The organism is Lacibacter sediminis (assembly GCF_014168535.1).
GTDB lineage: Bacteria > Bacteroidota > Bacteroidia > Chitinophagales > Chitinophagaceae > Lacibacter > Lacibacter sediminis.
In genome coordinates, this window is the sequence record NZ_CP060007.1 from 57672 (window position 1) to 980417 (window position 922746).

800 protein-coding genes, 17 tRNA genes and 3 rRNA genes (2 of these 820 running past the window's edge) are annotated in these 922746 nt (G+C 40.4%); 491 read left to right on the plus strand and 329 right to left on the minus strand.

What is annotated here, in order from left to right:
- The 8 genes from H4075_RS00260 to H4075_RS00295 all read left to right on the plus strand — a co-directional run.
- Positions 1-198 carry the 3' end of a hypothetical protein gene (locus tag H4075_RS00260; RefSeq protein ID WP_182803047.1) on the plus strand. The gene continues 339 nt to the left of window position 1, outside the view, so 198 of the gene's 537 nt are visible here — the last part of the coding sequence; its start codon lies beyond the left edge, outside the window; it ends in the stop codon at positions 196-198.
- A 197-nt stretch (positions 199-395) separates the two neighbouring features.
- On the plus strand, positions 396-809 hold the full coding sequence (locus H4075_RS00265; RefSeq protein ID WP_182803049.1) for a very short patch repair endonuclease: 414 nt from the start codon (positions 396-398) through the stop codon (positions 807-809).
- A 96-nt stretch (positions 810-905) separates the two neighbouring features.
- Positions 906-1145 (plus strand): hypothetical protein, encoded by a 240-nt coding sequence (locus H4075_RS00270; RefSeq protein WP_182803051.1) that lies wholly within the window; start codon positions 906-908, stop codon positions 1143-1145.
- 97 nt (positions 1146-1242) lie between these two features.
- The gene (locus H4075_RS00275) at positions 1243-3573 is read left to right on the plus strand and encodes an McrB family protein (protein WP_182803053.1); all 2331 of its coding nucleotides are present in this window, start codon (positions 1243-1245) and stop codon (positions 3571-3573) included.
- Positions 3574-3576: 3 nt separating this feature from the next.
- Positions 3577-5880 (plus strand): DUF2357 domain-containing protein, encoded by a 2304-nt coding sequence (locus tag H4075_RS00280; protein ID WP_182803055.1) that lies wholly within the window; start codon positions 3577-3579, stop codon positions 5878-5880.
- Positions 5881-6340: 460 nt separating this feature from the next.
- On the plus strand, positions 6341-7243 hold the full coding sequence (locus H4075_RS00285) for a carboxypeptidase-like regulatory domain-containing protein (RefSeq protein WP_182803056.1): 903 nt from the start codon (positions 6341-6343) through the stop codon (positions 7241-7243).
- Between the two features lie 473 nt (positions 7244-7716).
- A complete protein-coding gene (locus H4075_RS00290) occupies positions 7717-8091 on the plus strand; it encodes a hypothetical protein (protein ID WP_182803058.1) in 375 nt (124 codons plus the stop codon).
- Positions 8092-9903: an adenylate/guanylate cyclase domain-containing protein gene (locus tag H4075_RS00295; protein ID WP_182803060.1), complete on the plus strand. Its 1812-nt coding sequence runs from the start codon at positions 8092-8094 to the stop codon at positions 9901-9903.
- A gap of 104 nt (positions 9904-10007) precedes the next feature.
- On the opposite strand, the gene H4075_RS00300 is transcribed toward H4075_RS00295, so the two are convergent.
- Together H4075_RS00300 and H4075_RS00305 are read right to left on the minus strand one after the other, a co-directional pair.
- A complete protein-coding gene (locus H4075_RS00300) occupies positions 10008-10550 on the minus strand; it encodes a hypothetical protein (RefSeq protein WP_182803061.1) in 543 nt (180 codons plus the stop codon).
- Between the two features lie 310 nt (positions 10551-10860).
- A complete protein-coding gene (locus tag H4075_RS00305) occupies positions 10861-11658 on the minus strand; it encodes a hypothetical protein (RefSeq protein ID WP_182803063.1) in 798 nt (265 codons plus the stop codon).
- 107 nt (positions 11659-11765) lie between these two features.
- Here H4075_RS00305 and H4075_RS00310 point away from each other — a divergent pair, with 107 nt between their 5' ends.
- A complete protein-coding gene (locus H4075_RS00310) occupies positions 11766-12200 on the plus strand; it encodes a hypothetical protein (RefSeq protein ID WP_182803065.1) in 435 nt (144 codons plus the stop codon).
- 191 nt (positions 12201-12391) lie between these two features.
- Here H4075_RS00310 and H4075_RS00315 read toward each other — a convergent pair whose 3' ends face one another.
- Positions 12392-14308, minus strand: coding sequence for an ABC transporter ATP-binding protein (locus tag H4075_RS00315; RefSeq protein WP_182803066.1), 1917 nt, complete (start codon positions 14306-14308; stop codon positions 12392-12394).
- A gap of 188 nt (positions 14309-14496) precedes the next feature.
- Between H4075_RS00315 and H4075_RS00320 the strand changes: the two genes are divergently transcribed.
- Positions 14497-16128: a hypothetical protein gene (locus tag H4075_RS00320; protein WP_182803068.1), complete on the plus strand. Its 1632-nt coding sequence runs from the start codon at positions 14497-14499 to the stop codon at positions 16126-16128.
- A 10-nt stretch (positions 16129-16138) separates the two neighbouring features.
- Here the strand turns inward: H4075_RS00320 and H4075_RS00325 are convergent, their stop codons facing one another.
- Positions 16139-17257 (minus strand): radical SAM protein, encoded by a 1119-nt coding sequence (locus H4075_RS00325; RefSeq protein WP_182803070.1) that lies wholly within the window; start codon positions 17255-17257, stop codon positions 16139-16141.
- A gap of 216 nt (positions 17258-17473) precedes the next feature.
- Positions 17474-18244 carry an SGNH/GDSL hydrolase family protein gene (locus tag H4075_RS00330; protein ID WP_182803072.1) on the minus strand — a complete coding sequence of 257 codons (771 nt, stop codon included), beginning with the start codon at positions 18242-18244 and terminating at the stop codon, positions 17474-17476.
- 188 nt (positions 18245-18432) lie between these two features.
- Here H4075_RS00330 and H4075_RS00335 point away from each other — a divergent pair, with 188 nt between their 5' ends.
- The 4 genes from H4075_RS00335 (at position 18433) to H4075_RS00350 (ending at position 25266) form a co-directional block, all read left to right on the plus strand.
- Positions 18433-19782, plus strand: coding sequence for a glutamine synthetase family protein (locus H4075_RS00335; RefSeq protein ID WP_182803073.1), 1350 nt, complete (start codon positions 18433-18435; stop codon positions 19780-19782).
- Between the two features lie 139 nt (positions 19783-19921).
- Positions 19922-20980, plus strand: a complete 1059-nt coding sequence (locus H4075_RS00340) for a hypothetical protein (RefSeq protein ID WP_182803075.1) — start codon at positions 19922-19924, stop codon at positions 20978-20980.
- Positions 20981-21013: 33 nt separating this feature from the next.
- The gene (locus H4075_RS00345) at positions 21014-21865 is read left to right on the plus strand and encodes an HAD-IIA family hydrolase (protein WP_182803077.1); all 852 of its coding nucleotides are present in this window, start codon (positions 21014-21016) and stop codon (positions 21863-21865) included.
- A 254-nt stretch (positions 21866-22119) separates the two neighbouring features.
- Positions 22120-25266, plus strand: a complete 3147-nt coding sequence (locus H4075_RS00350; RefSeq protein ID WP_182803079.1) for a T9SS type A sorting domain-containing protein — start codon at positions 22120-22122, stop codon at positions 25264-25266.
- A gap of 11 nt (positions 25267-25277) precedes the next feature.
- Here the strand turns inward: H4075_RS00350 and H4075_RS00355 are convergent, their stop codons facing one another.
- The gene (locus H4075_RS00355) at positions 25278-26111 is read right to left on the minus strand and encodes a CvfB family protein (protein ID WP_182803081.1); all 834 of its coding nucleotides are present in this window, start codon (positions 26109-26111) and stop codon (positions 25278-25280) included.
- 211 nt (positions 26112-26322) lie between these two features.
- On the opposite strand from H4075_RS00355, the gene H4075_RS00360 reads away from it, so the two are divergent.
- Together H4075_RS00360 and H4075_RS00365 are read left to right on the plus strand one after the other, a co-directional pair.
- Complete coding sequence (locus tag H4075_RS00360; protein ID WP_182803083.1) at positions 26323-26487, plus strand: hypothetical protein; 165 nt, start codon at positions 26323-26325, stop codon at positions 26485-26487.
- Positions 26488-26509: 22 nt separating this feature from the next.
- Positions 26510-26983, plus strand: coding sequence for a hypothetical protein (locus H4075_RS00365; protein ID WP_182803085.1), 474 nt, complete (start codon positions 26510-26512; stop codon positions 26981-26983).
- A 35-nt stretch (positions 26984-27018) separates the two neighbouring features.
- Here H4075_RS00365 and H4075_RS00370 read toward each other — a convergent pair whose 3' ends face one another.
- The 5 genes from H4075_RS00370 to H4075_RS00385 form a co-directional block, all read right to left on the minus strand.
- Positions 27019-28110: a rhomboid family intramembrane serine protease gene (locus H4075_RS00370; RefSeq protein ID WP_182803087.1), complete on the minus strand. Its 1092-nt coding sequence runs from the start codon at positions 28108-28110 to the stop codon at positions 27019-27021.
- 102 nt (positions 28111-28212) lie between these two features.
- Entirely contained in the window at positions 28213-29100 is an 888-nt protein-coding gene (locus tag H4075_RS00375; protein ID WP_182803089.1) for a cupin-like domain-containing protein, read from the minus strand.
- Between the two features lie 232 nt (positions 29101-29332).
- Positions 29333-30733: a UDP-N-acetylmuramate--L-alanine ligase gene (locus H4075_RS00380; RefSeq protein WP_182803091.1), complete on the minus strand. Its 1401-nt coding sequence runs from the start codon at positions 30731-30733 to the stop codon at positions 29333-29335.
- A 64-nt stretch (positions 30734-30797) separates the two neighbouring features.
- Positions 30798-31445: a polysaccharide deacetylase family protein gene (locus H4075_RS21575; RefSeq protein ID WP_220494825.1), complete on the minus strand. Its 648-nt coding sequence runs from the start codon at positions 31443-31445 to the stop codon at positions 30798-30800.
- Positions 31446-31513: 68 nt separating this feature from the next.
- Positions 31514-33394: a glycoside hydrolase family 9 protein gene (locus H4075_RS00385; protein ID WP_220494827.1), complete on the minus strand. Its 1881-nt coding sequence runs from the start codon at positions 33392-33394 to the stop codon at positions 31514-31516.
- A gap of 81 nt (positions 33395-33475) precedes the next feature.
- On the opposite strand from H4075_RS00385, the gene H4075_RS00390 reads away from it, so the two are divergent.
- The 3 genes from H4075_RS00390 to H4075_RS00400 are packed head-to-tail and all read left to right on the plus strand — an operon-like array spanning position 33476 to position 35857.
- Positions 33476-34483, plus strand: a complete 1008-nt coding sequence (locus H4075_RS00390) for a fumarylacetoacetate hydrolase family protein (protein ID WP_182803093.1) — start codon at positions 33476-33478, stop codon at positions 34481-34483.
- Between the two features lie 25 nt (positions 34484-34508).
- Positions 34509-34976, plus strand: coding sequence for a hypothetical protein (locus H4075_RS00395; RefSeq protein ID WP_182803095.1), 468 nt, complete (start codon positions 34509-34511; stop codon positions 34974-34976).
- Positions 34973-35857, plus strand: a complete 885-nt coding sequence (locus H4075_RS00400; RefSeq protein WP_182803097.1) for a flavin reductase family protein — start codon at positions 34973-34975, stop codon at positions 35855-35857. Before H4075_RS00395 ends, H4075_RS00400 begins: the two co-directional genes overlap by 4 nt.
- Here H4075_RS00400 and H4075_RS00405 read toward each other — a convergent pair whose 3' ends face one another.
- Both H4075_RS00405 and H4075_RS00410 read right to left on the minus strand, forming a co-directional pair.
- Positions 35858-36604 (minus strand): LytR/AlgR family response regulator transcription factor, encoded by a 747-nt coding sequence (locus tag H4075_RS00405; RefSeq protein WP_182803099.1) that lies wholly within the window; start codon positions 36602-36604, stop codon positions 35858-35860.
- Between the two features lie 109 nt (positions 36605-36713).
- Positions 36714-37898, minus strand: coding sequence for a sensor histidine kinase (locus H4075_RS00410; RefSeq protein WP_182803101.1), 1185 nt, complete (start codon positions 37896-37898; stop codon positions 36714-36716).
- Between the two features lie 286 nt (positions 37899-38184).
- On the opposite strand from H4075_RS00410, the gene H4075_RS00415 reads away from it, so the two are divergent.
- From H4075_RS00415 to H4075_RS00440, 6 genes are all read left to right on the plus strand, one after another.
- Complete coding sequence (locus H4075_RS00415) at positions 38185-38673, plus strand: hypothetical protein (RefSeq protein WP_182803103.1); 489 nt, start codon at positions 38185-38187, stop codon at positions 38671-38673.
- Positions 38674-38726: 53 nt separating this feature from the next.
- Positions 38727-39599, plus strand: a complete 873-nt coding sequence (locus tag H4075_RS00420; RefSeq protein WP_182803105.1) for a hypothetical protein — start codon at positions 38727-38729, stop codon at positions 39597-39599.
- Between the two features lie 39 nt (positions 39600-39638).
- A complete protein-coding gene (locus tag H4075_RS00425; RefSeq protein ID WP_182803107.1) occupies positions 39639-40088 on the plus strand; it encodes a hypothetical protein in 450 nt (149 codons plus the stop codon).
- 237 nt (positions 40089-40325) lie between these two features.
- Complete coding sequence (locus H4075_RS00430; RefSeq protein WP_182803109.1) at positions 40326-40760, plus strand: hypothetical protein; 435 nt, start codon at positions 40326-40328, stop codon at positions 40758-40760.
- Positions 40757-41269, plus strand: coding sequence for a hypothetical protein (locus H4075_RS00435; RefSeq protein WP_182803111.1), 513 nt, complete (start codon positions 40757-40759; stop codon positions 41267-41269). Before H4075_RS00430 ends, H4075_RS00435 begins: the two co-directional genes overlap by 4 nt.
- A 65-nt stretch (positions 41270-41334) precedes the next feature.
- Entirely contained in the window at positions 41335-42120 is a 786-nt protein-coding gene (locus H4075_RS00440) for a sterol desaturase family protein (RefSeq protein WP_182803113.1), read from the plus strand.
- A gap of 139 nt (positions 42121-42259) precedes the next feature.
- Here H4075_RS00440 and H4075_RS00445 read toward each other — a convergent pair whose 3' ends face one another.
- On the minus strand, positions 42260-42967 hold the full coding sequence (locus H4075_RS00445; RefSeq protein WP_182803115.1) for a DUF4197 domain-containing protein: 708 nt from the start codon (positions 42965-42967) through the stop codon (positions 42260-42262).
- Positions 42968-43126: 159 nt separating this feature from the next.
- Between H4075_RS00445 and lysS the strand changes: the two genes are divergently transcribed.
- The 3 genes from lysS (at position 43127) to H4075_RS00460 (ending at position 47630) form a co-directional block, all read left to right on the plus strand.
- Positions 43127-44647 carry a lysine--tRNA ligase gene (gene lysS / locus H4075_RS00450; RefSeq protein WP_182803117.1) on the plus strand — a complete coding sequence of 507 codons (1521 nt, stop codon included), beginning with the start codon at positions 43127-43129 and terminating at the stop codon, positions 44645-44647.
- 150 nt (positions 44648-44797) lie between these two features.
- Positions 44798-45382 (plus strand): outer membrane beta-barrel protein, encoded by a 585-nt coding sequence (locus tag H4075_RS00455; protein ID WP_182803119.1) that lies wholly within the window; start codon positions 44798-44800, stop codon positions 45380-45382.
- Between the two features lie 121 nt (positions 45383-45503).
- The gene (locus H4075_RS00460) at positions 45504-47630 is read left to right on the plus strand and encodes a S9 family peptidase (RefSeq protein ID WP_182803120.1); all 2127 of its coding nucleotides are present in this window, start codon (positions 45504-45506) and stop codon (positions 47628-47630) included.
- 60 nt (positions 47631-47690) lie between these two features.
- On the opposite strand, the gene H4075_RS00465 is transcribed toward H4075_RS00460, so the two are convergent.
- The 3 genes from H4075_RS00465 to H4075_RS00475 form a co-directional block, all read right to left on the minus strand.
- Entirely contained in the window at positions 47691-48068 is a 378-nt protein-coding gene (locus H4075_RS00465) for a hypothetical protein (RefSeq protein ID WP_182803122.1), read from the minus strand.
- 2 nt (positions 48069-48070) lie between these two features.
- Positions 48071-48538 (minus strand): PPC domain-containing DNA-binding protein, encoded by a 468-nt coding sequence (locus H4075_RS00470; protein WP_220494831.1) that lies wholly within the window; start codon positions 48536-48538, stop codon positions 48071-48073.
- A 152-nt stretch (positions 48539-48690) separates the two neighbouring features.
- A complete protein-coding gene (locus H4075_RS00475) occupies positions 48691-49512 on the minus strand; it encodes an SDR family oxidoreductase (protein WP_182803124.1) in 822 nt (273 codons plus the stop codon).
- A gap of 87 nt (positions 49513-49599) precedes the next feature.
- On the opposite strand from H4075_RS00475, the gene H4075_RS00480 reads away from it, so the two are divergent.
- Entirely contained in the window at positions 49600-50790 is a 1191-nt protein-coding gene (locus H4075_RS00480) for a parallel beta-helix domain-containing protein (protein ID WP_182803126.1), read from the plus strand.
- 108 nt (positions 50791-50898) lie between these two features.
- Complete coding sequence (locus H4075_RS00485; protein WP_182803127.1) at positions 50899-51948, plus strand: SO2930 family diheme c-type cytochrome; 1050 nt, start codon at positions 50899-50901, stop codon at positions 51946-51948.
- Positions 51949-52032: 84 nt separating this feature from the next.
- Here H4075_RS00485 and H4075_RS00490 read toward each other — a convergent pair whose 3' ends face one another.
- The 4 genes from H4075_RS00490 to H4075_RS00505 all read right to left on the minus strand — a co-directional run bounded on the left by H4075_RS00490 (position 52033) and on the right by H4075_RS00505 (position 56573).
- Positions 52033-53073 carry an AI-2E family transporter gene (locus tag H4075_RS00490; protein WP_182803129.1) on the minus strand — a complete coding sequence of 347 codons (1041 nt, stop codon included), beginning with the start codon at positions 53071-53073 and terminating at the stop codon, positions 52033-52035.
- Between the two features lie 86 nt (positions 53074-53159).
- Complete coding sequence (locus tag H4075_RS00495) at positions 53160-53990, minus strand: CHRD domain-containing protein (RefSeq protein ID WP_182803131.1); 831 nt, start codon at positions 53988-53990, stop codon at positions 53160-53162.
- A 149-nt stretch (positions 53991-54139) separates the two neighbouring features.
- A complete protein-coding gene (locus H4075_RS00500; RefSeq protein WP_182803133.1) occupies positions 54140-55171 on the minus strand; it encodes a radical SAM/SPASM domain-containing protein in 1032 nt (343 codons plus the stop codon).
- 94 nt (positions 55172-55265) lie between these two features.
- Positions 55266-56573: a DUF418 domain-containing protein gene (locus H4075_RS00505; RefSeq protein ID WP_182803135.1), complete on the minus strand. Its 1308-nt coding sequence runs from the start codon at positions 56571-56573 to the stop codon at positions 55266-55268.
- A 138-nt stretch (positions 56574-56711) separates the two neighbouring features.
- Between H4075_RS00505 and H4075_RS00510 the strand changes: the two genes are divergently transcribed.
- The 7 genes from H4075_RS00510 (at position 56712) to H4075_RS00540 (ending at position 64970) form a co-directional block, all read left to right on the plus strand.
- The gene (locus tag H4075_RS00510; RefSeq protein ID WP_182803137.1) at positions 56712-57152 is read left to right on the plus strand and encodes a MarR family winged helix-turn-helix transcriptional regulator; all 441 of its coding nucleotides are present in this window, start codon (positions 56712-56714) and stop codon (positions 57150-57152) included.
- 46 nt (positions 57153-57198) lie between these two features.
- Positions 57199-58989 carry an acyl-CoA dehydrogenase family protein gene (locus tag H4075_RS00515; protein WP_182803139.1) on the plus strand — a complete coding sequence of 597 codons (1791 nt, stop codon included), beginning with the start codon at positions 57199-57201 and terminating at the stop codon, positions 58987-58989.
- 104 nt (positions 58990-59093) lie between these two features.
- A complete protein-coding gene (locus H4075_RS00520; RefSeq protein ID WP_182803141.1) occupies positions 59094-60839 on the plus strand; it encodes an N-acetylmuramoyl-L-alanine amidase in 1746 nt (581 codons plus the stop codon).
- A gap of 274 nt (positions 60840-61113) precedes the next feature.
- On the plus strand, positions 61114-61563 hold the full coding sequence (locus tag H4075_RS00525) for a hypothetical protein (RefSeq protein ID WP_182803143.1): 450 nt from the start codon (positions 61114-61116) through the stop codon (positions 61561-61563).
- 171 nt (positions 61564-61734) lie between these two features.
- Positions 61735-62709, plus strand: coding sequence for a deoxyhypusine synthase family protein (locus H4075_RS00530; RefSeq protein WP_182803145.1), 975 nt, complete (start codon positions 61735-61737; stop codon positions 62707-62709).
- A gap of 80 nt (positions 62710-62789) precedes the next feature.
- The gene (locus H4075_RS00535) at positions 62790-63194 is read left to right on the plus strand and encodes a hypothetical protein (protein WP_182803146.1); all 405 of its coding nucleotides are present in this window, start codon (positions 62790-62792) and stop codon (positions 63192-63194) included.
- 108 nt (positions 63195-63302) lie between these two features.
- On the plus strand, positions 63303-64970 hold the full coding sequence (locus H4075_RS00540) for a putative transporter (RefSeq protein WP_182803148.1): 1668 nt from the start codon (positions 63303-63305) through the stop codon (positions 64968-64970).
- Positions 64971-65073: 103 nt separating this feature from the next.
- Here the strand turns inward: H4075_RS00540 and H4075_RS00545 are convergent, their stop codons facing one another.
- The 8 genes from H4075_RS00545 to H4075_RS00580 form a co-directional block, all read right to left on the minus strand.
- Positions 65074-66537 (minus strand): M28 family metallopeptidase, encoded by a 1464-nt coding sequence (locus H4075_RS00545; RefSeq protein WP_182803150.1) that lies wholly within the window; start codon positions 66535-66537, stop codon positions 65074-65076.
- A 109-nt stretch (positions 66538-66646) separates the two neighbouring features.
- Complete coding sequence (gene rpiB / locus H4075_RS00550; protein WP_255460265.1) at positions 66647-67084, minus strand: ribose 5-phosphate isomerase B; 438 nt, start codon at positions 67082-67084, stop codon at positions 66647-66649.
- A gap of 63 nt (positions 67085-67147) precedes the next feature.
- Complete coding sequence (gene tatC / locus H4075_RS00555) at positions 67148-68029, minus strand: twin-arginine translocase subunit TatC (protein ID WP_255460266.1); 882 nt, start codon at positions 68027-68029, stop codon at positions 67148-67150.
- An 843-nt stretch (positions 68030-68872) separates the two neighbouring features.
- Positions 68873-71458, minus strand: coding sequence for a zinc-dependent metalloprotease (locus tag H4075_RS00560; protein WP_182803154.1), 2586 nt, complete (start codon positions 71456-71458; stop codon positions 68873-68875).
- A 112-nt stretch (positions 71459-71570) separates the two neighbouring features.
- Positions 71571-72833, minus strand: a complete 1263-nt coding sequence (locus tag H4075_RS00565; RefSeq protein WP_182803156.1) for a hemolysin family protein — start codon at positions 72831-72833, stop codon at positions 71571-71573.
- A gap of 42 nt (positions 72834-72875) precedes the next feature.
- Entirely contained in the window at positions 72876-73454 is a 579-nt protein-coding gene (gene gmk / locus H4075_RS00570) for a guanylate kinase (RefSeq protein ID WP_182803158.1), read from the minus strand.
- A 49-nt stretch (positions 73455-73503) separates the two neighbouring features.
- Positions 73504-74250 carry an SDR family NAD(P)-dependent oxidoreductase gene (locus tag H4075_RS00575; protein WP_182803160.1) on the minus strand — a complete coding sequence of 249 codons (747 nt, stop codon included), beginning with the start codon at positions 74248-74250 and terminating at the stop codon, positions 73504-73506.
- Positions 74251-74315: 65 nt separating this feature from the next.
- The gene (locus tag H4075_RS00580; RefSeq protein ID WP_182803162.1) at positions 74316-74948 is read right to left on the minus strand and encodes a hypothetical protein; all 633 of its coding nucleotides are present in this window, start codon (positions 74946-74948) and stop codon (positions 74316-74318) included.
- A 250-nt stretch (positions 74949-75198) separates the two neighbouring features.
- On the opposite strand from H4075_RS00580, the gene H4075_RS00585 reads away from it, so the two are divergent.
- A complete protein-coding gene (locus tag H4075_RS00585) occupies positions 75199-75744 on the plus strand; it encodes a DUF5606 family protein (protein WP_182803164.1) in 546 nt (181 codons plus the stop codon).
- Between the two features lie 101 nt (positions 75745-75845).
- Positions 75846-77567 (plus strand): M3 family oligoendopeptidase, encoded by a 1722-nt coding sequence (locus tag H4075_RS00590; protein WP_182803166.1) that lies wholly within the window; start codon positions 75846-75848, stop codon positions 77565-77567.
- A gap of 145 nt (positions 77568-77712) precedes the next feature.
- On the opposite strand, the gene H4075_RS00595 is transcribed toward H4075_RS00590, so the two are convergent.
- The 3 genes from H4075_RS00595 to H4075_RS00605 form a co-directional block, all read right to left on the minus strand.
- A complete protein-coding gene (locus H4075_RS00595) occupies positions 77713-78408 on the minus strand; it encodes a hypothetical protein (RefSeq protein WP_182803168.1) in 696 nt (231 codons plus the stop codon).
- 75 nt (positions 78409-78483) lie between these two features.
- The gene (locus H4075_RS00600) at positions 78484-78903 is read right to left on the minus strand and encodes a Fur family transcriptional regulator (RefSeq protein ID WP_182803170.1); all 420 of its coding nucleotides are present in this window, start codon (positions 78901-78903) and stop codon (positions 78484-78486) included.
- A 13-nt stretch (positions 78904-78916) separates the two neighbouring features.
- Positions 78917-79573 (minus strand): SCO family protein, encoded by a 657-nt coding sequence (locus tag H4075_RS00605; RefSeq protein WP_182803172.1) that lies wholly within the window; start codon positions 79571-79573, stop codon positions 78917-78919.
- 108 nt (positions 79574-79681) lie between these two features.
- Here H4075_RS00605 and H4075_RS00610 point away from each other — a divergent pair, with 108 nt between their 5' ends.
- Both H4075_RS00610 and H4075_RS00615 read left to right on the plus strand, forming a co-directional pair.
- A complete protein-coding gene (locus H4075_RS00610; protein ID WP_255460268.1) occupies positions 79682-80074 on the plus strand; it encodes a MerC domain-containing protein in 393 nt (130 codons plus the stop codon).
- 19 nt (positions 80075-80093) lie between these two features.
- The gene (locus H4075_RS00615; protein WP_182803174.1) at positions 80094-80405 is read left to right on the plus strand and encodes a DUF3817 domain-containing protein; all 312 of its coding nucleotides are present in this window, start codon (positions 80094-80096) and stop codon (positions 80403-80405) included.
- A 19-nt stretch (positions 80406-80424) separates the two neighbouring features.
- Here H4075_RS00615 and H4075_RS00620 read toward each other — a convergent pair whose 3' ends face one another.
- From H4075_RS00620 to H4075_RS00630, 3 genes are all read right to left on the minus strand, one after another.
- Positions 80425-82083, minus strand: coding sequence for an amidase (locus tag H4075_RS00620; protein ID WP_182803176.1), 1659 nt, complete (start codon positions 82081-82083; stop codon positions 80425-80427).
- Between the two features lie 114 nt (positions 82084-82197).
- The gene (locus H4075_RS00625) at positions 82198-82929 is read right to left on the minus strand and encodes an esterase family protein (RefSeq protein WP_182803178.1); all 732 of its coding nucleotides are present in this window, start codon (positions 82927-82929) and stop codon (positions 82198-82200) included.
- A gap of 107 nt (positions 82930-83036) precedes the next feature.
- On the minus strand, positions 83037-83558 hold the full coding sequence (locus tag H4075_RS00630; RefSeq protein ID WP_182803180.1) for a ferritin: 522 nt from the start codon (positions 83556-83558) through the stop codon (positions 83037-83039).
- A gap of 138 nt (positions 83559-83696) precedes the next feature.
- Here H4075_RS00630 and H4075_RS00635 point away from each other — a divergent pair, with 138 nt between their 5' ends.
- Positions 83697-84293, plus strand: a complete 597-nt coding sequence (locus tag H4075_RS00635; RefSeq protein WP_182803182.1) for a NifU family protein — start codon at positions 83697-83699, stop codon at positions 84291-84293.
- Positions 84294-84444: 151 nt separating this feature from the next.
- Positions 84445-86157, plus strand: coding sequence for a hypothetical protein (locus tag H4075_RS00640; RefSeq protein ID WP_182803184.1), 1713 nt, complete (start codon positions 84445-84447; stop codon positions 86155-86157).
- A gap of 96 nt (positions 86158-86253) precedes the next feature.
- On the opposite strand, the gene H4075_RS00645 is transcribed toward H4075_RS00640, so the two are convergent.
- The 3 genes from H4075_RS00645 to H4075_RS00655 all read right to left on the minus strand — a co-directional run bounded on the left by H4075_RS00645 (position 86254) and on the right by H4075_RS00655 (position 88285).
- Positions 86254-86613 carry a cupin domain-containing protein gene (locus tag H4075_RS00645; protein WP_182803186.1) on the minus strand — a complete coding sequence of 120 codons (360 nt, stop codon included), beginning with the start codon at positions 86611-86613 and terminating at the stop codon, positions 86254-86256.
- A 62-nt stretch (positions 86614-86675) separates the two neighbouring features.
- Positions 86676-87095 carry an OsmC family protein gene (locus H4075_RS00650; RefSeq protein WP_182803187.1) on the minus strand — a complete coding sequence of 140 codons (420 nt, stop codon included), beginning with the start codon at positions 87093-87095 and terminating at the stop codon, positions 86676-86678.
- A 74-nt stretch (positions 87096-87169) separates the two neighbouring features.
- Positions 87170-88285, minus strand: coding sequence for a saccharopine dehydrogenase family protein (locus H4075_RS00655; RefSeq protein ID WP_182803189.1), 1116 nt, complete (start codon positions 88283-88285; stop codon positions 87170-87172).
- A 75-nt stretch (positions 88286-88360) separates the two neighbouring features.
- Between H4075_RS00655 and pnuC the strand changes: the two genes are divergently transcribed.
- Together pnuC and H4075_RS00665 are read left to right on the plus strand one after the other, a co-directional pair.
- Positions 88361-88981, plus strand: coding sequence for a nicotinamide riboside transporter PnuC (gene pnuC / locus H4075_RS00660; protein ID WP_182803191.1), 621 nt, complete (start codon positions 88361-88363; stop codon positions 88979-88981).
- 49 nt (positions 88982-89030) lie between these two features.
- Positions 89031-89570 (plus strand): AAA family ATPase, encoded by a 540-nt coding sequence (locus H4075_RS00665; RefSeq protein WP_182803193.1) that lies wholly within the window; start codon positions 89031-89033, stop codon positions 89568-89570.
- Here H4075_RS00665 and mtgA read toward each other — a convergent pair.
- From mtgA to H4075_RS00690, 5 genes are all read right to left on the minus strand, one after another.
- Positions 89559-90326 carry a monofunctional biosynthetic peptidoglycan transglycosylase gene (gene mtgA / locus H4075_RS00670; RefSeq protein ID WP_182803195.1) on the minus strand — a complete coding sequence of 256 codons (768 nt, stop codon included), beginning with the start codon at positions 90324-90326 and terminating at the stop codon, positions 89559-89561. The two genes, H4075_RS00665 and mtgA, sit on opposite strands and share 12 nt — an antisense overlap.
- Before the next feature lie 14 nt (positions 90327-90340).
- Positions 90341-90859: a hypothetical protein gene (locus H4075_RS00675; RefSeq protein ID WP_182803197.1), complete on the minus strand. Its 519-nt coding sequence runs from the start codon at positions 90857-90859 to the stop codon at positions 90341-90343.
- Between the two features lie 58 nt (positions 90860-90917).
- On the minus strand, positions 90918-91547 hold the full coding sequence (locus H4075_RS00680; protein ID WP_182803199.1) for a LysE family translocator: 630 nt from the start codon (positions 91545-91547) through the stop codon (positions 90918-90920).
- Between the two features lie 153 nt (positions 91548-91700).
- Positions 91701-93227, minus strand: coding sequence for a GH3 family domain-containing protein (locus H4075_RS00685; RefSeq protein WP_182803201.1), 1527 nt, complete (start codon positions 93225-93227; stop codon positions 91701-91703).
- Positions 93228-93267: 40 nt separating this feature from the next.
- Positions 93268-95205 (minus strand): glycosyltransferase family 2 protein, encoded by a 1938-nt coding sequence (locus H4075_RS00690; protein WP_182803203.1) that lies wholly within the window; start codon positions 95203-95205, stop codon positions 93268-93270.
- A gap of 72 nt (positions 95206-95277) precedes the next feature.
- Between H4075_RS00690 and H4075_RS00695 the strand changes: the two genes are divergently transcribed.
- The 10 genes from H4075_RS00695 to H4075_RS00740 all read left to right on the plus strand — a co-directional run bounded on the left by H4075_RS00695 (position 95278) and on the right by H4075_RS00740 (position 103804).
- Positions 95278-96057 (plus strand): inositol monophosphatase family protein, encoded by a 780-nt coding sequence (locus H4075_RS00695; protein ID WP_182803204.1) that lies wholly within the window; start codon positions 95278-95280, stop codon positions 96055-96057.
- A 74-nt stretch (positions 96058-96131) separates the two neighbouring features.
- Positions 96132-96491, plus strand: coding sequence for a four helix bundle protein (locus H4075_RS00700; protein WP_182803206.1), 360 nt, complete (start codon positions 96132-96134; stop codon positions 96489-96491).
- Positions 96492-96585: 94 nt separating this feature from the next.
- On the plus strand, positions 96586-97620 hold the full coding sequence (gene thiL, locus H4075_RS00705) for a thiamine-phosphate kinase (protein ID WP_182803208.1): 1035 nt from the start codon (positions 96586-96588) through the stop codon (positions 97618-97620).
- A gap of 4 nt (positions 97621-97624) precedes the next feature.
- Complete coding sequence (locus tag H4075_RS00710; RefSeq protein ID WP_182803210.1) at positions 97625-99127, plus strand: S41 family peptidase; 1503 nt, start codon at positions 97625-97627, stop codon at positions 99125-99127.
- Positions 99128-99235: 108 nt separating this feature from the next.
- On the plus strand, positions 99236-99535 hold the full coding sequence (locus H4075_RS00715; protein WP_182803212.1) for a hypothetical protein: 300 nt from the start codon (positions 99236-99238) through the stop codon (positions 99533-99535).
- A gap of 163 nt (positions 99536-99698) precedes the next feature.
- Positions 99699-100397, plus strand: a complete 699-nt coding sequence (locus H4075_RS00720; protein ID WP_182803214.1) for a response regulator transcription factor — start codon at positions 99699-99701, stop codon at positions 100395-100397.
- A gap of 34 nt (positions 100398-100431) precedes the next feature.
- Positions 100432-101802 (plus strand): sensor histidine kinase, encoded by a 1371-nt coding sequence (locus tag H4075_RS00725; protein ID WP_182803216.1) that lies wholly within the window; start codon positions 100432-100434, stop codon positions 101800-101802.
- 204 nt (positions 101803-102006) lie between these two features.
- Positions 102007-102507: a hypothetical protein gene (locus H4075_RS00730; RefSeq protein WP_182803218.1), complete on the plus strand. Its 501-nt coding sequence runs from the start codon at positions 102007-102009 to the stop codon at positions 102505-102507.
- 18 nt (positions 102508-102525) lie between these two features.
- The gene (locus H4075_RS00735; RefSeq protein ID WP_182803220.1) at positions 102526-102999 is read left to right on the plus strand and encodes a hypothetical protein; all 474 of its coding nucleotides are present in this window, start codon (positions 102526-102528) and stop codon (positions 102997-102999) included.
- Positions 102980-103804 (plus strand): YoaK family protein, encoded by an 825-nt coding sequence (locus tag H4075_RS00740; protein ID WP_182803221.1) that lies wholly within the window; start codon positions 102980-102982, stop codon positions 103802-103804. The genes H4075_RS00735 and H4075_RS00740 overlap by 20 nt, the downstream gene beginning before the upstream one ends.
- Before the next feature lie 82 nt (positions 103805-103886).
- On the opposite strand, the gene nagA is transcribed toward H4075_RS00740, so the two are convergent.
- The 4 genes from nagA to H4075_RS00760 are packed head-to-tail and all read right to left on the minus strand — an operon-like array spanning position 103887 to position 107291.
- Complete coding sequence (gene nagA, locus H4075_RS00745; RefSeq protein WP_182803223.1) at positions 103887-105002, minus strand: N-acetylglucosamine-6-phosphate deacetylase; 1116 nt, start codon at positions 105000-105002, stop codon at positions 103887-103889.
- A 6-nt stretch (positions 105003-105008) separates the two neighbouring features.
- Positions 105009-105815, minus strand: a complete 807-nt coding sequence (locus H4075_RS00750) for a nitrilase family protein (RefSeq protein WP_182803224.1) — start codon at positions 105813-105815, stop codon at positions 105009-105011.
- Between the two features lie 9 nt (positions 105816-105824).
- On the minus strand, positions 105825-106793 hold the full coding sequence (locus H4075_RS00755; RefSeq protein WP_182803226.1) for a lipid A deacylase LpxR family protein: 969 nt from the start codon (positions 106791-106793) through the stop codon (positions 105825-105827).
- A gap of 36 nt (positions 106794-106829) precedes the next feature.
- Entirely contained in the window at positions 106830-107291 is a 462-nt protein-coding gene (locus H4075_RS00760) for a regulatory protein RecX (RefSeq protein WP_182803228.1), read from the minus strand.
- A 367-nt stretch (positions 107292-107658) separates the two neighbouring features.
- Between H4075_RS00760 and H4075_RS00765 the strand changes: the two genes are divergently transcribed.
- Positions 107659-108678, plus strand: coding sequence for a PAS domain-containing protein (locus H4075_RS00765; RefSeq protein ID WP_182803229.1), 1020 nt, complete (start codon positions 107659-107661; stop codon positions 108676-108678).
- Positions 108679-108786: 108 nt separating this feature from the next.
- A complete protein-coding gene (locus H4075_RS00770; protein WP_182803231.1) occupies positions 108787-109371 on the plus strand; it encodes a 5'-methylthioadenosine/S-adenosylhomocysteine nucleosidase family protein in 585 nt (194 codons plus the stop codon).
- A 70-nt stretch (positions 109372-109441) separates the two neighbouring features.
- On the opposite strand, the gene H4075_RS00775 is transcribed toward H4075_RS00770, so the two are convergent.
- Positions 109442-110146 (minus strand): Crp/Fnr family transcriptional regulator, encoded by a 705-nt coding sequence (locus H4075_RS00775; RefSeq protein WP_182803233.1) that lies wholly within the window; start codon positions 110144-110146, stop codon positions 109442-109444.
- A gap of 101 nt (positions 110147-110247) precedes the next feature.
- On the opposite strand from H4075_RS00775, the gene H4075_RS00780 reads away from it, so the two are divergent.
- From H4075_RS00780 to H4075_RS00790, 3 genes are all read left to right on the plus strand, one after another.
- The gene (locus tag H4075_RS00780) at positions 110248-110658 is read left to right on the plus strand and encodes a hypothetical protein (protein WP_182803235.1); all 411 of its coding nucleotides are present in this window, start codon (positions 110248-110250) and stop codon (positions 110656-110658) included.
- A gap of 17 nt (positions 110659-110675) precedes the next feature.
- Entirely contained in the window at positions 110676-111281 is a 606-nt protein-coding gene (locus H4075_RS00785) for a methyltransferase domain-containing protein (protein WP_182803236.1), read from the plus strand.
- Positions 111282-111469: 188 nt separating this feature from the next.
- On the plus strand, positions 111470-113125 hold the full coding sequence (locus tag H4075_RS00790) for a SulP family inorganic anion transporter (protein ID WP_255460270.1): 1656 nt from the start codon (positions 111470-111472) through the stop codon (positions 113123-113125).
- Positions 113126-113170: 45 nt separating this feature from the next.
- On the opposite strand, the gene H4075_RS00795 is transcribed toward H4075_RS00790, so the two are convergent.
- From H4075_RS00795 to H4075_RS00815, 5 genes are read right to left on the minus strand one after another with little or no spacing between them, the layout of a single operon-like run.
- A complete protein-coding gene (locus H4075_RS00795) occupies positions 113171-113668 on the minus strand; it encodes an SRPBCC family protein (protein ID WP_182803238.1) in 498 nt (165 codons plus the stop codon).
- 11 nt (positions 113669-113679) lie between these two features.
- Positions 113680-114120: an SRPBCC family protein gene (locus H4075_RS00800; RefSeq protein ID WP_182803239.1), complete on the minus strand. Its 441-nt coding sequence runs from the start codon at positions 114118-114120 to the stop codon at positions 113680-113682.
- Positions 114121-114143: 23 nt separating this feature from the next.
- Positions 114144-114614 (minus strand): SRPBCC family protein, encoded by a 471-nt coding sequence (locus H4075_RS00805; protein ID WP_182803241.1) that lies wholly within the window; start codon positions 114612-114614, stop codon positions 114144-114146.
- Between the two features lie 19 nt (positions 114615-114633).
- Positions 114634-115089: an SRPBCC family protein gene (locus H4075_RS00810; RefSeq protein WP_255460271.1), complete on the minus strand. Its 456-nt coding sequence runs from the start codon at positions 115087-115089 to the stop codon at positions 114634-114636.
- On the minus strand, positions 115073-115429 hold the full coding sequence (locus H4075_RS00815; protein WP_182803245.1) for an ArsR/SmtB family transcription factor: 357 nt from the start codon (positions 115427-115429) through the stop codon (positions 115073-115075). Before H4075_RS00815 ends, H4075_RS00810 begins: the two co-directional genes overlap by 17 nt.
- A gap of 169 nt (positions 115430-115598) precedes the next feature.
- Between H4075_RS00815 and H4075_RS00820 the strand changes: the two genes are divergently transcribed.
- The 3 genes from H4075_RS00820 to bla all read left to right on the plus strand — a co-directional run bounded on the left by H4075_RS00820 (position 115599) and on the right by bla (position 118566).
- Positions 115599-117269: a B12-binding domain-containing radical SAM protein gene (locus H4075_RS00820; RefSeq protein WP_182803247.1), complete on the plus strand. Its 1671-nt coding sequence runs from the start codon at positions 115599-115601 to the stop codon at positions 117267-117269.
- A 131-nt stretch (positions 117270-117400) separates the two neighbouring features.
- Entirely contained in the window at positions 117401-117757 is a 357-nt protein-coding gene (locus H4075_RS00825) for a bleomycin resistance protein (protein ID WP_182803249.1), read from the plus strand.
- An 86-nt stretch (positions 117758-117843) separates the two neighbouring features.
- Positions 117844-118566, plus strand: coding sequence for a BlaB/IND/MUS family subclass B1 metallo-beta-lactamase (gene bla / locus H4075_RS00830; RefSeq protein WP_182803250.1), 723 nt, complete (start codon positions 117844-117846; stop codon positions 118564-118566).
- Between the two features lie 20 nt (positions 118567-118586).
- On the opposite strand, the gene H4075_RS00835 is transcribed toward bla, so the two are convergent.
- From H4075_RS00835 to H4075_RS00850, 4 genes are all read right to left on the minus strand, one after another.
- Positions 118587-119252, minus strand: coding sequence for a family 16 glycoside hydrolase (locus H4075_RS00835; RefSeq protein WP_182803252.1), 666 nt, complete (start codon positions 119250-119252; stop codon positions 118587-118589).
- 72 nt (positions 119253-119324) lie between these two features.
- Positions 119325-119915, minus strand: coding sequence for an ester cyclase (locus H4075_RS00840; protein WP_182803254.1), 591 nt, complete (start codon positions 119913-119915; stop codon positions 119325-119327).
- A gap of 22 nt (positions 119916-119937) precedes the next feature.
- Complete coding sequence (locus tag H4075_RS00845) at positions 119938-120597, minus strand: NADPH-dependent F420 reductase (protein WP_182803255.1); 660 nt, start codon at positions 120595-120597, stop codon at positions 119938-119940.
- 94 nt (positions 120598-120691) lie between these two features.
- Positions 120692-121300, minus strand: coding sequence for a Crp/Fnr family transcriptional regulator (locus H4075_RS00850; protein ID WP_182803257.1), 609 nt, complete (start codon positions 121298-121300; stop codon positions 120692-120694).
- 179 nt (positions 121301-121479) lie between these two features.
- Here H4075_RS00850 and H4075_RS00855 point away from each other — a divergent pair, with 179 nt between their 5' ends.
- The 3 genes from H4075_RS00855 (at position 121480) to H4075_RS00865 (ending at position 124267) form a co-directional block, all read left to right on the plus strand.
- Positions 121480-123087, plus strand: coding sequence for a Na+/H+ antiporter (locus tag H4075_RS00855; protein WP_182803259.1), 1608 nt, complete (start codon positions 121480-121482; stop codon positions 123085-123087).
- Between the two features lie 51 nt (positions 123088-123138).
- Positions 123139-123621, plus strand: a complete 483-nt coding sequence (locus H4075_RS00860; RefSeq protein WP_182803261.1) for a helix-turn-helix transcriptional regulator — start codon at positions 123139-123141, stop codon at positions 123619-123621.
- A 112-nt stretch (positions 123622-123733) separates the two neighbouring features.
- Positions 123734-124267: a DUF4199 domain-containing protein gene (locus tag H4075_RS00865; RefSeq protein WP_182803263.1), complete on the plus strand. Its 534-nt coding sequence runs from the start codon at positions 123734-123736 to the stop codon at positions 124265-124267.
- A gap of 60 nt (positions 124268-124327) precedes the next feature.
- On the opposite strand, the gene H4075_RS00870 is transcribed toward H4075_RS00865, so the two are convergent.
- Positions 124328-127447, minus strand: coding sequence for a WD40/YVTN/BNR-like repeat-containing protein (locus H4075_RS00870; protein WP_182803265.1), 3120 nt, complete (start codon positions 127445-127447; stop codon positions 124328-124330).
- A 216-nt stretch (positions 127448-127663) separates the two neighbouring features.
- Between H4075_RS00870 and H4075_RS00875 the strand changes: the two genes are divergently transcribed.
- Positions 127664-128302 carry a YceI family protein gene (locus tag H4075_RS00875; RefSeq protein ID WP_182803267.1) on the plus strand — a complete coding sequence of 213 codons (639 nt, stop codon included), beginning with the start codon at positions 127664-127666 and terminating at the stop codon, positions 128300-128302.
- Positions 128303-128418: 116 nt separating this feature from the next.
- Here H4075_RS00875 and H4075_RS00880 read toward each other — a convergent pair whose 3' ends face one another.
- The 4 genes from H4075_RS00880 to H4075_RS00895 form a co-directional block, all read right to left on the minus strand.
- A complete protein-coding gene (locus H4075_RS00880) occupies positions 128419-128871 on the minus strand; it encodes a hypothetical protein (protein ID WP_182803268.1) in 453 nt (150 codons plus the stop codon).
- 158 nt (positions 128872-129029) lie between these two features.
- Entirely contained in the window at positions 129030-130352 is a 1323-nt protein-coding gene (locus H4075_RS00885; RefSeq protein ID WP_182803271.1) for a vanadium-dependent haloperoxidase, read from the minus strand.
- Between the two features lie 28 nt (positions 130353-130380).
- The gene (locus H4075_RS00890) at positions 130381-131163 is read right to left on the minus strand and encodes a class I SAM-dependent methyltransferase (RefSeq protein ID WP_182803273.1); all 783 of its coding nucleotides are present in this window, start codon (positions 131161-131163) and stop codon (positions 130381-130383) included.
- A gap of 33 nt (positions 131164-131196) precedes the next feature.
- Positions 131197-131799: a DUF3455 domain-containing protein gene (locus H4075_RS00895; RefSeq protein ID WP_182803275.1), complete on the minus strand. Its 603-nt coding sequence runs from the start codon at positions 131797-131799 to the stop codon at positions 131197-131199.
- Between the two features lie 387 nt (positions 131800-132186).
- Between H4075_RS00895 and H4075_RS00900 the strand changes: the two genes are divergently transcribed.
- Both H4075_RS00900 and H4075_RS00905 read left to right on the plus strand, forming a co-directional pair.
- Positions 132187-135825, plus strand: a complete 3639-nt coding sequence (locus H4075_RS00900; RefSeq protein WP_182803277.1) for a sensor histidine kinase — start codon at positions 132187-132189, stop codon at positions 135823-135825.
- Positions 135822-136589 (plus strand): LytR/AlgR family response regulator transcription factor, encoded by a 768-nt coding sequence (locus H4075_RS00905; RefSeq protein WP_182803279.1) that lies wholly within the window; start codon positions 135822-135824, stop codon positions 136587-136589. Before H4075_RS00900 ends, H4075_RS00905 begins: the two co-directional genes overlap by 4 nt.
- Positions 136590-136626: 37 nt before the next feature.
- Here the strand turns inward: H4075_RS00905 and H4075_RS21580 are convergent, their stop codons facing one another.
- From H4075_RS21580 to H4075_RS00920, 4 genes are all read right to left on the minus strand, one after another.
- On the minus strand, positions 136627-137559 hold the full coding sequence (locus H4075_RS21580; protein ID WP_220494833.1) for an alpha/beta hydrolase family protein: 933 nt from the start codon (positions 137557-137559) through the stop codon (positions 136627-136629).
- A gap of 6 nt (positions 137560-137565) precedes the next feature.
- Positions 137566-138543, minus strand: a complete 978-nt coding sequence (locus H4075_RS21585; protein WP_220494834.1) for a beta-propeller domain-containing protein — start codon at positions 138541-138543, stop codon at positions 137566-137568.
- 113 nt (positions 138544-138656) lie between these two features.
- On the minus strand, positions 138657-139127 hold the full coding sequence (locus H4075_RS00915) for a DUF4920 domain-containing protein (RefSeq protein WP_182803280.1): 471 nt from the start codon (positions 139125-139127) through the stop codon (positions 138657-138659).
- Positions 139128-139215: 88 nt separating this feature from the next.
- The gene (locus H4075_RS00920) at positions 139216-143616 is read right to left on the minus strand and encodes a T9SS type B sorting domain-containing protein (protein ID WP_182803282.1); all 4401 of its coding nucleotides are present in this window, start codon (positions 143614-143616) and stop codon (positions 139216-139218) included.
- A 195-nt stretch (positions 143617-143811) separates the two neighbouring features.
- Between H4075_RS00920 and recA the strand changes: the two genes are divergently transcribed.
- Both recA and H4075_RS00930 read left to right on the plus strand, forming a co-directional pair.
- The gene (gene recA / locus H4075_RS00925; protein WP_456075547.1) at positions 143812-144885 is read left to right on the plus strand and encodes a recombinase RecA; all 1074 of its coding nucleotides are present in this window, start codon (positions 143812-143814) and stop codon (positions 144883-144885) included.
- A gap of 197 nt (positions 144886-145082) precedes the next feature.
- Positions 145083-145583 carry a hypothetical protein gene (locus H4075_RS00930; protein ID WP_182803284.1) on the plus strand — a complete coding sequence of 167 codons (501 nt, stop codon included), beginning with the start codon at positions 145083-145085 and terminating at the stop codon, positions 145581-145583.
- Between the two features lie 28 nt (positions 145584-145611).
- Here the strand turns inward: H4075_RS00930 and H4075_RS00935 are convergent, their stop codons facing one another.
- The 4 genes from H4075_RS00935 to H4075_RS00950 form a co-directional block, all read right to left on the minus strand.
- Positions 145612-146832: an ATP-binding cassette domain-containing protein gene (locus H4075_RS00935; RefSeq protein ID WP_182803286.1), complete on the minus strand. Its 1221-nt coding sequence runs from the start codon at positions 146830-146832 to the stop codon at positions 145612-145614.
- 65 nt (positions 146833-146897) lie between these two features.
- On the minus strand, positions 146898-147764 hold the full coding sequence (locus H4075_RS00940; RefSeq protein ID WP_182803288.1) for a TraB/GumN family protein: 867 nt from the start codon (positions 147762-147764) through the stop codon (positions 146898-146900).
- Positions 147765-147774: 10 nt separating this feature from the next.
- Positions 147775-148398, minus strand: coding sequence for a hypothetical protein (locus H4075_RS00945; RefSeq protein WP_182803290.1), 624 nt, complete (start codon positions 148396-148398; stop codon positions 147775-147777).
- Positions 148388-148897: an RNA polymerase sigma factor gene (locus H4075_RS00950; protein ID WP_182803292.1), complete on the minus strand. Its 510-nt coding sequence runs from the start codon at positions 148895-148897 to the stop codon at positions 148388-148390. The genes H4075_RS00945 and H4075_RS00950 overlap by 11 nt, the downstream gene beginning before the upstream one ends.
- A 76-nt stretch (positions 148898-148973) precedes the next feature.
- Here H4075_RS00950 and H4075_RS00955 point away from each other — a divergent pair, with 76 nt between their 5' ends.
- From H4075_RS00955 to cysK, 3 genes are all read left to right on the plus strand, one after another.
- The gene (locus tag H4075_RS00955) at positions 148974-149330 is read left to right on the plus strand and encodes an arsenate reductase family protein (protein ID WP_182803293.1); all 357 of its coding nucleotides are present in this window, start codon (positions 148974-148976) and stop codon (positions 149328-149330) included.
- Between the two features lie 174 nt (positions 149331-149504).
- Complete coding sequence (epsC, locus tag H4075_RS00960) at positions 149505-150317, plus strand: serine O-acetyltransferase EpsC (protein ID WP_182803295.1); 813 nt, start codon at positions 149505-149507, stop codon at positions 150315-150317.
- A gap of 14 nt (positions 150318-150331) precedes the next feature.
- A complete protein-coding gene (gene cysK / locus H4075_RS00965; RefSeq protein WP_182803297.1) occupies positions 150332-151243 on the plus strand; it encodes a cysteine synthase A in 912 nt (303 codons plus the stop codon).
- 81 nt (positions 151244-151324) lie between these two features.
- Here cysK and H4075_RS00970 read toward each other — a convergent pair whose 3' ends face one another.
- Both H4075_RS00970 and H4075_RS00975 read right to left on the minus strand, forming a co-directional pair.
- Complete coding sequence (locus tag H4075_RS00970) at positions 151325-153790, minus strand: ATP-dependent helicase (RefSeq protein ID WP_182803299.1); 2466 nt, start codon at positions 153788-153790, stop codon at positions 151325-151327.
- 118 nt (positions 153791-153908) lie between these two features.
- Positions 153909-154178, minus strand: coding sequence for a hypothetical protein (locus H4075_RS00975; protein WP_182803301.1), 270 nt, complete (start codon positions 154176-154178; stop codon positions 153909-153911).
- A 297-nt stretch (positions 154179-154475) separates the two neighbouring features.
- Here H4075_RS00975 and typA point away from each other — a divergent pair, with 297 nt between their 5' ends.
- On the plus strand, positions 154476-156287 hold the full coding sequence (gene typA / locus H4075_RS00980; protein ID WP_182803303.1) for a translational GTPase TypA: 1812 nt from the start codon (positions 154476-154478) through the stop codon (positions 156285-156287).
- Between the two features lie 75 nt (positions 156288-156362).
- On the opposite strand, the gene murA is transcribed toward typA, so the two are convergent.
- From murA to H4075_RS01000, 4 genes are all read right to left on the minus strand, one after another.
- Positions 156363-157673 carry a UDP-N-acetylglucosamine 1-carboxyvinyltransferase gene (gene murA / locus H4075_RS00985; protein ID WP_182803305.1) on the minus strand — a complete coding sequence of 437 codons (1311 nt, stop codon included), beginning with the start codon at positions 157671-157673 and terminating at the stop codon, positions 156363-156365.
- Between the two features lie 125 nt (positions 157674-157798).
- The gene (locus H4075_RS00990; protein WP_182803307.1) at positions 157799-158512 is read right to left on the minus strand and encodes a DUF4290 domain-containing protein; all 714 of its coding nucleotides are present in this window, start codon (positions 158510-158512) and stop codon (positions 157799-157801) included.
- Positions 158513-158611: 99 nt separating this feature from the next.
- Positions 158612-160234, minus strand: coding sequence for a T9SS type A sorting domain-containing protein (locus H4075_RS00995; protein ID WP_182803308.1), 1623 nt, complete (start codon positions 160232-160234; stop codon positions 158612-158614).
- A gap of 52 nt (positions 160235-160286) precedes the next feature.
- On the minus strand, positions 160287-160745 hold the full coding sequence (locus tag H4075_RS01000; RefSeq protein ID WP_182803310.1) for a hypothetical protein: 459 nt from the start codon (positions 160743-160745) through the stop codon (positions 160287-160289).
- 575 nt (positions 160746-161320) lie between these two features.
- Between H4075_RS01000 and H4075_RS01005 the strand changes: the two genes are divergently transcribed.
- The 9 genes from H4075_RS01005 (at position 161321) to porG (ending at position 168796) form a co-directional block, all read left to right on the plus strand.
- A complete protein-coding gene (locus tag H4075_RS01005; protein WP_182803312.1) occupies positions 161321-162451 on the plus strand; it encodes a glycosyltransferase family 4 protein in 1131 nt (376 codons plus the stop codon).
- Between the two features lie 26 nt (positions 162452-162477).
- The gene (gene gldC / locus H4075_RS01010) at positions 162478-162822 is read left to right on the plus strand and encodes a gliding motility protein GldC (RefSeq protein ID WP_182803314.1); all 345 of its coding nucleotides are present in this window, start codon (positions 162478-162480) and stop codon (positions 162820-162822) included.
- A gap of 6 nt (positions 162823-162828) precedes the next feature.
- Complete coding sequence (locus H4075_RS01015; protein ID WP_182803316.1) at positions 162829-163278, plus strand: GatB/YqeY domain-containing protein; 450 nt, start codon at positions 162829-162831, stop codon at positions 163276-163278.
- Between the two features lies 1 nt (position 163279).
- Positions 163280-163822 (plus strand): CvpA family protein, encoded by a 543-nt coding sequence (locus H4075_RS01020; RefSeq protein WP_182803318.1) that lies wholly within the window; start codon positions 163280-163282, stop codon positions 163820-163822.
- 79 nt (positions 163823-163901) lie between these two features.
- Positions 163902-164675, plus strand: coding sequence for an alpha/beta fold hydrolase (locus tag H4075_RS01025; protein WP_182803320.1), 774 nt, complete (start codon positions 163902-163904; stop codon positions 164673-164675).
- A gap of 17 nt (positions 164676-164692) precedes the next feature.
- Positions 164693-165352: a CBS domain-containing protein gene (locus H4075_RS01030; protein ID WP_182803322.1), complete on the plus strand. Its 660-nt coding sequence runs from the start codon at positions 164693-164695 to the stop codon at positions 165350-165352.
- Between the two features lie 73 nt (positions 165353-165425).
- Positions 165426-166919: a POTRA domain-containing protein gene (locus H4075_RS01035; protein ID WP_182803324.1), complete on the plus strand. Its 1494-nt coding sequence runs from the start codon at positions 165426-165428 to the stop codon at positions 166917-166919.
- An 82-nt stretch (positions 166920-167001) separates the two neighbouring features.
- The gene (locus tag H4075_RS01040; protein ID WP_182803326.1) at positions 167002-167880 is read left to right on the plus strand and encodes an NAD kinase; all 879 of its coding nucleotides are present in this window, start codon (positions 167002-167004) and stop codon (positions 167878-167880) included.
- Positions 167881-167953: 73 nt separating this feature from the next.
- Complete coding sequence (gene porG, locus H4075_RS01045) at positions 167954-168796, plus strand: type IX secretion system protein PorG (protein WP_182803328.1); 843 nt, start codon at positions 167954-167956, stop codon at positions 168794-168796.
- A gap of 12 nt (positions 168797-168808) precedes the next feature.
- On the opposite strand, the gene H4075_RS01050 is transcribed toward porG, so the two are convergent.
- Positions 168809-169687 carry a DUF6268 family outer membrane beta-barrel protein gene (locus tag H4075_RS01050; protein WP_182803330.1) on the minus strand — a complete coding sequence of 293 codons (879 nt, stop codon included), beginning with the start codon at positions 169685-169687 and terminating at the stop codon, positions 168809-168811.
- Between the two features lie 419 nt (positions 169688-170106).
- Here H4075_RS01050 and rplM point away from each other — a divergent pair, with 419 nt between their 5' ends.
- From rplM to H4075_RS01095, 9 genes are all read left to right on the plus strand, one after another.
- Positions 170107-170550 (plus strand): 50S ribosomal protein L13, encoded by a 444-nt coding sequence (gene rplM, locus H4075_RS01055; protein ID WP_182803332.1) that lies wholly within the window; start codon positions 170107-170109, stop codon positions 170548-170550.
- Between the two features lie 29 nt (positions 170551-170579).
- Positions 170580-170969 (plus strand): 30S ribosomal protein S9, encoded by a 390-nt coding sequence (gene rpsI, locus H4075_RS01060; RefSeq protein ID WP_182803334.1) that lies wholly within the window; start codon positions 170580-170582, stop codon positions 170967-170969.
- 66 nt (positions 170970-171035) lie between these two features.
- Entirely contained in the window at positions 171036-171929 is an 894-nt protein-coding gene (gene rpsB / locus H4075_RS01065; protein ID WP_182803336.1) for a 30S ribosomal protein S2, read from the plus strand.
- Between the two features lie 135 nt (positions 171930-172064).
- Entirely contained in the window at positions 172065-172901 is an 837-nt protein-coding gene (gene tsf / locus H4075_RS01070; RefSeq protein WP_182803338.1) for a translation elongation factor Ts, read from the plus strand.
- 164 nt (positions 172902-173065) lie between these two features.
- Positions 173066-173533, plus strand: a complete 468-nt coding sequence (locus H4075_RS01075) for a DinB family protein (protein ID WP_182803340.1) — start codon at positions 173066-173068, stop codon at positions 173531-173533.
- 68 nt (positions 173534-173601) lie between these two features.
- Positions 173602-175677 (plus strand): phenylacetic acid degradation bifunctional protein PaaZ, encoded by a 2076-nt coding sequence (gene paaZ / locus H4075_RS01080; RefSeq protein WP_182803342.1) that lies wholly within the window; start codon positions 173602-173604, stop codon positions 175675-175677.
- Positions 175678-175734: 57 nt separating this feature from the next.
- The gene (locus H4075_RS01085; protein WP_182803344.1) at positions 175735-176508 is read left to right on the plus strand and encodes an enoyl-CoA hydratase/isomerase family protein; all 774 of its coding nucleotides are present in this window, start codon (positions 175735-175737) and stop codon (positions 176506-176508) included.
- Positions 176505-176933 (plus strand): hypothetical protein, encoded by a 429-nt coding sequence (locus H4075_RS01090; protein WP_182803345.1) that lies wholly within the window; start codon positions 176505-176507, stop codon positions 176931-176933. Before H4075_RS01085 ends, H4075_RS01090 begins: the two co-directional genes overlap by 4 nt.
- A 40-nt stretch (positions 176934-176973) precedes the next feature.
- Complete coding sequence (locus H4075_RS01095) at positions 176974-177612, plus strand: DNA-3-methyladenine glycosylase family protein (protein WP_182803347.1); 639 nt, start codon at positions 176974-176976, stop codon at positions 177610-177612.
- Between the two features lie 15 nt (positions 177613-177627).
- Here H4075_RS01095 and H4075_RS01100 read toward each other — a convergent pair whose 3' ends face one another.
- Positions 177628-178263 carry a carbonic anhydrase gene (locus tag H4075_RS01100; protein WP_182803348.1) on the minus strand — a complete coding sequence of 212 codons (636 nt, stop codon included), beginning with the start codon at positions 178261-178263 and terminating at the stop codon, positions 177628-177630.
- 188 nt (positions 178264-178451) lie between these two features.
- On the opposite strand from H4075_RS01100, the gene H4075_RS01105 reads away from it, so the two are divergent.
- The 5 genes from H4075_RS01105 to H4075_RS01125 all read left to right on the plus strand — a co-directional run bounded on the left by H4075_RS01105 (position 178452) and on the right by H4075_RS01125 (position 185816).
- The gene (locus H4075_RS01105) at positions 178452-178823 is read left to right on the plus strand and encodes a hypothetical protein (protein WP_182803350.1); all 372 of its coding nucleotides are present in this window, start codon (positions 178452-178454) and stop codon (positions 178821-178823) included.
- Positions 178824-178929: 106 nt separating this feature from the next.
- The gene (locus tag H4075_RS01110) at positions 178930-179589 is read left to right on the plus strand and encodes a carbonic anhydrase (protein ID WP_255460277.1); all 660 of its coding nucleotides are present in this window, start codon (positions 178930-178932) and stop codon (positions 179587-179589) included.
- A gap of 48 nt (positions 179590-179637) precedes the next feature.
- Entirely contained in the window at positions 179638-181272 is a 1635-nt protein-coding gene (locus H4075_RS01115) for a SulP family inorganic anion transporter (protein WP_182803352.1), read from the plus strand.
- 1 nt (position 181273) lies between these two features.
- Entirely contained in the window at positions 181274-183883 is a 2610-nt protein-coding gene (locus tag H4075_RS01120; RefSeq protein WP_182803354.1) for a YbcC family protein, read from the plus strand.
- A 76-nt stretch (positions 183884-183959) separates the two neighbouring features.
- Complete coding sequence (locus H4075_RS01125) at positions 183960-185816, plus strand: proton-conducting transporter transmembrane domain-containing protein (protein WP_182803356.1); 1857 nt, start codon at positions 183960-183962, stop codon at positions 185814-185816.
- Positions 185817-185881: 65 nt separating this feature from the next.
- Here the strand turns inward: H4075_RS01125 and fabG are convergent, their stop codons facing one another.
- The 5 genes from fabG to lptB are packed head-to-tail and all read right to left on the minus strand — an operon-like array spanning position 185882 to position 190795.
- Complete coding sequence (fabG, locus tag H4075_RS01130; RefSeq protein WP_182803358.1) at positions 185882-186637, minus strand: 3-oxoacyl-[acyl-carrier-protein] reductase; 756 nt, start codon at positions 186635-186637, stop codon at positions 185882-185884.
- 1 nt (position 186638) lies between these two features.
- Positions 186639-187487: a DUF3667 domain-containing protein gene (locus H4075_RS01135; protein WP_182803360.1), complete on the minus strand. Its 849-nt coding sequence runs from the start codon at positions 187485-187487 to the stop codon at positions 186639-186641.
- Between the two features lie 21 nt (positions 187488-187508).
- Positions 187509-188459 (minus strand): phytanoyl-CoA dioxygenase family protein, encoded by a 951-nt coding sequence (locus H4075_RS01140; RefSeq protein ID WP_182803361.1) that lies wholly within the window; start codon positions 188457-188459, stop codon positions 187509-187511.
- Positions 188460-188461: 2 nt separating this feature from the next.
- Positions 188462-189970, minus strand: coding sequence for a GH3 auxin-responsive promoter family protein (locus H4075_RS01145; RefSeq protein WP_182803363.1), 1509 nt, complete (start codon positions 189968-189970; stop codon positions 188462-188464).
- A 48-nt stretch (positions 189971-190018) separates the two neighbouring features.
- On the minus strand, positions 190019-190795 hold the full coding sequence (lptB, locus tag H4075_RS01150) for an LPS export ABC transporter ATP-binding protein (RefSeq protein ID WP_220494835.1): 777 nt from the start codon (positions 190793-190795) through the stop codon (positions 190019-190021).
- A 270-nt stretch (positions 190796-191065) separates the two neighbouring features.
- Between lptB and H4075_RS01155 the strand changes: the two genes are divergently transcribed.
- Positions 191066-192019, plus strand: coding sequence for a methylenetetrahydrofolate reductase (locus tag H4075_RS01155; protein WP_182803366.1), 954 nt, complete (start codon positions 191066-191068; stop codon positions 192017-192019).
- A gap of 51 nt (positions 192020-192070) precedes the next feature.
- Here H4075_RS01155 and H4075_RS01160 read toward each other — a convergent pair whose 3' ends face one another.
- A complete protein-coding gene (locus tag H4075_RS01160; protein ID WP_182803368.1) occupies positions 192071-193639 on the minus strand; it encodes a DUF6029 family protein in 1569 nt (522 codons plus the stop codon).
- A gap of 20 nt (positions 193640-193659) precedes the next feature.
- A complete protein-coding gene (locus H4075_RS01165) occupies positions 193660-194142 on the minus strand; it encodes a TlpA family protein disulfide reductase (protein ID WP_182803369.1) in 483 nt (160 codons plus the stop codon).
- Positions 194143-194260: 118 nt separating this feature from the next.
- On the opposite strand from H4075_RS01165, the gene H4075_RS01170 reads away from it, so the two are divergent.
- Complete coding sequence (locus H4075_RS01170; protein WP_182803371.1) at positions 194261-195304, plus strand: Omp28-related outer membrane protein; 1044 nt, start codon at positions 194261-194263, stop codon at positions 195302-195304.
- Positions 195305-195389: 85 nt separating this feature from the next.
- Here H4075_RS01170 and H4075_RS01175 read toward each other — a convergent pair whose 3' ends face one another.
- Both H4075_RS01175 and H4075_RS01180 read right to left on the minus strand, forming a co-directional pair.
- Positions 195390-197306: a peptidylprolyl isomerase gene (locus tag H4075_RS01175; RefSeq protein ID WP_182803373.1), complete on the minus strand. Its 1917-nt coding sequence runs from the start codon at positions 197304-197306 to the stop codon at positions 195390-195392.
- Positions 197307-197315: 9 nt separating this feature from the next.
- Complete coding sequence (locus H4075_RS01180) at positions 197316-198779, minus strand: TlpA family protein disulfide reductase (protein WP_182803374.1); 1464 nt, start codon at positions 198777-198779, stop codon at positions 197316-197318.
- Between the two features lie 80 nt (positions 198780-198859).
- Here H4075_RS01180 and rlmD point away from each other — a divergent pair, with 80 nt between their 5' ends.
- From rlmD to H4075_RS01220, 8 genes are all read left to right on the plus strand, one after another.
- On the plus strand, positions 198860-200326 hold the full coding sequence (rlmD, locus tag H4075_RS01185; protein ID WP_182803376.1) for a 23S rRNA (uracil(1939)-C(5))-methyltransferase RlmD: 1467 nt from the start codon (positions 198860-198862) through the stop codon (positions 200324-200326).
- Between the two features lie 89 nt (positions 200327-200415).
- The gene (locus tag H4075_RS01190) at positions 200416-201255 is read left to right on the plus strand and encodes a rhomboid family intramembrane serine protease (RefSeq protein ID WP_220494837.1); all 840 of its coding nucleotides are present in this window, start codon (positions 200416-200418) and stop codon (positions 201253-201255) included.
- Between the two features lie 14 nt (positions 201256-201269).
- On the plus strand, positions 201270-202196 hold the full coding sequence (locus tag H4075_RS01195; RefSeq protein ID WP_182803379.1) for a rhomboid family intramembrane serine protease: 927 nt from the start codon (positions 201270-201272) through the stop codon (positions 202194-202196).
- A gap of 8 nt (positions 202197-202204) precedes the next feature.
- Positions 202205-203350, plus strand: a complete 1146-nt coding sequence (locus tag H4075_RS01200; RefSeq protein WP_182803381.1) for an endonuclease/exonuclease/phosphatase family protein — start codon at positions 202205-202207, stop codon at positions 203348-203350.
- A gap of 250 nt (positions 203351-203600) precedes the next feature.
- A complete protein-coding gene (cysS, locus tag H4075_RS01205; RefSeq protein ID WP_182803383.1) occupies positions 203601-205094 on the plus strand; it encodes a cysteine--tRNA ligase in 1494 nt (497 codons plus the stop codon).
- A gap of 155 nt (positions 205095-205249) precedes the next feature.
- Positions 205250-206209: a fasciclin domain-containing protein gene (locus H4075_RS01210; protein WP_182803385.1), complete on the plus strand. Its 960-nt coding sequence runs from the start codon at positions 205250-205252 to the stop codon at positions 206207-206209.
- 67 nt (positions 206210-206276) lie between these two features.
- Positions 206277-207305: a sensor histidine kinase gene (locus H4075_RS01215; RefSeq protein WP_182803386.1), complete on the plus strand. Its 1029-nt coding sequence runs from the start codon at positions 206277-206279 to the stop codon at positions 207303-207305.
- Positions 207306-207345: 40 nt separating this feature from the next.
- On the plus strand, positions 207346-208107 hold the full coding sequence (locus H4075_RS01220; protein WP_182803388.1) for a LytR/AlgR family response regulator transcription factor: 762 nt from the start codon (positions 207346-207348) through the stop codon (positions 208105-208107).
- Here H4075_RS01220 and H4075_RS01225 read toward each other — a convergent pair.
- Positions 208104-209291, minus strand: coding sequence for a glycosyltransferase family protein (locus tag H4075_RS01225; RefSeq protein WP_182803390.1), 1188 nt, complete (start codon positions 209289-209291; stop codon positions 208104-208106). The genes H4075_RS01220 and H4075_RS01225 overlap by 4 nt on opposite strands.
- Entirely contained in the window at positions 209288-210112 is an 825-nt protein-coding gene (locus H4075_RS01230; RefSeq protein ID WP_182803392.1) for a UDP-2,3-diacylglucosamine diphosphatase, read from the minus strand. Before H4075_RS01230 ends, H4075_RS01225 begins: the two co-directional genes overlap by 4 nt.
- Positions 210113-210290: 178 nt before the next feature.
- Between H4075_RS01230 and H4075_RS01235 the strand changes: the two genes are divergently transcribed.
- Positions 210291-210911, plus strand: a complete 621-nt coding sequence (locus tag H4075_RS01235; protein ID WP_182803394.1) for a DNA-3-methyladenine glycosylase family protein — start codon at positions 210291-210293, stop codon at positions 210909-210911.
- Between the two features lie 24 nt (positions 210912-210935).
- Positions 210936-211433 (plus strand): TlpA family protein disulfide reductase, encoded by a 498-nt coding sequence (locus tag H4075_RS01240; RefSeq protein WP_182803396.1) that lies wholly within the window; start codon positions 210936-210938, stop codon positions 211431-211433.
- Between the two features lie 94 nt (positions 211434-211527).
- Here H4075_RS01240 and H4075_RS01245 read toward each other — a convergent pair whose 3' ends face one another.
- Positions 211528-212637: a mandelate racemase/muconate lactonizing enzyme family protein gene (locus H4075_RS01245; protein WP_182803398.1), complete on the minus strand. Its 1110-nt coding sequence runs from the start codon at positions 212635-212637 to the stop codon at positions 211528-211530.
- Between the two features lie 249 nt (positions 212638-212886).
- On the opposite strand from H4075_RS01245, the gene H4075_RS01250 reads away from it, so the two are divergent.
- Complete coding sequence (locus H4075_RS01250) at positions 212887-213774, plus strand: DUF5602 domain-containing protein (protein WP_182803400.1); 888 nt, start codon at positions 212887-212889, stop codon at positions 213772-213774.
- Between the two features lie 67 nt (positions 213775-213841).
- Here H4075_RS01250 and H4075_RS01255 read toward each other — a convergent pair whose 3' ends face one another.
- From H4075_RS01255 to obgE, 4 genes are all read right to left on the minus strand, one after another.
- Positions 213842-216004, minus strand: a complete 2163-nt coding sequence (locus H4075_RS01255; RefSeq protein ID WP_182803402.1) for a S46 family peptidase — start codon at positions 216002-216004, stop codon at positions 213842-213844.
- Between the two features lie 302 nt (positions 216005-216306).
- Complete coding sequence (locus H4075_RS01260; protein WP_182803403.1) at positions 216307-217134, minus strand: hypothetical protein; 828 nt, start codon at positions 217132-217134, stop codon at positions 216307-216309.
- A gap of 52 nt (positions 217135-217186) precedes the next feature.
- Complete coding sequence (locus H4075_RS01265) at positions 217187-218080, minus strand: CPBP family intramembrane glutamic endopeptidase (RefSeq protein WP_182803405.1); 894 nt, start codon at positions 218078-218080, stop codon at positions 217187-217189.
- A gap of 40 nt (positions 218081-218120) precedes the next feature.
- Positions 218121-219110 carry a GTPase ObgE gene (gene obgE / locus H4075_RS01270; protein ID WP_182803407.1) on the minus strand — a complete coding sequence of 330 codons (990 nt, stop codon included), beginning with the start codon at positions 219108-219110 and terminating at the stop codon, positions 218121-218123.
- 183 nt (positions 219111-219293) lie between these two features.
- On the opposite strand from obgE, the gene H4075_RS01275 reads away from it, so the two are divergent.
- Positions 219294-219656: a hypothetical protein gene (locus tag H4075_RS01275; protein ID WP_182803409.1), complete on the plus strand. Its 363-nt coding sequence runs from the start codon at positions 219294-219296 to the stop codon at positions 219654-219656.
- 2 nt (positions 219657-219658) lie between these two features.
- Positions 219659-220060, plus strand: a complete 402-nt coding sequence (locus H4075_RS01280) for a hypothetical protein (protein WP_182803411.1) — start codon at positions 219659-219661, stop codon at positions 220058-220060.
- Positions 220061-220103: 43 nt separating this feature from the next.
- On the opposite strand, the gene H4075_RS01285 is transcribed toward H4075_RS01280, so the two are convergent.
- Both H4075_RS01285 and paaI read right to left on the minus strand, forming a co-directional pair.
- A complete protein-coding gene (locus H4075_RS01285) occupies positions 220104-220697 on the minus strand; it encodes an acyltransferase (RefSeq protein WP_182803412.1) in 594 nt (197 codons plus the stop codon).
- Complete coding sequence (gene paaI, locus H4075_RS01290) at positions 220694-221104, minus strand: hydroxyphenylacetyl-CoA thioesterase PaaI (RefSeq protein ID WP_182803414.1); 411 nt, start codon at positions 221102-221104, stop codon at positions 220694-220696. The genes H4075_RS01285 and paaI overlap by 4 nt, the downstream gene beginning before the upstream one ends.
- 352 nt (positions 221105-221456) lie before the next feature.
- On the opposite strand from paaI, the gene H4075_RS01295 reads away from it, so the two are divergent.
- Entirely contained in the window at positions 221457-222992 is a 1536-nt protein-coding gene (locus H4075_RS01295) for a hypothetical protein (protein WP_182803416.1), read from the plus strand.
- A 23-nt stretch (positions 222993-223015) separates the two neighbouring features.
- Positions 223016-224467, plus strand: coding sequence for a T9SS type A sorting domain-containing protein (locus H4075_RS01300; protein WP_182803418.1), 1452 nt, complete (start codon positions 223016-223018; stop codon positions 224465-224467).
- A gap of 53 nt (positions 224468-224520) precedes the next feature.
- On the opposite strand, the gene H4075_RS01305 is transcribed toward H4075_RS01300, so the two are convergent.
- The 4 genes from H4075_RS01305 to H4075_RS01320 form a co-directional block, all read right to left on the minus strand.
- Positions 224521-225297 (minus strand): enoyl-CoA hydratase-related protein, encoded by a 777-nt coding sequence (locus tag H4075_RS01305; RefSeq protein ID WP_182803420.1) that lies wholly within the window; start codon positions 225295-225297, stop codon positions 224521-224523.
- Positions 225298-225327: 30 nt separating this feature from the next.
- Positions 225328-225969 carry an MgtC/SapB family protein gene (locus H4075_RS01310; RefSeq protein WP_182803422.1) on the minus strand — a complete coding sequence of 214 codons (642 nt, stop codon included), beginning with the start codon at positions 225967-225969 and terminating at the stop codon, positions 225328-225330.
- Positions 225970-226150: 181 nt separating this feature from the next.
- Positions 226151-227470: a Gfo/Idh/MocA family protein gene (locus tag H4075_RS01315; RefSeq protein WP_182803423.1), complete on the minus strand. Its 1320-nt coding sequence runs from the start codon at positions 227468-227470 to the stop codon at positions 226151-226153.
- A gap of 101 nt (positions 227471-227571) precedes the next feature.
- On the minus strand, positions 227572-228534 hold the full coding sequence (locus tag H4075_RS01320; protein ID WP_182803425.1) for a formylglycine-generating enzyme family protein: 963 nt from the start codon (positions 228532-228534) through the stop codon (positions 227572-227574).
- 161 nt (positions 228535-228695) lie between these two features.
- Between H4075_RS01320 and H4075_RS01325 the strand changes: the two genes are divergently transcribed.
- On the plus strand, positions 228696-229610 hold the full coding sequence (locus tag H4075_RS01325; RefSeq protein WP_182803427.1) for a TIM barrel protein: 915 nt from the start codon (positions 228696-228698) through the stop codon (positions 229608-229610).
- A gap of 86 nt (positions 229611-229696) precedes the next feature.
- Here the strand turns inward: H4075_RS01325 and paaD are convergent, their stop codons facing one another.
- The 6 genes from paaD to H4075_RS01355 all read right to left on the minus strand — a co-directional run bounded on the left by paaD (position 229697) and on the right by H4075_RS01355 (position 234341).
- Positions 229697-230230, minus strand: a complete 534-nt coding sequence (paaD, locus tag H4075_RS01330) for a 1,2-phenylacetyl-CoA epoxidase subunit PaaD (RefSeq protein ID WP_182803429.1) — start codon at positions 230228-230230, stop codon at positions 229697-229699.
- Between the two features lie 38 nt (positions 230231-230268).
- Positions 230269-231006 (minus strand): 1,2-phenylacetyl-CoA epoxidase subunit PaaC, encoded by a 738-nt coding sequence (gene paaC, locus H4075_RS01335; protein WP_182803431.1) that lies wholly within the window; start codon positions 231004-231006, stop codon positions 230269-230271.
- A 33-nt stretch (positions 231007-231039) separates the two neighbouring features.
- Positions 231040-231405 (minus strand): 1,2-phenylacetyl-CoA epoxidase subunit PaaB, encoded by a 366-nt coding sequence (gene paaB / locus H4075_RS01340; protein WP_182803433.1) that lies wholly within the window; start codon positions 231403-231405, stop codon positions 231040-231042.
- A 21-nt stretch (positions 231406-231426) separates the two neighbouring features.
- Positions 231427-232389 (minus strand): 1,2-phenylacetyl-CoA epoxidase subunit PaaA, encoded by a 963-nt coding sequence (gene paaA / locus H4075_RS01345; RefSeq protein ID WP_182803435.1) that lies wholly within the window; start codon positions 232387-232389, stop codon positions 231427-231429.
- Between the two features lie 102 nt (positions 232390-232491).
- Positions 232492-233574: a 1,2-phenylacetyl-CoA epoxidase subunit PaaE gene (paaE, locus tag H4075_RS01350; protein ID WP_182803436.1), complete on the minus strand. Its 1083-nt coding sequence runs from the start codon at positions 233572-233574 to the stop codon at positions 232492-232494.
- A 176-nt stretch (positions 233575-233750) separates the two neighbouring features.
- Positions 233751-234341 carry a TetR/AcrR family transcriptional regulator gene (locus tag H4075_RS01355; RefSeq protein ID WP_182803438.1) on the minus strand — a complete coding sequence of 197 codons (591 nt, stop codon included), beginning with the start codon at positions 234339-234341 and terminating at the stop codon, positions 233751-233753.
- A 186-nt stretch (positions 234342-234527) separates the two neighbouring features.
- Here H4075_RS01355 and H4075_RS01360 point away from each other — a divergent pair, with 186 nt between their 5' ends.
- Both H4075_RS01360 and H4075_RS01365 read left to right on the plus strand, forming a co-directional pair.
- Positions 234528-235001 carry a hypothetical protein gene (locus H4075_RS01360; protein WP_182803440.1) on the plus strand — a complete coding sequence of 158 codons (474 nt, stop codon included), beginning with the start codon at positions 234528-234530 and terminating at the stop codon, positions 234999-235001.
- A gap of 132 nt (positions 235002-235133) precedes the next feature.
- A complete protein-coding gene (locus H4075_RS01365; protein ID WP_182803442.1) occupies positions 235134-236057 on the plus strand; it encodes a PfkB family carbohydrate kinase in 924 nt (307 codons plus the stop codon).
- Positions 236058-236279: 222 nt separating this feature from the next.
- Here the strand turns inward: H4075_RS01365 and H4075_RS01370 are convergent, their stop codons facing one another.
- The 3 genes from H4075_RS01370 to H4075_RS01380 form a co-directional block, all read right to left on the minus strand.
- Positions 236280-236816 (minus strand): hypothetical protein, encoded by a 537-nt coding sequence (locus H4075_RS01370; protein WP_182803444.1) that lies wholly within the window; start codon positions 236814-236816, stop codon positions 236280-236282.
- Between the two features lie 2 nt (positions 236817-236818).
- Positions 236819-237862 (minus strand): hypothetical protein, encoded by a 1044-nt coding sequence (locus H4075_RS01375; RefSeq protein WP_182803446.1) that lies wholly within the window; start codon positions 237860-237862, stop codon positions 236819-236821.
- A 72-nt stretch (positions 237863-237934) separates the two neighbouring features.
- Positions 237935-239611 carry a lamin tail domain-containing protein gene (locus H4075_RS01380; RefSeq protein ID WP_182803448.1) on the minus strand — a complete coding sequence of 559 codons (1677 nt, stop codon included), beginning with the start codon at positions 239609-239611 and terminating at the stop codon, positions 237935-237937.
- Between the two features lie 357 nt (positions 239612-239968).
- Here H4075_RS01380 and H4075_RS01385 point away from each other — a divergent pair, with 357 nt between their 5' ends.
- Complete coding sequence (locus H4075_RS01385) at positions 239969-240958, plus strand: aspartate-semialdehyde dehydrogenase (protein WP_182803450.1); 990 nt, start codon at positions 239969-239971, stop codon at positions 240956-240958.
- A 98-nt stretch (positions 240959-241056) separates the two neighbouring features.
- On the opposite strand, the gene H4075_RS01390 is transcribed toward H4075_RS01385, so the two are convergent.
- The 3 genes from H4075_RS01390 to ligA all read right to left on the minus strand — a co-directional run bounded on the left by H4075_RS01390 (position 241057) and on the right by ligA (position 244575).
- Complete coding sequence (locus H4075_RS01390) at positions 241057-241731, minus strand: DUF2461 domain-containing protein (protein WP_182803452.1); 675 nt, start codon at positions 241729-241731, stop codon at positions 241057-241059.
- A gap of 107 nt (positions 241732-241838) precedes the next feature.
- Positions 241839-242408, minus strand: a complete 570-nt coding sequence (locus H4075_RS01395) for an NUMOD4 domain-containing protein (RefSeq protein WP_182803454.1) — start codon at positions 242406-242408, stop codon at positions 241839-241841.
- Between the two features lie 64 nt (positions 242409-242472).
- The gene (ligA, locus tag H4075_RS01400) at positions 242473-244575 is read right to left on the minus strand and encodes an NAD-dependent DNA ligase LigA (protein WP_182803455.1); all 2103 of its coding nucleotides are present in this window, start codon (positions 244573-244575) and stop codon (positions 242473-242475) included.
- A gap of 171 nt (positions 244576-244746) precedes the next feature.
- Here ligA and H4075_RS01405 point away from each other — a divergent pair, with 171 nt between their 5' ends.
- The gene (locus H4075_RS01405; protein ID WP_182803457.1) at positions 244747-246390 is read left to right on the plus strand and encodes an amidohydrolase; all 1644 of its coding nucleotides are present in this window, start codon (positions 244747-244749) and stop codon (positions 246388-246390) included.
- Here H4075_RS01405 and H4075_RS01410 read toward each other — a convergent pair.
- Entirely contained in the window at positions 246387-247232 is an 846-nt protein-coding gene (locus tag H4075_RS01410) for an AraC family transcriptional regulator (RefSeq protein WP_182803459.1), read from the minus strand. The genes H4075_RS01405 and H4075_RS01410 overlap by 4 nt on opposite strands.
- Before the next feature lie 261 nt (positions 247233-247493).
- On the opposite strand from H4075_RS01410, the gene H4075_RS01415 reads away from it, so the two are divergent.
- The 13 genes from H4075_RS01415 to yidD all read left to right on the plus strand — a co-directional run bounded on the left by H4075_RS01415 (position 247494) and on the right by yidD (position 264860).
- Complete coding sequence (locus H4075_RS01415) at positions 247494-250409, plus strand: alpha-amylase family glycosyl hydrolase (protein ID WP_182803461.1); 2916 nt, start codon at positions 247494-247496, stop codon at positions 250407-250409.
- Between the two features lie 166 nt (positions 250410-250575).
- Entirely contained in the window at positions 250576-253545 is a 2970-nt protein-coding gene (locus H4075_RS01420) for a SusC/RagA family TonB-linked outer membrane protein (protein WP_182803463.1), read from the plus strand.
- A gap of 19 nt (positions 253546-253564) precedes the next feature.
- Positions 253565-255145, plus strand: a complete 1581-nt coding sequence (locus H4075_RS01425; RefSeq protein WP_182803465.1) for a RagB/SusD family nutrient uptake outer membrane protein — start codon at positions 253565-253567, stop codon at positions 255143-255145.
- Between the two features lie 21 nt (positions 255146-255166).
- Positions 255167-256021, plus strand: a complete 855-nt coding sequence (locus H4075_RS01430; protein WP_182803467.1) for a SusE domain-containing protein — start codon at positions 255167-255169, stop codon at positions 256019-256021.
- 10 nt (positions 256022-256031) lie between these two features.
- Complete coding sequence (locus H4075_RS01435; protein ID WP_182803469.1) at positions 256032-257801, plus strand: SusE domain-containing protein; 1770 nt, start codon at positions 256032-256034, stop codon at positions 257799-257801.
- Between the two features lie 121 nt (positions 257802-257922).
- Entirely contained in the window at positions 257923-258690 is a 768-nt protein-coding gene (locus tag H4075_RS01440; RefSeq protein WP_182803471.1) for an isoprenyl transferase, read from the plus strand.
- Positions 258691-258861: 171 nt separating this feature from the next.
- Positions 258862-261600 carry a BamA/OMP85 family outer membrane protein gene (locus H4075_RS01445; protein ID WP_182803472.1) on the plus strand — a complete coding sequence of 913 codons (2739 nt, stop codon included), beginning with the start codon at positions 258862-258864 and terminating at the stop codon, positions 261598-261600.
- A gap of 46 nt (positions 261601-261646) precedes the next feature.
- Positions 261647-262162 carry an OmpH family outer membrane protein gene (locus H4075_RS01450; protein WP_182803474.1) on the plus strand — a complete coding sequence of 172 codons (516 nt, stop codon included), beginning with the start codon at positions 261647-261649 and terminating at the stop codon, positions 262160-262162.
- A gap of 67 nt (positions 262163-262229) precedes the next feature.
- The gene (locus tag H4075_RS01455; protein ID WP_182803475.1) at positions 262230-262742 is read left to right on the plus strand and encodes an OmpH family outer membrane protein; all 513 of its coding nucleotides are present in this window, start codon (positions 262230-262232) and stop codon (positions 262740-262742) included.
- 71 nt (positions 262743-262813) lie between these two features.
- The gene (gene murI, locus H4075_RS01460) at positions 262814-263641 is read left to right on the plus strand and encodes a glutamate racemase (protein WP_182803477.1); all 828 of its coding nucleotides are present in this window, start codon (positions 262814-262816) and stop codon (positions 263639-263641) included.
- 289 nt (positions 263642-263930) lie between these two features.
- Positions 263931-264098 (plus strand): 50S ribosomal protein L34, encoded by a 168-nt coding sequence (gene rpmH, locus H4075_RS01465; protein WP_182803479.1) that lies wholly within the window; start codon positions 263931-263933, stop codon positions 264096-264098.
- A gap of 77 nt (positions 264099-264175) precedes the next feature.
- Positions 264176-264613 carry a ribonuclease P protein component gene (gene rnpA, locus H4075_RS01470; protein ID WP_255460279.1) on the plus strand — a complete coding sequence of 146 codons (438 nt, stop codon included), beginning with the start codon at positions 264176-264178 and terminating at the stop codon, positions 264611-264613.
- Positions 264594-264860: a membrane protein insertion efficiency factor YidD gene (gene yidD / locus H4075_RS01475; protein ID WP_182803483.1), complete on the plus strand. Its 267-nt coding sequence runs from the start codon at positions 264594-264596 to the stop codon at positions 264858-264860. Before rnpA ends, yidD begins: the two co-directional genes overlap by 20 nt.
- Here yidD and H4075_RS01480 read toward each other — a convergent pair.
- On the minus strand, positions 264842-265339 hold the full coding sequence (locus tag H4075_RS01480; protein WP_182803485.1) for a GNAT family N-acetyltransferase: 498 nt from the start codon (positions 265337-265339) through the stop codon (positions 264842-264844). The genes yidD and H4075_RS01480 overlap by 19 nt on opposite strands.
- 56 nt (positions 265340-265395) lie before the next feature.
- Between H4075_RS01480 and H4075_RS01485 the strand changes: the two genes are divergently transcribed.
- Complete coding sequence (locus tag H4075_RS01485; RefSeq protein WP_182803487.1) at positions 265396-265959, plus strand: DNA-3-methyladenine glycosylase I; 564 nt, start codon at positions 265396-265398, stop codon at positions 265957-265959.
- Between the two features lie 78 nt (positions 265960-266037).
- On the opposite strand, the gene H4075_RS01490 is transcribed toward H4075_RS01485, so the two are convergent.
- The 4 genes from H4075_RS01490 to H4075_RS01505 all read right to left on the minus strand — a co-directional run bounded on the left by H4075_RS01490 (position 266038) and on the right by H4075_RS01505 (position 268008).
- A complete protein-coding gene (locus H4075_RS01490) occupies positions 266038-266637 on the minus strand; it encodes a superoxide dismutase (RefSeq protein WP_182803489.1) in 600 nt (199 codons plus the stop codon).
- A 163-nt stretch (positions 266638-266800) separates the two neighbouring features.
- Complete coding sequence (locus H4075_RS01495) at positions 266801-267163, minus strand: hypothetical protein (RefSeq protein ID WP_182803491.1); 363 nt, start codon at positions 267161-267163, stop codon at positions 266801-266803.
- Between the two features lie 101 nt (positions 267164-267264).
- Positions 267265-267567: a DUF6958 family protein gene (locus H4075_RS01500; protein WP_182803493.1), complete on the minus strand. Its 303-nt coding sequence runs from the start codon at positions 267565-267567 to the stop codon at positions 267265-267267.
- A 3-nt stretch (positions 267568-267570) separates the two neighbouring features.
- A complete protein-coding gene (locus tag H4075_RS01505) occupies positions 267571-268008 on the minus strand; it encodes a nucleoside deaminase (protein WP_182803495.1) in 438 nt (145 codons plus the stop codon).
- A 125-nt stretch (positions 268009-268133) separates the two neighbouring features.
- Here H4075_RS01505 and H4075_RS01510 point away from each other — a divergent pair, with 125 nt between their 5' ends.
- The 5 genes from H4075_RS01510 to H4075_RS01530 are packed head-to-tail and all read left to right on the plus strand — an operon-like array spanning position 268134 to position 272370.
- Positions 268134-269519: an aldehyde dehydrogenase family protein gene (locus tag H4075_RS01510; protein WP_182803497.1), complete on the plus strand. Its 1386-nt coding sequence runs from the start codon at positions 268134-268136 to the stop codon at positions 269517-269519.
- A gap of 5 nt (positions 269520-269524) precedes the next feature.
- Positions 269525-270205 carry a glutathione peroxidase gene (locus tag H4075_RS01515; RefSeq protein ID WP_255460280.1) on the plus strand — a complete coding sequence of 227 codons (681 nt, stop codon included), beginning with the start codon at positions 269525-269527 and terminating at the stop codon, positions 270203-270205.
- 4 nt (positions 270206-270209) lie between these two features.
- Positions 270210-270842 (plus strand): PAQR family membrane homeostasis protein TrhA, encoded by a 633-nt coding sequence (gene trhA / locus H4075_RS01520; RefSeq protein WP_182803499.1) that lies wholly within the window; start codon positions 270210-270212, stop codon positions 270840-270842.
- Between the two features lie 2 nt (positions 270843-270844).
- Complete coding sequence (locus H4075_RS01525; RefSeq protein WP_182803500.1) at positions 270845-271834, plus strand: MBL fold metallo-hydrolase; 990 nt, start codon at positions 270845-270847, stop codon at positions 271832-271834.
- 23 nt (positions 271835-271857) lie between these two features.
- Positions 271858-272370, plus strand: coding sequence for a hypothetical protein (locus tag H4075_RS01530; protein WP_182803502.1), 513 nt, complete (start codon positions 271858-271860; stop codon positions 272368-272370).
- 5 nt (positions 272371-272375) lie between these two features.
- Here H4075_RS01530 and H4075_RS01535 read toward each other — a convergent pair whose 3' ends face one another.
- Both H4075_RS01535 and dusB read right to left on the minus strand, forming a co-directional pair.
- The gene (locus tag H4075_RS01535) at positions 272376-272705 is read right to left on the minus strand and encodes a DMT family transporter (RefSeq protein ID WP_182803504.1); all 330 of its coding nucleotides are present in this window, start codon (positions 272703-272705) and stop codon (positions 272376-272378) included.
- Between the two features lie 87 nt (positions 272706-272792).
- Positions 272793-273833, minus strand: a complete 1041-nt coding sequence (gene dusB, locus H4075_RS01540) for a tRNA dihydrouridine synthase DusB (protein ID WP_182806555.1) — start codon at positions 273831-273833, stop codon at positions 272793-272795.
- Positions 273834-273875: 42 nt separating this feature from the next.
- On the opposite strand from dusB, the gene H4075_RS01545 reads away from it, so the two are divergent.
- The 4 genes from H4075_RS01545 to H4075_RS01560 are packed head-to-tail and all read left to right on the plus strand — an operon-like array spanning position 273876 to position 277171.
- Positions 273876-274880: a CPBP family intramembrane glutamic endopeptidase gene (locus H4075_RS01545; RefSeq protein ID WP_182803506.1), complete on the plus strand. Its 1005-nt coding sequence runs from the start codon at positions 273876-273878 to the stop codon at positions 274878-274880.
- A gap of 26 nt (positions 274881-274906) precedes the next feature.
- The gene (locus tag H4075_RS01550) at positions 274907-275812 is read left to right on the plus strand and encodes a phosphatidate cytidylyltransferase (RefSeq protein ID WP_182803508.1); all 906 of its coding nucleotides are present in this window, start codon (positions 274907-274909) and stop codon (positions 275810-275812) included.
- The gene (locus tag H4075_RS01555) at positions 275812-276477 is read left to right on the plus strand and encodes a M949_RS01915 family surface polysaccharide biosynthesis protein (protein ID WP_182803510.1); all 666 of its coding nucleotides are present in this window, start codon (positions 275812-275814) and stop codon (positions 276475-276477) included. The genes H4075_RS01550 and H4075_RS01555 overlap by 1 nt, the downstream gene beginning before the upstream one ends.
- A 37-nt stretch (positions 276478-276514) precedes the next feature.
- Entirely contained in the window at positions 276515-277171 is a 657-nt protein-coding gene (locus tag H4075_RS01560) for a phosphatidylserine decarboxylase family protein (protein ID WP_182803512.1), read from the plus strand.
- 91 nt (positions 277172-277262) lie between these two features.
- Here the strand turns inward: H4075_RS01560 and H4075_RS01565 are convergent, their stop codons facing one another.
- Positions 277263-277964, minus strand: coding sequence for a YjjG family noncanonical pyrimidine nucleotidase (locus H4075_RS01565; protein ID WP_182803513.1), 702 nt, complete (start codon positions 277962-277964; stop codon positions 277263-277265).
- A gap of 109 nt (positions 277965-278073) precedes the next feature.
- On the opposite strand from H4075_RS01565, the gene H4075_RS01570 reads away from it, so the two are divergent.
- A complete protein-coding gene (locus H4075_RS01570; RefSeq protein WP_182803515.1) occupies positions 278074-278790 on the plus strand; it encodes an SDR family oxidoreductase in 717 nt (238 codons plus the stop codon).
- A gap of 185 nt (positions 278791-278975) precedes the next feature.
- The gene (locus H4075_RS01575; RefSeq protein WP_182803517.1) at positions 278976-280787 is read left to right on the plus strand and encodes a BatD family protein; all 1812 of its coding nucleotides are present in this window, start codon (positions 278976-278978) and stop codon (positions 280785-280787) included.
- 8 nt (positions 280788-280795) lie between these two features.
- Here the strand turns inward: H4075_RS01575 and H4075_RS01580 are convergent, their stop codons facing one another.
- The 4 genes from H4075_RS01580 to H4075_RS01595 form a co-directional block, all read right to left on the minus strand.
- A complete protein-coding gene (locus tag H4075_RS01580) occupies positions 280796-282511 on the minus strand; it encodes a tetratricopeptide repeat protein (protein WP_182803519.1) in 1716 nt (571 codons plus the stop codon).
- Between the two features lie 131 nt (positions 282512-282642).
- A complete protein-coding gene (locus tag H4075_RS01585; protein WP_182803521.1) occupies positions 282643-283911 on the minus strand; it encodes a sterol desaturase family protein in 1269 nt (422 codons plus the stop codon).
- Positions 283912-284052: 141 nt separating this feature from the next.
- Positions 284053-285150, minus strand: a complete 1098-nt coding sequence (locus H4075_RS01590; protein ID WP_182803523.1) for a VIT1/CCC1 transporter family protein — start codon at positions 285148-285150, stop codon at positions 284053-284055.
- A 96-nt stretch (positions 285151-285246) separates the two neighbouring features.
- Positions 285247-286026 (minus strand): hypothetical protein, encoded by a 780-nt coding sequence (locus H4075_RS01595; RefSeq protein WP_182803524.1) that lies wholly within the window; start codon positions 286024-286026, stop codon positions 285247-285249.
- A 114-nt stretch (positions 286027-286140) separates the two neighbouring features.
- Between H4075_RS01595 and H4075_RS01600 the strand changes: the two genes are divergently transcribed.
- Entirely contained in the window at positions 286141-286704 is a 564-nt protein-coding gene (locus tag H4075_RS01600) for a hypothetical protein (RefSeq protein ID WP_182803526.1), read from the plus strand.
- A 12-nt stretch (positions 286705-286716) separates the two neighbouring features.
- On the opposite strand, the gene H4075_RS01605 is transcribed toward H4075_RS01600, so the two are convergent.
- The 7 genes from H4075_RS01605 to H4075_RS01635 all read right to left on the minus strand — a co-directional run bounded on the left by H4075_RS01605 (position 286717) and on the right by H4075_RS01635 (position 292834).
- Positions 286717-287799, minus strand: coding sequence for a glycoside hydrolase family 130 protein (locus H4075_RS01605; RefSeq protein ID WP_182803528.1), 1083 nt, complete (start codon positions 287797-287799; stop codon positions 286717-286719).
- Between the two features lie 97 nt (positions 287800-287896).
- Positions 287897-288271: an RDD family protein gene (locus H4075_RS21770; protein WP_182803529.1), complete on the minus strand. Its 375-nt coding sequence runs from the start codon at positions 288269-288271 to the stop codon at positions 287897-287899.
- Between the two features lie 175 nt (positions 288272-288446).
- Positions 288447-289160, minus strand: coding sequence for an endonuclease/exonuclease/phosphatase family protein (locus H4075_RS01615; RefSeq protein ID WP_182803531.1), 714 nt, complete (start codon positions 289158-289160; stop codon positions 288447-288449).
- Between the two features lie 438 nt (positions 289161-289598).
- Positions 289599-290312: a response regulator transcription factor gene (locus H4075_RS01620; protein WP_182803533.1), complete on the minus strand. Its 714-nt coding sequence runs from the start codon at positions 290310-290312 to the stop codon at positions 289599-289601.
- Positions 290313-290323: 11 nt separating this feature from the next.
- On the minus strand, positions 290324-291295 hold the full coding sequence (locus H4075_RS01625; protein ID WP_182803535.1) for a sensor histidine kinase: 972 nt from the start codon (positions 291293-291295) through the stop codon (positions 290324-290326).
- Complete coding sequence (locus H4075_RS01630) at positions 291295-291798, minus strand: gliding motility lipoprotein GldH (protein WP_182803537.1); 504 nt, start codon at positions 291796-291798, stop codon at positions 291295-291297. The genes H4075_RS01625 and H4075_RS01630 overlap by 1 nt, the downstream gene beginning before the upstream one ends.
- A 157-nt stretch (positions 291799-291955) precedes the next feature.
- A complete protein-coding gene (locus H4075_RS01635) occupies positions 291956-292834 on the minus strand; it encodes a YicC/YloC family endoribonuclease (RefSeq protein ID WP_182803539.1) in 879 nt (292 codons plus the stop codon).
- 657 nt (positions 292835-293491) lie between these two features.
- Here H4075_RS01635 and H4075_RS01640 point away from each other — a divergent pair.
- Positions 293492-294448 carry a UDP-3-O-(3-hydroxymyristoyl)glucosamine N-acyltransferase gene (locus H4075_RS01640; RefSeq protein ID WP_182803541.1) on the plus strand — a complete coding sequence of 319 codons (957 nt, stop codon included), beginning with the start codon at positions 293492-293494 and terminating at the stop codon, positions 294446-294448.
- 119 nt (positions 294449-294567) lie between these two features.
- Here H4075_RS01640 and H4075_RS01645 read toward each other — a convergent pair whose 3' ends face one another.
- From H4075_RS01645 to radA, 6 genes are all read right to left on the minus strand, one after another.
- Entirely contained in the window at positions 294568-295656 is a 1089-nt protein-coding gene (locus tag H4075_RS01645; protein ID WP_182803543.1) for a carboxypeptidase-like regulatory domain-containing protein, read from the minus strand.
- An 84-nt stretch (positions 295657-295740) separates the two neighbouring features.
- A complete protein-coding gene (locus H4075_RS01650) occupies positions 295741-296916 on the minus strand; it encodes a DNA polymerase III subunit (RefSeq protein ID WP_182803545.1) in 1176 nt (391 codons plus the stop codon).
- Positions 296917-296995: 79 nt separating this feature from the next.
- Entirely contained in the window at positions 296996-297544 is a 549-nt protein-coding gene (locus tag H4075_RS01655; RefSeq protein ID WP_182803547.1) for a glutathione peroxidase, read from the minus strand.
- A 103-nt stretch (positions 297545-297647) separates the two neighbouring features.
- Positions 297648-299039: a choice-of-anchor Q domain-containing protein gene (locus tag H4075_RS01660; protein WP_255460281.1), complete on the minus strand. Its 1392-nt coding sequence runs from the start codon at positions 299037-299039 to the stop codon at positions 297648-297650.
- A gap of 66 nt (positions 299040-299105) precedes the next feature.
- Positions 299106-299810 (minus strand): ComF family protein, encoded by a 705-nt coding sequence (locus H4075_RS01665; RefSeq protein WP_182803550.1) that lies wholly within the window; start codon positions 299808-299810, stop codon positions 299106-299108.
- A 77-nt stretch (positions 299811-299887) separates the two neighbouring features.
- On the minus strand, positions 299888-301282 hold the full coding sequence (gene radA / locus H4075_RS01670) for a DNA repair protein RadA (RefSeq protein WP_182803552.1): 1395 nt from the start codon (positions 301280-301282) through the stop codon (positions 299888-299890).
- Between the two features lie 510 nt (positions 301283-301792).
- Between radA and H4075_RS01675 the strand changes: the two genes are divergently transcribed.
- The 6 genes from H4075_RS01675 to H4075_RS01700 all read left to right on the plus strand — a co-directional run bounded on the left by H4075_RS01675 (position 301793) and on the right by H4075_RS01700 (position 315524).
- Positions 301793-302485: a zinc metallopeptidase gene (locus H4075_RS01675; RefSeq protein ID WP_182803554.1), complete on the plus strand. Its 693-nt coding sequence runs from the start codon at positions 301793-301795 to the stop codon at positions 302483-302485.
- 188 nt (positions 302486-302673) lie between these two features.
- Complete coding sequence (locus H4075_RS01680) at positions 302674-305646, plus strand: SusC/RagA family TonB-linked outer membrane protein (protein WP_182803556.1); 2973 nt, start codon at positions 302674-302676, stop codon at positions 305644-305646.
- 20 nt (positions 305647-305666) lie between these two features.
- On the plus strand, positions 305667-307163 hold the full coding sequence (locus H4075_RS01685) for a RagB/SusD family nutrient uptake outer membrane protein (protein WP_182803558.1): 1497 nt from the start codon (positions 305667-305669) through the stop codon (positions 307161-307163).
- Positions 307164-307580: 417 nt separating this feature from the next.
- A complete protein-coding gene (locus tag H4075_RS01690; protein ID WP_182803560.1) occupies positions 307581-310670 on the plus strand; it encodes a SusC/RagA family TonB-linked outer membrane protein in 3090 nt (1029 codons plus the stop codon).
- 18 nt (positions 310671-310688) lie between these two features.
- Positions 310689-312041 (plus strand): RagB/SusD family nutrient uptake outer membrane protein, encoded by a 1353-nt coding sequence (locus tag H4075_RS01695; protein ID WP_182803562.1) that lies wholly within the window; start codon positions 310689-310691, stop codon positions 312039-312041.
- Between the two features lie 123 nt (positions 312042-312164).
- The gene (locus tag H4075_RS01700; RefSeq protein ID WP_182803564.1) at positions 312165-315524 is read left to right on the plus strand and encodes a methylmalonyl-CoA mutase family protein; all 3360 of its coding nucleotides are present in this window, start codon (positions 312165-312167) and stop codon (positions 315522-315524) included.
- 48 nt (positions 315525-315572) lie between these two features.
- Here the strand turns inward: H4075_RS01700 and H4075_RS01705 are convergent, their stop codons facing one another.
- A complete protein-coding gene (locus tag H4075_RS01705) occupies positions 315573-316160 on the minus strand; it encodes a WG repeat-containing protein (RefSeq protein WP_182803566.1) in 588 nt (195 codons plus the stop codon).
- A 136-nt stretch (positions 316161-316296) separates the two neighbouring features.
- On the opposite strand from H4075_RS01705, the gene H4075_RS01710 reads away from it, so the two are divergent.
- Both H4075_RS01710 and H4075_RS01715 read left to right on the plus strand, forming a co-directional pair.
- Positions 316297-317103 (plus strand): N-acetylmuramoyl-L-alanine amidase, encoded by an 807-nt coding sequence (locus tag H4075_RS01710; protein WP_182803568.1) that lies wholly within the window; start codon positions 316297-316299, stop codon positions 317101-317103.
- A 176-nt stretch (positions 317104-317279) separates the two neighbouring features.
- Positions 317280-319889, plus strand: coding sequence for an MGH1-like glycoside hydrolase domain-containing protein (locus H4075_RS01715; protein ID WP_182803570.1), 2610 nt, complete (start codon positions 317280-317282; stop codon positions 319887-319889).
- 15 nt (positions 319890-319904) lie between these two features.
- Here H4075_RS01715 and H4075_RS01720 read toward each other — a convergent pair whose 3' ends face one another.
- Complete coding sequence (locus H4075_RS01720; RefSeq protein WP_182803572.1) at positions 319905-321443, minus strand: sulfatase family protein; 1539 nt, start codon at positions 321441-321443, stop codon at positions 319905-319907.
- Positions 321444-321496: 53 nt separating this feature from the next.
- Between H4075_RS01720 and H4075_RS01725 the strand changes: the two genes are divergently transcribed.
- Positions 321497-322435: a DUF72 domain-containing protein gene (locus tag H4075_RS01725; protein ID WP_182803573.1), complete on the plus strand. Its 939-nt coding sequence runs from the start codon at positions 321497-321499 to the stop codon at positions 322433-322435.
- A gap of 67 nt (positions 322436-322502) precedes the next feature.
- Here the strand turns inward: H4075_RS01725 and H4075_RS01730 are convergent, their stop codons facing one another.
- From H4075_RS01730 to H4075_RS01740, 3 genes are all read right to left on the minus strand, one after another.
- Complete coding sequence (locus H4075_RS01730) at positions 322503-323795, minus strand: metal-dependent hydrolase family protein (RefSeq protein ID WP_182803575.1); 1293 nt, start codon at positions 323793-323795, stop codon at positions 322503-322505.
- 72 nt (positions 323796-323867) lie between these two features.
- Entirely contained in the window at positions 323868-325223 is a 1356-nt protein-coding gene (locus H4075_RS01735) for a Y-family DNA polymerase (protein WP_182803577.1), read from the minus strand.
- A 37-nt stretch (positions 325224-325260) separates the two neighbouring features.
- Entirely contained in the window at positions 325261-325704 is a 444-nt protein-coding gene (locus H4075_RS01740; RefSeq protein WP_182803579.1) for a LexA family protein, read from the minus strand.
- Positions 325705-325920: 216 nt separating this feature from the next.
- Between H4075_RS01740 and H4075_RS01745 the strand changes: the two genes are divergently transcribed.
- The 22 genes from H4075_RS01745 (at position 325921) to H4075_RS01850 (ending at position 337164) form a co-directional block, all read left to right on the plus strand.
- The gene (locus H4075_RS01745) at positions 325921-326544 is read left to right on the plus strand and encodes a 2'-5' RNA ligase family protein (protein ID WP_182803581.1); all 624 of its coding nucleotides are present in this window, start codon (positions 325921-325923) and stop codon (positions 326542-326544) included.
- A gap of 147 nt (positions 326545-326691) precedes the next feature.
- The gene (locus H4075_RS01750; RefSeq protein ID WP_182803583.1) at positions 326692-327801 is read left to right on the plus strand and encodes a PA0069 family radical SAM protein; all 1110 of its coding nucleotides are present in this window, start codon (positions 326692-326694) and stop codon (positions 327799-327801) included.
- A gap of 35 nt (positions 327802-327836) precedes the next feature.
- Entirely contained in the window at positions 327837-328247 is a 411-nt protein-coding gene (locus tag H4075_RS01755; RefSeq protein ID WP_255460282.1) for a Dabb family protein, read from the plus strand.
- A 328-nt stretch (positions 328248-328575) separates the two neighbouring features.
- Positions 328576-328731 carry a hypothetical protein gene (locus H4075_RS01760; protein WP_182803585.1) on the plus strand — a complete coding sequence of 52 codons (156 nt, stop codon included), beginning with the start codon at positions 328576-328578 and terminating at the stop codon, positions 328729-328731.
- Positions 328732-328809: 78 nt separating this feature from the next.
- Positions 328810-328947, plus strand: coding sequence for a hypothetical protein (locus tag H4075_RS01765; RefSeq protein WP_182803587.1), 138 nt, complete (start codon positions 328810-328812; stop codon positions 328945-328947).
- Between the two features lie 70 nt (positions 328948-329017).
- A tRNA-Pro gene (locus tag H4075_RS01770) sits at positions 329018-329090 on the plus strand.
- A gap of 214 nt (positions 329091-329304) precedes the next feature.
- A tRNA-Gln gene (locus tag H4075_RS01775) sits at positions 329305-329377 on the plus strand.
- A 5-nt stretch (positions 329378-329382) separates the two neighbouring features.
- Positions 329383-329455, plus strand: a tRNA-His gene (locus tag H4075_RS01780).
- A 100-nt stretch (positions 329456-329555) separates the two neighbouring features.
- A tRNA-Arg gene (locus H4075_RS01785) sits at positions 329556-329628 on the plus strand.
- Between the two features lie 8 nt (positions 329629-329636).
- Positions 329637-329707: transfer RNA gene (locus H4075_RS01790), tRNA-Met, on the plus strand.
- Positions 329708-329714: 7 nt separating this feature from the next.
- Positions 329715-329787 (plus strand) — tRNA-Ile (locus tag H4075_RS01795).
- Between the two features lie 8 nt (positions 329788-329795).
- Positions 329796-329870: transfer RNA gene (locus H4075_RS01800), tRNA-Ile, on the plus strand.
- A gap of 7 nt (positions 329871-329877) precedes the next feature.
- Positions 329878-329949 (plus strand) — tRNA-Val (locus tag H4075_RS01805).
- A gap of 5 nt (positions 329950-329954) precedes the next feature.
- Positions 329955-330029: transfer RNA gene (locus H4075_RS01810), tRNA-Lys, on the plus strand.
- A gap of 4 nt (positions 330030-330033) precedes the next feature.
- Positions 330034-330105: transfer RNA gene (locus H4075_RS01815), tRNA-Asn, on the plus strand.
- A 7-nt stretch (positions 330106-330112) separates the two neighbouring features.
- A tRNA-Ser gene (locus tag H4075_RS01820) sits at positions 330113-330199 on the plus strand.
- Positions 330200-330452: 253 nt separating this feature from the next.
- Positions 330453-331220, plus strand: coding sequence for a hypothetical protein (locus H4075_RS01825; protein WP_182803589.1), 768 nt, complete (start codon positions 330453-330455; stop codon positions 331218-331220).
- Positions 331193-331675, plus strand: a complete 483-nt coding sequence (locus H4075_RS01830; protein WP_182803591.1) for a ribonuclease H-like YkuK family protein — start codon at positions 331193-331195, stop codon at positions 331673-331675. Before H4075_RS01825 ends, H4075_RS01830 begins: the two co-directional genes overlap by 28 nt.
- A 25-nt stretch (positions 331676-331700) precedes the next feature.
- On the plus strand, positions 331701-332852 hold the full coding sequence (locus H4075_RS01835) for an AAA family ATPase (RefSeq protein WP_255460283.1): 1152 nt from the start codon (positions 331701-331703) through the stop codon (positions 332850-332852).
- A gap of 648 nt (positions 332853-333500) precedes the next feature.
- Entirely contained in the window at positions 333501-334598 is a 1098-nt protein-coding gene (locus H4075_RS01840; RefSeq protein ID WP_182803593.1) for a slipin family protein, read from the plus strand.
- Positions 334599-334719: 121 nt separating this feature from the next.
- Positions 334720-335706, plus strand: coding sequence for a hypothetical protein (locus H4075_RS01845; RefSeq protein WP_182803595.1), 987 nt, complete (start codon positions 334720-334722; stop codon positions 335704-335706).
- Positions 335707-335718: 12 nt separating this feature from the next.
- Positions 335719-337164 (plus strand): RtcB family protein, encoded by a 1446-nt coding sequence (locus tag H4075_RS01850; protein WP_182803597.1) that lies wholly within the window; start codon positions 335719-335721, stop codon positions 337162-337164.
- 106 nt (positions 337165-337270) lie between these two features.
- Here H4075_RS01850 and H4075_RS01855 read toward each other — a convergent pair whose 3' ends face one another.
- Genes H4075_RS01855 through H4075_RS01865 form a run of 3 tightly spaced genes read right to left on the minus strand, consistent with a single transcriptional unit; the run spans position 337271 to position 339244 of the window.
- Positions 337271-337882, minus strand: a complete 612-nt coding sequence (locus H4075_RS01855) for a hypothetical protein (RefSeq protein ID WP_182803599.1) — start codon at positions 337880-337882, stop codon at positions 337271-337273.
- Positions 337869-338360, minus strand: a complete 492-nt coding sequence (locus H4075_RS01860) for an RNA polymerase sigma factor (protein WP_182803600.1) — start codon at positions 338358-338360, stop codon at positions 337869-337871. The genes H4075_RS01855 and H4075_RS01860 overlap by 14 nt, the downstream gene beginning before the upstream one ends.
- A gap of 38 nt (positions 338361-338398) precedes the next feature.
- On the minus strand, positions 338399-339244 hold the full coding sequence (locus tag H4075_RS01865) for an alpha/beta fold hydrolase (RefSeq protein WP_182803602.1): 846 nt from the start codon (positions 339242-339244) through the stop codon (positions 338399-338401).
- A gap of 135 nt (positions 339245-339379) precedes the next feature.
- Here H4075_RS01865 and H4075_RS01870 point away from each other — a divergent pair, with 135 nt between their 5' ends.
- Together H4075_RS01870 and H4075_RS01875 are read left to right on the plus strand one after the other, a co-directional pair.
- Entirely contained in the window at positions 339380-340069 is a 690-nt protein-coding gene (locus H4075_RS01870; RefSeq protein WP_182803604.1) for an aspartate/glutamate racemase family protein, read from the plus strand.
- Between the two features lie 87 nt (positions 340070-340156).
- The gene (locus tag H4075_RS01875) at positions 340157-342097 is read left to right on the plus strand and encodes a M1 family metallopeptidase (protein ID WP_182803606.1); all 1941 of its coding nucleotides are present in this window, start codon (positions 340157-340159) and stop codon (positions 342095-342097) included.
- Between the two features lie 62 nt (positions 342098-342159).
- Here H4075_RS01875 and H4075_RS01880 read toward each other — a convergent pair whose 3' ends face one another.
- From H4075_RS01880 to H4075_RS01890, 3 genes are all read right to left on the minus strand, one after another.
- Positions 342160-342930 (minus strand): DUF2490 domain-containing protein, encoded by a 771-nt coding sequence (locus tag H4075_RS01880; RefSeq protein ID WP_182803608.1) that lies wholly within the window; start codon positions 342928-342930, stop codon positions 342160-342162.
- Positions 342931-342955: 25 nt separating this feature from the next.
- Complete coding sequence (locus H4075_RS01885) at positions 342956-344044, minus strand: metallophosphoesterase (RefSeq protein WP_182803609.1); 1089 nt, start codon at positions 344042-344044, stop codon at positions 342956-342958.
- A gap of 83 nt (positions 344045-344127) precedes the next feature.
- Positions 344128-346908 (minus strand): TonB-dependent receptor, encoded by a 2781-nt coding sequence (locus H4075_RS01890; protein ID WP_182803611.1) that lies wholly within the window; start codon positions 346906-346908, stop codon positions 344128-344130.
- A 161-nt stretch (positions 346909-347069) separates the two neighbouring features.
- Here H4075_RS01890 and H4075_RS01895 point away from each other — a divergent pair, with 161 nt between their 5' ends.
- Both H4075_RS01895 and H4075_RS01900 read left to right on the plus strand, forming a co-directional pair.
- Entirely contained in the window at positions 347070-348524 is a 1455-nt protein-coding gene (locus H4075_RS01895; RefSeq protein ID WP_182803613.1) for a RapZ C-terminal domain-containing protein, read from the plus strand.
- A gap of 144 nt (positions 348525-348668) precedes the next feature.
- Positions 348669-349403, plus strand: a complete 735-nt coding sequence (locus H4075_RS01900) for a nucleotidyltransferase family protein (protein ID WP_182803615.1) — start codon at positions 348669-348671, stop codon at positions 349401-349403.
- Positions 349404-349633: 230 nt separating this feature from the next.
- Here H4075_RS01900 and H4075_RS01905 read toward each other — a convergent pair whose 3' ends face one another.
- Complete coding sequence (locus H4075_RS01905; protein ID WP_182803617.1) at positions 349634-350809, minus strand: acyltransferase family protein; 1176 nt, start codon at positions 350807-350809, stop codon at positions 349634-349636.
- 872 nt (positions 350810-351681) lie between these two features.
- Between H4075_RS01905 and nusG the strand changes: the two genes are divergently transcribed.
- The 61 genes from nusG (at position 351682) to H4075_RS02210 (ending at position 415986) form a co-directional block, all read left to right on the plus strand.
- Positions 351682-352191: a transcription termination/antitermination protein NusG gene (nusG, locus tag H4075_RS01910; RefSeq protein ID WP_182803619.1), complete on the plus strand. Its 510-nt coding sequence runs from the start codon at positions 351682-351684 to the stop codon at positions 352189-352191.
- Positions 352192-352356: 165 nt separating this feature from the next.
- Positions 352357-353172 (plus strand): polysaccharide biosynthesis/export family protein, encoded by an 816-nt coding sequence (locus H4075_RS01915; protein ID WP_182803621.1) that lies wholly within the window; start codon positions 352357-352359, stop codon positions 353170-353172.
- 10 nt (positions 353173-353182) lie between these two features.
- Positions 353183-355573, plus strand: a complete 2391-nt coding sequence (locus H4075_RS01920) for a GumC family protein (protein WP_182803623.1) — start codon at positions 353183-353185, stop codon at positions 355571-355573.
- Positions 355574-355679: 106 nt separating this feature from the next.
- The gene (gene asnB, locus H4075_RS01925) at positions 355680-357455 is read left to right on the plus strand and encodes an asparagine synthase (glutamine-hydrolyzing) (RefSeq protein WP_182803625.1); all 1776 of its coding nucleotides are present in this window, start codon (positions 355680-355682) and stop codon (positions 357453-357455) included.
- A 1-nt stretch (position 357456) separates the two neighbouring features.
- A complete protein-coding gene (locus H4075_RS01930) occupies positions 357457-358566 on the plus strand; it encodes a glycosyltransferase family 4 protein (RefSeq protein ID WP_182803627.1) in 1110 nt (369 codons plus the stop codon).
- 211 nt (positions 358567-358777) lie between these two features.
- Positions 358778-359782 (plus strand): Gfo/Idh/MocA family protein, encoded by a 1005-nt coding sequence (locus H4075_RS01935; RefSeq protein ID WP_182803629.1) that lies wholly within the window; start codon positions 358778-358780, stop codon positions 359780-359782.
- Positions 359783-359865: 83 nt separating this feature from the next.
- Positions 359866-360330 carry an acyltransferase gene (locus H4075_RS21745; protein WP_182803631.1) on the plus strand — a complete coding sequence of 155 codons (465 nt, stop codon included), beginning with the start codon at positions 359866-359868 and terminating at the stop codon, positions 360328-360330.
- Positions 360331-360440: 110 nt separating this feature from the next.
- Positions 360441-361307, plus strand: coding sequence for an ABC transporter permease (locus H4075_RS01945; RefSeq protein WP_182803633.1), 867 nt, complete (start codon positions 360441-360443; stop codon positions 361305-361307).
- A 59-nt stretch (positions 361308-361366) separates the two neighbouring features.
- A complete protein-coding gene (locus H4075_RS01950; protein WP_182803635.1) occupies positions 361367-362632 on the plus strand; it encodes an ABC transporter ATP-binding protein in 1266 nt (421 codons plus the stop codon).
- A 13-nt stretch (positions 362633-362645) separates the two neighbouring features.
- Entirely contained in the window at positions 362646-363719 is a 1074-nt protein-coding gene (locus tag H4075_RS01955) for a DegT/DnrJ/EryC1/StrS family aminotransferase (protein ID WP_182803637.1), read from the plus strand.
- A gap of 11 nt (positions 363720-363730) precedes the next feature.
- Positions 363731-364435 (plus strand): WbqC family protein, encoded by a 705-nt coding sequence (locus H4075_RS01960; RefSeq protein WP_182803639.1) that lies wholly within the window; start codon positions 363731-363733, stop codon positions 364433-364435.
- 13 nt (positions 364436-364448) lie between these two features.
- The gene (locus tag H4075_RS01965; RefSeq protein WP_182803640.1) at positions 364449-365411 is read left to right on the plus strand and encodes a glycoside hydrolase family protein; all 963 of its coding nucleotides are present in this window, start codon (positions 364449-364451) and stop codon (positions 365409-365411) included.
- Positions 365412-365423: 12 nt separating this feature from the next.
- On the plus strand, positions 365424-366386 hold the full coding sequence (locus tag H4075_RS01970) for a glycoside hydrolase family protein (RefSeq protein ID WP_182803642.1): 963 nt from the start codon (positions 365424-365426) through the stop codon (positions 366384-366386).
- A 96-nt stretch (positions 366387-366482) separates the two neighbouring features.
- Positions 366483-366851, plus strand: coding sequence for a GNAT family N-acetyltransferase (locus tag H4075_RS01975; RefSeq protein WP_182803644.1), 369 nt, complete (start codon positions 366483-366485; stop codon positions 366849-366851).
- A gap of 104 nt (positions 366852-366955) precedes the next feature.
- On the plus strand, positions 366956-367690 hold the full coding sequence (locus tag H4075_RS01980) for a class I SAM-dependent methyltransferase (RefSeq protein WP_182803646.1): 735 nt from the start codon (positions 366956-366958) through the stop codon (positions 367688-367690).
- Positions 367691-367694: 4 nt separating this feature from the next.
- Positions 367695-369413: an FkbM family methyltransferase gene (locus H4075_RS01985; RefSeq protein WP_182803648.1), complete on the plus strand. Its 1719-nt coding sequence runs from the start codon at positions 367695-367697 to the stop codon at positions 369411-369413.
- A gap of 15 nt (positions 369414-369428) precedes the next feature.
- The gene (locus tag H4075_RS01990; protein WP_182803650.1) at positions 369429-370595 is read left to right on the plus strand and encodes a glycosyltransferase family 4 protein; all 1167 of its coding nucleotides are present in this window, start codon (positions 369429-369431) and stop codon (positions 370593-370595) included.
- A gap of 27 nt (positions 370596-370622) precedes the next feature.
- Entirely contained in the window at positions 370623-372434 is a 1812-nt protein-coding gene (gene asnB, locus H4075_RS01995; protein ID WP_182803652.1) for an asparagine synthase (glutamine-hydrolyzing), read from the plus strand.
- A 5-nt stretch (positions 372435-372439) separates the two neighbouring features.
- Positions 372440-373306 (plus strand): glycosyltransferase family 2 protein, encoded by an 867-nt coding sequence (locus H4075_RS02000; protein ID WP_182803654.1) that lies wholly within the window; start codon positions 372440-372442, stop codon positions 373304-373306.
- Positions 373296-374513, plus strand: a complete 1218-nt coding sequence (locus H4075_RS02005) for a glycosyltransferase family protein (RefSeq protein WP_182803656.1) — start codon at positions 373296-373298, stop codon at positions 374511-374513. The genes H4075_RS02000 and H4075_RS02005 overlap by 11 nt, the downstream gene beginning before the upstream one ends.
- Before the next feature lie 39 nt (positions 374514-374552).
- Complete coding sequence (locus H4075_RS02010) at positions 374553-375281, plus strand: FkbM family methyltransferase (RefSeq protein WP_182803658.1); 729 nt, start codon at positions 374553-374555, stop codon at positions 375279-375281.
- Positions 375282-375311: 30 nt separating this feature from the next.
- Positions 375312-376031: a glycosyltransferase family 2 protein gene (locus tag H4075_RS02015; protein WP_182803660.1), complete on the plus strand. Its 720-nt coding sequence runs from the start codon at positions 375312-375314 to the stop codon at positions 376029-376031.
- Positions 376032-376035: 4 nt separating this feature from the next.
- On the plus strand, positions 376036-377631 hold the full coding sequence (locus tag H4075_RS02020; RefSeq protein WP_182803662.1) for a hypothetical protein: 1596 nt from the start codon (positions 376036-376038) through the stop codon (positions 377629-377631).
- Positions 377632-377638: 7 nt separating this feature from the next.
- Entirely contained in the window at positions 377639-378688 is a 1050-nt protein-coding gene (locus H4075_RS02025; RefSeq protein ID WP_182803664.1) for a glycosyltransferase family 2 protein, read from the plus strand.
- A gap of 27 nt (positions 378689-378715) precedes the next feature.
- Complete coding sequence (locus tag H4075_RS02030) at positions 378716-379663, plus strand: glycosyltransferase family 10 domain-containing protein (RefSeq protein ID WP_182803666.1); 948 nt, start codon at positions 378716-378718, stop codon at positions 379661-379663.
- Between the two features lie 17 nt (positions 379664-379680).
- Entirely contained in the window at positions 379681-380712 is a 1032-nt protein-coding gene (locus H4075_RS02035) for an O-fucosyltransferase family protein (protein ID WP_182803668.1), read from the plus strand.
- A 47-nt stretch (positions 380713-380759) separates the two neighbouring features.
- Positions 380760-381404, plus strand: a complete 645-nt coding sequence (locus H4075_RS02040) for a hypothetical protein (RefSeq protein WP_182803670.1) — start codon at positions 380760-380762, stop codon at positions 381402-381404.
- A gap of 37 nt (positions 381405-381441) precedes the next feature.
- Complete coding sequence (locus H4075_RS02045; protein WP_182803672.1) at positions 381442-383322, plus strand: hypothetical protein; 1881 nt, start codon at positions 381442-381444, stop codon at positions 383320-383322.
- A gap of 87 nt (positions 383323-383409) precedes the next feature.
- Positions 383410-384657, plus strand: a complete 1248-nt coding sequence (locus tag H4075_RS02050) for a hypothetical protein (RefSeq protein WP_182803674.1) — start codon at positions 383410-383412, stop codon at positions 384655-384657.
- Between the two features lie 11 nt (positions 384658-384668).
- Positions 384669-385733: an NAD-dependent epimerase/dehydratase family protein gene (locus H4075_RS02055; protein WP_182803676.1), complete on the plus strand. Its 1065-nt coding sequence runs from the start codon at positions 384669-384671 to the stop codon at positions 385731-385733.
- Between the two features lies 1 nt (position 385734).
- Positions 385735-386796 carry an NAD-dependent epimerase/dehydratase family protein gene (locus H4075_RS02060; protein ID WP_182803677.1) on the plus strand — a complete coding sequence of 354 codons (1062 nt, stop codon included), beginning with the start codon at positions 385735-385737 and terminating at the stop codon, positions 386794-386796.
- Positions 386797-386811: 15 nt separating this feature from the next.
- Positions 386812-387528 (plus strand): FkbM family methyltransferase, encoded by a 717-nt coding sequence (locus H4075_RS02065; protein WP_182803679.1) that lies wholly within the window; start codon positions 386812-386814, stop codon positions 387526-387528.
- A 22-nt stretch (positions 387529-387550) separates the two neighbouring features.
- Positions 387551-388315: a glycosyltransferase family 2 protein gene (locus H4075_RS02070; protein WP_182803681.1), complete on the plus strand. Its 765-nt coding sequence runs from the start codon at positions 387551-387553 to the stop codon at positions 388313-388315.
- Positions 388316-388324: 9 nt separating this feature from the next.
- Positions 388325-389191, plus strand: a complete 867-nt coding sequence (locus H4075_RS02075) for a glycosyltransferase family 2 protein (RefSeq protein WP_182803683.1) — start codon at positions 388325-388327, stop codon at positions 389189-389191.
- Positions 389192-389199: 8 nt separating this feature from the next.
- Positions 389200-390168, plus strand: coding sequence for a glycosyltransferase family 2 protein (locus H4075_RS02080; RefSeq protein WP_255460286.1), 969 nt, complete (start codon positions 389200-389202; stop codon positions 390166-390168).
- Positions 390165-391349, plus strand: a complete 1185-nt coding sequence (locus tag H4075_RS02085) for a glycosyltransferase family protein (RefSeq protein WP_182803687.1) — start codon at positions 390165-390167, stop codon at positions 391347-391349. Before H4075_RS02080 ends, H4075_RS02085 begins: the two co-directional genes overlap by 4 nt.
- A 29-nt stretch (positions 391350-391378) precedes the next feature.
- Entirely contained in the window at positions 391379-392212 is an 834-nt protein-coding gene (locus tag H4075_RS02090) for a polysaccharide deacetylase family protein (protein ID WP_182803689.1), read from the plus strand.
- Between the two features lie 30 nt (positions 392213-392242).
- Entirely contained in the window at positions 392243-393196 is a 954-nt protein-coding gene (locus H4075_RS02095; protein ID WP_182803691.1) for a GNAT family N-acetyltransferase, read from the plus strand.
- 31 nt (positions 393197-393227) lie between these two features.
- Entirely contained in the window at positions 393228-394508 is a 1281-nt protein-coding gene (locus tag H4075_RS02100; RefSeq protein ID WP_182803693.1) for a glycosyltransferase family protein, read from the plus strand.
- Positions 394509-394545: 37 nt separating this feature from the next.
- Positions 394546-395292 (plus strand): O-methyltransferase, encoded by a 747-nt coding sequence (locus H4075_RS02105; RefSeq protein ID WP_182803694.1) that lies wholly within the window; start codon positions 394546-394548, stop codon positions 395290-395292.
- 191 nt (positions 395293-395483) lie between these two features.
- Complete coding sequence (locus H4075_RS02110; RefSeq protein ID WP_182803696.1) at positions 395484-396194, plus strand: hypothetical protein; 711 nt, start codon at positions 395484-395486, stop codon at positions 396192-396194.
- A 56-nt stretch (positions 396195-396250) separates the two neighbouring features.
- On the plus strand, positions 396251-397420 hold the full coding sequence (locus tag H4075_RS02115) for a glycosyltransferase family 4 protein (RefSeq protein WP_182803698.1): 1170 nt from the start codon (positions 396251-396253) through the stop codon (positions 397418-397420).
- 72 nt (positions 397421-397492) lie between these two features.
- Positions 397493-398650: a glycosyltransferase family 4 protein gene (locus H4075_RS02120; protein WP_182803700.1), complete on the plus strand. Its 1158-nt coding sequence runs from the start codon at positions 397493-397495 to the stop codon at positions 398648-398650.
- On the plus strand, positions 398647-400026 hold the full coding sequence (locus H4075_RS02125) for a hypothetical protein (RefSeq protein ID WP_182803702.1): 1380 nt from the start codon (positions 398647-398649) through the stop codon (positions 400024-400026). Before H4075_RS02120 ends, H4075_RS02125 begins: the two co-directional genes overlap by 4 nt.
- Before the next feature lie 80 nt (positions 400027-400106).
- Positions 400107-401270, plus strand: a complete 1164-nt coding sequence (locus tag H4075_RS02130; protein ID WP_182803703.1) for a glycosyltransferase family 4 protein — start codon at positions 400107-400109, stop codon at positions 401268-401270.
- Entirely contained in the window at positions 401270-401824 is a 555-nt protein-coding gene (locus H4075_RS02135; RefSeq protein WP_182803705.1) for a WcaF family extracellular polysaccharide biosynthesis acetyltransferase, read from the plus strand. The genes H4075_RS02130 and H4075_RS02135 overlap by 1 nt, the downstream gene beginning before the upstream one ends.
- Positions 401821-402588 (plus strand): glycosyltransferase family 2 protein, encoded by a 768-nt coding sequence (locus H4075_RS02140; protein WP_182803707.1) that lies wholly within the window; start codon positions 401821-401823, stop codon positions 402586-402588. The genes H4075_RS02135 and H4075_RS02140 overlap by 4 nt, the downstream gene beginning before the upstream one ends.
- A 74-nt stretch (positions 402589-402662) precedes the next feature.
- On the plus strand, positions 402663-403775 hold the full coding sequence (gene gmd / locus H4075_RS02145; RefSeq protein ID WP_182803709.1) for a GDP-mannose 4,6-dehydratase: 1113 nt from the start codon (positions 402663-402665) through the stop codon (positions 403773-403775).
- A complete protein-coding gene (gene fcl, locus H4075_RS02150) occupies positions 403775-404704 on the plus strand; it encodes a GDP-L-fucose synthase (RefSeq protein WP_182803710.1) in 930 nt (309 codons plus the stop codon). The genes gmd and fcl overlap by 1 nt, the downstream gene beginning before the upstream one ends.
- 79 nt (positions 404705-404783) lie before the next feature.
- The gene (locus H4075_RS02155; protein WP_182803712.1) at positions 404784-405536 is read left to right on the plus strand and encodes a tyrosine-protein phosphatase; all 753 of its coding nucleotides are present in this window, start codon (positions 404784-404786) and stop codon (positions 405534-405536) included.
- A 5-nt stretch (positions 405537-405541) separates the two neighbouring features.
- Positions 405542-406741, plus strand: coding sequence for a glycosyltransferase (locus H4075_RS02160; RefSeq protein ID WP_182803714.1), 1200 nt, complete (start codon positions 405542-405544; stop codon positions 406739-406741).
- 84 nt (positions 406742-406825) lie between these two features.
- On the plus strand, positions 406826-407710 hold the full coding sequence (locus tag H4075_RS02165) for a MerR family transcriptional regulator (RefSeq protein WP_182803716.1): 885 nt from the start codon (positions 406826-406828) through the stop codon (positions 407708-407710).
- Positions 407711-407876: 166 nt separating this feature from the next.
- The gene (locus H4075_RS02170; protein ID WP_182803717.1) at positions 407877-408377 is read left to right on the plus strand and encodes an RNA polymerase sigma factor; all 501 of its coding nucleotides are present in this window, start codon (positions 407877-407879) and stop codon (positions 408375-408377) included.
- Between the two features lie 11 nt (positions 408378-408388).
- Positions 408389-409879: a phytoene desaturase family protein gene (locus H4075_RS02175; RefSeq protein ID WP_182803719.1), complete on the plus strand. Its 1491-nt coding sequence runs from the start codon at positions 408389-408391 to the stop codon at positions 409877-409879.
- 4 nt (positions 409880-409883) lie between these two features.
- Positions 409884-410720 carry a phytoene/squalene synthase family protein gene (locus H4075_RS02180; RefSeq protein ID WP_182803721.1) on the plus strand — a complete coding sequence of 279 codons (837 nt, stop codon included), beginning with the start codon at positions 409884-409886 and terminating at the stop codon, positions 410718-410720.
- Positions 410721-410744: 24 nt separating this feature from the next.
- Entirely contained in the window at positions 410745-411281 is a 537-nt protein-coding gene (gene idi, locus H4075_RS02185; RefSeq protein WP_182803723.1) for an isopentenyl-diphosphate Delta-isomerase, read from the plus strand.
- The gene (crtD, locus tag H4075_RS02190; RefSeq protein ID WP_182803725.1) at positions 411268-412761 is read left to right on the plus strand and encodes a 1-hydroxycarotenoid 3,4-desaturase CrtD; all 1494 of its coding nucleotides are present in this window, start codon (positions 411268-411270) and stop codon (positions 412759-412761) included. Before idi ends, crtD begins: the two co-directional genes overlap by 14 nt.
- Complete coding sequence (locus H4075_RS02195; protein WP_182803727.1) at positions 412761-413450, plus strand: carotenoid biosynthesis protein; 690 nt, start codon at positions 412761-412763, stop codon at positions 413448-413450. The genes crtD and H4075_RS02195 overlap by 1 nt, the downstream gene beginning before the upstream one ends.
- Entirely contained in the window at positions 413447-413929 is a 483-nt protein-coding gene (locus H4075_RS02200) for a sterol desaturase family protein (RefSeq protein WP_182803728.1), read from the plus strand. Before H4075_RS02195 ends, H4075_RS02200 begins: the two co-directional genes overlap by 4 nt.
- A 91-nt stretch (positions 413930-414020) precedes the next feature.
- Complete coding sequence (locus H4075_RS02205) at positions 414021-414734, plus strand: lycopene cyclase domain-containing protein (RefSeq protein ID WP_182803730.1); 714 nt, start codon at positions 414021-414023, stop codon at positions 414732-414734.
- Positions 414735-415041: 307 nt separating this feature from the next.
- Positions 415042-415986 carry an SPFH domain-containing protein gene (locus H4075_RS02210; protein WP_182803732.1) on the plus strand — a complete coding sequence of 315 codons (945 nt, stop codon included), beginning with the start codon at positions 415042-415044 and terminating at the stop codon, positions 415984-415986.
- Positions 415987-416101: 115 nt separating this feature from the next.
- On the opposite strand, the gene H4075_RS02215 is transcribed toward H4075_RS02210, so the two are convergent.
- Positions 416102-416953 (minus strand): DUF6089 family protein, encoded by an 852-nt coding sequence (locus tag H4075_RS02215; protein ID WP_182803734.1) that lies wholly within the window; start codon positions 416951-416953, stop codon positions 416102-416104.
- 191 nt (positions 416954-417144) lie between these two features.
- On the opposite strand from H4075_RS02215, the gene serC reads away from it, so the two are divergent.
- From serC to pdxH, 8 genes are all read left to right on the plus strand, one after another.
- Positions 417145-418215, plus strand: coding sequence for a 3-phosphoserine/phosphohydroxythreonine transaminase (serC, locus tag H4075_RS02220; protein ID WP_182803736.1), 1071 nt, complete (start codon positions 417145-417147; stop codon positions 418213-418215).
- Between the two features lie 76 nt (positions 418216-418291).
- Positions 418292-419533, plus strand: coding sequence for a DUF1015 domain-containing protein (locus tag H4075_RS02225; protein ID WP_182803737.1), 1242 nt, complete (start codon positions 418292-418294; stop codon positions 419531-419533).
- Between the two features lie 107 nt (positions 419534-419640).
- Positions 419641-420657: a tetratricopeptide repeat protein gene (locus H4075_RS02230; protein WP_182803739.1), complete on the plus strand. Its 1017-nt coding sequence runs from the start codon at positions 419641-419643 to the stop codon at positions 420655-420657.
- Between the two features lie 203 nt (positions 420658-420860).
- On the plus strand, positions 420861-422651 hold the full coding sequence (locus H4075_RS02235) for an AMP-dependent synthetase/ligase (RefSeq protein ID WP_182803741.1): 1791 nt from the start codon (positions 420861-420863) through the stop codon (positions 422649-422651).
- Positions 422652-422677: 26 nt separating this feature from the next.
- A complete protein-coding gene (locus H4075_RS02240; protein ID WP_182803743.1) occupies positions 422678-422977 on the plus strand; it encodes a GIY-YIG nuclease family protein in 300 nt (99 codons plus the stop codon).
- A gap of 579 nt (positions 422978-423556) precedes the next feature.
- The gene (gene pyrH / locus H4075_RS02245) at positions 423557-424273 is read left to right on the plus strand and encodes a UMP kinase (RefSeq protein ID WP_182803745.1); all 717 of its coding nucleotides are present in this window, start codon (positions 423557-423559) and stop codon (positions 424271-424273) included.
- Positions 424274-424394: 121 nt separating this feature from the next.
- On the plus strand, positions 424395-425405 hold the full coding sequence (locus H4075_RS02250) for a hypothetical protein (RefSeq protein WP_182803746.1): 1011 nt from the start codon (positions 424395-424397) through the stop codon (positions 425403-425405).
- A gap of 59 nt (positions 425406-425464) precedes the next feature.
- Positions 425465-426106 carry a pyridoxamine 5'-phosphate oxidase gene (gene pdxH, locus H4075_RS02255; RefSeq protein ID WP_182803748.1) on the plus strand — a complete coding sequence of 214 codons (642 nt, stop codon included), beginning with the start codon at positions 425465-425467 and terminating at the stop codon, positions 426104-426106.
- Positions 426107-426177: 71 nt separating this feature from the next.
- On the opposite strand, the gene H4075_RS21775 is transcribed toward pdxH, so the two are convergent.
- From H4075_RS21775 to H4075_RS02280, 5 genes are all read right to left on the minus strand, one after another.
- A complete protein-coding gene (locus tag H4075_RS21775) occupies positions 426178-426297 on the minus strand; it encodes a 30S ribosomal protein THX (RefSeq protein ID WP_182803750.1) in 120 nt (39 codons plus the stop codon).
- Positions 426298-426405: 108 nt separating this feature from the next.
- Positions 426406-426675 carry an HU family DNA-binding protein gene (locus tag H4075_RS02265; protein ID WP_182803752.1) on the minus strand — a complete coding sequence of 90 codons (270 nt, stop codon included), beginning with the start codon at positions 426673-426675 and terminating at the stop codon, positions 426406-426408.
- A gap of 271 nt (positions 426676-426946) precedes the next feature.
- A complete protein-coding gene (locus tag H4075_RS02270; RefSeq protein ID WP_182803754.1) occupies positions 426947-427252 on the minus strand; it encodes a DUF4286 family protein in 306 nt (101 codons plus the stop codon).
- A gap of 1 nt (position 427253) precedes the next feature.
- Positions 427254-428024 (minus strand): exodeoxyribonuclease III, encoded by a 771-nt coding sequence (locus tag H4075_RS02275; protein WP_182803756.1) that lies wholly within the window; start codon positions 428022-428024, stop codon positions 427254-427256.
- 63 nt (positions 428025-428087) lie between these two features.
- Entirely contained in the window at positions 428088-429059 is a 972-nt protein-coding gene (locus tag H4075_RS02280; protein ID WP_182803758.1) for a c-type cytochrome, read from the minus strand.
- A gap of 145 nt (positions 429060-429204) precedes the next feature.
- On the opposite strand from H4075_RS02280, the gene H4075_RS02285 reads away from it, so the two are divergent.
- Entirely contained in the window at positions 429205-429708 is a 504-nt protein-coding gene (locus H4075_RS02285; RefSeq protein WP_182803760.1) for an RDD family protein, read from the plus strand.
- A 12-nt stretch (positions 429709-429720) separates the two neighbouring features.
- Here H4075_RS02285 and H4075_RS02290 read toward each other — a convergent pair whose 3' ends face one another.
- From H4075_RS02290 to H4075_RS02315, 6 genes are all read right to left on the minus strand, one after another.
- The gene (locus H4075_RS02290) at positions 429721-431934 is read right to left on the minus strand and encodes a TonB-dependent receptor (RefSeq protein ID WP_182803762.1); all 2214 of its coding nucleotides are present in this window, start codon (positions 431932-431934) and stop codon (positions 429721-429723) included.
- A 16-nt stretch (positions 431935-431950) separates the two neighbouring features.
- Entirely contained in the window at positions 431951-433252 is a 1302-nt protein-coding gene (locus H4075_RS02295; RefSeq protein ID WP_182803764.1) for a tetratricopeptide repeat protein, read from the minus strand.
- Between the two features lie 91 nt (positions 433253-433343).
- Positions 433344-433865 carry a DUF4331 family protein gene (locus H4075_RS02300; RefSeq protein WP_182803766.1) on the minus strand — a complete coding sequence of 174 codons (522 nt, stop codon included), beginning with the start codon at positions 433863-433865 and terminating at the stop codon, positions 433344-433346.
- 35 nt (positions 433866-433900) lie between these two features.
- Positions 433901-434560 (minus strand): DUF4331 family protein, encoded by a 660-nt coding sequence (locus tag H4075_RS02305; protein WP_182803768.1) that lies wholly within the window; start codon positions 434558-434560, stop codon positions 433901-433903.
- A 246-nt stretch (positions 434561-434806) separates the two neighbouring features.
- Complete coding sequence (locus H4075_RS02310; protein WP_182803770.1) at positions 434807-435388, minus strand: fasciclin domain-containing protein; 582 nt, start codon at positions 435386-435388, stop codon at positions 434807-434809.
- 254 nt (positions 435389-435642) lie between these two features.
- Complete coding sequence (locus tag H4075_RS02315; protein ID WP_182803772.1) at positions 435643-437010, minus strand: vanadium-dependent haloperoxidase; 1368 nt, start codon at positions 437008-437010, stop codon at positions 435643-435645.
- Positions 437011-437329: 319 nt separating this feature from the next.
- Between H4075_RS02315 and H4075_RS02320 the strand changes: the two genes are divergently transcribed.
- The gene (locus H4075_RS02320) at positions 437330-438097 is read left to right on the plus strand and encodes a LuxR C-terminal-related transcriptional regulator (RefSeq protein ID WP_182803774.1); all 768 of its coding nucleotides are present in this window, start codon (positions 437330-437332) and stop codon (positions 438095-438097) included.
- 46 nt (positions 438098-438143) lie between these two features.
- On the opposite strand, the gene metH is transcribed toward H4075_RS02320, so the two are convergent.
- The 7 genes from metH to H4075_RS02355 form a co-directional block, all read right to left on the minus strand.
- Entirely contained in the window at positions 438144-440867 is a 2724-nt protein-coding gene (metH, locus tag H4075_RS02325) for a methionine synthase (protein WP_182803776.1), read from the minus strand.
- 22 nt (positions 440868-440889) lie between these two features.
- Positions 440890-441882, minus strand: coding sequence for a homocysteine S-methyltransferase family protein (locus H4075_RS21840; RefSeq protein ID WP_182803777.1), 993 nt, complete (start codon positions 441880-441882; stop codon positions 440890-440892).
- 277 nt (positions 441883-442159) lie between these two features.
- Complete coding sequence (locus tag H4075_RS02335) at positions 442160-442543, minus strand: hypothetical protein (protein ID WP_182803779.1); 384 nt, start codon at positions 442541-442543, stop codon at positions 442160-442162.
- A 42-nt stretch (positions 442544-442585) separates the two neighbouring features.
- The gene (locus tag H4075_RS02340; RefSeq protein WP_182803781.1) at positions 442586-443494 is read right to left on the minus strand and encodes a DUF5777 family beta-barrel protein; all 909 of its coding nucleotides are present in this window, start codon (positions 443492-443494) and stop codon (positions 442586-442588) included.
- A gap of 5 nt (positions 443495-443499) precedes the next feature.
- Positions 443500-444066 carry a YceI family protein gene (locus tag H4075_RS02345; protein ID WP_182803783.1) on the minus strand — a complete coding sequence of 189 codons (567 nt, stop codon included), beginning with the start codon at positions 444064-444066 and terminating at the stop codon, positions 443500-443502.
- Positions 444067-444076: 10 nt separating this feature from the next.
- Positions 444077-444433 carry a c-type cytochrome gene (locus H4075_RS02350; RefSeq protein WP_182803785.1) on the minus strand — a complete coding sequence of 119 codons (357 nt, stop codon included), beginning with the start codon at positions 444431-444433 and terminating at the stop codon, positions 444077-444079.
- Complete coding sequence (locus H4075_RS02355; protein ID WP_182803787.1) at positions 444430-444846, minus strand: OB-fold protein; 417 nt, start codon at positions 444844-444846, stop codon at positions 444430-444432. Before H4075_RS02355 ends, H4075_RS02350 begins: the two co-directional genes overlap by 4 nt.
- Positions 444847-445211: 365 nt before the next feature.
- Here H4075_RS02355 and H4075_RS02360 point away from each other — a divergent pair, with 365 nt between their 5' ends.
- Together H4075_RS02360 and H4075_RS02365 are read left to right on the plus strand one after the other, a co-directional pair.
- A complete protein-coding gene (locus H4075_RS02360) occupies positions 445212-445796 on the plus strand; it encodes an RNA polymerase sigma factor (protein WP_255460290.1) in 585 nt (194 codons plus the stop codon).
- The gene (locus H4075_RS02365) at positions 445786-446997 is read left to right on the plus strand and encodes a hypothetical protein (protein ID WP_182803790.1); all 1212 of its coding nucleotides are present in this window, start codon (positions 445786-445788) and stop codon (positions 446995-446997) included. Before H4075_RS02360 ends, H4075_RS02365 begins: the two co-directional genes overlap by 11 nt.
- 36 nt (positions 446998-447033) lie before the next feature.
- Here the strand turns inward: H4075_RS02365 and recR are convergent, their stop codons facing one another.
- From recR to H4075_RS02385, 4 genes are all read right to left on the minus strand, one after another.
- Positions 447034-447654 carry a recombination mediator RecR gene (gene recR, locus H4075_RS02370; protein ID WP_182803792.1) on the minus strand — a complete coding sequence of 207 codons (621 nt, stop codon included), beginning with the start codon at positions 447652-447654 and terminating at the stop codon, positions 447034-447036.
- A 51-nt stretch (positions 447655-447705) separates the two neighbouring features.
- The gene (locus H4075_RS02375; RefSeq protein WP_182803794.1) at positions 447706-449127 is read right to left on the minus strand and encodes an Ig-like domain-containing protein; all 1422 of its coding nucleotides are present in this window, start codon (positions 449125-449127) and stop codon (positions 447706-447708) included.
- Between the two features lie 162 nt (positions 449128-449289).
- The gene (locus H4075_RS02380) at positions 449290-452445 is read right to left on the minus strand and encodes an ATP-dependent helicase (protein WP_182803796.1); all 3156 of its coding nucleotides are present in this window, start codon (positions 452443-452445) and stop codon (positions 449290-449292) included.
- A gap of 423 nt (positions 452446-452868) precedes the next feature.
- Positions 452869-453528: a tetratricopeptide repeat protein gene (locus tag H4075_RS02385; RefSeq protein ID WP_182803798.1), complete on the minus strand. Its 660-nt coding sequence runs from the start codon at positions 453526-453528 to the stop codon at positions 452869-452871.
- Between the two features lie 113 nt (positions 453529-453641).
- Between H4075_RS02385 and H4075_RS02390 the strand changes: the two genes are divergently transcribed.
- A tRNA-Arg gene (locus H4075_RS02390) sits at positions 453642-453716 on the plus strand.
- Between the two features lie 72 nt (positions 453717-453788).
- Here H4075_RS02390 and H4075_RS02395 read toward each other — a convergent pair.
- A complete protein-coding gene (locus H4075_RS02395; RefSeq protein WP_182803800.1) occupies positions 453789-454178 on the minus strand; it encodes a hypothetical protein in 390 nt (129 codons plus the stop codon).
- Between the two features lie 411 nt (positions 454179-454589).
- Here H4075_RS02395 and H4075_RS02400 point away from each other — a divergent pair, with 411 nt between their 5' ends.
- The 4 genes from H4075_RS02400 to H4075_RS02415 all read left to right on the plus strand — a co-directional run bounded on the left by H4075_RS02400 (position 454590) and on the right by H4075_RS02415 (position 459245).
- Positions 454590-455234: a carbohydrate-binding family 9-like protein gene (locus H4075_RS02400; protein ID WP_182803802.1), complete on the plus strand. Its 645-nt coding sequence runs from the start codon at positions 454590-454592 to the stop codon at positions 455232-455234.
- Positions 455235-455246: 12 nt separating this feature from the next.
- Positions 455247-456284, plus strand: coding sequence for a LacI family DNA-binding transcriptional regulator (locus H4075_RS02405; RefSeq protein ID WP_182803804.1), 1038 nt, complete (start codon positions 455247-455249; stop codon positions 456282-456284).
- A gap of 431 nt (positions 456285-456715) precedes the next feature.
- The gene (locus tag H4075_RS02410; RefSeq protein ID WP_182803805.1) at positions 456716-458068 is read left to right on the plus strand and encodes a Gfo/Idh/MocA family protein; all 1353 of its coding nucleotides are present in this window, start codon (positions 456716-456718) and stop codon (positions 458066-458068) included.
- Between the two features lie 109 nt (positions 458069-458177).
- Complete coding sequence (locus H4075_RS02415) at positions 458178-459245, plus strand: phosphotransferase enzyme family protein (protein ID WP_182803807.1); 1068 nt, start codon at positions 458178-458180, stop codon at positions 459243-459245.
- A 37-nt stretch (positions 459246-459282) separates the two neighbouring features.
- Here H4075_RS02415 and H4075_RS02420 read toward each other — a convergent pair whose 3' ends face one another.
- Positions 459283-459696, minus strand: a complete 414-nt coding sequence (locus H4075_RS02420; RefSeq protein ID WP_182803809.1) for a DUF4345 domain-containing protein — start codon at positions 459694-459696, stop codon at positions 459283-459285.
- An 85-nt stretch (positions 459697-459781) separates the two neighbouring features.
- Positions 459782-459997: a hypothetical protein gene (locus H4075_RS02425; RefSeq protein ID WP_182803811.1), complete on the minus strand. Its 216-nt coding sequence runs from the start codon at positions 459995-459997 to the stop codon at positions 459782-459784.
- A 250-nt stretch (positions 459998-460247) separates the two neighbouring features.
- Between H4075_RS02425 and H4075_RS02430 the strand changes: the two genes are divergently transcribed.
- The 10 genes from H4075_RS02430 to H4075_RS02475 all read left to right on the plus strand — a co-directional run bounded on the left by H4075_RS02430 (position 460248) and on the right by H4075_RS02475 (position 470572).
- Complete coding sequence (locus H4075_RS02430; RefSeq protein ID WP_182803813.1) at positions 460248-461192, plus strand: c-type cytochrome; 945 nt, start codon at positions 460248-460250, stop codon at positions 461190-461192.
- A gap of 11 nt (positions 461193-461203) precedes the next feature.
- Positions 461204-462478, plus strand: coding sequence for an OmpA family protein (locus tag H4075_RS02435; protein WP_182803815.1), 1275 nt, complete (start codon positions 461204-461206; stop codon positions 462476-462478).
- Positions 462479-462489: 11 nt separating this feature from the next.
- Positions 462490-462954: a hypothetical protein gene (locus H4075_RS02440; protein ID WP_182803817.1), complete on the plus strand. Its 465-nt coding sequence runs from the start codon at positions 462490-462492 to the stop codon at positions 462952-462954.
- Between the two features lie 95 nt (positions 462955-463049).
- Entirely contained in the window at positions 463050-463643 is a 594-nt protein-coding gene (locus H4075_RS02445; RefSeq protein ID WP_182803818.1) for a c-type cytochrome, read from the plus strand.
- Between the two features lie 78 nt (positions 463644-463721).
- Entirely contained in the window at positions 463722-464396 is a 675-nt protein-coding gene (locus H4075_RS02450; RefSeq protein WP_182803820.1) for a CPBP family intramembrane glutamic endopeptidase, read from the plus strand.
- 115 nt (positions 464397-464511) lie between these two features.
- The gene (locus H4075_RS02455; protein ID WP_182803822.1) at positions 464512-465930 is read left to right on the plus strand and encodes a S41 family peptidase; all 1419 of its coding nucleotides are present in this window, start codon (positions 464512-464514) and stop codon (positions 465928-465930) included.
- Between the two features lie 116 nt (positions 465931-466046).
- Positions 466047-467402: a glycosyltransferase gene (locus tag H4075_RS02460; RefSeq protein ID WP_182803824.1), complete on the plus strand. Its 1356-nt coding sequence runs from the start codon at positions 466047-466049 to the stop codon at positions 467400-467402.
- Between the two features lie 148 nt (positions 467403-467550).
- Positions 467551-468612 carry a sensor histidine kinase gene (locus tag H4075_RS02465; RefSeq protein ID WP_182803826.1) on the plus strand — a complete coding sequence of 354 codons (1062 nt, stop codon included), beginning with the start codon at positions 467551-467553 and terminating at the stop codon, positions 468610-468612.
- Positions 468609-469700 carry a sensor histidine kinase gene (locus H4075_RS02470; RefSeq protein ID WP_182803828.1) on the plus strand — a complete coding sequence of 364 codons (1092 nt, stop codon included), beginning with the start codon at positions 468609-468611 and terminating at the stop codon, positions 469698-469700. The genes H4075_RS02465 and H4075_RS02470 overlap by 4 nt, the downstream gene beginning before the upstream one ends.
- Positions 469701-469792: 92 nt before the next feature.
- Positions 469793-470572 (plus strand): LytR/AlgR family response regulator transcription factor, encoded by a 780-nt coding sequence (locus tag H4075_RS02475; RefSeq protein WP_182803829.1) that lies wholly within the window; start codon positions 469793-469795, stop codon positions 470570-470572.
- A gap of 62 nt (positions 470573-470634) precedes the next feature.
- On the opposite strand, the gene H4075_RS02480 is transcribed toward H4075_RS02475, so the two are convergent.
- Together H4075_RS02480 and H4075_RS02485 are read right to left on the minus strand one after the other, a co-directional pair.
- Positions 470635-471147: a GIN domain-containing protein gene (locus H4075_RS02480; protein ID WP_182803831.1), complete on the minus strand. Its 513-nt coding sequence runs from the start codon at positions 471145-471147 to the stop codon at positions 470635-470637.
- Between the two features lie 122 nt (positions 471148-471269).
- Positions 471270-474332 (minus strand): ligand-binding sensor domain-containing protein, encoded by a 3063-nt coding sequence (locus H4075_RS02485; protein WP_182803833.1) that lies wholly within the window; start codon positions 474330-474332, stop codon positions 471270-471272.
- Between the two features lie 260 nt (positions 474333-474592).
- Here H4075_RS02485 and H4075_RS02490 point away from each other — a divergent pair, with 260 nt between their 5' ends.
- The 3 genes from H4075_RS02490 (at position 474593) to H4075_RS02500 (ending at position 477146) form a co-directional block, all read left to right on the plus strand.
- Positions 474593-475360, plus strand: coding sequence for a hypothetical protein (locus H4075_RS02490; RefSeq protein WP_182803835.1), 768 nt, complete (start codon positions 474593-474595; stop codon positions 475358-475360).
- A gap of 237 nt (positions 475361-475597) precedes the next feature.
- Entirely contained in the window at positions 475598-476278 is a 681-nt protein-coding gene (locus H4075_RS02495; RefSeq protein WP_182803837.1) for a hemerythrin domain-containing protein, read from the plus strand.
- 28 nt (positions 476279-476306) lie between these two features.
- Positions 476307-477146 carry a hypothetical protein gene (locus H4075_RS02500; protein ID WP_182803839.1) on the plus strand — a complete coding sequence of 280 codons (840 nt, stop codon included), beginning with the start codon at positions 476307-476309 and terminating at the stop codon, positions 477144-477146.
- 55 nt (positions 477147-477201) lie between these two features.
- Here the strand turns inward: H4075_RS02500 and H4075_RS02505 are convergent, their stop codons facing one another.
- On the minus strand, positions 477202-478599 hold the full coding sequence (locus tag H4075_RS02505) for an MATE family efflux transporter (RefSeq protein WP_182803841.1): 1398 nt from the start codon (positions 478597-478599) through the stop codon (positions 477202-477204).
- A gap of 371 nt (positions 478600-478970) precedes the next feature.
- On the opposite strand from H4075_RS02505, the gene H4075_RS02510 reads away from it, so the two are divergent.
- Complete coding sequence (locus H4075_RS02510) at positions 478971-479585, plus strand: PsbP-related protein (protein WP_182803843.1); 615 nt, start codon at positions 478971-478973, stop codon at positions 479583-479585.
- Between the two features lie 74 nt (positions 479586-479659).
- On the opposite strand, the gene H4075_RS02515 is transcribed toward H4075_RS02510, so the two are convergent.
- Complete coding sequence (locus H4075_RS02515; RefSeq protein WP_182803845.1) at positions 479660-481288, minus strand: peptide MFS transporter; 1629 nt, start codon at positions 481286-481288, stop codon at positions 479660-479662.
- Positions 481289-481439: 151 nt separating this feature from the next.
- Here H4075_RS02515 and purD point away from each other — a divergent pair, with 151 nt between their 5' ends.
- The 8 genes from purD (at position 481440) to H4075_RS02555 (ending at position 490024) form a co-directional block, all read left to right on the plus strand.
- Positions 481440-482744: a phosphoribosylamine--glycine ligase gene (gene purD, locus H4075_RS02520; RefSeq protein WP_182803847.1), complete on the plus strand. Its 1305-nt coding sequence runs from the start codon at positions 481440-481442 to the stop codon at positions 482742-482744.
- Positions 482745-482936: 192 nt separating this feature from the next.
- Positions 482937-483965, plus strand: coding sequence for a rod shape-determining protein (locus H4075_RS02525; RefSeq protein WP_182803849.1), 1029 nt, complete (start codon positions 482937-482939; stop codon positions 483963-483965).
- Between the two features lie 44 nt (positions 483966-484009).
- Positions 484010-484858 carry a rod shape-determining protein MreC gene (mreC, locus tag H4075_RS02530; RefSeq protein WP_182803851.1) on the plus strand — a complete coding sequence of 283 codons (849 nt, stop codon included), beginning with the start codon at positions 484010-484012 and terminating at the stop codon, positions 484856-484858.
- Complete coding sequence (locus H4075_RS02535; RefSeq protein ID WP_182803853.1) at positions 484855-485385, plus strand: rod shape-determining protein MreD; 531 nt, start codon at positions 484855-484857, stop codon at positions 485383-485385. The genes mreC and H4075_RS02535 overlap by 4 nt, the downstream gene beginning before the upstream one ends.
- A gap of 32 nt (positions 485386-485417) precedes the next feature.
- Positions 485418-487511, plus strand: a complete 2094-nt coding sequence (mrdA, locus tag H4075_RS02540) for a penicillin-binding protein 2 (protein ID WP_182803855.1) — start codon at positions 485418-485420, stop codon at positions 487509-487511.
- On the plus strand, positions 487511-488854 hold the full coding sequence (rodA, locus tag H4075_RS02545; RefSeq protein ID WP_182803856.1) for a rod shape-determining protein RodA: 1344 nt from the start codon (positions 487511-487513) through the stop codon (positions 488852-488854). The genes mrdA and rodA overlap by 1 nt, the downstream gene beginning before the upstream one ends.
- A 54-nt stretch (positions 488855-488908) precedes the next feature.
- Positions 488909-489202 carry a hypothetical protein gene (locus H4075_RS02550; RefSeq protein ID WP_182803858.1) on the plus strand — a complete coding sequence of 98 codons (294 nt, stop codon included), beginning with the start codon at positions 488909-488911 and terminating at the stop codon, positions 489200-489202.
- A gap of 78 nt (positions 489203-489280) precedes the next feature.
- Entirely contained in the window at positions 489281-490024 is a 744-nt protein-coding gene (locus tag H4075_RS02555) for an MBL fold metallo-hydrolase (RefSeq protein WP_182803860.1), read from the plus strand.
- 269 nt (positions 490025-490293) lie between these two features.
- Here the strand turns inward: H4075_RS02555 and H4075_RS02560 are convergent, their stop codons facing one another.
- From H4075_RS02560 to H4075_RS02600, 9 genes are all read right to left on the minus strand, one after another.
- The gene (locus H4075_RS02560; RefSeq protein WP_182803862.1) at positions 490294-490719 is read right to left on the minus strand and encodes a hypothetical protein; all 426 of its coding nucleotides are present in this window, start codon (positions 490717-490719) and stop codon (positions 490294-490296) included.
- Between the two features lie 20 nt (positions 490720-490739).
- A complete protein-coding gene (locus H4075_RS02565) occupies positions 490740-491510 on the minus strand; it encodes a hypothetical protein (protein ID WP_182803864.1) in 771 nt (256 codons plus the stop codon).
- A gap of 36 nt (positions 491511-491546) precedes the next feature.
- Complete coding sequence (locus H4075_RS02570; RefSeq protein ID WP_182803866.1) at positions 491547-492095, minus strand: RNA polymerase sigma factor; 549 nt, start codon at positions 492093-492095, stop codon at positions 491547-491549.
- Positions 492096-492282: 187 nt separating this feature from the next.
- Entirely contained in the window at positions 492283-493242 is a 960-nt protein-coding gene (locus H4075_RS02575) for a transketolase family protein (RefSeq protein ID WP_182803868.1), read from the minus strand.
- 179 nt (positions 493243-493421) lie between these two features.
- Entirely contained in the window at positions 493422-494477 is a 1056-nt protein-coding gene (gene galE, locus H4075_RS02580; RefSeq protein ID WP_182803870.1) for a UDP-glucose 4-epimerase GalE, read from the minus strand.
- 22 nt (positions 494478-494499) lie between these two features.
- Positions 494500-495363 carry a glucose-1-phosphate thymidylyltransferase RfbA gene (gene rfbA, locus H4075_RS02585; protein ID WP_182803871.1) on the minus strand — a complete coding sequence of 288 codons (864 nt, stop codon included), beginning with the start codon at positions 495361-495363 and terminating at the stop codon, positions 494500-494502.
- A 149-nt stretch (positions 495364-495512) separates the two neighbouring features.
- Positions 495513-496652, minus strand: a complete 1140-nt coding sequence (locus H4075_RS02590) for an inorganic phosphate transporter (RefSeq protein ID WP_182803873.1) — start codon at positions 496650-496652, stop codon at positions 495513-495515.
- An 88-nt stretch (positions 496653-496740) separates the two neighbouring features.
- Positions 496741-497391 (minus strand): DUF47 domain-containing protein, encoded by a 651-nt coding sequence (locus H4075_RS02595; protein ID WP_255460292.1) that lies wholly within the window; start codon positions 497389-497391, stop codon positions 496741-496743.
- Between the two features lie 21 nt (positions 497392-497412).
- Positions 497413-498576: a porin gene (locus H4075_RS02600; protein WP_220494840.1), complete on the minus strand. Its 1164-nt coding sequence runs from the start codon at positions 498574-498576 to the stop codon at positions 497413-497415.
- Between the two features lie 465 nt (positions 498577-499041).
- On the opposite strand from H4075_RS02600, the gene H4075_RS02605 reads away from it, so the two are divergent.
- A complete protein-coding gene (locus H4075_RS02605; protein ID WP_182803875.1) occupies positions 499042-501855 on the plus strand; it encodes a carboxypeptidase regulatory-like domain-containing protein in 2814 nt (937 codons plus the stop codon).
- 35 nt (positions 501856-501890) lie between these two features.
- Positions 501891-503258 (plus strand): T9SS C-terminal target domain-containing protein, encoded by a 1368-nt coding sequence (locus H4075_RS02610; RefSeq protein WP_182803877.1) that lies wholly within the window; start codon positions 501891-501893, stop codon positions 503256-503258.
- Between the two features lie 495 nt (positions 503259-503753).
- On the opposite strand, the gene H4075_RS02615 is transcribed toward H4075_RS02610, so the two are convergent.
- A complete protein-coding gene (locus H4075_RS02615; RefSeq protein ID WP_182803879.1) occupies positions 503754-504815 on the minus strand; it encodes a sensor histidine kinase in 1062 nt (353 codons plus the stop codon).
- Positions 504816-504854: 39 nt separating this feature from the next.
- On the minus strand, positions 504855-505541 hold the full coding sequence (locus tag H4075_RS02620; protein ID WP_182803881.1) for a response regulator: 687 nt from the start codon (positions 505539-505541) through the stop codon (positions 504855-504857).
- Between the two features lie 156 nt (positions 505542-505697).
- Here H4075_RS02620 and H4075_RS02625 point away from each other — a divergent pair, with 156 nt between their 5' ends.
- The 8 genes from H4075_RS02625 to atpA all read left to right on the plus strand — a co-directional run bounded on the left by H4075_RS02625 (position 505698) and on the right by atpA (position 515473).
- Positions 505698-507881: a hypothetical protein gene (locus H4075_RS02625; protein ID WP_182803882.1), complete on the plus strand. Its 2184-nt coding sequence runs from the start codon at positions 505698-505700 to the stop codon at positions 507879-507881.
- Between the two features lie 50 nt (positions 507882-507931).
- Positions 507932-509203 (plus strand): DUF5690 family protein, encoded by a 1272-nt coding sequence (locus H4075_RS02630; RefSeq protein ID WP_182803884.1) that lies wholly within the window; start codon positions 507932-507934, stop codon positions 509201-509203.
- 95 nt (positions 509204-509298) lie between these two features.
- The gene (locus H4075_RS02635) at positions 509299-511086 is read left to right on the plus strand and encodes an ABC transporter ATP-binding protein (protein WP_182803886.1); all 1788 of its coding nucleotides are present in this window, start codon (positions 509299-509301) and stop codon (positions 511084-511086) included.
- A 122-nt stretch (positions 511087-511208) separates the two neighbouring features.
- Complete coding sequence (gene atpB / locus H4075_RS02640) at positions 511209-512330, plus strand: F0F1 ATP synthase subunit A (protein WP_182803887.1); 1122 nt, start codon at positions 511209-511211, stop codon at positions 512328-512330.
- A gap of 36 nt (positions 512331-512366) precedes the next feature.
- Positions 512367-512603: an ATP synthase F0 subunit C gene (gene atpE, locus H4075_RS02645; RefSeq protein WP_182803889.1), complete on the plus strand. Its 237-nt coding sequence runs from the start codon at positions 512367-512369 to the stop codon at positions 512601-512603.
- Positions 512604-512696: 93 nt separating this feature from the next.
- Positions 512697-513191, plus strand: coding sequence for a F0F1 ATP synthase subunit B (gene atpF / locus H4075_RS02650; protein ID WP_182803891.1), 495 nt, complete (start codon positions 512697-512699; stop codon positions 513189-513191).
- 77 nt (positions 513192-513268) lie between these two features.
- Positions 513269-513832: an ATP synthase F1 subunit delta gene (gene atpH / locus H4075_RS02655; RefSeq protein ID WP_182803893.1), complete on the plus strand. Its 564-nt coding sequence runs from the start codon at positions 513269-513271 to the stop codon at positions 513830-513832.
- A 60-nt stretch (positions 513833-513892) separates the two neighbouring features.
- On the plus strand, positions 513893-515473 hold the full coding sequence (gene atpA / locus H4075_RS02660; protein WP_182803895.1) for a F0F1 ATP synthase subunit alpha: 1581 nt from the start codon (positions 513893-513895) through the stop codon (positions 515471-515473).
- A 105-nt stretch (positions 515474-515578) separates the two neighbouring features.
- Here the strand turns inward: atpA and H4075_RS02665 are convergent, their stop codons facing one another.
- Positions 515579-516949: a vanadium-dependent haloperoxidase gene (locus H4075_RS02665; protein ID WP_182803897.1), complete on the minus strand. Its 1371-nt coding sequence runs from the start codon at positions 516947-516949 to the stop codon at positions 515579-515581.
- Between the two features lie 469 nt (positions 516950-517418).
- Here H4075_RS02665 and H4075_RS02670 point away from each other — a divergent pair, with 469 nt between their 5' ends.
- Together H4075_RS02670 and H4075_RS02675 are read left to right on the plus strand one after the other, a co-directional pair.
- Entirely contained in the window at positions 517419-518558 is a 1140-nt protein-coding gene (locus H4075_RS02670; protein WP_182803899.1) for a sensor histidine kinase, read from the plus strand.
- A complete protein-coding gene (locus tag H4075_RS02675; RefSeq protein WP_182803901.1) occupies positions 518530-519243 on the plus strand; it encodes a LytR/AlgR family response regulator transcription factor in 714 nt (237 codons plus the stop codon). Before H4075_RS02670 ends, H4075_RS02675 begins: the two co-directional genes overlap by 29 nt.
- A gap of 46 nt (positions 519244-519289) precedes the next feature.
- On the opposite strand, the gene H4075_RS02680 is transcribed toward H4075_RS02675, so the two are convergent.
- Complete coding sequence (locus tag H4075_RS02680; RefSeq protein ID WP_182803903.1) at positions 519290-519721, minus strand: GNAT family N-acetyltransferase; 432 nt, start codon at positions 519719-519721, stop codon at positions 519290-519292.
- A gap of 229 nt (positions 519722-519950) precedes the next feature.
- Between H4075_RS02680 and H4075_RS02685 the strand changes: the two genes are divergently transcribed.
- The 4 genes from H4075_RS02685 (at position 519951) to H4075_RS02700 (ending at position 522758) form a co-directional block, all read left to right on the plus strand.
- Positions 519951-520187, plus strand: coding sequence for an acyl carrier protein (locus tag H4075_RS02685; protein WP_129131635.1), 237 nt, complete (start codon positions 519951-519953; stop codon positions 520185-520187).
- 46 nt (positions 520188-520233) lie between these two features.
- Positions 520234-521484, plus strand: a complete 1251-nt coding sequence (fabF, locus tag H4075_RS02690) for a beta-ketoacyl-ACP synthase II (protein WP_182803904.1) — start codon at positions 520234-520236, stop codon at positions 521482-521484.
- Positions 521485-521559: 75 nt separating this feature from the next.
- Positions 521560-522270: a ribonuclease III gene (gene rnc / locus H4075_RS02695; RefSeq protein ID WP_182803906.1), complete on the plus strand. Its 711-nt coding sequence runs from the start codon at positions 521560-521562 to the stop codon at positions 522268-522270.
- A 23-nt stretch (positions 522271-522293) separates the two neighbouring features.
- Positions 522294-522758 (plus strand): hypothetical protein, encoded by a 465-nt coding sequence (locus H4075_RS02700; protein ID WP_182803908.1) that lies wholly within the window; start codon positions 522294-522296, stop codon positions 522756-522758.
- Positions 522759-522876: 118 nt separating this feature from the next.
- Here H4075_RS02700 and H4075_RS21780 read toward each other — a convergent pair whose 3' ends face one another.
- The 3 genes from H4075_RS21780 to H4075_RS02715 form a co-directional block, all read right to left on the minus strand.
- Positions 522877-523149 carry a GIY-YIG nuclease family protein gene (locus H4075_RS21780; protein WP_182803910.1) on the minus strand — a complete coding sequence of 91 codons (273 nt, stop codon included), beginning with the start codon at positions 523147-523149 and terminating at the stop codon, positions 522877-522879.
- Positions 523150-523163: 14 nt separating this feature from the next.
- Positions 523164-523250, minus strand: a tRNA-Ser gene (locus H4075_RS02710).
- Between the two features lie 122 nt (positions 523251-523372).
- A complete protein-coding gene (locus H4075_RS02715) occupies positions 523373-524137 on the minus strand; it encodes a TatD family hydrolase (protein ID WP_182803912.1) in 765 nt (254 codons plus the stop codon).
- A gap of 163 nt (positions 524138-524300) precedes the next feature.
- Here H4075_RS02715 and H4075_RS02720 point away from each other — a divergent pair, with 163 nt between their 5' ends.
- Positions 524301-525197: a hypothetical protein gene (locus H4075_RS02720; protein ID WP_182803914.1), complete on the plus strand. Its 897-nt coding sequence runs from the start codon at positions 524301-524303 to the stop codon at positions 525195-525197.
- 114 nt (positions 525198-525311) lie between these two features.
- Here H4075_RS02720 and H4075_RS02725 read toward each other — a convergent pair whose 3' ends face one another.
- Complete coding sequence (locus tag H4075_RS02725; RefSeq protein ID WP_182803916.1) at positions 525312-525938, minus strand: polysaccharide deacetylase family protein; 627 nt, start codon at positions 525936-525938, stop codon at positions 525312-525314.
- Between the two features lie 8 nt (positions 525939-525946).
- Positions 525947-526888, minus strand: coding sequence for an ARPP-1 family domain-containing protein (locus tag H4075_RS02730; protein WP_182803918.1), 942 nt, complete (start codon positions 526886-526888; stop codon positions 525947-525949).
- Between the two features lie 78 nt (positions 526889-526966).
- Between H4075_RS02730 and gltX the strand changes: the two genes are divergently transcribed.
- Positions 526967-528481: a glutamate--tRNA ligase gene (gene gltX / locus H4075_RS02735; RefSeq protein WP_182803920.1), complete on the plus strand. Its 1515-nt coding sequence runs from the start codon at positions 526967-526969 to the stop codon at positions 528479-528481.
- Positions 528482-528539: 58 nt separating this feature from the next.
- On the opposite strand, the gene H4075_RS02740 is transcribed toward gltX, so the two are convergent.
- Positions 528540-529529 (minus strand): aldo/keto reductase, encoded by a 990-nt coding sequence (locus H4075_RS02740; RefSeq protein ID WP_182803922.1) that lies wholly within the window; start codon positions 529527-529529, stop codon positions 528540-528542.
- A gap of 35 nt (positions 529530-529564) precedes the next feature.
- Here H4075_RS02740 and H4075_RS02745 point away from each other — a divergent pair, with 35 nt between their 5' ends.
- The 5 genes from H4075_RS02745 to fumC all read left to right on the plus strand — a co-directional run bounded on the left by H4075_RS02745 (position 529565) and on the right by fumC (position 535048).
- Positions 529565-531121, plus strand: coding sequence for an ArnT family glycosyltransferase (locus H4075_RS02745; RefSeq protein ID WP_182803924.1), 1557 nt, complete (start codon positions 529565-529567; stop codon positions 531119-531121).
- Positions 531122-531192: 71 nt separating this feature from the next.
- Entirely contained in the window at positions 531193-531600 is a 408-nt protein-coding gene (locus tag H4075_RS02750; protein WP_182803926.1) for a cobalamin B12-binding domain-containing protein, read from the plus strand.
- 25 nt (positions 531601-531625) lie between these two features.
- Positions 531626-532405: an enoyl-CoA hydratase/isomerase family protein gene (locus tag H4075_RS02755; RefSeq protein ID WP_182803928.1), complete on the plus strand. Its 780-nt coding sequence runs from the start codon at positions 531626-531628 to the stop codon at positions 532403-532405.
- A gap of 43 nt (positions 532406-532448) precedes the next feature.
- Positions 532449-533144: a hypothetical protein gene (locus tag H4075_RS02760; protein ID WP_182803929.1), complete on the plus strand. Its 696-nt coding sequence runs from the start codon at positions 532449-532451 to the stop codon at positions 533142-533144.
- A 506-nt stretch (positions 533145-533650) separates the two neighbouring features.
- Positions 533651-535048, plus strand: a complete 1398-nt coding sequence (fumC, locus tag H4075_RS02765) for a class II fumarate hydratase (protein ID WP_182803931.1) — start codon at positions 533651-533653, stop codon at positions 535046-535048.
- 48 nt (positions 535049-535096) lie between these two features.
- Here fumC and H4075_RS02770 read toward each other — a convergent pair whose 3' ends face one another.
- Together H4075_RS02770 and H4075_RS02775 are read right to left on the minus strand one after the other, a co-directional pair.
- A complete protein-coding gene (locus H4075_RS02770) occupies positions 535097-535318 on the minus strand; it encodes a hypothetical protein (protein ID WP_182803933.1) in 222 nt (73 codons plus the stop codon).
- 70 nt (positions 535319-535388) lie between these two features.
- A complete protein-coding gene (locus tag H4075_RS02775; RefSeq protein WP_182803935.1) occupies positions 535389-539762 on the minus strand; it encodes a PQQ-dependent sugar dehydrogenase in 4374 nt (1457 codons plus the stop codon).
- 296 nt (positions 539763-540058) lie between these two features.
- On the opposite strand from H4075_RS02775, the gene H4075_RS02780 reads away from it, so the two are divergent.
- From H4075_RS02780 to H4075_RS02790, 3 genes are all read left to right on the plus strand, one after another.
- Positions 540059-542398 (plus strand): hypothetical protein, encoded by a 2340-nt coding sequence (locus H4075_RS02780; protein ID WP_182803937.1) that lies wholly within the window; start codon positions 540059-540061, stop codon positions 542396-542398.
- A gap of 173 nt (positions 542399-542571) precedes the next feature.
- Positions 542572-546144, plus strand: coding sequence for a T9SS type A sorting domain-containing protein (locus tag H4075_RS02785; protein WP_182803939.1), 3573 nt, complete (start codon positions 542572-542574; stop codon positions 546142-546144).
- A 257-nt stretch (positions 546145-546401) separates the two neighbouring features.
- Complete coding sequence (locus tag H4075_RS02790) at positions 546402-550445, plus strand: RHS repeat domain-containing protein (RefSeq protein ID WP_182803941.1); 4044 nt, start codon at positions 546402-546404, stop codon at positions 550443-550445.
- Between the two features lie 71 nt (positions 550446-550516).
- On the opposite strand, the gene H4075_RS02795 is transcribed toward H4075_RS02790, so the two are convergent.
- The 5 genes from H4075_RS02795 to gldF are packed head-to-tail and all read right to left on the minus strand — an operon-like array spanning position 550517 to position 557403.
- Positions 550517-551221 (minus strand): lipoprotein signal peptidase, encoded by a 705-nt coding sequence (locus H4075_RS02795; protein WP_182803943.1) that lies wholly within the window; start codon positions 551219-551221, stop codon positions 550517-550519.
- A gap of 60 nt (positions 551222-551281) precedes the next feature.
- Positions 551282-553741, minus strand: coding sequence for a bifunctional UDP-N-acetylmuramoyl-tripeptide:D-alanyl-D-alanine ligase/alanine racemase (locus H4075_RS02800; protein ID WP_182803945.1), 2460 nt, complete (start codon positions 553739-553741; stop codon positions 551282-551284).
- 17 nt (positions 553742-553758) lie between these two features.
- Entirely contained in the window at positions 553759-554730 is a 972-nt protein-coding gene (locus tag H4075_RS02805; protein ID WP_182803947.1) for a TerC/Alx family metal homeostasis membrane protein, read from the minus strand.
- A gap of 27 nt (positions 554731-554757) precedes the next feature.
- Positions 554758-556590 carry a gliding motility-associated ABC transporter substrate-binding protein GldG gene (gene gldG / locus H4075_RS02810; RefSeq protein ID WP_182803949.1) on the minus strand — a complete coding sequence of 611 codons (1833 nt, stop codon included), beginning with the start codon at positions 556588-556590 and terminating at the stop codon, positions 554758-554760.
- A 6-nt stretch (positions 556591-556596) separates the two neighbouring features.
- Positions 556597-557403, minus strand: a complete 807-nt coding sequence (gene gldF / locus H4075_RS02815; RefSeq protein WP_255460300.1) for a gliding motility-associated ABC transporter permease subunit GldF — start codon at positions 557401-557403, stop codon at positions 556597-556599.
- 130 nt (positions 557404-557533) lie between these two features.
- On the opposite strand from gldF, the gene H4075_RS02820 reads away from it, so the two are divergent.
- Positions 557534-560308: a T9SS type A sorting domain-containing protein gene (locus H4075_RS02820; RefSeq protein WP_182803951.1), complete on the plus strand. Its 2775-nt coding sequence runs from the start codon at positions 557534-557536 to the stop codon at positions 560306-560308.
- An 84-nt stretch (positions 560309-560392) separates the two neighbouring features.
- On the opposite strand, the gene H4075_RS02825 is transcribed toward H4075_RS02820, so the two are convergent.
- On the minus strand, positions 560393-560725 hold the full coding sequence (locus H4075_RS02825) for a HesB/IscA family protein (RefSeq protein WP_182803953.1): 333 nt from the start codon (positions 560723-560725) through the stop codon (positions 560393-560395).
- Between the two features lie 155 nt (positions 560726-560880).
- Between H4075_RS02825 and mce the strand changes: the two genes are divergently transcribed.
- The gene (gene mce, locus H4075_RS02830) at positions 560881-561282 is read left to right on the plus strand and encodes a methylmalonyl-CoA epimerase (protein ID WP_182803955.1); all 402 of its coding nucleotides are present in this window, start codon (positions 560881-560883) and stop codon (positions 561280-561282) included.
- Positions 561283-561321: 39 nt separating this feature from the next.
- Here the strand turns inward: mce and H4075_RS02835 are convergent, their stop codons facing one another.
- The 3 genes from H4075_RS02835 to H4075_RS02845 all read right to left on the minus strand — a co-directional run bounded on the left by H4075_RS02835 (position 561322) and on the right by H4075_RS02845 (position 565479).
- On the minus strand, positions 561322-562365 hold the full coding sequence (locus tag H4075_RS02835) for a T9SS type A sorting domain-containing protein (protein WP_182803957.1): 1044 nt from the start codon (positions 562363-562365) through the stop codon (positions 561322-561324).
- Between the two features lie 169 nt (positions 562366-562534).
- A complete protein-coding gene (locus H4075_RS02840; protein ID WP_182803959.1) occupies positions 562535-563812 on the minus strand; it encodes a UDP-N-acetylmuramoyl-tripeptide--D-alanyl-D-alanine ligase in 1278 nt (425 codons plus the stop codon).
- Between the two features lie 119 nt (positions 563813-563931).
- Positions 563932-565479 (minus strand): SUMF1/EgtB/PvdO family nonheme iron enzyme, encoded by a 1548-nt coding sequence (locus H4075_RS02845; protein WP_182803961.1) that lies wholly within the window; start codon positions 565477-565479, stop codon positions 563932-563934.
- A 263-nt stretch (positions 565480-565742) separates the two neighbouring features.
- Between H4075_RS02845 and porU the strand changes: the two genes are divergently transcribed.
- From porU to H4075_RS02875, 6 genes are all read left to right on the plus strand, one after another.
- On the plus strand, positions 565743-569150 hold the full coding sequence (porU, locus tag H4075_RS02850) for a type IX secretion system sortase PorU (RefSeq protein WP_182803962.1): 3408 nt from the start codon (positions 565743-565745) through the stop codon (positions 569148-569150).
- A gap of 67 nt (positions 569151-569217) precedes the next feature.
- A complete protein-coding gene (gene porV / locus H4075_RS02855) occupies positions 569218-570381 on the plus strand; it encodes a type IX secretion system outer membrane channel protein PorV (protein WP_182803964.1) in 1164 nt (387 codons plus the stop codon).
- Positions 570382-570445: 64 nt separating this feature from the next.
- Positions 570446-570922, plus strand: coding sequence for a 2-C-methyl-D-erythritol 2,4-cyclodiphosphate synthase (gene ispF / locus H4075_RS02860; RefSeq protein ID WP_182803966.1), 477 nt, complete (start codon positions 570446-570448; stop codon positions 570920-570922).
- Between the two features lie 5 nt (positions 570923-570927).
- Positions 570928-571362, plus strand: coding sequence for a dUTP diphosphatase (gene dut, locus H4075_RS02865; protein WP_182803968.1), 435 nt, complete (start codon positions 570928-570930; stop codon positions 571360-571362).
- A gap of 6 nt (positions 571363-571368) precedes the next feature.
- Positions 571369-572199, plus strand: coding sequence for a DUF4292 domain-containing protein (locus tag H4075_RS02870; RefSeq protein ID WP_182803970.1), 831 nt, complete (start codon positions 571369-571371; stop codon positions 572197-572199).
- 83 nt (positions 572200-572282) lie between these two features.
- Complete coding sequence (locus H4075_RS02875; RefSeq protein WP_182803972.1) at positions 572283-573608, plus strand: murein hydrolase activator EnvC family protein; 1326 nt, start codon at positions 572283-572285, stop codon at positions 573606-573608.
- Here H4075_RS02875 and bshA read toward each other — a convergent pair.
- Entirely contained in the window at positions 573594-574730 is a 1137-nt protein-coding gene (gene bshA, locus H4075_RS02880) for an N-acetyl-alpha-D-glucosaminyl L-malate synthase BshA (RefSeq protein ID WP_182803974.1), read from the minus strand. The two genes, H4075_RS02875 and bshA, sit on opposite strands and share 15 nt — an antisense overlap.
- A gap of 247 nt (positions 574731-574977) precedes the next feature.
- On the opposite strand from bshA, the gene H4075_RS02885 reads away from it, so the two are divergent.
- Positions 574978-576351: a M20/M25/M40 family metallo-hydrolase gene (locus tag H4075_RS02885; protein ID WP_182803976.1), complete on the plus strand. Its 1374-nt coding sequence runs from the start codon at positions 574978-574980 to the stop codon at positions 576349-576351.
- A gap of 27 nt (positions 576352-576378) precedes the next feature.
- Here H4075_RS02885 and H4075_RS02890 read toward each other — a convergent pair whose 3' ends face one another.
- Both H4075_RS02890 and H4075_RS02895 read right to left on the minus strand, forming a co-directional pair.
- Positions 576379-577944, minus strand: a complete 1566-nt coding sequence (locus tag H4075_RS02890) for a peptide ligase PGM1-related protein (protein WP_182803978.1) — start codon at positions 577942-577944, stop codon at positions 576379-576381.
- A gap of 244 nt (positions 577945-578188) precedes the next feature.
- Positions 578189-578794: an anhydro-N-acetylmuramic acid kinase gene (locus tag H4075_RS02895; protein WP_182803979.1), complete on the minus strand. Its 606-nt coding sequence runs from the start codon at positions 578792-578794 to the stop codon at positions 578189-578191.
- Positions 578795-578951: 157 nt separating this feature from the next.
- On the opposite strand from H4075_RS02895, the gene upp reads away from it, so the two are divergent.
- Together upp and H4075_RS02905 are read left to right on the plus strand one after the other, a co-directional pair.
- Positions 578952-579602: a uracil phosphoribosyltransferase gene (upp, locus tag H4075_RS02900; RefSeq protein WP_182803981.1), complete on the plus strand. Its 651-nt coding sequence runs from the start codon at positions 578952-578954 to the stop codon at positions 579600-579602.
- A gap of 139 nt (positions 579603-579741) precedes the next feature.
- Positions 579742-580752, plus strand: a complete 1011-nt coding sequence (locus tag H4075_RS02905; protein WP_182803983.1) for a PorP/SprF family type IX secretion system membrane protein — start codon at positions 579742-579744, stop codon at positions 580750-580752.
- A 72-nt stretch (positions 580753-580824) separates the two neighbouring features.
- Here H4075_RS02905 and H4075_RS02910 read toward each other — a convergent pair whose 3' ends face one another.
- The 3 genes from H4075_RS02910 to H4075_RS02920 form a co-directional block, all read right to left on the minus strand.
- A complete protein-coding gene (locus H4075_RS02910; RefSeq protein ID WP_182803985.1) occupies positions 580825-584691 on the minus strand; it encodes a zinc-dependent metalloprotease in 3867 nt (1288 codons plus the stop codon).
- 416 nt (positions 584692-585107) lie between these two features.
- A complete protein-coding gene (locus H4075_RS02915; RefSeq protein WP_182803987.1) occupies positions 585108-585959 on the minus strand; it encodes an SDR family oxidoreductase in 852 nt (283 codons plus the stop codon).
- Positions 585960-585976: 17 nt separating this feature from the next.
- A complete protein-coding gene (locus tag H4075_RS02920; protein ID WP_182803989.1) occupies positions 585977-586255 on the minus strand; it encodes a hypothetical protein in 279 nt (92 codons plus the stop codon).
- A gap of 150 nt (positions 586256-586405) precedes the next feature.
- Between H4075_RS02920 and H4075_RS02925 the strand changes: the two genes are divergently transcribed.
- From H4075_RS02925 to H4075_RS02940, 4 genes are all read left to right on the plus strand, one after another.
- On the plus strand, positions 586406-586975 hold the full coding sequence (locus H4075_RS02925) for an RNA polymerase sigma factor (RefSeq protein WP_182803991.1): 570 nt from the start codon (positions 586406-586408) through the stop codon (positions 586973-586975).
- A complete protein-coding gene (locus tag H4075_RS02930) occupies positions 586972-587688 on the plus strand; it encodes a tol-pal system YbgF family protein (protein WP_182803993.1) in 717 nt (238 codons plus the stop codon). The genes H4075_RS02925 and H4075_RS02930 overlap by 4 nt, the downstream gene beginning before the upstream one ends.
- 222 nt (positions 587689-587910) lie before the next feature.
- The gene (locus H4075_RS02935; RefSeq protein ID WP_182803994.1) at positions 587911-588477 is read left to right on the plus strand and encodes a hypothetical protein; all 567 of its coding nucleotides are present in this window, start codon (positions 587911-587913) and stop codon (positions 588475-588477) included.
- A gap of 140 nt (positions 588478-588617) precedes the next feature.
- On the plus strand, positions 588618-589649 hold the full coding sequence (locus tag H4075_RS02940) for a fasciclin domain-containing protein (RefSeq protein WP_182803996.1): 1032 nt from the start codon (positions 588618-588620) through the stop codon (positions 589647-589649).
- 81 nt (positions 589650-589730) lie between these two features.
- Here H4075_RS02940 and H4075_RS02945 read toward each other — a convergent pair whose 3' ends face one another.
- The 4 genes from H4075_RS02945 to ffh all read right to left on the minus strand — a co-directional run bounded on the left by H4075_RS02945 (position 589731) and on the right by ffh (position 593257).
- On the minus strand, positions 589731-590540 hold the full coding sequence (locus tag H4075_RS02945) for an alpha/beta hydrolase (protein WP_182803998.1): 810 nt from the start codon (positions 590538-590540) through the stop codon (positions 589731-589733).
- Positions 590541-590625: 85 nt separating this feature from the next.
- Positions 590626-591141 (minus strand): ribosome maturation factor RimM, encoded by a 516-nt coding sequence (gene rimM / locus H4075_RS02950; protein WP_255460302.1) that lies wholly within the window; start codon positions 591139-591141, stop codon positions 590626-590628.
- Between the two features lie 230 nt (positions 591142-591371).
- Positions 591372-591833 (minus strand): 30S ribosomal protein S16, encoded by a 462-nt coding sequence (gene rpsP / locus H4075_RS21845; RefSeq protein ID WP_182804002.1) that lies wholly within the window; start codon positions 591831-591833, stop codon positions 591372-591374.
- Between the two features lie 98 nt (positions 591834-591931).
- On the minus strand, positions 591932-593257 hold the full coding sequence (gene ffh, locus H4075_RS02960; protein WP_182804004.1) for a signal recognition particle protein: 1326 nt from the start codon (positions 593255-593257) through the stop codon (positions 591932-591934).
- A 272-nt stretch (positions 593258-593529) separates the two neighbouring features.
- Here ffh and H4075_RS02965 point away from each other — a divergent pair, with 272 nt between their 5' ends.
- The 3 genes from H4075_RS02965 to H4075_RS02975 all read left to right on the plus strand — a co-directional run bounded on the left by H4075_RS02965 (position 593530) and on the right by H4075_RS02975 (position 595313).
- Positions 593530-594267 (plus strand): glycosyltransferase family 2 protein, encoded by a 738-nt coding sequence (locus H4075_RS02965; protein WP_182804006.1) that lies wholly within the window; start codon positions 593530-593532, stop codon positions 594265-594267.
- A gap of 42 nt (positions 594268-594309) precedes the next feature.
- A complete protein-coding gene (locus H4075_RS02970; protein WP_182804008.1) occupies positions 594310-594645 on the plus strand; it encodes a hypothetical protein in 336 nt (111 codons plus the stop codon).
- Positions 594646-594761: 116 nt separating this feature from the next.
- Positions 594762-595313 carry a TlpA family protein disulfide reductase gene (locus H4075_RS02975; RefSeq protein WP_182804010.1) on the plus strand — a complete coding sequence of 184 codons (552 nt, stop codon included), beginning with the start codon at positions 594762-594764 and terminating at the stop codon, positions 595311-595313.
- A gap of 34 nt (positions 595314-595347) precedes the next feature.
- Here H4075_RS02975 and H4075_RS02980 read toward each other — a convergent pair whose 3' ends face one another.
- Both H4075_RS02980 and ade read right to left on the minus strand, forming a co-directional pair.
- On the minus strand, positions 595348-595719 hold the full coding sequence (locus H4075_RS02980; protein WP_182804011.1) for a hypothetical protein: 372 nt from the start codon (positions 595717-595719) through the stop codon (positions 595348-595350).
- A 40-nt stretch (positions 595720-595759) separates the two neighbouring features.
- Entirely contained in the window at positions 595760-597421 is a 1662-nt protein-coding gene (ade, locus tag H4075_RS02985; RefSeq protein WP_182804013.1) for an adenine deaminase, read from the minus strand.
- A 152-nt stretch (positions 597422-597573) separates the two neighbouring features.
- On the opposite strand from ade, the gene H4075_RS02990 reads away from it, so the two are divergent.
- Positions 597574-598299 (plus strand): DUF4292 domain-containing protein, encoded by a 726-nt coding sequence (locus H4075_RS02990; protein WP_182804015.1) that lies wholly within the window; start codon positions 597574-597576, stop codon positions 598297-598299.
- Positions 598300-598362: 63 nt separating this feature from the next.
- Positions 598363-601428: a VPS10 domain-containing protein gene (locus H4075_RS02995; protein ID WP_182804017.1), complete on the plus strand. Its 3066-nt coding sequence runs from the start codon at positions 598363-598365 to the stop codon at positions 601426-601428.
- A gap of 47 nt (positions 601429-601475) precedes the next feature.
- Here the strand turns inward: H4075_RS02995 and H4075_RS03000 are convergent, their stop codons facing one another.
- The gene (locus H4075_RS03000) at positions 601476-603986 is read right to left on the minus strand and encodes a DUF5916 domain-containing protein (RefSeq protein WP_182804019.1); all 2511 of its coding nucleotides are present in this window, start codon (positions 603984-603986) and stop codon (positions 601476-601478) included.
- Between the two features lie 325 nt (positions 603987-604311).
- Here H4075_RS03000 and H4075_RS03005 point away from each other — a divergent pair, with 325 nt between their 5' ends.
- Positions 604312-607428, plus strand: a complete 3117-nt coding sequence (locus H4075_RS03005) for a WD40/YVTN/BNR-like repeat-containing protein (protein WP_182804021.1) — start codon at positions 604312-604314, stop codon at positions 607426-607428.
- 86 nt (positions 607429-607514) lie between these two features.
- On the plus strand, positions 607515-608966 hold the full coding sequence (locus H4075_RS03010; RefSeq protein ID WP_182804023.1) for a hypothetical protein: 1452 nt from the start codon (positions 607515-607517) through the stop codon (positions 608964-608966).
- A gap of 3 nt (positions 608967-608969) precedes the next feature.
- On the opposite strand, the gene trmD is transcribed toward H4075_RS03010, so the two are convergent.
- From trmD to H4075_RS03030, 4 genes are all read right to left on the minus strand, one after another.
- Positions 608970-609647, minus strand: a complete 678-nt coding sequence (trmD, locus tag H4075_RS03015; protein ID WP_182804025.1) for a tRNA (guanosine(37)-N1)-methyltransferase TrmD — start codon at positions 609645-609647, stop codon at positions 608970-608972.
- A gap of 53 nt (positions 609648-609700) precedes the next feature.
- Positions 609701-609901 carry a helix-turn-helix transcriptional regulator gene (locus H4075_RS03020; protein WP_182804027.1) on the minus strand — a complete coding sequence of 67 codons (201 nt, stop codon included), beginning with the start codon at positions 609899-609901 and terminating at the stop codon, positions 609701-609703.
- The gene (locus tag H4075_RS03025) at positions 609891-610331 is read right to left on the minus strand and encodes a hypothetical protein (RefSeq protein ID WP_182804029.1); all 441 of its coding nucleotides are present in this window, start codon (positions 610329-610331) and stop codon (positions 609891-609893) included. The genes H4075_RS03020 and H4075_RS03025 overlap by 11 nt, the downstream gene beginning before the upstream one ends.
- Positions 610332-610406: 75 nt before the next feature.
- The gene (locus H4075_RS03030; protein ID WP_182804031.1) at positions 610407-610793 is read right to left on the minus strand and encodes an RNA-binding S4 domain-containing protein; all 387 of its coding nucleotides are present in this window, start codon (positions 610791-610793) and stop codon (positions 610407-610409) included.
- A 57-nt stretch (positions 610794-610850) separates the two neighbouring features.
- On the opposite strand from H4075_RS03030, the gene H4075_RS03035 reads away from it, so the two are divergent.
- The gene (locus H4075_RS03035; RefSeq protein WP_182804033.1) at positions 610851-613022 is read left to right on the plus strand and encodes a S9 family peptidase; all 2172 of its coding nucleotides are present in this window, start codon (positions 610851-610853) and stop codon (positions 613020-613022) included.
- A 93-nt stretch (positions 613023-613115) separates the two neighbouring features.
- On the plus strand, positions 613116-614414 hold the full coding sequence (locus H4075_RS03040; RefSeq protein WP_182804035.1) for a metal-dependent hydrolase family protein: 1299 nt from the start codon (positions 613116-613118) through the stop codon (positions 614412-614414).
- Positions 614415-614489: 75 nt separating this feature from the next.
- Here H4075_RS03040 and H4075_RS03045 read toward each other — a convergent pair whose 3' ends face one another.
- From H4075_RS03045 to H4075_RS03060, 4 genes are all read right to left on the minus strand, one after another.
- The gene (locus H4075_RS03045; RefSeq protein WP_182804037.1) at positions 614490-615854 is read right to left on the minus strand and encodes a dipeptidase; all 1365 of its coding nucleotides are present in this window, start codon (positions 615852-615854) and stop codon (positions 614490-614492) included.
- Between the two features lie 304 nt (positions 615855-616158).
- A complete protein-coding gene (locus H4075_RS03050; protein ID WP_182804038.1) occupies positions 616159-617112 on the minus strand; it encodes an endonuclease/exonuclease/phosphatase family protein in 954 nt (317 codons plus the stop codon).
- A gap of 105 nt (positions 617113-617217) precedes the next feature.
- A complete protein-coding gene (locus H4075_RS03055; protein WP_182804040.1) occupies positions 617218-617967 on the minus strand; it encodes a superoxide dismutase in 750 nt (249 codons plus the stop codon).
- A 48-nt stretch (positions 617968-618015) separates the two neighbouring features.
- On the minus strand, positions 618016-619443 hold the full coding sequence (locus H4075_RS03060; RefSeq protein WP_182804042.1) for an LptF/LptG family permease: 1428 nt from the start codon (positions 619441-619443) through the stop codon (positions 618016-618018).
- Positions 619444-619457: 14 nt separating this feature from the next.
- On the opposite strand from H4075_RS03060, the gene H4075_RS03065 reads away from it, so the two are divergent.
- Positions 619458-620054: a hypothetical protein gene (locus H4075_RS03065; protein ID WP_182804044.1), complete on the plus strand. Its 597-nt coding sequence runs from the start codon at positions 619458-619460 to the stop codon at positions 620052-620054.
- On the opposite strand, the gene H4075_RS03070 is transcribed toward H4075_RS03065, so the two are convergent.
- A complete protein-coding gene (locus H4075_RS03070; RefSeq protein ID WP_182804045.1) occupies positions 620051-620431 on the minus strand; it encodes an START-like domain-containing protein in 381 nt (126 codons plus the stop codon). The genes H4075_RS03065 and H4075_RS03070 overlap by 4 nt on opposite strands.
- Before the next feature lie 312 nt (positions 620432-620743).
- Between H4075_RS03070 and H4075_RS03075 the strand changes: the two genes are divergently transcribed.
- Together H4075_RS03075 and H4075_RS03080 are read left to right on the plus strand one after the other, a co-directional pair.
- The gene (locus H4075_RS03075) at positions 620744-621610 is read left to right on the plus strand and encodes a sigma-70 family RNA polymerase sigma factor (protein WP_182804047.1); all 867 of its coding nucleotides are present in this window, start codon (positions 620744-620746) and stop codon (positions 621608-621610) included.
- A gap of 98 nt (positions 621611-621708) precedes the next feature.
- Positions 621709-623346: an ArnT family glycosyltransferase gene (locus H4075_RS03080; RefSeq protein WP_182804049.1), complete on the plus strand. Its 1638-nt coding sequence runs from the start codon at positions 621709-621711 to the stop codon at positions 623344-623346.
- 94 nt (positions 623347-623440) lie between these two features.
- Here H4075_RS03080 and H4075_RS03085 read toward each other — a convergent pair whose 3' ends face one another.
- Together H4075_RS03085 and H4075_RS03090 are read right to left on the minus strand one after the other, a co-directional pair.
- A complete protein-coding gene (locus H4075_RS03085; RefSeq protein WP_182804051.1) occupies positions 623441-624136 on the minus strand; it encodes an SAM-dependent methyltransferase in 696 nt (231 codons plus the stop codon).
- A 39-nt stretch (positions 624137-624175) separates the two neighbouring features.
- Positions 624176-624937 (minus strand): EI24 domain-containing protein, encoded by a 762-nt coding sequence (locus H4075_RS03090; protein ID WP_182804053.1) that lies wholly within the window; start codon positions 624935-624937, stop codon positions 624176-624178.
- A gap of 65 nt (positions 624938-625002) precedes the next feature.
- On the opposite strand from H4075_RS03090, the gene H4075_RS03095 reads away from it, so the two are divergent.
- Positions 625003-625629, plus strand: coding sequence for a DNA-3-methyladenine glycosylase (locus H4075_RS03095; RefSeq protein WP_182804055.1), 627 nt, complete (start codon positions 625003-625005; stop codon positions 625627-625629).
- Between the two features lie 45 nt (positions 625630-625674).
- Positions 625675-627135, plus strand: coding sequence for an SLC13 family permease (locus H4075_RS03100; protein ID WP_182804057.1), 1461 nt, complete (start codon positions 625675-625677; stop codon positions 627133-627135).
- A 9-nt stretch (positions 627136-627144) separates the two neighbouring features.
- Here the strand turns inward: H4075_RS03100 and H4075_RS03105 are convergent, their stop codons facing one another.
- A complete protein-coding gene (locus tag H4075_RS03105) occupies positions 627145-627600 on the minus strand; it encodes a nuclear transport factor 2 family protein (RefSeq protein WP_182804059.1) in 456 nt (151 codons plus the stop codon).
- Positions 627601-627804: 204 nt separating this feature from the next.
- Between H4075_RS03105 and H4075_RS03110 the strand changes: the two genes are divergently transcribed.
- The gene (locus tag H4075_RS03110) at positions 627805-628629 is read left to right on the plus strand and encodes a hypothetical protein (RefSeq protein WP_182804060.1); all 825 of its coding nucleotides are present in this window, start codon (positions 627805-627807) and stop codon (positions 628627-628629) included.
- A gap of 144 nt (positions 628630-628773) precedes the next feature.
- Here the strand turns inward: H4075_RS03110 and H4075_RS03115 are convergent, their stop codons facing one another.
- Positions 628774-629763 (minus strand): HEPN domain-containing protein, encoded by a 990-nt coding sequence (locus H4075_RS03115; protein ID WP_182804062.1) that lies wholly within the window; start codon positions 629761-629763, stop codon positions 628774-628776.
- Positions 629764-630085: 322 nt separating this feature from the next.
- Between H4075_RS03115 and H4075_RS03120 the strand changes: the two genes are divergently transcribed.
- The 8 genes from H4075_RS03120 to H4075_RS03155 all read left to right on the plus strand — a co-directional run bounded on the left by H4075_RS03120 (position 630086) and on the right by H4075_RS03155 (position 643630).
- Positions 630086-631699 (plus strand): amidase, encoded by a 1614-nt coding sequence (locus H4075_RS03120; RefSeq protein WP_182804063.1) that lies wholly within the window; start codon positions 630086-630088, stop codon positions 631697-631699.
- Positions 631700-631888: 189 nt separating this feature from the next.
- Positions 631889-632359 carry an RNA polymerase sigma factor gene (locus tag H4075_RS03125; RefSeq protein ID WP_182804065.1) on the plus strand — a complete coding sequence of 157 codons (471 nt, stop codon included), beginning with the start codon at positions 631889-631891 and terminating at the stop codon, positions 632357-632359.
- A gap of 5 nt (positions 632360-632364) precedes the next feature.
- Positions 632365-632916, plus strand: a complete 552-nt coding sequence (locus tag H4075_RS03130; RefSeq protein WP_182804067.1) for a hypothetical protein — start codon at positions 632365-632367, stop codon at positions 632914-632916.
- A gap of 617 nt (positions 632917-633533) precedes the next feature.
- Positions 633534-635915 (plus strand): PQQ-dependent sugar dehydrogenase, encoded by a 2382-nt coding sequence (locus tag H4075_RS03135; RefSeq protein WP_182804069.1) that lies wholly within the window; start codon positions 633534-633536, stop codon positions 635913-635915.
- A gap of 120 nt (positions 635916-636035) precedes the next feature.
- Positions 636036-637562 (plus strand): DUF4394 domain-containing protein, encoded by a 1527-nt coding sequence (locus H4075_RS03140; protein WP_182804071.1) that lies wholly within the window; start codon positions 636036-636038, stop codon positions 637560-637562.
- Positions 637563-637715: 153 nt separating this feature from the next.
- Entirely contained in the window at positions 637716-639650 is a 1935-nt protein-coding gene (locus tag H4075_RS03145; RefSeq protein WP_182804073.1) for a DUF7849 domain-containing protein, read from the plus strand.
- Positions 639651-639763: 113 nt separating this feature from the next.
- Positions 639764-642250 carry a CHAT domain-containing protein gene (locus H4075_RS03150; RefSeq protein WP_182804075.1) on the plus strand — a complete coding sequence of 829 codons (2487 nt, stop codon included), beginning with the start codon at positions 639764-639766 and terminating at the stop codon, positions 642248-642250.
- Between the two features lie 312 nt (positions 642251-642562).
- Entirely contained in the window at positions 642563-643630 is a 1068-nt protein-coding gene (locus H4075_RS03155; RefSeq protein ID WP_182804077.1) for a hypothetical protein, read from the plus strand.
- 69 nt (positions 643631-643699) lie between these two features.
- Here the strand turns inward: H4075_RS03155 and H4075_RS03160 are convergent, their stop codons facing one another.
- Both H4075_RS03160 and H4075_RS03165 read right to left on the minus strand, forming a co-directional pair.
- Positions 643700-644176: a hypothetical protein gene (locus H4075_RS03160; protein ID WP_182804079.1), complete on the minus strand. Its 477-nt coding sequence runs from the start codon at positions 644174-644176 to the stop codon at positions 643700-643702.
- Positions 644177-644274: 98 nt separating this feature from the next.
- Positions 644275-644856, minus strand: coding sequence for an FctA domain-containing protein (locus H4075_RS03165; RefSeq protein WP_182804081.1), 582 nt, complete (start codon positions 644854-644856; stop codon positions 644275-644277).
- A gap of 68 nt (positions 644857-644924) precedes the next feature.
- Here H4075_RS03165 and dinB point away from each other — a divergent pair, with 68 nt between their 5' ends.
- Both dinB and H4075_RS03175 read left to right on the plus strand, forming a co-directional pair.
- Complete coding sequence (gene dinB / locus H4075_RS03170) at positions 644925-646109, plus strand: DNA polymerase IV (RefSeq protein ID WP_182804083.1); 1185 nt, start codon at positions 644925-644927, stop codon at positions 646107-646109.
- A 107-nt stretch (positions 646110-646216) separates the two neighbouring features.
- Positions 646217-646852 (plus strand): peroxiredoxin, encoded by a 636-nt coding sequence (locus tag H4075_RS03175; RefSeq protein WP_182804085.1) that lies wholly within the window; start codon positions 646217-646219, stop codon positions 646850-646852.
- 58 nt (positions 646853-646910) lie between these two features.
- On the opposite strand, the gene H4075_RS03180 is transcribed toward H4075_RS03175, so the two are convergent.
- Both H4075_RS03180 and H4075_RS03185 read right to left on the minus strand, forming a co-directional pair.
- Complete coding sequence (locus H4075_RS03180) at positions 646911-647633, minus strand: RluA family pseudouridine synthase (protein WP_182804086.1); 723 nt, start codon at positions 647631-647633, stop codon at positions 646911-646913.
- Positions 647623-648630: a pseudouridine synthase gene (locus tag H4075_RS03185; protein ID WP_182804088.1), complete on the minus strand. Its 1008-nt coding sequence runs from the start codon at positions 648628-648630 to the stop codon at positions 647623-647625. The genes H4075_RS03180 and H4075_RS03185 overlap by 11 nt, the downstream gene beginning before the upstream one ends.
- A 229-nt stretch (positions 648631-648859) precedes the next feature.
- On the opposite strand from H4075_RS03185, the gene H4075_RS03190 reads away from it, so the two are divergent.
- Complete coding sequence (locus H4075_RS03190; protein WP_182804090.1) at positions 648860-650101, plus strand: 6-bladed beta-propeller; 1242 nt, start codon at positions 648860-648862, stop codon at positions 650099-650101.
- A 94-nt stretch (positions 650102-650195) separates the two neighbouring features.
- Positions 650196-653081: an outer membrane beta-barrel protein gene (locus H4075_RS03195; protein WP_182804091.1), complete on the plus strand. Its 2886-nt coding sequence runs from the start codon at positions 650196-650198 to the stop codon at positions 653079-653081.
- Positions 653082-653179: 98 nt separating this feature from the next.
- Here H4075_RS03195 and rlmN read toward each other — a convergent pair whose 3' ends face one another.
- Positions 653180-654235, minus strand: coding sequence for a 23S rRNA (adenine(2503)-C(2))-methyltransferase RlmN (rlmN, locus tag H4075_RS03200; protein WP_182804093.1), 1056 nt, complete (start codon positions 654233-654235; stop codon positions 653180-653182).
- Between the two features lie 67 nt (positions 654236-654302).
- Here rlmN and H4075_RS03205 point away from each other — a divergent pair, with 67 nt between their 5' ends.
- Positions 654303-655496, plus strand: coding sequence for an acetyl-CoA C-acyltransferase (locus H4075_RS03205; protein ID WP_182804095.1), 1194 nt, complete (start codon positions 654303-654305; stop codon positions 655494-655496).
- Between the two features lie 82 nt (positions 655497-655578).
- On the opposite strand, the gene H4075_RS03210 is transcribed toward H4075_RS03205, so the two are convergent.
- The 5 genes from H4075_RS03210 to H4075_RS03230 all read right to left on the minus strand — a co-directional run bounded on the left by H4075_RS03210 (position 655579) and on the right by H4075_RS03230 (position 661190).
- Positions 655579-656070, minus strand: a complete 492-nt coding sequence (locus H4075_RS03210) for a hypothetical protein (protein WP_182804097.1) — start codon at positions 656068-656070, stop codon at positions 655579-655581.
- Positions 656071-656119: 49 nt separating this feature from the next.
- Entirely contained in the window at positions 656120-658990 is a 2871-nt protein-coding gene (locus H4075_RS03215) for a T9SS type A sorting domain-containing protein (protein WP_182804099.1), read from the minus strand.
- A gap of 119 nt (positions 658991-659109) precedes the next feature.
- A tRNA-Ser gene (locus tag H4075_RS03220) sits at positions 659110-659198 on the minus strand.
- A gap of 92 nt (positions 659199-659290) precedes the next feature.
- Complete coding sequence (gene hisS / locus H4075_RS03225) at positions 659291-660655, minus strand: histidine--tRNA ligase (RefSeq protein ID WP_182804101.1); 1365 nt, start codon at positions 660653-660655, stop codon at positions 659291-659293.
- A gap of 28 nt (positions 660656-660683) precedes the next feature.
- Positions 660684-661190 carry a low molecular weight protein-tyrosine-phosphatase gene (locus H4075_RS03230; RefSeq protein WP_255460308.1) on the minus strand — a complete coding sequence of 169 codons (507 nt, stop codon included), beginning with the start codon at positions 661188-661190 and terminating at the stop codon, positions 660684-660686.
- Between the two features lie 289 nt (positions 661191-661479).
- On the opposite strand from H4075_RS03230, the gene H4075_RS03235 reads away from it, so the two are divergent.
- The 21 genes from H4075_RS03235 (at position 661480) to H4075_RS03335 (ending at position 683122) form a co-directional block, all read left to right on the plus strand.
- Positions 661480-662304 carry an energy transducer TonB gene (locus tag H4075_RS03235; RefSeq protein ID WP_182804103.1) on the plus strand — a complete coding sequence of 275 codons (825 nt, stop codon included), beginning with the start codon at positions 661480-661482 and terminating at the stop codon, positions 662302-662304.
- A gap of 36 nt (positions 662305-662340) precedes the next feature.
- Complete coding sequence (locus tag H4075_RS03240) at positions 662341-662580, plus strand: hypothetical protein (protein WP_182804105.1); 240 nt, start codon at positions 662341-662343, stop codon at positions 662578-662580.
- 2 nt (positions 662581-662582) lie between these two features.
- Positions 662583-663518: a PstS family phosphate ABC transporter substrate-binding protein gene (locus tag H4075_RS03245; RefSeq protein WP_182804107.1), complete on the plus strand. Its 936-nt coding sequence runs from the start codon at positions 662583-662585 to the stop codon at positions 663516-663518.
- 56 nt (positions 663519-663574) lie between these two features.
- The gene (locus H4075_RS03250) at positions 663575-665341 is read left to right on the plus strand and encodes a tetratricopeptide repeat protein (RefSeq protein ID WP_182804109.1); all 1767 of its coding nucleotides are present in this window, start codon (positions 663575-663577) and stop codon (positions 665339-665341) included.
- Between the two features lie 118 nt (positions 665342-665459).
- Positions 665460-665879, plus strand: a complete 420-nt coding sequence (locus tag H4075_RS03255) for an NADH-quinone oxidoreductase subunit A (RefSeq protein WP_182804111.1) — start codon at positions 665460-665462, stop codon at positions 665877-665879.
- A 116-nt stretch (positions 665880-665995) separates the two neighbouring features.
- Positions 665996-666586: an NADH-quinone oxidoreductase subunit B gene (locus tag H4075_RS03260; protein WP_182804112.1), complete on the plus strand. Its 591-nt coding sequence runs from the start codon at positions 665996-665998 to the stop codon at positions 666584-666586.
- Between the two features lie 77 nt (positions 666587-666663).
- Positions 666664-667182, plus strand: coding sequence for an NADH-quinone oxidoreductase subunit C (locus tag H4075_RS03265; protein WP_182804114.1), 519 nt, complete (start codon positions 666664-666666; stop codon positions 667180-667182).
- Positions 667183-667264: 82 nt separating this feature from the next.
- A complete protein-coding gene (locus H4075_RS03270; RefSeq protein ID WP_182804116.1) occupies positions 667265-668491 on the plus strand; it encodes an NADH-quinone oxidoreductase subunit D in 1227 nt (408 codons plus the stop codon).
- 45 nt (positions 668492-668536) lie between these two features.
- The gene (gene nuoE / locus H4075_RS03275) at positions 668537-669025 is read left to right on the plus strand and encodes an NADH-quinone oxidoreductase subunit NuoE (protein WP_182804118.1); all 489 of its coding nucleotides are present in this window, start codon (positions 668537-668539) and stop codon (positions 669023-669025) included.
- A gap of 1 nt (position 669026) precedes the next feature.
- Positions 669027-669230 carry a hypothetical protein gene (locus tag H4075_RS03280; RefSeq protein WP_182804120.1) on the plus strand — a complete coding sequence of 68 codons (204 nt, stop codon included), beginning with the start codon at positions 669027-669029 and terminating at the stop codon, positions 669228-669230.
- 166 nt (positions 669231-669396) lie between these two features.
- Positions 669397-670758, plus strand: coding sequence for an NADH-quinone oxidoreductase subunit NuoF (gene nuoF, locus H4075_RS03285; protein ID WP_182804122.1), 1362 nt, complete (start codon positions 669397-669399; stop codon positions 670756-670758).
- A 27-nt stretch (positions 670759-670785) separates the two neighbouring features.
- Positions 670786-671898 carry a 2Fe-2S iron-sulfur cluster-binding protein gene (locus tag H4075_RS03290; RefSeq protein WP_182804124.1) on the plus strand — a complete coding sequence of 371 codons (1113 nt, stop codon included), beginning with the start codon at positions 670786-670788 and terminating at the stop codon, positions 671896-671898.
- A 5-nt stretch (positions 671899-671903) separates the two neighbouring features.
- A complete protein-coding gene (gene nuoH, locus H4075_RS03295; protein WP_182804126.1) occupies positions 671904-672956 on the plus strand; it encodes an NADH-quinone oxidoreductase subunit NuoH in 1053 nt (350 codons plus the stop codon).
- A gap of 255 nt (positions 672957-673211) precedes the next feature.
- Positions 673212-673778, plus strand: a complete 567-nt coding sequence (nuoI, locus tag H4075_RS03300) for an NADH-quinone oxidoreductase subunit NuoI (protein WP_182804127.1) — start codon at positions 673212-673214, stop codon at positions 673776-673778.
- Position 673779: 1 nt separating this feature from the next.
- Entirely contained in the window at positions 673780-674283 is a 504-nt protein-coding gene (locus H4075_RS03305) for an NADH-quinone oxidoreductase subunit J family protein (RefSeq protein WP_182804129.1), read from the plus strand.
- A 20-nt stretch (positions 674284-674303) separates the two neighbouring features.
- Positions 674304-674639 carry an NADH-quinone oxidoreductase subunit NuoK gene (gene nuoK / locus H4075_RS03310; RefSeq protein WP_182804131.1) on the plus strand — a complete coding sequence of 112 codons (336 nt, stop codon included), beginning with the start codon at positions 674304-674306 and terminating at the stop codon, positions 674637-674639.
- A 66-nt stretch (positions 674640-674705) separates the two neighbouring features.
- Entirely contained in the window at positions 674706-676613 is a 1908-nt protein-coding gene (gene nuoL / locus H4075_RS03315) for an NADH-quinone oxidoreductase subunit L (protein ID WP_182804133.1), read from the plus strand.
- 18 nt (positions 676614-676631) lie between these two features.
- Entirely contained in the window at positions 676632-678068 is a 1437-nt protein-coding gene (locus H4075_RS03320) for a complex I subunit 4 family protein (protein ID WP_182804135.1), read from the plus strand.
- Positions 678069-678086: 18 nt separating this feature from the next.
- Positions 678087-679466 (plus strand): NADH-quinone oxidoreductase subunit N, encoded by a 1380-nt coding sequence (locus H4075_RS03325; protein ID WP_182804136.1) that lies wholly within the window; start codon positions 678087-678089, stop codon positions 679464-679466.
- A gap of 154 nt (positions 679467-679620) precedes the next feature.
- Positions 679621-680898, plus strand: a complete 1278-nt coding sequence (locus H4075_RS03330; protein WP_182804137.1) for an ABC transporter permease — start codon at positions 679621-679623, stop codon at positions 680896-680898.
- Between the two features lie 304 nt (positions 680899-681202).
- Positions 681203-683122 (plus strand): SPFH domain-containing protein, encoded by a 1920-nt coding sequence (locus tag H4075_RS03335; protein WP_182804138.1) that lies wholly within the window; start codon positions 681203-681205, stop codon positions 683120-683122.
- A gap of 67 nt (positions 683123-683189) precedes the next feature.
- Here the strand turns inward: H4075_RS03335 and H4075_RS03340 are convergent, their stop codons facing one another.
- Positions 683190-685754 carry a zinc-dependent metalloprotease gene (locus tag H4075_RS03340; RefSeq protein ID WP_220494843.1) on the minus strand — a complete coding sequence of 855 codons (2565 nt, stop codon included), beginning with the start codon at positions 685752-685754 and terminating at the stop codon, positions 683190-683192.
- A 299-nt stretch (positions 685755-686053) separates the two neighbouring features.
- On the opposite strand from H4075_RS03340, the gene H4075_RS03345 reads away from it, so the two are divergent.
- The 6 genes from H4075_RS03345 (at position 686054) to mnmE (ending at position 691144) form a co-directional block, all read left to right on the plus strand.
- On the plus strand, positions 686054-686911 hold the full coding sequence (locus H4075_RS03345; protein WP_182804139.1) for a MotA/TolQ/ExbB proton channel family protein: 858 nt from the start codon (positions 686054-686056) through the stop codon (positions 686909-686911).
- Positions 686912-686973: 62 nt separating this feature from the next.
- Positions 686974-687642, plus strand: a complete 669-nt coding sequence (locus tag H4075_RS03350) for an ExbD/TolR family protein (protein ID WP_182804140.1) — start codon at positions 686974-686976, stop codon at positions 687640-687642.
- A gap of 30 nt (positions 687643-687672) precedes the next feature.
- Complete coding sequence (locus H4075_RS03355) at positions 687673-688236, plus strand: ExbD/TolR family protein (protein WP_182804141.1); 564 nt, start codon at positions 687673-687675, stop codon at positions 688234-688236.
- A gap of 51 nt (positions 688237-688287) precedes the next feature.
- Positions 688288-689115 carry an energy transducer TonB gene (locus H4075_RS03360; RefSeq protein WP_182804143.1) on the plus strand — a complete coding sequence of 276 codons (828 nt, stop codon included), beginning with the start codon at positions 688288-688290 and terminating at the stop codon, positions 689113-689115.
- Positions 689116-689255: 140 nt separating this feature from the next.
- Positions 689256-689726, plus strand: coding sequence for an ExbD/TolR family protein (locus tag H4075_RS03365; protein WP_182804144.1), 471 nt, complete (start codon positions 689256-689258; stop codon positions 689724-689726).
- A 38-nt stretch (positions 689727-689764) separates the two neighbouring features.
- Positions 689765-691144, plus strand: a complete 1380-nt coding sequence (mnmE, locus tag H4075_RS03370) for a tRNA uridine-5-carboxymethylaminomethyl(34) synthesis GTPase MnmE (RefSeq protein WP_182804146.1) — start codon at positions 689765-689767, stop codon at positions 691142-691144.
- Positions 691145-691199: 55 nt separating this feature from the next.
- Here the strand turns inward: mnmE and H4075_RS03375 are convergent, their stop codons facing one another.
- The 8 genes from H4075_RS03375 to H4075_RS03410 form a co-directional block, all read right to left on the minus strand.
- Positions 691200-691706 carry a hypothetical protein gene (locus tag H4075_RS03375; protein WP_182804147.1) on the minus strand — a complete coding sequence of 169 codons (507 nt, stop codon included), beginning with the start codon at positions 691704-691706 and terminating at the stop codon, positions 691200-691202.
- A gap of 212 nt (positions 691707-691918) precedes the next feature.
- Positions 691919-692317 carry a response regulator gene (locus H4075_RS03380; protein WP_182804149.1) on the minus strand — a complete coding sequence of 133 codons (399 nt, stop codon included), beginning with the start codon at positions 692315-692317 and terminating at the stop codon, positions 691919-691921.
- Positions 692314-694458 carry an ABC transporter substrate-binding protein gene (locus H4075_RS03385; RefSeq protein WP_182804151.1) on the minus strand — a complete coding sequence of 715 codons (2145 nt, stop codon included), beginning with the start codon at positions 694456-694458 and terminating at the stop codon, positions 692314-692316. Before H4075_RS03385 ends, H4075_RS03380 begins: the two co-directional genes overlap by 4 nt.
- 336 nt (positions 694459-694794) lie before the next feature.
- Positions 694795-695598, minus strand: a complete 804-nt coding sequence (locus tag H4075_RS03390; protein WP_182804153.1) for a type 1 glutamine amidotransferase domain-containing protein — start codon at positions 695596-695598, stop codon at positions 694795-694797.
- Between the two features lie 14 nt (positions 695599-695612).
- Positions 695613-696389: a T9SS type A sorting domain-containing protein gene (locus tag H4075_RS03395; RefSeq protein WP_182804155.1), complete on the minus strand. Its 777-nt coding sequence runs from the start codon at positions 696387-696389 to the stop codon at positions 695613-695615.
- A 14-nt stretch (positions 696390-696403) separates the two neighbouring features.
- Entirely contained in the window at positions 696404-697345 is a 942-nt protein-coding gene (locus H4075_RS03400; protein WP_182804157.1) for a hypothetical protein, read from the minus strand.
- Between the two features lie 211 nt (positions 697346-697556).
- The gene (locus H4075_RS03405; RefSeq protein WP_182804159.1) at positions 697557-698318 is read right to left on the minus strand and encodes a T9SS type A sorting domain-containing protein; all 762 of its coding nucleotides are present in this window, start codon (positions 698316-698318) and stop codon (positions 697557-697559) included.
- 22 nt (positions 698319-698340) lie between these two features.
- Positions 698341-699591, minus strand: coding sequence for a C1q-like domain-containing protein (locus H4075_RS03410; protein ID WP_182804161.1), 1251 nt, complete (start codon positions 699589-699591; stop codon positions 698341-698343).
- Positions 699592-699931: 340 nt separating this feature from the next.
- Here H4075_RS03410 and H4075_RS03415 point away from each other — a divergent pair, with 340 nt between their 5' ends.
- From H4075_RS03415 to H4075_RS03450, 8 genes are all read left to right on the plus strand, one after another.
- Positions 699932-700705: a hypothetical protein gene (locus H4075_RS03415; protein WP_182804163.1), complete on the plus strand. Its 774-nt coding sequence runs from the start codon at positions 699932-699934 to the stop codon at positions 700703-700705.
- Between the two features lie 165 nt (positions 700706-700870).
- Positions 700871-701629, plus strand: a complete 759-nt coding sequence (locus H4075_RS03420; RefSeq protein ID WP_182804165.1) for a hypothetical protein — start codon at positions 700871-700873, stop codon at positions 701627-701629.
- 217 nt (positions 701630-701846) lie between these two features.
- Positions 701847-702599 (plus strand): DUF4595 domain-containing protein, encoded by a 753-nt coding sequence (locus H4075_RS03425; protein WP_182804167.1) that lies wholly within the window; start codon positions 701847-701849, stop codon positions 702597-702599.
- Between the two features lie 40 nt (positions 702600-702639).
- A complete protein-coding gene (locus H4075_RS03430; RefSeq protein ID WP_182804169.1) occupies positions 702640-703389 on the plus strand; it encodes a hypothetical protein in 750 nt (249 codons plus the stop codon).
- 162 nt (positions 703390-703551) lie between these two features.
- Positions 703552-704358: a DUF4595 domain-containing protein gene (locus H4075_RS03435; RefSeq protein WP_182804171.1), complete on the plus strand. Its 807-nt coding sequence runs from the start codon at positions 703552-703554 to the stop codon at positions 704356-704358.
- A 12-nt stretch (positions 704359-704370) separates the two neighbouring features.
- Positions 704371-705120, plus strand: a complete 750-nt coding sequence (locus H4075_RS03440; RefSeq protein ID WP_182804173.1) for a hypothetical protein — start codon at positions 704371-704373, stop codon at positions 705118-705120.
- A 143-nt stretch (positions 705121-705263) separates the two neighbouring features.
- Complete coding sequence (locus H4075_RS03445; protein WP_182804174.1) at positions 705264-708251, plus strand: ligand-binding sensor domain-containing protein; 2988 nt, start codon at positions 705264-705266, stop codon at positions 708249-708251.
- 19 nt (positions 708252-708270) lie between these two features.
- On the plus strand, positions 708271-709044 hold the full coding sequence (locus tag H4075_RS03450; protein ID WP_182804176.1) for a LytR/AlgR family response regulator transcription factor: 774 nt from the start codon (positions 708271-708273) through the stop codon (positions 709042-709044).
- Positions 709045-709099: 55 nt separating this feature from the next.
- Here H4075_RS03450 and H4075_RS03455 read toward each other — a convergent pair whose 3' ends face one another.
- Together H4075_RS03455 and H4075_RS03460 are read right to left on the minus strand one after the other, a co-directional pair.
- Complete coding sequence (locus tag H4075_RS03455) at positions 709100-710494, minus strand: T9SS type A sorting domain-containing protein (protein ID WP_182804178.1); 1395 nt, start codon at positions 710492-710494, stop codon at positions 709100-709102.
- Positions 710495-710516: 22 nt separating this feature from the next.
- Positions 710517-712097: a C1q-like domain-containing protein gene (locus tag H4075_RS03460; RefSeq protein ID WP_182804180.1), complete on the minus strand. Its 1581-nt coding sequence runs from the start codon at positions 712095-712097 to the stop codon at positions 710517-710519.
- Between the two features lie 327 nt (positions 712098-712424).
- Between H4075_RS03460 and H4075_RS03465 the strand changes: the two genes are divergently transcribed.
- From H4075_RS03465 to H4075_RS03530, 14 genes are all read left to right on the plus strand, one after another.
- Positions 712425-715445 (plus strand): ligand-binding sensor domain-containing protein, encoded by a 3021-nt coding sequence (locus tag H4075_RS03465; protein ID WP_182804181.1) that lies wholly within the window; start codon positions 712425-712427, stop codon positions 715443-715445.
- 10 nt (positions 715446-715455) lie between these two features.
- Complete coding sequence (locus H4075_RS03470; RefSeq protein ID WP_182804182.1) at positions 715456-716226, plus strand: LytR/AlgR family response regulator transcription factor; 771 nt, start codon at positions 715456-715458, stop codon at positions 716224-716226.
- A gap of 117 nt (positions 716227-716343) precedes the next feature.
- The gene (locus tag H4075_RS03475) at positions 716344-716655 is read left to right on the plus strand and encodes a hypothetical protein (RefSeq protein ID WP_182804184.1); all 312 of its coding nucleotides are present in this window, start codon (positions 716344-716346) and stop codon (positions 716653-716655) included.
- Between the two features lie 17 nt (positions 716656-716672).
- Positions 716673-717098, plus strand: coding sequence for a globin domain-containing protein (locus H4075_RS03480; protein WP_182804186.1), 426 nt, complete (start codon positions 716673-716675; stop codon positions 717096-717098).
- A 152-nt stretch (positions 717099-717250) separates the two neighbouring features.
- Positions 717251-717673, plus strand: a complete 423-nt coding sequence (locus H4075_RS03485; RefSeq protein WP_182804188.1) for a globin domain-containing protein — start codon at positions 717251-717253, stop codon at positions 717671-717673.
- Between the two features lie 325 nt (positions 717674-717998).
- Positions 717999-718748 (plus strand): LamG domain-containing protein, encoded by a 750-nt coding sequence (locus H4075_RS03490; RefSeq protein ID WP_182804190.1) that lies wholly within the window; start codon positions 717999-718001, stop codon positions 718746-718748.
- A gap of 686 nt (positions 718749-719434) precedes the next feature.
- Positions 719435-724729 carry a PAS domain S-box protein gene (locus H4075_RS03495; protein WP_182804191.1) on the plus strand — a complete coding sequence of 1765 codons (5295 nt, stop codon included), beginning with the start codon at positions 719435-719437 and terminating at the stop codon, positions 724727-724729.
- Positions 724730-724738: 9 nt separating this feature from the next.
- Positions 724739-725173, plus strand: a complete 435-nt coding sequence (locus tag H4075_RS03500; protein ID WP_182804193.1) for a response regulator — start codon at positions 724739-724741, stop codon at positions 725171-725173.
- Positions 725163-726989, plus strand: coding sequence for a hybrid sensor histidine kinase/response regulator (locus H4075_RS03505; protein WP_182804195.1), 1827 nt, complete (start codon positions 725163-725165; stop codon positions 726987-726989). The genes H4075_RS03500 and H4075_RS03505 overlap by 11 nt, the downstream gene beginning before the upstream one ends.
- 710 nt (positions 726990-727699) lie before the next feature.
- Positions 727700-730684, plus strand: a complete 2985-nt coding sequence (locus tag H4075_RS03510) for a PAS domain S-box protein (RefSeq protein WP_182804197.1) — start codon at positions 727700-727702, stop codon at positions 730682-730684.
- 59 nt (positions 730685-730743) lie between these two features.
- On the plus strand, positions 730744-733425 hold the full coding sequence (locus H4075_RS03515) for a PAS domain-containing sensor histidine kinase (RefSeq protein ID WP_182804199.1): 2682 nt from the start codon (positions 730744-730746) through the stop codon (positions 733423-733425).
- A gap of 29 nt (positions 733426-733454) precedes the next feature.
- Positions 733455-734084: a response regulator gene (locus H4075_RS03520; RefSeq protein WP_182804201.1), complete on the plus strand. Its 630-nt coding sequence runs from the start codon at positions 733455-733457 to the stop codon at positions 734082-734084.
- 113 nt (positions 734085-734197) lie between these two features.
- Positions 734198-734572: a response regulator transcription factor gene (locus tag H4075_RS03525; RefSeq protein ID WP_182804203.1), complete on the plus strand. Its 375-nt coding sequence runs from the start codon at positions 734198-734200 to the stop codon at positions 734570-734572.
- Between the two features lie 55 nt (positions 734573-734627).
- Entirely contained in the window at positions 734628-735551 is a 924-nt protein-coding gene (locus tag H4075_RS03530; RefSeq protein WP_182804205.1) for an alpha/beta hydrolase, read from the plus strand.
- 7 nt (positions 735552-735558) lie between these two features.
- Here H4075_RS03530 and H4075_RS03535 read toward each other — a convergent pair whose 3' ends face one another.
- The 4 genes from H4075_RS03535 to H4075_RS03550 form a co-directional block, all read right to left on the minus strand.
- Positions 735559-736350 (minus strand): hypothetical protein, encoded by a 792-nt coding sequence (locus tag H4075_RS03535; protein WP_182804207.1) that lies wholly within the window; start codon positions 736348-736350, stop codon positions 735559-735561.
- Positions 736343-737530, minus strand: coding sequence for a CHASE2 domain-containing protein (locus tag H4075_RS03540; RefSeq protein WP_182804209.1), 1188 nt, complete (start codon positions 737528-737530; stop codon positions 736343-736345). The genes H4075_RS03535 and H4075_RS03540 overlap by 8 nt, the downstream gene beginning before the upstream one ends.
- Before the next feature lie 73 nt (positions 737531-737603).
- Positions 737604-738008, minus strand: a complete 405-nt coding sequence (locus H4075_RS03545) for a hypothetical protein (protein WP_182804211.1) — start codon at positions 738006-738008, stop codon at positions 737604-737606.
- A gap of 44 nt (positions 738009-738052) precedes the next feature.
- Complete coding sequence (locus H4075_RS03550; RefSeq protein ID WP_182804212.1) at positions 738053-740056, minus strand: caspase family protein; 2004 nt, start codon at positions 740054-740056, stop codon at positions 738053-738055.
- A gap of 146 nt (positions 740057-740202) precedes the next feature.
- Between H4075_RS03550 and H4075_RS03555 the strand changes: the two genes are divergently transcribed.
- The 7 genes from H4075_RS03555 (at position 740203) to H4075_RS03585 (ending at position 750423) form a co-directional block, all read left to right on the plus strand.
- Positions 740203-741351 (plus strand): glycosyltransferase family 2 protein, encoded by a 1149-nt coding sequence (locus tag H4075_RS03555; protein WP_182804214.1) that lies wholly within the window; start codon positions 740203-740205, stop codon positions 741349-741351.
- 69 nt (positions 741352-741420) lie between these two features.
- Complete coding sequence (gene recG, locus H4075_RS03560) at positions 741421-743511, plus strand: ATP-dependent DNA helicase RecG (protein ID WP_255460465.1); 2091 nt, start codon at positions 741421-741423, stop codon at positions 743509-743511.
- Between the two features lie 73 nt (positions 743512-743584).
- Complete coding sequence (locus tag H4075_RS03565; protein WP_182804216.1) at positions 743585-744403, plus strand: DUF7948 domain-containing protein; 819 nt, start codon at positions 743585-743587, stop codon at positions 744401-744403.
- A complete protein-coding gene (locus H4075_RS03570; RefSeq protein ID WP_182804218.1) occupies positions 744324-747197 on the plus strand; it encodes a gliding motility-associated C-terminal domain-containing protein in 2874 nt (957 codons plus the stop codon). Before H4075_RS03565 ends, H4075_RS03570 begins: the two co-directional genes overlap by 80 nt.
- An 84-nt stretch (positions 747198-747281) precedes the next feature.
- A complete protein-coding gene (locus tag H4075_RS03575) occupies positions 747282-748310 on the plus strand; it encodes a PorP/SprF family type IX secretion system membrane protein (protein WP_182804220.1) in 1029 nt (342 codons plus the stop codon).
- A gap of 88 nt (positions 748311-748398) precedes the next feature.
- The gene (locus tag H4075_RS03580; protein ID WP_182804222.1) at positions 748399-749820 is read left to right on the plus strand and encodes an FAD-binding oxidoreductase; all 1422 of its coding nucleotides are present in this window, start codon (positions 748399-748401) and stop codon (positions 749818-749820) included.
- Positions 749821-749832: 12 nt separating this feature from the next.
- Positions 749833-750423, plus strand: coding sequence for a hypothetical protein (locus H4075_RS03585; RefSeq protein ID WP_182804224.1), 591 nt, complete (start codon positions 749833-749835; stop codon positions 750421-750423).
- Here the strand turns inward: H4075_RS03585 and H4075_RS03590 are convergent.
- Complete coding sequence (locus H4075_RS03590; RefSeq protein ID WP_182804226.1) at positions 750407-750949, minus strand: LOG family protein; 543 nt, start codon at positions 750947-750949, stop codon at positions 750407-750409. The genes H4075_RS03585 and H4075_RS03590 overlap by 17 nt on opposite strands.
- Positions 750950-751029: 80 nt before the next feature.
- On the opposite strand from H4075_RS03590, the gene H4075_RS03595 reads away from it, so the two are divergent.
- The 5 genes from H4075_RS03595 to H4075_RS03615 all read left to right on the plus strand — a co-directional run bounded on the left by H4075_RS03595 (position 751030) and on the right by H4075_RS03615 (position 756704).
- Positions 751030-752493 carry a sodium:solute symporter gene (locus H4075_RS03595; RefSeq protein ID WP_182804228.1) on the plus strand — a complete coding sequence of 488 codons (1464 nt, stop codon included), beginning with the start codon at positions 751030-751032 and terminating at the stop codon, positions 752491-752493.
- Positions 752494-752621: 128 nt separating this feature from the next.
- The gene (locus H4075_RS03600; protein ID WP_182804230.1) at positions 752622-753260 is read left to right on the plus strand and encodes an O-methyltransferase; all 639 of its coding nucleotides are present in this window, start codon (positions 752622-752624) and stop codon (positions 753258-753260) included.
- Positions 753261-753268: 8 nt separating this feature from the next.
- Complete coding sequence (locus H4075_RS03605; protein ID WP_182804232.1) at positions 753269-754330, plus strand: glucosaminidase domain-containing protein; 1062 nt, start codon at positions 753269-753271, stop codon at positions 754328-754330.
- A 5-nt stretch (positions 754331-754335) separates the two neighbouring features.
- Positions 754336-754881: a hypoxanthine phosphoribosyltransferase gene (gene hpt, locus H4075_RS03610; RefSeq protein ID WP_182804234.1), complete on the plus strand. Its 546-nt coding sequence runs from the start codon at positions 754336-754338 to the stop codon at positions 754879-754881.
- A gap of 38 nt (positions 754882-754919) precedes the next feature.
- The gene (locus H4075_RS03615) at positions 754920-756704 is read left to right on the plus strand and encodes a vWA domain-containing protein (RefSeq protein ID WP_182804236.1); all 1785 of its coding nucleotides are present in this window, start codon (positions 754920-754922) and stop codon (positions 756702-756704) included.
- Between the two features lie 63 nt (positions 756705-756767).
- On the opposite strand, the gene H4075_RS03620 is transcribed toward H4075_RS03615, so the two are convergent.
- On the minus strand, positions 756768-759503 hold the full coding sequence (locus H4075_RS03620; RefSeq protein ID WP_182804238.1) for a M14 family metallopeptidase: 2736 nt from the start codon (positions 759501-759503) through the stop codon (positions 756768-756770).
- Between the two features lie 214 nt (positions 759504-759717).
- Positions 759718-765792: an alpha-2-macroglobulin family protein gene (locus tag H4075_RS03625; protein WP_182804239.1), complete on the minus strand. Its 6075-nt coding sequence runs from the start codon at positions 765790-765792 to the stop codon at positions 759718-759720.
- 183 nt (positions 765793-765975) lie between these two features.
- Here H4075_RS03625 and H4075_RS03630 point away from each other — a divergent pair, with 183 nt between their 5' ends.
- A complete protein-coding gene (locus tag H4075_RS03630; protein WP_182804241.1) occupies positions 765976-766758 on the plus strand; it encodes a DUF4476 domain-containing protein in 783 nt (260 codons plus the stop codon).
- Between the two features lie 60 nt (positions 766759-766818).
- Here the strand turns inward: H4075_RS03630 and H4075_RS03635 are convergent, their stop codons facing one another.
- From H4075_RS03635 to atpG, 12 genes are all read right to left on the minus strand, one after another.
- On the minus strand, positions 766819-767448 hold the full coding sequence (locus tag H4075_RS03635; protein WP_182804243.1) for a class I SAM-dependent methyltransferase: 630 nt from the start codon (positions 767446-767448) through the stop codon (positions 766819-766821).
- A gap of 9 nt (positions 767449-767457) precedes the next feature.
- Complete coding sequence (locus H4075_RS03640; RefSeq protein ID WP_182804245.1) at positions 767458-768030, minus strand: pentapeptide repeat-containing protein; 573 nt, start codon at positions 768028-768030, stop codon at positions 767458-767460.
- A gap of 50 nt (positions 768031-768080) precedes the next feature.
- Positions 768081-768497, minus strand: a complete 417-nt coding sequence (locus tag H4075_RS03645; protein ID WP_182804247.1) for a hypothetical protein — start codon at positions 768495-768497, stop codon at positions 768081-768083.
- A 102-nt stretch (positions 768498-768599) separates the two neighbouring features.
- A complete protein-coding gene (gene sucD / locus H4075_RS03650; protein WP_182804249.1) occupies positions 768600-769475 on the minus strand; it encodes a succinate--CoA ligase subunit alpha in 876 nt (291 codons plus the stop codon).
- Positions 769476-769862: 387 nt separating this feature from the next.
- Positions 769863-770267, minus strand: coding sequence for a hypothetical protein (locus tag H4075_RS03655; protein ID WP_182804251.1), 405 nt, complete (start codon positions 770265-770267; stop codon positions 769863-769865).
- Between the two features lie 144 nt (positions 770268-770411).
- Positions 770412-771245 (minus strand): DUF4198 domain-containing protein, encoded by an 834-nt coding sequence (locus H4075_RS03660; RefSeq protein ID WP_182804252.1) that lies wholly within the window; start codon positions 771243-771245, stop codon positions 770412-770414.
- A 53-nt stretch (positions 771246-771298) separates the two neighbouring features.
- Positions 771299-772108 carry an ABC transporter ATP-binding protein gene (locus H4075_RS03665; RefSeq protein ID WP_182804254.1) on the minus strand — a complete coding sequence of 270 codons (810 nt, stop codon included), beginning with the start codon at positions 772106-772108 and terminating at the stop codon, positions 771299-771301.
- A gap of 3 nt (positions 772109-772111) precedes the next feature.
- Complete coding sequence (locus H4075_RS03670) at positions 772112-772849, minus strand: MlaE family ABC transporter permease (RefSeq protein ID WP_182804256.1); 738 nt, start codon at positions 772847-772849, stop codon at positions 772112-772114.
- A gap of 169 nt (positions 772850-773018) precedes the next feature.
- Positions 773019-775364, minus strand: a complete 2346-nt coding sequence (locus tag H4075_RS03675) for an NADP-dependent malic enzyme (RefSeq protein WP_182804258.1) — start codon at positions 775362-775364, stop codon at positions 773019-773021.
- Positions 775365-775493: 129 nt separating this feature from the next.
- A complete protein-coding gene (lysA, locus tag H4075_RS03680) occupies positions 775494-776702 on the minus strand; it encodes a diaminopimelate decarboxylase (protein ID WP_182804260.1) in 1209 nt (402 codons plus the stop codon).
- A gap of 136 nt (positions 776703-776838) precedes the next feature.
- Positions 776839-777750 (minus strand): SMC-Scp complex subunit ScpB, encoded by a 912-nt coding sequence (gene scpB / locus H4075_RS03685; protein ID WP_182804261.1) that lies wholly within the window; start codon positions 777748-777750, stop codon positions 776839-776841.
- Between the two features lie 94 nt (positions 777751-777844).
- Positions 777845-778732, minus strand: coding sequence for an ATP synthase F1 subunit gamma (gene atpG, locus H4075_RS03690; protein WP_182804263.1), 888 nt, complete (start codon positions 778730-778732; stop codon positions 777845-777847).
- 251 nt (positions 778733-778983) lie between these two features.
- Here atpG and H4075_RS03695 point away from each other — a divergent pair, with 251 nt between their 5' ends.
- The gene (locus tag H4075_RS03695; protein ID WP_182804265.1) at positions 778984-779724 is read left to right on the plus strand and encodes a DUF3667 domain-containing protein; all 741 of its coding nucleotides are present in this window, start codon (positions 778984-778986) and stop codon (positions 779722-779724) included.
- Between the two features lie 47 nt (positions 779725-779771).
- On the opposite strand, the gene H4075_RS03700 is transcribed toward H4075_RS03695, so the two are convergent.
- The gene (locus H4075_RS03700; RefSeq protein ID WP_182804267.1) at positions 779772-782609 is read right to left on the minus strand and encodes an outer membrane beta-barrel protein; all 2838 of its coding nucleotides are present in this window, start codon (positions 782607-782609) and stop codon (positions 779772-779774) included.
- A gap of 409 nt (positions 782610-783018) precedes the next feature.
- On the opposite strand from H4075_RS03700, the gene secA reads away from it, so the two are divergent.
- From secA to H4075_RS03720, 4 genes are all read left to right on the plus strand, one after another.
- Positions 783019-786348, plus strand: a complete 3330-nt coding sequence (gene secA, locus H4075_RS03705) for a preprotein translocase subunit SecA (protein WP_182804269.1) — start codon at positions 783019-783021, stop codon at positions 786346-786348.
- 78 nt (positions 786349-786426) lie between these two features.
- Positions 786427-787086, plus strand: a complete 660-nt coding sequence (deoC, locus tag H4075_RS03710) for a deoxyribose-phosphate aldolase (protein WP_182804271.1) — start codon at positions 786427-786429, stop codon at positions 787084-787086.
- Positions 787087-787190: 104 nt separating this feature from the next.
- On the plus strand, positions 787191-787637 hold the full coding sequence (locus H4075_RS03715) for an SPOR domain-containing protein (protein ID WP_182804273.1): 447 nt from the start codon (positions 787191-787193) through the stop codon (positions 787635-787637).
- Positions 787638-787739: 102 nt separating this feature from the next.
- Positions 787740-788921: a M20 metallopeptidase family protein gene (locus tag H4075_RS03720; RefSeq protein WP_182804275.1), complete on the plus strand. Its 1182-nt coding sequence runs from the start codon at positions 787740-787742 to the stop codon at positions 788919-788921.
- Between the two features lie 55 nt (positions 788922-788976).
- On the opposite strand, the gene H4075_RS03725 is transcribed toward H4075_RS03720, so the two are convergent.
- Positions 788977-789513 (minus strand): hypothetical protein, encoded by a 537-nt coding sequence (locus H4075_RS03725; protein WP_220494844.1) that lies wholly within the window; start codon positions 789511-789513, stop codon positions 788977-788979.
- Between the two features lie 95 nt (positions 789514-789608).
- Between H4075_RS03725 and H4075_RS03730 the strand changes: the two genes are divergently transcribed.
- The 3 genes from H4075_RS03730 (at position 789609) to H4075_RS03740 (ending at position 793251) form a co-directional block, all read left to right on the plus strand.
- Entirely contained in the window at positions 789609-791228 is a 1620-nt protein-coding gene (locus tag H4075_RS03730) for a C1 family peptidase (RefSeq protein WP_182804277.1), read from the plus strand.
- Between the two features lie 67 nt (positions 791229-791295).
- Positions 791296-791781, plus strand: a complete 486-nt coding sequence (locus H4075_RS03735) for a DUF4442 domain-containing protein (RefSeq protein WP_182804279.1) — start codon at positions 791296-791298, stop codon at positions 791779-791781.
- Between the two features lie 72 nt (positions 791782-791853).
- On the plus strand, positions 791854-793251 hold the full coding sequence (locus tag H4075_RS03740; protein WP_182804281.1) for an MBL fold metallo-hydrolase: 1398 nt from the start codon (positions 791854-791856) through the stop codon (positions 793249-793251).
- A 230-nt stretch (positions 793252-793481) separates the two neighbouring features.
- Here H4075_RS03740 and H4075_RS21645 read toward each other — a convergent pair whose 3' ends face one another.
- The 3 genes from H4075_RS21645 to H4075_RS03750 all read right to left on the minus strand — a co-directional run bounded on the left by H4075_RS21645 (position 793482) and on the right by H4075_RS03750 (position 795577).
- A complete protein-coding gene (locus H4075_RS21645; protein WP_255460315.1) occupies positions 793482-793613 on the minus strand; it encodes a hypothetical protein in 132 nt (43 codons plus the stop codon).
- Between the two features lie 172 nt (positions 793614-793785).
- The gene (locus H4075_RS03745; protein ID WP_182804283.1) at positions 793786-795018 is read right to left on the minus strand and encodes a T9SS type A sorting domain-containing protein; all 1233 of its coding nucleotides are present in this window, start codon (positions 795016-795018) and stop codon (positions 793786-793788) included.
- Between the two features lie 487 nt (positions 795019-795505).
- Positions 795506-795577, minus strand: a tRNA-Glu gene (locus H4075_RS03750).
- A gap of 228 nt (positions 795578-795805) precedes the next feature.
- Here H4075_RS03750 and gap point away from each other — a divergent pair.
- The 6 genes from gap (at position 795806) to H4075_RS03780 (ending at position 800999) form a co-directional block, all read left to right on the plus strand.
- The gene (gap, locus tag H4075_RS03755) at positions 795806-796816 is read left to right on the plus strand and encodes a type I glyceraldehyde-3-phosphate dehydrogenase (RefSeq protein WP_182804285.1); all 1011 of its coding nucleotides are present in this window, start codon (positions 795806-795808) and stop codon (positions 796814-796816) included.
- Between the two features lie 7 nt (positions 796817-796823).
- A complete protein-coding gene (locus H4075_RS03760; RefSeq protein WP_182804287.1) occupies positions 796824-797636 on the plus strand; it encodes a hypothetical protein in 813 nt (270 codons plus the stop codon).
- A gap of 77 nt (positions 797637-797713) precedes the next feature.
- Entirely contained in the window at positions 797714-798916 is a 1203-nt protein-coding gene (locus H4075_RS03765) for a phosphoglycerate kinase (RefSeq protein ID WP_182804289.1), read from the plus strand.
- A gap of 204 nt (positions 798917-799120) precedes the next feature.
- A complete protein-coding gene (locus tag H4075_RS03770; RefSeq protein WP_182804291.1) occupies positions 799121-799711 on the plus strand; it encodes a LemA family protein in 591 nt (196 codons plus the stop codon).
- 10 nt (positions 799712-799721) lie between these two features.
- The gene (locus H4075_RS03775) at positions 799722-800183 is read left to right on the plus strand and encodes a TPM domain-containing protein (RefSeq protein ID WP_182804293.1); all 462 of its coding nucleotides are present in this window, start codon (positions 799722-799724) and stop codon (positions 800181-800183) included.
- A 6-nt stretch (positions 800184-800189) separates the two neighbouring features.
- Complete coding sequence (locus tag H4075_RS03780; RefSeq protein ID WP_182804295.1) at positions 800190-800999, plus strand: TPM domain-containing protein; 810 nt, start codon at positions 800190-800192, stop codon at positions 800997-800999.
- A gap of 57 nt (positions 801000-801056) precedes the next feature.
- On the opposite strand, the gene H4075_RS03785 is transcribed toward H4075_RS03780, so the two are convergent.
- Together H4075_RS03785 and H4075_RS03790 are read right to left on the minus strand one after the other, a co-directional pair.
- Positions 801057-801887, minus strand: a complete 831-nt coding sequence (locus H4075_RS03785) for a glycoside hydrolase family 16 protein (protein WP_220494845.1) — start codon at positions 801885-801887, stop codon at positions 801057-801059.
- Between the two features lie 333 nt (positions 801888-802220).
- On the minus strand, positions 802221-804704 hold the full coding sequence (locus tag H4075_RS03790; RefSeq protein ID WP_182804297.1) for a M1 family aminopeptidase: 2484 nt from the start codon (positions 804702-804704) through the stop codon (positions 802221-802223).
- Between the two features lie 289 nt (positions 804705-804993).
- Between H4075_RS03790 and H4075_RS03795 the strand changes: the two genes are divergently transcribed.
- The 24 genes from H4075_RS03795 (at position 804994) to H4075_RS03910 (ending at position 830951) form a co-directional block, all read left to right on the plus strand.
- Complete coding sequence (locus tag H4075_RS03795; protein ID WP_182804299.1) at positions 804994-806256, plus strand: DUF4476 domain-containing protein; 1263 nt, start codon at positions 804994-804996, stop codon at positions 806254-806256.
- 3 nt (positions 806257-806259) lie between these two features.
- Positions 806260-807003, plus strand: coding sequence for a tRNA pseudouridine(38-40) synthase TruA (gene truA, locus H4075_RS03800; RefSeq protein WP_182804301.1), 744 nt, complete (start codon positions 806260-806262; stop codon positions 807001-807003).
- Between the two features lie 222 nt (positions 807004-807225).
- Complete coding sequence (locus H4075_RS03805) at positions 807226-807417, plus strand: hypothetical protein (protein WP_182804303.1); 192 nt, start codon at positions 807226-807228, stop codon at positions 807415-807417.
- 302 nt (positions 807418-807719) lie between these two features.
- Positions 807720-809250, plus strand: a 16S ribosomal RNA gene (locus H4075_RS03810).
- Between the two features lie 118 nt (positions 809251-809368).
- Positions 809369-809443: transfer RNA gene (locus H4075_RS03815), tRNA-Ile, on the plus strand.
- 10 nt (positions 809444-809453) lie between these two features.
- A tRNA-Ala gene (locus H4075_RS03820) sits at positions 809454-809527 on the plus strand.
- Between the two features lie 160 nt (positions 809528-809687).
- Positions 809688-812563 (plus strand): 23S ribosomal RNA (locus H4075_RS03825).
- Between the two features lie 56 nt (positions 812564-812619).
- Positions 812620-812731: ribosomal RNA gene (gene rrf / locus H4075_RS03830) — 5S ribosomal RNA — on the plus strand.
- Together the 16S, 23S and 5S rRNA genes with 2 tRNA genes alongside form the textbook arrangement of a ribosomal RNA operon.
- A gap of 176 nt (positions 812732-812907) precedes the next feature.
- A complete protein-coding gene (locus tag H4075_RS03835; protein ID WP_182804305.1) occupies positions 812908-813555 on the plus strand; it encodes a DUF2306 domain-containing protein in 648 nt (215 codons plus the stop codon).
- 60 nt (positions 813556-813615) lie between these two features.
- Positions 813616-814383: a PIG-L deacetylase family protein gene (locus tag H4075_RS03840; protein WP_182804307.1), complete on the plus strand. Its 768-nt coding sequence runs from the start codon at positions 813616-813618 to the stop codon at positions 814381-814383.
- A gap of 13 nt (positions 814384-814396) precedes the next feature.
- Positions 814397-815278, plus strand: a complete 882-nt coding sequence (locus H4075_RS03845) for a DUF5829 family protein (RefSeq protein ID WP_182804308.1) — start codon at positions 814397-814399, stop codon at positions 815276-815278.
- Positions 815279-815308: 30 nt separating this feature from the next.
- The gene (locus H4075_RS03850) at positions 815309-816382 is read left to right on the plus strand and encodes an alpha/beta hydrolase (protein WP_182804310.1); all 1074 of its coding nucleotides are present in this window, start codon (positions 815309-815311) and stop codon (positions 816380-816382) included.
- 78 nt (positions 816383-816460) lie between these two features.
- Positions 816461-817240 (plus strand): hypothetical protein, encoded by a 780-nt coding sequence (locus H4075_RS03855; protein WP_182804311.1) that lies wholly within the window; start codon positions 816461-816463, stop codon positions 817238-817240.
- A 169-nt stretch (positions 817241-817409) separates the two neighbouring features.
- Positions 817410-818291 (plus strand): DUF5829 family protein, encoded by an 882-nt coding sequence (locus H4075_RS03860; protein WP_182804313.1) that lies wholly within the window; start codon positions 817410-817412, stop codon positions 818289-818291.
- A gap of 64 nt (positions 818292-818355) precedes the next feature.
- A complete protein-coding gene (locus tag H4075_RS03865; protein ID WP_182804315.1) occupies positions 818356-819210 on the plus strand; it encodes an amidohydrolase family protein in 855 nt (284 codons plus the stop codon).
- Positions 819211-819219: 9 nt separating this feature from the next.
- The gene (locus H4075_RS03870) at positions 819220-820455 is read left to right on the plus strand and encodes a DUF418 domain-containing protein (RefSeq protein WP_182804317.1); all 1236 of its coding nucleotides are present in this window, start codon (positions 819220-819222) and stop codon (positions 820453-820455) included.
- 6 nt (positions 820456-820461) lie between these two features.
- Complete coding sequence (locus tag H4075_RS03875; protein WP_182804319.1) at positions 820462-821298, plus strand: hypothetical protein; 837 nt, start codon at positions 820462-820464, stop codon at positions 821296-821298.
- Between the two features lie 178 nt (positions 821299-821476).
- On the plus strand, positions 821477-822823 hold the full coding sequence (locus H4075_RS03880) for an amidohydrolase family protein (RefSeq protein ID WP_182804321.1): 1347 nt from the start codon (positions 821477-821479) through the stop codon (positions 822821-822823).
- A gap of 64 nt (positions 822824-822887) precedes the next feature.
- Positions 822888-824603, plus strand: coding sequence for a serine hydrolase domain-containing protein (locus H4075_RS03885; RefSeq protein ID WP_182804322.1), 1716 nt, complete (start codon positions 822888-822890; stop codon positions 824601-824603).
- Positions 824604-824694: 91 nt separating this feature from the next.
- Positions 824695-825693, plus strand: coding sequence for an alpha/beta fold hydrolase (locus H4075_RS03890; protein ID WP_182804324.1), 999 nt, complete (start codon positions 824695-824697; stop codon positions 825691-825693).
- A gap of 85 nt (positions 825694-825778) precedes the next feature.
- Positions 825779-826783 (plus strand): FAD:protein FMN transferase, encoded by a 1005-nt coding sequence (locus H4075_RS03895; protein WP_182804326.1) that lies wholly within the window; start codon positions 825779-825781, stop codon positions 826781-826783.
- Positions 826784-827055: 272 nt separating this feature from the next.
- The gene (locus H4075_RS03900; RefSeq protein WP_182804328.1) at positions 827056-828126 is read left to right on the plus strand and encodes a hypothetical protein; all 1071 of its coding nucleotides are present in this window, start codon (positions 827056-827058) and stop codon (positions 828124-828126) included.
- Between the two features lie 239 nt (positions 828127-828365).
- Positions 828366-829574: a Gfo/Idh/MocA family protein gene (locus H4075_RS03905; RefSeq protein ID WP_182804329.1), complete on the plus strand. Its 1209-nt coding sequence runs from the start codon at positions 828366-828368 to the stop codon at positions 829572-829574.
- Positions 829575-829583: 9 nt separating this feature from the next.
- Positions 829584-830951 carry a 3-keto-disaccharide hydrolase gene (locus H4075_RS03910; RefSeq protein WP_182804331.1) on the plus strand — a complete coding sequence of 456 codons (1368 nt, stop codon included), beginning with the start codon at positions 829584-829586 and terminating at the stop codon, positions 830949-830951.
- 140 nt (positions 830952-831091) lie between these two features.
- On the opposite strand, the gene H4075_RS03915 is transcribed toward H4075_RS03910, so the two are convergent.
- Positions 831092-832504 (minus strand): Gfo/Idh/MocA family protein, encoded by a 1413-nt coding sequence (locus H4075_RS03915; RefSeq protein ID WP_182804333.1) that lies wholly within the window; start codon positions 832502-832504, stop codon positions 831092-831094.
- 247 nt (positions 832505-832751) lie between these two features.
- Here H4075_RS03915 and H4075_RS03920 point away from each other — a divergent pair, with 247 nt between their 5' ends.
- Both H4075_RS03920 and H4075_RS03925 read left to right on the plus strand, forming a co-directional pair.
- On the plus strand, positions 832752-833981 hold the full coding sequence (locus H4075_RS03920; RefSeq protein WP_182804335.1) for an MFS transporter: 1230 nt from the start codon (positions 832752-832754) through the stop codon (positions 833979-833981).
- Between the two features lie 63 nt (positions 833982-834044).
- Entirely contained in the window at positions 834045-834767 is a 723-nt protein-coding gene (locus H4075_RS03925) for a glycosyltransferase family 2 protein (RefSeq protein ID WP_182804337.1), read from the plus strand.
- Between the two features lie 106 nt (positions 834768-834873).
- Here H4075_RS03925 and H4075_RS03930 read toward each other — a convergent pair whose 3' ends face one another.
- Entirely contained in the window at positions 834874-836529 is a 1656-nt protein-coding gene (locus tag H4075_RS03930; protein WP_182804338.1) for an ArnT family glycosyltransferase, read from the minus strand.
- A 46-nt stretch (positions 836530-836575) separates the two neighbouring features.
- On the opposite strand from H4075_RS03930, the gene H4075_RS03935 reads away from it, so the two are divergent.
- Positions 836576-837295: a class I SAM-dependent methyltransferase gene (locus tag H4075_RS03935; protein ID WP_182804340.1), complete on the plus strand. Its 720-nt coding sequence runs from the start codon at positions 836576-836578 to the stop codon at positions 837293-837295.
- On the opposite strand, the gene H4075_RS03940 is transcribed toward H4075_RS03935, so the two are convergent.
- From H4075_RS03940 to H4075_RS03980, 9 genes are all read right to left on the minus strand, one after another.
- The gene (locus H4075_RS03940; RefSeq protein ID WP_182804342.1) at positions 837296-838174 is read right to left on the minus strand and encodes an aldo/keto reductase; all 879 of its coding nucleotides are present in this window, start codon (positions 838172-838174) and stop codon (positions 837296-837298) included. It abuts the gene before it with no gap.
- A complete protein-coding gene (locus H4075_RS03945; RefSeq protein WP_182804344.1) occupies positions 838171-839805 on the minus strand; it encodes a L,D-transpeptidase family protein in 1635 nt (544 codons plus the stop codon). Before H4075_RS03945 ends, H4075_RS03940 begins: the two co-directional genes overlap by 4 nt.
- A gap of 76 nt (positions 839806-839881) precedes the next feature.
- Positions 839882-840331 carry a 50S ribosomal protein L9 gene (gene rplI, locus H4075_RS03950; RefSeq protein WP_182804345.1) on the minus strand — a complete coding sequence of 150 codons (450 nt, stop codon included), beginning with the start codon at positions 840329-840331 and terminating at the stop codon, positions 839882-839884.
- A 91-nt stretch (positions 840332-840422) separates the two neighbouring features.
- Positions 840423-840686, minus strand: coding sequence for a 30S ribosomal protein S18 (gene rpsR, locus H4075_RS03955; RefSeq protein WP_182804347.1), 264 nt, complete (start codon positions 840684-840686; stop codon positions 840423-840425).
- Positions 840687-840689: 3 nt separating this feature from the next.
- The gene (gene rpsF / locus H4075_RS03960; RefSeq protein ID WP_182804348.1) at positions 840690-841043 is read right to left on the minus strand and encodes a 30S ribosomal protein S6; all 354 of its coding nucleotides are present in this window, start codon (positions 841041-841043) and stop codon (positions 840690-840692) included.
- A gap of 271 nt (positions 841044-841314) precedes the next feature.
- Positions 841315-845913 (minus strand): T9SS-dependent choice-of-anchor J family protein, encoded by a 4599-nt coding sequence (locus H4075_RS03965; RefSeq protein WP_182804349.1) that lies wholly within the window; start codon positions 845911-845913, stop codon positions 841315-841317.
- Between the two features lie 147 nt (positions 845914-846060).
- Entirely contained in the window at positions 846061-846744 is a 684-nt protein-coding gene (locus tag H4075_RS03970) for a class I SAM-dependent methyltransferase (protein ID WP_182804351.1), read from the minus strand.
- Positions 846741-848444: a single-stranded-DNA-specific exonuclease RecJ gene (gene recJ, locus H4075_RS03975; protein WP_182804353.1), complete on the minus strand. Its 1704-nt coding sequence runs from the start codon at positions 848442-848444 to the stop codon at positions 846741-846743. Before recJ ends, H4075_RS03970 begins: the two co-directional genes overlap by 4 nt.
- 2 nt (positions 848445-848446) lie before the next feature.
- Positions 848447-849418, minus strand: coding sequence for a polyprenyl synthetase family protein (locus tag H4075_RS03980; RefSeq protein ID WP_182804355.1), 972 nt, complete (start codon positions 849416-849418; stop codon positions 848447-848449).
- Between the two features lie 186 nt (positions 849419-849604).
- Here H4075_RS03980 and H4075_RS03985 point away from each other — a divergent pair, with 186 nt between their 5' ends.
- The 7 genes from H4075_RS03985 (at position 849605) to H4075_RS04015 (ending at position 855879) form a co-directional block, all read left to right on the plus strand.
- Complete coding sequence (locus tag H4075_RS03985; RefSeq protein ID WP_182804357.1) at positions 849605-851284, plus strand: OmpA family protein; 1680 nt, start codon at positions 849605-849607, stop codon at positions 851282-851284.
- Between the two features lie 137 nt (positions 851285-851421).
- Positions 851422-852252 carry an outer membrane protein assembly factor BamD gene (locus H4075_RS03990; protein ID WP_182804359.1) on the plus strand — a complete coding sequence of 277 codons (831 nt, stop codon included), beginning with the start codon at positions 851422-851424 and terminating at the stop codon, positions 852250-852252.
- Positions 852227-852568, plus strand: coding sequence for a DNA-directed RNA polymerase subunit omega (locus tag H4075_RS03995; RefSeq protein ID WP_182804361.1), 342 nt, complete (start codon positions 852227-852229; stop codon positions 852566-852568). The genes H4075_RS03990 and H4075_RS03995 overlap by 26 nt, the downstream gene beginning before the upstream one ends.
- Before the next feature lie 91 nt (positions 852569-852659).
- Positions 852660-853859 carry a bifunctional phosphopantothenoylcysteine decarboxylase/phosphopantothenate--cysteine ligase CoaBC gene (coaBC, locus tag H4075_RS04000; RefSeq protein WP_182804363.1) on the plus strand — a complete coding sequence of 400 codons (1200 nt, stop codon included), beginning with the start codon at positions 852660-852662 and terminating at the stop codon, positions 853857-853859.
- Positions 853852-854772 (plus strand): type IX secretion system protein PorD, encoded by a 921-nt coding sequence (porD, locus tag H4075_RS04005; protein ID WP_182804365.1) that lies wholly within the window; start codon positions 853852-853854, stop codon positions 854770-854772. Before coaBC ends, porD begins: the two co-directional genes overlap by 8 nt.
- Positions 854769-855179: a DUF4296 domain-containing protein gene (locus tag H4075_RS04010; protein WP_182804367.1), complete on the plus strand. Its 411-nt coding sequence runs from the start codon at positions 854769-854771 to the stop codon at positions 855177-855179. The genes porD and H4075_RS04010 overlap by 4 nt, the downstream gene beginning before the upstream one ends.
- On the plus strand, positions 855166-855879 hold the full coding sequence (locus H4075_RS04015) for a hypothetical protein (protein ID WP_182804369.1): 714 nt from the start codon (positions 855166-855168) through the stop codon (positions 855877-855879). Before H4075_RS04010 ends, H4075_RS04015 begins: the two co-directional genes overlap by 14 nt.
- Here H4075_RS04015 and H4075_RS04020 read toward each other — a convergent pair.
- Genes H4075_RS04020 through H4075_RS04035 form a run of 4 tightly spaced genes read right to left on the minus strand, consistent with a single transcriptional unit; the run spans position 855876 to position 858492 of the window.
- Positions 855876-856526, minus strand: a complete 651-nt coding sequence (locus H4075_RS04020) for a response regulator transcription factor (RefSeq protein WP_182804371.1) — start codon at positions 856524-856526, stop codon at positions 855876-855878. The two genes, H4075_RS04015 and H4075_RS04020, sit on opposite strands and share 4 nt — an antisense overlap.
- Positions 856527-856561: 35 nt before the next feature.
- Positions 856562-857386 carry a sensor histidine kinase gene (locus H4075_RS04025; protein ID WP_182804373.1) on the minus strand — a complete coding sequence of 275 codons (825 nt, stop codon included), beginning with the start codon at positions 857384-857386 and terminating at the stop codon, positions 856562-856564.
- A 33-nt stretch (positions 857387-857419) separates the two neighbouring features.
- Entirely contained in the window at positions 857420-858085 is a 666-nt protein-coding gene (locus tag H4075_RS04030; RefSeq protein ID WP_182804375.1) for a hypothetical protein, read from the minus strand.
- Positions 858086-858144: 59 nt separating this feature from the next.
- On the minus strand, positions 858145-858492 hold the full coding sequence (locus H4075_RS04035; protein WP_182804377.1) for a hypothetical protein: 348 nt from the start codon (positions 858490-858492) through the stop codon (positions 858145-858147).
- 637 nt (positions 858493-859129) lie between these two features.
- Here H4075_RS04035 and H4075_RS04040 point away from each other — a divergent pair.
- The 4 genes from H4075_RS04040 (at position 859130) to H4075_RS04055 (ending at position 862862) form a co-directional block, all read left to right on the plus strand.
- The gene (locus H4075_RS04040) at positions 859130-859789 is read left to right on the plus strand and encodes a response regulator transcription factor (RefSeq protein ID WP_182804379.1); all 660 of its coding nucleotides are present in this window, start codon (positions 859130-859132) and stop codon (positions 859787-859789) included.
- 121 nt (positions 859790-859910) lie between these two features.
- Positions 859911-860594 (plus strand): response regulator transcription factor, encoded by a 684-nt coding sequence (locus tag H4075_RS04045; RefSeq protein ID WP_182806566.1) that lies wholly within the window; start codon positions 859911-859913, stop codon positions 860592-860594.
- 81 nt (positions 860595-860675) lie between these two features.
- Positions 860676-861521: an aminotransferase class IV gene (locus H4075_RS04050; RefSeq protein ID WP_182804381.1), complete on the plus strand. Its 846-nt coding sequence runs from the start codon at positions 860676-860678 to the stop codon at positions 861519-861521.
- Between the two features lie 30 nt (positions 861522-861551).
- Positions 861552-862862 carry a cryptochrome/photolyase family protein gene (locus tag H4075_RS04055; RefSeq protein WP_182804383.1) on the plus strand — a complete coding sequence of 437 codons (1311 nt, stop codon included), beginning with the start codon at positions 861552-861554 and terminating at the stop codon, positions 862860-862862.
- A 1-nt stretch (position 862863) separates the two neighbouring features.
- Here the strand turns inward: H4075_RS04055 and H4075_RS04060 are convergent, their stop codons facing one another.
- Together H4075_RS04060 and mqnB are read right to left on the minus strand one after the other, a co-directional pair.
- Positions 862864-863682, minus strand: coding sequence for a 1,4-dihydroxy-6-naphthoate synthase (locus H4075_RS04060; RefSeq protein ID WP_182804399.1), 819 nt, complete (start codon positions 863680-863682; stop codon positions 862864-862866).
- A gap of 10 nt (positions 863683-863692) precedes the next feature.
- Complete coding sequence (mqnB, locus tag H4075_RS04065; protein WP_182804401.1) at positions 863693-864349, minus strand: futalosine hydrolase; 657 nt, start codon at positions 864347-864349, stop codon at positions 863693-863695.
- 96 nt (positions 864350-864445) lie between these two features.
- Between mqnB and H4075_RS04070 the strand changes: the two genes are divergently transcribed.
- The 4 genes from H4075_RS04070 to fabD all read left to right on the plus strand — a co-directional run bounded on the left by H4075_RS04070 (position 864446) and on the right by fabD (position 867017).
- Positions 864446-864856, plus strand: a complete 411-nt coding sequence (locus H4075_RS04070; protein WP_182804403.1) for a 6-pyruvoyl trahydropterin synthase family protein — start codon at positions 864446-864448, stop codon at positions 864854-864856.
- Positions 864857-864952: 96 nt separating this feature from the next.
- The gene (locus H4075_RS04075) at positions 864953-865366 is read left to right on the plus strand and encodes a 6-pyruvoyl trahydropterin synthase family protein (RefSeq protein WP_182804405.1); all 414 of its coding nucleotides are present in this window, start codon (positions 864953-864955) and stop codon (positions 865364-865366) included.
- Between the two features lie 83 nt (positions 865367-865449).
- Positions 865450-866046 (plus strand): GTP cyclohydrolase I FolE, encoded by a 597-nt coding sequence (gene folE / locus H4075_RS04080; protein WP_182804407.1) that lies wholly within the window; start codon positions 865450-865452, stop codon positions 866044-866046.
- A gap of 80 nt (positions 866047-866126) precedes the next feature.
- The gene (gene fabD / locus H4075_RS04085) at positions 866127-867017 is read left to right on the plus strand and encodes an ACP S-malonyltransferase (protein ID WP_182804409.1); all 891 of its coding nucleotides are present in this window, start codon (positions 866127-866129) and stop codon (positions 867015-867017) included.
- A gap of 112 nt (positions 867018-867129) precedes the next feature.
- Here fabD and H4075_RS04090 read toward each other — a convergent pair whose 3' ends face one another.
- From H4075_RS04090 to H4075_RS04100, 3 genes are read right to left on the minus strand one after another with little or no spacing between them, the layout of a single operon-like run.
- The gene (locus H4075_RS04090) at positions 867130-867579 is read right to left on the minus strand and encodes a GNAT family N-acetyltransferase (RefSeq protein ID WP_182804411.1); all 450 of its coding nucleotides are present in this window, start codon (positions 867577-867579) and stop codon (positions 867130-867132) included.
- Between the two features lie 51 nt (positions 867580-867630).
- Positions 867631-869430, minus strand: coding sequence for a serine hydrolase (locus H4075_RS04095; RefSeq protein ID WP_182804413.1), 1800 nt, complete (start codon positions 869428-869430; stop codon positions 867631-867633).
- Positions 869431-869487: 57 nt separating this feature from the next.
- Positions 869488-870615 carry a trans-sulfuration enzyme family protein gene (locus tag H4075_RS04100; RefSeq protein ID WP_182804414.1) on the minus strand — a complete coding sequence of 376 codons (1128 nt, stop codon included), beginning with the start codon at positions 870613-870615 and terminating at the stop codon, positions 869488-869490.
- 105 nt (positions 870616-870720) lie between these two features.
- On the opposite strand from H4075_RS04100, the gene H4075_RS04105 reads away from it, so the two are divergent.
- Positions 870721-871215, plus strand: coding sequence for a DinB family protein (locus H4075_RS04105; protein ID WP_182804416.1), 495 nt, complete (start codon positions 870721-870723; stop codon positions 871213-871215).
- 14 nt (positions 871216-871229) lie between these two features.
- Here H4075_RS04105 and H4075_RS04110 read toward each other — a convergent pair whose 3' ends face one another.
- Positions 871230-871769, minus strand: a complete 540-nt coding sequence (locus H4075_RS04110; protein WP_182804417.1) for a GrpB family protein — start codon at positions 871767-871769, stop codon at positions 871230-871232.
- 21 nt (positions 871770-871790) lie between these two features.
- The gene (locus tag H4075_RS04115) at positions 871791-872237 is read right to left on the minus strand and encodes a DUF1569 domain-containing protein (protein WP_182804419.1); all 447 of its coding nucleotides are present in this window, start codon (positions 872235-872237) and stop codon (positions 871791-871793) included.
- A 132-nt stretch (positions 872238-872369) separates the two neighbouring features.
- On the opposite strand from H4075_RS04115, the gene H4075_RS04120 reads away from it, so the two are divergent.
- On the plus strand, positions 872370-874358 hold the full coding sequence (locus H4075_RS04120) for a Kelch repeat-containing protein (protein WP_182804421.1): 1989 nt from the start codon (positions 872370-872372) through the stop codon (positions 874356-874358).
- Between the two features lie 99 nt (positions 874359-874457).
- Here H4075_RS04120 and H4075_RS04125 read toward each other — a convergent pair whose 3' ends face one another.
- Complete coding sequence (locus H4075_RS04125) at positions 874458-875465, minus strand: beta-ketoacyl-ACP synthase III (protein ID WP_182804423.1); 1008 nt, start codon at positions 875463-875465, stop codon at positions 874458-874460.
- A 189-nt stretch (positions 875466-875654) separates the two neighbouring features.
- Here H4075_RS04125 and ruvA point away from each other — a divergent pair, with 189 nt between their 5' ends.
- On the plus strand, positions 875655-876239 hold the full coding sequence (ruvA, locus tag H4075_RS04130; protein WP_182804424.1) for a Holliday junction branch migration protein RuvA: 585 nt from the start codon (positions 875655-875657) through the stop codon (positions 876237-876239).
- A 39-nt stretch (positions 876240-876278) separates the two neighbouring features.
- Complete coding sequence (gene sov, locus H4075_RS04135) at positions 876279-883559, plus strand: T9SS outer membrane translocon Sov/SprA (RefSeq protein ID WP_182804426.1); 7281 nt, start codon at positions 876279-876281, stop codon at positions 883557-883559.
- 96 nt (positions 883560-883655) lie between these two features.
- On the opposite strand, the gene H4075_RS04140 is transcribed toward sov, so the two are convergent.
- Positions 883656-883934: a GNAT family N-acetyltransferase gene (locus H4075_RS04140; RefSeq protein WP_182804428.1), complete on the minus strand. Its 279-nt coding sequence runs from the start codon at positions 883932-883934 to the stop codon at positions 883656-883658.
- Positions 883935-884119: 185 nt separating this feature from the next.
- On the opposite strand from H4075_RS04140, the gene H4075_RS04145 reads away from it, so the two are divergent.
- The 3 genes from H4075_RS04145 (at position 884120) to H4075_RS04155 (ending at position 885727) form a co-directional block, all read left to right on the plus strand.
- Positions 884120-884935, plus strand: a complete 816-nt coding sequence (locus tag H4075_RS04145) for an enoyl-ACP reductase FabI (RefSeq protein ID WP_182804430.1) — start codon at positions 884120-884122, stop codon at positions 884933-884935.
- Positions 884936-885065: 130 nt separating this feature from the next.
- Positions 885066-885335 carry a SemiSWEET family sugar transporter gene (locus H4075_RS04150; RefSeq protein WP_182804432.1) on the plus strand — a complete coding sequence of 90 codons (270 nt, stop codon included), beginning with the start codon at positions 885066-885068 and terminating at the stop codon, positions 885333-885335.
- 2 nt (positions 885336-885337) lie between these two features.
- Positions 885338-885727, plus strand: a complete 390-nt coding sequence (locus H4075_RS04155) for a VOC family protein (RefSeq protein WP_182804434.1) — start codon at positions 885338-885340, stop codon at positions 885725-885727.
- Positions 885728-885871: 144 nt separating this feature from the next.
- On the opposite strand, the gene H4075_RS04160 is transcribed toward H4075_RS04155, so the two are convergent.
- Positions 885872-886093, minus strand: a complete 222-nt coding sequence (locus H4075_RS04160) for a DUF2795 domain-containing protein (protein WP_129130154.1) — start codon at positions 886091-886093, stop codon at positions 885872-885874.
- A 156-nt stretch (positions 886094-886249) separates the two neighbouring features.
- Between H4075_RS04160 and H4075_RS04165 the strand changes: the two genes are divergently transcribed.
- Positions 886250-886912, plus strand: a complete 663-nt coding sequence (locus H4075_RS04165) for an ABC transporter ATP-binding protein (RefSeq protein ID WP_182804436.1) — start codon at positions 886250-886252, stop codon at positions 886910-886912.
- A 40-nt stretch (positions 886913-886952) separates the two neighbouring features.
- On the opposite strand, the gene H4075_RS04170 is transcribed toward H4075_RS04165, so the two are convergent.
- The 4 genes from H4075_RS04170 to mgtE all read right to left on the minus strand — a co-directional run bounded on the left by H4075_RS04170 (position 886953) and on the right by mgtE (position 890081).
- Entirely contained in the window at positions 886953-887513 is a 561-nt protein-coding gene (locus H4075_RS04170) for a cob(I)yrinic acid a,c-diamide adenosyltransferase (protein WP_182804438.1), read from the minus strand.
- 103 nt (positions 887514-887616) lie between these two features.
- On the minus strand, positions 887617-888321 hold the full coding sequence (locus H4075_RS04175; RefSeq protein WP_182804440.1) for an ABC transporter ATP-binding protein: 705 nt from the start codon (positions 888319-888321) through the stop codon (positions 887617-887619).
- Positions 888322-888336: 15 nt separating this feature from the next.
- Positions 888337-888627, minus strand: a complete 291-nt coding sequence (gene gatC / locus H4075_RS04180; RefSeq protein WP_182804442.1) for an Asp-tRNA(Asn)/Glu-tRNA(Gln) amidotransferase subunit GatC — start codon at positions 888625-888627, stop codon at positions 888337-888339.
- A 62-nt stretch (positions 888628-888689) separates the two neighbouring features.
- Complete coding sequence (gene mgtE / locus H4075_RS04185) at positions 888690-890081, minus strand: magnesium transporter (protein WP_182804444.1); 1392 nt, start codon at positions 890079-890081, stop codon at positions 888690-888692.
- Between the two features lie 100 nt (positions 890082-890181).
- Here mgtE and H4075_RS04190 point away from each other — a divergent pair, with 100 nt between their 5' ends.
- Together H4075_RS04190 and H4075_RS04195 are read left to right on the plus strand one after the other, a co-directional pair.
- Positions 890182-890568, plus strand: coding sequence for an SET domain-containing protein (locus H4075_RS04190; RefSeq protein ID WP_182804446.1), 387 nt, complete (start codon positions 890182-890184; stop codon positions 890566-890568).
- A 169-nt stretch (positions 890569-890737) separates the two neighbouring features.
- A complete protein-coding gene (locus tag H4075_RS04195) occupies positions 890738-892054 on the plus strand; it encodes a T9SS type A sorting domain-containing protein (RefSeq protein ID WP_182804448.1) in 1317 nt (438 codons plus the stop codon).
- Positions 892055-892061: 7 nt separating this feature from the next.
- On the opposite strand, the gene H4075_RS04200 is transcribed toward H4075_RS04195, so the two are convergent.
- Positions 892062-892730 (minus strand): DNA alkylation repair protein, encoded by a 669-nt coding sequence (locus H4075_RS04200; protein ID WP_182804450.1) that lies wholly within the window; start codon positions 892728-892730, stop codon positions 892062-892064.
- A 9-nt stretch (positions 892731-892739) separates the two neighbouring features.
- Complete coding sequence (locus tag H4075_RS04205) at positions 892740-894638, minus strand: gamma-glutamyltransferase family protein (protein ID WP_182804452.1); 1899 nt, start codon at positions 894636-894638, stop codon at positions 892740-892742.
- Positions 894639-894856: 218 nt separating this feature from the next.
- Here H4075_RS04205 and H4075_RS04210 point away from each other — a divergent pair, with 218 nt between their 5' ends.
- Complete coding sequence (locus tag H4075_RS04210; RefSeq protein ID WP_182804453.1) at positions 894857-895510, plus strand: MCP four helix bundle domain-containing protein; 654 nt, start codon at positions 894857-894859, stop codon at positions 895508-895510.
- Here H4075_RS04210 and H4075_RS04215 read toward each other — a convergent pair whose 3' ends face one another.
- The gene (locus tag H4075_RS04215; protein WP_220494846.1) at positions 895511-895993 is read right to left on the minus strand and encodes a nucleoside deaminase; all 483 of its coding nucleotides are present in this window, start codon (positions 895991-895993) and stop codon (positions 895511-895513) included.
- A gap of 105 nt (positions 895994-896098) precedes the next feature.
- On the minus strand, positions 896099-898369 hold the full coding sequence (locus tag H4075_RS04220) for an aconitate hydratase (protein ID WP_182804455.1): 2271 nt from the start codon (positions 898367-898369) through the stop codon (positions 896099-896101).
- A gap of 236 nt (positions 898370-898605) precedes the next feature.
- Here H4075_RS04220 and H4075_RS04225 point away from each other — a divergent pair, with 236 nt between their 5' ends.
- The 3 genes from H4075_RS04225 to H4075_RS04235 are packed head-to-tail and all read left to right on the plus strand — an operon-like array spanning position 898606 to position 900888.
- A complete protein-coding gene (locus H4075_RS04225) occupies positions 898606-898824 on the plus strand; it encodes a PspC family transcriptional regulator (RefSeq protein ID WP_182804457.1) in 219 nt (72 codons plus the stop codon).
- A 59-nt stretch (positions 898825-898883) separates the two neighbouring features.
- Positions 898884-899873, plus strand: a complete 990-nt coding sequence (locus H4075_RS04230; protein WP_182804459.1) for a helix-turn-helix domain-containing protein — start codon at positions 898884-898886, stop codon at positions 899871-899873.
- A 28-nt stretch (positions 899874-899901) separates the two neighbouring features.
- Positions 899902-900888: a helix-turn-helix transcriptional regulator gene (locus H4075_RS04235; protein WP_182804461.1), complete on the plus strand. Its 987-nt coding sequence runs from the start codon at positions 899902-899904 to the stop codon at positions 900886-900888.
- 303 nt (positions 900889-901191) lie between these two features.
- Here H4075_RS04235 and H4075_RS04240 read toward each other — a convergent pair whose 3' ends face one another.
- The 7 genes from H4075_RS04240 to H4075_RS04270 form a co-directional block, all read right to left on the minus strand.
- On the minus strand, positions 901192-901980 hold the full coding sequence (locus H4075_RS04240) for a hypothetical protein (protein WP_182804463.1): 789 nt from the start codon (positions 901978-901980) through the stop codon (positions 901192-901194).
- A 152-nt stretch (positions 901981-902132) separates the two neighbouring features.
- Entirely contained in the window at positions 902133-902951 is an 819-nt protein-coding gene (gene kdsA / locus H4075_RS04245; protein WP_182804465.1) for a 3-deoxy-8-phosphooctulonate synthase, read from the minus strand.
- Between the two features lie 100 nt (positions 902952-903051).
- Complete coding sequence (locus tag H4075_RS04250; RefSeq protein ID WP_182804467.1) at positions 903052-903315, minus strand: hypothetical protein; 264 nt, start codon at positions 903313-903315, stop codon at positions 903052-903054.
- 111 nt (positions 903316-903426) lie between these two features.
- Positions 903427-904263: a DUF5602 domain-containing protein gene (locus tag H4075_RS04255; RefSeq protein ID WP_182804469.1), complete on the minus strand. Its 837-nt coding sequence runs from the start codon at positions 904261-904263 to the stop codon at positions 903427-903429.
- A gap of 78 nt (positions 904264-904341) precedes the next feature.
- Positions 904342-905004, minus strand: a complete 663-nt coding sequence (locus H4075_RS04260; RefSeq protein ID WP_182804471.1) for a PKD domain-containing protein — start codon at positions 905002-905004, stop codon at positions 904342-904344.
- Between the two features lie 182 nt (positions 905005-905186).
- Positions 905187-907043, minus strand: a complete 1857-nt coding sequence (locus H4075_RS04265) for a PKD domain-containing protein (RefSeq protein ID WP_182804472.1) — start codon at positions 907041-907043, stop codon at positions 905187-905189.
- Positions 907044-907101: 58 nt separating this feature from the next.
- Complete coding sequence (locus H4075_RS04270) at positions 907102-907287, minus strand: hypothetical protein (RefSeq protein ID WP_182804474.1); 186 nt, start codon at positions 907285-907287, stop codon at positions 907102-907104.
- Positions 907288-907535: 248 nt separating this feature from the next.
- Between H4075_RS04270 and H4075_RS04275 the strand changes: the two genes are divergently transcribed.
- The 7 genes from H4075_RS04275 (at position 907536) to H4075_RS04305 (ending at position 916958) form a co-directional block, all read left to right on the plus strand.
- On the plus strand, positions 907536-908717 hold the full coding sequence (locus H4075_RS04275; RefSeq protein ID WP_182804476.1) for a sensor histidine kinase: 1182 nt from the start codon (positions 907536-907538) through the stop codon (positions 908715-908717).
- Between the two features lie 18 nt (positions 908718-908735).
- Complete coding sequence (locus H4075_RS04280; protein WP_182804478.1) at positions 908736-909899, plus strand: sensor histidine kinase; 1164 nt, start codon at positions 908736-908738, stop codon at positions 909897-909899.
- Entirely contained in the window at positions 909892-910629 is a 738-nt protein-coding gene (locus H4075_RS04285; RefSeq protein ID WP_182804479.1) for a LytR/AlgR family response regulator transcription factor, read from the plus strand. Before H4075_RS04280 ends, H4075_RS04285 begins: the two co-directional genes overlap by 8 nt.
- A 40-nt stretch (positions 910630-910669) precedes the next feature.
- A complete protein-coding gene (locus H4075_RS04290) occupies positions 910670-913207 on the plus strand; it encodes a TonB-dependent receptor (RefSeq protein WP_182804481.1) in 2538 nt (845 codons plus the stop codon).
- A gap of 96 nt (positions 913208-913303) precedes the next feature.
- Positions 913304-914242 carry an NAD-dependent epimerase/dehydratase family protein gene (locus H4075_RS04295; RefSeq protein ID WP_182804483.1) on the plus strand — a complete coding sequence of 313 codons (939 nt, stop codon included), beginning with the start codon at positions 913304-913306 and terminating at the stop codon, positions 914240-914242.
- A gap of 117 nt (positions 914243-914359) precedes the next feature.
- The gene (locus H4075_RS04300; protein WP_182804485.1) at positions 914360-915595 is read left to right on the plus strand and encodes a peroxiredoxin family protein; all 1236 of its coding nucleotides are present in this window, start codon (positions 914360-914362) and stop codon (positions 915593-915595) included.
- A gap of 130 nt (positions 915596-915725) precedes the next feature.
- A complete protein-coding gene (locus H4075_RS04305; RefSeq protein WP_182804486.1) occupies positions 915726-916958 on the plus strand; it encodes an isocitrate dehydrogenase (NADP(+)) in 1233 nt (410 codons plus the stop codon).
- A 68-nt stretch (positions 916959-917026) separates the two neighbouring features.
- On the opposite strand, the gene H4075_RS04310 is transcribed toward H4075_RS04305, so the two are convergent.
- Complete coding sequence (locus H4075_RS04310) at positions 917027-917677, minus strand: hypothetical protein (protein ID WP_182804488.1); 651 nt, start codon at positions 917675-917677, stop codon at positions 917027-917029.
- 22 nt (positions 917678-917699) lie between these two features.
- Positions 917700-918473 carry an AraC family transcriptional regulator gene (locus H4075_RS04315; RefSeq protein WP_327059399.1) on the minus strand — a complete coding sequence of 258 codons (774 nt, stop codon included), beginning with the start codon at positions 918471-918473 and terminating at the stop codon, positions 917700-917702.
- Positions 918474-918699: 226 nt separating this feature from the next.
- Here H4075_RS04315 and H4075_RS04320 point away from each other — a divergent pair, with 226 nt between their 5' ends.
- Positions 918700-919422 (plus strand): TMEM175 family protein, encoded by a 723-nt coding sequence (locus H4075_RS04320; RefSeq protein ID WP_182804492.1) that lies wholly within the window; start codon positions 918700-918702, stop codon positions 919420-919422.
- Between the two features lie 40 nt (positions 919423-919462).
- Here H4075_RS04320 and H4075_RS04325 read toward each other — a convergent pair whose 3' ends face one another.
- The 4 genes from H4075_RS04325 to H4075_RS04340 form a co-directional block, all read right to left on the minus strand.
- Entirely contained in the window at positions 919463-920842 is a 1380-nt protein-coding gene (locus H4075_RS04325; RefSeq protein ID WP_182804494.1) for a serine hydrolase domain-containing protein, read from the minus strand.
- Positions 920843-920913: 71 nt separating this feature from the next.
- Positions 920914-921396 carry a YdeI/OmpD-associated family protein gene (locus H4075_RS04330; RefSeq protein ID WP_182804496.1) on the minus strand — a complete coding sequence of 161 codons (483 nt, stop codon included), beginning with the start codon at positions 921394-921396 and terminating at the stop codon, positions 920914-920916.
- 17 nt (positions 921397-921413) lie between these two features.
- Positions 921414-922337 (minus strand): metallophosphoesterase family protein, encoded by a 924-nt coding sequence (locus H4075_RS04335; RefSeq protein WP_182804498.1) that lies wholly within the window; start codon positions 922335-922337, stop codon positions 921414-921416.
- Positions 922338-922476: 139 nt separating this feature from the next.
- Positions 922477-922746 carry the 3' portion of a hypothetical protein gene (locus H4075_RS04340; protein WP_182804500.1) on the minus strand. Its footprint extends 504 nt past the window's final position, so the window shows 270 of its 774 coding nt (coding positions 505-774); its start codon lies off the right edge, out of view — the gene reads right to left on this strand; it ends in the stop codon at positions 922477-922479.

Below are 922746 nucleotides of genomic sequence, written 5' to 3' on the forward strand. Positions count from 1 at the left end.
AGCTCGGTGCAAATTGAAATGGAAGCCTGGCATAAAATGCGCAGCGTAAAACAGAAAGACAGCATCATTGTAGTGTGGTATAAACAAATTGATACCTACAAAGATGGCAGGATCGATTCGGCACGTTGGCACGATATTAATATGGTAAAAGGAGGAAAGCTTGTGTGGTACAGCCAATACAGGCGCCCGTTGAAATAATACAGGAGAACCACTTACCTCATAAAGCCCTTGATCGAAAACACAGAGCATCAGTCGGAAGGTTGGTGCTTTTTTTTTGTTTGCATGTAGTGCCTTGATTTTTTGGATTTTGGAGTTTGGATTTTCTTCCTTGTGTCTTTCTTGAACCTTGTTCCTTGTGCCTTCTTTCTTGCTTCTCTCTTTTCTAACTTTATTCCATGGCCGATGTACATACTAAGGAGCAGCGTCGTTTTAATATGCAACAGATCAAAGGCAAAAACACAAAGCCTGAAATGCTGGTGCGGAAATATTTACATGCACAGGGCTTTCGTTACAAACTCCACGACAAAACATTACCCGGCAAACCCGATCTCGTATTACCGAAATACAAAACAGTCATCTTTATTCATGGATGTTTCTGGCATGGCCACAGGAACTGTAAATACTTTATAGTTCCTAAAACAAGAACAGAGTGGTGGACGGATAAGATCAATAAGAATATTGCCAACGATTTGAAAGCAATGAAGCTGCTGAAGAAAGATGGCTGGAAAATCATCACCATCTGGGAATGCAAACTCAAACCCGTAAAGCTTCAACAAGCACTTACCGCTCTGGTAAAAAAACTCTCTTGATTAAATACTCCCACGAACCGAACGTGACTTAAAGGCAAATGTACTTTACGTCACATGCTTTACTATTGTTTTCATGGACATGAAAACCAAAATACCATGACTAATAAACAAGTATATTCTCTTTGCGAAGCAGTTGCAGATATTGCCTATATAGCTTCAAAAGAAAATTATGAAATTAAAGATAGCCGTAGAAAGTTTGCACAGTTTATAGAATGGGCAAGAGAGTTCGAGTTAATTCATAGAAACATAGAGTGGGGGTTAAACTTCGAACCTCAATATATTGATTCTATTTATCACTTTACTATCTTTAAAATTAATCAATGGTCTAACTTATGATAGACTAATTACTTTAGCAATTAATAAAAAAATGGTTTGTTTTGAATTTAATTTTATTGGGTGCTAAAAACTAGCTATTTTATGCTAGCATTTAAATATGAAAATAATACGACAGATAACCCGGGAAAGCATTCTATCTGCTATTGAAAAAATTAATGAAAACTCTGAATTACGATCAGGGAGAGAATCGACTAGTTATGACTTAGTCATCAATGGCGAAAGATATCCCCCAATATTAGTTTTATCTGAAGCGAATAAAATTTTGGGCGGACAACAACTTACATTAAATGACTTTGGAAATTCAACGAAAGTAGCTTTTGATATATTGGAGAAGCTAGGGTTCTCAGTTGAAAAGAAATCTAATTTCTCTGAAATAGTTAACAAGGTTAATAAAGTTGATCTAGAAATTTATTTTCAATTATTAAAGAGCATAGTAAATAAGTTTTCACTTAAAAAAGACGACAAGAGGCTAGTTTTCAGTACAAAGCAACAGCAATTGAATTTTATTATTGGCCAACGATATTGCTTGGTTTTAAAAAACAAAAATTCCAAAAGCGAAGTTGGGTTTATCACTTACAAGCAAATTAATAATCTAAGCAGTGAGTTTGATGGAACTCCTTTAGCATATTACAACATCTCTGAAAACTTTCAAGATCTTGAAAGGTATAATGCTACGATCATGAAAGCTATTGAACAGGAGCTTACAAGAACTAGAAGCTCTGGTTTTTTAAATAATGACGACAACGATTTTAGAGAATCAATTTTTAAAGAATCTGCAATGCCATTATCAAAAGAATCACGTAAGGTTTGGATAGAAAAAACATTGGTTGAGGGTAGAAATGATAGAGAAGACGGTAATTATGCACTTGGAAAAATGATGTGGTCTCCTCAAAAAGATAAAAGAGGTGCGGATATTTATTCTTTAATGCGGGAAGTTGAAAAAGGGGATGTTATTATACATCTGACTAATAATAATGCTTTCACTGGTGTTTCAAGGGTTAGATCGAAGTACAAAGAAGGCAAAGGGCTAAAAAATACAGAATGGGAAGGGCCGGCATATTTGATAGAGCTTGAAGGCTTCGTTCCGATACAACCGATAGATCGTAGATTAATTCTAAATGACTTTTATAAGCAACAACTTTTAACAATAAAAGAAAATAACAGAGTATTCTATAACTCTGAACTTAATCTCAATCAAGGGGCTTATATAACAGAATGCCCAGTTGAGTTATGTAACATTATAAATGCAGAATATTTTAAACTCACAGGTGAGTCATTACCTTATATCGATCAATCAGTATCAATGATCCACAATCTCAGTTTTTCTATTAACCAATTTGTAGATGACCTAAATAACACCGGCTTTTTCTTCAACAAGTCAACTGTAGCTAGATTTGTTTCAGCAATGGTTTCAAAGCCTTTTGTTATTCTTACAGGGTTATCTGGATCTGGCAAAACAAAACTTGCCCAAACTTTTGTTACTTGGATCTGCGAAAATAGAAGCCAATTTTGTATTGTACCAGTTGGTGCAGATTGGACTAACAGGGAGCCTTTACTTGGTTATCCCAATGCTTTGAACCCCCATGAATATGTAAAACCTGATAGTGGAGTTTTAGACTTAATAATTAAAGCAGGAAACCAACCTGACTTGCCGCATTTTTTGATATTGGATGAAATGAATCTAAGTCACGTGGAACGATATTTTGCCGATTTTTTAAGTGTAATGGAATCGAAAGAAGAAATTCCGTTATATGCAGAAGGAACGGTTGAGAATGGCGTTCCCGCAAAAATTCGAGTGCCTTCCAATTTATTCATTATCGGTACTGTTAACATTGATGAAACCACAAATATGTTCAGTCCTAAAGTACTTGATAGAGCAAACACTATTGAGTTTCGGGTTACACAAGAGGAAATGAAAAGCTTTCTCGACAATATTAAAGACATCAACTTGGGCGCCCTAAATGGAAAAGGTGCAGGAATGGCCAAACCCTTTTTGGATATGGCAGCCAATAAATTATTTGCTACAGCAGATATTGATGCCATCAATAGAGCATTGGTTCAATTCTTTGGCGAACTAAAAAAGACCGGAGCCGAATTTGGATATCGCAGTGCAACGGAAATTATGCGTTTGATCCATCAGTTAACTGTAGTGGACAATACACTAACAACCAACCAAAAAATTGACATTGCCATCATGCAAAAGCTTCTGCCCAAGCTGCATGGCTCACGCAGAAAATTATGTCCGGTGCTTGAATCTTTGGGCTCCTTCTGTATTTCGGGTGAAGTCAAAATCATTAAGGATGTACTTGAAAAAAAAGACTTTGATTTCAATGGTGCAAATGTGCTTTATCCTTTGTCGCTTGAAAAAATTGCACGAATGTACAATGGAGCTATAGATAATGGTTTTGCAAGTTTTGCTGAAGCATAAAGCATGAAATCTGTATCACAAATAGAAATCAACCTTGATTCCATTCAGGAAGGTCTGCGGCTTTGGATAGATGCCCGCAGACCAGATTCGTTGTTTGATGCGGAGGAAAACGCTGAGGAGAACAACGAAGCAAGGTTTCAGCTGGTAGAAGGATGTTTATATGATTTTCAAATCAATGACCCTGAATTTGTATTAGGCGATATAGGCGAAAACATCATACAACAACACAAGCGTACTGCAAATCTGGGAACAATTTCACCCAATATTTTTGTGGGTACGCTTTCAATTCCATTATTAGAAAAAGAAACCAATCAGGAACTGTCTAAAGTTGAACTTGAAGTTCAATCTGTAAAAGCCGGTTATCGGAATGATTACCGTGACATGCTTGAATTCATAACTGAAAAATGCACTGACCTGCTATTGCAAGCGAACTCTCCGGTTTCACAACATTTTGAAATTGACTACAGTAAAGACAGCCAAACACTTTACCAAAAATTTGCGTTTATAAAATCAGTTATCGGTACGGATGAATTTGCTGAAGCCGTTCATAGAATTGTAACTGCACCTGTAACGAAATGGAAAGAAACTACAGAAGAAAAAGATATTCGTAACGCAAGACGATTTTCAAACGCCAACATCAAAGAGGTATTAAAAGGTAGTAAACGAACCAAGTTGCCCCAAACTCACTATCTGAGAAGTTATGGCATTGAGACATTGCCGGAGCGAATTACTACTATCAGAAAAACAGATTCCGTCGATACTCCTGAAAATCGTTTCATAAAACACGCACTGGAAAACTTTCTAAAATTCTGTACAGACATTAATAGTAAGGCAAAACAATTCGGCCATACAAAAATGCAAAACGAATCAGAAATCATGATTCGTGAATTGGAAAGTCAGTTACATCATTCAATCTTCAAGGAAATTTCCAGACCAACAACTTTAAAACTTAATAGTCCGGTCTTACAACGTAAAGAAGGTTATCGTGAAATACTTCGTGTATGGCTGATGTTTGATCTTGCAGCGAAACTCATTTGGAGCGGAGGCGATGATATTTACAGCGGTGGAAAAAAAGATATTGCCACATTATATGAATACTGGCTCTTTTTCAAATTACTGGATTTGTTTCAGACTATTTTCAATATTGAACCGAAAGACATTTCGGATTTAATTAAAGAAACAGCTGACGGTTTAAACCTGCAGATAAGACAAGGGAAATTCACAGCGTTAAGGGGAGTTTATGATTCCGGTTCGAGAAAACTGAATATCCGGTTTAACTATAACCGATCATTCAGTGGTAAAAAAAGTTATCCTGATTCAGGCAGCTGGACTGCTACTTTACGACCCGACTATACACTTTCTTTCTGGCCTTTTGGTATTTCAGAATCAGAGGCAGAGAAGCAGGAATTAATTGTTCATGTTCATTTTGATGCAAAATATAAAGTTGCCAATCTTGCAGATTTTTTGGAACAAAATTCAGACATGGAATTGGATGAAGAAAAAACCGAAAACCGCAAAGGCATTTACAAAAATGGTGACCTTTTGAAAATGCATGCTTACAAAGATGCTATTAGAAGAACCGGAGGGGCATATGTATTATATCCGGGTGATAAATCGATCAATCAAAAAGGGTTTCACGAAATCATTCCTGGTCTCGGAGCTTTTCCAGTACGTCCTTCCAAAGTGGACAGTGGTATCGGCGAATTGAAAGCGTTTATTCTTGAGATAATTGAACACTTTATTAACCGGGCTTCACAAAGAGAAAAACTGGCCTTTAGAACTTTTGATATTTATAAGAATCCGCCTGAATCGGATAATGAAGTTAGAGAGCCTTTACCAGAAACATACAACACAAACAGGGATCTGATTCCAGACGAAACTTTTGTGTTAGTTGGGTTCTATAATTCATCGGAACATTACGATTGGATTAAAAAAAACAAATACTACAATTTCAGAACGGATACACGAACTGGTTCTCTAATACTGGATAAAGAAACTGTAAGTGCAAAATATTTGCTTCTTCATAAAACTGGAGATACAAATTCAGGTGATTTGTGGAAAATTGTAAGCAAAGGACCACGAGTTTTTTCAAAAAATGCTTTAGTTAAAAAAGGTTATCCATCAACGTCAAGCTCATCCTCTGAGGAGAAATATTATTTAATTATAGAAATTGAAAAAGTAAGCGATCTGGAATTCGAGAATACAAAATGGGACTTTAGAAAGCTGGCTAATTATTCGCCTGGTAGAGCATCTGCAGTTCCCTTTACGGCAAGTCTAACAGAGCTAATGAAGAGTAAAGTTAAATAGTTAACGCCTTGGCTCGTGTCTCACGAACCTTTTTTACGCTCAAACATCAGCCCAAACCCCAATTTATCCCATTTCAAGCCCTTAATCATTCCTCTCAGCGCCTAAACCGTTTGTTACAATAATTTAATCGATGTGTACACTGTCTTAATTGCATGTTACAATGCCTTAATTACATTGTACAGTAACTTAATGGATGTGTGCAGTAAAATAATTGAGCGTTACAGTAGCTTAATGAATGTGTACAGCAACTTAATGGCAGCACACAACAACTTAATAAACGTGTGCAATAACTTAATAACTGTGTACAGTAACTTAATGAACAACTACAGTAACTTATTGAACAGGTACACAGCGTAAATAAGTAACGGCACCGTGTACCCGCAATGTAGTATTGCAAAAAAACACTGGCTTTGTAGTTTAACGTTGCAAACGTATTCAATCACCTAAAAACATCTAACGTATGAATGCACGTCAGGAGTCGAAACTCAGCATGTACAATGCTGTACTCACCCACATCGAAGCGAACCCCGCCATTACCGCCACCGTTCCGGCATTTGCAACAGTAGCCACATCGCTACGCACAGTTTACAACAACATTATTACGGCCGCACAACAGGAAGCACAGGCCACAACGGGTATTACCATGGACAAATCGGGAACAAAAACAACACTCTGCGAAGAAGCTGCAAATATTGCTGCTGCTGTTTTTGCATTTGCCATGGAAGCAAACAATCATGAATTAAAAGAGCAGGTAAATTATCCTGTATCAAAACTGCAGCAAACAAAAGATGAACTGCTGGTGCCCGTCTGCAACAACATTCACGAAAAGGCAACAGCAAATCTTGCTTCACTCGCCAACTTTGGAATTACAGCTGCACGCCTCACGGCATTTCAAACACTCATCGATAATTATGCAGCACTAATTCCCGGTCCACGCAATGCTGTAGCAATTCGTGCAGCTGCACGTGCAACACTGTCAACATTATTTAAGCAGGCCGATGATATGATAAAACTGCAAATGGATAAACTGGCGCTGCAGTTCAAACCCGCCAACAATGCATTTTACAATGCGTTTAAAAATAACAGAGCAGTTATTGATGCAGCATCAACCAGCACCATGGTAAAAGGAGTTGTGGTAGATATGCTCACCAACTTACCTGTGCCATCAGTTGCAATACAGGTAGTGGGTCAGTCATATGCCGCTACCACAAATACAAATGGAGAATATGAAGTGAAGATTCCTGTGCCCGGTGTTTATAATCTCAGCTACAGCAACAATGGATATAACAACAAGACTGAAAATAATATCAGTGTATCACTCGGTCAGGCAACAACACGTAATACACAGTTGGCGCCATTGTAAAAATTTTCCATGCAATATGGGTTTGTGTACGGGCTGGTGTTTTCACCGGCCCTTTTTTCATCTGTGCTTTTCCCCGCCTGAATGATGCCAGTCGGGCAGGTGTGCAATCCGTGAGAGCCTTTACCTGTAAAAACTATATCAAACAAATGCACATAAAAAAGCCTTCCGTATTTGGAGGGCTTTACTAAAAAACAAATTGATGTTTACTTCTTCTGGTAACGGCTCACTTTTCATCGGGCTGCAGTATCTTCTCATTCTCCATACGGATGTCGTTCAGCACATTCATCGGGTCGGCTACAGCTCTTGCATCTTACAAATAAATAGATTAGCTTAGAAGTCTTATCACCCAAAACCCGCTACCTTCTTCGAATTCAAACCTTTTACAAGTCCTTCTCTGCTTTATGGAAATCGGTCGCATCACTGTTCCAACAGGTACTGCGAAAAACATTTTTTTTAACGTAAAACCAATTAACATGCCCACCATCTATTTAAGTGTGAATGGCGGTTCCACCAATCTGCGTTTGCGTGACAGTGAAGGTCACAATCCCGGTAATGACGATATTACCACAACGGTAACTGTGAACGACACCGTTACCTGGGAGCCCGATCCCACACCACCTGCCGGCGCCAATGCTATTTCCAGTATCGTTAGTATATACCGGAAAAACTTACCCAACAATGGCGATTTGCTCACCAGCCAGCCGAACAACAACGGCACCGGTCAATATGTAGCCACCGTAAAATCTGTTTCACCCGGCTCCGGTACGCAGGAAAGCTATGGTGTTCAGTACACGCTTACGGGCAGCACAACCATTTATACCGATGACCCCAAACTGCAGATGCAATAAATGAAGGCAACCCGCTTGCACCTACAGTTGAAAAAGGCCTGGTTCATCACAGGCCTTTTTCTTATCGGGCTGTTGCAGGCTCCCGCACAGGACCAGCAGGTGGCCGATAGTCTTGCAAACATCTACCGGGAGCAAAACCTGCCCGATACGGCGAAGCTACGGGTACTGAATGCGCTTGCTTTTTATGAAACCCGTAACCTCGACCTGGCCCTGCAGTATGCACAGGAAGCAATTGCACTGGCCACAAGGCTTAACGATTACATCAACCTGCACAAAGGGTACTTTCAAACAGGCAATAAAAAACGGCTCAAAGGTGATTTAACCGAAGCCATTACCGCCTATTTTAAAAGTATTGAAGCCGCTCGAAAGGCCAACTACCTGGTAGGTATGGGGAAATGCTACAGCGCCATTGCCGATATCTACTCTATTTCCAACAACCATAAAAACGCTATGCTCTACTACCGCCGGGGTATAGATGTGCTGCTGAAAGCCAATGATTCACTGCTGTATGCCACTGCTGTTTTTAATGCCGGCGATGAATTGCTCAAACGCAATTACTTTGATTCGGCGCTGGTCTATTTTAAAAAATCCGGCACCATTTTCAGCCGCATCAACTACCTCTCCGGCATTGCCTATAACATGGGCAACCTGGGTATGGTGTATGCTCACCTCGGCAACCCTGCGTTAGCAGAACAAAGCATCAACACATCTATTAAAATGCTGGAAGAACAGGAAGATTATTCGCCGGTTTGCACCTATCTCTTATCCATGAGCAGCATCTATGAAAAAAAGAAAGAATTCCCCGCTGCTTTCAACTATGCACAACGCAGCCTGCAGTTAGCGTTGGCTTATGACCTGAAAGAAGAACGTAGCAAAGCCAATGAACAGCTGTCCATCCTTTATGAAGCAACAGGGAACAAAGAGCAGGCCCTCATGTATTACAAAGAATTTATCCGTTACAGGGATAGTGTGAACAATCTCCATGCTGTGCAGCAAATGGCCGACCTGCGTACAGATTACGAAGTGTCTAAAAAACAGGTGGAGGTAGATTTGCTGCATCAGCAAAAAAGGAACCAGCGAAACATTCTTATTTCTCTCGCTGTTATCCTGCTGTTAACCATCGCCATTTTAACCGCCCTGTTCAGGTTTTATAAAATCATTGCCCGTGAAAAACAGCGTTCTGAAAAATTATTACTCAATATCCTGCCTGCAGAAACGGCGGCTGAGTTAAAAGCCAAAGGAACAGTGGATGCGGTGAAGTTTGATGAAGTAACCGTACTCTTTACTGATTTTGTACAGTTTTCCAAACAGGCCGAACATATTGCTCCGGAAGTATTGGTAAAAAGCATTGATGCTTATTTCAGAAAGTTTGATGAGGTGTCCACGGCATTTGGCCTGGAAAAAATTAAAACAGTGGGGGACTCGTATATGTGTGCCGGAGGCTTGCCTACAGTTAACAAAACCCATGCAACAGATGTGGTGGCAGCAGCCCTGCAGATGAATGCGTATGTAACGGAATCACTAAACAAAGAAGATGGACTGGCGCATTTTGAAATACGCATCGGCATTCACACGGGTCCGGTTATTGCAGGGATTGTGGGCATTAAAAAATGGCAATACGATATCTGGGGCGATACGGTGAATATTGCTTCCCGTATGGAATCGGCCGGCATGCCGGGTAAAGTCAATTGTTCTGAATCCACCATGCAGATCATCCGGAAACACTATGTCTGCGAATACCGTGGTGAAATCGAAGTAAAAAACCGTGGTTCGTTAAACATGTATTTTATAACAGGGGAAAAGAAATTGTAACTGCCTGTGACTTGATTCGTGTGCTCAAGAACCATTCATATTCCTGTCTATTTACAAAAAAAGCCCTCCATAACCGGAGGGCTTTCCTATAAAAGCAAGAACGTTTACTTCTTCTTCTGGTAGTGGCTCACTTTTTCATCGAGCTGCACCATTTTCCCATTCTCCATTCTGATGTCGTTTACTACATTCACGGAGTCGGCAACACCTTTTGCATCTTTCCAGCTTTGTTTGTACCAAAGGGTTACCCATTCTGTTTTTTTATCGGCTGATATAACGGATACATAGTCGCCCATGGTCACTACAAGATCGTTATACATGTTGCGTGCATCAGCGAAAAATTTCATGGCACTGTCACGGCTGAGTTTCGCCTGGAAATAATCAAAGTCAAGTTGAATAGAATCGCCTGTGGCTGCGGCCAGTGCTGTAAAATCTTTATCAACAAAGGCTTTTAGTCCGGCCATAGCAGCTGCTACATTTTCTTTACTGCCGATCGCCCAGTCTTTGTAAGGTTCTGTGAGTGTGTAAGGCAAGTTAACATCGGCAGCAGCAGCGGCTTCTGTTGTAGTTGTTTCAGCAGTTTTGGTTTCCGCATTGTTGCAGGCGGTTAAAGCAAAGGCAAGACAAAAAAACGCAAAGATCTGTTTCATGTAAAAATGGTTTTGGGTTTAAAAATGATGCAGGAAAGGGAAGGGACGAGATGTAACCAGGTAATGAAAGGTTACAATCGGTAATAAGGTAGTTGATTAAAACAGCAATTGCAAGCATTCGATGGGTTTTGTGGCAAGAGCGACAATCTACAGCGGGATGAACAGGAATGCCAACCTTTCGAAGGTTGGCAACCCTAACCACCCATCGTTCAGACGGGCGAAGCCGTGCCGACCGTGTGGTAACCAACCATCAACAGTTTTTCTTTTGCAATTTTTCTCCGTGGCTTTCTGTCTTTGTGGTTGAACCTGTTTACCCACCCGGTGCTGCCATTTCCTGCGACAGTGCCAGCATCACTGTTGCCACTGCAGCAATCACAAACTGTAATTCTTTGCTTTCATTCTTTGGCAGCCACACAAAATTTTGCTTGTGTGCCATCAAAGGCAAACCCCTGAACTGCACAGCCGCAATGGGAATGCCGTTCTCCTGGAATACATAGCCCAGCACATACATCGCTTTCTTTCCATCAGCATAATGATTCACCGGCAACAGTTCTATTTCTCGGATGCCATTTGTGAGCACAGCAACCACCTCTTCCGAAATACTTACTATACCGGCAGTCTCCTGTTGTGCTGTGCTGAAGATCCAATCACTTGTATCGGCCGAAAGTATCGTGGTAATAAGGTCGGTCTTGCCCCGATTGTAAGTGGCGGGTCCTTCGTTGCGGCCAAAAATATTGTTCTTGGGTTGTGTGTAATAAAGTGTGGTGGTGGTAGCCATGTTTACAATGGCTGTATCGGTCTCGTTGCGCAGAAGTTTGAATGATCGTTTCTGCTTAATGTTTTGTTCCACTTCTTTCACGTTCGATAAAAGACGTGAGAGCACATCTTGCTGTTCGGTTGTTGTATTTGATTTGCTTGTCCATCCTTTGCGGCTGTTGAGTAAACGATAAGGACCAAATTCATAGCGCAGGAAACCAATCCCTGTTTTTTGTTTTACCTGTAAGGGTTCTGCAAGTTGTTCAATGTTAGCCGGCAACTTCATGAGTTTTTGTGCATTGCTTTGTTGCATCAGCAACAACAAACAAAGTATAATATTATAGCGAAGCATATTGCTATGAAGTTAAGTTTTTTTTGTGGAGGTATGTTTGGTTGTGCAGTAAAAGACGGATGCGGGTTTCTCTTTTCTCTTTCAGCAATCCCTTTTACTTTCACTGTATGAAAGCACTTCTCGTGATGGTCTTTATTGTTGGCTTCGTGATTTTGTTTGTGCAGTGCAGCAACGGGGTGGAGAATAAAAAAGACCTCGATGAAAATATGCTCGACTTAGCGATGTACAGCGATAATCTCGGTTTGTACCTGCGCAAACAGGATGCAGATTATTCGCTTTGGTTGCTTGATGGATTGGATAGCACATTACAAATACTCAGTATTACATTTACTGAACACAGGAAACTGCTGCGGCCGTTTAAACAATCGTATAACAAAGAACTTGCTCCGCCCATCAACGATATCCGCAAAGCCTTGTATAAAACTGATTTTCCGAAAGCTGTTGAATCGTACCGTTTACTCATCAATAACTGCAACGATTGCCATATTGACCTGGAGATTGATAAAACGGTGGTTGACTGGAGTAAGGCGGGGGTGCATTGAATGAATATTCACCTCCTATGATTCTATTCACCGCAGAATATGCGGTGAATAAGAGGTTTAATCGCCGCATTGCTTTCTATTCGCCGCAAATTATGCGGTGAATAAGGGGTTTAATCACCGCATGGAGGCTCTATCTGTGTCCATCGGCGTGAATCTGTGGCCAAACCGATTCGTGCAATTCGTGGTTACCATCAATTCTCTTCTTCTTCCACCTCTGCCTCCTGAGCTGGCGGCGATTGTGTAACAATCCCAAACTCAAACTGCATATCGTTGAGTTTGCGGTAGAGTCCGTTGTGGCTCATGAGTTCACTATGTGTTCCGCTTTCGGTAACAACGCCTTTATCGATCAACACAATTTTATCGGCATTGCGTATGGTGGAGAGACGGTGTGCAATCACAAACGAAGTGCGGCCTTTCATGAGATTATCCAAGGCTTCCTGCACCAACTGTTCACTTTCACTATCGAGTGATGAAGTGGCTTCATCTAAAATTAAAATAGCCGGATCTTTTAAAATAGCACGTGCAATGGCAATGCGTTGCCGCTGACCACCGCTTAATTTAATACCCCGTTCACCCACAATGGTTTCATACTGCTCCGGAAACTGTTGAATAAATAAATGAGCATTGGCGCTTTTAGCAGCGGCCATAATTTCTTCTTCGGTTGCATTGGGTTTACCGTAGGCAATATTTTCTTTGATGCTGCCGCCAAACAACAATACCTCTTGTGGAACAAAGGCCATTTGCCTGCGCAATTGTGAGAGAGGAAAAGATGCGGCAGGTCGTTCATCAAAATACAAGGTACCTTTATCGGGTTCGTAAAAATGTAAGAGCAAAGAAGCGATGGTTGATTTACCTGCACCGCTTGGTCCAACAATAGCAATCTGTTCTCCATTGGCAGCACTCAGTGTGAGTCCTTTTAAAACGGGCACATCTTTTCGTCCGGGGTAACTGAAGGCAATATTATCAAACCGCACATTTCCTTTCAGTTGATGTTGTGGTTCTACTTCAATATCTGTTAATGCAACCGGCTCACCATCGGCACGTAAAATTTCCCGCACACTTTGTGTGGCACCCAATGTTTTTTGCAGTTGCGAAAACATATCAGCAAAGCCTGCAAACGTACCACCCACAAACATCGAGAAGATCACAAACATGGTGAGTGCTCCCAATGTGAGTTCACCCGATTGAATCATACCAACACCTACCCACATCACAAACGCAATACTTCCAAACACACTAAAGATCATAAACGAAATAAACGCACCACGGTAGCGTGAGTTGCTGATGGAAGTGGCTACTACCGACTGAATACTTTTTACATAACGACCGATCTCATAAAACTCACTGGTGAATGCTTTTACAATAGAAATTCCCTGGAAGGTTTCCTGTACAATGGTTCCACTCTCTGCCAACTGATCCTGTGCTTTGCGGGCCATCTTACGAATGCGCATACCAAACAGCACAGCTAAAATGGCAATAATGGGAACCACAGCCAGCATGATCAGGGCCAGCTTTGCACTGATCCAGAAAATAAAGAACAAACCAATGATGAGTGTGAAGATGCCACGAAGAAATTCAGCCAATGTAAATGAAATGGCATCCTGTATCTGCGACAGATCGCTTGAGATACGATTGCTTAATTCACCCACTCTTTTCTCCGTGAAATAACTCATGGGCATGGTGAGCAGTTTGCTGTACACATCTTTGCGCATATCGGCCAGTGAACGTTCACCTGCTGCGGTTAACAGATACACCCGCATGAATGAAAACACAGTTTGTAAACTCAGTTGCGCAAAAATGAGCAGCAGCGTTGTATTTAAACTGAGCTGAATATTTTTCAATCCGAAATCAAATTGAGAAACACTGCTCATACCGGGAAGACTTGCACCGGGTGAAGCAGAGTCGATCATCTTTCCTAATAAGAAAGGAAACAAACTGGTGGTAAATGCGGATACTGCAATAAACACCAAACCCCAGATGAATTTACCACGATATGGTTTTAAGTAGGTGAACAGGATGAGTGCCTGTTTCAGACTCTCCTTCGAAATTTTTGCTTTTGCTGATCCTTTCTCGTTTGTATTTTTTGAATGTCGACTTGCTCTTGCCATACTGTTTGTTATAACGAACCGGTTTGCTGAATTACTTCATTACAATGCAAGTTAACGATTAAGGTTTGGGTGAGAGGATGCTTGGCTGTTTCTGATCGATAAACTAACAGCATCTTGGATATTGATTTGCCTTTTGCTTTTATTTCTCTTTTTTAATGTTTATATTACTAAAGCCAAAATCTACTACCATGAAGGAGATTCTCATCAAAGCCATTGCATTTGTATTGTGGTCGGCCACAATCTGCAGCTGTTCTTATTACAGATACACTGCAAATACGAAGTTGGATGACTACAATCAAAACAAGAATAAAGAATGGAGTCAGCTGGATGCCTATAATATTCTTGTTGTTCATCTTCAAAATGAGATGAAAGAAATCTATAACGTAGAGGTTGATGAAAAAACAAAAATTCTAAAGGGAAGTATCCGCCCGTTTGACGGCAATGGTTTAAAATACTATAATAAAGTGATGATGAGAGGTGGGGGCGTTGCCAAGAGTAAAATAAGGGCTGAAGAATTCGAGACAACCAAACAGATTCATTTTTTTGTTAATAAGGCAGAAAGACCTGATTCAAACAGAATTCAATTTCCAATTTCAGACATTACCAGGATAGATGTATCAAAGCATGCTACGGGATTAAATATCTTACTTCCTGTAGGAATTGGGCTCACAGGTTTAGCCATTACGGGAGGTATTGTTGCGCTTATTGCATGTAATTGTCCGCATGTATATGTTGATAACGGCACAACACAAGAGCTTACGAACTCTATGTACACCGGTGCAAAAGCACCACAACTCGAGCGGTTTGATTACAAACAACTGCCCGATTACTTTGCTGATTCATCAAGCTATACATTAAATATTGTAAATGAGTTAAACGAGGATCAGTACACCAATATGCTGGAGTTGATGGTTGCTGTTCATGCAAAAGATGTGGAAGTAATTGCAGATAAAGAAGGCCGGTTACATACTATAAAGCAACCTCAGCTTCCAATGCATGCAGAAGACAATGGCGGTAATAATATCCTGAAAGAAATTGCTCAACCAGATGCAACAGCGTATAAATTTAATGCAGATAGTATTTCAAAATTCAGCGAAGCTTATTTACAATTTGCAGTTCCCGAACTGCAACCACAAAATGGAAAGCTTCTGATCAGGCTGCGAAATACAAGATGGTCGGGTTATGTGTATCATCAATTCAGTTCGTTGTTTGGTAAAAATTACAGCAAATGGATAGCACACAATAAAGACAAATCAAAGGAAGAGCGGGAGCAATGGATGAGAGAGCAGGGCATACTGCTTCAGGTTGAAATAAAAACTGCACAGGGCTGGCAATCTGCTGGCGAAGTTGATTTGGTGGGTGAAACAAACTTTAACTCAATGGTGATTCCGGTGAATATTCCTGCAGGATCAAAAATGCTGGAAGTACGTTTACGGACAGGCTTTATGTTTTGGGAATTGGATTATGCAGCAATTGATTTTACGCCCAATGCAAACATTGAAATGCAGGTATTGAAACCATCTACAGCAGTTGGTGAAGATGGAGAAGATTTTGTACAGGCACTGAGTTTCGATGATGGAATTTACATGGAACACCTGGGCGTTAAGTCTTCAACCAAAGTAAAGTTTGCAGCATTGCCCACAAACACTGAACAAAAGCGTACACTCATACTTCGCAGTAAAGGTTATTATACTTCAAAGGAAGAATTTGCCGGTAAAACAAATCGGAAAGAGCTGAAAAAATTTAAGGACCCCGGTGAATTATCAAGATTTTCAAGAAAACTTTATCAAGATGTGATGAACCGAACAGCGATGAAATAATCATATAAAACTATTCGGCCAGGCATACAGATGTCTTAGGTTGATAAGAGGATAGTTTTACTTTACAAAATGGACATGGGTATAATGTTCCGTCGTAGTCTAAAAACATATATATTCTGCCTCCACCACAGGGCATTGTTTTTCGTAAACCTGCCGGGAACAGAACAGTTGGATAGGTATAATAGGTCTTGTTGAAATTGAATTGGTCGCTAAGCTGTTTTAGATGGTCTTTGTGCGATTGTTGTAATTCCACATCTTTATCCTGGTAATTACCTACAGCCCGTGGTTCTAATAAATTGATAACAGGCACTCCCAGTTGTTTGCACAGGTCGATCAGTTTTGGCACACCGCCAGACTCAATATATTCTTTTGACGGGCATACATTAATGGCTACAAAAACACCCGCTGTCTGCAGATTTTTAATTGCTTCCAAAACCCAGTAGTACGACTTTTGATTTCCCCTGAACTTGTTGTGTCCATCTTCCAAATGGTGATCGAGACTAATGGCAGCACCATCCAATCCGGCTGCTTTTAATTGCTTCGCTTTTTCCAGCGTTAAGCCATAACCGGAAGTATATATCCATTGATTGCATCGATCTTTAAAATGCCTTAGAAAAAGTAAGAGATCATCATAGCGGCTAAGCGGCTCTCCTCCTGAGAATACCAGCTGACCTACTCCCTGTTGCACGTATGGTTCAATCCGTTCAATAAATTGATCATAAGAAAGTACGTCTTTATTATACAGTGTGGCAGCTTCGCTGCAATGTTCGCATTGCAATGGACAGCGTTTGGTAATAGCAATCATCAACCGCCTGAGAGTTTGTTCACGGCCCGTTACCGGTTCAGTTTCGAGTAAATGATTTTTAAAAAAACTGTTGAACCCTGCCGAAGGCCATGAGGGATAAAACATATCCCACACATACTTTCCATCTACTTTAAACGCACGTACAAGCTTTTTAACAACAATCATTTTATTGATATTCCGGATCATCTTTATCAGAACACGGATTGATTTGATTGGATTCCTGTAGATTTTGCAACCAATCCACCAAACATTGCAGAGTGCCAGTAACCGAACTATATCGTATTCAATTGAACCAATTCTCCTGTATGATGAGTTTTTTTCCATCAGATCATTTTTTCTTTACTTGATTTATTTATAAAAACAATTCAGGAAACCGGAGCGGTAATTCTTTCAGGGACATTCAGAAACCCTGCTTACTCAATATAAGAAAGTTTTTATGTTATTACTAACAGGCTTATTCTTTTATTGAATCGTGTTTATTCAGCTGCTTTTCTCGATTTTGGAGTAAAGGGTTTTTGACAGATATGTAATATGCGATGTTTATTTCAAGACTTGCATCAGCATCGGTGCAAGTTTATCAGCCCAGCGTTTATATTCTGCACCTGAAGGGTGTAATCCATCAGAAGCTATTAAACTCCTGTTGGTTCTTCCTTCACGGGTGGAAGGGGTAATGTCGAGATAGGGACAATTGTATTGTTGTGTTACGTTGTAGTTGATGTTGTTGAACCAGTCAATTTCTTTCCTGATCTGAGCCGTATCATACGAAGCAGCAAAAGGCGTAACACTGTAATCGGGGATGGACAATACAAATACGTTTTGCTTTTTTCCATTAGCCAGTTCAATTGCTTTTACCAATAATGCAGTAAAGCGTTGGCGATAACCTGTTGTATCTCTTTGCTGGTATTGATCGTTTACACCAATGAGCAAACTCACCACAGTATGTTTGTTGGGATAGTTGTTGTTGATGCTGGTTTGAAGATTTGTGGTGGTCCAGCCGGTTGTGGCAATATATGTTGGTGCCTGCACCTGTATGCCTTGTTGCAAAAGGAGTGCTGCTGTTTGTGCAGGAAAACGTTCATTGGCTGCAACGCCTTGCCCGATGGTATATGAATCACCTAGTGCCAGCCAGGTATGTATTACTGGTGATAAAGGAGTTGTTACCACTGTGGAGTTGGGTCCATTCTTACTGCAGGCAGAAAGAAAAAAGAGGAGTATGCAGATAAGCGACAACTTCATACCACTAATTACGGATAAAGAAGGAGAAAGGTTCAGTTTAATGAGCGTATTCGCATTGTACAATCTAATTATCACGGAGGGATAGAGGAATTGGTAATTTGGAATTTGGGTTTTGGATTTTCTTCACCTCGAGTAATTCGTGGCTTATCTGTGTTTATCTGCGTATATCTGTGACCTTAATTGCTTCGTGGTTTAAAATCTTTTCACTTTGAAATCCCCCTCAGAAACTACAACTTTGTAAACACTCATTAAACAACAAGTAAATGACGAAACAGGAATTGATCGATTACCTGCAGCAACACGATAAAGAACAGGTGAAATTTGCCTTTGCAGATATTGATGGCGTGCTGCGTGGCAAAGTGATCAGTAAGCAAAAGCTGCTCGATACATTGGAAAGCGGTATCGGTTTTTGTGATGTAGCGTTTGGCTGGGACAGTAATGATGCTGCTTACGACAATGTAAAACTAACGGGCTGGCACACGGGCTATCCCGACAGACAGGTGCATATTGATCTTTCAACACTGCGTACGATTCCCTGGCAGAATGATCTCCCGTTTTTCTTAGCTGATTTCAGCGCTTCTGATGTGGCAGCCTGCAGTCGCTCTTTGTTGAAAAAGGTAGTGAAGCAATGTGATGATATGGGTTATCATGCCGAATTTGCACAGGAGTTTGAATGGTTCAATTTCAATGAAACCCCGCAGAGTTTAGAACAAAAACAATTTACGTCCATTGAGCCAATGACACCAGGTATGTTTGGCTATTCTATTCTCCGCACCTCATTGCAGAGTGATTTTTATTTTGATCTGATCGACCAGCTCAACAAGTTCAACATACCCATTGAAGGTATTCATACAGAAACAGGTCCGGGTGTGTATGAAGCAGCTATTACACATGATAATACATTGGCTGCTGCTGATAAAGCAGTGCTGCTTAAAACAGCCGTGAAAGAAATTGCTTACAAGCACGGTATCATGGCTTCGTTCATGGCAAAGTGGAATGAACAGTTACCGGGTTGCAGCGGACATATTCATCAAAGCTTATGGCATCCTGCAACAAAAGAAAATATTTTTTACAGCGAAACAGATTCTCATCACATGAGTGAGCTGATGAAACATTATGTAGCAGGCTTGCTTTATTGTTTGCCACATGTATTGCCGATGTATGCGCCTACTGTCAACAGTTATAAACGTTTGGTTGAAGGTGCGTGGGCTCCCACAACTATTACATGGGGTGTAGATAACAGAACAACTGCCATACGTGTGTTACATCCTACGATAAAAAATACACGTATTGAAATGCGTGTGCCGGGAAGCGACAGCAATCCATATTTGGCAATTGCAGCTTCACTTGCGTCGGGTTTGTATGGCATTAAACATCAACTGCCATTGAACATTCCTGCAACAAAAGGAAATGGTTATACCGATAAAGACAACGGTGTATTGCCATCCTCATTACTGGAAGCAGCAACACATATGCAGCAATCTTCCATTGCAAAGGATCTTTTTGGTGACGAGTTTGTTGATCATTTTACAAAAACACGTTTGTGGGAATGCCGCCAGTTCAATAAACATGTAACAGATTGGGAATTGAAGCGGTATTTTGAGATCATATAACGATGTCTGATTTCGGATGTAGGATTTATGATTTGGGTACTTGAACCTTGAACCGTGGATTTTGGGTTTTCTCTTGTTCCTTGACCTCTATCTTTGTGTTCCTTTGCGCCGCCGTGCCATAGTGGTTTAAATAACAAGTATGACAGAAGCATTAAGAATTATTCATAAAGCGTGGGAAGGTTACGATGCCACGAAAAAGATTGCACATGTAGAAGAGATCAGTGCTATGGTTTCAACTAACCATGTGTACCGGATTACGTTCGAAGATGAAGATATTGTGATTGCCAAGCTTTCATATTTTGGTAAGTACGAACATTTCAAAGAAGATCACCGCATCATTCATACACTGTCGAACAACTTATTATATCCGTTTGAAAACCTGCTGGCAAAATCATTGCTGAAAAATAACCGGGTGTATACCTATCATTACCGTTATAAGAAAAAAGATGCGTGGGTTGTATTTTATAATCCGGTGCGTGTGTTGCAGCGTATGCCCAAACGGTTGGATGAAAAACTGATCCGTAAGTTTGGTCAGCAGATCGGCAGGTTTCATAAAGCATGTTCAAAGCTGCGGAACAATTTACCCAAGTCATCCAAAACACTCCGCACCGATATTCATACGTTGATGGAACGGGTGGAAGCAGATGAAACAAAATTCGGCACAAGAGCGCAGGCCGATATGATCAAATATCATTGTGAACTGTTTCTCAAAAACAGGTTGAAAACAAATGCCGCTTCATTTGAAACGATCCCGGTGTTTATTGACTGGAACATAGGCAACTTCTCTGTAACTGATAAACTTGAATTGTATTCACGCTGGGATTATGATTGGTTTCGCATGAGCAGCCGCATGATGGATTTTTATTTTTTCAGTCGTGTGGTGAGTGATGCAGGCGACAGAACGGTGTTTAGTTATTATATCAACACCATGATGGAAGACCGTTTCATTCTCTTCCTGGAAGAATATCACAAAGTAAATCCGCTTACGGCAGATGAGTTACGTTTCTTAAAAGAAGGCTACCGTTTTTTTGTGCTTAACTATGTTATTAAAGACGGCAGTTATTTCTTTAGCGAACAGTATGCAAAAAAATTGCAGGCAGAAGCTTATGAGATCTATCTTCCTTCAGTTGATCGTGATTTTGATGCTGACAAATTGATCAAGGCGTTGAAGATAAAAGATGAACCTGTGAAAAAATAACACCTGCTGTAACACTTAAAACCCAACAACGGCATGTTTTCAGTTCAGGATTTTAAATCGGTGGTAGATAAGTATAAAATAATTTTTTTCGACGCCTTCGGCGTTATTAAAAGTTACAACGGGCTTATCACAGGCATGGAAAAAACCTTCGCCTATCTTGAAGAGCAGGGCAAGGAATATTACATTGTTACAAACGATGCATCGAGAAGTCCGATGCAGCTCGCCGAGAGTTATCATAAAGTTGGGTTGGATATCATCCAGCACGATCGCATTATTTCATCGGGTATGCTGGCGAAAGAATATCTTGATCTGAAAGTGAACGACGGCATTGTTGCTTACCTCGGTACAGAAAGCTCAGCACATTATATTGACAGTTCAGGTTTGCATACGTTGCCAGTAAGTGCCATTACGCAATACAATATCGACCAGGTAAATGCATTGGTGTTATTGGATGATGAAGGTTTTAACTGGTTTGATGATCTCAACAGAACAGTAAATATTTTACGCAAGCGAACCATACCAGCTATTGTTGCAAATACGGATCACATTTATCCCATCACCGGAAGTAATGAGGTATCGATTGCCATTGGTGGTGTTGCAACCATGATCGAAAGTATAGTTGGCAAAAAATTCATCCGCTTTGGTAAACCTGATTCGCAGATGTTCATGTTTGCCTATGATCTTATTCGTGAACGCACTCCGGTGAGCAAAAAAGATATCCTGATGGTAGGTGATACGTTGCACACCGATATTCTTGGTGGTAATAAGTTTGGATTAGATACCGTGCTTGTACTTTCCGGTAATACATTACCTGATGATGCAGAAACAAGGATACGTGCAACAGGTATTGTGCCGACTTATGTGTGTGAAAGTGCGGTGGTATGATGTGGTATTTACACTAGCTGCAAAAATTATTCTGGTTTTTCTTTTTATTATCATACGACCTTATTCAACAGTGCACCCTTTTTAATGCGCTGTTTTTTATTATAAATGAGTAACAATTTATACAACTGCGTAACAGATGAATTTTTTAAAAACAGCAGTCAAAAAAATATAAATAAAAGAATACTGTTCTCTTGAATCCTGCTGTAGTTTTTCTTCATGAATGCACTATTTTTATTTTCCAATAAACCGATGCTATGAAGAAATCTATACTTCTTGCCGTTGCTCTCATACTCTCTTTTTCAATCTTTAGTCAAACATTATCGAATCAGCTACTGGGTTACCAGGAGCCATATACACAGATGCAGGCACAGGCAACTGACAGCGCTGGAAATATTTATTATGCCGGTACATTTAAAGGAGCACTTGTTATAAACAATCAAACAATTTTTACAAGCAATGGGGGCGAAGATGTATTTGTTGTAAAGACGAATACCAATGGCCAGGTAGTATGGGCTAAAAAAGTTGGTGATACAGGGACAGATCTTTTTTCAAGCTTAGTGTTTCATAATGGATCGCTTTATATGAGCATGATGATCTATCAAACGACAGAAATTGAGGATGTCTCCTATAATGTTTACTCTTCAGCTCCTACTTCAATTATTTTGAAAATTGATACAACCTCTGGAAGAATTAATTGGGTGAGAAAAAACTCCTTACCATTTCCAAAGCTCATGCCATCATCAGACATTCTTTATGTTTATGGTGTACAAAACGCTGTCAGTGCAGGTTTACTTTACTTCGAAGAATCATTGTTGGAAAATGCGGCTTCAACCTATAGAGCATTTTTTCTTTACATGGATACAGCTGGCAATTTTAAAGGCCATAAATTGTTGACTTCTTCACCGGCCGGTCCCTCAACGCACACATTAATTAACTCCGCTCCCGCTGCGAATAATAAACTCATCTTCTTATTCAATACAACCACCACCCAAAGTATCCAGCTGGGTTCTCAAATAATTAACTTTCCAATTCGGTCAAATTACCAACTGCTGATCAAAACCGACACCTCTCTTTTAGACTTTCAGTATAAAATATTAAATCCCAATGGAGAGGGCTATGGCTACACTTTATGGCTTGAGAATACGGGCTTTACAATGTCTGAAAAAGGCGATTCTTTGTTCATGATTATAGCAGGATCAGACAACACAGGAAGTTATACTCTTGATGGTTTTAATGTACCGGTAGGTGACCAAAGTTTACTTCTTGTAATGGATACAAATTTTGTAACAACCAAAGTAAAACCGTTAAATATTCAGCGAATAGGTGGGTATGTTCTTAGGGTAGGCTTAAGTCATGCAGCAGCAGATAATAATTATTATTATTTCCGTGGGCGTATAACTGGATTTAATAACGCTTTGCCTGTTAAAGGCATTACTCCACAAACACAAGAGGTTGACTTGGTATATGGGTTAAAGGAGAAAATTGACTTTGCCGGCCCCAGCAAAAGTTTTGTAATTAAAACAAGAAAAGATTTGAGCGAAAGTAAAGTTACATGGCTTGGAGACCACACGCCGTACGAAAGTCCAACTGTAACTCCCGCCTTTTTTACACATAGAAAAGGAAAACTTTACTTTTTGCACCTTGCGGATAATATCTGGAATCCATGGGTTGTTGATACATCGCTTAATGTATTAAGTGGAGCAATGAAAACAAACGCCGACCGTGGAGAAACTACTAACTACGTAAAGTATTTCTCTGATGGTGGTAAAGCGATTGTGGGATTGGCAAAAGGTAGAACTGCACTAGATATTGATTCAACAAATATTGTCAGCAACCTGGCGAAAAGTGATTTGTTTTTTGTGGGCATGAACAATAATGACCAGGTGAGCTGGTACAAAAGATTGTATCATAGTTTTGCTAATTTTCTAATTCAAAAAATTACGACAAGAAATGAAATGATCTATGTTTCATTTGCGTTGGTTGGCCCACGTAATAGTGGAGCTAATAATTATATTCGGATTGATACATCCATTTATTTCATTACACCAACTCCACCGCAAATGACCGGCTTTTTGATATTTAATAAAACAGGGAAGTTTAAGGTACTCTTTTTACCAGCACCTTTTAGTGCGGCACCTATGTTTGATGTTTTTTCTGATGGAAGTCTGGCAGTTGCGAGTGTAGCAAATTCCACAGCTCTTAATTTGCCGGGAAAATCGTTTACGAGCGCCTCAGGTATGTATGTTGCCAGGTTTGATACGTCAGGTACCCTATTAGACGCAGTTAAGTTTTCATCGTCTGCGAATACATCCTTAGCATTGCCGACAGACCTAATTACAGATACGCTGGCAAAGAGCTTTAAGATTTTATGGGTTAGTAACCTAAGTCAAGCTCCTTCGGGAAATACTTTTAGCTTTCACAATGGAATAAGTGCAGCAACCAATTATTCAGTAACAAATCCCCAGCCGGCAAGTACGAGTAGCAAACAATACTTACTGCTCACAAATACAAGCTTTATAACCATGAATGGTTCTGCAACTATCGGCCCTTTAAACTCGATAAACAGAACAAGTGCACAGGTGAATAATAAGGTTTTTTTATTGCTCGGAAAATCTAATTTGAAAGACTCCATTTATTTCAACAATAACCTTCTTATACCTGATAGTAATAGTAATGTGAGATTTATCCTTGGCATGGACACTGATTTAAATTATTATAAACACCGGGTTTTAAATTCTAAAGCTGAGATTAAGGCAGACTTTGCATTCACGTCTTTAAAAGCTCACAATAAAATGCTTTATGCTTCGGGCAGCAATTTTGCAAGCATTAAGATTGATACTGTAAATGTGGGATATGCGGGAATGACAGATGCTATCACAGTTCAGTTTGATACAAATTTTGTTGCAAAAAAAGTATTCAGAATGGCTTCTCCCTATTTGGAAACAATGCTTGGTTGCGATATTTATAATGATTCCTTAATCAGCTTTGCATACACTTCTCAAGGGTCACCAACTTTTGTAAGTGGCAGAGTGGCTGCACGGAATTCAAGTGTTGAATTAACCGACCTTGATGAAAATGCCTACATCCAAACTGTACTTCTTAAAACCGGCGTTGTTACTTCAGTGGACGAACCGATAACAATACAAGGGTTTAAACTGTTTCCGAACCCTGTTCTTGCTAATATGGTGACAGTTGATCTTGGAAATACAGATGCAGGCCGCTATCATTGGTTATTGTATAATACCGAAGGAAGATTAATTGAAAGTAATATGCTGATGTGGAACCCCGGACAAACGAAGCAGATACAATTCAGTAACAGATTACAGGCGGGGAATTATGTACTGGTAATTAAAACCAGTAAACAGAAAACGGTGAAGGCAGTTAAGTTGACAATTCTATAACGGTAATAAAATTATTCTTCAATCTTTTTAATACCCGTTTTCGTCAGCTCAATTTTTTTCTCTTTGTAGAGTTTGCCAACGGTCATCTTGAAGGCCTTCTTGCTCATGCCGAAGAAATTGTAGATCTCCTCCGGATCACTTTTGTCGTGGTATGGTAGATAGCCATTACCTTCTCCAAGCAGACGCATGATCTTCTGTGCTTCATCTTCTACACGCTGGTAACCTTGTTTGCCTATACCCACATCGATCTTACCGTCTTCACGAATGGTCTTAATGTAACCGGCTACTTTATCGCCAATGTTCAGCGGTTGAAATACATCACTGAAAAATAAAAGCCCGATGTGTTTTTTGTTGATGATGACCGACCATCCCAATTCAGTTTGACGATAGATGATCAACTCTACTTCATCCTTTTCTTTTACGGTTAATTCATCATTGCTCAGTAAATGTTCAATGTATTGCGATGCGGCTGCACGACCCGTTTGCTCATCTATATACACATGCACCAAATATTCGCCACCTAAACGCATGGCCGAAATCTGTTTACTCTTTGGAACAAACAGATCTTTCATTAGTCCCCAATCTAAAAAAGCACCATGCGAACTTGTGCCCACCACTTTCATCAATGCAAAATCGCCCACTACAGCTGTGGGGTGTTGGGTGGTAGCGATCAACCTGTCTTCGCCATCGTGATAAACAAACACCGTTAGTTCATCACCCGCTCTTGTACCACGTGGCACAAAACGTTTGGGCAACAGGATGCCTTCAGCACCATCATCGAGATAAGCTCCTGCATCTTTCAAACGCTTTACAATAAGACGGTTATATTGACCTACTTCTACCATGTACAACGAAGATAAGTTAAGAGACGGAAGAAGATGGCTGATTTTTGATGTAGGATTTATGATTGGACTCCTGTGCCTCGAACCTTGTGCCTTGTTTCTTGTACCTTGTATTCTTCCTCAGTCTTTGTGGCTCAAAAAAAGAATTGGTATATTCACGTTCGTTTGAAGCTTCAAACGAAGCAAAAATTATTATTCACTAAAACTCATAATTATGTCGTTGTTTAATACAGGAAAGAATAAAAAAGACAAAAAGAAGAATGCGCCTGCAGGTAATAAATCATCTATGTTCATTGCACCAAAAGGCGGCGGAAAAGCCAATACAAAAACGTCAAGTAATGCCGGAAAGCATGTAGGTGGTGCACAGAGAGGAGCGTAATTTTTCCTTGTTTATGAACTCTATGGAACATCAACAAGACGTCCTTACTGAAATCGTTACGGCTTCGCAAATCAAAAGATCAAAATTACTTCCATGGTGGATTAAAATATTTATGTGGATCTTCCTGATTATCGGTTTCCTGATTCCTATTTTATTGATCGCCGCTGTCGCTGGGTTTGATACACAGTTAGCGATTTACGGTCTTGAAACGAATAATGCATTTACATTAACGGGAATATTACTGATCTTAGTTTTTGCGTTAAAAGGTTTCGTATCGTTTGGAATGGTAAAAGAAAAGGATTGGGCTATAAAATTGGGAGCGATTGATGCAATTCTTGGAATTGTAATTTGTGTTTTCACGAGTTATATTTACCCCTTTATAAGCGAAGAATCCGCAAGCTTTTCATTATTAAAATTTGAATTAATTTTTCTGATTCCATACCTGATTAAACTTCTCAGGATAAAAAATGATTGGGAATCGGCTAGAGCATATTGACAGATAATAAAGAAAGCGGCCATTGGCCGCTTTCTTTATTTTAATTTAAGCAGTTCTTTATCAATTTCTTTCTTCACCCGTTCCCGTTCCACATTCAGCGTGTCAGCAATGTCAGGTTGTGCTGAAATTCTTAATGTAAGCTCCATTTCTTTTTTACGCAACTCAACATACCGGTTAACTGTTGCTGCTAATCCTTTCATTTCTTCACCCACATCCAGGTTCATCATTTTTACTGCAATGCTGTTTGCCTTTTCCAGTTTAAGCTTGAATTGTTCCAGTATTGGTTTGGGTAAACCGGAGAGGTTATCGCCATAATGATGGTATACCTGCAAAGCATCATCTTGTACAATCACAAACTGTTCATACAATTCTTTGAAACGATCAACATCGGGATAGCTGTCATTTTTTATATCACGAAGAACATTGTTACGCACTTTGGCTGATACTTTGTTTTGTTGCAGATACCAACCACAAATAAATACACTTAGTATAATAACTGCCGGAACAACCCATCCGGCAGCTTGTTGTTTATTTTCTTTGTTGATACTAAAAGCAAACAGGTAACCGATCAGCATGCCGCTTAGCAAACCTCCTGTATGTGATGCAAGATCAATTCCTCTCGTTACTCCTGAAAAGAGATTATACAGCAGGAAGATCAAAACACTTAGCAGGAAAGACCGGCTTACTTTTTTCGGTATCAATCTCGTTGTAAGTAAAGCCAGAAATACACCATACATTCCAAATAATGCACCGGTAGCACCGGCACTGTTTACTGGTTCTTTATGCCAGTACAAGCTTGCCAAACCTGCGAGAACGGCAGAACATAAATAAACGGTGATGTACCGTAGTTTACCAAGGGTTGGTTCGAGATAAGTACCGATGAAAAAAAGTGCGTACAGATTTATTGCAAGATGAATAATACCGAAATGGAGAAAAGCTGCAGTAATCAGGCGCCACCAATCGCCACTTGCAGTAAGTGGCCCGTAGTTACTTCCCCAACGAAGGTGCACCAAACCGCTTGCGTCAAAAACACCTGCACCTTGTAATCCCATGATCATGAAAACAAGAACATTGATACCAATGATAGTGTAGGTAAGTGTAAGACTACCGTTTTCGTCTTGGGGCATAGAGGATGGTTGAGTGATAGATAAAAGTAACTTTCTTCCGGAAATAATGAGAATAAAAAAAGGGCTGCAGACAGCAACCCTTTTTACTTATTTGAAATTTTTTTATTGCAATGCTGTGGCCTGTATCTTCTGCATGGCTTTTTCCGCACGTTTGATGGCCAGCTGCTTTTTGTAGTTGAACCATTTTTGTCCACGGATCTTGAACATGATATCATCAAACTTACGTTGGAGGGTTACATTCCATAACCCTGTTAAGATTGTACCTGCAGTTGCACCAATGGTACGAACTGACAATCCAAAACCACCTTCAGCATATTCAATATGATGCCAGTAACCACTAGGCATATACAAGGTGTCACCATACTCGAGGTAACCGGTGTACCCTTTTGCATATTGCATGGCAGGATACGTTTCAAAATCGGGTTTATCAATATCTACCAAACCATGTACGTTAAAAGGCAGACGGTATAAAAAATCACTTTGATCGGGAGGGAACAACACGACCCGACGCTTACCTGTAAACTGTGTAAGAAACACATTGCTCATATCAATATCCATGTGCATACGGGTTACCGAATGTTTCGGTCCAAAGAACATGAAAGGTATTTTGATGTAACGGCCGGTGATCTTTGGATAGCCAAAGTCTTTCAGCAGTTCAGGTTTGTGTTTGAATACGGGGAATAAGAACAAACGCAGATCGGTTGGTTCTTTTTCAATGAGATCGAGATATTCATTGAACTTCATTTCAGCATGTGCTACGCTTAACGTTTCACTTGGGTTGGCTTTTTTGGTGCTGAACAGTTTCACTTTTATATCGCCCATGGATTGTTTGAAATAATCCATCGTCCATTTTTCGTAAGCAGGATATTGTTTCCATAAGCCACGCAGAATGACAGGCTTTTGGGGTTTGAGGTATTTTTCAGTAAACTCTTTACGGGTGATGGTTGTGCCATCCACGATAGGAATTGCTGTATCGATATTCATCTTCATGTTTGCCTTTTTTACACTAATCAGTTGTAAGCGGCACAAATTTAGGCCAATTTGAGGAACAGCAAGCCTTGAGAGGCTGATACCCGTCAGATGCAACGAATTTTTTACAAATTGTTTGAGAAACAAAATCCAATGTCCAAAAAACTAAAGCCAGGGTGAAGACACAAGGTAAAGGGCACAAGGGGCAAGGCATAAGTGCCAAATCACAAATCCTCCATCCGAAATCAGACATCTAGAGCTCTTCCCACACCAATTTCGAAAACTGTTCCAGGGAAGGGTCACGTGCACCCATGAGCAGGAGTACGCAATCTTCTGTAAAATGCGGACGCAAAGCTTCCACCAGATCGTTCCTGTTGTCAACAAAAAATGCATTGGCTCCTTTTCCTTTGAGGTCGTTGATGAGATCGTTGGCTGAAATATCTTTTACTGCAGTGCCGCCGGCATAGAAAATCTCGCTCATCCATATTTCATCTTGTGGACGTAGCACTTTGCTGATCTCTTCCACAAAATCGTTTCGTAAAAATTTTGTTGGCCCATATCCGTGTGGCTGAAACCAGGCAATTACTTTTTTGGCAATGGGTTGACAAGCTTCAATACTTGCTGCACACTTGGCAGGGTTGTGTGCATAGTCATCGATCAACCAAACATTGTTTTTTTGTCCGATGATCTGGTGGCGACGGTAAATGCCTTCATAATTTTTCAACGCTTCGGCTGCAGTTTGCAACGGAACGCCGATGAGGTTGGCCACTGTTGCCGCTGCAAGAGCGTTTTCCATGTTGTGTTTGCCTATGGCGTGAATGGTGAATGGTGAGTGGTGAGTGGTATCTCCGCTAGTGGTAATATCAAATGAAATGGAAAAGCCTTGTTGATGAAAGGTACTTGCATGATAGGCGGCATTATCACTTACATCAACTGAAAAATTATGCGCAGGATTTGCAGATAATTTTTTTGCCAATGGATGCGATTGATTCACCACAAAAAATTCGGATGTATTTTTTTTGAACTGTTCAAAAATTTCGATGAGTGTATCGATCTCTTTATGATCCTTGTCGATGTTGATGAGCAAACCAACTTCAGGCGTATAGTTCACTATGCTGCCATCGCTTTCATCAGCTTCAATGACGAGCCAATCGCCACTGCCTACTTTTGCATTACCGATCTTTCCTTCTTTAATAATACTGGTCAACCCTGCACCACTGATGATGCTTGGTTGCATACCTGCGTGTTGCAGAATATCAAACAACATCGCACTTGTGGTTGATTTACCACTGGTGCCGCCAACAGCAATTGTCTTTTTACTTCTTGCAATTACAGCTAACAACTCTGCACGTTTGATGATGGGGATATTGAGTTGCTTGGCCTTGATCACCTCTTCAACGGTATCTTCAACAGCAGTTGATACAACTACTAAATCTGTTTCATTGGTAATGCCTTCGCCGTTTTGTAAAAAGCAACGGATACCTTCAGCTTCTAACTTTTCTTTTGTTTCGTTTGGTTCGTCGGGATGAAAGTAACGGTCGCTGCCACTCACTTCTTTGCCAATACCTTTTAAATATTGTGCAATGGCACTCATGCCAACACCGGCCACGCCGATAAAGAATACGTTTTTAAAATCATTGATAGAAGTGATCATAGAAAGCAAATGTAAGTGGAATTTTCACCGCTGAGAAAGGAGAGAATAGAAGTTTGCGCAGAGATTATTTAAACAACTCATCTACCCTTTTCAATTGATACCCTTTTTGCTTGAGTGTATTGATGAGTGATGATAAGCGAGTATAAAACTTATCGGTTCGTCGTGGATCGGTGCCTATGTGCAGCAATAATAAAAATCCATTCAGTCCTGCAGGTTTTGATTGCTCGTGATTAAAAATAGATTGATAGATGGTTTCACTGTTTTGATAATTCGGCAACTCGGGCCATGTATAATCTGCAGCTGATCTTGTACCAGGCGAATAATTGATGAGTTGTAACCCCATTTCTTTCGTCCATGCAGCAATTGAATCGTTGTACCACTCATAGGGCGGCAAAAAGAATGTTGCATTTGTTTTGTTGATACCAAACCGTTTCATTTCCGTATAATTCTGCAAAAGATCTTTTTTGAATTGCTGTTTTGAAATAAGCAAACTATCCCGTTTGTTCCAATCGGCGTACAGTAAATGTTTATCTGAATGTGCGCCCAGGTAATGCCCCTCTTTCTTCAACTGCTGAATAAGTGATTGAAAGTTTTTGTTGCGATAGAAACCTCCTGTAAAGAAAAACGACGCTTTTACATTTTGTTGTTTCAATGTTTGCAGGATAGTCGTTCCCCCATCTGCAAATTCATGGCCGGTGAATACAAGTGCCAACTCTTTCTTTGTTGTATCGCCACGCACAATAGCCCCACGATCGTACCGGAAGCCTCCTGCGGAGGCGTTTACTTTTTTGGCTTCGCTTGCGCCTCCATCGCTGCCAATAGATAGATGAGTGATGCAGTTCCATCCATCGTTGGTTCGTTGCTGCTGTAATCACCATAATCATCATGATAAACTGCTAACTCACTTTGGAATGCTTCGTATTCATCGGGCTGGTATAATTTCAAACCAATCAAATTGTTAAAGATGTTGGTATAAACCGGTCCGTCTATCAAACCCCCATCGATCGGATAATTTTTGAGATGTGTAAAAGCACTGTGTGGATCAACCGGCGTATCTCCCCAACCTGGCAAACCATACACCATACTTGTGCCCCATGGATTGCAACCAAAGAGCCAATCGATATTTGCCTGCTCAAGTTCTGCAAATTCCTGATCGTTGGTTAACTGCCGGTACCAATAACATTGCATGGCAAAACTTACCGTGAGATTATTACTGCACCAGATAAATGGCACGCCACGATAAAATGCATTTTGACTTGCTTTATTCCAAACCCGATCAATGCCTTCTTTGTAAAATGAAATAAGCGTATCAGTATTAAACCAGAAATTATCAATGTATTCTTTATAGTAGCCTTTAACAGGTCCGTTCTTTTTTGTTTGTAATTGTTTAATGAGTTCATAATGGCCGATGTTAACGAAAGGATACCATTGATAATGATGGGCAGTGTCTGCGCCAAGCCAGGGTGTGATCTTCTCTTTCTTTGCATAATTGATTCCAAGCCCAAAGTGATATCCATTGTCGCTCGACTTTGTTGAGCTGATCAACATTTCATGAATGGCTGAACAGGCAAGCTCCATATCATCTACCCAATTATCTTCGGCATAGATATAGGGTGCTTTTACAGAAGCAGTTTGCGTAACACCCGGTTTCTTTTTTGCAAATGTATAAGCTTCAAACGCCTTGTCGTAATAACCTTTTCTTTTATCGGCGTTTCTAAAAACACTGTCTTTTAAATACAACGTATGTGCCAACGCAAAAACACTTGCAAACTTCGCAGCAGTTGAGCTGGTGCCTTGGGTGTTGTTCAAAAACTTTCCACGCTGTTGTCTTTCGCCATCAATAAAATAAACAGGTCGCTCAAATCCTCTTCCATACTGGCTATCCATTTTGGGAATACGCATGCTGATATGATCCCTGTCATCCCCCAACTGGTTAAACATCCAATCATCACGAGGATGCATTTTCAACAACCAATCCAATCCCCATTTTGCTTCATCTAATACATCAGGCAGATTGTTTTTTCCATCTAACCCATTGGCCAGTTTTTCATCAGTAAACACGTTTGGGAAATCACGATATGCCATCAGCAGATGATAGGTTGCATTGGCGCTTGTGGTAGAGTATTGCAGATAATCACTTGCATCGTGCCAGCCACCACTTACATCAATAAACGTACTGTCCGGCAAACCTGCAGTTGCTCCATATAAGGTATAACCATCCTGTGTATGACAGCTGTCTTTCAAAAAAGGATTAAAACCACTGCGTTGTTGCCGCATATAACGTAAACAGAAATCAGCAGTTCCTTTATAAACATCATCACCAATTGTAAATACAGGAGATCTGGTATTCCCTGTTTTCAAATAATACTCCCCTGTTTTTTTAAATGCAGAAAAATTTAAACGATGTGTTTGTTGAAATGGTCCGTAAGCGCCAAAGTTTTTTCCTGCAGTTCCTGTATATACAACTTTGTGATTGCCTGCATCAACCAATTCCCAATTACTGATTCCTTTCTCTCCTTTGCTGCACCAAACAGCAACCTTGGTTCCATTGGGCAAATAACCGAGTTGGTTAATGCGTATCCATGCTGCTTCGGTTTCAGGTTTATTTTGAAATGCAACAAATGCAAGGACGATAAAGGCAATTGAAACAAAGGTCTTCATAGAATTAAGGTAACAAATTTTCTGTGCTGGTGATTTCTCTACCTTTGGCCTCTCTATTTTATGCGTTAAAAATATTGCTATATGAAATTGATCTCTTACTTAAAAGACGAACACGAACAGCTAGCTGCTTTACACAACGGGAATGTCTATGATATGGACACATTGCATCCTGATCTGCCAACAAGCATAAATATGTTTTTGCAATACTGGGATGAATACCTCGAGCTTGCCCAGGCGAGTTTAAAAGCGGTACAGGAAGGTCGACTGATGCCCGGTAATGTTATTCCTGTTGAACAGGTGCAGTTATTGGCACCAGTGCCGATGCCTCCGAGTTGCAGGGATGGTTATGCATTTCGTCAGCATGTGGAAGCTGCAAGAAGAAACCGGAAGGTGGACATGATTGCCGAGTTCGATCAGTACCCGATCTTTTATTTTACGAATCATCATAGCATACAAGGTCCTGGTGATGTGCGTTGCATGCCCGATCATTTTGAAAAACTTGACTTTGAATTGGAGGTAGCGATTGTGATATGCAAGCATGGACGAAACATCCGTGCAGAAGAAGCGGATGAATATATTGGCGGTTTGATGATCATGAACGATATGAGTGCACGTCGTTTGCAGATGGAAGAAATGCTGCTGAATCTTGGTCCGGCGAAGGGAAAGGACTTTTCAACGGTGATTGGCCCATGGTTGGTAACGTTAGATGAACTGCAGGAGTATATCGTACCGGCAAAAGAAAATCATGTTGGTCTTAACTGGAATTTGAATATGAAATGCTGGGTGAACGGCAAACAGGTTAGCGCAGGTAATGTGGCTGATATGGATTGGACGTTTGCAGAGATCATTGAACGTGCCAGTTACGGTGTTGACCTTTATCCAGGTGATGTCATTGGCAGCGGTACTGTTGGTACAGGTTGTTTCTTGGAACTCAACGGAACGGGCAAACTCAACGATCCGAATTATCCAGAACAATGGTTAAAGGAAGGAGATGTAGTGGAAATGGAAATTGATGGATTAGGAAGATTGAGTAATACGATGGTGAGAGAGGAGGATGATTTTTCGATATTGGCTAAGAAGAAGATTTAGCCGCTAAGGCTCTAAGGCGCAAAGAATGAAGGAACGACTTAATTGGTGGTGGTTTTTCTTTTGTGTATGCATCGTTTTGCCTGCACTGCAATTTATTTTCTTAAAAGAATCCTTACCTGTGGTGCTTTTCCCTTTTATACAGGATAAGTTTATAAATGGATTGTATCCTTTTCTTGCAAGCGGTGCCTCCGTTGTTCTATTATTACTAATTGTGCTTTTTTTAAAATCGATTTCAAAGTACATCAGAGAAGACAAAAACTATAAGCTGGTATACATCATCAGCGGAGTGGTATTTGCTCTTTTCTATTTGAACCAATTCGTAAGTTTTTTTAGAGAAGCGTTTGATGGTGCCCCAAGACGATATTCTAATTTTTCTAAAGGTAATCTTGATGAAGGAGCGATTTACCTGTCAATTATTATGTCGCTGGAGTTGGCAATTTTCATCACATTTTTTGTAATTAATTTTTCAAGACTTTCAAAACATAAATCATGATAATTGATTTGCAACAGCTTTCTCCCATGCAAAAACAACAGTGGTTGCAACACGCTGTAGCTCCCCGACCTGTTTGTTTTGCATCAACCATCGATAAAGAAGGAAACATCAACCTGAGCCCATTTAGTTTTTTCAATCTCTTTTCCTCTAATCCACCGATTGTTGTGTTTTCGCCTGCACGAAGAGTGAGAGACAATACCACGAAGCATACATTGGAAAATGTATTGGAAGTGCCGGAAGTAGTTATCAATATTGTGGATTATGATATGGTGCAGCAGGTGAGTTTGGCAAGCTGCGAATTTCCAAAAGGAACAAATGAGTTTATCAAAGCCGGGTTTACACAAGAAGCAGCAACGGTTGTGCAACCACCGATGGTGAAAGAAAGTAAAGTGAAGATGGAATGCAAAGTGGTTGAAGTAAAACCATTGGGCAGCGAAGGAGGTGCAGGTAACTTAGTGATCTGTGAAGTGCTGCGGATGCATGTAGATGAACGTATTCTTAATGCAGAAGGTACCATGATCGACCAGCGCAAGCTGCATCATATTGCACGGCTGGGCGGCGATTGGTATTGCAAAGTAGACGAGAACAGTTTGTTTCATGTAGCCAAACCAAATACACAACTAGGCATAGGTATTGATGCATTACCGGAGTCGATCCGCAACAGTAGTATTTTAACCGGCAACAATCTCGGTCAATTAGCCAATGTGCATGAATACCCGGTGGTAGACGCAACATTTGAAGACGAACGTTTGAAAAACATCATTCAATATTTTTCGATTAATCCTGATGAGATGGACCAGGAGTTGCACAGGTATGCAAAGGAACTGCTGGATGCAGGAAAAGTGAGTGAAGCCTGGCAAATACTGTTGGCCGATAGTTAATTATTTCAATCCCAAACGATCCATCAGCGCTTCTTTTTTTGATTTAGATACAGTTAGCTGTTCGCCGGTATTCAGTTTTACATAACCGCCATCTGTGCGAATAAAGTGGCTGACGAATTTGAGATTCACTACTGTTGAATGATGAATGCGTTGAAAGAGATCTGTGGGTAACAGCTCTTCAATATCTCCCAGCGTTTTTGAAACCAGGATAAACTTTTTATTGTCGAGATAAACTTTCGTGTAAGCACCTTCGGCATGACAGTAAATAATATGACTTACTTCTGCAAACTCATAACCGTCTTTATTAGGTAAGGCGATCCGCTGTTCGTTATACGGTTGTTTGATATTACGTAGAAGGTTCTCAATATTTGCACTACCCGACTGTTCGTTCATTTTCAGTTCCACTTTTCGTACAGCTTCTTTTAAGTCTCCGGAGTCAACAGGCTTTAAGAGGTAATCAACCGCACTTATGCGAAATGCTTTTGCAGCAAACTGATCATGTGCGGTTGTAAATATGATGTGAAAACTGATCTGATCAATAAGTTCTAGCATTTCAAACCCATTCATCCACGGCATTTCAATATCTAAAAAAATAAGATCAGGTTTTTCTTTTTTGATCATCATCATTCCTTCTTTTGCAGAGCTGCAAGCAGCAAGCACTTCAACGGAAGGACAATTCTTTTCCAGATCATTCAGCAAAGCACGAATGCAATGTTGTTCATCATCAATAATTATTGCACGAATCATAGAATAAATATGATTGAAGGTACATTTATAAAAAAATAGGTTGATCGATCTATGTTTTAACCAATGGCTGTTTCCGATTGATGAAAACACCCATTGATAAAGTATTCTGTTACACTTCAGCAGGAAGTGAAATAACTACTCTTGTTCCTGCAGCATACCCCCTCTCATCTTTTTTATCAATGAAAGTGATTTGCGCATTTCTTTCTCTCAATGAGTTATCCAGTTCGAGCCTCGTCTGTGTAAGGTTTAAACCTTTGCTGTTATGGGTAACATGCATTTTTGCTTTATTGTCGAGTGATGCTTCTCGTCCTATTCCATCATCATCAATACAGATCTCCAGTACTTCTTTGTTGGGTGTAATGTTTACACGAACAGTTCCTCCATTGCCCTTAGGTACAATACCATGCCAGATAGCATTTTCAATAAATGGTTGAATGATAAGTGCCGGTATTTGTATTGATTTCAAATCAACAGATTCGTCAACGTTCATACTGTAAGAAAACTTACTGTCAAACCGCATAGCCTCTAACTGAAGATAAAGTCTGCAGGTTTCTATTTCATCGTACAGGCTGATCTCTTTTTTATCTGCATTTTGAAATAAGGTGCGGATGAGTTTTGAAAAAGTTGTAAGGTAGGTAACAGACTTGTCCTGGTATCCGTCCTGGATAAGTGATTTGATGGAATTAAGACAGTTGAAAATAAAATGCGGATTCATTTGTGCACGCAAGGCCCTTGCTTCAAGTTCAATCATCTGCACTTTGTATTCAATTTTCTGTTGCTCTTCGGTTCTTACCCTGTTTACGTAGTGGTATAAAAAATAAATGAGCACCCATCCGGAAAAAGTGAGCATTACCGGAAACAGGTTAAAAAAGTATGCTCTTAAAAAAGAGGAATTACGTCCGGTACTGTCAGCATCAATTTGCCATATTCCAAGACGAATCATGATTGTCATCCATAAATATGTTCCAAGAAAGGAAAACAGGATCGCAATGGCAGGCAAAATAAGCACCTGTGCAGCAAACGTTTTTTTGAGGATACCAAGCCGCAATATCACGAGTTTGATGAGGTGGGAAAAAATAATACCAAAAATGAAAATGGATACGGCAAACGGAATAAACTCATAGGTATCACGATAAATGATGCTGTTAAATAGAAATGCAATGATGGTAAAACCACCCCAGCCCAGTAACTGGCATTTCCAGTAAAGCCGGTTATTTGTAATAGCCTTGCTCACTTCACCCATACGAAAGAGTTTTGATATAAAGGAGTAAGTCAAGGTGGCAAATATGTTCATTAAGTACAGGTTCAGACTTAAGGAGGCCGATCATTCCGTTGAAAGGAATATTGAGTCTCTTCACTACAATTTACAAATTCCTTTTCCGAAAGGCAATTGCATTTGGCAGTTGGCGCATTTCAGTTGGTAGTTGGCAAGCTGCTGAGAAAACATGTGTGCAGAGTTCCCCTGAAACCAGATACCATATACCACGAAAGTAGTATAAACCGAACCCGCCTAACCATCAACGGGCTGTTGTAATGCCTTGTTTATGGTAATACCTTGTTGTTAACTTAAACCATCTGTTATGAAACTCTTTTCTTTAATTCTATTCATATTCATTTACAGTAAGGCCAATACACAGGATTCTCCCCACCCTGTTTATAAAGTCATCGTTGAAACAAAACAAGGTAACCGGTTCAAAGGAATTCTTGTAGCTGTAAACGACAGCTCATTGTTTTCGTTCCCAGGTAACTGGCGTGAATTAAAACGGAAAAAGGCATACAAACCTGTTCAATTTAGCTACAGCAATATTTTGCAGATGCATCTGAAACGCAAAGGAAGGATAAGACGTGGCATGACAACCGGAGGTACTGCCGGCGGGTTGCTTGCTTTAAAAATGAATAGTGGCAAAAAGGGCAATCAGAATATTTCATACAGCACGGCAATTGCGGTAACCGGCGGCACAATAGCCGGCGGAGTTATGGCAGCTAAATTTAACGATCGCATCTTCATAAATGGAAACAGAAATCTGTTCCAACATTTTGCAAAAAATATAGGTCCATACCTTAAATAAAACAGAAGTAGGCAAAGCATCATTCTCTCTTTACATTACTAAAACTACTTTATATGAAACCGGGATTTATAACACTTGTTATGTTGTGCTTCTTTTTATTACTGCATACTGTTGCATTTACGCAGCATACAGCGGATAAGAAACGACTTAATTTTTATATTTCTGTTCGCACTAAGAAAATTGATCCTGCTTCTCAAAGCACTCAATTGCAGGCAAGGTGGCAATACCTGTTCCGCAAGAAGGAATTCTATTGCATGTTTGTAGGATCATCAGAGGAAATGACAAGGCGGATCAAAAAAGTGTTAAGTGAAAAAAATGCAATGATTGGAAATATTTGGTTTGACAGTCATGGTCATTTCAGCAGAAGAAAAGCGTTGTTTGAAATCGGGAAAGATGAATTCAATGCTGAAACCATTAAAGACAGTAACCATACAGCATCCCTGCGTGAGCTTGCTGCTTATTGTGATGATAACACAGTTGTTGCCATAGGATCCTGTTATGGAGGTGCTACTTATACATTGCCTGCTATTGAAAATTTCCCTGAACAACGTATGAACGGCGATACACTCATGATCAATCTTGGCCGGCTCCTCAGCAATGCAACAGTATTTGGTTGCGAAAGTTTTGTAATGACCCGGCCGGGCTTGTTTTACTCCGGTTATTCCATGGCCGGAAACCCCGGTCGTAAGAAATTTAAAGACCCGATTTACCAACCCGTGTGGGAACAGTTGGGCAACTGGAATTGCTATAACGGAAAAACAGGACAGTTTTACAGAGTTAATACTGTTTCACTAAGACGTAACGGTACTATTTACACAAAAGGAGAAAACTATCTGAATCTTGCAAAAAAAAGAGACCGGACGATCAGGAAAATAAGCTCGTTTAAAAAGGGCAATTACAATATCGCCTATTTGTATCAGCAGTAAAATTCCTTTACCTAAACCATCAACTTAAAATACAGCAAAATGAAAAAAATACTCTTTCTAGCCGTTGTTGCGCTGAGTTCAGTATTTGCAACCGCACAGGAAATACAAACAGACTCATTAAATAAGCTCACAAAACAAGATTACCTGGAGCTGAGCAAACGACAGAAAAAAACGGCCCGGACTTTTTTGGTAACAGGATTAGTAACGGCATCACTTGGAGGAATCATTCTGACAGCTGCAACGGTAAAAGACGTCGGCTGCCTTTTTCAAAACTGCGGGGCGAGCCAAGGGGTATATACAACAGCCTCCGTATTCTTAATTGCAGGAGGAATACTTTCTGTAATAAGTATACCCATTTATATAAAGGCATCGGACAATAAAAGGAAAGGTCTTTCACTTACGGCAGGCCACCAGGTGATTCCGCAAATGAAAGTGCAATCGATTGGTAACAACTTTGTTCCATCGCTTTCTTTATCAATTACCTTTTGAAGAATGGACTTTCTGTTTAAGTGCCGGATAACCCGATTTTCTCTGTGCGGCGTACTTAATTGCAGAAATTAATAGTGCTTTCCTTTAATGCTGGTTCCTTCAGCAAAAATTGCAAACTTTCGTTTTTAGAAGGGTAGACATCAATTAGGAACTTTTTCAGACCAGAAATAGCTTAGTGGTAGAAAAGAAACAGGATAAAACCTGTATCGATCATCAACTACTATCAAACTTCTGTTTATGAAAAAGTTAATCTTAATTCTGCTGGTGGCCATGCTTGCAAACAACGTTACAGCATCTTCCATACTTACAGATACTATCCACCTGTTTTCAGCAAAACAGTATCAGCTTAAAACTAGCCGGCAACTGGAAGGTGGAAATGGCGAAGCAACGCTTCCTGCAAGTATCGATATGACAAAAGCCAGTATAAATTCCATGCCTGTTACTGCTAAATGCAACAATAGAAAAACAGATAGCGATCTTAATACAGAGGACGGTTCATTCACAACGGGAATTGCTGCGATTATCACGGGTGAACCTCTTTTTGTTGTGTCATCAAAAAACAGAAAAAGAGCGCTTTCTGTATCAACAACAGAACAGGTGATCAAGAAAATGCAACGAAACAGTATCAGCAGGGTTTCAATTCCTTCCATCAAATTAACGATACACTTATGAAAAAGACATTAACCTTGATGGTCTTTATGGTTGCTGTAATGGAAAGTTTTGCAACAGTAAACTTGTTGAACGAACGTGATACATTTCACATGGTGAAAGTTATTACGAAAGGAGGTAAAATAATACATGGCCAGCTGCAATATGTAACAGATAGTACCATGCATATTCAACCGGGATCGAATAAGGAAGTGCGCAAAGGTTTTTTGTACGAGCCGGTTTCAATACCATATTCCGATATTATTTCCATTCGATATAAAGAATTTAATTGGATCGGGTTCGCATTAAGTCTTGGTGGTATGACGGTTATTTATTTAATGATCACAGGCGTGATACCGATTTTTAATAATGGCTTAGGCGACGCAAACTTTCTGATCTGGCTTTCACCTTTACTCTTTGGCTACAGTGTCTTTCGTATGCTTAAACGAAAGCGATATGTGATCAATGGCGATAAAAACCGGTTTGCCAAATTCAAATTATGGCATGAGAAAAGAAATCGGTCTGAGAAGTAAGGGATCTAAAGATCATGCTAAACAATTTTATCGAATCCGGTCAAAGTCTGTCTTAACTTTAATCCATGCTTCATCCCGATGGCACATGGATCAGTTATTTCCTGGTAATAGGAATACGGTATATTGTTATTGCCGGGCTTGCTTTTTTTGTGTGGTATGTATTGTTAAAGAAACGAATACTGTTTAAAAAAATCCAACTTCGAATTCCGTCAAATAAGGATTACCGACGTGAAATTTTCTTTTCGCTTTTCACTATGTTCCTGTTTGCATTTGTGCCCTGGTTTTTTCTTGGTGATGCAGCAATAAGAAAAACCACCACTTTTTATAAAGACATCAACCAACACGGGCAATTGTATTTCTGGCTGGCCTTCCCGTTAATGTTGTTGATACACGATACCTATTTCTACTGGATCCATCGGTTGATGCACCATCCCAAACTGTTTCGTATTCTTCATCTCATTCATCACAAAAGCACCAATCCATCACCTTGGGCAGCTTTCTCTTTTCACCCCTTGGAAGCAGTGCTGGAAGTAGGCATTTTGGTTGTACTCATCTATACCATTCCTGTTACAAAAGCACATTTGTTCTTTTTCTTTTTGTTCCAGATGTTTTACAATGTATATGGTCATTTGGGTTGGGAATTGTTCCCCCAAAATTTTCAACGTACATGGATCGGTCGGTGGATCAACACGTCTGTTACACATAACCAGCATCACCAATACTTCACCGGTAATTATGGTTTGTACTTTTTATTCTGGGATCGGTTGATGGGAACACTGCGTGATGATTATGATGCGAAGTTTGATGAAGTGAAAGGCAGAGCTAAGCGTTTGAATGAGGGGAAGAAGTAAAAGAGGAATTGGTAATGTGGAATTAGGATTGCCCGTTTTTCTGAAGCTAGATTTTGGCAATTGAAAAATGCATAATAAAAAGAGGGCTGCACATTGTGCAGCCCTCTTTTATCTCTTTTCACTTCTTAATACTCTTAGCTTACCATTTCGCACCAAACACTTTCTTCATAATTTCTGTTGTGCGCTTCAATGGATTTTCACGGATCTCAAGTTCTTCTTTAGCGATCTGGTCGAACAAGGCATCCACCGTTTTACCAACTACATAAGCAGTAAGATCGGGATTGATCTTGTTACGTGTTGTGGGCAAACGGTTATAACCATTCACCAAATCACCATAATATTTTGTTGCTTCTACTTTATCCAATGATGCTTTTACAGAAGGTGAAAACGCAGCGATCAATGCAGCACTTGTCTTTTCACGGAAATAATTCGTTGCACCATCTTTTGGCCCACGAATAATATTGATGGCATCGCTGATGCTCATTTGTTTAATGGCGTCAATAAAAATCGGCTTGGCAAAACCAACCGCATCTTCGGCACCACGATTGATCTGCAGAATGGCTTTGTCAACTGTGCTGCCCAAACCAATGTTCCTGAGCGTACGCTCTACTTTCTGCACTTCAGGTGGTAATAATATTTTGTAGAAATCGCTGCCAAAAAAGGCATTTGTCTGGTTAAGATTCACTACTGCACGGCCAAGTCCTTGTCCCAATGCATCTTTAATACCTTGACCTGCTTCACCTTCGGTCACCTGCGTTCCCATCGAAGCGCCGGGTAACTGGCTTAGTACTTCGCAAGAACTTAAAAGAAATACTGCAAGGGTAAGAGAGAGGATAGTTTTTTTCATCTGTTGGTTTGTTTTCATTAATAAACGGTTTTTCAATGCAAAACGTTGCATATTCTGTGCCGAAGATACTTGCTTTGCTGGTATGACCTACTTACGGTAATTTTGCGGGCTGTTAAAAAGAAGCCAACAAACAGAAGGGCTTTACATCAACCAATCGTTATGAGTACACATTTGAGCGAACAGGAAATTATCCGTAGAGAAAAACTGGCTGAGTTAACTAAACTGGGCATTGATGCATACCCCGCACCATTATACCCTGTTACTCATTATTCAACTGCTGTAAAAGCCGGGTTTAATGAAGAAACAAAAGAAGAATACAAAGATGTATGCATCGCAGGCCGCATCATGAGTGTGCGTGATATGGGCAAGGCATGTTTTGCTGTATTGCAGGATAGTCATGGTCGCTTACAGATCTATGTTCGTCGTGATGATATTTGCCCCGGCGAAGACAAGGCACTGTATGATGTGGTGTTTAAAAAGCTTTTGGACATAGGTGATATCATCGGCGTAAAAGGATTTGTGTTCACTACCAAAACCGGTGAAACAAGTTTGCACGTGAAAGAATTAACCGTGCTTACAAAATCGCTGAAGCCACTACCGGTTGTTAAAGAGGCAGAAGGACAAACCTTTGATGCAGTAACTGATCCGGAATTCAAATACCGTCAGCGCTATGCTGATCTCATCATTAATCCGCAGGTGAAGGATGTGTTTGTAAAACGTACCATCATGATCAATACTATTCGTGAATATTTGAATGAGTATGGAGCATTGGAAGTTGATACCCCGGTATTGCAAACCATTCCTGGTGGTGCAACGGCCCGTCCGTTCAGTACACATCACAATGCATTGGATGTGCCCATGTACATGCGTATTGCCAATGAACTTTATTTAAAACGTCTGATCGTTGGTGGGTTCGATTGGGTGTATGAGTTCAGCCGCAACTTCCGAAACGAAGGGATGGACCGTACGCATAATCCTGAGTTTACTATTCTTGAATGGTACACAGCTTACAAAGATTATTTCTGGATGATGAACGTTACAGAAAACCTGCTGGAGAAAATTGCGATTGCATTGCATGGAACAACCGATGTAACTGTAGGTGATAAAACCATCAGCTTTAAAGCACCCTTCAAACGCATTTCTATATTCGATGCCATTAAAGAAAACACAGGCATTGATGTAAGCGCTTTAGAAGAAGATGGTTTGCGTGATGTATGTAAACAACTCAATATTCGTGTTGATGGTACAATGGGTAAAGGCAAGTTGATCGATGAACTCTTCAGCGAAACCAGTGAAGCCAAATGTATTCAGCCAACATTCATCATTGATTACCCAGTTGAAATGAGTCCGCTTACGAAAAAGCACCGCAGTAAAGAAGGGTTGGTGGAACGCTTTGAGTTAATGATCAACGGCAAAGAAGTTGCAAACGCCTACAGTGAGTTGAACGATCCAATTGATCAGCGTGACCGTTTCGAAGACCAGGTGAAACTGAAAGAACGTGGCGATGATGAAGCGATGTTTATCGATTATGATTTCTTGCGTGCGCTGGAATACGGCATGCCGCCAACAAGTGGTATTGGTATTGGTATCGATCGTTTGTGTATGTTAATGACGAACCAACCTTCTATCCAGGATGTGTTGTTGTTCCCGATGATGCGACCGGAGAAGACGGTGGAGTAAGTTGATAAGTAGAAATGTAAATAAGTAACCGCAGCTGGAAACAGCTGCGGTTTTTTTATTCTTCATTAAATATGTTAAAAGAAATCATAATTCATGAGTTTGGTTTTTTATAACAGTGTCTGCTGTTTTCTTTGCTGAAAATTAAAAATCATGAAAACATTTTACTTAACAACACTGCTTCTTTCATTAAGTATTGCGTCATCAGCACAAACGCAAAAAGGAGCGCTTAATATCAATGGACAATTTGGAAGCAATAGTGGCGGGCAGCACAGCAATATATCAAACGGTTTAATTAAGAGTTTCTCTATAGAGCTCAATCCTAATGTTGGATTTTTTGTAAAAGACAATTGGGAAGTTGGAGCAGGTGTTTTATTTGGGATCACGAGAAGTCGGATGTCCGGTTATATTATAAAGGGCACAGCGAACAAATTTGGAATACAATCATATTCAAAGTACTACATTGGCAAAAGGTCTGTTAGACCTTACGTTATCTTAGAGGCTTCACATACTTGGATATCTGAAAAAACAAAATTTGTTAATGGAAATACGCAAGGTTACACTTCAGCTAACTGGAATGCTGGTGGTGGAGCAGGTGTTGCCTGGTTTGTAACTCCGAAAATTGGTCTGTTCTCGCAACTTACTTATAATAGAGACTTGGAAAGACAAATCAAATATTCAACTGGAACGCTCAATCTCAACTTTGGCGTACAAGTTAATCTCGGAAAGAAAAAGTAATCGGTCATGCATGTTTATGCCGCAGTTTGAAAACAACTGCGGCTTTTTTATTCCACTCATCCAAATGAGCGTTAAACTCACAACAAAAAAATTATCTTCATCCCCTTAAAAAAATTCAAGCATGAGAAAAACAGGATTGTTTCTGTTGTGGATCGTTATTGTTACAACAGCATCGGCGCAAACAGCATTAACCACCGATCAGATGCTCAAAGGAGCAGCACAGAAAGTAACCAAACCATTGCCGCAATTTGTTGAATGGGCAGGCGACAATAGTTTTATCATCCGCAGCGAAGGAAAGCAGTATGTACACGATATTAAAACAGGAAAAGAAACGGAGTACAAAGCACCCGACATGCATATCATGGTGGTGGTTCCGGAGATCATTAATAAAGGCAATGATCTGTATCTGAAAATGGCGAATGAAGAAACCCGTTTGACCAATAATAAAGACGAAGAAAAGAATCCTGTTCTTTCGCCCGATAAACAATACGTGGCATTTACACGCAACAACAATCTCTTTACAATCAACCTCAATACAAAAAAAGAAACACAGCTTACCAACGATGGTACTGATGTTATTTTAAATGGTTATGCAAGCTGGGTTTATTTCGAAGAAATACTTGGACGTGCAAGCCGTTACAAATCTTTTTGGTGGAGTCCTGATAGTAAGAAGATCGCTTACATGCGTATGGATGAAAGCGAAGTGCCGATGTTCCCGATTTACAGCGAAGAAGGACAGCATGGTTTTATTGAACGCACACGCTATCCAAAAGCAGGAGATAAAAATCCTGAAGTAAAAGTGGGTGTAGTTGGTCCTGATGGTGGTGCAACGGTGTGGGCTGATTTTAATCAGAAAGATGATCAATACTTTGGTATGCCTTTGTGGAAACCAGATGGTAGTGCGTTATGGATCCAATGGATGCCACGTACACAGGATAACCTGAAAGTTTATGAAATGAATCTGGTTGATGGCAGCAAGAAGGTGGTGTATGATGAAACACAAAAAACATGGGTTGATCTGGATGATCAGAATCGTATTACATTCCTGCAAAACGGTAAGCAATTCATTCTGCAAAGTGATGCAACAGGATGGAATCATTTATATCTCCACGACATGACGGGTAGACGCATCAATGCGATCACCAGTGGTTCATATACTGTTACTGCAGTAAATCTGGTTGATGAAAAAAACAAACTGGTATACTTCACTTGCCGCAAAGACAACAGTGCCCGTTTCGATCTGTACAAAGTGAAATTCGATGGTACCGGTTTAATGCGTTTGACTTTTGGCGAATTCACACATCGTAATATTCGTGTATCACCTAACGGTCTTCATTTCATCACCAGCTATTCAAATGTTTCTACGCCTGATGTAATGGCAGTAGTAAACAACAAAGGAAAAGTGATTCGTGAATTGGGGAATGCTGCGGGTGAAGCGTTTGCTACAACTGCCTTGGCAAAAACAGAATTGCTCCGTGTAAAAAGTGAAGATGGTAAATACGATCTGCCATTGCGTATTGTCTGGCCAACGAATTATGATAAGAATAAAAAGTATCCGGTGATGATCAGTATTTATGGTGGACCAAATGCCGGAACTGTTTCTGATGGCTGGGCTTTGAACATGCAGCAACAATGGTGGGCAAAAGAAGGAATGATACAGGTAGCGATGGATCATCGTGCAAGTGGCCACTTTGGTAAAGAAGGCATTAACTACATGCACCGCAACCTTGGCTATTGGGAAATGACAGACTGGATCACGATTGTAAAATGGTTGATCGAAAATGCAGGTGTTGATAAAAATAAAGTGGCCATCAGCGGTTTCAGCTATGGTGGTTATATGAGTGCGTATGCATTAACCTATGGAGCTGATTATTTCACACATGGTTTGGCCGGCGGCAGTGTTACCGACTGGAGTTTGTACGACAGTCATTACACCGAACGATTTATGGATACACCGAAAGAAAATCCTGAAGGATATAAATCATCTTCTGTTTACACACACATTGATAAATACAAAGGCTTGCTGCGTATCTACCACGGTACTATGGATGATAATGTGCACATGCAGAACAGTATGCAACTGATCAAAAAATTACAGGAGAAGAAGAAGCATTTTGAATTCATGTTGTATCCCGGAGGTCGTCACGGATGGCCGGGTAACCAACAGTTGCATTCGCAAAACGAAATAGCATTGTTCATTTATAAGAATTTGCTGGAGAGAGAAGTGCCGAAGGATGTGATGAAATAAGATGAATGATTTGATAAAAAAACCGGAGTGATGAGCTCCGGTTTTTTTATCACTGACACCTCATTCTGTTTTATTCCACAACACCAATCCTGCCAGTACACAAAGCATGATATAAACAATTCCAAAAATCAAAATATCTTCTTTCGGATTGCCATCAAACGAACCGAGCCATAGTATAACAACTGTAAACAGGAATGAGATAATGCCATTGATGATCGGCAACAGTAAGGTTAATACCCAATTGGTTTTTGCAATGGAGATTTGCAGTACAACAAAATAAAAGAAGCTGACAAACAGTAATACTTCCAGTGCAATAAATAATTCTTCGCCTTTTTTTGTTGCGTAAGTATGGTAATACTGCGACCAGTAAACGGTAAACAGCAATAATGTTGCTGCATAAAATAAACTGATTCCTTGAAGTCGGCTGAGTTTAAACATGCTCACTGTTTAGGTTTGATCTGCAGTTCTTCCCATGGCGTGCTGCCATCTTTCTCTCTTGTAAATACAAGTTGTTTGCCTTCGCCAATCACAATTTCAGCAGTGGTATAAACAAGATTACTGTCGAGCAAATGACCACCGATGGTTGCACCGGTGCTGTCGCTCACACTCATATGTAAATGCGAACCATTGATGCTCACTGTACCAACCAAACTCACAATTTCAAAATGACCGTTGGCTTTACTGCCTTCTGGTTGATTGGCAAAACGAAGATTGTATTGTGTAACACTGCCCACACAGGTCATGATCCAGCCTGCTTCGATCTTGTGCTGCTGCAAATAAGAAGTTATTTCCTGTTTCAGATCCTGCCCGGGTTTTAAACGGAGGGCGTGAATTTTTACTTCGTCGTTTTGCATGGTTGGTTTTGTTTTACATGCGGCGAATAAAAGAAGTATAGTTAAGTATTTCATTTTTTTGAACCACAAAGTCACGAAGACAGAAAGAACCACAAAGAAGAATGCGAAAACCCAATGCCCAAATTCCAAATGATGAACCCTCTGTTTGCATAGATATTTCAAGCGAAACACTAATTCTTCTTTTCTCTTTTCCCTCTTTCAATCTCTTAGTCCACAAACAAATCCGTAAACAACTTACCACCCGGCACCACACTATACTTACTTAAATCAGTAATTCCTTCTGCAGCAAACAGCTGTTCATCAACAAATAAGTTACCAGTGCATTCATTCGACGGTTTGCTTAAAATTATATGTGCGGCATCTGCAAGTATATCTACTGTTCTGCTCATATTTGCCAACGCTTCACCGCCTAACAAATTTCTCACAGCAGCAGTATCAATAGTTGTACGTGGCCAGAGTGCATTGGCAGCAATACCATCTTTCTTTAATTCTTCAGCCCATCCCAGTGTCATCATACTCATGTTGAATTTGGTGAGTGTGTAAGCAATATGTCCGGCCAGCCATTTAGGTTTTAAATTAACGGGAGGTGATAACGTAAGTATATGCGGGTTATTTCCTTTTCGTAAATATGGGATACAGGCTTTCGTCATTAAAAATGTACCACGCACATTAATGCTATACATGAGATCGAAACGTTTGGCTTCTGTTTGTTCTGTTGGCGTAAGTGAAATTGCCGATGCATTGTTGATGAGTATATCGATACCACCAAATGTCTCTACTGTTTTATCAACTGCCGCCTGTATCTGATCTTCGTAACGAATATCTAATTGAATGGCTAATCCTTTTCCTCCAGCCGCTGTCATTTCATCAGCTGCCGAAAAAATAGTACCACCCAGCTTGGGATTTTCTTCCACACTTTTTGCTGCCACCACTACGTTGGCTCCTTCCTTCGCCAATTTCAAGCCCATTGCTTTACCGATACCTCTCGACGCACCTGTAATAAAAACTGTTTTTCCATTGAATGACATAACAAACGTTTTAGTAATGAAAGTTAGGGAAAGCCCTGCAAGCATAGAAAAGAATTTGTAATTTGTCTGCAACCTTATACAACCTTTATGCTTTGCCAACTTCGTCTCACTTCAACACTGGTTTTATTAGTTTCGTTTGCAACTGTTCGGTCGCAGGACACGGAACAAAAGAAGATACAGCGCATGTTTGTGACTGCTGTTGATAACTCAACAATAGAATTACCTGAAGGAACATTTCAACTCAACATGAGTTTGTGGCTCGATGGAAAGAAGAATGTACTCATTAAAGGAAAGGGAATGGATAAAACCATTCTCAACTTTACCAACCAGGTAAGCGGTGCCGAAGGAATTAAAATCACCAACGGGAAAAATATTACACTACAGGATCTCACGGTGCAGGATACAAAAGGCGATGCAATTAAAACACAACAGGTAGACGGTATTATATTTAAGCAGGTAAAAGCAGAATGGACAAGAGGGGCCAACAGCAAGAATGGTGCGTATGGTTTATATCCTGTGCAATGTACCAATGTGTTGATCGATGGTTGTGAAGCCTGGGGTGCAAGTGATGCTGGCATTTATGTTGGACAAAGCAGTTACATCGTTGTCAAAAATTCAAAAGCCACCGAAAATGTAGCGGGGATTGAAATTGAAAATTCCTTGTATGCTGATGTGTATGATAACGAAGCAACAAATAATACAGGTGGTATTTTAATTTTCGATCTGCCTGATCTTGTGCAGAAGAAAGGGGGTTACATCCGTGTGTATCGAAACAATGTGTACCATAACAATCATATCAACTTTGCACCAAAGGGAAACATTGTGGGCAAAGTACCCCAAGGCACAGGTGTTATGATCCTTGCTACCAATCATGTGGATGTTTTTGAAAACAAGATCATCAATAACATTACTGCAAGCACAGCCATTGTAAGTTATTATATCACCGAGAACCCGATCAAAGACAGCAGCTATTATCCCTTCCCGACACAGATCAATATTTATAACAATACTTACGAAAGAGAAGCCGTGCGAACAACCGGCAAAGGACGCATGGGAAAGATGTATCGCTTTAAATTACGTTTCGGAAAAAATGTGCCGCATATTCAGTATGATGGAATTGTTGATCAGAAATCACCCGCAGAGATTTGTATTCGTAACAACAGTAATCAAAGCTTTGCGAATCTTGATGCAGAGAATGGATTTAAAAACATCAGCAGAGATGCATCGAAACATGATTGTACGTTACAACCGGTACCAAAAGTTGAATTGAAAAATTAATGAATAATGCTGTCATCCCGACGAAGGAGGGATCTGTTCAACAGAAGTACTAAGCTGGGCAGATTTCTCCTTTGTCGAAATGACAAGTGAAATTTATACATTCGAACCATGAAGAAATTGATCGTTACAGTGAGTGTGATTATATGTATGTTGGTTGTTCTTTCGTTCAACAGCAAAAAGACCGATCCGTATTTTCAGTTTCATGAAAACCTCAGCGAATACAATTTCTTCAAAGGAAAATTGAATGAGCTGCTACCTGCTGATGGAATCATTCCTTACGATCTCAATACGCCGTTGTTCAGCGATTATGCCGAGAAAGCAAGATTTATAAAAGTACCTGCCGGTAAAAAGATCAACTACAACGCTACCTCAGTATTCGATATGCCATTGGGAACTGTGCTCATCAAAAATTTTTATTATTACAACGATGTGCGCAAACCTGCTCTTGGGAAACGAATTATTGAAACACGGTTGCTGGCAAATATGGAAGATGGCTGGCACACATATCAATACATCTGGAACGAAGAGCAAACAGAAGCTTTGTTTGAACCCATTGGTGATGTGATTACTGTTGAATACATTGATGCAGCAGGAAAGAAAATAAAAGCACAGTATGTTGTTCCAAGTCAGCCGCAATGCAAAGGTTGTCATGGCCGCAAGGATACGATCATTCCAATTGGCATTGCAGCCCGCCATCTTAATGGCGATTATGTGTATGCAAATGAAAAACAAAATCAATTACAGTATTGGCAACAGCTCGGACTGATCGATCTGCCAAACTCAACCATTCCTGCCAATGCTAAATGGAACGATGAGAAAAGCGGATCGCTCAACGATCGTGCAAGAGCTTATCTCGATATTAACTGTGGAAATTGTCATAACCCAAATGGTCCGGCAAATACATCAGGTTTGTTCTTAGATATTCACACAACAAATACAACTGCACTTGGCATTAACAAAACGCCTGTAGCAGCAGGCAGAGGAAGTGGTCATTTAAAATATGCCATTGATCCAGGTAAACCCAACCAATCGTTTATGATCTATCGAATGAATAGTGTTGATCCGGGTATTGCGATGCCTGAAATTGGACGTAACAGAGTTCATAAAGAAGGCGTGGCGTTGATTTCAAAATGGATCAAAGAAATTGGAAAAAATTGAACCACAAAGACACGAAGGCGCAAAGTTCCACAAAGCAATAAAGTAAATTTTCTTCTTTGTGCTCTTTACGGCGCTTAGTGATTATTATGAGCCATGACTATGTGGGTTTTCCACAGGATTCATCGATCCAAACTCGTTTGTATAAATTTTAAACAGCAGCATAAAATAACTGATGAGGAGTGGTCCGAAAATGAAACCCCAGAAACCAAACAAGCTTAATCCCACAATAACACCCAGTACGGTAACAAGCGGATGAACATCACCTAAACGTTTCATCAGAGTAACCCTTGCGAGGTAATCAACATTGCCGGTTACAAGTAAACTGTAGATCAATAAACCAATTCCTTGTCCGGTATTCCCTTGAGAAAATAAAAATACAACCAGCGGTGCCCATATCAACGTAGTTCCAACAATCGGGAAGAATGCAAATACACCTGTAATAAAACCCCACAGTACAAATTCATTGATGCCGAATATCCAATAACCAACGAGTGCAAAAATCCCTTGTATTAAAGAGATGAGTGGAATTCCAATAGCATTTGCTCTTACAACGCTGATGGTTTCTTTAGCAAGGATATCAATATTCTCTTCATGCAAGGGTAAAAAATAATCGAATGATGCTTCCATCTCTTTCCCATTGGTGAGCATAAAGAAATAAACAAACAACATCATCGCCAGGTTAGAGAGGATCATGGCTGTGCTGTTAAGAAAAGCAGGGAAGAAATTTGCAATTCGTTTCTGCAGTTCCGCTACGTTCTCATCGGTAAATAATTCCTGACCGGTCCATTCTTTTATTTGTGCGGATACAGATTTTAAACCCTGCACCACTTCGTCGGAATGACTGAATACTTCCGTTATTTTTGGGGATAGTAAATTGATGATATAATAAACGGGCAACCCAAACAAAACGAGGAAGCCGAGCATAAAAGCGGTGGCCGTTAAACTCTTGTTCCATTTTTTCTTAATGGTAAGATAGCGGTACCAACCCCTGCTGAGAATATAAAGTGTGATGGCGCCAAGAAAACCCGGCAGGAAAATATAAAGTTCTTTTACGAGCAGTAAGCCCAATGCAATTAAAACAACTAAGAGAATAATTTGCCGTAAACGGCTGCTGAATGATGCCATAAAATGAAATTACAAAGAAAAAAAACAAAAGATTTCAAGCATAAAAAAACCGGGCATAGCCCGGCTCTTTTTTATCAGGAAAATTTTTATCGGATCTGACCCCTTACTATACCTGCAGGGAAGAGGGTAGAATGTGCGTTTACATACAATGCACCAGTTCCCTCAATTGCTGTTTTTTGCACGTCGGTTAGCTGCAGTTGTTTATTTACACCAAAATCTGCCACAGTACTTATTAATCCAACCAAAACAGTTCCGTTTGTACCGGCAGCACCGTTGTGTATATGTGCGGCAGTTAGATCTCCATCGCCTGCTGTTAGGCCTGTAACATTTACAACATAGTACAATTTGCCATCGGTGGTTAAACGAAACCTGGCAGAACCTGTTGCCGTAGTTGCAACCGCAGGAACTTCATTTGCTCCGGAAAGAGCAACATCCTGCGCCCATTGAACAGTGCTGTTTAACTGCGCCCTTACCAAACCGCTTGTTACTTGTGTTGAGTGCACATTTACATATAATTCGGCAGTACCATTGTTCATACTGTCCAATAAAGTTGGGCGAACATTTGCAACAGAACCAGATGCTGTGCCGCCTGTAAATGTTGGAGTAAAATTTAAGATTACTCCTCCGTTAACAATGGGGTTACCGGTGTGAATATGTGCTGCTGTTAACGCATCACCTGCAGCAAGGCCGGTAACGGTGATATTATATTGTACAGAATTATCACTCATAATACGTAACACAAATGTTCCTGTTTCATTGCGGCCTGCAGGTGCAGGGTTTTCATTTTTTGTACTCAAAGGAAGGGTCCACTCTTTTACAATTCTTACTGTAGGGCCATCGTTTTTGTCTTTTTTGCAGGAAAAAAGAAATGCTGTGCAAATAAGCAACATTGCCGAATTTAATACCAATGTTTTCATGCTAATAGTTTTGTGCTTAATAATTAAATAGCTCGCCATAATGAACAGTAACGTAGAAAGTTTCTTTTTGGTTGCCTCTTGAAATTATAAGGTATGTAACCAAACCCGAAACCGTGCCAGAAATGAGTTGATGGTAACGTTAGAGAAAACTATTCTTCCCACACTTTTAACCCTTCGCTGCAATTTGCGCAGATATCAATATTCTTTCTGCTGGTCATGAGTTCGCTGCGGAACTGTTTGTAATTATCATTATGCCAAACCTCTTTGAACGATTGCATTTTTAAATTTCCCAGTTGATGCATGGCATCTTTATCAAAACAACATGGTACAACCAGGCCATCCCAGGTAATTACATTCGCATGCCACAATTTCCAGCAATGATTCTGTAATTTATTCTTCGGTGCATATGAACCGTCAGCATTCTTTTTGTAACGACTGTATTTATTAAGTGTTGGAATAAGTTTGTTGGGGTCATTCTCATAATCGTACACCTGTGCGGTTTTAAACCATACATCATCAACACCAACTTGCTTGGCTAATTGTTTCACCTCTTCCAGTTGATGTTCGTTCGGCCTCACTACTAAAAACTGGAAAACAACAAATGGTTTTTTACTGTTGAGTTCTTTTTTCCACTTCACAATATTCTTTGCTCCTTCCAACACTTTGTCCAGCTTTCCGCCAACTCGGTATTGTTGATACACCTCCTGTGTAGTGCCATCAATGGAAATGATCAAACGGTCCAAACCACTTTCTACTGTTTGCTTTGCTTTTTCATCGGTTAAATAATGTGCATTGGTTGATGTAGCTGTATAGATTTTTTTCTTTACAGCATAGTTCACCATTGGCAAAAACTCCGGGTTGAGATACGGCTCGCCTTGAAAATAAAAGATGAGATAAAGCAGATCTTTATGAATATCGTCGATCGTTTGTTCAAAAAAACTTTTCTGCAACATACCTGTTGGTCGAGTGAATTCACGCAAACCACTCGGGCATTCGGGACAACGCAGATTACAGCTTGTAGTTGGTTCAAACGAAATAGAAATGGGATAGCCCCATTGTACAGGCTTCTTTAAAAATCGGCTTAACTGGTAACTGCTCCACACTTTCGTCATATTCCATGCACGGCGGGGAGTGATCTTCGAAAAAAGGTTGAGTATATCGTTACGGTGTAATTGCGGCATTGAGGGATCAAAGATAGTCAGCAATAGCAGTATTTGATTAAGTAGTTCAGAAGAAGAAAGCCTGTTGTTGGATCAAGAACAACAGGCTTTGAATTTATTTTACAAATGGCTGACGCTTCCAGTACGTTAAACTCCGCCAGCACCATTCAAGCGGACCAAAGCGGAAAAACCTTAACCAAATATGGCTCCAGATAATTTGTAATAACCAGGTGCCTCCCACTACATAATAAATTTCGTAACGCTCAAGTTTGCCAAACATACCAAATCCAACACCATAGAAAAACAAGCCAACCAATAATGATTGCATCAGATAATTGGTGAATGCCATTTGTCCAACCGGACGAAGTAATGCAAAGAACCATTTGAACCAACCCGACTTGTACAACAACATGATCAAACCAAAAATTCCAATGGAACGAAAGGCTCGTGACAACTCGTAAAATTCAAATTGTACATTTTTTATGTAATCAAACTCGTTGAATTTATAATCGATCAGCGGTTTAAGACGGAAATAAGAGAGCAACAAGCCGATACCCAATCCTCCAACAAAAAGAACCCAGTAAATTTTAGAAGACGCCTGCCCTTGTATGATGCCTGTCTTATAAAAGGCCATGCCTAAAAACATAAACAATAAAATATCCCATGCCATATAATACAGGTAAAAAACTTCGGTACGGAAGCTTCGCTCACTTTGATATTCATAAAATCCCAAATAATCACCTCGTACACTCTTTGTGCTTTTTTCCATTTTTTTAAGCTTCTCCTTCTGTGTGGATTTTTCTTTAAACCCTGTCATCGCACCCAGCTCTTCTTTTTGCTGATCTGTTAGTTTGGTAACAGTTGTATCTATTTTGGCAATCAATTCGCCTTTCGTAATTACTTTCTTGTCACGATATATATCTACATTTTCCCTCACTGTTTGCAGCAACAAACAAATAAAGGCAGCGATCAGTAACCCCTTCGGCGACAACCTTCGAAACGTAAACATGATCATACCAATACAGGCATAATGAAACAAAATATCCCACATCCACAATAACACATATGCATTAAACAATCCGAAAACAAGCAGCCACAATTGCCGGCGGAAAAAATAATCGGCTGGCCAAAGCCCTTCATTCTTCTTCTCCTGTCGGCTCAGGAACAAAATAATTCCGGCACCAAATAGCATCGAGAACAAGGCCCGTTGACTTCCTTCCGGGAAAAATTCAATAAAATACCAGGTATTGAAATTAATAGATCCCCACTCATTTAACACTGAAGGGTCTCTATAAACCGGTTCGGGCAATCCAAAACCGGGAATATTCATCAATAAAATGCCGAGAATAGCAATTCCCCGCAGGGAATCGAGAAGAACAATACGTTCGCTCTGCGAAACAGGAGCGGCCTGATCGATGGTCATGTTAGATTGGTTTTGGTGGTGAAAAATGGGAGGCAGCTTTGCGTAGGGAGAGGAGAAATAGTAAGATACTCTTTTAAGAAAAATTTTGCCAGCTTTCGGAAACTATTATTATATTTGGGTAGTTGCATAAACAACTATATGCCAAACAACCAATTTAAAAAAGGCGAATTATACAGCTTCATGACGGGCAAAGCCAGCACGGCTATAGCACGGCGTTTGCAGAAGAATATGAAGCAGGGCGGAATTGAAATTACCGTTGAGCAATGGAGCGTACTCTACCATTTGTGGAAGAACGATGGTTTGAGTCAGCAGGATTTATGTAATGCTACATTTCGTGATAAACCGAGTATTACACGATTAGTTGATAATCTCGAAAAGCTGAAACTCGTAAAAAGGGTGGCAAGCAAGAACGACCGACGTATTAACCAAGTGTTTTTAACGGATCAGGGAAGAAAGCTGGAAGAAGAAACCATGAACGTGGCCAACAACACATTGAACGAAGCATTAATTGGCGTACCTGCAGACAAAGTTGACATCTGTAAAGAAGTGTTACAGATTGTGTATGATAATCTGAAGTAAGAGTTCGTTTCCAAAAAATAATTCTAAACGTTTAAATACTATTGATATGAGCACCGCAACGATTGCAACAAAACTGAAAGGTGGCGAGTGGTTAATTAAAACAAGCACACCGCAGGATACATTTACGCCTGAAAATTTTAATGAAGAACAAGTGATGGTGAAAGAAATGTGCGCCACATTTCTTGATACCGAAGTATTGCCTGTTGTGGCCCGACTTGATAAAATGGAAGAAGGGTTGATGCCGGCACTGATGGATAAAGCAGGTGAGCAAGGTTTGCTTGGCACTTCTGCTCCGGAAGAGTTTGGCGGTCTCGGAAAAGATTTTATTACAGCTACATTGGTGAATGAAGGATTAGGTGGTGGTTATTCTTTTTCTGTAGCCATTGCTGCTCACACTGGCATTGGCACATTGCCGATTTTATATTTCGGTACACCCGAGCAAAAAACAAAATACGTTCCCAAGTTAGCAACCGGTGAATGGAAAGGTGCTTACGGCTTAACAGAACCAAATAGTGGCAGTGATGCATTGGGTGCAAAAACAACAGCTGTATTAAGTGAAGATGGTAAGCACTACATTTTGAACGGACAAAAATGCTGGATCACCAATGGTGGTTTTGCAGATATCTATACCGTGTTTGCAAAAATTGATGGTAAAGATTTCACCGGCTTTATTGTAGAGCGTGGCATGGAAGGATTTACACAAGGACCGGAAGAACATAAGATGGGCATTAAAGGTTCATCAACCGTTCAACTCTATTTTCAGGATTGCAAAGTGCCGGTTGAAAATTTATTAGGCGAACAAGGCAAGGGCCACATCATTGCGTTTAATATCCTCAATATTGGTCGTTTGAAACTAGCAGCTGCTGCATTAGGTGGTTCCAAGCGCTCATTGAATATTGCGTTAACCTATGCAACAACACGTGAGCAATTCAAAACACCCATCATCAACTTCGGCGCTATTCAATACAAGCTGGCAGAAATGGCAACACGTATCTGGGTTTGCGAAAGTGCATTGTACCGCACCAGCAAGTGGATCGATGATATGGAGCATGATCTTTTAGCTGCAGGTAAACCTTTCAACGAAGCATTGCTTGGTGCTGCAGAAGAATATGCCATTGAGTGTGCGATGTTGAAAGTGGATGGTAGTGAAGTATTGGATTATGTAGTTGATGAAGGTGTACAGATACATGGCGGAAATGGATTCAGCGATGAGTATGATATTTCAAGAGCGTATCGTGATAGCCGGATCAACCGTATTTACGAAGGAACGAACGAGATCAATCGACTCCTTACTGTTGATATGGTATTGAAGCGTGCAATGAAAGGTCGTTTGGATATTATGACGGCTGCCATGAATGTTCAAAAAGAATTGATGAGCATTCCTGATTTTGGCAGTGAAGATGAAACGCCTTTTGCAAAAGAATATAAAGCTATTACCAATTTCAAAAAGGCGATCATGTTAACAGCAGGTGCAGCAGTACAAAAGTTCATGATGAAGATCGAACACGAGCAGGAAGTATTGATGAATATTGCAGATATGGCCATTCAAACCTTTAATGCGGAAAGTGCATTGCTGCGTGCCGCCAAAATGGTTGAAGAAAAAGGCGAAGCAGCTTGTCAGTTTGAACTGGATATGATGCACACCTACTTGTATGATGCGGCTGACAAAATCAACAAATATGGTAAAGATGCCATCAATGCATTTGCAGAAGGTGATGAACATCGGATGATGTTGCTGGGCCTGAAACGTTTTACAAAAGTGGATCCCTATAATTCAAAAGAAGCCAGAAGGCGAATCGTAGCAAAGCTGAGAAACGACGGAAAGTATCCGTTATAAGGTTGATGCGGTGAGTCATGTCACCTTTTAAAAATCCTTTGCCTAATTTGCAAAGGATTTTTTATTTCACCTGATGATTTTTATAGCTCATTTCAATTTACATTATGAAGCTTCTTTTTTTCATTAGTTCAGTTTTGTTTTTTCAGACAGTAAAGGCGCAGCAGGTTTTTCTGCGCATCAGTACACCTTCAAAAACACAGAATGCCGTTACATCATCAAAACAATTCTTAACGGGGCTTACCTGCAAAGGCTGTACGCTTACTGTAAACGGAACTGAAACGAAAGTATGGTCTACAGGTGCCTTTGCTGTTGAACTGAATCTTAAGCCGGGTGATACCAGTTTTCTATTGCAATCTGCCAATGACAAAGGAGCACAGGAATCGAAGCGTATCTTTTTTAATTATCAATTGCCTGAAAAAGAAAAATCGCTCACAACAAATACTGTTGCTTATTGGCGAATAGAGCCACAGGCTGATCTGATGTTGGTAAAGCCAGGTGATAAATTAAAGATGACGGTTAAAGCACTGCCCGGTGCTGTGGTGCAACTTGAAAACGGCACATCATTCAAAGAAATTTATGTGAAGGATTCAAACGGAGTAAAAGGCATTTATCAAATGGAGTACGTGGTGAAAGATAAAGACGATTTGTTTGCTGATAAGCCGTCTAAACTAAAACTGATGGTATGGGCTAAAGGAACAGATGATCCCATTGAAGCTACCAGTAAAAGTAATTTTGCAATGATGCCCGCCAATGGTTTGTTATTGGAAACAAAAGGCAAGATACCATACCTTCTTCTCGGACTTGGTGAGGATAGATTGGGTGGAACAAAGATGGGTTATGTTGATTCGCTTGTTCGGTTGAAAGCAGTCAGCAAAGTAGGGAATAAATATTGTTTACAGTTGAGTAAGAATCGCCAGGCTTATATTGAAGATGAGCATGTGAATGTGCTTGAACATAATTACACACCTTCATCACTTACCGGCAATATGCGTGTATGGGGCGATAGCAGTTTTGATTATGTATCGCTTTCATTAACAGAGCGGTTAGCTTATCAAACATTTCAGGAGGTAAATCCATCAAAAATTATTGTTGATGTGTTTGGCGCAACATCAAACACCAATTGGATCACACAACTCGGCAACACAAAAGAGATCGGCGATATTTATTATAACCAGATCGACGAGGATATTTTTCGCATCAGTATTGATCTTAAAAACAAACAGCACTGGGGTCATCGCATCTATTACAATGGTAATAATTTAGTAATCCGCATCAAACGTCAACCACAAATACTTTCACTCAACAATCTTGTTATTGCAATTGATGCGGGGCATGGCGGCAGTAACAAAGGAGCGTTTGGCTTAACAGGTGTAATGGAAAAAGATATGACGCTGGCCATTGCTAAGGAGCTTCAGGCTGCTCTTGAAGCAGAAGGAGCTAAGGTGGTTACCACAAGAACAAGAGATACTACCTACGATAATCACGACAGGTATACTGTATTTCAACAGGCAAATCCACATTTACTCATCAGTATTCATTTGAACAGCAGTGCCGATCCCGTGCGTATAAAAGGAGTAAGTACATACTATAAGCACATCGGCTATCGTCCGCTCACCAAAACAATTCTTCAACGTATGCTTGATATGGGATTGGGCGAGTACGGCAATATTGGGAATTTCAATTTTATCCTCAATGGTTTTACTGAATTTCCGAATGTTCTTGTAGAAACATTGTTCATCAGCAACCCCGAAGATGAAGCCAATCTACTTGATCCTGCTTACCGTAAACAAATGGCCGATGCTATTGTAAAAGGCATCAACGACTGGCTGGAGCTATGTAAAAAACAGTAAACTTCTTTCCATTCATCCTTTGCGGTTTTACCATTCAACAGGTCAATCGGCATTTATCATTTCTTTAAGAGTCTCTGAAACCCTTTACTGTAAAGGGTTTTACTGTTTGGCAATGTCCATGTTACACCTGTTGCATCCGTTCATCACTATGAAGGATGTGTTAACAGCCTTTTGTCAAGATTAGGTTGCACGACTATATGCAGCAAACTACATTTGGACCATCAATGATTTCTGTAAAAGAGTCATTAATCATTAAACCTTAAAAATGTTAATTATGAAAAAAGTATTTGTAATGCTGTGTGCAGTTGTCATCACTGCATCAGCCTGGGCCAAATCTGACCCTGCTCCTGTAGAAAATGAAAAAGTAATGGCTGCATTCGAAAAGCAATTTACAGAAGCAAAAGATGTAACATGGACAGAAAAGCAGGGCTACTTTCTTGCATCATTTAAACTGAATAATGATCGCATGCTGGCCTGGTATACACCCGATGGTGAAGTGGAAGCTGTTCATCGCTCTATTCAACAGAAACAAATGACATTCCTTGCATCGGAAGCTGTAACACAGCTCACCAAAGACAAACAAATTTTAAATATTGCTGAAATAAGCAAGCAGGGTGAATTGTTTTATCTGGTAAAAACAGATGACGAAAAGTGTTTTTCACTTTACAAAGTTTCTGCATCAGGCGATTATACAAGGATCGAAAAAACGAAAAAGAAAAAATAAATACACTACAGGTGTTGTTTTGGAATGGCTCCCCGGACTGAATCGGGGGGCTTTTTTATTGATAAATTAATCGAGCCAAATCTTCATAATCTTTACATTTGCAGCTCTTTCGCAAAGTCTCCCGACACTTCAGTCGGGATCTGAAGGCGGTCACTTTTAAAATTTCAACAAATGAACAAAGGACCCGTTTCTCAATTCATTCAACATCATTACCGTCATTTCAACGCTGCTGCATTAATAGATGCTGCCAAAGGTTATGAAACACACCTGAACGAAGGTGGCAAGATGATGATCACGCTTGCTGGTGCCATGAGTACTGCTGAACTTGGTTTAAGCCTCGCCGAAATGATTCGCCAGGATAAAGTGCAGATCATCAGTTGTACCGGTGCCAACCTGGAAGAAGATGTGATGAACCTTGTTGCACACAGCCATTACAAGCGTGTGCCCAACTATCGTGATCTTACGCCACAGGACGAGTGGGACCTCTTAGAGAACCATTACAACCGTGTAACTGATACCTGCATTCCTGAAGAAGAAGCATTCCGTCGTTTGCAAAAACATCTGCACCGTCAATGGGTGGAAGCAGAAGCAAAAGGCGAACGTTATTTCCCGCATGAGTTTTTATACAAAACCGTTTTAAGCGGTGATCTGAAACAGTATTACGAGATCGATCCAAAGAACAGCTGGATCGTAGCGGCAGCAGAAAAAAATATTCCGATTGTGGTACCGGGTTGGGAAGACAGTACAACAGGAAACATTTTCGCCAGCTACGTCATTAAGAACGAACTGAAAGCAAGTACGGTAAAAAATGGTATTGAATACATGGTATGGCTCGCCGATTGGTACCGCCAGAACAGCGGTGGTAAAGGCGTTGGCTTTTTCCAGATTGGTGGAGGTATAGCAGGTGATTTCCCGATCTGTGTTGTACCCATGATGTACCAGGATCTTGAGTGGCATGATGTTCCTTTCTGGAGTTATTTCTGCCAGATAAGTGATTCAACAACATCGTTTGGTTCTTACAGCGGTGCAGTTCCCAACGAAAAAATTACCTGGGGTAAACTTGATATCAATACACCAAAGTTTATTGTAGAGAGTGATGCGACGATTGTGGCGCCATTGATCTTTGCATGGATACTTGGGTTGTAACAATGTTCATTTAAAGTGCTAAAGGCGACACATTTAAAAAGTGTCGCCTTATTTTTTATCTTGTAAGTAAATGGATCGTTATGAAAAAAATTACACTGCTTTCCTTTCTCTTACTGATGGCTCTGGCTATATCTGCGCAAACAGATACTTCTAATAAAAAGCTTGCTAATAAACCTGTTGTCCAACAACAACTAAAAATTAAAACAATCCCGGCTTCCAGAGCTGTACTGGTACGTAAAGATGCTGGCAAACTGCAACTGCAAATAAACCAGTTCAGAGATTCGTTAATTGTAACAAAGGCAGAGATTGATAAATTATTAGTTGAGATGAATCAAAAGAAAGACAACATGAGTGAGATGGGTGAAATGGAAAGCCTGCGTTTGCAAATGGCAATGGACAGAATGAGCAAAATGATGAGTACCTTAAGTAACCTGATGAAAAAGATAAGCGAAACCCAAAGCAGCATTACGCAAAATCTGAAATAATGGAATCAGTTGAAATGACAGTTTTAGAATTATACTGCTTATAAAAAGCCTGTTTACTGATTTTCGTTGGTTGAACAACTTCTAACCCACTACTACTTTTACTGCATTATGAATTGGTTTATAAAACTTCTCACGGAAGAAAGTATTCCTCAAACCGTGATCATCTATGGAATCGTCATCGCTATCGGTATCTGGCTGGGACGCTTAAAAATTTTCGGCATTTCGCTCGGTGTAACCTGGATCTTATTTATGGGGCTGGCTGTTTCTTATTTCGGTATTCATATCAATAAAGAGACGGAGCATTTCTTAAAAGAGTTTGGTTTAATTCTTTTTGTTTACTCAATAGGTTTGCAGGTAGGGCCGGGTTTCTTTTCGTCACTTAAAAAGAACGCCGCTGTTACCAACGGATTGGCAGCAATGGTGGTTTTTCTTGGCGTAGCGGTAGTTGTTGCCTTTTATTACCTGTTGCAACAACCCATTACCACACTTACCGGCGTCATGAGTGGTGCAGTTACCAATACACCCGGTCTTGGTGCGGCACAGGCAGCTGCAAAAGATCTGGATCTTGCCGCAAACGACACTTCGTTTATCACGTTGGCGTATGCAGTTGTTTACCCGTTTGGTGTGTTTGGTATTATTGGCGCAATCCTTATTTTAAAAGCAGTGTTTCGTGTTAACCTTGATAAAGAAAGGGAATTACACAGGAAGCTCGACGTGTTGAAATCAAACAAACCTGTTTCCATTCATTTAGTGATGCAGAACAAACAACTCATCGGTAAACCGCTGCGTACAATATTTGAATTGTTGAAAGAGCCAATAGTTGTTTCCAGATTATTTCATAACGGAACAGTTGTTACACCCACTCCACAAACTCATTTAGGAGAGAACGATGTGTTGCTGATCGTTGCACATAAAGATCAGCTGGAGGTGTTGAAAATGATCATTGGCGAAGAAAGCAATATGAATCTGAAAGAGATTCCTCAAAGTGAATTGATCTCTCGTATTGTTGTGGTAACACAGGCCGATGTTACACATAGAAGATTAGGCGATATTGCTGCATTGCATCAACACGATTTTACACTCACACGTTTAAGCCGTGCAGGAGTGGAGATGGTGGCACATGGTGATATTGTTCTGCAGCTCGGTGATCAACTGAAAGTGGTTGGTACAAAAGAAGGGGTTGACCTGGTTACTAAAACGATCGGTAATCAACTGAAGCGTTTGGATGTGCCCGACATTGCACCCATCTTTATTGGTATTGTGGCTGGTGTATTGCTCGGCAGTATTCCCATGTTCTTCTTTAATATGCCGGTGCCGGTGAAGATCGGTTTGGCAGGTGGTCCGCTCATCATCGCTTTATTGCTGAGTCGCTACGGAGGTAAACTTTATCTCAATCAATACACCACTTACAGCGCTAACTTAATGCTGCGGGAATTAGGTATTAGTTTATTCCTTGCAAGCGTAGGCTTGAGTAGTGGTGCTAATTTGCAAACGGCATTATCAGGTAACAACGCATGGCTATGGATCGTAATGGGCCTTACTATTACTATTGTTCCGTTGTTGATCGTTGGTATGATCGCTCACTATGTATTCCGTAAAACATTTTTTGAAGTGTGTGGTTTGCTTTCAGGTGCAAGTACCGATCCGCCGGCATTGGCATTCTCAGCACAGTTAGCAAAAAATGAAGTGGCATCTGTTACCTATGCAACAGTTTATCCGTTAACGATGATACTGCGGATCATTGCTGCGCAATTGCTGATCTTATTCCTCTCCTGAAAACAGGAAATGGAACTGACTACTATTGATGATGTAGAGGTTTAAAAAACCAAAAAACCCCGACATTTCTGTCGGGGTTTTGTTTTTATCTACATTCAATGAATTATCTCGGAGGAACATTCAACGGAATATCTCTTACGAACATGTTATTTCTGTTAGCTGCATCCCATGCAAGGAAGAACACCAAACGTGTGCGTTTCTCATGCAGATCATAATTGATCTTATCGGGTGTATCGCTTGGTTTGTGATAATCTTTATGAATACCATCAAAGAAAAATACGATCGGAACTCCTTTTGCAGCAAAGTTATAATGGTCGCTGCGGTAGTATAAACGGTTCGGATCTTTTGGATCGTTGTATTTTCTGTCTGTAATAATTTTAATGTACATGTTATTGATGCTGTCAACAAAACGTGGTAACTCACTGCTGAGTTTATCATCACCAATCAGATAAACATGATTATTTGTATCGAGTGATTTGATGTTGTCATCTTTACGACCGATCATATCGATATTGATATCGATGCTTGTTTTTTCCAATGGAAATACCGGATGATCTGCATAGTAAGCGCTTCCCCACAAACCTTTTTCTTCGCCACTTACGGCTAAAAATAAAATGCTTCGGCGTGGACCTTTGCCCGCTGCTTTTGCTTTTGCAAATGCTTCAGCAACTTCCAATACACCAACAGTACCACTGCCATCATCATCAGCACCCGGGTGAAGTTTGCCATTGATAATACCAACATGATCGTAGTGTGCAGAAATGATGATCCACTCATCTTTCTTATCAGTTCCTTCGATCATACCCAACACATTTGATGCTTGTGTGATCTCTGTTTCTTTACGGAAATCAAGCATCAGTTCTGTTGCTACCGTTTTTGTTTCAAGTGTTTGTGCTTTGGCAGTTGCGAAATCGCCTTTTAATAGTGTTTCGCCTACAGCTTCAGAAACACGAACAACCAATGGCGTTTGGCGGCTGCGGTATAAACTGAATGTTAAACGACCTGCACGTGGTGAAGGTTGTTTGTCAATATTGTTCACCACAAATAAGATAGCTGCTGGCTGACGACTGTACAATTTATTGATATCGTTAAACGCAGGAAGTTGTGTGCCGTTCTTTGCAACGATCACCACTGCTTTACCACGAATATCAGTTGTTGTGTCAACTTTGCTCATGTACACCACTTCACTGAAAAACTGTTGTGAAGTGATAATGCTGTTGAGTGCTGCTGAAAAGTCTTTTCCAAATTCAAACTTCTTTCCGCTCACAGCTACAGTTGCATCTTTCAATGTGTCTTTGTACAGTGGGTAGAACTGTTCGTAGTTACCATTGTTTGCGGGTGCAATACCAATACGTTGAAACTGTTGTTTCAAATACTCAGCTGCTTTACGTTGTCCTGCAGTGCCGGTTTCTCTTCCTTCCATTTCCGGTCCTGCAAGGATGTAGAGATGGGTTTTGAGATCATTTTCTGTAATGGTTTTCGAAAACTGTTCAGCCGTTTTGTTTTTCTTTTGGGCCGATACGGAGAAGGCGAGCAAACTGAGTGCTGCCAATAAGAATGTCCTCATGCATTATTTTTTTAGATGGCCGAATATAAAAGAAAATCCCGCCATTGGCGGGACAGTTGTATGAATGGTATAAAGATCGTCCCAATCAAAGATTGGTCTGATCGAATGATCAGGCGCAGGCAATTTTATCAACCCTTAAACCATGACGGCCACCTTCGAATTCAGTGGTCATAAATGTGTCGACCATTTTTTCAGCATCACCTTCACGCACAAAACGGGCAGGAATACAAATGATGTTAGCGTTGTTATGTGCACGAACCAATTGTGCAATTTCTTCGCCCCAGCAAAGCCCTGCACGAATACCTTGATGCTTGTTCGCTGTGATGGCAACACCGTTGGCACTGCCGCATAACAAAATGCCAAATGCGGCTTCTCCATTTTCAACAGCTGAAGCAACAGGATGCGCAAAGTCGGGATAATCAACACTGTCTTTTGAATAAGTGCCGAAATCTTTGAATGCAATTCCTTTTCCTTCAAGATAAGAGATCAGGTCTTCCTTGTAATCGAACCCTGCATGATCGCAACCAATTGCAACGGGCTTGCTCATATCAAAAATTTGCATATCGAATAATTTAAAAATGATGATCTGTTACAAAGGTAGCATGTCTGCTTAACTCCACTCTTCAATATCCTCCTGTTTTATCTGGCGTCTGTAAATACGCATACTCAGCATAATACTGAATTCATACAAACCGTATAAAGGAATTGTCACCAAAGCCAGACTGAATGGATCAGTTGATGGGGTGATGATGGCTGCCATAATAATGATCACCACAAATGCATACTTGCGGATCTTGCGAAGAGTAATGGGCGTAAGCATGCCCACTTTTGTAAGCAACATCACTACTACGGGCAACTGGAATAATAAACCAACACCAACAGTTAAGTAGATCAGGTTTTCAAAATAATCGCTGATGGTTGGGCGAAACTCAATTAACGGACTGAGTGAATAGTTGGAGTAAAAATTTACCATGAACGGTGTGAGAACAAAATAACCAAATGCCACACCAAGGAAAAACAAAGAAGATATCCAGAAGATGGCACCGGTTGTACCGCTGCGTTCTTTATCGTTCAATGCCGGACGAACGAATTTCCAGATCTCCCAAAAGATATAAGGGAAGGCTAAAATGAAACCTGAAGTAAAACCAACAGTAAAGGTGGTAAGGAACTGTTCCGTCATGGCATTACTCTGGAACTTGATGCTGAAATCAGAAAGGCAAAGGGCATCAACATGCATCCATTTACCAAGATCGCATAGCCAACGGTAAGTAATAAAATCTTTATGTGCAGGGCCCATAAAAATGTTATTCACCACATAATCGATATTGAACAATACAATGAGGGAAGCAATAATAATGGCAATAACGGCACGCACCACGTGCCAACGCAGTTCTTCGAGGTGATCAATAAAACTCATTTCAGCTTTTTCTTCGCCTCTTGCACCACGGATGCGTTGTATAATTGATCTGCGTTCTGATTTTGTTTCGGCCACGGTTAATGATTTCAGTTGCAAATGTAACCCGAAAAGGATGAGCAAAAAAAGGGTTCATAAAGGGTAGCCCACCTTTTCTTTGCAACTGTGACTCCGCTCTTCAAAGGGAGGTGTCAGATAGCATTGTGAGTTGGACCGTGGCACTGCTCTTCTTTAAGAAAAAAGCACTTCGAATTAGGCGACTGAGATGCGCCAGACATCGCCTGAGAATTTTCGGGTCGGGAAACTTGGCCGGGAAGGAAGAATAAGAAATATCACATCCTTGCATAAATAAAAATGAGGATGAATGCATATAGGGAAAACAGGATAACAAATTGAAGTTTAAAAATTTGGTACAGATGTTTCCGCTGAAACAGCATAGCTTTTTTATATATCCAAGAAATGGCAACAGAAATAAACGAAAAAAAAAATGCTTATGAACAATCCGTAAGAAATCTGGCGGATAAAAATTTGACTTTCAGTTAGTGAATTAATAGACTCGTCACTTACACTATAACTAGCTAATTTTACTAGTCCCAAAAAGAAAATTGCAATAAGAGTATTGAGGATCAACAATGCAGCATAAAAATATTTTCTAATCATGGTACTCTTTTTTCATCTGTACAGCTTGATTCAAGGAGTCTGTCCGGGTAAAGGTAAAGCCATCTTTCTCAGCGGACGTATCAGACAGTACTGTGATTCGGCCTGTGGTACTCACCATCTTCAATGAATTAAAACTACATCTGTTTATTCACTTTTATTAAAACACTTCACGATTTCATTTTTAGTAAAAAGGGTTGGAAATCTGTCCAAAATAAAAAAGCGGCCTTTCGGGGCCGCTTTTAAACTACAGATCAAGTCTGTTTATTTTACAGCCAATGCTTTATCAATCAAAAACATGAGCATGCTGCGGTGAGCTCTTGTTTGCTCGTTCGGCGAAACTGCTGTGGCTAACATGGTTCTTACCTTGCGTAAAGTGTTATAAGCAGCACTTTTTGAAGGGTTATCGAAGCCGGCTGGTGCTGCCACAATTGCTGCCGCACCCTTTACAAATTCTGTCTGCAGATTTTGGCGGTACACATTTACTGCACCCGCTGCATCAGCTTTAAAGATGGCGTTCATAATGTCGTTCATCACATCAGCCACACTATAGGTATTACCATACAAGGCACTGTTGTTGATACGACGTAACGTAGTTGGGTGCAGGAGTTGTGCAAGAATATTTGTTTGGAAATTCTGCACAAGTGAAGTGTGTTTTGGATCTTCAGGCGCACCGAAGAAATTGTAACCACGACGCTGAACCTGCAGGTATGGCAACAATTGCTGATCTGCTTCAAATGCATTCGGGGCAAATACATAAGTTGCCAGGAAGTTCATTGCTTTTTTCTGATAAGCAACCGGCGTGATCACAAATGGTTTGCTGCCATTGTTCTGACCGGGGAAACTTCTGTCGACCTGCACACCACCAATATAACGGCTGATGGCATTGGCCATAGAGAAACGCTGTCCGTTCAGCACATTGTAACGAATCAATACTTCCTGGTAGCTCTTATCGCCTTTCGCATATTTGCTTACCAGTTTGCTCATGGCACTGTTCACAAATTTGATACGGTCTTCGCCATAAGCAACCATGTCGTTACTCATATCATTGATCATCACACGTGGATCAATACCGTTGCCGGGACTACGCATATCATCAGCATCGTTACCAAACGTGAGATGTGGTTCATGACTGCGACGGAGAATTTTGTTCAGCTCTGTTTGTTCCTGGCCTGCAGGGAACTCACGGTAACCAAATTCAATTGCCCACAGATCGTATGGCCCGGGTTTCATGGTGTAGTAATCACCTTGCTTGCTTCTGTCGCTGTTGATATTGATCGAAGGATAATCCATTACGGAACCCTGCAATCCTAATTTTTGTGTGATAGCAGTATTATGTACTTCAGTTGGGCTCAGCATCTGGCTGGCTTTCATGTTGTGGTTCAAACCAAGGGTATGACCCATTTCATGCAGAATGAGATAATACAAAAACTGCTCATGTGCCTTTCTTACTTCAGTTGGAGGTGCATCAGAAGTTGTAATGAGCGTTGAACCTGCCATGTATTGTTTGGTAAGTTCGCTACCAATTGTACAAGTTGCCCAATGCTTACGCATGTGCGATGGCATGTTTTCCATCATTTGCTGTTGCAGATTAGCTCCAGATGCAATAGCGTCTTCCGTTACATCAAGAAAAGGAGTTTCAGCACCGCTTCTCCATTCGATGGTGATATCACTTCCTAAAATCTGACCTGTTTTTGGGTTTACGAAACTGGGCCCGATTGCTCCATAAGGAGGATAGGGAGACGATACCCAGCGGATCACATTGTAACGGATATCTGAAGGATCCCATGTAGCATCATCAGGCATGATCTTCATCACCACTGCATTTTTAAAACCGGCTTTTTCAAACGCTTCGTTCCAGCGTTCGCCTGCTGCTTTTACAATTTCACGGTATTCAACAGGTGTGGTGTTTTCTACCCAGAAAGTGATCGGCTCAACGGGTTCACTTAATGCTGCTGAAGGATCTTTTTTCTTCAAATGCCAGCGGTTGATCATATCACGATAGTTAACGATCTCGTTTGATGTAAGATCATCTACTTCCTGTGTAAAGAAACCAACACGTGGATCATCGAAACGTGGTTTGTAATCGTTCACAGGCACTTCAATAAACGAGTGCTGAAGTTTGATGCGCACAAAACGTGCATCGGTAATATCTTTTCCGCCCTGGTTAAAAGGCATTGGATTGTCATAAGCCAGATCAACAACTACGTCGCTGTTGTTGGGGTATGAACGGATGTTGCTGTACTTGCTTTTTGTTGGATTGTAACCACCAAGATTGAAAACAGCTCCCGGAGGAATGGTTGGAGGGAAAATCGGTTTTACCGGATCGAGTTTGTCGCTCAGGAACAATTGATCAACACTTACGAGATAACCGGTTGAATCTTCTGCACCTACTTTATCGGCATAAAAAACCGCATCGGCCACATCTACATTTGCAGCTTTGCTCACAGCATTCTTTGAATCATAGTAGAAGTTGGTGTTTACGGTAGAGAACTCGATCTTGTCGTAGGCCTTTTTCATTTTAAACACCAATGTTGCACGGTGCATACCTTGGTGAAGAAACAAACTTGTTGGACCGCTGAGAGAGAAACTCTGGTAGATAAAGTCTTTGTTTAACTGATCTTTCCGGATGTACATCTGTACACTGCCTGTTACGGTATCCTGGTAAAGGGTAAACAGACCGGAATGTTTTTTACTGGCTTTTACTTTGTCGGTAATACCGGCAGGTTTTGGGGGCGCCTTTTTGGTTGAGTCAGCGGGAGCGGCTGCTCCGTTTTTTGCTTGGGCTGAAATTTCAGTACCCAGTAACAAACAAACAGCTGATAAGGCTAATGCGAAACGCTTGTTCATAATTCTTGTTTTGTTGTTAACTGATAAGAAAAGGTAAAATAAACTTTTCGTAGATATGCGGGCTTTGTATAAGCGGACAAAGCTTACTGTAACTGGTTAATACAACGGGAAATCAGCGAAGGACCTTCATCTTTACGGTCTCAATTCTTGTTTCGCTTACGGAGAGGATATCAAACTCGTAGTCGTCGATAATGATACGTTCTTTTGCAACAGGTATGGTTTCATGGTGTTCAACAATGTAGCCCGATAAAGTTTCAGCGTCGCTTTCTTCCTTAAACTCGAGGTTGTATTTTTCGGAGAGATAATCTGTTTCCAAACGGCCGCTAAAAATAAACTCATTATCGGAAAGTTGTTTTTCAACAAACTCTTCGGTGTCGTACTCGTCCTGAATTTCGCCGAAAATTTCTTCCAGCAGATCTTCCATGGTTACAATGCCGCTTGTGCCGCCAAACTCATCAACCACCCACGCTATACTTTTACGTTCACGGGTGAATTGACTGATGAGATCTGTAAGTCCCATGCTTTCGGGTACAGCAGGGATCGGTAATAAAATTGATTTGATGTCTTCCGGCTTACGAAACAGATCGAGCTGGTGAACGTAACCAAGAATGTTGTCGATGTTACCTTCGTACACAATGAGTTTGCTGAGTTTTGTTTCCACAAACTTTTGTTTCACTTCTTCAACACTTGCTGACGATTCAACACCAACGATCTCTTTTCGTGGAATTAAACACTCACGCACTTTTACGCCGGGTAACGACAATGCATTTTCAAACAGTTCTGTATTGATGTCTTGTGATTCTTCGTTATCGTCTTTACCCTGCTGAATAAAATGTTCGAGGTCAACTTTAGTGAATGCTTCTTTTTTATCACTGATGCGCACATCGAATAAGTATTTCAGGATCCATTCTGCCAAGCCAACAAACAAGGAAGCAACAGGAGAAAAGATACTGTAAAGTAAACTCACGATGCGTGCAAAAAACGAAAGAACAGAATTGCTTTTTTTACGGAAGATGGCTTTAAATACAACCTGTATCAACAACGCCAGCAAGCCAGATGTAAAGAGCTCAATAGTAATGCGTAAAAAAGCTGAATTGCGGATTGGTGTTGGCATTTGTTTCCATAACGGATCAAAGAAACGGTTCACCAACAATACAAACACAACTAAAGAAAGTGTAACAGCAACAAGTAAAGCGCCAATAAAACGGCTTTGATTTTCGATAAAGAAACTAAGGATGCGGCCACTGGCAACACCTTGTTTTTTCTTAAGCTCTACGGAGAAACGATTGAGCGAACCAAATGCTGTTTGTAATCCGGCAAAAAAGCCGACGAACAACATACTTACCCCGATCCATATAATTAACACCCAATTCATCGTAATTAAAAATAGTGTTTTTGCAGGAATTACAGATGCTGATTACTCAGCTTGTATGAATGCCCCGACAATAGCAGTAGCTTCTGCAATGGCTTTTTCAAGATTGTCGTTAACGATTACGTGCTGAAATGAATGCTTGAATGATATTTCGTAAGAGGCTTTACTAACACGTGCCTGGAGTGAATCGGCTGTTTCTGTACCACGACTTTCTAACCTCCTTTTCAATTCTTCAATGGATGGCGGCTCAATGAAAATGGTGAGTATTTGTTTCGGATACAGGTCCTGCACATGAATAGCACCCTTCACATCAATATCGAGTACCGGAATTTGTCCGTTGCTCCAGATGCGTTCCATTTCACTTTTGAGGGTGCCATAATAATTTCCTTCGTACACCATTTCCCATTCCATAAAAGCATTTTCATGAATTTTTTGTTGAAAAGCTTCTGTGCTCATGAAATGATAATCAACACCATCTTTTTCATGCGCTCTTGGCTTGCGTGTAGCTGCTGAAATAGAAAACGCAAGTTGCGGGAAATGCTTCATCAGTTGTCTTGTGATGGAGGTTTTTCCGGCACCTGAAGGAGCGGTAATGATGATGATCTTATGATATTCCTGTTCCATAAAGCTTCAAAAATAAATGAATAGCTGTAATGTTAACAGAAACATTCAATTACTGGCAAACATAACCACCATCAACAGCTATAAGGCTTCCGGTGGTAAAGCTGCTTTCATCACTCAACAGAAAGGCAACGGTTTTTGCAATTTCCTCCGGCTTTCCAATGCGCCCCATTGGTTGAATTGTGTCTAAACTTTTATAGATCTCCTCTTTGGTAGCATTGCTCAATTGCGAAAAACGATCCACTGCGTTATGCAGTAACGGCGTATCAATAGTGCCGGGACAAATACAATTGACACGTATGTTGAATGGGGCATAATCGATGGTAGTACTTTTGGCTAGTTGGGCAATTGCTCCCTTCGTCATGCCATAAACAGAACTTGCTGCTTTGCCAATAAACGATTGATCCGACCCCATCAATACCACACTTCCCTTTTGTTGTGCTTTCATAACCGGAATCACTTTTTGCAATGTATAATACACACCAAACAAATTTGTGTAAACCACACGTTGTAATTCTTCATCGCTGGTTTGTTCAAGCGTTGCAAAAAGATGAATGCCGGCATTGGCAAAGAGAAAATCAATTTGCTTTTCGGCAGAAATTACTTTGTCAACAGCATCATTCACCTGTTGCCGGTTGCGTACATCGCAGGAAATGAAATACTGTTGATCGGTTTCGTCATTGTCGGTAAAATCGAGATTGTAAACGATGCAGCCTTTGCTGCGTAAGAGATCTTTGGTGGCTTTGCCAATACCTGTTCCAGCACCGGTGATGATAGCAACTGTGTTTTCCCAGTTCATAAAAAAGCGTGTTTGCTTAAAGATAAAAGAATCTTCTATTCAAACAGAATGACGGAGAAACAGCATCAGGCAAGCCCTAATGACCTGCGTATATTGTTGTGGAATTCACGGATGGCCTTGGTATGAAAGAATGGATAGATCAACTTATCCCTTAGCCATGATCCGCTTTTATAAATAGTATCATGTGAAATTTCAGTGAAACCATCCTTACAGGTCTTTAACTGAATACGCTGACTTCCCAACGATTTTCCTTTCACGAGGTAACTTGTTTCAAGACACATTTCTTTTTCATGTACGGCTGTAATTTCATGACCAACGGCAACTTTAGCCAAGCCGCCCAAGGCTTTTACACGAATGAGCACGATCTGCCCGGCTTTTGCACCGGCATATTCATCATCGATATAAGAAATGGAATTATTCTTGCGGCAGTACTGCATGCCAAACTGAAGCATGTTGCCACACCAGGCTTGTTTTGGATGAATGTTCTTATATGCTTCCCATACTTTTTCAATACGCTCTCGTATATGAAACGTTTTGTGGTGCGTATAAAATGTCTTGGTACAATTTGATTTAGGACAGAACGACTCCAATGCTGCAAAATCATTCAGCTGATACAACTGGTTATCATGTATGAAAGAAACAACCTGTTTGTTGGAAATGCGATCAAGATTTACGTCCTGTGTGTGTAGCAAGCTCAAGATTATAGGATTTTTGGCTTTTAAGTTATTAACGAATATAAACAGTTTAAACGTTCGTTTAAGTATCTGTGTATCTATAACGCTCATTTTCATACACAGTACTACAAAAAACCTGTTAAAGAAGGCGGATATGACCGTAAAAGGCACAATTGCGGCAGTCTCGTGCTTGTGGCATCTCTCCGTTGTTTGCCGTAAAATTGAAATGCGGTTAACCGAAATCCTTTAACTTGCAACCCTTGAATTGAAAATTATGGAATACGGAAAATTAATTGCAGTTACCGGAATGCCCGGATTGTTCGAATTAGTAAGCAGCAAAAGCGACGGCGCTATTGTGCGTTCACTCGATGATAACTCAACAAAGTTTGCATCTACCCGTCAACACCAGTTCTCACACCTGGAAAGTATTGAAGTGTACACTGTTCGTGACAATGTAAACCTTACGGATATTTTCAAAGCCATGGAAAGTGCAGGTGGTAAGTTGCCCGATGAAAAAGATGCAAAGGCCATTAAAACTTATTTCGAAAAAGTATACCCCGATCTGGATTTTGAACGTGTGTATACCAGCGATATGAAGAAGATGGTGAAGTGGTACGGCATCATCAGTGCAAAAGGAATTGAAATTAAATTAACCGAGGTGGCTGAGGAAGAAGCACCTGTTGAAGAAGCGGTGGTTGAAGAAGAAGCGAAACCGGCAAAGAAAGCAGCAAAGAAGAAAGCTGAGCCAAAAGCAGAGGAAGTTGCTACTGAAGAAGCGCCCAAAAAGAAGGCTGCTGCTAAAAAGAAGAAAGAAGATTAATTTATACTCATCACATTTGTGCCGGTAAGACGGGGAGCGGGAAGTTGAACTTCTTATCTGCTTACCGATTTACCGGCATCATTTTTTAAACAGTTTTGATTATGACGCTGACAGCAGATATTAAACCAATTGAGCGGAAATTCTTACCGAAAGATTTCACGATTACAACATGGGAAACACTTGAGCCTTATTTTAAACAGCTGCTTGAGCAACCTATTAATAGTAAAGGAGAACTTGAACAATGGCTACAAAACAGCAGTGAACTGGAAGCGGTCATCAGCGAAGATGCCTGCTGGCGTCAGGTGCGCATGACCTGCGATACCGAGAATAAGCAACTGGAAGAAGCTTTCAACTATTTCTACATTGAGATTGCACCGAAGATGCAACCCTATGCAGATAAGCTTAACCGCAAACTGGTTGAATGCGAATTCACCAAAGAACTGGATGCTGATAAATATTTCACGTACCTCCGGTCTATCAAAAAAAGTATTGATCTTTTTCGTGAAGCGAATATTCCGATCATGAGTGAACTGAATGTAATGCAGCAACAGTTCGGACAGATTGCCGGGAAGATGACAGTGGAAGTGAATGGTAAAGAATATACACTGCAACAGGCAGGAAAGTTTTTAGAAAATCCTGATCGCAAGTTGCGTGAAGAAGTGTACATGAAGATCCAGAACCGTCGCTACCAGGATCGGGAAGCATTGAATGCATTGTTTGATAAACTCGTTGAGAAACGTCATCAATTAGCATTGAATGCCGATTTTAAAAATTACCGTGATTATAAGTTTAAAGAACTCGGTCGTTTTGATTATACCCCACAGGATTGTTTCAATTTTCACGAAGCGGTAAAGCAACATGTGATTCCGCTGGTGAAAATTATTTATGAAGAACAACGCAAAGCAATTGGTGTTGATCAGTTGCGTCCCTGGGATATGGATGCAGAACCGGAAGGTATTGTGCCGTTACAACCGTTTACTAATGGAACAGAGTTGACAGAAAAAACAATTGAATGTTTCGAACAACTCAATCCATTCTTTGCGGATTGTTTGCGCAAGATGAATGAACTGAAACGATTTGATCTCGACAGCCGCAAAGGCAAAGCACCCGGCGGTTACAATATGCCGTTAGCTGAAACAGGTGCACCGTTTATTTTTATGAATGCAGCAGGTACACTCGATGATGTTACCACCATGGTGCACGAAGGCGGTCATGCTGTTCATTCATTCCTTACACATGAGCTTGAACTTACAGGCTTTAAAGAATATGGTGCTGAGATTGCTGAAGTGGCAAGTATGGCCATGGAACTCTTCAGCATGGAGCATTGGGATATTTTCTTTAAGGATAAAGAAGAGTTGCGTCGTGCAAAATTCAAACAACTGGAACGAGTGCTCACCATTTTACCATGGATCGCAAGGATCGATGCGTTTCAGCATTGGCTCTATGAAAACCCTGCGCATACTGCTGAGGAGCGTGGTGCAAAATGGATGGCGCTGGCAAATGAATACAGCACAGGTTTAATCGATTATTCAGGTTTAGAACAATTCCGTCCATACGAATGGCAACGTCAACTGCATTTGTTTGAAGTGCCGTTTTATTATATTGAATACGGTATTGCACAGCTTGGAGCAATTGGCTTATGGATGCAGTTCAAACGAAACCAGCAAGTGGCTTTACAGAATTATATCAATGCATTGAGCCTTGGCGGAACGAAAACATTGCCTCAATTGTATGAAGCAGCCGGACTGAAGTTCGACTTTTCACCGAGCCACATCAAAACCCTCATGGATTTTACAAAAACAGAAATGGATCATCTTAACTAATTAATACCGATATTTGCACTGCTAAATCAGAACATTAATCATGTCCTGCCGTTTCTACGGGAGGGCATTTTTGTTTTTGGCTAAGAGGTTGAATGAGGGGAAGAAGAAAGAGAGGTAAACTGAAGTTGAATATTTTGTGCCAATATTAGCGTCTGTATTTTACTAATTTCTCTTCTTCCGAATTATGATTTGTTCGACTAACAATCAGGTTGGTATTTGTTAAGTTTTTAATGTCATAATATATTATGTCGATTTGGTTTTCCTTAGGCAACTTATATCCTTCCCGAATGCCTGATTTCATATTATAAAGGAAGATACTATCTGCCTGTTTCCTGTCAATGTCGTTGCCGAAAAGATTGACAGTGTGGTTGTCGTATAAGAAAAACAAAGTTTCTTCTAAATACTTAAAATTCCATGCTACAACTTTATCACCCAAAATGTTTTTTGCGTGTTTTTTGTCAAACACTTGATATGTTTCCGGAACTCCATTCCCATTATCTATTCTTGTTATGAAAAAATTGTCGAAGTCTTTTTCCAATACCCCCAAGCTCCATGTTGATGTGTAAATAGGGGTCTCGTTTAATAAGTGTAATGTGTCTCCATGCCGTAGATAAAAATATTTCATGCTGTCGTCTATTCCATAGCAAGTTATATAACCCCCTTTTAATGTGTCGGTACCAACAACCTCTTTATAATAAAGAACAGTTTTTGAGTTGATATTATCCAACAGCCTTTTGCCATTAGGAAGTTTATCAAGGTTTGATCCAGGTGTGTCAACTTGTTTTGGGCGTGACTTTTTTTCGGATTGGCCACAGGAAAGTAGGTGGACGAGAATTGTCAATATCGGTAAATATCGAACCATTTAATTAGCTACATTCTTTCTTTGTAATGGAATTCTGACAGGTTGAGTTTGCCCTCAGCTCCTGCAATCACTGCAATAACCATTCACCACCATATTACTCTGGTGTGGTTGAAAACCCTGGGGCAATTTTACTTCGGGCACCAATACATCGTCTAAGCAAATGGTTTTGCCGCATTGTTCACATACAAAATGCACATGGTTATCGTGATGATGGCCTTCTGCACACTGATCTTTACACAATGCATATTTCACCGAATTATCAGCTGTAGGAATTGTATGAATGATGCCCTTTTCTTCAAAGGTTTGTAAAGTGCGGTAAATCGTAACACGATCAATTTTATCGCTGGCCTTCTTTTCAATATCAGCATGCGCCAATGCGCCCGGTGCATGATAAAACATATCGAGTATCTGCAACCGGCTGTCGGTTACACTCATGTGATTTTTTTTCAGCAACTCTTTGATCGCTTCGCTCATGTCTGAAAATTACTTAATTCGGGTTATTCTGAAAAATTCCGTTCACAAAACGTGGCCCATCGTAACCTTCTTTTAAAATGAGACTGATGTCTTCATTCAGCTTTGTCAATTCCTGTTTTTTTAGTCCGTCATAAATACCACGCAGCTTACCACTTTTATCAACCAATGCAAAAAGCTGTGTATGAATAAACTGATCAGCAATCGGATCAAGTCCGTTCTTCTGATCATCCAACAAATAACTTTTGCGGGCTGCTTCGTATAATTTTTCTTTGGTACCGGTTAAGAGCATCCATTTTTTTGGATCGATCTTCATCGAATCGGCATACTGCTTCAAACGGGCAACAGAATCTTTATCAGGATCAACCGTATGACTGAGGATGATAAAATCTTCTTCATCAGCAAAATCTTTGGCGATCACGGCCATGTTGGTGTTCATCTTTGGACAAATACCGGTGCAGGTTGTAAAGAAAAATTCAACTACCTGTACTTTGCCCGCTACATTATTGTTAGTGATGGTGTCGCCCAACTGGTTTACAAACGCAAAGTCTTTTACCTCGTTCATGGTGGGCAATTTTTTACGCCACAGGTCGGTACCCCAGAAAATAGCGAGAAAGAAAACACCCGTTAACAGCACGAAGAAACCAAGGTAGAACCACAACTTTTTGGACATATCGTTAAAATGAACCGCAAAGGTACGGAGCGAACCGAGGCGAATTTCAACTCAAAATAAAATTTGCAACATAATTGCAAATATGTATTTTTGCCATCCTTTATGAATATGCGTATTAATTGGGAAGCCTTGGGAATCGCCGCATCTGTAGCCTGTGCTATCCACTGTGCTGTAGTGCCCTTATTTATCACCAGCCTTCCTCTTTTCGGGATCAACATCATCCACAATGTGTTTGTGGAAATACTTTTATTAGGAACAGCCTTTGTGATCGGTTTCTCAACGTTGTGGCATGGTTATAAAAAACACCATCATCATTGGGGAACGCTCGTTCCTTTCTCAATTGGTATGTTACTGTTTACGCTTAACCAGTTTATAAAATTTCCTTATTCTTCATTTGTTTTTGTGATACCGGCAGTTGCGTTGATCATTACTGCACACATTCTCAATCATCGTTTTTGCAGAAAAGCAAATCATTGTCATACCACAGATTGTAATCACTGATCTGTTATTTCTTTGTAACATGAATCTGAAACCGATCCAACTTTTACGCAAAACAGGAATTGCAGAAGGTATTTCTTTTTTAGTATTGCTTTTAATTGCCATGCCCTTGAAATACATATTCGACCTGCCACTGGCAGTTAAGTATGTCGGTTGGGCACATGGTTTATTGTTTGTAGTGTATGTTGCACTGGCTTTTTATGTAAAAGAAGTGTACAACTGGCCCTTCAAAAAATTTCTGTTTGCTTTTATTGCTGCATGGTTGCCGCTTGGAACGTTTGTTTATGATAAGCAATTGAAAAAAGAAGAGCAGCTGCTTGCATCAAACAAATAATTCTTACTTGTAGTTGTTCTTACTGCTTAAACATTTCCGGATGTACATCATCCCAACCGGTCGCCAGTTGAAACGCCTTTCCTACTTGTAATAATGTTGCTTCATCATACAACTTGCCAACCAAAGTAATACTTGTTGGAAGTTTACGTTGGTTAAAACCTGTTGGCATTACCAATGCAGGATGACCTGTAAGATTTGTAATAGCCAATTGACGACCGCCATAGGTGGGGGTGATAACAATATCAACCGTTTCAAAAAATGTTTTCATGTGTTGCATCAACAAATAGCGATGACGATTTGCATTGATATATTCTACTGCAGGAATTAATCTTGCAGTGCGGAAAGAATTGGGCCAATCATTTTTGTTTTGACGGGTTAACAGATCATCCATATCTGTTCTTGTTAACTCATCAAATGCAGCAGCACTCTCTGCACCAATGGTAATACCAACAATGTCGAAAGGATAAGCTGCGCTGTCGGGGAAATTAACAGGAATGAGTTTGATGCCCATTTGTTCAAATGCTTTCAACACTTTCCATTCATTTGCACTTGTATCACGAATGCGATCGAAAAAATTCTTTGCATAACCGATGCGGAGTTTTTTGATATCTTTTTTTACACTGTAATTGAACGGCATATTCACTGCACCGGGATCTTTGCCATCGGTTCCATGAATATAGTTGAACACAACAGCAGCGTCTTCTGCACTGCGACAAATAGGTCCGGCTTTATCAAGACTCCATGAAAGTGTCATTGCTCCACTTCTGCTGATGCTGCCGAATGTTGGTCGCAAACCTGTTGCGCCACAAACAGTAGAGGGTGAAATAATTGACCCTAATGTTTCTGTGCCAATTGCAAATGGCACGAGCCCCGCTACTGTTGCAGAAGCTGAACCTGCAGATGAACCTGATGAACCGAAGTTGAGATTCCAGGGATTTTTTGTACGACCACCAAACCACCAATCGCCCATTGCTAAAGCGCCGAGAGTAAACTTGGCTATTAAAACTGCACCTGCATCTTTTAGTTTTGTGCACACATAACTGTCTTCTTCAATTGTTTGGTCTTTGTAAGGCGTGGCACCCCATGTAGTTTTAGTTCCTTTTACCGCAAACAGATCTTTTAATCCGTAGGGGATACCATGCAATGGTCCACGGTATTTTCCTTTTGCTATTTCTGCATCAGCAGCTCTGGCTTGTTGCATAGCAATTTCCTCTGTTACAGAAATCACACATTGTAAGGTGTCGCCATACTTACGGATACGTTCAATAAAAAATTTTGTCAGATCAACAGATGTGATCTTTTTGTTTTTGATAAGTGTTGCTAATTGCAGAATATTATAAAAAGCAAGATCAGCTTTGTTTAAGGGCAAGTTTACATTAACAGGAATATTCCATTGGACAGGCAATTGCTTTGTATCGAACTGCATACCAGGCAGCACGGGACTTTGCCAAAGACTCATGGGCACATTGTTATTGAGCGGAAGGCTACGCATCCTTGCATACTCCGTGTAATTATCTCTCACATCACGCAACATACTGTCACGTTCAGGTTCTGTAAAATCAAGACCAATTACTTTCGCAGCGATCTTCAGATCTTCTTTGCTGATGGTATCTTTTTGTTGTGCTGAAAGGGTAGATGATAATATACAGATAAGAAAAAAGAAGAATGACGTTCTCATGCGTTTTGGTTTAAGAAGTGGAAACTACTAAAACTACAAATGCAACCAACAGATTGTTGATTGCATTTGATGAATGGGAAGAGTTGCCAACCTTCAAAAGGTTGGCAACTCTATTTAAAACCTCGTTTCGAGATAGTGCGGCAACAATGAACGCCATGTATTCCAGTCGTGTGGCCATTCTTCGCCCCAGATGTCTAATTCGTAATTAATGCCTTTGTCGTAAAGAATTTTTGCAAAACGTCCGCTGCTTGAAGGATCTTCATACGCACCACTTCCACTGAAAATATGAATATGATTGCTTTGGCGAATCTGTTCCAATACTGCATGATCAGTTAAGTTGGGCATGTAATGCATTGGGCTATTGTAATACACCTGTTCATCATAATGTCCTTTACTGTATTCCATCAGATCATATACGCCACTCATGGCAATTACACCATTGATCAAATCAGGACGTTTTAAAAATAAATTCATACTGTGCAATGCGCCGAATGATGCACCGCAGGTGATAATTGGAGTATCGAATGATGTGCTTGTTTTGATGAACGGCACCACTTCATTAAAAATATATTCGTTGAACTGGTTATGTCGGATGGCCTTATGTGCGCCTTCCATTTCATTGTGCATCCAGCTTTCTGTATTGATGCTGTTTACAGAAAATATTTTCACCTTACCTGCTTCTACCCACGGACGCAATGTATCCATCAATTGAAAACGCTCATACTCTAAGTAGTCGGCCGCAGCAGTTGGCACCATCAATAATGCAAACCCATAATGACCGTAAGTAGCAATGGGCATTTCTTTATTCAAAGCCGGGCTGTACCATCCGGATAATTCTCTCTGCATAAAATCAGTTTTGTTTCAGGTATAATAATATCAGTCGCTCATCTTAATGAAGATAAACGATTACATTGTAAACACAAATAAGAGGAAGGCTGTTATCAATCAATTAATTAATGTTTACCTGCTCCACCACCTGCTGCAGGGCTGCCCATCATTGATACATCACGGTCGAACATGTACAAACCACTCTTATCTGCACCTATCAATTTCAATTTGTCCATGATATGTCTTGCGAGTGATTCTTCTTCGATCTGTTCACTCACATACCATTGCAGAAAATTATGCGTGGTGTAATCTTTTTCTTTCAAACAAATATCAACCAGCCTGTTGATCTCTTTACTTACCAGTATTTCATGATCATGTACCTGCTGAAATAATTCCCGCACACCTTTGTACTTGGTTGAAGGTGCTTTTAATTGCGGAATAACGCCGTGGCCGCCCCGTTCATTAATGAACTTCACCAGTTTCAACATGTGAAGACGTTCCTCGTCGCTGTGTTTATATAGGAAGGCCGCTATACCGCTGTACCCTTCCACTTCTGCCCAGCTTGCCATGGCTAAATAGATCTGGGATGATTCTGCTTCGAGCAAAACCTGCTCGTTAAGCGCTTTTTCAATTTTTGGGGATAGCATAGTTGTAATTTTTAATTTCTCTAATTTACGATTACGGGAGCTTTTCAGCTATGATTCGTCATAAAACTGCTAAAATGGGAAAACCTCAACCAAAACCCGCCGTTTGTTGTTATTTTTGCAGCTTAAAGTTTCACCAACATGATACAAACAGGTAATCCCGTTATCAGCATCTATACAGAAATGACGCCAAACCCGGAAACAATGAAGTTTGTGGCAAACAAACTCCTGTATCCCGGCAAAAGCATCGATTTTCCTGAAGTAGCAACAGCAGACGCTTCTCCACTGGCACAGGAACTCTTTGGCTTTCCGTTTGTGAAAGCTGTGTTCATCGCCAGCAATTTTGTAACACTCACACGTTCAACACCCGATACTGATTGGCAGGAACTTATCCCGACCATTCGCCAGTTTTTGAAAGATTACCTCGAAGAAGGTAAGCCTGTAATTGATGAATCGAAGATCGTGGAGCCTGTAAAGGACGAAGTGGTGTTGAGTGGCGATGAAAGCGATGTGGTAAAACGCATTCAGGAAATTCTTGAGAACTATGTGAAGCCAGCGGTTGAAATGGACGGCGGTGCTATCCAGTTCAAAAGTTTCAAAGATGGTAAAGTGAACCTAGCGTTGCAGGGAAGTTGCAGCGGATGCCCGTCTTCAATGATCACGTTGAAAGCAGGTATTGAAGGAATGATGAAGCGTATGATCCCTGAAGTGGAAGAAGTAGTGGCAGAGGCGGAGTAAGACCGTTGATGATTTGATTAAATGATTCTATTGATAGAAAGCGTTGCAACTGTTGCAGCGCTTTTTTGTTTGAAAAACAACCTTGTTTGTTCGTTCGTCATAACCAGGAGTAAAGTAAATTCAAGTAACTTTCTTTCCTAAATCAACACACATGAAGCGATCTCTTCTTACTTCATACCTTTTACTACTTGCATCTTTGCTTTTCAGCCAAACGAAATTTCTCATTCCTTATCCTTCCAAATTCGGCAACAAACCGCTGGATGGAAGATTGCTGTTACTCATCAGCACAAACAATAAATCAGAACCACGCTTTCAAATAAGCGATGGGCCTCAAACACAGCAGGTGTTTGGTATAAACGTGGATAACTGGAAACCAGGTGAAGTGAAAACAATTGATGCCAAAGCATTTGGTTACCCGGTAGAGAATATGAAGCAATTAAAGAACGGAACATATCATGTACAGGTATTGCTGCACAAGTACGAAACCTTCAAACGTAAAGATGGGCACATAGTGAAATTGCCGATGGACAGAGGCGAAGGACAACACTGGAATACAGCACCGGGCAATTTATATAACCAACCTGTTCAACTTCGTGTCAGCAATTCCGGTGCTGATGTTATTACGGTTGCACTTGACAGTGAAATACCACCCATTGAACCACCTAAAGACACGAAGTATATCAAACACATTAAAATTCAGAGTAAACTTCTTACTGAGTTTTGGGGGCGACCGATGTTTATTGGCGCACATATACTATTGCCCGAAGGTTGGGAGACTCACCCAACAGTAAAATATCCGCTGGCAATTTTTCACGGACATTTTCCTGATGACTTTAGTGGTTTCAGAACCACACCCCCTGATCCTGATTTAAAGCCTGATTATATTGCACGTTTCAATTTAACAGGGTATAACAAAATTGTGCAGCAGGAAGAATATGATTTTTATAAACTGTGGACGGGCCCGGGGTTTCCGAGAGTAATTGCTATCGAAATTCAACACCCCACTCCTTTCTATGATGATAGTTATGCAGTAAACAGTGCCAACAACGGACCTTATGGCGATGCAATTGTATATGAGTTGATCCCTGAAATTGAAAAACGTTTCAGAGGCATTGGTGAAGGCTGGGCAAGATTTATGTATGGCGGTTCTACAGGAGGTTGGGAAGTATTGGCAGCGCAAATGTTTTATCCTGATGCATTCAATGGTTGTTACAGCGCATGCCCTGATCCTATTGATTTTCGTGCTTATATGGTGGTAGATATTTATAAAGATAAAAATGCCTACTACCAGGAAGGGCCTTTTAAAAAGACGTTACGCCCAGGTCACAGAAATTATCTTGGTCATGTTGATGCAACAATAAGAGACATGAATCTTCGGGAGCTTGCATTGGGCACCAACAGCCGTAGCGGCGATCAGTTTGATGTGTGGGAAAGTGTTTTTTCTCCCTGCGGTGCCGATGGTTATCCGCAACCTATCTGGAATAAATACACAGGTGAAATTGATTCAACTGTTGCACGTTATTGGAAGGAGAATTATGATTTAGGTTACATACTGGAACGTGATTGGAATAAGCTTGGCAATAAACTGCAGGGAAAAATAAAAATATACTGTGGTGATATGGATAATTATTACCTCAACAATGCCGTGTACCTGTTTGAAGAACGATTGAAAAAGTTGACGAATCCTTTCGCCAATGCGTTTGTTGATTATGGCGACCGTGCCGAGCATTGCTGGAATGGCGATCATACTCAACCGAATTATATCAGCCGGCTACGTTATAACCGCTACTTTATTACCAAGTGGGCCGAAGAAGTAAAAACAAGAAGTCCGCAGGGAGTTGATTTGCTGAGTTGGAGGTACTGAAACTTAGGCTTATGGTTACAGAATTTTTTTGAAGAAGTTATATACTTTGGAAATTTATTAAACCGAAATCCCGGGTCTTTTATTCATTGTAACTCTTCACAGCCTTCCCAACTCTTTCTTCGTAAACTCATTTTCCACATTACCCGTATTCAACGTAGTTGCAGGTTCAAACAACAGCACATGCACTTCTTCTTTTGCATTGGGCCGATGTTCAACACCTTTTGGAATAATAATAAATTCTCCCTCGTTAATGGTGATCGTTTTATCTCTCAACTCCATATCAAAACTTCCCTTCACAACATAAAACAGTTCATCTTCACGATCATGATGATGCCATGTGAATGGCCCTTTGAACTTCACCAGTTTTACATGCTGTCCGTTTAACTCACCTGCAATTTGCGGGCTCCAGTGTTCGGTAAACAGGTTAAAATTTTCTGCAAGATTTACTTTTTCCATACTGAAAAGTAAAACAGCCGGTCTTCAAAAGAAAACCGGCTGTGTAAATAATGAATGATAATTTATGCTACCAGAGTTGCTGTGCTGCTGATCTCTAAGCCTTTTCCTAATAATTTTGAAATAGGACAATTTGCTTCAGCATCTTTCACACACTCCTGGAATTTTGCATCATCAATACCCGGTACAGAAGCCGATACAATGAGATGTGATTTAGATAATGTTCCATCAATAAAAGTGATCTCACATTTGGTGTCTATTTTTTCAGGTGTAAATCCTGCAGCACCCAATACAAAACTCAATTTCATACTAAAACAACCGGCATGTGCAGCTGCTACTAACTCTTCCGGATTAGTACCAACACCGCTTTCAAAACGGGAGAGGTAAGAATATTGTGTATCGGTTAAAACGGTGCTTTGTGTAGTGAGGTGTCCGTTACCTTCTTTACCTGAGCCATTCCAAACGGCTGTTGCGTGACGTATCATAATGTTTGTTTTTTATTTGAGCTGGTAAATCTAATTCAAAAATGTATTCTTCACAAACCGGGCCAATGAAAGTTTCAGGAGGTTTTCTTTACCCAGTTCACATTTCTTTCAAGTAAATAGTTCAATACAAAATCAAAACAGGTTTTATCATCGCCCAACAACTCGGGCGGAAACACACCTTTCTTTGTTACCATGTTGTTGACTAATAAATGAACAGCTGCAGAGCAGGCATAACCGGTTGTGCGTGCCATGGAAGAAGTTTGTGTGGCCGCATCAAATTTATCGAGCAGGTTGTATTCAATCGTTTTTCCTTCGCCATGCAGCGTAACTTTCATAACCGTAAGTTCTTCTTCTGTTTCGCCCAATTTCCATTCGTTGATCAACAGTTTCGACGTGAATTGCATTGGCGACAGTTCTTTTCCGTCAACCGTTATTTTTTCTTCACTGAAAAAACCACTTTGCTTCAGTGCAATAACGAGATCGATATGTCCCGGATAACGAAGAGTTTGTTCAATCTGCGTGGGAATATGCGGCATGGTAAATAATAAGGAACGTAAACCGTCTGTATTAAATGATTCGAGTGTGCCTACGCCATCAAATTGCATCATTCTGCGGTCGGTTAATGCAGGCTTGGTTATTATCACTCCGTTTTCTTTCAAACGTGCGGGCCTGGTATATTCTTCAATTACATCAATGGGCGAGAAAGGTGCTTTGTAAAAGAAAGGTGGTTGTGGATGCAATGGCAATCCACCAACATAAATTTCAAATGAATCTATTTTCATTTCTGCATTGTAGCGGCCGATGATCCAGTTACTCATGCCCGGTGCAACACCACAATCAACAATAGCGGTTACATTTTTTTCTTTTGCCAATGCATCTAATTGCAAAGCATCTTCAGGAAAGAAAGAAATATCTGCAACATTCTTACCTGCATCGATCACCGCTTTCAACGTTTCAAAACCCATAAAACCGGGCACGGCCGTTACAACAATATCAAAAGGTTCCAAAAAAGAGGAATAAGGTACAGTGTTTCGCAGATCGGCAACAACTGTTTTTATGTTTGTTGATTTATGTTGTAAGAGTTGAAGGTTTTGTTGACTCATATCAAAAGATGTAACATCAAATACGGTGGAAAGATCAAGTGCAATAGCACGGCCCACCATGCCTGCACCAAGAACAGCAATCGTCATACAGCAAATATTTCTGCAAAGATGCCCGAAATTTTTTTAGCGCTCAATCTGAAAATTTCAATGCATTTTTGAAATATGATCGATACTATCTGGCAGCAGTTTGTAGAGGGGATGAAGCATACAACAGTCTTTGAATACATTGCTGTGGCTTCTGGTATTGCAAGTGTATGGTATAGCCGCAAGGAAAATATTCTTGTATATCCTGTAGGGCTGATAAGTACCGTTATTTATATCTGGCTGAGTTTTAAAGGACACTTGTTTGGAGAAGCTGCCGTGAACTTTTACTATACAGTCATGAGTATTTATGGCTGGTGGTTATGGGCAAAAAAAGATCAGAATCATCAACAGATCTTGCATATCAGTTATTCAAATACCCGCTGGATTATTTATCAACTTTTGTTTTTCGCCGGTTTTTACCTTGCATTATACATTTCGTTGTATTATCTTAAACAGAACTTTACACCGGGTGCAATTCCCTGGGCCGACTCCCTTGCCGCAGCCACCGCATTTACAGGCATGTGGTTGATGGCAAAGAAGAAAATAGAAAGCTGGTATTGGTGGATAGCTACCAATATTGCTTCAGTTCCTCTGTACTTTGTGAAACAATATGTGTTTACCAGTGTATTTTATGTTGTGCTGTTGATCATGGCTTTTTATGGATTGGCAGAATGGAAGAGAAGAGTAAAATTACGATAGCAGTTTTACCCTTGTTTTGTATTGCATCACCCGTTACTTTGCAACCTTTATGAATTTCCCGAAGAAAGTTGTTCTGCTCGGCCCGGAATCTACAGGTAAATCTTTTTTAAGTGAGCGTTTAGCGAAGCACTACCAATCTGTGTGGTGTCCTGAATATGCACGGGAATATTTACTGATGTTGGGACGGCCTTATACTGCGGATGATTTATTGGTGATCGCCAAAAATCAAACCGAGCTGGCAGAAAAATACACAGCTGATGCACTCGCAAAACAAGTAAACACAATCTTCTTTGATACAGATATGCATGTGATGAAAGTATGGAGCGAAGTGGTTTTTGGCTCCTGTGATCCATGGATACTACAGGAACTGAAACATCAGAAATACGATCTCTACCTTCTTTGCAAACCCGATATTCCCTGGGTGGAAGATGAATTGAGAGAATATCCCGAACAAAAAGTACGCAACGATCTGTTTGCCGTGTACAAGGAACTGTTACAGCAACAAACTACAGCATGGTCAATTGTAAGCGGAAATTTTGAGGAACGTTTCAATAAAGCAGTAAAAGCAGTAGATGCTTTAATTCGCTGATCTTTTTTTCTTCGTTACTTTTTTGGGTTGCACATCGTCACGAATCAACTGCTGAATATCTTCATCGCCTTCCAGATTATTCATTTGCCGCAATACCCATCCTGAACGAATAGCCACTGCTTTTGACAACGGCTTTACAGTATACTTTTTGGGATTCCGTAATGATGATGCTATTTGCGCTGCTTCAGCACGTGAAAGTTGTATGGCCGGTTTGCTGTAAAATTTTCTTGAAGCTGCTTCAATACCATACACGCCTTTTCCCATCTCAACTACATTGAGATAAACTTCAAGAATGCGTTTCTTTCCCCAGATCCATTCGATCATTTTGGTGAAGTACATTTCCAATCCTTTACGGAACCAGCTGCGGCCTTGCCATAAAAAAACATTCTTGGCTGTTTGCTGTGAAATGGTGGATGCACCACGAATACGTGTTGGTTTTTTTTCGTTATGATCCATTGCTTTTTCAATCAGCTTCCAGTCGAACCCGCCATGTTTAGGAAATAACTGATCTTCTTCTGCAATAACTGCCAGCCGTGCATTGCTGCTCATTTGCTCAATAGAAATATAATCACGCTTTAACCCTTCGCCCTTAATTACACTCACCAGTTGTGTAACAGTAATGGGCGGATCGATCCACTTCAGCAAAATGATGTAAACAAACTGAGCAATAAACAAAACAATGAACAACCGTTTCAGGAAACGAAACGTTTTTTGAAGGAATGTCCTGTTGGAGGAATTGGATTTCTTTGCCGCCATGGTTGCAATATACGTTACTGCTTTTTTTCAGGAAGTTTTTCTGATGGATAAAGATCAAGAACCTGCAGATCATATTTATTTCCGATCCTGTATTTTTTATTTCCGTTGAAAATAAGCTGTTGTGCATTGTATAACAGCACGGGAATGTAAACCAATGCCACACCCGAAATAGCGGAGTTTAAAAAAGGCTCACCGCTTATCACCAAACCGGCGGTGAATAAAGGAATACCAAGATTACTGTATAAAAATGCCTGCGTATTAAACGGAATAATGCGGTGCTTTTTCTTTTGTTTCTTAAATACAATGGCAACATCCCGCTTGTGAATACCACCACCAAGAAAATAAATACTATCGTTCTGAATTAAATAGATGGTGCCCGTGTATCTCAAACCAAGTTTTGTTTGAAGCGTGATAGTAGCACCTTCAGCATATCGTTTTTTAGCAATTCCGTTTTTGCGCAACACCAACTCATTGAATTGTGCATTGGCAACAGAAGTAAACAGGAGCAGCAGTGAAAGAATGGCTGGTTTCATAACAAAGCTCAAAAGAACATCAGAAAAATGAAATTGTATGTTAAGAAGATACGCTTAATTATTTCCTGTAGAACAAAAGACCGATGATCAGTACAACTCCAAATACAATCAGAATAGAACCCGATACTTTATTGATAAGGGTAATAGTTCTGGAGGTGAGTCTGCTCCGCAGTTTATTTGCAAGAAATACTTTCAGCAGATCAAAAACGAATACAACCGAAAGACAAACAGCGAAAGTGGCAATACGCTCATTCACCGGAATGGTAATGAAAGCTGTGGCCCAGGTAAACCAAAAGGCAATAACACTCGGGTTAAGTGTATTCATAAAATAACCGGCAAAAAAGATCTTTACATAATCGCCTGCACTGCGTTTCATTTCAATGCCATCGCCCATTTCGTTGAGCTGCATTTTTTTGAAGAAGAGAAAATAGATACCAATGCCGATAAGCAAAGCGCTGCCGCCAATGCCAATTACTTTTTCAAATTTCAACAGGCGGTTAAACAGTTCGGTAAAAATATTGCTGACAAGAACAAGCGTAAGATCACTGGCCGATACACCAAACACAAATGCCAATCCGCCTCTATGGCCATTACTGATGCTTTGTTTAATAATAGAAAAAATAACCGGGCCCATACTGATGGCCAGCAATAAACCTAACGCCAAACCCTTGATGATTGCTTCGGTCATGTTTGATGATGGATTGATTGGGACACGGATCAAACGTATTGAACAAATGATCACATATGTTCTGCCATAAAAATAAGAAATCCGCTTTGATCTGTATTGATCAGCGTTATCCCCGCCTGAATGGCTTTAGTCGGGCAGGAGTGAATCTATTATTTACAACTTACCGGTTGTTAAAAACTGTTGCCAATCGGCCAGCATTTTACCTTTCAGCACACGGGGAAATTTATGCTGAGCACCGATCTTTCCCTTCAGCTTCATAAACTCCATGAACGTTGACTCAGGCATAATATCCAGGAACACGTCTTTCAATGCACTGCCACGTTCAACTGCATAGTCATCATTAATTTCTTTCAATGCATTATCAATAGCAACACGTAACTCTTCGGTGTTCACACGATCATCGCAGGCTACATACCAATGATGCGCAAAGAAATTGCCATGCGGCTCACCCACCACTGTATATTCAGGAATAGAAATGTTCATGTCTTCACTCACCACCTGTATGGCTTTGTTCATATTATCAACGCTCAGGTGTTCACCTACCAGACTCAGGAAGTGTTTGGTTCTGCCGGTGATAACAATCTCGTGTTTTTCTTTATCTGTAAAACGAATAGTATCTCCAATTAAGTAACGCCATGTGCCGGCACTGGTGCTGATCAGTAATGCATAATCCTTTCCTTCTTCTACTTCATGGATCATCAATGCTTCCGGCTTTGCTGTAATATTTCCATCGGCATCAAAGTTTTTATCTTCAAACGGAACAAACTCAAGAAAGATGTGTTCGTTCGTGACCAAACGCATACCCACCGCATCCTGTCTGCTTTGGTAAGCAATAAATCCTTCGCTTGCCAAATAGGTTTCAATATAAATAAGCGGTTTGCCTAAGAGTTTTTCAAAGCCGTGCTTGTATGGTTCAAATGATACGCCACCATGTACAAAGAAGGCCAGGTTGGGCCATATTTCATGGATATTCTTGAGCTGGTAACGTTCAATGATCATTTCCATGCACATCTGTATCCATGCAGGTACACCCACCACAAAACCAATATCCCAGTTGGGCGCTTCGTTTACAATATAATCGAGCTTAATGTTCCAGTCTTTTGTTTTGGCGATTTTCTTACCCGGTTTGTAAAAAGGGCTGAACCAGAAAGGCATTTTTTTAGCCGTAATACCGCTGAGATCTCCTGCATAATAACCCGGACCTTTTTGCAGATCGGTACTGCCGCCCAACATGAGCCAGCCTTTTCCCAAGCTACGAACCGGTAAGTTTTCATAAGTACGCAAAGAAATCAACTGCTTGATCATGGCAATACGGTTGCCCTTCATGAGATCGTTGGTGATCGGAATGTATTTGCTGGCAGCTTCACTTGTGCCGGAGCTGAGCGCAAAATATTTGATCTTGCCCGGCCAACATACATCGGTATTACCTTCCAGCGTTTTATGCCACCAATCTTTGTAGATCTTATTATAATCATGAACCGGCACTAATTCCTGGAAACGTTTTCCGGGGTGACGGCTATTGAGTACTTCGTCGAAATGATATTGCTGACCAAATTCGGTATGCTTCGCTTTTTTCAACAGCTTTTTGAGCACTTTGATTTGCTGGCGTTTTGGTGAATTGACCGGCAAATTGAGCGCCTTGCTGATTGACTTGGGGAGATTGATTTCAATTAATGACATGCTTACCGTTCAGTGTTGACAAATGTAATAACTCGAGGCCTTACTTACTGCCTAATTTTTGATAATTCGCAAAGATGGTTGTGAGATCGTAAACGGGTTCATATTCCCGGGCATACCATTCATCAGCCAATAAAAGTCCTTCTTCTTTCAGGTGTGATAAGTGATGTGGTTGTCCCGCAGGCCCTAATACAGATGTTGGTATTGAAGGCAGGTGTTTACGTGAAGTTGAAAACCCGACCCATGTTTTACGGCCGGTGATAACCGAAATACTGTGTTGCAGTAACCCAAGACCATGCCTGTTGAATATAAAATGAAACGGAAAGCTGAGTAAAAAGAGGGCTGATGTACTCACATCGATCAAACGTTTCAAACGAAGGTTCACTTCTTCACTCAACTGCATTTTTTCCTGATGCAATACTTCGCCTGCTTCATTTTTTGAATCGCTGCCGATAATACTTTCACTACCCAACGCATGTAAACGCAGTTTTACTTTTTTGCCTGTTTGCTCGTATAAAGTAATGATCTGTGCAAAAGAAAGGTCTTTGCTCTGGCATAAGATGAGTTCATTAGCCGGTGTGTTTTGCAAAAGTTGTTGCAGCTCATCTAAACGACCAAGCGATTTAGGTTCGTTCAACGGACTTACAAATCCCTGGATGGTTTGGCTGCGCCCATGATGATGTAAGAGGTTGTTTATTTTTATCAGATCTGCCTCGGTACCTGCCACTAACGAAAAATAATCATCCTCATCAATGGCTTTCTCCAGTATATCGGCATATAATAATAACCTACGCCACAAATACAGAAACAGATAGCTGAACATTGCACCAAGTAATACAAGACCTCTTGAAAAACGGTATTCCTCCGGCAACAATGAATAAACAGCCAGTATAATAAGAATGGAAACGAAGGATGATTGCCACAGATTTTTGTATCGGAACTTTTGCTCGTATAAACCTGTATAATAGCTCACCAGCAAAAACAGGAAGGAGAAAACAACAAACGAGATCCACAATAATTTATTCATGTAAACGATCTCCGGTCGTATATAGCTTGTCCATACAAATTTTGCAAGCATATAACTCAGGAAGATGAGTACAGCATCCAGTAAGAGTAAACCAACACGCTGTATAAAACGTTTCATCAAACTCATCAATGCTCTTACCCAGATAGCCGCATTGATCAGTGAACTGAAAACACCTGCACGGGACGATGAGTAATGTTTGCGTACAAAAAGACTCATGGCATCGTAAAACATCCGCACATAATTCACAGATGATTTTTTGGTGCTTTCGCCCTTGAAGTGAAGGATGGAACGATCGCTGAAGTAATAATTTTTATATCCTGCCTTTTGTATCCGGTAACTCAGGTCCACATCTTCACCATACATAAAGAAACTTTCATCGAACCCACCTGTTTTAGCAAGTACTTCTTTTCGTATCATCATAAAAGCACCTGCCAACACGTCCACTTCATGATTTTTGTGTTGATCGAGATAGCCCAAATGATAACGGCCAAAGGTTTTTGATTTCGGAAACAGGGATGATAAGCCGCTCAGCTTATAAAAAGAAGTAATTGGCGATGGAAATGAACGTTTACTTTCAGGCAAAAACTTTCCGCTGCCATCAAGCATGCGGATGCCGATTGCACCAGCATCCGGTATTTGCTGAAAAAAACTGAAGCAGGCAGTAAAACAATCTTCGGGAACAACAGTATCGGGGTTCAGGAACAGTACAAAATTGCCACTTGCCTGTTTAAGTGCCTGGTTACAGGCTTTACCGAACCCAATATTCTCTTTATTCCATGCAAAATGAATGTTCGTGAACTTTGGTTCGAGGTACTCACGACTACCGTCAGACGATGCATTATCAACCACAAATACTTCTGCATCAATCCCCCCAACGGCTTTTTGCACCGAAAGCAGGCATTGCTCCAGGAAATATTTTACGTTGTAGTTGACAATGATAACCGAAAGCTGCATAGGCTGTAAAAGCTCAAATCTAAAATCTTAAATCTGCAATCTCAAATCTGTGTTGCGGGGTTATCTTTGCGCATGCTTAAACAAACCCTAATTGCTGCTACCAAGGCAGGCGCAGAACAACTGACGCATTTTTTTCATGGTGATTTTATCGTTCATAACAAGGAAGGCGTAAACAATCTTGTAACTGAAGCTGATCATGCAGCGGAGAAAGCCATTTTTGAAGTCATAAAGAAAGAGTTTCCTGATCATTATATTTTGAGTGAAGAAGCAGGTGAGATGGCGCAGGATTCAAATTACAAATGGATCATCGACCCGATTGACGGTACAGTGAATTTTGCAAACGGTATTCCAATTTGCTGTGTAAGTATCGGCATTGAGAAAGACGGGAAAATGATTATGGGAGCAGTGTATAATCCGCTGATGAATGAATTCTTTTTTGCAGAACGTGGACAAGGCGCTTATCTCAACGACAAGCAAATTCATGTGAGTGAACAGAGTGAATTGATTAAGGCATGTATGGTTACCGGGTTTCCTTATACATATTTAGATATGCCGAATGGTCCGTTGCAGGTGTTTGAACGTTTTATCCGTAAGGGTATACCCGTTCGTCGTTTAGGTAGTGCAGCCATTGATCTTTGTTGGGTAGCTGCAGGTCGCTTCGATGGATTTTATGAGCACAAATTAAATGCATGGGACAGTGCGGCAGGTTTTTTATTAGTGGAAGAAGCAGGCGGCAAGGTCACCGATTTTAAAGGTGAGCATTATTCACCTTATCAACCGCATATTGTTGCAACTAATGGAAAGATTCATGATGATTTGGTGGAAGTAATTAATGACAGGAAAAAGCTGTAAGAAGGTACGAGGTACGAAGTTAGAAGTACGCAGTTAATAGCATCTTGATTAAATTAACCATAAAAAGATGATCTATGCAAGACATGAAACTTCGAACTTTCCAATTTTCAGTTGAAGTGGGAAGGTTGATTATGGAACTTCCTTTTAATGTGATTAATAAATCATACGGTGCACAACTGGTAAGAAGTTCTTCTTCGGTTGGCGCTAATTACAGGGCAGCAAGAAGAGGAAAATCAGATGCTGATTTTTTGAACAAGCTGAAGATATGTGAAGAGGAGGCGGACGAAAGCATTTATTTTCTCGAATTACTGAAGGAATTTAATGCCGGGTTTGTCGAAAAGATTGAGAAGTTGATCAGAGAAGCAAATGAATTATTAAAAATTCTTGTGGCATCGATTATTACTACAAGAGAAAAATTAAATAAACAGCAATAAATCAGTTTTACGGGTTACATACCCAGAATGCAACATTAAATTTTACTATTGCACCTGTGTACTTCGTACCTCGTATTTCGTAAATAGTTTTTTTATGAGTGAAGAACGTACAGAACTATCCTCTCTCGGAGAGTTTGGTTTAATTGAACATCTTACAAAAAATATTGAGCATCAGAACGCATCAACTATTCTTGGTGTGGGCGATGACGCCGCAGTGATCGACCATTTCGGAAAACAAACTGTTGTTACAACTGACTTGCTGATCGAGGGTGTACATTTTGATCTGATGTACACACCACTCAAACATCTGGGCTATAAAAGTGTGGTGGTGAATGTGAGCGACATCTACGCCATGAATGCCACTCCCACGCAGATCACATTAAGCCTGGCGGTAAGCAATCGTTTCAGTCTTGAAGCGTTAGAAGAGTTTTATGATGGCGTGTATGTAGCTTGCGAAGAATATGGTGTTGATTTGGTTGGTGGTGATACTACATCTTCCACCAAAGGTTTTGTGATCAGCGTAACAGCGATTGGCGAAGTGGCACCCGATAAATTTGTAAAACGCAGCACGGCTAAACCAAACGATCTGATTTGTGTGACAGGTTATCTTGGTGGTGCTTATCTCGGTCTGTTATTACTCGAAAGAGAAAAGAAAATTTTCCTTGAAACAAAAGGTGTGCAGCCCGATCTTGAGAACAGGGATTATATCGTTGGCCGTTTATTAAAACCTGAAGCAAGAAAAGATATTATCGACTTTTTGGAGAAGGAAAAAATTGTACCAACAGCAATGATGGATATCAGCGATGGACTCAGCAGTGAGATATTGCACATCTGCAAACAAAGCGAAGTGGGTGCATTGATCTATGAAGACAAAATGCCTGTGCATCCGGATGCAAAAGAATTTGCGTATAAATTAGAACTGGATCCAACTGCCTGTGCCTTGAGTGGTGGTGAAGATTATGAACTGGTCTTTACAATTGCACAAGCAGATTATGATAAGATAAAAGATGTGAACGGCATCAGGATCGTTGGTCATATTACAGCAGCAGCAGAAGGTGCGCACATCATAACAAGAGGTGGCAATAAACATCAATTGACTGCCCAGGGCTGGAATGCATTTGGAAAATAATCGAATGAAGAAAAACATCTTTTTTATAATTGCAGTCGTGTTGCTGTATGCACTGAGTTCCTGTTCTGCAACAGGAAGTGTTGCTTATACGGCTGAACGCAAGTACAGTCCGGAACAATTGAAAGAAGATGTGCAGGTGATGGAAGAAACCTTCAAAAAGAATCATCCTTCACTTTACTGGTATAATTCAAAAGAAGAAGTGGATGCTTCATTTCAACGGGCATATGAAAAGCTTACTGATTCGATGAATGAAGTACAGTTCAGGAATGTAATTGCAGAAACTATTTTCCCAATTCGTTGCGGGCATACCAGTGTGCGGTTTTCCAAAAAATATAATCAATTCATTGCCGGTAAACGATTACCTACTTTTCCATTTGTCGCAAAAGTGGTGGACGATTCAACATTGGTAGTAACAGCTAATCTTAACCGTCGTGATTCATTGATCAGAACAGGAACACCCATTCTTTCCATCAATGGATTAACAGCGAGACAGGTGATTGATTCACTTCTACCGCTTGTATCCATTGATGGAAACGCTAAAAACTTCAGCTACCAGAACATCAGTAACAACTTCACCACGTATTACAACATACGCTTTGGTTTGCAAAAGAATTACACCATCAACTACCTTAATACAAGGGGTGAAGTGAAACGAACCGTGCTTCCTTTATTTGATCCTGCAAGAGATACGACGAGGCGCCGACCGGTTTCCATCACACCGCAATCTCCACCGCCGCCACAACCGGAAATTTCAGAAAGACAGCAACGCTTACAACGCACCCGTTCATTCAGTATTGATTCATCAAAGAAATTTGCAACATTGCGCATCAGCAGTTTTGGCCCGGCATTGCAAAAACATTTCCTGAAGAAGGCATTCAAACAGTTAGAGAAGAAAAACATTCAGAACCTGGTGATTGATGTAAGAAACAATGGTGGAGGTCTTATCAAAAAATCATTATACCTCACACGCTTCATCAGTAACGAACCATTTGTTTTTACTGATTCAATTTATTCGGTTCAGCGCAAACTACGCAGCGATGCAAAAGTGAGCCGAAGGTTTATTTATAATCTTGGATTGTTCTTTTTAAACCGAAAGCAACAAGAGGGGATGTACAGGTTCAGGTTTTTCAACAACCGTATATACGAACCGTTGCCACAGCGTTATAACGGGCACGTGTACCTGCTCACCGGTGGTTTTTCATTTTCTGCCACCACCTTGTTTGCAGCTGTTGTAAAAGGACAGGAGAATGTAACTATTGTTGGTGAAGAAACAGGTGGTGGTTATTATGGCAACAACGGTGTGTTTATTCCCGAAATGATCTTGCCGAACAGTAAACTTCGGGTGCGGTTACCCCTATACCGCATTGTAAATAATAAAAATTACCCCAAAGACGGGCACGGTGTGTTGCCCGATGTAGAAGCGAAAGCCAGTGCAGAAAGCATCCGGCAAAATCGTGATCCGAAAATGGAGAAAGCAATTCAGCTCATCATGCAACGGAAAGGTTAGTACACCTGTCAGAATGAGTAAGAGATGACTCGCACAATTGTTGCCGTAAAACAGAATAGTTTATGGCTGATACAATGTGGTAAATTTTTTACGTTAATAATGAACTACATGAAACATCTTTTTCTTGCATTGATCGCGCTCGCTTTTGTTTTTACTTCCTGCACCAAAGAAGCAAATTGTATTGAGGGAACCATTCAATGGGGTGGCGAACCTGCAGCTGATGGGTTGGGATGGTACCTCGAGTCTGAGGAATTTACAAAACCGGTGAAGCTGAAAAATCTCAGTTCAACTTACCAAGTCGATGATTTGGCCGTATCGGCCTGTTTGTTGAAAACTGATGAAAAATATCAATGCTTTTGTGCAGAACCGTTGGATGTGTACAGCATTAAAAGTATTCACAAGCGTTGATTATAATTGTTACATGTGTTCTTCTTCCAGTTAACCACTCTTTTTTTGTAAAGTCAGGGTGCGTATGCCCGGACTTCTAATCTGTTTTTAATCTTGTTTAACTTGTTTCAGGATATTTTTGCACATTGCTGCAGCCAATAAAGGCTTTGGTGAACCATTGTGTATGAAAAAGATTCTGCTTGTTGAAGATGAAATGCATGTGGTGTCTTTTATTAAAAAAGGACTTACAGAAGAGGGCTTTGATGTGACCGTGGCTTTTGACGGCAATACCGGATTGCAGCTTTTTTATGACAACCACTTCGATCTTATTATACTGGACATTATGTTGCCCGACAAAAACGGTCTGGAAGTATGTAAGGATGTTCGCAAGGTGAACAATAATATTCCGGTATTATTTTTAACTGCTCTTGGCACTTCTGAGAATATTGTATTGGGCCTGGAGACAGGTGCAGATGATTACCTGGTGAAACCGTTTAAGTTTATTGAGTTGCTTGCACGCATCCGCACACTTCTGCGCCGTACAGAAGCCGGTGGAGCTATTCCGGAAATTCAACAAGAACACGTTTACAGATTTGCCGACCTTGAGGTGAACGACTACAGCAAAGAAGTGGTACGGGATACTAAACCCGTTTCACTTACCAGCACTGAATACAAGCTGCTGCTCTATTTCATAAAAAATAAAAACAAAGTGCTGTCCCGTACCGACATACTTGAAGAAGTATGGGGTGTGAACTTTGACATTGGTACAAACGTAGTGGATGTTTATGTAAACTATCTGCGTAAGAAAATTGATGCTTTTGCAGATCAAAAACTGATCCATACTGTTATAGGTATGGGCTATGTATTAAAAGATAACGGGTAATTAAATCTACCTACACATAAGGTATCAGACGAAAATGAAAATACAGATCAAAACAATGCTGATATTATTAAGTGCTTTTTTAAGCATTATTCTTTTATTCAGCGGTTTTGTGTACCTCTCTGTTTCTAAATATTCGTACGAAGATTTTTATAAGCTGCTTGAAATACGTGCAGTTACTGCTGCGAAAATTGAGCTCGACCAGCAAGGAAGTTCACAGGAAATGGTAGCACTGCGCAATGAGTTTTTTGAAAAACTGCCGCTGGAGAAAGACCGTTACTACCGCATCTCTCCGGGCGAGTCATTCAAAAACGAATCTGAAGAACTTGGCCTGCCAATTTCATTCTTCAATGAGATCATAAAAAAAGGAGGAAGCGAATACAACAAAAACAGCATGTTTTATAAAGGTATTCGCTATAAAAGTAAGCAGGGTGAATATGTAGTGATTGCATCGGCCCAAAACTATTTTGAATTACATCACTCTGCCTATCTGCGTCGTACACTCATCTTTGCTATTGTAGCAGCCTTCCTTTTTTCGGCATTGATCGCTTTGTATTTTTCCCGTTTTGTTTTCAGACCTCTGCGTAAAATAACCGATCGTGTAAAAGAGATCAGTTCTGAAAATCTTCATCTCCGTTTGGATAACAATATGAATAACGACGAGCTGACTGATCTTACACGTACGTTCAACAACATGCTCGATAGAATTGAAACATCGTTTGAAACACAGAATAATTTTATCAGTAATGCATCGCACGAACTGCGTACACCATTAACAGCGATCATTGGTGAAGCCGATGTTACCTTGTCAAAGATCCGAACGATCGATGAGTATATTGAAACCATTAAAGTGATCTTAGACGAAGCAGAAACACTTGACCGTAAAACAAAGGCGCTGCTCTTCCTGGCCCAAACAGGGTTCAATGGTAAAAACCAAAAGTTCGACAAGCTTCGTATCGATCAGTTGCTGTGGGATGTAAAAGAAACGATAGAAAAAATAAATACCGACAGTCGCATCCACATTGACATGAGTCTGCTGCCTGAGAATCCAATAAAGTTGAAAGTAAAAGGTAATGAACAATTACTTCATCTTGCTTTAAGCAATATCATCAGCAATGCCTGCAAATACAGTAACAACAATGTGGTACATGTATCTATCGGTGCATCTGATCAGAACGTATTTGTGATTGTAAAGGATCATGGTATCGGCATTCCCGATAAAGAGCTGAAGTACATTTATGATCCTTTTTTCCGGGCTTCCAATACATTAAAGTATGAAGGTTACGGCATTGGCTTACCGCTTACACGTAACATCATTCGTTTGCACAATGGAGAAATACTTGTGTCTTCTATTGTAGGGCAAGGTACTACAGTGCAAATCAATCTTCCCATTGGCCGGTTCGACTGATCCGCAATTATTAAAATCAAAAAAGACTGTTTAGCTATTCTTCCATCACTTATTTCTGTTTATTAAACAGTTAAAAAACTGTGCGTTCTTTTTAATCTCATTTTAATATCCGCCCTGTCATTCTAACAATATTCTAATAGCAGCTTAAAGTCGTTTTAATGTTCCAACAGCAAATTTGCAATCTAAACGCAAAACAAAATAGCTATGGAAAAAACAGTATTGATACCAACTGACTTCAGCATTGCATCATTGAACATTGTAAAAAATTATTTGAACGAGCAACCCGCAGATGTAAAGCTGAACATTATTCTGCTGCATGGATTACATCAAACAGATTCTATTACGAGTTTGCTTTTTTGTTCTAAATCACGCATGCTGGAAGAATTAACCAGCAAAGAATTTAATGAAGGTTGTCATGTATTAAAAAATAAATACGCTTCGCAGATCCGCAGCATACGCAAAGATGTGTTTAGTGGTTTTACACAGGCAGCATTTAATAATTATGCCGAAGCTAACCGTATTGATGAAGTTTGTATACCTATCCTTTATAACCCAAGATTCAATAGCAAAAATAGTTTTGATCTGCTTCCTTATATCAAAGCAAGCAAACTACCTATTCAAACAATTGGTTCGGCAGTTGATGTGCCAATGCCTGAAAAAGGGGAAGTGGCTGAACTGTTTTTTAACCGTGTATCTGTCAGTTGAACAGCAAATAATACAACTATGAAATTATGGATCACTTATAGTGTTGTGTTTCTGTTTGGCATCCTTGGACTTTTCTTATTGTTCAATGCATCAACAAGTCCTGAAAAAGTGATCCTTGGCAAGTGGAAAGAAACCGATTGGAAATTTGAGAAAGGAATTGCCTTTGCTGCCGATATCGCTGCAGCGAGTAAAGCCAAAGCAACACAGCCTGAGTTTTCTTTTCATAAAGCAGAGGATTGGGAGTTTTTACCTGGCGGCTATTTACGGTTAAAGATTGCCGGACAGCAGGAACTCTTAACCTGGCGTATTAAAGGACGAGGGCATGTGCTGCAGATTCAATATGGTAACGATAGAATTGAAAATTATCAGTTAACTGTTTTGGATAAAAACAAAATGGTGCTCAATGCAGAGTCGGATGTGCAGGCAAGAGGGATTTCACAATTAATTTTTGAACGGGAAAAATCAGAAACCTATGCTCAGAAAATACAGTAACAGCAGAACATTGGGCGATAATGTGAAACTTGGCGTGCTCACTGCATTTTCAGCGGGCATGGTCAATATTGCATCGCTCTTATTATTCTTTTCTTTCAGTTCAAATGTAACAGGGCACTACGCCATTCTTGCGGCAGAACTGGTGAAAGGAAATTTGTACCAGGCCGCTGTTGTGCTTGGCTGGATCTTTCTGTTCTTCTTTGGCGGGTTTGTATCGAACATGTTTGTGATACATATGAATAAGAAGAACACCTATGTAGCACATGCACTACCAATTGTGCTCGAGATCATCTGCCTTGTTGCAGTGGGTATTTACGGTCAGTTTTTTTATAAAGAAACACTTGTTGAAACAGAAGCAATGTTAGCGCTGATGTTGTTTGCAATGGGTTTGCAGAATGGACTGACAGCAAGTATTTCAAACTTTGCTGTGAAGACAACACATTTAACGGGTGTTACAACAGACCTCGGTATTTTGTTTTCGATGTTTACGCACAAAGAACACCGAAAGAACAATGAGTTGAAAGGGAAAGCGATTTTGTTATTATCCATTGCCGCTGCATACCTTGCCGGCGCAGTTGTGTCGGGTATTACTTATATGCATATGGGCTTCCGTTTGTTTTATGCAGTGAGTTTGTTTTTGGTGGTAGTGATCTTTTACGACTTCTACAAGTTGAAACTTTTTCGCTACCTCAGCAATAAACGGACAAAAACACAAGCGATACAATTGGAAACAATAGCAAAGCAACTTCCAAACATACCGGAACAAAAAAAGAAACGAACTCAAGAAGAAGTACCCGCCTATTGAATGTAGCAAGGGTACTCATGTTGATTGGGACTGCGGTATTCCTGCCGTAGTCCATCTTTTATTCTGTAAGTAGCGATGATTGTCATAAAAGAAACATGTTATTCCGGTAAACCTGTTTCAACAAACCGTCATTAGAAAGAATAACAAGATCAGCTTTAAATCCTTCTTCAATTTTACCGAATCCTTGCAGCTGTGCCACTCTCGAAGGATATAGCGAAGCCATCCGCAACGCTTCATCAAATTCAATACCTGCCTTATTCACGCAATTGTTCACTGCTTTTATCATGGTAAGTGCAGAGCCAGACAGTGTTCCATCGGGTAAAACATAACGATCATCTTTTAACAAGTGTTGATAGGCACCTTCATTTGTTTCAGCTACTGCATCAGTGATCAGGAATAAACGCTCCTGCATCATTTTTTTGCTGATGCGTACTGCTGCAAACGAAGTATGAAATCCATCGCAAACGATACTGCTGTGTGCGGTTGCATGATCATAGATGGCACCAACCATTCCTAACTCTCTTCCTTGCAACGGCGACATAGCATTGAATAAATGCGTTGCTGTTGTAATGCCTTTGTTGAAACCGGCAATTGCCTGTTCATAAGTTGCATTACTATGACCGGCGGAAACAATTACACTATTATCAAGCAGAAGTTGAATTATTTGATCACTGCATTGCTCAGGTGCAAGTGTCATCATCTTTACAATGCCTTCGCTTTTATCAAGCAATAACTTTACTTCGTCAAGTGTTGGTTGTTTAATGTACTCTGATAAATGCGCCCCACGTTTTAAGGGATTGATATACGGCCCTTCAAGGTGTAACCCCAACAAGCCACTATTTGGATTTTGTTGCAGGAATGTTTTTGCAACATCAATGCCATTCAAAAAAATATCGATGCCATTTGTAGCCATTGTTAACAGGAAGCGTGTACATCCTCCGCTTACACAATAGGCATCCGTAGCAAGTATAGCTTCTTCATTCAGCGCTTCGGAAAACAGCAGGCCATTGCCGCCGTATAATTGCAGATCAATAAACGCCGGAACTAATAAATTGCCCTGAAGATCATAACGATCTATATCTGCAGAAATATCAGCAGCAGGCAATATAGATTCGATCACTCCATTATTCACCAATACAGCGTGACCGTTTATAAAACGATCACCTGTAAAAACTGTTCCGTTGTAAAATGCAAGCATGTTATATTATGGAAGAATGCTGAACGCATCTCCGTCTTTTAAGAAAGGAAGTTTATGACGTATCTCTTCGAGTTTTTCTTTGGAGAGTGTAATGGTGAAAATATCTTCGTCATGTTCTTTTTCATACAGCACTTCACCCATTGCATCAACGACCATACTGCTACCGCTGTGATAGATATTATTCCCGTCATTACCTGTTCGGTTCACACCAATTACATAACACTGATTTTCGATAGCTCTTGCGTTGAGTAATGTTTTCCATGCATGCACTCTCCGTTCGGGCCAGTTGGCGACGTAGATCAATACATCAAACTCCGGTTCATTCTCTTTTGATTGCTGACGTGCCCAAACAGGGAACCGCAAATCATAACAAACCATCAGGTTGATCTTCCAGCCATTCACGGATGCAATCAAACGTTTAGTGCCGGCTGTATAGTGTTTGTCTTCATCAGCGTATGCAAACAGGTGACGTTTATCGTACACGCCATACTGTCCGTTAGGCAACATCCAGATCAGGCGATTAAAATATTGTGTTGATCCATCTTCAGCAAGCTGACTCGCCATAATACTACCCGTAACGATCACCCGCTTTTGAGCTGCCATCTTTTTCATCCATTCAACGGTGGGTCCATTCATTGGCTCTGCAAATTCTTCCGGCTTCATACTGAAACCGGTATTGAACATTTCAGGAAGCACAATGATTTGCGTTGGATGCTGAATAGAATTGATCTTCTCTTCCAGCATTTGCAGGTTGGCTGCTTTGTCTTCCCAATGCAGATTTGTTTGAATGAGTGTGAATGTAAGATGACTCATGCCACGAAGTTAACGAAAGCGGATGCTGAATGCAAAAGCGCCATAAACTTCAAATGGTTCAATCATGGTTTTTGCTTCCCGTTGTTTGATATGATAATACGCCGAGAAGGAAGTCTGCCGGTTTGAAAGAATGATCCCTGTTTTAACGATATAAATGAACGGATTCAGTTCTGATGTATAGTTGCCTTTATCCTCCCGGAACAAACCGCCTTGCACAGTTGCATTGTATGCCTGTGCCATAAGCATTGGTTCAAGAAAAAAGATGAATTCAGTTTGATGCCGTTGCTCTTGTTTGCTTTGTCCGAGACGCCCGCTCCAGTAAGCGCTGTATTGCTCATCTTCCAGCTTACCGAGTTTTAATAACACACCGGCTGATGCATTCGTAAATGTATTGCCAAGTGTTGCTTTACCTGTGGCATGAAGACTAAAGGTTTTTGTGGCAGCGATGAGTGGTTGATAATAACGCACCGATGCATTTACGCCCATTTCGTTCTGCACCTGGTTTTCCCAGCCATAAAGTTTATACAGACCAATGATCTTATGATAATTTGTTTGCACTTCTTTTCCTTTTGCACCGGGACCAAGAATGCCAACTGCTCCATCGAATTGCAAAATGCGTTCATCATTAAACACATTGGTTTGTCCATAGCTTGCGTACAACCAACCGGCATAAGGACGATCCTGTTGTTCCAGCACCTGCTCCAGTGAGCGACGGTTGAGGTGTGGGTTATAGATCATTTGCCCCGCTTCAATGCGGTGAAGTTTGGTAGCCAACCTGGATGATGAGATATTTTTCGCCAGCCATTGGTAACGCAGAAAAACGCCATTGGAATAGTAACGATCCTTTTTTGTGAAATTGTAGTTATCGTTCTCGGTTATAAACGTAAACTCTTTTGTATAAACGTTGGATGTATCCTGCGCCTGCACAAAGGCAAAACAGAAAATAAAAAAGAGGGTTACAATGGTTGGTTTCAACATGCGGTTACAAGATTACTAAAAATCAGAACATGGAGCTTAACGTAACAATTCGCTAATGATGTTTTGCTCATAGCCTTTTTGCATTAAATAATCAGTGATCTTTCTTTTACGGATGAAGATGTTGGTTTCGCCTTTCAGTTGTTTCAGTTTCTGCTCGTATAGCTTTTGCACCGTGGCCAGGTAATCTTCTTCATCAATAGTTTTCATGGCTTTTTTGATCAGGTACTCACTTACATATTTCTGTTTAAGTTCGTACTTAATCTTTACCCTTCCCCATTGCTTCATGCGGAAACGGCCACCGGCAAACTGCACTGCAAACCGTTCTTCGTTAAGGTAATCTTCTTCAATGAGTTTCGACAACAACTCTTCCACATCAGATTTACGCAACCCGAAGCCATATAGTTTTTCTTTCACCTCACTGTGGCAACGCTCCTGGTATGCACAGTAGTGCTTAGCTTTCTGGTGCGCCTGTTCTTTGGTGAGTTGTTGCTTGTACATTTATGAAACAAATGTAAGAAGACGGGAATGTAAACCAATTGATAGACAGCTTTTCGGGATTTGCCAGCTGCCAGAATTAATATAGGCTATTACTTTTACCCAATCCTTAAAGTATTATGTGATCGCTACTTTGAATTTTTTATTATTTTAAGATTGCCGCTTGCTACAGCACTGCTATATCGAATGAAGAATAACATCGTTGCTTCAATACGGATATTGAATTATGCGATTTTGTAAAGGGTGATTGGAATCATCTTTTTATAGGTCACTTTTTCATTTATTTTGCCTAGGAGACATTTATTTCCACATGAATCTGCATTTGAGAATAAAGTGTTCATGATAACCGGCACCTTAGTAAAAAGTTGATATGAAAAAAGACAATCATTCGTTCCGGGAATTAAATGAGTTGGGACTTTTGGTATCGGACCAGGTAACGGCAATGCTTGCTTACTGGGATAAAGATCTCATCAGCAGGTTTGCCAATAATGCTTATCACGAATGGTTTGGCAGAACGAGGGAGGAAATGATGAACAAAATGCACATCAGCGAACTGTTGGGTCCTCTTTACGAAAAAAATCTCCCCTACATTAAGGCTGCATTAGCCGGCGAAAAGCAGGTGTTTGAAAGAGAAATACCAATTCCAAACGGTAGCGGAACACGTCATTCACTGGCAACTTATATTCCTGATGTGAGAGATGGAGAAGTGATTGGTTTTTTTGTGCATGTGGCCGATGTAACGCACGTAAAAAAACTTGAACAGCAGTTAACACAATCAAAACGGGAAATTCTGCGAAACATTATTGATACTGAAGAAAGCGAAAGCCGTCGCCTTGTTTATATTCTGAGAGAGAATATTAATCAACGGCTGGCAGCCTGCAAAATGTTAACAGACGAAAAAAAGGAGAATCTCACAGAGAGCGATAAGGTGGTAAATAAAATGATGGCTGATATTATTGATGAAATCAATTCAATTTGTGAGGAACTGACGCCTTCTGAACTGGAAATATTCGGCATAATAAAAACGATTGAAATTGCCTGCGAAAAATTTTCTTTACACTACCCTGTTACGATCGAATTTAATTGTTTTGAAAATGCAATTGAACAAATTGACCTGGATGAAAAGCTAACCATATTCAGGATCGTACAGAATTTTATCAGAATGAGTATTAACAATCTGCAGGAATCGACCATTAAAATTATACTTTCATATGATCATCCCGAGGTGAGTATTCGTTTGCTTTCAACGAAGCCATTGCTACTTTCACCAAATACAAAAGAATACAAAGCAATTGAGTGCAGGGTAGAATATAACGGAGGCAGTGTGATTGAACTGCGTAATGAAGAATACTCAGGTTTACTTATTCGGTTTCAGCTTAATAAGTCTTAGTTGGTTTGTTGCTTCTTTTGTTATTGAGTTTACTACGCAGTTATGGTTTATCAGCAGATAAACCAACTAAGTTTCAACTTTTGAATTATCCGTTCCTTAATTTGCAACATGTCTTTACTACATCCACTTTCGCATAACCTGCCTTTGCAGGAAGCGTTGTTTGTATTTGCACTTGAATCGGAAGCAGCAGAAGAGTTTACCGATTGCAGCACACTGATTACCGGTATTGGTAAAGTGAGTGCGGCGTATGCACTCACCAAATACATTGCTCAACATAAACCTGCGATGATCATCAATCTTGGTTCAGCAGGAAGTAATACATTCAGCAAAGGAGATATTGTTTGCTGTACAAAATTTATTCAGCGTGATATGGATGTACGTGGGCTGGGGTTTCAACTCTACGAAACACCTTTGAGCGGTATTGATCCGTTACTGCAATATGGCTTACAGATCGATGGCTTGCCATTGGGGATTTGTGGCACAGGCGATAACTTTGAAATGAGCCATACAGCCACAGAATACAATGTAGTAGATATGGAAGCTTACCCGTTGGCATTGATTGCTATGCAGGAGAACATTCCATTCCTCTGTTTGAAATACATTTCTGATGGGGCTAATGGTGATGCTGCTGATGACTGGAACGAACTGGTGCATAAAGCAGCGGTTGCTTTTCGGAGATTGTTATTTGGTTGAGAGCCGGGTTCATACAAAGTATCTTTGGAATAATACCAGGTGACGGAAATGATTTATTGAGATATTTTCTTCAACTGTTGGCGATCAATAACAGCTTTTCAACATCGAGGATAATGATCTTGCTGCCGGTTGTTTCTAAAATACCATCCTGTTTCAATTCTGTTAACAAGCGTACCACATTTTCTCTTGCGGTGCCAACAAGATTGGCGAGGTCTTTCCTGCTCATGTTTATCTCCACATACATGCCCGGTTTAAAATCAACCTTATATTTTTCTCTCAGGATAATGAGTTGTATGGCCAGTCGTTCCTTCGCTGATTTTTGTGTGAATAGCGAAAGGCTGTTCGCTAACACAGAGAATTCATGGCTGAGTGTTTTCAACAAGCGTTTACTTAACACTTCTGATTGCTGCATAGCTTCCAGGAAATCTTCTTTTGGAATAAAAACAATACTGCTGTTTTCTAATGCTGCGGCAGAATCAGGATAATGATCCTGTGCAAGGATGGCATGGTAACCGATCAGCTCACCTGTATTAGCTACATAAATGATCTGTTCTCTGCCGTCTTTATCTGCTTTGTACTTTTTTACTTTTCCTTCTTTGATAAAGAAGATGCCTGTAGGAAAACCACCTTCTCTGAAAATGATGTCTCCTTTTGCATACAGATGTTCTGTTTGGTGCAGCGTAAGAATTGCCTGATCCTCCGGCGGAAGACCAGCCATAATAGATTCACTTTTAAAATCCCATTTTTCAAAAGGGAAAAGGCTGCGTATACTCATTGTAGAATATTCAAATTTACTTTAATAAAAATTGATATTTATCACTTTAAAGGGTGATATGGTTAACCGCAACGGAACACACCCGCAGGTAGCTTTGCAGAATGCAAGTGAATAACCGATTCAAGAAAAACCTCTACTTCACACAAGACCATGAATGGATCGATTTTCAGGGCTCCGTTGCTTATACGGGAATTTGCAGGTTCAAGTTAACGGGTTTCAAGAATGTACAGGAGATGAAGTTTTACGATGCACCCGGTATAAAAAAACAAGGAGAGGTCATTGCATCTATCCACTATAACGATTACAAAATTGAAGCGCATATGCCGGTGGATGGAAAGGTCATTCAGATCAACGATCATTTTTTAGAAGGCAACTATGAACTGTTACTTCATAATCCCGAAAATTTAGGTTGGATCGCCCTGATCATCCCATTTCAAACAGACGAACGCAATGGGCTGCTACTGCCGAAGGAATACAGTTTGAATACAAAAAATAAATACGCTAAGAGTTAATCATCCCCAAAAAGAGTATGCACTTTCTTGAACAGAATAAATACAGCGATAAATGGTTTCGTTCTGACAAGGAGTTCGATAATCTTTATCCATACTATATTAAAGCACTGGCATTTAAACACTGGACTGCATTAGTAATCGCACGAAAGGCGGCTGATTTCCTGGCAGCCGAACCGAATACATCTATTCTTGATATTGGTTGCGGTGTTGGAAAATTTTGTCTTGCTGCGGCACAGCACCAACCCAATGCATTGTATTTTGGCATTGAACAGCGCAAATGGTTGCTCCATTATGCGGAGCAGGCAAAAACAGAATTGGCGTTGGAGAATGTGTATTTTATGGAAGGCAACTTCACACAGTTAGACTTTACGCTTTACGATCATTTTTATTTTTACAATCCGTTTTATGAGAATTTGTCCGGTACCGACAAGATAGATGACAGTATTGATTACTCAGTTGAATTGTACAACTACTACAACCGTTATTTATTCAGAAAACTGCAGCAAAAACCTGCCGGTACAAGACTGGCAACCTTTCACAGCCTGGAAGAAGAAATACCATCTGATTACCATCTTGTGGGTAGTGAAGCAAACGAGCTGTTGAAATTCTGGATCAAAGTATAAAAGGCGTCTTGTAACATGTCTTAGAAATTAAACCGTCACAACGGAAACCCTGACAACAACCAAGGGTGCTGTACCCAACAGTACCCTCTTTTTACTTGTCCAAGATCGATCATTGATAGAGATGAGTTAAAAAGTCAACCTTGAATGCAATCGTGTTAAGTGCTGCTAACTACTAAAAGCCCGTTATAATGATGTTTCGTCCCAAACTTTTCGATACCCTTAAAAACTACAACCGTCAACAGTTTAGTAAAGATCTGATGGCGGGGATTATTGTGGGTATAGTTGCTTTGCCACTCGCCATTGCTTTTGCTATTGCCAGTGGCGTTTCTCCTGAAAAAGGATTGTACACTGCTGTTATTGCCGGGTTTATTATATCGGCATTAGGAGGCAGCCGTGTACAGATCGGTGGACCAACCGGTGCCTTTATTGTCATTGTTTATGGCATTGTACAAACACATGGGGTGAACGGATTGATCATTGCCACAATGATGGCAGGAGTATTATTGATCATTATGGGTTTGGCAAGATTGGGTTCTGTCATCAGATTTATTCCTCACCCGCTTATTGTTGGATTTACAAGCGGCATCGCCATCATTATTTTTTCATCTCAAATGAAAGACTTTTTTGGATTGAAGATGGGAGCTTTGCCGGCGGAATTTACCGATAAGTGGAGCGATTACATTGCTCACTTCAGCAGCATTAATGTATATGCAACAGGTATTGCTGTAGCAACAGTATTGATCGTACTACTTTGGGGGAAACTAACACACAAAATACCGGGAACTTTCATTGCTATTTTGGTAACAACGGCGGCAGTGTCTATTTTTCATTTCCCTGTTGAAACAATCGGCAGCAGGTTTGGTGCCATTCCTTCTTCCATTCCAACACCCTCATTTCCTCAAATAGATTTTGCAACTATCAGAAGTTTGGTGCAACCGGCATTTACGATTGCTTTGCTCAGTGCAATTGAATCGTTATTATCTGCAGTAGTTGCAGATGGAATGATAGGCGGTAATCATAAATCGAATGTGGAACTGATCGCACAAGGCACAGCGAATATATTCTCCTCTTTATTTGGCGGCATACCGGCAACAGGTGCAATTGCACGCACTGCAACTAATGTAAAAAATGGTGGCCGTACACCGGTGGCGGGTATGGTACACGCCCTTACGCTGTTACTCATTATGCTGTTTGTTGGAAAATGGGCAGCACTGATACCAATGGCAACTCTTGCAGGAATATTAGTGGTGATTGCTTACAATATGAGCGAGTGGGAAAATTTCCGATCGGTATTGAAAGGACCACGAAGTGATATGGCTGTTTTGCTCACAACATTTTTCTTAACTGTATTTATTGATCTCACTGTTGCCATTGAAATTGGAATGATACTGGCTGCTTTCTTATTCATGCGGAAAATGATCCAGTTCAGTGATGTGCGTTTGCTCTCGGGAGAAGCAGGGGAGAATTCTGACGAGCAGGATAAAGAAATGATCAGTAATTACCAGGTTCCGGATGGAGTTGATGTGTTTGAAATAACCGGTCCATTATTTTTTGGTGCAGCGTATAAGTTTAAAGATGCAATGAAGTTGGTGGAGAAAACTCCGATTGTATTGATCATACGCATGCGACATGTACCGATCATTGATGCAACCGGTATTAAGACCATTGAAGAAGTTTACAAAGAATCAAAGCGAAGAGGAACGAAACTTATTTTATCGGAAGTACACAGTAACCAGGTGATGAAAGAATTGAAAGATGCGAGGTTATTGTTTGCCATCGGCAAATCAAATGTAATAACGAGTTTCACCGAAGCATTGGAAAGAAGCAGATTATTTACAAAATGAAATGTATGACAGCTATCAGTAACAATAGCTGTCATGCATGATCTTCTATAGAGATTTTAAATATTCTTCGAGTTGGTTAAGTGTGCCTGTGAATCCCTGGTTCATACTTGCAAACATAGAATAGTAAGTATTCTCTTCTTCTTCACTTGCATTGATGGGATAACCTGTTAAGTGCAACGTGGTAATTCCGTTCTCTTCCGTTAGCGTCAATATATTCATGACTTGCTTTGGAAAAACCAATCCCGGAAAAGGTGCCTGTATAATTTCACCTGTTTCGTTGGCAAAAGAATTGACCCATTCAATGCGATTTGGTTCTTCAATTGCAACATAATGAAATACGCCATAACGTGTAACATCGCCAGCTTTCATGCTGTAATGAAAAATGCCTTTCGGACGAAAATCGAGTTGTAATACATCAATAGGCATGTTTGCCGGTCCCCACCATTTGGCTAATGCTTCTGCATTTGCAAATGCATCAAACACCTGTTGCTTGCTTGCGTTGAATGTACGTGTTATTGAAAACTGTTGTTTGACTGTTGACATGATGATAAAATTTATTGTTTGTTGAGATATTGTTCAAGACTGTTGAGGATAAGTTCGTTCCAGCCGTTTACAAAATTGCCACGCACCAATGATGGTTGGTTTGCGTCAAACGGTTCAGCAAATTCAAAACGGAAATTGAGTTTTGTTGTAGCAGCATCAACTTCACTTAGCTCCCAATAAGCAATCGCTTTGCCACTATAACCTGGATATGTCCATGTGTGCACAAGTTTCTTATTGGGAATGATCTCCAGCATTTCTCCACGGTGCAGCCATTGTTTGTCTTTGAGATCACCGGCATACCAATCGAATGTATGACCGGTCGTTAATTGAAACTGTCCTTTAAAATCGAAGTACCAGTTGCGCATGTGTTGCTCTTGGGTAATGGCTGCCCAAACGAGTGCGATGGGAGCATTGTAAACTTTTTCAAGAGCAATTTCGTTTGCTGTTTGCATGATGATTAGTTTAATGGTAATGGTTATTTGTTCAATACCTGTAACTGTTGGTGAAGGTAGTTTTCGAGCTTATCAATATTTTGTGTCAGTCCTTCATCTGCTTTGAATGTTTTCACCACCTGGATGAATTGTTCCCTGCTTTCAAAAAGCATATGCCAATGAAGTTGCGTTTGATTGCCACGTTCTTCAAATTCAATGCTGGTTAAAAACGTTGGCACACTTACATGCTCATACACGATCTTTTTATGTTTGATGATTTCTTTAAATACACTTTTGTTTTTATAATCGGTGCCATCAGGTCCGTGCATGACCAAATCCCATTCACCTTCCGGTTGCACATCCATTTTAGTGATGGTGTTGGTGAACCCGTTCGGTCCCCACCAATGTTTAATATGTTCGGGATCAGTAAAAACTTCCCACACTAGCTCAACAGGTGCGTTGAGCAATCTTGTTAAACGAAGTTCCCGATCGGCGGTGCTGGTTGTTACAGACATGTTCTTTATTTGATGATGATTAGATTGATTGTTCGAGATATTGTGACAGTCGCTCAATATTCTGTTGCAGACTCTCGCCTACTTTGTATACTTCAACAAACTGATGATATTCTTCCTTTGTTTCAAACAACATTTCCCAATGCATCGCAGTTGTATCATCCTGCGATTCAAATTCAATCGTTGCAATAAAAAAATGCCCGCTGGTATGTTCGTATACGATCTTTTTATTTGTTATCACTTCAGTAAACACACTTCTGTTATCATAATCCGTACCATCCGGGCCGAGCATGACCAATAACCATTCGCCGCCAGGCTGCAAATCCATTTTTGTAATGGTATTCGTAAAGCCATCTGGTCCCCACCAATGTTTAATATGATCAGGGTTGGACCAAACTGCCCATACTTTTTCAACAGGAGCATTGAGCACTCTTGTTAAGCGAATGAAGCGACCTGTCTTGTTATTTTCTTCTGACACTCTTTTTCGTTTTTGGTTGCTGTTGAATTTTTTCGAGATAAGTTTCCAATGCATCCAGTTTCTGTTCCCAGAACTGTTTGTATTGTTCGATCCAGGCCGATACTTCATTGAGTGCATCCAGCTTCGCTTCGCAATACCTTTCACGCCCTTTCTGTTTAATAATGATGAGGCCGCACTCCGTTAATATTTTTACGTGCTGCGAAATAGCCGGCCGGCTCATATTAAAATTTCCTGCCAATGCATTTAAATTCTGCGGTTCTTTTACTACCAGTCCAATAATTTCCCTTCGTGTTGGGTCGGCAATTGCCTGGAACACGTCTCTTCTTGCTTCGTATGCCATATTAATGCGTAAGTATTTACTTACACAAATGTATATGTAAGTGTTTACTTACGCAAGTTTTTGGGAGATATTTTTTTGAAGGCGGCTTAGGTATGCCATACCTATTTCAACCTGCCTGGCAAATTCATCAACCTGTTTAGGTATGGCCTACCTATAGTATTTTTGCCGGATGCGTTTGTTACTCACCACCCTTAATGCAAAATACATTCACCTCAACCTGGCGATCCGGATTTTATACGAGTTGAATAAACACCACGAGGGCTTGTCGTGGAAAGAATTTACTATTCGCATGAATGTGGATGAGATCGCTAAGGAATGTGCTGACAATGATGTGGTGGCTTTCAGTTGCTATATCTGGAATATTACACAAACATTGAAAGTTGCGGAACGCATCAAAGCTATTAACCCCGACTGCAAAATTTTATTGGGCGGACCCGAAGTGAGTTACGAATGGGAAGAGATCATTGCACATGATTGTATTGATTATATTATTTGTGGTGAAGGAGAAATTCCGTTCCATGAATTTTTAACGCACTACCCGAATGTAGAAGCTGTTCCCAATCTTGTATATAAAGTTGACGGTGAAGTTCGCTACGAAGAAAAATCGGTGACGTATGATGTAAGCAATTTCATCGGCGTAAATCCCTACATCAACGATCCGGTGGATGATCTCTATAACAAAGTATGTTACATTGAAACAAGTCGTGGTTGTCCCTACAAATGTGGTTTCTGTTTAGCGAGTCTTGATAACAATGTGCGTTATCTGCCGATGGCCGATATAAAAAGCAACCTGCTTTATTTAATGACGCATGGCCGGGTGATCAAATTCCTTGATCGCACGTTTAACATGAAGCGTGATTTTACATTGGAGGTATTTCAGTTCATTCTCGACAATCATAAGCCGGGGAATGTTTTTCAGTTTGAAATAACGGCCGATATTCTGCACCCCGATATCATTAAGTTCATTAATGAGAAAGTGCCGAAAGGTTTGTTCCGTTTTGAGATCGGTATTCAAACGGTGAATCAAAAAGCAAATCTGGAAGTAAGCCGCAAACAGAATTTTGAAAAAACAAAAGGCATCATCAAACAGGTGCAGGATGTGGTGGATCTGCATCTTGACCTCATCGTTGGGTTACCGCTCGATTATTTTGAAGACATCAAATACAGTTTTGAGGAAGTGTTCAAACTTTTTGCACCCGAGTTACAATTAGGCTTCCTTAAATTTTTAAAAGGAACACCGGTACGTAAAACAGCGGCAGCACATGGTTATGTGTACGATCCTGTTGCACCTTACCAGATCATCGAAAGCAAATACATGAGTAAGGCTGAACTGGAGCAGGTTGTATTGGCCGAAGAAGCTTTGGAAATGTATTGGAACAAGCCACGTGCCATCAACACATTGAAATATGTAACAGCTTATTATAGTGTGTTCGATTTCTTGCAAGGTCTTGGCAATTACTTTTCCGATCATTGCGACCTTCATAAGCATGATTTGAAAGATGTGTACACGATGTTGTTTGCTTATGCAAAAGAAGCTTATCCGGAAGATGCCGTGCTGCAACAACTCATTACCATCGATTATTACCTGCATCATAAAATAAAACCTGTGATGGTTTTATTACCCGAAGCAGACACCACAGTCAAACAACAATTGATCGAACAGCATAAACTCAATCATCATAAACTTCGGTTTGCCATGTTGCCCGTAAACTTTAACTGGCAGGAGTTTGTTCAGCATAATCACATCATTCATGATGAAGCGATGGTCACCATTGCATTTGACGGGAAAAATAAACCGCAGGTGTTGGAAGGAATTGAGATCAAAAGGGAACAATGGTAAGCTGTAGCTATTATTTGCTGTCAGCGGATGGAAAGTTCTTTCGATTACCGTTTGTAAAACGATCATGACATTGTGCAAGAGTTTGTACAACATAACCAGAACATTTATACTAACCGCCATAATTTTAAACTATGCTCACCAACATTAACCCTAAGTTACCCATGCGCAGCAAAGCTGCAACCAAAGAATTTTACATTGATAAACTGGGCTTTCAGGAATTCGGACGGGAAGATTTTGATGGCTACCTGATGTTGCAAAAAGATCATATTCAAATTCATTTTTTTGAATTTAAAGAACTCGATCCCAACGAAAATTACGGACAGGTGTACATCCGCACGGATGATATTGATACGCTTTACCAGTCATACCTCGATAACAAAACAGACATACATCCAAACGGACACTTAGCTGTAAAACCGTGGGGACAAAAAGAATTTTCGTTACTCGACCCAGACAAAAATCTGCTTACATTCGGGCAAACGATTTAGTGAAAATAGAAACGGCACCTCGTGTGGCTAAACTAAATATTACAGGTAATTTTACAAACCATCATCAACCAGCATACACAATCATTATGCGGATATTTTTTTTAACACTGGCATTTATCTTTTCGCTGACCAATCTTTTCGCACAGTCAGAAAACACAAAACTTAAAATCACACATTTAACAGGCAGTTTTTATATCTACACAACGTACAATACCTACCAGGAAAGCAGGGTGCCGGCCAACGGGATGTATGTTGTAACGGATAATGGTGTTGTGATGTTTGATACACCCTGGGATACAACACAATTTCAACCATTGCTCGACAGTATAAAACTAAAACATAACCAAAAAGTGGTTATGTGTTTTGCAACGCATTGGCATAGCGACAAAACTGCAGGTCTTGAATATTACAGGCAACAGGGAATTAGAACCTATACCACTGTTCTTACAGATGAATTGAGTAAACAGAATAACAAAAAAAGAGCGGAATTTTTAATGGTAAAGGATACGGTCTTTCAAGTCGGACAATATTCATTCGAAACCTTTTACCCCGGGCAGGCACATACGTTAGACAATATTGTCATCTGGTTTAAAAGAGAAAAGATTCTCTACGGTGGCTGCTTAATAAAAGGTGCCGATGATGAAAACCTGGGTTTTTTAGATGATGGCAATAAAACAGCATATGCAGCGACGCTGAAAAACGTGCAGACAAAATTTCGAAAACCAAAATATATTATCGTTGCACATAGCGATTGGAGAAATATAAATTCATTGAAGCATTCTATAGAAATGGCAAAAAAACTGAAGTAGAATAACGATGGCTGATCCGTTTACTTTTTGGTGATCTTCAGATCTTTAAAATATCCTTCCGTACCAACTTCAACCCATAACGCAATGGCACCTGATGCATTTGCACCGTGTTTCAAATCATTTACAATAAGCGAGGGCTGCTTGTTATGATCAAGGAAAAGTTTTGCCTGTGCTCCGTTCACTTCAATGCGCATAGTGATCCATTTATTCAACTCCATATCAGCATAGGATTCATACAGTTCAGGTGATTCTTTGCGTAACCGGTCAAACTTATAATCAGGATATGAATAATATTGAGTAGAGTGATTACGACGTACCTGGTCGTTCGCCCGGCCATTGGTTGGACGTATGTATATGCTCTCAAATTTTGTATTATTCTCGTTGATGCGGAAAGCAATTCCAATAAAACCTCTTGAAAAAACAGGAGCGTTTTTCAATAATCGGCTCAGCACTTTTACTTCAATAGTTCCATTGCTGAATTGAATTCCTTTCACTTTTACAAAAGTAGGTTCGTCCACTTCTTTTACTGTTGAATCCTTTACAGCCTTTACTACTTTACTGCCCATCAACTTTTCGATAGACATGTAAACCTGCACAGCTTCAAGACTGCCTGCATCCAACTTAATGGTTTGTGCATTAAGATTTATTGAAAACAGAATAACCGAAAAGAATAAAAAACGACTCATGGCATTAAGTTAATGAATAAACGGAATCAAACTTGCCTGTAGCAACCATACAGGCAAGTTTTTATCACATTGTTATTGCAGTCCTATTTGCTTTGCATAGGTCTGGTTATCCCAGAACAAATGTTCTTCTTTCATTACGCCATTTTCCCAAATACCTACAGTTGCCATCGGCATTTTAAATACCTTGCCGGTTGGTTGTATGAATTTGCCATTTCCAATTGGCATTGGTTTCGTGAAGGTTCCTTCAAATACACCGGTTACCAAGGTGTAATTACCTGAACCAAACTTGATGGGATGTTCTTTGATCCTTGTATCAGGTGCATGTACAAAGAGTTTCTTTAAATCTTCAATATGTGTATCAATACCTGCTACTACACTTCCGTCGGGCCAGTATACTTTGATATCTTTTGCATGACTTTCTTTAAGTCTGTCCCATTTTTGATTGCTAAACACATCAAAATCCAGTTCATCAAATGTTTTAAGATGACTTGCAATGGTATCGTTCGATGAAACCAATTGCAATGCTATTTTTTTCAGACTATAAACATTATCAGTTGAACTGTTTTCTGCTGATGTTGATTGTTGTTGACAGCTTTGAAGGACAATGAACGATACAATTATTATAATAGCACCCCGCAGTGATTTGATATTTATCTGTTTCATGATTATTTTTTAATGTTGATTCTTATATTACTGATTCAGCTAGTTCTTTTACCTCGGCTTTTGTAACGGTTTTACCCAATGAACCAAACTCATGCAGGTCGCCAAATACTTCAATACGTATTGATTGATCAAAACCACCAATACGTACAGGTTCAAACCCATTATCACGAATTAACTGCTCAACCACTTCGGTGATGCTGCAATCTTCTGTTGCGTAAAACAACACATTCAACGGTTGCTGAAAAGCTGCATTTGTTAGCGACGCCACGCCTAAAGTACCCAGCGCCTTTGCCAGTTTTGCATTTTTTGGAAGTAAAGACGCAATAATTTCACCCGCTGATTCTTGTTCGCCAATGATCTTTTTAAATCCACCGTTCTCATCAGGCGCAATGGGGTTTGAGGGATCAACAATAATCTTTCCTTCCAGTTCTGTTGCATACTGCTGCAACACTTCTTTGATGCCGTTGAACCAGATAGCGAGCACAATAACGTCTGCTTCTTTGATGGCCGAAGGAATGTCCATGGCTTGTGCAAGGCTTCCCAGCTGTTGTGCCAATGCGTTTGCTTTGGCAATTGTTCTGTCTGCAACAATCACTGCATGATTTCCTTTTACTAAATTGCTTGCTACTGCTGTACCGATGTTTCCCAAACCGATCACAGCCACTTTTGTTGTTGTATTCATAATCTGTTTTTTATTGAATGATTTATGAATACAAAATTCCATTGATCAGCAAAGCTCACCAATGACCTATGTTAAGAAATAGGCTTGATCTAGATCAAGAGTTGGGCTTACTGAGTTTATTACGTAGGCGGCTGAGGAACTCAGGAGTAATACCTAAGAAAGAGGCGATCTGTGTTTGCGGAAGACGATTCACAAGATGTGAATAGGTCTTTAAAAATGATTGGTACCGATCTTCCGCAGTGCTGCTGATATTTTGCAGCAATCTTTTTTGCAGACTTACATAACTGTTTTCGATCAACACCCGAAAGATGCGATCGAACTTTGGTGCTGATAGATATAATGCAATAAGATCTTTCTGATTGATCTGTAATACAACCGTATCTTCTACAGCATCAATCGCTAACGTTGACGCTTCTTCGCTGTGAAAGCTGCCAAGATCAGTGATCCAGTTGTTTTCTGCGGCAAACTGCAGTACATGCGTGCTCCCGCTGTCATCAATCTTATACATACGCAAACATCCTCTTACCACAAAGTTCATCTGGTTGCATATATCGCCTTCCTGCAACACATATTGTTTTTTGCGGTACAAGCGTGGTCTGAATTTTTCACGCACCAATTCACGCTCTTCTGTATTCAGAGGAATCAGCTTTTCAAAATAGAGCAGTAGCGGTTCAATAGATGCATCCGACAGATTTTCTTTCATCTGTAATTGTATTGATCTCCGGTTTGTTGTTATACTGTTTAAAGGTACTGATTAAAAAATTTGGCAGTTACTCTGCTAAGCAAGCCTGTATAATTATCAACGCTAATGCATTTATAACGGCATCATATTTAATGAAAGCCTTTATGGGGCTTTTATTAATTTTAGCACTAATATCTGTTATGCAAAGTCTTTTCATCGATTACGTTTATCTTGTCTTGATCATTATCGGACTCATTATGCTGGCGAATAAATTATGCATCGCATATCCGATTGTACTGGTGTTAGGAGGTCTGGCGCTGAGTTTTGTATCGGCATTTTCGCATATCACCATTGATCCCGAACTGATCTTTTTTATTTTCCTTCCTCCATTGCTTTACGAAGCTGCCTGGCAAACTTCATGGAAAGAATTCTGGAAATGGAGACGCATCATCATGAGCTTTGCATTTCCCATTGTTATTATTACTTCATGTGTAGTTGCGTTTGCATCGAATGCGATCATTCCCGGTTTTACATTGGCACTTGGGTTTTTGTTGGGTGGAATTGTTTCGCCACCTGATGCTGTTTCTGCAACAACTATCCTCCGGCAGGTAAAAGCACCAAAACTACTTGTGAGTATTGCAGAAGGAGAAAGCTTATTGAATGATGCTTCTTCACTGATAGTATTTCGTTTTGCATTGGCTGCAGTGATCACCGGACAATTTCATTTACAGGAAGCAGCAACCAGTTTTTTGTTAGTGATTGTGATGGGAACATTGATCGGTCTTACTATTGGGTTTATTTTCTATGCCATTCACCGGTGGTTGCCAACAACACCCGCCATTGAAATTGTTTTAACATTGATCACTCCTTACTGCATGTATTATGCAGCGGAGTATTTTCATTTTTCCGGTGTGCTTGCGGTAGTAGCCGGTGGACTTCTGCTATCGAGCAAACGACAAACGATGCTGAACTACCGCACCCGGCTTGAAGGTGTGAATGTGTGGACCAGCTTTGTATTTGTATTGAACGGGTTGATCTTTTTTCTTATCGGACTTCAATTGCCTTCTGTAACAAATCAACTCGGCGATATTAGTGTGGGCACAGCAATTGGATATGGTCTTGCAGTTTCGCTCGTATTAATTATTGTACGGCTTGCATCAACATTTGGAGCTTCGTTGTTTACACGTTTTATGAGTCGATTTATTACAGTTGCTGATGCAAATCCCGGCTGGAAGGGACCAATGATCTTTGGCTGGTCGGGTATGCGAGGAGTGGTATCTTTAGCTGCAGCGCTTTCTATACCTCTATATATCAATCAAAATGAACCGTTTCCTCATCGTAACCTCATTCTCTTTATCACCTTTATTGTAATTCTTGTAACATTGGTTTTACAAGGATTAACACTTCCATGGGTGATTCGTAAAGTAAATGTAGAAGAGCCGGAAGGATCTATTCCGGAACAGCAACAGGAAAAGATTATTCAAAAGAAAATGGCGCATTACTCGCTTCAGTTTTTAGAAGAAAAATATGGGGAGCATTTAATCGACAATGAACATTTTAATAACCTGAAAACCAAATTAAGAACAGAGCTGGATCACTTTAACCGATCACTTGTTGAACAGGAGAAGTATATTGATCATTCATTGAACGACTTTCACAACATTTACTTCGAACTGCTCGATGAACAACGACGCATCTTAAATAAGATGAACCAAAAAGCAGAATTTGATGAGGAGCTGATCAGGAAATATCATTCCCTTATTGATATTGAAGAATTGCGGATTCGGGAAAAAAGAATAGAAGCCTGATGGAAGTATTGATTTGGCTAAACAAACAAGGGAAAGAAGTATTTTTATTTCATGCTCCGCTTTTTTATTAAACACAAACAGGTTTTTCTATATGCTGCATCTTTAGCTGCTATCCTTTTTGTGTTGCAGCTGCTGGAGTATCGTTTCGTCCTCATCAGTCATTCCTTTGAAATTTATATTGCCTCTATTGCTGTACTCTTTACATCACTGGGTATCTGGCTTGCATTAAAACTGGTAAAACCAAAGACTGAAGTGCAAACTATTGTGGTAGAAAAAAATGTGTATATCACAGAACTCACTGAAGAGGAAAAACTGCAGTTGGAAACAGAGCGACAAAAACTCGGATTAAGTACCCGTGAAGCAGAAGTGCTGCAACTAATGGCTGAAGGATTGAGCAACCAGGAAATTGCTGATCGTTTGTTTCTGTCGTTGGCAACGGTTAAAACACATTCATCGAAGCTGTTTGAAAAGTTGGATGTAAAGCGACGGACACAGGCGGTTGAAAAAGCAAGACAGTTGAAGTTGATTGCCTGACCCTGACCCTCATCCTTTCGTATAATTTCGCTGATCTTCAATCGGTTTCATACTTTAGTATGAGGGCTTTCAACAGCGAAATTTTCATCTTTACTGCACAAAAAATTACAAAATGAAAAAGAATGTACTTGTTTTTGGTTTGATCTCCGGGCTGATTGTTTCCACCCTTATGGCCATCAGTATGGTTACGATGTATAACAATCCCGATGCCGGACATGGAGGCGGTTCCATGATCATCGGGTACCTGAGTATGCTCGTTGCCTTCTCCCTGATTTTCGTAGCGGTAAAGAATTATCGTGATAAACAAAATGCTGGTGTGATCAGTTTTGGCAAAGCCTTTAAAATAGGATTACTGATTGCATTGATCGGCTCGACGATGTATGTGATCATGTGGGCATTGCTTTACAATTTTTATATGCCCGATTTTATGGATCGCTATTGTGCACAGATGATTGAAAACGCAAAGCCAACCTCATCTCCAGCCAAAATACAGGAACTAACCGAACAGATGAATACACAAAAGGAAATGTATAAGAACCCGTTGTTCTTTGTGCTGTTTACCTATTTTGAAATTTTACCGGTCGGTTTACTGGTGTCGCTGATAACGGCACTTATATTGAAACGAAAAACAGCAAAAGCTGTGTAAATAAAGAGGGCCGCTTTAGCGGCCCTCTTTTATCTCTTTTTACTTCTTAAAACTTTTAGTTTAGTCTTTAAACAACTTAACCGGTGTGCTCTCGGCAAGCTTTCTGTAAGCCGCCCACTTGCCTGTTAAAAACTCATTGATCTTCGTTACACTTTCAGTTACTGCTGTTTCAGCATCGACAACCAAACGTTCTGTTTGTGCAGTAGGGGCAGCCAGCTTGCCGCCAATTTCCTGGCGTGCTACACCTAAAATGCTTTGCGTAGTAATATCAGCAAAGCGTGTGATTCCCTGACGCTCTGTTGCACTGCGTCCAAAAATACTTTCACGTATCTTCTTGATCTCATCACGCATTTTCACTGCTTCTTTGCGCAGACTGTCAACATCTTTTCCTTCCACACCACGTAACTGGCCTTCCATCTTGGTGAGCGTTTCTTCTGCATCAACGATCTTATCAACTGCGGCTGTTAATTTATCAGCACTCATTTGCAATCGATCCATCATTTTTTTCTTTCCATCATACACAGCACGGGGCGTTGGAATGCGTGGATCATCTTTTACAACGATCATCGTTGAATCACTTGCTTTACCCAGCGTTACCACCATTTTGTATGTTCCAGGGAAAACCGGCCATCCACCACCTTGCTCATTTGCATTTGGTCTTGGCTTAGGAGAGCCGGGGAAACGACTGCCCTTCGTATCAAAGTTCCAGTAGAAACGGTTGAAACCACTATCGGCTTTTACTTTTAATGTGCGGAGTTGCTTGCCTGCATCATCATAAATTTTTACGATCGCACTGTCCATTTTCGCTTTGCTCGTATCGGCTGCATGATTTACAAAGAATGAAACCATTGCACCTCTGCGTCTGTTTTCACCTTCATACAAACCCCATGTGCTCCATTCGTAACCGGGTGCGTTACGGAAATTTGCCTGGTAAGCAGTTGGCGCATCAAACACCTTTACTTTCGTCGTTTGTGAAGCACCGTTAGCTTTAGCTGCGGCACGGAGCGGACGAATATCATCCAACACCCAAACAGCACGACCAAATGTTGCAATGACTAAATCAGCTTCACGCTCCTGGATTGCAAGATCGTAAGTTGATACACTTGGATAACCATTGGTCCATTGTTCAAATGTTTTCGCATTGTTGTAGCTCACCCATAAACCATGTTCTGTTCCAACAAAGATCAAATTGGGTTCAGCAGGATCCTGAATCATACAAAGCGCATAACCTTTGATTCCTTTGTTCGCTAAAATATTATCCCATGTTTTACCAAAATCAGTTGTGCGGAAAATAGTAATGGCGAAATCACCACGACGGTAATCATTGCTCACAACAAATGCTTCTCCTTCGTTATACTTACTTGCCTGTACTTGTGTGATCCATCCACCGGTGTTCATGCCTTTGATCTTTCCACGGAAGTTGGTCCATGTTTTACCTCCGTCTTGTGTTAACTGCACATTACCATCATCTGTACCAACCCAAATCACGTTTCTGTTTTTGGGTGATGGCGCAATAGCCATAATGGTGGTGAAATTTTCTGCTCCTGTAATATCAAGTGTTAAGCCACCTGTTTCTTCTTTTTGCTGTTCAGGATTATTGGTAGTGAGATCCGGAGAGATGATGCTCCAGGTTGTTCCTTTATCAGTACTCTTATTTAAGAACTGACTACCGAAGTAAACTGTATTGTTATCAAATGGATCAAGTGCAATGGCACTGTTCCAGTTGAAACGCATTTTTGTGCGTGCAGCAGGAGCTGGCGGACGAATAGATTCTGTTGCACCTGTTGTTACATTGTAACGGCCAACTGAACCACCTTGGCTCATGGCATATACCCATTTGCTGTCGGTAGGATCAGGCACTACATCAAAACCATCACCACCCCATAAACTTTCCCAATAATAGTTACGGATACCACCATCAATCCATGTGTAAGCAGGTCCACGCCAGCTGCCGTTATCCTGCAAACCACCCATTACGTTGTAAGGGAGTTCATTATCAACGTTAATATGATAGAATTGTCCGAAAGGTAACTGCTCATCGAAGCGCCATGTTTTACCACGGTCTTTACTGATGCCGATACCACCATCGTTACCTTCAATAATTAAATTCTCATTTGTTGGATGAATCCACCATGCGTGGTGATCAGGATGAATACCATTGTAAGGAATTAATGTGGTGAAACTTTTGCCACCATCTTCACTGATCGTTACTGTTGAATGAATATCATAAATGCGGTTTTCATTTTTCGGATCAACATAAATTTCATTGTAGTAGAACGGACGATCTGTTACCTGTGCAGGATCGCTGTTTACAAGCTTCCATGTAAAACCACCATCATCACTTTTATAAAAACCATTTTTTGTTGCTTCTACTTTTGCATACACAAAGTTTGAACGACCGGGTGCAAACGCCAACCCACAACGACCGATGGGATCAGCTGGCAAACCTTCTTCCTTTCCTAACTTCTTCCAGTTCTTTCCACCATCAACGGTTATATAAATACCACCACCGGGGCCGCCGCTGTTGAAGTTCCAGGGTTTGCGCTGGTGTTGCCACATATTGGCAATTAATTTATTGGGGTTTGATGGATCCATGATCAACTCAGCACAACCACTTGTATCATTAGTATATAAAATTCGTTCCCATGTTTCGCCGCCATTGGTTGTTTTATACACCCCACGTTCGCTATGGATGCCATACGGATTACCGATAGCTGCTGCATAAACAGTATTAGGATTTGTTGGGTCGATGTGGATGCGGTGAATGTTTCTTGTTTTTTCAAGACCCATCCGTTTCCATGTTTTACCACCATCCAATGTTTTGAAAATACCATCACCCAGATTGAGTGAGTTACGTGGGTTTCCTTCACCGGTACCAACCCATATAACCGAAGGATTACTTTGCTGCACCTTTATTGCACCAATGTTCAGCAAAGGTTGTTCATCAAACAACGGAGCCCATGTGGCGCCACCATTATCTGTTTTCCAAACACCCGCACTGGCACCACCCACAAAAATTGTTTCGGGATTGCTGTGCAACGCATCAATGGCCGTAACACGGCCACTCATACCTGCAGGTCCGATGTTACGGGGTTTCAGGTTCTTAAACTGTTCATTTTTAACTTGAGCTGTAGCCGAAAAGCACAGCAGGGCCGTAGCGGCCAGAACGATTATTCTCATACAAGCTTGTTTTAGGAAAACTGAAATTGAGAAAACAAAAGCGCCCTTCCAAATGTTTTTGATAAACGGCACAAGAATGGAACGGTTTTAGCGACTAAGCTAATGATCTTTGCTTTGTTCTGTTGAGAATGAGTTAAGCATGTTTTAACAGGACAACAAGGATTAAAACTTTATTTTTGATGTTCAAACACTAAAATTCCTAAACACAAACACAGTATGAAACATTTCTTTTTGTCAGCAGTTGCCATTGGTTCTTTGGTAGTAATGGCGGCTTTTCTTCCCAAGGAAAACACAAACAACGGCCAACAGCCATCAGCTAATGTACAAACACCAACAAAGTGGACACTGGACAAATCACACTCAAACCTGAAGTTCACTGTAACACATATGGTGGTTTCTGAAACAGAAGGATCTTTTAAAATCTTCGACGGCACTATTGAACATACAAAGGCCGATATGAGTGATGCGAAGATCAATTTTTCGGTTGATATGAATTCGATCAACACGGAAAACGAAAACCGTGACAAGCATTTGAAGAGCGATGACTTTTTCAATGCCGAGAAATATCCAACAGCAACATTTGTTGGTAAATCATTCAAACCACTTGGTGATAATAAATATGAACTCGTTGGAGATCTGACGATCCGTGACGTAACAAAGAGCGTAAAGTTTGCAGTGAAGTTTGGCGGCATTGCTAAAAGCTCACGTGGCGATAAAGCTGGTTTTAAAGCTACTGCAACCATCAACCGTTTTGATTACAATCTGAAATGGGACCGTGCAACAGAAGCAGGTGGTCTCGTTGTAGGTAAAGATGTTGATGTTACTGTTTTACTTGAGATGAATAAAGCAAAGTAATAACAGTTTACAACTGTAAAATATCAAAGCCCTCCCGCTATAACGGGAGGGCTTCTGTTTTGATAGAACTTCTGTTACTACATTTTCAAAATAAACAAAGTCCCGAGCTTAAAGCATTAACGATTACTGTTAATCACCTCTTTGATCCTCGTTAGTTTGATACTGCCATCTTCACCAATCTGGTACACTTTCTTATGTCCCCTTTCCCGGAACTGAACCAGGTAACTTGTTTCGCCCATCATGCTGATTTGTTCTGTTGTTGCTAAAGCACCGGAAGGATTGATCCTGGAAATTGATCGCTTAACCTGCAATGGCAAATCTTCTTCAAGGATGCTTTTTACAATTGCTAAGTAATCTCCATCTGCGTCAAAATAAGCCATCATTGCTTCACGACCATATACAAAACGCACAGCATATAGATCACTGTTGTCAACTTTTATCCAGGAAACATGTGTTGCTCCCGGAAATTCTGACTGAAAGGAACGTTCGATATTTTTTTCAACGTTTCCCGTTGCAAAAGCGGCAATAAAAAATAGTACCGCTGTAAATGTTACAATACTTTTTTTCATGATAATAAGGTTTAATGTTTTTGAATGTTTTGTTAGCAATGGGTTTCTGAAAGGGGCAGCAACGATCAACGCTGCCCCTGTATAAAAAACCAGTGCCCGTTTTTAAGTGCTAGCAACAGATCATTAATCAAAAAATCTTTTCATGGTTAGCAGGCATTCTATTTTAAAAAGACAAGTTGATTCACTCGGTTACCTACTTTTTTCCCTTGCTCCAAACCTGATAACGCTGTGAAATGATAATGAATACCACCAAGCACTCTCGACATAGCTGCTTCTTCAGCATACTTCTGAAATGAACTGTACACACGTGTTCCATATTCAACTTCATAAGTACTGTCGGTAAACATGAAATTATTTCCAAATCTTGCTGCAAGCACTTGCGCAGAGGCAGAAGAAATGACAGCATGGTTCGATGCGTATTCCGGATGCGGGGGAGTTGGAATAACAGAGTTCCAGCTAGTTTCTTCAAACACCGTACGTATGTAAGAGATCGGACGCAGAAGATTATACTGGTACTTGGCTTTAAAAGATGAGATCAAGGCATCACTATAAGCTATACCATGTTTACAATAAAGAATAGCAGCATCATGCAACGTTAAATTTTTACCCTTCACCAATTGTGTTACAATATTTGCGGCATGGGCAGGTGCATTGTAGTTGCCTGTGATATCGCCCCAAAATTTTACAGTTACAGAGTCGGCAGCTGATAATTGTTTTGAACGATCAAACAAATATTTTACTTCATTGTAAAATGCACTGCCTTGTTGTGTTGAAAATGGAATAGGTACTGCAGGTTGTGTTTCTATAGCAATGTTTTTAATAAAACTCCTGTTATTACCCCAGTATGGATGCAATGGTTTTCCAAATGCAGGAGCCGTGGGCACCCACATACCATCTCCCGTCGGTGGAGTGTAGCTGGCTGAAGTTGTATTGTTAAACGCTTCATGGCCACCATCTGTTTTTGACCAGTCGACAATGATCGTTGCTACCTGTTTACCAAATTCTGTTGCAAGCTGTATTTCTTCAGCGCTTGCTTTGTTTTGAAAACGATTATTCCAATCGTTCTCAAGTGAATCAATTGCAGTTACTGATGCTGCTGAAGCGTTACCAAATAATTTTTTGGTGATGCTTGCCATGGCTGCATTAGCACTGGCGGGCCAGTAATACTTCTTTTCATTTTGTACGGAAGGGATCGATGGGGCATCGTTCAACTGCGGCATGATCGATTGTAAATTCTTGTTACCTGGTGCTACTGATTCATACATTGTTAAACCAGCGTATGCATAGGCACGTGCAGCTACAACTGAATTAAATCCGGGCGTTACTTTGGTTAAACGCAAGTAGAGGTTCATCCATGATGAGGCTACTTGTGCATCGTATTGGTTTTGTTGTTGAGGTTGTTGTTCTTTTACACAGGCAATTAATAACACACTAAATATTGAAGTGTATAGCAGTATGCCTGTGAGAATTGTTTTTTTCATAATTGTGTTTTTGATATTTGGAAAGCGGTTATTTCTCTGCGATGAATAAGAGGAATTTGTTTTGAAGGAAAAAGAAATCATCAGTGATATGAAACGCTTGAAACGCCTGCTCGATGGTTTCTTCAACTGTTGCTTTGCTATAACTGTTCAATGCAATGGCTGCAGGACCTGTGCCCATGAATGCTTCTACACCGTGCCTCAGATTGCTGAACAGGAACGGACAAGGGATACTTGACTTATACAACGGTTTCAGATTTGCATTGATGAATGCTTCTTCAATTCTTCCATCTTCAGAAAGTGCAAAAGGACCGGGTTTGCCGGGAGGAGGTGCCGGTAACAAACTTCCGATCGCTTTTAATATTTGTGTTGCTTCGCTATACTGCGGTTGATCCCAGATGCCGATCACAATTCTTCCGCCTGGCTTTAATACACGTGTAGCTTCTGCCAATGCTTTTTCAAAACTACCGGCATACTGCAGTGAGTTGAAAGCAGTTACCACATCAAAACTGTTGTCTTCAAAAGGAAGTGCTTCCAGGTCTTCTTCCAAAAAATTATTGTTGGGATTACGTTGTCTTGCTACTTCAAGCAAGCCCGGTGCTGCATCAATGCCGATCACTTCCGCACCTTCGTTCACTGCCATTGCAGTAAACATACCGGAGCCGCATCCAGCATCAAGTAATAAGTGATCTTCATTTAATTGCAGTTGACGAAGTGCTGTTTTGTACATGGGTAAAAACCATGGTTCAAAATGTTGTGACCATTTTTGTGGAGCTACACTCCAGAGTTGTCCTTGAGTTGTTTTTGTACTCATTTTTTGTAAGGTTTAATGATGAATATGTAATGATTAATTTTTCTTGCTGAAGCGATAGATAGCAGTGTAATAAACAGCGGCTGTATCTGATAAGCTTTGCGGTGCTGCTGCAGGTGCTTTGCCTCCTTTGGTAGCAATGCGTTGTATGTATGCAACATTGCTGAAAATGCCTGTTGGAGTGGTGCCGGTTTTCGGCATCAATAAAAGCCAGGGAATACTGCTAGCATCGGGAGTTGCTGTTCTTGCCGGTGTGAATTGCTGTGCAAAAATTGAATCTGCTGTGGTGATTGCCCAAAATGGTCCTGCGCCATGTGTGCCAACTTTTTTATTGGTTACATCATACAGCTCAGCTTTGGGCGCTACAAATACCCATTCATAAGTACCGGTTTCGCTTCCGGCTTTTTGTTGGGCTTTGTATTTCTGTACACCGGTTGCGTAATAGGTAGCAATCCTTGTATTTCCATAAGGAGAATTAATAGGCAACTCTATTTCGGCAGGGATGGAAAGTTTTTCACTTGCTTTAATTTGATAGGCAGGTGTAGTGCTGTTAACAGGCTCATTTTTTTCACAAGCCAGCATGGTGATGGTGAACAATAGGGGCAACAACATTATTGTTGTACTTTTTTTCTTTTTCATTTTTAAAGGTTTAATGGTTAATGCTGCTTCAGTGCAACACGTAATTTCTAAATCGGGCACAAACATATACCAGTCTAGAAGCGTTGCGGAACACGAATGAACTAACGGCGGCGCAAAAACAATAGAACAGCTGCAGAAACTGTGTAAATGGTTTTCAGCAGTTGAGAAGTGATTTTGTTGCCGGTTTTCAATGGTTGAATTTTATTTTGCTGCATTGTTTGAACCAACGGATTAGATATTGCCATGAAAGACGATGTCTGCTGAACAAACGGCAGCAACTGTAATTCACTACTCGTCAGCTATTCCAATTTTAAGAATATGGATTTACCTTAGAATATGTTTTGGCGCTCCTTATCTGCACGATGTTTCTTGTGTACTCTATGTACAATGTTGTACTGTATTACTACGGCACAATTCAGATCTACTGACTTTACACTTTATTCAATTGAAAACGGTCTCAGCAGCAATCTGTTGACAAGTATTGTACAGGATGAGCAGGGATATTTATGGATCGGTAGTGCAAACGGATTAAACCGTTTTGATGGTAACCAGTTCGTTCAATATCACCAGGGAACAGATAAACAATCAATACCAGATGAAAATATCCGCTTGTTGAAATGGTTTAAACCGGGAACATTGGCCGTTGCGACCAACACCGGTTTGCAGGTAATTAATACACGAACACGGCAATCAAAGGATATTTTTATTCAAACAACATTTAAGGAATATGCCTTTAAGTATAATGACGTGTTTGACGTGGCTACTGATGATAAGAAGCATGTTTTTATATTGACCAGATCGGGATTTTATCATTTTGATCAAAACGATAAATTGCTTTTTCGGTTTGATAATTATAAAACAGAAAAAGACCAGTCGGCCTACTTTATTTTCGGTCAATTGTTATTGTATTATTCCGGCAATGAGTTGTTACTATCAACGAGTGAAGGAGTATTTCTATACAACATCAGCAAAAAGCAGTTGCAGAAACTTCAGCCGGGAGCTGATCATGGAGTGCCATTTGTAGCGGATATGCCACGTGAGGTTGCGTCTGTCAGGCAAACCGATAATGATGGGTACTTCATCTTTAAAGTACAGTCAGACAGTATTATTTACATCAACACTAATTCTAAAAAAGGGACCGTTTCAACAGCACCAAACAAAACTATCAACAGCGAGTTTAACTGGCGTACAAATCTTTTCCGCTATAACGACACCACCTATTTTGTTACTTCCCGCACAAATGGTTTTTATAAAATAATCCTTCAGCCAAAAACCGGAAAGCTTACACTATACCCTGAAAAGTATTTGGCTGATTATTTCTGTGCAGGCTTTTTAAAGGATAAACAGGGAAGATTGTGGATTACCACAAGCTCTGGTTTGTTAAAGCAAAACTTGATCAATAACTCAGTAACATCTAAGTTAATACCGCAGGAAGTTTTGCAGTATGCACCTGCCGCAACAATCAGCTTTGTGTATGTTGCAGGCAACAGGTTATATGTCGGATGCAGAAGAGAAGGTGGATTGCTGGTGTTTGAAAAGAACACGCTCGGCTTTATAAAGAAAATAAGTTTCAAGAAACACGGAACCATCTCAGATGATATCATCAACATTACACACCCGGGCGGCGATACATTGTTCATTGGAACAAATGGCCCATTGTGTTGGTTCAATATGAAAACGAATGAAACGGGAATATGTGAACTTGAAAAATGGACAAATACTAATTGGGTTTCCTCACAGTTTAAAGACAGAGACGGTAATGTTTGGATCACAAGTAATGCCAACAGAGTTTACTATTATCACAGCATGCTGAAGAAGTTTTATCTTAAAACGATGGATCATCCATACATGGCAAAGCTTCTTATATCAAATATTATTACAGAAGATACAGCCGGACATATTTGGTTGGGTGGTCAGGGACTTTGCCGCATTAACCGGTTAACACATCAGCCCGATTTTTTTGTTGATACATTTCCTGAAATCCGTTTTCCACGTAAAGCAGTATTGGGTTTGTATTGTGACGGGAACAATAAGTTATGGTTTGGAAATATCAGTAATGGGTTGATTGGTTATTCGATCGGTGAAAATACATTTGAACATTACACTGCACAAAACAAACTTCCTTCTAATAATATTTATACAACGGGTATCAATAATAATATGTTGTGGATGGGATCTGAGTCCGGCATCGCTGCTATTGATCTTACCAGCAAGCAGATTTCTTCATTTGACAAGGATGATGGCTTTCCTTTGCAAGCTGTTACTTCTGTAAATTTCTATCACGATAAACAAACAAACTATCTCTATTCAGGTTTTGGAACTGCTATTGTAAGATTTAGTTCCGATAGTTTATTATACACAACAGCACCACCGCAATTGTTTATTGAAAGTATAAGGTTTAATAATGATTCGAGTGTTTATTTGCCAGGGAGTTCTTTCGTAACGGATTATCAGAACAATGATTTTACGATCAGGATAGGCAGTGTTTACTTTTATAAAAAGATTAGTAGTTTTTTACTCAGCTACAGAATACTGAACTCTCGTGACAGCAGTTGGAAAGCGATCACAGGTTCAGAAATAAATTTCAACAATTTACCGCCCGGTAAGTACGATTTTGAAATAAAAATGTCGGCAAAGAATGAACGATGGCCTGCGCAGGTAAAACAGTTTAACCTCACTGTTAAGTCTCCTTTCTGGGAAACGCCTTGGTTTATTGCGCTCATGAGTGTATTGATTGCGCTTTTTGGTTACATGTTTTACAGGTGGAGAATTTATTACATCCAAAAAGCCGAAAGCGAAAAAGCCCGAATGCAGGAATTGCGGGCTGAAAAATATAAAACACAGTTTGAACTGGAGCAAATCAGTAATTATTTTTCCTTATCACTTGTTGATAAGAAAAATACAGATGATGTGTTGTGGGATGTGGCAAAGAATCTGATCGGCAGAATGGGTTGTGAAGATTGTATGATTTATTTATGGAATAACGACAAAACAAAAATGCAGCAACGTGCCGGTTACGGTAATAAAAATTCACCGGAGAAACTTGCTGAAAATTTGTTTGAAGTGGAAATGGGCCAGGGTGTAGTTGGTTATGTGATGCAAACAAAAGAACCGGTGATCATTGCAGATACCAGAACTGATAAACGTTACAGGGTGGATGATATGAAACGTCTGAGTGAAATTTGTGTACCCATTATTCATGAGGGCGAATTGATGGGTATCATTGATTCAGAAAACAGTAACCTCAATCATTTCAAAGAACGTGACCTTCAAATAATGACCACCATTGCCACACTCACCGGCAATAAAATAAAACAGGTGGAAAGTGAACAGGTGCTTGCTGTTAAGAAAAAGGAACTTGCTGCAACCAATGAACATTTAGCAGAAGCACAACTCTCAGCTTTGCAGGCGCAAATGAATCCGCATTTTGTATTTAATGCACTCAACAGTATCAAGCGCATGATATTGGATGATGAGAAAGATAAAGCCTCCCGTTACCTCAGCAAGTTTGCACAGCTCATCCGTTTAACGTTGAATCATTCCCGTGAAACTTTTGTAACACTACGTGAAAATGTGGAGTACCTCAACGCATATCTTGAAATGGAGCAGCTGCGTTTTAAAGATTCATTTAATGCCACAGTAAAAGTTGATGCTGCTGTTGATGATGAGGAAACATTTATTCCATCGCTTATGATACAGCCATTGGTTGAAAATGCCGTGTGGCACGGCTTACTCCATAAGGAAGGGAAGAAAAAAATTACGGTTCGATTTTCTGCTAATGGGCCATACATTATCTGTTCCATTGAAGATAATGGCATTGGCATACGCCGTTCTGAAGCAAATAAAAACTTACAGCACGCAGCGTATAAATCTGTGGGGCTTGATAACCTGCGCAATCGTATTGCAATCATGAATGAAAAGTTTGATATGGACTGCAGTTTAACCATTACTGATTTAAGTGAGACCGATGCAGCAGTTACCGGCACACTTGCGGTATTAAAATTTAAAAACAGAGATCTTGTATGAAACAGTTACGTGTAATAGTAGTAGATGATGAAGCAGATGGCATTGCTACGTTAACTAAAATACTTCGGTTGAATTGCCCCGAAGTGGAGATCATTGCCACTTGTAACAATGCAGAAGTTGCAGCACAGCAGATACAGGCATTGCAACCTGATGTTGTTTTCTTAGATATTCAAATGCCTGGTAAAAGTGGTATTGAAATGTTGGCAGATATGCAGGATCGAAAATTTGAGATCATTTTTGTAACCGCACATAATGAATACATGTTGCAGGCTCTACAGTTCAGTGCTGCAGATTATTTATTAAAGCCGGTGGATGAAGACCGTTTAATTGAAGCGGTGAACCGTGTAAAGGACCGTCTTGAACAAAAAAACGAACCAGCTAATATTGATGTACTGTTGCACAACCTGCAAAAAAATAACCGCCAGCAGGAAATGAAACTTGTTGTGCCCACATTCAAAGGTTTTTCGGTTTTAAAACTGGAAGAAATTGTGGTATGTGAAGCAGAAAAAAATTATACCATCTTTCATTTACTAAATAAAAAAACTATTACTGTATCACGCACTTTATTGGAGTATGAAAAGATTCTGCAGAACACTTCTTTCTTTCGTGTGCACAAAACATTTATGATCAACCTGGAGCACGTGGTAGAATACCAGCGTGGTGAAGGAGGATTGGTTGTAATGAATAATGGAATGGAGGTAGAGGTGAGCCGAAGAAAAAAAGAAGAGTTTATAAACAAGATCAAAGAGGTATTCAGGTATTAGAAAAAGGGTAAGCTCATCGCTTACCCTTTTTCTATAGTTAATTGAGTTTTCCTTTTGGTTCTTCTTTTTTCAAATACTTATCAAGGAACTTCAGCGTTTCTGCTGCTGCTTTTATTTGGTTTTCTTTTTTTACAAAACCATGTCCTTCATCGGGGAACAAAACATATTCAACAGGCGTGCCGTTCTTTTTCGCACCTGCTACTATTTCATCGCTTTCAACTTGTAATACACGAGGATCATTACTTCCCTGCAACACAAGCAAAGGTGTTTTGATCTTATCTGTATTAAACAGTGGTGAAATGTTTTTTAAACGTACTGAATCTTCCGAGGACGGATCACCCATCTCATCGTACAAGGCCACTTTAAAACTTTCCCAATAAGGAGGGATGCTTCTTAGTGTGCGTATCCAGTTGGTAACACCAAACAGATCAACACCCACGGCAAACTCCTTTGGATATTGAATGATACCTGCAAGACTCATGAAGCCACCATAGCTTCCGCCGTAAATGCCAATCTTACTACTATCGATATACTCTTGTTCAGCTAACCATTTTTTACCCCACACACAATCCTTCAGATCTTTATCACCATGATTTTGATTATCCATTTTATAAAATGCTTTACCATAACCACTGCTACCCCTGTTGTTAACTGCGAGAACAGCGTAACCATGATTTACGAAATACTGTATGCTGGTAGAATAGCCTGCACGACTTTGACCGCCCGGTCCACCATGCACCCATACTAATGCCGGAACTTTATTGCTTGAAGATGCATTATGCGGTTTATAATACACAGCAGGAATTTCCTGTCCATCGAACGATTTAAAACGAACGATCTCTGCATCAACAAGATCCTCACTAGCTACTTCAGGATTTAATGTTTTGGTTAACTGCTTTAATTCTTTTGTTTCGATGTTATAGAGGTATTTGTTAGCGCTGCTTCTATCGCTTACAACAGTAAGGAGCATTTTTGTTTAGCTTGGAGAGATGGTAACACCTGCAATGTAACCGCCTTCTATTTTTGGCATCTCCAGTTCTTTACCGCTTGCATGATCGAAGAGAAGCACTTTGTCTCTTGCATCTTCATTAATGCCGATCACATGGTATTTTCCTTTTTCACTGATCGACATATAGCTTACGTCCCAGTTGGTATTGAAGAAATTTTCTTTAGTACCTGTTTCAAGATTGTATTTTACCACGTAGGTAAAATCCTTCCCTTCGTTTGTGATGTAGTAAAGATGTGTGTCTGTTGTTTCAAAACCAGTTGGATAATAGGTGGCATCGCCTAAACTGTCTGTCGAGAGCTTTTTTGTTTGTTTTGACTGTGCATCGAAGAGATACATTTCATTCTTATCACTCGTAACCGATTTCGTTAACACAAGCCAACGTTCATTAAATGAAATACTTCCAACATCGAGACCGCTGTCGTTCTTATACAGCATTTTTGGTTTCCAATCGGTACTGTCCATTTTATATACGTCAAAAAATTGGGGGTTACGGTTATTGCTCCCATAGTAAAAAGAACGCTTGTCTTTTGTCCAGCCGTAAAACATTGCTTTTTCTTTTTCTCCCGGTGTGAGGTCGGTAACTGTTCCATTTCTTCGTTGTAAATAGATGTGATCATTCTCATTACCACCTTTATCGGCACTGTAAAGAAAATCATCTGTGCCAGGTAGATAGTCTACCGCAAAGAATGATTCTTTGGTTGACGAAGTGAGCGGCTTAACGGTGGTGTCAGCAAGACTTAGTTCGTACACGTTGTAGATCTTAGATCGGTTACTGTTAATAAGGATGCGGTTTTCATCTTTACTGAACGAGCCACCACCAACTCCTTCGGTTTGAAAGAATTGTTCGATCGTGTACTGTTTTACTTCCCGTGGAGCTTTTGCCTGCTCCTTGCAGCCCCACATCAGCAAGGCAATGATGATAAGTGAAGGACAAATTTTTTGCATAGCAATTTGTTTTTAGAAGTAAAAAATAGGTAAACAAAGAGGAAATTGCAAACCACCTGTAAAAAAAAGCCCCCCGATTTATCGGGGGGCTTTTAATCTTTTAGATCGTATAATTATAGTACCAATACTCCTTTTGCAACAAACTGCACTTCCTTCTTCGCTTCTTTGATCTTGTTTATTTCGTCTTTGCTTTTGCCTGCATCTTCAGCATAATGTTTTTGCTGTTTTACACTCACTTCTTTTACTGTTGCTTCACCTTCAAGTACCACGGTTTGGCCGGCAAGATTCTTTGGCATAAAGAAAGCATAGTCTTTAAATTTCACCATAATGGTTTCGCCATTGCCTTTGTCAACCTTCATCCAGCAACCTTTTTCCTGGCATACTTCAGTTACTTTACCGGTGATCTTACCACTGAATTTACCGGCGCTTTGCACCTGCTCTTCCATGTTGGCAATGGTGATCACATCTTTATTTTCAGTTCCTGCTCCATAGGTTACGCCTTTTTCTGCAGGCTTGGGGCTGTTTTGAGCAACGGCAGTTAAGGTTACAAACGCCGCCACCAGTACAAAAGAAAGTTTTTTCATAATCAAAAATTTTGAAAAGCAAAGGTAGTGTTATGTATGAATGAAGCAAATGAACATTGTTAAAATATGCTTTCGGGTATAGCTGCAATTACCGCAACAAATGAACAAGCCCCGACTTTCGTTTTACTATACTACCCGGAGCTTTAAATTGATAAATACAAATCCAGCTAAAGGTCCCCGGATCATAGGGCTTCCCTTTATAAGTTCCATCCCAACCGGTTAAAGGATCGGTTGTTTCAAATATCAACATTCCCCATCGATCGTAAATACGTAACCGATAAGTTTCGAGAATGCCCCATACCATGGGCTGAAACAAATCATTTAGTTGATCCTTATTCGGCGTAAAACCATTGGGGAAATTAAGATCAATGACACAGTCTTTATACTTTACATCAATTGTATCACGGTTTTTGCAGCCATCATTATTCGTTGCTTCTAACCAATAGTTGCCGGGCTGTGTAACATTGATGCGGTTGGTTCTGCCGCCATTACTCCATAAGTATCCGGCATAGTTCTGAAGCGCCTCTAACTGAACAGAAGATCCGGGACAAAAACTAATAGTATCTGCAAGGAAGTTTTGGGGCAGTTGCTTCAATGGCAACACTTTAATACTATCCGCAGCATTGCAGCCATTGCTATCTTTCACCTTTACCCAATACAAACCAGGCGATGAAATTCTGATACTGCTTGCGTTTGAGCCATCCTGCCAGCTATAATTCGAATAAACACCTGGTGATAAAATAATGCTGCTGCCAATACAGAACGATGTGTCGCCGCCGAGTTGTAATAACGGGTTCGCAAACACATTTGTAATTCGAACAGTATCGAACGAACTGCAACCGTTAGCTGCAGTTGCTTTAACAAAGTAGTTGGCGGCTGCATTTACAGTAATTTGTTTTGTGTTCATTCCGTTGCTCCACGCATAGGAAACAAAACCATTACCAGCATCAAACACCACACTGTTACCCTTACAAAAAGCGGTATCATTTCCCAATTTTATGGTCGGCGAAGTGTTAACTGTAATTAAAACAGAATCAAGCACCGGGCAGGCATTTGGTGTAAAAGCCTTAACGGTATAAATCCTGCTCGTTTTAGGATACACCTGTACTGATGCACTACTGATTTGTTTTAAATCGGATTGTGGATACCAGTTGTATCGTTCGAAACCTGCAACGGCCGAAATAAGCAAGCTATCGTTATTACATTTCACAAACGTGCCCGCTTCTATTTTAAATAAAGAAGATGCATCGCCTGTAACAACTACAGTATCTCTGAATATATTATTGCAATTGTCGGTTACGGCAACATGATAAGTACCAGGACCATCTACAATGAATGTAGAATCTGTACTTCCGTTCTGCCACAAATACGATTGAAAACCGGCTGATGCATTTAATCTGATCAAAGAATCTTTGCAAAGAACTTTATCAGCACCAAGATTTAATAAAGCTGGAGAAGCAATTACCTGTACCATCATACTGTCTTTATAAACGGAGCAGCCATTAAATAATTCAACGTTTAATTTAAAATTTCCGGGTTTTGTAAACCGCACAGTTAAGGTTGAATCTGTTTGTTGTATCAAACGATAGTGACTGCTATCGAAACTCCACATTGGTATTAACGTACAACCGGCTGATCTGATAAATTTGAAACTTTGGTTTTGTGCTGTATCGCAAATTTGTGTAGGTCCGTTTACTGCAATTGACTGGCAACTTGGTTGAGACACGCAATAAATTCCGTTTTGATTAATCGACAGCGGTTGTAATGGTACGGGCTGAGTTACCGGTGTTAAAGCAAACAGATTGATGTCTGATAAAGTAATGTTTGAAACAGTTACTGCCTCATCAACAAGGCTGAGTGGAAGTGGTTCTGATAAGCAAGTGCCCGAAGATCCATCAGGTAATTTTTTTTCGAGATAAAAGTCAGCTTCATAATCTGCCTGGGAATAGTTAATCCCAATTTCGTAAATAGAACCATCGGTTGCTTCTGCTGCCTGGTAAGTATATCCAAAGCCTCCAAACCGTTGTGTTTTTTTGCTCAGCTTAACATTCAGATTAGGATCTAGTCGCCAAAAGGCTTTAAACACTTTGTTGGGGTAATTGATGTAATCCCTGTAATGTACATTATAAACCAAATCTCCATTTCGGGCCACAAAAGCGCCACCGGTTATTTGCTCCGAACTGTTTAATGCAAATCTCTTTGATGTTAATACGGTTCCGTTTACGTCTGAAGTAAGTGCAAACGGAAAGGATGCCCCGTTACGCACACTGGCATTTCCGTTGAAATATAATTTGCCGTTATTAAATCCTGCAATTGTTAAGTTTAAATCTTTACTGGCTTGTGCATATTCTTTTGCCCATGTAATTGAACCATTAGCTGTATTAAACTTAGTAAGCATAAACTTCCAGTTATTGTCATAATTATAGTTTATACCTATAAATAAATCATTCCCTATGGTGAAAGGCGCTCCATTCCAGAATATATAATATTGATGACCCGTAGGAATAAAGGATTTGATCCACACAATATTACCGGTGTTATCAAGCTTAACGACAGAGGCATCGGTATTAAAACCTGTAGCCCGATAAAAGAGCAGGTAGATATTTGACGATGCATCTTCACACATACCAGAATAATTATACCCCGGTACCATTGTATAACTTTTGCTGCTAACTTGATTAAACTGCGGATCATATTTGGTTAAAGCAAACAACACTGTACTGAGCGGACCTCTGTTACTTGTTAGTACGGCAATATTTCCATCTTTTGCCGTTATATGTTCAAGCACAGTTGAGCCAAATATTGTTGTGCCGTTTTCTGTAAAACCAAATTTTCTGCGGAGCTGTAACCGTCCATTTTTATCGAGCCTTAAAAGCATTCCGCTGTTATCGGTTACACCGCTTAAAATAACAACACTATCCTGCACTGTACTTAACGAAATAGCAACATCATTGTAAGTGGTGCTTCGGTATTGTTTTACAAAGGTGGGAAGGCAGGTATCTTCCTGTATCTGTGGCGGGCAGTAAATCTGTTTGCAACTGGTTGTAACCATTGCTGCATAATCAGCCACTGCTAAAGAGACAGCTGAAAAGCCAACTGTTATATTTGTTTGAACTGCAGGTAAAAGCGGCAAACTATACAGCGAATCTTTTTTTGCAATGGCTGCTTTTGATAGCGGGCATAATGGCATCATCCCTGTGCTATCGGTTTTTACCACAAATACTTTGGAACCATTAGTTCCATCGTTAATTGTACCTGCTGCCAAAAAACCACCGTCAACAGTTTTCTCTCCGGCAGTAATATTTGTTGTTACAGATGAAAAGCCAATTGAAAAACTGAGGTGCGATTTTACGGACGATTCGGGTCCGTTTTTAATCCAATTCCATTCCTGTGATGAGCCTGATGGCGAATAAAAAATAAAATCATTCCACATGGCTGTTGCTAAAGAAGCACTAGGTGACAACGAACTATTTGTGTTGTATACTTCAAACATATTGGGCGACCATCCCGTTACCCAAGACCGGAACAGTGCGTAATCAGCACCGTTACTTGATACAAGACCTATAACAAGAGGGGCCGAATTGAAAGAAGCAGCTTGCTTAAATATCACATGTTTTCCTTGTGCAGGACCACCTAATTTTTTCTGCCACTCAACAATACCTGATGTTGGATTAATGCACACAACATTACCAACTTTGTAACCTGAGTCGGTGCCGGTGCTAACGATGTAATATTTATAGTTACTCTGGTTTTGAACAGCAATACATTTTACTGTTGCTGATATTTGCAGCTTACGTGCCCAGTTAACAGTGCCTGATGCAGAAACAGAACAGTAGGTAACTAACAAACCGTTATCTGCAGCAATTAAAAAATTTCCGTTGGGTGTTTCGTCAACGTCGGCAGCAAAAAGATTACCAGCAGTTACATCATTTAACAAACGGCTCCAAAGCAATATGCCGGTAGCATTCATAAAAAGAACGAGCACGTCTGTTTTATTTGTCGATAGGTTTTTGCTGTTACCGATTACAATAAAATTGCCATCGGAAGTTTTCTTCATTTTTACAATCGTTTCGTTACTGCCTGCCGTTCCAACAGTTTTAGCCCATTTAATATCACCTCCGGCATTTAAACAAAAGAGATATGCATCTGTTTCCGCTGTACCGTTTTTTTGTACGCTGCCACCAAAAACAATATCTCCATTACCAATTGCTGCTGAGCAATTAACGTCTTCATTGTTCCCATTTATACCAATTTTTTCTTTGTAAGTAAAAGTTTGACAAGTGTCAGTGTCTTTAAAAGAAATTCGTTGAATTTCTTGCTTTAATCTGGTTGGTGATTTGACTTTCGAATTAGTATTTGAAAAAAAACTATTCTGCGTTTTGCTTCTTTCAGAAATAAAAGAAGCTGGCAATCGACTTTCATTTGTTTGGGCAAAGGCAAGTGTAAACTGTAAAAAGAAAAGGGTAAAACAGAAAAAACGTACAGGCATCAATACATAGTTCAATGTGAGTTATAAAAATAGAAAAAGACGGTCAAACCACCACTTGCGGTTTACCCTTATTTTATGTCATGAGTGCACTACAAAGCTGGCTCCATGAAAAAAATGCTAAAATATTTGGCTTCTAAAATAATTAGTTTTACGTTTGCTAAACAAATTAGTGTGAACAAACAAAACAAACCCGTTATGGAAGAGACTTTAATTTTGGAGAAACCAAAAAAGGAAAAAATGAGTAAAGAGAGCGTCAATGTTAATACCGAGAAGCTCAAAGCGTTAAAGCTCACCATCGACAAGATTGACAAGGATTACGGAAAAGGCAGTGTAATGATGATGAATGAAAAAGGTGTCAATGAAATTGAAGCCATTTCAACCGGCTCAATTGGTCTTGATACTGCCTTAGGCATTGGTGGGGTACCAAGAGGAAGAGTGATTGAGATCTACGGACCTGAAAGTAGTGGTAAAACAACCATCGCTACACATATTATTGCTGAAGCACAAAAGAAGGGCGGCATCTGCGCCATCATTGATGCGGAACATGCATTTGACAGTGCCTATGCACAAAAGTTGGGTGTTGATGTAGATAATCTGCTGATCTCTCAGCCGGATTATGGCGAACAGGCATTGGAAATTGCCGATCGTTTAATTCTTTCCGGTGCACTAGATGTGGTAGTAATCGACTCCGTTGCAGCCTTGGTTCCAAAAAGTGAATTGGAAGGTGAGATGGGCGATAGCAAAATGGGCTTGCAGGCACGTTTAATGAGCCAGGCTTTGCGTAAGCTTACGGCTACGATTCATAAAACAAATACGATTTGCATATTCATTAACCAGTTGCGTGAAAAAATTGGTGTGATGTTCGGTAACCCCGAAACAACCACAGGTGGTAATGCGCTGAAGTTCTATGCATCGGTTCGTTTGGATATCCGTCGTATGAGCCAGATCAAAGATGGCGATGAAGCAATTGGTAACCGTGTAAAAGTGAAAGTGGTAAAGAATAAAGTGGCTCCTCCGTTCAAAGCTGCTGAGTTCGATATCATCTTTGGTGAAGGTGTAAGTAAAACAGGTGAGATCATTGACATGGGTGTTGATCTTGCTATTATTCAGAAAAGCGGTAGCTGGTACAGCTACAATGGCGATAAGCTTGGACAAGGTAGAGATGCAGTAAAAAATCTCCTGCTTGACAATCCGGGTATGGCCAATGAAATTGAAGCGAAGATTCGTGAAAAGATAAAAGAAATTCAAAACGGAGCAGCAGCTTCGTAAACTTCGGGTTTGTTTGTAAGTACCGGCCTTTCGTTAGCAGCAATGCGAAACGGAGGGCCTTTTCATTTGTCGGTATTCTAACGGAAGGCATTGGTTGAGAGGATGAATAGATATACTTTCGTTAAGTAAAAATTAAATGGCTGATGAATCACCTGTTGGGTGACACGAACAGTTTAATTAACCTCAAAACAATTCATATGAAAAAGTTGGTGCAGTTTGTTGCGATGGCAGCATGTTGTTTTCTGTTGATGGGATGCCCTTATGAAACAGAAGTGCCAATCAGTGAACCAACAGTAAAGTTTCCTGCTGAGCTGCTTGGCAAGTGGGAACCGAAAAGTTCGAGTGATGAGATCATCATGATCAAAAGGAAAACAGATTACATTGTCAATATCAGCAAAACAAAGAAAGAACCAAAAGAAGATAATACGCCGGAAGAATATGAAGCTTTTCTCTCAGAAGTTGATGCTGTTAAATTCCTGAATATTTCTGAGCTAAAAGAACAAGGATCAGATGCAAGCTATTGCTTGTATAAATTTGAAGTATCTGAAAATGGTTCACGCATAACACTCAATGCCGTTACAGAAAACATCGATGAACAATTCAGTAGCTCCGCAGAATTAAAATCGTTTATTCAAAAGAACATGCACTTATCTTTCTTTTATGAAAAAGAAGAGGAGATATACCAACGAATGAAATAGTAAATATGATAGTACCCGGTTGGCACCTCTAGCCGTGTATAGTGCCAATAGAACCATTCTCTGTTTTCAGCAACTCAAATACTTTTTGCGGCTGCAAACCTTTCTCTGTTTGATGTGATACATACAACACAGCAGTACTTGTTTCAGCAGCAAGTTTGTTGATGAGCTGAATAATTTTTTCTGTATTTGTAGCATCAAGCCCCATCAAAGGCTCATCGAGAATTAATAATGGCGGGTGTTTTACCATTGCTCTTGCAACCAATGCTAAGCGTTGTTCACCTTGTGTAAGTTTTGAAAAAGCTGTGTTAGCTTTATGTTGTAATTGTAATAATTGCAGCCACTCATAGGCAGAACGTAGTTGCATATCGCTTGGAATTGTATACAGACCAATAGAATCAACAAATCCCGATACGATCATGTGCAGTAGTGTATGTCTTGTGCTGAAAAGATCTGTCATAGCAGGCGTGAGATAACCAATCTTATCTTTAATATCCCACACACTTTCACCACTACCTTTTTTTCTTCCAAAAATATAGAGTTGTTGCCCATAACCTTTTACATTATCGCCGGTGATCATGGTGAGCAAGGTTGTTTTGCCTGAACCGTTCGGTCCTTTTAATTGCCAGAATTCACCGGCATTAATTCTCCAGTTGATCTGTTGTAATACTTGTCGGCTATCATAACTAACATGTACATCTGTAAAGCGAACAAGTTCTGTTGTGGAAAGTTTGTAGTGATGCAAAGGAGAGGGTACAGGTGCATCATCAACATGAATTTCATCATCAGTATTGCCTTCAAGAGGAACAAACTCACCAGCACTAACCATTAACCTGTTTTCAATAAAGGGGAGAAGATCACGCTTTCGATGTGTAAGTTGAATAAGAAGTGTGTGTGCTCCAGCAAGTTTTAATTCTTCTTTAAATGATGTCTGTGCAGCGGTATCCAAATTGTCGAATACATTATCTAAAATAAGAACGCCTGGTTTTAATGATAATAAATGCTGGAGTAATACTTTCTTTTGTTCACCACTCGACATGGAACGTAGCGTTTGCTTCCTTGTTGCTTCAATACCGCTATAACCATGAATATCCTCCTCCAATAAATATTGCTGCACAGTGTAAGCAGAGAATAGAACAGCATCAGAACTGTTGAATGAAGCAAATAAACCGGGTGCTTTTTTATCCAACAGTTGCTGAATAAAATTTTGTTTGTTGAAAGTGTTGGAAAGAAAAATAGCATAGTGCTGCATAGCACGAAGATAAATTACTGAATGCTACGGTGAGTCACCCGCTGTATTTTAGGATGGCGTGTTGGTTACAACTTCACTGGCTTAACTGTGTAACCCTGCTTTCGCAGTAAAGCAATTACACCAATATCTCCACCCAAATGTGCTGCACCAACAGCAAAGAAGCATGCTGTTTTCTGCATACTGCTTTTCATTAAAGGAACCCATTTGCTGTTTCGTTTCACCAGCAGCTCATTCTCCGCTTCCATAAGCTCAGGCGACTGATTTGTTAATCTATAAATGGAATCAACATCCTGTGTTTTGTAAACTGCAACCAGTTTTTTAAACTCTTCCACACCTTTATTAAAATCAACCACCATACTTTTCAGGTTTGCAATCTCTGTACTGTCAGGAATAGAATCAAACACTGCCACCTGGTCTTCAATTGTTTCAAGACCTTTTATATTCTTTTTCTGCTTAGCAGCCATTGCAATGAATGTTTGCTCATAAGATTCTCTTGACGGGCAGCTCAATGATTTTTCGGTGAGCATGCTCATGAGCATAAATGGTTTGAATGTATTGAACATCATGGCAGAACTGCCTGTTATTTTTTTATACTGTTCGTCAAATGTTTTAAAAGCACTGTCGCCAAAAAGCTGTTTGATGGTTTGTCCTTTTGGTAATTGCAGCAGTTGCATCATTTTTAAGATCATCATCGGATCATCCATATCCAATTCAAGAAAAACCTGTTCTGCATTGGTGAATTTTTCTGTAACGATCGGTGGTAAAAAGAAATCTTCTTTGCAGATGATATGTATTGTGCCGAATAAATAAGATGGTTGTTTAAGGTCGCTGGCTGTAATTTCCCAAAGCAAACTGCTTTTCGGTTCTGCCTGACCGAAGCCTATTGAAACAATAAGGAATGTACTGAACAAACTGATGAGGAGCTTTTTCATAGTTGTAAATTTAATCTTCTTCTTCACTCATTTCGTTTACGATCTGTTTCAGCTTTTCAGCATGTTGTCCGTAGAGCTTACGAACATACCATTTATTAAGAAAATACATGGGAATTGTAAGTATAGCTGTGATGACCAAAAGGCCAAGAAAAAATGGCCAGAACGATACGCTTGCAGAGTTGGCTTGCATTTTCGGATCATAAAGAAAAATAATCACACCGGAGGTAAGCATGATAAACGGGAACAGCAATGTACCCACCACAAGATAAAACCGGATATATTTTTGGAGGGTACGAACCTGTAATTGGAGATTGGACCGCACTTCACAAGTAACACACTCCATTTCATGAAGCAGTTTTCGTTTTCGTACATAATAGATCATGTAAAGAAGACCTGATATCAACATCAGCCATGCAAGACTTAACATTGCTCCTTTGAATTTAATGAAATAGTGAAGAATACTGGAACTGTAAAGAACCACTACGATCAACATTTCAATAAACAGGTTGCGTTTCATTTTGGCAATGGGACTCTTCGACTTTTTTTGCAAAATGGTCTGCAACTCCTGTTCAGAAGTTGAGGTTTTGCTTTGCCCCACGTCGCTCCACATTTCTTTTAACTGATCAAGCTCCATAAGCTTCTGCTTTTGTGAGTGTACGTAATTTGTCTTTGATACGGTTCATTTTTACACGCAGCGTGCCGTTACTGATACCGAGAATTTCTTCCATTTCTTCATAGCTTTTGTCTTCGAGATAAAGCATTACAATTGCTTTTTCCACTTCCGATAACCGTGCGATGGCTGCATACATTTGCCGGAGGTTTTCTTCTTTGATCCTTTCTTCGTTTGTATCTGCTTCTTCTCTTGGAATAAACTCAGGAAAACTGAGTGCTACTTTTCTCGACTGTTTACGAAGGTTGCTGATGGCGGTGTTCAAAGCTATCCTGTACATCCATGTACTGATCTTGGCATCGCCACGGAAACTACCAAATGCTTTCCATAGCTGAATAACGATTTCCTGGTACAGGTCGTCCCTGTCCGCATCATTGCGGCCATAGAGATGGCATACTTTTCTGATAATGCCCTGATGCTCTTGCACTACCAGCAGGAAATTCTGTTCAACGTTGGTGGTCATTCAACCAAATGGTTTGCGTAAACGTATATGTAGCAGAAATTTCGTTTAAGTTACATGCAAATTTGTTTTTTTGCTCATGAAGAAGAAAATGTACCATCTCGCCCATTGCACAACCTGCCAGGCAATTATTAAAGAAACGGGTGCTGATAAAGCCAAACTTGAATTCCAAAACATCCGTGATGAAAAGATCACTGCCAAACAGTTGGAAGAAATGAAGAAGCTTGCGGGTAGTTACGAAGCATTGTTCAGCAGAAGGGCACTTAAGTACAAAGAACTAGGGCTGAAGGATAAAAAACTCACCGAAGAAGATTACAAGAACTACATATTGGAAGAAGATACTTTTCTTAAACGTCCCGTAACCATTTTAAACGACAAGATCTTTATCGGTAACGATAAAAAAACGGTAGAAGCCTTGAAAAAGGCGCTGCAATAAAGTATTTTGTTGGTTCTCTGTCATATTTGGAAGCAGAACGGTTGCAGAATTGCTAAAAATCAACTGAATTAGTAGACTAAATAAAAGAAGCCCTATTTTCGCATGATCGATTGTTGCGAAAGTGACTGACCGTTCGTTTGCCTGCCATTTCAGAGGACGTTTAAATTTTTTATCATGAGTGCTTTTCCCGGCTATCTGCTCAGCAGCAATTTCCCGTCGAGGAATGCTGTGGTTACCTTTACGGAAGATTTGATCAATTGTCTTTTCCCGATGGTTGGCGATGCAGAGGCTTATACAGAGCAGCAATGCAGCGCAAATATTTCACTTAGAAAACAGTTGACTGAAATACTTACTCCTCTTTCTAAACGATATGAGTTAGATGTATCAGCCATTACAAACGCCTATCTGGATGAGTTGGCAAACATTAAAGCAGAATTGATAGAAGATGCCGAGTTGATACTTGAGTTTGATCCGGCTGCCTACTCTGTTGAAGAAGTGATTTTGTCGTACCCCGGCTTTTATGCGATTGTTATGTACAGGCTCACACATCCATTATACAAACACAATGTTCCTATTCTTCCACGCATGATGAGTGAGTTGGCACATAGCAGAACTGGTATTGATATAAATGCCGGTGCACAGATCGGTTGTCCGTTCTTTATCGATCATGGTACAGGTGTGGTTATCGGTGAAACATCCGTAATTGGAAAGAATGTAAAAATTTATCAAGGAGTAACATTGGGTGCATTGGCCGTACGTAAAGAAGATGCACAAACAAAGCGTCATCCCACTATTGAAGATAATGTGGTAATTTATGCCAACAGTACTATTCTTGGCGGTAAAACGGTCATCGGTCATGATAGTATTGTGGGCGGCAACACATGGGTTACGGAAAGCATAATACCGCACAGTGTTGTGTATACAAAAAACCAGATTGTTGTAGCCGACAAAAAAGATTTTACTGAACCTCTCAATTTTATCATATAAAAATATAAGCGACAATGAAAGCGAACAGCATTTTAGAAACAATAGGAAACACACCGCATGTACGCATTAACCGTTTGTTCTCTTCCGATGTGGAAGTATGGAGCAAACTGGAACGGGCAAACCCCGGTGGGAGCATTAAGGACCGTATTGCATTAAGCATGATTGAAGATGCCGAAGCAAAAGGTATTTTGAAAGAAGGCAGTGTGATCATTGAACCAACCAGTGGCAACACGGGTATTGGTTTGGCAATGGTTGCAGCGGTGAAAGGATACAAACTCATTTTGGTGATGCCTGAAAGTATGAGTATCGAGCGTCGTAAGCTGATGAGCGTTTATGGTGCTACGTTTGAATTAACGCCACGTGAAAAAGGGATGAAAGGTGCTATTGCAAAAGCAACTGAGCTTGTAGAAGCAACACCTAATAGCTGGATGCCACAGCAGTTCGATAACCCGGCTAACATTGATGTGCATGTGAAAACAACAGCACAGGAAATATTGAATGATTTTCCCGAAGGCTTGGATTATTTAATTACCGGTGTTGGTACTGGTGGACATATTACCGGTGTTGGCCGTGAATTGAAAAAGAAATTCCCTAACCTGAAAGTGTTTGCTGTTGAGCCTGAACTTTCTCCGGTGATTAGCGGCGGTGAACCTTCTCCACATCCCATACAAGGTATTGGTGCGGGCTTTATTCCAGCCAATTTGCATAGAGATGTTCTGGATGGTGTAATACAAGTGACCAAGGATGATGCGTTTACGTATACACAACGTGCGGCGAAAGAAGAAGCGATTTTCCAGGGAATTTCAAGTGGTGCAACTATGGCTGCATTAGCAAAGAAATTACCTGAAATTCCAAAGGGCAGCCGTATATTAATTTTTAACTACGATACTGGTGAACGCTACTTTAGTGTGGATGGATTATTTTGATCTGTTCATCTGATATTATAAGAAAGAGCCGTCGTAATACGATGGCTCTTTCTTATTTATTTTCTTTCCACTCGTAAACACTTAGCTCACGATGCGCAGTTTTGCATAATTCAACATGATCTTCTTTTCACCATTCAGTTCAAACTTTACAGTGGCAATGGGATTATGTGCACTGCCTTCCATTTTCACTACTTCACCAAAGCCGAATTTCTGATGCTCCACTCGCTGACCTTCCTGCAGATTGCTTGTATCGCTAGCAACAAAATCAGTGTCTGGTTTGTGTTCTATTGTTTGTGGTCTTGCAGGCGTTATTGAAAAAGATGGTTTTGATGATGCTGTTTTGGGTGGCGCACCGTAACGCTTCTCAGCTTTTGCTACATCATCATAATCGTTACTCTTATTGCCGAATCCACCTTTCAACCGATCGAATGCCGAGCCACTGCCAAATGATGATCCCTGGTTTCTTGAACCGCCACCGGCATAACTCTTATCAATAAAATCTTCCGGTAATTCATCTAAGAAACGACTTGGTTCGTTTTGTACGATCTGCCCAAACTTATAACGTGTATTGGCATAAGAGATCCAAAGTTTTTTCTTTGCTCTTGTGATCACCACATAAAATAAACGACGCTCTTCTTCCAATTCTTCTCTTGTGTTTATTGAAAGTGCATTTGGAAAGAGCTGTTCTTCTAATCCTGCAGCAAACACACATTCAAACTCCAAACCTTTTGCAGCGTGTATGGTCATGAGTTTTACATTGTCTGCATCGGGATCTTTTGCATCTGCATCTGTAAGTAAGGTGATCTGTTGAAGGTATGCACCCAATGTTACAGCATTTGACGTTGTTTGTTGTGGCGAAGCAGGAGCATCAAATGAAAGTTCTTTTTGGGCAGGGTCGCTTGCAGCAAAAGGGTCCTGTTCATCAATCATTACACCATCATCATCGATCTGCTGGCGGTTTGCTGTATCATCCACCCATTCTTTTATTGAGTTGAGTAACTCCTGTATGTTCTCGTAACGTTGTAAACCTTCAGTGCTTTTATCGTTAAAGAGCTCTTTTACAAGATTGGTTTGTTTACCAACATGCACAGCTACTTCATATGCATTGTTTTTCTGGAACATACTTGCAAAACTGCGGATCATGGTTACAAACTGATCAATCGCTTCAAGTGTGCCAGCTTTAAAACCAAACTGCTGTGCTTTTGTCAACACTTCCCACATGCTGATGTTTTGTTCATTGGCATACAACACGCATTTATCAATGGTTGTTTTTCCAATACCTCTTGCCGGATAATTGATCACTCTTTTCAGCGCTTCTTCATCTTTCGGATTTACGATCAAACGCAGGTAAGCAATAAAATCTTTGATTTCTTTACGTTGATAGAAGCTGATGCCGCCGTAAATGATGTACGGAATACTCATGCGGCGCAGGCTTTCTTCAAATGCACGGCTTTGTGCATTGGTGCGATAGAGAATAGCAAAATCTTTATTACGGTAATGATTGCGGAGTTTTTGTTCCTGAATGGTATCAGCCACAAACTTTCCTTCATCATTATCGGTCATCGTGCGAACCAATCGTATCTTCTCACCATCACCATTATCCGTAAACAATGTTTTTTCGATCTGTCCTTTATTGTTGGCAATAACTTCGTTCGCCACGTTCAGGATATTCTTTGTGCTGCGGTAATTCTGTTCAAGTTTTACCAGGTGTACATTGTCGTAATCTTTCTGGAACTGTAAAATGTTTTCAATAGTTGCACCACGAAAACTGTAAATACTTTGCGCATCATCACCCACCACACAAACATTCTCATGCATGGCGCCGAGTAATTTTATGATCTCGTACTGCGCAGGGTTTGTATCCTGGTACTCATCGATCATAATGTATTTAAAACGACGTTGGTATTTACTTAAACTTTCAGGAACAGTTTTCAGCAATTCATAAAATTTGATGAGCAGGTCATCAAAATCCATTGCCCCGTTTTTAAAGCAACGTTTTGCATAACTGTCGTAGATCTGTGCAATAGCAGGGCGGTTCGATCGCATATCTTCCTGTTGTATATGCCAATCAGTTTTATATTCTTCTGCATTTACCAATGCATTCTTTGCAGATGAGATGCGGTTGTAAACAGTAGATGGTTTGTAGTGTTTATCATCCAGGTTCATTTCATTGATCACTGTTTTGATCACACTCTTTGCATCGTCTGTATCATAAATTGTAAAGTTCGATGGATAGCCGATCTTGGTTGCTTCGCTCCTTAAGATGCGTGCAAACACACTGTGAAAAGTGCCGATGTATAAATTTCTTGCTTCATGGTTACCAAGGATATGCTCCACACGTTCCTTCATTTCTTTGGCTGCTTTGTTGGTAAAAGTCAGCGCCAATATATTGAACGCATCCACACCTTTCGCCATCAGATGGGCAATACGTGTGGTGAGTACTTTTGTTTTACCACTGCCTGCGCCCGCCACAATCATTAATGCGCCATCAATAGTGGTTACTGCTTCTTTCTGCCGCTCATTCAGTCCATTTAAGTAATCGATCATTGGGCGAAATTACAGCATGCAAAGCGGAGAAGTTTTTTTGTGGGAAAGAATTTATTGTAAGACAAAATTGTCTTTCGAGAAATCAGGATGGATCAGTCTTTCAAAATTTAAAACAGCTTTACGCATCCATCTCATCAGCCACAAACACATCAACAGCTGGTTTGCCTGCCTGCAACAATACCATGTTACAACTATGCAAAAGGTATTGAGGCACGCCTTGTGAATAATAATTACCGCTGTACCAGTATTGCATCAACTGGCTTGCCCTGTTTGTAGTTGACCGGCCGATCAGCAGCCACTGCAATCTTGTAAGTGCAGCATCTGAAAGATGATTGAATGCGCCGCTGTTGAGCAGATTTCTTGTAATATCGATCACATGCTTTTCCATAATTAAAATGTTTTAGTGAATTACAAACAGTAACATGAAATGATTGTGAAGGTTGTCTTATGTAATTGTTACGGCAGGTAAATGTGTATTTGCTGTGCAAAAGAGCGCCTAATGCGGCATGTCAACCGATATTGGCCGTAGTCAACTCCAAATTCTGATGCTTAATGCTCGTATCCGGCTAAGGCTTCCATAACCAAACATTAACCGCCTTTTCCCTTGCCACCCCGCTTAAATGCCGTACCTTTGCCGCCTTAAAAAAGGCAAGAACACCAACCGTTTCGGCCTAACACATTGAATATGAATATTCGTAACATAGCAATCATTGCTCACGTAGACCATGGAAAAACAACCTTGGTGGATAAAATCTTACACGCAACCAAGGTGTTTCGTGATAACCAGGATACTGGTGAACTGATCATGGACAGCAACGATCTTGAAAGAGAGCGTGGCATTACCATCTTTTCTAAAAATGCAGCCGTAGTATATAATGATGTAAAAATTAATGTTATTGATACTCCGGGTCACGCCGATTTTGGCGGTGAGGTGGAGCGTGTGTTGAAAATGGCAGATGGTGTAATTCTGTTGGTAGATGCTTACGAAGGCCCGATGCCACAAACACGTTTTGTGTTACAGAAAGCACTTCAGTTGAATTTGAAACCAATTGTGGTGATCAACAAAGTTGATAAGCCGAACTGTCGTCCTGATGAAGTGCATGACTCAGTATTCGACCTTTTCTTTAACCTTGATGCCACTGAAGAGCAATTAGATTTCCCTACTTATTATGGTAGTGGAAAGAATGGTTGGTTCAACGATTCATTAACTGAGATCGATAATATCTTCCCATTGTTAGATGGTATTATTAAGCATGTGCCGCCACCTAAAGTTGCGGAAGGTCCGTTGCAAATGCAGTTAACATCATTGGATTATTCTTCTTTCCTCGGGCGTATTGCCATTGGTAAAGTAAGTCGTGGTGCAATAAAAGAAAATCAGCAGGTTGCTTTGATGCAGGCAGACGGAACAGTGAGAAAACTGAAAGTGAAAGAGCTGTATGTGTTTGAAGGAATGGGTAAGAAAAAAGTAACAGAAGTTATTGCAGGTGATCTTTGTGCCGTAGTTGGTGTGGAAGATTTTAATATTGGTGATACATTGGCGGATGCAGAAAATCCGGAAGCATTACCGGTGATCAGTGTTGATGAACCGACAATGAATATGTTGTTCAGTGTAAACAACTCGCCGTTTTTTGGTAAAGACGGAAAGTTTGTTACAAGCCGTCACTTACGTGACAGATTGATGAAAGAAACGGAAAAGAATCTTGCGCTCCGTGTTACTGATAGTGATGATGGTGATAGCTTGATGGTTTATGGCCGTGGTATTCTTCACCTTGGTATCTTAATTGAAACCATGCGTCGTGAAGGGTATGAATTAACGGTTGGTCAGCCACAGGTAATTACCAAAGAAATCAACGGTAAAAAATGTGAGCCTTATGAAATACTGGTGGTAGATGTACCGCAGGAATTCGCAAGTAAAGTAATTGATCTAGTTACCCGCCGTAAAGGTGAAATGCTGATCATGGAAACCAAAGGTGAAATGCAGCATCTGGAATTTGAAATTCCATCAAGAGGGTTGATTGGTTTGCGTACACAAATGCTCACAGCAACAACTGGTGAAGCTGTAATGGCGCATCGCTTCAACGAATACAAACCATGGAAAGGTAGTATCCCCGGAAGAAACAATGGTGTATTGATTTCAAAAAACACAGCTAAGACAACCGGTTATTCTATTGATAAATTACAAGACCGTGGTACTTTCTTTGTTGATCCTGCTGAAGAAGTTTATGCCGGACAGATCATTGCAGAAAACATTAAACCGGGCGACCTGGTTGTAAATGCAACTGAACCAAAGAAATTAACCAACCACCGTGCAAGTGGAACTGATGATGCTACACGCATGGCACCAAAAACGTTGATGACGTTGGAAGAGTGTATGGAGTATATTCAGTTTGATGAGTGTATTGAAGTTACACCAAACTACATCCGTATGCGTAAGGTGATTTTGGATGAAGAAGAAAGAAAGAAACAATCAAAATCAATGAACGCTCAAATGGCGTAAGAGATATAATCAAAGACCCCGATCAACTGATCGGGGTCTTTTTTATTTAGCACATTTTGTTTTTATATTCAAGTATCAACCTTCAATTCGCTTTATATCTGCACCGAGCTTTCGTAAACGTTCATCGATGTATTGATAACCTCTGTCGATCTGTTCAATATTCTGAATAGTACTTTTTCCTTCAGCACTTAAAGCAGCGATCAGTAATGCCTGTCCGGCACGTATGTCGGGGCTACTCATGGTAATACCTCTCAACTTTTGTTCACGTTCCAAACCAATTACTACAGCACGATGAGGGTCACATAAAATAATTTGCGCACCCATATCAATCAGTTTATCTACAAAGAACAAACGGCTTTCGAACATTTTCTGATGAATCAATACACTTCCTTTTGCCTGGATAGCAGTTACCAGAACAATACTCAACAGGTCAGGAGTAAAACCCGGCCACGGATGATCGTAAATAGTCAGTACACCACCATCGAAGTAACGTTGTATTTCATATAACTCCTGTTCGGGAATATGGATATCATCTCCATCAATGTTCAGTTGAATACCCAGCTGACGAAATTTTTCAGGAATGATTCCAAGCTGATCTACACCTGCACCTTTAATAAGAATATCGCTCTGTGTCATTGCTGCCAAACCTATGAAGGAACCAACTTCGATCATATCAGGCAAAATGCGATGAGCTGTACCAGCTAAATAGTCAACACCTTCAATACTCAACAAATTACTTCCTACTCCGCTGATCTTTGCACCCATACGATTAAGCATGGCGCAAAGTTGTTGTATGTAAGGTTCACACGCTGCATTGTAGATCGTGGTAGTACCGCTTGCCATACTTGCAGCCATTACAATATTAGCAGTGCCGGTTACAGATGGTTCATCCAATAACATGTTTACACCTTGCAACTTTTTTGTTGTGAGATGAAAGAAGCCATCTTCTGAATGATAGTTAAATGCGGCACCTAACTTTTCAAAACCAATGACATGTGTATCTAATCTTCGTCTTCCAATTTTATCGCCACCAGGCTTTGGAATAAATGCTTTTTTATAACGGGCAAGCATTGGTCCGGCCAACATCACACTTCCACGAAGCTTGCCACTTTTCTTTTTAAATGTTTCACTGTGCAGGTAATCAATATCTACATCATCTGCCTGGAAAATGCAAGTATCACGTTGCGGCCGTTCGATCTTCACATTCATTTCACCCAATAATTCAATCAGAAGATTTACATCAACAATATCAGGAATGTTTGTAATGGTTACTTTTTCAGGAGTAAGCAAAACAGCACTGATGATTTGCAATGCTTCGTTCTTGGCGCCCTGAGGAACAATTTCGCCTTTAAGTTTTTTACCGCCTCTTACTTCAAAAGAATGCATGACTTGTAGTTAAAATGTTTAAGTGTATTGCCTGATAAGGTTTGGATGTTACAAAGTACAGGGAAATAAAAAAGGTTAACAAGAACATTTCTTATTAACCTTCTAAAAATTTTGGAGCACTAAGATCAATATCTCTTTTTAAATTTTCCACCACCGCCGCCACGGTTGTCACGGCCTCCACCGCCTCCACCTCTGTTATCTCTTCTTCCATCACCACCGCCACTGCGTTGCTGAAAATGTTTTTTAAATTTTCCACCGCCGCCGCTGCCACCACGGTTTTCTCTGAAGTCATCGCTTGGGCGATATTGACGTACAAAAGGACGATTATTAAACTCCAGTTCACCTTTTGTAATTGCACTTAACTCAGCCTGGATTGCATCGTCATGAATATTTTCTTTGTGCCAGTTGTTGTAAGAGAGTTTCATGTAATAAGCCACTGCATTGGCAAAGCCCTGTTTCTTTTCAGGGTTCTCTTCTTTCAAAGCTTTATCGATGATCACTTCAATATTTTTACCGAGGTGATTATAACGTGGGTAACGTTTAGGATAAGGCAAACGTTCAGGCTTTGCTTTCAATGATTCTCTTGTTGGAATCGGGTAGGGGCTATCTACATCCAATTTAAAATCAGAAATAAGGAACAAGTGATCCCATAATTTATGACGGAAATCTTCTACGTTCTTCAGGTGCGGATTTAAAAAGCCCATCAGTTCAATTGCCACTTGTGCCTGCTCTTGTCGCTTCTGGCGGTCTTCAATTGTGATGATATGATCAACCATTTTCTGGATATGTCGTCCGTACTCACGAATGGTTAAATGATTTCTTGTTGTGTTATATTCCATAAACTTGATAATAGCAAATGTAAGCAAAGGGTTGATAAAAAAAGCTGCCCTTTTTAGGGGGCAGCTGGTTCCAGTGGTAAACTATGACTATCGAAAAACTTAGTGTTTTACTATTTTTTCTGTTATGATGTCACCTCCATCGATGATCTGTAACAGATACATACCACTGTTGAGTGTGCCGGGCTGTAACTGGTTAAAGCCGGTTGTTGTGCGGCCATTTGCCAGTGCACGACCACTCATGTCAATAATACGCCAATTGTAAGAACCGTTGCTGTTAAGCGCAATTTCATTTTTGCTGATAATATTGGTAACCACATCCACTTTTGATTTGCTACCAACTTCACGGAGAGCAACTACATTAGAGTAGTATTTCAATTGTGAGGCGGTTGTAACCAATAGGCGGTAGTAGATTGTTTTCTTTTCTGAAGGTTGGTAACCGAAACTTGTGCTGTTGCTGTTTACATTTTGCAGGCTGCTAAAGCTCATGCCGTTTGTTGATGTTTCAATCAAGATCGACTCAATTGGTTCATCGGCAACAATGTTCCAGTTCAGTTCATGGTTGTTATTGTTTGCTTTTCCGTTCAGCTTCATGCTTTGTACCGGAAGAGTTGAAGGAAGAGCAGCACCGCTTACGCTATAATCTCCCAACATGCCATAAGTAGATACGTTTGAGTTGGCTGCGTTTGTTAACCGCAGATAGTAAGTTCCTGCACTTACAAAACTATCGATCGCAACATTTAATGTTGTTGCCGGATTGTATATGTTAATAGTATTACCTCTTGAATCGAGGATGGCCATTTGCATATCCACATTTGGTTTGGTTGAACCACTTGCAGATGGTGTTGCAGATAGTTGCAAACGTGTGTCGGATGTAATATCGATACGGAAGATGTCAACATCTGATGAAGTGTTGATCTCGCTGCTTACATTAAAACCTGTTGTTGGCTGGCTGTTCGCTGAGATAGTTGTTGACATAGGCAAGGCAGTGGCAGTGCGTGTTGTGTTACCAACTAAGTCTTCCTTATATCCAAAGCCATTATCAGTACCTGCAAGAATTGATAAGTCGTCCTGTAATTTAGTACAACCCTGTGTGCTTGTTCCTTTGTGCCAAAGTGTGAGTGTTTTACCATAGCTGTTGCCCATAATAGGAGCCCAGCTTGTTGCACTTCCATTTGCCCCTGTACCTGGGTTGTATTCATATTTGAAGTTGCAATCCGCATCATACAAGGTTTGGTGATTCAAACCTAAGGTATGACCACTTTCATGTGAAGATGCTTCGGCAATATTTTTTTCGTTATAGTTCAAAAGATTAGCGAAAACAAATCCCGGAATTTCCATTCCCCAACGGAATGTGTTGAGGTAGGCTACACCACCTGCACTACCATACCAGCTGCTGTAAGCGGTAACAATAATGCGTTGTCTTTGATTGATAGGCGCAGCAAAATATACCGTTGAATCCGTTGTAATGTTCAGATTAAAGGGGTTGAAATCTTCTGCTACCTGGTAAAATGCTGTAGTGATCTGTGCTTCAGTTAATCCTGAAGGTGTGCAATAAAATGTTCTGCCACCATTCCAGTAAGGAGTGCTTACTGTTTGTCCATCGAAATCAAGAAAAATGGTTGCACTTGCAGTTGGGTTACTGCTCAGTTTAGGCACCTGAGCGGATGCTTTGAATGCAGTTGTTGCAAATAAGGCAACAAGGCATAGGATTAGACGTGTCATAGTATTGGATTTTAAAAGGAAATAAAAATACCTGCTGGAACAAGTAATTATTTTAGTCAGCTATCATGTGTGAAACCTGTTTTCTGTTCCAGTTGTAAGAACCGGTAACAGCATCTTTCTCCATCATCAACATATCACTATGTTTTTGACTGATCATGATACCACGATAAATGATGCTTTGATCAGGCAAAGTGGTTCTTGAAATGGAGAGAAGAAGACCAGGGCGATCAGTTGATTGAACCGTAACGGTTGTAAGACCGGGGGCATCGCTGGTGATAGCAGTTACTTCACCTTTAAAACGAAGACCATTTGTTACAAACAAATCAACTGTTTCATTTAGGCGTGCATTCATAACATCGCTGATAAAAGTTTGCGATGGAGCAAAGCGGGAAGCTACATTGTTAAACATTGCTGGCTTACCATCATGCTTCTGACGACCTGATTGAAATTCTTGGGAGAAAGAAAAAATAGATAGTGTACAAAATGCAAGTGCAAAGACTAGCTTTTTCATAGAATACGTTTTAGGATATTGGAATACTGGATTACGAAACAAATGTAGACGGAAGAATTAAATCAGGCAATAGGTATTTCTCTGTATTTTAAAAATAGACCCCGCTGGAAAGCGGGGTCGTTTACCCAAAATCCACATTGTAAAACCATCAATGTATCCTGACTCTTCCCTGTTGCGAAAGAATTATTTTTAAATTATAAACTATTAACGCACACTTGTTTATAATATTATTTCATTTTGAAAGAACATGTAATAAATAGCAATTACTGTTCCAAACTTTTTCAATGCCAAGATTATTTTTTTTGATTCAAAACTATTTTCAAATATTAAGTGAAACTGCTTAAAACTGTAACCGTATTTTCTGCAATTTCAAGCCTTTTTAGTTCTGTTTTAAACCTCTTAAGGTTACATTTTCTGCCTGTAAAAGTAAAATCGGAAACAATAGCATCCTATCGTACTTCTTTTGAATAATTGCTTGGGAAATCAACGTTTTTAATTGCATAATTTCCTGATTTGTAGAACAATACTATTCAATTTCAATCTCATTGTTTCACACCTACCTTTGCATTTCTTCTATGGTGATTGCAATTAATACAAAAGCATTGCTTCCGGGTAAAATGGAAGGCTATGGATATTATATTGAAGAGATATTTTCCAGGATAGCCCTCAATCACCCCGAGCATCAATTCTATTTTTTATTCGACCGACCTTTTGATCAAAGGTTTATCTATGCTGCAAACATTCAACCGGTTATTATTAAGCCTCAGGCCAGGTTTCCATTGGCATGGGATATTTGGTATAACTTAATGTTACCCCGTGTTTTACGAAAGATAAAAGCAGAGGTATTCGTGAGCACAGATGGCTTCTGCTCACTTCGTACAAAAGTACCCCAATGCCTTGTTGTGCACGATCTTGCTTTTCTTCATCATCCCGAATTTATTTCGAAATCACATCGCAATTATTATCTGAAAAACACCGGTAAGTTTTTAAAGAAGAGTAAAGTTATTGCAACCGTTTCTGAGTATTCAAAACAAGATATCGTTGAAAAATTCAAGATCGATCCGGCAAAAATTCATGTCACTTATAACGCACCCGGTTCTCTTTTTCAACAACTTTCATATGATGAAAGAGAACTGGTAAAGGAGAAATACAGCGCTGGTTGTGAATACTTTATTTACACAGGATCAATTCATCCCCGCAAAAATCCAATCAATTTATTAAAAGCATTTTCGAGATTCAAAAAGCGGCAACAAAGCAGTATGAAATTGGTCTTTGCCGGTCGGCTTGCCTGGAAAACAGACGAGTTTACCAAGCTGCTTTCCTCTTTCAGATTCAGGAATGATGTGATACTTACCGGCTACCTGGAGAAAAATGAATTGGCGAAACTGGTGGCCTCTGCCTATGCATTGGTTTATCCTTCTTTTTTGGAGGGGTTTGGTGTGCCACCGTTGGAAGCGCTACAATGTGGTGTGCCTGCCATTGTTTCAAACAACAGCGCAATGCCTGAGGTGGGGGGCGATGCATATCTGTACATTGATCCTGAAAATCCTGATGATATTGCTGAAAAATTGATGTTGATCTATAAAGATGAAACACTGCGAAGCCGATTGATTGAAAATGGAAAAAGACGTGTGCAGTTGTTTAATTGGGATGAGTCCGCAAAAAAAATGTGGGGCTGTATTGAGCTGGCCGCCTCTGCCGAATAACTTACCTTTGCCGCACAAAATTTAGTATGCATAAAAGTAATATATCTATCGACGTTTATTTAGATGAACAAAAAGTACCTGAGCAAATTAAATGGAAGGCTAGCGACAGTAGTGCAGACATGGACCAGACTGCAAAAGCTATGATGCTGGCGTTTTGGGATGGTGCTGATAAATCAGCTCTTCGTATTGATCTCTGGACAAAAGAAATGATGGTTGATGAAATGGCAGATTTCTATTATCAGTTACTCATGACCATGGCCGATACATTCAATCGTGCAACAAACCAACCCGAACTGAGTGCCGAAATGAAAGAGTTTGCAAAAGACTTCATGCAGAAATTTAAAAAAGAACAGCTTAATCAAAATCAGTAATAAACTATGAGCCTGGAAGAAAACGTTATGGCACAATTGAAAGATGCCATGAAAGCAAAAGATGAAGCAGGATTACGTGGTCTTAGAGCAATTAAAGCAGCTATCCTGCTGGCTAAAACCTCAGAAGGGGGCGGCGAAATTACGGCTGATGATGAAATAAAACTGTTGCAGAAGCTTGTTAAGCAGAGGAAAGATTCACTTGATATTTTCCGTCAGCAAAACAGAGCCGATCTTGCCCAGAAAGAAGAAGAAGAAATTGCCATTATCGAAAAATTCCTTCCAAAACAAATGGATGCGGAAGAATTGAAAATGATCATTGCAGGAATTATTACAGAAACCGGCGCATCATCACCTGCCGATATGGGTAAAGTGATGGGTGTTGCCAGCAAACAGTTGGCAGGCCGGGCCGATGGTAAAACAATCAGCGCTGTGGTAAAAGAACTTTTAAGCAAATAGAATGATCATTGATATTGTTGTATTGATCGCTCTTGCTTTTGCAATAATAAAAGGTTTGCGCAGTGGCTTGATCGTTGCTGTTTTTTCAATTATTGCATTTGTAATTGGATTAGCAGCGGCTCTTAAGCTGAGTACAGTGGTGGCCGCCTGGCTGGCACAATCAACAAACATCAATACACAATGGTTACCTTTTATTGCATTTGCTGCGGTTTTTTTCCTGACAGTATTTGCAATAAGAGCAGTGGCAAAGCTCATTGAAAAAGCAGTTGATCTAGCTTGGATGGGTTGGGCAAATAAACTTGGTGGTGCGTTAGGCTATGCAATACTTTACCTGTTAATACTAAGTGTTTTATTTTTCTATGCTGCAGAAATGAAATTATTGACAGACGAAACTATAGCAGCTTCCCGAACATATGAATTTATTCAGCCGTTGGGACCAAAAGTGATCGATGCAATTGGCGTTGTATTACCCATTTTCAGCAATATGTTTTCGCAGTTAGAAGACTTCTTTGAGAAGCTGGGTACACAAATAAAGCAGCAATAACGGCAATCTGCAACTGAATTACAATTTTTCACACAAATCAACTATTTTAGCAATTAACAACTGTTATTTGCTGCCAGAAATGAACTACGAAATAATACAGGAAGGAAAGTTTAAGTATATCGAAGTCGGTGAAGGCGAACCGCTCATGCTGTTGCATGGGTTGTTTGGTGCATTAAGTAACTTCAAAGATCTGCTTGATTATTTCAGCAAACGCAACAAAGTGGTTGTACCAATGCTCCCTTTGTTTGAGCTTGACTTACTTCATACTTCAGTTGGCGGCTTAGAAAAATACGTTCAGAAGTTTATTGAATTTAAAGGATATGACAACATCCACATGCTTGGTAATTCACTGGGAGGCCATGTTGCATTGGTGCATGTGCTGAAACATCCTCAACGCATTAAATCACTTATACTAACAGGCAGTTCCGGCTTGTTTGAAAACGGAATGGGTGATACCTATCCTAAACGTGGCGATTATGAGTACATCCGCAAAAAAACGGAGGTAACATTTTACGACCCCGCAATGGCAACAAAAGAATTGGTTGATGAAGTATACGATATCGTCAATCAACGGTTGAAAGTAATTAAAGTAATTGCGCTGGCGAAGAGTGCCATTCGTAATAACCTTGGTGATGAATTGAAGGAAATAAAAACTCCAACTCTTCTCATTTGGGGAAATAACGATACAATCACGCCACCGTTTGTAGGAAAAGAATTCAACAAACTCATTCCGAATTCTGAACTCCATTTTATTGATAAATGTGGCCATGCACCGATGATGGAACGACCGGATGAGTTTAACGAAATATTAAATGGGTTCCTTACCAAGTTAAATACGCCGGTACCCGTCTAAGAAGAAAGAATATGACAATGACAGCAGCCGAACTCATATCAAACCACATACCCACACTTCAAACCACAGATACGGTTCGGCAGGCTTTGGATTGGATGAATGAAAACAGAACCACTGAGCTTCCCGTCGTTACTGATCAAAAGTATGTTGGGCTTGTGTACGAAGACGATATTGAAGAGGAAGATGAGACTTCCAGCATTGCCCCGTTTCTTCACGATGGCAAACCGGTAAATATTAATCCCGCCGATTTCTTCCTTGTTCCATTAAAAATTATGCATCAGCAGAAGCTGAGCCTTTTACCTGTTGTGAAGGAAGACGGTGAATTGATGGGCATCATTACAAGGGACGATCTGTTGCAGGCAGCATCACATTATAATGCGGCAGCCGTTCCGGGAGGCATTGTAATTTTACAAATGCAGCCAAACAGTTTTTATATTTCTGAAATTGGCCGGATTGTTGAATCTAATAACGCAAAGATCATTCATTTGAACACCTGGACAGATAGTTCAACGGGTGAGCTGATGGTGGCCATTAAAGTAAATAAGAACGATATACAAGATATACTTTCTTCGTTTGAACGTTACGAATACAATGTGATTCAGTATTTTGGCGAAAACCTTTCAGAAGAAGAGCTGCGCTTGAATTACGATCATCTCATGAACTATCTTAACATATAGTTTCTGCAGTTGACCTGTTTTTTCTACCTGATTCATAGTAAATTTAAAATCTGTCTTTAACAGAAAACTAATTATGCGGCCAACAAAGGTTCATACTATTTGCCTGCTCATTCTCCTGCAGGTTGTTGTTGGGCGGCTATATGCACAACCATCAGTTGCAATAGAAACAGCAAAAGAAAATTTACGTAAAGTCATTCGTCAACTGCCTGATTCGGTTGAATTTGTTGTTCGTTCAGTTACTGTAACAGGGAATAAAAAAACAAAATCATACATCATCCTGCGTGAAGTGCCTTTCAGTCAAGGATCAAAAATGTTCAGCAGCCAAATGGAGGAACTACTCGACCAGGCAAGACTGAATGTTTCTAATACGCAACTGTTTCTTGAAGTAATACCTAAGATAACTGCATGGGATGAAAAACAAGTAGACATTCTGTTTGAAGTAAAAGAGCGATGGTATTTATTTCCCTTCCCTTATTTTAAATTAGTCGATCGAAATGTTAACCAATGGCTGACTGAACAAAACAGGAGTCTTGAACGTGTGAATTATGGGTTGAAATTGAACTGGGATAATGTATCAGGAAGAAGAGATAAGCTCAATTTTAATTTCGTTAATGGCTACACACGAGAGTATTCAATTTTCTATGAACAACCTTATGCCGATAGAAAACTTGAAAGGGGTTTTTTAGGCAGCATTTATTACAAGCAGTCGAGGCAAATGGCCTACGCAACAGACAGTAACAAGCAGGCATTCTATCCGGCAAACAATGGGCAGATCAATGATTTTGTTCGCACAACGTTTAAAATGGAAGCCGGATTCACCGTCAGGAAAGGTGTAAATCATCGTCATACGTTTCGTCTTAGTTATGCAAAAGAATCAGTAGCAGATACGATCAGTAAGTTGATTGCTGATAACTCGCTCAAAGGATACCTTCCTTATTTTACTGAAAACAGATCGAAGCAGGAGTTTGGAGAATTTTCGTATTCATATCAATACTACAACGCTAATAATATTGTATACCCGTGGAAGGGATTTCTTTTCAACGGTTCATTTATGCAAAGGGGTTTAGGAGCTAAAGGAATGAATCTGTGGCAGTTTTCCGGTAAAGCGGGTAAATTTTTCCAGTTAGCTAAAAAGACTTCGGTTTCTGCTGTTGGATATTATATGGTGAAAGTACCTTTCAAACAACCAATGTATAATATTGGTGCGCTGGGTTATGGTGATTGGTTTTTACGTGGGCTCGAATACTATGTTATTGATGGCGTGCAGGCTGGTATCCTAAAGGGAACAATAAGACAGGAAGTATTAAATCTGAATGTTCCAACTTTCTTATTTAAAAACGAGAAGTATAAAAAGATACCTTTTAAAATTATTGCAAAGGTTTACGGCGATATTGGAGCAAGTCATTTGCCTGCCTATACAAATAGTATTCTAAACAATCGTTTTCTGTATACGTATGGTGCGGGTATTGATGTGTTGAGTTACTACGATTTTATTGCCCGCATCGAATATTCGTTTAACCAGTTGGGCGAAAAGGGATTATTTTTACATGTACGCAGAGATTTTTAATCTTCGTCCACATCTTTACTAAAAACAATTTTAAATCTGTTACAACAGTTATCAATTAAGTAACAGCAACTAAAGTGAACACATGAAAGTAGCTATCTACAGCCGGGTGTTTGAGTCTGATCAGAAAGAAGATATTCAACGTTTATTAAAAGAATTGAAGGCGAACAATATCCGTGCACATATCTACAGAGGTTTTTATGAGCAGATAAAAGAGCAAATTCATTTTGATGAAGAGCCGCCTATATTTCATTCTTCTGAAGAACTTGATGATACATTTGAATGCATGATCAGCCTTGGTGGCGATGGTACATTGCTCGACACCGTTACAATGGTGAGAGAATTGCCCATACCGTTGCTTGGCATCAACTTTGGCCGTCTTGGTTTCCTCGCAAGTATCGGTCGTGAAGAAGTAGAAACCGTAGTGGCTTCATTAAAGAATCATACCTATGTTGAAGATGAACGCACTCTTATTCATCTCGATAGCAACATGCCACTCTTTGGTGACACACCATACGCTCTCAATGAATTTGCTATCCACAAACTCGATACATCGTCCATGATAAAAATTCATGCTTACCTTAACGGTGAGTTTTTGAACAGTTACTGGGCCGATGGATTAATTGTGGCAACACCAACGGGTTCAACCGGCTATTCACTCAGTTGTAATGGTCCTGTTGTTTTCCCTGATTCAGGAAGTTTCGTCATAACCCCCGTTGCACCGCATAACCTGAACGTACGTCCCATTGTTGTGCCCGACAACAACATCATTTCGTTTGAAATTGAAGGCAGGGCCGATAGTTTTTTGTGTACACTCGATTCAAGAAAAGAGATCGTTCATAAAACCATACAACTGGCGGTGAAGAAAGAAGATTTTACAGTAAGCCTCATTCGTTTAAATGAGAACAACTTCCTCCAAACCTTACGCAACAAACTTTCGTGGGGCCTCGACCGCAGAAACTAAATACATCAAATCAGCCGGGGATATATGAAAACCCTGATATTTGCGTTATTACTTTTTTTGAGAACTGATGCTAATGAAAACATTGCTTTTTACCCTTATTCTGCTCTCTTTGTGTGTTGCTCCTTTCATTGTTCGTGCCCAGTATGATGGCTACAAGCATGAAGGGGAATTTGGTGTTCAGCTAGGCGCTGCCCATTATTTCGGCGACCTCAACCCCGACAAAAAACTCAACCGCCCAAAACTTGCAGGTGGAGTTTTCTTCCGAAAACAAATAAATAACTATGTAGCTATACGCATTGGAGCCAATTTTGCCCAATTAGGGTACAGTGATATTTATGAAAAGAAAAATGAGTTTCGGATGCGTCGGAACCTGAGTTTTAATACCAATTTATGGGAGCTGATGTTACAGGGCGATTTTAATTTCTTCCGTTTCAATCCCACAAATCCAGGCGAACGGTTTACACCTTATATCACGTTTGGTGCAGGCGTCTTCAACTTCGATCCATATGCTTATTTGAATGATACCAAGTATTTCCTCCGTCCATTAGGGACTGAAGGACAAGGTTCTGCTGCTTATCCCGATCGTAAACTCTATTCAACAACTGCCTTTGCTTTTCCGGTGGGTATAGGTGTAAAATTTGCATTGACAGACAGAACAAATCTCAATTTCGAGATTGCTCATCGCTTTACCACTACTGATTTTATTGATGATGTTTCCGGTACATATGCAGGACTTGCAACATTTCCTGTAGGGTCACCTGCATCTTTTTTGCAGGACAGAAGTTATGAAACAGGCACTCCCATTGGCGTTGCAGGAACACAGAGGGGTTTTAGCGGTCCACGTGATCAGTATATAATGGCAACAGTTGGCATTACCTTCAGCATTACTTCATATAAGTGCCCTACAGCCAATTAATTTTTCTTTTGATCATAAGCGTATACGGTAAATAGCCGAAACCCGAAACAACAGGTTATCGTTTATTTTTTCTTCATAAACATATTGCTTAATTCTTCCGCTGTTACCCAATCTGATCCGGCGAAATAAACTATGCCCTGCCTCCAGATTCAACACTAAGTTTTTAGTGAAATAAAAATCAGAGAATAGACTGAGTTGGTTGTCGTTAAATTGAATATATCTTCCGTTAAATAACTGGTAACTGTTGTTTACTGCTTTAAATGTAAGCCCGGCATACCAGCGTTTCTTCAATTTTTTTTCAAGAAAAAGTGAGCCTGGCAATGCTCCCCATATTTGAAAAGTGCTGTCAATTTTAAATTCCAGCCCCGCTATTGGCATAAAGAAATTGCCAAAGGCTTCACGGTTATAATACAACCCTGCTTTTAAGGTTAGTTTTGGGTTGATCTTATAATTCATCACAACAAACCCGCCAGCCTGGAAAGAGCCGGGTAAACTTATTTTCTCTGCATTGTTGCGTAGGATCATTGTTGTGTTGAGAAGAAATTTAGAACGCTTTATTGGAGTAAGAAGTGTGATAGGAAGACCGATGCCTGTTGGGAAAAATTGCTCTCTTTCCACGATAAGTGAAGCTGGTTTATTTCTATCCGGAAGATTCACTTGCCAGTTTTCAACGTATGGACTGATGATCAATGCCCCTCCAGTTTTTTTAAAACGCATGGGCAACGTAAGCGAAGCGTTGAAATATTCAAATGAATTTTTGTGGTTGTTCCTTCGGATGAATCCTTGGTCGGGTGATTGGATCATACGTACATTCAATACATCAACATAAGGTTGCGCAATGGAAACCGTTACGGTAAAGACAATGAACAGAAAGAGGAGTCCTTTTCGCATGGGAAAGAATTTTTCTGTTAAGAGGATTTGGGGTTGACTAGCCTGATCAAAGTACAAGTAATTATTAACGAAAGCGAATGTTCTTCACCATTTATCAGGGGGTACTGCCTGTTTTGCTCCCGCCGATTTAACATGGAGGCCTGCGCCGAACCAAGAATCCTGAGCCTTAGCAAACCGAAGTTGGGTAAGGTTTTGCAGCGAGTGGATAACGAGAACAGCTGTGTTTAAAGGAATTTAGCAACCTATGAAAATTATTGTGCAAAATTTTTACTGTAAATCAATTCATTACAAAAGCGCATGTAAAAATACTTTCTCCTTTCTTTGGCAAATTGACTGAAGCAGCCCTACCTTTGCGACCCGTTCTAAAAAGCGGGATTTTCTAAAAACTCCACGGGATGGCGTGGAAAAAATAAAATACAATGAGCAAACTACATTTCACTACGAAGCATGCGAACGAGGCTACTGTGCAACGTAACTGGTACGTTGTGGACGGCACCAATCAAACCGTTGGACGCATGAGTTCAAAAATCGCTGCAATCCTTCGTGGTAAAAACAAAGCCTATTACACTCCCCACGTTGACTGTGGAGATTATGTAATCGTAATTAACGCCGATAAGGTTGTTTTCACTGGTACAAAAATCGACTACAAAGAATACCACAACTTCAGTGGTTACCCAGGTGGTCAGAAAATTGAAATCGCAAAAGACCTTCTGCGTCGTCGTCCGGAAGTGGTTGTTGAGCGTGCTGTAAAAGGTATGCTTCCTAAAAACCGTCTTGGTCGTAAGATGTACAAAAAGTTGTTTGTGTATGCTGGCGATAAACATTCACACATTGCACAACAACCAAAAGAACTGAAGTTCTAATCATTTTCAAATTTTCAAATTTTTTATAAATGGAAAAGCAAAAAAACGCAGTTGGTCGCCGTAAAGAAGCCATTACCCGGGTGTTTATGAGCAAGGGTACCGGTAACATTACTGTGAACGACAAAAATTACAAACAATATTTCAGCCTGATGTATTTACAAAATCAGGTGGAAGCTCCTTTAAAAGCAGTTGATTCATTAGATAAGTTTGATGTAAAAGTGAATGCAACCGGCGGAGGTATTAAAGGACAGGCCGAAGCGATTAAGCTGGGTATTGCCCGTGCATTACTTGAAGTAAATCCTGAGTATCGTCCTGTATTAAAAGCTGCAGGTTTATTAAAGCGTGATCCACGTGGTGTTGAACGTAAGAAATTTGGTCATAAGAAAGCACGTAGAAGCTTCCAGTTCTCTAAACGTTAATACACTCATTGGCCTTTGGCCAATGATCATGATCAAACAATTATTAAAAACGATTATACAAATACAATGGAAAATAACACTTCATTACAACAGCAATTACTCGAAGCAGGTGTGCATTTCGGTCACCTGAAGAAGAAGTGGAATCCCAAGATGTTACCTTACATCTTTGCTGAAAAGAAAGGTATTCACATCATTGACCTTAACAAAACTGTTGAAGGTTTGCAGGAAACTGCAGCAGCTATGAAACAGCTGGCACGCAGCGGTAAAAAAATCATGTTTGTTGCTACCAAGAAACAGGCAAAAGAAATTGTTACTGAATGCGCACAAAAAGTAAACATGCCTTACGTAACTGACCGTTGGTTAGGTGGTATGTTAACTAACTTCAACACTGTTCGTAAGAGCGTAAAGAAAATGCAGAGCATTGAGAAAATGCTGAACGATGGTTCTTTCGACAGCATTACGAAGAAAGAGCGTTTGCAATTAAGCCGTGATAAAGAGAAAATGGAAAAAGTATTGGGCGGTATCGCTAACATGAGCCGTATCCCAGCTGCTTTGTTCTTAGTTGATATTGGTCACGAGCATATCGGCTTGGCTGAAGCAAAACGTTTAGGCATCACTACATTTGGTTTGGTTGATACAAACTGCGATCCTAATAAGGTAGATTACTTTATTCCCGGTAATGATGATGCAACGAAATCAATTGCGATCATTACCCAATTCCTCACTGCAGCAATTGCAGAAGGTTTAGCAGAGCGCCAGGTTGAAAAAGAAGAAGATGAAACAGAAGAAGTAGAAGATAAAGGTGCAAAGTTTGACGAAGGTGAAGAAGGTGGTCGTGACAGAGGCGGACGTGGTGGTCGTGGTCCGGGACGTGGTCCTGGGGGTGCTAACGCTGGTGGTCCTGGTGGAGCTCCAAAGCGTCGTGTACCAAGCACACAGAAGCGTACTTCAACCAGATAATAATGGCAGGAAGTAAGAAGTAGGATGAACGAATAGCAAGACTTCTAAAAAATAAAAAATGCTTTCTGCCTGAGTTAGTTTGTAAACTTTGGCAGGAAGCATTTTTCAAATTCATAATTTTTCAAATTAATAAATATGTCAACTGTAACAATAAGTGCACAGGATATTAATAAGCTTCGCCAGGCAACTGGTGCTGGTATGATGGATTGTCGTAAAGCATTAACTGAAACAAATGGTGATTTTGAAGCAGCGATCGATTGGTTGCGCAAGCAAGGCCAGAAAGTTGCGGCAAAACGTAGCGATCGTGAAGCAAAAGAAGGTGTAGTGATTGCACAAACAAGTGCTGATAATAAGATAGGTTATGTTGTATGTATCAGTTGCGAAACTGACTTTGTAAGTAAGAATGCAGACTTTGTTGCCTTTGCACAATCAATTGCCGATGCTGCTGTGGCAAACGATGTAAAAAATACTGAAGAACTGAATGCTGCTGAAGTAAATGGTTCAAAAGTTGCTGATCTTATAAACGATAAACTTGCTGCTATTGGTGAAAAGATCGGTATCAGCAAATTTGAGCGTGTTGAAGCTCCTTATGTTGCGTCTTACATTCACGGTGCATACCGCATGGGTGTATTGGTTGGTTTAGATAAGGAAGCTGTTGAAGCTGGTAAAGATGTAGCGATGCAAATTGCTGCAATGAACCCTGTAGCCGTTGATGCTGACAGTGTGCCTGCTGATGTAGTAGCACGTGAAAAAGACATCGTTGTTGAATTGATGAAGCAAGATCCGAAAATGGCTGGCAAACCTGAAGAAATGATCGCTAAGATCGCTGAAGGTAAAATGAATGCATTCTTTAAAGAGCAAACATTGTTAGCACAGTCATTCGTTAAAGATGCTTCGAAGAGTGTAGGTGATTTCCTGAAATCTTCAGGTGATGTGAAAGTAACAACATTCAAACGTGTTGCTTTAGGATAAAACTAAAATGTAATCCTGATAACGGTCCCGTGTACGAAAGTGCACGGGATTTTTCATTTAGGTGTTCTATACTTGTGCAACAGGTCATCAGTACTTGCCAACCGGAGAAGTATGCATACCTGATAGCTGCTAATCCTTTACATTTGAAATGAAAACATATTGCTATGCAGGAACAACTGAAGTTTCTCAAAAACGAATACATACAGATCATCAGTAAAGCAGATACTTCGGCACAACCCAAATGGGGCAAAATGAATTTTCAGCAAATGGTTGAACATGTGGCTGCGTTCTTTAAAGTATCAACACATAAACTAAAATTCGATCTTGTTTCGCCACCTGAACACATGCCCAAGCTCAAAGAATTTTTAATGAGCGATAAGCAGTTCAGAGAAAATACAAAAGCTCCTACGAGTATTATCGGTGAAGAACCGTTTCCTGTTCATTTTACATCTCCTGAAGAAGCAGTAGCCAAACTGGAAAAAGAAGTAAGCCATTTCTTTCATTTTTATGAAACGAATCCCACAGCTACTGCCGTGCATCCTGTATTTGGCGAACTGAATTTTGAAGAATGGGTACGCCTGCATTACAAACATGTGACCCATCACTTGCGCCAGTTTGGTTTGATGAGTTAAAAATGCAGCAAGGCGTTTACAGAACTGTCTTCTGCTGTAACTTAGCAGCCTAACGATTATTAGCAAATATGAATAAGCTCGGCAATTATATTACCGGTCATTGGATCAATGGCGAAGGTGATGGACAATTATTATATAATGCAGTAACCGGTGAAACGATCGGTTCAGCTTCCACCAAAGGATTAGATTTTAAATCGATACTCGAATACGGACGTACAGTGGGTAATCCTGCTTTACGTAAAATGACGTTTCATGAACGAGGCAACATGCTAAAAGCATTAGCCCTTCATTTACGCAATCACCTCAATAAATTTTATGCTGTTTCCTATCAAAGTGGTGCTACCAAAGCCGATAGCTGGGTAGATATTGAGGGCGGTATTGGTAATCTGTTCGCCAATGCATCGCTTCGCCGCAAGTTTCCCGATGAAGTTTTTTGTATTGATGGTGAAAGTCATAACCTCAGCAAGAACAATACATTCATGGGCACTCACATTCTTGTGCCGAAAGAAGGTGTGGCGGTTCATATCAATGCATTTAACTTTCCGGTGTGGGGAATGCTTGAAAAAATTGCTGTGAATTTATTAGCAGGTGTTCCGGCTATTGTAAAACCTGCTACTGTTACTTCTTACTTAACAGAAGCCGTGGTAAAAGAAATCATCGCTTCAAACATTTTACCGGAAGGTTCCTTGCAATTGATCTGCGGCAGTGCAGGTGATTTATTAGATCATGTAACCAGCCAGGATGTGGTAACATTTACTGGAAGTGCATCAACCGGGTTGATGTTGAAATCAAATCCAAACATATTGCGTGAAAATGTTCCATTCAATATGGAAGCAGATTCACTCAATTGTATTGTGTTGGGCGATGATGTGCATCCCGACATGCCTGAGTGGGATATTTTTATAAAGGAAGTGCGCAAAGAAATGACCTTGAAAGCAGGGCAACGTTGTACTGGCATCAGAAGAATATTTGTACCGGAGAATAAAATGGAAGACCTGTGGAAAGCAATAGCAACTTCATTGGCACAAACAATCATTGGCAATCCATTGAATGAAAAAGTAAGAATGGGTTCGCTTGCAGGCGAAACACAACGCAAAGAAGTAAGAGAACAGGTGCAGAAATTATTAGCGTCCTCTCAAATTGTGTACGGCAGTTTAGATAGTGTTGATGTGGTTGATGCAGATGCAAACAAAGGTGCTTTTCTTTCACCCATCTTATTGAAGAATGACTCGCCTTGGACTTCAGCACAGGTGCATGAAGTGGAAGCATTTGGTCCGGTGAGCACTATTATGCCGTACAAAACAATGGATGAAGCAATTGCCTTAAGCAAATTGGGAAAGGGTAGTTTGTGTTCTTCGATTGTAACTGCCGATCATAAAACTGCAAGGCAATATGTAATTGGTGCAGCAACGCATCACGGTCGTATACTTGTATTGAACAATGAGTGTGCGAAAGAAAGTACCGGTCATGGTTCACCGTTACCATTGTTGGTGCATGGTGGCCCGGGTCGTGCCGGCGGTGGCGAAGAGATGGGTGGCTTGCGTGGAGTAAAACATTACTTGCAGCGTACGGCTATTCAAGGATCGCCTACAACCATTACAGCTATTACGAATGTGTATCAACCAAATGCCAAAGGGAAAGATCCCGGCAAGCATCCGTTTAAAAAGTATTTCGAAGAATTACAGATAGGTGATCAGATCATCACAGAAAAAAGAGTGATCACGAGTGAAGATATTGACCGCTTTGCTGATTTGAGTGGCGATCATTTCTATGCACACATTAAAACAACTGATTTCACCGGCACCATGTTTGAACAGCAGGTGGCGCATGGTTATTTCATCATGAGTATTGCAGCCGGGTTGTTTGTAGACAGTTATGAAATAAACCCTGTGTTGCTCAACTATGGTATTGATGAATTGCGTTTCACCAAACCGGTTTATCCCGGCGCCGAAGTGTATATCCGGTTTACCTGTAAAGAAAAATTACCAAACGATAAACGTATTGTTGAAAAGCCCGAAGACTTTAAAAGGGGCGATGACATTGAAAAAGGTATCGTAAAATGGTTAGTCGAGTTTTTTGATGAAACGAATGAAATAACCGGTGTTGCTACAATTTTAACAATGGTAAAAAAATTAAAGCAGTAGCAAGCATTGCATTTATGCAAAGAGTGCTGTAATTTAATAAGACTAAATCAACGAATCATGGTAACGCAGATCAGCGAAGCATACGTAAAAAAGGAATTGCACAAAGGAATTGCAACTGTTGAGTTTCATCATCCGCAAAGCAATTCGTTACCCGGCAGTTTATTAAGTGAGTTGGCACATACCATTTCGCACCTGGCGCATGACCCGAACGTATTAGTGATCATCTTAAAATCATCAGGTGAAAAAGCATTCTGTGCAGGTGCAAGTTTCGATGAGCTGGTTGCAATAAAAAATGAAGCAGAAGGATTAAAATTCTTTAGTGGCTTTGCGCATGTGATCAATGCGATGCGTAAATGCCCTAAACTGATCATTGGCCGTATTCATGGCAAATGTGTTGGCGGTGGTGTTGGTTTAGCTGCCGCTGTTGATTATGCAATTGCAGTGGAAGGATCGGATATAAAATTGAGTGAGCTGGCCATTGGTATTGGTCCGTTTGTGGTAGGTCCCGCAGTAGAACGCAAGACCGGCACTTCAGCATTTTCGCAACTGGCAATTGATGCTTCAAGCTGGCGTAATGCCGATTGGGCAAAACGAAAGGGTTTATTTTCTGAACTGCATCCTACCATTGAAGACATGGATGAGTCGATCTCAAAACTTGCAAATACATTATCGCACTCTTCACCTGAAGCTATGCATGAAATGAAAAAAATATTCTGGAAAGGAACAGAGCATTGGGATGAATTATTGATCGAACGTGCAAAGATCAGCGGCAGGTTAGTGTTGAGTGAGTTCACCAAAAATGCAATTGCAAGATTTAAAGCGAAGAGTTGAACTACGAAACCATAATCAACGAGTTCAAAAAACAGTTTGGACATTTACAAAAAGCCGGTCTTGAGATTCATGGTATAGCAAATCTAATTGGTGACCACAATGTAATTTCTATTTCTACTCCTTTTATATTCGACAGGACTAAGTTGCCTAAAAAAATTATGGGACTAGACCTACGAGAGGGAATCACTGAATTGCCAAAAGAATTTCAGGATATTAATGATGACAAGGAATACATTTGGGCTTATCAAAGATTTGAGGAGTATGTCGACAATCATGCTGATCTAATTCGGAACGTACTTAGCAATCCAGAAATGAAACAGCAGGAAATGTTAGATGCGCTATGTTTTGGCGATTTTAATAGTCATAAAGAAAAGTGTATTGAATGGGAGAAAGAAGGAAAAATTCCAAAGTGGGCAAGTAAATAATTCTTCATTCTATCCTCGTTCTCTTTTTTATTTTTAGCACATGATTCAAACCTTCTCTGAAGATAATTTTCAAACTTACTGCGATCTTCTATCTAAAAAAGATAAACACCTAAAAGCAATCATCAAAGAATATGGCTATCCACCTATGTGGACCCGCAAGCAAGGGTTCGAAACACTCATCCTCACCATTCTTGAACAGCAGGTTTCATTAGCAGCCGCATTTGCTGCCTATAAAAAATTAAAAGAAAGAATAGGTGTTGTTACGCCTGCAAAAATTCTTGCCATGAGTAATGAAGAATTACGTGAGTGTTATTTCACAAGACAAAAGCAAGTGTATGCCAAAGAGCTGGCAACAGCAGTAACAACAAAAAAGCTTCAGCTAAAAAAGTTTTCATTGTTGACTGATGAAGAAGTCAGAACACAGCTTACATCTATTAAAGGTATTGGCAACTGGACAACCGATGTTTACCTGATGCATGCATTGCAACGCACCGATCTTTTTCCGTTAGGCGATATTGCCTTGGTGAACAGTTTAAAAGAAACCAAACAATTACATCCACATATCAGCAAAGAAGAAATGCTCTCTATTGCTGAACCATGGCGACCTTACCGTACAATCGCTGCCATGATTTTATGGCATGCTTACATTAAGAAACGGAATATTAAGATTGAACATTGATAAACGTCTGCACAATTACAGATCGTCGTACTCATATAGATCATCAATATGTGTACCTGCCTTCATATCAAATACAGGTTTAATGATGCCGTTTTCAAGACCATATACCCATCCATGCAGATCCGGTCGTTGTTCATGTTTCCATGCACGTTGAATAATAGAAGTCTTCGCCAGGCTGAACACCTGTTCCTGTACGTTTAGTTCTACAAGCCTGTTTGTTTTCTGTTCTTCATCATTCAACAGATCGAGCTCTGCCCGGTGAATACGATATACATCTTTAATGTTACGTAGCCACATGTTCAATACGGGTTTAAAATCATTTTTGGTAAGGGCAGCTTTAATACCACCACAGCCATAGTGACCACAAACGATCACGTGTTTTACTTTTAAATGATTTACCGCATAATCAAGAACGCTCAGCACATTCACATCAGTATTGATCACAAGGTTAGCCACATTGCGGTGTACAAAAATCTCACCTGGCTCAGTGCCTGTGATCTCATTGGCCGGAACACGGCTGTCGCTGCAGCCGATCCATAAGAACTCTGGCGTTTGCAAATGAGCCAGCCTGTCGAAGTATTCAGGATCCTCCGACACTTTCTTTGCAGCCCATAGCTTATTCTCGTTCAATAACACTTCGTATGGTTTCATAGTTGGGTTGTTTTGTCTATTGTAAACAAACAGATGTTTGTATTACAGATGGATAAGTGTTAAATTTTTTTAAGATAAATATGACATTAAAAGTAAACAAACCAGTTGATTCGTTGTTATTTTAGCCGCCCGCAAGGTATGAGTGGCTTGGTTTCCAGTATTCAAAATCATATCTTGCAACACATTTCATGAAGAAAGGTCGCATACCATATAGCATAATTCAAAAAGCATCCACCATTTTTATGATGGCTGCTTTGCTATGGCTTACGATCAGCCTTCCGTTTGTTTATGCCGGTCAGCAGGAAATTGCTCAGCAGCAGCAAACAGAAAATAGCGGCTCGCCTTTCACCGGTAATGAAGAGGAAAGCGCAAATCCTTTCGGTAATTCAACCGAGGAAAAAGCTCCCGGTAATAATTCCTTTTCAGAAGAATATCTTCATGACCATCACAAAGAAGATGGTTTATTAGCAGTGGCCAAACAATATCGTTCTTGTGAAAACGCAAGAAACTATATTGCTTTTCATGGCGAACTTTTGGTTCCCCCTCCAAACGTTGCTTAATTAATTCTCCTTTATTGAATCTGGCCTTAAATCAGCCTGTTTTACTGTTACATTAATCATACAATTATGTTGTCATACACGTATGGCAATAACTTAAAAACTTAAAATGATGAGAAAGCATTCGAAAGAATACTTAGAAAACCTGACGCCCTACCAAGGATATGAGATCTTAGTTGAGGGCAACCAGCGCTTTGTAGAAAATTTATCAGTTAATCATGATCACTTAGAGTTGATCAACCAAACAAGAGAAGGTCAATATCCATTTGCTGTGATATTAAGCTGCATGGATTCACGCACATCAGTTGAATTGATATTTGACCAGGGCCTGGGTGATCTGTTCAGTATCAGGATTGCAGGAAACATTGTTAACAACGACATCATTGCTAGTATTGAATATGCTGTTAAGTATGTCGGTTCAAAAGTATTAATGGTGTTGGGGCATACAGAATGCGGCGCTATTAAAAGTGCGAAAGCCGGCGTAGAAGACGGACATATTACTGATCTGTTGAAACGTATACAACCTTCTATCAGCAAGGCTATGCTGAAAGATGAACACGATCACATGTTTACCGATAATGTTGCTTATGCAAACGTTGAAAATAGTCTTGAAGAAATACTCACACGCAGCAGTATTGTAAAAGATATGTTCGAGAAAGGCGAGATCGGCCTTGTAGGTGGGGTGTATAATATCGAAACGGGTAAAGTTGATTTCTTTAAAAATCTTACAAAGAGTAAAAAGAAGCAACAGCTAGCAGCTAAAGTATAAAACCTGATTGCTGAAAACAATTAAGATCCCAAATAAAGTATTTATAAAATGAAGATTACTACAAAATATTTAAAGACCGACCTGCTCTCAGGTATGGTTGTTTTTCTGGTGGCTTTGCCCCTTTGTTTGGGTATTGCTGTAGCCAGTGGTGCTCCTCCGTTTGCAGGAATCATCTGCGGTGTTATTGCAGGTATTGTTGTAGGCTCTTTAAGCAGCTCGAATGTAAGTGTATCGGGGCCTGCTGCCGGTCTTATTGCAATTGTGCTGGTGGCCATTAATGATTTGGGATATGAGGCGTTCCTGGTAGCTGTTATGGCTGCGGGATTGATACAGCTCATACTTGGATTTATAAAAGCAGGTACCATCTCCACTTATTTTCCTACTGCCGTTATTGAAGGGATGTTGGTGGCAATCGGTATCATCATTATTAAAAAAGAATTGCCACACGCTATTGGTTATGATAAGGCACATGAAGGTGATTGGTTTGCTTTGGAGAAAGGATCTGAGACAGGGTTTTTTACCGAGATCATTAACTCCATTAACTACGCACACTTAGGTGCAATCATTGTTACTGTTGTATCGTTAGGGATCTTGATCGCTTTCAACAAGCTTTCGTTTCTTAAAAAAATCAAAGCATTACCCGGCGCATTAGTAGTGGTGGTGGTTGGTATTGTTATCAATGAAATATTTAAAGCAACAGGATCTAACCTTGCTATTTCACAAGATCATTTGGTGACATTGCCTACTGCTTCATCAGTAAGTGAATTTTTCGGACAATTTATTACGCCTGATTTTTCAGCAGTCACTGATACGAAAGTGTGGATCGTTGGACTTACTATTGCTATTGTGGCAAGTATTGAAACACTGTTATGTCTGGAAGCAGGTGATAAAATGGATCCTTTAAAACGGTATTCAAGTGCAAATACAGAATTGAAAGCACAGGGTATTGGTAATATTCTTTCAGGATTAGTTGGAGGGTTACCAATGACTTCAGTAATCGTAAGAACAACAGCTAACATAAATTCAGGAGCTAAAACAAAACTTTCAGCTATAGCGCATGGTGTATTTCTATTGCTCACAGTAGTAGCCATACCTTTTTTGCTGAATAAAATACCAATGGCCTGTTTGGCAGCCATTTTAATTATGATCGGTATGCGTTTGGCAAGTGCAAAAGTTTTCAAACACATGTGGCATAACGGTAAGCATCAATTTATTCCGTTTATTGTAACTGTTGTGGCGGTTGTATTTACTGACTTGCTGAAAGGTGTTGGTGTTGGTCTGGCAGTAAGTGTTATTTTCATTCTTCGTGGAAATATGAAACTTGCTTACTTCTTTAAAAAGGAAAAGCATAAGGAAGGCGAAACAATTTATATTGACCTTGCACAGGAAGTTTCTTTCTTAAACAAAGCTGCTATAAAGCAAACATTGGCCCATTTACCAGAAAACAGTAATGTAGTTATTGATGCAGCCAATACAGTTTATATAGATTTTGATGTATTAGAACTTATCCGTGACTTTTTGGACTTTGGTTCAAAAGACAAAAACATTACGGTAACATTGCGAAACTTTAAAGAAGCTTACAGAATGGCCGATGCGGTGCATGTGCATTCTCAAAAAAATGGTACACCTGTAGGAATCGGAACAACAGAGCCCGAAAAAATACTGGAATCACAAAAAAATTAAGATGGATAAAAACCAACAAGCCATCTTGTCAAATCAAAAACAAAATGAAATACATATAAGCTTTCATGAAGAGCATGTACTGCATGAGTTGAAACATTTTCTTCCATCGCAACAAGCGCTGAAAGATTTCATTCATCATAATTCTTTACATGCTTTTCAACACCTGAAGTTTTATGAGGCCATTTTTAAAGCATCAAAAATTTTCGGCTTCCAGGTAAGTCTTCAACTCTCGGAGTTTCGACAGCTTTACAAAACAGGAAGAATAAGAGAAGATATTCTTGACATGATCCTTGCCACTAAAAAAGGCAAGGATCATTTATTTTTATGGAAACAGAAATTGATTGAAGTCAACTACGACACGATCAACCACCCAAGGATCGGACAACTGCGGAAATATTGGAAAGAGGCTTATGCTTTTGATCTTGACAATAATGTACATCCTTTATTATTTCGTATCCTCTGCAGTTTTTTAGACCAGGGTATTGCTATTACAGCATTCCCGTTTGCAAACAAAAGTTTTACAGAAAGTATAAAAGAACTGGAGCGAACCAGCCTCGTCAGTTTTTTTAAAACAAAAGCAGTACGGAAAAAATTTCTATCCGGTGATTATTCAATCACAGAACTTTTGAAAACAATTGTTGGCAAGGAGGAGTATTTTGAACAATACCTCTTCGATCAGCAATTTGCACATCATGGCTGGAGCGGTTTTATTTCGGCAGTAGAAGATAATCCGCATACCTTGCTCGACAATAAGAAGATCACGTTCAAAGAATTGGTTGAATTTGAATTGCTCATGGAGCTGGATGCACTCAATGATGTATTTGGTTCAAACTGGCAGCCTTTGACCAATCATGTAACAGCGCCGCCTCTTTATCTTTTTGCCGAGGTACCTAAAACAGAATTAGCTGAAGTAATTGAACTGTGGCAGGATGCATTTGAATGGAGTTATTATGATTCGGTATTGAAAGGAATATTAATCGCAGAAGATAAGAGAGAATTGCAGCAGAATGGAGATGCTGCCATCCCATCAACAAAAAACACGCCTTCATTTCAAGCCATTTTCTGTATTGATGAACGGGAGGATTCTATTCGCCGCCATATTGAAGCAGTTGACAAAAAAGCAGAAACATTTGGTGCACCAGGTTTTTTTGGTGTTGAATTTTATTTTCAGCAACAGGGCAGTAAGTTTTATGATAAACTTTGTCCAGCACCTGTTACACCAAAATATCTAATTAAAGAATCAGATGCAAAGGCCGTAAGACAAGAAGAACTGATCTACACCAAACATACACATGGCATTGTATCCGGCTTTTTCCTGAGCATTGGTTTTGGTTTTTGGGCTTTCGTGAAAAAGATCGAAATGTTGTTTCGTCCGAAAATGAGTCCTGCCATTTCAAATGCATATGGGCATATGGACAAACAATCAACACTCAGCATCGAGAATAAAAATCCAAACGATACAGAGAATGGATTACAGATCGGTTACACGGTTGATGAAATGGCTGCAAGAGCAGAAGGCTTTTTACGGGGTATTGGAATGATAAAACGTTTTGCGCCCATCGTTTACATTATTGCGCATGGCAGCAGCAGTGCAAACAATCCACATCACGGTGCACATGATTGTGGTGCATGCAGTGGAAGACCCGGTGCAACCAATGCAAGAGTACAGGCCTTTATTTTAAATCATAAAACAGTAAGAGAAATATTAGCAGCAAAGGGAATTATTATTCCTGCTGAAACACAGTTTTTGGGTTGTATGCATGATACGGCTGCGGATGTAATGGCTTACTATGATGAAAATGTATTAAGTGAGGAAAATGCGAAAGCGCATTTCATCAACATTCAGAATTTTGAAACGGCTTTAAATCTGAATGCAAAAGAAAGAAGCAGAAGATTTGCATCCATTAATACCAAACAGGAATTAGAGCAGGTACGTAAAGCAATACACAGCCGTTCAGTTTCTTTGTTCGAACCAAGACCGGAGTTAGGTCACGGTACCAATACATTGGCCATCATTGGTCGCAGACAAATGACCAAAGGATTATTTCTTGACCGTCGTGCTTTTCTCAATAGTTATGATCATACCACTGATGCAGACGGTACCATCCTCTCTGCAGTCATGCGACCCATTGGATTGGTTTGTGGCGGTATCAATCTTGAATATTATTTTTCAAGAGTTGATAATATCAAAATGGGTGCCGGCACCAAGCTTCCGCATAATGTGATGGGTTTGTTTGGAGTTGCCAACAGCAGCGATGGTGATTTGAGACCCGGGCTTCCATGGCAAATGATCGAAGTGCATGATCCTGTACGTTTAATGGTGATTGTTGAACACAAACCGGAGATTGTTTTAAAAGCGATCCAATCTTCACCTGAAGTATTTGAATGGTATAAAAATGAATGGGTGCATATTGTCGCACTTGATCCCGAAGAAAAACAGTTTTACTATTTTAAGAATGGTGCGTTTAGTAAGTATGAACCTGTTACAGCTTCCGGTGAAATAAAAACCATCCATAACATGGTACAGTTTATTGAAGGCGCAAAGGAAATGGAGACGAATCACATTGTACATGCAACGGAAGAAAACCTGCCGGTGTATTTGCTGGACTAATAATCTGCTGATTACGCCAATTGTTAACGAACTAAATAATAACTGATCACAATCGTGTAATCGGCAAGAAACATAAATGAATCAACTACTCGTCTTATTTATTGCCATACCATTCCTGGCATTTCTCATAAGCCTGTTCTGGCAAAACAAGAGTGAGAAAGCCATTGGCAAACTTGTACGCTTTACTAAAGTGCTGTACATCCTTGTTTCAGTTTCGTTTGCCATATGGTGGATGATAAACGGGCTGAAGCCGGTTAGTTATCAGCTTGCCACACTTTACCAAACCGATCATTTTGTCTTTGCCTTTGAATTGTTTTATGATGAAGTAACTGCAGTGTTCAGCGTAATTGGTGCGTTGTTGTTTTTTCTTGTTGCAACGTTCAGCAAGTATTACATGCACCGTGACCAAGGCTACAAACGTTTTTTCAATACCATTTTATTATTTGCTGCAGGCTATAACTTTATTATTCTGTCTGGAAATTTTGAAACACTGTTCATCGGTTGGGAGATAAAAGGTGTTTGTTCTTTTTTACTCATTGCATTTTACCGGAACCGTTATCTGCCGGTGAAGAATGCATTCAAGGCTATTTCCTATTACCGCATCAGTGATGTATCGTTAATGCTTGCTATGTGGATGATGCATCATCTTACACAGCAAAACATTTTATTTTCTGAATTAAGTAATGCAAAAGTATTAGCTGTACAAACCGGTAATACAGCCATGGCTGCATTTATTGTTTGTATGTTGATATTGCCGGCTGCCATTAAATCAGCTCAGATTCCTTTCACTTCCTGGTTGCCCAGGGCAATGGAAGGGCCAACATCTTCGTCTGCCATTTTCTATGGTTCATTGAGTGTTCATATTGGTGTTTTCTTATTGTTACGTACGCATCCTTTCTGGGAAGATATGTTGTGGGCAAAAATTGCCATCATTGTCATTGGTGCAGCGACGGCGATTGTGGCTACATTAATTGCACGGGTGCAGCCAACAGTAAAAACGCAGATCGCTTATTCATCTGCAGCACAGATAGGGTTGATGTTTATTGAAGTGGCACTAGGGTTTCACTGGCTGGTATTGATCCATTTTGCGGGGAATGCTTTTTTACGAACATATCAGTTGTTGGTTTCTCCATCTGTACTCAACTACCTGGTGCATCACCAATATTTTCATTACACAGCACCACAACAAAAACCGGTGTCAAGACTGGCAGCAACGATCTATATGCTGGGCATTAAGGAATGGCATTTAGATCGTATGATGTTTGCTTATTTATGGAGCCCTTTTAAATGGCTTGGTAAACAGTTTGGTTTTTTACAAACGAAAATGATGCCTGGGATTGTTGCAGTTGTGGGGATAGCATTTTTTATTTTCGGCCAAACGGTTAAGATGGATATTCCTTATCAGAATTCTGCTTTACCATTGCTATTAATGAGCATTGCATTGGCTGTTATCCTGTTTGCTTTTTCTTACCGGGGTTCAGCCATAAAAGCATGGAGTTATTTATTTATTTCGCACCTGTTTCTAATTGCTGCTGTTTTATTCAATGCTGCGCATATCAACACCATTGAAATTGTGTTTTATGTCAGTGGAATAATACCTGCCTTCTTACTGGGCTATTATTGTTTGAATAAAATCAAAGCTATTGACAACGATATCTCTCTTAATCGTTTTCATGGCTATGTATACGAACAGGAAAATACAGGCTTGTTGTTTTTATTTTCAGCTATTGGTCTGCTGGGCTTTCCTGTAACAGCTGCATTTGTAGGACTTGATGTATTCTTTACCTATGTGCACAGTGATCAATATGTATTGATTGCATTGATGGCGCTAAGCCTGCTGTTTATTGAATTATCAGCTTTTCGTATTCTGCTCCGCATCTTTATGGGGCCGCATAAAAAACTTGATCACCCGGTGGCATTTCGTTCATCATAGATCCTAACTTCTTAAAAAACAAAAACCTCCCATCGGGAGGTTTTTTATTACTATGATTTTTATGATCAGATATTCAAGCCACCGCATGCACTGATGGTTTGCCCTGTAACATAACTGCTGAGATCACTTGCTAAAAACAAGGTCACATTTGCAATATCTTCTGCACTTGCAAAACGTCCCAGCGGAATGCCTGCTTTATATTTATCAGCTGCTTCGCCTTCTTTTAAATAAGAAGTCATATCGGTTTCAACAAAACCCGGAGCAATGGCATTGCAACGGATGTTACGGCTACCCAATTCTTTCGCTACACTTTTTGTAAAACCGATCACACCTGCTTTACTTGCTGCATAACTGCTCTGGCCTGCATTACCCATTTCACCAATAACACTGCTCATGTTAATGATAGAGCCGCTTCTTGCTTTCATCATTGGTTTAATGATCTGTTTGGTCATGTAAAACACAGAGTTGAGATTTACTTTGATCACATCTTCCCACTGCTCAACACTCATGCGCAAAAGCAGATTATCTTTTGAAATACCTGCGTTGTTTACACAAATGTCAACTGTTCCAAATTCTTTCAATACATCTGTAACAAAAGCTTCACAGGCAGCAAAATCACCTGCATTGCTTTGGTATGCTTTGGCTTTTACACCCAGCCCTGTAAGTTTTGCTTCAAGCGCTGTTGCTTTGTCTTTGCTGCTGTCGCTCACATAAGTGAATGCAACATTTGCACCATGTTCGGCAAACTTAATGGCAATCGCTTCACCAATACCACGTGCGGCACCGGTTACTATGGCAACTTTTCCTTCCAGTAATTTCATGTTAATGAATTTGATTGATAGTGGTCACAAATAAAAGAAATTTGTACAAGGAATAGACAATAAATGTATGCACAAAATAAAAAAACGGAACTATCAGAATGCTTACCCATAGTTTGTAATGGTAGAATTTTCGAACCCCGATTGCCACATAAATGCATAGGGGAACATAGATCAGGATACCCAAAATGTTATCACGAAAGGGCAGCATCTCATGAAACAGGGCATTTGAAATGATGTTAGTGACTGTGGTAATCAATGGCAAACATAGAAACCCCCATAATAAGAAAAACGAATTCACCTCAGCCGAAAACACCATATTGTCAAAATAAAAACGTCGCTTCATAAATCCAATAGCGTAGAAAAAAAGAGCAGTAACAGGAACCAGGATAACCAGCAGGAACTTTGATATCTTTTCACCCTTTGTATGAAATTTTTCTGAAAGCTCCTCCATTGTCATGCCGGTATTGGATAAGACCGTTTGAATTTTCTTTGCTGCATAGTTGCCATAATAATCCTGGTTGGGATAAAACTCCAGCTTCATGTTCAGTCCTTCAAAAACGGGAAATAATAAATACAGAAAGACCAGCAACAGAAAAAAAGACAAGGGCTTGAAATATTTTTTACGCACCCCATTACAGTAATCGGTCGTAATGAGACCCGGGCTCGTAAACATTGCCTTAAGCGTAGTAAACAATGTTCCTTCAAAATGCGTAATGAAATGAAGTGCCTCTGAAAAAAAATGAATGATCGATTTGTCTTCGAGTGAATAAACCTTCTCTCCACATACATTACAATACTTACCGGTAAACTGATTGCTGCAATGTTTGCAGGTGATTGTATTCTGATCCATGCTTAAATATAGTAAGAGGATTTATTCTTCTTCCATCAAAGATGGGCGTTCTGTTATTTCATGGTACTTGATCACATCTTTTGCGTAGTAATGTACCACCATGCTTTTGCGTGTGAGCAAAGGATTTGCAACAGGCGTTCCGCCATGAATCAGGTTTGCATGCCAAATGAGTACATCGCCTTTCTTCGGAAGAAATACTTCTTTCGGAAAATGATTCTGCGAAAGAATTTCTTCCGTAACATCTTCGTAATCGCTGTACTGTTTGTTGCCCAGTTTCAGCCTTGTGCTGTAATTTTCAAATTCATCATTCAGAAGGTAAGGGAGTTTATGACTGCCGGGATAATAAAACAATGGTCCGCTGTCAGGATGAATATCTTCCAATGCGATCCAGGCTGCGATTAAATAACCCAACGGATACGTAGTCATGTGAATACTATCGCTGTGCGCACGCTGACCGCTGCCTTTTACAAAATTGAGTGTTTGAAAAGGGAGCACTTCTTTGTCCAACACAAACGAAAGTAATTTCTTCAACCCTTCATCCTGCATCATCTGTTTAATAACAGGAGAATGTTTATATCCATGCATCACTTTATTGTCATGTGTAATGGGCAAGTGCTTTTGGTTGATGAGTTCATCAACAGCTTTATTCACTTCATCAACCTGTTCAATGCTGAAATACCGGTTAAGGTGGAGAAATCCTTTGCTGCTCCAACCGATCAATTGTTGCTGTACATCGGGTGTAAAATATTGAAAGCTATGTTTGGTTGATACAACATTTGCCGAATCGTTTACGTCTAACCATGCCCTGGATGTTTTATCAGGAAAATCTTTACTGCTGATGGAGTCAAACAAAGGTTTATGCACATCGTATTTCTTATACGCATCCTTGTTGTGCTGCAGTTGTTTTGCGTGAAGCAGGTTATAGAGCCAGTGAAGAGGTTTGTAATCTTTCAGTTTATCCTTCAGCTTCATGCTCATTGGTTGAATCGGATGATTTCTTCTACATATACACGGTCATTACTGAGCCTTGGTACTTTGTGCTGACCACCCATTTTCCCTTTGCTTTGTAACCAACGGTGAAAGGTTCCTTTTTTTACCGGTTGAATAAATGGCAAACGCAAAGCAATATTTTTATGACGCTTGGCTTCGTAATCGCTGTTCAGATTTTTTAATGCTGTGTCGAGTTCGTAAACAAAATCATTTAAGCCAACGGGATATTTCTCAAACTCGATCAACCATTCGTGTGCTCCATTGCTGCCGTGGCTGAAATAAATCGGTGCAGCGGTATATTCATTTACAATGGCACCTGTCTGTTCGCAGGCAATGGCAATGGCTTTATCCGTATTATCAACCATCAACTCTTCACCAAATGCATTGATGAAGTGTTTGATGCGTCCGCTTACTTTAATACGGAAAGGTCGAAGAGAAGTAAACTGAACTGTATCACCCACAATATATCGCCATAAACCGCCATTGGTACTGATCACCAATGCATAATTTTTATTTAACTCTACTTTGCTTAAACCGATCGTGTTTGGGAATGGTTTACCATATTCTTCTAATGGCATGAACTCATAAAAAATTCCATGATCTGCAAACAGCAACATACCCTCTTCACCAGGATGATCCTGTGCCGCAAAGAAACCTTCGCTGGCATTGTACATTTCCAGGTAATTAATTGATTTGCCAATGATCTTTTCAAACTGCTCACGGTATGGAACAAACGATACACCACCATGCATGAACAACTCTAGCTCCGGCCATACTTCAGCAATGGTTTGTTTACCGGTTAATTCTAAAATCCGGCGGAATAAAACCATATTCCATGTTGGGACTCCTGAAATAGAAGTAACGTTTTCTTTAATGGTTGTTTCGGCAAGTTTTTCGATCTTGCTTTCCCATTCATCCATCAACAACACACTCAGCTCAGGTGTGCGAATCCAGTTGGTCCAGAAAGGAGCATTCTGCATCAGCACCGCACTCAAATCGCCAAACTGTATTTCTTCATTAAATGGCGAAATGTTGTGGCTGCCGCCAATTACCAATCCTTTACCTGTTAACAGATCTGAACCGGGGAAATTGTTATAGTAAAGTGTAAGCACATCTTTGCTGGCCTTGAAATGCCCATCTTTCATGCTCTCATCACTAACGGGAATGAATTTGCTTTTATCACTGGTGGTACCACTACTTTTGGCAAACCAGGTAACAGGTGTTGGCCACAGCACATTTTCTTCGCCCTGCATCATTCGTTCAATGTAGGGTTTGATATCATCGTATTCATGAACCGGAACAGTATTCTTGAAATCACGCAGGTTAAACAGCTTCGCAAATTTATACTGGTGACCAAACTGTGTGTATTGTGCCGTGGTAACAAGATCCTGCAATACTTCACGCTGAGCTGCCACCGGATTATTCATCCAGCTTTCGATCCTCCACATACGAAGGCGTGCAAGTCTTGATATTGCAGGGCTAAGCAGTCTCATGTTTCGGCAAGATAAAAAAAGTTAATCGACTTCTGCTAACTGAAATGGTTATTCAGGTTGTGAACTATTGGCCGCTTCTTCGTGCAGATAATCTTTCCGCTTCAGTTCAAAATTGCGGCCCAGGTATAAACGACGTACCTGCTCATCTTCGGCCAGCTCTTCAGCCGTACCATGTTTAAAGATCTTTCCTTCTATCAACAGGTAAGCACGGTCGCAGATCGATAAGGTTTCAGTTACGTTATGATCAGTAATAAGGATACCGATATTGCGGTATTTCAGTTTGGCAACAATGGCCTGGATGTCTTCCACAGCGATAGGGTCAACACCGGCAAAAGGCTCATCCAGCAAAATAAACTTCGGATCAACAGCCAGGGCACGGGCAATTTCAGTTCGGCGTCGCTCACCACCACTCAACGAATCACCTTTGTTCTTACGTACGTGATGCAAACGAAACTCGCTCAGCAGATCTTCCAGTTTTTCACGCTGTTCATCTTTACTCAGCTTCGTCATTTCCAACACAGCCGCAATATTCTCTTCCACCGATAGCTTGCGGAACACGCTGGCTTCCTGCGGCAAATAACCAATGCCTAATTGCGCCCGTTTGTACATGGCCATATTGGTAATGTTCTCATCGTTGAGAAACACTTCACCTTCATCGGGCTTCACAAAGCCTACCACCATGTAAAAGGTAGTTGTTTTACCGGCGCCATTTGGCCCAAGCAAACCAACGATTTCACCCTGTTTCACTTCAATGCTCACTTTATTGGCAACCGTGCGGGTGCGATAACGCTTTACAAGTTCAGATGTATGGATAGTTAAACTCAAAGCAAAAAATTGTAGTGGCGAAAATACCGCATTCCCGTTAATAGCAACCCTTTCATTCCCTTTTAAAATGTGAAAGTAACGGTGAAACATTGTTTGATTAAGAGCCACTCCTGTTATATGTTTGCAGGAAGTTTTTTTTTGATACCGGCTTTGGTTCCTTGTGGCATCGTCCCTTGCGTCGCAATCCCTGCCCGTCCGGTCAGGCGGGCTTTCATCGCCAATGCAGCATTGAGCAGGAAACAGCAGCAGCCAAAATAAACCAATCGACAAATGAAAGTAACCGAACATATAGCACAGGCAAAAGATACGCTTGTTTCTTTTGAGATACTTCCACCATTGAAAGGGAAGACCATTAATTCTATTTTCGATCATCTTGATCCGTTGATGGAGTTTAAACCATCCTGGATCAATGTTACGTATCACCGTGCCGAGCAGGTGTTTAAAAAGAAACCCGATGGTACGTTTGAAAAAGTGGAAGTCCGGAAGCGTCCCGGTACAGTTGGTATTTGTGCGGCTTTGCAGAATCATTACAATCTTGATGCGGTTCCGCATCTTATCTGTGGCGGTTTTTCCAAACGTGAAACAGAAGATGCGTTGATCGATCTCAATTTTATCGGTGTACAGAATGTGTTGGTGCTTCGTGGCGATGCAGCTAAGAACGAAACATTTTTTGAACCGCACCCCGATGGTCATCGTTTGGCAATTGATCTCCTGAAACAAACGATCAACCTCAATCATGGTATTTATCTCGAAGAAGATATCCGTGATGGTTTCCGCACCGATTTTTGCGCAGGTGTGGCAGGTTATCCTGAGAAACATTTTGAAACACCCAACCAGGAAATTGAAATGCAACGCCTGAAAGATAAAGTGGATGCAGGTGCTGAATATATTATGACGCAGATGTTTTTCGACAACAGCAAATTCTTTGCGTTTGTTAAGCAATGCCGTGAAATGGGAATTGAAGTTCCCATCATCCCGGGCTTGAAACCATTAACAAGCAAGAAACAACTATCGGTTATTCCACGTACGTTTCATGTTGATATTCCAACAGAGTTGAGTAATGAAATGATGCGGGCTAAAACAGATGATGATTGTAAGAAAGTAGGAACAGATTGGCTCATTCAGCAGTCAAAAGAATTGAAAGAGTTTGGTGTGCCGGTATTACACTATTACACACTCGGCAGCCCGAAAGTGATTTATAATGTGGTGAAGAATGTGTTGTAACTAAAGATAACCTCTTCAAACATCTCTGAAAGCCTTGCATTGCAGGTCTTTTTATTTACTGTTAAAGGTTATAGTTAACGTGGCTGTAATAGCTGTAGCAGCAGGCACAAACCTGCAAATACCTCCTACACAAAATAGGCCTGCCCGTTGTCTTCCGTATGCTACTGAAAACCTGCTGCCGTTTTTGGTAAAGCTTCCGCCAATATTCGGATAATGTGTATTCGTAACATCGTAATTATAAAGATCACTCACATAAAAACTAAAAGATGGCGCAAAGTTGAACTCTGTTACTGCTGCTGCCCAGTTGCCATTGTCATCCTGCGTAAACAAGTGTTGCAGTTCGAACCTGAATGATTTTTTTGCTGCATACTTATAAGTTGTATTCAATACAACAATATTAGCAGTGATGTTATCATAAATACCTCCTTCAACTACTGATTTGTTGTAAAACAAATTATGATAAGCAAGAACACTGCTCAGCTTGTTATCCCATTTCTTTTTCCATTCAATACTCAGGTCACGGAAATATGCATTATCGCCTATACTGAAAATGTTATTTTTTGTTTGCAAAGATCGGTAGTGTGAAAAGTTAATGCCAATGCGTGAAGGTTTCTTTACGTTCTTGCCAATAGTGTAATAGATATCTGCCTGCCCTCCAATTTCTCCTTGCGCCTGTGCATTATAAACATAAATGTTTGTGGTTAAATAATCATGCGGACGTGTAAGTGCAGGAATAAAATTTACCGGTACAGAGGTGGCAATTGCATCACGCTCACCACGAAAATCCATATTGCTTATGCTGCGCAAAGTAAGATTCAAACCAAACTTACCGGCGGCAACAGAACCGTTTACCAATAATGCTCTTCCATTACCCAAGTCCTGGTTATTATTAATGGAAGGGTCTTTTCCTTTTTGCACATATTCTAACCCAAACGATGCATTAGCACCACTAATGGATAATCTTGCAGCGGCAGCCCTGACTGTTGCAGGAAAATCAACATCTGGCCCTGTATATTGCTGATAGCGGCTTACATAACTAAAGCCAGCTTCAATTCTTGCTTTAGGATTTTCTTTTTTGCTCAGTTTGGAAAAATCGATCGTTGCATCGGCACCACGAACAACAGAATTTGCACGATCAAATATTTTTCGCTGTTTGCCACTGATAATTTTAACATGTAGAAATGAAACAGGTGTTACCTGCACATTAATTCCTTCCAATGCATTGTTGATACCAATTTGCCTGTTTTCCCATGAACGATAAATTAAACCACTTCCAAACTGCTCATAAAAATCTCCTACCTGCACCGAAATTTTTTTGGCTGTGTATTTAAAATACCTATTTATGAGTTTGCTTTCATTAATATTAAAAGGGTAGCCTGCAATAGAAGGTAAGTAGCTTTCAAATTGCACACCGGCTGAAAAGCCTTTGTACGTGTAATCAAGCTTCAGAAAATTATTTGAACCCACTTTGTCCTGTGGCAGAATAGCATTGATCTTTTCATCTTTCTGATAGAACTGTGTGTAGGAATCAAAGCTTCCACTGAGGTGGCCCCTATCTGTTGTTTGCGTAAATGCAGAAAGACTCATTACACAATACAAAATAATTAAGCAGTTTTTCATTGTATGGTTCAGTTAGGTTGTTATTGTTTACTGATCACTTCAAATAATTCTTCTTCATTACCCGGTACATAACCTGTATGCTGATAAATGATCTTGCCGTTTTTGATGATGAGAATATGCGGTATATCGTTGATGTTGAGTGCCCGTTTGAGATCGCTGTTTGTGTCTAAGTAAATCGGAAAATTCCAGCCCCTTCCTTTTACAAAAGAAGGCACACGTGCTGAACTGCGGGTATCGTCAACGGATACGGCAATCAATTTAAAAGGAGTTTGCAATTGCCTTTCCTGAAGCTGATCATTAATTGTTTCAAGTTCGGTAATACAAGGAATGCACCAGGTAGCCCAAAAGCTTACGATAAGTGCAGTGTCTTTGTTTGCTGATAGCTGAGCAAAGCCCACTTCGGCACCGTTTAATGTTTTAATCTTTACCTGTGGCAAATCTGTTTGGGCAAATCCAAACGTATAGTAGAATAGGCAAAGCAGAATGATGCAGAGTTTTCTCATGGCATTTGTTAAATAGTGATGCATGTCAGTTGGCCGACGAAAGAATGCAGATCGATTTTCAATTTTTGTTTTCTGCTTCATGCTGTAAATAAATAACCCTTTTTAAAACTAATTTGTCATGTATCATACAAATTCATTTTTCGCACTTGTAATTATTTTGGTTCTTGCTTCTTGTTCAAAACCAGGCAATGAACCTGACCTTGTAACACAACCACAACCACTTACTGTTCAGTTAAGCAGAAACGAGCTTGCGGCTGATGGTTTTGATGAAGTAAGTATTACAGTAAAAGATCAGAGTAATGCTGACGTGACATCTTCTTCTACTATTTACTTAAACAATACGGTATATAACAGCACAACCTTTTTCACCAATACAAGTGGCAATTATCAAATAAAGGCAACAAGAGGAAGTGCGACATCTTCAACAGTTACGCTTACGGCAAATACACCGGGGCCATCAGCATTTACGCAAAAAGTATTGATTGAAGATTTTACGGGGACATGGTGTGGCATTTGTCCCGGCACCGTTATTCCACTTGATGCTTATACTGATACGAAGCCAAATCTTATTTCTGTTGGTGTGCATGGTCCCGCTGGCAGCAACGACCCATTCAAATACATTTATGATTCACAGTTACGCACAGCGCTTGGCGTTACAGGGGTGCCGACGGTTATTCTTAACCGGGATACAAAATGGGATAATAATACTGCAACACTTGATGCATTGGCTCAAAAAAGAGCAGTACTTGGCTTGGCATTAGAAACTTCTGTAAGTGGTACAATGGTAAATGTAAAAGCAAGAGTGAAATTTGATGTTACTACATCTTTGCCGTTAAAGATCGTTGTATTATTGGCTGAAGACAGTTTGTTATACAATCAGGCAAACTATGGGCATTTTGGTTTACCAAACCCCATTCCCAATTTCAGACAGAAGAATGTATTGCGCACAGCAGCTACTGATATTTTTGGTGATAATATTCCTGTTGCAAGCAGTACAAAAGCGAATACATGGGAGAAAGATTACTCTTTTAATGCTACAGGTTATAATATGAGCAATATAAAAGTGATTGCATTTGTACTGTTTGATACCAATACGCAAAACAGGAAAGGGGTATTGAATGTGCAGGTTGCAAAAGCAGGCGAGAATAAAAACTTCGATTAAGTGTAATGATAGAACAAGGTTTGTATGCTGAGTTGTTTTTGTGCCCGGCCATGAGTAGTAATACAGAGGTCGGGCTTTTGCTAAACTACTTCACCATACTCTTCACTACCCCTTCATTTACCTTTACAGGATATTTCTTTTTTAACTGATTGATCCATTTCTCTTCCATATCCAATTGGTAATCGTTGATCACAAGACCTTTTGCTTCGTCATAACTACGCTGGTCTTTGCTGTCATACACTTTGAGAATGTAGCAGAAAGAAGAAGAACCATCATTGGGATTTGTAACAATCGGTGTGAATTGACCAGCTGTAAACTTTGTACCTTCTGCAACAGGCAATTGATTCAGTTCAAAACGGCTGCTGTCGGCCAATGCTGTTCCACCTAATGCATCCATATGTTCTTTCCACTTCAAGGGTTCTTTTTTCATCATCGCTAATGCACGATTGGCAACTGCTGTATCAGCACAATTGAACACAATGGCATTTACGCTTGGCTGCCAGGTATATTTTTGTTTGTTGCGGTTGTAATAAGCCACAAGTCCGGCACTGTCAGCAGGAGCTACACTCCAGATCTTCCGCTCCATAATTTCAAACAACATACTTCCTTCACGAAACTCTTTGATCTGGAAACCTACTTCTTCATTGGTTGTTTCAAGACGGTCTTTGTAATACTGTTCAGCGGTAGTATAAACAAATTGCTTCATCAACTCTTTGTAATCCGTTTGCTTGGGCGAATAGTTTGCTGTTTGCAGACTCTTTACATGTTTTAGCCAATCAGCAGCAGAAGTAATTTTTGTACCTAACTGAAACAATGGTTTTTGCTGGTTTGCTTTATAGATAGCGGCATAATTTTTTGCCTTAAGCACGGTATCCGTAATGATCCACAATTCTTTTTCATTATATGGAAGCGCTTTGTAATTACTACTTTTCAGTATCTGCTCTTTTTGTTTGGCAATAGCAACATTAATACGAGCATCAGTATTTACTTTCTCGTTAAACTCCTGCACAATTGCCGGATCATTTTTATCCGTTACTGCTGGTTTTAATTCCAAACGTTTGATGATGTGAAAACCAGAGGCTGTTTGAACCGGCGAGCTGATGTCGCCATTCTTTTGCAAACCAAATGCGGCTTTGCTGAACGCTGCGTCGTATTTCGTAAAACCAAACTCAGGTAACTCACCTCCATTCTGAAAAGTTAATTTATCGTCGCTATAGGTTTGAGCCAGCTTGTCAAACGCATCACCTTTCGTCGCTAAACCATAAACCATTTCGGCTTTTGTACGTGCCGCAGCAATTTCTTCCTGCGATGCATTGGCTGGAAGGGCGATAAGAATTTGTGCAGCTTTCATTTTACCCAATGTAGCTCGCTTATTCATCACTTTAAAAATATGATAGCCGCTTTTGCCAGCTACCGGCTTTGAATATCCGCCAACTGCTGTATTATAAACAGCTGTTTCAAGATCGTATGGCAGCGAAAACGCAGAGAGATAACCAATATATCCACCGGTTGATTTCACATATTCATTGGTTGAGAAAGTTTTTGATGTGGTTGAAAAATCTGAACCGGTTTGTAATTGTGCATATGCTTTGTCAATAACAACTTTAGCTTTTGCACTATCATTATCATATCCAACAAATACATGTGCTACTTCTAATTCAGAAGCACTGCGATCGATGGCTTCATTCACCAGTTCTTTATTGCTGCCTTGGTTACGCATGTATTGTTCAATGATCTGTGCACGAAAAGCAGCAATATCATTTTGAATGTTAGGCAACGTATCGAGCTTGGCATCTTTTGCTGCCTGTACTTTCAGTTTAAAACGAACAAAGAGATCAAGATATTCCCGAATAGATTTTTCATCGGTTGCGCCATTGTTGTTCTTAGAAAATGCACGCCAGAATTCTTTCTTGTCAACTTTGTTTGTGCCGTAGGTAAAAAGGGTTTGTGCCTGGCTGCCGGTAGCTGCAACCATCAAAAGAAAAAATAGAATGTTACGCATAAGCTTTGGTTATGGATGTTTGGACGTTTGGTTGTTTTTTCTAAACTGCAGCAGTTCATCAACCTGCTCAGGGTTTATTTTTTTTGCAACGATACGTTTCTGTTCGTCCAGCAAATATATTGTGGGCGTTTGAAAAACATCGTATGCTTGCCGAAATCCCGGCGTTTGGCTTGCTTGTTCTGCTTTACGCATAGCAGTAGTTTGATAAAGATGCACCCAGTCATTCAATTGTTGGCTTCGGATGTACTCGGTCCATTTTTTCTGAATATCTTTTGCTTTTGCTTCATCATCGCCTGCACCATCACTCAACACGCCAACTACTTTTACACCTTGTTTTTTCCAACTGGCCCGGTAAAGACTGTCAACTTTTGGCACCTGTTCTTTACAATGGCCGCAATCAGGGTCCCAAAAAATAACAACTGTATAAGGCGACTTGATCGAATACAAATTGACTTTACGGTTAAGTGTATCCAGCAGATTTAATTCTGCAGCAGGCTCACCAAGAATGTTTCCATACATGTTGTAAGCACGGTTGAAAACAAGATCACGGTCTTTTTTCTCGAGCCAATCAACCTGGTTGGTGATGTAATATTTTTCAAACAGGTGAAGAAACACCACGTCAAGTCCCATGTATTTCGGGTTCATGTACTCGTTTGTAAAACGATTGATGAAATAACGGAACATGGTTTTATTGGTGCGGCTGTAAAGAATAAATTTATCCAGCTCAAGCTTAATGCTGTCAGGTTCACGGATGACTGCCGTTTCCATATATCGATTGAGCCTTTGCTCAAACATGGGCGTGCGCAAGAGGCGTTCATCAGCAAAAGATATGTTTGGCCAGAATTGTTTTTTGTAATTGTAAAATGCGTTCACGCTGTCTTGTTTATTCTTTGCACCCGCAGCAGAATAAACAGGTTCTTTCAACAGACGGAAAAGTAAACTGAGATAAGCATCCGGTTGTGCTGTAATAAAACTGTCACGCCATTGTTGTGCTTTTACATTTGCTTCATTCAGTTTTCGTTGAACAACAGCACTGTCCTGTTTTGTTTTAGCAATAGCAAGATCATTCATCAGCTGCGGATAATTGCTGTAATACAATGCAGAAGCATCTTTATACTTTTTCAGGTAATCGTTTTCCTTTGAACCTTTAATGGAGATGATGGTGAATGCAGTACTGTCTATGCTTACGTTGAACTCCTGTTCTTTATCAATCAGGATATCAACAAAGGTTTTCTTTTGCGGATCAACAACGATATACAAACCGCCGGTAAGTTTTTCGGCACCTGTAAAAACGGCTTCGCCTTTCGCATTGAGCAAGGCCGAATCAAGCACATATTTCTGACTGCCGAAATAATAACCGAGATAAAGACGACTGTTGGGCACAGGCTTATACAGTACAGCAATACGGTAACCCTGGCCAAAAAGGGTACTACAGCATAAAAGGATGGTCAGAACAAGGGTTGTCTTCTTCATAGCGAATGACGTAAAGTTAATTCAAAAGCTTTCTGCAGCTGTTAACGATTTGCAAAGTGGTTGATTGTTACCTTTGCGCCGTGAGAAAAAAACAGAAAATCAGGATACTCGAACAGGTAAAGGTGGAAGATTATGCCGCCGAAGGTAAATCGATAGCCCGTGTAGAGGGGAAAGTAGTGTTTATTGAAGGCGCTGTACCCGGCGATGTGGTGAATGTTCAGCTTGGTAAAAGTAAAAAGGACTGGGCCGAAGGGAAGGCGGTGCACTTTCATGAATATTCTCCTGAGCGTACCACCCCTTTTTGCGATCATTTCGGTTTGTGCGGCGGTTGCAAATGGCAAATGCTGCCGTACGAAAAGCAGCTGGAGTACAAGCAACGGGAAGTAGAGCAAAACCTGAAACGTATCGGCCGTATTGAGTTGCCTGAACTGTTGCCCATAGTTGGAGCGAAACAGACAAAATACTATCGTAACAAACTCGAATACACGTTCAGCAATAAGCGCTATTTAACCCGTGATGAATTGCTGAAAAAAGACGAAGAGCGGGCGAAAGCAGCACAGGCAAGCGTATCAACTGAAGAAATTGAACCTGCTCCTCCGCCCGCAGATGTTGCGTTGGGTTTTCACGTTCCCAAAATTTTTGATAAGGTCATCGATATACATACCTGCTACCTGCAGCAGGAGCCCAACAATGCGATCCGCAATTTTGTAAGAGAGTTTGCGAAGAAGCATGGTTTTTCGTTTTATGATATAAAGGCACATGAAGGCTGGTTACGTACCATGATCTTCCGGATGACCACAACCGGTGAAGTGATGGTGAATATCACCTTTGGTTATGAAGATGTACCCAACCGTGAATTACTCTTTAATGCAATGCTTGCAGAGTTTCCTGAGATCACAACCTTGCTTTACACCATCAATCCTAAATGGAACGATAGTATTTATGATCTCCAACCGGAAACGTTTTTCGGCAGTGGTCATGTGAACGAAAAGCTCGAGGAATTTGTATTTAAGATCGGTCCCAAGTCATTTTTTCAAACCAATACCAAACAAGGCGAAGAGTTATATAAAGTAACCCGTGATTTTGCAAAGCTTACGGGCAACGAAACCTTGTATGATCTGTATTGTGGTACAGGCAGCATTGGTATTTTCTGTAGCAAAGGGGCTAAGAAGATCATCGGTGTGGAAGCTGTGGCAGAAGCAATTGAAGATGCCAAGCTGAATGCACAGACAAATGGCTTAACCAACACTTCGTTCTATGCAGGTGATGTGATCGATATCTGCAACGATGATTTTTTTGCAGCACATGGCAGGCCCGATGTGATCATTACCGATCCGCCCCGTGTAGGCATGCATGAAAAGCTGGTTAAGAAATTACTTGAGATAGAAGCGCCACGTATTGTGTATGTAAGCTGCAATCCTGCCACGCAGGCACGAGATCTTCAACTGCTCAATGAAAAATATGTGGTGGAGCAACTGCAACCGGTGGATATGTTTCCGCATACGCACCATATTGAAAATGTGGCTGCGTTGGTATTACGCAAGTAAACGAAGGTTTAACGTTTTCGTGAAAGATGATTGTGGTGAGATTCCCCACAATCCCGAAATTTGTATTTCATCAGTCAAAAAAATTTGTAGTGAGTTATCAGCAAATACGTCCCGGTGGTTTTAATGTGTTGCCACCGGTAATCAAAAATCTTATTATCATTAACGGGTTGGTGTTGCTGGCGCAATATACCAGTGGCGCATGGGGAAGTGAAAAAGCTCTCACAGATTTTTTTGCTTTACATAGCATCCAATCTGATCTTTTTAAACCACACCAGTTCATCACGCATCTTTTTATGCATGGCGATTTCTTCCACTTTTTGTTTAACATGTTTGCTTTGTGGATGTTTGGAAATATGCTGGAGAATTTATGGGGTTCAAAACGTTTTCTCACTTTTTACATACTGTGCGGGTTAGGTGCAGCGGTTATTCATCTGGGTTGGTTGTTTTACGAAATGCAGCCATTAATGAGTGAGCTGTCGTCTTACAAATCTTCACCATCCCCATCAGGCTTCATGAGTTTTTTTGATCAAAACGGACTCACGAGGATTTTCGACAGACAACAGTTGCAGGCATTTGCTGATACCTGGTCGAACGATCTCAGCAACCAGGCATATGTTGATCAAAGTATAGTGTATGCGCAGCAGGGTGCCGATGTAATGTTGAACACTCCAACTGTTGGTGCTTCAGGAGCAGTATTCGGATGTTTGGCAGCTTTTGGTTACCTCTTCCCAAACACACTGATCTATATTTATTTTTTCTTCCCGATAAAAGCAAAATGGTTTGTGATTTTGTATGCTGCTGCCGAACTTTGGATGGGCGTTCGTAACAGTGGCGGAAGCGTGGCGCATTTTGCCCATCTTGGCGGTGCATTAATTGGCTTTTTATTGGTATGGTACTGGAACAAAAAGAATCGCCGTACGTTTTATTGATAAATGTTTGAAGTATGAGTTACCTGCAGGCAGAAAAGAAGAAGAGAATGATGTTTGGAGAAGATGGAGATGCAGTGATGCGTCTCATCGCCATTAATGTAATCATATTTGTGATCCTCAAATTTATTGAGATCGTATTCCAACTCACGCCCAATGCTGATGTGAGTTTATTCAAAACGAATGTGCTTGATTGGGTAGGCTTACCCGCAAATCTTAACACGTTTATCACAAGACCATGGGTATTGCTTTCACACATGATCGCACACTACAGCTTATGGCAATTGCTGGGCAACATGCTGTTCCTTTGGGCATTTGGATTTCTGTTACAGGACCTGGTTGGTAACAAGCACATTGTTCCGCTTTATTTTTATGGTGGTTTGGCCGGTGCTGTTTTGTTTATTGCCAGTGCCAATTTGTTACCACGTTTTGCTGCAGAGATCAACAGCTTCAGTTATCTCGGCGCAAGTGCATCTGTGATGGCCATTGCCATAGCTGCAACTGTTACTGCACCTGATTATCGTGTGTTCCCCATGATCAATGGAGGAATTCCATTATGGGTGATCACCTTAATTTATGTGATCATTGATTTTGCCGGTCTTGCAAGCTCTGCTTTCCCGCATCACCTGGCTCATCTTGGCGGAGCAGCGATGGGTTATGTGTACATTAAGCAAATACAAAATGGAAAAGATCCCGGCGAATGGATGCACCGGCTTTACAATTGGTTCACTCATTTATTCGACCCCAAAGAAAAACCGGCAAGAAAAACAATAAAGAAAGAAGTATTTTACAACACAAAAGGTCAACAACCTTTTTCAAAAAAACCCAACGTAACACAGCAACGTGTCGATGACATCCTCGATAAAATCAGCCAGCAAGGATACCAATCATTAACACAGGAAGAAAAAGATATTCTGAAAAAAGCGGCTGACAACGAAACTTAAACCCTGTTATGGCCGGATTCTTTCGCAGCTTCACAAAAAAGTTTTTCATTTTCTGCAATATTGCGTTGAGTGTTTGTATGCTGCTCCTGTATTTTCTCACTGTGCTTCCGGCATCAGTTTCGTGGATCGTTAATCTGTTCGCACTTCTGTTCCCGTTCTTTCTTATTCTGCAACTCGTTTTTCTTGTTTTCTGGCTGGCAGCAAAACGCAAGCTTGCATTCATCCCCATTATTACGTTATTACTTTGTCTTGAGTTGATCGGCTCATTCTTTGGCTTTCATCCAAAATCAAAAACTACACAGGTAGATGCATCAACGTTTCGGGTAGCCACCTGGAACGCACATCTCTTTAATTTTTTTGAGAACAAAGGTCATCTTGATCTCGGCATGTTGCAGGAGGCAAAAAATTTTAAAGCCGATGTGCTGGCTGTGCAGGAACTCGTTTTTTCACTCGACACCTTATCGCCTATTACACTGGAAAAGGTGAAGAAAAAACTCGGCTATAAATATGTGGCCGCAGCTAACGACAGGGCTTTTGGTGTTCACACCAACATCAAACAAAAAAATGAACGTTATCATCCGTTTTGCGTAGCTGTGTTTTCGAATTATCCGATCCTGCGTTGGGAAAAAGAACAAAGTATTAAAGAATACAACCATACTTTTTTATGGGTCGATCTGTTGGTTAACAGTGATACAATACGGCTTTTCAATATTCATCTGCAGAGCATGCATTTTGCAAAAAAGGATTATGAATTTGTGGAGAACATCGATCAGCAAGGGATAGATGTTGATGCAGTGCAAACTGCCGGTAAAAGTATTCTGCGAAAAATGAAAACAGCGAATCTGCTTCGCTCAAGCCAGGCAAGAGATGTAAGGGCTGCAATTGACAAAAGCCCATACCCTGTAATTGTTTGTGGCGATATGAATGATGTACCCAACTCCAATGCTTACCAGATCATCAGCGATGATCTGCATGATGCATTTACTGAAAAAGGATGGGGTGTGGGCCGAACGTTCAAGTACCTGTCGCCCACCTTACGGATCGATTATGTGCTGCACAGCCAATCGTTATCTGTTGAAAGGGTGCAGGTGTTACGGTCAATGCAAAGTGACCACAGCCCTGTAATTGCTGATTTTAATTTGCAGAACAAATAATCGGAATATCCATAAAAGTGATCCCTGCCCGCCATTGGCATTCAGGCGGGGAGCTCATTTTTAACAACAGCGATGGTCATTTTTAAGGATATACGAAGTGGCCAAAATGAAATAAAAATTAGCACATGAAATACTATCTTTGTTTCAATGAAGAGATTCTTCTATACCTGTTGTTGTAGCTGTTGTTGCTGATTTTTTTGGCAACCCATCCCTCTTGTACAACATTCTTCATTACAACCATTCCATGTTTATGTCGCAGTTAAAAGTTTACAATTCACTTACACGCCAGAAAGAAGTATTTGAATCAATCACCCCCGGTCATGTGGGTATGTATGTGTGCGGACCAACCGTTAGTGGCGAAAGTCATCTCGGTCATGCAAGGCCTTACATTACGTTTGATGTATTGTATCGTTACTTAACTCATCTTGGATATAAAGTACGTTACGTTCGTAATATCACTGATGCCGGTCACTTTGAAGAAGAAGGTCGTGAGGCAGAAGATAAAATTTCGAAGAAAGCGATACTGGAAAAATTAGAGCCGATGGAACTGGTGCAGAAATACACCAACCTTTTTCATTGGGCAATGGAGCAATTTAATACGATCAAGCCCTCGATTGAACCAACTGCAACAGGACATATTGTGGAGCAGATAGGAATGATCCAGCAAATCATTGAAGCAGGGTATGCTTATGAAACAAATGGCTCTGTTTATTTTGATGTAAAAAAATATGCAGCCACTCATGATTACGGAAAGTTGAGCGGACGTGTAATTGATGATCTGTTAGAAACAACACGTGAACTGGAAGGTCAGGAAGAAAAGAAAGACCGTGCTGATTTTGCTCTCTGGAAAAATGCAGCACCTGAACATATCATGCGTTGGCAAAGTCCATGGGGTGTTGGTTTTCCCGGCTGGCACATTGAATGCTCAGCTATGGCCACAAAATATTTAGGTGCACAGTTCGATATACATGGAGGTGGTATGGATCTGCAGTTTCCGCATCATGAAAGTGAAATTGCACAAAGCACCATCTGCAATCATACCGCACCTGTTCGTTACTGGATGCACAATAACATGATCACCATCAACGGTAAGAAGATGGGGAAGAGTTATAACAATGTCATCAAGCTAACGGAGCTCTTCAGTGGTAATCATCCCATTCTGGAGAAAGCATATCATCCGATGACAGTACGTTTCTTTATTCTGCAAACGCAATACAGAAGCACACTCGATTTTGGTAATGAAGCGTTGCAGGGAGCAGAAAAGGGTTTGAAGCGTTTATTGGAAGCACATGAATGGTTACAGAAGTACGAAGTTGGTAATACGAAGTACGAAGCGAAAGATGCAGCACTTGAGGCAAGCAGTTTAAAGCTGATTGCAGAGTTTGAAGAATTCATGAATGATGACCTGAACACGGCAAAAGCACTGGCGAGTATGTTTGAACTGGTGCCAGTGATTAATGGATTAAAAGACAAGCATATTGCAGCAGATGCATTGAGCAGCGATACCATAACGTTGATGCAAAAGCAAATGAAACTCTACATCGAAGATATCTTTGGGTTGAAAGCCATCAGTGCTGAAGACAGCGGTCGCTTCAACTCAGTGATGCAGATCTTAATTGAACTCCGTAAAGATGCAAAATCGAAAAAAGACTTTGTGACGAGTGATAAAATACGCAATCAATTGGCTGAACTTGGTATTCAATTGAAGGATGAGAAAGATGGCGGTATGAGTTTTTCAATGTGATTCGTAAGTATCGTTTCAAAATCGAAATATTTTAAGAGGGGCTACTGCCCCTCTTTTCATTACCTCTAACGGTAGATTCACTCCCCTTATTCAACAGTTCATCGGTTTAAGCTGCTCGTTTTACTTTTTCGTTGTTCTATATCAAAATCAAAATCATGAAAAAAAGCCAGGTCTTACGTAACGGGGCAATAGCCCTCGCTGCCTTTACACTTATGGGCAGTATCAGCAGTTGTAAAAAGAAAAATGATCCAGCTCCCAACACGCTGGTGGAAGTTGCAAATTCAGCCGGACTTACTTCGTTGGTAGCAACAGTGGAAGCAGCGGGTTTAACCAATACACTCAGAGGTCCCGGTCCATTCACTGTATTTGCACCAACAAATGCGGCTTTTACAACAGCAGCTTTTCCTTCCAACACACCTGTAGCAACTTTGCAAAGCGTATTGTTGTATCATGTGTTTGATGGTAAAGTATTGGCCGCAGCCGTTCCAACAACATTAACCGCAATCGCTTCAAAAAATGCAACGACAGATACATTGTATGTGAAGCGTGTAGGTAATGATGTGTTTGTAAACGGACAGCGTGTAACAACTGCCAACGCAGAAGCTTCTAACGGTGTAGCACATGTGATTGGTCGTGTGTTGATTCCTGCAGGCGGACGAAACATTGTGCAGGTAGCTGTTGCTGCAGCACCGGCACTCGATTCATTGGTTCGTGCAGTTACGCTTGCAAGTGCTGGTACAGCAGCTGGCAGTGCTGACAACATCGCTGAAATATTATCAACAATTAATGGCGCCACTGTTTTTGCACCAACAAACCAGGCGTTTACTGATCTCCTGGCTCAATTAGGGTATACCAGTTTATCACAGATTCCGGTTGCAACACTCAGAGCGGTATTGAAACACCATGTGGTGGGCGGTGTACGAGTGTTCTCTAACGATGTTGCGGCAGGTAATGTCGGTATGGCGAATGGAACAAATGCTGTTATCGCTGTTTCAGGAGGTAACGCAACAATTAAAGGAAGCGGAGCAACAAGTGTAACAGCTACAATTGTGGCAACAGATATTATGGCGAAAAACGGGGTAGTTCACCTCATCAACAAAGTAATTCTTCCATAAGATTAGTTTAATAATTGACGCCGGCCCAAACCTTTGGGCCGGTTTTTTTGTTTTATTTACTGACTACATGTTTTTTCAGAATAAATACCGCTACTGGTTCATTCTGGCGCTGGCTGTTTATACCTATGTAAATACAGCTATTTGCCGGGTGTACGATTATTTCGAGTTACCTATTTATTGGTACCAGGCTTTCCTGAGTATATTGCTCATTACGTTTCTTAGCTGGGAGTGGAGCAGGTTGATTCAGCCTTCATTCAGCAAATGGTTCCATGGCGATGAACACATCAACAAACGCCTGCTTTCCTTTTTTGGCTTGGGTTTAGCCGGAAGTATCATTTTAACAATAATGACAGTCGTGTCGTTTGAAGTATTTGTGTTACATGTACCTATGTCGCTGGATAATCCGTTGAAGTTAACGCTCACTTATGCATCACTCATTACACTCTTGTTTCATTTATTAAATGCTGTTGTTTTTTATATGCAGAAATATAAATCGAAACAGCTGGAGGCAGAAGAGTTGTTACGTATGAACACACAGGCACAATTGCAAAGTATCCGGTCGCAGATCAATCCGCATTTTTTATTCAACAATCTGAATGTATTGTCTTCACTGGTGATGAAAAGCAGTGATGAAGCGAATGATTTTATCGAAGCATTTTCAAAAGTGTATCATTATATTTTGCGTAACCAGGATAAGGAGTTGATCGAATTGCAGAAGGAAGTGGATTTCTTACAACCTTATATGTATCTGCTGCAAAAGCGTTTCCCTGCCGGCATTGAATTGAAAACAGAAATTGATGAGCGATGGAATCATGCCTATGTTGTTCCGGTTGCCTTGCAGATGTTGGTAGAGAATGCAATTAAACACAACATCGTATCACATATCAAACCACTGGAAATAAAAATCAAAGCAAATGGAACGGCAGTACTTGAAGTGAGCAATAACCTTCAGCCCAAGGCTAACCGTGAGCCTTCGTCAAATATTGGATTGAATAATATTAACCAGCGGTATGAATTGATAACTGGCAGAAAAATTGAAGTAGTAAAGAACCAACACGAATTTAAAGTTAGTCTTCCCTTAATTGAAATAGGATGATCTGAGATCGCAAAATACTAAACCAGTAAACTGCAAACCGATGAACACAAAAAAGATCGTGATTATTGAAGATGAGCAACTGGCGGCTGAAAGGCTGGTGATTCTCCTGAAACAATATGATCCTTCAATTGAAATTATAAAGCATCTCTACAGTGTAGAAGAAAGTATTCAATGGTTAAGTACAAATGCACACCCGGATCTGCTGTTCCTGGATATTCAACTGGCTGATGGATTTTGTTTTGATATTTTTAAACAGGTGAATTACAGTAAGCCTATTATTTTTACAACAGCCTATCATGAGTATGCACTGGATGCATTTCAACTATGCAGTATTGATTACCTGTTAAAACCTGTAACTGCAGAAGCGTTAACAAAAGCTATGCAGAAGTTTATACAGCTTCAGTCGAATTTCTCTGTTATTAATTACAATCAGTTGTCTGATTTTTTTGACAATGCTTCATTTAAATCCAGATTCCTTGGCAAAGCAGGACAACGTATGTTTTTTGTTGAAACATCGGAGGTGCAGTTTTTCCAGGCCGATGATAAAATTGTGTACCTCGTAGATAAAGAGGGGAATAAACTTACTGTTGATTATACGTTGGACAGACTTGAAGGATTGTTGAATCCAAAGGAATTTTTTCGTCTCAATAGAAAATATATTGCCCGCTTCAGCAGCATTGCACAAATAAAGCCCTATGTAAACAGTCGACTTAAATTACTTTTACGCAACGGATCTAAAACAGAAGAAGTGGTGCTAAGCCGTGAACGGGTTCAGGAATTTAAGACATGGGCCGAAGCTTAACTATGTCCCAACTGTTGGTTAAGGGAAAGCATAGGATGAAACTGAAAATAAGGTGTTGATTTTTCTTCAATCAAATCCTCTTCCATCGGCTGATGTAACACATCTGAAAAACATTGCAGCATGATGTGTTTCGTTGTTTTACTCCATTGCTGAAATGCTTCACTGTTGTTTTTATAAGGCGGCATGTAATCAAGTAATACATCAAGATTAAACGAATCAGCATGTGTGCCGGCACCGGCTTTGGCTCCATCTCTTGCATTGCACCATTGTTCAAAATGTCCTTTCACCGGTACCATCAATACAGGTTTACCAAAATACATCGCTTCACACACGCTTTCAAAACCTGCTGTTGTAACGAGTGCTTTTGCGCTTGCCATGTATTGTAAAAACTTCTGATCATCTAATGAATGAAAACAAAGCGTTTCATCAAAATGCCATTTGCCTTTTACAGTAGCGCTATCAGTAAAACAATGCAGAACAATTTCAGGATGCTCTTTGTGCCAGCTGATGATATCCTGCATGTAACCGGAGTTGAGCAGGTACACAAGAATATGATCGCCTTCAAATACTTCCTGCTGAAATACTTCTTTGCGAAGCAATGGTGGTGAGATCAACACTTTTTTGTACGATGACTGGTTTAATGGATAAAAGGAAAGTGCCAATAGTTTATCGGAACCTTTAGCGGTGAGCTTTGTGTATTGCTTAATCGCAAATGCATCGCTCTTATTCCCTTCTTCCGGAAATTGAAACTCCGGATGCAGGTAAATAAACTGGTGAGCAATGGAAATAATTTTGGTATCCAGCTTTTTAAATACAGATGACAGACCGATCAAAGGTTCATAAAAATTCAGCAACAGATCGGGTTTGTATTGGGCAATTGCTTCACGGATCAGCCGCATGCTTTTGCGGTATGTTCGCCATTGCAGCATATTCTTCACGATCGTTTTGTCAATACGGATCGATTTGTTTTCTTTATCGGTGACAAAGTTTGGACTGCGGTAAGTAATGATGGGCGCTTTAATACGTTCACGAACAAACGAAGGGATCTCCCTGCGACTGCTACTCCCGATCAACACTGCACAAACAGTATGACCACGTGCAATAAGCATTTCATAAGTGGCAATGGCCTGGGTTAAATGACCACGCCCTTCGCCCTGCACAGCAAATACAAAACGGTTGTTCATAGTAATTCAGGTGTTAAACTTGGAAAATAAGTAGCAGTGTTTTGTACGGTTGTATAAGTTGTTTCTGCGGGTGTTTGTTGCTGCAGCCACTCGTTATAATAAACAATATTCCATTCGCCGTTTTCAGTTTCAACCAATGCGCTCATTGTCTCCACCCAATCGCCACTGTTGAGGTAATGGATATTGTTAATAGTTTTATCAGCTGCCTGGTGAATATGTCCGCAGATAACACCATCGCAATGATTTGCCGCCGCCACTTCACACAACTGTTCTTCATAATCAGAAATAAAGGAAACTGCTGATTTAACCTTTGCTTTTACTACCTGCGATAAAGAGTAATAAGGTAATCCTCTTTTGGTGCGGTAGTGATTGTAATGCCGGTTGAGCCAGAGTAAAAATGTATAACCAATATCACCCAGCTTGGCGAGCCATTTTAATTTGGTTGTAACAGTATCAAAAATATCACCATGCACCACATAGTATTTCTTGTCGGCACTTTGCAGAATGTGATGGCGCTTTATAATGAATTGTCCAAAGGAGAAGGGTAATATCTCATCAAGAAAATCGTCATGGTTACCCCGCAGGTAAATCACCTTTGTATTGTATTTGTGCATGTACTTCATAATGATGCGGAAAAAGGAAGTGTGTTTCTTTTTCCATTCACCTGATTTACGGAGTTGCCAGCCATCGATGATGTCACCGTTCAGAATAAGCGTATCACATTTGTGATGGCTTAAAAAGTCCACAGCCTCTTTTACCCGTGAATTACGGATACCAAGGTGGATGTCGGAGAGGATAATTGTTTTGTAATAGGTCTTCACAAAGAAGGGTTTTACAAAGGTTGAAACCAATTGTTATCAAACTATTGATGAATGATTAAAAGAGAATGAATAAATTGTAATGAAATTGTTAAGCCGAAGGTTGCCAACCCTGCTTCGCCGCTTTAAATCATTGTGATACTGCTCAGGGTTGGCAACCTTATACTTTATACTAATCATCATGCATTACATTCCGCATCTCTCAAAAGATAAAAAACTAAAGAAAGTACTTGACGCACAGGAACCACACATATTGGTGAAGCGTAAGAAGATCTACCTGTATCTCTGTGCATCGATCATGAGTCAGCAGTTGAGTACCAAAGTGGCTGATGTGATCTACAAACGTTTTCTCGCATTGTATGGAAAGAAAGAACCAACTGCACAACAGATACTCGACACACCGTTTGAAACATTGCGTGGCATTGGATTGAGCAATGCAAAGACAAACTATGTACACAACGTTTGCCGCTTTTTTATTGATGAGAAGCTCTCCGATGCCCAGCTGTATAAAATGAGTGATGAAGCAGTGATTGAAAAACTGACGCAAATAAAAGGTGTAGGACGATGGACCACAGAAATGATCCTGATGTTTGCATTGCAACACGAAGATGTTTTGCCTGTTGATGATCTTGGTATACAGCAGGCTATGATCAAACTATATAAGATCGAGTACGAAAACAAAAAGGAACTTTACGAGAAAATGCAGAAACATGCAACCAAATGGAAGCCTTACCGCACTTATGCTTGTGTACATCTGTGGAAATGGAAGGATAATAAGCCACCGGTTGATAAAACGAAGTAACAGTTATATGTTGAACGTAGTGTTATGAAAAAACTACTTGCCATAGTTCTGTTGTTGTGGGCAACACAACTCAGTGCCCAGGACGGTCCCACTGCCGGCTCAGCTTTGCGTTCACTTTCAGGTGTTGATATGATCTCCGGCAAAGTGATCGATGTAGTGTTCAGGGAAGCGAAAGAATATACATTGTTCCATTTCTGGAAAAGCGAAAGCGACAGTTGCATCAAACAGTTTCCTGCACTTGTTACACTTATTAAAGATTACGAATCCAAGATCACCGTGTATGGTTTTCCTTACGAATACAAACAGCAAATACCTGCTGCAAAAGCCATGACGGCAAAGTATAAACTCAACTGGGCGCATTTGCTGCAATACAGGCAAACAAATCCGGAAGGAGCCAACGTAATTGATGTATTGAAAATAAATGAGTTTCCTACTTATATGTTGCTGGATAAAGAAGGAATGATCCTGGTGAGATCTGGTTCTTTGGAAGATGTGCAGGTTGTGCTGAAGAGGTTAGATTAATATTATGTTTTGGCAAAGAGAAGAGAGAGCGCTAAGACCACGCAGAGTAATCATTCTGCGTTGAACTCCTCATCTCTTTTCTCTGCGCCTAAGTTTAAACTACAACCGTCTCACAGTTCTTCAAATACGCTTCATCAACCGTTGCACCAATCCCAACCGCCTCATCAATTTCCACAATACCATTCTCAAGAAACTTCATACCGCCAACAACAGGATCTTCTTTCAGCATTAATGGTGTATCAAGATCGTAATGAACAATGAGATCGCTGCTGTAAGCAAAATGCACCAAAGCTGTGATGGCCAAGCGGCTCTCCATAAAACAACCAACCTGCAGTTTCAACTTATTTGCTTTGGCAACTTCCACGATCTTTAATGCATGCCAGATGCCGCCACTCTTTCCCAGCTTTACATTAAAATAATCACAGGCGTTGAGTTTAGCTAAGCGTTCTGCATCATGTTCATCAAAACAACTTTCATCACTCATGATCTTAATGGGGCTGTTCTTTCTTACTTCAGGTAATGCCATATAGTTCCAACGGGCAATCGGTTCTTCGCAATGTTCAATGCCGTAAGTTGATAATGCCTGCAATGTATCAATCGCTGTTTCAACAGACCAACCTTGATTTGCATCAATACGCAAGGGTAATTCATTGCCAATTGCAGTTCGTATTGCTTTTATGCGTGCAACATCTTCTTCTGTTGTTGTACCAAGTTTTACTTTAATGGAAGGGAAGCCCGCTGCTTTGTATTCAACTGCTTCGTTCGCCATCTTTTCGGGAGAACCAAGTCCCACCGTCATATCAGTAGAGATTACTTTATTTTTTGTCCCACCAAGTAACTGATACAGGGGCTGATTCATGAATTGCGCAGCAATATCATAGAGTGCCATGTCAAAGGCACTCTTAATACTTTCGTTACGTGTAATAAGCCTGTCCATTGCCAACACACATTCTTCAATGCGTAACGGATCTTTTCCTTTCAGTAATCCGGCGAGATATTGTCCAACGATAAAGCAAGTATCCATGCTTTCGCCATTGATACTCATGTAGGGGCTGCATTCGCCATAACCGCTAATGCCTTTGTTGGTGCGAATGATCACAAGTACATTGTCAGCATCGTATTGTGCTCCCAGTGAAATAACAAAGGGTTGTTTTAACGGAATACGCAGTTTGTATAACTCAACAGAAGTGATTTGTAATTGCATAAGATGAAGGTAATGAATCAAAAAAATCCGGATCAAACTTAGTAATTAAAAATATATATCATAGTTCTTGCAGTTGGCTGAAACCTTAACTAACTTAACTATCTCTTACAAAGAAACTTCACGGACCATTAAATTCTCCGGGCGATGATGTTTGGCCGGGAATAATCACTTCTTGTCCTGCCTTTACATCTCAGCTCATCCTCCTCCTGAAAGCAGTAACTGATTAATTAACCTTCAAAACAGACAAGTATGAAAAAACAAATTTTTCAGGTGTTGATGTTATTGTTTTTGATCAACAGCATCTTTAGTTCCTGCAAGAAATCATTTGATGATCCTGTTTCAAAAATTGATGAAAAATTTCCTGAGAATGACGCCAGCCTTGTGGTAATGCCGGGCAGTGGTTCTTTTTCTTCCTCAGTTAATGGCAGAAACGAAGAGAAGTACAATACGTTCTATGGTGCGCAAGTGCAAATAGGGAACGGGCATGTGCGTTCATGGATCAACATAACGCACAGCGGCAGACCATTGGCAATTGGACTTGAAATGACAGGTGGTGCATTAACCAATCTTCCTGAAGATCCAAATGATCATATGGCAGCAACGTGGCACTTAAAACTGCATCAAAAAGCGCATGCAGTTACTCCTTTTGATCACATCATGCTCAACTGGAATGTAATGGGACATGAGCCGCCGCCAATTTATGGGTTACCACATTTCGACATGCATTTTTATAAAGTAGGCATGAATGAAGTGATGAATATGTCTGATCCTGTTAAATTCAATCTGCTTCCGCCTCCGGGTTATATTCCTGCTGCTTATTTGTTTACAGGTGGTGTGCCTATGATGGGATCGCATTGGGTTGATCTGATGTCGCCTGAATTGTTACCTCCGGCAGATCCAAACTATGCAGCATTTACACATACCATGATTTATGGTTCTTACGATGGCGAAGTTATTTTTGTTGAACCAATGATCACACGGGCGTTTCTTCAATCGGGTGCAACTGTGCATAAATGGTACAGGCAACCAATGCATTTCGATCCTTCTAATACCTATTATCCTCAACGATATAATATCTGGAAAGCTGAAAAGAACGGAAGGCATTATGTAGCGCTTGACGAAATGATGATGCGATAACGATCACTTACCAAAAAAGAAAAGAGCGTTTGATCAAACGCTCTTTTCTTTTTTAGCAAACACTGATTTATTTTACCAGCTTCAGTTCTTTTACCAGGTGTTCTGCGCCACCTAATTTATCAATGCACCAAAGTACATAACGGATGTCAACACAAATGGTACGGTTCAGATCCTTATCAAATGCCAGCTTATGACTTAATGCTTCGTAGTTACCATCGAATGCGAGACCGATCAATTCACCATTGCCGTTAATAACCGGTGAGCCGCTGTTGCCTCCGGTAATGTCATTCGTGGTGATAAAGCCAATCACAAGATCGTTGCGGCTTTTATCGATGTACTGACCAAAATCTTTTTTCTTCAGCAGGTCAATTTGCTTTGAAGGAAGATCAAATTCATAATCGCCCGCTTTATATTTTTCCAGCAAGCCTTTTGATGTTGTAACAAAATCATATTTCACAGCATCTTTGGGCACATAGCTTTTTACATTACCATAAGACACACGCATGGTGAATGTAGCATCAGGATACATCTTCTTTGCTTTTGCAGGATTCATTTCCATAATACCTTTGAGGTAAAGTCGTCCCAAGTCGTTGTTCTTATTGTTGAACTCCGTAAAGCGTGGAAGAAATTTGGTGTTATAGTTTTTAGTGAAGGCACTGCCAATGGCAAAAGCAGGGTCCTGCTGCAGTTTCAAGGCATCAGGATTAGCGGCAAATGCATTCCATTTTGCATCATTTAAAATGATCGTATTGGCAAAAACAGCAGCTGCATATTTTTTCCATGTAGCTTCATCTTTCAGATCGCCAAAACTACCTTTCACACTTTCAAAGAAACTGATGGGGTGTTGCTCTTTTGGTACATCCTGATAAAACATCATTAATGCGGTGGCCACAATTTTTTCATCGCTCACTGCATTGTGTCCTTCAAGAAAATTTTTGCGTGATTCAGTAACTGCATTCATTGCTTTGCTGATATCATCTTTTGTTGCATTTGTTTTAGCAAGTGCAGCTTCCAGTTGCAATAAAGTTGAAGCGAAGGACAGTAATGGTGAACCGTAAATACCTTCCGTCATATAAACACGGTGTTGCGCATAGGGTCTCCATGCTGTGTATGCTTTTTCCCATTCAGAGAATACGTTCGCATATTCAGGTTTGCCTGTTGCCCATTTAATAAATGCGTCTTCTGCTTTTTGCTTTTGTCCGTACACATCGTATTTCAGCAGCTGCTTTGTTTCACCATCATAAAACTTCCAATAGTTTGCAATACTTGCGTAGCTGCTGGCAAGTTTTAATTTAACAGCAGGGTCTTTCTGCATTTCTGCGAACATATATTTCAAACGCATGTCACGCAATTTCACCAATGTTGGATTATTGATGTCGGTAGATAGTTTTACACCCAACGAAGTTTCGTAACGGTTGGTGCTGCCGGGGTAACCCCAGGTCATAGCGAAATCACCATCTTTCAATCCACGGATAGAAACCGGTAAAAAGTATTTTGGTTTTAGGGGAATATTCTCTGCGCTGTAATCAGCAGGTGCTCCATCTTTTGATGTGTACACACGAAACACACTGAAATCACCTGTATGACGTGGCCATTCCCAGTTGTCAGTATCGCCACCAAACTTACCTACGCTTTCCTGTGGCGTGCCAACAAGACGGATGTCTTTGTAACGCTGATAAATAAATGCGAGGAACTGATTGCCTTTAAACAAAGGGCTTACACGACATTCAATTGATTGATCAATGTTTGATAAACGTTTGTTGATAGAAGCAAGTACCGAAGCTTGTTTATCGGCTCTTTCTTTACCACTCAATGAACCAAGCGAATCATTTACTTCTTTGGTAACATCGGTGATGCGTAAAAGAAACTGCACGTTTAATGCGGTGCGGATCTCTTCGCTGTGATTCTTTGCATAAAAACCATCACGCAGATAATTGTGATCAACCGTTGATGCGTTGGCAATAGCACCGTAACCGCAGTGGTGATTGGTAAAGATCAATCCTTTGCTGCTGACGATTTCGCCGGTGCATCCGTTTCCGAAAATAATGATCGCATCTTTCAGCGATGCTTTGTTGATATCGTACAATTGCTGACTGGTAAGTTTCAACCCTTTCTTTTGCATATCAGCATAAACCTGTTCGCCTAACAATAAGGGTAACCACATGCCTTCATCGGCATAGCTTCGTAACAAGGTAAACGTTACGAGCATCGTTAAAATAATCTTCTTCATACTTGTTTAATTTACGGGGACAAAACTACGGTAAAAACTACCGGATACGAACGACTGTTATCAGCTTTTAACGTCTTGTTGCTGCTGTGTCGGCGTAGTTTGTGCAGGTTTTGCAGGAGACTCGTTGAAGTATTGATTGGTATGGCAATTATCGCCATCGCAGCAAGGCAATGCATTGGTAAAACAAACAGGGCATTGGTAGTGGCCATGTACATGAACCAGCTCAACAGTATGACCGCAAAATAAACATTGCTGCATACCTGAAATTAAGCAGGGCTTATGAAAAAACAAAAAGCAGAGGCTTAACGATAACCAACCCATGTCCTGTTTCTTGCATCATACAGGAAATAAGTATTGTTGCTGAAACTGAAATTGAGTTTATCTTTTACAATAGCATCAGCAGGCAGTTTTAATTTCTGATACAACAGGCCATCATTTTTACTGTACAATTCAATCTCTTTTGTCTGCACATTCAGCAAACCAAACTCCGCATTGCTGATGCCGGTGTACACAACTGTTGTTGTATTATATTTTGTAAGCACGGCATTTGAATCAATTACAAGATCAGCAGGAGGGGGTGTTTTTTTTGAATAGCCTGTTTTCAACAAAAATGTTTTTTCTTTTATTTCTGCACCGGTAGCGGCGTTATACGAAACAACAGTTGATCCCTTGAGGAAATGCACCAGGTTTTCCCGCAGGTTGTATTGTGCAACTGAATTAGGATGCGGTTGTAACTGGCCGGGTAAAAACTGTTTCACATCATATGGTACACCTGCATCATCCATTACATAAGTTACCCAACCTCCGTTGCCAAATACATTTCCCTGGAAAGTTTTGAGTGCGTTGTTATACCACAAGCCACGAACGTCGGCTAATATCGAAAGATCAGGTGGCGACATCATTTCACCCACCTGGTTAAAATAAGCAAAGCTGTATGTCTTATTGCCGGCAATTGTTGCATAGAAATAACGGTTCTTTCCATTCTGTGCAACGGTGCCGCCATTATCGCCACCTCTCGGCATTTTCAGTTCAATGGTTTTGCGTAGTTGACGAACAGATTGTGCATTGATACTGTCAATAAAAAAGATACTGCAAACAAAAACTGCTAAAACAATATTTGCCGGTTTCATGAAAAACGGATTGATGAAGAATAAAATTAACGAAAGCTGCAGCACTTACTTGTTAAAAAATGAAACCGAAGAGTTCCATCAGCAAGGCAATACTGATGTGTACCAGCAAACCGCCCCATATACTTTTGCTGTGGTAAGAAATACTGCCGAGGATCAATCCGCCAAAAAAACTACTAACCGCTTCCATCATTGGTTTGCCGAGGTGAATGGAAAAGTAAAACAATGCTACCGGCAAGAGACATTGCTTGCCGATGAGTTTTGAAAGAGCGATAATGAGAAAACCACGAAAGAAAAATTCAATGGTAAAAAAATCAGCTGCGTAGGCTGTTTCAAATAATAAATAATGAAAGGGATTTGCTGCATCGCCCAACTGCCGGCCAACGATAGCTGCTTTGGGATATACCAGCGAAAAGTCATGTTGTAACGATGCCCACACAAGCAGCGGTAACATAACAGCGATCAACAAAACATAGGTCTTCAGCGATTGTGTTTGTTTGATACCGTATAAGGTCCATTTTTTTTCCAACAGCCAATGCACGAGCATGAGCAGCGGCAACACAATAAGCAAAGCTCCGAACCAATTCATCGGTTGCTGAAAAGCTTTCTGGTAATGACCACCGACCGTACTAGATAATAACTTATGAAAGGGTAGTGAAACTTTTAGCGCAAATAGAATTGGTGCAGCAATCAATATGAATTGTACTTGTTTTTTTTGGAACAGTGCTGTTCCGTTTTGAATCAGAAATCCGGCTGTAAAAAAGAAAAAGAACAGTAAGCTATACCAAATAAATGCGTAGTTAAAAGGAACGTTGCGCAACCAAAATGAAACAGAAGTATAATAGTTAAGAAAACAAACAACAGCGATCAATAAAAAACTGATCGCATATTTTTTGAACATTGCCGGTTGCAACAGATCGGCAACTGTGGTAGCAAAGAGTTTTTTCAAAACAATAAGTTAGGCTTTTTTGAAAGGTACTCAGCTTGTACTAAGCATTCAACTTCTGCCACAGAATATCTTTCAGCTCAGTGAGTCCCTTACCTGTAACAGATGAAATAAATACATGCGGAATATTTTTCGGCAATTCTTTTTCAATTGCTTCTTTCAATTCATCATCCAGCATATCGCTTTTACTGATAGCAATGATGAATTCTTTCTGCAGCATTTCAGGGTTATATTCTTCCAGTTCCTTATGCAAAATTTCAAATTCTTTTTTGTGATCATCACAATCGGCCGGAATTAAAAACAGTAACACAGCATTGCGTTCAATATGCCTTAGGAAACGATGACCAAGACCTTTGCCTTCAGCAGCACCTTCAATAATTCCCGGCAGATCAGCAATGCAAAAACTTTTTCCATCACGGTATTCAACCATGCCGAGCTGTGGCACCAACGTGGTAAATGCGTAATCAGCAATCTTCGGCTTTGCAGCAGTGATCGATGAAAGCAAGGTTGATTTACCGGCATTCGGAAATCCTACCAAACCAACATCAGCCAATACTTTTAACTCCAACTGCATCCAACCTTCTACACCGGGTTCACCGGGTTGCGCATGTTCAGGTGCCTGGTTGGTAGGCGTTGCAAAATTGGCATTGCCCAAACCGCCACGTCCACCTTTCATTAAGATGATTTGCTGACCATGTTCCAGAATTTCAGCCTTCACTTCACCAGTTATTTCATCACGTGCAATGGTACCCAATGGCACTTCAATAATAATATCCTTGCCATCCTTACCGGTCATATTGTTCTTGCCGCCCGGATCGCCATCATCGGCCAACACATTTTTATAATAACGTAAATGGAGTAAGGTCCAGAGTTGCGAATTGCCTCTTAAAATAATATGAGCGCCACGGCCGCCATCCCCACCATCAGGTCCACCAAAGGCAGTGAGTTTATTCCGCATAAAATGCTTGATACCCGCACCACCATGCCCGCTGCGGCAAAATACCCGTATGTAATCAATAAAGTTCTTTTCCATGCTGGCGGCAAAGATAGTTTTTATGGAGCGAGCAGCCGTATTTCTGTTCAATTGCATGGGCGTTGCACACTTGTGCTATAGAATCTGTATTGGAAACCAAGCAATAGATTTAATTTTCAGAAAATATTGAAAATACGGAAAATAAGATTTAAGTTTGTGCTGTCATTCAATCAAACAGGTTTTATGAACACAATCGCCTACATCGTTTACTTACTGCTCACTTATCTTATCACAGTACATGTGGGGTTGAGGTTTTACAGAAACGGAAGGCTTTATATTCTCAATTTGCTGAACGCCGACGATGAACTCACCAATTTCATAAATCGATTATTACTCGTTGGCTACTATCTTCTCAACCTTGGTTATGCAGCCATCATGATCAGCTTTTGGGAACCCATTACCAGTTGGCTTCATCTGTTCACCAGTATCTGCATTATGACCGGCCGCATTATGCTGACACTTGGCGTGATCCACTTCATAAATATGACAGTGATTTATTTTCTAAGTAAGCAAAAACAATCTCTTCTCACTTCAAAAAAGAAATAGTCATGAACACTTCTTTCAACTTCACCGCCTACCTTATTTATCTACCTGTTGTTATTTCTCTTACCTGGTATGTAGCCTATGTGCTCTTTAGAAACAGTCGGACTTTTATGCTCGATATTTTTCACGGCAAAGAAGAAATAGCCACCTCAACAAACACACTGTTTAAAACAGGCTTTTACTTATTGAATCTTGGCTTTGCTCTTGTGATTATGGAAATAGCAGCAGACATTCTTGATGGACAAACAATGCTTGAAATACTGAGTTATAAAATCGGCGGCTTCAGTATTTATTTAGGGCTTATGTTGTTCTTTAATCTATATCTTTTCTTCAGGGGAAGAAGAGTATCAAGAGAACGCAGTCGCATTGCTGAGATCGTAAAGAATGCAGAACAACGAAATGTATAGTGTTACTGATAAAAAGCCCCGTTTACAAACGGGGCTTTACTTTTTATCCTTTCAATTTCTTCCAGTTCTCATACAATTTTTCCTGCTCGGGTCTGTCGGCAGGAATTTCCCGCAATGGTTCGCAGGCTTCCCATTCATGCATCATTTCATTCGGTAATGATTGATAGAGTTGTGTCCCCTTTGTTTTCCAAGAGATCATTTCGTCTGTTACTTCTTTTATCTTTTTTGCAGGGTTGCCCACTATTAAACTTCTTGGTTCAAACACTTCGCCTTCTTTTAGAAAACTTAATGCGCCCACAATACACTCATCACCCAACTGCACATTATCCATGATCACACTGTTCATCCCAACCAAACAATTGCGGCCAATGGTTGCGCCATGTATCACTGCCCCATGACCAATATGTGCTCCTTCTTTCAATAAAACTGTTATACCTGGAAACATATGAATCGTACAGTTCTCCTGCACATTGCATCCATCTTCCAAAACTATTCCGCCCCAATCTCCACGCAAAGCAGCGCCAGGTCCAATGTAGCAATGTTTACCAATGATCACATTGCCTGTAACCGTTGCTTGCGGATGCACAAATGATGTTTCATGTACAACGGGGATGAAGCCTTTTAATTTGTAGATCATGCTAATGTTTTACCGGTTCTGTAACAGGTGCCCTTAAACTGCGCCACCAAATGATCTTTCTGGTTGTAGATCTGGATATGATATAACCCCGTTGATCTTCCGTTGTGCAATTCTTTTGCTTCAGCAGTCAGCACATCACCTACATGAACAGGCTTAAGAAAATTGATTGAGGTATCCAGTGCTACTGATAAATTATTGCGGTTGTTGCAGGCAAATGCAAAAGCACTATCACCTAACGAAAAGGCTACACCACCATGCACAATACCAAAGCCGTTGATCATTTCAGGCCGAACGGTCATATTGATCTTACTGTATCCTTCTTTTATATCGATTACCTGTATACCCAGCCATTGACTGAACAGATCATGTTTCATCATGTGATCGACCACTTCTTTTGCTGATGGCATAATTGTTTAATTTAAGTTTAATTAAGTTGGTTTTCAAAAAACAGTAAACTCTTCTGCTTTTTTCAACCAAAAGGACGATTGATTTCAAGTGTGTGAAAGTATTGAATTTCTTAAACTCACGGCTGTAAGCTGCCTTTGATCAGAAAATCTAAAAAATACCTAACACCGCCAGCATTCCGGCGCTCAATTAAGTATAAACCGCTACTGTAAATAAGTAGTTAGTTGAACCATGTAGTAGACAAACCGATTATACAATGGGTGATTGTTCTATAAGTGAAACTGATTAGTTCGGCTACTTTTACCTCTTAATTGAACCAACGGTTCACTTTAGTCACCAATCTCCGGTATCCAAATGAAAAATCTTTTTGTATTAATTGTGTGTGCCTGTACGGTAAGTGTGAGTGCCCAAATTGGCATTGGTACGACGTCGCCAACTTCAACTTTAGATGTGAGAGGATCGCTTTCACTCAATTACAGAGCTTTCTCCAGTTCAACCACCGCCTCATCAACCGACAATACGCTTTTGTTTACCGGAAATTCAGCGGCAACTGTTACGTTGCCTGATGCTACAGGTTGCGCAGGACGGGTATACTCAATTAAAAATGCAAGTACCACAAGCCCTGTACCTGTATTAACTGTTGCTACTACATCTTCGCAAACAATTGATGGGAGTTCTGCTTTATTACTATCTAGCAACAAGTCAATTGTAACTGTTGTGAGTGATGGGGCGAATTGGAATATTATGAGCTCCGGCATTGTAAAAGCAAGAAATAATTTTGTGTTGGTGCAATCAACTGCCGACTTACCTGCACCGGTAGCGGGAATAATTACATTGGTTTCAGGTACTACATATGAAATAAACGGAACGATCGTATTAACGAGCAAGATCAACCTGAATGGATGTTATTTAATTGGGAAAGATGCCAATAATGATAAACTGATTTATTCTCCATCCAGTGGCGAGTTGTTTACAGGCACAAAAGGGGGTACCATAAAAACACTCACACTTGTAGCCAGCACAACTGGCTCCAAATTATTTAATCTTGATCTGGGTTCAACTGAAAGCCTGCTTGTACGGGATAATATTATTGCAAGTTGCAAAGATGTTGGCCTGGTAAAAGGCGGCAATATTATATTCTTTAGTGTTGTTAGTTACGTTGGTAATACAACAGGGATCACTTACGAAAATAACAACAACTTATTACTCGACAATATGGCGTGGTTCTCTACAAACGCCGGCACGTTTGAAAAACTGGTGGGTAGCTTTGGAGTAATAGAAAAACTGGGAGGATTCAGTCACTCAATGTCATCATTATCTGCCACGGGTATAGATGTAAGCGGTATTACCAGTATTAGCGATGCGGGCAATTTAAAAAACACAGCATTTCTTGGCACCGGAACAAAAGTAAATGGAAGTTTCTCAAGTAAATGGGAGGTAGAGGCACCGGGTTTAACAACAGAAAAAGATGATGTGGCAACAGGTAATCTTTATCTTACATCTGCTAATGCCACAAGTTTCTCTGGCGTTAATACACCAACCAAAGTTTTAGGAACAACAACTGCCGTAGGTCTTTTCAGAGTAAGCTCAGCAACAAACAACCGCCTGGTTTATGATGGCTCTAAAACACGTCGTTTCTCTGTCACAGGTTCTGTGAGTGTAACATCTTCTTCTGCTAATAAATATTTTTCTTTCTATATCTATAAAAACGGCGTAAAACTTCCTGAATCAGAACAAGCCATGCGTTTATCTACGGGTGTAGACAAAGGATCGTTGACAATAACCTGTACAGTACAACTTTCTACAAACGATTATATTGAAATATGGGCAGAGAATACATCTGACGGAAGCAGTATGACAGTAGAAACATTAAATCTTACTATTAAATAAGCAGGGACCATTACCTAAATGTTATGAAGAAAATAATCTGCTTACTGGTATTTTGCTCAGCCGTGCTTTTAATAAGTGCGCAGGTTGATGTTACAAATAATGGGACACTTTACATCACGGGTAATACCGATACCATTTCTGTTATTGGCAACTTTACAAATGCTTCTTCTGCATCCCTCACCAATAATGGACTGTTTTATGCAAAACAGAACTATACAAACAACCAGGCTTCAACGCCTGTTGGAACAGGTGAGTTAACGCTGAATGGAACAGGTGCACAATACATCAGTACAACAAGTACTTCGCCTTTTTATAAACTGACGATCAATAAACCCTCAGGACTCGCAACACTTGCTTCTGCTGTTACGATCAACAATACGCTGACATTCACTGCAGGTAAGTTATCACTTGACAACTACGATATGACTATGGCAAACAGTGCTGCCATTAGTGGAGCTGGTACAAATACCTACCTGATTGCTGTTGGGAGTGGTGTATTGAAACAGCAGATAGCTGCATTAGGTTCTAAAGCATTTCCTGTTGGCACTTCAGCCGCATATACACCAATTACTATTTCGTTGGCAATGTTTTCAACAACCGATGTATTTAATGTGCGAATGTTGCCTGCGGTATATGTAAATGGAACAACAGGAAATACGATGAGTTCGAACTCTGTGAATACAACATGGATGGTTTCTGAAACAGTGAATGGAGGTTCAAATGCATCGCTTACCTGTCAATGGCCTGCATCATTAGAACTGACGGGTTTCAACAGAGTATTCAGCCGTCTTGCACATTACACTTCGTCGGCATGGGATTATGGGTTGATGAATATCATGGCATCGGGGTCGAATCCTTACACAGTTACACGTGCCGGATTTACCAGCTTCTCTCCTTTTGCAGTAACGATGATGATGGCAATTTTGCCAACAGGCACACTTGAAATAATTGGCAAGAATAAGGAGAATGAAAACCTGATCAACTGGTCAACTTCATCAGAACAAAGCACTGCATATTTTGCTGTTGAAGCGTCGTTGAACGGAACTGATTTTACAGAAGCAGGCAGGGTAGTGGCAGCTGGAAACAGTAACAATGTAAGTACTTATAATTTTGTTCATCGTGAGATCAATCAGCATTCGTATTACTATCGTATAAAGCAGGTGGATGCAGATGGAAAGATTACCTATTCAAAAACCATCCGTATAAATGTTGCAGCGTTAAGAGCTGCTACACTTTATCCTAATCCTGTAAAAGATAAAACAACCATCAGTTTTTCATTACAACAGAGTTCGTCAATTACAGCGAATATCATCAATGTATCGGGCTTATTGATCAAAACAATTGGCCAGCGTTATACAAAAGGAGATCATAAAATGCATCTTGATCTGAGTATGCTCCCAGCAGGATCATACAATCTTCAGCTGAAAGATGATATAGGGAATGTGCAAACTTTCCAATTCATTAAGACCAACTAAGACTACTTGCTTACCACTGATGACAGGCCCGTTGCAATTTGTAGCGGGCTTTTTTATTTTCCGTTGAAGCTTGCCTGTCTTTTTTCGAGGAACGCATTGATGCCTTCCTGATAATCTTCAGTTGATGCAGCTTTCTGTTGAAACTGATCTTCCAGTTGCAATTGTTCTTCCCAGGAATTATTGAATGAATAATTCAATACATGCTTTGTATATGCTAAACCTTTGGTTGGCATGTTGGCTAATGTATGAGCGATCTTTTTACTCTCTGCTTCAAACAGATCAGCAGCAAATACTTTATAGATCATCCCCATTTTCTCAGCTTCTGCTGCTGAAACTTTATCACCCGTCATCATTAAGGCACTTGCTTTTTGCCAGCCGATCAATCGGGGTAGAGTAAATGTGCCGCCACTGTCGGGTATCAAACCAATTTTTGAAAATGCCTGGATGAACGATGCAGACTCTGCTGCAACAACAATATCGCAACACAAAGCAATGTTGGCACCTGCACCGGCAGCAACACCATTAACTGCTGCAATAACAGGCTTCGGTAAATTGCGGATGCGTTTAACAATAGGGTTGTAATGCTCCGATAAAATTTGTGCCAGCTCAATTTTATGTTCACCTACCAATTCACCAATATCCTGCCCTGCACTGAATGCCTTGCCTGCACCGGTGATATAGACACAACGTATTTCATGAAGTGAAGCACATTCATCGAGCCGGTTTTGTAACAGAAGTGCCATTTCACGGTTAAATGAATTGAATTTATCAGGTCGATTCAAAGTGATGTAAGCAATGGAATTTTTTATTTCAAAAAGAATGGATGACATATGCAGCAATGTTATGATTAAAAGTAGAAGTTATATATCAAAGCTTTTTACACCCTTATGTTTCAACAGAAATTCATTTACAATATCATAATCATGTTTGGGTGCACCAATCCGGTAAAGATAAACAGCATCGTTATTTTCTTTGTTCATTTTCATGCAACGAAAATTGATGTCGTGTGATGCAAAAAAGTTTTCCATCTCTTTTTTAAACTCATCGCTGGTGTCATCGGTCCTGATCTTATAATCTTTTACTTTATGCAAACGGTTAATGAAACGTTGCACAGGTTCCAACACAAACAAAGCGATCACCACCATACTGCTTACTACAACAGCAAGCGGATAATTATGATAACCAATGGCCATACCCAACGCAGCGGTGATCCAGATCAGTGCTGCCGTGGTTAATCCATTCACCGAAATACCTTCTTTAAAAATTACACCTGCACCAATAAAACCAATACCTGTTACAATGTTACTGGCGATACGATCGGGACTGACTGTGTTACTTTCTTTTGAAAGAATGGTGTACAAACAGGAGCCCACACAAATAAAGATCATAGTGCGAAAACCTGCAGGTTTACTTCTGAACTCACGTTCTAGCCCAATAACTGCACCAATGATAAATGCAATGGAAACCTGTGCAGCTTCTTCTAAGTAGATGGTAATATCCATAAGATGTATCCTTTAAACTAGCAACAAGTTAGTAAATGTAAAACAACAGTAAGGCAGGTATGCCATATTTCCAGTGAAACGCTAAATTCTAGCGGCTGTATTAAGTGTGGCATAGCTGAACACAACTAAATAAAAAAGGCCATCGTTAACCGATGGCCTTTACGTATGCAATTAAAAATGATTAAACATATTTCGTAACACCCGGTATTGCAACAGGATAATACCCATCATCATTTGGAAGAATAGGAGGTGCTGCATCCCAATCATATTTCTTTGGCTGAAGGTTGAGATTCGATGCTAATATTTTATCCCACTCAAGCATTTGACCGGAATAAGTAGCCATACGACCCATGATAGCAGTAAGTGTACTCTTTGCACCAATCTCTGCATCAGCAAATTTGTATTCGCCTTTTGCAATGGCTGCAAACAGTTCATCATGTTCATTTTGATAAGGATTGTTTTCTCCTTTTTTATCGAACTGGAAAATAGGTTTTCCTTTTGCATCAAGAATGGTTGCTGCATCACCTTTAATACTTCCTTTGGTACCAACGATCAATTCATCTACACGGCTCATAGTTCCGGGAATATGACGACACTGACTGTTCAATACCGAACCATCAGCATAAGTAAACTCAACAAAGTGATGATCAAAAATTTCACCATGATCTTTTCCTTTACGTACCTGTCTGCCGCCCATACCCTGTGCTTTCACGGGGTAAGCATCTTTAAACCAGTTCACCACATCAATATTGTGAATGTGCTGCTCAACAATATGATCACCACAAAGCCAGTTGAAATAATACCAGTTGCGCATCTGGTATTCCATTTCTGTTTGACCGTATTTGCGTTTGTTTACCCACACACCATCATTGTTCCACCAGGCTTGCGCTGATGTGATATCGCCAATTAAATTTTTACGTTTGAATAGTTCACGGTAAGAATTTTGGTAACGGCGTTGCAGACCAACAACCACATTGAGTTTTTTCTGTTTTGCAATTTCAGCAGCTTCCAGCACTTTGCGGATACCAACAGGATCAGTTGCTACCGGCTTTTCCATAAACACATGCTTGCCTTTATTTACCGCTTCTTCAAAATGTATTGGACGGAAGCCCGGAGGTGTGGTTAAGATCACCACATCGGCCAATGCAATTGCTTTTGCATACGCATCAAAGCCAACAAACTTCCGTTCTTCAGGAACATCCACTCTTCCTTTTACAGAACTGCCTGACCCATCATCTCTCGTTAATGTTTTATAACAATTATCGATACGATCACGGAATGCATCGGCCATTGCTACCAGTTTTACATTTTGCTTGGTGAGCAACGCCTGCATGGCAGCACCGGTGCCACGGCCACCACAGCCAACCAATGCAACTTTAATTGTTTCATCGGCACCTGAAAAGAAATTAGCATTTGAAAACAGCGGACTCATGATAAGACCACCGGCAAGCAGCGATGAGTTTTTTACAAAATCCCTGCGTGAATTGTTATCGTTGTTCATGAAGATGGTTTAGATATTTACAGTTTATAATTTGTTTTTTGCAACGGAGACACGGAATGCACGGAGTTGTTTTACGTACTTCGTACCTCTTACTTCGTACTTTATTCCTCTCCAAGGTATTTTTGAAAGAACGCTTCCGCTTCTTCTGCACTTGGTTGTTTCAACGGACGAATGATACGGAAACCGATAAACGGTGCATCAGCATTCCACCATTTGCTTCTTGGTATCTGCGGATCACGACGGTTCCACACGGGATCAGATTTAATCCGGTTGGCACTACGTAATTCTTTTGCTTCATCCTGGTAAGTTCCACCTTTCACTGTTCTTGGATATCGGTTCGTTGGTTCAATCAACGGGTTACTTGCTTTATCGGCAATGGTTGTGAAATAGGTTTCACTGTATTGATCCAACACCCACTCACCAACATTACCCAACATATCATATAATCCCCAGGCATTCGGCTGCTTCTCTCCAACTTTATGATATCGGTTATCACTATTGTTTTTAAACCAACCGTATTTCTCTAATTGCTTTACATCAGTTCCGAATGGATAAGCAGTTGTTGAGCCTGCACGGCAAGCATATTCCCATTCGGCTTCTGTTGGCAAACGAAAGAACACACCGGTTTTTTTATATAACCATTTGCAATACATCAATGCACCATACTGCTGCATACTGTTGGCAGGAAAGCCGCCTTCCTTGCCCATGCCCAGTGTCATATCAATATAAGGAGAGCTGGGTCTTGTTACTGCATCAACTGCTGTATTCTGGCTAATCGATTCATCGAGAAAAAATGCATTGAACTCATCATACGTTACTTCATACGCACCTATCCAGAATGCATCTACGTTTACCTGGCGTTGCGGTGTTTCATCTGCTTCTTTCAGTTTATCCGCATCACTGCTGCCCATCATGAATGATCCGGCAGGGATGGCAACCATTTTACTTTGGAAAACACTTGAAGGAATGGCTTGAAGATAACTACGAAATGATGTATCAGTAGTTTGTGCCTGCACAATTGCAGCCGCAGCAAGAATCGGAATGGCGAGTAAAAGCTTCTTCATAACAATAAAGGGAAGATGGAAATTACTGAATCTAATGGTTACAAGTGTTAGCGAAATGTAAATGGGCGTTTTTCTTTCTGTGAAACCGTTTGCGCAGCTGGATAAATCGAGTTCGTATTTCTTAAACATAGTCGTTAAATTGAGAACCCAAACAATCAACTATGCAACGCAGACAATTTCTTCAGCAATCGGTATTGGCAGGCGCAGCTGCTGTAACAGGTACAAGTGCTTTGGCTGAATCAAACAAATTCCAGGCAGCAGAAAAACCTTTTCAGTTAGATTATGCTTTTCATGCAGGCATGTTTAAAAATCATGCTGGTGATAGTTTTCTTGATCAGATACGCTGGGCTTATGATCAGGGTTTCCGCAGTATTGAAGACAATGGTATGATGAGCCGCTCTGCAGATGAGCAGAAAAAGATCGGCGATCTGTTGGCGAAGCTGGGGATGCGTATGGGTGTGTTTGTGATTACATCTGATAACTGGCATTGGATCACATCGCTCACCAGCGGTAAACAGGAGTGGGTCGATAAGATGATGAAAGACTGTAAAACAGCAGTTGAAGTGGCCAAGCGTTGTAATGCAAAATGGTTGACGGTTGTGCCCGGCAATTATGATCGGCGCTTGTCGATGGATATGCAAACAGCAAATGTAATTACTGCCTTACGCAAAGGCGCTGAAATTTTAGAGCCGCATGGTTTGATCATGGTATTGGAAGCGTTGAGCGATAACAATGATCTCTTCTTACGTGGTACCGATCAAACGTATATGATCTGCAAAGCAGTGAACAGTCCGTCGTGTAAGTTTTTGTTTGATATGTATCATATGCAGCGCAACGAAGGCAATATAATTGCATCCATCGATCGTGTGTGGGAAGAGACTGGTTACTTCCAGATTGGAGATAACCCCGGCCGTAAAGAACCCGGCACCGGTGAAATGAATTACAAGAACATCTTCAAACATATTCACAAGAAAGGCTTCAAAGGAATTATGGGGATGGAACATGGTAATGCAGCGCCGGGTAAAGAAGGGGAGCTGGCATTGATCAAAGCGTATCGGGAAGCAGACAGCTTCTGATGATTTTAGATTGCAGAATTACGATTTCAGATTTGGTAATGAAGCATCGTATCAATCTGCAATCGCCAATCTAAAATCTGCAATCCTCAATGGCATTTAAAATAATCGAACGGCTCTTTGCAATCGTCGCATTGATACAATGCTTTGCAGGCTGTTGATCCAAACTCGCTGATGCGGTGTGTGTGATGGGAATTGCAGTGCGGACATTGCACCGCTTCATTTGGGGCAAATAACTGATCGTTACAAACCTGTTGTTTTGGATTAGGAGGAGCGATGCCGTATTGTTTCAGTTTTTCTTTTCCTGCTTCTGTCATCCAATCGGTGGTCCATGCAGGCGAAAGTACAGAAGTAACTTTCACTTGTTTATATCCCTGCTCGGCTAATGCAAGACGAATGTTCATGGCAATCATATCCATGGCCGGGCAACCCGTGTAAGTAGGTGTTATGATGATTTCAATGCCCCCATCCCCTAAAGGGGTGTTTAAAAACTTTACTTCTCTTACAATTCCCAAATCAAGCACCGTTAACACAGGAACTTCCGGATCAACTACCGTACTAAGTATCGACCAGATTTTTTGTTCTGAGGTTGAAGAGATGATATGTTGCTGTTCACTATTCATGATGTGCGATAATAACTCCCCTTCAGGGGATGGGGGTTTTACCACTTCGCTCCGGGATAAGTCCGTTGCAGGTACTGTAATTCTGTTAAGATATAGCCGAGCTGTTCTGTATGAACTCCTTTCTTACCGCCACTCTGCATAAATACATTTTCAGGAACAGGAAGTTTTGCTTCATCAAAGACAGCCGTTACTTTTTCTGTCCATGTTTGTTTGATTGAAGCAAGATCAATGCCCATTGCTGTTTCATAATCTGCAGCTTCAAACAGTTCACCGGTGTAACGCCACAGTTCATCAATGGCATGGAGCATGCGTTTATGACTTTCATCAGTACCATCGCCCAAACGAATCACCCATTCGCTGCTCCAGCGAAGATGATAGGTTGTTTCTTTAATAGCTTTTGCTGCAATAGCTGCCAACTGTTCATCCTTGGTTTGTTGCAGTTGCTGAAATAATAAATGTTGAAACTGGCTGTAAAGAAACTGACGTAAAATGCTTTGCCCCCAATCGCCACTTTCCAGTTCAACCAATAATAAATTTTTAAACTCACGTTCGGTTCGCAGGTATGCTAATGAATCTTCAGTTGATCCATTGTTCATTATTGTTGCAGCGTATTGATAAAAATTTCGTGATTGACCGAGTAAGTCTAATGAAATATTGGTGATGGCAATATCCTGTTCCAATATGGGCCCATGTCCACACCATTCACTATTCCGTTGCGAAAGAATTAGTGTTGTATCTGCTAAGTGTAGTGTATAATCTATCAGTGAAGCGCTCATCAATAAAATCGTTTAATCAGTTTTCCTCAGTGGTTACATATGCTTCACCTCATCGGGCAAATCATAAAAAGTAGGATGACGGTAAACTTTATCATTCGCTGGATCGTATAAACTTTCTGCTTCATCGGGATTGCTGGCATGAATGTATTTGCTTTCCACCACCCAGATGCTTACGCCTTCCATACGTCTTGTATAAACATCTCTTGCATTTTCAATCGCCATTTGTGCGTCAGCAGCTTTTAAACTACCCACATGTTTATGATCAAGACCCTGCTTGCTGCGAATAAACACTTCCCATAGTGGCCAAGCCGTAGTATCGGCTTGTGTTTGATAGTTACTGCCACCCCCTTTTTCTTCAGGTATATCGCCGTAATAAAATTTTCTTATCTGAAAGTTCATAATTGCTGTTGTTAAGTTTACTTACGCTGCTGCTAAAGCCCCTTTCGGGGTTTGGGGTTGTTGTTTTCTTTTTTCTGCATGCGCTGCAGCTGCTTCACGTACCCATCTTCCTTCTTCATGCGCTTTGCGGCGTGCTTCTAAACGTTGTTTATTACAAGGACCATTTCCTTTCACCACATTCCAGAATTCATTCCAATCTATTTCACCAAAATCATAGTGACCACGTTCTTCATTCCATTTCAAATGCGGATCGGGCAAAGTCATACCTAATAATTTTACCTGCTCCACACACATATCTACAAACTGCTGGCGCAGTTCATCATTTGTTTTGCGTTTGATCTTCCACTTCATACTTTGATCGCTGTTGGTGCTTTCACTATCCTTTGGTCCAAACATCATCAGGCTTGGCCACCACCATCTGTTGATGGCATCCTGGCACATCGCTTTTTGTTCATCGGTTCCTTTTGATAAAACCAATAACGATTCAAAACCCTGACGCTGATGGAAACTTTCTTCTTTGCAAATTCGCACCATCGCTCTTGCGTATGGTCCGTAACTGGTGCGGCACAACATTACCTGGTTCAGGATGGCAGCACCATCAACCAACCAGCCGATGGCGCCCATATCGGCCCATGTTAATGTGGGATAATTAAAGATGGAAGAATATTTGGCTTTGCCACTATGCAAGTCGTCGATCATTTGTTCCCTGCTCATGCCCAATGTTTCAGCGGCACAGTAGAGATATAAACCATGACCGGCTTCGTCCTGCACTTTGGCCATTAGAATGGCTTTGCGTTTCAGTGATGGCGCACGACTGATCCAGTTGCCTTCGGGCAACATGCCTACAATTTCACTATGAGCATGCTGACTGATCTGCCGGATATTCGTTTTCCGGTAGGCATCGGGCATCCATTCCTTGGGTTCGATCTTGACTTCTTCGTCAATTTTTTTCTGGAATATTTGTTCTAAATCATGTACCGACATAACATTCACTTTAGTCCACAAATTTAACGATAACTAACGTCTGTTTGTGGTTTTTGTTTAGCGATTGTCTGTACTGATTGATCTCATGCAAAATGTGAGTGCTTACTTCACATCAAAATCTACTGTTACCTTATCGGTAACGGGGTGGCTTTGGCAGGTAAGGATAAAACCCTGTTCAATTTCTTCCTGCTCCAAACCCCAATGTACGTCCATTTTTACTTCACCTTCCAGCAGCTTGGCTTTGCAGGTGCAGCATACACCGCCTTTGCAGGCATAAGGAACATCGGCACCCTCATGCATAGCTGCATCGAGGATTGTTGTATTGCTGTTGAGTGGAATCGAAAAATCAAAACTCCTTCCATCTAACTTAACCGTGATCTTACTTTGCGGGCCATCTTCTTCGTACTTCGTACTTCTTACCTCCGACTTCTTATTCTGTCCCGGTGTAGTAAATAATTCAAAATGAATTTTCTTATCACTCACGCCATTGCTTTCTAAAAAATCTTTTACCGAAAATATCATTTCTTCCGGTCCGCAGATAAAAAACTCATCTACAGTTTTTACATCCAGCAGTTTGCTGAAAAGATCGCTGCATTTGTCTTTTGTAATTCTGCCGAAATTTAGATCTGCATCTGTTTTTTCCCTGCTTAACATATGAATAAGGTTAAACCGGTTGATGTATTTATTCTTCAACCCTTCCAGTTCTTCAAAGAAGATAATGGATGAACGGGTTTTATTTCCATACACCAATGTGAACGTACTATCCGGTTCAATTACCAGCGTTGTTTTGATAATAGAAAGAAGAGGCGTGATGCCACTGCCTGCAGCAAAAGCCACATAGTTTTTTCTGTTGGATGTATCAAGTGTTGTGTAGAAACGACCGATCGGGGTCATTACTTCCAACATATCATTCTTCTTGAGTTGCTCGTTGGCAAAGCTTGAAAACAAACCACCATCTACTTTCTTGATAGCTACTTTCAGTTGATGCTCCAATGGGCTGCTGCAAATAGAATAAGTGCGTCTTACCTCTTCGCCATTGATTGTAGAACGCATGGTAAGACTCTGTCCTTGTGTAAACTCAAAAGCTTCTTTTAAAGTTTCCGGCACATCAAACAAAACAGAAACACAATCACTTGTTTCTTTCTTTACTTCTTTAACTCTCAGTTCATGAAAATGGATAGACATATGCAATCAAAAAAATTAATACAGCTTTGTTCTGCAACTCAGTTAACGGTTGGTATATGCAAAAGGTTGTCCGTTAGCGCCATAAGCTGTAAACTTAAATGGCACAGCGCAAATAAAAAAGGTATTTCATTGGAAAAGCAAGCCGTTTGATGTGAAGTAAATGGAGGGGAGCAATCTTATTTTCTTAACCCATCGATCATGATCAACACCATATTGTCTTCCAGCTCATTGCCACTGATCTTGGCAGTAGAACGGTGCCAGCTTTCAATACCGCTTACAGAATGAAGCAGGATGACAACAGCTGTAGGCGCATCGATCTTTTTGATCTCGCCTTTTTTCATTCCATCTTCAATGATCAACGCAAGTCGTTTTCTGTAATTACGACGTTGTGTGTGGAAGTTAGAACGGTAAGGCTCATCAAGGTGTTTCCACTCCCTGTCGCTCACCATTACTTCTTCGTAGTTGTCGATCATCTGCTGAATATGAAAACGAAGCAGGGTTTCGATCTTTTTGATCGGCGTAAGACTGCCACTTTCAATTTCATCTAAATGCAGGTTAAAACGATTGGCTACATTAAAACATACCGATTCCAATATCTCATTTTTGGAACGTATGTGATTGTACAAGCTTGCGGCTTCAATACCAAGGTTCTCAGCCAGGTCTCTCATACTGGCTGCACCAAAACCTTTTTCCCTGAAGAGGGCGGCGCCGGCTTTTACAATGAGGTCTTTGCGGTTGCCATTCTTTGGCACTTTCAGTTTTCCCATGCCCAAATGTACTTTGTTTTAGGTAAAATACCGTGTTGCGGGTATTGAAATGAAAAGCCCCGTTTGATAGTTTTGAAATGTAAAGTTTACGACTTGCGATATCTGCATAATGCTGCAAAAAAAAAGATTATCCTGCATTGTAAGTTGCATGTATTGCGGTTACCCAAAACAATTAAACATCATTCAATGAAACAGAAACTCCTTTTCCTCGCCCTTATTTGTGGAGCATTCTTAACACTTGCTCCAACATCTGCAAAAGCTCAAAGTGATTATTACTATTACGAGAGCATTTCAAACCCAAGTAAAACCATCAACTTCCTGATTGGCGTGTATGTAACCAAGAACGAATTTATTACCCGTGATGATGGAACAGGGTACACCAAGATACGCATGGCCGTTATAAACCAGGAAGGTGCCGAACCATTCAAATGGAGCGATTATAAGATCTACATTAAGCTCAAGAACAACGATATGTTCTATAATTATACCACCCAGGCAAAAGATGGCGATCTGTCTTGTAACTGGACAGTTCAACCGGGCCAAAACCACATTCAGTATGTGTGTTTCGATAAAGCCTTCGACATTAACCAGATCGATATGATTTGGCTGGGCATGAGCGATAACAAGTTTTTTGACCTCGTACGGAGCGATAAAAAGTAAAACGGGTTTCGTTTCTGTGAAGCACTGCTGTCAACGGCGGTGCTTTTTTTATATCCTTTTTCGGCAATAGGTCCTCAGCCATTACCTTTGTCCGCATCCGTAAATGCGGTAAACAAAAAACAAACTCTCCTTATGTCTTTAGTAGTTGTGGGCTCTATGGCCTTTGATGCAATTGAAACCCCATTTGGTAAAAGTGATAAGATCATTGGTGGCGCCGCCACGTATATTGCCTGGAGCGCTTCAAATTTTGCCCAACCCATCAAACAGATCAGCGTGGTTGGCGGTGATTTTCCGAAAGAAGAACTGCAAATGCTTGAGGCCCGTGGTGTGGTAACAGAAGGGGTGGAGATCAAAGAAAACGAGAAATCATTTTTCTGGAGCGGCCGCTATCATTTAGATATGAATACCCGTGATACACTGGATACGCAACTGAACGTATTGGCCAACTTTAACCCTGTTGTTCCGGATAGTTACCAGGATTGTGAATTCCTGATGTTGGGGAACCTGGTGCCTGCAGTGCAGAATGCAGTGATCGAGCAGATGAAGAATAAACCAAAGCTGGTGGTGCTTGATACCATGAATTTCTGGATGGAAATTGCAATGCCGGACTTAGAGAATGTATTGAAGAAAGTAGATGTATTGATGGTGAATGACAGCGAAGCTCGCCAGTTAAGCGGACAATACTCGCTGGTGAAAGCTGCTAAAGTGATCATGAACATGGGGCCAAAATACCTGATCATTAAAAAAGGTGAACACGGTGCGTTGTTATTCCATGGTGATCAAGTATTTTTCGCTCCTGCCCTGCCGCTAGAAGATGTGTTTGACCCAACAGGTGCCGGTGATACATTTGCCGGTGGATTTATTGGTCATATTGCAAAAACAAAAGACATCAGTTTCGAAAATATGAAGACGGCTATCATTGTAGGAAGTGCAATGGCTAGTTTTTGCGTGGAGAAATTCGGAACAACAAGATTAAAAGAAATTTCAAAAGAAGATATTGATGCACGCATTCAACAGTTTGTACAACTGGTGAATTTTGATATTGAGTTGGTGTGAGGAAGTATTTACAATAAATGACAAAGCCCTGCAATTGCAGGGCTTTGTCATTTATGCGTGGTACTGCTTGGCACAAGCGTCTCGCTTGTGCCTTATTATTATTTTTATTAATAGCACAAGCGAGACGCTTGCGCTATTAATAGTTTACGTAAAGGCAAAAAACTACCTGTACAAGCAACATGCTTGTAAAAAACTTTCTCATAAGTAATAAATGTTTAATGATTAATATTTCATGTCAAATCTTCCTTGAGTTATACGTATAGTTTCACAACCAGGTAATGCTAACGCAAACTCGAAAGTTCCAGACACAATTCTGTTTACTTTATCAAGTTTGGTGATATTTAAGTAGGCATTGTGGTTGGGTATGGTATCGTCCCAATTATAAATAATGCATGTGCCAGTAGCCCCAAAGTATTCTCCGATAGTAGCAGAGGTTATATTTAGTTTATAATAACCTGCTGTTTGTATATTACTGCCAGCTACAACAAATCCACTGGAATTACTGGCACCTGGCTCGTATCGATAGCCATTTATATTAAACGCCCCTCCCATATACGTTTCATCGTAGTAACAACTAAGCTTTGGGTAACCATTATCTCCCCTCGGCAGCCAAACCTTTCCGTTAACCAAAAACCCGCAGGTGTTTTTTCCTTCCTGTGTGGCGGGTGGTAGTTTGTCGCCAAGCAAATCACTCTTTTTGCAATTGCTGCTGCTGGTAATAATTAATATCAAAATTGTAATGAGTGAAATATGTTTCATGGTTATCCTATCTTAAACTCTTTCGTATGTGTTCTGATCAGCACCCGTTTCAAACTCCGGTCAATGATTTCACCCATGCTTTTACAGCGTGCAAACACCGGATCATCGTAATGCATAGCAAGCTCATGGCCCAGCTGTTGAATTTTTTCGGGAGTGGAGATCTGATCTTTCACCACCACATCACGCAGGTCTCTTAAGCGGTAGCGCTCTTCACGGATACGCCTTGCGATCAATGCCCTTTCTTCCTGCTGGTATTGCTGCACCACTTCACGGTTCAAATGCTTTTGCACCAATTCAACAAATGGGTAATTTTCTTTAAAGAACTGTGGCAGATAAATATTCTTACTGCCTTCATAAAACTGCTGATCAAAATCAATGGCCCGGATGAAGAATTTATAATCATCAAAATCGGGTGTGATGATGAAAACAAAATTGTAAGCACGCATATCGCCCAGCAAACGCAGGAAACAACGCTCATTAAACTTCACAAACTCTTTTGCAATACGTTTCAGATTGTATTCGGGCCTGCGGGGAATCAATTTTAAAAACTGATCACCCGGAATACCTGCAATATGTTCTTCCACCAACGTATTGCCATCACACAAATAATGCACAGGGTTTGGCGATAAGAGCTGCTCCAGCTCCAGACCATAAATGCGTGATGCGTCAGCCGTTTTGATATAGAAGTAATCGTACACATCATTATACTTGTTTACGATCTTGATACGATATGGATGCGAATTGCCAAACGTGCAGTAATCGATGCGTTCAATGTAGAGGTGGTTCAGCGCTTTTAGATCACCTGCAGCTTTTAACTTGGCATAGATCACTTTTATATGATCGTGTACTCTTGTTATCTCCGACTGCGGATAGATCACTGTTTCCCAAAGCGTGTCTTTCCCAAACTTATCAAGCAACGGGATTGATTCTGCATAATACTTCAGATCGTCGTAAGATACAGGCAGCGTTAATTCCTGGTGATACAACCGCAGGTACTGGTGCAAGGGTTCGCTAATGGGATAAAATATTTTTTTGCGGCTGATCATGGTACTTCGCTTCAGGCTTCAAGTTACTCAAACTTTCGTTGCAGCGATTGTGGCTGCATCTGATTGATGTCATTACAATCTTCTTGCAAGCACTACCTGGTTTTTAAACCGTTTTACTTTGCCCTGCAGATTAAATACTTCTGTAAAGATCACATACGGACCGAGTGGTAACTGTTGCAGTTTATCATTCAAGCCATCCCAGCGAAAATTGCCTTGCTGGCTGCAAATGGCATTTCGTTGCAATGCTTTTACAGGACGGCCGGCAGCATCAAACACCGTAATATTCATTACATAACCTGTTTCAGGAAAACGATAAGTGATGGTGAGGAAATCATCGGTGCCATCATTGTCAGGAGAAAATACTTCGGGCATTGCTGTTACATCCCCTTGCACCTGCAGATCTAAACGGAATTGTGAGTTTTGATAACCAGGCGTTCCGTATCCCACATCTTTTGCAGCACTATGCCAGTTGTCTTTGTTTTGTGTGTCAGCATTTGGATCGATGCGTTCTAATGCTACTCCTTCACTATTGCTGATCAAAGCGAAATGCCATTTATCATCATAAGCTAATTCATCGATCACAAGTCCACCGTTATCAGTTAATACCACATTGCCTTTATCATCGGAATAAGAAGGCATGGAAGAGAGGTTGAGAAACGCTGAGAGATTTTTTGCTATGAATTGTCGTTTTACAGTTGCTTCATCTTCACTCAGCACAAGATATTCGCCGGGGAACATCGCTCTGTCGGTTGCAGTTAAAGCCCGCATGTTGGCAATAGCTCCTGCACTGCTCCGGTTTGCAAGTAATAATGTTTTTAAATTGATGATCTTATTGCTGCGGTTGTATATCTCCACATAATCGGTGCCATCACTTGTTGGGTTAAATAGAACTTCATTAATGATGATATCATTTGCAACAGCAGCTGAACTAAGTCCCAGCTTTGTACTATTAAATGCAGTGATACTGTTGCCGCTGCAATCTTTTACATTGGAAGCAGTAACGGTATAAACTGTTCCCGACTGCAATTGACTATTTACTGTAAGTTGAACGGTATTGAAAAGCGGAGCAAGACAAACTGCTGTAACAGCTGTGCCAATGCCATTGCTAAATTGGTAGTTGGCTGCAGTTGCAGCCGAAACACTATCTAACGATTCATCAAAAGTTAACAGTACAGTGCTGTTATCAATTGCAAAAGCCCTGATCAAAGCAGGAGCTGTTTGATCATTATTAATCCCATCAACTGAATTTTTTATCCCTGGTGTACCGCCTCTTGTATCAATACTTGCACGCCAGTTGTTTGCAGCGCTGCACGGATTTTTTGTATCAACCATTTCCAAAGTCCAGCCACCATCACTCTTCACCGCATTGTTGAACCAACTGAGATTGTATTCTACTGCATGAATAGTTGCACCGCTGTTACTGCGGATGAAAATCGTTTCGCCAGTATTATCCAATGAAGGAAAACTTGTAACAGCAAAAGTGCGGCCATACTGTTGCATGGTTACAGCTGCAGTTGTTCCGCAAATGATGGCACTGCTATCCGGTTGTAATAAAAAGTTAGGCAATGGTCCACTCACTCCATTTGCATCACCCACCCGCCAGTTTTGTAAGTTGATAGCTGATGTGGCAGTGTTGCGTATCTCGATCCATTCAACATTCGGCAACCCGATTTGTGGTGTGGGATCACTCATGATTTCACTGATGACGACGCTGTATTTGTTTTGGGTGAAAGCGTTTGCTTGCAGCATCAACAAACAAACAATTGTTATAAGGAGTTTAGGTTGCAGCATGTACTTAAAAATAACATTAATCAAACGATTGCGTAAATACCTCGATGAAAATTCTAAAAACAATTTGGTGAAACGCTCATTCAGCTTTACTTTTGACCCTCATGATGACAATGAAACATACAAAACGCACAAAGAAACAGTTCCGCAAGGGAAGGTAACATTGTACGTTGTGTTGTAAACATAATAACAGGCCTTCCCGAAACGGAAGGCCTTATTTTTTACCCCCATCTGATGCCCTCGTCTGATGGATTTATTAATCAAACAAAAAAATTCTGTCAGACGAGGGCGTCGGACAGAAACAAAACAAAAAACAAAATGAAAGTTGCAGTAGTTGGCGCTACAGGTCTTGTAGGAACCAAAATGTTACAGGTATTAGCAGAAAGGAATTTCCCGGTTACTGAATTAGTTCCCGTTGCAAGTGAACGTTCCGTTGGTAAAGAAGTTGAGTTCAAGGGAAAGAAATACAAAGTGGTAAGCATGACCGATGCAATAGCTGCCAAACCTGCTGTGGCTTTATTCAGTGCCGGTGGTGGTACTTCAACTGAGTGGGCACCAAAGTTTGCAGAAGCCGGTATTACTGTGATCGATAACTCCAGTGCATGGCGCATGGACCCAACAAAAAAATTAGTAGTGCCTGAAGTAAATGCTGATGTGTTAACTGCAGCAGATAAAGTGATTGCTAACCCTAACTGTTCTACTATTCAGATGGTGGTGGCCTTGCAACCACTGCATAAAAAATACCAGATCAAGCGTGTGGTTGTATCAACGTACCAAAGTGTAACAGGTACTGGCGTAAAAGCCGTTGATCAGTTGTTGAATGAACGTAAAGGTATTGTAGGTGAGATGGCTTATAAATATCCAATTGATCTGAATGTGATTCCCCAGATCGATGTGTTTTTGGAGAATGGGTACACCAAAGAAGAAATGAAAATGGTGAAAGAAACCTGCAAGATCATGGGCGATGATTCCATTCGTGTAACAGCAACAACAGTGCGTATTCCGGTAATGGGTGGTCATAGCGAAAGTGTGAACGTTGAGTTTGCAAATGATTTCGATTTGAACGAAGTAAAAGCATTGCTCAGCTCTGCTCCTGGTATTGTGGTAGTAGATGATCCTGCTACACAACAATACCCAATGCCGATGGATGCACATGAAAAAGATGATGTGTTTGTTGGTCGTTTGCGCAGAGATGAAACACAAGCCAATACATTAAATATGTGGATCGTTAGTGATAACCTGCGCAAAGGTGCGGCAACCAATGCTGTGCAAATTGCAGAATACCTGCAGGGCAAAGGTTTGTTGTAATGGTCGGCACGGCCAGCGGCTGTCAGAACATAAAAAAACTTAACAAAAAAGAGCGCTTCAATTGAAGCGCTCTTTTTATTTCTGGGGAGATACTGTTATTATTCACCTGTATGCAATCCTTCATTCAAAAACTGCAGTAACGGTTGCAGCGTTTCAAAATTGACGCATACTTTTTTTACCAGGTCTTTCGATGTTAGATCAGCATCAGAAAAGTTTTGCATGGCGATCCAGCTTTTCAATTTCAGATATTCAATGGCGGGATTATCAGCTTCATAACCTTTTGGTGGTCGTGCCAATTTCAGATCACCTTCAGTTGACAGATCGCCAAATACCGCTTTGAATTTTTTGTTGCTGATGATCTTCTGAAATTCTTTCCAGTTATAATCAATTTCCTGGCGCACGTTTTTTAAAAAATCAGGTGGCGGTACATATAAACCACCTCCTCCAAACGCAGCACCCGGTTCACAATGAAAGTAGTAGCCGGCTGTCATTCCTTTTTTGCCGTCCTTATTCATGTAGGCGCCCATGTTTGTTTTGTAAGGACTTTTATCTTTACTGAAACGAACATCCCGGTTTATACGGAAGATGCAATCTTTTGCAGCAAGATGTGCAATGGAAGGATCTTTCTTCCCATGCTTTTCTATTACTGTATCAATAAACCCAACAAAATCTGCTTTGGCAGCATCGTAAGATTTTCGATTTGCATCGAACCAGGGCTTATTGTTATTCTTCTTTAAGTCTTTTAAAAATTTGAGTGTGGAAGTTTGCAGCATAAAATAAGGTTGTAGTGAAGATGCAAATTTGCATAACCAAACAATACTATGCTAAAATAGTTCTGTGAAGATGTGAGTAAGTAATCAGAAATCAAATATCTGCAATCTTAAACTGCTCCCCAGTTTTCACCGCTTCTTATTCTGTACAAAGTCATTTCACTTACGCTGTACTTTTTCGCCAGTTGTTTGTAGGTAACATTGCGGTTGGGATCCTGAATGATCTTTTTGATCGTCTTTACCTGCAGCGGAGAAAGCTTCAATCCTTTTTGCGTGCTGCTGCGTTCTTTCTGTAATTTTTTGTAAGCGATCTTTTGAGGGCTTTTTTGTTGATGAGCTGACATTTGTTCCAATGTTGCCCATTTCAGATTAGCAGCACGGTTATCTTTTTTGTTATGGTTGAGATGAATGACAAACTTGTTTTTTGTTGATTGTTTCGCACAAAAAAGTTTTGCTACTTCACGGTGCAGGTAGATGGTTCCTTTGTTATCTGCACGATGCAGGTTTAACGTACGGTAACCGGTTGTAATGGAACCGTTGAGTAATTTTCCATCTTCTGAAATATCAGAAGAATAACTTGCACAACGGCCAAGATTTGAAACTGCGTATTTGCGACGTAATTGTTTCCAACCGGCAAATTGCAATTGTTTCCATTTTTCTCCGGGAAGTTTCTTGATCATACGAAAAGATTGGAGATACTAAATATACAACAGCAAACCCTGTACCTGCAAGTGAAATCCTATATTAATTTTTTAACAGTGCCAGGAATTCTTCTTCTGTTATAATTTTTATGGTGCTTATTTTTTTCGCTTTTTCCAGTTTGCTGCCTGCATCTTCACCCACTACAAGATAATTTAATTTTGCACTCACGCCACTCAATATGCTTCCACCATGTTCTTCTGCCATTTGTTCTGCAGCACTTCTCTTCAAGGTAGGCAATGTTCCTGTAAATAAAAAAGTAACACCCGTTAAATTACCTTCATGTTTACTTTCTTTCTGCTCATTCTTTAATTGCAAGCCAAGTTCTTCCAGTTCTTTCAATAGTTGCAGGTTCTGTTCGTTGCTGAAAAAATCATGAATGCTTCCTGCAACTCTCGGACCAATATCTTCCAGTTGTTGTAATTCTTCCAATGTTTTTCCGGCAATATCCAGCAGATGTTTGGTTGAATTGGCTAATGTCTTTGCCGTTGCTTCACCAACAAAGCGGATACCTAATGCATAGATCAAACGGAATAACGGTTGCTTCTTTGAATTTTCAATTGCTGTTTGCAGATTATCAACACTCTTTGCGCCGTAACCTTCCAATCCTTTGATCTTATCATAGGGCAAACGATACAACGATGGAATATCTTTCAGAAAGCCGAGCTCATAAAACTTCCGCACATTCGCATCGCCCATGCCACGAATATCCATCGCATCTTTGCTGTTGAAATGAATGATACGTTCAACCACCTGCGCTTCACATTGATAATTATTACAACGCCACACAGCTTCTTCTGCTGGTTTTACCAACACACTGTTGCAAACCGGGCAATGGGTAGGGAAGATGATCTTTTCTTCTTTACCTGTACGCAGCTCAGCCATTGATTTAACGATGTAAGGAATTACATCACCCGCACGTTCTACCAAAACTGTATCGCCCAGCATCAGGTCTTTCTCTGCAATAAAATCCTGGTTATGTAAAGAGATACTCGTTACCGTTACACCGCCAATAGCTACCGGATCGATCTTGGCAACAGGTGTAACTGCACCTGTGCGGCCAACCTGGTATTCAACTGCACGGAGCTTACTGGTTCCCTGTCTTGCTTTGAATTTATAGGCAATGGCCCAACGTGGGTGATGACTGGTCATGCCCATTTGATCCTGGAGTTGCAGATCGTTTACTTTGATCACCATGCCATCAATTTCGTAAGGCAGTGTATCCCGCTTCTGTTCAAATTCATTACAGTAGTCAATTACTTCCTGTATGCCTTTGCAGATCTTTTTTTCTTTTTCAGGACTACGGAAGCCAAGCTCCCACATCATTTTCAATGCACCGCTGTGCGTGTGTAATACATCATATGTTGATTGCTTCCGATCAACCATTGCTACGTAACCAACATGATATAAAAATGCTTCAAGATTTCTGCGGGCAACTTCTTTTGCATCTTTTATACGTAAGCTGCCGCTGGCTGCATTGCGTGGATTGGCAAGCGGCGGCAAATTTTCTTCCGCTAATTGATCGTTATAGGCTTTGAAATTTTTCTTACTCATCAATATCTCACCACGTATTTCAATTTGTTTGATGGCGAATTTCGAAAACTCTGCTGACAATGGAATGGAACGAATTTGTCGAACATTGGTAGTGATCTCTTCACCTTCTGTTCCATCGCCACGTGTTGCAGCCCGAACCAGTTTATCATCTTCATAAATAAGTGAAATGCTGGCACCGTCAAACTTTGGCTCAACGCAGTATTCAATATGATCAAGTCCGCTTGCTTCTTTCGCTTTGCGGTCCCAATCAATAAGATCATCAGCATCATAAGAGTTTTCAAGACTGAGCATCGGAACAAGATGCTGTACTTTTTTAAAATCATTTCCCAACCCTTTTGCTACACGTTGAGTAGGTGAGTCGCTTGTAATGAGCGAAGGATTGGCAGCTTCGATCTTTTCTAAGGCTTTGTATAACTGATCATATTCAAAATCGCTGATGAGCGGATCGTTCTGAATATAATAACGATATTCATGGAAACGCAGAGCATTTCTCAGTTCTTCGATTTGTTCTTCACTGAGAGATGAACTTTTCAGTTGATGCAGCAAGCTTGTGGTGCTTTGCTGCAATTGCTTGGTATTATCGGCTGAATACATAAGAAATAAAATCAGACGGTAAAAATACAAGGATGAAGGACAAAACAAATTAAATTCACTTACTCATCTTAGAACTTCCATTTGTCCGGCAGAATAACCACAAAACATATTCATTTATACAGGTATAAACAATCTTTGTTCTTTTGGGTTATACCAGCACAACCATTTATTATGATCCGACTGTTTCTTCTTTTTGCCGTAACGATTGTGTTTTCACAATGTAATTCCAAAACTGAAGTTGATACTCTGCTTATCAATGGAACAGTGTACACGATCGATTCTGCTTTCTCCAAAACTGAAGCAGTGGCTGTAAAGGATGGAAAGATCGTTGCTACGGGCACAACTGCTGATCTGCAAAAAACATTCAGCGCCAAAGAAGTGATCGATCTGCAAGGGAAATTTTTATACCCGGGCTTTATTGACGCACATGCGCATTTCTACCGTTACGGGCTTGGATTGCGTACAGCTGATCTTACGGGCACTACCAGTTGGAATGACTGTTTGAACTGGTTAAAAAAACACGCTGCCGAACACAGTTTGCAAAAAGGTGAATGGCTGATTGGAAGAGGTTGGGATCAAAACGATTGGGAGGTGAAAGAATTTCCCGTGAATGATTCGTTGAATCAATTATTTCCTGATAACCCTGTTTTGCTGACAAGGGTTGATGGACATGCTGCAGTTGTGAATGATCCAGCATTGCAGCAGGCTGGTATTTCAGCTCAAACCAAATTAACAGGTGGTGATATATTTATTGCAAATGGAAAACCAACGGGTGTGTTGATCGATAATGCAATCGATCTTGTATCAGCAAAAATTCCGGCAGCAACAGCCGAACAAATTACAGAAGGGTTACTGGCAGCGCAGAAGAATTGTTTTGCAGCAGGCTTAACTTCTATTGTTGATTGCGGCTTGGATTATACGGATGTGTTGAATATTGAAAAAGCAAATAATAGTGGTGCACTGAAGATGCGCATGTATGTAATGTTGAGCGATGCAAAGAAGAATTATGAGGCCATTTTTGAACGTGGTAAAATAAAAACTGATCGCTTGAATGTTCACAGCTTTAAAGTGTATGGTGATGGTGCTCTTGGTTCAAGAGGCGCCTGTTTGCTCGAGCCATATGCAGATAAACCCGGACATAAGGGTTTCTTATTAAGCAATCCAGAACATTTTGATTCAGTTGCAGCACTCTTGTATGCAAAAGGTTTTCAGATGTGTACACATGCGATTGGCGACAGCGGTAACCGAACCATCCTTAACATTTATGGTAAGTATTTAAAAGAAACCAACGATCTGCGTTGGCGTATTGAACATGCACAGGTGGTGAATGAAAATGATTTCAACCTGTTTGGTAAGTATAGTATTGTACCAAGTGTACAGCCCACTCATGCAACCAGTGATATGTATTGGGCAGAGCAACGTTTGGGACCCAAGCGTGTAAAAGGCGCTTATGCATTTAATGATCTGTTGAAACAAAATGGCTGGATTCCATTGGGAACAGATTTCCCGGTTGAAGATATTGATCCACTCAAAACATTTTACGCAGCGGTGTTTCGTAGAGATGCAAAAGGATGGCCTGAGCAAGGTTATCAAACAGAGAATGCTTTGTCAAGAGAAGCTACATTGCGAGGCATGACCATTTGGGCCGCACGTTCAAATTTTGAAGAAGCTGAGAAAGGAAGTATTGAGAAAGGAAAGTTTGCAGATTTTGTGTTGCTTGATAACGATTTGATGACAGCAACATTTGAGCAGGTGTTGAAAACAACCGTGCTCAAAACTATTTGCGGAGGCGAAACGGTATTCAGCAAAAATTAATAAACAGCTTCGTTCCTGAATTCTCTTGGCGTACTGTGTTTCTTTCGTGCAAACACACGGTTGAAATAAGTGAGCGATTCAAAACCAGCACTGCGTGCAATAGAAGAGATCTGTTTATCCGTTTCAATTAATTGATAACAGGCATAGCCCACACGCAGATCGTTCACATAATCTGAAAATGTTTTACCTGTCGCTCGTTTGAAAAACTTACAAAATGCACTGGGTGAAATGTTGATGATGGAAGCTGCATCATTAATGGTAATTGGCTTCGCAAAATTCTGTTCAACATACGTACATACCTTATTAATACGAGGCTCGCTGTTTTTAGCTTGGGAGATATCATACTCAGCTGATGCCAGTTTTCTTCCTTTTTGTTGCGATAACTGATTCAGGAGATCGATCAGCCCTGTAATTTTTTCAACACCGGATTTACCGGGTAGTGACAGTATTAAATCTTTAAAAGGTTTGCTGTTTTTAAAATGAAGTCCGTGCCGGCAGCTTTGTAACAGCCGCTTGATGTTTTCGAATTCCGGTAAACCGGTAAAGCTGTTGAACAGGGAGCCCGAAAACTGGATCACCACAAAATCGCAGGATTTATCCTTCACTTTTTTATCCGATACCCATGTATGTGGCAGGTCGGGCCCGATCAGCACCAGATCCCCTGGTTCAAATTCCTCATAACTGTCACCCACGATGCGTTTGCCCGAAACGTTGATCTTAAACGTGAGTTCATATTCGGGGTGATGATGCCAGTAAAACTCAAGGTAGGGCAGGCTCATAGGATAAGCTACCAATACGGGCTTATCATTGCCGGGAACAATTTTCTCGAGTTCTGCTTTCATACTAAAGATGCAATTACAAAAGTAAAAATAGGATAAGTTGGCAATATAGTGCCAGAAATTGGAATTTTAGTTCAATTTGAGGCCACTGCCTTAGTCTAGTTTTGTGTGAGTTTTGATTGCGGAACTGAAGAGGGTATTGATTTAGCGACCGGCTGTTGTATAAAAAGACTGAGAATCTTTCTTACTGATTGCAATCACAACGATAATCCAACAAATTTCATTGATCATTGTTTTTTTGGTTTGATGTAAACGGATTGCGTTATGAGAAAATTTTTGCTTGCATATGTTTTCCTCTGCTTTGCAGTTAATGCAGGCTATGCCCAATTACTATCAACTGATGTAGCTTTCCCTGCTGATGCAAGTACCATCGTCATTACAATGGATGCCACTAAAGGCAACAAAGGTTTACAAGGTTTTACCGGTTCAGTTTATCTCCATACAGGTCTAATAACATCGGCCAGCGGTTCACAAACAGATTGGAAATACACCAAAGGTTCATGGGGTACTGCAAATGCTCCTGTAGCAACACGCCCCGACCCGGTGAACAAGCCCAATACCTGGCAATTTACCATCAACAACATTCGCACCTATTATGGTGTAGCTGCAGGTGAGCAGATCTTATACATTACTATTCTGTTCCGCAACGAGGCAGGCACATTGGTGCAACGTAATATCGATGGAAGTGATATGTATATTAAAGTGTATCCTGCCAATGAATTTGCAGTGAAGTTTACATCACCTGCAATGCAGCCTACGTATGTTCCTACTGCAGAACCACTTACTGCAGGAACGCCACCGTTTACTGTTCCAGTTACAGCTGTATCATCTAAAAATGCAAATCTCACGTTGCGTTTTAATAGCGCACAAATTGCTACAGCAACTGCCGCACAAATCATTAATGGCTCGGCAAACGTAACCACAACCTGTGAGCAGCAGATCACATTAGAAGCTAACGACAACGGCACCATCAAACGTGATACATTCAACTTCTTTGTACCACAGGCAAGCAACCCAACAGGCGCAAGACCGGCAGGCCGGAAAGATGGAATTACGTTTGAAGACAACAATACCAAAGCAGTTTTCATTTTATATGCTCCGTTAAAAACCAAAGTTTCCCTCATTGGCGATTTTAATAACTGGACACAAACCTGTTCGGGGCAAATGAAAAAAGACGGAGACTATTTCTGGACAGAAGTAACAGGTCTTACCGCAGGAACACAGTACCGGTTTCAATATGTTGTTGATGATGCCATACGCATTGCAGATCCATACAGCGAACTGGTGCTTGATCCGAACAATGATCAATACATTCAGTCATCTACTTATCCAAATATGCCTGCTTATCCTGCCGGCAAAACAACAGGTGGAATAGTAGGAGTTATAACCCAGGGAGAGGCAGCTTATAATTGGACAAGCAGCGGAAGCTATGTTCGTCCTGATAAGCGTGATCTCATGGTGTATGAGTTGCTTGTTCGTGATTTTGTTGCAACACATAGCTGGCAAACATTAAAAGATACACTCAACTACATCAAAAATCTCGGCTTCAATGCGGTACAGTTAATGCCCATTAATGAGTTCGATGGAAATGAAAGCTGGGGATATAATCCCATGTACTTCTTTGCACCTGATAAATATTACGGATCAAAGAATGCATTAAAGGCATTCATAGACCAGGCACATAGTTTAGGTATTGCAGTAATACAGGATATTGCTTTCAATCATGCAACAGGTCAATCACCATTGGCAGCTATGTGGTGGAATGCCGGCGCAAATCAAACAGCAGCGAATAACCCTTACTTCTACGAAACAGCACAGCATCCATTCAATGTATTTCACGATTTCAATCACAACGTTGAACCAACGAAATACCATGTGTCCCGTTTCATCCGTCACTGGTTAACCGAATACCGTATTGATGGTTTCCGTTGGGATTTAAGCAAAGGCTTCACCAATAATTTCACAAGTGATGTTAATAGCTGGAATCAATACAACCAGGCTCGCATTAATACCTGGCAACGTTATTATGATAGTATGCAGGTAGTGAGCCCGGGATCCTATTGTATCCTTGAACATTTAGGTAATGATGATGAAGAAGCAGAACTGGCTAAGCGTGGAATGATGTTATGGGGAATCATGCATTACAATTTTGCACAAAACACACAAGGACTTTCAACCGGTACCGATATCAACAGAGCATTCTGGAAGAACAGAAGCTTCTGGAGTGATGTTTCTTTGAACGATAAACCACATCTTATCACTTATGCGGAAAGTCACGATGAACAACGCATCATGTACGATAATATTAATTCCGGCAACACATCCAACGGTGCTCACAATGTAAGAGATACTACAGTTGGTCTTTTCCGCACCGAAGCAATGGCGGCGGTCTTAATGGGTTTACCAGGCCCGAAAATGATATGGCAATTTGGGGAGGTAGGTTATGATTTCTCTATTAACCGTTGCCCTGATGGCTCTATAAGTAATGATTGCCGTTTAGCCAACAAGCCGATCCGGTGGGATTACTACCAGCAGGTTCGTCGCAAGCGCTTGTTTGAAACCTATAGTGCAATGGCTAAGCTGCGTAATCTTTACAAGAATACATTCCGTACACCAAACCTTGCTTTAGGAACAAACCTCGGCATTAACCTGATTAAGACCATTGTTGTTGATCATACCGATTTAAAATATGTGGTGGTTGCCAATTTTGATGTTGTTCAACAAACACCAACGGTTACGTTCCCTGCAAATGGAACATTCTACGACTATACGAATGGCGGCACCATTACTGTTTCTGGCAACCAACAGGCAGTAACACTTGCACCCGGTCAGTTCAAAATCTATCTCAATCAAAATGTATCAGGTGGTGTAGTGACAAACGTCAGAGATATTATAGCTTCTAATACAGATTTTCGTCTGAGCATTTATCCTAACCCGGTTCAGCAATCGGCAATTGTGAAATATGAATTGCCCAAAAGCGGAAAAGTAAGTGTGCAGTTGATCAATATACAGGGACAGGTTATCGCTTCAAAGAATATGGGTTTCCAGTTAAAAGGTTACCAGGTGTTTGAAATGGATCGTAACAGTTTTGCAGGCATGCCTTTAACAGCAGGCCATTACGTGTTGCAGGTGCGGGTTGATAATCTTGTGCGGTATGAAAAAGTAATGGTGCAGCAGTAAGGCTACAGGGTTTGTCTTATTGTACTGCTCAAATTTTTGGATAGAAAAACAGGACTGAATTTTTTTGTTGAAAGTTGTGTTAGTGATAACTGATAATCGTCAACAGAAAATACAAGGTTGCTGTGACAGATATAAATTGTAAATCTCAAAACCCCAACTATTGATTATGACCCTTCATCGTCTGCTTGCCAGAGCAGGGGCCTTGGCTCTAATGCTGATGGTTTTAGCAATGAACGTGTTTGCGCAAGGTAAAACTGTAACAGGGAAAGTGACCGACAGTAAAGACGGCACCCCGGTTGCAAACGCCTCCGTAACAATTAAAGGTACCAGCCGTGGTACCACCACTGATGCCGGTGGTAATTTCAGAATTGCTGTTGATAACAACAACGCTGTATTAGTTATTTCATCTGTAGGTTTTACAGAGTATGAATTAACTGTTGGAGCGCAAACTGATCTTACCATTTCACTTTCTGCCGCACAGGGCACACTTAACGAAGTTGTTGTTGTAGGTTATGGTACACAGCGTAAGAGAGATCTCTCCGGCTCTGTGGCAACTGTATCTTCCAAAGACTTTGTAAAAGGTGCGCTACAAACTCCTGAGCAGTTGATTGCAGGTAAAGTAGCTGGTGTGCAGATCACACCAAACAGCGGCGCACCGGGTAGTGGTAGCCGGATCCGTATTCGTGGCGGTGCTTCTTTGAATGCAAGTAATGATCCGTTAATTGTAATTGATGGTGTGCCGGTTGATAATGGTGGCATTTCAGGTGCAACCAATCCGTTGAACCTCATCAACCCCAACGACATTGAAACCTTTACCATTTTAAAAGATCCATCTGCTGCAGCCATTTATGGTTCACGTGCATCAAATGGTGTTATCCTTATTACCACTAAGAAAGGGAAGAAAGGAAAAACACGGTTTAATTTCAGTGCACAGGGTTTTGTACAAACGCCTTCTGGAAAAGTAGATGTATTATCGGCACAAGATGTGCGGGATATTGTAAATGCAAAAGGTACACCTGCACAAGTTGCTTTGTTAGGAAAAGAAAGTACTGATTGGCAAGACAAGATTTTCAGAAATGCATTTGCACAAGACTTTAACCTCAGTGCAACAGGTGCACTTGGCAATGGCAAATTGCCATTCCGTTTATCAGGTGGTTATCTCAACCAGGATGGTATTCTGAAAACAGGCAACTTCCAACGTTTAACCGGGGCATTAAACCTCAACCCAAGTTTCTTTAATAACAAACTGAAAGTTGATCTTAATCTGAAAGGTTCACGTACTACTAATTTCTTTGCTAATGAAGGAGCGATAGGTAATGCAATTACGTTCGATCCTACTAAGCCGGTTAATTCAAGCAGCAAAAGATATGGTGGTTATTGGGAGTGGACAGATGCTGATGGATTGCCTACCCAATTATCAAACCGCAACCCTGTTGGTTTATTATACAATCGTGATAATACAAGTGAAGTATATCGCAGCATCGGAAATATCCAGTTCGATTATCAACTTCCTTTTGTAAAAGGATTACGTGCAAATCTTAATCTGGGTTACGATGTGTCGAAAGGCAGTGGTACTAATATTGTAAGCGATAGTGCTGCCGATACTTATCGCCGCAAAGGCAATTACAATCCATATCACCAGGAGCGTACTAATAAGTTGATGGATTTTTACTTCAACTATACCAGCAATATCAGGGCGATTAATAGCCGTGTTGATTTCACTGCAGGTACAGGTTACCAGGATTTCGAATTTTACAGTTACAATTTTCCCGACAGAAGATTCAACGGAAGTATTGTTCCTGAATCAGAACCTAATTTTATTTCACAAGCTCCGGGTTATACATTGATCTCCTACTATGGACGTTTGGTTTACTCTTTAGCCAATAAGTACACAGTAACATTGAATGCACGTACCGATGGTACTTCGAAGTTCAACAAAGCAAACCGTTGGGGCTTCTTCCCATCTGCAGCAGTAGCATGGCAGATCAATGAAGAAGAATTCCTCAAAAATTCAAAGGTGGTTTCTAATCTGAAATTGCGTGCAGGTTATGGTGTTACCGGTCAGCAGGATGGTATTCCGTTTTATGCCTACATTCCTGTTTATGGTTTGAGTAACAATCAGGCACAATATCAATTAGGTAATTCATTTATAAACCTTCTTCGTCCGAGTGCATATGATGTTGATCTGCGTTGGGAAACAACCACTAACATTAATGCTGCCATCGACTTTGGATTCATTGATAACCGCATTAATGGTACAGTAGAAGGGTTTATCCGCAAAACTGAAGATCTGTTAAGTACAGTTCCTATTTCAGCAGGCTCAAACTTTACAAACCAACTGTTTACCAACGTAGGTAACATTGAAAGTAAAGGTTTGGAGCTAACATTGAATGCAGTTCCTGTACGTTCTAAAAATATAGAGTGGGAAATCGGTGCAAACTTCACGTATGTTGTTCCAAAGATTACCAACCTCTTGGTAAATCCTGATCCAAACTTCACAGGTGTGGCAGTAGGTGGTATCAGTGGTGGTACCGGTAATACGATCCAGCGTCACATTGTGGGAGAGCGCCCTGCTTCATTCTATGTGTACAAGCAGGTTTATGATGCAAGTAGTAAACCTATTGAAGGTTTGTATGAAGATCTGAATCGTGATGGCATCATCAACGAAAAAGATCTGTACATCTACCAATCGCCTGAAGCGAAATATTTCCTTGGTATTACATCGAATGTAACAGTGAACCGTTTCAGTGCAGGTTTTGTAATGCGTGGAAGCATTGGTAACTATATGTACGATAATCTTAACTCGAACAATGGTGTTTACCGCCAGGTTGTTAATCCGCTTGGTTTCCTTGCAAACGGCACAAAAGATTATCTCCATACCGGATTTGTAAACAATCAATATTTCTCCGACTACTATATAAAGAATGCATCTTTTCTCCGTATGGATAATATCAACTTCGGATATGATGCAGGTGAAATTGCAAAGAATGTTCGGTTACGTATTACAGCTAACATTCAGAATGTATTCGTGATTTCGAAGTACGGTGGTCTTGATCCGGAAATTGCCGGTGGTATCGACAACACCATTTACCCACGACCACGTACATATGTACTAGGTTTTAATTTTGATTTCTAAAAAAATAAATATCTGCAATATGAAACGTATTTCAGTTTATATAAGTTCATTACTGTTGAGTGTGGCGCTATTAACAAGCTGCCATAAACAACTAGACAGGACACCGCCTAACAGTTTGCCGTCGGACAATGTGTATACTTCCGAGACCGGATATTTACAGGTAATGGCGAAAGTATATGCAAGCATGGCACTCACGGGAAACCAAGGCCCCGCAGGTAACGGTGATGTGGCTGGTATTGATGAAGGTACATCTGACTTTCTCCGTTTGTTTTGGAAAGCACAGGAGTTAAGTACCGACGAAGCTGTAGTTGCATGGAATGATCCCGGCATCCAGGATTTTCATAACATGAACTGGAGCTCCAGTAATGCAATGACCAAAGGTTTGTACTATCGTTGTACATACATCATAACACTTTGCAACGAATTTATCCGTGCGAGCAATCCTGCAACAGTTGCCAGTAATGGTATTTCGGGACCTGCAACAGATAATATCAAACGCATGCGTGCCGAAGCAAGATTTGTTCGTGCATTTTCTTATTGGGTATTACTTGATTTGTATGGCAAACCCGGATTTACTACAGAGAATGATCCAATTGGAAAATTCAATCCTGAACAAACAACAAGAACTGCTTTGTTCAGCTATATTGAAACTGAGTTGAAGGCAATTGAAAATGATCTGTCGAATGCACGTGCTGCTGATTATGGCCGTGCTGATAAAGCAGCTGCATGGTCATTACTTGCACGTATGTACCTCAATGCGAAAGTTTATATTGATACAGAGAAATATACAGAAGCAATTACCTATTCAAAAAAGGTGATTGATGCAGGGTATAGTTTACTGGGCGATTATCGTTGGTTAGGTTTAGCCGACAATAACATTAGTAATCCTGAATTTATCTGGACATTGAATTATGACGGTGTCAAATCGAAAAACTATGGTGGAACGACTTTTTTGGTGAATGCTTCTGTAGGTGGCGATATGGATAAAAATGTTTCAGGTCTTGGTGCATGGGGCGGTATTCGTGCAACACGAAACCTGCCAGATTTGTTTCCTGATGTAAATGGTAATGGCGATAAGCGTGCACAGTTTGCCATCGGTACACAAAACATTGAGATCAATAATATATCTGAATTCAAAGATGGTCTCGGTGTTATTAAGTATCGTAACAAAACTCGCAGTGGCGCTTTTGGCCAGGATCCTGAAAAAACATTCTCTGATATTGATTTTCCTGTTTTCCGTTTAGCAGAAATGTATCTCATTTATGCAGAAGCAGTAAAACGTGGCGGCGCTGGCGGCACCGATGCGCAAGCGTTGATTTATCTCAATGCATTGCGTGCAAGAGCACAGGTTACAGCTGCACCGTTAGGATTTTATACACTCGATTATATCATTGATGAACGTGCAAGAGAATTGTATTGGGAAGGCTTTCGCCGTACTGATCTGATCCGCTTTAACCGTTTTGTTGAAGGTACTTATCTGTGGCCCTGGAAAGGTGGTGTAAAAAGTGGAACCGGAGTTTCAGCGATCAGAAAAATTTACCCCATTCCTGATTCAGAAATTGCAGCAAACCCAAAACTGACACAGAACCCCGGATATTAATCAAACATAAATTATTCTGTCATGAAAAAAATAATTCAATCATTCACCCTTTTCACAGGATTGCTGCTTGCTGCAAGCTGCGAAAAAGTTGAAAATAAAATTTATCTCGAAAGTGGTAAGGATCCTGTGCTTACAATAAGCACTACCAATGTAAGCCTTGAGCCGGGTAACGAAGCAAAAGAAGCACTTCGGTTAAACTGGACGAATCCTGATTATATGTTTACAACAGGCGTGAGTTCACATGATGTAACCTATACCATTCAGATTGATGTGGAAGGTGGGAAATTTGCAAGCGACAAAAAAGGCGAAGTTGTTGTAGCAAAAGAACTTTCAAAAACGTTTACAGTTGCAGAGTTAAACGGATTCCTGGGTAATACCATGAAGTTGCAGACAGAGCCAAGAAGAAGCTACGTACTTGAAGTAAGAGTGGTTGCATCAATTGGAGCGGCAGCAAAAAGGTATTCCAACGAATTTAAGATTACTACCAGTCCATTTAATCCTCCACCAAAAGTTGAGCCTCCTGGAACCCTTATCAATAACTACAATGATGGTGAATTGTGGATAGTGGGTGATGCTTCTCCAAACGGCTGGGCGAACCCGCTTCAGGCAGCTTATAAAACGTCTCATAAGTTTACCAGGAAATCAAAAACATTGTATGAGTTGACCATCGCTTTACCAGGCGGCGGAGGTTATAAGTTGATTCAGCAAGATGGCAACTGGGATACACAATACCACATGACCGTAGGTACTTGGGCTGGTGGCGAATTTGAAAAGAAAAATGCCGATCCAACATTCCCAGGCCCTTCTACAGGGGCAGGTACGTACACCATAACAGTTAATTTTCAGTTGGGCACTTATTCAGTTGTAAAAATTTAAACAGCGAATTATGAAATCTATTAATAAACTATTTATTCTGACCATGCTTTTAGCTGTTGGTTTTGCGGCTTGCGAGAAAGCACCCGGTCTGGAAAATTATAAAAACGGAACGGCTGTCTCCCTTACTTCTTCTGCCGCATCAATTGCACCCACGGCTGCAGATTCAAACAAAGTAATCCTTACGTTGAACTGGACCAGCCCTGCTTACGCAACGGATTCAACTACCTACAAGTATATTCTTGAACTGGATTCAAGCACTAAAAATTTCACGAAACCAAATACGGTAATACAAACGGGCGCAAGAACCAAATCCTTCACAGGAAAAGAGATCAACAATATGTTGTTGAATTATGGTTTCGCTTTAGGAGTACCTGTTGATCTGGATTTTCGTATCACTTCATCTTACAGTAACAATAATGAACTGTACAAATCAAATATTGTAAAGATCAGGGTTACGCCTTACAACGATCCGAGTGTACTTACAACAGAAAAAACAGCAGTAAGCGGAACGTTAAACACATCAAATGATCCATCAAACAAATTCACATGGACAAATGCGTTTACAGGTTATAATGGCATAGTTACTTACACATTACAGTACGATTCAGCTACTAAGAACTTTGCATCGCTTAAAGAAATAGCAGTCGGCGCATCAACTTATCTCAAGCAATTGAAAGTGGGCGAAATGAATGATGCAGCTTTAAATGAAGGAGTAGCGGGTGATGCAACCGGTAAAATTGAATTCAGGGTGAAAGCTGTTACAGCACAAGGAGCAGTGTCATACTCAAATGTTGTTTCAGTTAATATCACAACTTATATTCCATTGCTCAGGTTTTATTTACCGGGTAGTTATCAAGTTGGCTCTGGGTATGGTAGTGAAAACTGGACTCCGGCAACAGCGCCCGAGCTGGTTCGTGATCTTCGTCCCGAGGCATTGAACAAATTGTACTATATCTACATATGGTTACCAGCCAATACTGAATTTAAAGTAACCCAAGGCCGTAGCTGGGATGTTAACTATGGAGGCACAGGTGGTAATCTTGTACAAGGGGCGCTTGACAACCTGAAAGTGACCAATGCTGGTTATTACAGAATATCAATTGACAGAACATCTTTGAAATATGATATCCGTGAAGGAAGAATGGGCTTTGTTGGCGGTGCTACCGGAGCTGGTTGGACCCCTCCGAACGTATTCCCCAATTATGCGATGGGCCTTGCTTCAACAAATCTGTTTGTTGGTGTAACCAATTTAACAGTCGATGCCTGGAAGATGATCGATTACAACGATTGGAACAGCGGCGATATCAATGTAACAAATGCACGTAGTTATGGTTCTGCCGGCGGTAGCGGAAGTACGATGGAAGTAAACGGCGGTAACTTCCCTGCTGTTGCAACTGCAGGTCGTTATCGTGCAATGTGGGATGGCCGTAACCCAGATAACATTAAATATGAATTGTCGCCAGCTACAGAAATGCGTGTAGTGGGTAATGGTATTCAAGGCGTACCAGATTGGAACCCGGGAGCAAGTCCTCAGATGACGTACATGGGAGCGGGTAAATGGCAGATAACTGTTACTCTTGTTGCCGGCAAGGACATTAAATTTCTTGCAGGTAACGATTGGGGGGCCTTTGATTATGAAGACAACAGCGGCGGCAGTATTGCCACTGGTGTTGCCCGTAAGATCAAATGGGAGGGAGGTGATAACTTTAAAACTCCAGCCGCAACCGGATCTTATACAATTATCTTAGATGAGCATGCGCAAACAGTAACTATTCAATAGTTGAGTTTTTATAAATAGTAAAGCCGACAGTACCAACTGTCGGCTTTTTCTATTAATTCCCGAATCAAAATCAGCCTCAGCCCTTATTTTCATTACCTTCGTGCCCTTAATTTTCAGGGTTATGTCTTCCTTGCGTGATCAATTGGATATGGAGCGGTTACCGCAGCACATCGCCATTATTATGGATGGGAATGGTCGTTGGGCCAAGGAGCAAGGTCAGGATCGCCTCTTTGGTCATTTTCATGGCGTTGAAAGTGTGCGTGATATTGTAGAAGGATGTGCAGAGTTGGGTGTGAAATATCTTACCCTTTATGCCTTCAGTACTGAAAACTGGGACAGACCAATTGAAGAAGTAACAGGTTTAATGGAGTTGCTGGTAGATACCATTCGTAAAGAAACAGCTACCCTCAACAAGAACAAGATCAAATTGCATGTAATCGGTGATACGAATATGTTGCCCGACTACGCAAGAAAAGAATTACAGGAAAGCCTGGATGAACTTAAAGATAATACCGGTCTCAATCTTATCATGGCATTAAGTTACAGCAGCCGCTGGGAAATTGTTAATGCCATTAAGAATATTGCAGCCGATGTGAAGACAGGAAAACTGGAGCCGTTTGAAATTGATCAGGATACCATCAAGGATTATTTGACCACACGTGAGTTTCCTGATCCTGAGTTGATGATACGCACCAGCGGTGAGTACCGCATCAGTAACTTTCTTTTATATCAATTGGCCTATGCAGAATTGTATTTTACCAATGTACGCTGGCCCGATTTCAGAAAAGAGAATTTATATGAAGCGATTCTCGATTTTCAGGGCAGGGAGAGGCGTTTTGGGAAAACAGGTGAGCAATTAAAAACCAGCGAACCTATAACACAATCCTAAGAAGCTGTGAAGATGGCCATTTTAACAAAGAGTTTCAGCAAAACCAACTATTTTGCCGCCCGGCCGATGACGTTATAAGTCACGGTCAGACTTGCAACGCAACGTCCGACTGTAAAAGGCATGAGCGGCATTTTTATAACCGATATACAACATAACCGTAACTGAATTTTGATGCGTTTGAATAGAAAATTATTACTGCTTATTCTGATTTGCTCCAGCGTTTACCTGCCTGCAATGGCACAGCAAACCGACACCACCAAACCAGTTTCAGTTGATCCTGAACTGGAAGCGATCATGAATTCAAAAGTGCCCAGAGAATATATTATCGCCGGCATTACTGTTAGTGGCTCCAAAACATTTGATTCAGCATTACTGGTTTCTGTTTCCGGTATTTCTGTTGGTGACAAAGTTTACCTGCCTGGTGGCGATCTGTTCAGCAAAGCAATTGCAGCCATTTGGCGTCAGCAATATTTTGATGATGCAACGATTTACATTACAAAAGTTGACGGGAAAGATATTTACATTGAAATAAATGTAACCGAACGTGCAAGGCTTGGTAACTTCTTTTTCAGAGGAATCAAAAAAGGTGAAGAAGATGAGCTGAAAGAAAAAGTTGGGCTAACGCCAAACAAAGTAATTACAGAAAATCTTCGCCGCACAAGCATTGAAAAAATTGAAAAGTTTTATTCAGATAAAGGGTTCAGACAAATTGATGTAAAAATCTCTGAAACAAAGAATGCCGTAAACCCCAACTTTATTGACCTTACGTTTAACGTTAACAAAGGCAAGAAGGTAAAGATCGACGAGATCTTTATTTCAGGGAACGAAGTTGTATCGGATCTTAAAATCAAGAAACAGTTAAAGGGAACAAAGGAACGCATGCGTTTTACGTTGTATCCTGAAAAAAATGCTTCAGCTTATGGCGGTAAAGATTCGGTCACATTCAAAGAGTTTATGAAAGACCGTGGATTTTTATCACTTTCGAAAGTGAGGGATTTTCTTGATCCATGGTTCCGCATTAAGTTTTCTGCTGCTAAATTCAACCAGAATAAATACATCGAAGACAAAGAGAAGATCCTTACTTATTACAACTCTCTTGGCTATCGTGATGCGGTTATTGAAAAGGATACCAACTATTATAACAGCAAAGGAAACCTGGTTATTGATGTAAAGGTTGATGAAGGAAGACAATATTACTTCGGTAACATTACCTGGAGAGGGAATACAAAATATTCTGATTCGGTACTCAACAACATCCTTGGAATACAACGTGGTGATATCTATAACCTCGAAACACTGAATTCAAAATTAGGTAAGCAACTTTCAGCAGAAGGTGGCGATATCAGTGGTCTTTACATGGATGATGGTTATTTGTTCTTCCGTGTGGAGCCTATTGAAACAAAAGTTTACAACGATACGATCGATTACGAAATCCGTTTGTCTGAAGGTCCGCAGGCAACCATTCGTTCAATAAATATTTACGGAAACGATAAAACGAAGGAGTATGTCATCCGTCGTGAGTTACGTACAATTCCGGGTGAAAAATTCAGCCGTAGCGATATGATCCGTTCGATCCGTGAATTATCTGCATTGAATTATTTCAATCCTGAAAAGATCAATCCAAACCCGGTTCCAAATCCGGATGACGGTACAGTTGACATCAACTACACACTTGAAGAAAAATCAAGTGATCAGTTGGAGTTGAGTGCGGGTTGGGGTGGATTGATCGGTTTAACCGGTACATTGGGTGTTACCTTCAACAACTTCTCTACAAAAAATATTTTCAAAAAATCGGCATGGCAACCGTTACCAAGTGGTGATGGACAGCGTTTATCCATTCGTGTACAATCAAACGGTCCGTCGTTCAGTTCGCAGAACTTTTCATTTACTGAACCTTGGTTAGGTGGTAAGAAAAGAAATAACCTGACGTTGAGTTTGTTCCGTACCAAGTTGGCAAATGCATTTGATCCGTTAACAGGCTTGCCTCTACGTAAAAAGTCAGAAGATGCACAATACCTCCGCACGTTTGGTGCAAGTGTATCATTGGGTAAGCAATTGAAATGGCCCGATGACTTTTTCAACCTGATCACATCAGTTAACTACACACAATATAAACTGAAAGATTACCCTATTTTCCCTGAGCTGGATAGTGGTGTATCGAATAACATTAACTTACGTTTTCAGATCATTCGTTCAAGTGTTGATCAGCCAACGTTCCCACGTTCGGGTTCAACGTTTTCTTTAACAGCAACATTTACACCACCATGGAGTTTGTTCCGTGATGCTAGTAAATATTCAGACCCTGCTGAGAAATATCGTTTGGTTGAGTATCACAAATGGCGTTTGAATTACGAATGGTTTATCCCGATCGGAAAGCCTGCAGGTGCTGAAAAGAACCGCCAGTTTGTATTGAAAGCCGCAGCGAAATTTGGTTTCCTTGGCCGATATAATAAAGATTTGCCGATATCGCCATTTGAACGTTTCCAGGTGGGTGATGCCGGTTTGCAGAATAACTTTGGTATCATTGGTTTCGACATTATTGCACACAGAGGTTATCCCGTGTACGATAATTCAAACCCAAGGATTAATAACGCCAACCAAACATCAGCCACACAATTCTTTACCATCTTTAACAAGTATAGTATGGAATTGCGCTATCCATTAAGCACCAACCCAAGCAGTACAATTTTTGGTTTGGCGTTTTTTGAAGCAGCCAATGGCTGGTATGATGTGAAGGATTACAATCCATTCAAACTGCGCCGCAGTGCAGGCTTGGGTATGCGTTTCTTCTTGCCAATGTTTGGTTTGCTCGGGTTTGATTATGGTGTTGGTTTGGATAGAACATATCCCGGCGCAAGATTCAGAGATATTTCCAAGTTTACCTTTATGCTTGGCTTTGAACCGGAATAGACAACTTTTTTGTTGCATCATCCATCATGTATAAAAAAAAAATTGTATGAAGACATTCCTGATTGCAGCTTTCAGCTTAATGCTTACAGCATTTAGTGCTAATGCACAACGTTATGCTATTATTGACACCAAGTACATACTGGATAAAATTCCTGAGTATAAGGATGCCAATAAAAAGCTGGAAGAAATGGCTGATGCATGGCAAAAAGAAATTGACCTGTTGCAGGCTGATCTCGATAAAATTTACCGTCAGCTTGAAACTGAAAAGGCGATGCTCACACCTGAACTTTTGAAAAAAAGGGAAGATGAGATCTTTAATAAAGAGAAGCAGGTGCGTGATCTGCAACGCAGACGTTTTGGGTTTGAAGGCGACTACTTCCGCAAAAAGCAGGAATTGGTGAAACCCATACAGGATAAGGTTTACAACGCCGTTCAGCGTCTTGCAACTGAAAGATTATACGATTTTATTTTGGACAAAAGTGAGGGAATTACCGTTATATTTGCCGACCCTAAACTGGACAAAAGTGATGATGTGCTGAAAATACTGGGTGTTAAACTTTAATCAAAACCCTGTGCGCACACAACCATTGAAGGGAGTAAGCACACTTTATTTAAAACAAACAACAAAAATGAAAAAGATTATTGTTCTGGCAGTTGTAGCACTTATGGGAACAGCTGTAACAGTGAATGCACAAAAAATTGGTCACATTAACACAAATGATTTGTTGGTGGCGATGCCTGAAACGAAGAAAGCTCAGGATAGATTAAAAAACTCACAGGATTCACTCAACGTTGTATATGCACAGTTGATCAAAGAATACCAGGAAAAAGACAGCATCATCCGTGTTGATTCAGTTAAATGGAGCCCGGCTATTAAGCAGATCCGTTTTAAAGAATTCCAGGATTTAGCTGATGCAGTACAACAATATTCAACTTCAGCACAGCAGTTTTTGCAACAGAAAGAACAAGAGTTTTTTGCTCCTGTACAGAAAATTGCATTGGATGCAATTCAATCTGTAGCTAAAGCAAATGGTTATGCTTATGTTGTTTCAAGAGATGCTTTATTAGTGGTACCAACAACAGATGATCTGTTACCATTAGTGAAGAAGTTTCTGAAAATACCTGAAACCCCGGCTAAATAATTAAGCTTTAAGAATTACAATATTGATCCCCCGGTTTATCGGGGGATTTTTTTTGTGCTTACATTAGCAGCATGCAGCAAGGACCAATCGGCATATTTGATTCAGGCTATGGCGGGTTAACAGTGATGAAAGAAATCGTGCAGCAGTTACCGCAGTATGATTATATCTACCTCGGTGATAATGCCCGTGCTCCCTATGGCACACGCAGCTTTGAAACAGTGTATCGTTACACATTGGAATGTGTAGAATGGTTTTTTAAACAAGGTTGTCCATTAGTTATTCTTGCCTGCAACACTGCTTCTGCAAAAGCATTAAGAACCATTCAGCAAAACGATCTGCAACAGCTCAATCCTGATAACAGAGTGTTGGGCGTGATTCGTCCAACTGCAGAAGTGATCGGGCAATACAGTAAAACAAAGAATGTTGGTGTACTTGCAACGGCAGGAACGGTGCAATCAGAATCGTATGAAATAGAGATCACCAAATTTTATCCTGATGCAAAAGTCTTTCAACAGGCTTGCCCCATGTGGGTACCGTTGATCGAGAACAATGAACATACAAATGCCGGTGCCGATTATTTTGTAAAAGAGTATGTGGATGAACTGATGCAGCAATCAGCGGATATTGATACTGTGCTGCTCGGGTGTACACATTATCCTTTGCTGAGTGAAAAGATCAAACAGCAATTGCCGGAGAATGTGCAGTTATTATCGCAGGGAAAGATTGTAGCCGAAAGTTTGGCTGATTACCTGCAGCGACACCCAGAAATGGAAGAGCGTCTGACTAAAGGAGGAACGAAGCAGTTTTTTACAACAGATTCAGTAACTGATTTTGACCGACATGCCCGTTTATTTTATGGGTCGGATGTGCTGGCTAAGCATGTGGAGCTGGTGGGCTGAATATTCCCTTCCCCGAGCGGTGGTTAACTGTTACACAGCAAACTGATTATCAGGGGTGGGTTGCAGAATAGAATTCCCGAACGTACAAGAGATTGCGTGGCAACAGGAGCAGAACGGGGTAACAGGCGCTGGTATCAGCATAATTTTCTTGCCTCAAACACTGTGTTTTCGGGCAGTTTCCCCTACCTTTGCCGTCCTTTCACAAACAGCGGGAAGTGGTGTTCTCACTGCGTGATATGAAATTTCCGGATTCTCCCCGGTATTTTTTAAAGAAGTAAAACAGCAAACAATGCCAGGAAAAAAACGCACATACCAGCCTTCGAAGCGTCGCAGAAAAACCACACACGGTTTTCGTAAGCGTATGCAAGATGCTAATGGCCGCAAAGTATTAAACAGCCGCCGTGCAAAGGGCCGTCATAAGCTCACGATTTCTGATGAGCGTGGCGCTAAGAAATAATTTTCTTACGAACAGATGATATTCTTAAGTCTCCCGTTTATCGGGAGACTTTTTATTTTACAGCTGCCTTGCAAACGGTGTTATTTTTACAATCTCATTTCAGTTTTTTGGAAACAGCACAACGATATACACTTGGTAAAAACGAACGGATGAAAAGCCGTAAGCAGATCGAACTTCTGTTTAAAGAAGGCAAAACATTTTCTGCTACGCCTTTGCGGGTGTACTATGCTGTTCAACCATTGTCTGCTGATGATAGTCCCTTGCTGTTTGGGGTTGCTGTGGGCACAAGAAATTTCAAAAAGGCGGTTGACCGAAATCGTATTAAACGATTGATTCGTGAAGCCTGGCGGTTACAAAAAAATGAACTGCAACAAAAACTGAAACAGGAGAACAAACAGCTGCATGTGTTTTTTATTTTCACCGGTAAAGAAGTACCTGAGTATAAATTAATAGCCGAAAAGACGGGATTAGCTTTACATAAACTGGAACAACTCAATGTGCAGTCAGCATCTTGATACAAACCCTAAAAAGTACAGCAGTATTAAAACAGTGCTGAGCTTTCCATTTATTTTATTGATTCGTTTTTATCAGTATGTGATCAGTCCTGCTATTGGACCTAAATGCAGATATACGCCGACCTGTAGTCAATACGGAATTGAAGCATTGAAGAAACACGGACCTATCAAAGGTTTGTGGTTAACGATGAAGCGAATAAGTAAATGTCATCCCTGGGGTGGAAGTGGTTACGACCCTGTGCCATGATCAAACAAGTAAGCCATCACGGCTTCATCAACGTACTGATCTTTACTTTTTAAATACGTGTATTTCTTCAACACACCTTCGTGATGAAAACCTGCTTTAAGATAAAGCTGAATCGCTTTTTCGTTTGCAGTAGAAACAGTTAATTCAATACGCAGAAAGCCTTGCTGTTTTGCATATTCTTTTATTTCTTCCATCATCCGCAAACCATAACCTTTACCAGCTTCTTCCGGATCAATGGCCAAACCACCGAGATAAACAATATGTGTATTACGGTAATGCTGCGGCACCAGTTTGAACATACCAATGGATTCGCCGGCATCTTCAAAAATATACAGCACACCTTTGTTTTGTAATTCGTTGAACACACTGCGAAAATCTTCCGGATGCATAAACTCATACAACAGGAAAGGATTTACATGCGGGTGCATGTACAAATAGTAAAGAAATCCAAAATCCTGGCTGGTTGCTTTGCGTATCATTTGTGCTGTTAGGGACTGTGAAATTAATTACTTTGCAAGAGTACAAAGCAAAAATCATGGCAAAAGAAAAGATACGCTGCAGCTGGTGTTTAAAAGATGATCTGTATAAAGCATATCATGATGAGGAATGGGGAACACCCTTGCACGACGATGATAAATTATTTGAACTGCTTTGCCTCGAAGGGGCACAGGCTGGTTTAAGTTGGTACACTATTCTCAACAAACGTGAAAACTACCGTAAAGCATTTGATGGGTTTGATGCAAAGAAGATGGCAAAATATGGCGACAAAAAAATAGAGGCATTGTTGCAGGATGCAGGCATTGTACGCAACCGTTTAAAAGTGAATGCCTTTGTACAGAATGCCAAAACATATCTCGCCATACAAAAAGAGTTTGGCAGTTTTGATAAATACATTTGGCAGTTTGTTGGCGGCAAACCAATTATAAATAAAGTGAAAGGGATGGGTGATGTGCCGGTAAAAACGGAGATCTCGGATGCTATGAGCAAGGATTTATTAAAGCGTGGGTTTAAGTTTGTTGGCTCAACAATTTGCTATGCGTTTATGCAGGCAAGTGGTATGGTGAATGACCATGCAGATGATTGCTGGAAGAAGAAATAACCCCGGTTCCGATAGGAGAAAAATACAAAGCCGTTTCATTTTTTGAAACGGCTTTGTATTTGGTGAGACTTCTATTTATTATTTACCGAAGCGTTCAGCTACTTTGCTCCAGTTAACTACATTCCAGAATGCAGCTAAATAATCTGCACGACGGTTCTGATACTTTAAGTAGTAAGCATGTTCCCAAACATCGGCACCAAGGATGGGTGTGCCTTTTACTTCAGCAACATCCATCATTGGATTATCCTGGTTAGGAGTTGACGTAACTTCAAGCTTGCCATCTTTTACGATCAACCAAGCCCAGCCACTTCCGAAACGGGTCATACCGGCTGCTGCAAATTTTTCTTTGAATGCATCAAAAGAACCAAATGCGGCATTGATCGCATCAGCCAATGCACCCGTTGGTGTACCGCCAGCGTTTGCTGCTAATGATTCCCAGAAGAAAGTGTGGTTCCAGTGACCACCGCCGTTGTTACGTACTGCAGGTGAAATACTTCCTGCAGCAGCTACTAACTGCTCAATGGTTTTGCTTTCGTGCTCAGTACCGGCAACAGCTTTGTTGAGATTATCAACATAAGCCTGGTGATGTTTGCCGTGATGTATCTGCATAGTGGTTGTGTCAATATGAGGCTCCAGTGCATCATGTGCATATGGAAGAGGTGCTAATGTAAATGCCATGTTCTGTAAGTTTTAAATTTTACGAAATTGTTTAACGGAGAACAAATGTACAAACAGATAATTTAAAATGCAGACCGATTAAACTTACAGCAATTAGCATACCGAGAGAAAAAAGAAAGGAATGCACTGCTGCATTCCCTGTCTCCATTGGGCTTTGGGTTTTTTATTGGGAACAGTACCAGTTGATTTGATCTTGTGCCTGGTAGTAACTTAACCAGATATCACGAATATTTATCGACATGAGGTTACCACGGCTGCGGTTATAAATACTTCTTACGCCATAGTAACTAAAGTCGCCATAAAGCACTTCGCCAACGGTTGGGCGGAACGACCAGTTTTCGGCTACCGTGTAACCGTTAGCTGTTTCAATAACGATGTAATCGCAATTGAAATCGGAAAACACAACCACACCACGTTCTTTCTCCAACCATTGTGACTCATCAATCGGGGCAGGTTGTAAATCGGTCTTTCGGCAAGCTGAAAGAAAGACCAGGCTGAGTATAGCAAAACCAATGATCTTTTTCATGTGTAGATATTTATTACACAGATTAGATGTGTACAATTACACGAAGTTGTAAGTAACTGTAAGAAGATTTTGTTAAAGCATTTGCGTGCTATTGATTCGACTTATTTTACAAGACGATTCAGTTTTTTGCCTTTTTCAACAAAGGTTTCAACGATGCCTTTTGTTTCAAGATCGAGACGGATGGAGATGGTATACCAGGGAATCGAACCTTTAAATTCAGGTATTTGTTTGCGGATGATCTTCACCACATCATCGGTAAGTTCGGTGAAGGTTTTTCCTTTGCTGCTTTTCAGACTTTGAAGTATAGCGGCTTTAACCGGTTCGTAAATAGCAACATCAAACTTCCGTTCCGTTCCTGTTACCGGATGTGTAACAATGATCTTTTTTGAAGTTGCTTTTGCCATCTATTATCGTTTATCCTTAAAAAAATCTTTCATCAGCTTTACACAGTCTTCTTTCAGAACACCTTTCAGAATTTCAGCTTTCTGATGAAAAGGCGAGTGATCTTTTGTAATACGTTTGTGTCCGTTTTTTTCATCATCAGCACCCCAAACAATACGGGTTACTTTGCTCCAGTACAATGCTCCTGCACACATGAGACAAGGCTCAACGGTTACATACAAAGTAGCTTCGGGTAAATATTTTGCACCAATTTGACTGAAAGCCGATGTTAATGCGATCATCTCTGCGTGAGCAGTGGGGTCGTTAAGACGCTCCGTCATATTATGCCCACGGGCAATAATCTTGTTATTTACAACCACTACAGCACCGATCGGAATTTCACCTTCTTCAAACGCCAGCTCTGCTTCCTTTAATGCCTGTTTCATGAAATGTTCATCCGTCATACAACGAAGGTACTTATTCAATCACTTAACAGAAAGAGCAGAAAAGAAGAATAAAGCTTTATTACATTTGCAAGCACACTTCTTTCTAACCGATTGCCTGAACAGTTTAAACACGAAAGCCATTCATGAATCCATATCAAACGTTATACGATAGCCAGGTTGCTTATTATAAATCAGGTGCTACGAGAACAGTTGTATTTCGTAAAGAGCAATTAAAAAAACTGGAATCATTGCTTCGTAACAACGAACAGCTGATTGAAGAGGCTTTGTATAAAGACCTGCGTAAGCATAAGCAGGAAGTGTACATGACTGAACTTGGTCCGACGTATGAAGAAATAAGGGTACAGTTAAGAGGTGTGCGGCAATGGATGCAACCTCAAACAGTAGAAACGCCATTATATCTTTTGCCTTCAGTTACCAAACTTTATCCTGAGCCTGTAGGCAATGTGATCGTTATCTCTCCCTGGAATTATCCGGTGCTGTTAACCTATCGTGCAGTTGCAGGTGCAATAGCGGCTGGTAACACGGTGATCATTAAACATTCGGAGTTAAGTCATCATACTTCTACTTTAATGGAACAACTGATCAATAAACATTTTCCTGCTGATTATATTCATGCTGTACAAGGCCATGGTGAAACAGTGGTACCGCAATTGCTGGAACATTTTCATTTCGGGCATGTTTTTTTCACAGGTGGTACAGAAATCGGGAAAAAGATCATGGGTATGGCAGCAAAGCAATTATCACCTGTATCACTGGAGCTTGGCGGTAAAAGCCCATGTATTGTTGATGCAAGTGCTGATCTCAAAATGGCTTCGAAACGAATTGTGTGGGGAAAACTGCTCAACTGCGGACAATCATGTGTAGCTCCCGATTATCTTGTGGTGCATGAAAGTGTTAAAGACAAACTCATTCAAACAATTATCAAAACAATTGAAGAGTGTTACGGAACTGACAGGGAAGCGAATGATAACTATGGATGCATTATTAATAACCGTCGTTTTCAGTCGATCGTAAAGTATTTGCAGGATGGAAACGTTCTTTATGGTGGTGATGTGAATGAAGAAAGCAGGCACATAGGTCCAACGATCATTGACAATGTTAAACCAGATGCTGCTGTAATGCGTGAAGAGATCTTTGGTCCGGTATTGCCTGTATTTACTTACAGAGAGAATGAAGAAGTGTTGAAGCTGGTTGATCTGAACCCCAATCCGTTGGCAGTTTATATTTTCAGCACATCAACAGCAACACAGGATTATTTTGTGGAGAAGATCAGTTTTGGTGCAGGCTGTATCAATGAAACTATTTACCAGTTAGGCAGCAGCAGTATTCCGTTTGGTGGTATTGGCACAAGTGGTCATGGTGGACATTTAGGTAAGTTTTCGTTCGATACATTTACACACTATAAGGGTATTGTAAAGAAGGTGAATTGGTTTGAGCCTTTTTTCCGTTATCCTCCGTTCAGTAAATCAAAACTCCGCCTCTGGCGGTTGGCTTTGGGAAGAAAATAAAGCTGATGCGTAAACTTAAACGATTTGCCGTTGTTTTAGTGGTGATTGCTCTTGTGGCAATCAGTTATTTCTTTTACGTAAATCGAAACAGTGCAGATATGACAACAAGACAAAAATTATTGAAAGCAGTTTATCCGGCGTGGATTGCTTTTACAAAAGTGATCGGTAAGAACAATGATGCATTTACGAATGAGCATGCAAAACCTGCTGTGCCATTTCATACATTGAAAGCAGTAATGAACAATGGAACAACGTATGACTTTTCACAACTAAAAGGAAAGAAGGTGTTGTTGGTAAATACAGCCAGTGATTGTGGATATACCGGCCAGTATGATGACTTGCAGAAGCTGCATGAAAAATTTCAGAATAAACTCGTGATACTCGGTTTTCCTGCTAATGACTTCAAAGAACAGGAAAAAGGAAGTGATGAAGACATTGCTGCATTCTGCAAAATAAACTTTGGTGTTACGTTCCCATTGATGAAAAAAAGCAGTGTTGTTAAGCACAAAGATCAGAATGAAATATTTCAATGGCTGACTGATTCAACAAAGAATGGCTGGAACAACAAGATGCCTACCTGGAATTTTTCAAAATATTTAGTGAACGAAGAAGGTGTCCTCACGCATTATTTTGATCCTTCTGTTTCACCAATGAGTGAACAGGTAATAAAGGAAGTTGAAAAATAGGAATATGACAGAACAGCAAACTAATCTTCGTCTTGAGATTGCAAACAGCATCACCCATGGCATCGGGATCATTTTTGGTATTGCTGCATTGCCGGTGTTAAGCGCATTGGCTGCTACCAAAAATCATAATACTGCTGTTATCGGCGCTGCTGTTTATGCGTTTTGCTTTTTACTGTTGTTTACATTCTCTACACTTTATCATGCATTTCAACATCCTGGTGTAAAAAGAGTGCTGCATATGTTCGATCATATCAGCATCTATTTCCTTATTGCCGGAACATACACACCCTTTCTGTTAAACTACATGATGAACCCAACAGGTATTACCATGTTGGTTGTATTGTGGAGCCTTACGTTTATTGGTATTTTTTTTAAAATATTTTTCACCGGTAAGTTTAATTATGTGTCAACAGTAATCTATCTCGGTATGGGGTGGATACTATTATTCAGCGGCAGGCAATTTTTTGCCGCAGTCCCCTTCGATGTTTTGATCATGATCATTATAGGTGGTGTACTGTACAGTATTGGCGTAATATTTTATCTCTGGGAAAAATTCCTTTATCACCATGTTATCTGGCATCTGTTTGTTTTATCGGCAGCAATCTGTCACTATGTGGCTGTTTTATTAATGGTGTAAGCATGGCAAAATTACCAACACATAATTCCTCGCTGTCGTTCATTAAAGAAAATTGGAACGGCAACCTGCTGAATACAAAACAACAGTACGTCAATCTCGACGGACCTTCTGAACGTTCTTTCGCTGAGTTACTGAAATGGCAAACAGAAAAAAATCCATTTAAATCATTGAAGCGAAATCAGCAGACGAATATTGATGTTTCAATAAATCAACAGATCACGGCCAACAGGGAAGATGGTATTGTTTGGATGGGACATGCATGCTTTCTGTTTACTCTTGGCGGAAAGCATTTTATTGTTGATCCTGTGTTGTACAACGTCGGTCCTTTGAAGCGGTTTACACCACTGCCTTGCGATGTGGCAGCATTGAAGCAGATCGATTTTATTTTATTGTCACATAATCATCGAGATCATGCAGACAAAAGAAGTATGATTGAACTGTGTGCATTAAATCCATCAGCGGTTATTCTCACAGGCTTAAATATCACCCCTCTGTTGCGAAGCTGGAGAATCACTAACCAGATCATTGAAGCCGGATGGTATCAACAGTATCAATTGGAAACCGATGTACAGGTGAGTTATTTGCCTGCCAAACATTGGAACCGTCGTGGCTTGCACGATATGAATGATATGCTGTGGGGAAGTTTTATGTTGCAGTCTCCCACACAAACGATCTACTTTGGTGCAGACAGCGGTTTAGGAATTCACTATACAGAAATTGCACAACTCTTTCCCAATATTGATGTGGCTGTTCTGGGCATTGGCGCCTACAAACCAGAGTGGTTTATGAATACAGCACACACAAGTCCGGCAGATGCTTTAGTTGCCTTTGAACAATTGAAAGCAAAACAACTTATTCCTATGCATCACGGCACATTCGATTTAAGTGATGAGCCGGTCTTTTATCCGAAACAGGAATTGATATTACTGGCAGAGAAGCTCGGTATTGCGGGAGTCAATCATCTTTCTATCGGAAACAAATTGCAGTTTTAGTATCTTACTGTAAATCATTCATCATGTTCAGCAAAACAGACATTGAGCAATACTTCTCTGCAGAGAAGCAAGGCAGTCTCTTTTTTCTTTCTGTTGGCATAGTTGCTGTTATTGCCGCACTCATTTTATTCTTTGTTTTGAAAACGCCTTTTTACAAAGGTGCTGCTATTCCCATGATCATTGTAGGATTGATCGCAGGCGGCATTGGGTTCACTGTTTATAAACGCAGTGATGATGACCGTATCAGAAATGTATATGCTTACGATCTGAATCCTGATGAACTGAAACAAAAAGAATACCCCCGCATGCAGAAGGTGATGAAGAGTTTCCGTGTAATCTTTATTGCTGAAATTGTGTTTTTAATTGTCGCCATCGTTCTCTTCTTTTATTTCAGGACAAATACCGCACAGCAATTGTGGAGTGGAATAGGTGCAGGACTTTTTTTAATGGCTATTGCTGCGTTGTTTCTTGATATTGCAGCACAACGTCGTGCAGAGATCTATACAAAAGGATTAGAGACTTTTATAAGCAAGTGAGTTTATCAATGCGATGAAACCGCCTTCAACCCAATAATAGAAGCAATAAGTGTGGTGATAAAAAACAAGCGCCAGAAATCGGCCGGTTCTTTAAAGAAAATAATTCCCATGATCACTGTTCCAACAGCACCAATGCCTGTCCACACTGCATAGGCTGTACCAATTGGTAATGTTTGCGTGGCTTTGTACAGCAGCAGCATGCTGATGCTGAGACAAACGAAGAAACCAATCATCCAGTAAACAGATGAAGTTCCACTGGTTGCTCTTGCTTTACCAAGACAGGTTGCAAAACCTACCTCAAACAAACCTGCAATGATGAGGATGATCCAGTTCATGAATGATTATTGTTATTGCCGCAAAGATAACTGCATTTAATCGGCGAGTGAGGTCTGGCCGCTTCAAGGCGGCCAGACTCTGGCGTGTTAATCAATCGGACACTTCTCGTGGTAGTTGATCAATTCAATCTTCGAAGGAGCAAATTCAAATCCACTGAACTTCACAACGATCTCATCCAGCACCGCATCAATTTCTTCAACGGTATTAAGCGTGACTAATTTGCCACGGTATTCTTTAATATTGGGCAAACCTTTCAGGTAGTTAGCGTAATGCCTGCGCATTTCAAAAATGCCAACTTTTGGGCCTTTCCAAGCAAAGGATTTATGTAAATGCTTTCTGCAAACTTCAACTCGTTGTTCAATGGTTGGTGGTGCTAAGTGTTCGCCTGTTTTTACAAAGTGTTTGATCTCGTTAAAGATCCAGGGATAGCCAATAGCAGCACGACCGATCATCACCCCGTCAACACCGTAACGGTTTTTGTATTCCAATGCTTTTTCAGCACTGTCGATATCACCATTTCCAAAAATTGGGATATGAATACGTGGATTGTTTTTCACTTTAGCGATCAAGGTCCAGTCGGCTTCGCCTTTATACATCTGGCTACGTGTACGACCATGTATGCTCAAAGCTTTAATACCAACATCCTGCAAACGTTCGGCCACTTCTTCAATGTTCTTGGTATTGTCGTCCCAGCCCAATCTTGTTTTTACAGTAACGGGCAACGAAGTGGAGTTAACAACGGAGGCGGTTAACCGCACCATCAGGTCAACATCTTTCAGCACACCGGCACCCGCACCTTTCATCGCTACTTTTTTCACCGGGCAACCAAAGTTTATATCAACCAGGTCAGGATTTACGGTTTCACAAATGCGGGCACTCATACCAAGCGCTTCTTCATCACCACCAAAGATCTGGATACCGAAAGGACGTTCCTCTTCTTCAAAGTCGAGTTTCTGACGACTTTTGATGGCATCACGAATCAAACCTTCGCTGCTGATGAATTCACTGAACATCATATCTGCACCATTATCCTTGCAAACTGCACGGAATGGCGGATCACTCACATCCTCCATGGGCGCAAGGAGGAGCGGAAATTCAGGAAGCGATATGTTACCTATCTTTACCACGTTCAAAAAGAATTGCAAATTTAATCAGTTTATAGCAGAGATATGCAATATAGAAGCGTAAAAGGTTTCACAGGCTGGGGTCAAATAGGTTTTTTACTGCTCTTTACAGGTTTGGGGCTTATGGTTGCAGCAGTTGTTCAGTTAATCGTTGGCTTTTCGCTTGTTCCTGCCGGAACGAAGATGAATGACATAGCTGTCGAGATGATGAAAGCGATGGGTAACCCTAAACATGTGAATACCCTAAGGGTCCTACAGGTTGTCAGTACTTTCTTGATGATGGGAATACCTGCTTATCTTTTCTTACGGTTATGCCACTCCAAAAATTGGTTATGGCTTGGCTTTTCAAAGCATTTTACTCCCGCACAGGTTGTTGTGGGCTTTGTTTTACTCTTTTGTGCGAATCTTGTCGCACAGCCACTTGCCGATTTAAGTAAGGAAATCGTTACATACTTCCCGGTTGTCTTAAAAAAGGCCGAGAATTTAGAAAAACTATATAATGACCAGGTTGCTTTAATGAGCAATCTTACAAGCTGGAGTGAATTTATTATAGCTGTATTTATAATAGCTTTTTTTCCGGCTTTGTTTGAAGAGATGTTTTTTCGTGGAGCTCTGCAAAATACGTTACAGCGATGGTGGAAAAGTCCAATTGCAGCTATTGTAGTTTCATCTTTAATATTCAGCCTCATACATCTGTCAATTTACCTTTTCTTAAGCAGAGTGTTACTTGGAATTGGACTTGGATGGATTTTTTATAAAAGCAGAAACATTTGGGTGGGCACTGTGGTGCATTTTCTTAATAATACATTTGCTCTGATACAAATTTTCGCTTTAAGTAAAGCCGATAAAAAAGTTGATGTGTCAAAGCTGGATGCTGATTTACCATGGTGGGCTGTTGGATTAAGTTTCGTTTTTTTGATTGGTTCAGCCTATCTGTTTAAAATGATTTCAGCTAGCAATGCTGAAAAGATAAGGGTAAAAGAAGTGTTGTTGTATGAAAAATTACAGCCTTACTCAGGGCTTACTTCAAAAACTAGTAAAGATGTATAACAGTTCCATTAACACTAATCTTCCTCATGGCTTTTAACTGGCAAACATTCCGCACACGTGCACTCACAGCAATTTTATTTGTGGTGGTAATGCTTGTTGGTTTGTTGTGGAATAAATGGAGTTTTCTGTTGCTCTTCAGTATTATTCATTTTGGTTGCTGGTTCGAGTATCAGAAATTGGTTGGGTTGATCGATAAAGGCTATCAAACGATCAATCCTTTTCATAAATACGGTGTAATGATTGGTGGTTATGGGTTGATGTTATTCTTTACAGCAGATTGGTATATCAGCGGTAATGTCTCACTTCATTCTATTGGATGGATACTGATGCTCGCAGGGTTTTTATTGGTGCCGATCAGCGAATTGCTGTTCTCTAAACAGTTCAACTTTAAATACATTGCTCATTCCATTTTCGGATTGATCTATATTTCACTTAGCTGGGCATTGCTCCTGCATTTACGCAGCGGTGGTATGTGGATGCCACACAATGGAGAAGATACCTTTACCAATATTTCTACTTTATTGGCAAGAATAAGCGGTTATGCTGTACCGCTGATCATTATTGGTTCTATCTGGATCAACGATACCATGGCTTATATTGTTGGTTCGCTCATTGGCAAAACACCACTCAGCAGCATCTCGCCTAAAAAAACATGGGAGGGAACCATTGGTGGTATTATTTTAGCAGTGGGGGTGATGTGGTTGTTGGGTTACTTGAGTCAATCATCTGTTGCATGGTTATGGGCTGTTATTGCAGCAGTTGCTGCGGTTGCCGGCACCTTTGGCGATCTGCTTGAAAGTAAACTGAAGCGGTTAGCCAATGTAAAAGACAGTGGAAGTTTTATGCCGGGCCACGGTGGTTTCCTTGATCGTTTCGATTCTTTATTACTTGCAACACCATTTGTGTGGTTGTTGTTAAAACTGATAAACTGATGATGCGTTGTTGTGTGTTGTTGTTTCTTTTCTCTCTGATGCTTTCCTGTAAAAACAAAAAACAGGAAAGTAATAAAGCGCCTGTTGTTCAGGATGAGAAGGTAGTATCAGAGGTGGAAGAAGTAACAGCAGCTGTAAGTGCATTGTTGCCATTGCCCAGCTCCTATCAATTAAAACGTGCAAAGAAATGGCATGATGTATCGGGTGAAAACTGGCTGGTGTTATATGAAACCGGTGCGTATATTGAAAAAGGACAGACCAATGCATCTGCAAAGCTCTCAGCCGTACTCTTTCAAAAAACTGATAGCGGATTTGTGACGAAGTGGAAGATGATGGATGAAATCAACAATTGCGGGTTAGATATTGTGTGCTCGTTTTATGATGATCATTTAACCATCACTGATCTCGACAGTAACGGACTTGCTGAAATAACGATGTTGTATGCACTTAGCTGCAAAGGCGACGTCAGTCCGAATGAAAAGAAATTGATCATGTATGAAGGCGCACAGAAATACGCCATCCGTGGCGAAGAACTGATGCTGTTGCAGAAAGATACCATTGGCGGAAGCTGGAAAGCCGATACTGCCTTCAGTAATGCACCGAAGGCTTTTCTTGCATACGCAGTAGAGCGTTGGCAGAAGTTTGGTAAACAGGAATACCAATAGACCGAATCTTTGTACTTTCGCTGTTCAAATTTGTTTCATGACTATTCACAGAGAAGGATTTAAAAGTATTTCTATTGCGGCGGTATTGTTTGTGATCATTAATCTGCTGGCATTTAATTTTATCAGCCCCACATTACCAGTGCTTTCCTGGCTCATTTTTGCAGTGACCTTATTCTTCTTTCTGTTTATCGTTTCTTTCTTTCGTATTCCAAAGCGTGTTACACCCAAAAACGAACATGTTATTTACAGTCCTTGCGATGGTAAAGTGGTGGTGATTGAAGAGATTACTGATGTTGAATATTTTAAAGACAAACGTATTCAGTTGAGTGTCTTTATGAGCCCGGCGAATGTGCATGTGAATTTGAATCCAATAGCAGGCGAGGTGAATTATTCGCAATACCATAAAGGCAAATACCTTGTTGCATGGAATCCGAAATCATCTACCGAAAACGAACGACATAGCGTGGTGTTGAGCAACGATCGTATTGTAATCCTTGTAAAACAAATTGCAGGTGCTGTTGCAAAACGTATCGTTAACTATCTCCAACCCGGACAAAAAGTAGAACAGGGTGGGGAACTCGGGTTCATTAAATTCGGTTCACGTGTTGATATTCTTTTGCCTCCGGGTACAAAGATCAATGTGAAGTTGAATGAAGTTGTGAAGGGTGGGGTTACGGTGTTAGCGGAATATTGATGAGTCAATAGTCATTTAGCAATAATAAATTGGCAAATAAAAGCCTGACTTAGCGGTCAGGCTTTTTTGCATATTGCCTAATGACAATTGCTTATTCAAAAATAGTTTCTAATTCTTGCAAATGATGAATCACATAAGTTGGTTGAACACCTTTCAGATCGCTTTTTATGTGATTCACAAAGATCGAATCCATCCCGGCGTTGATGGCGCCTTGAATATCTGCATCTAAATTATCGCCGATCATAATGCTTTCGTGAACTTGTGCGCCGGTGATGTGAAGTGCGTATTCAAAAATTTCTTTGTTTGGTTTTACGCTGTTGCTTCTTTCGCTGGTGATCACTTCTTCAAAATAACTTCCCAGTTTGCTGTTATCAAGCTTGCGCCATTGTGTTTTTTCAAAACCATTAGTGATGAGGTGAAGTTTGTATTCTTTCTCTTTTAAATGACGCAGTATTTCATGTGTATAGGGAAACAGGTTTTGCTTAGTGGGCAATACTTCTAAAAAATAACCACTCATTTTACGGGCCAGTTCTTCGCTGCCGTTTTTAAACTCCAGCAAGGTGCGCCACATCCGTTTCCATTTAAGATCATCAGCCGAAATGTAGCCATGATGATAGCGGTCCCACAGAATAGCGTTGTGATGAAGATAGTGTTTGCAGAATAGATCAAAATCGTTGACGCCGGCTGCCTGCAAATCAAGTTCTTTATACACATCAGCCAATGTTTCCATGGCATTGGCATCAAAATCCCAAAGGGTATGGTCGAGGTCAAAAAACAAGTGACGATATTTCATTTCAGATTTCAGAATTACGATTTTAGATTTGTAAGAACGTATCTTGTAAACAAACCAACTGATTGAATGTTGATTAAAACCTGCAATCTACACAGTAAAATCTGAAAATATGAACGTTGTCATCACCGGTGCATCAAGAGGAATTGGCAAGGCCGTTGCAGAAATATTTGCAGCAAATGGCCATGCCCTGTATCTCAGTTCAAAAAGTGAAGTAGCGATCTACAAAACAATGGCGGAGTTGCAGGACAAGTATCCCGGCGTAAAGATCAAAGCCAAATCAAGGGATCTCAGTAAACGTGAAGAGGTAGATAGTTTCGGTAAGTGGGTGCTCGACAACAGCTTCAACATTGATGTGTTGGTGAACAACGCCGGAAATTTTTTACCCGGCAGCGTCTACAATGAAGAAGATGGTTTCCTCGAAGAAATGATCGCTACAAATCTTTACAGCGCTTACCATCTTACCCGTAAACTGTTACCGCAAATGATGAAGCAAAGCCCGGTCAGCGGTTCACGTGGACATATTTTTAACATGTGTTCCATTGCTTCGCTTCATGCTTATAAAAACGGCGGCGCATACAGCATCAGTAAATATGCCATGCACGGCTTCAGTAAAAATCTGCGTGAAGAAATGAAATCGCACCTGATTAAAGTGACCTCTGTTTTTCCCGGTGCCGTACTCACCGATTCATGGGGCGATTATGATAATTCGAGCAAACGTATTATGGAAGCAGACGATATTGCCAAACTGGTATATGCCAGTTCACAGCTTTCGCCGCAGGCTTGTGTGGAAGATATTATCATCAGGCCGCAATTGGGTGACTTATAACCGCTGATGATATAATGAAGTATTAGCCACGGATGAACACAGATTTGCTTATTGCTCATTGTCAATTCCTTCATTACCTGTTGAACAGCTTTCATCATTCACATCCTCCAATCAAATAATTCAAGGGTCGATTTAACATTCGCTGCCATAGCCTAACGGTACTCTTGCGTTAAATTTGTATTCTCATGTTGCAGCGTCCATTATATATGTTTTGGGTGATGACGTTTCTGCTGTTGTCTTTTTGTACTGCAGCACAGGTGAAATTGTCTGTGATACCCAGCAAAACAGTGGTGCAGCAAAACGAAAATTTTCAACTGCAGTTTGTGGTTGAAGGCGCAAGCCAGATCGATGATTTTACACCACCCTCCTTCCGCAATTTTGAACAGATGAGCGGCTTCGATCAAACCAATGGATGGACATGGGTGAACGGTTCACTTTCAGAATACATTACTTATACCATTACACTTCGCCCCAAAATAAAAGGCCGGTTACCGATTGCATCGGCGATTGTAAAAGCAAAAGGAAAGATCGCTACATCATCTCCCATTGTCATTTTTGTTAAAGAAGCAGGTTCAATAAAACAGGTAGAAGAAGAACGACCTGATTACTACCTGATGCCGAATGAAAATTTGAAAGATAAAGTGGCGAAGAACTTGTTCATTAAAGCAACGATCGATAAACATAGTTGCTATGTAGGCGAACCGGTATTGGCTACGTTTAAATTATTTACCCGGCTCGACAGTGAATCAAAAATTGTTAAGCGTCCATCCCTCAACGGCTTTTCGGTTGTAGATATGGAACAACCGGAGACAGGAATTTTTTCCAAAGAAATGTACAATGGAAAATTGTACAACTGCTACCTCATTCGTAAAGTACAGCTGTTTCCTTTACAATCGGGACAACTGATAATTGAACCGGTAGAAGTGGAGAATCTTGTGCGGATGATCAGGGCAAGGGCACGCAGCACGAAAGAAACAAATACCTGGCTTGATGCTGTGATGGAAAAAGTAAAAGAAGAAGAGTACAGCAATGGCGATGTCATTCAGGAAACGATTATTTTGAAAAGTGATTCATTAAAAGTGAATGTGCTTGACCTGCCCGAAAAAAACAAACCTGCAAGCTTTGATGGGGCTGTTGGCAATTTCAGCATGGAAGCATCGCTGTTGAACAAAACGATTGCAGCAAACGATTACGCAACACTACGTGTGGTCATAAAGGGAAAAGGAAATCTTCCAATGATCACAGCACCCACAGTTCACTGGCCAAGTGGAGTTGATTCGTTTGATGCGAAACTGAGCGAAGAGATCGATAAACACAATGCCCCCATCAGCGGAACAAAAACATTTGACATTCCATTCGCTGTTTCAAAAGCCGGATTGTTCACGATACCAAAGATCAACTTCACTTATTTTGATGAACAGTCGAAAACATATCATACACTTTCAAGCGATAGTCTGCAATTGAACGTAACGGCAGCAGTTAAACGGAAAACCCCTGTGTTTCATGATGAGCCGATTGTAAAGGAAGGCTTGCCACGATGGGTATGGGTAGCAAGCGTTGGCAGTGGTTTGCTGGTATTGATCGTCGGTATCTTTTTCGTTCAACACAAAAAAGAGCAGAAAGCAAAGGCAAGTATTGTTGTACCTCAACAACAAGTGGAAGAAGAACTCCAACCACAAAAAACGATGGATGCTTATTTGCAACCGGCAGCTTATGTATTGCAGGGATTACATCCAAAACAGTTTTATACATTACTCATGCAGGGTGTGCAGGATTTTTTAATTGAACGCCTCGATCTACAAACAAAAAATATCAGCAATACACAACTGGTACAGGCTCTGCAGCAAAAAAACTGGCCCGATCTCGCAACACAATTCCAGGAACTTGTACAAGCTTGTGAGTTAGCTGTGTTTAGTCCAATGGAAATAACAGATGACAGGGAACTGCTGATGCAACAATCAAAAGAGTTGCTGCAGGAAGTGGATAAGCGATCTTAAATCTGCATTTACTTTCGCATAGCGATGACATCGTTCTTTAAAAATGATTTAGCTTTTTCAATCTCAGGTCTGTTACTGTTTGGAGAATTAGATGTTGTGATCAGCAGACTGTAATAATGGTTTGCTTTCTCTTTATCGCCAGAGAGTTCGCTGGCTAATCCGGCACCATATAAAGCATTAAACCTGTTTGGATGAGTTTTCAAATTTGCTTCGTAGGCTGCCATTGCTTCTTTTGGTTTATTCATCTGCAATAACATATCAGCCATTGATTCACGTGCAGGAATAATTTCTCCGGGAGTAACAGGACTTTTTCCTGTTTTATCTTCCAATTCAACAGCAGCTGTAATTTGAACTAAGGCTTCGTTTGTTTTTCCTTCTTTAAAAAGTATCCACGCTTCGCCTGTTTTTAATTGTATCAACACCTGATTGGCTTTGTACATGTCTTTTTCAGCGATCAATAATTGACGCATACTGTCCAGATTTTTCAATTCAGTTTTTGCTGCATCAAGTTTGTTTATATGAACAGCCCCCATCAACCGTGTAAAATGGGTGATCGCTTTTTGCCACGGAAATTTTTGCCATGGAAAATCAATTGGGTGCATTTCCATGCCCGCCGCTTCTTTCCATAATTTATTTTCGAGATAATAGCGGGAGGGAATAGCTGCAAATGCATAAGCATCTTTAAAATTAACAGGATATACTTCTGTTATAGTCTTCAAATACTCACATTGCTGTTTAGCTAAATTATTTTCTCCCCGTTGCAGATAAGCATACACAAGATAATCCATGCCATGCAGTTCTTCATCCCAATGACCTTTGATGCCAGCCGTTTCCGCATAACATTTTGCAGACGAAGTTGAAATAAGATTTGATTGTATACATTCAGCCCAAAGACCAAGACGTGTAAAAATATGCGAAGGCATATGTTGTGCATGTGCTGATGATGGAGCAATAGATGCATATTTTCTTGCAGCAGGCAATGCAAGCGACGCAAGCTCGGGATAATCATACGTGTGAATAATGTAATGCACAATCCCGGGATGATTAGGTTCATTCGGATAAAGAGCCGTTAAGATGGTTCCTGCTTTCCGTTGTTTGGTATATGTTTTATCAGCAGGATCTGCGGCGCCTACAAGTGACAGGGCGTAAAACGCAGCAACTTCTTTATCTGCAGGGTAGCTCGTATAAAGCTTTTCCATTTCTTTTTCAAAAAAGAGTGTTCTGCTACGATGATCGATCGTATTCCAGTCTTTGTAGAACAATGCCATCGCATCAATGTAATCTGTTTCTTTTTTTGATTTATTCTTTAAAGCTTGTGCAATCAAGATGGCTTTTGTTCCTTTCTTCAGCTCAGCTTCAGTTGGCGGCGATGGCCATACCTGGTGATAATTACTCATGGCAACTCCCCAATAAGCCATGGCGCATGTTGGTTCTTCTTCAATCACTTTTGCAAATACTTTTTCCGCTTCATCATACTCAAACGAATGCAATAAGGCAATCGCCAGGTCAAAGTCTTTTTTGGTTTTTGGGGAACACGAAGTGATAAATTCAACAGTGCCGAATTGCTCATCGGCAGGTCCACACAGCACAACATTTCCACGTTTAAGATCGATCTCACTGATTTCTTCTTTTGATGGAGCTGTACTTGTTCCTTTACATGCGGTAAGCTGTAACAGGAATAAATAAAATACAGCTCTTGTAAGACCTTGAAATAATTTATTCATTACCACGGGTGTTTTTAAAAACTACTGAAGAGCTTTTGCGAGAATGTTGATGCAATAGCTCAAGCTACACAAAATTTATACCCCGTAACCGGAAAGTTATATCCATGCAACAAATGATCTTACTCTGCTGATCAGGCTGATACATGTAATTCAGGATGTACAGGTATTGCCTCACCTTCCAACGCATGTGATTTGAAGAAAAAGCCCATCCATAAAACCGATGCTCCCACAAATATTAAACCGGCGATCATTTGCCAACCGATCCACTCAGCCATACCATGTGCATTAAGAATGGCAATGAGTGTAACAAGCATATACAATAAGCGGAACATCTCGAGTGCCACCGCCCATTTTTTTGCACGAAGAATACCGCCCCAGCCGATCGTCATCATAAAAATTCCGGCAGTCATGATCAACCGTTCAGTAATGGTCAAAGGCATGGTGAGGTTAATGGTGATGAACATGTAAACTAAACCCGCTGCAATTTGTGCAATGATGTAGGGTTTTGTATTACGGAATTGCTTGCTGGAGAATTTCACCTGGCTCTCTCTTGTGTAGCCAACTCTTGGAAAAGCCTGTCCCACATTTTTTGGCCGCCAGCCTAATGGCATAAACCAGATGCGGATCTTGTCCCACCAACTGTCGGCAGCAACAGCATCATCCCACAATTGTTTCCAATATTGAATATTGATATAGATCGGGTCCCAGGTGCGTGGCGGATGTGTAACACCATAACATACTTCTTCTTTTTCTTCTTCAAACGAACCGAAGATCTTATCCCAGATGATGAGGAATTCCGAAAAATTCTTATCAAGATATTGCGTGTTGACACCATGATGTACACGATGATGTGAAGGTGTTACAAATATCTTTTCAAGAATTCCCATTTTCTTAATCAGACGGGTATGATGCCAGTAAGCAAGAAACAAATGCACTGCTGCCATAGAATAGATCATCTCAGGAGAATAGCCAATCACTGCGAGTATCCAATCGAAGAATAAAAACTGGAACATACGTTGGGTAAAACTGGCACGCAAGCCTACCGACAAATTCATTTCTTCTGATGAATGATGGGGCATATGTGCCGCCCAGAAAATATTAATGGTATGCCCCACCCGGTGGAACCAATAGAAAATAAAATCCTGCAGCAGAAGAAGTATCAGCAAGCTGTACCATGTAGCAGGAATTTTCCACGGCGCCACATTATTGTACAGCCATCCGTAAAAGTGATACACAAAAAACAGAACAGCAAGATTGATACATTGGTTGCCGATGCCGGTTGCAAGATTGGCAACAGTATCCTGGAAACTGTAGTAACCGTTTTTCTTCTTCACACAATACACAATTTCCAGTAAGAGCAACAGTATTGCCAGCGGTGATAAAAGTGCATATACATTCATAACAAAATGTTTATCTAAAATTAGACAGCATCTGTTTCTAATGCAATACCACTCACCGGTTGATATTTGCAGGCTTTGCCAAACATTTTAATTGCGTTGGCATAAACTGCGGTCTTTAAAAAATAATCTCTTTTATTTTGCTTATCCTGCAATAGATACGCCGATCAACTTACCAATGCCAAAGGTGATAGCTGCAGCAAGTAAACCAAATAACACCTGTCTGAAACCCGAGAACCAAACATTTCTTCCGGTGAACAAAGTAATAGCAGCGCCGATCAGGAATAAACCTAATGCACTCACCGCAACACTTATGCCAATGGCGGCAGCACCGCTGGCGAACATAAATGGTGCAACAGGTATAATGGCGCCAATGGCAAATAGAATGAAAGAATATACAGCCGCTTCAACAGCCGATCCTTTTAATTCGTCTGCATCAATTCCCAGTTCTTCTTTCACCAACAGATCGTGTGCCTGCGTTTTATCTTTCATTAATTCATCGGCAAGAACATAAGCTTTCTGTTCATCAATTCCTTTGGCCATATAGATCAAGGCAATTTCTTTTTTCTCTCCTTCAGGATTTACTTCCAGCTCTTCCATCTCCAGTTGCATCTGGTTCTCGTATAACTCCTGCGAACTTTTTACAGAGATCCATTCGCCCAATGCCATGGATAAGGCCCCAGCCAATAACCCTGCAAGACCAGCTAATAAAACTCCCTGCTGACCTTGTGTGGCACCTGCAATGCCCATTACCAAACTGAAGTTGGACACCAATCCGTCATTACCACCCAACACAGCTGCACGAATGGCATTGCCACCAACAGAACGGTGTCGTTTTTCAAAGCGTGAAATTTGTTTACCCGATACTTCCACTTCTTTTTCTAAAATGGAACGAAGGATTTTTACATGCGTTGTTTCGCTTCCGGTAAGGACTTCTTTATTTTTCTTTTTGGTTTGAACGATTGCATTCGAAATACTTTTCTCTGTATCCATCAATGTACCCAACACATAATCATATCCAAATACTTTACCGATGAGGTTTAAGGTTTTTGCCCGCCACGATGGTTTGGGAAGAAGTGAAGTGTCGATCTTTTCTTTTGCAGCAAATGCAACTGCATGACTGTTTTCAATTTCACTCATTTGCCTGAATACATTGGCAATAACCGGATCATCTTCATGAATTGCCAGTTTATTGTAGAGAAAAGCGGCATCTATTTCGGTTTGAATATTTTTCTGGTTCATAGCTTGTCTTAAAGGATTAAGATAAACAGAAGCGACCCAAACTGCGATGATGTTGATTGGCTGAAGAACTGATTTTGAAAAGCGGAATTACAGCTTTCACTTTGTTATAAGGGAAAGACCGTAAGTGCTGAAATGCTTTTTCCAGTTAGCAAGCGAAAAGCCATATTCAAAATCACCCAGTTCATCCACATTCCGGTTAACGTGTGCTGAACAACGATCGGCAAAAACAACCAGTGTTTTTTCCTGCAGGCTGAATTGTATGTATTCAAGTGAATTGTACAACTGGCTTTTAAGACAGTTGCTGTAAACTTCGATCATCTCTTCATAGTATTCTTTATCATCCTTATCAACAGACGAACCTTTCTTTGATAATAACTCTTTGGCTGATCTTATTTTCTGTTGCAGCAATTCCTTTTTTTGTTTGTTCATTGCTTCGAGTAACAGCTTTTTACCGGAAGGAGTTAATAACTCTTCCAGTTTAAATTCTTTACCTGTTTGCAGATCGAAATTGTAGTAACGGGTGAACGGCTCGCAATAAGCGCCGCAACCTTCTGCTGAAATACTGATGCTTAAAATGCGTTTGCTGTTCTGCAAAACTTCGTAGGAAATATCAGAAAGCAAACCGAAATTATTCTCTTCACCGGGCCAAATGTTTTCAAAAATGCTTTTTTTGATTTTGTTCCTGTCAACATCTAAAAAATCACTGCAAAGCGCATTGTTGATGCGATTAGATACTGTGCCGCTTTTTCCTTTAATGATGGGGAAGATGTATTCCTCTGTTTTTCTGAGCGGATGCGTTTCTTTGATCTCTTTCACAGTTACCTGGCTATGCAACAAGGTTGGAAACAGGAAAACAAGCAGGGATATTTTTCTCATGAATAAGGCAGTTGTAGTTCTAAGCTCAATTTAAGGATTTATGTGTTGCAGTATTTAAAGTTTACAGATGAGGTAAAGGACGAGATTTGTTACTTTTTTGTATTTTTCATATATATGAGAGATCTCAGGCCTTTATATTTTACTGCGATAATGATTGTGAGTTTAATTGCAGGGATATACTTGTGGACTTATGAAGGTGAACTGATCCGATCGCCCAGAATTGCTCAGGTAATGTGTTTTATTGTTGCTGCGGCTTGCTTATGGGCATTGACAAGAAAAGACAACGAGAAGTTACAAGAGCCAAGCGGCAAATATTTAGAATTCTTGGAAGAGTTAAAAAGATTTAAAGCTAAGGCTGAAATAATATTACCTGATCATGATGCCTGCGAATTCAGAAATGGAACTTACTATCATGAGGTGGAAGACAAAGACATTTCTTGGATGGCCAGAGGAAGTCATATCATGTTTAGTGAAGAAGTAACAAAAACTGAAAAAGTAATTCAATCGAGCTTTCTTTACTGGCATCAGGAAGGAGGAACTGTGAAAAAATATGCAAGTCAGGGTTTCCCATTTGACAAAATAGCCCTACAGCTTTATGTTATGGATGGGAAAATTAAATTGTATGTAGATAGATTTGATAGAAATAGATACTTCTTTGAATTGGAAGAGAGTAAATAAGAGTAGACTAAATCATTCTCTCACCGCCACAGCAATCTTTGAATCAGCCGTTCCATAATACAAAAACCATTTGTTCTTAAAATAAACCAGGCCTTCTACAAAGCACACTTCATTCACTTCGCCCACACGCTCATAATCTTTATCAGGACGAATGAAATTTGAATCAGTTCGACTGATGAGTTTCCACGGTTCCTCTTTATCAAACAATGCCTGACCGGCAGCATAAGTAAACTTCGGCATACCGCTGTCGCTGAAGTTGGCTGCATTACTTCCATTATAAATCAACAGAATGCCATCGTTCTGCAGCAACGCATACGGACCGGGTTCTACCAACCGGCTGTCGAAATAACCCATACGTGGATGTAACACCGTGATCATCTTTTTGCTTTCTTCATTTTCAGCAACGGTCCAGTGAATCAAATCATCAGACGATGCCATGAACAGATCTGTATCGCCAAAATACATCCAGTACTTCCCATTGATCTTTGTCGCAACGATCTTCTCCCCATTTTGTTTGGCAACAATGGCCCCCGACTTCGACCACACATCTTTATGTTTCTCATCATTTAATACCAAACCATGTTTGGTCCAGCTTCGCAGATCTTTAGAAGTAGCCAAACAAAGTCTGGCTGTTTTACCATCGTAAGAAGTATAAGTAAGAATATAAGTGCCGTCTTCGCTTTCCACCACACGTGGATCTTCCACACCACCTTTCCATTCATAAATTTTCATGCTGTCATTATCGGGAAAGAAAACGGGTTGCGGCAGTTTGGTGAAATGTAAACCATCATCACTCACTGCAAGACCAAGGCGTGAAGTCATCTGCCTGTCCTGTGCACGGTAGAGCAAATACACTTTACCATCTTTTACAACGGCTGATGGGTTGAGTACATTGCGTTCTTCCCAGTTCACCGTTTGTTTACTCAAGGGACAAGTAAATTGCTGCGACGAATCAGGTTGCAGAATAGGATTGAGACTATCCACTTTTACAAAGTTGAGCATTGCCCAACTGTTAGTTGTTGTTGCTGTTTGTTTTGGTTGTTCAGTACAACCGCATAGAAGAATAGTGAAAAGGAAAATGAAAACCTTGTTCATGCCGGCAAGTTTACAGGAAGGTAGGAAAATGCGGGTAGAGAATTGATAAGAATTTCGTCTACGATAGTACAAACGTAGTGCTTGTGATAAACAGGTGTTAATTGATTTTGTAATATTTAACCGATTGTGTTCGGGGTATAAACACAGCTATTAATTTTTGCTTTATAGACAATGGTTCCAGGTCACCGTTTAGATATTTTAAACGGCACAGCATCATGCCAATTGTTTTCTGGAAGATTATAATGCAAATGAATCTGTATAGGAATAGTATAAAAAAGATTAAAAAGTAACTGGTGTAAGTATTAGAGCCTATTAATCCTAAGATGATTTCTTTTGGTATAATTATATAAATAGAAAAAACTATAAAAATTTCAACAGCAAAGTCAATTAAACTGGCCAGTAATCTTTGAAAATAAGAAGCCTCTGTTTCAGAATTTTGTATGTCAGAGAATATTGAATCGGTGTTCTCCATTGGAATTATTTTCGATTTTTTAAAGATAGGAAATGTATCCGGTCCGCCGTCGTTTGGTGTTTTCACCAACGACACATGCACATAGCCGGGTTTTATTTGTTATAATTTATGCGGTTGGTCGGGAGACGCAACCTCGGCGTGTTTTTTTCGATGATATCCAAGAGCGGTGAAAATCTTAAATATTGAAACTGATAATTAGCGGAGTATGGTCGCTATGAGTTATCCAGTTTTCATATGACCCGATCTCGAAGCTTTCCACTTTGTTATAAAGGTCTTCAGAAGCAAAACAATAATCGATATGATAAGGTTTTTCCTTTTTTCGTTGCAGGTAAAAAGTTGGATGACTTTCTTTTCCCTGTTCCTGTTTTTGATACTTATGATAAACGCTGTGGATGTTCTTTTCGGTTAACTTATCAACCACTGCTGAATGATTGCCAATTCTTTTTGGCCTGTCCCAGATTTTGTTGCTGTTGAAATCGCCAGTTAATATGGTTGGCCCACTGCTTAATAGTTGGTCATAATGCTTGATTGCTTTCCAAATTTGCTCTACGTATTGTCCATCCGGGTCGTTGCGGTTGTTCGCCCAAATGGCGAAAAGTGTAAAATCAAGTTGGCCGCCAGTAACAGATATTGGCGAAATAATCTTTATATCAGCGTTATGCTGGTCAAGAAGTTTCAACTTATAATTGTTGAAAGAGAAAATACCAAGCCCTTTGTGTTTATTGTCGCCAAACCAGAGTATGTTGTTAGGCTTTATGGTTGTAGTATCGAAAGATATTTTGTCGGGATGCTCACATTCCGGAATAACTAAAATGTCTGGTTGTTCAAGCAAAATGACGTTTGCTTTTTTTCTAAAAGCTCCTTGACAATTCCAGGTTATTAATCTCATGCAAAAGTTTAGTATAGTTTTTTTGAATCAGCAAGCGCATTTTTCTATGTCATTTTTGTAATCTATGCTCTTGCACATATTATACAACTCAAAGCATCTAGTTGGGAACCCCAATAAGCAAAAGTTATAGTTAATATAAATAGAAGAATAAAGAATCGAACATTCTTCTGCTTGAATAAAACAATGAGGCTAAAGATTAGGAAACAGAATGAGATCAAATAATACGACATGCTAATAAGATCACCTGTACTGCTGTGTTTGTTGTTAGCCGTTTGTGCAACAGGGATTAGAAGAGAATATGCAAAATAACCTACTCCTATAAGAGCTAACAAAAGCAGTTCTTTTCCTCTTATTGTTTTACTAAATCTTTTAAGGGTCAAGGACATGATATTAAGGATATGCTTACTAGGGTATAGAGATAAAAGACAAGTCAAAGTTTCACTCCCCCTCCACAAACCGATACCCAACCCCTCTTGCCGAATGGAAATAAACCGGGTTACGGCTGTCTTCTTCAAAATACTTACGGAAGTTGAGGATGAAGTTGTCGATAGTACGAGTAGTAGGATACACGTTGTAACCCCAAACGACCTGCAGAATTTTTTCACGGGTTACTACCTCGTTCTTGTTTTCAATTAACAGGTGCAGGAGCATACTTTCTTTTTTGCTCAGTTGTATTTTTTCGCCTTTAAAGTTGACGGCTTCCTGCGCTTTAAAATCGATATTGTTATTACCAAAGCTGTAGCTTTCGCCAATGCTGTCTTTGTCCTGTATCTTTTTATTTTTCTCGATGAGCTTCTCCACACGCAGCAACAACTCTTCGAGGTTAAACGGTTTGGTAAGATAATCATCGGCCCCTTTCTTTAAACCCAGCACACGGTCATGTGATGTATTCTTGGCACTCAACATCAGGATCGGCACTTCGTTCTTACGGATGCGGATACTTTCTGTAGCACTGATGCCGTCCATTTCCGGCATCATCACATCCATAATGATGAGATCGAAATATTCATTCTCCACTGCTTTGAGAGCAGCCACACCATCACCGGCCGTGGTTACTTCGTAACCTTCCAGTTCAAGATTTAATTTCAAAGCATCAAGTAAATGCTCTTCATCTTCCACCAGTAAAATAGATGCTTTGTTTGTGGCCGACATGTGTGTAGTGTTTAAAACTGAATTACAAAAATACTTCCACGTGGGGTATTGTTCATCACAAATATGTCACCATTGTGATCGGTAATGATCTTACGGGTAAGGTATAAACCAAGCCCAGTGCCTTTTGCTTTGCGTGTGTTTTCGTTACCGCTGCGATAAAACTTTTCAAATATCTTCTGCTTCTCTTCGTCGGGAACACCCATACCTTCATCGCTTACTTTGATCTGGGTGGTGTCGTTATCATCCATCAGGTCGATATACACCGGGCTTTCCTTTGGTGCATACTTCAGTGCGTTGTCGATCAAATTACTCAGTGCGATCTGGATCAGCAATTCGTCACCTTCAATGTAAAGGTCTTTATCGGCGCTGGCTTCGATCCGTCGGTTGGGGTAGCGGTTTTTGTAATCACTCACCACGGTTTCCACCACATCGGCCAGGTTTACTTCTTCATGCTCACGCTGGAAATTCTTTTCTTCCATTTGCGAAGCAAGAAGAATATTATTGGTGAGAATGTTCAGTCGGTTGGTTTCGCTCAAGGCACTCAATAGGAGTTTTTGCTGCTGCACTTCATCGAGCTTTCGACGCAACACGGTTTCAATGCTGAGTCGTGTGGTAGCGATAGGTGTTTTCAACTCATGCGTAATGGCCATCATAAAATTTTGCTGCAGGGCAGATACTTCAATTTGTTTGCGGATGGAGCGATACACAAATACCGCACCCGCAAGGATCAATGCAAGAAAGGTAATGCCTTCGCCAATGTATTTTGCAGATTGTCGTTTCTGAAACAGCAGCGTTTCATCACGCAGCAAATCGTATTGCGGATCGTCGAGTTTTAATTGGGCCAGTTTCAAGGCAGTCATATCAGCACTTTGGCGCTCAAGTGAAATAAACCACCACACCAATGCTGCTACTACATAAATAAGAAGGATCCAGAACCAGAAGGAGAAATTGCGGAAACTATATACTTTGTTGGTATAAGCCATTATGATTTTGCTTTTTCGATACGCACACCGGCATTCATAACATGTAACAACGGATTATCACGCATTGTTTGCTGTAACCGAATGCTATAATTGCCCTGCTTGGTAAACCTGATATTGTTGAACAGGGGATAACGCACTTCCCAGATATCGCTCATGCCCGTACCGATCCATTTACCTTCCTGGTCTTGCAGGGTTAATTCAAAGCGTTCTTTTTGAAAAGTACTGTCGCCGGGTTGACGGGTAGAAAGAAAGAGCCAGATGTTTTTATAGGCATAAGCATCTGTATGACGCAACGTAACCAATACATTATAGGTTGAAACCGTATCGGTAATGTTAAACACAACTTCCGGTTGAAAATCATAAGCCCATTTGTGTTTTGGTATCTCTGCATTTTTTTCAAATGCATCGATTGAACTGCAACTGCTCAGTAACACAGAAGAAAGAATAGTTGAACCGATGAGGAGAGAATTTGCAAGAGTATGTAAGCGCTGCAATGGTTTCAAGCGAAATGTTTTTACAAATGTAAATACCTTAAAAAAGAAAATCGAAAAAAGTACAAAACCCAAAACCTAGTATCAAAATCCAAAACCCAGGAACCAATATCCAAAATCCCAATTCCCAATTCCTGAATTGTCTTTTATACAGTATAGATAAGTTTAATTACAGGATGTTCAGCACCTGTTCTTTGGCTTTTTCCAATTCGTCTTTCATGAGTACTACCAGCTTCTGGATACCGGAGTCGTAGGCTTTGGCGCCTGTGGTATTAATTTCACGGCCAATTTCCTGTAACACAAAACCAAGCTTCTTTCCTTTTGATTCTTCACCTTCTTTCAGGATGTTGAGGAAATAGTCGCAATGGTTGCGCAAACGCACCTGCTCTTCACTGATGTCGATCTTTTCAATGTAGTAGATCATTTCCTGCTCCAACCTGTTCACGTCATAGTTCTCTTTACCAACCTGCTCTTCCATTTTTCGGCGGAGCTCTTCTTTCATTTTATGTTGACGAAGGGGCTCGAGCTCAGAAATTTTTTCCTGGTAGGCGAGTATATTATTAATACGTTCGATGAGATCTTTTTCCAAGGCGGCACCTTCAAGCAGGCGATGTTTGTTAATCGCATCAATGGCATTTTGCAGCGTTTGCTTAAACTGTCCGTATTGATCTTCACTTAAAATATCGGTGTTGGGAACTACCACATCGGGCAAACGTAACATTGCAGCCAGTACATATTCACTCAGCCCGATATTTAAATCATCAGCTACTTCTTTCAATGGCTGAAAATAAGCTTTGGCCATTTCCTTATTAATGGTGATGGCGCCATTGCCTCCGTTTTGCTTTAAGAGAATATTGCAATCAATCGTGCCACGCATCAGTTGCTCCGATAACATTGTACGTATCGCAAACTCATACGGCTTTAATAATGGAGTGATTTTTAAATTGAGTTCAAACTGTTTTCCGTTGAGAGATTTTATTTCAACCAGGAATGTTTTATCGCCGGCGGCCTCTTCGGTTCTTCCAAAACCGGTCATTGATTTAAGCATAGCTTATTTTTAAGCAATGTAAAGAATTTCGTTTGTTCGGGGTGATTTAATTAAAACAAGCTGATGTAGTAGTATAACGACAGGAATAATCTTTTGCAGTTTGTGGTGTAATAAAAAATGTAAGTGAGTGAAAACTAAAAAGCCCGGAAGACACCGAGCTTTTATGATGGATGGGTTAGTAAGTACCAGGAAATTTCTTTCCCTGCACAATATTAAAAATAATTTCTCCGATATAAAAAATTTTTCAAAAAAATTTTATTCACATTTTGAGTTTGCGTGTGGAAAAGGGTTATGCGTTTTTGAAGCAGTTAAAGATAAAAATGAATGCAACAGTAACGATGATTTTTTATTTGATCAACAAGCGAGGCGTACTTCATAAAAAAATAATTCTTCTGAAATGCTTTGTTGGCAATAGTTTCAGCAAGTTGCAAAATCACTCGTTTTGTTTTTGCAATAATTACTGATAGATAAGTTTATGTTTTGTTGAAGATAAAACACATCGTTTATTGGTCTTTAAAAGCAGCAAAAAATGCCAAAAAATTTTTTCAAAAAAAGTTTTCCCGAAGGGTTGTTTTTCCGGTTTGGCAGTTCTTTTTCGGATCTTTCATGGTTTGTTGCTGCAAACTGAAACATATTACCTTTGGCAAAAATCAACGTATGAAGTTTCCTTCTCCGGTTCCGGTACAATGGATTGCTGAACTGATTGGCGCAGTTGTTACAGGAAATAAAAATGGATTAGCAACAGGTATTAATGAAATACACAAAGTGGAAGAAGGCGATCTTGTGTTTGTTGATCATCCAAAATATTATGATAAGTGTATTCATTCGGCTGCAAGTTTTATTATCATTAATAAAGAAACTGCAGTACCTGAAGGAAAAGCATTGTTGGTGTGTGAACAACCGTTTGAAGCTTATTTAAAAATTGTTCGTCACTTTCGTCCGTTTACTCCATCTGATAAATTGATCAGCGATTCTGCAACGATTGGTGAGGGAACAGTTATTATGCCGGGTGCGTTTGTGGGTAATCATGTTACAATTGGAAGTAACTGTGTTATTCATCCGAATGTTTCTATTTATGATCATACAGTTATTGGTAACAACGTTATACTGCATGCAGGAACGGTAATTGGCAGCGATGCGTTTTATTTCAACACCAAAAAGAACCGTGATGTGTGGTATAAGAAAATGGAAAGTTGCGGCAGGGTGATCATTGAAGATGATGTAGAAATGGGATCGGGCTGTACAATTGATAAAGGTGTAACACACGATACCGTGATTGGACGTGGTACCAAGTTCGATAACCAGGTGCATATTGGTCATGATACCGTGATTGGTAAGAATTGTTTGTTTGCAGCGCAGGTGGGTGTGGCTGGTGCAGTGGAAATTAAAGACGGTGTGGTGTTATGGGGACAGGCAGGTGTAAGCAAAACATTAACCATTGGAGAAAATGCAGTTGTGTTTGCACAAAGCGGCGTGCCATCATCATTGGAGGGGAATAAATCGTATTTCGGTACACCGGTAGATGATGCTCTGCAAAAACGAAAAGAGTTGGTGTGGGTAAAACGTATTCCTGAATTATGGGAAAAAGTAAAACGCCTTGAAGAAAAGGAATAGTTGAAGAATTTTTTAGTGCTGAGGGAGGGAATTAGGGATTGGTAATTAGTAATTGGGATTTAACGACACAGAGTTTTGTATTTACTTTTAGCGAGTCGCTTACAACTTAAAACTGGCTGTCAATCCTCCGGCCAATAATCATAGGGCAACTGATCAGCTAAATTTTTCCAGGCCCAGTAACCGCTGTTGATCACTTCGTGTTGTTCATAAAAGAATCCATTCTCTGTAATTACAAATCCATTGAGCAGTTCAAGTGTTGAAAGCTGCTCTTTTGCACTTAATGGATATTTATTAGCAATAAGGTATTCTTTTTCCATTGGCTGCAAAGTGTACACGATACGGTATTTGCCAAACAGGTTGATCTCTTTATCTACACTATCCACTAAAACATACACAGCCGAATCATAAGGATTTTCCAAAGAACGGATCCTTGGTTTTGCGGTGATTGTGTCGTTGAAAATATGTTCGATCACAAAACCATTATCGGCCAACGTGCTGTCGTAGTAACAACGCATAAAATGCAGTCGTGATCCCTGGTATGCTTTCTCCCTGTTCTTTAGCCAAACAGTTTTTTGTTCAGCTGTTGAATCAAGTTCAGTATAAAAAGCAACACCGGCGTAAGCGCTGAACTTGGTATTGTAATCATAAATAAATGAATCGAGCTGGTAGCTGATGCGGTAACCCAATGCATAATTCATCACCACCACCGGTTCTTCGGCTTTTACTTTTAATACATTCCTTTTACGTGAGAAATAGAATTTGAGCACATCAGGATTTTCGATGCTGCATTGTTTGGCAAAAGGCGTACTGCCAATAAAATAATCTGAAAGTTGTTTGCCGTATTTCGTCCAGCCATCTTTTACTTCAGTGCTGGCCTGTATCACCACTTCTTCCAGTTTCTTTTCTTTCTTTTTTAAAATGATGTTGAGTTCATTGCTGTTATCCTGCGATGAACTGATGCGCACACTCTCTGTTTCATAACCCGTGTAAGTAATAACAAGGTTATGCCCGCCTGCCGGTAGTTCCATTCTGAATTCGCCTTCTTTATTGGTAATGGTTCCTTTCGTGGTATTTTGACAAAGTACAGATGCGCCCTCCAGAGGAAGCCGAGTACTATCATCTACTACTTTTCCTTTAATATAGAAATATGATTGTGCTGAAACGGAGCTTGTAAGTAGAATAAGGATAAATGAAAGGATTGTTTTCATATGTGATTTTTCATTGAGATGGATAAAAATAAACAATTTTCAGGCCGTAAAGAAGTTTCGGGGAAACGGACTGCCTGATAAAAATTAACCAACTTCAATCACCGTTTTATTGGCAATGATATGATAGAGCTTAATGGTGAGTGCCATGAACAACATTTTAGCATTCGCATTGCGCTCAATATGATAAGCCGTTTGGTCGAGTAGTTGTGTAATTGCCTGTTGTTGACTGATGTCGCAAAGTTTATTAAGACGTATCGCAAAATCTTTCTCAGCACCGGTGAGCGGCAAATGTTCTTCCCCCATTGTGCGCAGGCGAATACTTTGCTCAAGCAAATGTGTAAAGTAGCGCAGGAATTGTTTTTGTTTTTCACGGCCTAACGCACTTACAGTATCAACCCATTTTACTTGTGCAACCGGCCCGGTCTTTAATACTGCATTGAGCCATTCACGCAAGAGCGATTGCCAGTCTTCTTCTGCGTGCTGAATCAATTGCAATGCTTCACGGTAGTTGCCTTCACTAACACCTGCAATTTGCATGGCTTGTTCTTCGCTGAGTTTGCTGCGTTGGACCAAGGCGATTGCAGTATCTGTTAAATCGATTGGTGGAATACGAACGGTTTGACAACGACTTACTATTGTTGGCAATACGAGACTTTCGTTTTCTGCTACTAATATAAATAAGGTGTTGGCCGGTGGCTCTTCGATCAGCTTTAATAGTTTATTGCCTTCATTACCGAGGTATTCAGGCATCCATAACAACAAAATCTTGTATTCACTTTCAAAACTTTTAAGATTCAGCTTGCGGATAATATCTGCACATTCTGCCGCTGTAATATTTCCCTGTTTGTTTTCTGCACCAATAAATTGAAGCCAATCGTACACATTGCCATAAGGATATAGTTTGATGAACTCACGCCATTCAGTAATGTAATCAGTACTCACGGGTTTGTCACCACTCTTTCTTGGAATAACGGGATAGCTGTAATGAATATCGGGATGAATGTATTGTTCTGCCAACTCTGCGCCATGCGATGAAGCTGGAGCTACAGGTTCATCGCCAAACAAACCGGCAGTTGTTGCTACAGGTTTGTTTTTTTCGCTTTGCGAAACCACATAAGAACTAAAAGCAAGTGCAAGGGGCAAACCACCGCTTCCTTCTTTACCAATGAACAGCAATGCATGGCTCAGGCGGTTATTGTCCACCATCTCTTTCAGTTGCTGGATCACGTGCTGCTGTCCAATAATGTGGCTGAATTGCATGGGGCGAAGATAGGATTTGCAGAAAATAAAAAAGCAGAAGTAATTTACTTCTGCTTTTTCAAGTACTATAAAAAATTCCTTACAGCTTGCTTGTAATTTCTTCACTCAACGGTGTTACTTTACTTGGAAAGTAAGCAACCAGTTCTCCTTTTTCGTTCAATAAAAACTTATTGAAATTCCATTTTATCTCAGCGTCAAGCACTCCGTTTTTTTCTTTGCTGGTAAGCCATTGGTAAAGCGGATGCATGTCTTCCCCCTTTACGCTGATCTTTGCAGCCATTGGAAATGTAACCTGGTAAGTGCTGCTGCAAAATTCTTTGATCTCTGCATTGGTGCCTGGTTCCTGCCCGCCAAAATTGTTAGCCGGGAAACCAATTACGACCAACTTATCCTTGTATTTTTTATACAGTTCTTCTAATTCGGTATACTGTTTTGTATAACCGCATTTTGAAGCGGTATTAACGATCAGGATCTTTTTTCCTTTGTATTTGGAAAAATCGATCATACCGCCTTCGAGGCTTTCTACTTTAAAATTATAAACGGAGGGAGGTGCACTGACTGCTTTTTTCTCGTTGATCGTAAAAGCAAACGAAACGAACACCACAAGGGCAAGAAGTAAACGTATCATAAAAATTCAATTGTTTTAGGAAATAACAAGAAACTTGTTATTCTGTTCAAAGATCATGCGAATTGAGGGATTTTGATCTTCCTCTCATCAAATTTGTGAAAGGTTATTGTTTTTCGTAGCAGCCCAGGTCAGGCAAACCAACTCTTGAGAATCCGTTAAAATCGGTCGTCAGCGGAGTAACTACACCTTTATTAATAGCAGGAGAGCCAGCTTTCAGCCTGAAATCATAAATGCGGCGTACCACATCCACACTGTCGAACTGCGGGTTCGTATTCCGCAACACATTACTGAAAGCAGTATTTGATGGATCGACTTTCGCTCTGAACAGGACATTATTCAACGTAACATTCGCAGCATCCGTCCCTTCTTTCTGCACCACAATTTCGTTGTCAACAAATCCCTCATCGCCCCAAACAATACTGTTTGTAAATACGGCTGTCAATGGCGACGTGTAAATTGTATTATTCTGTTTTACAAAATTGGTAGCGGTGAGTGCCGGGTTTTTGTGTTGCACAAATGAATTGGATGCAGATACAACCGTGCAATGATTGAACTGGTAACTGCCACCATAGATCAATGCAATGTTTGTTCCGCAATTGCTGATGAGACAGTTATTGGCAACTACACTACTGTTGACTGCAAACAGGCCGATGTCATAAATATTATCCAGCACACAATTGTTCAACCTGAGTTTGGGATTTGCGTTTGAAGAAGGTTGCTCCACCACAATTCCCTGGTATGCATTTTTAATATAAGTATAGGTCAATTGATTATTGATACTGCTTCCACGGAAATAAATGCCGGGCCATGCTCCGGGATAATCACGGTAAGGATCATCTAAACGATTACTGCGAAAAACAACACTGTCTGATTTTGTACCATTGATGATGAGCGTGCCATCAACAATAAAAGGTGCATCGGCATTGAGATGAATTCTTGTTCCCTGCTGAATATTGAGTACGGCATTTGTATCAACGATCATTCCACCGAGGATCACATAAGGTTTATCTTTTGTCCAGTTGATATTTCCCTGAAGAATAGTACTGCGGATGTAGTTTGCATTTTGTCCCCACGCTTCTAATTGTTTAAACGTTGTGTTGCCGTTCCATTGCAGTTTAATACTGTCACGGATAACAAAAGGTTGGTTATCGGCATTGGGGTTCACATTCACCCGCACAAATACATACATACTATCGTTGCCTGCAATTTCAATATTGGTAAACTGTGTTCCCTGGCTTCCATCAACATTCATTTTAAAAGCCGATGCGGCGCCACCCATCAACTGCACATTGCTGATATTGATTTTTTGCTTGTTTTCATTTTTGATGAGGAAATATTGCGTAACAGATCCGGCTGTTGTGAACACGGTATCAAAACGTAAACTATCGTTGCCAATGATGAGTTTTGCTTCGGTGCTGTTGGTGAATGATTCCTTTTTACAGCCAATGGCCATTGCAAGGGAAAAGATAAGCAGTATGGGTAAGTAGTTTCTCACAGTTGTAAAAATAAGCATCCGTATCGGAAAGATGGTATTGTGCGGTTGTTAAACTTATTTTTTGTTTTAATCATCACTCGACCAGGCCAATGTGGCAATGCTGAGTCTTACATTTTCCGTTTCTTTTATTGCAATGCCACAAGCTTCGAGTGTTGCTCCGGTAGTAATAACATCATCAACCAATAATACATGTCTTTGTTGAAGCGCAACTGCATCGCTTACTTCAAAACTACCATCAACATTTAGTAATCGTTCTGTTCTTCCTTTTTTGGTTTGAGTATCAGTATATCGTTTGCGTAATACAATGTTGTTCAGGATGGGAATGTTCATGATTTCAGCGATGCCTTCGCATAAAACTGTTGCCTGGTTGTAACCACGTTTCTTTTCTTTTGATGGATAGAGTGGTAAAGGAATCAATGCATCAACAGCATTAAAGCGGTTACTTCTCTGAAGTTGTAATCCGAGCCATTGACCAAGCTGGTGACCAACTTCTATATTGCCATTGTATTTGAGTTGATGGATCAATCGCTGCAACACAGAACTTTTGCTGAAGTAATAACCGGCAGTTGCATATTCCACATTCAATCGGCCATAAAATATCTTTTCGATCGGGTTGCCGGGAAGTGCTGCATAATTTGTTTCAGGTAAATTGGTATAACAACGAATGCAGATCGATTGATCGTTTTCCAGCAGATCGCTTCCACAACCGGCACAGTTATGTGGGTAGAGCAGATGAATAAAATCATTGAATAATTTACGGGTGTTGATCATGATAGTAAGATATAACACAGCCGTAAAATTTGCAAGGATGTTTTGCTTGTAGTTAATAGCTGTCAGCTAACAGCTTTTTATTGAAACAAATACTGATATAGTTCTTCCACCTTGCTCATGGTGATTATTTCAATGTTGTATTTCTGCTGCAGTTTTTTTTCATTCTCTTTCCGCTGACCAAGATTGTATTTGCTGATGATGATCTTTTCGAAACCAAGTTTCTCAGCTTCTGCAATCCGTTGATCGATACGATTAACAGCTCTTATCTCCCCACTTAATCCTACTTCGCCTGCAAAACAAATATGCGGATTAAGCGGCACATCTTCATAGCTCGACAGTAAAGAACACAATACTGCAAGATCGATCGATGGATCTTCCACTTTCAATCCACCTGCAATGTTTAAGAATACATCCTTCATGCCGAAATGAAATCCACCACGCTTTTCAAGAACTGCCAATAGTAATTGTAAACGCCTTAGATCAAAACCACTTACTGTTCGTTGCGGAGTACCATATACACTTTGTGTTACCAATGCCTGCACTTCTATTAACAATGGTCGCATTCCTTCCATTGTGGCAGCAATAGCAATACCGCTTAACTGATCTTCTTTTTGTGTGATGAGAATTTCACTGGGGTTAATGACTGGTCGCATGCCTGTTTCAGTCATTTCATAAATACCAAGTTCAGATGTTGACCCAAAACGGTTTTTCATTGTACGCAGAATACGATATGCATAATGACGGTCACCTTCAAACTGCAAAACCGTATCAACCATATGCTCCAAAATTTTTGGTCCGGCAATGTTGCCATCTTTTGTAATATGCCCAATGAGAAATACAGGTGTGTTGGTTTCTTTTGCAAAGCGTTGCAACTCCGCCGCTGTTTCACGGATCTGTGAAATACTACCGGGGCCACTTTCAATATACGGTGTTTGTAATGTTTGAATGGAATCAATTATAACAACCTGTGGCTTCAGTTTTTTTATTTCCTGGAAGATGGTATTCGTTGATGTTTCTGTAAGTAAATAAAAATCTTCGTTGCTCATTTGCAAACGATCGGCACGCATTTTAATTTGTTGTTCGCTTTCTTCGCCGCTTACATATAACGTTACGATATTTTTTAAATGCAAACCTATTTGTAAGAACAACGTTGATTTTCCAATACCCGGTTCACCAGCAATTAAAACAATACTTCCCGGTACAATACCACCACCAAGCACACGGTTTAATTCTGCATCATCTGTTACAATTCTTTTTTCTTCACTGCTTTTTACTTCGCTCAAAGAAATAGTTTTCATTTCTCCGTTACCGGCACTTTCTTTCCAGCTTTGTTTTTGCGGATTGCTTTTATCTTTTGTAATTAATTCTTCAACAAATGTGTTCCACTCATTACATGATGGACATTTACCGATCCATTTTGCTGATTCATATCCACAGTTCTGACAAAAAAAAGATGTTTTTATTTTACTCATGTATTCAATTATCGATCACATAAAAGTGCATTAAAAAAAATCATCGGTAAGAAATTATTTTTTTGAAAATGCGTGATCAAAAAATAATGATGAAAAAAGAAAAATTCAGCAGAAATTAAAACTAAAAAAGCGAGGAGTTGCTACAAAGTAAAAGGGCTGGAATTTCTTCCAACCCTTTGTACTTACTAACCCATTAAATTCTGTTGCTAAATTACAAATTGCCGCCACATTACAAAATTATTTTTGGCCGATGTGCATAAATTCTAAGCAACTGTGTTACTAAAATCACAGGGCTGACAGCATGTGCAAATCGAGTCTAAAATATTTTAAATCAATTAGTTGTGTAGCACTTTTTTGAAATATTCTGCTTCACGTTTGCTTACGGCAACATGTAAACGTAACTCCCTCTGTCAAAACGACTTAGCCCAAACTTTTCTTTGCAAAAAAATGGCAAAAAAATATTTTGGAAACTAATTTGATGCGTGCTTGTTATTAAATTTTAAACAGATTATGACACCAGGAATTTTATTCATCTCTCTTCTTTTTATGGGGATCGGTTTTCTAGTGCAAATGAGGTTAAAATCCAAGTTCAAACACTACAGTCAGCAACCGCTTATGAGTGGTTTGAGTGGCAAAGAAGTGGCCGAAAAAATGCTGAAGGAAAACGGCATTTATGACGTGCAGGTTGTTTCTGTAGATGGCTTCCTGAGCGACCATTATAACCCCATGAATAAAACCGTAAATCTCAGTCCGGATGTGTATAATGGACGGTCAATTGCCTCAGCGGCAGTTTCGGCCCATGAAGTAGGTCATGCCGTGCAACATGCTACTGCCTATCAATGGCTTATGCTACGTTCAAGGCTGGTACCGGTGGTGCAGGTAAGCACCACACTTTCCCAATGGATCTTAGCTATTGGAGTCGGTATTTTGGGGTTTGGGGGCGGTAACCCAACTATATTATTTGTAGGTATTCTCTTATTTGCGGCCACTACAGTCTTTTCGCTCATTACCCTTCCGGTAGAATTCGATGCCAGTAACCGGGCACTTGCCTGGTTGGAACGCACAAATGCCACGTCAGCACAGGAACATCCGGGTGCAAAGGATGCTTTGAAGTGGGCAGCCACCACATATGTTGTTGCAGCCATAGCATCCATTGTGACATTAGTGCAGTATATATTGATTTACTTAAGCAGAAGAGATTAACAAGTAAAAATTGATTGTAAAAAGTCGACAATGAAACATTGTCGACTTTTGTTTTGTGTGTCTTTTTAAGAATAAGTGAGTCTTTATCGTAAGCAGATGCAGCAAGCTTGATTAGCGGGATGTCTGTTAAACGGGAAAGATTTGTTAAACTTTTTTCCCCTATTTTCGAAACCAAAATAACTATAAACATGAGAAAATTGTTAGGACTAACACTTAGCTTCCTGCTGTTGGTAAGCCAGTTGTGGGCACAAACCAAGGAAGTGACAGGTAAAGTGGTTGATAGCAAAGATGGTAATCCTGTTGCCGGAGCTACAATCAGTGTAAATGGCAGATCAGTTGGAGTAACATCTGCAACTGGCGAATTTTCAGTAAAAGTGCCTGCTGGCACACGTAAACTCGAATTTTCTTCAATTGGGTTCAATGACATTGAAGTAACAATCGGCGACAGCCCTGTTACCGTTTCAATGTCTCAGGGAGAATCAAAAAGTATTTCAGAAGTAGTTGTAACAGGTTATACAACTTTACAACGTAAGAAATTCGCAGGCGCCACCGCAAACATTGCTCCGGCAGAGGTAAGAAAACAACCATTTGGTTCATTCGACCAGGCATTTCAGGGACAAGCAGCTGGTGTTTCTGTTGCAGCGAATAGTGGTCAGCCTGGTGCAAATGCAATTGTACGTATTCGTGGTAATGGGTCAATTGCAGGCGGTAATGTGCCTCTCTATATTATGGATGGAATTGAGATCAACGCAGCAGACTTTGCTTCGTTGAATCAAGGCGATTTCGAACGAGTAGAAATATTAAAAGACGCAGTCGCTACAGCACAATATGGTTCACGTGGAGCAAATGGAGTAATAGTAATTACAACTCGCAGAGGACGTGCAGGCCAGATTCAATTAAACTACGATGGTCAAGTTGGATTTAGCGACTTGCCAAAAGACAGGTTAGTATTGATGAACAGCCGTGAGAAAATTGACTATGAATTGCAGCGAGGTAATCCTTATGGATGGACTGCTGCTGAAGCCGACAGTCTTCGTAATGTAAACTTCAGCTGGAGAGATGCATTATTTCAAACAGGGATGACGCATCAACACCAAATCAGTGCATCAGGCGGTTCTGCTGCTTCACGTTTCTTTGCCTCATTATCATACATGGATCAGGAAGGTATTGTTAAAACAACCGGTTTAAAACGTTATACCGCTAGAATTAATGTAGATAACACCATTAAGAATTTTCGTTTCGGAATGAATCTGCAGGCTGGTTTTTCAAGAATTACCGGCACTTCTGAAGCAAATACTTTTCTTAGCACTCCGTTGAATGCCATTCGCTGGTCTAATCCCTACGAAAGAGCATACGACCCGACAACGGGCGATTTTCAACAATTCGGAGGACCTGGTTATTTGATCTCTGGTCAACCGAACGGTGCAATGGAATTGTTCCTTGATTATAACTTCTCAAATCAAATAAAAGCTGTTGCTACCTCTTATTTAGAATATCAGTTCCCTTTTCTGAAAGGCTTTTCTGCAAGAACCAATTGGGGTGTTGATTATACTAACAATGAAAGCGCTGGTTTTAATGATCCTCGTACTGCAGGTGCGCAAGCGAGAAACGGATCGCTTGGAAGATCAACAGCCTATAACTTTCGCTATACAGGAACAACTTCTTTAAATTATAAACAAACCTTTGGTAAACACGAAGTAGAGGGTGGTTTATTTACTGAGGTTGTAAAGAATCAGTCACGAAATTTCGGTTTTACTGCGTATGGGTTTACCAATGGTTTCAGAAACGAAGCTGGTATTACACAGGGAAGTACAGCAAATGCAAACTATATTCCTGCTGTTTCTGGTGGTGGTTCAAGAAACGGGTTGTTATCTTATTTCGGGATCTTCAACTATGGATACGATGAGAAATATTATATCACATTGGTTGGTCGTAGAGATGGTTCTTCCCGTTTCGGTGTGAATAACCGTTTCGCAAACTTCGGATCTGCAGGTATTACATGGTCTGTTAAAGACGAAAGGTTTATGGAGAATGTAAATTTCTTTGATGATTTGCGGCTTCGTGCAAGTATTGGTACTAACGGTAACAATATTACCGCTGCAGGCGACTTTGTAACGCCACAATTTGGTGCCGTTTCATATGCCGGTGTAGGCGGCTGGGCCCCTGCAACTCCAGGAAACCTGAACTATCGCTGGGAAACAAACCGTACTATAAATTTTGGTGTTGATTTCTCAATTCTGAAAAGAAGATTAAGCGGAACTGTTGAATTGTACGACAGGAAAACAACTGATTTATTCCAAGACGATGCGCTTGATCCACAAAATTCAGGTTTTGGTAGCATCCCCAGCAACTTTGGCAGCTTACGTAACCGTGGCATCGAAGTAACTCTCCGTGGCGAAGTAATCAGAACAAAAGATTTCAATTGGACAATTACAGGCAATATTACCTACAATCAGAACAGGATCATTGATTTGCTTCGTGATTCAGTTGTTGCTGGTGTAACAATTCTGAAAGAAGGTAAACCTTTAAATACACTTTATTTAGTTGAATATGCGGGTGTGAATCCAGCTAACGGGAATGCACAATATGTAAATAAGTTTGACAAAACTGTTACCATGGCATATAGCCCAAGTTATCGTAATTATTTTGGGACATCTGATGCACCGTGGTTTGGTGGTATTACCAGTACTTGGACATATAAAGGGTTTGATCTTAGCGCTCAACTGAACTTTTTCCTTGATAGAGTTCAATACAATAACGATAAGAATAACCTGACAAATCCTACTTATTATTTCGATAATATGCACGTTGAAGTATTGAAAGAATGGAGACAACCGGGAGATATTACAAACGTTCCAAGACCAAGTTCTGGCACATTAGGTGGTACTGCCCCTGCTAATCCATACCAATCAACTACAACAAGATTTTTGGAAGATGCAAGTTTCTGGCGTTTACGTAATGTAACACTTGGTTATACATTCGATTCTAAATTGCTGGCAAAAGCTAAAATGCGTTCAGCAAGAATCTTTGTACAAGGACAAAACTGGTGGACAGCAACTAAGTTTCAAAGCTTCGATCCTGAAACAACAGGTGCTTCTTTAACTGGTGCACAGTATCCAGCTTTGATACAAACAACAGTTGGCGTTAACATTGGCTTTTAATCACCTGAAAAAAAACTATTATGAAATTTAAAAATATAAAGAAAGCGTTGATCGTGTTTGCGGCTGCAGCTACATTGCAGGCCTGTACTAAGAAAGAGGTAATTGAACTCACCCCTGAATTTTCGCTTGATGCTTTGAGCAACCCGTCAAGTATGAAGCAGGTTGAAGAAGTATTAACCGGTGCATACTCTAGATTCCGTGGAGCAGATTATTATGGATCTGGTAGTGGTACAGGTTCAGGTTGGGCGCTAATGCCGGATGTTTTGAGCGATAATCTTTATGAGGTTACAGCAGAGACACTAGCAAACTCCAGAGCAATGGCAGACTGGATTTACAATCAATCTACAGGACAAACCAGTTCGCTTTACTCTGCTCCATATGGCGTAATTGCTGTTGCTAATATCGTATTGCGTGATATCGATAAATTTACAACTCCACAAAACCAGTTGTTGGCTAACAGACTGAAAGGGCAGGCGTATGCCATTCGTGCAATGGCTCATTTTGATCTGCTCCGTTATTTCGCAGTAAAGTTTGACAGAAACAGTACGACTGATCTTGCGTTGGGCTACTCAACTGAGTTTATTGTGTCCTCTGAGGTGAAACCTTCACGGTTATCAAATAAGGATTATTATGACAAGCTGTTCGCCGATATTAATCAGGCAATTACTTTGTTAGGGAATGTTGACAAGGCTATAAACCCTGCTAGCGGACTAACTCGTCCTTTTATTGATCGAAATGGAGCTTATGCAATTTTGGCTCGCATCAACCTTTATGCAGGTAATTGGGCTGATGCTGCAACTGCGGCAACAAATGCATTAAATGGTCGGCCATTGGCTACAACGCAGGCAGCTTTCTCAGGAATGTATAATCAAACAAACCGTGGTGAAATAATCTGGAATGTGCAATTCGAAGCTGGTCAAAGCGGTCCAACTTTCTTAGTTTACTTTGTAACAAGTGCTCGTAACTATTTCCGTCCTGCACCCGAGATTGCTACTGTAGCGGGCAATACTGGTCTTATTCAATCTAATGATATTCGTTATAGTGCTTTTTTCAGTGTGGTTGGCTCTGGCGGACTTGGTCTTACAAAATATCAGGGAAAAGGAACAGCAACCGATGGTAATGCAAACTTCCCAGCTATCCGTAGCGGTGAAATGTATTTGATCCGTGCAGAGGCTAATGCCCGTTTAGGCGGCGCAAATGAAGCTGCAGCTTTGGCAGATTTGAATGCGTTACGTGCAGCACGTATTGCAGGATATGTTCCAGTTGTACTTGCGGGTCCGGCATTGATCAATGCAATTGCAGATGAAAGAAGAAGAGAGTTAATGGGTGAAGGTCATCGTTTCTTTGATTTGAAACGTACAACAAGAACCATTCAACGTGGGGCGATCTGTGGTACATCTGTTTCAGCTGCAGGAGATTGCTCTTTAGCTCCTACAGATAGGGAATGGGCTATGCCAATTCATGAAAGCATCCGTAATGCAAATCCTAATATGGCTCAAACCTTAGGATATAATTAATTGAGTGTTCAACTATTGATTATAAAGCCCCGGCATTTGCCGGGGCTTTTGTTTGTTTTGATTAAGCAGGAACTTTAGGCCTCAACACTGAAGCTCTGGTTGAATTCTCTCTTACTGATGGGCATATGGCTAAAGTCTAAATTGGTCGTTATTTAAACACTTATCACAAGAGCGACATTAGGTAGTGCGTTTACGTTTAGAAGAATCTATACTTTTTAAGTAATAGCTACCGGAGAGAAAGCACCATTGACAGTCACTAGTACAAGACATCTAATTGATATTTTTAAGGCATATTTTCAATCACTTAATAATATTAATCAGTTCACATGCAGCAGCTGAAGTCTATGAACTGTCTGCTTTATGAGAAAATTCTGTTAAAAGTTTTTTCCATATTTTCGAAACCTAAATAACTATTACATGAGAAAAATGCTAGGATTGGCAATAGTTTTTCTATTGTCTCTGTGTCAGCTCTGGGCACAAACCAAGGAAGTTACAGGTAAAGTAACTGACTCAAAAGATGGATCTCCAATTGTTGGAGCCACAATTAAGGTAAAAGGCAGCTCAAGAGCTACCAGCACATCGACCGATGGGTCATTTAAACTTTCTTTTTCTGGAAATTCTGCAGTATTACAAATTTCTTCCATCGGCTATGAAGATTTGGAGTATTCGGTTTCTGGCGGGAACGTGACAATTTCCCTTACCCCTGGAAGTACTTCCCTCAGTGAGGTTTTGGTTGTAGGTTATGGACAAAGTGTAAAGAGAGATCTTACCACTTCTATTTCACGTGTTAAAGGAGCAGATGTAGCAAACACGCCAGTTCCTAACTTCCTTCAGGGTGTACAAGGTCGTGCTGCAGGAGTACTAATTGAAGCAAATAATGGTAAAGTTGGTGAAGGCATTAAAGTAAGGATCAGGGGTGCCGCCTCTGTTAGTGCGTCAAACGAACCACTTTATGTAGTCGATGGTATTGTGATCAACACAGGAACTTTATCTGGTAATGGGTTGGCTGATCTTAATTTCAATGATGTAGAATCTTTTGAAATCTTAAAAGATGCCGCCGCAACAGCAATTTATGGTTCGAGAGGTGGTAATGGGGTTGTGCTCATAACTACTAAAAAAGGGAAAGCCGGGAAAGCTAAGTTTAATATTAATATGCAGTATGGAACAAATGAACCTACAAATAAAAGAGGGTTTATGAACTCTACTGAGTACTTGGAATTTATGAGAGAGGCAGCCGTGAACTCAGCAAAATACCATTATAACAGAGCTGGAAACGGAGCTGGTTTTCCAAGTGAAGCCTCAGCTATCGCTTACATGACGGGCATTGTTGAAGGCCGTTTTAATCGCTACAGTGGTTTAAATACAGGTGGAGCTAACTGGAGGGCTGACACAGTAAATACCAACTGGGAAGATTTGGCTTTTCAAGAAGCACAAACAAAAATTCTAGAGGCTTCAGCTTCTGGCGGAAGTGAAAAAACAAAGTACTTCATCAGCGGCTCTTATAATGATCAGGATGGTATTTTGTTTTATAACAACTTCAAACGCTATTCTGGTCGTGTAAACCTTGATCAGGAATTAAATAGCCGTTTGAAAGTAGGGGTTAACACTACTATATCTCGTTCAGAAGCACGACGTGTTGGTGCAGACAATCTCTTTAATACACCAATGCAGATAGTGGCTTTGGCGCCAATTACGCCGGTTCGTAATAACCTGGGTCAACTTTTTGATCGTCCTACAACTACTTATTACAATCCTTTAATTGAAACTGAGAACGCATCTTATGTTTCAACAACATTCCGTAACATCAGCACAGTTTATGGTCAGTTGAATCTTATAAAAGGGCTCAACTTCCGCACTGAATATGGATTGGATGTACTTACACAAAATGATAATTCTTTCTATGGCCGCCGTACAATAACAGGTCAGGGAACAAATGGTGTTGGTAATTCAGATTGGTTAAGAAGCGTGCGTTATACTACGAACAACTATTTCAATTACACAACAACTATCAAGGATAATCATGATATTGATGCAACACTTGGTATGGCTTTTGAAAAGCAAGAGAATAATATTTCGAGCGTAGAAGGTCAACAATATGCAAATGATGATTTAAGAAATATTGCCAATGCCGCAAATATTACTGGCGGTACATCATCACTTACTGAATTTGCGATACTTTCTTATTTCGGAAGATTGAACTATAAGTTTAAAGATAGATATCTGCTTGGCTTGAGTGGTCGTGTTGATGGAGGATCTGTTTTCGGAGAAAATAAACGTTACGGCTTCTTCCCGGCTGCTTCAGTTGGTTGGGTTGTGAGTGAAGAAGGATTCCTTCGCAATAGTAAAGCTATAAGTTTCTTAAAATTACGTGCAAGCTACGGTAGCCTTGGTAACTCGCAAGGCTTTGGTCTATATTCCTGGAGAGGCGTGTATGGAACAGGTCGTTATGCAGGTGGAGCCAGCATTGCGCCTGCTTCGCTTCAGAATGACGTACTGACATGGGAAACAACAAATCAGTTTGATGCCGGATTTGAATTGGGTATCCTGAACAACAAATTAGTATTTGAAGTAGATGTTTATAATAAACGTTCTGCCGGTGGCGGGAAAGGATTTATCTACAACTACCCTCTTCCATTAACCTCTGGTTTTGCAAGTATTACACGTAACATTGGTGAAATGGAAAATAAAGGTGTAGAATTTACACTGAATACAACCAACATGAATGTGCGTGATTTCAGATGGACTACAAGTTTCAATCTTGCGTACAATAAAAATACGGTGTTAAATATTGATGGTCAGCAAGACACCCTTTCATTTAATGATGGTCGTTATATGAATGCATTGATTGTTGGTCAACCAATTGGTGTTCATTATGGCCCACGTTATGCAGGTGTTGATCCGGCTAACGGAGATGCTTTATATTATGAGCAAGATGGTAAAACAACAACCAATGATTATAATGCTGCTGGCAATTTTACAGTAGGAGATCCTAATCCTAAGTGGTTTGGCGGTGTTACGAATACCTTTACGTATAAAGGTTTTGAGTTAAGTGTTTTATTCCAAGGTGTTTTTGATTACGAAGTTGTAAATGGAGCAGGTGGCTTTATGAGTGCACGTGGCGATTGGTTCGATAATCAAACAAGAGATCAATTAAATAGATGGAAAAAGCCAGGTGATGTTACCAATATTCCGGAGGCACGTTTGAATTGGTTTGGCGATTTTGCTTCTCCCGGTGTATCAACTCAATACATGGAGGATGCAAGTTATGTGCGCTTAAAACAATTGACATTTGCGTATAATCTGCCAACTTCTGTTTTGAACAAGATCAAACTAAGTTCGGTAAGGGCATATATAATGGGTGTTAACTTACTTACATGGACTAAATACACAGGATGGGATCCTGAAGTAAATACTGATTACAGAGCAGGCAATATCAACCAAGGGGGAGATTTTTATGCAGCTCCGCAGATCCGTTCAATAACTTTTGGCTTAAACATCGGCTTCTAATTAAAAAACTGAATAAATATGAAACTTTTAAAATATTCATTGCTTCTTTTTACCGCCGGTACTTTAGTTACTGCCTGTAATAAAAAGCTCGACCTGCCAAACCCACAGGCCATTGGCAATGATTTGGCGTTATCTTCTGATGCAAATATTAAGCAAGTATTAAATGGTGCTTATGATGCCTTAAGCTCTGGCAACCTATACGGAGGAGATATCCAGATATTTGGAGACCTGATGGCAGCATCAGGAGAATTAAACTGGACAGGTACTTTTAATACCTATAGAGAGGTATATGGTAACTCAATGCTCACGACAAACCCAGTTATATTAAATATGTGGGCAACAGGCTACAGAACAATTAACGTAGCTAATAATGTAATTGCAAATATTGACAAGGTAAATGCTGCCGATCGAAACAGGGTTAAGGGCGAAGCCTTATTCATTCGTGGCACGGTCTTATTTGAACTTACAAGATTCTTTGCAAAGGCCTATAACGACGGAAACGCCAGCACAAACCCTGGTGTAATTGTACGCACTACGCCAACGGAGGGATATAGTAGTGTTGATTTCCCGGCTCGTAATACAGTAGCAGAATGTTACACACAAATACTTGCTGATTTGACCGAAGCGGTAAGTTTGTTGCCAAATAAAAATGGAGTCTTTGCAAATAAAGTTGCGGCATCAACAATTTTGGCAAGAGCACATCTTCAAATGGGCAACTTTGCTTCTGCACGTGATGCGGCGAACGCAGGTCTCACTGCTGCGGCTGGTAATTTCAGCCTCGTAGGTTCTTATGCAAACGCATTCAATAATGCAGCTTATACAACTGAAGATGTGTTTGCTATTATTGTAACAGATCAGGATGGTGTTAATAACTGTCACACATTTTATTCGGTGCCTCCTTTTGGTGGCAGAGATGGTGATATTGTAATTTTGAATGCACACTTAAATCTTTATCCTCTTGTTGATCAACGTAAAAGTCTCTTCTATGATTTTGCCGGCGATTGGCGGAGTGGTAAATGGAGAGATGTATTTAAGAATGTAAAAGTAGTTCGGTTGGCTGAGTTGTATCTTATCCGTGCAGAGTGTAACCAACGTTTATCAACATCAACGGGTGATACACCTTTGAATGATATTAACAGGTTACGCACCCGTGCAGGCGCTCCGACATTCTTAGCAGTTACATTAGCAGATATTCTTTTAGAAAGAAGATTGGAACTTGCACACGAAGGTTTCCGTATACATGATGCAAAGCGTTTAGGCGAAACGGTAAATGGTCGTCCAGCATTTGACAACCGTGCTGTATTTCCTATTCCTTTCCGTGAAATGAATACGAACCCTAATCTTACTCAGAACCCTGGTTATACCAACTAAGTTTTTTTCAGGTTTTATATAAAAAATGCTCCCGTTAACGGGAGCATTTTTTTTACCCATTACCTTGCAGGAGAATTAACTATTTTTGCCAACATCTGTTAGTTAAGTATCGCCAATAAAATTATGAGCTATTCCCCCAATAATAAAGTCCGGATCGTTACCGCTGCCAGTTTATTCGATGGACATGATGCGGCTATTAACATCATGCGGCGCATTATGCAGAGTAAGGGTGCCGAGATCATTCATCTTGGCCATAACCGTAGTGTGCTTGAAATTGTAGAAGCAGCTATTGAAGAAGATGCACAAGGCATCGCCATTACTTCTTATCAAGGTGGGCATGTTGAATTTTTCAAATACATGAAAGATCTGCTGGAAGAAAATGGCTGCGGCCATATCAAAATTTTCGGTGGTGGTGGCGGAACAATTCTGCCCGATGAAATCGAAGAACTGCATCAATACGGCATCACAAGAATTTATTCGCCCGATGATGGGCGGCATATGGGACTTGAAGGAATGATTGAAGATGTCATCAAACAATGTGATGTTTCATTGAACGGAAGCGGCGATTATAAAAACGCCATGACTTTGGGCGAATTGAAAGACGTACGAGCAGTTGCAAGAAAAATAACAAATGCAGAAAATGGAAATGGGAATTACAAATTACAAACTCCAAATTCCAAAATTCCCGTATTAGGAATTACAGGCACCGGCGGCGCAGGTAAATCATCAGTAACGGATGAAATTGTTCGTCGTTATTTAAATGCATTTACCGATAAAACCATTGCTGTTATTTCGGTTGATCCATCAAAGAAAAAAACAGGTGGTGCGTTGTTGGGAGATCGTATTCGTATGAACTCCATCTCCAGCCCACGTGCTTATATGCGTAGCCTTGCAACACGTGAAAGCGACAAGGCTTTAAGTGCACACGTGCAGGAGGCGATTGATATTTGTAAAGAAGCAGGCTTCGATTTTATTATTCTGGAAAGTGCAGGTGTTGGACAAAGTGATGCATCGATACTCGATTATTGCAATGTGAGTTTATATGTGATGACGCCTGAATATGGCGCAGCATCACAATTGGAAAAGATCAACATGCTCGATTATGCCGATGTAATTGCCATCAACAAATTTGATAAGGCAGGCGCATTGGATGCATTGGCTGATGTGCGTAAGCAATACAAACGCAATCATCAGTTATTTATGGCAAAGGATGAAACCTTGCCAATAGTAGGTACCATAGCTTCGCAGTTTAATGATGCTGGTGTCAACGAGCTGTTTGAAAAAATTATTCATGCTGTAGAAACAAAAGTGAATGTAAAGTTTGGCGGAGTAGAGCATGTTGCACATAGAGATACGGTCAGTAAATCATTGATCATTCCACCGTCTCGGGTGCGCTACCTCAGTGAAATTGCAGACAGCATTAAAGATTATAATCAACTGGTGATTGATCAGGCAGCAATCGCATCAAAAATTTATCAACTGCAAGGTGCTAAGCAAACACTTGCAGCAGCCAATGCTCCGTCATCAGTTATTGAAGAAATCGAAAAACAAATTCAGCAACTAACCGAACTGCAAACACCCGTTGCAAAAAAACTCATTGCACACTGGCCGGAGAAAATAAAAGCTTATCAGCAGGATTTCTATGAATACAAGGTGCGTGATAAAATCATCAAACAACCTTTGTTCAGCACCAGTTTAAGTGGCACACGTATACCGAAAGTGGTGTTACCAAAGTATAAAGATTGGGGTGATCTATTAAAATGGCAGGCGCAGGAAAATGTGCCCGGCAGTTTTCCCTTTACATCGGGTGTGTTTCCATTGAAACGTGAAGGCGAAGATCCGACAAGAATGTTTGCAGGTGAAGGTGGTCCTGAACGTACCAACAAACGCTTTCACTATGTATCACTCGATCAACCGGCGAAGCGTTTATCAACGGCATTCGACAGTGTAACATTATATGGAGAGGATCCCGCACCTCGTCCCGACATTTATGGTAAAGTAGGCAACAGTGGTGTGAGCATTGCAACAGTAGATGATGCAAAAAAACTTTACAGCGGTTTTGATCTCTGCGATCCGAAAACATCAGTAAGTATGACCATCAACGGTCCTGCTCCGATGTTGCTGGCATTCTTCATGAACACAGCAATCGATCAGCAATGTGAAAAATGGATCGAAGCAAATGGTCAACAACAATTAGTTGATGCAGCGTTTGAAAAGAAATTCGGCAAAGGAATAAAACCAGTTTACAATAATACATCTTCACCTAATGAATTACCATCGGGCAATAACGGGCTAGGTTTACGTTTACTCGGTTTAAGTGGCGATGAAGTATTGCCACCTGATGTGTATGAACAATGCAGACAAGCAGGACTTCAGCAAGTAAGAGGAACAGTTCAGGCAGATATTTTGAAAGAAGATCAGGCACAAAACACCTGCATCTTCTCAACTGAATTTGCATTGAAGTTGATGGGCGATGTGCAGGAGTATTTCATTCAGCAGAACGTTCGCAATTTTTACAGCGTAAGTATCAGCGGTTATCATATTGCAGAAGCCGGTGCAAATCCCATTACACAGTTAGCATTCACCTTGGCAAATGGATTTACGTATGTTGAATACTATCTCAGCCGTGGAATGAACATTGATGATTTTGCACCTAACCTTTCGTTCTTCTTCAGCAACGGTATGGATCCTGAATACAGTGTGATCGGTCGTGTTGCAAGAAAGATCTGGGCCAAGGCAATGAAGTATAAATACAAAGCCAACAAACGCAGCCAGATGTTGAAGTATCATATTCAAACAAGTGGCCGCAGCTTGCATGCGCAGGAAATTGATTTCAATGATATACGCACTACGTTGCAGGCGTTGTATGCCATTTATGATAACTGTAATTCACTGCACACAAATGCTTATGATGAAGCTATTACTACACCAACAGAAGAAAGTGTGCGCAGGGCAATGGCCATTCAGCTCATCATCAACAGAGAACTTGGAACAGCAAAGAATGAAAATCCAAACCAAGGTGCATTCTTAATTGAAGAATTAACTGATTTAGTTGAAGATGCTGTCATGACAGAGTTCAACCGTATTACTGAACGTGGTGGTGTGTTAGGTTCAATGGAGCGCATGTATCAACGCAATAAAATACAGGAAGAGAGTTTGTTTTACGAACATCAGAAACATACCGGCGAGTTGCCGATTGTGGGTGTAAATACATTCCTCAACAAAAAAGGAAGCCCAACAATTGTTCCTGGTGAAGTCATTCGCAGTACGACAGAAGAGAAAGAACAACAGATCAACAATCTGCACGCCTTCTGGAAGCGGAATGAACAACGCAGCGATGATGAATTGAAAAAGTTGAAACAGGTGGCTGTAAGTAACGGCAATATTTTTGCACAATTGATGGAAACAGCAAAGTATTGTTCATTAGGACAAATTACACATGCTCTTTATGAAGTAGGCGGACAGTACCGCAGAAACATGTAATAAAAAAAGAGGCGCTCGATCGAGCGCCTCTTTTCCCTCAAACCATCATCATTCATTTTCTTTTACTTCTTTCCCTTTCTTATCGATCATGATGAGGTTCCCGTTTTTCATTACACGTGCCTGTCCATCAACAAAAAAATCAGCGAAGTTGTATTGATATTCAAACACCAGGGTTCCTTTCTTATTGATGTAGCCCCATAAGCCCTTACTGTTTGAAACAGGAGCTAAGCTTTCTGCAAAACCTCTTGCGTTTTCAAACTGATAAGGAATTACCACGGCGAAATTATGGTCAACAAAACCATACTTGCCATGCATGCGCACCACCGCCAATCCTTCACGGAAACAGCCGGCATCTTCATACTTGAATTCTTCTACCTCCTTACCTGTTGAATCAATATAACCCCATTTGTTATCCTTACGTACAGTTGCTTTACCTTCACGAAGCGTCATTGCTTCATCATAGATCAATGGCACCACCAATTCTCCTTTCGTGTTAACGTATCCATACTTGTTTTCTTTTGAAACTTTTGCAAGACCAAACGCAAACTCATCTACATAGTCGTATAGTTTCACCCAGCTTTGTGCAGTTGAATCTAAAGCAATGAACAGCATGATCAGAATGAGATACTTTTTCATTGTTCATATTTTTAGTGTGTTAAAAATCATATGTCAAGTTAGAAACAGATACTATCTAATTCAATGATGACAGGCATACAAGGGAATGACGATGAGCAGAAAACCGGCTTTTCTCCTAAATACGTAACTTGCTGCCATGAGAAAGCTGTGCTTATTACTACCTGTTTTGGCATTGTTGATCAACAGTTGTTCAACCAATCCTTACAGGGCTACCAACAAATCGTATAAAAAGCAAACAAAAGCATTTGCAAAGCTATTGAGTCAGTATCCTTTGCAGGATTCAGTAAATAATGCGTCTTATTTTGTGGGTACTACTAATCTGTCGATGCGCAGACCAAATTTTGTGATCATTCATCATACTGCACAAAACAGTTGCGAGCAAACATTAAAAACATTTACGTTGCCACGCACACAGGTGAGTGCGCATTATGTGATCTGTAAAGATGGAACAGTGCATCATATGTTGAATGATTATTTGCGTGCCCATCATGCAGGCGTGAGCCGTTGGGGTAATTCAACTGACATCAATTCAAACAGTATTGGTATTGAATTAGACAATAACGGATTTGAATCATTTGATGAACGACAACTGAATAGTTTGAATTTATTACTGGAACGATTAAAGAAATCGTTTAACATACCGTCAGCTAATTTCATTGGTCATGGTGATATTGCACCAACCCGTAAAAATGATCCTAACTGGCGATTCCCCTGGCAAACATTAAGTGAAAAAGGTTTTGGCCTGTGGTGGAGCGATACCAGCAATGTGCAGGTGCCGGAGAATTTTGATTATCTTACAGCTATCCGCATCGTTGGTTATGATGTAAAAGACACATCGGCAGCAATTGTGGGGTTTAAGCGGCATTTCCTGATGGATACAACAAAAGGAATGACTCCCGAGGCAGCGAAAGTGCTGTTTCAGCTACATAAAAAATACCTGTAACTTTAATGAACTTCGGTTATTCTCAGCAGAATAATCTTTCGTTGATTGCTCCATATTAAAAAGATTGCAACAGGAAACGTTTGCGATGTTGAATCGCAAGGCTGAAACTGTATAAAACGATATATTGCCTGTTCATGAATCCGCTACCGTTTGAAGAATCGGTTAAATAAAAAAGTATGACAGCAGAGCAACAACGATTATCAGAAAATGCAAATAAAGCTGTTCCGCTCGAACGTTGGGGGCCTTACCTCAGCGAACGGCAATGGGGAACAGTGCGTGAAGATTATGGTGAACATGGAGATGCGTGGGGTTATTTTCCGTTTGAACATTCACATTTCCGTTCCTATTTATGGGGCGAAGATGGATTGGCCGGCATCTCCGATTATTTCCAGAATCTTTGTTTTTGTGTAGCGTTATGGAACGGAAAGGATCCGATCTTAAAAGAACGCTTATTTGGCCTTGGTAACTACAGTGGGAACCATGGCGAAGATGTAAAAGAATTGTACTACTATCTTGATAATGTTCCATCGCATTACTACATGGAATATTTATACAAGTATCCACAGAGTGCATTTCCTTATAAGAAACTCTACGAAGAAAATAAAAAACGTAACCGGCTTGAACCGGAGTATGAAATTTTAGATACGCCGGCTTTTCGCAACAACCATTACTTCGACGTGAAAGTGACCTATGCGAAACAAAGTGGTAACGATGTATTCATTAAAATTGATATCACAAACCTGTATCATCGTTCAGCAGATCTTACTGTGTTACCCACACTATGGTTTTCGAACAAATGGAGCAATGATGAAAAACAAATGAAGCCATTGCTGAAATATGTAAATAAGAACAGTGTGCATGCATGGCATAACCGTCTTGGCGATTACTATTTTTACTTTTCTGACGCAGATGATCTTTGGTTTACAGAAAACGAAACCAATAAAGAGAAATTCAATGGCACAGCAAACAAATCCATTTTTGTAAAGGATGCTTTTCATGATGCTGTGATCAATAACAAGAACAAAAAGAAACTGCGTGAGAAACAGGCAGGTACTAAATGTGCTCCTGTTTATAATCTGCATTTAAGGGCGCAGGAAACAAAAACACTTTATTGCAGGTTGGTAGATGGTTATATGGATCAGCCTTTTTACGAAGGCTTTGAGCATTTATTTCATCAACGAAAACAGGAGGCCGATGATTTTTACGCATCAGTCATTTCACCTGCATTAACGGAGGATCAGAAACGTATTTCACGCCAGGCTTATGCAGGCTTGTTGTGGAGTAAGCAATTTTATTCGTTTGATGTTGAGCAATGGATCAATGATGGTGATGGTATTACGTCTCCAAATAACGGAAAGAAGTTTGGTCGTAATAGTGATTGGACGCATTTGAAAAATGCAGATGTTATTTCCATGCCTGATAAATGGGAATACCCCTGGTATGCAGCATGGGATCTCGCTTTTCAATGTATTGCAATGGCGGCAGTTGATCCGGTATTTGCAAAACATCAGTTACTGCTTATTATGCGTGAGTGGTACATGAAACCTGATGGACAGTTACCTGCATACGAATGGAATTTTGGTGATGTAAATCCACCGGTGCATGCAACAGCTGCATGGTATGTATACAATATTGAAAAGCGGCGCACAGGAAAAGGCGATGTGCAATTTCTGAAACGCATCTTTCAAAAACTCATTATCAATTTTACCTGGTGGATAAACCGAAAAGATGAAAATGGGAATAATTTATTTCAAGGTGGCTTCTTAGGACTTGATAATATTGGGGTATTCAATCGCTCTCATCATATTCCCGGTAATCATCAATTGGAACAGGCCGATGGTACAGCATGGATGGGCATGTATGCATTGAACATGATGGACATTGCATTGGAGATCGCTATGTATGATGATGCATTTGAAGATACAGCTACACGTTTCTTCGAACATTTTGTATTGATCGCAGAAGCGTTGAATGAACAGCATACATGGAACGAAGAAGATAAATTCTATTACGATGTGTTGGTGCTGCACGATGGAAGTCATTTGCCGTTGCGTATAAAATCGGCGGTAGGTTTAACCAGTCTGTTTGCAGTATCAACTATTCATAAAAGCAGCTTGGCACGTTTGCGTGATTTCAGGAAACGTATTTCCTGGTTTGAAAATTATCGAAAATCAAAAGGACGGTTTTGGCCGAACGAAGAAAAAAGTGATAGCGAAGAGATCTTAATTTCATTGGTGCCGAGAGAACGCTTACTGGCAATTCTTACACGTTTGCTGGATGAGGCAGAATTTTTATCGGTAGGTGGTATCCGAGCTTTATCAAAAGATCATGAAAAAAATCCTTACTCGGTAGAGATCGATGGGCAGATCTATTCTATTCAATATGATCCGGGCGACAGCACCAGTGATATGTTTGGTGGTAACAGTAACTGGCGTGGGCCTGTGTGGTTGCCGTTGAACTTTTTGACGATTCAATCGATCAAAAGCTTCGGTGATTTTTATGGCGATAGTGTGAAGGTGGAATATCCAACTGATTCAGGAAACTACCTGAACCTCAGAGATGTGGCAAAAGAGTTATCAACCCGAATTGTAAACATGTTCAGTATAAATGAAAAAGGTGAACGTCGTTGTTATGAAGATTACAATTGGTTTTATAAGCAGCCGGGCAATGAACATTTGATTCTCTTCTACGAATATTTCAACGGTGATAGCGGTAAAGGATTAGGCGCAAACCATCAAACCGGATGGACGGCGCTGGTAGCTGAGTTGTTGCATGAATTTGCATAACACTCAAAAGAAAGCTTAATGTAATTCGCCAGCCGGTTCGTGATCATCGTATTGATCTCTCAACTTCAGCAATTCAACTTTCAATTGTTTGATAATGGATTGATGTGCAGTTGAGCGGATAAGATTATACTTTTCCTGCGGGTCTTTAGTGAGATCATACAATTCCCATTCATTAGCTGTATAGAAATAGATCAGCTTATATTGCTTTCCTCTTATACCAACATGTGGCATCACATAATGATCAATGGGATATTCATAATAATGATAATAGAGATAATTCCTGCTCAGTTTTTTTTGTTGTGTAAGATGTTCTTGCAGACTTATTCCCTGCATCCATGCCGGAACTTTCACAGCGGCAACATCCATAATGGTAGGAGCAAAGTCAATGTTCTGGACCAATTCGTTAGAAACAGTTTCCGGTTTTATTTTGGCGGGCCAACGCATTAATAGCGGAGCCTGCATAGATACATCATACATCCAGCGTTTGTCAAACCATCCATTTTCGCCAAGATAGAAACCCTGATCGCCTGTATAAATCACCAACGTATTTTTTGTAAGCCCGTTTTTATCTAAGTATTCAAGCAATCGACCGATGTTTTCATCAACAGATGCAACACAGGCCATATAATCCTGCATGTACCATTGGTATTTTAACGCAAGTAATTTTCGTTTGTCTTTGTAATGTTGTTGCAGCAATTTGCCACGTTGCGCATAAATTTCTTTTAACCCATTCTTTTCCTCTTCTGCAATATGATTAAAGATGAAATTGTAACCACTTTTTTCTGATTGGCTTGGTTTTAATTCAGGGATATGTTCATAGTATACAGGATCAATTTTCAGATCAACGGATAATTCCATGTCATAAAGAATACTCATCTTCTGTTCCTGCCATGGTTTACCAAATTGTGATACGTCTGCATATAATGTTGGCGGTTCCGGGTACACTTGCTTTGATGTGATGCGCAGATGTTTTAAACGTGGCATCCAGTTACGATGTGGTGCTTTGTGGTGCAGCAATAGTAAAAAAGGCTTATTCTTATCTCTCTGATCGAGCCATTGCAAAGCATCATTTGTAGTAACATCTGTAGCATATCCTTTTTCAACAACCGTATCGCCTTTCATGTTGATCATTAAAGGATCATAGTATCGTCCCTGGCCGGGTAATATTTTCCAATAGTCAAAACCTGTTGGTAAAGAATGTAAATGCCATTTGCCTGTAAGCGCAGTTTGATAACCTGCTTCCCGCATTAATTGGGGCATGGTGATTTTAGAAGAGTCAAATCTCGTGCGGTTATCTTTTACAGCATTTTTATGCGAATGCTGGCCTGTGAGTAAAGTAGCTCTTGCAGGACTGCAAATAGAGTTGCCAACAAAAGCTTTGTTGAAACGAATACCTTCTTTTGCCAGCCGATCGATATTCGGCGTTTGAATAAACTGTTTGTTGTATGCACTAATGGCATCGTTGTCATGATCATCACTCATGATGTAAATAATGTTTGGCTGTTGTGCAAAAACATTCTGGCAGCAAAGCAGGAAAAAGAAGAAAAATCGCATGGTCGAAAGTTACAATAGTTGCAGGATATGTAGATTTGAAAAAAGATTGAAACATGGAATTTGGACGGGTTGATGAACAGCTATTGGATACGATCGATTTCTCGTTGCCAGCAGAACCTGCTTTTAATAAAACAGTATTAAGCGGCAAAGCAGCGAAAGATGCAAAAGTATATCTGGGCTGTGCAAAATGGGGAAGAACAGAATGGGTGGGAAAGATCTATCCGCCCAAAACAAAGGAGAAAGATTTTTTGAAGCACTATGTACATCACTATAACAGTATTGAACTGAACGCCACGCATTACAAAGTATATGGAGAACCAGGTACTCGTAAATGGGCAGAGAACGCAAAGGGCATGGATTTTAAGTTTTGTCCGAAAATGTACCAAGGTGTAACACATCGTGGCAGTTTGAGAGGAAAAGATTTTATTACCAATGAATTTTTTCGTGGCATCGTTGGGTTTGAAGAACATCTCGGTCCCATCTTCGTACAGGTAAGCGATACATTTTCTCCCAAACGTAAACAGGAATTGTTTGATTATATGGCTTCGCTGCCAAAAGATCTGCAGTTCTTTTTAGAAGTGCGTCATCCTGATTGGTTTGGGAAAGAAGAAATACGCAATGAGCTCTTCACTACTTTAAAACAAATGAATATTGGCGCTGTGATCACCGATACTGCAGGGCGAAGAGATTGTGCACATATGCATCTAACTGTTCCGAAAGTATTCATCCGTTATGTAGGTAACAGTTTACATAAATCAGATTACACCCGTTGCGATGTATGGGTTGAACGTATGAAGCATTGGCAGCAGCAAGGCATGGAAGAGACTTATTTCTTTATGCATATGCATGATGAAGCAACATCACCAGAATTAACCGTTTACCTCGTTGATAAAATGAATGAAGAAATGGGTTTAAATTTGATCAAGCCCAAGTTTATTGAAGGAGGTGTGAGTGAAAAGCCAAAACCGAAACAAAGAGGATTATTTGATTGATGAAATAGGCTTAACAAAACAAGGGAGGCGAAGCGCCTCCCTTGTTATTTATTTACAGCATTATTTCTTATTTACTTTGTTTATATACTTTCCCATCTTTCATCACCCACTTTACATCGCCTAACACTTTAATGTTGCTGAGTGGATTTTCTTTCACCGCAATAATATCTGCAAAAGCACCGGGAATAAGTTCACCAATCAAACCTGTTTGTTCCAGCAACTCAGCTGCATTAATTGTTGCCGTTTGAATTGCCTGCAGCGGCTGCATGCCATACTGAACAAAGAATTCAAAATCTTTTGTTTGTGGTTCGTTCCAATCGTAACCACCAATGTCTGTACCGTAAGCGATTTTCACTCCAAAGCTCATTGCTTTTTTAAAAACTTCAGGCTCCGATTGAGTAAAATATTTATTGATGGGGCTTCCTGCTTTCGCTCTGCCTTCTGCTACAAAATCATTTACATAAATAGTGGGGCACCAGAATACATTTTTCTTTGCCATCAGCTGCATACATTCTTCATTCATACCAAACCCATGTTCAATACTGCTTGCACCTGCGTTGATGGAATAAATAATACCATCGGGTGTAACGGCATGTGCTGCTAACTTTTTTCTGCTCTTGAGTGTTTCATCGGCAATGGCTTCAATTTCTTCTTTGGTAAAATTGGGAATGCTTTTGTAACCGCCGTTGGGCAAACGCACATAACCACGATCGGCATAAATTTTTATCCAATCGGCACCATACGCAATTTGCGTACGAACAGCTTTGCGTCCTTCATCTGCACCGGTAATTTCCTGTAAGCCCTTCGGTAATTTTAATTCCCATGCATAATCTTTTTCTGCAATTAAATAATGCCCGGTTGTATTGATCGCTAATGTAGAGACAAACATTCTTGGTCCGGGAATGATATTTTTGTTGATGGCTTTCTTAATGTCCACATCAGCATAACCAGCGCCTTCCGTTCCAAGATCACGAATAGTTGTAAAGCCATTCAGCAACGATTGATGTGCACTCTTCGATGCACGCAGTGTGCGGTAAGGAATCGATTCTTTTAACACCTGTACATCATAATCTTCCGTAGTAATATCGCCCTGCAACAATACATGTGTATGACAGTCGATCAACCCCGGAAGAATAAAATAGTCTTTCAGATCAATCACCGAATCTGTTTTTTGTTTGAAGTTGGCTGCATCTGTAATCGATTCGATCTTGTTTCCTTTTACAAGAATCACCTGGTTGATGAGGATTTTGCCGGTTCGTACATCGAGCATCTTACCACATTGAATGGCGATGGACTTTTGTTGTGCGAACGAAAACAGAACAATTACCTGCAGCAGAAGCAGGGATATAATTTTTCTCATGTGTTTGGTTTAGGAAAATGAATGTACCGAATTACTGTTATCCATAACAGTAAAAAGGATCAATGGTTCAGCTTACCGCACTTCATACAACTCTTCCCACCGAGTGGTATAACGTGGACTGCGTAATTCCTGCCGCATCTTCCAGTCCCTGGTAGTGCCGCTTGCTGCAAACTTCAACACATCATCCCGTTGACTGAAGTTGATATTATCAATCATATCCATCAGCAACCGGCCATTGTTTTTTGTTTCAGGTATAAACAGATTCCCTTGAATGGATGCATCGGGCACAAGTCCGCTCAGCATCACACCTGCCTTTTTGTACAGCGTTCCTTCTTTGAATAACCCATCAACCATTGCAACGGCGGGCTTGATCAATTCATTGGTGAAGGAGGTTGCAGTGGGCAAAGTGGTATACCTGCTGTGTGTAATGCCACGGTTGAATGTAGCATTGTGATTTTCTTCTTTCGACACCACAAATATGCTGATGATGTTGGCAGCGCTGTGTTGCCGTCTTAATTTTTCGGCAGCCCTTGATGTATAGGTAGCAACGGCCTCTTTAATATCATTGATATCGCCAACCGGGCTGCCGAACATGCGTGTGGTAGCGATCATTTTTTTATTCAGCAGTTCATCCTGCATATCTTTTGATGCAATGCCGTTCAGTTCACGGATCAAACGCACACCCACCACACCACCTAGGTGCAGGCGACCAAACTCTTCACTCATCTTACTTAACTGCAACGCATCATCAATAAACCATTGTTCTTTTAATTTCTTTGCATACTGACCACCCACTCCCCAGATATCACCCACCGGAGTGATCGCTAATGCTTTTTTTATTTTCTCCATCGTGTCCAGCACAATCACCCCGCCTGATTTTTCTTTATTCTTTTTTGATAAGCGATTCGCCAGCTTGGATAATACTTTGGTAGGTGCAACGCCGATGGATACTTTAATGCCGGTCCATTGTTCTACCGTTGCTTTCATATCCCGTGCAATACGATCGAGTTCTTCAATGGGGAACATGCTCAGGTCTACAAATGCTTCATCTACGGAATACACTTCTACATGTTGTTCACCAATGATGGCCCGTAGCGTATCCATCACCCGCATACTTAAATCACCATATAAATTATAGTTGCTGCTGAACACAGCCACATCATGTTTTTTAATCAAAGGCTTCGCCAGAAAATATGGCCCGGCCATATCTACACCCAACAATTTCGATTCATCGCTGCGTGAAATAATACAGCCATCGTTGTTGCTGAGTACCACAACAGGCTTGTTATCCAAATGCGGTTTGAATAATCGTTCGCAGGAGCAATAAAAATTGTTACAATCTACAATGGCGTACATACTAGGGTAGTTTCCATTCACAGTGTGTTGTGCAAACAGATTGGTTTGTATGGGTTGCATTGTTGTTGACATAATTTTTAGTTCGTGGTTCCTCGAACTGCTTTTGGAGTTAAATCAATTTTTCAAACGAACGAATACTATGTACAACAACCCCCCACACTTTAAAATCACTAAACTCTGCCAGGTTCACCGGTTTGTATCTTGTATTCTCCGGTATTAAAAACGCTGATGAGAAATTTTTATGAAACCGTCGCACTAGCAATTCACCATTCAACACGGCTACAATAATTTTTCCATTCACCAGTTTCAACGAGCGATCTACAATTAAAATATCACCATCAAAAATGCCCGCCTGCTGCATGGCATCGCCTTTCATTTTAAAAAAGAACGTAGCTGGTTTGTTTTTAATGAGCTGTTCATTTAAATCAATACCACGTTCAGCATAATCATCGGCTGCTGCGCCAAAGCCCGTTGCGTTGGCTGTTTTTACCTGCTGTTGTGTAAACTGTTTGCTGCCTTTGTACGCAGCGCCAAAAAAATCTTCCCCATCCATAAAAAATAATTTAACTCCCGCAGTGCAAAGAGTGGTGATAAAAAAATATGTCTGGGCTTGTAAGAAAGTTTGGTAAAGCTAAAACTTTTAGTAATTTAGTAGTGCGCTTTCAGGAAATATTTTTTTGAAACCTTTACTTCAGCAAACCCCCATCACAACAGTTCAATGATGCAACTGTTGCGCAGCATTTTATTAATCACAACTAAACGATGGGTCATGCAATTACAATCAATCACAACAACAACCATTCCCGGTTACAGGGTGTACGAATACCTGCTGGTACTAAGTCCGCATGAAGAATTATGGAATCGTATTTTAAAAGTGAAAACAGAATTTTCAGAAAAATACAAGTGTGATCATGCAAAGTGGGGCAAGCCACATATTACACTTGCCAATTTTCTGCAGTACGAATTAATGGAAGAACGGTTGGTGAATCGCCTCAACATGATCGCTATGGGCTTTCATCCTATAAAAGTGGAGCTGCGAGATTATGGAAGTTTTCCAAGTCACAGCATTTACATCAACGTGGTGAGTAAGTTGCCGATACAATCATTGGTGAAAACAATTCGTACCGATGCACAACGACTCATGAAACTTAATGATGAAAACAAGCCACATTTTATTTTGGAACCAACTATTGCCATTGCACGCAAGCTGCAACCCTGGCAATACGAAAAAGGTTGGCTTGAATATTCGCACAAACATTTCACCGGACGTTTTATTGCCGATGGAATGTTGTTGTTAAAGCGACCACTTCATGAAAAAGCTTACCAGATCGTTCGAAGGCTTTCATTTCAAAATCTTGCTGTTACAACAAAGCAGGGAGAATTATTTGGGTAACCAGCAACTGTATTACAATTAAGATTTCGTTGCGTCGCACTCTTGTGCTGCAACAATTCTATTTATCTAATCTGCTACAAGGCATGACGAATCATGAAGGAATTTCTTTGTGCATCTTTCCGTCTTTGCGGCAAAAAACAAAACATCATGTCAGAGAAACTACAACAGGATCATTACAAAGTAAAGCCGAAGGATGCCGACGAAACACAACCATACCATGCAGGCCGTGGTGCACAGTTCAACACCAAGAACCGTTTCTTAAAAAACGAAGTAACAAAAGAACATATTGAAGGCATTGATGAATGGGAAGAAACCAATTTGAAAACACAATACATCGAAGTGCATCCGAAAACCATTGTGAACAAAGTGGAAAGCCCCGATGTAGGCATGAGCTACAGTATGAATCCATACGCCGGTTGCGAACATGGTTGCATTTATTGCTATGCACGCAATGTGCATGAGTATTGGGGCTATAGTGCAGGAATGGATTTTGAACAAAAGATACTCATCAAAAAAAATGCACCTGAGTTACTGCGTAAGTTTTTAATGCACCCCAAGTGGGATGCCACACCCATTATGCTCAGTGGTAATACCGACTGTTACCAACCTGCCGAGCAAACCTATCGTTTAACAAGAGGACTGCTGGAAGTTTGCAACGAGTTTAATCAACCCGTAGGCATTCTCACCAAAAATGCATGGATACTGAAAGACAAAGATGTGTTGCAGGAAATGGGTAAGAAGAATATTGTATCGGCCATGGTATCCATTACATCATTCAACGAAGATTTAAGAAGAGTGATGGAACCACGAACCGTTACTGCCAAAGCAAAGCTGAAAGTCATCAACGAACTTAGCAGTGCAGGTGTGCGCATGGGTATTATGATGGGGCCCATGATTCCCGGATTGAACGAACACGAGATGCAACGCATCATGAAAGCGGCAAGAGATAACGGTGCAACATTCACAGCTTATACATTCATTCGTTTGAATGGCGCCATCAAATTTTTATTCCACGATTGGTTGTATAAAAACTTTCCCGACCGTGCCGATAAAGTATGGCATCATATTGAACACAGTCATGATGGACAGGTGAACGATACACGCTTTGGTGTGCGCATGCGTGGCGAAGGGCCTATTGCACAACTGGTGGCGCAGCAGTACAAAAAGTATGGTAAGCTCTATGGTATGAATGCAGAAGAATGGAGCCTGGACAGAACAAAATTCAGAAGACCGGGGATGCAGACGAGTTTGTTTTAGAATTGTGCAGTAACTTAACGCATCAAACAATCATCATGCAACAAACCCGCAAATCATTTATCGCAAAAATTTCCGCAGCTACAGCTGCCATTGCCGGCTTATCTTCGTTCAAACAAAAACCAATGGACAAAGAATTAAAAAACATCTTCATTCACCATGTGTACTTCTGGTTGAAGAATGCTGATAGCAAAACCGACCGTGACAAGTTAGTGGACGGGTTAAAAAAATTATCGAGTGTAAAAACCATTCAAAACTTTCACATCGGCAAACCGGCCGATACCAACCGTGAAGTAATTGAAACCGGGTATGCCGTTTCCTGGTTTGTACAGTTTGCTAACGGTGCCGATCAGGCCAGCTATCAAACTGATCCTATTCACTTAAAATTTATTGAGGAATGCTCGCATGTATGGAGCAAAGTGATCGTGTATGATTCCGTTGATGTTTGATGTTCAAAAAAATATTTTTAAAATTTCTTTTGAAAAAGTTGGCAACATCAAAAAAATAAATTCATCTTTGCACTCACAAAAATTATAAACAACAAAAAATGCTACGCATACAATCACATATCGAAACAGTGAATCAGTTTAGTCCCATGGGAGACTGTACTGTTTGCGGGGCAAATGCTGCTGTTGAATAAAGTTGAAGAAACGAATTCGCTATAACACAGGCCCCGCAAGAGATTGCGGGGTTTTTTGTTTTACAGTTTTTTGTTTGTAAACATAATGAAAGGCCGTTGCTATGAAATGAAAAACACTATTAAAAAACAATGAGTAAATGATCAGAACAAGACAACAGTACATACGATTTAGTTTGAAACATGCATTACAATCATTAATGCATAGTTGGTTACTGCAACCAAACAGGAATGGTATGCCCAATAGTTATGTACTTGATTTTATTCATAAGCGACCGGATTGTATTCCTACATAAACAATTATGTAGTAGATGAGCAAAGCCCGGTCGTAAAAAACGACCGGGCTTTTTTGTTCGATGAAAAAGGAGGATGAAATGCAACTGATTGTAATTGTGTTGATCGTTCGTTTGCTCTTGCAACTGATCAGCAACAAAAATGAGGAAGAGAAAAATAACAATGATGTAGATGTGCAGGAGAATGTAATGCATCCTGCAGCACATCCATTGCGATGATATTATAGTGCAGAGGAGGGAAATAAGCGTACCCCGTGAGATGCAACGGGGCGCTTTTCCAAATCAAAACATAGCAGCATTCCAATTGGTTGGATACTCCGCCTGGAACGGAGAGGCTACAGGTTCGAGTCCTGTCTGCTATACAGAATTTGAAACCCTGTAGCTTAAAAGGAAAAGCTGCGGTAAAAGTTTTAACGAAGCCGTGAAGTGTATGGAAGATGTCGTCAATACAAATCGTTTTGATGAATAGAATTTGCAGTTGCACCGAAATGTTTTTACAAAGTAGGGAAGCGCATTTACAGCCATACTGTTCTTGAAAAGGAAAATGTCGGTTCGAGTCCGATCGGGGTTGCAAATTATTGAGTGGTGCAATGGCTTAGCATATCAGTCTTTGACACTGATGATGATAGTTCGAATCTATCCTCAATAGCAAATGTTGTCTTTAGCTTATTTGGTAAAGCATCCGTCTGTGCAACGGAAGAACAGGGTTCGAGTCCCGGAGTCAACCAATACGGTTTGGTGTAATGGTAACATGATCATCTCCCTCTTTTTCTAAGAGGAAAGTAGCAGGTGAATGTATTCAGTTCGAATCTGAAAGCCGTACAAATTGACTTATAGTTCAATGGATGAGAATACTGCGCTACGAACGCAGAGATACAAGTTCGACTCTTGTTAAGTCAACAACAGATTGTGGTTTAGAGTAACGGTAACTCGAAGGTCTCATAAGCCTTAGTTGCAGGTTCGAATCCTGCAGCCGCAACAATCATTGACCCATAGCTTAACAGTTAGAGCAGGAACCTTATACGTTCAAGGTTATCAGTTCAAATCTGATTGGGTCAACAAAATAAGATGACTTAGCTCAATTGGTTGAGAGCATTACCCTGATACGGTAAGGGTTGAAAGTTCGAGTCTTTCAGTCATCACAAAAAATGCGACTTAATTCAATGGAAGAAGATCATCGTTACAAGGTGATAGTTGAAAGTTCGAATCTTTCAGTCGCAACAAAATGGCTCGTAGCTCAACTGGACAGATGTTCCCGGCTTTTAACCGGGAGGTTGTGAGTTCGAATCTCACCGGGCCAACAATGGATGAATAGCTTAACGGCAGAGCAGCGGTTTGTTAGACCGTTGGTTGAAAGTTCGAATCTTTCTTCATCCTCATAATCGGAGAGTTGACAGAGTGGTAATGTGCCGGCCTGCTAAGCTTGGGCTATCGTTCATTCGGTACAAAGGTTCGATTCCTTTACTCTCCGCAATTGTTTGGAACAGTGTAGTTCGATGATGAGGAAATAAGATATCAGTCAGTAACTGTAACAAACAACTGGAGCTTTGGCAGAATGGATATATGCACCGGAGTGAAATCCCGGACATCGTGGTTCAATTCCACGGGGCACCGCATAAAAATTTAAAAAAGTAAAAAATGAAAAGGAATTCAAGGTTCATAATGAAAGAGGGAGCAAAGATGCCTGTGCATCAATTTTTTCGATCGGAACAAATAAAATCATTATGGACACAAAACTTATTCGGCAATATGGAGAAGATATTCTCTGTTATCGCCATCGTGCTGCAAGAAAAAAGAAACGCATGCAGTATGAAGATTTTGATAAACAACTAATTCATTTACACAAAGAGGAACGACAATTATCAAAACAAAAAAGAAATCTTGGATGGGAAGCGTTGACGCCCCCTATACAAAGAGGATGGAAACGTTTTTTTGTTTTAAGGGAAGATGTTGCAAGAAGCAAGCATAAAGTTTTTTTCGAAAATATTCTTCAAAAAATCAATACATATGATTTCAGTTGGAGAAAAGATTTTAAACAAAAGAAACGAATAAGAGGGCGCAAAATTTATGTAGTTAAGCCACAGAGCTTACTAAAATTATCTGAGCTTGATCTTGTTAAACTTGAATTTAATGAACTAGAGAAGCAGTTTTTTTATGAAGCATGGGAAACTGACTGTAGAGGCTTATTCGTAAAAAGGTTTGTATTTAAAGAGCCTTGGCGTTTTGTTCTCCGGGTTAAGCCAAACATGGTTGATAAAGTAAGAAAACGGGATAATTTAATTGAAGCAAGATTACAGGAGATAGATGACTATCTCAGTAAAAATCGCTTTACTGGTCGATTAAATAAAATATTGCATGGTAGCGATGGGAATAGCTGGCTAAAGTTTTATGAGAAAGAAAAAGAGAAATATCGGTTTAAAAACAAGTCATTAAATCAGATTTTGAATTTAATAAACGAACAACAATGGAACAGCGGCAATGGAGAAAATTGAACGGAGAAAAAATTCGGCGGCCTATTGAGGACGAAGTAAGAGCTGTGTTGGTACGTGAAAAAGAAATGGGACACCAATTAAAAGTGTGCATTGGTACCGATAGCCAGGTGAAAGGAAAGGAAACTGAATTTGGAACCGTGATCGTTTTTATCCGCAAAGGAAAAGGTGGGTTCATGTACATCCACAATGAAACAACAAAACAAAAAATGAACATTAAGCAACGGATGTTAACGGAAGTTGCCATGAGCATTGATGTGGCGTATGGATTGTGCAGGTTGTTTACGTTGTACAATGTAGATATGGAAGTGCATGCCGATATTAACACTAACCCTTCTTTTAAAAGCAATGATGCGTTGAAAGAAGCAATGGGTTATATCATGGGGATGGGCTTTGCTTTCAAAGCAAAACCTGAAGCCTTTGCAAGCAGTAACTGTGCAAATAAAGTGGTGCAATAATTAAGTAAAAAATAAAAGAGATTATATGGAACTATATATAACAATAATGTTGTTGATCTGGATCTTGATAGGAGTATGTCCTCCTGTTGCTGTGTGGATCAGCAGAAAACTAAGGCAGTTATCAGAAAAAAGAACAGCCGGAATTTTTGAACATCATTACCTCGAAGCAAAATCATTTTACATGTACAGGTTTAAAACAATTCCCTGTACAACTTATGTAGATGAAATTGATATCAACAAGGCATTTGAATACCTGGATAAAAACTCAAAAGACATAACGGAAGATATTTACCAGGCATGTTATTATGATTGGACACAAAGCAAACAGGTTTTTAGTAAAACACTTTTTGTTTTGAAGAATAGAGTGATGGTGGAGCTGATGAATGACTATGCCAGGATTTTGTATCCGAATTACAGGTATAGTGAAGCAGACAACCTGGTAAATATTTTCAGCGCTTATAAACTTCCTCAAAAACAGGAAGCTTATGAAATCAACATCATCACGCTTTCAAGAGATGGATTAGAGTTAAAGCAGGTAGAAATTAAACCAACGCTTCTTGATATCGGGATGTATTATAACGATGATTTTAAAGAAGTGGATGAAACGATCAAAGCCAGGCTGAATAGGGAAAGTGATAAAGGGATTATCCTTTTGCATGGTTTGCCCGGCACTGGTAAAACAACTTACTTACGTCACTTAATTGGCGGACTGAAAAAGAAAGTATTGTTTGTTTCACCATCGGTTGCAGGAAATTTAATGAATCCTGAGTTTATTGATTTGCTGATCGAGAATCCAAATTCGGTCTTGATCATTGAAGATGCTGAGAATATTATGATGGACAGGAAATATAACAGTGATTCATCTGTATCGAACCTGTTGAATTTAAGTGATGGGTTGATGAGTGATTGTTTAAGTGTTCAGATCATTTGCACATTCAACAGCTCAGTGAACCTGATCGACTCAGCATTAATGCGCAAAGGTCGTTTGATCGCAAAATATGAGTTTGGTAAACTCGGAGTTGAAAAAGCAAATCGGCTATCAAAGCATCTGGGGTTCGATGTAAACATCGATCAACCAATGACCATTGCAGAGATTGCTAACCCAACCGAAAAAACACAACCGGTCGAAAGAACGGAAGTGATCGGTTTCAGGCGACAGGTTGAATTAATGAATTAAGAATAATTTTCCTTACTCCCCTTTAGGGGATGGGGGCAAGAGCTTGCTTAACGGCAAGACAGGTATATGCAAATTGACAGCGAACCAGATCTATGTTTCAAAGAAGCAGGATAGTGCGGCGGTAGTAACCTGCTGTATGCTGTTGTTGCAGTTATGCTATGCCTGCCAATACGCTGAAGGACGAAGGTTCGAATCCTTCTCCCGGTAACACGGGGTAACTCAAGTGGCTAGAGTGTCGGCTCAAACGTACCGGTTCGAATCCGGTTTCATCTCAAGGATGAATAGTTCAATGGTAGAACACTACACTGATAATGTAGCAAACGAAGTACAGCGCTTCTCAAATGCTGACCAGACAAATAAAGCCGGGTGAATGACCGGCAGTAACAATGAACGAGTCGTTAGCGACAAGATCATTCGCACTGCAATCAGGTAATTACCCGAAAGTAAACAAAGAAGTATTGTAACAGCAGTTGCTTCATCATTCAGAATTGATGATACAAGTATTGTCAACAGGCGTTTGATGAACCCGGTGCAGCAGCAATACAGATTATTTGCTTCCGTAAGAACAGGATGATCAAACAACCGGCTTTATTCTTTTTAAAAAATCTGTGCCTTGCATGCAATGCGCAACAAAACAAATAAAATGATATGAAACGTGTAAAAGTAAATGCCTACCAGGTGGCATTGGTATTTAAAGATGGCGTGTATAAGTACATGCTGAAAGAAGGTAAGTATTGGTTGTGGAACAAAGAAGTGTATGTGTACGATGTAACCAGGCCATTTGTTGCGCCAATTGAACTGAACATTCTGTTGCAGGATGCTGATCTGGCAAATGCATTGCAGGTTGTGGAAGTAAAGGATAACGAAATTGTGTTGATGTATGAGAATGGTTTGCTGAAGCAGGTACTTAATGCAGGTCGTTATACCTACTGGAAAAGTGCTATTGAATATGTATTTGTAAAGGCCGACATGGGCAAAGTGGAGATCGATGAAAACATTGATCGTGTTGTATTGCAAAACCGTTTGCTGGTTCCATATGTGCGTAGCTACAGCGTGGAGAACTACGAAGAAGCTTTGCTGTTTGTAGATGGTAAATTCCAAAAGCGTTTGCAAAGCGGTATGTACTACTGGTGGAAGAACAATATTGCCGTACATGTAGGTAAAGCAGATAAACGTTTGCAGCAACTGGAGATCAACGGGCAGGAAATTCTTACTAAAGACAAAGCGGCTTTGCGTTTGAATGCTTGGGCACAATACAAAGTTGCTGATATTGAAAAAGCACTGTTGCAAAACAAGGAGTACGATAAACAATTGTACGTGGCATTTCAATTGGCCCTGCGTGAATACATTGCTGCTTATGGCTTCGATGAATTGCTGGAGAAAAAAGAAGCCCTTGCACCTTTTGTATTGGAGGCAGTGAAAGAAAAAGCTGCTGCCTTGGGTGTTGAAGTAATTGGTTTTGGTATCCGTGACATTATCCTGCCGGGTGATGTAAAAGAGATCATGAACCAGGTGCTCATCGCCGAAAAGAAAGCGCAGGCCAACAGCATTATGCGTCGTGAAGAAACTGCCAGCACCCGTAGCTTGCTCAACACTGCCAAGCTGATGGAAGAAAATGCGATGTTGTGGAAACTGAAAGAAATGGAATATGTAGAAAAGATCGCAGACAAGATCAGCAACATCAGTGTAAGTGGTAACGGTGTGTTGATTGAACAGTTGAAACAGATTTTCGTACCGCAGAAATAAAATGGTAAGTAGTGGTGAGCGATGATTATTTTGTTGTCGCCGCCACTGCTGCTATTAAGCTTCGGTTGCGTGGCACACTTGTACGGTTGGTAACTTTATTGAGTAAATCAGTAACATACACATGACACTTTTGGAAAAATATCAGGAAAATCACCCCGATTTGAATGAGAGGCTTGAAAGAATTGACGAGAAATCAAGAAAGAAATTCATTAAAAAGCTAAAAAGAGAGAAGGATAAAAGCAATTTTATTGCAATAGTCACAGAGTTACAGTGCTATGAATTCTTTTTTAACTCTGGGTTTAAAGTGGAATTTGAAAGAGGTTATTCCGTGGGAAGCAAAAGGTTAACCCCTGATTTTACCATTTCTAAAAATGGACAAGATGCGATTGTAGAAGTTGTAAGGTTAAATCCGACTGAGAAAGATAGTAAGAGAAATAATTTCGAATCGTTGCTTATGGAAGGAATCGAGGAATTGAAGAAAAAGTGTGTGATCAAAATAGATTTCATAAATGAGTATTTCGATGAGGACTTGTATGATATAAAAAGCATTGTGAACGATTTAGAGATATGGCTTGAACAAAGCTTCTATCTTAACTCTAAAATAACCTTATGCGATAATTTTCGATTTGAGATTATCGATATTAATGATATTTACGACCATGCTTGCGTATATGGAAATTTTAATAGCATCGACATAGATCCAAGAAGATTAAAATCTGACAAGAGTTTGTTTGTATCTAAACTGGAAAAATACGACGAACTGATTCAACACTATAATCTGCCATATGTAGTATTTATTAAAATTGACTTTCATGCTGGAATAAATGAAAACGAGATGTTTTGGACAATGTATGGTGACTCACTGCTTTATGATCATCTCAATAAACGAGAGTCTGCTTTAAATGGACTTTTTTATGCAAATAAAATAGGAAAGGAGAATGTTAGTGGTGTTCTATTAATAGTTGGAAGTAAGGCTTCTTATTATAAAAACTTTTATTTTTTGAATAAGTTAAGCAAGGAAATAGATGATGAATTCGGCAAGATGCAATTTTTTAGTGACGTTCCTAACAAGTTTGTTTATTTAAGGGGAGTAAGAAAGAACGGTTAAATTTTTAAAACAATGAGCAAGTTAAAAATATCAGGAAAAGAATTGAGAGCGATTGGCTACCCGGAAGGACCGGTGATCAGCGTCGCCATGAATGTGATGCAAAAAAATTACAAGCATCACACAAAGGAGGAAGTTATGGAACTGTTGAAAGCAGTGTTGGCATCGCCTGCAAATTATTTAGATGATGCCGTGCTGGCATTGATCGCAAAACAATTGATGCCGGAAGAAAAGGAAAGTGAAGGAGAGTTGTCGTTGAATCAAAACGGTATTCAATTCAATGTTTTCGGAAGTGAACATATTGAACAAAGTGCTATGCACCAGATGTACACTGCAGCAAAATTACCCGTAGCAGTAGCCGGTGCCTTAATGCCCGATGCACATCATGGATATGGATTACCGATCGGAGGCGTGTTGGCAACGGAGAATGCAGTAATACCTTATGGTGTTGGTGTGGATATTGGTTGCAGAATGTGTTTGAGCATTTTTGATATCGATCCGAAAGACCTGGTGCAGAAAGAAGCATTCTTTGCTAGAGAAATTGGTGAAGCTACTTTGTTTGGAAGTGGCGCACAGTTCAAGCAAAGCGAAGACCATGAAGTAATGGATAACGAATTGTTTTTTGAATTGCCGTTGCTGAAAAATCTGCACGGTCGTGCATGGAAACAATTAGGCAGCAGCGGAAGCGGAAATCACTTTGTTGAATTTGGTGTAGTGGAAATTGCAGAGAAAGATGAAGTGCTGGGTGTGGAAGCAGGCAAGTATGTCGGACTGTTGAGTCACTCCGGTTCAAGAGCGTTGGGTGCAAATATCGCTAACCATTATACCAAACTTGCGATCAGTAAAAGACGTTTACCACAGGATGCAAAAAATCTTGCGTGGTTAACACTTGATGAAGAAGAAGGAATGGAGTATTGGTTAGCGATGAACCTGGCTGGTGATTATGCAAGTGCCTGTCACCATGTGATTCATCAAAAGATTGCGAAGCAACTTGGTCGAAAACCAATAAAGCGTGTAGAGAACCATCACAACTTTGCATGGAAAGAAAAGTGGGAAGGAAGAGATGTGATCGTTCACCGTAAAGGTGCAACACCTGCCGGTAAAGATGTACTGGGTATCATTCCGGGAAGTATGACAGCCGCAGGCTTTATAGTAAAAGGTAAGGGTGAAATGGCATCGGTGAATTCTGCTTCACATGGAGCCGGACGTTTGATGAGTCGTTCAAGAGCCATGCAAAGCGTTACGCACAAAGCATTGAAAGATGAATTGAAAAAGCATGGCGTGAAATTAATGGGCGGCGGATTAGATGAAGCACCTTTTGCTTACAAGGATATTGAACTAGTGATGCAGAGTCAGCAATCGTTAGTTGATGTTGTTGGAAAATTTACACCTAAGATCGTGAAGATGGATGGACCGAGTATAAAGCCTTGGCAGAAGACGAGGGAAGTGGAAGGGGAGTGAAGTCGAAGGCGAATGGTGAATAGTCAATTGTTAATAGGCAACAGCAAATAGGTTTCAACTCCTGTTGCAGAAATGCGGCAGGAGTTTTTTATGTAGCATACCTATTTTACTCCGCTGCTTTCAACTGCTCCTCAATCAACTTCAACTCATCCATAATTCCTTTTAACCGCTTTTCTTCTTTTGCTAAAATGCGTTTACCGAGAATAAAATATGCATACAGCATCCAGCCGCAATACACAACAATCAGCAGAATAATATAACCGATCGGCCGGCCATGCACCACTTCTAAAAAATACAAACCCATGCCTAAATTCAAAAAGAAAAAGTAGAGCGGCTTGTTCCATTGAATCTGCTTTTTACGAAAATTGTAATAATCTTCCCATTGTTGCAAATGTTGAGCAGGTGGTAATGTGTCATCAATCAAACTCACTTTGTAAGCGGTGAAAAGTGTAAGAATGGATTGTAACAAAACAGTAGTAACAATGATCCACACCGCAATATGTGTAACCACCCAAGTGAGTTTTACATTGCTGAAATAAATGGTCCAGGTGATAAACGCAACGGTAAAGAATAAGGTGATACCACCAAACAGTAACTGCCGGAATAATTTTGTCCTCGTATCTTTAGATTGACGGGTAATGGCCTGCAGGTCCACTGTCTTTTGTTCAGCCGGTTTCGACTGTTGCCACAAATCTTTTAATGCATCAAAGTCTTTCATAACTGCTATAAATTTCGCTGAGCTGTTTTTTAATCCGGTGAATTTTTACACGCAGGTTATTTTCAGTAATACCGGTGATCTCGGCAATCTCTTCATAAGGTTTGTCTTCGAGTACCAGTGTAATGATCAGTCTGTCTGTTTCAGCTAGTTTGCTGATGCATTTGTACAGTAACTGTACTTCCTGTTCTTTGTTGCGTTCATCATCCGGTACCATTGCTAATCGTTCTTCATCGGCATCTACAAACTGTTCGTTCTTTTTGCGCAGATGTGTTAAACAGGTGTTGGCAGCGATGCGGTAGATCCAGGTACTCCATGCTGCATCACCTCTGAACTTGTCCATATTCTTCCACACTTTCACAAAACTTTCCTGCAACAGATCCTCGGCCAGCATCGCATCGCCGGTATAACCAAGACATAGTTTGCGTATACCGGGAGCGTATTGGTTATACAATGCTGTAAACTGTTCTTCCTGTTTCATTCGGCGGTAAGATAATATTGAAATTGATACCGTAGAATTTATTGTAAGAAGGCATCCACTTTTGCATAAAACCATTCAGGCACATCATACATGATAAAATGTTTGCTGTTGGCTACTTCAATGGTTTTGTTGGGAACTTTTCTGAACTGGTGATTCAACATTAAATGACTGTTTGCCTCCGTGCCATAAATGCTACCGAGCACCAATACCGGTTGTTTGATCTTTGCAATTTCTTCACGCAGATCGGTAGTTGATATTTCAACAATAGTATAGCCTAATGTTTTACGATCGCATTGTGAACTCCAGGTTGCAATTTGTACTGCACGGGCTGTATCTCTTACCTGGTAAAGCATCGCACCCGTCATATTCTTTACATAATTTTCATTCGGGATCATTTCAAAATTCTTTGCTACAGCTTCCGGGTTAAACTGTGGATTCTTTTTCAATGCTTCTGCATTAGCAGTGGTGTCAGCAACTGCTGAAACAAACGGTAACCCATCCACGCAAATGATCTTTCCAAACAGATCGGGTTCCACACTGCTCACCCACAAACTCATAAATGCTCCCAAACTATGACCGATCAGTATTGGTTTATTCAGCTTTTTTGTTTTTACATAATTGATGAGTTCATTGCGAACTGTTTTCAGAATAGGTGTATCCAGTTTTGGTACGCCTGCATAACCTGCAATGGTAATTACATGGCATTCGTAACGGTCTTTGAGGTGAGCAACGGTCTCATTCCAAACCTCGCCGCTGCAACTGTAACCGGGAATTAAAATGACGGGCTTGCCTTTGCCGGTAACTTCCACTTTAAAGGCATTGTTTTGGGCATTTACTTGAAAGATGATCAGGCTGATGATTAAGAGGGCGAATACTTTTTTCATGATTATGTATTTAATAAAAGCTTGTTTTCGTGATTTACAGCTATTTGATGCAGGCGCAGAATAATTATTACAGAAATTGAAAAAAATATTTTTTACCGGGAGGAGGAAGCCTGAACGCTTTCTTAACTTCATTCGATGAAAACAATCGGACTCATCGGTGGAATCACCTGGCTTTCAACATTGGATTATTATCGCTTGCTTAATCAAAAGGTAAACGAACAGTTGGGTGGCGTGCATTCTGCACAGATATTGCTCAGCTCTGTTGACTTTGATGAAATAAAACGATTGACTCTGGCCGATGATTGGAATGGGTTGGCAAACATGATGAGCAGGGAGGCCAACCGATTGCAACAGGCCGGCGCCGATTGTATTTTAATAGGCGCCAATACCATGCACAATATTGCAGAAGCTGTTCAGGCATCGATCCGTATTCCTTTAATCAATATTGCTGTTGAAACAGGAAAGGAAATTCAAAAACAACAATTGAAGAAAGTGGTATTGCTTGGTACGAAGTATACAATGCAGCTTCCGTTTTATAAAAATGTGTTGGCAAAGCAGGGAATTGAAACGATTATTCCCAACGAGGCAGAGATGGAATACATTAACACGGCTATTTATGAAGAGATGGGCAAAGGAATTTTTCTGCCCGAACAGAAAACGGAAATCATCCGCATCATTGATGAACTCAAAAACAAAGGTGCCGAAGGCGTGATCTTGGGTTGCACCGAAATTCCTATTCTTATTAAACAGGAAGATAGTCCCATTCCGGTGTTTGATACCGCGGCGATACATGTAAATGCAGCTGTACGGTTTGCATTGAGCTGAGACGTAGAACCATTGTGCCTTTTAACAAAATATTCTTTCCCATATTGGTAAAGCTTCGTTTCTTTAGCGCTATTATTAATCACAACTATGAAGAGATTCTTTTTTCTGGCAGTGAGTGTGTGTTTTACCACTGTATTGCTTGCACAGAGTAAGTACGATCATCGTGAAGCATTTCATCCGTTCTTCTATCCAAATTTTGGAAATGAATACAGGAGTGCAAGCGGACAGCCCGGGCCAAAGTATTGGCAGAACCAGGCTAATTATAATATCAAGGCAACCATCGATCCTGAGAAACATACCGTAGGCGGTACGGTTGCATTACAGTATGTAAACAACAGTCCCGATGAGTTAAGTTTTCTCTGGTTACAACTCGATCAGAATATTTACCGCAAAGATTCACGTGGCTCCGCAACTACCACAACCTTAGGTGGACGATGGGCAAATGGCGAGTTTACTGAAGGTCACATGATCCAATCCGTTAAAATTGAACAGAACGGAAAACTGACTGATGCAAAATACCAGGTAACAGATACACGCATGCAGGTTTGGTTACCGGAAGTTTTAAAGAATGCCGGTGCGTCTGCAAAAGTTGTGATCGAATACAAGTTTACGGTTCCAGAATATGGAACTGATCGTATGGGTCGTTTGAAACAAAAAGATGGCTGGGTGTATGAAGTGGCCCAATGGTTTCCACGTGCATGTGTGTACGATGATATTAACGGATGGAATGTAAATCCCTATTTAGGTGCAGGTGAGTTTTACCTCGAGTATGGAACAATTGAATACAGCATTACTGCACCATCGAATATGATCGTTGTTGGTAGTGGTGGTTTGATGAATGCGGAAGAATGTTTTACTGCAGAGCAGATCAAACGTTGGGGCGAAGCCATGAAGAGTGATAAAACAGTGGTGATCCGTTCGGCAGATGAAGTGAACAAAGCCACCTCACGTCCGGGTAATCCATTCACCACCTGGAAGTTCAAATGTGAAAACACAAGAGATGTGGCATGGGCAGCAAGCACTGCATTTATCATGGATGCAGCACGTATGAATTTACCCAGCGGGAAAACGGCTATGGCAGTAAGTGTGTATCCAAAAGAAAGTGCATCAAAAAAAGACGGCAACGATTGGCGTCGTTCAACCGAATATACAAAAGCAAGCATTGAGTTTTACAGTAAGTATTTATATGAGTTTCCTTATCCTGTTGCAACCAATGTGGCAGGTATTGTAGGTGGTATGGAATATCCAGGTATTGTGTTTTGCAGTGCTGGCGCAACAGAAAGCGGTTTGTTTGGTGTAACAGACCATGAGTTTGGGCACACATGGTTCCCAATGATCGTTGGCAGCAACGAACGCAAATTTGCATGGATGGATGAAGGGTTCAATACATTCATCAATATCCTTTCAAGTGAAGCATTCAATAATGGTGAATATAAAGATGCGCCAAGTGTAAGTGGAATGGCGAATTATATGTTTGGTGACAAAATGGATGGTATGCTTAATGGTGCTGATGTGTTACAACAAGGAAATCTTGGTGTGGCTGCTTATTTTAAACCGGGCATGATGTTGTATGTGTTGCGCAATGAAGTACTCGGTGCAGAACGTTTCGACAGGGCGTTGAAAGAATATGTGCGTCGTTGGGCATTCAAGCATCCAACCCCTTGGGATTTCTTTCATACCATTGAAAATGTATCCGGTGAAGATCTCAACTGGTTCTGGCGCAGCTGGGTATTGAACACCTGGAAGTTTGATGTGGCGGTGACTGAAGTGAAGCCTGTGAATGAAGGCGGCATCAGCGGTGTTACCATTAAATTACAACTGCTTGAAAAAATGCCCATGCCTGTAACAGTAAAGGTTGTTGATGTAAATGGTTTTGAGCAACTCATTAAATTACCGGTAGAAGTTTGGCAGCGTGGTGATACCTGGAGTTTTCCTGTTGCAACAAAAGCTGCAGTGAAAGAAGTGATCGTTGATCCTGACATGCGGTTACCCGATATGAATCCTGCAAATAATAAATGGGAGAAATAAACTAACCGGACAAAAAGAATCCCCGATCAATGATCGGGGATTCTTTTTATTTGCGACAGCTGTTAAAGATTGATATTAAAGAAGCTGTTGAGGATAAAACCATTGTTGTGTTGAAATACATTTCGTCCACCGATCTCTCTTCCTAATTGTAGTATCTGATTGATGTATCCTGCTTCCAGTCTCAACTTAGGTGAAAAGCGATAACCAAGCAACAAACCAAAACGGTTCTGATCAAAAATATTTTCGTTCACATTCTTACCAAAGCCCACCAGTATTTCATCATATGCAGCCACATACGGTTCTTTATCTTCCAGCGTTTTCCCTTTTAATGATTGTTGCAAGCGCAACATGTAACGGGCCCGGTTCATAAACAACCAATCATCGGGTTTTGCAGATGTGGCAGAGTTGTAGCGTGGTAGCCAACGTTGCTCCAGCATGATTCGGTGGCTTAGGTCAAGTGAACCTGTTCGTTGAGTAAGCGTTGCTACTTCATACATACGATGTTCCGAAAATGTTTTCCCAAATGCATTGATGGGATAATCACCATAAGCATAGGTTTCGGCCCATGCATAACCCATCCGCAACGTAGTGTTACTGTTTGCATGATAGTTAACACCGGTGCGTAATAAACTTTGTTGCCAGGTTGTAATATAATTTTCTCTTCGCCATTGGTATTCTAAATGCGCACTCCATTTTTTATTGAAAGAAAATGTACCTATACCGGAATACCAGCCAATACTGTTATTGTCTCTCAGTCTTGTGTTTTGTGCTGAAGCTGTTACTGCAAAAAACATAAACAGAACTACTGCAAAAAGATGGATCGATTGTTTCATGGCCCGCAAAGGTAAAGGCAAATGATTAAATAAGCAGATCGCTCAGTTTCATCTCTTCGAGTATTTCACGAATAGAGTTGTTATCTTTCTTTTTCCACTTAATGAGGCGAATCATACTATCAGCTATTTCAATACCGGTAATATCGCCGTCACTGTAACAACAACATCCTGTATTAAAATAAAAAGGTTTCATTTTAATGTAATTCTTGTTTACATAGTCGTATTCTTCCTGGCGGAAGCGGATCTCTTTATTGAGTTTCTCTATTGTAGCTTCATCAGCTTTTTCTCTTGCATGAATGAGTTGTTTGTACAAACGCTCAAGATGTGTGAGTGATGCAAATACCGGTTGATGTGTATGACCTGTAATAAGAACAGGATTTTTATCCTGTTTGCTCCACTCATACATAAAGCGGTTGTGTACGCTTTTTAATGCGTTGTTTGTAGCAGGTGTATTGGGATTCAGGTTGAGATAGCTCTGCAACGGTGCCCATATTCTTGAAACAAACCATGCACTGAATACATTGCCATCACTTTGCCCATCGCCCTGGTGACCATGTGTGAGAAAGATATCAAGCTTTGTATTGTTGATGGTTGTTTGCAATACAATTCCTTCATAGATCTTCACAGTTTCTTTATACATGCTCAACAGGTGCAGCGGTGCAAATGGATCGTTGTTCCAGAATACATCATGGTTGCCGTATACTTTGGCGAAACGTTTTTCAGTAAGAAATTTTTTTTCTGCTTCTGTTGTGCGTTTGTTCTTTGATTTCACTGGCCATACTGTATTCTCCCAAAGTTCTTCACTATCGCCCAACGAAATAAAATGAAAGCCAGCGAGGTAATAATGATCCAATGCAGCAAGGTAGTTTGGTTCCGCCATCATAAAATCATCACTTCCATTCTTTGCGCCTTTGTGCTGGTCACTAAAAATGATGAACCGATCTGTAGCTGCATTCATCGGTAACAACAATCCTTTCTTCCCCGGATGTTCAAGTGTATTTGCATACAATTTTGTCAACGCTTCATGCACCCGTTGAAGATCAGGTCTGCTTGAAAAACGATCAGCAAGTCGGGCAACGGGTTTGGTGAAAACAGATTGTAAGAAACGACGCATGATTAAAATTAGCGATTCAATATTTACCAATAAAAAAAGCTGATGCGTTATAGCATCAGCTTTTAAGTATTCATTTAAATTTATCAGAGTTGTAGACCGAGGCGCAGGAAGAAACGCATACCGTTACCACCCATTTGCACAGCATCCCAAGGACCACCCGTTTCATTATTAAATGCCCAGCCTTTTGCACCGGGTGCAACACCAAGATCAGGATGAACATTGAGTAAATTATCAATACCGCCAAACAAAGAGATCTTACTGTTGATCTTATAACCGAGATAAAGATCTGTTACCAGTTTGCCACTGTAGTTATACAGATCAGGAACATACTTGTTTGGATCTGCATCAGTTGGTACTTGCGGGTTTATACCCAAGCCATCTTCACCATAACCATACAGATCAACTTTGCCGAAGTAAGTTAATCTTGTTCCAACGGTCAGGTTCTTGTAGCCATATTCAAAATTGAACCCGAATTTTGTTTTTGGCGCTGATGCAAGAATAAACTTACGTTCACGGTCATTTAAGAACGTTGAACGTAGAAAAGCAGAGCCGCTCAGTTTAGCAGGAACATTTATTTTGTCGATGGTCATTTCCTGGAAATTGCCGGTGAATAATGCACGGAAGTTTTGTGAGCCCCAACGTTTGTTATACTCCATCACCACATCAATTCCTTTGTTGGTTGTGTTTACTGCATTGGCAAAGAACTGTGCATAGCTCACATTCAATGCCTGGAGACGTGCTGCTAATGTTGGATCAAGGTTTGAATCAAAGGCATCAAACTGTCCGCTTAACACTACACGGTCTTTTACTTTTACTAAGTAACCATCAATGGTAATACTGAAATCACTAACGGGTTTCCAGGTAAAACCTAAACTTACATTGGTACTCTTCTCTTGTGTGAGATCAGGAATGCCTGCCAGTTTTGCTAACTCACTATAGTTGGGAGCAATTTTTACTTCAGCAATATTGCCACCTTGTACGGTTGTGAATGTTGAGCTGAAATTGATCTGTTGTAACGATGGTGCACGGAAACCTGTACTGAATGATCCACGCACGTTGAAAGTTGGTGCCAGCTTTAAACGTGTTGCTACTTTGTAATTGTGTGTAAAACCAAAGTCGCTGTAGTTTTCAAAACGTGCTGCAATAGTTACTAAGAAATTCTTTGTAATGTCAAACTCCATATCGCCATAAGCACCAAGCACAGAACGTTTGGCGGTTACTTCATCAGCGGGTTGGTAGCCGGGAAAACCCTGTGCTCCACCGGCAACATACACATCATAACCTGCATCATATTTATTTGGATCGAAATTTTTGTACGATGCTTCTTCGCCGGCATATAAGTTGTAACGTTCATAACGATACTCAGCACCAAAAGCAAGATTAGTTTTTGCATTCAGCTCTTTACTGAAATTGACATTCAATGTATTTTGTAAAAAGCTAAAACCACCATCATCAAAATGTGTTTGATTTGGTCCGAGTGAAGCATTAAACGTTTTATCGCCATAGAAATGAAAATTGTTACGGCCGATTGTATTGCTGATATCCCAATTCAAACCACCAGTTGAAGTTCCTTTAACACCTGCAGCCATCGAGAAGTCATTTACGTTTGTTTGAATGTGCGGACTGAAGGTTGTATCATCAGCCGTTACTTTCATGATAGATGGAACATAGATCAGGTTCCAGTTATTATCAGTGGGGAAACGTTCGGGTCTTGCACTCCAGTTACGGGTGAATGCATAGGCATCTGATTTCTTTCCGTTATATCCACCAAACGCATAGAAACTTGTTTTGCCTTTGATCGGAATTTCTGCATTCAGAAATGCACCACCTGCCGTGAGCGAACCATCACCATGTCCACGACGGTAAATATTGGTGTACATAAAATCAGGACTGTTTTCATTTGTCTCCAATGCCTGACGATAAGTTTTTCCCTGGCTTAAGAAATTACCGGTAAGGTTGATGAAACCTCGTTCTCCAACTTTGAAGCCATAATTGGCATTTACAGTAAACGCATTCCCATCCACAGCGCCATCATGTACATATAAGTTTTGTTCTTTCTTAAAATGAGGATTATATTTTTTATCGTAGTAGCCACTGTAACCAATATTTGCATTGAATTTATTTACGGTTTCTTTCAATACAATATTGATGACACCTGCAATAGCATCAGAACCATATTGTGCAGAGGCGCCATCACGCAACACTTCCACACGATCAATGGCGCCAACAGGAATAGCACTGAGATCTGTTCCTGAATTACCACGGCCTCTTGTACCAAACACGGCAATAAATGCTGTTTGATGACGACGTTTGCCATTGATGAGTACCAATGTTTGATCGGGACCAAGACCACGCAATGTTGCCAGATCAATATGATCGGCACCATCACTGCCACTTTGTTTATTATAGTTGAAAGAAGGAGCTGCATAATTCAGGATAGATGTTACATCCATTCTTGCAGTTGGTAATGCAGCCTGCCCGATGTTCACCACATCAACCGGAACAGGTGTTTCTGTTTTAGCTCTTCCCAAACGGCGTGTACCGACCAATACCACTTCGCCCAGATCAGTTGAACCTGTTTCCAGACTGATGTTCATAGTAGTGTTCGATCCAACCTTTTCTTCTATTGTTTTATAGCCAACAATACTGAACACCAGCACATCGGTTGCTGCTGCTTCAATACTGAAATTGCCATCTTTATCGGTAGAGGTTCCCGTTCTTGTTGATTTGATGAGTACCGATACATCTTCAAGCGGGTTGCCGCTTTTATCGGTTACTTTACCACGCACGGTTTGTTTTTGTGCAAATACGGGGACGAACAGCAACAGGAGGGCTGCTGTTAAGAAATGTTTCAGCTTGATCATCGGTAGTTAGTTTGATTGTGTATGTTGAAATTAAAAAATATATAGCACTGTCGAAAACTAATTCTGCGAAATGTAGAAAACAGCAATTAAAGCAAAGTGTATTTTAATTGAGACGTTTGCTGTCTTTTCATTTTCATTTACTTTTACCGCAATCAATTTATATGCAAGAAACAATGGAACAGGTTGCTGCTTTATATACTGCAACGTTTGGGGCTTCGCCCGAAAGCATCGACAAAGTGCCGCAGAGCGGAAGTGACCGGGTTTATTATCGTGTTACAGGACCTGTGGTGTGCATTGCAACAACCAGTAAAAACATTAAGGAAAGTCAAACCTTTCTTCAGTTCAGTAAACATTTTCAGCAGAGAGGTTGCCCGGTACCTTCTATTTATGCAGTAAATGAGGAAGAAACAATCTACCTGCAGGAAGATTTTGGCGATGTATCGCTCCTGAATGAACTCGAACAACATGGGTATAATGATCATGTGTATGCGTTGTTTCAACAAAGTCTGCAGCAACTGGCACACATGCAGATCAAAGGGCATAAAGATTTTAATTATGATTGGTGCATTACGTCGAGAGAGTTTGGACGACAGGCCATCGTATCTGATTTACTTTATTTCCGGTATTACTTTTTCGATACGTTGAAAATTCCTTACGATAAAGAAAAGCTGATTGAAGATTTTGAAGACCTGAGTATTTATCTCACCCGTGTGGATCATAAATATTTTATGTTCCGTGATTTTCAAAGCCGGAACGTAATGGTGAAAGAAGGAAAAGTGCATTTCATCGATTACCAGGGTGGTATGAAAGGAGCAGTGCAGTATGATGTGGCTTCCCTGCTTTGGCAGGCAAAAGCAGAGTTGCCTGATGAATGGAAGAACAACCTGTTGGAGTATTATATGGATTGCCTGGAGAATGTGTTGCAGAAAGAAATTGACCGCACCAGGTTTGTAAGTCAGTACAACGGTTATGTGCTGATCCGTTTGTTGCAGGTGCTTGGTGCTTATGGTTTCCGTGGATTGTTTGAACGGAAAGCACATTTCTTAACAAGTATCCCATTAGCATTACGAAATCTTAAATGGTTTTTGAGTAACCGGCATGTTGGTATCAAGCTGCCTGAATTTGAACGTATCCTAGGGTTGATGGTGGAGGATGAAGTGATTCACCGGTTTGAACCACCGAAAGCAACTGATGAAACGCTATTGGTTGTGCGTATCAACAGCTTCTCGTATAAATCAACCGGTATCCCTGTTGATGAAACAGATAATGGCGGCGGCTTTGTGTTTGATTGCAGAGGTATTTTAAATCCCGGACGAATAGAAGAATACAAAACACAAACGGGCAGAGATAAAGCAGTAAAAGATTTCCTGGAACAACAAACAAAGATGCCGCAGTTTTTAAACAGCGTATATAACATCATTGATATAGCTGTTGAAGATTATATGCAGCGCAACTTCGCCAACCTGCAGATCAGTTTTGGATGCACAGGTGGTCAACACCGCAGTGTATATGCTGCTGATGCACTGGCCCGTCATTTAAAAAATAAGTATGGGGTGAAGATCGAATTGAAACATGTGGTGCAGGATGCAAAGAACTGGATTAATAAAACGTATTGAAAGGTGAGGGGGTGAATGGTGAGTGGTGAGTGGTGAATGGTTGCAAGTTACAGGTTGTGAGTTGTTGCTCACTTCGGCGCAGAGAAGAGAGGAAAGGAGTTTAATGCAGAGTTTATCAGTTACACAAGATTAATTACAGCGAGTATGAAGGCAATGATTTTTGCAGCGGGCTTAGGTTCACGTTTCAAACCATGGACGGATCATCATCCTAAGGCATTGGCATTGGTGAATGGCAAATCATTGCTGCAACGCAATATTGAATACCTCCAACAATATGGTATTACCGATGTGGTGGTGAATGTGCATCACTTCGCTGACCAGATCATTGAAGCAGTTGAAAAAAATAAGGGTTGGGGAAGTAATGTGATCATCAGCGATGAACGGGATGAAGTATTGGAAACAGGAGGAGGTTTGCTGAAAGCAAAACATTTACTGAAAGGTGATGAGCCATTTGTTACGATCAATGTAGATATTCTTACTGATCTGAATCTTCATGATCTGCTGGCTTTTCATCAACAACACAAACCACTCATTTCATTTGCTGTTACCAATCGAAAGACGGCACGTAATTTTTTGTTTGATGAATCGAATAAATTGTGCGGCTGGCGAAATGTAACAACCGGTGAAGAAAAAGGCCCCGTGCTTTCTTATACAGAAGAAGAAAAGCAAAAGCTTATTGAGAAGGCCTATAGTTGTGTGGTTGTGTTTGAACAACGCTTTTTTTCATTGGTGAAACAAAGAGGTAAGTTCTCTTTAACTGAGCCTTATCTTGATCTTGCTGCAGATCATACGATTCTTGGGTATGATCATAGTGGAGATAAGTTGGTTGATGTGGGGAAGCCGGAGAGTGTGGCGGTGGCGGAAGCAAATTTTCAATAAGCTGTATTTGTAAGTATCTCAACTGACAGTAACCTCATTTTGTTTTTATTCTAATGCTTGTTCTTTTGTCTTGACACAAAAGAACCAAAAAGTCAAGCAGGAACATATTACCCCCATGTTCCTGCGAATGCCTTGATGAAGCAATTGTACTACTGTGGTGAAGAGCTATTGTGCTCCCACGATCATCCTATGTGCAACATCATGAGTTTATTATTATCTTCTTTCTTTCATCACACTTTGATGTAAATCTTTTTCTTATCCAGCCAATAACAAATGGCCCAGTATATGATGATCATTGAGATGGCGTAAACGAGAGAGCCGTTTTCGGGAATGCCGGGAACCTGTTTGCAGATGTTTTCATAGAACCATCCGAATGGAGAAAGGTATTTCGGTAAGCCTTCATCATTCAAACCATTGGGAATACGGATCAAACCTAATGCTCTTGGTAAGAAGCCACTCAATACAAAAATGAACAACGGATTTTTGCCAAACACATCAAAGAATTTCAGAAGAAATCCTTTTGCTTTTTTTATTTCGATAAAGTAAATCATGGCAGCAATGGTGTAGATGGCCAGTCCTGTTGTATAAATGGTATAAGAGCTGGTCCATATTTTTTTGTTGATGGGGAATACCATATCCCATGCAAGCCCGGTAACAGTGAGGATGGTTGCTGTAACAAACAGCGAAGCGATCATTTGGTAAGATCCATTGGTATTGTTTTCATTTGTGTTACCCCTTTTCTGAATGTAATCACCAACGAGGTAGCCAAAGATCACCTGTACAATGGCAGCGAACGTGCTCATCAATCCTTCGGGGTCAAAGGGCACTCCTTCGCCTGTATATAAGTGAGCTTCGCCCAGTATACTTTTATCAATGCTGTTGCCAAACCATCCAATGAGACTAAACAAATCTCCGGGTGTACCCAATACTAAACAAAGCATCCAGTAAAGCAATAATAGAACAGCAGCTGTTACAAAGGCACCACGTTGTTTGAAATAATAAACGATCACTGATGCAAAAAAGTAACAGAGTGCAATGCGCTGCAATACGCCCATGATGCGGAGATTGTGCAGCGACTTTATTTCTAACCCATCCCCATTCCATTTTACAAAAGGACTCCAGTTCAATATCAAACCAATCAGAAAAATGAGCAGGGTTCGTTTGATCACTTTTTTCCAGAAGATGCCATCGCCTCCCTGTTGCAGCTTGGGCATTACAAAGGCCATGGCATTACCTACTGCAAAGAGGAAAAACGGGAACACCAGATCAGTGGGTGTAACACCATGCCAGGGAGCATGTTTTAACGGTGCATAAATATGGCTCCAGGAACCGGGGTTGTTTACCAGGATCATGAGGGCCACGGTGGCACCACGGAAAACATCGAGGGAGTAGAAGCGTTGGTTCAAAGCAGTTGTTTGATTGATACTATGAAAATAGGAATGGTTGCGTAAAACCGAATAAGTTTTTGAGGGGCGGGTGAGCCACCCTGAAATCAGGGCGGGTGACTCACCCTGGTGAGGCATTTGGCCATGTCGTCTTTTTACGTCCGATACGCTTTAAGTACGCTTTATCCAGGGAGTATAGTGGTAGTATGGCACTATTTGATGCCACGAATTACACGAATTTTCACAAATATGGTTGCTCACAGATCATGGGGATTTACACGGATCGGGAAAGCTTTGAGTTTCCCGAGAATTTACCTGTTCAGCACTTTCATTGGTTATCAGTTTATTTTTACACTAAGTGTAAAATATTATTTTTTCCTGATTGCGCTTCAACCGTTAACTTGCAGCAGTATCAACAGATGGGAAATTTTCAGAAGAAATCAGAAAGGGTAGTGAGGCTGTAACTGTCTAAAGGACATATATTTGCAACTATGGAAACGGTGCCGGAGCACCAGCGTAATGTATTGTGGAACCTAACAACCAACAAAAGTCTGCTGATAAGCAGTGTATATAAATTATTGATGGAGGGTAAATGAGCCTTTTGGCTTGTTTGCCCTTTTATCGTTATACGTTTTTGATATTTATTGGTGCTCAGTCTTTTTTTAGTTCGATGTGACTGAGGTGGCGAAGCTTTGTAGTAAATTAGCTGAAAGCTGGTAGTTGATGGTTCATAGTTCATGGTTCATAGTTGTAAGCCGATAGCCGTTGGAATTAAGCCGGTAGCCGATAGTCTTTAGCCGGTAGTTTTTAGTTATGGCGTTCTGAGTTGGGAGTTTGAAAGGAGGTTGGTGAAAATTTGGCACGCTATTCTTAAGGTTGGTGGGAATGAATAAATGATGGAAGTAAAAAACTGGTATGCTGTTTATACAAAGCCCAGGTGGGAGAAGAAGATCTGTGCACAACTGGAGCGGAAGGGGCTTGCTTATTATTGTCCGATGAACAAGGTTCGCAAGAAATGGAGCGACCGGTACAAAGTAATTGAAGAGCCATTGTTTAAATCGTATGTATTTGTGTGTGTGAGTGAAGAGGAAAAAACAAGGGTGCGTTTAACTGATGGCGTGGTGAATTTTCTTTACTGGAACGGGAAACCGGCGATCATTAAAGAACAGGAGATCGAAGTGATCCGGAAATTTCTGAATGAATATACGGATGTGCAGGCAAGACCTGTGCAACTGGAAAGCGGCCAAAAGGTGCGGGTGAAAACAGGTTTGATGATGGATACAGAAGGCATTGTGATCAAAGTTTTGAATAACAGGGCTTATGTACTTTTAGAAAGTTTGGGCTATGAATTAACTGCCCAGTTTGAGAAGAGTAATTTAGAGCCGGTAGTGGATAGCCGATAGTGGATAGTTGGTAGCCGATAGTCGCCATTCTTGAGTTAACAGTAAAAAATCAGGTAAAAAGTTCTTAGTTCTTAAGTTTTAAGTCCGGGAGGGTTATAAATCATTCAATAAATCAATTGTTGCGGCGTTAGTGCCGCAACCGGATTAACTGACCAAATAAATTACATGATACGTTTACTTTCACTTTCAACAGCCGTGTGTTTGTTGTTTCTTTCTTCCTGCGTGTCGCCTGCAAAACTTAGAAAGGAAGTTGTTTATTTTAACGAAGGGCTTGATACAGCCAAACTGAACCAATATAAGTTAGTGGAACCGATTATTCAGAAAGGAGATTTGTTGCAAATCAATATTGCATCGAGAAGTTCTTCTGCTAATCAATTGTTCAGCCAAAACTATTCTGGGGCGTCCACCGGATCCGGTGCAAGCAGCTCTTCAGGTTCTGGAGGCGGAGTCGGAGCTTCTGGCTATTTAGTTGATATTACTACGGGTGATATTAAATTGCCTTTACTTGGGATTATTCATGCGGATGGCATGACAAAATTAGAGTTAGAAAGAGAAATCGTTAAACGAGCCAGTGAATATTTAAAGGAAGACCCTATTGTGAACATCCGTTACCAGAATTTCCGGGTTACCTTTCATGGATTGGTTGGCAAACCTGGAGAAGTAACTTCCACCTCAGAAAGATTAACCTTTCTTGACGCCCTTGCATTGGCGGGCGGTATCGCACCCGGCGGAGATTTGAAAACAATTCTTATTATCCGTGAACAGAACGGTAAACGCAGTATGCAAACGGTTGATCTGACCAAGGGTGATTTTTTTCAATCGCCCAATTACTACCTGAAGCAGAATGATATTGTGTATGTGAAACCAACTGACAGACAATTGAAGGTGACCGACCAAACAACTCAAAGAACCTTGCAATATGTATCTTTCGGGTTGAGTCTTGTCAACATTATTATTGTACTATCTTCTATTTTTCGTTAATTATAACTGAATGGCCAACGAATTTGATCATCTGCCGCAGGCAGAAACGGACAGCAAGCTTCTGACTTTTAAGGAGATCCTGTTTAAGTATATTTCGAACCTTCCTTTGTTTTTCTTTTCCCTAGGTGTTGCGTTGATCGTTGCCTGGGCTTATCTTCGTTGGTCGACACCGTTGTTCACTGTAAGCAGCAGTATGATCGTGAAGGTGGAGAACACTACTAATATTAAGGGCTCTGATAAGTTCAGCAGTATTTTCAACCCTACTGATAAGATCAACACTGAAGATGAGATCGACCTGATGCGTTCGAAGGAATTTCTGAAACGTGTTGTGGATTCGTTGCATCTTAACAGCAGTTATGTGGAACATGGAAAAGTGAGGAGCAGCGAGATATATAAGCAGACTCCGTTTTATGTTGAAGCTGTAAACATTGCAGACAGTAACCGGGGCTATTCCTTTAATATTCAACTAGCCGGCCCCAACAGTTTTGTGATGAACAAGGAAACCAAGTCACGCCAATTTTACAGTAATATTGAACTTGGCGGTTCCGTATTCAGAGTTATCCCGAACCCGGGTATTGAAGATGCCGCCGGAAGAAAGTATACTTTTTACTGGAGCCCGTCCAAATCGGTTGCCGGGGGAATTGCCGGAAGGCTTGGAATTGCACAAAAAAGCCGCAGCTCCAGTGTGCTGAACCTTAGCCTTACCACTGAGAATGTTGATAAAGGAATTGATATATTGAACCAGGTAATGGAGGAGTATGGCCGTTATAATGTGGAAGACAAGAGCAGGATCTCTGAAAACTCATTACGCTTTATCTCCGACCGTTTGGGGGACCTGGAAAAAGATCTTGGCATTGTTGAAACCAACCTACAGGATTTTAAAAAGCGGAATCAGTTTCTTGACCTGGAAGATCAGTCGCAGATGTACCTGAACAATATGAATCAATCGGAGGAGGAACTACGGAAACAGGAAATGCAGATCATGGTGCTTGACCTGCTTGATAATTATATCAAGGATAGAAAAAATGCTTATAACCTTACACCCACTACATTAGGAATTGCTGACCCTACTTTGACACAATTGGTATCGGAATATAACCAGCTGATCCTTAAACGGGAAAATGAGCTGAGGGTGAGCCGTGAGGGAAGTCTTGTAATCAAAGAAATTGAACAAAGTATTGAGAAGACCAGAACTTCCATGATCGAAAACCTGAAAAATATCAGGCAATCCTACGTTTTGTCGAAGAATGAATTACAACAAAGAACGAGAAGCGTTCGTACTGAGATGTTTGCTTTACCGGAGAAAGAGAGCCAGATCAGGGAAATTAAACGACAGCAGCTGATCAAGAATGAGCTCTATACTTTTTTACTTCAAAAAAGAGAAGAGACTGGTATTCAACTGGCTTCAACGGTTTCAAACTCAAAAATATTTTCTGAAGCTGAGGGCGGATGGATGCCGATCTTCCCCAAAAAGCGGAGTGCTTATATGCTTGCTGTGTTTTTTGGATTATTGATCCCGGTAATTATTGTATTGATCCGTGACCTGATGAACGACCGGGTTACTACTAAAGCAGATATTGTGAAATACACCAAAATGCCTGTGATCGGTGAATTGGGCCACAATGATAAAGCGCAGACCCTGGTTGTGGTTAAAAACAGCCGTACCATTCTTGCTGAACAGTTCCGGATCATCCGATCTAATCTTCAGCCAATACTGAAAAAAGACCGAACCCCTGTGATATTAGTTACCTCTTCATTCAGTGGTGAGGGTAAATCATTTGCAGCTACCAACCTTGCGGCATCTATTGCGTTAACAGGAAAACGAACCGTGATCCTTGAATTTGATTTACGTAAACCAAAGGTTGTGAGCGGACTGGGATTACAACGTGCTTTTGGTATTACTCACTATGTGATCGGTAAGATCAGTCTTGAAGAATTGCCTATTAAAGTTCCGGATATCGATAATTTATTTGTGATTGCCTGCGGACCTACGCCACCCAACCCATCGGAGATGTTGCTGGAACCAAAAGTGAAAGAATTGTTTGAATTTTGCCGTGATAATTTTGATGCAGTGATCATTGATACCGCTCCTGTTGGTCTTGTGAGCGATGCTATGACGCTGTCGCAGTTTGCTGACTGTACTTTATTTGTGATTCGTCAGCGCTACACTTTTAAAAAACAATTGCAAATGCTGGAAGATCTCTACCAGCAAAAGAAATTCCCTGCTGTGAGTATGCTGGTGAATGATATTAAAGTGGAAGGTTATAACAGTTATTATGGTTATGGCGGTTACGGTTATGGTTATGGCTACGGCTATGGTTATGGTTACGGATACTATGATAATGATCCTTCGAAGAATAAGTGGTATAATAAGGTGTTGCAGTTTATCGGGATTAAATAACCCCCTCCCAGCCTCCCCCTTAAAGGGGAGGGGTGAAAGCTTTTTTCGAGGAGATGATATTCCTTTATTAGCGTGAAGCTGTTTTAAACAATGATTTCCTTACTCTATGTGCCGCATTGCCGGAATTTTTGATCCATCGTTGAAGAACCTGCAGGAGCAGGTGGTGGCTATGCGTGATGCAATGCATCGTGGCGGACCTGATGATGCGGGTTTGTTTGTACATTCCTCGTTACCACTGGCATTAGGTCACCGAAGATTATCACTTATTGATTTAAGTGAAGCGGGTCACCAACCAATGATCGATGCTGAACTGACCATTGTCTTTAATGGTGAGATCTATAATTATTTGGAACTGCGTTCAACTCTTCAGCATTACGGCCACACGTTTAAAACAGAAAGCGATACAGAGGTTATTCTGAAAGCATACCGCCAATGGGGTGTGGAGGCATTTGAATATTTTAACGGCATGTTTGCGCTGGCGCTGCTCGATGAAAAAAAGCAACAGCTCGTGCTGGCAAGAGATCATGCAGGAATTAAGCCACTTTATTATTATATTGATCAGCATTGTCTTTATTTCGCATCAGAGATCAGGGCCTTTGCAAAAGCAGAAAAAGTATTTGAAGAAAACGAAAAATGGCGTTCGGCTTTTTTAACCTTCGGTCATTTGCCAGAACCCATTACTACACTTAAACATGTAATTCCGCTCGCAAAAGGAACTGCCTTGGTGATCGACTTGCCATCGTTAAAAAAGAAAGTGCATCGTTTTTTTAAATGGAGTTTTACCGGTCAACTGAAAAATGAGGATGAGGCATTACAGTTAATGAGGGAAACACTTGAACAGGCTGTAGAGCGTCATCTGATTGCAGATGCACCTATTGGGTTATTCCTGAGTGGTGGTATTGATTCGAGTTTGCTCACGTTAATTGCGAGTCATACACGAAAAGATAACCTGCATACGCTTTCGATCGTGTTCAACGAGAAAGCATTCTCAGAAGAAAAATATCAGCAGCTTATTATTGATAAAACAGGGGCAAAACATCAATCGTTTCTTGTAACGAAAGATATTTTCAATACACAATTGGAAGATGCCATGCTGGCCATGGATCAACCAACGCTTGATGGTATCAACACTTATTTTATTTCGATGTATGCGAAAGCATATGGGTTAAAGGCTGTACTATCAGGTCTTGGTGCCGATGAATTGTTTGGCGGGTATCCTTCTTTTCAGCAACAGAAAAAGATGAAGTATGTGCAAAGAATGCCTGCGGCTTTGTTGCGTGGGATGCAACGTTTTCCTGATCACCGGATCCGTAAACTAAGCTATGCCGGGATGCAGAATACAGCTGCAGAGTATTTGAGTTACAGAGGCATTTTTACGCCCGTGTCTGTTGCTTCTCTACTGGATACAACTGAAAAAGAAGTTGAACATGATCTTATTGCACTTAGTGAATATTACCCTGTGAGTACCTTAACAAATGGTAACAGGGTGAGCTGGCTGGAAACAAATTTTTATATGCAGAATCAGTTGCTGAAGGATTCTGATTTTATGAGTATGTGGCATGGGCTTGAAATACGGGTGCCTTATTTAGATAAAGAAGTGATGCTGATGGCGGGTGCCATTGATGCATCCATTAAGTTTAAAACCGTACCGCCCAAGTATGTATTGGTGAAGTCGTTTGAACATGAATTACCGGAAGCCATCTGGAAGAGAAAGAAACAAGGGTTTACGTTCCCGTTTGAAGGGTGGTTAAAAGAAAATGAATTCATCAAACCTTCGAATAATGACGAAGAGCAATTGTATAAAAAATTTCAGCAGAAGAAATTATCCTGGGGGCGTTACTGGTGTGCCTTGTTGATGAACAGGTTCGAGAGAGATCATTAACATGCAAAAGAAAAAAATTTCCTTTTTTGTGTTGACTGCATTCTCACACATGGGTGGTATTGAAAAGTTTAACCGTGCTTTTATGAAAGGATTGGCCGATCTTTCATCAACACTTCACCTGAAGAGTACATTAGGTGGCATGTACGATCATTCGGTTGACAAACACTATGTAGATCAGCAAACCTATCACGCCTTTAAAGGAAAGAAACTGCAGTTTGTATTATGGGCAATAAAGCAATCGTTGCAGCAGGATGTGATAGTGCTCGGGCATTTGAACCTTGCGCCTATTGCTGTGTTGTTGAAAATGATCGCACCTAAAAAAAAACTGATTATCATTTGTCATGGTGTTGAAGTTTTTGAACCGGTGAGTGGGTTTAAGAAAAAAGCATTGCAACAGGCAGATCATGTTCTGGCCGTCAGCAGTTTCACTAAAGACAAACTGGTTACAAAACAGGGATTGTCCAACGAAAAGATCATGGTGTTTCCTAACACGATCGATCCATTCTTCAACTTTCCGGTTGACTTTGCAAAACCAGGTTACCTGCAACAGCGCTATGGTATTGCTGCACATGAAAAAGTGATCCTCACACTAACAAGATTAAACAGCAATGAAGGATATAAAGGTTATGATACCTTGGTTACTGTTTTGCCTGAGTTATTGAAACAAAATATTCCGTTCAAATATATTCTTGCCGGCAAGGCCGATGCAACAGAACTGCAACGGATGAATACATTGATCAAATCACTTGGTCTTGAACAACAGGTGATGATGCCCGGATTTATTGCCGATAAAGAAATAACCGATCATTATTTGCTGGCCGATGTGTTTGTGATGCCCAGCAAAGGCGAAGGGTTTGGCATTGTGTATACGGAGGCAATGGCTTGCGGATTGCCTGTTATTGCAGGCAATAAAGATGGAAGTACAGAAGCGTTGCAGTTTGGAGAATTGGGAACGTTGATCGATCCTGACAGTGCAGATGAATTGAAAGAGGCATTGGTGAAGGTGTTGCATGAGCAGCATGAACCTTTGCAGGTGCAGCAAAGGATGCTGGAGTATTTTTCGTTTGAGAAGTTTAAGGAGAGGTTGAAGACTGTTCTTGAAGGGGTATAGGCTTGCTGCGCAAGCTGGTTGTTTTGTCACTTTTGCTTGTCCAAAAGTAACCAAAAGACAGACGAAACATATTACCCCCATGTTTCGGCGTCAGCCCTGATTTAGCTTAGTACTACTGTGGTGAATAGCTTTCGTGCTTTCACGATCATCTTATGTTCGTCATGTTGATTTTATCTGTGAGGCTTGTTGCTGTAGGTTGAACTAAAACAGAATGAAGAAAACTCGTTTTTTATTAGCAGGATGTGGTACAATCGGTGAGCGGCATGCAAGGCTCGCAGTGGAGAAGGGTGTGCTTGTTGCTGTGTGTGATATTGATGAAAAAAAGGCGAAGGCATTTTCAGCGAAGCATGATTGTTACGGGTACACATCACTAAAAGATATGCTGAGGAATGAAGAAGCGGATGCGATGCTTGTTTGTACGCCCAACGGATTACATGCGATACACAGCATCAGCGGATTAAAAGCCGGTCTGCATGTATTGTGTGAAAAGCCAATGGCTATTTCATCAGTTGATTGCAAGCGAATGATCAATGCAGCAACAAAAGCCAAAAAACATTTGCTGATTGTAAAACAGAACCGGTTAAATCCACCAGTAGCAATTGTTAAAACATTACTCGATAAAAAAAAACTTGGAAAAATTTATAGCGTGCAGGTAAATTGTCTCTGGAACCGTGGAGCCAAGTATTATCAGCAGTCGAACTGGCGGGGAACAAAAGAACTGGATGGAGGTGTGTTGTTTACACAGTTCAGTCATTTCATTGATCTGCTTTATTGGTTCTTAGGTGAAGTGAAAACAGTAAAAGGGTTTACCGCTAATGTGGCGCATCAGCAACTGATTGAAGTGGAAGATACAGGTGTGTTTTCATTTGTTACACAAGGGGGTGTGCCGGGGACACTTCATTACAGTACAAATACTACGAATAAAAATTACGAAGGCTCTATTACGATCCTTGCTGAAAAGGCAACGATCAAAATTGGCGGACCTTATTTAAATACCATCGAGTACCAGGAACCGGTGTTGATCGACACAGCCAAACTCGTTGCCGGTAATGCTGCCAATCAATACAAGGGTTACGAGGGTTCGATGAATAATCATGCGAGGGTGTATGATGCGTTTCTACAGGTGATTGCAGGGAAGCAGAAGAAGTATGTGTCGGGTGAGGAGGGGATTCATAGTGTGAAGATGATCGAGCAGTTTTACAAAGCAGCAAAGTGATTTATAATGTCTGATGTAGGATTTATGATTTGTGAAAGGCGTCGAGCTAACACTAATCTCAGTGACTCTGTTATGAAAAACAAATGCCAGCGTTTAAATTAAAAAAAATAAGTCTCCGAAAAGTAAAAACGGGAAAGAGTGTTGTGATCATGCAACCAAGCAACCTGTATGAATGCAGGTTGGGAGATGATTGTTTTGTTGGTCCGTTTACTGAAATACAAAAAGGAGTAGTGATCGGTAACAACTGCCGCATACAAAGCCACAGTTTTATTTGTGAATTGGTCACCATCGGCAATGATTGTTTTATTGGTCATGGTGTGATGTTTATTAACGATACGTTCAGCTATGGAAAACCTGCAGGTGGCGATCACAGCAAATGGAAGAAAACAAGCATTGGTAACAATGTAAGCATCGGCAGCAATGCAACCATTCTTCCGGTATCAATATGCGACGAGGTGGTGATTGGTGCAGGCGCAGTGGTAACAAAAGATATTACGAAAAAAGGTACGTATGCAGGGAACCCGGCGAAGAAATTGAAGAAAGTTTAAAGCTGATAGCCGGTTGCCGATAGTGGATAGCCGGTAGTTGAAAAAGAGAGGTTGATAAGGTGAAACGTTGATAAGTGTAGGGAATTGATAAGTAAATAAGTAAAATAACTATGAGTCATTTGAACGATACAGCTGAACAATGGGATCTTGAGATCAAACCCAAAGCTTCTTTATTAGATCTTAATTTAAAAGAAGTTTGGCGTTATCGTGACCTTATGATGTTGTTTGTGCGGCGTGATTTTGTGGCACAGTATAAACAAACTATTCTTGGGCCGATTTGGCATATCATTCAACCCGTGTTAACCACCATCATGTTTTTACTGGTATTCGGAAAGATTGCGAATATCCCGACTGACGGAATTGAGCCTATACTGTTCTACATGAGTGGCATTACGATCTGGAATTATTTTTCGACATGCTTAACTGCTACCTCAAATACATTTGTTGCCAATGCTCATATTTTCGGCAAAGTCTATTTTCCCCGCCTCGTATTGCCTTTGTCAATTGTTATGAGCAATATTATAAAGCTAGGTATCCAATTTGGTATCTTGTTTTTGGGAATGATCTGGTTTGCATTGTTTCGTGATATACCTATTTATTTTGGTATGAACTGGTTACTGATCCCGGTTTTAGTGATCATAATGGCGGGTATTGGTCTTGGGTTGGGCATCATTATTTCCTCCCTTACTACCAAGTACCGTGATTTTACAGTACTCATTGGGTTTGCAGTTCAACTATTGATGTATGCTACACCGGTAGCTTATCCCTTATCGTTTTTAAAAGATAAATCATTTGCACCCATTATAGAATGGAATCCATTAAGCCCGATTGTTGAAGGGTTTCGTTATGCGCTGTTTCATACGGGTAATTTTAACTTCATGTCGTTGGGGTATAGTGTGATTTTTATGTTTGTTGTACTGGTGATTGGAGCTGTTTATTTCAGTAAAGTGGAACGTACTTTTATGGATACAGTATAGATAATTGGAAAGTAGAGTGTAAGAAGCGAGAAATTGATGATGAATAATGAGAAAAAATAATGAGTAATACAGTTATAAAAGTTGAAAATATTTCAAAGCAATACCGCTTGGGAGCTGTAAGTACCGGCACGCTCAGTCATGATCTTAACCGATGGTGGCATACTGTACGGGGTAAAGAAGATCCTTATTTAAAAGTAGGCGATACAAATGATCGCACACAGAAAGGAAACAGTGATTATGTATGGGCCTTGCGGGACATCAACTTTGAAGTGCAGCAGGGAGAGGTATTGGGAATTATCGGCCGCAACGGTGCAGGTAAAAGCACACTCTTAAAAATTCTTAGTCGCACAACTACACCTACTACAGGAAGTGTAAAACTAAAAGGGAGAGTTGCGTCTTTGCTTGAAGTGGGCACAGGATTTCATCCCGAACTGAGCGGTCGTGAAAACATTTTCTTAAATGGTGCGATACTTGGTATGACCAAACAAGAGATTAAACGCAAATTTGATGAGATTGTCGATTTCGCCGGAGTGGAACGTTATATTGATACACCTGTTAAACGTTACAGCAGTGGTATGTATGTGCGTCTTGCTTTCGGCGTAGCAGCACACCTTGAACCGGAGATCTTAATTGTAGATGAAGTGCTGGCTGTGGGTGATGCCGAGTTTCAAAAGAAGGCATTAGGGAAGATGAAAGATGTAAGTAATAAAGATGGAAGAACAGTGTTGTTTGTGAGTCATAATATGACTGCTATGAAAAATCTTTGTAACTCCATCATGTATATGCAGCATGGCAAGGTTGTTGAAATAGGACCTACCGACAGTGTCATCAATCATTATCTAACCCACAGCGAGATCAACGGTGAAATGGTGCAGTCGTTTGCAACGCCCGAAGATGCACCAGGAAATGATTCAGTAAAAATGAAGCGGATTGAGGCTTGTCCAATCCTAAACAATCCTTTTGACCCTATAACGGTTGACACTCCAGTTAATATAGAATTTGAATTCTGGAATTATGTACCCGATAAAGAGTTGAATTTAAGTTTACACCTGTACACAACTACGGAAGAATGTGTTTTTAATGTATATACCGAAGCGAAGTTTCTGCCAGAGGGAATTAATAAAGGAGTTTGCGAAATACCTGCTAATCTTTTGAATGATGGGATATATTCTGTCTCGATGTTGATCGTTGCAGAAAGAGCTTATGGCATTTACAATTTTGAGCATGTAATTTCATTTGAAGTGAATGAAAAGCGCAGTACCAGTGGATGGCATGGTAAACACCTGGGTATTGTGCGGCCTAAATTAAATTTCAACTTTGTGTAAATCAAACTGATCAATGATTAACGTTACCAAAACATATTTACCTTCTTTTGATGAATACATTGCAATAGTAAAGCGTGCATGGGATAAAAGCTGGATCACCAATAACGGAGAGTTGGTGCAGGAACTTGAAGAAAAATTGATGCAATACTTGGGTGTGCAACACCTGTTGTTTACAAGTAACGGAACATTGCCGCTGCAAATGGCGTTGAAAGTGCTTGGCATTAAAAAGGAAGTGATCACCACTCCCTTTAGTTATGTTGCAACTACCAATTCTATTTTATGGGAAGGGGCGGTGCCGGTTTTTGTGGATATTGATCCCCATACCTTATGTATTGATGCTGATAAAATTGAAGCTGCTATTACAGCAGATACAGAAGCTATCATGGCCACACATGTGTATGGTATTCCCTGCGATGTAGAAAAAATTGAGGCCATTGCAAAAAAGCATGGATTAAAAGTAATTTATGATGCTGCGCATTCTTTTGGTTGTACTTACAACGGCAAATCATTATTAAGCTATGGCGATATCAGTACCTGCAGCTTTCATGCAACCAAAGTATTTCATACAGGAGAGGGTGGTTGTATTATTGCGAAAGACGAAGAGGTAGCAAAGCAATTGCTGTTGTACCGAAGCTTTGGTCATTTGGGGGATGATTATTATTCAATAGGCATCAATGCAAAAAATTCTGAATTGCATGCGGCCATGGGGCTTTGCAACTTACCTGCAATCGGCGAAATCATAAACGCAAGAAAGCTGGTTTACGAAGAATACAATAACCGCTTGAATCTTGAAAAAATAAAGCAACCGGTTTTTAGTAAAAACGCCGATTATAACTATGCCTATTACCCGGTGATATTTAAAACAGAAAAGATATTGCTGGAGGTTCGGGCAGTCTTGCTGAAGAACGCTGTTTCAACACGAAGGTATTTTTATCCATCACTCAATCAACTTCCTTTTTTAAAGAATACGATGAGTTGCCCGGTTTCTGAAGATATCAGCTGCAGGGTACTTGCCCTGCCTTTATTTACCGACTTAAGCACGGAAGATGTGAGCCGGATTTGCGCAATTGTTAATGAGTTGGTTTAACCGTTATTACTATGAAGATTGCAATCATGCAGCCCTATTTTGTGCCCTATATTGGCTATTTCCAACTGATCAATGCAGTTGATCAATTCGTGATCTATGATAATATCAAATACACAAAAAAAGGCTGGATCAACAGAAACAGGATATTGGTTGACGGGAAGGATGAATACATTACGCTGCCAATTCGAAAAGACTCCGACTACTTACATGTAGATCAGCGAAAACTGGCAGATAGTTTTGTTGATGACAAAAATAAAATTCTCAGGAAGCTGGCTTATGCTTATCGTAAGGCACCACACTACGATGCAGTATATGCATTGATGGAACGCATACTGGAGAAGCCGGAGAACAATCTTTTTGAATTTATTTATAAGTCGGTTTTGGAGATATGCAGATTTTTAGAGATCAATACCACGTTTGTGATCTCATCAACTCTGCCTGTTGATCATGAATTAAAATCGCAAGACAGAGTGATTGCCATTTGCAAAGCTTTAAACACAACTACCTATATCAATCCTCCCGGAGGTGTTGAACTGTATTCGAAAGAAACCTTCAACGAAAATAATATAGAGTTAGAGTTTCTGCAATCAGAACCGATCCAATACCATCAGTTCAAAAATGAATTTATTGCAAGTTTGTCCATCATTGATGTGATGATGTTCAATTCTACGGAAGAGATAAAAAAACTTCTTGCGTCTTTTTACACAATCAAATAAGCGGCTGACAACTATGTTCCAATGGAAAAAAATTGGCAGAGTTTTTAATCCCGTAGAGGTAACTGAACGGGCATGGCTGAAAGAATTTGCACAAGCACCTTCAACCCTGATCTACGAAAATTTTGTACGAGTTTATTTTTCATGCAGGCCACCTGCTGATGAAAAGGGGCAATACGTTAGTTACTCTGCATTTGTAGATTTCAAGCGGGATGATCTCACGCAAATAGTGAAAGTGAGTGATCAGCCAATTTTGAAATTGGGTGATCTGGGAACCTTTGATGAGTTTGGAACCTACCCGGTTTCTGTTATCAGGTATAAAAGTGAACTGAGGGCATATTATGCCGGTTGGACAAGGTGTGAATCTGTTCCTTTTAATGTTGCTATTGGTTGTGCGCTAAGCAATAACAACGGAGTTACGTTTGAAAAGATGGGGCAAGGACCGATCTTGTCGTATAGTGTTGATGAACCTTTTATACTGAGCGGACCTAAAGTGAGGATATTTAACAACAAATGGTATTTGTTTTATATAGCCGGGAAAAAGTGGGTGCTTGATAATGGTAAACCTGAACCGGTTTACAGGATCAGAATGGCCACCTCAACCGATGGAATTGAGTGGGAAAAACACAACAAAGATATTATCGAAACAAAAGTTGAGGAAGATGAAGCGCAGGCTAGTCCCGATGTGTTTTTTTATGATGGGATGTACCATATGTTTTTTTGTTACAGGTACAGTAAAGGCTATAGAAGTAAAGAAAAAGGATACAGAATCGGTTATGCATTTTCTGCTGATTTAATAAACTGGATAAGAGATGATTCAAAAGCAGGAATTCATGTATCAAACGAAGGATGGGATGATGAAATGATCAGCTATCCTCATGTGTTTGAACTAGACAACAGTTTGTACATGCTTTATCTTGGAAACCAGGTTGGCAGATACGGCTTTGGTCTTGCTAAACTTGAAAACTACCAACCCTAATTTTTTGAAAGAATGAAGTGGATTAATTACCGGCATCTATTCGATCCATCACATTATACATTACCAAATGGCTGTTCTGAATTTGCACAATCTCCGCAAACCTTGGTTTTTGATGATTTTGTGCGGGTGTATTTTTCTACAAGAAAGAAGGAAGAACACAGCGGAAAGTTTCTAAGCTTAATTGCTTTTGCAGATTTCGATAAAGAATTTAAAAAAGTAATCAATGTGTCATCTGAAACAGTTATTGAACTGGGTGGGCTTGGTTGTTTTGATGAACATGGAATATTCCCGATCAATATTTTAAGACACGATAACAAGATATTAGCTTATACCTGTGGATGGAGCAGGCGTGTATCTGTTTCAGTAGAAACATCAACCGGTTTAGCATTCAGCGATAACAATGGCCTTAGCTTTGACAAGTTTGGCACAGGCCCGGTTTTGACTTCATCACTTAACGAACCTTTTTTAGTTGGTGATTCATTTGTACAGGTGTACGATAATACATTTCATATGTGGTATATTTTCGGGCAGCGCTGGTTAAAACCAACGGACACCGAGCCGCCTGCCAGGGTTTATAAAATTGCGCATGCTACTTCAGCAGATGGAATAAACTGGAAGAAAGAAGAAGGCAAACAGATTATTGCGGATGTTTTAAATGTTGATGAGTGTCAGGCCTTACCTACAGTTACGAAAATCGGTAATCGCTATCACATGTTTTTTTGTTTCAGACAAGCAACTGATTTCAGAAATAATCATGATCGGGGATACAGATTAGGTTATGCATGGTCAGATAATTTAATAAACTGGATCAGAGATGATGAATTGGGTGGTATACATAAATCAGTTACGGGATGGGATTCTGAAATGATGTGCTATCCACACATTTTTCAGAGCAATGGCAAAGTATACCTGTTGTATAATGGAAACGAATTTGGGAAAAGAGGGTTTGGTATTGCAGAGCTTGAGCAACCCTGATGGTCTTTTGTGAATCAAATGTTGATCAGTTACAAGGTTAATACGGCTACGGCTGAAGAGGTATCAACGCATCTTAAAAAGTGCAATGATAATTTTGTGCCCAGCCTGAACAAAAAAGTTGACATCAAACTCTATGCAGAAAAAATCACAACCTATGCGGTTCGATTTGAAGCATGGTATGCTGATGAGTTGATAGGATTAGTTGCTGCGTATTTCAACGATGAAAAGCAGGCATCATTTATTACAAACGTTAGCACTGTTCCACAATACAGTGGCAAAGGAATTGCATCGCAGCTGATGAAGGAGTGTATCAGTTTTGCAAATGCCAATCGTTTTAATGGAATAACACTTCGGGTAGCACAACATAATAGTAACGCCATTGCTTTGTATTCAAAATTTGGGTTTCAGCAAACCGGGCTTGAGGAAGGAGAAGTTGTGATGCAAAAGGAGCTGGCGGGAGAATAAAATAATCAGGAATAGTATGAATATGAAATGCCCTAAACAAAGCAAGCCAACGAAAAATGATTATGGGCATACTATTTGGCCAAAAAGCAAATAAAAATAAACAAATGAAAAGAGATTATAACTCGGAATTAAAAGATGCAGCAGATCATAAGTACGCTTACAATTTTGATTTTGATGTAATGCATCGGTTTATGCTAAAGTCTTTTGAACCTTTTTTTAAAGAGGGCAATTGTCTTGAGTTAGGTAGTTTTAAAGGCGATTTCACAAAAAGGCTGATCCCTTTTTTCAAGGATATTACTTGTGTGGAAGCATCAGATGAAGCCATTGAAATTGCCAGGAAAGAATTTGGTGATTTGAAATTTGTAAATGCGTTATTTGAAGAAGTAACACTTCCCGAAAAATACGATAACATTATTCTTACGCATGTGCTGGAGCATTTGGATAACCCGGTAGTAGTAATGAAACGGATTAATGATGAATGGTTATCGGAGAACGGTCGTTTCTTTTTGGTTTGTCCCAATGCAAATGCTCCATCAAGACAGATTGCAGTAAAGATGGGATTGATCACGCACAATGCAGCTATTACTCCAGCGGAGAAAGAGCATGGGCATCGCATTACCTATTCGCTCGATACCCTGGAACGTGATGCGAAGGCGGCAGGTTTAAAAGTGGTACACAGGTCGGGTATCTTCTTTAAAGCATTAGCCAACTTTCAATGGGACCGATTACTGAATACCGATATTATTTCACCGGAGTATCTCGAAGGCTGTTATGAGTTAGGCCAGCAGTATCCTGACCTTTGTTCAAGTATCTTTTTAATGTGTGAAAAGGGAAAATAAGCCGATGATTCCATTGTTAACGGTTTGCCTTATTACCTATAATCACAAGCAGTTTATACGGCAGGCAATCGAAGGGGTGTTAAAGCAGCAGGTTGATTTTTCGTTTCAATTACTCATTGCAGATGATTATTCTACTGATGGAACAAGAGATATTCTTGTGGCCTATCAGCAAAAGCATCCTGATTTTATACACCTGATATTACAGGAAAAAAATGTTGGCCCTGCACAAAACTGGATTGACTTAATTACAAGACCCCAATCTAAATACATCGCTTATTTTGAAGGAGATGATTACTGGATCGATCCTCTGAAACTACAGAAGCAGGTAACTTTTCTCGAAGCGAATGAAGAATACAGTTTTACATTTCACCAGGCTTTACGCATAAGTGAACATTCGTCAGAATATGATGTCTATCCAGTGACGGATATTCGTTCTTTTGAAGCACATACTTTTTTCAAGATGACAACGATTCCAATGGCCAGCCTTGTTTACAGGACTAATGTGCCATTAACGATTCGAATGAATCATCGACATGGCGATTTTATGATGCTCTGTAGCTTACTTACACATGGGAAAGCTTATTTCTTCAACGAAGTAATGTCTGTGTACCGGGTACATACAGGTGGCGTATCCTTTAATCATTTTACTGCAAAATATTTAGAGAAACGGCTGATAGATTTAAGTGTAGAGGTAAATTTATTAGAATTTAGCCCTGCAGTACGAAAAGAAATAGCTCATACCTATGTAACACATGCGATACTGGCTGTAACTTTTTTTCGGAATGAGCTTACGAAGAGGCAAATGGTTGGTTATTTAGTCAATAGTATCAAGTACAGAAAACCTTCAGGGTCGTATTTAAAAGAGTATCAAAAACTTTTTATCTCATTTTCACCGTTCATGGGCAAACTCCTGTCCATCTTTAATATCAAACAAATGAAGCATTTTTTTAAACGAGTGTATGATAAGCTTACAGCAAGAGGTTTCAGAGATCAGATTTTGTATGAAACAAAAGCTACTCAAAAACAACTTACAATTTTAAGAGAACAACAATTTATCAGCAACCCGGTGATGGTGATCGGTGGTATGAAAATATGCCTGCCTTTATTTCATGCGGATCATATTCAAAAAATAATTTATCAAAACCGCAATTATTACGAACTGGAGACACTTGGGTTTTTAAGAACCCACTACAAACAATTTGATCATATTATAGATATCGGCAGTAATATCGGCAATCACATGCTATATTACTGCAATTACCTGGCGCCAAAAAAAGTATATTGTTTTGAACCCAATGTGTTTAACCGCAACCAGCTTGAACACAATGTTTCGCTTAATCACCTGAACAAGGTTGTTACAGTTTATCCATTTGCACTTGGTGCAGCCAGTGGAAAGGGAGTGCAAACAGATTTTTCATTGGGAAATACAGGCATGAACCGGATCGATAGGCTCAGTGATGCAGACAATGATGCAGATGCGGTTGACATTCGCAGCCTTGATAGCTTTTCCATAGCACAAGCCAATTTTATGAAAATTGATGTGGAAGGTTTTGAAGTGGAAGTACTGAAGGGAGCTGGTGAAACGATCAAACGTTGTAAACCCGTTGTCATGATAGAAGTGTTTGAAAGCAACCGCCCCGAGGTAGAAGCTTTGATGCAGGGTTTTGGTTACAAGAAATTTATTACGTTGGAGGATTACAACAATATTTATGTTCCTCTCTAACCGGGATACATACGCATGAAGCGAAAGGTTGTATTGCATTTGGTTACCTGGTATCCCTCTTCTGATAACAATATCGACGGGATTTTTATCCGCCGTCATGTTGAATTACTGAGGGCTGATAACAGCTATGAGCACATAGTTGTACAGAAAAGCAGCAGCAAGTTTTCAATTGTACAACATCTTTTGAGTTTACTTGGTTCTTTTACCAGACGAGTTATTGGTACAACAGAAGTGATCCAGTTGCCGGTTGAGTCCGTGCTGTACAATCGTTTTTTCTGGCGTTATAAAAAAGCAATTGAGAAAAAGCAGGTAGAGAAACTCGTGAGGAAATATAAACCCTTGCTTTGTCATTTGCATGTGGTGTATGGATTTGGTGAAGAAGCGGTTTATCTAAAAAAGCATTTGGGGATACCATTCATTGTTACGGAACATATGGCTCCGTTTCCTTTCGACTGGTTGCACAATAAACAGCAGACAGTCATACAACCTATGCTTGAAGCTACAACTGTTACCGCAGTGGGCCAGGCGCAGGCAAATCAAATTGAAGCCTATACCGGTGTAAAGCCTGTGATTGTTCATAATATGGTGAGTGCAAAAGAGTTTTTTTATAAAGCACATGCAACAATTGATCCTTCTGTAAAACTGGAAATCATATTCGTTGGTATTTATGATAAGAGAAAAGGTGTTGATTATTTGTTGAAGGTGTTTCCTCAATTTCTGCAACAGTACCCAAAAACTGTTCTTCACCTTGTAGGCAATGCTGATGAAGAGCGAATGAAACTGATCAACGAATCTGTTGAGGAAGGAAAGATTGCCAGCAATGTTAAGTTTCATGGTCGTTTGGCTGCTGCTGAACTATGCCAACTTTTTCATTCTTGTGATTTTTATGTGTGTAGCAGTGAGTGGGAATCATTTGGAGTGAGTGTGCTGGAAGCGTTATTTACGGGGTTGCCAGTGCTTTCAACAGCGTGCGGTGGTGTGCAGGAATTTATGCGGCCTGATAATGGGTTGCTGATCAGCAATGACCGAACCCAGAAAACGCTTTTGAATGGGTTGTTGCAGATGACAGCAAACATCCATTCGTATAACCGTGAATTTATTTCAACCGAAACAACAAATCGTTTTTCAGGCGAGCGCATCAGGAACGATTTTTATTCCATTTATAACCAGGTACAGGGTTAGTACAGTAATTAACAGTATCAACATTTTATGTGTGGCATTTTTGGAACAGTGAATTATAGCATCAGCAGAGAAGAGTTTCAGCAGCGACTTGACACCATCAAGCACCGTGGTCCTGATGGATTTGGTATATGGGAAAACAGAACGGGGAATGTAAAGCTTGGGCATCGCAGGTTAGCGATCATTGATACCGACAGCCGTTCAAACCAGCCAATGATCTTCAACGAGCGTTATGCCATTGTGTTCAACGGAGAGATATACAATTATATTGAACTCAAAAAAGAGTTACTGCAAAAAGGTGTACAGTTCGTTACTGAATCAGATACAGAAGTATTGTTTCACCTGATGCTGCTTGAAGGTCCTGCTGCTTTAAGTAAACTGAACGGCATGTGGTCGCTGGTGATGTTTGATGAACAGGAGCAGAGCTTTTTTATGAGCCGTGACCGTATCGGTAAAAAACCATTGTACTACATACATGAGGGTGAACAGTTTGCATTCGCTTCTGAAATGAAAGCGTTGTACAAATGTTTGCCACAGTTTTCTTATAACAAACCCTTTATTGATTTTTCTTTGGCGAACCCGTTTGATAACGAGGTGTTGCCGGACACGATCATCAATGGCATCCATAAATTCCCGGTAGGGTGTTATGCAGTTTATAAAAACGGGGAACTGAAAATAAGCCGTTATTATTTCCCGGAACAATTGCTCGAACAAAAACCGGCACATAAAAGTTTTAATGAAGCGGTTGAACAATTCCGGGAATTATTTGAATCATCCTGTACACTTCGTATGCGTAGTGATGTGCCCGTAGGTTCGGCATTGAGTGGCGGTATTGATTCTGGTTATGTGGTATCAACATTGGGTAAATTAGGTTTTGGAAAGAAGGGCGGTTACACGGCGCTTGTTTCGAGTTTTCCGGGTTCGGTTCTGGATGAAACAAAAGAAGCTTTGCAGGTAGCTGCAAATGCCGGGGTGCCTGCAGTGAGAGTTGAAGTCGAGCCAAGCCTTGAGCCTGATTACATTCTACGTACTGTTTATGAGTTCGAAGAAATGTACCTTACCTCTCCCATCAGTTTTTTTCAATCGTACAAAGGTTTCCGTGAAAAAGGTATTGTAGTAACACTTGATGGGCATGGCGGCGATGAATTGTTCGGTGGGTATCCTTTTGATTTGGATATTAAGTTGAAAGACGATTTTCCGAATATCATGAAAATGAGGCGAACGCTTACTACTATCCATAATATGTATGGTTATGATGGCGAAATAGAATTAAAAGAAGCGTGGCTACATTTTAAAAGTGAACTGCGAAAAAAGATCAAAGAGAAAAAAACACTTAGTATTTTCGAAGAAGAAAAACACTACCAGGCTAAGCTTTTTCATTCTACGTTTAAAGGAATTTTACCAACGCTACTTCGGAATTACGACCGTTATTCCATGCATGCAGGTGTGGAAGTGCGTATGCCGTTTTTAGATTATCGTATCATTGAATTTGCATTTACACTACCTAACGATTATAAAGTACGCAATGGATTTTCAAAAGCTATTGTGCGTGAAGCAGCAAAGGGTATTGTGCCCGAACATATTCTCCGTAATAAATTAAAGTCGGGCTGGAACAGCCCGATGGGCGAATGGCTGGCAGGTAACTGGAAGCAGTGGCTGCTTGATGAAGTGCATAGTACAGCTTTCAATAATTGTGATCTGATCGACAAAAGGAAAGTGTTGAACCAAACGGAACTGTTTTATGAAACGGCCCGGTTCGATCAAGGGGCCGGCCAGGATCTGTGGCTGCAACTTCAACCTTACTTAATTGAAAAAGCGAATAAACAATTTGCAGAGTTATAAACAGAATGAGTAACTATCCTGCAAATAATTGTTTACTCAGCATTATAATGCCGGTGTATAACGCCGGGCAATATATAGAAACTGTTTTGCAGAGTATAGCATTGCAAACGTTCAGCAATTATGAATTAGTGGTGCTCGATGCTTTGTCAACAGATGGTACAAAGGAAATTGTTGAAGCAAGACAGAAAGAAGATCAACGGGTTCGTCTTATCTCAGAAAAAGATAATGGCATTTACGATGCTATGAACAAAGGGGTGGCATCAGCAAAAGGCGAATGGGTTTACTTTATGGGTTGCGATGATGGGTTCTATGATGCATCTGTTTTGGAAAGGCTATTTTATTCGTTAACGGAAGAATATGACCTGGTTTACGGGGATGTGTTGTGGGTGCCCGATGAAGTGATCGAAAAAGGAACATGCATGCCGACAGATCTTATTAACCGTAACATTAACCACCAGCGCATTTTTTATCGCAGAACATTATTTCAGCAATATGGCGGTTACGATCTACAATACCGTATTGCATCTGATCATGAATTAAATATCCGTTTTTTTTGCAGCACTGCCATTCGGAAAAAATATGTGCCCTATACAGTAGCCCGTTATCATTCAGGAGGTTTCAGTGCAAACAAAGTGGACGAAGTATTCTGGAATAACTGGAAGGAAATTTTCAAAAAGAATTTTGCGCAGCACCTGCCGGCAAAGATCATGTATGATAAACTTGGCTGGTATTGTCGTTGCCTGATCGATCAGCAGCAATATGCAAAAGCGGCACCCATTTTTTTCGATGTATTGGTTCATACACTCAGTCCGGGTTTTGTGAAATTGACCATGGAACAATACTTTAAATCACGCAAGCTGCATGCAGGCTGACATTGCCATAGTGATAGCTGCTTATAACCGCCCGGTATCGCTTCAGCGTTTGCTTGGATCAATTGCTACTGCCAACTACCAGGGTTATGGAAATATTCAGTTGATCATCAGTATTGATCATTCAGGTAATAATGATTGCAAAGCAACAGCAGATACATTTGAGTGGAAGCATGGAACAAAAACAGTTGTTCAGCACCCACAGAACCTCGGCTTAAAAAAACATATACTATCCTGTGGCGATCTTACAAAGCAACATGATGCGGTGATCGTATTGGAAGATGATCTGCTTGTATCAGCTTTCTATTATGATTATGCACAACAGGCTTATGCATTTTTTAAGAGCGATGAACAGGTGGCAGGTATTGCCTTATATCATAACACATTTAATGAAGTGGCTTACTGTCCGTTTGAACCATTGCACGACGGGTATGATAATTATTTTATGCAAGTGCCTTGTTCATGGGGACAGCTATGGACAAAAAAACAGTGGTTAGGTTTTATAAATTATCTTGGTGTAGCAAAGGGTGAGCAATTTACAGAGGCCTTGCCAAGTAGTGTTCAGCAGTGGCCAAACAACTCATCATGGAAGAAATTTTTTTACAGCTACCTGCAGCAGACAGGCAGCTACTTTGTGTACCCAAGAGTGGGCCTGAGTACAAATTTTGGAGATGCCGGTCAGCACCTCGATCATGCACAAACAGTTTTTCAAACAGCATTGCTGTTGGGAAAAAAGACGTTTAGCTTTTCAAGTCTGAGGGAATCGTTGAGTATTTATGATGGCTTTTTTGAACTCGACGGAAGCATCTATCAGAAATTCAATCTGGGAGATTTGTCTGTAACCTTTGATCTGAACGGTACAAAACCACTCGTATCTATCAAAACAAACTACCTCATTTCGTCGAAGCAGTGCAAAAATCCTCGAAAGCAATTTGCAGTGGCCTGTTACCCATATGAGAATAATATTCTGATGAATATTGTAAGAAGTGAAAAGAGTGAAGCTTTTTTTTCTCTTGGTGAAACGGCGAGCTTTACGGAGCAACAACAGTTCAGTCGCTTGTCGATTGATCTGAAACGGGTTTTCATGAACGATTTGTTTTTGCGCCAATCGGTACGTAACGAAGTGGAGCAGATGAAAGAGTTTCGTTTGGGCTATACCTTACTTAAACCTCTACGCTTCTTTAAAAACATATTCAACAAGAAAGCTTAACCCTTTTTGCCAAACATTCTCCATTAATTTCTTTCTATCGTGAATATTGTAAAAAAATTTATTATTAGGACCACAGGTTACTGGATGCATAAACTCAGTAATCTTCCAGTGGGTGCCGATCTGTTTGTAGATATTAATCATAAGATCAACTACCCCTCTTTAGATGTGATATTTGATGTGGGTGCCAATGTGGGCCAGACAAGAACGTATTTTCGCTTTCACCTGCCTGATGTAAGGATCTACAGTTTTGAACCGGTGCAGGCAACTTTCCAACAGTTAAAAAATAGTGCCACAGGCGATGTAAATTGTGTATTAGAGCATATGGCTTTGGGCGATGAAGCCGGTGAAAAAGCCATTCGCTTGTTTGATAGCGATTTCGCCGTCCTTAATTCATTGCGTGAGGATGTGATGAATAACGCCGCTAATGCAAGAGAAGAAACGATCAAGATCGATACACTTGATCATTATTGCAGTGTGCACAACATTAAAAAGATCGATTTGCTGAAAATTGATACCGAAGGTTTTGAGATCAACGTATTAAAAGGCGCTGAACAAATGCTGCAAGGCGGCCATATCTCTTTTGTGTATTGCGAAACAGGGTTTCAGCAAACAAATCAACGGAATACTTATTTCCCGGTACTTACCGAACATCTTGCCCTGCATGGTTATTATTTTTTTGGGTTGTACAATACCGATTTTCATGACTGGAAACGAGGTAACCACCTTGCAAATGCACTCTATATCCATCAATCTGTTTTTCCTTCTTAACCAAGCAAAAAGATCTACCAAGACAACTACATGACCATAAAAAAATTATCAATCGTAATACCTGCTTATAATGAAGAGGCTACGATTCACAAAATTTTAGAAAAAGTGAACAAGGTTCAGCTGCTGGATAATATCTGTAAAGAAGTAATCATTGTAAATGATTGCAGCAGCGATGGTACGCAAATACGGTTGGAGGAATTAAAGCATCAGTTCGGTGATATGCCACTGCAGTTATTCAATCATACTGTTAACCAAGGCAAAGGTGCCGCTTTGCATACAGGTATAGCAAAAGCCACCGGTGAGGTAGTAGTGATACAGGATGCTGATCTTGAATATGATCCGGAAGAGTATAATATTTTGTTGAAACCATTTCTTGATGGGTTTGCCGACGTGGTGTATGGCAGCCGTTTCATGGGAGGCAATGCACACCGGATTCTTTTTTTCTGGCACAGCATCGGTAATAAAGTACTGACTTTTTTGAGCAATATGCTTACAAACCTGAACCTTACTGATATGGAAACCTGTTACAAAATGTTTAAACGTGAGGTGATACAGGGGCTTGACCTGAAGGAAAAACGGTTTGGCTTTGAACCTGAAGTAACGGCAAAAATTGCACGGATCAAAAACATCCGTATTTACGAGGTGGGCATCAGTTACTATGGCCGCACGTTTGAAGAAGGAAAAAAGATCGGCTGGAGGGATGGGTTCAGAGCGATTTACTGCATCCTGAAATATAAACTTGTAAAATAAGCGCATGCCTGCTACTGCTTACACCAACTATTTTTACCGGTTTGCTGCTGTTTGGTTACTGGCATTATTTGCCGGTTCTGTGTACAGCCCGCCATCTTTTATCTCTGATCCGGGTTTAGGATTTCTTGATCTTATCAACTTTTCAGAGGGTGGCCGATTTCAATATCACCGAATGCCTTCCATTGAAAATATTTATCAATGTGTGGAAGAACGTACCACCTGGTGGAGTCCCGGTCAATGGTTTTTTGTATACCTGTTTATGTTACTGAGGTTGCCATTGGGAATCGCTATCAGTTTAACTGTGTTGGTATCGGCGTGGATAGGCGTTACAGGTTGGCTTAAACTTTATCGTCGTTTTCAATTCAACGAAAAAGTGGTTTTATATGCAGGGTTACTTATCATTTTTTCCAGATATCTTTTTTCTGCTTTCCAGATTTACCCCGGTGCAAATATTCTTGAGTTTGCGGCTGCCCCCTGGCTGCTTTTGCTTTGGTTTAAATTGGAACAGAAACCTGTGTTGATCCGGGCATTGTGTTTATTACCGATGTTGATCGGTTCTTATTTTATAAAAAGCAGCATGCTTATTTTCTGGCTGGGAGTTATTGGCAGTTGTGTATCTGTTTTTCAATTAAAACAACTATCAATCTTTCGCCTTGCAGTGCTGGCGATTGTTTTTTTTACCGGAAAATATTGCTGCGATCTTTTGTTTACCGGGGGCGGTCTCACTCCGTTTAATTCGGACTCAACATGGATTGAGCTGGGAGCGAATAATATGATTCTTCTTCAACGATTCCTGTTTACTTTAAATGGACCCCTGCTTGCATCTATCGGGCTCGATGATTACGTTAACTATTTTTTGCAGAAACCAGGCAGCGTTATTTTTCCTGATGGTCATATCGCCATGCTGCTTATTTATGTTGGAGTACTTTTCTTTTTTGTTTTACTGATCCGTTATTTCCTGCAACAGCGGTTTAAGCTGAATGAGCGCTACCGAGACATTGTTGTTGCTGTTGCCGGAGTATTTATTGCATTTTTTCTTTACACGTTTGTCAGTGGTAAAAATATTAATGCCTACGAGGAGTCGAGACATTTCCGGCTGGCAGGGTTATTTTTATTGCCATTGGTTGTGCAATATGTTGAACAAAGGGTAAAGAAGTTTTTCATCGTGATACCGGTATTGATGTTTGTGTATGCCGGTTTATCATCGGCCAATAAACTTAACAGCACCAAAGTACTTTCGCCGAAATACAGAGTGCCGCTTGGTGAGATCAATTCGCAGGCCGACCTGGAAATTTTTCATGCTGCTGAAAAAAAAAGTGATTTTACCTATGTTATTCATTCCGGGTTGAAATATGATCTGGATCATTGTAAAACGATCTATAACCAGGATGATTTCATTTCGCTTGAAGTTATCAGAGCGAGACCTAAATCAGTTGTTAACAATAAAACAATTGTGTTTCTGTTGCCCGAACGTTTTGCCGGTAATGGCAAACGGGATGCAATACTGGCCAATTTTACTGCAGGTAATAAACAACAGGCCCCGGTTGCTGAGATCCGGAAGCTCAATAACTGGGAACTGATCACTGTTAAGTATTTTTAAAAAAGTAATGGCTACACCCAAAATATCCATCATTATCCCTGTTTATAATGCCGCAGGGTATATTGAACAATGTATCCGTTCGGTTATGACGCAAACCATAAAGGATATCGAGATCATAGCCGTGAACGATGGATCAACCGATGAGAGTAAAGAAATGCTCGATAGACTTGCAGCAACTGATGAGCGCTTGCTTGTGTTTCATCAAAGCAACAAAGGCGTAAGTGCCACCCGCAATTTTGGCTTGCAACAGGCAACAGGGAGTTATATTGGTTTTTGTGATGCTGATGACTGGATGGAACCCGACATGCTCCAAGAATTATACAACGCCATCACCCTGCAAAACTGCGAGTGGGCCATTTGTAATGTAAACATGCATAAAGAAGGTCAGCCATTAAAAGTGCGTTTGCAGTTGAAGGATGAGGTGATGGATGTGGCTGATGACCGTACAGGGTTATTACATGGTCTTATGCGTTTTTACTATGATTATGCTAACTGGAACAAACTGTTCAGCGCTGCGATTATCCGTAAATATCAACTTGGTTTCCGTGAGGATATGAGTATTTGGGAAGACCTGCTCTTTAACCTGCAATACCTGCATTATGTAAACAGAGTAGCAGTAGTGGCAAAGCCGCTATACAATTACCGCATTCTTCCCACATCTCTTTACAGCGGGCAGTCGAAAGACAGGGTGCCGCAATTCAACCTTTTGTACCGGCATTTTATTGACTTATCATCGGATTACACATCAACAGATGAACAGGAAGCATTCAGAAAGGAGATGGCCAGGCTTACTTATAATCATCTTTTGTACGAAGCTGAGGTGAGAGTAAGAAAAAAAACTAACCATTTCCTAGGCGTATGGAGAGGTTGTACCCTTGAACTGAATCGGTTTGATACAGGGGTGTTTTATTATTCAACCGATGAATTAAAAGGAATACAGGGTATTAAGAAAAACTTACTCCTCAAGAAGCAGTTCAATCTCTTTGCACTCATCATCGCCGTAAAGCCCTTGTTTAAGAAGCCGGCCAAATTCGTATTGAAGTTTTTAAGACGCTAAACCATTCTGCTCACCATCTCTGTAAGTATGCAAACCATTAAAGTAAAGTTTGGTTATTTCTGGCCCGATTTTAATGTGGTCGATAATTATTTTACCCGTGTTCTTTCAAAGAAATATAAGGTAGAATTGAGTGATGATCCTGACCTGTTCTTTTTTACACATGCCTATAACGGGAAACGTGATTACCTGAATTATAAATGCCACCGGGTGTTTCTTGGCTGGGAAAATGCAAGGGCCGACTGGAACTGTTGTGATTATGTGCTGGATTCTGATTTTTATACCGATAATCCACGACATAAACGCTGGCCTATCTGGGCAGCATGGGATACCACTAAATTGGTACAACCAAAAAGCCCTGAATTGTTTTTACAGAAAAAGAAATTTGCCTGTATGGTAGTGAGTAATGCAAAGGCAAAAGAACGAATTGCTTTTTTTCATGAGCTGTCGAAATACAAGCAGGTTGACTCAGGTGGCCGGCATCTTAATAATGTGGGCGGACCTGTTGCCAACAAAATGGATTTTATAAAAGATTACAAGTTTGTGATCTCTTTCGAAAACTCTAATTACCCGGGTTATACTACCGAGAAACTCATTGAACCGATGCTGGTAAACAGTATTCCTATTTACTGGGGTAATACAGAAGTGGGGAAGGATTTTAATACCAGGAGTTTTATCCATGTAAATGAATACGGATCTTACAAAGAAGCGATTGAACGCATCATTGAGCTTGACCGTGATGAAGAAAAATGTTTACAGATGGCAGCAGAACCCTGGTTTAAACAAAACGTAGTGCCTGCTGCTTTTACCCATGAAAGCCTAGAAGCCTTTTTCGATTTTGTGATCAGTGACATGAAAACAAAACCACCTGCTGCTACATCGTTTATTAAAAGCAACCTGCACAAAGCAGATCTGTTTAAGAACCGTATGCAGTCTGCTGTGTATGCACGCTTGGGTGTAACAAAAGGTTTCAGATAATGACAACTGTTTAAATAATGACAGGTTCTACATTGAATATCGATAATGAAATAGCACGACAGGAGTATCAAAAGTTAAATGCTTCGTTCAGTAAAAAACTGGTTTTCCATTTAGGTGCGGAAGCTGGTTTTTTTTCGGAGTATAACAATATGATCTTTGCAATGCTGTATTGTTTGCAGGAGAAGATCAGGTTCGTTTTGTATTCAGAAGATGCAAACTTTGGTTACAGGAAAGGATGGACAGATTATTTCATTCCCTTTTGCGAAGAAGATGTAAATCCACATCACTCAACTTATAATAAACGCAGACCTTATACTTATAAGCGGCGAACCGGTAAAAAAACAGTTGATGCAGCTTATAATACAATGGTAGCTCCACTGGTAAAGCAACGCAACAGTTTAAGAGACCAGCTTGCCAAAGTTGTTTATTTCAAAGAAACAGGTCCTTTTTATTATACCCATGAGTTATGGGAAGATTTTCATTCCCGTGAAATGGAAAACAAAACATTTCATTTTCCGGATTTACAGATCTATGGAGACCTTCGTTCCGCAAGCAGAAGACTTACGGAGCTTACGTGGATATACAATCATGAAGTAAAGTCGGAAATTGACGGGATCATTTCTTCCTTGAATCTTCCGGATGAATACGTTGGTCTGCATATCCGTGGTGGCGATAAGTTCGTTGAATTCGACTTGCATGAAATTGACACCTATATCAATAAGGCAACATCATTGAGTAACTGTAGAAATGCTTTTGTACTCACAGACGATTACAGGATCATTGAACAACTCAATCAGAAGTATCCCGACTGGCATATCTATACACTTTGTGATAAAGAAAGCAGGGGCTACTTCCATTGGGATTTCATCAAGCTGGATAAAACACATATTCGTAACCAGCATGTACGTTTATTTGCTTCTACTGATGTTTTGAATAAGGCTGCCTTTTTTGTTGGAACATTTAATTCAAATGTTGGCGCTTACCTGGGTGTTCGTATGGACCGGGACAAATGTTTTGGCGTTGACTTTGATGACTGGCGCATTTTTTAATCAGCAACACTTTTTATTTCCCTTGTATAAGTATTAAATAACTGAACATGAAATCTGTATTAAAACGTATAACACCTTTATTGAGCCTTTACCGTTTCCTTTGGAAGAAAAAGAATGAATTCCACAATTGGTACAATATACCGAGTTATAAAACAAAGCGTGAAACAATTCTGAGCGTAGCAAGAAAGTATAACCAACATACAGTGTTTATTGAAACAGGTACTTATATGGGTGATACGGTTGAGTATGTGAAAAATCAATTCTCAAAAGTTTTCTCCATTGAACTGAGCCAGGAGCTCGCAGAAAAAGCAAGACAACGTTTTTCTGCCGAAAGTAAAATTTCCATTGTACAAGGCGATAGTGAAACACAACTGGGAAACATTCTTCATTCGGTAAATGCTCCCTGTTTGCTTTGGCTTGATGGACATTATTCTTCTGAGTTTTGGGTTGGCGATAAGTATGTAGTTACAGCAAAGGGAGAAAAGGAAACACCGATCCTGGAAGAGTTAAGACAGGTGGCAAATCATTCCATTAAAAATCATGTGATCCTGATCGATGATGCAAGATTGTTTGTTGGTAAGAACGATTATCCTCCTATGAGTGAGTTGCGTTTGTTCGTAGCTGCTAATTTCCCGGGATATACCCTTGCTGTTAAGAATGATATTATTCGAATACTTCCTAAACACGGCTGAGCAATAAATAGCGTGACAATTTTTCCAAACTGATTACATGACCGTTCTTACTAACCTAAAGCAAAAACTATTTTCTTTCGACACGCTCTGTTGGGGCCTGTTTCTGCTTCTTGTGCATGCATTCCGGTTTTTATCCTTACCAGAAAACGGGATTGACCCTTCGTGGCGCATTGCTATTAACCTGGCGCATCAACAGAATCTGCAATTCGGTGAAGATTTCATTTTCACTTATGGTCCGCTTGGTTATCTTGAATCTGGCTTGCCGGATCATGTATCGGTAATAACACTCATTTTGTTCCGGTTGTTTTTGATCGGTAATGCCATCTGGTTTATTCTTCAAGTTCAACGAAAGTTAAACGACCAGTTTCGCTTTTTCCTTTTATTGGCTGTTTTCGTTTTTTTCAATTTTCTTTTTTCTAACCAGGTCGATTTTCAACTTTATTTCTTTTTCCTGTTTCACCTGTTCTCTTACTTAAAGGAACGGAAGCTTGTTTCGTTGTTTTTTGTTTTAGTTATTACCGTACTCAGTTTTTATATCAAGGTGAGTACAGGTATTATTCTGAATGTTTTATTACTGGCGTCGTTGTTTTACTTAGCCATTACAAGGCTTATGAAATGGCCCCATCTGCTTATCGGTATTTCGGCTGTAGCTGTCCTGCATTTATTACTTTCACTCATACTTCCAATTAATACGGGTTCTTATATCAAAAATGGGCTTGATCTTATAAATTATTACAACGATGTCATGTTTTTTGGACCGCCGCCCTACGTTGTTCTTTCTGCACTGGCAGTAATAGGATTAATGCTGTTCCTATTTCTTGCGAATCCTCTTCCAGTACTAAAGAGCAAACAGGAGCTTTTTTTATTCGGTCATGCATTCGCTTTTCTCTTTGTTGTATTCAAACAGTCGTTTGTGCGGCCGGATATGATTCATATCCCTGTATTTTTTTCTAGTGCCATTTGTTTGCTTCTGTTATTGTATTTGTTCACCAATATTGAAAAAACAAGGTCTTATGCCTTGAATGCGTTCCCGCTTTTACTGTTGTTATGTTGTTTGCCTGAGATTGGAAGAGCAAACTTTTTTAATAACGTGGGTAACCACATTAAACAGCTTGTTCGCTACAACACGGAGGCAGCCCGCAATTTTGACGAACAAAAAGGAGGATTAGGCTTGCCGCAGGGAATGATTGACAGTATTGGAAAAGGTACTGTTGATGTAATTCCTTCAGAAATTTCGTTTGTATATTATAACCGGCTTAGCTACCAGCCACGGCCGGCCATTCAATCTTATGCTGCTTACACACCTAAATTGATAATGGCTAATTACGATGCCTATTTATCTGCAAAAGCTCCTGAGTTTGTGATCTATCATCCTAATCAGTTGCAGGAAAACCGACATCCGTTTTGGGATGATATGCATACGCAACTGGCTTTGTTGCAGAACTATCACATGATTGATTCAGTTACTATTCCCGGTAAAGAATTGCTGTTATTTAAAAAGAACAGTGTTGCAAAGCAGCTACATAAAAAATTATTACTTGATACAGTGTTGGAGTTAAATAAGAAAATAACGATCCCTCAAACAGATAAGCTATTGTTTATGGAATGTGACTTTGCGTATACCATGCCGGGAAAACTACGGAGGTTTTTTTATCAACCTCCGGCGATCTACCTGCAATTACAAGTGAACGATACAACCAGCTACAATGTAAAGGCGTTGTTTCCAATTGTAAAAACCGGAGTTTTGCTGAACAAATCTTTACTGAAAGATAAAGGAGCGCTTGATTTTAATAAGGTGCGTACTTTCTTCAGCAACAGCGATTCTTCTTTTAGTGATGTAAAGGCAATAGAGTTTAATGGTAATAGTAAGATGGTAAAACATTCATTCAGGGTGAAGTTCTGGGAGTACAGTTTATAGCCTATATGTACCAATTTATAGATTTTACTAAATGCACGATGACTGTTTACCAGTTTATTCTGATAATTTTTATTTCATACTTTATCAGTGACGAGAAATAGACTTGCTTTTTTTAAAGGAAATCTTTCAAATAGAAAGATATTTTTCCTTCTACTGGCAGTTTGGTTTTTTGCTGTAATTACGTCAAGACCTGTTTCCGTGCGTGAACCATTCCGTTACGGATCCTTTATTAAGAAAGATATTAGTCAAATTAACTCAGATGAGCTGCATGTTAATTTTTATTATTTGGTTTTTCAGAATCCATATAATGGGCAGGCTCATTTATATGTAAAAAAGTATATTGAAACTCATCCAGAAGATGGACCTGATAAAAATGGTGGGGTATCTCATCTACTAAAACGTAATATCCGTGTGGGTATTCCAATACTTGCAAATTTATTTCGTCTACAGGTTTGGCATTTTTATATATTACAATTTGTAGCAGCATTCGTCTTTCTAATACTACTTTATAAAACAATTTTAATAGTTAATTTAAATAAACCAGAACAAGCTTTCTGGTTCGTTCTTGCTTTTGCATGTTCAATAATTTTTAAACAGTTTTTTATTGACCCTGGTCACTGGGACGTATATGCCTGGCTCTTTATGATGCTTACTATTTGGCTAGCGTTAAAAGGTAACCTGTTGTTTATCCTTACTTTTACTTTTGCTTTGCTAACTGATGAACGTACTTTGTTTTCAATACCCGTAATAGCAATATTGCTTTGGTGTCAGGCATTAGTACCTGAAAGAGAGAGAAAATTGATGAAATTCATTAACGGCTGCACGGTTGCTTTAATCATTTTATTTATATGGAGGTATCATTTCATTAACACAGTCAATGACAGAGATTTTTCCGGCATCAGTGTAAGATATATTATTTACAACTTAAGAGCTATAGCAAGCTCTTTGTTTTTATCTTATGAATTTCTTTGGCTTTTGGCATATGCTGTTTTAGTATTCATTATCAAAAGCCGAATGTATAAGCAAGTGGCTATTATTGCATTTTTATTTTTGCCTTCCTTGTTAGTTACATTCATGGTGGCAGATTTGGCACGTTCTATCGGTTATCTTTTTCCATTTTTTATTCTAATAATTCAACAATATCAGCAAAGCGCTATTGCAACTGGAGTTATTAGTATTAAACATGTCGCCATTTTGAATGCTGTTTTTCCTTCTTATTACCCTTTTCTATACAGTTCAACCATATCAGATTATCCACCGTTTTGGGGGTTTTATGAACTTGTTGTCCCAGCTTTCAATTGGGCATCAGAGTTACTCGATAAACTTTTACTTTAAATTTGTTGCGAATGCACTGTATTTTAATAACTGGTGGTTGCGGTTTTGCAGGGTCAAACTTGGCACTTTATTTTAAGGCTGCTTATCCTGAAGCAAGGATTATTGCATTTGATAACCTCAAGCGCCGTGGCTCAGAGTTAAGTCTTGCCCGTCTAAAAGCGGCAGGTATTGAGTTTATCCACGGCGATATCCGCAACAAAGAGGATTTTGAGGAAGTGGGTAAGGTCAATTTTATTATTGAAGCGGCAGCAGAACCATCTGTGCTTGCAGGTATTGATGGCACACCAGATTATGTGGTGAACACCAACCTGCTGGGTACCATCAATTGTTTAAATTATGCTGTAAAACAAAAAGCAGGTATTATCTTTTTATCGACCAGCCGTGTTTATCCTTTTGGTTTGCTTGATGAAGCGGCCTATACAGAAAGCGATACACGTTTTCATTTCAGTGATCAGCAAACGATCAAAGGCGTTTCGTCAAAAGGAATCACAACGGAATTCCCACTTCACGGTGCGAGATCGCTTTATGGTGCCACAAAACTTGCTTCAGAACTTTTGATCACCGAGTATGTAGAATTTCTCGGGTTGAATGCTGTCATTAACCGATGCGGAGTACTTACAGGTCCCTGGCAAATGGGCAAGGTAGATCAAGGAGTGATCGTATTATGGATGGCCCGTCATTTCTGGAAAAGAAATCTTACATACAATGGTTATGGTGGCATGGGAAAACAGGTAAGAGATATGTTGCATATTCATGACTTGTTTCGCCTTATTGATTGGCAAATGCAACATATTGATGCTGTGAACGGGCAGATCAATAATGTGGGTGGTGGTATTGATTGCAGTGTATCGCTAAAAGAACTCACCGCTATATGTGAAGACCTCACAGGAAACAGCATTACTATAACGCCAGTGCCGGAAAATCGTAAAGCAGATGTACGGCTATACGTAACAGATAATACAGGTATCATGGACAGCACAAGCTGGCAGCCTTTGTACACACCCGAAAAGATCATGCAGGAAATTTATGTATGGATCAGGGATCATGAAGAACAACTAAAACCAATTTTATATTAACATGTCAGTAGCTATTGTAACAGGATCGGCAGGATTGATCGGAAGTGAATCCGTAAGTTTTTTAGCGGATAAATTTGATACCGTTGTGGGAATTGATAACAACCTGCGCCAGTATTTTTTTGGCGAAGATGGTTCTACCAAATGGAACAGGGAAAGACTTGCCAACCAGTACGACAATTATAAGCATTATACGGTCGACATCAGAGATACCACTGCTTTGCAAAAAGTATTTGAAGAGTATGGCAGCGCTGTACAACTCATCATTCATGCAGCTGCACAACCCAGTCATGATTGGGCAGCACGAGAACCACTAACCGATTTCTCTGTTAATGCAACGGGCACGTTGAATATGCTTGAAATGACAAGACAGTTTTGTCCTGAGGCTATTTTTATTTTCACTTCTACCAATAAAGTGTATGGCGATACGCCCAATTACCTGCCCTTGGTGGAAACTGAAACAAGATGGGAGATCGATTCCTCACATGCTTATTACAAGCATGGAATTGATGAACACATGAGCATTGATCATACAAAGCACTCATTGTTTGGGGCCTCTAAGGTTGCTGCTGATGTACTGGTGCAGGAATATGGTAAATACTTTGGTATGAAGACCGCTGTGTTTCGTGGCGGTTGTTTAACCGGCCCCAATCATTCTGGTGCACAGTTACATGGTTTCCTGGCTTATCTTATGAAGTGTGCCATTACGGGTAATCAGTACACCATCTTTGGTTATAAAGGAAAACAGGTGCGTGATAATATACACAGTAACGACCTGGTAAATATGTTCTGGCAGTTCTATCAGAACCCAAGACCAGGGGAAGTTTACAATGCAGGTGGCGGACGTTTTGCCAACTGTTCTATGCTGGAAGCAATTGCACTCTGCGAAAACATCAGCGGTAATAAAATGAATTATACTTATTCTGATACCAACCGCATTGGTGATCATATCTGGTACATCAGTGATCTTTCTAAATTTAAACAACATTATCCCGAGTGGAACTGGAAGTATGATCTCACTGTTACACTGGAAGAAATGTTCAATGCGTTGCGTTCACGTCTCTAAGCACCACAATTCCTTATGTCATTACGTATAAAGCTTATTCAATTCCTGATCGATATTAATGAGAAGCTGATCTTTTATCCCAGGCTTTCGAACTATTACCGTAAACATGTTGAGGTGAAGAAGCCGGTCATCTTTGATGTGGGTGCTAACAAAGGACAGACCATCAGCTTCTTCCTGAAGTTATTTCCGGAGGCATCCATCTTTGCATTTGAGCCTAATCCCCGGTTGTATCAAGTGTTGAAGAAAAAATTCGGGCACTTAGAAAACGTAAAACTCATTAATAAAGGAGTCAGTAATCAAAGCGGGAAGTTGCTGTTAAAAGAAACAGTGACCGATGAGACTTCAACATTTGAAGAATTGAACTACGATTCTGATTACCTGAAAATGAAAGCTAAAGTACTTGGTGTAAAGCCAGAGGAAGTAGTTGCAGCTTCGTATGAAGTAGATGTGATTACACTAAAGACGTTTATAAAAGAAGAATCGCTTGACTTCATCGATGTTATTAAAATTGACACAGAGGGACATGAATTAAAATGTCTCGAAGGTCTGTTTGAAGGGAACACTGCAAGCATCAACTTTATTCAACTGGAACAACACCACGATGATATGTATCTGGAAGCGGTGAAAGCTGATGAGATCGATCTGTTGTTACAAAATAAGGGGTTTGCTGTAAGTGCAAAGATCAAACATGGTTTTGGTGACTTTGAAGAGTTGATGTTTAAACGGCTTTGATCTTTAAAATCTTTATACAAGTATGCTCAAACTTTCCATCGTAATACCTGCCTATAATGAAGAGGGTTCCATTGCAGAGACGGTGCAAACTCTTTATGAGGTATTGCAGAAATATAAAATTGATCATGAAATTGTTGTGATCAATGACAATTCAAAAGACAATACGATTCAGGTACTGCAAGGGTTGCAACAGCAGGTTCACTCGTTGGTTTATTACACCAATGATGGCCCTAATGGTTTTGGCTATGCAGTACGGTATGGGTTAGAAAAATTTAGCGGTGATTGTGTGGCGGTGATGATGGCAGATCTATCAGATGATCCGGTAGATCTGGTGCGTTTTTATCATCGTATGCTTGAAGATAATGTGGATTGTGTGTTCGGGTCCCGTTTTATCAAAGGTGGTAAGCTCATTGATTATCCGTTTCACAAATTTGTGATCAACCGTATGGCGAATACGATCATCCGTATGGTGATCGGTACCCGTTATAACGATGCAACCAACGCATTTAAATTATATAAAAAGGAAACTATTGCAGGTATACAACCGTTAATGGCACCCCATTTCAATCTTACGATTGAACTGTCATTGAAAACCATTGTGCGTGGATATACTTATACTGTTGTTCCAAACTCCTGGCGTAACAGAAAGGCTGGAGTTTCAAAATTAAAGATCAGGGAAATGGGCAGCCGTTACTTTTTTATATTGATGTATTGCTTTATTGAAAAATTTTTCTCCAGAGGAGATTACAAAAAAAATATCCTTCACACAGATTCGAAAGTGAAGTAAGTTCTATTGATGGAATTACCATTGCTGAGTGTTTTAATGACTTCCTATGACCGGGAGCAGTATATTCCTGAAGCCATTGAAAGTGTATTAGCTTCAACTTATACCAATTTCGAGCTGATCATTGTAGATGATGGATCGAAAGACATGACTGTGGAGATCGCACGATCGTATGCAGCCAATGATCCCCGGATCAAAGTATATGTAAATGAAGTGAACCTCGGCGATTACCGGAACCGTAACAAAGCGGCTTCGTATGCCAAAGGCGAGTTCATCATGTATGTTGACAGTGATGATAAAATTTTGACAGATGGGTTTGAACGATGCATTGCAGTCATGCAGCAGTTTCCGCAAGCAGGTTTTGGAATGCAATTCAACGAAACAGGCAAAAGCCCTTTTATGCTTTCACCAAAACTAGCCATTCAGCAACATTTTTTTAAAAAACCCTGTTTAATGATCGGTCCCGGTGGTACTATTCTTCGCCGGAGTTTTTTTGAAAAGATCGGACGTTACCCGGAAAAGTATGGTCCTGCCAACGATATGTATTTTAATTTGAAAGCCGCAGCAGCAGGTCCAATACTGATGTTGCCATTTACGTTTAATTATTATCGTATTCACGAAGGACAGGAACTGAACAACAAATACAGTTATCTCTATAACAATTTCAATTACCTGCGTGATGCCTTGCAGGAACTCGATCTGCCATTAACAGAAAATGAAAAAAGCTGGTTAATGAATAAGAACAGACGCAGGTTCCTCGTGAACTTTTTGAACTACTGCCTGCAAACAAAAAATTTTTCAAAGGCATTTGCTGCACGGAAGCTGGCAAAGTTTGGAGTAGCGGATACTTGGAAAGCGTTGGTACATCCTTCACTATAAGTTATTGTTTGCTGGTTTCTGTTATCATACCTGTTTATAATTGTGGCCAATCATTGCACCGAACTATGCAATCGGTGTTGGCACAAACCCATCAATCAATCGAAATCATTCTTGTTGATGATGGCTCAACAGATAATAGCTATCTGCTGGCAAAACAATACGAAAGCAACGGTGTACAGGTGATGCAACAAAAAAATGCAGGCGCTGCTGTTGCACGCAACACGGGGTTGGCTGTTGCAACAGGAGATTATATCCAGTTTCTGGATGCAGGTGATGTACTGGATAAAGCAAAGATCGCTGCACAGGTAAGTGCTTTGCAAAACCAACGGGATAAAGTAGCAGTATGTAACTACAAACAGTTTACAACAGAAGTAGAATTAACAGATCGTGTTTATCCCGATCAGTCAGCCTTTATTTATTCAAGCGATGATCCACAGGATTTTTTGATTGATCTCTGGGGTGGAAAAGGGAACCTGAATTTTATTCAAACCAATTGCTGGCTGGCAGCAAAACAGCTGATTGAAAAAGCAGGTGGCTGGCGGGCTTACCGTTGTCCCGATGATGATGGAGAGTTTTTTGCAAGGCTGTTACTGGCAAGTGAAGGAGTTGTGTATGTGCCGGGTGTTTACAATTATTATCATATTGAGCCGGGTGCTGCAAACCAGTTAAGCCAAAGCAAGAATAAAAAATACTTGCAGAATACATTACTTACGATTGATCTCAAACACCAATACCTGATAAAGAAAGGAAAGCATCCACTCATTAACAAAGCCATCGCAGCACAATACCTGCGGTTTGCGGTTGATCAGTTTCCGGCACAAAAAAATTTATCGGCTATTGCCTACAAGCGTTATCAATCGCTTGGAGAAAACGTACAGTTACCTGTGTTGGGTGGGCGTATGATTGAACTAATAAAAAATATTTTCGGCTGGCGTGTTGCCCGGCTTACCCGTTATTACCTGCGCCGTTCCAGATGAAACGAATGTTGTTTATTACTTCCACCAATCTTGCTGCCAATCCCCGTTTGGTAAAAGAACTTAGTTTGGCCATTGATGCAGGTTACGATACAACAGTTGTGCAATTCAGCGTGGGTAACTGGAGCGATGGTTTAACTACTGCTTTACAGCAGCGGTTTCAAAACACTGCGTTTATTTCTTTATCTGCGTTACGGTCGCCCTTTTTTCCATGGTTATGGAGTTCGTTGTTACAAAAATTTTACAATTCCTTACCAGTTTCTTTCTTAACAACCGAAATGTTATCGATTGTGACAGGAAAGCGTTCGTGGATTCTGTTGCGGTTCTTAAAAAAAGTAAGTCAATCGTATGATTGGGTAATTGCACACAACCCCGGCGCATTTTATCCTGCTTATGTATATTCGCAACGTTCGGGTGCAAAGCTTGGTATTGATGTGGAAGATTATCATCCGGGAGAAACAACATTTCCCAAACAACAGCAGCAAATGTTGCGGTTAATGCAGCTACTACTACCAAAGGCAACGTATTGCTCTTATGCTGCGCCCTTAATTGCTGCTGAAGTACAAAAAAATATTCCCGGCATGTTAAATAAACAACTGGTGCTCCTTAATGGTTTTTTAGCGAGTGAGTTTATTGCGCCGGAATTGCAAACGGGTAATCGTTTAAAGCTCGTTTGGTTTTCGCAAAATATTGATTCAGGAAGAGGATTGGAAGAAGTGATTCCTGCAGTGAACGAATTACATTCTTTGGTTGAATTACACCTGATCGGCTATCTGCAACCACAGTTTGCAGAAATGCACTTAAAAAACAGGAACGGGATTGTGTTGCATGATCCCATGCCGCAACACGAGCTTCATACTTTTTTAGCTACCTGCGATGTTGGACTTGCAACAGATGTACCTGTAAACAAAAACAGGGAGTTGGCATTAACCAATAAAATACTGGCGTATGCACAGGCAGGGTTGTATATTCTCAGCTTTCCCGTGCAAGCACAGCTCGATTTTTTAAAAACATATCAACTGCATTACAGCATCATGAATAATAGTTGTGCTGCAATTGTTCCGGTTTTAACGTCGCTCAACAAAGATTTTATTAACGCTGCAAAAGCCGAACAGTTTACTATAGGAATGCAGTTTGACTGGAAAAAACTGGGAAGACCTTTGGTTGAAACCTGGCAGCAGTAGATACAGCATTCTTTTTATTCAAATACGAGATGGAATTAATCCGCACATTTAAAGAGTTTAACAGTAATGAATCACTTGTAGAAAAAGCGAGGAGTACAGTTCGTGAGCTGGCAATCTTAGCTTTATCACAAAAAAGCTCCATTGCTGCTTCAAGTAACTGGATAAGGTTCCCTTATTATCATCATGTGTTTGATGATGAGCGAAGAGATTTTGAGCGGCAATTAAAGTACCTGCGCAATTTCGGTGAATTTATTTCGATAGATGATGTGTGCAATATGATGAATGATAAAGCAGCGATTGATGGCCGCTATTTTTGTGTAAGTTTTGATGACGGGTATCGTTGCCTGCATCACAATATGATGCCGATAACAGCGGAAATGAATATCCCTGTTATTATTTACCTGCCAACAATTTATACAGGGTTGAGTGAAACAAATGAAGAAGACCTTGTTCTCATCAAAAATAATTTACCCGGTAATTCTAAATTACTTTCTTTCTTAAACTGGGAGCAGTGCAGGGAAATGCTGGATCATAAGATCAGCTTTGGATCGCATACAAAAACACATGCGCATCTCGCACGGTTATTACCTGCAGAAATAGAACATGAGTTACTGGAATCGAAAATAGTGATCGAAGAAAAACTGCAGCAAGTATGTAAGCATTTTGCCTGTCCGTGGGGAAGAGTGAATATTAACTTTGATCCTGCAATAACAACACCCATTGCGCAAAAGTTGGGTTACCAGACTTTTTGCACAACAGACAGAGGTAAAACCCAGAAAGGCGATGATTTATTTCAGATCAGGAGAGATCATTTGCTGGCGAATTGGAGTAATTATCAATTGAAGTATTTTTTTTCCAAATAAGCAAACAATCAATCAAAAATCAATTTCACAATGGAAATTAAGTTGTATGAAGACTGGATGAAGCCACAAGTAACAAAGCTTTTCAGTATGCAGTACGAACGGCCTGAAGAAGAGGTGGCCGTTACAATGGAAAATTTTTATGAGCATCCTTTTCAAAAAGACAAATGCATTCGCATCGTATCAATGGACGGAGATAAAGTAACCGGGTTTCAATCGCTGTTTTACTGGCCTTATCAAAAAAACGGGCAAGTTTATAATTCGTTTCAATCCGGTAATTCACTGGTTCATCCTGATTACAGGGGTAAGGGAATTTTTCAAAAGCTACTGAACTATCTTGATGAATATAACAAAGATTTGAAAATTGATTTTTTGATGGGATTTCCGGTACAGATGTCTTATGGCAGCTTTATGAAAAACAAGTGGGCGAATCCATTAAATATTGTTTGGCATGTAAAATTTCTGAATCCATTTGCTTTTCTTTTTTCTGTTGATGGAGTCATATCAAAGTTTGATAAACAAATGAAGCCCGTTGATCAAAAAATACCGGCAAACAGTTACCGGCTGGCAAAGGATGCTGCATTTGAGAAATGGATCAATGCATCAAGAGATCAGCAACCCTATTGTTTCTTTCATTACAGTGAAGGACAAAATGCTATCAGTTTTTCTTTAAAAACAAATAAACGGAGCCGCTGGTTTAATGAACTTATTATTGGTGACATCAGAACAAACAGCAGCGATGAAGTATTTATCAAAAAAGCGTTTTCAAAACTTTCCCGAAAAGCCTTTGCGAGTTTACGGGTTACGGCATTGACTATTGCATTAAATGAAGACTCCGCACTTCCTGTTTTCTCAGTGATAAAATCAATGGGATATGTGAGTACTAAAAAATCAATTTATTTCATTACAAAATCATACGGCAATAATAAAGATATTGAGGATAAACAATGCTGGGTGTTATATCGCAGTGATGTAGACACCTGGTAATTTCAAACTTGCAAGTATAAATCGGTTCTTTTTGAAGAAAATTCTCATCATAACGCCACACTATCCTCCATCAAACCTTGCGGCTGTTCATCGGAGCCGTTTGTTTGCAGAACATTTACCTGCTTTCGGTTGGCAACCCATACTCTTAACTGTGCATGAAGATTTTTATGAAGAAGAACTGGATTGGAATCTTCAGCAACTTTTACCTGCAAAACAGCGTATTGAAAAAGTAAATGCATTCAACGTCACTAAGCCCAGATTGGTAGGTGATGTTGGCCTGCGTGGTTTTTTTCAACTCCGTAAACGGGCTTTAGAACTGTTACGTCAGGAGCAAATCGATTTTGTGTACATTCCTATCCCTTCGTTTTATGTTTCATTGATCGGGCCTTACCTTCACCGTAAAACAGGTGTAAAGTATGGGATTGATTATATTGATCCATGGGTGCATCAATTTCCCGGCTCAGATCGGTTCTTCTCCCGCCATTGGTTCAGTACGAAGCTTGCAAAGTGGCTTGAACCCAAAGCAGTGAAACATGCATCTCTTATAACAGGGGTGGCTGAAGGTTATTATAAAGCTGTTTTAGAGCGTAATCCTTATTTAAAAAACAGTTGTTTAACCGGTGCTATGCCTTATGGCGGTGAGCAACTTGATCACAAACGTTTGAAAGAATTGGAATTGCAGCCGTATTTATTCCGCAAGAATAACAAACTGCAATTGGTTTATGCAGGCGCCATGCTTCCCAAAGCCTACGGGCCTTTAGAAATGATTTTCCGGTGTATGGCAGAATACAAAGATTCATTTTCGGATGTGGAATTCCATTTTATCGGGACGGGTAAGTTGTCGAATGATCCAAACAGTAATTCAATTAAACCACTTGCAGAACAATATGGTTTGTGGCAAACGGTAATATTTGAATATCCAAAACGTATTCCTTATCTGGATGTGCTGGTTCATTTAGAAGCAGCAGATGCTGTATTTATTTTAGGAAGTACTGAACCACATTATACCCCAAGTAAATCATATCAAGGAGTTTTAAGCGGCAAGCCTATTCTTGCTGTTTTACACTGTGCAAGTTCGGCAGTACGGGTATTGGAAGACTCACATGCCGGAATTGTTTTTGAGTTTAATGGAGAAACTGACATTGAGAAAATTTATACTGGCTGGGTAGAAGTGTGGAACAGATTTTTGAGTTTCAGAAAAACTTTTAAAAGCGAAAGCGTAAGTCAAAATGTGTTTGAACAGTATACAGCAAAAGCAGTTACAAGTCAACTGGCATCATTATTAGATAAAGTAGTTACGAAAATGAAATGAGAGCTAACCATGTTCAACATTTAATCATTAAACTTTCATGACAAACAGAAACATTCTAAGAGATTTTGTTGTTTACAGTATAACCTCAATCCGTTATTTGTTATTTAAGGGTTACCTGAACCTGTTTCTTCAAGATATGGCCAAATTCCAGCAATGGCGCATGTACCGTGTGTCATCGAAAGGAACGCTGGATTATCGAATACCCTGGTTGGTCTTCAGCAGCATTTCATTTCTCGAAAGCTGGGTAAAAAAAAATATGCAGGTATTTGAATATGGATCGGGAGGGTCCACATTATATTTTGCTGAAAAAACGGAACATGTGATTTCTGTTGAGCATGATAAGAGTTGGTATGATCACGCAAAAAAAGTAATTCTTGATCGGGGGGTTGGCAATATCCATTACACATTGCTTGAGCCACAACCCTTAACTGATTCTATGGAACGAAATTGTGCTGATCCTCAACAATACGTTTCCTGTTTCAAAGAATACAAAGGGTATGAATTTTCTGCCTATGCCAATGCGATTACGCATTATCCAGATGACTCATTCGATCTGGTAGTTATTGACGGAAGGGTGAGGCATTCCTGTATTGCACATGCCATGCAAAAAGTTAAAAAGAATGGTGCTTTGTTACTCGATAATGCTGACAGGGCGTATTATTTAAAACCTTTTCCTCAATTACACGAGCAGGATAAGTGGAAACTGGTAAATTTCATAGGCCATTTCCCTTACGGGCCAGCTTCAGTGGTTAATACAACCAAACTGTTCATTAAAATTGCGTGAAATTAAGATCAGAAATAAAACAAGACAGAAAGGCAAAAAATGGTTAATTGGTTAGTTGTTCTTCAATTAACATTAAGCGAAGCATCGGCACTATGATTAAATTCTCGATTATTATTCCCTTCCGACCAAAGTCTGAATCGGTCGACTGGGCTAACGAAAGCAGATTGTTAAAACAAACTTTAGCGTCTGTTTTGAAACAAGACTATGTACATTTCAAGGTATTTGTTTTATACACAGATTTTCCTTGTGATTTTATTGAACACCCTCAAGTTACGTATGTAGAGTTTCCGTTTGGGCATCAGTCCTATGATGAAATACCCATACGGGAAGAGCTGCGTATAAAGTTTAAATCAGAGAAAATGGTGGTACGCCGGTGGGATAAGGCACGAAAACTCACTTATGGGTCCAAATTAGCTAAGGAAGAGGGGTTTAATTATCTTATGGCACTTGATGCAGACGACCTTCTTTCGAGATATTTTTTTGCAAGACTCGCCGCTAATTCGGATAAAGGCGAATGCCCGGGATGGTATATGCACAAAGGGTATATCTATAAGCCAGGAACCAACTATTTAATGCTTGTGCCTAAATTGATGCGTTTTCTTAATGGCTCTACCCATGTTTTGCGTGCCGACCTTGTGCCAATACCAGATTTTCAATCTACTGACTGGCTTGATTACAGTTTGTTTACTGATCATGGCTGGATCAAGGACCGGCTAAAAACATATTTGAATATTGACCTCCAGCCAATTATGCAACCTATGTTGGTTTATGTAGTGCATGGTTCCAATATTTCAAAAGTAAATGCTAAAGAATACGGATTGTCTTTCAAAAACATCATCAAGCGTTTTTTAAGAGGCCGACTACTCACTCGTAAACGTAAAGAGGAGTTTGGCATTCACTGATTTTTTTTACCGTTTCTTTTTTCGGTTATACATGGCCGTAAAATAGTCTGAATTGAATGAAAAAGATCGCCATTATCACCACTCACCCTATTCAATATCATGCCCCGTTATTTCGTTTATTAACCGAACGTAAACGAATTGCTTTAAAAGTCTTTTATACCTGGGGGCAGTCGCAAGATGCTGTGTTTGATGTGCGATTTGGAATGAAACGTAGTTGGGATATTCCATTATTGGATGGATATGAATACGAGTTTGTAAAAAATATTTCTAAGCATCCGGATTCGAACAGGTTTTTTGGAGTCAGAAACCCGGGATTGATAAATCAACTGAAACAGGAGAAATTTGATGTGATAATAGTATATCGCTGGAGCCTCTTTAGTCATTTGCGTATCCTTCGTTCATTTGGTAGTGGCACAAAATTGTTTTTTCGAGGAGACTCGCATTTGCAAAAATCGGAGAAATGGTTTAAGAGACTATTGAAAACCATCCTGCTTCGGTATGTGTATAAGAAGGTAGATTATGCATTTTATGTAGGTGAACAGAATAGGGCCTATTATTTGCAAGTTGGACTAACTGAAAAACAGCTGCGTTATACACCTCATGCAATCGATAATGAGCGGTTTGCAATTGACGCAGACGAGTGGGAATTAAAAGCAAATATTGAACGAGCAGCGCTTTCCATTCCACAAAACAGTGTTGTTTTTCTCTATGCAGGTAAATTTTATGAAATAAAACAACTTGAGCTGTTGATCAATGCATTTCGACAATTGAAAGCTGATGATTACCGATTACTCCTTATAGGTAATGGTGAACAGGAAAAGCAATTGATTACATTGGCGGCTAATGATCATCGAATCCATTTTCAACCTTTTCGTAATCAAAGTGAAATGCCATTGGTTTATCGTATGGGTGACGTGTTTATTTTGCCCAGCAAAAGTGAAACATGGGGGCTTGCTGTAAACGAAGCAATGGCATGCGGAAGACCTGCTATTGTGAGTGATGCCTGTGGTTGTGCACCTGAATTAATCATTGAAGGGGAAACCGGTTTTGTTTTTCGAAGTGGCGATAGCAATGATCTTCTACAACAAATGATAAAATTCAGCAGTATTGCTGTTGCAAGAAGGCAAGGCAACAATGCATTGTTACATATTCAGCATTTTTCGTTAGAGCGGGTGGCAGAGGTAATTGAACAAGCGGTTTTGGAAACTACAACTCAAGAGAAGTAAAATTCAAAATGCAAGGCAGAAGCAATACAACAAGCAAAATCAAACAGCTTAATAAAAGTAAGTAAGACAGACATGAAAAGATTAGCGATAATCACGTCACATCCCATACAATATAATGCACCGCTGTTCCGATTGTTAACTGAACGTAAGAGAATTGCCATAAAAGTATTTTATACCTGGGGGCAAACTGAACAAGGCTTTGTTTATGATCCGGATTTTAAAAAGGAATTTAAATGGGATATTCCATTGCTGGAGGGTTATGAAGCAATTTTTGTAGAGAATATTTCTGTTCATCCCGGTGCCGGACATTTCACGGGTATTAAAAATAAAGATTTGATTCGTCAAATTGATCTTTATAATCCTGATGCTTTAATGGTTATTGGTTGGAGTTTTCAGAGTCATTTACAAGTTTTAAGGCATTATAAAGGAAGAACGAAAATTATTTTCAGAGGGGATTCTAATCTTTTAGATGAAGCACCCGGTTTTTCAATAAAGAAATCACTACGAAGACTGGTACTTAAGTGGGTGTTGATGCATATAGATGTTGCACTTTACACCGGAGAACATAACCGGCAGTATTACATTAAACACGGCGTGAAGCAGCACCAATTAGTATACGCACCGAATGCAGTTGAAAATCAGCGCTTCGCAGATGGAGATGCTGAAGCTATCATTAACGCAAAGGTCTGGAGAAGGGAATTGGGTATTCCGGAATCATCACTTGTATTTTTATTTGCGGGAAAGTTAGAATCAAAAAAGGATCCCTTGCTATTAATTAACGCTTTTAAGTCCCTGCCGCAGATAGATATACGTTTACTGCTGGTGGGTAACGGAGTTCTTGAAAAAGATGCAAAGCAGCTGGCTGCGAATGATAACAGAATACTGTTTTTAGATTTTCAAAACCAGCAGCAAATGCCCATTGTTTACCGTTTGGGCGATGTTTTTGTGTTGCCTTCTAAGGGGCCCGGCGAAACTTGGGGATTAAGTGTAAATGAAGCAATGGCCTGTGGGCGAGCAGTGATTGTGAGTGATAAATGCGGATGTGCTGCAGACGTTGTTTGTGGCAACGGAATTGTTTTTGAAGCAGAAAATAAGCAAGATTTACAGCGAGCATTGCTTTATTTTGCAGAGAACAGCATTGCAACTTCTATACTGGGAAATAAAAGTTCCCAGGTAATAAAGCAGTTTTCACATGAACAAGTGGCTACAGCCATTGAACAATCTATATGAATTTAAACAAAGTTGTTTTTGCGTTGATCGCTTTTCTTACCGCTGCATTTTTTACTACGGTTGATAAAATGCGTATGGAAGAGATCATGGCCATTGGTCTCTTTGTTTATTTTCTTCTCGATTTTATTGATTCTATCGGTAAGAATTACAACATTCTTGATATACCAATTCTGCTTGCTCTGTTTCAATGTATGTTGATGCCGATTGTTGTGTATCATATTTATAATGATGATACGCTAGTGATAGCGTTAAAGTATGATATGGGTATAACAGCAGAACGCTATTATGGGTTTATGTTTCCCGCTATTGTGATGATGATTATTGGCATGAAATTACCTCCTCTATTACAGGTTTCTTATCAACAAAAATTTCTTCAAGCCATACATTCGGTAAAGCATTACCTGGTTGGTAAAGGCAATATGGGTGTTCTACTCATAGTAATTGGTATAGTGGCTAATGTGATGCGTGATTTTATCGGTGGGTCTATGCAATACATTGCCTACCTCATCAGTATGTTATTATATGTTGGGGTTTTGTACACTTACTTTTCTGATCACAAGCAACGTTTCTGGTACCTGGTGTCAGGTGCTGTGGTCATATTTTTACAGGCTCTTCGAAAAGGGGTGTTTGGCGAACTCGTTTATGTCTTATTGCTCGCAGGACTCTTGATGCTCCTTGGTAAAAAAATCAGCAATCTTCAAAAATACGGGCTTGCCTTCGTTGGTTTTTTTGCAATACTAATACTCCAGAGCGTAAAGGCAGATTACCGGGCTATTACCTGGAGGGGGCAAGGCAACCAAGAGCAAAGTAATACAGGAGCGTTCGTAACGCTTATAGCCGACAGGATTGCCGAGCCCGGCCGTTTTTTTGATCTTGACCTGATGTTCCCTACAGTTAACAGGTTTAACCAAGGAATGATCGTTGCAAAAGTATTGGATCATGTACCAAACCGTGCTCCTTACGCTGAAGGGGAAACCATCTTTAAATCACTTGCGGCAACGTTTGTCCCCAGATTATTGTGGCCTGATAAACCAATGTCGGGCGGACATGAGAATATGTTGCGTTTTACTGGTTTCGTAATAGAGGGGTACAGTATGAATATCAGCCCGATGGGGGAAGCATATGGTAACTATGGTGTAGAAGGAGGGATTTTTTTTATGCTGTTTTATGGATTATTGTTCTCGCTCCTGATTGTGGTACTGATGAATTATGTCAAGAAACGACCAACCATTATTTTGTGGTTTCCTATATTATTTCTTAACTCTATACAAATAGAAACTGATATTTTGATGTGCCTTAATTCCCTGATTAAGAACATGATTTTTGTGGCTGTTGTTTTTTGGGCTGCAGACCGTTTTCTTCGTTTAAAACTTTAGGAGAAAAATCCAAGGCATAACGACAAAATACAGGACAGAAACAGAAGAAATCAAGTTTGAAAGATTAATTCCAATATTTTTTGAAGCAACGCATCCTCATTTTTTACGATCATTTTTATCCATCTTACAAAGCAGGCGGTCCCACACAATCACTGGTAAATCTAGTACGGGAGCTTTATGAGGTGTATGATTTTTATGTGGTGTGCAAACCACATGAAATGGGCGATGTTGCTTTGCTGGAAAATATCATAGCAGATCATTGGAATAATTGGGAGGGGAAAGCAAACGTGTTTTACTGGCAATACGGTTGGTCAAAAAAAAGGGTATTGCAAAAACTGATACAGGATATTTCTCCTGATGTGATTTATGTGAATGGCCTGTATTCGCTTTATTTCAATTTTTTGCCGCTTTATTATGCAAAGCAATTAAAAAGTAAACGTAAGGCACTTAACATTGTTCTTTCCACAAGAGGTATGCTGCATCCCGGCGCCTTATCACAAAAAGCCGGTAAGAAAAAAATCTACCTGGCCTTATTTCGGATGTTAAGTATTCACAGAATAGTGACATGGCATGCAACGGATGATAATGAACGGAATTTTATAAAAATGACCATGGGTGAGAAGATGCATGTAAATGTTGCTGCAAATTTTCCAAACCTTCAGTCGATGAGCGGCAGCCCGGATAAGCAGCCCGGAAAGTTGTTGTTAGGTACCATTGCATTGATCAGTCCGATGAAAAATCACCTGGAAGTTTTACGGGCATTGAGTCAGGTGAGTACAATTATTGAATGGCATATTTTCGGCCCAGTGAAAGATGATGTATACTGGAGTAATTGTCAAGCAATGATTCGTCAATTACCCCCTAATATAAAGGTGTTTTATCATGGTGAACTTCCGCCGCATTTACTTGCAAAGGCAATGGAACGATTTCAAGTATTTATTATGCCGAGCAAGAGTGAGAATTTTGGACATGCCATTGTTGAAGCATTGAGTGCAGGGAAGCCTGTGATTACAACAACTACCACGCCCTTTGCTGATCTTGATTTATTTGGTTGTGGCTTTGCCTTACAACCAGAAAAATTATCAGAAGGTTTGCAGGAATCAATTGGTAAGTTTGCCGCCATGAATGAAAGCGAATTCAGCAATGCTGTATCGGCAACTCAAAAATATATTGATCAGAAGATCGAAAAAGTAAGTTTAAAAAAAGCGTATTATTCTCTTTTTAATAATAGTGTGCATCAGTAATGAATACACGTCTGGATAAATATGATAATAGCTGGTATGATCCGGGTCGATCTGCAATCGTTCGCTTTGCATGGTTTTTTATAAGTGTGTTATTTGTTCAATGCAGTTGGAATCCTTTGGCATCATTACGAATATTTTTACTTCGATTGTTCGGAGCTAAAATCGGAAATGACGTCACTATCAAGCCCGGGGTTTATATCAAATATCCCTGGCTGTTAACAATCGGCAACTCTGTATGGATCGGGGAGAATGTCTGGATCGATAATCTTGCGCCTGTAACAATAGCTGATCATGTTTGCATTTCACAAGGTGCTTACTTGCTGACAGGTAATCATGATTATACCAAATCAACTTTTGATTTAATGGTGAAGCCGATTGAATTAAAAGAAGGTGTATGGATAGGAGCAAAATCAATCGTATGTCCCGGGGTTACCTGTCAATCTCATTCCGTTTTATCTGTTGGTTCAGTTGCACGATTTGAATTGGCTGCTTACAAAATTTACAGCGGTAATCCTGCAGTAGAAGTCAAAGAAAGGGTTATAAAGTCTTCATGAAAGTATCCATCATCACCGTTGTTTATAACCGGGCCGCAACCATTGAACGGGCCATTCGTTCTGTGCTCAATCAATCGTACACTAACATCGAGTATGTGATCGTTGACGGCCATTCGAATGATGGAACAATGGCTGTGGTTGATCAATACAGAGATAAGATCGCAACCGTTATTTCTGAGAAGGACCATGGTATGTATGATGCATTGAATAAAGGCATCAAAGCAGCCACCGGTGATATCGTTGGTATTCTGCATGCAGATGATGAGTTTACCAATGAAACGATCATTCAGCAGATCGTTGAGAAATTTGAGAGTAACCCGGTGATCGATGCGATCTATGGTGATGTAGGGTTTGTGCAACCTGGCCAGGAACATAAGATCATACGTTATTATTCTTCGGCTATCTTCAGAACCAACCTGTTCAAATTTGGTTTTATGCCGGCGCATCCAACGTTCTTCTGTTACCGCCGCTTCTATGAACAATTTGGTTACTACCGTACTGATTTGGAAATTGCAGCCGATTTTGATCTGCTCTTACGTTTTTTACGAAAGCACCAGTTGTTTACCGTGTACATTCCTGAAATGCTGGTGCGGATGAATATGGGAGGCAAGAGTACAAACGGCATCAGCAGTACCATCAAGATCAACAAAGAATTGAAGCTGATACTTTCTGAACACAAATTACCATCGAGTTACATACGGTTGTACTCAAGATATTTTATTAAAGTGAGCGAGTTTTTGAGGAAAGGCAAGGCTAAGAGGTAAAAGAGGAAAGAAGGAAAAGAGTTTAAGTAGAAAAGTAAAACATTACGACTATTATAAATCACGAATAGCAATCAATGAAAAAAGCATTAATTACAGGTATTACAGGACAGGATGGTGCATACCTTTCTGATCTTTTGTTGAAGAAAGGTTATGAAGTACATGGTATCAAACGCAGAACATCTTTGTTCAATACTGATCGTATCGATCATTTGTACGAAGATCCGCATATCAACAACCGGCATTTTGTGTTGCATTATGGTGATTTGACCGACAGCACCAATCTCATCCGTATTATACAGGAAGTGCAGCCGGATGAAATTTACAACCTCGGTGCCATGAGTCATGTAAAAGTGAGTTTTGATATTCCGGAATACACTGCTAATACCGATGCCGTTGGCACACTTCGTATTTTAGAAGCCGTACGTTTACTTGGCTTAACGGAGAAGACAAGAATTTACCAGGCATCAACTTCTGAATTATATGGATTGGTACAGGAAGTTCCGCAAAGTGAACGCACGCCTTTCTATCCCCGTTCACCTTATGCTGTTGCAAAAATGTATGGCTTCTGGATCACAGTGAATTATCGTGAAGCCTACAACATGTACGCATGTAATGGTATTCTCTTCAATCATGAATCACCTTTGCGTGGTGAAACATTCGTCACAAGAAAGATCACCCGTGCCGTTGCAAAAATTGCATTAGGTATGCAGGATAAATTGTGGCTTGGTAATCTTAATGCACAGCGTGACTGGGGCCATGCAAAAGATTATGTGGAAGCCATGTGGCTGATGTTGCAACAAGATACGCCTGAAGATTTTGTTATTGCTACCGGTGTAACAACTCCTGTTCGTGAGTTTGTGCGTTTGGCATTTGCTGAAGTAGGCATCGAAATTGAATTTAAAGGTGAGGGCGTTGAAGAGAAGGGAATTGTGAAAAGTTGTTCGAATGCTGACTATCAATTAAACATTGGTACGGAAGTAGTAGCTGTTGATCCAAGGTATTTCCGTCCAACAGAAGTAGAATTGTTGATCGGTGATCCAACAAAAGCAAATACAAAGTTGGGTTGGAAACCAAAATACGATCTTAATGGTTTGGTGCAGGAGATGGTAGCGGCCGATCTTGATATCTTCAAGCGTGAAAAATTATTGCACGAAAGTGGTTATAAGATCAAAAATCAATTTGAATAATGGAGAAGAAAGATAAAATATTTGTAGCCGGTCATCGTGGTATGGTTGGTTCAGCTATTGTGCGTAAGCTGCAGCAGGAAGGGTTTGACAATTTAGTCGTACGTACTTCTGCAGAACTTGATCTGCGTAACCAGGAGTCGGTTGATGTGTTCTTTAAAGAATACAAACCCGATTATGTGTTTATGGCAGCAGCAAAAGTAGGTGGCATTGTTGCCAACAATACTTACCGTGCTGAGTTTTTATATGATAACCTGATGATCCAGAATAATGTGATCCATTCATCTTACAAACACAGCGTATCAAAATTGTTATTCCTTGGTTCATCCTGCATTTATCCAAAATTTGCAGAACAACCTATCAAGGAAGAATACCTTCTTACAGGAACGTTAGAGCAAACAAATGAACCATACGCAATAGCAAAAATTGCCGGTTTGAAATTGTGTGAAGCATACCGCAGCCAGTACGGCAGTAATTTTATTTCGGCCATGCCTACGAATCTGTATGGTCCGAATGATAATTATGATCTGCAGAATTCGCATGTATTACCTGCCCTGCTTCGCAAAATGATTGTAGCGAAACGCACCCAACAACCTGCTGTTGAAATCTGGGGTTCGGGTACGCCACGACGTGAGTTTTTGCATGTGGATGATTTGGCAGATGCCTGTTTCTTTTTAATGCAGGAGTATGATGGAACGGAGTGGATGAATATTGGTGTGGGTGAAGATGTGTCGATTAAAGAACTGGCAGAACTCATTAAAGATATTGTTGGTTATGAAGGTGAATTGCAGTTCAATACATCAAAACCCGATGGTACACCACGTAAGCTGCTGGATGTTTCCAAACTGCAGAACCGTGGCTGGAAAGCAAAGATCGGGTTGCGGGAAGGAATTCAGCATGTGTATGAAGAAGTAAAGTCGTTACCTTTTTAAGGAAAGAAGATCCAAAGAACAAAAGCCAAAATCCAAAAAAGAAAAGGCTGAAGGAAACGAGTAAGTAGTACGAAGAAGTATGTTTGGTTTATTTAAAAAGAAGAAAGAAGAACAACCTGTTAGCCTGGCGATCGATTACAGTGCGTTGGGGATTGATATGCATTCGCATCTCCTTCCCGGTATTGATGATGGATCGCCTGATGCTGCAACTTCTGTGAGCTACATAAAAAAAATGATGGAGCTGGGTTATCGTAAGTTCATTACAACACCCCATATTTACCCCGACCTGTATCCAAACAACAGGGAAACAATTACAGCAGCACTGCAGATATTAAAAGCGAAGCTGAAAGAAGAGCAGATTGATGTGGAAGTACATGCGGCTGCAGAATATTTCATTGATGATCTCTTTGCTGATCGTTTGAATAATGATGAACAACTGCTCACTCTGCACAAAAATTTTGTGTTGGTGGAGATTTCGTTCATGCAGGCGCCTTCCGATCTGAAGAATGTATTGTTCGACTTAATTGTAAAGGGTTATCAACCTGTGCTGGCACATCCTGAGCGGTATAATTATTATCATTCACGCAAAGAAGTATATCATCGCTTTAAGGATCAGGGTTGCCTGTTGCAGGTAAATCTTCTTTCGTTAAGCGGCTATTATGGAAAGGGTGTGCAGGAAGCAGCACACTACCTTGTAGATCAAAAACTGGTTGATCTTATCGGTACAGATCTTCATCACGAACGCCATCTTGAAGCCATGCAACATCCGCTGTTAATGGCCGATGTGCAAAAAGCTTTGGACACAAATCATCTTCTCAACGCTACCCTTTAACCTGTTTGAACAAGCCACGATTATTAATTATTCTTAACCGTTTAGCTATTGGTGGTCCTGCATTTAATGTTATCAGCGGTGCCGCAGCATTAAGTAATGAGTTTGAAATTCTGTTGCTTGCAGGCGCTCCTGACGCTGATGAACAGGCGGCTGATTATTTACTTGAGCAATACAAAGGGTTCCAATTTCAGAAAATTAATTCGCTAAAACGTTCTGTATTGCCGGGAACAGATTGGCGTGCGTATAAAGACATCACACAGGCGATCAAAAAATTCAAACCACAAATTGTACATACGCATGGCGCCAAGCCTGGTGTACTTGGAAGGCTTGCGGCATATCGTTTACAAGTGCCGGTTATTGTTCATACGTTTCATGGCCATGTGTTCCATTCCTATTTTTCAGGCTTCACATCTAAAATTATTATTCGTATTGAACAATGGCTTGCCGGTTTTTCATCAGCCATCATTGCCATCAGTGAAACGTTGAAGGATGAACTGGCAAATAAATACAACATCGCATCAGCCAATAACATAAAACTTATCAGGCTTGGTATTGATACAACGCAGTTTTGTGATGAAGACGGAAGCAAACGAACTAGCTTCAGAAATGAATTCAATTTATCGAATGATACCATCGCCATCGGTATCGTTGGCCGATTAGTGCCTGTAAAAAATCATCGTCTCTTTATTGAGACAGCAGCACAGGTTTTAAAAGTGAAAGAAAGTAATCATAAACTTCAGTTTTTTATTGTGGGTGATGGAACCGGCCGGACCTCCTTACAGCAACTCATCAGTTCAAAGCAACTGAAATTTGCACATGCAGGTTCAGCTGAAGAAGGCAATGCACACTTCATATTCACATCGTGGCGAAAAGATATGGATGCAGTGTATGCCGGTCTGGACATCATCATGCTTACTTCCTTAAATGAGGGAACACCTGTATCCATCATGGAAGCAATGGCAGCAGGCAAGCCTGTACTCTCAACAAATGTGGGGGGCATATCTGAATTGATCAGCAGCGGCGAAACCGGTTTACTGGCTTCAACCGAACATGAACTGGTAGCCGGCTTGTCATCACTTATTGCGAACGCCTGGCTACGTGAACAGCTTTCTGCTGCAGCCGCAAAAGATGCTGCCCGGTTTTCCAAGTCGGCGGAGTTGGCGGCATTGTCCTCACTTTATCATTCACTGCCTGGTTCTGCCTGATTTTGGGCCATTTCAGGCAACAATATTGTTCTTTCCTGAACTTTTTTGATTTGGATTTGTAGTTTGCAGGGAGAGTAAATCAAGATGAACAAGTTTACCATCAAAGACCTAGAAAATTTAAGTGGCATTAAAGCCCACACGATCCGTATTTGGGAGCAACGTTATTCGTTCCTCAAACCACAACGTACGGCTACGAATATCCGCTATTACAGCAACCTTGAATTGAAGATGTTGCTGAATATCTCATTACTCAATAAATACGGGTTTAAGATCTCACATATCAACCGTATGAGTAATGACGAGTTGCGTGAAAAAACGCTTACACTCACGAGTGCTGAGGCACAGCAGGAGCGGATTGTAAATGAACTCATCCAGCACATGGTTGATGTGGAACTGGATGGATTTGAAAAAGTGCTTGATCAGTACATTCAGTTAAGAGGCGTTGAAAAAACCATCACTTATATCATCTTTCCTTTTTTGGAACGAATTGGTATACTGTGGCTCACTGATCATATTAATCCTGCTCAGGAGCACCTCATCACAAATATCATCAGGCAAAAGCTGATCGTGGGTATTGACAATGCAATTACTCCACTTTCACTTAAAACAAAAATGCTTCTTTTCTTACCTGAGAATGAGCATCATGAACTTGGCTTACTATTTCTTCAGTATATGCTTAAGAGCCGTGGAGTGAAAGTAATTTACCTCGGGGCAAATGTTCCGGTTAAAGACCTGGAGTATATTGTTGAGTTGAAGAAACCTGATTTCGTTTATACCCACCTCACAACAGTGATCAAGGAATTTAATTTCGATAAATTCATTAATAACCTGAAAATCCGGTTGCCTCATCAGCAGATCATCATTTCAGGTCTGATGGCCCAAACTTTTCAGAAAAAACCGATCCCTTCCAACTTCCGTTTTCTGAAGTCGTTTTCTGAAGTAAACGAATTCCTTGGCAGTTTGACATAATCTAAACAACAGAATTTATACGTAGATCCCTCCATACAGGAGGGATTTTTTTGTAACTGCCTGAACCAATGCTGTTTAACTTTTCATGTATAATTCTTAAACAAAAATTTGGCAGACTCATGATTGTTTGTTTAACTTTACGGTATAAATAATTAAACAGAATGTTATGTCAACTGTAGAATTCAACCAAATGCTTTTGAACAACACTGATTTCCTGAAGCCCTTTGCGTTTACGCTCACAAGGGATAATGAGACAGCTAAGGATTTGTTGCAGGAGACCATGTACCGGGCTTTATCAAACCGGGAAAAATATAATGTGGGCACAAATGTTAAGGCATGGTTGTACACCATTATGCGTAACATTTTTATCAATAATTATCGCAGAAAGGTGAAGCAGAATACCATTTTTGACTCCACACCAAACGATTTTTTTATCGATTACCAGCAGGCTACAGTGTCAAATGATGCTGAATCTGCTTTAAAGATGAAAGAGATACAGGCTGCTGTTCACCAGCTTCCCGATATTTTCAAAAGCCCCTTCATGCTGTATTTTGAAGGGTTCAAATACCACGAGATCGCACATGTTCTCAATGAGCCTTTAGGAACAATCAAGAGCCGTATTCATTTTGCACGTAAATTGTTGAAGGAACAGATCAGCAGAAATTAAATCTTCACAACTTGGCTCAACAAGCAATCGTTATTGGCAGCGGCTTTGCCGGCATGTCTGTGGCTACTTTTCTTGCACATGCAGGATGGGATGTTACTGTATTAGAAAAGCATGATCAACCGGGGGGCAGGGCACGCCAACTGAAGGCTGATGGGTTTACATTTGATATGGGCCCGAGTTGGTACTGGATGCCCGATGTGTTTGAACACTACTTCAACCAGTTTGGAAAAAAAGTAAGCGATTATTACGAGTTGAAAAGACTCGACCCTTCTTATCGCATCTATTATCCTAATGAGATTATTGATATTCCTGCAGATTATGATGGAATGAAGGCCTTGTTCGAAACGATTGAACCTGGCGCAGGCAAGAGGCTCGATCAGTTTATGGATGAAGCAGCCTATAAATATGAAGTTGGAATAAATAAACTCGTGTACAAACCCGGGTTATCAATAACAGAGTTTGCAGACATGGAACTTGTGAAGGGCATTTTTAAGTTAGATGTCTTTGCCTCTATGAAAACGCATGTTCGAAAATATTTTTCTGATCCACGCTTGCGTGAGCTGATGGAATTTCCCGTTCTTTTCTTAGGCGCTTTGCCCGAAAAAATTCCAGCTCTTTACAGTCTCATGAATTATGCTGATGTAAAACTGGGAACATGGTATCCGATGGGTGGCATGCACGAGATCGTTAAAGCAATGCATCAACTGGCCGAAGAAAAAGGGGTAAAATTCTTATTCAACCATAATGTTGAAAGCATCAGCATCGCCGGTGAAGAAGCAACCGGGGTTGTGGCAAACGATACCTATTTTGAAGCTGATGTGGTGATCAGTGGGGCAGACTATCATTTTACTGATACAAAATTGTTACACCATCACGAGCAGTCATATTCAGAAGCATACTGGGAGAACAGAGTAATGGCGCCTTCTTGTTTATTGTATTATGTCGGGATCAACAAACGGCTGACCAATGTGCCGCATCACAGTCTGTTCTTCGATACAGATTTTGAACAGCACGGGAAAGAGATTTATGATGATCCGAAATGGCCATCTGATCCGTTGTTTTATGTGAGCGCAACAACTGTTACCGATCCATCAGGTGCACCGTCAGGTTGCGAAAACCTTTTCTTCCTTATTCCTGTCGCATCGGGTTTAACTGGGGATACTGAGGAAATAAGAGAACAATATTTCCAGCAAATTATTCATCGTTTTGAGCAGCGGATCGGTGAACCAATTCTTGATTCCATTGTTTATAAAAAGTCATACTCTGTAAGCGATTTCGTATCGGATTACAACGCATTCAGGGGAAATGCTTACGGATTGGCAAATACCTTGATGCAAACGGCTATTTTAAAACCAACTTGCCGCAGCAGAAAAGTAGCCAACTTGTATTATACAGGTCAATTAACAGTGCCCGGGCCGGGAGTGCCGCCAAGCCTGATCAGTGGAGAAGTGGTGGCCAAACTGGTAAATAAACAATTCGCAAAAAAAAAGCAACACAGTTGAGCTTATGATGCATGTTTTTCATGAAGTATCTCAGTTATGCAGTCGCAACACTACGGAGCGATACAGTACTTCGTTTTCATCAGCCATCCGTCTGTTGCACCAGGATTTACGTCAGCCGATCTATAATATTTACGGGCTGGTACGTTTTGCTGATGAGATCGTTGATACATTTCATGAGCACGATAAAGCCACACTTATCAAAGATTTTCGCCAGCAAACCTTTGAAGCTATTGAACGTGGCATCAGTTTAAACCCTATTCTCCATAGTTTTCAACTCACGGTTAACCAGTATGCTATTGATCATGAATTGATCCATGCTTTTTTCAACAGTATGGAAATGGATCTTGAAAGAACACAATACAATCACAAAACCTATAATGATTATATCTACGGCAGTGCAGAAGTTGTGGGGCTGATGTGCCTGTATGTTTTTCTTGAAGGTGATAAAGTGCAGTACGAAAAACTGAAACCATCTGCCCGTTCGTTAGGAGCAGCATTTCAGAAAGTGAATTTTCTTCGTGATGTGAAAGCGGATTATAACCAACTCGACCGAACTTATTTTCCCGGTCTCGATTTTTCGAATTTTACCGAGCGGCAAAAAAGGGAAATTGAAGAAGATATCCAGAAAGATTTTGATGATGCTTACGAAGGCATCATGCAACTTCCTTCCAAAGCACGTTTTGGCGTGTACGTAGCCTATAAATATTATCTCTCACTTTTCCGTAAGATCAAACGACTGCAGCCCGCCACCATCATGCATGAGCGGGTGCGTATCCCCGATTATCACAAGGTGATGATCCTGTTAAGAGCCGGTGTTCGCAACCAGCTTAACATTATGTAATTTCTAATCACTTATTTTTGACGGATGCAGGAAGTAATTCTCGTAAACGAGTTGGATGAAGCTATTGGTTCCATGGAAAAAATGGAGGCGCATGAAAAGGCATTGCTTCACCGTGCGTTCAGTGTATTCCTGTTCAATAAAAAAGGAGAGATGCTGCTGCAAAAAAGAGCAGCATCAAAATACCACAGTCCTTCGTTATGGACCAACGCCTGCTGCAGTCATCCTATGCCCGAAGAAGAAACTAAAAAAGCGGCACTTCGCCGGCTGGAAGAAGAATTAGGATTTACTACTTCCATCAACAAAGCATTTCACTTTACTTATAAAGCAGTTTTTGATAATGGATTAACAGAACATGAATTTGACCATGTATTTGTTGGCGAGTATGAAGGTGAGATGCAATTGAATAACGAAGAGGTAAGTGAAGTGTGCTATAAACAAATGGCAGATATAAAAGCTGAAATAGAGCATAGCGCAGGTGATTATACTGAATGGTTCAAGATCGCTTTTCCTTTACTGGAAGAATGGTTACAACAAAACAAATCCACTCATGCAACGGCTTAAAGCAGTTGTGATCGGCAGCGGTGTTGCTGGTTTAGCGGGTGCTATCCGTCTCGCTGTAATGGGTTATGAAGTAGATGTGTTTGAACGCAATGCTTATGCGGGTGGTAAACTTTCTTTTTTTGAAAAAGATGGTTTTTTGTTTGATGCCGGGCCATCATTATTTACCCAGCCACAAAATATTGAAGAACTGTTTGCTTTTGCAGGTGAGCCGATCGAAGATTATTTTCAGTACCGCAAAGTTGATCTTTCCTGCAACTATTTTTTTGAGAATGGCAAACGTGTAAAAGCATGGACTGATGCTGAGCGCTTGGCTGATGAACTGCACATGCAACTGGGAGAAGACAAAGCCGCTGTGCTGAACTATCTCCGAAAAAGCGAAACGCTCTACAATAATATCGGCAGTGTATTTCTAAATCATTCGCTCCATAAAAGGAAAACCTGGTTTAACAAATCAATTTTAAAGGCATTGCAAACAGTTCGTCTGCCGCATTTAACAGGCACCTTGCATGGCTTTAATCAATCAGCATTTAAAAAGCCTGAAACCATTCAGTTGTTTGATCGCTTCGCTACTTATAATGGCAGCAATCCTTATCAAACACCGGGTATGATGAGTTTGATTCCTCATCTTGAATTAAACGAAGGAACATTTTATCCGGAAGGTGGAATGATCAGCATCACGAATGCGTTGGTAAAACTGGCAGAGAAGAAAGGCGTTCGTTTTCATTTCAATTCGGCAGTGCAACGTATTATACAATTCCAGGGAGAAGCGAAAGGCGTAGTGGTGAATGATGAAAATGTTTTTGCTGATGTGGTCTTGAGCAATGCAGATATTTATTTCACCTATCATCAATTGCTTGCCGATCCTGTTCAAACTAACAATGTACTGAAACAGGAACGCAGTTGCAGCGGCATGATCTTTTACTGGGGGATGAAGAGGGAGTTTCCCGAACTGCATTTGCACAATATCTTCTTCAGTAAAAATTATGCTGCAGAGTTTAATACATTGTTTCAACAGAAACGCTTGTACAACGATCCGACAGTTTATGTTAACATCACTTCTAAAATGGAAGAAGGACTTGCGCCGAAAGGAAAGGAGAATTGGTTCCTGCTTATTAATGCACCATCAAATGTTGGTCAGAATTGGGAGCAGATGCGGATACAGTTGCGCCAACAGGTAATTGATAAACTCAGTCGCTCGCTGCAAACAGATATTGCATCGGCTATTGAAACAGAAGAGTATCTTGATCCTATTCGTATTGAAGAGCGCACGGGTTCATTTATGGGTTCACTATACGGAACCAGCAGTAACAGTAAGATGGCGGCGTTTCTTCGTCATCCCAACTTTACCAATAAAATCGAAGGGTTGTATTTCTGTGGTGGCAGTGTGCATCCCGGTGGCGGCATTCCGCTTTGTTTCAAGAGTGCTAAAATTGCAACAGAACTTATTCATCAGGATCAAACAAAACATGCTTATCATTAATGCTGCAACAATACAGTAAACAACAGATCGCTACCGCAATTGCCGTGTTATTTCACAGCATTGGATTGGCTGGTATTTTGTTTTACGACGCAGCTTTGTTTGCTTCGCTCACGCCAATGAATTTGTTGCTATCTGCCGGTTTACTCATCTACACACAAAAAGAAAAAAACAGTCACTTCTTTTTATTTGTTGCGGTTTGTTATGTGGTTGGTTACCTGGTTGAATATCTCGGAGTCAATCATCAGTTATTGTTTGGTGAGTACCGTTACCTGCCGGCAATGGGTTGGCAATGGAAAAATGTTCCGCTGGTAATTGGTGTTAACTGGTTTATTATGATGTATTGCTGTGGAGTGACCATTCAACATTTCCTCAACTTTATGTGGAATAAACTGAAAGATGAAGATGAGCCACGCCGTGCCAATGTTGGCTTCTTTGCAATCATCATTGACGGTGCTTTACTCGCCACTTTTTTCGATTGGATCATGGAGCCAATTGCAGTGAAGTTGGGCTACTGGCAATGGCTGGGTGATGGATCGATACCCATGTTTAATTACGCCTGTTGGTTCGTTATCAGTGCATTGCTGATGCTTCTGTTCAGGCTTTTATCTTTTCCTAAACAAAACCAATTCGCCGTAAATTTGTTATTGATCCAGTTCATGTTCTTTTTAATCTTACGCACCGTATTATGAGTTTGATTTTATACATATTGCTGGCATTTGTTGTGTTTTTTTCCATGGAAGGAATCACGTGGCTAACGCATCGTTTTGTGATGCATGGTTTTTTATGGTACCTGCACGAAGATCATCATCAGCCACGTGGCCGTTTCTTTGAAAAGAACGATGCGTTCTTCCTCATCTTTGCTATTCCAAGCTGGTTGTGCATTATGCTTGGTTTAATGAATCAGGTGTATTGGGTGGTGAGTATTGGTGCAGGCATTGCCATGTATGGAGCAGCTTATTTTATTGTACACGATATTATCATTCACCAACGCTTCAAAATTTTCAGCCGCTGGAATAGTACCTATGTGCGTGCAATTCGTTGGGCGCATAAAATGCACCACAAGCATATGGATAAAGAAGATGGTGAAAGTTTTGGAATGCTCTTCGTGCACAAAAAATATTGGGAAAAGGTGAGGAAGGAAAAACAACTGAATCCAAACATTAAGTAAGGGTTGGATAGGTATGCCATATCTCAGGCATACGGATGAAATACTATGAACCCGGTGTAGATATGGCATACCTAAAACAATTCAACTAAATTTGAACTATCATTACACTTACTTTTTAATTCTTGCAGCTTCATTGGCAGGACCATTGTTGTTGAGCTTCGATAAAAAAGTGGCGTTCTATAAAAAGTGGAAATATCTTTTTCCGGCAATGCTGTTGCCGGCTTTGTTTTTTTTAGTGTGGGACGAATTTAAAACGAAAGCCGGTGTGTGGAGTTTCAGCGATGACTATATTACGGGAATTAAATTATCCTCTCTTCCGTTAGAAGAAGTACTGTTTTTTTTTGTTGTGCCTTATTGCTGCGTGTTTATTTATGAATGTATTGTTTGTTATTTCCCATCGGTAAAGCAAAAAAACCGGGGAAGACCTGTATTGATGATGATGGGTGTTTTGTTTCTTATTGCAGCAACACTCACTTACGGCAAGGCTTACACGTTTTATACTTCTTTGTTTAATGCATTGTTTATTGCTGCGTTATTCCTTTTTCAGAAATGGTTCAGAGGGTTCAATGCAACTGCTTTTCTTATTTCTTATTTAGTGGTAGTGATACCATTCCTGATCGTCAACGGTTTGCTCACGGGTATTCCCGTGGTGTTGTATAACGATACAGAAAATCTCGGCTTTCGTATTTTCTCCTTTCTTCCCTGGCCGCTGAACAATATTCCCGTCGAAGATATCTTCTATGGTATGCTGCTTATCTTAATGAACGTGGCGTTATTCGAACGGCTGCGTACGAAAGCGGCATAACTGATTTGCAGTATTGTTGCTAAAATAATTTCACCAGCAAGTCAATTGCATTTCACCGAACGTTGTAATTTTGCTCTATAAAATACTGTTCTATACAGTCAGCATGAACAACGCCTCATTTCGGATCTTAGCTTTACTCTTACACATCTTAGCTTCTCTTCTCATTTTATTTTATGTGCTCGACTTTGATTTGTCGGGAGGCTGGATCAGGTTTTTCCTGTTCATAGCACTTTGCATGGTATTGCTTGTGTTGTTGATTACCCACTTTGTTTCATTCATCCGTTTTTTTAAAACCAAATCATAAATTATGATCTCCTTAATTGTGTTCGTTCTTGCCGTGATCGTTGCAGGATTGTTTTTCGGTATCCTCAAAAAATCGACTTATGTAAATGAAGACGGACGCTTCAAGCCCGTTTCTCTCGTTCGTGTGGTAGCAGTTGTTCTTATCGCATTTGTTACGGTTGCCATCAATCCCATTAATGTTGAGCGGATCGATGCGGGTCATGTTGGTATTAAAGTAAGTAACGTAGGTGATAATCGTGGAGTTGGTCGTACGGAGTATGTAACAGGCTGGGTGTTTTACAATTCATGGATCTCCCGTATTTATGAATTCCCCATTCACCAGCAGCATATCGATTACGAAGCTGCTGATATTGTAACCAAAGGTGGTTTCCGTGCAACCATCAAACCTTCATTCAACTATTCTATCAACGCCGGAAATGTGGCGGATATGTTTCAAAACCTGCGTGTTGGTGTAAATGAAATGGAGCAAGGCTGGTTGAAGAATGCAATTGTTGGTTCAGTGAATGATGTTGCTAACCGTTACACAGTTGATTCTATTTTCAATCACCGTGAAGAATTTGAATCGGATATTGTGAAAGAGTGTAATAAGCGTGTGGCAAAGTGGTTCAACGTATCACAATTGCGTACCAACATTGTTCCGCCTGCTGAAATTTCTGAATCGATCGTTGCAAAAACAAGAGCTATCCAGGAAGTGCAGGTGGCAGAGAACAGAAGACAGGTTGCGGTAGCAGAAGCTGAAAGGAAAATTGCAGAAGCAAGAGGTGACTCAGCACAAGCAGTTATCCAGGCTGCCGGTCGTGCTGAAGCGATCAAGAGAGAACAGTTGTCGTTAACGTCACTCTACATCGATTATATCAAAGTGCAAAAATGGAGCGGACAGGTGCCAACAACAGTAGCAGGTGGTAACAGCAGCTTTTTAATTCAGTTGCCGAAAGATGGGAAAGAGTAATTAAGATGTAAGTAGAAAAGTAAACAGGTATAAAAAATGCGGAGTGATTAGCTCCGCATTTTTTTATGTCATGTATTCATCAATATCATCATTCAACTCATTTCATCAACGTTTATCAGCCTTTCTGCCTTACTCCGGGGCAACCAACTTTCTTATCTTTCTTAAACGATGCTAAACCTGATGTTCGTTTGTACCAATCAACAAAAGGTCGCCATGTAACAGTGAGTTGTACAAAATAATAAGCGTCTTTATTTTTTTCGCTTCCACGTAAACTGCCGCCTGCTGGATAAGTGCCGTTACCACGATAAGCAAGATCAACTGCAGTTTGTCCTCTTGCGGCCAGCAACGTTGCCTGATCAACGTACTTCGAACTCACATCATCAATATAATCAGTGAATGTTTTGCGATAGCCTAATTCCAAACCAACACGCAAGTCTTCCGTCAATAAATACTCAGCACCAATACCAAACGGAATAGAGAACTGAGTTGATTTGTACACTTTCTTTCCGGGAAGAAAACCTTGTCCCTCGGTGCTCAGCGGTTGCAGAAAAACTTTTGTTCCGTTATTATCAGCAGTAAACGGTTTAATGCGATACAACGCACCGCCGGCAAAAACATACGGCGTCCACCATTTATAATTCAGGTTGAAAATATTGTATTGCGCACCCAGTTCCCATTCAAACAATTTGGTTTGAAAACTGAGATTACGACTTTGCAATGATGTGCTTTTGCTTTTCGCATCTGCCGCACGCAACGTACCAAAACTCAAATGTGTTCGTGCAAGCAAATGTTCCGTCAAATCATAACGGGCACCAATACTGCCAACAAATTTTGATTGGTTAAAGGTAAAACCCCTTTGTTGAAGATCACCCTGGTAATTGGCTAACCCACCACGAAAGGATAAGTGAAAGTCCTGTGCAATCAGTACAAATGGAGAAAAACAAAACAAGAAGATGAGTTTTTTCATAAATCGATCATTGGATTGAGGTCTAAAGATAGCATCCAAAGCAAAAACGTAAAAAAGAACGGGAAAGTATGATCAGGGTTGACAACCTTTCATTCGTCTGCTTTTGGTTTATCAATTTACATAAAGGTTGTCAACCCTTTCCTTGGCCTCCTAACAATTGTTCCTTTCAAATGATTTAAATTCGCAGCCTTATGATGCATAATTTCAACGCAGGTCCTTCTGTGTTACCGAAAGAAGTTTTTCAGCAAGCAAGTGAAGCCATTCTGAATTTCAATAACAGTGGCTTATCCATTCTTGAAATTGGTCACCGCACACCGTTGTTTGAAGATGTGATGAATGAAGCACGATCATTGGTGAAAGAATTAATGCAACTGGATGATGATCATGAAGTGCTCTTTTTGCATGGAGGTGCCACCACCCAGTTCATGCAAGTGCCCATGAACCTGCTCAACGAACAGGATGTGGCTGCATATACTGAAACAGGAACATGGGCCGGTAAAGCCATTAAGGAAGCGAAGCTGTTCGGTCATGTAGAGATCGTTGGTTCATCGAAAGATACCAATTACACTACCATGCCGCATGACCTGGCAGTGCCAGGTACCGCAGCTTATTTACACATCACCACGAACGAAACTATTGCCGGTACGCAATGGCACCATATGCCTTATGATTGTGGTGTACCTATTGTGGCTGATATGAGTAGTGATATCCTGAGTCGTGTACTTGACTTCAACAAATTCGATCTTATTTATGCCGGTGCACAAAAGAACATGGGTGCGGCTGGTGTAAATCTCGTGATCGTTAATAAAAACATTCTTGGTAAAGTCAACCGCAGCATACCGACTATTCTCGATTACCGCAATCATATCAAAGAAGGCAGTATGCTCAATACGCCACCTGTGTTTGCAGTGTATGTGGCCATGCTCACACTCCGCTGGTTAAAGGCACAGGGTGGAGTTGCAGCCATTGAGGCGATCAATAACAAGAAAGCTGAAGTGTTGTACAACGCATTGGAAGCAATTCCTTTCATCAAGCTGCCGATAGCAAAAGAGGACAGGAGTAAGATGAACGTAGTATTTACGATGGATGATCCGCAGAAAGAAGCAATTTTCATGCAATTATGTAAAGAAAACGGTATGTATGGAGTGAAAGGGCACCGCAGTGTGGGAGGTTTCCGTATTAGTCTGTACAATGCACTTACCATGAGCAGTGTTGAAGCAATGTTGAGTTTGTTAAATGAGTTTGCACAGAAGAACGGGTAAGTACAGGCGGCGGATTTATCTGTTAGCCACCTAAAAAATCCTTTTCTTTGCAGCCGGTTAGTAAGTATAAAAATCTATGGCTATAATCGTTCCGTTCAAGGCGCTGCGTCCGCAGGCCCAGTTCGCTAAGCAGGTGGCAGCACGTCCTTACGATGTGCTTAACAGTAAAGAGGCAAAGGAAGAAGCGCAAGGCAATCCTTATTCATTTTTGCATATCACCAAACCGGAGATCGATCTTCCTGAAGAGACAGATCATTACGCTCCGGAAGTGTATCTAAAAGCAAAAGATAATCTCGCTGCATTTATGCAACGTGATGTGTTGTTTCGTGAAAGCAAACCCTGCTATTACATTTATCGTTTGATCATGAATGGCCGCAGCCAAACAGGTTTGGTATGTGGCAGTGCAGTGGTGGATTATGAAAATGATGTGATCAAGAAACACGAGTTCACCCGACCTGAAAAAGAGAACGATCGTATCAATCATATCAAAATCAGCGGTGCACAAACAGGTAATGTATTTTTAGCATACCGTGATGTGCAGGAGTTGAATGATCTCATTGCAAAATGGCAGGAAGATAAAAGTCCTATTTACGATTTTACTGCTGATGATGATATTCAGCATACCATTTGGGTAGTGAATGATGATGCCACGATCAAAACCATCAGCAGCATTTTTGAACAACAGGTGCCGCAAACTTATATTGCCGATGGTCACCATCGTGCAGCATCAGCAGCAAAAGTGCGTGCGGCATTGTGGGATGCAGCAACGGAAGAAAGCGATTATTTCTTAACAACTTTGTTTCCTGCAAGTGAACTGCAGATCCTCGATTATAACCGTGTGGTAAAAGATCTCAACGGTTTATCTGCTGAAGAACTTATTGAAAAGATCAAAGCTGATTTCGATGTAAAGTTGGTTGGTTCGGAAGCAGTAAAACCTTCGCAACTGCACACATTTGGAATGTATCTCGATGGCAAATGGTATCAACTCACTGCCAAAGAAGGAACCTATAAAACAGACCCGATTGGTGTACTGGATGTAACCATTCTTTCAGATAACATTTTAGATAAACATCTTGGTATTAAAGACCAGCGTACTGACAAACGCATCGATTTTGTTGGCGGTATTCGTGGGTTAGGTGAATTGCAAAAACGTGTTGACAGCGGTGAAATGAAAGTTGCTTTCAGTCTTTATCCTGTTACCATGGATCAGCTGTTTGATATTGCCGACAGCGGTAATGTAATGCCACCAAAGAGCACCTGGTTTGAACCAAAGTTGAGAGACGGGCTGCTTACGCATCTTATTTACAACGAATCATAATAAAAACCGAATATCAGGGAGGCGATTCAAACAATCGCCTCTTTTGATTTATTTTTGAAGCTGGTACGCTATTTGGCAGCTAGGTATTGGAAAATATTAATGAACACATGAAAAAACTTCTGAACTTAATTTGTTTTCTTACGATTGGTATTGCGTCTTTCGCCCAGGATCCTGATGCTTCACAACTCCATGAAACGGCCAAGCAGTTTATGCGGGGCGGCGATTGGACTAATGCCGTGTTGGTCTTGAATAAGGCGTTGGCAAAAGATCCGCAAAATATTTCTATTCAAAAAGACATTGCACTTACTTACTATTATCAACGTGATTTTGCAAAAGCAAGAGAAACAGTAAAACCTTTGGTTGAACGTGAAGATGCTGATGTGCCTACCTACCAGATTGCAGGTAATATTTACAAAGCATTAGCTGAACGCAAGGATGCTGAGAAGATGTACAAAAAAGCGCTGAAGAAATATCCCAACAGTGGTCCTTTGTATGCTGAGTATGGTGAATTGTTGTGGATGATGAATGAAAACTTCACCAGCATTGAGCAATGGGAACTCGGTATTAAAAGTGATCCCGGTTATGCAGGCAACTATTATTTTGCTGCACGTTATTATTATTTCACCACCGATAAAGTGTGGGCATTGGTATATGGTGAAATTTTTGTGAACATGGAAAGCTATACCAGTCGTACAGCCGAAGTAAAAAATCTGTTGCTTGATAGTTATAAAAAATTCTTTGTGATTGATCCAAAAGCAAAACCTGCAAAACAGGATAATGATTTTACAAAAGCATTCACTGCCGTTATGAACCAGAACAGCAGCGTGATCAACAGCGGTATTACAACTGAATCGCTCACCATGCTGCGTACACGTTTTCTGCTCGACTGGAATAAAGATTATGCGGCAAAATTTCCCTTCCGTTTGTTTGATCACCAAAAACAATTGCTGCAGGAAGGTATGTTTGAGGCATACAACCAATGGATCTTTGAAGCAGCAGGAGACTTAGCCAAATACGAAAGCTGGACAAAACTCAATACCGAACAATACAATGAGTTTACCCGTTTCCAGAAATCAAAACTATTTAAAGTGCCGGCCGGGCAATATTATAAAAGCACAAATTAACTGATGAAATCCTCCGCACCACGGAGGATTTTTTATAAAGGGTTGCCAACCTTCATGCTACAGAAAAAATGAAATGGGCGACTTAAAAGGTTGGCAACCCTCGGCTCCATTTTTTATGCAAGCATTACTTATTTCTGCTTAACTTACTTCAACCAAAAACAGGAGTTGCCTGTTTGTATTTCGTACACTTAATTGCATGCTATATGAACCCCACAAGATTATTTGATTGTATTGATGTACAGTTAGCAAGATTTCCGCAGGAAGCCATGTTTGCCGCCAAAGAAGAAGGAGGTATCTGGCGCAAATACAGCACAGCCGAAGTAAAGGAGTTGGTTGACAGACTTGCAGCTGGTTTACTTCATCTCGGTATTTCGGGAAACGATATGAGTGTGGAGAAACGTGATAAGATCGCACTCATCAGTAATAACCGTCCTGAGTGGATGATGCTTGATCTGGCGGTGCAGAAGACAGGTGCAGTTTTAGTACCGATCTATCCAACCCTGGCTGCCAATGAACTGGAGTTTGTATTGAACGATGCCGAGGTTAAGCTTGTGTTTGTAAGTGATACGGAACTCTATCAGAAAGTGCAAAGCGTTCGTGATAAAGTGCCCAGCATTAAAGCTGTTTTCACTTTCGATTATATTCAACCTTCGCTGCATTGGAAAGAGATCATGAGCAAAGCAGGCGAAGAGGATCTGAAAAAACTGGCAATTGCTGCAAGCAGTATCCGTTACGAAGATATGGTGACGATCATTTACACATCCGGTACCACCGGTACACCCAAAGGTGTAATGCTGAGTCATAAAAATATCCTGAGTAATGTAATCTCCAGCACCGAAGTGTTTGCTGAGTTTTGCGCACCGGGCGACAGAGCGTTGAGTTTTCTACCGCTCAACCATATTTTCGAACGCATGGTGACATACATCTATCTCTTCAATGGCGTATCGGTTTGGTATGCAGAAAGTTTGGAAAAAATCGGCGATAACTTAAAAGAAGTACAGCCATCTTTATTTACAACCGTTCCGAGATTACTCGAGAAAGTGTACGAACGCATCATGGGTCGTGGACAGGAATTGACTGGTCTCAAGAAAAAATTATTCTTCTGGGCTGTGGATGTGGGCAGCAAATTTGAGGCGGGCACTAACCAGGGATTTCTTTACAATACGCAACTCGCTATTGCCAATAAACTCATCTTCAATAAATGGCGTGAAGGCTTGGGTGGAAAAGTGAAAGCCATTGTAACAGGTGCTGCTGCTTGCCAGGTTCGTTTGTTGCGTGTATTCACTGCCGGTAAAATGAATATCCTGGAAGGCTATGGTTTAACGGAGACATCACCCGTAATCGCAGTGAATCGTTTCAGTGAATCGGGACGACGGTTTGGAACAGTAGGTCCGGTTATAAAGGGAGTGGAAGTAAAGCTTGAAGAAGATGGAGAGATCTGTTGCAAAGGCGATAATGTGATGATGGGTTATTATAAACGTCCTGATCTTACGGCCGAAGTAATTGATAAAAACGGTTATTTCCATACCGGCGATATTGGTGTAATGCAGGAAGGTAAATTTTTAAAGATCACAGACCGAAAGAAAGAGATCTTTAAAACAAGTGGTGGTAAATATGTTGCACCGCAGCCCATTGAAAACAAAATGAAGGAAAGCAAGTTTATTGAGCAGATGATTGTGGTGGGTCCTGAACGGAAATTTGCCGGTGCATTAATTGTTCCTTCCTTTGAAAACCTGAAAGTATGGGCTGGGCAAAATAACATCAGCTATGGAACAGTGCATGATCTTATCCGCAACCCTGCGGTATTGGAAATGTATAAAAACATTGTGGAAGAATTCAATACACAATTTAATCATGTGGAGCAGATTAAAAAATTTGAACTCTGCGCCAATGAATGGACGGTGGATGGTGGTGAGCTTACTCCAACGTTGAAGTTGAAACGCAAAGTGATCATGGAGAAGTATAGAGATGCGATTGAGAGGATTTATTTGTAAGAAATTAGCTCTGCTAACCTTGTTCAATGCAACGTGGCGGTTCGGTATATATCATGACAAATAATATACGCACTACGCTTTATATTGGCGTTACTTCTGATTTGCGTACAAGGGTGATTCAACACAAAGAACATTTTTTTAAAGACAGCTTCACTGATCACTACAATTGTACTATCTGTGTTTATTATGAACATTTTGGTCGAATAGAAGAAGCTATTGCAAGAGAAAAAGAAATCAAGAAATGGAGACGGGATAAAAAAGATCGATTAATTTCTGTAATGAATCCCGATTGGGAGGATTTATGGAAAGATATTGAGACTTGGTAAATCACGCATTCCGATTTGTTACGAGCTTGCAATTACTCAAACTCTTACATCGTTATGTCGACGATAGGAGACATCTCTACGATTGAAGAGATTTAATTTTTCTTGGCCTTTCGCCTGAATAGTAACAGTATAATTGTATAGAGATTTCTCACCCCGCCACAATCATCAAGAAAGTTGAAATGTAAACTGGCGGAGTTCGAAATGACGTACTCCGATTAAATGCTAGTTTAAGATTACTCAAACTCTAACACCGTCATGTCGACGATAGGAGACATCTCTACGATTGAGGAGCTTTAATTTTAGTTGAACTTTTGCTCGGATAGTAACAGTAAAATTGTTTAGAGATTTCTCACCCCGCCGCAATTACCAAGGAAGTTGAACATTGAAATTGGCTGGGTTCGAAATGACGCCCTCCAATTAATAGGTGCCCAGTATTCAGTCATCAAGTTCAAAAAATTGCTGCGATTTGCATTGCAGCACAAGTGTGCGACGCAACCAAGGCTTCATAGCAGCACTACCGCCCGTCCCCAAAACCGCATTCATTTTTTCCCGTCACTGCAAATCTTTTATCTTCGCAGCATGCTTCCAAAATACAAACGCATTCTCCTCAAACTTTCCGGTGAGTCATTAATGGGTGATAAAAATTTCGGGATGGATTCAACCGTTATTTCCCAATATGCCAAAAGCATTAAATCAATTGTTGAACTGGGTGTGCAGGTGGCCATTGTGATTGGCGGCGGAAATATTTACAGGGGAATGAATGAAGCAGAAACAGGGATCGAACGTGCACACGGCGATTATATGGGTATGCTGGCAACAGTGATCAATGGAATGGCGCTGCAGGCCGGTTTGGAAAAAGCAGGCGTGTACACCCGTTTGCAAAGTGCCATTAAAATGGAACAGATCGCTGAACCATATATCCGTCGTCGAGCTATCCGTCATTTGGAAAAAGGTCGTGTGGTGATCTTTGGTGCAGGCACAGGCAATCCATACTTCACAACTGATACAGCAGGTTCGCTCCGTGCGATTGAAATAAATGCCGATGTTATTCTGAAAGGAACAAGGGTTGATGGTATTTACACAGCCGATCCCGAAAAAGATCCTACTGCTACGAAATACGAAACCATCACATTCCAGGAATGCCTGAGCAAAAATCTACGGGTGATGGACATGACAGCTTTTACACTCTGCATGGAAAATAATCTTCCCATCATTGTATTTGATATGAACAAGCCAAACAACCTCAAACGTGTTGTTACCGGCGAAAATGTTGGAACCATTGTAAACAAGGGCTAACGCTTTTCACAACAGGAAAGGTTTTGGGGATAAAATTATCAATAGGGCAGTAGCTCCCTTCTGTTATTGCTGGTAACTTTCCTGTGTAATAATTTTCCTGCTGTACCTAAAACAACCATTCATGCTACTTGCTATCCAGATCTCTGTTTTTGAAATTGTGATGTTCCAGATCGGAGCCTTAGTGCTCGGCTTTGTGATCCATTACTTCTGGAACATACGCAACGGCAGCCAGTTCGACCAGGATATTGATGTAGAGAAGTATGAAAAGGAAGCACACGACTGGCGCATGAAATATTACAATGTGCTCGAACAACAAAAAGAATCCGGCGAACATCTCAGTAAAGATCTGTTGCAGGCAAGAGAGAATGAACAACTCTTGGTTGACGAAATAGAAGAGTTGAAGGAATTGATCAAAGAATTAAAGCAACGTCCGCCACAGCAGGTGATCGTTGAATCTTCCACTTCTGTTATTGCAACTGATGTTAGTCCGGCTGAATATCTTGCTCAACTTAAATCAGCACAGGATCACTTACTGCAACACAATCAAAATATTTCCAAACTGTTGAACCAGGTTGATCTGCTTGAGAAAGTAGAACAGAAGCATCAGGATACCTTACAACAGAATCAATACCTCACCGAACAATTACAATTATTACGTCGCTCATTGACAGAGAAAGAAAGTGAATTGAATAACATCCGCCAGCAAACGGTGCTTACACAGGAAATGAAGAACCGTTTGGAAACAGCTTACGATGAGTTCAATGAAATTCAATCGAAGTTGTTGAAAGTGGAGCAGCAATTAACATCACCCCAAACACATTCGTTGCACAACGATGAACTGGAAGAAGCCAATCACATGTTGTCGGTTGAGTTAAATGACATGCGCATCAAACAGCGTGAGCTGGTGGAAGAAAATTCACGTCTATCCCAGCATGTGATTGAAATGGAAAGCAAGTTGAAAGAATCAAATCTGCAGCGCCAGCAATTAAGCAAACGCAATGATTTCCTTGAAGAGTTGAACAAAGATCTGCAGCAGGTATCGGATCATAATAAGAAACTGGAATCGCAACTCTCCCGTCTTTCAGAAATTGAAGCGATGCTGGCAAGAATTTCTGCCGGACAAAATCAGTAAATCAGCGGTTGGTAAATTTTCCTTCATTAGATTTGGCGCTTCATTAAAACAATCGTTTTATGTCGTCCATTGCAGACATCCGTCGTGATTATTCCTTAAAAACATTAAATGAAACTGAAATAACTGAGAATCCTTTTCAGCAATTTGCTGATTGGTGGCAACAAGCCATTGAATCGGAAATTGATGAAGTGAATGCGATGACGCTGGCAACAGCATCGCTGGAAGGAGTTCCTTCGGCACGTATCGTTTTATTAAAAGGGTATGATGAAAATGGGTTTGTGTTTTACACCAACTATGAAAGTGCAAAGGGGCAGGAGTTGGCCGAAAACCCGAGAGCAAGCTTGTTATTCTTCTGGAGAGAACTGGAGCGCCAGGTGCGTATTACGGGGTTGGTTGAAAAAGTGAGTTCAACAGAAAGCGACGACTATTTTTTATCACGACCAACAGGTTCACAAATTGGTGCATGGGCATCACCACAAAGTCATGTAATTGAAAACAGAAGTTGGCTGGAGAATAAGGTGAAAGAGTTAGAGACGAAGTTTAGTACAGAACCATTAACACGACCGTCTCATTGGGGAGGTTACAGGGTAAAACCGGTGATCATTGAATTCTGGCAGGGAAGAAGCAGTCGTTTACACGATCGTATTCAATATACCTTGCAGGAGAATAATAGCTGGAAGATCGAACGGTTAGCGCCATAAAAATGAAGTACGAGGCAACAAGATCATTCGCTTAGCAAACAATTTATGCCTCGTACTTCTTAAATAAGTTATTAGTCTTTCTTTTCAGCTTTTTTAGGAGCTGCTTTTTTAACGACTTTCGCAGGACGGCTTTTGCCGAATGATCCTAAAAAGCGTTTTCCTTTTGCGGTTTTTTTATCACCTCTGCCCATAGTAATTTATTTGAATTGTAAAAGTAACGATGATGGAGCAATAGTTGCTCTGTGAAAATAAAAAAGCAAGAAACGGTTAGTTCCTTGCTTTTCCAGTAAGGTCAAGCATTAGAGTTTTGCAGCTAATTCTTTACCTGCTTTAAACTTAGCAACTTTTTTCGCTTTGATTTTGATGGTAGCACCCGTTTGTGGGTTACGACCTGTACGTGCAGCACGTTTTGTAACAGAGAAAGTACCGAAACCAACCAATGTTACTTTACCACCACTTTTCAATGTTTTGGTAACAGCTTCTACGAAAGAATCCAATACAGCATTTGCCTGTGTCTTTGAAAGTTCTGCATCTTCGGAAAGTTTTGCAACTAATTCAGCTTTGTTCATAGTGAGAATTTTTTAAGTGGAGCAAATATAGACGGTTTTGCTTTCCAACAAAATTTTTTTAGCTACTTCAAAATATGTAGGAAACCGCTCAAATCCGCACGGGGAAAGGATTCTGCAGCAGTTAAAAAATCTAACAGATGTATGCAAATGACTGCATTCTGCTGAAACTATTGACAGACAAGGGTTTCAGCAGAATGATTCTGAAACCCTTGCCAGATAAGGGTTTCAGAAGGTGGATAAAGAAATGTCAAGAGCTGATGTTTTTGCACAATTACTGCACAACTTCCATGATACTGCGAAACGCAATGATACGATTGCCCCATTTGTCGAATACTTTTTGACGAAGTGCTGCTGCATGTTGCTGCACATATTCTTCCTGTTGTTGTTTTGTTTCTGCAAAATATTGCGCAGTATAAGTTGGTCCGTCTTCTTCATCGATCTCCAATAGTTTCAGCAACAGTCCGCTTTTGAAACAACCTGTTGCTACAACTTCAGGAATATGTTCTTCCAGCATCCATTTCACCCAGGCATCATGAATACTCCAATCGAGTTTTGAGGTAACATTATAGACGATCATATTATTTCATTTTTAATTCAAGATAAACAGGACAATGATCGCTGTGTTTTACATCAGGATAAATTTCAGCATCCTGCAAATTCTTTTTTAATGGTTCCGTTACACTGATGTAATCAATGCGCCAGCCTTTATTTTGCAAACGTACACTTGGGAAACGTTGGCTCCACCAACTGTAACGGTGTGGTTCGGGATGAAATTCACGAAAGCTATCCACCCATCCGTTCTCAAAAAACTTTGTCATCCATTCACGTTCGGCTGGTAAAAATCCACTTGAGTTTTTATTGCCTTTCGGATCATGAATATCAATTTCTTTATGTGCAATATTATAATCGCCGCAAAGAATAAGCTTTGGATGTTTCTTTTTTAACTCGTTCAGCCATTTATAGTATTCATCAAGCCATTGATATTTAAATTCCTGACGAACATCACCACTGGTGCCACTTGGGAAGTAGGTATTGATAAGGCGGATATCACCGAACTGTAATTGTATTACACGACCTTCATCATCACTAGGTCCATGACCATTACCCACTTCAACAGCATCAGGTTTTATTTTGGTGAATACGGCCACACCACTGTAGCCTTTTTTTTGTGCACTGAACCAATAATCGTGGTAACCAAGATCATTGAATAGTGTATGATCAACGTTCTCTTTCTGTGCTTTTGTTTCCTGCACACAAATAATATCAGCAGGGTCTGTTTTGAGCCAGTCAATAAAACCTTTCTTAATGGCAGCACGAATACCGTTTACATTATAGGAAATGATGCGCATGATGATTTATTCTGCGGCGAAAATAAGAAAGGCGAACTGTTTCTGTTCGCCTTTCTTATTTTGTTATGATTTCTTCTCGTAAACGGTTAGTTCTACTTTATTATGAACCGGCTTTACAGTTTGCAAAAATTTGTAGATCGCTTTTAATTCAAGATCACTCATACGGCTGAAAGGCCCCCATGGCATGGGGCTATGTTTAATGATCTTACCTTGCCTGATACGTTTGACGAACATTTCTTCTGTCCAGCCATAAATACGCCCGGTTTCTTTATCGGGTGTTAGGTTGGGACTTTCACATTCGTAATGTTCGGGATCAACCACTGATTCCATTTTAAAACCACCGGCAAATGGTTCGCCGATAAATGCACCTGTTTTTAAATCACGCATCGTGTGGCAACCAACACAATTGGCAACACTCATGGCCATATATCTTCCGTAGTCAACAGTAGTATCCGGCTGTACAGATTTTGGTGGGGTGCCTGTTGGACCAACAGGTTTTAACATAAATGCTTTTATCACCATTCCCAATACATTCATGTTGTTTTTTGGAATAACATTCTTTACCGGTTTAATTGTTCTGATATAAGAAATGATAGCAGTAAGATCAGCATCGCTGATATTATAGAACGGCATAAAATCAAATATTGCACGTCCGTCGTGACCCACACCATAACGTAAGGAACGTGCAATAGTTTCATCAGATAAATTCCCGATGCCGGTTTCTTTATCTGGTGTGATATTTTTTGGATATATATGCCCGATTGGTAGTGCAAAATCCCGGCCTCCCGGTAAGTCAACTTCCTGTCCTTTATCTACCAATTCTTCGGTACCGGGTTTAGAATGGCAATCGGCGCAATGCGCAGGTCCATACACCAGGTATTTACCTCTTGCAAGCACTGCACTGTCTGTTGATGCTTTAATGGCTGGATAAGGAGCTTCAAATTTTTTGTTCTGATTGAGTAATACAATTACGGAAACTCCCACGATAATGAACAAAAGGATAAGTCCTGTCCATTTAAGGATTTTTTTAAGCATGATGGTTGGTTTTGGGTTATGACTAAACAATCTAAGAAGGTATAAAAGGTAAAAACAATTTTAAGAAAATGCAAGAGGCTAAGAAAAAGAATGTGGCCAATATCTGCACTTTAAAAAAACCGGTATTATTGTACAAATGATCAATATGGAGAATAACCCAATTTCTGATGCTATGGAAAACCCATCACAGACATCTGTGCTTTCCGATATTCAAACATTAAACTATAATTATGCAAGCACGGGCCAGCGGTTTTTTAATTGGCTGATCGATAATTTGCTCATGCGTTTTGGCGTCAGTTATCTTACAGGCTCTGTAGTCGGCGTTCTGCTGCAATTGATCTCTCCTGAAATATTATTTGAACTGGCATCAGGAGAGCGTGGTTTTGTTTTCTGGGGCGTGAGTTATTTTATTGCTATTTGTAACTATCTCTTTTATTATACACTTTGTGAAAAACTGTTCAGAGGTTATACGCTTGGTAAATTAATAACAGGCACGAGAGCCATTAGAGAAGATGATGGGGAACTGACATTTAAAGATGCTTTTATGCGTTCACTATGCCGTATTGTTCCCTTTGAAGCATTGAGCGCTTTGGCCGGGTTCCCATGGCATGATACATGGACAAAAACAAAAGTGGTAAAGACAAGATAAAGTTGAATGGCATTAGAAATGAAAAGCCAGCTTCAATTTTATAAAGAATGGATTGCCCGGTGTGTAATGTAATTCAGTAACAGGATTTGTTTCGTTTCTTAATCTTGATTCAGTAGCAAACTGTGCTTCGTTCCATTGTGTATTGAATATATTCTCCACAACGGTTCCCAGTTCAAACTTGTTGAACGCATAACTGAGCGAAGCATCTGTAACAAAATATCCCTTTGCAGTAATACTGTAATCTTCATTAGCAGCACGGTTGGCTAAATACCGATAGCGGATACTTGCGTTCCAGCTGTTGTATTGATAATTGATACCGCCGGTGCTTGTAACAGTTGGCGCAAGCGGAATATAATTTTCGCCTTTTGCATCTTCAATACTTCTTGCATGTGCAAAGTTGATATTGGCATCGGCTGTTAACGCTTTCAGCGGTTGCCAGCGAACAGAAACATCCGCACCAACTCTTCTTGTTTTACCACCCGGTTCAACAATACCTTCGTCACCCACATATACAAACTCCTGCTCAAGAAATAAATGCCAGGCTGCTGCATTAATGAGCAGGCTCTTGAATGGCTTCCAGATAAAACCAAGATCAGAACCGTACGACGCAGGTAAAACTCGTTGACCGGTTTGCGGTAACACTACACGTGTATCGTTACTGTGAAAACCTTTGCCGTTTTTCAGGTAGAATTGGAATGATTTATTTACTGTGTAGAATATATTCAGCTTCGGACTTATAATTGCTTTTTGTTGTGATGCTAAAGATGGATTCAACTTGTCATTGTAGTCAAAATGAAAATAATCAACTCTTGCGCCAATGTTGAACAGCCAGTTGCCCCGTTCAATTTTTTCATCGGCATACAGCCATGCATTTGCTTCTTTTACATTACCCAATGCAACCGCATCAAGGATTTCTGTTTTATTTTTTGTGCGTGACAGTTCAGAATTGTGTGTAGCATCGAATCTTGCTCCACTGCCGATACTGCTGGTGAAAGCAGTATTGCCTTTGAATTTTTTCGATTGCCAGTTTGATTGCCAGCCATAAATATCTCTTTCTTCCTGTTGCCTGATCTGGTCACCATTCACAGGGTCATTCAGGAAGAAGGTGAAGTTTGAGATAAGGTTGAAATGATAGCGTGAATAGTATAGCTGATGTTCTATCAGATCATCATTATGTAAACGTTGTTGGAGTTTTGTGCTGATGTTAATGCGGCCGGTGTAACCACCTTCAGTATTATCAATAGCACCGAAGCGTGAGATAGTCCCATCGTTCACTGCACGTTCAGGAATTTGTCCGGAGGCATCCCAACGGCTGTTAAAAACATTTGCCTGCAGAAATAATTTGTTACGTTCATTCATCTGCACATTGTATTTACCCCAGATATTCAAACGGTTAAAATTTTGCGGACTTTCAAACGCACCGTCAGAGTAAATAAATTCGGAAGCGATATAGGCACTTTGTTTCTGATTTGTTGCAGGCAATAAATTTACCATGGCTAAAGCTCTGTAGCTATTAAATGAACCAACTTCAGTTTGCACAGTGTTTTGTGAAAGGCGATTAGCCGTCTGCAGTTCAACATAGCCTGCTGTATTGAAGTTACCTTGCTCTGCATAATAACTGCCTTTTCCATAGTCAATTGTTTTTACCAACTCAGGAATAACGAAATGCATATCAGCATAACCTTGCCCGTGTGCATGCGAAGGCATATTTACCGGCATGCCATCAACAGTGATGCGTACATCGGTTCCGTGATCTACATCAAAGCCACGTAAAAATATTTGCTCGGCTTTGCCACCACCCTGGTGTTGTGCTATAAACAAACCGGGAACATAGCGCAAAAATTCCTGTGCTGAATTAACAGGGCGTTGATTGAGATCGATCTTGCTGATGGTTGAATATACTTTTGTGATATCACCTGCAGCGATCACAACTTCTTTCAGGTTGAAAGCAGCACGTGTTAATAAAACATTACCGGTGTTAGCTGTATTGATCTCTTGTGTGGCATATCCAATTGCAGAAATGGTAACGATTGTTTCGCTATTTTCTAAGGTAATACTGAAGCGACCGTCCTTTGCCGCAGTTGTTACTTTGTTTTTGCTTTGTACTACTGCGCCTTCAACAGGTTCGTTTGTAACGGCATCTATGATGCGGCTGCTGTAAGTTGTTTGCGCTGTTAAAAGCAACACATGCAATGAAAAAATGAAAAGCAGTAAAGTTGTTTTCATGACAGTTAGTTGGCAGTTACAAGGTTTTTAATTCCTCTTTTATTTCATTGGCAGTAACAGGACCTAACTCAAAGCTGCTTTCCAATGCTTCTGTCAGGTACTGTTTTGCCAATTTCGGTTGGCCGCTTTTTTTCAGCAGCATTCCTATATGGTAAAGGGCGTCGGGTTCAAATGTTTTATTGATGATACGGCTCTCTGCAATTTTTACAGCTTCCTCAACTTGTCCACTCTTATATAACGACCATGCAAAGAGCTCATATGATTGTGGAGTAGGGCGGTTACTGATCTCTTTTTTTGCAATAGCCATAGCGGTTGATTGATTGTTCAACTCATCGCTCATAATGGTGAACAGATATTTGTTATACATATCGCCGTAAACAGGGTCACTTACTTTGTCAATAAATGAGGCGAGGTATTGATTCCTGGCCTGGTTGTTTTGTTCAAATGCTGCAATCTCACTAAGCATCAGATCGTAATCAGGAACAGGATGCTGCTCCTGTAACCAAGTCAATATTTTTTTAGCAAACGTTGTGTTCTTATCGTTAGAGTAAGCGATCCATGCAATCCCCTTCCATGCGTGATAATAATCAGGATGGTCGTTTACTACTTCTGTATATAATTTGTAGGATTCGCTGATGCGGTTGTTGTGGCCATACATATCGGCCAGGTTTGTCTTTACCCAAGGCAGCAGTTGATCTTTCTTTGATTCTTTAATATCAGCATATGCTTTTTCCATAAAGCTGATACTTGCTTCGCTGTTGCCCTTGTGGTCTTCGAGTTTAGAAGCACGTGTGTAGTAGTCGAAATTATTTTTGTGACGGAAGGCGTTGAGTATTGCTTCTGCCTGTCTGTAATCGCCCAGTTCAAGTTTTACATCAAACTGTTGCAAACGGGTCAGATACAGATCATCACCCATTGTTGCAGCGGTATCAAGATAACGATCTGCTTGTATAAACTGATGTTGAGTAACACAGTTTGATGCCAATGAACGATAAATGCCTGATGAAAATTTTTTTTGCAGTTGATTAGCGACATGATATAAGCTATCACTTTTATGTATGTCACTTATCTGGCCGCTGTATTGAAAACGCTGATTGTACAATGATGCCAGTTTGATCTGACTGCTCATATCATCAGCAGTAATTGCAAGACGATCACTCCAGAATTTCATATCAGCCGCAATTGTTGCTACAGAATTGGCAGATTTGTTTTGTTGCAGCAGTACCATGATTTTTTCTTCCTGCACAACAGGCTTGCTGTTTTTTGAACAGGCCGCCAGCAACACGGTGCAGCAAAGAATGATGAAAGACTTATACATAAAAATGGTTTGTAGTTTATGGTAGTGGTTTTAAAAAGGCGAAGGCTTTAACCTTCGCCTTTACTTGCTTCTCTTGGTTCGCTTATGATTATTAATGAGGCGTAGCTAAATAAGGGAATGAAGTGAGGAACGCTTTGTCGTTTGTATCTACGTTGTCACTTGTAAGGCCGGGATTTGCACTGCCATCAGGACCACCGAATAACAGTAACAGTTCCACATCGATCACATCATCACCAAGTGCACGACCGGTTAAAACATTTGTACCATCAAAGAATGTTGTCTTTTTAGTTGTTGATACATTCAGTACATCCGTTACCAGTAACCCGATCAACTGATCAACATTCTGACCTAATGCATTGGTCGTATAACCAGGGTTAAGACCAAGGAAATTTGTTTTGAACTTTGTGAAGAAGGCCGCATTCATTGCAGATGGAGCTGTTATATTGAATGCATCCTTATCAGCCGGCGCATTGAATACAGTATTAATAGCAGGGCGAGCCATCTGATCCTGAATTTCATAAACCTGTTGTGTAGCAGGAGTGTTTTCTTTCTTACATGCAACAAAGAACATTGTGCCGGCAAGAACTGTGTATAAACCTATTTTGAGTTTCATCTGATTAAAATTTTGTAATTAGAAATTTAGTTTGATTAGTTGATCGCTTTTTTAGATTCAGCCCATACGTTTAAAGTGCCGCTTCCGCCTAATTTTGATTTAGGAACTTCAACAACAATGCTCATTACGTTTGTGCCTTTGAATGCATCAACACCCGGATCATTAAAGCCGGGAGCCATACCACCAACTACTTTCTTGAATTGATTGAGATCAAAAAAGAAAGGATCATCACGTGGGCCTGCAAAAACTTTAATACCATTTTCATCACCAACAATTGGTGCCTGGCCATACGGAGTTACTTTTGCCTGCACACTAAATGCACCGGGAGTAATTGTGCTTTTTGAACCGGTAGCAGCAGGTTTGTAAGGACCATATACTCTCATATTACCGTTCATTACAATTGCCTGGATAACGAGATCTTCAACATTATCGCCTGTGTTATCGATGTTAAATTCAATAAGTGTTTTCTCATCAAATTTTGCAGCGCCTGTTGCAGATGGTGAAAGTAAACCTTGAGTGTTAGCAACGAATACAAGGTTGCTTGTGTTTTCGCCCTGGAAAACATACACGTCAGTAATGTCTGTCGCCTGGTTAGATACAGCAGGTGCATCGAGGTGATCCGCAGCATAGATAATGCCTCCGGTTAACGCTACTGCTGCTGCAAGAACAGTCAGTAAAACTTTTCTCTTTTTCATTGTTTGATTTTTTTTGATTAAAAATTTTTTGATTGATGATTCGTCTTCACAATACTCACAGGGAAATGAGTTGGTACAGATATGATAGAGATACGTTGAAGTGATGCGGGTTGGATTTTATTCTGAAAAATATTTTCAGATTTCGTTCTTTATTGCTGCAAATAAATTTCTGTTGCCTGATGAATGACAAAAAGAAAGCGGATGGTGGAAACCATCCGCTTGTAAACCAAAACCAGGACTACATATTTAGCCTTTCGGCAAAACAACGGCGTCGATAACATGAATAACGCCATTACTTTGATAAACATCTTTGATTGTTACAGAAGCCATTCCACCTTTCTCATCTTTGATCCAGAGTGTTTTGTCTTTCATCCATAACCATAATTTTCCACCTTGTACAGTTGTTAGCTCAGTTTTGCCATTTCCTTCTTTAATAAGGCGTGCAATTTCTTTTGCATCTAAACGGCCTGCTACAACATGATACGTAAGTATTGCTGTAAGCGTTGCTTTGTTTTCAGGCTTCACCAATGTTTCAACTGTACCTGCAGGTAATTTTTCAAAAGCAGCATTTGTAGGAGCGAATACGGTAAACGGGCCAGCACTCATTAATGTTTCAACAAGACCTGCTGCTTTTACAGCCGCAACCAATGTGGTATGATCTTTTGAATTAACTGCATTTTCAACAATGTTTTTTGAAGGATACATTGGTGCGCCACCAACTTCTACTGTTTTTTCATTCATCTTGTTAGATGTTGATGTTTGTGCGTTCAATGTACCTACAGCAACAACAGCTGCAATTGACAAGGCTAACAATTTTACTTTTTTCATTTTTCTTTAGTTTATAAATTGATGATTGATATACGGGGTTATCTGATATGCAGTTGTTGGTTTCTACTGCTTTTGTTTATTCAGATTCAAGTACAGTTACGGAGCAGCAGTAATTGCGGATTTAAAAACAAAATATTTTTTAAAGAAAAGCCCCCGATACACCGGGGGCTTTGTTAACTGTATATTTTTTCGGGTGGTTTTCTTGCTGCTGATTAAACAAGGCACCTGACCATAAAAGAAGAAGAATATCGTTTTTACTCTTTCAAAAATTTTATTGTGCTCAAAATATTCTCTGCCACTTTTTTACCTTGCATAATGCTTCGTTCACAAGTAAGGCGATAGTGAATACCTCCATATATCCTGCTATTAGCAATATCTAGTCCCATTTGTGTAAATGTACTGTAGCTACGTGGAGCATAACCCAGGTAATCGTACGTATGAAGTGTCATAGGAAATTTTTCGCCAAACACATTGCTCATCATGGTTAGTGCACCACCTGTTATTGTTGCATGACCCGAAGGAAATTCCGGATGATTAGGTGTAGGAATATAAGTTGACCATGCAGGATCAATGTACAGCCTAATGTATGTTACGGGACGCATAATATTATAAATATATTTCCTCACAAATAGTATGATTGTAGCATCATGCTGTGCTAAACCAATTTTTGCGTAAGCAAGAGCTGCTTTATCGAGCGAAAAATCTACAATGTTGAGCGCTTGCACAAAAGCAGCAACATAGGTTCCGCCTGCTCCATAACCCGGAGCGTCTTTAAAGTAATCAGCCATCGCTTTTTGTTCAGCAGTGAGTGTTTTTGACACATCGTATATTTCTTTCACTATTGCATAAAAAGCCGAAGTTGGATCGGTGGAGAAAGTTGGCAGCAACTCAATGTCGGTATTATTTGAAGAACCAGGTACGAGCAGTCTGCGCTGATAAGCATATGGGTTAACAGGAGGCGTTGCTGCTGTAGGAACCCAAAGACCCCAACCAACCGGAGGAACATAAGGGGGGTTGACATTTGCTGAACCATCGGTTGCTGCCCATGCAAAAACTCTTGTCGCCACTTCTTTACCAAAAGCAATGGAACGTTGCAGTGTGGCATCATTCACTTCAGTTGCATACGTGGCATTTAATGAGCTTTCAAGATTATCCATTGCAGTTTTATTAGCTGCTGCAGTAGTTGGGAAAAGTTTTCGACTCATTTCAGCCAATGCTGCATTGGCACTAGCTGCCCAATGATAAGCCTTACCTGGTTCAGTTTTGGGCATTTCAGGAAAATCAGTGAGTTGACCTTCGAGTGATTGATAAGCGGGCATACCATTTACCACCGCTTCGTAAGCCGCAATGCCGCAATAAGCCATTGCCCGATCGGTTGCTTGTGTTCCGGTGCCTGCAGGCAATGGTATGCGAAACATTGCTAATTGCATGTCCAGCCATTTGGTAATTACTTCCGAAGAAAATGTTTTGGTTTGCTGCAGATGTCCGTTTACACCGGCCTTGTTTGCTGTGGCGGCATTTTTTTCCTGTAAGAGATCTTCACTTACTTCTTTCTGACAGGAAAAATTTGCGATCGAAAGGAACAGAAACAGAAAAAATGCTCCTTGAATTTTCTTGCTCATAGATTTAAGTTTTAATGGTGATGACTATTGATTTTCACCAGGCTGACGGGTATTAAAATCCGGTTAAGCAGTTTTAGAAAGTAAACCGTATAAGCTACTTCTTCATGAAGGAAAGGGATTGCAGATTCGCAGGGAAGTAAGTACTGTTTTTCCGGGAATAACATATAAATGTAGTGTTGATAAAAACTAGAAAAAATACCGATTTATAGGTAGTTTTGTCTTCCACACCGGTTTACTCCACTCCCCCTGATCACCTCCACACTCTGTGAAAGAAAAGTAATAACCCGACTCTTTTCAATCATCCACTAATGCATTATTTATGAAACAGGAGCCTTTTGATCTTGAGTTTAACCGGATCTTCAAGTGGCTTGGAAATGATTCAGCACCCAGTCAATTGAAATTTGAACTTGATCTGTATAAAAAACTTTGGAATTTTTTTCTGATAGGCGATTCGTATTATTTTATCATCAATCACCACAACCTGCAATTCGAGTTTGTAAGTAAAGAAGTGGAAGAGGTGATGGGATATCTGCCATCTGAATTTGACATTCGGTTCATGAACGACAAACTTCATCCTGATGATCGTTCCTGGTTTTTAGCTATCGGAACCTGCATCGTTGATTTTTTTTCACAGTTGCCGGTGGATAAGCTATTGAAGTATAAGGTGAGATATGATATTCGGTTCAAAAAGAAGAACGGTGATTATGCACGCATACTTTACCAGGGTGTTCTACTGGAGCATGATGCTTCAGGAAAGTTTTTAAGAACACTTAGTGTGCATAGCGACATAACCTATCTTAAGCAAGAAGGCAACCCTGTATTGTCATTTATAGGTAGTGAAGGAGAGCCGTCTTACTTAGACGTTGTCTCTAACAAGCCGTTTGTTGAAAGCAAAGAAGAGTTTACGAAGCGTGAAAAGCAGGTGTTGAAGTTGTTGATCGAAGGAAAACCAAGTAAAGAGATCAGCGGGTTGTTGAAGATCAGTAAACAGACAGTAGATACACATCGCAAGAACATGCTGCACAAAAAACATTTGAGCAATACAGGCGAGTTGATCGGTAAAGCGATCAGAAGTGGGTGGATATGAAAAACCCTCACTTGAAAAGTGAGGGTTAATACAATTATTTATTTCATCATTCCAAAATCGGCCTCAACCACCTCGTCACTTCCTCCAGGCTCATTCCTTTGCGTTTGGTATAATCATTCAACTGATCCTTTTCAATTTTACCTACACCAAAATATTTTGATTCAGGATGAGCGAAATACCAACCGCAAACAGATGATGCGGGATACATCGCCAGTGATTCTGTCAAGTGGATACCGGTTGCTTCTTCGCCACCAAGTAAAGAGAACAATTTGTATTTCTCTGTATGATCAGGGCAGGCAGGATAGCCCGGTGCCGGACGGATACCCAAGTATTGTTCTTTAATGAGATCTTCGTTGCTCAATGTTTCATCTTTTGCATAACCCCAGAATTCTTTCCGTGTACGTTGATGCAATACTTCTGCAAAAGCTTCCGCTAAACGGTCGGCCAATGCCTGTAACATGATCTTGTTATAATCATCATGTGCTGCTTCAAAGCGTTTGATGTGTTCTTCAATACCATGAATGGTAACTGCAAATGCACCAATGTGATCTTGTGCTTTTGTATCTGTGGGTGCAATAAAATCTGCTAAGGATATATTCGGTTGTCCTTCAGTTTTCTTGATCTGCTGACGAAGGAATTGAAGATGTACCACTTCATCCGGTCCTGCCTGTTCATGTAATACAGACACAGAATCTTTTCCATCACTATTTGCGAGCCAGAAGCCAATCGTTCCTTTTGCAGTCAACCATTTTTCTTTTATAATCTTATCCAGTAATGCATTCGCATCATTGTAAAGCTTGGTTGCTTCAACACCTACCACGCTATCGCTTAAGATAGCCGGGAATTTGCCATGCAGCTCCCACGCAATAAAGAAGGGCTGCCAATCAATATAACTCCTGATCTCTTCAAGATCATATGCGTCAAATTGCTTTGCGCCGGTAAAGGTTGGTGGAACAGGCGTGAAATTATTCCAGTCGATTTTTACTTTGTTGTTCTGCGCTTCTTCAAAACGTAAGAACTGTTTAACAACTTTCTTATTATTAAAATCATCACGAAGTTTTTCATATTCTGCCTGGATGCCTTGCAGGAAAGCAGGTTTCTGCTCAGGGCTTAATAAGTTGCCGGCAACAGTTACACTACGGCTTGCATCCAATACATGGATCACACCCTCTTCGTACTGCGGATTAATTTTTACTGCGGTATGCATACGTGAAGTAGTTGCACCACCAATGAGCAATGGTTGCTTCATGCCCCTGCGTTTCATTTCATGTGCCACATGCACCATTTCATCCAACGAAGGAGTGATCAATCCACTCAGACCGATGATATCTACATTTTCTTTTTGTGCAGTATCTAAAATTTTATCGGTTGATACCATTACACCCAGATCAATTACATCATAACCATTACAACCGAGCACAACACCAACAATATTTTTACCAATATCATGCACATCGCCTTTTACTGTAGCCAATAAGATTTTTGCAGCACCTGCACTTTCTTCATTCACTGTTCCTGCTGCAAGATGTGCCTGTTTACGATCTTCTTTTTCCTGTTCGATGTATGGGGTAAGAATAGCCACGCTCTTCTTCATCACCCTTGCACTCTTTACTACCTGTGGCAAAAACATTTTACCTGCACCAAACAGGTCACCCACTACATCCATGCCCGCCATAAGTGGTCCTTCAATCACCTCAAGCGGTGCACTGTATTTCTGTCTCGCTTCTTCAGTATCAATATCAATATAATCGGTGATGCCGTTGACCAATGAATGCTTCAAGCGTTCTTCAACCGAACTGTTACGCCATGCTTCATCTTTTACAATTTCTTTTCCTTTTGCTTTAACTGTTTCAGCAAAGTTGATGAGTTTTTCGGTGGCTTCGTTGTTATCGTTGTTACGGTTGAGTATTACATCTTCACAGAGGTTGCGAAGGTTCGGTTCAATTTCATCATACACTACCAGCTGACCTGCGTTTACGATGCCCATGTCCATCCCTGCTTTGATAGCATAGTAGAGAAACACACTGTGCATGGCTTCACGCACATGTTCATTACCACGGAAGGAGAACGAAAGATTACTTACACCACCACTTACTTTGGTTAGTGGCATCAGTGCTTTGATTTCTTTGGTTGCTTCAACAAAATCAACACCGTAGTTATTATGTTCTTCCAAACCGGTTGCAATAGCAAAAATGTTTGGATCGAAAATGATATCCTGTGGTGCAAAACCAACCTGCTCCGTTAATATTTTATAAGCACGGTGACAGATCTCTACTTTGCGTTGTTTGGTATCAGCCTGTCCTTTTTCATCAAAAGCCATTACAATCACAGAAGCACCATACATGCGACAGATTCGTGCCTGTTCAATGAACTTCTCTTCTCCTTCTTTCATGGAGATAGAGTTCACAATACTTTTTCCCTGCACACATTTCAAACCGGCTTCAATGATCTCAAACTTTGATGAATCGATCATCAACGGAATCTTGGCAATGTCCGGTTCACTTTGCATGAGGTTGATGAAGGTGGTCATCGCATGCACACCATCAAGCAATGCATCATCCATGTTCACGTCAATGATCTGTGCACCGTTCTCTACCTGCTGACGGGCAATGCTCAATGCTTCTTCGTATTTGTTTTCACGAATGAGGCGTGCAAACTTTTTACTACCGGTTACATTGGTACGTTCACCAACGTTGAGAAAATTAGTTTCAGGACGAACAACTAAAGGTTCTAATCCTGAAAAACGACTATATGGTTTAATAACGCTCATAATTTCTTAGTTGTTAACTCAATCAAACTGTTTCCACTACCGGTAATTCTCTTGGCTGTAATTTCTTTACATGATCTGCAATATGTTTGATGTGATCTGGTGTGGTACCACAACATCCACCAACAATATTCACCCAGCCTTCTTTTGCCCACTCTTCTAAGTAATGGCCAGTGTCTTCCGGGTTTTCATCATACTCGCCCATGGCATTTGGTAAACCGGCGTTGGGATAAGCAGATACATAGCAGGAGGCAATTTGTGAAAGCTCTTCAATATGCGGACGCATTTCATGTGCACCCAACGCACAGTTCAATCCAACGCTTAACGGATTGGCATGCATTACTGAAATATAAAAAGCTTCGAGTGTTTGTCCGCTCAATGTTCTACCACTTGCATCGGTAATGGTACCGCTGATCATGATCGGTAATTCAGGCTTGTTGGTGTCATGAAAATATTTCTTGATGGTGAAGATGGCTGCCTTGGCATTGAGGGTGTCGAAAATAGTTTCGATTAACAATACATCCACACCACCATCCACCAAACCTTTGATCTGTTCGTAATAAGCAGTTACCACTTCATCAAACGTAACAGCACGGTAACCCGGGTTATTTACATCAGGAGAAAGTGATAATGTTTTATTCAGTGGTCCGATAGCACCGGCAACAAAAGCAGTTTTACCCGATTGCCGAATCGCTTCTCTTGCACATTGTGCAGATGCAACATTTAATTCATAAGCCAACGATTGCATATCATAATCAGCCTGTGCAATACTGGTGCTGCTGAACGTATTGGTTTCAATGATATCTGCACCTGCATCTAAATATTGTTTATGAATGCCGGTAATGATCTGCGGTTGTGTAATGCTCAACAGATCGTTATTGCCTTTAACATCGCAATGCCAATCTTTGAAACGTTCGCCACGGTAATCGGCTTCCTGCAGTTTATGCCGCTGGATCATGGTGCCCATTGCGCCATCAATAACAAGGATTCTTTTTTCGAGTTCTTTTCTGATGTCCATAGTTAAGTTATTAGCTGCTGGCTGTTAGCTGTAAGCAAAAACAGTTGACAGAATTACTAAATGATGCAGTGAGTGACACAACAGAAGTTGAAGGTTGTAGTGTAGCTCACTACAAACAGACGAATTAAACTATAAACGTTTCGGAAAACCGGTGAGAGTTTTATTGACGTTTATTAGTTCCGTTTGGCCGAACAATAAACAAATCCGCCTGAATGAAGTGCAAATGTAAATGAAAAACACGCACCAACAAGGGGTTTGGGCTTTTGCAGGAAAGAGGTTAATTCTTTACGAAATACAGTTGATCGTCCTGTGAAGGGTTGTCGTCTTTGAGTTTGATGCTGGTGCCCGTGAATTCAGTTTTGAGCCAATCGCCGTTGAGTTCGTTCAAGGGAGCGTTGGTAAAGTTGATATTGATCCGTGAGCCGGTTTGGCTCCAGGTGCCGGTAAGCGTAGTTGAACTGCCATGCGCCATGAGGGTGCCGCCATTCAGAAACATAAAATAATAGGAGGTATAGCCAGATGTTTTATCCTGCTGATCCCAGAAATAGCTGATGCGCCAGGAACCGTCGCTGATGTTAACTGAGGGTTCATCGGCTGTGCCGCCTTTTTTACAGGAGCTGATGCTGATGAAAAGCAAGAAGTATAGTAAAGTGTTTCGCATGTGACCATGAAGTTCAGCAATGAGCAGCTACCAGCCAAATGATCAGGTTGTTTTAACCTTTTTTTTCTTTTGCAAGTTGAACATCCGTGAGATGTTGAAACCAAAGAGAATGTTGCCTTTGCCCCAACTGCCGGCTGTTTCGCTGATGAAGGTGCGTTCTGTCATACCACGTGAATTGGTGAAATGAAGTTGAAACACATGACCGGCAGTTTCAATATCAAAACCAATGGAAAAGGAGTTGGTGGTTCCTTCAAAACGGGAGCCGGGCAAGAGATAATAATATTCTGCGTTCACCGAAACCATTTTTGTAATTCGTTGCCTGCCGCCAATACCCAACGCCAGTATATCATTTGGATCAGTGGCTTTTGGTACAAGATTGTAATGCACCATAGTTGGCATCAATTGAATGGCGGTGCCTTCGGAAAATTTCCTTGCGATGATGAGTTGATGGGCATATTGCAAACGTGATGAAAACAGATTTTCTCTTGTTGGGTCCTGCCATTTCAGGGTAGTAACCATAACAGACGATGCGATGGCCGCACTGATAGGCATATTCCGTTCGCCTTTGCTTTGCCGGAGGAAGCGATACTTTCCAAATGCATCGTATTGTTTCTGATAGGTACTTCTTCCCACGCCCAACATGAGATTAGTTGTTAAACCAAAATCGAAACTCATTCGCATACTGGCATTGTCTAATCCAAACAATTCATAAAAACCGCCATTGAGTGTGCCGAAGCGGTGTGCAATACGGAAATCCATATAACCCTTCGGCGTAATTTCAATGGAATGACTGTTGATGATACGTGTTGATTGAAAGGTATTGGTTGTGTATTGTGTTGTTGGTTTTTCTTTTTCCTCTTCGAGTTCTTTGTTTAGGTCGATCTCCTGTGCTATAAGAGCATAGCTACATGTAAGCATCAACAAAAAAAGTGTAAGTTGTTTACAGCACATTGTGGTTATTTTGTTTTTGGTTGATAGAGTTGATAATTGCAATTCACCGATACTTCCACTTTCTCTGCTATTTTTTTTGACACAATGGTTGGGACAGAAATTTTATAATCGACCAGTTTGATGATGAAAACAGCAGCAGCGGTGATCGTATTTCCTTTCACAATAATGTTTCCTGCAGATTTGATCTTGTTGCTTACGCCATGCATGCTGAGTGTACCCTCTACTGTTACAGGATAGTTTCCATCTTTTGAAAAATTAACATTACTCATGTTGGTGATGGTTCCTTTCAGCTCAGCTTTGGGATAACGATCTGAATCCATATAATCTTTTCCATTGAAATGATCCTGCATAGCTGCTTTCCTGAATTGGAAACTCTTAATAAGGACAATAAACTGAACGCTTCCCGTTTTACGATTCAAGACAGACGCTACTTCATTGTTGACCGCTTTAATATCTTCCAATGGTGTGGAGGAGAAAAAACTGATCTGCCCGTTACGTGTCATATAGTTTTCCTGCGCCTGTACTTGTGGCAAATCAAAATAAATGATGAACAGAAGAAAGAGTGTACGCATGTTTTCAGTTTTAATTATTCAACATGCCATTTCTGATCCATGTTCTTATTTCTGCAATGCGGCATTCAGGAAGTTTTGGTGAAAAGTCGGGCATGGCACGGTAGCCGGGAGAATGAGTAATGGCACCGAGTAGCTTTCCACTTACTGCAACAGCCCGAACGTTTGTAAAATCATCAAGCATGATGCCACCTGATGCACTGGCACCTGAATGACAACCGATGCAATTGGCAGCAATTGTATTTGTAACCTGCACACTGTATTTCACATTGCTGGTATCGCATGTGTTGTTGTAGAGCAACTCTTCTTTGTTGTACGTGCACGAAGAGAGCAGTGCTATAAAAAGTAAGGTAACAGGTATCAGTTTCATCTTGTTTTATTAATAAGGTAACAGCGTATCAGAATAACATCCGTTGTAAACCCACTGCAAACGCCTTTTATTGTAACGGTCTCACCCTCTTTTATCCCGGTCTCTTTTTCCATAGTGCAGTTAATGCCGAACAGTGGATCATTGGTTTGTAACTGTACAATTGTTTTTCCTTCCTGGTTCGTTTCTGTTGAGCTGACGATGCCCGTAATTTCAAGCACTTTGCCATTGTAGGTTTCCGTTGCCTGCTGTTCATTTTCTGAAAACTCCCGGAAAAGATCCGCTGCATTTATTTTAACAGACTCAGCATTTTCAATGTTTTTGGGCGCTTTATTCCATTTGGCATAGATAAAGAATATTGCTGCGCCAATCAATACCGAAACCAGAATAAAAACTATAAGCGCTCTTTTTTTCATACCAAAAGCCGATTGAGTTACATATATATAATGGTTAACGGATAGTTTTTGAAGCAAGTACTACAACATAAGCAACTGTCATTTCCATTACTATGCTTCACAGGCGAAAATTCACGAGGCTGCAACCACCAGGCACTTTAAAAAATAGCTTGGTAACTCAATCAGCTTTTAATAACTATCAACCAACTACCAGGCTGTTGTATTCTAACTATCGTAGGCAGAAGGAATAAGGTTGCCTTTCTACGAATAATTTTGTAACTTTTATAGAGTCTTAAGGCAGGAATTTGGTTTCAGATGAAATCTGAACCGTAAGGCAACTGTTTATCGTGCCTTTGCGTTACTTAGTATAATATCAACCACAGGCTGTGCTGACAAAAGAGGAATTAGTTAATTGTATAGAAGGATGCAGGCATAATAAGCGTATATATCAAAACAAGTTATATGTTGCTTTTTATGATTATGCTATGTCTATCTGTTTCAAGTACAGCAACGACAAGGAAGACGCCGTGGAAATCATCAACGATGGGTTCTTAAAGATATTCAGGGAAATATACAATTACAAACCTCTTTCAGCAGATATTGCTTTTGGCTTCACCTCCTGGTTGAGGCGCATCATGATCAATACTGCAATAGACCATTACAGGAAGAATAAGAACAACGCTGTTTTCAAAGATTTGAATGAAGAGCATACGAATGTAACTGTCGGCGAAGAGAAAGATATGCTGGCGAATATCTCCTACAATGAATTAATCAAAATTGTTCAGGAATTAAGTCCTGCTTACCGCATCGTTTTTAACCTGTATGCCATTGAAGGAATGACCCATAAAGAGGTGGGTAAGCAGTTGAACATAACTGAAGGAACATCTAAATCAAATTTTGCAAAGGCAAGAGCTTTTTTACAGAATAAGCTCCTGCAAAAATCTACTAAAAAAGAAATAAATGCCTGGTGATGATCTATATAAAAAATTAAACGAACCGGCTCCTGACGCTTTTCCAAAATTTGAAGAGGAATCGTGGAGGAAGATGGAGGTATTGCTGGATAAACATTTACCTGAGAACAATGGTAAACCATTCCCGTATATCTTATTGCTGAGCTGTGTAATTCTGGCATCGTTAACAACATTCCTTCCGGCAAGGAGGGCATCGCAACCTGGAGAAGGCATCACAAGCAGTACGAAAAGTTTAATTGCTAAACCCGTTTCTTCAATCGTCAAAACTGAAGTTCAGAGTCCTTCTGTTGCTGTTGAAGAAAAGAATGATCGTTCAACTGATCTTGAAATCCAAACTAAGAAGATAAGTACGACTGAAATAGTAAAAATAGAACCGAATCGAAAAACGGCGGCTCTTTTCCAAACGGAAAAAGATGAGTTGAAGCAGAAGGAATTTGTAATCAATGCGGCACCTGAAGTCACTGCAGAAGTATCATTAACTCAGACCGGCAAGGCTGTTTCGCTAAGCAATTGGAATAATTTCCTTTTACTCACAAATGAACCGGCAAAGAATAATCGTTCGTTGGTTGTAACCAATGAAAAAAACTCAGCCATCAGGAAACCAGTAAAAAACAATTTTTCTTTCACCTTTAGTGCAGGGCTTGAAACACCCGGCACATCGTTTAATACGTTGGGACGCCTGACACCTGTTGTGGGAATAGGTGTAATGTACAGTATTGGCGAAAAAATAATTCTGCGTACGGGCGTTGCCTCAGCTTCTAAAATCTATGCAGCCCATGACAAGGATTACAACCCTGCTAATAATTACTGGGCAAGTTATACTTACTTTAAAAAGATCGATGCCGATTGCAAGGTCATTGAAATTCCTTTGGGCATTGCGTACAGAGTAGTGAACGGCAAGAAAACAAATGTGTATGTTTCTGCGGGATCATCTTCGGTTATCATGCGTAAGGAAGCTTACAATTATTATTATAAAAATCAAGCCGGGAGAGATACCGTAACACACCGTGCCTGGAACAACAACAGCTTCCATTTATTTTCAAGCGTGAATTTTTCTGCGATTGCTGAACGGAAATTATCGAACCGCTTTTCACTGATGGCTGAGCCGGGCATCAAAATACCATCAGGCGGAATTGGTGTTGGTAAGATCCGTTTATATAATGCAGGGTTAACAGTTACAGCAAAGTTTAAACTGAGATGATGAATGATAAGTCAGGCTCTTGCGATTCACCATTCACTATTTCATACTGACATAATTGGCAACGGGCTGGCGGTTTTGTAAACTGCGTGCAAGTGTTAATTCATCAGCATATTCCAATTCACCGCCAAATGCAATACCACGTGCGATGGTGGTGATCTTAACCGGCAGGTCCTTTATTTTTTTACTGATGTAGAACAAGGTAGTATCTCCCTGTATATTTGGACTTAATGCAAAAATTAATTCTTCCACTTCATCTTCTGTCAAACGGTTGATCAATGGTTCAATGGTCAGTTGGTCAGGCCCAACACCATCCAAAGGAGAAATCACACCGCCCAGCACATGATACAATCCGTTGAACTGTTGAGTGCTTTCAATGGCAATTACATCACGGATATTTTCCACCACACAAATGATCTGTTTTTTGCGGGAAAAATTGCTGCAGATATTACAGATCTCCGTATCAGATACATTGCAACATTTGCTGCAGAATTTGATCTCTCTCCGCATGCGTGCAATGGTATCTGCAAACAACTGTGTTTCTTCCTGCGGTTGTTTGATGAGATGAAGTACTAAACGCAACGCCGTTTTCTTACCAATGCCGGGCAGCTTGGAAAATTCATTGACGGCTTGTTCCAATAAAGACGAAGAGAAAGACATACGGCGAAAGTACGAAGGATGCTGAATTAATAACGGTAAACGATAACAGCTTTATTGGCGGTTTGGTGTTTTGGCTTGTGCTTTACCCGGTTCAATCACCAGTTCATTGTCCCAGTTTTCTTTTACGGTTATTGAATAGTTGAGTGGCTGAACAAGTTCCGGCTGAAGTTTCGGTTTTGCAAAATAATTACCCGGATCCCAAACACCATTTCGGTTGGTATCGAACAACAAACCAAGTTTATAAGAACCTGGTTTGAATTGTGCCCGGTAAAATTCTTTTGCTGTTAATGGATATCGGCCAACGATATCATCATTGTTATAAAAAAGCAATACCGGGTGAGCCGAAGTATCGAGCTCAGTAAAACGAATACGAATCGTACCATATTCTTTTTCTGTTTTCACCCGAAAAGAAAGTGTATCGTTCTTTAATGATTTTAAACCAGAGGTGTCAGCAGCATATTCTTTATCAAGGAAAAGACGGTAGGTGCCGCCGGGTTTCCATGCATAGTTCAAAAGCAATTGTTTGCGAAGGGAGTCGTTCACAATCGTGAAGTTGGTAATCAACTGTGTTGAATCCTGCTGCAAACGGATCTTGGAAAGATCGTAACTGCGGATAGGTTTGTTATACAGCAGCCGGAATGTATCGAGCAGATCAAGCGCACCACTTTCTAAATTTGAAGAAACAATAAGTCCACGTTTGTTGTCTTGTGTAGCTGTTCCTTTTGGTCGTTCTTTCTCTGTTGCAAATGCATATAACTGAACAGCAGGAGTGTTTGTGCTCACTGTGATTGTTGAATCGAGAAACGCAAACTGTTCAATGCCTTGTGTATATTTTTTATTGCCGTCTTCATCTCGCAAAGCATATACATAGAAATTTCCTGCTGGTAAATTATTGAAGCGGAAATTGCCTTGACCATCAACCCTTGCTACATACATTGGTTTTTCTTTGTACACAGTGGAGTCTTCTTCTTTGCGATAAAGCAATGCAAACATGGTGCTGTCTGTCTTTCCTGTTTCAGCAAGGATGACTTTTCCTGAAAGCTCATTTGAATCAATAGCTGCACCTGTAGAAAAACTGTATTGAAAGTTTTTGAGAATGTTTCCTTCGTTGAGATCAACAATGGCATCACCAAAATTGATATTGTAAGTAGTGTTAGGTAATAACGAATCTTTCAGTCGAACTGTAACGGTGCGTAATTTAGATTCGATCACGGCGTCTTTTACCGGATAGGGTGAGATGATCACTTTTTGATTCGGCTCTTTCAATTCCACAAACTCATCAAAAGTGATGGTGATCTTTTGTTCTTTCACCATAGTGGCTGAATCTTTTGGCACAGACGATACCGCAACCGGAGGCAAACTGTCCCTTGGGCCACCACTGGGTGGAACAATGTTGGCACAGCCACTACCGCTGAATAACCCAATAAACAAAGCGCTGATAACTAAAAAGGATATGATTCTGCCTGCTGTCATAGAAGCTGCAAACTTAGGCTAATTGTGTGAATGGGGATTTTAGCTGTGAAGGATTAACAAGTTTTTGAAGTTGGCGCAGAAAAAGGAGAAGCGGAGTTTTCAGCAGAAGGGTTAATAAACTCTGCGTTTTTTCTTTGTGTTCTTTCTTCTCTGCGCCAAATCCTATTCTTCTGTCTCTTCCTCTAACTCATGCAATGCCACCGCCATTTCATTGGTCTTTACAAAATTGCACCAATGACAATCTTCTTTACCACAGCCGATGTAAAACTCCCGGTTCTGAATTTTCTCCCACACCCGAACGATCTGTTGTGTAACCGTTTCAATATCGGCCGGTGTGATTACAATTTTTTCTTTACGGTATTCTTTCTTCTTGTCGGGTTCTACAAAATCAAATTCAGTACTCACTACTTTCCAGTCCTTTGCTTCGTAATTATCAACCAGAATTTTATAGAACACAGCCTGGCGCCAGTAATCACCGCCGTTGGGTTCTTTATCGCTGGGTCCTTTGAGTTTGTCTTTGGCATTATCTACATTGCCGGTTTTATAATCCACCACATTCACAGCTTTGCCATCAAACTCCAGCTTATCTAACTTTCCTTTTAACGGCACAGCTTTGATCATTACATTACGGATGTTACGTTCAATGGCTACGATGGTGGAAAAACTGTTGATGTATTTATCATAGTAGTTGCTTAATACTTCCACCCCGTATTCCATTCTTCGTGCAAACTGTTCTTTGGTAAAACTTTCACGGTGGCGGCGCATATACCATTCGAAATCGGCAATGAATTGTTGTTTGGAATGAAACGTATCTGTTTTAGTTTCCTGCATTTTACGGAACAATTGTTCCAATGCATAGTGAACAGATGAACCAAACTCTGTTGCTTCATTTTTAGGTGAAGGAATACGAATGAGATTTTTGAAATAAAATTCAAGCGGACATTTTAAATAATTGTTGAGCGCTGTAACATTCATTACAAATTTTTCCAGGATGGGCTGAATAAAACTTTCTTCGATCTTTTCAATTTCCGGTGCCTGTGCCTCACCAAACAGCAACGCAGTGAATTCGCTTAATGCTTCAGGACTCAATACCACCGGTACAATATCAATCGATAGATCTTCTCTTATTTCTTCAAGGAACATGGAGGGTTCCAGTTCTTTTCCATCATTTTTAAATTGACTGAATGATAAGTTCAAATGTGTTTCTGCTCTGGTAACGGCCACATAGAATAATCGACGTAATTCCTCCGTAGATGTTTCTTTTGTTACAGATGAAGTGGTGAAAATAGTATCCGGCAATTTATACCCATTAGAAGGATTGCGTTTCTTTTCCCAATAGCCCGAGTTACAACCGGCAACAAACACATGTTCAAATTCCAAACCTTTGGAGCCATGTGCAGTTAAAAGGTTCACGCCATTATCGCTCCCGCTCACCTGCACCAATGGTAATTTCAGTTCTTCTTTTTCCATCAATTCAATGATGGACACCAAACCCTGTAATGAAAGCGAGGGATCACGTCTTGTTTCGTCTTTAACAAAATCGAATAAACCGGTGAGGACTTTTAACTGCCAGTGTTTATCTGGGCTTTGCATAATATGTTTAAGAATGCCTGTTTCTCTGATGATGTTATCGAACAAATGCTGCAACGTCACATTCGGCACATCGCCAACAAGTTTTTCAAAAATACCACTTGCATCTTTCAAGCCATGATGAATGCCTTGCGAAAAAAGATCTTTCGCAGGTGCGTGTGCTTTTTCGTACAACAATCTCCTGAGCGATGTTTTGTTATCGCTGAACTGTGTGGCCGAAACTTCAACCGTAAGCTTTGCAATTTCAATCGGCGGAATATGAAACCAACTGAAGTGTAATAACTCAAATAACATTTCATCGCCACCATACGACACATCATGTTCTGAAGCAAGATATTTAAGTATTAAAATGATCTTTTGCGCCAAGGGCAGCTCCAGGATATTCAAATGACGTTTGCTGTAAAACGGAATACCCAGATGATTGAAGTAATGCGTTAACTCTTCACCGTATTTATTTTCTTTATAGATAATTGCAATGCGACCGGGAAGGATTCCTTCGTTCAATAGCTGTTGTACCTGCAGCGTTATATCGATCATTTCTTCACGCTGCGTTTGATAGGCTTTGATCGATGGCGAATGTAAAAGATGATTGATCTTGCTGTTGCTTGCAACAAGATCCTTTGTTAATCCAGGTATTTTTTTAATGAGTCGTTCATCGTTTCTGTTGATGAGCGATTTTGAAATGTCAAGTATTGGTTGTGTTGAACGATAGTTGTTCGATAGCACAACTGTTACCAGGTCTTTTTCATACATACTTGCAAAGCTTTCCATGTTCTCCACATTTGCACCCTGGAAACGGAAAATACTCTGATCATCATCACCTACCACAAATACATTTGGCTGATCCCAATAGCTGATGAGTAACTCCACAATTTTATTTTGTGTACCGCTTGAGTCCTGGAACTCATCAACCAGAATATATTGAAACTGTTCCTGGTAATTCGCCAGCATATTTTTATTTTCTTCAAATGCTTTGATGACCCAGGTGATCATGTCATCAAAATCGTATCGGTTGCGTTTGCGCATAAGTTGCTGAAAACGATCGAACTCTTTTACAGCAGCACGGAGTTTTTCCATGCGTTCGGTTTCTTCATCCAGCTTTTCTTTTTTAAGATCACCTGCATTGAATTGTTTGTACTTGCGTTTGTAAACATATTCATCACGTATTGGAAGTTCGGCGAGATAAGCATCGATCTTTTCTTCAATGAAAGCAGGTGTCCATCCTTCTTTTTTCATGGTACTGAACAAACGATCAAGATTCGTGATCTCAAAATAAACATCACCTCTGTATCGTTTCAGCGGATGATTTTTTGGAAAGGAATCAATGAGTTCTTTAAACAGTTCGATCTTCTCTAAATCAGACAGAGGATCGAGAGCTGTCTTTTCAAACTGTGAAAGATTTTCCTGTATTACATCATTACAAAATGCATGATAAGTATAGATGTTTACTTTGTATGCATCGGGTCCGATAAACTTCAGTAAACGTTTCCGCATGGCCACAACACCTGCATCAGTGTAGGTAAGACATAAAATGTTTTGAGGCAGCGCATCTGTCTCCAGCAAAATTTTCCCAATGCGGCTGGCAAGGATCTGCGTTTTGCCTGTGCCGGGTCCTGCAATTACCATCACAGGTCCTTCAATATGATCAACCGCCAGCTTCTGTTTTTCATTGAGCCTATCGTATTCTTCAAGGAACCGTTGTTCCAGTCGTACTTTGTTAATGGACATGCTTCAAAGTTAATTCTCTGACCTTGTGCCTGTAAAGATTTATTGAATAGTGCGGGGAAAAGTCCCTCACCCGTTTGTGGATAAAGCTTGCAAAACATAAAGTGGCAAAAAGTTAAACAGATTGGGTTTTAGTCTAATTTTCAGATACTAACTACGAAGCCCGTTTTTAAAATCCAGCCAGCCGTACAGTATTGACCGTCTTTTTTAGTAAAAAAGGCGGTTTTTTTTTGAGTGAGGTGTAAAATATACCCTAAAAGTGGTATTTTTTGAATGAAGTGGTAGGGGTACTTTTACAATGTTGAAGGTTTTAGCCGTTGTTTATCCTACACACCCGCTGATTAGTCAGCTTACCTGTAAAAAGATTTAAGAGGCAGAAAGAATAGCTATCCATTCACAAAACATCCTTTCTGCCTCTTACTTTGCCTAGCCCGGCATCCGGGAAATATATTTCTCCATTTGTTTTATCTGATCGGCCAATTGTTGTGTTGAAGGTTTCAGTGCCTTTGCTTTGCGGAAAAACTCTTTTGCCGCCCTGAATTCCCTTTTATTCATCATAATGCTGCACATCTGCAGATTGGCTGCTGCCTGGTTTTCTTTATCGGGCAATCCCTTACGTAAAGCCTGGCGGATATAACTTTCTGCTTGCTTGAAATTGTTCTTTTGCATGGCCAGCATCCCCATTTGCAATAAGCTTGCTCCTTCAGTGCCCTGCATAAGCGAAGAACCTGAGCCGAGATCCATTCCTTTCTTCATCATTTTCTCAGCACCATCAAAATCCTGCTTCATCATAGCAATGTTACCCTTCAGGGTATAAAACACTGAGCGGATTGGTTTGAAGAGTAAACCCGGAAACGTAACTGAATTCAGGATCTTTTCTGCACCATCCATATCACCTGCTTCCATATACTCCTGAATGAGACGGAGGGGGCCAAAGAAGAAGTGACCAAAAATGCTCACAATCGCAATAAGGTAAATGATAAACGACGGCCAAAAACTGGTAAAATAATGCACCACACCGGCCACGATCAATAATAAAATACCGATGATAAGCCTGTAACGGATATAAACGTTTAATAATTTCATACGTCAATAAATTGGGCTGCAAAGGTAGGGTTTGATGTCAGATTTTAGGTTGGAGATTCCCGAATTCTGCTATTTTTGCCGCCCGAGGCAAGCGCCCATGTGGTATTCGCTCCGGTCCCGTAGTTCAATGGATAGAATAGAAGTTTCCTAAACTTTAGATACAAGTTCGATTCTTGTCGGGACTACCAAACTAGTATGAAAGCCCCTTGTAATTAAATTGCAAGGGGCTTTCTCATATCAATACGAGTTATCGTGCCAGCTTATTTCTTCAGGTTAATGAAGTATTCCATATACTCGCCGGGTGCATACTCCTCACGATAATATAGTACCACCGATTTCGCAGTTAAATTTTTTATCTCATAAGTATCACCGGCGAAAGTTACCGTTGTGCCGTTTTGAATGGTATATGGGAGGGTTTCAGTACCATATTCATCTTTAATTAAAAGATTGTTATTACTCTGGAAATCAAATGTTGTTTTTTCGTAGGTGTAAGTATAGGTGGAGGTTAAAGTGGAGTTATTATATTCTTTATAGACATCACTTTCGGCAGTCCATTTGCCTTGTAAAGAAATAATAACCTCTTCATTTTTTTTCTTGCAAGCCGATAATATTAATACTACTACCAGGCTGAGGAGTAATGTACGTTTCATGATGTTTTGTTTTGATTGTGAATGTTGATTTGTTTAATACCGATCTCGCAACAAAGATCATTCGCTCAAGCCCCGATTACTAATCGATTACTCATGTAAAAGAGGGTTTGTTTTGCAGCTTTTTCTGAAAAGATCAACAGCTTATAAAGCGTTAGTAAAAATTAATAAAGAACCCAAAAGGACTTGCAGTTATCTCAAATTTCAGCCCTAAGACTTTTTGCCTGTGTCATGAAGTAACTCGTTTTGATGGTTATCGACAGTTATTAAAAATCAACTTCAGACGCTTTGTGCAATTGGTTTTTAATCTGCGCATACGGTTGTGCAAGAGCAACCTTTTTATATTGCTTACATTTAGCAGTCAAGTATTGCTTTTTAAAAACAGATTACAACAGGATATTTATTATAAACAACATGCGGGTACTTCATGTTCCACATATCGTGTTCAAAGACGAACTCTCATCAACAAAACAGCCGGTTGTGTTAAACCAACCTGTTTCGTTGCAACAAATAGCAGAACAACCTTGGCCATCTTTCGCCTACAAACCTGATGTGAAATTTTCAATTGTACATACAGGTGAGCATATTGTACTTACGTTCAATGTGGAAGAAGCGGAAGTTCGCCATGTAAACACTGCGGTCAACTCTTCAGTTTGGGAAGATAGCTGTGTAGAATTCTTCATCAGTTTTGATGACAGGGGCTATTACAATTTTGAGTTTAATTGTATCGGTACTGCATTGGTTGGTTTTGGGAAGGATCGAAATGACAGAAAACTGTTACCTGTTAACTTGGTAAAACGTATCCGCTGTTTTGCACAAATGGAGAAGAAAGCGAACAGCTTTCAATGGCAAATGCAGGCCATTATCCCCTTGAGTGTATTTATGTACCATGCGGTCTTTAACCTGGAAGGGAAAAAATGCAAAGCAAATTTTTATAAATGTGGTGATAAACTGTCGCAACCACATTTTCTCGCCTGGAAAAATATTGAAACGGCTGAACCGGATTTTCATCAACCGGCTTTTTTTGGTGATATTGAATTTGAAGCGAAAGTTTCATAAACTTGTGTAGGTATGGAAAAACTGCCAACGATCAAAGAAATTGCAAAGCAACTGAAGGTATCAGTATCAACAGTATCACGTGCATTGAGTGATCATCCACGTATTGGTCTTGGTACAAAGTTGAAAGTGCAACAGCTGGCAAAAGAAATGGGTTACGAACCAAACGCACAAGCCATTTTTTTTAAGCAAAAGAAAACATACGTCATTGGTGTTGTGATCCCGTATATACGGGAAGAATTTTTTTCGCAGGCCATCAGTGGTATTGAATCTGCTGCGATGGAGCACCAATACACTATTTTGTTTGGTCAGAGTTATGACGATCCGGAAAGAGAGAAAGCTGTTGTGGAAGCAATGAAAAAACAACGGGTTGATGGATTGATCATTTCTTTATCGAAGCAAACAAATAGATACGATCACCTGGAAGCGTTGAATAAGTTTGAAATACCGGTAGTATATTTTGATCGTGTTCCTCCGTTCAAAGAAGCACATAAAGTATTTTGTAACCTCTATAAAGGTACTGTTGATATGGTAGGATGGCTGTTCAACAAAGGGTACAGACGTATTGCATTTATTAACGGGCCCGATAAGCTGAATGCAAGCAAAGAACGCATGAACGGATACATTGAAGGTATCTCCAAGCAGAAACTGAAAGTGGATATGCAGATGGTGGAGAAAACAGACCTCTCAAAAGAAAGCACCCATAATGCAATGAAAAAATTGCTTGCATTAAAACATCCGCCAACAGCCATTATTACCTTTAACGACTATGTGCATATGGACGCTGTGCAGTATGCACAGAAGCAGAATATACTGGTGAATAAAGATATTGTGTTTGTGAGTTATGCCAACCTGCCCATTACAAGTTATACAGCTTTTCCTCCTCTTGTTTCAGTTGAGCAATACCCATACGGGCAAGGCGAGCGTGCCATGGAGCTTATGATAAAGATCCTCAGCGAGAAAACTGATAATAAGATCACCAACACTTCTTTTTATGTTGAAGAATTGCCTGCAACATTAGTTGCATATCAACAGGCAACTGCAGGTGGCTGATGACTTTTTATTGTTCTGTTGTCCTTTAGCTCCTCCCCACATATTTTTCTTTTACGCCAGGTATATATCCGGCCGCCTTATAGGTTGTGCCTGATTTTGCGCACCCGTTTGCATTCAAAATAATCTTCCTTGTTCAATAACTTGCTTTCTGTTTACTGAAAATGCATGTAAGCAGTTTTCTCATAAACACTAGTTATAGTTTACAAACGAACCGGCTTTTCAGTCGGTTTTTTTTATATGTGTTGCATAAAGGCTTATTCAATTTTGCGCACCCGTTTGCATGCTTAAACTGAATATTTATGTATTATTTTCATTGTTCCAAGGAAGGTTACAAACTTTCGGATACTCCGGTTTCCTGCACAGACCGGCGCTAACGGTGTTTGACAACTGCTTGTTATAACAAAGTCATCTCTAATTTTTCAATCTCTTGTATGAATAGAAAAGATTTTATAAAAAATACCGGACTTACGGCTGCTTCACTGGCGGTATTGCCCACCGGCAGTTTGTTTGCTTCAAATGCAGAAGCAAAAGTGAAAATGGTAATGATCGGCGTGGGTTTGCGTGGACAGAATCATCTTGATCTTGTGTTGCGTCGGAATGATGTAGAGCTGGTTGCTATCTGTGATATTGATGACCGTATGCTCAGCCGCTCAAAGGAAATGATCACCAAGAGCGGAAAGAAAATGCCACAGATCTTTACCGGCGACCCTTATGCATGGAAAAAGATGCTTGAACTGAAAGGTATTGACGGCATTATTATAGCTACTCCCTGGGAGTGGCATAAAGAAATGATCATCGGCTCTTTGCAGGCGGGTATTAAATATGTGGGCAGTGAAGTAATGATCGGTATTACGTTGCAGGATCATTGGGATGTGGTGAAAGCTGCCGAGCAATATAATGCTCATGTAATGATGCTTGAGAACGTTTGCTACCGCAGAGATGTAATGGCAGCTTTGAACATGGTGCGCCAGGGATTATTTGGCGAACTTATACACCTGCAAGGTGGCTACCAACACGATCTGCGTGAAGTGAAATTCAACAATGGTGTTGATGCATACGGAAAAGGTTGTGAGTTTGGTGATAAGGGCTGGAGCGAAGCAAGATGGAGAACACACCACTCAGTACATCGCAATGGTGATCTATATCCAACACATGGTATCGGACCTGTTGCACACTATATCAATATCAACCGTGGTAACAGGTTTGTAAACATCTCTTCCTTCTCATCAAAGGCGAGAGGCTTGCATGATCATATCGTGAAAAAATGCGGACCTGAACATCCTAATGCAAAAATCAATTTCAAATTAGGTGATGTAGTTACTACTTCTATAGGTTGTGCAAATGGTGAAACCATCTTGCTACAACATGATACGAACTTACCACGACCTTATTCATTAGGTTTTCGTGTGCAAGGCACCAACGGTATCTGGATGGATGTAAATAAAGGTGTACACATCGAAGGCAAATCAAAACCACATCAATGGGATGCGTCAAAAGACTGGTTCGATAAATATGATCACCCATTGTGGGCAAGGTGGAGTAAAGAAACAGAAGGTGCAGGTCATGGCGGTATGGACTTTTTCGTGATTCATTCCTTTGTTGAAAGCATTAAACGCAAAACAGCTACCCCAATGGATGTTTATGATGCTGCGGCATGGAGTGCCATTACACCCCTGAGCGAACTCTCCATCGAAAAAGGAAATGAAACCATTGAGTTCCCTGATTTTACCGGAGGTAAGTGGATGTACCGCAAGCCTGTGTTTGCATTGAATGATGATTATTAAAATAAGAAGTGGCTGTTGCTGAACGAATGATCTATGATGATTGTATAACAGGAATGGAACTGCCATAAGCGAGAATATGACCTATAATATTTTGGAATATCAGCAAATAATGTCGCAATCCGTTTTGCCTGTTTTTGGCCTCACGGAAAAGAAAGTGAAACTGGAAGCTTTTGGAAGCGGCCTGATCAACAGCACCTGGAAAGTAACCACCACATCAGATGAATATATTCTGCAACGGTTAAATCATTTAGTATTTAGTGAGCCGGAAGATATTGCCTACAACATCAGTTTAATTGCAACTTATCTCAAACAATACTATCCTGATTATTCATTTGCTGCGCCCATAACTGCTGAAGATGGGGCTTCACTGGTTTACCTGGAGAACGAAGGTTTTTTTCGGATGTTTCCGTTTGTAAAAGGTTCATATGCAAAAGAAGTGGTAGAAACGGCAACGGAAGCGTATGAAGCAGCTGTACAGTTTGGACGGTTCACGCATTTGTTAAGTGGGCTTGATGCAACGAAACTGAAAATTACCATTCCTTCGTTTCATGATCTTTCGTTGCGTTACCGTCAGTTCATGCTGGCGTTGGAAAACGGGAATGCTGAACGTATTATTGAAGCCGATGCGTTGATAAAGAAAGTGATGGATAACAGGGCCATTGCAGAACAATATCAACAGATCAAAACCAATCCTGACTGCAAGCTGCGTGTTACACATCACGATACAAAGATCAGTAATGTGTTATTCAATAAAGATGGTAATGGATTGTGTGTGATTGATCTTGATACGGTGATGCCAGGCCATTTCATCAGTGATGTGGGCGATATGATGCGTACCTATTTATCACCTGTTAGTGAAGAAGAAAGTGATTTCAGTAAAATTGAGATACGTGCATCAATTTTTGAGGCAATTGTACAAGGCTATTACAGTGAAATGAAAGCTGATCTTACGGAAACAGAAAAACAACTCTTTTTTTATGCTGGTAAATTCATGATCTACATGCAGGCGATCCGTTTCTTAACTGATTACCTGAATGATGATGTGTATTATGGTGCACGATACGAAAAACATAATTTCATAAGGGCATCCAACCAATTGGTGCTGCTTGAAAAACTTATTGCAAAAGAAAACGAATTAGTTCCTTTGATCAACCGGATTCTTTCAACCAATGAATAAGAAAATCCCCCGCAACTACGGGGGATTTTCTTATTACTTATGCTTTTGCTTCCTGCAATTTTACCCGAACGATCAATAAGGTTACTGCAACAATACAAAGTATACTTTCGATCATCAACCATTGCTGACCAAAAGCGCCCAACGGTCCTTCCAGCGAAATGGTCATCAGTCTTGATAAAGCATAGCTTCCCCAGAGAATTGCTGCGAATGCCAACCCTTTGGTATGATCTTTAAATGCGAGATACATTAAGCTGATGAAGATCGTTAATCCAACACCACCGTATACTCCACGAATAGAACTGAAGGCATCGTTGTTGGTCAACTTTACCTGTACCAGGTCCATTACGGCTTGCGGGTTTTGAAAAGCCATAAGGCTCACCATTAAAATAGCAAAAGCTGAAAAGCCGATGAGTGTTGCAGAAGAAATGCGTAAAAGTTTGTGCTGTTTCATGTGTTTATTTTTTTAGAATACAAAAATCGAAACAGCACATAACCTGGTTCTTGGTGTTTGCCAAGATTTTCGGATGATCCTTCGATCAGGCTGCAAAAGATTGATTACCGCTTTTGAAAATCCTTGCTTTTAATTCTTCACTTGGCTGCAATTGAAACGCAGCTGCATCGCACAATGCCTGCCAGAATGAATAGGGCTGATGCATACATCCACGATAGGTGTAACAATTGCTGCAGGCATTTGTGCTGCACTGATCTTCCGCAACGGGTTCCCCGTTTTTTAAAGGTTGTTTTTCGGCCATGATAAATAAGGTTAGATGATAAGGTTTAAATAACAGTACAAACATAACCTCACGTACCACCAATACAAACATCCAGTGGCATGAAATGGAAAAATAAGCGCATGAATTGTTTTGATTACCTGCCATCAGTAATGTGGCGAAGAATATTTTCCGGTATTGCAATTCATCATCCTAAAAATACAATTCATGCAAAGCCTGTTATGGAATGCAGTTGTACCCAAACATCTTTGCTATCCAAAACCTTATTATCATGAAGCGATTTAAAAAAATTGCGAAGTGGACAGGCTTTATTCTGCTGTTCATTATCGTTGCACTTACAGCTTTAACCGCCACCCGACAGGACCTTCGTTTTGAAGCACCTTATCCCAACATTAAAGCATCAACAGACAGTACAGTTATTGCACAGGGAAAACATCTTGTTTACAGTATGGCGCATTGCGCCGATTGCCACAGTAATCAAAATACCGATTCGTTGGCACAGCTTGGTATTGAACCTACATTGAGTGGCGGCCGCAAATTTGCTTTCGAACTTGGAAATTTTTACAGCAGAAATATTACAGCCGATGAAGAAACAGGTATTGGTAAGTTAACTGATGCTGAGATTGCACGTACATTATACTACGGCGTTAACTCTAAAGGCCAGGCTATGATCGACTTTATGCCTTTTCATAACGTAAGTGAAGAGCATATGACAGCGATCATTTCTTACCTGCGTACACTCAAGCCTGTAAAGAATGTTGTACCGGAAAATGAATACAGCACCTTAGGAAAAGTTTTGAAAGCGTTTTTAGTAAAACCTGTTGGCCCCAAGGGCACAATTCCAAAAACAGTAACACCTGATACAACGGCTGCTTATGGTAATTACATTGTAAACAATGTGGCCAATTGTGCAGGTTGTCATACACTACGTGGCCCAACCGGAGATTATATTGGCGAACCGCTTGCAGGTGGTAATGCATTTGTTGAACCTGGATTGGATACATTAACACCTCCTAATCTTACACCACATCCTGAAAGCCGCATCTATGGCTGGAGCAAACAGAATTTTATTGATCGTGTTCGTATGGGCAAACTCATCAAGCATAGTCACATGCCATGGAATTCGTATAAGAAAATGACTGATGATGAATTGACAGCGATCTATAATTATCTGCAATCGGTAAAGCCAGCTAAAACTTCAGTTGAAAAAAAATAAAACAACTAATCATGAACAAACATCTTCTTATTGCAGCTTTGTTTTTATTGCCGTTGATGACGCAGTCGCAGATCGGCAATGTATTGAACCGGGCAAAAGCAAAAGTAAACCAGCGTGTCAATAACAAAATTGACAAAGGGATTGATGAAGCATTGGATGAAGTGGAAGGGAAAGGCAAACCAAAGCCGGCTGCCAATAACACAACCGATGCAACAGCTCCTTCATCAAAAAAGAAGGTTGGTTACGCAAGCAGTTTCGATTTTATTCCCGGAGAAAAATTATTATACACCGAAGATTTTTCGCAGGATGTAATTGGTGAATTACCGCTTAACTGGAATACGACCGGCAAAGGAGAAGTGGTAACTGTAGATGGCTTGAGTGGCAAGTGGACAAAGATGTACCAGAACTCTTTTTACCTCACCGGTAATAAAACCGAGTTCCCGAAAAACTTTACTGTTGAATTTGATCTGTTGCTGGCCTTCAACTATAAAAGCTATACGTTGCCGTTGGTTACGTTTGGTATGCTGGCAAGTAGCGATCTGGCAACAACAGAAAATGAGTTGATGACCAATTACAGCAAATACCAATCAACAGAAGTAATGCTGCGTCCGGGTTATAAGAGTACGCCCAGTTATGCAACCGTAAAAAGTTTTATTGAACGGAAAGATTATTACAAAAGCGCCGACCAGGAACTCAATAGCTTCGATGATAATTATAATAAAGTAATACATATCGCCATGCAGATGCAGGAAAGCCGCTTACGTATCTGGATCAACAGCGAAAAGGTATTTGATATACCAAAGGCTTTGGTAACACAATACATGTTTAATCAGCTTTTCTTTAAGATCCATAATTCAGGCTATAAAGAAAGTGAAATTGGTTTTTATCTCGGCAATATTAAGGTGGCAACAGGTATTCCTGATACAAGACATAAACTGATGGAAGAAGGAAAATTCTCTACAACAGGTATTCTTTTTAATGTGAACGAAGCAACACTACAGCCGGCATCTTATGGTGTGATCCGTGAAATTGCGGCGGTATTAAAAGCAAATCCATCGGTACGCATCAGTATCACAGGGCACACAGACAGTGATGGTGCAGATGCAGCCAATCTCAGCCTTTCGCAAAAAAGAGCAGCCACTGTAAAAGATGTATTGGTGAATGAATTTGCAATTGATGCAGCAAGAATGGAAACAGATGGTAAAGGCGAAAGCAAACCGGTTGCCGATAATAAAACCAAAGAAGGGAAAGCCGCTAACCGCAGAGTAGAGTTTGTAAAACTATAAATGTATTTTTTATGGAACTGAAAATATTGGTCTTCTTAAATCTGCTGATCTATAGTGTAATCGTAAGTCAGTCATTTATGTACATGATCGCATTGCGTAATGTGCAGGAAAGTATGGGAGCAGCGTCTTACATAGAAATCAGGAAGCTGCTTGATAAGAACTTCCTCAAAAAATTTAAGCCCGTTGTTTATTCTGCATTAGTGCTTGGCCTTGCATTGGTAGCGGCAGCTTCATTTCAGTCATCAGCAATCATAAAAATCGGTAGTGCGCTTGCGTTTGCAGGATTAATAGCAGATGTTGTAATGATCCTGAAAGGCGATATGCCTATTAACCGCATCATCAATAGTTGGACGCTGGAAACCTTCCCGGCTAATTGGGTGGAATACCGAAGTAAATGGCTGTATTGGTTTTCGTGGAGACAGTTTGCCAACATCAGTGGATTTATTGCGTTGTTGATTGCAGCAGTATTCGGATAAACAATTCATCCTGCATTTTTTTCAATTCAATCATCAGTTGCTTGCCTTGGTTTATTGTGTGATTTAGTTTGCAGCTCAATTAAACCTTATCAAATATGAAAAGAACATTACTGGTTGCAGGTATTGTTGCTGTAGGAATTATTGCGTTTGTGAGTTCCTGTACCAATACTTCTGCAAGTGAAGAAGTTAACAAGAAGCCACTTACAAATGCACAGCTCATTAAACGTGGTGAGTACTTAGTAAGTGCCGTTGGTTGTGATGATTGTCATTCGCCCAAAATTATGGGTCCCGGTGAACCGGAAATTATTCCTGAACTGCGTTTCTCTGGTTATCCATCAGCAAGACCTCTGCAAAAAGCCGATAGTAATGTGGTGAAAAGCGGATGGGGTTTAGTTGGCAGCGATCTTACTGCATGGGTTGGACCATGGGGAATGTCGTTTGCAGCAAATATCAGCAGTGATGCAACCGGTATTGGTAACTGGACAGAAGCACAATTCTTTAAAGCGCTACGTGAAGGGAAATATAAAGGACTCGATAACAGTCGGCCGTTGCTGCCACCTATGCCTTGGTTTGTGTATAAGAATTTCAGCGATGAAGACATCAGAGCAATTTTTGCTTTCCTGAAATCAACCAAGCCTGTTGAGAATGTTGTACCGGCACCGGTTCCGTTTACAGCTTTGAAAAATTAATACGCATTAAGATTGTTTAGTGTTTAGGTATAATTACCTGCCCGGCGGGTTCTCCCGTCGGGCTTTTTATTTACAACAATGAAAAAGAAAAAACTGCTTTACTTATTACAGATAGCGCTTCTGTTTGGCTTTATATATAACCCGTGGACAAAATTTCCGTATACATTTTTACTGTTGAGTTTGTTTGTACTGTTGATCAGTTATGTTGAAGACGGTGATCTTTCTGCAGTTGGGTTAAATGCCAGGGGAAGTTTGTTTAAAATAATTCTGCAGGCTGCAGGATTATTTTTGATCATAGAACCGGTAATGGATTTTATTGTACAGCCAATAATGAACAGACTAGCGCAGGATGTACCGGATTTTAGTTCTTTTCAATCAATTGAAAACAACACGGGTAAGTATCTGAAATACCTTACTTATATCTGGATCAGTGCTGCGTTTGGCGAAGAATTATTTTTTCGTGGTTTTCTCAACAGCCGATTTTCTGAATTATTTTCTGGTTTACGTGGTAACGTTGTACTTACAGCGATCAGTTCTTCACTTTTATTTGCAGCTCCGCATTTATACCAGGGCCTGTCAGGTTTGGTCATGACGTTTTTGTTTGGCCTTGTCTTCTTCTTTATCTACAGAAAGTTTGGCTACAATTTGTGGATCACTATTCTGCTGCACGGTTTCGTTGATACGTTTTTTATTACACTGGCTTATACGGGCAACCTGTCGTACTATAAAATTCCTGACTCCTTATTTATATAATAGCTATTTCTAACTTATGCTTTCACACATCACTTTTAAGAAATACCGATCGTTGCGAACTCACCCATTTATGTGGTTGCTTCGCTATGCGCTGCTTTTATCTTTACCATCGTTTATGAAAAAAGCAATACAGGTTTTTGTCTTTTTATTTTCTTTTGGAAGCGTGTATGCCCAATCAAACGGAGCAGACGGTTCTTCTTTATTTAGTGCAGAACAATTGCGTGCAGATCTTGATTCACTTCATAGCTGGGTACTTTCTTCTCACCCAAAACTGTACAGTAATGCTGACAGCATGGCAACAGAAAAAAAGTGGCAGCAAGTACGGAGTGAATTAAAAAGCAGCATGTCCCGTTCGGCATTTATGAAAATACTTGCTCCTTTGCTGGCCCAGTATAATGATGCTCATACGTTTGTTGAAACTGATTTTGAAAGTCCGGATCTGCTGGTATTTAAAGCAAATGGCGGTCGTTTTCTTTCTTATGAAGTAACCATAGAGGGAAATGAAGTTTGGGTTAAAAAGGATATTGATTCACTTGTACAGGTTAAACCCGGCAGCCGCATTTTATCCATCAACGATAAACCAATACAGGAAATTATAACCGAGTTGTACAATGCCATGTCGGGTGATTACAAAGCGAATCGTCTTGCAAGTGTGTCACGGTTATTTGGATTTCTATTGTGGAATCAATACAGTTGGTCGGCACCATTCTCCATTCAATTAAAAGAACCTGATGGAGCGGTAAGAAGTATAAAATCGTCTGCAGTTTCAGTTGATGATTATCTCAAGAATTTATTTCCTTCACCTTTATGGACGATGGATATTTATCCCGACGAAAATTTAGCTGTTATTGAATGCAGAAGTTATTCGGGTAATATGGAGCGCATCCGTGAAAAGCTGGATTCATTTTTTACCATCATCAAACAAAAAAATATTCAGCATGTAGCGCTTGATCTGCGCAGGAATGGTGGTGGTAATTCAGCGATCGGCACCTTGTTTTTATCTTATCTCACCCAAAAGCCGTTGATATCGGTTAATTCAAAATCATTTCGTGAATCAAAACGATTACATGAATTACCTGCAGACTTTTGGCTGAAGAAGCAGTTTGATAATGCGTTAAAAACCTGGAAAAGAGATGGAGAATTTCTTACCACTTATTTTGAGTCAGACAGTCCGCCTGCATTAGCAAAGCCCGAGTTGTTTTTTAGAGGTCAGTTTTATTTACTTACCAGTGCCCGCACTTATTCATCGGCACACATGACGGCCATGCAGGTGAAATGTTCGAACCTGGGAGTGATCATTGGTCAGCCAACAGGCGAGCAAATTGATCTTACGGGAGAGATACTCAGCAGTAAATTACCCAACACAAATATCTTGGTGTATATCCCCACAGCTAGGTTTACTGCTTCCTGTAAATGGAAAGAAAAGATGGGTGTGCAGCCGGATCATATTGTTGCATTTGATCCAAAGCATTTAACACATGCTGTCGATACAGAAATTGCTTACCTCAAGCAACTCATCAAAACAAAAAAGTGATTTTCCCCCGACAGATCATGCAATGAAATATGCAGTTCATGCATGTGCAATTAGTGAAGGCCTTTAGTGTGGATTAAGTTTGTTCATCATTATAAACCTTATCAATTTATTCTACCATGAACAAACAACTTAATGCGGGTAACGGAAAAAAAATCCTGTTTGCCTCAGTTCCTGCCGATGGGCATTTCAATCCACTTACAGGGTTGGCTAAACACCTGCAATCACTCGGGTATGAAGTGCGCTGGTACACTTCATCGCACTATGCACCTAAATTAAAAAAGCTAGGCATTCCTCACTATCCATTTGTGAAGGCAATGGATGTTACTGCCGATACTGTAGATGAAATATTTCCTGAACGTGCTAAGATCAAGAACAAAATCAAAAAGCTTAATTATGATTTCATGAATTATTTCATTCTTCGTGCACCTGAATATTACGAGGATATAAAAAACATTTACAAAGATTTTAAATTTGACCTGTTTGTTGCGGATGTGTTATTTACAGGTATCCCATTTGTAAATGATCTCATGGATATTCCCGTTTTTTCTATGGGTATCGTTCCATTGATGCAAACTTCAAAAGATCTGCCACCTGCAGGTTTGGGGTTAACACCAGGCACTACATGGCTTAGTAAAGTAAGAGACAGCATCCTTCGCTTTATGGCTGAAAATATTTTATTCAGCAAGTCAGATAAGCTGATGAAAAAAATACTGGATGGATATTTTATTGATCATGATAATAAATTTCTCTTCGATCTTGGGATCAACAAGGCAACTTACTATTTGCAAAGCGGAACACCGGGTTTTGAATACAAGCGTAGCGATATGCTGGAAAATATCCGGTTTATTGGATCGCTGTTGCCATACAGCAGCAATCAAAACAAAGAGCAGTGGTTCGATGAACGCCTGAATCAATACAAACGTGTAGTGCTTGTAACACAGGGAACGGTAGAAAAAGACATCAATAAATTATTAATTCCAACTATTGAAGCATTTAAACATACAGACACGTTGGTGGTAGTTACAACCGGCGGATCACAAACGAATGAGTTGCGTGCAAAATATCCGTACAGCAATATCATCATCGAAGATTTTATTGCCTTTAATGACATTATGCCGTATGCCGATGTGTATGTAACCAATGGCGGTTACGGCGGCGTAATGCTGGCAATTGAAAACCGTGTGCCAATGGTAGCTGCAGGAGTGCATGAAGGCAAGAACGAAATATGTGCAAGGGTTGGTTACTTCAAGATTGGCATTGATCTGAAAACAGAATTACCTAAGGCTGAACAGATCAGGAAGGCTGTGGATGAAGTAACAGGCACAGATCAATACAAGATCAACATTCAAGACCTGGCTGATGAATTTCAGCAATATGATGCAAACGGGCTGTTTGCAAACCTCGTTGCTGAAGTGTTGCAACCTGCAAATGATCTTTCCATTTCAAACAAATACAGCGAAAAAATATTTTAGGGTTGACCGGCCTGGCCGGATGGTTTTTTAACCGTCCCGCCAGGCTTACAATTCATCCCCGTTTTTACTCAATTCATACAGGATGATCCGTTTTTCCTTTCCATCGTATCAACAAAACCGGCAAAAGATGGTAATTTGTAAAATAGATATGCAGATCAAATTACCATCTTATACCACAAGGGATTATGCGGTTCTTGCGATCATTCTGCTACCCATCAGCATCATTATAAATTCTATTTTGCTGGGGGCAGGTTATTATTCAAGCCTGGGTGTTTTTTTACTTGCTACTGTTATAGGTTGTGCAGCTTTTGCGATCAACTTTACGCTTTGTGGCGGATGGGCCGTACTCATGAAAAAACGCTTTCCCGAAGAGAGCCAGGTAGGCACCCGGCTGACATTCATGATCCTAACGTTTATCGTTATTACGGGTTTGTTTTTATACCTCATGTTCAGAGGTTACGAACAGATTGAGTTGTTTAATTACAGGTTTAATGAGAACAATTTTTTTTTAGCATATGTCGGCATGGGTATCGTTAACGTATTCATCACGTTGATGATGGAAGGGGTAGACCGCTATGAAAAATGGAAGGATAGTTTAAAGGAAACAGAAGAGCTGCAAAAAGTATTCAGGCAAAGTCAGTTGCAGGGTTTAAAAAGCCAACTCAATCCTCATTTTCTTTTTAACAGTTTAAATTCTTTATCAAGTCTTATCAGCGAAGATGAAGATCAGGCCGAACGTTTCCTGAATGAAATGAGTAAAGTATACCGTTATATGCTGCGGAACGATGAGGATCAGATGGTATCGTTAGAAACAGAATTGCAGTTTGTAGATTCTTATCTCTATTTGTTGAAAGCCAGGTATGGTGACGGGTTGCAGCTGTCAGTAAATGTATCGGATACAGCGGCACAGACAATGCTGCCACCTTTATCGCTACAGGTGTTGATCGAAAATGCATTCACACAAAACAGCATGAGTAAAGCAGCTCCGTTGAAAATATATATTGAATCAGAAGATGATAAATGGATCGTTGTGCGAAATAATCTGCAACCGAAAGTAGTTGCGGAAACTGTTGATGTGGAAGCAGGGCTCGATAACCTGATCAACCGCTACCAGTTGATCAATCGCTCTGAAGTCATCATCACCGATCAGCCGGGTGAACGAATTATACGTTTACCACTGATCTGCAAAAAAGCGGAGGTGATATTATGAGTAAGTGGAATAAACCAACGAAACTGCAGCTGTATTCTTTTGTGGCATCAATGCCGATTATTGATATACTGCTCAACTTTATTTTATACGATGAAAAGCTGTTTCATGAGATCAATATCTGGCTCGTTTCTTTTCCACTCATCTTCGTTATTGGAATAGGCTCATGGCGAGGCCATGTATTTATCGGCAATTATATCAAGCATCGTTTTCATGGGCTAAAGCAAACAAAGAAGAGGATATTGCTGCAGTCATTCTGCCTTATTCCTTTCATGTCGTTCTCTGTTACGCTGATCTTCCTGTTTTATGATGCATTTCATATTCTTGGTTATCATTTCTCAACGGAAGATTTTAAACAGGGATTGATCGTGGGCTTTTGTGTGAACCTGATCTTTGAAACATTGTATGAAGCGGATTATGTATTGGAGCGTTACAAAGAAAGTGTAGAGGAAAAACAACACATGCAGCAGCTTTCTATGTTTCATGAATTTGATAGCTTAAAAAACCAGGTTAATCCGCATTTCCTGTTTAATTGTTTTAACACGCTTTCATCACTTATCAGCGAAGACAAAAAGAAAGCAGAAAAATTTTTGAATGAGTTAAGTAAAGTGTATCGCTACCTGTTGCGTAATAACGAAGATGGGTTGAGTACCGTGGATAATGAAATAAGGTTTATCCGTTCATACTATCAATTGTTGCAAACAAGACATGGCGAAGCGGTACAGTTGAATATTGAAATTGACAAGCGCTACGATTCGTATATGCTGCCCTCTCTTACCTTACAATTACTGGTTGAGAATGTGGTGAAGCATAATGTGCTTTCGAAGAATAAGCCATTGGTGATCGATATTTTTACCACTGCCGGCAACAAACTGGTAGTGAACAATAACCTGCAACGTCGTACGGTGAAAGCACCGAGTAATAAAGTGGGATTGGAAAACATTCGTGCAAAGTATGATTTGCTGAAGCAACCGGGTTTCCAGGTAATGGAAGATGAAAAGAATTATACCGTGGTGCTTCCGCTTATCTGGAATAACAATGGAGAAATGAAGAGGGCCATATTAACGGAAGCAAAGAACAGCTTAACATAAAAGAGTAAAATTTTTGCGGTGACATTTATAAAGTCGAATGCAAAAAAATCAGGTCAAACAACATGAGGCAATAATCAACAAAAAACAGGCAAATGAGAATACTTATTGTAGAAGATGAAGAACTGGCAGTAAAGAAACTGCAAAAAACATTAGCGGCGGTTGACGCAACGGCGTCAGTAATTGGCGTTACAGACAGTATAAAAGCAACAGTCGACTGGTTGCAAAGCAATCAGCAACCCGATCTTATCCTGATGGATATTGAGCTTGCTGATGGGCAGAGCTTTGAAGTGTTTAATTTAACAGAAGTAAAGAGCCCTGTGATCTTTACTACTTCGTATGACGAGTATGCATTAAAGGCATTCAAAGTAAACAGCGTAGACTATTTACTGAAACCGATACAAAAAGAAGAGTTGCAGGCAGCCTTGCAGAAATACCGTCACCTGCATGCAACTGCAAAAGCACCCGATGGGAAATCGGATATGAATCTTGAAAGCCTTGTTCGTGAGCTGCAACAGAAACTTCAGCCGAAAGAATACAGGAAGCGTTTCCTGGTGAAGCATGCACAGAAACTGGTTTCAGTTGAAATTGATGAGATCGCTTATTTCTATAGCGATGGCCGTCTTAATTTTTTTAAAACAAGCGATAACAAAAAATATGTGGTTGATTACACGATGGATGAATTGGAAGATATGCTTGATCCGGAGAAGTATTTCCGTATCAGCCGTTCATTCTATGTTTCAGTGAGCAGTATTGATAAGATCGACGATTACTTTGGTAACAGACTTATTCTGCAATTGAAACCTGCAGTGGATAAGGAAGCATTGGTGAGCCGGGAGAAGGTGACAGAGTTTAAAAAGTGGATGGGTAAATAACCTCTTTCACATAAAAAAAAGAACAGCATTTGCTGTTCTTTTTTTGTGTTAATAACAGGCTTTTATTTTCCTGTTCTGTTTCTGTATTCTCTGGGTAGTTTTTTATGAAATGTATAGCTGATGTCGTCACCGCTTCTGATCTCAATTTTTCCTGTTGATTTCAGATTTACAACACAATCGTTATATATGTTGATTACAAGATCTTTCGATTTTAAGGTATTCATTCCTGTAACAAAAGAGTTCTCGTAAATATCAACTACTGCAAGATTTTTTACCGGTAGCCCGATATAAATTTTATACTTAAAGCTTTTGTTTTTGCTTGCACCGATTGTTAGTATTCCGTTTTCCTGTTTTACGGAAATGTCACCGAAGAAAGTGCTATCGCCTTCAATGTATAGAATACCTGGTTCGTTGTCTTCGATCAATAACACATCAATTGAGGCGTTGATCACTAATTTTTGAAAAGGCTGTACGTTTACTTTAGTAATGGCTGATTTCCTTTTTTCTGTTGTTTGTGCTGAGGCTGCAGTAGTAACCAGCAAAAGAACTGCAGTGAGCAGGTGTTTTACGTTCATGATGAAAAGGTTTAATGATGATAAAGTTTAACTGTGCAAAGATGCTCAGCTGAGTGTACAGGAGAAAGACCAAACTGTATGAATCGTTACAGCGGCCGTATGAAGTGAATATGTTATGAAGATTATACCACCGGAACAAGTAATACAAAAATGGAACTGCTTTTGTGTACCTGCACATCAAGCTGTGCCTTTATGGTTTTGAGCCGGTGTTCCATATCCTGCCGTTGCAGCAGATTATTGAGCTGTTGCATATCGCAGCAGTCGTTTTTAAACTGCATGGTAAATTGCAGTTTTGGTTTTTCGTAACTGATGTGAATATTACATTTTTGAGCGCCTGCATAGATGAGGCTTTTCACAGCTTCTTTAAACAAAAGAAATGATTCGTGGCGAAGTTTCATGTTGAGCGAAAGGGCTTCCACATTCTTATCAACTAAAATATCGATCTCGGCACCATTACGGTTGTTAAGTGCATCAAGGTATTCTTTCATGCGTTCAACCGTTTTCGACATGTTATCATTGTCGGGATCAATACTCCATAACATGTCATCCATTGCAATCATCATGTTATGACTTTTAGCGTGGATCTGCTCAATATATTCTTTTGATTTTTCAGGATCTTTATCTGCTTTCAACTTTGCCATTTCACTCAGGATATTAATATTGTTGAGTGCCGTATTCACTTCTTTATGCAGATTATCTGCAATGCCACTGCGCATTTCCTGCATGGCTTCCTTCCGTTTCATCCGTTCACGATCCAGCCAGAAGATAATTGCACCACCGGCCAAGATCAGCAAACTGTAAAACCACCACGATTTCCAGAATGGAGCATTCATTTTAATCCGCAAATTTGTTTGTTGCTCCGTAAAGCGCCCTTCTTCATCCATAATCCGTAAACGGAAAGTATAAGTGCCATTTGGAAGGTAAGAATACACTGCCTGGTTATTATTATCTGCAGATTGCCAGTCTTTATCAATCTTATCCATTTTATATTGAATAATGCTGGAACTGCCGTATTGCAGGCTTGAGAATTCAATAATGACTGAATTGTTTCCCGGCTTTAAGTTAATAAGATCAAGCTTCAGTAACGAATCAACCGGGATTGACTTATTGCGCACTTTAAAATCGGTAATGATTGCTTTGGGTTTGGCATTGTTGAGAATAATTGAAACCGGATCAAACGCAACAAATTGATTACTGCTGCCAAAAAGTAAACGGCCATCACTCAGGCGTCTTGATGAGGCAAGAATAAAATCTTCGTTATCAATACCGTCTGTTTTCCCAAAACGGATGAAAAGATTTTTTTGAATATTGATACGATACAATCCGCTGGTGCTGGAAAGCCATACATAACCATTACGGTCTTTCTCCAATGACGCAATGTAACCGGAAATCGTTTCAGCGTTACCGAGTAATTTCGATTTTTTGGTTTGCCTGTTAAATAATAATATCTGCGAGCCGGTAGTGATGATCATTGTACTGTCATTATATTCCAATACAGAGGATACGCCCTCCTGAGGGAGTTTGTAAGCACCTTTTCCGTCTAAACTAAAATGGTAGATTACTTTATCTGTTGCGGGATCACATGCATAAATACCAAAATTTGCAAATGCTATCCAAACTAACCCCTTTGAATCAACAATGATCTTATTTACCTGGTTTGCGGGTAATGATGTAACCAGTTTTATGCCGTTTGTATAATCTTTATTTCCGGTTGTGGCGGTCCATTTATATAAACCGATCGACTGCATCCCAAACCAAAGATTACCCAATTTGTCTTCCACAAGTTGTCTTACTGTTCTATTCTGTAATGCCGGGGGATTATAATAAGCGGAAGTTCGTGTCTGTTGATTCACTTTAATAAATCCCGGCTGGGCCGAAAGCCATATCGTGTTACTGTCTGATGAAGCAAACATACTCCATATTGAATAACTAAGTCGCTCGTCGATACCTTTAACATTGATGGGGAGAGGTTTTAAATTTTTATCATAGTGGTAAAGCCCATCGCCCCATGCAGAAGTAAGGATGGTGCCATCTTTCATCTCAATTGCCGCCAGAACGCCACCTCTCCCAGGCCTTTCGGTCACACGGTTTATATGAGCTATATTCTGAAAAACATGCTGCGCCGGGTTGAAGCGATATAATCCATTGTTATTTGTAGCAACCCAGATATTATTTTCACGATCCTCAGTTAAGCCACGAACATGTTCATAAGCAATGCTTCGTTCAGATGTATAACCGTTGTTTACAAAATCGAAGATTTTTGTTCGTTCATTAAAGCGTGCAAACACCTGTAGGCCACGTATCCATATGCTGCCATCTTTCTGTTCAAGAAAACCATGTACTTCGTAATAGGATTTAAGATAGCCGTGGAGTTCTGCTGCAGATAAATGCAGATCATTTTTTTTCAGGTCGTAAGAATAAATATAAGGGAATCCGGGGCCCCAGTTTAAGAACCAAACCCTGTTCTTTGAATCAAAAAAATAAACGTATGGGGTGATTTTTCCTTTGAACTGATCGATGATTTTTTCTTTATCAATATTATTAAAAGCAGTGCTTAAATTATTTGTTGCTTCATTGAAAATAGCAATCGTTCCATCTTTGGTTGTAAACCAGTATTTACCCGAGCCCGGCTGCTGTGCAAAATCGCCAATATTCCATCCTTCCGGAATTTTAAAACGTTTATGTGCGGATACAAATGTGTGCTTGCTTACATCATAGACTAATAATTCATGACCTCCCAGCAGCAGAAACAAATCGCCTTTACTGTCCAGTATTATTTTTTTAACTGAAGTTGCTGTTGCATACTTATTAAGCGCATAAACCGTGGCTTCGTTGAACCTGAAATTCTTTGTGCTGAAAATACCGATGTGCCCATCGGAAAGTAACACCCAAAGATTTTTACTGCTGTCGATGAGTAATTGCGTGATAGGGTTAGATGGTATGGTTGTATTATCGTTTTTGCGATGCCGGAATGTCTTGTAACGGATACCATCAAAACGCTGCAGCCCATCAACCGAACCTGTCCAGATATATCCCTGCTCATCCTGCACCACTGTATTCACCTGATTCGATAAAAGGCCGGAACTGGTATTGTAATGTGTAAATGTATAGTTGAGTGTTTCCTGTGCAGCAACGCTGTTCAGAAAACAGAAGAATAAAAAAATGAGCGAGAGTTTGTGGAGCATAGTGTTCAGGTAGGTCAAATTTACTGATTGCCTGCATAAACTGCGTAAATGGCTGTATGAACTGTTGATATCGTTATTGAATTGTGCGAATGTTTGAATGAGTTGTAAATGCCAGATGGGAGTTTGTTTGCTACTGAATGTGTGCAACTACAATTCACTGCTTTAATATCACAATTCATGCATAACAGTATTTCTTTCTGCTGCTGTCAATAACATCTTTGTGCCGTTAATCATTCAATCATTAAACCTCAAACAAAACAATGAAACGGATTTTTATTTTAACCCTCTTGGCAGGCACCATTTTAACCTCCTGTAAAAAAGAAGACAAACAAAAAGTATTTAACGGAGCAGTCGTTCCATTTCAACACGGGAAAGCCTGGACATGGTACGAAGTAGATGAAAGTGATAAACCACTTCGTTTAGCTGTTGCTATTGATGAAGCAGCTATGAGCAGCCTCGATCGTGGCGGCGAGAATAACGGTGAACATAATCACAGCAACAATGTTGTATTAAATTTTCATCCTAAAGTAAAATCAGTATTCAATCATGTTGGTCTTGGATGGAACCCGCATGGTCATGAACCCGAATTCATTTATGGATTGGCTCACTTCGATTTTCATTTTTATACTATTTCACCGGCAGCAGTGGATGCAATTCCTCCGTTTGAAGTTGACAGCAGTAAGCACAAGAATTTGCCGGCGCCGGCTTATTTCCCTGCTACTTATTTTTACCCCGGCGGTGGTGTTCCTAAAATGGGTGCTCATTGGCTCGACTTTACTTCTCCTGAATTAAGCGGTGCTCCATTTACTCAAACATTCATTTATGGTTCTTATGATGGAGAAGTTACGTTCTACGAACCAATGATTACTGAAGCATTTATTTTAGCCAATAATGGATTTGTACGAACTATTCCGCAACCCGAAAAAGTTCAAAAAACAGGTTATTACCCAACCAAGATGCGCATTGAAAAGATCGGCGGCATCACCAATATTATACTGGAAGGATTTGTATTAAGACAGGCATCGTAAAAGCGGGTTCACTCCGTAAAGTGATCACTGCAACAGAAGCATGAAAGATAAGCCGGGAGTGCCGTAACACTTCCGGCTTATGTATTTTATTACGATGAGAAGTAAACATGTGCATTTCGTTTTAGCATCAACATTTCATGCAGCAAAAAAGCCAACTCATCACATCATGCGTTTTCAATGCAGTAATTGTGCATCAATTTTACATCATCATCATTATTTCACCATTAAACCTTATTTATGAAACGTTACAATATTTTCAACCAGGTACATAAAGGGCTCCGTGCATTACTTTATGAAACCATCATTAAACTGCAGCAAACAGATTTTACAGATGCAGAAGATGCTGATGAAGCTGTTCAGCAGGTAAAGATCATCCTCGATCTGTTTGACGAACATGCGCATACAGAAGATACATTCATTCTGCCCGCTATTGTAGAATATGAGCCATCAGTTGTGGATGCTTTTGCACAGGAGCATGTAAAAGATCTTGCACTCAGCAATAAGCTCAATGGTTTGTTGCAGGCTTTTTCACTCACGATTTCTCCCGATGCTAAACGTGAAATTGGCGCTGCTATCAGCAATGCAGTATTTGAATTCATGCTGTTTAACCTTGAGCACATGAAGAAAGAAGAAGATGTACTGAATAAATTATTGTGGCGCTATTATGATGATGAAGTATTGCACGGCATCACCATGAAGATTATTGCACACGTTCCGGCCGATAAAATGCCTTTGTACAATAAATGGATGATGCGTGGACTTTCTAACACAGAGATCATCGGTTGGTTGAAGCAGGTAAAAAATAATGCCCCTGAATTTGTCTTTGACTCATTTGTTGACCTTGCAGTAAATGAACTTGCAGAATGCCGCTGGCAAAAAATACAGGAACAACTTACAGAAGGAGCCATGCTGGCGTAATCTTCACTAAACAACAAACACCACTACAATGAAAAAAGTAAATTATATAGCCAAAGGCTTTAAAGTTTTAAGTATTGCTGCAGTAATTACAGTAGCAAGTTGTTCACTCATTTCGTTTACCGTTCGTTCGCTGGGAGATGATTTCTTGAAGCAGCTGGGATTAACAAAGCCGGGTGCAGAAGAAAAGATCAGGCAGGGAATTCTCGGCGGCTCGCTTGATACATACGGCATCAAGGGTATTAAGAATATTGCCACAGGTAACCGTGCTGCGGTGGCGAGCGATATTCTTTCTTACACAAAAAAATATGTAAGCACAGCCGATTTTATTAAGAACTACAATGAAATGAGGGATTATTACAAACCCAAGTTTCAAAAATTGCAGACACCTGATGAAATGCGTGCAGAGGCCGTTGCTAATCAGAAAAAAAGCATTGCACAGATCGAAGAGAGTATTAAAAAAGCAGATGCTTCAACCAAACCTATTTTTGAAAACGTATTGATTACCGCAAAAGAAGATTTAAAGAAAATAGAAGATCCTAACAGCAAACATAATGCAGCCTATGCAAAAAATTATGAGCAGGCTGTAAAACAAAATCAACAGAATTACGACAGGCAGATTGCTGACTGGGAAGCAAAGTATCCGTCGAATCATTTACTGTATGTGAAAAAAAGGTTGCAGGAGTTTTTAAATGAAACAGCAGACATTGATTTTGAAGCTGAACTCATCACAAAGAATGGCAAGAAGTATTTTGTGAACCGTGCTTACGAAAGCAAAGGTAACCGTTGGAAAATGGCTTTCCGTGCAGGACAGGATGTTGTTACAACTGCAAGAACATTTGTTGAAAAATGGATGAGCGAGATCAAATAATTCGAACAGTCGGTATACTTGGTTAAAGCCCCCTTTGCAATGGGGGCTTTGTTTTTTATACCTGTACTGATTTCCATTTACCTTTTTTGAAATAATACCAGGCCATCAATGCGATCAACGTTTCTGCTACTGGTATGGCAATGAATGCGCCGGTTGATTTCAGATCAAGTCCCTTTGCCAATAAATAAGCAAGCGGTATCTGGAACAACCAAAAGCAAATAAAATTGATCACTGTCGGTGTTTTGGTATCACCAGCTCCATTGAGCGCCTGCACCATCACCATGCCAATACCATAAAAAATATAACCCGCACCAATGATCTGCAATGCTCTTGCACCATAAGCAACCACGGCTTCTTCCTGTGTAAATATGCGGATGATGGGTGTAGCAAAAAACACAAACAACACCGTTACAAAGCTCATGAAAATAGCATTATACTTTGCTGCGAGCAATACACTTTGTTCTGCACGTTGTATTTCTTTGGCACCAAGATTTTGCCCAACCAATGTTGCGGCTGCATTACTCAAACCCCATGCTGGTAAAATAAAGAACACCACATTTCGGATGGCTATCTGGTAACCAGCAGATGCTGTGGTGCCACCGCTTTCAGCAACCAATTTTGCCAACACGATCCAGCTGCCGGTTGCAATAATAAATTGAAACGTTGCAGGTGATGCAATGGTTGTGAGTGAACGGATCAATGGCCCATCAAAATGAAAATGTCTCTTTTTCATTTGTAATAAACCACTTCCTTTGAACAAGTGCCAGCATTGATAAGCCACACCTGAACTTCGGCCAAGTACTGTTGCAATGGCAGCACCCTTTAAACCCATGAAGTGAATAAAAATGGGGCAGAGGATAATATTCAGTAAACTGGCGATCCATAAACTTTTCATGGCCATGGCGGCATCGCCTGCTCCCCTGAAAATACCATTGATCAGAAACAGCAGAAGGATCACTACACTTCCGCCCAACATAATGCGGGTGAAAATGGCACCTTCTTTTACAACATCACTTGCTGCGCCCATTAGCTGTAAAATGTCGCTTGCATAAATAACACCGATGATGCTGATCACGATTGCAATGCTGATGCCCAGCACCATTGCCTGTGCACCTGCATGTGCAGCTGCATCCGGATTTTTCTCGCCAATACGTCTTGCTACAACTGCTGTGGCAGCAGTGCTTAAGCCAATGGCAACTGAGTAAACGATCATGATCACCGATTCTGTTAAGCCAACTGTTGCAATAGCATTTTTGCCGAGCTTACCTACAAAGAACATATCCACTACTGCAAATACGCTTTCGAGACTTAGTTCAAGAATCATTGGAATAGCCAGGAGAAACACAGCTTTGCGAATGCTACCCTGTGTATAATCCTGCTCCTCACCATTGAGTGATTGTTTAAATGTTTGATAGATATATGAAAGCCTGTTACGGTTATTAATCGTCGTCATGAAAAAGGTTTAAGAATAAATAAAATGAAATGGCTGAAGCGTTGCTTCAGTTAATTGGTGTTTCGGCGTGTGTCTTTTTAAATTAAGACGAATGAGACCTTCATATGCGTAGAATAAGAGTCGCAAAACTAATCTTTTTATTTTTGAACTAAAAACATGGTTGATGACCAATGGAAACTATCCGTGGAAGACGGTATTTTAAGCGGTTGACAGGGTTTTCATTGCGTGATGTGAAACAAGTTTGTACTTTTATACTACAACCATCAAGAACATGAAATGAGCCATAAAATTTTCGGAGGTAAATTTTATCCAATCCCGATGAAAATTTTATGGCAAATAACATGTGGCTAAAATCAAATAAAAAATAGCACATGAAAAAGATTGTCGTAGCCCTTGCCCTTGTTGTGTCTTCTGCTGTAGCATGGGCGCAGCCGGCACGTATTCCGGTAAATGATCTGAATACAGGCACCAACAATAAACCAAACAATAACACAACAAACTCCCCCAATACAACCACTACAACCAGTAGCGAGTTGAAAAAGTATAGCGATCCTAAAGGCCGCTACACCATTGGCTATCCCGGCGATTGGAAGTTTGATGATAAATCAGAAAATGCTGTTTTTAAAATAACGTCGCCGGCAGAAAATGGAGAGGATAAATTTTTCCAGTACCTGAACCTGCAGATCGAAGAAATAAACTCCGGTACTACAGTTGATGATTATGTAAAAACAAACATGGATGCGGTAAAAGATTTTGTGAAAGGTTATCGTGAAGTTTCATCGATGTTCTTTAACCGCAATGGGTCACGTGCATACCAGATCATATACAAAGGCAAGCCTGGCGAAATGACTTATGATGTACAGATCAAACAATTATTTTGTGTGAGTAATGGTAAAGGGTATGTACTCACTTATCTAAGTAAAGAAGGAGAGCGTGATGCATACGAAACAACTGCTAACAAAATATTCAACTCATTTAAATTCTAAAAAGACTTAAGATAAATAAAGAAGGCGGTTGCAAAGCGACCGCCTTCTTTATTTATAGTTCACCTGCATTAAGATCAAGCCTCTTTTGTATGCATCATTGTTTGCAGCTTCTTTGTTAATGCAAACAAGATGAGTGATGCAACACCTGCCATTACTACGAACAGCACGAAGAAATCGTAAAGCGAGTTAATGTCATAACCAAGTATGGATTGAAACTTATAAGGAATACCTGCGTCGTTAAGCTTGGCAATTACCTCTGCTGAAGGTGTAACTGTTTTTGCCAAAATGGGTTCTAAATCTATACCCACGTCAGCAGCCTTTTTGATTTCTGCAATGCTCGGAGGATATAATGCACTAAGCACACCTGCAAGCTTATTCGCAAATGCGTTACCTAAAAACCAAACAGCCATCAGCAACGAAGCGTATTTAAATGGTGCAAGTTTATTTGCAAGCGACAAGCCGATTGGTGATAAACATAATTCGCCCCATGTGTGCAACGCATACATACCGGTTAACCAGATCATACTTACTTTAATACCTGCGCCAACATCTTTTACACCGAAGGCGATCCACAAATAACCAATTGCAAGAAGCATTAAGCCGATGGCCATTTTTGTTGGGGCCGATGGATCCTTCTTCCCCAGCTTCAACCATAACCAGGCAAACACTGGTGCAAAAGCCACAACAAATAAAGAGTTAAGCGATTGGAACCAGCTTGCAGGAACGGTGTAGAATCCAAGATCACGTTGGGTTTGTTCTTCTGCAAAGAAGGTGAGTGATGCTCCGGCCTGTTCAAATGCGCTCCAGAAAAAGATCACAAAGAATACCACGGTGAATAATACAATGACTCTGTGCTTTTCAAATTTGTTAAGCGTTTTGTCGGTCATCACCATAAAAAAGATCAGGATAGCAGAACCTGCAAGTAAGTAGGTAAGATAGCTGACAACTTTCGCATCTATATATAACATGCCGATGGCTAACGCAGAAAACGCTGCTAACCCAATAATGATCGCAATCGGTTTGATCCATAAAGATGGCGACCCAGCAGGCGTTAAGCCAAGCACTTGTTTATCTGGACCAAGAACATATTTTTTATGAAACAGCAACTGCACAACTACGCTGATCAACATACCAATACCGCCCGCTAAAAATGCCCATTTAAAATCAGCAGGGTCGCCGGTGTCACCTACCAACCCGCATATAAACGGCCCAACTGCACCACCCACATTAATGCCCATATAAAAGATGGTATAAGCAGGATCAATTCTTCTGTCGTTTTTTGGATACAGTTGACCAACCAATGAAGAAATGTTCGGTTTGAAAAATCCATTACCTGCAATCATTAAACCAAGACCCGAAAAGAATAATATAGAAGACAGATCTGGCGATGATGCGTAAGTTGATCCACAAAAGAAGAGTAAAAATTCTCCCAGTGCCATTACAATACCGCCTGCAATAATAGAGCGTTGGTTTCCCCAGTAACGATCGGCAATAAAACCACCAATCAATGGAGTGAGATAAACTAAGCTGGTATAGCTTCCATAAAGGTTTGAGGCAAATGCTTTATCGAACAGCAATGCTTTGGTCATGAATAAAACCAGTACGGCACGCATGCCATAATAGTTGAATCGTTCCCACATTTCAGTGCCAAATAAAACCCAAAGGCCTTTCGGATGGCCTTTTTGTGCGGTTGTTTCGCTCATACAATTGGTTTAAGTTTTTTAATTCGTGGAGTGCCGAAAGTAAGGAATAAATAGAAACGGCTAATCACTGTTCGCATTCTTACAGTTTTGACGAAAGGTTTAGGAAGTTGCAGCAGTATGGTCTAATTTCGGGCCTGAAGTAAAATCCGACATGAATATACTACTGCTTGGCTCTGGTGGCCGTGAACATGCCCTGTCCTGGAAATTTGTACAAAGTCCTTTGTGCGATGAATTGTATATCGCTCCCGGTAACGCCGGCACTGCTTTGTGTGGTACCAATATTTCTTTGCGTGTGGATGGTGATTTTGAAGCGATGGAACAATTCTGTCGTGACAAACAGATTCATCTGATAGTTGTAGGTCCGGAAGATCCACTGGTGAAAGGCGTGTATGATCATTTTGATGAAGCACATAAAACCAATCCTTTTGCTGACGGCTGGTTGGGTGTTATCGGTCCCTCAAAATACGCAGCGCAGCTTGAAGGCAGTAAGGCATTTGCCAAAGCATTCATGGAGCGCCACAATATTCCAACAGCTTCCTACAAAGAATTTACTGATACCAATTTTGACGAAGGTCGTGAATACCTCATGAACCATGCATTGCCCGTTGTGCTCAAAGCCGATGGACTGGCTGCGGGTAAGGGGGTGATCATCTGCAATAATCATCTCGAAGCTGTAGCTGAATTTGATATGATGATCCATCAGCACAAATTTGGTGATGCGGGTAAAAAAGTGGTGATCGAAGAGTTTTTGAATGGTATTGAGGTGAGCGTATTTGTGTTGACCGATGGCAAAAACTATTGCATATTACCGGAAGCAAAGGATTACAAACGGATTGGCGAAGACGATACCGGTTTAAATACGGGTGGCATGGGTGCAGTAAGTCCGGTGCCTTTTGCTGATGAGGTGTTTATGCAAAAGGTGAAGGAAAGGATCATTGAACCAACCATCAATGGCTTTAGTGAGGAGGGATTTGTGTACAAGGGTTTTGTGTTTATCGGTCTCATTAAAGTAAACAACGAGCCTTATGTCATTGAATATAACTGCCGCATGGGTGACCCTGAAACCGAGGTGGTTATCCCAAGGCTGAAGAACGACCTTGTTGAAATGCTTGTTTCAACGGCAAAAGGGGAAGTAGATCAAATAAAGATCGAACAAGACCCACGTTTTGCGGTCACGATGGTAGCTGTAAGCGGCGGGTATCCAGGCGATTATATCAAAGGGTATGAAATTACCGGCCTCAATCAATCAACTGCAGAAACTGTTATTTTTCATTCCGGCACCATAGCAGAAGACGACAAAATTGTGAGCAATGGAGGACGTGTACTTACGGTTACTTCTTTCGGTAAAGATGTTGCTGAATCGGTAGCAAGATCAAAGCAGGTACTTGAAGGCATCCGCTTCATGAAAATGTATTACCGCAGCGATATCGGCTACGAATTCATGGGCACTAACTGAGAAGTATAAACGAAGTTTCTGAAATGTCTTTTTTGTTTTTCGTGGTATTGACGAAATGCTTTGCAGGCAAGGGTTAAACTTGTTTTGAAAAAATCGGGAGGAAAAACACTTACGGGCACGGTTTTAGCGTTGTTATTCCAAATTTTTCTCTCAAATTTGCAACCATCGGAATTATAATTTCCAGTAACCAATATGGGACTCTTCAACTTTTTTATTCAGGAAATAGCAATGGACCTGGGTACAGCTAATACCCTCATTATACATAACGATGAAATTGTGGTGAATGAACCATCCATCGTAGCACTCGACCGGAACAACCCTAAGAACGTGTTAGCCGTGGGTAAGAAGGCATTGATGATGCATGAAAAAACCCATGAAAGCATTCGCACGGTTCGCCCATTGAAAGACGGTGTAATCGCCGATTTCAATGCGGCTGAGTTAATGATCCGTGAGCTCATAAAATTAGTATTGACCAAAAAACCATTGTTCGCTCCAAAATGGCGGATGATGATCTGCATACCTTCCAGCATTACAGAAGTAGAAAAAAGAGCGGTGCGTGACAGTGCTGAACAAGCCGGTGCACAGGAAGTATATCTTTTGCATGAACCAATGGCAGCTGCCCTTGGTATTGGTATTGATGTGGAAGAACCCGTTGGTAATATGATCGTTGATATAGGTGGTGGTACTACCGGTATTACGGTGATTGCTCTTGCAGGTATTGTTTGCGACCAAAGTATCCGTATCGCCGGTGATGAATTTACTGCCGATATTATGGAAGCTCTCCGCCGCTATCACAGTTTACTCATTGGCGAACGCACAGCCGAGCAGATCAAAATACAGATTGGTGCTGCTATGAAAGAACTGGATAGCCCGCCCGACGATATTCCGGTGAACGGTCGTGACCTAGTAACAGGTATTCCTAAACAGATCATGGTTAGCTACCAGGAAATTGCTGAAGCACTGGACAAAAGCATTTTCAAAATTGAAGAAGCGATCCTGAAAGCATTAGAGATGACTCCTCCTGAGTTGGCCGCTGATATTTACCGTCGTGGTATTTATATCACTGGTGGTGGCGCCTTGCTCCGTGGCCTGGACAAACGTCTGAATCAAAAAATCAAATTACCTGTTCATATTGCTGATGATCCGCTGAAGAGTGTGGTAAGAGGCACAGGTATTGCACTTAAAAATTACAATCGCTATCCGTTTGTGATGCGCAACTGACTGGGACATCGATGAACGGAAGAACCAATTAAAACCCACCTTTCGTGCGGAATCTTTTTGCTTTTATCAGGCGTTTTTCGGTTTTATTGTTTTTCCTGCTTTTACAGGTGGTGAGTATGTCCCTGCTGTTCAGGTATAATAAATTTCACCAGGCCGCTTATATGGATACTGCCGGAGAAATAACCGGAAGTATTGAAAAACAGTACAGCAAAGTGAGCGGCTACTTCAGTCTTAAAAAAGAAAACGAAGCACTGCGTAAACGACTGGCTGAAGTACAAAACAAACTTGCAGAAAATTTTCAAAGCCCTGATACTACGCAACGTGTTGTTACAGATTCAATTCCTGTAGATACCACAGGTGTTTTACGTAAGTATCTTTATATGGAAGCCGCAGTGGTAAATAATTCAGTAGCTCAACCCAATAACTATTTCACCATTCATCGTGGCAGTAAACAAGGCGTGCAACCGGGTATGGTTGTGATCACTGCCAGCGGTGTTGCAGGTGTGGTGCTGGATGTAACAGAAAATTTTGCAACAGCCATGAGCATGCTCAACAAGCAAAGCCGTATCAGTGCAAGGTTAAAGAAAACAGGAGAGAGTGGGCGCATAGAATGGGATGGCAAAGATCCGAGAATTGTACAGCTGCGTGATATACCAAAAAGTGTAAAGCTTGCAAAAGGCGATACTGTTATCACAAGTCAGTACTCTGATTTCCCTTCCGGCATTATGATCGGTGTTATTGAAAAGGTGTTGCTTGAAAAAAGCACCAACAATTATTTTTTGCAGGTACGCCCTTCAAATGACTTCAGCAGTTTACAGAATGTATTTGTGGTAGCTAATCTGCAACGTGCCGAGCAACTTGAACTGGAAAAACGCATCAAGCAAAAGAAATGAGCAATCTCTTACGAAATATCATCCGTTTGATCTTATTCACCTTGGTGCAGGTATTTGTATTTAACCAGGTGCCGCCTCTGCATCAATACATCACACCTTATATTTATTTTCTTTTTATTCTTTGGTTGCCGTTTAATATCAGCCGTGGCACTTTGTTATTGGTGTCATTCATTTGTGGTATCTGTCTCGATTTTTTTACAAAAACACCCGGCTTACATGCTGCTGCCTGTGTATTGATCGGTTACCTGCGGCCGTTCCTTATTAATTTATTAGTGCCGCAACAAGGTGTTGAGTTCAACTACCGTGAACCTTCTGTTGCCAGCCTTGGATTTACACAGTACATTACTTATGTAACCGCACTTACGTTGTTTCATCATGGTTGGTTATTTACGATCCAGGCCTTTCAATTTGGCAACATCTTATATCTTTTATTAAAAACTTTGGGCTCTACCGTAGTAAGTTTGTTGTTGATAACAGTAATTGAAATTATCTTTATACGAAAGCAGAAGTTTTTAACCAATACCTGATGCGCAAATTTTGAAAAACCTTATAACAGGCCATGGCCGAATTTAATCAATCACGACAAACCACCATCCGTATTATTATAGCAATTGTGTTTGCCATCATTCTTGTACGATTGATGACATTGCAACTGTTTACTTCCAAATATTCAAAACTGGCGAACGACCAGGCCATCCTCCGCAAAATTGTTTACCCAAGCCGTGGAATTATTTTCGATCGTAAAGGCAAAGCGATCCTCGATAACACAACCATGTACGATCTGATGGTTACACCATCGCAATTGAAAGGAGTTGATACAATTATACTTTGCCGCATTCTGGGTATTGATACAGCAGAGTTTAAAGAAAGGGTAGTAACAGCTATTATCAAGAACTCACGCAACAGGCCATCCGTATTTGAACCATTGCTTTCTCCTGAAAAATATGCAAGGATAAATGAGAATTTATTCCGCTTTCAACCGGCTTTCTTTTTACAGGAACGACCCATTCGTACCTACCCTTACAGAGCTGCCGCTCATATTCTTGGTTATGTAGGTGAAGTTGATTCGCCGATGTTGAAACGCTCGAACTTCTTTTACCAGATGGGTGATTTTGCCGGGCGCAGTGGCCTGGAAAGTTATTATGAAAAAATATTGATGGGTAAACGTGGGATCCAGTACATCCTGCGTGATAATTTTAACCGGCCTATTGGTAAATATGAGAACGGTGAATTTGATACAATATCAGTTGCAGGCCGCCATCTCAATACTTATATTGATGTGGAAGTGCAGCAGCTGGCAGAAAAATTAATGAATGATAAAGTGGGAAGCGTGGTTGCCATTGAACCGAAGACGGGTGGCATTATCGCCATGACATCAGGTCCAACTTATGATCCCAATGAATTAACAGGTTCTGAATCGAGAAAGAATTTCAGCCGTTTGTTTTTAGATCCTGCATCGCCATTACTTAATCGTGGTATGCAAGGTGTGTATCCTCCCGGCTCAACCTTTAAACCATTAGGAGCATTGGTGGCATTGGATGAAGGATTGATCACACCTGAATTTGGTTATTCCTGTTTTGGCCGTTATGGTCCTTGCGGCAGGCCGGCCTGTACACATACTAATGCAGGACATGCTGCCAACCTCAGTTTATCTATTGCCAACTCCTGCAACTCGTATTATGCACATGTGTTACGCATGGCACTTGATAATAAGAAGTACGGCAATATTGAAGGTGGGTTGATGAAGTGGAAAGAATATATGTCGGGTTTTGGTTTGGGGCATCGTTTGGGTATCGATCTTCCCGGGGAGTATGCAGGCTATATTCCCGATACTGCACGATACAATAAAGTATTTCGCAAAGGAGGATGGAGCAGTTGCACCATTGCATCGCTTGGTATCGGACAAGGGGAAATTCAAGCCACTCCAATGCAAATGGCTAATGCCATGTGTTTAATTGCAAACAGAGGTTGGTATTACACGCCTCACTTTGTAAAGAATATTGATGGAGAAACAGCAGAAGATACATTGCTGAATAAGTATCGTCAGAAAATTTCACCGCTTCATATCCCTAATGATTATTACCAGGCAGTAATTGACGGGATGGAAATGGTGGTAACAAATGGTACTGCACGAAATGCTGCTATTGAAGGTTACTCTGTGTGTGCGAAAACAGGTACAGTAGAAAACTATTTCAGAGGAAAGAAACAACAGAACCATTCTTTCTTTGTAGCCTTTGCACCAAAAGATAATCCACAGATCGCTATTTGCGTGGTGGTGGAAAATGCAGGTTTTGGTTCAACATGGGCAGCACCTATTGCATCATTACTGATGGAGAAATTCCTGACCGATTCTATTGCGGGTGATAAACGCAAAGCTGAGATCGAACGCATCAGCAACGTTGTTATTACACCGGCGAAGATCAGGTATGAATTGTTTAGAAGAGATTCGATCAAACAGTTGAGAGATTCTGCACAACGTGTAAAAGAAAGACGCATGCGGATTGATTCAACTGCAATTGGTCAATTAAAACATCTGCCGACGATGCCAAACAAACAACCGGCAAAAGATCAAGAACAGCAACATAGGTTAATGGCTATTATACCAACCCATAAATTACAATCACTTAAAGAAGCAAAGCAACGTAACAGCTGATGGAAAAACAGGCAAGCATAGGAAAGGGAGTTGATGCTACAACAGTATTGTTGTATTATGCCTTAGTGCTGGTAGGTTTTATTGCTATTTTTTCAGTTGAGTTTCGAATGGGTGATTCGTTTGTTCAGTCATTACTGGAATTAAAGAAAAACTATTCACGTCAGGTGTTGTTCATTGGCATCAGTTCATTGGTGGGTGTATTTATTTTATTAACTGATAGTAAGTTCTTTACCACTATTGCCAATCTTTTGTACATGGCCGGTATCTTACTGATGCTGTTAACGTTTGTGATCGGTAAAGATATCAGTGGTTCAAAATCATGGATCGCATTAGGTGGTGGATTTAATCTGCAACCTGCTGAATTATGTAAAGTGTTTACTGCATTGGCATTGGCAAAATATTTAAGCAGGCAGGAAACGGAATTCAATAACCTCCGGTCGCATCTCATTGCATTTGCATTAACGTTGGGCCCGGCATTATTATCCATTGCACAAAAAGAAACCGGTCTTGCATTGGTTTATTTCTCTTTCTTTTTGGTGATGTACAGAGAGGGGTTACCAGCCATGTATCTGATCGTAGGTTTTTCCTTCGTGGTATTGTTTATCTCCTCAATTGTATTATCGTTTTTGGTTTATGCAATTGCGTTGGGCATTATTGCATTGATCATCATTTATTATTTCTGGCGGCAGTTTAAACGCAACCTGTTTTTATTGCTCGCCATGATCATCATTTATCTTGTGCTGCTGGGCTTTCATATGTTTGTGAACATCGTTGTGTTTGATAAGATCATGAAACCTTACCAGGCTGCACGTGTGTTAAATATGTTTGGTAAGAGTTATATTCCCAGGTCACCTGAACGAATTGCACAATTTGAAAAGGAACAGGCGAGTGGAAAAAAACGGGATTATACCTATAACGTAAAGCAATCGAAGATCGCAATTGGTTCCGGTGGATTAGCTGGTAAAGGATTTTTGAAAGGAGTTACCACGCAAGGCGATTTTGTTCCGGAACAACACACCGATTTTATTTTTACCGCCATTGCTGAAAGTTTTGGTTTTTGGGGAAGTGCTTTGCTGCTGGGTTTGTATTTCTTTATGCTTTATCGCATCATCACACTTGCTGAACGACAACGAAGTACATTCTCAAGGGTGTATTGTTACAGCGTGGCGGCTATTCTTCTCTTTCATGTAATGATCAATATCAGCATGACAATTGGTTTAATGCCCGTAATCGGGATTACACTACCTTTACTAAGCTATGGTGGATCTTCACTTGTTACATTCACCATTCTGATCTTTATTATGCTGCGCCTTGATGCCGACCGTAGTATGGTGCTTCGATAATCAGATCAACGTTTGTCTGCTGTTCTCTTATTAATCATGTTAAATCGATCGTGTATGAAAAAATATCTCTGCACATTTTACCTCCCCGATTTACTGGAAGATGATTTTTGGGCAATCATACCAAGCCATCGGCAACATATCAATGATTTAATGCGTGAAGAAGTGATCATCACTTATTCCGTAAATGGATTACGAACCAAAGGCTGGGTGGTATTGAATGCTGACTCTGAAATGGAAGCGGCAGCAATGATCGATAAATTTCCAATCCGTAAGTTTATCACTTATGAGCTTGATGAACTCTTCATATTTGATACAATGATCGGTGCTCCAAAACTGGTGATGAATTGATTAAACTTCCTGCCTGTATCTTTGCAACTTCTTAATTGAATCCAGGCAACAGCAGTTGCAGTTAAATAATACAGGCACATGAGAATAATTCCACTTTCAGAAGGTAGTTTTACAGTAGATGGTTCCAAGAAATTTGTTCCTTTCGATCCTGAGAAAGATAATATAAAAGATCGCCCCGCAGGTAGTTTGTTGGTTGAAGTGCAACCATTTGTTGTGATCACCGAAAAAGATATTTTGTTACTTGATACAGGGCTCGGCTTTACAATGCCTGACGGCACATTACAGATACATCATAACCTTATGCAGGCAGGTATCAATCCAATGGAAGTAACAAAGGTATTGATGAGTCATTTGCACAGAGATCATGCCGGTGGTGTGAGTAAAGAAGATGCTGTATTGCAACAACGGTTTATCAGTTTCCCAAACGCAACGTACATTGTAAATAAGCAAGAGCTTGAAATTGCTGTAAGCAAATTATCAAAGTCGTATGCAATTGATGATGTAAGTATATTGCCCGAATCAGATCACTTGCAGCTTGTTGAAAGCTCAGGTGTTATTGATGATTATATTCATTACGAATGGACAGGTGGACATAGTCCATGGCACCAGGCATTCTGGATAAAAGAAAACAACGAAACCGTTTTCTTTGGTGGCGATGTAGCGCCGCAGTTGTTCCAGATGAAAACAAAGTTTGTAACCAAATATGATTTCGATGGAAAGCTTGCTGCTGATCTGCGTGTGAAGTGGTGGGCGCAGGGACAGAAAGAAAACTGGAAGTTTTTATTCTATCATGATCTGAAAACACCTGTCTTTAGTTTTTAATGAAGACTGTTTTATTGAAGTAAGACGGCATCTCTTCTACATATATTATTTTCTTTAAAGTCAGCATAAAACGGTTTTTTTTCACTGAATTGCTGTTTGCAAAACTCTTGATGAGTAACGTATTATTGTATCTATTGAATTGCTGAAATGCAGTGCTGTAGCGGGTTTCAGGGCAAAAAAATAGGCCAACCCTGAAAAGAGTCGGCCGTTGCTAACCTATGAAAAACACCTATTCGCAAATTTATAACATAAGAACCAAAAATTCCAAATTAATTTCTCTTTTGACGTTGCAACATTGGCTTATTTGGGCGGTTCTTTAACTGATTCAATAATACTCCACGAAACTCACGTTCAGCCTGAAAGAATTTATTCATTCTGGGCTGTCCTATTACACCAACAAAACGATCACGATACTTTTTTCTTACATCTAATATCCTTTGTTCATCATCCACCACATCTTTGTTTGGATTGTTTCGCTGTGTAAGCATAACCTGGTTTACATCACGTTTATACTCATTGTAAACCGGCCAGAAACGTTGCGCTTCATCAGAAGTTAAATTGAGCTTACGACTGATAAATGCAATTTCAAGTGCTTTAATCTTTTCATGATCCTTGGGGTCAGGTTGATCCTGTGCATATACATAACCTGTAAGGTTGAATGCAAGAACCAACATCATTGTCATTATCTTTTTCATGATACTATCCTCCGGTGTTTTTAGTTTATTTGTGTGTTAGTAGTGGTAGTTGTTTTTTCAAGTTCTTTCATGAATGATTCAAGAAACTCTTCATCCATATAATCCGTTTCCTCGGGTAACTTGCTGTGGTCTATTGATTCATTGATCTTGTCAACATCTTTTGAATCGGCTGTTAGTTGCAGGTAACTTACAATTGCATCATCACTTAATGCTGCCAATTCATTATTGAATTGCTTTTGTGTTTTGATTGGATCAACATGTGCCATATCAAATGGCGTACTGTCCAATGATTGTTTCATCATCATATTAATTCCAAAGGCAATCATTGTGAACACAACAGCTGCTGCTGCATAACGGATGATCAATTTGCGACTGAAGATGGAAACAACTTTTGTTTCTTCTTTCACCTGTGTGGTTACAGTATCAGCAAGTGAAGCGAAATAGCCAGCAGGTACTTCATATACATTGGTTTTACTGATGCCAGCCAATAACGGCGATAATGCGGCCAACTCATCTGTTGCTGTTCGTTGCGGCTGTGCTTTTATCTTATCAAGAATATTCTCCGAAAGGCTATCAAAATAACCGGCAGGTACATCTTGCGGCATTTGCTTACCAGCCACCTGCAACAGGGAGTTTTCTTCCTGGCCACCGGCTGCTATTCTTGCCATGATCACCGAGCTGAGTGTGTCGAAATAAACCTCCGGCACCTGGTAAGGTACCATGGGGTTGATCTGGGCCACAACCGCACTGATCAGCTCCAATTCATTCACTATGTCTTTATTTCTTGTCATTTTCTGTTTCTATAGATGTTTTTAAGTGCTCTTCGTTTAACGGTTGAGGATAAAATCCTCTATTTTTTTTACTGCATGATGGTAACTGGCTTTCAGTGCACCTTCGCTGGTTTCAAGCACCCGGCTCATTTCCTCGTAAGGCATCTCATCGTAATACCGGAGAGCGAACACAGCCCGTTGTTTTTCAGGGAGTTGCTGGATGGCCAGTTGTAATTTCCACTCCAGTCGATTGGCATCAAAATGCTTATCAGCTTTTATGGTATTGCTGAGCCCTGCTTCCACCTGGTCCATTGAAACAGCGGTGCGTTTTTTCCGCTGTTCCAGGAAAGTGAGACTTTCGTTGGTGGCAATGCGGTAAAGCCAGGTATAAAGCTGTGCATCTTCCCTGAAATTTTCCAGCCCATTCCATACCTTGATGAACATGTTCTGCAGCACATCGTTGGCGTCTTCATGCTCCACCACCATGCGGCGGATATGCCAGTAAAGCTTTTCCTGGTATTTTTTGATGATACGGGTGAAAGCCCGCTCTTTTGTGGCAGGTTCGTGGAATTGCAGCAGTAATTCCTTGTCGTCTGGTTGCGTCATTATTGAATAGAGGTTTTCTGGTTTGGATTTTTCTGAACCGGTATAAAGTTAGAAAAAGCCACGGGTAAGATGGCTTTTGAAGTGAAAAGTTTAATGCGGCGAAACAAGATATTAAAAGGGAATAGGTGCTAAATAATAAAACCCCATCATCACTGACAGGGTTTCTTATCTTAAGCAAGTAGTTCTCTTATTTTCTGCTCATCACTTTTTCAGCAGCAGCAACAATATCGGCAACGTCCAAACCATACTTCTTCAACAGATCAACCGGTTTACCACTTTCGCCGAAAGTATCTTTTGTGCCGATCATTTCAATAGGAATAGGGAAGTTCTTTGCAGCAACCTGTGCAATACTATCGCCCAAACCACCAATGATGTTATGCTCTTCAGCAGTAACAGCGCATTTTGTTTTTTTGATGGAAGCCAATACTGCTTCTTCATCCAAAGGTTTGATCGTATGAATGTTGATCACTTCAACAGAGATACCTTTTTCCTGTAACTGCAAACCGGCTTGTATGGCATACCAAACCATATGACCACAGGCAAAGATGCTAACATCAGTACCATCGCTGAATTTTTGTGCTTTACCAATCACAAAATCTCCTTCAGCTGCTGTAAAGATGGGCCATACCGGGCGACCAAAACGCAGGTAAACAGGTCCGTGATAATCTGCCACTGCCATGGTTGCCTGTTTGGTTTGATTGTAATCGCAGGGAACGATCACCGTCATGCCCGGCAACATCTTCATCAAACCAATATCTTCTAAGATCTGGTGTGTTGCACCATCTTCACCCAGTGTTAAACCGGCATGTGATGCACAGATCTTTACATTCTTATCACTATACGCAACTGATTGACGGATCTGATCGTACACACGACCGGTGCTGAAGTTGGCAAATGTTGTTGTGAAAGGAATTTTACCGCCAATGGTTAAACCTGCTGCAATACCGATCATGTTTGCTTCGGCAATACCCACTTGTATAAAACGCTCCGGAAATTCTTTAATAAATGCCTGGAGTTTTAATGAACCGGCGAGATCGGCTGTTAATGCTACTACATTTTCGTTCTTGCGTGCTGCTTCTAAAATACCATCGCCAAAACCGCTACGGGTATCTTTATTACCGCTTACCTGGATATCCTGTAATGCCATTTGCAGAAGTTTAAAATACTTGAATTGAGATTTAAGAAAGAAGACAGCAACCGTGGCTGGCATCTGAATTTCGCTGCAAAGAAAAGGGAAAGTTTTGAGTTGAAGTAAAACAAAAAATCGCAGAACGAACGTAAGTCGATCTGCGATTTTTGTTGCAGCAACAAGCTGCATTTATTGCATTAATTCAGGATGCTGTTTTGGCTTCCATAGAGGCTCTCGTCTTTTTTAAGTTTCAGTTCCCAGTCCCAGGCCGTCTGCATCATCTGTTCCAGGTTAAATTCCGGTTCCCAGCCAAGCAAGGTCTTCGCTTTATCGTTATTGGCATAAGTAGCTACCACATCACCTGGGCGGCGGGGACCAATTTTATAATTCAGTTTTTGTCCGCTTACTTTTTCAAACATATTGATAGCTTCCAGTACAGTTACGCCGTTACCAGTACCAAGGTTGAACACTTCACAACGTGAAAGATTCCGTTGCTCAACGAGATAGTCAATTGCCAGTGTATGCGCATGTGCCAGATCGCATACATGAATAAAATCACGAACACAGGAGCCATCTCTTGTTGGATAATCGTTTCCAAAAACGGTCATTTGCGGGAGTTTACCGATTGCTGTTTGTGTGATGGCTGGCACCAGGTTCTGCGGTTTGCCCAAGGGTAATTCACCAATAATGCAACTTGGGTGCGCACCAACGGGATTGAAATAACGTAACAGGATCGCATTCGTTGAAAAACTTTTTACCGATTCGCTTACGATCTGTTCTCCCATTTGCTTGGTGTAACCATAAGGACTTTCAGCAGGCTTGGGTGGCGTTTCCTCAGTTACAGGCACGACATCAGGATTGCCATATACGGTGCAGGAAGAAGAAAATACAAAATGCGGTATCTGGAACTCCTGCACGCATTTCAATAAATTGATGAGGGAAAGCAGGTTGTTTTCAAAATACATTAATGGCCGTTCAACACTTTCACCCACTGCTTTGTAAGCAGCAAAATGAATAACGCCGGTGATGTCGGGGTTTTCCTGCAACACCGCATAAGTTTCATCGTAGTTACAGAGATCAACTTTATAGCTCTTTACTTTTTTGCCCAGGATTGTTTCGGCACCTTCAAGCAGTTTTGTGTTGGAGCGTGAGTTATTATCAACACAAACAACATCGTATCCGTTTTCAACGAGATCAACAATGGTGTGTGAACCAATATAACCGCATCCGCCTGTAACTAAGATCTTTTTCATAAATATGTATCGCTGTATTGTTTTATTGTTTGATGAGATTCATGATGTACTGTCCGTATCCACTTTTCAACAAAGGCTTTGCCAGTTCCTGCAATTGCTCCGTTTTAATAAATCCTTTTCGCCATGCAATTTCTTCGATGCAGGCGATCTTAATTCCCTGCCTTTGTTCAATCACCTGTACAAACTGTGAGGCCTGCATCAATGAATCGAACGTACCGGTATCTAACCAGGCTGTGCCACGGTCGAGTATTGACACTTTCAATTTACCAAGTTTCAGGTATTCTTTGTTCACATCGGTAATTTCATATTCACCACGTGGGCTCGGTTTCAATTCCTTTGCGATCCTCACAACATCATTATCATAGAAATATAAACCGGGAACTGCGTAATTGCTTTTTGGATGTTCGGGCTTTTCTTCAATGCTTAAGGCATTCATGTTCTCATCAAAATCAACCACACCATAACGTTCAGGATCGCTCACATGATAGGCATAAATGATACCCCCATCAGGATCGGTATTGTTGGCGAGTAATTTACCCAAACCGGCACCATAGAAAATATTATCACCAAGTACAAGGGCTACTTTGTCGTTCCCGATAAATTCTTCACCTATTACAAATGCCTGTGCAAGTCCGTTAGGAACTGCCTGCTCAGCATAGGAAAATTCAACACCTAAATTCTTTCCATCGCCTAACAACCGTTTGAAATTTGGCAGGTCTTGTGGGGTTGATATAATTAAGATTTCACGGATTCCCGCCATCATCAATACAGATAATGGATAATAGATCATGGGTTTATCATAGATCGGCATGATCTGCTTACTGATTGCAAACGTGATAGGATGCAATCTGGTACCAGACCCGCCCGCAAGAATAATTCCTTTCATGTGTTCACTTTTATTGTTTTTAGCCACATCGTATTCGCCAACGAACCTCTCAGTGTATACATTTATTGAGCCGCAAAGATGCAACTACCTGTCAGAAATAAAAAATCCAACCTTAGGGGTTGGATTCTTCAAAATTATTTTAAGGCTGTTTAATTAAAGCCGGGAATGAAAAAGTGGAACAGTGCATATACCAATGCCGCCACCAACGCACTCACAGGTATGGTGAGTATCCAGGCCCACAACAGGTTGATGGTTACTCCCCAACGTACCGCACTTAAACGTCTTGTTGCACCTACGCCCACAATTGAACCAGTGATGGTATGTGTTGTACTTACCGGTGCACCTAAGTTAGCTGCGGTAAACAACGTAATCGCACCTGCTGTTTCGGCAACCACACCTTCTAATGGAGAGACTTTGGTGATCTTAGTGCCCATGGTTTTAATGATCTTCCAACCACCACTCATGGTACCCAATGCAATAGCTGAGTAACAGGCGATCGGGATCCAGTTAGGCATTTCACCTAAATGGAACTGGTTAGGGTCGTAGGCAATTAAAGCTGCCATGATAATACCCATTACTTTTTGCGCATCGTTACCACCATGACCAATACTGAAAATGGCAGAAGAAACAAGCTGCAGTTTTTTGTACATGTTGGCCGTACGGTAAGCTGTTTCGCCACGCCAGTGATTATAGAGATATGTGCTCACGAAAATAACACCAAGTATAAGCAAGGCCCAACGCTCAAAGTCTTTTTTGAATGGAATGAAGAGAACGCTTCCGGCAACCAATCCAACAATAATGGCGATCTTAAGCCAGAAATTCCGCTGAATGGTTACGATGGTAATGAAAACGGAAATAAGCATTCCGATGATCGGAGCAAGAATAATAAAGATGAGTGTTTTGTAAATACTCGTAGGGTCAATACTTTCAAAACCGGCATGTGCAATAGCTGCTCCTGCAAAACCACCGATCAATGTGTGTGATGATGAAGAAGGAATACCATACCACCAGGTAAGCAGGTTCCAGAAAATAGCTGCTACCAATCCTGAAAGAACAAGCGGCATGGTGATGAATTCTTTATGCACCGTTTTTGCAATGGTATTTGCCACAGCATGATCAGTAAAAATAAAGAAGGCAATAAAGTTGAAGAAAGCTGCCCATACAACTGCCTGGAAAGGAGTTAATACTTTGGTAGAAACAATCGTGGCAATGGAATTGGCTGCATCATGAAACCCATTGATATAATCAAAGATGAGTGCAAGTGCTATGATGATTACGAGTAGAGTCATAAATACAATTTGATAATTAGTTGATTTGAAAATTTGAAAATGAAACATCCATTTTCAAATTGATACATTTCCGGATTTTCAAATTGGTTTATGCATATTTAACAATGATGGATTCAATCACATTGGCGGCATCTTCGCACTTATCAGTTGCAATTTCCATCACCTGGTAGATCTCTCTTTTCTTGATCACTTCTTTCGCATCGTTCTCTGTTGCAAACAGGCGTTCAATGCTGTAATCAAATACATCATCGGCCTGGTTTTCGATACTGTTCACACGCACCAAAGCATCAGTGATCTGGCGCATGTTCTTCATGTCTTTTAATTCAGTTACAGCTATTTTAATGTTTTCGCAGCCTTGTACGATCAGTTCAGCCATTTTGCTGAAACTCTCATGCTGAGGATCTACACGGTAGAAGTTGATCTTTTTTGCTGAAGCAAAAATATAATCGGCCACATCGTCCATTGCAGTGGCGAGGTAGTGAATATCTTCACGATCGAAGGGAGTAATAAAGTTGCGGCTCAGTTCAGTAAAGATCTTATGGGTAAGATCGTCGTTTTTATGTTCCAGATCTTCGATCTGACGGAGAATATCGGCCCTTATATCAAACTCACGCTCATTTACCATTTTCTTTAAGAGCACGGCCATTTCCAATGAGGTTACAGATACTTCTTCAAACAACTGGTAAAAAACACGGTCCTTGGGTAAGAAGAACTTCATGAATGAACTGATAACTGACATATGTGTGATTTATTTATTCTTTTAAAAATTTAATTGTACCTGTATGCGTAACAAACGACCTTTTTGAAAATTATCACGCAGTTTCGAATCTTCGAATCTTCTGCTTGAAATAGTATAAGCCGTTGTAAGTTCAAAATTTTTATTCACTTGCCACTCAAGTCCCATTTCAATTTCTTTCACATTGTAACTCCGTGCGTCCAGTTCGTGTTTCTTTCCACCTTCGTAATGCTGTACTCTGGTGTATGGGAAAAAGAACATTTCCTTTTTCTTTTTCGATTGAAACCTGGCATAAACGGTAGCATATCCACCTTTCAGGTTTTTCACTTCAATAGAATCAGTTAGTGGATTGTATTGCGGTCCACGTCCTACGTTATACTCAGTTAAGATACCTACAGGATTCGGGTATAAATGTAAGCTTACAGCTGCACGCTCATCACGAAAAGCAAAATCATTTGCTGCCTTTACCCCTGAAGTTCTGAATTCTGCCGGCAATACATATTCACCAGCATAAGCCTGTATGCCAGGCTCAATGATCTGTTTATTTATCTTGAAAGGGTAACTAAGTCTCGAAACCACATGCACTTTTTTGTTTTGTTCAGGACGATTAGCAGTTTGTCCGTTATAAACACCAAATGCAAATACACCATAGTCGCCTGAGCCTTTTCGGTTATCATTGATAAAAACCGGGTATTGTTCTCTTACTTTCGCAGGAGCCCAGTAAAAGAATGCACCAAGGTCACGTTCGTTTGACACAGCACTGTTTAAACCATCGTTTCGGTCAAGCGGCAAACGGTTTTGGCTCGATTGCATGTTTTCAAAACCGTAAGGCACTTTACTTTGGCCGACACGTAACCTGAATTCATTTTTTTTATCGAATCCAATATCCAAATACGCATCACGCACCTGGAAAATGTTTTGTGTGCTGCCAACAGAACTGCCAAAGTCAGGCTGAATGTAGAAATAAATGTTCTTGGTGATATCGCCGCTAAGAATTATGCGGCCCCTTCTGATAGCGAAACCTCCGCCTTTACCCCAGGATCTGTCGCATTGTTCACATTTGAGGTCTTCATTTGTTTCCAGTAGCCTGTTGTAACGTACCTGCATGTAACCACGAAGGTTAATGGTTTCGTACCACTTCTTTTTAGGAGTAGGTACAACTGTGTCTGTCTGATTTTTTTGGGCCATGAGGTTGTCAGAATGTAATAATAACAATACAATCATAGCCCCTACGATTGTCTTCAATGGTATTACCTTTTAATTGCAGCGCAAAGGTGACTAAATGGATTAACAAGGGCAGCTGTAATTGTATTACCAAATTGTTAACTCTGCACGAAAAGCCCCGCCAGGAAAGGCAGGGCGTTGCAATTAAAAGATAATATATGCCTTATCTTGAGGCTGTATTAATACCTGGTAAACAGAATGATATTTGTGCTCACTCTCAACCGGGAACGCAAATGTTTCAGTTCTTTGTTACTTAAATGTTACGTTCAGGTTAACTGAATATTAATAATCTTCAGCGGTTTGGTGAGGTATTCCGGTGGTTCAACTGTGTTGTTAACGTTGGCTTCATATTGAGGTAATGTTTCCTTAACATGGCCTTCACTTTGCGATAACATTGCAGGAGTTCCTTTGCGGCATCAACTTGATACTATGCAAAGGAAAAACTTAAGGACATTAATTACCCTCTTTTCACTCTTATTCATCGCCCTCTCTACATCTGCACAAACCATCCGCTTAAATGGCCGTGTGCTTAACCAAAAGAATGAACCTATAGCCGGAGCGTCGATTTCAGTTTCTGAGATCAGCCGCTCTTTTGCAGCTGATATTGAGGGTCGGTTTGGGATCAGTTTAGAAGCCGGTAAAAAATATACATTCACAGTGAGTGCAGTTGGTTATCAAACCAAGGCTGTAGATGAAGTGGAAGTAAAGACAACAGAGATCGATAATACCATCACGATCCTGTTGAATGTGGCTGCAAAAGAAGGAACAGAAATTGTGATCCGCAGCACAGCCCGCAGAGAAAACACTTCAGGCTTATTAAGCTTTCAACGTAACAACACATCTTTATCAAGTGGTTTGTCTGCAGATTTTATCCGCCGTACACCCGATAAAAATACAGGTGAAGTATTGAAGCGTGTAAGTGGTGCTTCTATCCAGGATAATAAGTTTGTGATCGTTCGTGGTTTGAGCGACCGTTACAACCAGGCACTCATCAACGGCGCACAGTTGCCATCATCTGAACCGGATAAGAAAGCATTCTCGTTTGATGTGATCCCTTCTCAATTAATTGACAATATCATTATCAATAAAACTGCAACGCCTGATCTTACTGGAGAGTTTGCCGGTGGTTTGGTGCAGATCAATACAAAAGATATTCCTACAAAAAATTCTTTAACACTTGGCATTGGTCTTGGTTTTAATACACAATCAGCATTTAAACAATTCATCAGCAACGAACGTGGTTCTACAGATTACTTAGGTTTTGATGACAGAAGAAATCTTCCTTCATCTTACCCGGTGAAGTATGGTGTATTTAATACATTGTCTGCTGAACAACGGAGAGAGATCGCTGCTGATTTCCGTGATGATGTGTGGGCTGAACAAAATTCTGTTACAGGTCCTATACAATCTTATAATCTTACTTGGGCAAATGCAGTTCGTACCGAAAAAGGCGGAGCATTTGGCTCTGTGATTGGTCTAACTTACCGCAATTCAAAATTGTTGTATAACGCAACAAAAGAATTGTTTGAAAGAGATGGCGGCCAGGCGTTTTTCTCTTATGAAGATCAGCAAAACAAATACAGCACAAGTGTTGGTGCGCTTGCAAACTTTGCATGGACAAAGAAGAACCATAAGATAGCATTGAAGAATCTCTTCAACCAGCTTTACGAAGATAATTACTACAATCGCCAGGGACCAAACACAGAAAATCTGCAGGATATTTACCTCCGTTCATCTGTATTGAACCAAAGAAGTTTACTGTCGTCACAATTAGAAGGTACGCATACATTCTGGCGTGATCTGAAAGCTACCTGGAACATCAACTATTCATACAACAGCAAAGAACAACCTGATCTTCGTGTACTGACTTATGGTCGCAGCCTTGGTACAAATGATCCTTACGCTGTTAACCTGCGTGGAAACAATACCAACCGTTTCTTCAGCAATCTTACTGATCATGCAGCAGGATATAATTTATCACTTGCGTATACATTCAATATCGGCAAGCAAAAGCAAACCGTTAAAGCAGGTGGTAATGCATTGGTGCGTATCCGTGATTTTAGAGCCATCATTCTTGGTTACGGAGAACCGGGTGATGCAAATCTTAACTTCCTTCCTTACAACCGGATTTTTGCAAGTGAAAACTTTCTGAAAGGAAATGGTTTTGAAATGACTACTTCATTGCAGAATCCACAGGATAAATATTTTGGTATTTCTGCGTTGAATGCAGGGTACTTGATGTTTGATAATAAACTGGGTGAAAAATGGCGTTTGGTATGGGGTTCACGTGTAGAAAGTTTTCAACAGTTTTTAAAATCGCAACAGCAGGGAACCGACAAAGCAGTTGTTATTAACACAGAAAAAATAGATTTCCTTCCATCTTTCAACTTAACCTATAGCCCTGTAAACAAAACAAATATTCGTATTGCGGGTTCACGCACTGTAGCAAGACCTGAGTTCCGTGAAATTGCTCCGTTTACGTTCTTCGATTTTGAAACCATTGCATCAACAGCAGGTACGCCTGATCTGAAACGCAGCAGTATTTTAAATGCCGATGTTCGTTACGAATGGTATCCACAAGCTGGTGAAGTTGTTTCAGCAGCAGCTTTCTACAAACAGTTTACTGACCCGATTGAATTGCGTTTGAACAGTGCGAGTGTGGCAACACGCCGCCAATACCAATTCCAGAATGCAGTAAATGCAGATCTATATGGTGCCGAATTTGAATTCAGAAAAAATCTTTCTTTCTTCTCTAAATCTTCTGAGTGGTTAAAACGCTTATTTATAACAGGTAACGCTTCTTTTATTTTTTCTGAAGTGTTATTGGCTAACACAGATGCTTCAGGTAATCCATTGCCTGCTTCAAGCCGTCCATTGCAAGGTCAATCACCTTATCTCGTGAATGCAGGTTTGCAGTACGATTCAGAAGGAGGATTTGGTGCATCAATTTTATACAATAAGATAGGACAGCGTTTAGCATTGGTTGGTAATAATGATTTTGGTGATATCTATGAACGCCCACGTGACTTATTCGATATCCAGGTATCTCAAAAAGTGATCAAACGTAAAGGTGAGGTTCGTTTAACCATCAGTGATTTACTGAATCAACCCATACAAACCTATGAGAACAGGAACAGTTCAAAAAGCTATCAGCCAGGTACGGATAAAACATTCAGTTCTTACACACCAGGTACTACGTTCACTGTTGCCTTTACTTACGATTTTGATTTAAAAAGAAAATAAACCATCAACAAAAATAAAAACTACAAACAAAGAATATGAAACAGCTATTATGGTCTTTTGCTGCTGCTTTAACGTTAGGATTTACTGCCTGTATTAAAGTAGATATTGATGACTCAACGAACAACACCGGTACAACACCTGTTGGAACATCGTTACAGGACAAGTTTATTTCTGCTAAAACAATCTCAGGCGTCATTAACGAGAATGTGGAATTACCAAAAGGCAGATATGTTTTAAAGGGATATGTATATATCAACAACCGTGCACGTTTAACTCTTGCAGCAGGTTCAGTAATTGTTAGTGACACAATTCAGAAAGGTGCTTTGATCATTGAGCAAAACAGCCGTTTGATCGCCGATGGTACATCAAGTGAGCCAATCATCTTTACATCTGGTAAAAAACCGGGCGAACGTAAACCGGGTGATTGGGGTGGAATTATTTTGTTAGGTAATGCACCAACAAACCGTACAACAACACCAATTATTGAAGGCGGTGTGAATGCTGTATATGGTGGAAGTATTGCTAATGATAACAGTGGCATCATACGTTATGTGCGTATTGAGTTTGCAGGTATTGCAGCCGATCCTAACTCAGAGATCAACGGTTTAACACTTGGTGGTGTTGGTAACGGAACAGTGATCGAAAATGTTCAGGTATCTTATGGTAATGATGATGCGTATGAATTTTTTGGTGGAAATGTGAATTGCAAAAACCTGATCGCTTTTGCAACTGCAGATGATGATTTCGATTTTGATTTTGGGTATAACGGTCGTATTCAGTTTGCAGTTTCCTTACGTGATCCAAAATTTGTTGATGGTGGTGATGCCGGTAATGGTATTGAGTGCGATAACGATGGCACCGGTACAGTTTCTTCTCCACGCACACGCCCTCAGTTGAGCAACTTCACATTTGTTGGTCCAAATGGCGCTGATGGTACATTGGCTAATCACAATTTCACAACACGCTTCCGTCGTTCAACTCAATTCTCTTTAACCAACTCCATTCTTATTGGTTATCAAAAAGCAGGATTTCAATTTGAAAGCGATTCAACTGCTGCTGCTTATATTGATGGTCGTTCACGTTTCCGCCACAACCTGGTGAATGCTGTAGTTGAGCCTTACAAAGTAAGCAGTACTTCATTGATCAATGCAGCAACCGTACAGGCAAAAGCAGAAGGTGTTGACAGTTGTAAAACTTATGCAAGTGCAAACGATGTAATGTTAGAGAATCCATTTAACCTGACTGCTCCTAACTTTTTACCTAAAGCAGGTAGCCCGGCTTTAGCAGGTGCAAGCTTTTACGGTTTAACAGGTTTTACAACTACAACTTATATTGGTGCGTTTGGTACAACAAACTGGATGGCAGGCTGGACAAGCTTTACTCCTCAAACAAACGTATACTAAGATATTACTCGAAAGAGTTCAAGGATTTCCTTAAGCAAGTATCCTCTACAGCCTCCTGTTCTCAGGGGGCTTTTTTTTATTGAAACCCTAAGCTTGTAGCTATTAGCAACAAGCAAAAAAAGGTTGATAGTCGGAAAGTGTATTGCTAAAAGCTATTGGCTAATAGCTTGCCGCTTTTCCCCGAAATAACAATTACTACATCCTGCGGTAATACTCCGTTAAAACTGCAACTGCATCTTTACATCATCAGTAAAAAACTTAATCGTTCAGGATAGTTTATAACAATCAATCGAGGGTTCATTTTCTCATGACTTGACTGGGAACTTCACCGTTCTGATTCTTCAGGACGGTCTTTTTATTATATGAATAGAGTTTGCATTAGGTATGCCATATTTCCAACACGCTGACAAACCTTATGAGATTGTAATAAAAATGGCATACCTGTGGTTCCCTTTGCGTCATTGCTCCTTTGCGAGCTTTGCGTGAAACAACAACTTAGTCTTCTTCAACTTCAACCCGGCCATGGAGTGTAAAACCAAATGTAGTACCCACATCTAATCGGCTGCGTACATGCATCGTTTGTCCGTGTGCTTCCACAATATGTTTGCAAATGGAAAGTCCTAATCCGCTACCACCTTCTTTTCGGCTGCGTGCAAGATCAGTACGGTAAAAGCGTTCGAAAATGCGGGTGAGATGTTCTTCTGCTATACCAAAACCATCATCACTTATTTCAATCAACACAAGATTACCATGTGTTTTGTAAGCACTGAAGTTGATGTTTCCGTTTTGTTTACCATACTTAATGGCATTGTCAACAAGGTTGATGAGCACCATGCGTATCTTTTCTTTATCGGCATAAACAGTAATAGGTAATTCGCAACCTTTTTTAATAGCGGTTTTAATATTCTTATCAGCTGCTTTAATAGAAAGGCTGTCGAAGATCTCCTGCACCAGTTCCTGTATTACAAAGTTTTCTTTGTACAACTCCTGCTCACCGCTTTCCAGTTTCGAAATTTCATCAAGATCATCAACCAGATTTACCAACCGGTCAATATTCTTTGATGTATTCAGTAAAAATTTCTTTGCCACATCTTCTTTATGCATGGCACCGCTTAATAACGTATCAACATAGCCCTGCACTGCAAAGATGGGTGTCTTCAATTCGTGGCTGAGGTTCTGTAAAAATTCTTTGCGGTATTGCTCGTTTTGTTTGAGTGTTTCAATTTCTGCTTTCTTCTGTTCGGCCCATTTCTCCACTTCTTCACTTACTTCCTGTAAACTTTTTTCGGGTAGTAATGATTTATTGTAAAATTCTTCCCGCTTTGTAGCTTTCGTTTGTGAAATGAATTTGTAGATGAGTTTAATATGCCGGTAAATAAACCGCTCCGTAAAATACCGGATGAGCAGGTAACTGATGATGAACAGCACCACAAAACTTAACAGGGCGATCCACCAACTGCGGATAAAAAAATAATTTGCCAGGCCAACCAGTAATGAAATGGTGAATGCGTTGATGGCAGCAACCTGAATAGGGTTTATCTGACGGGAGTTGAGCATGCTGTTTGTTGTTTAAGAACAAACAAATGTAAACACGAATTATGTTGTGCCAAGTTCAAACTTATAACCAACACCTTTCACGGTGGTAATACAATCGATGTTTAGTTTTTGTCTGATCTTGCGGATGTGTACATCAATGGTACGGTCGCCCACAATTACATCGGCGCCCCACACCTGGTTCAATATTTCATGACGAAGAAACACACGGCCGGGTTTTGAAGCAAGCAACGCCAGCAATTCAAATTCCTTTTTGGCAAGGATAATATCCTGCCCGTTGTATTTAACCAGGAACTGTTCTTTATCGATTTGCAGATCGCCCACTTTAATAATGGTCTCATCACCTTTGAATGTGCGACGGAAGAGTGCGTTCACCCGGCTGATGAGAACTTTTGGGCTGATGGGTTTGCTCACATAATCATCGGCACCCATTTCGAGTCCTTTGATATGATTGGCTTCATCATTCAATGCAGTGAGCATAATAATGCGTGTATCTGCAAAGTCAGGTTGAGATCGTAAGATCTGGCAAACCTCCATACCGGATTTGCGTGGCATCATTACATCGAGAATAATAAGATCGGGCTGCTGTTGTTTGGCGGTATGCAGGGCTTCGTCGCCATCTTTTGCCTTCACAACCGTGTATCCTTCAACTGTTAGATTGTATTCTAAAATTTCGAGAATATCCGGCTCGTCGTCGGCAATAAGAATTTTTTTTCCTTTGGGCTCCATGACTGTGCTGCAAATTTAGATGCATGCTTCCATGCAAAGACCAAGGTAATATTATAAAATTGTTAACGAGTTTTAGCGCTTTGGGCATGTTTTTGTTAGGATACCGGTTGCACTGCCTCGCTGCTGATTGAAAAATAGAGGCTAATTTTGTACACAATGAGAAAATACATACTCACAACTTTGCTTACCTGTTCTGTTTTTGCAGCCGTAGCACAAAACAGGATTACGTTTGATACTTCGAAGATTGATATCCCGATGACACGTGTTATCTGGCATGAGAATATTGACAAAGAACAAAAACGTACCGACCGTGTTGATGGTAAGATCGATAATTTCCTGAAGCTTACGAATAATGAAGATCTGAATATCCAGATCACCGATGTGATCCTGCGCCGTGTGGATGAATTACAGATCGATATCGAACGCATGGAAGGCGATAATAATTACAAGATCGGTCAGTTGCGTTCAGTTCGTGAATTGTTGCAGGCCATTGCTATCCGTGCCAAGGATAAAGAGATCGCTCCGCTTATTCCGCAACTGTTCAATAGTTATGAAGAATGTATGCGCAGGCAACAGGCGGGTGAAAGCCTGATGCCTGTTTTTGAAAAATTGCCTTACCAGGGTGCTGAAGTATTATCAACCATCTTTATTCAGGCAAAAGAATTACCTGAGATAAAGAAGATGGTGTTCCTGAAAAAAGCAAAGATCAATCCTTCATCTATTCTATCGGGTATTGCTCCGTTTGAGAACGAACCCTTTGCCGATAGTTTGATTGTATTGGCTGCTGATAAAATCCCATTGGAAGTTTATACCTACGCACAGGCAACAAAAACAGTGGCAGCAAGAATCATCCGTCGAAATACAAACCCGAAAGTTCAAACCATTGCAAGGCTTAGCAGCATCATGAACGGTACATTGTTCCTGCCATTCCTTGATGAGTTGTTGAATAAACAATTAGAGATCGATGATATAAAGGCGGTGGTTGAAAATGAACTCGCCTATTACAAGTTACTGGTGAAAACGCAGGTGAAATATTACAACCGTATTTCAGCCGGAGACACACCTGTTTTAGCACCGGTATTATTTCAAATGCTGGAACGTAAAGCAACCGATGTGTTTGTGAATGTGATGAATGATCTGCATGATTCGCCTGATGCAGTGCGTATGCGTGTAAGCGATCCGCTTAGTTCAGAAGAAATTTATTACCTCATTGTTACAACAGAAGAAGTGATCTATACCAGTACATATACCAAACTGTACGATCGTATGATGACCCGCTTCCCCGGCAGAAGAAGTGATTCATTGCTGATGACGGTTCACTTCGACCGTTTCAAGAAGTTTATCAAAATGGCGGCGAACTATAACCGTCTTGATGATTTTCTGAAATCAATGCCAGAGTTACGGAGCACACAGTTGATGCATGCATTTGTAAATGGTTTACAAAAAACAAACTCCCTCGAAGATGCAGTGGATGTGGCCGATAGTTATGGAAGTATCACAAATGTTGATCTGCAAAAGTTTTTGAAGCAACAGGTAAAACAGAACTATGAAAAGAGTTTGCAGGAGAAAGACCGTAAAGGAGAGGTGATTTATAATATTCTGCAAACACTGTTTAAGTCTGCTTCAGACCCATCCATGGACCTGTCGGCTATACTTGGTATACCGCCGGTATATAAAGTAGATTACAGCAGTATTGCAAGTGATAGTGGTGGTGTGGTGCAACATGTTTTCTTTTATGGTGATGAAGATGGCATTACTTCTTTCCGCAACTTCATGGGTATGTTCAATGGTAAACCAGAATGGAAAGTGGTAACAGGCAAAGAATGGGTAACCATCAATTCAACAAAAGGGAAACCCTACACGATCTATGCAAACCTTCCGCTCGATTACAAACAGGATCTCGACGCCAAAGCACAGGAAAGCCTGATCAATTATCTTACAAAGAATAATATCAATCCTTCAATTGTTGTACATCGTGGACACAGTTACCACTTGAAATATACGATTCAGCAAATGTTGCCTTCATCACGAATTGTGATGTTAGGCTCATGCGGCGGTTACCAGAACCTGGCAAAAATTTTAAATGTAAATGAAGATGCCCATATCATCTCCACCAAGCAGGTAGGTAGTTATTCGGTAAACGAACCAATCCTGCGGGCGTTGAATGAAGATATCCGCAACGGAAAGAATATTGAATGGATCCCCATCTGGCAGCAGATCACAGCATCAGTCAAGAGTGATCCGAAAGCAAGTGAACTCATGAAAGACTATGTGCCACCGCATAAAAATCTTGGTGCCATCTTTATTAAAGCATACCGCAAAGCAACAGGTGAAATGTAATTTGGCCGGGTGAGTCACCCGCCGCAAAAAACATTTATCTTCCCGTTGCTTTGAGTCAACAACTAAATACCCCTTCAACGTTTTCAGCTAAGCAAATTGCAGCAGCAGTTTACTTAGCTGTTGTTGTTTTTTTTACCTACGCTTCCATCTTTGCTTTCCGTAAGCCATTTACCGTTGCCACATTTGATGGCTTGAAATTCTGGAATGTATCTTATCAAACCTTGCTCATCATCAGCCAGGTAATTGGTTACATGCTCAGTAAATTTTATGGGATCAAATTCATATCTGAATTAAAGCGACAAGGCCGTTGGAAAACGAGTTTGCTCATGGTGGGTGTGGCATGGTTAAGCTTGTTGCTGTTTGCAGTAATTCCTGCGCCATTTGGAATGCTTTGTTTTCTGATCAATGGTTTTACACTTGGTTTTATGTGGGGTGTGGTGTTCAGTTATGTGGAAGGAAGAAGGGCAACTGATTTTATTGGCGTAGTGCTCGCCGTTAGTTTCATTTTTGCAGGTGGGTTCAGCAGGAGTGTAGGCAAATGGCTATTGCTCGATTGGAATGTTAGTGAATACTGGATGCCGTTTGCAACGGCTACTTTGTTTGCCGTTCCATTGATTATTTTTTATGTCTTGTTAGAGAAAGCAGCTTTCCCCGATGCTGATGATGTAGCTGAACGAACTGTTCGTCAACCAATGAATCAACCGGAACGTAAAAAGTTTTTGCAAAAGTTCAGCGCAGGTGTTATTGCATTTGTGATCATCTATTTATTACTCACCATTATGCGTGATCTGCGTGATAATTACATGGGCAATATGTGGACGGAGCTTGGCTATGGCGGCAATGCTTCGGTGTTTGCAAAAACTGAAACCATTACTTCGTTGGCGGTACTTGGGTTGATTGGAATGCTGGTGTTTGTTCGTAAGAATATGCGTGCTTTCAGGATCATTCATGTGTTGTTGATCGTTGGATTTTTATTGACGGGCATTGCTTCTTTCTTATTCAGGCAATCATTACTTGATGGAGCTTTGTGGATGCAGCTCACCGGTTTAGGTCTTTATATTTCTTATGTGTTATTTAATAGTGTATTCTTTGAACGATTACTTGCATCATTCAGCATTGCCGGTAATGTCGGGTTCTTAATTTATACGGCTGACGCATGGGGTTATCTCGGCAGCATTTCAGTGATGCTCACAAAAGAATTACTCAAACTTCAATTGAACTGGGTTTCGTTTTATTCGCAGTTGGTGATTGTATTTGCAGCGGTGGGCGTGCTGGCCAGTTTATTTTCACTCATCTACTTCAACCGCAAATACAAATCGTAGAACTTGCCATTCATCCTTTTTAGCTTCCGGTTAATAGCCTGAATTGTTGCTGCAAAACGAAAGCGTTTAACTTTGCCGCTAAATTGTAAAAAGGCTTGGCAAAGAAAGAAGAGAAAAAGCAAGTGTTTGATTTCCGGTTACTCGGCAGGATCATCCGTTATGCATCGCCATACAGAAGACGATTGAACAGTTCGATCATCCTGGCGATTGTATTGGCTGTGATGGCACCCATTCGTCCATGGTTGATCAACACAACGGTGAATGATTATATTCAGCACAATGTTGCTGAAATGGTGATCCGCATTACCGTCTTTCAGATTGCACTCATTATTTTGGAAACTGTACTTCGATTTTTCTTCTCTTACTATACAGCATGGCTTGGACAAACAGTGGTAAGAGACCTGCGTGTGAATGTGTTTAAAAAGATTCTGGGTTTAAATCTTCGACAGTTTGATCAAACGCCCATCGGTACATTAACGACTCGTACGGTGAACGATATTGAAACCATCAGCGATGTATTTGCAGAAGGGTTTATTCCGATTCTTGCTGACTTTCTCACCATCATTGCGGTATTGTTTACCATGTTTTACATCAACCCGATGTTAACACTGGTTTGTTTGATTCCTTTTCCTTTTCTTATTCTCGCCACCTATTACTTTAAAGAAAGCGTGAACAAAAGTTTTCATCGGGTGCGTAATGCAGTAGCTGCATTGAATGCCTTCGTGCAGGAACACATACAAGGTATGCAGGTGGTGCAGGCGTTTGCAGTAGAGAAAAAAGAACTCAATAAATTTACCAGGATCAATAAAGATCACCGCAACGCAAACATCCATGCAATTTTTGCATACTCTGTTTTCTTTCCGGTAGTGGAGATTATATTGGCCGTATCATTGGGTTTGTTGGTTTGGTTTGGAGCAGGACAGGCGGTGTCAGCCACAAATGGTGAAGCAGCAAAAATGGCGGGAGAGATCATGGCCTTTATCATTTTGCTGAACATGTTGTTTCGTCCGCTGCGTTTTATTGCAGATAAATTCAATGTATTGCAAATGGGGATGGTGGCGAGTGAACGTGTGTTTAAAGTGATGGATAATACCGACGAAATTTCACCTTCTGCTCATGATGCATTTCAACCTGAAGGTGCTGTGCCCGGCAAAATTGAATTTGAGAAAGTGTGGTTTGCTTATAACGATGAGAACTGGGTATTAAAAGATCTTTCGTTTACGGTGAATCCGGGTGACACAGTCGCAATTGTTGGGCACACGGGTAGTGGTAAAACATCCATCATCAGTTTACTCAATCGTCTTTACCATATTCAGAAAGGCGCTATTAAGCTCGATGGCGTTAAGCTGGAAGATTATGAATTAGATGCTTTACGCAGCAAAGTTGGCGTGGTGTTGCAGGATGTGTTCCTGTTTGCAGGAACAATAACTGATAATGTAACGCTGCGCAATGAAAACATCAGCAAAGAAAGGGTGATGGAGGCGGCCAGGCTCATCGGCCTTCATGATTTCATCATGCGTTTGCCCGACAATTATGATTTTAATGTAATGGAACGTGGCGCCACCATGAGCCAGGGACAGCGACAACTGTTGAGTTTCATCCGGGCATTATTATTCAATCCATCCGTTTTGATCCTGGATGAAGCCACATCTTCTGTTGATACGGAAACCGAGCAGATGATTCAGCATGCGATCGACAAACTGATAGAAGGCCGTACTTCAATTGTGATTGCTCACCGTCTTTCCACCATCCGCAAAGCCGATAAGATCATTGTATTAGATAAAGGCGAGATCAAAGAAATGGGCACGCATGATGAACTGCTCATGCTTGGAGGTTACTATGCAAAACTGCACGAAATGCAGTTTTCGAAGGCGGTAGTTTAAGTAGTTTTTTTGGTCGCAAAATGGGGCTCGATTAACCTGAACAACTTTTTTCCTTTTTCGATTTATCATTTCCCCGTTTTTCACCTGCCGCTCCTTATCTTTGCGCCAAATTTAGGAAACGTATGGCGGTTAAAAGCTTCAAATCCTTATTGGTAGCGGTTTTCAGCGTTTTTTTTGTGGTTTTATCAGCTCCTGTTTTAGCCCAGCACGAACCTGCTGAGCATGAACCCGCAGGTCAGGAAGCTGAACATGCTCCAAAAAAGGAAGGCTTTGATGCCAAGGAAGTAATCTTCGGCCATATTATGGACGGTCACGACTTCCATTTCTTCGATTGGAATGGCCATGCTGTAGGTTTTCCACTCCCTGTTATTATATATTCTCAACAGAAAGGCGTATCGGTGTTCATGTCTTCGAAATTTGAACATGGCCACGCTGAATACAATGGTTATAAGCTTGTAAAAGAAGAGATTGGCGAAAAGATCGTTTCAAGCGACCCTAACGAGCAATTTTATGATCTGTCACTAACCCGCAACGTAGTGCAGATGTTGTTGGCACTCATTATTCTTGTTTGGATATTGATCAGCATTGCAAAAGCATATGGCAAAGGACTTGGGGTAACGTCGGCTCCAAAAGGCAAGCAGAACTTTTTTGAACCCATCATCACCTTTGTACGTGATGAGGTAGCGGTGCCAAACCTCGGGGCAAAATCACCCAAGTATCTTCCTTTCCTCCTAACCGTATTCTTCTTTATTCTTATCAATAATATCTTCGGATTGGTTCCGGGTTCAGCGAACGTAACCGGTAATATCGCCTTCACTGTGGTGTTGGGTATTATTGCCTTTATTGTTATCCTGTTCAGCTCAAACAGACATTACTGGGGCCACATCTTCAATCCTCCGGGAGTGCCATTAGGAGTGAAGTTCATCCTGGTACCTGTGGAATTGTTGAGTGCTGTATTAATTAAGCCAGGTGCATTGATCATACGTCTTTTCGCCAACATGGTGGCGGGTCACATTATCATCATCTGTTTGATCTCGTTGATCTTTGTGTTCACAGAAAAGTTAGGACAGGGCTTTGGTATCGGATCAACAGTGATCTCAATCCCATTCACCATCTTCATTTATTTCATCGAAATATTGGTTGCTTTCCTGCAGGCCTTCATCTTCACCATGCTGACTGCTGTATTCATCAGTCAGGCAATGGAAGGTGATCATGGTCACGGCGAAGAAGCAGCTCATCATTAATCAGTTTTTATTTTTCACAATCATAAATTCAAAACAATGGATTTAATTCTTTTAGATGCGGTAGCAAATGCAGGTGGTGCAATAGGTGCAGGTTTAGCAGCTGTAGGTGCCGGTATCGGTATCGGACAGATTGGTAAAGGTGCATTGGAATCAATTGCCCGTCAGCCAGAAGCTTCTAACGACATCCGTGCAAACATGATCCTTACTGCGGCCCTCGTAGAAGGAGCTGCTCTGTTTGCTATTATCGTAGGCTTCCTTGCAATGGTACTTTAATCATTGCCGCACAAACATTTTACTGCATCCAAAGCACAGGGCGGCGGATGCAGTATTTTAAACTAAAATCGAACGTTTTAAAATATATAAATCATGGGTTTACTTACTCCCGCTTTAGGTTTACTCTTCTGGACGCTGGTTGCTTTCCTCGTTGTGTTTTTTATTCTGAAAAAATACGCATGGCCTGCAATTATTAAAGGTTTGCACGAAAGAGAGCAAGGCATTGCAGAAGCACTCGAAACAGCTGAAAAAGTAAAAGCTGAAATGGCTCAGTTGAAGAACGAGAACGAAGCGTTGCTTGCAAAAGCACGAGAAGAAAGAGCACAGTTGCTGAAAGAAGCTCGTGAAACAAGAGATAAAATTGTAAACGAAGCAAAAGAGCAGGCAAAAACAGAAGCCAATAGAATTATGGTGGAAGCAACTGCTGCTATCAACCAACAGAAGATGGCTGCCATCACTGATGTAAAAAATCAAGTGGGTAACCTGGTAATTGAAGTAAGTGAAAAAGTATTGCGTCGTGAGTTGGCTAATAAAACCGAACAGGAAGCATACATTGGCAAACTTGCTGAAGAAATTAAATTAAATTAAGAAAGTAAGGTAAAAGGAATATGGTGTAGGGTATTAACCCTCAACCTTAAACCCTCAACCTTAAACCTCTATCAAACATGCAAAATCCCCGACTCGCAGGTCGTTATGCAAAGTCTCTGGTTGATCTCGCACAAGAGAGAAATGAACTGGAAGCGGTGTATGCCGATATGAAATACTTGCAGGATGTATGCAAGCAAAGTAAGGAGTTCACGAATGTATTACGCAGTCCTGTTATTAATGCTGATACAAAAGAGAAGATCCTAAATGAGATCATTATCAAAAACATCAGTAAGCTTTCTTCTGCGTTTGTAAACCTGATCGTAAAGAAAGGTCGTGAAAAAACATTGCCTGAAATTGCACATGCAGTTATTGATCAGTACAATGAAATAAAAGGTATTCACAAAGTAAAACTCATCACTGTTTCGCCTGCAAGTGAAGAACTGAAAACAGCTATTGCAAATAAAGTGAAAGCAGATGCAGGTCTTGCACATGTTGAACTGGAAAATGTAGTGAACGAAGGAATTATCGGCGGTTTTCAACTGGAGTACAATGGCAACCTGGTGGATGCAAGTATTGCACGTGATCTGAGAGATATCCAGAAACAATTCCAGAAAAATACATACATCAGAAACATCAGATAAAAATTCAATTGTAAACTTTCCTCACAATTCAACAGAGCGGTGGGGGCTAAATAAAGCGTCATGGCAGATATTAAACCGGATGAGATTTCAGCGATACTTCGCCAGCAGTTAAGCAACTTTAACGTTGGTGCTGATTTGGAAGAAGTAGGTACCGTATTACAAGTGGGTGATGGTATTGCCCGTGTATATGGATTGAACAACGTTCGCTACGGTGAACTGGTAGAGTTCGACAATGGTGTTCGTGCCATTGCCCTTAACCTTGAAGAAGATAACGTGGGTGTGGTATTGATGGGTGAAGGAAAAGGCATCAAAGAAAGTTCTACTGTACGTCGTACAGGTCAGATCGCCTCTATCAAAGTAGGTGAAGGCATGAGCGGCCGTGTTATCAACGTATTGGGTGAACCAATCGATGGTAAAGGACCTCTCACCGGTGAATTGTATGAAATGCCATTGGAGCGTAAAGCACCTGGTGTAATCTTCCGTGAGCCGGTTAAAGAACCGCTGCAAACGGGTATCAAAGCTATCGATGCGATGATTCCAATCGGTCGTGGCCAACGTGAGTTGATCATTGGTGACCGTCAGACTGGTAAAACAGCCATTGCAGTTGATACCATCATCAACCAAAAAGAATTCTACGAAGCAGGCAAGCCTGTATATTGTATATATGTTGCGATCGGTCAAAAAGCATCAACTATCGCCGGTGTTATGAAAACATTGGAAGATAACGGTGCCATGAAGTACACAACAATTGTTGCCGCTTCTGCAAGTGATCCGGCTCCTCAACAGTTCTATGCTCCTTACGCTGGGGCTGCTATTGGTGAGTTCTTCCGTGATACCGGCCGTCCTGCATTGATCATTTATGATGATCTTTCTAAACAGGCCGTAGCTTATCGTGAAGTATCATTGTTGCTGAAACGTCCTCCGGGTCGTGAAGCATATCCTGGTGACGTATTCTATCTCCATAGTCGCTTGCTTGAGCGTGCAGCAAAAGTAATTGGTGATGATAGTGTAGCTAAGAACATGAACGATGTACCTGACAGCATCAAGCATTTGGTAAAAGGCGGTGGTTCATTAACTGCATTGCCGATCATTGAAACACAAGCTGGTGACGTATCTGCATACATCCCTACAAACGTGATCTCAATTACTGATGGTCAGATCTTCTTAGAAGGTAACTTGTTTAACGCAGGTATCCGTCCGGCGATCAACGTTGGTATCTCTGTAAGCCGTGTGGGTGGTAACGCACAGATCAAATCAATGAAGAAAGTTGCTGGTACGTTGAAACTGGATCAGGCTCTTTACCGTGAGTTGGAAGCCTTCTCTAAGTTTGGTGGTGATATGGATGCTGCTACAAAATCTGTAATTGATAAAGGTGGACGTAACGTAGAAATCCTGAAGCAGGCACAATACTCTCCATACAAAGTAGAAAATCAAATTGCGATCATCTACTTAGGTACAAATGGTTTATTAAACAATGTTCCTGTACGTAAGATCAAGGAATTTGAAGAACATTTCTTACATGAAATGGAAACCAAATTACCTGATGTATTGGCTGAGTTTAAGAAAGGTGCATTGCCTGAAGATGGTATCAAGAAGATGGTTGAAATGGCCAACGGATTGATCGCTCAGTACAAAGCATAAGTATATAGAAAGAAGTGAAATAGGAAAGGGAGTCGAAAGACTCCCTTTTGTTTTATAGATGTGGCTTTACAATTTTTATGGGTTCACTTGCCCTCAACAAGTTGATCATTCTTTGAGAAATTTCAGAGAAGAGATAATGTTATTGGCTACTTTTCTTCCTTGCCAGAATCCTCTTTCAATTGAAATGCGGTAGTGAATACCTCCGTACAATCTTGACCAACCGGCTTCTTCACCTGCTTCACGAAAAGAGCCGAATGAGCGTGGAGGTTGTTTGCTTCCTACAGGATTGGTGGTTTCGTAAATATAGAATGTGCTGTCAGTAAAGGCAAAGCTATCTCCAAAGATGGCAGTCATAGCTTCTGCATTCGCAGCGGATAAGGTTGCATGACCGGCGGGATATTCAGGATGTGGCGCACCTAAGAGTGCTGTAAATGGTTGACCAATCACATCATCGTAATTAAAAGGTCGTGCCAGCAGGTATTTGTATTTGTCTTGCCAGGTACTGATGGTAATATCAACATCAATAATTCCACCTAAAGCATATGCAAGTGCTGCGACATCAAGACTTGCTTGTTTCTTTTGCAGCGCTTGTCTTAAAATACTTATATAATGTCCGGGAGTACTTGTGCCTGGGAAATCTCTCCACCAAAATGCCATTTTAAATTCATTTGTACCGGGTGCAGGTTTTGCATTGATCACTTCAACTGTCATTGCTTCGAGTTCATCATATGGTGGGGGAGGGAGTTCTGCACCTTCTCCACTATTGGAAACCATACGACGAAGATTTCCAATATAAGGTAAACTATGCACCGGCATTGGGTTGGGCGCCGTCCAATAAATTCCGCCACTTTTGCCTGCAGGTGCAGTGTACGGATTATTGATGTTTTGATGGCCATCAGTTTGAGACCAGTTAAAAACAGCTTCGGCGACTGCTTTGCCAAATGCAACAGATCGTTCGATGATGGCAGCATCTGTTTCGCTACTGTATTGAGCCTGTATGGTTGCTTCCAGTTCATCCATTGCAGCTTTATTTTCAGCAGTGGCAGCAGGAAAAAGTTTTTTATTCATGTAAGCTAATGCAGCATTGGCACTCGCAGCCCAATGATAGCCTGCGCCGGGTTTTGTTTTAGGCAAATCGGTTAGTCCGTTCAATTGTGGAGCGATGGATTGGTAAGCAGGCATGCCTGGTACAACTGCTTCATATAAAGCAATACCACAGTAAGCATAGTGTCGAGAGTAAGCTACATTACCAATAATGCCCGGATACTTATACATCTGCCATACCTGCATGTTCATCCATTTGATGGCTACATCAGAAGAAAATGTTTTCGTTTGTTGCAAGTGTCCCTGATCACTGTTTCTTACAGCAATTGCAGATGAAGTTTCTTTACCTGAAACAGAAATTTCTTTCTGGCAGGAGTAATGAAAAAATGTTAGCGATGTAAACAGCGATGCGTAGAGAATTTTCTTTTTCATAATGAAGTGTTTTGTGATTGATGATATATATCGTGTTTGATAATGTTTTCTTTATTATCCAGGATCAAGTATTGTTTCTCAGATGAAATAAGGAAGCGTCGAACTGTTGTAAAACTTAAGTATGCCTGCATGTGCATCAAATGCACAAGCAATTTTCCTTTGGTTCAATTCTTCCGCTTCCTGTATATCGATGCGAATAATATTTTCTTTGATATTTCTTCTTTGCTGCAGTATCGAAAGGTTCAATTCATTTTCCGTTCTTAGAGAAACAAGATAGAACTGTGTGTTTTTACAAAACATATACAATCGCTGAACGCACTTATTTCGTAGAAATAAAGCAGCAGTATTCAGTTCAGTGGCTTTTGTCAGAGAAACAAGTTGTTTGTCGGAAATAATTGCGGTTGGTCTATTACATGTTGCAAGATGAAAATGATTCCAAGCAATTGTTTAACTTGTAGTGAGCAAATCCATGAACTCATTTTTATATAACGAATTTATTTTTTCTTCCCGCTATCGTATATGGCGGCACTTGCTTTATTGGACATTTCATGTCGCAATATGGGCTGCGTTTTGGGTAGTGATGGGAGTCCCGCTTTCATATGGCCGGCAGCTGCTCAATATGGTCATGTGGGTACCTGCGTTCATTTTATTTGGTTATCCGCTGGTGTATGGAGCTATTCCGCATCTTTTACTAAAAGGAAGAGTGTGGCAGTTTTTTCTGTTTGTATTGTTATGGGGAGTGGTTGGCCTTTATATTGATGCGGGGTACAGAAGCTATGTGTTAATTCCAGCGCAGGAAGCAATGGGGTTAGATAATATTCTGCCGAGAGGGCCACTTGCTTTTTGTTACCTGTGTATGACCACTTCCGCAGCAAGTCCAATGGTCATTAAATTCTTTAAGCTTTGGACAATTAAACAAAGAGAATGGATTCGTGCGCAACAGGAAAAAACGACTGCTGAATTGCAGTTGTTAAAAGCACAGGTGCATCCGCATTTTTTATTTAACACGCTCAACAACATCTATTCTTTTTCACTCGACAATTCACCCAAAACACCCGGCCTTATTTTAAAGTTGTCATCGTTGCTGAGCTATATGTTATACGATTGTAAAACAGATGAAGTGCGGCTCGAAAAAGAAATCGACATCATGAAAAATTATATCGACCTGGAGCGGGAGCGATATGGCAATAAGATTGAAATATCGTGGAGTGTGGAAGGAGAGATAAAAGATAAGTTGATTGCTCCATTACTGTTACTGCCGTTTCTGGAAAATGCATTTAAACATGGTGTATCAGAGCAGATAGAAAAACCATGGCTTGGCGTTGATATATCGGTACAACAAGGAACACTCCGTTGTAAAATTGCCAATAGCAAAAATGAATATGTGCCGGAAAGCGATAAAGGCATTGGTATCGACAATGTGAAGAAGCGGCTTGCATTTATTTATCCCGGTAAGCATGAGTTGAAAATTAATGATGAAGGAAGTTTTTTTGTGGTATCGATGATGGTGGTCCTGGTTGATGAACTTCCTGCTGCGAGTTTTTCACCTGCTTCCATGTTCATCTCACAACCCACACAGCATGAAACTTCGGTGCCTGCTTATAGATGATGAACCGCCTGCATTAAAAGTATTGGCAAATTATATCTCTGCCATTAATGGTCTTGAGATTGTGGGTCAGTGCCGCAATGCGATTGAAGCATTGGGCATACTACAGCAAAAAACTGTTGATGTTATTTTCCTTGATATTAAAATGCCACGCATACTTGGCACAGAGTTTTTGAAAAATCTTTCACATCCTCCTAAGGTGATCTTTGTGACTGCTTACAGGGAGTATGCAGTTGATGGGTTTGAATTAGATGCAGTTGATTACCTGGTGAAGCCGGTTTCGTTTGAACGTTTTTTTAAAGCAATCACTAAGCTCAACAGAATGATCGGACAGGATATATCTACGGTAACAACAAGCGAAACAACTAATTCGGCTGCGTTTGTTTATTTGAAAGTAGATAAGGATATGAAGAAGATCTTTGTGAATGAGATCGATTACATCGAAAGCTGGAAAGATTATGTGAAGGTTTTTTTGAGTGATGGCAAACACTTTCTTGTAAAGCAATCGATCTCTGCTATGGAAAACTTATTATCAGAACATAAGTTTATGCGGGTGCATCGTTCTTATATGGTATCGTTGAGTAAAATAGCCGGCTATAATGGATTGTCGGTTCAGCTGGCACAAAAAGAAATTCCTATTGGCCGGCTGTATAAGCAAACTGTAATGGAGCGCTTGCAACTGAAGTAGAAACTAATAAATGTCTGAAGTCTGCTTCTTCACCATCACTTCTTTATCACCGCAACTTTTTTATCATCTTAAAATGAGGGATCGTTAACTGTATAAACTCATCGCCTTCAATTTTGTAACCCTGCTTCTCAAAAAAATGACAGGTTGTTTTTCGGGAGTGCATCATCATCGTTTTATATCCACGGTCACGTGCAATATTTTCGGCAAAATTCATGAGAGACGCACCAATGCCTTTGCCCTGCAGGTTATTTTGCACGGCCATTTGGCGAAGCCTTATAGTGGCGTTATCAATATGTGTAAGAAAACAGCAGCCGAGCATTTTCTCTTCTTCAAATGCTGCAATTAAGATGTCGTTTTTTTCTTTTTCCAGTTCTTCCGGTGTAAAGTTCAGCCCAAGCGGTTTGCGAAGTATTTCATACCGCAGGTTGATCATTTGCCGATGCTCAGCCGTTCCAAAGTCAATTTGTTTAAGCGCCATATGTAAGTTTAAGCAGGATGAACAAGTTACATTTTTTTATGTAAAAACAAACAGTTGTAACTTACCTGAACGGAAGCTTCATGAAAGCTTAGTAACAGGGCTTTTTGATACGGTCTTAAAAACCGGCCGAAACATCCTGAAAATGAAGCGTTTCAGACAATTTTACAGGAACGCTTGCTAATTGCTTAAAAACTCTATTTTTGCAACCTGTAACCAAATTATTACGACAATGTCAGACATCGCAGCAAGAGTAAAAAAAATCATCGTTGACAAGTTAGGTGTTGAAGAGTCAGAAGTGAATCCTGAAGCTTCTTTTACCAATGATCTGGGAGCTGATTCGTTAGACACAGTTGAACTGATCATGGAATTTGAAAAAGAGTTCAACATCTCTATCCCCGATGAGCAAGCTGAAACCATCACAACTGTTGGTCAGGCAGTAACTTATTTAGAAGAACACGCTAAGTAATTTAATATCGCCCAAAGCGATATAACTAATCTTTCCCAGGCAACTTATGGAGCTCAAACGAGTAGTAGTTACCGGAATTGGTGCCCTTACACCATTGGGCAAAACTCTCGATGAATATTGGGATGGTTTAACCAATGGTGTATCCGGTGCTGATTTCATCAAGCAATTTGATTGTTCGAAGTTCAAAACACGTTTTGCCTGCGAGGTGAAAGATTTTGATCCCACAACTTATCTTGATAGAAAAGAAGCAAGGAAGATCGACCGATTTACGCAGTTTGCCCTGGTTGTTAGCGACCAGGCAGTGCAAGATGCGGGCATCAACAAAGACAATGTTGATGTAGACAGAGTAGGTGTGATCTTTGCCAGCGGTATTGGCGGCCTCATTACTTTCCAGGAAGAGGTGGTCAACTTTGCTAATGGTGATGGAACTCCCCGTTTCAATCCCTTCTTCATCCCTAAGATGATCCTGGATATAGCAGCCGGACAAATTTCTATGCGTCATGGTTTCCGTGGTCCAAACTTCGCTGTTGTATCAGCATGTGCATCTTCAACCAATGCTATTATTGATGCTTATGATAATATCCGCTTGGGAAAAGCTGATATTGTTTTAACAGGCGGTAGTGAAGCAGTTGTAAGTGCAGCAGGTGTTGGTGGATTTAATGCCATGAAAGCTTTGAGCGAACGCAACGATGATCCCAAAACAGCCAGCCGTCCGTTTGATAAAGATCGTGATGGTTTTGTTATGGGCGAAGGTGCAGGTATGCTTGTACTTGAAAGTCTTGAACATGCATTAAAGCGTGGTGCAAAAATTTACTGCGAAATTGCTGGTGGTGGTGCCACTGCCGATGCACATCATATCACAGCCCCTCACCCCGAAGGGCTTGGTGCAAAAAATGTAATGAGTGCTGCATTGAGAGATGCAGGTTTGCAGGCGTCTGATATCGATTATATTAACGTACACGGTACATCTACACCGCTTGGTGATATTGCTGAAACCAAAGCCATCATGAGTGTATTTGGTGATCATGCATACAATCTCAACATCAGCTCTACCAAATCAATGACAGGTCACTGTTTGGGTGCGGCAGGTGCTTTGGAAGCCATTGCCTGTGTAATGAGTGTGGTGCACGATATTGTGCCTCCCACCATTAACCACTTTACGGATGATCCTGAACTTGATCCTAAACTGAACTTCACGTTTAATAAAGCACAGAAACGTACTGTACGTGCTGCTTTAAGTAACACGTTTGGCTTTGGTGGACATAATGCTTCAGTGATTGTAAAGAAATATTCCTGAATTACTTTAGATTTGTCAGAACATACATCAGCCGAATGCAATTTTGTTTTGGGTGAATGATGTAATTAAATCTGTATGGTGCGGAACTTCGTCCGGCAAATATTACCTGCTAAGAATAAGTTTGAAAGTAACCTTCGGAATATACTCGGTTATAGTCCGGGCGACCTTAAGCTTTACAAAACCGCACTAAGCCATCGTTCCATTAAAGAAGGTAGTGATCAGAACAATGAACGCCTGGAGTTTTTAGGCGATGCTGTATTGAGTGCAGTAGTGGCTGATTATCTCTTCAAGAAATATCCCTACAAAGGAGAAGGCTTTTTAACGGAGATGCGCAGCAAAATGGTGAACCGTGCTACGCTCAATGATATTGCTGTGCGGATGGGTTTAAAAAAAGTAACGCTTTACAACAAAGGCGATAACTCACTGAAAATATCGCAGATATTCGGCAATACACTTGAAGCATTACTTGGAGCTATTTATCTTGATCTTGGGTATAAAAAAACACAACGCTGGATCGTAAAGAATGTGATCGTTCCCTATTTGTTCATGGAAGATCTTGAAGCGCTTGAGATCAATCACAAGAACAAACTCTATGGCTGGGCCAACAAAAATGGCAAGGCACTTGATTTTGAAACATTAGATGAGCGATTGGAAAATGGCCGTCGTTTGTTTACGATTGGTGCTGTGGTTGATGGTGAGGTAATTGCTGAAGGCAAAGCATTCAATAAAAAAGATGCCAGCCAGATAGCTGCACAATCAGCTGTAGAAAAGTTGGGTATCATCTGATCTCGTTTTTATTTTTCCTGCATATGACTCCGCTGTTTAAAAAACTGAATTACAAAGCACAGGGTACAATTGTATCCATCAACCATCCTGATAGTTTTTTGCCTGAGCTCAAAGTAATGAGTGAAGAAGCAACAATCATTGATTCGCTTGCCAAAGCAAAACAAATTGAGTTTGTGATCGTGTTTGCAACAAAGCAGAAGGAAGTAGATAAAGCTGCCGAACAGATAGCAAAGAAAGCAGTTGCTGATGCTGTGATCTGGTTTTGCTATCCCAAAGGAACTTCTAAAAAATATAGCTGCGAGTTTAACCGTGATAACGGCTGGGCCAAGCTTGGTGAGCTTGGGTATGAACCTGTTCGTGCCGTTGCCATTGATGAAGACTGGAGTGCATTACGTTTTCGCAAAGTTGAAAACATTAAAACAATGACACGCTCGTTTGCCATGACAGATGTTGGGAAGAAGAAAGTGGCAGCAGCGAAGAAGAAGTAGAATGCTTTTTCTTTTTGCGGAGACGAAGGGATTCGAACCCTTGATACAGTTTCCCGTATACACACTTTCTCCCGACCGTTGTCGGGACTCCTTCAACCACTCGAATGGCTTCAACTACTTATTTTTTCCAATTCTTTATTAGATTTTCAATATAAATTTTACTCTTCATCTTCTTGATTTGCTTTTCCCTTTTTAATGCTTCACTTCTTGAAGTAACTAATTCGAAATAAACTAAACGTAAGGGTCTTTTGGAGGCGGTGTACTTACTAAATCCGTCAGTATTCTTGGACATACGTTTATCAAGAAGATCATCACATTGACCAATGTAAAAAGAAAAGTCCTTCAAGCTTTGAAGGACGTAGACATAAAAAGTTGAATCGCCATTTTTCATAGCTTTTCTATTTGCAGAGAGGAAGGGATTCGAACCCTCGATGCAGTTTCCCGCATACACACTTTCCAGGCGTGCTCCTTCAACCACTCGGACACCTCTCTGAATATTTTTGATCTAAACCAGTTACATATCATTTACACACTTTCTCCCGATTTCGTCGGGACTCCTTCAACCACTCGGACACCTCTCTTTAACAGGGCAGCAAAAATACAGTTTCAGATTCTTAGCTACCGAATAATTTTTGAGCGTTGCTTGTTGTTTGTGCTGCAATTTCTTCAACTGAAATATTCATGGCTTCAGCCATTTTCGTAACAACATATTTCAGGTAGGAGGGCTCGTTGCGTTTACCTCTGAAAGGAACAGGAGTAAGGTAAGGTGCATCTGTTTCCAGCACCAGGTATTCCAAGGGGATGGAGGGCAGCACTTCGGCCAATCCGGATTTCTTATAAGTGACCACGCCGCCAATACCCATCAGAAAGCCCAGATCCATAATTTGCTTTGCTTCATCTAATGATCCGCCAAAACAATGAAAAATGCCACGAAGTGTTCCGGTCTGATGTTCTTTCACAATATCAATACAATCCTGCATCGAATCTCTGCTGTGAATCACGATCGGGAGGTTTAACTCCAATGCCCAGTTGATCTGTTTGCGAAATGCATCTTTCTGTTCGGTAACAAATGTCTTGTCCCAGTAATAATCCAACCCGATTTCACCCACGGCAGCAAAGGGTCGTTTTCCGAGCCAATTTTCTACGAGTTTCAGTTCATCGGCTACGTTTTCTTTAACTGAACAGGGGTGAAGCCCCATCATCGCAATACATTCAGGGTGTTTTTCCTCCAGTTTCAAAAGATCATCAATCGAGCTGCTATCTACATTGGGCAGGTAGAAACGGGTGACCCCTTCTGCCTTGGCCCGACCTAAAACATCTTCAATATCTACCTGAAAATCTTCGAGATAGAGGTGGGTATGTGTATCAATCATCTCCATAAGCCGCAAAAATAAGCTGTTCCGGCTAGGTACTCAACCTGGTTATTTCCCGTTTATCTATCCTGAGTACCTTTAATTATTTTTAACGGTCTTTAAACCAACGGACGGGCTGCAAGTCTTTGTACTGTTCAGTTTTTAAAATAAACCACCAAAAGCGTATATCATGAAAACAAGTTCAATCTTAACAAAAGGCACATTAGCATTCCTGCTGCTGGGTGCTCTAACATTTACAGCCTGTAAAAAAGAAGCAAGCCAATCAAAGGAAGACGAATTAAACACCGTTGAAAGCACTGAAAGTAACAACGAAGCTGAAGCTGCTTACGACGATGTATTTAATAATACCATGGGTATTGGTGCTGAAGCCAATGGCGAATCACTCGGTATTACAGCCGGTGTAGGCATTTTCGGCCGTATAGAAGGCGGAGACATTACTGGTCGTGTAGACAGTATCCGTTGTTTCACAATAACAGTAAGTCCAAATACTCCGGGCGTTTTCCCAAAAACAGTCACAATCAATTTCGGTGATGGTTGCCTTGGTCGTGATGGTAAGGTCCGTAAAGGAAAGATCATTACGGTATTCACAGGTCCTATGGGTATTCCCGGCAGCAAAGCCACTACCACCTTCGAAAATCATAAGATCGATAGCGTAAAAGTGCAGGGAAAGCATGAAGTAACCAATAACAGCACCAGTAACAACCGCATCTTTACTACGAAAGTTATCGAGGGTAAACTAACATGGGACAGCGGCCGTTGGGTAGCCTGGAACAGTGTGCGTACAGTTGCCCAAATCGAAGGAAACGGCACTCCATTCTGGCCGTTGGATGATATCTTTTCAATCACCGGCGGTGGCCGTGGCGAAAACAGCCGTGGCAAGACATGGGGCCATGAAGTAATTGAGCCCTTGTTCAAGAAATTTACCTGCCGTTGGATCTCGAAAGGAAAGATGCGTATCAAGTACAACAACACAAGCGGAATCCTTGATTTCGGGGATGGCCGTTGCGATAATAAAGCTGAATTAAGTATTAATGGGAACCCTCCTAGAATCATTACGTTGCCCTAAGAAAAAACACTTGCATCTGATAAAAGAAATTGTACCTTAGCAAAAGTTTTCATAGGGTACGGATTAAAAACGGGCCAGGGTTTCCACCCCGGCCCTCCTTTTTTCAGCTCATTTCTAGCGTATTACTTCAAAACGGTAACCCTCACCCGAAAATAACTTCAACACTTCAGGCAGCGCAAACCGCAGATTGGAAAAAGCTTTTTCACTATCGTGAAATACGATGATACTACCCGGTTTTGTATGCTTTTTTACATTTTCGAAACATTTTTGCGGACTGATATTGGTATCGAAATCGGCACTCAGCACACTCCACATGATAATTTTGAAAGGAGGGTTCGATTCCTTCAACACTTTTGCCGGAAAGCTTCTGATCTTTCCATAAGGTGGGCGAAAAAGATCTGAATCGATCCATTTTGCGGCTTCTTTGATATTATTCAACCACAATTCATCTTTTGTATGAAATCCATTTAAGTGATCGTATGTATGATTGCCTACACGATGACCTTCTGCAAAAAGACGTTGATATAAGTCAGGATGTTGCTGCACATTGTTACCAATACAAAAGAATGTTGCGTGTGCATTGTATTTTTTTAATTCATCTAACACAAATTCTGTAGCACCGGGTGTTGGTCCATCATCGAATGTTAAGTATAAAACTTTTTCTTTTGAAGGAAAACTCCACGTAAGATCAGACGGGAATAATATGCGTAGCCACCACGGTGTTGATGCAATGTAAAACATAATTGAAGTTAGTACAGATGAGAGAATCCGGTTAACTGAATCAATACGTTTTTATAAAAAAATCGTTTTCCTTTCTTTGATAAAAATGAATTTTGTGTTTGTGGTGAAAGCATTTCGTTGGTATAGACCGATTCACGACTATGATTTGCAGATGCAGCTGTACCTGTAAGTACAGCTTCGGTACAATATTTTTCTAGCAAGCCCGGTAATGTTTGATAAAATAATGACGTACTGATAAAAACATCAGCACCTAATATTTTATGACCGGTTGAAGCAATGATGCCCACAATACTGCTGTCCTTACTCCTCAATGCCTGCAGAAAATAACGGATGTATTGTTGTGACGTGTCAGCAATTTTTTTGTTATTCAACAATGCTGCATAAGATGAAGAACCTGTTTGATTGTTTTGTTTCAGCAAACGTCTTATCTCATCCCAAACCTTTGTTTGATTTTGTGCAGTATCTATGATCGTTTGGAGCCCACTTCCTGTTGTACCACGATAGAAAAACTTTTTTTCTTTTTCGCTCCAGCGGTTTTCTTCAATACAATAGACAGGAACAAGATGTTGCTTGCCTGTTTCAAGAATAGTGTCCCTGGCAAATACCCGATCCTGCCGGCCGCCCATCACTATTTCACCACTCTTGATCACGAGATCTTTGCCACTGTTGTTTTCAATCAACAATACATTGATGTTATCCAGCATATAATTTCCCCGCTCTTTCAATTTCACAGATCCTTTTGCCATACCGACTTTCAATGAAATAGAGTTGGGAGAAACATAGTCCCTGTCTTTTGATTGCTCGATTCTTTTGATAGGAACCAGCTTCAGATTACGGAAAACGATGGCACTGTCATATTCCACAACAAGCGAAGGAAATGTAAAATCAGTCTGCGCATACGTGGCAACACAAGTCAAAATTAAAATAAGCAGGCAGAAATGTTTCTTCATTGATGTGGTGAAGGTATAAAATTGAAAACGTTTAAAGCCCCTTTAGGGGTTTGGGGTTTTAGACTTTATCTTTGCGCCATGAGTGTAAGAGTACGTTTTGCCCCCAGTCCAACGGGAGGTTTGCATTTAGGCGGTGTACGCACCGTGTTGTATAATTATTTATTTGCCAAACATCATGGCGGCGAGTTTGTGTTGCGTATTGAAGATACCGACCAAACACGTTTTGTGCCTGGTGCCGAAGAATATATTTTCAATTGTTTAAAATGGTGTGGACTGGAGCCAGATGAAAGTCCCGTGCATAATGGACCGTACGGACCTTACCGCCAGAGTGAACGAAAAGAAATGTACCGCAGTTATGCGGAAACGTTAGTAGCACGTGGTTTTGCTTATTATGCATTTGATACCAAAGAAGAGTTGGAGAAGATGCGTGAAGATTTGAAAACAGAAGAGAACCCATCGCCGCAATATGATCACCGTGCAAGAAAAAACATGCGGAACAGTTTAAACTTAACGGATGATGAAGTAAAGGATCTGTTGGAAAAAAATACACCGCATGTGATCCGTATTAAAATGCCGGAAAATGATGTGTTGAGTTTTACTGACATGATCCGTGGCGAAGTAAGTTTCCAAACCGGATTGGTTGATGATAAAGTGTTATTGAAAGCTGATGGCATGCCTACTTATCATTTGGCGGTTGTGGTGGATGATTATTTAATGAAGATCACCCATGCATTTCGTGGAGAAGAATGGTTGCCAAGCGCTCCCGTGCATTTGTTGTTGTGGAAATATTTGGGCTGGGATGCTTATATGCCGCAATGGGCTCACTTGCCATTGATACTTGGTCCAAGTGGTAAGTTAAGTAAACGTGATGGTGCTAAATATGGTTTTCCTGTGTTTGCAATGAACTGGACTGATCCTAAAACAAATGAATTGACCGAAGGCTTTTTTGAAAAAGGATTTTTACCGGAGGCATTTATTAACATGTTGGCCGTGCTTGGCTGGAACGATGGTACAGAAAAAGAATTGTACACAATGGATGAACTGATTGCCAGTTTTGATATTAAGCGTGTACACAGTGCCGGTGCTAAATTTGATTATGAAAAAGCAAAGTGGTTCAATCATGAATGGATCAAGCGATTGCCGGTTTCGGATTTGCGATTGCAGATTGATTCATACTTTGCAGCAAGCGGTATTGATGTAAGTGATACAGCAAAACTTGAAAAAGTGATTGAACTGGTGAAAGACCGCTGCACACTGTTACCTGATTTTGTACAGCAGGGAGGTTTCTTCTTTAAAGCACCAGAATCATTAGAGCTTGACGCAGTCAAACCAAAGTGGACGGAAGAGAAGAAGCAATTCTTTGTTGAATATGTTGATGTGTTGAAAACAATTGGCACATGGGAGATAACAACGATTGAAAATGCATTTAAAGAACTGGCTGCTGCAAAAGCAATCAAACCAGGGGAACTGCAATTGCCAATGCGAATCATGTTGGTGGGTGGCAAGTTTGGTCCGGCTGTATTTCAAATTGCAGAGATGATTGGCAAAGAAGAAACAGTGAAAAGGGTTGAGTTTGCATTGAGTTTACTATAAAGAATTTATTGATACTTAAAATGCCTCTGCATTTGCAGAGGCATTTTTTATTCCGGCGTTAGCCTTGTTTCCGTATCAGTTCCATCAACTCAATAAATGAACTTGTACCCAACTCTTCAATCAGTTGTTGATCTGCTTTATCCAGCTTGAACAATCCATCCGTATTCAACTTCACCTGTTCGGGTGTACGAATACCGGGAATAATCGTAGACACTTCCTCATAGCTCAAAATATAACTCAACGCCAGTTGTGTTTTTGTGCAATTGTATTTGCTGCACAGGTTCCAAACCGGTTCTGTTGCACGTAAAGTGGCATCAATTACTTCCTTTGTTAACCGGTTTTTACGATGATCATTGTCGGTGAAGTTTACCTGCTCATCAAACTTACCCGTAAGTAAACCAAACTGTAACGGCATACGTGCAATAATGCCATAACCTTTTGCCGAAGCTGTTTTTATTAGGGGTAGTGCTTTCTGATTAATGATATTCAATACCAGTTGAAAGCCATTGCCAAGATCATTATTCATAAAAAAATCTGCATCATCGTTTGGTTCAAATGTATTTAACGATAAGCCCCAGTAACGAATCTTACCTTGTTGCTGTAATTGCTGCATTGCTTCAATGCATTCGCCATTTTGTAAATGTGCTAAGCGTGCTGTATGCAATTGATAGTAATCAATAACTTCTCTGTTCAATCGTTTCAATGATGCTTCACAGGCATTGAGGATATATTCCTTTGAATAATCAACTGTGAACTGTTCGTTACGTGCAACATTGCCCACTTTCGTAGCAATGATTATATCGCTTCTGTTGCCGATTTCATTGCCAATCATTTTTTCTGAATGGCCTAGACCATAGATGTCAGCAGTATCAAAAAAGTTGATACCTGCATCCAAAGCTGCATGGATGGCTTTGATGGATGTGTTATCGTCTGCATCGCCCCAACCAATAGCAGTAGTGCCAACCATAGCCCCACCGCCAATGGCCCATGCACCAAAACCAATTTCGCTTACTGTTAATGCTGTGTTGCCAAATTTTCGATAGTTCATATTGTAATTTACGCAATAGCTATTATCTTAACTCCATGAACCTTACCAAATCTGTCTGGCCATTTATTCTACTGCTGGCACTCATCAAATTTGCATTGCCGTTTTTTCTGCAGCATCCCGTTTATGAATTACACAGAGATGAATTTTTATATTTAGAACAAGGCCGTCATTTAGCATGGGGTTATATGGAAGTGCCACCAATGCTTTCCTGGTTATCATACCTGACACATGTATTTGGAGGAAGTTTTTTCTGGGTAAAATTCTGGCCTTCTCTTTTTGGTGCAATCACACTCATCGTCACATGCGCAATGGTTTTGGAAATGGGGGGAAAATTATTTGCAGTAGTTGTTGCCGGCTTGTGTATCATGTTTACTGCATACCTGCGCTTACACTTTTTATTTCAGGCTAATTTTCTGGAAGTGTTCTGGTGGGCGTTGAGTGCTTATTTCATTATCAGGTATATCAATTCCAAACAAATCAAATATCTGTATTGGATCGGTTTTTCATTTGGCTGTGCATGGTTGAGTAAAAATTCTGTTTCATTTTTTATTATTGGGTTTGCAGTTGCACTGTTACTTACGCAATACCGTTCGTTGTTGTTGAATAAGCATTTGTATGGTGCAGGTTTATTGGCTTTAGTTATTGCATTACCCAACTTAATTTGGCAATACAATCATAACTGGCCATTGCTGCATCATATGGAAGAGTTGCGTGAAACACAATTGAAATTTTTAAGTCCGGTTGATTTTTTAATGGGACAGATATTGATGTATTTCACGGCATTTTTTATTTGGGTGATGGGATTGATCTGGCTCTTTACTGCAAAAAGCAAACCCTATCGGATGCTTGCCTGGATATACCTTACTGTAATTGTATTATTGATTGTAAGCAGTGGAAAAAATTATTATTCCATGGGTTTATATCCTATGTTGTTTGCGGCGGGTTCAGTGGCGCTACAACAATGGACAACCGTAAAACTGAAATCGTTGAGATGGGTAACAGTTGCAGTTATTCTTTTTCTTGCCGGGTTCACGTTGCCGATGGCTATGCCATTGTGGGAGCCGGATAAGCTGGCCGCATTTTATCAAAAGCGTGATGTGGAAGGAACGGGTATGTTGCAATGGGAAGATCAACAGAATCATTCGTTACCACAGGACTTTGCTGATTATTTAGGTTGGAAAGAAATAACTGAAAAAACAGAGAAATTGTATCAGTCATTACCTCAAGTTGATAAAGACAGTACTGTTGTTTATTGCCGCCATTATGGATTAGCCGGCGCATTGAAGTACTATGGAAAAGATGCACAGTTCAAGTCAAAAGTGATCAGCGATAACGGATCGTTCCTGCATTGGATACCCAATGAATTTGGCTTTAAGCATTTAATTTTTGTTGGCCGGCGAATGCCCGGTGCAGATGATGAAGTATTTCAGCATTTTGAAAAAGTAACGTTGATCGATTCTGTTACGTACAAACATTCCCGGCAGTTGGGCGATAAAGTGATCTTCTTTGAAAATGTTGATTCAATAGGTTCAAAAATGGCCGCAGAAGGATTGAAACAAATGAAGCAGGAGTTCAATAGAAAAAAATTGTAAACGATGTTTCCTTCTTTGCTTGTTTACAATCGTTAGCTGAAATGCCTATTTTCGCAGCATAACATTGCTGTATGAACAGACCCGTACGAGTACTCGTTGCAAAAGTTGGACTGGATGGTCACGATCGTGGTGCCAAAGTAATTGCTACCGCATTACGTGATGCAGGTATGGAAGTGATTTATACCGGTCTTCGCCAAACCCCCGAAATGGTTGTGAATGCTGCGTTGCAGGAAGATGTGGACGCCATTGGTGTAAGTATTTTAAGTGGTGCACACATGACTGTTTTTCCCCGCCTGTTGAATTTGATGAAAGAAAAGGAAATGAATGATGTGTTGCTAACCGGCGGCGGTATTATTCCGGATGAAGACGTGGATGCATTAACAAAGATGGGCGTTGGTAAATTATTCCTGCCTGGTACCAATACACAAGATATTGCAGCATATATAAAAGATTGGGTATCGAAGCATCGTTCTTTCTGATTTTACATTTTTTAAACTTAATTATATGGGTTATCAAACGTTACTTACTTCATTAGAAGATGGAGTTTTTATTATTACCATCAATCGTCCGGATAAATTAAACGCACTCAACAAAACAGTGATTGAAGAATTGTCCGCTGCTGTTGATGAAGTATACAATAACAACGAAATTAAATCAGCGATTATCACAGGTTCGGGACCAAAGGCTTTTGTTGCCGGGGCTGATATATCCGAATTTCTTTCGATGGATGCAACGGATGGAGAAGCATTGGCAAGAAAAGGGCAGGAAATGGTATTCAATAAAATTGAGCGTTCATCGAAACCTATTGTTGCTGCTATAAATGGTTTTGCATTGGGAGGAGGTTGCGAGTTAGCAATGAGCTGTCATTTCCGCTTAGCAAGTGAGAATGCAAAGTTTGGTCAGCCGGAAGTAAATCTTGGATTGATCCCGGGTTATGGAGGCACACAACGATTGGTGCAATTGATCGGAAAAGGGAAAGCTATAGAGTTAATGATGACAGCGGCAATGATTGACGCCAACGAAGCAAAGCAATTTGGCCTTGTTAATTATGTGACGACTGCCGAAGAGTTGTTGCCAAAGACGAAGGAGCTGCTGGGAGTGATAATGACAAAAGGACCAAATGCAGTGGGCAAAATAATAAAAGCTGTAAATGCCCATTTTGATAATACTCAAAATGGCTTCGACGCCGAGATCAAATTGTTTGGCGAATGTTTTGGTACGGACGAGATGAAAGAAGGAGTCACAGCGTTTCTGGAAAAGAGGAAAGCAGATTTTCCTCGATAGGTTATATTCAAATTAATTTGTTAATATAAACTCAGAATATTTTATGAAACGATATGTTTTTCTACTGCTGTTTATCGGATTCCGTTTTCTTTCTTTTACACAAGCGTCGAAGAAATACATAATTCAGCCTGGTGAAAGCATCCTGGAAATTATTCCTCAAAGCGAAGCCTTTGAGTATTCGAAATTTGAACAGGGTGTGGTTTATTTTAAAGACGGTAAGCGGTCTTCTGCAAAAATCAATTATAATTTTGTATATGAAGAAATGCTATTCATTGCTGCAAATGGTGATACCCTTACTATTCTAAATCCCGGTGAAACCAGTTCAGTTGTTATTGGCAAAGATGAATTTTATTATACTGGTGTAAGGTTTGTAAAATTAGACACAGCTATTGGCAATGTTAAGTTAGGTGTTTCCAGTTTTTTTGCAGTATTAAGTAAAAAGAAAGTTGGTGCCTATGGAACAACAACAGAAGGGGGAACAGATTCTTATTCTTCATTTATTGTTCCAAATAATACAAAGCTTACTCTAACTCCAAGTATTGTCACAACTGTTACACGTAGAAAAGCTCTTTTCATAGGTAACAAGTTCAACCAGTTTATTCCCGTTACAAAAAAGAATATTTTTTCATTTTATCCGGAAAAGGAAGAGCAGTTAAAGAAATATTATCAAAGAAAAGATGTTAATTTCTCATCCCGTAAAGATATCATTGAGCTTATTGCTTACATGGGGGGATCGTAGGTTATCGCTACTTTGGGAAAAATCGTTATGTTTCCGATAATGGTACACCAGTCATGCCTTAAATCCTTCATTTTTTAACATAGTCCAGCTGGTAGTTCATATGGTCTCTTTTTCATGTTCTGCCTGATTCTTTCACTTCACGACCTCCGTCATTATTCCTTTTAATTTCCGAACAGTGTTTTTGGCATATCTGGGTGGGCACAAATAAAATCAATTATGATGTTTGATGGTGATGACATTACCTTTTATGCCTGCTGTTTTTAGGATGCGGCATCATTGAAACAATCCGGTTCTGTGGAGTTGAAAATGTCTTCGGGCTCCTATTTTAACTGATGAGGCGTTCTATAGGTGGCGGGGTTTGTCCAAAGCAAACGATAGTGAGGATAAAGCAAACGGCTACTGAAAAATGAATTTTGTCATACGATTTAGAAACTCAAATTAGGAAATCAAAATCACTTAACACCTACCTTTGCGCAACTTTCCGAACTTACAAAAAATCATTTATTATGAGCTACAGGATCGAAAAAGATACAATGGGTGAAGTAAAAGTTCCCGTCAATGCTTATTACGGTGCACAAACCCAACGCAGTATCGATAATTTTAAAATTGCACAGGATATCAATCGTATGCCGAAAGAGATCATCCGGGCATTTGCTTATCTGAAACATGCGGCTGCCATTACAAACAATGAAGCAGGCGTTTTGCCAAAAAAGAAAGCGGTATTAATTGGTAAAGTATGTAAAGAAATACTCGAAGGAAAGCTGGATGATTTTTTCCCACTTGTTGTTTGGCAAACCGGTAGCGGTACACAAAGCAATATGAATGTGAATGAAGTGATTGCTTACCGTGGTCATGTATTGAATGGTGGAAAGCTTGATGATAAAGAAAAATACCTGCATCCAAATGATGATGTAAACAAAAGCCAGAGCAGTAACGATACGTTCCCGACTGCCATGCATATTGCAGCTTATAAAATTTTAATTGAAACAACCATTCCGGGTATTGAGAAGTTGCGGAATACACTAGATAAAAAAGCAAAGGCTTATAAGAAAGTAGTAAAGATCGGTCGTACGCATTTTATGGATGCAACACCACTTACAGTAGGACAGGAGTTCAGCGGTTATGTATCACAATTAGATCATGGATTAAAGGCGATCAAGAATACACTTGCTCATTTAAGTGAATTGGCATTGGGTGGCACTGCAGTTGGTACAGGTATCAACACTCCACCAAACTATGATGTAAATGTAGCGAAGCATATTGCTAAGCTCACCAAGCTTCCATTCAAAACAGCCGAAAATAAATTTGAAGCATTGGCAGCACACGATGCAATTGTGGAAGCACACGGTGCATTGAAAACAGTTGCAGTGAGCTTGATGAAGATTGCAAACGATATTCGTATGTTAAGCAGTGGTCCTCGTAGCGGTATCGGCGAAATTTTTATTCCTGATAATGAACCAGGCTCTTCTATTATGCCGGGTAAAGTAAACCCAACTCAGTGTGAAGCACTAACTATGATCGCTGCACAAGTGATGGGTAATGATGTAGCGATCAATGTTGGTGGTGCAATGGGGCATTTTGAATTGAATGTGTTTAAGCCGGTAATGATCTACAACTTTTTACACAGTGCAAGATTAATTGGCGATGGCTGTGTAAGCTTTAATGATAAATGTGCTGTAGGTATTGAACCTATTGAAGCAAACATTAAAAAGCATGTAGAGAACAGTTTGATGCTGGTGACTTCACTCAACACGAAGATCGGTTATTACAAGGCAGCTGAAATTGCACAGAAGGCACACAAGCAGGGAACAACATTGAAAGAAATGGCAGTGCAACTTGGGTATGTTACTCCAGAGCAGTTTGATGAATGGGTAATACCAGCGAACATGGTTGGTAAAATATAAATACATCAACAGTAAATAAAAAAGGAGAAGCATAGCTTCTCCTTTTTGTTATTCATAACTGCTGTAATAATCAGGTTCAGAAATCGGCTCATCTTTAAAAGCCGGTTGAATTTCTTTTGGTTGCTCATGGAAAAACAAACTATACAGACGTGATGCTACATTCTTTTCTTCTTCACGAATGACCAGCAACTGGTTCTCGGTTTTCAATAGCTTTCTTTCAGCTGTAAGTGCAACAGCCAGAAAAGATGCAGGGATGAGTATATTCTTCATGATGGTTATTTGTTTTATTAACGGCAAAACCCCTGCCGTAGTTCAGCAGGGATTTTGTTTTAACAGTTGTTTATTGTTTGATGAGTTTCACTTTTTCATTGATTGCTTTGCCATTAATATCAAGGTAGTAAACACCTGCTTTATAGTTGCTCAAATCAAGTTGTAAGTTGGTTTTACCCTTTACAAGGTTGATCTCAAGCGTCTGGATAGTGCGACCGGTATTGTCAATCACTTTCAATTGTGCTGTTTCGTCAGCAATAGCATTAATCGTAACAGTTGTTTTTTCTACCACAGGATTCGGGAACACATTTACATATACGTTTTGCAATGCGCCAAAGCTTACATCTATAATATTGGTGTATTTCTTTGTTCCGTTGTTTTCATTTGAATGAACACGGTAGTAAACTTTGTTTGCCAGTTTGCCTGCGTTATAATCAATGAAATTGTACGTAAGGTTTGTAGCAGGAATATTCTTTGCATCCACTTTTCCAATCTCTTCAAAGTTAACATTGTCAAGACTGCGTTCAACTGAATAAGAAATAACATCTACTTCATTATTCACTACCCATTCAAGTCTTGAATTATCAGCAACTGCTTTTCCGGTAAAGCTGAAAAGGTCAAACGGAAGAGTTGATGAAGAAGACATAAAATAGAAACTCGAGAATGAAGTAACATCAAACTGAATGGCGTGGCCGTAAGTTGATTGAACATATCTTCCTGTAACAGTTTGTCCAAGTGCAGATGATGCCATTGTTGTACCACAAGGATCATTGTTTTTGAAAACAGAAAGATCAGCAATGCCTGTAACACTACTGCCAGTTGTTGATACCATATCTGCGAGCTCTTGAGCTGTAAGATATAATCGTACAGAAACAGGTGTAGCAGGTGGATTGTTCTGAACGTTAATGGTGACGTTACGGTTTAAATATTTATTGCCAAACCCTGTTCTTACAGGATTTCCTGTTCTGGTAAAGAAGGAAGTAGTAATGTTGCCAAGATCATTACTGTTGGCATCTATTTCTGCAATGATATTTCCATTAGGTCCTGTAATGGGTACCCATAAATTATTATTTCCATTTTCAGCATTAATAGTGATTGCTGTTGCAGTAACACAACCTGCGTTTGTGCTCGAATCAATTGGAATACTTGTTGGTATTGAACTTGGAAAAGGCGAAGTACCTGTGGGATTGTAACCAAGGAATTCATATTTAACCACACAACCAAGACAACTACCAACTGTAGATGGAGGGTTTCCAACTGTTGCGGCCGATCCGGCAGCGGAGCGATCCATCGCAAGAAAAATTTCTTTTCCGTTTGGAGCAAATGCAATGTCTCTGTATCGGTTGGTACTTTGAAAATAGGTAACCGTATCAGCTCCGGCAACAGGAACAACTGCTGTGCCGGCATCATTCAGTTTTAATCGAATGGTGCGTCCCCATTTTAAACCTGCAGCCAGTAAAGAATTTTTCCAACCTGGAATTAATGTGTGTGTGTAAAGATCTAAGCCTGACCATCCTTCTGAATGCCAACCGGCGTTACCAGGAGTTGTGGCTGCACTCCAAATAGAGGAAACAGTTCCAGAACCGGTTCCGGGATAAGCAGAAAACAACGGATCTTTATAGGCACCATATAAAGCAGCATTCGCATTAATGGCATTCATATTAGTTACTTCGTTTCCAATAGGAGGAGCAGTTGATGCGGCTGCCGCTTGACCATCAGCAGTGTATGAACCGCCTGTCCAACCATAAGGAACACCAACAGAAATACTGGTACTTAATCCTGGTGTTGTTGTGCCATTGTAGTTACCATCTGCTGCGTAGCCTACTACAAGAGGATGTCCATAATTTTTAAAACCTTCAATGATATTTATTTCATCATCACTGAATGGACCGTGTGATGATCCGTAAAGAATATTTAATGCAGGATTATATGCAAACCCCTGGTTGTTTCTCATACCAATACTCCACACTGCACTCTTTCCAACTATGGGCGCTACATCATTATACGGGTTGCTGTCCGGTATCCATTTTTGATTACCGGTGCCAGAGCAGGAATCAGAAAGCGCAAAACGTAAAATTTTTCCTTCATACGCATTAAGCACCTGTGCTTTCATTGCTCTTGTAATATTAATAGTAGGAAACTGTTGACCCGCTCCCATATCACCAGCAGCATAAAATAAATAATAATCGCTGCCACCTTGTGTCATTGGAGTAATGATCATTCGTTGAGAATTATGATCTCCGCTTCCGGGAATAGTATCGCATATTGAAACAGGCGACTCTAATTTATTGGTTGAAGTGTTGTAGAAAAACCGCACAATACGGTTTACGAAAACTGCAGTTGAAGGATTGCTGTGTACATAAGAAATATAAACATAGTTCTGTGGTGAACTTGCATCTAAAAATTTAGGATGTAAGGCCATGCCTGCAAAACCACCTTGTGCGCCTGCACCATTTGCAAACTGGCAATTGAATGCCTGGTCTGCAGGTGATGAAAAGAATGTGCTGTTTTGCGAAATATCTAACACCACTTGTTTCGCTCCCGTAACCGGGTTTATTCTGTTAAGTTTATAACCTTTCGCTTCTGTTACCCATAAATAGTTATCGGGGCCATAAGTTATTTCCCATGGATCAGCCAGCACATTTGCTGCTGATAATATTGTTTGCCTGTAAACTTCATTCATTTTACCGGCAGTAATGTTCGTGGTTGTAAGTGGTGCTGATACAAGAATGCTGATGTTGTTCGCTACTGATCCTGAAGCTGGTGTGGTTGAATAGGCAGAAGATGAATATACTCTTATAAAATATTGTGTTGATACTGATAATCCACTGCTTATTGTAACCTCATTTTGTCCGCACGCAATGCTGGTTAAACTGCCACATGTGCCGGAATAAACCTGTATCATGGCTCCGTTTGCACTTAAGGTAGCACCTGCTGTTACTGTAATGGTTGCAAAAGTTTGTGTTGAAGTAGTCGTGAATTTATACCAAACATCATCATCGGGTGTACCTGTTGCACAACCAACTGTTGTTCCACTGGCCGTTGCATTTAACACTGTACCTGCTGAGTTGGTTGTACCCGGAGTAAGTGTAAGAGCACCTGCACACTCATCGTTTGAAGGTACTGCTGTATATGAAACGCAGATGTCGAATCCCCAATTGGCAGTTGTACCACCTGTGGCTGTGCCGGTTGTAAACACCCTGAAGTAATATTGTGTTGATGGGGTAAGGTTCGTTAATGAAAGAGTTGACGTTCCACTTGCTGTTGTAGCAATGGAAGTTCCGGTGAATACACCTGAAGCGCAACTTGAACCGGTGAATGCTTCAATGTACGTATTTGATGTTGTAAGATTGCCTCCAAGATTTGACGTTGCAATTTGCACATTCCTGATGTTGGCAGGTGTTGTGAACGTGTACCACACATCTCTTGTTGTTCCGGCGCCATTTGTTGGGCTACCGGTAGTAGTAGCATTTAATAAAGTTTGATTGGCCGTAGCACCACAGGTTGTTACAGGTGTGATGTTGGTTGCGCTGGAGCAGAGGTCGTTTGCAAGTGGTGCAGTATGTGTTACACAAATATCAAAGCTGCCATTTGATGTAATTGCAGTGTTGCCAGACGAATATACTCTGACATAATACAGAGACCCGATTGTAAGTGAACTGCTCAGGCTCAAAGTGGCTGCTGTGCCTGAGTTACAGGCCAAAGAATTTAAGCTTCCACAGCCACCAGAGAATAACTCTATAACTGTTCCTGAACTGCTTAAGTTACTTGCAATACTGCTTAATGAAATTGTTGTTGCTGCTTGTGCTGCAGTGAAGCTATACCACACATCATCATCGGCAGTGCCGCCACATGAAGCAACTGTTACGCCGGAGTTGGTACTTGCTATTAAAGTCCCTGCTGTAGGGGCGCAGGTTGTGTTTGAGGTTAATGAAGTAGCAAACGAGCAATTGTCATTTGAAGGTGATGGAATAGTTGTAACGCAAAGTGTAAAAGTCCCTGCCTTCGCTGAGTTACCACTACTATAAACTCTGAAAAAGTAGGTATTGCCAATCGTTAGGCCTCCTAAAGTTGTTGTCTCAGCTGCGGCTGCACTTGTTGCATCAATACAACCGAACGATGCTAAACCTGCACAGCTTCCCTCAAACGCCTCCAGAACAATATCGCTAATCGCACTACCACCACCACCAGACGGGGTGGCTGTAATAACATGTGTGCTACCAGTTGCAATAAACTTATACCATACATCATCGTCCGCATTTCCTGAACAAGCAGTTTGTGATTGAGTAGCGTTTACAGATGTCCCGCCTGTTGTAGTAGTACAGGTAGTATTTGAATTAACTGTTAGTAAAATGGCACCACTACAATCGTTATTTGTCGGGACCTGTGAAAAAACAGTAGTGACACTCAAAATGAGGAATGCTATAAGCAGGATACGTTTCATGATTTTACAAGGATTGTTTGGATGTTGTAAAAGTAGGATGACTCTACTTACTCACCTATAGAAGTTTTCCTTTATTATATTCGGAAAATACGGGAATGAGCAAAGTGCAGTTTTACAGTTCCCCCGGGCATAAGAATCAATTACCATACTACCGTTGTAAAACTTCGTATGAACTACAATGTTGATGCATCAATTACTGGATCTGAATTACAGTAGTTATTCATCTTGGTTTTAATTGATCAGCAGACTACTTTTATATTCCTGTTTAATTTAATTTGTTTTTAATCCGATAGCTTATGCAGAAATCTCTACTCCGTATTCATAAACTTATTTTTATTTTATTTGCTTCAACCTTTTCCGGTAAAGTGTTTGCACAATCTGTTCAAACAGGTAAAAGTTATATCAATATCAGCAAACCAACAGGTGGTACTATTCAAAATGGAGATCAATTAGAGATACGTGCTGTAATTGCCGTATCATCCAGCTCTGTTTATTTTGCCCGTTATAACGATACCATTCCCACTGGCACAACTTATATTGCCAACAGTATTCGGTTCACAACTAATGAAGGCATGAATTATGGTACCCCTTTACGTGTAAACGGTTTATTGACGGATGCAGGTGGTGATGACGAAGCAAGATTTAATGCTGGTGTGCTTCGTGTAAATATTGGTAGCCTTACAAGAAGTGGCGGCGGACAAACAGCTGCTTACAATGCTGTTGCTGCACCTAATATAATTGATGTTTTGCCCGCAGCTTCTGGCTGTAGGATCTATAATACAGGCCGGCCAAGTTTTTATGGTGGTACATGTATTATTATGGTCACATACAGAGTCACTATAAATACAACGGCCGGAAATACATTCACTATTCCGGGCGGCGCATTTCGTTACAAGACAGCCAATACTTTAAGTGAAATAACCCTTCCGAGTATTGTTCGCCGTTTAAATACAATGACGGTAATGGTAACTGATCCGTTACCGGTATGTGATGCAGTAGGTAATAATTCAATTGTAGGTAATGGAGGAAACTTCGGTAGTGGTTCAACACAGAATCTTAATCCTGCCCCTGCTGCCGGTACAGTTGTACCAGGTTATCAATGGCGTGCGTTTTCATCGCCCACAACTGGTCCTAACGACAGCATGTTTACTGTTGCAAATAATACAAGTCCAACTGCCAGTACCAATGTAAGCCTCGCTTATCCTAACAGCAATCGCTTATTTAATGTATGGGATATAATAGGTGATCATACAAATGCAGCAAATCCTGTTTTGGGCAATCCTGCAACAACAGCTGGTCAGCCGGGTGGTTATATGGCTGTAGTAAATGCAGCTTATGGTATTAATAATGCTGTGCAACAAACTGTAAATGGTTTGTGCCCCGATACCTATTATGAATTCTCTGCCTGGTTCAGAAATATTTGCAGACGGTGCAGTTGTGATACATCGGGCAAAGGCTCCGGGTCAACCGGTTTTAAAAGTTATATGGCACCTGTTGTTCCTAATACAAATGATTCAGCAGGTGTATTACCTAATCTTACTTTCCAGGTTGATGGTATGGATTATTATACAACAGGTAATCTTGATTACAATGGTCAATGGATAAAGAAGGGGTTTCTCTTTAAAACAGGAGCCGGTCAAAACTCAGTAAACATTGTGATCCGCAATAATGCGCCCGGTGGCGGTGGTAATGACTGGGTAATGGATGATGTCTCGTTTTCAACCTGTTTGCCGGGTTTAGCAATGCGCCCATCAAATAATCCCGTGTATTGCCAAAATGGCCAAGTGGATATGTCTGTCGTTGTTCAATCATTTTACAGTAACTATCAATATTACCGTTGGGAGCGTAGTATTGATAATGGTGCAAGCTGGAATAATGCTCCATTATCACCATCACCTTTAACTTTCAGTTACACTTACAATTCACCGTATTATGTTGATACAGTTGAATACCCTAGTTTTATTGCAAACCCTGCAAACAACGGACATCGTTTTCGGATTCGGGTAGGAACGTCACTTACAAATCTCTCCAATAACAGTTGTGCATCTTACAATACTACTGATGTAATCACATTGGGTTTAAATGCCACTTGTGATGTATTGCAGGCGGGGTTCAAAAAATTCAACTGTAAACTTAACATTCGTAAAGCCGAGCTTTCGTGGGAAGTTTTTGGCGAGATGGCTAATACCACATTCGTCATTGAACGAAGTGTGGATGGCAGACAATTTACCGAGGCGGGTAGGGTAGCAGGAGAATTGAAACAACAATATAATTGGAATGATGAGACGCCAACAGATAGTAAATTCTATTATCGTGTAAAGATGGAAACCATTACAGGAATTAAGTATAGTCCTGTAAATACTGTAAATAGTAAAGGAAACGAATTTGAACTGCGGGTGCTCAATAATCCTTCTTATGAACAGATCAATCTTGAAGTGGTAAGTGATAATAATCAGCAAGTACTCCTGCATTTAATGGATATTACAGGTAGAATTGTTAAGGAAGAGAAGCGTTTTCTGTCAACCGGAGTAAATTTTATTACTGTTCAACATCCGGCATACTTACAGGGACGTATGTTTCTTCTGAAAGTTACCGTTCAAGGGAAATCTATTCAAAAGACGATCCTGAAAAACTAAGTATATTACACTATATTGAAAACTGGTGTACCTTTTTTTAAGAGCATGATGAAAGTAATATAGTAGATAGTTCTCGTGTTATTACTGGATAATTAAGAACTTTTACTATAGGTTGCTTAATATTATTTCATGACTTTTGTAAAGGTATACCACTACCCTAAGTACCAATTACTATGAAACTGTTTCCATACCCGAAATCAATTCGAGTTCTTGTTTTATTGCTTTCTATAACAGCAATTCCATTTTTTTCATTTGGACAAACAGCTAATAATACATGTGGAAGTTCTGTTTTGTTAACTTCTGGTATTGCATGCTCTAATACGGTTGGCGACTTGCAAGATGCGACAAAGGATGGACCTAATAGCGGAGCCAGTTGTTCGCACACAACAACAAATGATGTTTGGTATCGATTTTCTGCACAGTCATCTACAACAACAATAACAATAAGCGGTCTTGGCTCAAACCTTACCGGTGCAAATACATTTGTTGAAATACTAAGCGGGAGTTGTGGTTCATTTACTTCAATCAGTTGCCAAAGTGTTTCGTCAAGCCTTGTTGCAACAGGATTATCGGTGAGTACAACTTATTATGTGCGTGTATATACTACAAGTACTACAACAGGTAACCCATCTAACAGAAGAGGATTTTCAATTTGCATTACACATCCTGCTCCCCCGCCTGCAAATGATAATTGTTCATCGGCTGTTTCATTAACCTCTTATCTAAACACTTGCACAAGTAGTACAGCAGGTACGGTAATTGGTGGAACAAATTCAGGAGTTGCAGTTCCTTCTTGTGGCGGCACTGCCGATGATGATGTGTGGTATAGTTTTACTGCGGTACAATCTATTACAACCGTTTCATTAAGTAGTATAGAAACTAACCTGGCTGCTTCCGGCACTGTAGTAGAATTGTTCTCAGGTACCTGCGGCAGTTTAACATCACTCGGTTGTAATTTCAGTACATCTTCAACATTAAGTTTATCCTCATCGCTCACAATAGGCACCACTTATTACATCCGTGTTTACTCAATGGGTAACACGGCGCTAACATCAACAGGCGGTTACAATATATGTGTTACACATGTTTCGCCGCCAGCTAATGATAACTGCGCAGGTGCAATTAATCTTACTCCAGGTGTTACCTGTACAAACACAGCCGGTACTGTTGTTGGAGCAACTAACTCCGGCATAACGGCACCTTCCTGTGGCGGGGTTTCAGATGATGATGTGTGGTACAGTTTTACTGCGACAGTTGCACCAACGACAACTATTACATTGAGCAGTTTGGGTAGTAGCCTAAGTGCATCCGGTGCATATCTTGAATTATTCTCCGGAACCTGTGGAAGTTTAACTTCTCTCTTTTGCAGCACCAGTGGAAGCATCTCAATGAGCTTAACAAGTGGTACTGTCTATTATGTGAGAGTTTACTCAGCAGGTTCATCTGCTATTACAAGCAACGGTACATTTAATATCTGCATTACAACACCTGCAGCAGCAGTGCCAGCTAACGTATCAACAGGTAAAAGTTTTATTAATATCACAAGACCAAATGGAGGAACGATCATTCCGGGTGATGTTTTAGAAATAAGGATTTCAGTAAACGTTGCTAATAACGGAACCAACCGTATTTTCAGAGCACGTTATAACGATACCATTCCGTCTAACTTAACTTATGTTGCCGGTTCATTGAAGTTACTTACCAACGAAGGAAAACAATACGCTGCTTATACTGACGCATCCGGTGATGATTTTGCAATGTATGACGGCTCAAATAAAACAGTGCGATTTAATCTTGGAAGAGATACAACGAATATGCCAACCAGTTCTGTTACTTCAACAGGAATTGATAGTGCAACGGGAGGATATTATAATTCGGGTACGCACAGGCCGAGAGGAAATGGTGTATTGATAGTGGTATCTTATCGTGTTACAGTAGATGCTTCCATTGCATATAACACAATTGTCAATTATGGTTCAGGTGCTGTTCGATATCGTAATCAATTGTCATCAGTAGGCGCAGTTGATTATACAAATAACCCGAACAGTCTCTCGTTTATTATTTATCCCAACTATGGTTTATGTTCTAATGCAACCGGTGCCAATAATGTAAACGCAGGTAGCGGCGATTTTGGATCGGGCACCAGTCTTAACGGAACAAATCCCGGAACTGTATCAGGTTATAACTTTGTAGCGTTGGCTGCAAGTAACCCGCAGGACGGTAACTTTTCTGTCACAAAGAATTTAAGCCCTAACCAATTAACCGATCAAACAGTTGCACGTCCCAATACCACTTCCGGTAACAGGATATTTGGTGTGTGGGATATTATTGGAGATCATACTGGAGCGGCGGATCCTTTAGCTGGTAATCCACCTCCTGCAAGCGGGGTGGCTGGTGGTTATATGCTTGCCGTGAATGCAGCTTATCAATTAAGTATTGCCAACAACCAAAATATTTCAGGGTTGTGTGAAGATACCTATTACGAATTCTCGGCTTGGTTTAGAAATGTGTGTAAACGTTGTGGCGCAGATAGCACGGGAACAGGTGCTTCAGGTACTTCCGTTAGTGCAAGCTATATTCCAACTGCACCGGGTGATTCATCGGGTGTAAAACCAAATCTAACTTTCCAGATCAATGGAATTGATTATTACAACACCGGTACAATGGATTATATTGGTACATGGGGTCAATGGGTGAAAAAAGGTTTTGTGTTTAAAACAGGTGTTGGACAAACAGCACTAACTATTTCTATTAAAAATAACGCACCGGGTGGTGGTGGTAATGACTGGGTAATGGATGACATCTCCTTTGCTACCTGTTTGCCTACTTTAACAATGCGTCCAACTAATTCACCTACTTATTGTAATAACAACCAGGTTGATATTTCCGTGGCTGTATCTACTTTCTTTGATAACTATAATTATTATCAGTGGGAGCGTAGTACCGATAATGGAGCAACATGGATCTCAGCTCCTGAAAGTCCTTCTGTTCAAAGTTTTGGGTTTACGAATTACAGTGGCGAATACAGAGATACTGCAGCATTGCCTTCGTTTGTAGCATCAAGTACTTACAACGGCTATAAATACCGCATTCGTGTGGGTACATCAACTACAAATCTTTCATCAGGCACCTGTGCTTTGTATAATGACGTTGATATTATAACTATCAATGTGCAACCTTCCTGTGCAGTTTTGCCTGTTGAAATACTTCAATTCAATGTTCAATTGAAAGATGACCTTTCTCTGTTAACATGGAAAACGAAGCAGGAGATAAACTTAATTGGTTATACGATCGAACGAAGTACCGATGGTAAAAACTTTACTGCCATAGGAAAAGTTGCGGCTAAAGGAGCATTGGCTGAAGAAGTGCAATATCTGTTTACCGACATGACTCCTGTTTACGGAAAGGTTTATTATCGCCTTCGTATGACAGCAACGGAAGGTGGTACAAAATTCAGTAATGTACTTTTTGTGCAACCTGGTCAAAAGAAATTATTTGAAGTGAGTAACATTGTTAACCCGATCAGTTCAAAATTATCTTTCCAGGTTATTACTCATCAGACCGAGCAGGTTGATGTACAGTTAATGGACGGAGCAGGTCGTTCTATTCTTAACAGAAAACTTACTATTAATAAAGGCAGTAATGCGATCATGCTTGATGTTCCTTCGCAATTACAAGCCGGATCTTATTTGTTAAGGATCGTTTCAAAAACTGAGGTAGTTAATAAGGTCATTCAAAAGAATTAAGATGCATCTTGATAATAAGCAAGCTTAAAGTTTTTAATAGAAGAATTTTCAGATTAGCTTTTTCTTAAAGTAGCTACTCAGACATTCAAATTTCACAACGAAAATCTTTTATATTATGGTTTACCCGGCCAATTAGGTTGGTGGGGTAAACCATTACGTGTTTTTACGGTATTATTAGGAGGTTTTGCTATAGGTGGGGTAATATAAATCAACCATTTTTGTAATGGTTTACCATTATCCTAAGATCCAAAATCACCATGAAACCGTTAATGTACCCAAAGCCGCTTCGACTTGCTACATTCGTTTGTTTATTTATTGCGATTCCCTTTGTTCAAATATTTGCTCAAAATGAATGTTCAACAGCCGTAACACTTACCTCTTCAACAGGCTGTAATAACACCAACATTAATTTAAGCAGCGCTACAGAAAGCTCAGGCATACCGTTGGGATGTGCAGCAGCCGGTACATACAATGATTTCTGGTACTCATTCACAGCAGTATCTACATCACATACTATTACATTAAGTAATATCGGAACAAGGATCACTGCACCAAGAATTCAATTGTATAGTGGTGCTTGTGGATCATTGACATCCGTAGCATGCTCTTCATCACCTCATACATCATTAACACAAACAAGTTTAACTGTTGGAGCAGTTTATTATATAAGAATATCTCAGTATGGTGCATTCGGCGGAACAGGTAATTACAGGGCCGATATTTGTATTACACATCCGGTTGCGCCACCAGCAAATGATGAGTGTGCTAATTCAACTTTATTGACATCGTCCATTTCCTGTACGTCAACCACAGGGAATTTGTTTTATTCGACTGCAAGCTCAGGTGTGACCACTACTTGCGGTACCGGCACATTATACGATGTATGGTATCGTTTCCAGGCTACGGCAACAACACATGCGGTTAGTTTGAGCAGCCTAGGGGCATCTCTTACAACTTCAAATACATATATACAAGTACTGAGTGGATATTGTGGTACTTACACCTCTTTAGGTTGTGGTACTGCTGCGAACCGTTTAAAAGTAAACGGCCTTACCGCTGGAACGTTTTACTATGTCCGTATCTACACAACAGCCACACCAACAGTAATTCCGTCAACTGCATGGACATTTAATATTTGTGTACAAAATCCTCCTGCAAATGATGATTGTACCGGAGCTGTAAGTTTAACAGCAGCAAGTACTTCAACATGTACCAATACTACAGGCAGTCTTGATATGTCAACCGTAAGTACTCCAACTGTAGGTTGTGCAACGGGTACTAACTACGATGTGTGGTATAGTTTTACAGCTACAGCTGTTACTCATACAATCTCCTTAAGTAATGTTGGAAGTGCGATCACTGCTCCACGTATTCAATTGTACAGTGCGGCGTGTGGCTCCTTAACGTCGATCAGCTGTGCCACTGGCACATCGTTAACTCAGGCGGCTTTAACAATCGGTACAAACTACTATGTAAGAGTTTCAAATAATAATACCGACCCATCTGCAACATCAGGTTCCAATACAGGGTTTAGTATTTGTGTAGTAAGCTCTACTACGCCTATAAATGATAACTGTTCATCTCCGATGTCTATCACAAGTAGCACGGTCTGTAATTCGATTTCAGGTACATTGTTTAATGCAACAGCATCAACAGCCGGGCAAATCACCAGCTCATGTGGCAATAACTCAAGCGCTGCGGATGTATGGTATAGTTTTGTTGCACAAACAGCTTATCCAAGTATCGTTTTTAATAACATTGGTATTCCTGCTGCAAGTGGTGGTGGTGCTAGTGGTAACAGGGCGATTGTTCAATTACTATCAGCCTCTTCACTTTGTGCTAATGCATATACTTCTTTGTCGTGTACTTTGCTTACAAGTACAGGATCAAGTACTATAACCACAAGCTCTCTTAATAGTGGTATGGGATTAACAGTTGGCCAAACATACTATATCAGAGTCTTCTATAATCAATCTGGAACACCCGCAAGTACGTGGACATTTGCTCTGTGTGTTCAGGATCCAAGCCCTGCAGCAATTACTCTTGAAACTTCAAAAAGCTATATTAACGTAACGAAGAATAATGGTGGTGGAAGTATTGATGTGGGCGATGTGTTGGAAATCCGTTCTACTTTATATTTAAGTTCAGGAACCATTGATAGCTTATCATTTCAAGATACATTAAAGGCAGGGGCAGGACTCACCTATCAATCTGGTACTGTAGCTTTGCGTACAAACGAAGGTAAAATCTATCCGATTGGTTCATCGGCCTATTCGGATGCAACTGGAGATGATGCTGCTCACGCAACAGGTACAGGTGCAGGTACTGATGCTAATATCAGAATTTTTATGGGGGTAAGTCCTACTTCTTCAAGAGGCGGAACTGCAGTTGCTACAACCACGTTGCCAAGGGGAAGCGGCCGGCATCTCGTAATGGCAACATATCGTGTACAGGTAACAGGTGTAGAAGGAACACGTATCAATTTCGGAGGAGGGTCGTTCCGTTATCGAAATCAAAACACAGGCTTATTTACTGAAGTTGTTTTTCCGAGAGATAGTCTGATCGTTTATGCAAGTCCTACTGTTTGTCCAAATGCTGTATCAGCCACCAATGTAATTGGTGATGAATTCAATGGGACGTTTGGTATAGCAACTGGTACTGGCCAAACAAACAGAAATGCTTCGGCGAATACCACGTATACGTTTGTCAATTTTACCTCAGGCTCACCTCAGGATAATTTTTATGGCATAACAAATAATACTGCGGCAGCAGGAACCACTGTAACGAATACCCTTGCCAAACCAAACGCTGCACGTGTGTTTAATGTGTGGGATATCAGTGGTGACCATACCGGAGCAGCAGATGAAAATGTAGGCAACCCACCATGTAACAGTTCATTGCCTGTGAGTGCAACAAATCCTTGCGGTTACATGATGGTGGTTAACTCATCATATCGTACAAGTACAGCTTTTGAATTTAATGTTGCTAATGCATGTCCTGAAACCTATTACGAGGTTTCAGCATGGTTTAAAAATGTATGTTATAAATGTGGAGCTGATTATGATGGCACAGGATCCTTCTACGGTGGCGGCGATGGAATTTACATACCAACAGGAACAGGTGACTCCTCTGGTGTAAAACCAAACATTGCTATTAAAGTAAATAATCTCGATTATTATTCAACAGGCGATATTCAGTACCAAGGTTTAGGAGGTACACAGTCTGCATCTGATGGATTAAACAATTGGGTGAAGCGTGCGTTTGTATATAAAACAGATGCCACAACAACTTCTTTTTCTCTCAGCTTAAGAAACAATGCACCGGGTGCCGGTGGTAACGATTGGGCCATTGATGATATCTCATTCAAAACCTGTTCGCCAACTTTACAAATGACACCAAATGCAAGTCAGACATTTTGTGAGAACGGGCAGGTTGACATGCGGGTGTTTGTCGAATCTTATTACAACATGTATCAGTACTACGAGTGGGAAAGAAGCACTGATGGTGGTAATACATGGGGACCAGCGCCCGCTGTAACAGGTGCACAATCGTTTAGTTATACAAGCATGGGCAATGGTTATAGAGATACAGTATCATATCCGTCTTTGTTGGCAACAACTTCAACTGCAGGTCATCGTTACCGCATCAGAGTAGCAACAACTGCAAGTGGTTTGTCTAACTCATGTGCGGTGTTTAATACCGATGAGACAATTGTCATCAACCTTGCAAGTTCTGGTTGTGCAGTATTGCCGGCTGAGCTGCTTAAGTTCAATGTTGAATTAAATGGCGACAAGAGTGTTCTCACATGGAAAACAAAAGATGAAAGTCTGAAAGGATATGAAGTTGAACGCAGCAACGATGGTGTACATTTTAGCTTCATTGGTTTTGTAAATGCAAAGGGCATCAATCGTAGCGAAACATCTTATTTGTTCAATGATCCTGTTGCTGTATCAGGTAAAGTATATTATCGTTTGAAAATGGTAAGCTTTGCTACAGAAAGCAACAAATACAGCAATACTCTTTCGGTTACATTAAATCCACAACAAAAATTCGAGATCACGAATCTTGTAAATCCGTTTATCAGTACAGTCAACTTCCAGTTAACGGCTTTCCGTAACGAAACAGTTGAGCTGCAATTAACAGATGCATTAGGTCATCCCATTGTGAACAAAAAAATAACGGTGAACAAAGGTGCAAATGGAGTTTCATTCAATGTGCCGCAAATACTTGCAAGAGGATCGTATCTTTTACGGGTTGTATCGCCATCTGGTTCTGTTCATAAGATCATTCAGAAACAATAATAGAAAAGCCTCGCAATTTGCGAGGCTTTTTTTATTTAATTATACACTTCGTTTGTGACGACCGTGAATGATCACATCACTTGTGCATCATCGCTTACTTCTGTATTTGTTTCAACTGTCGTATTTGTTTCTTCCGTTTTGTGATGCTTAAAAAAACGTTTTTGAAAAACTAAGATAGTGATTACGCCTGTCGAGATAGCAGCATCAGCAATATTAAAAATAGCCTGGAAGAACGTAAATGGTTTGCCGCCCCAAACTGGTACCCAGCTTGGCATCATCTTGTTCTCAATAATGGGGAAGTACAACATATCTACCACATGACCATGAAGAAAAGATGAATAACCCTTACCTGTTGCTTTTGCTAACCCATCATAACCAAAGTAAGTATCTGCAGCGGCATTATAGATCATGCCTTTATCGAAGATCATTCCGTAGAACAAACTATCGATGAGGTTGCCAAGCGCACCGGCATAGATCAACGCAGCACAAATGATAAAACCTCTGTGGTATTTTTCTTTTACAATTTTTACGAGGTACCAGGTGCCGAAAATAACAGCGCCTAAACGGAAGAGCGTGAGCGCCATTTTTGCCCATTCGCTGTTGCCCAGTTTCCAACCGTAAGCCATACCCGCATTTTCAATAAAGTACAAGCGGAACCAGCGACCAAGAATAAATTTTTCATCCTGGTATTCCATGGTTGTTTTGATCCAGATCTTTAAACCCTGATCAGCAAACAGAATAATGAGAATAATGAATATAACGTAACGAAGTTTCACGAATTCAAATTTTTAGGTGACAAAGATAGGGAGTTGGGGGTAAGGAGCTGAGCCATTAACTTATTCTTCGAAGTAAACCCTTTTTACCCGTTGACTGATACCCGTCATCAATTCATAAGCAATGGTTTGGCTTTGTTTAGCAACTTCCACAACAGAAAATTCGGGGCCGAATACAATCACTTCATCTCCCTCACGCACATCAGCAATGCCGGTAATATCGAGCATGGTCATATCCATACAAACCGTGCCGATCACGGGTGCTGGTTTGCCATTCACAAACATGTGGCCTTTACCATTACTGAGGTTGCGGGGATAGCCATCGGCATAACCAATGCGAACGGTGGCAACAGTTGAAGGTTGAGTAATGATGCCTCGGCGATTATACCCAACTGTATCGCCGGGATGTAACTGTTTTATTTGTGCGATGGTTGTTTTCAATTGCAATGCTTCTTCTAATTGCAGTTTGCCTTTTGCAGAACTAACGCCATACATTCCAATGCCCAGACGCACCATGTCGTATTGCAATTGCGGGTGACGGATAGTGCCGTGTGAATTATCTAAATGACGGATGAATGTATAATCAAGTGTTGACTGAAGAAATGCACAGGCTTCTTCAAAACGTTTCGATTGTTCTAATGTAAACGCATCTTCAGCAGGATCTTCGCTTGCAGCAAGATGACTGAATACAGATTGAACAGTAAAACTGTTTTTCTTCAAAACATCAGCAAGCGCAGGCAATTCGTGTTGCATAAAACCAAGACGATGCATACCTGTATCAATTTTTAAATGCACAGGGTAACTGCTGATCCCTTCTTTTTCAAGAAATGATTCAAATGCATGAAGAATAGAAAACGAAAATAACTCCGGTTCAAGATTATGATCGATCAATGAATCAAACGTAATGGGCTCCGGATTCATGACCATGATGGGTAATGTAATACCGGCTTTGCGCAAGGCCACGCCTTCATCTGTAAAAGCAACAGCAAGATAATCTGCTTTCATGAACTGCAGAAGATTTGCAATTTCGTAGCTTCCACTGCCATATGAAAATGCTTTTACCATGGCCATGATCATTGTTGAGGGCTTTAGCAATTGCTGATGTGCCCTGATATTTCTTACAATAGCACTTAGATTGATCTCTAAAACTGTTTGGTGTGTTTTCTGTTCAAGCAATTGTGCAATACGATCAAGTTCAAACACACGTGCTCCTTTAATGAGAATGGTTTCATTTTGAAAACCAAGGGCAGGTAATTGTTCTGCAAGCTCTGCGGTTGATGAAAAACTTTGTACTTCAATATCTCCTGCCACAAGTGGTGCCAGCAATTGTTTTGTTTTTTTACCAACAGTGATCAGTCGGTTAATGTTGTGATGGTGCAGCAATGCAGCTATGGAAGTATATGTTTCTGTTTCCTGTTCTTCAGTTAATTGAAAATCGGAAAGAATAATGCTGCGTTTGGTATGTTGGCCTTGTTGCTGCAACATATTCAATGCAATGGCGAGTGAACTCAGGTCGGCACTATAACTATCGTTGATGATGGTTGTATTGTGCAAGCCACTTTTCAACTCAAGGCGTAAGCTTACAGCACGTAATTGATTGAATTTTTCTTTTATCTCCGAAAAAGGAACTTTCAGGTAAAGGCAAACTGATAAACAGGTGAGGACGTTTTCAACAGATGCATCATCTATGAAAGGAATAGTAATACTTTCTGATAACTCCCAACTTGTAAAATCAATTGTAGTCTCAGCTAATTTTTTATTAATGCGGGTGATGACAACTTTATTTTCTTTCTGTTCACCCCAACTGAAAATATGTTCTTGCCGAAATGAAAGCGGTAATAATTTTTCGGGTGAACAGATAACAGCAGTTGTACCGGCAAATAATTTTTGCTTTTCAACCAGTTTTTCCTGGGCATCACTAAAACCATCAGCGTGTACTTCGCTGATATTGGTGAGTACACCAATTGTTGGTTGAATGATTTGCTGCAGTGCATCCATTTCGCCTTGTTGTGAAATGCCTGCTTCAAAAATAGCCAGCGTGTGCTGCGGCTGCAATTGCCAAACACTTAACGGAACGCCAACCTGCGAGTTATAACTCTTGGGGCTGCGGATGATATTGTAATGATCGCTTAATAATTGATACAGCCAATCTTTTACAATTGTTTTACCATTGCTTCCTGTAATACCAATGACAGGAATAGAAAACTGTTGACGGTGGTAAGAAGCGAGTTGCTGCAACGCTTTTAATGTATCCGGCACCAACAATACATTGGCACCGGGCAATACTTTTATATCAACCTGTTGCTGAACAATGAAATGGCGAACACCTTTGTTATATGTTTCGGTGATGAAGTCATGCCCATCTCTCCGTGCAGTTTTTAAAGCAAAGAATAAAGCTGTTGCAGGAAGAATAATGCGCCTGCTATCGATCAGTAGATGTTCAACATAACCTGTCGTATCTGCTTTTTGCAAATAAGAAGCCTGCAGAACCGCTGCAATACGATCAATGTTGTAATGTGACATAAGAGTGAAATTGCAAACTAATCTTTCAGATCAGGCGGTGCATTTTTTTTCTTGTGATACATGGAGTAAAAAATAGAACCGCTGATACAAGCTACGATCACAACTAACGAAATAATTACCTGCGAAGTTCTATCAACCACAGTTCCAATCAATTCTTCTCCCAACATTTTTAAACCAATAAATACAAGTACAATAGCAATGCCCTGTTGCAGGAAATCAAATTTGCTAACTGCACCTCTTAACAGAAAGAAAAGCGAACGCAAACCTAACACGGCAAATACATTTGATGTATAGATAACCAGTGAAGCATGCTCGCTCTTGCGATCAACAATACCCATAACTGCCGGGATAGAATCCAATGCAAAAACAATATCGGTTGTAGCAAGCATCACCACTACCACAAACAAAGCGGTATAAACCGGTTTGCCATGTTGTTTCACTACATACTTGCCATCTCCATCATCCATGGTGATGGGTAAAAACTTTTTGAGGAACAGATACACTTTGCTTTCTCTTGGATCATATTCTTCCTCCTGATTGGTAGTAAACATTTTGAAACCGGTGTATATCAGAAATACGCCGAAAATGTAGAGTATCCAGTGAAAACGGTTCACCAGTTCAACACCAAGTGTAATAAAAATTACACGGAATACGATTGCCATCAACACACCAATCAATAAAACACGTGGGATGTAAGGTTCCTTTACTTTAAAAAAACTGAAGATGAGAACAAACACAAAAATATTATCAATACTCAAACTCCATTCCATCAGGTAGGCACTCACATATTCTAATGCTGCCTGCTTGCCATCTTCATACCACATGAAAGCACCAAAGCCGAGTCCGAGTATCACCCAGAAAACAGTTTGCTTCAGTGCCTGCTTCGTTGTAAGATGTGCCGATTTTTTACTCAAAAGGCCAAGGTCAAACACAATAGCAAGAATGAGTACAATGCCAAAAACGAGATAAGTGATTTGAGTGGGGTTCATTATTATTAATTCAAAAATGAAAATTGATTAAGCTTTTTTACTGTAAGTACGTTTGCGCCATTGCATGTAACCAAAACCAATCAGCAATACCAGTAATACCGGCACTGCAATATTGATGAGCTGCCATTGCAACCGTTGATCACTCACTTTTTGCGGATTCAGTAAACGCAATGGTACATCTTTATTACGCAATGCCACAATGCCTGCATTGCCCGTCATATATTCCAATGTGTTTTGCAGAAATGTTTTGTTGGCAAAACTACGTTCCTGCACACGACTGTAACCCATGGGAAAAGGTTCCTGCTTTGTAAAACTGTTCAGCACAACATCGCCATCTCCTATGATTAATTGTTGTGTGGGTTCATCTGGTTTTGTTTTAAACGAACCATATTCCTTCGTAAAGAACTGACGCATTTCTGCTGATGCACGATTACCGTAAAAGCTATTGAATTGCCCTTCGAGAAAAACAGCAACAGGCAAATTCTTTTTCGTGTAAAGATTTACGTCCTGAATTGTTTGTAATTCCTGCAAGCTGATAATTGCGGGGGTGCTTACAAACTTTGCATTTTCGCTGGAAGTAAGCAGAATATTTTTAGTAATGCCTTCTGCTTTAACTGTGTCAAGCGTATTGGTAAACAGGCTCAATACCGGTTCAAGATTTTTTGTGATGGGATGATTACCTGTTGCATTAAGCAAGGGATAATAATTGAAAGGCACATCTGCCAACTGCGGCTGCCCCCCGGCGTTACCTACCACCAGCTTACTCAAATCGCATTGCTGATCCTGTAACAGATCACGGTTGATGCGCACACCATATTTGAACAACAAGTCATCAAGATTTAAACCTCGATCATAAGCAAGCGTTTGTGCAACAATTGCCAGACTGTCTTTTTCTGCATGCAGCATATCCAAAAACCACAACACTTTGCCACCTTGCATAATGTACTGATCGATCTTCATCTTGGTTGAATCAGTAAAACCAATGGATGGTTTTACGATCATCACCGCAGCAAACTCTTTTGGAATAACATTCGTTTTATTGAGGTCAACAAGCTGAAAGAGATAGTTAGCATCTAATGTTTGTACAAGGTCAAATGTTTCCGGTCCCATAGGTTGTCCGTTACCGGTTAAATAACCAATGAGTGGTTTTTGTTTACGTTGAATTTTTTCAATGGCGTCTGCAAACTTAAATTCAAGCAATGCTTCAGCGTTGCTGATACTTTTTGCTTCATCAGTAACCAAGCTGCCGGTTAGCGGATCACGGCTGTATTCTGTTTTTCCGCTGAGCAGATCAACTGAAATAACTTTGTTTCCTCTTTTTACAAGTGCCGAAGGATAAATGACCCGTTGTGTTGTGGCCTCTTCCTTTTCCTGTACTTCCAAGGTATAAGGTAAGATGCCGAGACTCTTTAATGAGTCGCTCATCATTTGCTGAATAACTTCGTTTTCGAAATTTGGATTAGTTTGTTTGATACTGTCAACATTCACCCCATTCATCCGCAGTTCGTTGATCACTTCGCCCAACATGAAATTCTTTGCTTCATCGGTAAACATTTCATCAACCGATTTATAGTTTATCTGCAAACGGCTGCCGCTGTATTCTCTCATTTCATTCAGCAGATCATTGGTGCTGTTGCGGAGTTTGCGGAACGATGAACGGAAATCACCTTTCAGGAATACATCAACTGTAATTGTTGTATCAATATTTTTTAATAACGCTTTTGTTTGGGGTGATAGTGAATAACGTTCTTCACTTGTAAGATCCCAACGCAAACGAAGTGAGGCGGATAATACATTGATCAGCACCAATGCTGCCAGTAATATGAACCAACCGTATTTCGTGGAAAATAGTTTTTTCATGGGTGCTTATTTTTTCCTGCCGATACGCTGGGTGGTGATGAAAAGGGTGAACAGGGTAATACTTAAAAAGTAGATCACATCACGGCTATCGATCACACCTTTTGATAAACTGCGGTAATGAAATTCCATACCCAGCATTTCAACTACATAATCGAAGCCTGTACCAGCGAGTTTACTCAATGCTGTAAAGCCACTATATAACACAAAACAGAAGAATGCACTCAATAAAAAAGCAACCACAGGGTTGCCTGTGAAACTGCTACAACAAATGCCAATGGCAGTAAACGCAGCACACAAAAACAAAAGACCAATATAGGAGCCGATGATGCCGCCTAAATCAAGTGAAGTGCCGTCGGCACTCATGGCATTGATGGTGATGAGATAAGTAAGTGTTGGAAGTAATGCAATTAACACTACCAGCAATGATGCAATGTATTTCCCAAGAACTATTTGGCGGGTGGTTAACGGACGTGTAAACAAAATTTCCATTGTGCCTGCTCTCCACTCATCGGGGAAAAGGCGCATGGTAACTGCGGGGATCAACAGCAATAATATGTAAGGAGAGAGGTTGAAGAAGTTTTCCAGTGTGGCATATCCGTAATCAAGAATGTTGAAACTGGAAAACACAAACAGGAACAACCCGTTCAGCAAAAGAAAAAGAATGATGGTGATGTATCCCGTGAGATTGCTGAAAAACTGACGGAATTCTTTTTTGCAAATGGCCCACATAGAGCAGCAAAAATAAAGGAAATAAACAGCTCTTGCAGAATCCGGTTTCAAATGAAGCGGAACAGTTGTGAGTGCAAGACGCACACTTGTAAAGTCTGTAAGGAAAACGGTCGGACATTGTTGTGATTTTTAAATATTAACTATTATCTTAAGATTTCCTTTGAAAGGCCGTCACTACCTACCTCTAAGAAGCTAGCTATAAAATCACCAAGGTATGACTCAGCCAACTTTATCACTAACACTGGTATCCTGTTTCATCTATTTAAGCACCCATGCACAGGTTACAGGCGATTTTCAAAGTAGAAATGCATCAGGCAACTGGAGCGATTTTAATTCATGGAATGTTTATAACGGTACATCATGGGCAGCTGCGACACCGGGGCAATTACCAACTTCAGCAACAGCCGTTTTTATTCAAAACGCACATACAATTATTGTTGATAATACAGTTTCTGTATGTAACGATTTGAATGTTTCCAGCGGCGGAAACACCGGCAGACTCGGATTTACTGCGGCCGGAGTTTTGAATGTAAAAGGAACAATTACACTTAACAATTCAGCATCTAATTATTTCTCCCCTTGGGCTGCCGGAGGGAAGTTAATTATTTCGGGGTCGGGTAACCAAGCGATGATTGGGTTTACAGTATGGACTATTTTGGAAGACGTGGAAATCAATAAGCCTTCCGGGACTGTTACAATGGCTGGTTCCAATGTATCAGTAAGTGGGGTACTTACACTAACAGTAGGAACTTTGAATATTGGAGCTGGCGGTTCGTTAACATTAAATGGCGCATCATTAGTTCGTACAGCCGGTTTTTTAACAGGAACAAATACCAGCGATCTTATTGTTACCGGCACAACAGGTGGAACGGTAGCTATTCCTCAATCTGGAAATATCTCGTTAAGGAACGTAACCATTAATGGTACCAGGAAAGTTGTAATGAATGGAACAAATGACCTTAATTTAAGTGGGGCATTTACAATTGGTTCAACAGCAATTTTTGATAACGGTGGAGAAAGTCAATTACTGCAAAACACCGGAGGCAGTGTGGTTATCGATGGGAAATTTGTTACGAAAGATGTTGAGGGGTTTACGGGCACAAATGCCGCAATTCCGGGTATTACGCCGGTTCTAAATCCGGGTTGCACAATTGAATATGCTTTGCTGGGAAACCAAATTTTCAACGCAAGATCTGATTATAAAAACATCACATTTTCAGGAAGCGGAAGTAAATTTTTAAGCAGCAGCTGTTCTCCTGCAGGAACAGTTTATATCACGGAGAATGCAGTTTTGGAAACGCTAAATTTTACATTTGGTGATCTCACTACCAATCTCTCGATGGATGGTGGTCGTTTCAGACTGGCAGGTACAGGAACCAAACCCGATATTCGGGGAGCATATAATTTAACGGGTGGAGTGATTGAATTTTTTGGAGGTACTCCATCAACCAATCAAACCATACGAGGTTCTTCAAGTATTTTTTATCATAGCATTGAAATCAACAGTCCCTATGTCGCAAATTCAAATGCAAACATCAATCTTAACGCTGGTGGAACTTTTACAATTAAAGGCGGGGCAGCATTTACAATAAACGATGAATCCATTACCGGGCAAACGGGAACTCAAACAGTAATAGTTGAAAGCGGCGCAACGTTCGTATGTGGAGATGCACATGGTTTTAGCGGTGGTGCAGGTATTACTTCAACTTCTATTCGTGCTGATGTTGAGAACATCATTCTAAGTTCAGGAAGTACAATTGAGTATTCAAGAGCTTCAGCCCAGGTTTTTTCCGCAAGAAACGATTACCAAAATGTAATCATCAGTGGTGGTGGAGAAAAGACATTGAATGGTCCATCCACAATTTACGGGACCCTGACGTTAACCAATGGGCTCGTTTCAACATCCTCAGCAAACCTGTTAACCTTAGAAGCTGCAGCCACATGTCCTGCGGGTGGTAACGCTTTGTCGTTTGTTAACGGGCCGCTGAAAAAAATCGGGAGCAGTGCATTTGTGTTCCCGGTTGGCAAACCTGAGGTGGCTGGCCCCACAGGTGGTGGATTCCGCTTGATCGGCATTTCTGCTCCGGCACAAATTTCAGATGCGTTTACAGCTGAGTTCATAGTGGGCAGTGCAACCGCATTGGGCCCTATCAGTGCTGCAATGAAAAGTGCAGGTCTTACCAGGGTCAGCAGGTGTGAGTATTGGAAACTTGTTCGTACAAATGGCAATTCTATTGTAAATGTTACTCTTTCGTGGAATACAAGAAGTAACTGCAATGTTTCTTATGTTTCAAGTTTGCCTGACCTGGCAATTGCTCATTTCAATGAAACTGCAAATGAATGGGATGCTTTTGGGGCAGATGCATTCACAGGAAATACAACCGAAGGAACCGTTACATGGAACAATGTTTCCGCCTTTAGCCCATTCTCCCCGGCTAGCACGGATTTTCTCGAAAACCTTCTTCCGCTTGATGTTTCAGGTTTTAGTGCCAGGACACGAAAAATGGATGTCGCTATTGATTGGATGGTTATTAACAATGATGAGCAGGAAGAATTTATATTGGAACGGAGCAACGACGGGGCACACTTTGAAACCTTGAAAATAGTTCCAGCCAAAATAATTCTCTTTACTGCTGCGTATACCGAAGAGGATAAGCAGCCCTTAAATGGCTGGAACTATTATCGTTTGAGGGCATTCGACAAACTTGGTAAGGAAAAAGTATCACATACCATTAAGGTTTGGTTTGGGCGTGAGCAGCAAATCAGGATCAGCCCCAACCCGGCTTCAGAAAAAATTATTACCAGCTTTGCCGAGCCAAGCAGCATTTCCCAAATTGAACTTGTCAATATATCCGGTCGGGTGTTGCAACACATCCAAACCATACATTTTAATAACATAATCGATATATCTCACTTGCAAGCGGGAATATATTATCTCCGTATCTCAGGAAAGAACGGGCTTTCCACAAAAAGCTTTATTAAACAATAAAGACCCGAAACCAACTGCTGAAAAGCCCCTCCAAAAGAGGGGCTTTTATTTTTAAATCCATTCTTCTTGATCTAATCATAGTGACTAAACCGCAAAACTTTCCCCACAGCCACAGGTGCGGCTTGCGTTAGGATTGTTGAAGTGAAAGCCTTTGCCATTAAGGCCGTCACTGAAATCCAAGGTGGTGTTATAGAGGTAAAGGAAGCTTTTCATATCCGTCACCACTTTTACGCCGTTATCTTCAAATACCTGGTCGTTGGGTTTCGATTCATTATCAAAATCAAGCTTATAACTAAGTCCGCTGCAACCACCGCCAACTACGCTTACACGGAGGAAATATGAATTGTCGCCGGTTACATTTGCCTGTTGCATCAGGTTTGCCACTTTTTCTTTTGCTTTATCGGTTACAAAAATCATCGTCTTGTTTTTAAAAGATGAGCAATTGACGGGCCAATGCCAGTTGGCTGCCGTCTTGTCTGCAAAGTTAGTCAAATTGCAAAACAGGGTAAGCTGGGTTTCTTTATAATGAACGAATAAGGGTTTGTAAATTGCTGCCAATTAATAACGAGCACATGAATAAAGTTGAGCATATAGGTATCGCTGTAAAAAACCTTGCGCTGTCCATTCCATTGTTTGAAAAGCTGTTGAATACTGTTTGTTATAAAACCGAATTGGTGGAAAGTGAACAGGTGAATACAGCTTTCTTTAAACAAGGCGAAACGAAAATTGAATTACTGGAAAGTGCAGACTCCGATGGGGTGATCGCTAAGTTCATAGAAAAAAAGGGAGAGGGGATGCATCACATTGCATTTGGTGTGGATGATATTGAAAGTGAAATGAAGCGTTTGCAGCAAGAGGGCTTCGTGTTATTGAACGAAAAGCCAAAGCACGGAGCTGATAATAAATTGGTTTGCTTCCTGCATCCAAAATCAACAAACGGGGTATTGATTGAATTATGCCAGGAAAAAAAATAGCTGCCTTTCAGCAGCTACTTTCATATTAGGATGTAAGCTTTACTGTTTAACGAACTGCAGATTCTCCATTACCTTTCCATTTTCAATTAGCTGCAGCAAATATAATCCGGCTGAGTAACCAGAGAGATTAATTTGTAAACGATTACCGCCAGTTGGGTTAATCATTTTTATTCTTGTTCCTTTTGCATCTATGATTTGTATTGTTTGTCCGGCTTTAAATGATTCTTTACCGTAAAGTTGAGTAACATCTCCGACTGGATTTGGAAACACGCTGAGGTTTTTCCTGATCTGGTTATTAAAGCGAACGGTTTCCGAATATGTCATCTGTCCGGTAATATCAACTTGTTTCAAACGATAATAGTTATAACCGTTTTCTGGTTGTAGATCAAGGTGAGAATAAATACTGCGGCTGTTACTGTTCCCCTGGGCAGCAAGTTTGCCAATTTCTATCCATGTTTTTTGGTCACTGCTACGTTCAATAATGAAGGAAGAACTATTGTTTTCTACTAGTGTTGCCCACTCTAAACGAACGGTATATGGTTGCTTTTGTTCTGCTTTGAAATAATTAAAGGCAACGGACAAAACACCAGCACCTACATAAGGGTAAGATAACACCCAAGGACCGTTGATATCATTGTTGTTATGCCTCCAGACGTCTTCTCCTCCAATTTCAATTAATTCGGCGTCACCGTTACGGGCGTTGATAACCCCGCCAGAATAAATTTGTATAAAGCTCCATGCTGCCAGACTCAGTTTCCCCGGAGAGCTAAAATCAAAGTCAAGTATTCCGCAAACAAAAATTTGTAGTCTTATGGCTGAGTAATCAAGATTGCCAGAAAGATTGATTTTTTTACCTGACGGGATGCAAACTATCTGATCTGCAGTAGGAACACCAATTGGACTCCATGAATTAGGATCATTCCAATCGCCCCCGGCTGGTGCAGATGGCACGGCAACTTTTGTGCAGTTGGTAGGCATGGTATTACACTTGGGATAAGGTGTAGGTGCATGAGGCCAATATGTTTGCGCTAATGAGAATAAACCTGAAAAAAGAAAAAAGAAAGCAAGTAAAAATTGTTTCATGAGAAGTGAACCATTAATAAATAACGTAAACGGAATAAGTTAACGGTTCGTTTCAGGGGGATGGATCACTTATAAGTGGGGCTGAATAGGTTGAGCGCTAAGTGATAATTCTTAAGGATCTTGGGTGGAAGACCGTAAAAATACTAATGATTCTGACTTATGCAAGCATTCACGAAAGTATTTCTTCCATCTTCATGCTGCGGGAGCCTTTAATAAGGAGGTGCGTATTTGTAAACTGCTGGTTTTTAAACCAATCACGTGCTTCAGCTGAAGATTTAAAATTTTCAAAAGAATGAGAGATTTTGTTGAAATCACCCCCAACCAGCACCACCTTATGCCAGTTGAACTTTTGAATGAGATCAATAATGTATTGATGTTCGGCAAGACTTGCTTCGCCTAACTCGGCCATAGCACCCAGCATTAGCACCTTTTTTTCAGCAGGAAGTTTAGCAAAATTCTCAATGGCCAGTTTCATGCTGCTGGGGTTAGCATTATATGCATCCAGAATGATCTTATTTGTTCCTGATTCGATCAATTGCGAACGACTGTTGGAGGGTTGGTAGGATTCAATGGCTGCTTTGATCTTGTTTGGCGGAACCCTAAAATGAAGACCAACACAAACAGCGGCCAATACATTGGGCAGGTTATAATCGCCAACTAGATGGGTATTGATCAGGCCAATTTCGGGGGTACTGCTGATATTTACCTTAAGAAAAGGTTCGCTGCTGATAAGCTCGCCAGTAGTTAATGCATCATGTGTGCCATAACTGACTTTATGCCCAATGCCTTCGCTCATCTCCAGCAGGTAGTCAAAATCGTTATTAATGAAAATGGTTCCCTTAGTTTCTCTGATATAGTCATACAATTCGCCTTTCCCTTTTTTTACTCCTTCAATACCACCAAATCCTTCAAGATGCGCCTTACCAACATTATTAATAAGTCCATGAGTGGGTAATGCATATTTACAATAACCGGCAATTTCCTTCTGATGGTTTGCACCCATCTCTATCACGGCAATTTCTGCATCTGCTTTAACTTTCAAAAGTGTAAGCGGAATGCCAATATGGTTGTTGAGATTGCCTTCTGTTGTATATGTTTTAAAATGAGATGATAGTACAACATGGATCAACTCTTTCGTTGTAGTTTTTCCATTGCTGCCAGTAATAGCAATAAAAGGGATTTTGAATTGTTGGCGATGATATTTAGACAGTTCTTGTAACGTGCTTAATACATCTTGAACAACTATTATACGATCATCAGCGCCCGATACCACCTGATCAACAATTGAATAAGCCGCACCTTTTTCAAGCGCTTGCAATGCAAATTGGTTGCCATTAAAGTTGTCGCCTTTCAAGGCAAAAAACAGATCAGCTTCTTTCAGTTTACGTGTATCTGTTTGTACTGATGGGTGCTGGAGAAACAGTTGATAGAGTTCTTCGATACGCATAAGTCAAAGATAGCAGTATGATTATTTTGTAAGATTTATCCAACCGAATTTCTTTCTGTTGGTTACAAAAAGAAACCCCTCCGTTTTTCGGAGGGGTTAAATATCATCAAACGAAAAGATTAATTTCTCTTACGGTTGTTTTGTTTCTTTTTAGCGAACCAGTTACCGGTTTTGCGTCCGTTACCTTCCTGGCTGCCGTAACGTGTCATTGCACAACGGAAACCGATCATTGAGCTTCCCTGATCTTCTTCAAGGAAACGGCGTGAACCGGGGCTGAGCCAATAAGCACGGTCGTTCCAGCTACCACCTTTGTACACACGGCTCTTATCGCTGATCAAAGTTGTTTTTCCGTAGCCATATGTAACATTGCTTAAAGAATCACCATCGAGGTAGTCAATCGCATAACCCTTTTGATAGTTACGACGGTTCTTTACTTCGTCATCAGTTTCATCACGGTATTTGATACGGCCAAGAGAATCTCTTTCAGCTTTACCAGTGCTTAAATCAACACGTTGAAATTTATTACCACGATAGTAGTTGAAATCGTCACCATCGCTTGGGGTCATTGGTCTGTACACATCCGCTACCCACTCACTTACGTTACCGGCCATGTTATATAAACCGAAACCGTTGGGGAAGAAAGAATTGATCGGACCAGGAATTACAGCACGGTCATTCAAACCACCCGCAACACCCATGTTATCACCGGAACCACGCTTGAAGTTTGCCAGGAACTGACCTTGCCAGCTGCTGCGACGTGAATCACGCAAACCATTTACGTTTTGTGCCCAAGGATATACTTGCTTGTTTGCAGTTAACTCCTCACCACGTTTCTTCTCGCTACGACGTGGATTAGGGTTTTGTGCAATCAAACCATAAGCAGCATATTCCCACTCAGCCTCTGTTGGCAGACGGTAGTCAGGTAAAATGATACCCTCTTCGAAGCTGATGTTTGTAGGCACCTGCTTAGTGATAGGATCTTTATAAGTTTTGATATTCTTTCCGGGAGTTGCCTGGTATTCACCTAAAAGATACGCTTTTGTATTAAAGTTATCCTGGCCACCACCCTGCATTTGCTTTTGCAGTTCGGCCTTTTTGTTCGTGATACCTTTTTCGTAGAGGATGTTTTCGTTTACACGATCTCCACGCCATAAGCAATAATCATATGCCTGTTTCCAGGTTACACCCACAACTGGGTATAAGTTGTAAGATGGATGGCGGAAATAATAATCTACGTAAGGTTCGTTGTATGCCAACTCACTTCTCCATACCAATGTATCAGGTAAGGCATGGTTGGTAATTGAAGTGTCCTGGAACACACGGTCGAGCCAAAACAGGTATTCACGATAGTGAACGTTTGCAACTTCGGTTTCATCCATGTAGAATGAAGCAACCGTTACACGGCGTGGAATATTATTCCAGTCACGCATAACGTCCTCTTCCACAGCACCCATTGTGAAAGTACCACCTTCCACAAAAACGAGGCCTGGACCTGTTTTCTGCTCTTTTTCTTTTGATACACGGAAACCACTGCCGTTTGGATCATTGTACGTCCAGCCGGTTGAACTCGATTTTGCCGGTTTCTTCTTGAATAAATTACAAGATGTAATAAGTGTAGCCCCAATTAATAGGATACCTAGATTTTTAATGCGGAAAAGGTTTTTCATCTTTTCGTTCGTTTTGATAGTTAACGAGGAAGGTTCAAAAATATTGTATTGGATTTGTCAGCCCAAATTTTAAAAAGACCGATGACAAACATAGCTGAATCTTTTTAAATTCTGAAGGAATAGGGCATCGTGTTTTCTAATTTCAGTATTTCTGCTTACATGCCTGACCGTGAAATTACGTTTCAAAGCAGCATCACTTGGGTTGAAGCAATCTGAGTAAGCAGTTTTCATTTGTCAATCAGGTATCTTTGAATTCTCTGTTTATGCGATACAGCACCCTGTTGATAGCCTGTTTTTTTATTGTTGCCGCTAATGCCCAACGCACTTATCGCAATAATTCTGTATTGGCTACAGGCGATTGGTACAAATTGTCAGTTAAGCAGCCAGGTGTTTACCGGGTCAATATCGCATTTCTTCAATCATTAGGATTAAATACAACCAATCTGCAAAGTGGTAGTGTTCGCTTGTTTGGTAACGGCGGGGAAGTGCTGCCGGAAGATAATGTGGTGATCCCGGCAGATGATCTTTCTGAAAATGCAGTTTTAGTGATCGATGGTGGGGACGGTATACTTAACGGTAATGATTATCTCCTTTTTTATGCGAATGGTCCCCAGCAATGGGCGAAGGATTCTGTAAACAAGCGATTCCGGCACCGAAAGAATTTATACGGCAATGAATCCTATTATTTTTTGAATTTTTCCGGAACCGGAGCAAGAATACAAAACCGACCGGTTGCAGGAGCACCTAACCAGACTGCAACTTCTTTTAAGGACAGGATCTTTCATGAGCTTGATACCATTAATTTTTTGCGCAGCGGTAAAGAATGGTATGGCGAAGAATTCAGTAATACACCCGGTGGCACACTCAACAGGACTTTCAACTTCACAATTCCCAACTTTGTTGCAGGCCCGGTTCAAATGGTTTCCAATGTAGCTGCCAGAAGTAATGGTGTTGCAAGTTCATTTCTCATCAGGACAAATAATAACAATGTTGCTCAACACACCGTAAATGCAGTGGGGACTGGTACGTACGATCCGGTTGCTGCGGCGCATGAACTGGCTGCCTCTTTTAATCTTTCTCAAGCTTCGCTTAGCTTGCAGTACAGCTATCAACCCAGCAGTGTAAATGCGCAAGGTTGGCTTAATTGGTTTGAGTTATTTCCACAACGTCAATTAAGCATGGCAGGTGTTGATCAATTATTATTCAGAGATTGGGAAACTGTAGGCGCCGGCAACATTGCCGAATTTCGGCTACAGGGCGCCGTAAGCAGCACCGTAGTTTGGGATGTAACTGATCCACTTCGTCCACAAAACATAACGGGCACATTAAGCGGTAATGAATTCAGGTTTGTGAACACAGCTGAACGTTTGCGTGAATATATTGCTTTCAACCAAGCTAATTTTTTACAGCCAACTGCTGTTGGTAAGATCAGCAACCAGGATTTGCACGGTGCTGCAGCTCCAAATTATATTATTGTTGCACATCCGTCCTTACTTAGTGAAGCACAACGATTGGGGGCCTGGCATCGTCAGAATCAAAATCTTACAACACTAACTGTAAGCACTGAGCAGGTATATAACGAGTTTTCATCAGGTAGTCCTGATCCTTCAGCGATCCGGAATTTTGTAAAAATGTTTTACGACAGGGCAGGTGCCGATACAACAAAGCGCCCCCGTTATCTTTTGTTGTTTGGTGATGCATCCTATGATTATCTCAACCGTGTTAGCGGCAATACCAATTTTGTTCCTTGTTATGAAAGCGACATTTCACTTGATCCATTGGCAACATATACTTCAGATGACTTCTTTGGATTTTTGGATGATAATGATTTTGTAGGCCGACAGTTTCCATTGAGTCTGCTTGATATTGGTATAGGCCGTATTCCTGCAAAAAATATCCAGGAAGCTAAATCGGTGGTTGATAAGATCATCCGTTATCATGCAAAAGAAAGTTTTGGTCCTTGGCGCAATGATGTAACGTTGGTAGCAGACGATGAAGACAATAATATACATCTTGATGATGGAGAATTTCATGCATCTGTTATAGAACAAAACAAAACGTTCAACCTTTCAAAAATTTATCTGGATGCCTATCGCCAGCAAAGTGGCAGTGGCGGCAGTCGCTATCCTGAAGTGAACCAGGCCATCAATAATAGAATTTTTGCGGGCACGCTTATCTGGAATTACAGCGGACACGGAGGTTCGAGACGATTAGCAGGTGAAGCTATTCTCGAACAGGATATGGTGAACACATGGAGCAACAGTAACAAATTGCCACTGTTCATTACCGCTACTTGTGATTTTGCGCCTTACGATAATCCATCGGTTAATTCTATTGGCGAAAATATTCTCTTGCGGGAACGTACAGGTGCAATCGCATTAATGACAACTACCAGAGTAGTGTTTGCTTTCAGTAACCGCATCATGAACAATAATTATTTCCGTATTGCTTTGCAGCCCGACGCAAACGGAGTGAATCCATCATTGGGGGATGCTGTAAAACGGGCAAAGAACTTTACGTATCAAACCTTTGGTGATATTATCAATAACAGAAAATTTACACTTCTCGGCGATCCTGCTGTGCGGTTGGCTTTCCCGACATTGAAAGTACGTACAACATCTATCAACAATCAAATTCCCGTAACAGATACATTGAAAGCATTAGATCGTTACAGTATTAAAGGTGAAGTAACTGATGCTGCAGGAAACAAACTTTCAAATTTCAACGGCAACGTATATCCTGTTATTTATGATAAAGTGCAACAGGCAAAAACTTTCGGCAACGATGCGGGGAGTGTTGCAGTGAATTTTAATCAGCAATCAAATATTATTTTTAAAGGCAAAGCCAAAGTTACAAATGGTGAATTCAGCTATAGTTTTGTTGTGCCCAAAGACATCAACTATCAATTCGGAAATGGAAAAATAAGTTACTATGCAGAGAACGGCAACGTTGACGGTAATGGTGCCGAAACAACAATAATCGTTGGTGGTGCCGGTAATAATCCTGTTGCAGATGATCAAGGTCCGACAATAAAAGGTTATCTCAACGATGAAAAATTTGTAAACGGTGGTATTACCAATGAAACACCTGTTCTATTGGTAAAGCTCGCTGATTCAAGCGGCATCAATACTGTAGGCACAGGTATTGGTCATGATCTTACTGCGACATTGGATGATGATAACAGCCAGTTATTTGTATTGAATGATTATTACGAAGCAGACGCAGACAGCTATCAAAAAGGAACTGCACGTTTTCAATTGCCTGCATTAACAGAAGGATTACATGTATTAAAGATCAAAGCATGGGATGTGCAGAACAACAGCAATGAATACAGGCTTGAGTTTCGTGTAATAAAAGATGAAGAATTGAAATTGGCACACGTTTATAATTATCCCAATCCTTTTACTACAAGTACAAAGTTCATGTTTGAGCATAACCGCCCCGGTGATCAGTTAAAAGTGCTCATTCGTATTTACTCTGTTTCAGGAAAAGTAGTAAAAACAATCACACGTACAATATTTAATGAAGGAAACCGTTCTTTTGACATTGAGTGGGACGGAACAGATGATTTCGGCCAAAAAATTGGAAGAGGCGTTTATATCTACCAGTTAGAGGTGAAGGATTCATTTGGCAAAAAACAATCTGCATTGCAAAAGCTCGTTCTGCTTTAACCAAAATCTGTTTATGAACACTAATGTTCAATTTTCCTCTATTTTTATGGCTCAAATTTCAACTCTTATGAGAAAGAACGCCGCCTATACGTTAGGCCTATTGCTCTGCTTATCTTCCTTACAAACATTTGCACAACGAGCGGATTCAATTAATGTAGTTACTACTGCGGTACCTATGTTGCGTATTTCACCCGATGCACGTGCCGGCGGTATGGGTGATGTTGGTATTGCTACCTCACCTGATGCAAACTCTTCTTTTTTCAACCAGGCTAAAATCCCGTTTGCAAAAGAACGTTCTGCAATTGGATTAACATACACTCCATGGTTAAAAGATCTTGGTTTGAATGATGTGTTTATTGCAACTGTTGCAGGCTATCATCAAATTGATGAAATAACATCTATCTCCGGTTCATTACGTTATTTCAACCTCGGTACAATTCAGTTTACTGATTTCTCAGGTAACGACCTTCAACGTTTTGTGCCAAGAGAATTCGCCATTGACGGAGGTTATAGTCGCAAACTGAGTGATAAAATAGGTGTAGGTATTGCTCTTCGCTTTATTTATTCAAATCTTGGTACAGGTACATTTAACGGAGCTACGTTAAAGCCAGGTACAGCTGTGGCTGGTGACATTTCGTTTTACTATAATGGTTTGAACGAAGAAGGAACCGGTTTTACTGCAGGTGCGGTTATGAGCAACCTTGGCAGCAAGATCGCTTACACAAATGATGCACGTGGTAAAGATTATATTCCTGCCAACTTAGGAATTGGCGGAGTTTATACAAAAGCAATTGATGATGTAAACAAGATCGCTTTTGGTATTGATATTAATAAACTGATGGTGCCAACACCTCCAGGTTCGGTTCGTACAGCAGAAGAAATTGAAGCATACCGCAACAAAGGTGTTGTAGGTAGCTGGTTCTCTTCATTTGGTGATGCACCTGGTGGTTTCAATGAAGAGCTGAAAGAATTCCAGATCTCAACAGGTATGGAATACAGTTATAACGACCAGTTCTTTGCACGTGCCGGTTATTTCTACGAAGCAAAAACAAAAGGAAACCGTCGCTTCTTTAGCGTGGGTGCCGGTGTTAAATACAATAAGCTCGGGTTTAACTTCTCTTATCTTGTGCCAACAGGTCAGGGTATTAACCGTAACCCATTGAGCAACACAACTCGTTTCAGTTTGTTGTTTGATCTAGGTGGCGATGCTGGCGAATCAACGATCGAATAAGCTCAACAGATAAAAGATTTTGTCAAAAGCGGAGGTAGTTTACCTTCGCTTTTTTATTTACATTATGGGATTGAGAATTGGTTCAGGCGTTGATTACCATCAATTAGCGGAAGGAAGAAAATTGTTTATCGGTGGTGTAGAAATACCACATCATAAAGGTGCATTAGGTCACAGCGATGCCGATGTGCTGCTGCATGCTATTTGCGATGCGATGCTTGGTGCACTTGCGCTTGGCGATATTGGCACACATTTCCCCGATACTTCAGCTACTTTTAAAGACATCGACAGTAAAATTTTACTGCAGCAGAGTTTTGACAAGATCAGGGAGAAAGGTTACCGTGTGGTAAATGTTGACAGCACTTTGTGTTTACAGGCACCAAAGATCAAACCGTACATTGCACAAATGCAATCAACCATTGCCACAATTCTTGAACTTGAAGCAGATGCTGTTTCTGTAAAAGCCACCACAACTGAAAAAATGGGATTTGTTGGAAGAGAGGAGGGCCTTGTGGCTTATGCAACCGTATTGCTTGAAAAATAATAAACATGACAGTTAAGATCATCAATCAATCAAATAATCCTTTGCCTGCTTATGCCACTGAAGGCAGCAGCGGAATGGATGTAAGAGCTTTTATTAACGAAACCATTACATTACAACCACTCGAACGAGCGTTGATACCAACCGGTTTATTTATTGAACTACCGCAAGGTTTTGAAGCGCAAATACGACCAAGAAGTGGTTTGGCTATTAAACAAGGCATCACCTGTTTAAACACGCCGGGCACTGTTGATGCAGATTATCGTGGAGAAATTAAGATTATCTTAATCAACCTTAGTAATGAAATACAGTCTGTACGTAATGGTGACCGTATTGCACAGATGGTGATTCAGAAAGTAGAAAAAATTGATTGGGAGCTTTCTGTTGAACTGGAAGAAACTGAACGTAGCACCGGTGGCTTTGGCAGCACAGGAAAACATTAATAATTGATGATGAAGAATTTTCTATCTATACTCGTAACGATTGGGATGCTGATGGCTTTCAGTGCATGCAGATCAACGAAAAAAATTCAGCAGGCAATGGTAAAGAAAGATACCGTTGCTGTGGTACTACCTGTTGAAAAACTTCCAACGCATGAAGATACCATGCGCATGGTGGATGATGTGTTGACAAACGTTCAGAAAAAACACATCGACTTTAAAACATTCTCTGCAAAAATAAAAGTTGATTACAGCAACAGTAAAGGACGTCAGCCGGATTTTGTTGCCAATGTGCGGATGTTAAAAGACAGCCTCATCTGGATATCACTCAGCAATGATATTGGCATTGAAGGGATACGTGTATTGATATCAAAAGACAGTATTAAGTTATTGGATAAACTCGCAAACACTTACCAGGTTCGTCCGTTGAGCCATATTCAGGAACTGAGCCAGATACCTTTCAGCTTTGCTGACCTGCAGGATCTTCTCGTAGGCAATCCCATTTTTTTTAACAAAGACAGTGTTACATCCTATACAAATAACGTAAATGGCTATACGCTGTTGAGTATTGCACCATTGTTTAAAAATTTATTATCAGTTGCAAGTGACTATTCAGTACAGAAAAGCAAGCTGGATGATAATGATCCTACGCTTAACCGTACCTGTGATCTTATTTATAATAATTATGAGAATAAGACCGGTGTATCTTTTTCTACACAACGACAGATCACCATTTCGCAGCAGAATAAGCTGGATGTTGAGTTGAAATTCAAGGATTATAAGTTTAATGAGGAGCTGAGCTATCCCTTTACAGTTCCTAAAAAATTCAAAAGAATCTGAGCAGGCATACGTTTTCCGTTGATGCGGCGTTTACCCTGTTCGGGCATTAGCCTTATTTTTGTAACCAATCAAATCATATACCTATGCTGAAATTCTTGTTGGTAGTATGTTGTACCCTTTTGCAGGTGGTCTTGTTTGCACAGGATAAAAATGAATTGGAACGGAAGCGTAAACAAACGCTCCAGGAAATTGATATGCTTAACAGGCAGTATAATGATATCAAGAAGAACCAGAAGCAGAGTATTGGTCAGCTTACATTAATACAGAATAAGATCCGCTTGCGTAATGAAGTGATCAATACCATCAACAAACAGGTACGTGCCATCAATGGCGATATCAATACCTCATACATCGAGATGAGACGGTTGAAGAAAGATCTTGATACATTGAAAATGACTTACGCACACAATGTGGTGTATGCATACAAGAACAGGAGCAGTTACGATTTTCTCAACTTTTTATTCTCCGCTACAAATTTTAACGATGCAATACGCCGCATCGCTTACATGAAAGCATACAGGAGTTACAGGGCAGAGCAATTGGAGGTGATCAATAAAACAGAACTGATGTACAGGGATAAGATCACACAACTCACCAATGCACGTAAAGAAAAAAGTGCTGTGCTCACCGATCAAAGTAAAGAAATGGGCGAGTTAGTGAAGGATAAAGAAGAACAGGCATCGGTGGTGAATAATTTGAAGAAGAGAGAGAAGGAAATTAATAAAGACATTGCTACTAAGAAAAAGCAGGCACAACAATTACAGGCGTCTATTACTGCGGTGATCAACCGTGAAATTGCTGCGGCAAAGAAGGAAGCAAAAGAAAGAGAAGACAAGTTGAGAAAGGATAAAGAAACAGCAGATCGTATTGCAAAAGAAAATGCAAAGACAAATCCAACTACTACAACAACAGCACCTGCTGTTACAGCTCCTGTAGTGAAGAAAGAAGAACCAAAGAAAACGGAAAGTTATCTTGAGTACAATAAGGAAGACCTTGCATTAGGTAACAGCTTTGAAAGTAATAAAGGTAAATTGCCGTTCCCGGTTGATAATGGCTATGTGTCTATCAATTTCGGATCATATGTTATTCCGGGTACAAATATTAAAGGCAACCAGGACTTCATTACTATTGCATCGCCTTCAGGGACTTCTGTAAAAGCTTGTTTTGATGGAGAAGTGAGAAGCGTGTTTGATGTTGGCGGTAACACTGCAGTTATCATTCAACACGGTAAATATTTTACTACGTACAGTAATCTTTCATCAACCAATGTAAGCAAAGGACAAACGGTGAAAACAGGCCAGGTGATCGGTCGTGTAGGCACCAACATTGATGGCGATGGTGAACTTAACTTTGTGCTTGCAAGGGAAAATCAAATGATCAATCCAAGTCCCTGGTTAAGGGGTCGCTGATACGTTTACAAAACGTTCGTATAACTCTTCATACAAAGGAACAATGTAGTGAATATCAAATTTTGCTGCTTGTTCCTTTGCTTTTTGTTTGCAGTATTGTAAAAGATCATCATTCTTCAACAACTCAATTCCAAGACGGCTCAGTTCTTCCACATCGCCAATGTTGGCCATAAAACCTGTTTCACCATGAATGTTGATCTCAGGAATGCCGCCGGCATTGCTCGACAGAACCGGAACACCAGCTGCCATTGCTTCCAATGCTGATAAACCAAAGCTTTCATATTCTGATGTAAGCATGAACATATCGGAAATAGCAAGGATCTCTTCCATCTCCTGTTGCTTACCAAGAAAACGAACATCATCACAAATACCTAATTCACGGCAGAGTTCTTCAGCACCCGGTCTGTCTGGTCCATCGCCCACCATCAATAATTTAGAAGGAACAACTTTATTGATATTGGCAAAAATGCGGATGATATCATTCACCCGTTTTACTTTACGGAAGTTACTGGCGTGTGCAATGATCTTTTCGCCGTTTGGTGCCAGCACTTTACGGAAAGCATCCAATGGTTTTTTATCGAAGCGTTGTACATCCACAAAGTTGTGGATCACTTCTATTTCTTTTTCAATAGCGAAGGAATGATAGGTTTCTTTGCGCAGGTTATTTGACACTGCTGTGATAGCATCACTTTCATTGATGGAAAAAGTAACTACAGGTTCAAAAGTTTTATCTTTTCCCACCAGTGTAATATCTGTGCCGTGAAGGGTTGTGATAACCGGGATATCTTTTCCTTTTTTCTTTAAGATCTGTTTGGCCATATAGGCAGCCGATGCATGCGGAATGGCATAGTGTACATGCAAAAGATCAAGGTCGTTGTTGAGCACCACATCCACCATTGTACTTGCCAAGGTAGTTTCATAAGGTGGATAATCGAACAAGGGATAATGTGGCACACGCACTTCGTGGTAAAAGATATTCGTGAAGAAACCACTCAGGCGAACCGGTTGCTGGTACGTAATAAAGTGAACCATATGCCCTTTCTCTGCCAATGCTTTCCCTAATTCTGTTGCCAACACACCGCTACCGCCAAACGTGGGATAACAAACGATACCTATTTTCATGTACTTGTATTTATGATTGAAACAAGCTCACAGGGAGATTGTTTGGTTTATATGGCTGTCATTTTCCGTGCCAGACCATTCATGCTGATGATTTGACAGGTTACAGAGACGAAGTTAGCACTTTCAATCAACAGGCTTTTTTCAGCGCTTGCCGTTCGTCAAAAAAGCAGCCTGTTAACCAACAGCACTTTTTGCAGGTTAACAGAGTTGTTCTACTTTGGACTTTCCAATCAACTCCAACAAAAGCATGAGAACAATTAAAGTAGTAATGGCCTTCTGTTTATTAGGCTTTTCAGCAAATGCACAAAACAAAGATTCGGCTATGTTTAAACGCATTGCCGACGATATTTTCACCAACAGTAAAGCATACGACAATCTGCGTTTTCTCTGTAAACAAGTGGGACCAAGATTAAGTGGCTCACCACAGGCAGAAAAATCCGTGAAAGAAACGTTTCGCATGATGAAAGAACTGGGTGCCGATACTGTGTACCTGCAGGAATGTATGGTGCCCCATTGGGTGCGTGGTGCAAAAGAAAGCGCACTATTGGTTGATGATAAAGGCACTACTTTTTCTCTCAACATTTGTGCGCTTGGTAATAGTGTTGGCACAGGCAAAAAAGGTTTGAAGGCTGAAGTAATTGAAGTGCGTTCGTTCGCCGAACTGGATGCGTTGGGAGAGAAAGGCGTGAAAGGAAAGATCGTGTTTTATAATTTTCCCATGAATCCAACCAATGTTGAAACCTTCCGTTCGTATGGCGAAGCAGGCCAGTTTCGTGGCCGTGGTCCATCAATGGCAGCGAAGTATGGTGCAGTTGGCGCAATGGTTCGTTCACTTGCAAGTAACATTGATGATTATCCGCATACAGGTACAACAACGTATAACGATTCATTTCCGAAAATTCCGGCTATTGCTGTTTCAACCCGTCATGCAGAATATGTAAGTGCTGAGTTGAAAAAGAAAAAGGGGCTGCAAATGTATTTCCGAACAGAATGTGAAATGTTGCCTGATGTAAAAAGCCATAATGTAATTGGAGAGATCAGAGGAACAGAATTTCCAAACGAAGTAATAACTGTTGGAGGTCATCTTGATTCATGGGATCTGGCAGAAGGGGCACATGATGATGGTGCAGGTTGTGTGCAGAGCATGGAAATAATCCGTGTCTATAAAAAACTCGGCATTAAACCTAAGCGCACGATTCGTGTAGTGATGTTTATGAATGAAGAAAATGGTTTACGTGGCGGTCGTAAGTATGCTGAGGTAGCAACAGCAGAAAAAAATAAGAAATTCATTTTTGCATTGGAAAGCGATGCAGGAGGTTTTACGCCAAGAGCATTTGGTTTTACAGCAGAAGAACCGGTGTTAAATAAACTCCGCAATTGGGTGCCGTTGTTTAAGCCATATGGTGTGTATGAATTTTCAGCCGGTGGAGGTGGAGCAGATATTGGTCCGTTGAGACCATTAGGTACAACACTTGCCGGGCTTCGTCCTGATTCACAACGTTACTTCGATCATCACCATGCAGCCAACGATACTTTCGAAATGGTGAGCAAACGTGAACTGGAACTTGGTGCAATCAATATGGTGTTGCTGTTGTATGTAGTTGATCAATACGGGTTATAAAATAAAAAGAGTGTGAATGAATTAATCTCATTCACACTCTTTGTTTAATACTTCAACCACTTTCTTATAGTACTCAACTGCTCTTTCTGGTGTGCGGCCAATAGAAACCAATCCAACTTTCCCGAACTGAGAGAGCGCACTGATCAGGTGAAACATCACACCTTCTTCCTGCGCATTGCTGTAATGCAGATCGTTCAGCATGGCAATATCGATCAGGTCATGCGGAGTTAATCCTTTATAACAATCACGTTGCAGATTATCGGTCGCAAAATAATAGCGCTTCTTTCCATCGGGCATAAAGTATTCTCCTTTTTCAGGATCATAATCACCTTCAGTTAAAAACTGCAACATTAAATATGGATGAGTAGTACCGCCTTTCCGTAAGTTGATCTCAATGGCATAATGTTTAAATTCATTGTCCACTTTTACACTCATAAAGTCAACTGCAAAACGACCAAGTACGCCTTTCTCCTTTAAGCCTTCTGCAATAACAAATCCTAAACGGCCGATCTCTCTTGCATAAATTTTATCCGCCGGAAAGGTAGCACCTAAAAATACCTGGCTGTTTTCGCCTCCCAGCATTTGATCATGGGTTGATAGTACCGATGCATTCCCGGCCGGATCGATCAAACATTGAACAGATGGTGATGTAATAATCTCTGCTTCCAAAAATTCTTCTACGATGCCTTCCATCTGCTCAAACTTTTTAAAGAACAGTTCACTTGTAAGGTTGGCAGCTACAATTTTTAATTGCTGATCAATGTGCTCAGCTAACCAGCTTGGTAATGAATCATCAGTCGGGGCACCTTCATATGAGAACACTGCATTGCCTTCACCCGAAAAGCCATCGTTCATTTTTACAACTGCTTTTCTTAATGCTGGTTTTTGTTGTTTGAGTGATGTAAGACAATCGATCACTTCTGCTTTATTTTTTACATCTTCAAACCCATCTGGTGTAAGTATGTTCAATGATTTGAATAATTTTCTACTTGCACTTTTTGTTCCTAAATAATTCAACTCAGGATCGCAACCATATAATGGAATTTGTAATTGTAACGCAAGTGACTGTTCATGTTCTGTTACATTGAAGCAGGTAATATGTGCAGGCGAGTTTGGGTCGATCAGTTGTTTGATTCGTTCAATCATTCTCGGCCTTTGCAGAATTTTTTCAGTGAGTGGTGTTGAAGAAGCATCAAAACAACTAAGCAGAATTAACCGCTGTCTTGCATGATAACCTGTAATGCCCGGTAACAGGTGCAGGTAGTAATCAATGATCGCCGGATCAATGGGCACACTTGTTACGTAAATAACTCTTGTGCGTGGCATACGTAACAACATGAGCAGGCAAAGCAAACGCTCTTCATAAAACACATGCCCTTTAACTTTTGAAAGAATGGTGTGATCCAATGTAAGACTTGGAATGACCACAACGGTTCGTGGTGCCAGCTTATCAGGAAAAGTTATTCTGAACTGTTCACGAAGCTGTTCTTTTAACTCATTGAACAATGCTTTGTCTTTTGCACTCAATGTATGAACATGAGCGATTGACGGCTCACTTTCTATTGATGGATGTTGCTGTATGATGTCGGGCATACCACAATATAGAAAATGAACGGAAGGATGTCAAGCTCGTGTTTCGTTAATAAAGCATTCAATTCCCAGAAAAAAATCACCTTCCATGTTAGTTCAGGTGTAAAGATTCCTGTGAGTCGTGCAGGTTATCCAAAGTTGAAAGCGATGCTTGGGTTGTAGCAGCATCGCTTTCAACTAATTTCTCAAGAGCTCTCATTATCCTTCAGACGAGGGAGTCAGACGTTGCGTACTTCGTACTTTGTTCTCACCATTCCTGCCCAACCCAAACCGCACCACCAATACTATCACGCAAAGCACCTGTATCAGCGGCAAGCATATTATTGTCTTCACGCCAGCGGAGCAATGCAAAGAAGGCAGCATAGAATGCGTCATGATGTACAGCTTCTGGCAATGGCAATAATGTTGAAGCCAGTTTAAATACCGGATCAGCATTGCCATTCAATGCAAGATCGATCGTGCGGAAATCACTCACCACATTCACACCTGTAATGGCTGCAACTGCTGCAGCATCGCCAAGTGCATGACTCATTTTCGTTTCCGGTGAATGGATGGCTGTATGTCCCATCAATCCGATCAATTGTATCTGGTAATCGAGATGATGCTCCTCTATGAATTGTTTTATTTGATCCGCTATCCAATGTCCATAATCAATATGCAGTTGCAGGTAATCAACAGCTGAACTGGTAGCGGCTGATTGTAAACGTTGCTGTAAATGGGAAGGATAAACAATGGATGCAGTTTGTCTTATTTCAACGTCCCATTTTTTTCCGCTTACTTCAAAAGAGGCAAATACAAGTTCTAAAGATTGGGTACTGGTATTACCTGCAGCGCCCAAGGCCCGGTAGATCATATATGGTCTGATTTTCGATTGTAGAATTTATTCTTCTAACAATCCTGTTCACAATTTTATCTGTTAGATTTGTAAAAATACGGCAGCAGGTTCAGGATTAATGTGTAATGAAAGGAAAGCTGGAAAATGAACGGCCACAAGTATAAATTTACAGCACATGGTCATCAATTTAAGCGAGCAGCATTCGTTGGTAAGCAACTGGGTGGCTGAGTTGAGGGATACCGAAATTCAGACCGATCGTATGCGTTTCCGCCGTAACCTGGAAAGGATCGGGGAAATAGCAGCTTACGAGATCAGCAAACTCCTGCCTTGGGAGGAAAAAGAAATTACAACCCCTTTGGGTAGCGCCCCCTCCAAAGTTTTGAAGGAGCAACCGGTTCTGGCTACAATATTAAGGGCAGGTTTGCCGTTACATCAGGGATTGTTGAACTATTTCGACAGGGCCGATAATGCGTTCATCTCAGCCTACCGGAAACATCATCGTGATGGTAGTTTTGAGATCAGCCTGGATTATATCAGTTGTCCCAGCCTTGAAAACAGGGTGGTGATCATTGCAGATCCGATGCTGGCCACCGGCAGCTCGCTCGTAAAAACAGTACAGTATTTACGGGATGAAGGGCAACCGGCTGAAATGCATATCGTTTGCGCCATCGCCTGTACAGTGGGGGTTGAATTTGTGCATCGCATAGAGCCTAAAGTAAAGATCTGGTGCGGCGCAATAGACGATGAATTAACGGCGAAAGGTTATATTGTGCCAGGTTTAGGTGATGCAGGTGATCTTGCTTACGGAACAAAAGTGCAGATGTAAAAGCAACGAAAACCGGAGATCATCGCTCAACAACAAGAATATCATGAAAAACTAAAAAGAAAACCCAATTATACCAATAACAAAAACCAAAGCAGCTTAAGATCGTTGAAGGACGTCTTTGCTGTATAACCGCTCTCTGATGAGAAAACTTATACTACTACCACTGTTACTGATCGTGTTGCAAACTTATGCACAGGATCCTAATTTCTCCCAATTCTTTGCCTCGCCTTTAACATTGAACCCCGCCTTAACCGGTAAGTTTAATGGTCTTGTTCGTGTGGCAGGTAACTATCGTAATCAATGGCCAACGATCAATAATGCATTTCGTACCGCAACTGCATCGGCTGATTTTGGTATTCTTGGAAATACCATTCCGGAGTTCGATCAGTTTGGTGTGGGTGTCATGGGGATGTATGATATCAATGGTGATGGGGTGATGAAGAACAGTTTCATCTCCGGTTCAGTTGCCTATCATAAAGGTATTGATGAAGATGGTTATCACCAGATTGGTGTTGGTTTCAGCGGAACCTATGCGCAACGCAAATTGGATATTAATAAACTTGATTTCCAGGACGAGTTAACAAGCTTAGGCTTTACCGGCAATACTGCTGAGGTTTTTGGCAGCTCTGGTTTTTTAAACATCAATTATGCTGATGTGAACGCTGGTTTTATTTACAATGGAGCCACCAACGATTATAATAATTTTTATGTAGGGGCTTCGGTGTACCATATCAACCGGCCTAAAGTAAGTTTCCAGGGAGCAGAATATATTATGAACCCACGCTTTACTCTTCATGGTGGTGGATATTTTCCAATTGCGGATGCAACTACTTTGTTTGTAAGTGCCAACCATCAACGCCAGGCAGGTGCTACTGAAACAATTTTTGGCGCTGCTCTTGGTTATACAGTGAACAGTGATTTCGACAGCCCTACTGATGTATATGCCGGTGCGTTTGTTCGTTGGGGCGATGCAGTGATACCTTATATCGGTATTGAATTTGGCAACTACCGTTTTGGTGCTTCATACGATATCAATACATCACGTTTATCAGCTGCTTCGCAACGCAGAGGTGGCATGGAGGTATCGCTTATCTGGACGAAGAAACACACTGATCCTAATAAGAAAAAACTAAACTGTCCAAGATTTTAATTTCTGTTCATCTATATAAATAACGAAGCCCGCTTTAAAGCGGGCTTCGTTATTTATTACAATACTGCTACACTAATTGATCTTGATGAGCTTTACTTGTTTGCTTAACTCGCCCTGCATTACTTTCACAAAGTATGTTCCTGCTTTGTAGTTTTCTCCAAAGCGAATGTAACTGCCGTTACCTGTTACATGTGTTTCCATCATGCGTCCATACAGGTCAAATACAGCTACGGAAATTTTCTCTTCATCATTTCCTGTTACATACAGTGTAAAATAATTGTTGGTTGGGTTCGGCATTGGTTTCGCATCAAGCCTGCTTGCTGCAATTGTTACAGGGATGTCTTCATCTCTTCTAACAGGTTTACCTGGTGCTGCAACAACAACTGTACTGTTGGCGCCAACAGCCATCACTGGTGCATCTGCATCACTTGCGCCAGGTTGATTGTCGTAATATACTTCACCCGTATTCTTGTTATAGATCTTCATCCTGATCTTGTCTTCACCTGTTGTGCCACCATCAAGCACTGTCATGATAAAGCTGATACCGCTTTGTAACCCTTTAATGCGGCCGTTGCCTTTTATTTGAGCAAGTGAATTGTTGATCGACAGGTATTCAAAATTCACAGCATTGTATTCAAAATCGCCCACTTTAAATACAAATTCTGTTTCACCTTTTGGATTGGTTGATTTTTTGAAATAGTTCGCTGCAAATCCAAAGGTTGCTTTACCTGTTGCAGATGCATCGCTCTTCAATGCGCCTGCAGGTGATTGATACCAGCCACCACCAAATGTGTGGCCACCTTCAGGATCATAAATAACAATGATCTGTTCCTGATCACCATTTGTTGTTGCGTATGAATTAAATCCATTCTGATCGGTAATGCTCATCTTCACTTTGTAAACACCAGCTGTTAAGAATTTATAACTGCCGCTAACCAATCCTTTTCTGCTGCCAACCGGTTCAGTAACCGTTGCTGCTGCAACTGTACTTTCATCGAGTATCCATTTTGCTGTATGTGATTTACCCGGTACATCCCAGAACTCACCATTCATTGTTACGGTACTGCCAATTTTAAATGGTTTGCCGGATGAAGGACCGGTAATGTTATGCACCACATATACTTTCGCACTATCTGTTTTACTGTTACCGCAATCATCAGTTGCTGTAATGTAAATGGTATAAATCCGGCCATCGCCATTACCAGCACGTTCAGCACGGAGTCTTACAGTATGTGCATCGGTTCCCACAACTTCATAATCGATCGGTTCTGTATCACCATCACCCAAACCATTGATCGGCTCATTACTAACAATCGAAAGTTGTTTGGTAATATGTGCCTGATCTGAACAATTGTCAGCCACATCATAATTGATGGTTACTGTCACCATTTTATGATTTGGAGGCCATAAATATTCAGGTGACGCACTGATGTTGGAAATAGTTGGAGCCGTCGTATCCTTCACCGTAATGATCTGTACTTTTTCTGTTTTATTACCACAATCATCAGTTGCTTTCCATGTGCGTGTAATAATTACTTCGCCCATACAACTGCCGGGAGCATCCACATCAGAATATGTCACCGTCGGAGTTGGGTCACAATTATCTGCTGCATCTGTTACTTCACCAGTTTCAGAAGGATGATCATTGTGTTCACAATTTTCATCTTTATAAATAGTAATGGCAGCAGGAACAGTAAATGTTGGTGCTGTTACATCTTTGATCGTGATGGTTTGAACTTTTTCTGTTTTCAGATTACAACCATCGATTAAAGTCCATGTACGTTCAATGATCGTTTCTCCAACACATGACCCTTCTTTGATCACATCTGTATGCGTTGCATTGAGAGATGTGCTGCAATTATCTGCTTCATCTGTAACATCGCCGGTTACACCAATGGAAGCATCATAATTACAGTTTGCATCTTTTTCAATCGTGATATCATCGGGTGCTGTAAATGTTGGCGGTTGATCATCACCAATTGTAAAGTTGGTATTGCTGATGTCAAAAAAGATATTGTCAATTGCTTCTACTTTTATTCGTGCAGTATTACTGTAAGCACAAACAATTGTAACATCAGCTGATCCATCATTTGCTGTACTTGCAAGAAGTGTATTGAATGTTTGTCCGCCATCGGTCGACAATGAAATTTTTACATTGGCTGCCAATGCATCACTACCGTTCACATCCCATGTAACAATATGCGTGCCTGGGCACCATGTTACTGCGCTGTTGGGAGATGTAACGGTAAAGGGTCCGTAGGCATCATCAACCGTAACCACCATATTATCACTGTTGGTTTGCCCTGCTCCCGGATGATTGTCTCTCACCGTTAAACGGAAGTTGAGCGATCGTGAAACAGATGGAAGTTTTTCCCAACGATTGGTGTTTGTGCCATCAAGAATATTTTCCAGTATTGGAAATATGCGTACAGCAGACGTAAGTGGTGGTCTTGAACGGAACTCCGGACCAAACGTATGTGTTGGGTCGGGCTCCCATGGAAAGCTGTTTGTAATAATATCCATTTGCTCCCATGTGTAGGTCAGATTATCTTCATCTGCATCCGAACCACTTCCTGTTAATTGAAAAGGAGTTGATTTGGGAATGGTGAAATTATTACCTGCATTTGCACTCGGAGCATTGTTATTTGCTGATTGTGTAGTGCCGCATGTAACAGTTGCCAGGTAGGCTGTTACCTGCTGTATGCTGATGGCATGAAAATAATGATCCCTTATAGTTACAACATGATATCCTTCTGAATCGCTGTTGCCACCATAGCTCATAATCGTGCTGCCACTACCAGGTTCTATTTGTGCATTATCATTATCATTCTTATGAGTGAATGTATGGTTAGCACCAAACTGGTGACCAAACTCATGTGTTAACATAATTTCAGAATACACACCTAGTTCATTCCAATCGGTGCGGCCGGTAAATCCTCTTGCTTTTGTGGCATCATTACAAATGCTTCCAATAGCGCCGGCATTACCTCCGCTGCCACTTGTTCTGCGGCGGATAAGATGACCCACATCAAAATTATCCGATCCTATTTCAGTAGTGATGACCGATTGTGCTTCGTTATTAATGTCATCGGTTTCAGTTGCAGTAAACGGATCGGTATCAGGATCGAGAAAAATAACGTCTTCATTATTATCGATCATAACAATGCGAACACCAAAGTCACGTTCAAGGTGTCCATTTACAATCGTAATTTGTTCAACCTGCTCGGCAAGAACTTTTGCAATACGTTCTGCATCGTTTGCTTCTGTACCATCTAAACACCATTCCGAAAATTCGCCCTGCGCAGCAAAAGCTAATCGAAATACACGCAATTCGCCGGTGTTTGCATTGAGTGTTCCAAAATCTGAATTTGCGATTTGTGTTTTTGTTTGAATGCCGGCTGATGCAGTTGCAGTGGTTGTACATTCAAAATCTTCAATTGGTGGCAAATCTTTTTGTGATACAACAATGTACAGATTGCTGCCCCTTTCAATTTTTTCGATATACAAAGCCGGTTTGGAGAAGGAGAGAATAACGCCGTTAAATCCCTGTGGTGTAAAAGAAAAGCGAATGGTGGTGCCCGGATCTTTTACACTGGTACCAAGATAGCAGCGTAGACGGCTGTGTTTGTTTTGAAGACCTGGCTGCATTACCGATGCTTCAACTATTCTGAACTGCACAGGATTGCCTTCTTCATCGGGCACAGTTAAAAAAAATGCCGATCGTTTCGCTGAGATCGTTTTTTCACTTGGTGCATTTCGTAATTGAGCTTCCAATGCTTTTTCCTGCAGACGAAAAACAAGAAAGTTTGAAGGACGTTGTTTTTTTGCAAACACATCTTTGCGAAGTGCAGCTTCACTTTCCCTGTTCCAGTGATTTTGTTGCGCTGCAGCAAACAGGGAAAACAATAGCACTGCAGACACAAGTAGAAATTTCCTCATAATTGGTTGAGTTTTAAATAAGAAAATGCAGGCAATTCGTTTAGAGGAAACCATTGCCCATGAAAGAAATGTGTTTCAAGAGAGTGGATCAGACGGTGTTCATAGAAATGAAATGGCAATAATTATGGCATTACATCAACAGCATGGCAAGCCATGTTGTGTTGATGGACACAATACAACTCATGGGTTCAATTAAGTAGTAACGTGGTTTACTTTTTCAGAAATTGGGTAGAAGAAGCGCTTGCAGATTATTTCCGGAGTAATGATGATAAAGTTTTTTCATACTCTGAAAACAGCGGGATAAAAATATAAAAACCATAATACGATGCAAGAGTTTTTGAAATTATTTTGTACTTGTACCCTATTTGGGGTATATATAAAATGATTTTTATTGAGCGATGCTGGAGAAGAATAGATTACCGTTTTCGTTCTACATATTCTTTTAGTCGCAGTTGCCCCAGCCTTGGTGCAATTGTATCATGCTGCATCACTTCAACAAAGAAAGCAAGTTTATCAAAAAGATTACGGTTGAATATTTTCAGAAGAGGCAACATGTTTTTAACTAAACCTGGTGGAATAGTTCTGATCTTTTTTCCGGGTTTAATTACTTCCTGTATAATTTCATTGATCTGTTTTCTGCTTAATACTTCGGGGCCGCCAATTTCAATTGTACTTACATCCTGCTTAATTGCATTGATGCATGCTAGAGCAACATCACCTTCATAAACCGGATTGGTAAGTTTATCACCCTTGCCCATATTTACCAATCGTCCTTTTTCTGCTAATTCGAACAGGTCAATAAATGCACTGAAGAGGGCAGGAGGTTTGATGATGGAATAATCAAGATTCGAACGCATTAAACGTTCAGCAAATTGCTGGTGTGCATGAAAATAAGTAAGCTGGGGATAGCGTTCAGCATGATAAGCAGAAATGTAAATAAATTTCTTTACTGCTGCTTTTATTGCTTCTGCCAGGATATACGTATTAGCAGTAAGGTCAACGTCCATGAAACCGGGCTTACTGTTATCATTAATAGAAACAGATTTGCCCAATGCAGAGATCACAACATCGAAACCTGAACAGATATAATCAAGCGAAGCATGTTGTGTAACATCGGCAATGATCGTCTCACACTGCACTGTTTGTTTTAGCGTTATTGCTTTTTCCTCGTTACGTACAACTGCTGTTAAAGCATAACCCTGTTTCAACGCTTCTGCAGCAATGGCTTTACCAAGATGACCAGTAGCGCCAAATAGGATAATCTTCATAAAACAGGTTTAGTTGTTTACTCTCTCATCCATAAAATAATGAACGTAATAAAAAGTACAAGAAGGCTAAGGAATGAAAGTGATTGAAAAGATGCTTTTTGTTTCACCCATTGTATAACCGTAACGGCAAATGTGCCAACGAAAAGAAAAAGCATAAATAATGCAAGCAGTTCATAAACTGCACCGGCAATTTTCCATTGATAAACATCAACCCATTGAGCAATAAGCCAGAAAATTGCGTTGATTAAACACAGGATAAAAACAATACGTTGGCTTTTGGTACTGCTTAAATTCATACAGTTGTGGTTTACATTAAGGGTGCTTTAAAGATAAGACAGTTTTTTTGTTTGTGTTTGTTGATAAACTTGCTTGTTGTTGACCGACGGATTAAACGTGCACATATGCGCTTATTTCTTATTTTTAAGTTCAATCAATAATTACTGCCCTTGCATGCCGATCAAAAATATATTGAGGCTTTATTAAACCACGACCAGCGACTCATCAGTGAAATATACCAGCGCTTTGCACCGAATATGAAAGCTTACCTGCTTTCACGTGGCTGTAGTGAAGAGGATGCAGGTGATGTTTTCCAGGAAGCGTTGATCGATATTTATAAGCTGGCGAACGACAAAAAGTTTGTGCTCACCTGTCCTTTTGAAGCTTTTCTTTTATTACTCTGCAAACGAAAATTCATCAATAAAACGAAAAAAACTTCGCTTACTGTGGTAACAAATGGCGAAGACGATGCATATACCCATATATCCGGTGATGCCAATGCAGGTGCAGCCGAACATACGGCACAGGTGGAGAAAGAAAAGCTGGTGATGCTCGTGCTCGATGATATGGGCAATTGCAAAGAAGTGATCCTGAAAAGCCTGCTGAAAAAGCCGCAGGAAGAAATTGCAGAAGAATTGGGGATGACGTATGCGTATTACCGCAAACGAAAAAGCAATTGCATGGGAGAGCTGGCAGAACTGGTAAGGAACAAACCTCAATTTAAAGAAATGATGTCATGAACTACTCGTACTCTGATATTGATGCTTACCTGAACGGTGAACTGAATGCTGAAGAGCAACAGTCATTTGAACAGGAACTCCGCAGCAACCAACAACTGCAGGAGCAGGTGAACGCCTATCGTTTACTCAATAGTACAGTGGGTAAACATCAGCAGGCAGAACAAACGTTGCCGGAATTAAAACAAATACTTGGCCCTCTTACACATCAACACTTCAAAAAAGAAAAAGCAAAAGTATTTACAATGAAGCGAACGATGTATATGCTGGCCGCCGCTGCATCGGTTGTTTTGATCCTGCTACTTGCATTGCCCGGCACCTCACCAGATAATTATTCGTTTGATGATATGCCCGGTGCTATTGTTCGTGGAGCGGAAGATGAAAAAGCAAAAGCGGCACAATTATTCAATACCAAACAATATGCAGAAGCAGCAACTGCATTCACTCAATTAAAAGCAACTTCTCCAGCTGATGCTGCTGTTGATTTTTATCTAGGCATCAGTCTGCTGAAAACAGAAAAATATGCTGAGGCATTGCCTTTGTTTGAAGCATTGGCGAATGGTTCATCGGTGTATGCAGAAGATGCGAATTTCTTTGCTGCATTAAGTGCTTATCATTTACAACAGAATGAAAAGGCAAAACAATATGCTGTGAAAGTGAAAGAAGGAAGCAGGTATTGGAAGAATGCGAAGGCGATTTTGAAAAAGGTGAAGTAAAAAACAACTATTAAGTTTACTCACACTGCTGTCATGCCGACGAAGGAGGCATCTCTCAAATTTTATACAGTTCTTGTTTAATCAGGTTTGTTAAATTAAACAACTTCAGCAGGTGGGGATTTCTCCTTCGTCGAAATGACGGTTATCTGGTTTAATTCTTTTGACAAGACATCTAATGTGTAATTATTTAACTCTTGCATCTAACAGCTGATTCATTCTGTTATGCGAAAATTCGGCGTCTTCACTTCCTTCATCTTTATTTCAATCCTGCTTGCAGGTATTTATGGTATACTTCACAACCAAATAACGTACTCCATCTCTCCTGAATATTTTACAAAATTTAAGTACAGGCAATTTGGTTTTAAGCCCGAGTGGTTTGGTGGTCATTGGCAAACAGTTGCTGCAATTGGTTTTCTTGCAACATGGTGGACGGGATTGTTTATTGGAATTTCACTTGGCTTGCCGGCATTATTTTTTCCTGATCATAAAAGAATGGTCACAGCGCTTAAAAAAGCAATCAGACTTGTGTTAATGATCACTGTTGCTACAGGGGCCGCTGGTTTCATCTATGGCAAATTTTACTTAGCAAAGAACGGTGTTGATTGGTGGCTGCCGGAAAATTTATCGGGCATATCCTCTTTTATAATAGCCGGTTCAATACACAACTTCAGCTACCTGGGTGGACTATTGGGGTTACTCATCAGTATTGTTTATATGATCAGATCGATGTTTCAATCAAAAGCTAAACAAAACAGAAGCACCCCGACAGGAGCGAAATTTTTTTATTGAAAAATACAATTTGATTTATTCTTCGTTGAACCATTTTATTTTTTTGCTGTTAATTTCTCACTCAACGCCCATATCTGACAACCTACAGTAGTATCCCGGGAAAACAGCATTCATCATTTTTAAATTAAATCAAAACACGTATGAAAAAAGGACTTTTTTCGTGGGGCACGCTATTGTTTGTATGCCTCATCATCGCTACAGGATGTCAAAAGCAAAACGATGCGATTGCTGATCAGAACAATTTTGAAAAGGAATCAATTGCAGCCATCATTCAAAATCCGAACACCAGTTTTACAGTAAAAGGTGGAACAGGATCAACTATTTCAAGCAGGGCTTCTGCAGGTAAAAAAGTGAAATTCACGTATCTCGCCGTTGCGCTTGCACGTACAGGTTTAACAAGTACCCTATCAACGCTGGGTACAAACTACACATTGTTTGCACCAACTGATGATGCCTTTATAGCTGCAGGTTTTAAAACTATTCAGGATGTGGTAAAAGCACCCAAAGAAGTATTGACTCCAATCTTATTGTACCATGTACTTGGTGCAAAAGTTTTGGCAGCTCAGGTGCCTGCAGGTCCTAATGCAGCAGTAACAACTTTAAATGGAGCGACTGCCTATGTTACATCAAACAGTAATGGGGTGTTTATTAATGGCTCACCTGTAATTGTAGCTGATGTAAAAGCAGCAAACGGTGTAATCCACGTGATTGATAATATTCTGATGCCACCTTCAGGAAATATTGTAGCAACAGCACTTGCAGATAAAGACTTCACCTATTTGGTTGCTGCAGTATTAAGAGCAAGCCAAGGTGCTACAAACGTGGCCGCACTTTTAAGTGGCGATGGTCCATTGACAGTATTTGCACCACGTAATCAAGCGTTTATTGACGCAGGCTTTAACACAATCGCTGATATAAATGCTGCTGATCCTGATGAGTTAACGAAAATTCTTGCGTACCATGTAGTTGTAGGCAGAGTATTTTCATCTGATCTCACAAATGATATGAGTGTGCCGATGTTTGCAGGAGGTAACACGATTATTACATTAAATGGCGGTGCTAAAATTTTAGGTGAAGGCAACGGAACAGATGCTCACAATATCATCAAAACAGATATTGTTACAACCAATGGAGTTATCCATGTAATTGATGGTGTATTGTTACCAGAATGAGTAAAAAATAATAGTAATAAAAACGGGTCACTAACAATGACCCGTTTTTTATATTAATCTAACCAACGACTGTGTAACTTTCTACTTCTGCGTTCCTATAAATTCAAATGCATTAGCTACTGCCTGATGAAAAATATTTCCATGTTCTTTATTGCTGATGTATTCGAATTGAATTGTGCCGTTTATTAATTTTGTTTTCAGTAATTCATGTAATGCCTTTGCATCTTCTTCCATAATCTTTCCTTCTTTGCCAACAGCGATGTAAACTGATAGCTTGTTTTCAAAAGCTGAAAGTTTTGTTTTCAACAGCGATTCTTTATCCCACCACAAACTCGGACTTACGATTATATACTGTGAAAACAATTCCGGCTTTTTGAATAACACTTCGGTTGCCAGCAATCCACCCAGCGATTGCCCGATGAGCATATTGCTTCCGTTTGTCTTGAGTGATTGGTTGATAAAAGGCTGCAATTCCTTTTCAATAAAGCGAATGAATTTTTCTGAGCCACCTGTTGTTGGAAAATCTCTTTTATCTTTTTCAATTGTTGTTGGAAACGTAAAGTCTCTCCGGCGATCAACATTGGCAATGCCCACCACAATTGATTTAGGCAATACATTCACCCATGGAAAATTATAGAATTGAACAAGTCCTGCAACATGAATAAAATCTTCATCAGCAGAACCATCGAGTAAATAAATAACAGGATAGCTTGAATCTTTATGATAACCCTCCGGCAAATAAATATTCAGCGTTCGATTTTCATTTAACTCAACTGAATGAACTTGACGGATGATGCCGAGCGGGAAAACTTTCTCTCCTTCTTTTGTTTGTGCTGATAGTGCTGTTGAAAAAAACAAGAGTGCAACGAAAAACAAAGAACGATAAAGCATAGTGCTGATTATATGTTGGATTTGTGAGACCGTTAAAAGAAAGGAGCCTTCCGTACTTCAAACTTCGTAGTTCGTACTTTCTGTATTATCCTAAATAAACTTCCAGCAAACCTTCTGGCAATTCTACCAACACCTGTTTCTTTTTATGATTGATGCTGCGGATAGTTTCTTCGTGTAGTGGTATCAACACTTCTTTACCTTCAATTTCCAATCTGCATAAGATCTGCAGTGGTTGTTCAATTACTTCGAGCACATTGCCTAACTCTTTTCTGCCATCGATCATTAAATAACCAATGAGCGAAATAGGAGCCGACTTGCCTGCCTGTTTGTGAAAATCTTCTTCACGCAACCATACTTTTTTCGGCGATAATTTTTTAGCCTGTTCTTTTGTTGTAATTCCATCGATGGCGATGTACACTTCCTCTTCATTCTTGATCTTGGTCCCTGTAATAAAGTAAGGAAGAAATTTATCTTTCGATTCTTCCACAAACAATACTTCCAATCCTTTCAGTGAAGTTTTTTTACCGAGATTATGTTTCAGCACAACTTCGCCGTTTAATCCAAAAGTGCCGAGTATTTGTCCAATGCTGAAGTATTCCATTCGGCAAAGATATTTGTTAAGTACGATGTTATAAGTAAGAAGTATGGGTAAGAACATACTGAACAGAAAACAGAAAGTACAAGAGTGCGACGCAACAAAATTTTTATAGTAGCACAGCAGCTAAGTACAAAAACATTTCTTCTTCCCGCCTTTCTTCCTTCCCGGCAAATAAAAAAAATCCCTCACAATAATGCGAGGGACTTTTATGAAGACGATTGTAAGTAATGGGATTACTCAGCTGTTGGTGCTGCTCCACCTTCCTGGCTTCTTGGAGCCATAGGACGGCGTTGGTAGTTACCACCACTGCGCTGTTTGAATCTTGCCTTACGGGCTTCTTCTCTTTTCTTCGCTTCAGTAGCTTCGTGCTCGCTGTGCCAAGATTGGAATTTCTCCATTGCAGCAGCCTGATCGAAAAGACCAAGACCAACACCACGTAAGAGGTGTTTCAGATACAATACACCTTTTGTAGAAAGGATCTTGCGTACTGTATCAGTAGGCTGAGCTCCTTTGTGTAACCACTCCAAAGCTTTCTGACGATCGATCTGGATCACAGCAGGCTCTGTTACAGGGTTGTAAGTACCGATTTTCTGAATGAATTTTCCATCTCTTGGGGCTCTTGCGTCGGCCACTACGATGAAATAGAAGGGTCTCTTTTTTGACCCGTGTCTTTGCAGACGGATTTTAACTGGCATCGTAAATTAAAATTTAAATGCGTGAATAAATAAAGGTTAACTAAGAAAGCAAAAATAAGCGGAGATGCGCATATATCCAACCCCCGAAAAATTAAATTTTACCGGCGGCCCATACCAGGCATCATCTTGCCCATCGGCATTTTGTTCATCATGCTCATCATTTGCTTCATTTGCTCAAACTGTTTCATGAAAGCGTTCACTTCGGCAATATCTTTTCCGCTGCCTTTGGCTATGCGCAAACGACGGCTTTGGCTGATGAGGTCAGGGTTTGCCCTTTCCTGCGGGGTCATTGAATTGATGATCGCTTCAACGCCTTTAAATGAATCGTCACTGATCTCAATATCCTTCATGGCTTTGCCCATTCCGGGAATCATGCCCATCAGGTCTTTCAGGTTGCCCATTTTCTTGATCTGCTCCAGTTGTTGCTTGAAATCTTCAAAGTCGAACTGGTTCTTGCGGATCTTTTTCTCAAGTTTCTTAGCCTGTTCTTCGTCGAACTGGGCCTGCGCTTTCTCCACAAGTGAAGTAATGTCACCCATGCCGAGGATTCGCTGCGCCATACGATCAGGGTAAAACACATCGAGCGTATCCATCTTTTCGCCACTGCTCACAAACTTGATGGGTTTGTTTACGGTGTATTTGATGGAAAGCGCCGCACCACCACGGGTATCACCATCGAGTTTGGTGAGCACAACTCCCGTAAAGTTGAGTCGGTCGTTGAAGGCTTTGGCTGTGTTCACCGCATCTTGCCCCGTCATACTATCCACCACAAAGAGGATCTCGTTCGGGTTCACAGCAGCTTTAATATCAGCTACTTCCTTCATCAATACCTCATCAATGGCCAGGCGACCGGCCGTATCGATAATAACTACATTCTTGTTCTTCGATTTTGCTTCTTTGATGGCATTTTGTACAATGGCAACGGCATCTTTGTTCTCCCTTTCGCTGTAAATATCAACACCGATTTGCCCCGCCAAAACCGTCAACTGATCGATCGCCGCCGGACGGTAGATATCTGCCGCTACCAGCAAAGGCGATTTGCCTTTCTGTGTTTTGAGGTAATTAGCGAGTTTTCCGCTAAACGTGGTTTTACCGCTACCCTGTAAACCGGCGATGAGAATAACTGCAGGAGCACCTTTCAGTTCAAGTTCGCTTTCGGTGCCGCCCATTAATTCTGTCAGTTCATCCTGCACAATTTTAACCATTTGCTGACCGGGGTTAACCGCCAGCAACACCTTGGAACCTTGTGCCTTATCCTTCACTGTATCGGTAAAGTCTTTGGCAATTTTATAGTTTACGTCGGCATCCACAAGGGCACGACGGATATCTTTCACCGTAGCGGCAATGTTGAGCTCGGTAATACGGCCTTCACCTTTTATATTCTTAAACGCACTCTCTAAACGTTCACTTAAATTCTGAAACATAATTCACTTAATTAAGGGCTGCAAATGTACACCCTATCTGCTAAAGGGGGAAATGAGGAGGCAATCTTTGTGTTACAGGCATTGTCACAACTGGCATCGTCTGTTGCCACGCTCGTTTCATGGTTCCGTTTTCATAGCAGCAGATCCACCCCTTTTTACATCTTTTAAGTGCAGGACTCCGCAACCCCTCCTAAGAGAGGATAATTCAGTTTGCGGGTTGAGCTTCGTACTTCCAACTTTGTACTTCGCACTTCAATCTTATCTTTGCCGCCATGTTTAATAACAAGAAAGTCATTGTCGTGCTGCCTGCTTATAATGCAGCCAAAACATTAGAGATCACTTACAATGAAATCCCTTTTGACATTGTAGACGAAGTGGTGCTGGTTGATGACGCCAGTAAAGATGAAACCGTTGCCAAAGCAAAAGAGCTGGGGATTAAGCACATCATCAGCCACCAAAAGAACAAAGGTTACGGGGGTAATCAGAAGAGTTGTTATAACAAAGCGCTGGAGTTGGGTGGCGATATTGTGGTGATGCTGCACCCCGATTATCAATACACGCCCATGTTGTTGCCTGCAATGATCAGTATTATTGGGAATGATGTGTACCCGGTTGTGTTTGGCAGCCGTATTTTAGGTAACGGTGCATTGAAAGGTGGCATGCCCATGTATAAATACATTGCGAATCGTTTTCTAACACTCGTACAAAATATTTTACTCGGCCAGAAATTATCTGAATATCATACAGGCTACCGTGCCTTCAGCAAGGAAGTATTGCAAAGCATCAAGTACGAGGAATGCAATGATGATTTTGTGTTTGACAATGAAATGGCAGCGCAGATCTTTTACAAAGGTTACCAGATTGGCGAAGTAACCTGTCCAACAAAATATTTTGAAGAAGCCAGCAGCATCAACTTCAGCCGAAGCATGAAATATGGGTTAGGTTGTTTAAAAACATCGCTGGTCTATCGTTTATGCAAGTGGGGTTTGATGAAGAGTAAGTTGTATTAATCACTTGCATCTGTCAATTGCCTGTTGTAATTTCATGAGCGAATGAAGCAACTGCTCTCCATATTTTTTCTCAGCATTTTTTTCCTGTTCCAATATGGGAAGATGATCGATTACTTGGAATGCCGTATTGCAGCAGCCATTGAATCAACACAAGATTGCGGTTGCGATGCAAAACTACAAGCAGCAGTTGCAGATGATGAATCATCAACGCCGTTTCACCAACATCATCTGAAGAATTACACGGAAGAATTTTTTAATCATACGGTAAAGGAAGAAGAAGCTGTTGTGATTTCATCCAATACATTGTACAACAGCATAACCGCACCTCAACAATTGTGCGGCTATATCCACGAATTATTGCAACCTCCCCGTTGTTGATCGATTTCTCTTAAACAATTTATGTCTAACTATTCCTGCACGGGAGCTTGGTGATTGCAGTATTACAGCACACCTGGTTCCCAGCGCAGCCATTTATTTATTTTAAATTTTTTATCATGAAACGATCAATGTTTTTAATCATACTTGTATTTATAGTTGTTAGTGCTTCATCACAACCTTTGAACAAAATCAGTAAAGACCGTAACGGCAACCCGATGCTTGAAGGATGTTGTACTCGTGAAGCCTTGCTGCAGGAACCATTTGCATCATGGTTCGTTCCGAATTACAATACTTATAAAATTGACAGCGCTACAGCGGTTCAACTTAAACCATACATCGCCAATAAAACCTTTGTGTTGTTTCTCGGCACATGGTGTGGTGACAGTAAACGTGAAGTACCACGTCTCTATAAAATTTTTGATTACTGCGGTGTACAACCTGAGCAAATAAAACTGGTAATGGTGAGTAACCATGATACTGCTTATAAACAAAGTCCAACACATGAGGAGCAAGGAAAGAATATTCTGAGAGTACCAACATTGCTGGTATTGGAAAACGGGAGTGAGATCAACCGTTTTGTTGAATACCCGGTTGAAAGTTTAGAAAAAGATCTGTTGCATATGTTATCACGCAAAGGATATAAACATGCTTACGATAAATCAAAGTGATGAAAATGAGAAAGCCCCGAATCCGGGGCTTTCTTTATTCTTCTTTCATATTAATGATCTTATCCACCACATACTTTGAGTGACCACGCCAGGGAATTGTGCCGAGGTATTCTTTATAATGCAGTTCAAATACTTTTCCACTGTTGAGCATTAGTACATTGGCAACACTATCGTCTTCAACACTAAATTCAAATTCATAGCTCGCTACAGTGCCGGGTGTTTTTGAACGAAGACCTGATTGAATGAGTTTGCCTTCATAGGTTTTGAATACGTATCCTTTCTTCACCATGTAATTCAGTTCACCGGCTTTTACCCCTTCACCAAACACATAATAAAAACGCCAGTAAAAAAAAATAACGAGCACGAGAACCAATATGATGGAGAAGATGCCGAGGAATTTTCGCATAGAACTTATTTTGATACTAAATATAGCTACTTCGCACAGATTATACTAACCTGAAACTGTCGCCATCAAATAAACCCATATCGCTCAGCTTCAAATGAGGTATCACCAGCAAACCCATAAATGAAAGTGTCATGAACGGTGCAGCCAATGTTGATCCTAATGCTTTAGCAGCTGCATCAATGCTGCTGTAAGCTTCTGCAACTTTATAACCATCATCGGCACTCATTAAACCGGCAACCGGTAATGGTAATAGATGTTCTTCTTTTTCATTCACCACACTTACGCCACCTTTTGCCGAAATAATAAGGTTCACAGCACGGCACAAACTATCTGCATCAACACCCACCGCAATAATATTATGACTGTCGTGCGCAACTGATGAAGCAACAGCGCCTTTCTTCAAACCAAAATTCTTCACGAACGATTTAGCAACCGGTGCATTGCTATAGCGGTTCACCACAACCATGTACAACAGATCTTGTTCTGTATTGGTTTGAATAATATCGTTTACAACTTTGAACGAAGTAATGGGCTCAATTAATTTGTTTGTGATAAGTTGACCATCCATTGCTTCCACTACATACACCTGTTCAATATTTTCTTCATCGGCCATACCAAAACGGTTGAGATGAAATTCAAATTCAGCAACAGGTTTGGCATCGCAGTTAAAATTATTAATGATGCCCGATTGTTTGCTTTCAATGAACGACTTGCCGTTCTCGGCAACCAACTTGCCATTAATGAATGTTTTCTCTGCTTTAAATTCTTTCAGATCATTTACAACAACAAAATCGGCTGCATCACCGGTCCGAAGTAAACCTACCTCAAGTTTATAATGTAGCACAGGCGTTACGCAGGCAGCTTTCAATACATTAAACACATTCATGCCTTTTGCAACAGCTCTTGCACAAAGTTGATTGATATGTCCTTCCACTAAACTATCAGGATGTTTATCATCACTGCAAAAGAGTATTTGATCAGGGTATTCATCGATCAATGAATACAAGGCTTCAAAATTTTTCGCTGCGCTTCCTTCACGGATGATGATCTTCATACCATACTTCAACTTATCCAATGCTTCTTCTTTGGTGAAACATTCGTGATCGGTCGAAATACCTGCCTCAATGTATTTTTTTGCATCAGCTCCTCTCAAACCCGGCGCATGTCCATCAACCGGTTTGCCGAGTTCTTTAGCAGCCTTTATTTTTTCCATTACTTCTTCATCAGCATGCAACACTCCCGGGAAATTCATCATCTCACTCAGGTATTTGATTTCATCTTTTTGCAACAGTTTTTTTACATCAGCTGCATTTAATGCTGCGCCTGCTGTTTCAAATGTTGTTGCAGGAACACAACTTGGTGCGCCGAAATTGAATTTGAATGGTACTGTTTTCCCGTTTTCGATCATAAATTCAACGCCGGCCATGCCGCACACGTTGGCAATTTCATGTGGGTCGCTCACGGTTGCTACTGTGCCATGCACAACCGCCAGCTTGGCAAATTCAGAAGGCACCAACATGGAGCTTTCGATGTGCACATGGCTGTCGATAAAACCAGGCAGAATAAAAGATTCGCCTTCTTTTGCTTCAGCAGAAAGCTGGTTAATGGCCGTGATGATGCCATTTTCAACAGTTACGGAGCCCAAAAAAACAGTTTGAGAAAACAAATCAACGATGTTGCCTGTAATAGTTAGAGAAGCCATGAGTGGTGATGGTTTGAAATCGGGGCCAAGTTACTGGATGAACGGCAGAAAGGAGGAGCGATGTTGTTTTAATTTTGGTTCACATCCACTTTTTTTGGTATGCAACTGTAACAAAATACGTTTCTTTACAACCAATATAAAAAACACAAAAAATGAAAGCGTTTAAATTATTCAGCCTGTTTGTGGCAGGTGCCTTAAGTGTAACTGCAGTAAAAGCACAAACAACCGATGAGATCGTTAACAAACATATTGATGCCATCGGGGGTGCTGCCAACTGGAAAAAAATAACCAGCATGGTTCAAACCGGAAGTATGACTGTTCAAGGCGCTAATCTTGATGTGGTGAACACTACATTACATATGAAAGGATCACGTCAGGATATTGTTGCAATGGGTATGACGAATTACCAGATCATGACACCAACTGCAGGATGGAAATTTTTCCCGGTTCAAGGACAGCAAGCGCCGGAACCAATTACAGAAGAAGAAGTGAAGGAAGGCCAGGAAAGTCTTGATCTGCAAGGTAATTTTATCGACTATAAAGCAAAAGGTCATACCATTGAAGCATTAGGCAAAGAGGATGTGGATGGAACAGAATCTTTCAAGTTAAAACTTACCACTAAAAGCGGTAAGGCTACAACCTATTTTTTAGATGCAAAAACATACCTTTTGATTAAGTCTACTACCGTTGTTAAAGCAAACGGCCAGGAAGCAGAACTTTCTACTACCTACACGAATTATCAAAAATTGCCTGAAGGAATTTTAGTTCCCATGAGCATGGCCATTCCCTTTGCACCGGGAATGAATCTTGATTTCAGTATTGCTAAAGTGGAAATTAACAAGCCAGTTGATGAGGCAATTTTCAAACCATCAAAATAATATTGGTTACATAAACAGGAACCCGACCCAAACGAGTCGGGTTTTTTTATAACACTATTCAGCATGAAAAAAATCTTAGCAGTTTGCACATTTGCAGTATACAGCTGTTGCGTTGAAGCGCAAATCAATTCTTCCACTTTTGGGATGATGGAAGCACGGCATCTTGGTCCCGGCACCATGAGTGGCCGTATCACTGATATTGTTGGTGTGAACAGTGATGGTAAAACACTTTACATTGGCACAGCAGGTGGTGGTATCTGGAAAAGTACCAACGCAGGTGCATCATTCAAGCCGGTGTTTGATAAATACACGCAAAGCATTGGTGCATTGGCCATCGATCAAAAAAATCCAAAAGTGATTTACGCAGGTACGGGTGAAAGTAACATGCGCAATTCGGTTTCTATTGGCGACGGCATCTATAAATCAACTGATGCCGGTGATAACTGGGCGAAGATCGGACTTGACAGCACAGAGCATATTTCAAAAGTTGTTGTTGATCCGGTTAACTCATCCATCGTTTATGTAGCGGCACCCGGCCCGTTGTGGAGCAGCAGCAAACACCGTGGATTATACAAATCAATTGATGCAGGAAAAACATGGGAAACCATTTTATACATCAATGAAAATGCAGGTGTGGCTGATGTGGAAATTGATCCTGTTGATCCCAATGTGTTGTACGCAACCTCATGGGAATTTCGTCGATTGCCCTATGCATTCAATAGTGGCGGAAGTGGAAGTGGTATTTATAAATCAACTGATGCGGGTAAAACATGGAAAGAGCTGAATAACGGATTGCCGAAAAAACCGTTTGGTAGGGTTGCGTTGGCACTTGCTCCATCATCACCAAAAAATTTATGGGCCATTGTGGAGAGTGAAAATACAGGCTTATATATTTCTGCTGATGGCGGCGAAACATGGAAACAGCAAAGTGCAACCAGCAACATTACACAACGCCCGTTTTATTTTTCTACGCTTGAGATTGATCCGAAAGATCCAAAGCGTGTGTATCGGCCAGCGTTTTCCTTTTCCTATTCAAACGATGGTGGTTTTTCATTTGCTGATGCAACGAATGAAGGTGGATGGGTGCACAGCGATCATCATGCATTATGGATCAACCCCAACAATACAAACATCATGTATGTTGGTACAGATGGTGGTGTGTACTTTAGTTTAGATCGTGGTGTTACGTGGAAGTTCTGTAACAACTTACCTGTTGGTCAGTTCTATCATGTGAGTGTTGATCAGCAAGAGCCTTATCGGATTTACGGAGGCTTGCAGGATAACGGTAGCTGGTATGCACCTAGTAAATCACCGGATGGTGTTGTAAATGGCGATTGGAAATCTGTTTTTGGTGGCGATGGTTTCTGGACACTTCCCGATCCGTTTGATGCAAACATTGCTTATGCTGAAGCGCAAGGCGGCACCATGGCAAGAGTTAACATCAAAACAAATACTTCAGTTAGTATTAAACCGCAGGGGGCGGCTGGTGAGGAAAATTTACGTTTTAACTGGAACACACCTATCGTTACAGGAACGCATAATAAAAAGAACCTGTACACTGGTGCACAATATCTCTACAAGAGCACCGATCGTGGAAGTAACTGGACACGCATCTCACCAGACCTTACAACCAACGATAAACGAAAACAGGAACAGGAGAAAAGCGGTGGCGTTACAATGGATGTAACAAGCGCCGAAAATCATTGTACCATTTTTACCATTGCTGAATCACCTCTTGACGAAAATATTATTTGGGTGGGAACAGATGATGGCAACCTGCAATACACAACGGATGCCGGGAAAACGTGGACCAATGTTGCTGCTAACTATGCAGCAGCAGGAATTCCAAAGCAAACATGGGTGAGCAGTATTGAACCATCTCAATACGATAAGAACAAAGTATATGCTACGTTTGATAACCATGCATATGGCGATCACAAAACCTATATTGCCATGAGTAACGATATGGGTAAAACCTGGAAGAAATTTGAAAGCAATGAATTCACAGGGTTTGCGCATAAGATCAAAGAAGATATCGTGAATAAAAATTTATTATTCGCCGGAACAGAAATGGGTTTGTTTGCAAGTGTGGATGGAGGTAATGAATGGTTCAGGATGAAGAACAATATTCCCTGGTTTACGTTGGTGCGAGATATCAAGATTCAGGAACAAACAAACGACCTGGTATTGGCTACACATGGCCGTGGTATCATCATCATTGAAGATATTACACCAATGCGTACGATCACTGCAGAGGTTGCTGCAAATGATGTGGTGATGCTCAATAATAAACCGATCACACTCACCATGGGAAAGTATGGCGGACAATTTGAGAATGCAGCAGGCGACTGGAATGGTGGGATAGGAACTGTTATACCACCAATTCAATATTACCTGAAAGACCGGGCCAATAATCTTCAACTCGAAGTATATGATAAAGAAGGTAAGCTTGTGCAGAAACTAAGTCCAAGTAACCGCAAAGGCTATAACAAGGTGATGTGGGCGCAACGGATGCTTCCTCCTAAAACGGCTAAAGGTGGTAATCAACGTGAAATAGGAAGCTTCATTGCGCCGCAGGTATTACCCGGTGATTATACAATTAAAATGAAAGTGAATGGCAAAGAGTATAATCATACCATTACCTTGGCGCACGATGAAACGAATAAAAATTTTACGTTGCAGGACCGTCAACTGCAGTATAAAACAGGAATGGAATTGTTTGATATGCATGAACAACTTGCGAAATTAGTTGACAGTATTCTTGCAAAGCAGCAGGTACTGAAAAAGCATATTGATTCCACACAGAATAAAAAAACAAAACTGCTGCTCGAAGATTATTACAACAAATTAGAATCACTTCGACTTACATTGGTGCCACCTGTGGCAAAGGGTACAACCGATTTTAAACGTTTACGCACCGACTTGACCGATGTGTATGCAGCTGTTGTAACACAGGAAGCAAGGCCGAGTAATCTGCAGGTGCAACGAGTTGAATTTTTGAAAACAGAAATAAGCAAAGCAGAACAACAGTATGAACAACTGAATAAACAGTTTGATCAAAAAGCGATGGACGCAATAGCAAAAGAGTTATTGAAAAAACCAACAATCAAGAAAACTGATAAGAATTGATAAAGAATGTACTGGTTAAAAAAAGTCCCGCCATAGCGGGACTTTTTTTATTTATTCTTTCCCCATTTCTTCATGTCAAGATAATCAAGGAAGTAGATCACTTTTAGTGAAAGATTATTATTTGCATCGGCATCAATGGTATTGGTAAAGTTTTTCAGATAATCTGCTTCAACTGTGCGGTTAAAATACTGGATCGAATTTTTCCAAACGATATTTAAGAAACTGCCCGGGGCAAATTGCCAGGTATACACCATATCAATGTTAAACAGGTTCAGATTCTGGTTTACGTTATCAACAAATGTTGTGTTTGGAAGGAGTTTCCCATTTTGCTGCAGGGTAAAGTATTCTTTGTTGTCAACGGTACTTAAGTAATGACGCATGCGGTAAGTGATCCACATCATGTTTGTAAAGCTATACTTGACATTCACTATGTTTTCAATGGTATTCACCTTGCGGCGTGCAAAAACCACATCGCCATTATTTGGTTTGGCTGCATAACCCATATTATTAAAGCGTGGAAGGTAACCGATGTTATGTGAAATCGAGAACTTGCTGTTAAATCGAAATGTTTGATTAACGAATGCGTCTACACCAAACTGATCGTAAAAATTGATATGACGACGTGCAAATATTTCAGACGAGAACGAATATTTTTTTGCCTGGTTACTGTTTACCCAACCACCCAATGCAAAGCTCTGGTTACGTGTAAAGAAAAAACCTGTTTTGCGTGGCTCATAAAAATCATTTTGTTTTGACGTGTAACCCAGGAATGTTCCTACCCACCATAATTTTTTGGTTTGCATTTCTGCATTAAAATTGAGGTTACCGGTTTGATAAGTTTCTTTTATTCCTGCAAATGGAGTAAACAGTTTACTCACTCTTCCGTTTAAGTTTAAGAAAATGCGGTTGTACCAATTTTTGGGTTCGATCCATTTATAACCTGCCCAAAAACCATGATCAAGAAAATTGTTGTTCGTAAAATAGCCAAGATCACGGTGTGAATATTTTGTATCAGTAAGCTCCTGCCAAACATTAAAATTAAATCGGCCACTTGTTTTACCAAAGTAAATATTATGATTGTATCCATTTTCATTTTCGCCATTCTTGCCATAACCCATCAATTGGCTCACAGCAAACTTTCCGCCTGCATTCCACATATTCTTTTTGTCATTCAGATCAACTAAAGCAGCAGTAACATTTGCGTCATAATCCGCACCACTCCGTGTAACATTTGTATTGATCAGCGAAACACTGCTATTGTTTTTCAGCGATTGGTTTAATACAATAATATTGTAATTGGTCAACGGATCGGTTACGATCTTTCGATGATCTTTTGTGTTGATGTCTTCAATGGTTGCGTACTGTGTTTTTGTAATGGCATTTAAAATGCCAATACCTAAACCACTTTGTGTGCGTCCCGAAATTTTAGAAGCATTGATCAGCTTTGATTCTGATGGATTTTTTAGCAACTTTTCGTTTGCTCTTAGTTGATTTGCTGCATCATAATAATGAAGAGGCGACCCGCCAATTCTTCTTGAATAAAAAAGATTTCCTTTACTGAAAAGTTCAGTTCCTTCGGTAAAGAAATTCCTGTTTTCGTTAAAGCGCACTTCAAATGGTGAAAGATTAAGCACCTGGTTATCACTTTGCACCTGTCCGAAATCAGGAATCAGAGTAGCATCTAAAGTAAATGCCTGGTTCAATCCATACTTCACATCCAAACCACCGTTCACCTGGCTGGTTAAATTCTTCACTCCAGGTTGATTGATTGGGAAATGATTGGCATAAACAGAAAAGTAAGGAGAGAACTGTAAACGAACCGGTGGTTTAATGTTGGTAATACCTGTCCAGAAACCTTCCTGTGTTAAAAAGCCGTTGACGTTTGGATCAATAGGATTCCAGGTAAATTGTTGACCTGTTTTCTGACGGCGACGGGTCATATTAACACCCCAATCCTGCACATCTTTTTTACCAAAACGAATGGCGCCATAAGGAATGAACATTTCAAAACTCCAGCCATTATCATGCATCACTACTGCACTTTTCCAAACAGCATTCCAACTGAAATCTTCGCTGTTACCATCGTTGTTGGGGGCCATTTTTGCATCCCATTGTTCATTGAGAGGTGTTACAAAATATTCAAAGCCGTTGAGGTTGTCTTTGTATGTATCGAAGATGATGCCGATATAATCATTCATCCCAAATCCATCCCGGCCTTTTAATTCTCTGGCAATACTATCACGGTTACGTTCGTAACAAAATCCGGCAAAGTAAATACCTTCATCAGAGTAGAGTAAATAGGAAATTGTTTTTGTTTCTTCTGCTTCTTTAGCGCCAACTGCCGGTCTGAATTCAATATAGTCTGATGCAATTGGTGCATCTTTCCATGCTGCATCATCGAGCACGCCATCGATCTTGATCGGTTGTGTGGTGCGCATTGCAGGCAATAATCGTGGAGGAGCTTTCTCTGTAAACCTGGGTGTGATTGGTTTCGATGTTTGCGCATACACGAATGTGCACATGACTATTGCAAAAGCAATAAGAATTGATTTCAGCATGATGATAAGGTTTGAGTATTATACGGGAGGAAAGATAGATACGTTACAACAGCGGAGTGAAAAAATTAGACGAACGGTTGCTTATTGACAACGTTCTTTTTGGCTGTCATTTGTTGTTCTGAAATATGGCTGATAAGCGGAAGAAATCAAGGATAACAGTGAAGCGAGATACGAAGCGGTCAACCTGACCTGCTTTTCGGGCTTGCCCACCTGTCACTAATTTTTTTATAAAATAGATGAGTGGCCGTTCATCACATCAATTCTTAAGTTTCAGCTTTGCAAGCAAAACCTTTGTAATTTCCCTGTTCAACTAATTGTATTGAACATGAGAAAATCAATCCTGCTTGCAGGTACGCTTTTCAGCGTACTGTTTTCACTTGCACAAAAAAAGCAAACTGTAACTCCCGCCTCATTAAATGAAGAATCTGTTTATAGTTCATTAAAGTATCGTTCCATCGGGCCTTACCGTGGTGGACGGAGTGCTGCGGTAGCCGGCAGTTATAGCAACAAGACAACCTTTTACATGGGGGCTACCGGAGGTGGTGTTTGGAAAACAACCGATGGTGGTAATAATTGGAAAAACATCAGCGATAAATATTTTGGTTCAACAATTGGCGCTGTTGCTGTTGCACCGAGTGATGAAAGCATTGTGTATGTGGGCGAAGGTGAAAACACCATGCGTGGTAATGTGAGTGAAGGATTGGGTGGCATGTGGCGCAGTGATGATGGTGGACGTAGCTGGAAAAATATTGGACTGAAAGATGGACGTCATATCATCCGCATTTTAATTCATCCAAAAAATCCGGATGTTGTTTGGGCTGCAGTAGTTGGTCATTTGTTTGGACCAAATGAAGAACGTGGTGTGTACAAAACAACCGACGGTGGTAAAACATGGAAACGCACATTGTTTGTCAATAATCAAACAGGTGCAAGTGATTTAGTGATGGAACCTGAAAACCCATTAGTACTATATGCAGGAATGTGGCGTGTAATACGCACACCGCATAGTTTAGAAAGCGGTGGCGAAGGAAGTGGTTTGTATAAATCAACTGATGGTGGTGAAACATGGACGAATGTTTCAACAAAGAAAGGATTACCCAAAGGAACATGGGGAATTGTTGGTGTGGCATTTGCCCCATCAAATCCTGAACGCATTTATACCATTTTAGAAAATGCAAATGGTGGATTGTTTAGAAGTGATGATGCCGGTGAAACATGGCAACTGATGAGTGGCGATAACAATATTCGTCAGCGTGCATGGTATTACAGCAAGGTATTTGTTGATCCGAAAAATCCTGATCTTGTTTATTGCCCCAATGTAAACTTCATGTACAGTCGTGATGGTGGCCGTACATTTCAATCGTACCGCACACCACATGGTGATCATCATGATCTGTGGATCGATCCGAATGATGGTAAGCGTATGATCGTTGCAGATGATGGGGGTGCACAGGTGAGTTATGATGGCGGTACAAACTGGAGTACGTATATGAATCAACCAACCGGACAATTCTATCGTGTATCAACGGATAACAGTTTTCCGTATCGCATTCTTGGTGCACAACAGGATAACTCAACGGTTCGTATTAAGAGCAGAACAAGTGGTGCTGGCATTACAGAACAGGATTGGCAGGAAACTGCGGGAAGTGAAAGTGGTTATGTGGTTGCTGATCCAACAAATCCTGATATAGTTTACGGAGGTAACTATGGTGGTTATCTTTCACGTCTTGATCATAAGACAGGTGAGAACAGAGCCATCAGTGTGTGGCCCGACAATCCAATGGGTGCCGGTGCCGATGTGTTGAAGTATCGTTTTCAATGGAACTTCCCCATCTTCTTTTCACCACACAATCCAAAGAAATTATATACGGCGGGTAATGTATTGTTCGCAACTGAAGATGAAGGACAAACATGGACAGCACTTTCGCCAGACTTAACAACGAATGATAAATCAAAACAAAAATCAAGTGGCGGTCCTATTACGCAGGATAACACCAGTGTTGAATATTACTGCACCATTTTCACCGGCACAGAAAGTTTCGTAGAGAAAGATCTGTTGTGGACTGGTAGTGATGATGGTTTGATCAACGTAAGTAAAGACGGCGGAAAGAATTGGGAGAACGTTACACCGAAAGATGCGCCGAAGTTTATGATGTGGAATTGTGTAGATGTTGATCCGTTTAAAAAAGGTGCTGCGTATTTTGTTGGCACACGTTATAAATTGGATGATTACACACCATACATCTACAAAACAGAAGACTATGGTAAAACATGGAAGCTCATTACCAACGGCATCAACAAAATGCATTTCACCAGGGCCATGCGTGCCGATCATAAACGTCAGGGCTTGTTATACGCCGGTACAGAGTTCGGTATGTATATTTCGTTCGATGATGGTGCCAACTGGAAACCATTTCAACTGAACATGCCTGTTGTGCCGGTTACAGATATGACCATTAAAGAAAATGATCTGGTTGTTGCCACACAGGGAAGAGGTTTTTATGTGATTGATGATTTGACAGTTTTGCAACAAGTGAAAGCAGATGTTGCCAATAAAAATCTGCATGTGTTTGATGTTAACGCAGGATGGAGAATGCCGATGAACAGATTTGGTCGCCGCTTTGGTGGCACTGCTCAAAACGTTGGAGAGAATCCTGCAGGTCCATTGGTAATTACTTACTATGCAAAAGCTGTAACAGATTCAGCCAAAGCATCCATTACGATTATGGATAAAAACAAAAAGACCATCAAAACATTCAGCACCGATGGGAAGGACAAACTTGATATCAAAAAAGGATTGAACAGTTTTGCATGGGATCTGCAATATCCTCCTGCTGAACCAAGTGAAGGCATGATCTTGTGGAATGGAGCACCGGGTACTATTACAGCTGCACCGGGTAATTATTTTGCAATGGTAAAAGTTGGAACTGATTCAACAGTTGTTCCGTTTACGATCAAAGCCGATCCGAATTACCGGATGACACAGGAAGCGTATGAAGAACAATTCAACTTTCTGTTGAGTGTACAACAAAAGTTCAACGATGTTCAGAAAGGCATTAAAGATATCCGTGCATTGCGTACGCAGATCAATGATTTTATCGGCCGACAAGGAAAAGATGTGCCCAAAGAAATTAAAGACATGGCAACATCCATCACAAAAGAGTTAACAGCTATTGAAGAAACATTGTATCAAACAAAATCGAAGAGTGGACAAGATCCGTTGAACTATCCAATCCGTATAAACGATAAACTGAGCGGCGTGTTTGATGTTGCCAACAGCGGTGTAAACGCTCCAAGCAAACAATCAAAAGAAGTATTTGCTGAATTGAGCAAACAAGCTGATGAGCAATTGAACAAACTGAAGAAAATTATGAGTGAAGATGTAACGAAGTTTAATCAGCTGATAAGAGAGAAGAGTTTGCCGGTAATAGGTGTTAAGTAAAAGAGTGTTCATAGAATTATTGTTGCGGCGGCCATCGGCCGCCGCTTTTCATTTGCAGGAATAACAGCTTCTTTCTATTTTCGATTATGATCAACCAGATCCGCTCAATTACTCAGGAGAAGGCAGTAAGACTGCTGACATTGGCATTCTTCTGCATCATGCTTATTCTTTTGTTTACATCTTCTACCACAACCGACGAAGGTGATAGCCTGATGCATTATCTCTATGCAAAATATGCCTTTCGGTATCCGTCACATTTCTTTAATCAATGGGCTAAACCTGTGTATGTACTCATCATGGCCCCGGTTGCTCAATTAGGATTTACAGCTGTGCAACTCCTCAATATTATTTTCACCTGTATTAATTTTTATCTCGTTTACCGGATAGCATCACAGGCAAGCATTGCTAAACCATGGATGGCTTCGCTCATCTATGCAGCTATGCCATTAACTGTAACTGTTTCTTTTTCCGGTTTAACTGAACCAATGTTTGCCTGTGCGACTTTGCTGTCAATATTTTTGTTACAGAAAAAAAGAGTGTATGCATCGCTCATACTTTTTTCTTTTCTTCCATTTATTCGCTCAGAAGGTTTGTTGGTTTGCGCTGTGATCTTTCTTTATTTACTTGTGATTGAGAAATACGACCTCATTCCAATCTTGCTGGCGGGACATGTTTTTTATAGTTTTGCCGGGTACATTGTTCATCACGACCTCATGTGGGTGTTCAATAAACTTTCTTACGCCACGCTCAGCAGTGCCTACGGCAGCGGACGATGGGGACACTTTTTTAACGTAATGCCAGAAATAACAGGTGTGGTGGTGAAATATCTGTTATGGGCGGGAGTTTCTTATGGCTTCATTCTCCTGCTACGTGCTTTCAGGAAAAAGATCAATGAAACAGAGCAACAGGAATTATGGTTAATGTATGGAATATTCATATCCGTATTTGCGGGTCATATAATTTTTTGGGCTTTGGGCATTTTTAATTCAATGGGGTTAATAAGACCTATTGCAGGAATTACTCCATTAATGGCCATTATTGCACTGCGTGGTATACAATATTTTACCGCTCCCATTCAGCAATTTAGAGCAGGCTTGTATGTGCAATACCTTTTGCTTGTTGCTGTACTTATCTTTCCATTCACATCAAACGTGTATGCCTACAAATGGAAACGTGATTTTGAATTGAAAGCAGATCAAAAGGCGCAGTTGCAACTGGTGAAATACATCAAACAGTATTATCCAAACCACAGCCAGCACACAATGTATCATGTGTTGCCATGGGTAAGCATTCAGTTAAAACAGGATTGGTTTGATCCTAATCGTCATATTCATATTAACGATGCATTTACACGTAACCAATTTAAGAAAGGAGAACTGTTTATATGGGATGATTGGTTTGCTGTAGTTGAAGGGAATGCTCCATTGGAAGCGGTTCGAAAAGATGGACGTTTTAAAGAAGTGATTTCTTACGAAGAAAAAGACTACTGGGGAAATACTAGAAAAACGGTGTTGTTTGAATTTGTTGGTGCAGAGTAATTATTATTCATCCAATAAATCAGGTCGTCTCTCTTTTGTACGTTGCACTGCCTGCTCATGTCGCCACTCTTCAATTTTCTTTAAGTCACCACTTAACAAAATATCAGGGATCTTCCAGCCATTGTAATCAGCCGGCCTTGTGTACACAGGCGGCGCCAGTAAATGATCCTGGAACGAATCAGTGAGTGCAGATGTTTCATCATTCAGCACACCGGGAATGATGCGACCGATGGCATCAACCAAAACTGCAGCAGCTAATTCACCACCACTCAATACGTAATCACCAATGGAAATTTCCATGGTTACATAATGCTGGCGAATGCGTTCATCAATGCCTTTGTAATGACCGCAGATGAGTAACAAATTTTCTTTGAGTGAAAGACGATTGGCAGTTTGTTGTTTCAACGTTACACCGTCGGGTGTGAGATAAATAATTTCATCGAATTTTTTTTCCTGCTGCAATTCAAGAATGGCTTTCTCTAAAGGTTCGCACATCATCACCATGCCTGCGCCGCCACCGTACTGGTAATCATCTACCTGTCCGTATTCATTTACCGCCCATTTGCGCAGGTGATGAACAGTAACAGTCAACAATCCTTTTTCCTTCGCCCGTTTCATGATCGAATGATTCAATGGACTATCCAGCAATTCAGGAACAATGGAAATAATGTGAATGTGCATGAGCGCAAAGATAAGTATGAAGAAAGAAGTACGAGGTACGAAAGTCTGGCTTATTAATCTCCCTTCTCCAGTATAAAGACCTCTTCAACTTTTTTATTGAGAAGTTTAGCAATTTTCAACGCAAGTGTGGTAGTTGGGATATACTTGCCGGTTTCAATAGCATGGATGGTTTGCCGGGAAACTGATAATTGCTCTGCAAATTCTGTTTGACTGATTTCCTGAATCAATCGCTGTTCCTTTACCTTATTCTTCATTGTCTTTTCCGTTAAATGACTTTGAAGAATATAGCACAAAGTTAAAACGTATAAAGTAAGTCAGCCAAAAAAAGAGAATAATGAAAATAGACATCTGCTCAAATACAAGCCTACCTAAACTGTTCTCGAAAAAAAGCACCAATATAGTTAATCCCAAAAGTAGAAAGAATTGAATCAATGCAGAAAATTGGTACGATTCCAGGCGTACTTTTCGGGTGTATTCATCTTCTGTTTTCTCTTTTGATAAAACAAGAAATGCCATTCCTATCAAAAAACTACAAAAGCTAATAATCAGCAACCCCGTTTTTAGTGAAGGCAGATCCACTGATATAACCTTACGCTGTAACAATACCCAAATAATAAACCCCAAGGGCGCCATGAACACGCCGGCTCTTTTAAATTGATAAGAAAACAGAAAACGTGACTTCATAAGTGTAAAGTTTACTTGACATATCAAATGTAAAGTACGCTTTACATATTTCAAAGTTATTCCAGAAAATATTTGTTAATCCTCTAAAAACTCACCCAAATCACGCCTGTCACGTTTGGTTGGCCGTCCCACTTTACTTAAACGTTTACCGGTATGAAAGGAAGAAGCAACAGATTTTATTCGATTTAATTCATCGGCTGGTGTAATATCGATGTAATGTTTGATGGCTTCGCTGTATTGCACACGGTTGTGTAATAGTTCAGTTACTTTAATCCGCCAACGCTTGGCTTCGGTCTTCACTTCATATTCATCGCCAATGCTCACCGTCTTAGATGCTTTGCATGAATCACCATTGTATTTTACCTTCCCGCCATCGCAGGCAGCTCCGGCCTGGCTTCGGGTTTTGAAGAGGCGGATTGCCCAGAGATATTTATCGATGCGGAGTTTTTCTTTCACTTCCATAACAGTTGCAAGTTACAATTTGTGTTTTGATTATATTCGAACACTCAACTCATCACTATGAAGAAATTTTTTCTTGGTTTTTGTTTTTTAGTTCTTGGATTTTTATCCTTTGCCCAGTTTAAAGCCGATAAAATTAAATGGACGGCTGACGGTAGTTCCATGTACGAAAAGGAGAGCAACAGCATCACAAAAATGAACCTGAAAACAGGTGCACAAACGGTACTTGTTCCGGCGGATGCATTAAAAGTAAACGGTAAAACCATCAGCATTGCCGATTTTGAAGTAAGCAATAATGATCAACTCGTGTTGATCTTTGTCAATACGGCACGAGTGTGGCGTTACAATACAAAAGGCGATTACTGGTACTATCATATTCCTACAAAACGTTTGCAACAGATCGGGAAAGATCGTCCTGCACAAAGTTTACTCTACGCTAAAGTTTCACCCGATGGAGAATTAGCGGCTTATGTTTCTGAAAACAATATTTATGTTGAAGAACTGGCTTCAGGTAAATCGAAAGCATTGACTTCAACCAACAATACAAAAAAGCTCATCAATGGCACATTCGATTGGGTGTATGAAGAAGAGTTTGGTTGCAGAGATGGTTTCCGCTGGAGCAGCGACAGCAAGAGCATTGCTTACTGGCAGGTAGATGCAAACCAGATCAAAGATTATTATATGCTCAATACGACTGATGGAAATTATTCGCAGGTAATTCCTGTTGAATACCCAAAAGTAGGAGAGCAACCATCGCCTGTAAAGATTGGTGTGGTTACAGTTAAAACCGGTGAAACAAAATGGATGAATATTCCCGGCGATCCTGCAAACAATTATCTGCCCCGTTTGGAATGGAGCGGAGCCAATGAATTAATTGTGCAGCAACTCAACCGTAAACAAAACGAAAGCAAATTATACTTCTGCAATACAACTACCGGCGAAGCAAAACAGTTTTACGCAGAAACTGATAAAGCATGGATCGATATTAAAAGTCGCTGGAATGATGACGACCCTCGTGGATGGGAGTTTATGGAAAAAGGAAAATCGTTTTTATGGGTAAGTGAAAAAGATGGATGGCGGCATATTTATAAAGTAACACGTGAAGGAAAAGAAACCTTGCTTACAATTGGCAACTATGATATTGCTACCATCAGCGCTGTTGATGAAACAAAAAATGAACTTTATTTTATTGCATCGCCTGATAACCCCATTCAACGTTATCTCTACAAAGTAAAAATGGATGGTAAGAGCAAAGCTGTTCGTGTAACACCTGCAGGTTATGATGGAACGAACAGTTACGAGTGCTCACCCACCGGAAGTTTTGCTGTGCATAGTTTTACGAGTCGTTTTGTTTCGCCAGCTACACAGTTTCTCAATCTTGCTACACATAAACCTGTTGCAGGTGAAGAACTGTTGAAGACCATGAAGCCGGTGAAGAAAGATAATCTCGAATTCTTTACCATTACTACCGAAGATGGTGTAACGATGGATGGCTGGATGAGCAAACCAAAGAATTATGATCCTTCAAAAAAATACCCGGTTTTATTGTACGTGTACAGCGAGCCTGCTGCAACTACAGTGGAAGATGATTTTTATGCAGGCGGTAATTTTCTGTTTGGTGGCGATATGAATGCACAAGGTTATTTCTATGTATCATTCAACAGCAGGGGTACACCAACATTAAAAGGTGCTGAATGGAGAAAAAGTATTTACAAACAAATCGGTCGTATCAATATTCGTGACCAGGCAATGGGGATGAAAAAATTGTTGGCCGATCGTCCTTACCTTGATGCAAGCCGTGTGGCTGTTTGGGGTTGGAGTGGTGGTGGTTCAACTACATTGCATCTCATGTTCCAATATCCTGATCTGTTTCAAACAGGCATTTCCATTGCTGCAGTAGGTAATCAATTGTTTTACGATAATATTTACCAGGAACGTTACATGGGTTTGCCACAGGAGAACAAAGATGATTTTATTAAAGGATCGCCGATCACTTATGCAAAGAATCTGAAAGGAAATTTATTATACATCCATGGTACAGGCGACGACAATGTGCATTACAGCAACGCAGAAGTGTTAGTGAATGAGTTGATCAAACATGGCAAGCTGTTCCAGTTTATGCCTTATCCAAATCGTACACACAGTATCAGTGAGGGGCAGGGAACCTTCCAGCATTTATCAAAACTGTATACAGCGTATTTAAAAGAAAAATGTCCTCCGGGCGCAAAATAAATTTTATAAAAAGGGTCGCAATGCGATCCTTTTTAATTTCTATCGGTAATGGGCAAGCATAAAAATCTTATCTTAACCCCTCAACTAAATTGCATGAGAACAAAATATTTTTTCTTTTTCCTGTTATTGATCACAACATTACAGGCAACTGCACAACGTACACTTATCCATTGCGGCAAACTCATTGACACAAAAGATGGGAAAGTAGTAAGTAATGTCACCATTATTGTACAAGGACCGACCATTGCTGAGGTGGTAAATGGTTTTACTGTTGCTACAGCAACAGACAAAGTGATCGACTTAAAAAATAAAACTGTGATGCCCGGCTTAATGGATATGCATGTGCACATGGAAAGTGAAACAAAAAAAGGAGCTGTTGCAGACCGCTTCACATTGAACCCGCCCGATATTGCTTTTCAAAGTACGCTGTATGCACGCACTACTTTGATGGCCGGTTTTACAACGGTTCGTGATTTGGGTGGAAGCGGTGTAAATCTTTCGTTACGTAATTCGATTAACAGGGGAGTTGTTGTTGGTCCACGTATTTTCTCTGCCGGCAAATCAATTGCCACAACAGGCGGTCATGCCGATCCTACTAACGGTTACAGCAAAGCGCTGATGGGTGATCCCGGACCTGCAGAAGGTGTGATCAACGGACCTGAAGAAGCATATCATGCCGTTCGTCAACGTTACAAAGATGGAAGTGATTGCATTAAGATCACGGCAACAGGTGGTGTGTTGAGTCAGGCAAAAGATGGATCAAGTCCGCAGTTTACAGTGGAAGAAGTAAGAGCCATTGTAACTGCTGCAAAAGATTATGGTTTTACAGTAGCAGCGCATGCCCATGGTGCAGAAGGAATCAAGCGAGCAATTAAAGGTGGCGTGACAAGTATTGAACATGGCAGTTACATGGATGATGAAGGCATTGCATTGGCAAAAGAATACGGTACCTGGATGGTGCCAACGATCACTGCAGGTAAATCAACTGCTGATAGTGCAAAGATACCTGGCTATTATACTGATATTGTTACACCGAAGGCATTGGCTGTTGGTCCGCAAATACAAAGCACATTTGCACGAGCATATAAAGCAGGTGTGAAGATCGCCTTTGGAACAGATGCAGGTGTGTTTGCACACGGCAAGAACTGGATGGAGTTTGTGTACATGACGGAAGTTGGTATGCCGCCGATGGAAGCCATACAAACCGCCACCAAAAATGCAGCAACAATGTTGAACATGTGGGATAAACTCGGCAGTATTGAAAAAGGAAAGATCGCAGATATCATTGCTGTTGATGGCGATCCGTTAAGTGATATTAAAGTGATGGGGAAAGTAGTGTTTGTGATGAAGGAAGGGAAAGTTTATAAGAGGGATGGAGTGCAGGTGTTGTGAGGATTTTATTACAACGATAAATTATAAAGGCGCAGAAAATATCTGCGCCTTCTATGTTATCTGTGAGCAAAAAAACTACGCTTCCGCAAAATGCTTATGGAAATACGGAATGGTTTCAATGCCTTTATAGAAATTAAAAATGTCGTACTTCTCATTTGGGCTGTGCAGGTTATCACTGTCTAAACCAAAACCCATGAACACGATCTTAATGCCCAGTTCTTTTTCAAACAGCGCACAAATAGGAATACTGCCGCCACCACGTACCGGAATGGCATCTTTACCAAATGTGTCTTTAATAGCTGCTGCTGCTGCTTTGTACGCTTTGCTGTCAACCGGTGTCATGTAGGGTTCGCCACCATGATGTTCAAATGCTTTGATGCTAACACCGGCAGGTGCAATACTTTTAAAGTAGTTCAATAATTTTTCTGTGATCTTTTCGCTTGATTGATTCGGTACTAATCGTGCAGAAATTTTAGCGAATGCTTTTGAAGGCAACACAGTTTTTGCACCTTCGCCGGTATAACCACCCCAGATGCCATTCAACTCCAATGTTGGACGAATACCAGTGCGTTCATTGGTGGTAAATCCTTTTTCACCCCAGAGTTTGTCAACACCAAGATCAGTGCTGTATTCTTTTTCATCGTAAGGAGCAGCAGCCATCAGTTTGCGTTCCTCGGCAGTTGCTTCAACCACATCATCATAAAAACCAGGAATGGTGATATGATTATTTTCATCATGACAACTTGCGATCATCTTTGCCAACATGGTGATAGGATTTGCAACAGCACCACCATACACACCACTGTGCAAATCACGGTTAGGGCCTGTTACTTCCACTTCAATATAACTCAATCCACGCACACCAATATCAATGCTTGGGTTTTCCATGCTGATCATGGCAGTATCGCTGATGAGCACCACATCGGCCTTCAACAATTCTTTATTCTCTTTTACAAAGGTGCCGAGGTTGGGGCTACCCACTTCTTCTTCACCTTCAATACAGAATTTAATATTCGTTGCGAGTGAATTTGTTTTCACCATTGTTTCCAATGCCTTTACATGCATGTAAAACTGGCCTTTATCATCGCAGGCGCCACGTGCAAAAATTTTACCGTCTTTGATCGTTGGATCAAATGGATCGCTGTGCCAGAGGTTGAGCGGATCAACTGGCTGCACATCGTAATGACCGTACACCAGCACAGTTGGTTTTGCCGGGTCGATCATTTTTTCACCATACACGATCGGGTGACCGGCAGTAGGATAAATCGTAACCGTATCGGCACCTGCTTCAAGTAAGCGTTGTTTCACCGCTTCTGCACAGGCAACCATGTCGGCCTTGTTTTCACTTTTAGCGCTGATGGAAGGGATGCGTAATAATTCGAGCAATTCGTTGAGGAAACGGTCTTTGTTCTGTTCCTGGTAATCTTTCCAAGCCTGCATATAGTAGTTATTTGAGATTTGAAATTCTGACTCTTAAAATGGAGTACGAATGTAGGAGTTACCACTAAGGTTGCCAACTTTTGACCAACTCTCTGTATGAAGGGTAAGGGCTTGCCGAAAGTTGGCAACCTTTTACCTTCGGGGTTAAAGAAATGTGAAGACAAAAAAATGTTTATAAATTCTGCAACATTGTATTTGTTCCGTCGTTAATATTGCATCCATAACGGCCTCTGCAGATGCTACTTCCCGCTTGCTATTGTGAAGATGTTTTCTGCAGGGGCCGTGACTATTTAGCCAACTCCCGTTATAATTTTATTGTTACAGCAACCGGGCAATGATCGCTAGCGCCTTGCTTATCGGTTACGTCGGTAAAGCGTGGACCGGTATATTTTGTTGCTTTGGTGATAAGACCTTTGCGAACAATTTCAGGCACCGCTGTTGGGTTTGCTGTTGCTAATTTTTTTGATAGAAAAATATAATCGATCTGTTTGTAGCGTTCATCAATTGGGATAGAAGTTGTGTCCCAGTAATGCGTCCATTGTTCAGCAGGGTCAGTTATTCTTGTTTGCACCACATTCTCCATCCACTTACTATTGAGTAATTTTTTCAAACTTGTTTTGTCATCCGGATAATCGTTAAGATCACCCACAACGATCCAGTTTTCTTTTTCGGGATTATTCTTGTATTTCTTCTTGATGATGTCTAAAACAGTTTGCGATTGCAATTCTCTGCGTGGAGCGGTCTTTGCTCGTTTTTGAGCGGGTGTTAGATTGCCCTTATCAAACATTGATTTGAAATGATTCACAAAAATGGTGAGAAGCTTTCCGGCGATCATAAATTCAACCTCCAGACAGTCCCTGGAGAATACCGCTGTACTTCCGCTTTTAATGTATTGATGTGTTTTAATGCAATCGAATGGAATTTTGCTGATGATGGCCACATCAATGAGCCTCGGATCATTTGCATCGATCAGTATCCTGTATTTGTAACTTGATGAGGAAAGATATTCTGAAACAAAGTTTTTTAACGTATCGAGATTCTCTACTTCCTGCAGACAAACAATATCAGCTTTGGTTGCTTTAATGGCATCGGCAGTAAGTTTCCGTTCTGTTTCATTTACGGTTGTAAGAACAGTTTTATCGATAATGAAACCGTCGGTAATGCGTTTTTCAATTTGTTCTTTTGTAAGTTTTTTATTGAAGCGGTAACGACGAAAAAGATTTTCGCAGTTGAAGGTGGCGATGGTAATTGCAGACATGGTAAAGGTATTTTGTACATCAAGATAATGTTTCAAAATACCAGTTGCAATACCGCAAAGCGGGAACAAAAAAAAGTTGATAGAAAATTAATGCACAGCAGATGTTTACAATGCTTCAAAACGTTGCTGTACAAAATCCCAGTTTACAACTTTCCACCAGGCAGCAATATAATCAGGACGCTTGTTTTGATATTTCAGGTAGTAAGCATGTTCCCACACATCCAAACCGAGTAATGGTGTTCCTTTAATATCACTTACATTCATGAGTGGATTATCCTGGTTTGGCGTTGAGCCGATTTTCAATTGCTTGTTACCATCCGCATACAACCATGCCCAGCCGCTGCCGAAACGGTTTTTACCTGCATCGGTAAACTGTGTTTGAAATGCTTCGAAGCTGTTGAATGATTGTTGAATGGAAGAAAGAAGTTTTCCGGTTGGTTGTCCGCCACCATTTGGTTTCATGCAACGCCAGAATAATTCATGATTGTAATGACCTCCACCGTTATTGCGCACTTTCGCTGAGTAAGCAGATATGTTGCTGAAGATATTCTCAACCGGTTTTGATTGATCGATGTTTTCTGCTTTAGCAGCATCACGCAGATTGGTTGCATAAGCTGCAGCATGTTTGCTGTAATGAATTTCCATTGTCATAGCATCGATCACGGGCTCAAGATCTTTATACGCATAGGGTAGTGGCGTTTGTTCAAATCCTACTAATGCAGAACTGCCACCTAACACTTTTGCTGATTTACATCCGGCCAACAGATCAACTCCTGCAACACTGGCGGCTGCAACGGCTACAGTTGTTTTAGCTGACTGATCAATAAAACTGCGGCGTGAAATATGTTTTGACATAATGGTAAATTTTGAAGAGTTAAGTTACAACCAAATCAGCTGTACCGATTATTCTTTTCGTTTTAGCCAGCGACTTAGTCCAATACGACGCATCGTTCTGTAATAAAACTCTGCATTGAAGAGATTTGAATCCTTCATCGCTTTCCAGGTAAGAAAAATACCAATGGGGATGAGCACAACAGTCGACATCCACATGCCTGCACCCGGTTTCATCGTGTCTTCTCTTACCATTTTTTCACCCGTGGTATTCACAATGTGAAACACGATAAAGAAAAATACAGATATCACAAGTGGTAAACCCAAGCCGCCTTTGCGGATGATAGAACCGAGAGGTGCACCAATCAGGAACAACACTACACAGGCAAACGATAATGTAAACTTTCGATGTTGTTCGATCCTGTGCAGACGAAGTTGTTTTTGCTGATCAACAAACTCATACGATAAAAAATCGATGGAACTTTTGGCACCTGAGATTTTTGTTACTGCATTAGAGTAAACGTTCCGTTTTAATGAATCGGGGATCAGCTCTCTGAAGTTCTTTACTTTTTTAGCAACCGCTTTGTTGTTTTTCCAAACACTATCAGGCACCGATTGTAATGGAAACATTGGTCTGATATCTCTTCTCGATTTCTGGCCAAGCTTTGCAATTACTCCTTCAAGTGAATCAGCAACCGTTGTCAGTTGTTGAAGACTAAGCATTTTGTAATAGGTCTTAAATGTTGAGTCTGCTGTTTTAGTAAGTTTAAAAGAGCTGAGGTCAAACACTTTTTTATATTCTTTAAAACCTAAACGATAGTATTCTGTTTCAGTAGTGCCTGCACTTCCTTTTTCCTGGTAGCGCCATCCGTTTTGTAAGTTGAATGATAAGAAACGTTGGTCACCTGAAATGGTCATTGTTCCTTTTTCTGCAAGAATGATATTATCCTGAAGTGAATAGTTGTGTTCGTAAATAACAACATTGTGAATGATGGAATCATTTTCTTTTCGTCCAACCTTAATGGTGTAACCATCCAGTTTTTTATAGAACACACCCTCTTTAATATCGAAAGCTGGCTTTGCTACACGTATATCATACAACAGTGTACGCATTTTTAATTCAGCAACCGGTATTACGTAGTTGGCAAATGCAAAAGCAACAACGCCAAGTAACATTGAAACGATCAGTACCGGACGCATAAACCGAATAAGCGGTATGCCTGCACTTTTAATAGCAACTAATTCAAATGATTCACCAAGATTACCAAAAGTCATGATCGATGATAGCAGGATTCCCAGTGGTAAAGCAAGCGGCACCAGCGTTGTACTTACATAACCAATAAACTGGATGAGTGTGAACGTATCGATCCCTTTTCCAACAAAATCATCAATGTATAACCAGAAGAATTGAACTACAAGAATAAATACAGCAATAAAGAAGGTAGCCAGGAACGGCCCGATAAATGCTTTTATAATAAGTTTGTCTAACTTTTTAAACACAGATCTTCTTTTTTATGCAGGAATCATCAAAGGTAAGTCTTTCAGCTTTTGAGCGGCAACTGGTAACGGATGCAAATTGGATTTTAACAAAGAACAGGATAATTGAAAAAGTGTACCTGCTGTTTGGTAACCTTAGTGAACTGTATAAAGTGGAGCCGTTGCTGCAAAAATTACCTGCTGAAGCGTTGCTGAGTTCACCTAAAATTGCAAAAGGCGAAAATTATGAAGGCCTGCCTTATGTGATGCTCGATTATCCCCGTTGCTTTGGAAAAGAAGATACATTAGCGATACGAACATTTTTCTGGTGGGGAAATTTTTTCAGCATCACCTTACAGTTAAAAGGAAACTATCTTAAGGAGTATGCTTCAGTTATTCAGCAAAATATTACTACAACTGCTGATGAAGAATTATGGATAAATACTGCTGATGAAGAATGGATGCATCACTTTCGGAGCGATAATATGATACGCACAACAGAACATCAGCAAAGCATCAGTGATAAAAAAATACTGAAACTTGCAGTTCAATGTAAGCTTGAAGAATGGGATAATGCTGAAACGAAACTTACCAATTCATTTCAACGCTTGCTAGATTTATTACAAGAACATTAACTGCCGATCCGGTGAAAAAGATCTTTCACCTGGTATTCCCACAAACGACTTTGATCTTTGATTTCTTTTTTATCAGCAAAATCTTTTACAATCAATATTGTTTGATTGGAAATTTCAGTGCGTTCAATTCTGAATTCAAAGTATTCTTCTTTCGGAGAATGTGTCCAGCGGTAACGTACAAATTTATCTAACTCACTTTCCAACAATTCAGCTTTTTCATCTGAACCATTCCAGTTAAACGAAAAGATACCATCCCGTTCATCAACTCTATCAGCAAACCATTCCTGGAGACCTGACGGCGTTGCTAAAAATTCGAATAAAATACCTGGCGAGCACCGTACTGGAAATTCCAGCGTGTATAAAACTTTCTTACTCATTTGTTCTTTCGCAGAGCGATTTGATGCAATAATAAAAAAATAATGCAGTATTCAAAATTTTTACTTCTTTATTATTGTTTAATTATTATTTCACAATAGTTAAACAAAAATGACAAATTTAGCTGAAAAGCAAGCCAGACGGGGCTTTTTTTTGGCTGATTTGTTAAATAAGGTTAAATTAGGATGAAGTTTTAAGACCTAATACTCAGGTAATGTAATGGTTTTTATTTGTGATTTAATTACGTTACCCGATTTTATGGTCCGGAGCTATGAAACAACATCAGTTTAACCTAAAAACCAAAGCTTATGAGCATGCGCCAACTCAAAATCACAAAATCTATCACCAACCGTGAATCGCAGAGTCTTGAAAAGTATCTGCAGGAGATCGGTAAGGTAGAATTAATCACCCCTGAAGAAGAAGTAAAACTTGCTGAACGGATCAAACAAGGTGACCAACGGGCACTCGACCGTTTAACAAAAGCCAATCTTCGTTTTGTGGTATCTGTAGCTAAGCAATACCAGAATCAGGGTCTCTCTCTTCCCGATCTTATCAATGAAGGAAATTTAGGATTGATCAAAGCGGCACAACGTTTTGATGAAACCCGTGGGTTCAAATTTATTTCCTATGCCGTTTGGTGGATCAGGCAAAGTATCCTGCAGGCATTGGCCGAGCAATCAAGAATTGTTCGATTGCCATTGAACAAAGTGGGATTAACCAATCGTATCAACAAAGCCTTCTCACAACTGGAGCAGGAGTATGAGCGTGAACCTTCTGCAGAAGAACTGGCAGAAATGCTGGAACTGGAAATTGAAGAAGTATCGTCTACATTAAGTATTTCATCACGCCATGTAAGTATGGATTCTCCATTGAGTGATGGGGAAGAAAATACCTTGATGGATGTGATGGAAAATCCAAATGCAGTTGCAACAGATGGCGAACTTGATCACAACGAATCACTCCGCACAGAAATTACACGTTCGCTTAAAACTTTGACCGAACGTCAGCAGGATGTGATCCGTTATTTCTTCGGCATTGGTGTTGATCATCCATTGAGTCTTGAAGATATTGGTGAGCGTTTCAATCTTACACGTGAACGTGTACGCCAGATCAAAGACAAGGCCATCAGTAAATTAAAGACCAACAGCCGTTGTAAACTCTTAAAAGGATATTTAGGCTAATGAAATAAACTTTACGCATTTTGAACGGGAGCTAAAAGCTCCCGTTTTTTTGTCCATTATAATTTGAACGTTCAGTTTCATTTATCTTCGTAACCATCATGAATCGTTTTGCATCTTATTTACTCATTGCAGTGGTTGCTGCTTTATTATTTTTCCATTCGCTTGGTCGTGTTCCGTTATTTGATTGGGACGAGATCAACTTTGCCGAGAGTGCAAGGGAAATGATCGAGACCGGCAACTACATGCAGGTGCAGATCAATTATGAACCATTCTGGGAAAAGCCACCTTTATTTTTCTGGATGCAGGTGGCAGCAATGAAAGTGTTTGGTGTGAATGAATTTGCAGCCCGACTGCCCAATGCTATTTGCGGTATTGCTACACTTCTCATTCTTTTTGGAATTGGTAAAAGGTTACATAACGAACGGTTTGCTTTCTGGTGGGTATTAATCTATGCAGGCACATTTTTGCCGCATCTGTATTTCAAGAGCGGCATCATCGATCCGTGGTTTAATCTTTTTATTTTTCTAGGCATTTATTTTCTCAGTCGTTTTCTTTCTGCAAAGGAAGAGCGACAGAAATTTATGCAACACCTGGTTTTATCGGGACTGTTTACCGGAATTGCTATTTTAACCAAAGGTCCTGTTGCAGCATTGGTGGTGTTACTGAGTTACGGCTTGTTTATTTTATTCAACCGCTGGAAAGGTTGGGTATCGATCAAATACTATCTTATTTGGGGATTGATCGTTTTGCTGGTCACAATGATCTGGTTTGGTTTAGAGATTGCACAGCATGGCTGGTGGTTTGTAAATGAGTTCATCACATATCAGATTCGTTTGTTCAAAACAAAAGATGCGGGGCATGGTGGATTTCTGTTGTATCATTTTGTGGTGGTATTGATTGGTTGTTTTCCTGCTTCACTTTTGATCTTCCGTTATAAAAATCAACTGCATGAAAATAAGCATCATCAATATTTCCGGATGTTTATGATTGCATCATTGATTGTGATATTGGTGCTGTTCACGATTGTAAAAACTAAGATCGTTCACTATTCTTCGTTTACTTATTTGCCGATTGGTTATTTAGCTGCTTCAACTGTGTACGGTATCGTCAATCGTACCGCACAATTGAAAGGCTGGCAAAAATTCGGATTGCTGTTCCTTGGCATCATCTGGAGTATTCTCTTTATTGCGTTGCCATTGATCGGAAATAATATCGACTGGATCAAACCATTGCTCAGCAAAGATGCTTTTGCAATGGGTAATGTGGAAGCTGATGTGGATTGGAATTATTTCTTAATGATTCCGGGTGTGCTATTCTTGGCCGCTGTAATTGTAAGCACAATTTGGTTGCAACAAAAGAAAGTTCAAAAAGCGATCTTTCTTCTTCTCATCGCCTGTATCGGTGCCATGCAGGTATTGCTAACGTTGTTTACACCACGCATTGAAAAGTATTCTCAACATGCAGCCATTGAATTTTACGAATCATTGCAGGGGAAAGATGTTTATATCAAAACACTTGGGTATAAAAGCTATGCTCAATATTTCTATACACGTATTAAACCAAATCTGCGCAAAGAAGCAAAAGATGAGAACTGGTTATTGACCGGCAATGTAGATAAGCCAACATACTTCATCAGCAAGAATACTTTTGAAAAAGAAGTGATGAGCAAGCATGCCGATAAGTTAGATGTCGTTGGACGAAAGAATGGATTTGTGTTTTATAAACGAAAAGGTTAAAGGAATAAGGCTTAGGGTTGAAGGCTCTTCCAGAAATGACAGGTTGATCGAACTTAGAAATCTTAAACCCTAAACCATCAACCTTCTCCCTTCCTCACCCCATCAAACAAAAGATCACCGGAATTTTATGCAGCTCCGGTATTTGCTTTTTCCATTCAGCCACTGTTTTAGTTTGAATGAATTCATTTGCCGCAGTAAGATTTGCTGCAATACAAATGCGTGTTTGCGGTTTACAGCTTTTTAAAATTGTTTCCAGTAATTGATTATTGCGGTAAGGCGTTTCAATAAATACCTGGGTGCTTTGAAATTTTGCAGACAACTCTTCCAGCTGATTCAACTTTCGTTTACGCTGCGGTTCTTCTATCGGCAAATAACCAACAAATGAAAACTGTTGTCCATTCATACCACTTGCCATCAATGCCAGTAAAATAGAGCTTGGTCCCACCAATGGTTTTACTGTTGCTCCAACCTGGTGCGCTGCTTCGATCAACACTTGTCCCGGATCTGCGATACCTGGACAACCTGCTTCACTGATAATACCAATGTTTTTACCAGCCTTCAGCTTTTGCATGAATTGGTTCTTTACCTGCGCTTCAGCTTTATGAATGATGAACCATTCGTAATCATCGATCACAATAGCCTTATCCAGTTTTTTCAGGTAACGTCTTGCTGTACGTTCGTTCTCTACAAAAAATACATTGCATTGCTTTACTGCATCCAACACATAAGCAGGAATAGCTTGCAGACTTTCGTCTTCTAAAGGCGCAGGTATTAAATAAACAACAGACAATTGAACAGAGATTTAATCAGTAAACAGCAAATGTAAGCCTTACGGATTATCATCGGGGTGATATAAACTCAACGTAGCAGCAATCACCGCATACGCAGGGGCTAATACCCAACCTATAAACGGAACAAGATGCATTAAAAAGAACACCATGCCATTACCAATGGCTAATCCTTTCCGGTTGCTGATAAAAGCAATACTCTGCGATGGAGAAAGTTTATGACGTTCCGTACTGTAATCGAGCATGGAGAATCCATAGTAATAACATTCAACTAAGAATGCAATCAGTGGACTGATCCAACCCACAACAGGTATTAATGAAAGCAGCAGAATGCTGATGATGTACACCGTTTGCCACAATGTATTGCGTAATGCCAACCGGATGGCCCGCCAGATATCACTCAGCAATTGTTGCATGCTGAACGGATAATCATTTCCTTCAATAATGTTTTCCGTTTTTTCGCTCAGGTAGGCAAACACCGGCGAACCAACAACGAGAAACAGGAATTTGAACAACGAAAAATAAAAGAACAGCAGGATCAGCCGCACCATAATACTTGCGGTAATAAACAGGAAGTTGAGGAAGCTGTTATTCATAGAGTCGAGCCAGCTTTTGATGCCGACTACGTTGAACAACCAATCAAGAAAATCGCTGCTTGAAGTCCAGAATAACCACATGCCACCCATAAAGAGCAGCATATAAATGAAGCCCGGAATGAGTATCCATTTCCATAACTTGTGACGCACAATAAATTGATGCGCCCTGAAGTAAGCCTGTACCGATATAACAAGTTCCTTTAGCAAACGATCTGTTTTTAATTGAATAAATTCCGGTGTGCTTTACAGGCAATGTGGCAAAATACAACAAAATGCAAAAGCTACGCACAGATTTTTATGAGCGTGATGATGTGGTGCAGATCGCAAAGGATCTGTTAGGGAAATATATTATCACCAAATTTGATCAGCAAACTACTGTTGGGCGCATTGTTGAAACAGAAGCTTATGCCGGAATTATTGATAAAGCATCGCATGCTTACAACAACCGACGCACAGCCAGAACGGAAGTGATGTTTGGCCCGGCAGGTGTTTCGTATGTGTATCTCTGTTATGGTATTCATCATTTATTCAATGTGGTGTGTAATGTAAAAGATAAGCCAGATGCGGTGCTCATACGTGGTATTGAGCCGGTTGAAGGGATTAATGTAATGCTGCGGCGTTTTAATAAAGAAAAAGCAGACAGTAGTATTGGTCGTGGCCCCGGCAATGTAAGCAAAGCATTAGGCATCTCAACAAAACATACTGGATTACCATTGCAAAGCAAAGAAATATGGTTAGCTGCCGACAATGCAGCAACTTCCTTCAACATTCTCACCTCTCCACGTATTGGTGTTGATTATGCCGGCGATCATGCTCAATGGCTTTATCGTTTTTTCATTAAAAATCATCCACAGGTAAGTAAGCATGCCTTGAACAAAACAGCTATCTCATTATTCTAACGATCAGAACTTCTGAACTCAGAACTAAAAAACTATATTTATCTAATGGAGTTCGTCAAAAAAAATCAATACCGGATATCTCTTTTATCCGGCATTATTTTATCGCTTGCTGCTTATCTCTTTAATCCCTTTGGGTTAGATGCTACAGCTAATAAAGCTGTAGCCGTCGCTGTGCTGATGATCACGTGGTGGATCAGTGAAGCATTGCCGATGCCGGCCGTTGCACTTATTCCATTAGTGTTGCTGCCTTTGCTGAATATCAGCAGCATGGAAGAAACAACGAAAGCCTACAGCAATCCTGTGATCTTTTTATTCATGGGTGGATTTATGATTGGGCTTGCCATTGAAAAATGGAATCTGCATAAACGAATAGCTCTGCGCATTGTACAACGTACAGGAACGAGCGGCAACCGCATCATTCTTGGGTTTATTATTGCCACCGCATTTTTAAGTATGTGGCTCAGCAATACGGCTACAACGATGATGATGTTCCCGATTGCATTAAGTGTAATTGCAGTAATGAAAGAACATGAACAGCAAGGCACCAGTCTTGCTAATTTTTCATTAGTGCTGATGCTGGTAATTGCATATGCCAGTAATATCGGCGGTATTTCAACCATTATTGGTACGCCACCCAATGTTGCCTTTGTTGCATTTATTGAAAAGAAATACAATTACGATATCCAGTTTATTGACTGGATGATGGTATGCACACCCATCGCTATTCTTTTGCTGGCGGCTTTATATTTTGTATTGGTAAAATGGATGTTTCCCAGCCGTATCAGCAACAGTGTTGAAGCCAATCAATACATCAATGATGAAATAAAAGCATTGGGTAAGATGTCAACTGCTGAAAAAAGAGTGCTGGTTATTTTCGTTGGCACTGCATTGTTGTGGATCACCAAAGACCTGTTGAACCAGATCGGTTGGTTCAAATTGAATGACAGCATGATCGCACTCATCGGTGCATTGTTTTTATTTGCTACACCTGCGGGTAAAAAAAGTGATGATAAAATATCGATGCTACTAACGTGGAACGATACCTCAAAAATGGCCTGGGGTATTTTGTTATTGTTTGGCGGAGGTATAGCACTCGCCAATTCATTGGAACAGGTGGGTGTAATGGCGCAGGTGGGTAAGTGGCTCGCCGGCTTCAGTAATATGCATGGACTGGTGCTGGTATTTGTAATTGTAGTGATCTGTATTTTCTTAAGTGAAGTAATGAGCAACGTGGCGCAGGTAATTGTATTAGCACCTGTACTCGGTTCATTGGCCGATGCGTTACAACTTGATCCGCTCTTACTCGGCATACCCATGACGCTTGCTGCAAGTGCTGCTTCCATGATGCCCATGGGTACACCGCCCAATGCCATTGTGTTCAGCAGTGGTCATATCAAATTAAAAGACATGATCAAAGCCGGGTTCGTGATGAACGTCATCAGCATCATTCTGATTACGTTGTTTTGCTGGTATGTGTTACCGCTAGTGATGACGGTGGTGAGGTAAGTTGCCTGGTTATTGATGTTTTTTTTGATCATTGTATTGCCACAGCACATTTACAATTTTCCAGGTGCCGTTTAATTTGGTGAGATGCATGTAATCGATCCACTCATCGGCAATGAGCTTGATGGAAGCGGTGCGGTCGCTTATATCCAACAGCTTCACTTCCTTTTTTGGATTAGTTGGAAATTTATCGCCTTTGACATTGTAACGTTCTGCAAGAATGATCATGTTCTCTGCAAAGTATTCGTAAAGAAAATCTTTGCCGGTTGCTTTGTCGTTCCAGAAGGTTCGTTTCACCAAACGTGGGTGCAGTGCATGTTCCATTTGTGAAGCATTGGGTTTATGTTGCGATTCAATATAATCCAGCGCTGCACGTGTAATGGCGGCTGTATCTTCTTTGGTTTGTGCGGTTGCTGATAGGCTGATACTTACAAACAACAGGAGCAATAGATGAAAAGGTTTGTACATATTTTTTGTTTGAATGATGATAAGGCAGGCAAAAATAAAACTGAACGATTATGAAAGATGTGATAATGATGTGGTTTTATTATTTGCCGGCATGGCCGCAGGGAAGAACCTGCCTATGTGATAGGTTTGTCAAGACAGCAAGTACAGTTTGCTGAGATTTATTTCTACACCAGATTCCCTATTTTTATAATAAAGTATAACTATATGAAAAATATCATAGCTATCGTAATAACTCTTCTTACAATATCAAACTCCTACTCGCAAACTAAAGCTGACACATCAATCATAATAACTACTCCGGGAAAAACTATTCGGCTTTATAATCTAAACGCTGAAGATCAATACGACTACGAATACTGCTGTAACGGGAAGAGCATTGTCATTTATAGCATTAAAACGGATTCGCTAAGTAAACGCAATGTGAAAGTAGCTTCAAATGGAAAGCTATATGAATGTGCATTAAAAGATCTCAATTTAGATTTACAAACAATAGATATACTAAAATCTTGGACTCTTGAACATGAGAAGATGAGAGAAACAAAAGCTATTCGATATTTTGAAATAAGCAAAGAAATTGAGGCTGCAGAGGCTAAGCTTGAATTATTAAAAAGTACAAAAGTTGTGAATAAAGCTATACAACAAGGCTTAGTTGTCACGTGGGACTGGTCAGAAGAGAAACTGGTAACTATAAAATCGCAAAGCTTTGAATTCAAAATTCTAAACCCGTCTAAAAAGAAAATAAAATATATCTACCTAACGGTTTCAATCATTAATACAGTAGGTGATTTTATAGCAAAAAAGACCTTAACATTAGTTGGCCCAATAGAAATAAATGATAGAGTCTCATATAATTTTGAGAACGTATTTATGTCAAACGTTGTTGGTAAGTCCCAAATCAACACAATTAAAGTTGAATATTTTGATAAAACAGCAAAAGTATTTTCAGGACAAGCCGTGAATTCGGTTATCGTTTCGGAAGATGAGTACCAAAAATTCATTACTTATCTTGAATCTACAAGTAATAAATAACACTATAAAATCGTCGGGTTATCAAAAAAAAATCCAGGGTTGCGTAGCCTGACCAATCAAAATAAAGTTCCTTGTTGGAAAAAACACAACAAGGGCGAGATAATAGTAATAGTCTTTCAATTAAGACCAACAAACTCTATACACCTATGCTTTTTTGAAAATTAAATTAGTATAGAATTCTTCAATTTGCTCATTATTTGACAAAAATTGAGCATAGTCAGTCAACAAAACCTTGCTTAAAACTATTCTAAGTATATGATCTATCTTAAGTGAGACATTCTGAAGTACTTCGTGCTCACTTGAATTTTTTTCAAGTGGTTGGCCGTGAAAAAATTTTGAGCGAACACCGTATGCTTTTTTTACGCTACGGTATAAATCAACCCTCTCATCAGGGGTTTCCCCAACATAAAATGCTGTTCTTTCAGAAATTTTATGTACGATATCGCCTGCATCTTTTGTAAATAGGCATTCTAAAACGGAAATGTAAAGGGAAATTTTAAGTGGTAAAAATGAGTTGTTTCTAGCAATGAAAAGAAAACTAAGTGCCCTGTCAATTCGATTTGTTTTATTCTGATTGGTTTTGTGATATTTTGAGTCTGTTATAATTGGCCTGCCACCGAAGTCTATTTTTGGAGGATCACTTTCAATCTTAGTTTGCACAGATAAAATTGCTTTATATATGTTTAAAGCTTTATCAAAATCCTCTTTATCAAATTCAACGGGACTATTTTCTCCTGTTGCCGAGCTGTTCCCGGGCCCAATAACTGACTGTAAGCTATAATTTGTATTTAATGTGTAAGTGTATAGATTGATAATACTTGCAGAGTTATCCTTTGCAAACCATAAACAATTGATGAAATGATTCGTTTTACTTTTTAACCGAATATGTTCGTTACTTAGTTCGTCTAAAGTTGCTAAATCTTTTTTTACCGCTGCAAAGAATCTATTTGCAAAACTCATTAGGTTAAGTTGCCCTATTAATTTAATGCTATCATCTGTAAAATATTCTGAATCTAACTCGCCCCAACCTTTAATAAAGCTAATCTCGTCAAACTGAAATAATTCTATTTCACTTTTGCAATTGAAATCTTTTAATGCAAATATTGTTATTGAGTTGAGTGTAGGTTGTTCCATATCGATTAATCACTTTTATTAAAGTTATCGAAATCATTATTCTCAAAATAAATAGATTGTTTGCCATTGTACTGTTGCCAATATAGCCCGAAGGGGTGACATATCAATCAGTTGATTCTTTTCATATTGCTCAAGGGCTGCCGGATGCGAAGGGGTAGTGCGTAGCACCGGAGCGAAGCGGAGCCCGAAGAAGCCGGGACCGGTGTTGCTATTTGCACTTCAGCACACAGCCCCCGCTTCTATTAGTGAACAATGTCTTACACAACCATGTGCAGCAGTATGTTCTTCCCGTATATTTATACAAACACATTAACTACTGCATATGAAACGTAGAGATTTTCTCCGCAACAGTACATTGGCCGGTGCAACTACATTGGTAGCTGCTGCCTGCAATACCAACACTGAAGAAAAGAAAACAGCAGGTGCAACCCCAGCAACCGATGATGCATTTGAATTAAACGAGCTTTCGATTGATGATCTGCAACAAAAAATGGCGACGGGTACTTACTCAAGTGAACAACTCACCAACTTATACCTGCAACGGATTGCGGCGATTGATAAAAGCGGACCAACACTCAACTCGGTGATTGAATTAAATCCTGATGCAGTAACGATCGCTCAACAAATGGATGCAGAACGAAAAGCAGGTAAACTGCGTGGGCCATTGCATGGCATTCCGGTATTGATCAAAGACAATATTGATACGGCAGATAAAATGATGACGACAGCCGGTTCGCTTGCACTGGCGGGACATATTGCTGCAAAGGATGCTTTTATTGTAACGAAGTTGCGTGAAGCAGGTGCAGTGTTGCTGGGCAAAACAAATTTATCGGAGTGGGCAAATTTCAGATCAACCAAATCATGTTCGGGTTGGAGCAGTCGTGGCGGACAAACAAAAATGCCGTACATCCTTGATCATAATCCATGCGGATCCAGTTCTGGTTCGGGTGTAGCGGTTGCTGCTAATTTATGTGCAGTGGCAGTGGGTACTGAAACAGATGGCTCGGTTACATGTCCTGCGTCAGTAAACGGAACGGTGGGCATTAAACCAACAGTTGGTTTGCTGAGCCGTAGTGGCATTATTCCAATTTCATCAACACAGGACACTGCAGGTCCGCTTGCACGTACGGTGAAAGATGCAGCGATTTTATTAGCAGCCATGACGGGTGTTGATGCCAATGATGCTGTTACAAAAGAAAGCGAAGGAAAAGGATTAACGGATTACACGAAGTTTCTCGATATAAATGCATTGAAAGGGAAACGACTTGGTGTTGAAAAGAAAGAATACGAGAATCAGTTTTTGAATCGGTTGTTAGACATCGCCATTGCATTATTGAAAGAACAAGGTGCTGAAGTAATTGAACTGGAGTATCTCGATAAACTGAATAAACTCGGTGATGCAGAATATGAATTAATGAAGTTTGAATTTAAGGATGGATTGAATAAATATTTGTCAACAGCGAATGCCAATGTAAAAACCATTGCTGATGTAATTGCCTTCAACAAAGCAAATGAAGACAAGACCATGCCAACGTTTAAACAGGAAACCATGGTAATGAGCGAAGCAAAAGCAGGGCTCGACAGCAAAGAATACAAAGAAGCGTTTGAAAAAAGTCATGTTGGCTCGAAGAAGATCATTGATGCAGTGTTGCAGGAAAACAAACTCGATGCATTGTTTGGTTTAACCATGGGGCCCGCCTGCAGCATTGATACGATTTATGGCGATCGTTGGGGGGATGTGTTTCTTACTTCGCCTGCGGCCATGAGTGGCTACCCGCACATCAGCGTACCATGCGGCATGGTCTATGCGTTGCCCGTTGGTCTTTCGTTTTTCAGTACGGCTTATAAAGAAGGCGAACTGATTGGGTTGGCGTATGCATTTGAACAGGCAGGCAAACACAGACAAAAGCCGGAGTTTAAGAAAGCGTTTTTGTAATATACGTTAACTATGGTTCTGCCGGGATTGTGTTGCTGAACAACATAATCCCGGCATTTTTTTTACCTGCACATTTTTTTCCAAATTAATTTTCAACTTCTGTAAGTTTTTGTCCTCCTTACGCAACCTATGGTTTATAAGGTCTAACTTAAGCGGGTTAGCAAACAGGTGAGGAGGAACAATAACAGCATGGAGCAGGCATTTTTAACAGACATTCAGAACAATCAAAACATCATTTACAAGGTTTGTAACCTGTATCGTGACAGTCGGGAAGATCAGGAAGATCTGTTCCAGGAGATCGTGTATCAGCTCTGGAAATCTTATCCGGGCTTTAAAGGCGAATCGAAACTGAGTACATGGATTTACAGGATAGCTTTGAACACAGCTATTGCTGCTTATCGCAAACCAACGATTGATATAAGCTATCCCGAAGAAATTCCTGACCATATTCAGTATACCACAGAACTGAATAGTTCAGAAAACGAAGAACGGTTGTTTCGTGCCCTGCGCATATTGTCTGATGCAGAGAAAGCAGTGATCTCACTTTACCTCGAGGATTACAGCTACGAGGAAATTGCGGCCATTACCGGTTTAACTGAAAGTAATGTAGGTGTTCGATTGAACCGCATCAAAAGCAAATTAAAAGAACGTTTAAAATAATGTTTATGGAACTGAACGAATTAAAAACAGGCTGGCAAAATGCCGGCGGCAACTACAGAACAGAAGCTGACCTGGAGCGTATGACCAAGCTCAACCAGCATCCCACGCTTAAACGCATACGTATCAAACTGATCATTGAAACAATAGTGCTTTCTTTTTTCTTGATTGTGTATTATGATTGGTTTGATGGCGATAAAAAACCGCTGTATGCCAACCTGCTGCTGTTTGCTGCTGTACTCCTATACATTGTAAATGATGTGATCGGTTACATCTCCTTGGCAAAACCGGTGATGAAAGAGAACCTGCGGTCTTCTGTTCAACATTTGTTAAGTAAGGTGAAGCGTTTGTCCATTCTGTCGCTGGTTATATCATTTTTCTACAGCGTTTGTTTACTTGCTTTTTTTCTGTCCATTATCACATTCACCAAAGAGAAGAGTTTTATTTTGCTGGGAATGATCCTGGTGCTGGTGCAGCTCACTCATATCTCTTATAAAGTGTGGCGCAACTGGATATTGAAACTTGAACTGCAGGTGAATGATTTTGCAAAGGAGGACTGACTTCTTATTCATTGAATTTTCCATAGATAAAAAATAAGCCCCCGATCAACTCGGGGGCTTTAATGACTTCAATGCTTTGGGTTTTCTTGTCCGTATTATCCTTTTTCGCAGGGTACAGAAGTCATTTGGTTTTCATAGAGCCGTAATTCAAAACGGGCGTCTTTTGGATACTTGGTTTTCAATACTGCTTTGCAGCAGGGTTAGGATTTGGATCTTGGTTCTTGGGTTTGGATTGGATTTTTTGGTCTTTCAATTGGATATTGTTTTCTGCTTTGATGATGTAAAACTACACACGCCATACACACACAACAACTATTTTACGGTTACATTTTCAAAAACAATCAGCAGCATGCATTGCTGCTAAGTGGCTGTACTTAGTAAAGTTTTAAAGAAAGTACACGTGTTAAAATCAACGACAACTGTTATGGGAGTATGTACTACAAACAATGAAAGAAGCTAACGACAACAACTGTTTATGCAACAAGATAACCATGTTGCATGATTGTTTTCGTTATGTGTTGATCATGTAAAAACTACTTGGTAATAACACGTTTATGTTGTTAGCTAAAAAAATCTTTAATTTGATCATCAAACCAGAACTCCCAAAAACCACTTACATGAAACAACTACTGCTTTCATTCCTTTCTTTCGTGATTCTTAATCAAGTTTCAGCTCAATGCACAGGCATGGGCAGCATTAATTACCAGCAATGGAATAATATTACAGGTGGCAATATCAGCAACCTTACTTCCAATGCCAACTATCCAAACAACCCCTCACTGACGGGTACACGTACAACGTTTGAAATGCCAGCCAACATCGGTAATAATATGGGCATACGAATGAATGGCTATCTCTGTGTGCCAACAACAGGCACATATTACTTCTGGATAGCAGCCGATAATGCAGGTGAATTATGGCTGAGCAGTACATCGCTTCCGGTAAATAAAGTAAGGATCGCTTACACATCAAAGGCAACGAAATACCGCCAATGGAATGCATCGGCTTCACAAAAATCAGTAGGTATTGCTTTGGTAGCCGGTGTTAAATATTATGTTGAAGCATTAATGAAAGAAACAACCGGCAGCGATAATCTTTCGGTTGGTTGGTCCAAACCGGGGCAAAGCACATCTGCACCAAGTGAGATTATTCCTGGCAGCAGTTTATCAACTCAGTTGGTAACAGATGCCGAGGCGCCTTCTGTGCCTGCTAATCTTTCAGCCGATTTTATCACAACAAGTTCTTTTGTATTAAAATGGAATGCTTCAACCGACAACGTTGGCGTTACAGGTTATGATATTTATCGCAATGGTGTAAAGATCAACAGCAGCACACTTACTTATACATCTTACAGTGTCACAGGTCTTGCAGCAAATACAATGTATAACATGACGGTTCGTGCAAAAGATGCTGCGGGTAACGAATCAACAAGTGCAGTGTTTCCTGTAACAACAATTTCATCAATAGCAGCATCTGAATCGTTTAGTGTGCGCACTGTCATTGACCGTCAGCGTATGCCGCATGACCTGGTGTATGGCCCGGATAATAATATCTGGTACACCGAGCGTTTTGGCGGTACCGTTAGTTTTGTTAACCCGGCTACAGGTTCAAAACGAATTGTTTTAACTCTCGGGTCAAAAATGGTACGTGTTGGTGGCCAGGATGGTTTAATGGGTCTTGCGTTACATCCGGAATTTAACACCGGTAAGCCATTTGTATACATTGCATATACTTATCAATCGCTCAGTGCTACTGTTCGCAGAATGCGGATTGAACGTTACACTTATGATGCGTTTACACAAACATTAATTGAGCCGGTTACAATACTTGAAAATATTCCAGGCAGTAATGATCATAATTCTGCCCGGTTGGCGATTGGCCCCGATGTGAAATTGTACTTCAGTGTGGGTGATATGGGAGCAGGTCAATACGATAACATCAGTCGTGCGAACAATGCACAAAATCTTTCAATCCTTGAAGGCAAGATCCTTCGTTTGAATACTGAATTGGAAGCCGGTTCATGGATCCCTGCAGATAATCCATTCACAAGCGGCGGACAGCCAACAGCTGTTTATTCGCTTGGTCATCGTAATCCGCAAGGGTTGGTATGGGGCAATGTAAATGGTGTAAATATTTTATACAGTACCGAGCATGGTCCGTTTAGCGATGATGAAGTGAATGTGATTGAAAGCGGTCGCAACTTTGGTTGGCCGCAAGTGGCAGGTTACTGCGATGGAAACTATAACGGCCGCAATATTGGTGGCTTTAATGTAGTGAGTGAACAAGTGAATTGTGAAACTTTGAATGCAAAAGAACCATTACGTTCAATCTATCCGGCAGTGAATCCACCGTCAGGTGGCGATAATATGTTGTGGCCGTCGATGGCTCCATCGGGAACAGAATTTTATGGCAGCGCAGCAATTCCCGGCTGGCAGAATTCTGTTTTGGTGGCGATGTTAAAAGCGGGTACCATTACCCGTTACCAGTTAAGTAACGATGGTTTGCAGATCATTTCCGATACCATTAATTATTTCCGTGGAATGGGTCGTTTCCGTGATGTGGTGGTGAGTACTGACGGAACAAAAATTTATGTGGCCACCGATTCAAGCGGTTCAACATCGGGCCCTACAGGTAATGTAACAACAACACCTGCAAACCCCGGTTGTATTCTTGAGTTTACATTTAACAGCGGTGCATTCCGTCAGTTTGTGCAAACAACTCCTGTTGATAACAGGGTGAAAGAAGAGAAGAAGGATAAAACAATTGATATCTATCCGAACCCTGCCACCAACTTTATTGTTGTGTACAATTACAGTACAGAGGCAGGACGTATCATCGAACTCTTTGATGTGAAGGGTCGCAGAGTAAAACAGCAGGCCGCAAACGGATTGGCAACACGTATGGAAACAAGTGAATTGCCTGCCGGTATGTATGTACTTCGTATCACTGCTGCAAGCGGAACCGTGTTACGTACAGAGAAGTTGATCATCAACCGATAGTTCTTTCCTGATGTATAGTACAGGCTGGCCCAATATTGGGCCGGCCTTTTTTTATTAAAAACGGTTGTAGTAAAATCCAATGCTCTCTCGTCTTCGTACCTAAGTCCTAAACTCACACGTATGAAGAAGACAACTCAACTCGTTGGCCTGATGGTAATGCTATGCTCGGTTCTTGCCATGAGCTGCAGCAAGATCAACGACGGTAATAAAAACGGCAAAGGACCAAAACTCGAATTTTTTGCATTGATCAACAGCAACACACTTGCTAAATATGATGCATCAAAACCGGAAAATGCAATCTCCAGCGTATCGATCAGCGGTATGCAATCAGCAGAAACAATGCTTGCTATTGATTTTCGTCCTGCAACAGGACAATTATATGGCGTTGGCAGCAGCAGCCGTATTTATGTAATTAATACCACAACTGGTGAAGCAAGAGCGATTGGCACTGGTGCATTCACACCTGCATTGGCTGGCGATGTAGCTGCTTTCGATTTCAATCCTACAGTTGATCGTATCCGTTTGATTTCAACTGGCGGACAGAATCTTCGTCTCAATCCTGAAACGGGAACAGTTGTAATGGTTGATGGTGCAATTAATATTGGTGGAACTGCAAATGCAAATATTTCTTCGGCAGCTTATATTGAAAACAAAGCCGGTGCAGCAACAACAGTGCTATTTGATATTGATGTAAACAATGATATTCTTTATAAACAAGATCCACCCAATGCAGGTGGATTAGTGGCCGTTGGTAACCTTGGAGTTGATCTGTCGGGAACAGGGGAGTTTGATATTGCTGCTTCAGACAATATCGCTTTAGCCGTTTACAACAGTGGCAACACGCCTTCTGTCTTTACGATTGATCTTAATTCAGGTAAAGCAGAAAATGTAGGTATGCTTGGAGGAGCAACAACTGTAAGAGGTATTGCTATTCCAACACATCCTGTTGCTTATGCTGTGCTCAACGGATCAACATTACTCATCCTTAATCCTGACGCCCCTGTTGCGGTAAGTAAATCAATTTCAGGAACTGTTGCGGGTGAAGCAATTGTTGGTTTGGATTTTCGCCCTGCTAACGGTCAGCTTTATGCGCTTGGCAGCAGCAGCCGGCTATACACAATCAACGCATCGAGTGGTGCAGCAGTGCAGGTTGGGACGCAGTTCTCAACTCTAGTTACAGGTACTGATTTCGGATTTGATTTTAATCCCACAGTTGATCGCATTCGTGTAGTAAGTAATGTTGGTTTAAATCTTCGGTTACATCCTACGACTGGTGCTGTGGCAGCAGTTGACCTTAATCTTACTGAAGGTTCGTCTGTAAGTGGTGCAGCTTATACAAACAATTTTGCAGGCGCAACATCAACTGTGTTATTTGATATTGATCCTGCAGTTGATAAATTATACAAACAGGATCCGCCGAATAATGGTACGCTTGTAGCCATTGGTGAGCTCGGTTTGAATGCTACAGCCGTTGGCGGTTTTGATATTGGCGGAACAAGTGGTAATGCATGGGCTGTTTTAACGGTAGATGGAAAAACACGTATACACAAGATCAATTTAAGTAACGGATCAGCTTCTCCTTCACCGGCTAATTTCGAATTCACCGGTGGGACAATTACTGCCTTTACAATCGGTTTAGGATTTTAGTGCTGATGGTGAGTAGTTTTTAGTAAGAGCAGGGCGCAGGCCCTGCTTTTTTGGTTTAAGCAGTACAGTTCCAATGAATAAAGGCGAATGATAAAAAAAAATTACTTTAGGGGTAACAAATAACAGCTTGTCTTTATCTACCCTTACAACTGCATGAAATTTTTTATCGCATATATTATCCTGCTGCTTTGCAGCACAGCTTTATTTGCACAAACAGATACAGCTGTACTTGTTACGCAAAAAGAAAACAAAGTTTCTTTTAAGGCGAGCCTGCCAGCACTTACGCAAATACCCGGCGCACCTAAGCCGTTTTATACTTTTTTATGGGATTTTGGTGATGGTCATTTCAGCACCGAAGAAAACCCGGAGCATGTGTATGCAAAGGAAGGCGATTACGAAGCTGTGTTGTATGCCGTTAATAATTATGATGATGGTAAGAAGCCCGGCCGCAAACCAAAGAAGGTAGGAGTGAAGCAGGTGAATAAATCCTATTTAGCTGCAGTGTCGCCATCGGAACAGAATTTCTTTAAAGCAAATGGCGCATTTGAATTGAAATATAACTGCATGGCCAAGCCCGGTGATACCATGGTATTGATGGCTGGCTGGAAAAATGATGTGGCAGTGAATGGGAAAGTCTATCTATTCATCAACGAAAAGCAATTCGGGCAAAACAGTTTTGATGCAGCCGGTTTTCGTTTGTACAACGATGCGGCGATGATCAACGATAAGAATGCCATTGCATCTGTTCGTCCGTTTGATAATTTGCTACTCACGAGCAGTGGAAGTCCTGCCTCGCATTTTAGGGAAGAGAAAAAGTTCAGTGGTGTAGAAAGCAAAGCCTTTTTGATGAATACATTGAAAGGTTACAGCAATGTTTTTGCAGTGGATATAAAACAGGCGACGACTGATGCTCAGTTTATGTTCACCAATCTCTACGTTACACCGGGTATGATCAAGGACACCAATGCAACGATTATCATTACAGGTTTGTTTGTGCCCGATACCGGTGGCGTGTACATGCATCAACTGAATATTCCTATCGTCACCTCGCATGATCCCAACAAAATGAATCTGAAACACGGACGATTGAATTACCGCACGCTCAAGAAAAGTAAATCGCTGAGTTATAAAATACGTTTTCAGAATGATGGCGAAGGTCCGGCACGAAAAATTAAACTGGCCATCACACTTCCATCGGCAATGGATCCGCAAACGATCAGTATCAAAGATATGTCGCCTTATTGTTTACCCTGCGACAGTGTACCCACACGAACAGGTTGTTGGGAGTTGGTTACAAGTAAAGACAGTGCAGCATTTATTTTCAATGGTATTTATTTGCCGGGCACCAATCAAAAAGGCGTGAACGATAAAGACAGTACCAAAGGCTTTGTTGAGTTTGATGTAAAAACAAAAAAGAAATTAGATAACCTTCCCTTCAAAGGAAGAACAGCCATTTATTTTGATAAGAACGAACCGGTGATCACCAATTTTGCTACAGGTAAATTTAAACCTGCACTTTCGCCAATAGTAATGGCAGGTTATGAAATGAATCTTGGCGCAAGTGGTTTAAGTGATGGCGTGAATGTTGGTGTAGGTATTGCAAGGCTTGCGCCTTACAAACCATATATCCAGTTTGAGTTATTCGGAAAGTACTATCAAACTACAACTGCACAACAAACCTTTCAAACGCAGGGTGTGGTAGTGATCGATGGAAAGAATTATGATTACCGTGGCTACAGGCAACAGTTGCAATCACGCATTACCCGTATCGGTTTAGTGCCGTTGCATTTGCGTTATAATTTCAACGATCTGTTGTCAGCCGGTGCAGGTGTGCGTGTTGATGCAGACTTTGCCGGTTCGGTTGATACAAGTCGTACGTATCTGCTCAGCAATTTCAACGGGCAGGTAAATTTCCCTTACGATCTAAAAAGAAACAGTTCAGTAAAACTATTTTCGAATGCAGAGTTTCTTCCGTTTGTAGATGTGCAGTTTGGGAAAGTTAGATTAGGTCCGCAGATAGGTACCCGTTTTTATTATGGCGGAACAAACAAATCTTATCTCTATTTTTATGCATCCTGGCGACTGTAAACAAATCATATCAACGATCCATTAACCGACTGCTCATTGCCGGCAGCCTTGTCTTTCTTTTTTTATTTTTTTCAGGTGATGAAAAGCCTTCGCAAAAAGCAACATGGGTAGAAGTGTATCAACCCAAGGATCAATTGCATGCTTATCTTGAAAACCTGTATGATCTTACAGATGAACAGCCATTTTATTTTTCCAACAAAGCCGATTCACTTGAACAAACCTTATGGCGGCAACCAAAGTCGAAACAGGAGCAGACGGCTTATCTCGATTTTATACTCAACATCGCTTATCATTTATTGCAACAGGGACAAATACAGGCCAGTACACGTTGGTATGAAAAAGGATTGAACTATCAGCAGCAGCAAAACATTCTATATGAACAGGAAGAATATATTGTAAAGCCGCTTGGTAATAACTATGTGCGGTTGGGTGATTATGATAAAGCAGTTGCCTTACAACAAGCTGCGATACAAAAGGCAATCATTGCAAATAAAAATGAATTGCTTTCTTCATTGTACAGCAATCTCGCCATCAGCTATTACTGGCTGGGAAATTATACAGCAACACAGGAACAAAGTAATAACGGACTGCTGTTTGTTCCGTTTCAAAAGACAATTACAGGTTTGTTATATAATGTAAAAGCTGATGCGTTTTATGCAGCAGGAAATAACGACAGTGCATTATTCTACAATCAAAAAGCAATTGCCTTTTACAGAACAGCTGACGCAGTTGATGCAGATGCATCGTGGATCGTAAGTGCCTTGCAGTTATCAGCAAAGCTGTTGGCTGATCAACAGCAATGGAAAGCAGCTGTGTTGAAATTGCAGAACGCAGAAAAAATATTAGAACAAGCTTATCCCAACAGCCGGCAACGGGATAAAGCCAAACTGAAAGCAGAGAAAGGAAATTTGTTTCTTGAATTAAAGCAAACCGATAGCAGCATACATAATTTTCAAGCTGGACTTAAATTCTTTTCAATTGATGACAGCGGTTATTTCCCTGATCATACTGTTACTGCCTTATATGCAGGACTGGCCCGTTCATTGAAACAACAAAATCCGAATAGCAGTTTGTATTATTTTCAACTGGCAGTTGCCAACGATTACTACTGCAACCAGTTGATCAGTTCTTCTGCAAACAGTTTGCAGAGCAGTTTGAACAATGATGCTTTGCATGAAGAAGCTATCGCATTCTTTCATGAGCGGTATCAGCAAACAAAAACGCAGGTGTTGCTTGAACAGCAGTTGTGGCTGATGGAATTATCGAAAGGAAGAAAATTGCTGAACGAGCAAAACCGCAGCCGTCAATGGCAGCAGGATAGTATGCAAAATAACAAGCAACAACTTTTTGCTGAGTTACGTAACGATTACCTTTTATTGGCTGAAGCAAAGGACGCAGCAGTTAAATCGCAGATCAGTGAACGAATACGACAACAGGAACTGGCATTGGGTTTACAGGAAAATCGTTTTGCACAATTGTTAGAGCAACCTTCGTTTGCAACTTTTCGGAAAAAGATAAAGGAAGTAACGGTTATAAATTCTTTTGTGAGTTATGCCTTCTCAGGAGGGTCGTGCTATGTGTTGTTTGCTTTAAATGGCAAAATACAAACAGCAACAATTCCTGCTGCATCAGTTAAACAGCAGGTTGATTCGTTTATGCAGCATTATTTTTCTGCAAATTCAACAGCTTTTGCGAATGATCCCGCTGCTTATTTTACAGCATCCGGGAAATTGTTACAGCAGTTGTTGCCATTTGCGATAGGCAATCAGCCTGTGATCATTTCTGCTGATTCAGCATTGCATCGTTTGCCTTTTGAAGCACTAAGCACTAACGAAAAAAAACAATTCCTTGGTGAAACAAATGCAGTGAGCTATGTGTATTCGTTCCTGCAATATATGCAAGCTACTGCAGCTGTTAAACAACCATTGCCTGTAACAGTTTATACGTTTGCACAACCGCATGCAGGCTTTGCGGCATTGCCTAATTCGGTTTCAGAAGCAAAACAAATAAAGAGGAAGTATACTGCAACCATTGCAAATGCTGCAACTGCAACAGAAACTTTCTTCAGCAATGCAATTCAATCTTCGTCAGTATTACATCTTGCATCGCATGCAGTGGCAGACAGTATGCAGCAACCTTATCTCGTATTGCAAAAGAAATTTTACCTCGGACAATTACAATACATCGTTACGGGTTCACCGTTGGTTGTTTTAACTGCTTGTGAAACAGCAGCCGGATCTTTGCAGGAGGGTGAAGGTGTTGTAAGTATTGGTCGGGCTTTTATCAGCAAAGGCGTAAATGGAGTTGTTGCCAGCAGATGGAAAGTAGATGATGCGGTAGCACCTGCTTTTATACAATCATTTTATTCTTCTTTACAAAAGCAACATTCACCTGTAACAGCTTTGCATGAAGCAAGAAAACTATACCTGCAAAACACAACAAATCTTGCGCAAAAAAATCCATTGCTTTGGAGCGGCTTCAGTTATTTAGGTATTGATCAGCAGATTCAATTGCAAACATCTTCTTTCAATTGGTATTGGTTATTGCTCCTTTTATTACTACCGATCGGTTTTTATTTCTTCCGAAAGATCAGGAAATAGTTTTTGTTGCACAAAGAACACAAGGAAGATTCACTGAGAGCACAAAGATCTTCGTGTCAATTGTGCGCCTTTGTGTTCTATGTGGGACTTGAATTTAAGTGATGAATAGAAAAATGGGCGTACAAGAGTGCGACGCAACCAAAGCTTCATAGAAATTCAACTGCCTGTTACCCAGAAATATTCTCCTCCAAGTCTATTAAAATCAGTGAGTTAGAAATAATCTCAAAATTTCTTTCCCAAGCAGGGTAACAATCTTTCCCTGCTGCGGATATACCTGCAAACAACAAACAAAAACAATTAAAACTTCTTAGTATGAAACAGTCAATCTTCTCAACCGTAGCAATTGCAGCAGCCATCAGTTTTACTGCTTGTAAAAAAGAAAATAAAACAATGGTGATGCCGCATGTGTTCGATCAAAAAGTAAAAACCTTCTTCGATGCCAACGCACCAAAGTATGAAGCGTTTACGATCGATGCAACAACAGGTGGTATGTTGTTAACCAGCAAAGGCACAAAGATCAACTTCCCTGCCAATGCATTTAAAAAAGCAAACGGACAACTTGTAACAGGTAGTGTTACTGTGCAGGTAAAAGATATTCATAAAGCAAGTGATATGCTTTTAGGCAACAGACCAACTGAAGCCGGTGGACAAATGTTGGTATCTTATGGTGAGATGACCGTAAAAGCAAATCAAGGTGCTGATGAATTACAATTGAATGCACCTGCACAGGTAGTAGTGCCTGCTGCACCAAAAGCAGGAGCCAACGGACAGTTCTTACGTGAAGTGCCCATGTGGAGTGGTGATAGTGCAGTAACATATACTATTAATGGTAACGATCATGAAAATCTTCCTGTAACACTTTCACAAACCGGTTATGTGCCACGTGGAGTAAACTGGGTACAGAATGGAAACTTCGCAGTAAATAATAACAATGGTACTTCAACTTTCAATCTTGATAGTCTTGGTGTATGGCGTAACTGTGATGCATTGATGGGTGACCCACGTCCGAAAACAACAGTGCTTGGTTACTTCAGCAACCAGTGGAACTCAGCAACAAGTACAAGCTATATGGGTGGTGAACCAAGTATGCTGTTCTTTAAAGTGAAACAACAAAATACCCTGGTGAAATTGTATAACAAGATCGTGAATGCACCTGCAGGTAAAGAAGGTTTGTTAAGTTATCAGAACAGTTTCCCGATTGGTATTGAAGGTACATTTCTTGCCATCACCTTTAAAGCCAATAAAATTTATGCTGAGATGCAGGATGTAACAGTAGGAGCGCCTGCAAGTGGTAAAACATATTATGGTGTAACATTTAACCTCACTGAAGTTACCGAAGCCCAGTTGCTTTCTCTGATACAACAATTGAATACGAAGTAAGGTCCGTTGTTCATCCGTCGAAAACATCTGTACTATGAAACAAAGCCCCGACTGAAAGGTCGGGGTTCTTTATTTAAAATCGCTTTGTATAAAATCGGCCAGCAGTTTCATACGGAAATAAAGATTGCTGATCATGAGTTGTACATTGTTCTTCACTTCTGTAACAGAACCGCTGCTCATTTTTTTGAGCGTTTTCAGCTCAACAATTTTTTCATCGATCTTATCAATGAGGCGTTCAGCATTCCAGCCGATATACCGTTTATTACGATCGTCGTAAACATGATAGGGTTCAATTGCACCAGCTTTTAATTTCTTAAATGCAAAATTTTGTTTGATGGCTTCCTGGATGGCATCGTTGCTGAGGAGGTCAATGATCTTATCGGCCGATACTTCGTTCAAAAAACCGTTCTTGAAAATATTGAGGTTGTTGCGGAGTTCCATGAGTACCTGTTTCTTGAGTACGTCACTTGTTTTGCTCTGTTTGTGCAAAAAGGAGATAAGGTTGTCTAATGGTGCAATGCCGCTTTTAAGCCAATCGAGGTTCATGAAATAAATTTAGTGTTCATTTCTCAAATGCAAAACATCAGAAAATGAAAAAAGCCGCTCAAACTGAACGGCCTTTAAAAATAGACAGGAAAAATCGATTATTGTTTCTGGAGTACCACGGTAAGAACAGTGCTGACCTTATTTGTAACACTAAAACCGCTCTGTGATGCTGTTGCGGTTGAAGAGCTATTGATAAAGAGTGATAATTTAGTTCCTTCCAGTTTATACTTGCAACCACCCGGCTCTGGTGTTGCATTACCCAACGCATTATTGGCAAAATAAATGGAATCGTTTCCAATTAATTTATATTGGCTCGTACCGTTTGTAGGAGCAATAGTTGCACTTGTGGGTGCAGTATCCTCACTTTGCAATACACCATTCTCATAATCTTTTACTGTTACAGAACCAGTATAGTCGTAACCAATGCCTTCGGCATCGAACGCATTTGAAGTTATTTTGTATTGGCCCTTTGGATTTGTAGAAGTAAAGGTTGTAAAGGTCTCCGTTTTTTGATTATCGCTTCCAAATGTAATATCACGGGTTACTAAAGAGTTTCCTGCAATAGAAACAAGTTTCCAGTTGCCGGCTATGGGCGATGGGGCTTCACTTTTTTCTTTTTTACAGGAGGTTGCTGCAAGAATAATTACAGCGAGGATCGGGGTAAGATTTTTGAATTTCATAAGAATATTTTTGCAAGGATAATGATTTTTTGCAATGTTGTACCTTGCCCGTTTATAACCGTGTTGATTTGGGACATAAGCGTATTATAGCACACTTTGACCTCGATACATTCTTTGTATCTGTAGAGCGCTTGAACGATCCTTCGCTCAATGGTAAACCCGTGATTGTGGGTGGTACAAAAGAACGGGGCGTGGTGAGTACCTGCAGTTATGAAACAAGAGCATTTGGTGTGCACAGTGGTATGCCTATGGCGCAGGCGATGAAGCTTTGTCCGCATGCAATTGTGTTGCAGGGCACACGTGGCGATTACAGCCGCTATTCACGATGGGTAACAGATATTATTGCAGCAAAAGCACCGCTGTTTCAAAAAGCATCCATTGATGAATTTTATATTGATCTTACCGGTATGGATCGTTTTTTTGACCCGGTAAAATGGACCATCGATCTGCGCCAGGAAATTATTGATGCTACTCAGTTGCCGATCTCTTTTGCCATGGCCTCAAACAAGCTTGTTGCAAAAATTGGAACCGACTTAGCAAAGCCCAACAATTATATTGTGGTTGAATATGGAAAGGAAAAAGAATTTCTTGCTCCGCTACGTGTAAATAAAATTCCGGGAATAGGTGAGAAGGCTTACCACACATTACTTGATCTTGGTATTGAAACCATCGGCGATCTGCAGAATGTAAATCCTGTTATGCTGGAGCAACAACTAGGTAAGCACGGTCGTGACCTGTGGTTAAGGGCGCAAGGCATCAGCAGCAGCGAAGTAAATGCATATCATGAATCGAAATCTATTTCAAGTGAAAATACCTTTCATGAAAACAGCAGTGACCTTCCTTTTCTTGAAGCAGAGATCGTTCGTTTAACAGAAAAAATTGCACATGAGCTTCGCCAGGAAAATAAAATGACCGGTTGTGTTTCGGTAAAGATCCGATACCCCAATTTTGAAACACAGCAAAGACAGGCATCTATTCCTTATACATTTTATGATGATGAACTGATCTATAATGCGAAACAGTTGTTTCATCAACTTTATAAAAAAGGACAGCCGGTACGTTTGCTCGGCGTTAAATTAAGCGAGCTAACCGATGAAGCTTCGCAAACAAATCTCTTCCAGGATGTGCAGAAGAAAAATGAATTGTACAAGGCCATTGACCAGGTAAAAGAACGTTTTGGGAAAGCACTGCTTACAAAGGGCCGTAACGCAAAGAGAAAGGATGGGGATACTGAATTACCGGGTATTTCCTAACTGATGTTTGTAGGGATTTTTTTTTGACATTAAAGTCTATCTAGTAAGTAGGGAATTGTTATATTTGCTCTCTAAAATTTTATTGTTCACTTTTTTAATTCTGTTTTATGAGTTTACGTTTAGGTGATGTAGCGCCAAATTTTCAGGCGAAAACAAGCATTGGTGATATTGATTTTTATGAATACTTGGGTGATGGTTGGGGTGTTTTGTTTTCGCATCCTGCTGATTATACACCTGTGTGCACGACTGAGCTTGGCAAAACAGCTTTATTAAAACATGAGTTTGAAAAGCGTAATGTAAAAGTGTTGGCATTAAGTGTTGATGGAGTTACAAATCATAAAGGCTGGATCAGTGATATTAATGAAACACAGCATACGAATGTTGAGTTTCCAATCATTGCTGATGAAGACAGAAAAGTAGCAGGTCTTTATGATATGATTCACCCCAATGCATCTGAAACGGCAACCGTACGTTCTTTGTTTATCATAGGTCCCGATAAGAAAGTAAAACTGTTTATTACTTATCCTGCTTCAACAGGTCGTAATTTCCAGGAAGTGTTACGTGTAATTGATTCATTGCAACTAACAGCAAATTACAGTGTTGCTACACCTGCTGATTGGAAAGATGGTGAAGATGTGATTGTTGCACTGTCAGTTACTACAGATGCAGCCGTAGAGAAGTTTCCAAAAGGTATAAAAATAGTAAAGCCTTATTTACGTTATACTCCGCAACCCAATAAGTGAGTTTTCTATTGATGAAATGATCTGGTTACGCAAGCCCCCAAGAGATTGGGGGCTTTTATTATTTGATCCATTTTTCAAACTGTTGCAGCAATGCCCGAAGATCTTTTGATAAGGTTGCTTCCAATTCAACCTTCTTCCCATCAACATCTGTAAACGTAAGTTTCCAGGCATGCAATGCAAGACGATTCAGTAACGGTCGCTCTTCCTCTTCCGACTTTGCGAGTTTAAATTTTTTTCTTTTCATGGATGAAAGGAGAATAGGAGTGGCTGTGCCATATACTTCATCGCAAACGATCGGGTGCCCAATATGCTTCATGTGTACACGTATCTGGTGTGTGCGTCCTGTATGAATTTGAAATTGCATCCAGGAGTACAATCCATGTTCTTCCAGTACCTTATAATCAGTTAATGAAGCCCTGCCTTTTGCATGTGTAATATAGGTTGCATTTTTTGCAGGATGTTCCATGATAGCTGCGTCAACACTTCCTTCTTTATTTGCCAGGGTGCCGTGTACAAGACCGAGATAGAATTTCTCTACTGTACGATCTTCAAACTGTTTGGAAAGAAGTTTATGCGTTTCTTCATCCTTTGCAAATACGATCAAGCCGCTGGTGAATTTATCTAAACGATGAACCACCCACACCTTATCGTATTTTTCATTCAGCCAATCTTTTAATGACGGTTCACTTTGTTTGCGATCGGGAATAGATAATAAACCGGATGGCTTGTTGAGTGCGATCCAATGATCGGTTTCGGCAATAATTTCGAGTTTATTCTTCATCTCTGTTCTTGCCTTTAGTTTCTTCTTTCTTTTTTACAAACGACTTGTTGAGGAATTTAAGAAGGCGAACTTCTTTTTCGTTGAGGTAACGCCATTTGCCACGGTCAACATTCTTTTTGGTGAGATTGGCAAACAGTACACGATCTAATCCTTTCACATCATAACCAAGCGATTCAAACATGCGGCGTACAATACGATTACGTCCGCTGTGTATTTCAATACCTACGATCTTTTTATTTTTTGGATCAGCATAGCCCAATGCATCAGGTGCAATAAAACCATCTTCGAGTGTAACACCGTTCAACAGTTTTTCGAAATCTTTTTTCTCCAACGGTTTATCGAGTGTTACTTCATACACCTTCTTCACCTGGAAACTGGGATGCGATAATTTTTGTGTGAGCTCACCATCATTGGTTAATAACAACACACCGGTTGTATTTCTGTCTAAACGGCCAACAGGATAAATGCGGTTGGTTGACACACCTCTCATCAGATCCATAATTGTCCGTCTTCCCTGCGGATCTTCTGAAGTAGTGATATAATCTTTTGGTTTGTTGAGAAGGATGTAAACCAGCTCCTTTTGGATACTGATCTTTTTGCCGTTTACTTTTACTTCGTCCTTGTCGGTTACTTTATGTCCGGGCTCATTAATTACTTTTCCGTTTACCAATACGGTTCCGGTTTTAATCACTTCCGCTGCTTCTCTTCGGCTGCAAACACCACAATGCGCCAGATATTTGTTCAATGGCATTTCGCCATTTGTATTTTCTCGTTTAAACGTAATTGGTTCAGCAGGAGTTTGTGCTTTTGCCACATATCCATCGTCTTTTTTCTGAGCTCTTGTAGCTTGGGGTCTTAAACTTCGTTCTTCTGCTTTCTTTTTGGCGAAGTATTCGTTCTTATCGGCTCTTGCCTTTTTCTTTTCCTGGCGGAACTCTTCTTTCTTTTGTGCGTTGCTTTTCTGGATTTGAAAATTGCCAAAACTCTTTTTTGTCATGCTATTTGTATTTGCTGTTTTGCAACAGGATGAGCGGCAAAGGTAACTGAAATGCACCGAAGAGTGAACCGTTGCATAGTAATAATATCAATCGTTAGTCATATTTTTCATTGGCTTTCGTTTACGCTGACCAAACGGTTACACAACCGTTCATCCAATGATTGACACACGCTTAACATTTCAGAAACTATTTTGCAAGAATTTTTCCAACAAAACGTCAAACTGATCTATGAGAAATTTTTTCTTAGCCCTTCTTATGTTGATGACCTATGTAGCCGGAGGGCAATCTCCCCAAACCCTTTATTTCGACCCATCCTCTACCATTGGCGCACCAGCATCAAGGATCTTTGAAAGCATTACTTATATACCTCTTGAAACAACCAGGCAAAGTCTGTTTGGACAAATAAGCCGCTTGATTGTAACTTCTCAATATTTCATCATTTTCGATTACGATACACAGGCTCTTTATTTTTTCGATAAGTCAGGAAAATTTATCAAAAAGTATAAAGACGAAAAATACACGCTGGGCAATATGCAGTTTTTCGAGAAGCAGAACGCACTGTATCTATTGCAGGTAAACAGGAATTTCAAACCAACACAGGAGTACATCGATGAACTCGTTCGCAATCCTTTTTCAAAGGACAGCAGGAAATATGCAAAGGCAGTTCTTTATGACCTTACAGATATTCAAAAAGAACAGATCAAAGAAGTGCCTGACTTTACGATTTACATGGCCAACCCTTTTTACTTTAATTCAAAGGAATGGTTATACAGCATTGTACTTGAAGATAAAGACGCAAAAGACTCTATTGACTATGAATTGAAGGTATCTGACGGTAATAAAATTCTTCGCTCTTATTTTCCGTACTCAAAAACAAATTCATCGTATTTAGCTGATCCAGGCAATATTGATTTCTTTCCTACAAACAAGCCGAACATATTATACTTCACCCGCCCTTACAATTATTCGATTTATCAATTCACATCAGATAGCATCACTGCACTATACAATTTTGTACTTCCTTTTGAAAACACGGTGCCGAAGATGTTTTTCACGAAACAATTCAGCTCACGCAATGAGTTAAGAGAATACAAACAAACTAATCCCGGCTACGTGTGGGAAATAAACGGATTAGTCCCTTTTAACAACTACCTGTTTTTCTCGCTGGATTATCAAAAACGTGACCGTCGGTTTTTATTCGATAAAAATGGCAATCGGTTTTACAATATCAACAGAATAACACCTGACAGTAGCAATGCTTTCCTGCCAGTCATGGGTTGGAATATCCAATACTATGACAACTCAGCTTTGTACAGCAGTATATCATCCGATGCCATGTTTCGTTCCAAAGAAACAGAGGTTAATAAAAAACCTGTCTATTCGCCTTTATTGAAAACCTATTTTGAAAAGAGTAAATCTTCAGCAAACCCTGTTATCATCATCTTGAAACCACTCTCAAAAACCAAATGAAATGGTCATACAAATTGGCAAGATATCTTTTAACAAGAGCGAAGATAATTTGTATGGACATACTATGTGGCTGAAAGACAACAACAATTAACACATGAAATTAATTACCATTCTACTGCTTCTTCTTCCATGCATTATTTTTTCCCAGGAGAAAACAACAGGCCCTGTTGGTACTGTTACCGGACTAGTAAAAGATTCTGCAAACGATTATGCACTTGAGTCCGTAACTGTGCTTGTTTACAAAAAAAGTGATTCAACTTTATTAAACTACCAACTTACAAACACATCGGGTGAGTTTAGTTTTGATAAACTGCCGCTGAATGTGTCTTTACTCATCAGCCTTACATCATCAGGATACAAATCATTTTCAAAAACGATAAAACTCGACAGCGCCAATTCATCTTTCAGCTTTGGCACCATTCAACTCGGTACAAATTTTAAAAATCTTGATGAAGTAGTGATTGAAGCCGTATTGCCGATTCGTATGAATGGCGATACATTGGAAATAAATCCCGCAGCATTTAAACTCGATTCAAATGCAGTTGTGGAAGATATGCTGCGCAAAGTTCCCGGTGTTACACTTTGGGGCGATGGTACTGTAACAGTGAATGGAAAAAAAGTAACCAATGTGTATGTTGATGGTAAACCTTTCTTTGGAAACGATCCTGCTATTGCAACGCAAAACTTACCAAAGAATGCCATTGACAAAATACAGGTGTACACAGAAGAAGACCGTACAAAAACTGCAGCCGAACGAACAGCTGCTGATTCGTTGCTGACGATGAATATTAAACTCAAGGCGGATAAGAAGAATGGCTATTTTGGAAAAGGTGGCGTTGGTATTGGTACAGATCAACGTTTTGAGGGTGACCTGGGTTTACAGGCCTATAATAAAAAAACAAGGCTTGGCATTGGTGCAGCTATGAATAATATTAATAAAGGAGTTGACGATCTGCAATCCTTATTAGGTGAGACCACCTTCCGCAGCTTTAACCCACGTAACAGGTATGTTGCCAATTTTGGAGGACAGGGAATTAATAAAATATACTTTGTTGGCGCCAACCTTCAACATAGTTTTATTGAAACAACCAATAACCAACGCACAAACGAATTGTCAATTGATTTAACTGGTCGTGGTAATGTGAATAATGTAAGCTCAACCACAAATGGTACTTCCACAACAGGTACAGGAGCCTTGTATACATCATCAACCCGAAACTCCACACAGGATAACGATACAAAAACAATTGGGTTAAGCTATAATAAACGTGATAGAGATAAAGACCTCGGTTTTCGTATTTCGGCAAATGAAACAAAAGGTTTCGGCAATTCATCATCCACTTCAAAAAGTGAAAGAGATAGCGTGGGCGTGGTAAGTGAAAATGTGGAATCGTCTCAATCGCAAACAACCAACCGGAACATCAACTTCAGCGGCAATTTTCAAAACAAGGACAGTGATGAACGAAACCTGAAAAGTTTTTCTTTGCGTTTTAATTCCGGTTATAGCGAAAATCAAAACATACGAAATACGCTCACAGATTTTGATTCTTATGAGAACCCGGCACGAAATACGTCGTTAAATCGCCTTTATAATTCAAACTCCAACAATTGGAACGGAGGTGTGAACTTTACTTATAACGCACTTAAACGTTTACTGTTTGGCAGTAACAACCTTTGGAACATTAATGTAAGAGTAACAAATAACTTCCAGGTTAGTAAATCGGATGTTACTTATAACGTAAGTGATTTCGATTCTACAGGGAAAGTATATGTTGTCAATAATAAGATCACCAACCTGCATCAGAATACCCGAATAAGTGAAGATCCGGCTTTGAATTTGTCGAAAGCGTTTACGAAGAATCTGTCTAACCGGTACTATCGTACAATTACATTTTCGACAAATCTTGGTGGACAGTTTCTGTGGGAAAAAGATCGTTCAAATTTCTCTAACCGTAACCTGACCAGGGATTTTGCCTTCTTTACACCTAACTCAAATATTGCTTACTTCTATCAGAAAACAAACGGCTATAATATTAATTTCAATGTTAACCATTCAAAAAACTATTCTATTCCGGGCCTTGATCAATTGTATCCCATTATCGACAGCACCAATCGCTACTACTTCAATTACGGCGGAGCTTTTTTGAAACCTTCAGCAACTAACAGCTTTGGTTTTAACTTCAATTACAACAGGGGTAATAACAGAAATAAGAAAGCCGATATCAACTTCAATCTTAACGGTAACATTGGCAGAGTGAAAAATGCTATTGCCGACAGCAGTAATATTTATAATGATGGTAGCCGTGATGTCTATCTTATAAATATTGATGGTAGAAAGACCTGGAGCTTGTTTGGAAACATTAATACATCGATCAAGCTGAAAAAAAATGTGCTGCAATTCACTTACAGCGGATCTGTTTTTAACAGCCAGTCACCAAACTACATCGACCAGATATTTTCAATTTCACGTACGCAGAACTTCAACAATTCACTCCGTGTATATTTTGCAGTAACCGATATCATTAATTTCTCTTTATCGCAGGGAGTAAATATGAGTAACAGCAAACAAACAGGGGGCAAGTTGCAGTCGTTTAATAATAAAAACTATGTAACATCAGCGAGTATGAATCTGCAGTATCCCAAAGATCTTACATTGAGCAGCACACTGAATTATGTAAAGAATGTGGCCAGCAAACAAACATCCATGCTTTGGAATGCTTATATCAGTTACCGATTTATGAAAAGCAAACAAATTGAAGCTAAGTTTTCTGCAATGGACATTCTGCGGCAGAACAGGAACATCTTCATCAGCTCCGGTAGTAATGGAATCAACACAACCGTTACAAACGGCCTGGAACAATTTTATATGTTGACGATCTCCTATTTTCCACGAAAATTTGGTGTAGGGCAAGGTGGTGGCAATCGTCGTGGTCCTGGTGGTGGAAATGGACCCGGTGTGAGAATGGGCGGAAGGCAATAACATCCTGCTTCTTAAACAATAAATAAAAGCGGCCATGTAAGTTCTTACATGGCCGCTTTTAGTATAAATCTTATTTAGCCTGAAATCGAAACAGGAACTTAATTTATCCCTTCTTTATTTGCCAACTGTCCGCAGGCTGCATCAATATCTTTACCACGGCTTCTTCTTAAGCGTGCATTCACTTTTTGTTTTTCTAAATAAGCCATGAATTTATTTGTTACTTCTTCATCGGGCTTTTGAAATTTTGCTAAGTCAATTGGATTGTATTCAATGATGTTGATTAGATCGGCCGGAACCTGTCTGTAAATTTTGATCAGGTCATCTGCATCTTTCAACGAATCATTAAAATCTTTGAAGAGGATATATTCAAATGTAATTTCATTACCTGTCTTCTTATAAAAATGATTCAGTGCTTCAATCAATGATTTAATGTTGTTGGTATCATTGATGGGCATGATCTCATGGCGCTTTTCATCTGTTGCGGCATGTAAACTCAACGCCAGTTTAAAACGCACTTCATCATCACCCAATTGCCTGATCTGTTTTGCCACACCCGCCGTTGAAACAGTAATGCGGCGTGGACTCATGCCTAATCCGTCAGGCGAAGTAATACGTTCAATTGCTTTCAACACATTTTTATAATTGAGCAACGGTTCACCCATCCCCATAAAAACAATATTGGTCAGCTTCTTTTCATACACACGCTCACTTTGCTGGTTGATGAGCACTACTTCATCATAGATCTCATCATAATTGAGATTTCGCTTGCGATCGATGTAACCGGTGGCACAAAATTTACAACTGAGTGAGCAACCGATTTGCGAGGAAACGCAAGCTGTCTTGCGTTCATCGGTTGGGATCAACACACCTTCCACCAAATGACCTTCGTGTGTGCGGAACCTTGACTTTACCGTTCCATCAGCAGAATATTGCGTGGCATCAACTGCTAGTGCTGGAAGTGTAAATGTTTCACCGAGTTTTTGACGGAGTTCTTTGCTGAGATTGGTCATGTCGGCAAAGCTGTGGGCATGCTTCTGCCAAAGCCATTCATACACTTGTTTTGCCCTGAATTTCTTTTCCCCCATGCTTTCGAAGAAATCCGTGATTTCTTCAAGACTTAAGTGGCGGATATTTCGCTCGTTCGCTACTTGCATAGCGGCAAAGGTACAAAGCAAAAGCGGATTGAATTGAGTTCTTTACATTTGGCTTTTATAATTACATATGAACCCAGTTTACATTATCGATTGCATCCGCACACCCATCGGCAGATATGGTGGTGCATTGGCCACTGTTCGTCCTGATGATCTGCTGGCTCACGTTATTAAAGCATTGGTACACCGCAATGCATCCATCGATTTAAATGCGATTGAAGAAGTAATTGCGGGTGCGGCAAACCAAAGTGGTGAGGATAACCGAAATGTGGCCCGTATGGCGGCACTTCTTGCCGGTTTACCTGTAACTGTTGCCGGAAATACCGTGAATCGTTTGTGTGCAAGTGGCTTGCAGGCGATCATGGATAGTGCAAGAGCAATTGCCAATGGCGATGCGGAATTGATGATTGCCGGCGGAGTGGAAAGTATGAGCCGGGCACCTTTTGTAATGCCGAAACAGACTGACGCTTTTGGACGAAAAGCAGAACTCTACGACACAACACTTGGCTGGCGCTTTTTAAATTCCCGTCTTTCCGAATTATATCATCCCTACAGCATGGGTGAAACGGCCGAGAATGTTGCGAAGCAGTGGAATATTTCAAGGCATGCACAAGATGAGTTTGCATTAGAAAGCCAGGTGAAATATGCCGCTGCAAAAGCAGCAGGTAAATGGGCTGATGAAATTATTCCTGTTGAAGCAGTACAAGGCAAGCAGGTGTTAGTTGTTCAGGGCGATGAACATCCGAGAGAAACAAGTATTGAACAGTTAGCCAAATTAAAGCCAGCCTTTGCAAATGACGGAACTGTTACAGCAGGTAATTCAAGCGGTATTAATGATGGTGCTGCAGCTATGTTGTTGGCGAGTGAAGAAGCAGTGAAAAAATATAACCTCAAACCAATTGCTAAAATAAAATCCATGGCAGTGGCTGGAGTTGATCCGGCTATTATGGGCATCGGTCCCGTGCCTGCTACACAAAAAGCATTGGAGCGGGCTGGCCTTACCGTTAGCGATCTTGATCTGATCGAGTTGAATGAAGCATTTGCTTCACAAAGCATTGCCTGTATTCATGATCTGGGTCTTGATATACAAAAAGTAAATGTAAACGGTGGAGCTATTGCAATTGGTCATCCGTTGGGTTGCAGTGGTGTACGCATCTCTACAACCTTGTTGCATGAAATGAAAAGAAGAAGAAGTAAGTATGGTTTAGCAACCATGTGTGTGGGAGTGGGGCAAGGTGCAGCGGTGATTTATGAAATGATCTGACAACATTAAGAGCATTATAAAATTGAAAAGCTGTTACGCATTTGAAACGTAACAGCTTTTTATATTGTTTCAGCAGAAAATCCTACTGGTTCACTTTCGGATTTAATACAGTCCAGTTTTTTGTGCCTAAGTAATAGGTTCTGCCGTTTTCAATATATTTTATCAGCAATGGATAATTCCTGTAACGTGAAGGTGAATTGCTTGCAGCAGCGGCTTCATTTGTAAAAACGATCTGCATAACTGTATGCGTCGTTTCCGGAACAAGTGTTTCTGTTGCAGGAGTGTTTCCCAGTTTAATTGAATTCTCTATTGTAACAGGTGCTTTTGTTTCTTCCGTTTTAAATGATACACTTTGTCCAGCGATCCATACCTCGTCAACAGTAATACTCCTGCCATTTCTTACAAGCAGGTAAACGTATTGCTGTAAAGTTGATCTTCCTTTTTCTTTTGAAGAAAAATTAGCACCCCCACTTACTTTTTGCTGGTAAGCATATAGTTTCACAACAGGATATTTTCCTGTTTGGAGAAACGATGTGCAACAAATAAAAACCAGACCTGTTAAAATTATTTTCATTTTGTTTGTTTAGCAAGTTGATGCTTCACACAAATGCATTACACAAGCATTAATTCGTTTTCACAAATTGTTGTACATGCTTATATCTGCGGTTATCGCTGATGATCTCAAGCAGATAACTGCCTGTTGACAAAGGACCAAGTGGTACTGTGCCATTTTGGTAAGCCTGTGTTCGTTGCATCAACACCTGACCGCTTAAATTGGTTACACGTAGATGTATGGTTTTGATTCCTGTTGCTCCACCTGTTCTGAAATTAATATCACCCGGTGTAATGGTTGGGAATACTGAATTTATAAATCGTTTATCATTTACCACAACATCAGGAACAGAGGTTGGCACATTGCCAATAACAGTATAGAACATGCCGTTGCCATGTGTACCCACAAGCAGCGTGTTGTCAGCAGTACGTAAAACAAGATCGTTCACAATGGCGCCTTGCATCATGGCCGGGCCTTCAAGTTGCCAGTTGGTGGAGTTTCCGTTAATGGTGGTTGTGCTGAACAAGCCAATGGAAGTGCCAACATAATATTCAACTCCTGTTGTGGTGGCTATGATGGCGCATGATCTGAAAGATGCCAGATTTATTTTCGATCCTTCAACTACTTGCCAAGTTGGAGAAGCAGAAAGCGCATTACCTGTCCAGAAAGCACTTACTGCTCCATAATTTGAGACAACAGCCATTACTGTGTCAGGGTTACGGGGATTAACAGCAATTTCCCTCACAAGCGAATTTGCTGTTATGCCGGATGGTGTAATATTAACCGGGGTTGTTGATGCAGTTGCATTCCTTGGGTCTTGCATCCGGTATATTTTAGCGTCACTGGTTCCAATAAAAAGATAGCTGTTTGCATTGTTGTAGGATCCTCTGGAAGTTGCAAGGGAGAAAATATCTCCATTTGTAGTTAAGGTTGTTCCAACGCCAGTCATCTCTGTCCATCCTGTGCTTTGTGTTACAGTAGATGCAGAAGTGGTTCTCCATAAACGATTATCACTGACATAGTAAAGTAGTTCAGTATTATCGGGGTCGAGATGATAATAAGTCACAAATTGTCCTTCAGGTGCACCAGTTGGATCGATTTGTGCTCCAGTTAATGAAGATCCTTGAACTATGTTTAAGCGGCCAAGGATACCATTTTGCGCAGAAGCATATAAATATTGTTGTGTTGACGTACTTGGTGAAAGTGCCGTCATGCCTCCATCACCCCCAAAAATACCTACATAGTGATCATTTGGATCTGGTAAAGCAGGGCCAAAAAACTGTTTCGAATCTCTGTAAGAGGTAGAATTATCTTGTGCCCCACCTGCGAATGTGAGTGAGCCTGCTGAGGGATCAATAGCAACATGATAGTATTGAAAAGTTTGATATTGGTTATTCAAATTATCCCAACTTACCGGAGACGATGTAATGTTATTACAAGCCTGTAATCCACCATCATTGCCCACAACTAACCGGTTTGCATTTGAAGGGTCGAATGCAAAAGAATGAAAGTCAACATGACTAAATTGGTTCGGATCGGTATACGTAGTTGATACTAGTCCGCCGATAAAAGTTCCAGACGAACTAAATGCATTAGTTGACCGGAAAAGATTTACGCCTCCTGCCAAAACGAGATCTTGATTAGTTGGATGCACAGCAAGCAACATATTATAACCTTCTTGCGTTTCCATGTATTTCGTTGTCCCGGCATTTTGAATTGCGGTAAGATTAGTACCCCTGTTACTGCTCCATGTTATCGAAGAGAAATTTGCAAGGTTGGCACGGAAAAGATCAGCCTCAGATTGATTGGATGCAGCACTTAAAGAGTTTTCATACATAACATACAAAGTATTTGCATTACTGGGAGCCACCGAAAGTACCGTTCTTCCCCATCCTGTTCCGTTTGTTAGCGATGGGTTATATGCTTTCCAACCTGCAACTGAATCGGGCTGTCCGTTTCTGCCACCAGCTATTCTTTTCCAGTCTGATAAACCATTTGTAGATGCCCATACGCCAACAGTATCCCTATTATTATTTCGACCGGAAAAGCTGGCGTAGTAACGTGTGCCATCTTTCGAAATGGCAATATCTGTTGCCATCGCTTCCAGAGGTTGATTTGTATCTTCTATTCCTAATACATAACCAAAGGTATTGTTGCTGGGTGCTTGAAATCCATCTGTAGATATCCATATATAATTGAAAGTGGCAAAATAAACATACCCCCTGCTATCAACCTGAATATTAAAAATCATATCGAAAATATCGTCGAGATTTTCTTTGTAAGTACTCCCTGCGGTAATATTCACCTTACTCCAGGTAACACCATTGTTTGTTGATTTTAAAATTCCATTGCCAGAGGCAAAACTGGAGTTAGGATACCCGGCAGAACCACCTAGAATCTCACCAGTACCCGCATACCATGTATCATTAAAAGCAGGTCGGGGATCCTGGGAAAAGCAGTTTACATTCCTCATTAAAGAGGTATCAACGCTAACATACGACCAGGTGGCGCCGCCATTTGTTGAACGAAAAATTCCACCTGATATGCCAGCAGCAAGCATAACCCCGTTATTACGCATATCATAAGCAAGGGCTCTGGTTCGACCGCCATTTTGCGTTGGTCCGGCAGCAGTATAAGTATTCAGTATTGATGGGCGAAAGTTTATTGCACTCTGCCTTTTTATTACAGAAGTAAGTATTTCTCTTTCTTTTTGGTAGATGCCCTTTGGGATCTGGCCTGTTGCAGGGTCGTGTAGCATTTTCCATTCATACAAGCGGCGTTTAAAACCGCCTTCTTCTTTTTCTTCTTCATCAGCCGAGGCAAGTAGAGAAAATTTATTCTTAAGAATTGGTTGTTTTTTGCCAGTCAACTTATTGTACACAAAGAGGGTAACGATGGCGATTGATACAACTGAAAGAATCAGGTAAGCTGTTTTGCGCATACTCTAAAAATTAGGTTATCGTAAGTTAAGATTTTTTTAGGGAGATGGGGATTCTTGTGGATAGGGTTGCAATGAAATAACATGCAAACAAAAAGCCCCCGATGTATCGGGGGCTTTTGCGGTGAGGGCGGGATTCGAACCCGCGGTACAGAGTTACCCGTACGGCAGTTTAGCAAACTACTGATTTCAGCCACTCATCCACCTCACCGACTGAAATTTTAAGGGTGGCAAAAATAAAGATTCGCACCCATACAACCCAAAAAAAGAAAAGAGGTTTTCTGTTTAGCTGATTCAGCCGTATTAAACCGAAAATTTTTGAAGCAAAGCATCAAAGCTAATCGACTCCTGTACACCTGTAGCCAATTCTTTTACATTACAGGTGCCGCTCTCCAGTTCTTTGGTGCCGAGAATGACGATAAATGGAATTTGTTTTTTCTCAGCGTATTTAAATTGTTTGTCGAATTTGCTGTTTTCATGATACAGTTCACAGGCAACGCCTTTGCTGCGGAGATGCTGCATCAGTTCAAATGCTTTTTTGCTTTCTGCATCGCCAAGATTGAAAAACAAAATTTTTGTACCCGTATGTACACCTGCAGGGAAAAGTTTCAGTTCTTCCATTACATCATAAATACGATCAACACCAAACGAAATACCAACACCCGGAATATTCGGCACACCAAATAAACCGGTGAGATCGTCGTAACGTCCACCACCACCAATGCTTCCCATCTGCACATTCTTCGCTTTTACTTCGAAGATGATGCCAGTGTAATAGTTGAGACCTCGTGCTAGTGTAAAATCAAATTGCAGATTTGAGATTTGCGATTGCAGATTGACTGTTTCCAATTCTTTAATTCCTTGCTTACCTGTTTCAGATTCACCAAGTAAGGATTTTATCTGTTGCAGCTTTTCTTGGTTACTGCCAGTGATGAGTAAATATTTTTCAATGATGGAAATTTGTTCTGCTGTTAATCCACGCTGAACCAATTCCTCTTTTACTTTTTCTAAACCGATCTTATCTAACTTGTCAATTGCAACAGTAATGTCAACCATCTTTTCGCTTCCACCACATATCTCTGCTAATGCAGCAAGTATTTTCCGGCTATTGATTTTTATTTCTACATCAACGCCGAGTTTTTGAAAAACCGTAGAGTAAATATTGGTCAGTTCAACTTCATTCAACAATGATTTACTGCCCACCACATCTGCATCGCATTGATAAAACTCACGGTAACGTCCTTTCTGCGGACGATCAGCTCTCCAAACAGGCTGCACCTGGTAGCGTTTGAATGGCATCGTTAGTTGATTGTGATTCATCGCCACATAACGTGCAAACGGAATGGTAAGATCATACTTCAACGCACGTTCAGTGATTGCACTTGTATTTTTTCCTGCGAGTACTTTTTCAAATTCGTCTTTGATCGTTTGTTGCTTTGCAGGATTATCTAAACCGTTATTGAGAATTTTAAAAATCAATTTATCGCCTTCTTCTCCATACTTGCCCATCAACGTCTCAAGGTTTTCCATAGCTGGCGTTTCCAATGGTTCAAACCCATACAATTCAAAAACCGATTTGATCGTATTGAAAATGTAATTGCGTTTGCGAACAACATCTGCTCCAAAATCTCTAGTGCCTTGCGGTAATGATACATTAACCTTCGCCATTCTTCAATTTGTAGTTTATAGTTTGTAGTTATTCGTTGGAAGATTTGTCAGTACTTTTTACTTCGTACCTCGTACTTCCTGCAATGTACTTCTCAATTATTTTGTCACACGCTTTATCAATCAGTTCATACACGCTGTGATAGCCATCTTCTTTCCCATACCAGGGATCAGGTACAGCCCTGTTCTCACCGGGATATAATTCATTCAACAGCAGATCTACTTTATCTTCTTTCCACAACTTGCCACTCATTTGTTTTACATCTATGTAGTTGCTGCTGTCCATTACATAAATAAAGTCATAGTTCAGAAAATCTTCTTTCGCAAATTGTCGTGCCCGTTGTTTACTGATATCAACGCCATTATGCTTTGCTACTTTAATGCTTAAATGATGCGGAGGTTCACCGGTATGCCATGCACCGGTGCCTGCACTCTCCACACTCCATTGCAAACCGGCCTTCCATGCCTTGTGCTGAAGTACTCCTTCTGCCAAAGGACTTCTGCAAATATTTCCCAAACAAACCATTAAGATACGCATGGCCGCAAAGATAAGGTGTAAGGGAAAAGGCACAAGGAACAAGAAGTAAGGAAGAAAATCCAATGTCCGCAAACAAGGCACAAGAAGTAAAACTCACTATCAGAAATCTAACATCAAACATCAGCCATTGTATTTCTTCTTATGGATTTATTCGTACGCAGCATCTAATTATCGTTATCATTTCATCAGCAGCCGGCCGGCGAATGTGTAATGAAAATTTGTTTGAGTGTATGATCGGTCATACGCAAACAGATGAATCAATTATTTCACATCACCAAAACGTTGTCACATGAAAAGCGAACAAATTCTTACTGCCGATCTGTTGGATATTTTATTTGAAAACCGTAACAAAGCTTACGGTGCATATTCTATACGGAGAGCTTATCCATCTCATCTTAAAAAAGCATTGGGGATGATGTTATTACTGGTAGCCGGGCTGTCGTTGTACGTAATGAGCAAACCAAAAAAAGCAGGCACATACATTCCGCTATCAAAGGACACTGTGATTGTAATTCTTGAAGAGGTGATTGATATTAAAAAGCCGAAAGAAAAGCAACAGCAAGAGCGAACTGTCGAAGCACAACCTCCGACCAAGGTTGACAGACCCATTGAGATTGTGCCAGATGATCAAATAATTAAACACCCACCTATTGACAGAACGGATCCGGAAGAATATGTTCCTGGGAACAACGACAAACCTGCTGTGGGCGAAGGCGGGGCGCAGTTTGTTCAGGGAAAACCAGGTGAAACAAACATCACCCCAAATCCGCCACAGGAGGCAGCTCCTGAAGAGCCCGCTATTCTCGAATCCCCAGATGAAAAACCAGAATTCCCCGGTGGTATGGAAGCATGGTCCCGTTACCTGCAACGCATGTTACGTGTGCCTGAGGAACTGGAATCTGGTGACCGAAAAACGGTAAGGGTAAAATTTGTAGTGAATGCAAATGGCGAGGTAACAGATGCTGTCATTACTATGAGCGGAGGAAAAGAGTTCGACAAAGAGGTAATGCGTGTAATTGGTCGTATGCCTAAATGGAAACCGGGAAAACAGAGAGGAAAACCAGTGGCATCTTATTTTACACAACCGGTAACCTTTACCGTTCCGGAAGAGTAAAAATTAGTTAACTTGCCCGCTCCCTAAAAAGCTTACATGTCAATCCAGGAAGATTTCAGGAAAAAGAATAAACCCGTCAATGTAAAGGCAGTGTTCGACATTGTGATGGGCTTCATATACCTGGTTATGGGGGCGGTTCTTGCTCTATCAAAATATCTCGGGCTTGAAATTACATTCCCACCACCCGATGTAGTTATTGTATTCGGAATTGCCGCATTTGTTTATGGGGCATTCCGCATTTTCAGGGGGGTAAAAACTTACAACAATCCATCATAGACATGAAGAAGTGGAGTATGGTACTGTATGGCTGTTTAAGCCTGTGTCTTTTTTCCTGTAAGGAGAAGAAGGCACAGCCTGACGATACCGGTTCAACCGGTACCATCCATATCAGTGTAGACGAATCGTTCAAGCCCATCATTGAAGAACAGATCCAGGTTTTTCAATCTACTTTCCCCAAGGCTAAGATCATTGCTCATTACAAACCGGAGGCTGACTGCTGGAATGATCTGTTGAACGATAGCATCCGTCTGGTGATCGTTACCAAAAAAATCACCCCCGAAGAGGCCCGTTATTATGCCGATTCTCTTGGCTTATATCCCCAAAGTGATCTGCTGGCCAGCGATGCCGTTGCATTGGTGGTGAACAGAAATGCTCCCGATTCTGTTTTTACTAAAGAAGAAGTGGCAGGGATGTTGTTAGGTACAGGAAAGTTGCCGTATAAACTTGTTTTTGATGGAGTAAAAGCAACCAGTACGGTACGTTATGCCATCGATAGTATATTGAAAGGGAAACTATTTAATACATCCACCATTACAGCTGCAAAAAGCAGCAGCGAAGTGGTTGAGTATATTGCAGAAACCCCGGGTTATATAGGTTTTGTGGGTGTAAGCTGGATCGGTAACCCCGAAGACAGCAAACAACTGGAGCTGTTGAAGAAGGTGCGGATAGCGTGGCTTCCCTGTGATAGTTGCGAAGAAGCAAATACGTATACAAAACCCTGGCAGGAAGATATTTTAACAAAACGTTATCCCTACACCAGGGAGATCTATTACGTCTTAAAAGAAAATCACGTGGGCTTAGGAAAAGCATTTGTGAATTTTATGAACAGCGACAGGGGTCAACTGATCTTTAGAAGAGGGTATCTTGTTCCGGCAAGGAGAATTTTTATCATGAGAGAAACTCAACTGAAATTAGTGAAGCCTGTAAAGCAATAATTTTAATATTTTTACCGACCCTGAGCAACCGATTACTTAAACCAAAGAAAGAAAAAATGAAACGATCACTCAGTTTAGCATTTGTGGCAGTTTTTTTAGTGCAGCAGTTGTTGGCACAATCCATTGAGGATGGAAAGAAATTCATGTATTATGAGCGGTTCAAAAGCGCAAAGGATGTGTTTGAGAAACTCATAGCTGCAAACCCCAAGAATGAGGAAGCAGCCTATTGGTTGGGTCAGGCATACATTGGCTTGGAAGATGTAGCCAAGGCAAAGCAAACTTACCAGGCAGCTTTGCAGGCCAACGCTACGTCGCCGATCCTGTTAACAGGTATGGGTCACGTAGAGTTGCTGGAAAATAAAGCAACTGATGCCCGTAATCATTTTGATATGGCTATCAACACAAGCAAATCAAAAGATAATGATGTGTTACATGCTGTAGGTCGTGCAAACGCATACGCAAAAGCCGGTGATGCCAATTATGGTATTGGTCATCTGCAAAAGATCACGACAACAAAGAAATTCAATGACCCTTCGGTTTTTGTAACCATTGGCGATTCGTACAGGAAACTGGTTGACGGTGGTAATGCGGTATTGGCATTCAAAAACGCCCTCACTCTTAATCCTAAATATGCAGCTGCTAAACATAAAGAAGGATTGATCTACGAAAGTCAGAAAAACAGAGAATTCTTTTTACCTGCTTTTGAGGAAGCAGCATCAATGGATCCTGCTTACGGTCCTGCTTTCTATTCTTTGTATGCGTATTGGTATTTCAGGGATGTTGCTAAAGCTGAAGATTATCTGAACAAATACATTGCAGTGATCGACGGCGATCCACAGAATGATTATTATCGTATTGATTTGAAATATGCTTCAGGTCAATTTAAAGAGGCCATCACTCAAAGTGATGATCTTATTAATAAAGTTGGTGCAGATGTAATCCGCCCACGTATCTACCGTTTAAAGGCTTACAGCTATAAATCATTAGCAGAGAAAGCTGCAAAGGAAAAAGATTCCGTTACAGCAGTTGCACAATATGCTAATGCTAAAAAAAGCATTGATGTGTTCTTAACTAAATCAAAGCCTGAAGATATTGTTCCAAAAGACTATGAATTACTCGGTGATATCATGGCAGGTACACCTGGCAGCGAATCGCAGGCATATGCCTATTATGAAAAGGCGATGGCGACAGATACTGTGCAGGAGAACAAAGCTTCTTATTTACAGAGAGCGGTTGATCTTGCAAAAAACAAAAATGACAAACCGGCCATAGCATACTGGGCAGACAAACAGTACAAGTCGAAAAAAACGCCAAGTAATGTAGATATGTACAACCTTGGTCGTGTGTTCTTTGATGCAGGTGCGGCTTCCGGCGATTTTAACTTTTACCGTAGGGCAGATAGTGTATTTGCAATTTATACAACGCAGTATCCTGAACAGGCTTATGGTTACTACTGGCGTGCACGCTCTAACTGGAGCATTGACACCAGCATGGTAAACAGCATGGCCAACCCGCATTTTGAAAAATTTGTGCAGGTTGCTTCTGCCAGCAAAGATTCTGTTTCCTTCCGTCCGCAGATAAAACTGGCTTATAAATATTTTATCGGCTATAACATTTTTGTGAAGAAGGATTATAAAGTCGCCATTGAGTTTTGCGACAAGATTCTCGCAATTGACCCGGCTGATAAAGAAGCTGCGGAATATAAACGTCAGCTCACCGGTGGTAAGGCTCAGGCAACCGGTAACAACAGCAAAGCAACAAGCGGGGTAAACAGTAATTCTGTTACCGGGCGTAATGAACGAAAGGTTGTTTTATACAGTTAACTGAACACGATTTCATTTTATTTAGAGATCCCTCCGCAACAGCGGGGGGATTTTTTTTTATTACAGGGAATTTCCAATACCCTGCCTTATTTTTGCGGCATTCAAAACCTGCATTTACATGAAATGGTTTTTCTTTTTACAGTCCAGTCCCGCAGCACCCGTTGTTCAATCGGTGAATGATTCAGGTAATTATTTCCCCATCGGAATCCAGATATTATTCGCAGTTGGTTTTGTGGCCGTCATGATGGTGCTTACACATTTGTTAGGTCCTAAGCGTCCAACCGCTCAAAAGCTGGAAAACTTTGAAAGTGGTATCGAAATTCACGGGAATGCCCGTCAGCCAATGGCGGTAAAATACTTCCTGGTGGCTATTTTGTTTGTGTTGTTTGACGTGGAGGTGATCTTTTTCTATCCTTACGCCGTTAATTTCCGGGAACTGGGATGGAGCGGATTCATGGCAGTTTTGATGTTTGTAGGATTTTTCCTTTGTGGATTCTATTATATTATTAAGAAAGGTGCGCTTAATTGGGAAGATTAAGCCGAAACAATCACAGATTTGAAACGTGAAACTTGCTGCTGAGCAAACATTGTGGTGCAGTAGTTGTTGTGAAACTGATAGCAAGCTTTAATTTCAAATCGTCAACTTAAAATATTATGTCACGTCCGGTACAATTTAATATCAATCCTAAATCGATCGACCATAAAGGCCATATCAGCATGGTTGGTATGCCCGATGGTCACATGGGGGAAGGATTTTTTGCTACCAAACTCAGCGAAGTGGTGGGGCTGGCTCGCAAAAATTCAATCTGGCCATTGCCTTTTGCAACTTCCTGCTGTGGCATTGAGTTCATGGCGACCGCTGCCGCTCACTATGATCTTGGTCGTTTTGGTTCTGAGCGCATGGCCTTTACTCCACGCCAGTGCGATCTGATGATGGTAATGGGAACGATCTCTAAAAAAATGGGCCCAGTTGTAAAACAGGTGTACCTGCAAATGGCCGAACCCCGTTGGGTAATGGCCGTTGGTGCATGTGCCAGCAGTGGTGGTATTTTCGATACATACAGTGTGTTACAGGGAATTGACCAAGTAGTGCCGGTAGATGTGTATGTGCCCGGTTGCCCTCCAAGACCTGAAGCTATTCTCGACGGATTGATGCGGATACAGGATCTGGTGGGTCAGGAAAGTCTTCGCCGTCGCAACAGCGAGCATTACCAAAAATTATTGGATAGTTACGGAATACAATAATCATTGCAGATTGTAGATATACGATTGCAGATGTAGAAAGCAGTCCGAAATCGACAATCTAAAATCTGAAATTAGAAATGGCTTTGACCAACGAACAGATTCAAAACAAGCTGATAGAGAAATTTGGAGAGCAGGTATCTGCTTTTTCAGAGCCGTATGGCATGCTCACATTTGAAGCTCCAAAGGAGCTTAATTTAAAAGTGCTCCAGTTTTTATTTGATGATGAAACACTGCGTTTTCAATTTTTAACTGATCTGCAGGCTGTACATTATCCAACTGATAAAGGTCGTGAATTGGCAGTGGTGTATCACTTACACAACCTGGTTGATAATGTGCGCATCCGTTTTAAAGTATTTACTGATATCAATACTCCAGATGTGTTTACCGCTACACAGTTATATGCAACAGCAAACTGGATGGAGCGTGAAACCTATGATTTCTTTGGTGTGAATTTCGTTGGACATCCCAATCTCAAACGCATTTTGAATGTGGATGAGATGGATTATTTCCCGATGCGAAAAGAATTTCCATTGGAAGACCAGACACGTATTGATAAAGATGATGAGATGTTTGGAAGAGGAGGAAGCATTAATTAATTCATTAATTTGAAAATTTGAGAATTTGAAAATGAGTAAAGCAATTTTCAAATTTTCAAATTGATAAATTTTCAAATTTACCATGAGCGACGTTCAAAATATATTGTTACCCGAAGGTTCCATTGAGAAGCAAACCATCACACTCAATGTTGGTCCAACGCATCCTGCTACGCATGGTGTGTTTCAAAACATCATGGAAATGGATGGTGAGCGGGTGATGTCTGCTGAATCAACAGTAGGCTACATTCATCGTGCATTTGAAAAATTGGCTGAACGTCGTCCACTTTACCAGATCACACCCATTACCGATCGTTTGAATTATTGCAGCAGCCCCATCAATAATATCGGCTGGCATCTTACCTGCGAAAAATTATTAGGCATACAAACACCCAAGCGTGTTGATTACCTGCGTGTAATTCTGATGGAGCTTGCACGTATCAGTGATCACCTCATCTGTAATTCAATTCTTGGCGTTGATACCGGTGCATTCTCCGGGTTCGTTTACCTGATGGAGTTCCGTGAGTTGATCTATGAAATTTATGAAGAGATCTGCGGCAGCCGTTTAACAACAAACATTGGACGTATTGGTGGTTTCGAACGGAACTTTACACCAGTTGCGTGGGAGAAATTAGAGAAGTTCCTCAAAGAATATCCAAAGGCATTAAAAGAATTTGAAAACCTCTTTACACGCAACAGAATATTTATTGACCGTACAGTTGGTTGCGGACCCATCTCTGCAGAACGTGCATTGAACTATGGTTTCACCGGTCCGAACTTACGTGCTGCAGGTGTTGATTATGATGTGCGTGTGCACACGCCTTACTCTTCTTACGAAGATTTTAATTTTATTGTTCCTGTTGGTACAACCGGTGATACATACGATCGCTACCTCGTTCGTAACGTTGAAATGTGGGAGAGCTTAAGCATCATTGAACAGGCTTATCAAAAGATACAGGATTTTAAAGGTGCTGACGCAGAAGTGTATCATGCACATGTGCCTGAATATTATTTGCCTGAAAAGAAAGAGGTGTACACAAGTATGGAAGCACTCATCTGGCACTTCAAAATTATCATGGGTGAAATTGAAATGCCGAAAGGTGAAGTGTACAATAGTGTGGAAGGTGCCAATGGCGAGTTAGGTTATTATTTCATCAGCGATGGCGGTCGTACACCTTACCGTTTGCATTTCCGTCGTCCCTGTTTTATTTACTATCAGGCATTTGAGGAATTGGTGAAGGGAAGTATGCTGAGTGATGCCATTGTGGTGATGAGTAGTTTGAATTTGATTGCAGGAGAGTTAGACGCTTAAACGCAATTTGAAAATTAATTGATTTGAAAATTTGAAAATAGCAGAATGAAGTTTTCAGAAGAACAGTTGAAGAAAGTAGATGAGATGATCTCTCATTACCCCGAAGGCAAGCAAAAAAGTGCGTTGCTTCCATTGTTGCATTTTGTGCAGAAAGAAAATGGTGGTTGGCTGAGTTCGGAAGCAATGGATTATGCCGCGGAGTTATTAAAGATCGCTCCCATTGAAGTGTATGAAGTAGCTACATTCTACAGCATGTATAATTTGCAACCTGTAGGTAAAACAATATTTGAAGTTTGTCAAACAGGCCCGTGCATGTTGAGAGGAAGTGATGGTATTGTAGATTATATCTATGAGAAGCTGGGCATCAAACCCGGACAAACAACTGCTGATGGATTGTTTACCTTGAAAACCGTAGAATGTTTAGGTGCCTGTGGTTATGCACCGATGATGCAGTTGGGTCCTGATTACCGTGAACACCTGACCAAAGAAAAGATTGATGCATTGATTGCAGAAGGAAAAGCAAAAGCCAATTAAGATGACAAAGAAAACGGCTATGTTTATTGGATTTTTACTTTCAACATCTGCAATGATCGTGATCATCGTTTTCCTGATGAGCAAGGATAAAGCAACCATGCGTCCCATGATGTTCATTGGAATTGGATTGGCACTTGGTTCATTGGTTCTTAGAAACCTGATTCGTTTTAAACCGGATTGGTTTAAAGATGCGGAGGAAAAATAATAAACTGTTTATCTCCTTTTGGGAGGGGTGTAAGGTGAGGAATGAAAGAGGTGGGTTGTTCAACAGCATTACAAAAGCACAAGAGTGCGACGCAACAAAAGTTCAATAGTAGTAACAACGGTGACTACATAAAATATTTGGTCGAGAAAAACAGACGACGAAAACAATGGGAAGAAAATTACTTTTAGACAAAGCGCATATCGAAGGCATCAGGCATTATGATGTGTATCGCCGTGAAGGTGGTTACCGCAGCGTGGAGAAAGCATTGAAAACAATGTCTCCCGAAGCAGTAACTGAAGAAGTAAAGAAAAGTGGATTACGTGGTCGTGGTGGGGCGGGTTTTCCAACAGGCATGAAATGGAGTTTCCTTGCCAAGCCCGAAGGTGTTCCCCGTTATTTGGTGGTGAATGCAGATGAGAGCGAACCAGGTACATTCAAAGATCGTTACCTCATGGAATTTATTCCGCATTTGTTGATTGAGGGAATGATCACCGCATCGTATGCATTAGGAAGCAACACTTCTTATATCTACATCCGTGGTGAATACTGGTGGGTGAAAGAAATTTTAGAAGTAGCCGTGCAGGAAGCACGCAATGCAGGTTGGTTAGGAAAAAATATTTTAGGCAGCGGATTCGATTGCGACATATTTGTGCAACCCGGTGCAGGTGCATATATCTGTGGTGAAGAAACGGCATTGATTGAAAGCTTGGAAGGTAAACGTGGTAACCCACGTATTAAACCTCCGTTCCCTGCGGTGAAAGGATTATGGGGTTGTCCAACGGTAGTAAACAATGTGGAGACCATTGCAGCAGTTGTTCCGATTGTGAATGATGGTGGTGATGAATATGCGAAGATTGGTGTTGGAAAATCAACAGGTACAAAATTGATTTCTGCATGCGGTAATTTAAACAAGCCGGGTGTGTATGAAATTGAAATGAATATTTCGGTGGAGGAGTTTATTTATAGTGATGAATATTGCGGCGGTATTGCAAACGGTAAAAGACTGAAAGCATGTATCCCCGGTGGTTCATCGGTTCCTATTCTTCCTGCAAATCTTTTGTTGAAAACAGCAAAAGGTGAAACAAGAATGATGAACTATGAAAGTTTGAGTGATGGTGGTTTTGCAACCGGCAGTATGATGGGTAGCGGTGGTTTTATTGTAATGGATGAAGATCAGTGTGTGGTAAAACACACCTATACATTGGCTCGTTTTTATCGTCATGAAAGTTGCGGACAATGTTCACCATGTCGTGAAGGAACAGGTTGGATGGAAAAGATTCTGCTCAACATTGAAAACGGAAAAGGAAAGATGAGTGATATTGATCTGTTGTGGGATATTCAACGCAAGATCGAAGGAAATACCATTTGTCCGTTAGGTGATGCAGCAGCGTGGCCCGTGGCAGCAGCCATCCGTCATTTCCGTGATGAGTTTGAATGGCATGTAACGAATCCATCCGATGCATTGAAAGGAAATTATGGTTTAGCGAATTATGCGAAGCCATTGGAGGTAGCAGTACCAACTGCATAATTAATCAGCAAGAACGTATTCAATAATATGGCAGACGAAAAGAAATTATTTACAGTAACCATCGACAACATCACTGTTGAAGTGGAGCCGGGAACAACCATTCTGCAGGCTGCACGCAAAGTAGGTGGTGATGTGGCGCCGCCGGCGATGTGTTATTACACAAAGCTGAAAGATAGTGGTGGTAAATGCCGTACTTGTTTAGTGGAAGTGGCTGCAGGTTCTGCTGCTGATCCACGACCCATGCCTAAGTTGGTAGCAAGTTGCCGTACTAACGTCATGGACGGCATGGTGGTGAAAAATATTACCAGCGATCGTGTAATTGATGCAAGAAATGGCGTGGTTGAATTTTTGTTAATCAATCATCCGTTGGATTGTCCGATTTGCGACCAGGCGGGTGAATGTCATTTGCAGGATCTCAGTTACGAGCATGGCAAAGGCGCCAGCCGTTACGAGTTCAAACGGAGAACATTCGATAAGCATGATCTTGGTCCATACATTCAATTGCACATGACACGTTGCATTCTCTGCTATCGTTGTGTGTACACTGCCGACCAGGTTACGAATGAACGCAAACACGGTATCCTTATGCGTGGCGATCATTCTGAAATTGCAACGTATATCGAGAAGAGTTTAGATAATGATTTCATCGGTAATGTAATTGATGTTTGTCCGGTGGGTGCATTAACCGACAGAACATTCCGTTTCAAAAACCGTGTATGGTTTACCAAACCGGTAGATGCACATTGCAACTGTGATAAGTGCAGTGGTGAAGTGCAATTGTGGATGCGTGGTGATGAAGTGCTTCGTGTAACTGCACGTAAAGATGAGTGGGGTGAAGTAAAAGATACAACGAAAGGTGAAACGGGATGGATCTGCAATACGTGTCGTTTCGAACGGAAGAAAGCAAGCGACTGGGTCATTGAAGGACCGTCACATGTTAATCGCCATTCAGTGATTTCACAAGGCCATTATGAGAACGGAGTGAAACCGAGTGAAACAATCAAGAAAGTAATGGGCGGACGGGATCCGAAGTTGCTCATGAACATTAAAGATGTAAGTGAAGTGAACCAGGTGGAGTTGAGTGAAATAAAAGGAGCGGCAACATCGGAATCGTTTAAACAATTGAAGAAAGGAAATTAATGGATATGATTTTATTAGCAGTTGATTGGGCATTGGTGCTGGAGAAATTCATCTTCATCGCATTCATCATCACCGTTTCATTGGTGGTTGCGCTGTACATGACGTTCGGCGAACGCAAAGTAGCGGCATGGATTCAGGATCGTGTTGGTCCCAACCGTGCAGGTCCGTTTGGTATATTACAACCATTGGCCGATGGTGTAAAGATGTTTTTCAAAGAAGAGATCATTCCCACTTCTTCCAATAAAATTTTATTTATTCTTGGTCCTTCATTGGCGATGATTACGGCCATGTTAACCAGCGCTGTTATTCCATGGGGCGACAAAGTAGAATTATTCGGACGCACCATCTCCTTGCAGATTGCTGATGTAAATATTGGTATCCTGTATGTGTTTGGTATTTTGAGTTTGGGTGTATATGGAATTATGATCGGTTCATGGGCGAGTAACAACAAGTTCTCGTTAATGGGTGGTTTGCGTGCAGCATCACAGATCATTTCGTATGAACTGGCGATGGGTATCGCATTGATCGCTTTGATTATGATCACCGGAACATTGAGTCTTGGTGAAATGGTGAAGCAACAACAGGAAGGCTGGTGGAACTTTTTTGTGCAACCACTCGGCTTTTTCATTTTCTTAGTGTGTGCGTTTGCGGAATGTAACCGTACGCCTTTCGATCTGGCTGAAGCAGAGAACGAATTGATCGGTGGCTACCACTCTGAATATTCAAGTTTGAAATTGGGTTTCTATTTGTTTGCTGAGTACATCAATATGTTCATCAGCAGTGCAGTGATGGCCACTTTGTATTTTGGCGGCTATGATATCATTCCATTCTATGATGAAAGTGCATGGGGTTTTTCAGCCAATATTATGGCGTTGTTAGGTGCTGCTGCATTATTCTTTAAGATTCTTGTTTTCATTTTCATATTCATGTGGGTACGTTGGACGATTCCAAGATTCCGTTACGATCAGTTGATGAACCTCGGTTGGAAAGGATTGATTCCGCTTTCGTTGTTCAACATGCTCGTTACAGCAGCGGTGATTTTATTTTTGAAGAAATGATAAGATGAGTGATGAATGATTAGTGATGAGTAAACGCTGCGGAGTGATTATCCCCTCCTTGGAGGGGTGAAGGAGAGTTACACAGAAAGAATGATTGAAGGGGTGGGTTGATGAAAAGAATTGTTGCAGTAAAAGAGTCGAGACGCTTTGGTCTCGATGCCGAATAAAACTTCGGCATGCGACGCAACAAAAGAAGAAGAGAGAGTTGAAGTGCGTGACAAAAAATATATTTGCAAACTTTTATAAAAAACGTTGATGCAATTAACAAACAAAGCAAAACTGGTAGACCGTAAGCCGTTGAGCATTGCAGAAAAGATTTATCTGCCTGCAATTCTTAAGGGAATGGGTATTACGTTTTCGCATATTTTTAAAAAGAAGGTAACGATTCAATACCCGGAACAAACACGGCCATTCAGTCCTGTGTTTCGTGGTTTGCATATTCTGAACCGTGATGAAGAAGGACGTGAAAATTGTACGGCCTGTGGACTGTGTGCAGTAGCTTGCCCGGCAGAAGCCATTACAATGGATGCGGCAGAACGTTTGCCCGGCGAAGAACATTTATATCGTGAAGAAAAATATGCAGCAAAGTATGAGATCAATATGCTGCGTTGTATTTTCTGTGGTTTGTGTGAAGAGGCTTGTCCGAAAGATGCGATCTATTTAACCGAAACATTTGCACCTGCGAATTACAGCAGACAAAGTTTTATATATGGTAAAGACAACCTGGTGATTCCTCATCCAAAGGAAAACCCGGAAGCATTTACCAAAGCGAAAGGATTAATTGACGAACGAAAGGCGAAAGCCAATCAACAGACTGCATAACATGAGCATTACTGAAATTCTATTCTGGTTCCTCAGTGCAATGGCACTTGGCGGAGCATTGATGATGGTTACCAGCAAAAACCCGGTGTATAGTGTACTGTGGTTGATTGTTGTATTCTTTGCAATTTCCGGTCATTATATTTTATTGAACGCACAGTTTCTTGCAGTGGTGAACATCATTGTATATGCAGGGGCTATCATGGTATTGTTCCTCTTCGTGATCATGCTCATGAACATGAATGCAGATAATGAACCACAGAAAAATAAATGGCTGAAAATAGCCGGCGCTGTTGCAGGTGGTAGTTTAATGTTGGTGTTTGTAGCTGCTTTGAGGCAAACAGAAACCTTGCAGGCGCAACAGGTGAACATGGGCGGTGAAGCAGGATTAATTAAAACATTGGGTAAAACATTGTTTACCGATTATGTATTACCATTCGAAATCAGCAGTGTGTTGTTTTTAAGTGCGATGGTAGGTGCAGTGGTTATAGGGAAGAAAGGAGATTAAGAAATTCTCAAATTGAATTTATGCCGATCAATTATTATATCATTCTTGCAGTTGCGTTATTCAGCATTGGAGTAGCGGGTGTGTTAACACGCCGCAATGCGATCATCATTTTTATGTGTATTGAATTAATGCTGAATGCGGTAAACCTGTTGCTGGTTGCATTTTCAAAAATGCATTATGCCAATGCAATAGCTGCTGATCCTTCTGCAGTTGCAGGGACAGAAGCACAATTGTTTGTATTCTTTATCATGGTGGTGGCTGCAGCGGAGGTGAGTGTGGGACTGGCCATTATTGTGATGATGTACAGGAATATTCACAGTGTGGATGTAAACTTTTTGAACAGACTTAAACATTAATACAGAAGTACGAACTACGAAGTACGAATGACGTACTTCCAACTTCGTGCCTCGTACTTGACTATTATGAACAGTATTATCGACTTGGTTTATTTGGTTCCTTTGTTTCCGTTGATTGGTTTTCTGATCAATGGATTAGGCAGGAAGAATCTCAGCAAATCGCTCAGCGGCATTATTGGCAGCGGGGTGATCCTTGCATCATTCATTGTGAGTTTGCTGATCTTTAACGAAACAAGAGCCGAAGGTTTTACAGCTATAACCGTAAACCTGTTTGAGTTTATTAATGTAGCCGGGCTGAATATTCCTTTCGCTTTCCAGGTTGATCAGTTATCAGCTTTATTTCTTTTGATCATTACCGGTGTTGGTTTTCTCATTCATGTGTATTCTACTTCTTATATGCATGAAGAAGCACCACATCATTATGCACGCTACTTCGCTTACCTGAATTTATTTGTGTTCAGTATGTTGTTGCTGGTGCTGGGTGCGAACTATCTCATCATGTTCATTGGATGGGAAGGTGTTGGTCTTTGTTCCTATTTACTTATCGGTTACTGGTTTAAGAATAATGAATATGGCAATGCTGCACGCAAAGCCTTTGTGATGAACCGTATTGGCGATCTTGGTTTTTTATTAGGCTTGTTCTTCATCATTCAACAGTTTGGATCATTAACGTATAGCGAGGTATTTGCAAATGCACAGGGAACTGATACCGCTATTCTAACTGTCATTACCTTGTTATTGTTTGTTGGTGCAACCGGTAAGAGTGCACAGATTCCATTGTACACATGGTTGCCTGATGCGATGGCGGGTCCAACACCTGTATCTGCCTTGATCCATGCTGCAACGATGGTGACTGCAGGTATCTACATGATTGCACGCAGTAATATTCTTTACACTCTTGCACCTGTTTCACAAACAGTAGTTACAGTTATTGGATTAGCAACAGCTATCCTTGCTGCAACTATCGCTATCAAACAAAACGATATTAAAAAAGTACTGGCTTATTCAACAGTAAGTCAGTTAGGTTATATGTTCCTTGGTTTAGGTGTAGGTGCTTACACCGGTGCGGTGTTTCATGTAATGACACATGCATTCTTCAAAGCATTGTTGTTCTTAGGTGCAGGTAGCGTTATTCATGCCATGCATCACGAGCAAGACATCCGTAAGATGGGTGGCCTGGCGAAAAAACTTCCAACAACACACTGGACTTTCCTGGCAGGTTGTATTGCTATTGCAGGTATTCCTCCGTTCAGTGGATTCTTTTCAAAAGACGAAATTTTAGTGCATGCATTTGCTGCGAATCCTGTTTACTATGTCATCGGTTTAGCAGGTGCATTGATGACTGCTTTCTATATGTTCCGATTATACGCCATGACGTTTAGAGGAACATTCCGTGGTACACATGAGCAGGAACATCACTTGCATGAAAGTCCATGGCAAATGACGATGCCGTTAGTGGTGTTGGCAGTGTTGGCGATCGTTGCAGGTTTTGTTGGTATTCCTGAATTGTTTGCTGCTGATGCACACAAGCTGGAGCATTACTTAGCTCCTGTATTTAAAGCCTCAACAGAACTTGCAGAAGCGCATCATGTAGAGCATTCAACTGAATATATTTTATTGGCCGTAAGTATAACACTCATTGTTCTTTCAATCCTCTATGCATTAAATCGTTTCAGCAAAAAACCTGAAACCGGCGAAGCAGAAGGGTTTGGAAAAGTGTTGGCCAACAAATGGTATGTAGATGAACTATACAACAGCATTATCACAAAACCATTGAATGGCTTGGGTGCATTTACAAATCGTTTTATTGAGAAAAGTAGTATTGATGGAATCGTAAACGGTGTAGGCAAGAGCGTACAGTGGGGTGGCCGTCAATTGCGGTTAATGCAAAGCGGACAAGTTGGTTCTTATGTACTGTGGATGGTGTTGGGCATTCTGATATTATTTGTAATCACAATTACAATCCTTAAATAAACCGGGTTAAAACTGTTTATGACTGCATTATTGTTGATATTGGTTCCGTTAATTGGTGGTCTTGTTACTTTTTTCGTGAAACAGGAAAGCCAGGTAAAGCTCTGGAGTTTTGTGGTATCGCTGGTTACGTTGGTAGCTATGAGTGTTAACCTGTTGATGCATGATGAAGCTGGCAGAAGCTTTACAGCTGAGTGGTTACCGATGCTCGGCTCATCGTTTGCTTTGCAGATGGATGGTGCCAGCACATTACTTTGTTTCCTCACTGCACTTTGTTATCCCATCATCTTTGCTTCTACGTGGAAAAGCAGTTATGCATCGCCCAATAGTTTCTATGGATTGATGTTGCTGGCACAAGCCGGTATTACCGGCGTTTTCCTTGCAGCTGATGGATTATTGTTCTACTTCTTCTGGGAGTTGGCATTGATCCCTGTGTATTTTCTCTGCAGCAAATGGGGTGGTGAAAAACGAATTGCAGTTACATTTAAATTCTTCATTTATACATTCATTGGTTCACTGTTGATGCTGGTTGGTTTGTTGTACATGTACTATCAAACTGCCGATGCATCATTCTCCATGCAATCATTGTATGCAGTGAAATTGAGTGCTGAGCAACAGTCGTGGTTATTCTGGTTGTTCTTTATTGCTTTCGCTGTAAAGATGCCGGTGTTTCCTTTTCACACATGGCAGCCCGATACTTATGAACAATCACCCACAGCTGTAACCATGGTGTTGAGTGCATTGATGGTGAAGATGGGTTTGTTTGCAGTAATCCGTTGGTTGTTGCCTTTGTTTCCTGATGCTGCTGTGCAATACGATAACGTAGTGATTGGTTTAAGTGTGATTGGTATGATCTACGCAAGTGTTCTTGCCATGCAACAGGACGATATTAAACGTTTGATCGCTTATTCTTCTATTGCACATATTGGCTTGATGGCTGCTGCATTGTTTGTAAACAACGAAAGTGGTTTGCAAGGTGCAATGATCCAGTTGTTCAGTCATGGTGTGAATGTGTTGGGTATGTGGATCGTCATTGAACTGATTGAACGTCGCTTTGGTACACGTAAGATGAGTGAGTTGGGCGGTCTTGCACAAAAGGCGCCGGGCTTAACGATTTTATTGGTGATTGTTGCATTGGCAAACGTGGCATTACCATTGACCAATGCATTCATTGGTGAATTCTTAATGTTCAACGGTTTGTTCAAATTCAATGTATGGTATGCGGCTGTTGGTGGGTTAAGCATTATCCTAAGTGCGATCTATACATTGCGTATGATCCAGAAAGTATTTTACGGAAACGAAAACACATTAACAGCAACGGGAGAAGATATCAACTGGTTTGAAAAAGCAAGTCTGGCTGTAATTGTTGTGGCCATTTTTGTAATGGGGGTTTATCCCAAACCTGTATTTGAATTAACAACAGATACTGTAACCTTGATACTTGGTGTGTTTAAATAATTTATTCAACGAAGAACGATGAACCTGATTTTAATTTCGGCGATTTGGGGTATTGTGATGATGTTCAGCGGTTTGTTTCTCAAGAGCAAATCGTCTGCAAAAACTGTTGCATTGATTGGATCGATCGCTTTACTGATTGGTAACTTTTTTGATCTCTCCGGCAAGATGATCATCGACAGCAACTTCAATGGTATGCTGCAATACGAACGCTTTGGCTTGTTGTTCTTAACCGTTCTGATTCTTGCTCTCATCATGTACATCCTGCTCAGCGGTAAAGAGGTGGAAGCTGTGGGCAATCATCCGTTTGAATATTTTGCGTTGATCTTTTTTGTCATGAGTGGTGCAGGTTTAGTAGCGTTATTCAACAACTTACTTATTCTGTTTATCGGTATTGAGATCATTTCTATTCCGCTATACATTCTTACCGGCTCCGATAAGCGAAATCTCAAGAGTAATGAAGCTGCTTTGAAGTATTTCCTGATGGGATCTTTCTCAACAGGTATCATGCTCATGGGTATTGCCTTTCTTTATGGAGCAACAGGTTCGTTTCAGTTGGAACAATTAATGATGCAGCCACAGGAAGATTATAAAGTTTTCATGTTGATCGGCATTGTAATGATCATGGTGGCACTTGCATTTAAAGTATCAGCGGCTCCGTTTCATTTCTGGACACCTGATGTGTACGATGGTGCACCAACTGTGTTCACTTCATTCATGGCAACCATTGTGAAAGCGGCCGTGTTCATTGGTTTTTTAAACCTGTTTGCAAATGCATTCGGCAACAAAACCGGCAACTGGCAAATGACGGTTGCTATTATTACTGCTCTTACGTTGTTCATTGGAAATATTACAGCTGTTTACCAGCAAAGTGTAAAACGCATGCTGGCTTATTCAAGTATTGCGCAGGCAGGCTTTATGATGTTTTCAGTTTTTGCCATCAATGATATGGCGAAGCAAGGTTTGTTGCTGTATGCAGCCGCTTATTGTTTTGCTACCATTGGCATCTTTGCAGTATTGGTGAAAATGAAAGATTATACGTTCGATGGTTTCAATGGTCTTGCTAAGAAGCAACCATTGGTTGCCCTTGTCTTAACTGTTTGTTTACTCTCTCTGGCAGGTATTCCTTTAACCGCAGGGTTCTTCGCTAAATATTTTGTACTGGCAGCAGCTGTTAAAACAGGTACCTACCTCTGGTTGGTGATCTTTGCGGTTGTAATGGCAGCGGTGAGTGTGTATTATTATTTCCGTATTATCCAGGCAATGTATTTTAAAGAAGGTGAAGGACAGGAAATGGCGATCACAACTCCGTTTAAAGCTTTATTGTTGACTGTTGCGGCTGTGGTAATCCTGCTGGGTGTTTATCCAAGCTTACTGCTGAACTGGCTTACATTTTTCTGATCGCCTTGTAATCCGATTTTTTAGTTGTTCATATCTGCCGCTGCGGGTGGCAATGCCATTCATGGAAACAACTTGCAATTCCCCACAGCTTTCTTAACTTCACAATTGAATAAAGCACGAATCAAACGAAAGTTGCTTTGTTTACATTTCAACAATGACATTTTCCGACATCTTATCATTGGCATGGCGCACTATACGTTCCAATAAATTACGTACGGGTATTACTGTTTCCATCATCGCATTCGGTATTATGGCGCTGATAGGCATTATTACTGCCATTGAAGCGATGAATCAGAGTTTGTATGAGAACTTCTCTATCCTCGGTGCCAATTCTTTCAGCATACGTTTTAAAGAACGCAATATCCGTTTTGGTGGAGGCCCGAGAAGCGATCTCACCAGAACTAAAAAAGGGGGCAACAAACAACGCAACTCAAATCTCGACAGGTTTATTTCGTTTGAAGAAGCACGCAGGTTTAAAGATCAGTTTACGTTTCCTGCAACCGTTAGTATCTCCAAATTTGCAAGTGGCAATGCAACTGTTCTTTTTGAAAATGAAAAAACAAATCCTAACGTAAGGGTCATCGGTGGCGATGAAAATTATTTGCTCAACAGTGGTTACACATTAGAGCATGGCCGTGATTTTAATAAACTTGATGTAGAAACAGGCAGAAACGTGGTGATCATTGGAAGCGATCTTGTGCGTAAGCTGTTTAAAGGAAAAGGTTCTTATGCTGTTGGTAAACTCATACGTATCGGTTCTAACCGTTACCGCATTATTGGTGTAATGAAAGAACGGGGTGCGAGTTCATTTTTATCGCTCGATAACCTGGCCCTTGTTTCTTACAACAATGTGCGTCGTGTTTTCAACAGTAGCGGCAGTTACAATATCACTATCAGGGCAAATGACTTTAAGCAAATGGATGCAGCTGTTGGTGAAGCAACGGGTGTATTTCGCCAGGCACGAAAACTGAACGTTAAAGACGCTGATAATTTTTATATCGATCGAAGTGACAGTATTGTTGAAACGCTGAAGAATACACTTCGTTTTGTAAAATATGCTGCATACATCATTGGAGCCATTACATTACTTGGTGCTGCTATCGGTTTAACCAATATCATGCTGGTTGCTGTGAGCGAACGTACAAGGGAAATTGGCTTGGCGAAATCAATTGGTGCAAAAGGTGCAAGCATCCGCACACAATTTTTATGGGAAAGTATTCTCATCAGTTTGCTCGGCGCTTTCTTTGGTATCGTATTAGGAGTTCTTGTTGGTAACCTTGCTGCTATCTTCTTTAAAACAGGATTTATTGTTCCCTGGGGCTGGGCAGCGCTTGGTGCCATCATCTGTTTCTTTACAGGGTTACTTGCAGGTTTATATCCCGCCAGCAAAGCATCAAAGCTTGATCCTATTACTGCTTTACGCTACGAATAAAAAACTGTTTTCTTTTCTTACCATTCATCATACATACTTTGCCGATTGTGAAAGTGTACTTCCCGTTCTCACCGGATTTTATTTCAGAATTCCAGCCGTAAAATATCTTTGTTCTTCCTTTTAAAGGAATTACTCCAATGTAGAATTCACATTCTTCGTTTTTTCAGCGCAACTGCTTCCTCAGTCATCAACGTAAGTTCTTAACAAGGTGCACCAACTTACCCACAATGCTCCTGCATAGCTGTACAAGGCTGTAAATCTTAATCAACAACAATTACTTTTCAATTTTAAACCATTTTCAATCATGGACATTGCATCCTTATTTTTCGCCTATTGGTGGGTGTTATTAATTTTCTTTTCACTCATTTTCTACAAATTTGTTTTACGTGTATTCTTCGGTATGGTGATCGTACCCGAAGACAAAATTGGTCTTGTAACAAAAAAATTCGTGCTTATCGGTGCCAACCGTGAGTTGCCTGATGGCAGAATTATTGCTACTAAAGGTGAAGCCGGTTTCCAGGCAAAAACATTAGCGCCGGGTTTATATTGGTTCATGTGGCCATGGCAATACGGGGTAGATATGATTCCTTTTACTGTTGTACCAGAAGGTAAAATTGCACTGGTGCTCAGTAAAGACGGTGCTGAAATTCCCACCGGTCATATTCTTGCACGCAGGGTTGATTGTGATAATTTCCAGGATGCACATGCATTCTTAGATCGCAATGGACAACGTGGACGACAAACAGCATTTATCACTGCAGGTTCTTATCGTATCAACCGGCATTTGTTTGATGTGAGCATCGTTGACCAGGTAACGATCAATGAAAACATGGTAGGTATTGTTACTGCTCTTGACGGTGAACCTATTCCTATCGGCTCCATTGCAGGTAAGTTTGTCGAAGGGCATAATAACTTCCAGAATTTCGATTCGTTTCTTGGCAGTGGTGGTAATCGTGGTTTGCAACCGCAGGTAATACTTGCAGGTTCATACTACATCAATCCCTGGGCCTTACAGATTGAAGAAACACCAATGACAGATATCCCGATCGGTCATGTGGGTGTGGTGATCTCTTATATTGGTGAAGCAGGCAGAGATTTAACCGGTGATACATTCAAGCACGGTAACATTGTTGAAAAAGGTTTCCGTGGTGTTTGGATGGAACCATTGGGACCAGGTAAATATCCAATCAATAAATACACAACAAAAGTAGAATTGGTGCCAACAACCAACCTGGTATTAAACTGGGCCAATGCAAGAAGTGAAGCGCATTCATTGGATAAAAATTTATCAACGATCACGGTTCGTTCAAAAGACGGTTTCCCGTTTAATCTCGATGTGGCACAGATCATTCACATACCTGCAACTGAAGCGCCAAAAGTAATTGCACGCTTCGGCAGCATGAATAATCTTGTGAGCCAGGTGCTTGAACCAACGATTGGTAACTATTTCCGTAACAGTGCGCAGGATAGTGATGTGATTTCATTCTTAAGTACACGTAAAGAACGTCAGAACGCAGCGAAGGACCATATTAAAGAAGTGTTGGAAGAGTATAACGTAAATGCAGTGGATACATTGATCGGTGACATTGTTCCACCCGAAGCGTTAATGAAAACATTAACTGATCGTAAGATCGCACAGGAAGAAGAGAAAACTTACGAAACACAACGAATGGCCCAGGAAAAAAGACAAGGTGTTGAAAAAGAAACAGCCATTGCTGATATGCAGAAAGAAATTGTAAAGGCACAACAAAGTGTTGAGATTGCACAACGCACGGCTGACGCAACAGTAAAGAAAGCAGAAGGTGATGCTACCAGCTTAAAGCTGAATGTAAATGCAGAAGCTGAAGCAACTAAGATGCGTGCAAATGCCGATAGTGAAGCAATTAAAATGAAAGCTGCTGCACAAGCTGAATCAACAAAACTGAATGCCACTGCTGATGCAGAACGTATTTCAAAAACAGGTTTGGCTGAAGCGGAGAAGATAATGGCGATTGGTAAGTCAACTGCCGAAGCTTATGAGTTGCAGGTAAGGGCAATGGGTGGCGATAACTTTACACGTTATAAGATCACTGAGGAAATCAGTAAGGGTCAGATCAAAATCATACCTGATGTATTAATTGGTGGTAGTAACGGATCAGATGGTCCTATCAGCGGATTACTTGGTTTGAAGCTGATGGAAATGATGGATGCTGATAAGAAGAGTGAGAAGGGTAAAGAGAATTAATTGCATCATTGAAATAAAAAAAACCTCTGCAACAGCAGAGGTTTTTTTTATGAGTTTAAGAGAATGATTATTTATTCTCCAACACGTCAGTAATACGATCACTGAGATCCTGCAGATGCAGTTTCGTCATGTTATCTGTTGTTAATGGTAATGCTGCTTTAATATCATTACGCAGTGTACGCAATGTTCCTTTCAGGATTGAATACGCATCTGTGTTTTTGATATTAAGTGATGGTGATATCTGTAATGTTATACCAAGACCACCAATTGAAAGAGGTGATGCACCGCCTGGCAATAATGTAATGATGCGCTCAACAAACATCTTCTGCAAATTACGGCGATATACATCTGTTGCTTTCTTTGCATAAACTTCGCTGAAAATAGCACGACGCAGATCGTCCATCACTTCAGTTGCTTTGTAAGCATTGTTGCCAATGGCAGCTTCTGCTTCAAACAACTTGGTCATTGTCGAAGAACTGATAATGCGGTTCAGGATCGATTCCTGTCTGTTTGCAATTACAACCTGCGGGCTAATGCCGGTGCGGCTGAAGATATCATTGTTGATCAACCACGTTGGTGTTGTAAAGAGCTGTTGATTGAGGAAGCTCATTGCTTCTTTTTGTACAGATTTCGGCGTGAACTCATATACAGCACCATCCTGTTCGCTCATTTTTGGTGTTTCATAAATACCGCCGATGTTTTTTGCAACATGGCCCATGTAACGCCCAAACTGAGTTTGTACCTGGTTGTACATTTCATCTAAACCTTCATAGCTTTCGTTAGGTTGTTTGGTCCAATTGATGAGGTTCGGAACAATGCGTTGCAGGTTCTTAATACCGTAGCCACTTGCTTTCATCGCATCGTTACCTAAGTCTTCGTTTTGTGAACGAGGATCATCAGGATTGGTTTCAGTACCAAACCAATTACGTTTGTTCTTTAAACGCTCAGTAGTGAGTTTTTGTAACACAGGTACTTCTGCTTCTGCAGTTTTGTACTCAGGCATCCAGCGGTAACCCCACTCAATAGCCCACTTATCATAATCACCAATGCGTGGGAACAAACCAATGCGTGTGATATTGTCTTCCGGTTGTGCTACATAGTTAAAACGTGCATAGTCCATAATAGATGGAGTGTGGCCATTCGCTTCAACCCATTTTTTATTACGGAGACTGTCAACAGGAACTGTAGAAGAAGAGCCGTAGTTATGACGGAGACCTAATGTATGTCCAACTTCATGTGATGACACAAAACGAATCAATTCGCCCATCAATGCATCTTCAAATACCATTGTACGTGAACCGGGATCTACAGCAGCTGTTTGAATAAAATACCAGTTGCGTAAAAGGCTCATTACATTGTGATACCAGTTGATATGACTTTCCAGGATTTGTCCGCTGCGTGGATCATGCACGTTCGGGCCACTTGCATTAGCTACTTCACTTGGCTTGTAAACAATGGCACTGAAACGGGCATCTTCCAAACTCCAGGTACTGTCTTCTTGCGGAGTAGGAGCCATTTTTCCCATGATTGCATTTTTGAAACCGGCTTTTTCAAATGCAGCCTGCCAATCGTTTACGCCTTGAATAAGATAGTTTACCCATTTCTTAGGTGTAGCAGGATCGATGTAATAAATGATCGGGTTCTTTGGTTCAACCAATTCTCCACGCTTGTATTTTTCAATATCCTCATCTTTTGGTTCAAGCTTCCAGCGAACAGCCATTTCAATTTCTTTTACACCTTGTGGGTTTGCATCGAAGTCGGTATAGCGGCGTGTAAAGAAACCAACACGTGGATCGAAGTAACGGGGCTTTGCAGGAACTTTTGGTAACAACAACATTGAGCTGTTAAGTTCTAATGTAAAGTTGCCGCTTCTGCCTTGTGCTGAAAAAGGATTTGCTTGTGCACCCGGAGCAGCACCACCACGGGTATAGGTCTTAACCGTTTTTACTTCAATGTTGATCGGGTAAGATTTGATGGTGTTGATATATGATTTATCTGCCTGCACTGCACCTAACTGCAAACTTGATTTTGAGCCGGTGCTGAAGAACAAGACATCATTATCACCTGCAACAAACTCCGTCATATCAATTACGGTAGAACGTGTATTGGTAACAGAATCTCTACCAAATGCACTCACACTAAAGGTTTGCATAATGGGTTGAATATTTGAATTCACCACTGCTTTATACATACCGTTTTCATCTGTACCACGTTGGTCAAACGAAACTCTTCTTAAAAACACTCTGTTGTTTGGTCCTTTCTCAAAACGGATCACATTGTTATTTACAATGTCACCTGCGTAACCTGAAAATCCATTGCTGAGACCTGCAGCCGATTTGGAAATGCGGGTTACAACAAGGATGTCTCTGTTTAACAAAGAGTCGGGTAATTCAAAATACCATTTGTCATCTACCATGTGTACTTTAAACAAACCCTCATCGGTTTTGGCTTTGTCGGTTATTACCTCTTTGTAAGGTTTGGGCATTGCTGCACGTTGTGCCATTGGTGGCGCACCTGTTGGTAATTGTGTTGGAGCACCTCCTGAAGCGGGTACAGTGGGACGGTTTTGCGCCAGCCCTGCAGTTAAGCTACCTGCCAGCAGCAGCGATGCTAATGTTACATTTTTCATCATACTTTGATTGGTTTAGAAAATCGATTGAAATTAAATGGAATGCCCGAAACCACAGATATACAAAATGGGAATGGAAAATGTTAGGTGTGAACGGAGAAATATGATAAACGGCACAATCGTTTGCTGAAATAAATCAAAAAATTAAAACGGCGGGAAGTTGGTAAAAATAAATATTTCCCTAACTTGTGCCACCCGTACAGAGGGAATGGTTTGATTTTTTGAAAAGGAAAATTTCATAGAATTGTACCACTATTTAAGAATAAAAACTTACTTAATTAAAAACCAAAAAATCAATTGTCATGGCTGAAACTAAACCAACGGCAGCAAAGGCTGCAACTTCAGGTCAAGCAAAGCAGAGCAGCAACGTTATCTCCTGGATAGCGCCAATCGTGTGTATCCTTGCAGGTTATTTAATCTGGCGTTTCATCTTAGGTAACGCAAGCGGGTTTAAAGAGCCGGATACTTCAGGTGCATGGTTCTGGCCAAAACATCACACTCCGGTTGGCGAGATGAACAAGATCTATGAAGGGGGTATCATCGTTCCTTTCCTGATCGGTCTGTTCTTAATGGTAATCGTATTCTCTATTGAGCGTTACCTTACTATCCGTAAAGCAATGGGTGCCGGTAATGCTACTGACTTTATCCGTAAAGTACAGTATCATCTTGCAAACAAAAATATTGACGCTGCAATTGCAGAGTGCGATAAGCAAAAAGGTTCTGTTGGTAATGTTATGAAAGCGGGTTTGAAAAAATACCGTGAAATGACAGGTGAGACTGTAATGGATCACGAACAGAAAATTCAGGCAATCCAGAAAGAAGTGGAAGAAGCAACAGCTTTGGAATTACCAATGCTTTCTAAAAACCTCGTATTCTTATCTACCATTACATCACTTGGTACGTTGATCGCCTTGTTAGGTACTGTATTAGGTATGATCCGCTCATTCAGTGCATTAGGTGCTGCAGGCGGCGGTGGCGATGCAACAGCGTTGGCGATTGGTATCTCTGAGGCCTTGTACAATACGGCTTTGGGTATTGCTACGTCATCATTTGCATTGATCATGTACAACGTGTTTACAACAAAGATCGATGCGATCACATACGGTATCGATGAAACAAGCTTTACATTAACTCAAAGTTTTGCAACTCAGTACAAGTAATTGATTGAGTGTTTATGGATTTTTTGAATTATTGAATCTTTCATTACAAAACTGGTAAGTAAATGTCTAAACTCAATAAAATTGCCAAAAAAAGTACCTGGGTGGATATGACAGCCTTCGTGGATCTGTCGTTTCTGATCCTTACTTTCTTTATGCTGGCAACGAAATTTAAGCCACCTGAGGTGCTTAAAATTCAAAACCCTCACTCAGTATCATCGATAAACCAACCGGAGAAGGATGTGTTTAAGGTTTCGTTTGATAAAGACGGCAAAGTGTTTATCAGCTTTAGTCCGGATAAAGACGGAAAAGAAAAAGCGCAACTGACTGCGGAAGTATTAAGCCGCCAAAAAGGTTTAGGACTCACGCCTGGTGAAATTGCAACATTTGTAAATTTTTCCGTTGGTGGTATCGGGGTTCCAATTGGCCAATTGAAAAGTTTTCTGGCGCTTACAGATGCTCAGTATAAAGAGTTTTCTCAACCCGGTATCCCTGTAAAGGATACGTTAAATAATCAGTTAAATGATTATTTAAACGCCTTGATCACAGGTACAGGTGGCCGCAAGCCTGAAAACGTAATGCTGAACGGAGATAATGGAACAGAGTATCCATATTTTAAAAATGTACTGGCTGCATTTAAGAAGAATGGTATTTTTTCCTTTAAGCTTATTACTGCATTAGAAGGTGTGCCAAGCGGAACGCCTCTTTACAAAAAGCAAAGAGAAGGTAAGTAAACAACATTTTTAACTTTAATAACAAACGCTATGGGAGCAGATGTATCAGCACCGGATAGTGGGGGGCATAAGAAAGGCCCCGGGGTCAAGAAACAAGCCCGTAAGGATACCAAGGTGGATATGACGCCGATGGTGGATCTGGGATTCCTATTGATTACCTTTTTTATCTTCACTACAACAATGAGCACGCCAAAGGCTTTTAAGCTCAATGTTCCGGACGATAGTGCAAAGGAAGAGGAACAAAATCAGGCGAAAGCGTCAGGTGCGTTTACTGTGTTGTTAGGTAAGGATAATCACATTTATTATTACGAAGGACAATTGGCCGAAGACGGTTCCAATTTTAAATCTTCTAATTTTAAAGATATCAGAGCCGAATTGCTCAGGAAAAAGGCAAGTACGCCTGAAAAAGATCTTGTAATTATTATTAAGCCAAACGATAATTCTGTTTATAAGAATGTAGTGGATATGCTTGATGAAATGCAGATCACTGACATTAAGCGATATGCGATTGTTGACATTTTTCCAGTTGAAGTTGATCTGATCAGCCTCACAGAAGGAACTAGCCCACCTGCTGCTCCGGCCGGCGGAAAATAGTTTATGGAAAAAAAGCAAACAAGCATCTAATTCTAAACACAACTGTTAATTATGGAAGTAAATAAAATATTAAGTGCCGATTTTCTTGATATCCTTTTTGATCAAAGGAACAAGGAATATGGTGCTTATGAACTCCGCAAAAACTACCAGAAGAGGTTAACCACCGCTTTGTTGATGACAGCTGGTGCCGCTTTGCTGATTTTCCTGATGGTGATCGTTGGTCGTAGCGTAAGTGACAGTAATAAAAATAAAGTCAAAGTACAAGACGTTACACTTGCGGAAATTAAGCAGGAACAACCTGAAAAAATTGAGCCGCCGCCGCCACCTCCTCCAAAACAGGAGCCACCAAAAATTGAGATCACCAAGTTTACGCCTCCTAAAATTGTAGAAGACGAAAAATTTGATGAGAAGCAAGAGGTGAAAGAAGTGGAAGAAATTACCAACGTAGGTAAAATTGACCAGGAAGGTATCAAGGATCCTGAAATTGTGAATCCTCCAAAAGTGGAAGAAGAAACAAAAGTAGTGGAAGCTCCAAAAGAAGATCCCAACCAGGTATTTACCAAAGTGGAAGTTGAAGCCCAGTTCCCGGGTGGTGAAGGAAAATGGAATCAGTATGTACAACGTGAAGTAGAAAAGAACATCGACGATCTCGTTGATGATGGTCAAGCCGGTACATGTGAAGTTCAGTTCATCGTGGATAAAGAAGGTAACGTAAGTAATGTGGAAGCATTATCAATGAAAGGTTCTAAATTAGCAGAAGTAGCGGTGAACGCTATCAAGCGTGGACCTAAATGGATACCAGCTATTCAAAACGGTCGCCAGGTAAAAGCATGGCGTCGTCAGAAAATTACGTTCCGTCTGCCAGACGAACAACCTTAAGACCTTTTCAAGAAGGAATATACAAGCAAGTTCCCCATCGGATTTCCGATGGGGATTTTTGTTTCTATATGATATCTGCTGAAGATATTTTCTTCTTATGGAATCATCTTCTTTTCACATCTCAATTGAAAACAAAGCTTATGGATGCAATCAATCAAACCAACAAAAGATCACTCAACATTGATTTCGCTCCAATGGTTGATCTTGGATTTCTGCTCATCACCTTCTTTATTTTCACCACAAAACTTACAGAGGCAAAAGCATTTAAGCTGAATATGCCTGACGATAGTCCGGTAGAAATTCCCACCACTACTTCTGAATCTGCTACCATCACTTTACAATTGAAAGGCGACGGTGTTGTTGATTATTATGAAGGGTTTGAACAAAAGCCTTTACAGAAAGGGACACTTACTCTCTATGCACAAAACTCTGTGCGAACTCATTTAATTGACAAACGCAATCGTATTCTTCAAAAGCACGGCAGTGATACAAACTATGTAGTTCTTATCCAACCAACCACCAAAACCTCGTATAAAGAAGTAGTGGATGTGCTGGATGAAATGCAGATTCTCGCTATCAACAAGTATGTTTTGCTCGACGGTAAGCAGTAAAAGTAGTGCAGCATGTCAGCAACCGTTAAATTTGCAGCATGCTCGGAAAATTATCTGGTTGGGACGATACAATTGTTGCGCTTGCAACACCAAATGGAGTAGGTGCCATTGGCGTTATCCGTTTAAGCGGACCAAAGACGATTGCGATCGTTAATCAATTGTTTCCTTCAAAAGATCTTTCAAAACAATCATCGCATACCATTCATGTTGGCTTTTTGAAGGATGGAGATAAAGTGTTGGATGAAGTAGTAGTATCATTATTTAAAAATCCCAAAAGTTATACGGGTGAAGATGTGATTGAGATTTCCTGTCATGGTTCTCCCTTTATCCAGGAGCAGGTGATCAACACAATTGTGAAGCATGGGGCTCGTTTAGCAAAGCCCGGTGAATTTACACAACGTGCTTTTTTGAAAGGTAAACTTGATCTTACACAGGCGGAGGCAGTGGCTGATCTTATTGCAAGCAATACAGAAGCATCACAAAAAACAGCATTGCATAATATTCGTGGCGGGTTTTCAACGGTATTAAAAGAGTTGAGAGAACAACTGATCACGTTCTCAGCATTGATTGAACTGGAGCTGGATTTTTCGCAGGAAGATGTGGAGTTTGCCGATCGCACAAAATTTTATGAACTCATTCATCGCTCACAAAAAGTAACTACTGATCTGTTGCAGTCGTTTCAATTAGGCAATGTGATCAAGAACGGTGTAAGTGTTGCCATTGTTGGTAAACCCAATGCTGGCAAATCAACTTTACTGAATACATTATTGAATGAGAACCGTGCAATTGTGAGTGAAATTGCCGGCACCACAAGAGATACCATTGAAGAAGTGATCAACATCAACGGTATTCTGTTCCGCTTGATCGACACCGCAGGTATACGCAAAAGCATAGATGCCATTGAAGTGATCGGTGTAGAAAAAAGTATGGAGAAAATGCAGCAGGCCGATCTTGTACTTTATCTATTTGATGTAAACACCGAATCAAAAGCTGAGCTGGAAACTGCATTACTGCAGGTAAAGCAACAAAACAAAAGCTATTTACTTATAGGTAATAAAGTGGATGTGCTTGGTGAAGAAGAAGCGCAACAAAAGTTCTATGGAGACGGCGTGTTTTTTATTGCCGCCAAATCAAACAAACATATTGATGTATTGAAGGAGCGGTTGGTTGATAAAGTGGTGCAGGGAACCATACAAACAGAAAGCACCATTGTTACCAATGCCCGGCATTATACTGCATTGCAGGAAGTAGAAAAATCATTGAACGATATCAAAGCAGGGCTGGATAATCAATTGCCCGGCGATCTGCTGGCGCTGGATATTCGCAGGTGTCTTCATTTCCTTGGAGAGATCACAGGTGAGATCACCAATGAAGATCGTCTAGATTATATTTTTAGCAAGTTTTGTATCGGAAAATAAAAAAAGCGTCGCCTGGAAAAAGCAACGCCGAAACCAAAACAACTGCATGAGAAGATTAAGGAATGTTGATACTCCTGATCGTACATTCATTGATGATTTTACCTGTGCCGTATTTATCCCAAAATACTACTTGTATATTATAATTCTTTTCCCATTCCATCGGCTTGCCGGTGTTAATGGTGCATTTTAATCTTGTTGCTGAATCTCTTTTGAAAACATCATTTTCTGCAAACAGATCTTTTTCTTCTAACAGAACAGTTCCTTTCTCATCACTTATGCGCAAAGAACAACCTGCTGATACGTTACCATTCTTTTCAATCATCCCGTCAATTTCATCATTCACCAGTACAAAACTTTCACCAAGTGGTATGTCTGTATGCCCCAGCACCTCGTTATTCATCACAAGAAAAACGGACTTAGGTTGCATATTGATGTACTGAGCAGTTAAGCCCGTGTTTAAATCTTTTGTAACACCGGCGATTTTTTTGCCGCTGCATGAAACAAATAACATTGCAAGAAAGATGCAGGATGCAGCCGGTAAAAATTTTACCGGCCAGTTCATCGTGCATGATAAGATCCGAAGGGTGTTTTTCAGCAGCATATGGCCATTAAGCCACTCGTATTTATTGTTTCTGTCCTGCAAATACATAAGGTGTTTTTCTTTGTTAAATCAACACTGTAAAAGTGTAACAAAGAAAACAGATGTTAAAATTTTTGAAGGCGAATGGAAGGTTTTGCCAGCTGAAGCGTAGAAAAATGCAATTGAAAAGAAAGTCAACCGGCCAGCATTTCCTGGATAGCCTCTTTTGTGAGGGGCTTTACAAATACTTTTTTCACAGTGGAAAAGCTTTTCGCTTTCACTTTGTCCTCATGATAAACTGAAGAAGTATAGAGATAAACATTTGTATGAAAGTGATTGCGCTGCTCCAGCTGATCGATCTTCTTCAAAAACTCCCATCCATCCATCAAAGGCATATTAATATCCAACAATATAATATCGGGTAATGTTTGTTTCTGGTTCAACTTGCTATCGATGTAATGCAGCGCTTCCTGTGGATTTGTAAAAGCATCAATGATTGCATTGGGCAGGTGCATCGATATAATTTCTCTGCTGAGAAAATTATTGATGTCATCATCGTCAATCAGTAGAATATGTTTTACCTGTTCTGTCATGACTGCAATTGTTTTTTGGGAATATAGACTGTAAAGGTTGAACCTCTGTTGACTTTACTGCTTAATGTGATTTTGCCATTGAGTGTTTCAAGTTGTGTTTTAATAATGTAAAGCCCCATGCCTTTTCCATCAATACCCGTATGAAAACGTTGGAATAATGAAAACACCTTATCACCATACTGTTCAAGATCAATTCCCTGGCCATTATCTTCAACGGTAAGCATATAATACTCTTTATCTTCAGATGAAGTAATGTGAATAACAGCGTTTACATCCTTGCGACGATATTTAATTGCATTGGTAATGAGGTTTTGAAAAATACTCCGGATGATTCTTTTTGAAAACCATATTTCTTTTACTGAAAAATCATTGCTGATAGTTATTGCGGTTGTTTTTATCTGCTCACTGATTGATGCCGTAACGGTTTGCAGTTCTGTTTCCAACGAAACTGAGCTCATCGTTTCTCCGGCAACAGTTCTGAAGGAAAGAATTTCATTTACATCGTTCAACGTTTCGTTGAGTATGGAAATACATTCCTTTATCTTTTCGAAATAAATTTTATTATGTTCACCCAATTCTTCTTTTTTAAACAATCGTGAAAGACTCAAAAGGTTAGCTACCGGTGAACGGAGATTGTGTGATGTGATGTATGCAAACTGCTGCAGTTCTTTATTTCTTTTTAAGAGGGTAGAAGAGAGCTCACTCAATTCTATCTCTTTATTTTTAAGCTCGTTTACATTTAAAAAGATACCTGAAAGATGCAGGGCTTTATTATTGTGATCACGTTTAACTGCTTTGCTGATAAGAAGGCACCATTTCCATTCTCCTGATTTTGTTTTAAGCCGAACAATCACACCCTGTTCATCTGTCTCCGCATTGATTTGAGCGTGAACATAACCGATCAGTGGTTGCAAATCATCCGGATGAACTTTTGAACGGAGATAGCTGCGATCGGTTAAAAATTCAACAGGATCGTAACCAAGATTTGTGGCAGCCGAATCACCTAAAAAAACCGAATCGTTCTCTACATCCCAATCCCAGATGCCAATACCGGCGGCCTGTATGGCAAGTTTCAGCCGTTCTTTATTTACCCCCAGTTGCTCCTGCGTTTTTGTTCTTGCCTTTACTTCAAGTTCAAGTTCACGGGTGCGTTTGCGAACCGCTCTTCGTAACGACAGATTGTACACAAGGAATATTACGATAATAATACCTGCAACAATACTGCTGTACAAAATAATATTCAGTAACCGGTTTGATGCTGTTTTCTCAGGATCATACAGAAAGCCATCTAACGTAACAGATCGGTCAATAAGCCCCAGAGATTGATGTATATTTAGTATATGCTGCCATCTTCCTTCATTCATGTGACCGATCTCAACAAGACCGGGTAATATCAAGTGTTGCATTTGTTCCGCTTCATACAACAATGCTTCTTTTGTAACATTACGTTCTTTAACTCCGGGAAGTGTAAGAATATAGTCAGCCAACTCATCAGGATTTTTCATTGCATATTCCCAACCTTTAAAACTGGCTCGCTTGAATTTTTCAACAAGAGTGGGGTTGTTTTTTACAAGTGATGTTGATGTGAATAAAAGGTCGCCATAAAAATCAATTCCATAATTCACCGGTAAGATCGTATGCACATGCATACCTGCTTTTTCTAATTGGTAAGGCTCCACAGAAATATAACCGGTCATTGCATCTGACAGTCCGTTGATGAGGTCCATATTGTTCCAGCTATGTGGAATTACTTTTAATGAATCAAGCGGGATGCCCTCTTTTAAAAATAATGCCTGCAACTGCACCCACCCCTGGTCTTCTGATGCCATAATACGTTTACCAACAAGATCGGCCGGAGTATTAATGCCTGATGTGTTTAGCGAAATAACAGTATAAGCAGAGTGTTGAAATACAGGACCCACAACCATTAACTTATCGCCCTTTGCATAATTTAAAATAAGGTCGGAACCTGTTACTGCAAAATCAGCATCACCATTCAATACTGCTTTAACAGGTGGATGATCTTTATCGGCGGGAATAATTTTTACATCTAAACCTTCGGCTTTGTAATAACCTTTAAGTTGAGCGGCATAATAGCCGGCGAATTGAAACTGGTGCCACCATTTTAAATGCAGGCGCACGGGATTGTTCTGCGCAGAGGCGCTAAGAAATGTTATGCAGGCACTTGTGCATAACAAGAGATGTATAAAATGTGATATTGGTTTCTGTTTAGCCAGAAATTTTGGTTTTTGGGTGTAGTCACTTTTTCTTCATCAAATTACGGATATAAATTTTATTTAAACTGTATTGACAATATTAATTTTTTATACTGATAAGACTTTTAACCACTCATAAAAAACAATTCCGGCAATCAGCGATTTTACGGCTGGCCGGAATTACCTGAACTTATTGTTTACATTAAAGGAAACGACTACAATGGATCACCCCTGCATCACTAATGGCAGTAAACATGCAGCCTATAAAGATTGCGTTTTTATTAAGGCCACTACCATTTCGGCTACCCATTGTGCATTAAATGCAAACGAGCCGGTCACTATCTTGTTTTGCGTGTCGGTGATGTTGGTAAATGCCGGGTCTTTGATTGAATTTTTTTCGGGCACAATCAGTCTTGCACCTCTGCGCCTGAAAACTTCTTCCATATCAAATGGAAGTAATTTCCCATAAGCGGAAATACTCATCCATTCTTTTTCTGCCCAGGTGGGAAAACAGGTGATGGTTTTGCCTTTGACTAAATAATCACCATCGGGCAGAAGAATATTGATCCAGCTCGACATGCCATGCCCTGCTGCCGCCAGTACGCCACCATTGCTGTGAATGGCAACAGCAATGGTGGCTATGCGTTCATCCGAAAGTACATCGAAGTATTGACCATGGCCGCCGGGATAATAAACGGCTGCATAATCGGCTACACGTATTTTTTCTGGCGGCAGTGTATTCAAAGTAGCATTGATAAATGAGGCACTGTTTTGTATCTGCGCCAATGCTTCCGGCATATCACCACTATGGTAGATGCTTGCCTTACCACCCTTTGCCGTCATTACTTCCACTGTGAAACCGTTATCGGTAAAAACCTTAAAAGGCCATGCAATTTCTTTAAGGTAAGTACCACTCTTATTACCGGCAATGGAATCGATATTGGTAGAAACAATCAGAATTTTTTTTCCCTGCGAAAAACAAAAGCAGTTACTGAATGCTGTTACAATTAGTGCAATTGTAATTTTCATGAATAACGGGAACGCATGCGGGTTAAACCTGTTCATATGCTGCCTGTTTTTTATTGAATAATTACTTTTTGACTCACATTCGCATCACTTGCTAAGCGCAACACATAAGTGCCCGGTGTTAAACCTCTGATATTAACGGTAAGTTGATTGCTGATTGGAACTGTTTTTACCAGCCGTCCGTTTACATCAAACAGTTGCAGCGCATCAACGTTTGTTATACCCTGTATACTCACATTAAAGTTACTGACGGCAGGTACCGGCCAAGCCTTCATCGTAATCACTTTTCCATTATTACCATTTACTAAACGCACAACTGAATACATAAACTTACCATCGAAATCTTCCTGCTTCAAACGATAATAGGTTTTACCCCGAAAGCTGTTGGTATCAATATGCACATAGTTAAGTCGTAACGATGAATTGCCATTTGCTGCTGTTGATTTTACAAAGTGGATTTGCGTAAAATTGATGTCACTTTCTTTTTTTCGCTCCACATAAAAACCTTTGTTGTCGATTTCCTGCACCGTTTTCCAATCGAGCTGCACTTTGCTGTTGTTGATACGTTTGGCATTAAACTCAAGACCGAGAACGGGGAGTGGGCTTTGCAATTGTATGTATGGTTGCAGAACACCTTGTGTAAGAGTTGTGCTTCCGCCAATAAGACTGGTAGAAATGAATTCACCAACCGAGTACTCGATCATTAAATTATTGCTGCTGCCGAACGTACCACCGGAGCTAATTGTTTTAATACTTACTTGCTGAGCATTTGAGGTGTTCTGATAACAAAGGAGGGCCGCCAGAATCCAAATGTTTTGAATGATTTTCATATAATGTGGTTTATTTATTGTACCAGAATAAAACCATTGATAGTATCTGAATTATTGATTGCTGTTGAGCTGGTGTTGCGAATTCCCATACCAATTTTGTAAGTACCGGCTTTTATTTCGCCTGTATTCGGAGTGGCATTTGCAGATACAACTTTAACTGTTCCGCATACAGTATAGAGATTACGTGTCGAAATTGCCGAAACAATTAGGTATCCGCTTCCGCTGAATGAAACCAGCGGTCCGCCGGCTGAATTTTGATATATTATGGCTAAGCCAACCTGAGTAGCTGTGCCCGATGATGTACCTAAAATTGCACTTATAGCTGCTGTTATAGTTTGGCCCTCATAAACAGTAATTTCATTAGGCTCTGCCGCCCATTGGAACTGCAAGTTGCCTCCCGAAACAACATTGACAGGAGTTTGTGCATTGTACGTTTTTGCAGGTCGCTGCGCAACCCATGCACTTCCATCCCATTTCAGTACATCGCCAAGAGTAGGTGTATTTGTATCGACATAATGGCCGCCAATATTAATTGCATTTACAGATTGGTCAGCTGCAAATGCATAAGGAACTGTAGTGAGGCCTTGTATACCCATGTCAATAAATAAACCACTGTTATCAACGTCAAGCTCCACTTTTAAAGCTTTGCTCGTTGATGTATTATTTAGCCAATTAACAGATGCGAAATTTCCTGTGGTGGATATGGCGCCAGGTCCACCAATCTGCACATTAAATAATCCCAATGTGTTAGTAGTTACATTTCTTGTCTCCGAATAGAGTGCTGTATTTCCAGCAGCCGTGTTTACAATACTAAGGCGCACTTTAATTGCCTTGTTGGCCAATGGCTGACCGCTGTTATTCCTGGCAACAGCCTGGTAGTTGATGGCTTGCGGCATTTGCGCCACGGCCGCACCAACGATAAGAGTACAAATCAAGAATGAGAAAAACTGTTTCATAAATAGATGTTTTGTGTTAAGAATGAGTTGATTGATTATTTAACAGGTCAAAAATGAAAAACAAGCAACTGATTTAAAAACTTATATCCAGTTAATGTGTGGGTTTGCTGTTGAATTGTAGAAAAATATACTTTAGGTATTCCCAAAGTTTATACCCAATAAAATCAAAGGAATGCAAAAAGCACTCCTTTCATTCTATTTTTAATTATCCTTATTGAATGATGATCTTTTGATATAATTCTGTTTCCGAACTGAGTTTTACAATGTAAGTGCCCGGTGCTAATCCTGTGAGTTGTACTGGCGACTTTGCTGTGATGGTTAACTGTTTTATTAACCGGCCATTGTAATCAAACACAAGTATTGCATCGTTTTCAATTCCTTCTGCACTGATGTTTACCGGTCCTGTTGAGGGAATAGGCCATACTTTCAATGAAGTTGTTTTTCCATTACCTCCATTCACCATGCGTACGATTGAAAACATAAACTTGCCATCGAGGTCTTCCTGTTTCAACCGATAGTAGGTTTTGCCTTTTAAACTATTCATATCAATATGTGAATAGTTGAGCGGTAACGATGAATTACCATTGGGTGCTGCCGATTTTACAAAGTGGACTTGGGTAAAATTTACATCCGTTTCTTTTTTGCGCTCTACATAAAAGCCTTTGTTATTAATCTCCTGTACTGTTTTCCAATCGAGTTGCACCTTGCTGTTGTTGATGCGTTTGGCATTGAACTCGAGACCGAGAACGGGAAGGGGACCTTGAGTAAGTGTAATGGGTTGTAATAAACCTTGTGTAATTACCTCGCCATTTCCAATGGTACTTGTAAAACTTTCACCGAGATTGAATTCAAAGTGAATATTGTTAACTGTGCCAGATAATCCGCTGCTGTTTGTTACCGATCCTGTAATGGTTTGTGCCGAGAGTATTGTTATTTGAAATAGTAGTATCAGGAGGATTTGTAGTTGTTTCATAACTCTTGTTTATGTGCGTTCATTATTTAATAAGGTAACCTGCAAAATCACAGTACGTAAGAATAGGGTTACTGTTGTCTTCTGTTTTGGTTATCGAACTTGCCCAAACCTGGTCGCCTGCTTTTAGTGCAACTACTTTGTCAAGTGTTAAAGATGCCGTGCTCCAGTCCGGGTTCCATTCTACGGCAAATTCTTTTTTTGAATCTATACCATTACTTCTTACCATCAAATCGAGATAACTGTAGTCAATGTATGTATCCATATCGTTTGATTCAATTCTAACACGAATGGTAAATCGATAGAGGCCTGCCACCGGTGCTGTAAATGTGCTGGAGGGTGATTGGGTATACAATGAGAAGTTATTACTTCCATCGTATTCCTTAACAGCCGGATGGATTTTGTAATCAATATCATTTGGTAGAATTTGTAGGCCTCCTTGTGCTACACCGCTGACAAGAAATCCAATAGTGGCGGTTGGAGCCGGTGTTTGCCAGGTTGCATTTCCTTGTGCATCGCTGGTAAGAACTTTTCCTGCGCCGGGATTTGTGTTGCCGCCATTGATACGTAACCCACCTTTAACAGAAAGAGCCAAGCCGTTTACATTGTTAATAGCAGAAACTCCGATTTCGCTTGCAGAATTGGTCATTCCAATTACACCCGTACCATTGGGAGCATAGCCGAAAACGCCTGTACCGCTGTTCGAAACAAAATATCCTGTTGTTCCCGTATTGGAATTGCCATAGAATGCCCTGCCGGATGCTGCCGTTGCTTTAATTGTTGAAGATGTTGTGGTTGTGTTGTCGCTGTTTGCAACACTCAACAGGTCGGTAGAAGATGAACCGGTTTGGGCAAAAGGAAGAACAATCTCTTTTGCTTCTTTACTATGCATAGCAAAGGGCACACTCATCATTTGTGTTGTTCCAAGGCTGGCATAGGGTTGTCCATTAATACTTATTTCTGTTTTAAGGAATTTATTACCTGCATTCCAGTTGACGCCGTTGATGCTTCCCTGCATAAAAGATGCTCCTGCACTACCAATCCCCACATTAAACAGGCCGAATTGGTTGGTAGTTACATTGCGTGTTTCACTATACTCGATAGTGCCTTCGGGAGTACCTGTGTGAATACTTAAACGTACACTGATCTGCTGACCTGCATAGGCAACACCACTTGCATTTCGTGCCACCCCCTGATAATTAATGACCTTAGGTGCCTGTGCCCAAACTGTTGTGGTAAGAAGGAGAAGAATGATTGAAGTGAAAACCTGTTTCATAAATAGATGTTTTGTGTTGATGATTATTTTTTTGATGGATCAAAAATGAAAAACAATCAACCTGTTTAAAAACTTATCTCCTGTTGCTGTGTGGGTTTACTGTTGAATTGTAGAGAAATCAAGTTGAATCGTTTTTTGCAGCTGCTTATTTGAAATGAAGAACTATCATTTTCGTGGGTATATTATTAAGGTGAAAACTTCTGTCTCTGGCTTTTTTGCTTTTATTCCTTTTTAAATAAGAATTTCTACTACTCAACAGTGTTCGCTAACGTCTGGATACAATATTTTTTTATCTGCGTAATCATGAAGGCAATTTTGTATTCAATAAAAAATATTAATCATGAAAAAGATCATTACAGTTATTTTATGCAGCTCTCTGGTACTGATGAGTTGTAAAAAAGAAAAAACAATTGTTGAACCTGCAACCAAAACAGTATTTAAAAAAGTGAAAGAATTGGCCATTTACGCCAATGGAGTTTTAGACAGAAATGAAGTATATGCCTATGATGCAGAAGGAAGAATTTCGTCTGTTACTTCTTTGAAGAATTCCCTTTTGTTTGAATATCCCACTAAAAACGAACTGAAAATAATTGCAAAAAGCAAAGCCACCGGCGAAGTAATTTGGACGCAAACAGCGAAGCTGAACAGCAAAGGTGCAATTACCGAAAGTGAAAAAAGAAATCCGGCAGGAATAGTGACAGAGACCTGGAATTACAGTTATGATGTAAATGGGTATATGGTAAGTTATAAATACACAACGCCTTTGTACGACGATGATGTTCAGGAATGTTTTTTTGTATTTGAAAAAGGGAACGTTGTTGCAGCCAAGTTGTACCGTAATGGTATTCTTCAGCAAAACGAAACGTATGAATATGATTTGAACGAATTGAGTATGATGCCTCATACAGCTATGTCTTCCTGGGTAAGTGAAACGCTTTATGGTATACCAAACAAAAACCCGAGAAAAACTTATAAAGTAGCAAAACCAGACGATGGTACAATAACCTTTCATACTGTTTATACTAGAACATTTAACAACAACAGCAATAGCTTAGAAGAAAAAGTAGCGTATGTTTTAACAGGGGCAAACGCTTTGAGAAAGTATACATTTTAATTAGTTAGACGATAATTTGTAAAGAGCTGCCACATGCCGTTGCAGCTCTTTTTATTCACTCCATTTGACTTTTACCACCTTTAACTAAACAAAACTGACCCTTTGCTCAGTTAAGTTATGAGCAACGCAGATTGAATTGCAATTTTACGGTCCAAACAGAAATTTATGAAACTCATCGTCGTTTCGCTGGCAGTAACCTTGCTGCTATTGAACTGCAAAAAAAGTATGCAGGTTACAGAACCTAAAGCGGAGTTGGCATCTAACAAACTTCCTGCAACAGTTGTAACCGGTAATGGTGAAAGTTCTCATTTTTTATATAATGCACAAGGTCAATTACTGGCGCATACAAACGGGACAGCCGTTCATTATTATAAACCGGGCAGCGATCACTTCCTTACACTTTCAAATAAAGCGAGCAACAGTAAAATCGTTTACAGGAATTCGCAACGGGATGCGTCGGGAAGAATAGTGAAGCTCACTAAGTATGCGGAGGATGAAGGTGAAAGCAGCATTGAGTTTATGTATACTGATGAGGGATATCTTGAAAGACAACGAATCGTATTTGCAGGAACGACAGATGTACAGGAATATCTTTATTATTATACGGATGGTAATCTGCAAAAAATACTGGAACATAAAAGCCAGGAATTGGTATCAACAGTTTTTTTTGAGTATGATAAAAAAAGGCGCAACGCAATAAAGATCGATTTGTTCGATATAAAGCAAATTGGTTTTGTAACCGATGAACAGTTTGGTAAACAATCGAGGAACCTGGTTAAAAATGTAAAGGCAGTCGCTTCCGGTGAACAAACAGGTGTTGCCTTTCAATACTTGTATAGTAGTGATTCAAATGACGGTATTCAATCAATCAGTATCGAAGCAAATAATAAAGTTTTAAAAAAGTACAATTTAATTTTTCTATAGTTGGTTCTCTCATATGGTTTACCCCGCTTTTCAGCGGGGTTTTTTATTTGCAGAACTTTTGCGATCATTTTCAATGACAAACGGCTACGGCAGTTGCAGCTAAAATTGATTCTGCTACAGATTAACTGCAAATTTCTCCGGATAGCTTGTATATGTTTTTTATCAAGCGTATGCCGGTGCATTTTTACAGCATCAAATTTAAAAACATCTAAAAAGTATGAAACAGTTAATGTTTGCATTCGTGGCGATGCTTGTATTCGCCGGTTGTAAAAAGGAAAAAGTACCAAAGGCAGAAAATTTAGTGAAAAAAGGAAAACTGAGCGAGTTCAGTTATAGTTTTAATGGCTCCCCAGCTGAGATTTGTAAAATAAGTTACGACAATAGTGGTCGGCTTGCTACTTACATGGACTCTGATCATAAATACAGTTTCTCATATAATGGCGCTTCAAATCTCGTTGTTACCAGAAGTAAACTCAGCGATGGTACCATTGATCAGACAATTGAATGTGTGTTGAATGGATCAGGCGCTATTACAAAGGCCGAATACAAAAGCAACGGTCTTACTTCTTATACTTATTTGTTTAATTATGATGCATCGGGAAACATGTTGTCTTTGAAGGGATCTGGTGGGGGCGGTACTCACGAAGAAGTATTTACCTACGAAAATGGTGTGCCCGTTTCTCTAAAAGTATCTGACGGAGTTAGTGTCTACAGAACCGAACAATTTGTTTACGACTTTTCAAGAGTAAACAAATCAGGGCTAACATATTGGTATATCTGGCCATCAGATGTTCTTTATGGTAAACCATTGAAATACCATTTGAAAGAAGTAAAGTCGTTTAATGCCAACGGCGATGTCATCAATCATACAAAGTACAACCTGAACTTTGATGCGGAAGGCTATCCTGTATCGGAAGTTGTCTCTTCGCAAATTAAAAATTACATACAAACATACACATACAAATTTTAGCACTCGCTTCGTCTGCTAATCAAAAAAAACAGTTATAATTATGAAAAAAATCTTCTTTATCGTTGCAATTGTTGCATTCGCCAGCAGTTGTAAAAAAGACAAAACAGCACCTGAGGCGGCAGTTTTATTTAACAAAAACCTGGTCAGCATGACCAGCCCCGGTCAGGGTGAGTGGAATATGTTTTACACAAACAACCACAGGCTGCTTTCGTTTTCTGCCGGCACCCGAACCATTAACTATAAACCGGGAGTTCCTTTTTCTGCAAAGAAAACAGAAGCCGGGCTTGCCAATGTGGAATACAAAAACAGCGTGCAGGATGCGAATGGAAGGGTGATAAAACTTGATTACTATAATGGTGCTGTTCTCTCTGGTAAATATGAATTTACCTACGATGAGCAAGGTTACCTGGTTAAGGCGGTAAAAACTGCTGCCAACCCATACAAAGTAGCGGCCTATGTTTACGCTTACAATGGCGGGAATCTAGTGTCCATAACCGCAAGCAATAATGGAGTAGTAGAAGGATCGTTTGTGTTTGATTATTATCCTGATCTCATCAATCCACTTCACATTGATTTGTTTGAATTTAAAAGCATTGACATTGTAACTGATGATCATTTTGGAAGGCAATCCAAAAATCTTGTTAAACAAGTCAAACTTTTGTCAAAGGATGGCCAGACTTTTTTTTCAACTGATTTAAGTTATACGCTTGATGAAGCAGGATATCTTAAAACCATAACGGCAACGGCAGTAGGTCAGGCACCCACTGTATATAGTTGTAATTTTCAGTAAGTTTAAAATAATCGTTAAGCCCCGCATCACACTGCGGGGCTTTTACGTTTCCGGAAGTCTCATCAGATTTAAGTTAGCACAGCTTACGAATAAACTTACTTCTTCTACACCTTAAGTGTAAATTCTTTCGGATTGCTTGTATATATTTTTTATCAGCAGTTTATGAATGCATTTTTACAACATCAAATTACAAAACATCTAGAAAAAATTATGAAACAGTTATTAATTGCAATCTCGGCGATGCTTGTATTCGCCAGTTGTAAAAAAGGAAACGACCCCGTTCAAAAAACAGAACCTCCGGTACAAGAGTTTAAAAAAAAGTTGAAGACATTGAATAACTCTTCAAATTTCAACCGGAGTTTTAATTACAATGCAGAAAGACGTATTTTATCCATTACAACGAACTCAAATTCTTCAACCTCGTTTATCCAGGGAGCAGATTTCTCTGTGAAGACTCAAAGTCAAAATGATATTTACGAATTAAAAAATACAACGCAAAATGCAGATGGGCGGATTGTAAAAGCAGAGCGATTTTATAACAACGTCTTTCACAGCAAGTTTGAATATACATATAATCAGGAAGGGTTTCTGACTGCTATGCAACAAAAAGTAATTTCAACTGGTATGGTTACTATCTGGGAGTATACTTATCAGCAGGGAAATCTCATAAGTATGAAAAGTTATGATAACGGAGTGTTGCGATACGATCATCAGTTTACCTATCATACAGATAAGTTGAATCAATTCAATATTGACGTTCTTGATCTTCGTGAGATTGGCTACATGGTTGAGGGCAATTTTGGAAGATTTAATAAAAATCTTTTGAAGAGTTGGACTTATACGCAATATCCTACCAATGAAACTAAAACAGAAGAGTACTTCTATACTACTGATTCGGAGGGTTACCCAGCTAAACTGGAGTTGAAGATTAAAGGCAATACTAATATTCACAATTTCATTTTCGAATAAACAAATAAAATCATGAAAAAATTATTTTATCTCATTGCCGTTAGCGCATTTGCAATCAGTTGTAGAAAAGATAGCAGCGCACCTGTAGAAACCGCCTCTATGTTTAAAAAGAACCTCATTGAAGTTACAGCTCCCGGTCAGAGTGAGTGGACGATGTTTTATGCAAATGATCGCAAACTGCTTTTGTTTACAAATAACGAAATGAGCGTAACTTATAAACCAGGTATTCCTTTTTCAGCTAAGAAAACAGCATTTGGTTCTATAAGCGACTATAAAAATGCGGTACAGGATGCGCAGGGAAGAGTAACAAGAATCGACCGCTACAATTCGGGAACTCTTATAACTAAACAGGAGTTTAAATACAATGCTGATGGATATGTTGCCGAACAAATAATTACGGAAGTGAGTTCAAATAAATTTGAAAAGTATGTTTACGAATATCAGGCCGGTAATTTAGTAACAATGACTATGTACGTGGCTGGTGTAAAAAATGCGTCCATTATGTTTGATTATTACATCAATCAACTTAATCCGATCAAAATTGATCTGTTTGATTTTAAAGGAATACATTTTGTAACAGATGAGCAATTTGGAAAACAATCGAAAAACCTGGTTAAATCGGTCAAATATGTGAGTTCTCCCGGACACCCCGCCATTGAAATTAACATGAGCTATACTCCTGATACTGATGGATACGTTAAAACAATCACCTATTCAATTTCCAGTCAGGCTCCAATCGTTTACACTTGTTCATTTCAGTAAACGAAATTCGGTAAAGAAGATTAGCCCTGCCATTGGCAGGGCTTTTACGTTTCAACCCAATTTTCCTACACTTCAACTCCCATTCTGCAGTTTTTCAACCATAAATTTCCATATCAACGCAGGAATAATAAATTTGAGGAAGTATGAAAATTTTGTTGTCCATCCTGCTCACATTATTCCTGTTAAAAGATGCTTCTGCACAGCAGAGCCGTTTCTTTTTCAGGAAGCTTACTGTGGCAGATGGGTTGAATGACGGAGGTGTTTTAGCAATCGCCCAGGATAGTAAAGGCTTTATGTGGTTCTCAACAAGGGCAGGGCTAAATCGCTTTGATGGGTATTCAGTAAAAAATTACAGTCATATTGCCGGCGACAGCACCTCTTTACCAACTTCTCTTTCCCGTGCCATGTCGGTGGATAGCAGCGGAGGTTTCCTTGTTGGACTTGAAGACGGCATGCTTGAATACAACCAACAAACCGATCGGTTTATTCCTGTAGCTGCGTTGCAGAATACCTGGGTGTTACAAATTGAACCGGTTAATAAAACAACCGTTTTTATTGCCACACGAAAGGGACTAGTGAAATATAATCCTTTAACAAGGAAGGCGATCTTTTACCGTAACAGTAATAATGAGATATTTAAGTCGGGAATTTTTTCAATGGAACGACAAAACAACGATTTACTATTGGCATTTGAAAAAGGGTTTTACCGGTTTAATCTGTTAACTGAACAGCTGCAGAAGATTGAGATACCTTTTCTTAAAAATGAAACAATAACTGTTGCAGAGGTAGATGCTGATAAAAATTATTGGTTTGTGGTAAGAGATAGGGCAGGACTGCTGAAAGTAAGTCCTGATCTGCAGCGCTATGAAGTTTACAATGAGTATTTAGAAACCGGAAAAAATACCATACGAAATTTTACATCGATCATTGCTGATCAGAAAGGGCGAGTTTGGGTTACAACACAGTTGCAAGGTTTGTTGGTTTATAATCCTGCCATTAACCGGTTTGAGCGTTTTCTTCATGATCCTTTAAAAATATGGACGCCTTCCACCAACCTGCACAGCACTGCTTATTGCGATCGTAACGGTGTAATCTGGGTTGCGGGAAACAACGGTGTTAACTACTTTAATCCTGATAAAAATCTTTTCCGCATTATCCCTGTATTTGATAAGGAGCCGGACATACGAAACCGCCGTGTGGCAAGAATTGCAACCGAAGATAAAAATGGCAAACTATGGTTTGCAACAATAGACGGTGTTGTAAAGTTCGATCCTGTTACAAACGAATACCGTGAATGGAATAACAGGGAAGGTGAAACACCAATGATCCATTTTAACTCTGTGCGGGGAATTTTTTGTGACGATGAAAATAATATCTGGATAGCAACAGGCAGAGGCATCAATAAATACCTGCAGAAAGAAAATAAAATGATCTTTTACACAGCAAAGGATTCCATTCCTGAAGTGTTTTATTTTTCTGCAGATAAAGACCGCAAAGGAAATTTCTGGTTTTCATCACGAGACGGAGATGGTTTCTATTACTACAACATAGGAGAGAAAAAATTTCACAGCATACGTTCATTCCCCGGCATGAATGTATTTGCAGGTGAAGGCGGCAGAAAAGTATACCATGATAGCAAAGGGCGTTATTGGCTTGGGTTTAATGGATCAGGCGCCGGCATGTACGATCCTTCTTCCGGAAAGCATTATCGCTGGCAGGCATCAAATAATAAAAAGGAAGGCATTGCAGGAAATTCTATTGTAGATATTACCGAAGATAAAAAAGGAATTATCTGGATCAGCACATTTACAGGTTTAACATCTATTGATCCTGTATCGTTCGAAATAAAAAATTACAATCACACAAACGGACTCATCAATAACAGTGTAAGTGCGTTGGCTGTTGATGAACAAAACAGGCTTTGGATTGCTACAGGTGCGGGTTTACAATTGCTCGACAGTAGCAGAAATTATTTTACTTCCTTTGGTTTGCAACATGGATTGCCTTCTATTGAATTTCCAGAACATGCAGCTTCAGTAATGACCGGTGGTGATATCATGATGCCCACTCAAAACGGCTTTATTCATTTTTCGCCACAGCAGTTTACAAAGGAGCATAAAAAACTTGTGCCCTTCTTTACCTCATTTACATTGCCGGGCAAACCGGAACAGCCATTACTGCAAAACAAGATTGAACTGCAGTACGATGAAAACTTTTTTACGATTGGTTTTGCAGCGATCAACTTTGAAAATGCATCCGGCACATGGTATGCTTACAAACTGGATGGAGTTGACGAAGACTGGAAGTACACACAAAACCGTTTTGCAGATTATACAAAATTACCAGGCGGCAATTATATATTTCGTGTGAGAGCATCGGATGACCGGACTGAATGGAATTGCTCTGAACAAACGATCAACATACACATCGCAACGGTGTTTTATAAAACATGGTGGTTTCGGTTACTGATGTTTTTACTTGCAATTGCTCTCGTGTATGCGTTTTATCGTTACCGCATTCGTCAGCAAAAGAAATTGCTGGAACTGCAAGGCAAAGCACAACTGTTGGAAAAAGAAAAAGTGATGGTGATGTATGAGAGTTTAAAGCAGCAATTGAATCCGCATTTTCTTTTCAACTCGTTAACTTCTTTGTCAGGGCTCATTCAAACCGATCAGAAGATGGCAGGGGATTTCCTGGAGCAGATGTCGAAGATCTATCGCTATATTTTAAAGAACCGGGATAGTGAACTGGTGAGTTTAAAAGAAGAGCTTGCGTTTGTACAGGTTTACATCAATTTGCAGAAAACAAGATTTAAAGAAGGTTTGCAGGTGAAAATAGATGTAAGCGAAGATGAACTGCATAAAAAAATTGCACCGGTTACATTGCAGAATTTGGTAGAGAATGCCATGAAGCATAACATCATTGATCTTGATACGCCGTTGATCATTGACATAGTAAGTGAAGATGGGTATCTGTTGGTGAAGAATAACCTGCAAAAGAAAAATATGGTGGAAACATCTAACAAACAAGGATTGGCTAGTCTGCAATCGTTGTATCAATACCTGAGCCGACGACCCGTACTGATTGAAGAAACCGCAAGCGAATTTATCATCCGCATTCCCTTGATCTGATCACACTAAAACGAATTATATGAAAGCAGTTATTATTGAAGACGAAGATATCATTGCACGTGTATTGCAGGGCAAGATCAAAAATGTTGATCCTTCCATTGATGTGGTGGAAATAATCCCCAGCCTGAAGGTGGCAAAGAAATGGTTTCTCAATAACGCAGAGCCGGATATTTTATTTATGGATATTCAATTGAGCGACGGTGTAAGCTTTGAACTGCTGGAACATTTTAAGCTCAACTGTCCGATTATATTTACAACGGCTTATGATGAGTATGCCATCCGTGCATTTAAAGTAAATGGCGTGGATTATTTATTAAAACCGGTTGATGAAGAAGAATTAAGCCGGGCTATTGACAAATGCAAAGCCATTATTGAACGTAAGAATCCGGTTGTTACAGATTTTACTGAGTTAATGAAAGCATTGGCCAATCCTCACCAGGCCATGCAGAAATACAAGGAACGTTTTATTGTGAACATCCGCAACCAATGGATGCCCATTGCCACAACTGATATTGCCTGTTTCGCCAAAGAAACCCTCAACTATATTTATCTTTTCAATGGCGAACGTTATATGCTCGATTTTTCTACGTTGGATGATGTGGAAGAACTACTTGATCCCAATCATTTTTACAGAGCTAACCGGCAATACATCATAAATATTGACGCTATTCAAACAGTTAAACCGATGGAGAATTCAAAGCTTACCATTCGGCTGAAAGAACCCAATCACAAATTTGAAATTGATATGAGCAGGGAGAAAGCACCGATGTTTAAGAAATGGGTAGACCAATAAAAAAAAGCACTCAATTGAATGAGTGCTTTTTTATGTAGAGGATGTTGGGTAACGTTTACTGTACAATAATTTTTACTGTTTCCATTCCTTGCACCTTAAGCATATAAACTCCGGTGCGTAAACCATTTATTTTTTCCTGTTGCATATTGAAGACCTTGAACTGTTTCATCACTTTACCATCAATTGTGAAGAGAGTTGCAGCTGTTTCCTTTTCTATGCCACTAACTACGAACCAGAAGTTGCCATTGTTAGGATTAGGGCCAACAGTAACTTTTACTTCTGCAACATTATCATCATTCATTTCACGATTATTTCCTTTGCCACCAGCGCTTTTAGTTTTTCCGGCAACATTAATGATGGGCGAATAGGTAATGTTATTTGCTTTGTCAACAATTTTTAACCGATACGATGACATGCCGGTGTGCGCATTGGCATCAACCAGTTGATAAGTCAGCAATGAAGTACTGTTACCGCCAGGTGCCAGCGTAGTCACAAACGAGCGGTCAGTGAAATCAGCTTCGGTATCAAGCTTTCGTTGTACCTGGAAACCACTCATATTCGTTTCGGTTTGTGTGGTCCATTTCAATTGTACATCGGTAGCTTTCTTTCTGCTCCCTGTAAATACAAGACCTGTAACAGCAGTGGCAATGATGTTGTTGTTTGCTAAAGTTTGTAAGGCAATACTTGCAATTCCGGTTTTCTCTACAAAGTTCGAAGTGGTATTATCAGTTGTTTTAGAAAGGTTAATCCAATTGGTTCCTGCATCACTGCTTTGGAACATGACAAGATTGTTTTCATTCTGTGTGTTTAGTTCAGCATCAAAGTAGCTCAAACGTAATGTTGCATTTAAGTTACTGTTGTTGGTTGGTACAATTGAATAATAACGATTGATACTTCCGGTTAATCCTGTTCCACTTTGTGTTGTATGCCCACGACGAATGGTGACAGATCCCAAATTTGCAGAACTTGTAATAAATGCACCAAGTCCTCCGGGATTGGTCATATTAGGCGAACTCATGTTTTGAATGATTTGAATATACCCACCGTTAGCGCCGGTTATCCTGTTCAGTTCTGTTTCATTGCTCAGATATGCAGTTGATGCAAGAAAGATATTTTTGCCATTCATATCCAATTGACCTGCTGCAAAATTGATCGAATGATTCACATTGATATTGCTGTTAAGCAGAATTTTTGCACTGTTTATTTTTGCCATTTCAAGGATATAAAATCCGGGAATAATGCTGCCACTGACGGTGGAATTTTGAATTCCGGTAAATTTGAATGTTCCCGTTCCACTGTTAATCGCACCATCATTCACCAGGTTCATATCATGCAGCACAATGGATGGACTTCCACTAACGACCCAGTTAGCTCCGGGTTCAATTTTTAGCTGTGCACTTGCCCGCCCAAAAATGACGAACAGGAGCAGCAGAGTTATGTAATGTTTCATAAAATGTAATTAGGTGCTGTGATTAGTTACCGAAAGGAAATACCAGATGACCACTGAAGAAGTTTGAATTAACCTGACTTACAAATGCTGAGGGTAGTGAACTTAAATTATTTTGACGAGCTGCTACATACACTTTGTCGCCAGCAAGCAAAGTTAGATCAGTGCTTACACTAGCTATCGTATTGTCAACGCTATTGATATAGCTTCCACCTCTTGCCATCTCAAAAGTTTCCGCACCACGCTGAACCATAAGTGAGATTTCAATTTCCCTATAATCAAACGTAACGGCAAATAAGAATTCGAATTGCGCATCAAAGTGATAAAGACCTGTCATTGGCACTGTAAACTTACTGGCAGTGCTTTCATTACTTCCATTGTATAAAGTATATACTCCTCCGAAATCATAACTCAAAGCTGCGAAATCAACTTTTTTCCTAATGACATAGGATTCAGGAGCGGGAGGAGAAGACGGAATCATATTGTCAACATTTGTAGGATCTGCGATTCCTGCTGCCCTGAATGCAATTTTAGGTGTTACTGCAGCCGGTGTTTGCCAGGTAGCGTTTCCAGTTGCATCACTTGTTAATACAGCTCCGGCACTTGGGTTAGTATTACCGCCTGCGATCTTTATTTTTCCGTTTGTTTCAAGAGCATATCCTGTTGAGCTGTTACCGTATAAAGCAGTACCGGAATTCGAAAGGCCTCTTACGCCAATACCACTGCTTGAATTTCCATACACCCCTTGTGTATTTGGAGCATGTGATACACCTATAACACCACTACCAGCTGTTCCGTTATTTGATCCGTGAACTCCGGCAAAACCTGTTGCTGTATTGGTAACACCTTTAACAGCATAGCCTGTAGTTGATATAACTTCAACACCTGTACCTGATCCAGCGTTCTCTATTGAAACGGCTGGGGATGTATTTGCGGCATTTGTTTGATATATTTTTAATTGCTCTCCCAGGTGATTACCTGCGATCTGCACATTAGCAGAAGTGCTGCTGGAGTTGGCAAGTTGAAAGCTGCCTGTTTTTCCTGCACCTTTATTGAAAAGATTCATCAGCGTGTTTGTATTTGCAGGGTTATTATTTTCACCATGAAATGCCGTACCATTGTCAGCAAAAGAATTAATTGATTTTGCCCCGGCTCCGTTTGAAAAAGCATAAAGCCCCCAGCCACCGTCGCCTGTTGTTTTAGCAGTCATACCGATACCAAATTGAGCGGTAGAAGAACCTTCAATGGCGGCACCGGTTCCCTGGTTAGTTAACAGGAAGGGAGAAGTTGCCATGTTTACTGATTGTGAAAAAGGGAGTGTTAAGCTACCGCCACCTGCCGAAGTAAGGTTCGACCATGCTATACCATTAAAAGCCCAAATTGTTTTTGTATCAGTATCAAATACCAATAAGCCAAGTGCCGGTGCTGCAATAGCTGAACGTTGGGCCGATGTCATGCGTGGAATAAGCAAACCTTTGGTCGTGCTTTTAGCTTCGAATATTGAGCTGCCATGTGCAGCATTACCATCAGTATTTACAGCAACACTTTGTGCTTTTATACAGAGTGCGAGAATGATCATTGAACTAAGTAGAATTAACTTTTTCATTTGAGTTTGTTTTAGCATTGGTTAAAATTTTGATTTGTTTTTATTGACGGATCAAAAATGAAAAAATAAAAAACCAGCCTAAAGTTTATGATGCTGATAGAGCAAATTTGCAAGCTGATGTGATGAGCTTTTAAAACGAAATGCAAATGCGGAAAAAGAGAAGTAAAATGCAATCAGATACTGCAAATGCGAATTCATTTTAGTGCACACACATCTCGTTTGAAGTTTTGTGCATTTCAATTCAATTTTGGGCATATTGTACTTCAAAACTTGTGTAGCCCGCTTGTTTTAATTAGTTTTCCGTTGCCCAACTAATTTACACTACACGTGAGAGTATATCTTATTATATCAATCTACCTGCTGGCTTTTTTTGAGCTACACTCCCAGTCATCGGGGTTTATTTTTCACAACATTGGTGAACGGCAGGGGCTGAGTTTTAATTACAGCTATCGTATTTTAAAAGACAGCCATGGTTTACTGTGGATTGGAACTGTTAATGGCCTTAGCAGGTTTGACGGCAATCATTTTTACAATTTCAAATCGGGAAATGATACCAATGCATTTATGAATAATGAAATACTTGATTTGTGCGAAGATAGAGATGGTAATATTTGGGGGGGGACGGCCAGCGGTATATTCTGCTACCAGGTTAAAAAAAATAAGTTTATTAATTACATACCGCCCACATTAGATTTTGCACGAAGAGTACAAAATATTTTGTGTGACAGAGAGGGAGATATTTGGGCGAGTACCGAGTGGAATATTGTGAAGTTTAACAAACAGAAAAAAGTGTTTGAAGAAATAGAGCCGCTTACACGGAATAAAGATTCGCTTCGAAATTATTCTGTAAGGCAAAACGGGCTCGTTGAAGATCCTTCCGGCAAAGGACTATGGTTTGCCACACGTACAGGATTGCATTATTACAGCAAAGACGAAAAAAAATTTTATGGCTACAGAAATCAACCCGGCGATTCTTTGTTTACAAATCACAGTGTGGCAGCACTTTCATTAGCACCGGGTGGTTACCTCTGGTTCTTCGATAATCTTACAAAAAATATCATTGCATTCGATCCAGCTACACATAAAATTTTGCACCAGGTGTATGTTGGATCGGCAATGCCAGAAACAAACGGCCAAACCGTTTTTGAAGACAGCAATCACAGGCTTTGGGTAAGTACCTGGAATAATAGAATGGCAGTAATCGATTATCAAAAAAACAACTTTACAATTATTGCTTATAAAAACGACAATCCATTGTCTGTTGCAGGTGATGGATTTTGGGATGCATGGGAAGATGATGATAAAAATATTTGGCTTGCAACCGATGGCGGCATTTCAAAATGTAATTATTCAAAAAATATCTACAGCATCATACCTATCGTTGAAAATATTCCGGAAATTAAAAATGGCTGGCTTGGAGGTTTCTCAATTGACCCAAGAGATAAAAGTTGGTGGCTTGCATCTGAAGGGCATGTAGCAGTTATTCATTATTATCCCGCTTCCGGAAAGTATCAGTATTTTGATGTTTCTAAGTCGGAAAAGAATATAGCCGGACAGAAGGCTGGCCCGGTCTTCAGGGTCGGGTTTATGGATGGTCAGCCTTACGCCTTCACGCATACTGGCGTTTGGCGAATTAATGAAAAAACAAAGCAACTAATACCTTCCGAAAAGAAATTCCAAAACTTGCCCTACATACCCTACAACTACTTTGTTGAACATGGCAATGATGTTTGGTTCTCAACAAATGAAGGGTTCATAAAATGGAATAAGGTTTTAAACAATGCAATAAAAATAAAATCTTCGGTTGATTCTTTGCCGGATGGTCAGCGACCTGTTTATGGAGCACCGTACTTTGACAGTGCAGGAAGGCCATGGTTTATTCCTGCCTTTGGATGGTTAGGTTACGTAAATAAACAGAATGAAGTAATACTGAAATATTACATAAAGAACAAAGCAAAGGAGTTGTCAGGTTATTTAACTTCTATGGCCGATGACAAACAAGGAAACTTATGGATGGCTGCAGCGGGGATTGGTTTGTATAAATATGATACCCGCAAAGAAGAAATGCATTTATTCAGCCAGTCGAATGAAATAACAAGTTTTGCCCGACAGGCAATGCCCGACAGGGATGGCCGTATTTGGATTGTTGCTATGAATAAATTTTCAGTTTATAATCCGACTACAAACAGCATCAGTCATTACAATTTGCCTGTTTATGAAAACACACTTAGTTACGCAAACTCGCTGCTGCAAGATAGTGACGGGGCCATGCTTTCAACTGTATATAAAGATGTGGTAAAGTTTATGCCGGAGCGGCTTCATTTGAAGCCTGTGGTAAAAGGACCGCTGCTGAGCATGATAAAAATTTCCGGAAAGGATAAATTGATTGTTGATGAAACCAGGTTGAACCTGGAACCAGATCAAAGCTCACTGGAGTTTAATTTCGGCTCATTGATCAATACGCAGATTTTCCCCTATACATTTGAGTTTAAACTGGATGGGTTTGATAAAAACTGGATGACAGCAAATACAAGTGCTGCAGCTTTATATAATAATCTCAATCCCGGAAAATATACATTCAGGGTAAAAGTTGTTGCGAAAGATCGGTCGTGGCAAACTCCGGAGCGGGTAATAACACTTTACATTCGCACCCCTTTTTATAAAGCATGGTGGTTTTGGTTGATCATTGGCGTTTTACTGGCAGGAGCTTTAGTGTTTTTTTATCGCTTCCGCATGCATAAGCAAAAGCAAATTCTTACACTTAAAACAAAAGCGCAGGAGCTTGAGAAAGAAAAAACAATGGTGATGTATGAAAGCCTGAAGCAACAACTTAATCCACATTTCTTATTCAATTCACTTACTTCTTTATCGGGTCTTATTGAAACAAATCAACAAGTGGCGGGAGATTTCCTGGAACAGATGTCGGGCATCTACAGGTATATTTTAAAGAATGGCGATAATGAAACCGTGTTCTTAAAAGATGAAATTGAATTTGTACAGCTTTATATCAACCTGCAGCAGACAAGGTTTAAAAAAGGATTGCAGGTAAATATGAATGTGCCTGATGAGTTCCTGCATTATAAAATTGCACCGGTTACCTTGCAGAACCTGATCGAAAATGCAATTAAGCATAACATAATTGACACAGCATCCCCTCTTGTAATTGATATTTTTATTGAGGACGACTATTTAGTGGTGAAGAATAATTTACAAAAGAAGAATGTAGTAGAAACATCTAACAAAAAAGGTCTTGCTCAGTTTGCATCACTCTATCGCTACCTGAGCAGCCAGCCGGTACTTATTGAAGAAACAGCACAAACATTTCAAATTAAAATACCACTCATTTAAAATACGCAATATGAAAGCAGTAATAATAGAGGATGAAGAAATCATCGCCAAGGTGTTGGAAAATAAAATAAAGAAAGTAGCTCCTGATGTGGATGTGGTGCATGTGCTACCCAGTTTAAAAACTGCACGCAAATGGTTTGGAGAAAATGCCGAACCTGATCTGCTGTTCATGGATATACAACTGAGCGACGGCGTAAGCTTTGATATCTTCAACGATTTCAGTTTGAAGTGCCCGGTAATTTTTACAACAGCTTACGATGAATATGCCATTCGTGCATTCAAGGTAAACGGAGTTGATTATTTATTAAAGCCGGTTAAAGAAACCGAGCTTGCCGCTGCCATTGATAAAGGGCGGAAGTTGCTCGGAAAAAATGAAAAGCCACCTGCTGATCTGGCAGAGCTGATCAAATCATTAGCTAATCCATCAGGCTCATCGAAATACAAAGAGAAATTTATCGTAAACGTGCGTAATCAATGGATGCCCATCAATACAAAAGATATTGCCTGTTTCAGCAAGGAGGTGCTCAATTATATTTATCTCATGAATGGTGAAAAATACATGATCGATTATGTGACACTGGAAGAAGTAGAAGAATTGCTTGATCCACGCCAGTTCTGCCGGGCCAATCGCCAGTTTATTATCAACATCGAAGCCATACAAACTGTAAAGCCGGTTGAGAACTCAAAACTCATCATCAAACTAAAAGAACCGAATCATAAACTCGAGATCGATATGAGCCGTTTGAAAAGTCCGGAGTTTAAAAAATGGATGGATAGATAGGTGCAGTTTATTTGAAACTCAATAGCGCAACACTTCAGTTTAATTTCTATACGCTTCAACAGGATATATTTTTAAACCCCTTACTTCTTATTGAATATTTGTAAGCAAATCAAGGATATGTTGCTACAATGGTTCAATAAATTATTTCCGAAAAACAAGAGGCGTAAAGTGTACGAGCAACTGCAATGGCAGCGCTTCCTGCTACGCACCGGTGTTCCCGCAACAGCACATATTCTTGATATGGTGGAGGAGAACGATCAGTTACTTGGTTATGTGCAACTGCGTCTTTGGGTAATGTTAAAGATCAAAGGCGTTGTAACATACAGGCATATGCAAACCTTACTCAATAAAGCACAAAAGCCACATATTGGTGACGTGGTGCACATCCGCTATTGCCCCGATGATCTTTCGAAAATCTTAATTGTTTAACCAAAAAAATATATGAAATGACACAAAGCGAAATTCACCTGGTAAAGTATTCATGGTCGGTTGTTGAGCGTATTGATCCTGTAGTTGCAGGCGGTATTTTTTACAAACGTCTGTTTGAGTCGGCGCCTTATTTAAAACCGATGTTCAGCGAGTCCATTCCTGTACAATCAAAAAAACTCATGGCAATGATCGGGTATGTGATCAGCAGGCTCGATAAGCTGGATACAATCCTGGAAGACATTAAAGGGCTGGCCCGACGACATGCAAAATATGGTGTGCAGGAAGAACATTATGAAATTGTAGGCGGCGCTTTGTTATGGACTTTGGAACAGGCACTTGCAAACCTCTTTACCGTTGAGGTAAAGCAAGCCTGGGCTACCTGTTATAATTTACTGGCATCAGCTATGTTGGAAGCAACAGCTGAAACATCTGAACGGGCATAGTTGGTTCTCTTGGTAGATAAGGTTTAATGTTGCCCCCCGACAGAATTTGGGGGGCTTTTACACTTTAATCGATTTTTGCTACACTTCACTCAATTAATTTTTGTGTGATTTTTGATTTCCCGCAATTTTACAGTTGAAGAAAATGAACAGAGATGACAAAAGAAGAGATCATATTAATTAAACGTACGTGGAAACTTTTCAGGGAAATTGATCCCGCCGTGGTGGGCGATACTTTCTACTCTAAGTTATTTCTTGATAACCCATCAATACGTAAAATGTTTCCGAAAGACATGAACCAGCAGTATCAAAAAATAATTGATATGCTTAGTACTGTTGTAGGAAGACTCGATCATCTGGAAGATCTGTCCGGTGAAATTGCTGCCATGGGCCAACGTCATGTTGCTTACGGTGTAAAGCCTGGTCAATATAGAAAAGTGGGCGAAGCCTTATTATGGACACTTGAACAAGGGTTGGGTAGGGATTGGAATGAGGAAGTGAAAGAAGCCTGGATAAAATGTTACACAACTTTGTCTGATGCCATGATTGCCGCTTCATCGGAAGCGCCAATAAAGTAAATTCATACTATATTCTTAGTAAACAGCCTCTGCATTTTGCAGAGGCTGTTTTTTTATACATAGTAAATGCATCAGGGATCATTGATTTTTCCTTCTATTAGTAATCTCTTTTTTTATTCATGCTTCATTAAGAGCTGTTACCTATACATTTCGAAAATTCATTTGTTCTGTGCGAGCTTGTGCATATAAATCGTATTCAGGTACATCTAAAATTCTAATGTAAGCAGGTGAGCCCAATATATTTTTTTTTAACCTGCACTGACGCCATTTTTACACTGTCATTAATAATTAAACAAAAAAATCTTTAACTATTTAACCTTAAACAATGAAAAAGCACATTTTAATTTTCGCAACAATTGCAACAACTGTATTCATTTCCTGCAGTAAGGAAAAATTGCAAACAACCCAACCTGACGTTTCAATTGAAACTAAAATGACAAGTAGTTCTCAAAGACAAGGAGAAGAAACTCCGTTAACAACTTTAGGAAACGGATTGCTTGGTCTGTTCACATTTAACGGAACACTTAGCGATGCAACCAATCAGCTTACTGCTACATCCACTGTTGGTCGTGTGATTTATACTGCCGATAGAAAAGGAGTCGTTAACCAAGCTATAAAATTCAACGGAAACTATGGCTTAGATATCCCGAATGTACCATTAGCTACAAACATGTCAATATCAGTTTGGGTAAAAACTGATATGTATACACTGGAAAATTTACCATTCGTAAATAGTCCGCAGAGTTTTTCTTTGTCACAAATGGGAAACAAATACCAGATGGGTTACTGGAACGGTATAAACGGTCAATATGTTGTTTCCGGCAATGTGGGTAGCAAATGGCACCATATAGCAGCCACACGTTCCGATAAAGCATTGTCTTTTTACATAGATGGAAAACTGATAGGAAGCTCGCCTTCACCGGTTGGTAGTGGTCCTTACAGCTTAGTATCTGAATATTTGGTTGGCTACGGGTATAATAATGGATATCAATATTGGGAAGGCAGTCTGGATGATTTACGCATTTATAACAGAGTGCTTTCGTCTACTGAATTGTTGAATCTTGCAAAATTCTAAAATAACGTATCAACGTTTTTAAAAGCCGCCTTGCGAAAGCAAGGCGGCTTTTCCGTGTTTGGGACATTAGAACAAGGCCTTGGTAAAAATTTTACAGCAGTAGTAAAATATGCATGGGAAAATGTAATACAACATTGGAAATAGTCATGATCAATGTTGCCGCACAATGATCTGTTAATTACACTTAGGAAGCGCCGGTTTTTAAAAAGCGGTTCAATCGGCAATAACTTTATTTCTCTCCAGTAATGTAGAATCCATACTACAAGTAATAGGGTAAGCAGACTATAGCTGCCCTAAGTGTTTCTATGGATATTTGTACCAACATTATGTCGGGTATGGAAGTATATTTTATTTCTCAATAAATTAACCTGGATATATCAGGCTTAGTTTTCCGGAGTAATGAGAACCCAAAATCCACATTTATACAGGTCGTTCCTATGGTAAAACTGATGCCGGTTTATTTATATCTACATTATTTTATCAAGCAGCTTCCGTTAGTTACAACTGTAACAAAAAAGCAACCATTTAGAATACCGTTTAATATTTGTGGGGTTTTGAAAATTTCGTTATGATTTTTCAGATAGATCTGAAATAGGAACATCGTATTTTATGTATATAGTGTTTCGGTAAAATGAAACTATTGGTTAATAAGTATAAATGAATAGCGTAGAAACTGAAACTCATTCATGAAAAATCAGCAACATAGCGACCATATACTTGCAACGGCTTTTAAGAAAGCTTCTGTAGCGCTTGCTGTAATAAATGAGCAGGGCTTTTTTGTTGAAGTAAACGAAGCGTTATGCAACATACTTGGCTATACGAAAGCTGAGCTTGAGCAACAGCCATCTTCAATTATTTTTCCAAAAGAAATACAGCATGAATTTTCTGTAGTTCAACATGCTCTTTTCAGGCAAGAGCAAACCCGGCATGAAAATGAATGGCTGGTAAAAACAAAAGACGGATCATTCATTGAGCTGTTATTTACATCCGATCTGTTTATAAACGAAAACGGAGAGCGCTTCCTTATTCAAACAGTAAGGAATATTTCGACTGAAAAGCATAGCAGACAAACAACTGAACTTACACGGCAACAATACCAAGCTATCATCGATAATTCGCTGCAGGCATTTTTTCTTACAAAGCCAGATGGCTCAATCCTTGAAGCAAACAAGGCTGCGGAAAAGATGTTTGGCTACGCTGTAGAAGAATTATGTCATCTCGGTCGTAATGCAATTATTGATAATACTGATCCACGACTTATAGAAAAACTAAAAGAACGCCAGCAGAAGGGATTTGCTGTTGGAGAACTGACAGGCATACGAAAGAACGGAGAAAAATTTCCCCTGGAGTTTTCTTCTTTTGTATTTCAGGAAAATAATGGTGAGTTACGCACAAGCACAATGCTCTACGATATTTCTGAACGGAAGAAACAGGAAAAGGAGCTTCAGAAATCGCAGGAAGAGATGGCATCGATCCTCAATAATACAGAGGAGATGTTCATGATCATTGACAGCAGATATAATGTTATCAATTATAACAAAGCCACGAAAGAAAGAGCAAAAGCAATATTAGGGAAGGAGTTAAATATCGGCGATAGCCTGTTAACACTTGCAGTGCCTGAACGTTATGCGTTTGTAATTGCAGTGTACAACAAAGTATTAGCTGGCGAAACAGTTCGTTATAAACATACGGTTGACAGAGGCAAAGGCACAGAAATATACCAACTCACCTATTCGCCGGTATTTGATACTGATGGTACCTGTAGCCGGTTTATGGTAACAGTTAGAGATATTACCGGTGAAGAAAATGCAATAAGTGAAATTATCCGTAACCAGCAACTGTTGCAGCAGGCAGAATCAATTGCGCATGTTGGGGGTTGGGAGTTGGATCTTGTGACAAATAAATTGTATTGGTCTGATGAAGTGTTCCGTATGTGTGGTTACGAGCCGAAATCATTTGAAGTAACGTTTGAAAAGGGGTTAAGTGTAATACATCCAGATGATCAGGCATCTTCAATTGAAGAAATGCAAAGGGCAATAACCGGTAAAAGCGATTATACTGCTGAGAAAAGATTTGTGCGACCCGATGGAAGCATTCGTTTTATCGAATCAAAAGCGAAAATTATCATTGACAGCAATGGCAATGCTGTTCGTTTAGTGGGTGTGTTCCATGATATAACTGAACAAAAATTGATGCAACGGGAACTTGCAATCAGCCAGCAGGAGTATAAATCTTTGTTCGATCAGAACCCGGATGCTGTTCTTTCGTTTGACCTTACAGGTAAATTCATAAGCGTTAATGACGCTGCAATGCTGTTAGCAGAAACATCAAGAGAAAAATTACTAACGGAAACGTTTGATAGCTTGATTGACGCTGCAGAAATAGAAACAGTACGTAATTATTTCCGAGAAGTTAAAAAGGGAAATTCGCAACGCTTTCGAACAGTAATAGCAACTGCAAGAGGTAACCGAAAAACACTTGCTGTTAGTCTTATGCCCATTGTAATTGCCGGTGAAATTACGGGTGTGTTTGGCATATTAAAGGATGTTACTACAGAAAAGTTATATGAAGAAGAGCTGGAGTTTCAATCACATTTACTTAATGCAATTCAGCAATCGGTAATAGTCACGAAGCTTGATGGTACAGTTGTTTACTGGAACAATTTTGCAGAGCAGTTGTATGGGTGGCAAAAGCAGGAAGCAGTTGGTATCAACATCATGCAACTTACGCCTACGGATATGTCGATGGAGCAGGCAAAAGAGGTAATGAAACGATTGGCAGCCGGTGAAAGCTGGTCGGGTGAGTTTTTAGTAAAACATAAAACAAAAGGTCCTTTTAAAATACAAGTACATAACTCTCCTTTTTTTGACGTTACCGGTAAACTCGCAGGTATTATTGGCGTGAGCTGGGACATTACCAAAGAAGTTGAATCAAGAGAGTACATTAAATTCCAGGCCAACTTGCTTGATAACGTAGAGCAGGCAGTTATTGCAAGTGATCATGCTGGTACAATCACTTACTGGAATCATTTTGCAGAGAAATTATATGGCTACAGCAAGCAGGAAGCAATTGGTAACAACCTTTCAATCATTTTAACTGACGATCCGTTTTACACAAAACAGGCAATTGAAGTAATGCAGCTTGTTGCAGAAGGAAAGAGTTGGGCGGGTGAGTTCCAGGTTAGAAATAAACAAAACAAAAACTTATCCGTATTTTCCTTAAGCTCTCCCGTTTACGATACCGATGGCAATGTGCAAGGTGTGATTGGAGTGTCGTATGACATAACTGAACGGAAACAGGCCGAACAGCAAAAGGAATTTGAACGCCTCGATAAAGAAGCGTTGATCAATTCTACATCAGATCTTATCTGGAGTGTAAACAATAACTATCAACTCATTGCTGCCAACAAAGCATTTACGCAATCACTGGAAAATAATTATAATATTCATCTTAAGCCCGGTGATGGTGTTTTGGTAAAAGGAGTTTTTACAGATGAACAACTAAAGTTTTGGAAAGAGCAATACAAGAGGGCATTAAATGGAGAACAGTTTATCGTTGAGTTACATTCCCAATCAGCAAATGATCAATCAGACAATTGGAGTGAATTTGCATTTAACCCCATTGTTAATAACGAACAGGTAATAGGAGTTGCATGCCGTGGAAGGGATATCACACAAAACAAAAGTTATCAACGTGAGTTACTGGCAATAAATAACCGGTTGGAAATGGCACAGCAAATTGCCAAGCTGGGCTATTGGTCGCATGATTTAAAAAACGATGTTCTATTCTGGTCAAAAGAAGTGTATACAATTTTTGGATTGGAGGAGCATGTGTTCAAATCAGATTTTAATTCTTTTTTCTGCCATATACACCCTGATGATCAAGAGGCATTTTTAAAAGAACAGGAACTTGTTCTTAAGCAAAATATGCCATTAGACCATGAACATAGAATTGTATTGCCCAATGGAGATATTAAATATGTAATACAGAAAGGCTCAGTCATATTTAATGATGAAGGCGAACCTGTGCATGTAGAGGGAACCATACAGGATATTACCGATGCAAAAAATGCAGCACTTGCACTTAAAGTAAACGAAGAGCAGTTGAATCTTATTTATAATTCAACTGCAGGTATTATTTTTCTGCTGGGCGTAGAAAACAACGGCGAAAACTTCCGTTTCATTTCAATGAATAATGCCGGTCTTACTACCATTGGCCTGAGCCAGGAAGATTTATTTAATAGGCCTGTGCATGAAGTAATTCCTGAACCATCACTTTCATTGGTATTGGATAAATATAAAGAAGCGGTGCAATCGGGAAAGCAGGTAGTTTGGCAGGAGGAAACGGCTTACCCAACAGGAACTAAAACAGGTATTGTAACTGTAACGCCTATATATGATAGCCAGGGAAATTGTATACGGCTTGTAGGATCGGTAAATGATATTACTGATCTGAAACTGATTGAGAAATCACTTGCCATCAGCCGCCAGGAATACAAATCGCTCTTTGATCAAAATCCCGATGCGGTTTATTCACTTGATCTGGAAGGACGCTTTACCAGTTTTAACCCGGGCCTGGAACAATTACTGGAATGCAGGCGTGAAGATATTATTCATGCAGTCACATTTATTCCGTTCTGTCATCCCGATGATCTGGAAAAAACAATGGGGCATTTTTTAAAAGTGCAGCAGGGTGAAGCGCAAACGTACGAAGTAAGAGCAATTACATTTAAAGGCAATCAGAAACATATCAGCATTAGCAATATGCCCATTGTTGTTAATGGTGAAATAACCGGTGTGTATGGTATTGCCAAAGATGTAACCAGTGAGCAGTTGGTATTGGCTCAACTGGAGCTGAGTAATGAACGTTATGAATATGCTACCAAAGCCACCAATGATGTTATTTGGGATTGGGATCTGAAAACTGATAAAGTAGTTAGAGCCGGTAGTGGTTTTTACGTCATGTTTGGTTATAATGAAAAAGATGCCAACAACGATGATTCATTCTGGACGAAAAAAGTTCATCCGGAAGATCTTGAACAGGTCTTACAAAAACGCCGGCTGGTGTTTAGCGATCCGAAACAGGATTTCTGGGAAGATGAATATCGTTTTCTGCGAAGCAATGGTGAGTTTGCATTTGTTTACGACAGGGGATATATTTTCAGAAACAAGGAAGGTAAGCCTCTTCGTATGATCGGTGCCACAAAAGATATAACCGCACAAAAGCTTTCTGAACTGCAATTGAGAGAATTATATGACAAGCTGGAAGAGCGGGCTTCCCAATTACAGCTTTCAAATACAGAACTGGAACGCTTCGCATACATTGCTTCACATGATCTGCAGGAACCTTTACGAATGGTGAGCAGTTTTCTGCAACTGTTAGAAAAAAAATACCAGGATTCTATTGATGAAAAAGGCCGTGAATATATCCGTTTTGCAGTTGATGGCTCGTTGCGTATGAAACGACTCATTAATGATTTGCTCGATTATTCACGTGTTACCACACGCAAGCAACAGTTGGAGCCGGTAAATATGGAACTGGTGATCAGTGATGTATTACAAAACCTCAGTTTACAGATTGCAGAAAAAAATGCAACGATTGAAACTTCGGTTTTACCTCAATTACCGCTGGCAGATAAAACGCAAATGGTGCAGCTAATTCAAAACCTTGTTGCCAATGCATTAAAATATTCAGGCAGTAAGCAACCTGTAATAAAAATTGACGCATCGGAAAAAGAAGACGAATGGTTGTTTTCAGTGAAGGACAATGGTATTGGTTTCGATGAAAAATTTGTAGACAAAATATTTGTGATCTTTCAGCGGTTGCATAATAAGACAGAATATTCAGGAACAGGTATTGGCCTGGCCATTTGTAAAAAAATTATCGACAGGCATGGAGGAAAAATTTATGCAGAGTCGGTACCCGGTGAAGGAAGTACTTTTTGGTTTACAATTAAGAAACAACTTGTCCCTGAACAATAAAACAAACCTATGAAAGAAATAGAAGTGCTGTTAGTGGAAGATAACCAGGGCGATGTTCTCCTCACAAGGGAAGCGTTTATAAGCTGGAAGGTGAAGAATAATATTATTACACTAAACGACGGGGAAGAGGCTCTCCGATACCTTAACAGGGAGCAACCATATAACGGTGTTGTTATGCCCGATCTTATTATACTGGATATCAATCTTCCTAAAGTTGATGGAAAAGAGGTGTTGAAGTTTATTAAATCATCTGATGAATTGAAACATTTGCCGGTTGTTATTTTCACATCATCCTGCTATGAAGGTGATCTGCAGGAAATAGCTGATTCAAAAGCTGATCATTATATACAGAAACCGGTTGAACTCAGCAGTTACTTTGATGCGATACGCAGCATTCAGAATTTTTGGATGAACAGTTTAAAATCAGGTACTAATGAAAAATAACAATTTGCATGTACTGGTGGTGGATGATAATCCTGGTGATCAGTTTCTTATTTCTGAGTTATTGGGCGAAACATATTTGCAGATCTCTGCAATTGAAAAAGCAGTTTCTGTCAGGGATGCTGTTACATTATTACAGCAGAAGCCGGTAGATATTGTGTTGCTTGACCTGTCGTTGCCCGATGCGCAAGGCATTGATACATTTTTACAGGTAAACAAGTATGCTAAAAACATACCTGTAGTTATCTTATCCGGACTTAATGATCTCAACACTGCTACTGACGCCATTTCATTGGGAGCACAGGATTTTTTAATGAAGGGTGAGTTTAATGAGAAGCTTCTTGAAAAAACGATCCTCTATAGTATTGAACGTAAAAAAACGTTACTTGAATTACGATTCAGCAATGAACGTTACGAATTTGTAAGTAAAGCTACGAATGATCTTGTTTGGGACTGGGATGTATTGAATAATAAAGTACATCGTAATGAAGAACAGTTTGTGAAAATATTGAAACTGCCTGCCGAGCTGAGAAATGAAAACAACGATTTCTGGAATTCACGTATTCATCCCGATGAGGGCGATCTGAAAGATAAAATTCTTGGCAATCTTGAGAGAGATAAATCAGCTACTCATTTTGAAGAAGAGTATCGTTTTTTGCGGGGCGATGGTGAATATATTTATGTTATAGATAAGGGTTATGCTGTTCGGAATGAACAAGGCCAAGTGATACGTATCATTGGTTCACTGCAGGATATTACTGAAAGTAAGAAGGCGGAGGCACAGTTAAGAGAATCAGAGGAAAAATACAGGTTATTCTTCAACAGTATCCCGGCCAGTGTATTTATCTGGAGCCTGGATGATTATAATATTCTCGAGGTAAATGAAACTGCGACTGAGAATTATGGCTACTCACGCCAGGACTTTTTAAAGATGAGTATGCTGGATATAAGAAGAGAGGAAGATCGTAAGAACTTTACAAGTTTTGCTAAAGAGGCAAAAAATGAATGCTTTACTTCTACAAGCAGATTATGGAAGCATATTAATAACGAGGGTGAAGAAATGTATATGCAGATCGTGTCAAACAAGATCGAATACAATAACCGCTCTGCTATAATGGCTATTGCTTCAAACGTAACAGAGAAAATAAAACTTGAACGTAAGCTGGAAGAAGAAAAGCAAAAGATGGAGCAGGAAATTACAAGAGCTGTCATCATTGCGCAGGAAAAGGAACGGGAAGAGATTGGAAGGGAACTACATGATAATGTGAACCAGATATTAGCAAGCTCCAGGTTATACCTGGGTCTTGTAAAAGATAAAGGTGTAGAATATAAATCATTTATTGAAGAATCGGATGTGCTTATTCATACTGCCATTCAGGAAATCAGGCATCTTTCTCATGCGTTAATACCACCTGCCATGCAGGATGCTGATCTTGAAAAATCTATCAACTCGCTCATCAATATTGTACAGGAGGGAAGTGGTATTATTGTATCGAAAGAAGTTTCGATCATTGATAAAAGTATCATGTCAGAACAACTGAAATTAACCATCTATCGCATTTTGCAGGAACAGGTAAATAATATTCTGAAATATGCAAAAGCATCAACCATGGAAATTCAGCTGCTGCAGTGTAATGAAAAGATATTGTTAAGGGTAAGAGATAACGGCATTGGGTTCGATCCGGAACAAAAAACAGACGGGGTTGGTTTAATGAATATACGCACCAGGGCTGCTTTGCAAAAAGGTGATGTTAAAATGATTACCTCTCCCGGTAACGGATGTGAGTTGTTTGTTGAATTTAACTTGTCATGCCAATAAAAAACCCGGCTGCTGTTGAGAGCAAAAGCCGGGTTTGTTCGTTTCCTTGCAACAGGAATCTTCGTTTTCACGGATAAGGATCATCAATCATCAATCTAAATCATCATCAGGACTTTCAGCTCCATAGGTTTGGATCGTTGTGGTTTCAGAGGCGTCGGGAAAACAAATTCACCTTCAGCCACGAATTATAGTTCAGGTTTTTCAATAATCTTTTAATTGCTCTGATAATACAAAGAGACAGTTTTTGCCTCCCCTTTGCAATAGAATGCAGCCCCATCTTAGGGTAATAGATCATGCGGCAATCATGTAGTTCGATGTCTACATAGATGAATTTTTCTTTAAGTGTTTAAACTGTTTATGGAATAGCTTTAACAGCATTAGTGTAAACCATTAGGGTTTCCTATTGAATTCGCTGGTGATACTCTTTTTTTTGCGGTAAAAAAGCCATTACGGTTAGAAAATTGCTATTTTGTATAAAGAAGGGCAGGATAAACAAGCTGGTATAAATTAAACCTGATTATTCGCTTCAACATAAACCATCCTCCTATGAAGAAAAACTAAAGCGCTTACGGTAAAGTTTAACAATGTTTCCTGCAAGGTTTACAAAAACTATGCAAGTGGCAATAAGCGCTTAGATCAATTTAATCAGAAACACGCAGTAATTTTTTGCTAAACCTGTAATGCCTTGAGTTACCATGAATGTTGATGTTATGCAGATGGTTCAAACCATATTAGTCATAGAAGATAACGAAGGTGATTTCTTTTTATTAAAAGAAGCGCTTGAGTCGGGAGATATAAAGGCTGGTGAGATCATCAACGTATCTAACTTCGAACAGTTGCGTGAAAAATATACTTCAGTTTCACCCTCACTTATTTTTCTTGATCTGGTTATGCCCGGTAGTTATGGCTTACCGGCATTGGAAGAGATCAAAGAACTTTTTCCGGTTTCTCCCATTATTATTATCAGCGGTCTCAGTGATCTGCAACTTGCTTTGGATGCGCTGCAGAAAGGTGCACAGGATTACCTTGTTAAAGGCGAGTTTGATGACGGGATGCTTAACCGCAGCATTCAATACAGCATTGAACGAAAGAAAAATGAACTGGCACTTATTGAAAGTGAAAACCGCTTACGTACTATTCTTAATACAGATCCTGAATGTATTAAACTGATGGGCCGTAATTGTGAGTTGTTTGAAATTAATAAGGCAGGTATGGAGATGGTGGAGGCTGATGATTTTGAAACAGTGAAAGGTAAATCAATCCTTGAATTTGTGTCTACTTCCTATCAGGAGAAGACAGCAAAAATGGTTGCAGATGCATTTGATGGCAAATCCGGGTTAATGGAATTTGAAATGCTCACACTAAAAGGGAAAAGCCGCTGGTGCGAGATGAATATTGTTCCTTACCGGAATGCGGAAGGTAAAGTTATTCATGCATTAGGCGTAACACGTGATGTAACTGTAAGAAAAAAGAAAGAAGAAGAATTACGCAGCAGTGAAGATATCCGAAAGCTCATTATGGATTCGGCTCTCGATGCAATTATTTGTGTAGATAAGAATGAAGTGATCTTTACCTGGAACCCCCAGGCCGAGGAAATTTTTGGCTGGAAGGAAAAAGAAGCGATGGGTAAAAAGCTTTCTTCGCTGGTGATCCACAAACGTTATCATTCCAAACATCACAAAGGGTTTGCTAATTACCATGCAACCGGTAAAAGCCCGGTGCTTAATAAAATAATGATCTTGCCTGCCGTACGTTCAAATGGTAGTGAGTTTATTGCCGAACTTGTGATCAGGGAAATTAAGAATGGGGATGATTATTTTTTATGTACATATGTGCGTGATGTAACTGAACGCATTCAAGCAGAAAAAGAACTAAAACAATCGAACAGCCGCTTTCAGCGTATCACCAGCACAACCAATGATGCTGTTTGGGAATGGAGTCTTGAAAACAATACGCTTTGGTGTAACGAAATGCATCAGCAGTTGTATGGCTTAACAATGGAAGATCCTGTACCAATAAAAGCAGAATGGGTTTCACGCATTCATCCTGAAGATCGTTACAGGATACTTAAAATGCAGGACGATGCATTGGCATCAGATACCAATGTATTTATATCTGAGTATCGTTTCCGGGCAGGTAAAGGAAGTGGGTATAAATATATTTTCGATCGATGTTACATTACCCGTAATGCAGCCGGTGAACCCATACTCATGACAGGCAGCATGATGGATATTACTGAACGCAAGCTTGCAGAGGAAAAGATCATACACTCCAATGAACGGTTTGAACTGATTGCAAAAACTACAAATGATGCTGTTTGGGAAACCGATCTTGAAACAGGCGTTTCATGGGGAAATGAAATGCATCAAATGATGTATGGCCTCACCCTTGAAAATGAAATACCAAATTTTGAAGATTGGAAAATGCATTTACATGCTGATGACAGGGATTGGGTGGTAAAGAGTTTACATGATGCACTGGCATCATTGGATAACACATGGATCACTGAATATCGTTTCATAAAATCAACAGGTGAAATTGTTACTATTTACGACCGCACCTATATCGTTCGTAATGCAGAAGGTAAGCCCGTACGTATGATGGGTAGTATGATGGATATTACCGAGCGTAAAAAAGCAGAAGATGCTTTGTTGCAAAGTGAAGAGAAATACCGTACACTGGTAGAGCAGGCAACAGATGGAATATTTATTGCCGATCATACCGGCAAATTTGTGATTGTTAATTCAGCAGCAGTAAAACTTTCAAAATACAGCGAGGAAGAATTAGCAAATCTCACTATCTACGATCTTGCTGATCCCGAAGAGATCAAAACAAACCCATTTAAGTTTGAGGAAATGAAAAGTGAACTGGGTGCAAGAAGCGAACGAAAACTGAAACGTAAAGATGGGTCAATCCTGGATATTGAGATCAATGCAAAGTTTTTGTCTGACGGAAGATTTCTTGCATTCATCCGTGACATTACCGAACGTAAGAAAGCCGAGAATGAATTAAACAGTTCGTATAGGGCAATCAGAAAACTCACCTCACATCTGCAAAATGCGAGGGAAGAAGAGCGTACACACATTGCCCGTGAAATACATGATGAGTTGGGTCAGCAGTTGACCGTTTTGAAAATGGACGTATCCTGGTTGAATAAAAAAATAAAGCAACTCGAAAATCAACAGTTGAATGATAAAGCAGCTGAAATTGTGCAGATGCTGAACGATACCGTTAATACGGTACGTCGTATTTCATCTGACCTGCGGCCTGTTTTGCTTGATGATCTTGGATTGGCAGCAGCTATTGAATGGCATTTGATGGAGTTTGGTAAACGTTCAGGAATAAAAACTGAATTTTTTACACTTGAATCAGTTATTGAAATTCCCCGTGCAACAGCTACCGGTCTTTTCAGAATTTACCAGGAAAGTATTACCAATATAGCACGGCACTCAGAGGCAACAGAAGTAATGGTTGAGTTGTTTGTGGAAGATAAAGTAGTTACAATGGCCATTGCCGATAATGGGAAAGGATTTGATGTAACCACTATTGGCCGAAAGAAAACATTAGGTGTATTAGGTATGCAGGAACGTACGGTTATGATGGGGGGGACGTTCAGAATAAAACGCAACCCTGCGGCGGGAATGAAAGTGGAAGTGCATGTGCCGATTGTACAAGATGAAGTGCTTGATTTTTGATAAAACCTGTATTGAATAATAATACGAAGGAAAATAGTTAAACGAAAACAGAAAGGTAAATGAGTCGATTTGCGCCTGATCTTGACCTGCAGCATCGCCTGGTTAAAAGATCAATTATCATGTTAACAGTTGTATTTGTCATTAGCCTGCTTTCATTTGCCGGCTGGATGTTTTCAGTTGAATGGCTCAAGCACCCCATTAGCGGATTGGTAGCCATGAACCCTCTTACATCACTCTGTTTTGTAGGCTTGGTAATAGCGCTTCGTTTTAAGTTAAAGTATAAAGGCAAAAGAAGTCATGGGGCATTCGCCGATAGTATTGCTGTAATCGTTCTTGTAATTACTTTTTCCAAACTGTTAGCTCTTGCAGCAGGATGGGATTATTCACTTGATCAATTGATATTTTTCAATGAAGTAAATAGCGATACTGTTAGTGGGTTTACAAACAGAATGGCACCAAATACAGCCTTATGTTTTGGGTTATTGGCAGTGGGTGTTTTATTCTTTCATAAACTTCAACGATTTTTTCTGATTGCGGCACAAACAGCAACGGTTCTTGTTCTGATGGTTGCTGTATTTTCCATACTTGGTTACATATTTGGAGCAAAGGAGTTTTATGAAGTGCAGAATTATATACCCATGGCACTCAGTTCCGGTATTTGTTTTTTTCTGTTTTCACTTGCCATATTGTTCGCCTCTCCGGGCACAGGAATTATGCAGCAGTTAACAAGTAAGTATAGCGGTAGTTTTATTGCATGGAGGCTGTTTCTGCCTGCATTTATTTTACCTGTGTTAATTGGTTTATTCCGTCTATGGGGGCAACGTTCGGGTTTGTATAATCTTGAATTCGGTTCAGCCTTATTCGTAACAAGCATGATCCTCTTTTTTCTTTCGCTTATTTGGGTAAATACGTTGCTGCTTAACCGTCGTGAACAGAGCCAGGAAGAAATTATTGCTGAAAAAAATTACATGGCTAATCTTGTTGAACAAACCAGCGATGCCATTTTATCAACTGATCCTTACCTCAACATCATGAGCTGGAATAACGGAGCAGAAGAAATCTATGGTTATAAAAAAGAAGAGGTAATGGGTAAACCTTTGGGGTCGTTCCTGAAAAGCACACTCGATCCTGAAACATCTGAAAAACTCCTGGCCGATCTGAACAAGAGAGGTTACTATAACGCTGAGTATATTTTTTTTAATAAACAACAACAGCCTGTTAACGTACAGGCATCAGTTACTGTATTGAAAAATCAGGAACACCAAATTACCGGCTACGTTGCAGTACATCGGGATATTTCAGAACGAAAGCAGCTTGAAAAACAACTGAAGGAATTTAACAATCAACTTGAAATACAGGTTAAAGAAAAAACAGCTGAGTTGCGGGATGTTTTTGAACGTATATCAGATGCGTTCATTGGGGTTGATAATGATTACAATGTTGTTTATATAAACAAGAGAGCTGAATTATTATTCAATATCAGTTCTGATCAGTTAACAAACACTTCAGTGTACAAACTTTTTTCAACCACTGAAGGTGAGGTTGAAAGGGCAATCAAAGAAACGTTTATTTCAAGGGAGTATGTATATCTCGAAACATGGTTGGCTCAGTTTCAAAAATGGTTTGAGTTGAACGTATATCCATCTCCGTCCGGTCTATCCATTTATATAAGGGATATAACAATCAGGAAAAAGGCATTGCTGGAGTTAAATGCAAGTGAGGAAAAGTATCGTCTCTTTTTCGAAAACAGTATGGATGGGATTTTGCTTACAGACGGGAAGGGGCAAATCTTTTCAGCCAACAAAGCTGCAACAGAAATTTTTGGTATGACCGAAGAAGAAATATGCAGCGGTGGCAGACCCGCTATACTTGATGAAACTGACCCGAACTGGCCGAAATTCTTTGATGCCCGTAACCGTTACGGTAAGGCGCAGGGTGAGTTGCGGCATTTCAGAAAAAACGGTTCAACATTTTTAGCCGAGATTACTTCAGTGAAATTCAAAAATGCTTCAGGCGAAGAACAAACAAACACCATCATTCGTGATATTACAGAAAGAAAGCGTGCAGAAGAAGATCTGAATGAATCCTATCAGCAAATTCGCAGGTTAACAGCCTACCTGCAAAAAGTGCGGGAAGATGAGCGTGCACATATTGCCCGTGAAATTCATGATGAATTGGGACAGCAGCTGACCGTTATGAAAATGGATGTTTCCTGGATGAAGAAAAAAATAAAAAATGGTGATGTTAATGCTGTTCCCGCAAAAATGGATGAGCTTCAGGAAATATTGGACGGCACCGTTTCTACGGTTCGGCGTATTGCAACCGATTTGCGACCGAGTTTACTTGATGATATTGGGCTTATTGCGGCAATTGAGTGGGAGGTTGATATGTTTACGAAGCGCACCGGAATAAAAGTAAACCTGTCAAAACCTGAATCGGCCGTTACGATGCCGGACGAAAGCGTCACCGGGTTGTTCCGGATTTTACAGGAGTCACTAACAAATATTATCCGTCATGCTTCTGCGAGTCAAGTAGATATACATTTGGAAAATCAGAACAATGACTTTATTTTGTACATTGAGGACAATGGCAAGGGTTTCGACATGAATACCGTTGCCGGTAAAAAAACACTCGGTTTGTTAGGAATGAAAGAAAGATCTGCCATGATGCGTGGTATCTTTACCATTAACAGCGAACCCCTAAAGGGAACAAAGTTGGAAGTGCGGGTGCCATTAAGTTAATTGCAACCTAAATACCCAGAAACGTCGTTATGAAAAAAATTCTAATTGCTGACGATCATGCTATAGTAAGAAGAGGACTCAGGCTGTTGCTCCTTGAAGAATATCCCTCAGCCGAGATTGGAGAGGCAGGAGATGCAGAAACGCTGGTGAATAAAATTATTCAGCAGGAATGGGATGTTGTGATATGTGATATCAGCATGCCTGGCCGTAGCGGTCTTGATGCACTTTCCCAAATCAAACAAATTGCACCAAAATTACCCGTACTCATCATGAGTATGTATCCCGAAGATCAGTACGCTCTTCGTGTTTTAAAAGCCGGTGCCGCCGGTTACCTTGGTAAAGAAACCATTCATGATGATATTGTGAAGGCAATACAAACAGTACAACTTGGTAAAAAATTTATTACCCCTACCATAGCCGAAAAACTGGCAAAAGCTTTTGAAGTTGATACTACCGATCAACTTCACGAAAAATTATCCGACCGTGAGTTTGATGTATTTAAGATGCTTGCCAGTGGTAAAGCTGTGAGCGAAATTGCCAACCAGTTTGCTTTAAGCGTTACCACCGTCAGTACCTACCGCTCAAGGGTACTCGAAAAAATGGGTATGAAATCAAATGCAGATCTTACCAGGTATGCGCTTGAGAAAAAGCTCATTTGATCGATGTAGTCGTTATACTACCTGTTACAGGTTGAAATTCTACAGTCAGACAGTGAAATCTCCTATAGTCCTGTCATTTTATCCTCGCTAAATTGCTGTTTAATTAATAGCCATTGAAACCATTGATTCTCATTGTTGACGATAATGTTAGCTATGTTGAACGGATGCTCTCCATCCTTTCGGAGGATTTTAACGCCGCAGCGTTTCATACGGCTACTAATTATGAGGATGCAACTGCTCTTATTAATGAACTGAACCCACAAATTGCCATGCTGGATATAAATCTGCCGGGCAAAAGCGGGATCGACATTCTCAATTTTATCAAACAAAGTAACAGCGATTGCCGGGTGATCATGATCACCAACCATGCTTTTGAAAGCTACCGCAAAAAGTGTTTGGAGCTTGGAGCTGAACATTTTCTTGATAAGAGCTCCGATTTTGAAAAGATATCAGCCATCCTGAGTGAGATGCTTGCACAGTCTAACTAAGCATTTTGAGTTCCTGTCCCCCTCTTTGTTTGCCCCGAAATATTTACATTTATTCATGCTTAAAACAGGATTGCTTTTTCTGTTATTACACTGTCATATTGTTGGCTTAAATGCTCAGCAACCTGCTGTAAGCAACGGAGAGTTACGTCGGTTCCCGGATTTCCCCTCTTCTTTTGTTGGAGCTAGAAATATAGATGTATGGTTGCCATCTGGCTATTCCTCAAAAAAGAAATATGCTGTACTGTATATGCACGATGGACAAATGCTTTTCGACTCAACTGTTACATGGAATAAACAGGAATGGGGGGTAGATGAAGCAATGACCAAATTGCTAAACGAGAAAAAAATAAAAGACTGTATTGTAGTAGGTGTTTGGAATACCGGTACGATGCGGCACGCAGACTACTTTCCACAAAAACCATTTTTATCGTTAACTCCCGAACAGCAGGATTCAATTTATAAAGCAACACGTGGCAACGGGTATACATTATTTGCTTCAGCGGTGCAATCTGATGCATATCTCAAATTTCTTGTATCAGAACTTAAGCCATTTATTGATAAAACTTTCTCCGTGAAAACTGATCGGGCCAATACATTCATCGCAGGTTCAAGTATGGGTGGATTGATTTCGATGTATGCCATCTGCGAATATCCCAATGTGTTTGGTGGAGCTGCTTGTTTAAGCACACATTGGCCGGGTATATTTGCAACGGAGAATAATCCAATACCAGCCACATTCATTCGTTATCTTAAAAATAATTTGCCCAATCCATCTTCACACAAAATTTACTTTGATTACGGAACTGCAGGGCTTGATTCATTGTATAAGCCGTTTCAACTGCAAGCCGATGAAGTTATGAAAGCGAAGGGTTATACTTCTATAAATTGGCTGAGCAAAGAATTTACCGGCGAAGATCATTCTGAAAATGCCTGGCGCAAACGCTTAAACTTACCGTTAATTTTTTTGCTGAAAAAATAAAAGCCGCTCACCGTAGCTGGTACACTTCCATCCATCGTTCAAACAGATCTCTTTCCAGTAAACGAAGCATTGCAGGATCTTTGCTGTAAGCTGTACGCAATTGCTTCAACTGCTGCTCAATAATTTCTTTATCATTTGCTGCAGGTAGTATGGCAAGAAATGGAATTACTGCAGATTTAGCATCAGATGGAATAGCATTCCATGCAAGCAGCGCAGCACTACTGTCGGTTTTAAACAACTGCTCTGTCAATATAAAAGAATGTTGATTACGGATGATAGTGTCAATACTGTCTTTATTAAGACGGATATGTAATTTGTAAGGAATATTTTTTTGCTCAGACTTCCATTGAAGCGTAACCGGGAATGAAAAAATAAAGCTGCTGTCGAGAGGTAATTGCATTGCTTTTTTTCCCCTGAACACCACAGCCGTTACTTTCTGTTGCTCGTCTGCATTTTCGCTTTGTAAAAATTTATCAAACACATAACTGAAAAAGCCTGATGAAAGTGAATTTGTAGTTCCACTTTTGAAGAGCTGGCTTATACGGCTGAAAGTATAAGTGCCTGGTTTATTCAGTAATAATGATTTGCCATCGTTCTGTACCAGCATTACATCGGCTTGCGGCTGCACTATAATTGCGTGAGGAGCCATTAAAAACATACCACGCCTGGCTATTTCTTTTTTGCCATTTTCAACACGCTGTACGTTTTTGTTTACATGATAGAGCAGGTATTTCTGATCAACACCTGCATGTGCAAAAGATTGGTGCAACAAAAGCAATATGAAAAATAATTTACGCATGGTTATTCGTTCCTAAAAAAGCTGAATGGAAAGATATGTTCAAGTTATGTCTCAGAAAGTTAAGCAAAGCTTCGTATAAATTTATAAAAGTTGGAAGTAAAACAAAACAGGCAAGCAATAACCCCGGATCAAATTTCAGATTGAAATAGCTGTACGTAAGCAGGGTGAGAAAAACCACCAGCAGGCTGCCCACAAGTTGCAGTAATGTGCCAACGGAATTAAACCAGAGATCGCCTTTAAAAAAGAGACCGCACATAATGGGCAATAGAAGCCAAATTAGGAGGAATGATAAGACAGCCGTTAACCATCTTGGTATAACCCGTATATGATCATTTTCCAAAATCATCCGAAGAATGTTTGCATGAATAACTGAACCGTACATATCAGGGTAACTGCGTCCCGATAAACGGGTATTAAGCGGAGTAAATAATTTGTCTTCTTCAAGCTGAGCAGTGCCTCGCTGAGAAGGAATGCCAAGAAATCCGATTAATATAATTTTATCTTTTAGTTGAGTAACATCAAACCCGGAATCCATCACCTCATCAAAATCGAAATAGTTGAAGTTGGCAAGGTTGCCATAGTAATGAATTTCTGTTTGCCTGTTTCGCTTTTTCTTTAGTTCCCGGTAAGTGGCTGGATTGAATTTTTTAAGAATGCAACTGGTAAATGCTTCCTGCTCTTTATTGAAAGGATAGTAGTAACGGATAGTAGAAAATTCGGCATGTTCGCCGGCTACATTAATATACCCGTCTTTGGTTTTGGTAAAAAAAGTATCGGTGTAAATGGAGGCTTCCTGATGTTCGAAATTGGCAGCATAACCAAGAACATAATTATCATGTTTATTGAATGCCTGTTGAAGCAAACTGTCATCTTCGTTTTTACGCTGTGCAAAGATGATATCCAGTGCGACAACTTTTGGCCCGACTTCCTGTATTTGTTGTAATAAAAAGGCGAGTTCTTTCCTGCTTTTGTTTTCTGCATTAATGAGCACAAGATGTTTGTTATAGATATTGTTTTTATCCTGCACTTTATTGTAATACAGATCCGTTAATGTAAAATCATGAAACGCTTCAGTGAATGGATCGAAGATGGAAAAATTGAGGATCACCAGCGACAGCAGTGATACACAACCGAAAATAAACAGGTTGAGCAGCAGGTATTCACCAAAGAATTTTTTCATGTTACTGTAATCGTGTATAAACAAAGAAGGGTATAAACGGTCGTTTATACCCTTGTACTTCTAATGGGTTTACTTAGCGTTTCAGGTTTAATGTAAACACACGGCTATCATTGCAATAGCTGCTGTTGCTCCAATACAAAGATTTGTCAGTTGTTTCAGCATACCATTTTGTCCAGTTGCCAGGTACCCATACATCAATACGAACTGAAGTTGCGTATGGAGAAAGACGACCTTGGTAAATGCCTTCTACCCAAATGTCAACATAGTGACCGGTAAAATTATCGAAGTATGCATAGCAATAGCCACGGGTTTTCTTTTCACGTGGACCACCTTCAGGGCCAGGGAGATCTTTCTTTTCTTTTACTTCCTGAGCAATAACAGCCACTTTCTTTTTAGGGGCAGCTTGTGCATTTGCTTTGTTGCCAAATGCAACGGTTAAACCGATAATAGCGATCGTAAGGAACACTAACTTTTTCATACTGTTTGATTTTGTTGATTTGTGATAAATGATGGTTTAAAGATTTATTGTTTTTTAGGAACGATCTTAAAGGGTATCGAATGAATATTCACAGCATCAGGTTGAATGGTTTCTTCACCACTGCCACGTGTTTGCACACCTTCCGTTTTATTGATGCCCTGCATTAATTTTTCAAATGGATTATTAGGCTTAGGCGTGTCGCCACGATTGAGACCCGGTGCAGCAAACACCTGGCGAAGATTCAACGCCGACTTCGCTGCGATCAGCTTTAATACATTCATTCCATCTGGCGGACCAATGCGGAAGATCCTTGTTAAACGAACCGTATCGCCGGGATTAATAAAACAATCCATTGGTTGTTGATTGACCGCAGGAAACAACACATTTACAATATTATCGGGTTGTATTTCAAGGATGTTATAATAAAGACGTTCTTGTCCATTGTTGATGATGCGTAAATTGTACCTGTCGTCATGTTGAAATACAATATTGCCTGAGGCATCTTTAATGGTCTTCTCAGGAAGATCTTTGATGATTGCATTATTATTTCCTTCTGCTTTTTTATAATCAATCGGAATAAATTCAAACACAACATTCAACTCTTCATTTTTCATATTGAGGTTGCGCAGGTAAGCAGCACGTCCATAGGCAGCAATCTTTGCACTGATGAATGTGGCGAGTTGTTCTTCAGTTGATGTTTTACTGCATACACCCAACCTGTAATCGCCGGAAGTAGAAATGTAAATAGAGTCGGTACTGAAACCAGCCGCACCATATTCAACAAACACATCACCTTGTGCTTCGGTAAGTTTCGCTTGCTTGATCTGAGAAACAATTTTTTTAACTGATGATGTAAGTGCTGCATCTGAAGATTTAATGGTAACAGGTACAGTAAGATCACCAAAGCTTACTTCATCTAAAAATGTCCAGGCGGTTTTTAAAACATCTTCACTTAATTCGGTATCAAGTTCCACTTCGCTGCTGTAATCGCCGGCGGTAACAATTGTGCCTTTGGCAATGGGTTTTGCTGTTTTCCTGTTATAAGTGTTGGATGGATAAAGTGAAATGGTTGTACCTGCAAACACACTGTAAATTTTACCACAGGCAATGGTTATTTTTTTCTTGTTGATGATCTGTTCTGTTGCATAATAGTTTGGCTTACCTAAAGCTTTGCCACCGAATATTTCTTTATCAAGATCGCCTTCTGCATTGGGTGTTTGCCCCGGCACCATCTTACTCATCTCTAAACGAATATTGTCGAACAAGCCACGGTAACTGGTTTTGCTATCGCTTTTTGCTAATGCTTTTGAGAAAGCAAGCGACAAACTTCCGCAATGTTCATCACCACATTCCTGGTTAAGCTCCGATGCGGCTGATGCAAAAAACGCACTCATGGGTGCAAGGCCCGGTTTTGATTCGCCAAGACTGAATAAACCTTCATTAACTATTTTGGTATTTGCTGCAGGCTTGTATCCTTTGGGCGCATACTTTGTTGTTGTGCCACGGTAATTGCCAAGTCCGGATCTTGTACTTGTTCCACTATGGCAAGCATCAACGATCACCAACAGGTTGCCGTTATTCCCAAGATGCTTTCGTATTTCTTCCAGCTTTAATCCAAACACATCATCTCTCAAATGTTTTTCAACACCTGCTTCATATTCCATTGGCGAATCGTAAGTAACCAATGCTTCATCGTAGCCATCAGCTTCATCGCCGTTATCGTCGATTACCTGTTGACCATGACCGCTGAAATGAAACACACAGATATCACCCGGTTTGGGTTTTGCGATCAGCTGTTGCTGCATGGCTGTGAGAATACCTGTTTTAGTGGCTTCTTTATCTTTAATAATGCGGATGTTTTCTTCTTTAAACCCCTGGCGCTTCAATGATTCTTTGATGAGAGGGATATCGTTATCAGCATTGAGTTTGTTCCAGCCGCTTGAAGGAGCATAATTGGAAACTGCCACGATCAACGCATATTTTTCAGTTGTTTGGGCAGTTGCATGCAGCAACAAAGAGGAAAGGGTTAAAAGCAAAAAAAGTTTCATTTGATGGCCGGGGATTGGTGATCCCGTTTGCTGAAACAATGTTAGTAATGAAGTATAGCTCTTGCCATACCCTCTGCATGGTATTTTCAAGTTGGCTGAGCTTATCTTAATTCGGTCGATTGCCTCAATCTTTCTATTTTTAACACATGTGGGCTGTTCTATTTTATTTCTGTGCCGGGGTGATCTTGTACTCTTATCTTGGCTACCCGGTGCTGCTGTATATTTTTTCATTCAATCGAAAAGAAAAACCTGGTTTCAGTAATGGAGATGAACCTGCAGTATCCATGATCATTGCGGCTTATAACGAAGAAAAAGTGATTGGTTTGAAAGTGCAGAACACACTTGCACTCGATTATCCTTCTTCTAAACTTCAGATTATTGTTGCAGCTTTTGGGTCAACAGATGCCACTGAAGCTATTGCAGCATCGTTTGATCGTGTACTTGTATTACATGAACATCAACGAAAAGGGAAAGCTGCTGCTATTAACGAAGCTGTGAAACAGGCAGTTCATCCCATCATTGTATTGACCGATGCAAATACTGTTTTATCAACACAAACTTTAAAACAACTGATCGCTCCTTTTGCTGATGAACAAACGGGCGCAGTGGCAGGAGAAAAGAAAGTGATCAGTGCCGATGGAGCCGCTGTTTCAGGTGAGGGAATGTATTGGCAATACGAATCGTGGTTAAAAAAACAGGAGACAAAGTTTTATACCGTTGTTGGTGCAGCAGGCGAGCTGTTTGCCTTACGAAAAGAATTATTTGTGCCGGTGCCTGAACAAACCATTACCGATGATTTTTTCATTTCAATCAACGTGAACTTTCAATATAAGAAAGTGCAGTATGCTGCAAATGCTGTAAGTACAGAAACTGCATCTCCATCCTTAACCGATGAATGGAAACGAAAAGTAAGGATTGCAGCAGGCGGCATTCAGTCCCTTTCTTTATTGGGTAAAGCACTTAACCCGCTTCTATATCCGCTGCTGGCATTTCAGTTCTTTTCGCACAGGGTTCTGCGTTGGATGTTTTGTGCACCTGCATTGCTTTTTCTTTTTTTAAGTAACCTGCTATTGGTTCTTACCAATGCAGGTGAGGTGTTTTTGTGGTTAATGATCCTGCAGATCTTGTTTTACATATTCGCTTTAATCGGTTGGCAGTTGGCCAGAAATAACCGTTCATTTTTCCTGTTCAACATTCCGTTTTATATCGTGTTTATGCATGCGGCTATGCTGGCAGGCATAGTACGTTATGCTAACGGTCAGCAATCAGTGCTTTGGGAAAAAGCAGATCGCTAACAGTTGCTAAATGTTTCTTCAATAATTTCATATTCCTAAATTTCATTTATCAGCACAACTACTACTATACTGAGCAGCCCTATCGAATACCTGAAAGGTGTGGGTCCTTTACGTGGAGATCTGTTAAAAAAAGAACTCAACATCTTTACGTTTGGTGATTTACTCGAGCATTTTCCCTACCGCCATTTGGATAAAACCAAGATCACACCCATAGCACAAGTGAACATGAGTATGGATTATGTGCAGGTGGCAGGCCGCCTAACTGATTTTGAAATTGTAGGCGAACGAAAAGGAAAAAGACTCATTGCACATATCAGGGATAACAGCGGCACAATGGAACTTACCTGGTTCCAGGGAATTAACTGGGTGCAGAAAATGATGGCCATTGGTGAAGAATTCTTAGTGTTTGGAAAGCTGGGCTTCTTCATGGGCAAGCCGCAGATCGTTCATCCCGAACTGGAAGTACGCACGCAGGCAAACGCAGTTGGTAAATCGTTACTGGAACCGATCTATCCCACAACAGAAAAATTAAAAGTACGGGGGTTGAATGGCCGCAGTATTGCCAAACTTACTGCTGTGTTGTTGCCTCAGATCCATGTAAAAGATCTGCCCGAAAATTTGCCGGAGAGCATCATCAAAGAATTAAAATTTCCCTCCCGCTACGAAGCTTATTGCCATATTCATTTTCCTGCTGATCAATCGCAATACGACAATGCGCTGCGACGGTTGAAATTTGAAGAGCTCTTTTTTGCCCAGCTTCGCATGGGCATGATCAAGGGTAACCGTCATCGTTTTTCCAAAGGAATTGTGTTTGATAAAGTAGGGGATATCTTCAATGATTTTTATAACCATCATCTTCCTTTTCAATTAACCGGCGCACAAAAAAGAGTACTGAAAGAAATAAGACAGGATACTGCACGTGGTCACCAGATGAATCGTTTACTGCAAGGCGATGTAGGTAGTGGAAAAACCATCGTTGCTTTATTAACCATGTTGCTTGCTGCAGATAATGGTTACCAGAGTTGTTTAATGGCGCCAACGGAAATATTGGCGCAACAGCATTTCAACAGCCTCTCAAAATTGTTGAGCGAAATGAATGTGAGTATCCGCATACTCACAGGGTCAACCAAAAAAGCAGAACGGGAAAAGATATTGAGCGGGCTCCAATCTGGCGATATACAACTGCTCGTAGGTACTCATGCACTCATTGAAGGAGTGGTGCAGTTTAAAAACCTTGGGTTGGCAATCGTTGATGAGCAGCATCGCTTTGGTGTGGCACAACGTGCAGAGCTGCAAACAAAAGCCACCATTCCACCACATGTATTGGTGATGACGGCAACGCCAATTCCACGCACTATGGCGATGACGGCTTACGGCGATCTTGATTATAGTGTAATGGATGAATTACCACCGGGACGTAAACCCATCACCACTGTTCATCGTTATGAAACTGCAAGGCCTTCGATCATGGACTTTGTAAAACAGGAAATAGCCAAAGGACGACAGGCTTATTTTATTTATCCGTTGATCGAAGAAAGCTCTAAGCTGGATTTTGAAAACCTGATGAAAGGCTACGAAGAAGTAAAAGCATTTTTCCCGGAGCCAAACTACTACATCAGTATGGTGCATGGCAAACAAAAGCCTGAAATAAAGGACACCAACATGATGCGTTTTAAAACCAATGATACACAAATCATGGTGGCAACTACGGTTATTGAGGTGGGGGTTGATGTACCTAATGCAAGTGTTATGGTGATGGAAAGTGCAGAACGTTTTGGTTTATCGCAGCTTCACCAGCTGCGTGGAAGGGTGGGCCGGGGAAGCGAACAGAGTTTTTGCATTCTTTTAACAGGGCAGAAATTAACGAATGATGCCCGTGAACGGTTAAAGATAATGTGTGCAACAAATGATGGTTTCCTCATTGCAGAAAAAGATCTTGAACTGCGTGGACCAGGTGATATTGAAGGAACAAGACAGAGTGGTATGCTCAATTTTAAACTGGCGAGTATAGTGCAGGACAAAGACCTGTTGGAAATCGCAAAGAATTTGAGCGACCGTCTGCTGCAAGACGATCCGGATTTGTCTTCGGCAGAAAATTTGCTGTTGAAATCATACCTGTTGTTAAAAAAAGGAAAAACGGAGTGGAGCAGAGTGGCTTAGTGTAAAATAAGCGATAGTTATTTCCGTTTTAAAGTTTTAAATTCAAAGTCCCGTAGCATAAGAAAATATTTACATGAAAGTACTCCGACTCCTCATTACACCTTGCTTGTTTTTGGCTGCACCTCTGTTCAGCTTTTCACAACTTTATTTTGTTGAAAACAAAGGTCAGTGGGATCAACAGGTGCACTTTAAAACGGAGGCGGGCAACAGTGCTTTCTTTCTTACGAAAGATGGTTACAGCATCTTGATCAATCACCCGGAAGATTATCAGCGTTTGGCTGAATTCAATCATGGTCATGGGTTCGATTCATTGGTAAAATACAATGCAAGAGCTACAGCTCCTGAAAAAATGCGGGCGCATGCTTTTCGTGTAAAATTCCTGGGTGGCAATTTCAATTCAAAACCCATCATGGAAAAACCGCTACCGGGAATTGAAAACTATTTTATCGGCAACGATCCGTCAAAATGGGCAAGTGAATGCCGCTTGTACCAGGCGATTACTTACAAGAATGTTTACCCGAATATTGATGTGCGCTATTATGTGCAGGACGATCAGTTGAAATATGATGTAGTGGTTTATCCGGGTGCAGATGTATCAAAGATCCAGATGCGTTATGAAGGTGCCGATAAGTTAACGATCCGTGATAACGAATTGGTAGTAGGAACTTCGGTTGGTGAGGCCCGTGAGTTAAAGCCTTACACTTATCAATTTGTTAACGGCAAACGTGAAGTGGTTGGCAACAAATACAAGATAACCGGTAACACGGTAAGTTTTGATGTAAAGGCATACAACAAATCAACTACGTTAATTATTGATCCATCGTTGGTGTTCTCTTCTTTCAGCCGAAGCACGGCTGATAACTGGGGGCTTTACAGCAACACCCGGTGCTGATGGTAGTTTTTTTGGTGGTGGTATTGCACAACCGTCAGGATTCCCTACAACAGCTGGTGCAATACAAGGAACAGGAAGCGGCCCTGCCGGTGCAGGCTCTCCACCTGATATTGCCATTATCAAGTTGTCACCCGATGGAAGAACCAGGTTGTATGCAACATATCTTGGCGGCAATCAATTAGATCAGCCACACAGTCTTATTGCCGATGCAGCAGGCAATCTTGTCATTGCCGGCCGTACAAATTCAGGCGCAAACTTTCCCGGAACATTGGTAGGTACAGGAGGGGGCTATGATATTTTCGTAACAAAAATTAATGCAACCGGTACTGCCATTATTGGCTCCTTGCGTATTGGCGGCACAGGGGATGATGGTACAAATATTACTGCAACCCGTGGTGGTGCAAATTCCCTTCAACGCTTTTATGGTGATGACGGAAGAAGTGAAGTAATTCTTGATCCTGGGGGGAATATTTTACTTGCTTCTTCAACAAGATCAACAAACTTTCCAACGCAAAATGGTTTTCAAACAGGATTACTTGGAAGCCAGGATGCAGTGATCCTGAAAATAAATTCAAACTCAACAGCAGTTATCTGGAGTACAACATTGGGTGGCAATGCTGACGATGCTGGTTTTGTGTTATCCGTAAATCCATTGAGCCCTGCAAATATTTATGTGGGTGGAGGTACCAGCAGTAGCAGCAATTTCGCAGGTATAGGAGGAGGAGTTTTGCAAGGAACATATAACGGTGGTATTGCTGATGGATATGTAGCTGAACTGCAGGATAATGGGGGAAGTGTTAGTGTCGTCCGCTCAACTTATCTTGGTACAGGTAACATCGATATTGTTTATGGTGTTCAATTCGATGCAAAAGGATTTCCTTATGTAATGGGCATCACAACGGGTAACTGGCCTGTAATAAATGCAGCCTACTCGGTTGCTAATTCAAGGCAGTTTATAGCCAAGCTCCGTCCCGATCTCAGCGCTTTTGTTTACTCAACCACGTTTGGTACAAGCGGTGCACTTAATCCAAACATTTCTCCTGTTGCTTTCCTCGTTGATAATTGTGAGAATGTGTATGTTTCCGGATGGGGTGGTGGAGCAAACAGTTTCGGAGGTACATCCGGTTATCCAACTTCCGGCACAAATGGATTGCCTGTAACAGCCGATGCGTTTCAACGAAATACCGATGGAAGTGATTTTTACTTTTTTGTGTTGCAAAAAAACGCAGCTTCTCAGTTATATGGAAGTTTTTTTGGACAGTTAGGCGGTGGTGGTGGTTTAGAACATGTGGATGGTGGCACCAGCCGGTTCGATGCAAATGGGGTCATCTACCAAGCCATGTGTGCCAATTGTAAAAATGTTGCCAGCGGGGTTCCGCTTAGTGCGCCTTTCCCGATTACAGCAGGCGTATATGGTAATACAAATCCTGCAACAGGAAGTGGTTGTAATCTTGGTATGGTGAAAATGAGATTTGATTTGTCAGGTATTGATGTATCTCTCCGGGCAGTAGGAGCAAAGCAATTAAATTTCTGTTTACCGGCTACCATCCAGTTTACAGACACCATACGTGAAGCAAAGCAATATATCTGGATATGGGGAGATGGAACACGCAATGATACAACCACTGTTAATCCATTCACGCACACTTATACCAGCACAGGATTTTTTGATGTGAAAGTAATAGGTATCGATAGTAACTCTTGTAATGTAAAAGATTCAGCATTCATGCGCATTCGTGTAACAACTGATTCTGTAGATGTTGATTTCAGCTTTGCAAGACAGAATTGTAACAGTCTTACCTTCCAGTTTACCAATACAAGTGATATACGAACCGCTTCAACTCCGTTCGGCCCAAGATCGTTTATGTGGGTTTGGGGTGATGGGTCGAAGAATGATACAATACCCGGATTCTCTCCGCCGGTATCGCATACTTTCCCCGGCATAGGTTCTTATGATGTTCGCTTGGTATTGATCGATTCAAATTATTGTAACCTTGGTGACGCTGACAGTATTGTCAACTTTCAGGTAATTGATAACATCCGGGCAGGATTCAGCATCAGTTCTGTTTGTGTACCTGATACAATTAGTGTGATAGACACTTCATTGGGTGCCTTAACTTATCTATGGGTAAGCAGCGATGGTCAGCGATCAACAGATCCATTACCGGCATTTGTTTACAATACACCGGGCACCTACAGTATTACACAATACATCTTCAATCCCAATAGTTGTAATCTTGTCGATTCAACAACAAGAAGTTTTCTTGCAGTGGGTCCGCCGACAGCAGGATTCTTATACAATCCAAACCCATCACAAGAAAACACAGCTACCAGGTTTACCAGCACGGCATCGGATGATGTAGTATCGTGGTTGTGGGATTTCGGTGATGGAGGTACATCCACACAACGTGATCCTATTTACCAATACACCGCACCGGGCATTAATACAGTTTGTCAAACGGTAACAAATGCTGCCGGTTGTGTTGATTCCGTATGTATTCCGGTTGAATCCATCATCAACGTCGTAAATGATCTGCCATCGGCCTTTACACCTAATGGCGATGGTGTGAATGATATCTTCTTTGTTCGTGGATTCGGTATTACCAAAATGACTTTACGTGTATATAACCGCCAGGGATTGATGGTGTTTGAAAGCCGTTCGCAAAATATTGGATGGGACGGTACGTACAAAGGAACGCCACAACCAATGGACGCTTATGCATGGACTTTAGAAGTAGAATATTTCACCGGTGAGAAATTCCGAAAGAAAGGCGACGTAACACTCATCAGGTAACGAGTATAAAAACCTGCAGTACCCTATATCCAGATTTGACAGAACCAGAACCATCAGCTTGTGTAAACGTTTAAAAGAAGAGCTATGAACTGTAACCGTATCGTTGGGGCTGTATTGATATTGCTGTTGTTGCAAACAAATGCAACTGCACAGGATCTGCATTTCTCTCAATTCATGAATTCACCGCTTACAACTAATCCGGCTAATACAGGTTTTATTCCTGAAGCTGATTACCGTATCGGCGGCAACTTCCGCAGCCAGTGGACATCTGTTCCTGTGCCTTACAAAACCGCCAGTATTTGGGGCGATGTACAGGTGTTTCGTAACAGTATTGAAAATGGTTGGGTGGGTGTTGGTGGATTATTATTGACAGATGTAGCAGGCCGTGGCAACCTGCGTTCTAATAAAGTATATGGATCGGTTGCCTATCACCAGATGATCGGGCTAAGCAGTTTGTTAAGTGCGGGTTTTAATGCAGGGTATGCAAGCAAACGTATTGATATAACGAAGTTTACGTTCGATAATCAATGGAACGGAAAATTTTTTGATGCCGGTGCGCCTAACGGTGAAGCATTATTGACCAATGCCAACACTGCGTACTTTGATCTGCAGGTGGGTATGAACTATGCTTACTTCCCAACAGAGAATACATACATTAATGCGGGTGTTTCAGTACACCATATCAATAAGCCAAAGGAAACATTCTTCAGCAATGGTACAAACGAAGTGCCCCGCCGTTATATTGGTTTCCTGAATGGCAGTTTTAAAGTGAATGACGATTGGATCGTTAATCCCAATGCTTACTTTTCATCGCAGGCTGGCGCCAATGAAACAGTTTTCGGTGGAAACCTTGCTTACAATGTAATGGGCGATGGAAGCGTTGTGGTATTTGGTGGCGCATATTATCGTTGGGCTGATGCTGCCGTTGCAATGGTTGGTCTTGAATGGAAAGATATCCGCTTCACCTTTACATACGATGCTACCACAAGTAACCTCGGTCGCTTTAATAGCGCAAATGGTGCGTATGAATTCTCACTCATTAAGAACGGTTATTACAATGAGTATTTTGGCGATAAGAGCCAAAGGAGACAAAGTTTGTGTCCGAGGTTTTAAGTTCATTGATCTTGAAAGCAAACACTCATTCAGCGAATAGATTTTGCTGCCTGCCCGTCCTTTCCGAATTTCGCCCAAAATTCAGCACATGATCGCCGTTGATAAATATGCAAAAGTTGATCTGGAAATTGTTCAGCAACTCAAAGCCATTGTTGGCGAACAATATGTTTTTGTTGATGAAGAATCGCTCAGCAACTATGCGCACGATGAAACAGAGAATCTTCATTTTCCTCCCGAAGTGGTAGTGAAGCCACGTACAACAGAAGAGATCAGCCGCATCATGAAGCTTTGTAATGAGGCAACTATTCCCGTTACGCCACGTGGTGCAGGTACGGGTCTGGCAGGTGCCGCACTGGCAGATAAAGGCGGTGTGTTACTTTCGACTGAACGTTTGAATTCCATTTTAAAAATAGATGAACGCAATAACCAGGTTATTACCGAGCCGGGTGTTATTACCGAAGTGTTGATGGATGAGGTAAAGAAAGTAGGTTTGTTTTATCCACCTGATCCAAGCAGCAGAGGCAGTTGTTTTATTGGTGGAAATATTTCTGCAAACAGTGGCGGTCCAAAAGCAGTGAAGTATGGTGTAGTAAGAGATTATGTATTGAATCTTGAAGTGGTATTGCCAAGCGGTGAAGTGATCTGGACAGGTGCCAACGTATTGAAGAATTCAACAGGTTATAATCTTACGCATCTAATTGTTGGCAGTGAAGGAACCTTGGGCATCGTTACGAAGATTGTATTGCGGTTAATTCCGTTGCCGAAATACGATTTGCTCATGTTGGTGCCTTTCAGAAATTTAGAACAGGCAGGTGAAGCAGTGAGTGAAATTTTCAGAGCAGGATTTGTACCGAGCGGATTAGAGTTGGTGGAGATCGATGCATTGCAAATTGTAAGTAAGATGGTTGATAGTTCTGCCGTTCCTCTTACAGAAGATACAGAAGCGCATCTTATCATTGAAGTAGATGGAAACGATGTTGATGTATTGATGAAAGAGATGGAAGCAATTAGCGAACTCTTAACGAAATATGATATTGGTGAATTGTACTTTGCAGACGATGCACAGCAGAAAGCAGAGTTGTGGAAATTGCGCAGACGTGTTGCTGAAGCAGTGAAGATAGTTGGATATACAATTGAAGAAGACACCGTTGTACCAAGAGCAGAATTACCAGCGTTGATCCGAGGTGTAAAAGCGTTGGGCAAGCAGTATGATTTTAATGTGGTGTGTTATGGTCATGCAGGTGATGGTAACCTGCACATCCGTATTCATAAAGAAGGAACGCCTAACAGTTACGGTGATGCAGAAATGAACAAATGCCTGCGTGCAATGTTTGAATTGGTTTATAAGTTAGGTGGAACGATCAGCGGAGAACACGGCGTTGGGTTGATCCAGAAAGGATATATGAATATTGTGATGAAAGAAGCCAACCTTCGTTTGATGCGTGAGATTAAACGTGCATTCGATCCAAATAACATCTTGAATCCCGGTAAAATTTTTGATCTGCAATAAAACCTTATACAAATGAAAAAATCACTCTTCCTATTTTTGATGTTGATGACTTCACTTCTTTCGTTTGCACAAAATGTAGAAGAAGATGAAAAAGAAAAAGGTTTCAAACGGGATCAGTTATTTATTGGCAGCGGTGTTAACCTTGGTTTTTTCAACGGATTTATCCTTGGGTTAAACCCTGAAATTGGTTACAGCTTAAATCGTTTCATTGATGTGGGTATAGGCACCAATGTAAATCTTATTACACAAAACGATCCCAATTCTCCAACAACCTACAGGCAATGGACATTTGGTGGTGGACCATTTGTTCGTGTGTGGCCAGTGAATATGCTGTTCATTGGAGGACAATTTGAATACAATAGTATTGCATACAGTGTGAAGTCAGGGGGAGATATTGTTTTCAAGGAAAATCGTAATGCGCCGAGTATATTAGTTGGTGCCGGTTATGGAAACCGCACCATTGGTGGTAACCAGTTTTATACAAGTATTATGGTGGATGTGCTCCGCAATCCTAATTCGCCATACATTGATAGCTACAGACGATTGCAGCCTGTGTTCCGCACAACGTTCTTATTTTATTTTAAACCTAAGCGGGAACGGTAGAAAAAATTTCTGCAGGTTCGTTTACAATTACAATACGTTCTTCAGGCAGCTCGTAAAGAAAATCTTCACGAAACATCCGGCGCATATGCTCAATTAAATGCGTGTAAAACCCATTGCTGTTAACAATGAATATTTTCTTATTGTGTATCTTCAGCGTATTCCACGTGAGCATTTCAAATAATTCATCCAATGTGCCATAACCACCTGCGAGTACCACTGCCGCATCACACAATTCATACATCATCTTTTTACGCACATGCATATCTGTTACCACATGTAACTCAGTAATGCCTTTGTGCTGTGCTTCCCATTCCAATAATACTTCAGGAATAACACCAACTACATTTCCTTGTGCTTCCATTACGGAATCTGCAACAGCACCCATGATGCCTTTGCCGCCACCGCCATATACGAGTTTGATATTTTTTTCAGCCATCAACCGGCCCAGTTCTTTTGCATGTGTAATGTAGAGAGGATCGGCGCCGGCTTTTGATCCGCAAAAAACTGCAAGTGAAGTGAATTGCATACGATAAAAATATGCTGCAAAGTAAGCAAACTGTATGACCGTTCGATTAATTCTTTATCTTCATTTTTAAACAAGTCCTTATGTCGCCAGTCTTGCTGTTCTCTTTTGTATTTGGTTATTTTCTATTGCTGCTTGTGGTAGCATGGTACACTTCCAAAAATTCAAATAACGAATCATTTTTCATAGGCAACCGCAGCAGCAATTGGATGTTGGTGGCGTTTGGTATGATCGGTACTTCGCTCAGCGGTGTTACGTTTGTGAGTGTGCCTGGTGCAGTAGCAAAAGAGTCGTTTGCATATTTTCAAATTACTATCGGTTACCTTATCGGTTATATTACTATTGCATATGTATTGTTGCCCTTGTATTATAAACTCAATCTTACATCCATCTACAATTACCTGAGCGGAAGGCTTGGTTTTAAAGCTTATAAAACAGGAGCGTCTTTTTTCATTCTGTCTAGAACCTTAGGTGCAACAGCACGCTTATACCTCGTGGTGAAAATTTTACAGGATGCATTACCTGCATCAGTAAATATTCCATTTTGGGTAACAACACTTGTGATCCTTATCATGATCCTGCTTTACACCTATGAAGGTGGTGTAAAAACAATTGTATGGACCGATACCTTGCAAACAACCTGTATGCTGGCCGGGCTTGTAATTTGTGTGGGCTATCTTCTCAACCAAATGGATTTGAGTTTTGGCGACAGCCTCGTCGCCATGAATGAAAAAGGATATTCAAAGATCTTCTTCACTGATCCAGGCAGTAAATTGTTTTTTGTAAAACAGATATTGGCAGGTGCATTCATCACCATCACCATGACGGGTATGGACCAGGAGATGATGCAGAAAAATATTTCTGTAAAAACGTTAAAAGATTCGCAGAAGAATGTGCTTACACTGGGTGTAATATTAATGGTTGTGTTGATGTTGTTCCTCTTCCTCGGTGGCGTGTTATTATTGTTTGCAGAACAACAAGGCATAACTGCTGTTGGTGATAAATTATTCCCTGCTATTGCATTGAATCATATGCCGCCAATTGTGTCGGTGATCTTTATCATTGCGTTAATATCGGCCTTGTTCCCAAGTGCCGATGGTGCAATTACAGCTCTCACTTCATCGTTCTGTATCGATATCATTGGTATGCAACGGAGAACAGATCTTACTGATGCTGAAAAGAAAAAAATGCGTCAGCGTGTGCATCTTGTTTTTGCTGCTGTGTTTTTGTTATTGGTGATGGTGTACAAATGGGTGAATGAACCCAGTATGATTGGTGTCATTTTAAAAGTAGCAGCCTACACTTATGGCCCATTATTGGGTTTGTTTACGTTCGGAATTATTACCAAACGGGCCGTAAACGATAAGTTTGTTCCTTTCGTTTGTATCATCGCTCCCGTCATTTGCTTCTTCATTGATAAGTTTCAAAAACAACTGTTTGGCTCGTTTGAAGTGGGTCTTGAGCTACTCATCATCAATGGACTTTTAACCTTTATTGGGTTGTTGATGATCTCGCATAAGCAACAGGCAACAGGCAATTTGCAATAAGCAAGAAATAACAGGCAATATAAAGAGGGAATACTACCCTGGTATAACGGCTTTGCCATTTGCCTATTAACTATTCCCAATTGCCAGTTTTAAAACTATCTGTTTTATCTTTACCGAAACGTTTTTACTTGGAGTTGATCAACCCGAAGGCCGAACTTTATGCAGCACGCTTCTCTTCAACGGAAGATATGGTGCTGAAAACCATCTCAGCTGAAACGGAAGCATCACATGTACAACCCCACATGATGAGTGGGCATCTCCAGGGACAGTTCCTTGAAATCATCAGCAAACTTGTTCAGCCGAAACGCATTTTAGAGATCGGCACCATGATCGGTTACAGCACAATCTGTCTTGCAAAAGGACTTGCTGTAGACGGAGTACTACACACCATCGAGATGCGGGAGCAGGATGCAGCTATCGCCAAAAATAATTTCATCAGGGCCGGGCTGAAAGATCGTATTCAACTGCATGTGGGTAATGCGCTTGAAATCATTCCTCAACTGCAGGAAACATGGGATCTCGTATTTATTGATGCCGATAAACCCGGCTACGAAAAATACTATCAGCTGCTAAAATCACGTTTAAAGAGCGGCGGCCTCATCCTGGCAGATAATGTATTGTTTCATGGTGATGTGCTGGAAGAGGAGATCAAAGGAAAGAACGGTAAAGCCATTCATGCATTTAATGAAATGGTGAGTGCTGATGATGAAGTTGAAAAAGTAATGTTAACCCTGAGAGACGGACTGTTTCTCATTCGTAAAAAATAAAATATACTATGCAAAGACTGGTTTATTTATTCATTGCTCTTTTGTCGTTTACAGCAGTATCTGCTCAAACAATAACGATTGAAGAGTACGTAAATACCTACAAAGAAATTGCCATCAAAGAGATGATACGCACCGGCGTACCTGCATCAATTACATTAGCGCAGGGTATTGTGGAAACGGAAAGTGGAAACAGCAAGCTGGTAAAAAAATCAAACAATCATTTTGGTATTAAGTGCAAAGAAACATGGACAGGTCCAACGGTAAGTCATGATGATGATGCGCCCGGTGAATGTTTCCGTAAATATGAAAATCCGGAGCAGTCGTATATTGATCATTCTGATTTTCTACGCACACGCAAGCACTATAATTTTCTCTTCGGTCTCGATCCTGCAGACTACAAAGCATGGGCTTATGGGTTGAAGAAAGCCGGCTATGCTACCAATCCTGCTTATCCGCAGATGCTCATTAAGTATATTGAGAAATACAATCTCAACGAATATTCGTTGATCGCATTAGGTAAGAAGCAAGCTGCTGATCCGATCATCGCAAAAAAAGATGAGCCTGTTGCGCCTCAGCAAACTGTGGTGGTTGAGCCACAACAACAGATGCAAACAACAACTGTTGCTGTAGTTGAAGAAGTGAAAAAGCCGGCTGTCAATTACCCAACAGGTGAATTCAAGATCAATGAAACAAAAGTGGTGTATGCACCAAAGGGAACATCGTTTCTTGCTATTGCACAACAACACAATGTGCCGTTGAAGTGGTTATTCGATTTTAATGATCTGAAAGAAACAGAAGTGTTGGAGAAAGATCAGCTCATTTACCTGCAACGTAAACGTCGTATTGGTGTTAACCAATTCCATGTAGTTGCAAGTGGCGAAACATTGTATGATATTGCACAGGCAGAAGGCATCCGCTTAGAAGCATTGTTGCAGTTGAACTATTTGCCAGTTAATAAACAGCCTGCGCCTGGGGAGCAATTGTATTTGCAACAACCTGCACCTGCTGCACCAAAACTTCTTACAGTTGTAAATACTAAAGAAAGATCAGAACTCATCATTACTAAATAAACTGCATGTCAACCATCAAAGTCCACGATAAGTATTTTATTCCTTACATGACGGAGGCAACAGTGCTTGCCCGAATTGCTGAAATAGGAAAAGACATTGATCGTGATTATGCAGGTAAGAAGCCGCTTTTTATCGCCATTCTGAATGGTTCGTTCATGTTTGCTTCTGATCTTTTTAAATGTGTGAGCATTGATGCAGAGATCTGTTTTATCAAACTTGCTTCTTACAAAGGAACAAAGTCAACCGGGCAGGTGATCACAGCAATAGGTCTTGATACTGATATTGTCGATCGTCATGTGATCATTGTGGAAGACATTATTGATACAGGTAAAACCATGAATGAGTTTTTGCCACAGCTGCACAATCAGCAACCTGCTTCATTAAAAATTGCGGCTTTGTTACATAAACCCGAAGCAACAAAATATCCGATCACCATTGATTATTTAGGCTTTTCAGTTCCTAATAAATTCTTACTTGGTTATGGTTTGGATTATGACGGTCTTGGCCGTAACTTGAAAGAGATATACCAGCTGACCGAAAACCCTTCCTGATTTACCACTTACTAACCCGGTGAAGCAGGAATTGAACTATGAACCTAAGGTGCATTGCTTTGGTATGCTTGCTTCTCATCGCCGCAACAGCGGATGCACAATTTTATTTTCGTGGTGAAGTGAAAGATGCTGCTGGTAATGGGTTAGCATTGGTGCAGATACGACTTCACACATCCAATTCATTTTATACTTCAGGATCAACGGGAGCATTTGGTATCCCATCAACAAAAACAAAAGATACGGTCAGCTTTTTTCTGCACGGGTATGAAGAAAAAACAGTTGTGCTGAACAGCAATGAATACAATACGGTTTTGATGAAACCAAGTGTAGCCATCAGTAATCCTAAACGGAAACTTTTATCTGTAACCAGAGATAAGAAAGAAGACACAAAGGGACATTATTTTACTTCGGGAGAAACCTATTCGTCACAAGTAGAGAACAGTTTTAACCAGGCTGCTGATTATGCTTCTGTTGGTTTTGCCATGAATGTTGACAAAGCATCGTACAGCAACATTCGTCGTTTCATCAATATGAATTCAAGGGCGCCAACAGATGCCGTGCGTATTGAAGAGATGTTGAATTATTTTCCGCAGCCTTACAAAGAACCTGAACCCGGTAAAGATTTTCATGTGCAATCACAGCTTACAGATTGTCCGTGGAATCCATCGAACCGTTTATTGTTTTTACAATTGCAGGCAAGAAAGATCAATTACGATTCGTTGCCACCCAGCAATTTTGTTTTCCTGATCGATGTGAGCGGTTCAATGGATCTGCCCAATCGTTTGCCTTTATTGAAAACTGCATTTCGTATGATGGTGCAGAACCTGCGTAGCATTGATACCCTATCCATCATGTTATATGGCGGAACAGTTGGTATTGTATTGCAACCAACAGGCGGTAATGAAAAAGACAAGATCATGTCGGTTATTGATTCATTAGCAGCAGGTGGTGATACGCCGGGTGAATCAGCTATACGACAAGCTTATCGGTTGGCGCAAAGTCAGTTTATTATTGGAGGCAACAATCGTGTGATACTTGCAACTGATGGTGATTTTAATGTGGGTGAATCAAGTGAAGAAGCATTGATGCAACTGATCACACAAAAACAGCAGACAGGAATTTATTTAACCTGCCTTGGTGTTGGTATGGGTAACTATAAAGATTCAAAATTGGAAGCATTAGCGAAAAAAGGCAATGGCAATTTTGCATATCTCGATAATGTGATGGAGGCAGAGAAAGTATTGGTGAAAGAATTGATGCAGACCTTGTATGTGGTGGTTGATGATGCGTATCTCAACACCATCTTTCAAGCATCACAGGTAAAGCGATACCGTTTGATTGGGTTTGATAATCGTAAAGATGTACTCGCTGACAGCAACAGTATTCTGGAAGGTGGTGAAATAGGAACAGGTCATACGGTAACAGCTGTGTTTGAAGTGGAACTCGAAAAAGATTACAATACCGAAACACCCGTTGCTGAAGCAGAGTTAAGTTATCAATCGGTAAAAACGAAAAACAGGGTAAATGAAAAAATTCAACTGCCGTTTAATTACCAATCGTTGTATCGTGTTGACAGCAGCTATCGTTTTGCAGCAGCAGTGGCAATGTTTGGTTTGATGTTAAAACAATCGCCTTATATCAAAAATCCGAATTGGGATGCGTTGATAAACCTGCTGACTACCTGTGTAGATCCAAAAGATTACTGGCAAAATGAAATGCTGATGCTGGTGCGCAAGGCTAAAGAATTGTACAAGCCGGTAAAAGAAAAGAAACGCTGGTTTAGAAAAAGAGAACGAAAGAAAGATGAGATCATTTTATTTTGATAAAAGAAGAAGGGCAGCTTAGCTGCCCTTCTTCTTTAGGTATAAGTTTTCTGATTTCTTCTTTTATTTCACAGCCGTCAACTGGTTAAACAAAAACTTAAACGTGCCGTGTGTTTGAGAACGGAAGGCGATCTCTGGTCCAAACACGTATAAATTTCCTTTGCCCACTTTTGCAGCAAATGCAGCAACACCATCCTGTAAGTATTCCTGTCCCCATGCCCAACCACTACGCAATGGTTTCGGTGAAGCATACCATGCAATAGGAGTTACTATACCTTTCGCAATAGCATCAGGTGATAATTTAAACACAGGACTGCTCGATACAAATACATCTGCTTCACCGTTCATTCCCCATGCTGTTTGTTGTGTTGAATCAACTTTTACACGTAATACACTACCGGGGATATAATATTTTTCACCGGGGAGGTTACGTTCAACTCCGTTATTCATTTCAACCAATGCATTTTTTACAGGCAGTTTAAAATGATAAGCAAGATTTGCACTGTTGCCAATCGTTACAATATTGCCACCTGCTTCAGCAAATAATTTCAATTGTGCAATAGATGTATCGGGTGTAATTCTGCCCAATGTTTTTTGATATTCAGCGGGCACTTCATCAGCTCTTGGTCCACGTCCACCAAAACCACCTCGACCACCTCCGCCAAGTGCAGGGATTGCATCACTCACAAAAACGATCACATCATATTGATCAATTAATTTACCTGCATCAATATCTTTTGCATAGATAACTGTGTAAGGGAAATGATGCTGTTCAAATATCCAACGCATCCAACCCGATGCCATCGAGCCACCATACACATCCCACAAACCAATGCGTAGTGATTTTATTTTCTTTGCAACACCGGCTGGTTGTTTGCTTACAGCAATTACCTGCGCACCATAATCTTTCGCTGCTTTTTCGAGAATTGATTTTGATTTTGCAGTTGCTTTCACAAAGAAAGATCCTTGTGCTGTGCCACTTGCCGTTGCATCAGTTATACGCATTACTTCTACACCGGCCTGCAACAGATCATTTACTGCAATGAACGATGCATTACCTGCAGCATTCAGTACATAGCCGTTGGCGCTGTTGCTGAATTTGCCCGGCGTCATTTGTTCTGCACCATAAGCAATACTTTCAAATGGTCCATCGAAACCATTCATGATCCGATCGAAACGGAAGCCCATCGTAAAGGCAGGCGTCCAACCGGCAGCATCATACGGACGAACAGGAGGCCCACCCGGATATAAGAAATCATTCGGGTGATCCTGTGGTTCAAACATATCAATTACATGCGGACGGAATGCCTGGTTTGTTTTCACTACATAAGAACCCGCTGGATATTCTTTACCTGCAACAGAAAAGTTGGCAGTTGCTTTTTCAACTTTGATACCCGAAAGAATCAATGCATTTACAAACTTCACTGCTGAACTGAGATCAGGTTGATTAGCAGGAATGATAAATCCTCTTGGATCACGCTTAGCAGGATCTTTAAAAACTGCATCATAATATTTCAACGGAATGGTATCAACAAAATTCTGACTATTGTTCTGTGCAGATGGACGTTGATCTTTTTGGAACGCTTCTTTAATTGCTTCCACTTTATTGGGCGATAAGGACCAATGATCTCTATTGCCTTTGTCAATTGAATTCTTTCCCATCTTGTAAATGTTATACAACAATGGTTCACGGTTACGCACTGCATAATCAAGCACCGCATAGTTCAGTGAAACAGAATAATCGATCGACTGACGGAACAACCATTGTTGCGGAGTTACAGGAAAGGGTGTTGCTGCATTCGGAATAAGTCGTGCTGTTACCAAGGGGACTCTTGCAGGAGTTGGATTGCCTATTATTTCAGTAAGCAAACCAATGATGTTATGAAAATAAGCTGTGGTGCGTAACCCACCGTTCCACCATGTAGAGAATACAGAGCCTGCACGTTGTGTGTAGCCTGGTTTATCTTCCACATTTAAACGATTGATCATAGCCGCACCAACTCCATCAATACCTGTCACTAATAAAGGATCAAAAGCAAAATTGAATGGATCACGATAAGGAGGACCAGCAACAACAGAACCTGCGGGGCCAGCCTGGTGATGATTGTATAAGATCTGCGGCATCCATTCAATGTATTGCTGACGGCTCATGTTCTTTGTTTCACTCATATTGTTCATGAAGAAATCACGGTTGTTATCATGGCCAATATATTTCTGGTACAAACGTGGAAGATTGTTGAGTGTACGTTTCAAGGTATCTGCATGACGCATATACCAGTTTGAAACAAGTTCCTGTCCGTCAGGATTTGCATGAACAAAAAGAATGATGGCATCATTGAGAATGCGTTGTGTTTCTTCATCATTACGACTGATAAACTGCCAGATGGTTTCAATCAACTGATGTGCACCCACTGTTTCAGTTGCATGCAAACCACCATCCACCCACACAATTGCTTTCCCTTCTTTTGCTAAGTCACGTGCCTGCGCATTGGTGAGATTTTCTGCACGAGCAAGTCGTTGTGAAATGCTCTTGTATTTTTCCAGTTGTTTCAGATTTGCAGGTGAAGAAACGATCACCATGTATTGTGTACGGCCTTCTTCTGTTTTACCAATATCAACCAGCTTCACCCTGTCTGATGCCGATGCGATCTTTTTAAAATACGCCTCGGTTTGGGTATATGTAGCTAAATGATAATTATCGCCAATGTTGAACCCGAAATGTTCTTTGGGCGAAGGAAGCTTTTGCGAATAAACTGCTGTGCCGATAAACAGCAATAGAGAAATGAAAACTAGTCTCATGCAGGAGGTTTTGAAAAGTAAATAATGGAGAAGAAAGCAATAGTGCCCGGCTTCTCATGCTGATGCTTTAAAGATAAGAAGCATCCCCATCCGTAATTAATGGAATGGATGAGCGGCGGGTGGCTGGTATGTCTGTATTTCCCATCCCGAATAAAAAGGAAACGGGCAGCGTAAGCTGCCCGTTTTATACTGATGATTGATTACTCATCACTCATTATTCGCTCACCTTCACCCTCACTCCTTCGCTATGGCTCGTGAACTCAGGTGCATACATACATTGAATAGTTGTAATACCACTGCTGTAGTTGCCGGCATGTGTAATAAACATTGAATACTCAAAAACGTATGTGCCTTTGTTTAACCAGCTGAAGAAAAAGTTCGTGCTGGCATCTTTGGTACTTTCATAATATCCAAGTCCACCTTGCCATTTATATTGACTCAGCACATTCACCGGTTCCATACAGCTTGGACGCATATCTTTCATATGCACGTATTCCATACTGCGATCAACACGCAATTCGATGCGGACTTTTATTTTGTCACCCACTTTCAGTTCATCGCCTTCATTCACCGGAGTAAGAACCGGACCATTAGCTGTGTTGCGTTCAACAAAATATTTCTTCTGCAATTTCAACGGTGTTTCTGCCGAAGTGATCTTGTCGAGGTTTTCAAAATACTGCCAGTAAGCAGCACCCCAACCTGGTTGCCCGTTTGATTTGCTGACAGTCACATTAATATTTCCAAATGCCGGTTTTACAAAATTACCATCGATGCTCCGTTTGAAATAGCCTGTGCCTGCTTCTGTTTTTTCGGTTGATGTACTGAACAACTGATCACCGGCTTTTATTTCAACAACCGGTTCAGCAGCAATCCATTCACCACCTTGCAGCAACAATGCATAACAAGCTTCAGCAGTGGCGATGGTTGTTTTCCAGTTCTGCGTTTGCTTTTGTTTCAGCAACCATGTCTTCAGATCGTTTACTGCTTTTTTATCAGCAGTTACATCGTTAAACACTTCTATCATTAAAGCCTGTGCTGCCACCGGCGCCTGGTACCAGTAGTATCCTGCATTGAATTCTCTCCAGTACATACCCATCTCTTCGCTGAAGAGTGCGTTTTCTTTTAACGATTTTACAATGGCAGTTGCAGTGTTTGCATCTTTACTGCGATGCATCGCCAAAGCAATCATACCCTGCATGTAAAGGCTTTGATTTACCCAAAACGTACGTGCCTGTGTATTGTAATAGCTGAACGCTGTTTCTGTTCCTTTTGTTTGTGCAACAGAAGGGAAGAAGCTACGCATATACAAATACTGGATCTGTGTGTAACTGATATTGTTGTTCTTCAACGGTGTTTTGTATTTCAACAATTGATCATAGTCTTCTTTTAATTTTTTATCGAGATAAGAAATGGCTTTTGCTACAATTGCATTCAATGCAACCTGCTGTTCTTTTGGCACGGCATTTAATTTTTGCAAATGACCAATACCGCTGATGATGTATTGTGTGATGTATCGATCATCTGGTCCGCCTTTGAACCAGACAAATCCACCATTGGGCGATTGCATTTGTTGCAGTTGTGAAAGATTCTTGCTGAGTTGCGTATTCATTCGCACCATATCAAACAGCAAAGCAATGTTTTTCTTTTGTTGCTCTTCATTCTTTGCCTGCAATACCCATGGCGTTTCAGCCAGCAGTGCTGCTTTCAATTCTTCATTCTTTTGCAGGTTGCTCATAAGTGCAGCTGTGTCTTTTAATTTCCATTGCTGCATCACCTGCTGAATGCGGGGTAGTTTTTGTGTGATGTGTGATGCCAGTGCATTCGCATAAAAACGATTCCATGTCTGCTCCGCACATTCGTACGGATATTCCATGAGGTATGGCAATGCCTGCACTGCATACCAAACAGGATTACTGCTGAACTCGATCGTAAAGCGATGATGTGTTAAACTTTCTGATTGTTCTGCGTTCAGCAGTTTCGTAAAGTTGAAAGTCTTTGTACCATCACCTCGCATGTTCAAGGGTAACGATTCTGTTACCAGCATACGATTAGTTAACACAGGTAGTGTTGCTTCTTCGCCATCACTTCTATTAGCTGCTTTTGCCGTGATACGGTAGGTGAGTGCTTCATTAAAGTTGTACGGCACTTCGGTGCGGAACTTCACCACTGTACTCTGGTTTGCACCTACTGTAAAATGTTGCACGGGGAATGTATTCTGGAACCAGCCATCAACAGGTTGCATGGTAGAGGTGTTCAGTAATTCAAGATTACTGATACCTGTCATTTCTTTATCGGTGAGGTTCGTGATCTTGGCGGTGAATTCAAAACGATCACCTTCACGTAAGAACCGTGGAGCAAATGGCTGCACCATCAGATCTTTTTGGGTGATGATGCTTTGTTCACTTAAACCAAGCGACAGATCTTTCGTATGTGCGAGCAACTGTGCCTTCCATTTAGTTAAAGATTCAGGTATGGTAAAACTGAAAGAGATATTTCCTTCTGCATCTGTTTTCAGATCTGAGAAGAAGAAAGCTGTTTCGGAAAAGTTGGTGCGAATTGGAGATATTTCGTTTGAATTTTTAGTTTGTCCTTTTTTAGTTTGGAAGTTGAATTTAATCGAATCGGCCTCAAAATGTTTTTCGTCTCTCTCTTTACGCTTCATAACTTTTGCCTCACCCGGTGCTGCCGCAGCAACCATTTGCTGGTCTGCAACAACGAGATATCTCCGAATCCTGCCACTCTTATACATGATATCGTTGTTGGCAATTGAATTGAGTTGATCATATTCTTTCGAAAAGGAATTGTCTTGATTTAGTTCCCATACTTTCTCTTCCGAATTAATCATTGTAAATCCGCCACCTCTCCAATTATTCCGTAAATAATTCACCGGAAACAAATCAGGTTTGTTCCATTGATGTGGTTTAAACTGATCAAGTGATGCATCGTACATACTTGCCAATAATTCTGCTGCTACTTTATCACCTTTATAGCCGCTGATCTTGATCTTCCATTGTTCTTCGCTGCCAGGCAATGTTTTATCACGGAAAGTTTCATACGTGATCTTTAATTCTTTGTTGGTCCATGGCACGCTTACATACCTGGTGAAACTGTAAAAGCGGTTGTGTTTTACAAATGAATAAGCATACCCAAAGCCACCACGTTGTTCTTCCGTTACGGGAATTGTTAATTCTTTCTTGTTCCTGTTCAATAGATGATAGTTGAGTTTGTCTTTTTCATTTATTTCGTTGATCTGGATAAGATGCACACTGTCAGCACTGGAACCAAAACCAATCGTAGCAATTGTGCCCGGCTCTGCCGTAACAGCCAAAGGTAATTTCCAAACATACTCAGGCGATGAAAGTTTACCACTGTCATCCGTCAATTGCACATAAGTTTGATTCTTCACTTCCTTGCCATCTTTATCTGTTGTTACAGCTTCAATCAAATACCATCCAGGTGACCATTGACCACTGACCACTGACCATTCACCACTCACTTTCACACTGTCTTTTCTTTCATACACTTTCTCGCCACGTTCCCAATTCTCTTTATCTGTTTCATTGTTGTATTCATCGTAAGGGAAATCTGCACGGTACTCTTTTTCATTCATGATGAATTGATCGGGCTGTTCCCAATAACGATCACGTATTAATCGGTCAGGCGCATTCAGTTTGTACATACGCACTGTTACCATGCTCTTCACAAACTCATCCATCATATTTTTTGTACTGATGTTGAGGCTGTTGAATTGATTGATTGTTTGCAATTCACCTTTAGGCAAACTGATTTGCAATTGCAGGGAACTATAACCAACACTTATTGTTGTTTCACCGGTTCTTGTTTCGCCATTCAGATCAGTTACATCAGCGATCACTTTATAATCGAACACAGGCTCCAGTTCTTTACGCACCTGTTTATCGGGAATAGTAGTAAACGAAATATCGAAGCTTCCATCAGCTTTCGTTGTTGCTTCGCCATGTGCAATTTCCTGTTCCTGCATTACCGGCCATCCCCATTTCCAACTGAGCCATGGATAAAGCAACCGTGGTTGACGAACCACACGGTATTTCACTTTTGCACCATCAACGTTATTGCCTGCATAAGCTTTTGCATTACCTGTAAGATTGATCTTATCATTTACACGAAAACTTTGTTTGATGGGCTGATACTCTACAAAAAATTTCGGACGCTTGTATTCTTCAACAGAAAAAGAGACAATGCCATTTGTTACCGATTCTTGTAATTGGTATTGTCCGCTGATCCTTCCTACTGGTAAAGTAAACTTTCCGCTGTAAGAACCATATTCATTACTGATCACTTCAACTGAATCCACTTTTTGATAATTCGCATCGTAGAGATAAATTTTTGTTTTAAGACCGGCAACTACCTTCGGCTTGTCTGTTGCTGCATCTTTTGTTGTAACAATGCCTTTGAAATATAGTAGCTGTCCGGGACGATAAATTGAACGATCTGTAAAGAAAAATGTACGACGGCTTTTTGTTTCATCAACCGCTTCTTTTTGTTCATTGTACACATAGCTGTAAGCACGGTCGTCCAAATACAGGTGATCATTTTGATAACTTACTTCGAGTGTACGATTATAGGCATTGTTACCTGTCGGTTTGTTTACAAGAAAATAACCATTCGCATCACTGGTATAGTTACCGGCTTTTACCGAAACATTTTTCCGTTGATCATAATTGTACGACTGTTCCCACAATGTAATGTTTGCTTTTTGCAAGGGCTGGCCGCTTTCACGGTTCACCACAAAAAAATTATTATCATGATGCATCCATGCAATATTGCTCACATGAAAGAACTGAACAGCCAATACATTTTTTGCAAGACTGAATTTTTCATCGGCACTTGCAAGCAGAAGATAGGTGCCGACAGGTAATGCATTTACTTTTATTTCGGTGCTGTGCTTCTGGTAATCATCTGTTGCAGGAAGTGAATATGAAAAACTTACGGTTGGTTTTAATGCTGTAAGATCTTTCCAGTAACTATCTTCCCAACGGTTCTGCCCCATCTCTTCAAATTTCTTTGGATCGATCTTCACAATTCTGAACCATGCCTTTACCGTGTTACGGTATTGAAGCAAGGAACGGAAAGGTTTGCCGGGAACATTTACTTTTTCAGATGTGATGGAAAGTTGTTTGCTTTCAATTTCATGTAAGAGGTTGCTGCAATTTGCCTTGCCTTCTGTTAACTGTATTTGTGCAATTACTTTTTTACATAGCTCAGCTGCTTTCTGATAATAATAACGTGGATTCTGTTCATCATTTACTTTGTGCTTTTTGAAATCATAAGTAGCTGCAAAATCAGCATAATCTCTTGCCAGCAAATAAGCAGCCTGCGAAACAATTGGCTGATGATTATACTGATGGAGCAGATGATTCAACGACATCCGGTACAACTCTTTTTTGTTCTCCAGTGTAGCATAACGATGAACAAACTGAAAACGCAACAGATCAACATCCATTAAGGCATCTGCTTTTTTATCAGCAAGGTGAAAAGCGATCAATTCCTGGTAAAGTAATAATGCTTTATAGGTAAGCGAAAGAGAATCGCTTGTTTTAAATTTCCTTGTCACAAAATCGGCAGCAGGATCATAAGCCGAAGCTAGATCTATTTCAAATGCATCAGCCGGTTTTGTAATGCTGCGTTCATCGTTTTGAAAGTAGTCAATGGCTCTATGCGTGAGCAGATCATAAAGGGTAGGGCGGAGATGGCGAACGTTGCCTTTACTGATCACAGGATCAAATGCATCAAGCTTTGTTTGCTGAAGTATTTTTTTATTTTGTAGTGATGAAAGATATAAGCTGCTGATCTTTTTATGAAGGTCATCAATCGTCCATGTGCTTACGTCGTCTTTAACAAAAGCAGTTGTGTTGGTGCGTTGGTAAAACTTCCATCGGTTGTTTTGTAAATATTGCCAGTATGCTTCGGCAGCATAATTGGTTAGTACAGATTTCAATGGTTCCGTAGCTGTACTTATTTCTTTCTCAACTTCTCTTATCGTTTTGATATCGGTATCCTCTTCCTTCATTTGCTGCAGACTTAAACGAAACAGCAGAGCTTTTAATAACTGTCCGTTATTCTTTTCTTTTTTCGCCGCATCATAAATGAGCTTTACTTCTTTTAATGCCGATTCAGTAAGACCTTTCTTTTCAATAAGATCTTCTGCTTTTTTCCATGCTGCGGTATAGTTGAATTTGTTTTGTGCAAAAAGCGACATGCTGAACAAAAGGATAAAAAGGTTAACAAGAGAAATACGTTTCAAAAACATAGAAAACATTTTATGTAAGGTAATCAATACTGTGCTGATGAGATGCAAAGAAACAAGGAATTGCATAAATGTAATTGTCCACTTTTGAAGGCCGGGTAATTAGTCCTTTAACGAATCTTTATCAGCTTTTTATTTTCCACGGCATTTGTTTTGACATCTAATTAAAAAACAAAGGAGGTTTCTATGAAGAAAATTTTTACCCTGATTACAATGCTCTTTTTAACAGTAGCAACATTTGCTGCCTGGGATGATGCCCGGTTAAGTATTACCAGTATGAGTAATACGCCTGTACGTATCATGATCGATGGCCGGCAGGTGCAACAAGGCAACAGAGAAATTCGCATCAACAATCTCAGCCCAGGTATTCATCGTATCCAGATCTACAGTACGAACTATAACAACAACAGGCGAAAAGGCTTGTTCGGTGGTAACAACAACCGTGATGAGCTGATCTATAACAACAGTGTGAATATCCGCAGAGGTATGCATACTGATATTGTGATCAATCGTTTTGGTAAAGTATTCATCGATGAAGAACGTATCGAAAACCGTAATGATGATAACTGGAACGATAATGACCGTAACAACGGTGGCTGGGGCAACGATAACAACAATAATGGCGGTTGGGGAAATGATAACCGTGATTACAACAACCGTGACAACAATTACGGTACAGTGATGAGTTACGAAAGGTTTCAACAACTCAAGCAATCAGTTGAACGTGAAAACGCCGATAAAAATAAAATGGACCTGTTACGTTCAACCCTGCCTTACAACCGTGTAAACGCACAACAGGTAAGAGAACTTGCTGAACTCATCTCGTTTGAACAGACAAGACTGGAACTGGCAAAATTTGCCTACCGTTATACAATCGACAGAGGCAACTATTTTGTAGTGAATGACGTCTTTAACTTCGGAAGCAGCAAGACCGAGCTTACAAGGTATATTTCAACTTATAGAGATTAAACAATTAAAATATTAAGCAGAAGCATCTATGAAAATAATCCCCCGGCAGCGGGGGATTTGTTATTTCTTCACGAATAGCAAAGTGAGTAATCGGGGAATAGTGTTTCGGTTGTCATCATCAAAGTATTCAGCAAGGGTTACAAGTGACAAACCATTTGCATTTGCTGCATCCGTAAAATCTGTGATGTGATGATTGAAACAGGTTACTACCTGTATGCCTGTCTCTGTTTCAAATCTTGCTTTACTTCCATTGTATTGTTTGAAGGGATGCAATTCGCTGATGTATAAATAACCGCCGGACTTTAGCGCTGCTGCTGCTTTTTCCATAACGGGTTGCAGTAATTCAATATGCTCCAATACCAAACTGAATCCAACAAGATCGAATTGTTTCGTTGCAAAATCCCATGGTTGTGTAATATCTGCCTGCACAAACATGACATTGGGTGATGTGATCTTTTCTTTTGCTTTCGCCAACATTTCTTCACTAAGATCAGCTGCAGTAACGGTTGCTGCTTTCTGCATCAGCCACACTGTATTCTTTCCTGTGCCGCAACCAATTTCTAAACAGTGCTCAAATGAGAGAGGTGCTAATGTCTCCCGCAATGATTTCGCTTCAAGGTCACGTGTTTTGTTTTCGTTGCTGTCGTATTGTTGCGCCCAGCTGTTATAGGCTTGTTGTACATCGCTCATAAAAAATATTTATTCGATTACCAGGTCATATTTGTGCAAGAGCCCGCTTAAAGCTGAAGAAGAAAATTTCGTTTTCTTTAATTTGTTTCGTTCAGGATCAATCGAAAAGTTGATGGCTGTGCGAAGATCTGCTTTTTCAAGAATGGTATTATCAAATACCGCCTGCAACAGGTTGCAATTGTCGAACTCTGCAGACGTAAGATCAGTCTCGGTAAAATCTACATCCTGCATACTGCAATTTGTGAAACGGGTGTTTTTTAGTTTCATCTTATAGAACGTTGACAGATTCAACAGACAACCGGTAAAGCTTACGGTAAATAAGAATTGATTACAGTCTTCGAACCGCAGCCCCATCAGTTTGCAATTACTGAAACTAATTTCCTGAAACGCTGTGCCATTGATATTGGCTGCACTCAGGTTACAGTTATCAAACACACAATCAATGAACGTGATCTTTGAAAGATTGCCTTCAGCAAAATTGCAGTTGATGAATCTGCAATTTTCGTATTCGCCGACGAGTAATTTTTTGACTGTATAATCAATGCCTTCAAACTGTTTGTCTTCTTCGTAAGCTCTTTCCATGGAACCAATGTAAAAAGGATTTACGAAAAATATCAAAAGTCATGCAGAGTTTATTTTATGCGGTACACGATATCTTTTATATGCACTGTTTTTCCTTGCTTATTTATCGCTTCTGCAACAATTCCAACGTGTAAACCTGAAGTCATAGTCTTTATCAAATCCTTGGCCTCTTTGCAAATTATATTGTTATGGCATCTTCTGACTTCGACACCATCATATACATGATCCCGGTCTTCAGGCTTTACAAAATCACAATAGACAGTTATGCTTTTTACAACGATCCATGAAAAATTTGCTGTAACCTCTTTCAATTTCAACAGTTCGGAAACAGAAATGCTGTTAATTGAATCAGAGTAAAGTTTACCATCTATCATCAAACGAAAATCTTTCTCTGTAAGAGATTGACCTCTTGTTGTCAGACCAAAAAATAAGCACGAGAAAAGGAGAGGGATGAACAGTAGTTTCATCTTTTCTTTTTTAGATAACGACAAATGTTGATTTGAATTATCTATCAAAAAAGAAACCCCGCAATCAATTGCAGGGTTTCAATATAATAATTCAAAATAGCCTTACTTCTTCTTCAACACCTCAGCCATTGTTTTACCAATATCAGCTGGGCTTGCTACCACATGAATACCACACTCAGTCATGATCTGCATTTTTGCAGCAGCAGTATCTTCGGCACCGCCAATGATGGCACCCGCATGCCCCATACGACGGCCGGGAGGCGCTGTTTGTCCGGCAATAAAACCAACCACAGGTTTCTTTGCATTCTCTTTATACCAACGTGCAGCTTCCGCTTCCATGCCACCACCAATTTCACCAATCATTACTACTGCATCCGTGTTGTCATCGTTCATAAATAATTCCAGTGCTTCTTTGGTAGTTGTGCCAATGATTGGATCGCCACCAATACCAACAGCTGTGCTAACACCCAAGCCAGCTTTCGCTACCTGATCAGCTGCTTCATAAGTAAGCGTTCCGCTTTTTGATACAATACCAATACGACCGGGAATAAATACAAAGCCCGGCATGATGCCCACTTTACATTCACCCGCAGTGATAACACCCGGACAGTTAGGTCCGATCAATCGTGTATTTGTTCCAACTAAATAATTCTTTGCTTTCACCATATCCTGCACCGGAATGCCTTCTGTGATACACACCACCAGTTCAATACCTGCATTCGCAGCTTCCATAATAGCATCAGCAGCAAAAGCCGGCGGCACAAAAATGATACTTACGTTAGCACCTGCTTTTTGTACAGCTTCTTCCACTGTGTTAAACACAGGACGATCGAGATGCGTTGTGCCACCTTTACCCGGTGTAACACCACCAACGAGATTAGTACCGTATTCGATCATTTGCGTTGCATGGAAAGTACCTTCTGTTCCGGTAAAACCCTGAACAATGACTTTGGAATTTTTATTAACGAGGATGCTCATTTGGAAACTTTATTAGGCCGCAAAGATAAGGGATGATGGTCTAGGATTTTGGAATTAACCGCTAAGATTTGGGGCTTTTTGCAGTTGTGCAAAAACGAACAATTGTTCCGGCTTTTCGCTGTACCTCCGCTTCGCTGTGGTGCCGCTTCAATCCGGCAGCCTGTCAGCATTCGATTCATTAATCAGCGATTTATTCCACACCTTCGGGGTTTGGCACATAAACATTTTGTGTTTCTATAATAAGATCACCTCTTCGAGTTTTTAAAATCCTGAAGGGATGATCGTATTGTAGAGTAAATGAAATACAAAAAGAATTAAAACCCTGAAGTGGTGAAATCGAAACTCAGGTTGCTCCGAGGCTTTGAACTTGCTTTTGTTCTAACAGTTTCAGTCGAGATATTTCAAAAAGAGAATCGTAAAACCGGTTGATACAGCCGGGCTCAGTGTTGTTTGTCCAACACTGTAACTTCCATTTGCAATCGAATCGGTTCTGATTACAGAGTTGATTGTTGCTCCCGTATGTTGAACTGTAAAATCAAGAAACAGAACAGCATCAGCACCAATCTTTTTTGCTTGCTTAACTGATTTTCGTTGCATCGTTTCTTCAACCTTTCGATCAAAACTGCCTGGCTTTAAAAAACCCTTGCCCATGATCTTGTAGGGTCGTAGAATACTCTTTTCAGTAACGTATACATCTGTTGTTGATGTTGGGCTTGTCTTGTTGCCAATGTAACTGATCTTGGTTGTGCAGGAAGTAAAAAGTAGAAAGACTGCTGAGTATAGTTTTAGCATAAGCGAACTGTTTCATCTTTCACTTCATACTTTATGCCATGAGCTGATTCGGTGCTGTAAATGCTTGTTAAATAATCTGACAGAATATTTAACGCTTATACATTGCAAATCTAAAATCGTATATTTAAAATCTGCAATCCAATATTATCTTGCCATGATCGTACTCTTATTCTTTCCCGTATAACCCCAGGTTAAACTACCCCAATAGCTCTGCCATTGCGCTTTTGGATCATCAGTAAGACGAATCATCTGTACACAACTCACCATCCATTCACCCGTTGTACTAACAGTGAAACTGATCTCACCTTTTTCATTACTCATAAACGAAGTGTCAACAACACGGCCCATCAGTTTATGCCATACACGAATTTTGCTATTCACCAACGGTTCATTTTTGAAGAAAATTTTTACTGTAAGTGAATCACCATTTTTTAATTGGTACGGGTGGGAGAGGGGAATAATATCAACCGGTAATGTTGTTTGCTTTTTAAACACGGCCGTTTTTAAAGCACCTACCTGCACAATAGTTTTTACAGAACGCTGGTATAACTCACAACCGGGAGAATCTGTTTCATTATGTTGCTTACGATAATCAATAGCTGATTGTAAGCCATCTTCTGATAAATAGGCATTGAATTTTTCTGCTTCCAGTTCAATAAATGAATTGGTATTGTTGAAGGTAACTACTGCTGTTCCTTCTTCGTGTATGGAAAATTGCAGTGAATCTCCTTCCTCATCGCTGATGGCATCACTCAGATCATCGACTATGTCGGCGTAATATAATTTCAGTTCATTAATTTTTTCACGACTGCCTTTCCAGTTGTCACTGGTAAATGATTCACCTACTCTGAATCGGATATTGATCTCATCGGTGCGGGAGAAAATATACTGTTGGGGTTCCAGCCAAAATTCGTGTGCAAGTGCGGGAAGTATAAGAAGTAAAATAAGTAAATAAGTAAGCTTGTATTTTAACCTCATATTATTCAATTAAAAAAGCTGTATTATTTATCTTCTGCCGGGAAGTTGCCTGTTTACTTCATCAGCTTATCCATATCCCGGTCGTCACTGATCTTTCCTTTTGCTTCCAGCATACGCATGTCTTTAGCATCCTGCAAAAAGTCGGATGCAAAAATGAATTGATTGAGTTCTTCATTCTTGCTGAAGATGATGTCTTTGTTTGTGCCTTCCCATTCTTTATGTCCCTGGTGCATGAAAATGATCTTATCACCAATTTCCATTACACTGTTCATGTCGTGTGTATTCACCACAGTGGTCATACCGTATTCGATTGTGATCTCTTTAATCAACTTATCAATCACTAATGAAGTTTTTGGATCAAGACCTGAGTTCGGTTCATCACAAAACAAAAATTTCGGATTCAATACAATGGCACGTGCAATACCCACACGTTTTTTCATACCGCCACTGATCTCAGCCGGGAATTTATCGTTGGCACCGGTAAGGTTTACTCTTGCCAGCACTTCATTTACTTTATCGTGTTTTTGTTTGAGGTTGAGTTTGGTAAACATGTCCAACGGGAAACGAACATTCTGTTCCACCGTCATCGAATCAAACAATGCCGAACCCTGGAAAAGCATACCTATCTGCTGACGCAGCATTTTTCTTCCTTCCTCATTCATACTGGTGATACTTTCACCATCGTACAATACTTCGCCGCTATCAGGTTCAAACAAACCAACCAGGCATTTCATCAATACCGTTTTACCACTGCCACTCGCACCGATAATAAGATTGCATTTACCTGTTTCCAAAGAAGCAGATACATTATCGATCACCGTGCGGCCATCAAAACCTTTATGTATGTTCTTGATCTCAATCATGTGTTATAATAATAATGCAGCGAGTGCATAATCTGCCAATAAAATTAAAATACAACTTACGATCACCGATTTGGTACTTGCACGACCAATCTCCAGTGAGCCGCCCTGTACATGGTAACCATAATAAGCAGGTATACTTGAAATAATGAATGCGTACGTATAAGTTTTGCTCAATGCAAATATGACGTTGTAAGGAATAAAATCTTCGAGCAAACCATCGTTGTAAATTTCCGGTGGAAGAATACCCGATAAAGAACCGGCCATTTTACCGCCCCAGATACCTAACACCGCTGCAAGCACCACTAAGCATGGAACAACAATTAGTGCTGCAACAATTTTTGGTAAGATGAGATAAGTTTTTGTGTTGATGCCCATGATCTCCAATGCATCGATCTGTTCACTGATACGCATATTACCCAACTCTGATGCAATACGTGAACCAACCACACCTGCGAGTACCACGCAAATAAGTGTTGGTGCCAGTTCAAGAATGATATTGTCACGCACAATAATGGCGATCACCGTTTTTGGAATGAGAGGTGTGATAAGCTGGTAAGCTGTTTGTACAGTTGTTACCGCACCAAGAAAAACAGAGATGATAACAACGATACCAACAGATCGTATACCGATCTCATTGCATTGGTGCATCAACTCTTTCCAGTAAAGACGCATATTCTCCGGCCTGGAAAACATGCCCTTGATCATTAACAGGTAACGGCCGAAGTGTGTGAAGAAATCCATAGTTTAATATCAATATTCAAAAGGACTAATTATAAGCATTGAAGATACAATTCAAAATGCAAATCTCAAGTTCGGGCCTACAAAGTAATCCAAACTTGAGATTTGACTGATTTTGATATTTTCCCGATTTGCAGTTGTTTACCCGGTACTCATGACTATCGGCTCTCAACTACATATCATGGCTCACCTTGCGAAACCTTTTCCACCACGGTGATTTTTTTACAGCTTCCTGTGTGTTGCTTTTGGTTTTCATTTGTGCATCAACCACAGAGATCAACACCATGTTGAAAATAGAACGTACAGAACTGCCCAATTGCAGAATGTGTACAGGCTTTTTCAATCCAAGTAAGATGGGGCCGATGGCATCGGCTTCACCAACTTCCTGTAACAGGTTGTAAGCAATATTACCGCTGGCAAGGTTGGGGAAGATCAACACATTCGGTTCACCATTCACCAATTCACTGAACGGATAATTTTCTTTCAATATCTCTTTGTTGAACGCAACAAGTGGTTGTACCTCACCATCGCATACAAGGTTTGGTTCACGTTCTTTCACAATTTCTCTTGCTCTTGCAACAATTTTTGATTCGTTGCCCTCGCTGCTGCCAAAGTTTGAATAGCTAAGCATAGCCACACGTGGTGTAATACCAAAAGATCTTACTTCTTTTGCTACAAGTTGTGTAATGTCTGCAAGTTCATCAGCACGTGGATTAAAGTTTACTGTTGCATCAGCAAGGAACAACGGTCCACGTTTGGTGAGCATGATATACATGCCGGCGATCTTGCGTACATTTTCATCTTTGCCGATGATCTGCAGTGCAGGACGGATAGTGTCAGCATATTTGCGGCTCAATCCACTGATCATTGCATCAGCTTCACCTGTTTCCACCATCATACAGCCAAAGTGTGTGCGTTCTTTCATTGACTTTGCCGCTTCATAACGGTTCAAGCCTTTGCGTTGACGCTTCTGGAAAAACAGTTCGCCAAATTTCTGACGCATCTCTTCCATCTCTTTGCTCTTAGGATCAAGCACAGGGATACCTTCCAGTTCAATACCATTTACGTCAGCAATTTCATTGATGTTTTTAACATCACCCAATAAAATGGGGTAGGCTACTCCTTCTTCATACGCCAGTTGTGCAGCTTTCAACACCTTTACATTTTCTGCATCAGCAAACACCACACGCTTGGGATCTTTTCTCGCCTTGCTGCCAATTGCACGCATCAATTGGTTATCGATACCCAGTCGGTGATTCAATATGTTCTCATATTCTTCCCAATTGGTAATAGGATGTTGTGCCACACCACTATCCATTGCTGCTTTTGCAACAGCAGGTGCAACATAACTCAGCAAACGGGGATCAAGTGGTTTTGGAATAATATAGTTTGGACCAAACGCAATATTCGTTTCGTTGTAAGCCATATTTACAATATCAGGCACAGGTGTTTTGGCTAGTTCTGCCAGTGCTTTTACAGCAGCCAGTTTCATTTCTTCGTTGATGGTTGTTGCACGCACATCCAATGCACCACGGAAAATATAAGGGAAGCCTAACACGTTGTTGATCTGGTTGGGATAATCACTTCGTCCCGTACCCATGATCACATCTTTTCTTGTTTCTGTTGCATCTTCGTAAGTAATCTCCGGATCAGGATTGGCCATAGCAAAAACGATCGGGTTCTTCGCCATGCTTTTTACCATTTCTTTCGAAACAGTATTTCCTTTACTCAAACCAATGAACACATCAGCATTCTTCATGCCTTCATCCAATGTCATTGGTTTGCTTTTGATCACAAACAACTGCTTCTGTTCATCAAGATCGGTTCTTCCATCATGGATCAATCCTTTACTGTCGAACACTTTGATGTTTTCTTTCTTTGCACCCAATGCCACATATAACTTGATACAGGAAATAGCCGCAGCGCCTGCGCCATTTACAACGATCTGTACTTTGTCGATTTTCTTTTTCTGTAATTCCAATGCATTCAGCAATGCAGCAGCACTGATGATGGCCGTACCATGCTGATCATCGTGCATCAGCGGAATTTTCATTTCCTCTTTTAAACGCTGTTCAATATAAAAGCATTCGGGAGATTTAATGTCTTCGAGATTGATACCACCAAACGTTGGTTCAAGCGCCTTTACAATTTGTACAAACTTCTCAGGATCTTTTTCGTTGATCTCGATATCAAACACATCAATATCAGCAAAGATCTTGAATAGTACTCCCTTTCCTTCCATCACGGGTTTGCCCGCTTCGGGACCAATATCACCAAGACCCAGTACCGCAGTGCCATTGCTGATCACCGCTACTAAGTTTCCTTTTGCTGTGTATTTGTAAACGTCTTCGGGGTTGTTGAAAATTTCCATGCAGGGCACCGCAACACCAGGTGAATATGCTAATGATAAATCACGCTGTGTTTTGGCTTCTTTCGTAGGAATTACTTCAATTTTCCCCGGTCTTCCTTTGGCATGATATTCCAATGCCTGTTGCCGGCGCAGTTCTTCTTTGTTCATACGTATTAATTAATCAAACAATCGGTTTACCTCACTAAGGGCGGCAAGGTACGAAAAGAATGAAAAGTGGATTTTCTGATAGAAAAGTCACACTTAGATCGGAAATTTACAAGCGGAAACAGATAGAGATCAAGCAGGAATATTCTTCAACAGATCATCAAAGCTTTCCCGCTTGCGAATGAGGATTGCTTCTCCATTTTTCACCATTACTTCTGCAGGGCGGTAGCGTGAATTATAATTACTGCTCATTTCAAAACCATATGCACCTGCATTATGGAAGCAAAGCAGATCGCCTTCTTTTATTTCAGGTAATAAACGATCGCTGGCAAACGTATCTGTTTCACAGATATAACCTGTGACCATGTATTTTTTTTCTGTACCGTTGAGGTTTGAAAGATTAGTGATGTGATGATACGCATCATACATCATTGGTCTAATCAAATGATTGAGTCCTGTGTTTACGCCTGCAATGATGGTATCGCCATTTTGTTTCAGCACATTTACTTCAGCCACTAAATAACCACATTCACTCACTAAAAACTTACCGGGCTCAAACCATACTTGTAATTTTCGGTTGTTCGCTAATGGATGTGCATCAAATGCCTGTTTTAATTTTTGTCCAATCGATGCAACATCTGCCGTTTTTTCTCCGGGGATATAAGGCACTTTAAAACCACCGCCGAGATCGATCACTTCAAGTTCAGGAAAATGAGGAATAAGATCGAACAACACTTCAATACCTTTTACAAACACATCAGCATCTTTTATTTCACTTCCGGTGTGGATGTGTAATGTTCGGATGAAAATGTTATTTGCTTTCACAATCGCTTCCAGTTCTCCGATCTGCTCAACGGGAATCCCAAACTTACTTTTATTATGACCGGTTGAAATTTTGATGTTGCCACCTGCCATGATGTTTGGACGAAGCCTTACACCAACAGGGTAACTATGTCCGTACTTCTTACCGAATTTTTCAAGGTTCGATAAACTATCGATATTCACATGCACACCTGCTTCTACTGCTTCTTCAATTTCAGCAAATGAAATACCGTTGCTGGTGTACAATACATTTTCAGGAGCTACGCCTGCATGCAGCGCCAGTTTTACTTCGTTGATGCTGCTGCAATCGATATTACAACCAAGACTGTTGAGGTAACGGACAATATGAATATTCGTTAATGCTTTGGATGCATAAAAGATGCGTATATCCAACACAGAAAAAGCATTGATCAATGTTTCGTATTGCTGCTTAATTTTTTCTGCATGATAAACATAAACCGGCGTGCCATATGTAGATGCGATCTGCTGTAAAAGATTGGTTGGGATAGAAGGAGTCATGTGTCGATATTGCTAGGTTGCGAATTTAGTTTAAAAACCAATCGTTCATTGCGAATCATGGCAAAGGAAGTTGTGAACGATTAGTTGTAAGTTATTTTAAATGAAAAGCCCCCGTTTCATCGGGGGCTTTCTATCATTAATCTTTTTTCTCTTCTTCATCTTGTTCTTCTTCCACATCACTGTCTTCCGTTTCTTCCTCTTCCTGCGGTTCTTCTACAACATGCTCTTCACTTGCTTCTTCTTCAGTTTGTGCTTCCTCTTCGTCCTGTGAAATCGATTCTTCTTCTGCAACAATTTCTTCCTCGTTTATTTCTTCCGTAACAATGATGTCTTCAACAACAGCTTCTTCCTGTTGATCTTCTTCCACACTGCTGATGGGTTGTTCCAATAACTCACCATCTTCCGTAACTACCAATGCTTCAGTTGAAGAAAGTTCCTGTTCTTCTTCACCCGCAACATTCAATGTGTCGCTTTGTACACCTGTCGGGTCAATAATATCTGTAGAGATAACTTCTTTGATCTTTGGCAGATCTTCCGGTGAGTTAATACCAAAATAATCCATGAATGAACGGGAGGTGCCATACACCAATGGATGACCCGGCATCTTTTCATTTCGACCAAGTATAACGATCAGTTCTTTTTCTAATAATTTCTGTACTGCGTAATCACAGCTTACCCCACGAATAGCTTCCATTTCACCTTTGGTGATTGGTTGCTTGTACGCAATAATGGAAAGAGTTTCCAATGCTGCCGTACTTAAACGTTTCAGGAATTTATCGCCATTGATCTGCGCAACGGTCTTGTGATATTCTTTTTTTGTAAGAAACTGCCAGCCACCGCCGCTCTCTCTCACTTCAAACGGATAAAACTCAGAAGTATATTTTTCTTTGATAGCTGAAATAGCTGCTTCTGTCTGGTCCAGGTTTGCACGGTCTTCAATAAAACCTAATGCACTGTTCACAAGATCGCAAAGCTCCAATGTGGTAAGCGGACGTTCAGCTGCAAAGATGAGCGCTTCAATATGCGGGATGATAACACTAAGTTCCATTCGTAATTTGAAAAATTTGAAGATTTGAGAATTTGAAAATTAAGCAAAAGCTCAAATCTGTGAGGGCCTTTATTTCCCTTTCAGGAATCAGGGCTTAACTATTCAATGCTGCTGCACCACTTACGATCTCAGTCAACTCAGTTGTAATGGCTGCCTGGCGTGCACGGTTATAGCTGATGCGGAGTGAACGCAACAATTCGTTGGCGTTATCACTTGCCTTATCCATGGCCGTCATACGTGCACCATGCTCCGATGCATTTGCATCAAGCACTGCTTTGAATAATTGTGTATTGAGGATCTTCGGCATCAACTCGGTAACGAGTTCTTCTTTACCCGGTTCGAAGATGAAATCAGATTTTGTTTTGGCAGCACCTTCTTTGCTCACCACTTTTGGAATAGGGAGGAAGCGCTCCAGTTTAAATTGTTGTGTAGCTGCGTTTTTAAATTGGCTGTATACCAGTTCAACCACATCAAACTCACCTTTTACAAACGCATCCATTGCCGCAGCTGAAGCCTGTTGTACATTTTCAAAACTCAGGTGAAGGAAAATATCTTTATACGTGTCGCTTGTCTTGTAACCGTTACGCAACATTGCTTCAAAGCCTTTTTTACCAATACCCCACACCTGCACATTACCTTTTTGCTGTTGCTCTGCGTATTGCTCAGCAATTGTAAGGCGGGCAAGTTTTACCAGATTGGCATTGTAACCACCGCATAAACCACGATCGCTGGTAACAAGAATGATCAATACTTTATTTACCGGACGCTCAGCTGCCAGTTTCATGTTTACACTACCATCGCTGTTGCTCACAATATTGCTCAGCATATCCTGCAGTTTCTGTGCATAAGGGCGCATCTGGATGATGGCATCCTGTGCTTTACGGAGTTTGGCTGCACTCACCATTTTCATGGCTTTCGTGATCTGCTGGGTGCTTTGAACACTTTTGATCCTGTTACGTACCTCTTTTAATTGTCCGGGCATGTGGTTGAACGTTTAACGTTTAAAAGTTGAATGTTTAAGGTTACATCGTATCAGAACAGTCGCTTTTTCACTTGAAACCTTAAACTTTACACTGAAATTTCAGGCCGCAAAGGTAATGGAAACAGGGTTACAAGTGCAAGCCCGCAGCGAAATTGTGGAAAAGCTGAACCTGTTTTTTTGAGGCGGGACGTACGGGCGTTTTTCAGGGGGAATGAAGTGATTTTATTATTTTCACCACAGCCAAACCAACTATGCAATCTAACAACTGCCTAAACTGCGGCTCCGTACTGGAGTCCTCGTCAATTTTCTGCCCCCAATGCGGACAAAAAGCCGATACGCACCGGCTTAACTTCCATCATATCTGGCACGATCTGGTGCATGCGTTCACCCATGCCGATAAGGGGATCTTTCCACTGATCTGGCAGCTGGTATTCAGGCCGGGTATTGTGGCGAGGGAATATGTGGATGGAAAACGAAAAAGATATTTCAACCCTTTTACGTTTGCTTTTGTGGTAGTAGGCTTTGCCTCAGTGATCTTGATCGGTTCAGGGTTTGCCAGTTTTTCGGGAGGCTCAGCCATGCCTGCAAACCCCATTTCGATCTTCCTTGATAAACATGTAAACCTGCTTATTTTTTTAAACATCCCGTTGCTGGCATTATTTAACCGACTGCTTTTCCGTCGTTCTGGTGCGAATTATTCCGAGAACCTGGTACTTGCAGCGTACACATCGGGCCAACGTTCGATCTTTTTCAGCATGCTGGTAGCACCAATCTGGTTAATGTTTCACCCGCCATTTTATCCTTTTCTTGCTTTTTACCTTTTTTGCTGGAGTTGTTACTATGGTTGGGCCTGCACACAATTTTATAGTGGAAGAAAAACAGTCTCGTTTTTTAAAGGCATGCTTTCAACTCTGCTAACTCAGGTTGTAACCGTGATCCTGGTATCAGTGACCTTTTATATTTATTTCAGGTTCTTTTATAAAAGACATTAAAAAAGCAGCCATTTTTGAATGGCTGCTTTTTTACTATTGCGAAGTTCTTACTGGTTATCGTTATTCATCATCATTGTTCTTTCTCCTCCCATACGGCGCATATTGTTTTGCTGCTGCGGCTGCTGGGTTCCTTTAAATCTGTTGAGACGATAAGTAAAGCTCAACATGAAATATTGTGTAAGCCTGTTTGTTCTTGTATCAACAATAAAGTTGTTATTGACGCTGCGGCTCACATTGGTATTCTGTTTAAAAACATCGAAACCTGCGAGACGGATAATCCCGTTTTTCTTTTTGAACACTTCTTTTTCAAGCGATGCATTTAACAATGCAATGTTTTTTTGAACACCTGCGGCCAGTCCTTGGTTGATGGTATAATCAAAATCCCAACGGAAAATAAAACCTGCACCAAGATCAAAGCGGGCATCACTGCTCAATACCCAGGTAGTAGTCTTGGTAGTAGGATTACTTGCATTACTGAAATCATTATAAATAAGGCTATACCTTGCTCCTGTAACTAACTCTAACCAAGGAATATTGAACTCGAAATTTAAACCCTGGGTATAAAGCCAGTTTTTACCAATGTTGCGCTCACTATCAACAAGGCTGATGTTGTTGTTGTAATTCACCATACTGTTGGCACTGATCACATATTTTCTGTTCTTGAAAGGGCGGGAATAAGTACCAAACAGATTTGCATTATAATACCCGTTTACATTTTCCGGTCTTGTCAGTTGTCCACCCGTCTTATCTCCACTGGAATTCCTGAAGAAAATCACATTATTTACGATCTGATCCTCAATAAAGTTGAAACCTAAATTCACTAAGAAAATTCGGCCGGAACTAAAGTTGAAATTGTTGAAGTTGGCATTAAAGTTATGACTGTTAGACGGTCGAAGTAAAGGGTTACCTATGGTTTGATATTGCAGATTACTTCTGTCGGGCACAGGTTGTAATTGTTCAAAGCTTGGCTGGCGTGCGATACCATTGTAGTTGAAATTAATTGCCTTGGTACGTGTGAAATTGTATGTAAAACGTGCAACCGGGAACCAATTAAAATTTTGGATAGTTTTATAAGCACTGTCTTTGTTTGTATCATACCCACGCATAATCACAGGCTGAAAAATAACGCCTACACTGTAGTTGTACTTTTTCTTAACTGTACGCAAACTTGCTCCTATTCGATTGTAATCGAAATTATTTTCGTAAGCGTTGCTAAAAGAATCAATCAGTGTATAATTCGTGTTGCCGGGAAGCTGTATATAGTTCTGACGGTCGTTGCTTCCGAAGTTTTTATTATAGTTATAACTAAGATCAAGAAAACGATCAACTGCTAATGGCTCGGTGTAAGTTGCACGCAGATTGATATTACGGGTGCGGTTATCCTGCAGAATATTTTGCTTAAGCGTGGAATCTTTCGTTCCGTTTGTTAAATAAAATACAGACTCGTTATTTGTAAACTGATCACTTTCGTTTGATGAGAAATTGAGGTCACTGTTAAACGAGAAATTGCGGCCACGTTTTTTAAAGCGGTGGTTGTATAATAAGTTACTTCTGAAGTTCGGACGGTCGCTTAAGGAGGTATTCATGTTAGTACCATCTTGCAAAAGCGAGCTTTCATTAAAAATATCGAACACACTTTGAGAACGGTTGTTCGATTCCGTGAGCGTAAAGCTTGGACTGAATTTGATGTAATTAAATGAATCGATCCAAAGTTCTAGGTTGCCAAACGCACGGTGTGTGCCGTTTTTATTTAATGATCCCTGGTCTGTATTTGTAAAAATTGATCCGGCTCCTGTTTTCCCGATATTTTCCTGGGCTGTGTATTGCTCAATGCTGGTTGCTCTGTGCGAATAAGTATAACTACCGTAAAACGAGTTACGTGTTCCAAAATCGTTACGGTAGTTCAAGCCAATAGAATTCAACTTGGTAACACCATTTTGATTGCCACCAGTATTACCGCCGCCTCCACCGCCGCCAAAAGTCATACCTCCTCGGCCACCACCTCCACCACCGGTGTTTCCGCCACCGCTGCTGCCATCCTGTTGGAAAGTAGACGTGTTTACGTTATTACTGTTTGCAATAATTGAAAGCTGTTTGCTGTTGTTGAACCTGTTTACGGTAACGGCACCGTTATAACGGTCATTCGTACCGTAACCAGCTTGCGCCCTTCCGAATATCCCTTTATTCTTATCTTTTTTCAGTTGAAGGTTAATTACTTTCTCGGGCTCGCCATCACGAATACCCGACACTGTTGATTGATCGCCATAATCATCAATTACCTGCACTTTATCGATCATATCAGCGGGTATTTCTTTGGTAGCTGTTTTAGGATCGCCTGTGAAGAAGTCTTTCCCGTTTACTTTTACACGGGTTACGGCTTTGCCCTGCGCAGTTACATTGCCTTCTCTGTCCACCTGCACACCGGGGAGTTTTTTCAATAGCTCTTCAGTAGTTGCATTTGGTTTGGTTTGAAAGGCACCTGCACGGTATTCAACCGTATCTTCTTTCATGGTTACTGCGGGGGCCTCGATCACAATTTCTTTCAGGTCAAGGTAGGAGTTCACCAGCACCAGTTCGCCCAGATCAATATTGGATACACCGGCAGATGGCTTAAAGAATTCTTTGATCATTGGCTTGTAGCCTGTGTAGCTGATCACAATGGAATAAGCTGAAGTAGGAATTTTTGCAAAGCTGAATTCACCCTTCGCATTGGTGGAGGTCCTTGATGTATCGTAAGGGAAACTTTTTTCTACCAGCTTAACAGTGGCTTTGTCCAAACCTTTTGAACCTGTTGAATCGGTTACTTTTCCGGTGATGCCGGCTGTTTGTGCTTTTACGGATACGGATGCGATGATGACAAGGAGAATGAGTAGTAATTTCTTCATAAACGTGTTTGAAATGCGAAATACGAAAATATTCGTCAATAATTTATTTTTCGATTTGTTAAAAGTAATAGACGTCAATGCCTCGAAAAGTTTGCTTTTGGCTGAGTAATCAGTATAAAAGGCAAATCTACCGTTTCGGTGGCGGCAGCTGGCCGTGCTACTGGGTAAACTGTTTTTTGCCGGGTTTATTGTGAATTACTTAACGCTTAAACGGATGCTAAAGCTGTGGTTTCTAATTGTATTCAGGTCGTTCAAAATTTAATCGGGCTCATCGCACTCAACAGTTAATCATTACCTTTGTCGGCCTGTAAAAAAGGGGCTTCTGTCAAATTGGCTCTGTTTTAAACTTTGCATTGTATTTGACACAAGGAAGCTTTAATCAAAATAATTGACTTATTAATCTATACATATGTTAGGATTCCTATCGAAACTGTTTGGTGGCAGCAAGAGCGAAAAAGACGTACAAAAGCTTTCGCCTATCGTTGAAAAGATCAACCACTATTTCCAGCAGTATCAAAGCTTAACCAATGATGAACTCCGTAATAAAACACAGGAATTCAGACAGCGTATTAAATCGCATCTTCAAAGCATTGATGAAGAGATCGCTTCACTTACGGTAAAAGCTGATGCATTTACCGAAGACCAGATCCAGGAAAAAGATGCCACTTACCAGGAAATAGATAAACTGCGTAAGGAAAGAGATAAAAAAATTGAAGAAGTACTGGAAGAAATTCATCCCGAAGCTTTCGCTGTAGTAAAAGAAGCAGCACGCAGGTTTACCAATAATGAAGAGTTGCAGGCAACTGCTACTCCATTAGACAGGGATCTTGTGATCAAGCGACCACATATGCGTATTGAAGGCGACCAGGTGTTTTATAAAAAATCCTGGTTGGCAGGCGGATCGGAAGTAACCTGGAACATGGTGCATTACGATGTGCAGTTGATCGGTGGTAGTGTATTACACCAGGGAAAAATTGCTGAGATGGCTACCGGTGAAGGTAAAACGCTTGTATCAACATTACCTGCTTACTTAAATGCATTGCCAGGTGAAGGTGTGCATCTTGTAACGGTGAATGATTACCTGGCCCGTCGTGATAGTGAGTGGAATGGAACCTTGTTTGAATTCTTAGGACTTACAGTTGATTGTATTGATAAGCATCAACCGAACAGTGAAGATCGTCGCAAAGCATATTTAGCAGATATCGTTTACGGAACCAATAATGAATTTGGCTTCGATTACCTCCGTGATAACATGGTGGTGAACACAACCGAGAAAGTTCAACGCAAGTTGCATTTTGCAATGGTGGATGAGGTGGATAGTATCTTGATTGATGAAGCCCGTACACCATTGATCATTGCCGGTCCTGTTGGTACAGGTAGCAACGAGCAGCAGTTCCACAACATGAAACCACGTATTGAAAAACTCGTGGATGCACAAAAACGTTTGGCGCAGCAATATTTAAATGAAGCAAAGAAAGCTATTGCAGAAGGTGATGATGATCCGAAGAGCGGTGGTCTTGCTTTAATGCGTGCATGGAGAGGTTTACCAAAGTATGGTCCATTGATCAAATACTTAAGTGAGCCTGGTATTAAAGTGAAATTGCAGAAAGCTGAGAACTATTACCTCGCCGATCAGCAAAAAGAAATGCCGAAGGTGGATGAAGGTTTACTGTTTCATATTGATGAGAAAAGCAATTCGGTTGATCTTACAGACAAAGGTTTGAGCATGATCACCAAAGACAATGAAGATCCAAACTTCTTTGTGTTGCCCGATATCAGTACTTCTCTTGCAACCTTAGATAGAAGTGATCTTGCTGCTGATGAGAAGTTACGTCAGAAAGAAGCTTTTTTAAATGAATACTCAGCAAAAGCAGATCGTATCCATACCATTCTGCAAATGCTGAAAGCATATTCTCTGTTTGAAAAAGATGTGGAGTATGTTGTGTTAGATGGACAGGTGAAGATCGTTGATGAACAAACAGGTCGTATTCTTGATGGCCGTCGTTACAGCGATGGATTACACCAGGCCATTGAAGCAAAAGAAAACGTGCACATCGAAGCTGCTACACAAACTTATGCAACCATCACACTGCAGAACTACTTCCGTATGTATCACAAACTTTGTGGTATGACGGGTACTGCGGAAACAGAAGCAGGTGAGTTCTGGGACATTTACAAATTAGATGTGGTGAAGATTCCTACCAACCTCAACATGGTGCGTGAGGATAAGCAGGATCTTGTTTACAAAACCAAGCGTGAGAAATACAAGGCAGTCATTGAAGAAATAGAAACTATTCGTGCTGCAGGTCGTCCTGTACTGGTTGGTACAACATCAGTAGAGGTGAGTGAATTGCTGAGCAAGATGCTGCAGGTGAAAAAAATTCCACACAATGTATTGAACGCAAAACAACATGCCCGTGAAGCACAGGTTGTTGCTGAAGCTGGTTTGCCAAGTGCCGTAACCATTGCAACAAACATGGCCGGTCGGGGTACCGATATTAAACTCGGTGCCGGTGTGAAAGAAGCAGGTGGTTTGGCGATTCTTGGTACTGAACGTCACGATAGCCGTCGTGTTGATCGCCAGTTGCGTGGTCGTGCCGGTCGCCAGGGCGATCCCGGATCATCACAATTCTATGTATCGCTTGAAGATGATCTGATGCGTATGTTCGGCAGTGACCGTATTGCCGGCATGATGGATAAACTTGGTTATAAAGAAGGTGAAGTGATACAGCACAGCATGATCACCAAATCAATTGAACGTGCACAAAAGAAAGTAGAAGAAAACAACTTCGGTATACGTAAGCGTTTGCTGGAATATGATGATGTGATGAACAAACAACGTGGTGCAGTGTACACACGTCGTAACCATGCATTGAGTGGTGAACGTTTAACGCTTGATACAGATAATGCATTTTATTCTGTTGCTGATGGATTGATCGCTTCGTTCAAAGAGCAAAACGATCACGAAGGATTTAAGATGGCTTGTATCATCAACTTCGGTATTGATACACAGATCACGGCAGAACAACTCGATAAAGCTGACAGCAATACGTTGGCAGAAGCATTGTATGTGGAAGCAAAAACGGCTTACCTGCGTAAGAGTGATCTGTTGAAGAAAGATGCATTGCCGGTGTTCCAGAACATTAAAGCAACACAAGGTTCGCATATTGAAAATGTATTTGTTCCCTTCAGCGATGGGAAACGTGGTTTGCAGGTGTTGACACCGATGAACAAAACCATCGAATCAAATGGAGCAGAGATGGTAAGTGCGTTGGAACGTACTGCAACGCTCGCCTTTATAGATGAAGCATGGAAAGAACATCTTCGTGCAATGGATGATCTGCGTACTTCTGTACAAAATGCAACGTACGAACAGAAAGATCCGTTGGTGATCTATAAAGTGGAAGCCTATACCTTGTTTGAGCAATTGAACAGTGAGATCAACAAAAATATCGTTTCCTTCCTTGCACATGCAGGGTTACCTGTTGAAGAAAATACAGCCGGACAAATTCGTGAAGGCCGTCAGCAGAAAACTGATATGAGCAAGATGCGTCAACGCAAAGAAGATATGGTAGCTACAGGCGGCGGTTCTGAAATGATGGAAACCCCTGATTACTATGATCCATCGGAAAATGTAAAACAGGAACCAATTATTGCCGGACCGAAAATCGGACGTAACGATCCTTGTCCTTGCGGCAGCGGTAAGAAATACAAACAATGTCACGGTAAAGATTTATAAGCGAAAACCTCCTTCAGGAGGTTTTTTTTGCTGATCTCCGCCAGCTGGTTTCTACTGATTAAAAAATACATTTGCGCCATGAACATTGCTTCTTATATCGACCATACGGTTCTGAAACCAACCACACTCATCAGTGATATTGAACAACTCTGCACAGAAGCAACCCTCTATAATTTTGCAGCAGTTTGTGTACCGCCGCCTTTTACACGTTTTGCAAAAGGATTGCTTGGCGGTTCATCGGTGAAAACAGCAACGGTCATCGGATTTCCGTTCGGCTATTCAGCCATTGAAGCAAAGGTGACTGAAACTTTATTGTCGATTGTTGACGGTGTAGATGAAATTGATATGGTGGCGAATATTTCAGCCATTAAAAACGGCGACTGGAACTTTGTAAAGCATGAAGGGGAAACGATCATCCCCATGGCGCACAAAAAAGAAAAGCACATCAAGATCATTATTGAAAGTGGGGTTTTGACTGACGAAGAGATCATCCGTTGTTGTGAGATCTATGCAGAACTTGGCGCAGATTTTGTAAAAACCTCTACCGGTTACGCAGAAAAAGGCGCTACATTGGAAGCCGTGCAACTGATGCGGAAGCATTTACCGTCTAACATCAGGATAAAGGCTTCAGGTGGTATTCGTAATTATGCTTTTGCCAAACAATTGATTGAAGCAGGAGCCGACAGGTTGGGTTGCAGTGCCAGCGTTGCCATCGTAAAAGAAAGTTTGAACCAGTAATATGAAATGAGTCATAAAGTTTTCGAGCTATATTTTTGATAATGCGATGAAAACTTTATGACGAATAACATCTGGCAATTAATAAAAAAATAGAAAGAGTGCAGATGAAAAAGATCATCTTGTTTTGTCTTATCGTAAGTGTTGCTTCAATCAGCAAGGCACAAATGGTTGTTGATACTGTTGGCGCTAATGTGTTTGTAATGAAAGACAGCCGTTTTGATTTGCTGGTGAAAAAGAAAGCAGAGATCAACAAGAAATCTGCTGATGCAAAAAAGCCGAATAAAGGTTACCGTATCCAGGTACTTAACACCACCGACCGTAACCAGGCATTGGCAACCAAATCAAAATTACTGACACTCTATCCTGAGCAGAAAACATACCTGATGTACACCGCTCCTTATTTCAAAATACGCATTGGCAACTTTGTTGAAAAGAGTGAGGCTGATGAATTGAAAAAAGAATTGGCGAGAATGTTCCCTACCGGTGTGTTTGTGATTCCAAGCGATATTGAATACAAAGCACCTCCGGAAAAAGAAGAAAATATAAAATAGTACACGCCCCGTCTGGCGGAATTAAGAGCAATTGTCATCCTTCTTATGAACAGTTATCATTAAAGCCTGCCACGTTGCAGGTTTTTGTATTTTTGCCGCTCTATGTTAAAAGATCAGATACAGCAACTCGCCAAACAGTACAAAGAAGAGTTCATTACGGTACGTCATCATCTGCATGCAAACCCCGAACTCAGTTACAAAGAATTTGAAACATCAAAGTTTGTACAGGCAAAACTCAAAGAGTTTGGTATTCCTTTTACAATAATGGCCGAAACGGGTGTGGTTGGTTTGATCGAAGGAAAGAATCCTTCTTCAAAGATCATTGCACTACGTGCTGATATGGATGCATTGCCGATACTGGAAGAAAATGATGTGCCTTATAAATCGAAAGTAGATGGGGTGATGCATGCATGCGGACATGATGTGCATACCACCTGCTTACTTGGTGCTGCAAAAATTCTCAATGAATTAAAAGCAGAGTGGGAAGGAACGGTGAAGCTCATCTTTCAACCCGGCGAAGAAAAAAATCCCGGCGGTGCAAGTATCATGATCAAAGAAGGCGTACTGGAAAATCCCAAGCCACAATGCATTTTCGGTTTGCATGTGCATCCGGGTCTGCAATTAGGTCAATTAAGTTTTCGTGGCGATAAAGTAATGGCAAGTGCTGATGAATTATACATGACGGTGAAAGGGAAAGGAGGTCATGCTGCATCGCCGCATTTATCTGTCGATCCTATTTTAATTGCATCGCATTTGGTGGTTAGTCTGCAGCAGATCATCAGCCGAAACCGCAACCCACACAATCCATCTGTATTATCAATCACTGCATTTAATGCCGGCACAACTACCAATGTTATTCCCAACGAAGTAAAGATCATGGGCACCTTCCGTGCAATGGATGAAGCATGGCGTTTTGAAGCACATGAACTTATTCGTCGTAATGCAAAGCTGTTAGTTGAAAGTATGGGTGGTGAACTCGATCTGCATATTGATGTTGGTTATCCCACTGTTTATAACAACGAAGCGCTCAACGAAAAAGCAAAAGTGAAAGCAACAGAATTGTTTGGTTCAGCTCATGTAGAAGAAACAGAACTCCGCATGGGTGCCGAAGACTTTGGATACTACTCACAGGTAATTCCGGGTTGCTTTTTCCGTTTAGGGGTAATGAACAAAGAAAAAGGAATCAGCAGCGGAGTACACACACCAACGTTTAATATTGATGAAGATGCCATTGAAACAGGAATGGCGATGATGGCTTGGTTGGGAAGTACAGTCGAGCCATAATTATGCTGCAAGAAGCAGCATTGCGTCTTTGCTACTCTGCGCTCTTTGCGAAAAACTATTTTTGCTTCAAGTATTCCTTAGGTATCAGCAAATCTTTATTCTCTGTTTGCCAGAACACAGTTAATATCCACCAACGTTTTCCATCGTTATACAATTGAATGCTGTTGATGCCACGCATAAACGGTTCAACATCGGTCGCTGTTCTTCTTGCTTCGTACGTGCTGAAACAATGTGCAATATGTCCGTACACCTCCTGCCTGCGGTGAATTTCCTTTTCAAAAAATCCGTTCTTCTCAATTACTGGTCCGCTTTGTGCAATATAATCTTCAACAGTTAATACACGTTTCACTACTTCGCCAGTAGGACGAACTGCTGTTGCCACTAATTTCCCTTCAGGCAAAAACAAACTTCGCATACGGTTCCAGTTTCTTGCTTCACCTGCTGGTCCGCTGATGACGTTGTATAATGCTGCAACAATTGCATCAACAGTTTCTACATCTTTCGTGTCGGCAGTAACCGTGTCTTTTTTTGTTTGTGCATTTGTTGAGCCAATAAAACAAAGGACGAGTAAAACCATGAAAAGTTTCTTCATGTTATTTTTTTGAAAGATACATTTAGTATCGTTTGCAGTTAGTTCCGTTCTTCAAAAATTGCATTACATTTAATCAACATTAAAAACACTTAGCTATGCCAATACGAATGACAGATGATCCGCAGGATCAACAGGAACAGCAAAGTAATGATGGTGGAGGCGGAGGTTTTCCCGGAGGTGGAGGTGGACGAGGTGGCGGAGGATTACTTAGCTTATTGCCGCTGTTGTTGAGTTTATTTGGTCGTGGAGGCGGAGGCGGCGGTAAAGGAATTATTCTTTTGCTGGTTATAGCCGGAGGTGCTTATTTTTTACTCGGCCGTGGTGGTTGTAATGTGAGTGATATTGCCAGTCTTGCAACAGGTGGTTTTTTAGATCCGCAGCAATTTGAAAAGGCAGAGATCTACGAGCCATTGGCTGATGATGATACAAAAAATCCGTTGCCGGAATCTGCAAACCTGCAACGTTTTTGTCCCACACCTCAAAACCAGGGTTCACAAGGAAGTTGTGTTGCCTGGAGCAGTGCGTTTGCAGCGCATACAATTTTAGAATCATCTCGTACAGGTAAACAACCAAACGAAGTGGTGTTCTCTCCATCGTTCATGTATAATCAAATTGGGTTAGAAGGTTGCCAGGGTTCATACATTATCCGTGCGATGGAATTTATGACCAAGCGTGGTGATGTACCTTATGATCAGTTTCCATATACTGATCAGGATTGCCAACGTCAACCGGATAACAGTTTGCAGCAGCAGGCCGCTCAATATCGAATGCGTGGTTTCAACCGTTTGAGTTTAGGCGATCGGAATGATGCTGTTGATATGCGTGCTATTAAAGAAAATTTATCGCAAGGTGCGCCAGTTGTGATTGGTATGATGGTTGGGCAAAGTTTTATGCAACCAATGATGGGGCAGGACGTGTGGATTCCGGCAAGTGGCGACAGAAGTATGATGGGCTTTGGTGGTCATGCAATGTGTGTGGTTGGGTATGATGATAAAAAATATGGCGGTTCTTTTTTATTGATGAACAGCTGGGGACAGGAATGGGGCACCAATGGTTTTGCATGGGTGCGATACGGCGATTTTCAAACCTATGTTCGTGAAGCATATGGCGTAAATCCAATGCACGCAGGTAATGAAAATGTGCAGCAGTTTGCGTGTGAAGTAGGATTGGTTAGTGTGCAATACGATGGTAAGAAAACTGTAGCAGGTGATTATATTGCTTTACAAAATATTGGCGGCAATCGTTTCGAAACAACTGCGCCTGTTCGCCCTGGTGATAAATTTAAAATGGAGTTGAAGAATACAACTGAATGTTATGTGTATGTATTCGGTAAAGAAGTGGATGGTACGAGCTATACCTTGTTTCCTTATCCAAGAACGGATGATCCAACCAAAACAAAGTATTCTCCATTCTGTGGTATTACGGGTGTGCGTTTATTTCCGAAAGATAAAAGCATGACACCCGATAGCATTGGTGTTGGCGGCAGGGATGTAATTGCTGTGGTGATAAGTAAAAAAGAATTGGATTGGTATCAACTGAATCAACAGATAAGTGCTGATCCTTCAAGTGATTTTGGCAGCAGGATCAACCGTGCATTAAGTTCATCGCTCATCCGCAATGTTCGTTATTCTTCAACCGGTAATGGTACGCTTCGTTTTGATGTAACGGGAGATGCCAATAATGTAGTAGCTTGTATTGTTGAAGTAACAAAGTAAAATGCGGTGAGTCACCCGCATATCCTGAGCTTGTCGAAGGAAGGGGTGGCTTACCCGCAAAAGACATATGAAAGAATCTGCTGCACAATTTATCAAGCAAATCACTCATCCCATAAAAGGAAAGTTATTCCTGTTGCTGAAACTCCCTTCTGCTTTTTTCAGTGGCGTACGAATACAATCTGTTACAGATGAATGTTGCGTGGTAACGGTGCCGTACAAGTGGTTTTCACAAAACCCTTTTCGCTCAACTTACTTTGCGTGTTTGGCCATGGCTGCAGAAATGACAACAGGCGTGTTGGGTTTAATGCAGATCACCGGACGAAAACCTGCCGTGTCAATGCTGGTTGTAAATATTGAAGGGAGCTTTTTCAAGAAGGCAACCGACATAACAAGTTTTGTTTGTGAAGACGGAAAACAGATGGAGCAGTTGGTAGATGAGGCTATTTCAACAGGTGAAGCAAAAAGTATCAAAGCAAGATCTGTAGGCCGTAACAAAGCTGGAGAGATTGTTGCAGAGTTCTATATCACATGGTCGTTTAAAGCAAAGAGTTAACAAAAAATGGATTGTTTGAAAATGTATTTGCATTTTCAAATTTTCAAATTGAATCATTTTCAAATTGTCTTTATGAAACTTTCATTTCACGGAGCTGCACGTTGTGTTACAGGCAGCAAACATATACTCACAGTAAACGGTAAACGCCTGTTGCTCGATTGTGGTTTGTTTCAAGGCATGGGGAAAGATACGGATGCCATGAACAGGCATTGGGGTTTTGATCCTGCTTCTATTGATTACATGATCCTCAGTCATGCACATATTGATCACAGCGGATTGATTCCAAAGCTGTGTAAGGATGGATACAAGGGTGATATTCATTGTACAGATGCAACAGCATCACTTACCACCGTATTATTGGAAGACAGTGCAGAGATACAGGAAGATGAAGTGAAGTATGAAAATAAACGTCGTGCTGCAACCAATATGCCCTACCTGCAACCTTTGTATACAATTGAAGATGCAAAGGCGGCACTTGACAGGTTTGTGCAGCATGAATATGGCAATTGGTTTAAAGTAGCTGATGGCATAGAGGCAATGTTCACCGATGCCGGACATATCATCGGCAGTGCCTGTGTGCATTTGCGGGTTACCGAAAACGGCAAGACAAAGACCATTACTTTTTCGGGTGATATTGGCCGTTACCGTGATGTGATCTTAAAATCACCACAAGAGTTTCCGCAGGCAGATATCATCATCATGGAGTCAACCTATGGTAACAGTTTGCATGATAATGCAATCTCAACCCCCGATCAGTTATTGCAATGGATTGAAAAAGCATGCTTGCAGAAGAAAGGCAAACTGATTGTTCCTGCATTTAGTGTCGGTCGCACACAGGAACTGTTGTACGATCTGAATCAACTGGAACTGGAACGCCGTTTACCGGAGCTGGAGTATTTTGTAGATAGTCCATTGAGTATGGAAGCAACACAGATCGTGAAAAGCTACCCGGAGTATTTTAATAAACGTATTCAGAAAGTATTGCAAACCGATAATGATCCGTTTGGTTTTAAAGGGTTGAAATTTGTGAAGACTGTTGATGAATCAAAATTATTGAACTTCAAAAGTGGTCCTTACGTAGTGATCAGCGCAAGTGGCATGGCAGATGCAGGAAGAGTAAAGCATCACATCAACAATGCAATTGAAAACAGTCGTAACACCATTTTACTTACAGGATATTGCGAGCCACGTTCTTTAGGCGGTAAATTGCTGGAAGGTCGTAAAGAGGTGAAAATATTTGGTGTTGAGAAGGAAGTGCATGCTGAGATCGGGCAAATACGCAGCATGAGTGCGCATGGCGATTATGAAGATATGAGTCAGTGGCTTGCCTGCCAGGATCCAAAATTGGTCGATAAACTATTTATTGTTCACGGCGAGTATGATGTACAGCATGCATTTCAGCAACGGCTGATGCGTAAAGGATTTACAGATGTAATTGTGCCGGAAATGCATTTTGAAATAGGTATATAAAAAAGCCCTCCGTTATCCGGAGGGCACCCGTCAGGAAAAATCCGTTGTGGATTTTGGGTTTGGGTAAACTTCACTTCTTCTGATGTGGGTGGTTAGCAACAATTCCGTCTGTACCAAGAGACCAGCTAATATTTTTATAAGAATCCAAATATGGATTTCGGGTAAACCAGTTGTGTATGAAAAGAGGTGTAGGCGGTTAGCAACTTAGTTTGTCCGTACCAAGAGACCAGCTAATATTTTTTATGAATTGATTCTTTTATATTCTTCACGTAAACAGGTTGCAGTTGAGTAAAACCAAATGAAGGTAATTTCAGGCTTTTTGGTTTAAACAGATCTGCCAGTATTTTGATCATGTATTCCATTTGTATTTTTTTATTCTTGTTTTAATAAAAGGTGCAGGCGGTTAGCAACATGTTTAGTCCGTACCAAGAGACCAGTTAATATGTTTGTTGTACAATGTGGATGTTGAGTAATAGGTAAAAGGTTAGCAACAGTGTTTGTCAGGCCAGCAACATATAGTCTATACCGGAACCGTTATTGTTTAATGAATGTTGAAGCACTGCTGTTTGTACCGTTATTTACTTTCAGTATATAATTGCCGGTATGTAGTTGTTGAACATTTAATTGTTGTACCTGTGCAGCCTGTTTGTTTTGATAACGCTGCACCAGAATTCCTGTGCTGTTATAAATTTCATACGTGACCATTTTCTCCTGCCAGTCATTCGGAATCATTACACGCACTTCGTTCGTTGCAGGATTCGGGAAAGTGCTGATCTGCAGGTTATGTTCTTCTGTTAAACGCACCATTCTTGTTTCAGAGTAAGATGACTTGCCATCTACATCAACCATTTTCAATCGATAGTAAATTGTTTTGTCGGTGCTGTTCTGCAGGTTGTCTTTGTAGTTGAAATTATTTTCAGAAGATGTTGTTTCAGGAGCAAATACAATAGCAGCTTCTTTAAAATTTCTTGTATCAACACTTTTCTCGATTACGAAATGACTGAAGTTGTAATGGTTGGTTGTTGACCAGCTTAATACTGCATTCTTTTCTTTGAGATTAGCCTGGAAGCTAAGTAGTGAAACAGGCAATGTAGAAGGGAGGGTGAAGTTGTTGAAATATAAGCTGTATTGCCTTGATGCATGTGAACCTGTTTCTGAGTCTACTCCAAATTTTACTTCAAACGTAGAAATGTTTATCCCGGCAACCTGGAACATGACCTCCGTTGCACTTGTACTGATACCGCCAATTTCAACACCGGCAGTATTGTGCGCAATTACCTGGTTTATGTTGTTTTGAAGCGCAATATGCGGTGTTGCATTCATGAGCGCAGATACGCCATTGTTCATATTTAATTCCGCAAATTCCTTCAGTTGATTGCTGCCATCAATATCAAGAATCATGGCATTCATTGTAGGAAATAGAAATGGCTGACCCGTCAGGGAATGTACAAACTGGAAGGTGAATGTTACATAAGACTCATCCATACCGCCCGATTTGATAAGTGGCTGAAAACCGCCGTCGTACCCGAATCCGTTTTCATCCATGTGCAGTATTGTACTGCCATTTTCAATTTGGCTGATCGTAACAAATGCATTTACAAATGGCGCTACGTTGTCGTAACGGTAAACAGCACCTTGCTGTAAGTCAGTTCCGCTTACGAGCTGGGGATTATTAAAATAAATTTGAGAAAAACCTGCTTGAGAGTTTAAAAGCAGGACAAGGACAAGCACAAAGGCTCTTTTTACTGTTGGGTAGAGGTACGTCATTGTTGTTCTTTTTATAGGGTCGGGATCTGTACGGGCTAAAGAATCTTACTATTCGTCTGTCGGTAAACTATCAATTCGTCTAAGGGTATCTTCTTATCTGGAACAAAGTTGCACCGAGTTTTCAACATACGCAATAGTAGAACTACGAAGTAGTTTTCGCAAAACATCGAAACAGTAAATTTCGCAACAGAAAAACGTTGAAAATCAATACTTCTTTCAAGAAAAATAAATTCAAAAAAACCAGAATAAATGATAAAACGGCTAAAAACAGACTCAATTCGATCTCAAAAAGCCGGGACAAGTGGCAAATTCACGTCGTAAAAACAAGAAATAGGAGGTAATTCTGCTGTTGAGTTTACAGGGAAAACAGTAAAAATTCCAATCACTTTTCAAAGGTGATAGAGCATTTTTCAGATGGCATACGAATAAACAAGTTTTGCAGAAGAGGCTTAGATGAAACAAAAAACCCCGCTAAAAGCGGGGCTTGTACCACGTACGGGATTCGAACCCGTGATTCCTCCGTGAAAGGGAGGCGTCTTAACCCCTTGACCAACGCGGCATTTATTTTTGGGAGTGCAAAGATAGGTTTGGGCATATTACCTCCCAAACAATTTTCAGAAATTTATTCAAAACAAGGATACAAATCAGTAAAATGAGTCCGGCACCTTTCAATCAGCCTGTATTTTCATGATAAGAATTATCTGTTCACGAGGCAAAAACTAACAGGCTTTAATGGTTAATCTCATTAACTTCGCAGCGCATTTTTAACTACTAAATTATATTTCTCATGAGCACAGTAAAAGTTGCGATTAATGGTTTTGGACGTATCGGCAGGTTGGTTTATCGTCAAATTTCTAAAATGGAAGGGATTGATGTGGTGGCGATCAATGATCTTACTTCTCCAAAAGTGTTGGGTCACTTATTAAAGTATGATACAGCACAGGGTCGTTTTGATGCGGAAGTGAAGAGTACCGATAATTCGATCATTGTTAATGGCGACGAGATCAAAATCTATGCTCAAAAAGATCCTGCACAAATTCCATGGGGAACACACCAGGTAGATGTGGTGCTGGAGTGTACCGGTTTCTTTGCAGATAAAGCAAAAGCTGAAGGTCACATTGCTGCCGGTGCCAAGAAAGTGGTGATCAGTGCACCTGCAACAGGCGATCTGAAAACAATTGTATTTAATGTTAACCATAATATTCTTGACGGAAGCGAAACAGTGATCAGCTGCGCAAGCTGTACAACAAACTGTCTGGCTCCAATGGCACAGGTGCTTGAAGAGAAGTACGGTATTGTGAACGGTTTAATGACAACTGTACACGCTTACACAAACGATCAGAACACACAGGATGCTCCTCATCCAAAAGGTGATCTGCGTCGTGCACGTGCAGCAGCACAAAACATTGTGCCTAACAGCACAGGTGCTGCAAAAGCAATTGGCCTGGTATTGCCAAGCTTAAAAGGCAAATTGGATGGTAGTGCTCAACGTGTACCAACGCTTACCGGTTCATTAACTGAAGTAACTGCGTTGTTGGGTAAGAAAGTAACTGTTGAAGAAGTGAATGCAGCCATGAAAGCAGCTTCAAACGAAAGCTTTGGTTATACGGAAGATGAAATTGTAAGCAGCGATATCATTGGTACAAGCTTCGGTTCTTTGTTTGATGCAACACAAACTAAAGTGCAGAATGTTGGTGACACACAATTGGTGCGTGTGGTTAGCTGGTACGATAACGAAATGAGTTATGTAAGCCAGTTGGTACGTACACTTCACTATTTTGCTAAACTTATCAAGTAAGATTTTTGTGAATACAAAACTGTTAAAGGGATATTTCGTTTGGAGTATCCCTTTTTTATTCCTTGCCTGCAACAGCGGCCCCGGCACTGCAAAGTTGCTGCCTCCTGATCCTAAGAACAGCGAGTGGTATGTGCAAAAAGAAAAAGATGAAGATGACAGTGACAACAAACTTGGTTTGTATGCACTTCGTTTTTATCCCGATGGTAACTACACACTTTGTGCTGATCTGTTGTTTGAACAGGGTAAGTGGGCATTTGATGCGCAGAAAAAATTATTGGTACTTGATCCTGAAAAAGGCGATACCACAATTAAAGAACGATACCTCATTGATCAATCGCAACCAAAAGGGAAAGCGCAATTCAGTTTTTACAGTGCATACCCGATTGATAAAGCCAATCCTGATGAATTGGTAAAAGTGTTGGCGGTAACAAACAGTTCAACAAACGATCCGTTCAAAAAGGATATGCATGGCTGGCGGAACAGGCCAACTCAGCAGGAGAATGATGTACAGTTAAAACAACGTGTTGTTGCCTACCTGCAATTTCTGCTGGCATTTTATCAGCATGCAAAAGATAATAACCTGGAAAATCCGGGAGGCACCTGGTATCCGCAGCCCATTAAGTTTTACAGCAACAAAGTGAGTATGGCTTATGAAAATGAGCTGGGCGATTGGTACACTTGTTTTTTCAGCAAGGAAGATGCAGTAAAAGGTTATCAACTCATCAGCGGTGCATTGATGAAAGCAAAGATCGAAGGAGAAGATGATGTGAGCCGTAACATTCACTGCGTTGAACAACTATTGGTAGCAGTGCATAAATAATCATGAACTGAATTATTTTTCTGCAGCAGACTGTAACTTCGTTTTACACTTAAACTATTGAACAAAACCATAGCATTATGAGCAAATTTTCAAACCATAATTTCAGCAATCAGAAAGCATTGATCCGTGTTGATTTCAATGTGCCGCTTGATAAACAAACACAGGCAATTACTGATGATACAAGGATGACAGCAGCTATCCCAACCATCAAAAAAATACTGAACGATGGCGGTAGTGTTATTCTCATGAGTCATCTCGGTCGTCCAAAAGATGGTCCTGAAGAAAAATCATCACTCAAACATCTCATTCCACACCTTGCAGAATTATTGGGTGGCAACACAACTGTTTTATTTGCCAATGATTGCATTGGTGAACAGGCATACCTCACTGCAGGTATGATGAAGCCGGGTGAAGTATTGTTACTGGAGAATCTCCGTTTTTATAAAGAAGAAGAAAAAGGTGATGCAGCTTTTGCAGAAAAACTCAGCAAACTGGGTGATGTGTATGTGAATGATGCATTTGGTACTGCTCACCGTGCTCATGCTTCAACGGCGGTAATTGCACAATTCTTTCCATCCGAAAAAAGAATGTTTGGTTTATTGATGGAAGGCGAAGTGGCAGCAGGAGAAAAAGTGTTATTACAAGCCGAGAAACCTTTCACAGCAATTATTGGTGGCGCCAAGGTGAGCGACAAAATTCTCATTATCGAAAACTTACTGGAACGTGCAACCGATATTATCATCGGCGGTGGTATGGCCTATACGTTTATGAAAGCAATGGGAGGAACAATTGGCAATTCATTGTGCGAGGAAGACAGACTGGATACTGCAAAAGAAATTCTTGAAAAAGCTGAAGTAAAAGGAGTTTCTATTCACCTGCCAAGCGATTCAGTGATTGCCGACAAGTTTGCAGCCGATGCAAATACTTCAACAGCTCCAAGCAATCACATCCCCAATGGCTGGATGGGTTTGGATATCGGTGTAAACGCCTGTGAGCAATTCAGAAATGTATTGCTGCATTCAAAAACCATTTTATGGAATGGCCCGATGGGTGTGTTTGAAATGGAAAAATTTCAACACGGAACCAAAACTGTTGCACAGGCTGTAGCTGATGCAACAGGAAAAGGTGCTTTCTCTTTAGTAGGTGGCGGCGACAGTGTTGCGGCGGTAAATGACTTTGGGTTTACTGATAAGGTGAGCTATATCTCTACCGGTGGTGGTGCCATGCTTGAGTTTTTTGAAGGAAAAACATTGCCAGGCATAGCTGCAATCAAAGAATAACGATCTTGACAGATACAAAAGAACGTCAGGGTGTCAGCTTTTAAAGCTCGGCACCCTTTGTGTTTATTAAAATTCATCTTGGCAAGTAAAATGTTTCGTTTAAATTTAATGTGTATTGCATAGCCTTACCTTTAAGTTTTACCTGCCGGTTGTAACAAATACAGATATCATCACACTCATCATTAAATAAAAAATAATAAACACATGAAACCCGGACGCATCATTACCATTGTTGTAGCTGTTCTTTTAGCCTTTATCCTCTTCAGAGGTTGCAGCGGTTATAATGGCCTGGTAAAGCAGGATGAAGTTGTAAAAGAAAAATGGAATAACGTACAGAGTGACTATCAGCGTCGTGCTGATCTTATTCCTAATCTTGTAAACACCGTAAAAGGTGAAGCGAACTTCGAGCAACAAACGCTCATCAACGTTATTGAGGCACGTTCAAAAGCAACAAGTGTAAAAGTAGATCCTTCAAATATTACTCCTGAAAAGCTGGCGGAATTTCAGCAGGCACAAAGTGGTGTAAGCAGTGCCCTGAGCCGTTTATTGGCAGTAGTGGAGAATTATCCCAACCTCAAAGCCAATGAAGGTTTCCGAAACCTGCAAACACAATTGGAAGGAACGGAAAACAGGATCAAAGTAGCACGTAACGATTTCAACGGTGCTGTGAAAGATTATAACACACAGGTGCGTTCATTCCCGATGAACTTATTGGCTGGTATGTTTGGCTTTAAACCGAAAGAAGGTTTTGCAGCAGAACCAGGCAGCGATAAAGCTCCTGAAGTAAAATTCTGATAAACAACGAATGGGTATTTTTTCCTTCTTCACGAAACAGAAAGACTGGTTTACGCCGGCCGAGCATGAAGCAATTGTAAATGCAATCCGTGCTTCGGAGAAACGTACATCAGGTGAAATACGTGTGTTCATCGAAAGCCGTTGCAGCTATGTTGACCCGGTTGATCGTGCTGTTGAAGTTTTCTTTGGATTGAAAATGGAGCAAACGGAAGACCGCAACGGTGTGTTGCTTTATATTGCCATGAAAGATCATCAGCTGGCAGTGTTTGGCGATAAAGGAATTCACGAAAAAGTAGGCACCGCATTCTGGAATAATGAAGTAAGGCAAATGCTTTCATCTTTTGGTAAACAGAATTATGCAGAGGGTATTGTAAAGATCATTACCGACATAGGTGATGCATTGGTTACACATTTTCCTTACGAAAACGAAGACAGGAACGAATTACCCGATGATATTGTTTTTGGACGATAACCCATTATGAGATCAATTCAGTTAACCATACTTTCTTTTCTATTCCTTCTGCTGGGCCTTGCTGCTCATGCACAGGGAATTGAAAAGTATATTCCACCTGTTCCCAACCCGGCAAGGTTGGTGAATGATTACCTCGATAAACTTACCCCTGAACAGGAAGAAGCGCTTGAACGCAAACTTGTTGCTTACGACGACAGTACATCAAACCAGATCGTTATTGTAACCATTGGCGATATTGGTGATTATGATATTGGTGATTTTGCGGTTGCTCTTGGCCGTAAGTGGGGCGTGGGTGGTAAAGAGTTTAATAATGGATTGATCATTGTAGTGCTGGAAGATAAAGAGCGGGGTAAACGAAAAGTGTGGATCGCTACAGGTTACGGTCTTGAAGGCGCTATTCCTGATATTACCACTAAGAAGATCATTGAAGCTGATATTGTTCCAAACTTTAAAGCCAATGATATTTATCGTGGACTCGATGAAGGTACCAGCGACCTGATGCGTGCAGCAGCAGGAGAATACAAAGCACCGGCCGGTTACAGTGACCGCAAAAAAGGCAAAGGTGGCGGCAGTATTCCCGTGGCAATGATCATTTTTATCGTGATCATGATCATTATTTCCAACATCAATAAAAGAGGTGGCGGTGGCATGATGAGCCGCAGAGGTTATCGCAGGTGGGATAATAGCGTGCCACCTATCTGGTTCCCCGGTGGTGGCGGAGGCGGCTGGGGCGGCGGAGGCAGTAGCGGAGGTGGAGGGTTTGGTGGTTTTGGAGGAGGTAGTTTTGGTGGTGGTGGAGCAGGAGGTGATTGGTAATAATAATTACAGGAAAGGTTCGCTTTTGCGAACCTTTCTTTTTAGCAGAGAAATGGTTTACTCTTTCATATACCCCAGCACATAATCAACAAGAAATGTTTTAGGATATGCATCTTCATTGGCTGTATGAAGTTCGGTTGGAACTTCATAAACACCTAACATCAATTGCATGGGATAATCAGGAGCCTGTTTTAATTCACGAATCAGTTGATGATCGATATAGAAACGTGTACGTCCTTTTTCCCACTCAACAGCGTAGATGTGAAATGTAGTTGCATCAAGCCGGAACTCTTCCTCAAAAAAAGCTTCTTTCAGTTTGGGATCATTGAATTGATGAATACCATAACCAATCATTGCTTTATCGGCAAATACATTCCATCCTTTTACTTCAAACACACAGATTTCCGCTGAACGCTCCGGTTCGTCTTCATAACCAATCATCCAGAGTGATACCACATTATTGGATGATTGGATCGCTTTTGCCCTGATCTCAACATAGCCATATTGCGGTGTATAAAGTTGAACCGGTTCCTGTTCTTCTGTCACTACACAGTTTGGGTTAAAGAAACCATGCTGCCCGATACCTGACCCTAACGGGCCTGCATACACGCCTGTTTGAATGGATGAACATTTTACTTCTCCGTTGAATTCAGGACACCAGGGTTGTTGATCTTTTGTGATCTGCAGTGCAAGGTTGCTGTCTTTTATAAAGTAATTCGGTGCTGCTTTTTTTCTTGAACTCCAGTGTGGCAAATAGAAAGGAAACCAGTTCTGCACGTTCAGGTTGTGATCTGTAAAGTGATCTTCAAACACGAGCCTGTATTTCTCATTTATAACTTTATTGGCGCTGAAACTGTTCTTCTTTTTACGCATAGATGGATGATGCATTGTTTCAATTCAAATTACAATCCTTTAAAAAAATGAGCAAGACTTCCATGCGTTTATACTTCTGTAGTCTGCAATAACTCTGTCCGCTTTATTTCCCGCATCAATCATTCTTTTCCTTTTTGGCTATGCCATAGCGCCTGTTTTAACCTGAATAGCTAAATGGCTGTTAGCAGGGGATAATTGTAAAAGTTGTTGAAGTTTTACATAATCGGGTTGACACTTGACTTTAAAAGTAAAAAAGAATGTTTGATTGCGAATATTGAAAATATGGTTATAGCAATAAAAATAGCGGCACAATGGCCGCTATTTTTTATTATTTGAAGTTGGTGATTTTTATTTCATCTTACTCTTAATATAATCGATCTGTTCCTGTAACGCATTCACATCTTCGCCTGCTTTCTTCAGTGTTTCTTTTTTACCGATGATGGTTTTCAGGAAATTCTCAAACACGGGACCTAAACCGTATTGTTCAGGAATAGCATCACGGAACTTTACCATTTCATCAATACCACGTTTTACTTTTTCTGTGTTCTTGATCGTGCCAAGCATATTGGCATAGGTAGCAGTTAAATTGAATTTTGCCTGCGATAAGCCCATGCTGCTGTATGCCTTGGTGATCTCATCAAATGAATTTTCATCACCACTTTTGATCAATGTGTTGGCAACTGCTTCAAGAAGATTTCCTTTCATGGGTTGTTTTGATAAACGCTTAGCTTCTGTTAATGCAGCAGGCGGATCAAGTTTTTCCAATGCTGTTAACGCAGCGGCACTTAACGTGTAGGATGAATCATTCACCAATGATGTAAACAGTGTTTTGTAAGCAGGCTTTTTTAAGTTGCCTAAGAAGGTAACGGCTGCACTGCGTACAATACGGCTGGGATCTTTTTTTGCAATGGCTTCAAGCGAAGTTTCTGTTACATCAACAATAGCAGTTTTCTTAGCATCCAGTTTACCAATAGCAAAATTGCGGAGACCGCTGTATTTGTCATTGATGGCTTCTTTCATAAAGGCAACAGCTTTTGCATCGTCCTGTTTCTTCGAAATAAAATCGATGGCTTCTCTTCTGTCTAAATACAAACCTGCATACTTGTACTGATGAATATATTCGTCAAGTGTTTTGTTTTCTTTCTTAACTGCCAGTAACACTTTGTCGCCATCAAAATTTACCAGGTCAGGTTTTGAAGAAACAGCAAAGGAGAAAGTATCAACCGCATTTTTTACCCACACCTGCTCACGTGTTTTGTTGCTGCCATTGTAAATATCAATCGCAACAGGAAGTTGAAACAGTTTGTCTTTCTGTGTTTGTTTTACGATCACGTTTACTTTCTTTCCACTCTCGTCGTAACTGTAAGTAATATCCAATACCGGGTGTCCTGCACCAAAATACCATTGATTGAAGAACCAGTTCAGATCCCTGCCGGTTATTTCTTCAAACGCTATACGCAGTTGATGTGCTTCAGCTGATTTGTATTTGTTGGTTGTTAAATAAAGATTGATTGATTTAAAGAAAGCACTGTCGCCAACATAGTTACGGAGCATGTGCAGAATGCGGCCGCCTTTGCTGTAACTTACTGCATCAAACATGTCTTCTTTATCACGGTAGTAATAACGTACCAGGTGTTTGCTTTCGCTGCCACTGCCCAAATATCCCTGCATGGCACTGTAATGTGTGGCATCTGCTTTGTCTTTGCTGAATTTATATTCATCCCACAGGTATTCGCTGTAGTCAGCAAATGATTCGTTAAGCGTAAGGTTACTCCAGCTTTCAGAAGTTACATAATCACCAAACCAATGGTGAAACAGTTCATGTGCAATGGTGCCTTCCCATCTGTTGCCATCCACTAGTTCACGTGCATCCTGCTGTGCACTCTCCTGGTGAAGTGTAGCAGTTGTATTTTCCATAGCACCGCTTACATAATCACGACCAACCATCTGTGCATATTTCACCCATGGATAATCAACACCGGTGATCTTTGAGAAATAGGTCATCATCTCAGGCGTGTTACCAAATATTTTCTTTGCAACAGAAGCATATTCCTTATCAACATAATAACTTACTTCTTTTCCTCTCCAGCTTTCTTTCACCATTGCAAAATCGCCTGCACCCATAAAGAAGAGGTAAGGAGAATTGGGTTGATCCATTTTCCAGTAATCCGTACGTGTGCCATTGCTGTTTGGTTTCTGACTCATCAGTTTGCCATTGCTTAAGGTTACCCATTTTGCAGGCACTGTTAAATAGAAATCCTGTGTTGTTTTCTGATTTGTCTTGTCGATCGTTGGGCACCAAACGCTGGTTGCTTCTGTTTCACCCTGTGTCCAGAATTGGGTTGGCTTGTCTTTCTCTTCGCCTTTAGGGTTGATAAAGTACAATCCTTTTGCATCGGTGATGGCAACACTGCCTTCTGTTTTAAAATCGTTAGGCTTTGCTACATAATTGATGTACACAGTATATGCTTCGCCACCTTTGTAGGTTTTGTCGAGCGTTACTTTCAACAGCAATCCATCATATTCATATTTGAGTTTGGTACGTGCAGTTCCTTTTTGGATGGCTACTTCCTTAATCTCCATTCCTTTTGCATCCAATACCAATGTATTGCTGGGATAGAAATAAGGTTTCAATGTTAGCCAGGCATTTCCTTTTAACTGTGCATTGGGGATATCAAAACTGGCTTCAAGTTTTGTATTAACCAGGGCATGTGTTTTTTCAGGTGTTGATCGATAGATTTTTTTCCAGCTTGTATCAGCCTGTTGCTGCTCCTGGGCAAAAGCTACGTTAAGACTAAGGGCCAGCAGACCGATGATGAGATTTCTTTTCATGTGTTTCGTTTAAATTGATGTTTGGTCACCTGTTATTCAACCACACAAACGATTCATTCCTTTTTGGGAGAATAATGAATCGTTGGTTAAGTCTTATTGAATAAATAAGTGATTTGATTTTTCGGAATTACCTGTTTGCAAATATTGTGTATGACGACAAGTATTTGTTACAGGTTTCCGGTATTCTTGATTAAAATGCCTGTAAAGATAAAGTGGCTCGTGATTTGGACAGTAGATTTTGACAAATGGTTTGTGATTCAGATAAACAAAAAAAATTAGCTTTGTTGCTATGCGAACATCAGTGATCAGAAGACTTGCATTAGTTATGGTGGTTTCAGCCTTTTTCAGCGTTCAGGCAAAAAGCCAGTTAAATCATTTCATTTATCTCCAGACCGATAACCAGCAACCTTTTTATATCAAGTATAATAACAGGATCATCAGTTCATCTTCTTCGGGCTATCTGATTCTTCCAAAGTTGAAGGACGGAGTAGTGGATTTTGCCGTTGGTTTCCCCAAAAGCGACCAGCAGGAGCAGCAGTTTCGCTATACCATTGATAAAGCTGACAAAGGGTTTCTCTTGAAAAACTTCAGTGATAAAGGCTGGGGGCTGTATGATCTTCAGACTTCGTCCATCGTATATACAGCGGTTAAAACCGCAGAAACGAATAATAATCCAGGCAGCACAGTTGCACCTGCAAATGATCCTTTCAGTAATATGCTTTCGAAAGTAACCCAGGACAGCACCGTGAAAACAGTAACGGTGGTAAAAGAAACAAAACCAGTTGTTGTCGACACACCCAAGCCTGCAAAAGTGGAAGTAGTAGTGACAGCGCCTGTAAAAGATACCATAACTGTTAAGCCCGAGATAAAGCCTGAAAAGCCGATTGAACAGCCGGTTGTAACCGAACCCGAATGGACTGCACCGTCAAAATCACCCATTAAACAGGTGCGCAAGTTTGAAAGCAGGGAAGGTGCCGATTTTGTGTTTGAAGTAGGCGAAGCCAATGGTCTTAAAGATACCGTCCGGTTATTTATTGAACGGGATACCGTTATCAATCCTGTTGTATCGCCGGCCGTTATTGATACACCCAAAGCAGAGGTCGTACTAAAAGATACCGTTGCGGTGGTTCAGCAACCCAAAAAAGAAGAACCGGTTGTAAAGAATGAGGAAGTGGTTGAAAAGAAAGAACCTGTTACGCCGCCCGTAGTTTCCGAACCCGTTCAGAAAAAGGAAACAGCATCATTACCAAATAGTAACTGCAAGGATTTTGCAACGGAAGATGATCTCATCAAACTTCGCCGTCGCATGGCTTCTCAGCGAAAAGATGAGCAGATGGTAGATGAAGCAAAGAAAGCTTTCCGCGCAAAATGTTTTACTACAAGTCAGTTGAAAAACCTCTCTGCACTGTTCCTTTCAGATGAAGGGCGGTATCGTTTTTTTGATGCTGCATTGCCATTTGTAACAGATTACAGTAATTTTAAGTCGTTGGGTGAAACAATCAATGACGATTATTACAAGCGCAGGTTTATAGCACTATTGCCCAATCAATAAATTATGCCACGTTACTTTCTGGAACTTAGTTATAAGGGAGAAGGGTACAGTGGTTTCCAGGTGCAGCAAAATGCCATCACCATTCAGGAAGAAGTGGAGAAAGCATTCCGGATCTTTTTCAAAAAAGATGTGGAACTGACCGGATCTTCCCGCACGGATGCGGGGGTGCATGCACTACAGAACTATTTTCATTTCGATTGGGATGATGGGTTTCCTCAGGCTTCGGTTTATAATCTTAACGCTATTCTGCCTGCCGCAATAGTCATAAAGTCGGTAAAGGAAGTAAAGCCCGATGCGCACAGCCGCTTTCATGCAACAGCCCGGGAATACAAATACTTTATTTACGATAAAAAGAATCCCTTTATTGATGACAGAGCCTGGTACCTTCCTTACACCCTTGATGAGGCTTTATTAGATGCATGTGCCCAAAAGGTCAAGAACAACCTCGATTTTTCTGCTTTTTCGAAACGTAATACGCAGGTAAAAACCTTTCAATGCAGTATTTCAGTAAGTGAATGGATAAGTGAAGACGGATGTCTTGTTTACCATGTACAGGCCAACCGGTTTTTGCGTGGAATGGTACGTGGCCTGGTTGGAACAATGGTTCGGGTAGCCAGGGGAACGATGTCGCTTGATGCTTTTGAAGCATTACTGGCACAAAGAACACTTGCTTCCGCAGATTTTTCGGCACCTGCAAAAGGCTTGTTTTTGGTAGGTGTAAGCTATCCGGAGGCTATCTTCCTGTAAGCCCTAAAAAAACTTTTCGGCTGAAATGCTTTGCAGCAAAGCGTTTCAGGTTTTGGCAGAAAAAAAGAACCAGAAAGGTTTGGTTTGTAACTCACTTCACCGTTACCTTTGCAGCCCGCTTTGAAAAAAACGGGTAGTTCTTCAAAAGGTGACGTTCTCTTCTTAACTATATCGGTTACAGCTTTTTACAAGAAAAAAGTTTGAAATAAAACGAAGAAAAATTTGGCAGATAAAAATAGCCGCTTACCTTTGCAACCCGCTTTGAAAAAAGCGAAAGTTCTTCAAAAGGTTGGCACTGTAAGTCTGCACAAAAACAAATTCTTTCCCTGGTTTAAATCGATAAAAAAAGTTGAAATAAAACAAAGAAAAATTTGGCAGATAAAAATAGCCGCTTACCTTTGCAACCCGCTTTGAAAAAAGCGAAAGTTCTTCAAAAAGGTTGGCAGTGAAAATTCACATCAAAGCAAGTTTTTCTTCGAATGAAAGCGACAAAAAAAGTTGAAAGAAAACAAAGAAAAATTTGGTGAATTTAAAAAACCACTTACCTTTGCACTCCGTTTAAAAAACGGGGTCACGAAAACAAACAAAGTTCTTTGAAAGTTTGAAAGCAACAGCAACGTTTTAATTAATTAGAACGGGTAAATTTTAAGCGTAAAATAATTCGATTTTTGAACTGTTAATTCTTGAGAATTAATAGTCAGTATCAAACAACATTTACAATGGAGAGTTTGATCCTGGCTCAGGATGAACGCTAGCGGCAGGCTTAATACATGCAAGTCGAGGGGCAGCAGGTTTGTAGCAATACAGATGCTGGCGACCGGCAAACGGGTGCGGAACACGTACGCAACCTTCCTTTAACTGGAAGATAGCCCACCGAAAGGTGGATTAATACTCCATAACATATTAGAGTGGCATCACTTTGATATTAAAGCTCCGGCGGTTAGAGATGGGCGTGCGTCTGATTAGGTAGTTGGCGGGGTAACGGCCCACCAAGCCTGCGATCAGTAGCTGATGTGAGAGCATGATCAGCCACACGGGCACTGAGACACGGGCCCGACTCCTACGGGAGGCAGCAGTAAGGAATATTGGTCAATGGACGCAAGTCTGAACCAGCCATGCCGCGTGGAGGATGAAGGCCCTCTGGGTTGTAAACTTCTTTTCTTTGGGACGAAACCTCTATTTCTATGGAGACTGACGGTACCAGAGGAATAAGCACCGGCTAACTCCGTGCCAGCAGCCGCGGTAATACGGAGGGTGCAAGCGTTATCCGGATTCACTGGGTTTAAAGGGAGCGTAGGTGGACTTTTAAGTCAGTGGTGAAATCTCTGGGCTTAACCCGGAAACTGCCATTGATACTATTAGTCTTGAATTCTCTGGAGGTAAGCGGAATATGTCATGTAGCGGTGAAATGCTTAGATATGACATAGAACACCCATTGCGAAGGCAGCTTACTACGGAGACATTGACACTGAGGCTCGAAAGCGTGGGGATCAAACAGGATTAGATACCCTGGTAGTCCACGCCCTAAACGATGATTACTCGACATTAGCGATATTACTGTTAGTGTCTAAGCGAAAGCATTAAGTAATCCACCTGGGAAGTACGACCGCAAGGTTGAAACTCAAAGGAATTGGCGGGGGTCCGCACAAGTGGTGGAGCATGTGGTTTAATTCGATGATACGCGAGGAACCTTACCTGGGCTAGAATGCATTTTGACCGCAGGTGAAAGCCTGTTTTGTAGCAATACACAATTTGTAAGGTGCTGCATGGCTGTCGTCAGCTCGTGCCGTGAGGTGTTGGGTTAAGTCCCGCAACGAGCGCAACCCCTATCTTTAGTTGCCATCAGGTAATGCTGGGAACTCTAAAGAAACTGCCGTCGTAAGACGTGAGGAAGGAGGGGATGATGTCAAGTCATCATGGCCTTTATGCCCAGGGCTACACACGTGCTACAATGGGGGGGACAAAGGGCTGCCACTTAGCGATAAGGAGCTAATCCCAAAAACCCTCTCTCAGTTCAGATTGGAGTCTGCAACTCGACTCCATGAAGCTGGAATCACTAGTAATCGTATATCAGCAATGATACGGTGAATACGTTCCCGGACCTTGCACACACCGCCCGTCAAGCCATGGAAGCTGGGTGTACCTAAAGTCGGTAACCGCAAGGAGCCGCCTAGGGTAAAACTAGTGACTGGGGCTAAGTCGTAACAAGGTAGCCGTACCGGAAGGTGCGGCTGGAATACCTCCTTTTTAGAGTACGTCTTTTTTTACTGCTGTTGCTTTTTTCTTTCAAGATTTTAAGTTCTTATAAAGTATTATTCGGCCAGTTGCTATGGATTTGTAGAGGCCACTTGGCTAAAGATTAGATAGATCCGTAGCTCAGCCTGGTTAGAGCACTACACTGATAATGTAGGGGTCCCCAGTTCAAATCTGGGCGGGTCTACAATAACCTCGGGGGGTTAGCTCAGTTGGCTAGAGCATCTGCCTTGCACGCAGAGGGTCATCGGTTCGACTCCGATATCCTCCACGAAAATTAGTTCTTTATTGATGTTGACTTTCAGGTCTGATGATTCGTAATCATAACATCAGCTTTTCATTTGAACGCAAGTTTATTTGATTAAGTTCTTTGACATATTGGGATAAAACAAGTTGTAATTGTTTAGTAAGGCGATTTTAGTAATAACTCTTTTAAAGCGAATAAGGGCGTATGGTGGATGCCTTGGGTCTGAGAGGCGATGAAGGACGTGGTAAGCTGCGATAAGCTTCGGGGAGCTGCACACAAGCATTATATCCGAAGATTTCCGAATGGGACAACCCAGCACACTGAAGGTGTGTTATCCGAAAGGAAGCCAACCTCCTGAACTGAAACATCTAAGTAGGGAGAGGAAAAGAAAATAACAATGATTCCCTGAGTAGTGGCGAGCGAAACGGGAAGAGCCCAAACTTAGGCGGCGTGCCGCTTAGGGGTTGTAGGACTGCATTTAGAATTTCTCATCAAATTGAATCTTCTGGAAAGTTGAGCCATAGCAGGTGATAGCCCTGTAGATAGAAATTGAGAAGGACGAGCAGTATCCTGAGTAAGGCGGGACCGGAGGAATCCTGCCTGAATCTGCCGGCACCATCCGGTAAGGCTAAATACTCCTCAGACACCGATAGTGAACCAGTACCGTAAGGGAAAGGTGAAAAGTACCCCGAAACAGGGGAGTGAAATAGTACCTGAAACCGTACGCCTACAAGCGGTCGGAGTCCAGCAATGGATGACGGCGTGCCTTTTGCATAATGATCCTACGAGTTACTCCTCACTGGCGAGGTTAAGTTCTTAAGTAACGGAGCCGAAGCGAAAGCGAGTCCGAACAGGGCGCTTAGTCAGTGGGGGTAGACGCGAAACTTTGTGATCTATCCATGGGCAGGTTGAAGTTCTGGTAACACAGAATGGAGGACCGAACTCATGAGCGTTGAAAAGCTCTGGGATGACCTGTGGATAGGGGTGAAAGGCCAATCAAACTGAGAGATAGCTCGTTCTCCCCGAAATGTTTTTAGGAACAGCCTCGGATTTAAGAAGTGTATAAGAGGTAGAGCTACTGATTGGGCTAGGGGGCTTCACCGCCTACCAAACCCTGACAAACTCCGAATGCTTATACATATCTCCGGGAGTGAGGCTGCGGGCGCTAAGGTCCGTGGCCGAGAGGGAAATAACCCAGATTAGCAACTAAGGTCCCTAATACGTAGTTAAGTTGAACAAACGAGGTGAGACTTCTATAACAGCCAGGATGTTTGCTTGGAAGCAGCAATTCATTTAAAGAGTGCGTAACAGCTCACTGGTCGAGAGGTCTTGCACGGAAAATGATCGGGCATCAAACTACGAACCGAAGTTCTAAAATTGTACTTGTACAATTGGTAGGGGAGCATTGAAATCTGCTGCGAAGGTGTCTGGTGATGGATGCTGGAGCGATTTCAAAAGAAAATGTAGGAATGAGTAGCGATAAAAGTAGTGAAAAACTACTTCGCCGAAAGTCCAAGGTTTCCTGATCAATGTTAATCAGATCAGGGTTAGTCGGGTCCTTAGGGAAAGCCGAAAGGCGCACCTGATGGAAAGTTGGTTAATATTCCAACACTTGCTTTTGTTTCGATGGGGTGACGGGGTAGTGAAAGATCCGCCTGGTTACGGAATACCAGGTTAAAGCGTGTAGATATATTTTTTGCAGGTAAATCCGCAGAGAATGTCGAACGTGATAGTACCACAATGCTTCGGCGGCGTGGATAGTGATCCTAATCAGACCTCCGAGAAAAACCTCTAAGGCTAGGCTTAAGCAACCCGTACCGTAATCCGACACAGGTGGACGAGATGAATATTCTAAGGCGCTCGGGTGAGCCGTGGAGAAGGAACTAGGCAAATTGACGCTGTAACTTCGGGATAAAGCGTACCATCTTCGGATGGTCTCAGTAAAATGGTTCAACCAACTGTTTAGCAAAAACACAGGGCCCTGCAAAATCGAAAGATGACGTATAGAGCCTGATACCTGCCCGGTGCTGGAAGGTTAAGGAAGGATGTTCGGCGCAAGCCAAAGCTTCTGACTGAAGCCCCAGTAAACGGCGGCCGTAACTATAACGGTCCTAAGGTAGCGAAATTCCTTGTCGGGTAAGTTCCGACCTGCACGAATGGTCTAATGAGTTGAACACTGTCTCCTCCACGAGCCCGGTGAAATTGTAGTATCGGTGAAGATGCCGGTTACCCGCCACGGGACGGAAAGACCCCGTGAACCTTCACTACAACTTTGCATTGATTTTGAATTACGGATGTGTAGAATAGTTGGGACGCTTTGAAGCAGCTGCGCCAGCAGTTGTGGAGCGGTCGTTGAAATACCAACCTTCTTTGATTTAGAATCTAAACCCTGACGGGTGACAGTGCATGGTGGGTAGTTTGACTGGGGTGGTCGCCTCCTAAAAAGTAACGGAGGCTCGCAAAGGTACCCTCAGTACGGTTGGTAATCGTACGAAGAGCGCATTAGTATAAGGGTGCTTGACTGTGAGGCATACAGGCCGAGCAGGAGCGAAAGCTGGCTAAAGTGATCCGGCGGTTCTGCATGGAAGGGCCGTCGCTCAAAGGATAAAAGGTACTCCGGGGATAACAGGCTGATCTCCCCCAAGAGCTCATATCGACGGGGAGGTTTGGCACCTCGATGTCGGTTCGTCACATCCTGGGGCTGGAGAAGGTCCCAAGGGTTCGGCTGTTCGCCGATTAAAGTGGCACGTGAACTGGGTTCAGAACGTCGCAAGACAGTTCGGTCCCTATCTGTGGTGGGCGTTAGTAAATTGAAAGGACATGACCTTAGTACGAGAGGACCGGGTCGTACACACCGCTGGTGTATCTGTTGTGCCGCCAGGTGCAGCGCAGAGTAGCTACGTGTGGCCAGGATAAACGCTGAAAGCATCTAAGCGTGAAACCTTCCTTAAGATGAGTTTACTTTTAAGGGCCGTCAAAGACGATGACGTTGATAGGCTACAGATGTAAAACTGGTAACAGTAAAGTCGAGTAGTACTAATTACCCGTAAGCTTTAATTTTTTTAAATTGCTTCTAGCAATTACAACTTCCCAATATGTTATATTATTTAAGAGTTTATGGTGGTTTTGCCGAGGGTGTTCACCTCTTCCCATACCGAACAGAGAAGTTAAGCCCCTCATGGCCGATGGTACTGCACTACAATGCGGGAGAGTAGGTAGCTGCCATATTTATTCGAAGCCCTTCAGTTTACTGAAGGGCTTTTTTGTTTCTACATCTTCCTCAATTCTCTCCCTCTTAATTCTTGTTTTCGACTGCCCTATTTGGGGTTTTCATGTTGGTCCAGTTTGCTGAGTTTTGTACTTGCCAGAAATCTGCTGTACATTCAGAATACCAACCACTGCTTATGCATACACTTCGTTCCATTCTCTGGATTGCTTTATGGTCGTTCATTCTTTTAGTTTCTGTTTATTTCTTCCTCGATAATGTGATTGCCTATTTTTATGGTTACCGCAGCCGCATGTTCGGCAACACTTTATTTCATAACCAGCTTTGGGTTGTAATGCATATGGTTGGAGGCAGTATGGCGCTTTTACTAGGACCAATGCAGTTTTGGCCTTTTATCCGCAAACGATTTGTTTCCTTTCACCGGTTATCCGGGAAAATTTATATGACGGGTATTGCATTGATTGGTATTTCTGCAGGACGACTCTCGTTGATCAGTAGTTGTTTGCCCTGTCGTGTATCACTTTTTTTATTAACTGTATTTGGAGTACTCAGCACCTGGTTTGCATGGCGTGCCATTAAAACCCGGAATATCAAAACGCATCGGCACATGATGGTGCGGAGTTATATCTGCGTATTAGGATTTGTTGCTGTAAGGATCGATGATATATATGCTCTTGATTTTTTATTTGGCAACATAACAGATCCAACATTCAGAAGAGTAGTGAATGAATATTTCTTTTCGTTTGTGCCATTGATTATTGCGGAAATATTTATGACCTGGTGGCCATCCATTGCGTATACATTTAAAAACAAAACAACAGCTTGAGCGCCTGGATGATTTAGCTCAAGTTGAAGTGATATTGCTTATCAATATAACACCAGAATTATGAAAAGAACATTTCTACTTTGCTTGTTACTGATCCCGTTGTTTTTAGTTGCCCAACAGGCAAAACAGAAAACGTTGCTTGTCATCTTTCCTCATCCTGATGATGAAACGGCTATAGCTGAAGTGCTTATTAAGTATAAAGAGCTTGGCTACAAGGTGCAACTTATCATTGCCACTGATGGAAAAGACGGGACGAGGGTTACAAAAATTCCGGCCGGAGATTCGTTAGGCAAACTGCGGAAAGATGAAACAAGATGTGCCTGTAAGATCCTGGGTATTGCAGAGCCTATGTTCCTCGGAATTGAACGGCTCGATACAAAAATAGGTGTAGGAAAATACTTTGGAGAACACAAAAGGTTTTTAGACACATTGAAAATACTAATACCTAAAATTAGGCCCGACATCATTCTCACATTTGGCCCTGATGGTGATACACATCATGCTGAACACATTGTTGTCGGAACAACAATTACTGAATTATTACTACAGGAAGGCTGGGTGGAAAACTATCCTTTGTATTATGTTGCTTGGACGAAAGAGCAGGGCAAGATGTTTGATCTTGGTTATGTGAACGATCAGTATTTTAATGTGCAGATCGATTACACACAAGAGCAGGAAATAAAGGCTTTAAGTATTATGCCTTGTTATGTTACACAATACACCCCGGAAGAATTGAAAGAAGACCATAAAAAGAAATTGACTGATAAAAGTAATACTATCCACTTCAGAAGGTTTGTAGTTGCGAAAGGAATGCAACATGATTTCTAAAAAGGCAATACACATGCGAAGAATATTATCAATCTGCAGCGTCCTTATTTTTTCAGCCTTAGCTTGTAATGAAGCCAAGCCAAAAATAGATGCACCCTCTGCCGATCCAGGTCATATCGGATTTGTTCTTGACTCAGCTGCTTATTTTGATCTGTTGAACGACAGTTTTCTTACAAACGAATTTGCGCAGTTGTTTGTTGATACCAGCCATCATCCTGAACCATTGATTGAACTTTATCTTACAGGGCGAGAAGCATTTCTGAACGTTGGTCTCGCAAAAGAATTCTGGCAGGGTAAAGAAGGGAAAGGTATTATGATGTTTCAAACAAGAAAGCCGGGCGAAATTGATAATCTTATTCGTAACTGGAAACAGTCATATACCGATTCGTTAAATTCATATGTGCACGATGGCGGTGGTTTTAAGATTGCTGAAGTAACACCATTTATAAAAAAGAATGACCCTTCATCTAAAGAGCCCAACCTAAGCATATTGCTTGCTTCCTATACGATACCTACTTATAAGAGTTGGGGCTTTAGTGATTCGGCCATTGCAAATGGAGTTGCTATGAAAGATTTTATGAACTCATGGGACAGCCGAACGCAAAACAAACTGTTTAAAAAATTCAAATCGTTTCACATTCAGCTAACGGAAAAGGAACTGGAGCAAATTGAATCGGGTTTGATTTCCGTTGGTTACAGGAAAGAAGAAAATGTATTTAAACATGATGATAACGTGCCGGTTTATTTCACCGTAACACCGAAGAATGAAATTCCAAAGTACACAAGAATTGAAATTGAATTGGCTGAATCAACTACTCAACGGATAATACAGCTTGGCAATATGTATACGATTCATATAAAGAATAAAGAAATGGTTATTGAACAAACGAAATAAATAATTCAAACGCTATTGAAATTATAAAATATGAGAAAAATTTTGATCGGCTTGTTGTTACTGTGTTATTCAATAACCAGCATTGCCCAGGGAAAATTAGTTAGACATGAATTTACTGCTGCTTCATTACAAAACAACAAAGGCGGCGAAGATCCACTGCGCCAATTAACAGTATACCTGCCGGCAGATTATGAAAAAGGAACACAACGTTACCCGGTTATTTATGTGTTGCATGGATATGGTGGCACCGATAGTGTAATGATGAGTGTATGGATCAATTTTAAAAAACTACTTGACGAAGCGATCAAAACGGGCAAGATGCGTCCTATGATCGTGGTGGCACCAAACAGTAACAGCAAACTGCAGGGAAGTTTTTATACCAACTCATCTGTGACAGGCAATTGGGCCGATTATATTGGAAAAGATGTAGTGGAGTACATGGATAAAAATTTCAGAACGATACCTGATCGAAAAAGCCGTGGGCTTTGCGGGCATTCAATGGGTGGCAATGGTGCATTAAAATTGGGGATGCTGTTTGCCGATACATTCAGTGCGGTGTATGCACTTAGCCCAGCCGTGCTTAACTGGTATGGTGATTTTACATTAAGAAGTGGCGGTTTTAAGCGGATCAGCAAATTGAATAATATAGAAGCAATTGTGAAAGCACTGAATGAATCGGATAAGACCGGTGACTTCGATGCATTTTTTGCGGCAGTACTTACAGCTATGGCACGAGTTTATTCGCCCAATGCTGCCAATAAAGAGCTGCTTGCCGATTTTCCCGTTACATATGTAAAAGACAGCGCTGTATATGATCCGAAAGTAATTGCTCAATGGGAAGCGCAATTTCCATTTTACATGATCGATGATTATCTGCCACAGTTGCGAAGTCTCACTGCATTGAAATTGGATTGGGGACGTAATGAAGAGTTCTCTCATATTCCGTATACAAGTTTGCAATTCAGTAAGAAACTGGAAGGCTACCGCATCAAACATTTTGCTGAAGAATACATTGGTGATCATGGAAACATGCTGGATGGTTTTGATGGGCGGATATTTAATGAGCTACTTCCCTTTTTTGATAAATACCTGTATGTTAAATAAACTAACCTAAAAGGGTTTAAGACCTTATGAGTTTATAAACTTTTCAGTAAATAACTAATCATAAAACAAAACAGAATCATGAGTAATATTAAAAAATACATTTTCGAATACGTACTCATTATCATTACAATAGCATTAACTGTGTCAGGGTTCTGGAATATCTTTTTAGGAGCTGATGCAAAACCCACACCATATCAAACGCTTCATGTAATCGTTAATTTCAGCTGGTTGTTTCTCATGCTATACCAACTCAGCCTTATTGGAAGTAATCAAACCATAAAACACAAACGGGTTGGACTCTTGATTTTATTTTTTGGACCTCTGCTATTTGCGCACGCCGTACTCATGGCCATTCATTCAGCTCATAAAGGGTTGGTTTCGGGGCAAGGAGATTTTTTGATCGTGCAAAATGTATTCGGAACATTAGAATTGGGCTTAATCATTTTAATGGCATTTATCCTGAAAAAAAGGAGAAAGATTCACGGAGCTTTTCTTTTCAGCACAATTGTTCTAATGAATGGTATTAGCATATTTTTTTTGTTCCTCGCCGTAGCTCCCCAACTGATCATATATGGTATGTATATTACCTTATTTATTGGCTTTCTCTTTTTTTTGAAGGACATACGAAATGGATGGCCGATACTGCTATCGGGTTCCTTTTTTGTTATCAATGATAGTATTGGTAAACTGTTACTGAAGTACGATCTTATTCAGCCACTTACCGAATTTGTGGGTACCCTTCCGAAGGTTATGACTGTAATAGGAACTTTCGTGGCTCTTTTGATTGGATTGGTTCTTACCGGAATAGTAAAGAAAAGAAAAGCGAATAAAATGCAGCTTGTAACCGGAGAAATGTAATTCTATGATGAACCTGTGGCTGCTGGTAATGCTAAGTTTATTCGGCAGCAAAAAATATTTACAATAAAGATGGTCAAAAGTAAATAACCGGTTTGATACAGTTGTAAGATAAAGCCGGTACGTTATTACGATCTGCAATAAATTAGTTTAAACTCACAAAATGAAATATATGAAAGTTACTTTGCTGCTGACAGGATTCGTTTTATTGATTTCATGTAATGATGAAACGAAGACTTTTTCAGCACCGGTTTCTGATCTGGGACACGTTGATCTTGTACTTGATTCGGCAGCTTTCCATGCTATTCTCCAGGATAGTTTTCTAGTAAATGAATTTGCAGTTGTTTCACAGGATACAACCATGTATGCAAAGCCGAGTTATGATATCTATCTGCTGGGTATTGAGGCTTTCCTGCACGTCAGTTTAGCGAAGGCATATTGGGAAAACAAAGCCGGTAGTGCTGTCATGATTTTTCAAACAAGAAGACCGGGAAAACATGATTCGCTTCTTTTAGCATGGAAACAATTTTATAAAGATTCATTGAATGCTACAAGTTTCAAAGGCGGAGATTTTAATACCGGTGAAGTTCTGCCTTACAGGAAAAAAGATTCATTGAAACCAGCCGAACCAAATTTTACACCCATACTTATGTCTTATTCAGTAAAAGGGTATAAAAACTGGGGATTTTCAGATTCCATAATCACCAATGGCTTGTCAATGCAGGAGTTTATGCGTTCATGGGATAGCCGTACAGCATCCAGATTATTTAAGAAAGTTAGGGCATTGCATATTCAACTTGACCAACAGGAGTTTACAGAAATGGAATCGGCATTGTATACAATGGGCTATACAAAAAAAGAAAAAGCATTTACACACGAATTTAATCCATCGGTATACTATACCATCACAGAAACGAACCTTGTTCCCAAGTATACGAAAATCGAAATTGAGCTAGCTGCCAAAACTCCGGAACAAACCATTCAATTGGGAGACACTTATACGGTTAAAGTGAAGGATGCTTTGATGGTTATTGAGCAATCTGAAAAAAAATGACAGGTCAAAATTGTACATGAATTTTTAACGTTCAGTTCTTGAGCTTATAATAAAACGAACTACCATGAGATATATCCGGATGCTTTTCTTTGCAGCATTATTTTGTGGATGCGGATCAGCAGATCAACCAACGTTAAAAATAATTGATGTTCACCTGCATGGCGATACTGCGCCGGAAAAGCAAATGAATAATCTTATCGCAAACGGAGTTGCAACAATTGCTGTAAGTACCTCTTGGCCGCAACAGCAAACCTATCAATCAACAGATCAGCTTTCTGTTTTGCATGGTTTGTTTGTTCCCTGTCCCGATGGCAAAGTACCTTACAGTTTGCAACAATGCTTTGAAGATGGTAAAGAATGGCCTGATGTAAGCTGGGTGGAGCAACAGATCAAAGAAAAGAAGATTGATTTTATTGGTGAGGTGCTTGCACAGTACCATGGTATCTCCTCTTCCGATACGTTGATGTATCCTTATTATGCATTGGCCGAAAAGTATGAGTTGCCCGTTGGTATTCATACAGGTTCTGCCGGACCGGATCACGGATGCCCGAATTTTAAAGAAGAGAAGGGCAATCCTTTACTACTGAAAAAAGCACTGGCAAAATTTCCTAAGCTAAAAATTTGGTTAATGCATGGTGGCGGACCGTTTGTAAAAGAATGTATAGAGATGATGAAGACTTATCCAACATTGTATGCAGATATTTCAGTATTAAATAATCCAAACATTATTCCGGCAAAAGACTTTGCATCGATCATGAAAGGGTTTATTGATGCAGGATTAGAAGACAGGTTGATGTTTGGTTCGGATAATGCAGATATTAAAACCTGTATTGCAGCAGTTGAACAGTTGGAGTTTCTTTCAGCAAAACAAAAGGGAAAGATATTCTTTACGAACGCAAAAATATTTTTCAAACAATAACGGTTTATTTTGACAACAAAAGCCACACCCATCTTACAGCAGGAACGGGCAGATGTTCTTGATGGCCTCAGAGGCTTTGCATTGCTTGGTATATTACTTGCTAACTCGGCCGTATTTTCATTGTATGCATTTCAGTCGCCCAACTCACTAAAAAGCTATTCAACCGCATCTGCAGACCGCATTTTGTTTTTTTTATCACATGTGTTGGTAGAAGGAAAGTTTTATTCCATCTTCTCCCTCTTATTCGGCATCGGATTTTCCATCATCTTTTTACGTTCTAAAAACAAAGGGAAAAACGGGTTGCTTGTTTTTTATCGCCGATTGTTCATACTTCTTTTATTTGGCCTGTGTCATTCACTATTGTTATGGGACGGCGACATTTTATTTTTTTATGCCCTTGCCGGAATGTTGCTGCCTCTGTTTCGAAACACCGGTAATAAAACGTTATTGTGGTTGGTCATTATATTACTTGTTTCTCCAATAGCCTTTGATGTTTTAAAAATTATTTCCAATGGCAAATGGAATATTGCAACTTCATTTCTGGTGAAGGCAATGGCCATTGATAAAGAAATTGGAATTGATGGATTATATGCCGGTAATTGGTTAATCACGCATGACACATATACGGATATTCTCAAATGGTCTCAATCAGGTTTTTGGTGGAGCTGGTATTTAAGATTAGACAGTAACAGGATTGTAAAAGTATTCGCCATGTTTTTATTAGGGTTGTATGTTGGAAGAAATGAGTTGTACCTGCATTTAAGTACATACAAAACATTACTTGAGCGAGTTCGTAAGTTGGGATTTATGATAGGATTACCTGCCGGTATTGCTTTTGCATGGTTTGCTTCTGATAAAAAATCTATTCCCCAGCCCGCCGGTATTTGGGATACCATCACCTATTTTTTAAATGTAGCTCCACTTGCGTTAGCTTATGCTGCAACCATTGCTTTATGGTACGTGAATGGAAAGTTTCAAAAGACACTTTCATTACTTCAACCTGTTGGCCGTATGGCATTAACCAATTACATCATGCAGTCGGTAATGGGCGTTACCATTTATTACGGAATTGGCTTTGGACTCGGCGGCAAGTTTGGGCCTGCAGGCTATATGCCTATCGCTATTATCCTGTTTATTTTCCAGGTAGTATTTAGCAACTGGTGGTTTACCTATTTTAATTATGGCCCGTTGGAATGGATATGGCGGCAGTTGACCTATTGGAAGCGATTAACCCTCAAAAAATAAAATCAGATGAAAAGATTACTATCAACCTGCATGACTTCTTTATTCCTGCTGATTTTTACAGCGGCACAGTCACAGGTGAATAAGATTGAACATTTCTTTGCCAGTTCACCAAAAGCAGAAACGCTGTTTCAGTTTTTTTCACAACAATTAGAATTACCTGTTGTGTGGAAATATCAGACATGGGGCGATTTTGCAAGCGGAGGCGTTACATTAGGAAATGTGGCATTTGAGTTAGTAACGTTTAAAGGAGCAGATACAACATCTTTTAACGGCATTGCTTTGGAGCCAACCTATCATATGGAGGAGTTTCAAAAGGATTTAGATAAAGTTGGAATTGCACATGATACGATTGATAATAGCAATGTTTCAACTGATTCAAGTGGAACATTACGTGGCTGGTCGTTATTTACCCCGAAGGATGTGTTACCAAATGAAGCCAACCTGTTTGTTTGTGATTACAAAGAAAGGCAACGCATTATTGACAACAGGAAAAAGGCTTCCGACAAATTATTAGCAACAAATGGTGGCGGATTAGGAGTTGTTTCCCTCAAAGAGATTGTGGTAAGTACAACCGATTTCAAAAAATATGATGAGCAATTTGCAAAACTTCCGGGTGTAAAGAAAGTGAAAAACGGTTTGTTTTCATTCAGTGATGGCCCGGATCTGAGGTTACAAGCAGATGGGAAAAACTATATACCCAAAATTGTGATCAAAGTGCACTCGCTTAAAAAGGCCAAAGCATTTCTCGAATCAAAAAAGGTTTTAGGAAAAGTAAATGCGAACAGTATTTTTATATTACCTGAAGCAATGGATGGATTGCAGATCGAATTAGTTGAAAAATAGACATAACCTGTTTCGCTTTGCAGTCAGTGGATAATCACAGTCTCTTGTAACTACCGGATCTATAACCTATCTTATATTTCAGATACGGTAGCAGTAACAACAAAGTAATCTGCAGAAATAAATTTGGCACTCTATAAAATAAACAAACGTGATGAGTATAGTATTCAAAAAGGTGCAAATGAATCAAATAATTCTTGCAGCTTGCTTTTTATTATTTAGCGAAGCTCTTTTATCGCAATCAAAAAATAATTTTATTACGTACGATCAAAAAGAGATAGTTCTTCAAAATGCCCGGATAATAGATGTCGTGAAAGGAAAAGTATTGGAAGGCTACTCTATTTTGATCTCCAATGGAAAAATCAAGGCGATTGAACAAACAGGAAAATTATTAGTTCCGGCTGATGTCCATGTCATTGATATGAACGGTAAAACAATTTTACCGGGATTGGTCATGTTGCACGAACACATGAATTACAATACCGGTGCAGGGGTGTGGCAGTTTCATCCGGTTAGTTTTCCCAAATTGTTTTTGGCTGCCGGAGTAACCACCTTGCGTACAGCTGGTGGAGAAAATCCAATGTATGATCTTAATTTAAAAAGAAGAATTGACAAGGGTGAAGCGACTGGCCCCCGCATGTTTGTAACCGGTCCGATGTTTAATGATGTGTCCGGTGGATTTTTAGGTGATTTTATTATTTCAAATTATGAAGAAGGTCGAAAGGCAACTGCCTTTTGGGCCGAGAAGGGTTGCACATCCTTTAAAGTATATTCTGATATCAGCAGGGAAGCTTTAAGAGGTGTGATAGACGAAGCACATGCAAGAGGGTTAACAATAACGGGTCACCTGGGAAAAATGTCCTGTACAGAAGCAGCGAACCTGGGTATTGATAATATTGAACATAGTTTCGGGTCCTGTTCATCTGACTTAAATCTTGCATGGGATAGTACATGGAATGTTAACCCGGAACAGAAAGCAGTGAAGGATCTGATCAGGATTCTTATTGCAAAAAATATTGTATTGACTGCAACGCCTTTCGCCGACAATAATTTTGGAAACGTTTCCTTGTTTGATTATTTAAGTACTGATGAAAGAAAACGTATTGAAGAATACCTGAAAGACCCACCACCTTTTTTACCGAAAGAAGTAAACGAACGTCAACTACGACCATTGGAAAAACTGTTTATAAAAAGCGGCGGCAGGGTTGTATTGGGTGCAGATGCAGCTGATCTTGGTATGCTGCCGGGCTTTCAAAACCATAATGCGATTGTAACAATGGTGAAAGCCGGATGGTCTCCATTAGAAGTAATAAAAATGGCAACCATTGATGGCGCTACTTTTTTAAAAGTTGAACACGAATCGGGGAGTATTGATGTTGGAAAAAATGCGGACCTGTTAATTGTTTCAGGTAAACCAGATCAAACAATAGAAGACATCAGAAATGTAGAGATCGTTTTCAGGAACGGAATCGGGTATAATTCAAAAGCTTTACGTGCACGTACAAAAGGATTGGTGGGCAGGTATTAGAAATGCAGTAAGACAGAAAGGCATTACAACTAAGCTTGATTTAAACATGATAAAATTGAACAACATGAGACATGCCATTATCTTTTGCATTCTAAGTTTATTCAGTTTAAAAACAACAGCGCAGGCGATTGATAAAATAAAACTGAATAGACAATTTGACAGTGTTTTTAAGTCCTTAAATCAGCAAACACCCGGAGTTGCTGTTACCGTTCTTCAAAACGGAAAAGTAATTGCAAAGAAAAATATTGGTATGGCTAATCTGGAGCATGCAATTGCTTTTACGCATAACACACCTGTGCGGCTTGGTTATTCAGGTGCAAGAGAGTTTATGTGTGCGGGATTGGCATTGATGGAAGCTGAAGGTCTGCTAGGGTTTGATGATAAAGTGAAATCGTATTTTCCAAAGTTACCGGCATGGAGCAATCATGTTACCATACAGGATTTGCTGAACCACAGCAGTGGCTTTGAAGATGAATGGGCAACCATGTTATTGATGCAGGCTGATATGAATAACCGGGTAGATAAAGAACAGCTGATGACTTTTCTGTACAATCAACCAAAGCCACAGGTTGAACCTGGAAAAGGATACATGTATTCCAATTCAGATTTTGCATTGCTGCGCATGATTATGGAAATGGCATCTAAGAAAAAATTGCCTGACTATTTACAGCAGAAACTATTTGTTCCGTTAGGAATGAAGGCTACGTTCATGAACGATTATCTCGATCAGATCATACCCGGACTTGCAGATAAATATTATGGCAGTGGAAATTATTTTAAGCAGATTGGTGTGAAAACTTCGCCCGGTGGCAATTATAGAATTGTTACTACCGCTTCAGATCTGGAAAGATGGGCAATTGCTTTGGAAGATTCCAGCTCAATTGCATCAAAGGCATTTCGTCGTTTGTATAAAAATGCACGCCCTATTCCAGTGCTTTCCCCTGAGGTGCATTATGTATTCGGACACGAATGGCAGAAAATTGAAAACACAACCATTATCCGGCACGGTGGTGTGAATCATGATTTTTATATGACCCGTATTCCATCCAGAAAAATAACCATTATTGGTTTGGGTAATACAAACGACAATATGGTGATGGCCATGAGTATTGCTGATACATTGTTGAATAAAAAAGTTGCTGCAAAGAGTATAGCTCCTGCTATATCTGTTAATCCGGTAACAATCAAAAAAGATGAACTGACAAAATATGCCGGTCGTTATTCTCAGCAAATACCTGTTGGTCACAGCAGCCACATTCCTAATATCAGGTATTACGAGATTAAACAAGCGGATGACAGTCTTCATTTTTATTATACTGCCGGTGAGTATTTCACGATGATTCCTGTTGGTGTAGATTTATTTAAGGAACCTGATTTTGGAACCATCCTTCAAATTACAAAGGCGCCGAAAGATTCAGTGATGAAAATGCAGGCATGGTCTCCTGACGGCAGCGTCATGAATTTTACAAAAGTGAAAACTGTTGACAATCTTTCAAAAGATTACCTGAAACAATTTGCAGGTGAATATCACAGCGGGCATCTTGATTTTTATTGCAGAATTGTGCTCGACGAAAACGGACAGCTTGTTATGCGACGTCCAACAATTTCTGATAAGGTATTAATACCCGACGGCGAGAATAAGTTTCTGTTTGAAATGGATGCTGTTGGAGACAGATGGTATGTACTTGCTCAGTTTACCAAAAATGAAAAAGGAGAGGTTGATGGAATTAACATGCAGCATGTTCGAATGATGCATCACCGGTTTGATAAAGTGAGATAGATGCCTGCAAATGTTGCTTTTTCAAATCCAAAAAAGTATCTTATACACTCGGTGCCTTGTGAAAATATTATTCACCATAAATATTATTCACATGAAGAGGTCTCAAATTGTATGCACAGCAGTACTGTTTTTTTTCACTGTTACAGTACATGCACAGCAAAAAGACACAACACTTTACAAAGAAAAGTTTGCACAGCTTGATGGAATCACTCTGCACTATCTCGATTTTGGAGGCAGTGGTTTGCCGCTCATCTTTCTTCAATCCTTTCATGGGGATGCCGGTGAGTGGGTTGATTATGACTTCAAAGGATTCGCTCCAAAGTTTACCGGCACAAATCATGTTTATGCCATTACACGCAGAGGATGGGGCAAATCAGCCGATCCCGGTTGGGGTTATGATGTTGCTACAAATGGTGAAGATGTAGTGGCTTTTATGGATGCATTGAAAATTGAAAAAGCAATTTTTGCAGGCCGGATACCAGCTTCAATGGATATGACATGGATTGCCGAACATCACCCAAACCGGGTAGCAGGGCTGGTTTATTTTGATTTCGTTTATGCATACACTGATCTACAAGACTCCCTTGTAAGACAATATGTGGAAATGCTGGCTACCTTGGCCTGTGACCTTGGCCCTGATGCGATTCGGAAATCAATGCCCCGTTCCTCATGGCGGCCACATTTTCAGGGCAAACAAGAACCTTCGATCAATGTACCGGCACTTTGGTTTACACAAGAAGGCCTTTACCCAACGAGGTCCAGAGAGTTGCTAACTTTTGATATGTTGGTTGCAGAAGCAGGTACAGATAAATTTGAAGCATGTGATCCTGCAGCATTAGCGTATTTTAAAAAACTGGCAAAAGACCAGGCTCTGCAAAAGAAAGTAAAGGAAGCGTTGCAGAAAGCCAATAATATTCCTTCGCTGATGGCCGCCTTTGAAAAAGCTTTTGATCCAAAGTTGAAGATTGTGAAGGTTAGCCAGCCAAACCAGGAGTTCGATTCACCGGAAGCATATTACAAATACTGGCAAGAGGTACAATCTGCTTTTTATTTTAAACACATAAGTGAGTTTATTTCATCATTGAAATAACAAGTACAAGAAGAGTAATTGCTAAGTATGCAGAATCGTTTGCGCAACCAGGGTTTTGATGATACTTGCTTAGTACATTTGTTGCATGCGGGTAGTTGCGTGGTTTTTGTTTTTGCTGACAGCCTTCCAATCAAACAAAGAGTGGAACCGATTCAACATTACAGGTACAGCACAAGGCACCACCTTTTCTGTTATTTATTACGGTGAAGATAGTGTAGTTACAAAGTCAATGATTGACAGCGTACTTATAAGTCTTGATAGTTCACTTTCGTTATACAAGCCTTATTCCCGTATCAATCAATTCAACAATTCAAAAAGCGGAATAGTTTTAGACAAGCATTTATTATCGGTCATTAAAAAATCAATTATCACCTATACAGAAACAAAAGGCTTGTTTGATATTACTGTGCAGCCTTTGGTACAAGCCTGGGGCTTTGGTGTTTCAAAAACAAGTGTAGTGCCGGATGCTGCAATTATTAAAAATATACTGCCCTGTGTAAATGCAAAATTGTTACAGTTAAAAGGAAACAGGTTGATGAAAACAAAACCTTGTGTAAAAATTGATCTCAACGGGATTGCACAAGGTTATTCTGTGGATGTGTTGGCTTCCTTTCTTGAAAAACATGGTGTTAAAAATTATATTGTTGAACTGGGTGGCGAAATACGAGTAAAAGGAAGAAAACAACCATCGGGGGAAAAAATGAAGATCGGCATTGAATCACCAAATGAAGATGCATTTGAAAATCACCCAATGCAAAAGATCCTTGCATTGGATAAAGGTGCGATTACTACATCAGGCAGTTATCGAAAGTACTATGAAAGCAATGGCCAGAAGATCACGCATCTCATCAATCCTAAAACAGGCTATCCACATAAGAACGAACTCATCAGTGTAACTGTTTATGCAAAAGATGCCATGACGGCCGATGCATATGACAATGCATTGATGTTGATGGGGCTTCAACGGGCATTGGCTTTTGCAGAGAGAAGGAAAGATATAGGTGTCTATTTTATTTACAGGGATAAAAAGGGAGCCATAGGAGATACAGCAAGCACCGCTTTTCTGAAATTGCTGAGTTCTAAAGAATGAGTTGGTAACCATGCCGGTTTGTTAAATGTATTCTCACCGCATGGAAAATGCGACAAAAACATTGCAAATGCTGCCAACTATAATTAGATTTATACCGTGCACTTATTCATTGCTTGCTTCGCTTACTTCTGTTACAAGCCAACCTCATGAAAAGATTTGCTCCGCACTATGTATAATGAATGTTTTTCTACTGACTAAAGCTTAGTATGCAAAAACCCGCCGTATTCATTGAAATAATCGCCGTGGTATTGTTAATCGAAAACACATTTATTATGAAACACATTGTAATTACTAAACAAACTATCAAGGTCGTAGCAGTGATTATGGTCAGCGTATTGATGCTGTCATGTAAACGGCAAGCTGACCCTGCTCCTGCATCCCGCACTCAGACCGATTTTATTTCCTTTAACACAAACGGCCAAACATTATCAACTTTTATTCATCCAACAACAAGGCAGGTAAGGTTGGAGATAGGCCACGATGTAGATATCACTCGACTGGTTGCCAATTTCAAACTGCCAGATGGTGCAACAGTGAAAATAAACGGCGTTACGCAAACATCGGGCACGTCTACTGTTAATTTCTCAAACCCGGTTATTTACCAGGTAGCCAACCAGAGTGGCGATACAACAAACTGGGAAGTGTCGGTGATACCGGTGAGATGCAAAATTCTGATTGATGCATCTCACGATGGCGGAGTTTGGTGGTTTCCCCAATCTGAATTAACCGGTTTTGATACTGCGAAGCCACACCAAGGAAAAGCGTTTGCCGATATTCTTCGCAAAAAAGGTTTTGCTGTTAGCGAATTAGGCCGGGGAAAAGAACTCACCGAGGAAATGTTTTTTGGACATTACATTGTTATCAGAGCAGGCATTTTCGGTTCGTACACCAGCAAGGAACTTGACGTTTATACTAAGCTGCTCGAACGAGGAATGAATTTAGTTTACTTCACAGAGTACAAAAGAGGAAACTCTTCCTCCGACGGATTGGGCAATTTGCTGGGTTTAAAATTTGAAGGAATTGCCAAGGGTGTTATTTCAACATTTACGCCGCATGAAATAACGGCTAACCTTGATTCTGTTCCATATGCAGTTGGCTCGGTGATCACCAACGCAACACAGAATACGAACATCCAGATTTTAGGTTGGCTTGGCAAAAACGATTATGCCGACCTGAACGATAACGGAGTGAAAGATAACAATGAGCCTGTCGCTCCGCCGGTGATGGGAATATTGAACTATCCAAAAAGTAAGGTATTCTTTATGGGCGATGTGAACACGCTTGAATTCCAGCCTCAGCCATTTATCGACAACCTTATTAAATGGATGGGTCATTGTTTTTAAATACAGTATGCCTGGTTCAATTACATCTGATAACGCTGATTCTTGCGGGGCGCATATTCTTGATGCACATTCTTTGCAAAAGATAAATAGAGACTTATGCTGTAATGCCAATGATTTGAAACAATCGTTCGTATTGTAAGAATTACACGTTGATTGTCTATTCAGGATACGAAAAAACAAATATCTGATACGGCCAGTTCTGCATTTTAAAACTCATGAATCCGTAACTTAGCCTACTCATGCAACGTAGAAATTTTATCCGTCAATCGGGATTGCTCACAGCCGGTTTATTACTCCATCAGCAAATGCTGAATGCATACTCTTCACCTGTATCTGTAAAAAATATTTCAATTGGAATTATTGGTTGCGGTGACCGGGGTGTTGGTCTCGGAAGTGTTGTGAACAGTATGCCCGAACAGTTTCAAATAAAAGCTGTTTGTGATGTGTTGGCTTTTCGTCTTGACCAGGCAAAGAAACTCGACAAGCAAAATAATATTCGTTACGAAAAAGATTACCGTAAACTACTCGATGATAAAACCATTGATGCGGTGATCATTGCCACACCATTGCACAATCATTATGAAATAGCGGCAGCAGCCATCAGCGCTGGCAAGCATGTGTATCTCGAAAAAACAATGACTTATGATGCTGAGCAATCATTAGCATTGGTGAAGTTGATGCAGCAACATCCAAAACAGATCTTACAGGTTGGTCATCAATACCGTTACACACCACTGTATTTTAAAGTGAAAGAGTTGATCGATAAAGGTTATCTCGGCAAAGTAACACAGATCGATTGCCGATGGGATCGTAACTGGAACTGGCGCAGAGCTGTGCCGCAAGGTTATACCGATAAACAGGTAAACTGGCGCATGTACAAAGAATATTCAGGTGGATTACCGGCTGAGTTATTATCACACCAGGTTGATTTTATTAACTGGGCTTTCAATACGCATCCTGATGAAATACTCGGCACTGGTGGTATTGATTATTACAAAGACGGAAGAGAAACCTTTGATAATGTACAAACCATTCTGCGTTATAACAAAGAAGGAATGATCGGCAATTTTGGTGCAACCTGTGGTAATGAAAAAGATGGTTACCTGTTTAAATTAAAAGGAACAAAAGGAACGATCCAGTTGCTGATGAATGATGGTATCTTCTTTCCGGAGAAACAGACAAAGAGTGAACTGGAAACAGTGGATGGTGTTACCGGTGCTACAAAAATTGAATGGAACAAAGAAGGTGGCATTCCCATCCTCAAAGAAAAATTAAAAGATGGCAGTTGGTATGCCTTAAAGGAATTTCATAAAACGTTTACAGAAAATTCAAAACCTGTATCAAATGTGATCACCGGTGCTACAACAGCTTTTTGTGTGCACCTGATGAATCAATCGATCTATAAACATTCCATTGAAACATGGAAACCTGAATTTAACCTCTTATAAAAAATCAAGATGAAAAGAATTTATTCGATTGTGCTGCTATTTGTTGCACTAAACAGTTTTGCTCAAAATAGCGAATGGCAATCTTTGTTTGATGGAAAGACATTGAATGGCTGGAAACAGTTCACGGGCTCTGCCACATATACTGTTGAAAATGGAACCATTGTTGGAACAACAGTAAGAAGTTCGCCCAACTCTTTTTTGGTAAGTGATCAACGATTTGCAGGAGATTTTGTGTTGGAAATGGAAACGATGATGACTGATACAAACACCAACTCAGGTGTACAGTTCAAAAGTAATTTTGATGCAAAAGCCAATAATGGAAAAGGAAGAGTGTTTGGCTATCAATACGAGCTAGATCCATCTTCACGCAAATGGAGTGGTGGTCTTTATGACGAAGGAAGAAGAGATTGGTTATATCCCGGATCATACAATCCCAAAGGACAGACAATGTTTACGCCAAATGTTTTTCACAAAATGCGCATTGAATGTATTGGCAATACTGTGAAGACATGGTTGGATGGTGTACCTGTTTCTTACCTTGTTGATTCATTAACTGCCAACGAAGGTATTTTTGCATTGCAGGTACATTCCATTGGCCGACCTGAATACGAAGGCATTAAAATTTTCTGGAAAAACATACGGGTGCAAACAAAAAATATCAAACCACTTGCTTTTCCAAAAGGACTTTATGTTGTTAATCTTGTTCCCAACAAGCTTATACCTTATGAACAACAAAGTGGTTGGAAGTTATTGTTTGATGGAAAAAGCACAAATGGTTGGGTTGGTGCGCACAAAAATACATTCCCTGAAAAAGGATGGCAGGTGCAGGATGGTGTTTTAAAAGTGTTGTCGTCAACAGGTGGCGAATCAACCAATGGAGGTGATATCGTCAGCAAGCAGCAGTTTGCTGCATTTGATCTGTCGTTCGATTTTAAATTAACGAAAGGTGCAAACAGCGGTGTGAAATATTTTGTGACACTGAATGAACAAAGCAGTGGCTCAGCTATTGGACTGGAATATCAATTGCTTGATGATACATTACACCCCGACGCAAAACTTGGTCGTGAAGGAAACAGAACCCTTGCTTCTTTATACGATCTCATTAAAGCCCAAAAAACCACACGCTTTTTCCGTCAGCCGGGCAACTGGAACACTGCACGCATTGTTGTTTATCCAAACAATCATGTGGAGCATTACCTGAATGGTATTAAAGTGCTGGAGTACGACCGTGGTTCACAAGCTTATCGTGATCTTGTTGCCATCAGTAAATACAAAGTATGGAACAACTTCGGCGAAGCAGCAAAAGGGCATATACTAATTCAGGATCATGGCAATGAAGTAAGCTTCAGAAGTATTAAGATCAGAGAATTGAAATGATGAGTGATGAGTAATGAATGATGAGTGATATTCTCTGCTGAATTAATTATAACGAAAAAGCCAACTGATTACAGTTGGCTTCTTTATTTTAATAAATTATTCGTCGCTTGTAATCGTCCGACGAGGGCGTCTGACGAAAGTTATACTTTATAATACTGCTCCCAACCTTTCCTCGGCGGAGGCCCGATCAATAATTCATTTGCCCGCTTACTGCTTGTGATGATCTTCTTGTTTCTGTCGAATACAATTTTTTCACCTGTCCATTGAGCCAATACACCCAAACAGAATACCTGGCTTAATGGTCCTGCAATCGCAAATGATGATCTTGTTTTCTCTTCGCCTTTACATGCTTTCAGGAAGTTTGCAAAGTGATTCGAAGGAGTTGTTGGAACAGTTGGCAACTTCGACGCCATTTCTTTTGCTTTCTCTTCCGGTATAATGGAGAGTGTGCTGCCATGTGAACCACCTTTGAACGTTAGATCCTTGCTGTAAATAATTTTACCGGGATTCAATTTCGCAGGTTGCATTGCACCCGTACTTGGTGGTGGAATGTTGGGATCAAGTCCCTGCACACCATATCCGGCAGGTATTGGTGGAAGATTATCTAACCCATCATACCATTTTATTTCTACTGGCGGCATTGCGCCACGTTTTGGAAATTTGAAGGAAAGTGTGGTTGACATTGGATAGAAGAAATTATTATGTCCATCTAATCTCAACGGATCAACTTCATATGGTAAGCCAAGATCAAGAAACTCATGTGCTGTATCAAGAATATGTGCACCCCAATCGCCCAACGCACCCATACCAAAATCGAACCAGCAACGCCATTGTCCGTTCACAAAATCTTTATTGAACTGGTGTCCTTGTGTTTGCATTTGCCAAACATCCCAATCGAGTGTTGATGGAATTGGTTCTGCCGCAGGAAACGAAGTGATCTTCGGATTCCATCCATGCCAGCGTCTTGCCGAGTTCATATGAGCAGTGATGGCTGTTACATCTTTAATGATGCCTGCTTCTTTCCATGTTTTGAATTGAAAGTAGTTTGCTTCTGAATGTCCCTGGTTGCCCATCTGGGTTACAACCTTCGGATGTTTTGCAGCAGCTTTCATCATCAACTCTACTTCCTGGAAAGTTCTGGCCATCGGTTTTTCAACATACACATGCTTGCCAAGACCAATCGCCATCATTGTTATGGGGAAGTGAGAAAAATCGGGAGTTCCAATTGAAACAGCTTCGATCTGGTTACCCATTTTATCGAACATCTGCCTGAAGTCTTTGAAGCGTGGTACATTGGGAAACTGTTTTAAAATAGCCAATGTGTGCGGCGCTTCCATATCCACATCACAAAGCGCAACGATATTAGCCAGGCCGGTATCGTATAACGCTTTTATAATTTCAGCACCACGGTTGCCAATACCAACACAAGCGAGGTTTACTTTATCAGCTCCTGCAAAGCTTCGTCCCATTAATAAACCGGGTGTTGCTGCAGCCGCAGATGCCAAAAGTGCATCTCTTAAAAATTTTCTTCTTGAATAATTATTAACAGACATGGTTCAATCGATTTGTTTTTATGACAGGAATTGTTGTGCTTAAAGATAGGCAATAATGAAATTGAGAAAAGCGAACGCTCAATCGTTTGCCTGCTGAATTTTCCGCTCGTGTAAAGGATAAGCTGCCATTGGTTCGTCTTTGCTTAAATTTGCTGCTTCCCCGGGAAACATCTGAGCTCTGCACCCATGTATATGTCCCGTGAAAGCCTTCTCCTGCTGCAAACCGGAATTAAAAGTTGGAACAATTATGAGTAAAAATGAACGGCTGATCATTATTTTGCTGGCATCGATCAATTTCACCCACATCCTTGATTTTATGATCATGATGCCATTGGGAAATTACCTGATGCCTTATTTCAAACTATCACCACAGCAATTCACCTTTCTTGTTGGTGCATATACATTGACCGCAGGTATCTCAGGTTTTGCAGCGGCGTTTTTTGTGAATCGCTATGATCGTAAAAAAGTGTTGTTGTATGGCTACACAGGATTCTTACTTGGTACGATTGCCTGTGGTATTGCACCGAGTTATGAATTATTATTAGCAGCAAGGGTATTGGCCGGTTTGTTTGGCGGGTTGATTGGTGCACAGGTATTATCCATCGTTGCTGATCTTATTCCTTATGAAAGGAGAGGAGCAGCCATGGGTGCTATCATGAGTGCATTTGCAATGGCTTCCACATTTGGTGTTCCATTTTCTTTATACCTCGCAAATATTTTCAGCTGGCATGCGCCATTTCTGTTAGTTGGTATTTTAGGAATTGTGATCATTCCATTGGTGTGGAAACTTGTGCCGCCCATGAGTGGACATATACAGGAAGAGAATGGAAAACGAATTGATGTATTGATGGCTGTTGTTCAAAATCCTACACAGCGCTTAGCATTATTATTTTCCTGTTTGATCATGATGGGGCATTTTCTCATCATCCCTTTTATTAATCCATATATGGAGTTTAATAATGGCTATCCCAAATCCATTACACCAATGATCTATCTCGTTGGCGGTATTTCTTCATTTTTTGCAGCAAATATTCTTGGTCGTATTGCTGATAAATACGGGAAGCTGCAGGTGTTTTCTGTGTCGGTATTAGTATCACTGTTTTTTGTTTGGTTGATAACGAATCTGCCACCTGTTCATTTTGTGTTGGCATTAGCGATGTTTGGTATATGGTTTATACTGGCAACGGGTCGTGGTGTATCGGCTCAGGCAATGATCAGTAATGTGGTTGATCCAAAACAACGTGGAAGTTTTATGAGTTTCAACAGCAGTGTGCAGCAATTAGGAACTGCAGCTGCATCATTTATTTCAGGGATCATTGTTGTGCAAGGTCCGGGAGGCAAGATATTGCGCTATGAATGGCTGGGCTACCTGAGTATTGTGATCTTGCTGATTTGCTTTTTCCTTGCGAGAAGATTGTTTCGTAAAATGCAGAACCAGCCACTTGTACAAACAGCGATGCCTTTGCAGGAAGCATAGATTTTTCCTTCTTCAGCCAAGGAATTCTGTAATCTTGCAACTTAATTGGAACAGACCAACTACATGACAGCAAACATTCATAAACTTTCGATTGTAATCCCCGCTTATAATGAAGCAAGAACCATTCACATGATCCTTGATAAGATCAGTGCTGTGCAATTGCTCAACAATATTGAAAAGGAAGTGATCATTGTTAATGATTGCAGCAGCGATGATACCAAGGGCGCCATTGAGCGTTATATGCAACAATCAACACTGCCCATTGTGTTATACAATCATGAAATGAACAAAGGCAAAGGTGCTGCATTACATACAGGCATTAAACAAGCCACCGGTGAATTGGTGGTGATACAGGATGCCGATCTGGAATATGATCCGCAGGAATTTAATGTGTTGCTGAAACCGGTGCTTGATGGTTTTGCTGACGTAGTGTATGGTTCACGTTTTATGGGTGGCAATCCTCACCGTATTTTATTCTTCTGGCACAGCATCGGTAATAAAGTACTCACCACATTATCAAACATGTTTACTAATCTGAACTTAACAGATATGGAAACCTGTTATAAATTATTCCGTCGTGAGATCATTCAAAAAATTGATCTGAAGGAAACACGTTTTGGTTTTGAACCGGAAGTAACAGCGAAAATTTCACGCCAACCCGATATTCGTATTTACGAAGTGGGTATTTCTTATTACGGCCGTACTTATGCCGAAGGAAAGAAGATCAACTGGAAAGATGGATTCCGTGCTATCTGGTGTATTATGAAATACAATTTGTTCCGATAGAGTTTTTGGCGCTGAGAAATGAGAGCGCAAAGACAACCGCAGAGTTTTTACTCTGCGTTCAGTTCCTTATCTTCTTTCTCTGCGACGAAAAATTGCTAACGGCTTCTTACAGCATCTTCACCACATAATATTTTTTGCACTGTTCATCTCTTGTATTCTTGTTGAGGAATTTCCCTGACAATGAGGTTACATGGTAATCCAGCCCTTCTTTTTCGATTACATGTAGTTTGCCGCTTTGTTGTATTTCTTTTAACCCTTCGTCGGAAGTATACAGGTAAGTGCCTGTTGTTGCCTGGTCAATCGAATCAATCTTGCTGATAATGTTCTTCGCATAGAAGTGAATCGCTTTGCCACTGCCCGTAAACTTATAGAAGAAAAATTTATCAGCAGGAATTTTCTGATCAAAGATATAGCGCCCCACAACATTACCCGATTGGTATTGCAGCAACTGCGGATAAAACCAGGAACTTAGAAAAATATTTAATCCAACGATCAACGCAAGTGAAACGGTGATGAGTTTTTTGTTGACCTGTTTACTCATTAACAGAAAGATTGCCACAATAAGACTGATAACAGGAATGACCCACGGCCAAACAGATGTTGATGGAAAACTATACAAAAGAATCATTGCTGGAGCTACCACTAAAGCCGTACATACGATCCATTGAATGGGTGTAAGAATGTTACGTAACAGCGGCAGCTTCTTCTCCCAAAATAATCGATACATCATTTTTGTGGTGATGATGGCGATGAATGGCAACACTACATAGATATAGTGCGGCAGTTGATATTTTGAAATGCCCAATGAACAATAGCTGAGAATAAAACCACCTGTTGTTAAGAACTCTTCATTCCTGCCAACAAATAAACGGTTACGGATGATTCGGATAATTTCATAAACAAGACCAGCAACAAAGAACAAGGTCCAGGGTAACATGCCCCACAATAAATTCTCAAACAGAAAACTGAATGGTGCATTATTGTTCCAGACATTTTCGCCGGTAATACGACCAAAGCTTTGTGTCCAGTAAAAGAATTTTAATCCAGATACATTTTTCAAACCATTTACTGTCTTCTCTGGATGCAAATCGAACTGTTGATACAAACCGATGCTCATTGGTATCAATACAATTGCAATCACCAATATGCCCAACAGGTAAATCGGTTGAAAGATTTGTTTCCATTCACGCTTCAATACAAAATGACTGCCGAATGCAAAGATGGGAACAAACAATGCAATAGGTCCTTTCGTCACCATACCAGCACCAATAGCGGCTGCACCTAAAATAAAATGAAGAATCTTTTTTGATTTATACCATTCGGCCAATTGCCACATGGCAATAATTACCCAGCTCATTAAAATGGTATCGGTACGGATATCGCTGGTGATCAGGAATATTGCCTGGCATGTTGCAAGCACAGCAGCAGACAGCAGGGCAACTGTTTTATCGTAAAACAGTTTTGCAAAACGAAACGTTCCAAAAACAGCGAAGATGGCAAAGAGGATCGAAGGGAATTTATATCCAAGATTATTCTCGCCAAATATTTTCATGGATACTGCCGAAGCCCAAAACAGGAAAGGAGGTTTGTCTAAATATTCTTTTCCTTGCTCATACACCTGCAGGTAACTGCCACTTGCTTTCATTTCACGGCTGATGCCAGCGTATTGTGATGCATCTACATCCATCGTATCAACGCCAACGCCTATAAAATAAACGGCACAGATAAGTGCAAATAACAGCAGAATATTTTTTCTTTCCATGTACAGGTAAAGTTAGGAGTTGAGTGTTATTTTTAACGCATAACACATGAAGGATATTCATTCACTTGAGCGTATTGTTCCCGACGAAATGAACAATGCTGTTCAATGGTCGGCCGAAACATTGGAGCTTCACATGGAGCGTTACCGATTTGCATCTTCTCATATAAAGGGCGGTGCAGTACTGGATATGGCTTGTGGTGTAGGCTACGGGGCATATTTACTGGCGGGCAGTGCTGCTGTGGAATCAATTACGGCAGTTGATATTGATGCAGATTGTATAGCGTATGCCCGGCAGCGTTATAACCATCCTCGGATCAGTTTTTTGCAGGCCGATGCGACAAGGTTTGATGATGGCCGCAAGTTCGATAGTATTGTGTCGTTGGAAACAATTGAACACCTGCCGGATACGCAACTTTTTTTAACGCATCTGTATCAATTGCTCATTAGCAATGGGCTGTTGATTTGTTCAGTGCCTGTTACACCATCTGTTGATGCGAATCCATATCACCTGCACGATTTTACAGAAAAGCAATTTTTGCGGTTATTAATCAAAGCAGGGTTTTCAATTGAAGAAAAAATGATACAGGTACAACCTTTTTCGCCTGTTCAGGTGCTCGATAAAAAAGAAAAACGTACGGAGAGTTTAAGAAAGAACCTGCCATTTTATTATTTATCTCATCCAATGGCTTTAATTAAACGAATCGTATCAACCATGCGTTACGGGTTTACGAACAGATACCTGGTTGTTTGTTGCAGAAAGAAATAATCAGGCTACTTCTCTTCCCGTACTTGCCCGCCACAACATAAACCATTCCTCACGTTCAAGTTTTAAAAGCGTTGCTGCAACTGCTGCATGTATACGTTCAATTTTTGAAGTACCTAATACCGGTAATATGTTTGTCGGGTGCGTCATTAGCCAGCTTAATAAAATTACATCAGCACCTGTTGCGTACTTTTCTGCAAGTATGTTGGCAACAGCAATGATGCGTTTGTTACGTTCATCTTCATCGTCTTCAACAAATAAGTTGCCACCACCCATAGGACTCCATGCCATTGGGATCATGCCGTGTTGCTGACATTGATCCAATGTGCCATCACCAAAAGGTTCTAAATGCAGCAACGAACATTCAACCTGGTTAACAGAAACGGGGAAACGGCTTCTGAGCAGATCGACCTGCCATTTTCTGAAATTAGAAACGCCAAACTCCAATACTTTTCCTTGTTGTTTCAATTGTTCAAATGCTTTCGCCACTTCATCAGCATTAAAAAGAGGGTCGGGGCGATGAATCAATAAACAATCAATATAATCAGTGGATAGATTTTTTAATGATTGTTCAACCGATTCCATGATGTGTTCGTAAGAAGTGTCGTACGATTTTATTTTATGATGAGGACGATTCACTGAAACTATTTGAATACCACATTTGGTAATGATCTGCATTTGTTGCCGCAAAGATGGCTGCTCTTTCAATACTTTTCCAAAATCTTCCTCAGTTGTATAATCGCCATAAATATCAGCATGGTCGAATGTGGTAACACCAACTGCTATACAATCCTTGATCATTTGTTCAAATGAAGCTGTAGTAAACTTTGCTCCCCAAGCACCCCATTTCATGGTGCCGGCAATTACGTTTGAATAAATCATTTCAATTTCGAATTTTCGATGATCATTTCTGCTAATCGTCCATCACGTTTGTAAATATCGTTACGAAGATTTAATCTGCCATCACGATCAACCCATGATGTGAAGTAAGCAATATATACAGGCACTGGCTTTTTGATTTTTACATATTGTTCTTTCTCGGCATTCATTGAAGAATCAATACGTGTTTCTGTCCATTCAGGTTGATGGCGCAACACATAAATGGCCAAACGTCTCGGATCTTCCACACGAATACATCCATGACTGAAAGCACGCTTATCCTGGCTGAACAATGATTTTGATGGCGTATCGTGCAGGTAAATGCTGTGACTGTTGGGGAACAAGAACTTCACCTTGCCTAATGCATTCCATGGGCCTGGCTTTTGCCGAACTGCATTACCGTTCCATTCCATGTGATTTCGTTCAAGGTAGTTTTTGTTTCTGCGGATGGCAGGAAGAATTTCATTCTTCATAATGCCCGGCGGAACATTCCAATAAGGACTGAACACCACATTATTCATCATGCCATTGAAAATAGCTGTTTTGTTTAGTGCGGTACCAACAACAACGTTCATGCTCCACACCAATGAATCGTTTTCGTAAGCATGAAATTTATACTCAGGAATATTAATAACGATGTAGTCGGTTTTTAACGCAACAGGCAACCAACGGCAACGTTCCATGTTCACGATGATCTGCTCAACACGTTTTGCCAACGGATAGTTGAGTTCTGCAAGCATGCTTGTGCCCACAATGCCATCGTCTTTAATACCATATCGTTGTTGAAAATTCTTAACCGCATTCTCCAGCTCAATATCAAATACAGGTGATTGATTATTGCTTTTAAGATCACCAAGTAAATAAAGATGTTCCTTTATTTCAGGAATGATCTTGTTGCTGTCGTTCAGTCGGTACGATTTTTTATCTGCTTTGATCGGTTTCCACTTTCCGCTTTCTGCAAGTGCCCGGTATTTTTTCAGAAATGATTTTAATAAACCGTATTGACGGTACACGGGCTCTGTTTGCATGAATGCCGATGATGGCACTTCAAGCAGAGAGTCGAGAAAGGCTTCGTACGATAATTTCTTGCGGGGCAGATCCCAGTTGGTGGCACGCATGGCTTTTGCATCTAAGCCACTCCATATTTTCTTTGCATAAAAGAAATACTGTGCTGTAAGCATCAACTCGGCCGTACTGTTGGCTTTCTCCGTAAAACTTTCTGTCGAATCATTATCCATCAGTTTGTGAAACTCTTCTTCATACAATATTTGTACTGGTACACCTTCGTCAGAAATATTTTCGATCTTATTAAACAGGTTGCCTGCCTGTTCAATCATCCCCTTGTTATCAAACCAGGCGTAGGCAAATTTGCGATGACTGTAAAATGTCACCAGTTCTTTCTCATAAGGCTTCAGTTTCGGGTACTTGCTGAAGAAGGCAGGTATGGCAGTACTGTCGAATTTTAGTGTTGTTTGAGAACTGAAATTGCCGGGTAATGTAATGTCAGGTTGTGTTTTTGGAATAGTATCTGTTTTAAAGGCTTTGTCTTTTCCGTTAGATGATTTGCAACCGGTAAAGCCAGCTATTACAACAGTAAGAAGTAAAGATGCAGAGCAAAGTGTTTTGAGGAGCATTCGATCAGATTGATAGCATGAAAATAAAAAAGTCCTGCTTAAAAAGCAGGACTCATTATTTCGATCAAAAAAGAAATTAAGCTTCAGCTACAATTTCGAGATCAATTTCAGCTTCGTTACCGTTAGCAAAATCAACTTTTGCTTTATAAGTACCGAGCTCTTTTACTTCGTCAGTCAGATGAATCTTACGACGGTCGATCTCATAACCTTTTTGCTCACGGATTGCACGTGCGATCATAACGGTTGTAACACTACCGAATATCTTACCGCTTGTACCTGTTTTAGCAGAAAGCTTAACAGGAGACTCAGTAAGTTTTGCAATTACCGACTTGATTTCAGCCAACATTGCATCTTCTTTCTTCTTCTGTACTTTTAAACGCTCAGCCAATTGCTTTACGTTTGAAGGAGAAGCCTCAACAGCGAATTTCTGAGGGATCAAAAAGTTACGGGCATAGCCGTTCTTAACTTTTACTACCTCGTTCTTACCGCCGAGTGTGTTTACATCCTGAATTAAAATAACTTCCATTGTTTTGTTTTTAGTTTCCGTAACCCAGTCGGCTATGGCAGACTGTCCTCCCTGCATATGCAGAGGTTAGGGAAAGGTTCACTAATTGTTTTTATTTCAAAAGATCAGTTACATAAGGAAGCAAAGCCATTTGACGTGCTTTCTTAATTGCATCTGATAATTTACGTTGATACTTGAGTGAGTTACCGGTTAAACGACGGGGAAGGATCTTGCCTTGCTCATTCAAAAACTTTTTCAGGAACTCAACATCTTTGTAATCGATGTAACGGATACCGTACTTCTTGAAGCGGCAATACTTTTTGCGTGGCTTCTCGGTTTTAATCGCCGTCAGGTATTTAATTTCATTCTTTGCCATGACTTATGCCTCCGCTTTTAAGTTGCCAGTAGGAACGCCATTCTTCTTTTTGTCATTGTACTCAACGGCGTATTTGTCGAGTGCAGTGTACATGTGACGGAGCACTTGCTCATCACGGTGGAGTTGTACATTCAGCTTAGCATTGAAATCTGAAGCTGCTTTGTACTCAATTACCCAGTAAATACCGGTTGTTTTTTTCTCGATTGGATAGGCGAGAGATTTTAAACCCCATGGATTGCTGTGCACCACTTCGCCGCCATTTGCAGCGAGTAAATCGGTGTAGCGTTTTTGTGCTGCCTTGAATTCTTCTTCAGACAGAACAGGGGTAAAAATCACCATCATTTCGTAATTGTTCATTACTGTTTGTGATTTAAAATTAATAATTGGGTTTACCCATTGGACTCCGACCGGTTAAAATCGAAGAATCTGCCAATACAGATTTGGGGCTGCAAAGGTAGGGGAAAGAGGCTGAAGATGGCGCAGCAGAAGCTGATTATTTTAGGCTGAAATCCTTTGCTGGCAAAGATCGGCTGAAAGAATTGGTTTTGAATGGGTTTAAGGCTGACCTAAAACAAAAAAGCGTCCCCCGAACTATCGGGGGACGCTTTACAAATGATCAATTGAACGATCAAAGTTTCAGGAGTTTGATCACTTTGCGGTCAGTTCCCTGTGTGATCTCGGCAAAATAGATCCCGGAATGGAATCCTTCGCCGATGGTGAGTCTTTGGGTTGGGCTGATGTTGCTGCGTTGTTCCAGCACACGACCCTGAATGTCCAGCACCCGTAAATTGATGCTTCCGGTTTGGTCAGCCTTAATGAGCAAGGTAAACTCAACCGCTGAGGGGTTTGGTAATACCTGTACAGAAAGCTTACTAACCGCTGCGCCCATCAATCTTGCCGAAGCCGTTGGAGATGTTACTGTACAAACCCCCAACATGTCGCCATGTGCTAAATGATCAACTACATCTGCCTGACTAATGCTGATCGACTGCTGATTTTTATGACAGATCGTAACCTTATCGAGTTTTTTGCCACTTCTGATATCTAAAACATCAATTGATTTTTCAGCATTTGCCTGGCAGCCATTTGCATCGGTTACAGTAACGGTGTAAGTTGTTTCTGTTGCTGGATTTACTATCGCTGTAGATGTGGTAGCGCCACTTGACCAGCTGTAATTATAAGATGGCGTGCCGCCACTTGCATTTGCTGTTAAAGTAAGAGATGAAGCAGGGGCATAGCCAATATAAACTGTATTTGCCAGCGTACCTGTTGGTAAGGCATATGCATCAGGAATGGTAACGGTTGGGTTAGCATTAATGATGACTGTTGTGCTGCATTTTGCCGAATTACCCCAGCTATCCGTTGCTGTCCACACAATAACACTTGTGCCGAGATTGAATGTGCCGCTTGCATTATTACCTGTACCACTACGTTCAGTTGCGCCGGTAATTGTGTATGCATAAGTGATTGCATCAGCACAATCATCTGTTGCAACAAATGCAGGTACAGAGTAACTATTTGAAGCTAAAGCACAGAATTTCACTTCTGCGGTACAGGTCGTTACTGCCGGTGCTGTTGTATTGTTGAACCTGTAACGGCTGAATACAGGGTAGTGATCTGATGTTGTAGAACCGTAATTGCTCACAAGCGATGTAACATCAGTAAGAATTTTTGCACTTGATGGGAGGTAGTTCGCTACCAACTCATTTGAAATAGTTACATGATCGATCACATCATCATAGCTCACAGTTGATTTCTTACCTGCAAGGCTCAATGGCAACGTTACTGGTGTGAAATTTTCTGTATCGTTTGTGAAGATGGAGTAGGATGTAATGGTAAATCCATCGGTGATCGATTCATCAAGGTCATCATTGTAATCACCAAGCATAATGATGTTATCATTTGCATAGTTCTGTTGTAATGTGTAATGCAATGTATCAGCACCACGTTTTCTTCTATTGTAAGATGTTGCAGTGGGTGCAGTGTTTGCTTTTGCATGAACCAACACAAATTTTACCGGCTTGGTTACACAATTAAGCGTAACATCTGCACTCATCATAAACGGAAAACGCCCGCTTGCCCAATAATCATAAGCAGGGTTTGTAATATCTGCTGCCGAGTTGATACCTGCAGATAACAATGCAGTTGTAGTTACATTACTCAACACTGATGTTTTATAAATGAATGCCAGCTTTTGTGCAGTTGCCAATGCTGATGGAGGATTGACGCTTGTGTTGGTATGCGATCCGTAATGACTAATCACATAGTTATAGCCGGGCATCTGATCAACCACAGCTTTCAATCTTTCTTCACTTACAATTTCAGTAACTGCGTATACATCAGCATTAAGATTGCTGAGAATGGTTTTTACATTTTGTTCCTGCTGCACATCATTGGTTGGGCCATTACCTGTGCTGCCAAACCATTCAATGTTCCAGTTCACTACTTCAAGTGTGGTAACGGGATCAATACTTGTTCCGCCAAGATTAACTGTTTGAGAAATACTTCCCGTTGAAATTGAAATGTTGCCAGTGAAATCCTGGTTGTTTTGTGTTGGTGCAAAACGTACGTAAACTGTTTTAGAAACATTGTTTGCTTCTGCTACAGAATATGTTATAGATGAATTGAAACTATTGCCATCTTTTGATAATGTAAATGCACCTGTTGATGTTAGCGTTATATCATTCGTTAAATCGTTACCGATAAAGTTGAATGATTTATCAGCGGTTGTTCCGCTTGCTGCAAATGCAAACTGAACATCAGTTGTGCTTACAGTTAAACTTGGTGGTGGTGGAACAGGTGAATTGCCGAGGCTGATATCATCCAGTGTCCAACGTGCACCTTCATCTTCATCAGAATAATAAACAAAAGCAAAATGCACATTGCTTCCTTTAAATGCAGAAAGGTTGATATTTTCTGACAAGGTCCACACATTCGAAGTTTGTGATGGGAACTTGCCGTTAATATCGGTCCATGTTGCAGTTGAAGGATCGCCACTTACATAATCAGTAGATACTTTTAATTGTAATGGCTGACCATTAAATGCAGTACGACTCCAGAATGAAAGCAATGGATAATTGCTTGCTGTTAAATTAAATGATGGAGAAATAAGCCAATCAGTATTTGGAACATTTGTGCCGCCTGCAAAACCATTGATCTGTACGCCACTTGGGAAAGCAGTTGTGGCTGCCGGAGCATTTGGATCACGACCGAATGTAGTACATGCCCATACAATACTTCCAACCTGGCTGAATTGTGTAAAGCCATCACTCAAGCCCGCTGTGCAGTTCTGGAAATTAGCAACATAAATATTGATACCTGTTGTAAATGTCCAGGTACTGTTGCCGGTGATACCTGCAAAAGGATTGCCTTCAAGATCAGCAATAGCACCTGCAGAAATTTCAAGGTAATATTGCGTGTTCACTTGAAGATTGTTGAGTGTAACACTTAACGTGCGTGCGGCAAGTATTGCATCTGCTATATTGATCGTTTGTACAATGCTGTTATCACTTGTTTTCTTTAACACAATCGTTCCGGTTCCTTTCACCACATCTTCATTGAAAGTAACAGATGCAGAAAGATTGACTGGTGTGTTTGTTGTTCCATTTGCAGGAACAAATGTTGTTACTGTTGGAGGAATAAGGTCAACGGGGTTTGCTTCAATAGTGAAATCGTCAATAGCTAATCCATCATCAGAACCACTTGCATTGAAATCATTCCAGCGAATAAGGAAAACCGCTCCGGCAGGAATTGGTAAACCACGGATAGTATAAACGATCTCTTTTTTATTTTCTATTGCATTGCCATCTTTAGCACCAATTACAGTACTGGTATTGGGTGTTGAAAAATCAAGAGCTGTAACATCGACCCATGTTCCGTTGGTAAGGCTTGTTGCATTAACACTATACTGAAATGCTAATTTATCTGCCCTTAATGTTGTGCCTAAACGCCATTCTTCACCTGTATAACTGATCTTCAATTTTGTAATAACAGTTCCGGAATTATTCTGGATCTGTGCGCCAATAGCTGAAATGAGACTTCCCGATTGGAGTGTGCCAAAAGCTCTGTCGGCATTTGCAGTTGCGCCAAAGCTGTAAGTATCGCCACCTGTTCCTGAACCTGTTCCTGCTGTGTAAAGTGCATTTGCGTTTGTTCCGGTTTCATTAAATAACCATCCTGTTGGTAATGCAGAAGAGGAGCCTGAATTAACAAGTGAATTAAAGTCTTGCGTATAAGTGTTAACTAAAGAAATGTTTTGATTTGGAGCAACATCATTATCGGTAAGATTAATAAATGCCGAAGCAACTCCCACTAAAGCAGGGCTGCTAACAGAGGTGATTGTTAGATCAATGGTTTCAGTTCCTTCAATAAAAATGTCATCAACCGTATTGAGTGTAACAATTGCAGAAGTATTACCCGATGTAATGGTCACTGATCCGGCTTGTGGATTTGTATAATCGGTTACTACTGTTGCCGAGCCTGCTAATGAATACGTAACAGTAATGCCTCCGGCAGGTGCGGGTGCAGATGAGTTGATCGTAAATGTGCCATTGGTAGCCGGCTCAGCTGCGTTTGTTCCTGCAACAACAGAAACAGATATTGCAGAACCTGAACATGGATTTAAGGTTGATGCAGTATTTCTTGGGTTGGGAGTTGCTGCTGCAAAATCAGCAGCGTTATTATTGTTATCCGTACAACCATTCAATGCTCTTAGTACAGCATTTGTATTGGATGGGGCAGGAGTTGCGCCAGCACCTTCAAAACAATTTGCTGTAGTACCAAATCCAACAAAGTCTATTACTGTTGGACCTGTTGGGCAACTTGTTCCTGCAGTAATTAGTGCATTTACATTTAACAGAGCTATTTTACCGGCCGTTCCACTCATAGCAATTGTACCTGTTGCATTGGGAGTTGGCAAAGGAGTTGTGCCTCCTGCGCCTTGTGCCTGCTGAATAAGATAATATTGCCCGGGTGCAAGTGTAATGTTTGTTAGATCTGTCTTTGCCCAAGAGGTGCCGGTTGCTGATGCGTATTGTACAGACCAACCGTTGAGACTAACAGAATTTGTTCCTCTGTTAAACAATTCAATAAAATCATGGGTGTAAGTAGCTCCGCTATTTCCACCGCCACCATACACCTGACTGATTACTACTTGCGAAGAACCGGTTAAGATAAATGCTGTTACAAATAGTAGTGACAGCAACAACCGTAGTTGAAGTTTTCTCATTGCTTTAGTTTACGTTACTTAAAAAATGTGGAAGATTACAGGAAAAGGATCGGATTAATCGGCAGGATTTGGAAGATTAAATGTAAGGCCTATCAATGGTTTCGCACCAAAAATCCGGATGAAATATTTATTAACAATAAAACGTGCTCAGCTCTTGGACTTCTTTTTCGAAAGAATAGTTCCTTCGAGGAAATTGTACTTTTTAATTCGGTACAAAACATCGTAGCCATCTGCAAAAAACAATTCTTCGTGACGAGGACTGCAATAAAGCACGTAAAGCTCACGTGGGTATTGCTGGAGGGAACTATTGATTTTCTGGATGATATTTTTCATCAATACTTCATCAAACGGATTAAACAGGAACACAGTGCTTATATCTTTTTTGATCTCAAGTGTGCTGATGTCGCTCCATGATAATTCATATTGCAGAGAAGGGAAACGTTCTTTTGTAAGAGAAAGATTCTGTTCTGCCTGTTGAATCAATTGTTTTGCAAAATCAATTCCATACAATTTTGTAAATCTATAAGCAGCAGCCACACACAATGCCCTTCCTTTTCCGCAACCAATATCTAAAAACGTTCCTTGCCTTGCATTTTCAGGGAGATGCTCAAGCACACTTTCAATGGTGAAATAATTCACCGGCATGTATTCTGTGGCATGCGACAATTGATTCCCTTTGATCTGAAATTCTGCAAGATCGTTTGCCGAAGTGGTATTGATGCCGTATTTTTTTTCGCCTTTTAATTCTTGCTTCAATGTGAAGAAACCTATCCTGATGCCCCAGTTTGAAGCGATGTATAAGAAGTAGTTTATGTGTTGCAGTAGTTTCAATCCGTAGATGGTCTGATGTCAATAACTTTTAATTGCAGACTAACAGTTCCGTTCCATTCATTTTCGTCAATGGTATAAACAACATCGAATGCTCCTTGTTGTATCACAGGAAACAGATGAGCTGCACGAAAGAAGATACCTGTTAAAACAGTATCATTTTGTTTCACCACTAAGCGAAGATGTTGATCTTTTACAATTTTGCTGAAGCCGTTATCACGCACTTTTTTCGAAACAAAAACGGGCCGCATGTTTTCAGGTCCAAATGGCTCCATTTGTTTGATGATATTATAAAGCCCTGGCTTGATATCTGCCAGTTGCAACTCCTCATCAATAATAATTTCAGGAATAAGCTGCTCATCTTTAATAGTGCGGCTAACTTCTTTTTCAAAAGCTGCTGCAAACGCATCGACGTTCTCGGGCATTAATGTGAGGCCTGCTGCTGCGAAGTGCCCACCATATCCTAGCAAATGTTCACGACAGGCGTGAATGGCTTCATATAAATTAAATCCATTTACGCTTCTTGCACTGCCAGCTGCATAATCGCCGCTCTGTGTAAGTACAATCGTTGGACGATAATAATGTTCCGTTAATCTGGACGCCACAATACCTACTACTCCTTTATGCCAATGCGATTGATATAAGACCGTTGATTTTTTTGTTTTCAGTTGTTCGTTGCCGTTAATGATTGCAAGTGCTTCTTCAGTGATGGACATATCGGCTTCTTTGCGTTCATCGTTGTCTGCATGCAGCATTTCAGCAAAGGTTAATGCTTCTTCATATGTTGAGGCAATGAACATTTGTACAGCTTTGCGTGCATCATCCATTCTACCTGCAGCATTTACTCTTGGCGCAATTAAGAAAACAAGGTTATTGATATGCATGGTGTTTTTCACACCACTTAAAAACATCAAAGCTTTAATGCCATACGATGGTTGCTCATTAACACGCTTCAAGCCGTGAAAAGCAAGTATCCTGTTTTCACCGGTCATTGGAACGATGTCTGCAGCTATCGCTGTTGCCACAAGATCAAGATAGCGATGCACATGCTCATCTTCAAGATTCAGTGTTTGAGCCAATGCGGTAATGAGTTTAAATCCTACACCGCAACCACATAATTCTTTGTATGGGTAATTGCAATCTTTTTGTTTTGGGTTTAGAATAGCAACTGCAGCCGGTACTTCTGCATCGGGTAGGTGATGATCACACACAATAAAATCAATACCCAACTCTTTTGCATATGCAATTAATTCAACTGATTTAATACCACAGTCAAGTGAAACTATTAAGCTAAATCCTTTTGTTTTTGCGAAATCAATTCCCTGTTTCGATACACCGTAGCCTTCACGGTAACGATGAGGGATATAGAAATCTAAAAACGTTGGATCATAAACGGAGCAAAGAAATTGATACATGCAGGCAACACTTGTTGTGCCATCAACATCGTAATCTCCAAAAACAAGAATCTTTTCGTTGCTGTTAAATGCATGCAATAATCTGTCAACTGCTTTCTGCATGTCTTTCATCAGCCATGGATCATGAAGATCGCTCAATTGCGGACGGAAATATTGTTTTGCTTTTTCGAACGTATTAAACCCTCTTTGTACCAGAATGCTGCAGAGTACGGAATGGATCTTGAGCTCTGCAGCAAGTGCATCAACCCGTTGAGCGTCTTTTTTTAAAAAGGTCCATCGTTTCTGCATGCTTAATATTTTCTATCGGTGGTATATCTTACCAATGCTTCAAGTCCATCTCTTATTTCATTTTGTGGAAATTGATGAAGAATAGCGATCGCTTCATCACGGTAACGGTTCATGGTTTCGGCAGCATATGTAATGCCGCCGGCTTTTATTACTTCATCAATGATGTACTGTACGTTTTTCTTCTGCCTGTTTTCGTTTTTGAGTAGATAGATCAACTCTTTTTTCTTTGAAGGTTCGGCATTATTCAACGTATAAATTAAAGGGAGTGTCAGTTTTTTTTCTTTGATGTCGTTGCCCGTTGGTTTACCAATAGAAGCGCTGCCATAGTCAAACAAATCGTCTTTGATCTGAAAAGCAATACCGGCCTTCTCTCCAAACAACTTCATCTGTTCCGTTTTTTTGGTATCCATTGTGGTAGACCATGTGCCTGCGGCGCATGCAGAAGAGAGGAGTGAAGCTGTTTTATTTTTGATGATCTCAAAGTATACTTCTTCACTTAGGTTGAGTTTCCTGGTCTTTTCTATTTGAAGGAGTTCCCCTTCACTCATTTTTTCAACAGCTTCCGATAATATTTTCAAGGTGGTGAAATCGTCGTTTTTCAGCGAAAGCAACAAGCCTTTTGAAAGCAAATAGTCTCCCACTAAAACGGCGATTTTGTTTTTCCAAAGCGCATTAATGGAAAAAAAGCCCCTCCGCTCCATCGATTCATCAACTACGTCGTCATGGACAAGGGTGGCGGTATGTAATAATTCGACAAGGGCAGCTGCACGGTGAGTACTTTCTGTAATGGGGCCAAACAATTTTGCACTCAGGAACACAAACATGGGCCTCACCTGCTTCCCTTTCCGCTTGATAATATATTGCATGATCCGATCGAGCAGGGATACCCTACTTTTAACAGCTTGGCGGAATTTTTCTTCAAAAGCCTGTAATTCGTCTTTGACCAATAATTGAATGGAGGAGGAAGCGCTCATGGATCGGCAAATTACATTAATTGAAGATCTTTCATGTAATTTGGATAGAATGCAGCTATATTTGTGCGAAATAGGTCTTATATGACTATCTGATTGTAAATAAATTGCAAAAAATTTGCTTTTTAAACTGTGATCTCTATTTTTGCATTAATCATCAGGAATTTTCGAAACTTAATTACAACAACTATGGCAAGCAAAAAGTACACCCTTCTTATAGGGGCCCTATGTTTTATTTTAACAAATCTTACCGCTCAGAGCTACGATTGGAAAGACTCCTCTCTGATTCCTAAAAAGTCACAAGCTCAACACAACGAATTTTTACAGAACCAACAACCTTTTCCGGCAAAACCACGTAACCAGTGGGAAATTGGCTTAAGTGTTGGTAATGTTCTGGTAGCCGGCGACGTAACTCCTGTTGTTCCTCAAATTGGTTGGGGTGCACATGTACGTAAAGCTTTCGGTTATATTTTCTCTGCAAGACTTCAATACGCAGGTGGTATCGCAAAAGGTTTGAACTGGACTCCAGCATTTAACTATGCAAAGAATCCAGCATGGGCTTCAAGTTATGTTGCCCCTGTAAATACGCAGTGGCCTAATGCTCCAATTCCCGGTCAAATACCTGGTCAGTTATATCAAGTAAGTAGCGTTGATCCTACTCAGGCATACCCTTTTGGTCCTGAGCAAGGAGATCCTGTTTACTACAATTTCAGAACTGTGTCTCATCAATTGGCGTTACAAGGTATCATCACCTTGAATAATATCCGTTTCCACAAATCAAAAACCAGCTTTATCATCTATGGTCTTGGTGGTATTGGCGGCATGGTTTACGAAACAAAAATTGATGCTGAAAATGCAAATGGCGGAACTTATGCAGCAGACTTTGCAGCCATCTATGCAAAATACGAGGTTGCGAATAAGAATAAGCGTGATATCCGTCGTGATTTGAAATCGGCAATGGATAAAAAATACGAAAGCACAGCTGATGGTCATCAATTGCGTCGTCCTAAATTATTTGATATGACTTTCCGCCCAATGGTACAAGTTGGTGCAGGTTTAGCTTTCAAAGTAGGTAAGCGTTTCAGCATTGGTGTTGAAGAAGTTTTGACTATTGTGAAAGATGATCTTCTTGATGGACAACGTTGGCAAGAGCATTCTTTTGGGGATGCGTCTTTAACTCGTGATTTCGATAACTGGCATTATACAAATATAAATTTCAACTATAGCCTTGGTGCTAAGTCAGTTGAGCCTCTTTGGTGGTTAAATCCTTTGGATTATGCTTACAACGAATTGAATGCTCCACGTCACATGAAGCTTCCAAAACCAGTTTTAGATGATGCTGATGGTGATGGTGTAACTGATCAGTTCGATAACGAACCAAACACCCCTGCTGGCTGCCCGGTTGATACTCATGGTGTTGCTCGTGATACTGATGGTGACGGCGTTCCTGATTGTAAGGATAAGGAATTGATCACCCCAACTCAGTGCCAGCCAGTAGATGCTGACGGTGTTGGTAAGTGCCCAGATCCTGAGTGCTGCAAAAACATTCAAGCTCCATTACCTGCTTGTAACCTGGTTGACCTTCCAAGTATCAATTTCGCTGGCAACTCCAGCTCATTAAGCGCAGAAGGTAAAGCACTGGTTGGTAGCGTTGCTACTTCACTCCGTGGTAACCCAGAATGTAAACTGATCGTTTGCGGTAGTGCTGCTAAGAGCAAATCAGGTCAGGCCTTAGGTCAGAAGCGTGTTGACGCTATCGTTAAATATCTGGTAGAAGTACAAGGTATCAGCGCTGACCGTGTGGTTGCTCAGTATGACTGCCATGAAGGTGATCCTTCAGTAGTTGAGCTCCGTGCAGAAAAGAAATAAGTTGGTATAGACTAATTGCTTATAAAGCCCTCCGGTCATCCGGGGGGCTTTTCTTTAGGAAAAGATTAACCGGTGTTTTCCTGTTCAGAAAAAGGATAGCCCTAATTTGCCCGAAAATCTTAACTTTGCTGGCTTTTATGAATTTGATTATCCGTCTTGTATTTTTCGTGGTTGTTATTGGCTCACTTGCAGGGTGTAATAAAAAGACTATTACAAATATCCTCAAGAGTAAAGACGTTGAGTATAAACTTGGTATGGCAGAACAATACTATGCCAACAAGAAATATAGTAAGGCGCAGATTCTTTACGAAGATCTGTTTCCTTTATTAAGGAACGACCCACGGTTTGAAGATCTTTATTATAAGTACGCTTACTGTGGCTTTTATCAGAAGGATTACCTGAGTGCAGAGAATCTTTTTAAAGGTTTCCTGGAAGTATTTCCAAAAAGCCAAAAGGCTGCGGAGGTTGATTATATGCGAGCGTATTGTTATTATAAACAATCGCCTGGTGTTGATCTTGATCAAACAGCGACTCAAAAAGCAATTGGCTCGATGCAGGCTCATCTTAATAACTATCCTGAATCTTCAAAAGCCGAAGACGCAAAGAAAATTATTGAAGAATGCTACGCAAAGCTGGAAGAGAAGGAGTATAAAAGTGCTGAGCTTTATTATAATGTAGGTTCACATAGAGCTGCAGCAATTACCTTCACTAACTTATTGAATAGCTATCCTGAATCGAAGAGAGCTGATGAGTATAAGTTAATGATCATAAAATCTTACTATCAATACGCACAAATGAGTATTGAGGAAAAACAAAAGGAACGTTTTCAGAAAGTGATTGAAGAATACTATGATTTTGTTGATCGCTTCCCGGAAAGCAAACTTTTAAAAGACGCAGAAAAATATTTTAATCTTTCTTCAAATAATTTAAAACCAAATAAAAATGAGCAGACTGATACGAAAAGTTAGCGCCAACACCAGCAATGTTGTTGAAACAAAAAATGTGGCTGACTTGAAGGCGAAAACAGGTAATTTATATGAATCAATTGCTGTTATTGCCAAACGTGCCAACCAGATCAATATTTCCTTAAAGGAAGAATTGCATAATAAACTGGAAGAGTTTGCAAGTCACACTGATAGTCTTGAAGAAATTCATGAGAACAAGGAGCAGATCGAGATATCAAAGGCTTACGAAAGAATGCCTAACCCTGCTTTGCTTGCAACACAGGAATTTGTTGATGATAAAGTATATCATCGCAGAGCAGAGAATGAGCTGTTCTCCTAATTCAAACTTGAATAAATGATTTAATGGCGGTCAGTATACGACCGCCATTCCTGTTTTTTTATTGAATATTTTACTCTATTTTCATTTTCAGATGAAGCTACAGGGAAAGAAAATCGTATTAGGGATTACAGGCAGCATTGCTGCCTATAAATCCATTTTGTTGGTACGCTTGCTGGTTAAAGAAGGCGCAGAAGTAAAAGTGATACTCACTCCTTCTGCAAAAGATTTTGTATCGCCACTTGTACTCACCACTCTATCAAAGAACAATGTACTTATCGATCTGTTTGATGAGAACAGCTGGGCTAACCATGTTGAACTTGGCCGTTGGGCCGATCTGATGTTAATTGCTCCATTAAGCTGTAATACATTAGCTAAAATGGCAAATGGCATGTGCGATAATCTTTTACTGGCTGTTTATCTATCAGCAACATGTCCGGTAATGATTGCCCCTGCAATGGATGAAGATATGTGGAAACACCCGGCAACAAAAAGGAATATCAACACTCTTCAGTCTTATGGCAATCATCTCATCCCTGTTGAAGCGGGGGAGCTTGCAAGCGGACTTGTTGGCGAAGGACGAATGGCCGAGCCTGAAAGCATCATGCACACAGTAGAAGGTTTTTTTTTGACCGGCTCTGAATTTAAAGACAAAAAAATATTGGTAACTGCTGGCCCCACGTACGAATCAATTGATCCGGTAAGATTTATTGGCAATCATTCAAGTGGTAAAATGGGCATTGCGATAGCGGATGAACTGGCTATGCGTGGCGCAAAAGTGGTGTTAGTGCTGGGTCCGTCTTCTCAACAAATAACAAGTAATTCTATTAAGGTAATACGGGTAAATAGTGCGGAAGAGATGTATCAAAAAAGTATTGAGCACTTCCCCGATTCTCAACTGGCAATCATGTCTGCGGCTGTTGCTGATTATACTCCTGTACAAATTGCCGCTGAAAAGATAAAGAAGAACGAGGGCGGCATGCAGATTGAATTGAAAAAGACAAAGGACATTCTTGCATCGTTGGGCGATATGAAAAAGCCTGATCAGTATTTGGTTGGTTTTGCTCTTGAAACAACGAACGAAAAAGAATATGCTTTGGGAAAGCTGAGCTCAAAAAATGCAGATATGATCGTGCTGAATTCACTGAACGACGCAGGTGCCGGGTTTGGTGGTGATACAAATAAAATCACCATATTCGACAAGAACCGGCATGAATATTCGTTTACAGTAAAGACGAAGAAAGAAGTTGCGAAGGATATTGTGAACACCATAAAAAAAATGATGCATGCATAAAGGCTTACTCCTTTTTCTATTTTGCTTTTTATCATGGTTCAGTAATGCACAGGAGCTGAATGCGAGGGTTCGTGTGGTAGATAATCAGATCCCAACAACGATTGACAGGAAAATATTTCGCACCCTTGAAGCTTCTCTTACTACATTTCTAAATAACCGACGCTGGTCTGCAGATAATTTCAAACAGAACGAAAAGATTAACTGCCAGATTCTAATTAATCTTGAAGGGATGGGTGAGCCAAATGTATTTTCGGCAAGTATCACTATCCAGGCTGCACGCCCGGTTTACTCCACTTCATATGTATCTCCGATCATCAACTTTAAAGATCCAAACTTCGATTTTAAATACATAGAATCGCAACCGATGGAGTTTAATGAAAACCGGATATCAGGTTCTGATCCATTGGTTTCAAATTTAACAGCTGTAATGGCATATTATGCCTACATAATAGTTGGATTCGATTATGAATCTTTCTCATTGCGTGGCGGTAATCCTTATTTCCAGAAAGCACTCAACATCGTTAACAATGCTCCTGATGCCAGTAAAATTTCTGGATGGAAGTCGTTTGAAAATAATAATCGCAACAGGTATTGGCTTACAGAAAATCTGATCAACAACCGTTATACTGTAATACACGATGTGTATTATAATTACTACAGAAAAGGAATGGATTATTTGTATGAAAATGAAGCTGGTGCAAGAACAGAAGTGATGAACTCTTTGGTATACCTTGATAACCTGAACAGGGAAACGCCTAATCTAATGATCGTACAGTTTTTCATGTTAGGCAAAGCTGATGAACTGATCAATCTCTTTAAAAAAGCACCACCGCAGGAAAAAACAAAAGTGGTTGATATATTAAGCCGGCTTGATGTTACCAATTCGAATAAATATAAACAGGAACTTCGATGAGAGAAATGCTGTTACTGTTATGTTTATTTGGTGTAGTTGCATGTTCTGAGACTAAAAAACCACCAGCCAATGTTCTTGGCCCGGAGAAATTTCAAAAGGTACTAACCGATTTAATACTTGCCGATGCTTTGTCTACCGAAAGATCATTCAAAGACACTTCATTGAAAATTAAGGATGCAAATGCTGCGTACTTTCTGAAAATATTCGAACTACACGGAGTGACTAAGAATGAATTTATGCGGAGTTATAATTTTTATCTGAGTCGACCCGATCTTCTTCGGGTTATTTCTGATTCCGTTTCCGCAGTACTTAACAGAGAAAATCTTAAATTAACGACCGATACCGTTAAACCTAAGCCGAATGGTAATAACAGCCCGAAAATTAGAATCAGAGATGGGAATAAATAGTGAGATCGCTCACTATTTTGCCAACGAACGGAAAGTACCAGCTGATAATGCTTACTGGAAAAATAAACGTATCTATATCTCATTTGGTTTTGGCTTCCAGGCAATACCATTCATGTTTGATCTTGTACATAAATGCGGTATCTCAACCGATGTTTTGCTGCAAGACGACCACGTAGCATTAATGGAACAAGGGTTCGATAAAGTAGGCCGTTACGAACACAATGAAATTACGTTTTCAGAATTTCTTACAGAGTGCAAAGTTTTGTTGAATGGGAAAGTAAAACAGCAACATTTGGCCGCAGATCTTTTTGCTTTATTTTCAGGAAAAGAAACCTCTTATTTTGAGTTTGAGACGAAGCATAAAGCACTTGCACGTTCAGACAGCTTTCTTTTTACATTAGTTGATCTTGATGTTTCTGATGAATGGGTAAGGTCTTTTTTGCCAATCTGGTATTCTTTAGCAAGGCCTGTTTTATTACTCGATGATTTCAAGGATCTCGAAGATGATAGAAAGAATGGAGATGAGAACATGATCATTGAGCTTGGAGACAACGGCGAGGCTGTAAAAAAAGCTTATGACTTCGGTATGAAAGATTTAGAAATACTTAGTAAAGTGAACCCTAAACTGTCGAAGTATATTGAAGAGTTTTTTCAAAAATCACTTTTGCAGGAACATATCCGATCAATGCTCGTTGCTTAATCAATCAGTGAATTTTTCATTGCAAAGAAAACAAGCCCAACAGAATTCTTAACTCCAAAACGTTCCATTAAACGGTCTTTAATTGCTTCTACCGTTCTTGCACTGATCTCCATTTCTTTGGCTATTTCTTGGGCAGTGTATTCCATGCACAACAGTCGTATTACCTGCTTTTCTTTATCTGATATCTGAATTTCGCTGTTAAGTGTAGGAATAGATTTAACCTTGTTATGTGATTTTTTCAGGAGTATTCTGTTCACAAAATTATTGAGGTAATATCCTTTAGTAAATACTTCAAGAATCGCTTTTTTTATTTCGGATGGATCGGAGCTTTTTAAGAGATACCCATTTGCACCATTTTCCATTAAGTGGGTTACAAAACGCTCATCTTCATACATGGTTAGAACCAGCACATGCATGTCAGGATAAAGTTTATTAACAGCCTTAGTTGTTTCAATGCCATCTTTGCCGGGCATACGTAAATCCATTAGAATTACATCGGGCTGAGCTTCCGCCAAACCAGCTAATAGTTCTTCGCCATTTTCAGCTTCAAGAACAAATCTGATGTTTGTGTACGATCTTAAAGAAAGGATCACTCCTTTTCGAAAAATCTGGTGGTCGTCTGCTATTGCAACTTTAATTTGGTTCATAAGATCAAGGGTTGTAAAGTTAGTGTTTTCAGTTGTTATAACATCGCCTCAATCGGAATCTCAATGGTTACTTTAAAATATGTATTTGACGGGTCTTTTTCAAAAAGGATTTTTGAGTTTAATATCTTGACACGGCTGTAGATGTTTTTAAGACCCATACCCTGAGGAGTATCTCTCAGCTTTTCATACTCTGTTTGCGTTAATCCTTCTCCATCATGATGCATACGGATATAGATATATTGATCGGTCTTGTTTTGTGTTAGATGAATAAAACTTGAATGGCTATGTTTGATCGTATTATTTACCAGTTCTTGTAGTACCCTGAAGATAGATAATTCATATTCCAGCTTCAATCGGCGCTTATAATCATGAAATCGTGCGCTAGCGCTGATCGATCCGCTGCCATTGATCTTTTGAAACATGTCATTTACAGCACTCTCTAATCCAAAGTTCTTCAATGTGGGAGGAATAAGGCTGTGCGACATATTCCTGATCAATTGAATGGTATCATCAATAATTTGTTTTGCATTGTAGATACTTTGTAGCTGTGTCCCCTGATCTTGATGAATAAGATTCTCATTAAGATATAAGCGAACTGTAGCTAAAAGCGGGCCAGCATCATCGTGCAGATCTGCAGCAATACGTTGCCGTTCTTCTTCCTGGCTTTGAATTGAAGCCTGCAGCATCATCTGCTGTTGTTCTTCCTGCATTTTTTTCATCCGTAATTGGAAGTAGATCACCTTACGTTGATGAAAAACAATAAATACAATTAAGCCGATAGCCAATAACAACATCCCGAATGTACCGAAATACACAACATAGGTTACGTTGGTTGAATTTGTGGCTTGTAAAAAAAACATTTGTAGTGGCAGTGGTTTTGGTTAGTGTTTCGTTTAGGTTAGGGACAAATGGCTGTCTGTTAAGGGTTGCTTATCCGGTTTTATTACAAAGGCAATTGAAAATAACAAATTCCTGATGATAAAAATCAAAGCATGGATAATGATATATTGATTTTCAAAAACCTCAGATTGCTTGATGATGTTGTTATACCAGAATATAAAAAATGTACCGGCTGTAAATACCAGAAATCCTACAATTGACCAAAACGAACTTTGGGTGTAGATGAATATCGTTTTTGGGAAACGTATTTGTTCAAAAAAGTAAAGCAGACAAAAAAGGAGAATGAAGACTGTATTGACGGTTGTGACAATAGAAGTAGTAGTCGATGTTGTTTCAAAGAGAAAAGGAATGAATTGAAAGGCAGCGTAAGCAATCGTACAAATCAAAGTGAGCTTCTTATTCATAGGCCCAACCAATACTTGTTGGAAAAAGAAATAAATAAAGATCAGGTAGGTTAAAGGATTAAAAAAACTAATTAATTGAACAACTTCAGGATGATTGGTTTTAGCACTAATAACAAAAGCGGCCTGTTGTAAAATGGAAAATATAATGAATAAAAAAACTACCCAATTTTCTCTGCTTTGACTTCGCTTACGAAGAAAAAAGAGAAAACAGGGTAGTAATAAAGAAAGTCTTGCTATAGTTTCTAAAAACTCCAAATACTAGTTTTGGAGTCAAATATAATGAAGTTTAAAGACTTGTTTAAACCCACTATAAATTACCAGCCAGCTGTTTTAAATGTTTGATCGCTCACCAATCCTTCTTCAGATTCCAATTCGCCTGTAACTTTTACGACGTTGTAGTTTAAAATTGGGTTCATGTTGCTGTCAACACCAACTAAAATAGCTTGGCGGATACCTTGTTCGTTATAACCGGGAACAATTGTAATGCCTGCACAACCAGGTTGAGCAAGGATCTTTTCGATCATTTCTCTTCCCATTGTGTTAGCATAATGCTGTTCAGGGTGTTTGTCGAAAAAACGTTTAGCCATTTCTTCGCCAGCTTCGAATCCTATGTGGCGGCCAATGGTTTCTACTTGTGGTTTTTGAAGTAATTCTTTTTGCATAGTTGTAGGTTTAAGAAGTGAAGTTTAAGACTCTAAATTTTCAAAAATTGAACGCCTATGCAAGAGCCTCTTATGTGAATAAGTAGTAGAGAATACTACAACTCACATTAATCCAACATTTTACATCTTAAAATTCAGGTAATAAGTAATTAGACTAAAGCAATATTACGATAATTTTTACGTAAAATTACTATTTCAAAAATGGGAAATCAACGTGAATTATACACGGGAAAGGCGCAAGTAGTAGTACTGTGTGAAAAAAATGTGCATAAGTGAAAACACTTAGCGATAGTACTTTGGTGAGTTTTAAAAACGTGACTCTGAGTTGTGATTTGAAACCAGCAGCGTTTTAACTTTTCAGCAATCCCGATTTGGCAAATTCTCTTAATGAAATATATAATATCCTGCTTTTGTGATTCCAATCTATAACAAATGTACATTTCCCAGTCGAGGCAAACAAGCGTACTATTGACCAATATTATTTGAACGGGGAATACCACTGAATTGTTGATTTTTGATGCTGGTTTTTGTGTTTAGGGAAAGATTTCTAAGTTCAAACCCATTTTCGGAGATAGTATTCTTTGAAGTATGAAAACTCTGGAGTATTTTGCAGAAACCTCAAAAACCACAATATCCCATGTCTGTTGATTCTAACATTAAGTTCGCCATAGCCGACGATCATAAAATATTTCGTGATGGTATTAAAATGGCTCTCGGCGGCAGACCTCACCTCAAATTAATCTGGGAAGCCGAAGATGGTAAAGACATGATGCACAAGCTTACCATTAAAAAGCCCGACATTCTTTTAATGGATATCCGGATGCCTGAGCTTGATGGAATTAATGCCTTGCAACTGATACGCAAGGAATACGAAGAAGTGAAAATTGTTGTACTGAGTATGTATGACGATCAGCAAATGGTGAGTAAAATGATGGAAATGGGGGCTAATGCATACCTTACAAAAACTACTGATCCCAATGAAATTTACGATGCAATTCTCACATGCATGAACGAGGATTTTTATTTCAACGAACTCGTAAATCAGGCTGTGTTACTGAAACTCAATTACAAAAAAACTGTAAAACAGTTCTACCCTAACTCAACCAAATTCTCTGAAAAAGAGTTGCAGATTTTAAAATTGCTTTCAGAAGATAAAACCACAGAAGAGATATCAAAGATTGTTTTTCTAAGCCCTCGAACGATTGAAACAATAAGACAAAATATGAAAAACAGGGTTGGTGCCAAAACAATTGCAGGGCTTATTGTTTACGGAATGCGAAATCGATTGATAGAGTAAAACCGTAAAAACCACAATTCTAAAGTCAGGTACTACTACCTGTGAAAATGACCAAAAAATTTAACAACTTGCACTCAGATAAATAGTATTCTGTCTTTAACATACATATCCTATGTACACAATGAAAACCGTAAAACCAGCCGACTCAACAACTGACTTAATCAAAGTAGCTATTACAGACGACCACGTGCTGTACCGTGCTGGCGTGAAAACCGCCTTGGGCATGAAAAAGGATATTCAGGTGATTTTCGAAGCCGATAATGGCATGCACCTGTTGAATATGCTAAAGTCAATACAGCCCGATGTTATCTTGCTTGATGTGCAAATGCCCATCATGGATGGCATTGCCACTCTCCCCGAAGTAAAAAAGCTTTACCCTGATATTAAGATCATTATGCTTACCATGCATGATGAACATACTATGATCACCCGTCTGATGGAACTTGGGGCAAATTCATACTTAACCAAGAACTCAGATAGCGAGGTGATCTATGAAGCTATTAAAACCTGTCATGAGCAGGAATATTTCTTCAACACACTTACCAACAAGGCATTAATTGATGGATTAAAAATGAAACGTCAGGGCGATGCAATGATGGGCCATGATGTGAAACTGAACGATAAGGAAATTAATATCCTTCGTTTAATGTGTGAAGAAAAGAGCACAAAGGAAATTGCTGATATCGTTGACCTGAGCCCACGTACAGTTGAAGCCATTCGTGATAAACTCAAATCAAAAATTGGCGCAAGATCTACAGCCGGGTTAATTCTCTATGCTGTAAAACATAATATTATCGAAGGATAAGAAAGATACTTTCAACCAAAACCAACCGCACAGGCGATACTGAAAAGTGTCGCCTCTTTTTTTATTCTACTTTCGCTGTGTATGCCACTTTACTACAGCCTTGACAAAAAGATTTTTTCGGACGATGAGTTGCGTATTCATCCGGATAACCGCTCCTTTCGATATGGAGAAGGACTGTTTGAAACCATCCGTTTGCATAAAGGAATGATTCCGTTGTGGGATTTACATTGGAATCGGTTGAGTGAATCATTGCCCAAATTATATTTTGAATTGCCTCCGCATTTTAATGAAGCAGAATTGAAAGAAGAAATTCTTCGAGTAGCAAAAAGAAATCAGTGCCTTGATGCTGCAAGAGTGCGCATTACTTTTTTTAAAGGCGAAGGCGGTATTTGGGAACGACCAAGTTATCCTTTTCATTTTTTAGTGCAATGCTGGCCATTGGAGAAAAAGGAATTCAGCATGAATGAAAATGGATTGGATATTGGTTTGTTTGAAGCTGGAAGAAAATCCTGCGATAGTTTTTCCAATCTTAAAACCAATAATTACCTGCTGTATGCATTGGCAGCCCAATATGCGAAAGCAGAAAAACTAAATGAATGTCTGGTGCTCAACCAACATGGCCGTGTATGCGATGCAACCATTGCCAATGTGTTTTTCAGCAAAGATGGCATCATTCATACTCCACAACTAGAGGAAGGTTGTATCAATGGTGTGATGCGTCGTCACGTCCTTGAACAACTTCGTAATGCAGGATTCCCGGTAAAGGAAGGAGCTTATTTACCCGACGAAATTGCCGAAGCTGATGAAATTTTCCTAAGCAATGCCATGTATGGCTTGCGTTGGGTGAAAAAATGGGGCGACAGAACTTATCGGTTTCAGCAAGCCTCCACTATTTTTCACCGCTTTATTTCTCCGTTATTTCCGTAAACATTCGGCGGGCGTAATCGTTATACACACATGGCAAAACAACAAGTAAATATCTGCTGGTTCAGGAGAGATCTTCGATTGCATGATAATGCAGCTTTGTATCATTCATTGAAAGATGGCTTGCCTGTTGTGCCCATTTTTGTTTTTGATAAAGCCATCCTGGATAAACTGGATGATAAGAACGATCGACGTGTTGAGTTTATCCACCATGCTATAGCAGATATGCAACAGCAATTGCAAAGCATGGGCAGCAGCATGGAAGTGTATTATGGGGTTCCATCAGATGCGTTTCGTAAGCTAGCTGGAAAATATTCAATCAATAAAGTATTTACCAATCATGATTATGAACCCTATGCACAAGAACGGGATGCAGCAATTCAGCAGCAATTAAATGATGCTGGAATATCCTTTCATACGTATAAAGACCAAGTGATCTTTGAAAAAGATGAAGTGTTGAAAGATGACGGCAAACCTTACACGGTTTTTACTCCTTACAGCAGAAAATGGAAAGCCAAACTCAATGATTTTTATTTAAAGAGCTATCCGGTTGAAGAGTACACAACTAATTTTTTCAAACAGTCACCGGTAGCTATTCCTTCATTAAAGGAAATGGGTTTTGAAGCAGTTGGCTTACCATTCCCTTCTGCAGAAACAAGAAAAGAAATTATCAAAAAATATAAAGAGCAACGGGATTTTCCTGCAATAGATGGTACTAGCCGATTGAGTGTGCATTTACGGTTTGGCACAATTAGCATTCGTGATTTAGCAAGAGAAGCACAAGGATTAAGCGAAGGTTTTTTAAACGAATTGATCTGGCGTGATTTCTATCATATGATCCTTTGGCATTTCCCACAAGTAGGAGAGGGCAAAGCATTCAAAAAAGAATATGATTTTATTGAATGGCGGCATGATGAAAATGATTTTCAGAAATGGTGCGATGGACAAACAGGTTATCCTATTGTTGATGCGGGTATGCGTGAACTCAATGCTACCGGTTTTATGCACAATCGTGTGCGAATGATCGTTGCATCATTTCTTACCAAACATTTGTTGCTCGATTGGCGATGGGGCGAAGCTTATTTCGCAAAAAAATTATTGGACTTTGACCTTGCTGCCAATAACGGCGGTTGGCAATGGGCGGCAGGGAGTGGTTGCGATGCGGCACCTTATTTCCGCATCTTCAATCCGTATTTGCAAACGCAGAAGTTTGATCCGAAGTTGCAATACATCCGCAAGTGGGTTCCCGAGTTTGAAGGATTTGATTATGTAAAACCAATTGTGCAACATGAACTTGCACGTAAGCGTTGCCTCGAAGTGTACAGCAAAGCATTAAAGAAGTAAATCAGGAATGTTGCGTGGCAGTTTGCAGCATTTGTCCCACTGCCTGCATACCTTCTTCGCCAAGATCTAATGAGTAATTGTTTACATAGAGATTAATGTGCTGGCGCATTACCTCTTCACTCATTTCCTGTGAATGTTGTTTCACATAATCTGTTAATAAAGGGTAGTTACTAAATGCAAACTCCAGACTTTTACGAATCAAACGATCAACTTTGTGTTGCTTCTCAACATCAATTCGTTGATGACCAACAATACCTCCTAGCGGAATCGGATAACCGGTTGTTGTCTCCCAATATTCACCAAGATCCATGAGCTTATGTAAACCTTTCTGCTGATAAGTGAAACGATTTTCATGAATGATCACCCCCATATCAACTTTGCCATTTAAAACTGCTTCTTCAATTTCATGAAAAACCATGAACTGTTTTTGTTTTGCATGTGGGAATGCTTGTGAAAATAAAAAATGTGCAGTGGTATTTGTGCCCGGAATTGCAATGGTAGAATTATTCACGAATTGCTGAAGCTCGTCGAGGTTCGTACTTTGTACTTCGTATTTCGTAATTAATAAAGGTCCCACGCCTTTGCCCAACGCACCGCCACTCTTTAATAAGTTATATTGATGACGAACGAGGGGATAGACACCATAGCTGATCTTGGAAAAATCAAGTTTGCCTTCTTTTGCCCATTCGTTCAAGGTTTGTACATCTTCTAACTGTACATCAAATGATAAACCTTCGGTATCAATTTTACCATTTACCAACGCATCGAAAATAAATGTATCGTTGGGGCAAGGAGAAAAGCCAAGTGTGTAAGTCGTCATGAATAACTTTTTATAAACTTTCAATCAAACGAATTAATTCTTTATTCAGATTCTGTACCGCTTCTTTCAGTTTCCATTTCTGTTTGTTACGCTCACCCACATAATTGGAAATGCTTCTGATCTGAACAAACGGAATATTTTCTTTCATACAAACGAGATGCAAAGCTGCACCTTCCATATTTTCGATCTTCGCCTTGTATTTTGTTTCATACAGCTCTGCTGTTTTTTTAGCAGCTGTAATCTGATTCACCGTAACACTTCCAACCAGTGGTAATTTTGTTCGCTCCATCAACACTGTAAATGGATTCACAAGTTTTTTCTGTTTGAAAGGAAATTCATTTGCAGCCAGCAGCTTCAAATCAAATACATCTTTGTAGCCATCCTTTTCCTGCACACCTAAATCTGCCAATGCTTCTTGCTTTATTGCAACCACATCACCCAAATTCAGTGATCTGTCAAATGCCCCGGCAATACCAGCCATGATAACGATATCGGGCTTTTTTACCTGTAAATGCTTCATCAACGAATAGGTTGTATTAATTGCGCCAACTCCTGTAACCAAAAAATCGAGCTGTAAATCAATATAATCGAGCTTATTAGTGGTACGACAATGTTGAATAAAGGGTTTGATTTCCAATACGGTGGCTGAAACAACTAAACAATTCATGCTGCAAATTTCGGGAAGAATAAAACAAATCGGGGAATAACATCAAAATGCCGCTTTCTTATTACCTTTGCGCCCCAACAATTTGGTGGTTTTTGCATGGTTTACTTAACAAGATTAGAACATTTTAATGCGGCACATAAGCTCTACAATCCTAATTGGAGCCTGGAGAAGAATGAAGCCATGTTTGGCAAATGTGCCAACGAAAACTGGCATGGCCATAACTATGATCTGTTTGTTACCATCAAAGGCCAGGTAAATGAAGACACGGGTTTTTTGTTTGATGTAAAGAAACTGAGTGAGCTGATCAAAATTCATGTGCTGGAAAAACTCGATCACAAGAACCTGAATATGGATGTGGATTTCATGCAGGGAAAAATGTGTTCTACTGAAAATCTCGCAAAAGCTATCTGGCAACAACTACAACCACACCTGCCTGCAGAAGTATTGCTTCACTGTATTAAACTCTACGAAACGCCCCGCATTTACGTTGAATATTTTGGAGAATAAACCTTTTGCGACGTACCTTGTTATAGTTGTTCACTCGCCCTGCAAGGTGCTTCTTTGAAAGTTCATGGCAGGTAAAATGTAACCAGGTTTTCTGTCATGCAAAAAAAAGTATCCGTCTTTCGTCACGAACATTTTAACGCTGCCCATCGTTTATACAATCCGGCATGGACAAATGAACGGAATGACCAAGTGTTTGGTAAGTGTAATAATCCTTCATTTCATGGTCATAATTATGAACTGGTAGTGAAAATTACAGGTGTGCCTGATAAAGACACCGGTTATGTGATGGACCTGAAAATATTGAGTGATCTGATAAAGAATGAAATTCTTGAGCGTTTCGATCATAAAAATCTCAATCTTGATACAGTTGAGTTCAAACATTTGAACCCAACAGCAGAGAATATTGCGATTGTGATTCATGATCTGTTGCGTCCGCATATCGAAACAGAAAAAGATTTGCAGATACGTTTGTACGAAACACCAAGAAACTTTGTAGAGTATCCGGCATAATTATAATTAATAAATGATCATTGAGAATTCGGGAGGTGAATTCGTCCTCGAATTTTCAAATTCAAAAATTTTCAAATTCAACCATGGCTTATAAAAAAACAGAACAATACGAAGAAAAGGTTACTTCAGGATTGATCGAGAATTACAGAAGTGCTTTGGATTTATTAGGTGAAGATCCTGAAAGGGAAGGCTTGTTGAAAACGCCAGAACGTGTAGCGAAAGCAATGCAGTATATGACGCAGGGCTACCAGATGGATGCAAAAGCAATTCTTGAAAGCGCCAAATTTCATGAGGAAGTGAGTGAGATGGTGATTGTAAAAGATATTGAGCTTTACAGTATGTGTGAACATCACATGCTTCCATTCTTCGGTAAGGCACATATTGCTTATATCCCCAATGGTTATATTACAGGGTTGAGCAAACTGGCAAGAGTGGTGGATGTGTATAGTCGCCGTTTGCAGGTACAGGAACGATTAACGACACAAATACTTGAAGCTATCAAGGAGTCGTTGAATCCAATGGGTGTGGCAGTGGTAGTAGAAGCCCAACATTTATGCATGATGATGCGTGGTGTGCAAAAGCAAAATTCAGTAACAACAACTTCAGCTTTTTCAGGCGAATTTCAGAAACAGGCTACACGTAGCGAATTCCTGAAACTGATCTCCGGCAAGTTCAATTAAATTTTTCTTTTTTTCGATAGTGGAAGTCTGTTGTAATTATTGCAACAGACTTCTTTATTTTTGGCCATTAAATATTCATTATGAAACATGCGTTTGTATTTCCGGGCCAGGGTTCTCAGTTTAGTGGAATGGGAAAGAATTTGTATGATGCAGGAGTATCGGCCCAACGATTGTTTGAATTAGCTAACGAAATTTTAGGTTTCCGTATTTCTGATATCATGTTCAATGGAACAGATGAAGACCTGAAACAAACGAACGTAACACAGCCGGCTGTATTCTTACACTCAGCCATTGCTTATAAAACCATTGAATCGGCAAAGCCCGATATGGTGGCAGGACATTCATTGGGTGAATTCAGTGCATTAGTGGCGAATGGAGTGTTGAGTTTTGAAGATGCTTTGCAGTTAGTAAGCGTTCGTGCAACTGCTATGCAAAAGGCCTGTCAGTTGAATCCATCAACCATGGCAGCAGTACTTGCACTGGCAGATGAGAAAGTGGAAGAAGTGTGTAAGCAAGTGCAGGAAGAAACAGGTGAAATTGTTGTGCCGGCGAATTACAACTGCCCCGGACAATTAGTGATTAGCGGTTCATTAAAAGGAATTGATATTGCCTGCGAACGTATGAAAGCCGCCGGTGCAAAACGTGCATTGGTGTTACCCGTTGGCGGTGCGTTTCACAGTCCTTTGATGGAGCCTGCACGTGAAGAATTAAAAGCAAAAATTGAAAGCACAAATTTTTATACACCGCAATGTGCGATTTACCAAAACGTAGTTGCAAAAGCAGTGTTGGATAAAGATGAGATCAAACAAAATTTAATTGATCAATTGACCGGCGCTGTACGCTGGACCCAAAGTGTGCAATCAATGATCGCCGATGGTGCCAGTAAGTTTACAGAAGTCGGTCCGGGTAAAGTATTGCAGGGCTTGGTGCAGAAAATCAATAAAGAAATGGTTGTAGAAGGAGTGAATTAATTGACGTACGAAGTAAGATGTACGAAACCGCTGCAGCGATTACAAACCCTGACGGTGGCCGGAATCGTTAAGCAGAAAAAAAAGAAGCCGCAACTAAGTTGCGGCTTCTTTCTTAAATGGGCACACTACAGTTGATCCACTCAGGATCAAAATTCGCATTATACTTTTTATAGAAATTAATAGCAGGCTCATTCCACTCCAACACCTGCCACACAATTCCGCTCAGCTTTTTTTCTTTTGCTTCAACGATCAATTGATCGAATAATAATTTACCAATGCCTTTTCCTCTTGCCTGTTCGGTCACAAGAATATCTTCCAGATACATGCGTTGGCCTTTCCAGGTGGAGTAGCGGATGTAATACAACGCAAAGCCAAGCACAAGCTCATTCTCTTCTGCTACAAATGCCCACCACACAGGATTTGTTCCAAAACCACTTTCAACAAAATGTTCCAGTGTAACGGTTACTTCCTCTGGTGCTTTTTCATATAGTGCCAGCTCTTTTATAAGTTCCAGCAAGCGGGGGCAATCGTCTTTTGTTGCTCTTCGAATAGTAATACTCATAATTAAATAGTTTCATTTTCGTCTGACGGTATAAGGGCCGTGCCGACGAAATTATTTTTTTCTTGTTGCTTTAAATGTTCCGTTAGGTTGAACAAAGTATAGTGCAGTTACTTCACCTGCATCATTCTTCTCAAACCGAACACTAAAACCTGAAACAATCTTTAAATTAAATACATCAGGCTTTACAGGAATTAATTCATAATCGGTTTGACCGGTTACAAAAGCAACCAATGTTTTTTCACCTTTTATATAAACTTTTACGAGCGTTGGCCCGGGTAATTCGTACTCGCCAACATATTTTTCAAGATCAGCTTTGCTGACATCAATTGTTTCTACTTTCTTTTTAAACTCAATATCTTTTACACCTGCCTGCAGTGGCAGTGAAAGTGATTCGATCTCTCCTTTGATATTAATATTGAATTGTCCTTTCATCGCATCATCTTCTCCTGCATCAACACCATCAGCCACAGGTATAAAGTTGAAATAGTTGAAATGATAATGTTTTACTTTAAACGTGAGCGCATTATACTTTGCAACGAGTGAATCTTTTTGTTGCTCGATCGTTAATGTACCATAACCTTCATTGGTAAATGTTCCGGCATAATCGGTGATAGCATGTGTAGGCCTTGTACCCATCTTGCGTTGCGTACTGTCAGCTTTCAGTTTTTCTTTCGCTGCTGCTTTTGCTTTATCAACGGCTGTTTTTTGCGTGCGGTGCCAGTCTTTATATTTCAATCCAAGTAATTTATCCGCAATTGTATTGCGGATAATACCCGGGATTGGTGAGCCGTTTTGATTCACTGATACAAAAATGCCAATGCTGTCAGTTGGGAAAAAAGAAGTGCTGCTGCTGAAGCCATCAATATTACCGCCATGCTCTACACGATAATGACCACGATAGTTTGCAAGAAACCACGCAAAGCCGTAATTACTGAGGAATACATCGGGTTGCTCTTTGGTAGGCAATCCCGCACCTGTCACCATTTGTGAACTGATCGCTTGATTGTAATAAGCAGCCGGAAGAATTTCTTTACCATTGAATTTGCCTCCGTTCACCCACATCATTACCCAGTTGGCCATATCTTTTGCATTGGAGTTGATGGAACCCGCAGGTCCGATTCCATCGATGTTCATAAATTTCATTTTTGTTATTGCTCCATCTTTCTCATTGTAACCAAATGAATAATCAGGAGATTTAACATGGTCGTTCATAGATGTGTTGGACGCCGTCATGTTCAATGGCGTGAAGAGATGTTCTCTCACTAGTACATCCCAACTCTTACCACTTAATTTTTCTGCCAATACACCTTGCGCCAGAAACATAAAGTTATTGTACTGCCATGCTCTCCGCAACGGAGCCGTTTTTTCAAAATAGCGGATGATGTAGATCAGGCTGTCTCTCTTAGTACGTGAACCATACCATGCAAGATCGTGTCGTGGCAAACCGGTACGGTGGCTCATCATATCTCTTGCAGTTACATGATTGTTCAATTCATCATCAATAAAACGTAGCTCAGGTAAGTATTGCGTAACGGGTTTATCCAGATCAAGCTTGCCTTCTTTCATCGGAAAAGCCAGTAGTGATGAAGTGAATGCTTTTGTACAACTGCCAATGGCAAACAATGTGTTTTCAGTAACCGGCACTTTGTTTTCGTAATCCTTATACCCAAAACCTCTTGTCATGATCACTTTGTTCTTTTCCACTACAGCAACGGTTACACCAGCTGCACTCCATTCTTTTAAAATGCGGTTGATGAATGTGTCAAGACCGGCTAAACGTTTCTCGGTTGTTTGTGCGTTTGCTGATTGCAACAGTATTACTGCAATGCAGAGAAAGAACATTTTTTTCATGTAGCGATGTTTTGGTTTGTATTTCGTCGGTACGGTTATTAAACCGTCAGACGAATTTTATATAGACAGTAATGCCTGTTCAAAATCATTGATCAGATCTTTCACATCTTCAATGCCAGCTGAAATACGCAACAGGTTATCAGGTGTTGGTGAAAGATCGCCTTCAATTGATTTACGGTGCTCAATTAAACTCTCTACGCCACCCAAACTTGTTGCGTGTGTAAACAACTGTAACTTATCTGCCAGTTGCAATGCTGTTGCACGGTCGCCTTTTACAAGAATGGAAAGCATGCCGCCAAATCCGTTTGTCATTTGTCGTGCCGCTACTTCATGTTGCGGATGCGATGTAAGACCCGGATATAGTACACGGTCAATTTTTGGATGTGCTTCAAGATAAGCAGCCAGTTGCATTGCATTGTTTGAATGAATAGGCATACGTGCAACAAAAGTGGTAAGACTTCTGCATAGTAACCAGCAATCATACGGCGAAGGAACAGCGCCACCTAGTTTCTGGCAGGCTTTTATAAATTCATAGCGTTGATTATTCTCTCCAAATATTAACGCACCTCCTAAAATGTCACTGTGTCCGCCAAGATATTTTGTAGTTGAATGCAAAACAATATCAATACCAAATTCAATTGGTTTTGTATAGTAGGGAGTGGCCCATGTATTGTCAGTAACCGTAAAGCAGTTATGCTCTTTTGCAATGGCCGCTACAGCAGCAAGATCGGTCACCTTGATCAATGGATTCGAAGGCGTTTCGGTCCACACCAGTTTTGTATTGGGCTGAATAGCTTTTCGCAACGCATCAAGATCAGTCATATCAACTAACGTGTACGATAAACCGAAACCGGAGAACATGGTATCAAGAATAGTACGGATTGAGAAATAGGTATCATCCGGTAAAACAATATGGTCACCTGTTTTTAAACTTTGAAATACGACAGTTGCTGCAGCAAGTCCCGATGCAAAACTTACACAACCCGCACCGTTTTCCATCTTTGCCAGTTTTTGTTCGAGTGAGTGACGGTTGGGGTTATCGTATCTTGAATAAAAGAAACCACCGGGATAACTGATGCCATCTTGGCCACGTTCGAATGTGGTCGACAAAATAATGGGCGACATTACCGCTCCGCTTCCATCTTTAATATTGTCTTCGTGTATGATGCGTGTTGAAAATTCCATTTGCCGCTGTGTTTGTATTACGTGGATAAATGTACGTAATCTGTGCTTTGCGATTTGACATGCAGATGATATATTCATTAATTTGAGCTGCAAAATCATATAGATATGAAAGAATTACTTTCAGCCTATGCTGCATATAACCGTTGGGCTTATCAAACGCTTACTGATACGATCCTTAAAATGGATGAGCAACTGCACCAACAGATCGTGAAAAGCAGTTTCCCGAATTTGTATGCAACAGTTCTCCATTTATGGGATGCAGAAAGTATCTGGTGGCAACGGATGGAAGGCCATCAGCAAATGGTGATACCCAGTAAGCAATTCAATCCATCAATGAAAGAAGCAGTAAACGGTTTGCTGCAACAGGCAGGTGATTGGGAGCGTTTTGTGAATAATGCTACGCAAGAAAATCTGCAACGTGAATTTTATTACAAAAATATGAAAGGTGATTCGTTCCGATCAGCAGTTTGGCAGGTGCTGCACCATCTGTTTAATCATGGCACCTATCACCGTGGGCAACTGGTTACCATGATGCGGGAGTTAGGAGTTACAGAAATTCCTTCAACAGATTTTATTCATTGGTACCGCACCCGTGTCTAACAGTTAGAGGCCGCTTATAACAAACCTTGCAAAGCAGCATTCGTGATAACCTGATCAATAAATGCTTTTGCTTTTTCTTCTTTTATTGCTGCATACTGTTTTCTGTCCTGGTTAGCTTCCGCTGCAAGCGAAAGTTTCAGTTGCTGGTATTCGTTTCTTGTCTCTTCATTTGTTCGCAAATAATTTCTGAACAAAAGATGCCGCTTTAATTCTTCACTATGAACAGGGCAAACGTAGAGGTGGTGAACAATGCTATCCAGTACTGCATGCTTGGGTAATGCGTCGTTTCGTTTAAAAACATCTCTGTCTGTTATCCCTTGGTTGCCGTTATGGCAATATCCAATACGTTCTAACCTTGTTTTGATTTCGCCGAAACTTACTGAATTTGCAAAAACAAGGTCGATATCAATGATGGGCTTGGCTGCTAAGCCGGGAACAGCAGTGCTGCCAATATGTTCAATTGTTACGGGCAGTTGTTGCAATGCTTCTTGCAGTATTATTTTTATTGTTTGAAAGTCGTGAACCCAGATTGTTGTGTATTCGCTTAACAGCATTGGTTGTAGATGCTTTATTACTTATGCTCCGAATTGCCTTAAATGATGATCGGCATGTTTATAAGCAAACAATCCTACTTGGTCTTTTGTCATTAAACCAAAGAAAGGATGAATGAAGTTGGCATTATTGTAAACAGCAAATTGCTCAATATTACTGATCCATTCTTTTTTATGCAGGTCAATGTCGCAATTTTGCCCAGTGGTTTTCAGCAATTGACTTGTTGGCGAGTTTCTTCCAAATCCACGATCATCTTTCAGTACTTTCTTCAGCATCATTGGTCCCAACAGGCGTCCAATAAAGACACGCTTTATAAAGAGCTTCCCAAAAAACATCTCATCACACAGAATGCAGTGCTTCAACATTTGAGATACTGTCATTTTGCCCCATTGAGCATTGTTCTGCAGTGTTAAAGAATTGATCCGGCTTACTAATTCATCTCTTACTGCGGCATCAAAAACTGTTTTCATTTTGATCGTTTAATTCGGTTGGCACCAACTTTTCGGGAGATGCTAAACTAAAACTTAATTTTTAAGTAGGGTAATGTTGTGATGACTGGCAGTGTACTTGCTTCCCTGCACTTAAAATTGTATGTTTATTCAATGAAGGGCGGGTTCTTTTTATCAGTCATTGTAATTGTGTGGGTTTTAGTTTTGCAGATTGCCTGCAAGCCGGAATATTCCTGCGAAAATTGCAAAGGAGAGAACCTACCACCGATAGCGAAAGCAGGGGCTGATAAGACAATCAAATTACCTAACGACAGCACTTTGCTTGATGGAAGTGCTTCTACTGATCCGGATGGAAGAATAACAGAATGGTCATGGAAAAAAGTCGCTGGCCCAGCTTCTTATGCAATAAAAGACTCAGCGAAAAGTGTAACTCCAGTCAAAAAGCTGGTGCCCGGTGTGTATAGTTTTGAATTAAAAGTGATGGACAACGAAGGCCTGTTTGCCAAAGACACAGTTAAAATTTTTGTAGACAGTGCAACAGCACCTAACAGACCTCCTGTCGCAAGAGCCGGGCAAGATCAAACTATAACTTTGCCTGTAAACAAGGCATTGCTTGATGGAAGCGGTTCAACAGATCCTGACAATAACATAATCGGTTATGCCTGGAGAAAAATTTCAGGACCACCCAATTCTGTTTTTTCAGATCCTGTTGCAATCAAAGCAGAAGCATTAGACCTCACAAATGGTGTTTACCTCTTTGAGTTGACTGTTACTGATGCAGGCGGATTGTTTTCCACAGATACGATGCGGGTAACGGTGAACATCTCACCTAATAGATCTCCCATAGCGGAAGCGGGCAATGATATCACAATCACCTATAATCTGCAAACCTGCAGTATGGATCCATCTTCTATTACATTAGATGGGAAAATGTCGAGAGATCCTGATGGTACCATTTTTTCTTATCAATGGTCTTTAGTAGTTGCAGAAAGCTTTACGGCTTTAATAAGTAATCCTGCTGCATCAACTACAACAGTTACAGGTCTCGTGCCGGGTTCGTATGGGTTTAGATTAAGAGTTACTGATAATGATGGTGCTATTGATGATGATACAATTGTCGTAAATACGGTGTATAGTAACAGACCGTTGGTTAATGCACGACTTATTCCAATGGGATTATTGGGCGATCCAAGAATAGTAAGCGTAGTGGCTGCGGTTGGAACTAAAATATTGTTTGCAGGCGGAACGCCAGTTCCAAATGGACCCGGCCCTAACAAATTTTCATCCACTGTTAATATTTATGATATAGCAACAAACTCATGGAGCGCTGCAAACCTGAGCCAGGCAAGATCTGGGATGACAGTTGCTGCAATGGGAACTAAAGTATTTTTTGCCGGAGGCACAGGTATTCTTCCTTCGGGTAGTGTTGGGTTAACATCACGTATTGATGTTTATGATGCTGTAGCAGACACCTGGTCAACAATGGAAATGCCTCATGCAGATGGACTATTAACTTCACTGGTTTCCGGAAATAAGCTGGTAATAGTTGGGGGTAGTTTCGCTGATATCTATGATGCCGGAAGTAAAAGATGGACAACAACCAACTTCGGTCAGCCACGCTATTTAATTACCGCAAACAATGTAAAAGGCAAATTATATTTTGCAGGAGGTGTTACAAGCAAATCAACATTAACTCCAACTTCGAGAATAGATATTTATGATCCTGCAACTGATTCGTGGTCTGTTTCTCAATTAAGTAAGCCTAAATATGGAATGTCTGGTTTGCTTGCAAGAAATTTGATTTGGGCTGGAGGTATAGTAGCCGGAAAAACATCAAATGAAGTGGAGATGTATGATGCGTTTTCCAATTCCACTTCGTTTTCCTGTTTGTTTCAACCTAATTCTTTTTCTGCATTTAGTTCCGGCACGTTAAATGGCAAAGCCTTCTTTTTTGTGGCGAATGGCAAAGCAAAAAACAAGTTCGACATCTATGATCCAATTACAGATACATGGTCAATAGGAGTATTGGATCAATCAATAACTGCACCGATGATTATTTCAGCAAATGGAAGTGTTTTCCTGATCAGTACTGCTGGAAGTAACGATGTTTATCACAGGCAGGTGTGGAAACTGGAGTTTTAATTTTTATTGAGTTGCTGCAAAAAATGAATCTGTCAAATAAAAAAAGCGGCTGCTTCCACAACCGCTTTTCTCTTTATAACTTCTTTTCTTTTTTAATGCTTAACTCTTTGATCCATCATATGCCCACTTGATCCAAGTAGCACCCCATGTAAAACCTCCGCCAAATGCAGCAAGCACAACGTTGTCACCTTTCTTTAATTGATTTTCCCACTCCCACAAACAAAGAGGAATAGTACCTGCAGTAGTGTTACCAAATTTTTCAATGTTGATCATTACTTTTTCTTTCGGCAAACCCATACGGTTGGCGGTTGCATCAATGATGCGAAGGTTGGCTTGGTGTGGCACTAGCCAGGCAATATCATCACCTGTTAAATTGTTACGCTCTAATAATTCGGCACTCACATCAGCCATGCCTTTTACTGCGAATTTAAAAACGGTTTGTCCTTCCTGGTAAGCAAAGTGCTCACGGTTGGCAACGGTTTCCATTGATGCAGGGCGCAAACTACCACCGGCTTTCATGTTCAGGAAATTTCTACCAGCACCATCGCTTTTTAAAATACTGTCTTGCACACCGTAACCTTCCTCATTTGGTTCGAGCAAGACACAGGCTGCACCATCACCAAATATCACACAGGTGTTACGATCGGTATAATCGATAATAGCACTCATTTTATCAGCACCAACAACCACTACTTTTTTGTAGCGGCCGCTTTCAATATAAGTAGCGCCGGTTGTGAGTGAAAAAAGGAATCCGCTGCAGGCTGCACTCAGATCAAAACCCCATGCATTTACAGCACCGATCTTATCGCACACCACATTGGCAGTTGAAGGGAACACCATGTCAGGAGTAACGGTACCAACGATCATGCAATCAATTTCTGATGGTTCGATGCCACGCTTTTTGCATAGGTCGAGCACAGCAGGAACGATCATATCAGAAGTAGCAAGTCCTTCGCCTTTTAAAATTCTTCTTTCGGAAATACCGGTACGGGTGCGGATCCATTCGTCGTTGGTATCAACCATTTTCTCAAGATCAAAATTGGTAAGCCGGTCTTCAGGAACCCACCCGGCAACAGCTGTAATGGCTGCAGTGATTTTTTTGCTCATTTATGCTTTGTATTTAAGGAGATGCAGGCATAGGCCCGCTTTACAGGGTGCAAATATAAGACTTGCTTTGCAAGCAGTTGTTTGTGAACGGAAAGTACAGAGGGTTGCCTGCCTTTTGAAGATTGTGCGAATTCAATCTTTATCTCACTAAGGTTGACAACCCTTTCCAAAAAACTCTATTTTCGTTTCATGTTTGCATACCTCAAAGGAGCGTTTACCCTCAAGACCCCAACTGTTGTTCACATTGATGTTCATGGTGTTGGCTATGAAGTACAGGTGAGTCTGAACACTTATTCCAAAATTCAATCGCTGAACGAAGGCACATTATTTACCCACTTACTGGTGAGGGAAGATGCCCATATTCTGTATGGCTTCTTCGACAGGCATGAAAAGGACGTTTTCCTACACCTGCTCAGCGTAAGCGGGGTTGGGGCATCCACTGCCCGGATGATGCTTTCCTCCCTCCAGGCCGATGAAGTGGTGAGGGCCATTCTTTCAGGAAATGAAGGTCTTTTAGAGAGCGTAAAAGGTATCGGGAAAAAGACGGCTCAACGGATCGTTTTAGAGTTGCGTGACAAATTAGCAAAGAGTCCTGTGGAAGCGAATATTTCTACGCTGACTCACAATAGTTTAGAGCTTGATGCGTTAACAGCTATGACCGCTTTAGGCATAGCCCGAAATGCAGCAGAGTCAGCCATCAAAAAAGCCCGGCAAAACAGTACGGAGTTTACCGAGGTTCAGGAACTGATAAAGGCTGCATTGAAGTGCCTTTAGCCAATATCAAAACTTATTTGCTTATAGACCTTGACCCTGATGCAACGCACCATATCTGGAATTGCCCTCCTGACCATTGTACTGACCTGCTTCACATTGGTGAGTTACTGCGGTATTCCTTTGCCACAAACACCGTTGAGAGATACAACTCCTGGTTTACGTTTTCCATTGACCGATCGCAGAGGTGATGCTTTTACAGAACCAAACCGTAATACGTTTGATCTGCAACGCCCATCAAACATCAAAGATTCCATTGCATACGATCCGGCAACAAAAAGATATTATATCTACGAAAAGATCGGCCGCAGCTGGTATCGTAAACCCAGCTATCTCACTTTCGAAGAAATGCTGGCTTACAAAAGCAGACAGGATGAACGTGATTATTTTCAACGCAGGCTCAATACCACACTAAACCTCAACCGTAAAATACTTGATCCGAAACTACAGGTAAGACCGGGTTTCTTTAATCGTTTATTCAGCAACACCGGTATTCCAAAGGTAGAGATCCGTCCGCAGGGTGATGTTACATTAACTGCCGGTTATATCGGTCAGAATATCAAGAACCCAACCTTGCCTGAACGTGCAAGGAAGAATGGTGGTTTTGATTTTGATATGAATGCCAATTTTGGTTTGAATGCTAAGATCGGCGACAAACTTAATTTCCCTGTTACGTACAATACACTCGCCAACTTCCAGTTCGAAAATCAATTGAAGCTCGATTATGTTGGTAATACAGATGCTATTATCAAACGTATTGAAGCTGGTAATATTCAATTCCCCGCACGTGGTACTTTAATGCCGGGTGCATCTGCATTGTTTGGTTTGAAAACTGAACTTCAGTTTGGTAAGCTGTACGTGACGGCAGTATTAGCAAATCAAAATTCAAATCGTCAACAGGTGCAATTAGCAGGTGGTACCGGTTTGCAGCAGTTCCAGGTAAAGGCTGATGAATACGAAGAGAACCGTCACTTCTTACTCGCACAATATTTTAAGAAGAATTATAATAAAAACATGAAGAATATTCCGGCAGTTACAACACCGGTTCAAATTCTTCGTATGGAAGTATGGGTCACCAACCGCACAGGTTCAACAACTGAAAACAGGAATGTTGTTGCGTTGATGGATCTTGGTGAATCACAACCCAATAATCCGAATGTATTTTCACTCACATCATCTGATCTTCCGCAAAATGGTGCAAACGATCTTTACCAACGGATGGTGAATGATCCTGCAACAAGAGATGCAGCATTGATCACAAACCGTTTACAAAGTTTTGGTTTAACAGCCGTGCAGGATTTTGAACGCACATTTGCACGTAAGCTTCGTCCGGAAGAATATTATTTTAATCCACAGATCGGTTTTATTTCACTCAATACAATTCTGCAACCCGATGAAGTATTGGGTGTGGCTTTTCAATATGCCGTGAATGGCAAAGTGTACCAGGTGGGTGAATTTTCGAATGATGTTACACCTGATACAACTGCAAACAACAGTGGTACACAAAAAGTACTGTTCCTGAAAATGTTGAAGGCAACATCACAACGTCCGTTGTTACCGATCTGGGATTTGATGATGAAGAACGTTTACTCGGTTGGTTATGGTCAGCTGGAACGGAAAGATTTTAAACTCAATATTCTTTACCAGGAACCGGGTGGTGGTGAAAAAAGATACATTCCTGAAGGTGAAGAAAAAGGAAGACCAATCATTGAATTAGTAAATCTTGATCGACTCAATAATCAAAACGATCCGCAGCCCGATGGTGTATTTGATTATATTGAAGGATTTACCATCAACTCACAACTCAGCCGTGTTATCTTTCCTTTGCTTGAACCGTTTGGTAAAGACCTAGAATATATTTTCCGTGGTGTCGATTCAAATGAACTGCGACAGAAATATTTATTCTATCCTTTGTATGATTCAATTAAATGGGTTGCACAGCAATCGCCACAATTGAACCGCTATGTTTTCCGTGGTGCATCACGTAGTGCAGGTGGCGGTGGTGATATTCCATTAGGTGCATTCAATGTGCCACAGGGCTCAGTTACTGTTACAGCAGGTGGACAAACGTTAAGAGAGAATGTTGATTACACTGTTGATTATAATCTTGGTACGGTGAAGATCATCAACCAGGCAATTGTAAACTCAGGTGTGCCCATTAATGTAGGGTTTGAAAATAACGCTACGTTCGGTATGCAGAACCGAAACTTCATGGCACTGCGTTTAGACTACAAAGCCATCGAGCGTCAAAACAAACAACTGAATATTGGTGCAGCAGTGATGCGTTTAGGTGAGCGGCCTTTCTTCACCAAAATGAATTATGGTGATGATCCGATCCGCAATACCATGATCGGTGCAGATGTAAACTATCGCAGCGATTGGAAACGTATGACAAAGTGGTTAGATGGTTTGCCTTTTTATTCTACACGACAGCTTTCAAATATTAATGTATATGGTGAAGCTGCACAAATTATTCCAAGTACAGCCAAACAAATTCGTCCTGAGAAAGGCGGAGGTGGTTTAATTTATATTGATGACTTTGAAGGAACACGTAATGGTATTGATCTTCGTTTCCCTTTCATAGCATGGTCGCTTGCATCAACACCATTTAAAGCACAGGATCGTTTTGGTGTTGAACTATTTCCTGAAGCATCATTAAATGATGATCTGCAGTATGGCTACAACCGTGCAAAACTTGCCTGGTATAATATTGAACCGGTACTGCAACAACGTCGTGATCCAAACAATCCTTTAGGTGGTAACCTTACTGAGTTATCTGATCCCCGTGTGCGTTTTGTAAACAGGCAGGAAATATTTCCACAGGTAACACCTGATCTGGGTCAAAACCAATTGATCACATTCGATCTTGCTTTTTATCCAACACAAAGAGGTCCGTATAATTTTGATGCACGTAATGGTAGTATCAATCCTTCAAATGGTAAGTTATTAAATCCACGAAACAGGTGGGGTGGTATTATGCGTGCCATCGATCAGATCGATTTCGAAACAAACAATATTGAGTTTATTGAAATGTGGGTACAAGATCCATTCATCCTCAACCCAACAAGCACCGGTGGACAGATGTATTTCAACCTCGGTAATATTTCTGAAGATATCTTAAAAGATGGTCGCAGGTTTTATGAAAATGGATTGAGTACAACACAAACACCAGCACGTGAAGATTTCAGTAACTGGGCAAGAGTACCACGTAACCCCATCCAGATAGCACAGGCATTCAGCAATATTGTTGAAGAACGTCCGCAGCAGGATGTTGGTTTAGATGGAAGAGCAGATAGTGCAGAGGTTCGTGTATTCAGCAGTTTCTTAAGTCAATATCAAACAAATATTGGTGGCGGTGCTGCATACCAAGCATTACTCGCTGACCCAAGTACAGATAACTACAAACACTTCCGTGTTGATCAGCCTGATAACGCAAGTATCCTTAGCCGTTACAAAGATTTTAATAACCCACAGGGAAACAGCCCTGTAGCTAGCAACGACATTCAGTACACCTCTGCTGCAACTTTGTATCCTGATAACGAAGATCTCAACCGTGATAATACGTTGAATGAAGTGGAAGAATATTTCCAGTATCATCTAGAGTTACGTCCAAAAGATGATCCGTTGATGCAGGTGGGGCAGAATTATATTGCCGACAGAAGAGAAGTGGATATTAAACTGGCTGATGGTAATTCACGTAAAGAAACATGGTTCCTCTTCAGGATACCTGTTAAAGAATATGAGCAGAAGGTGGGAAATATTCCTGACTTTAAGTCGATCCGTTTCATGCGTATGTTCATGACGGGTTTTGATGATTCATTGGTTGTTCGTTTTGGTAAACTGGAACTGGTGCGTAACATGTGGCGCTCTTACCAATTCGATCTTGATACAACAGGACAATACAAACCGTTACAAAACCAAGGTCTTACTTCATTTAACGTTACAGCTGTTAACGTTGAAGAAAACGATAATCGTGTTCCGGTGAATTATGTGATTCCTCCCGGAATTGAACGTGTGCAGCAGTTAAGTAATAATGGTGTAAACCTGTTGCAGAACGAATCATCGCTTAGTGTGCAGGTTTGTGATCTGCAGGATGGTGACAGCCGTGCTGTATTTAAAACACTCAATCATGATCTGCGTCAATACAAACGTGTACGGATGTTCATGCACGCAGAATCAAGAGGTAAAACAGATAATTTGCAAGATGGCCAGGCAATTGCTGTGATCCGGTTTGGTACCGACTTCATCAATAACTATTATGAAGTGCGCATGCCGTTAAAAGTTACAAGGTGGGGAACATATCCCCGTCCCGGTAATGGACCAAACGATACGAGTGCGGTGTGGCCGGGCGCAAACCAATTTGATCTGAGTTTGGAAGAATTGGTACGTTTCAAACTGCGTCGTACCGGTGGCGTGAATTCTGTTTATTCAGAAGACAGAGGTAACGGTGTTCGTTGGGCTGTTATGGGTAATCCAAATCTTGGTGAAGTGAAAGGCTTCTTAGTTGGTGTGGAGAATAACCGTAACGATGCCAATTCAACTGTATGCGCTGAAGTGTGGGTGAATGAATTACGTTTAAGTGGTTTGGATGAGAAGGGTGGATGGGCAGGTACAGGTCGTGTAGATATTCAACTGGCCGATCTTGGAACAGTTTCTATTTCAGGTTCTGCACGCAGTGCAGGATTTGGTACCATTGAACAGCGAGTGAATGAACGTAGCCGTGAATTCTTCTATCAGTTTGATGTGGCTACCCAATTACAGCTGGGTAAATTATTACCAAAGAAATCTGGGCTTGAAATTCCGTTCTACGCCAGCTATTCACAAACAGTTATGAATCCTGAATATGATCCTTATGATCAGGATATAAAGTTCAAAGACAAATTAAAAACAGTAACGAATAAAGATTCGGTTAAGAATATTGCACAGGATTTTTCTGCCATCACTACGGTGAATGTAACCAACATGCGGAAAAATAAAACCAACGGGAAGCCTGCAAAAATTTATGATGTTTCGAATTTTGATGTGAGCTATTCTTATACGAAAACAGAAAAGCGTAATCCGCTCATTGAAAATGATGTGATCGAAAAACATTATGGTGGTCTTGGTTATAACTATGCCCCACAGCCGAAATTTATTGAGCCGTTTAAAAAACTCATCAAGTACCGCAGCCCGTGGTGGAATATTATTAAAGATTTCAACTTCAACTACAGACCAAGCCTGTTAAGTTTCCGTGCAGATATCAATCGCCAGTTTGGTGCGGTGCGTGCAAGAGAAGTAACGATTCCGGGTGTGGCTCCAAGTCCGTTTAAAATTCCGGAGACCTACGATAAGTATTTTGTGTTTGACCGTGTGTACAATATGCGTTGGGATCTCACACGTTCGATCAATATCGATTTCAGCGCAACCAACAATGCACGTGTGGATGAACCGTTTGGCCGCATCAATACAAAAGAGAAGAAAGACAGCATCCGCAAAAACCTGTTGAAAGGCGGGCGTAATACCATCTATCGTCAAACAGCTAACGCATCTTATAACTTGCCATTGGCAAAGATCCCTGCCTTGGATTGGACAACTGCACGATTCAATTATAATACAACGTACAATTGGATCGGTGCATCACGTTTAGCTGCGAACCTTGGTAACACGATTGAAAATTCACAGACGAGAGTGTTTACAGGTCAGCTTGATTTTGTTCGCTTGTATCAGAAATCAAAATTTTTGCGTGCACTTGAAACGGAGAAAGATCCGAATGCAAAACCAACACTTGCATCGCCTAATATTAAATTTAATCCAAAAGATACTGTTGGCAAGAGCAAGAAGTATGTGGCGAAATTATTCCGTCGGTTGAACAGGCTGGAAGCGAAGAAAGACAAGAGTCTCACATTTGAACCAAGTGGAGCTGCAAGATTCTTTGGTCAGATATTAACTTCAGTAAAAAGTATTAATCTTAATTACAACGAATCGTTTAACTCACGCCTGCCGGGTTATACTGACAGTACTCAATACCTCGGACAAAACTGGCGTTCAGGTGCACCGAGCTTTGGTTATATTTTTGGCAAACAACCTGATGACCGCTGGCTTGATGATGCAGCAAGAAAAGGTTGGGTTACACGTGATACCAATTTCAACTTCCTGTTTTCACAGAGTTACAGGCAGGAGCTGAAAGCTGAAGCAACTGTTGAACCGTTCCGGGATTTCACCATTGATTTTAACCTTACACGTTCGTTCAGCAAAAACTATTCGCAACTGTTTAAAGACACTACAGGTAACGGCACTTTCGGTCATTTGAGTCCGTTAGCAAGCGGTGGTTTCGATATCAGCTTTATTTCTTACCAAACGATGTTCAGGAAATTCTCGGCTACAACGCCTGGTCAATCGTTCCTGCAGTTTGAACAGAACAGGCAGATATTATCTGAACGTTTGGGTAAAGCAAATCCTTACAGCGGTAACCAGGTAAATCCTGATGGTTATTATAAAGGTTATGGTCGTTATGCGCAGGATGTTTTGGTGCCTGCGTTTATTGCAGCATACACCGACCAGGATCCATTGAAAGTTGGTTTGCTCGATCAGAAGAACCGTCGTGTGAATGATAATCCATTCAAACGTTATTTACCAAAACCAAACTGGCGGTTAACGTATAATGGCTTGTCGAGAATTCCGGGTCTCGATCAGATATTTACCAACTTCAGCATTACACATGGTTACAGCAGTAACCTGAGTATGAATAATTTTACTTCTGCTCTTTTATACGCTGATGATTTTGGATTGGGTTATCCATCGTTCATCGATACCATCTCGAACAACTTTGTTCCGTTCTTCATTGTACCTAACCTTACCATCAGTGAACGGTTCTCGCCGTTGATCGGTATTGATGTGCAGATGACCAATCAGCTCAACTTTAAAGTTGATTACGGCCGCAGTCGTACCATCAGTTTAAGTTTGATCGATTTCCAGGTGAGTGAAGTAAGAAGTGTTGAAATTACAGTTGGTGCAGGCTGGCGCAAACGTGGATTGAAACTTCCGTTTAAAGTGCCATTTACAAAGAACGATTCAAAAACATTATCAAATGATCTCAGCTTCCGTTTTGATATGACTTATCGTGATAATGCTACATCAAACAATATTCTTGATCAACGGAATACCATCCCAACTGGCGGACAGAAAATTCTCTCCATCAATCCATCGATCGATTATGTACTCAACAATCGTGTAAGATTGCGTTTGTTCTTTGAACAAACACGAGTGATCGGTTACATTGCTACACCACCACCGGTTGTCAATACAAGAGCTGGGTTGCAGATCAATATTAGTTTGGCACAATAAATCAGAAATTTTTTATAAAATAAGATGCCGTTGCGTTAGCAGCGGCATCTTATTTTCTGTCAGAATATTTTTTGTACTGTTGGTTTATGATAAAGATCAAAGCACATCGCTGTATGCAGGTGTTTTCTTAAAGACGCTGTGAGCAAAAGGACATAGCGGGAGAATTTTTACAGCTTTCTCTCTTGCAAATTCAACAGCTTTTGCTACTAATTGTTTGCCTGCACCTTTTCCTGCAAGCTTATCACTTACTTCGGTATGATCGATAATGAATTTGCTTTCGCCTGCCCATACGTATGTCATTTCTGCAAGGCGTTCGCCATCCTGTTCAATATAAAAAGCACCTTTCTTGCCGTCGTCTGATTGAAGTATTTCCATAAAGGCGATAAAATTAAGTAAAGTTATTATCAGAAATTACATTAGCATTAACGCAGTTGTTTTGCTTGTGTCTTGCTTTATCATCTGTGCAACGGGGAGGTCTGACGTGGGGTATTTAGTGCTTCGTATTTCGTACTTCCAACAATTGCTTCATCTTCCTTACTTTTGAACCCAAATCAATAATTATGAGTCATCAATTACTGAAAGGGAAAAAGGGCATCATCTTCGGTGCTTTGGATGAAAAGTCGATTGCCTGGAAAACGGCGTTGAAATGTTATGAAGAAGGTGCGCAGATCGTTTTGACCAATGCACCTGTTGCTTTGCGTATGGGCGAGATCAATAAACTGGCTGAAGCCTGTGGTAATGCGCCGGTGATTGGAGCTGATGTAACAAATATGGATGACCTCAAGAATCTCTTTGAAAAATCAATGGAGCATTTTGGTGGCAAGGTTGATTTTGTGCTGCATTCAATTGGTATGAGTCTGAACGTTCGCAAGGGTAAACATTATACAGAACTCAATTACGAGTGGAATACAAAAACACTTGATATTTCTGCAATGAGCCTGCACCGTGTTTTACGTACTGCATGGGATATGGACGCCATCAACGAATGGGGTAGTGTGGTTGCTCTTACTTATATTGCTGCACAACGTGTGTTTCCTGATTATAATGAAATGGCTGATGCAAAATCATTGCTTGAAAGTATTACCCGCAGCTTTGGCTATCATTATGCTGTTAAGAACAAGGTGCGTGTAAACACGATTTCACAATCGCCTACAAAAACAACTGCAGGTAGTGGCGTAAAAGGATTTGATGGTTTCATTAACTATGCAGAAAAAATGAGTCCCCTGGGTAATGCCACTGCAGAAGATTGTGCAAATTATATTGCTGTAATGTTCAGCGATCTTACACGTTATGTAACGATGCAGAATCTTTTCCATGATGGTGGTTTCAGCTTTACCGGTGTAACGGCTGAAGTAATCGAACAGATGGAAAAATAACACACAAGTACAAAGTAAGAGATGCGAAGTACGAACATGCACTTTGTTGATCAACTTAATAAATAGTTAGCGTTCTGAAAAGTTGATAAGTTTTTTGCTTATCAACTTTTCAAGTTTAAAACCAGATACAATGGATCCTTTTTGGGTTAAGGCTGTTGGCCTCTTTGCATCCATACTGAGTAGTGCCACATTTGTGCCGCAGGTATATAAAGCATGGCGAACAAAAAGTGTGGGCGATCTGAGTATTTACACCATCCTGATTGTAACCACCAGTACCATGGTTTGGCTCGTATATGGCATCTTTAATGATCCGCTGCTGGTGCCTGTGGTGTTGTGTAATGGTTTTATTTTTCTACTCTCTTTAGTATTGCTGTATTTCAAATTCACTTTTAAAAAGTAGTTATGTATATCGAGCATCTTGCTATATGGGTAAAGAATCTTGAGTTGATGAAAGATTTCTATTGCCGTTACTTTAATGCAACATCGAATAATAAATATATCAATGAGAAAAAACAATTTCAATCGTATTTTCTTTCGTTTGATGGCGGACCTCGTTTGGAGTTGATGCAGATGCCAACTGTTCCTGATTCAAAGGATAATGTGTACGATCAGTTTACAGGCTTTATTCATTTTGCTGTTTCGCTTGGAAGTAAAGAGAAAGTTGATGAAATGACAGAACGTTTCCGTGCAGATGGGTTTGAAGTGATTGATGAACCACGCACCACAGGTGATGGTTATTATGAAAGTGTGATTCTTGATCCCGAGAAAAACAGGATTGAGTTAACGGTTTGATTTGAAATATGATTTGTATCTCGACTTCGATCGATACAAATGCAGTACCCTTCGACTGCCGCTCAGGGCAAAAAAGAAACCCCGTCGCTCAGGACAGGGTTCAATGTTTTTAGCTTTCAGCTAAGAGCATGCAATAGCAGCTTTTTAATATTCATCTTCATTAAAGAAGAAGTCTTCCTGGCTTGGATAATCAGGCCAGATGTCGTCAATGCTTTCGTAAATTTCGCCCTCGTCGTCTAACTCCTGCAAATTCTCTACTACTTCAATGGGTGCCCCACTGCGGATCGAATAATCAATCAATTCATCCTTGGTAGCAGGCCAGGGAGCGTCTTCGAGGTACGAGGCTAATTCAAGTGTCCAGAACATAAGGAAAACCCTTTAATTTTCCGCAAAAGTAACTTTCCTGCTGAAATAACCAAATCTGCTTTGTTATATGTGTGTATAAACCGGGTAGAGGAAATTTTAGCAGCAGTTTGGCACAACGGTTCAATACCTTAGGTTTGTAAAACGGAGACGAAACAAATGCTTACTTGTAAACAGATAACGAAACGATATGGCAGCCTGGAAGTGTTGAAAGGCGTGGATTTGCAGATTAGCAAAGGCGAAATTGTGAGCTTGGTTGGAAGCAGTGGGGCGGGTAAAAGCACTTTGCTGCACATATTGGGAACTTTGGATGAAGCCGATGGCGGACAGGTGTGGCTGAATAATGTACAGGTGAATCAATTAAAAGGAGATGAGCTGGCTGGCTTCCGTAACCGGCACATTGGGTTTGTGTTCCAGTTCCATCATTTGTTGCCCGAATTTACAGCGCTGGAAAATGTTTGTATTCCGGGATGGCTTGGAACGAAAAAGAAAAAGGAAGTGGAAGTGAGGGCTGTTGAATTGCTTAAGATGTTGGGACTGTCAGATCGTATGCAGAACAAACCTGCTGAGTTGAGTGGTGGCGAACAGCAAAGGGTGGCGGTTGCAAGAGCATTGATCAACAACCCTGATATTATTATGGCTGATGAGCCAACCGGCAACTTAGATAGTACACACGCACGGGAATTACATCAATTGTTTTTTGATCTGCGTAAACAATTCAATCAAACATTTTTGATCGTTACGCATAACGAAGAACTGGCTGTTCAGTGTGATCGTACGGTGCATATGAAAGATGGGAGAATTGTTGCAGGTGCGAATTAGGCACAGTTTTTATTTTCAACTTTTTACTTCTCACTTTTCTTTAAACTCTTGGCTTCCACGGAGTTTCTTGCACGCCTAACTGATGACCTGTGTAACGGGCCAATACAAATAAATAATCACTCAAACGATTGATGTATTTTATCACAAGTGGTTCAACAAACATTTCTTCCTGCTGCATGTGAACACATAAACGTTCGCAGCGGCGACACACACATCTTGCAACATGCAAAGTACTTACCGAAACATGACCGCCAGGTAAAACAAAAAATTTCATTGGAGGAATAGCGTCATTCATCTTATCCATTTCTTTTTCCAGCAAGGCAACATCTTTTTCTTTCAGATCAGGAATTTTCATTTTCGGCTCTTTCTCCGGGTCACAAGCCAATGACGAACCAATTGTAAACAAACGATCCTGTATTTCTTTCAGCACTGATTTGGTGTGTATATCGGCTACATGATCGGTTACTAAACCAACGTATGAATTCAATTCATCAACAGTACCGTATGTCTCAATACGGATATGACTTTTTGGAACCTTTGTTCCGCCAATTAAACTCGTTTTTCCTAAATCGCCTGTTTTTGTATAGATCTTATGTGCCATTGTTCATCAATTGGAGTGTTAACAAAAGTAGACAGCAAAGGTTGTAAATAAAAAATGGAGAGTTAAAAACTCTCCACAACATTTTCAAAATTCAGTTCGGTCATCAGGCGTGTAGTGCGAGTTCTTCACGTGTCTGATCGGTTTCAATTAATCCGTCACGCAAACGCACAACACGCTTGGCATAGCGGGCAATATCTTCTTCATGTGTTACCAAAACAACTGTATTACCGAGTTTATGAATATCAGTGATCAATCCCATGATCTCAACCGATGTTTTTGAATCGAGGTTACCGGTAGGCTCATCCGCAAGAATAATGGATGGCCTGTTCACAAGTGCACGTGCAATGGCCACACGTTGAATCTGACCACCACTTAATTCATTTGGTTTGTGGTGCGATCTGTCGGCAAGGCTTACTTTCTCCAGCATTTCCAATGCACGTTCTGTTCGTTCCTTTTTTGATACCCCTGCATAAATAAGTGGTAACGCTACATTTTCCAAAGCGCTTAAACGTGGCAAGAGGTTAAACTGTTGAAACACAAATCCAATTTCCTGGTTACGTATTTCAGCAAGTTCATTATCATTCATCTTGCTCACATCATTGCCATTCAAAACATATTTACCATCGGTGAGGGTATCAAGGCAACCAAGAATATTCATCAAGGTGCTTTTTCCAGAACCTGATGGCCCCATCAATGCTACAAATTCATTTTTATTAATGTCAAGATCAATACCTTTTAAAACAGGAAGTTCCTGTTTGCCGAGATAATAGCTTTTGCGTAGTTGCTCGAGGTGAATAACTGATTGCATGAGATGAATATAGAATTATTTTTTGATGACTTTCGGTACCATAAAAAAATGATCATTCCGAAGTGCCGCATTTTCAAGACCTGTTTCTCTTTCAACAGAACCCTTCAGTTCATCTTCACGTAACACATTGATTTCTTCAGTAAGGTGAATCAAAGGTTCGATGCCTCTTGTATCAAGCTCTTGCAATTTTTCAATAAAGCCGATCATTTGCTGCAGATCGTCCCTTAGTTTTTCTTTTTCTTCGGGTTTGATCTCCAGCCTTGCAAGCAGGCTTAATTTATCAATAAGTGCATGGTTTACTTCCATCTGCCAAAAATAAGCAAATTGCGTGGTGCAAGATTTGTTTTGGATGAACGGAGATAATATGTCTACAATAAAACACCGCTTAAAAATAAATAGGCCATAGAAAAATAAATGAGCAAACCAGTTACATCAACAAGCGTGGCAACAAAAGGAGTGGATGAAGCAGCCGGATCGGCTCCCAATCTCTTTAAGATCAACGGAAGCATAGAGCCCATTAATGTGCCCCACAGAACAATACCAATGAGGGAACAGCCCACCGTTAATCCAATGAGCATGGCATGATCACCAAAGGTTGTGGTAAACGAACTCCATACAAAGATCACAGAAAGTGCAATGATGCATAACGAAGAACCTAAGAGCAATCCCGAAACGATCTCTCTGCGCATGATGCGCCACCAATCGGCAATGCTTATTTCTCCCAGCGCCATTGCCTGGATAATGAGTGTAGATGCCTGCGAACCGCTATTGCCTCCACTTGAAATGATAAGTGGGATGAAAGTGGCAAGAACCACCACTTTGGCAATTTCATCCTGGTAACCCTGCATTGCCGAAATAGTCAGCAGTTCACCAAAAAATAAAATGATGAGCCACACTACCCGTTTTTTAAAAAGCTTAAAGATGGGTGTTTCAATATAGGGCTCATCCAAGGCTTCGGTACCACCCATTTTCTGCATGTCTTCACTAAATTCTTCATTGGCTACCCACAACACGTCATCAATGGTTACAATACCCAGCAGTTTGTTGGTATTACTTACCACGGGAAGTGCCACCCGGTTATTCATCTTAAACGCTTCGTTGGCGGTTTCCTGGTCGTCATACACATTCAGGGCAATAAAACGGCCGTCGATAATTTCTTCCACTTTCTTATCAGGCGCAGCAAGAATAATATCCCTGATGCGGATGTCATCAACCAATTCCCCTTTTTCATTGATGATGTACAACACGTTGATGGTTTCACTGTCTTTTCCGTATTTACGGATGGTGTCAAATACTTCGGCAACGGTGTTATGAGGATAAATGTAAACGTAATCAGGGGTCATCAAACGACCGATACTATTCTCCGGGTAACCCAGCAACGACAGGGTGATTTTCCGTTCTTCGGGGTTCAGTAATTTGATCAGTTCTCTTACCACACTGCCCGGCAATTCTTCAAGAAATGAGGTGCGATCATCGGCAGGCAATTCATTAAGCAACTCTGCTGTTTTAAAAGGCGGGAGCTCTTTAATGATCTGTTTTTGCGTGGGCAGATCCAGGATCTTAAACACGCTGGCAGCTCTATGTACACTCATATTTGCCAGCATCTGGCTTTCATAATCGGGAAATTCGTACACCAGTTCGGCCACATCGCTGATGTTCTGGTTATTGAGGAATTCCTGTATCTCCAGCTTGTCTTCACGTATCATCAGTTCTTCAAACTGCTCCTTTAATGATACTTCCTGTTCCAGTTCAAGACTCATAATTCAACTGTTTTTAAATAAGTGTTGCTGTTGATTTCTGCATTTTGGCTAAAGTTAGTTTCTTTGATTGAAAGACTACTTCACGCAACAAAAGTTCATCATGCGTTTAACCTGTTTGTTTATTGCTGATACCGAAGAGAAAGGCCGGGCTGTGTTTACGAATGAACCCATTGCTGCGGGAACGATCATTGAGTCTTCGCCTGTAATTGTCATGAGTGCCGATGAACGCAAGCTACTTGATCAAACCCTGCTGCACGATTATATTTTTGAATGGGGACCTGAACATGATGAATGTGCACTTGCACTTGGGTGGATATCGATTTACAATCATTCTTACAGAAGCAATGCAGAATATTTCATGGATTTCAACAGCAGCATGATGATGATCAAAACGGTGCATAAAATTGCAGCGGGAGAAGAAATTACAATAAATTATAATGGGGAGTGGAATGATGAGAAGAAAGTATGGTTCGATGTGAAGGATTGAAACAGCCTGGTATCGTAGTTTTACGATGCCAAATTTTAAAAATAGTTTGCCATTTTATTGCTTTCCTCCTGTTGGCGAGTTACTTTTGCATTAACACCATCTTCCTGAAAAAAGCCTCCCTTTAATCTTCCTACCTACGGAAACCAGTTAACAATTTAAACTCTTCTACATGATTAGAAAGTTACTCTTGTTGCTGGTTGTAATAACAATCTTGCAAAACACATCTTACTCTCAGGGCGCTGAAATTTACGGTAATTGTTTTTATAGAAGCACAACAGAAACCATTGTTGTTCGTCTCGCATTAAGTAACCCCACAGGATCCAATCAAGGTCAAATGCGCCTTATGGGGATGCGTTTTGGATTTCAATATAACGCAGATCAGGTAACCTACGAGGGTTATTACAGTTATATGACTGGCCTTAACGACGGCAGTTATTTACCCTTTATTGGTCCTGATACACAAGCCGGGGGGGCTGATATTGATCCAAATCTGTTTTCAGGAACAGGGTTAAGAACTGCGCCTATACTCAATCCTAATGGCACATCTAAAATTATGACTGTTCGTTATATTAACAGATCGACAGCTGATTGTGATAACGGTTTAGGAATACCTGCTGGTACTACAGCCATATTATTGGATATATTCTTTAAACTTAAAAACCCAGGGGTAAGGCCTCCATCATATTATCATTTAACTGACCCGGATTATGGCTTTGGTGATCCTCAATTTATAGCGCAATTTTTCGACAAACAAAACGGTGGGCACACTGCGTCTCTTACGGATAGTTATAAGGAAATTGGAGTTACTGCAATCCGTGAAGGGAACTCCAATAATCCTTACCAGCCTTTTGATATAAGTGACTGTGATAACCAGAATTATAACCCAATTACAATTGGCAAGGATGATGTTAATTTCATTACTCCAATTAATGGAGTGTTATCAGGCAAAGCAATTGATGCAACTGTTCAGGACAAAGACAATCATGTGTTGGTAAATTGGAAATCTGAATACAATCAATTAGTTGATTACTTTGAAGTACAACGCAAAGAGGGTAATGGTGAATTTAAAACAATTGGTTTGGTGATGAGTAAAGAAGGTAATGAAGCCGTTCAGTACGAGTTCAAAGATAAAATCACCGCACGTGATGTTGAGCCATCCTATCGCATTAAAGTAATTAATAACGATAAGATCATTACCTACAGCGACGTCAAAAAAATAAGATTAGGAAGTGAACAAAGCATAAGCGTGAAAGTGTTTCCGAATCCAAGTTCAGAAAACATTCGAATCAATCTTCCTGCGGTTGAGAATGGCAGCATGTTTGTTTGTCGCATGTATAGCACAGAAGGCAGGATCGTGAAGGTTTCAAATGTATCTGCGGCTAATCCTTCGGTTGATATTAGATCGTTAAGTGTTGGTTCTTATTTCATGGAACTATACAATCCTAAATCTGGTAAACGTTTCTATACACAGTTCAGCAAACAATAATAAATAGTTACTTGCTGACTCTTTTCAAAGCTTCCCTTTCACTTAACGGTGAAAGGGAATGTTTTTTTACAAACGCCTTTACCCACTTTTCATCCGTTTTGGAGTACTCTCTTAACGCCCAGCCAATAGCTTTCTGAATGAAGAATTCTTTTGAATTTTTAAGAGCAAGAATATGCTTACCTAATAAATCTGCATCCGTTTCCTCCTTGTACATTTTCTGAAACATAATACTGCTGCGTTGAAGCCAGAAATTGCTGCTCTTATTCCATTTACCCGTGAGCTTTTGTCGTTGCTCAGGAAATTTTTTAAAGTATGGTCCGGTTAATGCTGTAGCAGCATGATCAACAGTTTCCCACCAGCTTTTATGTGTGAGTATGTATTCAATAATGTTGATGGTTTGTTTTGTCCATTGTTTTTGATAACAAGCAAGTAATTCTATACCCACATATTGCATTTCTCTTTTTGGATGTTGCCAACAGTCTTTAATAATGGCTTCAACTTCTTTAAATTCGGGTAACTCTTTCTTAAAATATTCTTTACTGAGTTTGCGCCACTCGGGAGCTTTCAAGCCAAAAAAATCAAATTGGTGCAACATATAAGCTTTCATGCCTTCTGCATTACCGGCATTGGCATGTTGCTCAAATAATTTTATAAGTGGAGTGAGATATGAATGCATCTTTACCTTTTACCAACTGATTCCATAATCTTCTCCATGATTACTGCTGCCGCCCCAAAAACTTTTATGCTTCCAATCGAACCAGATTGCATTGATGGGTCCACTTGTTCTGTCATCAAACGAAAGTGTATAACCCATCTGTCGTAATTCTTTACGTACCCATTCAGGTGTGTTATCATGCAACAATAAACTTCCTGGTTTTGGTTGGCGATCTTCATTTTTACTTCCACCCAATGACAGCCACAGTTGGTTGGTATTAATGTTAGCTGCTTCGCATGCCTCCTGAACAGTCATACCAAACTCAACAATATTCAAAAAAAACTGCAACAGGTTTTGATCCTGTGTATCGCCGCCTTGCACAGCAAATGATAAAAATGGTTTGCCATCTTTCAATGCCATGGTTGGGGTTAAGGTTACTCTTGGACGTTTGCCTGTCTCAATTACATTGAAGGGATTTAACGATGCATCCAATACAAAGCTTTGTCCACGCTGACTCATGCCAACTCCTGTATTACCGGCAATGGTTGCTGGTAACCATCCGCCAGAAGGAGTAATAGAAACCACCCAACCTTCTGCATCAGCAGCTTCTACTGACGTGGTGCCGGCCCACAAACGTTCCATGTATGCTTCATCAATAGCTGCAACAGCTTCATTGCGCACATCATGTGCAGGAGCGAAGTTTCTGTTTTGAGTAGAAGTGGTATCTAAACTATAGCCTCTTTTTTTCAGCACATCAACAAATGGATTTGTTTTTCCTTCAAATGGATAAGGATCACCGGGTCCAACGTTTGTCATGTTCCGTTCCATCGAGATCATTCTTGCACGTTGCTTTGCATATGCTTTACTTAGCAAGCCCTGCATTGGTTCTGACGGTGGAAAAGCAGGATCGCCATAATAAAAATCACGATCAGCAAATGTCATATTCATGGTTTGATAGAGCGTATGAATATATCTCGTGCTGTTATAACCCATATTTTTCAAATCAAAATTCTCCAGGATGTTGAGGCTTTGCAATAACATCGGCCCTTGTGTCCATTGCTGCAGTTTGTACACTTCGATGCCTTTATAATTCACATGCATGGGTTCTTCTTCAATGGGTTTCCAGTTGGCCAAATCATTCATGGTAATTAAACCACCCTGTTCCTGGCAACCACGAACAAACTCTTTTGCAATATCACCTTTGTAAAAACGATCATACGCCGCCATGATGGCTTCTTTACGACTCTTTCCTTTTTTCAAGGCATCCTGTTCTGCTTCCACCATTTTGCTGAGTGTTTCCAATAGATCTTTTTGTACAAAAATTTCTCCTGCTTCAGGAGCTTCTCTTTTTTCACCAGGATGCGGAAGAAATACTTTTTTACTGTAAGGCCATTCTTTGATGCGTTGTTTACCACGTTCCATACTGTTGGCCGTTTGTGCATCAATAGGATAACCTGACGCCAGTTGCATAGATGGTGCAAGCACCTCTTTCAAACTCATGCTGCCATAGTTTGCCAACATCAGGCATAATCCACCAACGGTGCCGGGTGTAACTGCAGCAAGCGGACCATACTCCGGAGGAAAATTATACCCTTTACTTTTATAGAATTCAGCTGTGGCACCGGTTGGTGCAACACCCAATGCATTGATGCCAATTACTTTTCCTGTTTTCGGATTGTAAATGAGTGCCTGTGTTTCACCACCCCAGCTTAATACATCCCACATGGTGCAGGTTGCTCCCAACATGGCACAAGCGGCATCAACAGCATTGCCACCTTTTTGAAAGATCATAGAGCCGGCTGTTGCTGCCAGTGGTTTTCCTGTGATGGCCATCCATTGTTTTCCATGAAGCGGAGGTTTCTGCGTTTGTTGGGCAAATAATGATAACGAAAACAGGAAGGCTGTTGCCAGACTGAATAATTTTCTCATGCGTTGGAGTTTAGTCTTTTAAAGTTAGGGATAGAACAATTGCAATTCAGGCTGTTTGATAGATGGTTAATGGAAGAAAGCAAACGGTTGTGGTGCAGTATTAACATGGCCTCTTTGATTGCCTTTTTGAAACGAATTGATTTAGTCGTAAATTGATAGTTGCAATTGGTTGATTTTTTACTGCGATTAGTTATTGCAGATGCTAAATGTACATGAACATGAAACAATTTATATCCATCAGAGAAAAGCGTGTTGCTGCAGCTGTTTTGTTTGTGGTGTTGGTTGCAATTGGATTGAACCAGTTGTTGTATGAAAAGGAATATGCACAGCTTGATAAAAACATGTCATCTTTATATAAAGACCGGCTAATGCCTGCCGGTTATTTGTTTGAAATCAGTGATCATCTTTATCAGAAAAAAATACTGCATATGGATGAGGCTGTAGCAGCAAAAGATCTGGTGCAGCAATTAAAGAAACATGATGACGCTATTGCTACACTTATAAAGGCATACGAAACAACCTATCTCACAAAAGACGAACAACAGCATTGGAATTATTTGTTGACGAGTCTTGAAGCTTATAGAAGATCGGAAATGAATCGCATAAGCCAAGTCAATTCATCGGCGTCATATGATTTGCAGTTGGACAAGAATTTTCAGCGGGCCCAAGCCGCACTTGGTCAACTAAATGCATTGCAGGCGAAGGAGGGAAGTTTGTTGCAGCGAAATTCAAAGGCTATAATAGATGATACTGTTATTCAATCGTACCTGCAGATTTCAATGCTGATAGTGCTGGCGGTTATCGGTATGATTTTATTGCTTGCACGTGATAATCCTTTCTTTCCGGGTGAAAAGAAAGCCATATTAAATTGATCAGTATTTCATTTTCAACGGACTTATTTTCCATTTCTCAAATGCAACCAATGCTTCTTCACGAAGTAATTGTTGAGTTGTAAGTTTTCTTCCCGTGTGAGAAAGATCGATCTCATCATAAATAAATTTATCATCGAAATCAACCGCAGCCGCATCTTCTTTTGTAGTGCCGAAATAGATCTTTGCTGCCCTTGCCCAATAAATTGCACCGAGGCACATGGGGCAAGGTTCACAACTGCAATAAATTTCACAACCATCAAGTTGATAGCTGCTCAATGATTTACATGCATTGCGGATAGCAACTACTTCTGCATGAGCAGTAGGATCATTTGTTGAGGTTACTTCATTTACACCGGTGGCGATGATCTTTCCATCTTTTACAATTACAGCAGCAAAAGGTCCGCCCTTTCCGTTCTCTACATTTTCAATGGAAAGACGAATCGCTTCACGCATGAAATCTTCTTTGGCAAGTTGTTCTTTCATAGTTATTCAATTTAAAATTATCCTTAAGATAAAAAATCCCCCGACGTAGCGGGGGATTAAATTTATAAATTGTTCAGTCTGCTTAAAGCGTCCCGATCAATATGATTATGCTTTTGCAAATTCTGAACGAATCACATTCAACGCACCACCGGCTTTAAACCATTCGATCTGCTGTGCATTGTAACTGTGATTAACAGTAATAGTTTCACTGCTTCCATCAGCATGATTCAATACCAATTCCAATGGTACTCCTGGTGTGAAAGAAGTTAAACCAATTACATCAAGCGTATCATCTTCAAGGATCTTATCGTAGTCTTCTTTGTTAGCGAATGTTAACGCCAACATACCTTGCTTCTTCAGGTTTGTTTCGTGAATACGTGCAAATGATTTCACCAATACTACACGAACACCTAAGTGACGTGGTTCCATTGCTGCATGTTCTCTTGAAGAACCTTCACCATAGTTTTCATCACCCACTACAATTGATCCAACGCCTGCAGCTTTGTATGCACGCTGAGTATTTGGCACAGTGCCATATTCTCCGGTCAACTGATTTTTTACAGTATCCGTTTTTTCATTGAAGAAATTGGTAGCACCAATCAACAGGTTGTTACTGATATTATCTAAGTGACCACGGAATTTTAACCATGGACCAGCCATCGAAATATGATCAGTTGTACATTTTCCTTTTGCTTTGATGAGGAGTTTCAAACCTTTGATGTCAACACCTTCCCATGCAGAGAACGGATATAACAACTGCAAACGCTTACTGTCTGGCTTCACATCTAATACAACTTTGCTTCCATCTTCAGCAGGAGCCTGGTAACCTGCATCTTCAACAGCAAAACCTTTTGTTGGTAATTCATCACCACTAGGAGGATCGAGTTTTACCTGTTCACCTTTATCATTGGTTAATGTATCTGTGAGCGGATTAAATGTAAGATCACCGGCAATTGCCAATGCTGTTACTAACTCAGGGCTCGCAACAAACGCCAATGTATTTGGATTACCATCGGCACGCTTTGCAAAGTTTCTGTTGAATGAGTGAACGATCGTATTACGTTCTGCTTTTTCAGCACCAACCCTGTCCCACATACCAATACAAGGTCCACATGCATTTGCAAATACAGTCGCACCAATTTTTTCAAACACACCTAAGTAACCGTCACGTTCAATGGTGTAACGAACGAGTTCACTACCGGGAGTGATTGTGAATTCAGATTTTAATGTCAATCCTTTATCACTAACCTGTCCGGCAAGACTTACTGCACGGCTGATATCTTCATACGAAGAGTTAGTACAACTACCAATTAAACCCACTTCAATTTTTGTAGGCCATCCGTTCTTTGCAGCAGCTTCTTTCATTTGAGAAATTGGTGTAGCTAAGTCCGGAGTAAACGGTCCATTCAAATGTGGTTCCAATTCACTGAGGTTGATCTCAATTACTTTATCAAAATATTTTTCTGGGTTTGCATATACATCAGCATCACCTGTTAAGTAGTCTTTGATTTGATCTGCAGCATCAGCAACTTCTGCACGGCCGGTTGCTTTCAGGTAACGGCTCATGCTTTCATCGTAACCAAATGTTGAAGTGGTTGCACCAATTTCAGCACCCATATTACAGATAGTTCCTTTACCGGTACAGCTCATGCTTGTTGCACCTTCGCCAAAATATTCAACAATAGCGTTGGTACCGCCTTTTACAGTAAGGATGCCAGCCACTTTTAAGATTACATCCTTAGGAGCTGTCCAACCATTGAGTTTACCGGTCAGCTTCACACCGATCAGTTTCGGCATCAATAATTCCCAGCTAAGACCAGCCATTACATCGCAGGCATCAGCACCACCCACACCAATGGCGATCATACCCAAGCCACCGGCATTTACAGTGTGACTGTCGGTACCGATCATCATACCACCGGGGAATGCATAGTTTTCCAACACCACTTGGTGAATGATACCGGCACCTGGTTTCCAGAAACCAATGCCATATTTATTTGAAATAGAAGAAAGGAAATTGTAAACCTCTTCGTTGTCGGTAACAGCTTTTACCAGATCCTGCTTGCCTTCAGTTTTTGCAACGATCAGGTGATCGCAATGCACCGTAGAGGGAACAGCAACCTTCTTACGACCGGTCGTGTCAAACTGCAGCAAAGCCATTTGTGCTGTTGCATCCTGCATCGCCACACGGTCGGGTGCAAAATCAACATACGCTTTTCCTCTTTCGAAGTCTACGGGTTCAACTCCTGTCCAGAGGTGGGAGAATAATATTTTTTCTGCCAGTGTTAAAGGGCGACCCAATGCTTTGCGGGCGGCATCCACTTTGGCAGGCATTTCGCTGTACAATTTTTTGATGAGGTCGAGATCGAATACCATGAAGAAGAATTTGATAATGATGAAAATCAGCTCATCTGAAAATTCGAAAACTGGCTTGGTAGATTGGCTCAAAGAGGAGTGCCGGGTTGAAAAAACCCTCCATTCGCACATTTTCAAACTCTCAAATTTGCAATTTGCTTGTTGAGGTTGCGAATTTACCGATTTACAGGAACTTTTTAAACCATCTGCCCGAAAGAATTGTTGAATAAAGTACTTTTACAGTACAACTGAACACTATGAACCGTTTACGGCACATCATTGAATGGAACGTATTTGGCGTTTGCACTTGGTTAGGGGAAAAAATGGGTATTGCCACCAGCACTATCCGGAAATATTTTATTTACATATCCTTCCTCACCATGGGATCGCCATTGATTATTTACTTCTTTGTTGCCTTCTGGATGAACGTTCGTCAGTACATCTGGTTCAGAAAACGGAACCCTCTGCGCTACTAATGAGATTCGTCATTGCATTTTGGTAATTGATTGTTTAAATTGAGAAAACAATCAGGGTTATGTTTTCGTTTGAGTATACACATTCCAGTTATAAAGATATGATCAGCGATCTTGCAGCAAAGCTGCAGGTGAAACTGAAAGATAACTGGTTGTTCTTCCCTGAAGAAATTGCCAGCGGTTATTACCGTGTACTTCAACTCTCGAATGGGCTCGATGTAAATGTCATTAATTGCCGTATCAATAAAGATTGGCTCGTCAGTCGTAAAAGCGATACGAAAGAGTATTATACACTTCGTTTTGATGAACTTATCGTAGAAAAAGAAATCCGTATTGGCATTGACAATGATGTGGTAGACAGAAAAAAAGAAACTGTTGCTGTTGCCTATCTCACCAGTTCTCTTTTCGATTGGTATTACCACGGTACCAAGGGTACTATATTCAAAGGAGTAAATATTCTTATACCCAGAGATTGGTTAGGTAAATTAATGGGCATTGAAACATTTGATGATATACTGCCTGCATACATCGCCTTGAGAAGCCGCAGCTTTACAATGGAACCATTGGATGCAGTGTATTTTCAATTGATGAATGAAATAATGGAAGAGGATCCTGATACTCCTTTTCCCCGGTTATATATTGAGAACAGAGTGCAGTTGTTGATGGAGCGTTTCTTTACACGCATCCATTCAAGAGTATCACTGGCAGATGTACAGAGTAATATTAAACCGGATGATATTTATACCGTCTTGAAAATTGAAAAAATATTAGTCGAAAATTTTTCTAATAAACCAAAATCCATTGAAGAGCTCTCACGTAAGGCAACGATGAGTTCTACAAAATTGAAGAAGATCTTTAAATCGGTATTTGGTATGCCCATTTATGAGTATTACCAACAGAAGAGAATGCTAAAGGCAGGCGAATTATTATCGACAGGAAAATATTCAGTAAAGCAGGTGGCTGTAACAATTGGCTATACGAACGTGAGTAATTTTGTAACTGCATTCAAGAAGTATATGAAGGAAGAACCTTCAAACTTTATAGAAGCGTGAGTTGATAAACATAGTAAAACCAGGTGCCATGATAGTTGTGCACTTAAAACATACGAACTACAAAGAAGTACTTGCAAGTATTTCAGAACAACTGCACTTGCAGTTGACAGGTGATATTCTGCAACTGACTCCTGATATTGGCGATGGCTATTTTAAAGTAGTTGAATTGCCAAATGGTTTGCAGGCAATGCTCTCCGATTTACATTATCATGTTGATGTAACATTCAAACGTGAAAAAAGTGACGAATACTTCTGTATTCTTCATTTTAATGATGCTGAGTTAAGTGACTCTCTTCATTTTTTACACAACGGCAAACAGATGTTTGACAAAAGTGCAAGAAGGGCAGGGGTAACGCTCAGCTCGAGTGCAAACGATATGAGTTTTACCGTAAAAGGAAATACCAAAGCGAAAAGTATTAATATTCTTTTGCCGGGCCGTTGGATAAACGATAACCTTAATCGTTATAACGAGTTGCAGGTACTGTCTCGTTATAACGCAATGCGTAACACACTTGTGCATCCAGAACCATTTGATGCGCAAAACAGGGTGTTGTTCGATGAAGTATTTCAAACAGATGAAGCGAATCCTTTGCAGAGCATGATCGTGAAGAACCGAATTATGTTATTGCTTGAACATTTTCTTTCTAAGATCTACCGTAAGATGCAGGAAGAGCCAACGCAGCCGCCACGCAAGATCAAAGCATCTGACATGGGTAAGTTGATGGAAATAGAATCATTACTGGTTCGTGATTTTGGGCAACCACCACCAACCATTGCTTTGCTGGCTGAAAAAAGCGGAATGAGCGTGTCGAAATTAAAATCTGCTTTTAAGCGGGTGTATGGCACAGGCATATATGAGTACTACCAGAAGAACCGGATGCAGAAAGCAAGATCAATGCTGCTCACCGGCCAATACAACGTAAAAGAAGTTGGAACACAATTAGGCTACAGTAACCTCAGCAACTTCTCTCTTGCTTTCAAAAAAGAATTCAATGTCCTGCCGAGCCAGGTATAGAAATATTTATTTTCTATATATTTTAATTTCCCCTAACTTTAAGAAACTGATCTCATTAGCACTTCTAACTCCTTGAAGCAACATCGCTCCGTTTTTAATTCATGCATCCTTTGAGCCTCCCATCTCACACATTGTAATTCACATGCTACCTCTTACTGGTATTTCTGCGTGCGCTTAACAGTTCCCTGTTTAGCAGCAAGTCTGTCGTTGCATCCTAGTGAAAACGTATGTTTATCCAACGCCCCCACAAAAAAGAGGCTCTTAATTAAGAGCCTCGATTTTTTTGTATCGGTTATTATGATGTTATCTCAAATCAAACAACAAACCAAGCTTTACCTGTAGTTGTTGCAACGGACTGTTATACAACTGTGCCACCGTATGGTTGTGAATATGATTTGTATTGATGTTTACAAACTGCATGGTGAGTGGTTTGGTTTCATCGTTTGTTGGTTGTGTAGCAACCGGTTGTTCCAATTGTTTCACATTTACATAGTCAACACGATTACCATGAATACGGCTTACAGAAAGATTGATGGATGTTCCGTTAAATGGATTGCATGCTGCTTTTGACCGAAGCTTCATCAACAAACCTGCGCCATAGCCCCATGTCATTGAACCTTTGCGGAAAGTGACTTCATTTTCCAATGGCTTACAATCGTCACGATCATTTTCATCATATACATTAATACGAACTCTTGTACCTAATGATTGATAACCACCCAACATCTGCACATAAGGAGTAATTGCTTTGTTCTTTACTACTTCATAACGAAGATTGAGATGATTGAAGTTGGCGAAGTTGATATAGTTCACCGGGTATTCAGCAGCAGTACTCATATCTTCATTCTGAAAACTTTGAGTTAATTTCTTTTTACCGAATCGGCCTGTTCCTGTTTCGAACGATACTACAAACTGCTTACCTGCAAATGGTAAACGATAGCCAGCCTGGAAGTTGTAACCATGTGCTGCATTAATGTTTCCGGCCATATCACCAAGCGGCGATTGATTACTGTAACCAAAGCCAAATTCAAATTGAGCAAAGGAGGTGAGGTACAGGCAAACGCCTGCAATGATGAGTAAAGTTTTTTTCATGTGTTTATTTTTTGCTTTTATTTTTTTGCCACATAGTATGCCCATATCATCGTGGGTTAGTATGATTAACTCATGGGCATTTCATATAAAGAGCTTTTGATGCTCTTTAAAGTTCGTGAAACTTATTGTTAAATAAAAGCTGAAAATAATGATCAGATCGCTTTTCTGAGCATCACCAATTGCTCCAGCAAACCTTTCAGTTTATCGAGTTGCAACATATTTGCACCGTCGCTTTTTGCAACAGCAGGGTTAGGATGTGTTTCAATAAATAATCCATCAACGCCTGTTGCAATAGCTGCTTTGGCAATTGTTCCGATCAATTGCGGATTACCGCCGGTAACACCGGTTGTTTGATTAGGTTGCTGCAATGAGTGTGTACAATCCATGATCACAGGAACATTCAATTCTTTCATCCAGGTAATGTTGCGGTAGTCAACAACAAGATCTGTATAACCAAACGTGTTTCCTCTTTCAGTGAGCATAATATTGTTATTGCCGGCTTTGCGGATCTTCTCAACCGCAAACTTCATAGATGGTCCGCTAAGGAACTGACCCTTTTTTACGTTCACAATTTTTCCTGTTTCGGCTGCCGCTTCCAACAGATCGGTTTGGCGACAGAGAAAAGCAGGTATCTGTAAAATATCAATATAGGGCGAAGCCATACCTGCTTCTTCGTGTGCATGAATATCGGAGGTGGCAGGCAGGTTGTAGGCCTTTCTTACTTTATCAATTAAACTCAAACCTGTGTCATCACCCAAGCCTGTAAAGGATGAAGCACTGGTACGGTTTGCTTTTCTGTATGATGCTTTAAATACATAAGGAATGCCTAAGTCCTTACAAATAGTTGACACTTTATCGGCCACTTCCATCACCAGTTCTTCACTTTCAACTACGCATGGTCCGGCAATGAGGAAAAAGTTTTTTTCGTCGTACGATTGATTGGTAAACAGGTCTTTCAGAAATTGTTCCATGCGGCAAAGATAAAGGCAAAGCCATATTACTTGCAATCACATGAATTTGATGCGCTGTGAAAGCCATTTTCAATCTAATGACATCAGAAAAATGGTGAAACTAATGATCAATTTTTATCAGCAGCTTATCCGGGGCTTGATTGCCCAAATAAAAAATCTGCAAACCATTCGCCCAGCTATAGGCATATCCATCAGCCGAAACATCGGGAATAAGCGGCACTTGTATCCACGCAGATGAATCAGCTTTTTGAATAAATACTTTCAATGTTTCTGATGATATATGCTCATTGAGTTCATTGATGACTGTACTATAGCCACCCCAATCTTCCATCCAGTTGATATCCTTTAAAATAGTTTCTTTCATCTTTCGAATCAAATAATCGATTTCTATTAGGTGTCAACAATTTGATATCTCTCCACAATGCTGTGCATATTCATTTCAATGATGAATATGCACAGCATTAATCATTTAGTTTCAATTTGCGTTTCGCCATACAAAATGGCTAAGTGATACAAAATGATGGCCTGAAATCTCATCTTTGTTTACATTATATTTTGTTGGATAGTTACCCGCTTTTTCAAATTTTAAAGGTTGTGCGTAATCTTTTGAAACTGACTGACCGCTTTGCATATAACCCAGCGTAATCATTGGTTCTATAAAATTGAAACGACCATTATAAGACCCAAGGATCATTACATGTGTAAAAGGGAGGAATGAGGTTGGTGGCATTGGCAGCCAATGTTTGCCCATAGCAGGCACGGCGGCAGTTGCGCCCGGAGGCGCAACATAATTAGCAGGCATATATCCTGCTGGTGGATAGTTGTTAAAATACACATCGGTTGCCGGCGACCATGCCGGTATAGCCATTCGTTCAGTCTCCGTCATCATGTAAAAATGAAAATCGAAATGTTGAGCGCCAAAAAAAGCATCCGGATGACCATGGGGATTCCAGTTCAAGGTCAAATGATCAAAGGGGGTTACATCTTTTACCTTTTGATGAAACGGAATATTCCAATGTGGCGATACTCCCACTTCTTCCTCATCGGGCAAATTTTCTAAAGCGCCGGGTGTAAACTCCAGGCCAAGTTCCAAGGGCTGATCATCATGAGTGATTTTGATCCAGCTTCTTACTTTACCATTACCCACCTGCACTTCGGGACCTTTAAAAATATTTACGTGTTCTTCCTGTGTGTTGGCTGCAACGGCCGATGTTTCAATGCTGAGGGATTCGTTTGAAAGACTGTTTTCCTTTGTGCAGGAAGCCAGGAAAACAAAAAATGCAAATGCTGTGATTGTTTGAATTGTTTTCATTTGTTTGAGTTTTTTAATGTTTAAAAGACAAGTATCAATTGGAAGATTTTTCAAAATTTTTTTGTTTTCATATTCTGATTAATAAACGATTTTTATATCCGGGGTGTCATTGCCAAGCTCGTCGCCATAAACTATCAAATGCCCATCATTTTCCACCCAATATCCATAACCAACTTGCGATACTGGAATTGCTTCTTCCCAAGTATTGGAATTATCTCTTTTAATAAAGACCCTGAATGAGGCACCTGAAGGCAGATGACTATACAAATTGGGAATGTCTATCCAACAACCCCACCAACATTGCCAAACCTGGTCATTGAAAATTATTTCATTCGTATATAGTTTGTTAACGGTGATAATTGTAGTGTCTTTATCAAAAAGTCCCAGGGAATCCGTCACAGTTAATTCAAAATGATAAAGCCCTTCTGCAAGATTTGTTGCCTGTGTCTGTGATGAATTGGCATTCACTATATTGAATGATGGCGGACCCGAAATTTTTGCCCATTGCCATGAAGCAATTCTTCCATCTGGATCGCTCGATGCAGAACCATTCAATAAAATGCTGTTGACAGGCAAGTTGGTTGTTTGATCAGGTCCTGCAACTGCGATAGGTGGTTTGTTTGGATTCTGTATAGTGGTGTTTGTTTGACAACCGTTACATGAATTCTCTTTTTTGCACGAATAAAAAGTTAACCCTGCAATTAGAAAAGTCAACGTTACTGTTTGAAATAAATGTTTCATATTTCCGTGTTTAAATAGCTATTGTGAAAAAGGTTAGCGTGGGGTATCAATTATCTTCTTATTCTACTTTTGAAAGCAGCACCAGCACCGGAGTAATCATTGCTATTGATTTAATTGAGTGTTTCATATCTCAGTTGTTTGAAGTAAAAAATATTATTATGGTTTATTTCATCCGAAAGATATCATTGTACAAAAACCGAATTAGCTACGGTAAGCCCTGGAATACTATATTCTATCCCATTTTTCCAGAGAGGGGCAGTTCCGTTGAAATACAAATTGTTGTTTTTATTTCCAACGGCATATACATGATTACCCGAAACGAATACTGAATTGGCAATATCGTTTTCATGACCAATATGTTGAGCCACGCCATTTTTCCAGATTGTCGCATCATCATTACTTCCACTCCAGTAACGCTGCCCGGCTACATATACATCACTACCGGATACGAATACGGAACTGGCTAGTCCATCAATATTTTGAGTTTGGCCATTTTTCCAGAGTGTTGCGCCACAGCTGCCGCCAACTGCACTGCACATTGTCATTGTTACATAAACATCATTTCCGGATACAAATACAGACGGATCCGTATCGGAGTAAATACCAATAACCTGTGCCACACCATTTTTCCAAAGGGCAACGCCATTATACCACCCAGCTACATACACATCGGTGCCAGATACAAATACAGAAGTAGCAGTACCCCCCTCGCTAAGGTTTTGTTCTACGCCATTTTTCCAGATTTTGGCTACACTGTTGCCATTTGCATTTACTTCCCACCCTGCTACGTATACATCGGTACCTGATACAAATACAGATTTAGCTTCGGCATTATATTGCCCGTTGCTAAGATTTTGCGGCACACCGTTTTTCCAAAGTTTTGCTACACTCTTGCCGCTTGCATTTTGTTCAAGTCCTGCGACATATATGTCAGTGCCTGACACGAACACACAATTGGCACCTGCATGATATTGTCCATCACTAAGGTCTTGTAGTACGTTTTCTCTCCAAATTCTGGCTATCATTTTGCCACTTGCATTCATGCCCCATCCTGCTATATATACTCCGCTACCATTGAATGTTGGAGAGAGTACCGTTACAACTAGGGTATCGCTATCAAACAATCCTCCGGCATCCGTTACTTTCAGCTCAAACCAATAAACACCTGAGGTAAGCGAACTTGCTTTTGTAATTGCATTCCAAGCGTTCGTGATCGTTGAAGAAGCAGGTCCCAGGATTTTTGTCCATTGGTAATTTGTGATATTTTTATTCGGGTCGGCTGAACCGCTGCCATTAAGCATGACGCTATTAGCGGGGATAGCAATTGTAGTATCTGTACCAGCATTAGCCACAGGCGGTTGATTGACATTGGGGTCATCAACTCTTACCTTTAGAGTATCCCTCGCAAACAATCCTACGGCATCAGTTACCTTCAGTTCAAACAGGTAAATACCTGAAGTAAGCGAACTTGCTGTTGTAATTACACCAGAGGCATTCGTGATTGTTGAAGAAACAGGCCCCGAGATTTTTGTCCATTGGTAGCTTGTGATATTGTTGTCCGGGTCAGCAGAACCGCTGCCATCTAACAACGCAGTATTCGCAGGCAATGTGACAGTAGTATCCTTACCTGCATTTGCAACCGGTGGTTGGTTCATTTGCGGATCATCTACCATTACCTGTATGGTATCTTTTGCCTGCAAATCTCCATCATCAGTAACCGTTAGTTCAAACAGGTATACGCCTGCCGTAAGGTTTTTTGCAGTTGCTTTTGTAGCCATAGAATTGGTAATGATGAAAGAAACAGGGCCGTTAATTTTTTTCCATTGCCAAACAGTTATTTTGCCATCAGGATCATTTGAGGAAGAGCCATCAAGCAAAACACTATCTTTTGGTAAAGTCATGCCTTGGTCAGGTCCGGCAACAGCGATGGGAGATTTGTTGGTTTTACAACTTTCACATGATCTATTTTTTTTACATGAGTAAAAAGCTAAATTGGCAATTAGAAAAATCAACATCACTGTTTGAAATAAATGTTTCATACTTCTGTGTTTAAGTATCTATTGTGAAAAGGATTAATGTGCAGTATCAATCATTTTCTTATGCTTTGTTGTTCCAGTACATTACCATATCATTATCAACAAAACCCGGAGCATCGGGTTGATGGCTTTGTTTAAATTGTATTGATGTTTTTTCAGCTGTTTGTTGTGTTTCTTTCTGACAGGAAATAAGAAAAGCGAATACAAAAAGAATATTCGCTGCTATGAATTTTGAAGAGTGTTTCATAATGCTTGTTTTTTGGTTGATGATTTTTGATTGCCGAACAAAATTATTTTCACCAACAGGCATTTTTTTGCATTTGCGGCAAGAATGGATTCCGGAGCGACAGAAAGATGTTTGTACGGGTTATACCCGATGAAAGAATACATGCCTTTTTATCTGCGATAAAAAAACTTTGTCGCAGCAAACCCGCTGTTTCGCTCATTTCCCGCTCACCACTTTCAATTGCTGTTTAAAAGAATTAATTTTAAGACATGTCCTCATCAACCGGATTTCAGGAGTTTATATTTTCTGAAAAAAGAAGCGACCGCATTAAGCAGCATCTTTTGTTCTGGGCTATCTGGTATCTGTATCTTGCATTTACGAATATTGCATATCCTATTGGCTATGAGGAGTGGGCTTATTTCAAAAATCCACTTCACTCAATCTCCGAGAGCTTTTTTATAGTATTTGCACAGGCACCGGCGGTTTATATCATGCTCTATTTTATATTCCCAAGATTTATTTTAAAGAAAAAATACCTGGTAGGCCTGGTATTCATGATCTTGCTTTGGCTTTTGTGCTTCAGTGTAAATTTTGTTGTACAAACTAAAATATTGCAGCCATTCCAGGCAATGATACTGCCTTCTGAATATGTACCTCAAAAATTACGTCCCGAAGGCCTGTCGTTTTATCTGGCATTAATGTCAACCAATAAAGCTGCATTTACTATTACCGCAAGTGCATTGATGCTGAAATTCGGGAAGCACTGGTATCATCATCAGCATCGCAGCCTGCAACTGCAGAAAGAAAATACAGAAGCACAACTGCAATTGCTCACAGCTCAGGTGCATCCGCATTTTTTATTCAATACACTTAATAATATTTTTTCTAAAACACAAACAGAGTCACCTGGTGGTTCAAAAATGATCATGAGCCTTTCGGATATGTTGCGTTATATTTTATATGAAGGTCAAAAAACGCTGGTACCCTTAAAACAAGAGCTGACGATGATCACTGAATACATCAACCTTGAAAAGATCCGCTACGGAAATAAGCTGGATGTGCACATGCTGACACCGCACAGGGTAGATGGTATTTACATAACACCGTTGTTATTACTTCCTTTTGTTGAAAACTGTTTTAAGCATGGTACCAGTAACATGCTTAAAAACCCATGGATAAATCTTACTGTTGAAATAAAGGATACAACACTTGTAATGAAACTGATGAATGGTAAAACTCATTTGCATGAAAATGGACAAAGCAAAGCAGGAATTGGTATTAGCAATGTTCGCAAAAGGCTGGAGTTGTTGTACAAGGAAAAGCATGACCTGCACATACGTGAAGATGAAGAAGTATTCGTGGTAGATCTGAAAGTGGAGTTAGTGAGAATTGAAAATAAAGAGCAGGTTGATCCGGTATCTGTTTTACAATTACCCGTTGCGCATGTTTAGAATAAACTAATTGGCAGTATGAGTATTGTTGATTTTATATTCTCCGAAAAAAGAAATGACCGCATTAAACAGCACCTGCTGTTTTGGGCTGCCTGGTATTTGTATATTATACTTACACATGCTGCAAATCCTTTGGGGCAACCGGAAATATCATATTTCAGGAATCCGGTCTTCACTTTCACTGAGAGTTTTTTTACAGTATTTGCGCAAGTGCCAATAGTATACAGCATGCTCTATTTTGTGTTTCCGAAATTTATTCTGAAAAAAAAATATTTCGTAAGCTTTGTTTGGATGATGCTGCTATGGTTTATGTGCGGAGCCTTCACTCTTATTTTATTAGATAAAGTAATGCAACCTTTTCTTGCTATGCTGTTACCTCCTGAAAATATTCCAACTATTCCTAAAATTCCGGGAACATCATTTTTTGAGGCTGTAATGGCCACTAATAAAGGGGCATATACCATCATCGCCAGTTCCTTAATGCTGAAATTCGGCAAATACTGGTATCATCATCAGCACCGCAGTCTGCAACTGCAGAAAGAAAACACCGAAGCACAACTGCAATTACTCACAGCCCAGGTTCACCCGCATTTTTTATTCAATACGCTCAATAATATTTTTTCGAAAACACAAACCGAATCACCGGGTGGATCCAAAATGATCATGAGCCTTTCGGATATGCTTCGTTATATCTTGTATGAAGGAAGAAAACTGTTGGTGCCGTTAAAGCAAGAGTTAGCAATGATTACAGAATACATCAATCTGGAAAAGATACGGTACGGAAATAAACTTGATGTGCATGTGTTAACACCCCATAAATCAGATGATCTCTACATCGCCCCACTTCTATTGCTTCCGTTCGTTGAAAATTGTTTTAAACATGGGGCCAGCAATATGTTGCAGAATCCCTGGATCAACCTTACTGTTGAAGTAAAAGACACAACCCTGGTGATGAAACTGATGAATGGAAAAACAGCTCTAAAAGTAAACGGACATTCAACGCAGGGTATAGGTATCAAAAATGTGCAGCAAAGACTGGATCTGTTGTATAAAGACAGATATGATCTGCAAATTCATGAAGAAGATGAAGTATTTGTAGTTGACTTGCGTTTAGAGCTGACAAGAGTGAAAGGCACCAAGGAAACTATTGCACAACTAAAAACAGAAACTGATCATGTCTAACGGAAATTCAATACAGATCAAATGCATCATCGTAGATGATGAGCCCATGGCAAGAGATGTGATCAGGAGATATATTGAAAAAGTGCCAATACTGTATTTAAGCGGTGAGTTTGGAAATGCAATTGATGCCAGTATCTTTTTGCAGGAGCATCATGTCGATATAATTTTCCTGGACATACGAATGCCGCAATTAAGCGGAACTGATTTTGTGCGAAGTCTTCGCACTGTACCCAAGATCATTTTTACAACAGCACACAAAGAATATGCACACGAAGGGTATGAGTTGGATGTGATCGATTATCTTTTGAAGCCAATTCGTTTTGATCGTTTTCTCAAAGCTGTTAATAAAGCATTTCCAAAAAAAGAACAGGATGCAGAAGTGGAAGTGTACGCAACACCGTTACATGAGGCTAAAGCAGCTGACTCATTTATCTATGTAAGAGTGGACCGTAAAATGGTAAAAATTATTCTTGATGATATACTTTACATTGAAAGTGATAAAGACTATGTAAAACTATTTACCGATAAAGGATTTGTGATCACCCGCCAAACAATTGCATCAGTTGAAGCGATGTTGTCGGAAAAAGAGTTTGTACGCATACACCGATCCTATATTGTTTCAATGAACAAAGTAAAATCTTTTACGCATGAAGTAGTAGAAGTGGCAAACAAAGAATTACCTGTCGGGAAATTATATCGCAATAATTTTTTGAAGCTGCAAGGAAATTGACATGGTTCCGGTATTTGAACATCAACCAAAACAAACCGTCATGAAAATAGTATTACTGTTTTTTTTGTTGCTTTTATTTGCTGCGAACTTATTTTCACAAAATGCTATTTCGCTGAGTGGGAAGATAACGGATAAACAAACAGGCGCTCCGTTGCCCGGTGCAACAGTAACAGTTAAGGGAAGCAACTTAACTGCTGTTACAGATAACGAAGGTTACTATCGTTTTCCAAAACTGAATGCCGGTACAATTGTGTTGCTTGTTTCCTATGTTGGTTATGAAACAGAGGAGGTAGTGAGTGAGTCAACAAACAATATAGCACTGGTTGCTAATGCAGCATTAATTCCCGACAGCCGCATAGGAAATGAAGTAGTGATATCGGCTACTAAACGTGAGGAGAAAATTACCAACGCACCTGCATCCATTCATGTGATCGGCATAAAGGATTTTAACCGGTTTGCCGGTTCTAATGTAAATGAGCTGGTATCAAAAATACAAGGCGTTGAATACACCCGTAGCGGCGTAGATGAAATAACATTTAATGCAAGAGGACTCAACAGCGCATTCAATGTTAAGGTAATGCAACTGGTTGATGGCCGAAACAGCATGGCCGCATTAAGCGGTGGTATTGCAATATTCAATAATGGAAGTACTAATAAAGAAGACATTGAACGAATAGAAGTTGTTTTAGGTCCACAATCGGCGCTATATGGTCCTAATGCTCATAATGTATTGTTCAATTATATCACAAAAGATCCACGCAAATATCAAGGTACAACGGTTGCAGTAAGTGCCGGCAGCCAACAGCAATTCAGCAGTCGTATCCGGCATGCAGCAAAAATTAATAACAAATGGGCTTACAAATTAACCGGAGAGCATGCAACCGGAAAAGATTACACGTGGTATGATACAGTGTATGCGGGAAACCAACGAGGTACACCTCCGTTTTACGGGCCACCTGTAGCTATACCAGAACGTTTGCATGATTTTACTTTCCGCCGTTATCGTGGCGAAGCACATGTTTATTACAGTATCACACCAAAAGCAGACATCATTGTGTCTGCGGGAGGAGTCAACTTTACGAGGTTGCAGGTAACCACTACAGGCCGCAACCAATTGAGAGATGTAACTTATAGTTTTGTACAGGCAAGGTTTGTACATCCACGATTTTTTGCAAACGTTTATAATACATGGGGCAATCTTGGTAAAACTTTACTCATTACAAATTACACAAGAGATTTTTGGAACAGCACACATGATACAAGAGGAAGGTTGTCTCCCGATTCAGCTGAAATTTATGCCACCCGTCTAGGAAACAGGGTAAAAGAAAGAAGTGAGCGTTTAAATGCCGATCTGCAATACAATTATAAGTTTAAAAAAGCAGGATTGTTTTTTGTGGCTGGATTAAGTTATCAGAAAGACAAGCCTAATGGATTCGGCATTGGTCTTGTCGATAGTTTTCAGAAAATAACAACCACACAATATGGTGCAGTGGTTCAACTTGAAAAAACATTGCCCTGGAATCTGCGGGTGATCAGCACAACCCGGTTTGATCATCATAGTACTTTCGGAAATTTCTTTGCACCAAGATTTGCGTTAACAAAAGGAATTGCTGATGGAACTATCAGGGTAACCTGGGGAAAGGCTTATGCAATGCCCAGCATCCTCAATCAATATGCCGGCGTAAACAGGTTTCTTTTTGGAAATGGTAAGGGCATTTATTACATACCTAATGAAACCAATATGTCTGACACGGCTTCTTTTAAAACTACTGAAGCGTTGAAAGCTGAACTGGTAAACACATGGGAAATTGGATACAAGGGAACAATTTGGAATAAACTTTTTATCGACATTAATTATTACAATGGCATCAGCAAAAACTTTATCAGCCCAACGATCACTGTGGGAGGACGGGTTTTAAAAGTTGGCGGCATCAGGGTTACGCATAACCCGATTTTTGCCGGTACAGTAAACCCAAACAACATACTTAAGGGTGCGCAGTTCTTTACCTATTTTAATTATGGTGATGTACGAACCTACGGATTGGATATTGGTATCAACTATACATTCAATAAAGTTTTTAATGCAGGGGTAAAATACTCCTGGTTTGGTTCGGATATAACAAATGATAATAGTACAAACGATGCAAATAAGGATAACTATGTTTCTCCCGAAGAAAAAAGCCTGAATGCGCCAAAGCATAGAGCGGCATTGTTACTGAATGTTCAAAACCTCTGTAAAGGAAAGTTGTTTGTAAATGTTGTTGTTCGCTGGGTGCAGCAGTATGATTTTTACAGCGGCAATTTAATTGGTACAGCAGCAGGTAAGGGCAGAAGAGGAATCGTAACAAGACCGGGAATGGATACACTCTTTAAAAATTTCGACTGGGGACCACTAGGCGGCTTCACTTCTGTTGACCTCAGCACAGGATATCAATTCAATCAAATGATCTCAATTAATCTCGGAGTTACAAACCTCTTTAACACCCGGCAGATCGAATTTGTAGGTTCTCCTTCCGTTGGACGGTTGATCATGGCGGAACTAAAAGTACAAGTGCCTTCCGGAAAGAAAAAAGAATAGCTAACTGGCGATTCTTTTAGCAATTTTATGCGCAAACGAATGAATGTTCGTCTCGTTGTTTTTCCACCTAATTTTGGCGCTCAATAGAATCTTACTATGGTAAAAGAAAAAATACTAGTGATTGGCGCTTCCGGTCAGATAGGTGTGGAGTTAACATTGGCACTGCGTAAAATGTATGGTAATGCAAATGTGATCGCTTCCGATCTGCGGGAGCAAAATCCACTGCTGGAGGGCACAGGCCCTTACGTAAGCCTTGATGTGATGAACAAAGAAATGCTGCATGTACAGGTCATCCGCCAGAACATCACACAGATTTATTTACTGGCGGCTATTCTTTCTGCAACAGGTGAAAAAAATCCCAACCTCGCCTGGCATTTGAATATGCAGGGTTTGCTGAATGTGTTGGATATTGCCCGTGAAGAAAAACTGCACAAGGTTTACTGGCCAAGCTCCATTGCGGTATTCGGTCCAACCTCACCCAAACAAAATTGTCCGCAGCAAACCATTATTGAACCAACAACGGTGTATGGCATCAGCAAATATGCCGGTGAGTTTTGGTGCAACTATTATTTTCAACGCTATGGTGTGGATGTAAGAAGTCTGCGTTATCCGGGTTTGATCTCTTATAAATCTGCTCCCGGTGGCGGTACAACTGATTATGCAGTGGAGATTTTCCATGAAGCATTGGAAGAAAATAAATACGAATGTTTTTTGCAGGAAGATACTTATCTGCCCATGATGTATATGCCCGATGCCATCCGTGCAACGATTGAGTTGATGGAAGCACCGGCTGATAAAATTTCCATCCGTCATTCGTATAATATTTCATCGATGAGTTTTTCACCAAAGGAAATTGCAGCAGAAGTGGCGAAGCATCGTTCTGGTTTTGAAATGACGTACAAGCCGGATTATCGTCAGCAGATCGCTAATAGCTGGCCACAAAGTATTGACGACAGTGTTGCAAGAAGAGATTGGGGTTGGAAACATGAATTTGAATTACCCGAGATGACGAAGGATATGTTTGAAAATTTATAAGAACCTTCACAGTTCTGCAGGGAACCTGTCAGAGCCATGACCATATGAGAAAGCTGCAAGCCTTAACTTGCAGCTTCGTTTTTAGTAACTAGCATGATAAAGAGATCGGGTTTTCACATGAAGCAAAGTTTATTTTTAATAGTTGTTATTTTTCTTTTCAGTACAACAGCATTCACACAATCAGCGAACAAACTCCGCACAGGTTGGTACCGTGCTGCTATCACTCGTGAAGATGGTGCAGAAATTATTTTCAATGCAGAAGTGCAATTGAAGAATGGAAAACAGGTAATGTATATCCGCAATGCAGAAGAGCGTTTATTGGTGGATGATATCAAAATAAAAGGCGATTCTGTAAATATTGAAATGCCGTTTTTCGAATCATTCTTTCGGTTGCAAATACAGAACGATGGAAAGCTGGTTGGCAAATGGTTTAAAGCAGGCAGTCTAAAATTACTGGAGTTTCCTGTAGAGTTTGTGTATGGAAACAAAGAACGATTTGCTGTAACCAGAGCGGCAACAGAAAACAGTACGGGTCGATGGCAGGTAGCTTTTACACGACCAAATGGAACTGATCGTCCTGCTATTGCAGAGTTTCAACAAAAAGGTTCGTCATTAACCGGAACATTTTTAACACCGAGCGGTGATTATCGTTTTTTAGAAGGCGCTGTGAATGGCGATAGTTTACTGTTGAGTTGTTTCGATGGGAGCCATGCCTATTTATTTACTGCAACCATCAGTGGCAACGAAATAAAGAACGGCATGTATTACAGCAGTGCTGTTCCTGCTGAAAAATGGCATGCAACAAAAAATGAAAAAGCAGCATTGCCCGATACTACCCAAGTGACACAATTAAAACCGGGCGAAAGCAAATTGAATTTCACCTTCAAAGATGTGAATGGAAAAAATGTGTCGATCAACGATGCACGTTTTAAAAACAAAGTAGTGGTGATACAGATCATGGGCAGCTGGTGTCCCAACTGCATGGATGAAAGTCAATTCCTCAGCAGCTTTTACAAAGAGTACAAAAGCAAAGGTGTGGAAGTAGTGGCATTAGCGTATGAGTACAGTACTGATTTCAATCGTTCAAAAGCAAGCATTCAGAAATTTATTAACCGCTTTGGTATTAAATACCCTGTACTGATTACTCCCACAACAACAAGCGATGAACAACGAACAGAAAAAACTTTACCGCAGCTAACTCCTATTCGTTCGTTTCCAACAACCATCTTCCTGTCAAAGAACGGGAACGTTGCCAAAATACACCAGGGATTCTATGGCCCGGGCACAGGAGAGTTCTATAAGGAGTATAAAGCCGAGTTCTACCGCACGATCCGTTCCTTACTGGCAGAATAACTGGTTATTTTTTCGAGCTACACAACTATCTTTGTGACCCCTGAAAAAACAGGGGCATCAACCACCGCATGTAGAGGTTGCTGTGAACAATCATATTGTTTGAATTACTTAACATTTAAAGACTAAACTGATGGCAGCGAAAATTAAAGTAACCAACCCGGTTGTTGAACTGGATGGCGATGAGATGACAAGGATCATCTGGAAATTCATTAAAGAGAAATTGATTCTTCCTTATCTCGAACTGGATATTAAATACTATGATCTTGGTGTTGAATACAGAGATGAGACAAACGACCAGGTAACAATTGATGCAGCCAATGCAATTAAACAATATGGTGTAGGTATTAAGTGTGCAACCATTACTCCCGATGAGCAACGTGTTGAAGAGTTCAAACTCAAACAAATGTGGAAGAGTCCGAACGGAACCATCCGCAACATTTTGGATGGTACTGTTTTTCGTGAGCCGATCGTGATCAATAACATTCCACGTTTGGTTACAAACTGGACTGCACCAATCATTGTTGGCCGTCATGCATTTGGCGATCAATACCGTGCAACTGATACTGTGATCAAAGGCAAAGGAAAGTTAACCATGACCTTTACTCCTGAAGGTGGTGGCGAACCACAAACTTTTGAAGTGTATAATTTCAAAGGCGATGGTGTTGCAATGAGTATGTACAATACTGATGAAAGTATCATGGGTTTTGCACGCAGCTGTTTCAATATGGCATTGAGCAAAAAATGGCCGTTATATCTTTCTACAAAAAATACGATCCTCAAAAAATATGATGGACGTTTCAAAGATATTTTTGAAGAGATCTACCAGAATGAATTCAAAGCACAGTTTGTTGAAGCAGGTATCGTGTACGAACATCGTTTGATCGATGATATGGTGGCGAGTGCATTAAAATGGAACGGCAATTTTGTTTGGGCTTGTAAGAACTATGATGGTGATGTGCAAAGCGATACTGTTGCACAAGGTTTCGGTTCACTTGGTTTAATGACTTCCGTATTGGTTACACCTGATGGTAAAACAATGGAAGCAGAAGCTGCGCATGGTACTGTAACACGTCACTACCGTGAGCATCAGAAAGGTCGTCCAACATCAACAAATCCAATTGCATCAATCTTTGCATGGACACGTGGTTTGGCTTTTCGTGGTAAGCTAGATGGTAATCAACCACTGATCGATTTCGCTAATGCACTCGAAGCTGTTTGTATTGAAACAGTAGAAAGCGGTAAGATGACAAAAGATCTTGCTGTATGTGTGCATGGCAATAAAGTAAATCATGGCGAGCATTATTTGTACACAGAAGAATTCCTGGATGCAATTGATGCAAACCTGAAAGCAAAGCTTGGATAATTAACGAAGCAAGTTTGAAATAGAAATCCCTCAGCATTTGCTGAGGGATTTTTTTAGATTTATTCCTGTTACCCCCATATAGCTGTCCAAATCAGTTCAATGATTTTTGGATTAATAAGCGAGACGTATACCACTATCAGCAACAGCCCGATAAAACTTCCCAGTGCTACCAAATATGGTCGGAAAGTTTTCTTTTTGAAATAGGCAGTAAGAAGAAGCGTTAAGATCAGCAAAAATTCAATGGGCAAACTCACTTCAGGTGAAATAAACCGGCCAAGCCCGGGATTAATAAACGGAACCGCAGACAGCATCATGTATGGTGCATGATAATTTACATTTTTTCGATTCAGGATTGCAAGCAGATAAAACAGTACAAATAATGATCCATCAAAAAAAGTAGCAGCAACAAGCCCTGGCTCTTTATGTTTGAGCTGGCCATGATTTGTTACAAGAATAAAACCTGTTAAAATAACTGGAACAAGAATATAAGACAGCTTGCCAATTTTTTGATGCAATTCAAGCCGGCCACTTTTTGCAAGAAATGCCTGTGTAAACAATAATGCCAACCATGACAAGATCGATGCAACATGAAAATGGATGACCCATGATGTTCCTGTAAATGCAGGAAACAGGTTGAAATATGTTTTTCTGAATCCCAAGAAGCTGATGAACAAAAGTGCAATCACCAGCCAGCAGATAGCTACGAAATACTTGCGCATAACGAATTACTTTAGCGCCAATTTACTGTAAGTTGCCAGTGCTGTTTTTGGATAAATCCGACAAAATAAAATCACTTGGGGGTTTGCCTGTATAACGCTTGAAATCGTTTGTAAGATGAGCGTGATCGTAGTAGCCACATTCCCATACAATATCAAGAAGGCTGCTTCCGGTTCGGCGTTGAAATGTTGCGAATGCAAAATTGAACCGTTCAATATCAATAAATTCTTTCGGTGTTATGCCGATATGTTGTTTAAACTGCCTTTCTAAACTGCGCTCAGTAATAAAATGTTTTTTTGTGATCTCTTCAATTTTCAACCTTCCGTGGCTTTGAATAATATCTGATACAATTGGTAAAAGTGGGTTTTTGGATGCTGAAAATCTGTCAAGGTAAAACTGGTCAAGATATGTAACTGGGGGCGTCTTCTTTCTCTTAATATCAGGAAATTTTTTCCGTGTAAATTCATGGAATTGGTTGCTAACCTCGTTTAATGAATCATATGTATGGAAGTATGTAAATGCACCCGGCCTGAATTTTATTCCGAATAATAAAATTTTCCCTGTTAGTAATTGTACATCTGTTTGCAGCATAGGGCCTACCATGTAAATCGTGTCATGGTCAATTGTTTTGTTAAATTGAGTGGATGTAATTTCTTCACCAATATTGATTAACAGGTTAATACCGCCATCAGGCATTAATGTAACAGATTCTTTTTGTTGTATAAAGCCCGACAGCTGCCAGTACATTTCAATGTATGGTTGTAACGAAGGGGCAGGAGTGTAAGAATTGAAGATCATTCTAAATACTGAGGTTCCTGTTTTAGCTGAGCTCTTGTGAAATTTATATTAATATACTGCTTTTCCTGAAGTGATGCAAGCGAAGTGGATGATAACAACGCCTTGATGTTTACCTGACCGCTGAGTTTTTTATTTGTCTCCGGGATGCCCATCGTCAACCGGTTCACCAACCGCAATCATTGATGCAGGTAATCATTGGTTTTATTTTGGCTCCCAAAATCGAACGATGCTGCGCAAAAAGATCTTTCAACAGCATGAAAGTAAAACAAGCCGTGGTACAGAACTTTACCGCATTGAAGCATTGAGTGATGCGGTGTTTGCATTTTCTGTTTCCCTGCTTATTATGTCACTTGAAGTGCCGAAAACATTTGAAGAGCTTCAGACTTCTGTTCATCATTTTCTCCCTTTTGCAGCAACGGTAAGTCTTGTTTTCTTTTTCTGGTATTTGCAAAATGAATATTTCCGCAATTATGGTTTGAATGACGGGAAAGTCATCTTCTTAAATCTTTTTTTACTGGTGCTCGTTCTGTTTTATGCGTTTCCACTTAAATTTTTGTTTTCAATATTATTATCGTGGTTAACAGGCTTTGATTATTTCCATGAAGTGACAGTCCTGGGCAAAACAGTGTTAACAGAAGAAGAGTTTCCGCAGCTGATCCTGTTCTTCAGCATTGGTTATGCAGTCATCTGGTTTATTTTTTATTTATTGTACAGGCATGCATACCTTAACAGAAGTAAACTAAAATTGAGTATCTATGAAACAAAATATGTGCAATCGCAAAAGCAGGATGCAATGGTACAGATGGGAATTGGATTGTTAAGCATCTTGTTTGCATGGATGGATCTTCCTGTGTGGAGCGGTTTCTGTTTCCTGTTAATTCCGCTGTGGTTGTTATTGCATCATTATCTATTCAAACGTACTGTGAAGAGAATAGCTCAATTAAAATAACTGTAAACGAACAACACTCAGACGGGTGGCAGTTGAAATCTCAATTTTGAACAGAGGCTATGATTTCCTTCAAAAATTTATTTTCATCGATCACACGTAAGCCCAACCTTACTACAACCAGTTTCTTTGACGGAATGATGTAGATATCCTGTCCGCCATAACCATCTGCAAAAAACATATCAGCAGGAACATCGGGATACCAACGCTTACCTGTATCTTCTTTACTAAAACCATTTAACCAAAACTGATAACCATAATGTTTTTGTTTATCAGCCGCTGATGGTTGTATTGATTGCTGTACCCAATCAGCAGGTAATAATTGTTCTCCGTTCCACATGCCGTTGTTGTAATACAATAAACCGAACCTTGCAAAGTCACGTGCCGTTGCATAGCTGTAAGAAGAACCAACATAAGTGCCCGAGGCATCAGGCTCCAGCAGCATTGAATACATATTCAGTTGATGAAAGAGTGAACGGTACGGAAAATCAGCATATGCTTCTTCGCCAACAGTGTGGCGTATGATGCGACTGAGAATATTTGTATTGCCACTTGAATAATTAAATGCAGTACCTGGTTCATGTTTCAACGGAAGCTTGGCAGTAAAAGCAGCCATATCGCCATTCCTGAACAGCATGTTGGTTACTTCACTCGGTCTTGTATAATCTTCTTCAAATGACACACCTGTTGTTTGCTGTAACAACATGTGCAACGTAATTTTTTCTTTTGCAGTATTCTTCCATTCGGGAACAGGAGCAGGTGCATCAATCGCCAGCTTTCCTTCTTTTACTAAAATGCCGATCATAGCAGAGGTTAAACTTTTTGCAACCGACCAACCCGTCATCACGGTGTTTTTATCAAAGCCAGTGGCATACTGTTCTGCAACAAGTTGACCATTGTATAAAACAACAACAGCTCTCGTTTGCGATGGCTTTCCTTTGAAGTTTGATTGCATCACATTCGTAACAGCCTGCTTTAACAACTGCTGATTTAATTCAGCCGGTATTGTATCTGTAAGTTTATCACCATTGGGCCAGGCAATGCTGTCAGGGTTCATTCGTTTGATCATTGCTCTGTTAAACACTTGTTTTCTGATTTCTTCTTCGCTCAGATCATTGATAAGTGTGCAGCCGATACCATCCCTATAGATGGCTTTCTTTTTTGCAAAGCCCCAAACAGAAACAGATACTGATCGATCGCTGTCGTTAACTGAATAATTGCATAATGAAAACGGGAACTCTGCCAGGTCTTCTTTTACAACATCATCAGCAGTGCGGTTTTGTAAATAAATGCCCGATGCTAGATTCTTTGCAAAGTAACCGCTGATGATGGGGAATGCTTTCGTTGCATACCAAACAGCTGCAGCAATAACCAACAGTAACAAAATAGAAAACGATCTTATGATGATCTTGCGTGTTCGCATTGATTTTAGTGTTGTTATTAAAGTTAGCAAAGAATAAATGATTACTGTCTGCGTAACCTGCTTGTTAAACGTTAAAGCGATTGCCTGCCCACAAAACTTCCGGTACCACTCAGGAAGTTGATGGCTTTTGCTATATTCCTTTCTACACTTTCTGCTGTTTTTAAATTAGAGATATAACGGATAATTTCCTGTTGACGGGAGGCAGGTAATTTTTGGAAATTATCTTTTGCAATTTTGTTCTTTGCCAATGCTTTCTCAAGCTGCGGATGCATTTTCAGTTTTCTGTCTGCAGGATCAAATGCAATACTGATAGTAACAGCTTCGCCAACCCGCTTAGGCGAATCTTTCAGCATGATCGTATTGATGTATAAACGCCAATGCCCTGCATATTTCACCAATGTTTGCCGGTAAGGGGTTTTATTGATCACACCTTTTATTGGTATTGGTCCTTTCGCTTTCCCTGCTTTCTGTAAAACTGCTGCAAGTATGTTTTCGGGAACAAATACAAACGGGTTGATGCCGATGATTTCGATGACTGCTTTAAATGTTGGCATTGGCAGCAAGAATTGATTTAGGAGAGTTTCATCATTTTTCTGGTAAAGGTTCCGTCATCATAAAAATCAAATACTGCATAAGCCGGTTCAAATTCCTGGAAGGCACCTTTCCACCAGTTGCCTGATACTGCTCCGTTGCAAAAATATTTCACAGCAAGATAATCCACTTCATCCTGCAAATGAATGTGACCACTCAGGCAAACTTTAATATTGGGATTACCAAGAAATAATTTTTTCAATGCAAAAAAATCGGTGTGCATCAGGTTTCGTTGAATCTTCAGATCACCATTGACTTCAGTTTTATTAAAAAACAAACCTGCACAGATCGAGAGAATAGGTATGTGCGAAACAATACAAATGAATTTATCTTTTGAATTACTTAACTCCTGTTGCAGCCAATCCAGTTGTTCCGGATCGATGTAGGCGATATAACCGCCTGCAGGATTGAGTTGTGTGCTGTCGAGTACAATAAAGTGCCATTTACCTTTTGTAAAACTGTAATAACGTTTCGGTAAAGCCAGTGTTTCCACTGCCCATTGTTTACCATATAATTTATCTGCTTCGGGCCGGTCGTTTTTAATGAACCAACCCCACACATCGTGGTTGCCGATACAATGATAAACCGGCAGACTGTTTTCTTTTTTCAGAATGGAATGAAACAGATCCCATTGTGTTTTTGTTTTTTGTTTATCCGCATCCAGAGAATCCATAATGGAATCGCCGCCATTGATAATAAAATCAACTTTTGATTTTAATGATTGCACATGCTGAAATGCTTTTGCCATACCGGCTTCGGCAACAGCATCGGGCTTTACATGAATATCGGTGAGATAAGCAAAACGTATCTTACCTGTTTTCTTGTTTTCTGCTGAGCTGTTGAAAGGCAATAAACTGCTTCCGACAAGTGCGGCTGAAGTCTGTAAGAAATCACTTCTTTTCATACTTGATTTTATTCAGCAAAAAGTACAAAAAAGATTTGATGTGCAGCCGCTTTCATTTGCAGAAGAACAACAAGGGCGTAGAGAATAAGTTTGCTCTTAGGCCTATATGAGTTATTACTGCATCACCAGCGCTCTGTAATTACACAGGGTTTGTGCGACAAAATACAAATATGAATGCTGTGATAATTATGCGATCCTCCTCACTTAAGTCTCTGCTGATGTAAGCTATATTGTTTCCAATATACCCGTCGATTGCTGCAACAATTGTATCGCCTTTTTTCAATACCCAGCTGAACATTCCACCAGGTAATGACTTTTTAATTTTCCCCTTACGATTTTTATAAGTGTTAATAGGTTTTATCGTTAAGCTGTCATTGTTCAAAATAAGCCAACCTTTATTTTTCAAATC

What these genes read in the sequence shown, in the direction of transcription:
- H4075_RS03495 (WP_182804191.1), top strand. Translation starts at nt 719,435, where the DNA reads ATGAAAAATCAGCAACATAGCGACCATATACTTGCAACGGCTTTTAAG.
- nuoK (WP_182804131.1), top strand. Translation starts at nt 674,304, where the DNA reads ATGCCGATCAATTATTATATCATTCTTGCAGTTGCGTTATTCAGCATT.
- H4075_RS03055 (WP_182804040.1), bottom strand. Translation starts at nt 617,967, where the DNA reads ATGTCAAAACATATTTCACGCCGCAGTTTTATTGATCAGTCAGCTAAA.
- H4075_RS01015 (WP_182803316.1), top strand. Translation starts at nt 162,829, where the DNA reads ATGAGCCTGGAAGAAAACGTTATGGCACAATTGAAAGATGCCATGAAA.
- H4075_RS02750 (WP_182803926.1), top strand. Translation starts at nt 531,193, where the DNA reads ATGAACAGACCCGTACGAGTACTCGTTGCAAAAGTTGGACTGGATGGT.
- H4075_RS02835 (WP_182803957.1), bottom strand. Translation starts at nt 562,365, where the DNA reads ATGAAACAATTTTTACTTGCTTTCTTTTTTCTTTTTTCAGGTTTATTC.
- H4075_RS03585 (WP_182804224.1), top strand. Translation starts at nt 749,833, where the DNA reads ATGAAAAAATCACTCTTCCTATTTTTGATGTTGATGACTTCACTTCTT.
- H4075_RS03130 (WP_182804067.1), top strand. Translation starts at nt 632,365, where the DNA reads ATGGAACTGAACGAATTAAAAACAGGCTGGCAAAATGCCGGCGGCAAC.
- H4075_RS01415 (WP_182803461.1), top strand. Translation starts at nt 247,494, where the DNA reads ATGAGAAAATTTTTGCTTGCATATGTTTTCCTCTGCTTTGCAGTTAAT.
- H4075_RS01840 (WP_182803593.1), top strand. Translation starts at nt 333,501, where the DNA reads ATGAAACGTGTAAAAGTAAATGCCTACCAGGTGGCATTGGTATTTAAA.
- H4075_RS03985 (WP_182804357.1), top strand. Translation starts at nt 849,605, where the DNA reads ATGGCAAGCAAAAAGTACACCCTTCTTATAGGGGCCCTATGTTTTATT.
- cysK (WP_182803297.1), top strand. Translation starts at nt 150,332, where the DNA reads ATGAAAGCGAACAGCATTTTAGAAACAATAGGAAACACACCGCATGTA.
- H4075_RS03925 (WP_182804337.1), top strand. Translation starts at nt 834,045, where the DNA reads ATGACAGCAAACATTCATAAACTTTCGATTGTAATCCCCGCTTATAAT.
- H4075_RS03835 (WP_182804305.1), top strand. Translation starts at nt 812,908, where the DNA reads ATGCATACACTTCGTTCCATTCTCTGGATTGCTTTATGGTCGTTCATT.
- H4075_RS04100 (WP_182804414.1), bottom strand. Translation starts at nt 870,615, where the DNA reads ATGGAATTTTCAACACGCATCATACACGAAGACAATATTAAAGATGGA.
- H4075_RS02375 (WP_182803794.1), bottom strand. Translation starts at nt 449,127, where the DNA reads ATGACAGCAGGCAGAATCATATCCTTTTTAGTTATCAGCGCTTTGTTT.
- H4075_RS02300 (WP_182803766.1), bottom strand. Translation starts at nt 433,865, where the DNA reads ATGAAACTCAAAATAGGTTTATACACAGTTCTTGCCGGCACAATGTTC.
- H4075_RS02240 (WP_182803743.1), top strand. Translation starts at nt 422,678, where the DNA reads ATGCAACGTGGCGGTTCGGTATATATCATGACAAATAATATACGCACT.
- H4075_RS04310 (WP_182804488.1), bottom strand. Translation starts at nt 917,677, where the DNA reads ATGCGCAAGTATTTCGTAGCTATCTGCTGGCTGGTGATTGCACTTTTG.
- H4075_RS04315 (WP_327059399.1), bottom strand. Translation starts at nt 918,473, where the DNA reads ATGATCTTCAATTCTTACACTCCTGCCCCTTCGTTACAACCATACATT.
- H4075_RS00480 (WP_182803126.1), top strand. Translation starts at nt 49,600, where the DNA reads ATGCTTTGCCAACTTCGTCTCACTTCAACACTGGTTTTATTAGTTTCG.
- nuoI (WP_182804127.1), top strand. Translation starts at nt 673,212, where the DNA reads ATGCAATTAACAAACAAAGCAAAACTGGTAGACCGTAAGCCGTTGAGC.
- H4075_RS21775 (WP_182803750.1), bottom strand. Translation starts at nt 426,297, where the DNA reads ATGGGCAGAGGTGATAAAAAAACCGCAAAAGGAAAACGCTTTTTAGGA.
- H4075_RS01945 (WP_182803633.1), top strand. Translation starts at nt 360,441, where the DNA reads ATGAGTCATTTGAACGATACAGCTGAACAATGGGATCTTGAGATCAAA.
- H4075_RS02295 (WP_182803764.1), bottom strand. Translation starts at nt 433,252, where the DNA reads ATGTATAAGTCTTTCATCATTCTTTGCTGCACCGTGTTGCTGGCGGCC.
- H4075_RS02700 (WP_182803908.1), top strand. Translation starts at nt 522,294, where the DNA reads ATGACTCCGCTGTTTAAAAAACTGAATTACAAAGCACAGGGTACAATT.
- H4075_RS01675 (WP_182803554.1), top strand. Translation starts at nt 301,793, where the DNA reads ATGACACCAGGAATTTTATTCATCTCTCTTCTTTTTATGGGGATCGGT.
- H4075_RS01895 (WP_182803613.1), top strand. Translation starts at nt 347,070, where the DNA reads ATGCAAGAAACAATGGAACAGGTTGCTGCTTTATATACTGCAACGTTT.
- H4075_RS03420 (WP_182804165.1), top strand. Translation starts at nt 700,871, where the DNA reads ATGAAACTCATCGTCGTTTCGCTGGCAGTAACCTTGCTGCTATTGAAC.
- H4075_RS00620 (WP_182803176.1), bottom strand. Translation starts at nt 82,083, where the DNA reads ATGAGAACGTCATTCTTCTTTTTTCTTATCTGTATATTATCATCTACC.
- H4075_RS04320 (WP_182804492.1), top strand. Translation starts at nt 918,700, where the DNA reads ATGCTGCGCAAAAAGATCTTTCAACAGCATGAAAGTAAAACAAGCCGT.
- H4075_RS00650 (WP_182803187.1), bottom strand. Translation starts at nt 87,095, where the DNA reads ATGATACGTCACGCAACAGCCGTTTGGAATGGCTCAGGTAAAGAAGGT.
- H4075_RS03905 (WP_182804329.1), top strand. Translation starts at nt 828,366, where the DNA reads ATGCAACGTAGAAATTTTATCCGTCAATCGGGATTGCTCACAGCCGGT.
- H4075_RS03380 (WP_182804149.1), bottom strand. Translation starts at nt 692,317, where the DNA reads ATGACAGAACAGGTAAAACATATTCTACTGATTGACGATGATGACATC.
- H4075_RS01480 (WP_182803485.1), bottom strand. Translation starts at nt 265,339, where the DNA reads ATGATACGCAAAGCAACCAGCCAGGATTTTGGATTTCTTTACTATTTG.
- rplI (WP_182804345.1), bottom strand. Translation starts at nt 840,331, where the DNA reads ATGGAAGTTATTTTAATTCAGGATGTAAACACACTCGGCGGTAAGAAC.
- H4075_RS02350 (WP_182803785.1), bottom strand. Translation starts at nt 444,433, where the DNA reads ATGAAACTGATACCTGTTACCTTACTTTTTATAGCACTGCTCTCTTCG.
- H4075_RS02320 (WP_182803774.1), top strand. Translation starts at nt 437,330, where the DNA reads ATGAAACAGGAGCCTTTTGATCTTGAGTTTAACCGGATCTTCAAGTGG.
- H4075_RS01885 (WP_182803609.1), bottom strand. Translation starts at nt 344,044, where the DNA reads ATGCGTCGTTTCTTACAATCTGTTTTCACCAAACCCGTTGCCCGACTT.
- H4075_RS00840 (WP_182803254.1), bottom strand. Translation starts at nt 119,915, where the DNA reads ATGAAACAGATAAATATCAAATCACTGCGGGGTGCTATTATAATAATT.
- H4075_RS03990 (WP_182804359.1), top strand. Translation starts at nt 851,422, where the DNA reads ATGAATTTGATTATCCGTCTTGTATTTTTCGTGGTTGTTATTGGCTCA.
- H4075_RS03615 (WP_182804236.1), top strand. Translation starts at nt 754,920, where the DNA reads ATGAACCTAAGGTGCATTGCTTTGGTATGCTTGCTTCTCATCGCCGCA.
- H4075_RS02065 (WP_182803679.1), top strand. Translation starts at nt 386,812, where the DNA reads ATGTCATTACGTATAAAGCTTATTCAATTCCTGATCGATATTAATGAG.
- H4075_RS00410 (WP_182803101.1), bottom strand. Translation starts at nt 37,898, where the DNA reads ATGAACATATTTGCCACCTTGACTTACTCCTTTATATCAAAACTCTTT.
- H4075_RS01075 (WP_182803340.1), top strand. Translation starts at nt 173,066, where the DNA reads ATGCAGGAACAACTGAAGTTTCTCAAAAACGAATACATACAGATCATC.
- atpB (WP_182803887.1), top strand. Translation starts at nt 511,209, where the DNA reads ATGGCGGTTAAAAGCTTCAAATCCTTATTGGTAGCGGTTTTCAGCGTT.
- H4075_RS00875 (WP_182803267.1), top strand. Translation starts at nt 127,664, where the DNA reads ATGAAACATTTCTTTTTGTCAGCAGTTGCCATTGGTTCTTTGGTAGTA.
- H4075_RS00565 (WP_182803156.1), bottom strand. Translation starts at nt 72,833, where the DNA reads ATGAATTGGGTGTTAATTATATGGATCGGGGTAAGTATGTTGTTCGTC.
- H4075_RS02625 (WP_182803882.1), top strand. Translation starts at nt 505,698, where the DNA reads ATGAGAAAATACATACTCACAACTTTGCTTACCTGTTCTGTTTTTGCA.
- H4075_RS03530 (WP_182804205.1), top strand. Translation starts at nt 734,628, where the DNA reads ATGCTTAAAACAGGATTGCTTTTTCTGTTATTACACTGTCATATTGTT.
- H4075_RS04210 (WP_182804453.1), top strand. Translation starts at nt 894,857, where the DNA reads ATGAAACAATTTATATCCATCAGAGAAAAGCGTGTTGCTGCAGCTGTT.
- H4075_RS02570 (WP_182803866.1), bottom strand. Translation starts at nt 492,095, where the DNA reads ATGACGCAACCAGACGACAAGGAATTACTGCTGCAATTCCACGAACCT.
- H4075_RS03890 (WP_182804324.1), top strand. Translation starts at nt 824,695, where the DNA reads ATGAAGAGGTCTCAAATTGTATGCACAGCAGTACTGTTTTTTTTCACT.
- H4075_RS04290 (WP_182804481.1), top strand. Translation starts at nt 910,670, where the DNA reads ATGAAAATAGTATTACTGTTTTTTTTGTTGCTTTTATTTGCTGCGAAC.
- H4075_RS02920 (WP_182803989.1), bottom strand. Translation starts at nt 586,255, where the DNA reads ATGAATTTAAGCAGTACCAAAAGCCAACGTATTGTTTTTATCCTGTGT.
- hisS (WP_182804101.1), bottom strand. Translation starts at nt 660,655, where the DNA reads ATGGCGAAGGTTAATGTATCATTACCGCAAGGCACTAGAGATTTTGGA.
- murI (WP_182803477.1), top strand. Translation starts at nt 262,814, where the DNA reads ATGCAGCAAGGACCAATCGGCATATTTGATTCAGGCTATGGCGGGTTA.
- H4075_RS02060 (WP_182803677.1), top strand. Translation starts at nt 385,735, where the DNA reads ATGTCAGTAGCTATTGTAACAGGATCGGCAGGATTGATCGGAAGTGAA.
- H4075_RS04055 (WP_182804383.1), top strand. Translation starts at nt 861,552, where the DNA reads ATGGCAAAACAACAAGTAAATATCTGCTGGTTCAGGAGAGATCTTCGA.
- H4075_RS03095 (WP_182804055.1), top strand. Translation starts at nt 625,003, where the DNA reads ATGCAAAAGCTACGCACAGATTTTTATGAGCGTGATGATGTGGTGCAG.
- H4075_RS02115 (WP_182803698.1), top strand. Translation starts at nt 396,251, where the DNA reads ATGAAAAAGATCGCCATTATCACCACTCACCCTATTCAATATCATGCC.
- H4075_RS02180 (WP_182803721.1), top strand. Translation starts at nt 409,884, where the DNA reads ATGATGCATGTTTTTCATGAAGTATCTCAGTTATGCAGTCGCAACACT.
- pdxH (WP_182803748.1), top strand. Translation starts at nt 425,465, where the DNA reads ATGTCGTCCATTGCAGACATCCGTCGTGATTATTCCTTAAAAACATTA.
- H4075_RS00390 (WP_182803093.1), top strand. Translation starts at nt 33,476, where the DNA reads ATGAAATTGATCTCTTACTTAAAAGACGAACACGAACAGCTAGCTGCT.
- H4075_RS03545 (WP_182804211.1), bottom strand. Translation starts at nt 738,008, where the DNA reads ATGAAAAAGTTAGTGTTCCTTACGATCGCTATTATCGGTTTAACCGTT.
- H4075_RS03175 (WP_182804085.1), top strand. Translation starts at nt 646,217, where the DNA reads ATGAGTTTACGTTTAGGTGATGTAGCGCCAAATTTTCAGGCGAAAACA.
- H4075_RS00720 (WP_182803214.1), top strand. Translation starts at nt 99,699, where the DNA reads ATGAAAAAGATTCTGCTTGTTGAAGATGAAATGCATGTGGTGTCTTTT.
- H4075_RS00540 (WP_182803148.1), top strand. Translation starts at nt 63,303, where the DNA reads ATGAATTGGTTTATAAAACTTCTCACGGAAGAAAGTATTCCTCAAACC.
- H4075_RS03590 (WP_182804226.1), bottom strand. Translation starts at nt 750,949, where the DNA reads ATGCAATTCACTTCACTTGCAGTTTTTTGCGGATCAAAAGCCGGCGCC.
- H4075_RS03855 (WP_182804311.1), top strand. Translation starts at nt 816,461, where the DNA reads ATGAGTAATATTAAAAAATACATTTTCGAATACGTACTCATTATCATT.
- H4075_RS02435 (WP_182803815.1), top strand. Translation starts at nt 461,204, where the DNA reads ATGAACAAACATCTTCTTATTGCAGCTTTGTTTTTATTGCCGTTGATG.
- H4075_RS02125 (WP_182803702.1), top strand. Translation starts at nt 398,647, where the DNA reads ATGAATTTAAACAAAGTTGTTTTTGCGTTGATCGCTTTTCTTACCGCT.
- H4075_RS00740 (WP_182803221.1), top strand. Translation starts at nt 102,980, where the DNA reads ATGCTCAGAAAATACAGTAACAGCAGAACATTGGGCGATAATGTGAAA.
- H4075_RS03040 (WP_182804035.1), top strand. Translation starts at nt 613,116, where the DNA reads ATGAGAACAAAATATTTTTTCTTTTTCCTGTTATTGATCACAACATTA.
- H4075_RS02550 (WP_182803858.1), top strand. Translation starts at nt 488,909, where the DNA reads ATGAAAAAATATCTCTGCACATTTTACCTCCCCGATTTACTGGAAGAT.
- H4075_RS02840 (WP_182803959.1), bottom strand. Translation starts at nt 563,812, where the DNA reads ATGCGTATCGAAGAACTCTATCAACTGTTTCTCCAGCACCCATCAGTA.
- H4075_RS04075 (WP_182804405.1), top strand. Translation starts at nt 864,953, where the DNA reads ATGCAAAAAAAAGTATCCGTCTTTCGTCACGAACATTTTAACGCTGCC.
- H4075_RS02000 (WP_182803654.1), top strand. Translation starts at nt 372,440, where the DNA reads ATGAGTAACTATCCTGCAAATAATTGTTTACTCAGCATTATAATGCCG.
- H4075_RS04020 (WP_182804371.1), bottom strand. Translation starts at nt 856,526, where the DNA reads ATGAACCAAATTAAAGTTGCAATAGCAGACGACCACCAGATTTTTCGA.
- coaBC (WP_182804363.1), top strand. Translation starts at nt 852,660, where the DNA reads ATGAAGCTACAGGGAAAGAAAATCGTATTAGGGATTACAGGCAGCATT.
- dut (WP_182803968.1), top strand. Translation starts at nt 570,928, where the DNA reads ATGACAGTTAAGATCATCAATCAATCAAATAATCCTTTGCCTGCTTAT.
- H4075_RS03470 (WP_182804182.1), top strand. Translation starts at nt 715,456, where the DNA reads ATGAAAGCAGTAATAATAGAGGATGAAGAAATCATCGCCAAGGTGTTG.
- H4075_RS03005 (WP_182804021.1), top strand. Translation starts at nt 604,312, where the DNA reads ATGAGAAAATCAATCCTGCTTGCAGGTACGCTTTTCAGCGTACTGTTT.
- H4075_RS02820 (WP_182803951.1), top strand. Translation starts at nt 557,534, where the DNA reads ATGACTCAGCCAACTTTATCACTAACACTGGTATCCTGTTTCATCTAT.
- H4075_RS00280 (WP_182803055.1), top strand. Translation starts at nt 3,577, where the DNA reads ATGAAATCTGTATCACAAATAGAAATCAACCTTGATTCCATTCAGGAA.
- H4075_RS02345 (WP_182803783.1), bottom strand. Translation starts at nt 444,066, where the DNA reads ATGCGTACACTCTTTCTTCTGTTCATCATTTATTTTGATTTGCCACAA.
- H4075_RS02415 (WP_182803807.1), top strand. Translation starts at nt 458,178, where the DNA reads ATGTCGCAATCCGTTTTGCCTGTTTTTGGCCTCACGGAAAAGAAAGTG.
- recR (WP_182803792.1), bottom strand. Translation starts at nt 447,654, where the DNA reads ATGTCTTTCTCTTCGTCTTTATTGGAACAAGCCGTCAATGAATTTTCC.
- H4075_RS01255 (WP_182803402.1), bottom strand. Translation starts at nt 216,004, where the DNA reads ATGAAGAAGATTATTTTAACGATGCTCGTAACGTTTACCTTGTTACGA.
- H4075_RS00525 (WP_182803143.1), top strand. Translation starts at nt 61,114, where the DNA reads ATGAAAAAAGTATTTGTAATGCTGTGTGCAGTTGTCATCACTGCATCA.
- H4075_RS00495 (WP_182803131.1), bottom strand. Translation starts at nt 53,990, where the DNA reads ATGAAAACATTGGTATTAAATTCGGCAATGTTGCTTATTTGCACAGCA.
- H4075_RS04270 (WP_182804474.1), bottom strand. Translation starts at nt 907,287, where the DNA reads ATGAAACACTCTTCAAAATTCATAGCAGCGAATATTCTTTTTGTATTC.
- H4075_RS00885 (WP_182803271.1), bottom strand. Translation starts at nt 130,352, where the DNA reads ATGAAAAAAACAATTCTCACAGGCATACTGCTATACACTTCAATATTT.
- H4075_RS00590 (WP_182803166.1), top strand. Translation starts at nt 75,846, where the DNA reads ATGACGCTGACAGCAGATATTAAACCAATTGAGCGGAAATTCTTACCG.
- H4075_RS03240 (WP_182804105.1), top strand. Translation starts at nt 662,341, where the DNA reads ATGTCAATCCAGGAAGATTTCAGGAAAAAGAATAAACCCGTCAATGTA.
- H4075_RS00905 (WP_182803279.1), top strand. Translation starts at nt 135,822, where the DNA reads ATGAAACAGTTACGTGTAATAGTAGTAGATGATGAAGCAGATGGCATT.
- H4075_RS01695 (WP_182803562.1), top strand. Translation starts at nt 310,689, where the DNA reads ATGAAACTTTTAAAATATTCATTGCTTCTTTTTACCGCCGGTACTTTA.
- H4075_RS00465 (WP_182803122.1), bottom strand. Translation starts at nt 48,068, where the DNA reads ATGTTTAAACTCAGCCGACTTCAAGGAATCAGTTTATTTTATGCAGCA.
- H4075_RS00865 (WP_182803263.1), top strand. Translation starts at nt 123,734, where the DNA reads ATGAAAAAGAATGTACTTGTTTTTGGTTTGATCTCCGGGCTGATTGTT.
- H4075_RS01665 (WP_182803550.1), bottom strand. Translation starts at nt 299,810, where the DNA reads ATGATCAACACCCGTAAATTATTCAATGATTTTATTCATCTGCTCTAC.
- bshA (WP_182803974.1), bottom strand. Translation starts at nt 574,730, where the DNA reads ATGAAAATAGGTATCGTTTGTTATCCCACGTTTGGCGGTAGCGGTGTG.
- H4075_RS01325 (WP_182803427.1), top strand. Translation starts at nt 228,696, where the DNA reads ATGCAACGCAGACAATTTCTTCAGCAATCGGTATTGGCAGGCGCAGCT.
- H4075_RS00290 (WP_182803058.1), top strand. Translation starts at nt 7,717, where the DNA reads ATGCCCACCATCTATTTAAGTGTGAATGGCGGTTCCACCAATCTGCGT.
- mrdA (WP_182803855.1), top strand. Translation starts at nt 485,418, where the DNA reads ATGGCCGAATTTAATCAATCACGACAAACCACCATCCGTATTATTATA.
- H4075_RS00265 (WP_182803049.1), top strand. Translation starts at nt 396, where the DNA reads ATGGCCGATGTACATACTAAGGAGCAGCGTCGTTTTAATATGCAACAG.
- H4075_RS02730 (WP_182803918.1), bottom strand. Translation starts at nt 526,888, where the DNA reads ATGAAGAAACATTTCTGCCTGCTTATTTTAATTTTGACTTGTGTTGCC.
- H4075_RS21840 (WP_182803777.1), bottom strand. Translation starts at nt 441,882, where the DNA reads ATGGACATCAGAAAAGAACTCGAAAAAAGAATCCTTGTTATTGATGGC.
- paaE (WP_182803436.1), bottom strand. Translation starts at nt 233,574, where the DNA reads ATGTCTATCCATTTTCATGAACTGAGAGTTAAAGAAGTAAAGAAAGAA.
- H4075_RS01530 (WP_182803502.1), top strand. Translation starts at nt 271,858, where the DNA reads ATGTTCAGCAAAACAGACATTGAGCAATACTTCTCTGCAGAGAAGCAA.
- fabG (WP_182803358.1), bottom strand. Translation starts at nt 186,637, where the DNA reads ATGAAATTACTGGAAGGAAAAGTTGCCATAGTAACCGGTGCCGCACGT.
- H4075_RS03330 (WP_182804137.1), top strand. Translation starts at nt 679,621, where the DNA reads ATGACATTTTCCGACATCTTATCATTGGCATGGCGCACTATACGTTCC.
- H4075_RS03540 (WP_182804209.1), bottom strand. Translation starts at nt 737,530, where the DNA reads ATGAAAAAATTCTTTGGTGAATACCTGCTGCTCAACCTGTTTATTTTC.
- H4075_RS02165 (WP_182803716.1), top strand. Translation starts at nt 406,826, where the DNA reads ATGAACAAGTTTACCATCAAAGACCTAGAAAATTTAAGTGGCATTAAA.
- gap (WP_182804285.1), top strand. Translation starts at nt 795,806, where the DNA reads ATGAGCACAGTAAAAGTTGCGATTAATGGTTTTGGACGTATCGGCAGG.
- H4075_RS00300 (WP_182803061.1), bottom strand. Translation starts at nt 10,550, where the DNA reads ATGAAACAGATCTTTGCGTTTTTTTGTCTTGCCTTTGCTTTAACCGCC.
- H4075_RS02440 (WP_182803817.1), top strand. Translation starts at nt 462,490, where the DNA reads ATGGAACTGAAAATATTGGTCTTCTTAAATCTGCTGATCTATAGTGTA.
- H4075_RS03235 (WP_182804103.1), top strand. Translation starts at nt 661,480, where the DNA reads ATGAAAAGCGAACAAATTCTTACTGCCGATCTGTTGGATATTTTATTT.
- H4075_RS04285 (WP_182804479.1), top strand. Translation starts at nt 909,892, where the DNA reads ATGTCTAACGGAAATTCAATACAGATCAAATGCATCATCGTAGATGAT.
- rimM (WP_255460302.1), bottom strand. Translation starts at nt 591,141, where the DNA reads ATGGAATACTTCAGCATTGGACAAATACTCGGCACTTTTGGATTAAAC.
- H4075_RS02045 (WP_182803672.1), top strand. Translation starts at nt 381,442, where the DNA reads ATGACCGTTCTTACTAACCTAAAGCAAAAACTATTTTCTTTCGACACG.
- H4075_RS03940 (WP_182804342.1), bottom strand. Translation starts at nt 838,174, where the DNA reads ATGATTTATTCAAACGTAATTGCCGGCACCATGAAATGGGGTGCTTGG.
- H4075_RS03620 (WP_182804238.1), bottom strand. Translation starts at nt 759,503, where the DNA reads ATGAGACTAGTTTTCATTTCTCTATTGCTGTTTATCGGCACAGCAGTT.
- H4075_RS03655 (WP_182804251.1), bottom strand. Translation starts at nt 770,267, where the DNA reads ATGCTAAAACTATACTCAGCAGTCTTTCTACTTTTTACTTCCTGCACA.
- H4075_RS00490 (WP_182803129.1), bottom strand. Translation starts at nt 53,073, where the DNA reads ATGGCATCATTCAGCAGCCGTTTACGGCAAATTATTCTCTTAGTTGTT.
- H4075_RS01395 (WP_182803454.1), bottom strand. Translation starts at nt 242,408, where the DNA reads ATGATCAAGAAACTTCCCGGAGAAAAATGGAAACAATTGCAATTTGCC.
- H4075_RS02935 (WP_182803994.1), top strand. Translation starts at nt 587,911, where the DNA reads ATGCGAAAATTCGGCGTCTTCACTTCCTTCATCTTTATTTCAATCCTG.
- H4075_RS03455 (WP_182804178.1), bottom strand. Translation starts at nt 710,494, where the DNA reads ATGAAACATTACATAACTCTGCTGCTCCTGTTCGTCATTTTTGGGCGG.
- H4075_RS01625 (WP_182803535.1), bottom strand. Translation starts at nt 291,295, where the DNA reads ATGGCTTATACCAACAAAGTATATAGTTTCCGCAATTTCTCCTTCTGG.
- H4075_RS02740 (WP_182803922.1), bottom strand. Translation starts at nt 529,529, where the DNA reads ATGAACTATCGAAAATTTGGCAACACAGCATTAACAGTAAGCGAAATT.
- H4075_RS03770 (WP_182804291.1), top strand. Translation starts at nt 799,121, where the DNA reads ATGAAACCCGGACGCATCATTACCATTGTTGTAGCTGTTCTTTTAGCC.
- H4075_RS01980 (WP_182803646.1), top strand. Translation starts at nt 366,956, where the DNA reads ATGAAAAGAGATTATAACTCGGAATTAAAAGATGCAGCAGATCATAAG.
- H4075_RS02120 (WP_182803700.1), top strand. Translation starts at nt 397,493, where the DNA reads ATGAAAAGATTAGCGATAATCACGTCACATCCCATACAATATAATGCA.
- H4075_RS03665 (WP_182804254.1), bottom strand. Translation starts at nt 772,108, where the DNA reads ATGATTGAGATCAAGAACATACATAAAGGTTTTGATGGCCGCACGGTG.
- H4075_RS03115 (WP_182804062.1), bottom strand. Translation starts at nt 629,763, where the DNA reads ATGGAACAACCTACACTCAACTCAATAACAATATTTGCATTAAAAGAT.
- H4075_RS02525 (WP_182803849.1), top strand. Translation starts at nt 482,937, where the DNA reads ATGGGACTCTTCAACTTTTTTATTCAGGAAATAGCAATGGACCTGGGT.
- H4075_RS03270 (WP_182804116.1), top strand. Translation starts at nt 667,265, where the DNA reads ATGAGCGACGTTCAAAATATATTGTTACCCGAAGGTTCCATTGAGAAG.
- H4075_RS00850 (WP_182803257.1), bottom strand. Translation starts at nt 121,300, where the DNA reads ATGAAAGAAAATCTGTCGGATGCATCTATTGAACCGCTACTGCTCTAT.
- H4075_RS03355 (WP_182804141.1), top strand. Translation starts at nt 687,673, where the DNA reads ATGGGAGCAGATGTATCAGCACCGGATAGTGGGGGGCATAAGAAAGGC.
- H4075_RS04095 (WP_182804413.1), bottom strand. Translation starts at nt 869,430, where the DNA reads ATGAAAAAAATGTTCTTTCTCTGCATTGCAGTAATACTGTTGCAATCA.
- H4075_RS01250 (WP_182803400.1), top strand. Translation starts at nt 212,887, where the DNA reads ATGAAAAAACAAATTTTTCAGGTGTTGATGTTATTGTTTTTGATCAAC.
- H4075_RS01855 (WP_182803599.1), bottom strand. Translation starts at nt 337,882, where the DNA reads ATGAAAGACTTTGATGCATTAAAAGATTTGTGGCAACAGTCGAAACCG.
- fabD (WP_182804409.1), top strand. Translation starts at nt 866,127, where the DNA reads ATGAAACATGCGTTTGTATTTCCGGGCCAGGGTTCTCAGTTTAGTGGA.
- H4075_RS01730 (WP_182803575.1), bottom strand. Translation starts at nt 323,795, where the DNA reads ATGAGAAAAATTATATCCCTGCTTCTGCTGCAGGTAATTGTTCTGTTT.
- H4075_RS00375 (WP_182803089.1), bottom strand. Translation starts at nt 29,100, where the DNA reads ATGAAGATGAATATCGATACAGCAATTCCTATCGTGGATGGCACAACC.
- H4075_RS03045 (WP_182804037.1), bottom strand. Translation starts at nt 615,854, where the DNA reads ATGCAGGCTTGGAAAGATTACCAGGAACAGAACAAAGACCGTTTCCTC.
- H4075_RS02055 (WP_182803676.1), top strand. Translation starts at nt 384,669, where the DNA reads ATGCACTGTATTTTAATAACTGGTGGTTGCGGTTTTGCAGGGTCAAAC.
- H4075_RS00955 (WP_182803293.1), top strand. Translation starts at nt 148,974, where the DNA reads ATGAAGAAGAAAATGTACCATCTCGCCCATTGCACAACCTGCCAGGCA.
- H4075_RS02290 (WP_182803762.1), bottom strand. Translation starts at nt 431,934, where the DNA reads ATGAAAACAACTTTACTGCTTTTCATTTTTTCATTGCATGTGTTGCTT.
- H4075_RS00700 (WP_182803206.1), top strand. Translation starts at nt 96,132, where the DNA reads ATGCAAGACATGAAACTTCGAACTTTCCAATTTTCAGTTGAAGTGGGA.
- H4075_RS04015 (WP_182804369.1), top strand. Translation starts at nt 855,166, where the DNA reads ATGGGAATAAATAGTGAGATCGCTCACTATTTTGCCAACGAACGGAAA.
- H4075_RS03340 (WP_220494843.1), bottom strand. Translation starts at nt 685,754, where the DNA reads ATGATGAAAAATGTAACATTAGCATCGCTGCTGCTGGCAGGTAGCTTA.
- H4075_RS02515 (WP_182803845.1), bottom strand. Translation starts at nt 481,288, where the DNA reads ATGAGCGAAACAACCGCACAAAAAGGCCATCCGAAAGGCCTTTGGGTT.
- H4075_RS03100 (WP_182804057.1), top strand. Translation starts at nt 625,675, where the DNA reads ATGGAGTTCGTCAAAAAAAATCAATACCGGATATCTCTTTTATCCGGC.
- H4075_RS03980 (WP_182804355.1), bottom strand. Translation starts at nt 849,418, where the DNA reads ATGAGCGCTTCCTCCTCCATTCAATTATTGGTCAAAGACGAATTACAG.
- H4075_RS02930 (WP_182803993.1), top strand. Translation starts at nt 586,972, where the DNA reads ATGAACTACTCGTACTCTGATATTGATGCTTACCTGAACGGTGAACTG.
- H4075_RS01140 (WP_182803361.1), bottom strand. Translation starts at nt 188,459, where the DNA reads ATGAAGCTGAAGGATAAACTGAAAGATTACAAACCTCTTCACTGGCTC.
- H4075_RS01280 (WP_182803411.1), top strand. Translation starts at nt 219,659, where the DNA reads ATGAACACTTCTTTCAACTTCACCGCCTACCTTATTTATCTACCTGTT.
- H4075_RS01655 (WP_182803547.1), bottom strand. Translation starts at nt 297,544, where the DNA reads ATGATACGTTTACTTCTTGCCCTTGTGGTGTTCGTTTCGTTTGCTTTT.
- H4075_RS02890 (WP_182803978.1), bottom strand. Translation starts at nt 577,944, where the DNA reads ATGCCCGACATCATACAGCAACATCCATCAATAGAAAGTGAGCCGTCA.
- asnB (WP_182803652.1), top strand. Translation starts at nt 370,623, where the DNA reads ATGTGTGGCATTTTTGGAACAGTGAATTATAGCATCAGCAGAGAAGAG.
- H4075_RS00805 (WP_182803241.1), bottom strand. Translation starts at nt 114,614, where the DNA reads ATGTCTGTAACAACCAGCACCGCCGATCGGGAACTTCGTTTAACAAGA.
- H4075_RS03255 (WP_182804111.1), top strand. Translation starts at nt 665,460, where the DNA reads ATGAAATGGTTTTTCTTTTTACAGTCCAGTCCCGCAGCACCCGTTGTT.
- H4075_RS01765 (WP_182803587.1), top strand. Translation starts at nt 328,810, where the DNA reads ATGCAACTGATTGTAATTGTGTTGATCGTTCGTTTGCTCTTGCAACTG.
- ffh (WP_182804004.1), bottom strand. Translation starts at nt 593,257, where the DNA reads ATGTTTCAGAATTTAAGTGAACGTTTAGAGAGTGCGTTTAAGAATATA.
- H4075_RS00380 (WP_182803091.1), bottom strand. Translation starts at nt 30,733, where the DNA reads ATGATCACTTCTATCAATGATTTTAAAAACGTATTCTTTATCGGCGTG.
- H4075_RS02215 (WP_182803734.1), bottom strand. Translation starts at nt 416,953, where the DNA reads ATGAAAAAACTCATCTTCTTGTTTTGTTTTTCTCCATTTGTACTGATT.
- H4075_RS02565 (WP_182803864.1), bottom strand. Translation starts at nt 491,510, where the DNA reads ATGACAAGAAATAAAGACATAGTGAATGAATTGGAGCTGATCAGTGCG.
- H4075_RS01275 (WP_182803409.1), top strand. Translation starts at nt 219,294, where the DNA reads ATGAACACAATCGCCTACATCGTTTACTTACTGCTCACTTATCTTATC.
- nuoH (WP_182804126.1), top strand. Translation starts at nt 671,904, where the DNA reads ATGATTTTATTAGCAGTTGATTGGGCATTGGTGCTGGAGAAATTCATC.
- H4075_RS01100 (WP_182803348.1), bottom strand. Translation starts at nt 178,263, where the DNA reads ATGAAACCATACGAAGTGTTATTGAACGAGAATAAGCTATGGGCTGCA.
- paaC (WP_182803431.1), bottom strand. Translation starts at nt 231,006, where the DNA reads ATGAGCGCTTCACTGATAGATTATACACTACACTTAGCAGATACAACA.
- H4075_RS00995 (WP_182803308.1), bottom strand. Translation starts at nt 160,234, where the DNA reads ATGACACGTCTAATCCTATGCCTTGTTGCCTTATTTGCAACAACTGCA.
- H4075_RS00600 (WP_182803170.1), bottom strand. Translation starts at nt 78,903, where the DNA reads ATGAGCGAAGCGATCAAAGAGTTGCTGAAAAAAAATCACATGAGTGTA.
- H4075_RS02940 (WP_182803996.1), top strand. Translation starts at nt 588,618, where the DNA reads ATGAAAAAAGGACTTTTTTCGTGGGGCACGCTATTGTTTGTATGCCTC.
- H4075_RS02780 (WP_182803937.1), top strand. Translation starts at nt 540,059, where the DNA reads ATGCAGAAATCTCTACTCCGTATTCATAAACTTATTTTTATTTTATTT.
- H4075_RS01680 (WP_182803556.1), top strand. Translation starts at nt 302,674, where the DNA reads ATGAGAAAATTGTTAGGACTAACACTTAGCTTCCTGCTGTTGGTAAGC.
- H4075_RS03360 (WP_182804143.1), top strand. Translation starts at nt 688,288, where the DNA reads ATGGAAGTAAATAAAATATTAAGTGCCGATTTTCTTGATATCCTTTTT.
- H4075_RS02380 (WP_182803796.1), bottom strand. Translation starts at nt 452,445, where the DNA reads ATGTCCATTAACAAAGTACGACTGGAACAACGGTTCCTTGAAGAATAC.
- H4075_RS04040 (WP_182804379.1), top strand. Translation starts at nt 859,130, where the DNA reads ATGTCTGTTGATTCTAACATTAAGTTCGCCATAGCCGACGATCATAAA.
- H4075_RS00750 (WP_182803224.1), bottom strand. Translation starts at nt 105,815, where the DNA reads ATGAGTCATCTTACATTCACACTCATTCAAACAAATCTGCATTGGGAA.
- paaA (WP_182803435.1), bottom strand. Translation starts at nt 232,389, where the DNA reads ATGTCGGTACATGATTTAGAACAAATATTCCAGAAAAAAATTGACGAA.
- H4075_RS01240 (WP_182803396.1), top strand. Translation starts at nt 210,936, where the DNA reads ATGAAAAAACTACTTGCCATAGTTCTGTTGTTGTGGGCAACACAACTC.
- H4075_RS00915 (WP_182803280.1), bottom strand. Translation starts at nt 139,127, where the DNA reads ATGAAAAAACTTTCTTTTGTACTGGTGGCGGCGTTTGTAACCTTAACT.
- H4075_RS03345 (WP_182804139.1), top strand. Translation starts at nt 686,054, where the DNA reads ATGGCTGAAACTAAACCAACGGCAGCAAAGGCTGCAACTTCAGGTCAA.
- H4075_RS04305 (WP_182804486.1), top strand. Translation starts at nt 915,726, where the DNA reads ATGGCAGCGAAAATTAAAGTAACCAACCCGGTTGTTGAACTGGATGGC.
- H4075_RS00655 (WP_182803189.1), bottom strand. Translation starts at nt 88,285, where the DNA reads ATGACGATTGCTGTTCTTGGTGCAGGCATGGTGGGCCGTGCTATTGCA.
- H4075_RS01085 (WP_182803344.1), top strand. Translation starts at nt 175,735, where the DNA reads ATGGTAACGCAGATCAGCGAAGCATACGTAAAAAAGGAATTGCACAAA.
- H4075_RS01955 (WP_182803637.1), top strand. Translation starts at nt 362,646, where the DNA reads ATGATTAACGTTACCAAAACATATTTACCTTCTTTTGATGAATACATT.
- yidD (WP_182803483.1), top strand. Translation starts at nt 264,594, where the DNA reads ATGTGCAGTCAGCATCTTGATACAAACCCTAAAAAGTACAGCAGTATT.
- H4075_RS01735 (WP_182803577.1), bottom strand. Translation starts at nt 325,223, where the DNA reads ATGTCAACAACAATGCAACCCATACAAACCAATCTGTTTGCACAACAC.
- H4075_RS02430 (WP_182803813.1), top strand. Translation starts at nt 460,248, where the DNA reads ATGAAGCGATTTAAAAAAATTGCGAAGTGGACAGGCTTTATTCTGCTG.
- H4075_RS03390 (WP_182804153.1), bottom strand. Translation starts at nt 695,598, where the DNA reads ATGAACAGGTTTAACCCGCATGCGTTCCCGTTATTCATGAAAATTACA.
- H4075_RS00605 (WP_182803172.1), bottom strand. Translation starts at nt 79,573, where the DNA reads ATGTCCAAAAAGTTGTGGTTCTACCTTGGTTTCTTCGTGCTGTTAACG.
- H4075_RS02365 (WP_182803790.1), top strand. Translation starts at nt 445,786, where the DNA reads ATGCCTGGTGATGATCTATATAAAAAATTAAACGAACCGGCTCCTGAC.
- H4075_RS01485 (WP_182803487.1), top strand. Translation starts at nt 265,396, where the DNA reads ATGGCAAAAGAAAAGATACGCTGCAGCTGGTGTTTAAAAGATGATCTG.
- H4075_RS21745 (WP_182803631.1), top strand. Translation starts at nt 359,866, where the DNA reads ATGCCAGCGTTTAAATTAAAAAAAATAAGTCTCCGAAAAGTAAAAACG.
- H4075_RS01870 (WP_182803604.1), top strand. Translation starts at nt 339,380, where the DNA reads ATGAAAACAATCGGACTCATCGGTGGAATCACCTGGCTTTCAACATTG.
- gltX (WP_182803920.1), top strand. Translation starts at nt 526,967, where the DNA reads ATGAGTGTAAGAGTACGTTTTGCCCCCAGTCCAACGGGAGGTTTGCAT.
- atpH (WP_182803893.1), top strand. Translation starts at nt 513,269, where the DNA reads ATGCAAAATCCCCGACTCGCAGGTCGTTATGCAAAGTCTCTGGTTGAT.
- murA (WP_182803305.1), bottom strand. Translation starts at nt 157,673, where the DNA reads ATGCATTCTTTTGAAGTAAGAGGCGGTAAAAAACTTAAAGGCGAAATT.
- H4075_RS01120 (WP_182803354.1), top strand. Translation starts at nt 181,274, where the DNA reads ATGGATAAAAACCAACAAGCCATCTTGTCAAATCAAAAACAAAATGAA.
- H4075_RS00625 (WP_182803178.1), bottom strand. Translation starts at nt 82,929, where the DNA reads ATGCAGAGAGAATTATCCGGATGGTACAGCCCGGCTTTGAATAAAGAA.
- H4075_RS02340 (WP_182803781.1), bottom strand. Translation starts at nt 443,494, where the DNA reads ATGTGCTGTAAACAACTTACACTTTTTTTGTTGATGCTTACATGTAGC.
- H4075_RS03475 (WP_182804184.1), top strand. Translation starts at nt 716,344, where the DNA reads ATGTTGCTACAATGGTTCAATAAATTATTTCCGAAAAACAAGAGGCGT.
- H4075_RS03190 (WP_182804090.1), top strand. Translation starts at nt 648,860, where the DNA reads ATGAGAAATTTTTTCTTAGCCCTTCTTATGTTGATGACCTATGTAGCC.
- H4075_RS00440 (WP_182803113.1), top strand. Translation starts at nt 41,335, where the DNA reads ATGCTTCATCCCGATGGCACATGGATCAGTTATTTCCTGGTAATAGGA.
- H4075_RS04325 (WP_182804494.1), bottom strand. Translation starts at nt 920,842, where the DNA reads ATGCGAACACGCAAGATCATCATAAGATCGTTTTCTATTTTGTTACTG.
- mce (WP_182803955.1), top strand. Translation starts at nt 560,881, where the DNA reads ATGAATAAAGTTGAGCATATAGGTATCGCTGTAAAAAACCTTGCGCTG.
- H4075_RS02155 (WP_182803712.1), top strand. Translation starts at nt 404,784, where the DNA reads ATGTTTGGTTTATTTAAAAAGAAGAAAGAAGAACAACCTGTTAGCCTG.
- H4075_RS01215 (WP_182803386.1), top strand. Translation starts at nt 206,277, where the DNA reads ATGTTTTTTCAGAATAAATACCGCTACTGGTTCATTCTGGCGCTGGCT.
- H4075_RS01310 (WP_182803422.1), bottom strand. Translation starts at nt 225,969, where the DNA reads ATGGATATTACCATCTACTTAGAAGAAGCTGCACAGGTTTCCATTGCA.
- H4075_RS03035 (WP_182804033.1), top strand. Translation starts at nt 610,851, where the DNA reads ATGAAGAAATTTTTTCTTGGTTTTTGTTTTTTAGTTCTTGGATTTTTA.
- H4075_RS01705 (WP_182803566.1), bottom strand. Translation starts at nt 316,160, where the DNA reads ATGAAAAAGTATCTCATTCTGATCATGCTGTTCATTGCTTTAGATTCA.
- H4075_RS00345 (WP_182803077.1), top strand. Translation starts at nt 21,014, where the DNA reads ATGTTTTCAGTTCAGGATTTTAAATCGGTGGTAGATAAGTATAAAATA.
- H4075_RS02270 (WP_182803754.1), bottom strand. Translation starts at nt 427,252, where the DNA reads ATGATCGTCTATAATGTTACCTCAAAACTCGATTGGAGTATTCATGAT.
- rpsI (WP_182803334.1), top strand. Translation starts at nt 170,580, where the DNA reads ATGGAAAAGCAAAAAAACGCAGTTGGTCGCCGTAAAGAAGCCATTACC.
- H4075_RS00775 (WP_182803233.1), bottom strand. Translation starts at nt 110,146, where the DNA reads ATGAGTATACGCAGCCTTTTCCCTTTTGAAAAATGGGATTTTAAAAGT.
- nuoL (WP_182804133.1), top strand. Translation starts at nt 674,706, where the DNA reads ATGAACAGTATTATCGACTTGGTTTATTTGGTTCCTTTGTTTCCGTTG.
- H4075_RS03700 (WP_182804267.1), bottom strand. Translation starts at nt 782,609, where the DNA reads ATGAAGAAATTACTACTCATTCTCCTTGTCATCATCGCATCCGTATCC.
- H4075_RS01370 (WP_182803444.1), bottom strand. Translation starts at nt 236,816, where the DNA reads ATGAAACATATTTCACTCATTACAATTTTGATATTAATTATTACCAGC.
- H4075_RS01615 (WP_182803531.1), bottom strand. Translation starts at nt 289,160, where the DNA reads ATGAGATTAATAACCTGGAATTGTCAAGGAGCTTTTAGAAAAAAAGCA.
- H4075_RS01575 (WP_182803517.1), top strand. Translation starts at nt 278,976, where the DNA reads ATGTTGCAGCGTCCATTATATATGTTTTGGGTGATGACGTTTCTGCTG.
- folE (WP_182804407.1), top strand. Translation starts at nt 865,450, where the DNA reads ATGGCTTATAAAAAAACAGAACAATACGAAGAAAAGGTTACTTCAGGA.
- sucD (WP_182804249.1), bottom strand. Translation starts at nt 769,475, where the DNA reads ATGAGCATCCTCGTTAATAAAAATTCCAAAGTCATTGTTCAGGGTTTT.
- H4075_RS02480 (WP_182803831.1), bottom strand. Translation starts at nt 471,147, where the DNA reads ATGAACGTAAAACACCTGCTCACTGCAGTTCTTTTGCTGGTTACTACT.
- H4075_RS01440 (WP_182803471.1), top strand. Translation starts at nt 257,923, where the DNA reads ATGTCTTCCTTGCGTGATCAATTGGATATGGAGCGGTTACCGCAGCAC.
- H4075_RS00945 (WP_182803290.1), bottom strand. Translation starts at nt 148,398, where the DNA reads ATGGAGCTTGATCAGTTAAAAGAAATGTGGAGCGACGTGGGGCAAAGC.
- H4075_RS02980 (WP_182804011.1), bottom strand. Translation starts at nt 595,719, where the DNA reads ATGCGAAAATTCCTCGGCATCTTCTCCATCATATTGGTTCTCGTGCTC.
- H4075_RS01595 (WP_182803524.1), bottom strand. Translation starts at nt 286,026, where the DNA reads ATGAGAAAAATATCCCTGCTTGTTTTCCTGTTTCCAACCTTGTTGCAT.
- rpmH (WP_182803479.1), top strand. Translation starts at nt 263,931, where the DNA reads ATGCCAGGAAAAAAACGCACATACCAGCCTTCGAAGCGTCGCAGAAAA.
- H4075_RS01095 (WP_182803347.1), top strand. Translation starts at nt 176,974, where the DNA reads ATGATTCAAACCTTCTCTGAAGATAATTTTCAAACTTACTGCGATCTT.
- H4075_RS21770 (WP_182803529.1), bottom strand. Translation starts at nt 288,271, where the DNA reads ATGGAGAACACCGATTCAATATTCTCTGACATACAAAATTCTGAAACA.
- H4075_RS02965 (WP_182804006.1), top strand. Translation starts at nt 593,530, where the DNA reads ATGTTTAATAACAAGAAAGTCATTGTCGTGCTGCCTGCTTATAATGCA.
- H4075_RS02385 (WP_182803798.1), bottom strand. Translation starts at nt 453,528, where the DNA reads ATGAAATTATTAAACGTTTATATCCGTTACAGGCTTATCATCGGTATT.
- H4075_RS03595 (WP_182804228.1), top strand. Translation starts at nt 751,030, where the DNA reads ATGTCGCCAGTCTTGCTGTTCTCTTTTGTATTTGGTTATTTTCTATTG.
- H4075_RS00975 (WP_182803301.1), bottom strand. Translation starts at nt 154,178, where the DNA reads ATGGAAAAGCATGTGATCGATATTACAAGAAATCTGCTCAACAGCGGC.
- H4075_RS02870 (WP_182803970.1), top strand. Translation starts at nt 571,369, where the DNA reads ATGATGAAGAATTTTCTATCTATACTCGTAACGATTGGGATGCTGATG.
- H4075_RS02755 (WP_182803928.1), top strand. Translation starts at nt 531,626, where the DNA reads ATGGGTTATCAAACGTTACTTACTTCATTAGAAGATGGAGTTTTTATT.
- H4075_RS03180 (WP_182804086.1), bottom strand. Translation starts at nt 647,633, where the DNA reads ATGAAGAATAAACTCGAAATTATTGCCGAAACCGATCATTGGATCGCA.
- gldG (WP_182803949.1), bottom strand. Translation starts at nt 556,590, where the DNA reads ATGAAAAAACTATTTTCCACGAAATACGGTTGGTTCATATTACTGGCA.
- H4075_RS03230 (WP_255460308.1), bottom strand. Translation starts at nt 661,190, where the DNA reads ATGCGTATCTTAATGGTTTGTTTGGGAAATATTTGCAGAAGTCCTTTG.
- H4075_RS04215 (WP_220494846.1), bottom strand. Translation starts at nt 895,993, where the DNA reads ATGAAAGAACAACTTGCCAAAGAAGATTTCATGCGTGAAGCGATTCGT.
- H4075_RS00315 (WP_182803066.1), bottom strand. Translation starts at nt 14,308, where the DNA reads ATGGCAAGAGCAAGTCGACATTCAAAAAATACAAACGAGAAAGGATCA.
- H4075_RS01720 (WP_182803572.1), bottom strand. Translation starts at nt 321,443, where the DNA reads ATGCGATTTTTCTTCTTTTTCCTGCTTTGCTGCCAGAATGTTTTTGCA.
- H4075_RS02475 (WP_182803829.1), top strand. Translation starts at nt 469,793, where the DNA reads ATGAGAATACTTATTGTAGAAGATGAAGAACTGGCAGTAAAGAAACTG.
- H4075_RS04050 (WP_182804381.1), top strand. Translation starts at nt 860,676, where the DNA reads ATGCCACTTTACTACAGCCTTGACAAAAAGATTTTTTCGGACGATGAG.
- H4075_RS02465 (WP_182803826.1), top strand. Translation starts at nt 467,551, where the DNA reads ATGCAGATCAAATTACCATCTTATACCACAAGGGATTATGCGGTTCTT.
- H4075_RS01260 (WP_182803403.1), bottom strand. Translation starts at nt 217,134, where the DNA reads ATGAAACCGGCAAATATTGTTTTAGCAGTTTTTGTTTGCAGTATCTTT.
- H4075_RS02675 (WP_182803901.1), top strand. Translation starts at nt 518,530, where the DNA reads ATGAAACTTCGGTGCCTGCTTATAGATGATGAACCGCCTGCATTAAAA.
- H4075_RS02885 (WP_182803976.1), top strand. Translation starts at nt 574,978, where the DNA reads ATGAGAACAATTAAAGTAGTAATGGCCTTCTGTTTATTAGGCTTTTCA.
- H4075_RS03565 (WP_182804216.1), top strand. Translation starts at nt 743,585, where the DNA reads ATGAAAGTACTCCGACTCCTCATTACACCTTGCTTGTTTTTGGCTGCA.
- rnc (WP_182803906.1), top strand. Translation starts at nt 521,560, where the DNA reads ATGGTGCGGAACTTCGTCCGGCAAATATTACCTGCTAAGAATAAGTTT.
- H4075_RS03325 (WP_182804136.1), top strand. Translation starts at nt 678,087, where the DNA reads ATGAACCTGATTTTAATTTCGGCGATTTGGGGTATTGTGATGATGTTC.
- H4075_RS01970 (WP_182803642.1), top strand. Translation starts at nt 365,424, where the DNA reads ATGAAGTGGATTAATTACCGGCATCTATTCGATCCATCACATTATACA.
- H4075_RS03895 (WP_182804326.1), top strand. Translation starts at nt 825,779, where the DNA reads ATGCGGGTAGTTGCGTGGTTTTTGTTTTTGCTGACAGCCTTCCAATCA.
- H4075_RS00880 (WP_182803268.1), bottom strand. Translation starts at nt 128,871, where the DNA reads ATGAAAAAAAGTATTGTAACATTTACAGCGGTACTATTTTTTATTGCC.
- H4075_RS02845 (WP_182803961.1), bottom strand. Translation starts at nt 565,479, where the DNA reads ATGAAAAACCTTTTCCGCATTAAAAATCTAGGTATCCTATTAATTGGG.
- H4075_RS02395 (WP_182803800.1), bottom strand. Translation starts at nt 454,178, where the DNA reads ATGAAACGTACATTACTCCTCAGCCTGGTAGTAGTATTAATATTATCG.
- H4075_RS01990 (WP_182803650.1), top strand. Translation starts at nt 369,429, where the DNA reads ATGAAGCGAAAGGTTGTATTGCATTTGGTTACCTGGTATCCCTCTTCT.
- H4075_RS03885 (WP_182804322.1), top strand. Translation starts at nt 822,888, where the DNA reads ATGAGACATGCCATTATCTTTTGCATTCTAAGTTTATTCAGTTTAAAA.
- mnmE (WP_182804146.1), top strand. Translation starts at nt 689,765, where the DNA reads ATGCTCGGAAAATTATCTGGTTGGGACGATACAATTGTTGCGCTTGCA.
- H4075_RS04035 (WP_182804377.1), bottom strand. Translation starts at nt 858,492, where the DNA reads ATGCAAAAAGAATTACTTCAAAAACCACAAGTAGAAACCATTGGCCGC.
- H4075_RS00825 (WP_182803249.1), top strand. Translation starts at nt 117,401, where the DNA reads ATGCTCACCAACATTAACCCTAAGTTACCCATGCGCAGCAAAGCTGCA.
- H4075_RS02620 (WP_182803881.1), bottom strand. Translation starts at nt 505,541, where the DNA reads ATGGAGCCCAAAGGAAAAAAAATTCTTATTGCCGACGACGAGCCGGAT.
- H4075_RS01495 (WP_182803491.1), bottom strand. Translation starts at nt 267,163, where the DNA reads ATGAAAAAGATCATTGGTTTTGCTATACTCAGCCTGGTCTTTCTTTCA.
- H4075_RS01580 (WP_182803519.1), bottom strand. Translation starts at nt 282,511, where the DNA reads ATGAATAAATTATTTCAAGGTCTTACAAGAGCTGTATTTTATTTATTC.
- H4075_RS01025 (WP_182803320.1), top strand. Translation starts at nt 163,902, where the DNA reads ATGAACTACGAAATAATACAGGAAGGAAAGTTTAAGTATATCGAAGTC.
- H4075_RS01170 (WP_182803371.1), top strand. Translation starts at nt 194,261, where the DNA reads ATGTATCATACAAATTCATTTTTCGCACTTGTAATTATTTTGGTTCTT.
- H4075_RS00370 (WP_182803087.1), bottom strand. Translation starts at nt 28,110, where the DNA reads ATGCCCCAAGACGAAAACGGTAGTCTTACACTTACCTACACTATCATT.
- H4075_RS03915 (WP_182804333.1), bottom strand. Translation starts at nt 832,504, where the DNA reads ATGTCTGTTAATAATTATTCAAGAAGAAAATTTTTAAGAGATGCACTT.
- H4075_RS04220 (WP_182804455.1), bottom strand. Translation starts at nt 898,369, where the DNA reads ATGGTATTCGATCTCGACCTCATCAAAAAATTGTACAGCGAAATGCCT.
- H4075_RS01360 (WP_182803440.1), top strand. Translation starts at nt 234,528, where the DNA reads ATGAAACAGAAACTCCTTTTCCTCGCCCTTATTTGTGGAGCATTCTTA.
- H4075_RS01450 (WP_182803474.1), top strand. Translation starts at nt 261,647, where the DNA reads ATGAAGACATTCCTGATTGCAGCTTTCAGCTTAATGCTTACAGCATTT.
- H4075_RS02775 (WP_182803935.1), bottom strand. Translation starts at nt 539,762, where the DNA reads ATGAAACGTATCCTGCTTATAGCATTCCTCATTTTGAGTGTCACTACT.
- H4075_RS00520 (WP_182803141.1), top strand. Translation starts at nt 59,094, where the DNA reads ATGAAGCTTCTTTTTTTCATTAGTTCAGTTTTGTTTTTTCAGACAGTA.
- H4075_RS02070 (WP_182803681.1), top strand. Translation starts at nt 387,551, where the DNA reads ATGCTCAAACTTTCCATCGTAATACCTGCCTATAATGAAGAGGGTTCC.
- H4075_RS03605 (WP_182804232.1), top strand. Translation starts at nt 753,269, where the DNA reads ATGCAAAGACTGGTTTATTTATTCATTGCTCTTTTGTCGTTTACAGCA.
- H4075_RS04330 (WP_182804496.1), bottom strand. Translation starts at nt 921,396, where the DNA reads ATGCCAACATTTAAAGCAGTCATCGAAATCATCGGCATCAACCCGTTT.
- H4075_RS03875 (WP_182804319.1), top strand. Translation starts at nt 820,462, where the DNA reads ATGAAAAGATTACTATCAACCTGCATGACTTCTTTATTCCTGCTGATT.
- H4075_RS00735 (WP_182803220.1), top strand. Translation starts at nt 102,526, where the DNA reads ATGAAATTATGGATCACTTATAGTGTTGTGTTTCTGTTTGGCATCCTT.
- gmk (WP_182803158.1), bottom strand. Translation starts at nt 73,454, where the DNA reads ATGGAACAGGAATATCATAAGATCATCATCATTACCGCTCCTTCAGGT.
- H4075_RS04190 (WP_182804446.1), top strand. Translation starts at nt 890,182, where the DNA reads ATGCGTTTAACCTGTTTGTTTATTGCTGATACCGAAGAGAAAGGCCGG.
- H4075_RS03930 (WP_182804338.1), bottom strand. Translation starts at nt 836,529, where the DNA reads ATGGAAAGAAAAAATATTCTGCTGTTATTTGCACTTATCTGTGCCGTT.
- scpB (WP_182804261.1), bottom strand. Translation starts at nt 777,750, where the DNA reads ATGGAACTTAGTGTTATCATCCCGCATATTGAAGCGCTCATCTTTGCA.
- H4075_RS03145 (WP_182804073.1), top strand. Translation starts at nt 637,716, where the DNA reads ATGAAATTTTTTATCGCATATATTATCCTGCTGCTTTGCAGCACAGCT.
- H4075_RS03120 (WP_182804063.1), top strand. Translation starts at nt 630,086, where the DNA reads ATGAAACGTAGAGATTTTCTCCGCAACAGTACATTGGCCGGTGCAACT.
- H4075_RS03050 (WP_182804038.1), bottom strand. Translation starts at nt 617,112, where the DNA reads ATGTCTGCAATTACCATCGCCACCTTCAACTGCGAAAATCTTTTTCGT.
- crtD (WP_182803725.1), top strand. Translation starts at nt 411,268, where the DNA reads ATGCAACGGCTTAAAGCAGTTGTGATCGGCAGCGGTGTTGCTGGTTTA.
- H4075_RS03995 (WP_182804361.1), top strand. Translation starts at nt 852,227, where the DNA reads ATGAGCAGACTGATACGAAAAGTTAGCGCCAACACCAGCAATGTTGTT.
- H4075_RS00940 (WP_182803288.1), bottom strand. Translation starts at nt 147,764, where the DNA reads ATGAAAAAGCTCCTCATCAGTTTGTTCAGTACATTCCTTATTGTTTCA.
- H4075_RS04115 (WP_182804419.1), bottom strand. Translation starts at nt 872,237, where the DNA reads ATGAAAACAGTTTTTGATGCCGCAGTAAGAGATGAATTAGTAAGCCGG.
- H4075_RS01235 (WP_182803394.1), top strand. Translation starts at nt 210,291, where the DNA reads ATGCATTACATTCCGCATCTCTCAAAAGATAAAAAACTAAAGAAAGTA.
- H4075_RS01515 (WP_255460280.1), top strand. Translation starts at nt 269,525, where the DNA reads ATGCGTAAACTTAAACGATTTGCCGTTGTTTTAGTGGTGATTGCTCTT.
- H4075_RS02250 (WP_182803746.1), top strand. Translation starts at nt 424,395, where the DNA reads ATGCTACTTGCTATCCAGATCTCTGTTTTTGAAATTGTGATGTTCCAG.
- H4075_RS03865 (WP_182804315.1), top strand. Translation starts at nt 818,356, where the DNA reads ATGAGATATATCCGGATGCTTTTCTTTGCAGCATTATTTTGTGGATGC.
- H4075_RS00785 (WP_182803236.1), top strand. Translation starts at nt 110,676, where the DNA reads ATGCACTTTCTTGAACAGAATAAATACAGCGATAAATGGTTTCGTTCT.
- H4075_RS01985 (WP_182803648.1), top strand. Translation starts at nt 367,695, where the DNA reads ATGATTCCATTGTTAACGGTTTGCCTTATTACCTATAATCACAAGCAG.
- H4075_RS03205 (WP_182804095.1), top strand. Translation starts at nt 654,303, where the DNA reads ATGAACCCAGTTTACATTATCGATTGCATCCGCACACCCATCGGCAGA.
- H4075_RS01145 (WP_182803363.1), bottom strand. Translation starts at nt 189,970, where the DNA reads ATGAGACTGCTTAGCCCTGCAATATCAAGACTTGCACGCCTTCGTATG.
- H4075_RS00895 (WP_182803275.1), bottom strand. Translation starts at nt 131,799, where the DNA reads ATGAAAAAGAAAAAAAGTACAACAATAATGTTGTTGCCCCTATTGTTC.
- porG (WP_182803328.1), top strand. Translation starts at nt 167,954, where the DNA reads ATGAAAACATTGCTTTTTACCCTTATTCTGCTCTCTTTGTGTGTTGCT.
- metH (WP_182803776.1), bottom strand. Translation starts at nt 440,867, where the DNA reads ATGAGCGTTATTAAACCATATAGTCGTTTTTCAGGATTAGAACCTTTA.
- H4075_RS03410 (WP_182804161.1), bottom strand. Translation starts at nt 699,591, where the DNA reads ATGAAACAGGTTTTCACTTCAATCATTCTTCTCCTTCTTACCACAACA.
- H4075_RS01835 (WP_255460283.1), top strand. Translation starts at nt 331,701, where the DNA reads ATGGAACTATATATAACAATAATGTTGTTGATCTGGATCTTGATAGGA.
- H4075_RS01035 (WP_182803324.1), top strand. Translation starts at nt 165,426, where the DNA reads ATGCGGCCAACAAAGGTTCATACTATTTGCCTGCTCATTCTCCTGCAG.
- H4075_RS00285 (WP_182803056.1), top strand. Translation starts at nt 6,341, where the DNA reads ATGAATGCACGTCAGGAGTCGAAACTCAGCATGTACAATGCTGTACTC.
- H4075_RS01830 (WP_182803591.1), top strand. Translation starts at nt 331,193, where the DNA reads ATGGAACAGCGGCAATGGAGAAAATTGAACGGAGAAAAAATTCGGCGG.
- H4075_RS03640 (WP_182804245.1), bottom strand. Translation starts at nt 768,030, where the DNA reads ATGGAAAGAGCTTACGAAGAAGACAAACAGTTTGAAGGCATTGATTAT.
- paaB (WP_182803433.1), bottom strand. Translation starts at nt 231,405, where the DNA reads ATGAACTTTCAGATAAGAAAATTTTATTACGGCGATATACCTGAAGAA.
- H4075_RS00800 (WP_182803239.1), bottom strand. Translation starts at nt 114,120, where the DNA reads ATGCAAACAGCAAACGAAATTGCTCTTGAAAAAGTTTACAATGCTCCC.
- H4075_RS03500 (WP_182804193.1), top strand. Translation starts at nt 724,739, where the DNA reads ATGAAAGAAATAGAAGTGCTGTTAGTGGAAGATAACCAGGGCGATGTT.
- ligA (WP_182803455.1), bottom strand. Translation starts at nt 244,575, where the DNA reads ATGTATTCAGCCGATAATACCAAGCAATTGCAGCAAAGCACCACAAGC.
- H4075_RS03965 (WP_182804349.1), bottom strand. Translation starts at nt 845,913, where the DNA reads ATGAGAAAACTTCAACTACGGTTGTTGCTGTCACTACTATTTGTAACA.
- serC (WP_182803736.1), top strand. Translation starts at nt 417,145, where the DNA reads ATGATGCATAATTTCAACGCAGGTCCTTCTGTGTTACCGAAAGAAGTT.
- H4075_RS02575 (WP_182803868.1), bottom strand. Translation starts at nt 493,242, where the DNA reads ATGGCATTACAGGATATCCAGGTAAGCGGTAATAAAGATACCCGTAGC.
- H4075_RS00820 (WP_182803247.1), top strand. Translation starts at nt 115,599, where the DNA reads ATGCGTTTGTTACTCACCACCCTTAATGCAAAATACATTCACCTCAAC.
- fumC (WP_182803931.1), top strand. Translation starts at nt 533,651, where the DNA reads ATGAGCTACAGGATCGAAAAAGATACAATGGGTGAAGTAAAAGTTCCC.
- trhA (WP_182803499.1), top strand. Translation starts at nt 270,210, where the DNA reads ATGACAGAACAGCAAACTAATCTTCGTCTTGAGATTGCAAACAGCATC.
- H4075_RS03435 (WP_182804171.1), top strand. Translation starts at nt 703,552, where the DNA reads ATGAATGCATTTTTACAACATCAAATTACAAAACATCTAGAAAAAATT.
- H4075_RS03780 (WP_182804295.1), top strand. Translation starts at nt 800,190, where the DNA reads ATGAGATCAATTCAGTTAACCATACTTTCTTTTCTATTCCTTCTGCTG.
- H4075_RS00360 (WP_182803083.1), top strand. Translation starts at nt 26,323, where the DNA reads ATGTCGTTGTTTAATACAGGAAAGAATAAAAAAGACAAAAAGAAGAAT.
- H4075_RS00920 (WP_182803282.1), bottom strand. Translation starts at nt 143,616, where the DNA reads ATGCCTGTACGTTTTTTCTGTTTTACCCTTTTCTTTTTACAGTTTACA.
- H4075_RS03140 (WP_182804071.1), top strand. Translation starts at nt 636,036, where the DNA reads ATGAAGAAGACAACTCAACTCGTTGGCCTGATGGTAATGCTATGCTCG.
- H4075_RS01825 (WP_182803589.1), top strand. Translation starts at nt 330,453, where the DNA reads ATGGACACAAAACTTATTCGGCAATATGGAGAAGATATTCTCTGTTAT.
- H4075_RS02095 (WP_182803691.1), top strand. Translation starts at nt 392,243, where the DNA reads ATGGAAATTAAGTTGTATGAAGACTGGATGAAGCCACAAGTAACAAAG.
- H4075_RS02030 (WP_182803666.1), top strand. Translation starts at nt 378,716, where the DNA reads ATGCAAACCATTAAAGTAAAGTTTGGTTATTTCTGGCCCGATTTTAAT.
- H4075_RS01585 (WP_182803521.1), bottom strand. Translation starts at nt 283,911, where the DNA reads ATGAATGTATATGCACTTTTATCACCGCTGGCAATACTGTTGCTCTTA.
- H4075_RS00790 (WP_255460270.1), top strand. Translation starts at nt 111,470, where the DNA reads ATGATGTTTCGTCCCAAACTTTTCGATACCCTTAAAAACTACAACCGT.
- idi (WP_182803723.1), top strand. Translation starts at nt 410,745, where the DNA reads ATGCAGGAAGTAATTCTCGTAAACGAGTTGGATGAAGCTATTGGTTCC.
- H4075_RS01305 (WP_182803420.1), bottom strand. Translation starts at nt 225,297, where the DNA reads ATGTCATCCATTCTTTTTGAAATAAAAAATTCCATTGCTTACATCACT.
- H4075_RS00350 (WP_182803079.1), top strand. Translation starts at nt 22,120, where the DNA reads ATGAAGAAATCTATACTTCTTGCCGTTGCTCTCATACTCTCTTTTTCA.
- H4075_RS00930 (WP_182803284.1), top strand. Translation starts at nt 145,083, where the DNA reads ATGAAAAAGTTGGTGCAGTTTGTTGCGATGGCAGCATGTTGTTTTCTG.
- H4075_RS00545 (WP_182803150.1), bottom strand. Translation starts at nt 66,537, where the DNA reads ATGAGGACATTCTTATTGGCAGCACTCAGTTTGCTCGCCTTCTCCGTA.
- H4075_RS02905 (WP_182803983.1), top strand. Translation starts at nt 579,742, where the DNA reads ATGAGAAAACTTATACTACTACCACTGTTACTGATCGTGTTGCAAACT.
- H4075_RS03245 (WP_182804107.1), top strand. Translation starts at nt 662,583, where the DNA reads ATGAAGAAGTGGAGTATGGTACTGTATGGCTGTTTAAGCCTGTGTCTT.
- H4075_RS03795 (WP_182804299.1), top strand. Translation starts at nt 804,994, where the DNA reads ATGCGAACATCAGTGATCAGAAGACTTGCATTAGTTATGGTGGTTTCA.
- H4075_RS02600 (WP_220494840.1), bottom strand. Translation starts at nt 498,576, where the DNA reads ATGGCCCAAAAAAATCAGACAGACACAGTTGTACCTACTCCTAAAAAG.
- H4075_RS03785 (WP_220494845.1), bottom strand. Translation starts at nt 801,887, where the DNA reads ATGCATCATCCATCTATGCGTAAAAAGAAGAACAGTTTCAGCGCCAAT.
- H4075_RS01690 (WP_182803560.1), top strand. Translation starts at nt 307,581, where the DNA reads ATGAGAAAAATGCTAGGATTGGCAATAGTTTTTCTATTGTCTCTGTGT.
- H4075_RS01960 (WP_182803639.1), top strand. Translation starts at nt 363,731, where the DNA reads ATGAAGATTGCAATCATGCAGCCCTATTTTGTGCCCTATATTGGCTAT.
- H4075_RS01000 (WP_182803310.1), bottom strand. Translation starts at nt 160,745, where the DNA reads ATGAAAAAGCTAGTCTTTGCACTTGCATTTTGTACACTATCTATTTTT.
- H4075_RS00420 (WP_182803105.1), top strand. Translation starts at nt 38,727, where the DNA reads ATGAAACCGGGATTTATAACACTTGTTATGTTGTGCTTCTTTTTATTA.
- H4075_RS03195 (WP_182804091.1), top strand. Translation starts at nt 650,196, where the DNA reads ATGAAATTAATTACCATTCTACTGCTTCTTCTTCCATGCATTATTTTT.
- H4075_RS03480 (WP_182804186.1), top strand. Translation starts at nt 716,673, where the DNA reads ATGACACAAAGCGAAATTCACCTGGTAAAGTATTCATGGTCGGTTGTT.
- H4075_RS01210 (WP_182803385.1), top strand. Translation starts at nt 205,250, where the DNA reads ATGAAAAAAAGCCAGGTCTTACGTAACGGGGCAATAGCCCTCGCTGCC.
- H4075_RS02140 (WP_182803707.1), top strand. Translation starts at nt 401,821, where the DNA reads ATGAAAGTATCCATCATCACCGTTGTTTATAACCGGGCCGCAACCATT.
- H4075_RS01135 (WP_182803360.1), bottom strand. Translation starts at nt 187,487, where the DNA reads ATGGATCAGAATACAATCACCTGCAAACATTGCAGCAATCAGTTTACC.
- H4075_RS04150 (WP_182804432.1), top strand. Translation starts at nt 885,066, where the DNA reads ATGGATCCTTTTTGGGTTAAGGCTGTTGGCCTCTTTGCATCCATACTG.
- H4075_RS01050 (WP_182803330.1), bottom strand. Translation starts at nt 169,687, where the DNA reads ATGCGAAAAGGACTCCTCTTTCTGTTCATTGTCTTTACCGTAACGGTT.
- H4075_RS03850 (WP_182804310.1), top strand. Translation starts at nt 815,309, where the DNA reads ATGAGAAAAATTTTGATCGGCTTGTTGTTACTGTGTTATTCAATAACC.
- H4075_RS04200 (WP_182804450.1), bottom strand. Translation starts at nt 892,730, where the DNA reads ATGCATTCATATCTCACTCCACTTATAAAATTATTTGAGCAACATGCC.
- H4075_RS01605 (WP_182803528.1), bottom strand. Translation starts at nt 287,799, where the DNA reads ATGAACAAGGTTTTCATTTTCCTTTTCACTATTCTTCTATGCGGTTGT.
- H4075_RS03635 (WP_182804243.1), bottom strand. Translation starts at nt 767,448, where the DNA reads ATGAGCGATGTACAACAAGCCTATAACAGCTGGGCGCAACAATACGAC.
- fcl (WP_182803710.1), top strand. Translation starts at nt 403,775, where the DNA reads ATGGAGAAGAAAGATAAAATATTTGTAGCCGGTCATCGTGGTATGGTT.
- H4075_RS04265 (WP_182804472.1), bottom strand. Translation starts at nt 907,043, where the DNA reads ATGAAACATTTATTTCAAACAGTGATGTTGATTTTTCTAATTGCCAAT.
- H4075_RS01535 (WP_182803504.1), bottom strand. Translation starts at nt 272,705, where the DNA reads ATGAACTGGATCATCCTCATCATTGCAGGTTTGTTTGAGGTAGGTTTT.
- H4075_RS03790 (WP_182804297.1), bottom strand. Translation starts at nt 804,704, where the DNA reads ATGAAAAGAAATCTCATCATCGGTCTGCTGGCCCTTAGTCTTAACGTA.
- H4075_RS01750 (WP_182803583.1), top strand. Translation starts at nt 326,692, where the DNA reads ATGTCAGAGAAACTACAACAGGATCATTACAAAGTAAAGCCGAAGGAT.
- rpsR (WP_182804347.1), bottom strand. Translation starts at nt 840,686, where the DNA reads ATGGCAAAGAATGAAATTAAATACCTGACGGCGATTAAAACCGAGAAG.
- H4075_RS02020 (WP_182803662.1), top strand. Translation starts at nt 376,036, where the DNA reads ATGCCTGCTACTGCTTACACCAACTATTTTTACCGGTTTGCTGCTGTT.
- H4075_RS00715 (WP_182803212.1), top strand. Translation starts at nt 99,236, where the DNA reads ATGAAACATCTTTTTCTTGCATTGATCGCGCTCGCTTTTGTTTTTACT.
- H4075_RS21645 (WP_255460315.1), bottom strand. Translation starts at nt 793,613, where the DNA reads ATGGAATACATGATCAAAATACTGGCAGATCTGTTTAAACCAAAAAGC.
- H4075_RS02425 (WP_182803811.1), bottom strand. Translation starts at nt 459,997, where the DNA reads ATGGCCGAAAAACAACCTTTAAAAAACGGGGAACCCGTTGCGGAAGAT.
- rpsF (WP_182804348.1), bottom strand. Translation starts at nt 841,043, where the DNA reads ATGAACAATTACGAAATGATGGTGATTTTTACCCCTGTTCTGTCTGAA.
- H4075_RS03715 (WP_182804273.1), top strand. Translation starts at nt 787,191, where the DNA reads ATGAAAAAGATCATCTTGTTTTGTCTTATCGTAAGTGTTGCTTCAATC.
- H4075_RS02200 (WP_182803728.1), top strand. Translation starts at nt 413,447, where the DNA reads ATGAGTTTGATTTTATACATATTGCTGGCATTTGTTGTGTTTTTTTCC.
- H4075_RS00635 (WP_182803182.1), top strand. Translation starts at nt 83,697, where the DNA reads ATGATACAAACAGGTAATCCCGTTATCAGCATCTATACAGAAATGACG.
- H4075_RS02945 (WP_182803998.1), bottom strand. Translation starts at nt 590,540, where the DNA reads ATGCTTTATCGTTCTTTGTTTTTCGTTGCACTCTTGTTTTTTTCAACA.
- H4075_RS01155 (WP_182803366.1), top strand. Translation starts at nt 191,066, where the DNA reads ATGAAAGTAACCGAACATATAGCACAGGCAAAAGATACGCTTGTTTCT.
- H4075_RS00845 (WP_182803255.1), bottom strand. Translation starts at nt 120,597, where the DNA reads ATGAATACAACAACAAAAGTGGCTGTGATCGGTTTGGGAAACATCGGT.
- H4075_RS01295 (WP_182803416.1), top strand. Translation starts at nt 221,457, where the DNA reads ATGAAAAATCTTTTTGTATTAATTGTGTGTGCCTGTACGGTAAGTGTG.
- H4075_RS00575 (WP_182803160.1), bottom strand. Translation starts at nt 74,250, where the DNA reads ATGAACTGGGAAAACACAGTTGCTATCATCACCGGTGCTGGAACAGGT.
- H4075_RS00585 (WP_182803164.1), top strand. Translation starts at nt 75,199, where the DNA reads ATGGAATACGGAAAATTAATTGCAGTTACCGGAATGCCCGGATTGTTC.
- ruvA (WP_182804424.1), top strand. Translation starts at nt 875,655, where the DNA reads ATGTTTGCATACCTCAAAGGAGCGTTTACCCTCAAGACCCCAACTGTT.
- H4075_RS02455 (WP_182803822.1), top strand. Translation starts at nt 464,512, where the DNA reads ATGAAAAAAGCAATACAGGTTTTTGTCTTTTTATTTTCTTTTGGAAGC.
- H4075_RS01865 (WP_182803602.1), bottom strand. Translation starts at nt 339,244, where the DNA reads ATGAAAAAAGTATTCGCCCTCTTAATCATCAGCCTGATCATCTTTCAA.
- H4075_RS03720 (WP_182804275.1), top strand. Translation starts at nt 787,740, where the DNA reads ATGTTAAAAGATCAGATACAGCAACTCGCCAAACAGTACAAAGAAGAG.
- H4075_RS00610 (WP_255460268.1), top strand. Translation starts at nt 79,682, where the DNA reads ATGCGTATTAATTGGGAAGCCTTGGGAATCGCCGCATCTGTAGCCTGT.
- H4075_RS01650 (WP_182803545.1), bottom strand. Translation starts at nt 296,916, where the DNA reads ATGCAATTCAGCCACATTATTGGACAGCAGCACGTGATCCAGCAACTG.
- H4075_RS00325 (WP_182803070.1), bottom strand. Translation starts at nt 17,257, where the DNA reads ATGGAAAAAAACTCATCATACAGGAGAATTGGTTCAATTGAATACGAT.
- cysS (WP_182803383.1), top strand. Translation starts at nt 203,601, where the DNA reads ATGTCGCAGTTAAAAGTTTACAATTCACTTACACGCCAGAAAGAAGTA.
- H4075_RS01570 (WP_182803515.1), top strand. Translation starts at nt 278,074, where the DNA reads ATGAACGTTGTCATCACCGGTGCATCAAGAGGAATTGGCAAGGCCGTT.
- H4075_RS03020 (WP_182804027.1), bottom strand. Translation starts at nt 609,901, where the DNA reads ATGAAGAATAAGGTAAAGGAACAGCGATTGATTCAGGAAATCAGTCAA.
- H4075_RS02195 (WP_182803727.1), top strand. Translation starts at nt 412,761, where the DNA reads ATGCTGCAACAATACAGTAAACAACAGATCGCTACCGCAATTGCCGTG.
- H4075_RS01505 (WP_182803495.1), bottom strand. Translation starts at nt 268,008, where the DNA reads ATGACGGATGAACATTTCATGAAACAGGCATTAAAGGAAGCAGAGCTG.
- H4075_RS02510 (WP_182803843.1), top strand. Translation starts at nt 478,971, where the DNA reads ATGAAAAAGATTGTCGTAGCCCTTGCCCTTGTTGTGTCTTCTGCTGTA.
- H4075_RS03110 (WP_182804060.1), top strand. Translation starts at nt 627,805, where the DNA reads ATGAAAAATATCATAGCTATCGTAATAACTCTTCTTACAATATCAAAC.
- H4075_RS03070 (WP_182804045.1), bottom strand. Translation starts at nt 620,431, where the DNA reads ATGAGTAAGAAAGTTTTATACACGCTGGAATTTCCAGTACGGTGCTCG.
- H4075_RS03670 (WP_182804256.1), bottom strand. Translation starts at nt 772,849, where the DNA reads ATGGATTTCTTCACACACTTCGGCCGTTACCTGTTAATGATCAAGGGC.
- H4075_RS03125 (WP_182804065.1), top strand. Translation starts at nt 631,889, where the DNA reads ATGGAGCAGGCATTTTTAACAGACATTCAGAACAATCAAAACATCATT.
- porV (WP_182803964.1), top strand. Translation starts at nt 569,218, where the DNA reads ATGAGAAAGAACGCCGCCTATACGTTAGGCCTATTGCTCTGCTTATCT.
- H4075_RS00990 (WP_182803307.1), bottom strand. Translation starts at nt 158,512, where the DNA reads ATGGAATATAACACAACAAGAAATCATTTAACCATTCGTGAGTACGGA.
- rpsP (WP_182804002.1), bottom strand. Translation starts at nt 591,833, where the DNA reads ATGCCAGTTAAAATCCGTCTGCAAAGACACGGGTCAAAAAAGAGACCC.
- H4075_RS00405 (WP_182803099.1), bottom strand. Translation starts at nt 36,604, where the DNA reads ATGATTCGTGCAATAATTATTGATGATGAACAACATTGCATTCGTGCT.
- H4075_RS00680 (WP_182803199.1), bottom strand. Translation starts at nt 91,547, where the DNA reads ATGACCGAAGCAATCATCAAGGGTTTGGCGTTAGGTTTATTGCTGGCC.
- thiL (WP_182803208.1), top strand. Translation starts at nt 96,586, where the DNA reads ATGAGTGAAGAACGTACAGAACTATCCTCTCTCGGAGAGTTTGGTTTA.
- paaZ (WP_182803342.1), top strand. Translation starts at nt 173,602, where the DNA reads ATGAATAAGCTCGGCAATTATATTACCGGTCATTGGATCAATGGCGAA.
- H4075_RS04070 (WP_182804403.1), top strand. Translation starts at nt 864,446, where the DNA reads ATGGTTTACTTAACAAGATTAGAACATTTTAATGCGGCACATAAGCTC.
- H4075_RS02005 (WP_182803656.1), top strand. Translation starts at nt 373,296, where the DNA reads ATGCAGGCTGACATTGCCATAGTGATAGCTGCTTATAACCGCCCGGTA.
- lysA (WP_182804260.1), bottom strand. Translation starts at nt 776,702, where the DNA reads ATGACTCCTTCTATCCCAACCAATCTTTTACAGCAGATCGCATCTACA.
- H4075_RS01845 (WP_182803595.1), top strand. Translation starts at nt 334,720, where the DNA reads ATGACACTTTTGGAAAAATATCAGGAAAATCACCCCGATTTGAATGAG.
- H4075_RS00560 (WP_182803154.1), bottom strand. Translation starts at nt 71,458, where the DNA reads ATGAACAAGCGTTTCGCATTAGCCTTATCAGCTGTTTGTTTGTTACTG.
- H4075_RS00900 (WP_182803277.1), top strand. Translation starts at nt 132,187, where the DNA reads ATGTTGTACTGTATTACTACGGCACAATTCAGATCTACTGACTTTACA.
- rfbA (WP_182803871.1), bottom strand. Translation starts at nt 495,363, where the DNA reads ATGAAAGGAATTATTCTTGCGGGCGGGTCTGGTACCAGATTGCATCCT.
- H4075_RS00435 (WP_182803111.1), top strand. Translation starts at nt 40,757, where the DNA reads ATGAAAAAGACATTAACCTTGATGGTCTTTATGGTTGCTGTAATGGAA.
- H4075_RS04235 (WP_182804461.1), top strand. Translation starts at nt 899,902, where the DNA reads ATGATAGTTGTGCACTTAAAACATACGAACTACAAAGAAGTACTTGCA.
- ade (WP_182804013.1), bottom strand. Translation starts at nt 597,421, where the DNA reads ATGGCTTCTCTAACTATTACAGGCAACATCGTTGATTTGTTTTCTCAA.
- H4075_RS03160 (WP_182804079.1), bottom strand. Translation starts at nt 644,176, where the DNA reads ATGAACCTCGATTGGCTTAAAAGCGGCATTGCACCATTAGACAACCTT.
- H4075_RS00765 (WP_182803229.1), top strand. Translation starts at nt 107,659, where the DNA reads ATGAAAAAAGACAATCATTCGTTCCGGGAATTAAATGAGTTGGGACTT.
- H4075_RS00320 (WP_182803068.1), top strand. Translation starts at nt 14,497, where the DNA reads ATGAAGGAGATTCTCATCAAAGCCATTGCATTTGTATTGTGGTCGGCC.
- H4075_RS03880 (WP_182804321.1), top strand. Translation starts at nt 821,477, where the DNA reads ATGAATCAAATAATTCTTGCAGCTTGCTTTTTATTATTTAGCGAAGCT.
- H4075_RS03675 (WP_182804258.1), bottom strand. Translation starts at nt 775,364, where the DNA reads ATGAACAAAGAAGAACTGCGCCGGCAACAGGCATTGGAATATCATGCC.
- H4075_RS03910 (WP_182804331.1), top strand. Translation starts at nt 829,584, where the DNA reads ATGAAAAGAATTTATTCGATTGTGCTGCTATTTGTTGCACTAAACAGT.
- H4075_RS04010 (WP_182804367.1), top strand. Translation starts at nt 854,769, where the DNA reads ATGAGAGAAATGCTGTTACTGTTATGTTTATTTGGTGTAGTTGCATGT.
- H4075_RS01525 (WP_182803500.1), top strand. Translation starts at nt 270,845, where the DNA reads ATGGCAAAATTACCAACACATAATTCCTCGCTGTCGTTCATTAAAGAA.
- H4075_RS02315 (WP_182803772.1), bottom strand. Translation starts at nt 437,010, where the DNA reads ATGAGCAAGAAAATTCAAGGAGCATTTTTTCTGTTTCTGTTCCTTTCG.
- H4075_RS02500 (WP_182803839.1), top strand. Translation starts at nt 476,307, where the DNA reads ATGAAAAAAGTAAATTATATAGCCAAAGGCTTTAAAGTTTTAAGTATT.
- H4075_RS02595 (WP_255460292.1), bottom strand. Translation starts at nt 497,391, where the DNA reads ATGTCAGTTATCAGTTCATTCATGAAGTTCTTCTTACCCAAGGACCGT.
- H4075_RS01965 (WP_182803640.1), top strand. Translation starts at nt 364,449, where the DNA reads ATGTTCCAATGGAAAAAAATTGGCAGAGTTTTTAATCCCGTAGAGGTA.
- H4075_RS03725 (WP_220494844.1), bottom strand. Translation starts at nt 789,513, where the DNA reads ATGAAGAAACTTTTCATGGTTTTACTCGTCCTTTGTTTTATTGGCTCA.
- H4075_RS00890 (WP_182803273.1), bottom strand. Translation starts at nt 131,163, where the DNA reads ATGAGTACAAAAACAACTCAAGGACAACTCTGGAGTGTAGCTCCACAA.
- H4075_RS03135 (WP_182804069.1), top strand. Translation starts at nt 633,534, where the DNA reads ATGAAACAACTACTGCTTTCATTCCTTTCTTTCGTGATTCTTAATCAA.
- mtgA (WP_182803195.1), bottom strand. Translation starts at nt 90,326, where the DNA reads ATGGCGGCAAAGAAATCCAATTCCTCCAACAGGACATTCCTTCAAAAA.
- gatC (WP_182804442.1), bottom strand. Translation starts at nt 888,627, where the DNA reads ATGGAAGTAAACCATGCACTTATTGATAAATTAAGCCTGCTTGCAAGG.
- H4075_RS00295 (WP_182803060.1), top strand. Translation starts at nt 8,092, where the DNA reads ATGAAGGCAACCCGCTTGCACCTACAGTTGAAAAAGGCCTGGTTCATC.
- H4075_RS03745 (WP_182804283.1), bottom strand. Translation starts at nt 795,018, where the DNA reads ATGACGTACCTCTACCCAACAGTAAAAAGAGCCTTTGTGCTTGTCCTT.
- obgE (WP_182803407.1), bottom strand. Translation starts at nt 219,110, where the DNA reads ATGGAAAAGAACTTTATTGATTACATACGGGTATTTTGCCGCAGCGGG.
- mqnB (WP_182804401.1), bottom strand. Translation starts at nt 864,349, where the DNA reads ATGAATTGTTTAGTTGTTTCAGCCACCGTATTGGAAATCAAACCCTTT.
- H4075_RS03265 (WP_182804114.1), top strand. Translation starts at nt 666,664, where the DNA reads ATGGCTTTGACCAACGAACAGATTCAAAACAAGCTGATAGAGAAATTT.
- H4075_RS01420 (WP_182803463.1), top strand. Translation starts at nt 250,576, where the DNA reads ATGACCCTTCATCGTCTGCTTGCCAGAGCAGGGGCCTTGGCTCTAATG.
- pnuC (WP_182803191.1), top strand. Translation starts at nt 88,361, where the DNA reads ATGATCGATACTATCTGGCAGCAGTTTGTAGAGGGGATGAAGCATACA.
- H4075_RS03555 (WP_182804214.1), top strand. Translation starts at nt 740,203, where the DNA reads ATGTGGGCTGTTCTATTTTATTTCTGTGCCGGGGTGATCTTGTACTCT.
- bla (WP_182803250.1), top strand. Translation starts at nt 117,844, where the DNA reads ATGCGGATATTTTTTTTAACACTGGCATTTATCTTTTCGCTGACCAAT.
- H4075_RS02720 (WP_182803914.1), top strand. Translation starts at nt 524,301, where the DNA reads ATGAAAACAAGTTCAATCTTAACAAAAGGCACATTAGCATTCCTGCTG.
- H4075_RS01920 (WP_182803623.1), top strand. Translation starts at nt 353,183, where the DNA reads ATGGCCAACGAATTTGATCATCTGCCGCAGGCAGAAACGGACAGCAAG.
- rlmN (WP_182804093.1), bottom strand. Translation starts at nt 654,235, where the DNA reads ATGCAAGTAGCGAACGAGCGAAATATCCGCCACTTAAGTCTTGAAGAA.
- H4075_RS01700 (WP_182803564.1), top strand. Translation starts at nt 312,165, where the DNA reads ATGAGCTATTCCCCCAATAATAAAGTCCGGATCGTTACCGCTGCCAGT.
- H4075_RS02075 (WP_182803683.1), top strand. Translation starts at nt 388,325, where the DNA reads ATGGAATTACCATTGCTGAGTGTTTTAATGACTTCCTATGACCGGGAG.
- H4075_RS03400 (WP_182804157.1), bottom strand. Translation starts at nt 697,345, where the DNA reads ATGAAACAGTTTTTCTCATTCTTGATTTGTACTCTTATCGTTGGTGCG.
- H4075_RS03080 (WP_182804049.1), top strand. Translation starts at nt 621,709, where the DNA reads ATGAATCGTTTTGCATCTTATTTACTCATTGCAGTGGTTGCTGCTTTA.
- H4075_RS04120 (WP_182804421.1), top strand. Translation starts at nt 872,370, where the DNA reads ATGAAGGGCGGGTTCTTTTTATCAGTCATTGTAATTGTGTGGGTTTTA.
- H4075_RS04105 (WP_182804416.1), top strand. Translation starts at nt 870,721, where the DNA reads ATGAAAGAATTACTTTCAGCCTATGCTGCATATAACCGTTGGGCTTAT.
- H4075_RS00690 (WP_182803203.1), bottom strand. Translation starts at nt 95,205, where the DNA reads ATGCAGCTTTCGGTTATCATTGTCAACTACAACGTAAAATATTTCCTG.
- H4075_RS02495 (WP_182803837.1), top strand. Translation starts at nt 475,598, where the DNA reads ATGAAACGTTACAATATTTTCAACCAGGTACATAAAGGGCTCCGTGCA.
- H4075_RS01435 (WP_182803469.1), top strand. Translation starts at nt 256,032, where the DNA reads ATGAAATCTATTAATAAACTATTTATTCTGACCATGCTTTTAGCTGTT.
- typA (WP_182803303.1), top strand. Translation starts at nt 154,476, where the DNA reads ATGAATATTCGTAACATAGCAATCATTGCTCACGTAGACCATGGAAAA.
- nuoE (WP_182804118.1), top strand. Translation starts at nt 668,537, where the DNA reads ATGAAGTTTTCAGAAGAACAGTTGAAGAAAGTAGATGAGATGATCTCT.
- H4075_RS02105 (WP_182803694.1), top strand. Translation starts at nt 394,546, where the DNA reads ATGACAAACAGAAACATTCTAAGAGATTTTGTTGTTTACAGTATAACC.
- H4075_RS02910 (WP_182803985.1), bottom strand. Translation starts at nt 584,691, where the DNA reads ATGAGGAAATTTCTACTTGTGTCTGCAGTGCTATTGTTTTCCCTGTTT.
- H4075_RS01600 (WP_182803526.1), top strand. Translation starts at nt 286,141, where the DNA reads ATGAGAGATCTCAGGCCTTTATATTTTACTGCGATAATGATTGTGAGT.
- H4075_RS01285 (WP_182803412.1), bottom strand. Translation starts at nt 220,697, where the DNA reads ATGATCTACAAATTAAAAGGCTTCATCCCCGTTGTACATGAAACATCA.
- H4075_RS03630 (WP_182804241.1), top strand. Translation starts at nt 765,976, where the DNA reads ATGAAGAAAATTTTTACCCTGATTACAATGCTCTTTTTAACAGTAGCA.
- H4075_RS00855 (WP_182803259.1), top strand. Translation starts at nt 121,480, where the DNA reads ATGCAAAGTCTTTTCATCGATTACGTTTATCTTGTCTTGATCATTATC.
- H4075_RS00835 (WP_182803252.1), bottom strand. Translation starts at nt 119,252, where the DNA reads ATGAGTCGTTTTTTATTCTTTTCGGTTATTCTGTTTTCAATAAATCTT.
- rplM (WP_182803332.1), top strand. Translation starts at nt 170,107, where the DNA reads ATGAGCAAACTACATTTCACTACGAAGCATGCGAACGAGGCTACTGTG.
- H4075_RS02035 (WP_182803668.1), top strand. Translation starts at nt 379,681, where the DNA reads ATGACAGGTTCTACATTGAATATCGATAATGAAATAGCACGACAGGAG.
- H4075_RS02745 (WP_182803924.1), top strand. Translation starts at nt 529,565, where the DNA reads ATGAACCTTACCAAATCTGTCTGGCCATTTATTCTACTGCTGGCACTC.
- radA (WP_182803552.1), bottom strand. Translation starts at nt 301,282, where the DNA reads ATGAGTAAAATAAAAACATCTTTTTTTTGTCAGAACTGTGGATATGAA.
- H4075_RS02335 (WP_182803779.1), bottom strand. Translation starts at nt 442,543, where the DNA reads ATGCGAAACACTTTACTATACTTCTTGCTTTTCATCAGCATCAGCTCC.
- H4075_RS03405 (WP_182804159.1), bottom strand. Translation starts at nt 698,318, where the DNA reads ATGAAACAACTACAAATCCTCCTGATACTACTATTTCAAATAACAATA.
- H4075_RS03660 (WP_182804252.1), bottom strand. Translation starts at nt 771,245, where the DNA reads ATGAGGTTAAAATACAAGCTTACTTATTTACTTATTTTACTTCTTATA.
- rpsB (WP_182803336.1), top strand. Translation starts at nt 171,036, where the DNA reads ATGGAAAATAACACTTCATTACAACAGCAATTACTCGAAGCAGGTGTG.
- atpF (WP_182803891.1), top strand. Translation starts at nt 512,697, where the DNA reads ATGGGTTTACTTACTCCCGCTTTAGGTTTACTCTTCTGGACGCTGGTT.
- H4075_RS03010 (WP_182804023.1), top strand. Translation starts at nt 607,515, where the DNA reads ATGATCAACCAGATCCGCTCAATTACTCAGGAGAAGGCAGTAAGACTG.
- H4075_RS00730 (WP_182803218.1), top strand. Translation starts at nt 102,007, where the DNA reads ATGGAAAAAACAGTATTGATACCAACTGACTTCAGCATTGCATCATTG.
- H4075_RS04205 (WP_182804452.1), bottom strand. Translation starts at nt 894,638, where the DNA reads ATGAGAAAATTATTCAGTCTGGCAACAGCCTTCCTGTTTTCGTTATCA.
- H4075_RS02450 (WP_182803820.1), top strand. Translation starts at nt 463,722, where the DNA reads ATGAAAAAGAAAAAACTGCTTTACTTATTACAGATAGCGCTTCTGTTT.
- sov (WP_182804426.1), top strand. Translation starts at nt 876,279, where the DNA reads ATGCAACGCACCATATCTGGAATTGCCCTCCTGACCATTGTACTGACC.
- H4075_RS03840 (WP_182804307.1), top strand. Translation starts at nt 813,616, where the DNA reads ATGAAAAGAACATTTCTACTTTGCTTGTTACTGATCCCGTTGTTTTTA.
- H4075_RS01225 (WP_182803390.1), bottom strand. Translation starts at nt 209,291, where the DNA reads ATGAACAACCGTTTTGTATTTGCTGTGCAGGGCGAAGGGCGTGGTCAT.
- H4075_RS01455 (WP_182803475.1), top strand. Translation starts at nt 262,230, where the DNA reads ATGAAAAAGATTATTGTTCTGGCAGTTGTAGCACTTATGGGAACAGCT.
- H4075_RS01220 (WP_182803388.1), top strand. Translation starts at nt 207,346, where the DNA reads ATGAACACAAAAAAGATCGTGATTATTGAAGATGAGCAACTGGCGGCT.
- paaI (WP_182803414.1), bottom strand. Translation starts at nt 221,104, where the DNA reads ATGCCATCAGCAAAAGAAGTGGTCGATCACATGATGAAACATGATCTG.
- H4075_RS03065 (WP_182804044.1), top strand. Translation starts at nt 619,458, where the DNA reads ATGCAGGAATCATCAAAGGTAAGTCTTTCAGCTTTTGAGCGGCAACTG.
- atpG (WP_182804263.1), bottom strand. Translation starts at nt 778,732, where the DNA reads ATGCCCGGACAATTAAAAGAGGTACGTAACAGGATCAAAAGTGTTCAA.
- H4075_RS02680 (WP_182803903.1), bottom strand. Translation starts at nt 519,721, where the DNA reads ATGGCGCTTAAACAAATTGACTTTGGAACGGCTGAGCATCGGCAAATG.
- H4075_RS04140 (WP_182804428.1), bottom strand. Translation starts at nt 883,934, where the DNA reads ATGGAAATACTTCAATCAGACGACGGCAAGAAAGGTGCTTTTTATATT.
- H4075_RS01175 (WP_182803373.1), bottom strand. Translation starts at nt 197,306, where the DNA reads ATGCGTAACATTCTATTTTTTCTTTTGATGGTTGCAGCTACCGGCAGC.
- H4075_RS02895 (WP_182803979.1), bottom strand. Translation starts at nt 578,794, where the DNA reads ATGATCTACCGGGCCTTGGGCGCTGCAGGTAATACCAGTACCCAATCT.
- H4075_RS04175 (WP_182804440.1), bottom strand. Translation starts at nt 888,321, where the DNA reads ATGCAATCAGTTATTCACCTCGAGCAACTACGCAAAAGCTATTATCTC.
- tsf (WP_182803338.1), top strand. Translation starts at nt 172,065, where the DNA reads ATGTCAACTGTAACAATAAGTGCACAGGATATTAATAAGCTTCGCCAG.
- H4075_RS00870 (WP_182803265.1), bottom strand. Translation starts at nt 127,447, where the DNA reads ATGAGAATAATCGTTCTGGCCGCTACGGCCCTGCTGTGCTTTTCGGCT.
- H4075_RS00860 (WP_182803261.1), top strand. Translation starts at nt 123,139, where the DNA reads ATGCTCCGCTTTTTTATTAAACACAAACAGGTTTTTCTATATGCTGCA.
- H4075_RS01710 (WP_182803568.1), top strand. Translation starts at nt 316,297, where the DNA reads ATGAGAAAGCTGTGCTTATTACTACCTGTTTTGGCATTGTTGATCAAC.
- H4075_RS00970 (WP_182803299.1), bottom strand. Translation starts at nt 153,790, where the DNA reads ATGATCGATTACTTAAATGGACTGAATGAGCGGCAGAAAGAAGCAGTA.
- H4075_RS03515 (WP_182804199.1), top strand. Translation starts at nt 730,744, where the DNA reads ATGAGTCGATTTGCGCCTGATCTTGACCTGCAGCATCGCCTGGTTAAA.
- H4075_RS02770 (WP_182803933.1), bottom strand. Translation starts at nt 535,318, where the DNA reads ATGAAGAATATACTCATCCCTGCATCTTTTCTGGCTGTTGCACTTACA.
- H4075_RS03520 (WP_182804201.1), top strand. Translation starts at nt 733,455, where the DNA reads ATGAAAAAAATTCTAATTGCTGACGATCATGCTATAGTAAGAAGAGGA.
- H4075_RS02790 (WP_182803941.1), top strand. Translation starts at nt 546,402, where the DNA reads ATGAAACCGTTAATGTACCCAAAGCCGCTTCGACTTGCTACATTCGTT.
- recJ (WP_182804353.1), bottom strand. Translation starts at nt 848,444, where the DNA reads ATGCAGAAACGATGGACCTTTTTAAAAAAAGACGCTCAACGGGTTGAT.
- H4075_RS04060 (WP_182804399.1), bottom strand. Translation starts at nt 863,682, where the DNA reads ATGACGACTTACACACTTGGCTTTTCTCCTTGCCCCAACGATACATTT.
- H4075_RS00340 (WP_182803075.1), top strand. Translation starts at nt 19,922, where the DNA reads ATGACAGAAGCATTAAGAATTATTCATAAAGCGTGGGAAGGTTACGAT.
- H4075_RS02490 (WP_182803835.1), top strand. Translation starts at nt 474,593, where the DNA reads ATGAAACGGATTTTTATTTTAACCCTCTTGGCAGGCACCATTTTAACC.
- H4075_RS04295 (WP_182804483.1), top strand. Translation starts at nt 913,304, where the DNA reads ATGGTAAAAGAAAAAATACTAGTGATTGGCGCTTCCGGTCAGATAGGT.
- H4075_RS02405 (WP_182803804.1), top strand. Translation starts at nt 455,247, where the DNA reads ATGGAAAAACTGCCAACGATCAAAGAAATTGCAAAGCAACTGAAGGTA.
- H4075_RS01195 (WP_182803379.1), top strand. Translation starts at nt 201,270, where the DNA reads ATGAGTTACCTGCAGGCAGAAAAGAAGAAGAGAATGATGTTTGGAGAA.
- H4075_RS03625 (WP_182804239.1), bottom strand. Translation starts at nt 765,792, where the DNA reads ATGTTTTTGAAACGTATTTCTCTTGTTAACCTTTTTATCCTTTTGTTC.
- H4075_RS04170 (WP_182804438.1), bottom strand. Translation starts at nt 887,513, where the DNA reads ATGGCACATAAGATCTATACAAAAACAGGCGATTTAGGAAAAACGAGT.
- H4075_RS00675 (WP_182803197.1), bottom strand. Translation starts at nt 90,859, where the DNA reads ATGAAACCAGCCATTCTTTCACTGCTGCTCCTGTTTACTTCTGTTGCC.
- H4075_RS01725 (WP_182803573.1), top strand. Translation starts at nt 321,497, where the DNA reads ATGGAATTTGGACGGGTTGATGAACAGCTATTGGATACGATCGATTTC.
- H4075_RS00795 (WP_182803238.1), bottom strand. Translation starts at nt 113,668, where the DNA reads ATGTCAACAGTCAAACAACAGTTTTCAATAACACGTACATTCAACGCA.
- nusG (WP_182803619.1), top strand. Translation starts at nt 351,682, where the DNA reads ATGATGGAAGTAAAAAACTGGTATGCTGTTTATACAAAGCCCAGGTGG.
- H4075_RS01105 (WP_182803350.1), top strand. Translation starts at nt 178,452, where the DNA reads ATGAAGAAAGGTCGCATACCATATAGCATAATTCAAAAAGCATCCACC.
- H4075_RS00755 (WP_182803226.1), bottom strand. Translation starts at nt 106,793, where the DNA reads ATGTTGAAACCAACCATTGTAACCCTCTTTTTTATTTTCTGTTTTGCC.
- H4075_RS03775 (WP_182804293.1), top strand. Translation starts at nt 799,722, where the DNA reads ATGGGTATTTTTTCCTTCTTCACGAAACAGAAAGACTGGTTTACGCCG.
- rodA (WP_182803856.1), top strand. Translation starts at nt 487,511, where the DNA reads ATGGAAAAACAGGCAAGCATAGGAAAGGGAGTTGATGCTACAACAGTA.
- H4075_RS01635 (WP_182803539.1), bottom strand. Translation starts at nt 292,834, where the DNA reads ATGCTTAAATCAATGACCGGTTTTGGAAGAACCGAAGAGGCCGCCGGC.
- H4075_RS01160 (WP_182803368.1), bottom strand. Translation starts at nt 193,639, where the DNA reads ATGAAAAACTGCTTAATTATTTTGTATTGTGTAATGAGTCTTTCTGCA.
- H4075_RS01860 (WP_182803600.1), bottom strand. Translation starts at nt 338,360, where the DNA reads ATGAAACAGGAAGAACAGTTTACAGCATTGTATAACCAATACGCTCCC.
- H4075_RS01745 (WP_182803581.1), top strand. Translation starts at nt 325,921, where the DNA reads ATGCAATTACAATCAATCACAACAACAACCATTCCCGGTTACAGGGTG.
- H4075_RS01165 (WP_182803369.1), bottom strand. Translation starts at nt 194,142, where the DNA reads ATGAGAAAACTCTGCATCATTCTGCTTTGCCTATTCTACTATACGTTT.
- H4075_RS02090 (WP_182803689.1), top strand. Translation starts at nt 391,379, where the DNA reads ATGGAATTAATCCGCACATTTAAAGAGTTTAACAGTAATGAATCACTT.
- H4075_RS00445 (WP_182803115.1), bottom strand. Translation starts at nt 42,967, where the DNA reads ATGAAAAAAACTATCCTCTCTCTTACCCTTGCAGTATTTCTTTTAAGT.
- H4075_RS02275 (WP_182803756.1), bottom strand. Translation starts at nt 428,024, where the DNA reads ATGCGCATCATTTCCTATAATGTAAACGGTATTCGTGCTGCCATTAAG.
- H4075_RS00485 (WP_182803127.1), top strand. Translation starts at nt 50,899, where the DNA reads ATGAAGAAATTGATCGTTACAGTGAGTGTGATTATATGTATGTTGGTT.
- H4075_RS03185 (WP_182804088.1), bottom strand. Translation starts at nt 648,630, where the DNA reads ATGACAAAAAAGAGTTTTGGCAATTTTCAAATCCAGAAAAGCAACGCA.
- H4075_RS03210 (WP_182804097.1), bottom strand. Translation starts at nt 656,070, where the DNA reads ATGAAAATAATTTTAACAGGTCTGGTTTTTATTTGTTGCACATCGTTT.
- H4075_RS04240 (WP_182804463.1), bottom strand. Translation starts at nt 901,980, where the DNA reads ATGAAAAAAACTTTACTCATCATTGCAGGCGTTTGCCTGTACCTCACC.
- H4075_RS04225 (WP_182804457.1), top strand. Translation starts at nt 898,606, where the DNA reads ATGAACCGTTTACGGCACATCATTGAATGGAACGTATTTGGCGTTTGC.
- H4075_RS01300 (WP_182803418.1), top strand. Translation starts at nt 223,016, where the DNA reads ATGAAGAAAATAATCTGCTTACTGGTATTTTGCTCAGCCGTGCTTTTA.
- H4075_RS03215 (WP_182804099.1), bottom strand. Translation starts at nt 658,990, where the DNA reads ATGCGCAAAACAGCTTACCTGATTCTTTCAGTTGTATCAATCGCCATC.
- H4075_RS02015 (WP_182803660.1), top strand. Translation starts at nt 375,312, where the DNA reads ATGACCATAAAAAAATTATCAATCGTAATACCTGCTTATAATGAAGAG.
- H4075_RS01005 (WP_182803312.1), top strand. Translation starts at nt 161,321, where the DNA reads ATGGTGATTGCAATTAATACAAAAGCATTGCTTCCGGGTAAAATGGAA.
- H4075_RS00275 (WP_182803053.1), top strand. Translation starts at nt 1,243, where the DNA reads ATGAAAATAATACGACAGATAACCCGGGAAAGCATTCTATCTGCTATT.
- H4075_RS02805 (WP_182803947.1), bottom strand. Translation starts at nt 554,730, where the DNA reads ATGAACCCCACTCAAATCACTTATCTCGTTTTTGGCATTGTACTCATT.
- H4075_RS04255 (WP_182804469.1), bottom strand. Translation starts at nt 904,263, where the DNA reads ATGAAAACAATTCAAACAATCACAGCATTTGCATTTTTTGTTTTCCTG.
- H4075_RS02025 (WP_182803664.1), top strand. Translation starts at nt 377,639, where the DNA reads ATGGCTACACCCAAAATATCCATCATTATCCCTGTTTATAATGCCGCA.
- H4075_RS02685 (WP_129131635.1), top strand. Translation starts at nt 519,951, where the DNA reads ATGTCAGACATCGCAGCAAGAGTAAAAAAAATCATCGTTGACAAGTTA.
- H4075_RS03580 (WP_182804222.1), top strand. Translation starts at nt 748,399, where the DNA reads ATGATCGCCGTTGATAAATATGCAAAAGTTGATCTGGAAATTGTTCAG.
- H4075_RS00475 (WP_182803124.1), bottom strand. Translation starts at nt 49,512, where the DNA reads ATGTCATTCAATGGAAAAACAGTTTTTATTACAGGTGCGTCGAGAGGT.
- H4075_RS03575 (WP_182804220.1), top strand. Translation starts at nt 747,282, where the DNA reads ATGAACTGTAACCGTATCGTTGGGGCTGTATTGATATTGCTGTTGTTG.
- H4075_RS01380 (WP_182803448.1), bottom strand. Translation starts at nt 239,611, where the DNA reads ATGCTGCAAGCAAACGCTTTCACCCAAAACAAATACAGCGTCGTCATC.
- H4075_RS01545 (WP_182803506.1), top strand. Translation starts at nt 273,876, where the DNA reads ATGCAATATAGAAGCGTAAAAGGTTTCACAGGCTGGGGTCAAATAGGT.
- H4075_RS04045 (WP_182806566.1), top strand. Translation starts at nt 859,911, where the DNA reads ATGAAAACCGTAAAACCAGCCGACTCAACAACTGACTTAATCAAAGTA.
- H4075_RS02230 (WP_182803739.1), top strand. Translation starts at nt 419,641, where the DNA reads ATGAAAAAACTTCTGAACTTAATTTGTTTTCTTACGATTGGTATTGCG.
- atpE (WP_182803889.1), top strand. Translation starts at nt 512,367, where the DNA reads ATGGATTTAATTCTTTTAGATGCGGTAGCAAATGCAGGTGGTGCAATA.
- H4075_RS01390 (WP_182803452.1), bottom strand. Translation starts at nt 241,731, where the DNA reads ATGCTGCAAACTTCCACACTCAAATTTTTAAAAGACTTAAAGAAGAAT.
- H4075_RS01565 (WP_182803513.1), bottom strand. Translation starts at nt 277,964, where the DNA reads ATGAAATATCGTCACTTGTTTTTTGACCTCGACCATACCCTTTGGGAT.
- H4075_RS03030 (WP_182804031.1), bottom strand. Translation starts at nt 610,793, where the DNA reads ATGGAAGTGAAAGAAAAACTCCGCATCGATAAATATCTCTGGGCAATC.
- H4075_RS02225 (WP_182803737.1), top strand. Translation starts at nt 418,292, where the DNA reads ATGGCTATAATCGTTCCGTTCAAGGCGCTGCGTCCGCAGGCCCAGTTC.
- H4075_RS03025 (WP_182804029.1), bottom strand. Translation starts at nt 610,331, where the DNA reads ATGAAGTCACGTTTTCTGTTTTCTTATCAATTTAAAAGAGCCGGCGTG.
- H4075_RS02280 (WP_182803758.1), bottom strand. Translation starts at nt 429,059, where the DNA reads ATGCTTAAAAAAATCCTTAAATGGACAGGACTTATCCTTTTGTTCATT.
- H4075_RS02535 (WP_182803853.1), top strand. Translation starts at nt 484,855, where the DNA reads ATGAGCAATCTCTTACGAAATATCATCCGTTTGATCTTATTCACCTTG.
- H4075_RS02560 (WP_182803862.1), bottom strand. Translation starts at nt 490,719, where the DNA reads ATGAAAAAGATAATGACAATGATGTTGGTTCTTGCATTCAACCTTACA.
- H4075_RS01890 (WP_182803611.1), bottom strand. Translation starts at nt 346,908, where the DNA reads ATGATCAAGCTGAAACATTTCTTAACAGCAGCCCTCCTGTTGCTGTTC.
- H4075_RS00615 (WP_182803174.1), top strand. Translation starts at nt 80,094, where the DNA reads ATGAATCTGAAACCGATCCAACTTTTACGCAAAACAGGAATTGCAGAA.
- H4075_RS03430 (WP_182804169.1), top strand. Translation starts at nt 702,640, where the DNA reads ATGAAAAAAATCTTCTTTATCGTTGCAATTGTTGCATTCGCCAGCAGT.
- H4075_RS00510 (WP_182803137.1), top strand. Translation starts at nt 56,712, where the DNA reads ATGCCAAACAACCAATTTAAAAAAGGCGAATTATACAGCTTCATGACG.
- deoC (WP_182804271.1), top strand. Translation starts at nt 786,427, where the DNA reads ATGAACATTGCTTCTTATATCGACCATACGGTTCTGAAACCAACCACA.
- H4075_RS01850 (WP_182803597.1), top strand. Translation starts at nt 335,719, where the DNA reads ATGAGCAAGTTAAAAATATCAGGAAAAGAATTGAGAGCGATTGGCTAC.
- H4075_RS01125 (WP_182803356.1), top strand. Translation starts at nt 183,960, where the DNA reads ATGAATCAACTACTCGTCTTATTTATTGCCATACCATTCCTGGCATTT.
- H4075_RS00685 (WP_182803201.1), bottom strand. Translation starts at nt 93,227, where the DNA reads ATGTCATTAATTGAAATCAATCTCCCCAAGTCAATCAGCAAGGCGCTC.
- H4075_RS03155 (WP_182804077.1), top strand. Translation starts at nt 642,563, where the DNA reads ATGAAACAGTCAATCTTCTCAACCGTAGCAATTGCAGCAGCCATCAGT.
- H4075_RS00725 (WP_182803216.1), top strand. Translation starts at nt 100,432, where the DNA reads ATGAAAATACAGATCAAAACAATGCTGATATTATTAAGTGCTTTTTTA.
- H4075_RS01490 (WP_182803489.1), bottom strand. Translation starts at nt 266,637, where the DNA reads ATGGCATTTACATTAGCACCTCTTCCATATGCACATGATGCACTGGAG.
- H4075_RS00500 (WP_182803133.1), bottom strand. Translation starts at nt 55,171, where the DNA reads ATGCCGCAATTACACCGTAACGATATACTCAACCTTTTTTCGAAGATC.
- H4075_RS03460 (WP_182804180.1), bottom strand. Translation starts at nt 712,097, where the DNA reads ATGAAAAAGTTAATTCTACTTAGTTCAATGATCATTCTCGCACTCTGT.
- hpt (WP_182804234.1), top strand. Translation starts at nt 754,336, where the DNA reads ATGTCAACCATCAAAGTCCACGATAAGTATTTTATTCCTTACATGACG.
- H4075_RS02170 (WP_182803717.1), top strand. Translation starts at nt 407,877, where the DNA reads ATGTCAACTGTAGAATTCAACCAAATGCTTTTGAACAACACTGATTTC.
- H4075_RS01410 (WP_182803459.1), bottom strand. Translation starts at nt 247,232, where the DNA reads ATGAAAGCAGAACTCGAGAAAATTGTTCCCGGCAATGATAAGCCCGTA.
- H4075_RS02605 (WP_182803875.1), top strand. Translation starts at nt 499,042, where the DNA reads ATGCAAAGGAAAAACTTAAGGACATTAATTACCCTCTTTTCACTCTTA.
- H4075_RS00645 (WP_182803186.1), bottom strand. Translation starts at nt 86,613, where the DNA reads ATGGAAAAAGTAAATCTTGCAGAAAATTTTAACCTGTTTACCGAACAC.
- H4075_RS02715 (WP_182803912.1), bottom strand. Translation starts at nt 524,137, where the DNA reads ATGGAGATGATTGATACACATACCCACCTCTATCTCGAAGATTTTCAG.
- gldC (WP_182803314.1), top strand. Translation starts at nt 162,478, where the DNA reads ATGCATAAAAGTAATATATCTATCGACGTTTATTTAGATGAACAAAAA.
- H4075_RS01685 (WP_182803558.1), top strand. Translation starts at nt 305,667, where the DNA reads ATGAAATTTAAAAATATAAAGAAAGCGTTGATCGTGTTTGCGGCTGCA.
- H4075_RS03920 (WP_182804335.1), top strand. Translation starts at nt 832,752, where the DNA reads ATGAGTAAAAATGAACGGCTGATCATTATTTTGCTGGCATCGATCAAT.
- H4075_RS03375 (WP_182804147.1), bottom strand. Translation starts at nt 691,706, where the DNA reads ATGAACTGGCCGGTAAAATTTTTACCGGCTGCATCCTGCATCTTTCTT.
- H4075_RS04275 (WP_182804476.1), top strand. Translation starts at nt 907,536, where the DNA reads ATGTCCTCATCAACCGGATTTCAGGAGTTTATATTTTCTGAAAAAAGA.
- H4075_RS01375 (WP_182803446.1), bottom strand. Translation starts at nt 237,862, where the DNA reads ATGATCAGCCGCAAAAAAATATTTTATCCCATTAGCGAACCCTTGCAC.
- recA (WP_456075547.1), top strand. Translation starts at nt 143,812, where the DNA reads ATGGAAGAGACTTTAATTTTGGAGAAACCAAAAAAGGAAAAAATGAGT.
- H4075_RS01405 (WP_182803457.1), top strand. Translation starts at nt 244,747, where the DNA reads ATGATCCGACTGTTTCTTCTTTTTGCCGTAACGATTGTGTTTTCACAA.
- H4075_RS02135 (WP_182803705.1), top strand. Translation starts at nt 401,270, where the DNA reads ATGAATACACGTCTGGATAAATATGATAATAGCTGGTATGATCCGGGT.
- H4075_RS02785 (WP_182803939.1), top strand. Translation starts at nt 542,572, where the DNA reads ATGAAACTGTTTCCATACCCGAAATCAATTCGAGTTCTTGTTTTATTG.
- H4075_RS04165 (WP_182804436.1), top strand. Translation starts at nt 886,250, where the DNA reads ATGCTTACTTGTAAACAGATAACGAAACGATATGGCAGCCTGGAAGTG.
- H4075_RS03290 (WP_182804124.1), top strand. Translation starts at nt 670,786, where the DNA reads ATGGCAGACGAAAAGAAATTATTTACAGTAACCATCGACAACATCACT.
- ispF (WP_182803966.1), top strand. Translation starts at nt 570,446, where the DNA reads ATGGGATTGAGAATTGGTTCAGGCGTTGATTACCATCAATTAGCGGAA.
- H4075_RS03075 (WP_182804047.1), top strand. Translation starts at nt 620,744, where the DNA reads ATGCGCCAACTCAAAATCACAAAATCTATCACCAACCGTGAATCGCAG.
- H4075_RS02400 (WP_182803802.1), top strand. Translation starts at nt 454,590, where the DNA reads ATGCGGGTACTTCATGTTCCACATATCGTGTTCAAAGACGAACTCTCA.
- trmD (WP_182804025.1), bottom strand. Translation starts at nt 609,647, where the DNA reads ATGCACATTCACATTATTTCCATTGTTCCTGAATTGCTGGATAGTCCA.
- H4075_RS01555 (WP_182803510.1), top strand. Translation starts at nt 275,812, where the DNA reads ATGATGCGTTGTTGTGTGTTGTTGTTTCTTTTCTCTCTGATGCTTTCC.
- H4075_RS04250 (WP_182804467.1), bottom strand. Translation starts at nt 903,315, where the DNA reads ATGAAAGAAACTATTTTAAAGGATATCAACTGGATGGAAGATTGGGGT.
- H4075_RS00770 (WP_182803231.1), top strand. Translation starts at nt 108,787, where the DNA reads ATGTCTTTACTACATCCACTTTCGCATAACCTGCCTTTGCAGGAAGCG.
- H4075_RS03935 (WP_182804340.1), top strand. Translation starts at nt 836,576, where the DNA reads ATGAAGGATATTCATTCACTTGAGCGTATTGTTCCCGACGAAATGAAC.
- H4075_RS04280 (WP_182804478.1), top strand. Translation starts at nt 908,736, where the DNA reads ATGAGTATTGTTGATTTTATATTCTCCGAAAAAAGAAATGACCGCATT.
- H4075_RS03000 (WP_182804019.1), bottom strand. Translation starts at nt 603,986, where the DNA reads ATGCTGAAATCAATTCTTATTGCTTTTGCAATAGTCATGTGCACATTC.
- H4075_RS03535 (WP_182804207.1), bottom strand. Translation starts at nt 736,350, where the DNA reads ATGCGTAAATTATTTTTCATATTGCTTTTGTTGCACCAATCTTTTGCA.
- H4075_RS04155 (WP_182804434.1), top strand. Translation starts at nt 885,338, where the DNA reads ATGTATATCGAGCATCTTGCTATATGGGTAAAGAATCTTGAGTTGATG.
- H4075_RS00780 (WP_182803235.1), top strand. Translation starts at nt 110,248, where the DNA reads ATGCAAGTGAATAACCGATTCAAGAAAAACCTCTACTTCACACAAGAC.
- H4075_RS03505 (WP_182804195.1), top strand. Translation starts at nt 725,163, where the DNA reads ATGAAAAATAACAATTTGCATGTACTGGTGGTGGATGATAATCCTGGT.
- H4075_RS03845 (WP_182804308.1), top strand. Translation starts at nt 814,397, where the DNA reads ATGCGAAGAATATTATCAATCTGCAGCGTCCTTATTTTTTCAGCCTTA.
- H4075_RS00385 (WP_220494827.1), bottom strand. Translation starts at nt 33,394, where the DNA reads ATGAAGACCTTTGTTTCAATTGCCTTTATCGTCCTTGCATTTGTTGCA.
- H4075_RS03550 (WP_182804212.1), bottom strand. Translation starts at nt 740,056, where the DNA reads ATGAAACTTTTTTTGCTTTTAACCCTTTCCTCTTTGTTGCTGCATGCA.
- H4075_RS01560 (WP_182803512.1), top strand. Translation starts at nt 276,515, where the DNA reads ATGACTATTCACAGAGAAGGATTTAAAAGTATTTCTATTGCGGCGGTA.
- H4075_RS02995 (WP_182804017.1), top strand. Translation starts at nt 598,363, where the DNA reads ATGAAAAAAATCTTAGCAGTTTGCACATTTGCAGTATACAGCTGTTGC.
- fabF (WP_182803904.1), top strand. Translation starts at nt 520,234, where the DNA reads ATGGAGCTCAAACGAGTAGTAGTTACCGGAATTGGTGCCCTTACACCA.
- H4075_RS04145 (WP_182804430.1), top strand. Translation starts at nt 884,120, where the DNA reads ATGAGTCATCAATTACTGAAAGGGAAAAAGGGCATCATCTTCGGTGCT.
- H4075_RS04335 (WP_182804498.1), bottom strand. Translation starts at nt 922,337, where the DNA reads ATGAAAAGAAGTGATTTCTTACAGACTTCAGCCGCACTTGTCGGAAGC.
- H4075_RS01180 (WP_182803374.1), bottom strand. Translation starts at nt 198,779, where the DNA reads ATGAAGAAGACAACCCTTGTTCTGACCATCCTTTTATGCTGTAGTACC.
- purD (WP_182803847.1), top strand. Translation starts at nt 481,440, where the DNA reads ATGAATATACTACTGCTTGGCTCTGGTGGCCGTGAACATGCCCTGTCC.
- H4075_RS01550 (WP_182803508.1), top strand. Translation starts at nt 274,907, where the DNA reads ATGGCTTTTAACTGGCAAACATTCCGCACACGTGCACTCACAGCAATT.
- H4075_RS01430 (WP_182803467.1), top strand. Translation starts at nt 255,167, where the DNA reads ATGAAAAAAATAATTCAATCATTCACCCTTTTCACAGGATTGCTGCTT.
- H4075_RS00460 (WP_182803120.1), top strand. Translation starts at nt 45,504, where the DNA reads ATGAGAAAAACAGGATTGTTTCTGTTGTGGATCGTTATTGTTACAACA.
- H4075_RS01755 (WP_255460282.1), top strand. Translation starts at nt 327,837, where the DNA reads ATGCAACAAACCCGCAAATCATTTATCGCAAAAATTTCCGCAGCTACA.
- H4075_RS02555 (WP_182803860.1), top strand. Translation starts at nt 489,281, where the DNA reads ATGAGAATAATTCCACTTTCAGAAGGTAGTTTTACAGTAGATGGTTCC.
- H4075_RS03945 (WP_182804344.1), bottom strand. Translation starts at nt 839,805, where the DNA reads ATGCTCCTCAAAACACTTTGCTCTGCATCTTTACTTCTTACTGTTGTA.
- H4075_RS00695 (WP_182803204.1), top strand. Translation starts at nt 95,278, where the DNA reads ATGCTTAAACAAACCCTAATTGCTGCTACCAAGGCAGGCGCAGAACAA.
- H4075_RS02670 (WP_182803899.1), top strand. Translation starts at nt 517,419, where the DNA reads ATGAACTCATTTTTATATAACGAATTTATTTTTTCTTCCCGCTATCGT.
- H4075_RS21585 (WP_220494834.1), bottom strand. Translation starts at nt 138,543, where the DNA reads ATGCAAAAAATTTGTCCTTCACTTATCATCATTGCCTTGCTGATGTGG.
- H4075_RS01760 (WP_182803585.1), top strand. Translation starts at nt 328,576, where the DNA reads ATGATCAGAACAAGACAACAGTACATACGATTTAGTTTGAAACATGCA.
- H4075_RS01510 (WP_182803497.1), top strand. Translation starts at nt 268,134, where the DNA reads ATGAATCCATATCAAACGTTATACGATAGCCAGGTTGCTTATTATAAA.
- H4075_RS04110 (WP_182804417.1), bottom strand. Translation starts at nt 871,769, where the DNA reads ATGCTGTTAAGCGAATACACAACAATCTGGGTTCACGACTTTCAAACA.
- nagA (WP_182803223.1), bottom strand. Translation starts at nt 105,002, where the DNA reads ATGCTTGCATTTTACAACGGAACAGTTTTTACAGGTGATCGTTTTATA.
- H4075_RS03250 (WP_182804109.1), top strand. Translation starts at nt 663,575, where the DNA reads ATGAAACGATCACTCAGTTTAGCATTTGTGGCAGTTTTTTTAGTGCAG.
- H4075_RS04090 (WP_182804411.1), bottom strand. Translation starts at nt 867,579, where the DNA reads ATGAGTATTACTATTCGAAGAGCAACAAAAGACGATTGCCCCCGCTTG.
- H4075_RS21780 (WP_182803910.1), bottom strand. Translation starts at nt 523,149, where the DNA reads ATGAAAAATGGCGATTCAACTTTTTATGTCTACGTCCTTCAAAGCTTG.
- H4075_RS02915 (WP_182803987.1), bottom strand. Translation starts at nt 585,959, where the DNA reads ATGAAGATTATCCTATTTGGCGCTACTGGTCATCTTGGTAAAGCCATT.
- H4075_RS01355 (WP_182803438.1), bottom strand. Translation starts at nt 234,341, where the DNA reads ATGGGAAAACTGAAAGTGCCAAAGAATGGCAACCGCAAAGACCTCATT.
- H4075_RS03445 (WP_182804174.1), top strand. Translation starts at nt 705,264, where the DNA reads ATGAAAATTTTGTTGTCCATCCTGCTCACATTATTCCTGTTAAAAGAT.
- H4075_RS01315 (WP_182803423.1), bottom strand. Translation starts at nt 227,470, where the DNA reads ATGAACAACGATAACAATTCACGCAGGGATTTTGTAAAAAACTCATCG.
- H4075_RS02305 (WP_182803768.1), bottom strand. Translation starts at nt 434,560, where the DNA reads ATGAAAAAGAGAAAAGTTTTACTGACTGTTCTTGCAGCAGCAGTAGCG.
- H4075_RS00535 (WP_182803146.1), top strand. Translation starts at nt 62,790, where the DNA reads ATGAAAAAAATTACACTGCTTTCCTTTCTCTTACTGATGGCTCTGGCT.
- H4075_RS00355 (WP_182803081.1), bottom strand. Translation starts at nt 26,111, where the DNA reads ATGGTAGAAGTAGGTCAATATAACCGTCTTATTGTAAAGCGTTTGAAA.
- upp (WP_182803981.1), top strand. Translation starts at nt 578,952, where the DNA reads ATGGTCATCAATTTAAGCGAGCAGCATTCGTTGGTAAGCAACTGGGTG.
- H4075_RS01620 (WP_182803533.1), bottom strand. Translation starts at nt 290,312, where the DNA reads ATGTCGGCCACAAACAAAGCATCTATTTTACTGGTGGAAGATGAAGAG.
- H4075_RS02800 (WP_182803945.1), bottom strand. Translation starts at nt 553,741, where the DNA reads ATGTCACATTACAACATTGATCGTATTGCAGCGGTTCTGCAGGCTTCT.
- epsC (WP_182803295.1), top strand. Translation starts at nt 149,505, where the DNA reads ATGAGTGCTTTTCCCGGCTATCTGCTCAGCAGCAATTTCCCGTCGAGG.
- H4075_RS01425 (WP_182803465.1), top strand. Translation starts at nt 253,565, where the DNA reads ATGAAACGTATTTCAGTTTATATAAGTTCATTACTGTTGAGTGTGGCG.
- H4075_RS00470 (WP_220494831.1), bottom strand. Translation starts at nt 48,538, where the DNA reads ATGAAATACTTAACTATACTTCTTTTATTCGCCGCATGTAAAACAAAA.
- H4075_RS02590 (WP_182803873.1), bottom strand. Translation starts at nt 496,652, where the DNA reads ATGACTCTACTCGTAATCATCATAGCACTTGCACTCATCTTTGATTAT.
- H4075_RS03645 (WP_182804247.1), bottom strand. Translation starts at nt 768,497, where the DNA reads ATGAAACTACTGTTCATCCCTCTCCTTTTCTCGTGCTTATTTTTTGGT.
- porU (WP_182803962.1), top strand. Translation starts at nt 565,743, where the DNA reads ATGCGATACAGCACCCTGTTGATAGCCTGTTTTTTTATTGTTGCCGCT.
- H4075_RS01880 (WP_182803608.1), bottom strand. Translation starts at nt 342,930, where the DNA reads ATGAAACAATCGATCCATCTTTTTGCAGTAGTTCTGTTTATGTTTTTT.
- H4075_RS01900 (WP_182803615.1), top strand. Translation starts at nt 348,669, where the DNA reads ATGAAGGCAATGATTTTTGCAGCGGGCTTAGGTTCACGTTTCAAACCA.
- H4075_RS01640 (WP_182803541.1), top strand. Translation starts at nt 293,492, where the DNA reads ATGAAGTTTCCTTCTCCGGTTCCGGTACAATGGATTGCTGAACTGATT.
- pyrH (WP_182803745.1), top strand. Translation starts at nt 423,557, where the DNA reads ATGCTTCCAAAATACAAACGCATTCTCCTCAAACTTTCCGGTGAGTCA.
- secA (WP_182804269.1), top strand. Translation starts at nt 783,019, where the DNA reads ATGTTAGGATTCCTATCGAAACTGTTTGGTGGCAGCAAGAGCGAAAAA.
- H4075_RS01320 (WP_182803425.1), bottom strand. Translation starts at nt 228,534, where the DNA reads ATGAAGAAGCTTTTACTCGCCATTCCGATTCTTGCTGCGGCTGCAATT.
- H4075_RS01200 (WP_182803381.1), top strand. Translation starts at nt 202,205, where the DNA reads ATGGCCGGATTCTTTCGCAGCTTCACAAAAAAGTTTTTCATTTTCTGC.
- H4075_RS01875 (WP_182803606.1), top strand. Translation starts at nt 340,157, where the DNA reads ATGAAGAGATTCTTTTTTCTGGCAGTGAGTGTGTGTTTTACCACTGTA.
- H4075_RS04025 (WP_182804373.1), bottom strand. Translation starts at nt 857,386, where the DNA reads ATGTTTTTTTTACAAGCCACAAATTCAACCAACGTAACCTATGTTGTG.
- H4075_RS00335 (WP_182803073.1), top strand. Translation starts at nt 18,433, where the DNA reads ATGACGAAACAGGAATTGATCGATTACCTGCAGCAACACGATAAAGAA.
- kdsA (WP_182804465.1), bottom strand. Translation starts at nt 902,951, where the DNA reads ATGGAACAATTTCTGAAAGACCTGTTTACCAATCAATCGTACGACGAA.
- H4075_RS03350 (WP_182804140.1), top strand. Translation starts at nt 686,974, where the DNA reads ATGTCTAAACTCAATAAAATTGCCAAAAAAAGTACCTGGGTGGATATG.
- H4075_RS02970 (WP_182804008.1), top strand. Translation starts at nt 594,310, where the DNA reads ATGAAGCAACTGCTCTCCATATTTTTTCTCAGCATTTTTTTCCTGTTC.
- H4075_RS04300 (WP_182804485.1), top strand. Translation starts at nt 914,360, where the DNA reads ATGAAGCAAAGTTTATTTTTAATAGTTGTTATTTTTCTTTTCAGTACA.
- H4075_RS04195 (WP_182804448.1), top strand. Translation starts at nt 890,738, where the DNA reads ATGATTAGAAAGTTACTCTTGTTGCTGGTTGTAATAACAATCTTGCAA.
- H4075_RS00630 (WP_182803180.1), bottom strand. Translation starts at nt 83,558, where the DNA reads ATGCTATCCCCAAAAATTGAAAAAGCGCTTAACGAGCAGGTTTTGCTC.
- H4075_RS01020 (WP_182803318.1), top strand. Translation starts at nt 163,280, where the DNA reads ATGATCATTGATATTGTTGTATTGATCGCTCTTGCTTTTGCAATAATA.
- H4075_RS02040 (WP_182803670.1), top strand. Translation starts at nt 380,760, where the DNA reads ATGAAATCTGTATTAAAACGTATAACACCTTTATTGAGCCTTTACCGT.
- H4075_RS02470 (WP_182803828.1), top strand. Translation starts at nt 468,609, where the DNA reads ATGAGTAAGTGGAATAAACCAACGAAACTGCAGCTGTATTCTTTTGTG.
- H4075_RS00305 (WP_182803063.1), bottom strand. Translation starts at nt 11,658, where the DNA reads ATGCTTCGCTATAATATTATACTTTGTTTGTTGTTGCTGATGCAACAA.
- H4075_RS00400 (WP_182803097.1), top strand. Translation starts at nt 34,973, where the DNA reads ATGATAATTGATTTGCAACAGCTTTCTCCCATGCAAAAACAACAGTGG.
- H4075_RS03415 (WP_182804163.1), top strand. Translation starts at nt 699,932, where the DNA reads ATGAAAAAGATCATTACAGTTATTTTATGCAGCTCTCTGGTACTGATG.
- H4075_RS02085 (WP_182803687.1), top strand. Translation starts at nt 390,165, where the DNA reads ATGAAACGAATGTTGTTTATTACTTCCACCAATCTTGCTGCCAATCCC.
- H4075_RS02825 (WP_182803953.1), bottom strand. Translation starts at nt 560,725, where the DNA reads ATGATTTTTGTAACCGATAAAGCAAAAGAAAAAGTGGCAAACCTGATG.
- H4075_RS03395 (WP_182804155.1), bottom strand. Translation starts at nt 696,389, where the DNA reads ATGAAAATCATTCAAAACATTTGGATTCTGGCGGCCCTCCTTTGTTAT.
- H4075_RS00430 (WP_182803109.1), top strand. Translation starts at nt 40,326, where the DNA reads ATGAAAAAGTTAATCTTAATTCTGCTGGTGGCCATGCTTGCAAACAAC.
- H4075_RS03485 (WP_182804188.1), top strand. Translation starts at nt 717,251, where the DNA reads ATGACAAAAGAAGAGATCATATTAATTAAACGTACGTGGAAACTTTTC.
- H4075_RS00505 (WP_182803135.1), bottom strand. Translation starts at nt 56,573, where the DNA reads ATGACCATCGATCAGGCCGCTCCTGTTTCGCAGAGCGAACGTATTGTT.
- H4075_RS03860 (WP_182804313.1), top strand. Translation starts at nt 817,410, where the DNA reads ATGAAAGTTACTTTGCTGCTGACAGGATTCGTTTTATTGATTTCATGT.
- H4075_RS00415 (WP_182803103.1), top strand. Translation starts at nt 38,185, where the DNA reads ATGAAACTCTTTTCTTTAATTCTATTCATATTCATTTACAGTAAGGCC.
- H4075_RS00455 (WP_182803119.1), top strand. Translation starts at nt 44,798, where the DNA reads ATGAAAACATTTTACTTAACAACACTGCTTCTTTCATTAAGTATTGCG.
- H4075_RS03740 (WP_182804281.1), top strand. Translation starts at nt 791,854, where the DNA reads ATGAAACTTTCATTTCACGGAGCTGCACGTTGTGTTACAGGCAGCAAA.
- H4075_RS02210 (WP_182803732.1), top strand. Translation starts at nt 415,042, where the DNA reads ATGATCTCCTTAATTGTGTTCGTTCTTGCCGTGATCGTTGCAGGATTG.
- H4075_RS00710 (WP_182803210.1), top strand. Translation starts at nt 97,625, where the DNA reads ATGAAGAAAAACATCTTTTTTATAATTGCAGTCGTGTTGCTGTATGCA.
- paaD (WP_182803429.1), bottom strand. Translation starts at nt 230,230, where the DNA reads ATGAATAGTGAACAGCAACATATCATCTCTTCAACCTCAGAACAAAAA.
- H4075_RS02760 (WP_182803929.1), top strand. Translation starts at nt 532,449, where the DNA reads ATGAAACGATATGTTTTTCTACTGCTGTTTATCGGATTCCGTTTTCTT.
- H4075_RS00310 (WP_182803065.1), top strand. Translation starts at nt 11,766, where the DNA reads ATGAAAGCACTTCTCGTGATGGTCTTTATTGTTGGCTTCGTGATTTTG.
- H4075_RS01950 (WP_182803635.1), top strand. Translation starts at nt 361,367, where the DNA reads ATGAGTAATACAGTTATAAAAGTTGAAAATATTTCAAAGCAATACCGC.
- H4075_RS03365 (WP_182804144.1), top strand. Translation starts at nt 689,256, where the DNA reads ATGGATGCAATCAATCAAACCAACAAAAGATCACTCAACATTGATTTC.
- H4075_RS01930 (WP_182803627.1), top strand. Translation starts at nt 357,457, where the DNA reads ATGCAAAAGAAAAAAATTTCCTTTTTTGTGTTGACTGCATTCTCACAC.
- H4075_RS04260 (WP_182804471.1), bottom strand. Translation starts at nt 905,004, where the DNA reads ATGAAACATTTATTTCAAACAGTAACGTTGACTTTTCTAATTGCAGGG.
- H4075_RS02355 (WP_182803787.1), bottom strand. Translation starts at nt 444,846, where the DNA reads ATGAAAAAAAGAGCGCTTATAGTTTTTATTCTGGTTTCGGTATTGATT.
- H4075_RS00515 (WP_182803139.1), top strand. Translation starts at nt 57,199, where the DNA reads ATGAGCACCGCAACGATTGCAACAAAACTGAAAGGTGGCGAGTGGTTA.
- H4075_RS03450 (WP_182804176.1), top strand. Translation starts at nt 708,271, where the DNA reads ATGAAAGCAGTTATTATTGAAGACGAAGATATCATTGCACGTGTATTG.
- H4075_RS03695 (WP_182804265.1), top strand. Translation starts at nt 778,984, where the DNA reads ATGCAATCTAACAACTGCCTAAACTGCGGCTCCGTACTGGAGTCCTCG.
- H4075_RS01365 (WP_182803442.1), top strand. Translation starts at nt 235,134, where the DNA reads ATGTCTTTAGTAGTTGTGGGCTCTATGGCCTTTGATGCAATTGAAACC.
- H4075_RS02445 (WP_182803818.1), top strand. Translation starts at nt 463,050, where the DNA reads ATGAAAAGAACATTACTGGTTGCAGGTATTGTTGCTGTAGGAATTATT.
- H4075_RS00935 (WP_182803286.1), bottom strand. Translation starts at nt 146,832, where the DNA reads ATGCAGCACTATGCTATTTTTCTTTCCAACACTTTCAACAAACAAAAT.
- asnB (WP_182803625.1), top strand. Translation starts at nt 355,680, where the DNA reads ATGTGCCGCATTGCCGGAATTTTTGATCCATCGTTGAAGAACCTGCAG.
- nuoF (WP_182804122.1), top strand. Translation starts at nt 669,397, where the DNA reads ATGGGAAGAAAATTACTTTTAGACAAAGCGCATATCGAAGGCATCAGG.
- H4075_RS01500 (WP_182803493.1), bottom strand. Translation starts at nt 267,567, where the DNA reads ATGGCAAAAGCAACTTCAAAAAAGATCATTGTTACACATCCGGTAACA.
- H4075_RS03510 (WP_182804197.1), top strand. Translation starts at nt 727,700, where the DNA reads ATGCAGATGGTTCAAACCATATTAGTCATAGAAGATAACGAAGGTGAT.
- H4075_RS02875 (WP_182803972.1), top strand. Translation starts at nt 572,283, where the DNA reads ATGCTGAAATTCTTGTTGGTAGTATGTTGTACCCTTTTGCAGGTGGTC.
- H4075_RS02610 (WP_182803877.1), top strand. Translation starts at nt 501,891, where the DNA reads ATGAAACAGCTATTATGGTCTTTTGCTGCTGCTTTAACGTTAGGATTT.
- H4075_RS04230 (WP_182804459.1), top strand. Translation starts at nt 898,884, where the DNA reads ATGTTTTCGTTTGAGTATACACATTCCAGTTATAAAGATATGATCAGC.
- H4075_RS03305 (WP_182804129.1), top strand. Translation starts at nt 673,780, where the DNA reads ATGAGCATTACTGAAATTCTATTCTGGTTCCTCAGTGCAATGGCACTT.
- mgtE (WP_182804444.1), bottom strand. Translation starts at nt 890,081, where the DNA reads ATGAGTCTTGAACTGGAACAGGAAGTATCATTAAAGGAGCAGTTTGAA.
- H4075_RS03165 (WP_182804081.1), bottom strand. Translation starts at nt 644,856, where the DNA reads ATGAAATTCAAAAATCTTACCCCGATCCTCGCTGTAATTATTCTTGCA.
- H4075_RS00365 (WP_182803085.1), top strand. Translation starts at nt 26,510, where the DNA reads ATGGAACATCAACAAGACGTCCTTACTGAAATCGTTACGGCTTCGCAA.
- H4075_RS03735 (WP_182804279.1), top strand. Translation starts at nt 791,296, where the DNA reads ATGAAAGAATCTGCTGCACAATTTATCAAGCAAATCACTCATCCCATA.
- H4075_RS00760 (WP_182803228.1), bottom strand. Translation starts at nt 107,291, where the DNA reads ATGTACAAGCAACAACTCACCAAAGAACAGGCGCACCAGAAAGCTAAG.
- H4075_RS01030 (WP_182803322.1), top strand. Translation starts at nt 164,693, where the DNA reads ATGACAGCAGCCGAACTCATATCAAACCACATACCCACACTTCAAACC.
- H4075_RS21580 (WP_220494833.1), bottom strand. Translation starts at nt 137,559, where the DNA reads ATGCTCCTTACTGTTGTAAGCGATAGAAGCAGCGCTAACAAATACCTC.
- H4075_RS03900 (WP_182804328.1), top strand. Translation starts at nt 827,056, where the DNA reads ATGAAACACATTGTAATTACTAAACAAACTATCAAGGTCGTAGCAGTG.
- H4075_RS01645 (WP_182803543.1), bottom strand. Translation starts at nt 295,656, where the DNA reads ATGAAAACAATCCTTTCATTTATCCTTATTCTACTTACAAGCTCCGTT.
- H4075_RS01915 (WP_182803621.1), top strand. Translation starts at nt 352,357, where the DNA reads ATGATACGTTTACTTTCACTTTCAACAGCCGTGTGTTTGTTGTTTCTT.
- H4075_RS00270 (WP_182803051.1), top strand. Translation starts at nt 906, where the DNA reads ATGACTAATAAACAAGTATATTCTCTTTGCGAAGCAGTTGCAGATATT.
- H4075_RS01715 (WP_182803570.1), top strand. Translation starts at nt 317,280, where the DNA reads ATGACAGCAGAGCAACAACGATTATCAGAAAATGCAAATAAAGCTGTT.
- H4075_RS02665 (WP_182803897.1), bottom strand. Translation starts at nt 516,949, where the DNA reads ATGAAAAAGAAAATTCTCTACGCATCGCTGTTTACATCGCTAACATTT.
- lysS (WP_182803117.1), top strand. Translation starts at nt 43,127, where the DNA reads ATGAGTACACATTTGAGCGAACAGGAAATTATCCGTAGAGAAAAACTG.
- H4075_RS03320 (WP_182804135.1), top strand. Translation starts at nt 676,632, where the DNA reads ATGACTGCATTATTGTTGATATTGGTTCCGTTAATTGGTGGTCTTGTT.
- H4075_RS00395 (WP_182803095.1), top strand. Translation starts at nt 34,509, where the DNA reads ATGAAGGAACGACTTAATTGGTGGTGGTTTTTCTTTTGTGTATGCATC.
- H4075_RS00950 (WP_182803292.1), bottom strand. Translation starts at nt 148,897, where the DNA reads ATGACCACCAACGTTGAACAGAATTTCCTGCTGGTAGTGCAAGAGCAT.
- H4075_RS04125 (WP_182804423.1), bottom strand. Translation starts at nt 875,465, where the DNA reads ATGAGCAAAAAAATCACTGCAGCCATTACAGCTGTTGCCGGGTGGGTT.
- truA (WP_182804301.1), top strand. Translation starts at nt 806,260, where the DNA reads ATGCCACGTTACTTTCTGGAACTTAGTTATAAGGGAGAAGGGTACAGT.
- H4075_RS03105 (WP_182804059.1), bottom strand. Translation starts at nt 627,600, where the DNA reads ATGTACAAACCTTTTCATCTATTGCTCCTGTTGTTTGTAAGTATCAGC.
- rpiB (WP_255460265.1), bottom strand. Translation starts at nt 67,084, where the DNA reads ATGAGCAAGCCCGTTGCAATTGGTTGCGATCATGCAGGGTTCGATTAC.
- gmd (WP_182803709.1), top strand. Translation starts at nt 402,663, where the DNA reads ATGAAAAAAGCATTAATTACAGGTATTACAGGACAGGATGGTGCATAC.
- H4075_RS03280 (WP_182804120.1), top strand. Translation starts at nt 669,027, where the DNA reads ATGACAAAGAAAACGGCTATGTTTATTGGATTTTTACTTTCAACATCT.
- H4075_RS03730 (WP_182804277.1), top strand. Translation starts at nt 789,609, where the DNA reads ATGCCAATACGAATGACAGATGATCCGCAGGATCAACAGGAACAGCAA.
- H4075_RS03425 (WP_182804167.1), top strand. Translation starts at nt 701,847, where the DNA reads ATGAAACAGTTAATGTTTGCATTCGTGGCGATGCTTGTATTCGCCGGT.
- H4075_RS02265 (WP_182803752.1), bottom strand. Translation starts at nt 426,675, where the DNA reads ATGAACAAAGCTGAATTAGTTGCAAAACTTTCCGAAGATGCAGAACTT.
- H4075_RS01110 (WP_255460277.1), top strand. Translation starts at nt 178,930, where the DNA reads ATGATGAGAAAGCATTCGAAAGAATACTTAGAAAACCTGACGCCCTAC.
- H4075_RS02235 (WP_182803741.1), top strand. Translation starts at nt 420,861, where the DNA reads ATGAACCCCACAAGATTATTTGATTGTATTGATGTACAGTTAGCAAGA.
- H4075_RS03490 (WP_182804190.1), top strand. Translation starts at nt 717,999, where the DNA reads ATGAAAAAGCACATTTTAATTTTCGCAACAATTGCAACAACTGTATTC.
- H4075_RS03440 (WP_182804173.1), top strand. Translation starts at nt 704,371, where the DNA reads ATGAAAAAATTATTTTATCTCATTGCCGTTAGCGCATTTGCAATCAGT.
- H4075_RS02460 (WP_182803824.1), top strand. Translation starts at nt 466,047, where the DNA reads ATGAACAAACAACTTAATGCGGGTAACGGAAAAAAAATCCTGTTTGCC.
- H4075_RS00425 (WP_182803107.1), top strand. Translation starts at nt 39,639, where the DNA reads ATGAAAAAAATACTCTTTCTAGCCGTTGTTGCGCTGAGTTCAGTATTT.
- H4075_RS02990 (WP_182804015.1), top strand. Translation starts at nt 597,574, where the DNA reads ATGAAAGCGTTTAAATTATTCAGCCTGTTTGTGGCAGGTGCCTTAAGT.
- H4075_RS02615 (WP_182803879.1), bottom strand. Translation starts at nt 504,815, where the DNA reads ATGCTCAACTCCCGTCAGATAAACCCTATTCAGGTTGCTGCCATCAAC.
- H4075_RS00530 (WP_182803145.1), top strand. Translation starts at nt 61,735, where the DNA reads ATGAACAAAGGACCCGTTTCTCAATTCATTCAACATCATTACCGTCAT.
- H4075_RS03335 (WP_182804138.1), top strand. Translation starts at nt 681,203, where the DNA reads ATGGACATTGCATCCTTATTTTTCGCCTATTGGTGGGTGTTATTAATT.
- H4075_RS04160 (WP_129130154.1), bottom strand. Translation starts at nt 886,093, where the DNA reads ATGTTCTGGACACTTGAATTAGCCTCGTACCTCGAAGACGCTCCCTGG.
- H4075_RS03260 (WP_182804112.1), top strand. Translation starts at nt 665,996, where the DNA reads ATGTCACGTCCGGTACAATTTAATATCAATCCTAAATCGATCGACCAT.
- H4075_RS01245 (WP_182803398.1), bottom strand. Translation starts at nt 212,637, where the DNA reads ATGCAATTACAAATCACTTCTGTTGAGTTATACAAACTGCGTATTCCG.
- H4075_RS00665 (WP_182803193.1), top strand. Translation starts at nt 89,031, where the DNA reads ATGAATTTCCCGAAGAAAGTTGTTCTGCTCGGCCCGGAATCTACAGGT.
- H4075_RS02420 (WP_182803809.1), bottom strand. Translation starts at nt 459,696, where the DNA reads ATGAAACAGCACAAACTTTTACGCATTTCTTCTGCAACACTCATCGGC.
- H4075_RS02285 (WP_182803760.1), top strand. Translation starts at nt 429,205, where the DNA reads ATGGAGAATAACCCAATTTCTGATGCTATGGAAAACCCATCACAGACA.
- H4075_RS01740 (WP_182803579.1), bottom strand. Translation starts at nt 325,704, where the DNA reads ATGGATGGGGAAGATTTTTTTGGCGCTGCGTACAAAGGCAGCAAACAG.
- H4075_RS01935 (WP_182803629.1), top strand. Translation starts at nt 358,778, where the DNA reads ATGAAGAAAACTCGTTTTTTATTAGCAGGATGTGGTACAATCGGTGAG.
- H4075_RS02505 (WP_182803841.1), bottom strand. Translation starts at nt 478,599, where the DNA reads ATGACGACGATTAATAACCGTAACAGGCTTTCATATATCTATCAAACA.
- H4075_RS00815 (WP_182803245.1), bottom strand. Translation starts at nt 115,429, where the DNA reads ATGGCATACGAAGCAAGAAGAGACGTGTTCCAGGCAATTGCCGACCCA.
- H4075_RS02975 (WP_182804010.1), top strand. Translation starts at nt 594,762, where the DNA reads ATGAAACGATCAATGTTTTTAATCATACTTGTATTTATAGTTGTTAGT.
- H4075_RS02725 (WP_182803916.1), bottom strand. Translation starts at nt 525,938, where the DNA reads ATGTTTTACATTGCATCAACACCGTGGTGGCTACGCATATTATTCCCG.
- H4075_RS01040 (WP_182803326.1), top strand. Translation starts at nt 167,002, where the DNA reads ATGAAAGTAGCTATCTACAGCCGGGTGTTTGAGTCTGATCAGAAAGAA.
- H4075_RS02310 (WP_182803770.1), bottom strand. Translation starts at nt 435,388, where the DNA reads ATGAAAAAAGTAAAATTGTTAGCCTTGTCAATTGCAGCTGTTGTTGCT.
- H4075_RS01590 (WP_182803523.1), bottom strand. Translation starts at nt 285,150, where the DNA reads ATGAACCAGAAAAATATTCAAACCGAAATAGATGCCGCTTTTCTCTAC.
- H4075_RS02410 (WP_182803805.1), top strand. Translation starts at nt 456,716, where the DNA reads ATGAATAGAAAAGATTTTATAAAAAATACCGGACTTACGGCTGCTTCA.
- H4075_RS01445 (WP_182803472.1), top strand. Translation starts at nt 258,862, where the DNA reads ATGCGTTTGAATAGAAAATTATTACTGCTTATTCTGATTTGCTCCAGC.
- H4075_RS00640 (WP_182803184.1), top strand. Translation starts at nt 84,445, where the DNA reads ATGAAGCGATCTCTTCTTACTTCATACCTTTTACTACTTGCATCTTTG.
- atpA (WP_182803895.1), top strand. Translation starts at nt 513,893, where the DNA reads ATGGCAGATATTAAACCGGATGAGATTTCAGCGATACTTCGCCAGCAG.
- porD (WP_182804365.1), top strand. Translation starts at nt 853,852, where the DNA reads ATGCATAAAGGCTTACTCCTTTTTCTATTTTGCTTTTTATCATGGTTC.
- H4075_RS02485 (WP_182803833.1), bottom strand. Translation starts at nt 474,332, where the DNA reads ATGCTCCACAAACTCTCGCTCATTTTTTTATTCTTCTGTTTTCTGAAC.
- galE (WP_182803870.1), bottom strand. Translation starts at nt 494,477, where the DNA reads ATGAAAAAGATCTTAGTTACAGGCGGATGCGGTTATATTGGTTCACAC.
- H4075_RS01115 (WP_182803352.1), top strand. Translation starts at nt 179,638, where the DNA reads ATGAAGATTACTACAAAATATTTAAAGACCGACCTGCTCTCAGGTATG.
- H4075_RS01385 (WP_182803450.1), top strand. Translation starts at nt 239,969, where the DNA reads ATGAAAGTTGCAGTAGTTGGCGCTACAGGTCTTGTAGGAACCAAAATG.
- H4075_RS03765 (WP_182804289.1), top strand. Translation starts at nt 797,714, where the DNA reads ATGAGCAAATTTTCAAACCATAATTTCAGCAATCAGAAAGCATTGATC.